The sequence below is a fragment of the Bradyrhizobium sp. LLZ17 genome, assembly GCF_041200145.1.
Taxonomy (GTDB): Bacteria; Pseudomonadota; Alphaproteobacteria; order Rhizobiales; family Xanthobacteraceae; genus Bradyrhizobium.
On sequence record NZ_CP165734.1, the window covers coordinates 1,807,606 to 2,730,351 of the forward strand.

Sequence of the window (922,746 nt, forward strand, 5' to 3'; positions counted from 1 at the left end):
CAGGAGGCGCTCGACGCGGCCGTCAAGCTAGTTGGCCGGAACGTGACCGGCGTGCGCGGCGACGCGGCCAATCTCGACGACCTCGACCGCCTGTTCGACACGGTCAAGCGGGCAAAGGGCAGGATCGACGTCCTGTACGCGAGCGCCGGCATGGGCGAAGCCGTCCCACTGGGCGAGATCACCGAGCAGCATTTCGATGCAACGTTCGGCCTCAATGCGCGCGGCACTCTGTTTACGGTCCAGAAGGCGTTGCCGCTGTTCAGCGATGGCGGATCGATCTTCATGACCGGGTCGGTTGCTTCGATCAAAGGTTTTCCCGGTTATAGCGTGTATGCGGCGAGCAAGGCGACCTTGCACGCATTTGCACGCGGTTGGCTCAACGAACTCAAGGGCAGGAATATCCGGGTGAACGTGCTGCACCCGGGGCCGATCGCCACACCGATGCAGGACCAGGTCCTCACCGAGGAGGCGAAGCGGATGTTCGAATCCCTGATCCCGCGGGGAAAGATGGGTCGTCCCGAGGAAATTGCGGCAGCCGCGCTGTTTCTGGCTTCGGACGATTCGAGCTTCGTGAATGGGGTGGAGTTGTCCGTCGACGGCGGCTTCTCGGCGATCTGAAGCGCCAGCACATCAACATCAGCAACACGGATCGGAGAAATTAGAATGAGCTATGCGATTGTCGGATTCGGCAAGATAGGCCAGGCCCTCGCCCACGCCTTCGCCCGTAAAAACATCGACGTCACCGTCGCGAGCCGCCGGCCGCCCGAGACGTTGGCGCCGCAGGCTCGGGCGATTGGAGCCAGTGTCGTCGCCAAGTCGCTGCGGGACGCACTCGAGGCCGAGACCATCATCCTGGCGGTCCCGTTCGGGGAGCATCGCGAGGTTGCGAAGGCGCTGCCGAGCTGGAAAGGCAAGACCATCATCGACGCGATGAACGCGTTTCCCGTCCCTGACGAGCTGGACGGCCTGCCGTCCTCCGCCTTCGTCGCGAAGTCGTTCACCGGCGCCAGGCTCGTGAAAGGCTTCAATCACCTGGGTGCGGCCAAACTGGCTGCCGATCCGGCCGTCGAGGGCGGCCACCGGGTCGTGTTTCTGTCTGGTGACGACGAGGACGCGATCGCTCCGGTGGCGGCGTTGGCCAAACAACTCGGCTTTGCACCCGTGAAGCTCGGAAAGCTCAACGAGGGTGGCGCGCTGGTGCACGCACGCGGCCGCGTTTGGGGCCCGCTGATCTTCCAGGATCTGTTCAAGAAGGAGCAGTAGTCGATCCACGACCGTGTGATCGACGCCGAGAACAAGTCGCGCGCTGACTTCTGCAGCGCGCGGCCGCCCCTGTTCTCATGCGGGCCGACGGCCGTGCATATTGAGTGCGCTGTCACCGTTATGGATCGAGCGCGATCCGATCGGAGCGAGATGGAGAAATGACGATGAGCACCGAGACGAACGTCCAGACAGTGAAGGATTTCTTTGCCGCGATCGGACGCGGCGACAAGGAGGCTCTATTGGCACTGGTCGCCGAAGACATCGAGTGGATCATTCCGGGCGAGGGCTGGCCGCTGGCCGGAACGCACCGCGGGCGCGCCGAGTTGGCGGCTGTGCTTCAGAAGGCGTCCGAAGAGGTGGAAACGACATTCCCGGAACCGCCCGAATTCGTGGCGCAGGGAGACCGGGTTCTGGTCATCGGCGTCGCTACGGGGAAAATCAAGGCCACGAACAAGCCGTTCAACGACGACTGGGTCTTCGCCATTACCGTCCGGGACGGCAAGCTGAAGAAGATCCGGGAGTACATCGACACGCAGGCGCTGGCGTGGGCCGCGCAGCCGTCGAATGCCCAGCCGTAACGGAGATCCCAATGTACGACCAATCCAAACTGTCCGAATTGATCCCGTTCGCACGAATAGAAGCCGGCACCACCATCATCGATGTTTACCCAGGCGACGGCGACTGGACGCGCCTCTTCTCGGATGTCGTCGGACCCGAAGGACGGGTCTACAGCTTCGTGCCGGCCGAGGTCGCCCACTTCAAGAACGATCCGTTCGGCCGCATGCGGACGCTAGCGAAGGAGCCGGGCCGCGAGAACGTCGAAGCCGTCTCGGCGGACGCCCGGCGGGTCCTACGTCATCGTTGACCACGCCGCTGCCGTCGGAGCGGGCGCGCGCGACGCCCAGTCGCTGCATCGGATCGAGCATGCATCCGTTCGCGATGAGGTGGAGGCGGCCGGCTTCGTGCTGGACGCGCAAAGCACCCTGCTCGCGAACAAGGACGATCCGCACACGATCAAGGTGTTCGATCCCGCGATCAAGGGACAGACCGATCGCTTCGCCTATCGGTTCGTGAAGCCCTGACAAGTCGGGGCGGCGAATTCATGTCGACCTCCCGGCGAGACCGCCGATATGACCTGCGCGAACGCCGCAACAGTCGAAAAGGCAATCTGCTTCATTATTTCCAAATACGTTGTTATCTTTCGTCAAAAGAAGCTCGACGGACCGATCAACCGAGGGCCCTGCGAATGAAAAGCTTGAACAATCTGGAATGCGTGACCCTCTTCGTCGACGACCTCGCGTGCGCGAGGGCATTCTACGAGGCCGTGTTCGACGCCAAGCCGATCTATTCCGACGCCGTGTGCAGCGTGATCGGGCTCGGTGGCGTCATGGTCAATTTGCTGCAGGAGACGGAGGCACCGCAGCTCGTGCAGCCGGTGGTGCCGGCTGCTTCGAGCGCCGGACCTCGCATGCTCATGACCATTCGAGTCGCCGATGTCGATGAGGCCTGCGCGAGGCTCCGGCAAAGCGGCGTAGAGTTGGTGAACGGCCCTATCGATCGTCCCTGGGGTCGCCGCACCGCCGCCTTTTCCGACCCATCCGGTCACATGTGGGAGATCGCACAGGAGATACCCTCCTAGCATCCGTCATCCGCGCCGGGACGTCTGCACCGAAGCGGTTGTCATTGGCGAGCGGCAGAGCATTCCGCCCTGGTTCTTGAACCTTCGCTGCAGCCGGATCACTTTTTAGTCGTGCCGTCAGATGGCTGCCCTGCCGACCCGCCGATTTTCGTCGAGACCACGTAGATTTCGACGCCGCTCATCGAGCATTCCTCGCTTGATGCCTGGCTGTTCGTGACGACCTCGATCGTCTTGCCGTCCTTGGTGTGAAACGTGATGTCGTAAACCTGCTGGTAGAGGTCTTTGCCGATCCTTTCGGATGCGAGACGAACGGCCTTGGTCTGCGCCTCGAGCACTGATGGGATGTCGATCAGGCCGGCGTTCTTGAGGTGCACGAGGGCCATGTTGGTGGGCCAACTCGCGCAGTCCGGAGACTTCGCCAGCGCCGCCGCAGCCGGCATGGCAAATGTTGCGGCCATCACCACTTTCAACGCGGCGCGCATCAACGCACCACCTTGATGGTGCGGTCGCCACTTTCACAGATCTGCCTGCGGCTATTGATAGGCAGGGCGGCAACGTACATGCCGTCGCGGTCGCGGCGCTTGTAAAGCGTCTCGCCAAGCTTGAGCTTCTGAAGTCCCGTATCGGTCAACAAGGTATTCTCCGTCCGGTTCGCCGCCAGATACCATCATGGACCATGATGGTACAGAACCGACCGAAACGGAGCCACCGTATTTCCGTTTGTGCGATGGGCTCCGCGAGCATGAACAGGTTAGTAGAGAAATCAGCGGCCGTCGGAAGCCTTATATCTGCCGATAGAACAGTGCCCGCCCGCCGGGCATGAGCTGGAGCAGGATATCAAAGTCACCGATATTCGTCGTCAGCACGACAAGGCCGAGCTTCCGCGCCTGGAGGAACAGCACACTATCCGCGAGCGCACGCAGCTTCAGATCGTTCCCGTAGCCCTGGAGCCGGCAGAGGATTCCCGAGAGCAGCGCAGCTCTGCCGAGCACCTCGATGTCTGGCGTAAAGATTCGATGGGGCGCCATCGCCTTGATCCGCTTGCCAATCTCGGCGGTGACCCGTGGGGTCGGCTTGTCAGCCTGGTTCAGCACGCCGACAGTGTGCATCAATTCCTGAATGGCCACCGACGAATGATTGACCTGGCGATGCGCGATGAGCTCTTCCAGCAGAGCTGGCGCGCGCCCCTGCATCTGGTCGATGTAGACGCAGGTGTCGAGCAAGAGCCCCTGCCCACCGATCTGGCCGGCAGCAACGAACGGAAGGACGTTGTCATGACGCCGGGCGAGCGTTCGCTTAGGCTTGAACCGAGCCCACCTGCACGCGGCGTCAAAATCGAACTCCGCCACGTCAGAAGCCGAGCTTCAGATCACGATCGACCTTGCCTCGTGACTTCCGAAAGTCCTCGGCGAAATTGTCCTCCAGAGCGATGGTGGCCAGAGCAAACTCGATCAGGTCCGTATCGGCCACGATCCGGTCTGCCGCTTGGCTTGCCTGATCAGCGCCGGACTGACGCGCCCGGCGATCCGGCCGCTCTTCTTGCTGAGGAGACCGGATTGCTCGGCGGCCCGCATCACCGCCGCGACGCGTACGCTGCCGAGCTTGATTTCGCCTTTTGCGCGACCTTCGACGCGCTTTGGCCGCCGCGTCCCGCCCGTAAGGCCACTGCCCGGCGACCGCCGCCGACCCCGCGCCGCCGGCCGTTTTGTCGAATCTCCTGCCATGGCCTCCCTCATGTTGAACAAATTGGCATATTGTTGAACATACAGTTTTGGTTCATCGGCTTCAAGACGCGACTGTCGCGGCACGCAGGATGGGGTGGAGCGCAGCGATAACCTCATAGCCGTGATTGGACATCGGCAGATCGATGCTGATGGATGGCATTGATTCAAGGGGGAGAATGTCGAGAGAAACATCCCCACGAAGTAGGCTTGCTAAGTTCCTGACGGTCGAAGAAAACTCGTTCTGGACTCCCGCCTGTCTTCGCTCTTGATCGCTCAGACGATGCCCATACGTGTTGATTCGATCAAAAACGTCGTTGATCTCGCCGTCCGACGCATTTCTCATTACGGACATGGCCAAAGAATAATCGAGCAAGGTAGAAACTTCCTTAGCGCCAATTAACGCTGCATCCTTAGCTTTAGAAAAACGTCCATCGTCCGCGGCAGCCTTCGCTGTCGGAAAAAGATCAACGTGAAAATATTTGTCGTCGACGAGGGGAAAGGCGTTCTCAATAAACGATACAATCGAGTGGAGCCTTTGTAGTCCATCGATGATTTCGTACGTCGCCGGCCCGCCATCACGCTCAGCGAGCAAGATCGCTGGTACGGGATATTTCTTCAAAAATGACTCAATTAGCTTTTGCTTTTCCTCCAGCGTCCAGACGAGTTTTCGCTGGTACCGCCGATTTACCAGAAGCTTGCCCTCACGATACCAGCTGTAGATAGTCTGGACAGATGTGGGCTGAGACGCCAAGTCGGCCATGAGATCTCCCGATTTGAATACCTACGGCTTACCGAAGCCCTACTCCCACTCAATCGTCCCCGGCGGCTTGCTGGTCACGTCGTACACCACCCGGTTCACGCCCTTCACCTCGTTGATGATGCGCGTGGCGGTCTCGCCCAGGAATTTCATGTCGAACTGGTAGAAGTCCGCGGTCATGCCGTCGGTGGAGGTGACGGCGCGCAGGCCCACGACGAAATCATAGGTGCGGCCGTCGCCCATGACGCCGACGGTCTTGACCGGGAGCAGCACGGCAAAGGCCTGCCAGATCTCGTCGTAGAGGCCGTGCTTCCTGATCTGGTCGATGTAGACGGCGTCGGCCTTGCGCAGGATGTCGAGCTTGTCCTTGGTGATCTCGCCGGGGCAGCGGATGGCGAGGCCGGGGCCCGGGAACGGGTGGCGGCCGACGAAGATTTCGGGCAGGCCGAGCTCGCGACCTAACTTGCGGACCTCGTCCTTGAACAGCTCGCGCAAGGGCTCGACCAGCTTCATGTTCATGCGCTCGGGCAGACCGCCGACATTGTGGTGCGACTTGATCGTCACCGAGGGGCCGCCAGTGAAGGAGACGCTCTCGATCACGTCGGGGTAGAGCGTGCCCTGCGCCAGGAAGTCGGCGCCGCCGATTGTCTTGGCCTCCGCCTCGAACACCTCGATGAAGAGGCGGCCGATGGTCTTGCGCTTGGTTTCGGGATCGGTGACGCCTTCGAGCTCGCCCAAAAACTGCTTTGAGGCATCCACGTGCACGAGCGGAATGTTGTAGTGGTGGCGGAACAAATCGACCACGGTCTTGGCTTCGTCGAGACGCAGCATGCCGTGATCGACGAACACGCAGGTGAGCTGGTCGCCGATGGCTTCGTGGATCAAGACGGCCGCGACCGCGGAATCGACGCCGCCGGAAAGACCGCAGAGCACCTTCCCTTTGCCGACCTGGGCGCGGATCTTGGCGATCTCCTCCTCGCGGAAGGCGCGCATGGTCCAGTCGCCCGAGAGGCCTGCGATCTTGCGCACGAAATTGCGAATGAGTTTGGCGCCGTCGGGCGTGTGCACCACTTCGGGGTGGAACATCAGGCCGTAATATTTGCGCGTCTCGTCCTGGATGATCGCGAACGGCGCGTTCGGCGAGGTGCCGGCGACGGAGAAGCCCGGCGGCATTTTGGTGATGCGGTCGCCATGGCTCATCCAGACCTGGTTCTTGCCGCCGGGCGACCAGACGTCCTCGAACAGCTTGCTCGGCGCCTTCACCTCGACATCGGCGCGGCCGAACTCGCGATGATGGCCGCCCTCGACCTCGCCGCCGAGCTGCGCCGCCATCACCATCTGGCCGTAGCAGATGCCCATCACGGGCACGCCCGAGGCGAAGATCGATTGCGGCGCGCGGGGCGAGCCTTCCTCATGCACCGATTCCGGGCCGCCGGAGAGGATCACCGCTTTCGGCTTCATCGCGTTGAAGGCCTCTTCGGCCTTGTTGAACGGGACGATCTCGCAATAGACGCCGTCCTCGCGCACGCGGCGCGCGATCAGCTGCGTCACCTGGCTGCCGAAATCGACGATGAGAATCTTGTCATGCGCCGAGGCCATTGGGGGCGTCGACGCGGAGCGGTCGGTCTGTGCTGCTGTCATGGCAAGCCAATACGCGACGGCGTCCCTGCCCGCAACCGCGCGGATTGCGCGCCCACATCCTTCTTTGGGCATGGACAAATGGATATAGGTAAGTATTATTGACCTAATTGCCCCACATGCCAAACAGGGGCCAGTCAGGGAGAACGCCGTGCCACAACATCAGCCATCACAGCTCGCAGCGCTCGGCCAGATCTGGGTCGAGGCCTGGAATGCGCGCGACCTCGAGCGCGTGCTCTCGCTCTATGACGACGCAGCCGTGATGACCTCGGACCGCATCCCCGCGCTGGGGTTTGGTGCCGACGGCACCGTGCGCGGCAAGGATGCGCTGCGCGCCTATTGGAGCAAGGCGCTCGGGCTGATTCCGAACCTGCATTTTTCGCTGATCGACGTGTATGTGAGCCCGGACAGCCTCGTCGTGTTTTACGAGAACGAGCGGGGAAAGCGGATCTGCGAGTATTTGCGGGTGAATGATGCCGGACTGATCGTGCAGGGATCGGCGAATCATTTGGTGGAGTGAGGGCCTCACGCACCGCTGTCATTCCCCGCGAAAGCGGGGAATCCAGTACGCCGTAGCTTCTCAATGAACCACGAACCTCTCGGATTACTGGATCGCCCGATCAAGTCGGGCGACGACAGCGAGAGTGAGGGACGCATGTGTCCCAAGCTCGCAACAACGGAGACTGCGGCGAGCGCCTGCGCTAACAACATCACCGCCGGCTCTGACACACAGGACCCTCCACATGAAACTCCCCACCTCCCCCTTCACCGTCACCGACTGGAGCAAGGTCGAGGCGACCGTGCATCCGGGCGAAACCGGCGAGGCCCGGTGGCGGACGCTGAACATCGGCGATCTCCGGGTGCGGATGGTGGACTATTCGCCGGGCTATCTGGCCGATCACTGGTGCGACCGCGGCCACGTGCTCTACGTGCTGAAGGGCGAGCTCGACAGCGAGCTGCACGACGGACGCAAGTTCAAGCTGACGGCGGGGATGAGCTACCAGGTTTCGGATTTCGGCGATGCCGCGCATCGCTCCTCGACGGCCACCGGGGCGACGCTGTTTATCGTCGATTGACCGACTTCCAAGCGCCGCATTTTGCAGCGCAAAATAGCAAAGCCATGGGGGCTCGCCGCGAGCGCGTGGCGCCTTGAACTTGCCCCATTAATTCGCTACATTGTGATCATCGATCCTTGGCCGAACGACTGGGCCGCTCCGTCTCATTTCCAATGGACGAGCACGTTTCAGGTATTTCTCCAAAATCGACCAACCGGGACGATGGGCGCAAATTTATGCGCATTTGTCCCCCTGAGTGCATCGTCTATGAAAGGAAATGACTATGGCAATGGGCACCGTGAAGTGGTTCAACAACCAAAAGGGTTTTGGTTTCATTCAGCCGGACAACGGCGACAAGGACGTCTTCGTTCACATCAGCGCCGTTGAGCGCGCTGGTCTGAGCACCCTCAACGAGGGTCAGAAGGTTTCGTTCGACATCGTCGCGGACCGCCGCAGCGGCAAGTCCTCGGCTGACAACCTCCGCGCCGGCTAGTCGGCCGCGCAATTCGCGATCTGACCACGGACGTACCGGCAGGTCGTAGGATTACAAGCCCCGCCACCGAGATTTCGGTGGCGGGGTTTTTGTTTTGGAATGGTTGATTCTTGTAGGGTGGGCAAAGCGAAAGCGTGCCCACCACTTCTATTGCAACCGCGGAGAGATGGTGGGCACGGCGCGTCGCGCCTTTGCCCACCCTACGAAGCTACGAAGCCTTCTTCAGCACCGAGACGAAGAAGCCATCGGTGCCGGTGCGGCGGGGGGTCATCAGCCAGCCTTCGTCGGACTGACGCGCGGCTTGCGAAAATTCCTCGGTCTTGTCCCAGAGCACGCTCGCGGTCTGCTCCGGCGGCACTACGGAAAAATCAGGGTGACGCTCGACGAACGCCCTCACCTGCTCGCCGTTCTCCTCCGACAGCACCGAGCAGGTAATGTAGGCGATGCGGCCGCCGGCCTGCACCAGCGGCACGGCGCGCTCCAGCACCTCGACCTGGTCCTTGAGGCGGATCTCCAGCGCACCGGGACGCATCCGCCATTTGGCGTCGGGATTGCGGCGCCAGGTGCCGGTTCCCGTGCAGGGCGCGTCGATGACGACGAGGTCGGCCGAGGCGCGGATGTCGGCCAGCGGGTCGGTGTCGCCCTTGGGCGTGCGGACATCGGCATTGTGGACGCCGGCGCGCGACAGCCGTTCATGGATCGGCACGAGCTGCCGCTTGTCGCTGTCGGTCGCGATCAGCCGGCCCTTGCCCTGCATCATCGCGGCCAAGGCCAGCGTCTTGCCGCCGGCGCCGGCGCAGAGGTCGATCACCTGCTCGCCGGGTTTGGCCGCGGTGAAAAGCGCCGCAAGCTGCGATCCTTCGTCCTGAACCTCGACGGCGCCCTTGATGAAATCCTCCTCCGCTTGGAGCCCGGGATTGCGCGCATCGGCGGAAAGCTCGACGCGCAGGCCGGTTGCGGACCAATGCGTCGGTTTCGCATGAAGATGAGCAAGCGCCTTCAGCATCTTGTCGCGGTTGGACTTTAGCGTGTTGACGCGAAGGTCAAGCGGCGCCCGGCTCGCCATCGCGACCGCCTCCGCGACCCGGTCCTCGCCGAACGCTTTTGCCAGATACGGATCGAGCCATTCCGGATAGTCCCCGGCGATCGCGGCGGGCGCGTTGTTCAGGGAGCGCGTGGCGAGCGCGGCCTGCTCGGCCTCCGTGAGCGGCGCGGGTGCGAACCGGCTGCCGTCGAACAGCGCGGCCATGGTGGCGCTGTCCATGTTGCGCTCGAGGCGGAGCATGCCGATCAGCCGCGCCCGCGCGGTGTCGGAATCCATCAGATAGGCGCTGGAGGCGTAGCGGCGCAGCACGTCCCAGACCAGGCCGGCAATCGCCGCACGGTCACCGGAGCCGGCGAAGCGGTGCGCGGTGCCCCACTCCTTCAGCGCCTTGGCCGCGGGCACGCGGTCTCTCTCGATGGTGTCGATCAGTTCGATGGCTGCGGACAGCCGGGCGGCGGGAGTCATTTGAATCTTTCAGATCAGCAACAAAATCTTCAGTGCGAAGTAGATCCACATCGCCAGCAGCACGAGCACGCCGGTAAGCCAGACCGAGGAGCGCCGGCCGAGATCGTTCGAGGAAACGAAGACGCCGGCATGGGCAAACCGCGTCACCACGAACACCCAGGACATCAGCACGATGAAGAGGTCGGCATGGCGCAACGGCAGCGCCAGCGCGATCAGGGCGTAGAACAGCACCGGCAGCTCGAACTGGTTGCGGTAGCAGTTCGCGATTTGTGTGGCGCCCTTCGGCCAGTTCGGCTCGCCGAGCGCAATGTCGCAGAATCCTGGTCTCGCCCGAGACCAGCGCGTTCCGGCGCCTGAACACCATGCCGATCAGGAGCGCGAAGGTGAGCCCGATCTGCACGAAGACCGGCAGCAAAACCATTTGAACGGACATCGGAACTTTCCCACTCGGCGGGGGCCGCCGGATCCATGCTCTAGCCGCCGCTCCTCCTCCTGACAATCAGCGACTTGAACCGGCGTTCCGGCTTCGGCGACCAAGGGTCGATAGTTAAAGCGATTTCGGCCTTTCGGGCCTGACGAGATACCGCCATGAACACCCTCTTCGGCCAGATAGCGGGCATGATCGGCCCTTTGACCGAATCCGCTGACGGTCGGCTCGGCCTGCTGATGTCGGCGCTGTCAGGCGTTGCGGCCGCGCTCGCGGTCGCCCTGACGCTGACGGTCTATTTCCGCATGGCCTACCGGACCTGGCGCGACGTGCTCAGGCACGGCCTGGCGGCGCTGGCCGCGGCCGCGCTGTTCGCCTTTGCCGCCTACGACATGCGCCACGCCGCGCTCGCCTATCTTGGCCTCAACCCGTCCAAGCCCGCGGTCGAGTTCGAGATCCGCATGCCGCGCGAGACCCTGACGACGGCGTCCGACAGCCAGATCGAGTTGCACACCGACCGCAACCAGACGCTCGCACTGGTCGACGGCGTCAGCGACCTCGCAGACGGCCGCGCGCTGCTGCGCGGCGCGGTCGCGCTCGACCACCGCACCGCCGACCGGGTGCTGGTGGTGAACCTGCCCGGCAAGGGCATCTTCGAATTCCGCCTCCGCCTGCCCGCCGAGCCGCATCGCTCCGAGCAGTTCGGTCCGTGGCATCTCGCCGACCGCATTGCCACGCCGCAGGCCGGCCCCGTCGCGCCGCAGGACGCCTACACGATCCGCTATCGCGTGCTTTAAACTTTGTTTCATGGGGAAGCGTGCGCGCGCGTCATCGTTCCGACGCTTGGCCGGGCAATACTTCGTCCATGTCCGAATTTCGCCTGACCCAGATTTCCGACACCCATCTCGGCCGCCGCTTCCCCGGCCTGATCGCCAATTTCCATCGCGTCTGCGAGCACATCGACGCTGATAGACCCGATCTCGTCATCAACACCGGCGACGTCTCGTTCGACGGGCCGACCAGCCGCGACGATGTCGTGTTCGCCAAGAGCCTGCACGACGCCCTGCCGGTCGCCTGCCGCTACCTGCCGGGCAATCACGACATCGGCGACAATCCGACCGCGATCGGGCCGGCGCCCAAGCCGCCGGTCAGCGAGGCGCACCGCCAGCAATTCCGCGACATCATCGGCGCCGACCATTGGTCGTTCGAGGCGGCCGGCTGGCGCTTCATCGGCCTCAACTCGCTGGTGATGAATTCAGGGCTCGCCTTCGAGGCCGCGCAGTTCGAGTGGCTCGCCTCGGAGATCTCGCGCAGCAATGGCGGACCGGTCGCGCTGTTCCTGCACAAGCCGCTGTTTCTCGACCAGCCCGACGATCCCGAAACTCCCGAGACCTCGATCCGCTACGTGCCGCAACCGGCACGGGCGCGGCTGATCGAAATGTTTTCAAGCCTCGATCTGCGCCTCATCGCCAGCGGTCACGTGCACCAGCGCCGCGACTTCACCTATCGCCACACGCGCCACGTCTGGGCGCCTTCGGCGGGCTTCGTCATCAACGACAAGCGCCAGGACCGGATCGCGATCAAGGAAACCGGCCTGGTCGAGTACCGCTTCCAGCCGGACAGTCTTGAAGTTCGCCACCTCAGGGCGCCCGGCCAGCTCGATGTGGATGTCGGAGAGCTGCTGGCGCAGATGGGCGCGCAGTAGCGCGCGTCTCAGGCGACGCTCTTTAGATCCTGCTGGATCACGGCGAGCAAGGATTGCAGCGCGTCGCTGTTGACCGGCCTGGCCGGCTCTGAAGCCGGCTGACCATTGGACGGCGGCGCTTTGACCGGCCGCTTCGGAAACGGTGGACGCGGTGGCGGCATCGACGGCGGGCTGGCCTCGTCGTCGGCATGAACGAACTTGCCATGGATGACGTCATCGCGACGGCCCATGACGAACATGGTCGTCCAATAGCCCGCGGCGACAAGGATTACGCAGAAAAGACTGATCTCTAACATCGCAACACCTAAAATATGCGCGATGATTCAATGCCTTCCCCGGCACGTCAATGAACCGACGGCCACGCCTGCGGCTTTTGCCGCCAGGTGTGGCCGATCGGTCACTGTTTGTTAACCATACCCGGGCTCCCAGAGGGCCGGGAGCGGCGGATCAAGCCTTGTCCGGCCCGACCCGGACCAACTGCTTGCCGAAATTGGCGCCCTTGAGCAGCCCGATGAAGGCCGCCGGCGCGCTGTCCAGGCCCTCGGTGACGAACTCCTTGTACTTCACCCGGCCGTCGCGGACCCAACCCGACATGTCGCGCAGGAAGTCGCCATGGCGGGCGGCGAAGTCCGAGACGATGAAGCCGCGCAAAGTCAGCCGCTTGGTGAGGATGTTGCGCATCATCGCGCCGGCCCATTTCGGCGGCTTGGCCTCGGTGTCGTTGTAATGGGCGATCAGGCCGCAGACCGGCACGCGCGCAAACGCGTTGAGCAGCGGGAACACCGCCTCGAATACCGCGCCGCCGACATTCTCGAAATAGACGTCGATGCCCTTCGGGCAGGCATCCTTCAGCTTGGCGGCCAGATCAGGATCGCGGTGATCGAGACAGGCATCGAAGCCGAGCTCCTTCACGACGAAGTCGCACTTGTCCTTGCCGCCGGCGATGCCGACCGCGCGTGCGCCCTTGATCTTGGCGATCTGGCCCACGGCCGAGCCGACCGCACCGGAAGCGCCGGCGACGACGACGGTCTCGCCTTGTTGCGGCTTGCCGATATCGAGCAGGCCCGTATACGCGGTCATGCCGGGCATGCCGAGCACGCCGACAGCGGTCGAGATCGGCCCAAGCTTTGGATCGATCTTCGCGAGCCCCTTGCCGTCCGAGATCGCATGCGTCTGCCAGCCCGCACGCGAAAGCACGATGTCGCCCTTGGCGAAATTCGGATTGTTGGAGGCCGCGACCTCGCACACCGTACCGGCTTCCATCACCCCGCCGATCGGCACCGGTGCGGCATAGGACGGACCCTCGCTCATGCGCCCGCGCATATAGGGATCGAGCGACAGCCAGATGGTGCGCAACAGGACCTCGCCTGCGCCTGGCGTCGGCACTGCGAATTCCTCGATGCGGAAATCGGACGGCTTGGGCTCGCCGACGGGACGCGCGGCAAGAACGATGCGTTTGGCTTGGGACATGGGCTTCCTCCACTTTCTGTCAGTGCGAGCGAAGCGAAGCAATCCAGCCGCGTCAATACAAAAGGACTGGATTTGCGTCGTCGCGAAAGCTCTTCGCAATGACGAGCTTGTGGCAGGCGCACGCCACACACTCGCTGTCATCGTCCGCCTTGTGCGCAATTACGCACTGGGGCGGACGATCCAGTACTCCGAGACAATTGTGATTGAGCCGAGAAGCCGCGGCGTACTGGATGCCGCCTTCGCGGGACATGACACCGTCTTCTTGGCACGTGCTGAGCGAACCTAACCGCCGCCCGGATAGTTCGGCGCCTCGCGCGTGATGGTGACGTCGTGGACGTGGCTTTCGCGCAGTCCCGCGCCGGTGATGCGGACGAACTGCGCCTTGTTGTGCAGCTCGTTCAGATCGCGGGCGCCGACATAGCCCATCGCTGCGCGCAAGCCGCCGGCGAGCTGGTGCATGACGTTGCCGACCGGGCCCTTGTACGGCACCTGGCCCTCGATGCCTTCAGGCACGAGCTTGAGCGTGTCCTTGATGTCCTGCTGGAAGTAGCGATCGGCCGAGCCGCGCGCCATCGCGCCGACCGAGCCCATGCCGCGATAGGCCTTGTAGGAACGGCCCTGCCACAGGAAGACTTCGCCGGGCGTCTCGTCGGTGCCGGCGAGCAGCGAGCCGACCATGGCGATGTCGGCGCCGGCGGCGAGCGCCTTGGCCAGATCGCCGGAGAATTTGATGCCGCCGTCGGCGATGACGGGAATGTCGGACTTCTTCGCCGCTTCCACCGCATCCATGATCGCGGTGAGCTGCGGCACGCCGACACCGGCGACGATGCGCGTGGTGCAGATCGAGCCCGGCCCGATGCCGACCTTGATGCAGTCAGCGCCCGCATCGATCAGCGCCTGCGTACCCTCGGCGGTGGCGACGTTGCCGGCGACGACCTGCACCGAGTTGGACAGGCGCTTGATGCGATTCACCGCATGCAGCACGTGGCGCGAATGGCCGTGCGCGGTGTCGACCACGACGAGATCGACGCCGGCATCGATCAGCCGCTCAGTGCGCTCGAAACCGGTATCGCCGACCGTGGTGGCGGCGGCCACGCGCAAGCGGCCTTGCCCGTCCTTGCAGGCGAGCGGATGAGCGACCGCCTTCTCCATGTCCTTCACGGTGATCAGCCCGACGCAGCGATACTGCTCGTCGACGACCAGCAATTTCTCGATGCGGTGGTGATGCAGCAACCGCCTGGCTTCGTCCTGACTGACATTCTCGCGCACCGTGACGAGGTTTTCGTGCGTCATCAGTTCGGAGATTTTTTGCTGGCGATTGGTCGCAAACCGCACGTCGCGGTTGGTGAGGATGCCGACCAGCTTGCCTGGTATCGACTTGGCGGCGCCGGTGACCACGGGAATGCCGGAGATGCCGTGATCGCTCATCAGCTTGAGCGCATCGTCGAGCGTTGCCTCGGGGCTGATGGTGAGCGGATTCACCACCATGCCCGACTCGAACCGCTTGACCTGCCGCACCTGCGCGGCCTGCCCTTCGGGATCGAAATTGCGGTGGATGACGCCGATGCCGCCGGCCTGCGCCATGGCGATCGCCATGCGGGCTTCGGTCACAGTATCCATGGCGGACGCCATGATCGGGATGTTGAGCGGGATGGCGCGGGTCACGCGCGAGCGGATATCGACCTCGCCCGGCATGACGTCCGACAGGCCCGGCTTCAACAGCACGTCGTCGAACGTAAAGGCTTCGCGGATGCCTTGTTGCACCGTGGCCATGTGCCAACTCCTTCCTGCGGCGATGCCGCAAATGGCTATGGATGAGCGCCGCCCTCGGCGTGCCTTGCGGCATCGCCGGAGAATCGGAGCCCATCGGTGGGGTTGACGCGGGTCGATAGCACGGCCCGGTGACGAATCAAAGCAATTCGGACCGCTGGCCAGCCATGCACAGGCTTTTTAGGCCGAGTCGGTGGGGATGGCCCGGCGGCGGGCTGCCTCAGTCGATCAGGAGGTCGACTGGAACGCCCAAGGCGCGCGCAAACTTCTTCTGTAGCTCGGCAGGTCCCTTACGCCGGCCGTTCTCGATGTCAGAGAGGTAGTTCTGACTGATACCAGCTGCTGCGGCCAATTCGTCCTGAATCATACCGCGCCATTCGCGGATCACGCGGATCGCGTTCTCTCCTGCGGTCAGCCGGTCAACGACCACCTTTGGCAGCACCACGTCGCGGCCTTCTTTCAGAGCGCGCATGGAGTTCCGAACAATCCGGCTTGCGGCGGCATCTTCCTGCGCTTCTGCCGCAAGCGCCACCAGCCGGTCATACTCGTTGCGTGGCAGGACTGCCAGATCATCGCCCGCGGGTGTTCGGATGAACTGGACAATGCTCTTCGCAGCGCCGGATTTAGCCATGGTGTACCTCTCAATCATAGATTTCACGGCGGTGCCCAACGGCGTGAACTGTAAGCGTGTTGCCTCTCACCGTGAAAAGCACCCGCCAGTCGCCAGCGCGGAGCCGCATGCCGTGCGTCCCCTTGGAGCGCCTTGACATCGCCCGCTCCGGTCCGCGCAAAGGTCTGCAGCTTGAGATCGATCTGAGCGCGCGTGGCAGCCGTAAGCTTGCGCCACTGGCGGACCGCAGCCGAAGTGAACTCGATCTCCTTCACATGCCGAACATCGCACATCGCGATGCCGCAAGCAAGCATGTCTATCGCAAAGTGCGATGGTCGCCCGTGCAGGATTTAGGTGCTATGCGTTGATCCTCAATGGTCCCGGCCGAGTAGCGGTGATAAGCCGCAATTCCCGCTCCTCCTTCCGATTGCCATTACCAATCCGTCATGGTCGACAAGCAACGCATCATTCCACTGATCGTGGCCACCGCTCTGTTCATGGAAAACATGGACTCGACGGTGATCGCGACCTCGCTGCCGGCGATCGCGGCCGATATCGGCACCAGCCCGCTGACGCTGAAGCTTGCGATCACCTCCTACCTGCTGTCGCTTGCGGTGTTCATTCCGGCCAGCGGTTGGACCGCGGACCGCTTCGGCGCGCGGATGGTGTTTGCGATCGCGGTCGGCGTCTTCATGGCCGGATCGGTCGGCTGCGCGCTCTCGACCTCGGTGAACGATTTCGTGTTCGCGCGCATCCTCCAGGGCATGGGCGGCGCGATGATGACCCCGGTCGGCCGCCTGGTGCTGCTGCGCTCGGTCGACAAGAGCGCGCTCGTCAATGCGATGGCCTGGGTGACGGTGCCGGCGATGATCGGTCCCGTGATCGGTCCGCCGCTCGGCGGCTTCATCACCACCTATGCGTCCTGGCATTGGATCTTCCTGATCAACATCCCGATCGGGCTGCTCGGCATCTTCATGGCGCTGCGCTTCATCGACCCGATCAAGAGCGAGGAACGCGAGCCGTTCGACCTCTACGGCATGGTGCTGGCGGGCATCGGGCTTGCCGGCATCGCCTTCGGTCTGTCTGTTGCCGGGCTTAATCTGCTGCCGTGGAGCACGGTTGCCGGCCTGGTCATCGGCGGGTCGATCTCGATGACGCTGTATGTGCTGCACGCCCGGCGGACGGGATCGCCGGTGCTGGACTTCTCGCTGCTGAAGCTGCCGACGCTGCGCGCGGCCATTCTTGGCGGTTTCATGTTCCGGCTCGGCATCGGCGCGCTGCCGTTCCTGCTGCCGCTGCTGATGCAGATCGGCTTCGGCCTGTCGCCGTTCAAGTCCGGCCTCGTCACCTTCGGCTCCTCGCTCGGCGCCATGGGCATGAAGACGCTCGCCGCGCGCATCATCCGCGCCTTCGGTTTCCGCAACCTGATGGCGGTGAACGCGATCATCAGCGCGGTTTTCCTCGCCGCCTGCGCGCTGTTCACGGTGACGACGCCGCTGCTCATCATCATGATCATCCTGGTGGTCGGCGGCTTCTTCCGCTCGCTCGAGTTCACCGCGATCAACACGGTCGCCTATGCCGAGGTCGAGACCGCGCAGATGAGCCGCGCCACCACGCTCGTCAGCGTCAACCAGCAGCTCGCGGTCTCGGCCGGCATCGCCGTCGGGGCGGCCTCGGTCGAGACCACGATGTGGCTCAATCATGTCAGCGAGCTCGACGCCACGATGTTCGCGCCGGCCTTCGTCGTGGTCGCGCTGACCTCGGCGGCGTCGAGCTGGTTCTTCTGGCAGATGCCCGGCGACGCCGGCCACGAGATCTCCGGCCGCAAGGCCGTGGAGATCGCGAGCCGCAAAGGCGCGGCCAAGAGCGCGGCGAATGCCGCCGTCAAAACCGCGACCGAGGATACCCAGAACGCGCGGGACCAAAGGTTGGGATAGGTTCACGCAATGGCGCAACACACTCCGTGTCGTCCCGGCGCAGGCCGGGACCCATAACCACAGGGAGGAGTTGTGGCGCGAGACCCGCAACTCCGAGTCCCCGTAACCACACCTGCTTGTGGTTATGGGTCCCGGCCTTCGCCGGGACGACTGCGGATATTGGGGTTCAAGCCCCCCGAAATCCCGTCGCCAGCACGTAACGCTCCGACGAATCCTGCCGGCTGGCGGCGGGCTTCACATGACGTACCGTGGCAAAGTCGCGTTTGAGCTGGGCCAGCAGGTCGGCGTCGGCACCGCTCTGGAACGTCTTGGCGAGGAACGCCCCGCCGGGCTTGAGCACGTCGCAGGCGAACGCGGCCGCGGTCTCGATCAGGCCGACGATGCGGAGCTGGTCCGTCTTGCGGTGACCGGTGGTGTTGGCGGCCATGTCGGACATCACGACGTCGGCGCCGCCCCCGAGCATGGCGTTGAGCTTCTCCGGCGCGTCGTTCTCCATGAAGTCGAGCTGCGCGAAGTCGACGCCGGCGATCTCCGGCATGTCCAGCAGATCGATCGCGACGACCTTGCCCTTGCCGTCGACCGAGCCGACGCGCTTGGCGGCGATCTGGCTCCAGCCGCCCGGCGCAGCACCGAGATCGACCACGGACATGCCGTGTTTCAGCAGCCGGTATTTGTCGTCGATCTCGAGCAGCTTGAAAGCGGCGCGCGAGCGATAGCCCAAAGCCTTGGCCTTGACGACATAGGGATCGTTGAGCTGCCGCTCCAGCCAGAGCTTCGACGACAATTTGCGCTTGCCGCCGGTCTTGACCTGGACGTGCAAGCGGCCGGTGGTGTCCTTGGCCATCTCACCAGCTCCTGAGCGCGCCGTCCTCGCGCATCATCTCGACCAGCATGCCCTCGCGCAGGCCGCGGTCGGCGACGCGCAGGCGCGGCAGCGGAAAAGCGTGGCGGATCGCATCAAGGATGGCGCAGCCGGCCAGCACGAGGTCGGCACGCTCGATGCTGATGCAGTTGTTGTTGGCGCGATCCTCGTAGCTCATGCCGAGCAGCCTGCTGATGGTCGCGGTAATGTCGGAATCGTTCATCCACACGCTGTCGATCCGGCGGCGGTCATAGCGCGCGAGGTTGAGGTGGATGCCGGCGAGCGTCGTGACCGTGCCGGAGGTGCCGAGCAGATGCATGTCGGCAAGATCGCCGCCATGCGCTTCCGCGAACGGCGCGACGTGGTTCGCCACCTCCTGCTCCATCGCGGCATAGATCTCCGGCGTGACGTCGCGGCCGCCGAACTGCTCGGCGAGCGTCACCACGCCAAGCGGGATCGACATCCAGGCCTTGATCCGAGGCTCCGGATCTTGCGGGTCGCGCTCGATCCGCACCAGCTCGGTCGAGCCGCCGCCGATATCGAACAGGATCGCGCCGCGTCCCCTCGGGTCGACCAGCGGCGAGCAGCCGAGCACGGCGAGCGCCGCCTCGGTTCCGCGGTCGATCACCTCGAGCTCGATCCCGGTCTCGGCCGCCACCCGGCTGCGGAACCCGTCCGCGTTCGAGGCCGCGCGGCAGGCCTCGGTGGCGATCAGCCGCAGGCGCCGCGCTTTGCGGAAGTTGATCTTGTCGCGGCAGATGCTGAGCGCCACGATGGCACGCTCGATCGCGGCCTCGCTGATGCACCCCGTCGCCGAGACACCCTCGCCGAGCCGGATGATGCGTGAGAAGGAATCGACCACACGAAAGCCGTCGTGGGTCGGACAGGCGATCAGGAGCCGGCAATTGTTGGTGCCGAGGTCGAGCGCCGCATAGACGCCGGTTCCCGGCGCTTGCGCGACGACGGACGGTTCGGGGGCCAATGCCACCGCCGCCATCGACCCCTCGAGCTCACCGTGCGGCGCAAGGCCGTCGCGGAGCCGCGTGTGGTCATTCATACAAACTGTCTTTCCGCGGCCCTAAGGGGCCGATCTGGAATTGCTTTTTCGCCTGAAACATTAGCAGCGCGTCAGTCCTGTGCAACAACGCATCACATGGGACCATGCCCATTCGTGCGTTGTCGTGAACGGGTCGGTGGGTTATTTGAGGGGATCCGGTCCCCCAGGCGCCCACAAAACGCGCAATTGCCGGCTTTTCAGGTCAATTCCATGCAAGAACACACCAAATCGTCCACGCTCGAAAACGCTATCGCACTGCAAAAATACGGCGTCGGGCAGCCGGTCCGCCGCAAGGAGGACGACACGCTGGTGCGCGGCAAGGGCCGCTACACCGACGATTTCAACCTGCCCGGCCAGGCCCATGCGGTGGTCGTCCGCTCGACCCATGCCCATGGCATCATCCGCGGCATCAACACCGAGGCCGCAAAGGCGATGCCGGGCGTGCTCGGCGTTTGGACCGGCACCGACCTCAACGCCGCCGGCTACGGCCCTTTCACCTGCGGGCTGCCGCTGAAGAGCCGTGACGGCTCGCCCCTGCTCCAGACCAACCGCCACCCGCTCGCGACCGATAAGGTCCGCTTCGTCGGCGATCCCGTCGCCTTCGTGGTGGCGGAGACGCTGGCCCAGGCGCGCGACGCAGCCGAAGCGGTCGAAATTGACATCGAGCCGCTGCCGGCGGTTACCGATCCCGAAGAAGCTGCTCGGCCCGGCGCGCCGCAGCTGTACGACCACATCCCGAACAACGTCGCGCTCGACTACCATTATGGCGACACGGAGAAGGTCAACGCGGCCTTCGCCAGCGCCGCCCACGTCACGAAGCTCGACATCGAGAACACCCGCGTCGCTGTCGTCTCGATGGAGCCGCGCGTCGGCCTCGCCTCCTACGACAAGGTCACCGAGCGCTACACCATCCAGATGCCGACGCAGGGCGTTGCCGGCAACCGCGCCAATCTCGCCAAGAACCTGAAGGTGCCGAACGAGAAGGTGCGGATCCTGACCGCCAATGTCGGCGGCTCCTTCGGCATGAAGAACGTCAATTATCCCGAATACATGTGCATCCTTTACGCGGCCAAGGCGCTCGGCCGGCCGGTGAAATGGCTCGACGAGCGCTCGACCAGCTTCCTCTCCGACAGCCACGGCCGCGGGCAAAAGATGCATGCCGAGCTCGCGCTCGATGCCGAGGGGCACTTCCTCGCCGCCAGACTCTCAGGTTACGGCAATCTCGGGGCCTACATCACCGGCGTTGCGCCCAGTCCGCTCTCGCTCAACACCGGCAAGAACTTTTCCAGCGTCTATCGCACGCCGCTGATGGCGATCGACATCAAGACGGTCCTGACCAACACCACGCTGATGGGCGCCTATCGCGGCGCCGGCCGGCCCGAGGCGAACTACTACATGGAGCGGCTGATCGACCGCGCCGCCGACGAGATGGGCATCAACCGGCTGACCTTGCGCAAGCGCAATTTCATCAAGCCGAGCCAGATGCCGTTCCCGGCCTCCTCCGGCGTCACCTATGACAGCGGCGACTTCCAGTCGGTCTTCAACAAGGCGCTGGAGATCTCCGACTACGAGAATTTTGCCAAGCGCAAGAAAGAGAGCAAGAAGGCCGGCAAGCTGCGCGGGATCGCGGTCGGCTCGTATCTGGAGGTCACCGCACCTCCCGGCGTCGAGCTCGGCAAGATCGTGTTCGATCCTGATGGCAGCGTGCAGCTCATCACCGGCACGCTCGATTACGGCCAGGGCCACGCCACGCCATTTGCGCAGGTGCTGTGCGCGCAGCTCGGCGTTCCCTTCGAAAGCGTCAAGCTGGTGCAGGGCGACAGCGACATCGTCCACACCGGCAACGGCACCGGCGGCTCGCGCTCGATCACTGCGACCGGCATGGCAATCGTGGAAGCCGCGAAGCTCGTGATCGAGAAGGGCAAGCGCGCCGCGGCGCACATGCTGGAAGCCTCCGAGGCCGACATCGAGTTCGAAGGCGGCAGCTTCACCATCGCCGGCACCGATCGCAGCATTGACATCATGGAGCTCGCCAAGCGCCTGCATGAGGGCAAGGTGCCGGACGGCGTGCCGGATAGCCTCGACGTCGACCACACCAGCGAGCCGGTGCCGTCGGCGTTCCCGAACGGCTGCCATGTCGCCGAGGTCGAGATCGATCCCGACACCGGCGTGGTGCAGATCGTGCGCTACAGCGCGGTCAACGATTTCGGCACGGTGATCAATCCGCTGCTGGTCGAGGGCCAGCTCCACGGCGGCGTCGTGCAGGGCATTGGACAAGCGCTGATGGAGCAGGTCCGCTACGACGAGAGCGGGCAGCCGATCACGGGCTCGCTGATGGACTACGCACTGCCGCGCGCGGAGGACGTTCCTAACATGGCCGTCGGCGACCACCCGGTGCCGGCCAAGAGCAATCCCCTGGGCAGCAAGGGCTGCGGCGAAGCCGGCTGCGCCGGCAGCATGTCGACGGTGGTGAACGCGGTCGTCGATGCGCTCTCCGAGTACGGCATCAAGCACATCGACATGCCGCTGACCCCGGAGCGGGTGTGGCGGGCGATCCAGGACGCGAAGACGGCAGCGGCGTAGGGCTGCCCTTCTGCCTCCACACGCACACTGTCATCGCCCGGCTTGACCGGGCGATGACAGTACTCCGAGACAGGAGTGATTGACCGAGAAGCCGCGGCGTACTGGATTCCCCGCCTTCGCGGGGAATGACAGCGGATTTGAGGACGCGCTGTGCCCGTTCCCTACACTTAAGCCGCCGCCTGCTCGCGTGGCTGGTAGATTGCGGTGTGCTGACAATGCGCCAGCGGCGTCGTGCCATTGGCGACGACCAGCGCGTCGAGCTCGACGAAGCGGTGGCCTTTCTTCGCGTAGTTTGCTGTGACTTTTGCTCGCGCGGTGATTTCGTCGCCGGTGCGCGCGGGTGCGAGAAGCTGCATGCGGCTACCGACGTGAATCCACGGACCCAGGATGGTGTTGTCGACCAGCACCCGGTTCATGACGCGCTGGATCAGGCCGGGGTGGCCGAGCCCCTCGCGCGCAAAGATCGGATCGGCCTCACGGATGTCGGCGAGATAGTCCGCGGCGTCCTGCCCGGCCCAGCGGCGTGGCGTGGTGCCGAGCGATGTGCCGGTCTCGAACGTCGCCGCGCTCACCGGCTTGCGCTCGGTGACTGCCGCCACTTCCACATAGTCGCTCAACGACACCGCCGGCGCGGCCGCAGGCAGCGACGCCGTGCCGGTGGCACAGAGTTCGGTGCGGCTGAACACTTCGATCGTGAGCAAGCCATTGTGCTCGGTCGCGTCAACGTCCGCGGTCTCGCCGTCATAGACCGGCTTGATGAAGCGCGCCTCGATCAGGCCGCGGATGAGGAAATCGCGGCCCCAGCGCGCCACCGGCACGTGCATCATGTAGGCAAAGACATCGACGCCCGGGACCAGCCCGCCGGAAAAGCCGAAGCGGCGCGCCACATTGTCGTCGTGCATCTTGTTTTCGGATTGCTTGGCGGTGTTGTAGGCCTCGACGCGGTAGGTTTCGAGCCGGTTCGGCATGGCTTGGCTTCCCCAAATTCTCGTTGTTTCGGGCCGATGGTAGGCCTTGAGGAACCGGGGTCAATCCCCTCGCCTTTGCGACCGGGATGGGGTACCACGCGGCTGCTGCGAAACCGCTTCGCAAGCCCTATCTACGGACAATGACGAACCCTCAAAACGCCACCCGCATCTATGTCGACGCCGACGCATGTCCGGTGAAGGACGAGATCTATCGCGTCGCCGGAAGGCACGGCCTGCCCGTGAGCGTGGTCGCGGGCAATTTCATTCGCGTGCCGCAGGATCCGCTGATCGAGCGGGTCGCGGCGGGCGCCGGCATGGATGCCGCCGACGACTGGATCGCCGAACGCGCCGGCCCCGGCGATATCGTCATCACCTCGGATATTCCACTCGCGAGCCGCTGCGTGAAGGCCGGTGCCGATGTGATTGCGTCCAACGGCAAGGCGTTCACCGAGAAATCGATCGGGATGACGCTCGCGGTCCGCAACCTGATGACCGATTTGCGCTCGGCTGGCGAAGTCACGGGCGGTCCGAAATCGTATTCGCCTCGCGACCGCTCGACCTTCCTGTCGACGCTCGACCAGACCATCCGCCGCATCCAGCGCCGCCGCGCCGAGCAGGCCACAACGAGACAGGACTGAGACACCGCATGGCGCCACCGCTGATACAACTGCGCGATATCAAGCTGACCTTTGGCGGCACGCCGCTGCTCGCGGGCGTCGAATTGTCGGTTTCGACCGGCGAGCGCGTCTGCCTGATCGGCCGCAACGGGTCCGGCAAATCGACGCTGCTCAAGATCGCCGCCGGCCTGGTCGAACCGGATGGCGGCAGCCGTTTCGTGCAGCCCGGCGCCACCATCCGCTATTTGCCGCAGGAGCCCGATTTTTCCGGTTTCTCGACCACGCTGGCCTATGTCGAGGCCGGGCTCAATGCCGGCGACGATCACTATCAGGCGCGCTATCTGGTCGAACAGCTCGGTCTCAGCGGCGAAGAAGATCCGGCGCATGTCTCCGGCGGCGAAGCGCGCCGCGCCGCGCTGGCCCGCGTGCTCGCGCCCTCGCCCGACATCCTGCTGCTGGACGAGCCGACCAATCATCTGGATCTTCCGACCATCGAATGGCTGGAGGCCGAACTGGAGAGCCGCCGCTGCGCGCTGGTGATCATCAGCCACGACCGGCGCTTCCTGTCCAACCTGTCGCGCAGCACCGCCTGGCTCGACCGCGGCCAGATCCGGCAGATCGACCGCGGCTTCAGCGCCTTCGAGGCCTGGCGCGACGAGGTGCTCGCGGAAGAAGAGCGCGACCAGCACAAGCTCGACCGCAAGATCGTCAACGAGGAGCACTGGTTGCGCTACGGCGTCTCGGGCCGGCGCAAGCGCAACGTCAAGCGGCTCGGCAATCTCCACGCGCTGCGCGACCAGCGGCGCGATTATCGCGGCGCGACCGGTAACGCCAACCTCGCAGCCGCCGAAGCCGACAAGTCCGGCAAGCTCGTCATCGAGGCCAAGAATATCAGCCGGTCCTATGGTGAGCGAAAGATCGTCGACGGCTTCTCGATCCGCGTCCAGCGCGGCGACCGCATCGGCATCGTCGGCCCGAATGGCGCCGGCAAGACCACGCTGATCGAAATGCTGACCGGCGGCAGCGCACCGGACAGCGGCGGCGTCCGCCTCGGCGCCAATATCGAGATGGCGACGCTCGACCAGCATCGCGAAAGTCTCGATCCCAAGTCGACGCTGGCCGAGGCGTTGACCGGCGGCCGCGGCGATCATGTCATGGTCGGCGGCAAGCCGAAGCATGTCGTCAGCTACATGAAGGACTTCTTGTTCGCCCAGGAACAGATGCGCACGCCGCTGGAGGTGTTGTCCGGGGGCGAGCGTGGCCGGCTGATGCTGGCACGCGCGCTGGCCAAGCCCTCCAACCTCCTGGTGCTGGACGAGCCGACCAACGATCTCGACCTCGAGACCCTCGATGTCCTCGAGGAAATGCTCGGCGATTATGAGGGCACCGTGATCCTGATCAGCCATGATCGCGATTTTCTCGACCGCGTGGTGACGTCGGTGATCGTGCCCGAGGGCAACGGACGCTGGCTCGAATATGCCGGCGGTTACACCGACATGCTGGCCCAGCGCGGCGCCGACGTGAAGCGCGCGACGGCCAAGGCGGTCCAAGACAAGGCTGGCGAAGGCAAGACAGAGATGCGGTCAGTCGCGCCTTCCGGAGTTAGCAAACGACGGTTGAGCTTCAACGAGCAGCATGCGCTGGACACGCTGCCCAAGACCATCGCCAAGCTGCAGGCCGAGATCGCCAAGCAGCAGCGCTTCCTTGACGACCCCGATCTGTTCCGCAAGGATCGCAAGCGCTTCGACCAGGCCTCTGACGCCCTGACGAAGGCGCAAAAGGAACTGGCCGAGGCCGAGGACAAATGGCTGGAGCTCGAAGTGCGGCGCGAAGAAATTGAACAGGCCTAGCGCGCATTCCGCAAAAGTGGGCACCGGTTTTGCGATCAGAATGCGCGCCAACTAAGAGATTCCCATGACAACTCCTCTCGCCGCCAAGATCGCCCGTGAATATGGCACGCCCTGCGCCGTCATCGACATGGACAGGGTCGAGCGCAACATCGCGCGCATCCAGAAGGCCTGCGACGACGCCGGGATCGCCAACCGGCCGCACATCAAGACCCACAAGAACCCGACCATCGCGAAGATGCAGGTCGCGTCGGGCGCGAAGGGCATCACCTGCCAGAAACTCGGCGAGGCCGAGATCATGGCCAATGCCGGCATCGACGACATCCTGATCAGCTACAATCTCCTCGGCGAAGAGAAGATGGCGCGGCTCGGTGGGCTGCAGGCCAAGGCCAACATGACGGTGGCCGCCGACAATTCGACTGTTGTCGCCGGCCTGCCCAAGGCTGCCGCGGCTTCGGGCCGTCCTCTGTCGGTCGTGGTCGAATGCGACACGGGGCGCAAGCGCGCCGGTGTCGAGACGCCGGCCGAGGCGATCGCGCTCGCGCGTGAGATCGCAGCATCCAAGGGGCTGCACTTCGCCGGCTTCATGCTCTATCCGACCGAGACCGGCTGGGCCGACGCGCAAATGTTTTTCGACGAGGCGCTGGCCGGCGTGTGCGCGCACGGGTTGGACGCCACCATGGTCTCGACCGGCGGCACGCCGAACCTCAAGAACATTGGCAAGCTCAAGGGCGGCACCGAGCACCGTTTCGGCACCTACATTTACAACGACCGCATGCAGGTCGCCGCCGGCTCCGCCACCTGGGACGACTGCGCGCTTCACATCTATTCGACGGTGGTGAGCCGTGCCGCGCCCGAGCGCGGCATCCTCGATGCCGGCTCCAAGACGCTGACGACGGACACCGGCGGCCTCGACGGCCACGGCCTCATCCTGGAACACCCCGAAGCGAAGATCGCACGCTTTGCCGAGGAGCACGGCTTCCTCGACCTCTCCCGCAGCAACACCCGCCCCAATGTCGGCGATGTCGTCCGCATCGTGCCCAATCATGTTTGCGTCGTCGTCAACATGATGGACGAGGTCGTGATGGTGCGCGGCGAGGAGATCATCGGCACGTTGCCGGTTGCCGCGCGGGGCAAGCTGCGCTAGCCGCCGATCAGGGCCTGGAGCTCCCGGTCGAGTCCATCACGAAATAGCTTGATCGGCCGCTCCAGCCGGCCGGCCGGCGCGCGATGGACGATCCATGCGCGCACGGCGGGTTTGAAGTCGCGCGCAGCGATCGGCTTGAGCTTGTGGCGAAACGCGCTGCGCCTCAGGGCGATCGGTGTGACCAGCCCGACGCCCAGGCCGCGCGACACCAGCGACAATCGGAGCTCGCTGTCCAGCGCCTCGACGGCAATACTGAACGGCAGATGCTGCGCATCGAATTTGCGCTTCAGCGTATCGCGAAATCCGCAGCCGTCCTGGTTGATCACCCAGGACAGCTGCGACAGCCGTTCCAGATCGACGATGCGCGGGATCTTCATGTCGCGCGCGACGACGAAAACGACGGGCTGGGCACCGAGATCGTCGGCGGCGAGATCGGAAGGCGGCACCGCACCGTCAGGCAGACAGATCGCGGCCGCATCGAGCTCGTTGCGGCTGACCCGCTCGAGCTGGTTCGGCGACCAGCCGGAGACGACACGCACCGCCAGCGCGGGAAATTCGGCGCGCACCGCATCGAGCGGTCCGGTCAGCCCGGCCTCGGAGAGGAACGGCGTCAGACCGAGCCTGAACTCGCCCCGCACCACGCCGTCATTGGCGACGCCCGACTTGAGATCATCGAGCATCCGGAGCAGGCGTCGGCCCTGCTCATAGGCCTCATGGCCCGCTGCCGTCGGCTTCAGCGGCTTTGACAACCGGTCCAGCAGCTGTGCTCCCAGCATCTCCTCGAGATTCTGGATGCGCCGGGTCACGCCGGGCTGAGTGAGATTGAGACGCGCCGAAGCAGCCACGATCGATCCGGTCTCGACCACGGCAACGAAGGCGACAAGGTCATGGGTATTCATACAAACTCGCATATTCTTTATAGGCTTATTTGAATTGTAGCATATTAGGCCTGCGGCCTAAAGGGGTACTCGCACCAAGTCCCTGCGAGGTCCGATGACGATTTCCGACACCACCAAGCTTGCGTCCCCAAACCAGCTCGCCGAGCGGTCCCTGATCTGGCTCGGCGCCCTCACCACCGGCGTGGTCGTCACCAATCTGTTCGCGCCGCAGATCCTGCTCGGCTTGATCGGGCGCTCATTGTCGATGCCGGCGTGGCAGGCGGGCCTGATCAGCACGCTGACAATGCTTGGCTATGCGCTCGGGCTGCTGCTCCTGGTGCCGCTGGTCGATCTCGTCGAGAACCGGCGCATCATCCTGCGCACGCTGGGCTGTGCCATCCTCGCCGCGCTTGCGACAGCATTTGCGCCGACACCATCAATGCTGCTGCTTGCCACCTTCGTCCTCGGCGCCTCCTGCGCAGCGATCCAGATGATGGTCCCGCTCGTCGCAGCCATGGTGGCGCCGGATCGCCGCGGCCAGGCCATCGGCGAGGTGATGAGTGGATTGATGATCGGCATCCTGCTGTCGCGGCCTGCGGCGAGCCTGATCGCCGATCTCTGGAGCTGGCGCGCCTATTACGTCGTCTCCGCCGTCCTGATGGCGCTGCTTGCCGGGGCGCTCGGCCGCTACCTTCCACCGCTTCAGCCGACGGGGCGCGCGAGCTACGGCCAATTGCTGCTCTCCTTTCCAAGACTGCTGCGCGAGGAGCCCGTGCTCCGCATGCGCGCCTGGACTGCGGCCCTGGTCATGGCGTCCTTCACCGCGTTCTGGTCGGCGGTCGCGCTGCGGCTGCCGGATGCGCCGTTCGGCCTCGATGCGAGGGGAATTGCCGTGTTCGCGCTGATCGGCGTCGCTGGCGCCGCCGCGACTCCAATGGCCGGCCGCTGGGGCGACAAGGGCTGGGCACGCCCGCTGTTCGTTGCGGCGCATCTGCTCATCATCGGCTCGCTCGCACTCTGTGCCTGGGCCGGTGCGCTCGAATCGCGCATCGCCGCGCTGTTGGTGCTGAGCCTCGGCACGATCCTGCTCGACGTCGGCATCACCACCGACCAGACCTTGGGCCGCCGCGCCATCAACCTTTTGCGCCCGGAGGCACGCGGCCGCATGAACGGCCTGTTCGTCGCGCTGTTCTTCATCGGCGGCGGGGTCGGCGCCGCTGCAGCATCGGTGGCCTGGAGCTTTGGCGGGTGGACGACGGTCTGCGCGGTGGCGGGGAGTTTTGGTGCGCTCGGGCTGCTGACGGATCTCATCACCCGGACCGGCACATCATGATGGCGATTGCGAAAGCCATCGCAAGACGCCCTGCCCCGCGGCGCGCCCGGTCGCGAATGATGCCTGCAACAGATAACCACCAGTCGGCGCTTCCCAGTCTAGCATCTCGCCGGCTGCGAACACGCCGGGCACACGGCGCAGCATGAAATGCTCGTCGAGCTCCTCAAAAGTTATTCCGCCTGCGGTCGAGATCGCCCGATCGATCGCGGCGACGCCGGTGAGCTGAACCGGAATTGCGTTGATCAGGTTCGCGAGATCCGCCGGCGAGAACGAGGCGAGCGGCCGGCCTGACGCGATGGCGGCCTCCTGCATCAGGCCGATCCCAACCGGTGAGACTTGCGCCGCCTTGCGCAGGAAATTCGCGAGCGACTGTTTGCCGCGCGTACCAGAAAGCCTCGTGGTCAACGCGGCGGCGTCGAGGTCGGGTCGCAATGCGATCATCAGCCGCGCCTGGCCGAGACCCAGCACCGCCTCGCGCAACTCCGCGGAGAGCGCATAGATCGCGCCACCTTCGATACCGCTGCGGGTGATCATGGCTTCGCCGCGCACCGTGTGTGCACCGATCGTCAGCGCCACGCCCTTGAGCGGCTGGCCCTCGAAACGGTCACGGAAAACCTCCGACCACGCAACCGTGAACCCGGAATTGGCCGGCCGCAGTGTTGAGATAGCAATGCCTTTTGCTCCGAGGAGATCGACCCAGCCGCCATCCGACCCAAGCCGCGGCCAGCTTGCGCCGCCAAGCGCAAGCACCGTTGCCTTGGCCTCAATCGCCTGTTGACCGTCGGTGGCGTGAAACAGCAGCTGCCCCGCTTCATCCCAGCCGCTCCAGCGATGGCGAAAGGCAAACCGCACGCCGCCGGCATCGAGCCGGCGCAGCCAGGCACGCAGCAAGGGTGACGCCTTGAACGCTTTCGGAAACACACGTCCGCTGGTGCCGACGAAGGTCGGCTCGCCGAGCGCCTCGCTCCAGGCGCGCAGCGCGTGGGGTGGAAACGCGTCGATTGCCGCCTTCAGCATCGGCGCCGCGTCGCGATAACGCGCCATGAACTCCGGCAGCGGCTCGCTGTGGGTAAGATTGAGACCGCCACGGCCGGCCATCAGGAATTTGCGGCCCGCTGACGCCATGGCGTCGTAGACGGTGACGCAGGCGCCACCCTGCGCCAGCACCTCCGCCGCCATCAGGCCGGCGGGACCGGCACCGATGATTGCGACGTGGGTTTGGGTTGTGGTCATGGCGGGAGTTTAGGCCAGATTCGCCAAGATCGTCATTCCGGGGCGCGCCACTTGGCGCGAGCCCGGAATCCATTGGGCGGCAAAGTCGGTGACAGGATGGATTCCGGGTTCGATGCTCCGGGCCGCGCTAGCGCGGTCCCGTCGCATCGCCCCGGAATGACGGCGTGACTACAGCTTGATGCCCGTCCGTGCCGCAGCCTGCGCTACATATTTCTGCGTCTGCTCGAACGCTCCCGCCAGCGCTTTCGCCTTCGACATGTCGCTGATCTCCGCGAAGTGCGCGGCGATCGCATCCGGCGTCCATTCGGCCTCCGGCAGGTTGATGCCCTCGCTCTCGACAATCTTGATCACGGCGAAGGAGCCTGCGCCCGCGCCCATGATGGTGCGGGTCGGCGCATCCTCGCTCAGCATATATTCGACAGCAGGCGTGATCGCGTTCGGCTTCATCAATTGCAGCGCCTGCGGCGGCAGCAGCTCCTCGGTCATGCGGGTTGCCGCCGTCGGCGAGATGATGTTGACGCGGATGTTGGTCTTGCGGCCCTCTTCGGCGAGCACGTTCATCAGGCCCACCATGCCGGACTTCGCCGCGCCGTAATTGGCCTGGCCGAAATTACCGTACAGTCCGGAGGAGGACGTGGTCAGCACGATGCGGCCATAGTTGCGGTCGCGCATGCCGGCCCAGACCGCCTTGCAGCAGTAGAAGGTGCCGACGAGGTGCACGTCGAGCACCTTCAGGAAATCGGCCGCTTCCATCTTGCCGAACGACTTGTCGCGCAAGATGCCGGCATTGGCGCACAAGAGATCGACGCTGCCCCACTCCTTGGTGGCGCGCTCGACCATGGCGGTGACCTGCTCGAAATTCGAGACGTCGGCGCCGTCGGCCATTGCGGTGCCGCCCGCTTTGCGGATCTCCTCGACCACGGCTTCGGCCGGCGAGAGCGACCCGCCACTGCCGTCGCGCGCGCCGCCGAAATCATTGACCACGACTTTTGCGCCGCGGCTCGCCAATCCCAGCGCATGCGCCCGTCCGAGGCCATTGCCTGCGCCGGTGACGATGGCGACGCGTCCATCAAACCTGATTGCCATTGTGCAGTTCCTGCTTCTTGTTCCTTCTCCCCTTGTGGGAGAAGGTGGCGCGAAGCGCCGGATGAGGGGTTATCTCCGCAGGCGAGTCCGCGGAGAGATACCCCTCACCCGGCTTCGCTTTCGCGAAGCCACCCTCTCCCACAAGGGGAGAGGGTAAGATCGCGCTTTCGGTCGCTTTTTGAGCAGCGATGAAGAGCCGGGTCAAGCCCGGTACAGCTTACGCAAAATAGATCAACCCGAGCCAGTCTGCGACCAGCGCCGGCTTGTCCTCACCTTCGATCTCCACCGTGACGTTGGTGCGCGACTGCAATTCATTGGGTTTGCGCAATTTGGCTTCCGCCAGCACGAAACGGCCGCAGACGCGCTTGCCCGAACGCACCGGCGAGATGAAGCGGAGCTTGCCGAAACCGTAATTGACGCCCATCGTGGTGCCGGCAATCACCGGCATCACCTCGTAGGACATGATCGACAGCAGCGACATCGTCAGGAAGCCGTGCGCGATGGTGGTGCCGAAGGCGGTCTCCTTCTTTGCGCGCACGGGATCGACATGGATGAACTGATGATCCTCGATCACGTCGGCATAGCTGTCGATACGCGGCTGGTCGACCAGGTGCCATGAGGACACCCCGATCTCGTTGCCGACCATGGCCCGATAGGCGTCCAACGTGATCGGCGGTTTTTTCCAGACTTCGTTCATTGATAGCTCCTGGTGCCGTCATTCCGGGGCGATGCGACGGGACCGCGCAAGTGCGGCCCGGAGCATCGAGCCCGGAATCCATCGTGCCGCAGAGTTCGTTGCGAAATGGATTCCGGGCTCGCGCTTCGCGCGCCCCGGAATGACGATCTTTGTATGTTCACTTAGCTCTCACCCCTGGCTTTCGGCAACTCCGGAAAATCCTCTTCGCGGAATTCGCGGCCGCGCAGGGGATCGTTGCGGTCGTCGTCGCGCTCGAGACGGCGTAGCTGCACGCGGCGGATCTTTCCCGAGATGGTCTTTGGCAGCTCGGTGACGATTTCGAGCCGACGGATCCGTTTGAACGGCGCAAGGCGCGTGTGCAGATGCCTGAAGATGGACAGCGCGGTTTCCGGGCTCCGCTCGGCACCCGAAATCAGCAGCACGAAGGCCTTGGGGATCGCGAGGCGGATCGGATCAGGGCTCGGCACCACAGCGGCCTCGGCGATGAGTTCGTGCTCGAGCAGCACGCTCTCCAGCTCGAACGGGCTGATGCGATAGTCGGATGATTTGAACACGTCGTCGGAGCGGCCGACGAAGGTGAGATAGCCGTCGTCGTCCTCGAACACGACATCGCCGCTACGATAGATCTCGCCTTCGGCGCCGGAGAGCATGCCGTCGTCGTCCTGGTAGCCTTGCATCAGGCCGGCGGGACGATCACTGCCCAAGAGCAACGCCACCTCGCCTTCCTTGGCGGGGTTGCCGTCGGCATCGCTGACCTGCACGCGGTAGCCCGGCAGCGGGCGCCCCATCGAGCCGATCTTGATCTTCTGGCCCGGCGAGTTGCCGGCCAGCGCGGTGGTTTCAGTTTGGCCGTAGCCGTCCCGGATGGCGAGCCCCCAGGCCGCCTGCACCTGATCGATCACTTCCGGATTGAGCGGCTCGCCGGCACCGCAGACCTCGCGCAAGGCGACCTTGAACGCCGCGAGGTTCTCCTGGATGAACAGCCGCCACACCGTCGGCGGCGCGCACAACGTGGTGACGCCGCAGCGGCCGATGGTTGTAAGCAGTGCCTTGGCATCGAAACGCGGTTGGTTGACCACGAACACGGTGGCGCCGGCGTTCCACGGTGCGAAGAAGCAGCTCCAGGCGTGCTTGGCCCAGCCGGGCGACGAAATGTTGAGGTGAACATCTCCGGGCTTCAGCCCGATCCAGTACATGGTGGAGAGATGGCCGACAGGATAGCTGCGCTGACTGTGCAGGACGAGCTTTGGTTTGGCCGTCGTGCCCGAGGTGAAATAGAGCAGCATGGGGTCGTCGGCGTTCGTCGGGCCGTCCGGCGCAAAGCTCTCCGGCGCTTTCGCCGCATCGTTGTACGAAAGCCAGCCGTCGGACGCTGCGCCGACCACGATGCGCACGATGTTTTCGGCCCCGAGGCTCGCGAATTTCGCGACTTGATCCTGCGCGGCCACCACTGCCTTCGCCTTGCCGCGATCGAGCCGGTCGCGGAGTTCATCGGCGGTGAGCAGCGTTGTGGCGGGAATGACGACGACGCCGAGCTTGATCGCGGCCAGCATGGTCTCCCACAGCGGCACGACATTGCCGAGCAGCAGCAGGAGATGGTCGCCGCGCTTCAAGCCCTGCGCGTGAAGGAAGTTTGCGACCTGGTTGGAACGGCGCGATAGCGCCCCGAAGGACAGTTTTGTCTGGCGGTCTTGCGCGGCATCGACGATCCAGAGCGCAGGGCGATCCTTGCTCTCCGCATTCCCCGCCAGCTCGGCGTCGAACCAGTCGAGCGCCCAATTGAAGGAACCGGATCGGGCCAGCGAAACCCTTCGACCGCGGCGTCGTAATCCGTGCGGTTCTCAAGCAGAAACGCGCGCGCTTCCTGAAATGTCGTCATGGTCCAAGCCCGTCAAAATGATCTTGAGCGTAGCCCGGATGGAGCGAAGCGCAATCCCGGAACGGCTACGCAATTGGAAGCAGCTGTCCCGGATTTCGCTTCGCTCCATCCGGGCTACGGGCAAAGCCTCGCTACTTTCCAGCGAGGCTGCGAACGTGCTTGATAATTCCGGAAAAATCCACCCCGCCGTGGCCGGCCTTATCGAAGGCCTGATAGATCTCCTGCGCATGCTGACCGAGCGGGGTCGAAGCACCCGCGGCATTGGCCGCGTCCTGCGCCAGCGTCAGGTCCTTGACCATCAGGGCGGACGCAAAGCCCGGCTTGTAGTCGTTGTTGGCGGGCGAGGTCGGCACCGGCCCCGGCACCGGACAATAGGTCGTCAGCGACCAACACTGGCCCGACGACGTCGAGGCGACATCGAACAGCGCCTGATGCGAGAGGCCGAGCTTCTCGGCCAGCGCAAAGGCTTCGCTGACCGCGATCATGGAAATGCCGAGGATCATGTTGTTGCAGATTTTCGCCGCCTGCCCCGCACCGGCGCCGCCGCAATGAACGATCTTCTTGCCCATCTTCTCCAGCACCGGCTTGGCCGCCGCGAACGCGTTCTCCTCGCCGCCGCACATGAAGGTGAGCGTCGCGCCCTTAGCGCCACCGGTGCCGCCGGACACCGGCGCGTCCACCGACAGCACGCCGTGCCTGCCGGCGAGCGCATGCGCCTGCCGCGCGCTCTCGACGTCGATGGTGGACGAATCGATAATCAGCGCGCCCTTTGTCATGGCGGGAATGACCTCGTTCCAGACGCCGAGCACGTGCTTGCCGGCCGGCAGCATGGTGACGACGACATCGGCGCCCGTCACCGCCCCAGCTGCACTGTCCGCGATGCCGGCGCCGTCGGCCCTGGCTTGCACCCGCGAGGCTTCGACGAGGTCGAACGCCACCACCCTGTGGCCGGCCTTGACCAGATTGGCCGCCATCGGGCCGCCCATGTTGCCGAGACCGATAAATGCGATCGTGGCCATCTTCGTGTCCTCCCGTGATGCAGTTCGTTGTTTAGTTGAACTTCAGTTCGTCGGCGCCAATCCCGGCGAGATACGGCGCCAGCATCTCCGGCGTGACGTCCTCGATCCGCGGCGGCGACCAGGCCGGCTTGCGGTCCTTGTCGATCACGGCGGCGCGCACGCCTTCGCGAAAATCATCGCTGCGGAAGACCTCCAGCGCGGCGCGATACTCACGCACCAAACACTCCTCCAGGCTCGAGGAGGCGCGCGCCAGCCGCAGCAGTTTCAGCGTCACCACCATCCCACGCGGCGATTTTTCGTTGAGCGTTTTCAGCGTTGCGAGCGCAAACTCCGAGCCGTCGCGCTCGAGCGCCGCAAGAATATCCTCCATGCGGTCGAAGCCGAACAGCGCGTCGATGATCGGCTGTTTTGCGGCGACCGGTCCGGCGGTCTCACCGGTCGCAAAGCCCTCGATGAGCTTGCTGACCTCTGCGGCCGTCGCGCCTTGACGAACCCTGGTCAGCGCCTCGCGCAACTCCGGCCATTTGGCCGCCGGCACCACCGCATCGGCGAACTTCGCGTGGATCGCATCGGGGCCATTCATGGTCTGGCCGCTGAGGCCGAAGTAAGTGCCTATCTCGCCGGGGGAGCGCGACAACAACCAAGTGCCGCCAACATCCGGGAAGAAGCCGAGCCCGACCTCAGGCATTGCGAGCTTGGTGCGATCGGTGACCACGCGATGGCTCGCATGCGCGGACAGGCCGACGCCACCGCCCATCACGATGCCGTCCATGAAAGCAACATAGGGCTTCGGAAACGTCTTGATCCGGGCGTTGAGGATGTATTCCTCGCGCCACAGGGTCTTGCCGAGGCCGCCGTTGACCTTCGAGCTTTCCCAGAGCGCACGGATATCGCCGCCGGCGCAGAGCCCGCGCTCGCCGGCACCTTCCAGCAGGATCACGGCGACGCCCGGATCGGCCTCGAAGCGATCGAGCGCCTTCGCGACTTCGCGAAACATCTCCAGCGTCACGGCATTGATGGCCTTCGGACGATTGAGCCTGATGATCCCGGCCGCGCCCTCGACACGGGCGACCAGATCGCCCTCTTCCACCGAACTCATCGCGCGCCCTCGATCAATTTGCGCGCCACGATGAGCCGCATGATTTCATTGGTGCCTTCGAGGATCTGGTGCACGCGCAGATCGCGCACGATCTTCTCGATGCCGTATTCGCTGAGATAGCCATAGCCGCCGTGAAGCTGGAGCGCCTGATTGGCGACTTCGAAACCGGCATCGGTGCCGAACCGCTTGGCCATGGCACAAAGCGTGGTGGCATCAGGGTCCTTGCGGTCCAGCGCCGCCGCGGCGCGCCACAGGAAAGTGCGCGCGGCCTCGAGCTCGATCGCCATATCGGCGAGACGAAATTGCAGCGCCTGGAATTCATCGAGACGTTTCCCGAACGCCTTGCGCTCCTTCATGTAGGCGCGCGCCTTGTCGAGCGCGGTCTGGGCGCCGCCCAGCGAGCAGGCCGTGATGTTGAGGCGACCGCCGTCGAGGCCGGCCATCGCGATCTTGAAGCCGATGCCCTCCTCACCCAGCCTGTTTTCGACAGGCACGCGCGCATTCTCGAACATCACCGCGCGAGTCGGCTGCGCATTCCAGCCCATCTTGCGCTCGTTGGCGCCAAACGACACGCCTGGTGTGTTGCCGTCGATCACCAGCGTCGAAATGCCGCCGGGACCGTCGCCGCCGGTGCGCACCATCGTGACCAGCAGATCGGTACCGCCCGCGCCGGAAATAAACTGCTTCTGGCCGTTGAGGACGTAATGATCGCCATCGCGCACCGCGCGGGTGCGCAGCGCCGCCGCATCCGAGCCTGCGCCCGGCTCGGTCAGGCAGTAGCTCGCGATCAACTCCATGGTGCAGAGTTTTGGCAGCCATGTGTGGCGCTGGGTGTCGCTGCCATAGGCATCGATCATCCAGGACGCCATGTTGTGGATCGAGATGAAGGCCGAGGTGGTCGGGCAGCCCGTCGCCAGCGCTTCAAAAATCAGCGCCGCGTCGAAGCGGGTCATGGCGGAGCCGCCGACATCGTCGCGGATATAGATGCCGCCCATGCCGAGCGTCGCGGCTTCGCGCATGACGTCGACGGGAAAGTGCTTCTCCTCGTCCCAGCGCAGCGCGTGCGGCGCGATCCTCGAAGCCGCGAACGCCAACGCCATGTCGCGAACCGCGACCTGATCCTCGTTCAGAGCGAACTGCATGCTGGGCTGCTCATCTTTCTCTCGTCATTGCGAGCGAAGCGAAGCAATCCAGACTGTGTCCGCGGAAAGATCCTGGATTGCTTCGTCGCAAGGGCTCCTCGCAATGACGAGGAAATTACTTCATCAGCGGGATCGAGAACTCCGCGCCTTCCTTGACGCCGGACGGCCAGCGCGAGGTCACCGTCTTGGTCTTGGTGTAGAAGCGGATCGAGTCCGGGCCGTGCTGGTTGAGATCGCCAAAACCCGACTTCTTCCAGCCGCCGAACGTGTAGTACGCGATCGGCACCGGGATCGGCACGTTGATGCCGACCATGCCGACATTGACCTTGGCCGCGAAATCGCGCGCGGCGTCGCCGTCGCGGGTGAAGATCGCGACGCCGTTGCCGTAGTCATGCTCGGACGGCAGCGCCAGCGCTTCCTTGTAGTCGTGCGCACGCACCACCGAGAGCACGGGGCCGAAGATCTCTTCCTTGTAGATCCGCATGTCCTTGGTGACGTTGTCGAACAGCGAGCCGCCGAGATAGAAGCCGTTCTCGTAGCCCTGCATCTTGAAGCCGCGGCCGTCGACGGCGAGCGTCGCGCCTTCCTTGATGCCGATGTCGATGTAGCCCTTGACCTTCTCGACCGCCTCGCGCGTCACCAGCGGGCCGTAATCGGCGGAGGGGTCGATCGAGGTGCCGATCTTGAGCGATTCGACGCGCGGGATCAGCTTGTCCATCAACCGGTCGGCTGTGGTCTTGCCGACGGGCACGGCGACCGAGACGGCCATGCAGCGCTCGCCGGCGGAGCCGTAGCCGGCACCGATCAGCGCGTCGACCGCCTGGTCCATGTCGGCGTCGGGCATGATGATGGCGTGGTTCTTGGCCCCGCCAAAACATTGGCAGCGCTTGCCGGTCTGGGCTGCGCGCTCGTAGATGTACTGCGCGATCGGCGTGGAGCCGACGAAGCCGACGGCCTTGATATCGGGATCGTCGAGGATGGCGTCGACCGCTTCCTTGTCGCCGTTGACGACGTTGAGGATGCCGGCCGGCAGCCCGGCCTCGATCATCAGTGCGGCCAGCATCATCGGCACGCCGGGATCGCGCTCCGACGGCTTGAGGATGAACGCGTTGCCGCAAGCGATCGCGGGCGCGAACTTCCACATCGGGATCATCGCCGGGAAGTTGAACGGCGTGATGCCTGCGACGACGCCGAGCGCCTGGCGCATGGAATAGATGTCGATGCCGGGGCCGGCGCCTTCGGTGTACTCGCCCTTCATCAGATGCGGGATGCCGCAGGCGAATTCTGCAACCTCGAGGCCGCGCTGGATGTCACCCTTGGCGTCGGGCACGGTCTTGCCGTGCTCACGCGCGAGCAGCTCGGCGAGCTTGCCGTAGTCGCGCTGCACCAGCTCGACGAATTTCGTCATGACGCGGGCACGGCGCTGCGGGTTGGTCGCGGCCCATTCCGGCTGCGCGGCGCGGGCGTTCTCCACAGCGGCGCGGAGTTCGGCCTTGGACGCCAGCGCGACCTTGGCCTGCACGTCACCGGTCATCGGCTCGAAAACGTCGGCGGTGCGGCCCGAGGTGCCCTTGACCTCCTTGCCACCGATGAAATGTCCGATTGAACGCATGGAATGATCTCCTTAAGGCCAGCCTGATCGCTTTGACAAATCCTATCGACCTGCATTTTATAGGATTCAAGTCTGAGATAATGCACCTTAGATGTGCGAAAATGCTGGATCAAGGTCACATCGACTGGGACGACTTCCGCTTCGTGCTGGCCATCGTGCGGGGCGGCTCGGTGTCGGCTGCGGCAAAGCAGCTCGGCGTCGACCATGCGACCGTGATCCGCCGCGTCGACCGGCTGGAAAAGCAGCTTTCGGCCAAGCTGTTTGACCGCCGCAAAACCGGCTACCTCCTCACCGAAGCCGGCCAGCGCGTCGCCGACAGCGCGGAGGCGATGGAATCGACCATCGTTGCCAACCAGGAGCAGGTCGGGGGATCGGTGGCACGGCTGACCGGCACGGTGCGGATCGGCGCGCCCGACGGCTTCGGCACCGCGTTCCTGGCGCCGCGGCTGGCGCCGTTCGCCGACCGGTATCCCGATCTCGATTTGCAACTGGTGGCGACCGCGCGGCTGTTCAGCCTCTCCAAGCGCGAGGCCGATATCGCGATCAGCCTGACGATGCCGAAGGAAGGCCGCATCGTCGGCCGCAAGCTGCTCGACTATCGGCTTGGGCTCTATGCCGCCCCCGGCTATCTCGACCGCTTCCCCAAAATCGTCTCGCGCGAGGTGCTGCCGCAACATCGTTTCGTCGGCTACATCGAGGAACTCCTGTTCACGCCCGAGCTCGACTATTTGCCGCAGGTCTCACCGCGGATCTCCGCACGTCTGCGCAGCGCCAATCTGATCGCACAGCTCAATGCCACGCTCGCAGGCTTCGGCATCGCCGTGTTGCCGCACTTCATGGCGACCGACTATCCGCAGCTCGTGCCGGTGCTGCCCGAGGAGGTTTCGATCACCCGCACCTTCTGGATGCTGATGCACGCCGACAGCAAGGATCTTGCGCGGATCAGGGCGGTGGCGGATTACATCGGCGAGATCGTCGAGCGCGAGCGGGCGTTGTTTGCGGGGCGGTGAAGTACCGCTCTCGTGGGCAAAGCAAAAGCGTGCCCACCATGTCAGCCGTCGTCGTGGAGAGATGGTGGGCACGGCGCAAAGAGCGCGCCTTTGCCCACCCTACGGTATCTCGGCTTAGCCCTGCTTCAGCTTCTTCGCTGCCGTCAGCTTCGGCTCACGCTTCGCGGCGTCGAGCGCATTCTCCTTGCCGGCCTTGAGCACCTCGTCGGACAGCTCGCCGGTCCCCGCGATCCGCGCCAGCAGCATGGTGCCGGCCATCGTCGCCAGCGTCGCGATCGCCTGCTTGCGCGCGGCTTTGCGTGGCAGATTGGGGATATAGTCGGTTATCATCTCGATCATCTCGTCGAGCTTGCCGGCAAAAGCTTTCCGCGTCTTCGGGCTCTCGCGGGAGATCTCGGCGCCGAGCGAAGGGATCGAGCAGCCATGGCCGGGATCGTCGCGATGCAGCGTGGAGAGATAGGTCTCGACGATCTGGCTGAGCTGCTTCTCCGGCGCGACCTGGCCGGATTGCTTGCGCCAATGCTCCATCGAGCGGTCCATGGCGTAGCCAAACGCCTCGATCACCAGCGCCTCACGGGAATCGAAATGCGCGTAGAAGCCACCATGGGTCAGGCCCGCCTCTTTCATGAGGTCGGCGACGCCGATGCCGTGGGCGCCCTTTTCGCGCAGCCGTACGGACGCCTTCTTCACGATGCGGTCGTGGGTTTCCTGCTTGTGTTCCGGGGAATAGCGCATGCGTCTCTCATTGGATGTCGGCGGTCATCTAATAACACGGATATCGCGCCAAGGGCGCATTAATTCCCGGTAAAATCGTTGCCGATCATGGAAAAGGTTGCCTTGCGTGCACTGCACGCGCCGTGCAGGAGCCCGATGGTATTTTCGAGGTCTTGGCGCGGCTCCAGTTCCATGACGATCCGGCCGGGCTCGACCACCGTCATTGTGAGGCCGATCAGCTTGATGAACGGCGGCGGCGGCAGCCGTCCGTCGCGGAGTGCGAGCATCGCGTCCATTCCCGAAAGGCCCATGGCCGCTTTCGCAACCGGCCCGGGCACCTGTCAATCCACAACGCGCTCGCGCCGGCGCTCGGGCGAAAACAGCTCGAATTGTTCGTTTTCGGTCATGGGACGCCATTTGTATGATATGCGTCATGCTATAGGACGGAGTTCGCGCCGACAACTGCATTCCCTGCCCGCTTGACAAAGAGCGCGTTTCGGCCCGGAAGTGATCCCGACTGGTGCGCCTGCACACGTCCACGAAACTTCGGGATCTCACGATGGAAATGCTCAATCAGCACTGCGGCGTGACGCGCGACGCACGTGGCGTCGTTCACGTCACGATCTGCAACGCCGGCCCGCTCAACATTCTGGGCTCGCCCGTCACCGATGCTGTCTGCCGAGGCTTGCAGCAGCTCGCTTCCGACCGCAGCATCCGCGTCGTGGTGCTGCGTGGCGAGAGCGAGAAGAGCATGATCGGCGGCGCCGACATCAAGGAGATGGCCAGGCTCGACCAGACATCAGCGGAAGCCTTCATTACTCGCCTGCGCGATCTCTGCGAAGCCGTGCGCGCGTTCCCTGCTCCCGTGATCGCGCGCATGCCCGGCTGGTGCCTCGGCGGCGGGCTCGAAGTGGCGGCCGCCTGTGACTTCCGCATCGCGGCCCATGATGCGCATTTCGGCATGCCGGAGGTGCGCGTCGGCATCCCCTCCGTCATTCATGCGGCGCTATTGCCGCGCCTGATCGGCTGGGCCCGCGCGCGCTGGCTGGTCATGACGGCCGAAAATATCGACGCGCCCACGGCGCTGGCCTGGGGACTGGTCGACAAGGTCGCGCCGGAGGGCGGGGTGGATGCCGCCGTCGAGCACACCGTGACGGCGCTGCTCGCATGCGGCCCCGAGGCGTTGCGGTCGCAGAAGGCGCTGCTGCGGCAATGGGAGGAGCTGCCGCTGACGGAGTCGGTGAATTTGAGCATCAAGATATTCGGCGAGTCGTTCCTGACGGATGAGCCGACGCGGCTGATGCAGGCGTTTGTGGATCGGAAGCGGTAGGGTTCTCCGCCTCCTCCGATCGAACGACCAAATCTCATCCGAACCACGACAATTTCTCATGCCCGGCGCAGTTGCATTTTTTGCGCCGCATCATATGATGATTATAATCTTACATCATCGTCAGGGAGCCTCGCCATGGCCGAAGCCGCCGATCCCGTCGTCATCGTTTCCGCCGCCCGCACCCCGCTTGGCCGCTTCATGGGCGAGCTGTCGCCGCTGGCTGCACACAAGCTCGGTTCGCATGTGATCGGTGCTGCGCTGGAACGGGCAAAGCTCGCGCCTGAGAAGATCGACGAGGTGTTCATGGGCTGCGTGCTCCCTGCCGGGCAGGGTCAGGCACCGGCGCGGCAGGCTGCGCGCGCGGCTGGACTTCCCGACGCCACCGGCGCCACCACCGTGAACAAGGTCTGCGGTTCCGGCATGAAAGCGACCATGCTGGCGCACGACATCATTCGTGCGGGCTCGGCCGAGATCGTCGTCTCCGGCGGCATGGAGAGCATGAGCAACGCGCCGTATCTGCTGGCAAAGGCACGCGGCGGCTATCGCGCCGGCCATGACCGCATCATCGACCACATGATGATGGACGGGCTGGAGGACGCTTACGAGACCGGCCGTTCCATGGGCGATTTCGGCGAGGCCACGGCGGAGGCGTACCAGTTCACCCGCAAGGACCAGGACGCCTATGCGATGGAAACGCTCAGCCGCGCACGCAGCGCGGTCGAGGGTGGCGCGTTCAGGGCGGAGATCGCGCCGATCACGCTGACCGAGAAGGCTGGACCACGCATCGTCGCCAACGACGAGCATCCGCTGAAGGTCGATCCGGCAAAAATCCCCGGACTGAAGGCTGCGTTCCGGGCCAACGGCACCATCACGCCGGCCGCCTCGTCTGCGAATGCGGACGGCGCCGCCGCGCTGGTGCTGACGAAGCGGTCGCTCGCGGATCGCAATGGCCTGCCGGCGCTCGCGGTGATCAAGGGCCATGCGACCCACAGCCAGGAGCCGCAATGGTTCACCACGGCGCCGATCCCGGCGATCCGCAAGCTGCTCGACAAGGTGGGCTGGAGCGCCGCCGATGTCGACCTGTTCGAGATCAACGAGGCGTTTGCCGTTGTGGCCATGGCGGCGCAGCGCGATCTCGGCATTCCCCGCGACAAGCTGAACGTCAACGGCGGTGCCTGCGCGCTCGGCCATCCGATCGGGGCCACCGGCGCACGTCTGATCGTGACGCTGCTCCATGCGCTCGAGGCGAAGAACCTCAAGCGCGGCGTCGCCGCGCTTTGTATTGGTGGCGGAGAAGCTACCGCGATCGCCGTAGAGCGCGTCTGACGTCCTGACGTAAACGTCAGAAAATGAGGGAAGTCTGTCATTTTCGACAGACGATTCCCGTGCCATTCTGCGAGCTCGTGCAGGTCCTCTTCACGCCTGTCCATCAATATTGAGGCCCAATGATCTCGAACTGGCTCGCGGCAGCACTCGGCCGCCGTAATATCCACTATGGCTGGGTGATGGTCGGCGTGACCTTCTTCGCCGCCCTGATCAGCGCCGGCACGGTCGGCGCGCCCGGCGTGTTCATCGTTCCCCTGCAAAGGAATTCGGCTGGAGCACGGCGCAGATCTCGTCCGCGCTCTCGATCCGCTTCATCCTGTTCGGGCTGATGGCGCCGTTCGCGGCGGCGCTGCTCAACCGTTACGGCCTGCGCAACGTCACGCTGACCGCACAGCTCATCGTCGTCTCGGCGCTGGTGGCCTCGCTCGGCATGACGGAGGTCTGGCAGCTCGTGGCTTTGTGGGGTGTCGTGATCGGCCTCGGCACTGGCATGACCGCGCTGGTGCTGGGTGCAACTATCGCCACGCGCTGGTTCGCAGCGCGGCGCGGGCTCGTGATCGGCATCATGACCGCGAGCGTCGCCACCGGCCAACTGGTATTCCTGCCGCTGCTGGCGAGCCTCACGGAGCGCTATGGCTGGCGGCTTGCGCTCGGCTTCGTCTGCATCATGCTCGGCGTTTCCGCACTGGCGGTGCTGCTTTTGATGCGCGACCGTCCGAGCGATGTGGGCCTGCGCCCGCACGGCGACGAAGGTACCGAGCCCCTGCCCGCGCCTCCAGTCAGCCATGGCTCGATCACGGCCGTGGCGTTGGGCACGCTGCGCGACGCCTCGAAGTCGAGTGCGTTCTGGATCCTGTTTGCGACCTTCTTCGTCTGCGGCGCCTCGACCAACGGCCTGGTCCAGGTGCATCTGATCCCGATGTGCCTCGATTTCGGCATCCCGCAGGTGCAGGCCGCGAGCCTGCTCGCCGCGATGGGCATCTTCGACTTCTTCGGCACCATCATGTCGGGCTGGCTGTCGGACCGCTACGACAATCGCTACCTCCTGTTCTGGTACTACGGCCTGCGCGGGCTCTCGCTGATCTTCCTCCCCTTCAGCGATTTCTCGTTCTACGGGCTGTCGGTCTTCGCGATGTTCTACGGGCTCGACTGGATTGCGACCGTGCCGCCGACGGTGCGGCTGACCGCGCAGAAGTTCGGACCCGAGCGCGCCAATCTGGTGTTCGGCTGGATTTTTGCCGGCCATCAGCTTGGCGCCGGCACTGCGGCCTTCGGCGCGGGCCTGTCGCGGACGCTGCTCCAGAGCTATCTCCCGGCCTTCTTCATTGCGGGTGCCCTCTGCGTGTTCGCGTCGCTGATCGTACTCGGGCTGTCGCGTCAGCCAAAGCCGCAAGCAAAGCCTGCGATGGCATGAGCGGGGCGTGTGACCGGGCCGGCGCAAGCCGGCTCAGGGCTCCTACACTCCGTGCCCGGCCGCGTCGCGGGGTTCACAGGCCGTAAGTCTATTCTCCCTCTCTGCGTTCTTCCCGGGAATAGGTAGAACCAGGATGCCGCCTGGCGGAGGCAAATCGCTTCAATTCTCCTGGCGCCTTAAGCTTTGGTTAATGATGCCGCTCGATCCGGCAACGGCGGATTTTCGGCGACCCATGTTCGTGCGATCCGCGTAAGCCTTACTTAACAGGCGATCTTCAAAGTTCCGCTGTGCTGAGAGGTCGGCGGAGGTCGCCCGGTCGCGTTCGCCGGTCCTCGATCCTTGATAGGCCAGAGAAATTGCCTCTGCCAAGTCCGACGGCGATTAGGATGAAGATCATGCTTCGCGCTGGGTTGTATCGTTTTGCCAGAGATCGCAAGGCCAACGTCGCCGTGATCTTTGCACTTGTGATGGTTCCGACAGTCTTTCTGCTCGGCATGGCGCTGGACTACACGCATACGCAGCACATGAAGGTCAACCTCGACTCGGCCGCCGACGCTGCCGCCGTCGCCACCATCACCTCGGCGATGATGCAGCAGAGCCCGCAGGCGGCCCAGACCGCGGCGAAGAACGTCTTCAACATCACCGCGAATGGTCTGGTGAGCAACAACAACTTACCGGCGCAGCCAACTCTCACGGTCGCGGTCAATTGCAGCAGACCCGACGCGACAACGGGCTACTGTACCTATCCGGCCTGCCCCGGCACGAACTCAGTCTATAGTGACCCGAAAAACAGCAACAATCAGATCGTTCGCAACGTCCAGGTTTGCTACAACGCGGCCGCGAACAATTCCTTCCCGAGCCTGCTCAGACAGGCAAGCTGGCCGTTCGCAGGTCAGTCCTCGGCACGCAACCAGAGTGCACCCAACATCAACTTCTATCTCTTGCTGGATGATTCGCCGTCGATGGGCATCGGAGCGACTCCGAACGACATCAGCAACCTGATTGCCGCCACGAAGAACCAGAGCGTTGCGAACTCGGCGAATTGCGGCTTCGCTTGCCATGAAGCCTACCCTTGCGCCGACAGGGGCGCCAATCCAGCGCCCACCAGCAGCCAAAACCAGGGCGCAACCAGTTCGAATTGCAGGACCCTCGACAATCTCGCCGTCGCCAGAAACAACAACATAACGCTCCGTATCGATCTGGTGACGCAGGCAGTCCAATCATTGATGAATACTGCCTACTCGATATCGAACGCCAATAGAAACACCTACGGAGTCGCGATCTATACGTTCGATACCGCTCTAAACAACAGTCCGACAACCGGGGGCAGTGCACCGATCTTCGCGCCTTCGGGAAAACCTGGGGTGGTGCAAACCCCTCTGACACCGTCCACGACAACGAGCTACACGGTCGCGCAAATGCAAAATGCGGCCTCCAGCATCCAACTCATGGCGGTCGGACACGCCGGCTGCCAATCGACATCGTCATCGGCAAAGACCGAAGCCAGCAGTTCTCCTTGCATCTCTGGCGATCGTGACGACACCGACACCAACATCGAAGGCGCGCTGACCAGCCTTAACAGCCTTATGCCGGTGCCGGGGAACGGCACCAACTCACCCAGCGATACGCCACAGGAAGTAGTATTCCTAGTCACCGACGGCGTCGATGACTCGACAGGTATCTCGTCCTGTAGCCAGCCTACCGTCACCACCGGCGGCGGTTATACTCGGTGCCAGCAACCGATCGACACCACGATTTGCACCACCATCAAGAACAAGAATATCCGCATCGCGGTGCTCTACACCGAATACGTGCCGCTCTCGACGAACTCCTGGTACAATACACATATTGCGCCGTTCAACGCCCAAGCACCATCGACTAGCCAGATCGCAGCAAATCTAAAATCCTGCGCCTCGCCGGGATTGTTCACTGACGTACAGAATGGCGGCAACATCTCGGACGCACTCCAAAAGCTGTTCCTCCAAGTCGCGTCCGATCCCCGCCTGACTCAATAGAGAAAGCAGTCATGACCGCCACGCACGCCGTGCCCATCACCAGACGCCGCCGCTGGCGCGCGTTCGTTGCCGACCGGAAGGGCGCAACTGCGGTCGAGTTCGCGCTGATCGGCCCGGCATTCATCGCCTTGCTGGTCGCGCTCATCCAGACCTTCCTTGTTTTCTTTGCCCAGCAGCTGCTGGAACAGGTTGTGAACCAATCGAGCCGGACGATCCTGACGGGACAGGCGCAGGGCCAGAGTATGACTCAGGCTCAATTTGCCCAGGCGGTCTGCAGCAACGTCGTGATCCTGTTCAACTGCAACGGCCTGATGATCGACGTCCAGGTTGCCAACTCATGGGGTTCGACGAACACCGCCATGCCAACCCTGACCTACGACGCCAATGGAAACGTGACGAACGTCTGGCAATTCAACCCCGGTAATCAGGGCGACATCGTTGTCGTGCGGGTGATGTATCTGTGGCCGGTTTTCCTGGGTCCACTCGGTTTCAATCTGGCGAACCAACCGGGTAACAGCGTCCGCCTGATGATGTCGTCCACGGCTTTCATGAACGAGGCCTTTGTCAACTCATGAGCCGAAGCCTTCATCGCATGCGGAACTTGTGGGTCGATACGCGCGCCGTGGCCGCCGTGGAATTCGCCATCGTGGTGCCGTTCATGCTGGTGCTCTATGTGGGCGGCGTCGAGCTCGGGAACGGGATGGCGATCAGCGTCAAGGTCAGTGAAACCGCCCACACGGTCGTGGACCTGGTGTCACGAAACGCATGCGTCACCGACACTTCCCTGAGCACCATGCTAGGGGCGTCGGCGGCGACGATCGCTCCCTATGCCGCGGCGAATACGACAGTCGTCGTGTCGGAAGTATCCACGGACGCCAACGGCAGGGCGACCGTGACCTGGAGCAAAGCACTCAACGGCACCCCACGCCCGGTAGCTCAGCCGATGACTTTGCCAACGGCCCTCGGCACGCCCTCGCCCTCCAACATTTCGTTGTTGCTCGGCGAGGTCACGTACCAATACACGCCCAACCTCGGCTACACGATCACCGGGACCGTCCCGATCAGCGAGAGCTATTATTTGTATCCGCGCGTTTCCTCGGCAGTGCAGTATCCGTGCAGCTGAAGCGCGCCGGCGAGCGCGAGAGGTGCGCGCCGCAGCTCACCGTCCTGGGCCCGGTCTGCATGTGGCCTCAGGACGCACCGGACCGCGCGGGCTCGGTGCCGCGCTGAAAATCTTGCTTGGCGGCGCCAAGCGCGGCGGCGAGTTCTTCGATCTGGTAGGGTTTGGGCAGGATCTGGACACCAGCGCTTTCGGCGTCCCGAACCGCCGCTTCGGCGTATCCGCTCGTCAGCAACACCGGGATGTCGCTTCGCCTTCTCTGGATTTCCCGTGCGAGCTCGACCCCATTCATGCCACCCGGCATCATGATATCGGAAAACACGATGTCGACAGGGCGACCATCCGCGAGGGCACCAAGAGCGGCGGCCGCGCTGGCGGCGCGCGTGACCTCATAGCCGAGCTGCGCGAGCATCTCGCTGACGAGTGCGGCGACCTCGTCATCATCTTCGACCAGAAGGACCTGGCCATGGCTGGCCTTCTTCGGACGAACCCTGTTCAGGTCGATGAGATGCCGTTCTTGCGACGGGAGATTCATCGATCGCGGCAGATAGAGCTCGATACTGCTGCCCTCGCCAACTGTCGACTTTATGCGAACCGCTCCCCGTGACTGGGTCGCAAATCCGTGCACCTGAGCGAGCCCGAGTCCCGAGCCCTTGCCGACGTCCTTCGTGGTGAAGAACGGTTCGAAAACCCGCGACAGGATGTCGGGGCCCATGCCAACGCCCGTGTCCACCACCGAGAGACGGACATAGTCGCCCTCGATCTGCTCGTCGTGCAGGTCGGGCAGGTTCTCGCCGCGGACGACGATCGTGCCGCCGCTCGGCATCGCGTCCCGGGCATTGACCGCCAGGTTGAGAACGACCAGTTCGAGCTCGCCGGGGTCGACCTCCACCGGCCAGAGATCTTCCGGAAAATCAAACGCGACGTGAACGTCGCCTCTCGACTGCGATCGAGCAATTCGCGCATGCCGCCGATCTGCATCGCGATGTCGACAGGCTCCGGCCGGAGCTTCTGCCGGCGGGAAAAAGCCAGGAGTTGCCGGGTCAAGCCGGCGCCGCGCTGCGCCGCCTGGACCATTCCTTCCATGAGACGACGGCGGCGATTTGGGTCCGCCTGACGGTCGAGCATATCCAGGCCGCCGGAGATCACCATCAACAGGTTGTTGAAGTCGTGGGCTACTCCGCCCGTCAACTGTCCGATGGCTTCGATCTTTTGGGCTTGCCGAAGCGTCTCTTCGACGCGCGCGCGCTCTTCCATTTCAAGGCGCAAGTGCTTGTTGGCTTGCTCGAGCGCCCGCGTGCGCTCGACAACGAGCTTTTCGAGCTGCTGAGCCGTTCGCTCGCGCGCTTCGAGCAAGGTGCAGATCTCATATTGCCGGCGGCGTGCCCGCATCGCCGATTGAACCGCGCTGGTCAGGGTGATCGGCTGAACCGGCCGTTCAAGCAGAGACACGTTGCGAAGGAGCTGGACGATACTCTGGCGCCAGGCAACGACCGCCGGCTGCGCCCGGTGACTGGTGAGAATCACGAAGGGAAGATCGGACCAGGGCGGCTGCCGCTCGATCCACTGTGCCAGCGGCGTCGTATCCCTTCGAACAAGCCTTCCTCGGCGAGGCAAACGGCGCCCACGCCGGCAGACATCTCGCTGATCAATTCGGGAAAAGTTCGACAATTGATCGCTTCGAGACCGGAATGACGGAAAAGCTCGGTCGACGCCGGGCCGTCGCGGCCGATCGGAGCAAACACGAGAACGCAGTGATCCCGGTCGGCACTCATTCCGCCGGCTCTCCCGGAAATGCCGCTCCTGTATAACGCGGAGTGCCGGTAAAGATGCCGCTAAACTCCCGAAGCGGGGGACCGAGCGTGATGCCGGCACTGCTGAGGCGAAACTCGCGGATGGTATGCTCGTGATTGCCGGTCCGCTTCTTGACCACAGACAAAGCGCGCCGCACCGTTCCGTTCACCTCGAAATAACGCAGCATGAGCACTGAATCGCTCAAATAGCTCATGTCCAGCGGCGTATCCATCGGACCGACCAGCCCGTGTTGCGCAAGGATCAGGATGGTCAGCACGCCTTGCTGCGCAAGGTAAGTCAGGAGTTCGTGCATTTGCAGGATGAGAAATCGCTCATCCGGCATCGCGTTCAGATATCCATTCAGACTGTCGATCACGACAATGCGGGCGTTATCCTTTTCGACGCTCTCCTTCACATTGGCGGCGAACTCGCCGGGAGACAGCTCGGCCGGATCAATCTGCTGAAACCGGATACGTCCGGAGTCAACGTGCCTTTGCAGAGGCAGCCCAAGGGTTCGAGCCCTCGCTTCCACCGTTCCGCGCCCTTCATCGAAGGCAAAGAACACGGCGTGCTCGTTGCGTTCGGCAGCCGCGATTGCATAGCTCAGCGCCAGCGAAGATTTCCCGACGCCCGCTGCGCCGATCAGAAGTGCATTGGTGCCGCGCTCGAGACCGCCTCCCAGCAACCGGTCGAGTTCGGCATTGCCGCTGGACGTGAGTTCGTTGCTGAACGACTTGTGATGTTCCGCCGCGATCAGACGCGGGAATATCCGCAAGCCTCCTGATTCGATGGTGAAATCGTGGAAGCCGCCGCGAAATTGGATACCGCGCATCTTGATCACGCGAAGGCGCCGGCGCTCCGCGCCGTAGTCGATGGCGAGCTGTTCGAGCATCACCACGCCATGCGCGATCGAATGGAGCTGGAGGTCGTCTTGCGACGAAGAGAGATCGTCGAGGAGGACGACCGTGCAGTTGCGATTGGTGAAGAAATGCTTGAGCGCCAGGACCTGCCGCCTGTAGCGCAGCGGGTTCTGAGCAAGCAGGCGCAGTTCGGACAGGCTGTCCAACACCACGCGGCTCGCATTGATGCGTTCGACCTCCTTGAATATCAGTCCGGTCGTTTCACTCAGCTCCATTTCGGCGGGATGAAACACGGTCAGTTCACGCTCCGGATCGAGCGTGGTCTCCGGCGGGACCAGTTCAAAGATATCGACGGCATCCAGCGACCAGCCGTGCCGCCGCGCAACGAGCGTCAGTTCGCGCTTGGTTTCGGACAGCGAGATGTAGAGCACGCGCTCACCGCGACGCGCACCCTCGAGGAGGAATTGAAGGGCCATGGTGGTCTTGCCCGCGCCCGGGCGACCCTCGTACAGATACATGCGGTTGGGATCGAGCCCGCCGCAGAGAATGTCGTCAAGGCCATCGCTGCCGGTCGAAATCCGGGGCAGATCTTCGAAATCTCTGGTCTGGGCCCCGCTCGATGAATCGCTCATTGAACCCCCTGAAGTTCCATAGCTAAACAAGGCTTCGCCGCAGGGCCGCAGGGTCGCGCTCCCGACCAAAAGGCGAGATTTAGCAAAGAACGTTCGAGGCGGGTTCCGGGTTCCGCGTTGAGACGCATACCCGCAGACGCGGCGCTGTGGAACAGTTCTGAAAAGAGGGTTGAGCGTTATGGCCGGATCGAAAAATTCTCCGGTGGCCCTACCTTACGCAGCGGCTCGGCCAGTCGCGCGAACTCGCACAGCAGCGACCTTGTCTTCCTGGGGTCGATGATTTCCTCGACCCAGAATTTTTCGGCGGAACGGAACGGAGAGCGGAGCTTGTTGAGGCGATCCTCGATTTCCTTCAGCTTCGCAGCCTTGTCCTCGGCCGCGTCGATCTCGGCGCGGTAGGCGGCTTCGATGCCGCCTTCGAGCGGGAGCGAGCCCCAATAGGCCGAGGGCCAAGCGTAGCGGATCGAGAAACGGTCGGCCGGCTGATGCACCACGCCGGCGACGCCGAAGGCGTTGCGCAGGATCACGGTGCACCAGGGCACGCTGGTCTGGTTGACCGCGGCCATGGCGCGGACGCCGTGGCGGATGGTCCCTGCCTTCTCGGCGTCGAGGCCGATCATGAAGCCCGGGCAGTCCATGAGATAGACGATCGGCAGATGGAAGGTCTCGGCGAAATCGACCCAGCGCACCACTTTCTGGCAGGCATCCGCCGTCCAGGAGCCGCCATAGTGAAAACTGTCGCTGGCAAGCAGCAGCACCGCCCTGCCCTCGAGCCGCGCCAGGCCCGCGATGATGGGCTTGCCGAAATTCCTTGCGACCTCGAAGAACGAGCCCTTGTCGACCACGGACTCGATGATCGGCCGCATCTTGTAGACTTGCTTGCGGTTGCGCGGCACCGCGCTCATCAACGCGTCCTCGGTGCGCTCCGGATTGTCGCTGCAGGGTAAGGTCGGCGGCAATTCGTAGACCGACGAAGGCAGATAAGAGAAAGCGCCGCGCGCAGGCGAACGCCTCCTCCTCGGTATCAACGGCATGATCGACCGCGCCGGCACGGGTCTGGATGTCGGCACCGCCGAGTTCCTCCTTCGAGAGGTCCTCCCCCAGCGCCTTCACCACCGGCGGCCCCGCGACGAACATCGCGGATTTCCGGGTCATGATCGAATAATGGCTGGCGGCAAGCCGCGCGGCGCCGAGCCCTGCGACAGAGCCGAGACCCAGCGCGACCACGGGCACGCGCGACAAATTCTCGGTCGTGAAGCGATACCAGCGCGTGCCGCCGATGCCCCCGGGCAGATTGGCCGCGCCCTTGGTTTCGATGGTCTTGACCGAGCCGCCGCCGCCGGAGCCTTCGATGATGCGGACAATGGGCAGCCGAAAATCATGCGCCATCTCCTCGGCCATCAGCGGCTTTGCAGAGATCGAAGCGTCGGCCGAACCACCGCGCACGGTAAAGTCGTCGCCAACCACGACGACCGTGCGGCCATCGACGCGCCCCCGGCCGAACACGCAGTTCGCCGGCGTCACGTTTTTGAGCTCGCCTGTTGGATCGTATTCGCCGATGCCGGAGACGGCACCGATTTCGTGAAAGCTGCCTGTATCGATCAGCTTGTCGATGCGCTCCCGAACAGTCAGCCGGCCCTGGTCATGCTGTCGCTTGACCTTGTCAACGCCGCCCATCTCCCGCGCGAAGGCTTCGCGCCGGGCGAGCTCGTCGAGTTCCGGCTTCCAGTTCATTCACGCCCTCCGAATTGATCGGCTTGTTATTGTTGTGCACGGCCATCGCGACCGGCTTGCGCGGGATGCGATTGTTGAAGACGTCGCCTTCAGCGCCTTCGAGCAGGCTGCCGAGGGAACGGCCGAGCTCGACCATCAGCGGCGCCACTTCCGTATGCAGACGCTGCTCGTCATACATCGCGGACAGAAGGCCGATCGTGATGACCACGAAGGTTTGATACTGCGGCGACCAGATCGGCACCGCGAGCCCGTTGATGTGCGGGCTCCAGAGCCCGCAAGCCACGACATAGCCGTGCTCACGCAGCGCCTCGCGGTTGGCCTCGATGCGAGGCTTCAGGATCCTGACCGCCTCGGGCGCTTCCCGCTCCATCTCCGCAATGAAGGCGTCGCCGACTTCCGGCGCCAGCGCCGCGGTATAGGCCGCGCCCGCAGCAGTCGAGGCCATCGAGATGCGGCTGCCGGTGCCCTCGTGCAGGCCGAGCGCCGTCGCCGAGCGCGCAAATTGCAAATAGACGAGATGGAAGCGATCGGGGACGACGAAGCCGACCGTGCCCGGCAATTGCTCGGCGACTTCCTGAAGCCGTTGCCGAATCATGCTGCGCAGCTGCGCGCCCTTCATCATCGAGGCGCTCATCGCCACCGCGCTCGGACCGATGCGATATTTCTGGTCACGCGGCAGGTAAACCAGTTGGCCCATGCGCGTCAGCGTGTGCGTGAGCCGCGACACCGTCGAGCGCGGCAGGCCGCAGCGGTTTGAAATTTCGAGATTGCCGAGCCGGGCCTCGTGGCCCTCGAAGCATCGCAACACATCGAATGCGCGCGATACCACCTGGATAACGTCACCCTCGCCCGCATCTCCGGCGAGCATTCCTTGCCTGCTCAAGCGCTCCGAACGTCGTCCCATGTTCCCTACCAGTTGTTCTGCTGTGCGAAATTAAATTCCACTTGCAGATGACGCTACCTCAGGCATTTTGCGACGACAACAAAAAGGCGACGGCATGCCAAAAATTAAGATCGTCACCGAAGTCGCGGGACGCATCTGCGCAACTCCCGTGCAAGTTGGAGGAACGGTCGCTGATGGCGATGAGATTGTGTTCGTCGAGGCCATGAAGATGGAGATACCGGTGCCATCGCCCGCGGCCGGAACGCTTAAATCGCTGCTCGTCAAGCTCGATGATATCGTCGCGGAAGGACAAGCGATCGCGATCGTCGCGAGCTGAGCTCGCACCGTTGCGGATCTGGCTCGCGACAATCCAAAAAAGCATCATAGATCGCGCATTACGTCTTGCGTTCTGGCGCCACGGGGCATGGCCTCGGGATACCACCGGGTTGCGCGTGCCCTGATTGCGTTGCACAAGGGAGGCAATGATAGCGCAACCGCCGCCCGCCTCCGCCTGGACCCGTTCGAAGCCGCCCCTGCTGCGGTTTCTGGACACATGCCTCAACGAGTTCTCGGCAGAGACTTCGGGCGCCGTGGCCGATTACATCCCGGAGCTCGGCAAGGCCGACCCTGCCTATTTCGGTATCAGTCTCGCGACGCTGGACGGCCATGTCTACGAAGTCGGCGACAGCCGGGTGCCCTTCACCATCCAGTCGATGTCAAAGCCGTTCGTGTTCGCGCTGGCGCTGGATCTGTTGGGCGCGGGCAAGGTCGAGAGCGCGATCGGCGTCGAGCCCTCGGGCGATCCCTTCAATTCGATCCGCCTCAACGCCGAGAACCATCCGTTCAACCCGATGGTCAATGCCGGCGCAATCGCCTGCACCGGGCTGATCTACGACAGCAAGGGCGGAGACGCATTCGAGCAGATACGGCTGGCGCTCAGCCGGTTTGCGGGGCGCGACCTCGCGGTGGACGAGGCCGTCTACACCTCGGAAAGCCAGACCGGCGACCGCAACCGCGCCATTGGCTATCTCCTGAAGACCAATGCGGTGATCTCGGACAACGTCGCAGGCGTGCTCGACGTCTATTTCCGGCAATGCGCGGTGCTGGTCACCGCGCGCGACATCGCGGTCATGGCGGCGACGCTCTCCAACCGTGGCGTCAATCCGGTCACCGGCGAACAGGTGCTGAGCGCTTACGCAATCTCGCGCACGCTCTCGGTGATGACATCGTCAGGCATGTACGATTATGCCGGCGAATGGATCTACCGGATCGGTATCCCCGCCAAGAGCGGCGTCGGCGGCGGCATTTTGGCGGCGCTGCCGGCGCGTCTCGGGCTCGGCAGCTACTCGCCAAGGCTCGACAAGCACGGCAACAGCGTGCGCGGCATCAAGGTGTGCGAGGCGCTGTCCTCGCATTACGATCTGCACATGCTCAACCGCAGCGACGATGCGCGCAACGCCGTCATCGCCGACTACGATATCGGCAAGAGCCCGTCGCGCCGTGTCCGCCGGCCGCAGGAACGCGACATTCTCGCGGCGCACGAGCAGGAGGTGCGGGTGATCGAGTTGGTCGGCACGCTGTCGCTCTCGGCCGTCGATTATGTGTCGCGCCGGCTTGCGGGGCGGCCACGGCCGCAATTTGTGATCTTCGATCTGCATCGCGTGACCTCCACCACGCGTGCCGGTGCGCGGCTCGCGGCCGAGGCTTTCGAGGAGCTCGCCGCGCTGAACGTCACGGTAGTGTTGTCAGGCGTCAGGCGTGCCTCCAGGGAGTGGATCAGCTTACGCGAATGGACGGCCGAGCTGAAGAACGTCCGCGACTTCTACCTGCTCGACACCGCGATCGAATGGGCGGAAGACCAGATCGTCTACCGCTACGGCGGTTCGATCGACTTTCACGAGACCACCGAACTTGCGGAACAGCCCCTGCTCGAAGGCCTCAGCGCGGACGAATTGACGGAGCTCGGCGCGACTTGCACGATCCGGACCTATCAGTCCGGCGCAAAGATCCTCACCACCGGCGATCCGGCCGACGCCCTGTTCTTCCTGCGCAGTGGCGCCGTCCATGTCACGCTGCCCGACGGCGTGCGGTTGGCAACCCTCACCGCCGGCATGGCCTTTGGCGAAATGGCCCTGATCGAGACCACCCGCTCCGCCGACGTGTTCGCCGACATGGCGGCGACCGCCTACGAGGTGCCGCTGAAAGCGTTCGAACGTTTCCGCAAGCAGCACCCGCGGGCCTCCGAGCGCATCATGCGCAATCTGGCGCTGCTCCTCGCCGATCGCCTGATCGTCGCCAACGCCAAGGTCGATATCCTGACCTCGACGTAAGCGGCAGCGACAGGGCTCAGCGGGCCGCTGCTTCGCTGATCCGCCGATTGATCTTGGCGGCGCTTGCCTTGAGCAATTCGGATGGTTGCTGGCCGGTCGCGGCGCACAGGCAGGCCCAGTAGTAGATGACGTCGCCGAGCTCTTCGACCAGACCGGCCTTGTCGAGCCAGTCATCGCGCAGCAGCTTCTTGATGTGCTCGGCGACCTCACCCGCTTCGCCCGCGAGGCCCAGTCCAAGATACGACAGCCGTTCGTTGGACGGATGCTCATCGACCTTCGCAATCGTCGCGGCCCAAGCCGCGTATTCATCGATCGTCATCGGCATCCCTCGCCGCTGTTGTCGGATCAGCCCACCACTTCCGTGACCGGCTGGAGATCGATCTCGAACGTCTCCAGGAATTTCGAGGTCATGATGTAGAATCCGACCGAGAGCTGCAGCTCGACCAGTGCGGCCGGCGTTAGTTTTGACGCGATCGCCTTGAAGGTCGCGTCTGTCGGCTTGTGCAGCTTGACGATCTCGTCGGTGAAAGCGAGCGCCGCGCGCTGCACCTCGTTGAAACAGGACGCCGCCTGCCAGTCCGCGAGCGCCTCGTTCTGCGCGTCGGTGACGCCGACATTCTTGCCGATGCGCTTGTGCGCGACAATCTCGTACGGCGCCTCGCACAAGATGCCGGTGCGCGTGATCGCGAGCTCGCGCACGATCGGATCGAGCTCGCCTTTGTGGCGGATGGCGCCGCCGAGCCGGCAATACTGCTCAAAATAACTCGGCGAATGCGACATCATCCGGAAGATGTTGGCATTGCGGTTCTTGCCCAAAATTTCGCGGGTGCGGTCGGACGCCTTGGACGGGTCACTGTAGTCGATGCGGGCCATGATTTGCCTTGAGTGTTTCCTGGAGCCTTTGATGCTTATTGTCGTTGTCGGGCTAAGTTCCCCCAAACTCTATTCGTGCGCGACCGCACGAGCAACAACATCGAGTCAAAATGCCGCCGCATTGCTGATCGACCTTGGCACAGTCGATATTCGCCGCATGGGGACACATTGCAGCGAGTACTCGAAGTGGGGTGTTCCGAGTAAAATAATTGGCCATCGGGTGTGCGGCTCGCACAACGATGAGTCACGCCCAGGTCTAGGGAGAAAACGGCATGAAGGAAGCCACCAAGGGGGCGGCCTCGGGGGCGCTCGCGCATATGCTGGCGGTCATGGCGATGCTGGTCATCGCCAGTATCTTGTTCTACGGGCGCTAGCAAGAGTTGTAAGCGTTTTCGTCATTCCGGGGTGGCTCTCGCACAGGCCAGGCCCAGAATACCCGTTCCAGGCTCGGTCTCTCAGGACCGCCCCCGAATGACGAATCCCACTATTTCCTCCTCATGAAGAACGGCACGAGCTTTCCCGCGAACGGTCTGAAGCTCGCATCGACCTCGTCGCCGATCGCAAGGCCGTTCTCGCCATGCGCCATCATGCGAAAGCCCTCGGCGCAATCGACCAGCAGGATGTTGTAGGGCACATGGGCGCGGGTCTCGGGCGTGGCGGCCCGGCAGACCAGCGACCTCGCGTAGACCCTGCCCTTGCCGCTGGCGCGCTGAGCGCGCGGATCAGCTGCGCCGCAGCCCGCGCAGAAGGCGCGATGAAAATACTGCACGTGACCGCACGCGCCGCAGGTCTGATAGGTGATGGCCTCTTCGCCCTTGGTCCAGTCCGCCAGACGCTCACTCATCGCACCCGCTCCAGAAACATGCTGACATGCGACGACAGCACGCCGCCGTCGCCATGCAGCAGTGCGACCGAGGCGTCCCGCACCTGGCGATGAGCCGCCCGTCCCGTCATCTGCAAATGCGCCTCGACCAGATGCGCCATGGCGCCTCCGACGCCGCAATGGCCGTAGCTGAGCAGGCCGCCATGGGTGTTGAGCGGCATCCCACCGTCGTGGCCAAAATGACCGGCGCGCACGCGCGCGGCCGCCTCGCCGCGGCCGGCCAGCCCAAGGTCTTCCAGCAGCATCGCGAGCGTGATGGTGAAGCTGTCGTAGATGGCGGCGTAGCGTACGTCGGAGATCGCAAGGCCCGTGGCTTGCTTGGCGCGCGCGATCGAGATCTCGGCGCCGAGTTCGCCGAGGCCTGTTGCGGCCGTGACATGCTGATGCGTGTGCGCCTGGGCGCAGCCGCGAATGCGGACCCCCAGCGCTCCGGTCCGCTCGCGGCTGATGACGAAAGCGGCGCCGCCGTCGGACACCGGACAGCAGTCGAGCAGCTTGAGCGGCATCGCCACCGGCTTGGACGCCATCACATCGGCGACCGTGATCGGCTCCTGGAATTGCGCGCCGGGATGGGTGCGGGCATGCGCCCGCATCAGCACCGCGAACTCGGCGAGATCTTGCTCGGTCACGCCGTATTCGTGCATGTACCTGCTGGCAACGAGGCCGTAATAGGCGGGAATGGTCGGGCCCAGCGGCACCTCGTAATCGGGATGGCCGACCTGGGCCAGCGCCTGGATCGAGGCGTCGCGGCTCTGCCCGGTGAGACGGTTCTCGCCGGCAACAACGAGGACGTGGCGCGCCACGCCGGCCTCGACCAGATGATGCGCGAGCATGGTCATCGCAAGCCCGGTCGCGCCGCCAACCTGCACGGCGTGGGCGTAAGCCGGGCGGATGCCGAAATGCTCGGCGAACACGGTCGCGAGCATGATATGCGGCGAGACGGTGGAGTAGCCACAGAGGATTCCGTCGATCTCGGCGCGGTTCAGCCCGGCATCGTCGAGCGCGAGCTGGGCTGCGTTGCTCGTCAGGTCGAGCGAAGACGAGCCTTCATGCTTGCCGAAAGGCGTGAGGCCGACGCCGCTGATGAAGCTCATGGTCCTACCCCGTCATTCCGGGGCGCGACGAAGTCGCGAGCCCGAATCCATCGTACGGCATGCCTGGGGATGGATGGATTCCGGTCTGGCGCCCCCAAAGGGCGCGCCCCGGAATGACGGATGAGAGAGTTTGCGCCATCACTGCCTCCTCTACTCCGCAGCGAACGTGTCACGCCATCGCGGACCATGGTCGCGATCTCATCCACGGAGTAGCCGATCTCGCGCAGGATCTCCGCGCCGTGCTCGTTGAGCCGCGGCGCCAGCCGCACCGGTTCGGCTTCGGTCTCCGACCAGGTGGCCGTCACCTTCATGCTCCGGATCGGGCCCTCCGTGGGATGGTCCACGACCGGGAAGAAACCGGTCGCCTCCAGATGCTCATCATGCAGCACGCCCTGCAGGTCGTGCATCGGCATCACCGGCACGTCGGCTTTGGTGAGAAGGTCGATCCATTCGGCCGTGGTACGCGTCTCGAAAATGCGCGCAAGCTCCGCATAGACGACATCGATGTTGGCGGCGCGACCGGCGAAGGTCGCGAACATCGCGTCCGCCCGCAGATCATCGCGACCGGTTGCTTCGAAGAAACTGTTCCACTGCTTGTCATTGTAGACGATGACGCTGAGATAACCGTCCGACGTCTTGTAGGGCCGGCGGTCGCGCGAGAGGTGACGCGCGTAGCCACCCTTGTCCAGCGGCGGCTCGTAGGTGAGCCCGCCCATGTGGTCGCCCATGACGAAGCCGGCCATGGTCTCGAACATCGGGATGTCGACGCGTTGGCCGCGGCCGGTGCGGTCGCGATGCACGAGGCTGGCGCAGATCGCGCCGACGGCAGTGAGGCCGACGATGCGGTCGACCAGCGCGTTCGGCACATAGCGCGGCACACCGTCGCCGGTCTGCGCCATTAATGCCGGCAACGCGGTGGCGCCCTGGATCAGATCGTCATAGGCGGGCTTGGCGGCATAAGGCCCATCCTGACCGAAGCCGAACACGCCGGCATAGACCAGCCGCGGGTTGACTTCGGAGACGACGTCAAAGCCGAGCTGAAGCCGGGCCATCGCCTGCGGGCGCACGTTGTAAACGAGAACGTCGGCGTCCTTCAAAAGCCGGAGCACCGCTTCGCGGCCGGCGGGTTTCTTCAGATCGAGGCAGATCGACCGTTTGCTGCGGTTGGTGTTGAGAAACACCGGGCCCATGCCGGCGTGACGCATCGGCCCGATCAGGCGGGTGACGTCACCGTCCAGCGACTCTATCTTGATCACGTCGGCACCGTAGTCGCCGAGCATCTGGGTCGCGTAGGGGCCCATCAGCACGGTCGTCATGTCGATGACCTTGATGCCTTTCAGCGGCCCCATCGTTCACTCCCGATTGCGCGGGCTCCAGTCGCGGCTCGCGATCGGTTCAGCTAACGGCAGCAGCACGCGAGGAGCAAGGGCGGCCAACGTATGGCGGCATGCGCAGGCAACGCCGCTTATTTCTTCTGGCGGGCTTCGCGAACCTTGAGGAGACGGTCGAGCTCCTCGTTTTGCGCGCTGATGCGGTCGGCGATCCGCGACTCGCTCTGCTCACCCGACGCCGCCGCGGCCTGCTCGATCAGCTGACGGATGTTGTCCTCAAGGATCGCGATGCGATCGTTGAGGGCTTCGAGAGAGAGCGAGTCTTCGTAGTCATTGCTCATGATACATCCCAGCAAATCAATCAGGAGCCGTAGGGTGGGCCAAGCGAAGCGTGCCCACCATGATCTAGCGCAAGAGAGAAGGTGGGCACGGCGCTTGCGCGCCTTTGCCCGCCGTACGCGACTCTACTTCAACGGCTCCAGCAGGGAGACGTAATTCGCGACCGCCGCACCGCCCATATTGAAAATGCCGCCGAGTGTGGCGTTCTTGATCTGCATGCCCTCGGGCGCCTGTCCCGCAAGCTGCATCGCGGTCATCACGTGCATGGAGACACCGGTGGCGCCGATCGGATGGCCCTTGGCCTTCAGGCCGCCGGACGGATTGACCGGCAGCTTGCCCTCCTTGAGCGTCCAACCTTCCTTGATGGCGCGCGCGCCCTGCCCCTTCGGCGTCAGGCCCATCGCCTCGTACTCGATCAGCTCGGCAACGGTGAAGCAATCATGGGTCTCGACGAAGGAGAGATCGGTGAGCGCAACGCCCGCCTTCTCCAGCGCGCGCTGCCAGGCGACCGTGCAGCCCTCGAACTGGAGGATGTCGCGCTTGCTCATCGGCAGGAAATCCTGGGCGTGCGCGGTCGCCCGGAAGCCGATCGACTTGCTCATGCCCTTGGCGGTCTCGGCGTCGGCCAGCACCAGCGCTGCGGCGCCGTCGGAGACGAGCGAGCAGTCGGTGCGCTTCAGCGGACCCGCGACGTAAGGGTTCTTCTCGCTCTCGGCGCGGCAGAACTCGAAGCCAAAATCCTTGCGCATCTGGGCGAAGGGATTGGCGACGCCGTTCTTGTGGTTCTTGGCCGCGATCAGCGCCAGCGCATCGGACTGGTCGCCGTATTTCTGGAAGTAGGAGCTGGCGATCTTGCCGAACACCCCGGCGAATCCGCCAACCGTGTCGCCGTCCTCGGGCAGATAGGACGCCTTCAACAGGTTCTTGCCGATCTCGGCGCTCGGCGTGCGCGTCATCTGCTCGACACCGACGACCAGCACGATTTTGGCCGCGCCCGCGGCAATCGCGCGTACCCCCTGGTGCACAGCGGCTGATCCCGTGGCGCAGGCGTTCTCGACGCGAGTGGTCGGCTTGAAACGCAGTTTGGGGTCGGCCTGGAGCACCAGCGAGGCGGTAAAATCCTGCGGCGAAAAGCCAGCGTTGAAATGGCCGAGCACGATCTCATCGACATCGGAGGCGGAGATGCCGGCATCGGCCATCGCCTCGTTGGCAACGCGCGTGACCAGGCTTTCGACGGTTTCGGTGTCGAACTTGCCGAACGGCGTATGCGCCCATCCGACGATGCTGGCGGTCATGGTCATCTCCCTCGTCTTTTGCTGACCCTAGTCTTAGCTCAAGGACGGCGAGACTTCACCCGGCTTTCAGGGCCTTGAGCGTGCGCTGGCAGATGGCAGTTATGCCGGCCCAGTTCCCGGCCCTGATCTCCGCCGTCGGGCACAGCCAGGAACCGCCGACCGCCACGACGTTGGGCTCGGCGAGCCAGCTTGCCGCATTGGCCTCGCCGACGCCGCCGGTGGGGCAGAACCGCACATTCGGGAACGGACCGCCGAGCGCGCGCAGGCCCTTGATGCCGCCCGCCTGCTCGGCCGGGAAGAACTTTGCGAGGTCGAGGCCATGGGGCAGCGCCATCATCAACTCGGACGCGGTCGCAATGCCCGGCGCGAACGGCAAGCTGCTGTCGGCCGCGGCCTTCAACAGATCGGGCGTCAAGCCCGGGCTGATGCCAAATTTGACGCCAAGCTTCTCGACCCGAGCGAAGTCGGCCGGATTGAGAATGGTGCCGATGCCGACGATCGCTTCGGGGACTTCGGCCATCATCGCCCTGGCAGCCTCGATCGCAACGGGGGTCCGTAAGGTGACCTCCAGCGTGCGGACGCCGCCGGCAACCAGCGCACGCGCCAGCGGCACGGCATCCTGGATACGCTCGATGGTGAGGACGGGAATAACGGTCGCTGCCTTGAACAGCGCGGCGAGGTGGTTCTGTTGGGCAGTCGTGGTCATCGTTGTCGCTTCTTTACTTGGTTGCCTGGCGAGAGGTCGCCGGCCGGTGCCGCTTCTTCGGGGGCATGGCATAGCCCGGAATGATGGCACCGGGATAGCAGATCACGAGGCTGGCGAGCCGATGCCCGGCCTGGGCGGCCTCGACCGAACCGGAACCGCCGAGCCTGGCGGCAATATAGGCCGCGGCAAAGCTGTCGCCGGCGGCGGTGGTGTCGACCACGGGCTTGGTCATGGGTTCGGCGCGTACCTCGCTCGTCCCGCCCGGAAAGCGCAACAGGCTCACCGGCTCGGCGAGCCGGAACACGAGCTCGGGCGTGGGGATGCGCGCCATCAGCTGATCGCGGCTCTCGCCCGGATAGAGCGCGTGCAGGTCCTCGGTCGAGGTCAGCACGATATCGGCACCTGCGAAGGCCGCAGCAAAGACCTCGCGCGCAACATCGCGATCGGGCCAGCCGCGGGCACGAAAGTGGTATCGAACACGAATCGGGTGCCGAGCAGGCGTGCGCGCTTGATCGCGGCGAACAGGCGCTCGCGCCCGGCTGCGTCGTAGATCGAGAGCGTGATGGCGGAGAGATAGATGATGTCGTAGCTCATCAGCGAGTTGAGGATCTCGTCCGTCTCCGGCAGATCCATCAATCGGCGCGCGGCCGCGCTGTCGCGCCAGTGGAAGAACTGGCGCTCGCCATTGCCGTCCGTTTGGATCATGTAGAGGCCGGGTAGCTTCCCCGGCACACGCACGACCCGTCGGGTCCCGACCCCCTCCGCGGTCCAGGCCGCGACCATCTCATCGCTCAAGCCGTCGTCGCCAAGCGCGGTGAGATAGTCGACCTTGACCTCCAGCCGCGCGAGATAGACGGCGGTGTTGAGGGTGTCTCCGCCGAAGCCACGCGAATATAGGCCACCACCCTGCCCGGCATGTTGTCCCCCTTGGGCCTGCCGGAGCTCGACCATGCATTCGCCGATGCAAGCAACGCTCGCCATCACTTTACCCGCTCAGTCACAGATTACGCGACGAAATTGCCGCCGAGCTCGTCTTCGATGTGAATGCGGATGATATCGTCGAACGTCCTCTCGGCGGTGGTGAAGCCGAGCTCGAGCGACCGCTTTGGGTTGAAGTTGCGCGGCCAGCCGCCGACGATGCCGACGATGAAGGGATCCGGCTCCCGCTTGATGCGCGCGGCCACCTTGTCCCCAGCGACCCGCTTCAGGGCCGCGATCTGCTCGCCGACCGTGGCTGACAGGCCGGGCATGGTGAGGTTGCGGCGCGGGCCGACGGCGGCGAGATCCATCGTGCCGGCATGGAGCAGGAAACCGACGGCAGAGCGCGGTGTGGCGTGCCAGTGGCGGACGTCCTCGGAAACCGGCAACACCGCTTCCTTGCCGGCCAGCGGCTCGCGGAGGATGTTGGAGAAGAAGCCTGATGCCGCCTTGTTGGGCAGGCCGGGCCGGATGCAGATGGTCGGCAGGCGGATGCCGATGCCGTCGAGGAAGCCGCGGCGCGAATAGTCGGCGAGCAGCAATTCACCGATCGCCTTCTGCGCGCCGTAGCTCAACAGCGGGGTGTGGAAGAACTCGTCGCCGATCGCCTCCGGGAACGGCGCGCCGAACACCGCGATCGAGGATGTGAAGACCACGCGCGGCTTGTAGCCGCCGCCCGCAAGCCTGACGGCGTCGAGCAGCATCCGCGTGCCGTCGAGATTGATGCGGTAGCCCTTGTCGAAATCGAGCTCGGCTTCGCCGGACACGATCGCGGCGAGATGGAAGATCACGTCTGGGCGACCGACGATCAGTTTTTCAGCCGCGCCCGGCACAGCAAAGTCTCCGGACACCATCTCGACCGCGAAACCGGCCTTTTCCGGCTTCTTCGGCTCGACCACGTCATGCATGGTCAGCTTGGTGATCTCGCTCTTGCCGAGCCGGCCATCGCGCAACAGCCGTTCACACAATTTGCGGCCGACCATGCCGGCGGCGCCCAGAACCAGAATGTGCAAGAGCCTACTCCTTTTATTGGCCGGAACGCGCCGCTCCTGGTGCGTTCTCCTCACGCTCCCTTGGCGCGCTCTCAAGGCTGGCCCCGCAATCACTCCTTCACGGCGCCGGTCATTGCCGACACATAGTACTCCACGAAGAAGGAATAAAGGATAACTACGGGGACCGAACCGGTCAGGGCTGCGGCCATCAGCGCGCCCCAATGGTAGACGTCGCCATTGACGAGCTCCGTAATGGCGCCGACCGGGATGGTCTTGTTCTCGGATGAGGAGATGAAGGTCAGCGCATAGATGAACTCGTTCCACGACAATGTGAAGGCGAAAATGCCGGCCGAGATCACCCCCGGCAGGGACAGCGGCAGCGTGATCTTCGTCAGGATCTGGAGCCGCGTCGCCCCGTCGATCAGCGCACACTCCTCGAGCTCATAGGGAATGGTGCGGAAGTAGCCCATCAGGAGCCAGGTGCAGAACGGGATCAGGAAGGTCGGATAGGTCAGGATCAGCGCCAAATTGCCGTCGAACAGGCCGAGCTGGAACACGATCGCCGCGAGCGGAATGAACAGGATCGAGGGCGGCACGAGGTAGCCCAGAAAGATCGCCAGGCCGACGTAGCGCGATCCCTTGTAGCGCAGCCGCTCGATCGCGTAGGCCGCGCACACACTGGCAAACAGCGAGATGCAGGTCGAGGACACCGAGACGATCACCGTATTCCACATCCACTGCGGATAATCGGTCTCGAAGAACAGCTTGTTGATGTGCTCGAACGTCGGATGCAGGATCCAGAACGGATTGTACTTCTCGTAGTCGTACATCTCCGCGTCCGGCTTGAACGTCGCAACCGCCATCCAATAGAACGGGAACAGCAGGAAGAACATGATCAGGCCGAGCGGAAGATAGACGCGGAGAAATCTCCGCGGCAGGCTTTCCAAATAGGACATTCCGACGCTTTGGTCGTCCACCGTGGTCATGGTCAGTCCCTTCCGCCCTGCTGCCAGCGAGACCGCTGAAGTCCGAAGAAGCTGAGCAGGATCGCGGCGACCAGGAACAGGATCATCGCATTCGAGATCGCCGCCCCCTCCCCGAGATTGCCGCCGGTGATGGCGCGCTGGAACGACAGCGTCGCCATCAGATGCGTGGCATTGATCGGCCCGCCGCGCGTGATGGTGTAGATCAGCTGGAAATCGGTGAACGTCATCAGCACCGAGAACGTCATGACCACCGCGATGATCGGCGACAGCATCGGCAGGGTAATGTGGCGGAAGCGCTGCAGATTGGTCGCACCGTCGAGATTGGCGGCCTCATAGAGCGAAGGCGAGATGGTCTGGAGCCCCGCGAGCAGCGTGATGGCGACGAAGGGTACCCCGCGCCAGATGTTGGCGACGACCACCGACCAGCGCGCGTTCCAGGGATCGCCGAGGAAGTCGATGTAGTGCGAGATCAGGCCCGCCTTGATCAGCACCCAGGAGATGATCGAGAACTGGCTGTCGTAGATCCACCAGAACGCGATCGCCGAGAGCACCGTCGGCACCACGAAGGGCAGCAGCACGATCGCCCTGATGATCGACTTGAACGGCAGCCGCTCGTTGAGCAGCAGCGCCAGATAGAGTCCGATCGCGAATTTCATGATGCTGGCGGCGACCGTGTAGAAGATTGTGTTGAAGACCGACAGCCAGAACACGGAGTCCTTGGACAGCGAGACGAAGTTCTGGAAGCCGATGTAGCGCCCGACACCGCCGATCTTGGTATCGGTCATGCCGAGCCAGAAACCCAGCGCCAAGGGGTAAGCCAGAAACAGCACAAGGATGGCGATAGCCGGCACCATGAACATCGCGCCCAGAAAGTTCCGGCTTTCGAACGCCCTCGACCACAGGCTGCTGCGCTTGAGATGCGCGGCGACGGGCTCGGCCATAACTGCCATGTCGGACTCCCTGACAGAATAGTTGCGGCGTCCGGCGAACCGGACGCCGCGCGGACTGGAGCAGATCAGACCTGGTAATAGCGCTTGGCGCGCTCGGCAGCACGGGCTGCTGCTTCCTTCGGCGTGGCCTGTCCGGAGGCCGCCTCCGCGAACATGTCGACCACGACGAAGTCGCCCATGACGGCGGCCGAGGCGTAGCCGAGATCGCCGGCATAGCCGTTGTCACGGCAGCGCTTCAGGCAGTCGCGATACGGCGTGATCTTGGGATCGGAGGTCCACACCGGGTTGTCATTGTAGGCCGGGAGCGGCGGCGAGACGTATCCATTGGAGGGAGACTTCCCACGCGTCGTAGTTCTCCTTGTCCATCATGTACTTGATGTATTCCTTGACCGCATTCGGATACTTTGAGTGCTTGTAGCCGTAATAGACCAGCACGTTCTGCTGCTCTGTGGGCACGCCGACGGGGCCGATCGGCATCGGCGCGTGATTCATGTCCTTGGCGATCTCCTGCTGTTTCGGATCGGGGGAGTTCTTGCCGACCGTCCAGATCGAGATGCCGTTCAGGGTCAGACTGAGTTCGCCGTTCAGGAATGCCTTGTTGTTGTTCGAGTCGTTCCATGACAGCACGCCCGGGATGAAGGTCGCATAGAGCTGCTTGACGTATTCGAGCGCCGCAATGGTCTCCGGCGAGTCGATCACGACCTCGTTCTTCTCATTGACGACCTTGCCGCCGAACGCCCACAGCGCCCACTGGCACCAGCCGTTGGCATCGCCCGTGGCGTGGCCGAGCGCGAAGCCGGCCGGCGTGTTGTTCTTCTTCAAGGCCTGGCACAGCTTGAGGAAGCCGTCGGTGTCCTTGGGGAACTCCTCGAAGCCAGCAGCCTTCATGTGGCTGATGCGGTAATTCAAGCAGCCGCCGGTCGCACCTTGCGGGATCGCGATCCAGCCATTGCCCTTCTTGCCGTACTTCTCGGCCACCGGATACCAGCCGCCATACTGCTTGCCGAGATAGTCGGCGACGTCAGTCACGTCGATCAGCTTTTCCGGAAACTTGTGGGGATCGTCGAGCGTGCCGATGATCAGGTCGGGACCGGCACCGACATTGGCGGCGACGGCGGCCTTCGGGCGGATGTCTTCCCAGCTCTCGGCCTCAAGCTTCACCTTCACGCCGGTCTTTTCGGAGAACTTCTTGGTCTGCTCGGCGAACTTGTCGAATTCGGCCTGGATGAACTGCTTCCAGCGCAACACGCAGATCGAAGCGTTCGGTTCCGGCTTGTTGGTCCACTCCGCCGCACGAACCGGGACGATCCCCGGGCCGGCCAGCAGGCCGCGCCGCCGAGGCCCGCTTTGAGCACACTTCGCCTGTCAAAATCGCTCATAGTTCTCTCCCTGAATTTTCTATTTGTTTTGGTTCTTTTTTTCGTCGTTACACGCGCTTACCGGTCGCCTCGTCGAACAGATGAATCACGGACGGATCGGGCTTCAGCCGGACCTTGTCGCCCGGGTTGAACTGGTGACGCTCACGGAACACGGCCACGACCTGCTCACCGCCGAGCTTCGCAAACACCTGCGTCTCGGAGCCGGTCGGCTCGACCACGACGATCTCGGCTTCGGCGCCATCGTCGGCGATGGTGAAATGCTCAGGGCGGACGCCGTAGACCACAGGCCGGCCATCGGACGCGGTCGGCGCGGTCTTGAGCGGCAGCTTGACGCCGTTCGGCCCCTCGAAGCTCGCAACGCCATTGACGCGCACATGGCCCTTCAGGAAGTTCATCGCCGGCGAGCCGATGAAGCCGGCGACGAACTGGTTCTCCGGCGTGTCGTAGAGCTCGAGCGGTGTGCCCATCTGCTCGACGATGCCGTCATGCATCACGACGATCTTGTCGGCCATGGTCATGGCCTCGATCTGGTCGTGGGTGACGTAGACGGTGGTCGTCTTCAGCCGCTGGTGCAGTTCCTTGATCTCGGTGCGCATGGCGACGCGCAACTTGGCGTCGAGGTTCGACAAGGGCTCGTCGAACAGGAACACCTGGGGATCGCGCACGATGGCGCGGCCCATAGCGACGCGCTGCCGCTGACCGCCGGAGAGCTGGCGCGGATAGCGATCGAGCAGCGGCGACAACGCGAGAATTTCGGCGGCGCGCTTGACCCGCTTGTTGATCTCCTCGGTGCTCTCGCCGCGCAGCTTCATCGAGAAGCCCATGTTCTCGCCAACCGTCATGTGCGGATAGAGCGCGTAGTTCTGGAACACCATCGCAATGTCCCGCTCCTTGGGCTGGACATTGTTGACGACCCGATCGCCGATCGAGATCGTGCCGGAGGTGATGTTCTCGAGGCCCGCGAGCATGCGCAGGAGCGTCGACTTGCCGCAGCCGGAGGGGCCAACCAGGACGACGAACTGGCCATCCTCGATCGGAATCGAGACGCCGTGCAGGACTTCAAAATTGCCGAACGATTTCCGCACGTCGCGGATTTGCACAGACGACATTTAGCTCCCTCCTTCGACTCGACGACGCAATTGTCGCGCCGCCACCGTCTTGTTTTTGTGAACTTCGCCGAACGAAGCCCGCTCTTAACCAGCGACATTGTCGGCAGTTTGTGCGGTTTTGGCAATTTGGTCTTTGGTTATTCGTTGCTGGTAGCGCTGTCAACGTTCCTTTGTTTGCGGAAGTGACTGTGTTAAGAGCAGCCTATGGGTCGAAAGCGCACCAAGTCAGGCAAAATCCGGCTGGCAGAAGTCGCCGAGCACGCCGGTGTGAGCCCGATCACCGCCTCCCGCTTCTTTCGCAATCCGGAGGCGCTGTCGGTCGCCAAGCGGGCGCGGGTTGAAAGCGCGGCCAGGGAGCTCGGCTATGTGCCGAACCTGGCGGCACGCGCGCTGGCTTCGCAGCGCACGGAAGTGATCGGTGTCTTGATTCCGTCGTTGACCAACAATGTCTTCTCGGACGTGCTGCGCGGCATCTATCATGCGTCCGAGAACAGCCGTTACTCGATCCAATTGTCCAACACACGCTACAGTATTCTCCAGGAGGAGAAGCTTTTGCGCATCTTTCTTGCGCAGAAGCCGGCCGGACTGATCGTCACGGGGATCGACCAGACCGCGGAATCGCGCACGATGCTAGAAGCGGCCGACTGCCCGATCGTGCAGATCATGGAGCTCGGGCCCAACCCGGTCGACATGATGATCGGCTTTTCGCACTATGATGCGGCGCGTGCCGCGCTTGACCATTTGCTGGAGCAAGGCCACCGCAGGATTGGGTTCCTCGGTGCGCGCATGGATCCACGGGTGCAGCGGCGGCTCGACGGCTATCAGGCCGCGATGAAGGAAGCCGGACTTTTCGAGCAACGTCTCGTCGTCACGACTGCGACCCCCACCTCGGTGACGCTCGGCGGCGCCCTGTTTGCCGATCTCCTGGGGCGGGAGCCTGATATCGATGCGGTGTTCTGTGCCAATGACGACCTTGCGCTCGGCGTGCTGTTTGAATGCCGCCGCCGCGAGATCGCCATCCCCGAGCAGATGGCGATCATCGGATTCAACGACCTCGAATTCATGGCGTCTGCCGTCCCCACCCTCACCAGTGTGCGCACCAACCGCTATGAGATGGGCCGAACCGCCGCCACCATGCTGATCGATGCGATCGAAGGGCGGCGGCCGGAGCGGCCGGTGCTCGACCTCGGCTTCAAGGTGATGGAGCGCCAGAGTTCGTCGTTGCGGCGATCGGACACCAGGCCAATCCTGTCCGGTGCGGGCGTCGAGAACAAAATGGTAGCGTTACCAAGCAGCCATGATTAATATCGAGCTTGTGAGGAAACGACCCACCAACGGGAGCCAGGCCATAGCTCACGCCGTTGGGCATCGCACACGCCGACAACCCAAGACGAACACCAGTGACGGACCGCCGGTGCGCTTGCATTGCAGGAGAAACCAATGACAAAAAAACCGACCAATGGGCACGCGCCCACAGGCAACGGCACTCGCCGCCACCTTCGCTCGCAGGAATGGTTCAACAACCCGCATAATCCGGGCATGACCGCGCTCTATATGGAGCGTTACCTCAACTACGGCCTCACCCGCGCCGAGTTGCAGTCCGGCAAGCCGATCATCGGCATCGCCCAGACCGGCAATGACCTCTCGCCCTGCAACCGCCACCACATCGAGCTCGCCCATCGCGTTCGCGAGGGCATCCGCGAGGCCGGTGGCATTGCCATGGAATTCCCGACCCATCCGATTCAGGAGACCGGCAAGCGCCCGACCGCGGCGCTCGACCGCAACCTCGCCTATCTCGGCCTCGTCGAGATCCTGTACGGCTATCCGCTCGACGGCGTGGTGCTGACCACCGGCTGCGACAAGACCACGCCTGCCTGCATGATGGCGGCAGCGACCGTCAACCTGCCGGCGATCGTGCTGTCGGGCGGCCCGATGCTGAACGGCTGGCACAATGGCGAGCGCACGGGTTCGGGCACCATCGTCTGGAAGTCGCGCGAGCGCCTCGCCGCCGGCGAGATCGGCTACGAAGAATTCATGGAGATCGTGGCGTCTTCGGCACCCTCGGTCGGCCATTGCAACACGATGGGCACCGCTTCGACCATGAACGGGCTTGCCGAAGCGCTCGGCTTCTCGCTGCCGGGCTGTGCGGCGATCCCCGCGCCCTATCGGGAGCGCGGCCAGATCGCCTATGAGACCGGTAAGCGCGCCGTCGAGATGGTCTGGGAAGATCTGAAACCCTCGGACATCCTGACCCGCAAGGCGTTCGAGAACTGCATCGTGATCAATTCCGCAATTGGCGGCTCGACCAACGCCCCGATCCACATCAACGCGCTGGCGCGCCATATCGGCGTGGAGCTGTCGATCGACGACTGGCAGAAGTTCGGCCACGACGTGCCGCTGCTGGTCAACATGCAGCCGGCCGGCTTCTATCTCGGCGAGGAGTTTCACCGCGCCGGCGGCGTGCCGGCCGTGGTGCGCGAATTGATGAAGCACAAGCGCATCCACGAGGACGCGGTCACGGTGAACGGCCGCGGCATTGGCGAGAACTGCGCCAATGCGCCCGTGCCGGACAACGACGTGATCTGGGCCTACGACAAGCCCTTGGTGAAGGACGCCGGCTTCCTGGTGCTGCGCGGCAATCTGTTCGATTCCGCGATCATGAAGACCAGCGTGATCTCCAAGGAGTTTCGCGAGCGCTACCTCAGCAATCCGAAAGACCTCAACGCCTTCGAGGGCCGCGCCGTCGTGTTCGAGGGGCCGGAGGATTATCACGCGCGGATCGACGATGCGTCGCTCGACATCGACGAGCGCTGTGTGCTGTTCATCCGCGGCACCGGCCCGATCGGCTATCCCGGCGGCGCCGAGGTGGTGAACATGCAGCCGCCCGCGGCGCTGATCAAACGCGGCATCCACTCCCTGCCCTGCATCGGCGACGGCCGCCAGTCCGGCACCTCGGGCTCGCCCTCGATCCTCAACGCCTCACCGGAAGCCGCCGCCAATGGCGGGCTTGCGGTCCTGAGGACCGGCGACAAGGTGCGCGTCGACCTCAACAAGGGCAGCGCCAACATCCTGATCTCCGACGACGAGTTGAAGAAGCGCCACGCCGAACTCAACGCCAATGGCGGCTTCAAGCATCCGCCGAACCAGACGCCGTGGCAGGAGCTCTATCGCAACACCGTCGGCCAGCACGCGACCGGCGCCTGCATGGAGCTCGCCACGCGCTACCAGAACGTCGCCGGCGCGTTCGGCGTGGCCCGGGATAATCACTGAGAACCACACCGTCATTGCGAGCGTAGGGAAGCAATCCAGAGATATCTCCGCGGAGACAGTCTGGATTGCTTCGTCGCAAGAGCTCCTCGCAATGACGTGGGGTTGGCGTTGGACGAATCCAAAGGAGAACAACAAAATGACAGACCGCCTCAAAGGCAAGCGCGCAGTCGTTACCGCCGCAGCCGCCGGCATCGGGCGCGCATGCGCGATCGCATTCGCGCGTGAGGGCGCCACCGTCATCGCGACCGACATCAATGAAGGCGGCATCGCGAGCTTGGTCAAGGAGGGCATCGCCGAGACGGCCAAGCTCGACGTGCGCAACACCGCCGACGTCAACGCCTTTGCCAAGCGCATCGGCAAGGTCGACATCCTGCTCAATGCGGCCGGTTTCGTGCACCACGGCACCATCCTGGACTGTTCGGAAGAGGACTGGGATTTCTCGTTCGACCTCAACGTCAAGTCCATGCACCGGACCATCAAGGCGTTCCTGCCGGCAATGCTCGCAGCCGGCGGCGGCAGCATCGTCAACATCTCGTCTTGCGCGGCGCTGCGGCCGCCGGCGAACCGCTATGCCTACAGCGCTTCCAAAGCCGCGGTGTCGCTGCTGACGCGCGCGGTTGCGCTCGACTTCATCACGCAAGGCATTCGCTGCAACAGCATCTGCCCGGGCACCGTCGAGACCCCCTCGATGCTCGACCGCGCCGCGGCCCAAGGACCGCAGGGCAAGGAGATGTTCATCTCCCGCCAGAAGATGGGCCGGCTCGGCACCGCCGACGAAATCGCATCCATGGCGGTCTATCTCGGCAGCGACGAGAGCGCCTTCACCACCGGCGTCGACCTCGTCGTCGACGGCGGCTACATGCTCTGACGCCGAAGGCGGCCTGCATGAACAAGATCGATCTCAACGGCCGCGTTGCCGTCGTCACCGGCGGCGCGCAAGGCTTTGGCCGCGCCATCACCGAGCGCTTCGTCGCCTCCGGCGCCAAGGTCGCGATCTGGGATTTCGATGCCGCACTGGCGGACAAGACCGCCAGGGAGATCGGCGACAACGTCCGCGTCTTCAGGGTTGACGTGACCGACAGCGCAGGCGTCGAGCAGGCACGCGATGCGACGCTCGCCGCCTTCGGCCGGATCGAGATCCTGGTCAACAATGCCGGCATTGCCGGCGTCAACAAGCCGGTCTGGGAGACCGATCTCGAGGAATGGCGCAAGGTGCTGCGCATCAATCTCGACGGCCCTTTCATCGTCTGCAAGGCGATCGTGGCGACGATGCTCAAGCAGAAATACGGGCGCATCGTGAACATCGCCTCGATCGCCGGCAAGGAAGGCAATCCGAACGCCTCGCACTATTCGGCCTCCAAAGCCGGTCTGATCGCGCTGACGAAGTCGCTCGGCAAGGAGCTCGCAGCTCACGACATTCTCGTGAATGCCGTGACGCCTGCGGCGGCGAGGACCGCGATCTTCGACCAGATGACGCAGCAGCATATCGACTTCATGCTGTCGAAAATTCCGAAGGGCCGCTTCGTGCTGGTGGAAGAGCTCGCCGCGATGGTGGCCTGGCTCGCATCGGAAGATTGCGGCTTCTCCACCGGCGCAGTGTTTGATATTTCCGGCGGACGAGCGACCTATTGAGGGCGTCATGATCAGGGAAGGCGGATGCCTGTGCGGCGCGGTGCGGTTCAAAGCGGAGGGCGAGCCGCTCAACGTCCGCATCTGCCACTGCCGCTTGTGCCAGAAGGCGATGGGCTCGCCCTACTTCGCCCGCGCGCAGTTCGACCAGCGCGCCCTCAGCGTCGAAGGCGACACCGAGCGCTATGCGTCGTCCGAGCACATCGACCGCGTGTTCTGCAAGCGCTGCGGCACGCGCCTGTTCTCCTGGCGGCGCAACGGCACGCTGGCGGGTGTCGCGCTCGCGACCTTCGACGACCGCAACGCCTTTGCGCCGGCCGAGCACATCTGGGTCAGCGAAAAGATGGGCTGGGTGGCGATCGAGGACGGCATGATCCGGTATGAGGGGACGATCCCGACGTAGCTCTTCCGGCGCCAAGGCAAGGCTCGGCGCCAAGGCTGCTGGTCCCGCCGATCATTTGCAGCGTGGCATTTTGGAACCGGGCGCCCTATGTTGACCTGACGTGTTGCTGTACCGCCGGTTTGGCCGGGACCGCTGCAAGGCCGCAGGCAAACCGGGACAGACGAGCCGTGAACATTTCCCTCTATGATCTCTCCGTCTGGGTGCTGCCGCTCGTGCTCGCCATCACCTTCCACGAGGCCGCGCACGGCTTTGTCGCGCACCGCCTCGGCGACAACACGGCCTGGCAGCTCGGCCGCGTCAGCTTCAACCCGCTCCGGCACATCGACCCGTTCGGCACCCTGATCCTGCCGGCGATGCTGTTGTTTGCGCATTCGCCGTTCCTGTTCGGCTATGCCAAACCTGTGCCCGTCAATTTTCGCAACCTCAACAATCCCAGGCTCGACATGGTCTGGGTGGCGCTGGCCGGGCCTGTCACCAACATCCTGCTGGCGCTGGTCGCCGGCCTTGCCCTCCACGCGCTGCCCTGGGCCCCGGCAAACTCGGCGCAGTGGATCTTCGACAACCTGAAGAATGCGCTGTTGATCAATGCCGTGCTCGCCGTCTTCAACATGATGCCGATCCCGCCGCTGGACGGCGGGCGGGTCGCGGTCGGGCTCTTGCCCCGGCCGCTCGCGCTGCCGCTGGCGCGGCTGGAGCCGTTCGGCATGCTGATCCTCATCGGGCTGCTGATCCTGCTACCGTTGGTGGGTTCCCAGTTCGGTCTAAATCTTGATGTTATTTCAGCAATACTGCGAACGTTGACCGGATATGTGATTCAGGCTGTTCTCTTGCTGACCGGCAATGCGTAGTTGATGCAGGACTTTGAAGACAAACCCGAAGGGCCCGAGGCCAACTTGGTCAAAGCTGCTGATATGCTGATCGCGCGACGCGCCGACACCCGTGCCCGCGCCGATTTCGCCACCTGGAAGATGATGGCCAAGCTCAACGGCCTGTCAGCCCTGCCTGCGGACGCGCAGGGCTTTCTCGCCGGCTACAAGAACCTGCTGGAGCGGACGAGCGAGGCCGAAGCGACCGAGGCCTGCATCGCTGAGGTCTACAAGGCCTACTATCTGGAGATGGGCGGCGGCGGAAACCCGCCCGACGTCCGCCCGCGGCCTGCGGAGCCGGTGGCGGACAATGTTACCGCGTTCCGGCGCCCCGCGCCCAAGCCGAAGAAGACCCGGACATTCGGCGCCGCGACGTTTGGCGGAGCCCAGAAGCGCCCGCTGCCGGTGGCGCTGATCTTCGCCTGCCTCGTGGTGGTCTACGTCTCGATCCAGTATTACTGGCGCTGACGGCGACCTGACTATTTCGGTTTCTTGAAGTTCACGGGCAGGCTGAAGGAAAACTCATCGTCCGTCAGCTCGGCCGGCGGAGCGGGCACAGGATCCGAGCGACGCACCATTGATATGGCCGCGTCGTCGAAGGCTGGATCCCCTGAAGACTCCGCGACATTCACGGACACCACATTACCACGCCGGTTCAGGACCAGGCTGAGCTTGACCGTCGTCGTCTTGCTCTTGTCCTTGGGATAGCGCTTGTGGATCTCGAAATAGGCGCTGATCCGCTTGCCCCAGTCGGCCGTCAGCTTGCGAGCGTCCTTGCCGATGCCCTGGTGCGGCGCGGCCGCTTTCTCATCCTCGCGCGCGTTCTCGTCTAGCGCCTGTCTCGCCGACTCCACGGCATTCGGCATTTCCTCGACAGCCTGGGTTTCGACCTTGGCCACCTTCGTGCTGTCCTCAACCGGCTTCTTGGAATCGTTCTCGGTAACGAGCCGGTCCGGGTCTTCGGCTTCCTGGGGTTGATCCTTCGGCAGATCGGTCTCTTTGACCTCGGCCTGCTGCTGCATTTGCTGCGGCTGGAATTGCGAGGCCTCACTGTCCGGCCCGGGCGGCAGATCCGTTTCCGGAAGCTTTGGCGAGGTCATTTCGACGGCATATTCCGCCCCGTTGGCCCCAAGGCCATCGTCTCCGTCGTCACTGCGCAGGTTCGCAAGCGCCAGCGCGGCCCCGCCAAGATGCAGCACAAGCGCGGCGAGGGCGGCCAGTATCCACAGCCGCCGGGATGGTTTTGCCTCGATCAGAGGATCAGACATCGCGCTGCCATCAGGGCTGGGCTGCCCCTTGCGACGGCGCAGCCGCCGCAGGAGCCGCTTCGAGCGCCACCAGCTTGACCCTAGAATAACCGCCGGCGCGCAGGATTTCCATGACTCCCATCAACTCGCCGTAAGGCACGACCTTGTCGGCGCGCAGGAACACATATTTGTCCTTGCTCATGTCGGCGATCCCGTCGAGCGAGCTGACCAGATCGGTTCGCTTGACCGGATTTTCTCCGATGGCGAGCGTCAGATCGGGCTTGATGCTGACATAGGTCGGCTTGTCCGGCTTCTTCTGCGGCGTTGCGCTCGACGTCGGCAGGTCGATCGGCAGATCGACCGTCGACAACGGTGCTGCGACCATGAAGATGATCAGCAGCACCAGAATGACGTCGATGAACGGCGTGACGTTGATGTCATGCGTCTCGGCGAAGTCGTCGTCGTCGAGATCGTTATCAGCGATCGAAGTGCCCATCGTTTACTCCGCTGCGCGCGAATGCGCGCTGCCGTGGCTGCGGTCGAGATCGCGCGACAACAGCCGCGCCGACGCACCGGAGGCGCGGCTGACGAGTTCGAGATAGCTCTTCGTCATGCGCGCGAAGTGGTTATAGATGATCACCGCGGGAATCGCCGCGACGAGGCCGATCGCGGTGGCGAGCAGCGCTTCGGCAATGCCCGGCGCGACCACGGCGAGGTTCGTGGTCTGCGATTTCGAGATGCCGATGAAGCTGTTCATGATGCCCCAGACCGTGCCGAACAGACCGACGAAGGGCGACGTGGCGCCGATCGTCGCGAGCACGCCCATGCCGAAGCGGATGCGCCGCTGTTCCGCGCGCACGATCTCGGCAAAGCTCGACGTCGCTCGCTCCTTGATGCCGGTATCGCTGGAGATGCCGGCCGACATCCGCGCCTCACGCAGCGCCGCCGCGAGGAAGGACGGCAGGACGCCCTGCTTGGCGCCAATTGCCATCTGCGCTTCCGCGAGCGACCGCGCCTCGGCGATCTTCCTCAGCGCTGACCGCAGCTTGGCCGAGGCGACCGACAGCTCGATCGATTTCGCAATGAAAATTGTCCAGGTCGCGAGCGAGGCGAAGGCAAGCCCGATCATCACCGCCTTCACGATGATGTCCGCCGACATGAACATCACCCAGGGGGACAATTCCTTCATCCCCGGCGCGGTCGATTTTGGCGCCCGGCCGGCTGCGTCGTCGGACGGTGGGGCCACCGCCAGCGCATCGGTCGAGGCCGCGCCCGGCGCGGGCGTCGAGACCACGGGTGCAGCCGCCACCGGTGCTACCGGCACTACCGCGCTCGGCTGCGAAGCCGCAGCCGGCCGAGGGCGGCTGCCGCCGGCTGGGTTTGTTGCTGGGCGGAAACAGGGGCTGCGAGCGAGGCCATGAGCATCACGGCTGCGACAAGACTTGCCTGGAATGATGTGATCTTCATACTTCGGCCCAGTAGCGAATGAGGTTGTGATAGATACCCGTCAATTTGACCGTTTCGGGATCGTCACGCCCGAGCCGTGCCATCAGTGCCTGAATGGCGGTATCGAGGTCAAAGATCATGCTGCGGGCTTGATCGTCCCGTATCATGCTCTGGAGCCAGAAGAAAGATGCAACCCGCGCCCCCCGGGTCACCGGGGTGACGAGATGCAGGCTGGTCGAGGGATAGAGCACGCAGTCCCCGGCTGGCAACTTGACCTGGTGCGAGCCGTAGCTGTCCTCGATCACAAGTTCGCCACCATCATACTCCTCGGGCTCGCTGAGGAACAGCGTGACCGACAGGTCTGTGCGGATGCGAAGGCCGGTCAGCCGGTCGCCGCGGATGGCGTTGTCGACATGCAAGCCGAAATGATGGCCGCTGCTCGCCGCGTAACGGTTGAACAGCGGCGGGAAGATCTGGAGCGGGATCGCCGCCGCCAGAAACCGCGGGTTGGATGTCAACGCCGAGACGATACGGTTGCCGAGTTTTCGCGCGATTTCGCTATCGGGCGGGAGCTGCTCGTTGCGCTTGACCATGGCCGACTGCGCGCCCGCGGTGGAACGGCCATCTTCCCATTCGCTGGCGTCCATGATGCGGCGGAACTCCGCTACATCATTTTTGCTCAGGACGCCTTCTATGCATGTCAGCATGGCACCTCGCTATTGCCCCATCAGTAGCGCGCCGAAAGAACCAGATAGGCGGCGCGTCCGGGGGCCTCCAGCACGAACGGCGTCGCGCTCTGGTACAGCGCGTCGTAGTAACGTTTGTCGAAGATGTTGTTGACGAACAGCTTCACGGTCCAGTGCTTGTCGATCTTCGCCTCGGCGAAGGCGTCGAAGCGCCAGTAGCCGGGGATCGACGTGCCCTGATTCGCCGCGAGCAACGTGCCGCCATAGATTTGCGAGCGATACACCGCCTGCCCGCCAAACTCCCAGACGTCGGTGAGCTGGTACTTCGTCAACATGCTGAACGACTGATGCGCGACGTTGGCGAGCGGACGCCCGACATTGGTCGCATAGAGCGACGGCTGCGGCGAAGGCGCGAGCGACTTCGTCACCTCCGACTGCATCAGGACGAGACCGCCGAACACGCTCCATTTGTCGGTGATCTTGCCGCCGATGCCGAGGTCGATGCCGCGGATGCGGTAGGCGCCGCCGGCCGTGAGACAGGAGATGCTGCCTGTCGTTCCGGTCGGATAGGAACATCCCAGCGCGCTTGCAGCTGCCTGGCTGCTGACGTTCTGCGCTTCACGCGCGTTCTCTTTCTCGGTCTGGAACAGCGCCGCGGTCAGCAGCAGATGACGATCGAACAGCTCCCATTTGGTGCCTAGCTCGATCGCCTTGTTCTTCTCCGGTCCGAAGATCTGGGTGTTGGCGCCGTTGAGAACGGGCGAAAGTCCGCCATAGGCCGTGCTCGTGCCGTCAAACTCCGCACCCACCGGATTCGACGACGTTGCGTAGGCCGCATAGACGCTGCCATTCGGCAGCGGCTTCAGGGTCACACCGAGGTTGAAGTTAGGTAGTCCAAACTCGGCGCTCTGGGTGCCGAACGCCTGCGTTGTGCCGATGTTGCCGTAGCCGCTGGTCTTGACGGTGTAGTCGTCGTAGCGGATGCCGCCATTGAGAATGAGGAGATCGCGGTAGTTCGCGCTATCCATCGCATAGACGCTCTTGGTGTCGACCGAAAGATTGGTCGGCGCTCCCAGCATCCTCGGGCTGTCGAACGTGTTGAGGAAAGTGTATTGCGGTGCGAACACGCTGACTCCAGACGTGGAGCCGCCCGGGGTGAACGACGGACCGGTCGTGACTTCCGAATTCAGTCCGGCGTACTTGTCGATGAAGGACGTCTCGCGCGAAATCTCGATGCCGCCGAGTGCCGTATGCCTGAAGCCGCCAGTGTCGAACTTGTAGGTCGCCTCGCTCTGGTTGGCGACGACGCTGGTCACCTGATAACGGCTCTGCGGGTTGGCGGTGACGGTCGCGGCCGAAAGCGGAATGGTGGCGATTGGTGATTCCGCCAACGTTCCGATGTAGTCGTTCACGGAACGCGACACGCGGATCTTGTCGCTGAGCATGAGATCGGGCGTCATGTAGACCTCGGAGTTGATCGTCCCGATGTCCTGCTTGACCTTGAAGAAGTCGCGATTGACGAAGCCGTAGAAATTATTGCGGTTGGAGCCGAAATCCGGGAATGGACCGCCGGCGGTCGAGCTGTAGAGATTACCCGCAGCCGGAGATCCCGGCCGATAGTACGGCACGCCGAAATCCGGGATGCCGTGCAGGTAGGTGTGGACGTAGTCTGCCGTCACCTTGACCGCATCGACCGGCTTCCAGGTCGTGGCAACGAACGCGCCACTGCGATCATCGGTCACGAAGTCGCGGCCCGCCACACCCGCGTCCTGGAACAGGCCGCCGGCACGTATCGCCAAAGTCGGGCTGATCACCTGGTTGACGTCGAGCGTCACCCGCTTGGTCTTGTCGGTGCCAAACGAGGTGTCCATGTTGTAGAAGCTCTTCTCCGTCGTCGCCCGCTTGGTGACGATGTTGATCGCACCGCCGGTAGTGCCGCGCCCGGCGAAGGACGAGCCGGGGCCGCGCAAGATCTCGACCTGCTCGGTGAAGAAGTTTTCGCGGACGCTGACGCCGGGATCGCGCACGCCATCGATGAAGATGTCATTGCGGGCATCGAAGCCGCGGATGAAGAAGCGGTCGCCGAAGGCGTTTCCGCCTTCTCCCGTGCCCAAGGTCACACCGGCAGTGCTCAGGATCGCCTGCTTCAGCGTCGTGGCGTTCTTGTCCTCGAGCACTTCCTTGCTCAGCACGGTGATCGACTTCGGCGTGTCGACCAGCTTTTCCGGGAATTTGCCGCCGGCCTGAACGTGATCGACCTTGTACGGTGCGGCGGGATCGGCATACGGATTGCGGTCGGCAGCCGGTGCGCTCGCGTTGACCGCCGGCGTCTGCGCCGCCTGCTGCTGCGCCGCGCGTCGCAGCGCGTTGCGCGCGCGGACCTGGTCGGATGACGGCTTCGAGGCTGCGGGACGTGGACGCTCGACGGGCGCATCGACTGTCACCGGCGGCAAGCTCGACTGCTGCGCCTGCGCCCCGCTCGAGACTGACGCCGCCGCGATCAAGCCCGCGACCGCCGAGACCCTCCTGCCCGAACCGACCGCGGAGTTTTCATCGAACGCTGCGAGCGAACGCAGTGACTTCGGTGCAACCACCTGCCCCATTACAACTTCCCATTTCTTGTTCGCTCATTTGACTTCATTGCGATGAGCGATGGGGGTGTTGGTATCGGCCGCAAAATAGCGGGTCAATGCGAGCAGCCCGCGAGAGCCCTTGAATAGGTCCAGATCAAAGCGATTCTAATCTGAAGTTTGAAATCGTTCTAAGTTGGATTTGGAGTCGTTCTAAAGCAACGCGACGTTTTCATCGGGATGGTCCGTCCTTCGGCCGTTAGTCGCTGCTCGGCGGCTTCATCAGCGAGAACAATTCGTCGATGCTCTGCTGTGCAATTGCGCGTACGCGATCGGTGTTGTCCATGCCGGCGATGTTGACGCCCTTGACGACGGCTTTGATCTCGTCGCGGAAGTCGGTGAGGAAGCGCACGGGGTCGCGCTGCTCGTTGGCGACGCGGGCGATGAGTCCCGTGATCAGAATCTGACACGCGATCAGCTTGGCGTTCAGCTCGTCCATCTCGCACTCCCGTTGTGGCGGCGTTGATATGAAGGAGAGTGGTTTTGCTGACAACCGAAACGCAGCGCCGCCGGTTTAGAACCGTTCTCGTCAAGGCAAATCTGTCTCTTCTCGGGAAGCGCGTCCGCTCGCTTCGCGCGTTTCTCCGCTCACGCGGTCTGCGAGCACTGCCTAGGTTTTGCACGCTGCTCGCTCAGAAAGGAAAAATGCAACGCTGCACACAGTCGCGCCAAACCACTGCCTCCGGGGTGCAAAGCTTTCCAATTGTTTAGTATTCTCAACGGATAGTGCTGTTTACACCGGAACTTGGCGTGTATTATACAAGCCGTCTTGGAACCCTTTGATAGCCCCACAATTCGTTGTTTTGGGCCTACAAGCCGATACGATCAAAAATGAAAAAGTCACGGCCGATCCTGTGGATTGTCATCATCGCAGCCGTGGCCGGAAGCGGCTATTACGGCTGGCAGCGATTCTCGGCGCTTGAGGCCGGCAAAGCCCAGACCGCGCAGAAGGGTCCGCCGCGGGCGCCCGCGGTGCCGGTCAGCGTATCCCCGGTACAGCAGGTTGACTTCCCGGTCTATCTGACCGGGCTCGGTACCGTGCAGGGCTTCAACACCGTACAAGTCCGGACTCGGGTGGATGGCCAGATCGACAAGATCGCCTTCACCGAGGGCCAGATCGTCAAGCAGGGCGATCTCCTGGTCGAGATCGATCCGCGCCCGTTCCAGGCCGTCCTCGATCAAGCCAAGGCGAAAAAGGCGCAGGACGAGGCCAATCTCGCCAACGCCAATCTCGATCTTCAGCGCTACACCAAGCTCGGCGAATTCGCGACGAGGCAGCAGACCGACACCCAGCGGTCCACGGTTGCCCAGCTCACCGCCCAGATCGCCGCCGACGAGGCGTCCATCTCCAACGCGCAGACCCAGCTCGACTACACACAGGTCAAGGCGCCGATCACCGGCGTGGCCGGACTGCGTCAGGTCGATATCGGCAACATCGTCAATTCCTCGACCCAGACCGGCATCGTCACCATCGCCCAGGTCGAGCCGATCACTGTGATCTTCACCGCGCCGGAAGATCAGCTTCCCTACATCAGCGAGGGCCAGAAGGCTGGCGAGCTCAAGGTGATCGCGTTCACCACCGACGGCAAGAAGACACTTGCCGAGGGCAAGCTTGCGGTCATCAACAATCAGGTGGACACGAGCAGCGGGACTATTCGGCTCAAGGCGGTGTTCGACAACAAGGAACATACGTTGTGGCCGGGGCAATCGGTGTCGACGCGCCTTCTGGTACGCACCCTGAAGGATGCGATCGTCATTCCCGATGACGGGGTCCAGCATTCGACCAACGGCCTCTACGCCTATACCGTCGGCGCAGACAACAAGGCCGAGGTCCACAAGATCAAGGTCAACTACTCCATCGACGGAAAGTCGGTTGTTGAGGAAGGACTTAGTGCTGGGCAGCAAGTGATCACCGGGGGCCAATTCAAGGTGCAGCCCGGAAGTCTCGTCAGCACGGCCGTGGCCAGTTCGGATCCGGCCCAGAACAAGGTTCGACAGGAATGAGCGAAGGCGGGATTTCGGCACCTTTCATCCGTTATCCCATCGGCACTTCGCTGCTGATGGCCGGCATTCTCTTTGTCGGTCTCGTCGCCTATCCCCTGCTGCCGGTCGCGCCGCTGCCGCAGGTGGACTTCCCGACTATCCAGATCACGGCCAATCTGCCGGGCGGCAGCCCCGAGACGATGGCCTCGTCGGTCGCGCAGCCGCTGGAGCGCCAGTTCGCCCAGATTCCCGGCATCGCGCAGATGACCTCGACGAGCTATCTGGGCACCGCGTCGATCACCATCCAATTCGACCTCAACCGCAGCATCGATGGTGCCGCCAACGACGTGCAGGGCGCCATCAACGCCGCCAGCGGCCAGTTGCCCAAGAACCTGCCCTCGCCGCCGACCTACCGCAAGGTGAACCCGGCGGACTCACCGATCCTGCTGCTGTCGGCGACATCGGACACGCTGCCGCTGACCACGGTCAGCGACTCGATCGACGCGCAGCTCGCCCAGCAGATCAGCCAGATCTCCGGCGTGGCGCAGGTGTTCATTGGCGGCCAGCAGAAGCCCTCGGTTCGCGTGCAGATCGACCCGGCAAAACTCGTCGCCAAGGGCCTGTCGCTGGAGGATGTGCGCAGCGCAATCGCGATCACCACGGTCGACAGCCCCAAGGGCAATATCGACGGCGACAAGCGCGCCTACACGATCTACGCGAACGACCAGCTGTTGCAGTCCAAGGACTGGAACGACGTCATCATCGCTTACCGCAACGGCGGACCGTTGCGGATCCGCGATATCGGCCAGGCCGTCACCGGCGCCGAGGATGCGAAGCAGGCGGCCTGGGCCAATGGCAAGCGCGGCGTGTTCCTCGTCGTCTTCAAGCAGCCCGGCGCCAACGTCATCGAGACCGTCGACCGGATCAAGGCGACCCTGCCCCGGCTGGTCGCGGCTATCCCGCCCGCGATCAAGATCGAGGTCATCAGCGACCGCACCACGACCATACGCGCGGCCGTCGAAGACGTGCAGTTCACGCTGCTGCTGACCATCGCTCTCGTCGTCATGGTCATCTTCGTCTTCCTGCGCAGCTTCTGGGCGACCGTCATTCCCGCCATCACGGTTCCGCTGGCGCTGTTGGGCGCCTGCGCGCTGATGTGGGTGTTCGGCTATTCGCTCGACAATCTGTCGCTGATGGCGCTCACCATCGCGGTCGGCTTCGTCGTCGACGACGCCATCGTGATGCTCGAGAACATCACGCGTTACATCGAGGAAGGCGAAAAGCCGCTTGCCGCGGCCTTGAAAGGCTCGAAGGAAATCGGCTTCACCATCGTGTCGATCAGTATCTCGCTGGTCGCGGTGCTGATCCCGCTGCTCCTGATGGGCGGCATCATCGGACGCCTGTTCCGCGAATTCGCCGTCGTGTTGGCGATGACGATCTTCGTCTCGATGTTCGTCTCGCTGACGCTGACGCCGATGATGGCCTCGCGCTTCCTGCGCGCCCATGGCGAGGTGACTCACGGGCGCTTCTACCAATGGAGCGAGCGCGCCTTCGATGCGATGCTGCGCGGCTATGAATCCATTCTGGACCATGCGCTGGCATGGCGGCGCACCACGCTCACGATCTTTTTCGCAACGCTGGCGCTGTCGGTCTACCTCTTCATACTGATCCCGAAGGGGTTCTTCCCGCAGCAGGACGTCGGCCTGATCACCGCCACGTCTGAGGCGTCGCAGGACATTTCTTTCAAGGAGATGGTCAGGCGCCAGGAGAAACTCGGCACCATCATTATGGCTGATCCCGACGTCGCCAGCATCGCCATGGCGATTGGCGGCAGCGGCCGTGCCGGCAACAACGGCAATCTGTTCATTACCCTGAAACCTCGCAATCAGCGCGGAGCTTCGGCCCAGGAGATCATTGCGCGGCTGCGTCCCAAGTTCGACAAGGTAGAAGGCGCGCGCCTCTACATGCAGGCGGCTCAGGACGTTCGGCTCGGGGGCCGGCCGACGCGCACGCAGTTTGAATTCACCTTGCAGGACGCCGACCTCGGGGAACTCAACGAGTGGGCGCCAAAAATCCTCGCCAAAATGCAGACGTTGTCGGAGCTGCGCGACGTCGCGACGGACCAGCAGACACAAGGAACCACGGTTCAGCTCAAAATCAACCGCGATACCGCGTCTCGTTACGGTATCCAGCCCCAACTGATCGACGATACGCTCTATGACGCGTTCGGCCAGCGCCAGGTCGCCCAGTACTTCACGCAGCTCAACAGCTATCACGTGATCCTGGAGATCCTGCCGGAGATGCAGGGCAGTCTGGACAGTCTGAACAAGCTTTATCTCAAGTCGCCGCTGACCGGCGATCAGGTGCCGCTGTCCACATTTGCGACCTGGACCACTGATCCGGTCCGTCCGCTCTCGATCAGTCACCAGGGCCAGTTCCCGGCGATCACGATCAGCTTCAACCTCGCCCAGGGTGTCGCGCTGGGCCAGGCCACGCAAGCCGTGCAGAAGGCGATGGCTGATCTCGGGGCGCCGGCGACGCTCAACTCGAGCTTCCAGGGTACCGCGCAAGCGTTCCAGCAGTCGCTCGGCACCGTACCGCTCCTGATCCTCGCGGCACTGGTCGTGGTCTATCTGATCCTCGGCATCCTCTACGAGAGCTACATCCATCCGATCACGATTCTGTCGACCCTGCCGTCAGCCGGCGTGGGCGCGCTCTTGATCCTGATGGCGGCGGGCTTCGACTTCAGTCTGATTGCGCTGATCGGCATCATTCTGCTGATCGGAATCGTGAAGAAGAACGGCATCATGATGGTCGACTTCGCCATCGCCGCCGAGCGCGACGAGCACAAGACACCGGCGGAATCGATCCGTCAGGCCGCGATCCTACGCTTCCGCCCGATCATGATGACAACGATGGCGGCGCTGCTCGGCGGCGTGCCGCTGATGCTCGGCCACGGCACCGGAGCCGAGATCCGTCAGCCGCTCGGCTATGCCATGGTCGGCGGCCTTATCGTCAGCCAGGCGCTGACCCTGTTCACAACTCCGGTGGTTTATCTCTATCTTGACGAGCTCAGCAATTGGTTCTCCGGCTGGGGCCGTTCCGGTGAGGATGAGGGCCACGACGCCGCCGAGCAAGGGACCGTCAAGGAAGCCGCCGAGTAAGCTTGCGCCGCACCTCCCGCGACGCTACAGCGGGCCCTCGGTTCATGCTACTGTGGTTTGGTCATCCCCATGCAATCCAGACTTGTTGCCCTCGCCGCCGTTGCCCTGTTGTCAATCGGCGCGGCGCACGCCCAGCAAAGCTCGAAGAAGAACGCGGCTCCGCCGCCGCTCGCGCAGCCCGCACCTGCTCCGACCCAGCCACAGGCCGATGGCGCAGCGGCGCAACAGCCCGGCTGGATCGCACGCTGCACCAGTGCCAGCCGCGACGCGCCGCTCGAATGCGCGATCGAGCAGAACGCGGTGCTGACCAAGACCGGCCAGACTATCGTGCTGATCAATATCCGCATCGCCCCCGACACCCGCACGCCGGTGGCGCTGTTGCAATTGCCGCTCGGTCTCAATCTTCCCGTCGGCGCCAAGCTCCAGGTCGATGAGGGCAAGACGGTCGATCTCCAGATCCAGACCTGCGAGAATCGCGGCTGCTACGCCTCGACCCCGATCGCGCCGGACCTGCTCGCGAGCCTGAAGTCAGGCAAGCAGCTGAAGGTCTCCTTCCAGAACATGGCCAAGGAAACCATCGCGATCCCGATGCCGCTCGGCGATTTTTCTGCGGCCTACGACAAGATCAAGTAGCGAGCTTTGCTTCAGGCGGAGCTCGCTCACCCCACCCCGAGATAAGCCTTCTGCACCTGCGGATCGACCGCGAGCGCGGCGGCAGTGCCGGACAGCACGCTCTTGCCGACCTGGAGGACGGTGGCGAAATCGGAGACCTCCAACGCGAGCTCGATCGACTGCTCGGCGAGCAGGATGGTCAATCCTCACGATGCAGGCGGCCGAAGGTCTCGTACATGGACTCGACCACCGCCGGGGCCAGGCCGAGCGAGGGCTCGTCCAGCATCAACAGCTTCGGATCGCTCATCAGCGCGCGGCCGACCGCGAGCATCTGCCGCTCGCCCCCGGACATGGTGCCGGCGCGCTGGTTGCGGCGTTCCTTCAGCCGCGGAAAGAACTCGTAGACGCGTTCGAGCAGCGTGGCCTTGCGCGATTTGTCGTGCAGCGGCGTTGCGCCGAGCAACAGGTTGTTCTCGACACTTTGCTGCACGAACAGCCGCCAGCCTTCCGGCGACAGCGCCAGTCCCTTGCGCACGATCGCGAAGGCCTTCTGGCGGGCGATGTCCTCGCCGCGAAAGCTGATCGTGCCGGAATGCACGGGAATGAGGCCGGCGATCGCGTTCAGCGTCGTGGTCTTGCCACCGCCGTTGGAGCCGAGCAGCGCGACAACGCTGCCCGCCGGCACCTCCAGCGACACATCGGAGACGCCGATGAGGTCGCCGTAGCGTACCTCGAGATGTTCGATCCGGAGGAGCGCGCCGCTCATAGGTCCGGTCCGCCCATCAGCTCAACCGGCGTATGGCCCGCGGCAGCTTTCGCTGCGCGGGTGCCGAGATAGGCCGCGATCACGGCGGGGTTGGACGTGACCTCGCGCGGCGATCCGCGTGCGATCTCCTTGCCCTGATGGAATACCATCACGCGGCTTGCAAGCGACATGATCACTTCCATGATGTGCTCGACGATCACGAGCGTGATGCCGGAACGATGGATGTCGCGCACGAGGTCGATCGCAAGCTTCACTTCATGCGCGTTGAGGCCCGCCATGGCCTCGTCCAGCAGCAACAGCTTTGGCTCGGTTGCAAGCGCCCGCGCGATTTCCAGCCGCTTGCGGCCGGGCGTTCCGAGCGAGCGCGCCGGCGCATCCGCAAGCCTGTTCATGCCGACGCGATCCAGCACCGCCCGCGCCCTCGCCTCGGCTTCCCTGCGATGCGAGGTGCGCAGGAACGCACCGATCATGACGTTCTCGATCACCGTCATGCCTTCAAAGGTCTGCGGGACCTGAAAGGTGCGCGCGAGCCCGAGCCCGGCGCGCAGCTCCGGCGCAAAGTCGGTGATATCGCGTCCCTCGAACAGTACCTTGCCCGCGCTGGCTTTCAGATCGCCGGTAAGGCAATTGAAAAAAGTGGATTTGCCGGCGCCGTTCGGCCCGATCAGGCCGAGAATGTCGCCCTGCTCGAGCGTCACGGAGGCGTCGTCCACCGCCTTGAAGCTGCCAAACGCCTTGGTGATCCCGCGCGCCTCAAGGAGCATGGCTTGCTCCCGCGTCAGTCTTGGACTTGGTGCGGCCCGTGACCAGGCTGAGCAGGCCGCCCGGCTGAAAGCGCGCGATCACAACGATGATCGCGCCGTAAAGCACGAAGGTCAGTCCCGCGCCCTTGCCGCCGAGCCAGCTGTTTGAGATTTCCTCCAGCGGCACCAGGATCGCGGCACCCACCAGCGGCCCGAACAACAGCCCTGCTCCGCCCAGCGCGGCCATGATCAGGATCTTGACGGAAATCAAAATGCCGAACCCGGACTCCGGATCGACGAAGCCGAACATCATCGCGTAGAGCGCGCCGGCAACGCTCGTCAGCGCCGCGCTCAGCATGTAGGCATAGAGCTTCGTGCGACTGGCGGGAGCGCCAAGCGAGCGCGCGGCGCGTTCGGAATCCTTGATCGCGCGGAGGTAAAATCCCATCCGGCTGTTGGTCATCCACCACGTGATCAGAAGCGTGATCGCGAGGATGGCAAGGAACAGATAGTAATAAGGCAGCGACGACAGGAACGAGAGATCGAAGATGTTGCGCGGCACGGTCGGACCGGAGAGCCCGACTGCCGCGCCGAGCCAATCGGTGTTGGTCACGATCAGCCGCATCGTCTCGGCGACTGCGATTGTCGCCATGCTGAAATAGTGGCCGGACAAGCGCAGCGTCGGCACGCCGATGATCGCGGCCAAGCCCACGGCGAGCACGATGCCGCCGGGGATTCTGAACAGCGGCGACAGCCCGAACTTGGCATAGGACCCCATCGCGGCGTAGGCGCCGCAGCCAAAGAACACGACATGACCGACCGAGACCTGGCCGGCATAGCCGCCGACAATATTCCAGGCCGAGGCGGCGATTGCATAAAGCAGCACCAGCGCACCGAGGCGCTGCTGGAATGGCGAGGACAGCAGCAGCGGATAGGCGATCACAATGGCTGCCACGGCCGAAAGCCAGATCCAGCGCCGCATCACATCTTCCCCATCAGGCCCTGTGGCCGAAACCAGAGGAAGAACAGGAACAGGACATAGACGACGATGTCCTTGTAGATCGCGCCGATCAGATAGCCGGACAGCGACTCAATCACACCAATCAGGAGGCCGGCGATCAGCGCGCCGGGCACGCTGCCGAATCCGCCGAGCGAAACCGTGACGAAGGCGACGATGCCGAGCGTCTCGCCTACGGTCGGCACGATGTAGAAGAAGTTCGCGATCAGCGCGCCGGCCAGCCCCGTCGCACCGGCCGCGATCGCCCAGGCGATGGCCTGCATGGTGTCGGGGCGGATACCCATCAGCTGCGCGGCCGTCGAATCCTCCGCCACGGCCAGCATCTTGGAGCCAAGCGAAGTGCGGGTCAGCAACAGGTGCAGGCCAAGCGTGACAAGCAGCGCGACCACGCCCGCGAGCAGCCGCGAGGCCTCGATCCGCAGGCCAGCGACCGCAAAGGTGCCGCCGACGATGTTTTGCGGCATGGACTGGAAGTTGGCGCCGAACCACCAGAACACGGAATAGCGCAGCAGCAGCGCCAGGCCGAAGGTGCCGAGGATCTGCGCCAGCATCGGCCCTTTCATGATGTCCCGGATCAGGACGAAGTAGACGACCACGCCGAGGCTCGCGAGCACCAGCGTCGCCAGCGGCGCGCCGAGGATCGGCCCTGCTCCCATCAGCGTGTAGACGACGTAGGCGACGTACATCCCGAGCATGACGAAATCGCCATGCGCGAAATTGACGATGTTCATCATGCCCCACACCAGCGTGAGGCCGGAGGAAAACAGGGCGTAGACGGCGCCAAGCAGAAGCCCGCCGACGATCACCTGCACGAGGACAAAGGACATGAGCCGCTTTGCTCTGATCAACTATTTTGGGAAAGGCGGGGCGTTCGGCCCCGCCCTCGAAAAATCTCACCAGCCCTTGTAGGGCATCACCGGCGACTTCTCGGCATTGGCCTTCGGCCACACCGAGACGTAATTCTCGCCGTCCTGGAGCTGGATAATGAGGCCGGACGCAAGGGTGTTCTGGCCCTTGTCGTCGAATTTCACGCCCTTGTAGCCCATCATCAATTGCTCGGGCTTCAGGTCCGTCGCCTTCAGCGCGGCCTGGATCTTGGCGGGTTCGGTCGAACCCGCGCGGTCGATCGCATCCGCCAGCACGAAGAAGCCCTGCATCTGGCGTCCGACGGTGTCGTCCATCTCCTCACCGCTCTTCTTCTTGTACATGTCGGCGATGATGGCCGACGGCGAGCCGGCCGGACCCACCGCCCATGACGAGCGGTTGAAGACGCCCTGCGAGATCTTGCCGACCGCCTTAATAAAGGACGGATCGGAATAGCCGGCATCGTCGGCGAGCAGGATCGCCGGCTTGTAGTCGAGCGACTGCATGGTCTTGGCGAACAGGATCGCATCCGACGTGTACGAGATCATGATGATCACGTCGGGCTTCTTGTCCTTGAGCTGGAGCACCTGGCCCTGCAAATCGGTTGCGTTGACGGGATAGGCGACGTCGAGCGCGATCGGCTGGCCCTTCTCCTTGAACGCGGTGCTGATGGTGTTGGCAACCGAGGTGCCGTATTCGGTGTTGTCGTGGACCAATGCGATCGCATCGGTCTTGGCGCCGGTCGCCTTCATGTCGGCGAGGAAATCAGTGTAGATCTTGGCAAAATCCGTCGCGATCGGCGTGGTGCGGAAGAACCATTTGAAACCGCGCTCGGTGAGATTGGCGGCGACCGACCCGAATTCAAATAGGGAATGCCGTACTTCTCGGCGATCGCGCTCGAGGTCAGCGTGATGCCGGATTGGTAGGCGCCGAACACGGCCGCGACCTTGTCTTCCGTGATCAGGCGCAGCGCCTGGTTCTGGCCCGTCGCGGGGTTGCCCTGGTTGTCGGCGAATACGGCCTCGATCTTGGCGCCGCCGAGGCCGGCAAGGCCTGCGTTCTTGGCCAGCGGCAGATTGCCTAACTCGGGATGAGCGTTGTTGATGATATCCATCGCGACTTCGATCGCCGCCTTGGCGTGCGCGCCGATAGAGGCGGTGCCGCCCGACATCGGCATGATCACGCCGATCTTGACCACCTTGTCCTCGGCGTGCGCCGTAGCGGTGAGCCCAAGCGACATCGCGGCCACGCAAAGCAGCCCGGTGACGTGCTTCAATGTCATGAAATCAGACCTCCCAAAGGGTTTCCCCGACCAAGATTTTTTTGAAAGCTTTGGCTAAGCGCCCGCTTCCGTTTGATTTTCCCTGGTCGCACGAGGATGGCATGCCAGCCGATGACCGGCAAGTGACGTGAGCCGCGGGTCGGCCGTCACCTTCTTGTTGAGAGGTCGCGGGTCTCGCGGTCTCGGTAGAGCCAGGAACACACGACGAGCTCGTCTTCCGTCGCCATCAGCGCGCGCGGAAACGCAGTGAGCTCGCCATAAGGAACATCGTCACCGATGCACTCGACGTAATCGAGCGCGCCGTATTCGCTCCAGCCGCACAGCCATTTGCGCCAAGGCGTTGTTGGCCTCGATCCTGTCCTTACGCACCGCCAGCACGATGCGGGGCAAATTGCGAATTCGGCGAAGGGCCCGGAATTGGCTGGGGAACCTGGATCTGAACCAAGACAAACAGAGTCAGAGTCTGTTGTGCTACCGTTACACCATTCCCCAACGGAATAGCCGAGCAGATTCAATAGTTTATTGACCTGTCCGGCTGTGGCCGGAAGCGCGTTTGGCGCAAATCACGGCTCAGGCGTGGCAGCGTTCTACCCGCTCGGCCTTGGGCTGGCAAGCGCTGCGGTGCAAGGGCCTGGGTAAGTCACCGCGGGTCGGCCACGCCTACTTCATACTGATATGGCGGCCTCGATCACCTTCGTCCCCCATTCCGTCTCGGCGACGACGTAGGTCATGAACGGCTCTGACTCGAGCGCGGTGGCGACTGAGCCGAGGTCCGCCATGTTCGGCGTCGTGTCCGACAGCTGCATGAAGGCGCAGATCCCGGCCGAGGAGCTTTTCGAAGCTGGACGATCTACGCCCGGGACATCATTGCGCGAGGGCTCTTGAGAATTATATCGCTAAGGTCCCTCTGAATCCTGACCTTCCCTTGAGAAAAGCCGTGCTCACGTTTCTGCTTCTCGTATTCGTACCGATCGGCGTGTCGGCAGCACGGTATTACTGGGTCGGAGATGGTCGCAGCAACTGGCAGACCGCCGACCGATCGAGTGCGGGCCTGTTGCCACCAGCCGGCTCCAATCCCGACGCCCTGATCCGAATTTTCGCTGCGCGCACGGTGCGATGGCGCAGCATCTTTGCTGTCCACACCTGGATCGTCGTCAAGGAAAAGCATGCGGCCAGCTACACCCGCTACGACTACACCGCATGGGGCGAGCCGATCCGAAGCAACGGGTTCGCTCCTGACGGCCGCTGGTTTGGAGCGATGCCGGAGGCGATCGTGGCTGTCGACGGACCACGGGCCGAATTGCTGATTCCCAGGATTCGCGACGTCATCGAAAATTACAAGTTTCGAACCTATGGCGATTACAGCGCCTGGCCGGGTCCGAATTCGAATACATTTGTCCAAGCCGCTTTGGATGCGGTGCCCGAACTTCGCGCGGTGCTGCCACCGACCGCGATCGGAAAGGACTATCCCTATTCGGGGCGATGGATCGGCCTGACCGCCTCTCGCACCGGGTTCTATGCCTCGCTTTCCGGTTATCTCGGATTGACGGTGGGATGGGTGGAAGGTTTCGAAATCAACTTCCTCGGTGCCGTGCTTGGCCTCGACCTCCGGCGCCCCGCCTTGAAACTTCCAGGCCTTGGCCGCCTTGGTTTGGCGGCCGGCGTGTGAGCCCGGTGATGGAAACAGAAGCCCGCAGTGGAGGACGTTGATGCCGACGCCGAAATCGTCGCACGACCTACCCAAATCCGCTGTCAGGAAAGACAAGGCACGCAGTATGCGCGAAGCTCTCATCGCGGACGCCGATAAGACCGATGTTGCCGGCCGGGACCTTGAGCACGGCGACGGCGGCACCCTGGGCATGCCGACGAAGCCGAGCGATCTCAGCCACGATGACTAGATGTCGATGCGATCGAAGCGCCATGTGATCGCGGCGAGAGGCCGCCATAGCTACAGCTTCACAACGACCTTGCCGAAATGCGAGCCGGACCGGAGATAGGCATACGCTTCGGGCGCCTCGTCGAAGCCGTAGACCCGGTCGACGATCGGGTGGATCGCGTTGTCGGACAGGAAACGATTCATAGCCGCAAAATGTTCGCCAGATCCGACGGTGACACCGATGATGTCGGCATTTGCCCACTGCAGGCGCGCGAGGTCGGGTTTCGGGCCGAACCCCGTCAACACACCGATCTGGATGATCTTGCCGCCCGACGCGACCGATCGTAGCGATCGGTCATAGGTGCCGGGACCGCCGAGCTCGAGGATATGGGTCGCGCCTTCGCCATTCGTGGCCTTCATCAAGGCGGCATCCCAGTTCGGCGTGTCGCGGTAGTTGATGAGGATCGAGCCGCCCAGTGCCCTGGCACGGGCGAGCTTCTCGTCCGAAGAGGATATCACGATCGCACGCGCGCCAACCGCGGCCGCAAACTGCAGCCCGAACAGCGCAACACCACCTGTCCCCTGGACCAGCAGCGTGTCGCCGTTGCCCATCCCGCCGCGTGCGATGAGGCCGTGCCAGGCCGTCACGCCGGCACAGGGCAAGGTCGCGGCTTCAATCGAGGACAGCTGCGCCGGAACGGAGACGAGCGAACTTGCCGGCAGGACGACATACTCGGCCAGCATTCCATCCATCGTGTTGCCACCGAGAGCTGACGGAAGATAGCTCGCCTTGAACGGGCCCGTGACCCAGTCGCGAAAAAACGATGCAGCAACCCGATCGCCGAGTTGCCATTGCAGGACGTCGGAGCCAATGGCGTCAACGATGCCCGCGCCGTCGGAGAGCGGCACGCGGCCGTTGAGCGCGCCCTCACCCGCGCGATCAAGGATCATGAGGTCGCGGTAATTGAGACTTGCCGCTTCGACCCGGATGCGGACCTCACCCTTGTCGGGTTCGGGCTTGCTGACATCGGCTCGCACGACGCCACCGGCACCGGCACGGTCGCTCAAATGGTAGGCTTTCATCGTTGCTCCTCCGTCTATTCACATGGACGAGCACGGTCTGTAAGGTCTGACAGCACTGTCAGGGTCAAGAGGTTTTTGCGATGAAGATTGGCGAGCTTTCCCGCAGGACGGGAGTCAGCGTGCGAATGCTGCGTTACTACGAGGCCGAAGGACTGCTTGCGCCGCAGCGTACGGATTCCGGTTATCGAGACTACGGTCCGCCGGAAGAGGAAACCGTTCGGCGGATCAAGATGCTCGGTGCGGCCGGGATGACGCTTGAAACGATTCAGCGGTTGCTTCCGTGCGTGAAGAACAACGATCCGCAGTTCACGCCGTGCAACGATCTGCGACGAATACTCGCTCAGCAGGTCAGTCTCATCGACGAACGGATCGAGACGCTCAGCCAAAGCCGGACGATTCTCGCCGGCTTCTTGTCGAGCGTGAACTGATCGAAAGATAACGGCGGCTAGACAACGATATGATCAAAATCGGCAGCGATCCGGCTGTTCGCAAAGATCTTTGTCGCCTCGGTCAATATCTCTTCGTCCGGATAACGTCCCGACAAATGGGTGAGCACGAGTTGCTTGACGCCATTCGCGGCCGCAAGGGAAGCGACCTCTGCCGCCGTGAGATGGCCGTAGTCCCGCGCGATCGGCGCGTCGCGATCGAGGAAGGTCGCTTCGATCACCAGCATGTCGGCGTCAGCGACATATTCTGATAGCCCCTCGGTGGTTTCAGTGTCGCCGATCACCACGAGTTTCCTGCCGCCGCTTGGCGGCCCGAGAACATCCTCCGGATCGATCGTTTGGCCGCCTTGAATGATGACCGGCCGCCCTTCGGCCAATTCTCCGCGCATCGGACCGTCCGGGACACCAAGCGCCGCGAGAAGATCGGACCGAAGGTGACGGCGAGCCGGAGTTCGGAACGAGAAGCCAAAGCTGTCGGTATCGCGATGGCGTACCGGAAAGCAGTCGATGGTGAATTCGCCGCCGTCGACCACCCGGCCTTCCGCCAGCCCTGCGAACTCCAGCGGGATCGGCGCCCTGCCGGCGCCCCACAGGCCCGCGAGCATTTGGACGACGATATCGAGTGTGCCTGCCCCGCCATGGATGGTCATCACGTCGGCGCTTTGCCGCAACCGCAACGTCGAAAAGAGACCGGGGATGCCGAGCACGTGATCGAGATGACCGTGGGTGAGCAAGATGCGATCGAGACGCCGAAAGCCGGCACCGCTCCGCAGCAACTGACGTTGGGTCCCCTCGCCGCAATCGATCAGGATACGCTTGCCCGCAGCCTCCACCAGAAGGGCTGGATGATTGCGTTCTGCGGAAGGAACGCTGGCCGAAGTCCCAAGAAATGTCAGGGCGAACATGGTCGTCACTTGTTCATCGGGCCGGGCGGTGCTTAGCCCTTTGCAGACTGAGCCTCGATCGCCTGCACCGCAATGCTGGCGACCTGCCGCAGCGCTTCACGGTCCGCGCCTGAGGATGCCATCACGCTGCCCCTCAGGAGCCGACGTCGACCCTCGATCGGACGCCAGATACGATCTACTTTTCTGAACTCAGTTTTGTTCCGCCTTCCCCAATCTTGCGGCAAGTGCGCAGCACCTTACTTCCGGTTCTCCTCGCAGAACTTCAGCGCCGCGAGCGCCTCGCCGGCGCGCGGGACCTGCATCTCGATGCTGTCGTCGTCATCGTCCTCGAAGTCCAGCGTGAGGCGCTTGGCTTTCGACAGCCGTTCCATGATCGATTGATCGTACTCGAAGATGCCGCGCACCGTGGTCTTGTCCATGACCTCCCACTTCGCTTTCTTCATGATGTCGGCATCATCGGTGGCGACGTCCGCCTTGAGGATCTCGCCGACCTTGTCCCACTCCCAGCCGTCATAGATCATCACGATCACGATGGCCTTGTCGGAATAGGTGATCACGATGACGTAGTCGCGGTTCTCGTCGTCCTTGTCCTTATAGCCGCGGCTCGCATTGCAGTGCGTGTCCTGGGTACGCTTCTCGATGGTCCAGTCCCCGACCTTGGATTGTTGTGCGGCCGCAGGCCCGACGCTCAAGGCGCCCGCGAGCAGCGCAGCAGCAAGAAAGATTTGCTTCATGTCAGCCTCCAGCGTTTTCCCGGGGCGAAGCTGACCACCTCTCCATGCGAGCCGCAAGGGCTCCCACCGGCTCAACCCGGCCAATGCTGAACGGCGCGAACGCCCTACCCGCGTCGCGGCACGATTGCGATCGGGGTGAAGGTATAAACCTCCTCGTCGTTCTGGTTGAACATCGTCCATTTCACCAGCGCGATGCCTTGCGGCTTCGATTTTGACGGCGTCAGGCTCAGGACTTCGCCAACCAGATGCAGTCGGTCATTGGGGCGCACCGGAAGGGTCCAGCGCAGCCCGTCGACACCCGCCCCGATCAGCGGGTGCGGCCCAAAGGGACGAGCCTGGATCGCGAGATTCATGGCGATGGCGGCGGTGTGCCATCCCGATGCAGCCAGCCCCTTGAACAGGGTCTGCTGGGCGGCCTCGTGGTCGAGGTGCATCGGCTGAGGATCGAACTCGGCCGCGAAGCGCTTGATATCCGCCTCGGTGACTTCAACCTCGGGGGATTTGAAGCGCATTCCGACGGTCAGATCATCGAACCACTCGATCCGTGCCATTCTCTTGCCTCGAAATATGCTGCGCCGCCCACGCGATGGGGCCGACGGAACAGACTGGACAGCGGATGTAGCGGTTCGACCGCTCACAGACCAGCCCCGGTTCCCCGCGAAACCCCTTTCCCAAATCCACGAAACACGCCTGAAACAAACGGCCGGCTATTGTCTTGTCAAAAGTAGACAGGGACGGCCAATATGCAATTTCTCCTCAACCTGATCAGCGAGTACGCCTGCTGCCAGCATCTCATCGCCCAGCCGCTTGGGGAGGATGCGTCATGATCGAATTGATCTCAGCCGTGCTCGCGCTTTGCGCCATCGGCGTCTTCGCGGCGCACGCGGTGGATGCCTATCGCACCACGCACTTCTGACCGGCGGGCGCGCCGCCTCAATCCGCCGAAGCGCGGTAAGCATCGTCACCGCGCTCCAGGCCATGGCTTGAGCGTCATCTTTCCGGAAAACCGCAGCGGACGATTCCGGATCGCGCTCTAGAACGGCCGCCGGTAAAAGTGCTCCGAATGCGTTGCCGGCGGAAATCGGTTGGCGAGCGCCAGCGCCCCCTTCTCGTCCGTCTCCAGCGCGATCTTCTGCGCGAGCATCACGTCCCCCGGCACGAGGAAGCCTGACGGGACGAAGCACCATCCCATTGTCGCAATCCCCGCATCGTCGATCTCGTGGACATTGGCCGCGGTGCCGTAGTGAATGCGGTATCGCTTGCCAGTCTCGCAGCCGATGACGTCAAAATGCCGGTGCTGCTCGAATTGTGCGCGCTGCTCGGGCGTCAGCCATTCGGACAAAAGCCGGCGGCCCCGGGCGTCGGGCGTGTTCTCGCCGAAGAAGCGCCGGTAGAGTTCGCGGAGCGCGTGCAGGCGCGCTCGCGCCGGCGCGCGGAGCCTGAATGCCGCGACCATGAGCGGTTCAGATCAACCGCCGACCAGGCGGGGATAGAACAGTGTTTCGTGCGCGGTCGGGTCGAACGATCTGATCCGGGTGACTTCGCCGGGCCCGGTTCGGAGCGCGGCGGTGAAGCCTATTCCGGTCAGCTCCCGAAAGCGCTGTTCGGCCCGCGCCAACGCTTCGGCATTGCCAGGATCAAACTCGTGGCGTGTATCGCCAGTCTGGTCCATCACGATCTGGGTAGCCATGTTGAGTCTCCTCATGCCCAGCCCTGAACTTGATCAAAGCAAACGTCGTGCCGTCGGTTCCCAAAAGCAACAACTTTCTGTAGTGCGGCCCGGTCACGCCTTGCGGAGCCAGTCAGCGCGCCGCAGCTGCCCCGCCACCCTGGTCGATCTGCCGGCCCATCAATGCGATCGCCTTCTGGTAGACGCCCGCCGCGTTCCAGGCCTCAATGGCGGCGAAGTTCGGCTCGCCCGGCTGGTAACCGGCTCCTGCACGCCAGCCATGGGCTTTCAGGAAATTCGCGGTCGAGCTCAACGCGTTGGCGGCAACGTCCAGATTGCCGGTCCCGTACGCCAGGATGTTCTTGGGCATAAACTGGGTCTGGCCGACCTCGCCATGCATGGACCCGCGGGTCGCCCCTGACAGGGTGCCGCGGTCGATCAGTTTCAGCGCGGCATAAAGCTGGTCGGTGAAGAATTCGGGACGGCGGCAATCATAGGCAAGCGTCGCGATCGACGAGAGCATGTTCTGATTGCCGCGCTGGCTGCCGAATCCGGTCTCCATGCCCCAGATCGCGATCAGCGGCCCCGGCGGCACGCCGTAACGCTGCTCGATCGAGGCGAACATTGCGGCCTGCGACTGCTTCAGGGACCGGCCGCGCGCGACAATGGTGGTGGCCCCGCGCTTGGCCAGGAACTGGTCGAGCGACAGCGAAAAACTGTGCTGGCTGCGATCGGCGCCAATGGTGGCGTTGGCGTAATGGGTCTGCATCAGCGCCGAGATCGCCGCCTGGCCGATGCCCTTGCCCTGTGCCTCGGCGCTGAACTCGCGCTTCCAGCCTTCGAAACCGGCCGGCGAGCTACCGCATTGCGCGGCCTTGGCCGAGGACATCGGGGACAGCATGAGCGCAGTCGCGCCGATTATAGCCGCCGCAACGATCTTGCCCTTGGTCATTCCTGCGTTCCCTTCTCTCGAGTGCGCGACCCGGCTCGCGCGCCGGCATGATCCTACGGCAGCGGCACACGCTCAAGCCCCGACCGGTGCAATCAATGCAAGCAACGCGCTTAAGATGAACCAGAGGCTTATCCCCCGCCCTCCGTCCCGAGCAGGAAATCCACCATGATGCTCTGGTGCTGCCGGTACATGTCGGTGCCGGTCGCCGTGATACAGCCGCGCTTGCGGGCTTCCGCGATGAACGGCGAGGTTTCGGGCTTCGTGATGACGCAGCCGCAATAGGCCGACGGCGCCAGCCGCGTGACATCGACCGGCAGCGGGTCGCTGTCCTTCATTCCGGCGGGCGTGGCGTTGGCGACGAAGTCGAAGCCTGCGGGATCGGTGGTCCCTGCCCGCACGGGCGCCTTGCCGAGCCCGTTGAGCCGGCCGATCAGCGCGTCGCGGCGTTCGACCGCGCTGTCGTGAACGGCGAGCTCGCTCACACCGGCCTCGACCAGGGCCAGCGCGATGGCCGAGCCCGCCCCACCCGCACCGACGAGAAGCGCCCGCATTCCGCGCGGATCGATTCCCTTCGCCCGCGCGGCGCCAAGGAATCCGAGGCCGTCCACCATGTCGCCGTGCCACGCCCCATCGGCGCGCCGGCGCATCAGATTCACGGTGCGCAGAAAATGTGCCCGTTCCGTCGCGCTGGCACAGGCCTGATAGCAGGCAAATTTGTGCGGGATCGTCACTACGATGCCGTCGAGGTTCTTCAACCGGCTCACCACCGCGAGAAAATCAGGCAGATCGGCGCTCGCAATTTGAACCGGAACCAGAATGCCGTCATGGCCGCGCGCAGCGAAGTCCGCGGAAACGCCAGCCGGCGAACGCACCTGCGCGATGGGATCGCCGACGATGACGTAGAGCCGCGTCGCACCCGTAGGAGCCGGAATCTTGCCGTTCATGCCGGCACTGGAGAGCCGTCGGACTTCGCGTCCGACCCATAGGTCAATTCCAATCCGTCCAAGGTGCCCTCCTTGCGCCATTTGGCGAGCAGCCGGAGGAACGCCATCGGCCCGCGCCAGTATTGGCTATTGCGCGCCGCGATTGGATCGAACACGCCCTCATTGTTGTAATAGCCCGGCGTGCATTCGGCGAGGTAGGTCTGGCGGCCGATTGCGGCCTTCACGACCTCGTCGACCCAGGCATTCTCGGCGGCAAGCGTCGGCTCCAACGTTCTTGCGCCGCGCTTGCGCGCCTCTGCGATGACATAGGCGATGTGCTGCGATTGCTCGTCAATGATGTGCGGAAAATTCGCGCTCTGTCCGGCCTGCACCATCACAATCAGGAAACAGTTCGGAAAGCCGCGGCTGTAGAAGCCGTGCATATGCCGTCGCGGCCGTAAACCTCGAAACCCATGCGGCGCGCATAATCGGTGCCGACCTCGAAGCCGCTGGCATAGATCAGGCAGTCGAGCTCGTAGGCCTCGCCGTCGACGACGACCGCATTCTCGGTGATGCGTTCAACGCCCCTGCCGTTGGTGTCGACGAGATGCACGTTGCGCCGATTAAAGGTGTCGAGATATTCATCGTGAAAGCACGGCCGCTTGCAGAAGGTCTTGTACCAGGGCTTGAGCGCGGCTGCGGCTGCCTCGTCCTTCACCACCGCGTCGACACGGGCCCGGATCTCCTCCATCTTGCGATAATCGGCCTGTTCGATCACCTTCAGCGCCTCTTCCATCGAGGTCACCGGTTGTGGCTGGCGCCGCGGCGCGAGCAGTATCTCGCCGAGCAGGCCGGTCCAGCCGTCCTGCACCAAATCCCGTTCGAACGGCTCGCCCGAGATCACCGCGGTGAAATTGTCCATCCGCTCGCGCTGCCAGCCGGGCTTCAGGCTCTCCGCCCACGCGCTGTCGGTCGGCCGGTCGTCGCGCACGCCGATCGCCGACGGCGTGCGCTGGAATACGTAGAGCTCCTTCGCCGCGCGGCCGAGATGCGGCACGCATTGCACGGCGGTGGCGCCGGTGCCGATGATGCCGACGCGCTTGTCGGCAAGACGGTCGAGACCGCCCTCGGCGTTTCCGCCGGTGTAGGCATAATCCCATCGGCTGGTGTGGAAGCTATGGCCTTTGAAGGTCTCGATGCCGGGAATGCCGGGCAGCTTTGGCCGGCTCAACGGGCCTCCGGCGAGGATGACGTAACGCGCGCGGATGCGGTCGCCGCGATCGGTCTCGACCAGCCAGCGTCCCTCCTGCTCCTGCCAGGCCATGCGCGCGATGACGGTCTGAAACAGAGCGCGTTCGTAGAGATCGAAATGGCGGCCGATACGGCGCGAGTGTTGGTAGATCTCGGGAGCCCGCGCATATTTGCGCACCGGCATGTAACCAGTCTCTTCGAGCAAGGGCAGATAGATGTAGCTCTCGGTATCGCAGGCGGCGCCGGGATAGCGATTCCAGTACCAGGTCCCGCCGAAATCGGCGGCCTTTTCCACGATGCGGAAATCATCGATACCAGCTTCGCGCAGGCGCGCGCCGCACAGCAGCCCGCCGAAGCCACCTCCGACGATGAGCACCTCGGTCTGTTCGCTGACCGGCTCGCGCGCAAATCCGGCGTCGGCCCAGGGATCGTCGAGGTAGCGAGCAAAGCCGCCGGTCGCCTCGACATACTGCGCCTTGCCTTCGGAGCGCAGACGCAGGTCGCGCTCGTCGCGATAGCGCGCCCGCAAGGCCTGTATGTCAATGCTGGGCGCGCCGGCTGCGCCGGTCTTGTGTCCTTCCGCTGACATCGATCTCCTCCACGGCGGGCGCTGCTTGGCCCTTACGCTTGCGCCAGTTAGCCCTGAAAAAGTGACGCATGCAATCGCGTCCGCCGCATTTTGCGTGTACCGCGCGCAGCGTTCCGCTAGCTTGCACGCAAGTGCAAACGCGAACCCGGCAAAGTGCTCAAATCGGCCGTACGCGAGAAATTCAGGGACTATCGCGCCGGCTGGGCCTCCGCACAATTGCACACGGCCCCTTCACTTGCGCGATCGTCTTCATCTTTTGGTAGATTGGGCAGCGCTATATCCGAGGTATCGCTAACTTCTTGTCGAGGACACCATGGCGTTTTCCGGATTGGGACTGCATCTCGGCAATCTGTCCCGCCTGTCGAATGCGCAGACGCGCTCGATCAGCCCAGAGAACTTGACCGGCGACAAGGGCAAGGGCGGCATGTCCACCGACGGGCCCGCGGCAGCCCAGGCCCGCGATCTCGGGCAAGGCTGGAAGGTCTCGCCCTACGTCGTCATCGAGCCCGGTGCGACGTTCACGCTCGCCGACATCGCGGGCCGGGGCGCGATCCAGCAGATCTGGATGACGCTCGCGCGAGGACGGCTTCGCCATTCGATCCTGCGCGTCTACTGGGACGACCAGGAGCAGCCGAGCGTGGAATGCCCGGCCGGTGACTTCTTCGCCTGTGGGTGGGAGGAGTTTGCGCAGGTGTCGTCGCTGGCGGTCTGTGTCAATCCCGGACGCGCGTTCAACTGCTACTGGGAGATGCCGTTCCGCAAGCGCGCGCGCTTCACGCTGGAGAACCGGAGCGAGGAGGCGCTGACCGTTTATTACCAGATCAACTACACGCTGACCGACGTGCCCGAGGATTGCGCCTATTTCCATGCACAATTCCGCCGTACCAACCCGCTGCCGTACAAGGACGTCTACACTATCCTCGATGGCGTCACCGGGCGCGGCCAATATGTCGGCACCTACATGGCCTGGGGCGTCAACAACAACGGCTGGTGGGGCGAAGGGGAGATCAAGTTCTTCATTGACGGCGACGGCGAATTCCCGACCATCTGCGGCACCGGCACCGAGGACTATTTCTGCGGATCGTACAACTTCGATCCCTACGTCGCGCATTCCGGCCGCGGCGCAGTGCAGCAATCCCGCTACCAGGAATTCACCACGCCCTATGCCGGCCTGCCGCAGGTGATCCGCCCGGATGGCGTCTACAAATCGCAGCAACGGTTCGGCATGTACCGATGGCACATCCCGGATCCCATTCGTTTCCAGAGCGATCTGCGCGTGACCATCCAGGCGCTCGGCTGGCGATCGGGCGCCAAGGAGGCAAAATATCTTTCGCTGCAGGACGACATCGCGTCGGTTGCGTTCTGGTACCAGACGCTGCCGGCGGCGCCGTTTCCCACATTGCCCGACGCGGACCATCTCGAAATCGACTAACCCGGACCACGCTCGGCGTGCCCGACCGCGCCTCCGAGGTGGTCTTCACCGATGAGCGCAATCATGCGCGGCGCGACTCCATCAGCTCCCATCACCGCTTCAGCTAGTTCAACACCTCCACCGTCGCGGATCGGCCGGCGACGAGTGCCGTGCCCTCGGGGACGGGATCGAGCGCGATACGCACAGGTACTCGCTGCGCCAACCGCACCCAGCTGAAGGTCGGGTTGACGTTCGCAAGCAGGTTCGCGCCGTCGGCGCGATCACGGTCCTCGATGCCGGCGGCGATGCTCTCGACATGGCCGGTCAGCGTGACCTTCTCGCCCATCAGGCGGATACGCACCTTGTCGCCGATACGAATGCGCGCGAGCTTTGTCTCTTCGAAATAGCCTTCCACGTGCAGCGTATCGCTGTCGACCAGCGCCATCACGCCCTTGCCCGCCGTGACGTAAGCGCCGGGACGCAAATCCATGTTGGTGATCACGCCGTTGACGGAGGCGCGGACCTCGCTGCGGTCGAGGTTGAGCTGGGCGACCGCACGGTCGGCGACGGCCTGATCGAAAGCGGCCTTGGCTTGGAGCTGGGTCGCGAGCACCTGTTCCTGCCTCTGCTGCGACACCGCGTCAGTGGTCAGCGCACTGTAACGCTTCAAATCGGCATTTGCCTGATCGAGCGTCGCCTGATGACCGGCCACCGCAGCATCGGCCTGCCGCAGCGCCAGCGCAAACCGTTCGCGGTCGATCCGGAACAGCACGTCACCGCGATGGACCTTCTGGTTGTCCTTGACCGGTACTTCCGTCACGAAGCCGGACACGTCAGGCGCAACCTGGACCACATCGGCGCGGACGCGCCCATCGCGTGTCCAGGGGGATTCCATATAGTAGACCCACAGCTCGCGGCCGACCGCGAGCGCGGCGACGACGACAATGACAGTCAGCGCGAGGCGGCCGAACCAGGCGAAATTCCCCTTCATGCGAGATACTCCGAGAGATAGACGACCACGCCGAGAAGGCAGACAAAAATCGAAAAATCGAACAGCGGGCGATGCCAGACCAGCCGGTACAAATCGAAGCGCTGCATGATCCGGCGCAAAATGCCGCTAAGAATGTAAGCGACGATGATCCACAGGAGCAGCGCAGGCACGAGCACACCGTAGATGTCGATCACATATCTCATGCCGCGACACTCTCGCCTGCGCGCGGCCGGTAGGCCGGCGCATCCGGAAACAGGCCGCGCCGGATACCGACGAGACCGATCAAGGCATCCTCGCGCGCGCTGTCATTGGGATCCCTGACCGCCTGCGCCAGGGCAAGATCGACGTGCCGCAGCAGCTCAGCCGGCATTCCGCCGCCGGCATAGCTCCGGCACGCGATGGCGAGTTGATCCAACATGTCATCGATGGCGGAAATGGTCGATACTGCGAGGCCATAGCGGGCGCGGCGGAGGTCGATGATATTGATCCCGATGCGGAGCTGGACGAGGCTATCGGCGTCGCGGCGATCGCTCTCCGAGAGGAACGCGATGCGCTGCACCAACAGCCCAAGCCGGTGTAGCATCAGGCCCGCGAACTCCGCGCGGTCGCGCCTGCCGCGCCGTTCAGCGGCCACCGCGATGGTTCTCCAGCTCGACAGCACCAGGCGATTGGCGATCCATTCCGCGCCCACCCCCCGCGCGATCCGCGTCACGAGCTCGGCGATCACGACGCCGACGAAGAAAGCGACCGCTGAATTGGCATAGGACGCAAAGTCCGCGTTGTAAGTCGATTGCAGCGCGAGCAGCGTCGCCGTATTGGCCGCGAGCGCCATGCCCGTCCCGGCCGTTGCCGGCCGCGCGATCAACAAACCATAGAGCAGGAAAGTCGGCGCGAGCGCGACGATCAAGACTTCGATATGGGAGATCGCAGGCACCAGCGCGAACAGATAGACAGCGACGACCACGATGGCGACCAGCGACCACAGGCCAAAGCTGCGGATGAAGCGGGCCGGCTCGTCCTGCGCGGCGAAGAACGAGCAGGCAACGGCGGCCATCATGGGAGCCGACGCGCCGTCCGGCCAGCCGGTCCCGATCCAGAACGCGCAGCAGATCAGGATAGCGATCGCGGCACCGACAGCCGACCACAGGGCGAGGCCGCGGTCGCGATGACGCACGGGCGCGGCGCCGGCTTCGGAGTGAAAGGCGAGATCGAGGGTCGAGACGACGCGGTTCTCTCCGATCGCCCGGGTCAACGCACGACAGTCGCGCGAGAGGTCGACGAGCTCGCGCAACCGCGACAACAGGCTCGTGGTGATGATCCGCTCCCAGGAGGAGCTATCATCGAGCACCGCCTGCCGCTCCGCAATCATGGCGCGGATCCGCTCGGCCGGCTGCCGCGCGCCGATGTCGCTCACGATCCACTGCGCCAGATCGTCCAGAAGCCGCTTCGGCTCGCTCTGCCGCCGCAACCCCTCCTCGCCCAGCGCGGCCAGCCTGTCCTCAAGAGAAGCGATCACCGGCAGCAGCATCAGCATGCGCAACCGGATTTCGCCGAGGCCGATCACGGCATTGCGGTCCGTCAACCGGTCATAGGCGAGATGGGCTGAGAGCGTGTCGATCTCGACAATGTCGGTCGCAAGCTTGAGGCGCTTGCTGCGGCGCATCTCGTTGGCGCCCTCGCGCAGCAACACGAGCTGACTGAGACGGCGCGCATCCAACAGCCAGCTGTCGATGCGGTTAGCGACCGCCGGCGCGACGCTTCGGGGAAAGACAATGGTCGAGACCAGACTGGCGCAGATGATTCCGAGCGAGATCTCCTCGACACGCGCGACTGCGGTGTCGAAAATCGCGCCAGGTTCTGACACCGCGGGAAAGCCGATCAGCGCAACAGTGTATCCGGCCAGCATGAAGAGGTAGCTGCGTGGTGTGCCGTCGAGCAGCGAAACGTAAAGGCAGAGCCCGACCCAGAGCGAGATCGCGAGGCACAAGAGTTCGGGGGCATCGATCAGGTTCGGCACCAGCGCCACCGTCACGGTCGCGCCGACCAGCGTGCCCATGACGCGGAAGAAGGCCTTCGAGCTGGTCGCGCCGGCGAGCGGCTGAGAGGTGATGTACACGGTCGCCATCGCCCAATAGGGCCGCGGCAGGTCCATGGCGAGCGCGATGACGAGCGCCAGCATCGACGCGGCAAACGTCTTCAAGGCGAAAATGAGGTCCGCGTGGCGGACCAAAAACGGCTCTTGCGCGCGCATGATTATTGCGCCTCTGATGTCTTGGCTTCGTGCAGGCGGCTCGCCCGCTGCTCAATGCGCCGGAGCGTCTCAAACGTTATTGCAAGTTCCTCGGTTCCAATATCCTTCAGCAGGATCGCGCTGCGCGGCGCTCGCCGGCCAACTACTCCACGGACTGCGGACCGCGCCAGGCCCTCGGCTCAGTGCACCACGTACACATCCGGATCAAAGCTCGAGCTCGGCTTCTTGAAGGCGTTGCGCAGAGCCGGCGACATCGGGACGTTGTAGTTCAGCCCGTTCGGCGGCGTCGGCGATTCCAGCCACTTCCTGTACAACACCTCTATTTCCGGGCTGGCGTAGAGTTCAGCCGTGGCGCGATCGGCCAGCGCCTTGAACGGAGCATCCTCGCGCCGCAGCATGATCCCGTAGGGCTCGGGCTTGGAAAATGTTTCCTCGCTGATCATGAAGAGCGCCGGCTCCTTCGAGCGCGCGATCGCGACCGCAAGCTGCACGTCGTCAAGCGCGTAGGCCTGGGCGCGATCGGTTTCGAGCAACAGGAAGGCCTCGGCCTGATCCTTGGCCGGCATCAGGTTGATGCCGAGATTGCGCTCGGTGTTGATCTTGGCGAGCTGTGTCAAGTTGACCGACCCCGCCACCGCCGTGACGGACTTGCCCTTGAGATCGTCGATCGTGGTGATCTTCGCGACCTTCTTGGCGGCAAATCGCGTCGCACTGAGGAAATGCGTGTTGGTGAAGGCGACCTGCTTCTGGCGGTCGGCATTGTTAGTGGTCGCCGAGCAATGCAGGTCGAGCGTACCGTTGACCATCAGAGGGATGCGATTCGACGACGTCACTGGCAGGAATTCGACCGCGATATCGGGCGTGCCGAGCTGCTTCTTCACCGCGTCCACGATCTTGAGGCAGATATCGATGGCAAAGCCGACCGGCTTCTGGTCGCCATCCAGATAGCTGAAGGGTACGGACGCCTCCTGATAGCCAAGCGTGATCTTCTTCGTGTCCTTGACCTTCTGAAGCGTACCCGACAGGTCGTCGGCCGAGGCGGCGCCCGCAAGACAAGTGACGGCTAGGAGAACGGTGGGTAGAAGACGCATCGGGAGCTCCTCGAGGGCTGCGCCTCCGTGCCGGGCGCAATCGAACGGTTGTTAGCGCAGACACCCGCCTGCCGCCAGACCAGCTTGCGTGTATCAGCTACAGCGGTTTCGATGCGATCAACGGCCCTTCGTCCCCGCACGCGGCCCGGCTCAATCGACGAGACGCCCGTTACGCGTCGATGCCTCGCTGCACCAGAATGCGCTCGGCACTGTCGTTCCAGACATCCATCTTCACGATCTGGCCGCTCCTGACCACGAAGCGATCGACATAGCGATTGCCCTCGAAGGGCGTGCCGTCCATCCACTCGCCATAGAGCGTGCCGATGCTGTAGACGACGGTCTCGACCGCGCCCGGACAGACGTCGAAGCGGTCCATCTTCTTCTTGACCCAGCGATAGCGCTTGGCGTTGAAGCCGGTCGGCCCGCGCGGGTGATCGAACTCGCTCCCGCCGGTAAAGGTGATCACCGTGCCCGACTTCATGTAGGCTGCCGCGGCGTCGGGATCGGGAATCATCGATGCCGTGAGATAGGCTTCCACGATCTCGGCGTCCGACGAGGGCGCTTTTTCGCTTTTCGCGGTGATGGACATGGCGGTATCTCCCCGAAGAAATTCGCGAAATACTACCGTCCAAGTCAGGGAAAGCACGCATATATTTTGATCAAATCCCCCGTTACATTGCCGCCGACCCGAAGTCGTCGCTGATTGCCACAAGTCGCACCCGAAGATTCATTGCATGACCACCGACACCGCCTTCGACCTTGTCTTCCGCAACGCCCTGTTGCGATCATCCGCCACACCCGTCGATATCGGCGTGAAAGGCGGCCGGATCGCTGCGATTGAGCCCCGGCTTGCCTGCGACGCGGTGGAGATCGATGTCAGCGGCCGATTGGCCCTGCCCGGCTTCGTCGACACTCACATCCATCTCGACAAGGCCTGCCTGCTCGAGCGCTGCGGGCACAATCACGGCAGTCTCGGCGATGCCATCCGCGCCGTGTCTGCCATGAAACGGGATTTCAGCGTCGAGGATGTCTATGCACGGGGCGCCAGGGTGATCGAGCGCGCGATCGTGCACGGCACGACCCGCATGCGCACTCATGTCGAGATTGATCCGCGCATCGGCTTGCGCAGCCTCGAGGCCGTGAAAGCGCTGAAGCGGGACTATGCCTGGGCGCTCGACCTCTCGATCTGCGTCTTTCCGCAGGAGGGCTTGACCAACGATCCCGGCAGCCAAGAGCTGCTGGTGCAGGCGTTGCGCGACGGCGGTGAGGTGATCGGCGGCTGCCCCTATACCGACACCGACCCCAACGCGCATCTCGCGCGCGTTTTCGATCTCGCGCGGGAATTCGACGTCGACGTCGATCTTCATCTCGACTTCGACCTCGACCCCTCCTGGTGCCATCTGGACGAAGTCTGCCGGCAGACCGAACGGCACAATTATCAGGGGCGCGTCGCGATCGGCCATGCCACAAAGCTCTCGGCGTTGCCGCCGGAGCGGCTGAAGGCGGCCAGCGCTCAACTGGCGCAAGCCGGCGTCGCCGTTACCGTACTGCCGGCGACCGATCTCTACCTGATGGGACGTGAGGCCACCCACAACGCGCCGCGCGGGCTGACGCTCGCGCACAAGCTCGCCGGCGACGGCGTCGTCTGCTCGGTCGCGACCAACAACGTGCTCAATCCTTTCACGCCGTTTGGGGACGCCTCGCTGCTGCGGATGGCGAACCTCTACGCCAACATCGCCCACGCCTCGATCGGCGACTTCGATACCTGCCTTGATCTCGTCACCGACCTGCCGGCACGGCTGATGAACCTCGGGGATTACGGCATCGAGATCGGCAAGCCTGCCGATCTCGTCGTGCTCGACATAAAAGACAGCCGTTTCGCCATCGCCGAACTGCCGGATGTCGTGATGGGCTTCAAGAGCGGTCGGCAGACCTTTGAGCGGCAGCGGCCCCACCTGTTCCGCCCCGGCCCCTGATCCGCTCCTCATGCATATCTGCATTGAAGCGTGGCGGATTGCCACGTCATTTCCGTTCGATGTTACCGCTGATCGTTCTTTTATTCCGAATCCTGTAGAACACCGGATAGTCGATCCGCACGGATTGCCGATAGCTGCACGCATTGTCAGTCCAGCGGCGCCGGTCAAAGCAGAACCTGCGCTGGCGCTTGCGTTTCGGGAAAGCATCGACGTGTTCAGCGCGTTCAGCAGCATCGACCATGACGCCATTCGAACGAGAACGCCGACCGAGGCTGCGGTGAAACGGCTCGACGGCATCGGGCATGTCCTGTCCGAGCTCGATCTGGCCGGCGTCCGGACGCAGGATGACCTGACGCGCATGCTCCTGACGCTCGACACCGCCGACAAGTGCATTCGTGCGATCTGCGCAGAGTTCCGCGTCGAAGCCGTGAGCGATCGGCTGGCCCGCAAGGCTGAAAACCTGATGGTGCTGATCGAACGCGCGCGCGACGATCTCACCGGCTGTCGCATGTCAAAATCCTGAGCAGGATGCCGCCTACCCCTCGCGCTTGATCTTCGCCAGGATACGATCCGCCTCGGTGCGCCAATCGGCACTGCGGGCAAACTCCTTGGTCCCCTTCGCGCCGAACAGGCCTTCGTCGGCGAGATCGGCCACCCAGGCTTGCCGTTCGGCCGTGCCCTGCGCGGACCACGGCGTCAGCCCCACCTCGCGCACGGTCTCTGCGACCTCGCGCACCTCCTCGGCACGGCGGCGGCCGTGCTCGATCACCCGCTGAAAGAAATAGGCGCCCTGCTTTTCCCAGTTGATCGCGGGGAACGTCTCCGTCAGCGACGCCAGCACTGCGTCCTCGACGCCGTAGGCACGCGCCGTTGTAAAACTTTCGATGACCATGGCCTCGAGCCCCTTGATCATGATGCTGCGGCACATTTTGACCGCCGAGGACACCCCAAGCCGGTCGCTCGCGACCTTCGCCGCGAAGCCGATCGCATTTAGCAGCGGCTCGAGCTCCCTCGCGCCGGGACCGCCGAGCAGGAGCGGCACCTTGATGCGATAGGGCGGCACCGAGGTCATCACGGCGCCCTCGACGTAACGACCGCAGGCGGCGTCGATCAGCGCCGCGGCGCGCTGCTTGGCACCGGGCGAGGCCGAGTTGAAATCAAGGAACCAAGTGCCCTGGTTGATAGCACCAGAGCAGGCTGCTGCGACCGGCACGGCCTGGCTGGCAGTGACGGCAGAGACGATGAAGTCGGACTTTGCCGTCAGCTCGGCGTGAGACGCTGTCAGCTCGACGCCGAACTTCGTCGCGTGCTCTCTCAGCGATGCGCCTTGACCGCTTCCCAGCTTGATGTCGAATGCGGCGACCTTGATCTCCTGCTGGCGCAAATCCTCGGCCAGAATTTTGCCGACTTCGCCATAGCCGACCAACCCGATCTGCCATCGTTTCGGATCCACCATCAGTTCAATCCTCGTGTGGTCTCGTCGAAGAGCTCCTCGACCGCATAGCGGCGCGGGATCAGCGCCTGCTGGAATGCATAGTCGACGATCAGCTCCAACGGCTTTCTGTTCGCCTCAACGCCGAACGGAACAAGGTCCGGCGTTGCGACAGGCCCCACCTGCAATTTGTTCTGCTTGAGCAGATCATATACACCCGCGGCCACCTTGGGATGCGCCTTCGCAAGTTTCCCAGTCACGACCACGAGATGATTGACCGGGACGACGCCGCGCCGCGCATACCATTTGGCGGCTTCTGCGGTCGGGTCGGGGAATAACGGTTTCAGCCGCGCATCGTTCGAGGCCTCGCCGAGGACCGCGTCGAGCTCGCCATCCAGCAGCATCTGCAAGATGTTCTTGTCCGCGGGCGCGCGCTCGGTGGTGTCGACATATTCGGCGACGTGCGGATCCTCAAACGTGACCCAGCGGATCTTATCGAGATCGACGCCGTAGTCGTTGGCGAGGATTCCCCTGATCCAGGCGCCCGTCGTCGTCGTGAAGGAGCGAATGCCGACGCGCTTGCCTTCGAGATCGGACGGCCGGAGCGTTCCCCGCGCGGGATTGTACAGCGCGTAAGCGTGCTGGAAGCGGCCGAGCATGGTCGCCGGCAGCAGCACCAGCGGCTTGCCGTGCGCCTTCGCCATCAGATAGGTGACGATCGCCATCTCGCAGACGTCAAACGCCTGCTCGCGCACCATGGGCTTGAACGCCTTATTGGTCGGCGTGTACGTGACGAAGTCGAGATCGAAGCGGTCGGAACGGAGTTCGCCACTCTTCACCGCCTCGACATGGGGATGATTGCCAAGCACGGCCTTCAGCCTGAGACGATCCATCCGCCCACTCCGCTTCTCTTCGCCCTAGACGTCCTCGGGATTGTCGACGTAAACGAGCCCGGCTTTCGCCAGGGCGTCGCGCATGCCGTACATATCGAGGCCAAGCTCGCCCGAGGCGAGTCGCTCGCGCTTGCCGCCCTCGTCCGCGTTGCGCTTCTTCGCCTTCTCCGCGACTTCGACGGCATCGCGCTTCCGCACCACCACGACGCCGTCGTCATCGGCCACGACGATGTCGCCGGGATCGACGTTGACGCCGGCGCAGACCACGGCAATGTTGACCGAGCCAAGGGTCGCCTTGACCGTGCCCTTGGCCGACACTGCGCGCGACCACACTGGAAATTTCATCTCGTGCAGCGCTTTGACATCGCGGCAGCCGGCATCGATGATCAGCCCCTGTACGCCGCGCGCCCTCAGCGAGGTCGCGAGCAGCTCACCGAACATGCCGTCGGTATTGTCGGTGGTGCAGCCGACGACGAGAATGTCGCCCTTCCTGCACTGCTCGACGGCGACGTGGATCATCCAGTTGTCGCCAGGCTGCGCCAGCACGGTCACCGCAGGACCCGCAATCGCCGCGCCCGGCCACACCGGCCGCATATACGGCTTCATCAGGCCGATGCGACCGTAGGCCTCGTGCACGGTCGAAACTCCGTACTCCGCCATTCCAGCGGGATCGGCACGCTTGATGTTGCGAACGACGACGGGCTTCATGCCAGCTCCTCCGCGACCGTCGGGAACAGGCGCTGATAGGCCTCGCCATACGTCATGGGCATGCCGGTGTTGCGGCTGCCCTGGATGCCGCGGTTGAGCGCAACGCGCTCGTAATAGCCCCAGAGATGCTTTTGTGCGGCGAGGATCTGGAACGCCTCGTACTTCTCCTTCCAGACCTCGTCGATCTTGAGGAGCAGGTCCGGCTTGTAATTGCACTGCTCGGGCTGGTGCGGCTCGAACAGGAACACCGGCGGTGCCGAATATTTGTACTCCGCGCCGGGCTTGTGACCCATCGCCTGCGCGACCACGCGGGTCTCCTGCGCGAAATGCGCGGCATTCGGATGGTCGAAATTATAGGGGTCTTGCAGCGCGTGCGTCAGCACGAAACTCGGATTGAGCTCGCGGTAGATGTCGACCATGCGGTCGAAATGCGTTTCCGTCAGCTTTAGCGGATAGTCGCCGCAATCGAAGAACTCGATCTCGGCGCCGAGCAGCTTTGCGGCGCGCTCCGCCTCGTCCTTGCGGCCGGCCTTGACCGATTCCAGCGTCGCGCCCTTCTCCTTCCAGGCGAACTGGCTCTCGCCGCGCTCACCAAAGGACATGCAGACGATCTTCATGCGATAGCCCTTCTTCGCATGCAGCGCGATGGCCCCTCCAGCGCGCCAGACGAAGTCGCCGGGATGGGCCGTGATCACGAGACCTGTTTTCATGGGACAAACTCCCCTCTTCTGTTCGTAAGCGTCATAGGCTCATCAACCCGCGGCGACGGCGGGCTCCTCGCCGTCGAGCACGCGCTTCAGGCGCTCGGCGTCGAGCGCGCCTTCCCATTTGGCAATCGCGATGGTCGCGACCGCGTTCCCGATCAAATTGGTCGGCGTCAGGCCCTGCGACATCAGGCGGTGGACGCCGAGCACGAGCGCAACGCTCGTCACCGGAATGCTGCCGGTCGCGGACAGCGTTGCCGCCAGCACGACAAAGGCGGCGCCCGCGATGCCCGCCGCGCCCTTGGACGTCACAAGCAGGATCAGCAGCAGCTCGATCTGCTCGGCGAGCCCCAGCGGCGTATTGGTCGCCTGGGCCAGGAACACCGAGGCGGCGGCGAGGTATAGACAGGTGCCGTCGAGATTGAAGGAATAGCCGGTCGGGATCACCAGCCCGACCACGCTCTTCTCGCAGCCGGCCTGTTCCAGCTTGGTCAGCATCCGCGGCAGCACCGTCTCGGACGAGGTCGTGGCGATGCAGATCAGCAGCTCTTCCCAGATGTAGCGGATCAGCTTGAGCAGCGAGAAGCCGCAGAGCCGGGCGACGGGGCCGAGCGCCGCGATGATGAAGATCACGCAGGTCAGATAGAAGCCGCCTAGCAGCTTGCCGAGCGAGGCCAGCGAGCCGACCCCGAACTTGCCGACCGTAAAGGCGATGGCGCCGAACGCGCCGATCGGCGCCGCCCACATCACGAAGCCGACCACGGCGAATATCATCTTGGCGGCGACGTCGACGAGGTTGATCAGCGGTGCCGCGCGTTCACCGAGTTGCACCAGCGCAAAACCACACAGCACGGAGATGAAGAGGACCTGGAGGATGTTGCCCTCGGCAAAGGCACCAATGAAGGTCGCGGGCACGATGTTCGTCAGGAACGGCACGAAGCCGATCACAGCGGTCTGCTTTACATAAGGCTCGACCGCACTGGCGTTGATGCTGGCGGGATCGATGTTCATGCCGACCCCGGGCTTCAGCACATTGACCGCAATCAGGCCGATCACCAGCGCGATCGTGGTCATGATCTCGAAATAGATGATGGCCTTGACCGCGACCCGTCCGACACGGGCCATGTCGGCCATATGCGCGATGCCGTGCACGGCGGTGCAAAAGATGATCGGTGCGATCAACATCCGGATTGCCTTGATGAAGGCATCGCCGAGCGGCTGCATCTTGGCTGCCGCCTCGGGACTGACGATCCCAAGCGCGATGCCGGCCGCCATGGCGATCAGCACCTGGATCCAGAGCTCCTTCCACCAGGCGCGCCCGCGTGGCTTGTCGATCGCCAGCGCCGTCATTCGCCAAACCCGAACAGGCGCGCCGGATTGCTGACCAGAATCTTCTGCTGAAACTCCACCTCGGGCGCAAACAGCGGGATCAGGTCGACGAGATCGCCGTCATTCGGCATCGCCTTGACGTTGGGATGGGGCCAATCGGTGCCCCAGATGACGCGGTCGGGCGCGGTCTCGACGATTTTTCGCGCGAATGGCACCGCATCGGTGAACGGCGGGCCAGCCGAGGACACGCGCTCGGAGCCGCAAATCTTCACCCAGCACTTCTCGTCGCGCTGCATCAGCTCGATCAGTATCCTGAACGGAAGCTGGTCGAGCCCCTTAGACGCCTTCACCCGACCCATATGGTCGATCGTATAGCTCAGCGGCAGCCTTGCCAGCATATCGGCATACTCGGGGAGATCGATCGCATCGAAATGCAGATCGATATGCCAGCCGAACGGCGCGACCATTGCGATGACCCGGTTGAAGACGCTCTTGTCGGGAACGCCGCCGAGATGGCGGACGAAATTGAAGCGGCAGCCGCGGAAGCCGCCTTCGTGCAGCGCACGAAGCTCGCGCTCGGTGATGGTGTCGTCGATGTTGGCAACCGCGCGGTAGGCGCCGTTGCTTTGCGCGATGGCATCGAGCGCCACCGTATTGTCGGTGCCATGCACGCTGGCATTGACGATGACGGCGCGCTCCACGCCGAGTTTGGCGTGCAACGCCTTGAAATCCTCGAGCGGCGCATCCGGTGGCGTGTAGGAGCGATCCGGCGCGTAAGGATATTTCGCGCCGGGCCCGAAGATGTGGCAATGCGCGTCGCACGATAGTTTTGGCAGCTTGAATTTCGGCGTGCGCGTATTCGGATCAGGCGGCGGAATGGTGGGGATATAAGTCATTGTCATCAGCCGAACTTGAACAGGCGTGCCGGATTGTCGACCAGCAGCTTCTGCCGGACCGCGCTATCCTGCGCATAGAGCGGAATCAGGTCGACGAGTTCGCCGTCATTGGGCATGATCTTGACGTTCGGGTGTGGCCAGTCGGTACCCCAGATGACGCGATCGGGCGCGTTCTCGATCAAGGCCTTCGCAAACGGCACCGCATCGTGAAACGGCTTGCCGGTGGCGGACGCGCGCTCGAGACCCGTGATCTTGACCCAGCACTTCTCGTCCTTCTGAAGGTCGAGCAATGCGGTGAAGGCGGGATCGGCGAGCCCCTTCCCCGCCTGCACCGTCGCCATGTGATCGATCACGTAAGGCGTTGGCAGCGCAGTGAGGATCGGCGCGAATTCGGCGATCGTGCCCGGCTCGAAATAGACGTCGACATGCCAGCCGAGCTCGGCAACGCGATGCACGATGTGCTGAAATGTGGCCATGTCGCCGACACCGCCGAGGCGCTTCAGGAAGGCGAAGCGGCAGCCGCAGATGCCGGCCTTGTCGAGCGCGGCAAGGTCTTTGTCAGACATCTCGTCGCTGACGTTCGCGATGCCCTTGTAGGCGCCTTCGCTCTGCGCAATCGCGTCGGTTACGACACGATTGTCGGTGCCGTGCACAGTGGCATTGACGACCACGCAGCGCTCAACGCCGATTTTTTCGTGCACGCTGCGAAACGTTTCCAGCGGCGCATCGGCCGTGTTGTAGGGCCGGTTCGGCGAAAAAGGGATAGCGCGCGGCCGGCCCGAAGATATGGGTGTGAGTGTCGCAGGACTTCGGCGGCAGCTTGAACGAAGGCACCTTTGGATTTGGATCCGGCGGGTCGATGGTCGGCATCGCCTTCGGCCCAGCGGTTTGCGCGCGCGTTTCGCTCGTCAACGCCGCGCCGGCCAATCCGGTCAAGAGATGCAAGCATTCGCGCCTGTTCATTTCCTCAACACCCAGTCACATGGTCCGCTTGCGAGAGGAAACGCTGAGCGCGTCCGCCTCGACGGTTTCTTTCAAGTCTTGCTTGTAACGGGCCGCCGTCGTGCCGGCGCGGCCTGATCCAGCGCCGGCGCCTGGAAGGCGGCAACCGTGGCCTGCACCAGCTGCTCGATAGCGCTGGCGGCATCGCTGCCATCGGCCTCGCCGCGCGACAGGCGCGAGACGCGATCCGGCGTCACCAGCGAATAATACAGCGCGCCGAGCAGGAAGTGGCTGCGCCACACGATCTCGGTGCGCGGAACATGCGGCACGCTCTCGTGGACCGCATCGATGAAAGCGTGGCTGGTATCGTCGAAAGTCTGCGCAATGATTTTTCGCGCGACCTCGTTGCCTTCCGCTGACATCACTGCGCGCAGCCGCGTAAAGCGCGCCCCGCCGCCGGCGAGATCGCTGCCCGAGGTGAACGCCGGCACCACATAGGCGCGCACGATCGCCTCCAGCCGGTCCTGGAGATCGCGTACCCGCTTGGCGGCGGCCAGCAACTCCGAACGGCGGAGATTCATCGGTCCGCAATGGCGCCGGTAGATCTCCAGCAGCAAGCCGTCCTTGGTCGTGAAATGATAGGTCACGCTGCCGGGATTGGCGCCGGCGGCGTGTGCGATGTCGCGCACCGAGACGGCGTTGAAGCCGTTGGTGGCGAACAGCTCTTCGGCCGCAGCGAGGATCGCCTCGCGCATGTTCGGCTTGCGGGCCGTTTTCTTGCTGGTGGGCTTGCGTACCATGTGATTTGTACTATCGTACAAAAGATCAGGTCTCGTCAACAAAAACCATGGGCAATGTCCGGGCGGCTCAGAAACGGGCGCAAGGACGCGAATGCCTCGAGGAGTGCTCCAGAATGCCGGGTTTGAACAAGACGATCGGCGGGTTCGCGGTCGTTGCGGGTTTGCTGCTCGCAGCGAGCGCCGCGCATGCCGCCAATTATCCCAGCAAGCCAGTTCACATCCTCGTGCCCTATGCGGCCGGCGGCGCCGTCGATGTGCTCGCGCGCACGCTCGGCCAGGCGCTGGCCAAGACCTGGGACCAGCAGCCCGTGATCGACAACCGCCCGGGTGCCGGCGGCATCGTCGCCTCGCAGGCGCTGACGCAGGCCGCACCCGACGGCACCACGCTGATCCTGGTCGCGAGCGGTCATCCGCTCAACCAGTTCATCTATCCGAGCGTGCCGTATGACACGTTCAAGGATTTTACCGCGATCAGCGAAGTCGCCTCGTCGCCGCTTGCCATCGTGGTGGCGAAGGACAGCCCTTACAAGACACTCGGCGATCTCCTGGCTGCCGCAAAGAAGGATCCCGACAAGCTCTCCTACGGCATGTCCGGCAATGGCACCTCGGCGCATCTCGCCGGCGAGCTCCTGAAGCACATGTCCGGCACGAAAATGGTTGCGATCCCCTACAAGGGCGGCGCGCCGGCGCTGACCGCGGTGATCGCGGGTGAAATCCCGCTCAGCATCAATCCGCTGGCTGAAGCGATCGGCCAGCTCGACGGCGGCCCGGTCCGCGCGCTCGCGGTGACCTCGGCCGAGCGCTCCAAGGTCCTGCCCGATGTTCCGACCGTCGCCGAGGCCGGCGTGCCCGGCTACGATGTCTCGGTCTGGTGGGGCGTACTGGGCCCGGCGAAGATGCCGCCGGAGATCGTGGCAAAGCTCGAAACCGATTTGAAAGCGGCGCTACAAGATCCGAACGTCATGTCGACTCTCGGCAAGATCGGCGCCGCCCCCGTCGGCTCGTCTGCCAAGGACTTTGACGCCTACATGCACAGCGAGGCAACCAAATGGGAACCGGTACTGAAGGCCGCCGACATCCACGCGCAGTGAGGCGGCCCTGACGCTCCCCTGCCCGCGCCGGCTCATCGCGCCCTCGTTCAATTCCGCGCGTTCGCCCGCATCTTCTCCGGCGCGGCCGGCCGCCGCATGTAATCGGCGTCGTCGCCTCCTGCTGATGGAATCAGGATTGCGCGTTCGCGCGGCAGAGCCTCCGGCATCTCGTCGCGAATGAAGGCGATAAGCTTTTCCCTCATTTCGCAGCGCAGGTCCCAGGATTGCGGCGCATTCCGCGCGCTGACCAATACACGAAGTTCGATGGTGCGCAGATCCGCGTCGATCACCTGGAGATTGACCACCGCGCCGTCCCAAAGCTTGGATTCCTTGACCGCCTCCTCCAGCCAGCGCCGGATGCGCGGCACATCAGCGCGATAGTCGACATGAAACGCGATCACACCGATCAGGGATGCGGTATCGCGTGTCCAGTTCTGGAACGGTTTTTCGATGAAGTAGGACAACGGCACCACCATGCGGCGCCAGTCCCACAGCCGGATCACAACATAGGTCGAGGCGATGTCCTCGACCCACCCCCACTCGTTCTCGATGATCACGGCATCCTCGATGCGGATCGGCTGGGTGATCGCGATCTGCAGACCTGCAATCAGATTGCTGAGCAGCGGCCGCGCGGCAAGACCGACGATGATACCGGCTGCGCCGGCCGAGGCGAACAGGCTGACGCCATATTGCCTCACCGAGTCGAACGTCATCAGCGCGGTGGAGACCGTGATGATGACGATGATGGTGTCGGTCACGCGCTTGAATACCCGGATCTGCGTCACGTGCTTGCGCGCGATGAGGTTCTCGGTGACGTCGCGAAAGTTGCGCAGATAGCGCGCCGCGCTCATGTCCACGATCCGGATCGATATCCAACCCATCAGCGCGATGAAGGCGACCACGAACAGACGCATCAGCGGCGTCCGGATCGTATCGTCGAGCGGCGCCAGCGGCAGCACGAGCGCAACGGCTGCCAGACACAAAGCGAGTTGGGCCGGACCGGCGGTACGCTCAATGAACACGCCGACGAGAGGAAGTGTGCCAAAGGCGCGATTGAGCAGCCATACCGCCAACCGATAGAAGACCAGGGCCAGCAAAATCGCACCGGCGATCAGGCTGAAGCCGATCAGCCACGACGGTACCCAGCCGAGCATCTCGTCGATGTCGGCCATAACGGCATGCAAATTCATCCATATCCCCGCAACGCATTCGCCTAGGGCGCTCAACGCATTCCCAGCGGCTTCGCTCCCCCCGCTCAGTGCAACGCAGCATCCCTCTGGTGCAACCGTCCCCGAACTGCGCTATCTCTCGATTCATGACTCGACGAACCGGCAGCGCCGACCTTCCCCTGCACAACGGCCGGGTTCCCCCCTGGCTCGCGACCCGCATGGCTTCACTTGGCGCGATCGTCACGCAGGCGATCGTGCATCACTACGGGCGCGATGCGTTCCTCCAGCGGCTGTCACACCCGTTCTGGTTCCAGTCGTTCGGCGCTGTGATGGGTATGGACTGGCATTCCTCCGGCATCACGACATCGGTGATTGGCGCGCTGAAGCGCGGGCTAGGTCCGCTCCAGAACGAGCTCGGCATCTATGTCTGCGGCGGCCGCGGCCAGCATTCGCGCAAGACACCGGACGAATTGATGCAGCTCGGTGACCGCGTCGGGTTCGACGGCGCAAAGCTCACGCGGGCCAGTCGTTTGGTAGCCAAAGTCGATAGCGCGGCGGTGCAGGACGGATTCGACCTCTATCTCCACGGCTTCTTTGTCACCGCCGATGCCAAATGGACCGTGGTGCAGCAGGGCATGAACGGCGACAAGCGGCAGGCCCGGCGCTACCATTGGCATTCCGAGGCACTGAAGAGTTTTGTCGATGCGCCGCACAGCGCGATCGACGGCCCGCAGCAAGGCGAGATCGTCAATCTGACCGACCACCGCGCCGACGTCTCGCGCAATGCGCAGCTCGAGCTTTTGAGCGATCTCGGCCCCGATCGCATCGTCACCGAATTCGAACGGCTCAACGGCACGGCGGCCACGCCGGCGCAGGCGATGCTGCCGCATCTGATCATGCCGGCGCATCACGACGTGCGGCCCAAGGACGTGTTCGCGCGCCGCCTGCACGGCACGCTGGCGGCAGCCGCAGAGCGCGGCCCTGTCGACTTCCCGGATCTGCTGCTGACGCCCGGTGTCGGCGCGCGCACCGTGCGCTCGCTGGCGATGGTCGCCGAGGTCGTGCATGGCGCGCCCTATCGCTTCAACGATCCCGCGCGCTTCTCGCTCGCCCACGGCGGCAAGGACCGGCATCCCTATCCCGTCCCGATCAAGGTCTATGACGAGACCATCCGCGTGCTGAAGGACGCGATCCAGAACGCAAAACTCGGACGCGACGAAGAAATGCAGGCGATCAAGCGGCTCGACGACCAGGCGCGGCGGCTGGAGCGGACGGTGCGCGGGCCTTCCGTGCAGTCGTTCATCGCAGGTGAACGCGCGGCCTCGCCGGAGCTCGACGGCCGGTCCGTGTTCGGCTGGGAACGCGATCTCGCGCCAACAAAAAAGCGGACCGGCTGAACACCGGTCCGCGAGTTGCTCGGGAGGAACGTCTCTCAGGTCTCGTCGCCCGCTCCGTCTTCGTCTGCGAGTCGGTTGGCCGAGTGATCCTGATACTGATCGGTCTGGATGGCCTTTCCATCCATGCCGCGGATGTCCGAGTGCTGAGCCTTGTCGCGGTTCGACAGCACCATGTTGTCGCCGATCTTCTCCTTCGGGACGTCCGTGAGCCCGCCGGTGCCGTCGCCCTTGCCGTGCATGCCCGATCTGAAATGCGTCTTGCTGCCATGACCACCTGGCATCGGTCTCTCCTGTTGCGTTGATCGTCCCTGCAAGTTCAGTGCTTCTCCTGTGCCGGCGTTGGCTTCAGCGGCTTGTGGCCGCTCTGGCCGCCGTCGTTGTGCTTGTTGTGGTCGCTCTCCTGATTGAGGCCACCCCGGCTCACCGGAAACTCGCTCTGACGTGCCTGGCGGTTGATCTGGTGAACGGCGTTGTCCTCTGGATTGTGCCCGATCGCCTGCTCGACCTGGCGCTGATCCGGAACATCGGCTTTCCGTTCGAGGATGCGCAGTTGCTGCTCGTGTGTCTTGCTGCCTTGCATGGGTGCCTCCAGTCTTCAGCGCCGGTGGGCGCCGCTGCGCGCGACATCCTTGTCGATGCCTCCCGCCGCGTTGACGTCGTTCTCGAGATCACCTTCGATCGTGTTCTCGCCCAAGACGTCTTCCAAATCGTCAGGCGATGCGCCGGCCATAGTGACACCCTTCGATCCGCCGATCAGCGGATTGTCGCGCATGTCTTTTTCGCTCGGGGTATATAGCTTTGGTTGCTTGTTGCTCATGATCTGTTCGCTCCGCTTCGCCCTCGGCGCCTCTGGCCCACAATGACGCTTCGTGCTCTCGCTGCCGGTGGTGGGAACCCTTCGGCGCCCGGGCTCCACTGACAACAGGAAGCGCCGGACGTCGTTCCTAGCGGTGGAGATTTCCAAAAAATCCGGATGTCAGTTTGCCGCCGCGAAGGGCCGATCGGTCATCGCTTGCGTCTGACGCGCCGCAAGTGTTCCGCCTTCGTCTGCGACGACGGGAAGCTGCGCGATGGCGCAGAATCCCCGGCCGCTTGCGCCATTGGATCCGCGCGGGATCGACAGCGAGGCTGAGCTTTGGCCAGCGCGCGAACAGCGCCTCGAGCGCGCAAACCGCCTCGATCCGCGCCAGCTGGTGGCCGAGACAGAAGTGAATTCCCGTCCCGAACGAGATGTGGCGGTTCGGCTTGCGTTCGAGATCGAGCCGTTCAGGCGCATCGTGGACCGCCGGATCCATGTTCGCGGCGGCGAGCATGACCATGACGCGATCGCCCTTCTTCAAGCGCACGCCTTCGAGCTCGACATCGTGCCGCACATAGCGCGGCTTCGAGAACTGCACCGGCGAGACGAAGCGCAGGAACTCCTCGACCGCGAGCCCGACCCGGCTCCAGTCCTCCTCCAGCCAATCGCGCAGACCAGGATTTCGGAGCAGCTCGTAAACCGAACCGCTGATGAGATGCGTGGTGGTTTCCGAGCCCGCTGCGAGCAGCAGAAACAGCATCGACACCATTTCGTCCGGGGTGATCTGACCGCCTTCGCGTTCGACCTGGACCAGTTCGGCGATCAGGCCCTCACCGCCCCGTACGCGAGCAAGCTGCAACCGCTCTGCAAGATAGTCGCGCATCTTGCGGAATGCGAACAGCAGTCGGAAGAAGCTGACGACGTTCGTCAGCGACGACATGGCGTTGGCCCAGGCGATGAACCTCGGACGATCGGCCGCCGGCAGCCCCAGCAGTTCGGAGATCACCGACAGCGGCAGGATGCGTGCATAGCGCTGGACGAGATCGGCGGGGCGGCCTTCTGCAAACAGGTCGGCCGCGAGATCATCGGCAATGGCGCGAATACGTGGCTGCATGTCCATAATCGCACGCCGGCGAAAGGCTTCGTCCACGATGCTGCGCAGCCTTGTGTGATCCGGCTCGTCCATGGTCAGCATATTCTTGGCGATGGTTGCGACGAGCCTTGGCATCCACCAGCGCAAGCCGGCGACTTCGCCATCCTCCTTGCGCAGCGTGAATGTCGCGCCGTCCTTCAGCACCTGCGCGGTGGCATCGTGCGTGGTGGTGACCCAGACATCGCCGACCAGAGGGAAATGTGTCGCAACCACGGGGCCGGCTGCGCGCAGCTTCGCGATCGCCTTGGGCGTATCGCGGAAGAAGGTCTCGCTGGTGAAATCGAGGCGCGGTGCCATGGGATCACCGGAGTGGCTGGGGGCGCCTCATCGAGATGGTGTGCGGGGAGTAACGCGCAAGGGTCGGAACCGACGCTATCCGCGCCCGGGCGAGCGCGGCCCCGGCTTGCGCTGCCGCTGGCCGGTGTAGGAATCCCAATGACTCCAGCTGCCGTTGCTCAGGCTTTGCAGGTCAGTGGTGAGCGGACGGCGCGTGCGCTTGTCGTACTCGGCGATCGAGCGCTCCGATTGCGCGATCTTGCGCTTGAGTTCCGCAATCGCCTTCTGGGTCTCGCCGTTACGTTTCGACGAGGCGATTTCGCCCATCGTGAAGCGGGCGGTCTCGAGCGCCTTCAACTCGGCGCGGTTCCTCTTTAACTGGACCCGCTGCCAGGCGATGTTGCTGTCGCTGTCCGCAACCATGTGGGAACTCCGCTGATTCGCTCCCACAGTGTATCGCGCGCCGAGATCGACGCCGCAACGCCCGTACGAGGGCGAAAATGCGGTGTTATTGCGCGACCAGCGCCCCGGATCGGGGCTCTAGATCTTGTCTTGACGCGTTTTCTTTACGCGAACCGGTACCCGCTTCGCTCGAAAACGCTCTAACGTTCCGCGAAGGCCTTTTCGACCACGAACTGGGCCGGCTCGCCGTGATTGCCCTCGATGAAACCGCGCTCACCCAGCAGCGAGCGGGTGTCGGCCACCAGCGCCGGGCTGCCGCAGATCATGACGCGGTCATGGGCCGCTTCCAGGTCCGGCAGGCCGATATCGGCGAACAGCTTGCCGGAGGTGATGAGGTCGGTGATACGGCCGCGGTTGCGGAACGGGTCGCGCGTCACGGTCGGATAGTAGATTAGCTGAGCGCGGATGTAGTCGCCCAGCAGTTCGTCGTTCGGCAGCTTCTCGGTGATCATCTCGCCATAGGCGAGCTCCTTGACGTGGCGGCAGCCGTGCAGCAGCACCACCTTCTCGAAACGCTCGTAGGTTTCGGGGTCCTTGATCACGCTCAGGAACGGCGCGAGCCCGGTGCCGGTGCCGATCAGATAGAGGTTGCGCCCCTCCTCCAGATTGTCGATCACCAGCGTCCCGGTCGCCTTGCGGCTGACGATGATCTCGTCGCCTTGCTTGAGGTGCTGGAGCCGCGAGGTCAGCGGGCCGTCCGGCACCTTGATGGAGAAGAACTCCAGCGTGTCCTCGTAATTGGCGCTGGCGACGCTGTAGGCCCGCAGCAGCGGCTTCTCGCCGACCTTGAGCCCGATCATGGTGAATTCGCCGTTGCGGAAACGGAACGTCGGGCTGCGGGTGGTCTTGAAGGAGAACAGCGTGTCGGTCCAGTGGTGGACGCTCAAAACGCTTTCCTGATTGAAATTGCTCATCTCACCCTTCCGTGTCGCTTCATTGCGGTTTTCGAGGCGGTCAGCTATGCGTCATTTGTATACGATCATTCGTATACAAATGAATAATCCAGCTTGATCCCGCGGTCAAGGCTGCCCAAGATCGAAAGCGTTGCAGTTAAGGACAAGGACCCCTTCCATGGCGCATGACGCACCGCAGGCCGCCGGACCCTCGAAGCTCGTGATCCGCAATATCGGCCTGATCCTGTCGGGCGCGCTGGAAAAGCCGATCCTGGACGGCGACACCATCGTCGCCGAGAACGGCAAGATCAGCGCCATCGGCCGCTTCAAGGACCTCGACACGGAAGGCGCGACCACGATCGTCGACGCCAACGGCACCACCGTCGCGCCCGGTCTGATCGACAGCCACGTCCATCCGGTCGCCGGCGACTGGACGCCGCGGCAGAACCAGATCGGCTGGATCGACAGCAACCTGCATGGCGGCGTCACCACCATGATCTCGGCCGGCGAGGTTCACATGCCAGGCCGCCCGCGCGACGTCGTCGGTCTCAAGGCGATGGCCATCTTCGCCCAGCGCGCTTTCTGGAATTTGCGGCCCGGCGGCGTGAAGGTTCATGCCGGCGCGCCGGTGATCGAATGCGAAATGGTGGAAGAGGACTTCAAGGAGTTGGCCGCAGCCGGCGTCAAGCTGCTCGGCGAAGTCGGCCTCGGCGGCGTCAAGGACGGACCGACCGCGCGCAGAATGGTCGGCTGGGCCCGCAAATACGGCATCCAGAGCACGATCCACACCGGCGGCCCCTCGATCCCCGGCTCCGGCCTGATCGACAAGGACGTAGTGCTGGAAGCCGATACCGACGTGGTCGGTCACATCAATGGCGGCCACACCGCGCTGCCCGACGACCAGATCCGCTGCATCTGCGAGGGCTGCAAGCGTGGGCTCGAGCTCGTTCACAACGGCAATGAGCGCTCCGCTTTGTTCACACTGCGCACCGCGCGCGAGATGGGCGATTTGCATCGCGTCATCCTCGGCACCGACGCGCCGGCCGGATCGGGCGTGCAGCCGCTCGGCATTCTGCGCATGGTCTCGATGTTGTCCTCGCTCGGCGACCTGCCGGCCGAACTCGCCTTCTGCCTGGCCACCGGCAACACCGCGCGGATGCGCGAGCTCGATTGCGGCCTGATCGAAATCGGCCGCTCCGCCGATTTCGTCATCATGGACAAGGCGCAGCATTCACCGGGCAAGAACATCCTGGAGAGCGTCCAGCTCGGCGATCTCCCCGGCATCGGCATGACCATCATCGACGGCATCGTACGAACGCAGCGGAGTCGCAACACGCCGCCGGCGGGGAGAGTGCCGGAGATGGTGGCGAAGTAGGCCGGACAGACGGTGCCGTAGGGTGGGCAAAGCGTAGCGTGCCCACCAATACTCTCGCACGCGATGAAAGATGGTGGGCGCGGCGCTTTGCGCCTTTGCCCACCTACAAGACCTGCATCACCTCAGCTTATTAAGAAGCGCCATCAAGGTCTCGCGCTCCTTCGCGTCGAGCGGGGCCAGCGTCTCGCGGCTGATCGCCAGCGCATTCGGCGCCAGCTTTTCGGCAAGCTGCTGCCCTGCGCGCGTCAGGCTGACCAGCAGCCGCCTGCCATCGCCGGGATCCTGGCTCGTCTCCGTCAGGCCGCGCACCGAGAGCCGGTCGATCACGCCCTTGATGGTCGCGACATCCATCGACGTCAGCCGCCCGAGCTGGTTCTGCGAGCACGGCCCGGTCTCGGCGAGTTTTGACAGCGCCGCCCATTGCGTGGGCGTCAGATTGGTGCCGATGTCGCGGGAGAAGATCGAACTGTGGCGCTGCCAGACCTGGCGCAGGATGAAGCCGACCTGCTCGTCGAGCACATAAGACGGCTTTGTCTGCTTGACGCTCTTCTTCGCCGCCACACTTCTCGCCATCCGCTCCCCGCCCCTCACAACGACAGATGCGCGTCACGGATGTCCGGACGCGCATCGAGCTCGGCCATGGTGCCGCCGAAACAGATGCGGCCACGCTCGATGATGTAGGCGCGATCGGAAATCAATCGCGCAAAATGCAAATTCTGCTCGGAGACGACGATGCTGACGCCCTCCTTCTTCATGGTCAGGATGGCATCGACCATCTGCTCCACGATCTTCGGCGACAGGCCCTCCGAGGGCTCATCGAGCAGCACCAGCGACGGATTGCCCATCAGCGTGCGCGCGATCGTCAGCATCTGCTGCTCGCCGCCGCTCATGCGGCCGCCCGGACGGTGTTTCATCTCGCCCAGATTTGGAAACAACGCGAACAGTTTTTCCCGGGTCCAGTATGGCGCATTCGGACGCTTCGGCTGGCGGCCGACCTCGAGGTTCTCCTCCACCGTCAGGTCGGTGAAGATGCGCCGTTCCTCCGGTACATAGCCGAGCCCGTCCCGCACGATCTCGTGAGTGGGACGTGCCGAGACATCCCTGCCTTCGAACATGATACGTCCCGTGCGCTGCGCAACCAGGCCGACGATCGAGCGGAACGTCGTCGACTTGCCGGCCCCGTTGCGACCCAGGAGCGCCACGACCTCGCCGTCTCCGACCTCGAAGCCGATGTCGAACAGGATATGCGCCGGGCCATAGTGACTGTTGAGGTCCTGCACCGTGAGCTTCATGCCGAGGCTCCCTCGCGGTGCTCTGCATCGTAAAGCAGGCCCTCGCCGAGATAGACCGCCTGGACCTGTGGGTTGCCGCGCACCTCGGCCGGCGAACCCTCGGCGATCAGCGTGCCGCGGTTGAGGACGATGATGCGGTCGGCATGCTCGAACACCACGTCCATGTCGTGCTCGGTAAAGAGCACGCCGATCGACTTGTCCCGCGCAATGCTTGCGGTGAGCCGCATCAGGTCGACGCGTTCGCGCGGTGCCATGCCGGCGGTCGGCTCGTCCATCAACAGCAATCTTGGCTGGTTGGCGAGCGCGACCGCGAGCTCGAGCCGCTTGAGGTCGCCATAGGCGAGCTCGCCGCAGGGGCGATCCGCGTAGCCGCTCATGCCGACCAGCTCGAGCAGGCGACCGGCCTCGCCGCGGTCGACATTGGGCGCCGAGCCCCAGAGGTCGAACAATTGCTGGCCATGCGAAATCAGCGCGACCTGCACATTCTCGCGCACCGTCATGGTCGCGAACGTTGCCGTAATCTGGAAAGTGCGCCCGACGCCGAGCCGCCAGACCTCGCGCGGCTTCTTGCCCGTGGTTTCCTCGCCAAGCAGGCGGACATGGCCCGAATCCGGCCGGTTCTGGCCATTAAGCATGTCGAAGCAGGTGCTCTTGCCCGCGCCGTTCGGGCCGATCAGCGCCAGAATTTCGCCGGCCCGCAGCGAGAACGAGACGCCGCGCACCGCATGGATGCCGCCATAGGACTTGGTCAGACCTTCGACCGCGAGAAGTGGGGGTGCAACGCTCATTCGGCGGACTCGATCGGCTTGGCCAGCAAGGGTGATCCCGGCGGGGACGTCTTCCTGCGCCGCTGCGCCAGCATTTCCAGCATGCCGACGATGCCTTTGGGGAAGACAACGACGATCAGCACGATGAAGCCGCCGAGCACGAGCTTCGAGAGATCGGTCTGGCTGATCAGCCAGATGCTGAGCGCCTTGTAGACGATGGCCCCGATCACCGCGCCCGATACCGTCTCGACGCCGCCGAGCAGCACCATCACCAGCGCGTCGACCGAGAGCGAGATGCCGAGATTGTCGGGGAAGACGCTGCCTTTGAGGTAAGCGAACAGCGCGCCGCCGATGCCGGCGGTCGTTCCGGCAATCACGAAGGCGGTCCACTGCATCCGCTTGGCATTGATGCCGATCGCCTCGCTGCGCAGCACCGAATCGCGCGTGGCCCGGAGCGCGTAGCCGAACGGCGAGAACACCGCGATCCGCAAGGCGATCGTGACCAGCGCCGCGACGCCGAGCGCCAGCCAATAAAAATGGGACGGGCTCGCCGCCCAGCTCGAAGGCCAGACGCCGAGAATGCCGTTATCGCCGCCGGTCACGCTCACCCACTGGAACGCGATCGACCACACGATCTGCGCGAAGGCCAGCGTCAGCATCGCGAAATAGACGCCGGAGAGTTGCACGGCGAAGAAGCCGAACACGGCGGCACCCATACAGCCCAGCAACGGCCCGAGCAGGAGACACACGATCATCGGCAGCCCCGCCATCTTGGCGAGGAAGGCGACGCCGTAGGCGCCGAGCCCGAAATAAGCAGCGTGGCCGAACGACGCGAGCCCGCCGACCGACATCAGAAAATGCAGACTGACGGCGAAGATCACGAAGATCGCGATCTCCGAGCCGACCGTGAGCGCGTAATTGCCGGCGAACAATGGCAGCGTCGCCGCGATGACCAGCGCTGCCAGCGCAGCCAGCCGCTCGTTCGACGTCAGCGGGCGCCAGGGATTGACGGTCAGGCCGGGCGTTTTGCGTGCGGGCGCCTCGGGCTTGCCGAACAGGCCCCAGGGCCGCACGATCAGCACCGCCGCCATCACCAGAAAGACCAGGATGATCGAGATCTTCGGAAAGATCAGGATGCCGAAGGCGTTCAATTCGGAGACCAGTACCGCGGCGACGAACGCGCCGATGATGCTGCCGAGGCCGCCGATCACGACGACGACGAAGACCTCGACGATGATGCGCAGATCCATCGCGTGATGCACGGCGTCGCGCGGGATCTGGAGCGCGCCGCCGAGCGCGGCCAGGAACACGCCGACCGCAAACACAGAGGTGAACAGCCATTTCTGATTGACGCCGAGCGCTGCGACCATGTCGCGATCCTGCGTCGCGGCGCGCACCAGCACGCCCCAACGGGTGCGCTGGAACAGCAGCCAGAGAACGCCGAGCACCACGGGGCCGAGCACGATCAGGAACAAATCGTAACTCGGAATGTTCTGGCCGAAGAAATCGATCGCGCCCTTGAAGCCCGGCGCCCGGCGCCCGACGAGATCGTCAGGCCCCCAGATCAGGACAACGAGATCCTCGACCATCAGCGTCAGGCCAAAGGTCGCGAGCAGCTGGAACAGTTCGGGCGCGTGATAGATGCGCCGAAGCAGGACCATCTCGACCAGCACGCCGATCAGCGCCACGGCGAGCGCCGCAATCACGATTGCGCCCCAGAAGCCGAACGCGCCGGACAGCCGTTCGGTCAGCGTGAAGGCGATGTAGGCGCCGATCATGTAGAACGCGCCATGCGCGAAATTCACGATCCGCGTCACGCCGAAGATGATCGACAGGCCCGACGCCACCAGGAACAGCGACGCTGCGCTGGCGAGACCGGTCAGAAACTGTACGACGTAAAAGGCCATCGGCGGTCCGGGTTGGGTTTCAACGCGCTCCCCACGCGGAGAGCGGGAACTTCGTAGGGTGGGTTAGCCTTGCGACTGCGCGAAGCGCAGTTCGCTGGGCGTAACCCACCATTTTCTTTCATCGCGGAGCGACCGCGGTGGGTTACGCCTTCGGCTAACCCACCCTACGGCAGCGGTGGAAAGTCGCGATCAATCCTTCGGCCGCAGCTTCTCGACTTCGGCGTCACCAGGCAGATAGTCCGAGCCCTTCTTGTAGGTGGAGTCGACCATCACGCCCTTGCCGTCCTTCAGCGCGGTCTTGCCGACATAAGCACCGAGCGTCGACTGGTGGTCGATCTTGCGGAAGGTGATTTCACCGAACGGCGACGGCACCGACAGCCCTTCCGCAGCAGTGATCAGCTTCTCCGGATCGGTCGAGCCGGCCTTGGCAAGGATCGCCGCCGCCGACTTGATGGTCTGGTAGCCGACGATGGAGCCAAGACGCGGATAGTCGTTGTACTTGGCCTGATAGGCCTTCAGGAACGCGTCATGCTCGGGCGTCTTGATCGAGTACCAGGGATAGCCGGTGACGATCCAACCCTCGGGCGTCTCCTCCTTGAGCGGATCGAGATATTCCGGCTCGCCGGTCAGGAACGAGACGACCTCGCGACCCTTGAACAGGCCGCGGGTGTTGCCTTCACGCACGAGCTTGACGAGATCAGCACCGAAGGTGACGTTGAGGATCGCTTCGGGATTGGCGGCGGCAACGGCCTGCACCACCGGGCCGGCGTCGATCTTGCCCTGCGGCGGCCATTGTTCGTCGACCCACTGGATGTCCGGACGCTTCTCCGACATCAGCTTCTTGAACACCGCGACCGCCGACTGGCCGTATTCATAATTCGGCGCGATCGTCGCCCAGCGTTTTGCCGGCAGCTTGCTGGCTGCTTCCACCAGCATTGCCGCCTGCATGTAGTTGGAGGGACGCAGGCGGAAGGTGTACTTGTTGCCCTTCGACCAGGTGATGGCGTCCGTCAACGGCTCGGCCGCGAGGAAAAACACCTTTTTCTGGTTGGCGAAGTCGCTGACCGCAAGGCCGATGTTCGACAGGAACGTGCCCGTGAGCATCGCGACGCCCTCGCTCGAGACGAGCTCGTTGGCCGCGGTCTGCGCATCGGCCGGCTTGCCGCCGTCGTCCTTGGAGATGACGACGAGCTTCTTGCCGTTGATGCCGCCGGCCGCGTTGATCTCTTCGACCGCGAGCTGCCATCCCTTGCGATAGGGGTCGGTGAAGGCCGGCAGCAGCGAGTAGCTGTTGATCTCGCCGATCTTGATCTCCTGCGCCAGGGCCGAATGAGCCATGCCGCCGGCCAGAAGCGCGAAGGCCGCGCCGACAAAATAGGTTCTTGCTCGCATCCCAACCTCCAGTTTTGAACTCACTACCTCAGACCGTCTTTATCTCAGACCGTCTTCGCCCTTGATCTCCGCAACGGTCAGCCCGCCAACACGCGGCAGCGGACGGCCGCTGTCGGTGACGGCGACCGCGACCATGATTTCGTTGGCGCGCGGGGCGTCGTTGATCTGGACTTCCATCCCGTCGAAATGGCTGCGCACGAACGCCGCATCCTTGTGGCCGAGGGGAATGTCGAGCGTCGTGCCCGGGCCGCTGCGCTTCTTCGAGGACGGGATCAGCGCCGCGCCCTTGCTCAAAACCTTGCGCACTGGCGCGCCCATTTTGGGGTGAAGAATCGCGGCCGCATGTTCCAGCTCGCCGTTTTCGCCGACGGCCGCCGCCTTGCCATAGCTCTGCGCCTTGGAACCATCGATGCCGAGTGCCGCCACGGCGCGCTTCGACAGGAGTTCGCCCAGCTCCTCGCCGATCGCGATCAGCGGCGAGAGATCCTCGACATATTGTCCGGCAAAGGGATTTTCGATCACGGCAATGGCCGCGGCGCGCCGCGTCGGCGGCGACACCGGGCGGCCCATCTCCATCTGCGTCTCTTCGACGACGGTGACGATCTTGCGAATGATCGCGCTCATGTTCCACGTCCCTGCTCAGGCATGATTCGCATTTTCCAGCACAGCCGGGCGCGATCGTTGCCGCTCAATGTCCTTTGTTCCGATGACAAGCATATCACCACAAAGCTGCAACACGGCACCTTCGATCAATCCACGGTCGAACAATTCCCGTGCACATTCCGCGCCAGATTCGAGCGCCGTGGCGATCTCGGCCCGCGACAATTCACCGACCTCGCGGGTCACGAGACGTGCGCCGAGATCGCTGTCGGGCTGAAGCGCGTTCGCAGGCTGCCGGATGATCGCAGGATGCCCGGGCAGATCGACAGCATTGGCGATGATCGTCGCCGCCGCATCAGCCTGCGACGCGGTCAGGGCCAGCACCGTCACGGCATCCGCAATTCCGAGCGAAAAGCTGCGGCCGTGACGTCCGCTGGTCGCGATGCCGCGCACGGGATCGTTTGCATTGACCTTCATCGTTCGCATCACGCCATCGCGATCGAGGCGGTCCATCAGGCCGACCGAAAAGTGCTCGCCTTCGCCGAGATAGATCGCGATGTCGCCGCCGTTATTGACATAGGCCTGATCGAGCGATGCCGCCGCCAGCATGGCACCGAGGATCTCCTCCGCCACGCTTCCGGCAACCGCCGCCATCGGCGTGATGAAGCAATCGCCGGCATGCGCGGAGACGGCTGCGTGCATGCGTCGTGCAACAACGCCGTTCAGTGCGCACGTCCCCGGCACCACCGCCTTGCGCAATTCGGTCAGCTCGGCGCAGAGTTCATCGAGCAGACCGGTGAAACGGCGCGCCGCCGCCTCGTAAGCCGCACGCACGTGGTGCCCGCGCCCCCTCGCCTCCACGATCAAATCAATCGGTCCATCCTGCAAATGCAGCCGCCGGCCATCAGACAGCAATGCGATTTGCGGGAGCCTTGTCATGCTCGCCGTCCTGGAATCGGGTTCTGCCAGGGCAACTGGCGGACATCATCACCGCCCCTCACCTCGGACAGCGGCTTCACGTAATCCATGTGCCCGCCGAGCGCGGCATAATCGGTCAGTTTCATCGTGAACTCGATCGGCGCGACCAGCGCCGGGGTCGGCACGTAGCCGAACGCGCCTGAAGGCATCTGCGTCACGTCGACCATGTAGGTGATGCCGCCGCCCGGCCAGACGTAGACCGGCGCGCCGCCGCTGGTGACGCGCGTCAACGCGTCTTTCACCGAGCGCGTCAGCCGCACCGGATTGTCGGTGACGCCCGCGCGCAACGAGCCGCCGGCACCCGCCATAAACAGCACCGTGCACAGCGCCGGCTCGCAATTCTCCTGGATACGCTCGACCGAGAACTTCAGATCCGGCGGCATCTCGGTCTCGACCGGCTTCAAGGCCGCGTCGAGCACATAATAAGACGAATGCTCGCCGGTCGTGGAGACCATCAGGATCGTCAGCCCAGGCCTGGCTTCCTTGGCGTCGAACGGTCCGAGGATCGCCAGCGGATCGGAGATGTTGGTGCCGCCCCAGCCCGTTCCGGGATCGGCGACCTGGAAATAGCGGCCGGGCGTCGAGCGCCGGCCCTTCATCTTGATGCCGGTATCGGCGATATCGAGCAGCTTGCCGGCCTGGTGCTCGCTGAGCACGCCGGTGATGTGGTCGTCGACCACGACGACTTCGTCGACCTTGCCGTGCCATTGCTTGGCGAACATGCCGATGGTCGCCGAGCCGCAACCGACGCGCATGCGCTCTTCCTTGGCGCCGTTGACGACCGGCGGCTGGCCGGCCTGCACCACCACGGTCGCACCGCCGTCCACAGTGAGTTCGACGGGCTTGCAATTGGCGAGGTCCATCAGCGTGTCGCAGGTGACCCGGCCCTCTTTCTTGGAACCGCCGGTCAGATGATGCACTCCGCCGAGCGAGAGCATCTGCGAGCCGTATTCGCTGGTGGTGACGTGGCCGACCGCTTCGCCCTGCGCGCGCACGGTCGCGGTTTCCGGCCCGAGATAGCGGTCGGTGTCGATCTTCACCTTGATGCCGCAATAGGAGAAGATGCCTTCGGTGACGACGGTCACCATGTCGACGCCGTCGACCTCGGACGACACGATGAACGGCGCGGGCTTGTAATCGGGATAGGTGGTGCCGGCGCCGATCGCGGTCACGAAGGTCGAGGGCTCGTGGACGATCTTGCCGTCCCAATCTTCGGTGCGGCTGAACGGCACCAGCTTGCCGCCCTGCGACACCGTGCGTTCAAGGATGATGTGCGGATCGACGCGAACGAGCTTGCCGTCGTCATTGGCATAGCGGTCGCAGGCGCCCGCCGCGCCTGGCTTAATGTAGCACATCACCGGACAGGCATCGCAGCGGATCTTGTCGGTGGCGGCGCTCGTCGTTTCAGTCACCATGTCAAAGCCAGCGGATCACGACGGTTATCATTCGTATACGAACGATGTTGCGCGCGCTCCGGATAGCTGTCAAGCGGCGCCGCAGGCGAAAAGACGCCGCTGCCGAATAAAACCCCATTTGCCTCCCGGCGCTGTCCACAAAGCGGGCAGTTGCGCTGCACTGCGGGATGGCGGCTTGCACGTTTGTGTACAAACGGTATCGTCGCGACATACGACTTGCGACCGCGGTCGCCAGAGCTTGAGAACCAGAGCTTGGAAACGAGGATGACGCAGACACCGAGCCGCCTCACCGTGAACGGCAGGATCCACGACGTCGCGGCGGCGCCGCAGACGCCGCTGCTCTATGTGCTGCGCAACGATCTTCAACTCAATAGCCCGAAATATGGCTGCGGCCTCGGCGAATGCGGCACCTGCACTGTCCTGATCGACGGCGCCCCGGCGCGCTCCTGCGTGATTCCCGTCGGCGGCTGCACGGGACGCGACATCGTCACGCTCGAAGGACTCGGCACAAGCGACAAGCCGGATGTGGTGCAGCAGGCCTTCATCGACGAGCAGGCCGCGCAGTGCGGCTACTGCCTCAACGGCATGATCATGACCACGAAGGCGCTGCTCGCGATCAATCCGCGGCCGACCCAGCAGGAGGCACTGGCGGCGCTACGCTACAATCTCTGCCGCTGCGGCACGCATGTCGAAATCCTCCGCGCGGTGATGCGCGCATCGGGCCAGCTCGCCGGGGCCTGTGACTGATGGCCTCCGCTGTTTCGAACGGAGCTGAGCGGGCATCCGGCTCGCTTGTCGTGGTCCGCACCGTGGACGAGGTCACGTCCGAGACCTTCGTGCGGATCACCGCCGACGGCTCCGTCGCCGCCTATAATGGCCATGTCGATCTCGGCACCGGCATCCGCACTGCGCTCGGCCAGATCGTCGCCGAGGAACTGGACGTCTCCTTTGCCCGCGTCGTGGTGGTGCTCGGCGACACCGCCATTGTGCCGAACCAGGGCGCGACGATTGCGAGCGAAACCATCCAGATTACCGCTGTCCCTCTGCGCAAGGCCGCAGCGCAAGCGCGGCACTTCCTGATCGCGCGCGCGGCGGAGCGCCTAGAGCTGCCGGCGATCGACCTCGAGATCGAGGACGGCCTCGTCCGCGGACACAATCGCAGCGTCAGCTATGGCGAGTTGATCGGCGATGCGACCATTCGCCTCGAGCTTGATGACGACGTGCACGTCAAGGCCGTCAGCGACTACGCCATCGTCGGCCAGTCGATGCCCCGCGTTGATCTCCCAGCAAAGGCCACGGGCGAGCTGACCTTCGTGCACGACATCCGCGTGCCCGGCATGCTGCACGGCCGCGTCGTGCGTCCACCCTATGCCGGCGTCGATGCCGGTCCGTTCGTCGGCACCAGCCTGATCGCCGTCGACGAATCATCGGTGCGCGACATTCCCGGCCTCACTGCCGTCGTGCGGGTCGGCGATTTCGTCGGCGTGGTCGCCGAGCGCGAAGAGAATGCGATTCGCGCTGCCGAGCAGCTCAAGTTGAGCTGGAAGCCGACACCGGCGCTGACCGACCTCGCCGACGTCGAGACGGCGCTGCGCGCCAATCCGTCGACGCCGCGCACGCTGATCGACAAGGGCGACGTGACCATGGCGATTGCCGGGGCGGCCAAGCCGATCCAGCGCACTTACGTCTGGCCGTATCAGATGCACGCTTCGATCGGCCCCTCCTGCGCGGTCGCCGACTTCCAGAACGGCAACATCCGAGTCTGGTCGGGTACCCAAAATCCGCACCTGCTGCGCGGCGACCTTGCCCTGCTGATCGAGCGCCCGGAGAGCGAGATCGAGGTGATCCGGCTCGAGGCCGCCGGCTGCTATGGCCGCAACTGCGCCGACGATGTCACTGCGGATGCGCTGCTGCTGTCGCGCGCGGTCGGTCGTCCCGTGCGCGTGCAATTGACACGCGAGCAGGAGCACGCCTGGGAGCCCAAGGGCACCGCGCAGCTCATCGATGTCAATGGCGGCCTGAATGCCGAAGGCGGCGTCGCGGCTTACGATCTCGCCACGCGCTATCCGTCGAACGCGGCGCCGACGCTGGCGCTGTTGCTGACGGGACGGATCTCGCCCGAGCCCGCCGTCCTCCAGATGGGCGATCGCACCGCGATCCCGCCCTACGATTACGACCATATGCGCGTCGTCGCCCACGACATGGCGCCGATCGTGCGCGCGTCCTGGCTTCGCGGCGTCTCGGCGCTGCCGAACACCTTTGCGCACGAATCCTACATCGACGAGCTCGCCAACGAGGCCGGCGTCGATCCAATCGAATACCGCCTGCGCTACCTCAGGGATCAGCGCGCGGTCGATCTCGTCAATGCGGTCGCCGAGCGCGCGGGTTGGACGCCACGGCCGGTGCGCGAGGAGAAAGACGGCGAGGTCGTGCACGGGCGCGGCTTCGCCTATGCGCTCTATGTCCACAGCAAGTTTCCCGGCTATGGCGCGGCGTGGTCGGCCTGGGTGGCCGACGTTGCCGTCAACAAGACCACCGGCGATGTCAGCGTGACGCGTGTGATCGCGGGACAAGACTCCGGATTGATGATCAATCCGGATGGCGTGCGCCACCAGATCCACGGCAATGTCATCCAATCGACCAGCCGCGCGCTGATGGAGGAAGTCTCGTTCGAGCGCGGCGCGGTGGCGGCGCGCGAATGGGGCGCCTATCCGATCATTCCCTTCCCCGACATACCCAAGATCGACGTGTTGTTGCTGCCGCGGCCGGACCAGCCGCCACTCGGCGTCGGCGAGTCCGCCTCCGTGCCGAGCGCTGCGGCGATTGCCAATGCAATCTTCGACGCCACCGGCGTGCGCTTTCGCGAACCTCCGTTTACGCCGGAGCGTATCCTGAGGGGACTGCGTGGCGACGCAGCAGCCAGGCCGCAAGCCCTGCCCGCTCCGCCCAGGCCACAGCCGTCACGCATCTGGCAAAATCCGTTCGCCAAGCGCACCGGCATGTTCGCGACGATTGCAGCTGTCTGCACCGCTGCGATCGGTATCGGAACAGCGCTGCTGCCCGGTCGCGCCATCGCGCCGATCGCGCAGCCGGATGCGTCAGTCTATTCCGCGGCGACGATCGCGCGCGGCCAGCAGCTCGCGGCGCTCGGCAATTGCGCGGAGTGCCACACCAATGTCCGTGGTGCGCCCAATGCCGGCGGCCGCGCGCTGGAGACGCCGTTCGGCACGATCTACGCAACCAACATCACGCCCGACGTCGAAACCGGAATCGGTGCCTGGTCCTATCCGGCCTTCGAGCGCGCGATGCGCGACGGGCTGCATCGCGACGGTCGGCAGCTCTATCCGGCTTTTCCCTACACGCATTTTTCTAAGACGAGCGATGCCGACCTTCAGGCGCTCTACGCCTATTTGATGGCGCAGCCTGCGGTGCGGGCCACGGCGCCTGCGAACACGCTGGCCTTCCCGTTCAACCTTCGTCCGCTGCTTGCGGGATGGAATGCGCTGTTCCACCGGCCCAACGAGTTCAAGCCCGATCCCGCAAAATCCGAGCAGTGGAATCGCGGCGCCTATCTGGTCGAGGGCCTCGGCCATTGCAGCGCCTGCCACTCGCCGCGCAACGCGCTCGGCGCCGAGCGGCGCAACGCCTATCTCGCCGGCGGCTTTGCCGAGGGCTGGGAGGCGCCGGCGCTCACCTCGCTCTCGCTCGCGCCGATCCCGTGGAGCGAGGACGAGCTGTTCGCCTATTTGCGCACCGGCCAGTCGCGCTATCACGGCGTCGCCGCCGGCCCGATGGCTCCGATCATCAGGGATCTCACGGCGCTGCCCGACCACGAGATCCGTGCGATGGCGGTCTATCTCAACTCATTCAGCGACGCTGCGACCGACCGGCAGACGCAGGATGCGCTCGCTGCGGAGCTCGAAGCGGCGACGCAAGTCACCGTCGCGGCGTCCGCCGGCGCGCGGCTCTATCAGGGCGCCTGCGCGGTCTGCCACGAGGTCGGTGGCCTGCCGCTGTTCGGCAGCCGGCCCTCGCTCGCGCTCAACAGCAATCTGCACAGCGCGACGCCGGACAACCTTGTGCAAGTCATCCTGCACGGCATCACCGAGCCGGCCTCCAGCGATCTCGGCTACATGCCCGCTTTCAGGAACAGCATGAGCGACGCGCAGCTCGAAGCGCTCGTCACGTTCCTGCGCCGGCAGTTTGCGCCCGACAGGCCGGCGTGGAGCGGCGTCCGCGAGACGATTGCGCGCGTGCGCACGTCAACTCACTAAGCGTGCTTCTTCGCCTCCACGGGCGGCGTGCCGTGGGTGTGGAACGACTCGATCGTCTTCAATCCCCAAGCCTGGCCCTTCTTGCGCTCCTCCTCCGTCCATACGATCGGCTTCCAGTCGGGCGCCAGGATCAGCCGCGCGCCGGCATTGGCGACTTCGATGCGGTTGCCGCCGGGCTCGTAGACATAGAGGAAGAAGGTCTGCTGGATCGCGTGCTTGTGCGGCCCGGTCTCGATGTGAACGCCGTTCTCCAGAAAGATGTCTGCAGCGCGAAGAATCTCCTCGCGGCTGTCGAGCGCGTAGGTGACGTGGTGAAAGCGGCCGGGGGTGCCCGAGTGGTCGAGGGAATAGGCAAAGTCGTAGCTCTTGTTCGACATCGTCAGCCACATCGCGGCTTCCCGACCGTCATTGAGCACGATCTGCTCGGTCAGCCGGCAGCCGAGGTAAGTCTCGAAGAACTCGCGGTTGGCCTTGATGTCCACGGCGAGGCAGTTGAGATGATCGAGACGGCGGACGTTGACGCCGCGCGCGGGAAAGCGCTGCGCTTGGTTCTTCAGCGCCGGCTTCAGCTCCGGCGGCGCCCGATACCATTCGGTCTCGTAATAGAGCTCGACGATGTGGCCGTCGGGATCGCGGCAGCGGAAGGTCGGGCCCTGCCCCATGTCGCCATCGATCCAGCCGAGGTCGAAGCCGGATCCCTTCAGCGCGGCGACGCGGCGCTCCAGCGCCTGCTGGCTGCGCGCACGCAGGGCCATGTGCTCCATGCCGGAGGTTTTCGAGGCAGTGAGCTTGAGCGAATAGCGCTCATAATCGTCCCAGCCGCGCAGATAGACCGACTCGCCCTTCTGCCCGCTGACGGTCATGCCCATGACGTCGACGAAGAATTTCAGGCTCTCGTCAGGCTTCGGCGTCAGCAGTTCCATGTGGCCGAGATGGGCGAGATCGAGGATGGGTTCGGGCTGCATGCTTCCTCCAACGCGTCGCTGCGATCCGCTTCTGCGGAACGCGCAAATCGGGCAGCGACGCCATCATTGTTGGCGCGCCTGGGCTGGCGCTGACGCCGGGTACATTTGTACTAATGTACAAATGATTAGCTCCCGTCAACAAACCAGGCCTCCGCTGCCCTGCCGTGGTGCTACCGGCCGCGAGCTGCGAACCCGCGCGACGTTCGGCCGACTGCCCGAATGGTAAAATCTTCCTTAAGTGCTTCCGAGCCGACCGGGTCTGAAAAAGCAGCCATTTTGGGGCGATTGCCCGTCAAATAGGCATTAGGAACAAACCTGTTAGCCGAATTATCGCGGATTTAACAAAGCGCCCGCGCCTGCCGTTTAACCGTTTGTCCAGCCGCAGCTTGCATAGTCAGGGCCAGATTCCTCGCTCTTGCCAGGTTCATCCATCGTGACATCCTTTGGACGCGTGATTTCGGTACGCGGGTCGCTCGCCCGGGTCGGACTTCTGGCGGAAAGCCGGATGCCGGTCTCGGAGGTTCGGGCCACCGTTGGCCGCTTCGTCAGCATCCGCGGCGCCAGCTCGGTCATCGTCGCGATGATCACCGAGGTGTCCTGCGAAAACCTCTCGAGCACCGACAATCTGATCGCGATCGCGTCGGTCGACCTGCTCGGCGAGATCCACAACGCCGCCGACAAGGCCAAATTCCAGCGCGGCGTCACCAACTATCCGACGATCGGCGATTCAGTCGACCTGATCACGAGCCAGGAGCTGCGCACGATTTACGCGCCGACCGGATCGGACCAGATCAATGTCGGTTTCCTCCAGCAGGACCGTTCCGTCATCGCCTATGTCGATATCGAGGAAATGCTGTCCAAGCATTTCGCGGTGCTGGGATCGACCGGCGTCGGCAAATCCACCGGCGTGTCGCTGCTGCTCAACGAGATCCTCAAGGCACGGCCGAACCTTCGCATCTTCCTGCTCGACGTCCACAACGAATATGGCCGCTGCTTCGGCGACCGCGCGCTGGTAATCAACCCGCGAAACCTGAAACTGCCGTTCTGGCTGTTCAATTTCGAGGAAATCGTCGACGTGCTGTTCGGGGGCCGCGCCGGAGTCCCTGGAGGAGCTCGACGTTCTCGCCGAGGTGATCCCGATCGCCAAGGCCATCTACACGCAGTACCAGAACACCGACCGCCTCGGCCTGAAGCGCATTGATCCCAAGCAGGTCGGCTTCACCGTCGACACGCCCGTGCCATACCGCTTGGTCGATTTGATCTCGCTGATCGACGAGCGCATGGGCAAGCTGGAAAACCGCTCCTCGCGCATCGTCTATCACAAGCTGATCTCGCGCATCGAAGCGGTCCGCAATGATCCGCGCTACGCCTTCATGTTCGACAACGCCAATGTCGGCGGCGACACCATGGCCGAGGTGATCAGTCATCTGTTCCGCCTGCCCGCCAACGGCAAGCCGATGACGGTCATGCAGCTCGCCGGCTTCCCGGCCGAGGTGATCGATTCCGTCGTCTCGGTGTTGTGCCGCATGGCCTTCGACTTCGGCCTCTGGAGCGATGGCGTTTCGCCGATGCTGTTCGTCTGCGAGGAAGCCCATCGCTATGCCTCCGCCGACCGCAATGTCGGCTTCGGGCCGACCCGCAAGGCGGTGTCGCGCATCGCCAAGGAGGGCCGCAAATACGGCGTCTATCTCGGCCTCATTACGCAGCGCCCGGCCGAGCTCGACGCCACCATCATCTCCCAATGCAACACGCTGTTCACGATGCGTCTCGCCAACGAGCGCGACCAGGCCCTGCTCCGCGCCGCGGTGTCGGATGCGGCCGCTAATCTACTGTCCTTCGTGCCCTCACTCGGCACCCGCGAGGTGCTGGCGTTCGGCGAAGGCGTCGCGCTGCCGACGCGCCTGCGCTTCAAGGAGGTGCCACCGCACCAATTGCCGCGCGGCGAAGCCACCATCAGCAGCGTTCCTTCCGTGACATCGGGTCATGACATGCATTTCGTCGGCGCCGTGCTCGAGCGCTGGCGCGGCGCGACGTCGCAGCGCGACGTGCCGAACGACCCGGTGTTTTCGGCGCCGCCCGCCAGGACGCTCGCCCCCGCCGAAGTCCCGATGCTGCAACCGTCGATGGGGCTCGATCCGGACCGCTTCTCGCTGCTGAAGAAGCCGCTACGGTAGGCGGCGGACACCGCTTCCGCAAACTCCGCCGTCATGCCCGCGAAAGCGGGCATCCAGTACGCCGCAGCCTCTCCCTATCCCATCGCTGTCTCTGGAATACTGGATCGCCCGATTAAATCGGGCGATGACACTGGTGCCCCGTGGCACGTTGAGCCCCGCGCCCGCATCGACTATGTTTGCCGGCTGCAATCCGGAAAACATGCCAATGACACAGCCCGCCGAGCAACGCTTCCCCGCACCCGCCCTCGACACGTTGCCGGAGGACATCCGCACGAGGCTGTTCGCCGTACAGGAGAAGAGCGGCTTCGTGCCGAACGTATTTCTGACGCTGGCCTATCGCCCCGACGAATTCCGTGCCTTCTTTGCCTATCACGACGCGCTGATGGAAAAGGACGGCGGCCTGACCAAGGCCGAGCGCGAGATGATCGTGGTGGCGACCTCAGCAGCCAATCAGTGCCAGTATTGCGTGATCGCGCACGGTGCGATCCTGCGCATCCGCGCCAAGAACCCTCTGATCGCCGACCAGATCGCGGTCAATTACCGCAAGGCCGACATCACGCCGCGCGAGAGGGCGATGCTCGATTTCGCGATGAAGATCTCGGCGGACGCGCAGCGGATTTGCGATGACGATTTTGCCGCGCTCGCCCCGCACGGCTTCAGCAACGACGACATCTGGGACATCGCCGCAATCTCCGCCTTCTTTGCGCTGTCGAACCGACTGGCGAATTTCACCGGCATGCGGCCAAACGACGAGTTCTATCTGATGGGACGCCTGCCGAAGAAATGACCGGCCGCCGTCACCGGCGACGAGTTCCCGTTTGACGGGAACTCGGGTTTTTTGCAATCGCACACGTTTTGTTAAGAGACTCACCCTCAACTAGCACAAACGCTTTGGCACAACTTGCACAGTTTCCATCATCGGAGACGCGGATGAGTCGTGCCTTGAGAGGGCCGTCTCATGAACGTGCGGGCATTTCTTGTCGCAACCAGCATCGGCGCGGCATTCTTCGCGGCCGGATATGTCTGGAATTATCAGCCCGAGGTCATGGAGGCCAGCAACATATGGAGCATGCTTGGATCGGAGCACGGCAAGGCGCGGGCCGCCGTCTCACGTGTGCTGATTGCGCCGAATTCAGCTCATTTCAACGGCCTGCGAACGGTCGATGCAGACAAGGCCAGATATGTGTGCGGCGCCGTGAAGGCGATGGATCAAAAGGGGCAGTATGTCGAGACCGCCTTCGTCTACACCGTCGCAATCGATTTTGCCCGTATCGACGACGACGGCCGGATCACGTCGCAGCGTTCGACATACAGGCCGTGCCCAGCCGCGACTGACGACAAGATAGCCGACCGGAACAAGTTGATATCGCCAGGCGCGCTATCGGTGATCACGACCGTTGAAAACATCATCCCGAAGTCCAGCGGCGGGACCATGGAACAACAGCTTGGCCAACTCGCTGGACAGACAGCGGCCGTCGCGCCGAAATCGGCGGGCTCGTCAGGTTCGACAGCCTCGGCCGGGTCAGGATGGGCGCCGGCAACCCAGCACTCAGGTTCGAGCGTCGTGGCCCCCTTGGGAGACGAACAGACCTGGCCTATCGACCAGCCGCCGGCCGCTTGGCCAACGTTCCCCTCCGGCCATGCGCTGGCGAAACCAACGCAGAAGCGGACGAGCGCCGAAGCCATGGCTTTCGCGAAAAATGTCGAGGCTCGTTGGGAGGAAGCGAAATCATCCGGGATTCCGACCCGGCGTCCTTCGCCCGAGGAGATCAAGGAAGCATGCCGCGCGCTGCTCGCGATTGATCCCAAGGATAACGAATATCCACGGGCCTGGGCCGCCTTCGTGCGCTTGCGGAAGATCGACCGCGATACGGCTGCTTGAAGCGGAACGGCGAGTCCGCGCCGCGACAGTTTAGCGCCGATGCACCGGACCGCTAGCGCTTCGCCATCAGCTCGACCGCCGGGGCAAAGCGTTCGGAGAAAGTCGCAGCTTTGGTCGCGTGAGCAGCAGCAAGCGACGCGGAGACAAAACTGTAACCCCCGACTGAGGCGACTGCGAGCAAAACGGCGGCGAAGACCAGACGACGCATTTCATCCTCCTTCGTGGGTGACAGCCACGAAGCATCGAACCGCTTTGTTTCAGGACGTTTTCGTGCGGCAGAAGAATGACTTCGCTCAAGCGACTGTGATGTGCCGCAGTTCGCAACGCCGCCCGAGCGTTGCGCCTAATCGTCCGACGCCGGCCCGCACCAGCCCGGCAGATAGATCGCATCCTTGCTCTTGGCCGCGGCCAGCCCCTTCTCCAGCGCCTTGTCGAAATTGGCGTCCACCGCCTTGCGCGATAGCTTTCGACGCAGAAAATCGGCCCACAAGAATTCGGAGAACGGTGTGGTGTCCTTGGCGAAGCCGCCCATGCGGCGGAGCTCGCCGGCGAGACTGCGGAACGGATCGTCCTTGAGATCGACGACAGATTTCGGCAGGTCGCGAAATGGACGGCGTTCGCCCTTGGCGTCGTAAGGATAAACCCAGCGCTTGTTGTCCATCACGCCCCAGAACGCTTCGCGCTCGACCATCCTGAGATCGCCGACGACGGTCACCAGCACCTCCTTGATGCCCTCGTCGTGCAGCGCGCGGCCGAGATGGTGATGATCGATCACGTAGTAGCGCTCGTCCGGCCCATGCACGACCGGAATCATGTGGGTGCCAAGCAGGTCGGACTGCTTCTTCTTGCCGTGCTCGCGCCAACGCTTGCGCTTCTCCTTGACCTCGCGCATGCCCACCGTCATCTGCGTCGGCCGGAGCGACAGGATCGGCACCGGATGCACTCTCGGCTCGCGCGCGTTTGTGGTCATGATGGAAGGGCCTCTCGTCTGGTTGCAAGTTGGTGGTCCAGGGTTCCCTATTATGCCATGGGCGTTGCGACGGCAAAATGCGCTCGCGCAAGCGCTATCGCGCGTTGTGCAGCGCAACGGGTGCATTCCAGACAGCGGGACCACAACCAGTTCGGCTGGTCTTCGCGACGCCCCGTGCCCGATCATGCGGACGCGCAAGGCACGTGCTGGTCGCGAATATTTTCTGCAACCCCGGTGTCCCCTATGCTATTTAAAAGCTGCTTCGGAGAAATCCCCGCGCCATGACATCCCAGCGGCCCATAACCTCGGACGAGGAGCACCGGGTGCTCCAGTTCAGGCCGCGCACCACGCCGTCCCCGGTGGTCCACCGGGGCAGCGGCATCGTGCAACCGCTGCACGCAGTTCCCGAGCCGCTCGATCTGTCACGCTATGAGCAGCCCCGCGAGGAGCCCGACGATTTCCGCCATCGGATGCTCGCCAATATCGCGGCGCTGGCCTTCACCATCGCGCTGACCGCGATCGGAATCTGGCTCGCCGTCAGCATTGCCGACCTGCGCCGGACCCAGGATTGCGTGCTGATGGGCCGGCGGGACTGCGTCAGGATCACGACACCGCATATCTAGGCGCGGCCCCGGGCCGGAGGCGCTGCAACCGGCATCCCCAGCCCTGTCCGCGCCCTGTCCCGCTCCATTGAACTCAAGGCGGCGCTCCGATATACGGGCTTCCGACCCAACCAGAGGGGGTTTGAGGGCGTCATTCGGGGCGCGATGCCCACCCACCCTGCCACTCTGGAATATCTGACAAATACCCGCAATATATCAAAGGCTTAGTGATGTCCTCCACATTCGATCAGGTCGCTACGATCATCGCTGAAACCTGCGACATCCCGCGCGACACGATCACGCCGGATAGCCATGCCATCGATGATCTCGGCATCGACAGCCTCGATTTCCTGGACATCGCGTTCGCGATCGACAAGCAGTTCGGTATCAAGCTGCCGCTCGAAAAGTGGACCCAGGAGGTCAATGACGGCAAGGCGACCACCGAGCAGTATTTCGTGCTGAAGAACCTGTGCGCCCGCATCGACGAACTGGTTGCGGCCAAGGGCGCGAGCGCCTAATCGGGCGGTCATGCAACTCGAATACTTCCACATGATCGATCGCATCGTCGACCTCAAGGTCGACGAGAGGAAGATCGTCGTCGAAGCGCAGGTCCCGACCGAAAGCACCGTCTTCGAGGGCCACTTCCCGGGCTATCCGCTGATGCCCGGCGTGCTCCTGATCGAAACGATGGCGCAGGCCTCGGGCTGGCTGCTGCTCGGCGCCCTGAAGTTCGAGCGCATGCCGATTCTCGCCGCCGTCAAGGAAGGCAAGGTCCGTGGTTCCGTGTTTCCGGGCGATCTCATGAGCATCGAGGCAACACTGGCCCATGAGGGCTCGGGCTACGCCATGACCGAGGCCAAGATCAGGGTCGCCGGCAAGCTGCGTGCGAACTCGGCGCTCACCTTCACACTGATCCCCTTTCCCAATCCGGATATGCGCGGATACATGGAGGCGGTCGCCAAGCGCGTCGGCTTTCCGCAACAGGCCGTATCGCCATGACTGACACTGCTGCTTCGAAGCCCGGCCAGACAGAAGTCTGGATCACAGGCATTGGGCTCGCCACCTCGCTCGGGGAAGGGCTCGACGCCAACTGGACCGCGCTCCAGGAGAGGCGCATCAACGTCGACGAAAAGGGCTTTGCGCCGTTCATCGTGCATCCCTTGCTGCCGGTGTCCTTTGACAGCCAGATCCCGAAAAAGGGCGACCAGCGCCAGATGGAAGCCTGGCAGCGCATCGGCGTCTATGCCGCAGGCCTTGCGCTGGATTCCGCAGGCATAAAGGGCAACAAGGACATCCTCTCGAAGATCGACATGGTGGTCGCCGCAGGTGGTGGCGAGCGCGATCTCAACGTCGACACCGGCGTGCTCACGGCCGAGGCCAAGGGCGCCAACGCGCCTGGCTTCCTCAACGAGCGGCTGATGAGCGATCTGCGGCCGACGCTGTTTTTGGCCCAGCTCTCCAATCTGCTCGCCGGCAACATCGCCATCGTGCACGGCTTGGGCGGCACCTCGCGCACCTTCATGGGCGAAGAGGTCGCGGGCGCGGATGCCGCGCGTATTGCCCTGTCGCGCATCGCCTCCGGCGAGAGCGACATCGCGCTGATCGGCGGCTCGCACAATGGCGAACGCAAGGACCTGATGGTCCTCTACGAATTCGGCGACTTCAACCTGAAGGACAAGTTCGCACCGGTCTGGGCGCGCAATGATCACGCCGGCTTCGCGCTCGGCTCGGCCGGCGCCTTCCTGGTGCTGGAATCGAAGGCGCATGCGGAAGCGCGCGGCGCAAAGCCATTTGCAAAACTGTCGAGCGTGGTGGCCGATCTCGCCCGGCGCAAGCAGGATGGCGACATGGCCGCGACCCTGGAGAAGCTGTGGGCGAAGCTGCCCAAGCGCGAGGGCAAGGGTGCGATCATCACGGGCGCGACCGGCGCGGAGCCGGCGACCACGGAAGAGCGCGGCTTCCTGAACAACCATTCCGAATTCCCGGTGCGCTCGACCGGCACGATGTTCGGCCACACCATGGAGACGCAATTTCCGCTCGGGATTGCGCTTGCAGCGCTCGCGATCTCGCGTGGCGCGCTATTCCCGCCGAACGATTCGACGGGGACCGAGATTGAAATGCAGGGCGCGCCCACCCAGATTGTGGTCGTGGGAGCCGGACACTGGCGCGGCGAAGGCATGGCGCTGGTCGAGGCGGTTCGCTAAAGCGCGTCGCGCTTTGGCAGGTTGTTGATTGAGCGGGGACTCCATGACTGCACCACGCGACAAACTCGGACGTCCCGTCGTCGTCGTCACCGGCATGGGCATCATGACCTCGCTCGGCGCCGGCAAGACCGACAATTGGGCGAAGCTCGTGGCCGGCGAATCCGGCATCCGCACCATCACGCGCTTTCCGGTCGACGGCCTGAAGACCACGATGGCCGGCACGGTCGATTTCGTCAGCGTCGATCCGTTCTCCTCCACGGGCCTGTCCGAGCGGATGGCCGAGCTGGTGACGGAGGAAGCGCTGGAGCAGGCCGGCATCGGGGCCAAGTGCGATTTTCCGGGCCCGCTGTTTCTCGCGGTCGCGCCGGTCGAGGTCGAATGGCCGCAGCGGCGCGAGCTTGGCCGCGCCGTGGGCAGGCCGGACTTCACCTATGACGATCTGCTGCGCATCTCGGGCGGCGGCAAGTACAGCGCCTATCATCACCGCTTCATGTTCGGCTCGGTGGCCGCCTACCTCGCAGAGACCTTCGGCACCAAGGGCTCGCCGATCTCGCTGTCGACGGCCTGCGCCTCGGGCGCGACCTCGATCCAGCTCGGCGTCGAGGCGATCCGCCGCGGCGAAACCGACGCTGCGCTTTGCGTGGCGACCGACGGCACGGTCAACCCGGAAGCGCTGGTGCGCTTCTCCCTGCTCTCCGCGCTGTCGACCCAGAACGAGCCGCCTCAGGCGGCCTCCCGTCCCTTCTCCAAGAATCGCGACGGTTTTGTCATGGCCGAAGGCGCAGGCGCCCTCGTGCTGGAGAGCTATGAAGCGGCAACCGCGCGCGGCGCAAAGATCCTCGGCGTCATCGCGGGCTGTGGCGAGCTCACCGATTCCTTCCATCGCACCCGCTCTTCGCCTGACGGCAAGCCGATCATCGGCTGCATGAACAAGACGCTGGCCGATGCCGGCATGACGCCGGACCAGATCGACCACATCAACGCACACGGCACGGCGACGCCTGAAAACGACAAGATGGAATACAATACGACATCGGCCGTGTTCGGTGATCTCGTCTCCAAGATTCCGGTCACGTCGAACAAGTCGATGGTCGGCCACACCATCTCGGCCGCGGGCGCGGTGGAGGCGATCTTTTCGCTGCTCACACTCGAGCATCAGCGAATTCCGCCGACGATCAACTACGACACTCCGGATCCCACGATCCTGTTCGACGTCGTCGGCAACAAGGCGCGCGACGCCCGCGTCACCGCTGTCATGTCGAACTCGTTCGGCTTCGGCGGCCAGAACGCCTCGCTGATCCTGACCCGCGAACCGGCCTGACCGGACGCATGGCGCTGCTTCCTGCGAGCATGAAGGCCCGCGCGCGGGAGGCGGCCAAGTCGATCGGCGGCAGCCTGATCGGGGCCGCCACCGTCGGCATGCTGCGCACCACGCGCTATTTCGATCCGGTGAAGACCTCGGACTTCTTCGCGCGCGTCACCAAGCTGATCGGTCCGCGCCTGCGCGAGCATCGTATCGGCCGCGCCAACCTGATCGCTGCCGTTCCCGAGAAGTCGCCGGAGGAGATCGAAAGCATCTTGATGGGCGTGTGGGACAATCTCGGCCGCGTCGGCGCCGAGTTCGCCCATATGGACCAGGTCTGGGATTATGATCGGGAGCACCCCGAGCGAAGTCGCATCACATTGTCGCCGCGCAGCATCGAGCTGTTCGACCACATCAGGGACGACGGCAAGCCAGCGCTGATTTTTGCAGCGCATCTCGCCAATTGGGAATTGCCGGCGCTCGCCGCCGTCGCGCATGGGCTGGATACCGCGATCCTCTACCGCCGCCCGAACATCGCGTCCGCCGACCGCATCATCCAGGAGATGCGCCAGGTCAACATGGGCACGCTGATCCCGGCGGGGCGCGATGCGCCACTGCGGCTCGCGCAGGCGCTCAAGGACGGCAAGCACGTCGCCATGCTGATCGACCAGTATCTCACCGGTGGGGTCGAGGTCACCTTCTTCGGCCGCAAGACCCGCGCCAATCCGATGCTGGCGCGGCTGCTGCGCCAGGTCGAATGCCCCATCCACGGCGTCCGCATCATCCGCCAGCCCGGCGGCCGCTTCACTGCGGAATTGACGGAAGAGGTCAAGCCGGTGCGCGATGCCGGCGGCAAGATCGACATCCAGGGCACGACGCAGGCGGTCACGGACGTGGTGGAAGGCTGGGTGCGCGAGCATCCGGAGCAATGGCTGTGGCTGCACCGCAGGTGGCGGTAGCGGACGCAACTCTTTCCGTCATGGCCGGGCTTGTCCCGGCCATCCACGCATCGCCACGCAGCAGGAAAGACGTGGATGCCCGGGACGAGCCCGGGCATGACGAATGAGCAAGGTGAGCGTCCGCTTCCTCTCAGCCGCTCACCGTCCCGTCTTCACTTTGGTCCACAGCCGATTGATGACGCGCTGGGTCGCCGGATCTCGCGCCGTGATGACGAACAGCTTTGAAAGCGTCGCCTCGTCCGGATAGATGTTCTTGTCGTTCAGGATTTTCGGATCGACCAGCTTCTGGCTGGCGAGGTTGCCGTTGGCGTAGGACAGGAAGTCCGAGTTCTTGGCGGCGACGTCGGGGCGGTAGAGATAGTTGATCAGTTCGTAGGCTTCCTTGACGTTCTTGGCGTCTGCCGGGATCGCGAGATTGTCGAAGAACATCTGCGCGCCCTCCTTCGGGATGGTGTAGCCGATCTCGATGCCTCGCTTGGCTTCGGCAGCGCGAGCACGGGCCTGCATGATGTCGCCGGACCAGCCGACCACGAAGCAGATCTCGCCGGTGGCGAGCGCGCTGAGATATTCGGAGGAGTGAAATTTTCGCACGTAAGGGCGGACCTTGGCCACCACGTCGGCCGCCTTTTCGAGGTCCGCCTGCCTGGTCGAGTTCGGATCGAGCCCGAGATAGTTCAGCGCCGCCGGAAAGATATCGTCGGCGGAGTCGAGCATGTGCACGCCACAATCCCTGAACTTGGCGAGGTTCTCCGGCTTGAAGACGATGTCCCAGCTGTCGATCTTCGCGTCGGGCCCGAGGATCTGCTTCAGCTTGGCAACGTTGTAGCCGATCCCGGTCGTGCCCCACATGTAGTTCGCGGCGTAGAGATTGCCGGGATCGTAGATGGCGAGCCGCTCGGTCACCACCGGCCAGGCGTTAGCGAGGTTCGGCAGCTTCGACTTGTCGAGCTTCTGAAAGATGTTGGCCTTGATCTGACGTTGGAGGAAATACGCCGTGGGCACCACGACGTCATAGCCGGACTTGCCGGCCATCAGGCGCGTCTCCAGCGTCTCGTTGGCGTCAAAGGTGTCGTAGACCACCTTGATGCCGGTCTCCTTGGTGAAGGCCTCCAAGACATCCGGCGCCATGTAATTGGACCAGTTGTAGAAGTTGACGACGCGTTCCTCGGCGGCCGCCTTTTGCGAGGGGAATGTCAGCGCTGCGGCGATCGCGAGACCAAGGCCAAAACCGTAGCGGCGGACATTCGTCATCTTGGTCCTACCTCTTGCGTCCGCGCACCGCGTCCGACAACCGCTCCAGCGCAGTGTCGAGCGTCTGGTCCTTCTTGGCAAAGCAGAACCGCACCACCGAGCTCACCGGGTCCTGCTCGTAGAACGCCGAGACCGGGATCGCCGCGACCTTGTAGTCCTTCACGATGCGCCAGCAGAACTCGGCATCGCTCTCATTGAGCCCGAGCGGCGACAGATCCACAGTCAGGAAGTAGGTGCCCTGCGACTTCAGCACGGGAAAGCCGAGGCTCTCCAATCCCTTGGTGAGACGGTCCCTGCTCAGCGTCAGATCCTTGCGCATTGACAGGAAATACTCGTCGGGCTTGCCGAGCCCGTAGGCCACCGCGGCCTGGAGGTTCGGCGCGGTGGTGAAGGTCAGGAACTGGTGCACCTTGGCCGCCACCCGAAGCAACGGCGGCGCGGCGCAGACGAAGCCGATCTTCCAGCCCGTCAGCGAGAAGATCTTGCCGGCCGAGCCGACCTTGATGGTGCGCTCCCGCATGCCGGGGATGGTGATCAGCGGGATGTGCTTGTGCTCGTCGAAGGTGACGTGCTCCCAGACCTCGTCGGTGATCGCGACGACGTCGAATTCCTGGCAGTAGCGCGCCAGCAGTTCGAGGTCCTCGCGCGGATACACCACTGCCGACGGATTCAGGGGGTTGTTGAAGAGCACCGCCTTGGTCTTCGAGTTGAAGACGCTTTTCAGCATGTCCTCATTCAGCCGCCAGCCCGGCGGCTCGAGCCGCACCAGGCGCGGAATGCCGCCGGCCTGGCGGATGATCGGCAAATAGGGTCATAAACCGGCTGGAAGCAGACCACCTCGTCGCCGGGCTGCACCACCGCGAGGATGGCCGAGGTCAGCGCCTCGGTGCCGCCGGAGGTGACCATCACCTCGCTCATCGGATCGAGCTTCAGGCCATGCCAGTGGCCGTAATGGGTCGCGATCGCCTGGCGCAGCTCCGGGATGCCCATCATCGATGGATACTGGTTGTAGCCGTTGAGCGAGGCATCCGCCGCGGCGCGGCGGATGTCCTCAGGACCCGGATCGTCGGGAAAGCCCTGGCCGAGATTGATGGCGTTGTTGTCGCGCGCGGCCTGCGACATCGCCTCGAAGATGGTGACGGGAAGGTCGGCGAAGACCTTGTTCAGGGAAGCGCTCTTGGTCGTCATCGCCGGGCTAGCCACCGACCTTGCTGGGAAGACCCGCCGCCTTCCAGCCCAGCATGCCGCCGGCCAGATGCTTGTCATAAGGCAGGCCCGCCGCCTGCGCCGCGAGCGAGGCGGTCACCGAACGCTTGCCCGAGCGGCAGGCGAACACGACCTCCTTGCCGGCGGGATCGGGGATCGCGTTCGGATCGAAGGTCGAAAGCGGCACGACCACGCCGTACGGATAGGCCTCGGCCTCGACCTCGTTCGGCTCGCGCACATCGACGAGCAGATACCGCCCTTCAGCGATGCCCTTGGAGACCTCGTCCGGGGTCAGATCCTGTACCTGGTTCGCCACATCATCCTCCAACGTCGCAGCCGCTCGCCGGCGATCCCGGCCGGCCGCAACCTCGCCTCTCGGCTCACGAAAATCAAGCGCTACAAAGGCTTGGGCTGCGCGGCGTAAGTTAAAGCTAAATCGCAGGGACTTGAAGCACCGCTTTCGGAGCAACCCGAATCGTCAGCCTAGATCGTGAGCCTAGATCGTAACTTGCGTGCCGACCTCGACGACGCGGCCGCTCGGGATCTGGAAGTAGTCAGTGGCGTCGTTGGCCGAGCGGCTCAGCGAGATGAACAGCCGGTCCTGCCAGCGCGGCATGCCGGAATGGGCCGCGGGCTTCAGCGCCCTCCGTGACAGGAAGAACGAGGTCGACATGATGTCGAACTGCCAGCCGAGCTTGCGGGCGATCGCCAGCGCCTTCGGCACGTTGGGCGATTCCATGAAGCCGAACTTCAGCGTCACCTTGGAGAAGGTCGGTGAGATCTGCTCCAGCTTGACGCGCTCGGCCGGATTGATGCGCGGCGTTTGCGCGGTCTCGATCGTGAGAATGACATTCTTCTCGTGAAGCACTTTGTAGTGTTTCAGACTGTGCATCAGCGCGGTCGGCGCGCTCAGAGGATCGCTGGTCAGGAACACGGCGGTTCCGGGCACGCGCTGCGGAGGCCGCTTCTCCAGCATCGTCACGAGGTCGGCGAGCGGGAATTCGAGCTTGCGCGACTTCTCGAACAGCAGCCGGCTGCCGCGCCGCCACGTGTACATCAAGAGGATCATGAGGGAGCCGAGCGCGAGCGGCACCCAACCACCCTCGAACACCTTGAGCAGGTTGGCGGCCAGGAACGTCAGGTCGAGGAACAGGAACGGCGCGATCAGGGCGGCGGCAGTCAACGGCGACCACCGCCACACCTTCCAGATCACGACAAAGCCCATCATCGCCGTGACCACCATCGTCCCCGTGACCGAGATGCCATAGGCCGAGGCCAACGCGCTGGAGGAGCGGAACAGCAGCACCAGCAGCATCACCGCGACCAGCAGCAGCTGGTTGATGCGCGGGATGAAGATCTGGCCGGAATGGGCTTCCGACGTATGGCGAATTTCAAAGCGCGGCATCAGCCCGAGCTGGATCGCCTGGCGCGTCAGCGAATAGGCGCCGGTGATAACGGCCTGGCTCGCGATGACAGTGGCGGCGGTGGCGAGGACGACCATGCCGCCGCGAGCCCAGCCTTGCGGAAACAATTGGAAGAACGGGCTTTCGATCGCCTGGGGATCGCCGAGGACGAGAGCGCCCTGCCCCAGATAGTTCAGTGCCAGCGACGGCAGAACGATGAACAGCCATGCGGTCTGGATCGGTCGCTTGCCGAAATGGCCGAGATCGGCATAGAGCGCCTCGGCGCCGGTGACCGCCAGGAACACAGCGCCGAGCGTCACGAAGCCGATGATGCCGTGATGAAGCATGAACGACACTGCGTACAGCGGGTTCAAAGCCAGCAGGATTTGCGGCTGCTGGACGATGGGATGGATCGCCGCCGCCGCGATCACGGCGAACCAGACGCACATCACCGGGCCGAAAAAGGCAGCGACGCGGGCGGTGCCACGCGATTGCACGGCGAACAGGCCAACCAGGATGATGACCGTCAGCGGCACGACGTAAGGCTCGAACGTGGCGGTGACGTCCTTCATGCCTTCAACGGCCGACAGCACCGACAGTGCCGGCGTGATCACCGCGTCCCCGTAGAACAGGGCGCCGGAGATGATGCCGAGCAGGACGATGGTCGCCCCGCGGGTGCCGACCGCGCGTTGGGCCAGCGCCATCAGGGCGAGCGTGCCGCCCTCGCCATTGTTGTCGGCGCGCAGCAGGATGACGACGTATTTGAGCGTCACCACGACGATCAGCGCCCACAGGATCAGGGACACCACTCCGAGCACAGCCGCGGCGGTGGGCGCGCCCTCTGCACCCGACGCTGCCGTCACCGCCTCGCGGAACGCGTACAGCGGGCTGGTGCCGATGTCGCCATAGACCACGCCGATGCTGCCGAGCGTCAGCGCGCCGAAGCCAGCTGTAGTGTGGGCGTCGCCATGCCCGTTGCCCGCCGCCGTTTCCGGGGCGGGAATTGCTACGTCACTTGTCATGGGAGAGCCTGGTGGCCTCTAAAAATGCTTCACTGCACAACGGCGGAGGAGCGCGCGCGGCTTATAGTCTTGCGCTGGCGGCATAGCCTAGGCCGATTCTGGGCCCGCGGCATGCAAATTTGCATAGGTGCGCCGATTGCGTTCAAATGGTGACTTGGGTCCCCACTTCAACCACCCGGCCGGTCGGAATCTGGAAATAGTCCGTGGCATCGTTGGCGGACCGGCTAAGCGCGATGAACAGATGGTCCTGCCAGAGCGGCATGCCGGACTGCGCCGACGCCTTCAGCGACCGCCGCGAGACGAAGAACGACGTCGACATGATGTCGAACTGCCAGCCCCTGCTTGCGCGCGATCGCCAGCGCCTTGGGGACATTCGGCTGCTCCATGAAGCCGAAGCGCAGGCGGACCTTCGAGAACTTGTCGCTGATCTTCTCCATGCGGAAGCGCTCGGACAGATCGACCCGCGGCGTTTGCGCGGTCTCGATGGTCAGGACCACATTGTGCTCGTGCAGCACCTTGTTGTGCTTGAGATTGTGCAACAGCGCGGTCGGCACGAAGGCGGGATCGCTGGTCAGGAAGACCGCCGTGCCCTTGACGATGTGCGGCGGCCGCTTCTCGAGACTGCGGATGAGATCGTCCAGCGGCACCTCGATGCGGCGCGTCTTCTGGATCAGGATTCCCGAGCCACGCCGCCAGGTCCAGATCGTGGCCGCCATCACCACGCCGAACAGCAGCGGCACCCAGGCGCCTTCGAGCAGCTTCAGGAGATTGGCGCTGAAGAAGGTGATGTCGACCATGACGAAGGGCAGGATCACGACCGCGGCCGTGGCAACGCGCCAATTCCACAATTTCCAGATCACGATGAAGCCCATGATGCCGTCGGCGACCATGGTGGTGGACACCGCGATGCCGTAGGCCGAAGCGAGGCCGCTCGGCGTCCGGAACAACAGGACCAGCAGCATCACGCCGATCAGGAGCAGCCGGTTCACCCGGGGCAGATAGATCTGGCCGGCATGGGTTTCAGAGGTGTAACGCACCTCGAAGCGAGGCAGCAGCCCGAGCTGCACCGCCTGATAGACCAGCGAATAGGCGCCGGTGATCACGGCCTGACTCGCGATCACAGTCGCCGCAGTCGCAAGCCCGACCAGCGGCAGCACCCAATGCTCGGGGACCATGCGATAGAAGGAGTGTTCGATTGCGCCCGGATCGGACAATACCAGCGCGCCCTGCCCGAAATAGTTGATCAGCAGCGACGGCAGCACGAAAAACATCCAGGCCGACTGGATCGGCTTGCGGCCGAAATGACCGAGATCGGCATAGAGCGCCTCGCCCCCGGTCACCGCCAGGAAGACGGCTCCTAACGTCACGAGACCGATCGTGCCGTGCGACAGCAGGAATTGCAGCGCATAATACGGATTGATCGCGGCCAGCACCGAGGGGTCGTCGGCGATGTGGACGACGCCCAGCACGGCGAGGCAGGTGAACCAGACCACCATGACCGGCCCGAAGGCGGAAGCCACCAGCGCCGTCCCCTTGCTCTGGACCGCGAACAGCAGCGCCAGGATGAAGACGGTGAGTGGCACGACATAGTGCTCGAACGCAGGCGTCGCGAGCTTGAGGCCGTCGACCGCCGACAGAACCGAGATCGCCGGCGTGATCATGGAATCGCCGATGAACATGGAAGCGCCAACCACGCCAAGGGCGAGCAGGAACCAGCTTCGGCGCCCGAGCGCGCGCTGGCCGAGCGCCATCAGCGAGAGCGTGCCGCCCTCCCCGTTGTTGTCGGCGCGCAGCAGCAACAGCACGTATTTGGCGGTGACGACGATCAGCAGCGCCCACAGGATCAGCGAGAGCACGCCGAGCACCATGATCCGCGTAACCGGCTCGCCGTGAGCCGCGCCCCTGACCGCTTCGTGGAATGCATAGAGCGGAGAGGTCCCGATGTCGCCGAAGACAACGCCGATGCTCCCCAGCGTCAGGGACCAAAAACCGGAGGTGACCGGCCCCTCGTGGGTCTCGGTCGATGTGATGCTCGCCGTCATGAGGGTGGAGAACGCTTCGTCCCTAGAATTGATCCGGCGCGTTTCGACGCTTCCGGCGCGCCTGTCAATCGGCCTGCCACCATAGCAGCCGGCACGGCAGATGCTGTGACGGCGCGGCCACGTTCGTCGTCGTCGTGACGATCGAGCCTAGGTAAAATGGTAGCGCAAGGGATTTATGGCTTCAAGTTCGGCGGCAGGGGCGGATCTTCGCGCATCAGAGTGATCGTGACGCGGCGGTTGGCGGCCAGCGAAGGGTCGTCCGGAAACAACGGCTGGGTATCCGCCTTGCCGGAGACGGCGAAGACGTGCGCCGGCGGCAGGCCCTCGCGCTCGAGGATCTGACGCACAGCGTTGGCACGGTCGGCCGAGAGATCGAACGCGCCGTAGTCGCTGCGGGTCGGCACGAAGCCGGCCGCCGTGTGGCCGGCGATGGAGACACGCAAGGGCGTCGCCTTCAGCGGGATCGCGAGCTTCTCGATCAGGCGGCGGGTGCGGTCGTAGGGCACCTTGGAGCCGTCGGCAAACATCGAGCGGCCATCCTGGTCGACGATCTCGAGGTTGAGACCCTGCTTGGTCTCCTCGAACATGATGTGCTTGGACATCTCGGTCAGTTCCGGCATGTCCTGCAGCGCCTGCCGCAGCGAGGCTGCCGCCAGTGCGAAGTTGCGGTCGACCTTGATCTTCGCCCCCGAGGTGCGGTCGCGATCCTCCTGGTCCGGGGTCGGCGTATTGGAGGCATCCTCAGGCTCGATGTGATCGACGTTCTTGAGCCGCGGGCGGGTCGGCAGACCGTCCGACTCGACGATACCGGCGTAGCGCGCTTCGCTCTGGACGCCGAAAGCGTCGCGCATGGAGCCTGCGACCACCTTCAGCTTGTTGGCATCCTGGGTCGAGAACGCGACGAGCATCACGAAGAAGCTCATCATCAGGCCCATCAAGTCGGCGAAGGTCACGAACCAGCCGTGACCGCCTCCATGTGCATCGCCGCGCTTCTTCTTGGCCATCTTTCAGATCCCGGCGGCGGCGTTAGGCCGGCACCGGCTCGCCTTCGGCGTGGCGGTGCTTCTCGGGCAGATAGGCCAGCAGCATTTCGCGCACCAGCGTCGGGCTCTTGGAGTCACGGATCATCAAAATGCCGTCGATGATCAGCGTGCGGTTGGTCTCCTCGTCCAGGAGCTTGCCGTGCAATTTATCGGCGATCGGGATGCAGAACAGGTTCGCGACCAGCGCGCCGTAGAGCGTTGCGAGCAGCGCGGTCGCCATGAACGGGCCGAGCTTGGACGGATCGGTCATGTTGGCGAACATCTGCACCATGCCGATCAGCGTGCCGACCATGCCGAAAGCCGGAGCGCAATCGCCGACGGCGCGGTAGATCTTGCTGCCTTCGTCCAGATGCATCAGGAAATTGTCGCGGTCGCGCTCGAGATTGTCGCGGATGAAATCGAGGTCGTAGCCGTCGGCGACGTAGCGGATGCCCTTGGCGAGGAACGGCTCGTCGGTCTCGACTTTTTCCAACCCCACCGGGCCCTGCTTGCGGGCGATCTCGGCGATGCGGGCGAGTTCGTCGACCAGATCGTGCGCAGACAGACGGCTCATCGTGAAGGCGAATTTGGCGCCGAGCGGCAGGCCGTGCATCAGCGCCGAGAGCGGAAAGCGGATCATGGTCGCGGCCGTCGAGCCACCGAAGATGATGATCATCGCATGCTCGGAGATGAACATGTGAAGATCGCCGCCCAGCAGCATCATCACCGCGATGACGATAATGCCCGCCACGAGGCCGACGCTCGTCATGATATCCATGGGAGACTCCAACGCGAACGCAACAACGGCCGTCCTGGCCGATGGCGCAGTCCAACCCCGAACCGCATCGAAAACCCTAGTGGCGCGCGATTAAAGACGCGTAAAGGTTAAGTCCGGACAGTGCGGCACGCCGCCGCTGAACGAGCCGCGATTTGCCGTCAAGCGACAGGAATTTCAACGCTTCGCTAACCATAACCGGATGGGCTAGGACGACAGGCCGGTCAGCTCCAGGCTGAGCGCGCGCAGGCGCTTGCGCGCGTCCGCGTCGTAGGCCTGCGGATTGGCGCGCATCTCGTTCATGCCGTTGAAGAACAGGCCGCTCTTGCCCGCGACGTCGTCGCCCTCGACCAGATGCAGGATCGCAGCACCACCCTGTTCGACGGTCGACATGGGCGTGATGCCGCCGGCCCGCACCATGGTCGTATTCATGTAGGTCGCCGGATGCAGCGCGTTCACCGTGATGCCGGCATCCCTAAGCTCTTCCGCGAGATCGATGGTGAACATGATCTGCGCGAGCTTGCTCTGGGCATAGGCGCGCGAGCCGCTGTAGCCCTTGGTGATCATGACGTCGTCGAAATCGATCGGATGCTGGCCGAGGGACGCAACATTGACGATCCGCGACGGCGCCGCACTCTTGAGCAGCGGCAGCAGCAGACGGGCGAGCAGGAAGCCCGAGAGATAGTTGACGGCAAAGCGCAGCTCGTGACCGTCGCGGCTCTCCTGCCGCTGCGGCCCGTCGTTCTGCGAGCCGATGCCGGCATTGCTGACGAAGACGTCGATACGCCGATGATCGCGGATCACGGCTGCGGCGAGCTCGCGCGTGGCTGAAATCGACGACAGATCGGCCTGATAAAACGTCGGCGCGGCGTGGCCGGCCTTCACGATCGCGTCGATCAGCGTTTGCGCGCGCGGCGTCGCGGCCGTGGATCAGCACGCGCGCGCCCTCGGCGGCAAGACGACTTGCGACATAGCGCCCGACACCATCGGTCGAGCCCGTGATCAGCACCGTCTTGCCGCGCATGTCCATGGGATCACTCCGTGCTCAGTGAATCTCCGCCGAGCGCTTCAGCGCGGCCTTCAGCTTCTCCAGCGAGAAGTCGGGGCTGCGGGCGATCTCGAGGATCGGCGTCTCGCGGCGGCCGCAAAGCTCGGCCGCCTCCGGCAGTATCGCCGCAATGTCGAGCGGGATCACGATGGCGCCATGCTGGTCGGCATGGATCAGGTCGTCCGATTTCACGGTCATGCCGGCAACGCGCACTTCGCCGCCGAAGCTTTCCGCATGCACCCATGCATGCGACGGGCCGATCGAGCCGGCCAGCGCCTGGAAGCCGGACGCCCATTGCGGGATGTCGCGGATCGAGCCGTCGGTGATGACGCCGAGGCAACCGAGCGCCTTGTGCACGTTGCTCTGCACCTCGCCCCAGAACGCGCCGTAGCCGACGTCAGGACCGTCGATGTCCTGGATCACCGAGATGCGCGGGCCGTGGCCGGTGCCGACATATTCGTAATAGTCGATGCGGCGCCTGGACTGCTCGTCCGGTGCAAGCGAGGACTTCAGCACCGAGCGGATCGCAACGGTGCGCGCATAGCCGACGATCGGCGGCAGACCGGGGAACGGGCAGACCAGCGGCTTGGTGGTGTAGCCGATCAGCCGGCGCTCGGGCGCCACGATCTCCATCGCGTTGCAGATCGTCGGCGTATCGTAGCGACCCAGCGCTTCGAGCACGGAAGCAGGCAGCGGCCCGGTTGCGGTATCAGTCACGGCATTCTCCCCCAGGTTGGCGGCTGATTGACGCGGTGCCGCCGGCACAGGGCGATATAGCCGAGATCGGGCCTCAACCCAACTCAGGAAGCTCTCATGGCAGATATCCGCGATCTGCCGTTCAGTGCAGCCGATCGGGCCGGTCGTCGCGCGGCGGCTCCGACAGGTTGGCCAGCGTCGGCGCCGAAGGCGGCGACGAGACCTCGCCCGCCACGGGCGCGGCGGCTTCCATCGCGCGCGCCTGGTCGCGATAGGATTTATAGCCGAGCGGCAGGGCGAGCAGATACAGCACCGTTCCGATCGTCAGCACCTGCCAGGGATAAGCGATCACAAGCGCGATGAAGACGACCACCGCGACGAACGCCGGCAGCACCAGTTCGGGCGGCACGCGCATGCGCTTGGTCTTGCCGGAGAACACCGGCAGGCGCGACACCATCAGGAAGGCGATCAGCAGCGTGTAGGCGGCCGTCAGCGCCGCGGGCCAGCGGCCCAGATCGAGGAACGCGACATAGATCGGCAGCAGCACCGTGATCGCGCCGGCCGGCGCCGGCACGCCGGTGAAGAAATTGGCGGCGAAGGCCGGCTTGTTCGGATCGTCCATGGTGGCGTTGAAGCGCGCGAGCCGCAGGCCCCCGGAGATCGCAAACACCATCGCCGCGATCCAGCCGGCATTGCCGAGCTCGTGCAGCTGCCAGAAATACAGCATCAAGCCGGGCGCCACGCCGAAATTGACGAAGTCGGCGAGGCTGTCGAGCTCGGCGCCGAATTTGGACTGGCCCTTGATCATGCGGGCGACGCGGCCGTCGATGCCGTCGAGCGCGGCTGCAAACACGATGGCGTAGACGGCGAGCGTCATCCGCCCTTCGATCGACAGCCGGATCGCCGTCAGCCCGGCGCAGATCGCCAGCAGCGTGATGACGTTGGGCACCAGCATCCGCACCGGGATCGGGCGGAACCGCCGGCGGCGCACGTCTGGATCTTTGAAGTCGTAGGGCGTCATGGCTCGTCCTCACGTTAGGACGAGATATAGCAAGCCACGCTCCCCTCCGCCATTGCGGCGGAAGACCCCCGGCCTGGGCCCCAATGGTTAATTGGCGCGATAGGCGCGGGCCGTATCATCCGAAACGAGGTCGGCCAGGATAGTTTCGCCGGCAATCGCGGTCTGCCCTTCGGAGACCAGCGCCTTGGTGCCGAGCGGCAGATAAACATCAAGCCGTGAGCCGAAGCGGATCAGGCCGAACCGCTCGCCGGCGCCGAGCGCCTGCCCTTCCCGGACGAAGCAGACGATGCGTTTGGCCACGAGGCCCGCGATCTGGATCACGCCGATGCGGCCTTGCGGCGTCGAGATGACCAGCGAATTGCGCTCATTGTCCTCGCTCGCCTTGTCGAGCTCGGCATTGATGAAGAGGCCCGGCCGGTAGGCTATGCGGTCCACCCTGCCCGCCACCGGGCTGCGGTTCACATGGCAGTTGAACACGCTCATGAAGACCGAGATGCGCGGCAGCGGCCGGTCGCCGAGCCCGAGCTCGGCAGGCGGCAGCGCCATTGTGATCATGGAAACGCGGCCGTCGGCCGGCGACACCACGAGCCCATCCCGTACCGGCGTGACGCGCACGGGATCACGGAAGAATAGCGCGCACCAGACCGTGAGAATGGTGCCGATCCACCCGAGCGGCGACCACAGCCAGAACAGGACGAGGCTTGCCAGCGCAAAGCCGCCGATGAAGGGATAGCCCTCCTTGTGGATCGGCGGGATCTGCCGCTGGACGGAATCGAGAATGGACATCGCTATCTGCCGCAAAAAGGGGTGATGGCGCGGGTGGTCTCGCGCACGGGGTTGTTTAGGCCAGAGTTGGGACCGGAGACAAGCTCACTCCGCGGCGACCGGCGTCGTGAGGACGTCCTCGACCGGCGGCGGCTCCCGGTTCGGCGCCTCGCTGGTGTCGGCCATCTTGGCCAGTTTCTCGCGTGCGGCCTCGGCCTCGCGCTGCCTGTTCCACATGCTGGCATAGAGGCCACCCTGCGCCAGCAGCTGGGCATGCGTGCCGCGCTCGGCGATGCGGCCCTGGTCCAGCACGATGATCTCGTCGGCGCCGACGATGGTGGAGAGCCGGTGTGCGATCACCAGCGAGGTGCGGTTCTTGGCGACGCGGTCGAGCGCACCCTGGATCTCGTGCTCGGTGTGGGTGTCGAGCGCCGAGGTCGCCTCGTCCAGCACCAGGATCGGCGGCGCCTTCAGCACGGTCCGCGCGATCGCGACGCGCTGCTTCTCGCCGCCGGACAATTTCAGGCCGCGCTCGCCGACCTGGGTCTCATAACCCTTCGGCGCCATGCGGATGAAACGGTCGATCTGCGCCAGCTGCGCCGCCTCTTCGACCGCGGGATCGTCAGCGTCCCAGCGGCCGTAGCGGATGTTGTAGCGGATGGTGTCGTTGAACAGCACGGTGTCCTGCGGCACCATGCCGATCGAGGCGCGCAGCGAAGCCTGCGTAACGTCGCGGATGTCCTGGCCGTCGATCAGGATCTTGCCGCCCGAGATATCGTAGAGCCGGAACAGCAGCCGCGAGATAGTCGACTTGCCGGCTCCGGACGGGCCGACGATCGCGACCGTCTTGCCGGCCGGCACCTCGAAGCTGATGCCTTTGAGGATCGGTCGCGCCGGCTCATAGGCAAAGCGCACGTCCTCGAAACGCAAATTTCCCGCGGAGACCACCAGCGGCTTTGCGCCGGGCGCGTCCTTGATCTCGGCCTCACGGCCGAGCACGTTGAACATCTTCTCGATGTCGATGATCGCCTGCTTGATCTCGCGATAAACCATGCCCATGAAGTTCAGCGGCTGGTAGAGCTGGATCATCATGGCATTGACCAGCACGAAATCGCCGACCGTGTTGGTGCCGTTGCGCACGCCGATCGCGCACATCAGCATGGTCGCGGTCAGGCCCAGCGTGAAGATGACGGCTTGCCCGGTGTTAAGCACGGCGAGCGAGGTATAGGCCTGCACGCTCGCCTCCTCGTAGCGCGCGACCGAGCGGTCGTAACGCTGCGCCTCGCGTGCCTCGGCGCTGAAATATTTCACGGTCTCGTAGTTGAGCAGGGAGTCGATCGCCTTGGTGTTCGCCTCGGTGTCCGAATCGTTCATCTTGCGGCGAATGCCGATCCGCCACTCGGTCGCGACATAGGTGTAGTACATATAGACGGCGACGGTGATCAGCGTCGCCACCACGTAGCGCCAGTCGAACTGCCATAGCAGCACCGCCAGCAGCAACGAGACCTCGACGATAGTCGGGATCAGCTGGAGAATCACCATACGCACGATGACTTCGATGCCGGAGCGGCCGCGCTCGAGCACGCGCGTCAGGCCGCCGGTCTTGCGCTCCAGGTGAAAGCGCAGCGAGAGCTCGTGCATGTGGATGAAAGTGATGGTGGCGAGCTTGCGGACCGCGTGCATGGCGACGCGCGCAAAGATGCCGTCGCGCCACTGCGTCAGCACCGCCATCAGGATGCGCGTCACGCCGTAGCTCGCCGTCAGCAGCAGCGGCGATGCGATCACCCAGAGGTGCCAGTTGTCAGGCTGCACCGGCGCGGTGTTGGCGCCGGTCAGCGCGTCCGTCGCCCATTTGAAGCTGAAGGGAACCGTCAGCGTGATCAGCTTGGCCGCGAGCAGCAGCACCATCGACCAGACCACGCGCATCTTCAGGTCGAAGCGGTCGCCGGGCCAGATATAGGGCCACAAATGCGCCAGCGTGCCCATCAACGTGGCCCGCTCCAGCGCTCCGCCGGCAGGATCAGGAACGTCGGCGCCGCCGAGCGATTGAAGTTGGTCCATCAAGAAGCCTGAAGGCCCGCCGGATGCGGGCAGCGTTGCGATTTGCGATTTTCGTCCGACATATAGAGACTTCCAGATGCCAGTGCACCCCGCCAGATGGCGAATCTTCGATTGTTTGTCGCCATTTACCGGTAGATTTCCGGTGGGCCCGAATCACCGATTGGGCTTGACGCATCTTCGCTGCAATGCATCATGGCACCAATGAGCACGATCAAAACCGTCTGTGTCTATTGCGGCTCCGGCCCCGGAACCAATCCCCACTTCACCGAAGGCGCCAAGGCGTTCGGCAAGGCGCTCGCCGAGAACAACATCCGCCTGGTCTATGGCGGCGGCTCGCTCGGCCTGATGGGCTCGGTTGCGACCTCCGTGCTCGACCACGGCGGCACCGTCACCGGCATCATTCCCGAATTCCTGCGGAAGCGCGAGAACGCGCTGACCAGGGTGCAGGAGATGATCGTCACGCCCGACATGCACGAGCGCAAGCGGCTGATGTTCGAGCGCTCCGACGCCTTCGTGGCGCTGCCGGGCGGCGTCGGCACGCTGGAGGAGCTGGTCGAGCAGTTGACCTGGAAGCAGCTCGGGCGCCACGCCAAGCCGGTGCTGCTCGCCAATATCGACAATTTCTGGGAGCCGCTGTTCTCCCTGCTGTCGCATATGCGCCAGACCGAGTTTATCCGCGCCGGTCTGTCCGTCGACATCATCAAAGCCGATCGGATCGAGGAGATATTGCCGAAGCTGAAAGCCGCGGCGACACAGATCGCCGAGTCGGAAAAGCAGATGGCCCCCGAAGTGGCGCGCAGGCTCTAAGGATTGGCTGATTCGATATAGCCGCGGGCTCGGTCACCTCTCCCGCTTGCGGGAGAGGTCGCCGCGCAGCGGCGGGTGAGGGTTCTCTCCTCGTTGGAATCTCTTTGCAGAGACACCCTCTCCCCAGCCCTCTCCCGCAAGCGGGAGAGGGAGCGCACCTCCTTCGCGTTCGATAGTTAGCAATTGATCGTCACGCTCTACTCTGCCGGAAACGTCACCGCCTCGATGCGGTTGCCGTCGGGATCGACGACGAAGGCCGCGTAGTAGCGCACGCGGTCGTGCGGACGGATGCCCGGGGCACCATCCGATGCACCGCCGGCCGCAAGCGCCGCGGCGTGAAACGCATCGACTTCGCCCGTCGTCCTCGCCCGCAGGCAAATGTGCACGCCGCTCTCCGGCAGCACCCGCGGCATGCCCTCGCGCAGATTGACCCAGAATTCCGGATAAGCCTTGCCGAACCCGACCGTGCGCGGCCGCGTGACCAGACGCGTGAGGCCGAGCGCGGCGAGGATTACTTCGTAGAATTTCGCGGAGCGATCGAGCTCGCTGACGCCGACGGAGATGTGATCGATCATTGGCTGTCCCTCACGCAGTCATTCCGGGGCACGCAAAGCGTGAACCCGGAATCTCGAGATTCCGGGTTCGGTCCTGCGGACCGCCCCGGAATGACAAGGCAAAGCCCTACGCCGGCGCGCCCGACTTCACCAACTTGTAGATCACCGAATCCATCAGCGCCTGGAACGAGGCGTCGATGATGTTGGGCGAGACGCCGACCGTGGTCCAGCTATCGCCGTTCTCGTCCTCGCTCTCGATCAGCACGCGCGTGACCGCGCCGGTGCCGCCGTTGAGGATACGCACGCGATAGTCGATCAGCCTCAGGCCTTCGATGTATTTCTGGTACTTGCCGAGATCCTTGCGGAGCGCAACATCGAGCGCGTTGACGGGGCCGTTGCCTTCGGCGGCCGAGATCAAATGCTCGCCGGCGACGTCGACCTTGACCACGGCGAGCGCCACGGTGACGCGTTCGCCGAGCGCATTGTAGCGCTGCTCGACATTGACGTCGAACTGCTCGACCTCGAAATATTGCGGCACCTTACCGAGCGTGCGGCGCGCCAGCAGATCGAACGAGGCATTGGCGGACTCATAGGCGTAGCCCGCCGCTTCGCGCTCCTTCAATTCCTCCACCAGCCGCGTCAGCTTCGGATCGCTCTTCTCGTAGGCGATGCCGGCGCGGTCGAGCTCGGCGATGACATTGGAGCGGCCGGCCTGGTCGGACACCAGAACCTTGCGGTGATTGCCGACCAGTTCCGGCAACACATGCTCATAGGTGTGCGGATCCTTCATCACGGCGGACGCGTGAATGCCGGTCTTGGTGACGAAGGCGCTCTCGCCGACATAGGCCGCATGCCGGTTCGGCACGCGGTTGAGCATGTCGTCGAGCGTGCGCGAGACCTTGACCAGGGTCGCGAGCTTCTCCGGCGTGACGCTGATCTCGAAGGCGTCGGCAAATTCCTTCTTCAGCTTCAAGGTCGGGATCAGCGAACACAGATTGGCGTTGCCGCAGCGTTCGCCAAGGCCGTTCAGCGTCCCCTGGATCTGCCGCGCGCCGGCACGCACCGCCGCGAGCGAATTCGCCACCGCCTGCTCGGTGTCGTTATGGGCGTGGATGCCGAGATGATCGCCGGGAATATGTTTCGTCACTTCGGTAACGATGGCCTCGATCTCATTCGGCATGGTGCCGCCATTGGTGTCGCACAGCACCACCCAGCGCGCGCCGGCCTCGTAGGCGGCTTTCGCGCAGGCGAGCGCAAAACTCGAATCCTCCTTGTAGCCGTCGAAGAAGTGCTCGCAATCGAGCATGACTTCGCGGCCGGCCGCTTTCGCAGCCGTCACGCTGTCGCGGATCGAAGCGAGGTTGTCCTCTTTCGTCGTCTCCAGTGCGACGCGCACCTGATAGGCGGAAGACTTCGCCACGAAGCAGATCGCATCGGCCTTGGCGTCCAGCAGCCCGGCAACCCCGGGATCGTTGGAGACCGAGCGCCCCGCTCGCCGTGTCATGCCGAAGGCGGTAAAGCGCGCATGGTTCAGCTTCGGCCTGGTGCCGAAAAATTCCGTGTCGGTCGGGTTGGCGCCGGGATAGCCGCCCTCGACATAGTCGATGCCGAGCTCGTCGAGCATCGCGGCGATGATCTGCTTGTCGGCCAGCGTGAAATCGACGCCGTTGGTCTGCGCGCCGTCGCGCAGCGTGGTGTCGAAGAGATAAAGACGCTCTCTGCTCATTGCAGTGCTCCCGACGCGGGATTGGCCCCGAGCGTCTTTTGCATGGTGGTGTTGGCCAGCCACTCGTCGTTGACGGTGATGCTGTTACGCTGCATGGCGACATAGCCGCGCTTGGCGAAAAAGCCCTGCGCGTTATCGCTGGCGTCGACCGTCAGCTTTTCCGCGCCGCGACCGCCGGCAAGCTTTTCCAGCGCATCGACGAGCATGGTCGCCAACCCCTGTCCGGCGACGGCCGGATGCACATAGAGCATGCGGATGTGATCCTTACCCTGCAGCGAGGCGAAGCCCACGGGCGAGCCCTCCAATGTTGCGATCAAGGTCAAATCGGCCGCGAGCCGTTTGCCGAACTCATCGTCCTCCGCCGCCGCCATCCAGGCTTGCTGCTGCGCCTCGTTATAATCGTCGCCGGTCAGCTCCTCGATGCTGGCCGTGAAGATCGCGGCGAGCACCGGTAGGTCATCCGGCAGGAACGGCCGCAAGCCCGGCTTTGGAACCGCTTGTGCCATCACGCCAGCTCCCACGTCGTCACCGGCTTGCCGTCGGCATCCTTACCGTCCTTCAGCACGACGCCCTTCGCGACGAGCTCGTCCCGGATGCGATCGGACTCCTTGAAATCCTTTCGCGCCCGCGCGGCTGCGCGTTCGGCAATCAGGCGATCGATCTCGCTTGCGTCCACGCCGCTTGCCTGCTGCTTGCGGCCTTCCCATTGCGCGGCGCTCTCGGAAAGAAAGCCGAGCAGACGTAGCGACGCGGCGAGGCCACGCGCGTCGGAATTGTTGCGCAGGCCGTGCAGCGCGGCGATCGCCAGCGACGTGTTGAGATCGTCGAGCAACGGCTCGACCACGGTCTCCGCCGGCTTGCCGGGCGCGACGTCCGCCGCAAAGCGATACCAGTCGTTGAGCGTCCTGGCGCTTTCCTCCAGCGACTTCATGGTCCAATCGATCGGCGAAGTGTAATGCGTCTTCAGCATGTTCAGGCGCAGCACCTCGCCCGGCCAATCCGCGAGCAGTTCGTGGATGGTGACGAAGTTGCCGAGCGACTTCGACATCTTTTCGCTCTCGACCTGCAGGAAGCCGTTGTGCATCCAGTAGTTCGCCATCCGCTCTCGGTGGAAGGCGCAGCAGGTCTGCGCGATCTCGTTCTCGTGATGCGGAAACACGAGATCGATGCCGCCACCGTGGATATCAAAATGCTCCCCGAGATGCTTCCAGGCCATGGCCGAGCACTCGATGTGCCAGCCCGGACGGCCCTCTGCCTTGATGCCCGCCGGCGACGGCCATGACGGCTCGCCCGGCTTGGACGGCTTCCACAACACGAAGTCGGTGGCGTCGCGCTTGTAGGGCGCGACGTCGACGCGGGCGCCGGCGATCATCTCGTCCAGCGAACGTTTGGACAGCGCACCGTAGCGCGGCAGCCCGGAGTTGGCCGCGTTCATGGCCTGCGGCGAGAACAGTACATGGTCCTCGGCGACATAGGCGAAACCGCCGGCGATCAGCTTTTCGATGATCTCGCGCATCTCGCCGATATGCTCGGTCGCGCGTGGCTCGACGCTCGGCCGGAGCGCGCCGAGCGCATCCACGTCGGCGTGAAACTGCCGGCCGGTCTGCTCGGTGACCTTGCGAATGGCCTCGTTCAGCGGCAGGCCGGGGAAATCACGCGCCGCGCGGTCGTTGATCTTGTCGTCCACGTCGGTGATGTTGCGGACATACGTGACGTGCGCCTCGCCATAGAGATGGCGCAGCAGCCGAAACAGCACGTCGAACACGATCACCGGCCGGGCGTTGCCGATATGGGCGAAGTCATAGACGGTCGGTCCGCAGACATACATGCGGACATTGTTCGGATCGAGCGGCACAAAGGCGCGCTTTTCCCGGCTCAGCGTATCGTAAAGACGCAATTCCATATGACACCCGTCGGCTGTTGGCCGGGCGTCCAGTGCTCTCAATGTTTTTGAGAAAAGACGGCTCCAGCCAGCGAATCGCTAGCTCGTAATCTCGCGGCAAATGGCGCAAATGACGAGGAGACCGTTCATGGCGGAACATATGGGCTATGAGCCGGCCCCGCGTCAAGAGAGCCGCGGAAAAGCCGTGTTATCTCCGCAATGCGCAGGCCACCCGCCTTGATGGTTCATCATCCTTAACTATTTGGGCCCATTCTGGAACTGGCAGTTCCCCTTTTTGCCCCCGGTGCTTTCATGCGATCATTGCTCGCGCTCATGTCCTGCGCCTCCATCCTTGCGGCATCCAGCGCTGTCGCCGAGACCCGCGTCTTCATCATTCCGAACCAGGCGGAGGGCTACGGCGTCGACCAGTGCCTGGCCAAGGGCGACAAATGCGGCGCGCAGGTCGCCCGCAACTACTGCCAGTCACGCGATTTTGCCCAGGCTTCCGCCTATCGCCGGGTCGATCCCGACGAAATTACCGGCTCTGTCCCCAAATCCGGCGCAAACTGCTCCCATGGCCATTGCGACGAATATGTCGCAATCACCTGCCAGCGCTGAATTCGCTCGGAACTGGCGGACCTTAGGACCAGTCTTCGGCCCCTGAAACGACGTGACGCTGCCGCAGGAAGCGGCTATTGGAGGGCGCGCTTCGGCCCCTCGAGTCACATTGGAAAGACACTTGGGGCCGTGACCTCGCTAGAATGGCGGATATGCCTGAATTTTTGTCTCTCTCCCGTCCCCGCTCCTTCCTTGCCTGTGCGGTGCTCCTGAGCACGATCGTGCTCGCCGGCGATGCTCTCGCGCAGGCTGGCCCTCCCGGACCACCGCCTCCGGGTGCGCAAGGCGGGCCCGGACCGAACCCGATGTGTGTACGCCTGGAAGGACAGCTCGCCGGGCTCGACCGTGGGACGAACGGCGACCCCGCGCGCGACGAACAGATCCGCCGCTACCAGGACTCTCAGGCCAAGCAGCAGGCCGAGCTCGACCGCGTCACCATGCAGGCCAAGCGCATGGGTTGCGATTCCTCCGGCTTCTTCTCGCTCTTCAGCGGCCAGTCGGCGCAATGCGGTCCGGTCAACACCCAGATCCAGCAGATGCGCGCCAATCTGGACCAGATCACCGGCAACCTCGAACGCCTGCGCGGCGGCGGTGCCGGCGGCGCCAGCCCCGAGCGCGACAGCCAGCGCCGTTCGGTGCTGATCGCGCTCGCGCAGAACAATTGCGGACCGCAATATGCCAACGCCGTGCAGTCGCAGGGTGGCAACTTCCTGAGCAATCTGTTCGGCGGCGGCAACAACCCCAACAATCCGCAAGGGGTGCCGCCCGCCGACCTCGGCCCGCAATCCGGCACCTATCGCACCGTGTGCGTGCGTACCTGCGACGGCGCCTATTTCCCGATCTCGTTCGCCACCGTGCCGGCGCGCTTCCCCGATGACGAGAGGACCTGCAAGGCGTTGTGTCCGGCGGCCGAAGCCGTGCTCTACGCCCACCGCAATCCGGGCGAGGACATGAACTCCGCGGTCTCGATCAGCGGACAGCCCTACGGCGCTGCCGACCGCCTTCAAATTCCGCACCGAGTTCAACCCGTCCTGCTCCTGCAAGGCCGCCGGCCAGAGCTGGGCGGACGCGCTGAAGTCCGCCGACGACAAGGCCAGCGTCGAGCAGCAGGGCGACATCATCGTCACCGAGGAAAGCGCCAAGAAGATGCAGCAGCGGCAGCTCACCAAGGGCGCGACCGGCAAGAAGGGCGCCGCACCCGCGCCAACGGCGGCCAACGCGCCAGCCGCAGCCCCGCCTGCCGATACCGGCACGGCGGCTAGCTCGGAGAACAAGCCGATCCGCTCGGTCGGCCCGACTTTCCTGCCGCAGCAACAGAAGTAGAGGCGTTCTCCGCTGTCATGCTCCGCGAAGGCGGGGCATCCAGTACTCCGCGGCGCGGATTGGAACAGGTCTCGCAGGGTGGGCAAAAGCGCGCAGCGCTGTGCCCACCATTTTTACGGCGATTGGAAAAGAAGTGGTGGGCACGCTTCGCTTTGCCCACCCTACTCGATCAACTCACCCTTCGAACGCGTCGATTGACGCCTGATTGCCGCGCGACACGAGTGTCTCGTCCGCCGCGGCCAGCGGCTCGCCGCTGTCGCGAAAGCGGTTGGTGATGGGATAGCGGCGGTCGCGGCCGAAATTCCTGGGCGTCACCTTGACGCCGGGCGCGGCCTGGCGTCGCTTGTATTCGGCGACGTTGAGGAGATGATCGACACGCACCACCGTCTCGCGATCGAAACCGGCGGCGATGATCTGGTCGAGCGGCTGTTCGCGTTCGACCAGACGCTCGAGGATCGCATCGAGTACCTCATAGGGCGGCAGCGAGTCCTGATCGGTCTGGTTCTCGCGCAACTCTGCGGTCGGCGGGCGCGTGATGATGTCGGGCGGAATCACCTCGCCCGCGGGCCCAAGTGCGCCGTCGGGCTTCCAGCTATTGCGTAGCGCTGCCAGCCGAAACACCTGCGTCTTGGAGATGTCCTTGATCGGATTGAAGCCGCCGTTCATGTCGCCATAGAGCGTGGCGTAACCGACCGACATTTCCGACTTGTTGCCGGTCGTCACCACCATCAGCCCGGTCTTGTTGGAGATCGCCATCAGCAGCGTGCCGCGGGTGCGGGCCTGAAGATTTTCCTCGGTCATATCAGGCGGCAGATTCTTGAAGATGCCTTCGAGGATGGCCTCAAAACCGTTCACGGCTTCCGCGATCGGCAGCACCTCGTAGCGGATCCCCAAATGCCCGGCGAGTTCGCCGGCATCAGCGATCGAGCTCGCCGCCGTGTAGCGGTAAGGCAGCATCACGCCGTGGACCTGATCGGCGCCGAGCGCATCCACGGCGATCGCCGCGCACAGCGCGGAATCGATGCCGCCGGAAATGCCGAGCAGCACACCGGGAAAGCCGTTCTTGCCGACGTAATCGCGCAGGCCGACCACACAGGCGGCATAGTCGGCATGGTCGCCCTCGGGCTGCTCGGCGATCGGCCCGGCGCAGCGCCAGTCGTCACCGGTCCTGGTGAACCGCAGCGTGGTGATGCTCTCTTCAAATGCGGGCAGTTGAGCAGCAAGCGAGAGATCGCCGTTGAGCGCGAACGACGCCCCATCGAACACCAGATCGTCCTGGCCGCAGACCTGGTTGAGCCAGACCAGCGGCAGGCCGCTTTCGGTGACCCGCGCCACCGCCACAGACAGTCGCACGTCGTTCTTGTCGCGGGCATAGGGCGAGCCGTTCGGCACCAGAATGATTTCGGCGCCGGTCTCGGCCAGCGTCTCGACCACGTTCTCGTAGTCCTCGGATTCTTCCAGCCAGATGTCCTCGCAGATCGGTACGCCAATCCGCACGCCGCGCACGGTGACGGGCCCTGAGGCAGGTCCGCGCGAGAACAGCCGCTTCTCGTCGAACACGCCGTAGTTCGGCAGGTTGCACTTGAAGCGCAAGCTCGCGATGCGGCCGCCATCGAGCAGCGCGCAGGCATTGTAGAGATTGCCGTCCTCGACCCAGGGCGTGCCGACCAGCATGGCCGGCCCGCCATCGGCGGTCTCGCGCGCCAGCGTTTCAATCGCGGCGCGACAGGCGGCCTGGAACGCCGGCTTCTGCACGAGGTCCTCCGGCGGATAGCCGGCGATGAACAATTCCGGAAACAGCACGAGATCGGCGCCATCCGCGGCCGCCTGTGCGCGCGCAGCCCGCGCCTTCGCGGCGTTGCCCTCGATGTCGCCCACGACCGGATTGAGCTGGGCGAGCGTGACCGCGAATGCGTCGAGACGTTCGGTCATGTGCGCCTTGTCCGATGTTGTCGCTAAACGAAACCCAACCGCTCGACGATGGCAAGGATCCAGAATGCCCCGGCCATCAGCAGCGCGACGCCGACCGCGGCTGAGCCCATGTCCTTGACCCGCCCGATCTGCTTGTCGTGATCCAAGGTCAGGCGGTCAGCGAGCTTCTCGATCGCGGTGTTGAGCAATTCAACCACCAGAACGAACGCCACCGCACACACCAATTCGACCGCGCGCATCGCGGTCGCGGCGACGAACCAGGCCAGCGGCAGCGACAACAGGAGCGCAACAATCTCCTCGCGGACGGCCTGCTCCGAGCGGAACGCAAAGGCCAGACCGTTGCGGGAGTTGATCGTGGCCTTCCAGATCCGCAGCAAGGTCCTAGAGCCCCGCTGCGGCCGGCATCGGCCTGACCTTGCCGGCGCGTTCCTGCTTGAGCAGCTCCGCGACCAGGAAGGCCATATCTATGGATTGCTCGGCATTGAGGCGGGGATCACAGACCGTGTGGTAGCGGTCGTTGAGATCCTCGTCGGTGATGGCGCGGGCGCCGCCGATACACTCGGTGACGTCCTGACCGGTCATCTCCAGATGCACGCCGCCGGCGTGGGTGCCTTCGGCGGCGTGAATCGTGAAGAACGACTTCACCTCCGACAGCACGCGGTCGAACGGCCGCGTCTTGTAGCCCGAGGTCGAGGTGATGGTATTGCCGTGCATGGGATCGCACGACCAGACCACCACCCTGCCCTCGCGCTTCACGGCGCGGATCAGGTTCGGCAGGTGGTCGGCGACCTTGTCCGAGCCAAAGCGGTTGATCAGCGTCAGCCGGCCGGGCTCGTTGTCGGGATTGAGCACGTCGATCAGCCTCAACAATTCGTCCGGCTTGAGCGAGGGGCCGCATTTCAGGCCGATCGGGTTCTTGATGCCGCGGAAATATTCGACATGGGCGTGATCGAGCTGGCGGGTGCGGTCGCCGATCCAGATCATGTGGCCTGAGGTCGCGTACCAGTCGCCGGTGGTGGAATCGACCCGGGTCATGGCCTGCTCGTAGCCGAGCAGCAGCGCCTCGTGGCTGGTGTAGAAATCGGTGGCGCGCAGCTCAGGATGAGCTTCAAGATCAAGGCCGCAGGCGCGCATGAAGTTCAGCGCGTCCGAGATTCGGTCGGCCAATTCCTTGTAGCGGCGGGATTGAGGTGAATCCTTCAGGAACCCGAGCATCCATTGATGCACGCTGCCGAGATTGGCGTAGCCGCCGGTGGCGAACGCGCGCAGCAGGTTCAGCGTCGCGGCCGACTGGCGATAGGCCATCAGCTGACGCTGCGGGTCCGGCACGCGCGCTTCCTTGGTGAAGGCGATGTCGTTGACGATGTCGCCGCGATAGCTCGGCAGCTCGACGCCGTTGATCTTCTCGGTCGGCGAGGAGCGTGGCTTGGCGAATTGGCCGGCGACGCGGCCGACCTTCACCACCGGCACCGCGCCGGCATAGGTCAGCACGACGGCCATCTGGAGCAGCACGCGGAAGAAATCGCGGATGTTGTTGGCGCCGTGCTCGGCAAAACTCTCGGCACAGTCGCCGCCCTGGAGCAGGAAAGCCTCGCCGGCCGCCACGCGCGCCAGCGCCTTTTTCAGGTTGCGCGCCTCGCCCGCAAACACCAGCGGCGGAAAGGTCGCAAGCTGCGCCTCGACGTCGGCCAGGGCCTTCGCATCGGGATAGTCCGGCACCTGTAGCACCGGCTTGCTGCGCCAGGACTCGGGCGTCCACCGCTCGGACATCGCAATCTCTCCGTGAAGCAAAAAGTGCAACCTGATCTGTGGGTTGCGAGGGCCGCCTTATACACAGGCTGACCACGGGCCGCCAGTTGTAAATCCGTTTCGCACTGCAAACCCTTGCGGGGAAAGCTGAATTCGCATTTGCTGGGAGCCAGGGGAAACTCAGGCCAGACAGCTGGTGCCCATGGACGCGGCGCGCGACGACGTTTTCATCGACGAGATCAGCTTCCCGGCGACCGACGGGTATGCGCTGAGCGGCACCCTGTTCCTGCCGCGCGGCACCAAGCGCCATGCCGTGCTGATCAACTCCGCCACCGCTGTCCCGCGAAAAATCTACCGCGGCTTTGCCTCCTATCTCGCCCACCGCGGCTGCGCGGTGATGACCTATGACTATCGCGGCATCGGCGATTCCCGGCGGCCCGCGATGGTCGGCTACAACCAGCCGAAATCGCTGGTCGGTTTCAAGGCCTCGATGTCGGACTGGGCCGCACTCGACGTCACGGCCGCAGTGCGCTGGATGCGCGAGCGGTACACCACGCTGCCGTTTGCCTATGTCGGCCATTCCTTCGGCGGCCAGGCTCTTGGGCTGCTCGAAAACAATTCGGAAGTTTCGCGCGCCATGTTATTGGCCTCGCAGGCCGCGACCTGGCGGCTGATGACGTCGCCGGAAAAGTACCGCATCTATGCCTTCATGAACTTTGTCGGCGTGCCGCTGGTCCACGCGCTCGGCTACGCGCCAGGCTGGGCCGGCATCGGCGAGGATTTGCCCAAGGGCGTGTTCCTGCAATGGGCCGAATGGGTCTCGAGCCCGCACTATCTGTTCGATTCCAAGCTGCCGGCGCTGGAGAATTTCGCCAAGTTCAAGGGCGAGCTGCGCGCGCTGTGCTTCTCCGACGATCCATGGGCAACGCGGCCTGCGGTGGAATTGCTCTCGAGTGGCTTTACCGCGATCAAGCCGGAGGTGCTGACCGTCAAACCATCCGACGTCGGGGCCAAGGCGATCGGCCATTTCGGCTTCTTCCGCCCCGAGTACCGCGACACGCTCTGGCGCAGCGTGGCGGAATGGGTCCAGGGGGAGTGATCGTCAAACGGCTGCGGGCAATCTGGCGATGATCCTCAATCCGGTTCGCCCCGCTTCAGTGATGTTTACAGCTTCAATCGATCCGCCAAGCCGATCGACCATCCGCTTGACGATCGAAAGGCCAAGACCGACGCCGTCGCCCTCCGGATGCTGGCCGCGGAAGAACGGCTCAAATATCCGATCGATCTCGTCCGGAGCCACGCCGGACCCGGTGTCCTCGATCTGAAGGATCGCCGCCGCGCCGTCCCGGTCACACACGCATCGATCCGTCCGCCTCGCCGGGTGAAGCGCAGCGCATTGTCGAGGAGATTGCGGACCAGCGCGGCAAGCATCACCACTTCACCGCGAACCGCGACGGGTTCGACGCGCGCGAAGCCGAGATCGATGCCGCGATTGGCTGCTTCTGGCAACGTATCGGCGACGACCTCTTTCGCCACGCCATCAAGCGCCACGAGTGACATCGTCACACGGTCGTATGATCCCGCCTCCTGCCTTGCGAGCGCGAGCAATTGCTCCAGGAGACGTTTCGTCCTGCGAATTCCCTGCTGGAGCACCGCGACGCGATCGCGCGCGGCCGCGGGCAGATCGACCGGGTCAAGATTCTCCGCTTGCAAGCTCAGCGCGGTGATCGGCGTACGCAATTCATGCGCCGCATCCGCAACGAAGCGCCGCTGCTGGTCCATCAAAAGGCGCACCCGTTGCAACAGCCCGTTGATCGACGCAATAAACGGATGCAGCTCGCTGGGCATCTGCGCCGTCGGCAGTGGCGTCATGTCGTCGGCACGTCTTCTGTCGAGACTGCCGGCAAGGCGAACCATCGGCCGCAGCGAGCGCGCGATAACGATGGCGGTGACCAGCAGCAGGCAGGGAATGAGCGCCGCGATCGGCAGCACGGTGCGGAATCCCATGTCGCTTGCGATCTCGTCGCGCACCGAGGTGCGTTGCGCCACCGCAAAGCGCGTGCCGTCCGGCCGCGTTCGCAGCAGCACGCGGATGGGCTGTTCCCTTCGCGTTGCGAGCGCAAGACCGTCCTTGAGGCCCCAGAGCTTGAGCTCGCCATTGTCACTCGGCGGCGTGGCGGACTGTTCGATCAGCCACACTTCGGCGTCCTCATCAACGCCGTGCAGCTCGCGACCGCCGGTGAGGTTCGCCGACTGGACGAGAGCCGCGATCTGGATCAGGACGGAGTCCTGCATCTCGATGGCCTCGTCGAAAGCCCAGTGATGAGCGAACAGGCCGCCGGCAATGCCGGTCAGCAGGATGATCGCGGTCAGGCCCGCGAAAAGACGCCCTCGCAACGACCTGATCATAGGCGCCGATCCACCATCCAGCCGACGCCACGCACGTTGCGGATCGCATCGGTGCCGAGCTTCTTGCGCACCGCATGGATTAGGAATTCGATCGCGTTGCTCGCAACCTCCTCGTTCCAGCCATAGATCTGCCGTTCGAGCTCGCCCCGCGACAGGATCGCACCTGGGCGCGACAACAGCGCCTGGAGCAGTGCAAATTCGCGAGCGGTGAGCACCGCGGATTTCGTGAGATACGTGGCCTTCCGGCTCGCAGGGTCCAGGTTGAGCGTTCCATTGCCGAGCTGCGCCGGCGAGCCGCTGGCCTCGCGGCGGGTGACCGCACGCATCCGCGCCAGCAGTTCGCGGATCTCAAACGGCTTGACGAGATAATCGTCGGCACCGAGGTCGAGTCCCTCGATCCGGTCGTCGATCCCATCGCGCGCGGTCACAATGATGACGGGAAGCTTGCGGCCGCCCGCGCGCAACCGCCGCAAAATGTCCCGGCCGTCCATATTCGGCAGGCCAAGATCGAGCAGCAGCACCTCATAGGCCTCGCTCGCGGCTGCAAGCAGCGCGGCCTCGCCGTCCCTGACCCAATCGACGGCATAAGCGGCGTCCTTCAGCGCCTGCTCGACGGCGGCCCCGACCATCCTGTCGTCCTCGATCAGCAGAACACGCAAAACCCGATCCTCAAAGTTCCCGGCCATTCGGCCCTCAAATCATGACCCTTCCGACTTAGCCCGGAGTTAGGGAGCCTCAGCGGGCCCGAATTGCGGCGAAGGCCGCCCTGCGCCGAAAAATCCCTAAGCCGGGCCTAAGTTGCCTGCACCACAGTCCGGCATCGCTTCGGCTTTGGGAGATTTTGGGCGTGTCGCAATATTCGGTCTATGGCGCAAGACAGATGCTGAACAAGGTTCCGGAGGTCACCGCGATCTTCTGGGCCATTAAGATTCTCTCGACGACGGTCGGCGAGACCGGCGCCGACTATCTTGCGGTGCATGTCGGCCTCGGCGCCAGCCTGACGGCCATCTGCATGAGCGCCCTGCTGGTTGCCGCGCTGCTCATGCAACTGAGCCGCCGCGCCTATGTGCCCTGGATCTACTGGCTCACCGTCATCCTCGTCAGCATCGTCGGCACGCAGCTCACTGATCTCCTCACCGACAAACTCGAGATCAGCCTCTATGTCAGTACCGCCGCGTTCGCCTGCGCGCTCGCAGCGACCTTTGCGATCTGGCACGGCGCAGAGCGCACGCTGTCGATCCACACCATCGTGACGAGGCGGCGCGAATTGTTTTACTGGACCGCGATCCTGTTCACCTTCGCGCTCGGCACGGCCGCGGGCGATCTCGCGACCGAAGCGCTCGGCCTCGGCTTCCAGCTCGGCGTCGTCGCGTTTGCCTCGCTGATCGCCGCGGTAACGTTCGCCTTCTACTTCGGCGCCAACCCCGTCTTGACCTTCTGGCTCGCCTACATCCTCACCCGTCCGCTTGGCGCCTCGCTCGGCGATCTGCTGTCGCAGTCGCACGAGTATGGTGGCATGGGTCTCGGCACGGTCCACACCAGCATCGTCTTCCTGACCGTGATCGTCGGCCTCGTCGCCTGGGTGACGTTCGAAGGCGGTGGCGCGCGCCGTGCCGATCAGGCGCAATGACTCCAATCGGAACTTCAACGCTCCCTGCAGGAAAGCAGGAGCCGCAACAGGAGAAATCACATGATGAAACTCATTGCCGCCGTCGCCGTTTGCCTGGTGACAACCTTTTCCGGCGGGCCGTGGATGAATGCGAGTCAGCACATTACCTTCGTGCCGCTCGCGGAAGCCGCGACGACTAGGCTCGGCGACCTCACGCCGTTCCGAACCATCGCGGTCGAAGTTGCCGCGATCATCGACAAGGGCGACCTTCCTGGCGCCAAGACCCGGCTCAAGGATCTCGAGACCAAATGGGATGAAGCCGAGGCGGGACTAAAGCCGCGCGCGGCCGCCGACTGGCACTCCGTTGACAAAGCAATCGACCGCGCGCTGGAGGCGCTGCGCGCGGGAACACCGGATGCCGCAAAGTGCAAGCAGGCTGTCACCGATCTGCTTTTGGTCATGGATCGCGTCGCCAAGGCGTGACCCTGTCCGCGCGCCGTCATCCATCAGCCGCAGACCACGATTGGCGGCTGACGTAGCGAAGAGGATTCCATGAAAGATCACACGAATATCCGCATCGTCAGCGAGAGCAAGGTCCCGGAAGTCACGCTCGGCTTCTGGATCATCAAGATCGCCGCCACGACGTTGGGCGAAACCGGTGGCGACACCGTCACGATGACGTTGAACTGGGGCTATCTCGCGGGGACCGGCCTGTTCCTCGCCGCGATGGTCGTCCTGGTCGCAGCGCAAATCCGCGCGCGAAAATTCCATCCGGCGCTGTACTGGGCGACGATCGTGGCATCGACGACCTTCGGCACGACGATGGCCGACTTCGCCGACCGATCGCTCGGCATCGGCTACACCGGCGGCTCGACGCTGCTGCTGACCTGTCTCGTGCTGGTGCTCGGCCTTTGGTATCGCACCGAGGGAACCATTTCGGTCGACAGCGTCAGTACACCGCGCGTCGAAGCTTTCTACTGGGCCGCCATCACCTTTTCGCAGACGCTAGGCACTGCGCTCGGCGACTGGCTCGCCGATACCGGCGATATGGGTTACCGCGGTGGTGCGCTGATCTTCGCGGCGGCGCTCGCCGTTGTTGCCGCGCTGTATTTCTGGACGCGCGTCTCGCGCGTTACGCTGTTCTGGGCGGCCTTCATCCTGACGCGTCCACTGGGCGCGACCGTCGGCGACTTTCTCGACAAGCCGCTCGACCACGGCGGCCTCGCCTTGAGCCGGCCGCTGGCCTCGGCCTTGATCGCGGCTTTCATGGTGACCTGCGTGTTGCTGTTGCCGCAACGCGCGGGACGGCATCCGGGTGAGAACCCGGCCGCGGAGCGAGCCTGAAAAGCCGACTAGCGGATGATCGTCGTCAGCGACGAGTAGCGCCTGTTCGACCTGGATTCAGCCGGCGAAAACTGCGCAAAGGCGGCGCTGACGCGCACCGCCGGCGGTGTGTCGCCTGCGAAGCGGAATTCCTTCGGGCGCGGCGCGTAGAAGCCGGCGCTGTAATAGGCGTCGTCGAAACGCGCCTCGCCGACGCCGAACACCGCGTCGCACGCGAACAGCAGCGCGTAGACACCCGCCACCGCAACGACGATCTCCCTGAGAACTGACATGCTGATGCCCCACTCTTTGCCGGGAAGCATGCACGTCGGTTCCAAAACCGAGGTTTAAGGCTGGTTGAATCTTGTCCGCAGGGTTTGCTTGGGCTGAGCGGAATGCAGACAATTTTACCGATCTCGATAGTGAGAGGCGGCCTGAGCAGGCCTTCCTGATCTCAGATCGCCAGCTCGTCCTTGAGCGCGGAGATCACCTGCTCGCCTTGAGTGGTGAGCCGGTAGGTCACCAGCGGACGGCTCGAGGGCGGCTTGCGGTCGAGTTCGACGATGTAGCCGCGCACCATCAGGGCTTCAAAGCTTCCGTAATAGCCGAACATGCTGATCTGGTTCTGCTTGAGCACCTTGAACTCGCGCAGCAGGCTGATCTCGTTGCCTGAGAGCAGCGACCTGCGGACGCGCTGAACGAATCGCGCCCGTTGCTCGAACCAGGCCTGGTCGGGCAGCTCGCGCGACGCTGGCGCGGGGTCCCGTTCGCACGGACGCGCTTCGGCGACGGCAACAACCGGCGGCAGGCTTGGGATGCTGCTGCCGACCGTTGCTTTCGCGACGTCGAGCAAGGCAACGGGCCAGCGCCGCTTGTTGTCCACCATCACCGGCGGGGGCACGACGCTGTCACGCACCAATTGCTCGAAGCGGCCGGCGGTCACGCCGACATAAGCCGCCGCGCGGCGACGGTCGACCAGAGCGGCGTCACGCCCGTGCTCCGGCTCGCAAGCGATAGTCTCGTCCACCCCGAAATCCCCTGCCGCATCGTTGCGGGCGCGCCATCGCGCGGGCCCGACAGGCCCGTCCCCGCATGACACTAGGGTGAAAACAGCGCTCTCAAAAGGCAGAGAATTTCGCACATATTGCTGCCGTTTCGGCAACAGCTATAGTCGGATCGGGGGTCCCATGCGATTTCACTCACCGGCCATCCAGTACTTCCACGCCGTCCGCCGCACCGGCTCGATCCGGGCTGCGGCGCGGCTCCTGAACGTCGCCTCGTCCGCCGTCAGCCGTCAAATTCTCAAGCTGGAACAGGAGGTTGGATCACCATTGTTCGAGCGCAATGCGCGCGGCCTGACACTGACGACGGTCGGCGAGATGCTGGCCCGGCACGTGATGAACGTGCTGCAGGACCTCGATCGCTTCCGCTCGGATGTCGCGTCCCTGTCGGGCGCCTGGCACGGCACGGTCAGCATCGCCTGCATCGAGTCGCTCACAGAATCAGTGCTGCCAGACCTGATCGCCGCGCACCGCGGCCGCGCCCGGCGCGTCAGCTTCACCACGGAGGTGATGGGATCCTCGGGGGTGCTGGAAGCCCTCAGCCGTGGCGAGACCGATATCGGCATCGCGATCGCTCTCAGGCATCCGCCCGACCTGCGGCAGGTTGCGCTGAAACGGTTTCGCCTCGGCGCACTGGTCGCACGCGAGCATCCGCTGGCGCGCCGCAAGACGGTCACGCTGGAGCAATGCCTCGCCTTTCCCGTCATCAACGCGTTGCCGGAGCTGTCGATCTATCATTTGCTCCAGCCGCTGATCGCGCAGCTGTCGGAGACGCCTGAGCCTGCGATCCAGGCCAACTCGATCGACCTGATGCGTGAGCTCGCCGCGCGCGGCGTCGGCGTCGCATTCCAGACCCAGCTTGGGATCGGCCGGCTGTCGCGCGAGGGCCAGCTCGTGTTCCTGACGCTGGACAATGCCGGCAGCCCGGTATGGTCGGATCTCGGCATTTATGTCCGCGCCGAGCGTACCCTGCCCGCCTACACCGAGTCCTTCCTTCAGGAGCTCGTGCGCGAGCTCGGCGAGCGCGAGCGTCAGGAGAACGCGGCCTATCCGCATGTTGCGTGATGAAGCGTCGCCGAGCCCCAGTACTTATCCGGAATATGGCCGATGACAGGCTATCTGATACCTTTCCTGGATTGAGCCGCCATCTCAGACTACCCCTCGAGGATTCCAAGATGCCGCTCCATCGGCTGAAGCCATCGCGCGTCCTCGCCATCGAGCGCTTCTCGGACTTCGGCCAATTTCGCGCCAACGAGGTGCTCGGTCTCGGCACCAGCACGCCGCTCCGCCCGCGCGATTTCTCGCTGTCGCGCGCCATCCTGCCGCTTGAGGACGGGCTGTTCGTGCTTCAGCGCGCCTTCGCCCGCCAGCTCGACGTCGATGTCGGCACCGACCATGGCGTCGGCCTCGTGGTCCCATTCTGCTTTCACTCGATCAGCAACGGCCGCGAGATCGACAATTCGACGGTGGGCGTCGTTCGCGGCAGGGTCCCCGTCAGATCCGTCGAGCAGAGATCCCAACACCTATCTGATGATGCGCTTCAACTCCGACATGCGCCATCGCGGCTGGGCGGATTACGACAGCGGGCTCGGATTCTTCCGGCCACATGACGCGACCATGGCAGGCCTGCGCGCCACGATCCTGAACATGTTCAGCCTGGCCGCCGAAGCCAACGATCCCCGGCAGTTCGAAGCGCTGAACCGGCCGATCCAGGAGACGCTGCTCGCCTGTCTCGACGCAACGCTGGTGACGGCCGACGCACTGGCCCCGCGACGCGGGTCGTTCGACAGGCACCGCAGGCTGATCGCGCGCCTCGACGAAGTGGCCGCGCTATGCGGCGGCAAACCGCTCTACAGCGACGATCTCGCGAGCGCGCTCGGCGTATCCGTGCGCACACTGCAGACCGCGGCCCATGCAGTGCATGGCGTCAGCCTGCATCACTATCTGCGGCTCAAACGTCTATGGTCGGTTCGCATGCAGCTGATGTCCGCGGGCAACGGAGCGACCATCAAGGCTGCGGCGCTCGCGAACGGGTTCTGGCACATGGGCGAATTTTCGAAGGTCTACAAGACGATGTTCGGCGAGATGCCGTCCGAGACGCTGGTAAACGCCCGCTCTTTTGCGGACGCCGCGCTTCGCTTCTGATCTGGGCGCGACAACAATTCCCACCGATCGCGCCGTGTTCAGCCTCAGCCGTGGCCGGCCTTGCGTTGCCCGCTCTCGCTGATGCGGTCGACCCAGGCGATACCGACTGCGGAGATGATGAAGGTCAGGTGAATCAGCACCTGCCACATCACGCCGGTCTCGGTGAAATTGCTCCGTGTCGTGCCGAGATTGCCGGCCTCGATGAAGGTCCGCAGCAGCGAGATCGAGGAGATGCCGATGATCGCCATGGCAAGCTTGATCTTGAGCACGCTGGCATTGACGTGGCTCAGCCATTCCGGCTCGTCGGGATGACCGTTCAAGTTCAGTCGCGACACGAACGTCTCGTACCCGCCGACGATCACCATCACCAGCAGGTTCGAGATCATCACGACGTCGATCAGCCCGAGCACGATCAGCATGATTTGCTGCTCGCTGGCGTCGAACGAGTGCGCGACCAGGTGCCAGAGCTCCTTCAGGAACAGCAGCACATAGACTGCCTGCGCGATGATGAGGCCGACATAGAGCGGCACTTGCAGCCAGCGCGAGCCGAAGATGAGCTGGGCAAACGGCCCGATCTGCGGCGGTGGCGCGGACAGCGCCAAACGTGCTTTGGGTTCGGACATCATTGATCACTCCGGATTGCGGACAGGGACGCGCCTCTGCTCAGAGGCTCGCGATGACCGGCGCGAGCTCGAGCGAGCCGCGATAGATCATCTGGAAGGCGACGTAGACGATGATGGCGAGGCCGACATAGGCGATCCAGCGCTGCTTCTGGAGCACGCGACCGAGCAGGTCCGCGGCGATGCCCATCAGCGCGACCGACAGCAGCAGGCCGAAGACGAGGATGTAGGGATGCTCGCGCGCGGCGCCTGCGACCGCCAGCACGTTGTCGAGCGACATCGAGACGTCCGCGGCGACGATCTGCGCCGCGGCTTGCCCGAACGTCTTGCGCGGCTCCGATGCCGTGCTTGCGCCGTTACCATGGCCGAACGCGAGCGCGCTCGAATGCGTAGCCTGCTCACGCAGCTCGCGCCACATCTTCCAGCAAACCCACAGAAGCAGGACGCCGCCGGCCAGCGGCAGACCGATGACCTGCAACAATTGGGTCGCAATGCCGGCGAAGACGATGCGCAAGCCAGTGGCGGCAACGATGCCGACGACGATGGCGCGCCGGCGCTGCTCGGCGGGCAGGCCCGCCGCTGCAAGGCCGATGACGACGGCGTTGTCGCCGGCCAGCACGAGGTCGATCAGGACGACCTGGAGCAGCGCGGTCAGCGCGTCGGCGGCGATGAATTCAGTCATGTTCGATCATTTTTGAGATGCGGACGGATCGAGCCAATGCGGCTTGCGGCGCTCGATCCAGTCGAAGACCTTTGAACGGGACGAGCGCAGCGCCGGCACGTCCTCGGCGAGCAATGCAAGCCCAAGCGGCAGCATCCAGATGCCGAGCACCGGCAGGAACGACAGCACGCCACCGACGACGAGCAGCGCGCCGGAGGGAATTCTGACCCAGCGACTGGATGGTTTCAGTAGATAGGTGACGGCGCCGGCAACGCGCGGCGGAAGCCGATGGACGAGCGCGTCGAGCCGCGGGTCACCGCCGGCTGTTTCGCCAGCGGCTTCCTCGGGTCTCGTCCTTTGCTCGTCGGAAGCGGCGCTCATGCTTCCTCCGCGGAGACGACGCGCTGTTTCGAATGCGCAGTCGAGACGACTGGCTTTGCGCGCGGCAACACCAGCGTCAGCAGGCGCAGCAGCTTGATCGCCTGTACCTCATGCGGATGCACGTCCTCGTCCGCGGCCGCGACGCGCTCCGACAGCTCGACGAGATGGGACGAGAGCGGCAGGTCCGCGATCGGCCGCAGCTTCTCGATCACCACGTTGGCGAAGTCCGGCTCTTCGAGCCGCTCTGCGAGCTCGTCGAACATCGCGAACAGGCGCTCCTCAGCGAGGTGCGGCGCCAGTCCGCGCTCCCTGATGAAGCGGATCACCTCGTCGCGCTCGACCGGCGAAACGCGCCGGTCGGCAACCGCGACCAGTGCGCCGGCAATCACCAGCGCCACCGCAGCCTGCTCATTGAGACCGGACGGTTCGGTGATATCGAGTTCGATTGGATTTGAGTATTTGGCGTCAGTCATCGTTGCTCCTCAACTTTGCGAAATGGCCGCACGGAGCTGCGATGGGGACGATTGGGTCGGAGGCAACACAGAAGGCCCGACGATCGGCCGATCCATCGCATTCGCGCGGGACAGGTCATCCGACATCGCGAGGTTTGACCGACATTGTCGGCGTCCTCGCCAGAGGGGCCCGGATTCGTGTTGTCCTAGCAGATAAAGCCGAGACCATCGGAATCAAGACGGAACCGGTGCGACCAGCCGCCGCATCGGTTTCCTTGTGGCGGTGTATCCGCCGTGTGGAGTTGGGAATGAAACGTTAGATCGGTGCGCCAAAATGCAGTAAGCACGCCACTTCGCACCACGGATCATCGAGATGCGGCCAGAGCAACGCCTTCGCCCATGAGCCCTCAGGTCGCGAGAACCTGCGGAAGCTGCACGGCCTGCTGCGATGGCTGGCTCCGGATCGAAGTGCGTGGACACAAGGTGAGCAAGGGGCAACCCTGCCCGTTCAGCGTGGCGCAGCGATGCGCGATCTATCCTGAGCGCCCACAACATCCCTGCCGCGAATTCGTCTGCGGCTGGCTGGTAGGGTCCAGCCCGCTGCCGGATTGGATGCGGCCGGACCGATCCGACATGATCATGCTGGCTGCCAATTTCTTTTGGCGCGGCCTGCCTGTCGATGTCGTGGTGCCGGTCGGCAGGCAGCCGAAGCAGAAGGCGCTGGATTGGCTGACCGGGTTTTGCACCGAAAACAGGCGCCTCCTCGTCTACCAGATCGGTGAGGAATGGTTCGCGTTCGGCCCGACCGCCTTCCAGACCGACATCGCTGGCCGTCTCGGACGTGGCGAAACGCCGTGGGGCGATTGACGCAAGTCGCGGAAGCTATTCGCCTTTTCAGGCGGAGATCATTGGATGTGCTGCAATGCGACGCATCGCCGCGCGACACATTTTGTCAGGAATAGTTGCGATTTGGCCACACGCGCCAGGAAAGCGCGCGTGGCGCTGTCGCGAGCGTTGTATGTGGCATCTGGCATACAATAGGCTCCACTTTATCCCGGGCGGATCAGACGGCCCGCGGCATAAAGGGGAAACGACATGAGGAAGGCCTTCCTGCTTGGAACAGGCTTCGCGGCGCTGTGCGCAACGGCTCTCAATCAACCGCTGCGAGCTGCAACACTTGACGACGTCGTCGCGCGCCTCGATGCCCTCGAGCGCAACAACGCAAAGCTCGCGAAAGAGAACGCGCGACTTCGCGAACGCGTCAATCACGTGGGCGAGACGAAGTCAGCGGTAACCGCAGTCGCGCCGGCATCGCCCAAGGGCAATCCGGTGCTGCATGCGGCGGTCGCGCCATCGCCGGCACCTGAGCACACCGTCGTCAGCGTCGGCGGTGCTCCGCTCTACAGCAAGGCGCCCGGCACGAATCCGTTCATCGACAACACGACGGTCACGCTCTACGGGCACGTCGATCTCTCCGGCGACATCTTCAACGCCGGGGTTTACGACCAGGGCACCAAGTTCGGCGTTTCCTCTAACCTCACTTATTTCGGGGTCCGCGCGCGTCACAATCTGGATTCCTATGGCTATCCGGGATGGGCGGCAATCGCACAATTCGAGTCGCTGGTGGAGGTCGCAGCCGTTCCGACCGAACGCGCGGCATTCGGCACGCGCGACAGCTTCCTCGGCATGGAAAGTCCCTGGGGCACGATCAAGGCCGGCAAGGCGGACACGCCCTACAAGAGGGCGACTGCGAAGTTCGATCCGTTCTCGGCGACGCTCGGCGATTACAATTCGATCATGGGCAACACCGGAGGCGATCTCCGCGCCGAGTTCGATTGGCGCGCGGCCCACGCGATCTGGTATGAATCGCCCGTGTGGAACGGCTTCCAGGCCACCTTCATGGTCTCGCCCGGGCAGAACACGGCAAAGGACAACAGTGACTTTGCGCTCGGCGATTTCAACTGCCCTGCTACCTCGTCGCGCGGCAGCGGCTCGGGCTTCCCGCTCACATCGGCGCCGGAGGGCTGCACCGACGGATCATATGGCAATCTCTACAGCGCATCGCTGACCTACAACCAGGGTCCATTCACCGCAATCGCCGCCTACGAGCTTCACGAAGGCACCAACCGAACCGGCGACGAGGCGGTGACCCCCTTGAGCAATGGCGGCGTTCTCACCGTGCCGCCGGGCGCCGTCGGCATCGCCAACGAATGGGCCGCGAAATTCGGCGCGGGCTACCGGTTCAACGACATGATCGGCAGCCTCCAACTGTATGGCATTTACGAGATCATGCGCCGCCAAAATACGGTAGCCGATTTCAACGAACGTTCGCGCGACGGCTACTTCCTGAGCGCGACCCAGACGGTCGAGAAATGGGACATCAGCGCCTCCTGGGCCCACGCCAACGCCTCGCCAGGCTCGCCCGGCACTGGCGTCCTCAACGCCTATCCCACCCCTGGGGTCCCGGTCTCGGCTCCGGCCGGTTCCGCCGACTTCGCGCTCAACAGCGTGGACTCCAGCGCCGACCAATACGCACTCGGCGTGAAGTATCACCTCAGCCCGTTCGTGAGCTGGTACCTCGTCGGCAGCTATCTGCGCAACGGGCCGGGCGCGCATTACTGCCTCGGCGTCAGCGGACATGGCTACGGTGTCTGTGGACGCGACGCCAACAACAACGTTGTTGCGGGCAACAAGGCGGAAGCCGTGACCACCGGCATGACCTTCGACTTCTAAAAGGAAAAACTGCGGAGAGCCAGTCATGGCTCTCCGCAGTCCCATGGGGTACTCACCTCACCCGCTCGACAAGATGCGCGCGCGAAGGTGCCGGATCGAACCGGTCGCCGAAATACTGCGTCTCGTGAGCGACGAATTCTTCGCGAAACTCCATGATGCTCACGACGTAGGACGGCACGCCGTCATAGGTCAGAACGAATTCGCTCACCCAGAGATCGCCTCCGCCGACAATTCGCCGAACCGTGAACCGCTTCCTGTTGGGTTGCAGGAAGCGGCTCCCCTGAATGTTTCTGCGGCCGTGAATCCGTTCGCCCGATTGCGGATAATCGAGCACGGCATCGTCGCAGTAGATGTCATGCTCGGCCTCGAAATCGTTCGCGTCCGAGGCATCCCAATGGCGCTGAAGCGCCGCCAGCCTGGCTTGATCGTCCATGCCGATCTCCGATGTTGGCTTCCCGCACCTTAGCATCGAAGTTCGTCCCGTGCCGTTCTCGGCGGCGCGCCGCCGTCGGACCCGTGCCTCAGTCCTTTGAGTGAGCTGTTCTCCGCATCACGCTCTCGCCGCCAGCGTCGGACGGGAAACCGAACCATGCGTCAGGGGACGAGCAGCCACCGGTTTTCGTGTCGGCCGGCGCCGCGGAATGAAGAAGCTTTTCACGAGGATCGGCTCGTCGTCGCCGAGCGCAACACGCTCCTTCGCGAGCACACTCATGACCGAGCGCATCTTGAGGATTTCCTGCGCCACGAAGCTACAGTCCTCGTCCCGTCTGATCTGCTCATGCATGATGGCTTCAGCCTCGAGCATGCTGACGCGAAGGGCTCTGATGGTTCTGCGGATTTCGTTGACGCGGTTGTCCATGGCTGCCTCCATCTCGGTTACAGCATAAGAACAAAACATGAACAAAATGTCAATCGGCGTAGTGCTCGATCTCGCCCCGGCTTGCTCATGAGTCCGGGGTCGGCCTGACGTCGTGGCCGGTCCGCAGGCGTGGGTGTTGGTCTCCCGTCGGCGCAGTTGCACGCGCTTGCCATGACTTGCCGACAAACATGACTTGCCGACAAATTAGACAGCGTACGTCTCATTCCCGAATTCGCGAGCTTGTGCAGGCGGTCCGGCGTCGCGGACGAGCGGGCGATCTAACCTCTGGGGCAACCACCGGTTTTTTTGCCAACCGGGCTCAGCACTTCCGGACGAAGATCCGCTTGCTGCTCCGCAACCGAACTGGCCCAATATTCGCAAGTGACGTCCCGAGAGAGCAAAGCTCAGACCGGAGAACGTCATGAACGTGCATGCTGCGGGCGATCTCAAAATCACCGGCCTCACCCATCCGAATGGCGCGCCGCTCCGCCTCAACACGCAGGATTTCGTCGCGATCGATCGCGACCGGAATGCGAAGTACGAGGCGACCTACCGTCCGCAGGCCCTCTACAACCGCGCCAACGAAGGCTTCCACGCCAACAACGAAACCTTCCTGCTGCACGAAGTCGCGACGAATCTGCCGATCTACCTTCCCGACACCGGCCCGACCGATTTCCATCTTCATCTTCCGCCGGGCGGCTTTCAGCTCGTGCTGGTCACCTCGGGCGCGTTCACCTTCGACTACGACGGCCGCTTTTACAATGTCGGCCCCGGCGCGGTGATGCTGCAAAGTGCGATCGTGCACCGCCAGCTGTTCTACACCTGGTCCGGCCTGTCGACCGAAGAGAACCTCAAGACGCCGCAGACGGTGGCGCCGGACCCGATCTCGATGGGCTATTCCGGAAAATTCCTCGAAGCTTTCATCACCGATCCGACGACCTTTCCGAACCCGACCATTGTCGGTCCGGATCAGATCAACGAAGACGAGACGCCACGGGTGGCCTGGAGCCACCCCTTGCATGACCGCCCTGCCAATGCAGGCTTCTGGCTTCAGGATCCCTTGGCGCTCGATGCGCTGTTCAAGCCGCTCGCCGAGTGTCCGATCAAATCGGCCATGCCGGTTTACGTGCGCGATATCGGCATCGAGATTCCGAGCGGCCATCTCGTCGCCGGCCACATCATCGCCACCGATCCGCGCGGCCACTCGTTGCTGCCGAAGAGCACGTCGGCAGCAGCGGACCCGACCTGTTTTGCCAAGGGCGAGGTCGTTATCTATCGCGTCATTCGCGGCACGGCCGAATTCAAGAACAAGGCTGGCGAGACCTTCGAACTGGCGGCCGGCGATGTCGTGACGGCAGGCAAGAGCTCGATCAGCCTCGTCGGACTGGGCGAGAATACCCAGGTGCTCCGGCTCGGCCTTCTGGAAAGGCATGAACGACCTTCGCAGCTGGACACCGACACAGCGCGACGAGATCGACGGCCTGGCTGGTCAGATCATCACGGGGAAAGACATCCGTCCGCTGCGCACCGAAGGCAGGCCGGTCGGGTATCTGTACGGCTAAGCGGTGTTCCTACTCCGCCGCCTGCCGGACGTGGCGCGCGGTCGGGGTGCGCATGGTGACGAGCTCTTCGGCGGCGGTCGGATGCAGCGCGAAGGTGGCGTCGAAGTCGGCCTTTGTCGCCTTCATCTTCACGGCAATCGCGACCGCCTGGGTGATCTCGGCGGCGCCGTCACCGACGATGTGGCAGCCGAGCACGCGGTCGGATAAGCCGTCGACGACCAGCTTCATCAGCATGCGGGTGTCGCGGCCCGACATCGTCGCCTTGATCGGGCGGAACGTCGTCTTGTAGATGTCGACATGGCCATATTGTGCGCGCGCTTCGGTCTCGGTGAGACCGACGGTGCCGACTTCCGGCTGCGAGAACACGGCGGTCGGGATCGTGGAATGATCGACCTTCACCTCGCGCTTGCCGAACACGGTGTCGGCAAAGGCGTGTCCTTCGCGGATCGCGACCGGCGTCAGATTGTGGCGATGGGTGACGTCGCCGATAGCATAGATGCTGTCGACCGAGCTCTTCGAGAAATGATCGACCGCGATGCCGCCGTTGTTCGGATTGATGGCGACGCCGGCCTTTTCGAGACCGAGATTGGCCACCGCAGGATACCGGCCGATCGCGAACATCACCTGGTCGGAGGCGACGCTCGAGCCGTTCGAAAGATGCGTGGTGAATTCATCGCCGTGGCGGTCGACCTTCGCCACGGTGCACCCGGTGAGGATGGTGATCCCCTGCTTCTCCATCTCGCTGCGAACATGGGCGCGAACATCCTCGTCGAAGCCGCGCAAGATGTTGTCGCCGCGATAGATCACGGTCACGTCGGAGCCGAACCCTGCAAAGATGCCGGCGAATTCGAGCGCGATGTAGCCGCCGCCCTGGATCACGATGCGCTTCGGCTGCGTCTTCAGGTGAAAGGCCTCGTTGGAGGAGATCACGTGCTCGATGCCGGGGATCATGGCGCCGTGATTGGGCGCGCCGCCGGTGGCGATCAGGATGTACCTGGCGGTGATCCTCCTGTCGTTCTCGAGCAGGCGAACGGTGTGCCTGTCCTCGATCACCGCGCGGGTCTTGACGATCTCGGCGCCGGACTTCTCGACGTTCGTCGTGTAGGCCGCCTCCAGCCGCGCGATCTCCTTGTCCTTGTTGGCGATCAGCGTCGGCCAATCGAAGCTCGCGGGCGGAACGGTCCAGCCGAAACCGGCGGCGTCCTCGAGCTCGTGGCGAAAATGCGAGCCGATCACCAACAGCTTCTTTGGCACGCAGCCGCGGATCACGCAGGTGCCGCCCATGCGGTACTCTTCCGCGATCATGACGCGGGCGCCGTGGCCGGCCGCGATGCGGGCGGCACGCACGCCGCCCGAGCCGCCACCGATGACAAAGAGGTCGACGTCGAATTCAGTCATTGTCCTCTCCGACCTCTTTCAGGGATTTCCGATCAACTATTCCCTGTCAGATAGGTGCTGTCAGATTTCCTTGCCACGCTTGCGCATCTCTGCCCGGAAGGCGCTCATGACGGTCTCGGAGAAGTTCTGGGCCCAGGTGTTCATGAAGGTCATGCTCTCACCGATGGCTTTCGGTTCGGCGCTGAGCAGCTTCTGTCCGAGCGGCGACTTGTAGAAAGTGACGAGATCCTTGAGCTCCTGCTCCGTGAACTCGCTGGCATAGATCTGCGCCATGCCCTCGCCGATTTCGTTCTGACGGCCGGCGAGCTGCTGGGCGACGATCGGCGCAACCTCGTTGAGGTCCTTCTGGTAGTTGAGGTTCTGCTGCGTCAGCGCGATCTTGGTCTTCTCGACCATGCCGGGCACGGCACCGGCATACATCCCGGAAGCGTTCTTGATCGTCAGGATCTCCTTGGCCGCCGCGATGGCCGCGGGCGAAGCTTTCGGCGCGGCAGGCTTTTGCGCCATAGCCGGGGCGGCCGAAAGGGCCAGTCCCACAGCGAGGGTCGCGGCCGGCAACAATTTCAACAGGCTCTTCATTCCTAGTCTCCTTTCGGCTTTCGCCGTTCAATCACGCGAATTCCCTCGCCACCCGCCAAAACGGCCGAGCTGGCCAAGCCGATGAACAACCCATGCTCGACCACGCCCGGGATCGCGCTCAGCGCCGTGGCGAGATGAGCCGGATCCGCAATCCGTCCGAGCTGGGCATCGACGATCCAGTGGCCGCCATCGGTGACGAAAACGTGGCCGTCCTCGTCCGCACCCTTCGCTCCATCCTTGACCCTATCCTTGGCCTTGCGGACCGCCATTTGCCCGGAAACGCCGCATTGCGCAAATGCCTTCTCGATCGCCCGGCGTGTCGCCTCTAACCCGAACGGAATGACCTCGATCGGCAGCGGAAACCGGCCGAGCGTCGGCACCCATTTGCTCTCGTCGGCAATCACGATCATGCGATCCGAGGCCGCGGCCACGATCTTCTCGCGCAGCAGCGCGCCGCCGCCGCCCTTGATCAAATTGAGCTCGGGATCGATCTCGTCGGCGCCGTCGATTGTGATGTCGAGATGGTCGATCTCGTCGAGCGTGGTCAGCGGCACGCCGCAACGCATCGCATCAAGGCGCGTCGCCTCCGACGTCGGAACGCCGATCACCTTGAGACCGGTCCGCACCCGCTCTCCGAGCAGCTCGACGAAGTGCTTTGCGGTCGAGCCGGTGCCAAGCCCGAGCTGCATGCCGTCACGGACGTCCTCAAGGGCGCGCGCCGCAGCCTGCCGCTTCAACTGGTCCATATCCAAATTGCGCCCGCCTCAGTTTAAGGATGTGCCGCCAATACCGGCACTTGCGGCGGCCTGTGTAGCCTCGTTTTCTCTTCGAGAACAGGGTCTGGGAGCAGGCCTATAAGGTGATCTTATACGCTCGCCCCTTGCGCGGCCCGGGCCGGACCGATAGCGCTTGAGGAATGACCTCCCCCTACACCCTCGTCTTCGATCTCGACGGCACGCTCGTGGATACGGCGCCCGACCTCATCACCGCGCTGAATTATGTGCTCGACCGCGAAGGCCTGCCGCCGGTGCCGATGGCCTCGGCCCGCAACATGATCGGTGCCGGCGCCCGCAAGCTGATCGAGCGGGGGCTGGAGGCCGAGGGACGCATGGTCAGCATTGCGGAGATGAACCGGATGACGGCGGATTTCATCGGCTATTATGCCGACAATATCGCCGTGGAATCCCGGCCGTTCGAGGGGCTCGAGGCAGCGCTCGAGGTTTTTGCGGCGCAGGGCCATCGGCTGGCGGTCTGCACCAACAAGCTGGAATGGCTGTCGAAGCGGCTCTTGGACCAGCTCGACCTGAGCCGCCGGTTCGCGGCGATCTGCGGTGCGGATACCTTTGGGGTCCAGAAGCCCGATCCGACCATTTTCCGCGAGACCGTGGCCCGGGCCGGCGGCGAGGTTAAGGCCAGCATCATGGTCGGGGATGCCGGACCCGATATCGGGGTCGCCCGGCGCGCCGGGGTACCCGTGATCGGGGTCAGCTTTGGCTATACGGACGTGCCGATCGCCGAACTCAAACCGGACCGGCTGATCCATCACATGCGCGACCTGCCGGCCGCCGCAAGCAGCCTGATGACGGTTTAAGGCTCGTCAAGCTACTGAATCTCCTGCATAATTCGTGCGGACCCCGCGTTAACCATCTATTAACTATGCGCGGCCCGCCGGTTGCCTGCGGAAAACGACGCTCCTAAGGTCTCCTTGGGGAATGTGGCGGTTCGTCGCAGTAGAAGTGGATGGTCATGCGTCGTGTCATAGCTATCGCGTTAGCCGGAGCGAGCGCCCTGGCGGCAACAAGTCTGGGTGGCTGCTCCTCACTCTCCTGGAACATGTTCCAATCAGCCCCACCGACCGTGCAGGTCCGGCTTGAATCCAATCCTCCGGGCGCCGACGCGAACACCTCGCTCGGCCCGGGCTGCAAGACCCCTGCTCGGTCTCGGTTCCCGCCCCCGACAGTCCCTTCACGGTCAACTACGCCCTCAATAAATACCAGCCGGTCAGCGTGCCGGTGAACCTGATCAAGAATCCCGGCGATTTCACCACGCCCGCCTCCGTCACCACCGACCCGAACCCCGTGTTTGCGGAGCTCCAGCCGGCAGTGCCCCTCAAGCCCGTGAAGAAGCCGCACCGGCCGAAGCCGAAGAAGCCGAAGCCGGCCGCGGCAGCACCTGCCGCAGCACCGGCCGACGCCGCAGCACCCGCCGCGGGTTCGCCGTTCCCTGAACCGACCGCGGGCAAGCGCTGACATCCGTCAACGGCCGTCAACGGCGCGATTGTCCTTACCGTTTCTGATGCTTAGATTGCTCTGACGGCACCCCTGAAGCAAAGGTGCGCCGTCGCCGTCAGTGACAAGGCATTTCGAATGAACGGATCCTCTGCCAGTTCCCGAGCCGCGCTGTCGAGCGCCATGACCGATCCGTTCGGGCGGACCATCAGCTATCTGCGCGTCTCCGTCACCGACCGCTGCGACCTGCGCTGCTTCTACTGCATGTCGGAAGACATGACGTTCCTGCCCAAGGCCGACCTCTTGACGCTCGAGGAGCTCGACCGTCTGTGCTCGGCCTTCATCGCCAAAGGCGTCAAGAAGCTGCGGCTCACCGGCGGCGAGCCTCTTGTCCGCCGCAACGTGATGTCGCTGGTGCGCTCGCTGTCGCGGCATTTGACGAGCGGCGCCCTCGGTGAGTTGACGCTCACCACCAACGGCACGCAGCTCGCAAAGCATGCGCAGGAACTCGCCGATTGCGGCGTCCGCCGCATCAACGTCTCACTCGATACGCTCGATCCCCGAAAATTCCGCGAGATCACCCGCTGGGGCGAGATCGACAAGGTGCTGGAAGGCATCGAGGCCGCGCGTGCCGCGGGGCTCGCCGTGAAGATCAACGCGGTGGCGCTGAAGAACCTCAACGAGGACGAGCTCCCCGACCTGATGCGCTGGGCCCATGGCAAGAGCATGGGGCTGACGCTGATCGAGGTGATGCCGATGGGCGAGATCGGCTCCGGGCGGATCGACCAATATCTGCCGCTGTCGCTGGTGCGCGCGCGGCTCGCCCAGCAATTCACGCTGACGGATCTTGCCGAGACCACCGGCGGGCCGGCGCGCTATGTCAGCGTCGCCGAGACCGGCGGCAAGCTCGGCCTCATCACGCCGATGACCCATAATTTCTGTGAATCCTGCAACCGGGTGCGGGTCACCTGCACGGGCACGCTGCACACCTGTCTCGGCCACGAGGATGCCTCCGATTTGCGCAAACCTCTGCGCGCGTCGACCGACGACACGCTGCTGGCCGCTGCGATCGACCGCGCCATCGGGCTCAAGCCCAAGGGCCACGATTTCATCATCGACCGCCGCCACGACCGCCCCAGCGTCTCCAGGCACATGAGCGTCACCGGCGGCTAGCGTTACCTGCCCTGCCCGGGGCGATTTCCCATAAGTATCAACAAACTTCCGATTGACGGACGGCACGCCCGCTGATTTTGTGCGGCGGCCTCATGCCTGCGCGGCGAGATAAGCCGAACGCGCCCGAGTCGGTGCAGTCAAGATGGCTGGGGCACAAGCGGGGAGGACCTATCATTGACAGCGCTCCTGAAATTGAGCGGCGGGATTGACGCGTTTACACGCTGGACCGGCAAACGGCTGGCCTGGCTGATTCTGGTCGCCGTGATCATCTCGGCGGCGAATGCGATCGTGCGCAAGGCCTTCGACACCTCGTCCAATTCCTGGCTCGAGCTACAATGGGTGCTGTTCAGCATCGTGTTCCTGCTGTGCTCGTCCTGGACGCTGCTCGATAACGAGCACATCCGGATCGACATCGTTAACGCCATGCTGCCGAAGCCGGCTCGCAACATCATCGACGTGATCGGCCACCTTTTCTTCCTGATCCCGCTGACGGTCGTCATGCTCGTCACCGGCGTGCCCTTCTTCCTGCGTTCGTTCCAGATCAACGAGCAATCCGGCAATGCCGGCGGCTTGCCGCAATGGCCCGCCAAGTCACTCATCATGATCGGCTTCGCGATGCTGCTCGTGCAGGGAATCTCCGAGTTGATCAAACGGATCGCCATCATGCGCGGCATGATTCCGGATCCTCACGAGTCGCAGATTTCGGCGCTGGAGGCCGAAGTCGAGCACCTCGTCGAAGCGATCGAACAGAAGTAGTCGGCGAGCGGCCTCAGGGGGATTCAATGACCGCGTTTATTATCGCCAATATGGCGCCGATCATGTTCGCGTCGCTGGTGGTCGTGCTGCTGCTCGGCTACCCGGCGGCGTTTTCGCTCGGCGCCGTAGGCCTGTTCTTCGCCGTGATCGGCATCCAGCTCGGTCAATTCCACCCGGACTTCCTGCAGGCTCTGCCTGAGCGCGTCTACGGCGTGATGAACAACGACACCTTGCTCGCTATTCCGTTCTTCACGTTCATGGGATTGGTGCTCGAGCGCTCCGGCATGGCCGAAGATCTGCTCGATACGATCGGCCAATTGTTCGGCACGATCCGCGGCGGCCTCGCCTATGCCGTCGTCTTCGTCGGCGCCCTGCTCGCGGCGACCACGGGCGTCGTCGCCGCATCGGTGATCTCGATGGGCCTGATCTCGCTGCCGATCATGCTGCGCTACGGATACGATCGCCGTGTCGCGACAGGTATCATTGCAGCGTCCGGCACGCTGGCGCAGATCATTCCGCCTTCTCTCGTCCTGATCGTGATGGCCGACCAGCTCGGCAAGTCGGTCGGCGACATGTACGAGGGCGCCTTCATTCCGGGCCTCGTGCTCGCGGGCCTTTACGCCGGCTACGCCTTTCTGGTCAGCCTGATCTTCCCGAAGGCCGTGCCGGGCCTCCCGAAGGAAGCAATCGGCTTCCGCGAGGAAAGCGGCAGCCGTGGTCTGCCTTCGCTCGGCGTGCTGTTCCTGGCAAGCTGCGTGTTCGGCTGGTTCATGATGCGGAATTCCGAGACGCATGGCGCCGATTTCGTCGTGCTGAGCATGTTCTTCGGCATCGTGTTTGCGTTCGCCGTCGCCGTCGTGAACTGGATCGTCGAGAAGCTCACGGGCTTCCGCTTCCTCTCGAAGATGGCACAGCAGACCACCTTCGTAATGGTGCCGCCGCTGTTCCTGATCTTCCTGGTGCTCGGCACCATCTTCATCGGCATCGCCACTCCGACCGAAGGCGGCGCGATGGGTGCCGCCGGCGCCCTGATTCTCGGCGCCGCGAAGGGCCGGCTGAGCTGGGACCTCGTTCGCCAGGCCACAGAATCGACGGCCAAGCTTTCCGCTTTCGTCGTTTTCATTCTGGTCGGCGCGCGCGTGTTCTCGCTGACCTTCTACGGCGTCAGCGGGCATGTCTGGGTCGAGCATCTGCTGACCTCGCTGCCCGGCGGCCAGGTCGGCTTCCTGCTCTTCGTCAACGCGTTCGTATTCGTGCTGGCCTTCTTCCTCGACTTCTTCGAGCTCGCCTTCATCGTCATCCCGCTGCTCGGACCTGCCGCCGAACATCTCGGCATCGACCTGATCTGGTTCGGCGTGATCCTCGGCGTGAACATGCAGACCTCGTTCATGCACCCGCCATTCGGCTTCGCATTGTTTTATCTGCGATCGGTCGCACCCAAGGAGCGCTACACCGACCGCGTCACCGGCAAGCGCATGGAGCCGGTGACGACCGGCCAGATCTATTGGGGCGCGGTGCCGTTCGTCGTGATCCAGGTCATCATGGTGGTGCTCGTGATCACGTTCCCGTCGATGGTCATGCACTACAAGGGCGTGCAGTCCACCATCGATCCCAACACCATCAAGATCGAGATCCCGCAGATCGATCTGCCGCCGCTGGATTTCGGCCAGCCGAAGCAATAAGGCGCGCTTTCCTTCTCCCCCCATGTCTGCCGAAGCCAGGGCGAAGGCGGATCCAGGGAGAAGGCGCAGCGCCAATGCCGTGGCGCCGCGCACGATCGCGAAGCCGTCCCACGTGACAAGCGCCGGAAAGGCGGGCATACCGGGCCATCCTTCAACCTATGGTTCGCCGCACATGTCTCGATCGCATTCCGCTCCATCGCTTGTTGCTCCGTTGATCGCGTGCCTCTCGCTGGCATGTGCCGCAAACGCTGTGCGCGCCGAGCCCATTGCGAATGTCGTGGCCGATGTTCACGCGCTGGCCCAAAAGGAGCAGCAGCCGCTGCTCGACACCCTGCACGATCTCGTCAGCATCGAATCCGGCAGCAAGGACGTCGAAGGCCTGAACCAGATCGCCGAGCGCGTGGCCGGTCAGCTCAGGCAGCTCGGCGGTACGGTTGAGATCCTGCAGCCCAGCGACATCTATCGCCTCGACGACACGCCGGAGAAGATCGGCCCGGCCGTGCACGCCGTCTTCAACGGTACCGGCAGCAAGAAGATCATGCTGATCGCCCACATGGACACGGTCTACCTCAAGGGCATGCTGAAGGACCAGCCGTTCCGGATCGACGGCGACAAGGCCTACGGGCTCGGCATTGCCGACGACAAGCAGGGCGTCGCGCTCATTCTCCATTCGGTAGCGTTGCTTCAGAAGCTGAATTTCAAGGACTACGGCACCCTCACTGTGCTCACCAATGGCGATGAGGAGATTTCCTCGCCGGGCTGGCGCAGCACCATCACCAAATTTGCGTCGGATCAGGATGCGGTGTTCTCGTTTGAAGGCGGCGGCACCGACGGCACGCTGCGGCTCGCCACCAGCGGCATCGGCTCGGCCTATCTCACCGTGACCGGCAAATCCTCGCACGCGGGCGCGCGGCCCGAGGGCGGCGTCAATGCGCTCTACGAGCTCTCGCACCAGGTGCTCCAGATGAAGGACCTGTCAAAGCCCGAGCTGGGCCTGAAGCTGAACTGGACCGTCTCCAAGGCCGGCACCAACCGCAACGTGATCCCGGCCGAGGCCACGGCCCAGGCCGATGCGCGCGCGCTCAAGGTGTCGGATTTCGACGAGCTGGAGAAGGCACTGCAGGACAAGATCAAGAATCGCCTGCTGCCCGAGTCCAGGGTTGCGCTGAAATTCGAGGTGCGCCGTCCTCCGCTCGAGGCCAACGACGCCTCGCGCCGCATCGCGGCCTACGGCAAGACGATCTACGGAGAGATCGGACTCCCGCTCAAGGTCGACGAGAAAGCGACCGGCGGCGGCACCGACGCGGCCTTTGCCGCGCTCAAGACCAGGGGCGCGGTGGTGGAAGGCATGGGCCTGTCGGGCTTCGGCGCACACTCCAACGATGCCGAATATGTAAAGCTCGACAGCATCGTGCCGCGGCTTTATCTGACCACACGCATGATCATGGACCTGTCCACCGGCAAGCTGAACTAGCAGCGCACCTTCCCTCCCCCGCACACGTCCGCCGAAGCCTTCGACGGCGGATGTGGGGAGAAGCTGAATCAACGCGCGCTGCGCTCGGATCGTCTCCTCTCCGAACAGGGAGCCAGTGATCAGGGCCCGTACTGCGGAGCCGGCTTCTGGTTGAAGTCATGCTCGTCGGAAATGCAAGTGAAGCTCGCCGCGTCGTTCGTGCTGCCGCTTCCATTGTATCTCGCGATTTTCGGAAACACGCAAAGCGGCCGCGTCATCTGCACATTGGGCGGAGTGTCGTTGACATATTTGGTCGCGGTGACCGCATCCGGCGCCGTGCCGTTCTCGACCCAGTTCACGAGCGAGGGCAGCAGAGCAAAGGAGTTGGGACCGGGTCCGCCGGTGCAGTGATGCATGCCGGGAACCATGTAAAGCCGGGCATAGCTCTGGGTCCTCTCCAGCGCCGATCGCCTGCCGCCCCTGCGATCGAACAGCGCCTCCTCGACATGAGGCCGAGAGGGCTCGAAATCGCGCCTGTCGTGCTCCACGAGCGCATTGAAATAGTTGATGCTGACTTGCGACGGAACACCCTGATCGGCCCAACCATGATACATGATCAGCTTGCCACCATGCGCGCGGAACGCGCTGAGATCGGTGCTGTTGGCATTCAGCGGCTCGGCGAGTTGGTCGTCCACGGCCTTGAGATCGCGGTGAATGTCGAAATTCGTGTAGTTGATGACACTGCCCGGCTGGCCGAAGCCTGGACCGAACACCCAATATAAGGGGCCGTCAGAGAGCGGCTCCGGAAGCTGCTGCTTTGCCATGATGCCGAGAGCGCTGACGTCTTCAATCTCGGTGCCGCGCGAATAGGCGGGAAAGACCACATCGCCGTTCACGGGATCGATAGCGCCGGCGTAGTAACTCTGCATCCGCGTGACCTGCTCGGCGGTAAGGCACGCCGGCGGAAGGTTACCGCCCGTACATTGCAGAACCTTTGGATCGAAATGGCAGTCGCGCGGATCCGACAAGAATTGGTCGGTGTTGACCCCGCCATCCCGGCCGGCGCAGTGCGCCAGCACCGCCTTGTTGATCAATGACATCTGGCCGCTCTGCATGAGCCTTCCAGGAGTTGCGTGCGCGATCTGCCACCCATAAGGCGTTGATCCATACGACCGTGAGCGGTTGAAGGGCGCTGCGCCGGCCACGATGCCGTCGTAGTCATCAGGATAGCGCTGCGCCTCCATCAACGCGTTCTGGCCGCCGGTCGAGCAACCGAAGAAATAGCTCTTGTCCGCGTTCCGCTGATAGAACGCCGCGGTGATCGCCTTGCCCTGCACTGTCATCAGGTGAATCGCCCGATGGCCGAAATCCGTGATCCGTTCCGGGTGCCCATAGAGACCGGCGGTCGGATGGGCCGGCTCCCCTAACGCAATTGCGAGCGTGTTGCCCTGATTGCCGTTGGAACCGCAGAAATAATTGGTGCACCCCGAGACGCCGGTGCCGAGACCGGTGTTGGCGACCGCATATCCGGCTTTGAGGCGAAAGGCGAGAGAGCCGTAGTCGATGAAGCCGCCGAACCCGCCACTTCCGAGACCGAGAAATCGTCCGCCCCATGTGCTTTCCGGCAGCCAGACCTCGATCTTGATCGAGGAGTCGGCCGTGGGCGCGATCGTCGCCGTGACGCGACAAAACGTTGGTAACCCCGTGATGTACTGCGCCGGGTTGGTGCCTGGAATGGCGAACACGCCGGAGATGACATCACTCGCCGACGTGATGGTCGTCTGCTCCAGAGCGAGCGTTTGCAAGCTTGTGCACTGCGTTGCCATGGCGGGCGTGGCAGCAGCCGCGACAGCAACCCTTGCGGCCGCGCTGATGAAACATAGACGATGCATGATTTGTGTTCCCGGTCGTTTTCATTCCAGTTGCGCAAAACCAACGAACAATTTAAAATAGCACGCCATCGCGATGGCCGGAAGAGGCGAGCGCGGGCGCTCATCGCACTTCTCTCAAAATGTTTGGCAGGATCGAACGGAGCGGCGACTTCCGATTACGGAACTGGTGCGTGCGCACGCGTGCGTGTCGAATGAGACGATCCGCTCTAGGCGGGTGCTGAGAAGACCTTGTCGGCCAGCCTGAACCGCAGCGTGAACTCCGCGCCGCCGGTGGGGAGGTTTTCCACCGCAACCGTCGCAGCGTGGTCGTCGGCGACGGCGCGCACGATCGAGAGCCCCAGGCCTGCGCCGTCGCTGCGCTGGCGGTCGCGGCGCCAGAAGCGCTGGAAGATCAGCTCGCGCTCGCCCTCCGCGACGCCGGGACCGCAATCGCGCACCCGCACCACACCGTCGTCACTCACGACGACATCGACCGACGTGTTCTGCGCAGTAAACTTGACGGCGTTTTCGGCGAGGTTGTAGATCGCGCGCTGCAACATCTCGCAATTGCCGAGGATCATCACCGGCGTGTCGCTCCCCCTCAGCGCGATGTCCTTGCGCTGGGCGATCGCGAACGGCGCGATTGCGCCGACGACTTCGGCGCAGACGTCGCGCAGATCCGCGGTCTCGCCGGGATCGAGCACGAGCGTGTCGAGCTCGGCGATCTCGAGGAGCTGGGCGACGATGCGGCTCATGCCATCGACGTCGGCATGCAGCGCCTGCCGCGCGGCGCCGTCGCCAAGCGTCTCGATCCGCGTGCGCAGGATCGCGAGCGGCGTGCGCAATTGATGGGCGGCGTCGGCGGTAAACTGGCGTTGCACGCGAAAACCGTCCTCGAGACGATCCAACGCCTGGTTGACGGCGGTGACCAGCGGCATGATCTCGCGCGGGATCTGCTCGGTCGGCAGGCGGATGTCGGTACGCGCCGGGCCGATATTGCTGGCCTCCTCCGAAGCCTTCCACAACGGCGCGATCGCGCGGCGGAAGATGACGATGTCGGCGGCGAGCAGGATCAAGAGGATCGGAATGGTGATCCATCCCACCCGCCGGAAAAAATTCGAGATGATGTCGTCGATGATGACGTCGCGATGCGCCAGATCCTCGGCGACCGCGACACGCACGGTCTGGCCATCGACGGTCCGGGTGACGGCGCCTCCGGAAATGGTGTCCGATAGTCGCGGCGCCGACGCTGCGGCGTCACGCCTGTGCGAGGAAAACAGCAACCTACCCTCGCCATCGCGAATGTCGTACTGGTAGCGGCCGTAGGCATCCGAATAGAGCCCGCGCAGGCTGTCCGGCAGATGGAACGCCAGCGTGCCGTCCGGTTGCCGGACGATGCGCTCCGCGAGCGCTTCGGCCTGGGCCCGCATGGCCTCGCGATGCAGCTGGTCGACCTCCGAATTCAGCAACCAGAACAGCACCAGCGGCAGAAAGATCGCGACCACCGCGACCGCGACGATGTGCATAAACACGATGCGCGAGATCAGCGATTTGAACGTCGGCGACCTGGCAAAGAAGCCGGCGGCGCTCACGCTATTTCTCCTCGGACATCATGTAGCCCACGCCGCGGATGGTGTAGATCACGACCTTGGCCCCGTGCTCGGTGAGCTGCTTGCGGAGCCGCGAGACGTAGACCTCGACTGCGTTGGAGGCGACCTCGCCGTCGAGCCCGAAGATGTGGTCCTCAACGTTCTTTTTCGGCACCACCCGCCCCTGCCGCCGCAGCAGGATCTCCAGCACCGAGGTCTCGCGCGACGAGATGATCCGTGGCTGGTCGTCGACGAAGATCTGGCGGCTCTCGGTGTCGTAGACGAGATTGGCCAGGCGCAGCGAACGGCCGAGCAACTGGCCCGGACGGCGCAGGATCGCCTCCAGCCGCGCCACCAGTTCCTCCATCGCGAACGGCTTTGCGAGATAGTCGTCGGCCCCGCTGCGCAGTCCGCTGACGCGGTCCTGCAGGCCGCCGCGCGCGGTCAGCACCATCACCGGCAGCGGTTCCATCTGGCGGCGCAGCTCGCGCAGCACCGACAGGCCGTCGCCGTCGGGCAGGCCAAGGTCGAGGATCATGGCGGCATAGCTGACATTGTGCACCGCCTCGCGCGCGTCCCCCACGCTGCCGACGATATCGCTCTCATAGCCCGCCGCCGCCAGTCCGGCCGCGACCAGCCGCGACAGCTCGGCATTGTCCTCGACGATCAAAAGACGCATCGCATTCCCGCCGGACGTTCTGGTGTCACTGCGCCGCTGCCGCCGCAGCTTCGCTCTCTTCCACCATTCGAGGCGCCTCGGCCAGCGAAAAAACACGCGGCGGCCTGGCGCGCGCGTTTGTCAGGTTGGCGTAAGCCGCGCCGGTGCTCGCAACCCGCCAGTTCAAACATTCCGCTGCCGACCCGGGGCGGTCACTCAGCCTGGGATGGTGAGATTCTAGCAAGACAGCTTGTGAGCTACAATCACAGCTCGCGACCACCAAGGCGTTTTCAAACTCTGCTACGGTGCTCCCAAGCCGAAGGAGGTTTAGCGTGCCTCTGACAATCCGTCCCGCGACGATCGATGAGCTAGCCGGACTTTCCGATCTGTGTTTCAGGTCAAAAGCCCTCTGGGGCTACGACGAGGCGTTCATGAAAGCCTGTCGCGGCGAGCTGTCTTTTGAGACGCGCGATCTGGAGGCGACGCGCATCGCGGTTGCCGAACATAACGGCAAGACAATGGGCGTCGCACAGCTAAGAGTCAGCCATGATGAAGCTCATCTGCTGAAACTATTCGTCGAGCCCAACGCGCTCCGCAGCGGCACCGGTCAGGCTCTGCTCGCCTGGGCCATCGACGGCGCAAGACAAGTTGGTGCAAAGCGGCTGACCATCGAGGCGGATCCCGATGCGGCTCCCTTTACCGTCGCATGGGAGCCTATGATATCGGCCTGGCACCGTCTGGCTCCGTGCCCGGAAGGCTGCTGCCGAAACTGGCGATGAACCTTTGCCCGACGGGGTGATTTCAGGTGCCGCAATGACCCTGGGCTGACCTATCCCGTGATGGCGAGATCGAGGTCGCCGGCACGCGCGCGCGGATTTGAAGCACGAATTTTTGCTGTTGCCATAGAGTGCACTCTAGATCGTAGACAGAGGTCACGGACGGCCGGTGCGAGGCCTGGCTTCTGCGCGGCGAACTCGCCAAGTTGACTGAAAGAACGGAATCGAACAGCTCTGCTCAAAACCGCGGTGCAATCCCTGAGCACCGCCCGATCTCCGAGGCGCCACATGTCAAATGATTTGCATATCGGCGATATCGCAGGCCGCACCGGCCGCAGCGTCCACACCATCCGGTGGTACGAAGCGCAAGGCTTGATGCCGGGTGTCACCCGCGATCATGCCAGGCGCCGCGTCTACACCGCGCAGCACATCGGGTGGCTCGACCTGATGGAGCGGTTGCGCTGCACCGGCATGTCGATCGCGCAAATGCGCGCTTACACGGACCTCGTCAAGCAGGGCTCAGCCACATTGAACCAGCGACGCGAGCTTCTTCGCGGTCATCGCACCCGCGTTCAAGAAACGATCGCGCGCTGGCGCGACGCACTGGCGCTGATCGAGGCCAAGATCGAGTTCTATGACGAATGGGTGGCCAGAGGCGAGCGTCCCGCAGTCTCGCCTCATCGCCGCATGCGCCGCAAAAAGCGAACGCGCACCTAGCCGCACGGATGACAGCTGTGAACCGTCCTCCGGAGCATCGACTGCGTTCAGCCGTCAAGGCAACATAGGATCAGAGACATGACAAAAGTTGCACTAATTACCGGCGCCACCCGGAATTTGGGATTCTTTCTTGCGAAAGGTCTCGGTGCGCGCCTGGGCGCTGGCGACGTCGTTTATCTGACGGGCCGCGACCCCGCCCGTGTCCAGGAGTCCGCCGAGCTTGCACGCGGCGGCCGCGCGGAAATCAGAGGCGAAGTTCTCGACGTAGCGGATCGGCCGAGCGTGGAGCGCCTCGCACGCGCGATTCATCAAGCCCATGGCGGTATCGATCTCGTCCTGTCGAACCACTATCGGCGCGTGACGCCGGCCGACGACCCTGCCAACGTCATCGACGCCTATGTCGCAGCCAACAATCTCGGCACGACGAATATCCTGCGGAATTTCGCGCCATTGCTGCTCGATCGTGGCCGGCTCCTCGTTATCGCCAGTCGTGCCGGCTCACTTCGGGCGCTTGCGCCGGCGCTTCATCCACGATTCGAGAACCGCGCCACATTGGATGATGTCGATGCCGCCGTCCTCGCCTGGCGCGACGCCGTTCGCGAAGGCCGAGCCGGAGGCGAAGCCTGGCCCGGCTGGATCAACATTCCGTCGAAGATCGGTCAGGTCGCGGCAGTCCGCGCCCTGGCGCAGCAACGGCGCACGGCCGATCTCGCCCGAGGAATCATGCTTTGCGCGATCTCGCCCGGTCTGATCGACACAGGCGCCTCTCGGCCGTACTTCTCCGACATGAGCCGCGCCAAGTCGCCGGAAGCAGCCGCCGAATTGCTGCTGGACTTCGCTCTGGCCGACCAACTGGACACCAGGTATTACGGCGAGCTCGTCCACCTGGGAAAAGATCGCGGCCTCTTCGGTTCAAACGCAGGGTTCGGCGAGATATTGCCGTGGAAATAAATAATGACAACTGAACCGGCATCCCGACCACGGGCAGACTGGTCGAGAACATCGCCACCGCGTACTTCGGCTCGGGGCCCAATGGGCATCCATGAGAGCAGCAGGACAATGTCGGACCCATCACCGACGTTTGAATCCCAGAACTCCACGTCTTGCGTATATAGGACGATCCGAGCAGTGAGTTAATCGATGAGCCGCCGCCCGACAACATGGATCATCTTCTTGGGCTTTCTCGCTCTGATCGGGGTGAGCGCCGCTTCGGACCTTTGGAACCGTCCGGTCCAATATGGAGTTTGGGGCTTCTGGCTTTTGCTTTCGGCGATCTTTGTGTGGCGATACGCGCACACCGGATCATCTGCCGATCGGTTTCGCCTGATCGATACGCGTGGTATCTATCTGCTGCCGCAGCCTTTGCGTCGATGGCTGTTTGGTGAATGACGGCTGAGGGCTCGTCCCCAAGTTTGATCGGCATCCGACAAGTCGCCTGCAAGCGGCTCCGCGGCAACCTCTTGGCAGAGCCCCGAGGCCGTAGCCCCGGGGCGCTGTTCGTCAACTCGGAACGCGCAAGCGTCAGCTTTGCGAGTTGCGCGCCATGAAATTGTCGTAGCCGACTTCGGCCACCTGGAACCACTGATAGCCGTTGTTCGAGAAGGCGGTCAGCGAATCGTACACCTTCTTGAAGTCCGCATTCGTGGCCGAAACTTCGGCGTGCAGTTCCTTTGCCGCCTTGAAGCAGGCCTGCATGACCTCGGGCGAGAACGGATGCAGCTTGGCGCCCGCCGCGAGCAAGCGCCGCAACGCCGGCGGATTGGACTGGTCGTACTTCGCCATCATCCAGTTGTTGGAAGCGTGCCCTGCCTGCTCGAGAATGCTCTGGTAGTATTTCGGCAGCGCATTCCACTTGTCCTGGTTGACGAAGGCGAGCAGGATCGGTCCGCCTTCCCACCAACCCGGGAAGTAATAGTGCGGCGCGACCTTGACGAAGCCGAGCTTCTCGTCGTCATACGGGCCAACCCATTCGGCGGCGTCGATGGTGCCCTTCTCCAGCGCGGGATAGATGTCGCCTCCGGCGATCTGCTGCGGCACTGCGCCGAGCTTCTGCAACACCCGACCGGCAAATCCGCCGATGCGGAATTTGAGCCCGTTGAAGTCCTGGGGCGTCTTCACTTCCTTGCGGAACCAGCCGCCCATCTGGCAGCCGGTGTTGCCGGCGAGCAGCGAGACGACGTTGTACTTCTTGTAGAACTCGTTGAGGATCTCCCGGCCGCCGCCCAGCATGTACCAGGCCTGGTTGATGCGCATGTTCGGCCCGAACGGCACGGACGAACCGAAGGTGAAGGTCGGGTCCTTGCCGAAATAGTAGTAAGACGCCGTGTGACCGATTTCACAGGTGCCGTTCTGCACGGCGTCGAGCACCTGGAGCCCAGGCACGATTTCGCCGCCCGCGAACGTCTGGATTTGAAATTTGTTGTCGGTCGCTTCCGCCACCATCTTGGCCATCATCTCGGCACCGCCATAAAGCGTGTCGAGCGATTTCGGCCAACTCGTCGGCATGCGCCATTTGATCTCCGGCATCGACTGCGCAATCGCCGGAGCGGCAAGCGTCGCGGCGCCGGCCGCACCAAGTCCGGTGACCTTGATGAAGTCTCTTCTCTTCATGATTTCCTACCCTGATGGATTGTGATTGTGGGCCTTCTTGCCGAGGCTTGGGGAACAGCATGGCGCAAGGCCCGGCCGAATGCCACCGTGATCGCACTGCGGCAAACAAAAAGCCCGGCCTCGGTGGGCGGCCGGGCTCTGTGGGCTTGCGGTTTTTTCGAAGGATCAGGGGCGTCGGCGCAAACGGACTCGGGCCTGCTCTCTGCGAGTTCGAGGCTCAATGAAGTGCTACCGCTACAGGTTAGATCTCACACTCTGGACAAAAAGTTCTTTTTCGCCGGGCGCGTAACCCAGGCAAGCCCCGTAATAGCATTCGATGCCATGATTGCATGATCCAGCCCGGCCGTGGATAGGCAGCTCAGCTCGCGCGTGGTATCCGGCAGCAGCAGGCACGGGAAAGCTTGATCCGACTTGGCGATGATATCGCGGATTAATCCGTTTCGCCGCGCCCTTGGTACCGGCATAATATGGGTTGAGGTCGCAGGTCTGACCGTTAGCCGTTGCCCTGCATTGATCGATCGTATGGTAGGCGCATCGATAATAAGAACCGCCTCCCCGACGGACGACGTGCAGGCAAACGGGAAAAGCCGGATCATAGGTCTGAGCCTGAGCGTGCCCCGCTGCGAAAACGATTCCCAACGTCAAGATCGTTAGAACCAAGGTGCGCATTGGACAGTTCCTCGAAGGCACAAGGCTCGTGTCTTTGACCGGAGGCAGTCTTGATCCAAGTCAATGTTCTCGAAACAGGTGCCCACGCGCACTGTGGGCGAAGTCGCCGCGCAAGCCAACAAGCGGACTCATGCCCCGGCGCGCAAACTCGTTATTCAATCACCTCGTCGGCACGGGCGAGCAAAGCCTGTGGCACCGCGAGGCCGAGCGCCTTGGCGGCTTTGGTATTGATGATCAGTTCGAAATTCGTCGGCTGAAGCACCGGCAGATCGGCGGGCTTGGTGCCGCCGAGGACCTTTCCGGCGTAAATGCCAGCCTGACGATACGCCGCAGCAAAGCTCGGCCCATAGCTGATCAGGCCCCCCGCCGCGACGAATTCACGCCGGTAGTAGATCGCCGGAACGGAGTGCCGTGCGGCCAAGGCTCCGATCTGCGCGCGCTGGCCAAAAAGGAAAAGGTCGGTGTCGATGATGAGTGCGCGTGCCTGCAATTCGGCCAGGCTGGCAAAGGCGGCGTCGATCTCGCTCTCGGAAGTGGCATTCACGATACGAAGCTGTACTGCTTTAGAGCGCGCCGCTTGCTGCATGTCGGCGGATTTGGCGGAAACCGCACGTGATGGGTTGTTGGGGTTGATGAGCAGCGCAATGACTTTCGCGTCCGGAACCAGCTCACACGCCAGCTCCAACCGTTTGGGATTGAGCTCGTCTCCGAACACGGTGACGCCGGTGAGATTTGCGCCCGGGCGCGCCAGGCTCGCGACGAGGCCATTTGCAACGGGATCGCCGCCGATGAAGAAAACGATTGGGGTCGTCGAAGAAGCGGTTTGCGTGCTTCGCGCAACGGGATCGGTGATGGCAACTATCAGATCGACCTTGCGGCCGACGAGGTCACCAGCCGTTGCTGCAAGCCGCTCATTGGCTTCGACCCAATGATATTCGATGGCGACGGTTTGTCCTTCGGTATAACCGGCTTCGCTCAGTCCCAGACGGAACCCGCCCAGGAGCGGTCCACCTGCTTCCGGCGGGCCGGGACTTAGGAACCCGATCACCGGCATCGACTTTTGCTGCGCTGCCGCCGCGAGCGGCGATGCGGCCGCTCCGCCGATGAGCCCGATGAACTCGCGTCTTTGCATGACTGCTCCCGAGGGTCGGAACATCGTCGCAGTCTAGCCGTCTAAATCGAAGGTCTGGAAGGCCTTGGAGAACATTCCGCCGAATATGTTTGCGATCGCTCCTGTCCGAGAACATTCGTGAGCGATCGTTCCGGCCGCCGTCCGTTCGCTTCCGGCGCACCCCCGATGAGCCGAAGAGAAGGGGCTCGGCGTGACTTCGCGTTCGGGCCAATAGCGCCCATTGCCGCTTTTTGGCGGTGCAGTCATATTGGTGAGACGAGCGTAGTCGTTGTCCCCTATAATCCCGATTGGGAAATAGCTTTTGGGCGAGAAGCAAAGGTCATTCGCGTTAGCCTACCTGATACGAAGCAAGGGGGCCGAGGCCAGCTCCATCCCCTCGTCATTGCGAGCGGAGCGAAGCAATCCAGAGTGCCTCCGCGGAAAGATTCTGGATTGCTTCGCTCCGCTCGCAATGACGATGTGGGCGCAGCACACGTAGGACGGGTAGAGCGAAGCGAAACCCATCGGCAAATCAACTCGAGACGACAACGACGGCAGTCACCCGGGACTGGATGATGGGTTTCGCTTCGCTCTACCCATCCTACGGTCTTCCCGAGGAGAATTCGCTTTTGAGCCGCAAGCCTACTATGGAGCCACAAGCCACGGTAGCGAATCCGACCACAACAGGACAGAATGGCGGTCTTCTCGCATGACGGAAGAGACCGTGACGGAGCCGCCGCAAACCCGACCCTTTGCACCGTTTGAATGGATGCTCTCTGCACGTTATCTGAAGGCGCGCCGTAAGGAAGGCTTCATCTCGGTCATCGCCGGGTTTTCGTTTCTGGGTATCTTGCTTGGGGTCGCCACGCTGATCATCGTCATGGCAGTGATGAACGGCTTCCGCAAAGAGCTCCTCGGCAAGATTCTCCGGAATCAACGGACATATTCTGATCCAGCCGCTGGAAGCCCCATTGACCGATTGGAAAGACGTGACCGACCGCATCAATCAGGTGCAGGGCGTTCGCTTTGCAGTGCCCGTCGTTGACGGCCCGGCATTGGCATCGTCGTCCAACGCCTCCGGCATCCTGGTGCGCGGCATTCGCGCCCTCGATCTGCAGCAGCTTCCTTCGTTCGCCAGCAACATCAAACGCGGGACAATCGCGGGCTTTGACGAGGGCCAGGGTCTCGCGATTGGCCAGGGACTGGCCGACCAACTCTCGGTTCATCTCGGCGACAGCATCACACTCGTTGCGCAGCACGGCGCGGTCACGCCAATGGGCGTCATGCCGCGTATCAAGAAATACCAGGTCACGGCCGTGTTCGAGATCGGCATGTCCGAATATGACGCAGGCATCATTTTCATGCCGATCACGGAGGCACAGGCCTTTTTCAACCGCGATCATGACGTGACGGCAATCGAGGTTTTCACGGCCAATCCCGATCGCATCGATCTGTTTCGCAAGACGGTGGCCGACGCTGCCGGCCGGCCGATCCTCCTGGTCGACTGGCGGCAGCGCAATTCCACGTTCTTCAGCGCGCTTGAAGTTGAGCGCAACGTGATGTTCCTGATCCTGAGCCTGATCGTTCTCGTGGCCGCGCTGAATATCGTGTCGGGCCTGATCATGCTGGTGAAGGACAAGACCATCGATATCGCAATCCTCAGGACCATGGGAGCATCGCGAGGAGCGATCATGCGGACTTTCATGATCGCCGGTGCTTCGATTGGCGTGACGGGGACGCTCGTCGGCTTCGTCGTCGGGCTTCTCGTTTGCGTCAACATCGAATCGATCCGCAAATTCATGTCCTGGCTGACGAGCACCGACTTGTTCCCGCCGAAGCTCTATTTTCTGTCCAAGCTGCCCGCGGAGATCGATCTCACAGAGAGCGCCGCGGTGGTGATCATGGCGTTGATCCTGTCGTTCCTTGCGACCCTCTATCCATCATGGCGCGCCGCGCGGCTTGATCCCGTAGAGGCTCTACGGCAGGGACGCTAGTCATGGCGACCGGGGAACGTCGGCTGATCAACCTGACCTGGTACGGTGCCGCTGAAAAGCAGCCGTCAGTTCATGGAATTGGTCGTCTGTTGCTCATCGCGCCGCATCGCGCCGATTTGCCGGCAAGTCCGTCTCAACGATAAGCTAATCGAACTGGCTAGCCTTGAAGTCGTACCTCATCGCCAGCTCCAAGCATCCGCTGCGCCAATTTCGGAATATGCGATGATAGCTTCATGCCACTGTTTTGCCCGACGAGTCAAACGGGTTCGCGACTCGCTCGCAAACGAAGCAACGGGCCCGAGCCCAGTTCCATCCCCCGTCATTGCGAGCGCAGCGAAGCAATTCAGACTCGCTTCGCGGAAAGATTCTGGATTGCTTCGCTCCGCTCGAATGACGATGTGGCAGCAGACGCGCGCCAAACACCGATGTCATTGCGGACAGCTCGCGATCAGGCAAATCGTCGCGCCGGCCAATGCTGCACGGCCATTGCCGCTTCTCGTTGATTTTGCTCGACGGCTCAAGCTGTGGCATGCCCCACAGCGCAACGCGCCCTCGCCCCATTTCTACTGTGCATGGGGTTGTTTTCGATGTTTTTTGTTCGGCACCATGCGGATGCACCGCCGCAAAGAAAAAGCCCGGCCTCGCGAAGGAGGCCGGGCTCTGTTCTGTTGCGACCTGCTCGAACGATCAGCCGCGGGTGCGCGAGCGGATCATGAAGCTGTCGTAGGTGTATTCGGCGACCTGCCACCACAGATATTCGTCGGAGCGGTAGGCCTGCATGGCGTCGATCGACTTCTTGAAGTCGGGGTTCTTGGCCGAGATCTCGCCCCAAAGCTCGTTGGTGGCCTTGAGGCAGGCCTCCAACACCTCGTTGGTGAAGGGACGAAGCTGGGTGCCGCCGGCCACCAGACGCTTGAGCGCCGTGGGGTTCAGCATGTCGTAGCGCGCCGCCATCCAGGTGTTGGTGTTGACGGTCGCGTTGGTGAGGATCGCCTGGTAGTTCTTCGGCAGCTCGTTCCACTTGTCGATATTGGCGAAGGCGTGGACGGTCGGGCCGCCCTCCCAGAAACCCGGATAGTAGTAATACTTGGCGACCTTGGCGAAGCCGAGCTTCTCGTCATCATAGGGGCCGACCCATTCGGCGGCGTCGATGGTGCCCTTTTCCAGCGACGGATAGATGTCGCCGCCCGCGAGTTGCTGCGGCACCACGCCGACTTTCTGGAGCACCTGGCCGGCGATACCGCCGATACGGAATTTCAGGCCGGAGAGATCGGCGACCGTCTTGATCTCCTTGCGGAACCACCCGCCCATCTGCGTGCCGGTGTTGCCGCAGGGGAAGCCAACCACGTTGGTCTTCTTGAAGAACTCGTTGGCGAGCTCGTTGCCGCCGCCCTGGTAGAGCCAGGAATTCTGCTGGCGCGCATTGAGGCCGAACGGCACCGACGCGAAGATTGCAAAGGTCGGGTCCTTGCCGACGTAGTAATACGACACAGTGTGGCACATCTCGACGGTGCCCTTCTGCGTCGCGTCCAGCGCCTGCAGGCCGGGAACGATTTCGCCGGCCTGGAAGACCTGAATCTGGAATTTGTTGTCAGTCATTTCGGCGACGTACTTCGCCAACTGCTCGGCGCCGCCATAGATGGTATCGAGCGACTTCGGAAAGCTCGACGTCAGGCGCCACTTCACCTCGGGCGAGGATTGCGCGATTGCCGGCGAGGCCACCGCGGCGGTCGCCGCCGCGCCTGCTGCCGACACTTTCAAGAATTCACGACGCTTCATCTTCTGCTCTCTCCTTGCTGGGGCGTTTCCCCTCAACATCTCTTTTGCCGCCACTCATTTCGGCGACGCGTTCAAAGCCGCGTCGCACCGAAGAGGCTTGACTGCCGTGGCCTTTAACACGGAAGCCGCCATTGCGGAACGCGACAATGGCATGACGGGACCGTACGAAAGTCGCATGTCCCGGGAAGACCGGCTCAGGCCGCGGCGATGACGCCCTTGAGCTGGTCCCGGACCTGCCCCGCAATGGCGCGGTAGATCGCCGCATGGGGGCCGTCCGGCTCGCTGTCGACGACCGGACTACCGGCATCCGAGCTGGCGCAAATCGCCATGTGCAGCGGGACTTCGCCCAGGAACGGTACTCCCAGCTTCTCGGCCTCGTGGCGCGCGCCGCCATGGCCAAAGATGTCCGATTTCGTGCCGCAATGCGGGCACTGGAAATAGCTCATGTTCTCGACGATGCCGAGCACGGGCACGTTGACCTTCCTGAACATGGCAAGCCCGCGCCGCGCATCGATCAAAGAGAGATCCTGCGGGGTCGAGATGATGACGGCGCCCTTCAGCGGCACGTTCTGCGCCAGCGTGAGCTGGGCGTCGCCGGTGCCCGGCGGCATGTCGACGACGAGCACGTCGAGCTCGCCCCATTGGACATCGCGCAGCATCTGCGTCACCGCCGACATCACCATCGGCCCGCGCCAGATCATCGCGGTCTCTTCCTCGACCAGGAAGCCGATCGACATGATCGCGAGGCCGAAACGCCTGAGCGGAATCATCTTGCGATCACTGTCCAGCTCCGGCTTCTCGTGCAGCCCCGTCAGCCGCGGCACCGAGGGGCCGTAGATGTCGGCATCGAGCAGCCCGACCTTGAGGCCGAGGTCGCGCAGCCCCAGCGCCAGGTTGAGCGCCGTGGTCGACTTGCCGACGCCGCCCTTGCCCGAAGCGACCGCGATCACGGCGGCGACGCCCGGAATCTCCGACTGCCGCGCCATCGGCGACCCGCCGCCCTGCGGCGGCTTATGGGCGTGGACCGGCTGCACGCCCGGCGTGCCGCGGCTCGGCGTTGGTGGCGGCGGCGGTGTAGCGCCCGCCTTGCGCTCGGCGGTGAGCGCCACCATCACGGTGGTGACGCCGGGAATGGCGCGCACGGCGGCCTCGGCTTCGGCCCGGACGGATTCCCAGGCCCGCGCCTCGGCGGCATCGACATTGATCGAGAAGAACACCTTGCCGTCAGCGGCGCTGATCGCGCTCAGCACATTGGCGTTGGTGAGCGCGACCCCGCGCGGCGACTTGATCCGGCCGAGGCTGTCGAGAACCTGTTGCTGCGTCACGCTCAAAGCGCATCTCCTGCATTCAAGATGTGCCCCATTAGAGCGGAAACGCTCAAAAGGCTACTGCCTGCCGATATCGTCAGCCATCTCGGCGGGCGCCGCCCCCTGCTCCTTCGCCGCCTCATAATTGAGCTCGATCATCACCCCGTTGGGGTCGTGGACGAAGATCTGCCAGAGGTCGCCGCCGGGCACCTGGCGGGACTCGAATTTCATCCCCTTGGACGCCAGCCGCTGCTTCATGCCGTCAAAGCCACGGCTGACAAAGGCGACGTGGTGGACAACGCCGGAATCCGGCTTTTGTGGCTCCGAGGTCGGCGAAATATCGACGAGGTGCACCACCGGCTTGTCCTCGCTGTACATCCAGGCGCCGGGGAAGGCGAAATTCGGCCGGGCGCCGTTTTCCAGGCCCAGCACGTCCTCGTAGAAGCGGACCGTCTCGGCCAGATTCCGGGTCCGGATGTTGAAATGATCGAGGACGCCAACACTCACGCCGCCGAAACCCACACCCATGCTTCGCTCCCTAGTTTTGAAGTCCTTGAGGTTCGCCATCCTAGCACAACAGGCCGCCAAACGAAGCCGTTGCCCTCTCGCCTCAAGGGTTTATGGTGCGCCCCTAATCCGCCCTCATAGCGGAACCGGGCCCCCCTCGCCCCGGCAAGAACCGTAAAACCCAAACTACGGACAAGGTATTACACATGGCTAAAGTCGCTTTCCTCGGTCTCGGCGTGATGGGCTTCCCCATGGCCGGATACCTCGTGAAAAAAGGGGGCCATGAGGTCACCGTCTATAACCGTACCGCCGCCAAGGCGAAGGAGTGGGCGGACAAGTTCGGCGGCAAGACCGCGGCGACCCCGAAGGCGGCTGCCGAGGGCCAGGATTTCGTGATGTGCTGCGTCGGCAACGACAACGATCTGCGCGCGGTCACGATCGGCCCCGATGGCGCCTTTGCCGGGATGAAGAAGGGCGCGACCTTCGTCGACCACACCACCGCCTCCGCCGAAGTCGCGCGCGAGCTCGATGCCGCCGCGGCCAAAGCCGGCTTCAAGTTCATCGACGCGCCTGTGTCCGGCGGCCAGGCCGGGGCCGAAAACGGCGTGCTGACGGTGATGTGCGGCGGTACCGCGGACGCTTATGCCGGCGCCGAACCGGTGATCGCGGCCTATGCGCGGATGTGCAAGCTGCTGGGACCCGCCGGCTCCGGCCAACTGACGAAAATGGTCAATCAGATCTGCATCGCAGGCCTGGTGCAGGGCCTCTCCGAGGGCATTCATTTCGCCAAGAAATCGGGTCTTGATGTCGCGGCCGTCATCGACACCATCTCCAAGGGCGCGGCGCAGTCCTGGCAAATGGAGAACCGCTACAAGACCATGAACGACGACAAGTACGATTTCGGCTTTGCGGTGGAATGGATGCGCAAGGACCTCTCGATCTGCATCGCGGAAGCCCGCCGCAACGGCGCCAATCTGCCGGTCACCGCGCTGGTCGACCAGTTCTATGCCGAGGTCGAGAAGATGGGCGGCAAGCGGTGGGACACGTCCAGCCTGCTCGCGCGCCTTAATCGCTGACACTGACAGACTGACCCCGCCTTGCTGATCGCGCTCGCCGTCATCTTCGTCCTCGCTTATGCGGCGATCGCGCTCGAGCATCCGATCGGGATCAACAAGAGCGCGTCTGCGCTGCTCGGCGCGGGCCTGCTCTGGACAATCTACGCGACTGCGACCGGCGATCACGTACTGGTCGGCCGTCAGCTCGACGAGTCCGTCGCCTCCACCGCACAGATCGTGTTCTTCCTGATCGGGGCGATGACCATCGTCGAGGTGATCGACGCCCATGACGGCTTCGAGGTCATCACCTCCCGCATCGGCACCACCAGCCAGGCCAAGCTGATGTGGCTGGTCGGCTTCGTGGCGTTCTTCCTGAGTTCGATCCTTGACAATCTGACGACGACCATCGTCATGATCTCGCTGATCCAGCGGCTGATCGCGCGGCGCGAGGACCGGCTGTTGTTCGCCTCCCTCGTCGTCATCGCCGCCAATGCCGGCGGTGCGTGGACCGTGATCGGCGACGTCACCACGACCATGCTGTGGATCGGCGGGCAGATCTCGCCGCTCAAGATCATGGGCGCGGTGCTGCTGCCCTCGCTGATCAATCTGCTCGTGCCGCTCGCCTTCATCAGCCTTTCGCTGAAGGGCAAGACCATCTCGGCGCCGCCCAAAGACAACGGATTGCTCGCGGTAAACCGGTTCGAGCGAAACCTGATGTTCTGTCTCGGACTCGGCGTACTGATCGCGGTGCCCGCCTTCAAGACCGTCACGCATCTGCCGCCATTCATGGGCGTCCTGCTCGGGCTTGGCATCGTCTGGCTGGTCGGCGAGATCGTGCATCGCGACAAGGACGAGCATGTGCGCCGTCCGCTCTCGCTCGCGCATGCGCTGACGCGGATCGACATGGGCTCGATCGTGTTCTTCGTCGGGATTCTGCTCGCGGTCGCCAGTCTCGAACATACCGGCTTGCTGTCGATGCTGGCCAAATGGCTGGACGCCACGCTCGGCCGCCAGGACGTCATCGTGGTCGTGCTTGGCTTGCTCAGCGCCGTCATCGACAACGTGCCGCTGGTGGCCGCGACCATGGGCATGTACGACCTCGCACATTATCCGCCCGACAGCTTCCTCTGGGAGTTCATCGCCTATTGCGCCGGCACCGGCGGCTCGATCCTGATCATCGGCTCGGCCGCAGGCGTCGCTGCGATGGGCCTCGAGAAGATCGAGTTCTTCTGGTACGCACGCCGCATCGCGGTGCCGGCGCTGGCGGGATATCTGGCAGGCGCGGTGGTCTACGTCGCGCAGCATGCTTGGCTGCACTGAAGGCACTCGCCAGTTCAAAATTAACACCCCGTTAACGTAATTCTTTAGCTCCTTAAGTCAGCTCTTAACGATTTCTTGCCAGAGATAGACAATGCAGAAGGCCCGCGTCCAACGCGGGCAGGAATCGTGTTGCTTGATGAGTAACCCCGCTGAAAAGCCTGAGGTTGTGCAGCTTCCGGCCGAGCCAGTCAGCGCTCCGTCAGCGAGCAGCCGAAGGGCTGCGGCGCAGCGGGTGCGCGAGGCGCGCGATAAGTTAACGTCGACCAGCGGAACCCGGCCGGCCTTCGACGCCGAGCTGCTGCGCCAATATGCGCAGACGCGGCTCTCGGCCTCTTATGTCGTGATGCTGCTGGTGGTGGCCACCGGCGTGCTGTTCGGGCTGTGGATGCAGCCCATTCCGGCCGCGGCCTGGACTGCCGGCATGTTCTGTATCCACGTCGCGATGATCCGCAGCTGCCGGCGCTTTCTGACCGAGCCTGCCTCGCCCGCGGCCACGCGCGCCTGGCGCACACGCTTCGTCGTGCTCGACCTGCTCTACGGCCTGTGCTGGATGGCGATCCTGATCCATCCCGTGCTCGACACGGTCACGGAAACGCTGATGATGTTCCTGATGCTGCTGGTGATCGCAGTATCGAGCATGCTCGCCGCCAATTTGCCGATCGCGGCCCTCGCCGCCACCGCGCCTGTTGCGGTCGCGATGGCGCTGAGCTTTGCGATGAGCGGTTCGCTGGACAATTACATCCTGGCCGCGCTGGCGCTCGCGGCTGAAGGCTATTTCATACTGCTGGCACACCAGCTGCACTCCTCGACGTTCGCAACGCTCGAAGCGCGCGCCGAGAAGGACGCGCTGATCGGCGAGCTCGAGCAGGCCAAGGCGATCTCGGACGAGGCGCGGCACCGCGCCGAATCCGCCAACGTCGCCAAATCGCGCTTCCTGGCACAGATGAGCCACGAGCTGCGCACGCCGCTGAACGCCATCCTCGGCTTCTCCGAAGTGATGAAGAGCGAGATTTTTGGCGCGCATGCAGTGCCGGTCTACAAGGAATATTCCGGCGACATCCATAGTTCCGGCGTGCACCTGCTCAACCTCATCAACGAGATCCTCGACCTGTCGCGGATCGAAGCCGGCCGCTACGAGTTGAACGAGGAAGCGGTGTCGCTGGTCGGCATCGTTGCCGACTGTCACCACCTGATGAAGCTGCGCGCTTCGAGCCGCGGCATCACCATTCACGAGGTGTTCGAGCAGGCTATGCCGCGGCTCTGGGCCGACGAGCGCGCGATCCGTCAGGTCGTGCTCAATCTGCTCTCAAACGCGATCAAGTTCACCCCGCAGGGCGGCGAGATCTGGCTCAAGGCGGGCTGGACTGCCTCGGGCGGGCAATATCTCTCCGTCAAGGATACCGGCTCCGGAATTCCCGAGGACGAGATTCCGGTCGTGCTCGCCTCGTTCGGCCAGGGCTCCAACTCGATCAAATCGGCCGAACAGGGCGCAGGGCTCGGCCTGCCCATCGCGAAGAACCTGATCGACCTGCATGGCGGCACGTTCACGCTGAAGTCCAAGCTGCGCATCGGCACCGAGGTGATCGTCACCTTCCCGCCGGAGCGCGTGATGAGCGCGCTGGCGCCGCTGTCGGAGGATTCTCCGCCGCTCCAGCCGGACAGTTCCGTCGTTCCCGACGAGAAACGAAGGCCACGCCACAAGCCGATCATGAGCGCCGGCACGGGCTCCTAAACACATGCTTGCAGACATGCCCAACAATCCCTCAAAATGCCAGGATGAGCAGAGAAACCCCGTGCATCGCCGTCTGTATGATCGATCCCCAGACCAAGCTGTGCTTCGGCTGCGGCCGCACCTTGCCGGAGATAGCGCGCTGGCATGCGATGGAGAGTGCGGAACGGCTCGCAGTGATGGCGCTGCTGCCGACGCGCATGACGGAAGCCGGATTGCAACCGATCGCCGGATCGACACGGCGCACCTGACTAGGCTGCGCGGCTTCGGGAGCATGCGATGATCCGCTTCCTGCTCGTTCTCATCATGCTGGCCGCCACCGCCGGTGCCGTCGTCGCCTATGGCGATCCTGACCAGATCGCGCGCGCCAGCCACACAGTCTCGCATATGTTTCGCGGACAGACCGCGTCCCCAGTCCCTGCCGTGCAAATTCAGCGCGGCCAGGGCGGCGAGTTCGCGCTCCGCGCCAAGATCAACGGCGTCGCCGCACCGATGGTGATCGACACCGGCGCCACCTCGGTGGTGCTCACCTGGGAGACCGCGAAGGCGATCGGGCTGCCGCTCGAGATGCTCGAATATGACGTCGATCTCGAGACCGCGGGCGGCCACACCAAGGCGGCCCGGCTCACGATCGACCGTCTTGCCGTCGGACACCTCGTCGAAAAGTCAGTGCCGGCCCTCGTCGTGCAGCGCGGGCAGATGAAGACCAATCTGCTCGGCATGAGCTTCCTTGATCGTCTGGAGAGCTGGGGCGTGCATTCCGATACACTGATGCTCACTGGCTATCCCGAGCTGCAGGGCAGCCACCGACGCGCGCGCACGGCAGTCGATTGAGGATCGGCCGACGAAGGGCCGGACTCGCGTTCCAGCTCTTCCGGGCGGCTACGGCTAGGCAGCCTCTGCCGGTGCACGGGCGCCAACGCGCGCGATCGCCTCGCGCAGCACCTCAACACCAGCCCCCTGCTTGGTACCGTGCTCGGCGAGATGGCGTCGAAAGGCGCGCGCGCCGGGCACGGCGTGGAATGCGCCGACGAAGTGGCGCGTGATGGCGTGCAGCCGCGTGCCCCGCGCGAGCTGCGCCTCGATATAGGGCATCATCGCCTCGAGCGCGTCCTGCATCGTCGCATGCGGCGCCGCCTCGTCAAAAATATCCGGATCGACAGAGAGGAGTCGCCACGGCTCCTGATAGGCGGCCCGGCCAAGCATCGCGCCGTCGACATGCGCGAGATGCGCCTTCGCCTCGTCGATGCTCAGGATGCCGCCGTTGATGATGATGGGCACATCGGGCACCGCGCGTTTGAGGCGATAGACACGATCATAATCGAGCGGCGGGATGTCCCGGTTCTCCTTCGGCGACAAACCGTTGAGCCAGGCTTTCCGGGCATGCACGATGAGTGCGTCGCAGCCCGCGGCGATAACTGCGCGCGCAAGCGCATCGAGAGCCTCTTCCGGATCCTGGTCATCGATGCCAATGCGACACTTCACGGTGACGGGCACGGCAACGGCGGCCTTCATCGCATCGACGCACCTGGCCACAAGCTGCGGCTCCGCCATCAGGCACGCGCCAAAGCGGCCGTCTTTCACGCGATCCGACGGGCAGCCGACATTGAGATTGATCTCGTCATAACCAAAGTCTTCGCCGATCCGTGCCGCCAGCGCGAGCTCGTGCGGATCCGAGCCACCCAGCTGAAGCGCCACCGGATGCTCGACCGCATCGAACCCGAGCAGCCGCCTCCGATCGCCATGAATCACGGCGCCGGTGGTCAGCATCTCCGTATAGAGCAGCGCCCGCCGCGTCAGCTGACGGTGGAACACCCGGCAATGCCGGTCGGTCCAATCCATCATGGGGGCCACGGAAAAGCGATAGTATTGCGATTTCAATGATTTACCTTATGCTCTCAACAGCTTGAAGCATGACGTGCGCACGCCAAACTAGCACACGTTTGTACCCCTATTTACCATGGCCAGCCCCACTCACTTGTCCTCCGGGAACTGGAGCGTCCAGGTCCGCCGTAAGAACCGCTATGTGTCAGAGACCTTCCGCCGTCGCAAGGACGGGAGCGCAGTATTGACCGCAGAGGGTCACCAAAACCCTCTCGACTGAAGAGGTCCGGGTAGCGCGCTTTGCAACGAAGCATTCGGGTCTTGTCGGCAATTCGGTCGAGCGAGACCGCCCAACCGAAGATGAGCTCGACGAATTGATCGAATACCTCGAACCCAATCGTCGGCGATTCAAGTCGATCGTCGCATCCTTGTACGCGGTGGCGACCACGATGCGACGAGAGGAGATATGCGGTCCTGACCTGACGTGGGTATGAAAACCCAGATCTTCATCGGCCAGTGCTCATTGACGTAGCTGATCCACCAGCTCCGCCACACGCTCATCCGCGCGACGGAGGCGGCGACAGAGCTCGCGGTTAACATTTTGAAGCACTATGACATAGGCGCGCGTGTCAGCCTTATAGTAAGTATACAGATTTTGAGCTGTAAGTTCGTAAAGCACGGCTGCAGTCGCTGCCACCACCGTTGCCGATCGATTTTGCATTTCGATCAGGGTCATCTCGCCAAAGAAATCCCCTGGCCCGAGATCAGCCGTGTGAATGAGCCCGCCCGAATTGCCTTGCCTGCGTACCTCAAGCTCTCCTGAATGGACGACGAACATCGACCGACCGGGATCGCCTTGAGCTATAACGATGTGACCTGCTTGGACTCTGCGCTCAACCAACATGGGGAGCAAAACGTCGAGACTGGCATCTGAAAGGCCACCGAAGAACGGTGTCGCGAGCAAGAACGCTTTCAGATCGGGAGAGCTGACAGCCATCGGAATATTATACGCCGCGGCTTCAACGGCAGGCAAGGCGCCCTTCCGGCACGGCTGCACGTAGTCGCAAACGAACGAGGCCGCCGACCGAGGCGACCTCCAATTCGCGAGCAGCTCCGGGAAAACGAGCTCAGAAGGGTGGCTGCCCCGGGCCCGATCCCGGGCCAAACGGACCGCGCTGGTTGCCGGGGCCCTGCAAGCCGCCAAAGATAAGGCCGCCGACCCATTCGGCAGCGTCTCTGATGGCGCCGCCGATGGCACGGAAGGCGTCGCCGAGCCAGTTGCCGCCGACGACCATTTCAAGTTCCGCATCGTTCAGTTCGATGATTTCCGATTTTCCATGTTCCAGGTTCAGCATTTCAGTCACTCCTGTTGAGCTGATGTGTGATGAAAAACGTTTGGACGTGTGGTTCTCAGCGGTGGAAGATGCCACCAGGCAACCAGGGGTTCGGGCCCAGGGGCGGTTGCGTCGTGATCTTGCCATTCACGATCCACGGGCCGATGCAGCCTCCGTCATTGATGAAGCCACCGCACACGGAGCCCAATTCGCGCTCGTCCAGCTCTCTACGGTCTCGATTGCTGCGCTCAGTCATATGTGTCTCCCGCTGTCGAGGAGGGGGACATCCCCTCTCATCTGGTGGTCGCAGGAGTAGCGCGGGCTGCTTCGCTAGGCTGTGATGCTTGTCACAGAGGCAAGCGACTGGCTTTTTTCCGGGAAATGCTCGTCAGCTTCGCACCTGCACTGCAGTTTCGGGAGGCTTGCAAAGATGAAGATTGTTTTCTGGAGGGAATGGACCGTGGGTTACGGCGGATCAAAGCATCTGCCGCTGCGCGAACGCGGCAAAAGCGCCAGCAGCGGCGGTCAACTCCTCAAAGGTTCCGGCTTCGACGATCTTGCCGTCGACCAGCACGATGATCCGATCCGCAGTCCTGACGGTGCTCAGCCGGTGAGCGATGACGATCCGGGTGACGTTCAAATTCTCCAACGCATCACTGACGATGGCCTGGGATCGATTGTCGAGCGAGCTCGTTGCCTCGTCGAACAGCAAGACGCGCGGACGTCGCGCGATGGCGCGCGCGATCATGACGCGCTGCCGTTGTCCTCCGGAAAGCGTACTGACGCCTTCGGACACCTGGGTCAGCATGCCCATCGGCATCGCCTTGATGTCTTCTTCAATTCCGGCGAGCCGGGCGGCTTCCCATACCTGGTCGAGCGAAAGCCGAACTCCACCGCAGATATTCTCGTAGATGTTCCCGTTCGCGAGCCGAGCACTTTGCAAGACAACGCCGAGCTGGCGCCGCAAAGCACTTACGTCGAGCGTCTCAATTGATTTTCCGTCGTAGAACACCGCGCCCGACTCCGGTCGCTCGAACCCCAGCAAGAGCCGGAACAAGGACGACTTTCCGCCGCCGGATGGACCGACGATCGCGACGTATTCTCCCGGCGCGATCTTCAAGGTGACGTTGTCGAGCACCAGAGGGCCACTCGACAGATACCGGAAGGACACGCGCGCAAGCTCGATCGAACCGGACAGCTCTCCCGGCGCCTTGCGGTCGTCTGAAATCTCAGTCGGGCTCGCGATCAGAGGCCGCAACCGGAGCAGCGGGGGTATCGCAATGAGCGCCTCACTGACACCGCCGGCCCAGGAGCCGACCGCACCCATCGATTGCCCGAAGGCGGAAAAGAACGCGAAGAACGTGCCGAGATCCGTGAGCAGCTTGCTGTTCGAATAGGATGCATAGGCAAAGATGATCAGCGTCGCGATCGTCGGAAATGCCGTCTCGAACGCGCCGAGGCCGTTGCTGGCAAGTTGCGAGGACACGAAATACTGCTTTTGCGTCGCGAACTGCTTCGACCAGATTCCGAGCGCGCGCCCGGTCGCCCCCGACACCCGCAACTTGCCGACACCCGTCAGCAACTGGAGAACGAACCCGCTGACCTTGCCCTGCTGGTTGAAGTGCTTGTTCTCGAAATACAGCCGCAGCAGGTTGGTGGAGATGATGGCTGCCGCCCTGACGAATGTCAGCCCAATCGCGAGCAACGCCAGCTTCGGGCTGTAGTAGACCATCAAGCCGAGGCTGAAGATGCAGAACAGGCCTGCGATCATGCCGCGCAATGCGTGGCCCGTCAGCGCACGCCGCGCGGCGTCGATGCCCATCGCGCGGTCGACCAGTTCGCCCGCCGTGAATTCCCGAAAGATGGCCGTCGGCAGCCTTAGCAGGCGATCGATCATCGCCGACTGCAATCGCCAGTCGATCGTCGCTTCCATGCGAAGCATGACGAGGCCCTGCATAACCTGAACGCCGGCTACCGCCAGAGCCGTCAGGCCCAGCGCGAGCGCGCAGAAGACGAGCTGGTCAAGCTCCGATCTCGGGATGATCGAGCTGATCAGCAGATTGGTGACAAGGGGCGTCACCAGCGACAGAAGCCCGATGATTACGACCGCCAATGCGATGCGCAGACCGCTACCTCGCGCATAGCGAAGGGCAAATTGAAGAAGGTCCCTGAACTTCAGGGAGCGTGAGGGCAGCGGCGGATAGAACATCGCCGCTTCCGGAGCGATCTGTGCCGCCACGGCGCGATTGACGGCCGAACGCGCTTTCGTCAGCGGATCGACCATGATATAGCCGCGGCGCGGCTCGTGGACCAGAGCGACCGGCTCGCGCTTCTCGCCGAACCAGCCGACCAGCGGGCCGGCATCGGTTCGCCACCAGTCCGACCGGAGCAGGACCTGCCTTAGCCGCAGACGGGCATCCAGCGCGATTTGCGTCAGGCCAGTGAATTCCTGCCGGCTGCCCTCGACCCGGCCTGAGATCGCAATTGGTGTGCGCATCGCGCTTCCGACGAGTTGGCAGGCGCCGGCCAGACGGTCGGAATATGATGCATCGACCGCGTCATGATCGAAGCGCCGCACGATGATGCCGGACAGGCGGTCGAAGGCTTCGATGGACTGCGACGCCGCGAGAGTGGTCCGGCTGACCAGGCGCTCGCTCTCGCCCACCCTCTCATTGGCCAGAATGCGTTGGACGCAGGCCACGAAGCTCTGGTGGAACTGATCGATTGCCGGCCAGATCGAGGCCGGCATTACGCCGGCTGCGACTACGCCACACCCTTCCTCGCCCGCCTCGACCCACAAGCCAGAGGTGAGCGGCAGCGGCTGGCTTCCAGCGGCGCAAGAAACGGCAACGCCCATCAGCCTGAGGACGCCGCGCTCCACCGTCAGCCAGAGCAGTCCACGCATGGGTCCCCGGCCGCATTCGTTCGGGAGCAGTTGGGCTTCGCCCACCGGCAACTCCGTCATTTGCCACAACGGCGCAGGTCCAGCGACGAAGCGCGCCAGCCGCTCGATCCAGCGGGTGGCCTGAGCTGCCGATGTGCGATCAGACCGGGCGTGCGCAGACGCGCGCGTGCTGTCGGTGCCGACCGCGATGAAGCTCACGCCGCGTCCTGCCGAGACCGCGAGCGCCGGGAGATCGGGGACGACATCGCCGCTTTCGATCCGAAACAGATGGTGTCTGCTCCCGTATTCCCCATCCTCGACATCCACGGCGAAGATGTCCAGATGACCGGCGACGACCTCCAACACATGGCCGTGGTGATCGAGCCGGATAGGCCTGCGACCATCGAGCGTCATGTCGATCGGAAGCTCCGCCGAGACGAGGCTCGCGCAGGACACGATGTTTTCAGCCGAATGGATCATTCCTGCGACACCAGCCTTGCATATTCGCCGTCGAGGGCCAGCAGGCTCTCGTGCGTCCCGCGCTCGACGACCTTGCCCTGTTGCAACACGACGATCTCGTCGCAATCCCTGATCGTGCTCAGACGATGTGCGATGATGATGCAGGTGCAGCCGGTTCGGCGCAGATTGTCGTCGATCGCCTTCTCCGTGACCGGATCGAGCGCGGCCGTGGCTTCATCGAGAACGATGACGGAGGGGCGGCCGACGAGAGCACGCGCGATCTCGATGCGCTGACGCTGCCCTCCGCTGAAATTCGTTCCACCCTCGCTGACGTAAGTATCGTAACTGCCGGTCCTGATGGCGATCTCGTCCTGGATCTGCCCGTCTTTCAGTGCCCTGGTCAGATCGAGGTCCGGCGTCGTCCGGTCCCAAAGCGTGAGATTGTCCCGCACCGTGCCCTCGAACAGGAAAATATCCTGGTCCACGTAGGCGATCGAGTTGGCGAGGATCTCGGGCGGGACGTCCCCAAGCGGGACCCCGTCGATCAGGATCTCGCCGACCCACGGCTTGTTGAGGCCGCAAATCAGGCGGCCCAGCGTCGATTTACCGCTTCCGGATGCGCCGACAAGCGCGACGCGCGATCCCGGACTGACGGCAATCGAAAGGTCTGCGATCAGCGGAGGTTCGAGCAGCGAATAGCCGAACTGCACGTTTCTCAGTTCGACGCGTCCGGCGAGCTTTGCGGGGAAACGCCTTTCGGATCCGCCCTCCTTCGGCTTGTCGCCGAGCGGATAGTTGTAGACGTCTTCAAGGCGATCGAGCGCACCCCGGATCAATTGAAAGCCGCTGGCCTGGTTGACCAGCATTGCGACGGGGTCCGAGAAGCTTGCCATCAGGGACTGGAATGCGACGAGGCTGCCGAGCGTCAGCGACCCTTCAGTCACCCGCAAACCTCCAAGGATGAGGATCGCCGTCACGGTCAGTCCGGAAATCAGGGTCGGGATCATGTCGAGCATGATCGACGACGAGGCGAGCTCGCGCTCGGCGTTGAGAAGCTTGGCCTGAACGCCGGACCATTGTCCGAACGCCTCGTCCTCGAGCCCGCTTGCCTTGATCGTCTCGATGGTCCTGACGATGCTGACCACCGCCCCGAGCGACTTTCCTCGCTCTTGTGAGAGCCCGCGACTGAGGTCCTCGCGACGCCGGTGCGAAAGCCGCAGGAACAAAACGTTGAGCAGCGACAAGGCAATGCAAATCGCGGCAAGCCAGAGATCATAGACCGCCATCGCGAACGCAAAGAACACGACCGAGGTAAGATTGAGCACGTTCGCCGCAATTCCGCCCGCAAGCAGCCGCGCGATCTGCTCGTTGGCCAGGACGCGCGTCGCGATGTCTCCGGCGTGGCGTTGAGTGAAGAACTCCATCGGCAATGCCATCACCCGCCAGAGAAACCGGCTGATCATCACAACCGATAGCTTCGTCTGCAGTCTCAGCAGCAGGGATTGCTGGAGCAGCGTCAGGACCGTACGGATCAGTGCGGTGATGGCCATCCCGACAAGAAGGGGACGCAACCACCCGTCCAAATGCTGGATCAGGACGTCGTCGATGAAGATCTTCGAGAAGCTCGCAGCGACAAGGCCCGGAACAACCGTGACGAAGCTGAGCAGGACGAGAAGTCCGACGGCAGATTTCGAGCCGCGCAGCTCGCGGACGAGGAGGCGCAGTCCGCCGGGCTTGCTTCCTTGCGCGACGAACCCGGCCGCGGGCTCCATGGTGAGCACGACACCGGTGAAACTCCTGTCGAGTTCATCGATGCCGATTCGCCTTCGCCCAAAGGCGGGGTCGTTGATATAGGCGAACTTGCCGTCAATTCCGTCGAGAACGACGAAGTGATTAAAGTTCCAGTGAATGATGCAAGGCGTCGGCGTTGTGCGAAGTGTTGCGACCTCCTGCCGAAATCCCTTGGCAGACAGGCCGAAGCGCCGTGCGGCCCTGACGACGTTGCTCGCCTTGCTGCCATCGCGTGACACGCCGCATTCGACACGCAACTGCTCGAGCGGCACCCAGCGGCCATAGTGCGCCAGCACCATGGCAAGACAGGCCGCGCCGCATTCCGCCGCCTCCATCTGCAGGACGGTCGGCGTTTTCTTCACTCCTGGAGTTGGAGACCTATCCATCGATCCCGGTCAGCTTCCTGAGGAGAGGAATAACGAGATCCAGCGGGCGCCGGTTTCGGGTGGTGATTTCGGCTTGGGCGAGCGTTCCGCTGGTCAGGTGAACCTGCGGTCCCTTGCCAACGGCCCATCGATAGCCGCTCGTCGTCGAGTCGTCCCGCTCCAGGGACACGGCGACGGCATAGGGCGCGCCGTCGTGGGAGAACACCTTAACCAGCTGGTCATTGTGGAGCACCGCAGTCATGCCTTGCGGAGTCACGGGAAACTCCGACACGCTCGAGACGGTCCCGATCATCGTGCCGAACTCCTCGCGCTTCACGGTGCTGGGTGCGATGCGGACCTGGGAGCCCGGCTTGACGCTCTTGCCCTGCTCGGCGGGGACATAGATCACCGCCTCGAGCTTCGAGCCCTCGTCTTCAATCAGGACGACCGGCGTACCGACGGCGAGCACCGAACCAGTCGATATCTTGGTTTCGAGCACGCGCCCCGTAATCGGACTGAGAACCTGAGAATTGCGCCCCAGGGTTCCAGCCAGCGCCTGCATCTCTCGGCGCGCATTATTGGCCGCGAACTCGGCCTGCTGCAATTCATGCTCGCGCTGCGTTTCGAGATCGGATTGCTGGGCGTGCAGCTTGAGAATCTCGTTTTGCGAATCCGTCCGGCGCTGCTGCGCCTCGGTCAACTCAAGACGGCGATCTTCCAGCGTCTTCCGCGTGGTCAGCCCTTTGGCCATAAGCTGCTCGAGATTCTTCACGTCGAGGTCCAGCGACTGAACGCGCTGCCCGGTCGCCTCGATGACCTTGTTGAAGGCGGCTTCCAGCTTTTGGAGATTGGAGACCTTGACCGAGAGTTCCGACCTGACCTTTGCGGCCATTTCGTCGTGCTCGCGCTGGCGTTCCTTGTAGGTCTCCACCGCATCTGCGTACTTCTGCTCGATGTCGGTTTGCGAAATCTGGGCAATCAACTGGCCCCGTTCGACATGGTCGCCAACGGAAATGCTGAGCGAAGCGAGCCGTCCTTCCGCGGCAGAGACTGCATCGACGACGCGGCCGCTGCCGACCAGAATTCCCTGTCCCGATACACGCGAGGGAATCCGGCCGTAGATTCCCCAGACGAGCGCCGCCACCAGTGCGGCCGTCACGACAAGCGCCAGGATCCAGTCGGCCGGCTTGGTGATAGAGACGAGATGGTCGAGTTCGTCGGGCGACGCCGCGCGTTGCAACGCGCTGGCACGGAAAATACGTTCGGGGCCATCATTCACGGCTCAATCCCCCGCAAATCATCTGGGCGCAACCGCTTGTCGTTGGTCAAATCGGCGTTAAACGCCCGGAGTATGCTCCGATGATACATAGGAGCCGTTAGTGGCACAACGGGTCGCGACGAGCCTTGCCGGCCAAGACGCGCGCGGCTTTGCGGAAAATACGATTGAGCGATCGGTTGTGCGGCGCTAAGCTCACGCGGAGAATTTCACGGATTTGTCGGGGCAAAGGACGTCGAGCGCCTCAAATGAGATGGCAAGCGGATAGCGTCCCACTTACCGCAACGGCGCGTGTGGTCGTCACTCGACTAGTGTGGCAATGCCTTGGATTGCTGGTCGCAACGAAAGTATGCCTGGCCGGAGTCCTGAGCCCGGCTGAATTGAAGAGAGTCGAAGATCTGAGGCCGATGTTTGCCGGCTTGATGGCAGACCTCGTCCAGACCTCGAAGCGGACCGACATACCCGCCGTCGAAGCAGATTGCGTCAAGTCCACCGTTCAAAATCTTGTCGAGATTTCCCAAGAGCTGTCCAGTTTCGAATATCTGATTACGATCGAGAAGGAACTAACGAGCGTCAGCGAGAATGACCCGACCCGCGGCGTGGTGAAATTTGCCATCGACCAGTCGACCAATATTCTTACCAGCCAGCGCAGAAAGATTGCGCAACTTCCCGATCAATGCGCCAGGTCGGCTTTTGCGTTGGCCAAATCCCAGCAGGCCCTGCAGGTTGTCGACGCGGCGACCGGAGTTTTGAATTCCATTCGCTCCCGGCTTTGAGGCATGTGCGCGCTGGTCGCGATTCCTGAGCGCAACCGCTCGGCGCTTCGGGTCAAAACCTGCAGTTAGGAAGCTCCGGTAACTCGGCGAAAGCTACCACTCCTCCGACGCACCCGCCGCGAGGCCAATTCGTTCCCCCTCCTGCTTGAGAGCGCTCCTGTGACCCGCCTCACAGTCTAAAGAAACCGCCCGCGGTACTCCTGCGATCACCAGATGAGAGGGGATGTCCCCCTCCTCGACAGCGGGAGACACATATGACTGAGCGCAGCAATCGAGACCGTAGAGAGCTGGACGAGCGCGAATTGGGCTCCGTGTGCGGTGGCTTCATCAATGACGGAGGCTGCATCGGCCCGTGGATCGTGAATGGCAAGATCACGACGCAACCGCCCCTGGGCCCGAACCCCTGGTTGCCTGGTGGCATCTTCCACCGCTGAGAACCACACGTCCAAACGTTTTTCATCACACATCACCTCAACAGGAGTGACTGAAATGCTGAACCTGGAACATGCAAAATCGGAAATCATCGAACTGAACGATGCGGAACTTGAAATGGTCGTCGGCGGCAACTGGCTCGGCGACGCCTTCCGTGCCATCGGCGGCGCCATCAGAGACGCTGCCGAATGGGTCGGCGGCCTTATCTTTGGCGGCTTGCAGGGCCCCGGCAACCAGCGCGGTCCGTTTGGCCCGGGATCGGGCCCGGGGCAGCCGCCCTTCTGAGCTCGTTTTCCCGGAGCTGCTCGCGAATTGGAGGTCGCCTCAGTCGGCGGCCTCTTTCGTTTTGGGCTCTAACAGCACGGTTGACCATTGCGAGCTTGCGATCGGGATGAAGTTCATTGGCCGCAGTACCCAAACGATCTAAGGTGCGTCGCGTAGTTGCCCGTAGATCGGAATGGCCAGGGTGTGATGAGCAAGCCTAGAACGAGTGGCGGAAAAGGCTTATTGGCGGCAACCGCCGTGAGCGCAAGCCTGCTCCTGAACACCTATGCAGCGACAGCTCAGAACAGTCAGCCAGCGCTTTCTTCGGAGCAAATCGGCCAGATCGTGAAGAGCGCTGATCGCACTGCAGCAGATCGAACCAACGATCAACGGCGCAAGCCTGAGCAGATGCTTGCGTTCATCGGCATTCGTCCGGTATCGTCGCACTCGATCTCAGCGCGGGCGGAGGCTACACCACCGAGCTGCTTGCTCGGGCAATCGGGCCCTCGGGTAAAGTTTACGGTCAGAGCCGGCCGCGTGACCCCAATCAGGCCCCGACGCCCCGCGTCGCACCAGAGGGCAACAGTAACCCGACCACCACGCCGAGCGCGGCGCCTGCAGCGCCAGCAAGCACACCACGCCCGTCCCCTGTCGCCCTCGCCGAACGTGATAACAATCTCCGAAGCAACGGCGTCCCGGCCGCACCCATCGTTGCGCTCTCCCGACCGTTTGAAGACCCCGTTCCATCCGAGCTTGCGCCAGAACGCCTCGATCTCGTGACCCTGATGTTCAACTACCACGACCTGGGACACCTCGGCGTCGATCGCGCGGCCATGAACAAAGCAGTCTTTCGCGCGCTCAGGCCGGGAGGCCTTTACGTCATTGCTGACCATTCGGGTCGATCTGGTACCGGCATCTCCGAATCCGGCACTTTGCATCGGATCGAACAAGCGTTTCTTCAGCAGGAAGTCGAAGCGGCCGGATTCAAGCTGATCGAACAAGGCGATTTCCTGCGCAATCCGAACGATCCCAGAGATAAAAATACACCCGATCCGCCCCAACCCAAGGACGAATTCGTGCTCAAATTCATGAAGCCTTGAGTCCGACCGGAGCGACATTCGGAGTGGTGGAAACGCGTCGCGACGGTTGTCGCTTCAACTGCGGCGGGCGGCAAACCAGCTTGTCGAACCGGCATCGCGACGATATCGTTCTCAAGGACTCCGGCGAAAATTCAAATGTTCGGAGCCGTGCAAGACCAAACGCTCGGGGAGGAGCATTACCATGAAATCCGCCATCGCAATCCTGGCTTGCTGCGCGGTCGGCAGCACGATCCTCGCTGGATCGGCTTTTGCCGGCACGAGTGACAAGAAAATCGCATTTTCCAACAACTACGCCGGCAATTCGTGGCGGCAGGCGATGCTCAAGAGCTACGATATCGTCACTAAGAAGGCGGTCGCGGACAAGTTGGTCGGAGCGGCGGATGTTTTCACCACTGCGGACAAGGACGTGCCTACCCAGGCCGCGCAGATCCAGAACCTGATCCTGCAGGGCTACAACGCCATTGTCATCAACGCGTCCTCTCCCGATGCCCTGAATGGTTCGATCAAACAGGCCTGCGATGCCGGCGTGGTCGTGGTGTCCTTCGACGGCATCGTCACCGAACCCTGCGCTTATCGCGTGGTCGTCGACTTCAAGGCCATGGGCAAAGAGGAAGTCGAGCAGATGGTCAAATTCCAGCCCGCCGGCGGCAATTTGCTCGAAATTCGCGGCCTCGCCGGGACCTCGATCGACGACGCCATCCATGCGGGCATCCTCGAAGGGGTCAAGGCCCATCCCGAGTTCAAGATTGTCGGGTCGGTAACCGGCGATTGGGACCAGACCACGGCGCAGAAGGCGGTCGCGACAGTCCTGCCGTCGCTGCCCGCCGTTGTCGGCGTGGTCGATCAGGGCGGCGACGGCTATGGCGCGGCCCAGGCGTTCGCCGCTGCGGGCAAGCCGCGGCCCACTATCATCATGGGCAACCGGCAGGACGAACTGGAATGGTGGAAGGAGCAAAAGGCCAAGGACGGCTATCGCACCTGGTCGGCCTCGATCGCGCCCGGTGTATCGACGCTCGCTTTCTGGGTCGCTCAACAGGTGCTGGACGGCAAGAAGGACATGCCGCACGACCTGCTGGTGCCTTACCTTGCCTTCACGCAGGACAATTTCGAGGCCGAATTGCCCAACATCCCGAAGGGCAGCGTCGCCACGCATGAGTATACGCAACAGGACGCCATCGCTGCGATCAAAGCCAACATGAAGTAATGGCTCGAAACGGACGAGGTCTCGCAGTCACCAGGTGCACGACGTAATGGTCGTTGCGAGCCCGGTTGTCGTCAAGCTGGACGGCGTCGAAAAGCGTTTCGGCGCCGTCCGCGCGCTGGGCGGTGTCGATTTGCGCGTCGAACAAGGTGAATGCCTCGGGTTGGTTGGGCATAACGGAGCCGGCAAATCAACGCTGATGCATATCCTGGCGGGGACCTCAGTCCCCGATCGCGGGCGCATCGTGCTTTGCGGCGATGAGCAGGCGCGCTATTCGCCGGCTCACGCCAAGAGGCTTGGTGTCCGGTGCGTCTTCCAGGAGCTCTCCCTGTGTCCCAATCTGACGGTTGCTGAGAACGCCCGCGTATTTCATCCCGCACTCCGCGGCTTCAACTGGCGACGAAGGGCCGGCGCGCTGATCGTCGACAAACTTGACGAAATCTTCCCCGGTCATGGAGTCGGCGCCTCCGACCTGGTTCAGGACCTCGCGATCGGGCGACGCCAGATGGTTGAGGTGGCGCGTGCCTTCACCGCCACGGATGAGCCGGTCCGCCTCGTCATTCTGGACGAGCCGACCTCCTCGCTCGATGCTCACACCGCCGGGCAGCTGCTCTCCTATATGCGACGCGCCGTCGCCGAAGGCATCAGCTGCATCTTCATCTCGCATCTTTTAGGTGAAGTGCTGCAAAACTGCGATCGCATCGTTGTGATGCGCGACGGCAAGACGGTTGCCGCCGATCGCGCCGAAGCCTTCGATCGCGACAAGCTGGTGACGGTCATGGGCGGCGAGGCGCAGGAACGCGAAGCGCGCGTCGGCGACCGCCTTTCACGGACGCATTCGCCACTTCGTGTTCGCGCTCGGCCCGACCGCCAGACTGGCATTGCAGAACTGGTCGCGCATGAGGGAGAGATCATTGGGCTGGCCGGCCTCGCAGGTCACGGCCAGACCGAGCTGTTGCGTGCGATCTTTTCGGCGGCGACTCGTGCTCGCGCGGGCATCGAGGTTACCGCAACAGTTGCGCTCGTCGCGGGCGACCGCCAGGCCGAGGGTGTTTTCCCGGACTGGTCGATTTCGGAAAACATCGGCATCTGCTCGATCGGAAAGCTCAGCCGTGGCCTGCTGATTTCGCGTCAACGTGAGGAGGCACTGGCTAATTTCTGGCGTGACAAGATCGGGATACGAACTCCCGATGTCCGCAACAACATCCTTACGCTCTCGGGCGGCAACCAACAAAAAGCATTGTTCGCCCGCGCGCTTGGTTCGGATGCCCGCATCGTGCTGATGGATGATCCCATGCGCGGCGTCGATGTCGCCACCAAGCTCGAGGTCTATGACCTGATCGGCGAGGAGGCGCAGACCGGCCGGACTTTCCTTTGGTACACGACTGAAACCGACGAGTTGAGGAAATGCGATCACGTTTATGTTTTTCGCAACGGCGCCATCGTCGCCGATCTGACCCGCGACGAACTCACCGAGGAGAGGGTCATCCAGTCATCATTCACGGAGCCGAACTGAGATGACGGCCGTAACGACCGCGGCAGCGCCGTCGAAGTCGCGCGCGACGGGCAGGCTCAAGGTGCCGCGCTTGTTGCGCGCGCTGCTGCCGGCTCTGTCGCTTGCGCTGGTGCTCGCGGCAATCGCCACTCTCAATCCGCGCGCGATCAGCTATTTCGGCTTCACGCTGATGCTCAACCTTGCGATTCCGATCGCGCTGGCCACCATCGCGCAGATGTTCGTCATCGCCGGGAACGACCTCGATCTGTCGATCGGTGCCTTCGTCGGGTTTGTCGGCTGTGTCACCGCGACCTATTTGCGCGATGCGCCGCTGTTCGGAATCGTGGTGCTGCTGGGCTGCGTCGGTAGCTACGCGGCCGTTGGCGCCTTGATCCATCTGCGCAATCTGCCCTCGATCGTGGTGACGCTCGGCATGAGCTTCGTCTGGCAAGGGCTTGCCATCCTGCTGTTGCCGAAACCCGGGGGCCGAGCGCCGGACTGGCTGCTGGCGGTGATGGGCCTGAAGCCACCGCTGGTCCCCTTTCCCATCTTGGCCGCGCTCGTGATCGCGGTGGTCGCCCATCTCGGCCTGATGCGGACATCCTATGGCGCCATTCTGCGCGGCTCGGGGGGCAACGGGATCGCCATCAGCCGTGCCGGCTGGTCCTTGCTCAAGGCGAAAATGGCATTGTTCGCATTCACCGGCCTGTTCGGCGTGCTGTCGGGTCTGGCTCTGATCGGCATCACCACCTCCGCCGACGCCAATATCGGCAATGGCTACACCTTGCTCTCGATCGCCGGCGTCATCCTGGGCGGCGGCGAATTTGTCGGTGGCCGCGTCTCGCCAATAGGCGCGGTGATCGGGGCACTGACGCTGGCGCTCGCCGCTTCACCGCTCCTCACCTTCATGCATATTCCTCCCGATTGGCAAGTCGCAGCGAATGGTGCGATTCTCATCGTGGTGCTCGCTGCGCGGGTGCTGCTCAGTCCATCGGGAGCCGAGCGATGACGGACGTGGTCCGCAAGCTTCTGGCCAAGCCGTGGATTTGGTCTTACGCAGGCGCTTTGCTGGTCTGGTTGGCGGCGATTTTCTTCACACGCGGCTATGGCGCTGGCGGCATGATTACAGCCGCACTTTCGCTTGCGGTGTTTACCGTGGTGGTCGGCATCGCGCAGATGTTCGTCATCTCGCTCGGGCCGGGCAACGTCGATTTGTCGCTGCCGGCCAACATCGGGCTCGCCAGCGCGGTGGCCATGACAGTCATGTCCGGCGACGACGGTCTCGTCGCGATCGGCATGCTCGCCGCGCTCGCTTGCGGCCTCGCCATCGGAACGGTCAACTACCTGTTGATCTGGACGCTTCGCATTCCGCCGATCATCGCGACACTTTCCGCCAGCTTTGTCATCCAGTCGATCGACATCAGTTATGGTCGCGGCCTTCAGATCAAGCCGCCGCCGGGCTTTGCGGATTTCACCAACATTCAGATTCTCGGCATTCCCCTTCTCGCTATTCTCACCGTGGTTTTCACGGTCGCTGCCAACATTGCGTTGCAGCGCACCCTGTATGGCCGCTCGGTGCTCGCCATCGGCCAGAACATGAGGGCGGCGCGACTAGCCGGAATCAGGGTGGGGGTGGTCCGCTTTGCCACCTACGCGCTGTCGGGCACGCTCGGCGGTCTGGATGGCGCACTGCTGGCCGGCTATTTCCGCGGTGCCAATGTCGACATCGGCAACGAATATCTGCTGGCGTCTATCGCCGTCGTGGTGATTGGCGGCACATCGGTCGCCGGCGGCAAGGCGAATATTCCCGGCATCTGGGGCGCGTCGTTGTTTCTAGTGCTGCTGCTGACGATGCTCAATACCTTCGGCGTCAGCGCCGGGGTTCGGCTGTTGCTGACCGGTCTCATTATTGTCGGCGTAATTACTGCGGCCGGTGGCAAAAAAGCATTGGATTAGGCGCAGCGTACCTCCGTCCTGGAGCTTCGCGCGCACTCCAGCACCAACAACATCACGAACTCCCACGCTTTGCCGCAGTGCGAACGTGGTTGGCGAACCTGTCAGTTGCTTGACACGTTCTGGAGCGCTGGTCTCTAATCCGGCAAGGTCCTGCGGTTGGACAGGCACACTTTGCCCCCAAGCAAGAACAGGCTCGACTGCCCCGCGCGGCGACTGCCGGGTCAGGTGCAAAATGTAAAGTAGCTTCCTGGGAGGGAACAATGGACAGACGCCAGACGCTCAAGCTGATCGGTGGTACGGCCGCATTGGCCGGTGCGGGTTTTCCAGGCCTTGCCTTTGCGGAAGCCCAAAAGGAAATGGTCACGGTCGTGAAGATTGCGGGAATTCCGTGGTTCAACGCCCTTGAAAAGGGAATTCAGAAAGGAGCCAAGGACTTCAGCATCAACGCCACGATGGTTGGCCCGGCGAACGTCGATCCGGCACAGCAAGTCAAGCTGCTTGAGGATCTGATTGCCAAGAAAGTCAACGTGATCGGCTTGGTCCCGCTCGATGTGAAAGTCTGCGAGCCGGTGCTGAAGCGTGCCCAGGCCGCCGGAATCAAGGTCATCACGCATGAGGGTCCGGAACAGGAAGGCCGTGACTGGAATGTGGAATTGATCGACTCCGTTCGGTTTGGTGAGGTGCAAATGGAGCGCCTTGCCAAGGATATGGGCGGCGAAGGCGATTACGTGGTCTATGTCGGGACCCTCACGACGCCGCTTCACAACAAATGGGCAGATGCCGCGATTGCCTACCAGCAGAAGAACTTTCCGAAAATGAAGCTCGTCGCCGACCGCTTCCCCGGCGCCGACGAGATCGACACCAGCCAACGCACGACGCTGGACGTGATCAAGGCCTATCCGAACCTGCGTGGGATTCTGGGCTTCGGCTCGAACGGACCGATCGGCGCGGGCAATGCGGTGCGCCAGCAGCGCCTTGGCAAGAAGATTGCCGTGGTCGGCACCGTTCTGCCGAGCCAGGCGAAGTCGCTGATTGCGGATGATACGATCCGCGAAGGTTTCCTGTGGAATCCCACCGATGCCGGTTACGCCATGGTCGCGGTCGCCAAGCTCGTGCTCGATGGCAAGCCGATCACGGATGGCGTCGATATACCCGGGCTTGGCAAGGCAGCGGTCGATGTCGCCGGTAAGCAGATCAAGGTCGACAAGATCATGCGCATCAACAAGGAGACCATCGATGGGCTGATCGCCGGAGGACTCTAGGCCTATACCGGCTCAGCCGCCTCATTGCGCTGCATTCCCGGCCTGCCGGTCGGGAATGCGGTCCCACTCGACTGATCGCACGATCGAACGATCCATTGCAGGCGAACTTTGGCGACTTTCCTGGAAATGTCAGGCATATCGAAGCGCTTCGGCGGCGTGCACGCGCTCCGCGACGTCGATCTGACTCTGGAAGTCGGCGAGGTGCATTGCCTTGTCGGTGAGAACGGCTCCGGCAAGTCCACCCTGATCAAGATCATTTCGGGCGTCGAAGCCCCGGAGCCTGGCGGCCGGATCGTGATATCCGGCAAGGAATATCCCAAATTAAACCCGGTCTACTCCACGCATTGCGGCATTCAGGTCATCTATCAAGATCTGTCACTATTCCCCAACCTCACCGTCGCGGAGAATATCGCGATGGCGCACCATCTTGGCGGCATTCACTCGGTGAACTGGGAGTCGATGCGCGCGACCGCGAAAGCCACAATGGCAAAGATCGGGGTCGGGTTCGACCCGGACGCGAAAGTGTCCGAGCTCAGCATTGCCGGACGCCAGCTGGTCGCGATCTGCAGGGCCCTGGCTGCGGATGCCAAACTCCTGATCATGGATGAGCCGACGGCATCGTTGACACGCCACGAGGTGAACGCTCTCATCAAGCTCGTCAGCGAGCTGAAGCGCGCTGGGATCTGCGTCGTCTTCGTCAGCCACCGTCTCGACGAGGTGCTTGAAATCGCCGAGCGCGTGACAGTGCTGCGGGATGGCGTCAAGGTCGGTACTTTTGCCGCCGACACAATCGACGGGCGCAAACTCAGCCACCTGATGACCGGCAAGTCCTTCGACTACCAGGTACAGGCGCCAGAGATTGCTGCCGGCCCGGTCGTACTGGAGGTCGAGGGCTTGGGCCGTGACGGTGAGTATGAGGATGTAAGCTTGCAGTTGCGCGCAGGGGAAGTGGTGGGCCTCACCGGTCTGCTCGGCTCAGGTCGAACCGAACTTGCGTTATCGCTATTCGGCATGAAGCCGCCCGATCGCGGTAGCATCGCGCTTGACGGGCACCGGATCGCGCTCCGCACAAATGCAGAGGCGATCCGTCGAGGGATCGCCTATGTGTCCGAGGATAGGCTTACGCTTGGTCTCATCCTGAATCAGTCCGTCACGGCGAACCTCACACTGACTGTGCTGGAACGTCTGGCAGGCGCATTTGGCCTGATCGCCGCCCGAGCGCGTCAGAGCCACGTTGCGCGCTGGGTTACTGAACTCGGGATCAAAATCTCCAACCCGGCCAACGCGGTGAAAACGCTCTCCGGGGGCAATCAGCAGCGTGTCGTGCTCGGCAAATGGATGGCGACCAACCCGCGGGTGCTTATCCTCGATAGTCCGACCGTGGGTGTCGACATCAGCGCCAAGGACGGAATTTATGAAATCGTCCGACGGTTGGCCCGCGACGGCGTCGCAGTGCTGATGATATCCGACGAAATCCCCGAGGTCCTTTATCATAGTCATCGCGTGCTGGTGATGCGCGACGGGCGTTTGACAACCAATGTGGCTGCTGCAGCCATTTCCGAAGATGCGCTTCGGCAGGCGGTCAATGCCTGAATCCCACATTGCATCATTCAGCAGGTTTCGTCGCAGTCACGAGTTTTGGCTGCTGATCGTCATTCTCGGGCTTTGCTCCGGCCTGGGCTTCGCGAATGCCCAGTTCCTGACCATGCAGAATCTGTTTGACCTGCTGACCTCCTACGCCTTCGTCGGAATCTTGGCGCTCGGATTGCTGGTCGTGCTGATCGCCGGCGGGATCGACATCTCCTTCACCGCGACGGCGTCGGTAGCGCAATATGTCACACTCTCCATTGCCAATGCTTACGGCGCGAACTGGATCAGCGTCTTCGCCATCGCGATCGGGATTGGAGGTGCGCTCGGTGCCCTCAATGCGATCTTCATCCAGAAACTTCGAATACCATCGATCATCGTTTCGGTCGCAACACTGAACATTTTCTATGGGCTTCTGATCTTCTTCACCGGTGGCAAATACATCTATTCGCTGCCGGACTGGTTTGCGACGGGGATATTCTGGTTCGAATTCGAATGGGGCAAGGATAGCTCGTACGGGGTCAACTTGCAGATCCTCGCGCTTGCGCTGGCCTTTCTCGTCACCTGGCTCCTGCTCAACCGAACCAATATCGGCCGGCAAATATATGCCATGGGAGGCAATACCGATGCCGCGCAGCGGCTCGGCTTCCACATTTTCGGCCTCAACATACTGGTCTATTCTTACATGGGTGTCATGGCTGGAATCGCCTCCCTGGTCCAGGCACAACTGGCGCAATCGGTTGCTCCGACCGTTTTGGTAGGCAAGGAACTCGACGTGGTCGCCGCGGTCGTACTCGGCGGCGCCAGCTTGATGGGCGGCGTCGGTACCGTCCTCGGCACGTTTTTGGGCCTGACACTGCTCGCCGTACTCCAGAATGGAATCATTCTGCTGGGAGTTTCGTCCTACTGGTCGCCGCTCTTCGTTGGCCTGGTTATTCTCATTTCGGTCTCGGCGACCGCCTGGTCGCAGCGAGAGCGACGAACCCGCAGCGTGCGCGCATGAGTAATGCGCCCGCCCTCTCACTTCCCCGGCGTATGGTCGCCCTCGCCAGCAGCGGCACGGTTGCCACGCTCATCCTGCTGTTGCTCGCGCTCTGGGTGGTGTTCGCGATCATGATTGGCGACCGGTTCTTCTCGGTCGACACGCTGCAGTCCATGGCTTTCCAGATGCCGGAACTAGGCATCCTCTCGCTTGCGATGATGCTGGCCTTGCTATCCGGGGGACTCAACCTTTCCATTATCGCGACTGCCAATCTGTCCGGACTGACCATCGCCTTCCTGCTGACGCACTACATCCCCGGGACTCAGGGGCTTGCCTCAGCCGGCATTCAGGTGCTGGCGATCGCTGCAGGATTTGCGGTGGCCGCATTGGTCGGCCTCCTCAATGGTTTTGTCATCGCCTATCTCGGCGTTTCGCCGATCCTGGCCACGCTCGGGACGATGACGCTCTGCAAGGGCCTTGCGATCGGGCTGTCGCGCGGCAACGTCATCTCCGGATTTCCGGAGCCCATTGTATTTATCGGCAATGGAACAGTTTTCGGGGTACCCTTTGCTTTGATCGTACTTGCGTTCTGCGCCTTGCCCGTCGCGCTCATGCTGAACGCGACCCCGTTCGGGGCAAAGGTTTACATGATCGGCTCGAACGAGAAGGCGACGCGCTACTCCGGGGTCAATACCCGCGCCGTCCTCCTCAAACTGTATGTGCTTTCCAGCCTGCTCGCGGGTGTGGCAGCAGTGGTGATGCTTGCACGTTTCAATTCGGCCAACGCGGCATACGGCGAGAGCTATCTTCTGGTCACCATTCTCGCGGCCGTCCTCGGCGGCATCGATCCGTTCGGCGGCTTCGGCAAAGTCGGGGGATTGTTGCTTGCGCTGATCATCCTTCAGGTGATCTCGTCTGCGTTCAATCTTTTGAATCTCAGCCAATTCCTCACGCTGGCGATCTGGGGTGGAATCCTGATTGCCGTCGCGGCGGTTCCTCGTTTGAGCGGTAAAGCGCCGCGGTAGACAGCCATGACGTATTCGATCTCCTCGCCCCGGATCGCCGTTCTCGACATTGGCAAGACCAATCTGAAACTGCTGGTGGCGAGCGACGACGGCTGGTCGCTCGAAACACATACGATTGTTAATGTACCGGTCACTCAAGGCCCCTACCTCGCCTATGATCTTGTCGGGTTGGAACAGTGGTTTCTCGATAACCTTGCCGTCGCCTCTCAACGGCATGCGATTGGCGCCGTGATCGTGGCTGCGCACGGGTGCGGCGCGGTTCTCGTCGACGGTGATACGCCCGTGCTGCCGATGATGGACTATGATGCGGTCTCTCCGCCGGCGATCGACGAAGCTTATGCCCGGATCGCGCCCGCTTACGATGAGGTGTTTTGCGGCACCGGAGGCGCGATGCGGCTCGGAAAGCAGCTGCTGTGGCAGGAAAGCGCGTGTCCAGTCGAATTCGCCCGCGCAAAAACCTACCTGACAACCGCGCAGTTTTTCGCTTTGCGGCTCGGCGGACGTGCGGCCAGCGAAATCTCGCAGCTCGCGGCGCAGAGCCATATCTGGGACCTCATGCACCATCGGCCTTCTTCTCTCATGCGCAAGCGCGGCTGGAGCCATCTGCTGCCCGAACGCATACCCGCCGGTGCGGTGCTAGGGACGGTTTCGGAGTCCGTAGCCAGGCGCACCGGCCTGGCGCAATCGACCGAAATCCTCTGTGGCGTGCATGATTCCAACGCCAACCTGTTTCGCTACAAGGCTGCTGGCATGGCGGATGCCTCGATCCTATCGACCGGGACCTGGATGATCGGCTTTCAGCGCGGTCTTTCTCTGGACAAGCTCGATCGCGCGCGCGATGGTTCTCAATATCGATGTCGATGGGGAGCATGTACCCTCGACACTGATCGCGAGCGGCCGCGAATATGAGCTGATCCGCGGAGACAATCGCGCTTCTGATGCAGCGGTCCTTGCCGCATTGCCTACCCTGCTGTCGAAGGGAACCCTGGCTCTCCCTTCGTTCATCGGCGATGATGGATTGTTTCCGGGCGCGGCCCACCGCGGCCGGATCGTCGGACCGCGCCCCGAAACGCCCGCTGAATGGCAGGCATTGGCGGTGCTTTACGCTGCCTTCAGCGCAAACCGCTCGCTTGACGCGCTTGGGAGCTCGAAACGCATCATTATCGACGGTGGCTTTGCCGCAAACCTGCCCTTCGCCCGCTGCCTCGCCACTTTGCGATCCCAGCAGAGCGTCGGGATCAGTCAATCCCGGGACGGTACGGCGCTCGGCGCCGCCCTGCTGTGGCGGCGATTCTCGCGTACGCTGCCGGTTTCAAGCGTGATGCTTGAATCCGTCACATCACTCAGCAAGGATGGGTTCAATCCGGGCGACCTTTCCGCTGCCTACCAGTCCTGGATCGCCTTCTCGGAGCCCGCCTCATGACCGACCACATTCATGCCGATCTGCGCCAAGGCATTGTCGATACCTGCAGGGAGATGAATCGAAACGGACTCAATCAGGGCACATCCGGCAACCTGTCGCACCGCACTCCAAATGGAATGCTGATCACGCCGACCGGCCTCCCCTACGATCGGATGCAGCGAGAGGACATCGTCGCGATGGATTTTGCCGCGAACTACCAAGGCAACCATCGGCCGTCATCTGAATGGCGCTTTCACCGCGATATCCTTCAAGCACGCGACGACGTGAACGTGGTACTCCATACCCATTCGACCTTCAGCACGATCCTCGCGGTGCACGAACGGGGCATTCCCTGCTTCCACTATATGGTCGCAGTTGCGGGGGGCAACGATGTCCGCTGTGCGCCCTATGCTTGTTTCGGCACGCAGGCGCTATCAGACTACGCCCTCAAGGCCCTCGAAGATCGCAACGCCTGCCTTCTCGGCCACCATGGCTTGATCGTAACGGCCCACTCGTTCGAAAAGGCCCTTTGGCTTGCCGTCGAGGTGGAGACGCTGGCGAAGATGTACGTCCACGCACTTGCTATCGGCGAGCCGCCGCGCCTCAGCGAGACCGAAATGGGTCAGGTCCATGAACAGATGAAACGTATGAGCTACGGCCAAGCGCCTGACCTCGACGATATCCGCGATGTTCCGCGCGCCATAGCTGAGTCGAAACGGCCACCGCACTGACGGTGATGACAGCTGGCACCGGGTCAAGGGCGATGAGTGCACGGCAGTCCAGTGCGCGAAGGGCACTTGTGGATCGGCCTCCCTACGGCAATCCTCTCCACGCCGCAGGCTTATCGCTCGAGAAGTTCGATTAGGTGAGCCCCGCCTCATGGAGCGAAGCCCTGAGATGTGCGACGCCCTTCTTGGCGTAAACGAGCGGGTTGGCCTTCCTGGGATCCTGCTCAGCCTCGACCACGACCCACCCGGAATACCCCTTGAGCTCCGTAAAGATGGCGACGTAGTCAACCGAACCGTCACCCGGAACGGTATAGATTCCGAGTTTGTCGCCCTCCCCCAGCACGGCATCGAGAAAGCTCCAGTCCTTTGCATGGGCTTGCTCAAGAACGCTCGGGCGAACATCCTTGGCATGGACATGGCTGATCCGCGCGCGATATTTCCGCGCGAGCACGCCAGGATCGGCACCCGCCCACGTGGCGTGGCCCGTATCCAGCAGCAGGTGGACGGAAGGACCGGTCGCGGCCATCAGTGCGTCAATGTCATCGCCTGTCTCGACGATTGTGCCCATGTGATGATGATAGACGAGCCGCACGCCTTCGGTGATCGTGCGATCCGCCACCTGGGTAAGCCGCCGACCCCATTCGGCCCAGTCGCTCCCAAGGAGACGCGGCCGCTCGGAGAGACGTTTTGAACGATCGCCGTGGATCGCATTCGAGGTCTCGCAGAAGACAAGAACGTTCGAACCCATCGCTTTCAGCAGATCCAGGTGTGGACGTAGCCGCCGCATCTCCTCGTCGGCATCGCGCTTGAGCAGTTCCGCCGAATACCAGCCCGAAATGCACGCCAACCCGTACGGCGCGAGCGCCGCCTTCAACGCCTCGGGCTCGCGGGGAAACTTGTGCCCCAGCTCCATCCCGACGAAGCCGGCTTCCTTGGCTTCGGCAAGGCAGACCTCCAACGGCGTTTCTCCGCCGATACTCTGTAGATCGTCGTTGGACCAGCCGATGGGATTGGCGCCGATACGAATCGACATGCTGTTGAGCCTTCCTTCGTTGCCGCTTGCCGGCATCACATTAATTCCAGTCGCTCTGCGCCTTCCGGGCGTCCGCATAGCGCTCACGCGCGGCCCGCACCTCCGCCCGCACCGATACTTCAGGCACCGCCACGTCCCACCAATGTCCGCCTGCATCGGTCGACCTTGAGGGATCGGTATCGATGACGATCACGGTGGTGCGATCGTTCTGCCGCGCCCTTCGCAGGGCCGCCTCGAGTTCGCCGAGATTGCCGACTTTCTCGGAAACCGCGCCGAGCGAACCAGCGTGCGTTGCGAAATCAATCTCCGGCAGAGTTTGATGCCGCGCCGTCGCGAGCAGGTTGTTGAACGACGAACTTCCGGTGCTGCGTTGCAGGCGGTCGATGCAGCCAAAGCCCCGATTGTCCAGCAGGACGATCGTGAGCTTGAGGCCCAACATCAGCGAAGTGGCGATCTCGGAGTTCAACATCAAATACGACCCGTCTCCGAGCATCACAATGACCTCGCGAGCAGGGTTCGCCATTTTGACGCCAAGTCCGGCCGCAATCTCATAGCCCATGGTGGAGAAGCCGTACTCCGCGTGATAGCCGCCGGCGGCGCCGGCGAGCCAGAGTTTGTGGAGCTCGCCAGGCAACCCGCCTGCTGCACACACGACTACGTCCGACGGCTGGGCTGTGCGCTGCACGGCACCAACCACCTGAGCATCCGACGGAAGACTCTCGTTGCCGAGCGCAGTGTACTTGCCCGCAACCGCCAGCCAGCTTTCACGCTCCGTCTTTGCCTGCGTAACCCATTCGAGCGGTGGCAGCCACTCACCGAGCGCCTTGTCGAGCGCATCGAGAGCCTCGCGCGCATCGGCGACAAGCGGCTGGCTGCCCCGCTTGGTCGCGTCGAATGCTTGCACATTGAGCGCGATGATCCTGCAGTCGGCGTTCGGGAATAGTGACCAGGAGCCAGTGGTGAAATCCTGAAGGCGCGTGCCTACGGCGAGAATGACGTCTGCCTCCCGAGCAGCACGGTTGGCCGCGGCCGTTCCGGTGACCCCTATCGCTCCCATGTTGAGCGGATGGCTCGCTGGAAACGCGCTCTTGCCAGCCTGCGTTTCGGCAACGGGAACGTTGTGTTTCTCGCAGAACAGCAGCAGCTGCTCCTCGGCCTCGGAATAGAGGACCCCGCCGCCCGCAATGATGAGCGGCTTTTTCGCCGCGCGCAGCAGCGCAGCCGCCGCCGAGAGCTCCCGGTGATCGGGCCTCGCCCGGCGTGGCCTCCACACGTGTGGCTCAAAAAAACTCTCGGGATAGTCATAGGCTTCGGACTGCACGTCCTGGCAGAGCGCCAGCGTAACGGGGCCGCAGCGAGCCGGATCCGTCAGCACGAGGAGCGCGTTGGCCAGCGCCGGCACGATCTGCTCCGGCCGCGTGATGCGATCGAAATAACGCGAGACCGGCCGGAAGCAATCGTTGGCCGATATGATGCCATCCCCGAAATCCTCGACCTGCTGAAGCACCGGATCTGGCCGTCGCGACGCGAAGACGTCCCCGGGCAGAAACAGAACGGGCAGACGGTTGACGTGCGCGAGCGCCGCCGCGGTCACCATGTTGGTGGCGCCGGGTCCGATCGAACTCGTACAGGCCATCATACGTCGGCGACGCGAGGCCTTTGCGAAGGCGATCGCCGCGTGCGCCATCGACTGCTCATTGTGGGCTCGAAATGTCGGCAGCGTATCTTCAGCTGCGTGCAGCGCTTCACCTAGACCGGCGACGTTGCCGTGGCCGAAAATCGCCCAGACGCCCGCAAACAGCGGAACCTCACGGCCGCCGAACTCAGCTTTCTGAACCGCGAGCGCCCTGACAAGCGCCTGCGACATTGTGAGCCGCGTCGTTTTCATCGGCATTGACCTCCTCCCACCCTCGTTTGCCTCACGCTGCTGACAGCCGGGTCCCGCGCCCGTTCGAGATGCGCGAAAGAATTGACCAGGTCGGCGGCTTCGCGCACGAGATGCACACGGATGAAGCGCTCCATGGCAGTCATGTCTCACCCCTGCCCGTGGTTGGTTCGCGGGAGAGCACGGCCACCGTCCATCCATCCTGATGTGCGGCCGAGCGGCCGCGAACTCCCCGGAGCGAGCGCTCGCCTGCCTCGGGCAATGAATGCGATCTTCCCCAATTCCAAAGCTATTTGTGTCTCCCTATTGGTTCTTGATGAATACCGATTTGATATTCCGGTCAATCGGAATATCTATCTCATTCTCTCGGCCGGTTCGGCCGAGCTCGCCGCGGCAGGGAGTGCGCGGCGATGAGACCGCGAAAGAGAGGTTCGATGACCGTCAAGTTCGGTTTGATTGGCGCCGGCCGGATCGGGAAAGTTCACGCGAGGGCAATCGGCTCGAGTTCGGACGCCAGGCTTGTCGCGGTGGCCGACGCCTCGCCCACCGCTGCGCGTGATCTCGCAATCGCTTTTGGGGCAGATGTCCGCTCTATCGAAGACATCGAGCGATCGGCCGATGTCGATGCCGTCGTGATCTGTACGCCGACGGATACCCACGCCGATCTCATCGAATGCTTTGCGCGGCGGGGCAAGGCAATTTTTTTGCGAAAAGCCAATCGATCTCGACGTTGCGCGGGTCGCGCAGTGTTTGTCCGTGGTCGACAAGGCGAGGGTCACGCTGATGGTCGGGTTCAACCGTCGCTTCGATCCGCACTTCTCGGCTGTGCGCAAGACCATCGATGACGGCACGATCGGCGACGTTGAAATGATCTCGATCACCTCCCGTGATCCTGGTCCGCCGCCCCACGACTACATCGGCCGGTCGGGCGGTATCTTCCGAGATATGACTATTCATGATTTCGACATGGCGCGTTTTCTTCTGAAAGAAGAACCTGTCTTCGTAAGTGCTCACGCCTCGGTGCTGGTCGATAAGGCGATCGGCGAGCTGGGAGACTTCGACAGTGCCAGCGTCATCCTGGAGACCACATCGGGCAAACAGTGCCTGATCTCCAACTCGCGTCGCGCGACCTACGGCTACGACCAGCGGATCGAGGTCCACGGATCGCAGGGAATGGTCGCGGCTGAAAACCAGCGCCCCGTCTCAATCGAGATCGCCGACAAGAGCGGCTATACCAGGCCGCCGCTGCACGACTTTTTCATGACGCGCTACCTGGAAGCCTACGCCAACGAGATCGCCGCATTCATCGCAGCAGTCACCGGCGGGAAGCCGGTGTCGCCAGGCGGTGAAGACGGACTCCTCGCGCTGATGATTGCGAACGCAGCACTCGAATCCGTCAAGAGCAGAAAGACAATCCGTCTGGTCCCGAGAACGACGACAACGCAGACGTAGGGTTTTCCGGGGGATGCTGCGATCCGAACCAAAATCGCGCACTCACCGGAGGCTTGACGAACCGCAGCCGATCTCACTAGCATGTAACGAAAATAGCGGGCGCGCCATGCTGAAGTCGCTTGATCCCATTCTGAATGCGGATGTCCTCCACGCGCTGCGATCGATGGGGCATGGCGACGATCTCGTGCTGTGCGACACAAACTTCCCGGCCGACTCCGTTGCCCGCCACACGGTGCTGGGCAAGCTGCTACGTATCGACAACGTCACCTCGGCGCGAGCGGCCCGCGCGATCTTCTCGGTGCTTCCCCTCGATTCATTTGTCGACCAACCCGCCCTGCGGATGGAAGTCGTGGACCAGCCGAACGAAATCCCGGCCGTCCAAGCGGAAGTGCAGAGGGAGATCGATGCTGCGGAAGGACGTTCGCTTCGGCTAGGCTCGATCGAGCGATTTGCCTTCTACGAGCGTGCCAAGAAATCGTACTGCGTGATCCAGATCGGCGAGCGCCGCTTCTATGGCTGCTTCATCTTCAAGAAGGGCGTCATCCCGCCCGATGCGGCCTAGGCCGCTCGTTGTCGTCGGCATCTTCCTCGAGCGGTACATCGTCAGCGGTCGGAGAAATAGCCGGCGACCGGCGGGCCTATCTCGGGACGGGCGCCTCGGTGTCGAGCAGTCGTGCCGCTTTCAGGTCGCTCCAGAGCGCGGCCGGAACCTCAGTTGTCAGTGCGGCTAGGTTGCGCTCAACCTCCTGCGGGCTCTGCCCGCCCAGGACCACGCTCGCGACAGCAGGATGACCGAGCGCAAAATGCAAAGCTGCCGTCGGCAGCGCTACGCCATGAGCGGCGCAGACGCGCTGGATCTCGGCCACCCTGGAAAGGATCTCCGGCGGCGCGTCCTGATAATTGTACTTCGCGCCGGCGACCGGCCCGGTCGCGAGAATTCCCGAATTGAACACGCCGCCGAGCAGCACCGCGATGCCCTGCTTCAGCGCCAGCGGCATGAACTCCTTCAGCGCCGGCTGCTCCAGCAGTGAGTAGCGTCCGGCGAGGAGCATCACGTCGAACGAACCGGCCTGCGCAAAGCGCACGCACATCTCGGCTTCGTTGACACCGATCCCGATGCCGGCAACCACGCCTTCCGAACGCAGTCTGTCGAGCGCCACATAGGCGCCGGCCATCGCCTCGCGAAACCGATCCTCGATCGCAGCCTGGCCATGGGTCCAGACGTCGACGTCATGGATCAGCAGCAGATCGATCCTGTCGGTGCCCAGCCGCAGCAGCGACTGCTCGACCGACCGCATCGTCCCGTCATAGGAGTAATCGACCACGGCCCGGTGCGGATGCCCTCCGACAAAGCCCGACCGGGTCTCGGGCCGGTGGAACGGATCCATCCAGCGGCCGGTCTTGGTGCAGAGGACGACATCCTGCCGCTTCACCCGCCGGAGCGCAGTCCCGCAGCGATGCTCGGACAGACCGTTGCCGTAGTGCGGCGACGTATCGAGCAGATTGATGCCGAGCTCGAGGGCGCGACTTGCAGCGGCAATCGCGGTGCGGTCGTCGAGCTCGAGGAAAAGATCGCCCAGCGGCGCGGTTCCAAATCCAAGGATGGAGGCCTGAAGCCCGGTCCGGCCAAGCGGGCGGCGCGGCAATGCTGATTGAGAAACCATGGTGGATCGTTGCCCTTCTCGGCGCCGTTTTCGACGCGCTGGTCTCATTGTCGGGAGCTGCAGCGTATGTGTTTGCCGCCGCGTGTCAACGCTGCGTGCGACGCCCAAAGCTGTTCCGCTGATACCGCGGACTTGCTAAGAATGAGAGAAAGCGCGCGGACACCTCACGATCCGCGGCAACAAGGAGGAAAGATGCTCCCCTATGTCACGCATGATCCCCGGTTTACGCGCCTGGTCTTCGGCCATGCCAATCTTGAAAAGCTCACCAGCGGCTGCCGCTGGGCCGAGGGACCTGCCTATTTCCCGGCCGGTCGCTATTTGATCTGGTCCGACATTCCCAACAATCGCATGATGCGGTTCGACGAGACCGATGCGTCGGTCTCCGTATTCCGTTCGCCGAGCTTCAATTCCAACGGCAACACGGTCGACCGCGAGGGACGGCTTGTCACCTGCGAGCATTTGATGCGGCGCGTCACGCGGACCGAGCACGACGGCTCGATCACGGTGCTGGCTGATCAATTCGACGGCCGCAAGCTGAATTCGCCCAACGACGCCGTCGTCAAATCGGACGGCTCGATCTGGTTCTCCGATCCGACCTACGGCATCGACAGCGACTATGAGGGGCTGCAGACCAGGTCCGAGATCGGAGCCTCCAACGTCTATCGGATCGACCCCGGCACCGGCGCGGTGACGCGCGTGGTGTCGGACCGCGTCCAGCCCAACGGGCTCGCTTTCTCGCCCGACGAGACGCTGCTCTACGTCGCCGACACCGGTGCCACGCATGTCGACGGGCTCCCCGCGACGATCTGGTCTTATCAAGTGGATGGGCAAAAGCTCGCGGATGCGAAGCTATTTTCAACCTATCCGGACGGGCTCTATGACGGCTTTCGCGTGGACATACACGGCAACATCTGGACGTCGGCCGGCCGCAACGTGTTCTGCTATGCGCCTGACAGCACCCACATCGGCACGATCCCGATCGGCGAGATCGTCGCCAATGTCTGCTTCGGCGGTCCGCGCCGCAACCGGCTCTATATCTGCGGGCAGACTTCGCTGTACGCGATGTTTCTCAACACCCGCGCGGCCGTGTAATGTTTAGCTCGTCACGCGCTCGCCGCGCCCGTAGACCAGCAGCATGAAGATGATGACCAGGCCGTAGATCACCTGGCGGCCGGCTTCCGGCATATCCATGATCGACAGCACGCTGTTGAGGAGCACGATCAGCACGACTCCGATCAGCGTGCCGAGATAGCGGCCGCGGCCGCCAAGGATGTTGGTGCCTCCAATCACGACAGCGGCGATCGAGGGCAACAGATAAGCATCTCCCATGCCCTGATACGCCTTGGTGGAATAGCCGGCGAGCAGCACGCCCGCGAGCGCGGCGGCAAGCCCGCAGAGGACGAAGCAAATCACCGTGACCCGGCGCGTGTCGACGCCGGCGAGATAGGCCGCTGCTTCCTTGTTCCCGATTGCATAGACGTATCGGCCAAGCGCCATGCGCTGCAAAATCACCACGACCAGCACGGAGACCGCAGCCCATACGAAGAGAGCGTTCGGGATGCCAAGCGTACGCTCGCCCGCCAGCACCCGCATCAGGTCGGTCGCCCCTGTCTGCGGCGCATAGCCCCCGGTATGCGCAACCATGAGGCCGCGCATCACGGCATTGACGCCGAGCGTGAAGATCATCGATGGGACGCGCAGATAGGCGACACCGATGCCGTTGACGAGACCGACCAGGACGCCGATTCCGAGCCCGACCGGAATGGCGAACGGACCGCCCACGGAGGTCGCCATCATGGCGGCGGCGGCCAGCGTCCATGGAACCGACAGATCGATTTGCGCGATCAGGATCACGATCATCATGCCCGCCGACACGATGCCGAGGAATGCACCGATCTGCAATTGCTGGAGCAGATAGGCCGGCGACAGTAGCGGGGTGCTGCCGAAACGGGCGAACGTATACACCGTGCCCGCGACGAGGATGACCAGGATGAACAGCGCCGCAATCAGGATCGGGCGGTCGTCTCGCGAGAGACCGAAGGAGGCTGTCGTCATCGGAACAGCTCCAGCGTATTCTTGACGCGCAGCACGCCCAAAGCGCCGATGCTGACGGCGGCGAGCAGGATCACGCCCTCGAACAGTGGTTGCAAAAGGGGCGCGATGTCGAAGATGCGGAAGAAGAAGGAAATCACGCGCAAGACCATGGCGCCGAAGATCGAGCCGATCGCACTGCCGGTGCCGCCGAGCAGCGACGTGCCGCCGATCACCACGGAAGCAATTGAGTTGAGCGTATAGGCGCCCGCTTGCGGAATATCGGCATTGCCCGACGAAGTCTGGATGGCGAGGAAGAGACCGCCGCAGCCGGCAAAGAAGCCTGCGAGCGCGAAGGCCGCGATCTTGGCGCGCTCGATGGGAAGGCCGGACATATAAGCAGCGCCCTCGGCCGAGCCGACGGCATAGACGGCGCGGCCGAGAACGGAGCGGCGGAACGGCACCCACACCACGAGCGGAATAAGGACGAGAAGCACGAACGGCACCGGGATCCAGGCGAACGGCGCAAACCAGCCCGCCGCGCCGTCGTCGAAGATGTGCGCGGTCGAGGCGAAATCGCCGAGCGAATTGGTCAGCGCCCAGTTCAGATCCTCGTCGATCTTGCCGCCTGGGGTCGGACGCAGGAATAGCGCGATGCCGATATAGACAGCGCCGGTCGCAAGCGTCGCGATGATCGGCTGGATACGCCCATAGACGACGACGCAGCCGTTGATGAAGCCAGCAGCCGTGCCGATCGCAAGGCACACGACAATCCCAAGCAGGATGCCGGTCACGCCGCCTGGAAATGTACCGAGGCCGACATGCAGGCCGAACAGATCGAGATGCAGCGGCGCGCCACCTGCCGTGCCGGTCAGGAGGTAGCTTGCAAAGCAGCCGACCATGGTCATGACCGCGCCGACGGAGAGATCGAGGCCCGACATCAGGACCGGGACGGTCTGTGCCATCGCCAGCATGGCGAGCGCAAAAATTTCGTCGCCATTCTGCACCAGCACGGCCGGGGAGAAACCGCGGGGATGGGCGATATTGTAGAGAATGTAGAGGGCGCAGAACAACAGGATGGCGGTGACAAGACCGATGTTCTGGCGGATCCTGATGGCGAGATCGTCAAGCATGCTGGGCCTGCGCTGCGGCATCGGTGTCGATGTTGAGGGAGCTCGCGACGATGTTGGTCTCGGTGAGGTCGTCGCCTTCGAGCTCGCGCACGATGCGCCCGTCATACATGATGGCGACGCGGTCGCAGCAGCCGATGAGTTCGTCATAGTCGGTCGAGTAGAACAGGATGGCTGCGCCCTGGTCGGCAAGTTCGCGCATCAACCGGTACAGCTCCTGCTTGGTGCCAACGTCGATGCCGCGTGTGGGATCGTTGAGCAGGATGATGCGCGGATCGGTCATCAGCCATTTGGCGAGCACCACCTTCTGCTGGTTGCCGCCCGACAGCGTCGAGACCGCATCACTCGCCTCGCGCAGCTTGATCTGCAGCCGTGCGATGGCCCGCTGGATCGCGGCGCGTTCCTTAGCCCCGTCGACGATTGGACCGGTGGAGAGGGCGTCGAGCGAGGCGATCGCAAGATTGTCCGCGATCGACATCGGCAGCATCAGCCCTTCGGTTTTGCGGTCCTCCGGGACGAGCGCGATGCCGACCGATTTTGCCGCCGCCGGAGAGCCGGGACGCACCTCGCGATCGGCGACCGCAACGCGACCCGTGACGCCGCGCAGAACGCCGAACAAGGCGAGCAGCAGCGATTTCTGGCCCTGACCATCGAGACCGCCGAGCCCGACGATCTCGCCGGCGCCGACGCTCAGTGAAATGCGATCGAGGTGCCTTTCCCAGGACAGGTTCTCCAGCGTCAGCACCGGTTTTGCGGGTTGGCGCGGCGGCTTCGGCGGATACTGGGCCGTGATGTCGCGCCCGATCATGAGCTGGACGATCTCGGCGGTGGAGCGCGCGCCCGTGTCGAAGGTTTCGATGTGACGGCCATTGCGAAACACCGAGGCGCGGTCGGCGAGCGCCTCGACCTCGTGCATGCGGTGCGAGATGTAGAGGATTGCGACGCCCTTGGCCTTGAGTCGTGCCAGCATCGCATAAACCTTCTCGACATCCGCGCTGGTCAGAGCCGATGTGGCCTCATCGAGGATCAGCAACTGCGGGCGCTTGCCAAGCGCCTTGGCAATCTCGACGACCTGGCGCCGCGACAGGGGCAGATCGCGGACGTGCCTCAGGGGATTGATATCCTCGCAGCCGATCTCTGCCAGAAGCTGTTCGGCGCGGCGCCGCTGCGCCCTTGCATCGATCAGGCCGAACCGCCGCGGCGGCAACGCGATGGAGATGTTGTCCGCGACCGAGAGGTCGGGCATCAGCGACAGCTCCTGGAAGATGCAGACGACACCGGCCGCATTCGCCGCCGCCGGCGTGGTGAAGCCGACGTCGCTGCCCGCGAGGCGCATGCGGCCGCTGTCCGGCTGCACCACGCCGGCGATGATCTTGATCAGTGTCGACTTGCCTGCGCCGTTCTCGCCCAGCACAGCGTGGATCTTGCCGCGTTCGCAGGCGAAATCGACGGATTCCAGCGCGCGAACGCCGGCATAACGCTTGGAGATTCCGGCGAGCTCCAGGAAGGCGGGTTGCGTCGGGTCGGCAGCCGGCATGTCCGGGCCTTCACGCGACGACGGCCCGGCGGATGCCGGGCCGTGGCGGAGCGATCGCTGCAGAGGTCACTGGGTGTTCTTCTCGCTCTGCGACATGATCTCCGGCGCGGTGAAGTTCACGCCGCAAGGTGTGAACTGGTTCGGCGCGAAGAAGTTGGCATTGAGCTCAGGCCAGTAATTCGTGCCCGGCTTGAGGTCCTTGTAGGTCGCCACCGGAATCGGGATCGAGATCAGCTGCGGCATGACGTTGCCCTGCAGCGCCGAGATCGCCGCCTTGGTCGCGATCGCAACCAGCGCCGGCGACTGGCCGTAGGACATGCCCTTGAGCCCGTCCTTGGCGTGATCGGCGATCTGCTTGCGGTACTCGTTTTCGCCCTCGCCCGACATCGGCACAAAGGGATGCTTGGCAGCCATCAGCGCCTGCACGGTGCCGTCGGAGCCGCCTTGGGTGAATATTCCGTCAAAATGGCCATGCACGGCCAGCGCATCCGCGGTCACCTTCTGCGAGGTGCCGGTATCCCAATTGCCGACGACTTCGGTGATTTTGAAGCTGTTGCCGGGCCCTTCCATGACCTCGCGGAAACCGAGATGACGGTCGCGGTCGACCGAGTTGCCGGGCAAGCCGCGAACTTCGAGAATGTCGCCGGATTTCTTGCCACTCTCATCGATCAGCCATTTGGCCGACATGCGGCCCATTTCCTTCTGGTCCTCGTTGACCATCATCACCTTGTCGGTGTCGAGAACGTTGTCGAAAGGCACCACTACGACGTTGTTCTTGTCGGCAAGCCGGATGATGCGATCAAACCCGTCGGGCGCGACCGCAATCGTGACGATGGCATCGAAGCCCTGGTTGATGAAATCCTCCATCGCGCCGAGTTGCGCGGCAACATCGGTCCCGGTGGAGACGACCTTGAACTCCTTGATGTTCTCCTTGATCCCCGGCTGGTCGGCGAATGCCTTGGCGGTCTTTACCATCTGGATGCGCCAGGTGTTGCCGACGAAACCGTTGACCAGCGCGATCCGGTAGGGGCCGGGCTTCTTTGGCCACTGGAAGAATTTCGTTTCAGACGACCACGGCTTGAAGCAGGCGGGATCGGCACCCGGACCGGAGACGACCTTGGGACCCGCCAAAGCACTCACCGAGGACAGCAGCAAGCCAGCGCAAGCCAGCCCCGCCAGACGAAGCGTCCACACCATGTCATTTCTCCCTGAGCGTTTGTGTTCCACCCTAATGCGGCGTTGTCGCCATGCCGGGAATTGACCTCCCCGTGCGCTTTGCCGAGATAAGATGGCACGCAATTTGCGATCCTGACAAGCGGAGGGCGGATGCTCGGCCGCGACACACGACGTGAACGCACCGCACAACGATCGCGATTGCGGGAAGCAGAAAACGTAACAATGACAGCCGGATGTTCGTGGGCGGCATGGGATGGCGCAGCGGCGCAGGTGGGTCAGGGCCGACCTTCCCTGGTCCCGTCCACGCGCGCGACGAAAAAAATGACACTCAGGGAAAAGTGTGAATCGCTATGCGAAGCCGCGGGGCAGCCGCGACAATGTCGGCGACCGGGACGTGCGTCGTCGGCCGCGCCAACACAGGCAGCGGCGCGTACGACGTTACGGCAGATTGTCGCGCAGAAAAATGTCGATGCGAATGCGCTCCTGGTCGGGGCTGATCGGCTCACCCGAGCAATGCGCCAGTAGGACTCGCGCCGCAGAGCGCGCCTCGTGACCGGGTCCTGGTTGATGATTGCATCAAGTGTGCCTCGGACCAGGAAACGCCGCGTGTGCTGGGTCAGCTCGTGAGTGATCCAGACCACTTTGCGCGCACGCCCCGAGATCTCGAGCGCGTCGGCGATGCCACGGTTCCCGGCGCCGCAGCAATATATGCCACGGAGATCGGCATGGCGCGCGAGCAGCGCGGCTGTGAGCTCCCTCGTCCGTTCGCTGTCGTCGCGGCCCTCGATGGCTGGTAACGCGAGCAGGTTCCGATACTCGCTGGACAGGATCTGGTGAAAGCCGAACTGCCGCTCGCTGTGGTCGCGCAGCGACAACGATCCGGCGATCACGGCAACCGTCCCCTTGCGGCCGCCAAGGAAGCGTCCCATCAATGTTGCCGCAGTTCGCCCCGCGGCCGGATTGTCGATGCCGACATAATGCAGGCGCCGCGAGCTCGGCGCGTCCGACACAAGGGTCACCACGGCGACCTTCCGGGCAACAAGCTCGTCGATCGCCGCACGCACCCTGGGATGGTCGAGCGCAACGACGGCGACCCCCTGATAGACGGGGGACAGGTTCTCCAGCGCGCCGGCGAGCACGTCCGGATCGAATACGTCGACATGGACAACATCGATAAAGCCGCGCTGGCTGGCGAGCCAGTGTGCGGTACGCTGGACCTGCTCGGTCAGGCTCGTCATGAAGCTGTTGCTGCCGCTCGGCAGCACGAAGGCGAAGCGGAACGACTGCCCACGGGCGAGCCGCGCGGCCGCGACGTCGGCGCGATAGCCGAGCTTTGCCACCGCCGCCTGGACGCGCGCAACGGTCTTGGCGCGCACGCCATCGCGCCGGTTGACGACGCGATCGACGGTCGCGAGCGAAACGCCCGCCGCGCGCGCAACGTCCTCGAGCGTTGCGCGGACCGCCGACTGCGTCGCACCAGCTGTCATTCGCGGGCCGCCCACAGCAAGCCGCGGATCATCAAGGTTCAGATCTCCGGGACGTCCAGCTCGTAGGCACGGTGGCCGAGTGAGGAATAGAACACCCTGCCCGCGCCGTATCGCTTCTTCCACACCACCGGCATCACCACGCCCTCGATCCAGGGCGCGTGCTCGCCGCTGAAGGTCGTTGTCGCCAGCACCTCATTGGCGGGGTCGACATGCATGTAGTACTGCTCGGAGCGATGCTCAAAGCTGTTCAGGCCCTTCGTGATGGGATCGTCCGGCTTCGTCAAATCGACCTTGTAGTCAATGATGTTGCCGGGATGCGCGACCCACTGCCCTCCACACATGAACTGGTACTCGACGGAATCGCGGAAGGCATCGCCCATCCCGCCGTGGTGGCCGGCGAGCCCCACTCCGCTCCGCACCGCCGCGCAGAGATTGAGCGCTTCTGCCTTCTCGATCTTCGACATGGTGTAGATCGGGATGATCAGCGACAGATCGTGGATCGCAGGATCGGCGAACGCCGCCGTTGTGGTCTCGATCCGCACCTCGAAGCCTTCCGCCTTCAGCCAGCCGCGGATCATCGAGGCACAGAGATCGGGATCGTGTCCCGGCCAGCCGCCCCAAACAATCATTGCATTGCGCATGTTTCCCGTCCTCAGTCGATCTGTCCGGTTTCACGTCCGGCCGGCAGCATCGCCGGCCGCTCAACGCGGCTCTCGATCTTGACGCGCCGTCCTTCGTCGGCGGAGGTCTGGAACGCCTCCATCACCTCCAGTACATGGAACGCAAGCGCGCCGCTGGCACGATGCGGCCGGTTGTTCAGAATTGCGGTGGCCATGTCGGCGACGCCGATGGAACGGAACTCACCGTCGACATGCCCGTGGGTCAACGGCACCGCCTCCCATTCGCCACCGGTCTTCGCGACCTGCACCTCGCCGCCGAAGCGGTTCGGGTCCGGCACCAGCATGCTGCCTTTGTCGCCATAGATTTCGATCGGCGCGTGACGGTGCTTGGGGATGTCAAAGCTCATCGTGATCGAGACGACGGCACCGCTCTCGAATTCGAGCGTGCCCGCGACATGGGTCGCCACCTCGACCGGGATCGGCGTGCCGTTCATCGGCTGGCTGGTCACAAGGCGCTCGGATTTCGGACGTGCGGTCGAGCCCATCACGCTCGCGACCGGGCCGAGCAGCTGCACGAGATCGGTGATGTAGTATGGGCCCATGTCGAGCATCGGGCCGCCGCCGCGCAGATAGTAGAAGCCCGGCGCCGGATGCCAGCGCTCGTGGCCAGGGCAGCCAAAGAAGGCGCTGCCCGCCGCCGGCGTGCCGATCGCTCCGTCGTCGATCAGCTTGCGCGCGGTCTGGTGTCCGCCTCCGAGAAACGTGTCGGGCGCGCAGCCGACGCGAAGGTCTTTCTGCGCGGCGAGATCCATCACCTTGCGGGCTTCCGCGATGTTGATGCCGAGCGGCTTCTCGGAATGGACATGCTTGCCGGCATTCAGAACGGCCAGACTGACGTCGGTGTGGGCGAGCGGCACCGTGAGATTGATGACGATCTCGATGTCGTCGCGCTTGAGCAGTTGATCGACCCGCATCCCCGGCAGCCCGAAGGCGGCGCCCTGGCGCTCTGCGGCATCGCTGCGCATATCGGCGAGCGCCCTGACCTCCATGACCGGGAAGCGCTGGGCCGCCTTCAGATAGGCGGTGCTGATATTGCCGCAGCCGATGATCCCGATGCCCACTTTTCTCATTGTGATCTCCGTAAGGTCCCGCTCATCCCTTGACCGCGCCTGCGGTGAGGCCGGCGACGATATGCTTCTGCGCCAGAAGGAACAGAATGATCGTCGGCAGGATGGTCAGCGTGATGAAGGCCAGGATCAGGTGCCATTCGGACGAATATTCGCCCTGATAAACCATGATACCCAGCGGCCAGGGATAGAGCAGATCGGTGTTGAGCATCACCAGCGGCAACAGATAGGCATTCCAGCTGTTGACGAACGCGATCGTACCGACGGTCGCCAGGATCGGCCGCGATAGCGGCAGGGTCACATAGCGGAAGAAGTTGATGTAGCTGCATCCGTCGACCAGCGCAGCCTCCAACAGCTCGTACGGGATGTCCTTGAAGAAGCGCCGCAGCAGCAGCACACTCATGGCGAGACCGAAGGCCGCCTGCGGCAGCGCAACGCCAAAATAGCTATCGAGCAGCCCGAGATCGCGCACCTTGATGAACAGCGGCAGCACGGCGGTCGCGGCCGGAAACAGCAGGCCGAGGGTCAGGTAGCTCAGCAGCATCGAGCTGCCGTAGAACTTGATGTGCGCGAAGGTGAACGCCGCCATGGAGGCGACGACCAGGGTCAACGTCACCGTGAGCGTCGAAATGACCAGCGAGTTGCGCAACAGCTGCCAGTAGCGCACGGAGAACAGGATGTCGGCATAATTCTGCCACTCCCAGTGGCGCGGCAGGCCGAACGGATTAACGCGCAGTTCGCCAAGCGATTTGAAGCCCCCGAGCAAGGTCGCGAGCAGCGGCACCAGCACGAAGATCGCAACGACGGCGAGGAACAACGACTTGAACAGCACCGCGGAATCGAACGGCGCGCGAGTGGTCTCGACATTACTCATCGCGCATGAACCATCGCTTGTAGGTCACGGCAAAGGTCACGCAGATCGCGAACAGGATGACACCGATGGCGCTGCCGTAGCCGACCCGCATGCGGGAGATGCCGTTATTGTAGAGAAAGCTCACCATCGTGTTCGAGGAGTCCGCAGGTCCGCCGCGCGTCAGCGGCATGACCAGGTCGAACAGCTGCAGCGAGCCGACGATGGCGAAGAATATTGAGAGCCGGATCGTCGGATAGAGCAACGGGATGACAACGTGGCGCAGGGTTTGCGACCGGGTCGCGCCGTCGATCCGCGCGGCCTCGATCAGGCTCTTGTCGAGACTCTGGAGTGCGGCGATGAACAACATCATGTGAAAGCCAAAGTACTTCCAGACCACCACGATCAGCACCGCCAGCATCGACGTCTCGGTCGAAGCCAGCAGATGCGGCGCCTCGGCACCGAAGGCGCGCCAGATCGAGGCGACGAGGCCGTAGTCGCCGTCATAGACAAAGCTGAAGATCAACCCGGTCGCGATCTCGGCCAGGATATAGGGCATGAAGAACAGCATGCGCAGCGCCACCGCTCCGCGAAACCGCTCCGCCAGCATCAAAGCCAGGGTGAGCGCAAGCGGCAGCTGAATCGCAAGCGAGACGGCGATGATCAGTCCGTTGTTACGCAGCGCAAGCCAGAAGGCGCGCGTCTCAAACACGAAGCGGTAATTGTCAGATCCAATCCAGTTCGTCGGCCTGCCGAAGCCGTTCCAGTTGAAGGCCGAGTACCAGGCGGCCTCGCCGACCGGCAGCACCACGAACAGCGTGAACAGCACCAACGCCGGCGGCAGGAACAGGATCAGGACGGTGAGGCGGCTGTCCCAGCGAGGACCGCGAACTGCGAGCGGCGAGAACGATGTCTCCGCAGCGTCCATCGCCGGCGAGGCCACGATCCGCCGCACCACTGTCAGTTACCCTGCTTCCGCGCCGCCTCGATCGCCTTGGCAGCGTCCTGCGGACTCATGCTGCCGCCGGCGATTTCCGCGCTGACGTCATTGACGACGCGACCGACCGAAGGGCCGAGGCTCTGGTCATAGAAGTTCTGGTGGTAGTTCGACTTCGCCAGATTGGCCGCGATCAGCTTCATGAAAGGATTGTTGAGACCGGCCTCCGCACCCTGCACCACGGGAACGATGAAGCTGCCCGCGGCAAGCCGGGTCTGAACGTCCTTGGAGATGAAGTATTTCAGGAAGTCGACCGCCTCCTTCGGCGAGTCTTTTGTGATCAGCCAGCCTGTGATGCCCCCCAGCGTGTCCGTCGGCGCGCCCTTCCCGCCGGCCACGACCGGAAAATCGAACCAGCAGATCTTGTCTTCGCTCAATCCGACCTTGTCGGCGGCGAGCGCGCGCTGCAAATTGTAGACGCTACTGATCGCGAGCGTCATCGCCGCTTTGCCATCACCGAAATAGCCGACGGCCTGCGGGTTCTTGAAACCGAGAAAGCCGTTCTGGAATGGCTGGAGATCGACGAGTTGCTTGAACAGCTCGCCGGATTTCTGGAAGGTCTCGCCGGCAAAGCCGCCATTCTCGCCGCGCAGCGCCGCTTCGAACGCCGGCTTGCCGCCGACACGGACTGCAAGATGCGTCCAATAGAAATGCAGCGGCCATTTGTCAGCGCCGCCGACCACGATGGGCGTGATGCCGGCGGCCTTCAGCGTCTTCACCGCGGCGAGCAGATCGTCCCAGCTCTTGATGGCGGCCGGATCGACCTTCGCCTTCGCCATCAGTTCCCTGTTGCAGAGGAACCCGACCTGCGACAGCGCCACGGGCAGGCCGTAGACGCGACCGTTGCTGGTGAACGCGGCAAGCGCCGCCGGCGTCAGGCTGTCGCTGTAGCCCTTCACGGGATCGGTAATGTCCTCGAGCACGCCGGCTTCGATCTGCGTCTTCAACACGCCGCCGGCCCAACTATAGATGATGTTGGGACGGTCCTTGGATTGCAGGATGGTCGGCAGCTTGGCCTTGTAGGCTTCGTTCTCGAGGAACTGCATCTCGACCTTGACGCCCGGATGCGACGCCTCATAGGCGCGCGCGACCTCCTCCCAGATCTTCACCTGGGCCGGGTTAACCTCGATGTGGAGCCATTTCACGGTTGTGTCGGCTGCGGCGACGCTGGCCCAAAGCAGGCATGCGGCACCGGCGAGTCCCAGCTTCCCGAGCAGCCTCATCACATTCCTCCCAATCGGCTTCTATTCTTTGGGCGCGATCCTGCCTTCGATTTTTGAGGTACGCAACTGAATTTCTGATCTATGCACCTCACCAGGGGAATAGCTAAGCTCGGCGCGAGCGCTGGACGTCGCACCGCACGGCCCGCGACGCAACTCAAGAGGTTCCATCCATGGCTGCCGTTTATTCCGACCTCGCCGGCAAGGTCGTTCTCGTCACCGGAGGCGCATCGGGCATTGGCGCCGCCATCGTGCGGCACTTTGCGCAGCAGAAATCCAAGGTCGTGTTCTTCGACGTCAAGGTCGACGAAGGCCAGCGCCTGGCGCGTGAGCTCTCGGATCAGGGACTCAGCGCCCATTTCCAGCGTGTCGACTTGACCGATATCGCCGCGTTACGCGCCGGCGTCGCGGAGGCGCGCAACGCATACGGCGCGACCAATATCCTCGTCAACAATGCCGCGCACGACGAACGGCATAACACCGAGGAGGTGACGCCAGAATATTGGGACAACCGCATCGCCGTGAATTTGAAGCACCAGTTCTTTGCGGCGCAAGCCGTGTTGCCGGACATGAAGACGGGGAACGCCGGCGTCATTATCAACTTCGGCTCGGTGTCGTGGATCGCCGGACAAGGCGGCATGGCCGCCTACACGGCCAGCAAGTCAGGCGTCATTGGTCTCACACGCTCCTTGGCGCGCGACTACGGTCCCTACAACATCCGCGTCAATGCGATAGCGCCGGGCTGGATCATGACTGAACGCCAGCTCGAGAAATGGATGACGCCGGAAGGCGAGGTCGAGCTGATGCAGCGGCAATGCCTCAAGCGCAGACTCGTACCCGATGAAGTGGCAAAGTTCACCGTCTTTCTCGCTTCCGACGAGGCCTCCGCCTGTACCGCTCAACATTATGTCGTAGATGGCGGCGGCTGGGTGTGAGATGGCTTCAGTCTTGAGCGCGTAACGCGCGAAGCTGGAATCCGCGGACTGAGAGACATACCCTTTGCATTGATTTCTTGCTGGAATTTCTGAACTGGGTCAAAACTCGGGAGACCGTTCACATACTGCGCCGCTCGCGCGCGATCGATCTCCGGCGCGACGGCGCACATCTCCGCCACGCGCTGTCTTCGATACGCGCACGAATTCGTCGCAGAGCTGCGGTTGCACCGCAAAACCACTTGCGCCGCAACAATCAAAATGAGACTGCCCGTCAAACCACGCGAGGCTTACGACATCGGTGTCGCGCCCCGCATCGGCTAGCCTTGCGTGCAACAAAACAACCGGGTGTCCGCGCTCACCACGTCAAACATGCGGATGCCGACGGGATCACCAGGGAGGAGACCGATGTTGAAAGGCAGTGCGGGATTGATTCTATTGAGTGCCATGTTGTTGTCTGGCACGGCGATGGCCCAGGAGAAGATCAAAGTTGGCGTCACCGCGACGCTCGAAGGCACCTACACCGTGCTCGGTGAGGATGGCATTCGCGGCTTTCAGACGGCGCTCAACGTACTCGGCAAGAAGGTCGGCGACAAGGAGCTCGAATTCGTCATCGCCTCGACCGATGCGACACCGGACTCTGCCGTGCGCGCCGTGCGCAAGCTGATCGAGCAGGACAAGGTGCAGATCCTGCTGTCGCCGCTGTCTGGCGACGAAGGCATCGCGGTCAAGAATTTCGCAAAGACCCATCCGGAGCTGACTTTCATCAACGCCGCCTCCGGTGCCCAGGAAACGACCTATGTCGATCCGGCGCCGAATTTCTTCCGCTACAACATGGACGGCGCGCAGTGGCAGGTGGGCCTCGGCAAATACGCCTATGACGAGAAGAAGTATAGGAAGATCGCGACCGTCGGCGAGGACTATTCCTTCATCTACACCCAGGTGTTCGGCCTCGTGCTCGAATTCTGCGGCGCCGGCGGACAAGTCACCAACAGGCAATGGGTGCCGCTCGGCACCAAGGACTTCGCCTCGGTCATCGCCGCGCTGCCGGATGACGTCGACGCCATCTATCTCGGTCTCGGCGGTGCCGACGCCGTCAACTTCCTCAACCAGTACCAGCAGGCCGGCGGCAAGGCACATCTGATGGGCGGCTCGATCATGATCGACCAGACCATCCTGTCGTCCAAGGGCAACGCCAAGAACGCGCTGGTCGGCACGCTCGCCGCGAGCGGCCAGGCCGACACCTGGGAGGATCCGGGTTGGCAGAAGTTCGTCAAGGACTACCAGGACGCCTTCCCGGCCAACAAGCGCTTCCCCAGTCCGTCGCTGCTTGCCACCAACTATTACGGCTCGACCATGGCGCTGATCCTGGCGCTGCGCCAGGTCAACGGGGATCTCTCCAATAACCAGGCCAAGTACAAGGAAGCCCTCGCCAAGATCGAGCTCGACGCACCCAACGGCAAGATCAAGCTCGACTCCAACCGCCAGGCGATCGGCACCAACTTCGTCACCGAAGTCGTCGACGACGGCAAGGGCGCGCTGTTCTCCAAGGTCGTGAAGGTGATCCCGAACGTCAATCAGACCCTGGGCTACGATCCCGCAGTGTTCGCCAAGATCGGTTTGCCTAGTCGTACAGTACCGGAATGTAAGAAGTACTGACATAGTCTCGTTCGCGAGCGACGACGGAGCGGGGAGAGATTTGCAAGGCGCCGACATCATGCGCCCTTGCATTCTCTCCCCGGTTGTTGAACGCTACCAGGAAAAGACAAAAGCTTCTGGGAGAGAAGGCATGAGCCGGGCGCTCGCCGTCTTCCACGGCCGCTTTGGCCGGGCGACGGTCTATCAGTTGAACCGTCCTTTCAACATCCACGCACATCGCGAAGGTCATTTGATCTTCCATGTCGGGGGGCGTCCCGCATGCATCGATGTCAGCGATGGACGTTACGAGCTCACCGAAGGGTCCGTCGTCGCGGTCAATCCATGGGAGCCGCATAATTTCCTGCCGTCCGACCTCGACCTCGGCGCCGTTTTCTTCGTGCTTTATGTCAACGCGGAGTGGTTCGCGCCCGATGCGCCCGGCGCCGACCGCCTTCGCTTCGGCCGCACGCAATTCACGCGGTCGGTGGCACTGGACAAGCATATCAAGCACGCAGCCGCCCTCGTGTGCGGCGCCCCTTCGCTCAATAGCCTGGATGGCGAGCTGAGAAGGCTGATCGACATCTGCTATGACGAGAGCTGGCAGCAGGCCGAAACCGCGCGCGATCCGCGCGCAAACGGTTCCGTCACCGATTTTCGCGTGCGCAAGTGTATCAAGATGATGTCGGAGAGCCCCGGTGCCGAGATCGAGCTCGACACCATCGCGCGTGAATCCGGCCTCTCGCGGCCGCATTTCTACCGGCTGTTCCGCACCCAGACCGGCGTCACCCCTCACCTCTATCTCAATACGCTGATGATGGAGCAGGCGCTGGAAGCGCTGGTGGCGAGCGAGGCGCCGATCGCCGATATCGGCTTCGATCTCGGCTTCTCATCGCAGAGCGGGTTCACCCGCTTTTTCGCAGCCAATGTCGGGATGGCACCAACCGATTATCGTCGCGCGGCCAAGGTTTTGCGCGCCTGACATACGCGCGAAAAGATACTCACGATCAAACGCTTCCCTTCCGGCCCATCTAGGATGTGCGGAACGCGTTCCCGCAAAGAGGATCGCGATTGATAGGGAGCGCACGTTCATGGCAGGGCTTGCGGCCGGCAACGGTCTGCGTGCCACCTCGCCCCGATCGGGGCAAGAGGGTTGGGCTGGCGCGAAGACGGATCGGCGATCATGACCCGCTTTGTCGAGCGCCATCCAGCCTGGGCGCTGATCATCATCATCGCGGTCGCCGTCGCTCTTTGGCTGATCTTCGCGGTATGGCCGCAGGGCCTTGAAGAGGCAATCGGCCGCAAGCGGGTCTTCCTCAACGCGCTCTTCAACGGCATCACGCTTGGCGGTCTCTATTTCCTCGTCGCCAGCGGCTTTACGCTGATTTTCGGCCTGATGCGCAACGTCAACCTCGCGCACGGCTCGCTCTATCTGTTCGGCGGTTATGTCGGCTACGCCATCAGCGCCTCGACCGGCTCCTGGATTCTTTCGTTCATCATCGCCTTCATCCTGACTGCGCTCGTCGGCGTCCTGCTCCAGGTTCTCGTCTTCCGCCGCATGGAGGGCCAGGATCTGCGACAGACCATGGTCACCATCGGGCTCTCGATCGTGTTCGCCGATCTGATGCTATGGGCCTGCGGTGGCGACTTCTACCAGATCCAGACCCCGAACTGGCTGATCGGTCCGATCGAGCTGCCGCTGATCACCGCCGTGAAATCCTCGGGCGAGCCGGTGTATCTGCGCTATCCGCTGGTGCGGCTCGTGATCTTCCTGGCCTCCGTGATCATCGGCATCGCGATGTGGCTCGCGCTCAACCGCACCCGGATCGGCATGATCATCCGCGCCGGCGTCGACGATCGCGATATTCTCGCCGCGACGGGGGTGCGTATCCAGATCGTGTTCGTGCTCGTCTTCGCGCTCGGCGCCGGGCTCGCCGGCATCGCCGGCGTGGTCGGCGGGACGTTCCAGTCGCTCTCGCCCGGCGAAGACATCCGTTTCCTGCTCGCCTCGCTCGTGGTCGTGATCGTGGGCGGCATGGGCTCCATTCCCGGCGCCGCGCTCGGCGCGCTGATCATCGGCCTCGCCGAGCAGCTTGGCTCGGTTTACATCCCGACTTACGCCATCGTCGTGACCTTCCTGATCATGGTGCTGGTGCTAGCGCTTCGGCCGCGGGGCCTGCTCGCGAGGCGCTGACATGTCCGTTGCCCACGACGCCCGCGTCCACGCCCACGTCCACAAGCCGGCCTCGACGGCTCAAGCTCCGGCCGCTCGCGGCTGGCCGGACATCAACGATCCCGCAGCCTGGATCGTGGCGATCATCCTGTTGGTCATGCCGCTGATCGCCAACGGCTTCTTCCTGATCGAGATTTTTGCGACGACGCTGATCCTCGGCACCATCGCGCTCAGCCTGATGTTTCTCGCCGGCTATGGCGGCATGGTCAGCCTGATGCAGCTCACCATCGCGGGCCTTGCAGCCTACATGGTCGCGGTGTTCGGGGTCAGCGGCAACCCCAATATCAGCCTGGGTTGGCCGTGGTGGCTTGCCGTCCCGATGGCGCTCGCGCTCGCGACCCTGTTCGGAACGCTCGGCGGCGCGCTCGCGGTGCGCACCGAGGGCATCTACACCATCATGATCACGCTCGCGATCGGCGCGGCCTTCTATTACTTCACCAACCAGAACTGGGCCATCTTCAACGGTCACACCGGGATCAATACCGTCGCGACGCCACACTTCTGGGGCGTCAATTGGCGCGATGATATTCCCTTCTATTACATCGTGCTCGCCGTCGCCGCGCTCTGCTATTTCGCGGTCGACTATATTTCCCGTGCCCCGTTCGGGCTGGCGCTCCAAGGTGTGCGCGATAATCCGCGCCGCATGGCCGCGCTCGGCTTCAACGTCAATGCGCACCGCGTCGCGGCCTATGCGGTCGCCTCCTTCATCGCGGGGCTCGCCGGCGTGCTCCAGGTCTGGAACTACCGCCAGATCTCCCCCGGCTCGGTCAGTGTCGGCGCCTGCATCGACGTCCTGATCATAGCCGTCGTCGGCGGCATCACGCGCCCGATCGGCCCCTATATCGGCGCTCTCGTCTTCGTCCTCCTGCGCACTTTCGCGCTCGATTTCCTGGTCAAGATCGGTCTCGACGGTAATCGCTTTCGCTTGCTGATCGGGCTTGGCTTTCTCGCCATCGTGTTCTGGTCGTCGGACGGGTCATCGGGCTGTGGCAACGCTGGCGCCAAAGTCGGCGTCGACAAGCCGACCGCCCGGGCGGAGGGCCCGGCCATGGATAGCGTCGCGCAACGCCTCTCCGTGGTCGGTGCCGGCGCCGCGCTGGAACTCCGCGGCGTCACACGGCTGTTCGGCGCGCTCGCGGCGCTGACCGACATTACCATCACCGTGCGCCCGGGCGAGCGCCGCGCCGTGCTCGGTTCTAACGGCGCCGGCAAGACCACACTGTTCAACTGCATCACCGGCGACTTCCCGCCCTCCTCCGGCACGATCCGCTTCTTCGGCGAGGACGTCACGCATTTTCCGCCCTATGAGCGCATCCGGCGCGGGCTGCGACGGACCTATCAAATCTCTGCGCTGTTTCCCGGCCTCACTGTGCAGGACAATGTCTATCTCGCCTGCTGTGGCGTCTCGCGCGGACGATTCTCTTTCCTCCGTCCCGGGCAGAACGATGCCCTGATGCACGCCGCCGACAATCTGGTGCAGGCTGTGCATCTGGCAGCGGTGAAGGACCAGCGCGTCGCGGAGCTCGCCCACGGCCAGCAGCGCCAGCTCGAGATCGCGCTGGCCCTTGCCGGCGCGCCGCGCTTCGTGCTGTTCGACGAGCCGGCCGCCGGACTCTCGCCGACCGAACGGGCGGAGCTGGTCGAGATCCTGACCTCGCTCCCCGCGCATATCGGCTACATCATCATCGAGCACGACATGGACGTGGCGTTGCGTGTCGTCGAGAGCGTGACGATGATGCACAACGGCCGCATCTTCAAGGAGGGTGTGCCGGAGGAGATCCAATCCGATCCCGAGGTGCAGGAGCTTTATCTCGGAGGCGGCCATGAATGAGGCCCGCCGCAGCGGCGCAGCCCTCGAGGTCCGCGGCCTTGATGTCTATTACGGCCATTCGCACGCGCTACAGGGCGTCGATCTCTCCCTCGATACCGGCGTGTTCTCCGTCGTCGGCCGCAACGGCATGGGCAAGACCACGCTGTGCAAAGCCATCATGGGCTTGGTTCCGGTGAGCGGCGGCTCGATCCGCGTCCGTGGCGAGGACATCACACGACGGCCGCCAGCCCACATCGCGCGTCTTGGCGTCGGCTATGTGCCGCAGGGCCGCCGACTCTGGCGCTCGCTCAGCGTCGACGAACATCTGCGGCTCGCCGGTGGGATGCGGTCCGGATCCTGGACCGTCGAGCGGATCTACGACACCTTTCCGCGACTTGCCGAACGCAAGGACCATGGTGGCGGCCAGCTCTCCGGCGGCGAGCAGCAGATGCTCGCGATTTCCCGCGCGCTGCTGACAAATCCGCAGCTCCTGATCATGGACGAGCCGACCGAGGGGCTTGCGCCCGTCATCGTCGCCCAGGTCGAGGAGATGCTGCTGCGGCTCGGCGAGGACGACGACATCTCCGTGCTCGTGATCGAGCAGAACATCGGCGTGGCGACCGCGATCTCGCGCAACGTCGCGATCATGGTCAACGGCCGCATCAATCGCATCATCGACTCCGGCCGGCTCGCCGCCGACCGCGAGCTCCAGCAGCGCCTGCTCGGCGTTGGCTTGCATGCCGAACTTACGCCTGATCTCGACCTGCCGGCGGCAGGCGCCGAGACGAAGACGGTCCCGCAGCCCGCCCGACCGACCGGCCCGATCCGGGTCTACATCTCCAACCCAACGCCACCGACACGCTGGTCCCAACCCGCCCCGATCGCGCGGATCGAAGCAGCGGCACGCACGCTCTCGACGCAGGTTGCGCGCCTCGACGAGACGGCGCGACGCAAGCGCGAGCCGGCGACGTCGCAGTCCTCGGGGCCGCCAATCGTCCTGGTGGTCGGCACGCTCGACACCAAAGGCACCGAGCTGCGCTTCATCCGCGACATCATCGCCGCGAACGGGCTGCGCACCCGGCTGGTCGATGTCTCCACCAGCGGCAAGCAGGCAAGCTGCGACGTCTCCGCGCAGGAAATCGCGCTCAACCACGGCCGCGGTGGTTCGGCCGTGTTCGGGCCCGATCGAGGAGCCGCAGTCACCGCCATGGCGGATGCGTTCGCCAACTGGCTGCGGCGCCAGGGCAACATCGCCGGCGTGATTTCGGCCGGCGGCTCGGGCGCGACATCGCTGGTTGCGCCGGGCATGCGCACCCTGCCCGTCGGCGTGCCCAAACTGATCATCTCATCCGTCGCCTCCGGCGATGTCGGACCCTACGTCGGTCCGGCCGACATCACCATGATGCACTCGGTCACGGACGTTCAGGGGCTCAACTCGATCTCGCGCGCAGTGCTGTCGAACGGCGCCAACGCCATCGCCGGCATGGTCAGGGCGCAGCTCGATCAGCGCGAGGCCGGGGAGCGCGCTGCCAGCGCCAGCTCGCCGTCGGTCGGCATTACCATGTTCGGCGTCACGACGCCGGCCGTCCAGAAGATCGCAGCCGATTTGGGCGATGACTTTGAATGCCTCGTCTTCCACGCCACCGGCGTCGGTGGCCGCTCGATGGAAAAGCTCGTCGAGTCCGGCCAGCTCGCAGCCGTCATCGATCTGACCACAACCGAGATCTGCGACCTCCTGATGGACGGTGTGTTTCCGGCCACGGACGATCGCTTCGGCGCGATCATCCGCACCCGCGCGCCCTATGTCGGCTCGGTTGGCGCGCTCGACATGGTCAATTTTGGCGCGCCCGAAACCATCCCCGAACGCTACCGCACGCGAAAATTTCACGTCCACAATCCGCAGGTGACGCTGATGCGCACCACGGCAGAGGAGAACGAGCGGATGGGCCGCTGGATCGGCGAGCGGCTCAACCAGATGGACGGGCCGGTGCGCTTCTTCCTGCCCGAAGGCGGCGTCTCCGCACTCGACGCCCGCGGCCAGCCGTTCTGGGACCCGGAGGCCGACACCGCCCTGTTCCGCGCGCTGGAGCGTACGGTGCGGCAGACCGGCAACCGTCAGCTCATCCGCGTCAAGCAAAACATCAACGATCCCGAGTTCGCCTCGACCATCGTGAGCGCGTTCCGAACGCTGTTCGGTCGTGCCGGGGCGCGCCGGAGGCTAGTGAGGTGACCGATGGCCCGGTTTGAACGCGCGGTACTCCTGAGGCGATTTCGCGAGATGGCGAAGCGCGGCGAACCGATCGTCGGCGGCGGCGCCGGCACCGGGCTGTCGGCCAAATGCGAAGAGGCCGGCGGCGTCGATCTCATCGTCGTCTACAATTCCGGCCGCTATCGCATGGCGGGCCGCGGCTCGCTCGCCGGACTGATGGCCTATGGCGACGCCAACGCCATCGTACTGGAGATGGCTGGCGAGGTGCTGCCAGTGGTCAGCAAGACGCCGGTGCTCGCGGGCGTCAACGGCACCGACCCGTTCCGGGACATGGACGTGTTCCTCGACCAACTGAAGGCGCTCGGTTTTGCCGGCGTGCAGAATTTTCCGACCGTCGGCCTGATCGACGGCATTTTCCGCGCCAATCTCGAAGAGACCGGCATGTCTTATGCGCTGGAGATCGACATGATCGCCAAGGCGCGCGAGAAAGACTTGCTGACGACACCGTACGTGTTCAGCGAGAAGGAAGCCGCCGCGATGGCGATCGCCGGCGCCGACATCATCGTCTGCCATCTCGGGCTCACCACCGGCGGCTCGATCGGCGCGCAGACCGCACTGAAGTTGCAGGACTGCCCGGCGCGGGTCGACACCTGGGCGTCAGCCGCGCTGAGCGTCAATCCGGACATTCTGGTGCTTGCTCACGGCGGCCCGATTGCTGAACCCGCGGATGCCGATTTCATCATGAAGAACACCCGTCACTGCCACGGTTTCTACGGCGCCTCCTCGATGGAGCGGCTGCCGGTGGAACGTGCGCTGACGGATCAGGTCCGAAAATTCAAGGCGATCGGCGCGCGATAACGCCGGAACGATTGAAGGAGGGAAACATGTCAGGGATCCTGGTCGGCGAGCTCATCCTCTGGCTGATCGTCGCGATCGTCTTGATCGTGGTCGGCGTCTACATCGTGAACTGGCTCTATCACCGCTCCTCCAAGGAGACTTCGTTCGTCCGGACAGGCTTCCTCGGCGAACGCGTGGTGATCAACGGCGGCGCCTTCGTCCTGCCGTTCGTCCACGATTACACGCCGGTCAACATGAACGTGCTGCCGATGGGCGTCGTGCGCTCCAGGCAGGACGCGGTGATCACCCGCGATCGGATGCGCGTCGACATCGAGGCCGATTTCTATGTCCGCGTCCAGGCCACCCGCGAAGCGGTTTCCATCGCGGCCGCCACGCTCGGCCGCCGCACCATGGAGCCGGAGCAGCTTCATGCGCTTCTCGCCGGCAAATTCATCTCCGCGATCCGTTCGGTCGCCTCCGAAATGACCCTGGAGCAGATGCATGAGCAGCGCGGCGAGTATGTCGCCCGCCTCAAGGCGAACGCGGCGGAGGCTCTCGCCCAGAACGGACTTGAGTTGGAATCGGTCGCGATCACCGATCTCGATCAGACCGACCTCGAATTCTTCAATCCCTCGAACCGCTTCGACGCCGAAGGTCTGACCCGCCTGATGGAGGACATCGAGGCCAAGCGCAAGCTGCGCAACGACATCGAACAGGACTCGATGATCCGGATCCGCACCCGCAATCTGGAAGCCGAGCGGCAGGCGCTCGACATCGAGCGCGAGAGCGAGACCGCGAGATTGGAGCAGGAACGCGACATCGAGATGCGTCGCGCGCTGCAACGGACGGAAGTCGCCCGCGAACGCGCGCTGCGCGAGACCGAGGCCGAGCAGGCCCAGATCTCGGCGCGCGAAGCCATCGAGCGCTCGCGGATAGCCAATGAGCAGGCGATTGCGGAGGCCCGCATCGCCTCCGAGCGCGAGACCCGCCAGAAGGAGATCGAGCGCACCCGCACCATCGAAGAGAAGGAGCTGCTGGCGCGCGAGGAGATCGAGAAGACCCGGATTGCCAACCAGCGCTCGATCGACACGACGCGAATTGCATCGGAACGCGAAGTCCGCCAGCACGAGATCGAGCGGATGCGCACCGTGGAGGAAGCCGAGATCGCCGCCCGCGAGGCGGTCGAGAAGGCCCGGATCCAGCAGGACCGCGTCGTCACCGACGCCCGCATTGCCAATGAGGAAGAGACGCGGCGCCGTGAGATCGAACGCACCCGCGCCGTTGATGAGGCCGAGATCGCGGCCCGCGAGGCTACCGAAAAGGCCCGCATCGCCCAGACCATGATCGTCAATTTGGAGCGCATCTCCTCCGACGAGCGTACCCGCGCCCTGGAGATCCAGCAGGTCCGCACCATCCAGGAGGCCGAGATCGAGGCGCAACGCTCCGTCGAGGCGGCCCGCATCGCCCGTGAGCGGACACTCGCGGCCGAGCGCATCGCCGCCGAGCAGAACACCCGGCAGCTGGAGATCGAGCGCAACCAGACGCTGGACGTCGCCGGCATCGCCGCGCGCGAGACCACCGAGGCTTCACGCATTGCCCAGGAAGAGCGCGTCCGCTCACTGGAGATCGCCCGCAACCGCGCCGTCGAGGAAGCCGACATCGCCTCCCGCGAGGCGATCGAGGCTGCCCGCATCGCGCAGGAGAAGACCGTTGCGGCTGAACGGATCCAGGCCGAGCGCGACACGCGTTCGCTCGAAATCGAGCGCACCGGCGTGCTGGAGGCAGCCGAGCTGAAGCGGCGCGACGCCATCGAGCGCCAGCGTATCACCGTCGATCTCGCCCTCGAAGCGGAACGGATCACGTCGTCCAAGAAGCGCGAGGTTCTCAACATCGACCACAAGAAGGCGATCGAGATCGCGGACGAGGAGCGCGTCATCGCGCTCGCGGCCAAGCGTTCCGAGCGCATCGATGCCGACCGCCAGGTCAAGCAGGCCGAGATCGTCGCCCGCAAGGAGGTGGAGACCACGGATGTCTCCCGTGAGCAGGCGCTTGAAACCGCCCGAATCGAGCGCCGCCGCGCCATCGAGCAACTCGAAGTCGCCCGCGTGCAATCGCTCCAGGAGGCCGAGATCGCCTCCCGCGAGGAGGTCGAGCGCGCCCGCATCTCCTCGGACCGCGGCCTCGACGAGGCCCGCATCGGCCGCGAGCGCGAGCTGCGCAAGCTCGAGGTCAACCGCGAGAAGGAGGTCGAGACCGTCCTGATGGAGAAGGCGATCGCGATCCACACCAAATCGCTGGAGGAATCGGCGGCCAAGGCCACCGCGGAGGAAGCGCGGATGCGGGCTACGGAGGCGACCGAGCGCGTCATTACCGCGCGCGAGAGCGAGATCGCCAAGCGGCGCAGGACCGTCGAGGTGATGCTCGCCGAGAAGCAGGCCGAGGAAACGCGCATCGCCGCTGAAGCCGAGCGCGTCCGCGCCGCCGTCGAGGCCGAAGCGCAACGCATGCTGAACGAAGCCGAGAACGTGCTCACCGATCAGGCGCGTTACTCGCTGTTCCGCCGAAAGCTGCTCGACCGCATCGAGGGCATCGTACGCGAGAGCGTCAAGCCGATGGAGAAGATCGAAGGCATCCGCATCCTCCAGGTCGATGGCCTCAACGGCAACGGCCATGGCGGCAATGGCGGCCGCAGCGCCACCGACGAGGTGATCGACTCGGCGCTGCGCTACCGCGTGCAGGCACCGTTGATCGATTCGCTCCTGGCGGACATCGGCGTCGAAGGCGGCAGTCTTGCAAAAATGCCAGGCCTGATCCGCGAAGCCCGCGACATGCAGGGCATCAAGGAGTCCGCGCGCAAGAGCGGCGGCGGCGACAAGGCGGCCGTCGCTCCGCCTGCGAGTGAGGGCGGCGGCGAATTGCCTGCCGAGCGCGGTCCGCGGAAAAAGAGCTGAGGTCGCACCATGCCACGCGTCTACGTCTCCACCGTCGTCAATGCGCGCAACGACCGCGTCTGGGCCCGGGTGCGCGACTTCAACGGCCTACCAAACTGGCACCCCGCGATTGCGGAGAGCCGCATCGAGGGCGGCGAGCCCTCCGACAAGATCGGCTGCGTCAGGGATTTTCGCCTGCGCAATGGCGACCGCATCCGCGAGAAGCTCCTGGGCCTGTCCGATTACGACATGTTCTGCACCTACTCGATTCTCGACTCTCCGATGGGCGTCGACAATTACGTTGCGACCTTGCGGCTCACGCCGGTCACCGACGGCGACCAGACCTTTATGGAATGGACCGCCGAATTCGACTGCGCGCCGGAGCGGGAAACCGAGCTGGTCGGCAACATTGGCGGCGGCGTGTTCCAGGGAGGCTTCGACGCCCTCAAGCGTGTGTTCGGAGGCTGAGTGGTGCCGCACATCGTCAAGAGCACCATCCTGGATGCGCCGAGTGACGCGACGTGGTCGGTGTTGCGCGATTTCAACGGGCACGACCGCTGGCACCCGGCGGTCGCGACGTCCTCCATCGAACGCGCGCAGCCTTCCGACAAGATCGGCTGTGTCAGGCGCTTCAAGCTCAAGGACGGCTCGGAGCTGCGCGAGCAGCTGCTGGCCTTGTCCGATCTCGAACAGACCTTCAGCTACTGCCTGCTCGACACCCCGATCCCGATGTTCAACTACGTCGCCCATGTTCGCCTGCTGCCGGTGACCGACGGCGACCGCACCTTCTGGCACTGGGAATCGCGCTTCACGACCAAGCCGGAAGACACGGACCGCATCACCCACATGGTTGCGGAAGACATCTACCAGGCGGGATTCGAGGCGATCCGCCGCCATCTGAAGGAGGCCGCCTAGCATGGCCGTGATCGTGAAAACATTCGCCAACGCCAGCGAGGCGGCCGCCGCGCTGTCCTCGGAGCGCAGCGCGCGCTATCTCGGCGGCGGCACGCTGGTGATGCGGGCGCTGAACGAGGGCGACGTCTCGGTCTCGACCGTCGTCCGCGCCAGTGACCAGGCGCTCACCCGGATCGATGCATCGGGCCCTCGTGTCACGTTGGGCGCCGGTGTCACCTTCGGACGGATCCTCGCTGAGCGCGATCTCGCCTTCCTGCACGCCCCTGCCCGCTCGATCGGCGGTCCCGCCGTCCGCAACATGGGCACGGTCGGCGGCAACCTGTTCGCGCCCATCCCTTACGGCGATTTCACTGTGGCGCTGCTGGCGCTCGACGCGACCGTCGCCGTGCAAGGCGGCTTCGGGTCGCGCGACATTCCTATCGAGGAATTTCTTCAGGCGCGCGACCGCCAGTCCGGCACTCTGGTCCTGTCGGTGTCGTGTACGCGACCGGCGAGCACCGAGGCGTTCCGCTATCGCAAGATCGCCCGGATCAAGCCGAAGGGCGGCTCCGTGATCACGATCGCCGCGCACCTGCCGATCTCGGGCGGTCGCATCGCCGGGGCGCGCATCGCGCTGGGCTCGATGGCGCCGACGCAGATCCGCGCTCGCGCCGCCGAGCGCGCGCTGGAAGGCCGTTCGCTGGATGGCGCGACGATCGCGGCCGCGGCTTCGGCCGTCGGCGAAGGAACATCCCCGGCGGACAACGCGCTCGGAAGCGCCTGGTATCGCCGCGAGATCGTCGGCGTGCACCTGCGTCGCCTGTTGTCCGGCCAGGAGTGACCGCGATGTCCAAAATCCCCCTGCAATTTCGTCACAACGGCCGCGACGTCGCGATCTTTGTCGAAGGCGGCACCAATCTCCTCGTTGCACTCCGCGAACTGATCGGCGACATGACGCCCAAGTTCGGCTGCGGCCAGGGCGGCTGCGGCGCCTGCAGCGTGTTGATCGACGGCGAGCTCCACTTGTCCTGTCTGACGCTGGCGGAGACGGTCGCGGGCCGTTCCATAGAAACCCTCGACGGTATGAAGCAGGGTCCCAACCTGCATCCGCTTCAGCGCGCTTTCGCCGACCACTTCGCGGCCCAATGCGGCTATTGCACCCCGGGCATGCTGATGGCCGCGAAGGCCTTGCTCGACCGCACCCCCGCTCCGAGCCGCGCCGAGATCGTCGAGGCGATCTCCGGCAACATCTGCCGCTGCACGGGCTATGAGCCGATCATCAATGCGATCCTCGCCGCCGCGGGCGGCCGGGCCAGCGCCTGAAGGACCCGACCATGCTGGAACTGCGCAAGGACATTTTTGCCGACGAGCGCGACGATAACCTCAAGGAGATCGGCAAGGGCACGCAGCGTCAGGACATGCTCGGCCACGTGACGGGCACGTCGAGCTATTTCAATGACCATCAGCTTCAGGGCATGCTGCACCTGAAGGTGGTGCGCTCGACCCAGGCGCACGCCAGAATTCGCCGCATCGACACCACCGAGGCCGAGCGATCGGCTGGCGTGCGCCGGATCATCCGCGGCGCCGACGTGCCGCGCAACCTCAACACGCTTTTGAGCCTGATCAATTTCGGCAAGGACGACGAGCCGTCGCTTGCGGTCGACAAGGTCCGCTACAAGGGCGAGCCGATCGTCGCCATCGTTGCCGACAGCGAGCGCGAAGCATTCGAGGCGATTGCAAAGGTCAAGGTCGACTATGAATTGCTGCCGGCCGTGTTCGACGTCGAGGAGGCGCTGAAGCCAGGCGCGCCCGTGGTCAACGAGACCTATCCCAAGAACACCTTCATTTATCACGAGACCTATGACCACCAGAAGCTCCGCTTCGGCGACGCCGATGCAGCGCTGGCGACCGCCGATCATGTGCTGGAGCAGCGCTACCAGATGTCGCCGATCGAGCACGCGCCGACCGAAACCAACGGGGCGATTGCCGCGCCCGACACCAACGGCCGCTATCTGGTCTACACCTCGACACAAGCGCTGTTCTTTTCGGTCGACACCTGCGCCAAGATCCTGGACGTCCCGTCCAACACCTTCCACTTCATCGGCGGGACCGTCGGTGGCGGATTTGGCGGCAAGGTCGATACGCTGACCGAGCCGCTCGCGATCCTCGGCGCGATGCTGACCGGGCGACCCGTGCGCTACGTGTTCGGCCGCGAGGAGGAGATGCAATACGGTCCGCCGCGCGGCGCCGAGCGCATCTACATCAAGGACGGGGTGATGCGCGACGGCCGCATCGTCGCGCGCAAGATCACTGCCTATTTCGACAGCGGCGCCTACACGCGGCTGTCCAGCTACGCCGCCGTGAAATGCGCCGCGCACCTGCCGGGCCCCTACACCATCCCGAACGTCTATGGCGACGTCTATTGCGTCTTCACCAACCGCACGCCGGCCACCGCCATGCGCGGCTTCGGCGTCACCGCGATGGACTTTGCGATCGAGTGCCAGATGGACAAGCTGGCCAACCTCGTCGGCATGGACCCGATGGAATTTCGCATCCTCAATGCCTATCGCGATGGCGACATGAAGGCGCACCGGCGCGAGGCCAAGAACACGGCCTTGATCGAATGCGTCCAGGTCGCGGCCGAAAAGGCCAAATGGCCGATCCGCGACGAATTCAGGCGGGCATCATCGCGCAAGGACGGCGGCGGCAGCCGCGCAACGATTCCACCGACCGCGACCGCTTCGCGCGCGGCGCCGACGGCGCCTGTGCAGCAGCGCACGAGCTACGACCGGCTCCCGCCCACCGTCACCCGCGAACCGCCGCGCGAGCCGCCACCCCCGGCATCCCCGCCACCCTCACCGCGGCCGGCCGCGCCCTCGCATGGCGCGACTCGTTTTTCCTCCGTCTTTGGCACCAGGAGGCGCTAGATGACCCGGCATCGTGGACGCGGCATGGCGTCGATCAACTATCCCATCGGCATGAACCTCGGCGGCGATCCGAGCCAGGCGCTGGTGCATTCAAATCCGAGCGGCAAGTTCACCGTGGCGCTGTCGTCGATCGACCTCGGCCAGGGCATGAAGTCGGTGACGCGGCAGATCTGCGCGGAGACGCTGGGCGTCCCCGTCGAGGACGTCTATGTCGACACGGCGGACTCCGACACCGGGCCGCATTGCATGGGCTCGTTCGCCTCGCGCGGCACCCATCGCGTCGGCAATGCCGTAATGGCGGCAGCACGCGAGGCGCGTGGCGTGATGATGGAGGCGGCGGCCGAAGAGTTGGAAGTGAACGCCGCCGATCTCGAGACTGACGGGCGTGGCAACATCCACGTCAAGGGCGCTCCGCACCGTTCGATCTCGACCAAGGACGTCGCTATCGCGGCGCAATTCAAGCAGGGCAAGACCATCTCGGGACGCGGCATTTTCCTGGTGCCTCTGTCCGACGTCGATCCCGAGACCGGCGAGATGTCGCCGGCGACCTGCTACGCCCATGCCTGCCTCGTCGCCGAGGTCGAGGTGGACGACGAGACCGGTGAAGTCGCGATGGTGCGAATGGACTCCGCCTATGAGCTTGGTCGCGCGCTGAATCCGCGGCTGGTCGAGCAGCAGCTCGTCGGCGGCGCCTGGATGGGCATCAGCCACACGCTGTATGAGACAACCGAGCCCTATTATCCCGAGCCCGTTCACGGCCCGCGCGACTTCGTCGAATATCTGATGCCCGGCCCCGGCGACATTTGCCCGCACGACATCGCCGTGCTCGAACGCCCTGCTCCCGACGGACCGTTCGGCGCCAAGGGGCCCGGCGAGATGTGCGCCAATCCCGTACTGCCGGCCGTTGCCAACGCAATCTTCAACGCCGTCGGCGTGCGCATCGACGATCTCCCGATCACCCCGGAAAAAGTCCTGCGCGCGATCAAATCCCAAGGCGGCGCGCGGCCGCAGGCGCGGCGCTGAGGTTTGATCCATGGCGGTCCGCAGCAACATCGTCGGCATCGACAGCCCGGAGGCGCTGGAGAAGGCGCTGCGCGCGGCCTATTATCTCGCCGACGAAGGTCTCGCGACCGCCGCCTATCTCGGCCTCGCGCTCGGTAAGCCACTGCTGCTCGAAGGCGCCCCGGGCGTTGGCAAGACCGAAGCCGCGAAGGCGATCGCCGCCGTGCTCGGCCGCCGATTGATCCGGCTGCAATGCTACGAGGGCATCGATGCCTCCGCCGCGCTCTACGAATGGAACTATCCGCGTCAGATGCTCGCGATCCGCCAGGCCGGCGACGAGAGTATCGACATCTACGGCGAGAGCTTCCTGATCGAGCGGCCGATGCTTGCAGCGCTGCGCGCGCCCGACTCCACGGTGCTGCTGATCGATGAAATCGACCGCGCCGACCAGGAGTTCGAGGCATTTTTGCTCGAGTTCCTGTCAGACTTCCAGATCTCGATTCCCGAGCGCGGCACCGTGCGCGCCGCGGAACGCCCGGTCGTGGTGTTGACGTCCAACCGCACCCGCGACCTGCATGAAGCCCTGCGGCGGCGCTGCGTCTATCACTGGATCGACTATCCGACCGCCGAGCGCGAGGCGCGCATCGTAATGATGCGAGCCTCCAGCGTCGCCGAGGCCACCGCGCGCGCGGTGGTGGCCGCGGTGGAAAAGCTGCGGCGCGAGCCGCTGAGCAAGGCGCCCGGCATCGCGGAAGCCGTCGACTGGGCCGAGGCGGCGACGCTGCTGCACAAGGGCGGCGCGCGCTGGCCCGACGCCTTCAAGCGCTCCATCGGCGTCGCACTGAAGGACGAGGAAGACCTGCACTTCATCTCGCCCCGGCTCGACGCGATGCTGGCGGAGGCGACTGCATGAGAAACGAGAACCAGCTGCCGCGGGCGGCCCGCATCTTCGTCTCGTTCGTTTCGCTGCTCCGCACGAACGGCTTCGCCGTAGCACCGGAACAGACCACCATTTTTCTCGCGGCCATCGAACTGCTCGGCCCACGCGGCCTCGGCGATGTCAGGCAGGCGGCGCTCGCCACCCTCGCCCCGCCTCCCGAGCGACGCGCCACCTTCGACCGCCTGTTCGATCTGCACTTCCGCGGCAGCGAAGCCATCGAGCATGCCGACGACGGCGAGGACGACGAGACCGTCCGCCTCCAGGAGGAAGGCCGCGGCGAGGAAGAACCGCTGTTCTCAGGTGAGGCCAACGAATCCGGCCTCAGCGCGACCCGCACCGAGGCACTGGTCGAGCGCCGCTTCGCCCAGCTTTCAACGGCCGATGCGCTGCGGCGCTTGGCGCGCGAGGCCCCGAGGCGTCTGCCGCGGCGGCGCGGGCACCGGCGCATGCGCGCCCGCCGCGGGCCGTTTGCGGACCTGCGCCGCACCTTGCGCGATTCCGTCCGCAGCGACGGCGAGATCTTGCGGCTCGGTCACCTGAAACGCAGACAGCGCCCGCGGAAGATATTGCTCCTGATCGACGTCTCCGGCTCAATGAAGAGCCGCACCGAAGACAACATGAAGCTTGCGCATACGTTGGTGCAGGTCGCGCCGAATGTCGAGGTCTTTACCTTCGGCACGCGGCTCACGCGCGTGACCCGCGCGCTGCGGCTGAAGCGGCGCGAGCAGGCGCTGAACGCGGCCGCGCATCTGGTCAGCGACTGGGACGGCGGCACCCGCATCGGCGATGCGCTGCAGGCCTTTCTCGCTGTGCCTCGATTTGGTGGCTACGCGCGCGGCGCCGCCGTGATCATCGTGTCCGACGGCCTCGAGCGCGGCGAGCCTGACGCACTGCGCGACGCGGCGGCAAAACTGTCGCGGCGGGCCTGGCGGGTGAGCTGGTTGACGCCACTTGCGGCCGGTCCCGGCTTTCGCCCGCAAACCGAGGCGCTGGTCGCGATCGAGCGCTACGTCGACGACCTCGTCGATGGTGGATCGAGCGCGGCGATCGTGGCCCATGTGCTGGCATTGGGTCGAAGGAGAGTTGCGTGACCGAGATCGTCGACGGGCATCATCACATCTGGCGACAGGCCGACCTGCCCTGGCTGACCGGCCCGATGCAGCCGCGCATCTTCGGACCGTACGAACCGATCCGGCGCGACTATCCGATTCAGGAATATCTGGCCGATCTCAAGGATACCGGCGTCTCCCGCTCGGTCTACGTGCAGACCAACTGGGCCAACGACCGCTTTGAGGATGAGGCTGCCTGGGTGCAGGAGACCGCCGAGGTTCATGGCTGGCCCCACGCTATCGTCGCCTATGCCAATTTCGCCGTTGACGACGTGCGCCCGCAGCTCGACCGGCTCAAGCGCTATCCGCTGGTGCGCGGCGTGCGAATGCAGCTGCACTGGCACGAGAACCCGCTCTACCGCTTCGCTGCAAAACCCGATCTCTGCGCAGACCCCATGATCCGACGCAATGTCGCGCGTCTCGCCGATTACGGCTGGAGCTTCGACTTGCAGGTGTTCACGCCGCAGATGCCGGACGCGGCAGAGCTTGCCGATGCCTGTCCCAAGGTGACCTTCATCCTCCAGCATGCCGGCATGCTGGAGGACGTGTCGCCGGCGGGACGCGCCGCATGGCGCGCCGGGATGACCCGGCTCGCGGCATGTCCGAACGTGGTCTCGAAGCTTTCCGGGCTCGGCACCTTCATTCATCGCAACGATCCCGACCACGTCGCGGCGGTGCTCACCGACGCCGTGGCGATCTTCGGCGCCGAGCGCTGCCTGTTCGGCTCCAATTTCCCCATCGAGAAATTGTGGACCAGCTATCGCGAGCTCGTCGATGCTTTTCGTGCGGCGGCTGCCCCGCTGACTACCAAGCAACAGGACGCGATCTTCAGGACTACGGCAGCGCGCGTCTATCGGCTTTGAGAGACAAGAAACAAGATACGGAGGGCAACGAATGGCGCTGGAGATCAAGATCCTGGACTATGGCGATATCGAGCTGGAATCGAGCTTTCTGGTTCTCGGCCGCGACTGCGGCCGAACCCGCCGCGTCCTCACCCTCGGCTTCCTGATCCTCGGCGGCAAATACCCGGTCGTGGTCGATACCGGCTACCGCTCCAACCAGATCATGGAGACGCTGGGCATGCGCGGCCTGCAATACCACGAGCACATGATCGAGAACCAGCTGGCGCGCCATGGCGTGCGCATGGGCGACGTGCGCTTCGTCTGCCACACCCATCTGCATATCGACCACGCCGGCAAGGACGATCTGTTCCCGATGAATACGACCGTCGTGCTCAATCGCAAGGAGCTCGAATATTCCGTCTCCGGGCTGATGCATCCGCAATACCCGGCGCCCGATATCAAGCACCTCATCGACCGCCTGCACACCAAGAGCGCGCTGCGCTTCCTCGATCTTGAGATTACCGGCCCGATCGAGCTGATGCCCGGCGTCTATTGCGACGCTGCGAACGCACATACCGAGGGCTCGATGAACATCATCGTCGAGACCGCCGACGGCATCGCGACCATCTGCGGCGACGTGATCTACGATTTCAACGACCAGATCGTCACGCCTTTCAACGAGATCCACGATTGGGAGCCGCGCACGACCGGCAATCACGGCACCAGCAAGCGGGCCGAGAAGGCGTCGATTAAGAAGCTCCTGAGCAACTCGCGTTACCTGCTTCCGGTCCACGACAGGCCGGCCAAGATCGAGGGCGGGGTCGTGGTCGGACGCCTGCACGACCAGGTCCCCGGCCCGATCGTGCAATCGTTGCCCGCACGCAACTGGTTCCCGGCCTGAGGGCTTTTTGTCTGCGTGATCTTGATGGAAACCGCTCCAGAGCTTTCCGGATCATGCTTCTGAGGATCGACCGATGACCCACGTCACCCTGCGCTCCGAATTCGAAGCTTTGATTGATCCCTATGCGCCGGTGGCGCAGGTCGGCACCGGCTTCGACTTCACGGAAGGACCGATCTGGCACCCGATCGATCAATATCTGCTGTTCTCGGACATGCCTGGCGACGTGCGACGGCGCTGGGACGCCCGGCGCGGCGTGGTCGAGGTCAAGCGGCCGTCGAACAAATGCAACGGCATGACCTATGACGCCGAACTCAATCTGATCGTCTGCGAGCACGCGACCTCGTCGCTGATCCGCGAGCGGCCGGACGGCCGGCGCGAGGTGCTGGCCTCGCACTTCCAGGGTCAGGAGCTCAACAGCCCGAACGACGTCTGCGTGCACTCCTCCGGCGCGATCTATTTCTCGGACCCGTGGTACGGCCGCATGCCGGTCTATGGCGTCGAGCGGCCGCGGCAGCTCGGCTTCCAGGGTGTCTATCGGGTCGTAGCTGGCGGCGAGCCAACGCTCGTGGTCGATCGCAACCTGTTCGACCAGCCGAACGGGCTCTGCTTCTCGCCCGACGAGCGACTGCTTTATGTCAACGACACCGTGCAGGCGCTGATCCGCGTGTTCGACGTCAACAACGATGGCTCGCTGTCGAACGCGCGCGTGTTCGCCAGCGGCATCCGTTCCGAGCTGGAGCCCGGCCTGCCCGACGGCATGAAGTGCGACCAGCACGGCAATGTCTGGGTCACCGCGCCCGGCGGCGTCTGGGTCTATTCGCCGCGCGGCGAGCTGCTAGGCAAGGTTCGCGTGCCCGAGCTGGTCGCCAACCTCGCCTGGGGCGGACCTGATTTTCGCACGCTGTACCTGACCTCGACGCATTCGGTCTATGCCATCCCGACCAAGGCTGGACCGCGCCACGAGCCCTATATGAGGGCCAGGCGTGGCGGTGGCGGCGCAGGCGCCGGGCCAGCAGCCGCGGCGCCCATCCTCGCCGATGGCGAGATGCAGCTCGATCCGCGGCGTTGCGCTATGATCATTCAGGATTTGCAGAACGACGTGATCATGGACGGCGGTGCGTTCGCCGACTCGGGCGCGCCGGGACACGCGAAACAACAGCATGTCGTCGAGAATGTGCGCCGGCTCGCGGAAGCTGCGCGCGCCCGCGGCGTCACCATCATCCACGTCTGGTTCGTGGTCGAGCCCGGCGCCCCCGGCGTGACGTTGAACGCGCCGCTGTTCGAGGGCCTCGTCGACAGCAAGGCGATGGTCCGCGGCAGCTGGGGCGCGGCACCCGCCTCGGGTCTCGAACCGCGGCCCGGCGATTTCGTCGTCGAGAAGATGCGGATGAGCGCTTGGGAGGGCACTCGGCTCGAGACGATCCTCAAGGCGACCGGGCGCGACATGATCATCAACACCGGCGCCTGGACCAACATGTCGGTCGAGCACACCGCGCGTACCGGTGCCGACAAGGGCTATTTCATGATCGTGCCGGAGGACTGCTGCTCGACCATGAATGCCGATTGGCAGTCCGCCTCGATCAACTTTGCCATGCAGAACGTCGCCGTCGTGACGCGCGCGGACGCGGTCATCAGAGCGCTTGGATGAATGGTGGCAAAGCTGCTGCACCTGTCCTGCTCGCCCCGCGCCGACTCCGAGTCGAGCGCCGGCGCGCGGGTGTTTCTCGAGGGGTTTCGCCAGGCGCGGCCGGACTGGGATATCGACGCAGTGGACCTTTGGCGAGAGCGGATGCCGGAGTTCGCAGGCCCGATCGTCGAGGCCAAATATGCGCGCATGACTGCAACGCCCTTCAACGACGCGCAGCGCGACAGCTTTGCCGAGGCCGAACGGATGGCGCTACGCTTTTCGCTCGCCGATCGGGTGCTCATTTCCGCGCCGATGTGGAATTTCGGCATCCCCTACAAGCTGAAGCAGTGGTTCGACATCGTCATCCAGCCCGGCCTGACGTTCCGGTTCGACCCGGCGCAGGGGTACCTTCCGCTGCTGAAGGACCGGCCGACCGTCGTCATCCTCGCGTCCGGCAGCGATTTCGGCACCGGCATGAATCGCGGCCGCATCGACATGGCCACGCCCTATTTGCGCGAGGCGCTCCGCTTCATCGGCGTCAGCGACGTGCGCTTCGTGCCGGTCGGGCCGACCACCGGCCCGACGGATCCGATCGTCGCCGCTCGCGAAACGGCATACCGACGGCTTCGGGACATCGCTGCACGGTTTTGACCATGCTCCCCGTCAAGCAACGGCGCGTGTGGTCGGACTTGCGACAGTGCCGTCGAGGAACCCGGTCAGCCGCTGCCGGATGATTTGCTCGGCTTCGCTCATGATGCGGTCGACCAGCTCCTTCACCGTCGGGATATCGTGGATCAACCCGACCACCATGCCGCAGCTCCAGGCGCCGGCGTCCATATCGCCCTCCAGCATCACTCTGGGGTAGACACCGGCCACCTGCTCATGGATGTCCTCGATTGTGAGGCTCGCCCCCTTCTCGCGCTCGATTTCGAGCAACTGATCGACGCCCTTGTTCTTCAGCACGCGCTCGGTGTTGCGCAGCGCGCGCATGACCAGCACGGTGTCAAGCTCGGTGGCTTTGACCAGAGCCCGCTTCACGTTCGCATGAACGGGGGCCTCCTTTGTCGCGATGAAGCGGGTGCCCATGTTCATGCCGGCGGCGCCCATCGACAGAGCGGCAACGAGGCTCCGCGCATCCGCCATGCCACCGGAGGCGACGAACGGAATCTTCAGTTCGTCCGCCGCGCGCGGCAGCAGGATCATGTTCGGAACGTCGTCCTCGCCGGGATGGCCGCCGCATTCGAAGCCGTCCACACTGACGGCATCGCAACCGATCTTTTCGGCTTTCAGCGAATGCCGCACCGAGGTGCATTTGTGGATCACCTTGATGCCGGCGGCCTTCAGCGCCGGCATGTACTGCTCGGGGCTGCGGCCGGCGGTCTCCACCGCCTTGACGCCGCCTTCCTTGATGGCGGCGATATACTCCGGATAGGGCGGCGCAGTGAAGCTCGGCAGGAACGTCAGGTTCACGCCGAACGGCTTGTCGGTCATGTCGCGGCATCGCGCGATTTCCTTGGCCAGCAACTCCGGCGTCCGCTGGGTGAGGCCGGTGATGATGCCGAGGCCGCCGGCGTTCGACACCGCAGCGGCCAGCTCGGCGAAGCCGACATAGTGCATGCCGCCCTGGATGATCGGATGCTGGATGCCGAACAGTTCAGTGATTGCCGTCTTCACGTGCGCTTCTCCGCTTTCCGATCAGTTGACGATTTCGAACAGGCCCGCCGCGCCCATGCCGCCGCCGATGCACATGGTTACCACGCCGTATTTCGCCTTGCGCCGCCGCCCCTCGATCAGGATATGCCCCGCAAGCCGGCTGCCCGTCATACCATAGGGATGGCCGATAGCGATCGAGCCACCATTCACGTTCAGCTTGTCCGGATCGATGCCGAGCTTGTCGCGGCAGTAGATCACCTGGACGGCATAGGCTTCGTTCAGCTCCCAGAGATCGATGTCATCGATCTTGAGGCCGTGCCGCTTGAGCAGGCGCGGGATCGCAGCGACCGGACCGATGCCCATTTCGTCCGGCTCGACGCCGGCGGCGACGAAGCCGCGGAAGATGCCGAGCGGCTTCAGGCCTTTCTTGACGGCGATCTTGTCGCTCATGATCACGCAGGCCGATGCGCCGTCGGAGAGCTGGCTGGCATTGCCCGCCGTGATGGTCTTGCCCTCGAACACCGGCTTGATCTTCGCAAGCCCTTCCGCCGTGGTCTCGGGGCGCGGGCCTTCATCCTTCGACAGCGTCACCTGCTGATAGGTGACCTCCTTGGTCTCCTTGTTGACGACTGCCGTCCTGGTCGTGATTGGGACGATCTCGTCATTGAAGCGTCCAGCCTGCATGGCGGCACCAATGCGGCGCTGGCATTCGAGGCTGTATTCGTCCTGCCGGTCGCGGCCGATCTTGTAACGCTCGGCCACGATCTCGGCGGTGTCGAGCATCGACATGTACATCTCCGGCTTCATCGCCATCAGTTCGTCGTCGACCGCATGGAATCTGTTCATGTGCTCGTTCTGCACCAGGCTGATCGATTCGACGCCGCCGCCAATCGCGATCTCGACGCCGTCCAGCATGATCGAGCGGGCCGCGACGGCAATGGCCTGCAGGCCGGAGGCGCATTGCCGGTCGATCGTGGTGCCGGCGACGGTGACCGGCAGGCCGGCACGAATGGCACCCTTGCGTGCGACGTTCATCACCATGGTGCCCTGTTGCATCGCGCAACCCATCACCACGTCCTCGACCTCGCCGGGGTCGATGCCCGCGCGCCTCACCGCTTCGGCCATCACATGGCCGGCCATGGTCGGGCCCTCGGTGTTGTTCAGCGCACCGCGATAGGCCTTACCGACGCCGGTGCGGGCGGTGGAAACGATAACTGCCTCTGTCGTCATGCTTGCCTCTTTTGTTACGCAGCCGCGTCGAGCTGCACATAACGCAGCAAGTGGTGGGCGGGATCGCCGAACTGGATGTTGATGGAGGAGATTCGCTTGAAGTAGTGACCCACGTTCAACTCGTCCGTCATGCCCATGCCGCCGTGGAGCTGCACCGCCTGCTCGGCGATGAACTTGCCGGCATAGCCAACCTTGGACTTGGCGCCGGATGCGAGACGCGAGACACCGCTGTCGCGGGCGCTGAGGCTGAGATTGAGATGCTGCATCAAGGAGAGCGCCTCCTGATGGGCGATGAACATGTCGACCATCCGGTGCTGCAGCACCTGGAAGCTGCCGATGGTGACGCCGAACTGTTTTCGGGCCTTCGAGTATTCCAGCGTCGCGGAATTCAACTCGGCCATCGCGCCGACTGCCTCGGCGCAGAGCGCGCCGATCGCCCTGTCACGACAGGCTTCCAGCAGGGCGACGCCCTCGCCTTCGCCGCCAAGCAACTCGCCGCGAACATCGCGGAAGGTGATCTCCGCGGCGCGGCGACCGTCGATGGTCTTGAAGCTCCGCAGATCGAGATTGGCTGCGCGGGTATCGACGATGAACAGGCTGACGCCAGCATGATCGTCGCGCTTGCCTGCCGTGCGGGCGGAGACGATGAGATGGTCCGCCCAGGGCGCGGCGATGACGGCGGTCTTCTCGCCGCTGAGAATGTAGTCCTTGTCGTCACGCCGGGCCGTGGTCGCGACACTGGCGAGGTCAAACCGGGAGCCTTTCTCGGTCCAGGCCAGTGCCCAGATCTTCTGTCCGGCGATGATCTCGGGAATGAAAGCGTGCTTCTGCGCTTCGGTCCCGGCATGCTCGATCAAGCCGCCAGCCAGCACCACCGTCTCCATGTAAGGCTCCACGACAAGGTGGCGGCCGAACTCCTGGGCAACGATCATGGTGGAGAGCGGACCGCCACCGAGGCCGCCGCTCTCCTCGGAGAACGGCGCGGCAAGCAGGCCGAGCTCCGCGAAGGCTCCCCACTGCCTGCGGCTCCAGCCGTCTTCGCTCGCGATGATCTTGCGGCGCGCCTCGAAACTGTACTGGTCACGCAACATGCGCCCCACGCTGGAGCGCAACAGTTCCTGCTCTTCCGTGAACTGGATATCCATCCGATCCTCTTGTTGCGCTGTTGCTAGAGACCGAGCACCGCTTTGGCGATGATGTTGCGCTGGATCTCGTTCGATCCGCCGTAGATGCTGATCTTGCGGGAGTTCAGGTACTTTTCAGACGCGGTGTGACCGTAATCGGGACCCGGCATGAACTGGTTTGCGCTGAGCGGCTGCTCGCGAAGCGCCAGTCCGTAATTGCCGATGGCACGATGCGTCAGCTCGGTAATCCACTGAAAGATCTCGGTGCCGCGGATCTTGAACAGCGACGCCGCAGGACCGGGATCGATGCCGCGCGCCATCTGCGCAACAACGCGCAGCTCGGTCGCCTCGAGCGCAAGCACGTCGAGCTCGATCCGGCCGATCTCCTTGCTGAATTCGAGATGCGCCGGATCGTCCGCTGCGATCTCCGCGTTCACGATCTTCTTCAGCCGGTTGAGATAGCGCGTCGAGCGGCCGATCCCGGCCATGCTGGTGCGCTCATTGCCAAGCAGGAATTTGGCGTAGCTCCAGCCCTTGTTCTCCTCGCCGATCAGGTTTTCGACGGGGACGCGTACGTCCTCCAGGAAGACGTCGTTGACCTCGTGCGATCCGTCGATCGTGATGATCGGACGCACGGTGACGCCGGGCGATTTCATGTCGATGAGGAGGAACGAGATACCGGCCTGGGGCTTTGCGCTCGGATCGGTGCGCACCAGGCAGAAGATCCAGTCGGCGTGCTGCGCCAAGGTTGTCCAGGTCTTGTGGCCGTTGACAATGTAGTGCTCGCCATCGCGCACGGCCTTGGTGCGGACGGTGGCGAGGTCCGAGCCCGAGCCCGGCTCGGAATAGCCCTGGCACCACCAATCTTCACCCGACAGGATCCGCGGCAAGAACTTCTGCTTTTGCGCGTTGTTGCCGAAGCTGTAGATGACGGGACCCACCATGGTGACACTGAACGCCAACGGCGGCAGCGTCCCGGCCCGACTGGTCTCCTGCTCGAAGATGAAACGCCGGGTGATCGACCAGCCGGGGCCGCCATATTCCTTCGGCCAGAGCGGAGCGACCCAGCCCTTCTTGTAGAGGATGCGGTGCCAGAGCAGCGATTGCTCTTTGCTCAGGTCGGTCTCCGGATTGGGGACCCGCATTTCCTTCGGATAGTTTTCGGCGATGAAAGCGCGCACCTCATCACGGAAGGCCGCGTCTTCGGGCGACAGTGCGAGCTCCATCTTGCGTTTCCTACCACTTCTCACCGAAGGGGCGGATTTCCATCTCAAATGTCCAGGCGCTTTTCGGCTGCTGATAGAGCTGCCAATAGGACGCCGCGACCGAGGCCGGCGGCATCAGCAAATCAGGATCGTCGAGTGCATTGGGGCCGAGCGCTTCCAGGCGCCGCTGCCGAACCCACTCGGTGTCGACACCGGAGTCGATGACGAGGTGAGCGACATGGATGTTTTTCGGTCCCAGCTCGCGCGCCATCGCCTGCGCCACAGCGCGCAGTCCGAATTTGGCGCTGGCAAAGGCGGCATAGCCGCTGCCGCCGCGTAAGGAAGCGGTCGCGCCGGTGAAGAAAATGTTGCCTTGGCCGCGCGGCAGCATCAGCCGCGCTGCCTCGCGCCCGGCGAGGAAGCCGGAGTAGCAGGCCATCTCCCACACTTTTCGGAACACGCGCTCGGTCGTGTCGAGGATCGGGAAGTTGACGTTGGCGCCAATGTTGAAGATGCAGACCTCCAAAGGCGCGTGCTTGTCGGCGTCATTCAGGAAGGAGATGATCTCCTCCTCCTTGCGCGCGTCGAGCGAACGGGCCACGATCTCGCCGCCGGCGGCCTCGATCTCCTTGACCAGCGGCACCAGCTTGTCGCCGTTGCGGCGGCCAGCGAAGACGGTAAAGCCCTCGGAAGCAAACTTCTTCGCGATCTCGCCGCCGATGAAATCGCCCGCGCCGATCACGGCGACGGTTGCATTTCTTTTTTCAAGGGTCTTCTCCCGGAAGAACATCGGCGCTTTTCCAACGTTGCGCCCTCAGCTCAAAACATGCGTTCTTTTTTAGAACTCGTCAATCGCTATTTTCTGTCCATGGCTGGATCGGGAAATGACAGCCACGCTGCCGCATTCCATGATTCTTCAGAACTCCGTTTACAACGCGGCTTTCAGCCGATAGCTATACGTATCAAATAAGAACTTATGGGAGAGGCGAGCATGGGAGAAAGTCGCGGAGTCGCGATGCTGGTGGGCGCGGGCGATGACATCGGCGCTGCCGTTGCACGGCGGTTTGCCAGCGAGGGCTACACTGTTTGCGTCTGCAGGCGCGATGCGGCCAAGTCCCAGGGGCTTGTCGATGAGCTCAGGACGAAAGGCCAGGGTATCCACGCCTTCAGCCTCGATGCCCGCCAGGAAGCAGAGGTCCAGAAGCTGTTCGCGGACGTCGAACGCGACATCGGGCCGATTGAGATCTGCCTGTTCAATGCGGGATCGAACGTCAACAAGCCTCTGCTGGAGACCACTGAGAAGCTCTTCTTCAAGGCCTGGGAGCTGGCGTGCTACGCGGGCTTCCTGGTCGGACGCGAAGCTGCGCGCGTCATGCTGTCGCGCGGACGCGGCACCATCTTTTTTACCGGAGCGACCGCAAGCATCCGCGGCAGCAAGGGGTTTGCCGCGTTCTCGTCGGCAAAATTCGGGTTGCGCGCGCTGGCCCAGGCCATGGCACGCGAGCTCGGGCCGAAGAACATTCACGTCGTCCACCTCATCATCGATGCCGGCGTCGATAGCGAAGCGATTCATCAACGCATGAAGGCGGCCAAGGGGATCGAGGCCGGCGAGATCCCGCCCGACAGCCTGACCAAAACCTCCTCGATTGCCGAAGCGTATTGGTTTGCCCATCAGCAAAGCCGCGATGGCTGGACCCACGAACTCGATCTTCGTCCTGCTGCGGAGAAGTGGTGACATGAGCGACAATCCAGACCTCACCCTATGGGGCGTTGGGACAAGCCGCACCATTCGACCTCACTGGGCGATGCACGAGCTTGGCCTGGCCTACACAACCAAACCGATCGGCCCGCGGACCGGCGAGACCAAGACGCCCGAATATACCAGGCTCAATCCGCGCCAGAAGGTTCCGCTGCTGCAGGACGGCGACTTCTGCATCGGCGAAAGTGCCGCGATCGTCGCATATTTGTCGCGCATGTACTCCACGCCGGAGCGTGCACTGATTCCGGAAGCCACCCGCGACTATGCCGCCTGGCTGGAATGGTGCTTCTTTGTCGTCACCGAACTCGACTCCACCAGCCTGTACGTGATGCGCCGCCACAGCGCCGATGCGCTCGGCCCGATTTACGGCGTTGCGCCGGAGGTCGTGGCTCAAGCCGCCGAATATTTTCGGGCGCAGTTGCGCCATGTCGAGGTCGCGCTGGCCGACGGCCGACAGTTCCTCATGGGCGACCGCTTCAGCAGCGCCGATATCCTGCTGACGACGTGCCTGGACTGGGCCGTCGCCTACGGTGTCGGCATTTGCGACAATGCGCAGCCTTACCTGGAGCGCATGCGAACCCGGGAGGCTTATCAGCGCGCGGCTGCGGCGAATGTGCCGCGAGCACCGATCACACCGATGCCTGCCCAGGCTTGAGAGCGGGCCGCGGCGCGCGCCGGCTTACAACGCCACACGCAACGTGCGCGCCGCGACCATGCTGTCGATCGCGTCATCATCGTAGCCCAGTTCACGCAGCACCTCGCGCGAGTGCTCGCCGACGCGAGGCGCCGGTCCGCCGATCGCAGCCTGGTTGACCTCGAAGCGGGCTGCGGGCTTCGGCTGCCGCACCCGGCCGACCTTCGGCTGATCGAATTCCGCGATGATCCCGCGCGCCACCACCTGTTCATTGTGGATGATTTCGCCGCGCCGCAAGATCGGCGCGCAAGGGACATCCGCAGCGTCCAGCCGCTCCAGCCATTCGGCGGTGGTGTGCTGGCTGATATACTCGGCCATCTTGTTGATGCGCGCCGTGGCGTTGACCGAACGCGCCGATGGGGTCGCAAACCGGGCATCCTTGGCGAGCTCGGGATCGCCGGATGCGCGACAAAATCCCTGCCATTCGGAATCGGAGATGGTGCCGGCCGTGATGTAGCCGTCACTGGTCTTGAACACGAGATCCGGGCGATCATTGGGATCGGGGGCGCTAGCATCGGCTCCGACTACAGTGTACTGCATCATGCCTTCCGGCCACAGATAGGAAATCATCGCATCCAGCATCGCGACCTGGATATGATCCCCCTGCCCGGTCTTCTCGCGCGCATAAAGCGCCGCCGCCACCGCCTGTGCCGTGAACACGGCTGTCGTCTTGTCGCAGACGATGGTGCGGATCATCTGCGGCCGGTTGGTGACCGGCTGCGACTGGATATCGGCAAAGCCCGAGAGGCCTTGAATGATCGGATCGTAGACGCGCTTCTTCACATACGGTCCGGTCTCGCCGACGCCGCTGATCGAGACGTAGATCAGGCGCGGGTGGCGCCGGCGCAGCTCTTCGACGCCGAGCCCGAGGCGCTCCATGGTGCCGGGCCGGAAGTTCTGCACCAGGACATCGGCTTGCGCGACCAGCTTGGCCAGCACCTCGCGCCCGGCCGCGCTCTTGACGTCGATCGAGAGCGAACGCTTGCCGCGGTTTGAAGAGATGAACAGCGCGGAAAACTCGCCATCCCTATCGATGGTGGCACGGCTGCGACGGGTGATATCGCCGCCGATCGGCTCGATCTTGAGCACGTCGGCGCCCTGATCTGCGAGAAACATTGTCGCAAACGGCCCCGACACAACGCCGGTCAGATCAAGGACACGAACGCCGCTAAGCGGACCAGCCATTGCACTCTCCCTGGATTTTTTTCTGCCGACGGACCGAGGCTAACCCTAGCGTGCCGCGCGGCCCTCGTCGCGGCACGCCCGGAACTAACCGGTTTTGGACACGGGCTGCCGGGTCTGTTCGACAATGGATTCCTCGACGTCCCGGAGTTGATCCTTGCCGAAAAACATCTCTTTGCCGACGAAGAACGTCGGCGACCCGAACGCACCGCGGGCGACCGCGTCATTGGTCAGGTCGATCAACTTCTTCTTGACGTCGTCCTGCTGCGCGCGTGCGACCAGCCTGTCAATGTCGATCCCGGAGGAAGCAAATGCGCTCCGAAATACTTCGGGATCGTCCATCTTCTTGGGCTCTTCCCACATATGATGATAGGCAGCGCGGAAATAGGGTTCGAACACGCCCTCAAACTGGGCCGCGACGGCGCCGCGCATCAGCATCAATGTGTTGACCGGAAAGAAGGAGTTCTGGCGGAATGTCGTGATGTTGTGGCGCCGGATAAACCGCTGGGTCTCGAGCGCCTGGTATTCCGGCTTGTTCTTGATTCCGCGTAGCGAGTCGAACGGCGACATGTTTCCCGTCGCCTTGTAGATCCCGCCCAGCAGGACCGGAACGTACTCGAACTTCACGCCGGTCCGCCGCTCGATCCCGGGAATGGCGACCTCCGCCAGATAGGCGTTCGGACTGCCGAAATCGAACTGGAATTCAACCTTGGGCATCATGACCGCTCTCTCCCGCAGGGCGCATTGGATGGTCCAGGGACCGTCGATCCAATCGCAGGCTTTGATCGACCTTATCTTTACAGTTCTAAAAATGAACTGTCAAACTTCACCGGCTTTGTGCTGCTCGGACGCCTGTCGGGGGGTATTGTTTGGACTTCAGTACCTATCTAGAATGCAAAGAGAGGGCGACGGCCTTAGCGACGATTCGAGCCGGCCATGCCGGGACGACTGGAGACTACGGATGAAGTGGAAGGAACTCGAGGAAGAGCCGTGTTCGATGGCCCGGACCATCGGCGTGATCGGCGACCGCTGGACCCTTCTGATCCTGCGCGAATGCTTTCTGCGTACGCGGCGCTTCGAAGGATTCCAGTCGGCGCTCGGAATTACCCGCCATCTGCTTGCTGAACGGCTGAAGAAGCTGGTGCGGCTGGGCATCCTGCGCCGCATTCCCTACCAGGAAGCGCCCAAACGTCACGAATATATCCTGACGCAGAAGGGCCTCGATCTCTATCCGATCATGATGGCGCTGGTGCATTGGGGCGACACGCACATGGTCGACGAGCGCGGCCGGCCGCTGCTGCACCAGCACCGCAACTGCGGAAAGGACTTCGACCCGGTCATGGTCTGCTCCGAATGCGGCGAACCGCTCTCGGCCAGGGAGGTTCATACCCACCCCGGCCCCGGTGCGAGAGGCCCCCTGCCGATCAAGACGCCTGACAAGCCCAAAGCCAAGTCACGCCGCAGTGCCGCTTGACGCCCTTTGTCATCGCCAACTGAACGCGTCCTCACACCCGAACCACATCCGCGCCGCCTTCGTTGCAGTAGAGGCGTTCCGCCTGCTCAGCCCGATGTTTCAGCACAGCACGCTGATTGACATAGGCCTTGTCGGTGATTTCTCCTGCGGCCAATGAGGGCGGATCCTTCAGCAGGTAGAGCGAGCAAATCTTTTCGCTGCTGCCAACGATGTCGTTGTATTCCCGCAAACGATTTCTCAGGAATTCGATGACATGGGGATCGCAGGTCAAATCCGCGGCAGGACTCTTTGAAATCCGCGCCGCCTCGGTCGGATTGAGCCAACCGAGCAGCGCGCAAGCTTCACGATTTTCTCCCGCAATCACAATGTCCAGCAGTACGCCGCGGGTTGCGGCCAGGATGGCGACCCGCATATTGCCGATCGCAACCCAGGTGCCGTTCGCGAGCTTGAAGTTCTCGGAAATTCTGCCGGTGAAACGAAGCCCTAGCTCCGGCTTCCCGGGATCGAGAAACGACACGGTATCGCCGATGCGGTAGAACCCCTCCTCGTCGAACGCCTGCTCCGTCAGATCGGGTCTTCCGAGATAACCGGGAGTGACATTGGGGCCCTTGACCCTGGCCTCATACGCATCGGAAACGGGGATCAGCTTCAGCTGCACGCCCGGCGCCGGAAGACCAATCTCGCCGGGCCGGTCCGTTGCCCAATGTGTCGTGCTGATTGTCGGCGCCGTCTCGGTCGTCCCATAGCCCGACATGACTGGAATCTGACGGCCTGTGATCGATGACGTCAGCCGATAGAGTCTTTCTAGCGTGCCCTGCGAAATTGCGGCCCCCGCGTAGCTCAATCGATCCAGCCGCTTGAAGATGCTCGCGCCGAGCGCGAGGTCGTTCTCGATGGCATCACACAAGAGGTTATAACCGGCAGGCACGTTGAACATCGCCGTCGGCGAGATCTCGCTGAGGTTCGCCACCGACTTCTGGAAAAGCTGAGGCAGCGGCCGGCCATCGTCGATGTAGAGCGTCCCGCCGTTCTTGAGAATGCCATGGAGAATGACGTTGCTGCCCATCGTATGGTGCCACGGCAGCCATTCGACCTGGACCGGCGCCTCCGGGGGCGACACCAGCAGGCTTCCCATTTGCAGCGAGCTTGCCATCATGCGGTGCGTGTTCAGCACGCCCTTTGGCAGGCCGGTCGAGCCGGACGTGAAGAGAATTTTCGCAACGGCATCGCTAGAGACGGCACCCGATGCTCGCGCGAACCCATCACACTCCGTTCGATCCGTCAGGATGCGGAAGGGCGTCGTGTCCGGCGCACCGTCGACGCTGATCCAGACCGAGTCCGCCAATTCGGGAATGGAGCGGGCCGCGGAAAAGTCGCGTCCACTCTGAACGAAAACGAAGTTCGGCCGCAGCACCTGCGCGATGTCCTTGAGACGCGCAAGGCCGCCGGGCATCAGCGTGTAGTTCGGCGATATCGGCGCCAGGATCACTCCCATCGACATCGCCGCAAAGGAGATCACCGCGTTCTCGATGGAATTCCCCGAAAGCACCGCCAGCCTGTCGGCCGGCTTCGCGCCCATATCGATCAGGCTCTGGCCGACCGCCTGCACCTGCAACCATGCCTCGCGATAGGTGATCTCGTCCCATCCGCCTTTGGCATTGCGTTGCGCGAGGAATATTCGTTCTGGAGCTGCACTTGCCCAGTGTGGAAGAAAGTCCGTGATGCGCCAGTCGCACGGCCCCAATTCAAGCGGCGACCTCAATATGAGCGTGCCGTCGGTCCGACGCTCGACGGCGAGCTCCCTTGGCGCAAACGTCAGTGGCTTCGTCGACATCGAAAACGATCTCCTGAATTACCGCGGGTGGACAGAGCGAGCGCGCAACGCGAGGTCACTCGGACCTGGCATCCAGGACTTCTCCGAAGGCTTGCCACGTCGTGCCGGTCCAGCGCTGCAGCCGCATCTGCGTCCAGATCATGTTCTCGGTCTCGCTGGTATTGACCTTGATCCCGGGCAGCGCAGTCGGAATAACGATATCTTTCAGGTTCTTCGCCTGCCCAAGAATATTCTTCCGCGACAGATCATCGCCGCATTGCCTGAGAATCTGCTCGAGCAGGATGCCTTGCTGATAGCCGGTCAGATAGCTGCCGTTGGTGATGTCGGCGCCCGCGAGATACTTCTCGAAGAACGCCCGGTAGGCCTGCATGCCCGGGTCGTCTTTCCAGGTGTCATCCAGCACATCCTTGTTGATCGTCCCGACCATCACGCCGACCGATTTGTCGAGGCCGGCCGGTGCGAGCGTGCCTCCGACCGAGGCGGAGGGGAAATTGATGATCACGGTCGCCTTCCAGCCGATCACCGACGCTTGCCGGATGGCTTGGGCGGCGAACTTCGGCGTCCCGGCGATGACCAATGCCTCGGCACCCGAGCTCTTCAGATTGGTAATCTGCGAGTCAATCGTCGGGTCGGTGATCTCATAGGACGCGATGACGACCTTCCGGTCGAAATCCTTGCCGAGAAACGCCTTGAACGCACCGACGTAGTCTCTGCCGAGATCGTCGTTCTGATAGAGGATGGCGTATTTAGCGTTCGGCAGCGTCTTGGTCAGGTATTTGGCGTAGATTTTTCCTTCGGTGTCGTAGCTGACAAGACCCGTGGTGATCAGCGGATAATTGGCGACGTCCGTGAACTTGGACGAGCCACTGACGATCGCGACACTTGGTACCCCCTTGGCTTTCAGGTATTTTGCAGTGGCCGAAATGCCGGGAGTGCCGAGCTGGCCGAACATGAACGACACTTCGTCGCCTTCAACCAGCTTGCGGACCTGCTCGACCGCTTTGGGAGGACTATATCCGTCGTCATAGGCGATGTAGTTGATCTTGCGTCCGTTGACGCCGCCCCGCTCGTTCAAGGCCTGAATGTAGGCCATGAGCCCCTTGCCGACGAGACCGATGGATGACGCCGGTCCGCTGAAAGGAAACACTCCGCCGATCTTGATCTCGGTGGCAGAGATTCCCGGCTCTTCGGCGGCGAATACCCGTCCGCTCAAACATAGAGCGAGAGCCGCAACGATCGTCCATCTGCCCAACATTGCTCGTCCTCCCAAACGTGCGCTGGCCGTTCGTTGCCGTCGGCCATCTTATCGGTGCAGACTACAGTTCTTTTTTGAACTCGTCAAGCGGTTAGATGACCCTGTGTCCGGCTTGGTGCGGCTGACCTGCGCGATGCGCGGCAGCTCAGCAACATACGTTATTAGGTTAATTGACGGCTTTCGTGGCGCGGGACCACAGGCGCATTTGCGTGCAGTTGAGCACGCTTTATCAATTCTTATTTCGAACTAGCCATCGCGGCCTTGGAGTCCGCGCATAACGCAACGGAACCCGATATGACTGGTCGATGTGTCAATCGCCTCGGCATGGCGCGCGGCCGGACGATAACGGCGGCAATAGTTCGGTGCGCAGAGATGCGAGCCGCCCTTCAAGACCTTGCGTGGAATGAGGATGGCAGGCAGGCAGGAATCGTAACTCGTATCCTCGCGCCCGCCACGAGGATTTTTCGGGATGCAGCACGGCTTCGCGGCATCGGCCTGATGCCGCGCCGACCACCAGTCAGAGGTCCACTCCCAGACATTGCCGATCATGTCGTAGAGGCCGTAGCCGTTCGGCGGGAAGGCCATGACCGGCGAGGTACGCTCGAACCCATCCTCGCCGAGGTTCTGGACAGGGAAGTTGCCCTGCCAGATGTTGGCCATGTGCTTGCCGCCCGGCATCAGCGCGTCGCCCCAGGCGAACTCCTCGCCATCGAGGCCGCCGCGCGAAGCGAATTCCCATTCCGCTTCCGTCGGCAGATCTTTGCCGGCCCACCGCGCGTAGGCTGCGGCATCGCTGAAGGAAACGTGCACGACGGGATGATCGGCGAGGCCCTTGATGTTGCTGCCGGGACCATAGGGATGACGCCAATCGGCGCCGCGCAAGAAGCTCCACCACTGGCTCCAGTCCGCAAGATCCGTAATCCGCGGCAACGGCGAGAACACCAGCGAGCCGGCGTAAACTATCTCCTTCATCGCACCGGGATAGTTCTCGGGATCGGGCACGATCTGCGCCTCGGTGACATGGCCGGTCGCCTCGACGAATTCCTCGAACTGGCGGTTGGTCACAGGGGTCCGATCGACCCAGAAGCCGTCGACGGAGACGCGATGGCTCGGCGCCTCCTCGGGGTAATGGTGATCGGATCCCATCAGGAAGGTCCCACCGGAAACAAAGACCATCTCGCCGGTGTTCGCGTCATCCGGCAACCACTCGCAGTGATCCGGGCTCAGCATGGTGGAACTCCGATACGCGCATTCCATCCGTTGCTACGGCATAGAGTTCAGCAGCGGTCGGCTGCGGCAGATCAATCTGGGCGCTCGACACATTGTCTTGTCCCCTCTTTTGGCGCTTGAGACGGACGATGAAGACCGCCACGGCCTCAACATCTCCCTCCCTTTCGCGCGCAATTTATCGAGTGCGCGGCGAATGCCACATCCACTCCGGCATCCGCGGATGCACGAGCAACTCTATCGCGCAGGTTGCAAACGGTATCCGAGATCCGGACGCCTGTGATGTGCAATTTGTGCCAGCACGCCGGAACGCCGGGCGAGACCTGATGCGCCATGTCGCCTATCTCAGTGCGGAGCACCATCTACGCAGGTGACTTGCGTTACGTTCGGCGATGTTTTGCTTCGTAACGCGAGCTCAGGTTGATGCACCCGCCTCGCGTTGTGGTGGTATTTCGCCGCGGGCTGCCGCAGAATTGTCGCGCTTTGGTAGCAAGCTGAAACGATGGGGCAATTTCTTCTGGTTGATTCGCGGAAGCTTGACGGTTTCGAGGGACTTCACGAGGCCGTCCATGGCTCCCATGTCGACGTCATGCAGATTGGGCGTGGGCGGTTGCGCGGGAGTTTGTCCCATGTCGGCATCGGTGATTTCTCCCTTAGCATCGGCGCCTTCAACGTTGGCATGCGCACGCAACGCACCTCCCGCGACGACAAGCTGATCATCGGAATGCTGCTGGCCGCCGAGCAGCGCGTGGCCCATTGGTCGTTCGACATGCAACTCAACGACGTTCTCGTGATTCCTCCGCGGCTCGAGCATGACGGCGTCTTTCACGGTGCATCCGCTTACGCGGCCATGCGCTTCGATCTCGATGAGGTCACGTCGCTGTTCGGCGGCGAAGCGCGGCTGAGTGATCCCGACACCTGGCGCGGCCGGGGCCATTTCCGGGCAGATCCCACCACCGGGTCAGCGGCCTCGCGCCGCCTGGTGCGGATCATGTCGCATCTGCGCACCCACAAGGACGGCCTGACGCCGTCCACCGCCGATTTCTGGAAGCGATCCATCGTCGAATGCGTGGCTGCCAACGTCATGTCGTCCCAGCCGCCCGACGGCACCGGCTGGCTTCCCTCCGCGAGGCGGCTCATCCGCCGGGTCGAGGACTATCTGGACGATGCCGGCACACGCCCGGTGCATGTTTCCGAAATCTGCGCCGCGCTGGGCGTCTCGCGGCGCACCTTGCATCGCGCCTTCCAGGAGGTGTTCGGACTCGGCCCGGTCACTTTCCTGCGGCACAAGCGCCTTTGCACGGTCCACTCCATCCTGCGGGACAGCCCTCCAGGCTCGACGACCGTGGCCGCGCAGGCGATGCAGCAGGGCTTCTACGAGCTCGGACGTTTCGCGCAGTATTATGCCGCGATGTTCGGGGAGCGTCCGTCCCAAACATTGGGATTTGCCATTGGCAATGAAGATTCGACGGTCTAGCCCGCCGGCAGCGCGTCGAGATGGCAGGCCACCCATTGATTGCCTTCGGTCGAACGAAGTTGCGGCTCCTCGGTCCGGCAACGATCGAACACGAAGGGACAGCGGGTGTGGAAGCGGCATCCGCTCGGTGGATTGATCGGGCTTGGCACGTCGCCACTGAGGATGATGGGATTGCGCTGGGCGCCGGGTTCGGGCAGCGGGACCGCTGACATCAGCGCCTTGGTGTAGGGATGCTTTGGCGCGGCAAAGATCTCCCGGCGTGGCGCCACTTCGACGATCTTGCCGAGATACATCACCGCGACACGATGGGTCATGTGCTCGACGATCGCGAGATCATGACTGATGAACAGCAGCGCCAGGCCGAACTTTTGCTGAAGATCCTGCAGCAGGTTGATGACCTGCGCCTTGACCGAGACGTCGAGCGCGGAGACCGCCTCGTCGCAGACGATCAGCTCGGGCTCGGCCGCGAGGCGCGCGCAATGCCGATGCGTTGGCGCTGGCCGCCGGAGAATTCGTGCGGCCTGCGGTTCAGCGCCTCGCGCGGCAGGCGCACGGTGTCCATCAACGTGGTGACGCGCAGCTCGAGATCTTCCGCGGATTTGGCAAGGCGGAAATTCCGGATCGGCTCGGCGAGAATGTCGCGCACGCGCATGCGCGGATTGAGGCTCGAGAACGGGTCCTGGAACACGACCTGCACGCGGCGTCGCATCTGGCGCATCGTGCTTGGCGCGGCGTCGTCGATGCGCTGACCGTCGAGGATGACCTGCCCCGCGGTGATATCGAACAGGCGCAAAATGGCGCGACCGACCGTCGACTTGCCGCAACCGGACTCGCCGACCAGCGACAGCGTCTCGCCGCGCGCGATCTCGAACGACACGCCGTCGACCGCATAGACCCATTCAGATTTGCGCCCGAACAGACCTTTATTGACCGGAAAATGCTTCTTGAGGTCGTTGACCTGGAGCAGCGGAGCACTCATGCCGCAACGGCTCCCTTCGCGGCGTAATGACAGGCAGCGACGTGGCGCGGCCCCTTCTCCTCAAGCCCGGGCGCGTACTGACGGCAGAGGTCGGTTGCGAGCGCACAGCGCCCGGCAAAGACGCAGCCGATGACGGGCTTCCTGAGGTCAGGCACCTGCCCGGGAATCTCGGCAAGCCGCCTTGCCGTTCCGGTCAGGGAGGAGCCGAGCCTCGGCACGGCGCCGAGCAGGCCTTGCGTATAGGGATGACGCGGCGAACGGAACAGTTCGGCGACGGGCGCTTCCTCGACCTTGCGGCCGGCATACATCACCATCACGCGCTCGGCGATCTCGGCGACGACGCCGAGATCGTGCGTGATCAGGATGATCGCCGCCCCGACCCGGCTCTTCAGGCCCAACATCAGCTTCAGGATCTGCGCCTGGATGGTCACGTCGAGCGCCGTGGTCGGCTCGTCCGCGATCAGAAGCTTGGGGTTGCAGGCCAGCGCAATCGCGATCATCACGCGCTGGCGCATGCCGCCGGATAACTGGTGCGGATATTCGCGCACGCGCCGCTTCGGCTCGGGAATGCCGACCAGTGCGAGCATCTCGACCGCGTGCGCCTCGGCGGCCTGCTTCTCCAGGCCCTGATGGATCATCAGCGTCTCGCGGATCTGGCGTCCGACGGTCAGCACCGGATTGAGGCTCGTCATCGGTTCCTGGAAGATCATGGAGATATCGTTGCCGCGAATGGCGCGCATCTCGCGATCCGACAGCTGAAGCAAATCCCTCCCGGCGAAGCGGATAGCGCCTGCGATTCGACCGGGCGGCTCCGGGATCAACCGCATCAGCGACATCGAGGTCACCGATTTTCCGCAGCCGGACTCGCCGACGATCGCCAGCGTCTCACCTTCGTTGACGTGAAAGGACACGCCGTCCACGGCGCGGTTGATGCCGCTCGGGGTACGGAAGTGGGTCTGGAGGTTCTCGACTTCGAGCAGTGCCATCGCGATCAGCCCCCGGACATCAAAGGCTCTTGGCCATGCGCGGATCGAGCGCATCGCGAAGGCCGTCGCCGAGCAAATTCACGGCAAGCACGGTGACGGAGAGGAAGGCCGCCGGAAAGAACACGATGTAGGGCTTGACCTGCCACAGCGCCCGGCCCTCGGCCATGATATTGCCCCAGGACGGAATCGTGGGCGGCGTGCCGGCGCCGATGAAGGACAGGATAGCTTCGGTGATCATGGCACTGGCACAGATATAGGTCGCCTGGATCAGCATGGGCGCGAGCGTGTTCGGCAGGATGTGGCGCAGGATGATCATCGGCGTGCGCGTGCCGCAGGCCACCGCAGCATCCACATAGGGCTGCTCGCGCAGCGACAGCACCACACTCCGGACCAGACGGGAAACCCGCGGAATCTCGGCAACCGTGATCGCCAGAATGACATTGCCGACACTGCCGCGCGTGAGCGCCATCGCGCAATCGCCAGCAGGATCGGCGGGATCGACATCAACCCGTCCATGAAGCGCATCAGGATGCCGTCGGCCCAGCGGATGAAGCCGGAGACGATGCCGATGGCGAGGCCCGCCGCGGACGCAAATATCGCAACGGAGAGGCCGACCGTGAGTGAGACCCGCGCACCAAACAGCACGCGGGAATAGATGTCGCGGCCGAGCACGTCGGAGCCGAACCAGAAAGCGCCCGACGGCGCCCGCGTGCGTTTGGCGGGGGCGAGCGCGGTCGGATCAACAGTGCCCAGATAGGGCGCGAAGACCGCGATCAGGACCAGAGCGAGCAACAGCGCGCCACCGATCGCGACCGTCGGATGACCGCGCATCAGGCCAACGATGCCGCGCCGGATCACGACGGGCCGAAGGATATCCGGCAGTTGCGGTGCGACGACGCAGCCGGCCGGAAGCATTTGCGGATCGACGGTCGTGTCGGTCAATAGCGGATCCTCGGGTCGACAAGTGTATAGGTGACGTCGATCATCAGATTGACGAGGACATAGACGAAGCTGAACAACAGCACGATGCCCTGGATGACGGGATAGTCGCGGCGCAGGATCGCATCGATCGTGAGCCGGCCGAGGCCGGGAATCGCAAACACGCTTTCTGTCACGACCGCACCGCCGATCAGGAGCGCGATGCCGATCCCGATCACCGTCACGATCGGCACCGCCGCGTTCTTCAGCGCGTGAATGAACAGGATGCCGCCTTGCCCCAGGCCCTTGGCGCGCGCGGTCCGGATATAGTCCTGCTGAAGCACTTCAAGCATGGTGGCGCGGGTGATGCGCGCGATCAGCGCGATGTAGACGCAGCCAAGCGCGACCGCCGGCAGGATCAGGTTCTGCAGCCACGGCCAGAAGCCCTCCGTGAGCGGCGTGTAGCCCTGCACGGGAAGCCATTCGAGCTCCAGCGCGAAGATGTAGGCAAGCATGTAGCCGACCACGAAAACCGGCAGCGAGAAGCCGAACACGGCAAAACCCATAATGGTGCGGTCGATCAGGCTGCCGGCCTTCCACGCCGCCACGACCCCGAGCGGCACCGCGACCACGATCGTGAGCAGGAGCGTGACCATCATCAGCGACAGCGTCGGTCCGAGACGCTGGCCGATCATCGTCGAGACCGGCAGATTGGTGAAGATCGAGGTGCCGAGATCGCCGTGGAGGATGCGCCAGACCCAGCTTCCGAACTGGATCAGGAACGGTCGATCAAGGCCGAGGCTCTGGCGGATACGCTCCACATCCTCCGGGCTTGCCTGGTCGCCCGCAATCACCACCGCGGGATCACCCGGCGCGATGTAAAGCAGGCTGAACACGAACAGCGCGACGATTGCCATCACCGGCAAAGTCGCGACGATGCGACGGAGGATGTAAGAGAGCATCTGGCCTCAACGCACGATCATGCGGATTTCGACACGCCCCAGAAGAACGGCAGCGGCCCCTTCGTGATGCCGGAGACGTTCTTGCGCCACGCCGTGTAGCTCAGGAAGAAGCCGGTCGGCGCATAGACGACGTCATCGAGCGCAGCCTTGTTGAGGCGACCGATGGCAGCCTTCTCCTCGTCGAGGTTCTTGGCCTCGAACCAGGACGTGACCTCCTTTTCCGTGCCAGCGCTCGTTGGCCAGCCGAACCAGGCCTTGTCGCCGTTGGCGCGAATGGCTGTGTAGGGCGCGGGATTGATGCAGTCGGCGCCGGCGTGCCAGGTGTGGAACATGTTCCAGCCACCCTGTCCCGGTGGTGTCTTCGCCGCACGGCGGGAGCCGACGGTGCCCCAATCGGTGGCGACGAAGTCGACATTCATGCCGAGCTGCTTCAGGAGGTCTGCGGTGACGTCGCCTTGCGCCTTTGTGATCGGCTGGTCCTGTGCGACCAGACACGTCACCGGCTGGCCGGAATAGCCGCTCTCGGCGAGCAGCTTCTTGGCCGCATCGAGATCGCGCTTGCCCTTGAGGATTTCGCCGCCGGCCTCGCTGTAGAGCGGCGTATCCGGCGTGAAATAGCCCGGCAGCGGCTTCCACAGCGCGGTGTCGTCGCCGACGATCGCGCGCATGTAGTCTTCCTGGCTCATCGCCATCAGCACCGCACGCCGGGCCCGCACGTCGTTGAACGGCGGGTACAGGAAATTCATGCGGAACGAGCCGATATTGCCGAGGGGATCGCCGATATCGACGCTGATGTTCTTGTTCTTCTTCAGCACCGGAACGAGGTCGGCGATCGGGCTCTCCCACCAGTCGACCTCGCCGTTTTGCAAAGCCGCCGCCGCAGTCGCCGGATCCGGCATCACGATCCATTCGATGCGGTCGATCAGGATCTGCTTGCCGCCGGCCAGCCAGGACGCCTTCTCCTGCCGCGGCACATAGTCGGCGAATTTCTCGAACACGGCTTTCGCGCCGGGCACCCATTCGCCCTTGGCGAACTTCATCGGCCCCGAGCCGACATAGTCGGTGATCTGCTTGAACGGATCGGTCTGCGCGATGCGCTCCGGCATGATGAACCCGCACGGCGAGTTGTTCTTGGCCAGCGCATAGAGCATCTTGGGGAAGGGCTGCTTGAGGACCCATTTGAAGGTGCGGTCGTCGACGGCGGTGAGCTCCTGCTGCAGCGCCTTGATCATCAGGCCCATGGGATCGCGCGCTGCCCAGCGCGTCAGGCTCGCGACGACATCCTTGCTGAGTACTGGTTCGCCATCATGGAATTTGAGCCCCGGCCGCAGCTTGAACGTCCAGGTCGTGCCGTCATCCGTCACTTCCTCGGATTCGACCATCTGGCGCTGCGGCTGGAGCGAGGAATCGATGCCGTAAAGCGTATCCCAGACCAGCGCGGCCGCATTGCGCACGACATATTGCGTGCCCCAGATCGGGTCGAAATTTGCAAGGTTTGCCTGCGGCACGAAGCGCAGCGTGCGGGCGGAGGCGCCTTGCGCGATCGCAGGCGCCGAGAGGCCGCCGGACAGTGCCAGACCGCCCGCGCCAGCCAGTCCCTTCAATACGGTCCTGCGATCCATGAAATTCTCCCGGTAATGCCGTGATGCCGGCCGCTGATTGGCCAAGGGCAGGTGAAACAGAACCCATTAGCGTGCAAATGGTATGCCAGTAACCGCGCCTCGCCGGCGCATCCACCATCACAGCAGCTTCGCTCCGAAATTCCGTTCAGGGTCCATGTCGGCGACCAGCCGCCCGGTCGGTTTGGCCGCCTCGCCGCCGCTGCGGGCCAGGAATTGGCCGCTGCCGGCGCTCGCGAGGCACGTGTTGCCGTCGATGATGACGCGGCCGCGCGACAGCACGGTCACCGGCCAGCCCTTCAGCGTCCGTCCCGCGAACGGCGTGTAGCCGGCGAGGTCGTGCATCATTTCGTCGGCGATCGTGGTTTCGCGATTGGGATCCCAGATCGCGATATCGGCATCGGCGCCGACCGCGATCGAGCCCTTGCGCGGATGCAGATTGTAGATTTTCGCCGGTGCCGTCGCGGTCAGCTCGACGAATTTCTCCACGCCAAGCCGCCCCTTCGACACCATCGCGTCGAACAGCAGCGGCAGCCGCAACTCCAGCCCCGGCAGGCCGTTCGCAACCTGCTTAAAGTTCGGATTGGGGCCGGCGCGCAGCTTGCCGGTTTCGTCGAAGCGATATGGCGCGTGATCCGACGAGATGGTCTGGAGATCACCGAGCGACAGTGCCTGCCACAGCGCCTCCTGGTCGGAATGCGTGCGCGGCGGCGGGCTGCACATCCACTTGGCGCCCTCGGCACCGGGCTTGTCGAGATCGGCCGCGGTGAGGAACAGATATTGCGGACAGGTCTCGGCAAAGACCTTCAACCCTTGCCCGCGCGCGTCGCGGATCACCTTGGCGCCTTCCGCGGTCGAGACATGGAAGATCATGATCGGCTGGTCGATCAGCGCCGCCATGCCGATCAGCCGGATAAAGGCTTCGGCCTCCGACACGCGCGCGTGGCTGACGGCGTGATATTTCGGCAGCGTGTAGCCGCGCGCAAGCAGGCGCTTCACCATCCAGGCGATGATGCCGTGGTTTTCCGCATGGGCGCACAGCATCGCGCCGGACTGGCGCGCGGCGAGAAGGATGTCCAGCAACGGCTCGTCATCGACCTTGAGCCGATCGTAGGTCATGAAAACCTTGATCGAGGCATGCCCCTGCTTCACCAGCGCTGGAATGTGCTCCTCGACGGTCTCCCTGGTCGCGTCCGCGACGATCATGTGAAAGGCGTAGTCGATCACGGCGCCTTTCCTGGCGAGCGCGTGATAGTCCTCCACCACCTGCGGCAGCTTCATGCCGACATGCTGGGCGGCGAACGGAATCACCGTGGTGGTGCCGCCGAACGCGGCTGAGACGGTCGCGCTCTCGAACGTATCGGCGTTCATGATGCCGGCGGCTGACAATTGCTCGATATGGGCATGGCTGTCGACGCCGCCGGGCAGCACCAGCTTGCCGCGTGCATCGATCTCGCGTTTGGCCGCCGGAAGCCCGCAACCAACGGCGACGATCGTCTCGCCGGAGATCGCGACATCGGCCTCGAACACGTCCGTCGCGGTGGCGACGCGTCCGCCCCGGACGATTAGGTCGTAGCTGGGTTCAGTCATGAGGCACTCCATGATCGGCTTAAGCCAGGTGATCGCCATTTCGCAGGGAGACCACCACGTCCCGGCCGCGCATTCTCGTCATCAATCCGAAGATGATCGCGCAAGGCGATACCCACTCCGCCATCCGCATCACTTCTCCGGCGGCGGCACCGCGCCGGTTTGGCTCGTGATCAGGCCATAATGCTCGATGCGGCGATGCTGCGCGAAATTGAAGATCGTAGTTTTGCCAAAGATGGTGGCATCGAGATCGCAAAGGTGAACCAGAAGCTCGTCTTCTTCCGTCTTGGTCTCCGCGACGATCTCGCCGTTGGGATCGACGATCAGGCTGCCGCCAAACAGCGGATGCCCGTCCTCGACGCCGGCCTTGGCCACCGCGACCACCCATGTCGCATTCTGATAGGCGCCGGCCTGCACCGAGAGGCGGTTATGAAACAGCCGCTTCTCGACGCCCTCTTCGCTCTTCTCCGCGTTGACCGACGGCGTGTTGTAGCCGACCAGCACCATCTCGACGCCCTGCAAGCCCATCACGCGGTAGGTCTCGGGCCAGCGCCGGTCATTGCAAATGGCCATGCCGATGATGCCGCCGAGTTCGCGCCAGACCTTGAAGCCGAGATCGCCGGGCTCGAAATAGCGCTTCTCCAGATGCTGGTGCGAGCGCTTGGTGTCGTATTCCACGTGGCCCGGCAAATGGACCTTGCGATATTTGCCGACGATCTTGCCGGATTTGTCGGTCAGGATCGCGGTGTTGAAGTGATGGCCGTCGGGTGTCAGCTCCGCATAGCCGAAATTCATCGCCATCTGGTGCCGGGCCGCACGCTCGAACAGCGGCTTGGTCGCCGCGTTCGGCATCTCGCGCTCGAACCAGACGTCGAATTCAGGCCGGTCCTCCGCGTACCAGCGCGGGAAGAAAGTCGTCAGCGCAAGCTCCGGATAGACGATCAGATCGGCGCCTTTTGCTTTCGCCTCGTCCATCAACGCGATCATGCGCTTCACCACGGCCTCGCGGCTGTCGGTTTTCTGGATCGGGCCCATCTGGGCGGCCGCAACATTGACGATACGCATCAGCAATTCCTGGTGATCTCTTTTGGTCAGGCCGCGAAGTGCGGCTTCGCTCATAGGCAGGGATCAGCTGGAGACCACGTCCCTGTCATGCCACCGACGGAGAGCATGCGACAGATCGATGGGCCCGGAATAGATCCAGAGGTGTCGCAATCCAGTTGACCAGCACGCGAGAGGCGTGGCGTGCCCCGTCACCGACTGCACGTTCTGGTGCAGCGGTGCCCGCAAGGAGTGCAGGCGAACCTGGATTGTTCCGCGCGAGAAAAGTGCAATGCACCACGGAATCTCCCGCTCAAAACGCAACACGCGCTGCACTGCGATCTAATCTCCGCAAATCTCGTGTCTAAATTGGAGGCGATCGAACGACGCCGCGGCGTCTCGGACGCCCACGAGCTATGCACCGCGGTCGGCTCAGCCTCTCTTTATTGTACGAACCGTAACAGTGCTATCATCGGATCGGCGGAAGCCGATCGGAGGATCACACCAGGCTCGACTTGCCGCGGCTCAGGACCTCGCCCGCGCCTTTCGTGCCGACGACCTTGCCTTGGTCGTACACCACGCGACCTCGCGCGATCGTGGTGACGGGCCAGCCGGTGACGTCGAATCCTTCCCAGGGCGTATAGTCGGAGCCGTGGTTCAGATCGGCCTGCCGGATCGGCTTCGTCAGCTTGGTGTCCCATAGAACGATATCGGCGTCGAAGCCGACGCCGATGGAGCCCTTGCGCGGATAGAGACCGTAGATGCGCGCATGGTTGGTCGAGCTCAGCTCGACGAACTTTTGCCGCGTGATTCGTCCCTTTGAGACGCCCTCGGAGAACAGGATCGGCAGCCGCGTCTCGACGCCGGGGATGCCGTTCGGCACCCAGCGGAACGAAGTGCGTGCATTCGGCGTCAACTTGCCCTTGGGATCGTCATAACGGAATGGGCAGTGGTCAGACGAAAACGTCTGGAACACGCCGCTGCTGATGCCGTCCCAGATCGCCTGCTGGCTTTCGACATCGCGCGGCGGCGGCGAGCAGACATATTTCGCGCCGCTGATGTCCATGTTCAGGCCCTTCATGTCGTCGGCGGTCAGCGTGATGTATTGCGGGCAGGTCTCTGCATGCACCGGCAACCCGCGCTGCTGCGCCCAGCGCACCTGCTCCATCGCCTCGCGCCCGGACACGTGGACGATCATGATGGGAACGCCGACGATCTCGGCATGACTGATGGCGCGATGCGTCGCCTCGCGCTCGACGGCCTGGGGCCGCGACACGCCGTGATAATAGGGCGCGATGTGGCCTTCGCGTTCGAGCTTGGTGGTGAGGAAGCGGATGGCGTCGTAGCCCTCGCAATGCACCATGACCAGCGCCTCCTCGCGGCGCGCGACCTCGAACACTTCAAGCAATTGCCTGTCGCTGAGGACGAGATCGTCATAGGTCATGAACACCTTGAACGAGGTGTAGCCGTCCTTCACCAGCGCCGGCAGCTCTTGCCCGAGCACCACCGCGGTCGGATCCGAGATGATGAGATGAAAGGCGGTATCGATGTAGCACTCGCCTTCGGCAAGCTTGCGGTAGTTCTCGACGCAAGCGCGCAGCGAGGTACCCTTCTCCTGCAGCGCGAACGGGAGCACCATGGTGTTGCCGCCGGCGGCAGCCGAGCGGGTCGCCGAGGCGAAATCGTCGGCCATCACCACGTCGGGTCCGGACGACTGCGAGATGTGGACGTGACTGTCGATGCCGCCCGGCAGCGCGAGCAGGCCGGTCGCGTCGATCTCGCGGGCTGCTCCCTCGATGCGATCGGCGATGCTGACGATGCGGCCGTCGCGAACGCCGATGTCGGCGCGAAATTCGTCGCCGGCCGTCACGATGGTGCCGCCGCGAATGGCGAGATCGAACTGCGTCACATTAGTCTCCGTCACTTGACGACCGCCGAGGTCCGGAAGATCCGACCCCAATCAGCAAGAGCCCCGATGTCGCCGCCGGCAAGGTCGAGGGTCCGCCATAGCGTGACCGCAACCGAGTCGAGCACCGCGATATCCAATTCCCGCTCCAGCGGTGACGCCAACGCAGCACCGTCGAGATTGGTGCAGAGGATGACGACGGCATCCGCGCCCTCAGAGGCCACTGCACGGATCATGCCGGCGATCGTCGCCGGTGCAACCTCGCCGAAGGAGAAATTGTCACGCAGACCGAGATGCCGCTCGGCATAGGGGCCATCCCCTCCCGGGCCCAGACATCTGCGATCCTTTGCTGCACGTCGTCGGTGTAGGGTGACACCAGAGCAACCCGTTTGGCGCTGAGTGCACGGACGGCATCAATGCAAGCGAGCGTCGATGTCGTCGCCGGTACGCTTGTACGGGCCGCGATCGCGTCGCATAGGCTCCTGTCGCGGGCAATCCCAAGCCAGCTCGCCGAAGTCCCGTTCCAGGCAATGGCGTCCACCTTCGCATCCGCCAGCAAATCCGCGGCGGGCAGCATCAGCGAGGCATCGAACTGGCTCAGCGCCGCGGCATCGAGCGCAATCTCGGTGACCCGGAAGCGCGAGAAATGCGCGCTGACTTCCGCCACGCCGTGCAGCATGGCGCTGGTGACGGGCTCGAGCACTGAGTTCGACGACGGCGTGATCATGCCGAGACGCTTGCGCATGGGGATACTCTACGACGCCTGCGCGAGGCGCGTCGACTCCTCCCGGATCAGACCCAGGATGTGGCGCTTCGCCTGCCTAAGGCGGATCGGGGCACGAGACTTGCTTTGTTTCCCGGGAGAACGGGGGCAACACCATGGCTGATACGCCAAGCGGCCGATCGCTCGTCGTCGACGCGGTCACCCACCGCTATCCGAGCGGCGCGCTGGCGGTCGAGAACATCAATCTCGACATCAAGGGCGGCGAGATCATCGCCCTGCTCGGCCCCTCCGGTTGCGGCAAGACGACGCTGCTGCGGATCATCGCCGGCTTCATCGCGCAGAGCCAGGGGCAGAATCATCATCGGCGACGACATCGTCGATGCGCTGCCGCCGAACCGTCGTGCGGTCGGCATCGTATTCCAGAACTACGCGTTGTTTCCGCATCTTTCGATTAGCGAGAACGTCGGCTACGGCCTTGCCGCCCGCGGCGTCGACAAGGCGACGCGACAGCGCGAGGCGCAGCGCCTGCTGGAGCTGGTGCAACTGCCGGCGATGGCGGAGCGGCTGCCGCGGCAGCTCTCCGGCGGCCAGCAGCAGCGCGTTGCGCTCGCCCGCGCGCTCGCGATCAAGCCGTCGATCCTGCTGCTGGACGAGCCCTTTGCCGCGCTCCACAAGATCTGCGGCTCGACATGCAGATCGAGGTCAAGCGGCTGCAGAGAGTCTCGGGCATCACCACGCTGATCGTGACGCATGATCAGGAAGAGGCGCTGTCAATGGCCGATCGCGTCGCGGTGCTCAGCCACGGCAGGCTCGAGCAGTTCGGCTCGCCATCCGACGTCTACGACCGTCCGCAGACCCTGTTCGTGAACACCTTCGTCGGCGCCAGTAACCGCATGCCCGGCATCGTGGTCTCGGCGGACCGCACGAGCGCCAAGGTGCGCCTCGATGCCGGCGCTGAGATCATCGCGCGGCCCGCGGGCGGCGCCCTCACCGAAGGCGGCCGCGTCACCGTCTGCATCCGCCCCGAGCATCTGCAGTTCGTCGGCGATGAGACCGGCTTTGCCGGCGTGGTCGGCATGTCGCTCCCGCTAGGTGCGACCGTCGTTCACGAGATCAAGACCGCCGACGGCTCCGGCGTCAAAGTTTCGCAGGCGCGCATTGGCGAGCACACGCGCTGGAGAACGGCGCTGCGGTGCGGCTCGCGCCACTCGCCCCGTCGCTCGCCAACGCCTTTCCCGCAACGCTTTAGATCCAGTCCAGAACGCTTTAGATCCAGTCCACAGGGAGTTCGACATGATCCTGAACCGCCGAAGCCTGATGACGACCGCACTTACACTCGGCGCCATGAAGGCGTTTCCGGGCTTAAGCTTCGCCCAGGCCCGTCCGCTGGTGTTTGCAACCTTCACCGGAAGCTGGGAGGAAGCGCACAAGGCGGTATTGGTGCCGGCCTTCCGGAAGGCCAACGCGGATGCGGCCATCGTGCTCGACCCCATGCTTTCCGTGGACCAGATCGCGAAGGTGAACGCCGCAAAGGCCAATCCGCCGATTGACGTCATGCTGCACGATCCCGGCCCTGCGCTGGTCGCGATCGGGCAGGACCTCGTCGAGCCCTATCCGGTCGAGAAGAGCGCCTACTACAAGGACCTGATCTCCGAAGCCCAGGAGCCGATGGGCCCCGCCCCGTTCTTCCAGGTCGTCGGCCTCACCTACAATCCGGAAGCCGTCAAGACGCCGCCGACCTCCTGGGCCGATCTCTGGAAGCCGGAGTTCAAGGGCCGTGTCGGCATCACCAACCTCAACTCGACGCTCGGCACCGGCTGGCTGGTCGAGATCGCCAAGATGCGCGGCGGTTCTGAAGCCAATGTCGATCCTGGCTTCAAGGCGATCGAGGAGCTGAAGCCCAATCTCGCGGCGGTCGCCGCCAATCCCGGCGCGCTCGCGACTCTGTTCCAGCAGGGCCAGATCGACATCTCGCCCGGCAATTTCAACGCCATCCAGATCCTCAAAGCCCGCGGCGTGCCGGTCGAGTTCGTGGCGCCGAAGGAAGGCGCCATCGCCTTCAAGACCACGATCCACATCGTCAAGAACTCAGCGAGATCGCGAGCTTGCGTTCAAGCTGATCGAGGCGGCGCTGTCGGCTGAAGTGCAGACCACGCTGATGAATCCGCCCTATTTGATCGTGCCGACCAATTCCAAGGTCGCCATGAGCGGCGAGATCGCGCGCGTGCTCGCGAAAGACACTACCGAGCTGAAGCAGAAATTCGTGTTCCAGGACTGGAAGAAGATCAACGAGCAGCGCTCGGCCTGGATCGAGCGCTTCAACCGCGAGATCAAGATCTAGCGCATGATGAGATTAGATTCGACCGCACCAACGAGGGAGGTGTGCTCCCTCCCCGCTTGCGGGGGAGGGCTGGGGAGAGGGTATCTCCGCGATCGAGAACTCCCAAGAGGAGAGAACCCTCACCCGGCGCGTTGCGCCGACCTCTCCCGCAAGCGGGAGAGGTGCACCGGGTCCGCGGCGGATTGATTCAACTTAAGACCATTTCATCCTAGAACATTCGAGGAATGGCGATGGGCGCAGGACCGGTCTCACGCGACGTCACCTCCTACGGCATGGGATTGGCAGCGCCGCTGGCGCTGTTCTTCCTTGTCTTCTTCGTGGCGCCGCTGCTGCAATTGGTCTGGCTCTCGCTGCACAACGATACCGCCGCGCTCCATTGGGGGTTTGGCCAGTACCTGCATTTCCTCTCCGATCCCTTCAGCCTTGGCGTGCTCGGCTCGACGCTGCTGCTCGGCGCCGAGGTGACGGCCGTCTGCCTCGTGCTCGGCTTTCCCATTGCGTGGCTCTACCAGCGGGTCGGGCCGCGGCTTCAGACCGTGATCATTCTGATCGTGCTGCTGCCGCTCTTGACCAGCGTGGTGGTGCGCACCTTCGCGTGGATCGTGATCCTCGGCCGCCAGGGCATTATCAATGCGACACTACAATCGCTCGGCGTGATCGATTAGCCGCTGCGGCTGCTCTATACCGAGTTCGGCGTGGTGATTGCGCTTGCGCAGGTGCAGATGCCGTTGATGACGCTGCCGCTGATCACCGCGCTCGGCCGCATCGATCCCAATCTCGACGACGCCTCCTGCTCGCTCGGCGCCGGCAGCTGGCGCACCTTCTTCAGGATCACCCTGCCGCTGTCGCTGCCCGGCGTGATCGCCGGATGCACGCTGACTTACGCCGCCGCGATTACGGCCTTCATCACCCAGTCGCTGATCGGCGGCGGCCAGATGCTGTTCATGCCGATGTATCTCTATCAGCAGGCTTCCACGCTGCAGAACTGGCCGTTTGCATCGGCGATCTCGATCATCTTCCTGCTCGCCGTGCTCGCGGTCGTCTCAGTCTTCACCACGCTCGGCCGCCTGTCGCGCGGCTATGGAGGGGCGTGATGAGCGGGCGTAAGCGCACCCTGGAGGCGATCAGCTTCGAATTCGTCATGACCGTGATCGCCCTGATCGCGCTGATCCTGATCATCGCGCCCTCGCTCGTCGTATTGATCGTCTCATTCACCAGCGGTTTCTCGTTGAAATTCCCGCCGCCCGGTTATTCGCTGCGCTGGTACGCCGAGCTCTGGGACGCCTGGCAGCTGCACTTCGCGGCCAAGAACAGCCTCATCGTGGCGCTGTGGGCGACGGGCCTGTCCGTCGTGCTCGGCGTTGCCGCCGCGCTGGCAATCTCGCGCTCGCCGACGCTGTCGGCGCGGCTGCTCGATTCCCTCTTCATGTCGCCGCTGGTGCTGCCCGCGCTCGCCTTTGGCCTCGCCGCCCTGATGCTGTTCTCACTCGTCGGCCTGCCGGTGTCGCCGCTGACGCTGGTGATCGGCCACACCGTGGTCTGCGTGCCCTATGTTGTGCGCAACACGGTCGCGGCGCTGGCCCAGCTCGAGCCGACCCTGCTCGAAAGTTCGACGGTGCTCGGCGCCAGCCGCCTCTACACGTTCCGCCGCATCGTGCTGCCGCTGATCCGGCCGGGCATCATTGCGGGGGCCTTCATCGCCTTCATGTCGTCGTTCGACAACGTGCCGGTGTCGTTGTTCCTGCGGGATGCGGCAACCGACATGCTGCCGATCCGGATGTGGCAGGACCTCGAAGGCAAGCTCGACGTGACCATTGCCGCGTTGTCGGGCGTGTTGATCATCGCCACCGTGGCGCTGGTCGCAGTCATGGAGCGCATGACCGGGTTGTCGCGGCGATTGACGAACTGATCAGGCGCCGCGGAATAGCGAATAGCCCCAGCGGGTGAACTTCAGCGGCAGGTGAAAATGCTCGTCGACGTTCGTGATGCGGAAGCGGAACGGCGTCACGGTGAGAAAGCCGTCAGTTTCTGCAAAGAACTCGCCGAGATGAAACAGCACCTCATACTCGCCCGCTGTCACACCGGCGCCTTGCGCGATGGAATGATCGAGCACGCCGTTGGCGCCGAGCCGCCTGTCGGCAATGCGCTCCAAATCCGGGTCGATCCGCCAGATTTCGACGCGCAGGCCCTGCGCGGGTCGACCGCTCGCCACGTCGACCGCGTGAATGGAAATGCCGCCTGCCACCTTGCCGTTCCTCCTGTGAGTGCGCGGCCGCGCTATAATTTCGGAATAGTCGCAATGTAGCGGTGTTTTGCCCGACGAGTCAAATCATCGCGCCGGGGCCTGTGTAAGCCGTTGATTCCCCTGTCACCGGCTACTGTGCATGGGGTTGTTCTCGCGGTTTTTGTTTTGATCGGGCCTCCTGGCCGGCGAAAGACAAACGCAACCGCCGCCAGCCGATCACAATTCCGGTGATCGAGAACACCAGCCCGAGCCCACAGAGGCCCACGATGAGGACATCGCGGATGTGGGGGTGGGCCATGAGGGCTGGAAGGTCGAATGTGTGCAGCGCGCTGTAGGCCCAGCGGTAAGCCCGCCGCGACAGATCGAGCCTCTGCAACACGCTGCCGTCTGCGCCATCGATGTCGAACCAGAGGGCACCGCATCGGGAACGGTAGACCGGCGCGCCCGGAACGATGGAGTGCGCGGGATAGTCGTCGTCAGCCGCAAGCACGGACGGTGCGTCGCAGCCGGTTGCGATCTGCGTCATCAGGTTTCCGATCGCCTGCGCGCTGATGACCGGCGCCTCCCCACCGTCTGGCCGGATTACAACCTGCTCCCCGAGATCAATCCGCTCCCGTCGATAGAGACTGCCGCCGAAGGCAAACCACTCGACCTCGCGAGCCGACGGCGATAGGGGCCGGCGATCGAACGATACGGCTGCGGTCCAGTCCGGCGAAGCATTGATCACGCCAGCCTCAGCCGGACTCAACTGGCCGTGCGAGAATAGCCGGCCATGGTCCATCGAGAGCCAACCGCTGAAGATCCAGGTCAGCACGAACGTGGTCGCGAAGAGACCGACGACGTGATGAAAGGCGTGCCAGCCAAGGTATGGCGATGAGATCTGCCGCCCGCAGATCCTGATCCGCACAAAACCAAGCACCGCGCCCAGCACCGCCGCGATCAAGGCCAGGAGCGACAACGTCCAGACCACGCCGTCCCACAGCGCCCAATTGCTTCTGAGAGACGTCGGATAGATCCAGTGCAAAACGCTGCCGGCCAAATTCCATCCACGCTCGCTCCGTGTGGTATCCAGCACGACCTCGCCGGTCGCAGATGAAACGTAGACCTCCGTTCCGGCGAGGTCGCCGAGGGCCACACGAAACAGAGGCCGGTGGCGATCGAAGCCGTTCGGAACGCTCCATTGATCGTAGTCCGCTTGTGCAACGACAGCCGCACGCGCCGCATCGAGCCCGCGTTGACGCGCATAGGTCCGCGCGATGGTGAGCGCGACCTCGGGCGACCGCACCGATGCATCATTCCCGTCAGTAGCGTGGATCGCGCGCAGTCGCGAGGGCCCCGACACGATATAGACCCGCTCCTTGCTCCGCTGAACCAGGCGCACGCGCGTGGCATCGCTGATGCCGCTTGCGGCCAGCGCATCGGCAACTGTCATCGCACTCGCTGCTTGATCCAGCGGCCTCAGGCCGGCAAAGCGCTCCGCTTCCGTCAACGACGGAAACGGCACGAAGTGCATCACGATGCCGGTCGAAAACCACATCGCGAACAGCAGGCCGAACGCGATCCCGAGCCAGCGATGCGAGAGGACGGTCGCGCCCATCATGCGTTCAATGCCTTACCATTTGAACGCCGCCGAAATTTCGTAGGTGCGCGGCACGCCGAGCAATATCTGGTCAGGATAGAACGGATCGCCCCAGATCGCATAGCGCTTGTCGGTGAAGTTGCGCACCCGGAAGATCAGGCGAGCCTGGTCGACCGCAGAGAGCACCGTCTTGGGGAGATCGACCAAAGCATAGATGTCCCCCACCGTGTAGGCGTTCAGCGTCACCGTGTTGGCATCGGTGTTGTAGCGATCACCGACATGGCGGCCGACGATACCGAACTCAACGGGCCAGGACGTCAGGAAGCGGTACGACGCACCAGCATTGGCGACGATGCGCGGCACGTTCGGCGGCGTATTGCCTGAGAACGATCCACCGACGAAATTGTAGTCGGCGTAACGCGCATCGACATAGGCAATGTTGCCCCACAGCCGCAAAGGCTCGATCGGTCGCACCGATGCGGCGAGCTCGACGCCCTTCGACTGCTGCCGCCCGGCAATGTTAAGCTGCATGCCGCCGGCCGCCGCATAGACGTTTTTGCGCAGGATATCGTAGGCCGAGAACGACCACTCCGCCCGCTGGTCCCAGAGCAGATGCTTGACGCCGGTCTCATACGTGCGCGAGGTCGTCAGGTTGAGCGGATCGGTCGGATTAAGCAGAAAGATGTTATTGGCGGAGATGTCGGCTCCGGTGGCGTATTGGCTGAAGAAGGTCAGGCCGGGTACGGCCTCCCAGGTGTATCCAATACGTCCCGTCGTCGGGACCCAGGATTTCGAGAACGGGAAGTTCGCCTTCTCCAGGCCATTCACGTCGGTCGAGTTGCGATCAAGGCCGATATGCTCGACGCGCAACCCGCCGACCAGCGCAAAGCTGCGGGTCAGCTTGAGGCGATCTTCGAACGACAGCGCCTCGTTGTCGATCCGCGCGGTCTGCTGCTGTGTCGTGAGCAGGCCATAATAGCCGCGAGGTGGATCAACCAGCGAGACCGAATCGTCGGGGAAGTTGACTGCGCCCGGCCTGACAAAATCGAGATAGCTTGATGAAAGCGTCGTGACCAGACGATTGTCGAGGCCCGCAATATTCGCATCCCAGGTCAGGTCCGTGATATTGCCGACGAGGCGCTGGCTGTGCGCGACATAGAAGCGCTCACGATCGACCAGGTTCGAAGTGGAGTTGAAGGCCTCGACCTCGTTGTTGAACCATGTGCGCTCCGCCCCATAAGCATAGGCCTGGCTCTTCAGCGTCAGGTCGGGCGCCAGCTTCAGCTCGAAGCCGCCACGCAGCCACACTTCTTGCGCGACGTTGCGGTTGTCCAGGACGTTGTAATTGGTATTGGAGGTGCGATCGTCGATCGTGACCGGTCCGAGATTCGTTCCGTTGAAATTCGAGACAGAGCTGCCGGAGACGATTCCAGCCGTCGCATGCGAGCCGCTGAATGCGACCGGCACCAGCGGCGCACCCCAATACGCCCTTCCGCGATCCTCCCGATACTCGATCGCGCCCCAGACCTTGAGGCTGTCGGAGACGTGGTAGTTGAGCTGGCCGGAGACATCGAGCGTCCTGGTGTTGGTGTCGTCGGCGAAGCCGTTGAGCGACGAGCGGCTGACGTCGAAGCGGTAGTCGAGGCCCTGCACGTCGGTGCTGCCGCCGGAGCCGTAATGTGTACGGAACGAGTTCAACAGATCATACGAGACATCCGCCTCGTTGCGGATTGGGCCGGTGTGCGGCTGCCTGGTGACGAAATTGATTGCGCCGCCGCTGGCGCCCTCGCCCGACATCAGCGAGGCCGGGCCTTTCAAGATCTCGATGGCCTCCAGATTGGCCGTATCCATGACCCGCGATGTCATGTTCTGCGGGCCGATCTTGATGCCGTTGTAGAGCGTGTTGATCTGGCTGTTGGTGAAGCCGCGCATCGAGAAAGCTGACGGCTCGGCCGGATTGTCACCCGCGGTGACGCCGACCGCGCCCTGGGCGACATCCGAGACGGTGCGGTAGCCCTGCTCGCGCATTGTTTCCGCCGAGATCACCTCGACGGTCGCAGGCGTTTCACGCACGGTCAAGCCGAGACGCGAGGCGCTTTGCGCCACCGCATTGGTGTTGAGCGGCGTCTGCGCGGTTGCCGATGGCACGGCCAGCGCGGTCGCAGGCCTGCGCGCTGCCTCGCGGCGTGCGGCCTGCCTTGCGCGTCCGGCCGGCTTGCGGGACTGTGGCGAGGTCACCTCCACCGGCGGCAGCTGCTCGCGTGCCTGCTGCGCCAGGGCTGCGGGCATATCGATGGCGGCAAACGAAGTGAGCGTGGCGGACGCAAGCAAAAAGCCGCGCGGTCGCGCAAGACGGACGGAAGACATGGTCTTGGACCTCGGTGTGACGTCGGTGGCACGTCACAGCGAACCAAGGTCCCATCTTCGGCCGTTCAGCCCTCCGATGAAGCCAAATGTCTGTACTCCCCGACCGACATCTTCGCGTGTGACCACGGCTGACGGCAGGTCTCCTGGCTCGCGGGTCATTACCGCTTCGTCGCCTTCCCGGGACCGAGGGCCCAGTGGCTGATGACGAAGGATTCGCCGCTTACAGTTGCGGGGGCAGCTACGGCATTGGGGACAATTTCCCCGCACCGCATTCCCTTTTCACCCCCTCTCGGGGAAACCGTCACGGTCATCTAGGATTACGATCAAGACAGAGTCAATGTGCCTGTTGCGGCGACGTTGCCACAGCGACCAACTTTCCCAGGAGATTTTCGTATGGAGGGCGAAACCTTCCTCTGGCTGATCCGTCATGCCGTCGTCAATGGCGTCAGGGGCACCATCCACGCGCCCGACGCGCCGGCTGATCTCAGTGACCGGGCGCAGTTGGACGCGCTAGAACGGTATCTGCCGCGAGAGGCCGCGAGCTATGCGAGTCCGTCGCGACGCACGGTCGAGACGGCCCGCGCGCTGAAGCTCGATCCGGCGCTCGTGGGCGAATTCAGCGAGCAGGATTTTGGCGATTGGACCGGCCGGCGGCATGACGAACTCGCGGCCAGTGGCGGTGACAGCTATGCGCAGTTCTGGAATGATCCCGCGCATCAGCGACCGCCGAACGGTGAGCTTCGAGGATCAGGTCGCGCGGGTCCGGCTCGGTCTCGCACGGATTGGCGCCGGGCCAGCGACGCTCGTCGTGCATTCAGGCACCATTCGCGCTGCACTCTGCATCGCGCTCGATCTGGCGCCGGACGCGGCCCTGCGCTTCGTGATCGATCCGTTGTCGCTGACCCGGATCGATCGGCTCGCAACAGGCTGGCGCGTGATGTGCGTCAATCAGTGCGTGGCATGAGCCGGATCAGGCCGGACGATCCGGCACATTGGCCTGCGCGAACGTCGCCATGCCGTTGTGAAGGCTGCACGCGAGCCGCACCAGTGGCAGCGCGATGGCCGCGCCCGATCCTTCCCCGAGCCTGAGATCAAGGCTGATGAGCGGCTGAACGTTCAGCGCGCGCAGCACCAACCGATGCCCCTGCTCCGCAGACTGGTGCGACGGCAGCAGGAACGGTTGGCACGCCGGATTCAGGCGCACCGCGGCCAGCGCCGCGACGGATACGATAAAGCCGTCGATCAGCACCGGAATGCGGCGCTGCGCGGCGCGATGATCGCACCGCAGATCGCTGCGATTTCAAGACCGCCAACGGCGCAAAGAATTTTTTCGGGCGATTTGTCCGCAACGCTATGACGCGCAATCGCGGCATCGATCACCCGGGCCTTGTGCACCCGGCCGGCGGCATCGACACCGGTGCCGGTGCCGGCGATTTCTTCAGCGCTCACCCGGAGCAGGCCCGCCGCAATTGCCGCCGACGCCGTCGTGTTGCCGATGCCCATCTCGCCGAAGATCAAGAGATCTGGCTGGGTCGCGCCCGCACGGACGACCGCGCGCTGGCCGGCTTCGAAGGCAAATGCCAGCTCTGCAGGTTCGAGCGCAGCTTCCATGCTGAAGTCGCGGGTGCCGTTGCGCGGCTTGTCGGTGACAATGCCCGCCATCTCCTCCAGCGCCAGCGTGCCGGCGTCGACCACCTCGAGGCTCGATCCCAGCTCACGCGCCAGCACCGAGATCGCTGCACCGCCTGAGGCAAAATTCGCCATCATCGCGATGGTGACGGGTTGCGGATAGGCCGAGACGCCCTGCGCGACGATACCGTGATCGCCGGCGAAGATGATGATCGGCACACGCGCGGCACGGGGTTGTTCGGTTGCTTGCAGGCCCGCGAGTTCGATCGCGAGTTGCTCGAGCCGGCCGAGCGAGCCGGTCGGCTTCGTCAGTTGCGCCTGTCGCGCAATCGCCGCGTCGCGATGAACCTCGGAGATGTTTGGACAGTTTTGGTAGACCCATTCGGGGAGCATGCTGCCTCGCTTGGCCTACGGCCTGCGTTTGAGAATGTAGCTGTCCATGATCCAGCCATGCCGCTGGCGCGCGTCATGCCGCGCGGCGACGATGCGCGGGCCCGCTTCAGCAAGCGCGCCGGACATGAGGATCTGATCGGGCATGCCGAGATAGGCGCCCCACCAGATATGCAGGCCAGCCGGATCGAGCGACTCGAATGCCGTGCCGCCGTCCAACATCACCACAACGGTGTCCGTGCCCTGCGGCCAGCCGCCTTCGCGCAACCGCCGGCCGGTCGTCACCAGAAAGGGCTCGCCAATATCGTTGAGCGGCAGCGCATGCGCGGCGCACAGCGCCTGGATCGACGTGATGCCGGGCACGACCTCGATCTTCGGTGAGGGATTGAGCCGCCGCGCAATGCGCAGCGAGGAATCGTAGAGCGAGGGATCGCCCCAGATCAGCAGCGCAACCTTGCCGTCCCCGCCGAGGTGGCCGGCGATCGTCTGAGACCAGGTCGCTGCGACCGCATCATGCCAACCGTCCACGCCCTTGCGGTAATCCGCCTCGTCCGCATCGCGTAGCGGCAGGTCAAACTCCGCGATGCGCGTCTTGTCGTTCGTGAGCACATCCGCGCAGATCGTCCGCCGCAGGTCGGCGAGATCGGATTTCGCGGCCCCTTTGCGTGGAATCAGGACGAGATCGGCCGCGTTGATCGCAGCGATCGCCGCGCGCGTGAGCTGCTCGGGATCGCCGCAGCCGATGCCTATCAGCGAAAGCGTCAGCATCACGGACCGCCCTCCGCCAGCGCCCCGAACAGGATGACGGCCGCCGTCGAGGCTGCCCCGCCCCGCGCAAGCTGTTCGGCAAGCGCTGCAATGGTGGTGCGGACCAGCCCCTCGTCGGCGCGGCCGAGGGATTCGGCAAACAGTGCCGGGGTGTTTGGCGCCAGCCCATGTTCGATCAGTTTTGCGGCAAGCGCCGGAAAGGTCCGGCGGCCCATATAGACCACGGTCGTCGCCTCGGGATCGGCCAACGCAGCCCAGTTGAGGTTTTGCGGTAGCTCGCCGCTGACATCGGCGCCGGTGACGAACTGCACCCTGCGCGAGGTGTGGCGGCGGGTCAGCGGAATGCCGGCGTGCGCAGCCGCGACGCAGGCCGAGGTGACACCCGGAATGATCTCGTAGCCGATGCCGGCTTCGCGCAGCGTGTCGAGCTCCTCCTCGAGCCGGCCAAAAATGCCGGCATCGCCCGACTTCAAGCGGACCACACGGATACCGGTCGCCGCATAGTCGACCAGGAGACGATTAACATGGTGCTGCTTGGTCGAAGGAAGGCCAGCTCTTTTGCCCACCGCGACGAGGTTGGCGCCGGGCCGGGCGAGATCGAGGATCGCACCGGAGGCGAGATCGTCGTAGAGCACGACGTCGGCCTCCCGCAGCCGTGCCGCGCCCTTCAGCGTGAGCAGCTCGGGATCGCCGGGGCCGGCGGAGATGAAGGAGACAAAGCCGCTCACCGGTCCTCCGCGATCAGATGAAAGAACGTCCCAGTGGCTCGTCCCCGGCGCGAGCCGGTCTCGGCAATGACCGCACCGGTTGCGTCGTGCACGACGGCCAGCGGCGTATCGGGTTGGGCCAGGATGGTCGAATAGTGGAATTCGTGGCCGCGAAGGCGCGCGCCGGCTTGATGTCCAGGCATCGGCGCGGCGAGCGCCGCCAATCGATAGCCCAGATGCATGCGGCGTTTGGCAAAGCTCGTCTCCAGGCCGAGCAGGCCCGTCATCTCATGACGCGCGCCGTCTGCGTCGGTGAGGCCTGCGCCGAGCACCATATAACCTCCGCACTCCCCGTGCACCGGACTCGTCGCGGCGAAAGCGCGCAAGCCGCCGGCGAAGCGTGCGTTGGCGGCGAGTTGACCGGCGTGGAGCTCCGGGTAGCCGCCGGGCAGCCAGCACACATCGGCGCTCGTGTCGGGCGCTTCATCGGCAAGTGGCGAGAACGTCAAAATCTCGGCGCCGGCGGCACGCCAGCCTTCCAGCATGTGCGGATAGACGAAGGAGAACGCGGCATCGCGGGCGAGCGCGATGCGCTGGCCGGGCGGCGTCACGTGCAGGCCGTTCCCCGCAGGCCGCGGCGACCACGTGGCGGCCGATCGCAGCACGGCATCGAGGTCGACATGTTCGGCGACAAAACGCGCGGCTTCGTCGATCAGACTGCCGATCTCGGCCTGCTCCTCGGCCTGCACCAGGCCGAGGTGCCGCTTCGGCAGGCTGATCTCGGCATGGCGCGGCAGCGCGCCGAACACGGCAATGCCGACATCGGCAAGCGCACGACGCACAAGGTCCTCATGACGAGGGCTCGCGACGCGGTTGAGCACGACGCCGGCAAGACGCAGGCCGGCGCGGTAGTCGCGAAGGCCCGCGGCAATTGCCGCCGCGGTCTGCGCCTGCCCGGACGGATCGATCACCAGCAGCACCGGCCAGCCCAGCATCTCCGCAATATCGGCCGTAGCACCGTTGCCGCTGACGCCGCGTGCAGCGACTCCGTCGAACAGGCCCATGGAGCCTTCCGCAAGCACGACATCGGCATCGACAGCGCGGCTGACGAGATGTTCGATCGTCACGCGATCCATTGCCCAGCTGTCGACGTTGACGGAGGCACGCCCGGTAGCTGCGGCATGGAAGGCTGGATCGATATAGTCAGGGCCGCTCTTGAGACATTGTACCTTCAGTCCGCGATTGTGCCAGGCACGCGCGAGCGCCAAGGTCAGCGTGGTCTTGCCGACCCCTGAAGCCGGTGCGGAAATGACGAGGCCTGCCGGCATCACGACGCCTCCGGAAAACGGGGCTCGGCGCCGATGGGCCGGTAGCGGCGATCATAATCGGCCGCATAAAGCCGGCTCTCGGAAAAGTCCGCCGAGCCGAGCGTCTTGCCGACCAGGATGAGCGCCGTACGTTCGAGCTCCGCACCGACGGCGGCATCGAGCGCTGCCAGCGTCGCACGGACGACGCGCTGATCCGGCCAGCTCGCGCGCCAGACGATCGCGACCGGGCAGTCCGCGCCATAATGCGGCGTGAGTTCGGCAATGACCTTGTCGAGCAGATGGATCGACAGATGGATGGCGAGCACCGCGCCGGTGGCGGCGAAGGCGGCAAGCTTTTCGCCTTCGGGCATTGCGCTGGCGCGGCCCGGGGTCCGCGTGAGGACTACGGTCTGTGCAAGGCCCGGCAGCGTCAGCTCGGCTTCGAGTGCAGCCGCAGCGGCGGAGAAGGACGGCACGCCGGGTGTTACTGTAAAGGGAATTCCAAGCGCGCGCAGCCGACGGAGTTGCTCGCCCATCGCCGACCAGATCGAGAGATCGCCGGAATGCAGCCGCGCGACGTCCCTGCCCTCAGCATCCGCGCCGGCGATCTCCGCGATGATCTCATCGAGCGACAGCGGCGCGGTGTTGACGATCCTCGCGCCCGGCGGGCAATGCGCGAGCACGCCCTCCGGCACAAGCGAACCGGCATAGAGGCAGACCGGAGAGGTCGCGATCAGGTCGCGGCCGCGCAACGTCAGCAAGTCGGGAGCACCCGGTCCCGCGCCGATGAAATGCACCGTCATGCGCCGTCTCCTTCCGCGATGGCCGCGGTGGCGGTCCGATCCTGCGAGATCGCCCGCGTCGAAAGCAGCCGCGCGTGCGGACCAGCTGCCGCGAGCGCCGCAGCCTCGGCAACCGAGCCCGTGCCGAACGCTTCGGTGATGCGTTCTGATCGGGTCGGCGTGTCGATGCCGGCCAGGACATCGGCTAAAACCGCCTTGATGGGCACGCCGCATTCCCGCGCGAGTAATTTCAGCGCCTCGGCATCGGCCTTCTCGCTGACGGTCGCGAGAGCCGCAACGCCCGCGGGACCGCCGGCCGCCACAAGCGCTTCACGCAGCGACGCGAGCGTGGCGTCGCGCCTGAACCCGAGACCGGCGACCTTCATCGGACCGTACTCCATTGCACCACCGGCCGCGCTGCCTCCCAGGACCGATAGCGACCGAGCGGAGCGGCATGCGAAATCTCGACCCGCATCAGTTCGCCGCCATGGCGCTGATGCAATTCGCCGAGCAGCGCTTCCGTCTCCAGCGTCACGGCATGCGCAACAAGCCGCGTGCCGGACACAAGACGCGACCACACGGCGTCGAACATCGTGAGGTCGAGGCCGCCACCGATGAAGACGGCATCTGGCGCTTCCAAGTCAACGAGAGCCTCGGGTGCCTTTCCCGCGACCACATTGATCCGATGCGTCAACCCGAAGGTTGCAGCGTTGCTGCGGATGTTCGCGGCGCGATCTTCGCGCGATTCGACGGCAATCGCGGCGCCGCCGCACAGCGCCCACTCGACCGAGATCGAGCCCGCGCCGGCGCCGATGTCCCACAGCCGCTCGCCGGGGCGCGGCGCCAGCGCCGAGAGCGCAAGCGCGCGCACAGGCCGCTTGGTGATCTGACCATCATGGGCGAAGAGATCGTCCGGCAGTCCCGAGTTGCGGGGGATGCCCTGAGTTCCCCTCGCCAGCAGCGCTACCGCAACCAGTTTTTCGTCAGAATCATCAGCAAAGAGCTCGGCGCGATGCTGGTCGATGTATTCACGTGGGCCGCCAAGGGCAGCGAGCGTCCATAAGATTGAAGCGCCCCATCTTCGTTGCGTCAGCCATTTCGCAAGATCGCCGACCGCCGCTGCGTCACGCATCAGACAGATGACCCGTGCATTTTTCGCCAGATGCGGAACCAGGCGCTCGAACGGCGCGGCGTGAAGTCCAAGGCACGCGACCGATTCGAGACGCCAGCCAAGCCGCGCAGCGACGAGCGAGAAGGTCGAAGGGCCCGGATACGCGATCCATTCGTCGCCACCAAGCTTCTCGGCAAGGCTTGCGCCCACGCCATGCCAGAACGGATCGCCGGAGGCGAGCACTACCGTTGGCCTGTCGCGGCAGCTCAGCACGATTTCTGCATCGAACGGAATCGGCCACGGTCGGCCACGGCTGGTCACGCCTGCAAGCGCAAGATGACGCTCACCGCCAAAGACAGTTTCGGCGTCAACCAGCGCCTTTCGGCTTGCGTCAGACAGCCCGGCAAGGCCATCTTCGCCGATGCCGATGATCGTCAGCCAGGGATCAACCATGACGCGCGCCCTCATCCTGGGCGGAACCACTGACGCGAGCTTGCTTGCAGCAGCGGTTGCGCGCGCGGGCATCGAGGCCGTCTATTCGTATGGCGGCCGCACGCGTGTGCCCGCCGACCAGCCGCTGCCGACCCGCATCGGCGGTTTTGGCGGGGTGAACGGGCTTGCCGACTACATCCGTCACGAAGGCATCACGCACGTCATCGACGCGACGCATCCTTTCGCCGCCGAGATGAGCCGCAACGCGGTCGCGGCGTGTGCGGAAACCGGTACGCCGCTGATCGCGCTTGAGCGCGCGCCCTGGACCAGGACGCCCGGTGACAACTGGATCGAGGTCCACGACGTCAATTGCGCGGCGGCCGCACTGCCGGACCCGCCCGCCCAGGTCTTCCTCGCCATCGGCCGCCAGCACATCGCACCGTTCGCGGGCAAACCGCAGCATGCCTACACGCTGAGATTCGTCGATCCGCCAGACGCGCCTCTGCCCTTCGCGGCGGATGTGGTCGTGTCGCGCGGACCATTCACGCTTGATGGCGAACTGAAGATGATGCGTGCACGCCACATAGATTGGGTCGTGGCTCGCAATTCTGGTGGCGACGGCGCCCGCGCCAAGATCGATGCGGCCCGCACGCTCGGCCTGCCCGTGATCATCATCTCGCGACCGTCGCTGCCCGATCGGTTGCGGGTTGAGAGCGTGGCCGAGATCATGCAGTGGCTCGGTCATCGGACCTGCCTCGGCGCATAAATCCAACGTCCGACGCGGCGCGTCTGCGAGTTGCCGACGATCACCAAAGTGCGCATGTCGGCCATCTCGGGCGTCGCTTGGTTCAGCGTCACGGTTTCGATCTTCTCGTCAGGCGCGCTGACCGCACGCGCGAAAATCACGAGGCGCTCGCCGCAGCCTGCCTGTTTCAGCACCGCGAGCGCGCGCCCGAATCCTTCTGGCCGGTTCGCCGAGCGCGGATTGTACAGCGCAATGGCAAAATCGGCTTCGGCCGCGAGTCGCAGGCGCTTCTCGATCACCGCCCACGGCTTCAAATTGTCCGAGAGATTGATCGCGCAAAAATCATGACCGAGCGGCGCGCCGGCGCGCGCGGCCGCGGCCAGCATCGCAGTGACGCCCGGCAGCACCCGGATCAGCAGCTTCTGCCATTGCGGCGCCTGTTCGAGCGCCTCGAACACCGCTGAGGCCATCGCGAACACGCCGGGATCGCCGGAGGAGACGACGACAACCTGGGCGCCCTCCGCGGCAAGCCGCAAGGCTTCCCGCGCGCGCTGCAACTCCTCGCGGTTGTCGGATGGATGCAAGGTCAGCCCGGCCCGCGGCGACACGCGCGAGACATAAGGCGCATAGCCCAGAATGTCGGTCGCGGCTGCAAGCGCAGCAGAGACCTCCGGCGTCACCAGCGCGTCGCTGCCCGGCCCGAGGCCGGCGATGGTCAGCGTGCCCGTCATTCGGCGGCGTCCGGATGCCGGCCCTTGCCGTGGACCAGCACGATCGCGAAATAAGGACACTCGGCGGCATCGACCTGGGCAAGCCGCACCACGCGCTCACCGGGCATGGTGCCGCGCTCGACCAGCCAGGCATCGTCCAGGCGGCCGGCCGACCCGAGTGCACGGCGCACCTTCTGCAGGTTGCGGCCGGTCTTCATGATGACCAGCGCATCGGAGTCGCGCATGCGGCGTTCGAGCTCATCCTCGGTCAGCGTGCCCATCAGCACGGTCGTCACGTCGTCGCCGAGCGCGATCGGCTGTCCCACCCCATTCCAGCAGCCGACCATGCCGGGAATGCCCGCGATCACCTCGATCTCGACGCGGCTTTGCAGGCGCGTGTGCAGATGCATGAAGGAGCCGTAAAAGTAAGGATCGCCCTCGCAGAGCACGATGACGTCGACCGCGCGCGCCAGCCGCGCCAGCCGCTCGGCCCATTCGTCATAGAAGCCGCCGAGCAACTGGACATATTCCGGGCTGTCGAATGCGATCTCGGTCGTGACCGGATATTCCATCGGGTATTCGGTGACATCTGCTGCAAGCATGCCGTCGACAATCCGGCGTGCCTGACCGGGCCGGCCCTTCTTGCGGAAAAAAGCGACATGCCCTGCGCCGCGCACGATGCGATCGGCGCGCACGCTCATCATATCAGGATCGCCGGGGCCGAGACCGCAACAGATGATGCGTCCCATCGCTATTCGCTCCGGCTCGCCAACGCATTCACGGCGGCAACGGTGATCGCGGAACCGCCGAGGCGGCCCGCGACGGTCAGTGCCGGCACCGGCGGATCGGCCATCAGCGCAGCCTTGGATTCGGCAGCACCGACAAAACCCACGGGGCAGCCGATGATCGCGGCCGGGCGCGGGCAGTCACGGTCCTCCAGCATGTTCAGAAGATGAAACAGCGCGGTCGGCGCATTGCCGATCGCGACGATCGCACCATCAAGATGCGGCCGCCATAACTCAAGCGCGGCAGCCGAGCGCGTGGTGCGCATGGATTCGGCGAGCGCGGGAACGGTTTCGTCGCCGAGCGTGCAGATCACGGCGTTGGCCGCGGGAGTCGCGCGCGCGTAATTCCCTCCGAGACCATGCGCGCGTCACACAGGATCGGCACACCCTTCTGCAAGGCGGCGCGCGCTGCGGTCGCCATCCCCGGCGTGAAGCGGATATGCGCCTCCAGTCCGACCATGCCGGCGGCGTGGATCATTCGGACCACGACCTGCTCCTCGTCCGGCCCAAAGCGCGCAAGATCGGCCTCGGCACGGATAGTGGCAAAGGACTGGCGATAAATCGCCTCGCCGTCGGTCTCATAGAGATGAGGCATCAGTGCCCCTCCCATCAGGATGGAGGGATCGCGGACGATATCGTCGCGATTCAACCCGCGCAGGATGGGCGCATCGCGCGTGGACCCACCGCGCACCAGATCGAATCCAGCGCGGGTCGCAACCAAGGTAATCGCGGCCGCACCGGAATGGGCGCAGCCCTTGGCGCAGCCGGAGACATGAAGCCGTGACGCCGCACCTATGTTCGGAGCGAGGGCCGCGGCAAGGCCGCGCGTATCGGCATGTGCCTCGCGACAGCGTGGCGCACCGCTACAGGCGATGACACGCAGCGCAGGATCGCAGGCCTCGGTGATCAGGCCGGTCGCATTCGGCATCACGCGCGTGCTTTCGCTCAAAACCATCCGCCATGGCGTCATACGCAGCGCATGTCCGCAGGCGGCGAGCTGCTCGAGCGTTTCATGTGACAATTGTCCGAAGGCCACACCAAGCATCGCACCCTGCGGATAGAGCCCGGGACGCGCAGCCGCCATGATCGGCGCCGGCGCGCTCTCACCGCGCAAGCTTTCGGGCAACACGGCGCCGGCGGCGAGATGCGCCGCCATGCGCCTTCGTCCGTCGCTCGCTCCGCCGGAGCGGACGAACCAATCTGCGAGCGCGAGCGCAGTGCTCACGGCCTGTCCACGCGGAACGGGGCGGCCGTGTTTCGCACCATCGGCCCTTATCAAAAGTCCGCCGGTCTGGTCACGCTCGATCCGCACGTCTGCGGAATCGCCGGCAAGAACGCGCGAGCTCCCGTCATCGATGGCGAAGCCGAATTTGGTCGGCAGGTCGAGCGCGCTATCGGAAAGCGCCTCCTCGAGCTCGGCGGCGAGCGATTGGGTTTCGTCACCGGTGCGCCAGAATGGCGTCACCAGAATGTTGCGACGGGATTCTGTGTCAGGATCCGGATCAAGCAACGCCAGTTCGGCAAGGCCGTCCAGCAGCAGCCCATGGCTGATCTCGCTGACGCCCCTGATCTGGAGATTGGCGCGGCTGGTCACGTCGATCAGGCCGTTGCCGTGGCGCTCAGCGAGATGCGCAAGTCCGGTGATCTGCGCCGCATCCAGCCGTCCGCCGAACGGGCGCACGCGGACGACAAGCCCGTCGCCCGATTGCATCGGTCGCAGCGCGCCGGGACACCAGCCCTTGACCGCGACGCCACTCATGAGGCCTCCCGCAGCGCCGCCGCGATCGAATTGCGGCGCGTTCGCCAGAGCGAGGCTTCGTGCAGGCGCGTGAAGCACGTCTCGATAGCAGCGAGCGCCGCTGGATTCTCGCGCGCCATGAAGGCGCGGACGTCGTCATGGCCGAGCGTCGCATCGAAGTAGAGATCGAACAGATGCGGCGGCACGGCGCCGGCTAGATGCGCGAAGGCTGCCATATGCTCAAGCGTCGCAGTAATCTCGGCGGCGCCGCGAAAACCGTGGCGCATCATGCCGGTGATCCACGCGGGGTTGGCAGCGCGCGCGCGGACCACGCGGGAGATTTCCTCGGTCAGCGTGCGGGCATGCGGCTGCTCCGGCCTGGTCGTATCGAGATGATAAAGCGATGGCACGCCCTCGCCGAGCCTTGCGGCAGCGGCAGCAATACCCGCTTCATGCGCCGCGTAATCGGCCGCGAGCAGCAGATCTGTTTCCGGCAAGTCCTGGACGTGGACGAAGGCGTCGGCAGATGCGAGCCGCGCCTCGATGCCGGCACGATCCGGCTTGATCTCGCCATCGGCCGAGAACGCCCAGGACGACGCCGACAGCCAGGCCTCACCGGCCGCGTCGCGTGTCTCGGCCGTGAAAGCATCCGAGATCGCCGAAAGGCCAACGCCATATTGCCCCGGACGCGGCGCGAACACGCGCGATACGCGATGGCGGTACGGATTTTCATCGCCCTCCTCATCGCGCGCCGCAAGCGCCTCAGCCGCCGCCTCGAACAATTGCGCGAGACCGGAGAAGACGTCGCGGAACAGACCCGAGACGCGCAGCGTGACGTCAATGCGGGGACGGCCGAGTTCGGCCGGCACGATGATGTCGTAGCCTGTGACTCGACCGAAGGCATGATCCCAGCGCGGCGCGAGGCCGGCCAGATGCAGCGCCATCGCAAACTCTTCGCCGGCCGTACGCATTGTCGCCGAGCCCCAGAGATCGACGACGAGGCCTTTCGGCCAGTCGCCGTGATCCTGCAGATGACGACGCAGCAACTCTTCCGCGAGCTTGATTCCCTGCGCCTGCGCCGACGGCGTCGGCACCGCGCGCGGGTCGACGGCAAAGAGATTGCGCCCGGTGGGCAGCACGTCCAGGCGCCCCCGGTAAGGAGAGCCTGACGGCCCGGGCACGATCCGTTTGCCCGCGAGCGCAGCAAGCAGAGCATCCCGCTCGGGCTCTCCGCAGATACCTCGGCCGAACACATGCAGGCCATCGCCGAACTGGCTTTCCTTGAGGTCGCAGACGAAGCGATCGATCCGCGGGATCGCTTCGGCCGGCGCAGCCGAGGCATTGAGGCCGAGATCGTCTTCGAGGCCTGCCGCGCGCGCCTCGTCGCGGATCGCGGCGATCAGGCGCTGGCGTCGGGCGGGATCAAGACCATCAGCGGTCGAATATTCGTCGAGGAGCTGTTCGAGCCGGCGCAAGCCTTCAGGGACCGCGGATGCTGCGAGCGGCGGCGGCAGGTGACCGATCGTGACGGCAGCGATCCGCCGCTTGGCCTGCGCGGCCTCGCCGGGATCGTTGACGATGAAAGGATAGATGATCGGCAGATCGCCGGCCAGGGCTTCCGGCCAGCAGCTCGGTGACAGCGCAACGGATTTACCCGGCAGCCATTCCAGCGTGCCGTGCGCGCCCATGTGCACGACAGCGTCAATCGCCTGCGCGCGGAGCCACAGATGGAACGCGACATAGGCATGGCGCGGCGTGCGGGCGAGATCGTGATAATCGGCGGCGCGCGTAGTCCCCTCGCCGCGCTCGGGCTGAACCGCGATGATCGATCGGCCGCATTGGATCGCGGCGAATTGGAATGCGCCGTTGCGGCAACTCGGATCGCTCTCTGGCGCCCCCAGGCTTGCGCGAGGCCCTCCTGCAAAGCTGGCGGAAGGCGCGAGAGCGCCACGCGATAATCGGCGATGCTCCAGGCCAGGTGCTGCCTCGGCAAGCTCTCGCCGAGCGCGCGGACCGGCTCGACGTCGAAGCCGGCCTCGCCGAGATCGGACACAAAGGCCTCGACCGACGCGAGCGCATCGAGCCCAACCGCATGCGCGATCTGGTGCGGGCGACCCGGATAGTTCGAGAGCACGATCGCCAGCCGCTTCTCGCTGGCCGGCTTCTCCGCGAGCAGCCGCCACGCCGCAACGCGCGCGGCGACAGCAGTCACGCGCTCCGCATCGGGCCTGTGCGCGAGATGTGAAAACTGCAAATCGGGATCACGATCCGCCGCTGACTTGAAACTCACAACACCCGCGAACAGGCGGCCGTCAATCTCGGGCAGCACCACATGCATGGCGAGGTCGCCGGGCGACAGGCCGCGCAGCGACGCCGCCCAGTCCTCGCGCCGCGCCGTGGAGAGCGCGACCTGGAACACGGGGCACGGTGCGGCATCGAATGGCGTCGTGCCATCGTCGCCCATGGCCGAGAACGCCGTCGCATTGACGATCGCGGCCGGCGGATTTTGCGCGAGGTAAGCCCGCAGCCAATCCGCGACGCCCACAGCCTTCAGCGAGGTGACGAACACACCATAGGCGTGAAACCCCTTCTCGCGCAGCGCCGCGATCAGGGCGTCGACAGGGCCGGTGTCCGCGGCGGCGAGATAGGACCGATAGAAGGTCACCAGCGCGCGTGGCCTGCCGTCGCCGTCTGACGGCGCGACAATCACACCACGCGCGGGATCGTAAAAGCCCATCTCGGGCACGGTCATCTCGCCGACGACCGGACCGGCGTAGAGGCCCGAGGCGAGCGCGAGCTGCGCGATCGCGGCTTGCGCTGCGACCGGGCCGCCGGTGTCGCAGAGCACCATCAGCCGCCGCAGCGTCGAGACCGGCAAGGTCGAGTACGCATCCAGCCGCGTATCGTCACGGCCATCGGCCGGCAGCACCGCCAGCGCGATGTTGCGATCCTTCGCCAGCTGATGCAGAGCGGCAAGGCCATAGGCCCAATAGGACTCCCCGCCGATCAGGCGCACCAGGATGCCCCGCGCCTGCGACAGCGTGCGCTCAACATAGGTGTCGACCGAGAGCGGGTGACGAAGCTCCGCGAGATTGGCCAGCCGAAGCGACGGCAGGCTGTCGCGGCCGCGTCGCCAGCCAGCCGCAAACGCCGCAAGATCGGAATCCGAGAACGAGAGCACCACGAGACCGGCCGGGTCCTGGCCGATGTCTCTTGGCGTTGCGGTCTCCTCGAGACCGCGGCTCTCGCGGAAGACGACGTGCATCAGATATTAAGTCCCGCTCTAATCGCGACTTCGTCAATATCGCCGTGCTCGCCGATCACGACGAGTTTTGACTGCCTGATACCCGCGCCCCACGGCTTGTCGAATTGGTGGCGCACGCGTTCGCCGACTGCTTGCAGCAGCAGGCGCATCGGCTTGCCCGCGACCGCGATATAGCCCTTGGCGCGCAGCACGTTCTGCTCACGCGCGAGACGCTGGACCGAAGCGACCAGCGCATCGATATCCCTCACCTCCGGAAGATCGATCACGACGGAAGCAAAATCGTCGTGCTCGTGCTCTTCCTCTCCGTCATGATGCGAGGGGCGTGCGGCGAGATCATTCTCGGCCGCAGCGCCGAGACCGAGGATGACGCGCGCGTCGATCGCGCCATCGGTGACTGGCAGCATCGGCACGCGGCGCGACATCTCGGCGGTGATCGCGGCCTTGGCGACTTCGAGCCCTGCGGCGCCGGCAAGATCCGCCTTGGTCAGCAGCACGATGTCCGCGCAGGCGATCTGGTCCTCGAACACTTCCGACAGCGGCGTCTCGTGGTCAAGACTTCCGTCGGCCGCGCGCTGCGCTTCGACCGCAATCGGATCCGGCGCGAAACGGCCGGCGGCAACGGCTTCGGCATCGGCGAGCGCGATCACGCCGTCGACCGTGATGCGCGAGCGGATCTCCGGCCAGTCGAACGCCTTGAGCAGCGGCTTCGGCAACGCAAGCCCGGACGTCTCGATCAGAATGTGATCGGGCCTGACCGGCCGCGCCAGCAACTTCTCCATGGTCGGTATGAAATCGTCAGCCACGGTGCAGCAGATGCAGCCATTGGCGAGCTCGATGATGTTTTCTTCCGGACAATTGGCATCGGCGCAAGATTTAAGGATGTCGCCGTCGACGCCTTGGCTGCCGAACTCGTTGACGAGCACGGCGAGCTTCTTGCCGATGGGGTTTGCGAGGAGATGCTGGATCAGCGTCGTCTTGCCGGAGCCGAGAAAGCCCGTGACCACCGTGACCGGAACTTTTGCGAGCGTCATCATTCTGCGGCCTCGGGCACGATCACGATGGGGGGAATGCGGGCAAGCGATTGCTTGCGGAAGATCTCGGGACGACTGCGCCAGGGCACGATACCGTCGGGCGCCCCGGCATAGGCTGCGGCACCTGCGATCACATCGCCTGCATGCACCTCCGACAGGCGCCCATAGACGTAGGACCAGCGGCCCGGCGCGCTGAGCGCGACGGAACAACCTTGGCTGCAGGCCGACAGGCATTCGACGGGAACCACATTGACGCCGTCCGGGACACCGGCATCAAGGATCGCACCGTGCAGCCGCTTGCCCGGGGTAGCTTCGCCCTCTGCGGGCGTCTCGCCGGCGCGGCAGGTGATGCAGACGTGAAGTGTGACAGTCATCGCCTCTTCCAGAATAAACAGCGGGAGGCGAAGAGGCGCGCGAAGCATTCTTGCGAAGGCTCGCTTCCCCGTCGCGGAACACCCCGTCCGCCGGTCCAAAACTTCCACGCTGGCAGGTCTCCCGGCTTGCGGAGCAGGGCTTTGCCCTTCGATCCCCCGCCTTCCCGATCCCCAGGGGATCAGTGGCTTCGGGCATCTCTCCGGTCACGGTCGCGGGGGCGGCTGCATTTTGGACCCAAATCTCGCCGATTCGGACCCTATCGCATTCCCTCTTCGCCTGTCGTAGGACAGGAACCAACGCTGGCCCACCATTTGCCCCCGGCCGCCTCTTGTCAAGCCGAAGGACCCCGTCAGATGACGACTGAACCGGATAGCCAAACGGCCGCAGAAGCCGATGCCCGCCACGCGACGAAAATGGCGAAGATCAAGGTCGCCCGCGACAAGATCATGGCGTCCAAGAGCGGCGAAAAGGGCCTGATCATCGTCCACACAGGCGCCGGCAAGGGCAAGTCCTCCTCAGCCTTCGGCATGATCGTACGCTGTGTTGCCCACGGCTTCCCTTGCGCGGTCGTGCAGTTCATCAAGGGCGCCTGGGACACCGGCGAGCGGCGCCTGCTCACCGGCCATTTCGGCGACCTGTGCCAGTTCCACGCCATGGGCGAAGGTTTTACCTGGGAGACGCAGGACCGCGCCCGCGACATCGCCGCCGCACGCGCCGGCTGGGAGAAGGCCAAGGAGCTGATCTGCGATCCCAGCTTGCGCATGGTCGTGCTCGACGAGATCAACATCGCGCTGCGCTATGACTATCTCGACATCGCAGAGGTCGTCAATTTCCTTAAGACGCAAAAGCCGCCGATGACGCATGTCGTGCTGACCGGTCGCAACGCCAAGGACGAACTGATCGAGATCGCCGATCTCGTCACCGAGATGACGCTGGTCAAACATCCGTTCCGGTCCGGCATCAAGGCGCAACCCGGCGTCGAGTTCTGAAGCACACACGATGGCGCGCGCATTGATGATCCAGGAGCCGGCTCGGACGTGGGCAAATCGCTTATCGTCGCCGGCCTCGCGCGCGCCTTCACGCGGCGCGGCCTGCGCGTGCTGCCGTTCAAGCCGCAGAACATGTCGAACAACGCAGCCGTCACCGTCGACGGCGGCGAGATCGGACGCGCACAAGCACTGCAAGCACTCGCAGCCGGCGCCGAGCCGCACACCGACATGAACCCGGTGCTGCTGAAACCCGAGACCGATATCGGCGCTCAGGTGATCGTGCATGGAAAACGCGTCGCGACTGCGCGCGCGCGCGAATATGCGGCGATGAAGCCGCAGCTGATGGGCGCGGTGCTGGAGAGTTTTGAACGCCTCAAGGCGCGTGCCGATCTCGTGCTGGTGGAAGGCGCCGGCAGCCCGGCCGAAGTGAATCTGCGCAAGGCCGACATCGCCAATATGGGTTTCGCGCGCAAGGCCGACGTGCCGGTCGTGCTGATCGGCGACATCGACCGCGGCGGCGTCATTGCCCAGCTTGTCGGTATCAAGACGGTGATCGATCCGGACGATGCAGCCATGATCCAGGGTTTTGTCATCAACAAGTTCCGCGGCGATCCCACGCTGTTCGACGACGGCTACCGGCTCATCGAAGCGAAAACATCCTGGCGCGGCTTTGGCGTGCTGCCGTGGTTCGGCCGTGCCGGCGAGCTGCCAGCCGAAGACGCGCAGGGCCTGGAGTGACGCGCGAAAGCCGGGACAATGCAAGGTCGCCTGCCTCGCGCTGTCGCGGATCGCCAATTTCGATGATCTTGATCCGCTCAAGCTCGAGCCTGGTGTCGATCTCGTCATGGTGCGTCCGGGCGAAGCGATCCCCGGCGACGTCAGGCTCGTCATCATCCCGGGCTCGAAATCCACCCGCGGCGATCTCGCCTTCCTGCGCGCGCAGGGCTGGGACATCGATCTCCTCGCGCATCACCGCAGAGGCGGCCATGTGCTCGGTCTCTGTGGTGGCTACCAGATGCTCGGGCGCAGCGTCGCCGACCCCGGCGGCATCGAAGGTCCTGCAGGCGACACGCCGGGCCTCGGGCTTCTGGACGTCGCGACGGTGATGAGCGCGCAGAAGACACTGACGCGTGTTGCGGCCTTGCACGCCGCCACGGCTCAACCGATTCAGGCCTACGAAATCCACATCGGCCGCACTGACGGGCCGGATCGCGCCCGCCCGTTCGCGAAAGTCGACGGCGAGCCGGAAGGCGCGATCTCATGCGATGGGCGCGTGCAGGGCAGCTATCTGCACGGCCTGTTCACATCCGACGATTTCCGCAAGGCGTATCTCGCAAGGCTCGACATTCCCGCGGGCGACGAGCCCTACCACGCCAGGATCGAGAGCGCGCTCGATGCGCTTGCCGATCACATCGAAACGCACCTGGATGTCGAAGGCCTGCTCGCGCTCGCGCGTTGAGTGCTTAACGTGAAAGCGCCTCGCCGAGACGCGTCCATTCCGTCTCGCTGCCGGGAAGTCCAAGGCGCAACCATCTCGGCCGCTGCGTGAAGACGCGGGGCCAAATCCGGGCGGTCGCCAATTTTTCCTGCATGGCGAGCGCGTCGGGCATCTCATAGAGACGAAACAATGGCGTGCCGCCGACGAGCCTCCAGGTTTGCGATTGCACCATGGCATCGAGCCTGTCGCTATCCGCTGCAAGCCGCGCTGACGTTGCCTCGGCCCAAGCATCGTCAGCCAAGGCGCGGCAGCCGATCGCGATCGCCGCTCCAGAGACCGGCCAAGGGCCGATCGCCGTGGCGAGATTGGCGATGTCGGACGCGTCGCCAAGCGCGAAGCCGAGACGCAGGCCCGCAAGCCCGTAAAACTTTCCGAATGAGCGCAGGATCAGCAGCCCGGGCCGCCCCGCTTCCGAAGCGAGCGACCCATGCGGAACCGCGTCGGCAAAGCTTTCGTCGATCACGAGTCTTCGCACGCGCGGCAGCAGCGCGAGCAGATCGGCTGGTTTATAACACCGACCATCGGGATTGTTGGGATTGACGACGATGGCGAGGTCCGCACCTGCCAGCGCATCGAGCTCGCCGACCTCTGCGACATTCCAGCCGGCAGCCGATAGCACCGCGGCATATTCATTGTAAGTCGGCGCGAGGATGCGCGCCCGGCCGGGCGGCGCAAGTTGCGGCAACCGTTGAATGGCGGTCTGCGCGCCGCCCATCGCGACAACCGGCGCGCTCGTGTTATAGGCGTGCTGCGCGGCCCGATGCAGGGCCTCGATATCGGACCTCGAAGGCAGCAGGCTCCACGCGCGCATGCTCACTTCGCCGACTGGATATGGCAGCCGGTTGATCCCGGTCGACAGATCAATCCAGTCCTCCGCGCGGCCGCCAAAACGCCGCTGGGCCTGATCCAGATTTCCACCGTGCTCGCGCATGCGATGTTCTTTCACGCGAAAGCCAGGATCGCAAGCACGCCGGCCAGCAACACCATGGCGCGGCGGTAGATCGTCAGCCCGTGAACGATGTCCGCGGCGAGCGGATCGCGTGCGGCTTCGTTCAGCCACGGCTCGCTCGTGATACTGCCATGATAGATCCGAGGACCGCTGAGCCGCACGCCGAGCGCGCCGGCCATGGCCGCTTCCGGCCAGCCGGCATTGGGGGATCGATGACGACGCGCATCGCGCGTCATGCACGACAACGCTTTGGATCGCCGCGGCGCCAGCAGCACGAACAGAAATCCGGTCAGCCGCGCCGGAATGAAGTTGGCGACATCGTCGATCCGTGCAGCAGCCCAACCGAACGCCTCGTGGCGTTCAGTGCGATGGCCAATCATGGAGTCCAGCGTGTTGATCGCCTTGTAGCCGAGGATGCCGGGCAGGCCGAACAGCGCACCCCAGAGCACCGGCGCCACGATGCCGTCCGAGGCGTTTTCCGCCAGGCTCTCGATCGCCGCGCGCGCGATACCGGCTTGGTCGAGCGCGGCCGGATCGCGGCCGACGATGCGCGAGACAGCCTCTCGCGCAGCGGCGATATCACCGGCCAGCAAGGGTATTGCGACCGCTGCGACATGATCGTGCAACGAGCGCAAAGCGACCAGCGGCCAGGCGAGCATGCCCACCAGCACGAGCCGCATCCAGCCCGAGATCAGCAACGATTGAAGCGCCCAGCCGAGCGCGGCGGCGAGTGCAATCACGGCAAGTGCTCCGGCGGTACCGGCGGCACGGCGAAGCGCAGGCGGATCGGAGGACCTATTCCAGGCGGAATCGACGGCCGCAATCAGCCGCCCGAGCCAGGTCACGGGATGGCCGATCCGCGCGAACAGCCATGACGGCCAGCCCAGAAGGGCATCCACCGCCATCGCCACCGCCATCGCACCCGCAAAACCCACATGCGCCTCCCGTCCCGCCCCTGTTGCGCAAACCACGGTCCGGGCGCAAGCCCCGGCCTACGGATTTCGGCTTTGTCTTTGGCCGCGTTTGGTGATTAGTGCTGGCCGCAGGAGACCCTATGGCCGTCATTTTGATCACGGGCGGAGCACGATCGGGCAAGAGCAAGCGCGCGGAAAGCCGCGCACGCGCTTTTCCCGGCCAGCCGGTTTATGTCGCGACGGCCGAGACGCTCGATGCCGAAATGGAAGCGCGCATCGCAACCCATCGGCGGCGACGTGGAACCGACTGGATCGAGCGCGAGGTGCCGCTCGATCTCGTCGCCACGCTGGTCGCAACCGACGGCAGCGGCGCAAGGCTGGTCGATTGCCTGACGCTGTGGCTCTCCAATCTGATGCACGCGGAACGCGACTGGTCCCACGAAGTGACGGAGCTCGCCGCTACCCTGCCCCGCCTCAAGAGCCCCGTCGTTCTCGTCACCAACGAGGTTGGCCTCGGCATCGTCCCCGACAATGCGCTGGCGCGCAGCTTTCGCGATGCTGCCGGGATCATGAACCAGACCGTTGCAGCTGTTGCCGACGAGGTCGAGTTCGTTGTCGCCGGCCTGCCGATGAAGCTGAAATGATGCCGCGCGCCGAAGTTCTCAAAGACATCATCACCGATCTCAGGATCGCGACAACATTCGTTGCGATTTTTCCGGTCAGATCGTCGAAGTCCGCTGCTGATGGTGCGATTGCACGCGCGACCTGGGCGCTGCCCGTCGCCGGATTGTTGGTGGGGTTGGCTGGCGCTGCGGCCTACGCAATCGCGAGCAAGCTGGGATTGACGTCCGGCCCCGCCGCCCTGCTCGCGTTGGCCACGACGACGCTCATCACCGGCGCGTTGCATGAGGACGGACTTGCCGATGCCGCCGATGGGCTTGGCGGCGGACGGACGCGCGAGCGCAAGCTCGATATCATGCGCGACAGCCGGATCGGCAGCTATGGCGCCTGCGCGCTGGTTCTGTCGTTTGGCCTGCGCTGGAGCGCGCTCGCGGCGATCGCCAATCCGTGGTTGGTGACGCTGGCGCTCGCATCCGCGCATGCCGGGGCGCGTGCGGGCGTTCCGGCCTTCATGTCGCTGGTGCCGCCGGCGCGGCTTGACGGGCTCTCCGCAAGCGCCGGAGCGCCACCGGGCCGCAGCGTCGCCATCGCGTTCGGCATCGGAACGCTCTGTCTTGCAATTGCGCTTGGGCCAGGCAAGGCGCTGGCCAGCCTCGTCCTGCTCTCGCTCGCTGGACTGATCCTCGCGCGGCTTGCCATCCGCCAGATCGGCGGGCAAACCGGCGACATCCTCGGCGCTTTCGAGCAGACCGGCGAGATCCTGATCCTGCTGGTCGCCGCAGCCAGCCTTCACGCGGGAGGATGAGTTGATGGTCGCGTTCGACGACACTTTCCGCCGGCACTTGCGCGAGCTGTTCGTGTGGCGCCGTGACGTGCGCCGCTTTCGCGCCGATCCGCTGCCGGATGGCGCGATCGCGCGGCTGATCGAGACGGCGTGCCTTTCGCCATCGGTCGGCCTGAGCCAGCCTTGGCGCTTCGTCACCGTCGATGATGCCGCAAGGCGCCGCGCCGTGATCGACGATTTCAAGGCCTGCAACGCCGATGCGTTGAGTTGCTATGCCGGCGAACGCGCGGCGCGCTACGCCGGTCTGAAACTGTCGGGCCTCGAACAAGCGCCTGGCCACCTCGCCGTGTTCGCCGACAAGGCGAGCGATGTCGGCCATGGCCTCGGCCGCGCGACCATGCCCGAGACAACCGAATATTCCGTGGTGGCCGCGATCACCGCGATGTGGCTCGCCGCGCGCGCCGAAGGCATCGGGCTCGGCTGGGTCTCGATCCTGAGCCCGGACCGCATCCACACCATCCTCGACGTGCCCGGCACCTGGAAATTCATCGCCTATCTCTGCATCGGCTACCCCGAGGCCGAATGCGACCAGCCCGAGCTGGAGAAGGCGAAGTGGGAACACCGGCGCGGCCCGGACGAGTTCACGCTGCGGCGCTAGCGCTCAGTTCGCCCGGGAGCGACGGCGCGCAACAGCTTCATCCTCGCGGCCAAACAGCTCGACGAGAAAATCGATGAAGAGCCGCACCTTGACCGACAGATGCCGCGTCGGCGGATAGACCGCGTAGAGCGCGAGCGGCGGGGCAGAATAATCCTCCAGCACGGTGCGCAGCTTGCCGTTCCTTAACGCGTCGGCGGCGATGAACTCCGGCAGCAACGCCAGCCCCCTGCCCTTGATCGCGACATCACGCAGCACTTCGGCATTGTTGACGCAGAGCGACCAGGCCGGCTGGATCCAGTGATCGCCGTCGGCGCCGGTGAGCTTCCACTGATTGCCGGTCAGCAGAAAGCCGTAGGTCAGCGATGCGTGCTCGCGCAAATCCTGCGGATGCTTTGGCGTGCCGTGACGCGCGAGATAATCCGGCGACGCGCAGATCATCCGCGCGACAGCCACGATCTTGCGAGCGATCAGGCTCGAGGACTCCAATTCCGCGATCCGCAAGGTCACGTCAAAGCCGTCCTGCACGGGATCGAGCAGGTCGTCGCTGAGCACGAGCTGAAGCTGAAGCTCGGGATATTTTTCCATGAACTCGGCGAGCACCGGCCCGAGCCGCATCGTGCCGAACGACATCGGCGCGTTGACGCGCAACAATCCGCGCGGCGCCGATTGGGCTTGCGTCACCGCCTGATCGGCGGCCTCGATCTCCGAAAGGATCACGACGGCGCGCTCGAAATATTGCTGGCCGCTCTCGGTGGGGCTCGCCTGCCGCGTGGTTCGGTTCAGGAGCTGCACGCCCAGGCTCTGCTCGAGGTCGGCGATGTATTTGCTGATCGCCGAGCGCGACAGCCGGAGCTGGCGGCCGGCATCGGCAAAACTGCCGCTTTCGACCACCTTCACGAAGGCCCGCAGGCTGGCCACCTTATCCAAGCGCGGGTTCTCGCGATTGGTTCCAAATCGTAGACATAGACGTCATGTTTGCATGGATTGTCTCCAATCCAAAGCGGAACGATATTTCCGCCCAGAGCAAGACCCGCTCCCCGAACTTTGGAGGACGACGATGTCCGGACTGCACCATGTCACCGCGATTGCCGGCGATCCCATCAGGAATTTCGGTTTCTACACAAGCGACCTCGGCCTGCGCTTCGTCAAGAAGACCGTCAATTTCGACGACCCCGGCACCTATCATTTCTACTACGGCGATGAGACCGGCCGGCCCGGCACCATCCTGACCTTCTTCCCCTGGGCTGGAGCGCCGGCCGGACGCCGCGGCGTCGGCGAGACCCATCAGACCGCCTTCCGCGTGCCGCAGCGCTCGCTCGGCTATTGGACGCAGCGCTTCATCGAGAAGGGCATCGCTTACGAGGCGCTGGAAAAGCGCTTTGGCGAATCCGTGCTGCCGTTCACCGATCCGGACGGGATGGCGCTCGCACTGGTCGGCATCCCCGGTGCCGAGAACGAGCCGGGCTGGAGCAACGGCGACGTCCCCGCCGAGCATGCGATCCGCGGCTTCCATGGCGTGACGCTGCTGCTCGACAGCGCGGCCAAAACGGCTGCCGTCCTCACCGACGTGTTCGGTTTCAAGGAGACGGGTTGCGAGGGATCGGTGATCCGCTTCAAGGCGCCCGGCGATTTGCACGGCAGTGTCGTCGACATCTACGAGGCCAAGGGCTTTCTGCGCGGGCATCAGGGCGGCGGCTCGGTGCACCACATCGCGTTCCGCGCGGCCGACGACGCCGAGCAGGGCCAGATGGCCGAGAGGCTCGTCTCTCATCACGGCCTGCATCCGACCGAGCAGCGTGACCGCAACTACTTCCGTTCGGTCTATTTCCGCGAGCCCGGCGGCGTGCTGTTCGAGATCGCGACCGATATCCCCGGCTTCGCCGTCGACGAACCGGTCGCGACGCTGGGACGCGACCTGAAGCTGCCGGGTTTCCTCGAAGCCCATCGCAAGCAGATCGAGGACGTGCTGCCGAGCCTGGAAGAGAGCGTGTCATGACCGAGAGTTCATTCATCCATCGTTTCGAGCCCGCGCGCGACGCGGGCTCGCCCCCTGTTGCTGCTGCACGGCACCGGCGGCGACGAGAACGACCTGCTCGGGCTCGGCAAGATGATCTCGCCCGGGGCCGCCCTGCTCTCGCCGCGCGGACGCGTGCTGGAGCACGGCATGCCGCGCTTCTTCCGCCGTCTCGCAGAGGGCGTGTTCGACGAGGTGGACGTGCGCCGCCGCGCGCTCGAGCTCGGCGAGTTCGTCAACGAGGCGCGGCAACGCTACGGCATCGCCGCGCCGGTCGCGGTCGGCTTCTCCAACGGCGCGAACATCGCAGCAGCGCTGTTGCTGCTGAAGCCGGACGTTCTCGCCGGCGCGATCCTGCTGCGCGCGATGGTGCCGCTGTCGGATCCGCCCAAGGCCGAACTTGGCGGCAAGCCGGTGCTGCTGCTGTCAGGGCAAGCCGATCCGATCGTGCCCGCAAGCAACTCGGCAAAGCTCGCCGCACTGCTGTCGGAAGCGGGAGCCGGCGTGACCCACAAGGTCCTGCCGGCAGGCCACCAATTGTAACAAGCCGACGTGACGCTCGCCCGCGACTGGATCGGCAAGGTGACGGCGGAAGCGGCCTGATTCCGAGAAGCGACGCGGACCGCCGCGGCGCCGAACATCATATTTCTGGAAAACAACCCCATGCACAGTAGGCGGCGGCAGCAAAATCAACGGCTTACGTGTGCAGGCGATGAGCCGGTTTGACTCGTCGGGCAAAACAGGGGCATAATGCGATTATTCCGAAATCGCCGGCTGTACGAGATGAAGCTATCGTGATTGCCACTTGCGTCAGTTCGCGGGATGTCTCAATTCTACCGCTGCCGATCCCGGTTGGAAAACGGAGGCAATCAATGGCAACGACAGTAAAGCAGATGCTTGAAGCGGCCCACGCCGCGGTTCCGAAGATCAGCTCTGATCAAGCCGCCGATATGATCAACGCGGGCAACACTCTGGTTTTGGACGTTCGAGATGCACCTGAAGTGGCCGCCAGCGGCAAGATCGCGGGCGCACTGAATGTGTCACGCGGAATGCTGGAATTTCGAGCGGACCCAGAGTCTCCTTACCATGACAAGAATTTTGATAAGAACAAAACGGTGATCCTTTATTGCGCTTCTGGCGGACGCGCGGCACTCGCGGGTAAGTTGCTTAAGGATATGGGTTACGAAAATGTCTACAACGTAGGAGGGTTCAAAGACTGGACCGGAGCCGTCGAGAAATAGGAGTTCGGGGATCGGCCACGCAGCGTGCAAGCGTGATCGACGCGCGGTCAGGTTACCTTAGTGCAGCGTCTGGTCAGGAGCGCACGCTCCCCTCATAAGCGCCAGCTCGTACTCTAACTGCTCATTGAGGAGCATGAGCGCTCGAAGCGCATCGCGCAGATCACCGTCACAAGCGGCGACGATCTCATCGACTGCCAGCTCGTATTGATCCAGAGCAAAATTGGTGCGTTGACGTCGCATGGCAACGACATACAAACAGAAACGTAAGTTGATCGTGCCGACCCGCCGGTGATTTCCCCGCAATTCACAGCCTGCTGGGGCTGCCAGTTTGCTCTCGATTATCAAATCTAAATCCGCCCAGCCATCCAACAAGCTAAGCTGTCGAGAGGACCGAACATTCATGATCGTGGGGGCGACATGTACGAAGTCTATCACAGTGACAGGCGCGATTTGCTGGTTCTAAGCACCGGCGCGGCACTACCCGTCTTTTGCTATAAGAAGAAATGGCGCAAGACCAGAAGAAGGGTCCGGAAAGTCAGCGACGAGATCAAGTCAGCCGTTCAGAGACAGGGCTATCACGTCCGGAGCTTGCGTGCTGCCAAGGAGCCTTTGAGGCGTCTCGCTCCGCGAATTCAACTGCGTGATTCATATGCGGAGACAGACCCCTCACCCGTGTGAGTTTGTATCAACCAGCGTTGCTGCCCTGTCCCACAAGGGCAGGGCCATCGCAGATGGCATTTTGGGCGGTGTGAGCGCGCGCCTCGTCCTTCGAGACGCGCGCAAGAGCGCGCTCCTCAGGATGAGGCTAAGTAGCATCGGCACCCGTCGAATTTGCTGCCCCGTGCTCCGACCTCATCCTGAGGGCCCGCCAAAGGCGGGCGTCTCGAAGGATGGCCACAGAGAAATCTGCCTCATATGCGATTGGGCCCTACCCACAAGGGGGAGAGGGCACAACAACGGGCACGGGCTGACTCGCTCCCCTACTCCCAGGACCACGCCGAGAAATCGTTCTCGAACTGCGGGACTTCCTTCCAGACGCCTTTCAGCTTCTTGCTGATGACGGTGGGCCATTGCGGCTGGAATAGATAGGCGGAGACTGCGTCGGTTGCCAGCATGCGCTGGGCGTCGCCGAGGAGCTTGGCACGCGCCGTATCATCCGGGGTCGCCACGATCTGCTTGTACAGTGCGTTGAAGGCGGCGTTGTTGTAGCCGAGGTAATAGTCGGGCTCGGTGATCTTGACGAGGTCGAATGGCTCGACATGGCTGACGATGGTGAGGTCGAAATTATGCGGGCCGTTGGGCGCGAATACCTGCGACAGCCATTGCGCCCATTCGACGTTCTCGATTTTGGCGATGATGCCGACCTTGGCAAGCTCGGCCGCGACGATCTCGCCGCCTTGCCGCGCATAGGGCGGCGGCGGCAGCTTCAGCGACAGCTCGATCGGCGCGGTGATTCCGGCCTCGGCCAGCAGCTTCTTGGCCTTCTCGGGATCGTAGGGTTGATGCCGGTGGTATCGACATAGCCGAGCGATCCCGGCGTGTAGAAGCTGCCGATCGGCGTACCAGAATCCTTCGACGGCACCCTCGATGATCGCCTTGCGGTCGATCGCAGCGAGAATGGCGCGGCGAACGCGGACGTCGTCGAGCGGCTTCTTCCGATGGTTGATGGCGACGATGGTCTTGGCCTTGGAGCCGCCGATCAGCACCGTGAAGCGCGGGTCGGCCTTGAACTGGGCAACGACGCGGGTCGCGATGCGCGGAAACGCGTCCACGTCGCCCGACAGCAGCGCAGCCGCCTGCGCGGCCGGATCGGAGATGAAGCGGATCGTCACCTTGGAGAGCTTGATCGCCGAGGCATTGCGATAGTCAGCCCATTTGTTGAGCGTGATCGAGGAGCCCTTGGCCCAGGCGCCAAGCTGGTAAGGCCCGGTCCCGACCGGCTGCGTCACATTGGTCGGCGCGCTTTTCGGCTCGACGATCGAGGCACTTGCCTGCCCCAACAAGAACGGGAAGTTCGGCTCGGCGTTTTTCAGGGTGATCACGACCGTGTCGGCATCGGGCGTGGCAATGGACTCGAAGCTCTGGAACAGGCTCTTGTCCTTGTTGGTGCTGGTGGCGACGGCATTGCGCTCGAACGAGAACTTCACCGCGGCGGAATCGAACGGCTCGCCATTGTGGAATTTGATGCCCTTGCGCAGCTTGAAGGTGTAGGTCTTCAAATCCGGCGAAGCCGTCCAGCTCTCCGCCAGCAGCGGCGAGGTGGAGCCGTCCTCGTTGATCTTGGTCAGCGTCTCATAGATGTTGTAGAGGGTGACTTCGGCAATCGCCGCGGCGGCGGCGTTGGTGGGATCGAGCCCGGGGGCTCCAGCGTCATGCCCATGACGACGCTGTCCTTCTTGCCTTGCGCCAGCACCGGCAGCGGTGCGGCAGCGAACGCAGCGGCAAACGCGACGACGAATAGTTTCCTGAACATGCGTAACTCCCCGGCCTTGTCTGGTCCCAGCCTACGCCAATCCCGCCCCGGACACTAACCTTCCATGCCCGCTTGCGGCAACGCCATCACGCCTTCCGCCTTGTGGCAGGCGGCGAGATGGGCCTCGCCGACCCTGCGTAACTCAGGCGCGGCCTCGCGGCAATGCTGGTCGGCGAGCGCACAACGGGCGACATAGGGACATCCGGTTCCGGCCGCCGATTGCGACGCGATCGCCTGGGCTCCGCGCCGGCGCCGGCCGCCGCCGGCACGCGCTCGCGGCACGGCCTCCAGCAACGCACGGGTATAGGGATGGGCGGAGCGTTCGAACAAATCCTCCGGCCGGCCCTGCTCGACGATCCGGCCGAGATACATCACGGCGACCTCGTCGCAGAGATAATCGACGACGGCGAGGTCGTGGCTGATCAGGACGTAGCTCAGGCCGAACTGCTCCTGGAGGTCCTGCATCAGGTTCAAGACCTGCGCCTGCACCGAGACGTCCAGCGCCGAGACTGGCTCGTCGGCGACGATGAGCTTCGGCTGGGTGATCAGCGCGCGCGCGATCGCGATGCGCTGGCGCTGGCCGCCGGAGAATTCGTGCGGATATTTGTCCATGTCGGCATCGCGCAAGCCGACCTGCCGCAGCACCGCGGCGACGCGGTCGCGGAACGTGCTGCGGTCAGCCTCCTCCAGCACGGTGAGCGGTTCGGCGACGATGCGTGCGATGGTCTGGCGCGGATCGAGCGAGCCATAGGGATCCTGGAACACCATCTGGAAATCGCGCCGCGCACGGCGCAGCTCGTCTGCGGAGATCTGGTTGAGGTCGCGCCCGAGCATGGCGACCTGCCCTGATGTGGGCCGCTCCAGCGCCATCACCACCCGCGCGAAGGTCGACTTGCCCGAGCCGGACTCGCCGACAATCCCAAGGCTCTTGCCGGCAGCGACCTGCACGCTGACGCCGTTGAGCGCGCGCACCTGCCCCGGCGGACGGAACAGGCTTTCGCGCGGCAGCGTATAGCGCTGCTCGAGATTCTTCACGTCGAGAAGCGGCCCGGTGCTCATGCGGACAGCGCTCCGACGCGATCGGCCATCGAAACATCCGTCCTGATGCAGCGGACGCCATGGCCGGGTCCGACTTCGACCACCGGCGGAAGTGCGGCGCGACATCGATCGATCACGAGAGGACAACGATCGGAAAAAGTGCAGCCGGAGGGCAGATCGGCGAGCTCCGGCACCGTGCCCGAGATCGTCGTCAGCCGCGTTCCCTTGCGCGCGCCGAGCTTCGGCCGGGCGCGGAACAGGCCCTGCGTGTAGGGATGCCCCATGCGGCGGAACACTTCGTCGGTCGGCCCGCTCTCGACCACGGTGCCGCCATACATCACCATCATGCGTTGCACGTTCTCGGCGATGACGCCGAGATCGTGCGAGATCAGGATCATCGACATGCCGCGTTCCTCGACGAGATCGGCGATGAGATCGAGGATCTGGCCCTGGATGGTGACGTCCAGCGCGGTGGTCGGCTCATCCGCGATCAAGAGATCGGGCTCGCAGGCAAGCGCCATGGCGATGGTGACGCGCTGACGCTGGCCACCGGAAAACTGGTGCGGATAGGCATCGATGCGCTTGGCAGGATCCGGCAGCCCGACGCGGTCGAGCAAGGCGATCGCCTCCCGCCGTGCCTGTGCGGCCGAATAGTTCTTGTGACGCCGCAACGGCTCGGCGACCTGATGGCCAATCGTGTGCATCGGGTTGAGCGCGGTCATCGGCTCCTGGAAGATCATGCTGATGCGGTTGCCGCGCAGACCGCAATAATCAGCATCCGACAGTCCGATGAGCTCGCTGCCGTCGAGCTTGATGCTGCCCGAGACCACGGCGCTGTCCGGCAACAACCCCATCAGCGACAGCGCGGTGACCGACTTGCCGCAACCGGATTCGCCGACCAGCCCGAGCGTCTCGCCGCGCTTGAGGGCGAAGCTGACGCCGCGCACGGCCTGCGCCGGCCCGCGGCTGGTGTTGAGGCGGACGCCGAGATTGACGACTTCGATCAGCGGCATGGTTGCGGGATCAGCCATCGTCATCGCTCCCGCGCCAGTCGGGGATCGAGCAGATCACGCAAGCCGTCGCCGAGAAGGTTGAGGCCGAGCACGGCAATCGCGATCGCGGCGCCCGGATAGACCGCCAGCATCGGCGACTGGAACAGCAGCGTCTGCGCATCATTGAGCATCCGTCCCCAGGACGGCTGCGGCGGTTGGGTGCCGAGGCCGAGATAGGACAGCGCGGCTTCGGCCAAAATTGCGAGCGCGAACTGGATGGTGGCCTGCACGATCAGGATCGACAGGATGTTGGGCAGCACATGCTCGATGGTGATGCGGAATTTGCCCTTCCCCGCGGCGCGCGCGGCCAGCACGAATTCGCGCGCCCAGATCGCGTTGGCCGAGCCGCGCGTCAGCCGGGTCAGCGTCGGAATCTGGAAAATGCCGATCGCAATGATCGAGGTCACCATGCCCGGCCCCACCACCGCAGCCAGCATGATCGCGGAGAGCACGGCCGGAAAGGCGAAGGTGAAGTCGGAGAAGCGCATGATGATCTCTTCGGTCCAGCCGCGGCGGGCCGACGCGATCAGGCCGAGGCAGACCCCGAAGCTGAGGCCGATGCTGACGGCGATGATGCCGACCATGATGGTGGAGCGGGCGCCCGCCAGCAGCAGCGAGACGATGTCGCGGCCAAAGGAATCGGTGCCGAGCCAGTGCGCCGCGGATGGCGGCCGGAGCTTCGAGGCGATGTCGATCTCATAGGGCGACCACGGCGTCCACAGCAGCGAGAGCAGCGCCGAACCGATCACCACAAGCACCAATGCACCACCCAGCGTGAAGCTGCGATGCCGCAGCGCCCTGCGCCAAAAGCCCGTGGCGGGAGGCGTCGGCGCGGTTGCCGTCGGCAGTCCGACCGCGGTGGCGAGCGGATCACTCACAGATCGTGCACCTTGATGCGCGGGTCGACGAAGGCATAGAGCACATCGACCACGAAATTGACGATGACGACCATGGCAGCCAGCAGCATCACGCAATTGCGCACCACGATCAGGTCGCGGTTGGCGATCGACTGGAAGATCAGCCGGCCGAGGCCCGGCAGGTAGAACACGTTCTCGATCACGATGGTGCCGGCGAGCAGATTGGCGAATTGCAGCCCCATCACCGTCATCACCGGGATCATGGCGTTGCGCAGCACATGGCTCCACAGCACTTCGCGCTTGCCGAGGCCCTTTGCGCGCGCGGTGCGGACGAAATCTTCACGCAGCACCTCGAGCACGGCGGAGCGCGTGACCCGCGCGAGAATCGCGGCCTGCACCACCGCCAGCGAGACCGCCGGCAGCAGCAGCGACTTGATGCCGGGCCAGACGCCCTCGTCCCAGCCGGCAAAGCCGCCGGCCGACAACCATTGCAGCCGCACCGAGAACAGCAGCACGAGGAGGATCGCAAACCAGAAATTCGGCAGCGCGATGCCGATTTGCGTCAGCGACATCACGCCGACATCGCCGAGCTTGTTGTGGTTGGCGGCGGTGTAGATGCCGGCCGAGAGCGCCAGCGTCACCGTGATCAGCATCGACATGATCGCAAGCGGGATGGTCAACGCAAGCCGCTCCGCGATCAGGCTCGCGACCGGCGTTCCGTAGACATAGGAGTTGCCGAGATCGCCGATCAGCAGCCCCTTGATCCATTGCAGGTAGCGAATAGCCAGTGGCTGGTCGAGCCCGAGCTTGACGGTGAGCGCCCGCACCGCGTCCGGCGACGCGTCGGCTCCCATCAGCATCTGCGCGGCATTGCCGGGAAGCGCGTCCAGCACCAGGAAGATGATCACGGACGCACCGACCAGCGTCGCCAGCAAGGTCAGCAGACGTCGGAGGACAAATACGCTCATGTGCGCTCGGTTTCAGGGCTCATCCGCGGCACGATCAACATGTCCGGACGCCCGACGCAAGTGCTTTAGAGTGCCAGGAGGGTGCTCGGCCTGCATGGTTCGAGACGCCCGCTTTGGCGGGCTCCTCACCATGAGGGGTTACCGTTTCGCCGCAAACCGAGACCTCATCCTGAGGAGCCCGCCCAAAGCGGGCGTCTCGAAGGATGGCCACAAGCAAAGTGTCTTTCCCGAACCCCATCTCAGCCGGGCCAGCGGGAGAGAAGGTCGGTTGACGCCTCGAACAGGGCGCTGACGCGCAGCAACTCGGCATCGGCGCGGAAGCGGCCGACGAGCTGAAGCCCGATCGGCAGGCCATCGCTCCCGAAGCCGCAAGGCAGACTGATCGCGGGATGGCCGGTCATGTTGAACGGCATGGTCCAGGGGAACCAATGCGGTCGGACGCTGTCGAAATGCCGGCCGTCGATCTCGATGGTGCCGAACAGGTCCTGGTCGATCGGCAGCGCGGTGCGGGTGAGGGTCGGCATCGCCAGCAGGTTGCCGCGCGCCAGCAGGGATTGCACCCGGCGGAACAGCGCGGTGCGCGCGAACATCGCCTCCTGGTACTCGACGCCGCTGACATTGGTCGCCAGCGCGACCTGCTTGACGAAGGCTTCACTCAGGGCATCGCCATGCTCGGTCACGAGCTTGGCGAACCGCGTGCGCCAGACCGTGTGGTTGATGGCGCGCCAGATCGGCTCGATGTCGAAACCGTCGCCGGAGAATTCCTCGAGCTCGGCGCCCAGGCTCGCGAGCCGATCGAGGCTCGCCTTGAAGGCCGTCGCAACGTCCGAAGACACCGGACGTCCCGGCGGTGCGGCGCAGAACAGGATCTTCTGCCCGCGCAGATCGCCGCGCGGGGCGGCGGTGCCGATGAAATCGGGCACGGGCACGCTGATCGACCAGGGATCGCAGGCATCCTCGCCGGCCATCGCCTGCATCATCAGCGCGGTATCGGGGACATCGCGCGTCATCGGCGTGACATAGGTCTGGTTGCCGAAGGCATCGAGCGCCTGGCTGTGCGCGATCACCCCGTTGCTCTGCTTCAGCCCGACCACTCCGTTGCAGGCGGCCGGAATCCGCGTCGAGCCGCCGCCATCGGTCGCGATCGCAAGCGGGGCGATGCCGCTGGCAACGGCCACCGCCGCACCGCCGCTGGAGCCGCCGGACGACCGCCTCGCATCCCACGCATTGCGCGTGCGGCCGAACAGCGGCGAATCGGTCAGGCACTTGCTGCCGAATTCCGGCGTCGTGGTCTTGCCGATCAGGATCGCGCCTGCCGCGCGCAGCTTTGCGACGGCGACCGCATCCTCGGTCGGCACATTGTCCTTGTAGGGAACGGCGCCGAACGTGGTCGTCACGCCCCTGGTGTTGACGATGTCCTTGACGGTGACGGGAATGCCGTGCAGCAGGCCGAGCGGCTCGCCCGCCATCAGCTTGCGCTCGGCCGCGCGCGCCTCGGCCATCGCCTCGTCTCCGCAGATCGTGATGAAGCAGTTCAGCTCGGGCTGGAGGGCTTCGGCGCGCGCGAGCACGGCGCGGACAAGTTCAACGGGCGACACCTCTTTGCGGCCGATACGCGCACGCAGTTCAGTGGCAGACAGGAAACAGAGATCGTTGCTCATCAGGACAGGCTCGCGTCAGGAGACGCGGACCTTGCCAGCCTGAACCCATCCTGTCCATTTGGCTGGCGCATGGCCGCAGTGCATCGCGGAGACATCCCGTAAATGGCGAATGCCTGCTCGCCTCGCTACCAGCTCCATGTGATCTCGCGACTCCACGGCGGATCCGCGCCCGGGCGGGTGCAGGTCAGGCCGGCGCAATTGGCGGCAAAGGACAGCGCGCGGCGGAGCTCATCCGCGCTGATATCCTTCGGTTGCTGCCGAGCGAGACGTCTCTGCTTGTGCAGCGCGAACAGCAGCGCGGCCTGAAAACTGTCGCCGGCACCGATGGTGTCGGCGACCTCGATCTTCGGCGCAGGGACTTCGACAGGGCCGGCTTTCGCATGCCAGGCGATGGCGCCGTTGTTGCCGCGCGTGATGACGACGAGGCTCGCGCCCTGCCCCAGCATTGCGTTTGCCCGTTGCTGATAAGGCTCGTCGCCATAGAGGTAGGCGAAGTCGACGTCGGACATCTTGATGAGATCGGCAGTCCCGGCGAACTCGGCCATCCGTGCAAGATAGGCCGGCTTGTCCTTGACCAGATTGGGCCGGCAGTTCGGATCGAGCGAGATCGTCGATAACGCCCGCGCATCTGCGATCAGCGCTTTGGTCTCTGCCGCGCCCTGGTCGTTCACGAGCGTGGTCGAGCCGACATGGAGAGCTTCGACCGTGTCAAAGGGAATGGACCCGCGCCGATAAGTCCAGTTCCGCGTCGCCGTCTCGGCATCATAAAAGGCATAGTGCGACTCGCCCGCAACAATTTGCACGAAAGCGAGTGTGGTCTGACGATCGCTGCGGGTGGCGAAACCGAGATCGACATGAGAGGCGGCGGCATGGTCGGCGATCATGCGTCCGAACATGTCGGTTGAGATACCGCCGAGGAAGCCGGTGGGTGCGCCCAGGCGCGCCATGCCGATTGCGACGTTGAGGCAGGAGCCGCCGACCGCCGGCATCACCGCCTCGCGTCCATCCGCGTTTCGGGTCGGCACGAAATCGATCAACGCATCGCCGCAGGAAATCAGCATCCGTCTCAACCTCTGGCGATGTCGCGCATCGCGGCACGGCTGCCGCGATCGACCTCGCGCAGCAGCTTGTAGACGTCGCGCTTGCGAGCGTGAAACGCAGCCATGTCGGGCGCGGTCGGCTCGCTCTTGCCTCCCAGCGCCGACATTTTCGCCATGGTCTCGCCGATCGAAACACAGGCGCCGCCGGCCACCGCCCCGAGCATCGCGGCGCCCAGCAGCACCGGCTCTTTCGTTTGCGGCAGCGCGACCGTGAGACCGGTGGTATCGGCCATGATCTGCCGCACCAGCGGACTGCGGCTGGCGCCGCCGCCCATGATCATGATGCTGGAGTGAACGCCATGCGCGGCAAAAGCTTCGATCACCTCGGCGAGCCCGTAAGCGAGTCCGCACAGGCCGGCGACGAACAGCCGCTCCATCGCGCCGGTGTCGGTGTCAAGATCGAGCCCCGCGATCACCGCGCGCGTATCGGGATCGGCGTAAGGCGAGCGGTTGCCGATGAATTCGGGGAGGACATGGACGTCGCGGGCCAGCAACGCGGCACGGCTGGCATCGCCGGCGCGCGCGATGATGCGACGCTCAAGGTGCTCGATCAAGTCAACGCCCTCGCTGCGCGCCGCCGCGTTCGCCTCGGCATGGCCCGGATGCGATTTGAGGAGGTGGTCGATCGCCGCGCCCGCGGCCGATTGACCACCCTCGTTGAGCCAGAAGTCCGGCACCATGCCGGAATAATATGGTCCCCACACGCCGGGCACGAAGCACGGCTGTTTCGTCGTCGCCATGATGCAGGCCGACGTTCCCATGATGTAGGCAAGGCGATCGCTGACATCGGTCGCCCCGCCCGATCCGTCACGGCCGCCGATCGCGCCGATGCCGCCGGCATGCGCATCGATCAGCGACGCGCCGACGGGCGTGCCCGGCGTCAGGCCGAGATCGGCTGCGGCTGCACGTGTGAGACCGTCGCCGAGCCGCGTGCCAGGCGCCACGATGCCGGTACCGATGCGGGCATATTTCTCGGCCACGAACTCCGAGAGACCGATGCGCTTGAAGAATGGCGCGCTCCAGCCGCCGCCGTCATGGGCGAGATAGTTCCATTTGCAGGTGACGGTGCAGGTCGAGCGCTGCAACGAGCCGGTGGCGCGCCAGGTCAGGTAATCCGCCAGATCGAAGAAATGGCCCGCGGCGTCAAAGCTCGCCCGCAGGTGCCGCTTCAGCCATAACAGCTTCGGCATCTCCATCTCGGGCGAGATCGAGCCGCCGACATAGCGCAGCACTGAATCTTCGGTCTCATTGATCAGCCGCGCCTCGGCCGTGGCGCGATGGTCCATCCAGACGATGACGTTGCGCTGCTTGTCGCCGGACGTGCTGACGGTGACCGGCTCGCCCTGCCGGTTGAGGACGACCAGCGAACAGGTCGCATCAAAACCGATGCCGCCGATGCTGTCGGGCGCGACGCCGGCCTCAGCCACCGCGGCCCGCACCGATTTCACGCAGGCGTGCCAGATGTCGGAGGACGACTGCTCGACGATATCGCCGGCCTCTTGCCAGATTCGAATAGGATGCCTGGCGGTCGCCAGAAGCGTGCCTGCTTCGTCAAACACCCCTGCCCGCGTGCTCGTGGTCCCTACGTCGACGCCGATATACGCTCGCGGCATTGTCACTCCCCGATCGCTTTCGTCAATTTTGACGCAAGCCTACCAGCAAGTGTAGCCGCCATCCACCAGCACGATGCTGCCGGTCATCAGGCTCGCGGCCTCGGAGGCCAGGAACAGGACGACGGAGGCGATCTCGTCGACCTGCCCCATCCGCCCCATTGGGGTTCCACCGATCCAGGCGTCGTACATTTTGGCGTTGCTCTTGACGAAGGCGTTGAGCGGCGTCTCGATATAGGTCGGCGCCACCGCGTTGACGCGGATGCCGCGCGCGCCCCATTCGGCGGCCAGCGACTTGGTCAAATGGTGCACGCCGGCCTTGGAAGCATTGTAGAACGCCTGCTCCTGCGGCTTGTTGACGATGAAGCCCGACATCGAGCCGATATTGACGATGGCGCCGCTTTTGGCCTTGAGCATGTGCTTGCCGAACTCGCGGCAGCACCAGAACGTGCCGTTGAGATTGACGTCGATGACGTTGAGCCAGTGCTCGTCCGTCACGGTCTCCGCCGGCGTCTCGCTGCGGGCGATGCCGGCATTGTTGACGAGGATATCGACCTTGCCATGGCGGGCGACGAGGTCGTTGGCGACTTCCGCCACGCGCTTGGTGTCGGTGACGTCCATGATCGCAGTTTCAACGTCATAGCCTTTCGCCTTCAGGCTGGCCTTGGCGCTGTCGGCCATCTTGCTGTCGCGGTCGCCGATCACGACCCTGGCGCCCGCTTCGGCCAGCGCCTCCGCGCAGGCCAGCCCAATGCCCTGCCCACCGCCGGTGATGAACGCGGTCTTGCCGGTCAGCTTGAATTTTTCCAGGTACATGTTGATTGTCCGTTTCTTGCCGTTTTCTTGCGGTTTTCTTGCCGTTTCTCGTCAGCCCCGAATGGCGTTGCCGCTCGCGTCGAAGCGATGGATGCGCGCGGGGTCCGGCACCAGCGACACTCGGTCGCCGGCATGCAGGCTCAGTTCGCCGATGTAGCGCGCCGTCAGCATGCCGAGCGGCCCGGCATCGACATAGAGGAAGGTGTCGCTGCCGAGATGCTCGGCGACCGCAATCGTGCCGAGCCAACCGCCGGCGCCGTCGCGCTCGATCTTGAGATGTTCCGGCCGCACGCCGATGGTGATCGCGCCCTGCTGCGTGGCTGGGTCGCCCGTCACCAGATTCATCTTCGGCGAGCCGATGAAGCCGGCGACGAACAGATTCGCGGGCTTTTCGTACAGATCCAGCGGCGAGCCGTACTGCTCGATCTTGCCGCCGTTGAGCACGACGATCTTGTCGGCCATGGTCATGGCTTCGACCTGATCATGGGTGACGTAGATCGCGGTGGTGCCGAGCTGCTTCTGCAGCCGCGTCACCTCGATGCGCATCTGCACGCGCAAGGCCGCATCGAGGTTCGACAGCGGCTCGTCGAACAGGAACGCCTTGGGCTCGCGGACGATGGCGCGCCCGATCGCGACGCGCTGGCGCTGGCCGCCGGAGAGCTCGCGCGGCTTGCGGTCGAGATAGGGCGTGAGGTTCAGCGTCGCGGCCGCCGCCTCGACCTTGCGGTTGATCTCGTCCTTGGCGAGCCCCGCCATCTTCAGACCGAAGCCGATATTGCCGCGCACGCTCATATGCGGATAAAGCGCGTAGGACTGGAACACCATCGACAGGCCGCGCTTGGCGGGCGGTGTGTCGACGACGTTCTTGCCGTCGATCAAGATCTTGCCGCCGGAGACGTCCTCAAGCCCGGCGATCAGCCGCAACAACGTGGTCTTGCCGCAGCCGGACGGCCCGACGAACACCACAAAGGAGCCGTCCTCGATCTCGAGATCGGCGCCCTTGATGATGTGCACGGGGCCGAAGGACTTTTGCACGTCCTGAAGTGTAATCTGACCCATGATCCGGCAGCCCTTCTTACTTTACCGCGCCAAAGGTGAGCCCGCGCACGAGCTGCTTCTGGCTGAACCAACCGAGGACGAGAATGGGCGCGATCGCCAGCGTGGACGCCGCCGACAATTTTGCCCAGAACAGCCCTTCCGGGCTCGAATAGGACGCGATGAACACGGTGAGCGGCGCGGCGCTGGAGGTCGACAGATTGAGCGTCCAGAAAGCCTCGTTCCAGGCCAGGATCAGATTGAGCAGCAGCGTCGAGGCGAGGCCCGGGATCGCCATCGGCGTCAGCACATAGACGAGTTCGCGGCCGATGGTGGCGCCGTCCATGCGCGCGGCTTCGAGGATGTCGCGCGGGATCTCCTTGAAATAGGTGAACAGCATCCAGATCACGATCGGCAAATTGCCGAGGCAGAGGATGAAGATCAGTCCGGCACGGGAATCGAGCAGGCCGAAGGTCCTGTAGATCAGGTAGATCGGCACCAGCACGCCGACCGGCGGCATCATCTTGGTCGAGAGCATCCAGAGCAGGATGTCCTTGGTGCGCTTGGTCGGCGAGAACGCCATCGACCAGGCCGCGGGAATGGCGATCAACAGCGCAATCAGCGTCGAGCCGCCGGCGATCATGATCGAGTTGAGCGCGTGATGCAGATAGTCGCTGCGCTCCTGCACGGTCGCATAGTTTTCCAGGGTCCAGTGGAAGAACAGGAAGGACGGCGGAATGGCGAAGGCCTCGAGCTCGGTCTTGAAGCTCGCCAGCACCATCCACAGGATCGGGAAGAAGATCAGGAAGCCGAAGAACCAGGCTCCGATCGTCGATATCGCCACCCGCCGCGTCGTCGCCATCCGCGCCATGGTCTCACGTCTCCAGATTGCGGCCGACGATGCGGACCAGGAAGAAGGCGACGACATTGGCGATCACCACCGCCACGAGGCCGCCGGCCGACGCGGTGCCGACGTCGTACTGGATCAGCGCCTGCGAATAGATCAGGAACGCGATGTTGGTGGTTTGAAGGCCCGGACCGCCGCCCGTGGTGACGTAGATTTCCGCGAACACGGTCAGTAGGAAGATGGTCTCGATCAGGATCACCACCGTGATCGGCCGCGCCAGGTGCGGCAGCGTGATGTAGATGAAAGCCGAGAGCGCGCTGGCGCCATCCATCTCGGCCGCCTCCTTCTGCTCCTCGTCGAGCGATTGCAGCGCGGTGAGCAAGATCAGCGTCGCGAACGGCAGCCATTGCCAGGCAACGATCAGGATCACGGCGAGCAGCGGCGCATCGGTGAACCAGTCGATCGGGGTCAGCCCGAACACCGAGGCGATCCAGGCAAACAGCCCGGACACCGGATGCATCAAGAGGTTCTTCCAGACCAGCGCGCTCACCGTCGGCATCACGAAGAACGGCGCGATCACCATCAACCGCACGATGTTGAGGCCGATCACGGGCTGGTCGAGCAGCACCGCCAGCGGAATGCCAAGCAGGATGGTCAGCGCCAGCACCGAGCCGACCAGCACCAGCGTGTTCTGAAGCGAGGCGAGGAAGGCGGGATCGGTGAGGAAGTAGCGAAAATTCTCCAGACCGACGAACGCCTCGGAGCCGGGGTCGAGCAGGCTGTAATGCAGCGTCGCGAAATAGATCGTCAGCGCGAGCGGAACGATCATCCAGATGAACAGCAGCCCGACGGCAGGGGCGAGAAGCGACCGCGCAAGGAACTGCGTCTGCCGGGTTGCCATCCACGCGTCTCCTCGGGGCGGGGGAAAAGGCGGCCATCCATCAAGCGATAGTGGATGGCCGCAGGTGTGAGCTCAGGGAGAGCCCCGGGTCTAGTTTCTGGTCTACTTGATGTAGCCGGCGCGCTTCATCTCACGCTCGGTCGAGGATTGAGCCGCGGCAAGCGCTGCGTCGACCGTCATCGAGCCGGCGAGTGCGGCCGAGAACTGCTGGCCCACCTGAGTGCCGATGCCCTGGAATTCAGGGATGGCGGCGTATTGCACGCCGACATAGGGCACGGGCTTCACAGTCGGCTTGTTCGGATTGGCGGCGTCGATTGAGGCCAGCGTCAGCTTGGCGAACGGGGCGACTTTCAGATAGTCGGGGTTCTGGTAGAGCGACGTCCGCGTGCCCGGCGGCACGTTGGCCCAGCCGTCCTTCGCAGCCACGAGCTTGGTGTAGTCCTTGCTGGTTGCCCAGGCGATGAACTTCTCAGCCGCCTCGCTCTTCTTCGAGCCGGCGGGAATCGCGAGGCTCCAGGCCCACAGCCAGTTGGCGTTCTTGCCGAGCCCGGCATTGGGCGCAAGCGCGAAGCCGACCTTGTCGGCGACCTTGGAGTCCTTCGGGTTGGTGACGAAGGATGCCGCCACGGTGGCGTCAATCCACATCGCGCATTTGCCGGCGTTGAACAACGCGAGGTTCTCGTTGAAGCCGTTGGAGCTGGCGCCGGGAGGGCCGGCCTCCTTCATGAGATTGACGTACGTCGTGAGCGTCGTCTTCCATTCCGGCGTGTTGAACTGCGGCTCCCACTTCTCGTCGAACCAGCGCGCGCCGTAGGAATTGGCCATGGCGGACAGGAACGCCATGTTCTCGCCCCAGCCGGCCTTGCCGCGCAGGCAGATGCCGTAGACACCCGCGCTCTTGTCGGTGAGCTTCTTGGCCGCGTCGACCACGAAGTCCCAGGTCGGGCTCTCCGGCATCTTCAACCCGGCCTTCTCGAACAGGTCAGTGCGGTACATCACCATCGAGCTCTCGCCGTAGAACGGCGCGGCATAGAGCTTGCCGTCGACGGAGACCGCATCCCTGATCTTCGGCAGGAGGTCAGCGACATCGTAGTCGGCACCGAGATTGGCGAGCGGCACCAGCCAACCCTTCTTGGCCCAGATCGGCACTTCGTAGGTGCCGATGGTCAGCACGTCGAACTGGCCGCCCTTGGTGGCGATGTCGGTGGTGACGCGCTGACGCAGCACGTTTTCCTCCAGCGTCACCCATTTGACGGTGATATCGGGATTTTTCTTGGTGAAGTCACCCGTCATCCCCTGCATGCGGATCATGTCGCCGTTGTTGACGGTGGCGATCGTCAGGGTCGTTTCGGCCATCACGGGGACGGCCAGCAACAGGCAAGACGCGCCGCAGACGGCGCCGAGGACGTGTTTCACGATGACCTCCCCTAAACTCGCGTTTCTGAGCATATGCCCACGCGTTGAGCGTATGTTCAACCGAGGGGGCGGCGATTGTCAAGCAGGCGCGCGGCTGTCTCGGCAACTTATGAGTGCTGCGGTGCGGGAGGGACGAGAGATGACGCCTCACCCACGCTGTCATGCCCCGCGAAGGCGGGGCATCCAGTACTCCGTGCCGTCTATTGGTTTGCCCCAAGAGGAGCCGCGGCGTACTGGATCGTCCGCCTTCGCGGACGATGACAGTGTTACGTGGGGAAAGACCACCCGCCTCGCAGGCACGCGAAGAGCGAGCCGCCCTATCTCTCCAGAATCGCGCGCGCGGTGGCCTCGTCCGTGATCAAGCCGTTGATCAGCCGTCCGTTCAGCGCCGCGGCGATCGCCGGCACCTTGGCCCCGCCGACCGCGGCGCCGATCGTGGTGGCCTTGGCCGGCACTTCCGGCGGAATGCTGGTCAGGCGCTTGTTGGTGCCGGCCTTGAGCAGGCGGCCTTTGGCGTCATAGGCCCAGCCGGTGATCTCGCCGATGGCGCCCTGCCGCATCATCTCGAACAATTCGTCGCGGGTGACGAAGCCGTCGACATGGATCTGCGCCTTCTGGTCCATCTGCCCGATGCCGACGAGCCGCAGATCGGCCTTGGCCGCGACCGCCTTCACCTTGGCGATCGGCTCGATCCGGACCATCTTGTTGCGCTCGTCCTCGGACGACATCAGGAACGGCAGCGGCATCGGATAGTGCCGCGCGCCGGTGCGGTCGGCGAGGCGGCCGACGGTGTCGTAGAAGCTCGCTGAGCCGTCGGCAGAGATGTTGCCGACCAGCGAAACGATCTGGTGGTTGGGCCGGTCGATCGGCGTGACGCGCTCGACTGCAGCGCGCACCGCGCGCCCGGTGCCGAGCGCGACGATCACCGGCGTCTCCGCGCGCAACGTCGAATCCAGCAAATTGGCGCAGCGTTCGGCGATGCCGGCGGTAGCCTGCAGCGCCGCTGGATCGGCCGGCACCACCTCGCAATGGACGAGATCGAAACGCTGCCTCAACCGCGCCGCCAGCTCCATGCAGGCGGCGATGGGATGTTCGAGGCGGAACGTGATCAGCCGCTCGGCGAGGCATAGCGAGACCAGCCGCTGGGCAGAGGCCCGCGACACCTGGAGCATCTTTGCGATCTCGTCCTGGGTGTGGCCGGCAATGAAATAGAGCCAGCCGGCGCGCGCGGCGTCGTCGAGCCGTGATTTTTCGTTCTCGACGGCCATGATGGCCTCACGCCTCCCAGAAATCGCTCATGCGCGCGAAGACCCGATCGGCTCCGGCCGCGGACAATAACGCCTGGCCGTCACGGGCGCCATAATGGCTGCCGCCGACAAATCCCCAGACCGTCATGCCGGCCGCCTTCGCGGCCTGGACGCCGCTGACGCTGTCCTCGATCACCAGCGCGCGCGAGGGATCGGCCTGCATCCTCGCGGCGGCATAGAGGAAGAGATCCGGCGCCGGCTTGCCGTGCTTGACCATCTGCGCGGTGAAAAGCCGGTTGCCGAAATGGCTGCGGAGGCCGGTGACGTCGAGCGACAGCGAGACACGATCGATGTCGCTGGAGGACGCGACGCAGAACGGCGCGCGCAACGCGGATATCACATCGGCGACGCCTGAGATGGGTTGAAGCGACCCAGCGAAGCTGTTCAGCACATGCGACTTCAATCGCGGCAGAAAGCCGTCCGGCACGGCCTGTCCAAGGTCACGATAATGCTGCTCGATCGCCTTCGTGCTGCGTCCGAGGAAGAGTTCGAGTGCCTGTCCTTCGCTAAGCGCGATCCCAAACTCGGCCAGCACCTCCGACAGGCACCGACAGCTCAACAGCTCGCTATCGACGAGCACGCCATCGCAATCGAAGATGATGAGATCGGGCTCCGGCCGGTTTTGGTCCATCCCGCCATTCGATCATATGCCCACTTCGTGAGCAATAGCTCACTTCCGACGCCGCGTTCCCGGTGCTGCCCGCGAACGGACCAGCCCGCGCTATGCACAGACTTAACGTGATCTTAAAGTTGTGGCGCTGATCTGCTGCTCGCTCTCTCAGCAGCGAGGCGTGAGACGTTCATGCTCAAGGACGGTACGTACCGGGCGTGGTTCAAGACACCGACCGGCCAAGGCACAGGCATCGCCCATGTCGCGGACGGGGTGATCTGGGGCTGCGACGGAGTCATGACGTACAGCGGCACCGTCGAGGTCAGCGGTGAGCGATTTACCGCAACCCTCCTAACCAAGAGGCACACCGATCAGCTGCCAACAGTGTTCGGAACCGACGACGAACTCAAGCTGACGCTGGAGGGAACCTGCTCCGGCAAGATCGCTCAATACACAGCAACGGCTGAACAGTTCCCCGGCGTGCTGCTCGAAGGCACGCTCATTTACAATGAAGAGCAGCCGCCCGCGCCGGCAGCGCAACAGCCGGCGCCAAAATTCGACCCGTCCAAGCTCCCAAAATTACCAAAGCGCTCCCGCTGACCGCACGAGAGGCGCCGACGCGCACGAGCGAACCCGCCGGGCGCAGTTGATCGCGCCCTACCTCCGCTGATTATAGACGTCGATGCACACGGCTCCGAGCAGCACCAGGCCCTTGATCACCTGCTGGTAGTCGATGCCGATGCCGAGGATGGACATGCCGTTGTTCATCACGCCCATGATCATCGCGCCGACCACGGCGCCGCCGACCCGACCCACACCGCCATAGGCCGAAGCGCCGCCGATGAAGCAGGCGGCGATGACGTCGAGCTCGAAGCCAAGACCGGCCTTGGGCGTCGCGGTGTTAAGGCGCGCGGCGAATACGAGGCCGGCAAGCGCGGCCAGCACGCCCATGTTGACGAAGGTGAAGAAGGTCAACCGCTCGGTCTTGATGCCCGACAGGCCGGCCGCCTTGGCATTGCCGCCGACGGCATAGATGTGCCGGCCGATCACGGTGCGCCGGGTGACGAAGCCGTACAGCGCGATCAGTACGCTCATGATCACCAGCACGTTGGGCAGGCCGCGATAGGTCGCGATCAGATAGGTGAAGTAGAGCACCGCGCAGGCCAGCACGATGCTCTTACCCAGGAAGAACGCATAGGGCTCGGCCTCGATCCCGTGCGACAGCTCGCGCGCCCGGCCCCTGGCGCTGGCATAGACCATCCCCAGCGCCAGCACGGCGCCGATCAGCATCGAGGTCGGATGCAGCGTGCCGGCTTCGGGCAGCAGTTCGGGGATGAAGCCCGACGACAGCTTCTGGAACGTCGACGGGAACGGCCCAAGCGACTGCCCTTGCAACACCGCGAGCGCAAGCCCCTTGAACACGAGCATGCCGGCCAGCGTCACGATGAAGGACGGGATCTTGAAATAGGCAACCCAGTAGCCTTGCGCGGCGCCGATGGCCGCGCCAACCACGAGGCAGGCGATGAAGGCGAGCGTGTAATCGACCTTGTACGTCACCATCAGCAAGGCAGCCACGGCACCGACGAAGCCCGCGACCGAACCGACCGAAAGATCGATGTGTCCGGTCACGATCACCAGCAGCATGCCCAGCGCCATGATGACGATGTAGCTGTTCTGGAGCACCAGATTGGTCAGGTTGAGCGGCTGGAGCAGCGTGCCGCCGGTCATCACCTGGAAGAACAGCATGATCGCGATCAGCGACATCAGCATGCCGTAATTGCGCAAATTGTTCTTGATGAAGCTGCCGTGCTGGCGCTCCTCGGGCAGCGAAACCGTCTTGTCGGTCATGGCTGCATTCCTCCCATCTCCGCGGCCTCAGGCACGCCGTTTCCATTGCTTCGTTCATTGCGCATGATGGCGCGCATGATCTTTTCCTGCGTCGCCTCGGTGCCCGGGAACTCGCCGACGAAGGCGCCGTCATTCATGACACAGATGCGGTCGCAGATGCCAAGCAGTTCGGGCATCTCCGAGGAGATAACCACGACGCCGCGGCCGGCTTCCGCAAGCTCGTTGATGATACAGTAAATCTCGTATTTGGCACCGACATCGATGCCCCGGGTCGGCTCGTCCAGGATCAAGACCTTGGGATCGGTCATCAGCCATTTCGACAAGACCACCTTCTGCTGGTTACCGCCGGACAGTTGGCCGGTCTCCTGGTAGACGTCGGAGCAGCGAATCCGCATCCGGTTCCGGTAGTCGGTGGCGACTTTGAGCTCGGCGATGTCGTCGATTACCCGGCCAGGCGCGACCTGGTCGAGGCTCGCCAGGGTGATGTTCTTGCGGACGTCGTCGGCCAGGATCAGCCCGAGCTGCTTGCGGTCCTCGGTGACATAGGCAAGGCCGGCGTCGATCGCGGCCGCGACGTTCGGCAGCGCGATCTGATGGCCCTCGAGCGCGATGCGGCCGCTGATATTGGTGCCCCAGGCGCGGCCGAACAGGCTCATCGCGAACTCGGTGCGGCCGGCGCCCATCAGCCCGGCGATGCCCACGACCTCGCCGCGCCTGACGCCGAAATTGACGTTCTTGATCACCTGCCGCTCGGGATGGATCGGGTGATAGACCGACCAGTTCTCCACGGCGAGGACCGGTTCGCCGATCTTGGCGCTGCGCTCGGGGAAGCGATGGGCGAGATCGCGGTTGACCATGCTGCGGATGATGCGGTCTTCCTGGATCGCCTCGGTGCGGCAATCGATGCCGTCGACGGTGCGGCCGTCGCGCAGCACGGTGATGTGATCGGCGACGCGGGCGACCTCGTTGAGCTTGTGCGAGATCAGGATCGACGCGATGCCCTGCTCGCGGAAGGTCATCAGGCGTTCGAGCAGAGCCGCGCTGTCGGCCTCGTTGAGGCTGGCGGTCGGCTCGTCCAGGATCAGCATCCGCACCCGCTTGGAGAGCGCCTTTGCGATCTCCACGAGCTGCTGCTTGCCGACGCCGATATCGGTGATCAGCGTATCCGGGGATTCCTTCAGGCCGACCTGCGCCAAGAGATCGCGCGTGCGCCGGTACACCTCGTCGCGGTCGATCACCCCTAATCTTGACGGCGGATGCGACAGGAAGATGTTCTCCGCGATCGACATCAGCGGGATCAGCGCCAGCTCCTGGTGAATGATGATGATTCCGAGCGCTTCGGAATCGTTGATGTCGCGAAAAAGCCGCTCCTCGCCGTCGAAGATGATGGTGCCCTCGTAGCTGCCATGCGGATAGACCCCGCTCAGCACCTTCATCAGCGTGGATTTGCCTGCGCCGTTCTCGCCGACGAGGGCGTGGATCTGGCCGGCCTCGACCGAGAAGTTGACGTCGCGCAGCGCCTGCACGCCGGCAAAGCTCTTGCTGACGTTGCGCATCTCCAGCATTGCAGTCATCGCTTCATGTCCCTCCTTCGCCTCTCCCCGCTTGCGGGGAGAGGCCGAAATGCGCGCGTAGCGCGGATTTCGGGTGAGGGGAGTCTCCACAAGGACAACTGGCCGTGTGGAGAAACCCCTCACCCCAACCCTCTCCCCGTAAGAACGGGGCGAGGGAGACGAAAGAATCTTACTGGAACTGCGCCTTCTTGTAGTAGCCGCTGTCGACCAGAACCTTCTCCCAGTTGCTCTTGTCGACGACCACCGGCTTGAGCAGATAGGACGGCACGGTCTTGACGCCGTTCTCGTAGGTCTTGGTGTCGTTGACGGTGACCTGCTTGCCGGCGAGCGCCGCATCGACCATGTCGGCGGTCACCTTGGCGAGATCGCGGGTGTCCTTGAAGATGGTCGAGTACTGGTCACCGCGCAGCATCGCCTTGATCGAGGGCACCTCGGCATCCTGACCGCTGATGATCGGCATCGGCTGATCGGCGCTGCCATAGCCCACGCCCTTCAGCGAGGAGATGATACCGATCGAGAGGCCGTCATAAGGCGACAGCACGGCGTTGACCTTCTTCTTGCCGTAGTAGGCGCTGAGCAGGTTGTCCATGCGGGCCTGCGCAGTGGCGCCGTCCCAACGCAAAGTCGCGACCTTGTCCATGCCCATCTGGCCGGAGGCGACGACGAGCTTGCCACTGTCGATGTACGGCTTCAGCACGCTCATCGCGCCGTTGTAGAAGAAGTAGGCGTTGTTGTCGTCGGGCGAGCCGCCGAACAGCTCGATATTGAACGGACCCTTGCCCTCCTTGAGGCCGAGCCCCTTCTCGATCGATTGCGCCTGGAGCACGCCGACCTGGAAATTGTCGAAGGTGGCGTAATAGTCGACGTTCGGCGTGCCGCGGATCAGGCGGTCATAGGCGATCACGATGATGCCCTTGGCCTTGGCCTGCTTCAGCACGTCGGAGAGGGTGGTGCCGTCGATAGCGGCAATCACCAGCGCTTTCGCGCCCTTGGTCACCATGTTCTCGACCTGCGAGAGCTGGTTCGGAATGTCGTCCTCGGCATATTGCAGGTCGGTGTTGTAGCCGCGCTCCTTCAGCGTCTTCACCATGTTGTTGCCGTCGTCGATCCAGCGCGCGGAAGACTTCGTCGGCATGGCGATGCCGACGCTCGCCTTGTCCTGCGCCGAGGCGGTGATGGCCGAAGCCATCGTCGCAGCGCCGGCCAGGGCCAGCGCGAGGAACGTCGTTTTCAGTTTCAGCATATTTCACTCCCTTGGGTGTCAGACTGTGTTTTTAGCTTCGTCGAGAACGTTGGTGGTGGGCTGCTTGCGGCCTCCTATGTGAGCTTGACGTCCGGCTCCGCACGTCCGCGCGCGGATGCCTCGAGCAGAAAAGTGCAGCCGGCTTGCGGATCGGCGGCGCGCGCCGCGCCGTCCATGTCCTGCCAGGCAGATGTGACCAGCAAGCGCGACAGATCTGGTCCGACAAAGGCCGGACAGCTCGCCTGCCGCGCGGGCACGCGCAGCGAGCGCAGGCGCTCACCCCGGGGAGAGTAGACATCGATCCGGCTTCCGCCCCAGCAGGCGTTCCAGATCTGCCCATCGGCATCGCACACCGAGCCATCGAGGCCGCCGGTGCCGGTGTGCCGCAACAGCAGCTCCGCTTCGCCGCGCGGCAGACCGGTCGCGGGATCAAGCCGAACGGAATAGAGCACCGCGCGCGCGGTATCGGCGAAGTAGCCGGTGGCGCCGTCGGGCGAGAAGCAGATCGAGTTGGGGATGGTGATGCCTGGAAACAGCGTCGAGATCTTGCCACCATGAAGCGCGTAGATCGCCCCCGCCCCCGGCTCGGCCTTGCGCCCCATGGTCCCGATCCAGAACGTGCCGGACTGATGCACGCGGCAATCGTTCGAGCGCGTGTCGGGATTGTCCGCTTCGAGCGGGAGGAACAGCGTCATCGCGCCATCGGCGAGTGTGCGAATATAGAGGCCGTCTTCCGCCGCGATCAATTGCCGTTCGGCATCGACGCGCCCGAGCGCGCTCGCCATCCGTCCGAGCGCGTGGACGCGAATGCTGCGGCTGCCAAGATGCGCCTCGAACAGCTTGCCCTCGCGGATGTCGAACCACCAGGCGGTATCGCTGGTCAGATCATAGCTCGGCCCTTCGCCGAGATGACACTGTTCGGCGGACAGAACCGCGGTCGGCACCTCTTCGATCATGGCGCCCTCACCACGAATCGATAGACCGTGCGATGCCGATAGACTTGGGCGGGATCGAGGCGCGCGCTCGGGAAATCCGGCCGGTTCGGCGCATTCGGCCAGATGTGCGGCTCCAGGCAGATGGCGTCCGACTGCCGGATCAGCTTGCCACCTTTGCCCGAAATGGTGCCGTCGAGGTAATTGCCGGAATAGACCTGGAGACCGGGCTGATCGGTGAACAGCTCCATGACCCGCCCGGAGCGCGGCGCTTCCAGCCGCGCCGCGAAAGCAAGCTTGCCGTCGCGCCCGAGGCAGTAGGTGTGGTCGTAGCCCCTGCCGTTGCGCAATTGCTGATCGTCTTCGCGGATGCGTTCGCCGACCCGCCGCGCATCGCGGAAATCAAACGGCGAGCCGGCCACCGCGCGCGGCGGCTCCGGGAGCGGAATAGCGGTCGGATCGATCGCGAGAAAATGCTCGGCCGCGACCGTCAGCTTGTGGTCCAGGGTGGACGTGGCTGAGGTCGCGCCTTCCAGGTTGAAGAAGCTGTGATTGGTCAGGTTGACAATGGTCGGACGGTCCGTCCGCGCCTCCATGCTGAGCGACAGCTCAGTCGGACCGGTGATGCTATAGGTCAGGCGCACGTCAAGCCGGCCGGGATAGTTTTCCTCGCCATGCGGGCTCGTATAAGTGAGCGTCACCGCCGGCTCTGCGCCCTCCTCGATCCCCGCGATCTGCCAGAGCTTGCGGTCGAAGCCATCCAAACCGCCATGCAGCGCATTGGGGCCGTTGTTGACGGCAAGCTGCACCTTCTCGCCATCGAGCGAAAATTGTCCGTCAGCAATACGGTTGGCGTAGCGCCCAACGGTGGCGCCGAAGAATTTTCGTTCGGCGAGATAGCCGGCAAACGCATCGTGCCCGAGCACGACGTCGTCGTAACGTCCCTTTGCATCCGGCGCGATCAGCGCCTGGATCACCGCACCATGGGTGATGAAGCGTGCTTCGAACCCGCCCTCCCCGCGCAGCACGATGCGCTCCACGGATCGACCGTCCGGCAGCGTTCCAAAGACGTCTTTTGTTATTTTGGCGCCAGCCATGCCTAGTCCATGAACGGTTCGACGATCGTGCGTTTGCCGAGCAGGAAAGCATCGGCGACGAGACGAAGCGGTGCCAGATCGACATCGCTCGCGCCGGTCGGGGTCAGCTCGACAAAGCGCCGGTACAGCTCGCGATATTCCTGATCGGGCGCCTCGGCAAGCAGTTTCCCCTCGACAGCCATGCGCCGCCCCCCGCCTGACAATAGCATCTGGCCCTGATCGGTTTCCACGACGATATCCCAGCTCTGCGGGCCGGTCTGGCGGAAGTCGAATTCGGCGGTGACCGGCAGGCCGCTGATGTCGGTCAAGGTCAGGTTCGCCGCAATCGGCGCCTGGCGATTGGCGGGAAAGGCAAGCTCGGCCGCGACGACGAACACCGGCCTCGGCAGGATGCGGGTCAGGATCGAGAGCGCGTTGATGCCGGGATCGAACACGCCAAGCCCGCCGGGCTCCCAGATCCAGGCCTGTCCGGGATGCCAGACGCGGACGTCTTCCTTCCAGCTGATGTGCACTGAGGTGATCCGCCGCGCCGCGAGCCATTCGCGCGCCGGCTCGACCGCCGGCGCATAGCGCGAATGCCAGGTCGCAAACAATGTGCGTTTCGCATCAGCCGCCATCGCGATCAGCGGATCGAGCTCGGCAACACCGGTGCCGGGCGGCTTCTCCAGCATCACATGCTTGCCGGCTTTGAGCGCAGCGGCGGCCTGCGCGCGACGCACCTGCGGAGGGGTGCAGAGCGAGACCGCGTCGATCGCAGGCCCCTTCTCCAGCAGTTCCTCGATGGTCGCAAAATGCGGCAGGCCCGGCAATTCGGCATTGCGGCTCGCGACCGCAGCGAGCGTCGCGCCCGGCGTCGCGGCGATCGCACCGACATGCTGGTCGCGCGCGATCTTGCCGAAGCCGACGATGGCGATGCGAAGTTCAGTCACGCTTGTTCTCCAGTCCCGGCGGATGGCAGCGCGTCGGCCGGCGCGGTCTCGACCACACTGCCGTCGTGGCGACGCATACCATTGTGAATGACATATACCATCGCCTCCGATGCAGTCGCGGCATCGCCGGCCACAATCGCATCAACGATCTTCTGATGCCAGAGCAACACGGTGTCGCGGTCTTCCGGCTCGACCGGCGCGCTGAGCAGAAACGACGCGCGCAAGGCGGCCTCGATGACGTGGCCAATCGAGCGCATGAACAAATTTCCGGACGCGCGCGCCACCGCGACATGAAGCGCGAGATCGGCATCGGCAAAGCTGGCGGAATCGGAGGCGTCAAGCCGCATGCGATCCATGCAGCGACGGAGTTCAGAGATGTCCTGCTGCGATCGCCGCGCGGCCGCCAGCACCGCGGCCCGCGGCTCGACCGCGAGGCGGATCTCGGCAAGGTCGTTGAGGAAGCGCTTGTCGATGCCGGCGTCCAGATGCCAGGCCAGCACGTCGGCGTCGAACATGTTCCAGGCGGTCCGCTCGCGCACGACGGTCCCGACCCGGGCCTTGGTGGTGAGAAGGCCCTTGGCGACCAGCGTCTTCACGCTCTCCCGCAGCACCGGACGCGACACGCCAAACATCGCAGTCAGCTCGGCGTCGCCCGGCAGCCGTGTCTCTTCGGCATAGCGGCCGGCGATGATGTCGACGCCGATCGAGCGGGCGACTTCCGCGTGGTTGGAATGGGCCCGCCGGGTCGGGATGACGAGGATGCGCGAGGTCATGAGGCCGCTCCCGCGCTCTTCGCCACCGGGCGGCGCGCGAGCGCGACCAGCGCCTGCTGCAATGCGATGAAGGCGAACAACAGCACGCCGGTCGCGATCTTGGTCCACCAGCTCGACAGCGTGCCGTCGAAATTGATGTAAGTCTGGATCATTCCCTGGATCAGTACGCCGAGGAAGGTGCCGATCACCGAGCCCTGGCCGCCCGTGAGCAGCGTACCGCCGATCACGACGGCAGCGATGCTGTCGAGCTCGACGCCGACCGCGGAGAGCGAGTAGCCGGCGCTGGTGTAGAAGGAGAACACGATCCCGGCGATCCCCGCGAGCAGGCTCGACAGCATGTAGATCTTCACCGTCATCTTGCCCACGGCGACGCCCATCAGGCCGGCGGTCGCCCGGCCGCCGCCCAGTGCGTAGACATTGGCACCGAACCGGGTGAAACGCAGCAGCAGAACGCCGCCGACCACGATCACGAGCATGATGATCGCGATCGCCGTCAGCCGCCCACCGCCCGGCATTCGCAAGGCAAAGTCGGACACGGTCGAATAGACCGGCGCGGTGATCGGCACCGATTCCGTCGAGAGCAGGAAGCTCGCGCCGCGGGCCAGGAACATGCCGGCGAGCGTCACGATGAAAGGCGGCAGGTCGAAGACATGGATGATGGCGCCCATCCCCGCTCCGAAGCCCGCCGAGAGCACGAGGATGGCCACGAAAGCGACCGGCGGCGGCACGCCCCAGCGCTCGATCGCCAGCGCCACAAACACAGTGGTGAAGCCGATCACCGAGCCGACCGAGAGGTCGATGCCGCCGGAGATGATGACGAAGGTCATGCCGGTCGCGACGATGCCGAGGAAGGCGTTGTCGGTGAGGAGATTGCCGACCACGCGCGTCGAGGCGATGTTGGGGAACTGCGCCGCGCACAGCGCGAAGCCGAGGACCAGCACGATGGCCGTGATCAGGACGGGCGGCAGGCCTTTCATTTCTTTGGCCTCCGCAGCCGCGCCATCAACCCCGAGAAGCCCGCGAGCTTCGGTGATTGCAGCAGCAGCACCGCAAGCACAACCACGGCCTTGACCAGCAAATTGAATTCCGGCGGATAGCCCGACAGCAGAATGCCGGTGTTCATGGTCTGGATGATCAGCGCGCCGAGCACGGCGAGCACGAGGCTGAAGCGGCCGCCGAACAGCGAGGTGCCGCCGATCACCACGGCGAGAATGGCGTCGAGCTCGAGCCAGAGGCCGGCATTGTTGGCATCCGCTCCCATGATGTCGGCCGCCGCGATCACGCCGGCAAGCGCCGCACACACGCCGCACCAGACATAGACCGCCAGGATCATCGCGCGCGTGCCGACGCCGGCAAGCTCGCTTGCCCGCGCATTGCCTCCGGTTGCCTCGATCAGGAGCCCGAGCGCCGAGCCGCGCACCACCGCGCCCGTGAGGATCAGCATGCCGAGCGCAATCGCGATTGGCACAGGCAGGCCGAGGATGGAGCCGTTGCCGAGCCAGACCAGGTCGGGCGAGGAGAAGGTGACGATACGCCCTTCGGTGATGAGCTGGGCGATGCCGCGCCCCGCCACCATCAGGATCAGCGTCGCCACGATCGGCTGCATGCCGAGAATGCCGACGAGAAAGCCATTCCAGAGCCCGCAGACGAGCCCGGCGCCGAGCGCCGCCGCCAGCACCACCGGCAGGCCATGGCTGTCGGCGAGGCTCGCCGCGATCGCGCCCGAGATCGCCATCACCGCGCCGACGGACAGATCGATACCGCGCGTCGCGATCACCAGCACCATGCCGAGCGAGAGCAGCGCCACCGGCGTGCCGCGGTTGAGCACGTCGATCAGGCTGCCGAACAGGCGGCCATCCTGAAGGCGCAGGTCGAAGAACTGCGGCGACACCACGCGGTCGACCGCCAGGATGACGATCAGCGCAAGAATCTGGGCGAGGCCGCGGCGCGGCAACAGCGCTGTCATGCCCGCCCCTCATGTGCCATCGCGGCGCCGTCGGCGGCGATGGCCGCGAGAATGTTGGTGACGTCGATAGCCTCGCCCGTGAGTTCCTCGACATGGGCGCGATCGCGCAGCACCACGACGCGATCGGAGTAGGTCACGATCTCGTCGAGCTCGGAGGAGATCACGAGCAGCGCCAGCCCGTCATCGCAAAGCTCGCGGATCAGCCGGATGATCTCGGCATGCGCGCCGACATCGATGCCGCGGGTCGGCTCATCCAGCACCAGCAGCCGCGGCGAGGTCGCGAGCCAGCGCGCGAGCAGGACTTTCTGCTGATTGCCACCGGATAGCAGCCCCACAGGACGGTCCGGATCGGGCGGACGGATGTCGAGCATCTTGACGTAACGGCGCGCGATCTCGTCCTGCTCACGACGCGACAGCGGCAGATAGAGGCCGCGCTTGGCCTGCAGCGCGAGCACGATGTTCTCGCGCACGGTGAGCTCGGCGACGATGCCGTCGGTCTTGCGCTCCTCCGGGCAATAGCCAAAGCCGTGGCGCACCCCGTCGCGCGGCGACTGCAGCCGCACGGCAGTGCCCTCCACTTTCGCCTGCCCGTGGTCGGCGCGCTCGGCCCCGAACACCAGCCGTGCCGTCTCGGTCCGGCCAGACCCGAGCAGGCCGGCGAGCGCGACGACTTCGCCGTGGCGAAGCTCGAGATTGAACGGTGCGACATAGCCGGTCTTGCCGTAGCCTTCGAAGCTCGCGCAGACCTCACCGGTCTGATGCTCGCGTGTGGCCGCGCGCGCGCTGGTGGTCTCCGCAAGCTCGCGGCCAAGCATCATCCGGATCAGCTCGATCCGCGGCAGCGAGGCGGTCTCGCGCTCGCCGACCAGCCGGCCGTTGCGCAGCACGGTGATGCGGTCGGAGACCTCGTAGACCTGGTCGAGGAAATGGCTGACGAAGACGATGCCGATGCCACGCGCGGCAAGCTGACGCATGATGCCGAAGAGTATCTCGACCTCGTGCCGGTCGAGGCTCGCGGTCGGCTCGTCGAGGATCAGCACGCGCGCGGAGAGATCGACGGCGCGCGCGATCGCGGTGACATGCTGGATCGCCACCGAATAATTGCCGAGCGGCGCGGCGACGTCGATGTCGAGGCCGAATTCGGCAAGCAGCAGTTTCGCGCGACGGCGCATCTCGGCTTCGCGCACGATGCCGAGGCGCATCGGCTGCCGGTCGAGAAACAGGTTTTGCGCCACCGACAGGTTCGGCAGCAGATTGACTTCCTGGTAGACGGTGGCAATGCCGGCCTCAAGCGCAGCCTTGGCCGAACGCGGCGCCACCTCCTCGCCGCCCAGCCGGATGATTCCGGCATCGCGCGGGAATACGCCGGTCACGACCTTGATCAGCGTGGACTTGCCGGCGCCGTTCTCGCCCAGCAACGCATGGATCTCGCCGGCACGCAGCGTGAAGTCGACCTCCTGCAACGCACGGACCGCACCAAAGCTCTTGCTGATCCCGCGCACTTCCAGGAGCTGCGGAGCAGGATCGAGGCTGTTCCCCATCGCGAAATCACTCCCAACGGCGCCCGCGAACCGCGCGGACGCCCAACCCATTCGTTTGCGCAGCGGTTACGGAAGGCAGCGCCGCCGGACCACCGCCGACGGCGCAATTCCCCGCCTCAGTAACCGAGGCCCTTTTTGCTGTCATACACCTTCTGCGGGTCGTCGGCAGCCGTGTAGAGCTTGGACTCGGTCTGGATCCACTTCGGCGGAACGGTGCCCTTGTCCTTGAAGGCCGCAATGGCATCGAGCGCCGGGCCTGCCATGTTCGGCGTCAGCTCGACCGTCGCATTGGCTTCGCCCGCGGCGATCGCCTTGAAGATGTCCGGGACCGCGTCGATCGAGACGGTGAGGATGTCCTTGCCGGGCTTGAGGCCCGCTTCCTTCATCGCCTGGATGGCGCCGACCATCATGTCGTCATTATGCGCGTAGACCGCACAGATCGACTTGCCGCCGCCTTCCGCCTTGATGAAGCTCTCCATCACTTCCTTGCCCTTGGCGCGGGTGAAGTCGCCGGTCTGGCTGCGCACCACTTTCAGGTTCGGATGCTTGGCAACCGCGGTATCGAAGCCCTTCTTGCGGTTGGCAGCGACGCTGGCGCCGACCGTGCCCTGCAATTCGACGATGTTGCAGGCTTTCGCGCCGACGGTCTTCGCCAGCCAGTCGCCGGCGACCTCGCCTTCGTGCACGCTGTCGGAGGTGACCGCGGTGAGATAGAGGTCCTTGCCGGAGGGATCGATGTCGCGGTCGAGCAGCACGACCGGGATCTTGGCCTCCTTGGCTTCCTTCAGCACCGAGTCCCAGCCGGTCGAGACCACGGGCGCGAGAAAGATCGCATCGACGTTCTGCGCGATGAAGGAGCGGATCGCCTTGATCTGGTTCTCCTGCTTCTGCTGCGCGTCGGCGATCTTGAGATTGACCTTTCGCTTGGTGGCTTCCTGCTTCGAGACCGAGGTCTCGGCCGCGCGCCAGCCGGATTCCGATCCGATCTGCGAAAAGCCGATGGTGAGCTCGGCGGCATGCGCCGGCAGCGCGATCAGCAACGCGGCCGTGGCGCTGGCCGCAAAAAGGGCTTTGAGGGTCATCAGGCGTATCTCCCAAGAATGTTATCCGGGGCGCCGCTCGGTAGCATGACACCCTCAGGCCGGCCTTAAGCCAGCGGGCGGGACTATTTCACGGAAGATTGGTTCCGTATAGTCATATTATTTGACTATTTGCCCGGAGTTGACGGAGGGACGTTCGATCCTGACCCGGATCTGGGGCGCCAGTTCCGGTCTGTCCCCGCAAGCGGGGAGAGCGAAATGCTAGATCAACTTCCGCTGCGCCAGGTTCTTCATCAACGCGCCGATGCCGAAGGTCCAGGGCTCGCACTCGTCGCTGCCGCGCATGCGGTTGACGAGCTTGCCGAGCTGGGGCGCTGCGATCGTGACGATGTCGTCGCGCTTGTGGGTGAAGCCCTGCCCCGGCGCGTCGCGATCCTTCACGGGTGCGAACATGGTGCCGAGGAAGAGCACGAAGCCGTCGGGATATTGATGCACGGGCCCGATCGTCTGCGCGACGAGATCGGTGGGATCGCGGCTGATCTTGCTGATCGAGGAATGGCCGTCGAGGACAAAACCGTCCGTGCCCTTCACGTTCAGGCTGATGTCGAGCTTGCGCGCGTCGTCGAGCGTGAAGGTGTCGTCGAACAGGCGCAGCAGCGGACCGATCGCGCAGGAGGCGTTGTTGTCCTTGGCCTTGGACAGCAGCAGCGCCGAACGCCCCTCGAAGTCGCGCAAATTGACATCGTTGCCGAGCGCGCCGCCGACGATCTTGCCGCGGCTGGAGACGAACAGCACGAGTTCGGGTTCCGGATTATTCCAGGTCGATTTCGGATGCAGGCCGGCATTCATGCCGGTGCCGACCGAGGACAGCGTCGGCGCCTTGGTGAAGACCTCCGCATCGGGGCCGATGCCGACTTCGAGGTACTGGCTCCAGGCGTTCTGATCGATCAGCACCTGCTTGAGGTGCATGGCCTGCTCCGAGCCCGGCTTGAGCTTTGACAGATCGTCGCCGATCAGCCGCGTCACTTCTTTCCGGATCGCCTCGGCCGATGTCGGATTGCCCTTGGCCCGCTCCTCGATCACGCGTTCCAGCATGGAGATGGCGAAGGTGACGCCGGCGGCCTTCAGGGTCTGGAGATCGACCGGCGCAAGCAACCATGGCTTTTTCGGATCGCGCTGATCGGGTGCCGTGTTGGCGACGATGCCGTCGAGATCGCCGATGCGCTCGCCCCTGGTCGCGGCAAGCGCCTTGGCGGGGTTCTCCTCCTCGCACAATGCACTGATCGTCGGGAATTTTGCGGTGACGTCAAAGACGCCGTCGGCGCGAACGGCAACGACGGCCGGGCCGCTCGCCTGCGGCAGCCAGACCCGGCCTGCCAGTGTTCCCCGCGTTCCGTCCTCGGGAAGAAGATCCTTGGCACTCAGCGTGATCATGGCCGCGTCCTCGCTTTTTTGTTGGCGAAGACCAATAAACGTCTGGCTCCGGAAGTCCAGAGCGGCAACCCTGCCCCGCAGCTATGCCCCTGCCCGGGCCTTTCGGGCCGCGATCTGCTGAAGCGCCCAACGCGCGTTCTTGCGCACGTCGGGATCTGGATCATCGGCGATCACAGCCAGGAACGCCTCGCCGTCGGGATGGGCGATCTCGCCGAGCGCGGCAGCCGCCTCTTTGCGCAGATTGGCCTGGTCGTGATTGATGCAATTTCCGATCGGGCGCACCGCGCGCTCGATCTTCATGCGGCCGAGGCTGCGGATCACCTTCAGCCGCACCTGCCAGAACTCGTCGGCAAGACAGGCCACGAGCTGGTCGGCGGCGAGCGTACCGTTGCTGTTGAGGCCCAGCGTCTCCGCCGCCATCTCGCGGACCATCCAGTCGCTGTCCTTTAGCGCGCGCGTGATCGTCTCCGCGGCAGGCTTCAGCTGCGAGAAGGCCAGCGCGCTCACGGCGGCGCGGCGCACATGCGCGTCGGGGTCGTTGATCAGCGCGGTCAGCGCGGGAATGGATTCTTCCAGCTTCAGGAAGCCGATCACGCCGATCGCCTGCACGCGCACGGCAGCATCGGAATCCTGGAGTGCTTCCAGCGCCGGCTTCAGCGTGTCCTTGCAGCGCAGCTCCTTCAGCGCGCGCAGCGCGCCCATGCGAACAAATGCATGGGCGTGCTTGACCAGCGGCAGGATGATCTCGGCGCAGGCGGGATCCTTGAACTCGGCCATGCTGTCGGCCGCCGCCGATGCCACGATCCTTTCGGGGTCGACCAGCAGCTTCACCAGCGCACTCGCGGCCTCCGGCCCGTCGAACTCGCCGAGCGCCATCGCGACCTGCTGGCGCACGCCGGCATCGGGATCCGCCACCATTTTGGCAAGGTGCGCGACTGCGGCCGGATCGCCGGAATGGCCGAGCGCGATGATCGCGACGCGGCGTTCGGCGGGATCGGCGGCCTGGAGCCGCTCGTCAGCGTCTTCGAGGTCGTCATAGGATTCGAACGGGCTCGACATGACTACCTCAGGAGATAGGGAATGTTGACGGTGACGGCGCCGGTCGGGCAATCGGCCTCGCACGGCATGCAGTACCAGCACTCGTCATAGGCCATATAGGCCTTGCCGGTCATGTCGCTGATGCGCAGCACGTCGAGCGGACAGACCTCGACGCATACGGTGCAGCCCTTGTCAGCGATGCATTTGGCGTCGTCGACGACCACCGGGACCGATGTCTGATAGGACGCGAGAGGCATTGGATGTCTCCTGTTGCTATGGTGCGGTGGATCAGGCGGTGGCGCGAATGCGCTGCTTGTCGTAGAGGTCCTTCTCGTCGTCCGCGATCGGGACGACATAGGGCTCCACGGCGCGCTTCTCGCTGGTCATCTTGCCGTCTCGCTTGCTTAGCAGGGTGTGGCAGAACCAGTTCTCGTTGTCCTTCTCCGGAAAATCCGTGCGCCAGTGATAGAGGCCCCAGCGGCTTTCCTCGCGATAGAGCGAGGCATGCACGGCCATGTCGGCGCAATCCATGATCGACTGCACTTCGAGGGCGCGGAGCAGTTCGTGCGCGTTGCGCGCGATCATGTGCTCCTGCATATCCTCGCGCGCCTCGGCAAGGCGGCGCATGCCGAGCTCGTATTTGCGCGTCACCTTCGGCGGCTGGAGATAGTCGTTCACCAGGCGCCGCGTCTTGTATTCGAGCTGGTTCGGCGGAATGCCGTCCTCGCGCGTGGTCGGCGCCATTACGCGGTCGCGTTCCACGGCGACATCGGCGGCATCGAACTCCGCAAAATCGTGGTTGTCAGCGAACTCCATCGCGTCGACGCCGGCAACCGAGCCGTTGGTAAAGGCACCCAGCATGTAATTGTGCGGCACGCTCGCCATGTCGCCGGCGGCGTAGAGGCCCGGCACCGTGGTGCGGGCATTGTCGTCGACGAACACGCCCGAGGCGCTGTGGCCGGAGCAGAAGCCGATCTCGGAGATATGCATCTCGATCGACTCGTTGCGGTAGTCGACCCCGCGCCCCTGCTGGAACAAGCCGCGTGTCGGCCGCTCCACCTTGTGCAGCGTGGTTTCGATTTCCGAGATGGTGTCGGGATGAAGATGCTTGAGCTGGAGGAACACCGGACCCTTGCCGGACAACAGCTCGTTGTAGAACTCCAGCATCATCTGGCCGGACCAATAGTCGCATTCGATGAAGCGCGATCCCTCGTTGTTGGCGGTAAAGGCGCCGAACGGACCGGCCACGTAAGCGCAAGCCGGACCGTTATAGTCCTTGATCAACGGATTGATCTGGTAGCATTCGAGGTTCGCGAGCGCGGCCCCCGCGTGATACGCCATCGCATAGCCGTCGCCGGAATTGGCGGCGTTCTCGTAGGTTCCGAACATGTAGCCGGAGGTTGGCAAACCAAGACGGCCGGCCGCGCCCGTGCAGAGGATCACGGCCTTGGCCTTGATGACGAGAATCTCGGCCGTGCGGGTGTTCACAGAGATCGCGCCGGCGATGCGGCCATCGGCGGATTTGAGCAGCCGCGTTGCCATGTAGCGATTCGAGATCAGGATGCGGGCACGGCGGAGCTGGCGGTACAGCGCCTTCTTCACGGTCTCGCCGTTCGGCATCGGCAGAACGTAGGTGCCGATATGGTGCACCTTCTTGACGGCGTAATCGCCGTTCTCGTTCTTCAGGAAGCGGATGCCGAAACTGTCGAGCTCCTCGATGATTTTGTAGCAATTCTGGGCGTATTTATAGACCGCCTTCTGATCGACGATGCCGTCATTGGCGATGGTGATTTCCTTGGTGTACTGCTCCGGCGTGGCGTAGCCGGGGATGACGGCGTTGTTGAGCCCGTCCATGCCCATCGAGATCGCGCCGGAACGCTTGACGTTGGCCTTTTCGAGCAGGACGACATTGGCCTTCGGGTTCTTCAGCTTCGCCTTCAGCGCCGCCATTGGGCCCGCGGTGCCGCCACCGATCACCAGCACATCGCAGGAAACCTCCGAAAGTCCGTCGACGATCTGATCTAGTGCCATCGCTTGCTCCTGGTTCGCCGGCAGGTCCGGCGCCTTTGCATCAGATTTGTTCAGGTGAGTTGCCGGCGATAGCAATTAGTTGTCGCCGGGATGCGATTTGCGCCTCAGCGCTCGACGAAGGCTTTTTCGATCACGAAATGGCCGGGTTTGCTGTGGTTACCCTCGACAAAGCCCCGCGCGGACAACATCGCGGGAAGCTCCTCGAGCATCGCCGGGCTGCCGCACAGCATGATGCGGTCGCTGTCGATATCGAGGCCGGATTGGCCGATATCGTCGAACATCTGGTTGGATGCGATCAGGTCGGTGATGCGGCCGCGGTTCTTGAACGGCTCGCGGGTCACGGTCGGGTAGTAGACGAGCTTGTCGCGGATCAAGGGTCCGAAGAATTCGTGATTGCGCAGCCCGTCGACCAGGTGCTCGCCATAGGCAAGCTCCGAGATCTGACGGCAGCCATGGGCCAGGACGATGGTCTCGTAGTTCTCGTAGACGTCGGGGTCCTTGACCAGGCTGGCGAACGGCGCAAGCCCGGTGCCAGTCGACAGCAGCAGCAGACGCTTGCCCGGAATGAGGTTGCCGGTGATCAGCGTACCCGTGGCCTTGCGGCCGACCAGGATGATGTCGCCTTCCTGATCTTCTGCAGCCGCGACGTGAGCGGGCCGTCCGCAACCTTGATCGAGAAGAACTCCAGCGCGTCTTCGTGATTGGCGCTGGCCATGCTGTAGGCCCGCATCAACGGCTTGCCTTCGACTTCGAGCCCGATCATCGCGAACTGACCGTTCTGAAACCGGAAGCCGGGATCGCGCGTCGCGGTGAAGCTGAACAGCGAGTCGGTCCAGTGCCGGACCGACAAAACCGTTTCCTTTTGAAATGCGCTCATCATCTCTCCTTGGCCCACGACTGCGGCACAAAATTTCGGAGAGACGGGAATCCGGCAACGCCGAACTGGAAATCCCGGTCGATTAGTTTCACATTTCGCGGACGATGATTGAAGAGAAGGCAGCGAACGTCAGGCGAGATAGCTCGCCGCGCTTCCGCCGGCAATTAGTTGCTATTCGCGCACGTCAGCTACAATGTAGAAGAGCGCTCGGAGACACGTCATGACCATGGCCTTGGTGGCACCGACCGTTGCGGACTATGAGGCAAGCGCGGATCTCGCGACGCTCCTCGTTCGCACAACCGAGGGCGAGGCATTCAGTCTGCCCGCCGAGCAGCTTCGCCTCTCCTGCAAATGCGCCCACTGCACCCGCGCCCGCTTCGACGAGCGCTTTCCCGAGCGCTTCCCGGGGATCGCGATCACCGAGATCGGCGATCTCGGCTACGGGCTGAACATCTCGTTTTCGGATGGGCATAACCGCGGGATTTACCCCAAGCCGTATCTGCTGACCCTGACGGGGCGCTAGGGCGCGCTCGGCCTCCGCGCTCCGCTGTCATTCCCCGCGAAGGCGGCGAATCCAGTACGCCGCGGCCTGACCGTATCCCATTGCTTTCGCTGGAATACTGGATCGCCCGGTCGAGCCGGGCGATGACAGCTGTGTGACTGGCACGGACATTGCTCCGCTTTCGAACGATTTCAACGTTCCGGAGGCAGATGATGTTGCAGGCGGCCAATGTGGTTCGCGGGACGATTCCCGCAACGGTCCGGCCTGCCGGCAGCTCATCGCTGCTGCTCACCGAAAACCAGCAATGGATCGGCGGCCCGCCGCCGCTGATGGACAAGCTGACGCCGCGCGAGCGGGAACTGGTGCTGAAACAGGGCCGCCGCAAGGTCCTCAACCGCGGCCAGACACTGTTCAGCCAGGGCGGCAAGCATGACGGTATCTGGCTGATCGAGAGCGGCCGGATTCGTGTGTTCTATACCTCGCCGCTCGGGCGCGAGATCACGCTGGCCTACTGGCATGTCGGCAATTTCGTCGGCGGGCCCGAAGTGTTCGAAGGCACCGTGCACCAATGGTCCGGTGTTGCATCCAGCAATTGCAGCGTGGTGCACCTGCCCGGAAAAAGAGCTGCGATCGCTTGCCGTCGAAATACCGAATCTCGCGATCGGCCTCATCGAAGGCCTGACCTTCAAGGGCAAATGCTATTCCGCGCTGGCGCAGATGCTGGGAACGCGCTCGATCACACAGCGTCTCGCGCATCTTCTGCTGCATCTCGTCGATCTCTATGGCGTCGAGGATGCCGACGGCCGGGTGATCGCGGCGGCCTTTACCCATGCCGACATCGCCCACATGGTCGGTGCCACAAGGCAATGGGTGACGATCAGCCTGAAGCGCATGCAGGAAAAGGGATCGTCTTGACCAAGCGCTCGCAGATCGTGGTCTGCCGGCCCGACGCGCTGGAAGAGATGCGCGGTCAAGGCAGCGACTAGGGCCGCTGCACAGACAAGCGGCTTTATAGTGCAGGACTGCCCAAGGAGTATGCAATCGGCTTTTCCCGGCAACTAATCGACTGCGGCGGTAATTCCGGATTTGCCCTGTCTGCGCCCTCACCCAATCATGGCAACCACAGCCCAGCCAACCGAATGAGGATGAGAATGGTCCGCCATCTTCCCACGCTCTCGATCGCGACGTCGGTGACGTCGCTGGCGCTGCTGCTCGCGCAGCCGGCCTCAGCGGAAACGGTGACGCTCGGCATCGGGACGCAGGACACCACGACCAATACGGTGACCGCCGGCGTCGTGATCCGCCAGTTGCATCTCCTTGAAAAGTACCTGCCGAAGGACGGCAAATACGCCAACATCAAGTTTGAGCTGGAGTGGCAGAATTTCACGTCCGGTCCGCCCGTCACCAATGCGATGATGGCGAACAAGCTCCAGATCGGCATGATGGGCGATTATCCGCTGATCGTGAACGGCTTCACCTTCGAGAGCAATCCCGAAAGCAAGAGCCGCCTGATCGGCGTCGCTGCCTACAGCCTGTCCGGCTCCGGCAACGGCATCGTCGTCCACAAGGATTCGCCCTACTACGAACTCGCCGATCTCAAGGGCAAACTCGTGAGCGTCCCGTTCGGCTCCGCGGCGCACGGCATGGTGCTGAAGGCGATGCAGGACCGCGGCTATGGACCCGACTTCTTCCAGCTCGTCAGCCAGAGTCCGGAGGTCGGCTCGACCAACCTCCAGGAAAAGAAGATCGACGCCCACGCCGACTTCGTACCGTTCGCGGAGTTGCTGCCGTTCCGCGGCTTCGCGCGAAAGATCTTTGACGGCGTCGAAACCAACCTGCCGACCTGGCACGGTGTTGTTGTGCGCACCGACTTCGCCGAAAAATATCCGGAAGTCGTCGTCGCATATGAGAAGGCGCTCATCGCCGCCAACCAGTGGCTGCGTGCGGATCCGAAGCTTGCCGCCGAGAAAATCCAGGAATGGACGGGCATCAACAAGGAGGTCGTCTATATCTTCCTGGGGCCGAGCGGCAACATGACGACCGATCCCACGATCAAGCCCGCGCTGATCGATGCGGCTGCGACCGATGTCAAGGTGCTGCAGAATCTCGGCCGCATGAAGGAGTTCGATCCCAAGAAGTGGGTTGACGATTCCTACATTCGCAAGGCGTTCACCGAGATGAAGCTCGATTACGACGCTCAGCTCGCCAGCACCAAGAACTACGAAATCTCCGGCGAAGACAGTTTCTGCAAGAAGCCGATCGCCGATCCGCGCAAGGCCGGTGAGGTCTGGGTGGACGAGATCGGCATCCTGCCCTTCGCCAGCACGTCTTGCACGCTCGGCGCTTATGCGGATTTCAAGGCCAAGGGCAAGAAGATCAACGTCGCCTATGTCTTCGACACCACGCGCGGCATCAAGTTGTTCGCCGACCAAGCCTTCTTTGCGGTCGGCAACGGCGACGTCGCGCCGTTCCTGCTCAAGAAGGACGCCGAAGCCTACGCCGCCAAGATCAGCGGCAAGGTGCTCGGCTTCGATGACGCAGTGAAGGCGGCGGTCAGCGGAGGCAAGACTTGAGCAGCCCCGCCCCTCTCCGACATCGCCAGGACAGCACGCCAATGACAATCGCGGAGGCGGAGCCGGTGACCGTCATCGCCGCGCCCACGACACCGGCCTCGTTCGCTACGCTTGCGTCGCGCTGGTACCGGCTCAACCGGGCGGGACTGCGCGCCATCGCGATCGGCATCGTCTCGCTCGCCGCGTTCCTGCTGGCCTGGCACCTGCTGACGACCTATCGTGTCGTGTTCTTCGTGCGCTTCACCAACGTGCCGTCGCCGCTTGCGGTCTATGCGAGCTTCACCAAGGCGATCCACGATCCCAAATTCCTGATGCATGTCGTGCTGAGCTGCCGGCGCATCTTCATCGGCTTCTCGCTCGCAGCCCTCGTCGGCGTACCGCTCGGCCTGGTCATGGGCCGCTTCAAGCTGGTGCACGAAATCGTCTTCCCGGTGGCGGAGGTGCTGCGGCCAATTCCGGCGATCGCCTGGGTGCCGATGGCGATCATGCTGTGGCCGACCAACGAGCAGAGCATCATCTTCATTACCTTCCTCGGCTCGTTCTTCCCGATCCTGGTCAACACGCTGCACGGCATGACCCTAGTCGATCCGGTGCTGGTGCGCGCCGCGCAATGTCTCGGCGCGCGCGAACGATCGATCTTCCGCGAGGTCTATTTTCCGGCGTCCCTGCCGCACATTTTCACCGGCCTCACGGTCGGCATGGGCGTCGCATGGGTGTCGCTGATCGCGGCCGAGATGATCTCGGGCCAGTACGGCATCGGTTACTTCACCTGGGAAGCCTACTCGCTGGTCCAGTATGCCGACATCGCGCTCGGCATGATCGCGATCGGCGTGCTCGGCCTCGGATCGAGCCTGCTGATCAGGGGCGCCGGACAATTGGTGATGCCGTGGAGGCTGAAATGAACGAGATCCTGACCAAAGCACCGCAGGGCCATATCGAGGTCAAGAATTTCTCGCTCAGTTATGAGAGCATCGAGGGGCCGGTCGAGGCGGTCACGGACACGCAGATTCATGTCAACCCGGGCGAGTTCGTCTCGATCGTCGGCCCCTCCGGCTGCGGAAAATCGACGCTGCTCAACGCGGTCGCCGGTTTCCTCAAGCCGACCACCGGGGTCGTCACCGTCGACGGCGAGAAGGTCAACGGCCCGAGCGCCGAGCGCGGCATGGTGTTCCAGCAATATTCGCTGTTTCCCTGGAAGACGGTGCGGGAGAATGTCGAGTTCGGCCTGAAGATGCGCGGCATGGCGCGTTCGCAGCGCGAGCGCGCGGCGCGCACTCTGCTCGGGCTTGCCGGGTTGGACGCATTCGAAAAGCACTATCCGGAAAAGCTCTCCGGCGGCATGAAGCAGCGCGTCGGCATCGTCCGCGCACTCGCGACGGGACCGAAGGTGCTGCTGCTGGACGAGCCGTTCGGCGCACTCGACGCCCAGACCCGCGTCATCATGCAGCAGATCCTCACCAACATGTGGCAGCGGCTGAAGATCTCGGTGCTGTTCGTCACCCACGACATCGACGAGGCGATCTTCCTCTCCGACCGCGTCTACTGCATGACGGCGCGCCCCGGCTCGATCAAGGCCGAAATCCCGATTCCGCTGGAGCGTCCGCGCCAGCAGTCGATGATGATGTCGTCGGAATTCCTGGCGCTGCGCCGCGGATTGATGTCGCTGATCCGGGAGGAAAGCATCAAGGCGATGGGCGGCGAGATCACCGATCTCGGCATGCAGGGGCTCAACATCGAGCTGCGCGGCCACTCGCTGGCGGATGTGATCTAGTTTATTTCGCCCGCTTACGCGGATGACGGTCCCGTAGGGTGGGCAAAGCGAAGCGTGCCCACCATTTTCATCACGAATGCTGATACATGGTGGGCACGGTGCTTTGGCGCCTTTGCCCACCCTACGGCAGTTTCGCTCTGTTCACTTGAACCAGTGCACCAGCGCGATGCTGATCCCTAACAGCAGCATCAGCGACAGCGTGACCGCCGCTGTCACGCGGCCGCCGACATTGGCGAGCACCCGCACATCGACGCCGAGGCCCAGCGCCGCCATCGAGACCACCGTGAGAAAGCTGGTGATCTTCGTCACCGGCCCCACCACCGTGGCCGGCACGATTTCGAGCGAGCGCAAGGTCGCGAGCACGAGGAAGCCGAGGATGAACCAGGGCACCAGTCGGAAGAAGCCGACATTGGTCTTCTTGGCGTCGGTCTGCCAGCGCGCGGCGACGAGCGAGAGGCCGACGACCACGGGCCCCAGCATCAGTACGCGCATCAATTTCACGAGCGTCCCGATCTGCGTCGAGACGAGGCCGGCCGGCACCGTCGCTGCCAGCACCTGCGGCACGGCATAGACGGTCAGGCCGGCGAGGATGCCGTATTGCGTGGCCGTCAACTGCAACAACGGGATCAGTAGCGGCAGGCCCAGCACCATCATGACGCCGAGGATCGCCGTGAACGAAATGGAGGATGCGATCTCGTCGCTGTTGGCGCCGATGATCGGCGCCACGGCCGCAATCGCGGAGTTGCCGCAGATGGAATTGCCGCAGGCGATCAGGATCGACAGCCGGGTCGACAGCCCAAGCAGGCGGCTCAATCCGAAAGAGACGGAGAGCGCGATCACGACAACGGCTGCGATCGAGAGGAGCAGCGCGACCCCGGAGGCGGCGATGGCGGCAAAGCTGATGGAGGCGCCTAACAGCATCACCGCAACCTCGAGGAGTTGCTTGGCACTGAAGGCGATGCCGGCCTGCCAGCGCGGCGCCGGCTTCCAGAAGCTGCGGAGCGCCATGCCGAGCAGGATCGCCATCACCAGCGCCTCGACATAGGGATGCTCGAACACGCCCAATTCCCCGCGTTCGAGCAGGGCCGAGACGCCGGCCACGGCGATGCAAAGGAGAATGCCGGGAATCAGCGCGACGATGCGGCTGGCGGCCGTGGTCGGCTTGGAATCGGCCGGGCTGGATGCTTGATTCTGCGACACAAATCTCTCCCGAGGAGAAAGATTTATACGCAGGGTCGCTCGTCTGGGGAATAAGTTTTCGACATATCAGGCCCGAGGGGAGTTCTATCCCCGGCCTGGAATAAAGCCGTTAGAAGATCAGGCTTTTGGCCAGCATCGCGACGTGGCTAAAGCCGTCATAGACGCCGGGCTCGAAGAAGGCGGCGCGGGCCAGCACGATCGCCGCAACCAGCGACCAGAACAGACCGGTGCCAGCCCGCAGCAGCAGCTTTGAGGCGCGCGACTTCGGCTGGGCGTCCGTCGCGGACACCATTTGCTCGCCAAAAGGCTCAAATCCTGTGCGGTCCATAAGCGTCGCCGATCCATCAATTTCTGACGGGAATGTCGTTGTTTCCCGCCAAAACAGCAATGGAAGCGATTGGCGTTTTTGCCGCCCCGAAGGGAAACTCCTTCTGTCGGGCGCGCCCGGCTCAATAGTTTTCTTCTTTTGGCCGGTTTGGCTGGCCGGGCACCCGGCCGCCAGCCAGATAAGCCTCTACGCCGCGAGGCCGCTCCCGACCGGCGCGAATTCCAACCCGAGGCTTTCCGCCACCGCCTTGTTGGTGATGCGGCCGCGATGCACGTTGAGCCCGTTGCGCAAATGCGGATTTTCCAGCACCGCGGCAAAGCCCTTGCTGGCGAGCATCAGCCCGAACGGCAGGGTCGCATTGTTGAGCGCCTGGCTCGACGTCACCGGCACCGCGCCCGGCATATTGGCCACGCAATAATGCACGACGCCGTCGACCTCGTAGGTCGGATCGCTGTGCGTGGTCGCATGCGAGGTCTCGAAGCAACCGCCTTGGTCGATCGCGACGTCGACCAGCACGGCGCCGGGCCGCATCGATTTCAGCATCGCGCGCGTGACGAGCTTCGGTGCACTGGCGCCCGGCACCAGCACCGCGCCGATCACGACGTCGGCGGCAAATACCTCGTCCTCGACCGACTCGATGGTCGAGAAGCGGGTGCGCACCCGGCCGCTGAAGAGATCATCGAGTTCGCGCAGCCGCGGCAACGAACGGTCGATCACCGTGACCTCGGCGCCGAGGCCCGCCGCCATCCGTGCAGCCTGCGTTCCCACCACGCCACCGCCGAGCACGACGACGCGCGCCGGCTGCACGCCGGGCACGCCGCCCAGCAGCAAACCGCGACCGCCCGCCGAACGCCTGAGCGCGGCGCCGGCGGCCTCGATGGCGAGGCGGCCGGCGACTTCGCTCATCGGCGCGAGCAGAGGGAGGTGACCGGCCGCGTCGGTGACGGTTTCATAGGCGATCGCGGTACAGCCGGACGCAAGCAAGCCCTTGGCCTGCTCCGGGTCCGGCGCGAGGTGGAGATAGGTAAACAGGATCTGGCTTTCGCGAAGCTGCGCCCATTCGCTTTTCTGCGGCTCCTTCACCTTCACGATCATGTCGGAATTGGCGAAGATGTCGCGGACGGTCCCGGCGATCGCCGCGCCGGCCCGTCGATAGACCTCATCCGACGCACCGATGCCGCTGCCGGCGCCAGTCTCGACCAGCACCTGGTGCCCGGCCGCGACATATTCGCGGACTGCGCCGGGGGTGAGCCCGACGCGATATTCCTGGACCTTGATCTCCTTGGGCACACCGACGCGCATGCTGGGCTCCTTCCGACGTCCTGATTCACGGATGTTATCGTAGCGACAGAGCCAGTTTGGTTTCGGGCGAATATCCGCTAGTTTCGGAACCCGCGCGCTGGTTTCGAGCGCAGAAGCAGCCTTTGACGCCGGAAACAAAACCTTGGCCCTCGACCGGAAAGATCTCGCCATCCTTGTGGAACTCACCACCAATGCGCGGGCCAGCCACACCGAGCTTGCCAACAAGGTCGGCCTGTCCAGCACGGCGCTGGCGCGGCGGCAAAAGGCGCTGGAGGATGACGGCTACATCCAGGCCTACCAGGTCGCGCTCGACCTCGCGCAGTTCGGCCTCACCACGACGGTGCTGGTGCGGATTGCGCTTGAGAGCCAAAGCGACGAGGCGCTGAAGGCGTTCGAGGCGGAGGTGGTGAAATGCCCCTCCGTCGTGCGCTGTTTCCTGATGTCCGGCACCGACGACTACATCCTGATCGTGCTCGCCCGCGACATCCAGGATTTCGAGCGCATCCATCGCACCGAGCTGTCACGCCTGCCGCGTGTCGCCCGGGTGCAGTCGAGCTTCGCGCTGCGCGAGGTGGTCAATCGCGCGGTGCCGACCGTCGTGTTCGGCGAAGCGAAGCGCTAGCACTTATGCTCACGAATAAACCAAAGCGCGATGATCATTTACCATCGCGCTTTGGATCCTCACGGGGCCTCAAGACGGAAAATCGGCCGCTCTGATGTGGATGCGATCGGCGTGCAGGGACCAGTGATGCAACGCCTGTTCCTTGCAGAACTTCGCCTTCGCCCGCTCCTTGGCCTCATCCTCGTCGGCGGCGTCGATCTCGATCGCGCCCTGGCAGATCTCACTCTGCCGGCCATACTCGCCGAGCACGTCCTTCATGAACCTGACGACATAAGTTGACATGGGACCTCCCTGCTGCCCCGGCGGCACTCTAATCCCATTTTGCCCAAATCGGGGAAGGAGAATTTGACGCGGATCAAGGTCAGACTGCGCGAGTCCTTGGCGCCAGGGAATGACAATGTGGCTGTCGCTACCCCGGCATCACCCCGAACGCCTGCTTGAAGCGCGCGGCATAAACCGGCCAGACCTCAGGATTGATGATGCGCGGCGGGCGCTTGCCGTCGAGCGTGTCCAGGACCTGCTCGGCGGCGATCCGACCCATGTTCTGGCGCGCCTCGATGGTGACGCCGGCGGTGTGCGGGCTCGCCAGCACGTTGTCGAACTGCAGCAGTGGATGCTCCGGCGGAGGCGGCTCCTTGGACCAGACGTCGAGGCCGGCGCCCGCGATGCGCTTGTCACGCAACGCCCCAAGCAGCGCGTCCTCGTCGTGAATGAAGCCGCGCGCGGTGGTGATGAAATAGGCATGCGGCTGCATCAGCGCAAACTCGCGCACGCTGATCATGTTGCGACTGCCCTTGTTGAGCGGACAGGAGATCGAGACGAAATCGGCGCGGCGCAACAGCTCGTCAAGCTCGACCTTCTCCCCGCCCCGCTCGGCCATGACCTCGGCGGAAAGATAGGGATCATAGGCCAGCACCTTCATGCCAAGCAGACCCTTGCACAGCGCGGCGATGCGGCGGCCGACATTGCCGAGCCCGATAATGCCGACGGTCTTGCCCTCGACCTCGTTGCCGACGAGCTCGTTGCGGTTGACATCGCGCTCCCGGCGCAACCGGCGGTCTGACTGGATGATGCGCTTGGATAGGGTCAACATCATCGCCAGCGCATGTTCCGCAACGGAATGCGCGTTGCCGCCAGATTGATTGACCACCAGCACGCCCGCATCCGTGCAGGCCTCGGCATCGACGGGATCGAAGCCTGCGCCATTGCTGGATACGAGCAGGAGATTCGGCGTGCGCTTCAGGAAGGCGGCGTCGACATGGAAATGGGACGCCAGCTCATCGCGCGCGGCCCCTATCTGGTAGACGTGTGCCGCACTCAGGATCGGGGCGTAGAAATCTTCGGGGCTGTCGTTCTCGATCCGATCGAGCCGGACGTCGGGCCGCGCCTTCAGGATATCGATGTAGATCGGATTGGCCAGATATTTGACGTAGAAGACGCGCTTGCTGTTGACGGACATCAGGACCCTTCCGGCGCTCTCGCGGAGATCCGCAAGGCGTCAGCGCGGCGCGCGTCCATTCCATGCGTCCCTCCCGCTTTCTCATTGTTGCCGCTTATGACATGGCGGTACCGACCACGGCAGGCCGTCGGGCGCAGACCACGGTGCCGGCCGGGACATGTTGACAATCCCGCTCGCTCCGTCAAGTTTCGAGCGGCCGCCGCGACGCCGGACAATGGCAAGACGAAGACGCATGCGCGGCTCAAGGGAGAACGCAATGGCGATTGCGGAACAGCAGGCCTCGCCCCAGGGAGCGCAGGCGTCCAGCGACAACAGCTGGCACGGCATTGTCCTGCAAACCCTGAAGCGGAACGAGATCAGCCTCGTGCCTTACGTGCCCGACCGCGTGCTGACCCCGCTGATCAAGAACCTGCACGCCGATCCGTTCTTTACGACCTTCGCGACAGCCCGCGAGGAGGAAGCGGTCGGCATCGTCTCGGGCGCCTGGATGGGCGGACGGCGCGGTGCGGTGCTGATGCAGACCTCAGGTTTTGCTACCCTCGCCAACGTGCTCGCGTCGCTCGCGGTGCCCTACCAGATACCGCTGATCATGCTCGTTTCAGAGCGCGGCACGCTCGGCGAGTTCAACTACGGCCAGTCGCTGGTCTGCCGCACCATGCGCCCAGTGCTGGATCTGCTGGCGCTGGAGCATCACACCATCACCCGGCTCGACGAACTCGAATTCATCACCGATCGCTCGATCAAGCAGGCGGTCACGACGCAGGCGCCGGTGGCGCTGATCCTCAGCCCGCTGCTCACGGGCGGCAAGGTATTCGACAAGTGAATCCGGCCAGATGAGTTCAAAAATGCACACCCGCAACACCAAGGTGATGAACCGCTTCGATGTGACCTCGCGCCTGGTCGCGAAGCTCAAGCACGAAGAGGCCGTGATCGGCGGCATCGGCAATACCAATTTCGACCTCTGGGCCGCCGGCCACCGCCCGCAGAACTTTTACATGCTGGGAAGCATGGGCCTCGCCTTCCCGATCGCGCTTGGCGTAGCGCTGGCGCAACCCGAGCGCCGCGTGTTCGCGCTCGAGGGGGACGGCTCGCTGCTGATGCAGCTCGGCGCGCTCTCGACCATTGCGACGCTGAAGCCGAAGAACCTCGTCATGATCGTGATGGACAACGGCATCTATCAGATCACCGGCGCGCAGGCGACACCGGCCGCCGGTATCGCCGACATCGTCGCCATCGCCGCCGGCTCCGGACTTGCCAACAGCGCCTGGGCCGCGGACGAGGAGGATTTTGAGCGTCTGGTCGATGACGCGATGTCCGCCTCCGGGCCGAGCCTGATCGCTGTGCGTATCGACGACAAGCCCGGCGTCGGCGCCACCCGCAGGGACCCCGTGCAGATTCGGGAGCGCTTCATGCACGGCCTTGGCGTGCGCGAGCCGCTTTAAAGGTTCCGTCATTAACTACACGCCGATCTGATCAGGGCGCCGCGACAGCCGGCGGCAAATCCGTGCTATCCGCGTCGGATGTCCATTTTCGTTCGCGCTTTTGCCTGGCTGCTCGCAGCCGCCGTCACGTTTGCGACCCTCGGGCCGCCGGGCCTACGGCCGCATTCCGACTTGGGCCAGGACGGCGAGCATGCGCTCGCCTTCGTCCTGCTCGGACTGGCTTTCGGCCTCGCCTATCCGCATCGCCGCCTGGCGACCTCAGCGGTCGCGGTCGTCCTGATCGGCCTGCTCGAACTGATGCAGCTTTGGGCGCCAGGACGCCATGCGCGGCTGGAGGATTTCGTGGTTGACGCACTCACCGCTTGCATCGGCTTTGCCTTGGCCGCTGTCGCCGGTTGGGGCATGACGCGCCTTGCCGGAAGCTCGGCCGCCACAAGCGAAGGCCCCGCGGAGTAACACTCCACAGGGCCCGCCTCTTGAAAGCCTGAGCTCGAACCGATCAGTCGATGATCTTGACGACGCGGCGCGTGCGCGGCTCGACGATTACGCGGCGATCGTTCACAACCGCATAGCGATACTCGGTGTAGTTCGGTACGGGACGCAGCACCACGGTCGGAGGCAGCGGCTCGCCGACCACGACGCGCTTGTGAACCACGACTGAATCATCGCGCGGGATGCCGCCGAGAATCGCATCCGGGATTTCCAGGCCTGCCCCGACGGCTGCACCCACGGTGCCGCCGACCATCGCGCCGACCGGACCACCGATGTCGCCGCCCGCACGCGCGCCGTTTGCGGCGCCTTCGGCGGTCGTCGACTGGGCAAAGGCTGCGCTTGACGCCAGCAGCGAGACGGCAGCCAACGAAATCGCAAGACGGGTTTTCATGTCCACACTCTCCAGGATTGTTGTGCGCTTTCAACCGCGCAGCCGGATCATTGTTCCGGTTCCGCCGTGGCGAACGACGGGTCAACATACTGAAACTGTTACCCCGTAACACTTCCAACGGCGCCGATTTCGTGGTCGGCCATCAGTTCCAACGCCCGCACCATCGCCGAGTGATCCCAGCCCTTGCCGCCATGCGCGGTGCAGGACGAGAACAATTGCTGCGCCACCGCCGTGCTCGGCAGGGACAAGCCGAGCGCGCGCGCGCCTTCGAGCGCGAGATTGAGATCCTTCTGGTGCAACTCGATGCGAAACCCTGGATCGAAATTGCGCTTCACCATGCGCTCGCCATGAACCTCGAGAATTCGCGACGAGGCAAATCCGCCCATCAACGCCTGCCGCACCAGCGCAGGGTTGGCGCCGGCCCTGGATGCAAACAGCAGCGCCTCGCCGACCGCTTCGATCGTCAGGGCGACGATGATCTGGTTGGCGACCTTGGTTGTCTGCCCGTCGCCATTGGCGCCCACACGGGTGACGTTCTTGCCCATTTTGTCGAAGATCGGCTTCATGGTGTTGAACGCGCGCTCGGGACCGCCGACCATGATGGTGAGGCTGGCGGCCTTGGCACCGACTTCGCCGCCCGACACCGGCGCATCGAGATAGTCCGCGCCCAGCGCTTCGATGTTGTTCGCGAACTCTTTGGTCGCCAGCGGCGAGATCGAGCTCATGTCGACGACGATCTTGCCTTTGGAGATGCCGGCAGCCACGCCATCCTTGCCGAACAGCACGGCCTCCACATGCGGCGTATCCGGCACCATGATGATAACCGCATCCGCCTCCTCCGCGACCTTCTTGCCCGACTTGCAGGCGATGCCACCGGCCGCGATCAGCTCGGGCGAGACCGGCGCGACGTCATGCAGCAAGACGCGATGACCCGCGGCCAGCAGATGGCCGGCCATCGGCCGTCCCATGGTGCCAAGTCCGATGAAGCCGATGTCGATCATGGTCTTTCTCTCTCAGTTGCATAAGCGAAATCTCATCCACCCGCGCGGTGCACCTCTCCCGCCTGCGGGAGAGGTCGGCGCGGAGCGCCTGGTGAGGGCTCTCTCCGCCCGGGGATTTTCACCGGATCTCTCGAATCCCAATGTGGAAGCACCCTCTCCCCCGCCCTCTCCCGCAGGCGGGAGAGGGAGCGCACTGCCGTTGTGTCTCACGTCTCAAATGTCTGCGCGGCGTGCCAGGACAGGCTTTCCAGCGTCGTGGTCCGCGGCTTGTATTCGCATCCGACCCAGCCGCGGTAACCGATCGCGTCGAGATGACGGAACAGGAAGGGATAGTTGATTTCGCCAGTGCCCGGCTCGTGGCGGCCGGGATTATCGGCGAGCTGGACGTGGGCGATCTGTGGAAGATATTCCTGCATGGTACGGGCGAGATCGCCCTCCATGATCTGCATGTGATAGATGTCGTACTGGATGAACAGATTGTTCGACCGCACCTCGGAGATCAGCTGCACCGCCTGCTCGGTGCCGTGGAGGAAGAAGCCGGGAATGTCGAGCGTGTTGATTGGCTCGACCAGCAGCTTGATGTTCTCCCGCGCCAGCGTCGAGGCGGCGAAGCGCAGATTACCGACTAGCGTTTCGTTGAGCTCGCGCGGGTCGGCATCATCGGGCCCGATGCCGACCAGGCAATTGAGCTGCTCGCAATCGAGCGCCTTGGCATAGTCGATGGCGCGGAACACGCCATCGCGGAATTCGGCGACACGATCCGGCAGGATCGCGATGCCGCGCTGACCGGCCGCCCAATTTCCGGCGGGAAGATTGTGCAGCACTTGAATGAGGCCGTGGGCTTCGAGCTGCTCGCGCAGCAGCGCCCTGTCGAAATCATAGGGAAAGAGATATTCGACCCCAGTGAAGCCCGCGGCTTTCGCCGCGGCAAAGCGGTCGAGGAACGGCATCTCGTTGAAGAGCATGGTGAGGTTGGCGGCGAATTTCGGCATGATGCTGTCCTCTACTCCGCCGGTTGAAGCACGCCGGGCCGCGCAGTCGCGACCTCGTCGAGCGGCAGATCCACCACCTCCTCGAACTCGACGATATTGTCGATCTCGGTGCCCATTGCGATGTTGGTGACGCGTTCGAGAATGAACTCGACGACGACCGGCACGCGATGCTTCGCCATCAATTCGCGCGCGGTCGCGAACGCGGCCTGCGAATCCTTGGGATCGGTGACGCGGATCGCCTTGCAGCCGAGACCTTCGGCAACGGCAACGTGGTCGACGCCGTAGCCGCCGAGCTCGGGCGCGTTGATGTTCTCGAACGAGAGCTGGACGTGATAATCCATATCGAAGCCGCGCTGGGCCTGGCGGATCAAGCCGAGATAAGAATTGTTCACGACCACGTGGATGTAGGGCAGGTTGAACTGCGCCCCGACCGCGAGCTCCTCGATCAGGAACTGGAAGTCGTAGTCACCGGACAGCGCGACAATGTCGCGATCGGGACACGCGGCGCGGACGCCGAGCGCGGCCGGAAGCGTCCATCCGAGCGGCCCCGCCTGCCCGGCATTGATCCAGTTGCGCGGCTTGTAGACACCGAGGAACTGCGCGCCGGCGATCTGCGACAGGCCGATCACGGTGACATAGGTGGTGTCGCGACCGAACGCCTTGTTCATCTCTTCATAGACGCGCTGCGGCTTGATCGGGACATTGTCGAAATGGCTCTTGCGCAGCATCGAGCGCTTGCGATCGCGGCAGGAAGCGGGCCACGCCTGGCGCTCGCGCAATCTGCCGGAACGTCGCCACTCCCTGGCGACGGTCACGAAAAAGTTCGAGCGCGGCCTTTGCATCCGAGACGATGCCGAGATCGGGATTGAACACGCGCCCGATCTGGGTCGGCTCGATGTCGACATGCACGAAAGTGCGCCCCTTGGTGTAGGTCTCGACCGAGCCGGTGTGCCGGTTGGCCCAGCGGTTGCCGATGCCGAGCACAAAGTCGGATTCCAGCATCGTAGCGTTGCCGTAGCGATGGCTGGTCTGAAGGCCGACCATGCCGGCCATCAGCACGTGATCGTCGGGGATCGCGCCCCACCCCATCAGCGTCGGCACCACCGGCACGTTGGCGATCTCGGCGAACTCGATCAGCAAATCCGAGGCATCGGCGTTGATGACGCCTCCGCCCGCCACGATCAGCGGCCGCTCGGCCGCGTTGAGCATCTCCAGCGCCTTCTCGACCTGTTTTCGCGTGGCGCTGGGCTTGTAGACCGGCAGCGGCTCATAGGTCTCGTCGTCGAACTCGATCTCGGCGAGCTGCACGTCGAGCGGCATGTCGATCAGTACCGGCCCCGGCCGGCCGGAGCGCATGACGTGAAAGGCCTGGCTGAACACGCGCGGCACCAGCGCCGGCTCGCGCACGGTGACCGCCCACTTCGTCACCGGCTTTGCGATCGACTCGATGTCGACGGCCTGGAAGTCTTCCTTGTAGAGCCGCGCCCGCGGCGCCTGCCCGGTGATGCAGAGGATCGGAATGGAATCGGCGATCGCCGAATAGAGCCCGGTGATCATGTCGGTGCCGGCCGGCCCCGAGGTGCCGATGCAGACGCCGATATTGCCCGCCCTCGCCCGGGTGTAGCCTTCGGCCATATGCGAGGCGCCCTCGACATGGCGCGCGAGGATGTGGCGGATCGAGCCGCGCTTCTTCAGCGCCGAGTAAAGCGGATTGATCGCAGCCCCGGGAACACCGAAGGCGGTCGAGATGCCCTCCTTCTCCAGAATACGCACGGCTGCATCGATAGCTCGCATCTTCGCCATATCGGACCTCGCTCAAGTTGCGTCAGCGAGCGAGATCATCAGGCGGGCGAGATACAATCTCAACGAGATCGATTTTATTTTCCACGATGCGGCAGCTGCGGAAAAACAGCGGTGCCCTCAAGCGGTTAGATCGAGATATCCGTGAAAGCGGTCACTCGAACAGCGGCGCCAGCCGCATCTGCGGCACCAGCACCAGCCCCTTGTCGGTGATGCGAATTTCCGGAATGACCGATAGCGGAATCAGATTGAAGCCCATGTAGGGGATGGTGCAGCCAGCCTCCGCCCACTCCTTCTTCAGCGCCTTGACCTCTTCGGCGACCTCGGTGACGCGCTTGTCGGAGAGCAGTCCCGCGATCGGCAAGGCGACCAGCGCCCTCACCTTGCCGTCGGCGACGACGCAGACGGCGCCCTGATGCTCCCTGATGGCGGCAATGGCAACTTGCATGTCGCCTTCATTGGTGCCGGCAATGATGATGTTGTGGCTGTCATGGCCGACACTGGAGGCGACCGCGCCGCGCTTCAGGCCAAAATCCTTGAGCAGGCCATAGGCGACATTGCCGGCCGACTTGCCGTGGCGCTCGACCACGGTGACGAAGCACAGGCCGTAACGGGCGAACAGCGCCGGCCAGTCTTTTGCCGACTCGATCGCGACCTTCTCGTGGATCAGCGTGATGCCGGGCAGCGCCGTCTTGATCGCATTGACCGTGCAGGCCTTCGCGGGAAGCTCCGGCGTCAGCTTCAACTTCTCGGGCAGCTTCACGGTCGCATAGGCCGCCTTCGGATATTGATAGCGCTGCGACAGCGCCTGATCGAGCCGCGACGTGATCTTGCGGTTCTCGACCACGAGTTCACCGCCATACCAGGTCGATTGCGGCTTCAGATCGTCGTCCATCAACACGAGATCGGCGCGACGCCCGCCGCCGAGCCCGCCGATATCGCCGTCCATGCCGAAGCGCGTCGCGCCATGCAGCGACCCCATCGACCAGGCCTGCTCCGGTGACATTCCCGCCTTCACCGCCTCGCGCACCACCCAGTCGAGGCCGAACAAGAGAAGGTCGTCGGCATCGCGGTCGTCGGTACACACCGCCGTGCGCTTGTGCGAGGCGCCGAGCTCTGTGATGGTGCGGATCGCCTGCGGCAACGAGTGCCATGGCGTGGTCGGCGGTCCGCCGCGGAGGAAAACCCAGACGCCGGCATCGAGCAAATCGTCGGCGATGTCGCGGTCGATCGCCTCGTGGGTGTCGGTGACACCGCTCGCCGCATAAGCCGCGACGAATTCGCGGCCGTACACATGGCCCGACACCGGCCGCCCGCGCTTCAGGGCTGCGGCGAGGATCGCGTGGCTGCGCTCGTCGCCCATGGTGACCGGCACGAAATCCATCTTCTCGCCGAGCCCGACGGCCTCGGGCCAGCGATCGAACAGGCCGGCGATCTTGTCCGGCGTCAGATCGCCGCCGGCAGTCTCAAGCGCGGCCGAGGTTGCCGGCACGGTCGACGGCACCGTCAGAAAAATCGAGAGCGGCGCCTCGCGCGCGTCCTCCAGCATCGCCTCGATGCCGGCGACATCCATGACGTTGCCGATCTCGTGGCTGTCGCAGAAGATCGTGGTGGTGCCGTTGAGGAGCGCGGCCTCGGCATAGGCGCAGGCCGTCACCATGGAAGATTCGATGTGAATGTGCGGGTCAACCAACCCTGGCGCGATGATGCCGCCGGCCGCGTCGTAGAGCGGCACGTTGCCCCAGACCTTCTTGGCGGATCCAGCCGGCTTCACCGCGGCGATGCGGCCGCCGGTGATCCAGACCTCCCGACCGGGATGAATGCGTTCCGAATAGGTCGAGAGCACCGCCGCGCCCGTAATGACGAGGTCCGGCACGACGCGTCCCGAGGCGACATCGGCCAGGCGCCGCGTCATCGCATGCAGCGGCGCGACGGCAAAGCGGGTGAGTTTGGTCATCGGCATCCTCGCATGGCGTTATGACCCGGCGATGGTTACGCCCCGCGCCCCACCGGGCAAGCTCAAATATAACGGCACGTCCTGCTTACGCCTTAGGCGGCGAACCGGCCGCCGTCGCCGGCCTTGCGGGTCTGCGCGAGTTCCGACGTCTCGGCGCTGGCGCGGCGGTGGGCTTGACCCGGATCCGCATCGACCTGCCGTTCGCCTCATCAATCTCAAATGAATTCGTCTTGCGCACGAGGCTGCTCAGATTGCGGAAACCAAAGGTCCTCGGATCGAAATCGGAAGCCAAATTGGCGAGCTGCCGCCCGACCTCTCCAAGAGTGACCCAGCCGTCTTCGCTCTCCATCTGGGTGATGACCTTCTTGATGATGGCCGCAGCCGCATCAGGAGGCTGAAGCGGCGTGGGTCTCGAGGCGGCGCCCTGGGAGTTCGCCGTGCCGGCAAGCAGGTTCTCCGTGTAGACGAACCTTCGGCAGGCCTGCCTGAAACTCTCCGGTGTCTTGTGCTCGCCAAACCCAAAGACATCCACGCCCTGCTCCCGAATGCGGGCGGCGAGACGGGTGAAGTCGCTGTCGGAGGAGACCAGGCAAAAGCCGTCGAAGCGACCGCTGTGAAGCAGGTCCATGGCGTCGATCACGAGGGTTATGTCGGAGGCATTCTTTCCCGTCGTATAGGCGAATTGCTGCTGCGGAATGATGGCGTGCTTCGACAGGATGTCGGCCCAGCCCCTGGAGCGCGCATGGGAGAAATCGCCGTAGATGCGGCGAACGCTGGCCTCACCGATCTTGGCGATCTCCTCGAACAGACCATCCGCGATCTTTGCGGAGGCGTTGTCGGCATCGATCAGGACGGCAAGACGGGGCGAACGAAGCTCAGAAGGCATGACATTCCCCAAAAGGACGCGACAATGGGGATGGATATACCGATGTCCGGGCTCTCGCCGCCAGAGCTGATTTCTTTCAACAGGCCCTAAATCCGGCTCAGACCGGTTTCGTCGTCGGCGTCACGCCTCCGAGCGCCGCCGTCAGCTCCGCCGCAACCTCGCGCACCACGCGGCCGATCTCCGGCAGCCGGGCGTCGGTGACGCGGCTGGTCAGGCCGGACACCGAGATCGCGGCCAACGGCTCTGCGAGTGCATTGTAGACCACGGCGGCGACGCAGCGCAGTCCCATCTCGGCCTCTTCGTCGTCGACCGCAAAGCCCTGTTTCCGGATGACGTTGAGCTCCCGGAACAGGTCGCTCGGTCGCACGATCGATTTCGCGGTCAGCCGCGGCATGCCGTGATGGCGGATGACGGCGCCGACGTCCTCGTCGGAATAGGTCGCCAGCACCGCTTTGCCGACGCCCGAGGTCACCATGGGAACGCGACCGCCGACCTTGGTCAGCGAGCGCATGATCTCGCGGCTTTCCATCCGGGTCAGCACGATGATGAACTCGTCGTCGACCACGGCGAGATTGGCTGTCTCGCGGGTGAGATCGCGCAGCTTGCGCAGATAGGGAATCGCCTGCGCGGTGAAATTGCGCCGTCGCGCGAAGCTTGCGCCCACGGTAAAGCTGCGCACGCCGACATGCCATTTGGATTCGGCGCGGTCGAATTGCACGAAGCGGCGGCTTTCCAGCGTCGCCAGCAGGCGGTGCACGGTCGACGCCGACAATCCGGTGCGCACGGCGAGGTCGCTCAGGCGATAGCCTTCGTCGTCCTCGGCGAGCGTCTCGAGGATCGACAGCGCACGGTCGACGGATTGCACGCCGCCGTCACGTGCGTCGGGCTCGGCCTCTGATGGCGACCGAGGCTCGAGCGATTTGCGCCGGATCACGTTCTTGCTCATCGCGACCTGCATTGCCAATCAGACAAGACGCGAGCCGCCTCTCTTCCCTCGCCCCGTTCTTACGGGGCCGCGACGAGCTTCGCTCGCACTGAGAGGGTCGGGGTGAGGGGCTATCTCCGCGAACACGGTGGGAGACGGACTCGTCGAGAGTCCCCCTCACCCGGAATTTGCGGCTCCGGCCTCTCCCCGCAGGCGGGGAGAGGCGAAGATACGCTCAGAGCAGCCCTGCTCCGCGCGCCCATTTGTACTTGGCGCCCAACACCTCGACCGGCAGTTCAGTCGAATAGGCATAGGCCGGGATGCCGTTCTGGTAGAGATATTCGGCAGCCTCCTCGACCTCGACGTCGCCGGCGAGCGAGGCGACGATCGGCTTGACGAAGCCCTTGGCCTCCATCTCCTTCTTCACCTCGACCATGTTGCGGGCAAACACCATCGGTGGCGTCACGATGGTGTGCCAATAGCCGAGGATCAGCGAATGGATGCGTTCGTCCGACAGGCCGAGCTTCACGGTGTTGACGTAGGTGATCGGCGGCTCGCCGCCGGTGATATCCACGGGATTTCCGGCCGCGCCGAACGGCGGGATGAACTTGCGGAAGGCTGCGTCGAGATCCGGCGGCATCGACATCAGCGACAGACCGTTGTCGACGCAGGAGTCCGACAGCAGCACGCCCGAGCCGCCGGCACCAGTGATGATCAGCACGTTCTCGCCCTTCGGCGTCGGCAGCACCGGCACGCCGCGGGCGAATTCGAGCAGCTGCCGCAGCGAGCGCGCGCGGATCACGCCGGACTGCGCCAGCACGTCCTCATAGATCTTGTCGTTGCCGGCGAGCGCGCCGGTATGAGACGAGGCCGCCTTGGCGCCGGCCGAGGTGCGGCCGGCCTTGAGCACGACCACGGGCTTCTTCTTGGAGACGCGCTTGGCGGCTTCCGCAAAGGCACGACCGTCCTTGAGATCCTCGCAGTGCTGCGCGATCAAATTGGTGTTCGGGTCCTGCTCGAAGAAGGCGAGCAGGTCGTCCTCGTCGATATCGGACTTGTTGCCGAGGCCGACGATCGCCGACACACCCATCTTCGCCGAGCGCGAGAAGCCGATGATAGCCATGCCGATGCCGCCCGACTGCGACGACAGCGCCGCGTGGCCCTTGACATCATAGGCGGTGCAGAAGGTCGCGCAGAGATTGGCCGGCGTATAATAGAAGCCGTAGATGTTCGGCCCCATCAGGCGGACATTGTACTTCTGGCCGATCTCGACGATCTCGGCCTGCAATTCCGGCGCGCCGGCTTCGGCAAAGCCGGACGGGATCAGCACCGCACCCGGGATTTTCTTCTCGCCGCATTCGACGAGCGCCGCGGCGACGAACTTCGCGGGGATCGCGAACACCGCAGTGTCGATCACGCCCGGGACGTCCTTGACGCTCTTGTAGGCCTTGTAGCCGAGGATCTCGGAGGCCTTGGGGTGGATCGGGTAGATATCGCCCTTGTAGCCGCCGTTGATGAGGTTCTTCATCACGGAGTTGCCGATCTTGCCGTCTTCCGCCGACGCGCCGACCACGGCGACCGCCCTTGGCTGCATGATCCGGCTCATCGCCGCGACGATTTCCTCGGTCGGGCGCGGCTTCGGCTTCGGCTTGTAGGCGAAGTCGACGACGATGCGCACGTCGGCGGCAATCGCGTCCTTTGCCGTCGCAAACACCGGGTTGAGGTCGAGCTCGATAATCTCCGGGAAATCGGTGACGAGCTGCGAGACCTTGACGATGATGTCGGCGAGCGCCGTGCGGTTGACCGGCTCGCCGCCGCGTACGCCCTTCAGGATCTCATGCGCCTGAATGCCGTCGAGCATCGAGAGCGCGTCTTCTTTGGTCGCGGGCGCGAGGCGGAAGGTGATGTCCTTCAACACTTCGACCAGCACGCCGCCGAGGCCGAAGGCGACGAGTTTGCCGAAGGAGCCATCGGTGATCGAGCCGATGATCACTTCAGTGCCGCCGGCCAGCATCTGCTGCACCTGGATGCCCTCGATCTTGGCATCGGCCTTGTACTTCCTAGCGTTGCCGAGAATGGTCTCGTAGGCCTTTTCGGCATCCTGCGCCGTCTTGACGCCGACGATGACGCCGCCGGCTTCGGTCTTGTGGAGAATGTCCGGCGAAACGATCTTCATCACCACCGGAAAGCCCATGGAAGAGGCGACCTTGCCGGCCTCCCCGGCCGACTTCACCACGCCCTCCTTCGGCACCGCAATGCCGTAGGCGTCGCAGACCAGCTTACCTTCGGGCGCCGTCAGGCTGGTGCGGTTGTCGGCCTTGACCTGGTCAAGGACCTTCCGGACGACATCTTTGGAATTGGACATGTGGCTTCTCCCTTGACCTTCAGGTCTTGCTTTGCAAAGCGCGTCTTGCGGCTCGCCCGTGATCCTTGCCATCGCCGCGCTCTGTTCCGCGCTGCGGAACCGAGCGGCAGAATGCCGAGACTGCTCCACTGGTTTGGATCAAAAATGGCCAGTGATGGCATTTGGTATGCCAGAAGCCAACTTGTCAAGGCAAGTGGTCGATGAGAACGCTGCAAAAAATAGCCAGCTTGACATTCTGGTATTTGGTATGCCAAAAACTTTCCAGTTAATATTCCTGTAAAAGACGACTCCCACTGGAGGAGAATCGTCGTGTCACTGCGGAAATCAAACAAGGCGTTGCCGAACATGGCCGAGGCAGACATCGCAATCGTTCGCATTGCCCCGGAGAGCAGCTTCAAGAACAAGGCGTATGACGCCTTGAAGGAAGCCATCCTCAAGATGGACATCTACTCGACGCCCGAGCCGGTGATGCTGGACGAGCGCGCGCTGTCCGAGCGCCTGGGTGTCAGCCGCACGCCGATCCGCGAAGCGATCGCCATGCTCGAGCAGGACGGGTTCGTGAAGACCGTGCCCCGCCGCGGCATCATGGTGGTGCGCCGGACCAAGACCGAAATCGTCGACATGATCCGCGCCTGGGCGGCGCTGGAAAGCATGGCCGCACGCCTCATCACCACGACGGCGCGCAAGAAGGACATTTCGGCGCTGCGCGACTACTTCAAGGATTTTGGCAAGGACCGCCTGCCCCAGGATCACGTCGAGGAATATTCGCGCGCCAACATCGCGTTCCACCAGGCGCTGATCTCGCTGTCGGAATCCGCGGTGCTGGTCGATCTCACCAACGATCTGCTGCTGCACGTGCGCGGTTACCGGCAACTGACGATCGGGCGCAAGGATCGCACCGCGACCTCGCTGCCCGAGCATCTCGGCATGATCGAAGCACTCGAAGCGCGCGACACCGAACTTGCCGAGAAGCGCGCCCGCGATCACACCCTTGGCCTTGCCGCTTACGTCGAAGCGCACGGCCAGGAACTGTTCAACTAGCGACGTCGCAAAAACCAGAACCGTACGCGAGACCAGGGAGACAAGGCCCATGCTGAATACCGCGACCAAGTCCGAAGCACCGGGCACCGAGCAGGAATTGACGGATGGCTTTCATCTCGTCATCGACGCGCTCAAGCTGAACGGCATCACCACCATCTATAATGTGCCGGGCATCCCGATCACGGATTTGGGCCGCATGGCCCAGGCCGCCGGCATTCGCGTGATCTCGTTCCGCCACGAGCAGAACGCAGGCTACGCCGCGGGCATCGCCGGCTATCTCACCAAGAAGCCCGGCGTCTGCCTCACGGTTTCCGCGCCCGGCTTCCTCAACGGTCTCACCGCGCTCGCGCACGCCACCACCAATTGCTACCCGATGATCCTGGTGTCGGGCTCCTCCGAGCGCGAGATCGTCGACCTCCAGCAGGGCGACTACGAAGAAATGGACCAGCTCGCGATCGCGAAGCCGCTGTGCAAGGCGGCCTATCGCGTGCTGCACGCCCAGGACATCGGCATCGGTTTTGCCCGCGCGATTCGCGCGGCCGTCTCCGGCCGTCCCGGCGGCGTCTATCTCGATTTGCCGGCGAAGCTGTTCGGGCAGGTGATGAATGCCGAGGCCGGCCAGAAGTCGCTGGTCAAGGTGATCGATGCGGCCCCTGCGCAGATCCCCTCGCCCGCTTCGGTCAAGCGCGCGCTCGACGTGCTCAAGAGTGCAAAACGTCCACTCATCATCCTCGGCAAGGGCGCGGCCTACGCGCAGGCCGACGAAGAGATCAAGAGCTTTGTCGAGAAGAGCGGCATGCCGTTCCTGCCGATGAGCATGGCCAAGGGCCTGCTCTCCGATACCCATCCGCAATGCGCTGGTGCTGCCCGCTCGACGGTGCTGAAGGAATCCGATGTCGTGATGCTGATCGGCGCGCGGCTGAACTGGCTGCTCTCGCACGGCAAGGGCAAGAGCTGGGGCGAAGCGCCGAAGAAGTTCATCCAGGTCGATATCGAGCCCCGGGAAATGGACTCCAATGTCGAGATCGTCGCGCCCGTCGTCGGCGACATCGGCTCGGTCGTTTCGGCCTTCAACCAGGCGATGGCTGCGGGCTGGACTGCGCCGCCGGCCGAATGGACCAAGGCCATCGTTTCGAAGCGCGAAGAGAACGTCGCCAAGATGGCGCCGAAGCTCATGAACAACAAATCGCCGATGGACTATCACGGCGCACTCGGCGTGCTGAAGAACGTCATCAAGGAGCATCCCGACGCGATCCTCGTCAACGAGGGCGCCAATACGCTCGACCTCGCCCGCGGCGTCATCGACATGTACAAGCCGCGCAAGCGTCTCGATGTCGGCACCTGGGGCGTGATGGGCATCGGCATGGGCCAGGCGATCGCGGCGGCGCTCGAGACCGGCCACCCCGTGCTCGCGGTGGAAGGCGACTCGGCCTTCGGCTTCTCGGGCATGGAGGTCGAGACCATCTGCCGCTACGACCTGCCGATCTGCGTCGTCATCTTCAACAATGACGGCATCTATCGCGGCACCGACGTCAACAGCGTCAACGCCGATCCCGCGACCACCGTGTTCGTCAAGGGCGCGCGATACGACAAGATGATGGAAGCCTTCGGCGGCGTCGGCGTGAATGCCACCTCGCCCGACGAGCTCAAGCGCGCAGTCAACGAAGCGATGGCTTCACGCAAGCCGACGCTCATCAACGCGGTGATCGATCCGGCGGCCGGCTCTGAGAGCGGCCGCATCGGCAACCTCAATCCGCAGAGCGTCTTGCAGAAGAAGAAGTAAGCCCTCCCCTTCAACCCTTATTCCCTGCGGTTTGCGGGGGCAGACAGAGTACGGAGCAACACGATGACCAAGGCGCTCACGGGCGTTCGCATTCTCGACTTCACCCACGTCCAGTCCGGACCGACCTGCACGCAGCTGCTCGCCTGGTTCGGCGCCGACGTGATCAAGGTGGAACGGCCGGGTGTCGGCGACATCACCCGCGGCCAGTTGCAGGACATCCCGAATGTGGACAGCCTGTATTTCACCATGCTCAACCACAACAAGCGCTCGATCACGCTCGACACCAAGAACCCCAAGGGCAAGGAAGTCCTCACCGAGCTGATCAAGAAGTGCGACGTGCTGGTCGAGAATTTCGGCCCCGGCGTGCTCGACCGCATGGGCTTTCCCTGGGAGAAGATCCAGGCGATCAACCCGAAGATGATCGTCGCCTCGATCAAGGGCTTTGGTCCCGGACCGTACGAGGACTGCAAGGTCTACGAGAACGTCGCGCAGTGCACCGGCGGCGCCGCGTCCACCACGGGCTTCCGCGACGGCCTGCCGCTCGTCACCGGCGCACAGATCGGCGACAGCGGCACCGGCCTGCATCTGGCGCTCGGCATCGTCACCGCGCTCTACCAGCGCACGCATTCGGGCAAGGGCCAGCGCGTCACCGCCGCGATGCAGGACGGCGTGCTCAACCTCGCCCGCGTCAAGCTGCGTGACCAGCAGCGCCTGGCCCACGGTCCGCTCAAGGAATACAGCCAGTTCGGCGAAGGCATTCCGTTCGGCGACGCCGTGCCGCGCGCCGGCAACGATTCCGGCGGCGGCCAGCCCGGCCGCATCCTCAAGTGCAAGGGCTGGGAGACCGATCCCAACGCCTACATCTACTTCATCACCCAGGCCCCGGTCTGGGAGAAGATCTGCGACGTGATCGGCGAGCCGACCTGGAAGACCGATCCGAACTACGCCAAGCCGGCGGCGCGCCTGCCGCGCCTGAACGAGATCTTCGGCCGCATCGAGCAGTGGACGATGACCAAGACCAAGTTCGAGGCGATGGAGATCCTCAACAAGGACGACATCCCCTGCGGCCCGATCCTGTCGATGAAGGAGATCGCCGAGGACCAGTCGCTGCGCGCGACCGGCACCGTGGTCGAGGTCGATCATCCCACCCGCGGCAAGTACATCTCCGTCGGCAACCCGATCAAGCTGTCGGACTCCCGAGCGATGTGGAGCGCTCGCCCCTGCTCGGCGAGCACACCGACGAGATCCTGCGCAGCGTGCTCGGCTTCAGCGATCACCAGGTCGCCGATATCCACAAGTCCGGCGCGCTCGATCCGCCGCAGAAGCAGGCCGCGGAGTAAGCGATCTAGACTAAACCAAGACGAAAGGGCCGCCTGATCAGGCGGCCCTTTTTGCTTCAGAAAAGCCGTGCGGTTGTGGGCCCAAACTCAAAAATTGAAAAACAACCCCATGCATAGTAGCTAACTCATTGGCTCCAAAAGCATTTCGTATTTTACGAATCTCATTTGACGCGTCGGGCAAAACAGGGGTAGCATGCTCTCATCCAAAAAGGGTCTTGCCCCCGCGCGCTACGCGCGACCGGCCCCAGCGCTGAATTAGGGACCGGACCCCAGGAACTGATGCGAGGGCCGGACGTTGGTCGGGCGTACTCCCGGAAATGTGAGCGTGCCGCCGCCACAGCGAGGCACCGAACACCTCGCGGAAGACCTGCCCAAAGCTGAAGAATCGCCCGCCTTGTCGTCCCCGAGGATGACAAGTCGATCGAAATCAGCTTGTGTGCGGGAGGCGTCGCGTCCGGCAGTTCGGGACCACGCTCGTTGATCAAACCGAGGTCGAAATGTCGAAAGATCAATCCTCTGATCGAGCCAAGCGTGAGGCCAACAAGGCATTCAAGCCTGTTCAAACGCAAAAGCCGATCAATGACTACGCGAAGGACCAGAACTCCTTCAACGAGAACCGCGAGCGGCTGAAAGCGGAGCGATTGGCCCGCGAGACCAAGGCGGGAGAGCGTTCCGAATAGGACGCTCTGTGGCAGCTAGAATCGCATCCGGGCGATCGAAGGTCGCACCAGGCCCGGCATCGAATCGGTGCCTTGCCTACAACATCGAGAGCACGACGATCCCGTCTTCGAGCTCCCCCGAAGCCAGCCGCGTCCGCGCGATGCGCTCGAACTCGGTCCGGTATTTCTGAAGGTAGCTGAAGGCCTGCTTCTGCGTCGCAAACGTGGTCGCAAGCCGGCACATCTGTCGGCCCGCGCCGAGCGCGAGAAAGAAGGTGATTGTGCCACCGCGGTCCGGTTTGACTCTAGGCAAGACCCGCACCCTTCGGCATGTGACCGGCCCTCTCCAGATCTTCGTCAGCGCGATTGAAGTCGGCTATTGCGGCTGCTTCTTCTTGCGCTTCGTCGAAGTGGGTGCCGGCAACGACGCTTGAAGGGTTGCGTCGGCGACTTCCTTGGCTTGACGCAGCTCTCGAAGCCGCGCCATGTTCTTGCGAACATCGACGGCCTGCCTTTCGGCATCCGCCATCGCTTTTGCACCTTCTTCAGCAGCCAGGCGTTGTCGATTGGAACGCGCGATGCCTTCGGGTGACGGTTCTGCCGATCTCTTGGCGCTCATCTTTCACCCTGTTCAACAGAGAAAACCCGCTCAATCCAGGGATCGAGCGGGCAGCGTGCCGTTTCAGTACATCCGTGAAACGGCGCAGATAGCTCAAGCCAGCGAGAGGTTCTCAGCGCTGACCTTGCCCCGCATCTTGTCGGTCTTGGCCTCGAAGGTGACCTTCTGGCCCTCGGCGAGACCCGCAAGACCGGCCCGCTCGACCGCGCTGATGTGAACGAACACATCGTTGCCGCCGTCGTCGGGCTGAATGAATCCGAAACCCTTTTGGCCGTTAAACCACTTCACAGTACCTGTCGTCATTTTTCTTCTCCAAAGAGCACATATGTGCATTCCGCGTGACGTTCACGCGGAACCGTTTCAATTCGTCGATGTCGATGGAAAAGGAGCCCGCGGGCGCATTCAACAAGGCACAGCGGCTGAACGAACAACTTTAGGGTATACCTCATCACCCTCCCGCGCAAGGCTTGCCAAGGGGTTAATTGGGCCCAGGGACGCCCGGCGGGGCCGTCTTGCGGGGTTTGAGGCACTCAAGAGGCGCGTGTGGCAGCCGGTTTCGGACGCGCGCCCAGCGTTCCCCGCTCGCGATCCGCCGCAGCCGCTTTCAACAAAAAGCCAGCAAGAAAATCCAACAAATCATGTCGGACCCGCGCCGTGTCGTTCGTCCTCGGAGCATGAACGGGCAACAGACGTGAGCGTCCGGCCCTTCAATTGATGAGGAATGAACATGCCCAGCACTGTACGCCTGCACCGCGTTCTGACCACCAGCCCGGACAAAATCTACCGCGCGTTCCTCGAGGCGGACGCGCTTGCGAAATGGCTTCCGCCGAATGGCTTCACCTGCACCGTGCATCATCTGGAGCCCAAGGTCGGCGGCACCTTCAAAATGTCGTTCCGGAATTTTACGACGGGCAACGGCCACGCCTTCGGCGGCGAATATCTCGAGCTCGTGCCGGGCGAACGGCTACGCTACACGGACAAATTCGACGACCCCAATCTGCCCGGCGAAATCCAGGTGACCGTGATGCTGAAGAAAGTATCGGTCGGCACCGAGCTCGAGGTCACGCAGGCCGGCATCCCGGACGCCATTCCGCCGGAAGCCTGTTACCTCGGCTGGCAGGAATCGCTGCGAAACCTCGCCAGGCTCGTCGAGCCCGAGATCAACCAGTAGCTAAACGCGATCCGGGTGAAAGCGGCTATCCGCGCGTCGATCCGTTCGATCGGATGCGCGGATCCATCCCCGTCATTGCGAGCGCAGCGAAGCAATCCAGACTGTGTCCGAAGAGGGATTCTGGATTGCTTCCGCCTTCGCCGAGGCTTCGGCGGACAAGTCGCTACGCTCGCAATGACGGAGAATGAGGGACTCTTGGAGTGAACGACTCACATCTTCGCCTTGAGCCCGCCATCCGCGGTCCAGCGGTCCGGCTCGGCACTATGTCCGATCAAGGCGAGGCCGTAGGCGATCGACTCGAACTGGTCGCCCGACATCAGCCGCTCGTTGCCGAACCGGTCGGCGAACAGTTTTCGCACGGCAGGTACGAATGAGGTGCCGCCGGTCAAGAAAACCTTCTCGATGTCGCGCGCAGTGACGCCCGCCTCGCCCAGCACCTTGTCGACGGTGGCCCCTAGCCGCGCGATATCGTCGGCGATCCAGGCTTCGAATTTTTTCCGTGTGATGATCGAGCCGATATCGACGCCGCCGCCCTTGAAGCGGAAGTCCACCTCGTCCCGGGCCGACAGCGCGACCTTGGCGTCGGACACCGCGCGGTACAGCGAAAAGCCGAGGTCGAGGTCGACGATGGTGATGAAATCCTGAAGCAGGGCCGGCTTCAGCGCGGTGCGCGACAGCTCCCGCAGCTCGCGCAAATCGCCGTTGCTCTTCATCAGCGCCAGTTGATGCCAGCGCGCGAGGTTGGTGTAGTGGCTATTCGGGATCGGCAGCACCTTGTCGAACGAACGAAAGCTCGAGCCTTTGCCCAGCCGCGGTGAGACGACGTGGTCGACGATGCGATAATCGAAAGTGTCACCCGCAATGCCGATGCCGGCATGGCCGAGCGGCTCGGCGCGCAAGTTTCCGCCCGCGCGCGAAAAACGCATCACCGAGAAATCGCTGGTGCCGCCGCCGAAATCCGCAACCAAAACTGTCGCATCGCGCTCGAGCCGGCGCGCGAAGGAGAACGCAGCGCCCACCGGCTCGTAGACATAGCGGGCGTGCGGCGCGCCGAGGCGCTCGAACGCGGCCCGGTAGCGCTGCATCGCCAGCGCCTCGTCGGGATTGCCACCGGCGAAGCGCACCGGACGGCCGACCGTGATGTTGGCCGCCTCGAAGCCGAATTTCTCGCCGCCATGGCGGGCCAGCGTCCGCAGGAACGCCGCCAGAATATCCTCGAATTTGTAGCGCTGCCGGAACACCTGGGTGGTGTTGAAGCTGCTGCTCGCTGCGAAGGTCTTGAACGACTGGAGGAAGCGGTAGATGTGGCGTCCTTCGAGAAACTGCTCGATCGCCCAGGGGCCGCCTTCAGCCTGGGCGCCGGCTCCCGGCCGATCTTCCCAGAAGCACAGGGCCGACACATAGACGCTGTGCCGCTGCCCGCCATGGTCGAAGCGAATGGCCTCGACCCGGCGGTCATCCACCGCGATCGCGACGACCGTATTGCTGGTTCCAAAATCAATGCCGATCGAGACGGCGGGCGAGGCGCTCGACATGAACCACTCTGCGAGATGACTGGAAAAGGGGGCAGACCACTAGCGGCTTTGCACTGCGGTGCCAAGACCTGGGCCGTTATGGCCAAGATCCGGATTTCGGGCCCAATCTAGCCCGAAGTGGCCGCTTTAACGGGCCGTCATGCTGCAACGCGAAAGATTAAATGCTGCTATGCAATGTCATGCATCGACTTTGGCATCTGGTATACATAGATTGCCTTTCGAAATGAGACAGTAATGCTGACCGTCTCGAAGAAAGGAATTCCGATGTCCAAGACTGCTTCCGTCGCGCTCGCGCCCTCCCCCTCGCTGTTCGCCCGTTTCATGACCGCCGTCGACCGCCTCCTGATGGCGAGCGCCGAGATCTCGAACCGCAATGGCGACCTCCCCCGCTTCGGCCTGTAAGGGCATCGCGCGTCGAATTGTCGCGGCGGTTGTAAAACCGGCGAATTCCTACTTTCGAAGAATGGCCCCGCCCAGCGGGGCCATTTCTATTTGGGATTGGCTCATTCGCGTCGTCTCGCGGCGGTTGCGTCATAAGCGCGCAACGGGCCGCGCGCGCTTGTAGCTTGGCATAATGAATACAAGAATGCTGCCAACGCTCGCTGAAAAATAGAAGCGCTCATTGGAGGATTCATGACGGACATGGTTCAGGCAACATCGGCCCCTGCAGCCGCACGCGTCAGCGACACGTATCGCTGGGCGCAATTGGCGATCGGCGTCGCGGCCATGGTGATGATCGCCAATTACCAATATGGCTGGACCTTCTTCGTCCCCGACATCCAGAAGACTTTTGGTTGGGATCGCGCCTCGATCCAGTGGGCTTTACGCTGTTCGTCTTGTTCGAGACCTGGCTCGTGCCGGTCGAAGGATGGTTTGTCGATAAATACGGTCCGCGCCTCGTCGTGCTCGTCGGTGGCGTGCTCTGCGCGGCCGGCTGGGCGATCAACGCGCAAGCCACCACGCTCAACGGCTACTACCTCGGCATGATCATCGCGGGCATCGGCGCCGGCGGCGTCTATGGCACCTGCGTCGGCAACGCGCTGAAATGGTTTCCCGACAAACGCGGCCTTGCCGCGGGCATCACGGCCGCGGGCTTCGGTGCGGGCTCTGCCCTCACCGTCGCGCCGATCCAGGCCATGATCAAGGACTCCGGATTCCAGAGCACCTTCCTCTATTTCGGCCTGGGACAAGGCATCATCATCTGCATTCTCGCCTTTTTCCTGCTCGCCCCAAAGCCAGGGCAGGTACCCAACGTGGTGGCGAATGCCGCTCTCGCGCAGAGCCGCCGCAACTACCAGCCGACCGAGGTGCTGCGTCAGCCGATCTTCTGGCTGATGTATTTCATGTTCGTGATCGTCGGCGCTGGCGGCTTGATGGTGACGGCGAACCTGAAGCCGATCGCGGTGGACTGGAAGGTCGACGCCGTGCCGGTGACGCTGATCGGCATGACCATGACCGCGGTGACGTTCGCAGCGACGATCGACCGCGTGCTCAACGGGCTGACGCGTCCGTTCTTCGGCTGGATCTCCGACATGATAGGCCGCGAGAACACGATGTTCATCGCCTTCGGCATGGAAGGCTTTGGCATCTGGATGCTTTATCTCTGGGGCCAGGATCCGATCTGGTTCGTGATCCTGTCGGGCTTCGTGTTCTTTGCCTGGGGCGAGATCTACTCGCTGTTTCCCTCGACCTGCACCGATACGTTCGGCGCAAAATTCGCGACGACCAATGCCGGCCTGCTTTACACCGCCAAGGGCACGGCCGCGCTTCTGGTGCCGCTCGCCAATTATGTGCAGCAGAGTTCGGGCCATTGGGACAACGTCTTCATCCTCGCGGCTGGCGCCAACATCCTCGCCGCGCTGCTCGCGCTGTTGGTGCTCAAACCCTGGCGCAGGGTCGTGGTCGCGCAATCGGCGATCTGACACGCCGCACACGTGATCACGTGCATGACGCCCGGCCCTCGCGGCCGGGCGTTTTCGCGTTGCGGAAAACGCCAATTATTCTACAAATCCGAAGGAAAAGCCGCACTTTCTTGAGTCGGCCCCGCAGATAGGGCTTGCATTCTGGAATATGGTATACCAAGCTTCCCGCTGCGCTTGCGACCATAAGACACAATGTTTGCGACATCTGGTCATCTTGGCAGTTGATGTCGATCAGACAGGCGCTTGGGAGGTTATCGATGATTTCCAGCACGGATGGCGCCGTCACAGCTGCGCCTCTTCGCACCGGTTTCCGTTGGCTCCAGCTCGGCATGGGCATCGTCTGCATGGCGATGATCGCGAACCTGCAATATGGCTGGACGCTGTTTGTCGACCCGATCGATGCGGCCCACCATTGGGGACGCGCCGCGATCCAGCTCGCTTTCACCATCTTCGTCGTGACCGAGACCTGGCTGGTGCCGATCGAGGCCTGGTTCGTCGACAAATACGGCCCGCGCATCGTCATCATGTTCGGTGGCGTGATGATCGCGCTGTCCTGGATCCTCAATTCCTATGCGGACTCGCTCACCCTGCTGTACGCAGCGGCGGTCGTCGGCGGCATGGGCGCGGGCGCGGTGTACGGCACGTGCGTCGGCAACGCGCTGAAATGGTTTCCTGATCGCCGCGGTCTGGCGGCCGGCGCGACTGCCGCAGGCTTCGGCGCGGGCGCCGCGCTCACGGTCGTTCCGATCGCGATGATGATCGCATCCAGCGGCTACCAGAGCGCGTTCTTCAAGTTCGGCATCGGCCAAGGCGTGATCGTGTTCGTGCTCGCCTTCTTCATCCAGCCGCCGCGGATCTCAATTCCGCCGAAGAAGAAGCAGCTCAACCTGCCGCAGACCAAGATCGACTTCACCCCGCCGCAGGTGCTGCGCGCCCCTATTTTCTGGGTGATGTATCTCGTTTTCGTCATGGTCGCCTCAGGCGGCCTGATGACCGCGGCGCAGATCGCGCCGATCGCGCACGACTTCAAGATCGCCAGCACGCCGGTCACGCTGCTCGGCTTCCAGATGGCGGCGCTGACTTTCGCGATTTCGCTCGACCGCATCTTCGACGGCTTCGGCCGGCCGTTCTTCGGCTGGGTTTCCGACACCATCGGCCGTGAGAACACCATGTTCATCGCCTTCGGCACCGCGGCCTTGATGCTGCTGGCGCTGTCGGCCTATGGCCACGTGCCGATGGTGTTCGTGCTTGCGACTGCGGTTTACTTCGGCGTCTTCGGCGAGATCTACTCGCTGTTTCCCGCGACCAGCGGCGATACCTTCGGCTCGAAATATGCGACCACCAACAACGGCATGCTCTACACCGCGAAAGGCACGGCCTCGCTGCTCGTCCCGCTCGCGAGCGTGATCTCGGCAGCCTATGGCTGGAAGGCCGTGTTCGTGGTGGCGGTCGCGCTGAACGCCACGGCCGCGCTGACGGCGCTGTTCGTGATCAAGCCGATGCGCCGCTCCTTCATCCTCGGCAACGAAGCGACGTCCGCCGAAACCGCTGCCGGAAGCACCAAGGCGGCGTAGCCCCGCATCAACCGCATCCATCAGGAAGGGGGCGCATCGCTGCGCCCCTTTCTTTTTGGCCTGGCGCTTGTTGGGTCCTGCGGCAATGTCAGCATCGCTGCCGCAAGATTTTTCGGATCAGCCAAATCCAATGCTTGACGATTGGCATAATGTATACCACACTTGCTCCATCATTCACCCAGGGAGGTTGCAATGCTGGTCGGAGACATTCTGCGCAAGAAGACGCCGCGCGTTGTTACGGTGCGAATGAACGAAACGGTGGGTATCGCCGCCAAGCTGATGCGCGCCAACAATATCAGCGCGCTGGTGGTCAAGGACGTGGTCCGCTCGGAAGGTAATACCGCCGTCGGCATGTTCACCGAGCGCGACGTGGTGCGTGCGGTCGCCGAGCACGGCGCCAACGGCGTCAACGTCAAGGTCTCGCAGCTTGTCTCGGTGCAGCAGCTGATCTCCTGCACCTCGAGCGATACGATCGAGCACGTCCGGCACCTGATGAACCGCAATCACATCCGCCACCTGCCGGTGATCGACGATTACAGCCTCGTCTCCGTCATCAGCATGCGCGACATCGCGGCTGCCGTCGACGACGCGAGCAACAGCACGCCGAAAGCGGCTTAGGGCAGCTTCATGCAGCCGGCCTGACGCAGCCACGGAAAAGTCGCGCCCCCTCTCCCGCCTGCGGGAGAGGGTTGGGGAGAGGGTGTCTCCGCTAGGGAGACTCCCCAAGAGGATAGAGCCCTCACCCGCCGCGCTCTTCGAGCGCGCCGACCTCTCCCGCAAGCGGGAGAGGTGCCGAGAGCTCGTGCCACGAGCAATCGAAACACTTCCAAAATTCTGGTCACCCGCGAGGATTTCATGAAGATCTGCATCTACGGCGCCGGCGCGATCGGCGGATATCTCGGAGTGCAGCTCGCGCGCGCTGGCGCCGACGTCAGCCTGATCGCGCGCGGCGCACACCTTGCCGCGATGCGCGAGCAGGGCCTGACGCTGCTCGCCGGCGAAGAGAAGCACATCGTCCATCCGCGCTGCACCGACGATCCGGCCGAGCTCGGCGTGCAGGACTACGTCATCGTCACGCTGAAGGCGCATTCGATCACCGGCGTGATCGAGAAAATGAAGCCGCTGCTGGGCCCGCACACCCGCATCGTCACCGCGGTCAACGGCATCCCCTATTGGTACTTCTACAAGCATGGCGGCGCGTACGAGAACGCGACGCTGGACAGCATCGATCCCGGCGGGCGGCAGTGGCACGAGCTCGGCGCCGAGCGCGCCATCGGCTGCATCGTCTATCCCGCGACCGAGATCGAGGCGCCCGGCGTGATCCGCCACGTCTACGGCAACAATTTTCCGCTCGGCGAACCCTCCGGCGAAATCAGCGGGGACGTGCAGCGGCTCGCCGATCTGTTCGTCGCCGCCGGCCTGAAGGCGCCCGTGCTCGACCGCATCCGCGACGAGATCTGGCTCAAGCTGTGGGGCAATGTCTGCTTCAACCCGATCAGCGCGCTGACCCACGCAACGCTCGACGTGATCTGCACCGATCCCGCCACCCGCGCATTGTCGCGCGCGATCATGCTGGAGACGCAAGGCATCGCCGAGACGTTCGGGGTTAAATTCCGTCTCGATGTCGAGCGCCGCATCGAGGGCGCCCGCAAGGTCGGCGCGCACAAGACATCGATGCTTCAGGACCTCGAGCGCGGCCGTCCGATGGAAATCGATCCGCTCGTCACCGTGGTGCAGGAGATGGGTCGCTTGACCAAAATCCCGACGCCCGCGCTCGACTCGGTGCTGGCGATGGTGACCCAGCGCGCCCGCATCGCCGGCCTCTATGACGGCGTCGCCGCGCCGGCCGATTCCCGCGCGCTGGCGGTGGCGTGATGGCTGGCGAGATGAAAAAATGGCTCCGCTTCCGCCATGCCGGCACGACCGGCTTCGGCACGTTGACATCGTCGGGCATCAGCGTTCATGACGGCGAGATGTTCGGCCGCAACGCGCCGAACGGCAAGACGCTCGCGCTGTCGGAGGTCGAGCTGCTGGCACCTTGCGCGCCCAGCAAGATCGTCGCGCTCTGGAATAATTTTCACGCGCTCGCGGCCAAGCTAAACCAGCCCGAGCCGCCGGAGCCACTTTATCTCTTGAAAGCCACCACCAGCATCACGACGCCCGGCGCGGTGATCCGCCGGCCCACTTTCTACGACGGCAAGACCACCTATGAAGGCGAACTCGGCATCGTCATCGGCAAGACCTGCGCGCGCGTCTCGCCTGCCGAGGCAGACGCCTTCATCTTCGGCTATACCTGCGTCAACGACATCACCGCCAACGACATCCTGACCCGCGACCCCACCTTCCCGCAATGGGCCCGCGCCAAGGGGATCGACGATTACGGCCCGTTCGGCCCGGTCATCGCGACCGGCCTCAATCCCGCAAAGCTTACCGTCCGCACCATCCTCAACGGCGCCGAGCGGCAGAACTATCCGATCGCGGACATGATCTTCAGCGCGCAAGAGCTGGTCAGCAAGATCTCTCACAACATGACCCTGCTTGCCGGCGACCTCATCGCGGTGGGGACCTCGGTCGGCGTGGGCGTGATGAAGGAGCAGGTCAACATTGTGACGGTGGCGATCGACGGGATCGGCGAGCTGACCAACGAGTTTCGGCTGTAGCGTCCCGCATTCCGGGCCGCGACCAAGTCGCGAGCTTTGATGCGCAGTTGCGCATCTGAGAATCCATTTCTCCAACGTCTCTGCCGCCCGATGGATTCCGGGCTCGGCGCTTCGCGCCGCCCCGGAATGACGGCGAACGGGTGTTGGCATCGCCTAATTTCGGAAAAACCACTTCCGCGCCCGCCTCCACCAACCCGGCTGACGCAAACCAGCCGTGGATTGCGCGGCCATAAAGCTCCGGCAACCCGTCCGCCCCTTGATCTCGGTTTCGCTCTCCAATAGCAATTATGGCGAGATTGTGCAGGCGTGAGGACGTCACGATGTGGCTGTTTTTCCTGGTTGCCTGGTTTGTCCTGCTCGCCGCCATCGCGCTTCTCGCCCCCCAGGCGTTTGGTTACGACATCACGCACCTGCCCGCCGCGTTTGGGGCCTTGCCGATGCCGCAGCGCATCGCAGCCGGCGCGATCGTGGTGGGCGGGCTGGGCTTGATCGGCGCCACCGCCTGGCGGTTGTCGCGCCAGGACCGACGCCTCGACAAGCTGCGCGACCGCCTCAGGAAGACCCGGGAGGACGTTGTCGTTGCCCACGCGCTGCAAAACCACCTGGACGCCACCGTCCAGCACCTGATCGAGAGCGATCCCAGGGAGGCCGTCTCCGCGCTCCACGACAAGCTCGGCGAGACCGAGCAGCGCGCGCTGCTGCAGCAGGGCCGCAACCAGTCCACCGACATGCACGACCAGCTCGCCGAAATCCGCCGCCGCCAGCAGGAGCTGCGCGAGATCGTCGGCAAGGCCGCCGAGCAGCGCCGGGCGGTCGAGCCGGTCTTCACCGAAATCCGCGACCGCCAGAACCAGCTCGAGCGCTCGCTGCTCGACCTCGAGACCGACGACCGCAAGAACAATCTCGCCGACCGGCTGAAGGACATCGCCGGCGGCATCTCCACGCTGTTGTCGCGGGTGAACGCGGTCCAAGACACCTTCTCGACGCTCAACCAGTACAAGGAAGATCTGGCGAAATCCCACGCCGAGCTGGTGCCGCTGCGCTCGTCCGATGGCGGGCTCAATGCCTTGATCGGCGAACTGAGCCTCAGCCATGAGCGCCTCACCAAGACCGTCGACGAGCTCGAGACCGGCGGCGAAGCTCCGCTCAGCGCACGCGTCGAGGCGCTGTCGAAGAACAAGATCGAGATCGAGCAGCGCCTCGCCCGCATCGACGACAGCGCCAACATCCTCAACACGATCCGGCTTGATTTCGAGGAGCTCGCCCAACGCCAGGCCCAGCTCGAACGCTCGCTCGCCGATGTCGAGACCGACGCCGACGGCACGACGCTCGTCGATCGCCAGAACGCGCTGAACGATTTCATCATCCAGTCGCGCCAGCGTCTCGGGGCCTTGCAGGAGACCGTGGCGACGCTGAATGCCTTCAAGACCGAGATGTCGAAGTCGCAGGCCGACCTCCTCCCGCTGAAGGCCCCGGTATTCGGCATCGAAGCCCTGATCGCCGACGTCAGCACCACCCGCGACCTGCTCGCCAAGACCGTCGGCGAGATCGAGGCAAACGGCGGCGTCCCCCTTGCCTCGCGCGTCGACGCGCTCGCCAAGAGCAAGCGCGACGTCGAAGACCGGCTCGCTCGCATCTTCGACCATTTCAACTCGCTCGACACCCTGCGCAAGGATATCGGCGGCATCTTCTCGACGATCCGGAACAGCCTGAACCGGATCGGGTAAGGCGCGCATCGGAATCGAACCGCGATCCCTCACCATGCGACCAATGGCTCATGCGCATCATCCTCGGCTTCGTTTCCGCCGTGCTCGGCCTGCTCGCCGGCTGGTCCGCCCTTGCGGCGCTGGTGGTGATGCTGGCCGGGCCCGACCGCGATGGCGGCATCGCCATGGGTGCCGTCTTCAGCATCGGCCCGATCGGCGGCGTGCTCGGCCTGATCGCCGGCATCTGGCTGTTCACGCGCATCGGCATCGTCCGAGACGACGCGGCTCCGCCCGTTACCGAAACGTCAGAGACCGCGGCTCGCCCCAAGTCCCGCCTGTCCTTCCCCTTCGCCGTCACGCTGCTGCTCATCACCTCCGGCCTGGCGTGGTGGGGATGGTACGAGTTCATCCGCTCGCCCACTCTCAGCCATGGCTACATGACGCTCGCAATCGAGTTTCGTCTTCCCGCCGGCATGAGCTTGCCGGACAAGGAGGAGGACGTGCACATCGAGGTCGAGGAAGCGAAAGGCTATGCCGACCCCATGTTGCCGCCCAACTGGCGCGCGCATGATGGCGACCGCAAAGCGATCATTGCCTCGGCGTCGCTGATGTACAAGACGCGCCATCGCGCCGTCAGCCTGACGCTGCCGGGCACGCCGACGCAAAGCTGGGCGATCGATCTTCCGTCCGATCCGGATCCGACGCCGGGCTTTTCGCCCTGGCGCGTTGCGAGCGAACCATCGCCGGAAAAGATCGAGATGCATTTCCGCCTCAGCGCTGATCGCTGAGGAGCGCACTACGGCCACTGAAATATTCCGACACATCACATCTCTGCCGACACCGACATATGCCCCCAACATGCCGCGCGGATGCCGCACTGTAGACGCATTCCGACGCCCTTCTGTGAGGCGTGTCTGGGGGCACGGCTCTGCCGTGTTTGGACCAAACCTTCAGGGGTATGAACGTGAAGAAGATTGTATTTGTCGTGGGTGCTACGCTTGCTCTGGTGACCGTTGCGAACGCTGCGGATCTGCCGCGCCGCCAGCCCGTGCCGGTCTATCCGGCGGAGCAGGCCCCGATCGGCAAGATGCCGATTGGCAAGAGCCCGATCGGAAAGGCCCCGATCGGCAAGGCGCCGGCGCACTACTGACGCGCACAATATCGCGCGCTCAACCAGCGAACGGCCAGCAGTCGAGGGGCATTACCGTGACGAGCACATCTGATCGATGGGGATCCCGCCTGCTTGCGGGATTTGCCCTCGCGGCCATGATTGCGTGCACGATGCCATCGGCCTCGGCCCACGAAGCGAACAAGCGCGTTGCCGATGCAAATGCGCTTGTCTCGGCCGACTCCGCGTCACGACCGGCCCGGCAATCGCCGCAACGGCCGGTCGCGCGCGCAGAGAAAGGTCCGTACTATGTCGACTTCCGCGCCCGAACGGCCGCGAGCTGGGGTCACGCCTTCGTCTGGTACGGCAAGACCAGCGAGCGCGCCGTCGAAGTCGCGGGCCTGACGCCGGCGGGCGACACCTGGACCTACGTGCTCGGTTACCTGACCTGGGTGCCGTCGGAGACCGGCGCGAGCTACGGTGATCTCGACCCAGACTATCTGACCGCGAGCTATCGCGTCTACCTGAACGAGGCCGACGCCAAGCGCGTGTTCGCCTACATCAAGAAATTGCAGGCGAGCTCGCCGGTCTGGAACGCCGAGACCACCAATTGCACCGGCTTCATCGGCGACATCGCCGAATTCATGGGATTGAAGGTCCCCTCCCGCTGGCAGCGCCCGGAAAACTTCGTCAACACCCTCAAGGAAATCAACGGCGGCCGCCAAATGGTGCGGCTCTCGGCGGAGTAGCGGGCCAGGCCGTCATTGCGAGCGAAGCGAAGCAATCCAGAATCTCTCCGCTGAGGGATTGTGGATTGCTTCGTCGCGAAGGGCTCCTCGCAATGACGATGTGGAAGCACGGCGCCCGTCACCACCATCCCGGCGTCAACCGTCCAATTATCCGCCCTGCGGAATCACCCGTCCGCTCGCATGAGCGGTCCGCCCCCACCGCACGCCCCTGCAATAGACTTTTCCCGACCCGGGCGGCATCCTGCCGTGATCAGCGATAACACAGCCTGCGGGCCACGCGGGCGGGGGAAACAGAGCATGTTGCAGACACGGTTCACGAAACTCGTCGGCGTCGAGCACCCGATCGTCCAGGGCGGCATGCAATGGGTCGGGCGCGCCGAGCTGGTCGCCGCCGTTGCCAATGCCGGCGCGCTCGGCTTCATCACGGCGCTGACTCAACCGACGCCGGAGGACCTCACCAGGGAAATCGCGCGCTGCCGCGACCTCACCGACAAGCCGTTTGGCGTCAATCTCACCATCCTGCCCGCGATCAAGCCGCCGCCTTACGCCGAATATCGCGCCGCCATCATCGAGAGCGGTATCACAGTGGTCGAAACCGCCGGCAACAAGCCGCAGGAGCATGTCGACGAATTCAAAAAGAACGGCGTCAAGGTCGTGCACAAATGCACCAGCGTCCGCCACGCGCTCTCCGCCGAGCGCATGGGGGTCGACGCCATCTCGATCGACGGTTTCGAATGCGCCGGCCACCCAGGCGAGGACGACACCCCCGGCCTGATCCTGATCCCGGCCGCCGCCCACAAGGTCAAGATCCCGATGATCGCCTCGGGCGGCTTTGCCGACGCCCGCGGCCTCGTCGCCGCGCTGGCGCTCGGCGCCGAGGGCATCAACATGGGGACACGCTTCATGGCCACCAAGGAGAGCCCGATCCACCAGCTCATCAAGGAGAAGATCGTCGCCAACGACGAGCGCGAGACCGAGCTGATCTTCCGCACCATGCGCAACACCTCGCGGGTCGCCCGGAACGAGATCTCGACCATCCGCGAACTCGTCGCCGGCGCCCGCGGCAAGATGGTCTACGCCACCGGCAATTCGGACGAAGGCATCTGGTCAGCCGGCCAGGTGCAGGGCCTGATCCACGACATCCCGAGCTGCGGCGAGCTGATCTCCCGCATCGTGCGCGAGGCGGAAGCCATCATCCGCAGCCGGCTCGAGGCAATGATCGTTCATCCACAACGCGAAGCGGCGGAATAATCACTGCAACAAGCGAGAGCAATTCATGAAGGCTTATGTCTACGGCTTTGACGGCGCTCAGATTTCCGACGTCGCTCAACCAACGCCTAAAGGCACGCAGGTGCTGGTCCGGGTCCGCGCCTGCGGGCTGAACCGCGCCGATACCGGCATGCGCAAGGGCCACGCCCATGGCGCGGCCGGCGGCGCCGGCACCGTGCTCGGCATGGAATGGGCTGGCGAAGTCGCCGAGCTCGGGTCCGACGCGAAGGGCGTCAAGATCGGCGACCGCATCATGGGCTCGGGCGGCGCGGCGTTCGCCGAATACACGCTGGCCGACCACGGCCGGCTGTTCCGCGCGCCCTCGAACATGAATTTCGAGGAGGCCGCCACCCTCCCCGTCGCGCTTGCGACCATGCACAACGCGGTCGTCACTGTGGGCGGCGTGCAGCCGGGGCAAGCCGTGCTGGTCCAGGGCGCGAGCTCCGGGGTCGGCCTGATGGCGATGCAGATCGCCAAGCTCAAGGGCGCCAGACTTGTGATCGGCTCCTCGACCGATGCCTATCGCCGCGGCCGACTCACGGAATATGGCGCCGACCTCGCCGTCGACTCCACCGACCCCAAATGGGTCGACGAGGTGCTGAAAGTGACCAACGGCGAAGGCGTCGACCTCATCGTCGACCAGGTCTCCGGCAAAGTCGCCAACCAGAACCTTGCCGCGAGCAGGATCAAGGGCCGCATCGTCAATGTCGGCCGGCTCGGCGGCACCCATGCCGACTTCAACTTCGACCTGCATGCGGCGCGCCGCATCAGCTATATCGGCGTGACCTTCCGCACCCGCACCATCGAAGAGGTCCGCGAGATCTTCGAGGAGGTCCGCAAGGACATCTGGGGCGCGGTCGAGTCGCGCAAGCTGCAACTGCCGATCGACAAGGTGTTCGCATTCGCCGACATCGACAAGGCGTTCGAGCACATGGAGGCGAACAAGCATCTGGGGAAGATTGTGGTGACCATGCCGTAGCGGTCGTTCCGGGGCGGTGTTGTAGGGTGGGCAAAGGCGCGTAGCGCCGTGCCCACCAACAGTGTCTCCTGATCAACGGTTTGCGGTGGGCACGCTAGCTTTGCCCACCCTACGAGACCTGTCCTTGACCACCAGAAATGACACCAACGACAGTCCCGCTCCTGCAAATCACTCGCGACTACGCCTGTGGATCATCGCTTGATGTTCACCCGGGGACTGCTAAATCCCCGCCATGAGCGCACAGCACAGCAAGACATCGGTCGCGGCAGTCTCAATCCTTGCCAGCGGCGGCATGGCGGCGGCCAAATTCGTGGTCGGCGTCGCGATCGGCTCACTGGCGCTGATCTCCGAGGCCCTGCACTCCTCGGTCGACCTGGTCGCGACCATCATCACCTGGGCGGTGGTGCGGGTCTCGGACAAGCCGGCGGACGACGAGCATCATTACGGCCACGGCAAGCTGGAAAGCATCTCGGCCCTCGGGGTCACCGCCCTGCTCTACGTGCTGGCCGGCGGCATCCTGGTTGAGGCCTATAGCCGGTTGCGCGAGGGAACCCCGCCACCGACGATCTCGGCCGTGCCGTTCGTCGTGCTGGTGATCGACATTCTGGTCAATCTCTGGCGCGCCCGCGCGCTGCACCGTGCAGCACGAGAGACACGGAGCCAGGCGCTGGCCGCAGACGCCCTGCATTTCGCCTCCGACGTCATGGGCTCGTTCGCCGTGATCATCGGTCTGATCCTCGCCGCCCTCGGCTTCTGGTGGGGCGACGCCGCGGCAGCCGCGGCCGTCGCCGTGATGATCGCGGCTCTCGGCCTGCGCATGGCGGGCTCGACGGTGCAGACGCTGGTCGATCGCGCACCGGAGGGCGCACAGGAGAAGGCCACGGCCGCGATCGGCGGCGTGCCCGGCGTGATCGACGTCGAGCGGCTGCGGGTGCGCATGGTCGGCGCGACCACCTTCATCGACGCCATCGTAAAGGTGCCGCGGACCTATCCGATCGACCGCGTCGAGGAGATCAAGCGCAAGGCGCAAGCAGCCGTGGACAAGGCGTTCGGCGATGCCGACCTCACCTTCACTGCCGTGCCGGTCGCGCGCGACAACGAGACCGTGCGCGATCGCATCATGGTGATCGCGCATAATTCGGGCCTCGCCGTTCACCACGTCACGGTACACGAGTTGGGTACGATTCAAGACTCGGGCGGCAAGCTGATCGTCAGCATCGACCTCGAGGTCGGCGCAGAGATGCAGCTCGATGCCGCCCATGAGGTTGCCAACACGCTGGAGCGCAACATCCAGGAAGAGTTCGGCGCGGACGTCGAGGTCGACGTCCATATCGAGCCCTTGGAACCGGAACTGCCGTTCGGCGTCGATGCCGGGCCGGAACGGGTGCAAACCATCGCAACAGCACTCACCGAATACGCCGCCGGCAGCGAGATCCACGACATTCATAATGTGCGCGTGCGCAACACCGATGCCGGCGAGATCGTAAATTTCCACTGCCGCGCCGCGCCGTCGATGAGCGTGATCAAGGTGCACGAGCATGTCGACGCGATCGAGCGCGCGCTGCGCCGCGCTTTTCCAAGCGTGAAGCGCGTCATCAGCCACGCCGAGCCGCCGCGCGCATGATGCAGAAGGTGCGACGAGTCACACGTTCTCGTTTCGGACTCATCGCAAACGTAGTCGTACGGATAATGCGCGTGCGAAGTCTTCATTGGATAAGAATTATTTCGCGTTAACGTTTCGTTGACTCTCGACAGCCTGCGCAAACTGGATTCAAATCGCTGTGATCTCGAAAGCGATGTGGGGCTGCTTTCGGACAAGTATTGCAAGCAGGTTTTCAGGGGGCCGAAGGCATGGCGCGCGCAGACGCCGCGAACGCGTGCGTCCAATCCGATTCGATCAAAGGATTGGCGCAATCGATCGCGAAACCTGCCTATCATAGGCTCCTGATCGCGGAGCCGGCGCTGCGCCGCGCCGTGCCCACGCTCATCATCGCCTTCCTCATCACGATCTGTCTCGGCGCCTTCGTCCAGGTCGTCGACCAGACGCGGCAGAAGCGGCTGGTGATCCAGAACGACATCTCGATGCTTGCCGAACTGCTCGCCGAGCGCATCGACCGCCTCACCTCGTCCCGCGCGGAGCGGCTGAAGAGCATCGAGAACCTGCCGATCTTGCTGTCCGACATGATCCCGTCCCGGGCCAGAGTCTCGGGCCGCCACGTTGTCGTCACCTCGGCCGGCATCGAACGCCGCGTCCTCGCCCGCATTCCGATCGACAGCGATCCCTCGGGCAATGACCATCTGCTCGATGCGATCACCACGGCACAGCTGCTTGCCGCGCCGCCGCGCGACAATGACGTCTCCAACATGACACTGCCGGACGGCAACGCCGCGCTCGCGACCTCGCGGCCGATCAAGTCGCTACCGGGACTCGTCACCGTGATCCAGGAGCGCAACGAGCCGATCTGGGGTTCGGACGCCGCGCTCTCGGTGACGCTGTCGGCGACCACCGGCTTCGTCGTCCTCATCCTCGGCTTCGCCTTCCACTGGCAATCGACCCGGGCCCGCGAAGGCGATCTGATCAACGACGCCGTGCGCGGCCGCATCGACACCGCGCTCAACCGCGGCCGCTGCGGCCTCTGGGACTGGGATTTGTCGCGCGGTCGGATCTTCTGGTCGCAATCGATGTTTTCGATGCTCGGCCTCGACGGCCGCAACGAGCTCCTCACCTTCGGCGAGGTCAACGCGCTGGTGAAGTCCGACGACATCGACCTGTTCGCGATCGCCGACCAGCTCATCTCCGAGAAGATCGACCATATCGACCAGACGTTCCGCATGCAGCATGTCGACGGCCATTGGATCTGGCTCCGCGTCCGCTGCGAGCGGACGCACGGGTCGGGCGATGCCGGCGTGCACCTGATCGGCATCGCGGTCGACATCACCGAGCAGAAGAGCCTCGCCGAGAGGACCGTGGAAGCCGATTTGCGCCTGCGCGACGCGATCGAGACCATTCCGGAAGCCTTCGTGCTGTGGGACGCGAGCGACCGCCTGGTGCTCTGCAACTCGCACTTCCAGCGCCTGCACAAGCTGCCGGACTCGGCCGTCATTCCGGGCACGTCCTATGAAACCGTGCTCGAAGTCGGCCGCATGCCGGAGGTCCGCACCCGCCACAACGAGACCGCTACCCAAGGCCCGGGCGCGCGTACCTTCGAGGCCCAGCTCGACGACAGCAGCTGGCTGCACATCAGCGAGCGCCGCACCAAGGACGGCGGCTACGTCTCGGTCGGCACCGACATCACCCGCATCAAGGAGCACGAGCAGAAGCTCGTCGACAACGATCTGCGCCTGCGCGCCACCGTGATCGACCTGAAGCGCTCCCAGGCGGCGCTGGAACGCCAGACCAACGAGCTCGCCGACCTGGCCGAGAAGTATCAGCGCGAAAAGACCCGGGCCGAGGAAGCCAACCAGACCAAGTCGAAATTCCTCGCCAATATGAGCCACGAGCTGCGCACGCCGCTGAATGCGATCATCGGCTTCTCCGAGATCATGGGCTCAGGCATGTTCGGCGAGCTGGGCTCGGAGAAGTACCAGGAATACTGCCACGACATCCTGACCAGCGGCCACTATCTGCTCGAGGTCATCAACGACGTCCTCGACATGTCCAAGATCGAAGCCGGTCGCATGAAGCTCGACATGGAAGAGCTCGATCTGGCGCAGACACTCGCGGAATCCCTGCGTGTCGTCTCCGGCCGCGCCCACGACAAGCACCTGACGCTCGATGCCGACATCGAGACCTCCATCTCGGTCGTCGCCGACCGCCGCGCGACCAAGCAGATCATCGTCAACCTGCTCTCGAACGCGGTGAAGTTCACCCCCGATGGCGGACGCATCGTGGTGCGCGGCCGCCAACTCGAGGACAGGATCGTGCTGATGATCGCCGACACCGGCATCGGCATCGCACAACACTCGCTGGCGCGGTTGGGGCGTCCGTTCGAGCAGGTCGAGAGCCAGCTCACCAAGACCTATCACGGCTCCGGCCTCGGCCTGGCGATCGCGCGCTCGTTGGCCCAACTCCACGGCGGCTCGATGCGGCTGCGCTCCAAGCTCGACGTCGGCACCGTCGTCCGCGTGACCCTGCCGCGCGACGCGATCAAGGCGGTAGCCGGAATTTCCGCTGCGGCCTGAGGCCTAGTACCCGGAATCATAGCTGAGTGATACGCGATCCTCTGCGAAAGAAGGACTTCCCTTGCTCTCAGATCATCCTGATATCGGCTCGCGACTCACGTTTCAAGAAACGGGGGTACCAGAGCGCGATGAGATGAAGCTCGATCGCTGCAAAGACGCAGGTGTGCTCCCTCGCCCGCTTGCGGGAGAGGGTCGGAGAGAGGGTGGTTCCGCAATGGGACAATCTTCAAGAGGAGAAAGCCCTCACCCGGCGCTTCGCGCCGACCTCTCCCGCAAGCGGGAGAGGTGAAAGAGCCGCGGCAATCGATTCAACCAAACACGTTCCGCTTTAGGATTGCAGCGTTGGTGCCACTTCGCGGGCGACATTGACCAGGGCCGCGATCAGCGGCGTCATCGGATCGCGCTGCGGGATCACGAGGCCGATGCTGTAATTGACTTCGGGATCGACGATCGGGATCGAGCGGACCTTGTCGGATAGGCCGAGCGTCTCGGCGAGCTTGGCCGGCATCACGCTCGCCCAGCGCCCGGTCTTGACATGCGTGTACAGCACGAGCAGCGAGTTCGAGGTCAGGGTCGGGGTCGCCTCCGCGCCGACGGAGCGCAGCGCGCGGTCGATGATGCGGCGGTTCTGCATGTCGGGCGTCAACAGGCACAGCGGCACCTGCCCGACCTCGGTCCATGTCACGGACTCGCGATCGCCGAACATCGCATCCGGCGCGGTCAGCAGGCGATAGCTCTCGTTGTAGAGCGGAATGGTGCGCACCTTGCCGATCGGCTCGTTCTCGATATAGGTCAGCCCCGCATCGACCTCGAGATTTTCCAGCAGTCCCAGCACCTCCGATGAGGTCGTCGACTGGATGCGGAAACGCACATCGGGATGCTTGGCGCGGAACGGCGTCGTCAACGCGGCGACCATGCCGAGCACGGTCGGGATCGCCGCGATGCGGATCTCGCCGGACAGCTTTTCCTTCAGCGAATTGATTTCCTGGCGCATCGCCCGGGCGTCGCCCACGATCCGCCGCGCCCAGTCCAGCGCCCGCTCGCCTTCGGGCGTGAAGCCCTGAAAGCGGGAGCCGCGCTCGACCAGCATCACGCCGAGAATTTCCTCAAGTTGCTTCAACCCGGTCGACATGGTCGGCTGGGTCACGCCGCAGGCTTCCGCCGCGCGCCCGAAATGCCGCTCCTTCGCCAGCGCCAGCAGTAGTTCAAGCTTGTCGAGCAACCGTGCATCCCCTCGAATTCTGACGTGGCACACAACCTAGCACGCCTCACCCATGCCAACACCTGAAAACCGGGCGGCGGATCGGCCACGATTGCGATTTCATATCGATCGATTGCACCGGTCAATCGATCTGAATCCGCAATCGCAGCATGAGACAGCTTTATTGATCTTCGAACGATTCCAAATAGTTTGCGGCGAAGAAACGCCCTGGTTGAGAACGAACAATGACAGCGATTGACGAGCCTTGTTACGGATCCTGTTACGAGCTTTGGGACGAGACGCGCGGCGCCGAGATCATCGCCGACCAAGCCGGCCAGGAGGGCGCGACGCTGGTCATTCTGCATGCGCTTCAGCAGGCATTCGGCTACGTGCCGCAGGCCGCCATTCCCATGGTCGCGCAAGCACTCAATCTGTCGCGCGCCGAGGTGCATGGCGTGTTCACGTTCTATCATGATTTCCGGCACAAGCCGGCCGGCCGCCATGTGCTGAAGCTTTGCCGCGCGGAGGCCTGTCAGGCCGCGGGCGGGGATATGCTGGCTGCCCGCGCCGAAGCGAAGCTCGGCATCTCGCTCGGCAATACCACCGCGGACGATCGCGTCACGCTGGAGCCGATCTATTGCCTCGGACTGTGCGCGACCGCGCCGTCCGCGATGCTCGACGGTCGCCTCGTCGGCCGGCTCGACGACAAGCGGCTCGATGCGCTGCTGGCGGAGGCGCAACGATGAAGATGCGGATATTCGTTCCTCGCGACGCGGCTGCGATCGCGGTCGGCGCCAATGAAATCGTCACGGCATTCGAGCAGATCGCGGAGCAGCGCGGCCTCCCGATCGAGATCGTCAGGACCGGCTCGCGCGGACTTTGCTGGCTGGAGCCGATGGTCGAGGTGGCGACCCCTGCGGGCCGCGTCGCCTACGGCCCGGTGACCCCGGAGGATGTCGCCTCCGTGCTCGAGTCGATGGCGAGCAACCGACCGCATCCGCTGCGGCTTGGCGTCGCCGACGAAATCCCCTGGCTCAAGCGCCAGACCCGCCTCACCTTTGCCCGTTGCGGCGTGATCAATCCGCGCTCGCTCGACGATTATCGCGCCCATGGCGGCTACAAGGGCCTGCAACGCGCGCTGTCGCTCGGCTCGGACACGATCCTGAACGAAGTGACTGCGTCCGGCCTGCGCGGCCGTGGCGGCGCCGGCTTTCCGACCGGCGTCAAATGGAAGACGGTCGCCCAGACCAAGGCGGATCGAAAATTCGTCGTCTGCAACGCCGACGAAGGCGACAGTGGCACTTTCGCGGACCGCATGATCATGGAAGGCGATCCCTTCCTGGTCATCGAGGGCATGACGATCGCCGCGATCACCGTCGGTGCGACCAAGGGCTACGTCTACATCCGCAGCGAATATCCGCACGCGGTCGAAGCGATGAAGGCCGCGATCCAGGCTGCAAAGCACGGCGGCTATCTCGGCGACAGGATCGGCGGCTCCGCGTACAGCTTCGATCTCGACGTGCGCGTCGGCGCCGGCGCCTACGTTTGCGGTGAGGAGACCTCGCTGCTGGAAAGCCTGGAAGGCCGACGTGGCCTCGTGCGCGCCAAACCGCCGCTGCCGGCGCATCACGGCCTGTTCGGCAAGCCGACCGTCATCAACAACGTGCTGTCGTTCGCGGCCATCCCCTTCATCCTGTCCGAGGGCGCCAAGGCCTATGCCGATTTCGGCATGGGCCGTTCGCGCGGCACGATGCCGATCCAGCTCGCCGGCAACATCCGCCAGGGCGGGCTGTTCGAAACCGCGTTCGGCGTGACGCTCGGCGAGCTCGTCGACGACATCGGCGGCGGCACGTTGACCGGCCGTCCCGTTCGCGCGGTGCAGGTCGGCGGCCCGCTCGGCGCTTATTTTCCGCGCGCGCTGTTCGACACGCCGTTCGACTACGAGGCGTTTGCGGCGCGCGACGGCCTGATCGGCCACGGTGGCATCGTCGTGTTCGACGACAGCGTCGACATGCGCAAGCAGGCGCGTTTCGCGATGGAGTTCTGCGCCGTCGAATCCTGCGGCAAGTGCACGCCGTGCCGGATCGGCTCGACTCGCGGCGTCGAAACCATCGAGAAGATCATCCGCGGCGAGCGGGTGAGCGAGAACATCGCGCTCGTCGAGGACCTCTGCAACACCATGAAATTCGGCTCGCTCTGCGCGCTCGGCGGCTTCACGCCCTACCCCGTGCTGAGCGCATTGAAGCATTTCCGGGAAGATTTCGCACCCGTGCCGACCACGCTTCAGGCCGCCGAATAGGAGAACGACAATGTCTCTGATCCAAGAACTCGACTTCGGCACGCCGCGCTCGACATCGGAAACGATGGTCACGCTGACCATCGACGGTAAAGAGGTCAGCGTGCCCGAGGGCACTTCGATCATGCGTGCCGCGATGGATGCGGGCCACCAGATCCCGAAGCTCTGCGCCACCGACATGGTCGACGCGTTCGGCTCCTGCCGCCTCTGCGTCGTCGAGATCGAGGGCCGCGCCGGTACGCCGGCCTCCTGCACCACGCCGGCCATGAACGGCCTGGTCGTGCACACCCAGAGCGAACGGCTGAAGAATCTGCGCAAGGGCGTGATGGAGCTCTATATCTCCGACCATCCGCTCGACTGTCTGACCTGTGGCGCCAATGGCGATTGCGAATTGCAGGACATGGCCGGCGCCGTCGGCCTGCGCGACGTCCGCTACGGCTATGACGGCGAGAATCATGTGTTCGCCAAATCCCATGGCAAGTCTCATGGCGAGGTCAACGCCGCCTGGATGCCGAAGGACCACTCCAACCCCTACTTCACTTACGATCCTTCGAAGTGCATCGTCTGCTCGCGCTGCGTCCGCGCCTGCGAGGAGGTGCAAGGCACCTTCGCGCTGACGATCTCGGGCCGCGGCTTCGACAGCCGCGTCTCGCCCGGGATGAGCGAAAGCTTCCTCGGCTCGGAATGCGTGTCCTGCGGCGCCTGCGTGCAGGCCTGCCCGACCGCGACGCTGACGGAAAAGTCGGTGATCGAGATCGGCCAGCCCGAACATTCGGTGGTCACCACCTGCGCCTATTGCGGCGTCGGCTGCACCTTCAAGGCGGAAATGCGCGGCGAGGAGGTCGTGCGCATGGTGCCTTACAAGGACGGCAAGGCCAATCGCGGCCATTCCTGCGTCAAGGGCCGCTTTGCCTGGGGCTACACCAACCACAAGGAACGCATCCTCAAGCCGATGATCCGCGAGCGGATCGAGGATCCCTGGCGCGAAGTGTCATGGGATGACGCGTTCGCGTTCGCCGCCGACAGGATGCGCGGCATCCAGCAAAAATACGGCCGCGACGCCATCGGCGGCATCACCTCGTCGCGCTGCACCAATGAAGAGACCTATCTGGTGCAGAAGCTGATCCGCGCCGGCTTCGGCAACAACAATGTCGACACCTGCGCCCGGGTCTGCCATTCGCCGACCGGCTATGGCCTGTCGGTCACCTTCGGCACCTCGGCCGGTACGCAGGATTTCGACTCCGTCGAGCAGACCGACGTGGTCGTGGTCATCGGCGCCAATCCGGCGTCTGCTCATCCCGTCTTCGCTTCGCGCCTGAAGAAACGGCTGCGCCAGGGCGCCAAGCTGATCGTGATCGATCCGCGCCGCACCGAGATGGTGGAATCGCCGCATGTGAAGGCGCTGCACCTACCCTTGATGCCCGGCACCAACGTCGCGGTGATGACCGCGATCGCCCATGTCATCGTCACCGAAGGCCTCGTCAACGAAGCCTTCGTGCGCGAGCGCTGCGACTGGAGCGAGTTCGAGGAATGGGCCGCCTTCGTCGCCCAGCCCAACAACAGCCCGGAAGCGACCGCGATCCTGACCGGGGTCGATCCGAACGATCTGCGCGAAGCCGCCCGCGTCTACGCCACCGGCGGCAACGGCGCGATCTATTACGGCCTCGGCGTCACCGAGCACAGCCAGGGCTCGACCACGGTGATCGCGATCGCCAATTTGGCGATGGCAACAGGCAATATCGGCCGTCCCGGTGTCGGCGTGAACCCGCTGCGCGGCCAGAACAACGTGCAGGGCTCCTGCGACATGGGCTCGTTTCCGCACGAGCTGCCCGGCTATCGCCACATCTCGGGCGATGCCGTACGCGACCAGTTCGAATCGCTGTGGAACGTCAAGCTCAACCCGGAGCCGGGGCTGCGCATTCCCAACATGTTCGATGCCGCGATCGAAGGCACGTTCATGGGGCTCTACGTCCAGGGCGAGGACATCCTGCAATCCGATCCCAACACCAAGCATGTGGTCGCGGCGCTATCGGCGATGGACTGCGTCATCGTGCACGACCTGTTCCTGAACGAGACCGCGAACTACGCCCATGTGTTCCTGCCCGGCTCGAGCTTCCTTGAAAAGGACGGCACCTTCACCAACGCGGAACGCCGCATCCAGCGCGTGCGCAAGGTGATGACGCCGAAGAACGGCATGGCGGACTGGGAGGTCACGATCGGCCTTGCCAAGGCGATGGGCTACGAGTTGAACTATGGCCACCCGTCCGAGATCATGGACGAGATCGCGGCGCTGACGCCGACCTTCGCTGGGGTTTCCTACGCCAAGCTCGATGAACTCGGCTCGGTGCAGTGGCCCTGCAACGAAAAGGCGCCGGAGGGCACGCCGGTGATGCACATCGACGGCTTCGTCCGCGGCAAGGGCAAATTCATCGTCACGGAGTATATCGCCTCCGACGAGCGCACCGGCCCGCGCTTCCCGTTGCTGCTCACGACGGGACGCATCCTCAGCCAGTACAATGTCGGGGCGCAGACAAGGCGCACCGAGAACGTGGTCTGGCATGCCGAGGACCGGCTGGAGATCCATCCGCACGACGCCGAGCAGCGCGGCGTGCGCGACCGCGACTGGGTGCGGCTGCAGAGCCGCGCGGGCGAAACCACGCTGCGCGCGGAGATCACCGACCGGGTCGCGCCGGGCGTGGTCTACACCACCTTCCATCATCCGGACACGCAGGCCAATGTGATCACGACCGACTATTCGGACTGGGCGACCAACTGCCCCGAATACAAGGTCACGGCGGTGCAGATCTCGCCCTCGAACGGCCCGTCCGATTGGCAAAAGACCTACGATGCGCAGGCGCGGCACTCCCGCCGTATCGCGTCGGCCGAAGCCGCGGAGTAACCGCATGCACGTGCCGGTCCAGCCCATCGACCGCGAAATTTTTCGCGACGGCGTCGCGTCCGAAGGGACGCGGCTGATCCCTGAGGAGACCCCGCTCGCGCTGACCTACAATGGCGGCACCTACGCCGTCATGATGGCGACGCCGCAGAATCTGGAAGACTTTGCCGTCGGCTTCAGCCTGGACGAAGGCGTCGTCAAATCGGTCGATGAGATCCGGTCGCTCGAAGTCGTCCGTCTCGATCATGGCGTCGAGTTGCGGATGTGGCTGGCCTCAGAGGATGCAGGACGCATCAGCGAGCGCCGGCGCCACATTGCCGGCCCGACCGGCTGCGGCATCTGCGGCATCGACTCGATTGCAGAAGCCGTGCGGCCAGCGGCCGCCGTGCCGCAGGGGCAGACCTTCACGCCCGAGCAGATCATGACGGCCATGCAGGCGATCGCTCCCCTGCAATCTATCAACGTGCAAACCCGCGCCGTTCACGCCGCCGCGTTCTGGTCCCCTGCCCACGGCATCGTCGCGCTGCGCGAGGATGTCGGCCGCCACAACGCGCTCGACAAGCTTGCGGGCTCGCTTGCGCGCAGCTGCACGGTTGCAAGCGGCGGCATCGTGCTGCTGACGAGCCGGGTCTCGGTCGAGATGGTGCAGAAGGCCGCCGCGATCGGCGCGCCGGTGATGGTCGCGGTCTCCGCCCCCACCGCGCTCGCCGTCCGCACCGCGGATGCCGCCGGGATCACGCTGGTCGCGATTGCGCGACAAGACGGGTTCGAAGTGTTTACCCACGGCAGCCGCATCGTCGCGCGCCATGCCAGGGAGGTTGCCGATGTCGCCTGACCGTTTGATCTACATGGCCAACCAGATCGGTACGTTCTTCCGCAGCCAGGGCCACGACAAGGCCGTGCCGGGGATCGCCGAGCACATCAAGAAATTCTGGGATCCCCGGATGAAGCGCGCGATCTTCGCGCATCTCGATGCCGGCGGTGCGGGGCTCGAGCCGAACGTGCTCGAAGCCCTGACATCGTTGAAACAGGCTATTTCCCTTCCAGAAGCGCGCTGAACACCCGCCGCACGTCGCTCTGCGTTTCCTTGACGCGTGCCTCCAGCGAGGAGAAATCCGGCGCGTCGCCAGCACGCGCCATGACGCGCTGAAGGTCGATGCCGGCGGTATCGGGCTTGAAGCGGTCGCTGACACAGAGCCGCAGGATCTGCGTCAGATCGTGATAGAGCCGCGCAGCCGCGCGCAGGATCTCAGCTTCCGAGTGCGGCAGCAGGCCGAGCCTGGCAGCATTCTCCAGCACCTGCACCGTGCTGACGTCGAGAATCCCCGGCTTCTCGTGCGCGTGCACGAGCTGCAGATATTGCGCGATGAAGTCGATATCGACCATGCCGCCGGCGGCATATTTGAGATCCCAATGGTCGGTCTCGCCCTTCTCCTGCGCGATCGCGCGCCGCATGTCGGCGACGTCGGTGGCGATGACCAACGGGTCGCGGCGGCGGGTCAGGACCTCGCGGATGATCTGTTCGATGCGCTCGCGGAATTCGGGGACGCCGACACCACGCGCGCACGCGTCAGCGCCATGTGCTCCCAGGTCCAGGCCTCGTTGGCCTGGTAGTCCGCGAACGAGACGAGGCTTGACGCCACCGGACCGGCTCGCCCCGACGGGCGCAGCCGCATGTCGATCTCGTAGAGCACGCCGTAATTGGTGCGCGTGGTGAAGGCACTGATCAGGCGCTGGGTAAGGCGGGCAAAATAATGCGCGCCCTGGAGCGACTTCGGCCCGTCGGAGTCCGGATCGTCGCTATCGAAATCATAAAGCAGGATCAGGTCGAGATCGGAGGACGCGGTCATCTCGCGGCCGCCGAGCCGGCCCATGGCGATGATCGCGGTCTCCTGCCTCTTGATCCGCCCGTGCTGGGCGGCGAAGCGATCGGCGACCAGCCCATGCACGGTATGGACGATGCCTTCGGCAACATCGGCAAAGGCCGTGCTTGCCTGTTGCGCCGAGACGGTGCCAGAGAGGATGCGGGTGCCGATCAGGAACAGGCTCTCTTGGCCGAACAGACGCAAACGATCGAGAAATTCCTCGTAGGAGCCTGCGTCCTGGACCGTGGCCGCCAGCCGCACCGACAATTCCTGCCGGTCCGGCATCGCGCCGAAGAAGCGCGGATCGATCAAACCGTCCATGAGCTGCGGCTGCCGCGCCAGCATCTCGCCAAGCCGGGGGGCGGCGCCCAACACCAGGGCCACCAGCGCGACGAGATCGCGGTTCTGGCCGAGCAGCGTGATCAATCGACCACCACGTTGAAGCGCGCTGAGGAAATGATCGAAAGCCACGACCGCGCGGTCGGGCTCTTCGGCATGCGCCAGGCCGTCAATCAGCGCCGGCACGAACTCGACGAAGGCGCTGCGCGTCTGCTCGTTGCGGAACACGCGATAGTCGCCGCTGATCCACTCGCGCACGGTCTGCGCGACGGCAGCGGGCTTCTTGAATCCGAGCGCCGCGAGGTGCTGGAGCAGGCGCGGATCATCGCCCCCGGCCCGGTAGTCGAGGGCCGGCAGACTTGCCGTTCCGGCCGGGTCGTCGCCCTCGAACAGCTTTTCGTAATGCCCCTGCACGATTTCAAGCTGGCGCAACAGGTCACGGGCGAAAGTCTCGCGGTTCTCGTAGCCGAAGAACCGGGCGAAGCGCTCGACCGCCTGCTTGTCGTCGGGCAAGGCATGGGTCTGCTCGTCGGCGATCATCTGGAGCCGGTGCTCGACCCGGCGGAGGAATTCATAGGCCCTGGTCAATTCCTCGCGCGCTTCAAAGGTGATCCAGTTGCTGGCGGCGAGCACGTCGAGTGCGATGAGCGTCGGCCGCACCCGCAGCTCCGGATGGCGCCCGCCGGCGATCAGCTGCTGCGTCTGCGCGAAAAACTCAATCTCGCGGATGCCGCCGCGGCCGACCTTGACGTTGTGGCCTTCGACTGCGATCTCGCTCTGACCGCGATAGGTCTGCATCTGCCGCTTCATGTCGTGGACGTCGGCGAGCGCGGCGAAGTCGAGATGCTTACGCCAGACGAAGGGGGAGATTTCGGCGAGCAGCGCTTCGCCCGCCCTGGGATCGCCGGCACAGGCATGCGCCTTGATCATCGCGGCGCGCTCCCAGGTGCGCCCTTCCCGCTCGTAATAGTGCAGCGCCGCGTCGCGGGAGATCGCGACCTGGGTCGAGGACGGATCGGGGCGCAGGCGCAGATCGATTCGGAAGACATAGCCGTCATAGGTGCGCTGCTGGAGAATGCGCGCCATCGCTTGCGTCACCCGGACGAAGAACGGCTGCGGCTCGATGTCGGGCGCCAGTGTCGTGTTATCAGGATCGAAGAACACGATCAGGTCGATGTCGCTGGAATAGTTCAGCTCGCCCGCACCCATCTTGCCCATCGCGAGCACGATCAGGCCGCAACCCTCTCCGGCGCCTCGGGGTCAGGAGGTATGAGCTTGCCGCGTGCGGCTTCCTGCCGCAGCAAATATCGGAGCGCGGCCTGCACCGAGGATACGGCAATGTCAGTCAGTGCCGCCGTCACCCGCATCACCGGCCAGACTCCGCCGATGTCGCACAGCGCGATCAGAAGCGCTGCCTCCGCCTTCATGCGGCGGAGCAGCCGCATCACTTCGGCCTCGTCGCTCGCTGCGAGCACCGCGCCCCTCGCCTCTGCGATCAGCGCGGCCAGATGCGCATCCGGATCGGATTCAAGCAGCCGGATCAGACGCTGCGGATCGGCGCGAACCAGCTCGAAAAGATAGGGCGAGAATTCCGCAATGCCGGCCAGGATATCCCGCGCGAAGCGATGAACCAGCAGCGCTTGAAGACGGGCCGATTGTGCCGGCTCGAGCTCGGCCAGCCAATTTTCAAAGCGTGTTTCGTCGGTTACGGAAGCGGCAATATGGGGAGCCTCCGCGAAGCGCGCCGCCAGGCTCTCACCATGCTTGTCCGCGTTTCCCGGCGCGGAGTGGTTCATGCCACCTTCTGTGGCACATCCGGTATTGGCGGAGCAACCCTGTCGCCGGCGCCCGCGCGGGCCGGCAGCACCAATGTGGCAACGAGGCCGGGCTGGGCATCGCCCAGCCGCAATTCACCGCCGTGCAATGTGGCAACCGCCGATGCGAGGCTGAGGCCGAGGCCGGAACCGGGCAGCGTACGGCTCGCCTCGAGCCGCACGAATCGCTCGACGACGTGCTTGCGGTCGCCCTCGGGAATTCCCGGGCCGCGATCGGTGACGCTGAGCAGCACCTGATCGCCCTCGCGCCTTGCCTCGATCGTGATCTGCCGGCTATCCAGGCTGACCACCGTTCCGGCCGTCTGCGCCGCCGGCTTGCCGTATTTGATGGCGTTCTCGACCAGATTGGCGAGCGCCTGACTGATGAGTTCGCGATTGCCGTGAATCGGCGCGGGCTGGCTCTTGACCTTCAAGGTCATGCCGTCGTCTTCGGCCAACGGCTCGTAGAGTTCGTGGATGCCGCCCGCGACATCGGCGGCGTCGAAATCATCCATGTTGCCGCGCGCCTGCCCGGATTCCGCGCGCGCGATCATCAGCAGCGCATTGAAGGTGCGGATCAGGCCGTCGGATTCCTCGATGGTGCGTTCCAGCGCGGCGCGGTAGTCGCCCTCGCTGCCCGATTTCGCCAGCGCCTCCTCGGCGCGGTTGCGCAGGCGCGTCAGCGGGGTCTTGAGATCGTGGGCAATGTTGTCGGAGACTTCCTTCAGCCCCGCCATCAGCGCCTCGATCTGCTCCAGCATGGCGTTGAGGTTTTCGGCGAGGCGATCGAGCTCGTCGCCGCTGCGCCCGACCGGCAGGCGCTCGCTGAGGTCGCCGATCATGATGCGATGCGCGGTGCCGGACATCGCGTCGATCCGCGTCAACACCCTGCGGGCGACGAAGATGCCGCCACCGAGGCCGAGCACCACGACGATCAGGATCGACCATTGCGCGGCCTTGGCGACGATGCTGAACAAGCGCCGCCGCTCGGCAAGGTCGCGGCCGATCAAGAGCCGGAAACCGTTCTCGAGCTCGGTGACGCGTACCAGCGCGCGGTGATCGCGATCATCCGCCTCCTCGATCCGCCGATAGGCGGTCTCGGTCCAGCCGCGCGTCGCCATCACGCCCGGCGCCAGCGAGCCAACGTTCCCAGCGATCGCCTGGCCCGTCGGGGTCGTCACGAGATAGAGATTGGCGCCCGGCCGCAGCGCGCGGTACTCGATCGTGCGCACGAGGCCGAACATGCCCCGGCGGCCGTAGATCTCCGAGATTTCCGAGGTCTCGGCGTTGACCGTCTGCGTGATCTCCTCGGTGATGAGGCGCCGTGTATTCCAGGCGAAATAGGCGAGCAGCGACGCCGCGAAAATCGCAAACAAAAACAGGTAGACCAGCGTCAGCCGGAATGCCGTGGTGCGGACGAGTTTACCGAATGCCGTCACGGATCATGTACCCGGCGCCGCGGATGGTGTGCAGCAGCGGCCGCTCAAAGCCCTTGTCGATCTTGGAGCGCAGCCGCGAAATGTGCACGTCGATCACGTTGGTCTGTGGATCGAAATGGTAGTCCCAGACGTTCTCCAGCAGCATGGTGCGCGTCACCACCTGTCCGGCATGCTTCATCAAATATTCGAGCAGGCGGAACTCGCGCGGTTGAAGCGTCAGCTCGTCCTTGCCGCGAGCGACGCGATGCGAAAGCCGGTCAAGCTCGAGATCGCCGACACGGTAAAGCGTATCCTCGGCCGGACCGCCGCGGCGGCGTGACAGCACCTCGACGCGCGCCAGCAGCTCGGCGAAGGAATAGGGCTTTGGCAGATAGTCGTCGCCACCGGCGCGCAGCCCCTTGATGCGGTCGTCGACCTGACCGAGGGCGGAGAGAATCAGCACCGGCGTCGAGTCGCCCTTGTCGCGAAGCGCGCCGATCAGCGACAGGCCGTCGCGCTTGGGCAGCATGCGGTCGACCACCAGCACGTCGTAATCACCGTTCTCGGCCATGGCGAGGCCTTCCTCGCCGTCGGCGGCGTGGTCGGCAATGTGTCCGACCTCGCGAAACGCCTTCACGAGATAGTCGGCGGATTCGCGGTCGTCTTCGATGATGAGGAGGCGCATCGTGCGTTCGGGGGCGGTCAAGGAGGTCAACCTTCTCTAAACATGGCCCGAGCGGCGATCGCATGCAAGCCGAGCGACTCCGGCATCGAGAAAAAGGCGGGCGGTGAAGCTGGGGGGACTTCACCGCCCTAGGCCTTCCGACGGAGGGGGGCGTAATTCCACCGGAAGGTAGACATGGGGGAGCGTTGCTCCGCTCCCGGGAAGGCGCCGTCGGCGGGGCGACTGATGCCGGCGACACCCTTGTCTCGCAAGCCTCCTGGGCCCTACCCCCTTGGCGAGGGGCACGGCGACGAAGCGCGACTGGCCGCCGCTCTTCACGCGCATCAGCACGCTGTTCTTGTTGTCGGTCTTCGCCGCGTTGATGGCCTCGCGGACATCGCCGGCGGTGCTCACGCTCTTGCCGCCGACTTCGAGAATCACGTCACCTTCCTTGAAGCCGCGTTCGGCCGCAGCGCTCTTCGGATCGACCTCGGTGACCACGACGCCGTCCTTGCCGGCGCCGGCGACGGAATTGGCGGGCGCCACCGTCATGCCGAGCTTCGGCACGTCGGTGCCCTTGCTCGCGCTCTTGCCGCTGTCGTTATCGGTGTCGGCCTTGGCCTCGACCGTGTTGGGCAGCTGACCGAGCGTGAGGTTCACGACCTTGTCCTGCCCCTTGTGCAGCACGTTGAGCTTCACGGTCGCGCCGGGCGCCATGCCGCCGATGGTGCGAGCGAGTTCGCGGGCGTCCTTGACGGATTCGCCGTTGACCGAGGTGATCACGTCGCCGGACTCGATGCCGGCCTTGGCGGCCGGACCGTTCGCCTGCGGCTCCGCCACCAGCGCGCCTTCGGCCTTCTTCATGCCGAGGCTGTCGGCGATGTCGGACGTCACCGGCTGGATCTGCACGCCGATCCAACCGCGGCTGACCGAACCCTTGTCCTTGAGCTGGGCAACCACGCTCTTCACGGTGTTCGCGGGAATCGAGAACGCGATGCCGACGCTACCGCCGGAGGGCGAGTAGATCGCGGTGTTGACGCCCATCACCTCGCCGTCGGTGTTGAAGGCCGGACCGCCGGAATTGCCCTTGTTCACGGGCGCGTCGATCTGGATGAAATCGTCATACGGACCGTTGCCGATGTCGCGGCCGCTCGCCGAGACGATGCCGGCCGTCACGGTGCCACCGAGTCCGAAGGGGTTGCCGACCGCGAGCACCCAGTCGCCGATCCGCGGCTTGCCGTCGGCAAGCTTGGCGAACGGGAAGTTGGAGCCGCCCTCGACCTTGATCAGAGCGAGGTCGGTACGCTGGTCGGTGCCGATCACTTTGGCGGTGTAGGTCTTGCCGTCGTCGGTCGTGACTTCGACCTTGTCGGCGCTGTCGACCACGTGGTTGTTGGTCACGGCATAGCCGTCGGCCGAGATGAAGAAGCCGGAGCCCTGGCCCTGCACGACGCGGCCACGACCACCCTTCAGGCCCGGGAAGCCATCCGGCCCACCGAAGCGGCGGAAGAAGCGTTCCATCGGCGAGCCCGGCTGGAACGGCGAGGACTCGTCGTCGCCGCTGTCATTGCTGGCGGTCTTTTCCTTGATGTTGACCTTCACCGAGATCACCGACGGCTTCACGCGCTCGACGATATCGGCGAAACCGATCGGACGTTCGACCTTCTTGACCTCGTTGTTGACCTGCGCGTGCGCCGGGCTTGAGAACAGGTCGGCAGGCGAGGTCGATGGGCTGAAGCCGTGGACGGCGATCCCGAGACCGGCGAGGACCGAAGCCATCAGCGCGATTCTGCGGGCCGAGAAAACCGAGCGGCGGGGCTGCCGGAAGGACGGAAGGTTCGTGAGATCGGGACGGTCAGTCATGCGGAGGTCTCCAGGGCCTTGAAATCCACTTGGTGCCGGTCGGCAGCACCTTACGATCCCCAAGATGGGGGCCGCCGCCTTACCGCGCGCTGGCTGCGGGGTTAAACTTTGGTAATGAAGGCCGCGCTTGCATGCGGCAGTTTATCGCAGGCAAAAAAACGTGCTGCTGCAGGAACTTAATGAGGTTCCCGCAGTGCCGTCTTCGACGCCTGCTAACGTGATGCCTCGTCCGACATCAAGGCCGCTAGTCGCGCCTCTTCATCGGGCGTGAGCGGCGGAGCTGGTACGTCTGCACCACTTCGCGCGCGGCGCCGAATTTGCAGCCACAGCGCCAGACCTCCGCCGGCCAGCAGCAGCGGCGCGAGCAGCCACAGCAGCATCGTCTGACGCTCGAAGCGCGGTTTCAGCAGCACGAATTCGCCGTAGCGCGCCACCAGGAAGTCGAGCACCTGGGAATTGCTGTCGCCGGCTGCGATCCGTTCGCGCACCAGCAGCCGCAGGTCGCGCGCGAGCGGCGCATCGGAATCGTCGATCGACTGGTTCTGGCAGACCATGCAACGCAGCTCGCGCGACAAGTCGCGTGCGCGCGCTTCCTTGGCGGGGTCCGACATGATCTCGTCGGGCTGCACGGCATAGGCCGCAGGCAAAGCCAGCAGCACAAGCGCGACGATCGCGGCCATCATCCGGCGCATCAGAATCACTCCGCCGGCTGGAGGCGTTGCTTGGCCCGCGCCGGCTTCGGCGCACCAACCCGCAGGCGCCGGTCCGAGAGCGACAGCATGCCGCCGAATGCCATCAGCACGGGTCCCCACCAGATCAAGAGCACCAGCGGCTTGTGATAGATGCGCACCGCGATCGCACCATCGGCGGCGACATCGCCGAGCGAGATGTAGAGCTGGCTTGCGCCACGCGTCAGCAGCGCAGCCTCGGTGGTCGAGGATCCGCGCGTGGTGAAACTGCGCTTCGAAGGCGTCATAACGCTGAGCGTTCGGCCGTCCAGGCTGACGTTGAACTGCGCGATCATCTCGCGGTAGTTCGGTCCCTGGCGCTCAAACAAGCCGTCGAGCTTCAGATCGTAGCCCGCGACCTGGGCGACGTCGTTCGGCTTCATCGTCGCGATGTATTCGCTGTTCCAGGTGGTCTCGCAGACGATCCCGATCAGCGCGACGCCGAGACCGGCGTGAGCGAACACAGACCCCCATGCCGAGCGCGGCAGGCCGCGGGCGCGATGCAACGACGTTGCGAACGGCAGGCGAAACAAGCCGGTTCGTTCGGCGAGATCCGTCACGGCGCCGGCGACGACGAAGACTCCAAGCCCGATCGCCAACGGCGCCAGCGCGCTGCCGCCCCGGGTCCAGGCCCAGACAAGGGCGACGACGACGAGCCCGGCGACACCGGCCGCGAGCAGGCGCTGGGTGACCCCGAGCAGATCGCCGCGCTTCCACGCCAGCATCGGCCCGAACGGCACCGCGAGCAGCAGCAGAATGAACAGCGGGACGAAGCTGAGATTATAGAACGGCGCGCCGACCGACATCTTGAAATCGGCCAGCACCTCCATCGCCAGCGGATAGAGCGTGCCGAACAACACGACCGCACAGGCGACGGTGAGCAGAAGGTTGTTCAACACCAGCGCGCCCTCGCGCGAGATCGGCGCGAACAGGCCGCCCTGTTTCAACGTGGTGGCACGCGCCGCGAACAGCGACAGGCTGCCGCCAATGAACAGGCAGAGGATCAGGAGAATGAACACGCCGCGCGTCGGATCATTGGCGAAGGCGTGCACGGAGGTGATGACGCCCGAGCGCACCAGGAAAGTACCTAGCAGCGACAGCGAGAAGGTCAGGATCGACAGCAGGATGGTCCAGACCTTCAGCGCGTTACGCTTCTCCATCACCAGCGCCGAATGCAGCAGCGCGGTGCCGGCGAGCCACGGCATCAGCGAGGCGTTCTCGACCGGGTCCCAGAACCACCAGCCGCCCCAGCCGAGCTCGTAATAGGCCCAATAGGAGCCCATGGCGATGCCGAGCGTCAGGAAAATCCAGGCAACCAGCGTCCACGGCCGGACCCAGCGCGCCCAGGCAGCATCGATCCGCCCCTCGATCAGCGCCGCGATCGCGAAGGAGAACGAAATCGAGAAGCCGACATAGCCGAGATAGAGCATCGGCGGATGCACGGCGAGGCCGATATCCTGGAGCACCGGGTTGAGATCGCGCCCCTCGATCGGCGGATTGACGATGCGCAGGAACGGATTCGAGGTCACCAGGATGAAGAGATAGAAGGCGCTGGCGATCCAGGCCTGCACCGCAAGCACATGCGCGCGCAGCGACAGCGGCAGATTGTTGCCGAAGGCCGCGACCAGCCCGCCGAACAGCGCCAGGATCGACACCCAGAGCAGCATCGAGCCTTCATGGTTTCCCCACACGCCGGTGATCTTGTAGATCAAGGGCTTCATGGAGTGCGAGTTCTCGTAGACGTTGGCGACGGAGAAATCCGAGGTCACGTGCAACGTGACGAGCGCGACAAAGGATGCGCCGACGAACAGCAGCTGCGCCAGCGCGGTTGAGCGCGCCACGTTCATCAGCGCGGTATCACGCAAGCGCGCCCCGATCAGCGGCACGATCGACTGGATCAGCGCCAGCGCGAGCGCCAGCACCAGCGCATAATGTCCGGCTTCCGCGATCACCGCACCGCTCCCTGCGAATTGCCCTGCGCAGTCGTCGCCGCAGGCTTGACGCTATCAGATGCCTTGGCGCCATAATCGTCCTTCCAGTGCCCCTGTTTCTTCAGGGCATCGGCGACGTCCTTGGGCATGTAGGTCTCGTCGTGCTTGGCCAGCACCGTGTCGGCCTTGAACACGCCGTTGGCATCGAGCGCGCCTTCGGCGACGACGCCCTGCCCTTCGCGGAACAGATCGGGCAGGATGCCCTTGTACGCGACGGGCAGCTTGGCACCGCCGTCGGCCACTTCAAATGTCACCGCGAGATTGTCGCCGCGCTGCAGCGAGCCGGGCTGCACCAGGCCGCCGAGACGAAACCGCTTGCCGGGCTGGACGTGCTTCTCGGCGACCATGGTCGGGGTCGAGAAGAACACGATGGAGTCACGCAGCGCGTTGAGCACGAGCGCGGCGGCCAGCGCGAGCACGGCGAGCGAGCCGCCGATGATGGTCATACGTCGCTGCTTGCGCGTCATGGCGTATCCGTTCTCCGCGCGTCTCGTTGCAAAATCGTCATCCGTCGAGCCCCAGAGTCTTGAGGCCTTCGTTGAGCTGGCGCAGCCGTTCGGCGTCGTTGGCGACCGCCTGACGGGCATCGGTCGAAGCACCCACCGCCTTATCGCGGTCGCCGATCACGAGATAGGCGCGCACCAGACGCAGCCAGCCGTCGACATCGTCGCCGTTCTGCTTCAACCGCGTGGCCAGACGTTCGACCATGCCGCGGATCATCGTGCCGCGATCGCCCTCGCTCATATCCTTTGAAGCTGCGATCGTGTCGTCCGACAATGTCGGCATCGTACCGCCGCCGCCGACGCGCGCCAGTGAGGATTGCACCAGAGGGCGCCACGGCGCATCCGCCGGCGCCTTCGCAAGCAGCGCCCGCCAGATATTGGCCGCATCATCCTTGCGGCCGTCCTGCTCGGCGGCGAGCCCCAGGAAATAGTTCGCCTTGGGATCGTCGGCGTTGAGCGCATGCGCACGCTCGAACTCGGTCTTGGCGTCCGCCGTCACCACACCGCTGGCAGCGGCCGCGATCGCCTCGCCGAGATCCGACCGACGCTCCGGGCTCTCGCCGTTGTAGGTCAGCGCATTGCGATAGGCGCGCACCGCGTCGTCGAAGCGGCCCAGCCGTTCCAGTACCGGGGCGAGCACGCTCCAGCCGCGACCGTCGGTCGGATTCTTCTCCAGATGTTGCTCGACCTGCACGACGAGAGTCTCGAGCGACTGCGCCATGCCGGGTCCCGGCCCACGCTCCCGTTGCGCCAGCGGGAAGTCCTGAAGCTTCGGCGAACCGAGCGGAATGTACACGCCCATCGCGATGAGCGGCAGGCCGATGAGCGCCAGCACGGCGGCCGCACGGCGCCATTTGAGATCGGACTTCGGCTCGGACACAGACTCGCTGCCGGCCGCGGCGAGCAGCCTGCGGCTGATCTCGACGCGCGCGGCTTCGGCTTCCGGCGCGGCTATCAGCCCCGAGGCGAGATCACGCTCGATCTCGGCCAGCTGGTCCTTGTAGACGGCGACCTCGCTGCCCTGATTCTCGGTGTCCTGGCGCTGTGCGCCTGCGCCACGGCCGAGCGGCCAGAGCACGGCGAAGATCGCCGCGACCGTCATCAGCGCGAACACGAACCATAGCGTCATCGGGCAAGCTTCCGGGAGGGCGCGAACCGCGCCCATCAATGGCTTTATCACGTGGCCTTACACCACGTGGCTTTACACCACGGCCGGACAGGGCGGCAATTGACAATTGTCAATTCGGCGCGAGCGGCGCCGTCTCGAAGCGGTGGAAATCCAACGGCTTAGCCGATCTGGAAGTCCACGCTCTGGGCGGCATCCTCGCCGCGCCCGTTGAGCGCCTTCAGGAAATAGGTTCCTGGCGTGATCGCTTCCGGCAGTCTGATGCGCACGGCGCCCAGCGGAACCGGGGACGCAATTGTGGTGACTGTCTCAGGCAGTTGCCGACCGCTTGCCTTATCGACCAGCACCACCTTCGCGCTGACCATCAGTCTTTGATATTTGGCAACAATGACGCGGTTCTCAATCTCGACGAAGCTGATAATTGGTTTCATGCGCCCACAAATAAAATGTCCCCAAACATGCGCGGCGACCGTACGGCCGGCCACCAGCATCGTCAACCATAAATTGTGATCACGAAAAGATGCGCCTGGTTCAGCTGGCGCGCGTCGATTTTCGCTCGCCCGTTACCGCGTTTTCTGCGGCGCGGCTCATCAGCGAGGCGTAGTCGTCGCCGAACAGCACCTCGCAGAATCGGATCGCGGCCTGAACCTGCTGCTGGCGATAGGTGCGAACCTTGTGATCGGCCGCGCGCAGCGACTGCACCAGCGATTCTGTCGACCGCTCCACATATTGCTGGAGGTCGGAATAGGTGCGCAACGTCACCTCGTTGATCGCGAGCTCGCTGGCATAATTGCGGCAAGTCGCGACGAAATCGATCAGCGCCACGGTCTCCTCGACCTCGGTGCTGTCGATGCGCGCCCCCGGCGGGATGTCCTTTTCCGCGCGCTGGCGCAGAATGCGCCGAACGCGGCCCGGAACGCTGTCGATCTCCGATTGCAGGGCATTGGAGATGTCGGCTCGGATCGAGGTCAGCTGCTTGCCCCAGGTGGAATCGTTGCGCAGATCAAGCTCCGTGCGCAGGCCGCGCACACCGTCATGCAGCGCCTTCAAATTGTCGGCAATGGTGTCGAAGCGGCTGCGCTTGATATCCGTGCGCAAATTCGCGGCAACGCAGGACAAATCGTGCAGCGCCATCGTGACGGCAACGCCGTAGGGCGTCGCCGCGACGCGGATCTCGTCGTCCGACGCCGCGATCTTGATGGCGAGGCGGATGATCTGCCACGGCGCGGCCATGCGCTGGATCACCAGCGACAGCGCGAAGGGAAGCATCTGGGGCGTCTGGACCGCGGGAATGTTGAGCGCAGCAGTCACTGCGGCGACCTGGGGATCGCCGAACGTGCGCAGGAAGCGCGGAAGCTTTTCGTTGAGCGTGCCGATCGCCTCGCGGATCTGCAGCACCGCGCCGATCGAATAGAGATCCTCGATCACATTGGGCGGCCCGACGCGCGCGAGCGCGCGCGACTTGTCGCCGCCGCCCGGCCCGGTGAGCGCGAAGATCGCATCCGCCGCGACGGCCTGGAGATCATGGGCGAGCGTTTCGACCTGGCCGGCACTGTCGGCAGCCGGCATGCGCGCCAGCGTCGCCTCGAATTCGTTCAGCTTGGCCGGGGCACCGTCACGGCCGAGCCATTGCCAGATTGGCTGCAGCGAGGAGCGCCGGATCTGTCCGACCCGGGTTGGTGCGCCGGCGTCGACCAGGAACGGTTCCACTATCTGGAACAGCAGCCGCGACAGATCCTCGGTGCGCGGCGGCGGGGCTTCCTCTGATTCGGTCTTGCGCACGATCTTGCGTAGCTGGTCGAGCACCAGGGTCGCCACAGCCGTGTCCTGGCCGCGCTCAAGCGCGCGCTCGAACTCCCGCATCAGCAGCGCCTGCGCCTGCGGCGGGAGCTGCGCGAGATATTCTCTCAGCCGCTCGATCGATGTCTGGCTCATGCGCCCGGGTAATGCACGCTGAAGTGGCGGACATGGGATGCGTCCGGGCGCGATCATAGGGGCGCGCGCCTTAAGAAGCCGTTGAGGAAGTTGCGGCGAATGCCCCCGATTTCGTCCGCATCGACGTCGGCTAGGGCAAAAAATCGCGCCGGAACAAGGGATTATATTCCGGGCAGCACCAGCTCGGCCCGCAGGCCCCCGATCGGCGCGGGGCCGAGCGAGAGACTGCCGCCGTAGAGCGCGGCGAGATCGACCACGATGGAGAGGCCAAGCCCAGATCCGGGTTTGGATTCGTCGAGACGCTGGCCGCGCCGCGAGACCTGGGCGCGCTCGGCCTCCGACAGGCCCCGCCCGTCGTCATCGACGAGCAGCCGCAGCCGCGGGCCGGCGCCGGCCTGCTGCGGGGGGTCCACCAAAACCTCGATAAAGACCCGCGAGGCCGCCCATTTGCAGGCATTGTCCACGAGATTGCCGACCATCTCCTCAAGGTCCTGCCGCTCGCCGCGGAACTTGGCCGACGGATCGGCCTTGGTCTCGACGACGATGCCGCGGCCGCGGTGGATCTTCTCCATGGTCCGGCGCAAGGCCTCGATGGCCGGCGCGACCTCCGTGACGGTCCCGACGACGGAGACCCTTGCCGCGATCCGGGCGCGCTCAAGATGATGGGCGACCTGATCGCGCATCACGTCCGCCTGCTCCATCACCTTGGCGGCGAACGGATCGGCGGCATGCGCGTTGGCCTCGTTGACGATGACCGAGAGCGGCGTCTTGATCGCATGCGCGAGATTGCCGACATGGGTGCGGGCGCGCTCGACGATCTCGCGGTTGGCATCGATCAGCGCGTTGGTTTCGCGCGCCAGCGGCGCGATCTCGACCGGGAATTCGCCCTCGAGCCGCTCCGCCCGGCCGGAACGGATGTCGGCGATGGACTCCGAGATGCGCTTGAGCGGCGCCAAACCGAATCGCACCTGAAACACCGTGGTCAGCAGCAGCACGATGCCGAGCGCGGTAAAGGTGCCGCCGAGATAATAGTCGAAGCTGCGCGTCTCGTCGAAAATCTCGGTGTCGTCGCCGGCGACGCTGATGAGATATTTTCCGTCGCTGCCGAGATCGACCGGCCGCTCCACCATCCGCAGGTTCTGCCCCTCCGGCCCGTCGACATAAGCGAGGCGGATGCCGGCGGCCGTGAGCTCGGCGCCCTGCTCTTCCAGCTTCGGCAGCTTCTTGTCCCACAGCGAGCGCGACGAGCGCACCTCCGGCTTTTCCGTGTCGGTGCGCGTGATCTGCCAATACCAGCCGGACAGCGGCAGCTCGAACAAGGGCTCGCCGAGCGACTGGAACTGACGATCCGGCGGCTCGTCGGGAGTCGCGACCTCGGCGATCAGCGTGCGCAGATAGAGATTGAGCCGGCGGTCGAAGGCGCGCTCGGTGGCATTCTTGTAGACGGACGACAGCGCAACGCCGGTGATGGCCAGGATCACCACGAGCCAGGCGGTCGCCGACAGGAACAGTCGGTTGGCAAGCGAGCTAGCGGCCATCGGCGGGGTTCCGGCGGGCACGGGATGGCGGATCGTCGGACGTCATGACCCGACCAAGGGCCCTGTGTCCGGCCGGCCGTCAAGCCCAAGTGACGTCAAGAGGCGTCAAGCGGCCGGCGGGGTCAGGAGATAGCCGAGCCCGCGGACGGTCTGGATGATGTCGACGTCGAGCTTCTTGCGGATGCGGCCGACAAAAACCTCGATCGTATTGGAGTCGCGGTCAAAGTCCTGGTCGTAGAGATGCTCGACGAGTTCGGTGCGGGAGACGACGCGGCCCGAGTGGTGCATCAGGTAGGCCAGAAGCCGATATTCGTGCGAGGTCATCTTCACGGGGTTGCCGGAGACGCTGACCCGGCCGGTCCTGGTATCAAGCGTGACCGGGCCGCAGCTCAGTTCGCTCTGGGCATGGCCGGTGGAACGGCGCAGCAGCGCGCGGATGCGCGCCAGCACCTCCTCGAGATGGAACGGCTTTGCGACATAGTCGTCGGCGCCGGCATCGAACCCCTGCACCTTGTCGCTCCAGCGATCGCGCGCGGTGAGGATCAGGACCGGCATGGTGCGGCCGTTGCGGCGCCAGGCCTCCAGCACCGAGATGCCGTCCTTCTTCGGCAAGCCGATATCGAGCACGACGGCGTCGTACGGCTCGTTGTCGCCGAGATAATGCCCCTCCTCACCGTCGAAGGCGCGATCGACGACGTAGCCGGCGTCCGTCAGCGCCTTGGTGAGCTGGCGATTGAGATCAGGGTCGTCCTCGACAACGAGCAGGCGCACGCTTGTCTCCAAAGATAGGCCGCATGAATGACCACCGGAGATGAGCAATTCCGGCGTGAACTGAATATGAACACCGGGAACCGGCTTACGTTACTTTTTGGTCATTTGCGACCCGCTCGCGCACCGACACGACTGCGCCCGCCAGGCCAGCGGACGAGCCGGTGGCGTGGCGGGCGCAGTGTGCCGCGTGACGCGGCGAGTCGGAAGGTGCAGCGCGGATCCGGCCTTCAGGTCCGGAAGAACACGAACCAGACGACGGCGAGGATCAGGATCGCAAGGCCGGTCGAGATGGCAAGCAACGCCGCCACGGACGGCCCTGGCTCGCCCTGGCGTGCCTCGGTCGAGGTTTCGACGATCGGACGCTGCTCTCGCCTGGTTGCCATGATGGTGACCTCAATCTCCGGCCGTCTTTCGATGTCGCAACATCGTCACAGCCTCGTCTCGCGGGGCAACGCCTGATCCGAAATGATGTTCCGGACTTTGCATTTGGATCAGGCAGCAACCGCCCGCCCCGCGGCCGGTTAACGCAGTTGCAGGATTCCGCATCCCGCCTCGCTATGATTCGCTGTTCCCCGATGGTATTCTCGTCAGCTGTCCCTGTTGCGTTTGGAGTAGCCCATGGCCCCCCGTGCCAATTGGAAGGGTTTTCTGCGCCTCTCGCTCGTGACCTGCCCGGTCGCGCTCTATCCGGCCACGTCGGATACCGAGAAGGTCTCGTTCAACCAGATCAACCGCAAGACCGGCCACCGGATCAAGTACCTCAAGGTCGACGCCGAGACCGGCGACGAGGTGACCTCCGAGGACATCGTCAAGGGCTACAAGGTCGACACCGACACCTATATCGAGGTCAGCAAGGACGAGCTCGACGAGATCGCGCTGGACTCGACCCATACGATCGAGATCGACGAATTCGTGCCGAAGGCGGACATCGACAACCGCTACCTGATCCGCCCCTACTATCTCGTGCCGGACGGCAAGGTCGGCCATGACGCCTATGCGGTGATCCGCGAGACCATCCGCAGCATGGACAAGGTCGCGATCGGCCGCGTGGTGCTGACCAACCGCGAGCACATCATCGCGCTTGAGCCGCTCGAGACCGGCCTGATGGGCACTCTGCTGCGCTACCCCTACGAGGTGCGCAGCGAGAAGGAGTATTTCGACGACATTCAGGACGTGAAGCTGACCAAGGACATGCTCGACCTCGCCAGGCATATCGTCGAGAAGAAGTCCGGCGCGTTCGAACCCGAGCTGTTCGAGGATCACTACGAGACCGCGCTGATCGAACTCATCAACAAGAAGCGTTCCGGCGCGCCGATCGCGACCAAGGCGGCGCCGAAGACGGGCGGCAACGTCATCAACCTGATGGATGCGTTGAAGAAGAGCATTGCCAACGAGAAGGACGTAGCGCCCGCAGCCAAGACCGCGGTCAACGCCGCCAAGGGCAAGAAGCCGAAGAAGCGCGTGGAGGGCCAGCGCGAGATGCTGCTGCCGATCGCGGGCAAGGGCGGCAAGGAAGCTGCAGCCAAGGCGGCTGCACCCAAGAAGGCCGAGAAGCCGGTGCGCGCGCCGGCGCGGACCAAGAAGGCGGGCTGACGACATCATATCGCTGATCGCATCGTGATGCCTCTCCTCATCGGTCCGGCGGCCTGACATGCCCTGGTCGACGCCGTTCGAGGATCCGATCGCGTTACGCGGCGGCCGCAGGTTGCGCACGCTGCAACAGGCCGCCGACTACATCATGCAGCTGCCCGAGGCCGAGCAGCAGGAGCCGCGCTGGCAAATAGCGGTCGAGACACTCATCAACGCTGCGGAGAACGGCGGCGGCTGGGTGATGTTTGCCCGCATCGGCATGCTGCGTGCACTGAACGCCGACGAGACGCATGGATGAGCGCAGAGCTCGGCATGCTTGCCGATCGGTTGACGAACAGCCTCAACAATCTCTTAAAGCGCCACGGTGCCTTTCGGCACGGCCGTGCAATCATGCCGCACCGGGTATTCCTACGGGAGGCAAAATTAACCGTCGGTTCGCTTTGCGCACATCACGGTCCGCCATCGATCGAGCCAGGGTTCGCACCACCGTGCAGCAGCAGGACGCCAGAAAGAACTACATCGGCATCGTGAGCGACACGACCGAGGACGAGCGGATTTCAAACGCTACCGTGCGCGCGCAGCCGCATATGGTGAGCGATCTGGTCCGTCGCATCGCGGCAGCACTGGGACGCTCTCGTAAACGCGCACCGGAACCCGCCGGCACGCGTTGAGGCGCCGCCATGGCCGGCGCCGATGCCGTTCGACCCCGGTAGTGTCCCGGGGCGCGTTTCGGTTCATTTCAATTGGATAATGAAACCTTCGTTTAACGGCTATTAGCTTAAGAGATTGCGGGCAAGGTCGGCCGAACCTGTATTTCCTGGTGCGCGCAAAAGCCAGGTCGTCAATTTACCAATTTGATAACGCCGCCAGCATACATTGAACCGGATAAAGAGGAGTTGGCGATGACTTTGCTCAAGTCTTTTCTTGCCGATGAAAATGCCGCCACCGCGATCGAGTACGGCCTGATCGCCGCGGGTATTGCGCTCGCCATCGTGACGGTTGTGACCAACACGGGGAGCGTCCTCCTCAGCAATAAGTTCAACTCGATCAGCGCGGCCACGAAGTAAATCCCAATCTCGTCATCGCGTGCCGATGGTTCGCGCGGCGCCGCCCGATGACAGGCGCTTCTGACCCAACAGAGGTCCTGCTCATTGACAAAAGGTCGATAAAACCCGGAATACCGTTCCGTTAAACGCGATCAATGCGTCGGGCGATATAGAGATGGGTTTCGTAGTCCATTTCAAACTGCCCTTGGAAATCATCTATCGCTTTCGCGAGTTCGCTGAGGAGCTCGTCGCGCTTCGCTGCCTCCAAGAGCCGGTGGTCCGACCGCGAGCGCAAGTAATCGGTGTAACTTGACGTCGTGTGCTGGCGTGTCCAGGGATAGCACTTGTGCTTCACTGGCTCGAATAGCCCTGACTGGTGAAACCAGTCTTTGAAGGGGCCGTCTGGCAGGTACTAGGCCTCCGGTGGCGAGCCCCATTTTCCGATTTGACGCAGATAAATTTCTTTGAACCGCTCAAGCAGCGGGGCGGGTATTCCGACCGGGACGTGCCCAAACACCGCGAGTGAACCGCCGCGCTGAAGCACCTCGGCCGCTTTCGAGAACCGCATCTCCGGAGAGACCCAGTGCCAGGATTGCGCGGCAATGATCAGCCGGAATCCTGCCTGGTCGGCCGGCCACCCTTCGAAAGTGGTCTCGAGCAGTTCAACGTTCTCAAAGTCTGCCAAGCCCTCACGTGCGGCACGAAGCATTTCCGGTCCAGGGTCAATCGCGAGTATTGGAAAGCCTCGCTTCGCGAAGCCCACCGTCGCTTGACCCGTACCGCAGCCGACCTCGAGGATTCGATCTTTCGTCTTGAGATCGGCATATGTCACGACATCCTCGACAAGCGCATCGGGATATTCAGGACGCGCAGCCCTGTAGACGCTCGCGACTTGATTGAATGTAAAACGCTGCTCCATGAGATTTGCCTGATCGGCCCCGCAGGGTGTCTCATTAGAGCTGTTCTTCGTTCGTTGCACAACCCCTGCGGACAATTAGTCGCCCCACGCGAAAGGCACCGCCAGCGTGGGGCGATTTGGTGTGAGGTCGGAATCCGCGCATGCTGCAACGCCTCGCGGCGAAATCCGCAGCGGGCGCTGGCGGAATGATCGGGCCGCAAGTCACCTGTAATCTGCTTCACACGCAAACGCGCGGGATCGCGCTAGATGAAGTGGGGCCACGCCTCCCGCGCGGCCTGCTCCGGAGCTGACGATGATGGCAGCATTTGCAAAGGCGATATCGCGCGCGACGCGAACCAACGTCGATGTGGAAACTCTCAAGATCCTCGTGATTTTCTCTGGCGCCGGCCTGCTGGTCTCGCTTCTCGCCGCAATGTTGTATGGACAGGCTCTGAGCGCCGCTTTGTTTTGAAGGCAAGTGGCCGCGCTTCAGGGACATCGCGGCAAGCCGCCTGTTATTGCTTTGCGCGCCTGTTCTTTGGAGCCTGTGGCGCCGGCGCGGTGCTCGCCGCGTTTGCCGATGCGAGGGAGTCGACGCGTGAGCTGAGGGCGCCGACTTGCTCGGACAGAAGCTTGCGTTCGCCGGATTCTGCTGCAAGCTTTCTCTGAATGTCGGCCAACTCCTCGGCAAGTTTTTGCTGGCCCGCCTGAACCTCTTTCACCGTCTGCCCAAGAGCGGCCGTCGCCTGTCTGACGTCTTCCTCCCCGGAAGCTTGCTGCGGGGCGGCCGCCTGCTGCAGCGCCTCGATCTTGTAGTTCATCCAGACGAAACCACCGACGGCCAGTATCACCGCCAGTGCAACGACGACCCAAGGGAGCACGGCTCGCCTGGATTGGACAGGGTCTGAGTATTGGGTCATCATGGCTCCCGAGGACTGACCCCCGATCCAACACCTTGAATGTGACTTGGTTGCGTCCGCCTTCTCTTCTGCAGCCATTAAGGGCAGGATGGGTGAAGCTAGACTTTCCCGCTATCCATGCCAGCGCTGAACCCGCTCCCCATTTCCGTCAACATTGGCCGCCATGTGTGCTGATATTGTTGACGCAGCGTGGCTCGGAGAGCCTTGCTGTCAATCGTTAGACCAAAGCTGTTTAGAGGACGCGGATGAAAAGCGCGACGCTCCTGGTTCTTGGCTTCGGGGCGCGCGTCCGGGCGGCTTACGTTTGTCGGCCTCTCGCCGCAGGACAGCGCGAGAGCACAGACTTCGGCGACGCCGCCGGTTTCGCTGGCCCCGCCCAAAGCATCGCTGCCACGAGCGGGCGCTAAAAACCCTCCGGCAGCATCTGACAGGGCGTCGTCGACACCGCCCAGCAGCGGACCTTCAGTCTTGCCTGGGCCTGCCACCGACTACGATGGGTTTAGCGTTGGCACTGTCGAAGATAACACCCCCGATCAGGCAATGCGACCGAAGCGGTCTCGCGCAGTGAAGGGCTCCAAGCCCAATCTGGACGCAAACGGCATCGCGGAGCAGCCGTCGCTTGATCAGGAAGATGAGGCGTTGAAACGCAAGCTGACGATCTGTCAAAGCTGCAAGTAGGCGGTTCCCGCGGACGTGCCGACTTGCGGCTGGCAACTCCGATCAGCCGAACGCCCGCGCTGCATAGCTGACCTACGGCAGCCTTGATCCGCCCGCGCTTTACCCTCCCGCCATTTCCTGATCCTCTTTCCTCCAATCAGCCGGACCAACCGGCCTGCCCCAGGGAGAGAGACGCCATGAAGCTCGGCACTGCGATTGCGGAAATCATGCGGCGCGAGGGGATCGAGATCCTCTGCGGTTATCCCGTCAACCATTTGATCGAGCACGCGGCCAAGGCCGAGATTCGGCCCGTGATGGTGCGGCAGGAGCGCGTCGGGATCCACATGGCGGACGCGATTTCGCGCGTGACGTCGGGGCGCACCATCGGCGCGTTCTGCATGCAGCACGGGCCCGGCGCGGAGAACGCGATGGGCGGCGTGGCGCAGTGCTTTGGCGAGATCCGTGCCCGTGCTGGTGCTGCCGATGGGCTATCAGCGACGGCTGTCGCATATCGAACCGAACTTCAATTCCAGCGAGGTGATGAAGGCGTTCTCGAAATCATCCGAGCCGATCATCCTGGCCGCGGAAGTCGTCAACATCTTCCGCCGCGCCTTCACGAGGCTGAAGAACGGCCGCGGCGGTCCCGTGATCGTCGAGATTCCGGCCGACATGTGGAACGAGGACGTGCCGGAGCCCCTCGACTATACGCCGGTGCTGCGCACCCGCTACGGCGCAGACCCCGTGCATGTGAGGGAAGCAGCCGCCCTCCTCGTCAACGCCAAGCGTCCGGTGATCTACGCAGGTCAGGGCGTGCATTACGCGCAGGCGTGGCCGCAGCTGAAACGGCTCGCCGAGCGGCTTGCCATTCCCGTCACCACCAGCCTGGGCGGCAAATCGTCGTTTCCGGAAACCCATCCGCTCTCGCTCGGCTCCGGCGGCCTCGCAGTGCCGCGCGCGGTGCCGAAATTCCTTAGTGAAGCCGACGTCATCTTCGGCATTGGTTGCTCCTTCACGGAGACAAGCTTCGGCATCGCGATGCCCAGGGGCAAGACCATCATCCATTCCACGCTCGATCCGAACCATCTCAACAAGGATGTGGAGGCCAGGATCGGCCTGGTCGGCGATGCCGGCCTCGTGCTCGATGCGCTGTTGGAAGAGATCAACAAGACCGTCACCAGGGATCGCGATGCATCAGCGGTCAGCGCCGAGATTGCCGCCTCTCACAGGGAGTGGCTGGCGAAATGGATGCCGAAACTCGCCAGCACCGACGCGCCGCTCAATCCCTATCGCGTGCTCTGGGACCTGCAGCACACCGTCGATATCCGCAACACCATCATCACCCATGATGCCGGCAGCCCGCGCGATCAGCTCTCTCCGTTCTGGAAGGCTGTCGAGCCGCTGTCCTATCTCGGCTGGGGCAAGACCACGCAGCTCGGCTACGGCCTCGGGCTGGCGATGGGCGCCAAGCTCGCAAAGCCTGACAAGCTCTGCATCAATGTCTGGGGGGATGCGGCGATCGGCTTCACGGGGATGGATTTCGAGACCGCGGTCCGCGAGCGCATCCCGATCATGTCGGTCCTGCTCAACAATTTCTCCATGGCGATCGAATTGAAGGTGATGCCGATCTCGACCGAAAAATATCGCTCGACCGACATCTCCGGCGACTATGCCGCGATGGCGCGCGCCTTCGGCGGCCATGGCGAGCGGGTGACAAGGCCGGAGGAGATCGTGCCGGCGATCAGGCGCGGCATCCAGAAGACGCAGGAAGGCGTGCCGGTGCTGCTGGAGTTCATCACCAGCAAGGAGACGGAGGTGTCGCGGCCGGGCACCTGAGCTCGGCGGCGTCGCCGGGCGGTCGCCGATATGCGCAAGGATATTGCTGGCCTGAACGGTTCCAGGATGGAATAATCCCTTCCAGATTAAGCAATTAGGCCCGGCGCCGGCAGGCCGTCGGCAAATTGGATTTTTGGAATGGTGCCGTATCCGGCGGACATGGCGGCCGAGCTCAGGGGCAGCATTGCCGAGCTTGAGCAGCAATTGCAGTCAAGCACCGCGGAGAACGCGCGGCTGCAGCATGAATTGACGCTGGCGCGGGAGCGCCAAAGCGCCAGCGCCGAGATTCTGCGCGCCATCGCCAACGCGGGCGGCAATGCCGATGCCTCGTTGCAGCAGGTCGCCGAGACGACCGCGAGCCTGTTCGGCGCGTCCAGCGTCTCGCTGCTGATCGCCGATGGCGAGCGCTGGGGCCGGACGCTCCGGGTCGGCGCCGGCTCGGAGCGGATCGCCGCCGCAATCCCGCTGGCGCATGTCGCGATCACGCCGCGGTTCATGCCCGGCGCGGTCTATCTCGAAAACCGCCAGGTCCACGTTCCCGACTGCGACGATCCGGCGGCAATGGCGCGGTGGCCGGGGTTAGCTCCGGCTCGGACGGCCGGCACCCGCACCATATCCGGCACGCCGCTTCGCCGCGAGGGACGGGCCATTGGCGCACTCATCATACATCGTGGTCGTCTCGAACCTTTCACGGTCGAGGAGCTCACGCTGCAGCAGAGCTTCGCCGACCAAGCCGTGATCGCAATCGAGAACGCGCGTCTGTTTAACGATTCGAAGACGAAGTCACGAGAGCTCGGCGAAGCTCTGCAACAGCAGACTGCTACGGCCGACGTGCTTCAAATCATCTCCAACTCCCCTGGTGAGCTCGAACCTGTGTTTCGCGCCGTCCTGGAGAACGCGACCCGCATCTGCGACGCCCAATTCGGCACCCTGCTCCGATTCGACGGCAAGGCATTCTACTTCGCAGCCGATGTCGGCACGCCGGAACCGCTTCGCGAGCATGTGAGGCGGCCCGGGCCGTTCCAGGGTTTGCCGGGCGGCATGATCGATCGGATCTTGAGAACGTGCGAACTGCAGCACTCGCCGGACTATGCCGCCGAGCCAGCTCCAGGCCTCGCGGCCAGGCTCGGCGGGGCACGATCGACGCTGGGCGTACCGATCCTCCGGGATGACGCGCTGGTGGGCGCGATCGTCATCTACCGTCAGGAGGTGCGGCCGTTCTCCAGCCGGGAGATCGACCTCGTACGAGGCTTTGCGACGCAGGCTGCGATCGCGATCGAGAACGCAAGCCTATTCAATGAGACCCGGGATGCCCTGGCACGGCAAACTGCGACCTCTGACATTCTGCGCGTCATCAGCCAGTCGCCCACCGACGCGCAGCCCGTGTTCGAGGCCATCGCGCAGACCGCCGTACGGCTTCTCGGGTGCGACCGGGCCTTTATCCAGCGCTGCGACGACAAGAGCTTCTGGACGGTTGCCTGGTGCGGGCCGGACGGCCAACTTCCAATTCTCAATACGTCGCCGGTTCCGATCGACCCGAACGCCAACTTCCCGTCTCGCGCGATCGTGGAAAGAACGACGTTGCACCTGCCGGATTGGTCGGCCGTCGAGTTGCCGCCATTCGAGCGTGCCATTCAGGAGAGATTGGGAATCGCTTCTGCACTCTATATGCCGCTGCTCCGCAACGGGGAGTGCATCGGCCTGTTGGCGATGGCCGGAAAGCTCACCCACATTTTTGACAAGCGGGAGATCACGCTGGCGGAAGCCTTCCGCGATCAGGCGCTCATCGCGATCGAGAACACGCGGCTGTTCAACGAGGTGCAGGCCAAGACAAAAGATCTAACCGAGGTGCTGCAGCAGCAGACCGCCACCGCCGACGTGCTGAAAGTCATCAGCCGCTCGGCTTTCGACCTGGATTCGGTGATGAACACGCTGACACATTCGGCCGCCGAATTGTGCAAGGCAGAGCTCAACGCGCTCTACATTCGTGAAGGTGATGTCCTTGTCGCGCGCGGCGTGGCTGACGCCGATCCCGCGCAAGCTGACTTCCTCCGACGGACTCCGCTCCAGGCCGACAACTCAACCTATATCGGCCGGACCCTCCTTGCAGGCGCGATCCGAAACATTGCTGACGTTGATGAGGAGAGGGAGATTGGCTCGCTCAAGAGGTTCAGCGAGGCTCTTGATTTCAGGTCAATCCTGTTTGTCCCGTTGATGCGGGAGGGACGCGGCATTGGCGTGTTTGCCCTCGCGCGCAAGCGAAAGGGACAATTCTCGCAACGCGAAGTCGAGCTGGTCCAGACCTTCGCCGACCAGGCGGTGATCGCTATCGAAAATGCGCGGCTGTTCGACGAGGTGCAGGCCAAGACGCTCGATCTGACGGAGGCACTGGAGCGGCAGACCGCCACCACCGAGGTGCTTTCGGTCATCAGCCGCTCGCCGTCCGATCTGCGGCCCGTTCTCGAAGCCATCTCGGAAACAGCCGCCCGCCTGTGCGGCTCCGAGCAGACGATGTTCTTCCGCTTCGACGGCGAGGTCTTCCGCATCCTGGCGAGCTGGAATTTCCCACCGGACGTTCACGAGATGCTGGAGCGCCGGCCATTGCGGCCTGGACACCCGTCCGCCGTCGGCCGCGCCGGCGCATCGCTGAAACCCGTCTGCATTCCGGACGTGCTGGCCGATCCGCACTACGGTCTGACCAGCGAGCAGAATCGCGCCCACTATCGCACCACGCTCGCCGTGCCGCTCATGCGCGAGGATCGGCTGATCGGCGCTTTTTCGCTCAACCGGAGCGAGCCCAATTCGTTTACCGAGAAGCACATCGAGCTCGTCGCGATGTTCGCGGACCAGGCCGTGATCGCGATCGAGAACACACGGCTGTTCGACGAGGTTCAGGCCAAGACGCGCGAACTCAGCGAAGCGCTGACGTACCAGACCGGCAGCGCCAACATCCTGAGAGTGATCGCCTCTTCACCGACCGACGTCGAACCGACATTGAAGGCCATCGTGGAAAGCGCCTGCGAGCTTTGCGGGGCTTATGATGCCGGCGTGTTGTTGAAGGACGGGGAGTTCCTTCGCTTCAGCGCACATCACGGCTCGATCCCGATCGGACTGGAGAGATGGCCGATCAACCGGCGCTGGGCAGCCGGGCGGGCGTTCATCGATCAAGCACCGGTCCACATCGAAGATATCAGCGATGAGAGCCATTCCGACCTCTCCGACGGCCGCGAGCTGGCGATCCGGATGGGTCATCGCAGCATCTTGAGCGTGCCGCTGTTGCACGAGAGCGAAAGCATTGGCGCGATCGTGCTTCGCCGCAAGGAAATGCACCCGTTCACCGAAAAGCAGATCACGCTGCTCCAGACTTTCGCCGACCAGGCGGTCATCGCAATCGGCAACGTCCGCCTGTTCGAGGAGGTGCAAGCCCGCACCAGGGAGCTCGCTACGTCGCTCGACGAGTTGCGCACCGCCCAGGATCGACTGGTGCAGACCGAGAAGCTCGCCTCGCTCGGCCAGCTCACCGCCGGTATCGCACACGAGATCAAGAACCCGCTCAACTTCGTCAACAATTTTGCGGCACTTTCGGCCGAGCTGACGGACGAGCTGAACCAACTGCTCGGCTCGACGGCACTCGCCGGGAGCGTCCGCGACGAGGTCGACGAGCTGACAGGCCTTCTGAAGGACAATCTGCAGAAGGTCGTGCAGCACGGCAAGCGCGCCGATTCCATCGTCAAGAACATGCTGCTGCACTCCCGCGACGGCAGCGGCGAGCATCGGCCGACCGACGTGAATGCGCTGGTCGAGGAAAGCCTCAACCTCGCCTATCACGGGGTGCGCGCCGAACAGCCGCAGTTCAACATCACCCTCAAGCGCGAGCTCGATCCAGCCGCCGGCATGGTCGAGGCGTTCCCGCAGGAAATCACGCGCGTGCTGTTGAACGTGATCTCCAACGGGTTCTATGCGGTGGGCAAACGCGCCAGCGAGAACGACGCAGGCTTCGAGCCCGTGCTGAGTGCTTCGACGCGTGACCATGGCGGGCACGTCGAAATCTGTATCCGCGATAATGGCACAGGCATTCCGCCCGAGGTGAAGGAGAAGATATTCAATCCCTTTTTCACGACCAAGCCGGCCGGCGAAGGAACCGGTCTCGGCCTTTCCATGAGCCACGACATCATCGTGAAACAGCACGGGGGTACGATTGATGTGAAAACGAATTCGGGTGAGTTTACTGAATTTACAATTCGATTGCCGCGCAAAAGCAATTTTTCAGACGAAACGAGAGGTTAGCCGTGGGTGTGATGGTTCTCGTGGTGGATGACGAGCCTGATGTGGAGGCTTTGTTCCGCCAGCAATTTCGCCGCGATCTTCGCGCAGAGCGCTTTGTGATGGATTTTGCCAATTCGGCGCCGGCCGCCTTGTCGCACATTGCCGCCGCGTCCGCACAATCGCTGATCCTCATTCTGTCGGACATCAACATGCCCGGCATGACCGGCATCGAAATGCTCCCCAAGGCGAGGGAAATCTGCCCGGATGTGCCGATCATCATGATCACCGCCTATGGCGACGCCGATACACGACGCAAGGCGATGGAAAGCGGGGCCAACGGGCTCTTGACCAAACCGATCGATTTTGCCCTGCTAAGGAACGAGATCGACAGCAGGCTCGGACAGAGTGCGTGAGCAGCAGGTCCCTCTGGCCGCCTTTCATGTCGAGCGCTTGCTCAACGGTGTTCGCACCGCACGAATGCAGCTAGAGTAGGCGCCTGCTCCGCCAACTCGGCGGCTTGCGAGACGGACCGCGCGTATTTCATGACTGTCCTCATAACATCGGCATGGCTCATTCGGCGGCAATTGCTGTCGCTGTCCGGCGTCGGCCTGATGCTGGGCGCGCTGTTCTTTGCGGCCGCGCTGACGCCGACGCTGATCCCGCGCAGCTATCTCACGCAAGGCGTGCTCGCCGGCGGCTGCTTTGCGCTCGGCTATCTCAGCGGCGTGCTGTGGCGCCGGCTGTGGCATTATCTCGAATTGCCCGAGCCGTCGGCGCGCGCGCGGTCGATTGCGAATGCGCTCGTCGCAGCCTTCTGTCTGATCGTCGTCATCGTCGCTCTCTGGCGCACGGCCGAATGGCAGAACTCGATCCGCACCGTGATGAAGATGGCGCCGGTCGAGACCGCACATCCGCTCAAGGTCTGCGCCATCGCCCTGATCACGTTCATGGTGCTGCTGGTGCTGGGGCGGCTGTTCGCGCTGACCGCCGGCTTTCTTGCCGCGCGCAAAAGCCGCGTCATCCGGCGGAAGATTGCAAACGTGATCGGCGTGGTCGTTGCAGCCCTGCTGTTCTGGTCGATCGTCAGCAATGTCCTGATCCGCGCGGGGTTCAACGCGCTCGACTCGTCCTTCCGCGAAGTCGATGCCCTGCTGGAGCCCGAGCGGCCGCAGCCAACCGCCGCTGAGCGAACAGGAAGCCCGGCATCGCTGGTGAAGTGGACGCAGCTCGGACGCATGGGGCGCAGGTTCATTGCCTCGAGTCCGACCGCAGCGGACATCAGCGCCGTCACGGGACGGCCCGCGCGCGACCCGGTGCGCGTCTATGTCGGCTTGGGTAGCCGCGACACCGCGCAGGCGCGCGCCCGGCTCGCGCTCGAGGAGCTCAAGCGCCAGCACGGTTTCGAACGCAAGGTCCTGATCGTCATCACGCCGACCGGCACCGGCTGGATCGACCCGTCGGCGATGGATACGGTCGAATATCTGCACCACGGCGATGTCGCCAGCGTCGCGATGCAATATTCCTATCTCAACAGCCCGCTGTCGCTGCTGTTTCAGCCAGAGTACGGAGCAGAGGCGTCGCGCGCCCTGTTCGCGCAGATCTACGGCTACTGGACGACGCTGCCAAAGGACGCCCGGCCCAAACTGTATTTGCACGGACTGAGCCTCGGTGCCCTGAACTCGGAAAAATCCGCGGAGCTGTTCGAGACCATCGGCGATCCCATTGCCGGCGCGCTGTGGAGCGGGCCGCCGTTCGAGAGCCGCATCTGGCGCTCGATCACCGCCAACCGCAATCAGGGCTCGCCGGCGTGGCTGCCGGAATTCCGCGACGGCCGTTTCGTCCGCTTCATGAACCAGAACGGGCCGACGGTGCCGCCAGATACGCCGTGGGGTCCGATGCGCGTGGTCTATCTGCAATATGCCAGCGACGCGATCACCTTCTTCGCCTATCGCGACGCCTACCGGGTCCCGGCCTGGATGAAGGCACCGCGTGGGCCCGACGTCTCACCGGAGCTGCGATGGTATCCCATCGTCACGATGCTGCAGCTCGCCCTCGACATGGCGGTCGCGACGGAGACGCCGATGGGCTTTGGCCATGTCTACGCGCCCGAGCACTACGTCGATGCCTGGGTCGCGGTCACCGATGTCCATGATTGGCCTGCCGACGCGCTGGCGCGGCTTAAAGAGCAGCTTGCGGCAAAAGCGCGAAAGACGAGTGCAGGCGGTCGCGACGACGATCCCGATCGCGGCGGCTAGAGGTCCCTACTCCGCCATCTCCACCGGCTGCGCGACGGCCGGACCGGCGAGCGGCCGCTCTTCCATCGCGATCAGGCAGAGCGCGGCGGTGGCCATCAGCGCCGTGGCGGCGCCGAAGACGTAGCGGAACGCGTGCCGCATGTCGTCGGAGGGGATCGCGTTGACGGCGGCGTGATGCTCGCCGGCGAGCGGAACGTCGGCGCCGAGCGCAATGAGCAGGATCGCGGCGAACGCAGCGACCGTGAACGACGACATCAGCGAGCGGAAAAAGTTCATCGCGCCGGTGATGGTGCCGACCTGGGGGCGGGCAACCGAATTTTGCAGCGAGACCACGCAGACCGGAAAGGTCGTGCCGAGCCCGAGCGCGAATGCAGCCATCAGCGTCAGCAGGCCCCACAGCGGCAACGTCGTCAGCGTGAGGCCGAGCGCACAGATCGCAGCCCAGGAGGTGCCGATGATGGCGACGCGCTTGTAGTGCTTGGCGCGCGCCATGGTGCGGCCGGCGATTGCCGCGCCGCAGGTCGACACCGCCGCGAGCGGAATCAGTGCAAGCCCCGCCTCGCTGGCGCTGAGGTGGTAGACGGACTCGTAATAGAGCGGCAGCTGCACGGTGAGGCCGGTGATGGCGCCGAGGCCGCATCCGCCGGCGGTCAACGCGAACGGTGCGACCTTCCCGCCGAGCAGCGGCAGCGGTAGGAACGGCTCGTCGGCCCGGCGCGCATGCCAGACGAAGACGACTGCGAGTGCGACAGCGCCGCCCACCATCGACAGAACTGTCGGCGAGAGCCACGGGAAGCGCGTGCCGCCCCAGGTCAGCACCAGCATGAAGACGACGGCGGAGGCCATCAGCAGCACGCCGCCGAGCCAGTCGACCTTGCGCTTGCGGTGGAACACCGGGATCTTCTTCATCTTGGGCAGCAGCAGCGCGGAGCCGCGGCTGCTAGCGGCAGGTTGATCCAGAAGATCATCGACCAGTGCAGATGCTCGGCAAACACGCCGCCGATGACGGGGCCGAGGATGCCGCCGACCATCCAGACGCTGGAGAAATAGGCTTGGTATTGCCCACGTTCGCGCGGCGAGACGACGTCGGAGATCACGGTCTGGACCACCGGCATGATGCCGCCGCCGCCGAGTCCCTGCAGGCCGCGCGCCAGAATCAGCATCGGCATGCTCGGCGCGATCGCGCACAGCACCGAGCCCGCAATGAACAGGCTCAGCGACACGATGAGCATCGCCTTGCGGCCGTAGATGTCGCTCAGCGTCCCGAACACCGGCGCAACGGCCGTCGAGGCGAGCAGGTAGGCGGTAATGACCCAGGAGAGATTGGAGACGTCGTGGAATTGGCGCCCGATGGTCGGCAGCGCGGTCGCGACGATGGTCTGGTCGAGGGCGGCCAAAAACATCGTCAGCATCAGGCTGATAACGATGGTCCGAACCTCGTCCTGCGACAGCGGCACCGGTGGCGCCAGGGAGGGAGCATCGCTGACGCTGATGACCTCGCCCGGAAGACGGGTCAGCTCGTCGGCGATGTCGTCGGGCAAGGTCTGGATATCGGCAGCCTGGCTGCTCTGCCGTGCGAACTTGTTCATTTCGGGCGTGTCAGACGTGATGTTGCGGCGCAAAGCCGGCGAAGGATCTCGTTCTATGAAATGTATTTAGACAGCAAAGTCCTTCTCAGGCAGGCCCCCGGGCGCATGGGAGCATCCCGCCGCCGGTCCATCCCGAACACGTGATGGTCGTCGGAGTGCGATGGCGCATCAGTCCTTCGGACGTCGCTTCAGGCGAGCTCGTTTCGGCAGCTGTGCCGGCCATTGCACGATGTGGTTCTCAAGCTCGTCATCCGGGATCTCTACCTCGCTGCCCTCGACCCGACCGCGCACGGAGACGCCGGCCTCATGCACGGTGTTGGGATCGCCGGAGACCAGCGGATGCCACCAATAGAGATCGCGCCCCCTCGGCAACGAGCTTGTAGCCGCAGCTCGGCGGCAGCCAGTTCAGGGTGCGGACATTGGCAGGCGTCAGGCGAACGCAGTCAGGAACCTTGGCGGAACGATTCGCGTAGTCCTTGCAGCCGCAGGTTCCGGCATCGAGCAGCTTGCAGCCGACATGGGTGTAATAAATCTCGCCGGTGTCTTCTTCCTCGAGCTTGTTCAGGCAGCAGCGGCCGCAGCCGTCGCACAGGCTTTCCCACTCGTCCCCAGACATCTGTTCCAACGTCTTGGTTTTCCAGAAGAAACCCTCCTGGCCTGAAGGTCGTTTGGGAGCTGCGGTCATGCGCCTCATTAAGATTCGAAAGAGCTACGGCTAACGTCATCTAGGGCGCGCGCCCATTGCACTGCAAGCAGCGCTCGGGTGAGGCCCGTAATGAACCGGGGTCAATTAGGCCTGTTGTTCAAAATCGCGAGCGTGGCCATTGGTTTATGGGTCCCGCTCGGCTAGAAGGAACAGCAAGTCCCCTCGGACGCGAACCGGGCGCCTTGGGTTTGCCGCAACATTCCCGCAAGACGTCTCGATGCCGCCCCGGCCGGGTGCTTGAACGCTTTCGAACCGAGCCTCGAGGGTTCTAGGTGCGCCAGATCATACCACCGCATTGGAAGACCAGGGTCCGGAATTTCTTCCTGGATCTCGATGCGCGCATCGACTCCTCGCTGTTCTCCTCGGGCAAGGGCATCCGCGAACTCTATGAGCGCTACTCGACCTTCATGGACCGCTTCTATGTCGGGCGGTGGAAGCGCTGGGTGTTCATCGAACCGCTGTCGGAGGCCGCAACGATCGGCCTCGGCGGCCTGATCCTGCTGCTCACGCTCGCCATCCCCGCCTTCCGCGAGACCGCCGACGAAGATTGGCTGAAGAAGTCCGATCTCGCGGTCACCTTTCTTGACCGCTACGGCAACCCGATCGGCAGCCGCGGCATCAAGCACAATGATCCGATCCCGCTGGAAGACTTTCCGGACGTGCTGATCAAGGCGACGCTCGCGACCGAGGACCGTCGCTTCTACGACCATTTCGGCATCGACATCGCCGGCACCGCGCGCGCGCTGGTCACCAACGCCCAGGCCGGCGGCGTCCGCCAGGGCGGCTCGTCGATCACCCAACAGCTCGCCAAGAACCTGTTCCTGAGCAACGAGCGCACCATCGAGCGCAAGATCAACGAGGCCTTCCTCGCGGTCTGGCTGGAATGGCGCCTGACCAAGAACGAGATCCTGAAGCTGTATCTCGACCGCGCCTATATGGGCGGCGGCACCTTCGGCGTCGACGGCGCTGCGCATTTCTACTTCAACAAGTCGGCGCGCGACGTGACGCTGGCGGAAGCCGCGATGCTCGCCGGCCTGTTCAAGGCGCCGACCAAATACGCGCCGCACATCAACCTGCCCGCCGCGCGCGCCCGCGCCAACGTCGTGCTCGACAACCTCGTCGACGCCGGCTTCATGACCGAGGGCCAGGTGTTCGGCGCCCGCCGTAATCCTGCCTTCGCCGTCGACCGCCGCGACGAGGCCTCGCCGAACTATTATCTCGACTACGCTTTCGACGAGATGCGCAAGCTGGTCGATACCTTCCCGAAATCCTACACCGAGCGCGTTTTCGTGGTGCGCCTCGCGATCGACACCAACGTGCAGAAGGCGGCGGAAGACGCGATCGAGAACCAGCTGCGCCAGTTCGGCCGCGACTATCACGCGACCCAGGCCGCGACCGTTGTCTCCGATCTCGACGGCGGCATCCGTGCCATGGTCGGCGGCCGCGACTATGGCGCAAGCCAGTTCAACCGCGCCGTCGACGCCTACCGCCAGCCGGGCTCGTCATTCAAACCCTATGTCTACACCACCGCGCTGCTGAACGGCTTTACGCCGAACTCGATCGTGATCGACGGCCCGGTCTGCATCGGCAATTGGTGTCCGCAGAACTATGGCCATTCCTATTCCGGCGCCGTGACGCTGACGCAGGCGATTACGCGCTCGATCAACGTGGTCCCGGTGAAGCTGTCGATCGCGATCGGCCAGAAGGAGCAGCCGAAGGCACCGAACCCGGCCAAGATCGGCCGCGCCAAGATCGTCGAGGTCGCCCGCCGCTTCGGCCTGAAGGCCCCCCTGCCCGACACGCCGTCGCTGCCGATCGGCTCGGATGAAGTCACCGTGCTCGAGCACGCCGTCGCCTACGCAACCTTCCCGAACCGCGGCAAGGCCGTGACCCCGCATGCGGTGCTGGAGGTGCGCACCGGCGCCGGCGACCTGGTCTGGCGCTGGGACCGCGACGGTCCGAAGCCGCGCCAGGCCATTCCGCCGAACATCGCCGCCGACATGGCCGGCATGATGAGCCATGTCGTCAGCGAAGGCACCGCGCGCCGCGCCGCGCTTGACGGCATTCCGACCGCGGGCAAGACCGGCACCACCAATGCGTATCGCGATGCCTGGTTCGTCGGCTACACCGGCAACTTCACCTGCGCGGTCTGGTACGGCAATGACGATTACTCGCCGACCAACCGCATGACCGGCGGTTCGCTGCCGGCGCAGACCTGGCACGACATCATGCTCGCGGCCCATCAGGGCGTCGAGGTCAGGGAGATCCCCGGCGTCGGCATGGGCCAGAAGCTGCCGCCGGAGCGGGTCGCCAACGCGCAGGCCAATGCGGCACCGAAGATATTGGAGACCAAGCCCGGTCCGCCGCCGGTGCTGACCAAGCGCGGCGCCGATATTCTGGTGCGGGTCGAGAAGCTGCTGGACGACGCGGCCAAGACCGCGACCAAGGCGGCGGCCGACGACGACGCGACCAAGCCGGCCAAGCCGGCGTCATCGACCAGCGCGCTCGCCTTTCCGCAGAACTATGCGGCGGAGGACAACGCGAACTCATCCACCCCGCGCAAGAACTGATCGTATCCCGTGCGGCTGATCCTGATCACATTGACGGCCCTCCTGCTCGCGACCGTGGTCGGCGTCGGCGCGACCTGGATGACGACCACGCGCGGCACCGAGATCGGCGCCCTCACCATCGGTCCCTGGACGGCCCGGCCGCGCACCGGCACCGCCGACGTCGATCCCTATTCGCGCGCCACCATCGTGCGCAACGGCGAGCTGCCGATCGGCACCGGCGACGGCGTCGCCTTCACCGCGACCGCCGACGACAAGAAGAAGGCGCTCGACGGCCGCTGCGACGTCGTCGTCTCCGGCGTGACGCCGCCGGCGCGGTTCTGGACCTTGACGCTCTACGACCGCAAGGGCCATCTGGTCGCCAACTCGCTGCAGCGCTACGGCTTCACCAGCCAGGAGATCGTGCGCCAGTCCGACGGCTCGTTCGAGATCCGCATCGCCTCGCGCTCGCGCTCCGGCAATTGGCTGCCGACCGGCGGCATCGAACGCTACGCGCTGATGCTACGGCTTTACGATACCCCGGTCGGCGTTGCGACGCGGACCAAGCGCGACGCGCCGATGCCGACGATCGCGACGGTGGGCTGCTCATGATCAGGCTCGCGTTCACCATCATTGCCGGCATCGTGCTGGGTCTTGTCGTTCACCTCGTCAGCGTGCTGGCGCTGCCGCGGATCGCGACGCAGGACGCCTATTCGCGGCTGACGCCGATGACCAAGCTCAACGCCGTGACCGCGCTTCCGCTCGCCGATCCCCAGACCTCGCCGATGCCGTTCATGGATCCGGCGTTTGCGCTGGCGATCTGCCGCTACGATTTGTCGGGCGGCCCGATCAAGCTCACGGTGCCGGTGAGCCAGGCCTACACCTCGGTGTCGTTCTACACCCGCAACGAGATCGCCTATTACGCCATCAACGACCGCTCGGCGGGCAAGAAGGTGATCGAGCTCGACCTCATGACCGAGCCGCAGCACAACGAGTTGCCCGAGGACGAAGAGATCACCGCGGCCGACCGCCTGATCATCGATTCGCCCAGCACCACGGGCCTGATCGTGATGAAGGCGCTCGCCGCCGAACCGGGCCTGATGCCGCAGGCGCAGGCCTCGCTCGCGGCCGCCACCTGCGCGCCGCAAACCGAGCCGCCGGCCAAGGCCGAAGCACCGCGCGGCCGGCGGTGAACTCGCACCGCTTTGCGGCCGGAACAAAAAAGCTGCAAAACAACCCCATGCACAGTAGCCGGGACATTGAAATCATTGGACAAGTGCTGTCCGGTCCGCGACAGGAATCTGCTGCGCACATCGGCGTTTGACTCGTCGGGCAAAACACTGGCAGAATGACATCATCGGAATTTCGTAACACCCGCGCGGAGCAATCCGCCGCGGGTTTTTTCGTGCCGGAGCAGATTGCCAGGCTCGGGGGATTTCTCGGTTGCTTCCGTTGTAGCCTGAGATACTTGTTCGGTCAGGCCACAGTTTTCTAAAGCGACTTATTGGCGTCATGGCCAACCAGAGCCGGCTACAGACACCGGAAGCGTGAAGATTCTGCCCGGTGCCCGCAACGTCGGCTATTCGGTCCATTCCAAACCATTTCGCTGCGGTAATCATCAAGGTCTGTCGCGAAGGTCCTCCCAGCGCGCAGGAAAATGCTCCGCGGTCGAGACGTACCTCATCCAGCACTTCGCCCCCTCCTTGACCCGTCGGCAGTAAGAATTGGGGACGTCGGCGTACCAAATGGCGCCTTCCTGATCGATACAAATGCCGTCTGGCGGTCCCTCGAGCTGCGCCCAAACGCGGCGGCCTGAGAGATGGCCATCTGACGACACGTCGAAGGCGGTAAGCCTTTTCGCGTGCGACTCTGCCACGATGAGCGTGCGGTTGTCGGGGAACATCGCCATTCCATTGGGAAAAGCGAATCCGTCTGCTTCCTGCGAGACCTGTCCGCCAGGCCGGATCAGCAGCAAGGAAGGGCCATTGATGTAGGCGTTACCTCGGCCATCCACCACGATCTCGTTCCACATGCCCGGCCCGAGTCTTGCAAAATTGGCGACTTCCCCGCTCGCGTGCTGCTTGAGGAGCAATCCCTGCGCAGCCGAAACGATCAGCATTTCCCCATCTGCCGCGAAATCGAAGCACAATGGCGGTGCCGGCGCGCGAGCTCGCACTTGGCACGCTCCCTGGTCGTCGATCGAAAGAATTTCGCCAACACTCCAGTCAGCCAACCAGAACTGTCCTTGGTGCCAGCGTGGCGACTCCACCAGACCCCGGGCATCGGCCACGATCGAAACTTCACGCGATTGGGTCATGAAACCGCCTCCTTGAAGCCTAAGGACGGTCGAGACCAGACAATTCCGACAGCCACGCGAATGTTTATGTGCCGGCGCGGGTGACACCCGACGTTAAGGGGCTTTCGCGCCAGCTTTGCTGAGGACCTCTCTTGGCCTCGGCGACGAAGTACCGGACCCTCAGAGGTCTGCTCAGAGAGCAACGGCGGACTAGATTTGCTCAGCTTGAGCTCTTCGCCTTGTGACCCGGACCGGAATTGGGCGAACCGCAACGGCCGCCGGGGCGGGAGGTGGCTCCGGCGGTATTCGATCTCAATGTGAATCATGCTGCGTCCGTTATCGGATCGAGGCCGAGAGCAATGCGGCCGGTGAATCGGTGCTGGCGCTTTGCGGATAATGGATGGAACTGCGCAGCGTGTGCATCGCGCAAGAACCGCTCAAGAGCGATCTTGCGGTAGAAGCCGGCGCCGCCCGCCGCCTCCAACGCCTTCTCGACGGTCTCCAAGACGTGCTCGGCGACGATCGTTTTTCTCACCAGCATGGCGTTCGCCATTTCCAGGTTCGTCGCTGATTCCAGATCGTCCGCCAAGCGGACCATATCGTCCACGGCAAGCTGTGCAATCGTCAACTGATTGGTGAGTTCACCGAGCACATAGGGCACGGTTGGATCGCCTTTGCGCTTTTTTGCCTGCTCCATGCCGATGGCGGCCGCGGCCTCGGCCACGCCAGCGTAGACCGACATGATCAGCGGCATTGCCACAGTCAGAATGACGTTCCACGCTTGGTGGAAGCGACCGCGTGGCCGACGCAAGGCGATGGCGCCGTCGGGCACAAAGACATCATCAAGTATGATGGACTGCGAGCCAGTGGCGCGCATGCCGAGGGTTTTCCAATCGTCAGCGAGCGAGACGCCGTTGGCTGTGAACGGAATTGCAAAGTGTAGAACCTGCCAGCCCTCCTTAGGGTCTTCAAAGGGAGCTGACGTCACCAATATGCCGCCGCTCGGCGAGCCGCTACCGAATGGCTTTCGCGCCTTAACGCGGAAGCCGCCGTCGGCGCGCTCAGCCGTACCATTCGATTCCATCCAGTCATTCGCGCCAGTTGAGATTAGAACCGTCTCGTCGGCCGCGACCCGCTCCAGCAGCTTCTTCCCCGGCCCGCCGTTGCGGTGATTATAGACGGCCGCGGCAACGAGATGCTGATGCATCGACAACGCCAGCGCGGTCGACGGGCAATAATGGGCGAGCTGGCGCAGGAAGGCGCACATCGCGCTGTGGCGAAGGCCGCCGCCGCCAAGCTCGGTGGGAACAAGGGCCGAGAATACTTTGTGTTGAGCCCGTGGTAGTGCTCGGCGACAAAGACGTCGCCTTGGTCGCGTTCGGCGGCGCCTTCCGCAAAGCGCGGGCCGAGGACTTGAACAAGCTCTTGCAGGTGGGGAACTCGCGTCATAGCCAAACCTCCGTTTGGTACATTTTGCCAGCTTGTTATCGACAGCCGGCGCGGGCAACTTTAAAAATTGAAGTGGCGCGGTTCATGATCTCAGCCGGAATTTGGCATGGCGGAAAAGCGAGGATACGGTCAGTTCTGCCCCATCGCCCTTGCCGCCGAGATACTGGCGGAAAGATGGATGCCGCTCGTCATTCGTGAGCTGTTGTGTGGCAGCATTCGGTTCAACGACTTGCAGCGCGGGGTGCCGCGCATGTCCTCGGCACTGTTGGCACAGCGCCTCAGACAGCTGCAGTTCGCCGGCATCGTCGAGCGGCGGCGCGGTGAGGCGCGTAGTTTTGAGTACCATCTGACCCCAGCCGGGCGCGAACTATTTCCGGTAGTGGAGAGCATGGGCATTTGGGCGCAGCGCTGGCTGCGTCACGATCTTGTCGATACAGCGAACCTGGATCCCGACCTTCTGATGTGGGATATCCGTCGCAACGTTGCGGCCCGAGCTTCGCCGCGCGATGGGCGGTACGTCGTTGAGTTTCAGCTGTCAGGCGTCCCAATCAGCCGCCGCCGCTACTGGTTGATATTCGAGCACGGCATTGTTGATCTTTGCTATCGCATTCCAGGCTTTGATGTTGACCTATTCGTCGGCGCCAGTCTACACGTCCTGACGCAGGTCTGGCTGGGCCACATTTCGCTCAACCAGGCAATTCGGGAGGGGCAGCTGCGTCTTGACGGATCACATGATGACGTGACCGCGTTTCACTCGTGGTTCGCGCTGAGTATGTTCGCGCCGGCGGGACGCAAGCCGACCGGACAGAGTGAAGCTTCAGCCGAGTAGAGAGAGCATCTCTGTCGCCGGCATCAATCGGCTTTGTAGAATGGCAGCTGTTGGCCCATCTCTGATCTCCCGACCGGGGCCGGTGATGTCTGCTGTTGAGACCATCTGAGGTGTGACTTTCCCAGTGTGGCACGCTCGAGGTCGTAGAAGGTCGTTTCTGCACTTCGTCACGGCGCTCAGGTCCCTCTTTGCAGTCCGCTTGTCTGGAAATGCTCGACTGCCTCGTCAACGTGGACCCAATGATGCTTCGACCGCTCGAATGTCGAAAAGGCGGGAGCCGGAAAGCTGGGGTCGCCGAGCGCGCCAACCGCGACGCCGATGAGAGATGGCAAGGCGTCGGGCTTCCAATAGACCGTCGAGCCGCATGTTGGACAAAAATAGCATCGCACCTTACGGCCGCTATCGCCGACGCGAATGAACTCCGTAGCCGTTCCTGAGATCTCGACGGTGTCGATTGCATGGAAAACGCCGAGGCCGAATGGCGAACCGGTTCGTCGCTGGCAGGCGAGGCAATGACACGCGACAATCAGCTTTGAGGTTTCTCGCAATTTCAGTGAAAGAGCGCCGCAAAGGCATTGGGCATTAGCCATGGGATCGTCTCCCGTCTTTCTCGGTGAGGTTACGTCGGAATGTGGGGATGAGACGCAGGATGGGCGGAGGAGCAAAGCCCGCGGGACCAAAGCAACGGTCGCATGCGTCAGCTGACAAAATATCCTCTTTCGCAAGACCGCGGAAGACAAAACGCCTGAATGGTCGTCTGCGCGTCGCGCAATTTCCATGCTGCCGAACAAGCGAGCGCCGTTAACCACTGCCGACGGTTCCCATCTGGGCGACATCGCTTCGAACTTTCTTAAATCTTGCCGGGTACCTCTTTTGGGCATGGCGACCTGGGGAAAGACATGAGGAAGCGGGCCAAACGTGGAAAGGCAGACACGCTCGCACTGCCGATGGCCGGTAGAGTTGCAATTAGCGCTGTGGCCCTCGCCGCATTGGGCTACGGTTTGCTGTCTCGCCCCTTGAGCGTGCAACCGATACGAAAGCCGTCCGCGCCCCAAGCCCAGGGATCGTCAACTCCGGTCTACGTGGCAGCTCCGGTTCATGCATCAGCACCGGCGCCGGCTCCGATTGTGGTCCCGGCCCCTCTGGCCGAACCACCAAAAGCCGCTGATGGTCCCGGAGCGTTTGTTCGGCAGGTGGTCGACTACGCCAGCCACCAGGCGCCGGGCACCGTGATCATCGATACCAAAAACACATTCCTCTATTTCGTTCTGAACGACGCGCAAGCGATGCGCTACGGCATCGGTGTCGGCCGCGAAGGCTTCACATGGTCCGGTGAACAGAGTGTGGCGCGTAAAATAGAATGGCCGGATTGGCGTCCGCCTGCAGAGATGCTCGTGCGACAGCCTTATCTGCCGCGGTTCATGGCAGGCGGTCCCGGCAACCCGCTCGGCGCCCGGGCGATGTATCTTGGCGAGACCGAATATCGAATTCACGGCACCAACAAGCCCGATACGATCGGGAGGCGGGTTTCGTCCGGCTGTATCCGGCTGACCAATGAGGACGTCGTTGACCTCTACGAGCGGGTGAAAGTCGGAGCGAAAGTGATCGTGCTTCCCACAACCGCAGCCCATCGACCATCCCAGGGAGCGCCGCCCGAGGCCGCCTTCCGATCGCCGGATCCGGCGTCACGGTCGAACCGGCCCTCAGCGATGACCGCGCAGAACATCTGAAGCGCCGCTCCGCCGGGTCGACCGCTCTCTGCCGGATTCGCTACGCCGCGCTCCCAGGAAAATTGCAGTGAAAAGACGGCGCAGACGCAGAAAGGAAACCAACAGGTCCGCAGGCCGCCAGCCCCTTTGCGGATGCAAAGTAACCGGCCATTTCCTGCCTCCGCGACGAATGGACTAGAACGTTATGTGGAACTTTCCGGACCTGCCGTTCATTCAACGGTCAGTGTAATCCCGCCTCGTACTTGGCAGATGGAAAGAGGCCTACGTTCGGGAACTAAGCTTAAGTCTAACTAGCCACCCCGAAACCTAGAAATACGCGGGCGTCCCTGCCTCGAATAAGTGGGCAAAAGTCGGCACATCGATGCCGCCAACAGGGACGGAAACATGACGACAGCAACCATTGATTCCCGATCACCCGCAGTTCCGGCGACGCGGCGAAGTCAGCTCATCTGCTGCGTCCTATGCATGGTACTGATCGCCAACCTGCAGTACGGCTGGACGCTCTTCGTCAATCCGATCAGCCAGGCACATGGCTGGTCGATCGCATCGATCCAAGTTGCATTTAGCATCTTCATTGCCCTCGAGACCTGGCTGACGCCGATCCATGGCTGGATCGTTGACAGTCTCGGCGGACGACGTGGCGCCAAGCTGGTCGTGGCGGTTGGAGGCATCCTGGTCGCTCTCGGTTGGATTATCAACGCGTACGCAGAATCCCTCGCAATGCTCTATCTCGGTGCGGTGGTCGGCGGCACTGGAGGCGGAGCGGTGTACGCGACCTGTGTCGGCCAAGCAGTCAAATGGTTTCCCGACCGTCGCGGTTTGGCCGTCGGTCTTACGGCTGCCGGATACGGGGCCGGCGCAGCGCTGACCGTCGTTCCTATTCGCGCAGTGATCGATGCTGCCGGATACCAAGCAGCTTTTTTCTGGTTCGGGCTGGTCCAGGGTGGACTTGTCTTCGTCCTGGCGTGGTTCTTGCGGGCACCGGATCCCGACGAGATGGTCGGCGTCGCCGCACCAAGAGTGATGCAGACGACGCGTAGCTACACGCCTCGGCAAGCATTGGGCACCGGGGTATTCTGGCTACTTTACATCATGTTCATCATGGTGTCGGCGAGCGGGTTGATGGCAACCGCGCAGATCGCACCGATTGCCAAGGACTTCAATATTGGGAACGTGGCGATCCTGTTCGGCGCGTCGGCGCTGAGCGTGGCGCTGGTCGTCGACAGCATCTGCAATGGTGGAGCGCGTCCTCTGTTTGGCTGGATCTCAGACCAGATTGGCCGCGAATACACCATGGCGATCGCGTTCGGTCTGGGCGGAGTAGCATACTGGTTGCTGGGGACTTTGGGTCATGCCCCCTGGGCATTCGTTCTCTTCGCTGCGCTGATCTTCCTGACGTGGGGTGAAATCTTCAGCCTATTCCCGTCCACGTGCACGGACACTTTCGGAACCAAATTTGCAACCGTCAATCTCAGCCTGCTCTACACGGCCAAAGGCGCGTCGGCCTTCCTCGTGCCGATTGCCAATCTCATCAAATCAGCGAGCGGCGGTTGGCATTTGGTATTCGTGTTGACTGCCATCATGAACTTCGCGGTGGTGGCATTGGCTCTATTTGTGCTCAAGCCGTTGCGGCAGCGATTCCTGAGCAACGGCTGAAGCCGAGGCCGTTAATGCGACGCGCATGCTGGCGAAGCACTCACGCGAGGGACTTCGCGGAAAGGAGGCGTCCCCTTGCCCACTGAGCTGCCAGTCAGAACCCGATTCCCGCTGGCGTCCGAGTTTCAGCTGATCGCGCTGGCCTCGTTCCTGCCGTGGTGCTTGAGCCTGCTCCTCGCCCACCACGATCCCGCTATTGCGCACGCGTTTCTGCTCACGGGACAGCTCGGCTGATGGACAGCCGCGCCGATACACCTCAACCGCCGCTCCATCGGGTCGATCCCTTGCCCCGATCGGCTGTGGCCCGTCGAACCGCTATCACCATCCAATCCCGCAACAATCCCCTATCCTCCTTCGAAAACGAAGCACCCCGCTTAAGATCGTCCAGCGTATCGCCGCGATGGCATCGCGCGAAATCCTCCCGGATGAGGGATTCGAGATAGGCGCGATCCTCCTCGCGAATTGGGCCAGGGCCGTAGTCTGCCATAGGCATCGTGTCAGCTGAATCTTCGGATCCGCAGTGGCTGCTGAACGGCCGCGGCCGATCGGCAGCCGGTGCAATCGATCAAGACGACGGGAACGATCTACAAGCACTGACGTTCTCTGATCGATCGACGGGCTGGTGACGGAATGGACGATTATCGAGATCTCATGGGCATAAGCCTTGTGCTGCTAAGCGCCGGCATCATGTTGGTCGCGGGCGGGCTCTATCTCGACCACAGAATGGCGCATCCGCCAAACGACGCGCCGGGCGCGCCAGAAATCTCTTCGCCCATGGTTTCCCACGCGCCCTCCCCGCACCAAAACGCCGCCGAGCCTCGGCAGCCGACTGCGAACAGCCATCAGACCTAGCCCGCTGCAAAGCTGGCAATGCCGCGGAGCCTACTCAACGGCCGGCTGCTCAAACGGCCCGCAGACCTTCCTTCGCGCCTTCTTTGGGCATCTCCCGGATCAGCGCATCGATCTCGCTTTGCTCCAGCGTCTCCTTTTCCAGCAGCTTTTTGGCGGCACGATCCAGGATCGAACGGCGCGTCGTCAGCAGGTCTTCGGTCCGCTCAAGGACCCGGTCGACGATATCCTTGACCTCGCGGTCGACGGCGGCCGCGGTTTCCTCGGCATAGTCGCGCTCGCGCACCGGATAGGGCCGGTCGGCGCTCGCCAGGAAATTACCGGGATCGCGCTCGTAGGCGACGCTGCCGAGCTTTTCCGACATGCCGTAGCGCGTCACCATGCTGCGGGCGATGTCGGTGACGCGGCGCAGATCGTCGGCCGCGCCGGTGGAGAGATGACCGAACACGATCAACTCTGCCGCGCGGCCGCCGAGCAGAACGGCCATCTTGTTCTCCAGCTCCTCCTTGGTCATCAGGAAGCGGTCCTCGATCGGCCTTTGAATGGTGTAGCCGAGCGCGCCGACGCCCCGCGGGATGATGGAGATCTTGTGCACGGGATCGACCCCGGGCAGCGAGAGCGCGACCAGCGCGTGCCCCATCTCGTGATAGGCGACGATCTCGCGCTCCTTCGGATTGAGCAGGCGGTTGCGCTTCTCCAATCCCGCGACCATACGCTCGACGGCGTTGTTGAAATCACGCATGCCGACCGCCTCGGCGCCACGGCGGGTTGCCAGAAGCGCGGCTTCGTTGACGAGATTGGCAAGATCGGCACCGGTAAATCCGGGCGTCAAGCCGGCTACGGCATCGACGTCGACATCGGGGGCGAGCCGCACAATCTTCATATGCACCGCGAGAATGTCGCGGCGGCCCTTCTTGTCGGGCCGGTCGACCAGCACCTGGCGGTCAAAGCGGCCGGCGCGCAGCAGAGCGGGATCGAGGATTTCCGGGCGATTGGTCGCAGCCAGGATGACGAGGCCGGAGCGCGAGTCGAATCCATCGAGCTCGACCAGGAGCTGGTTCAAGGTCTGTTCCTTCTCGTCGTGCCCGCCGGCGAACGGGCCGATGCCACGTGCACGGCCGAGCGCGTCGAGCTCGTCGATGAAGATGATCGCGGGCGCCTTGTCGTGCGCCTGCTGGAACAGGTCGCGCACGCGGGCTGCGCCGACGCCGACAAACATCTCGACGAACTCGGAGCCCGAGATCGAGAAGAACGGCACCTTCGCCTCGCCCGCCACGGCCTTGGCCAGCAAGGTCTTGCCGGTGCCGGGCGGCCCGACCAGCAGCACGCCTTTCGGCATGCGGCCGCCAAGCCGTCCGTAATCGGTGGGATTCTTCAAGAAATCCACGACCTCGCGAAGCTCGTCCTTGGCTTCATCGACGCCGGCGACATCGGCGAAGGTGATCCCGGTATTGGCCTCGACATAGATCTTGGCCTTGCTCTTGCCGATCTGCATCAGCCCGCCGCCGAGACCGCCGCTTTGTGCGAGGCGCTGGCCGATGTACCACCAGATGCCGAAGAACAGCAGCACCGGCATGATCCACGAGAGCAAGTCGCGAAAGAAGGTGCTCTCGATCTGCCCGGTGAAGCGGACGTGATATTTTTCAAGCTCCTGAGCGGTGTCCTGGTCGACCCGCGTGGTCACGAATTGCTTCTGTCCGCCGGGCAACGGCTCCTTCAGGGTGCCCTGCACGGTGCGATCGGAAACGCCGACACTGTCGACTTTGCCGTCACGAAGCAACTGCTGGTACTGGCTGTAGGGGATCACGGCGATCCTGTTCGCCGTAACGATGACGTACTGGATGAAGAACAGCGCGAAGATCGCGAAGACGGCATACGCCACGTTGAAGCGGGTGTTCTTGGTCATGCCAAAGCTCGACTTGTGCCGGCGCCGCAGCGCAAGCCCCGGGAACAACCAGAGACGGCGAGCTTGGTTTCACGGGGCGTGATGAGCCGCGCCGGAACACGCTGGAACGCGCGTCGCCCGCTTGCGCCGGTGCGAAGCGTTCTGTGATGCAAAAAGGCCCGGTTGAAAACCGGGCCATTCTTCTCACCACCAGCCGTACCAGCCGGGATAGACCGGCGGATAGTAGCGAACCACCCGATATCGCGGACCGACGTAATAGGGTGGCGGGCCATAGACCGGTTCAACATAGACTGGGGGTGCGGCATAGACCGGCGGCGCGGCCGCGGCGGCCAATGTTCCCGCAAACAGCCCCAGAGCAAGTCCGGGGCCAATTCCGGGGCCGCCCCAGTCATGATGTCGCCATTGGGCCGAAGCCGGCGCAACCGATCCGATGAGGAGCGTTGCTGCGGCGGCAATTGCAAGAGCAAGCTTTCTCATGTCATTTCCTCAACCAGTTTTCCGCGCCATGCGCGCGATGCTTTCCCTCTTATGGTTCCGTGTCGCCGAACACTGTCCGGCTTGAGTGTTCAAATTAGAACCGGCCGAGGCGAGTTCAAGTCCAAGCAAGAGCTGGGCAGTCGCCATACCCGAGGGCCTCGAATATTGCATCCCCGTTCGGCGTCACCCCTTCGTGCTGGCCGTCTTGTCGAGCGCGGCACGCAAGCCGTTGGCGAGCTTGATCGCGTCGTCGTTGGCCCAGAAGTGCATGAAGAACAGGCGCGGCTGTTCGTCCAGCATGTGGCTATGGAGTGCCGTCACGTTGATGCCGTGCGATCGCAGCGCCTTGATCACGGGGTTCACCTCGTCGCTGGTCATGACGAAATCGCCGGTGATGGCCGCCTTGCCGCCGCCGGTCGGTTGAAAGTTGATGCCAATTGCGACGCCGAGCGGAGCCGCAGGGCTCAACTGTATCCCTTCCTCGCTCACCGGATCGCGGCGCGGAACGTTGAACTGATAGACCCCGCCGTTGGCCTGCCCCTTGACGCCGATGATCTGGTCGAGTTGCGCCGTGTCGAGATCGACAGCCGGCGGAGGGGCCGCCGCCGCCGACAGCGGCGTCTTGCTTTCGGCAAGCCCATCCCGGATGGCGGTCGCGATCTTGATCGGGTCGCCGTGCCCGGCCACGTGCATGTAGAAGGTCGCCGGATTGGCGCCGAGCAGATGATTGTGAACGGCGGTGATCTCGAGCCCGCCCGCGATCATCTTCGCCATGACCGGGTTGATTTCGGATTCGAGCAGCACCAGGTCGCCCATCGCCATGGCGCCGCCATGCGCGGGCTTGAATGCGACCCAGCCGCCAAGCGCGAGTGCCGGTTTGATGGTCACGCCATCAAGCGTCACCGTGAGGTCGGTGCGGGGAAAGCCGTAACGATGCACGTCGCCGCTGACCGCCGCCTTTCGGCCCAGCGTCTCGTCGACCTTCTGCCAGTCGGCATCTTGCGCGTGAGCGGTCGCGACGAAGAGTTCGGCGAAGGCTCGCCAATCCACCACCTGAACGCCTGCGCTGGTCGTGCAGAAGCACGCGCCGATGCCAATCAACGCCGAGATTGTCTTTCGCATGGATCTAACTCCCTTGATTTCAATTGGGGGCCTCAAGCAGCCGGCGGTTTACTTTTGCTCCTTGACCTGGCCGCTGCTGTCGACGACGAGCCGCACTTCCTTGCCATCCTTCACGGCCTTGGCCGTCGTGCCCTCGGCGGTCGACTTGATATCACTGACCTGCGAGTAGCCGGCCCCCTTAATCCTCGCGACGAGTTCCTCTTGTGTCAGGGCGTGTGCGGTCGATGCGCCGGCCGCAATCGCAAGCAATAGAACGGTACGGAAGGTTGTTCGTGTTCGCATGATCTTCTCCTGGTCATGTCCCTGCCCCAGGTGAGCTCTGTTTCGCGATTTTGCCCGGACCTGACGAGGCGCAGCACGGCGCGCACAGCGATGCGACCGGCGGGCGCCGTGCCGAAAAAGTCGAGACAATCTGTCGCTGAAATCGGAGATGTAAGATGACATGCTGCGCCCTTGGTGATCAGGACGCGATGCTTCGGCATGTCGCCTCGCGGGGAGATCGCACATCCCCGAACCCGAAATAAAAACCCGAGAGCGGGAGCTGTCAACCGGCCTGTGGCTCGCGCGGCCACCGAAGCCGCCGGCCGGCCTCACGACAAGTTCACCGTTCCGGCGGAACCGCGCCGGCCCGTCTTGAAACTCGGCGCCGGTCTCGTTACTATCTTCGCGTGGGGACAAAGCAGACTCCCCGTGAGGCTTCGGTCCAAGCTCTGCGCAGCACGCCACTCGTGGAGCTTGCGCATGGACACCGAACGACACTCTTCACTCCAACACTCTTCCATCCAACATTGCGTCGCCATCCTCTCGCGCGGAGATGCTGCCGCGCGCCGGGACGCGACACCGCAGAACAGCCGCTTCGTGCGCATTTTCGAAGCACTCGCCGCGATCGGCATCGAAGCCCGGCCGGTGATCTATGACGAAAGCTTCGCTGGGGCGGTCCGGCAGCAGCTGCTCGCCGCCGACGGCGTGCTTGTCTGGGTCGATCCGATCCACCAGGGCAAGACGCGTGTCGAACTGGATGCCCTGCTTCGCGAGGTTGCGGCGCAAGGACCATGGGTGAGCGCGCATCCGGACGTCATCCTGAAGATGGGCGTGAAGGAGGTGCTCTACCGCACGCGTCATCTCGGCTGGGGCGCGGACACGCATCGCTATGACAGCGCGGCATCGTTCCGCGCCGAATTCCCGTCGCGCCTTCGCGCGCACGGCCCGCGCGTGCTGAAGCAAAATCGCGGCAATGGTGGCCAGGGCGTCTGGAAGGTCGAGTCTCTCTCCAGCGCGGACGGCATGATTCGGGTGCTGCATGCGCAGCGCGGGAGCCTGCCCGAGGACATGCTGCTCGACACTTTCCTCGCGCGATGCGAGCCCTATTTCGGCTGGGGCGGCTGCATCATCGATCAGGCGTTTCAACCGCGCCTGCCCGACGGGATGATCCGCTGCTATATGAGTGGATCGAAGGTCGCCGGCTTCGGGCATCAGCTGATCAAGGCGCTGATTCCCCCACCGCCCCAAGGCGTGGACTCGCCCGAGGCGCAGCCGGGCCCACGCATCATGCACGGACCGGATGCTCCGCAATTCCAGACGCTGCGAAGGCAGATGGAGGACGACTGGACTCCGGGAATGATGACAACACTGGAGATCGACGAACGCTCGCTTCCGGTGATCTGGGACGCGGACTTCCTGTACGGGCCAAGAGATGCAGCGGGGGCCGACACTTATGTCCTGTGCGAAATCAACGCGAGTTCCTGCTTCGCGATCCCCGAAGAGGCCCCGGCGGCGATCGCGCGGAGGGTGAAGCACCGGCTCTCGCAGACGCAAACGGCCGGTTCGGCGGACAGGAGCACCGGGACCGCGTAGCATCACGTCGCGCGGCTCGGTGACTGCTCCAGCCGTGCCCACATCAGCGCAAACGGACCCAATGCGATCCCGGCGGCGAGGACGATGAAGACAAACAGCCAGCCGCCGGCGCTTTGCGGACCGCCGGCCATGTCGAGCGCGACACCCGTTCCCCAGGCACCAAGCGCCGACAGGCCGAAGCCGACGGTCGAATGCAAAGCCAGGGTCGCGCCGCGATGTTTGGACATAGCCGCGGCCGACATGCCCGCGGTCAACGCGCCGGAATCGGCCGGCACGGTCAGGCCATAGGTGATCAGCAGCAGCGCCAGCATCCATGCCGGCGCTGTTGCGTTCAGCCCGATGATCAGGGCAACGCAAGCGGACGCGACCATCACGACGGTGATCGCCCGATGCCGTCCGAATTTGAGCGCGGCCTCGTTGCCGAGGATGCTGGCCGGCATCGAGATCACCGCGAAAGTGAAACTCATCACGACAGGACTGAGCCATGACGGCGCGCCTTGATGCGCGACGACGAAGCTCCAGAATGCGACCAGCCAGGTGCGGATGCCGTAGAGTTCGAAACAGTGAGCGCCGTAGCCGAAGATGTAGCCGAGCGCCTCGCGGTTGGCGAAGACAGGCGCGAAGTTCAGCAGGCGCCCCGGCTTCGGCGCGGGCCGCCGCTCGTCGATCAAAAGACACGCCAAGACCATTGCGATCGGACCGCAGCCGGTCACGAGAAAGGCGAACCGCCAGCCCCAGCGGTCGGCGACGAGCTGTGCAACCAGGAACGAGATGCCGACGCCGACCGAGAAGCTCGAGGCATAGAGGGTCACAGCGCGCGACGTGTCGCCGGCGGGAAGCCGGTCCGTCAGCGCCTTCAGGCCCGGCATGTAAGCGCCGGCAAATCCAAGTCCGGCAAGCGACCAGATCGCCGTCGCCGACCAGAAGCCTTGCGCGAAGATGCCGAACGCCGCGGTCGCAAGCCCGCTCAGGATCGAGCCGCAGAGCAGGACGAGCCGGGCATCGATCCGATCGGTCAACGTCGTCAACAAGGGCACGGCGAGCATGTAGCCGAACGCATAACCGCTCGCCATCAAGCCGCCTTCCGCGGCGGAGAGTCCCCAGGCTGGCATCAGGTGCTGTGCGAGGTTTGCCGACAGCGTCACATGCGGCAACAAATTGCCGATCTGCCCGATGCACATCACGGCATCAGCTGCCGATCGCCAAGGTTACGAATATTCCCCTCCACTGATGGGCGGACCTGCAATGCGGCGCACAACACCCGGCTTCATGAGCAGCCGCAACCCGAACGTCCCGCCTTCTTCGCCGTTTCGTCGTCCGCACAGCAGGCCGATGCTTGTTCCTTTGCCGGGCCGCCGCAACATCCTGACGCGGCATCGGCCGACTCGAGGCCACCGCGCGTACACACGCCGGTCTCCGGCAGCACAAGTTCGACTCGTGCCGCGGCCCGTTTGTCGCCGGCGATGTCGGCCGCGATCGAGCGTACCTGCTCGTAGCCGGTCATCATCAGGAACGTCGGGGCGCGACCGTACGACTTCATGCCGGCCAGATAGAAACCCGGCTCGTCATGCGCGAGCTCGCGCGCGCCGTGGGGGCGGACGGTGCCGCAGCTATGCTCGTTGGGGTCGATGAGCGGCGCGAGGGCCGCGGGCGCCTCGATGGCGGGATCAAGCCGCAGACGCAGTTCAGACAGGAATGAAAGATCCGGACGGAATCCCGTTGAGACGATCATCTCATCCGCGATCACGCGGCGCGCGGTGCCGGCCGAGATCTCGAGCCGACCTTCGGTTGCCGAAAGGTGCGTGACGCCGAATTCGGTCTCGACCCTGATCTTGCCAGCGGCAACCAGGGCCGCAAAGGCCGAGCCCAGCTCGCCGCGCGCGGCAAGCTTGTCATTGCGGCCGCCGCCGAAGGCCTTGGCGGGATCGGCGCCGCGCAACAGCCAGACCGGTTGCGTATCCGGCACCTCGCCGGCGAGATGCACGAGATCGATCAGCGTACCCAGCGCGGAGTGGCCGGCCCCGAGAACCGCAACGGTCTTTCCCGCATATCGCGCGCGGTCGGCACCCCGCACGTCGGGCATGCCGTAGGCGATGTGGTCGGCGTGCTCGGGCTCGCCGACCGCCGGCAGGCCGTTGCTGCCGGCGGGATTGGGCGAGAACCATGTGCCGGACGCATCGATCACCGCATCGGCGCGCAGCACTTCGGGACCCTTGCCGTTCTGGTAGCGGATTTCGAAAGGCGCCTGCTCCCGCCCCTTGGTTTTCGCCTTGTCGAAGCCGGAACGGCTGATCGCGGTGACGCGGCTGGAGATGCGGATCGCCTCGCGCAACGGCGTTCTCGTCGCCAGTGGCATCAGGTACCGATCGAGCAGCTCGCCACCGGTCGGGTAGGACTGCGGGTCCGGCGAATTCCATCCTGTCGGCGCGAGCAGACGCGCCGCGGCCTTGTCGGCATTGTACTCCCACGGCGAGAACAGCTGGACGTGCTGCCAGTGGCGGATGGCGTGGCCGGCCTCCGGCCCAGCCTCCAGCACGATCGGCGACATTCCGCGTTCGAGCACTTGCGCCGCAGCAGCAAGGCCGACCGGCCCTGCTCCGACGATGGCAACTGTCTTTTTACTCATGACATTCTCCGGTTATGCTAGAATTATGGAAATATAAGTCGTGACATTACGCTGCCGTCCTGTTCGCCGCACATCCCTCTTCCTCGGCGCAGCACTCAGCCACCAGGAAGGCAACCAGGCCCCGCATGGTGTCGTATTCGGCGTGGCAAACCAGCGTCGTGCCTTCGCGCACCTGCGAAATCAGCCGCACCGCGACGAGGCCTTTGATGTGATGCGAAAGGGTGGACGCCGGAATTTTCAGGCGCTCTTGCAGTCGGCCCACCGGCATGCCCGCATGGCCTGCGCGCACCAGCGTCCGATAGATCCTGAGTCTTGTCGGGCTGCCCAAAGCCTCAAGCCGGGCGGCCACTTCATCGATTTTCATGAAGCCAGGATATCGGGCTTCGCAGCCGAGTCAATCTATTTCCACAACCATCGAAATTAAGCCGGACATTCCTAGTTGACGAACCGCTGAAATTTCCATAAATCTGGATATATGGAAAACGAACAAGCTGTCATGGCGCTTGCCGCGCTGGCTCAATCCACGCGCATGGACGCATTCCGAGCCTTGACCAAGCACGAGCCCGACGGCCTCGCAGCCGGCGACCTGGCGCGGCTGCTGGAGATCCCCCAGAACACGCTTTCGGCCCACCTTTCCGTTCTGACGCACGCGCACCTCGTCAGCTCTCAGCGACAGGGCCGCTCGATCATCTATCGCGCCAACCTCGAGGAGATGAGGAAAGTGGTCGTCTACCTCTTGAGGGATTGCTGCGGCGGCCGACCGGAGGTTTGCGAGCCGGTCGTCGAAAGCCTGCAAGCCTGTTGCGCTCCAAAACGAAAGGGACGAATTCGTGCCTGATCATATCTGCAACGTCCTGTTCCTGTGCTGATGGACACGTTCGACCTTTCACGGCGCTTGGCTGCCGAAGCGCTCGGCACAGCCATTCTCGTCGCCACCGTCGTCGGCTCCGGCATCATGGCCGAAACGCTGACCAAGGACATTGCTCTCGCTCTTCTGTGCAACACCTTGCCGACCGGGGCCATTCTGGTCGTCCTGATCACCGTGCTCGGTCCGATCTCCGGAGCGCATTTCAACCCGGCGGTCACCCTCGTCTTCACCGGCCAGCGCGAGCTACCAGTGAACGAGGCGGTGCTTTACGTGATCGCGCAGATCGCCGGAGGCATCGCGGGGACAATGGCCGCGCATCTGATGTTCGGACTGCCGTTGATCGAGTTCTCGACCAAGGTTCGGACCGGAGGCGCACAATGGTTCGCCGAAGCGGTCGCGGCGTTTGGGCTGGTCGCGACCATCCTGGCCGGCATCCGCTTTCAGAGGACGGCCGTTCCCTGGCTGGTCGGCCTCTACATCACAGCCGCTTATTGGTTCACAGCCTCGACCTCGTTTGCCAATCCGGCCGTCGCAATCGCAAGATCCCTGACAAACACTTTCGCCGGAATTCGCCCGACTGACTTGCCCGGATTCATCCTTGCGGAGCTCTGCGGAGCGTTCGCCGGCATGCTGTTGATGAATTGGCTGCTCGGACGCCCCATGGCCCGCGGCCCCGGCCCAATCGCGGAGACAATACGATGACCGTCACGATCTATCACAACCCCGATTGCGGGACCTCGCGCAACACCCTCGCCATGATCCGGCAGAGCGGCGCCGAGCCCGTCGTCATCGAATACCTCAAGACGCCGCCCACGCGCGAAACGCTCCAGCAACTGATCGCAGCGATGGGCATCCCGGTCCGCGCATTGCTGCGCGAGAAGGGCACACCCTACAAGGCGCTCGGCCTCGACGACCCCAAATGGAGTGACGATGAACTCCTCGACTTGATGATGGCGCATCCCATTCTCATCAACCGTCCGATCGTGGTGACACCAAAGGGCACGCGTCTGTGCCGGCCGTCCGAGGCCGTCGTCGATCTCCTGGATGGTCCCGTCGGCCGGTTCGTCAAGGAGGATGGCGAGGTCGTCGAAGCCAGGTAGGATTGCGTCGGAAGCACCGCCTTCGGCGGACGCAAGGACTAGCTTCCAACAGCAAGGCTCGCGGCTCAGGCAATCCACCGCAACAGCACCAGAACGGCGGTCACGGTGATCGCGCCGCCGATGCGCGTGGCGATCTGGGCGAACGGCATCAGCTCCATGCGTTCCGCCGCGGTCAGAATGGCGACGTCACCGGTGCCACCCTGGCCGGAATGACAGGCGTTCACGATCGCGATCTCGATCGGATACATGTTCATGAGCCGGCCGATGACGGCGCCTGTGGCCATGAGCGTGAAGACGGTCGCTATGATAGTCACGAGATTGGCGACCGTGAAGGCTGCCATCAGCTTCTCCCAGGGGGTCAGCGAGACGCCGATCGCAAACAGCAAGGGATAGGTCATGCCGATCCGGACAAACCGGTAGACGACCAGCCCGCCCGACTGCAATCGCGGCGACACCGCGCTGCCAAGCTTGGCGGCGACCGCAAGGAACAACATCGCAACCGGTGCCGGCAGGCCGATCAGATGAAACAGCATCACACCCATGAGATAGAGCACGATCGCGGTCAGTCCGGCAGCGGCAATCGCATTGATGTCGGATGAGGATGAACTGTCCTCCTGCTGCTCCGTGGCGCCCAGATCGAGTGCGCCATCGCCCGGCGGCTGGAGCCGCCCGTTACCGGTGAGATGCGGATATTTCTTGCCGACGTAGTTGAGCGTGCCGGAGAACAGGATCGCGGTCAGGCTACCCAGCATCACCGGCGGAAGCACCTGGGCGAAGAAGTCACCCTGCGGTTGGCCGAGTATGGCCGCATAGCCGATCGAGAGCGGGATCGCGCCCTCGCCGACACCGCCCGCCATGATCGGCACCACGATGAAGAAGAAGGTCTTGTAGGCGCCAAGTCCGAGCATCATGCCGACAGCGGTTCCGACAGCCGCCGCCGCGATTGATCCGACGCCGAGTGGCACGAATATTTTCAGAAAGCCCTTGACCAGGACGTTGCGGTCCATCCCCAGGATGCTGCCGACGATGATGGCCGCGATGTAGACATAGAGGAAGTTCGTGAACTTGGTGAAGTCAATGATCGACTTCTCGATCGGCGCCGGGATCAGCTTGTAATAGACCAGCGCGGACGGAATGAAGGTCGCGAAGATCGCCGCCGCGCCGATGTTGCGAAGGATCGGCAAGCGCCTACCGATCTCGGCACAGGTAAAGCCGCCGAGAACCAGCACCGCGATCATGGTCGGTGCGTCCGGCTTGATCTGGCCCTGCTGCGTCAGAATGCCGAGCAGCACGACGAGGATGGCGTAGATCGGCAGCGAGATAATGCCGATCTTGTAATCCATCAGACGCCACCAGCCGGTCGGCCAGAACGATGTTGAACCAGACGTCATCGCGGGTGCGCGATAGGTGGCGGCGTTGGCCTGAATGGTGTCTGACATGGCGTTCTCCCGTTCCATCAACTTTATTTTCTCTTCATTGCCGCGTCCCGTGCCGTGAGCCGAAAGGGCTGGACACTTCGGCTCAAGATGACCAAGCGAGGGGCATCTCTCTGGCATCTTCTGCGGCACCGTGCGCATATGATCTCGCCGGCAGGATCATCGGCCGCGGACGGTCGGAGACTTCGACCGTCCGCTGTTTGCTGGCGCTAAAGCGCGATGAGATTGGGAAAAATCGCCATCGCGCTTTAGGCTATTGCTGGAGCATGATCTTTTCGGAAAACCGCTGCGCATTTTTCCGGGTCACGCTCCCTTCGCCTACCACTTGTAGCGAACGCCGGTCACGACCTCGTCCGCTGAATCGTGCAGATGGGCCTGGCTCGCGCTGTATCCGCCCGTCGTCTTCAAGTGATCGCCGGCAATGTAGACGTCGATGTTCGGGATCGGGTGGTACATGAACGAGGCGTAGGTCGTCATGCGCGTACCGGTCCCGGTCGCGACCGCGCCGGTCGCATCCTTGAACGGCACCAGCGTGTAGCCGGCTGCACTGATCGCGGCATTGTGGGCGAAGAAGTCCTGCCAACCGACCTCGACGTCGTACAATTTCGAGGGCGTTACCTTGGCCGAGACGGTGACAACGTCGTCGTTACGCGTGCCGAGTATCGCGCCCTGGTCCGCGGTGTAGCGGATGTAGCCCGCATTCAGGCGAAGCAAGCCGCCGTCCCAGTTGCCACCGAGGCCCCATGACTGGTGGGTATGACCGACATTGGTTGTGCCGATCGTCGGAATCTCGAGCACGTTGGACTCGGTGTAAAAGCCCGACACGTGGAATTGTCCGGCGTTGTAGCCGGCCGCCACAGCAGCGCTGCTGCCCTTGTCCAGACCAGCTCCGGGGATTGGGCCGCTGCCATTCGGACCGCCGGGACCGTTGCCGTCGCTGAAATTATAGGCCGCGCCGAGGTAGAGGCCGTTGTCGAACACCTTCTTCCAGACCAGGCCCTGATCGTATCGGGTATCGCCCTGTCCACCGGCGCCGTTGCCGCCGCTGGTGTAGAAGATGAGCTGCTTGAAGTTATTGACGTTGGTGAAGCCGCCTTCGTTGGTGCTGAGGGCAGAGGCGCCGTAGGGATCACCCCAGATGTTTGCAACGTCACGCGGCAGCGTATTCTGGCGTCCGACGCTGAACTTGCCCAGGGTCGGGCTTTCGAAGCCCACCCAGGCGTCGCGATTGAACAAGACGCCGGGCGTGTCCATGTTGCCGCTCGGCAGTTCGAACTCGCTTTCCATCCGCGCCAGCAGATTGAAGCCGTATTCAGGGAAGACCTTCTGGGTGATGAAGATGCCCCACCGGTTGCCGCTGAACCACGACGTATTGAGGCCGACCGTCGAACGTCCGGCCTTGTCGACATTGGTTACGTAGCCCACCGTCGGCTCGATGACGCCGTAAAGCAGCACGTCTGTGTTCTGGGTTTCGATGATGTGCACGGGCTGGCCGGTCTTGAGTCTTTCCCAGGGACCGGCCTTGGTCGGGATCGGTCCGGCGGCCGGCCGCGGCGCGTCCGCCCTCGCCTCCTCCTTCTTCTCGACCTGCTTGAGCCGGTCATTCAGCGCCTTGACCTTGGTCTTCTGCTCTTCCATGTCCGACAGGCGCTTGTTCAACGCCCTGATCTCGGCCTTCAATTCGCTGAGGTCGTCCGCTTTCGCGGGCACCGTCGCAAGCCCGATCGCGGAGATGGCCGCCCCGATCAGTGCATAGCGGGCAATCGGACCAAGCCCCGTTTTGTGATGATCCAGCCTGGCTCCGCCGGACAGCCAGTGTTGGCGCAGTTGCGTCGTCAATTTCATGTCGCCCCCCAAAGAGATTTTGTAAGCGGGGGAAAATTGGCGGTGACTGCTGTCAAAACCCTGTCATCTGGCGCGGGACGACGAACTCCTCTGCAAGAGGTCCTCACCGTTGCAACTTCATCACAGCAAGACGTGCATATCGGTTCGTTCGCACATGCACAATCCGTGGGATTGAGCGGAAAGCCCGTAGCGTTACGGGTCCCCCAAAGCCAAACCCTTGACCGCGCGCTTCATCCTGAAATACTCGTCGCAGCAAATAACGTGCGCCAACAGCAATGGCGCCCCGGGCAATGACAAGTTCGGCGCTCAAGCCGATCGACGTTCCCGACCATGCGGATGATCGGCATCAGGCGACATCCGGTGCCGATTTCGGAGACGCGTTTTCTCAAGGGGGATACAGCCTATGCACAGGATTTCATGCGTGCTCTTCTGATCGAAGACACGGTCGATCTGGGCGCGGCTATCGCTGCGCGCCTTCGCGATCAGGGGCATGCGGTCGAATGGCTGACCGACGGCGGCCTTGCCTCGCAGCGTGTTCAGGAAGATCCGTTCGATCTCATCATTCTGGACCTCTCGCTGCCTGGCATGGATGGCTCCGACGTGCTCAAGCTACTGCGCGGCCGGCGGATAAATACGCCGGTGCTCGTCATCACCGCGCGCAGCGAGATCGGCGACAAGATCGACCTGCTCGACATCGGCGCCGACGATTACCTCGTCAAGCCCTTCGACCTTCGCGAGCTCGAGGCGCGGATGCGGGCGGTCGTACGCCGACACAGCGGCACACCGACCAGCCGGATCGAACTCGGCGACATCACGATCGACATCGCCGCGCAGTCAATCGTCGCGGCCGGCCGCAATGTCGAATTCACGCGGCGCGAATTTCGCCTGCTCGAGCTGCTTGCGCTGAACGTCGGACAGGTTGTCCCGCGCGAGCGCCTGATGGACCAATTGTTCGGATACGAGAATGCCGTCAACCCGAACGCGCTCGAGCTCTACATCTCCCGAATCCGGCGGCGACTGAAATCCTCCTCGTTGCGGATCGAGACGATATGGGGCACCGGCTATGTCGCGAGGATCGACGATGCGCAGCCGTCAAAGATCAATTAAGCGCGATATCGTTTTCGGTGCTATCTCGCTACTGGCGGTCCTCGGTGTCGGGCTGTTCTTCTACATCCGCAACTTCTCGCTCGATGCTGCCGACACCGCGTTCGACCGCGTGCTTGCGGCCGCCGCGCTTTCAATTGCGGACAACATCCGGGTCGAGGACGGGCATCTCACGCTGGAGCTGCCGCTCGCTTCGCTGGAGATCTTGGGTGCATCGCGCGAGACGCGGGCGTTCTATGCAGTGCGGGCGCCCGACCACTCACTGATCACCGGCTACCCCAACCTGCCCGAACCGACGCCGACACTTGATCACAAACCGCATTTCGAGGACGCTATCTATACCGACGATCCCGTGAGGATTGGCAGCGTCCAGCGTTACATCGACTTTGGCGAGAAGTCCGGCTGGGTCAGCATCACGGTCGCGGAGACACGGGAGGCCCGTACGGAGCTCGCCGCCCTCATCGTGAAGAATTCACTCGCGCCGATGGCGCTGGCGGGTCTCGTGATCTGCCTGTTGATCTCGACTGGCCTGAAGCGAGCCTGGGCGCCGCTGGTCGCGCTCGAGAGCGAGCTGATCAGGCGATCGCCGACCGATCTCAACCCGATTCAGACATCGGTGCCGCGTGAGGTGAGCTCGCTGGTGTCGAGCCTGAACATCTTCATGCAGCGGCTCGACGGTGTCCTCAGCACCTTGCGCCGGGTCGCCGTGGATACCACGCACGAGATACGGACGCCGCTCGCTTCGATCCGAGCGCTCGCCGAAGTCGCTGCATCCGAGCGGGATGCGACTGTCGTGCACAGCTATGTGCATCGCATTCGTGCCAACGCTGTCGATGCCACGCGCATCGTCAATCAGCTGCTGGCGGAAGCGGCCATCGCCCATCATATCGAGACCTCGGCCAATCCTGCTTGCGATTTTCTCGAGCTTTACCTGCAAGCGGTCGAGCGGCTTCCGAGCGGCGACATGCGGCGCTGCCGGCTGACCGACCTATCCACGACCCATGAGGACTTTCCGGTTCGCGGAGCGCCGCTGGCGTTCCGCGAGTTGATCGACAATCTTCTGGACAACGCGTTGAAATACGCGCCGGAAAGCATGATCGACGTTGATCTACGCACGTCGCCGGATGGATCGACCGTTGAATTCGAGGTGGCCGACCGTGGACCCGGCATTCCCAACGATGAGAAGCCGATCGTGCTCGAACGCTTTCGCCGCGGGTCGAGCGGCGCGAGCGCCGCCGGGACCGGCCTCGGGCTCAACATCGCGAAGAGCGCTGCTGCTGCGGCCGGTGGTGATCTGTGCCTGCTCGATCGCCCGGGGGCGGGCTCCTCGTCAGGGTAACCTTGCCGAGGAGGTCATGATGGCTTTTCGTAAGGGAGCAGCAATACGGCGCGCGGCATTGTCGCTAGGCGTGGTCATGGCGCTTCTTCTCTTCGTCAATGCGCTCTGCTTGGCCGACCAGTCAAAATCCACGCACGAGCTGAAAATCTTTTCGGCGCCCTCGCCGGCCTCAGGAACGCTGCTCATTCACGGGACGGCGGACGTCGTGGCGATGGGCCCGGTCATTGAAGGCTTTCAAAAGACGCATCCCGACATCGAGATTCGCTATCGCCTGTACGAGACCGTCCCGCTCTATCAGGAAGCTCTGACGGCAGCCGACGACAAGCCCGCGGCGGACCTTCTGATCAGCTCGGCGATGGACCTTCAGGTCAAGCTCGCCAATGACGGACACGTCCAGAAGGCCTCGATCGCAGCCCGCGGGCTGCCGGACTGGGCCATTTGGCGCGATGAGATCTTCGGGTTCACGCTTGAACCGGCCGTCATTGTCTACAACAAGGACGCCATTGAGCGCGCCGAGGTGCCGAAGTCGCATCAGGATCTGATCCGGCTGCTGGAGGTTGCACCAGAGCGCTTTCATCGCAAGATCGCGACTTACGACATCGACGTCAGCGGCGTCGGCTACCTGTTTGCAACGACTGAATCGATGCTTTCGGCGAACTTCTGGCGCCTGGCGCACGCGCTCGGCGTCACGGAGGCGCGGCTCTATTGCTGTACGCAGGATATGCTGGATTCGGTCAGCCGCGGCGAGGCCGTCATCGCCTATGATGTGCTGGGCTCCTATGCGCTGCGCCAGGCGGAGGTACAACGAAACCTCGGCATCGTGCTGCCGGAGGACTATGTCGTGGCCGTGTCCCGCACCATCGTGATCCCGCGCAAGGCACAGCATGCGGCTCTTGCCCGGACATTCGTTGAATATGCACTCTCCGAGGCCGGCCAGGCAGTCGTGTCGGATGCCTTCGGTCTCTCGATTGCCGGCCTCGGAGCCGACCGCGAGCAGATGAAAGCGCGGTATCTCGCGGAGAAGCCGGGCGTGCTCAATTTCCCGACGCTAGGGCTTCCGGCGCTGACCTATCTCGATGCAGTCAAGCGCGAGCAATTCGTCAAGACCTGGCAGCGGATCGTATCGCCGCAGAGCGGCGTGCCTTGACGCCGCTGGGCCTCTCGCACCCGGTGCGATGGCCTGAGCGCGCAACATCGGCAAGGCGCGTTCGCACGATCCGGAGCGTGGTCACCGCGCGATCAGCGCCCGCCTCACCGGCAGTTCCCATAATCGACGGGATCGCGCGAGGGCAACGTTCTGGCGCTGCGATGGCCGGGCGGGAACGGTTCGCGAAAAAGCGTCCCCGGCCTGTCGTGTCATCGTCCTTCGAATCGCTTCCTGGCAGCTTCGGTGACGGGGGTGTAGAGGCCGACGAGCGTCCCTTCGGGATCGCGGAACTGGGCCGCGCAATTTCCCCAGGGCATCATCTTCGGCTCGTGCACGACCTCCACTTGATCCTTCAATCTTGCAAACTCGGTTTCGACGTCGTCGACCTGGAACTCGAGGATCGCGGTGCGATTGGCCGCCGGCTCAGCGCTGCCCTCCTTGAACAGCGCCACCGTCTCCGCGCTGCTGAAAGCGAGCGTTCCCGACGGGGTGACGATCTCGGCAAAGACAGGCGCTAGCCATTCGGCCGTTCGACCCGTGACGTTCTCGTAAAACCCGACGAGGGACTTGAGGTCAGCAGCGATCAGCCGAATCGAAGCAAATTTCATAGTTCATCTCCTGAAAGGTCCGTCGCTCTCTGCAACGACATCGGCTGGTAACGCCGCCCTCCTGACAGCGTTCTGTCAGCAGGAGTCACATCGGCGTGCAGACATGATCGTCGTCCTGACGATCTCGGGCGTGCTTCGGCAGGAGAGTCCACGGTGCCGAGGCAGGCGGCGACGGCCGCTCGCGCGGCCGCGCAAATCAGCCGCGGACGCTGACCGGGCGCTGGTACATCGGCTGCGCGGCGACCGGCGGGTTGGCGGTCTGGGCTGCGAGTTCGCCGATCAGGCGATCGGCATCGGCGGCCATGCCGTCCGGCGCCTGGATCACCAGCCGTTCCAGTGCCCAGCGATAGGACGAGACGCGCTGCTCGAGCGATTGCTGCACCCACTGGATGATCAGCGAGTTCTCCTGCATGCGCTCGACCGCATCCGCCTTCTCTCTCGGCGACAGCTCGGAGACGCGCGCCATGCTGGCGTCGCGCTTCCTGTCGAGATCGATGACGCGGATCGCGGATCCGAAGAACGGCTCGAACCGGGTGATGTCGTTGCGCACGTCCTCGATCAGCTGCGCATAACGCGAGGAGTGCGAGCGATGCGGCTCGTCGATCAGCGTGCGCCCGTACATGGTGCGATCGAACACGACCTTCTGCCGCCACGGCGACGGCAGCGCCTTGTAGTCGCCGAACACGCTTTTCCAGGCCGGCCGCGACAGCGGCGGCTCGATGATGGGATAGGCGAGATCGCGAAGCTGACGCTCTTCGTCGGTGAGCTGGAATTGGGACGGCCTCAGACCGACGCTGGAGGTGACCTCGGTGCCGAGCCAGCGATGCATGTCGTCGCTGCGCATGTCGGCGCGGGTGCGGCCGAAATCCCCGCCGCTGCAAGCGCCGAGCGACGCGCCTACGGCTGCGAGCAGGACGGCGGATACGACAGTGCGGATCTGGCGGATGGATTCCGGCATTATAATAGCCGGAACTTAACGTCGACGACGACGGCGCCCCGGCGCGGTACCTGCTTCCGGTCCATGATCGCCGCTGGTTTCATCCGCCTCGCGCTCGATGCGGATGACGGGAAGGATCAAAATCGTTCCCATGTCCGTGCGCGGTGCGACGTCCCCCGACGAGCCCACCCGGCGACCGGCCGGAAATTCAATGATGGTCCCCATGTCAGCTCTCTCAATTGCCGCGCGATCAAACGCGCCGCTGCAACATGGGAAGCATTAAGATCAGTTCATGGTTAACGGGGTGTAAACGAGCGTAGCGAACCGTAACTGCACGGAACGCCGATGGAAGTCCCGTTGCGGCACGAGAACGGTCGAAATTGAACGGCCCGCTTCACACCTCGTTTTCCTTAACGAGCCTTTAAAGGAAGCCCTGATAGGCTGAGGCAACAGTCTTTTCCGAGTTGCGTACGCCTCCATGACCAAGTCGCTGTTTCCCGGATTTGACGGGCTGATGTCCCTCTCCCGCCGCGAGGGTGTCGACGTTCGTCCCACGCTGCTGCGCGTGCTGACCGACCTTTATGTCCAGGCGAGCACCCATAGCGAGGACGAGCAGCGGCAATTCGTCGAGCTCGCCACACGGCTGATCGATCAGGTCGACGATGCGACGCGCGCAGCCGTCAAGGCGCGGCTCGCGATCTATACCGCCACGCCCGCGCCGGTCATGGAGAAGCTCGGGCTGATGGCCGCACCGGAAGGCCGCAGGATTCCGCTGGCGCGCGAAATTCCGGCTCCGCGACCGGACCCCTCCCCCGCCCGCCCTCCAACCGACGCCGAGCAGCGCATGACCTCGAACATGGCGATGCAGCCAAAGGACGCGGCCGAGGTCCACGACATGTTCTTCCAGGCGACCGCGCCCGAGCGCGCGTTGATCCTGCACAATCTGGCGCAGACGCCGCTCAAGGCCGCGCCGCGCATTCCGACGGTCCGCGCCAGGCGCGCGATCCAGATCCTGGAAATGGCGGCGTTCGCGGGCGACATTGAGAATTTCACCCTCGAGCTTGGCGACAGCCTGATCCTGTCCTCGCGCGTGGCGGCGCAGATCGTCGACGATGCCGGCGGCGAGGCGCTCGCGGTGGCCGCGCGCGCTCGACATGCCGAGCCCCAACCTCCAGCGCATCTTGCTGTTCTTCAAGCCGGAGATCGGCACGTCCGTGGACGCGGTCTACCGGCTGTCGCGGCTCTATGACCGCCTCAGCGACCGCTCCGCGCTGGTAATGCTGGCGGCCTGGCGCGGCTCCACACTCGCCGTCACCCGCGCCAAGTACCAATCGTCGTTGCACGACAATGAACGCCAGCGCGCGCGCGGCGCATCCAGCCAATCGCGGCCGGGCGTGCAGCCGGGCTCCGCTCCTGCAGTGCGGACCGGCACCGACGGATCGTCGGAGCGCTGACACCCGCCTGCACTGCCAGTGACATTCAGGCGTCGCGCCGCAACCTCGTCATTGCGAGGAGCCCTTGCGACGAAGCAATCCAGAGTCCCCTCAGCGGAACGATTCTGGATTGCTTCGCTCCGCTCGCAATGACGGAGTGTATGGCGACGCCGCGGGCGATTTCGCTGCCGTGCTCTGCGGGGATAACGCGCCACCCGCTTGGGACGCCGCCCTCGCCGCCGTCATTGCGAGGAGCCCTCGCGACGAAGCAATCCAGAATCCCTCCGCCGAAAGATTCTGGATTGCTTCGCTGCGCTCGCAATGACGGAGTGTGTGGCGGCGCCTCGGGCGATTTCGCTGCCGTGCTCTGCGGGGATAACGCGCCACCCGTTTGGGACGCCGCCCTCGCCGCCGTCATTGCGAGGAGCCCTCGCGACGAAGCAATCCAGAATCCCTCCGCCGAAAGATTCTGGATTGCTTCGCTGCGCTCGCAATGACGGTGGGGGTCAGGTCTTCGCGAGCTCCAGGAAATGCCGCCCCGCGCGGTCTTCGGTCTCGACGATCCAGGCGTCCGGATCGAAGCGGATTTCCTTGGTCAGTCGCTCCTCGACCACAGGCTCCGGCATCGGCTGCGGCGCAAGCGGCACGAAGAACCGATCCACCGGCCGGTCGTCGTCATAGACCGTCTGCGGCGCCGGTACGTACAGCATCGCGTTGCCGTCGAGCAGCGCGACCTTGACGAATACCGCGCCCGCCTCCTCGGCGCCGCGCCGGCGCACGGCGCCGAACACGCCCTCGGTCTGACACCGGCGCAGGTAAGCCGCGACCCATATATTGGATTTCAATCGCATGAATCGCACGATAGGCCAGCGATGCATTCAGCACCAGCCTGCAAGCTCGAGCCTTGGCGCAGGCGTGAGGGTTATTCGACGGGATGGCCGATCGCGGCGCCGAGTTCGCGCAGCAGGCGATCTGAGACCTGGCCCGTGACCTGCATCTTGTGCTGGCGCTCGAAGGTCTGGATCGCCGACTGGGTCTCGCCGCTCATCGTGCCGGTGATCTTCAAATTCCCGTAGCCGTATTCGGACAGCGCGCGCTGCACGCCGGCAAGGCGACGTGCCGCCGGGCTTTGCTGTACCGGGATCGGCGCCGGCGGACGTGCGATGGCGACGGCGGGCGGCGCCGTGGCCTTGATGACCAGATTGGTCATGGGATCGCCTGCGCGCGGCGTCGATGCCGTTGTCTCCGCAGGCTTGTCCGGCGCCTTTTCGGCCGGTTTCGGTTCGACGCGAAACTCGGTCGCCCTCGGCTCGAGCGGCGACGTGTCGGCACCAACAGGCCGCGGGCGCGGCATCGGGCTCGACAGCGGCACGGACGACGGCGCGGGAAGATTGATGACGGTGCCGAACATCGGCGCCGGGTGCCGGCCGGTCTGGAGGAACAGCGCATTGGCGACGATCGCGCCAATCGCCGCGACGGCGACAAGCCCGGCCAGTGTGTCCTTGGGACTGTGCAGGAGAACGCGCAACACCAGATTGCGCTCGGTCTCGACATCCGCGACCGCGGCCTTGGCGCCACGGCGGCGCGGAGCGGCTTGATCCTTTGCAGGCTTCCTAGGCACTTTTCTTCACCAGAGCAGGTTGGTCCTGAACTTCATGACGCAGCACCGGCGTCAGCATCGCGATGTTGCTCTCCGCCGGCGCGACTTGCGGAGGCGTGTAGACGAGCGGCAGCTTGACGGTGACGATGGTGCCCTCGCCGAGTTTGCTTTGTACCGTCATTTCGCCGAGATGCAACGCCACGAGACTCTTCACGATCGAAAGTCCGAGGCCGGTGCCTTCGTGACGGCGCTGGTAGGTCTTGCCGGCCTGGAAGAACGGCGAGCCGATGCGCTTGAGATCGTCCGGCGCGATGCCGACGCCGGTGTCGCTGATGCGCAGCACGAGCTGCGATCCGGACGCGGCCGCTGATACGTTGACCTGGCCGCCGCGCTCGGTGAACTTGACGGCATTGGCGACGAGGTTGAGCACGATCTGCTTGAATGCACGCGGATCGCCGGTCATGACGGGCAGATCCTGCGGCGCATCGGTGATGAGATCGACACCGTTCTCCCGCGCCTTCAGCGCAAGCAGATTGCAGCAGTGCATCAGCGCCGCGCGCGGCGCGAACGGTTCCGATGCAATCTCGAAATTGCCCGATTCCATCTTGGACATGTCGAGGATGCCGTTGACGACCGACAACAGATGCTGGCCGGAGGTATTGATGAGCTCGGCATATTCCTTGCGCTGGGCCGCGCCCAGCATCAAGGCCTGCTCCTGCGCGATCATCTCGGAGAAGCCGATGATGGCGTTGAGCGGCGTGCGCAACTCGTGGCTCATGGTGGCGAGGAAACGCGTCTTGGTGGCGTCGGCGGCTTCCGCCGCGCTTCGGGCCTGATCGAGCGCCTGCTCGGCAAGCTTGCGATCGGTGATGTCGCGCATCACGGCCACCACCTCGGCATCGGCGGTGGCATCGCGCAGCTGATCGTGGTCGAGCGGACGGCAACGCATCTCGACCCAGATGAAATCAATCTGCCCCCGCTCGGAGCCGGCCCTCTCCTGCCGCAGCCGGCACTCGACGCTGCGCACATCTCCGCGCGCAGCGTCCGAGAGCGCAGTGAGATAGGCCGGGCGATCGGCGACATGGACACGATCGAACAGGCCATGGCCGAGCAATCGCGCGACGGGCATGCCGAGCATGGCTTCCACCGCCGGCGAGATGAACTGCACCGCGCCGTTGCGCTGATGCCGGGAAATGACGTCGCTCATGTTGCGTGCCAGCAGGCGGTAGCGCTCTTCCTCGCGCGACAGCAGCGTCATGCCGGTGCGTGCGAGCGATTCCGCGCCGAAGGCGAGCCCCGCAGCGTAGAGCGTCGCCGAGGCGACGCCGAACGCCGTCAGCACGCCGCGAGGCGCGGCGCCGATGTCTTCGGGCGGCAGCCAGCCGAGCTGGCCGACGAGGATCAATGTGCCGGCGCAGGACAACGCGAGCAGCGAGGCGAACGCCGCGACGCGGCGCGAGGCCGACAGCGCGGCCTCCAGCGGAACCACGACAAGCCAGATCGCCGCGAATGATTCGATGCCGCCGGTCGTCGCCGCTACAGCCATGATCAGGCCGGCCAGCGCCAGCGACGACAGCACATGCGCGCCTTCGAAACGTCCGGTGCGGGACAAGAACCAGGACAGCAGGATCGGCTCGATCAGCCACGCGAAGGCGGCGACCTCGATCGCGCTCGGCGCGCCGCGCATGGCGAGATAGACCGGAAATGCGGCGAACGCAGCCAGGCTTCCCAGAAGCCGCGGCGCCATGAAGGCACGATGGCGTGCTCGCGTCAGCGCATCGTAACGCGCGGAGGGATGCAGCAGCGCATCGAGACAATCGCGGATGATACTCAAAACTGTCACGGGTCTCGCGCTTCGGCTCATTCGTCATTGAAGACGTGCCGGAACGCCTCCTTATCGTTGAGCCAACGTGTCAGAGCGACCTTAAACGAGTGCTAAGGCGATCCGGCCTGCTGCCGGACACCGCGTTATCGCGGACATTTTTAGGCGATTTGGCAATGTCATCATCGGGGATGGTGAACACAGCGTTTCGACTTCCCTTTCATGGTTTCGAATTGGTGGATGCGCGGGGACGGAACATCACGGGCGCTGGCGTCAATCGAAAATTTACGAGAACTCCGTTCCGCAAGTTTTTTGCGTCAATTTTCCGCGAATTAAGCGGAAGGCAATCACTTGCGATTTATCGAGAGTTGCTAGGTCCGACACCTCGCGCAAATCGCCGCGGCGGGATCTAACATACAGGTCGCAAGATGCGCTTTCTGCTTCGCATCACATTCTGGCTCGGGCTGGTGCTGGTGCTCCTGCCGCGGGACAAGACGCCCGAATCGGACAAGATGCCGCAGATCGGCGCTGCCGATGCGGTGCAGGCCGCGACCGCGGCCGTGTCCGACATGACTCAATTCTGCAAGCGCCAGCCGACGGCCTGCGAGGTCGGCGGACAGGCCGCGACCATCATCGGACAGCGCGCCCAGGACGGCGCAAAGAAGATCTATCAGATCATCAACGACAAGAAAGAGCAGATCACCAACGAGAAGAACGGGAAGAAGGCGCCCGATCACACCGGCTCGATCGACGCCGGTGAAGGTGACACCGCCACAAGCGAGGCGCCGCGCGACACCCTGACCCAGGACGACCTCGCGCTGGAGTGGCACGGCCCGCAAATCGCGAATTAGGGCTGAAATCCTATCGATTTTAGGGCTTCGCGTCCCTATATTGGCCTGAACGGGAACACGGGCCATCAATGACAACGATTGACCAGATTAGGGACAATTTTGAGCTTCTCGAAGACTGGGACGACCGCTACCGGTACGTCATCGAGCTCGGCCGAACCCTTGAACCGATGCCCGAGGCGGAACACTCCGCCGCGAACAAGGTGAATGGCTGCGTCAGCCAGGTCTGGCTCTCCAAGCAAATCGATCGCAGCGGCGACGCACCGCGCGTGAAGTACCTTGGTGACAGCGACGCCCACATCGTGCGCGGGCTGGTCGCGATCGTGCTCTCGCTCTATTCCGGCCGTACGCCGCAGGAGATCCTGGCCACCGACGCGATCGCCGTGTTCGACGAGTTCGGCTTTCGCGACCATCTGACGCCGCAGCGCTCCAATGGCCTGCGCTCGATGGTCGAACGCATCAAGACGGACGCAAAAGAGGCGCTCGCGGAAGCTTCGTGAGAGAAAGACCCTCATGGTGAGGAGCGCGAAACGCGCGTCTCGAACCATGAAAGCCCCGCTCTCGCGCGCAGCCATCCTTCGAGACGCCCACGTTGCGGGCTCCTCAGGACGAGGGCGGAGCAAGCGGCTCTACTTTCCCTTCTTCCGCTGCTGCTGTCCCAATCCCATTTTCTTCGCCAGTTGCGAGCGCGCCACCGCATAATTCGGGGCGACCATGGGATAGTCGGCCGGCAGGCTCCATTTCTCGCGATATTGCTCGGGCGTCATGTTGTACTGGGTGCGCAGATGGCGCTTCAGCGACTTGAAGCGCTTGCCGTCCTCCAGGCACACCAGATAATCCGGCGCGATCGACTTCTTCAGCGAGACCGCGGGTTTTGCCGGCTCGAGGGGCGCCTCGACCCGGCCCGCCGACACCCGCGTCAAGGCGCCATGGACCTGGCTGATCAGGTTCGGAATCTCGGCGGCCGGCGTCGGGTTGTTGCTGAGATAGGCCGAGACGATGCTCGCCGTCAGCTCGACGAAATTCTTGCCCGCGGCGTCCGACATGGGCGCGACCTCTTTCCAATTTGGCTCCGTCGCATGCCATTGGCGACGGTGAAGTATTTTGTGTCAACAATACGTTGGCTGAAATGCGACGACTGGCCAAGATGAGCCGATTACTAGCGTCGCGACAACAACGGTGACGTATGACTTGATTGCGCCAGTCTTCAAGACCGCTGGTCGAGATGGGCGCGCAGTTCGTCAATCGAGGCAAAGCGCATCAGGCCCTCCGGCATCTGCGCCTCGATCGAACCATCGGAATAGAGTGAATAGGCCATGCCGTCGACCACGCCGGATTTGAGCACCGTGACCGGCGGCTGCTCGGCAGGCGGGGCTTCGGGTGCAGGCTGAGGTGCGGCGGGCTCGAAGCTCGACGGTGGGCGCGGCGGCGGGCGGCGCGCCACGGCTGGGTCGGGCGGTCGCATCCGGTCCGGCTTGGGCCAGGCATCATCGAAGCTCGCCGGCGGTGGCTCAGGCGCGGCAGGCACCGGGGATTCAGCGTGAAGTGGCGGCGGCCCCTCGGCAGTTTTCGCCTCGGCACGCTCGCGCTCCTTGCGCGAGCTCGAGGCGAACAGCAGGTTGCGCCGGCGCGGTGCTTCCGGAGCCGCCGGCGGAGGCGTTTCCGGTGGTTCCGGTGCTTGCGGCGTTTCGAGGCGCGGGCGGTCGCGCGCGGGCGCTTCGCCCTGCCAGGGCGGCGCGGCGGGCGTTGGCGGCGGCTCGGCCCTCATCGCCGGAGCGGGCTCAGTCGCAGCTGCAGGCGCAGCGGGCGCCGCAATGCCTGGCGGCAGCACGGGCCTCACCCGAACCTCGGACGCCGCCATCGATCCGGCCAGTCGCCGGGCAATTCCCTTCAGTTCCGCGGCCACGACATAGAGGCCGGCCAGTAACAATCCGGAGCAGACGCCGATCGTGCCGGAGATTATGAGCGTACTGCCGAGGCTGAAATCCCTGATGGTGTAGCCAAAAAGGACCGCAACGAGACCCGCCACCACGGCGAAGATCCCTGCGATCAGCAATGCCAACATCATCGAACTCACCCCCGGCCGCGCATCCACGCGCAACACCCGTTACGCCACGATACCGTCATACTGGGTTCCTCGCCAACGGCCAATTGCGGGCGCTGTTCCTAAGAGAGGGATATCAGAGACTTATTCACATTCCCTTCAGCTACCGCCCGCTAACTGTCATGGACCCCAAGTTCTGGAATTGCTGCGTCGCATCAGGAATTTAGCCATAATGCCCAATTACTTGGTAGTGGAACTGCGCTATAGGGATTCCGGGGTTGAGGCCCGCGCGCACCAGCGGGGCCGAGAGGGCATTCCGGGTCACCAATAGCCATGACATCCATCACGACTTCGTCGATCGACACGCCTCTCGGGCGCTCGGTTGAACGGACTTGCGACGACCTCGCCATGCTGGTGCTGGCTGCGGTCGCCGTCATCGCAGGCCTGACCTTCCGCGACTACGGGCTCGGCTGGGACGATTACACCCACGCCGAATACGCCGACCTGCTGCTGCGCATGTTCGGTTCCGGCTTCAGGGACACCGCCGCGCTCTCCTTCGCCAACCTTTACATGTATGGCGGCGGCTTCGATATGATCGCGGCCCTGCTGCATAAGGTGCTCCCGATCGAGCTGTTCGAGACGCGCCGTCTGCTCGGCGCGATCGTCGGCGTGATCGGGCTTGCGGTGACATGGCGGCTCGGCCGCCGCATCGGCGGACCGCTTGCCGGGCTCGCCTCACTCTTGCTGCTTGCGCTTTGCCCGATCTTCTACGGCCACATGTTCATGAACCCGAAGGATGCGCCTTTCGCGGTGGCGATGATCATCCTGATGCTGGGCTTGGTCCGGCTTATGGAAGAATATCCAAAACCCTCGCCCCGCACGATCCTGATCGTCGGCCTGGGCGCCGGGCTGTCGATCGGTTCGCGCATTCTCGGTGGGCTCGCGCTGGTCTACGCCATGGTCGGCTTCGTGCCGCTGTTCCTGGAGGAACTGCGCAACGAGGGCGTCCGCGAGGCGGTGCGTCGTTTCGCCCATGTCGTCTATGTGCTGCTGCCCGGGCTTCTGCTCGGCTATCTCGTGATGGGCCTGATCTGGCCCTGGTCGATCATGCAGCCCGGTAATCCGTTCGAGGCTTTGACCTACTTCTCGCACTTTTTCGAAAAGCCGTGGAAGGAGATGTTCGACGGCGCCATCGTGTCCGTGCCGGATATGCCCTGGTCGTACCTGCCGACGCTGTTCGCGCTTCAGCTGCCCGAAGTGATGCTGGTGCTCACGGCTGGCGCCGTGATCGGCACCTTCGCCCTGCTGCCGCGCCGCGAGGTTCCCGCCCGCCGCAAGACCATCCTCCTCATGCTGACGCTGGCGGCGACCCTGCCGCTCGCGATCGCGATGGTGAAGCGGCCCGCGCTCTACAACGGCATCCGCCATTTCGTCTTCGTCATTCCGCCGATGGCGGTGCTCGGCGGCGTTGCGTTTGCCTGGGCCATGGAACGCCTGCGCGCCAATCATCGCGCCTGGCAACCGGTCGTGCTTGCCACCTTCTGCTTCGGCTTGGCGCTGCCGCTGGCTGAAATGATCCGGCTGCATCCGTATCAATACACCCACTTCAACCATATCGCCGGCACGGTGCGTGCCGCCGACGACCGCTTCATGCTGGACTATTGGGGCCTCGCGCTGAAGCAGGCCTCCGACGAACTGCGCGAGCAGCTGATCGAGCGCCAGGAAGTGCCGCCGCGCAATCGCAAATGGAAGGTCGCGGTCTGCGGTCCGCAGCGTCCGGCCCAGGTCGCGCTCGGCCCCGACTTCACCATCGGCTGGGATTCCAATGCAGCGGATTTCGCGATGACGCTCGGCGAATTCTACTGCAAGGGCCTCACCGCGCCGGTGCTCGTCGAGATCAAGCGCGACGACGTGGTGTTCGCCCGCGTCTACGACATCCGCGGCCGCAGCATTTCCAGCCTGCTGTCGATCCCGGCGCCGTAGGATTGTTCTCCTTGTAGCCCGCATGGAGCGTCCGAGCTATCGCTCTTCCGGGAAAGTCCGCCGTAGTCCGCGCTGTACGGAAGCTACTGAAAAATCGGGGTTTTTTGGCTTCCAACCTTTCCCAGTGGGGCTATTATGTACGCCGAAGTCCGCCCAGTACCAACGTGGGACCGGGGGATAAATCGGGGTATCAAAATGCGGACATGGGACAGGCTTAGCGCGACCTTCGTGCGCGGCTTGAAGAAGCCGGGAAAATTCTACGATGGCGGCGGGCTCATGCTGAGCGCAGCGCCGACCAAGACCGAGGGCGTTGTCAGCAAGGCTTGGCTCTATCGATATCAGCTGGATCGGCGCGAGCGGGTCATGGGGCTCGGCTCGGCGCGCGTCGTCAGCCTCGCCGAGGCCCGCGCCAAGGCCAATGAGGCCCGCAAGCTGCTGGCGGCTGGCGTCGATCCGATCAGTCACCGCCATGCCGAGCGCATGGCCGCTCGTGCCGCGGAGCTGCACACCGCTACGTTCAAGCAAGTGCTCGACCAGCTGATCGATAGCCATGGCGACCGCTGGCGCGCCAAGCATGCGACCCAATGGCGCAACAGCATGACCACCTACGCGAAGCCGCTGTTCGAGGTGGCAGTCGGCGATATCGATACAGCGATGGTCGTCACGGTGATCGAGCCGGAATGGAAGCGCGCGCCGCAGACTATGGATCGTGTCCGCCGCCGCATCGGCGAGGTGCTTGGCTTTGCTGAGGTGCGCGGCTTCCGCAAGCCGGGGCCGAACCCGACACGCTGGAAGAACCATTTCGACAAATTGCTGCCGCATCCCCGCGAGCTGAAGCCGGTCGTGCATCATGCGGCGCTGGCCTACGATGCCGTGCCGAGCCTGTGCGCCAAGCTGGTCGCCACCGACGCCATCCCTGAATTATGTCTTGCCTTCACGATCCTCACCGCATCGCGGAGCCAAGAGGCGCGCGGCGCGCGCTGGGACGAGATCGACCTCAATGCCAAGCTGTGGATCGTCCCGCCGAGCCGCATGAAGCGCAACCGCGAGCATCGCGTGCCGTTGAGCAAGGAAGCACTGGCGCTGATCGAGCGGCTGCCGCGCAACGGCGATCACCTGTTCAGCCTCAAAGGCAATGCCAAGCCAATCGTCGCGATGAGCCTGCGCAAGGCTTTGCATCGTCATAGCGACGACGGCGTGACCGTACATGGTTTCCGCAGCGCCTTTCGCGACTGGGGCGGCGAACGCACCAACGCGCCGCGTGAGCTGCTGGAGGTCGCGCTGGCGCATGCCGTAGGCAACGCGACGGAAGTGGCCTATGCGCGCGGCGATCTGCTGGAGAAGCGGCGCAGGATCATGCAGCAATGGGCGGCCTTCCTCGCCGCGCCGCCTGCGCGCGCTACCGGCAACGTGGTGGCATTGGCTGGGAGGCGCAGTCGTGCCTAATGCGCTCACCCTTGATGATCTGATCGCGTGGGCTCGCGACTGGGAACGGCACCTTGCGGAAGGCCCGAGCGATCAGCGTTTGGACCTATCGAGAGAGGTACTGCAGCAGTTTCTCCCCTGCCGCCATTGCTGCGCTGGCGCAGCAGCAGCGCGAGCAGGACCGCAAAAAGCCGCGAGCCCGTGGCGGCAGGCCCAAAGGCGGAATGGGCGAGCAGAAGTTGCGCTTCGTCGAAAGCGGCGTGCGCGAGGAGGACGCGGATCGCATCGTGGCGAAAGCGTTTGGCAAACCGCCCGAGGCCGTCCGGCGCGCATCTAAAAGCGCCCGCAAGAAATCCCCGCGCTGAGCGGGCCCGCGCCACCAAAAACCCCTCCCGCGCGCGCTATAACGAGGCGGGCTTACAAAAAACCCCCATCCACGCGCCGCGTGCTCGCAAAAAACACCCCCTACTTTCCCGCGCTCGCAGCCCGAGGAAACTGCGTGCATCTTGTCCGCATCAGTATGCGGAGAGCGCGCATGACGAACCCCAAAGACGACGATCCGCCGCCAGCGCCGCTGGTCTTCATTGATCTAAAGCAGGTTAAGAAACTGACCAGCCGCTCGAAGTCAGCGATCTATGAGGACCCAACATTCCCGCAGCCAGTGTCATTCAGCGAGCCGAGCCGCGCGCGGCGGCAAGCCCGCTGGTTGCATCATGAGGTCGTGGGTTGGCTTGAGGAGCGCATCGCGGAGCGTGACGCTAAGGCTTCGCAGCGCCGCCAGGAATTGCTCGTTCGACGCGAGCGGCGTCTCGACAAGCGGCGAGCAACACAAACAACCTCTTAAATGAAAAGCCCCAAGGGCCGAACTGGCCCGAGGGGCTTCAAATTTTTCCCGACCGGGCAAACGGTCGTCGCGAACAAGCACCCGACGATATAGCCCGAACCGCGCTGCCCCACCAGAGGGGACGAGGACGGGCTCATGGCCGACGAATTTGAAGGCTGGGACGAGCGCGAAGCCGAAGAGCGGCGCGAACAAATGCGCCAGCAGGGCTACCCGACCTATGAGGCTGCGGCCATCGTTCGCGTTCTCTCGGCCAATGCCGATCTGCCGGAAGGTTGCCATCCAATGCCGTTCACGGCGCTTGGTGGCCTCGACAGTGTCAGGACGAGCGAAGCCGCCCAAGGCAGCACTACCGGCTTCAGGGAAGCCGGGGAAGCCGAGCCGCTCGGCGAATGGGATGCAGGCGACGACGACCAACCTATTCCGCCGCGCGGCTGGCTGCTCGGCAACAGCTTCTGTCGTGGCTTCGTTAGTTCGCTGCTTGGTGAAGGCGGTGTCGGCAAGACTGCGATGCGATACGCACAAGCCCTGTCGCTCGCGACCGGACGCCGATTGACCGGGGAGCATGTCTTCCAGCGCAGCCGCGTGCTGATCGTGAGTCTCGAAGACAGTCGCGACGAACAGCGCCGCCGCATCCAGGCAGCTTGTCTGCATCACGGTATCAAGTCAGAAGAGCTGAGAGGCTGGTTATACCTCGCTGCTCTCGACAAGGCCGGAGGCAAGCTGATGACCAGCGATCGACACGGTCATCCCGTACTGGGTGCCTTGGGAGCGAAGCTGGCAAGGACGATCGTCGCACGCAAAATCGACCTCGTGATCCTCGATCCGTTCGTGAAGGCGCACACGATCAACGAAAATGACAACAGCGCTATTGACGAAGTGGCGCAAATTCTCACCGACATGAGCATCAGGTTCGACATCGCCGTCGATGTACCGCATCACATCTCGAAAGGGCCAGCCGATCCCGGCAATGCAAACCGAGGCCGTGGCGCTTCATCATCCAAGGATGCGTTCAGGCTGGTCGATACCGTGACCCGCATGTCGGAGGAGGATGCCAAACGCTACGGGCTGAGCGAGGTCGAGCGGCGATGGCTGATCCGAATCGACAATGCCAAGGTCAACATCGCGCCGATGGCGGACGCACGATGGTTCCAGCTGGTCAGCGTCAACATCGGCAACGCGACCGATCTTTATCCGAACGGCGACAATGTTCAAACCGTCGAGCCGTGGTCGGCCCCGGGCTTGTTCGCCGAGCTGAGCGTCCCGGTCCTCAACGCCATCCTCGACGACATCGAGGAGGGCCTGCCTGACGGCAACCGCTTCAGCGATGCCCCCAACGTCACTGATCGTGCTGCCTGGCGCGTTATCGAGAGGCACTGCGGCAAAGGCGAAGGACCGGCCCGACAGATCATCAAGACGTGGCTCGGTTCCGGCCTGCTGACCCATGTTTCTTATGAGAACCCGATCACCCGCAAGCCTGTCAAAGGCCTTCGCGTGGACCCTGTAAAGAGGCCGTCATGATCTGCGCCGTTGATCAGGTTCTAATGGCGCACCAACGGCAAATGGGCTCTGCGCCGTTGTTACTGGTGCGCCTAAGTAAAAACCAATGGCGCATTGGGGTGCGCCATTTGGTTTTTTTAACGGCGCACCAATGGCGCGATGGCGCACAGCAGGCAGCGAAAACCCGAACACGCTAAGTGTTCACAGTGTACACTTATCTAAGGAGGAGTTTGCCCATGTCACGCGGCCTCGGCAGATTGCAGAGAGCATTGTGGGAGACGATCCTCCAGCACGGCAAGCCGATGTCGTTCGACGAGATGCGGGCAATCATTCTGCAGGAGCTAAAGCTGGAATATGGCTCCAAGCTGCGCCCGTCATTTGAGCGCTCGATGCGGCGGGCGCTGCATCGAATGGCCGAGCCCGGTGGTCGGTTAATTGCCATCGGAGACGGCGGGCGGGCCGAGCGTATCGCTATTTCATCCATCCGCTCATCATCGGGATGATGGCCACGACGCCGAAAGCGGACGCGCTCCAGCAAGCGCTGAAAGCTGATCCCGGTGCGGAAAAGGCCGCAGCCAAATGCATGGCGGAGATGTTCAATCAAAATTCAAGCTGAGCGATGGACAAGCCCACGCCACCCACCAACCGCCAACGCCGACGCGAGCAACAGCGCCGTCACCGTCTGCGCCAGCGCGAAGGTCGGCGGGTTTATCCTGTCGAATTGGACGGCTCGATCCTCAGCATGCTGGTTGACCTGCGCTGGCTCGATGACGACAAGGCTGGCGACCACCGAGAGGTGGGCGCTGCCGTTCGTCGGTTATTGATCGAGGCCGCGAGCGGGCTGCCGCCAAAAAAACCGTAAGCCTACGACACCGGACGCCGCAGCGCCGTGGCATCGTGCCGATGATGGAGGACCGCCATGAACGCACCGGCTCGCCAAGGCATCCCGCTCCGACCTGATCCCGGCGCGCTGCTCAGCTCGCAGCGCCGCAGCTTCATCCGCGCCGCAACTGCGGTGGCGCTTGCATCCCGTGACCGGCAGCGCCCCGACGCGATACTGGCCAAGGCATGGCCCGACGACGCCACAGCGCCGCGCATGCTGAAGGGCGCGACATCGCCGACCACCAGCGGCGGCGGCTACCCGCAGGTGCAGACCATCGCCGTGCTGCCGATGCTGGCTCCGTCGAGCGCCTCGGCGCGGCTGCTCGAGCTGGCCAGCTCCGTCGATCTGGCCGGTGTCTCATCCGTTGCGGTGCCGTACATCGGCGCAAGCGGCAGGCCGGTGGTGCCGTTCGTCGAGGAAGGCAAGCCGATGCCGGTGGTCGATATGACCATCTCGGGCATCAGGGTCGGGCCGGTGAAGAAGCTGCTGATCGGATCGGCGCTCACCAACGAGCTGCAGAATGCCAGCAACGACACGGCGTCAACGATCATCGGCGGTGCGCTTGCGACATCCGCCGAGCAAAGCATGGACGCGCTGCTGCTCAGCGCCGCTGCAGCGACCGCTGCTGCCCCTGCAGGCATCCTCGAGGGCGTTGCCGCGATTCCATCGGCGGGCACCAGCGGCGCGGAAGGCATCGCCAACGATCTGGCGCTGCTCGCGGAAAGCATCGCCAGCAACGGCATCGGCGCCGACGAGATGATCGTGATCACCACGCCCGCGCTCGCGACCAAGCTGCGCTGTCTGGTCTCGCTGAAATTTTCCAACGAGGTGTTGTCGTCCTCATCGATACCAGCCGGTGAGGTGATCGCGGTCGCGGCTGGCGGTCTGGTGACGGGCTATGACGGCGGCGTCACAATCGAGGTCAGCGAAGAGCCGACTTTGCATTTCGAGGACGCCGCACCGACCGACATCAGCATCCCCGGCGCGCCTGCTGCTGTGGCCGCGCCGACGATCTCGATCTGGCAGACCGACAGCCTCGCGGTGAAAGTTCGTGGCTGGTGCGCCTGGGCAGTTCATCCCGGCGCGGTCGCCTACGTCACAGGAGCAGCGTGGTAACATGGGCAGCGAAGAGAACTATGAGCGCATGTGGCAGATGCGGCGGGAGAACGAGCAGCGCCTCCAAGAGCTGCAGCAACAGCGGCGCGAGCGCGAATACCTCGAGGCAATGAGCCAGCCGGTCGAAGATCGTGTCGAGCGCTGGAAGCGTGAGGCCGAGGAGCAGACCGCGCGGGAGCAGCGGACCGTGCGAGAGCGCCGACGAAGCGAACGGCGTGCCGAGCCTGCGCCGGTTAATTGGGACCTGCGCATTGCCGATGCCATCGCGGAGGAACGGCGGTTCCTGATCGAGGTGGTCGGCCAAGCCGTGGGAGAGCTGCGTGAGCAGATCGAAACGAGCATGCGCAAGGAATTTGAAGAGCAGCTGCGTCAAACGCAGGTCGATGCAGCCGAGGCGAAGATCATGCTGGGCGAGCTGCGGATCAGCTTCGCCGAGCTGCGCGAGCAACTGAGCGGTGCGGATCAGGGCAAGACCATCGACCTGCCATCATTGCGCAACCGCGCGAATTGAGCGCAGTCTCTTTCAGTAGCTACGCTACGGGTAAGGCAGGCATCCGTTGCAAACCAGAGCGAGAGTGAGGCCGTCACAGTAGACGGCCTTTCTGCAATAATCGCTTGCCTTTCTGGAACGAGCTGTCTGAACATCCCTTAACCAAGATGAACGGTCCAGTTAAGGCTATGGGCGATGGGCAGCGAGTGGTTGCATTCCTCCAAATACTGGCGACTGCGCGCGGAAGAGTTCCGGAGCAAGGCCGACGCTTGCCAGTTCCCGCAGACAAGAGAAACGCTGCGCGACATTGCCAATAACTACAACGAGTTGGCTCAGCGCGCCGAGCAGGTCGTTACACTCGCTGAGTTGGACAAGGACGCCCGCTTCAAAATAGGCCCGCGCGCACGGGGGCGCGGCGACGAGTAGCGCGCTATCCCCGCAGCTTAACCTACTTTAATTAGGATCTGGTTCGCCCGTTGTAGGTTACCTCGCATCATCGGCCACGTATTCAGGGCGTCGGTGACTGAGAGACGCTATTGCGCTCCCGCCTGCTCGGGAGTGCTTTCTATGCCGGAACCATTAAGCCGCGAAACGCGGGAACTATTGGAGCGCGCCGACGCGGCGATGAGCGAGGCGCGTCAGGCGGTCAACCGAGCCCACCAACTGCGATGGAAGGCTTCCGCAACCGCTCGACCCGAGCAACCCGATCAGCGCGCCCCTGCACCACCCAGCAAAGCTGACCAGGGGCCGGGGGGCGGATCGTCCAAATAGGGTCTGCAGCTTGTCAGAGCGGCGGAGCGCTCCAAAGTTAGCGCCCGCAGGTTGGAAAAAACCGCCCGAGAAAATAATTCTCTTCTTCGCGCGGAGAGAACCTCCTTCTACATGCTCGACGAGGCCGAAAACCTCGCCTTTCGGTGCCAAAACGCGCAGGGTGGCCGCCAAGTCGCAGAAACAGGAGGTTTTGATGCGTCCAGGCCCATCGCCCGAGCCGCTGCGCCTGCGAATTTTGAAGGGCAACCCCGGCAAGCGCCGCCTGCCGCTCAATGAGCCACAGCCGCCGATACCGCCAGCCATGCCCGAGCCGCCGCCGCACATCACCGGCTACGCCAGCGATGAATGGTGGGGCATCGGGCCCGCGCTGCTTCGGCTCGGCATCTTGACCGAATGCGATATCGCCGCATTCAGCGCCTACTGCCACAGTTACGGCCAATGGCGGATGGCCGCCGAGGCGCTGGCGCGGATGCAGGCTGGCGATCCGCTGATGAACGCGCAGATCATCAAAAGCAAATACGGGGACGCGGTAGCGAATCCGCTCGTCTCGATCGTCCGCAAGCACGCGGGCGACGTGGTGCGCTATGCCGCCGAATTTGGTTTGACCTCCGCAGCTCGCGCTCGGCTATCTGCAGGCGGCTTCGCACCGCCATCGCCGCCGTCGAAGTTCGACGGGCTGCTCGGCGGCAGCGTCGTGCCGATGAAGCCGCGCGGGGATGAAGACGCGTGAGGCGAAGCCTGATCTTGCAATATCCTGCCAGACCCTCATAGGCTCCTCCTCAGCGGGGGGAGCGTGGCCTATGTTTGAGAGCATCCGGAGGCAATGGGCAGTAGCGAGGGCAGACGTTCTATCGAAGCAAGTAGACGACATCTTGCAACGGTACGAGCGGATGAACTCCAACGATAAGTATTGGGTTTTTTCGGCCTTCAATTCTGTGCTGTCGGAATTGGAGGACCAGCTTGGTTCGTTTGCGCATTGGAGCAACGAACAAAAGAAGCAGCTTGCAAAGCAGATCATGCTTTCGGCTCAAAAGGCTTTGACCGAGCGCGGAAACAACATAGCCGCTGAGACAACTCGAATTAGCGCACACGGCGGAGCATTGCTCTCACTTTATTTGGAACTGCAAACGCTCCCCGGCGATCAAGCCGCCAGTATCGTAGAGGCCATTGAGAACTGGCGAGCACTGGCTCAATCCTGAACAGGTCAGCGCAGTAGTAATCAATACTTGTCACTCTGCAATTCTCGCAGAGTGATGCCCGCAGCATCGCTTATTTGCGAACCGACCGCTCCCTGCTTAATTGCCCAATTCACCACATCGCGCTTGCTCACACCGGCAGCGAGCATCCTCGCACCTTCCTTTATCAACGCGGCGGTTTGTGTTCTTTCCCTATCAAGCATCCGCATCATCGCATCACAGGCAACGGTGTTGCCTTGCTTGGAGGCCAAGCAGCTGTCGTATATGGCTGCATCGTTGGCGGAGCGTTCGGGGCTGGCTTTCCACCAAATTGAGCCGCCGCAGATGATAGCGACTAAGGCTCCGCCGCAGACGAAGCCGGCTATAAAACTGCGCCTTTCAGGCTTCATCGCCGCCTCGCTTGGTTCGCGGCCATTGGATTGCGACCTCAGTCTTTCGGCTTTTCGTAGAGATCAATATCGCCGATGGCTCCGTCGATAAGTTCGCGCAAGGCAACCAACGTGTCTCGAGCGCGGAGCGCCGAGCGTCCAGCCATGTAAGGACCGGCAGGCGGTAGATCATCTGCTGGTGACGCTGTGACGGTGCCTCCGGTTTGGCCGGTGCTGATCTCGGCGATGCGGCCACCATTGATACCGAAATAGGCGGCAATGTCGTGCTGCTTATCTCCGCGAACCAGCATGCCTTTTACGGTCGCGATCTCACCTTCGCTCAATGCCATAGAAGTCTCCTTCTTGCGAATCGGGAGACGTCACGATGGCACAATGCAGGGTAGCAGCGTGGGGACGGAGACCGTTATCCCGCTTTTTCACAGGGACTTAATCGCTGACGTTGCCTGTCTCGTCGATCCTGTGAGCGGTTATCGTCGGAAGGACGACATTCTGCAGTTGCGGATTGGCCGGATCACCATGCATTCCAATAATGAGGTGGGCCTTCATCACCATTGCCCGTGAAACGAACGTCTCGGGCGCGGCAAAAACTAATCGATCAAGCTGACTCTGCTTGATGCCGAAGGCGTTGAATATCGCCATGAACGCCGTTTGACCCGCGAAATCCACAGCCTTGGCAAATTCAAAGTCCGATTCCCGCTCCTGAATCGTTTCCTCGATCTGTTCTCGTGCTCGCCCGTGCATCAAGCCATTCCTGATGTCGAATAGATCACTTTGAATCTGCGAGCCAACCTTCAGACGCGTCAGGAGGGCTTCTATCCGTTGCTTTTGAAACGGTCGGTGAGTTGATACTTCATCGCAAGTTGGACAAATGAGATCCGAACGGCATTTCTGGCACTTGTCGGCAACGACATGCTTGTCGGTTGTGGTCCCAGCGATCAATTCCAGCACAAACCAAAAGTACTGGAACTGATCCTCCATTAGGGCGGAGCCGACGCCTGCCGAGTACCAGCGCAGGGCGCGATCTACAACGACAGCGTTTGGCGTTGTTTGCAGTTCTTTGACGCTTTCGAGTAATTCGGCAGTTATCGCTTCTGGTCGGTCTCGGTGGTTGTCTCGTCCATATGCAAACTGCTCTCTGTGTTCAACGCCGGGAGTCCAATCCATCAGAAATCGATTGCGGACGAGTTTAAAGCCAGCTCCAGTCACAAAGCTAAGAAGGCGCAGAAACTGCCGTGCCGAATTTAGCGCGAGGTCCTCGGCAGCGGAAATTCCTTCGGCTTGGAGGATGATCCGTAGTTCAAGGTCCTCCTCCAGTTCAGGCTCGCTCTCGGTCAAACCCGATAGGGTAAGTTTGTAGTCGCCGCGCGGGTGTTCATAATGCAGTTCAGGGGTTGCTTTAGCCAGATGCAGATCGGCGCTAAGTCGATAGACAGCAAGCCAAGTTTTCATTGCTGCCATCCTCATCAAGTGACCGATAGATGAACTTGATAGGCGTCTGCGCTGGGATTGTAGGAGAGGATCGCGAGTGAAATTCCTTGTACAATGCGAACAAAACTCTCGGGATCGCCTTCGTGATCGAGGAAGGGATAGCGCTTTGACGCACGGCTCGGCGTGGGGTCATACCGCTCGCCGCCATCCGTCTCGATGACCGAATGAGGATTGAAGTTGACCAGCGGGACGAGGCCCCGACTCGTCTTCTCGTGATCAAATACCATCCAGCCATGAACGACTCTGCAGCCGGGATTGTCTCTTGCCCATGTGCCAGCGTTCTGGTGGCACTCGAATTCTCGATGGGTTTCATCGACCATCTTGTAAGGGACGACAATGCCGTCTTGTCGGCGTGCATAGAGTCGCTTTGCAAGCGTCAGCAGCTCATCCACGAATCAATCTCCGGCACATTCGTCGTCCAAAGATTGTAGCAGAACGGGCGGAGCCCCACGGCAGGACCAGAGGTCACCGCGTCCGTCCATGGGGGATAGATCGGGGGAATGATCGCCCACAGGCGGAATAATTGAGCAAATTCAAGGAGGTTGCTCGGATGGAGCGAAGCGAAATCCGAGACCTTTGGTGAAGCCTCCCGCATTCCGCTTCGCTCCATGCGGGCTACGCTTGGCTGCTGCGATTTGACCGCCTTGCCGCCGACCTCACCCAAGACTAGGCTCCCTCCCCGCGACAACGAGGTTCGGAGAAATTTGCCATGTCACCAGCGGAAGCCCGCCTGAAGGAAGTGCCGTCGAACATGACGGAGGCCGAGTGGCAGCAACGGGTCAATCTCGCCGCCTGCTATCGCCTGGTCGCGCTCTATGGCTGGGATGATCTGGTCGACACCCACATCTCCGCGCGCGTGCCCGGCCCCGACCATCACTTCCTCATCAACCCCTACGGGCTGATGTTCGACGAGATCACGGCGTCGAGCCTGGTGAAGGTCGATCTTCACGGCAACCAGCTCAGCGAGAGCGAGTACAGCATCAACCCGGCCGGCTTTACCATTCACTCGGCGATCCACGAGGTGCGCGAGGACGCGATCTGCGTGCTGCATCTCCACACGCTCGACGGCACCGCGGTCTCGAGCAGCGCCGAAGGCCTGTTGCCGCTGAACCAGACCGCGCAGCTCGTCACCCACGACCTCGCCTATCACGACTATGAAGGCATCGCGCTGGATCACGAAGAGCGGCCGCGGCTTCAGAACGACCTCGGCGACCATAATCACATGCTGCTGCGCAACCATGGCACGCTGACGGTCGGCCGTTCGGTCGCCTCCGCGTTCGAGCGCATGTATCACCTCGAGCGCGCCTGCTCGATGCAGGTGCGCACGCGCGCGCTGGGCACGCCGGTCTATCCGGTCGACGACATCGCGATCGACAAGAACACCGAGCTGCTCGCCAACCGCGACCGCGCCGAGCTGCGCGCCACCAACCTGGTGTGGCCGCCGTTGCTGCGCAAGCTCGATCGCGAGCTGCCGGGTTACCGATCTTGAGTTTTCCGGGATTTCGTGTAGGGTAGGTCTCAACACCCTCTGCACGTTTTGGAATGAAACGCCGCCCAATTCCGGGCGGCGTTTTTGTTTGTTGCTGCCGTCATTGCGAGGAGCTCTTCGCGACGAAGCAATCCAGGCCGTTTCCGCGGAAAGATTCTGGATTGCTTCGCTTCGCTCGCAATGACGATGAAGAAGCCTCGGAGGGATGGTGGGCACGGCGCGCGAAGAGCGCGCCTTTGCCCATCCTACAGCAGAGTGCCTCTACTTCACCTCCGCCAGTGCCGCGAGGATGCGGGCCCAGGAGCGAATGCCCTTCTGGAAGCTCTTGAGATCGTACTTCTCGTTCGGCGAATGGATGTTGTCGTCGTCGAGCCCGAAGCCGACCAGCAGCGAATCGAGACCAAGCGCGCGCTTGAAGTCGGCGACGATCGGGATCGAGGCGCCCGAGCCTATCAGCACGGTCTCCTTGCCCCACTCCTCGGTCAGCGCGGTCTTGGCGGCGGCGAGCGGCTTCATGTTCCAGTCGAGCGCGATGGCGGGGCCGGCGGAATGATCGCCGAATTCGACCTTGCAGTCCCCGGGAATCCGCGCCGACACGTAATCGCGAAACGCCTTGCGGATCTTGGCGGGATCCTGTCCCTGGACCAGGCGGAATGAGACCTTGGCCGAGGCGTGCGACGGGATCACCGTCTTTGAGCCTTCGCCGATATAGCCGCCCCAGATGCCGTTGACGTCGCAGGTCGGACGCGTGGAGGCCTGCTCGACCAGGAGCCGGCCCTTCTCGCCGGCCGGAATCGACAGCCCGACCGGGTTGAGGAACGTCTCCGGCGTGAAGTCGAGCTTCTTCCACTGCGCCAGGATCTCCGGCGGTGCGTCCTTCACGCCGTCATAGAACCCTGGAATGGTGATGTGGTTGTCATCGTCGAACAGCCCGCCGAGAATTTTGGTCAACACCCGGATCGGGTTCATCGCGGTGCCGCCGAACACGCCGGAATGCAGGTCGCGATTGGCGGCGGTAATCTTCACCTCTTCGTAGAGGAGGCCGCGCAGCGACGTCGTGATCGCCGGCGTGTCGCGGTCCCACATGCCGGTGTCGCAGACCAGCACGTAGTCGGCCTTGAACTCGTCCTTGTTGGCTTCGACGAACGGCACGAAATTCTTGGAGCCGACTTCCTCCTCGCCTTCGATCAGGAAGGTGACGTCGATCGGCAGCGAGCCCGTCACCGCCTTCCAGGCACGGCAGGCCTCGACGAAGGTCATCACCTGGCCCTTGTCGTCCTCGGCGCCACGCGCGACGATGATCTTGCGGCCATCGGCGTGATCGGTGACGACAGGCTCGAACGGCGGACGGTGCCAGAGATCGAGCGGATCGACCGGCTGCACGTCGTAGTGGCCGTAGAACAGCACGTGCGGTCGTCCGCCCGTCTTGCTCTTTCCGACGACGGCAGGATGGCCGGCGGTCGGCCTCACCTCGGTCGCGACGCCGAGGCTCGCGATGTCCTTGGCGAGGTGCTCGGCGGCCGCCTTGCAGTCGGCAGCGAAAGCGGGATCGGCGGAAATCGACTTGATCCGCAACAACGAGAACAGACGCTCCAGGCTGTTATCGAACTCCTTGTCGATATGGTCGAGCACGGATTGAAGCTGAGCATTGGCCATGGTCGTATTCCCTGACTGCTGGTCTCAAGAGGGCTTTAAGTTCCAAGATGGCTTGAGTTTCAAGACGCCTTGAGTTTTAGCTTCGCCGCGGCGTCGGAGCCAGCCGCAACCGGCGGATGCCGGATGTGCCAGGCGAGGCTACCTGCGAGGACCGCCGTGGCCATGAGATTATTGCCCCAGGCCTGGATGACGTTGGGAAACGGCGGCAGCGACAGCAGCATGAGAATGCCGGCGGCGCCGAGGGCAAGCCAGGTTCCCAACCGGACCTTGGCCCGTTCGTCGAAGGCGGCGCGATGCGTCAGCACCGTCAGCGGGAAGAACAGCCACATGAAGTAGTATTGCCGCGCCAACGGCGAGGCCACCGTCATCAGGCAGAACAGAATGCCGAGCTCCTCGGCGTCAGATCGCGCCGTTCGCCGCGCTTGCTGCGGCATCACCGCGACGAAGCCAAGCCCGAGCAAGGCCGACACCGCGAGCACGATCCAGTTCGCCGTCTTGTAGTCGACGTCGATGACATTCATCGTGCGCGGCGGCTTGTTGGGATCGTCCTGATTGTAGTTCAACGGCCGGACCAGCCGGTGCGTCACGGCGATGACGGACTGGTTGACCCATGACCAGTTCTGCTCGTCGCGCTGTCCGAAGCCCCTCTCCGAGCTCGATCCGATCATGCCCTGGTACCAGGTCTTCAGCTCGGCCGCGTTGCGCTCGAAGCCGCGAATGGGCGCGGGTACGACGTAGAGAAGGATGCCGATGAAGGCGGCCATGCTGAGGACGGCTGCCCACTGCCGCCGCCACACCAGATAGGGCAGCACCGCGATGGGAAACACCTTGATTGCGGTGGCGAGCGCAAACATGAAGCCTGCGAGCCAGGACCACCGACGCTGCAAACTCCAGAAGCCGGAGAGCATCATCGCAAGCAGCACGAGGTTCGGCTGGCCGAGGTCGAACATGTCGAACACGAAGGTCACGGTCACGAGGGCCGGCAGCGCTTCCAGCCAGGGGCCCGGTCTGCGGTCCGATCCGGTCATCGCATTGGATAGGATCCCCGTGTACCACCACGCCACCATATTCAGGATCGACAGCACGACGTAGAGCGGGATCTTGCCGAACCAGCTCGGGATCGCGAGCAGAATCGCCGGCAGCGGCGGATAGATGAACTCGAAATATTCGCCGACATCGCTGGGATAGAGCGGCCTGCCCTGCAAGACCTGCTGCCCGGCCCAGTACCACAGACCGTAATCCTTGGACTTGCCGTGGCCGAAGATCTCGGGACCGAGGACATCGGCCATCAGGATGACGCAGCAGAGCAGGAAGAGGAGATCGAGCGGCGCGCGCAGCGAGAGGGGTCTGAGCGCGCCGGGGTTGGGTGAGGAGTTGGGCAAGGTCACATGCGGTCCAGTCTGGGGAACCTAGCACCTAGCAGACCGGCGGAGGCTTGGAGAGCCCCCTTCACCCGATTTTGTAGCTGCCGCGAACTCCAGCTCCTGCGCATCTGCCTTCGCTGAAGCTTCGCAGACAGAAGCGGAGCGAGGTCGGGGATGGATGGCCCCAAACGCGTCATTCTGCCTACCTTCGCAGCAGTCCACCGAGCGCGCCGCGGACCAGCGCGCGGCCGACCGAGCCGCCAAGCTGGCCACCGACCGATTTACCGAGATCGGCCACGACGCCGCCGACCACCTTGCCGGTGACCGTGCGCGTGACGTCGCGCGCGATGCGCTGGCCGGTCGTCAGCCGATTGCGTCCGGTGTTGGTGCCGAAGATGGTGCCGACGATCGAGCCGATCTGGCCGAGGATGCCGCCACCGCTTCCGCCCGCGGCGCCGTCGGCCGACGCCGCCGTGCCGGCGATGCGCTTCTGGATGATCTCGTAGGCGGAGTCGGAATCGATCGCGGTGTCGTATTTGCCCTTGACCGGGCTCGCATCCATGATTGCCTTGCGCTCCTCCGGTGTGATCGGCCCGATGCGGGCCGATGGCGGGCGGATCATCACCCGCTCGACCATCGCCGGCGTGCCGTTGCCTTCGAGGAAGGACACCAGCGCCTCGCCCTTGCCGAGCTCCATGATCACCTTGGCGGTATCCAGCTTCGGGTTGGGCCGGAAGGTCTGGGCCGCGGCGGCGACAGCCTTCTGATCGCGCGGGGTGAAGGCGCGTAGCGCATGCTGCACCCGGTTGCCCATCTGGCCGAGCACGCGGTCGGGCACGTCGATCGGGTTTTGGGTGACGAAATAGACGCCGACGCCCTTGGAGCGGATCAGGCGGACCACCTGCTCGATCTTGTCCATCAGCGCTTTCGGCGCATCGTTGAACAGCAGATGCGCCTCGTCGAAGAAGAACACCAGTTTTGGCTTCGACGGATCGCCGACCTCGGGCAGCTCCTCGAACAATTCTGACAGCATCCAGAGCAGGAAGGTCGCGTAAAGCCGCGGGCTCTGCATCAGCTTGTCGGCGACGAGGATGTTGACCATGCCGCGGCCGTCGCGGTCGGTCTTCATGAAGTCCTTCAGCGTCAACGCGGGCTCGCCGAAGAACTTTGTGCCGCCCTGGTTCTCCAGCACCAGGAGCTGGCGCTGAATGGTGCCCACGGTGGCCTTGGTGACGTTGCCAAAACCCTGGGCAGCTTTCCGGATCGATGCCAGCGGATCTTCTGCCGCGTCCGGCCCCTTCTTGCCACTGTCGGGCACGATGGCATCGAGCAACGCCCGCAGATCCTTCATGTCGATCAGGGCAAGACCGTTGTCGTCGGCGACGCGGAAGGCGACGTTGAGCACGCCTTCCTGCACGTCGTTCAAATCGAGCATACGCGCCAGCAGCAGCGGCCCCATCTCGGTGACGGTGGCCCGCACCGGATGACCCTGCTCGCCGAACACGTCCCAAAACACCGTCGAGAACTGGTCGGGCTGGAATTTCAGCGCCATCTCGCTTGCACGCTTGATAATGAAATCCTTGGCCTCCCCAACCTGCGAGATGCCGGAGAGGTCGCCCTTGATGTCGGCGGCGAACACCGGGACACCGGCGCGGGCGAATCCTTCCGCCATCACTTGCAACGACACCGTCTTGCCGGTTCCGGTTGCACCGGTGACGAGGCCGTGGCGATTGGCGAGCGCCAGCGTCAGCCAGGCCTGCTCGTCTCCCTTGCCGACGAAGATCTTGTCGTCGGTATCGCCGAGCGTGTTGTCCTGTGGCGTCATCACTGTCTCTATCTATTTTTCTGCTTGTTTCGCGTATTGAAATTCAAGCGAACCAGTTCCGTAGTTTAACGCATGTCGTGCGCCGATTGAAACCGTTCAAGACGCCCCGGACATGTCACATTCTCGGAGCACGGACGCGAGACTATCCGCCAAAAGTCGCAGCGATACATTCGCACCGCGGCAAATTTTCATTCGTTTCCTTCTCCGCTCTTGCATCGCTGCAACACTTTTCGCGCGATTGAAGATGAATCGGACACCGCGTGCGTTCATCGCTTGTATTTCACATCGCACCGGCTCAAGATCGTTTGTCGAAAACAATACTCCGGCATGTGAACCGGCTGAGGGGCGGCCATATGGACGAGCTGATCGGGCGGCTGGCGACAAACGCCAGCATAGATAGTGCTGTCGCTGAAAAGACCGTCGGCATTATCCTGGGTTTCCTCCGCAGCGAAGGTCCTTCCGACAGCGTCCAGGCTCTGATCGACCATATCCCCGGTGCAGATGCTGCCATCGAGGCCTCCAGGAGCGGCGGCGGACTGTCGCGGCTGATGGGCGGCGGACTGATGGCGGTGGGCACGCGCCTGATGGGCCTGGGACTTGGCATGTCCGACATTCAAACGATTGCCCGTGAACTTTTCCGGTTCGGCCGAGACAAAATCGGAGCGGATCAGATGGGCAAGATCATCGCGGAGACGCCGGGCCTCAGCCAGTTCGCCTGAGGCTTTCGCACTTCATACTGAGTATCATGACATATCCCATCTCCGAGATTGAGGGCCTGCCGGCCTTTGCCGCAAACAAGCTGAAGGCCCAGGGTATTCGCACCACCAGCGCGCTGCTGGAAGCCGCGAGCACCGCCAAGGGCCGCAAGACGCTGTCGGCCAAGACCGGCATCAGCGAGCAGCAACTGCTGGAATGGGCCAACGTCTCCGACTACATGCGCATTCCCGGCATGGGCAGGGCCAAGGTCGGCCTGGTCCGTGCCGCCGGCGTCACGACCGTGCGCGAACTTTCCTATCGCAATCCCGCGCGGCTCGCCCAGAGCATGCGGGAGGCGAACGAGAAGAGGAAACTCGTCCGCATCCTGCCCTCGGAAAAATCGGTCGGCGACATCATCGCCAAGGCGAAGAAGCTGGCGCCGAAGATTACGTATTAAGCCCTCACTTTCTCCATCATCCTGACAGGGTGACCGCGATAAAGTCCGTAGCCCGGATGGAGCGCAGCGCAATCCGGGGTTGTTCGAGAGCCGGGCGATGCCGGTCCTGGATTTCGCTGCGCTCCATCCAGGCTACGAAGACAAGATCCGCAGCCGCATCCCGTCTTGACTCCCCCTCCCCGACCGCGCAAAGCCTGCCGCATGAACGCCTCGCCCTTCCCATCCGTCGCGGCGGCCGGCTCGGCCGGGCCTGACGTGCTGCGGACGCTCCTGGGCCGGCCGATTCCGGCGGTGATGGGGGTGCTCAACGTCACCCCGGATTCGTTCTCGGACGGCGGCGAGTTCATCGCGCCCGATCAGGCGCTGGTGCGGGCGCGGGCAATGATCGCTGCCGGCGTCGACATCATCGATATCGGCGCCGAGTCCACCCGGCCCTACAAGGGCGCCCGGCCGGTCACGGCGGCGGACGAGCTCGCCCGACTGAAACCGGTGCTGGCCGAGATCGTCGCGCTCGGCGTGCCGGTGTCGATCGACAGCATGAAGGCCGAGGTGGTGGCGTTCGCACTCGACCAGGGCGCGGCGATCGCCAACGACGTCTGGGGACTGCAACGCGACGCCGCAATGGCGCCGCTGGTGGCTGATAAAGGCGTCCCAGTCATCGTCATGCACAACCGTGACAGCGCCGATCCTGCCGTCGACATCATCGCGGACATGAAAGCATTCTTTCAGCGCTCGCTCGATATCGCGGCACAGGCCGGCATCGCGCGGGAGAAAATCGTGCTCGATCCCGGCATCGGCTTCGGCAAGACCGCCGAGCAGAGCATGATTGCGCTGGCGCGGCTGCGCGAATTCGAGATCTTCGGCCTGCCGATGCTGGTCGGCGCCTCGCGCAAGCGCTTCATCGCGTCGGTGTCGCCATCAGAGCCGAGAGAACGGCTGGCCGGCTCGATCGCCGCGCACCTCATCGCCGCGCAGCGCGGTGCAAAAGTCATCCGGACCCATGACGTCGCCGAGACCTTGCAGGCCCTGCGGGTCGCCAACGCAATCGAGAGCCAGCAATGACCGATACGATTTTCGTGACCGGCCTGTCGATCCATGCCCGCCATGGCGTGATGGAGCACGAGACCGAAGTCGGCCAGCGTTTTGTCATCGATCTCGAACTCTACACGGAACTGTCGGAGCCTTCGCGCAGCGACCGGCTTGCCGACACGGTCTCCTACGCCGACGTCGTGGCGACCACCACGGCGGCGTTCAAGAACACCAATTACAAGCTGCTGGAGCGCGCGGCCGGCGCGGTCGCGGACGCCATCCTGTCGCACTTCCCGCGCATCCGCGCGGTGAAGGTCACCGTGCACAAGCCGCATGCGCCGATCGCGGCGATCTTCGACGATGTCGGCATCGTGCTGACGCGCTCGCGGCATCCCTGACATGGCGAGCGTCCTCATTGCGCTGGGCGGCAATGTCGGCGATGTCCGCGCGACGTTTGGCAAGGCAATCTCCCATATCTGCGGCATGGCGCAGGCTTCGCTGATCGCGCGCTCATCGGACTACAGGACGCCGCCCTGGGGCGACGAGGACCAGGATCCCTTCATCGACGCATGCGTCGAGATCGAGACCAGCCTCGATCCGCACGCGCTGTTGTTCGTGATGCAGAAGGTCGAGCAGAAATTCGGCCGCACGCGCGACAAAGAGCGGCGCTGGGGACCGCGCACGCTCGATCTCGACATGATCGCCTATGACGATGTCAGCTTGCGGAAGCCTGACCTGACCTTGCCGCATCCGCGCCTATTCGAGCGTCCCTTCGTGCTGGTGCCGCTCGCCGAGATCGCACCGGACCGCGTGATTGGCGGCATTCGGGTTGGCGACGGGCTCGCCAGCGTCTCGACGCAAGGGATTGAGCGGCTTCCCAATACCGGCTAACCAAAAACAACCGTTTGCAGGGACGGCCGGCCGTGGCAATTTCGCCGCCGAACAACAAGCCGTTCGGGAGCCTTTCGCCGCATGACCTCCGTGACTGACGACCTGCCGTTGGCGGCCGATTTTCCCAAGGCAACGCTCGAAGACTGGCGCAAGCTGGTCGACGGCGTGCTGAAGGGCGCGCCGTTCGAGAAGCTGGTCGGCAAGACCTATGACGGCCTCAAGATTGAGCCGCTCTATTCGCGCGCCAAAGGCGTCGCGCCGGTGGCAGGACGGCCCGCGGCCGCGCCATGGCAGATCATGCAGCGGATCGACCATCCTGATGCGGTCGCTGCAAACGCCCAGGCTCTGCAGGATCTGGAGAACGGCGCCACGGGGCTCGCGCTGGTGTTCGCTGGCGGCAATGGCAGCCACGGCTTTGGGCTGGAACCGACGGCCGATGCGGTCGCAAAGGCTTTGAAGGACATTCATCTCGATGCCGGCATCGGCATCGAGCTCCAGGTCGGCCCGCAATCGCGGATGGCCGCGATCCATGTCGCGGAATATGTGAAGAGCAACGGCATCGATCCCTCTGCCTGCGACATCCGCTTCGGGCTCGATCCGCTCGGGGCCTGCGCGGTGTGGGGCCATAGCCCCTACAGCTGGGAGGAGATCGCTCCCGCGGTCACCGGCGCCATCAAGGGGCTTGCCGCGCTCGGCTTCAAGGGACCGTTCGCGGCAAGCGACGGGCGCGTGATTCATGATGCCGGCGGATCCGAGGTGCAGGAGCTGGCTTTCGTGCTCGCCTGCGGCGTGGCCTATCTGCGCGCCATCGAAGGTGCCGGGATTCCGCTCGAGCAGGCGCAAGGCATGGTTTATGCGCGGCTTGCCGCGGATGCCGATCAGTTTTTGACCATGGCGAAATTCCGCGCACTGCGGCTGCTCTGGGCGCGCATCGAGACGGCGTGCGGACTCGCGCCAAAACCGCTGTTCATCGCCGCCGATACCGCTTGGCGCATGCTGACGCAGCGCGATCCCTATGTGAACATGCTGCGCGCGACCATGGCGACCTTTGCGGCGGGGCTCGCGGGCGCCAATGCGATCACCGTGCTGCCGCATACGCTGGCGCTCGGGCTTCCCGATCCGTTCGCGCGGCGCGTGGCGCGCAACACGCAAGCCGTGCTTCTGGAAGAGAGCAACCTCGCCAAGGTCAGCGATCCCGCGGCAGGCGCGGGCGGCATCGAGACGCTGACCGCGCAGCTGTGCGACGCGGCCTGGGCGCTGTTCCAGGAGAGCGAGACAGCCGGCGGCGCTTTCGCTGCACTTCAGCAGGGCCTGTTCCAGAGCAAGGTCGCGGCCACGCGGAGAGCGCGTGACGCCAACATCGCAAAGCGCCGCGAAGTGCTGACCGGCGCCAGCGAGTTTCCAAACCTGAACGAGCGCGAGACGGCGGTGCTGATGGCGACGCCGATCGCGCTGGCGGCTTACGGCGAGCCAAAATACAAATTCGATGCGCTTCCGCCGATCCGGCTGGCCCAACCGTTCGAGGCCTTGCGCGACAAATCCGACGCGGCTTTGAAGGCGCGCGGCGCCAGGCCAAAAGTGTTTCTGGCCAACTTGGGCACGCCGGCCGATTTCACGGCGCGCGCGACCTTTGCAAAGAGCTTGTTCGAGACCGGCGGCATCCAGGCCGTGGACGGCGAGGGTTTTGTCGATCCCGCCAAGCTCGCGGCCGCCTTCAAGGCCTCCGGTGCCGAGTTCGCCTGCCTTTGTTCCAGCGACACGGTCTATACGGAACACGCCGAAGCCGCGGCGAAGGCCCTGCAAACCGCCGGCGCGCGGCATATCTATCTGGCGGGCCGCCCGGGCGAGGCCGAAGCGGCGCTGCGGGCCGCCGGCGTCACGGGCTTTGTCTTTGCCGGCGTTGATGCGCTTGCAACCTTGCAGGACGCCTATCGACGGATGGAGCAGCCATGACGGAAACCGCAAAACCCGTTCTCACCGGCGGCTGCCAATGCGGCGCTGTGCGCTTCGCGCTGACGGCAACACCGAACAAAGTTTCGATCTGTCACTGCCGGATGTGCCAGAAGGCGACCGGCTCGCCGTTCGCCTCCTTCGCCGACATCAACCGGACGGATTTCGCCTGGACCAAAGGGCAGCCGTCGTTGTTTCGATCCTCTTCGATCGCGGAGCGCGGCTATTGCGCAGCCTGCGGCACGCCGCTCAGCTTCGGCCGCATCGACGGCGAGCGGATCGAGATCATGACCGGCGCGTTCGACAGGCCTGACCGGCTGGTGCCGACGCGGCAATACGGAACCGAATCCCGCCTCGGCTGGGTGGTCGGAATCTCGAACCTGCCGAGCCAGACCACGCAACAGAATTACGGACCGGAGAAGATGGCGACGATCGTCAGCCATCAGCATCCGGATCATGATTGAGGCCCAACGCGTCGAGGCTGCGACTATGATAGGCTATAACATGCTGCGGGCGCTCGGAAGGTTGTTGCATGCGTTGATCGAGTGGGATGTCAGACTCGCGCGGCTGCTCTGGCTCGGAACTGGTGCGATGACGAAGAGCCGCATGGATGATCCCGTCTACAAAGAAAATGTGCAGAGACTGGTCGAGCGCAATCGCAGGTTTGAGGATTCCAAGGAATGAGCCGCATTCCCAATTTCGCAGATGTCGCCTTCGAGCGCATCGCCAGCGCCGAGCCAGCCGGCAGCGCCGAGCCGTGGCTCACGCCCGAGGGCATTCTGGTGCAGCCCGCGTATGGCGAGGCCGATCTTGCCGGGCTCGATTTCCTCGAGACCTATCCGGGCATCGCGCCCTACCTGCGTGGCCCCTACCCGACCATGTATGTCAACCAGCCCTGGACCGTCCGGCAATATGCCGGCTTCTCCACGGCGGAGGATTCCAACGCGTTCTACCGCCGCAACCTCGCGGCCGGACAGAAGGGCCTCTCGGTCGCCTTCGATCTCGCCACCCATCGCGGCTATGACAGCGACCATCCGCGCGTCGGCGGCGACGTCGGCATGGCCGGCGTTGCCATCGATTCCATCTACGACATGCGCACGCTGTTTGCGGGGATTCCGCTCGACCAGATGAGCGTGTCCATGACCATGAACGGTGCGGTGCTGCCGATCCTCGCGCTGTTCGTCGCGGCCGCGGGCGAACAGGGCGTGCCGCCGGAAAAACTCTCAGGCACCATTCAGAACGACATTCTGAAAGAGTTCATGGTGCGCAACACCTATATTTATCCGCCCGCGCCCTCGATGCGGATCATCTCGAATATCTTCGCCTACACCTCCACGAAGATGCCGAAATACAATTCGATCTCGATCTCCGGCTATCACATGCAGGAGGCCGGCGCGACGCAGGATCTCGAGCTCGCCTATACGCTCGCAGACGGGGTCGAATATCTGCGCGCCGGCCTTGCCGCCGGGCTCGACGTCGACCGCTTCGCACCGCGGCTGTCGTTCTTTTGGGCGATCGGCATGAACTTCTTCATGGAAGTCGCCAAGATGCGGGCCGCGCGGCTGCTGTGGGCGAAGCTCTTGAAGCCGTTCAACCCAAAGGACCCGCGCTCGCTGTCGCTGCGCACGCATTGCCAGACCTCGGGCTGGTCGCTGACCGCGCAGGATGTGTTCAACAACGTGATGCGCACGACGGTGGAGGCGATGGCAGCGACGCAGGGCCATACGCAATCGCTGCACACCAACGCACTCGACGAAGCGCTGGCGTTGCCGACCGACTTCTCGGCGCGCATTGCCCGCAACACGCAGCTGTTCCTGCAGCAAGAGAGCGGCACCACTCGCATCATCGACCCCTGGGGCGGCTCGTATTACGTCGAGCGGCTGACCCGCGATCTCGCTGCAAAGGCGTGGGGCCACATCCAGGAGGTCGAGGAACTCGGCGGAATGGCGAAAGCCATCGAGGCCGGCGTGCCGAAGCTGCGCATCGAGGAGGCCTCCGCCAAGACGCAGGCCCGCATCGATGCCGGCAAGCAGGCTGTGATCGGCGTCAACAAGTACAAGCCGACCGACGAAGCCCCGATCGACATCCTCAAGGTCGACAACACCAATGTGCGCCGCCTGCAGATCGACAAGCTGATGCGGCTGAAGTCCGAGCGCAACCAGAAGGACGTCGATGCCGCGCTCGCGGCGCTGACGCGCTCGGCCGGGGAAGGCAACGGCAATCTGCTCGCGCTCGCGATCGACGCGGCGCGGGCGAAGGCGACCGTCGGCGAAATCTCGGACGCGCTGGAAAAGGTGTTCGGCCGGCACCGCGCCGAGATCAAATCCATCACCGGCGTCTACAAGCGGGAGGCGTCCACCATGGGCAACCGGGTCGAGAAGGTTCAGGCGCTGATCGATGCCTTCGAGGAGGCGGAAGGCCGCCGCCCGCGCATCCTGGTCGCAAAAATCGGCCAGGACGGCCACGACCGCGGCCAGAAGGTGATTGCCTCGGCGTTCGCCGATATCGGCTTCGACGTCGACATCGGGCCGCTGTTTGCCACCGCCGACGAGGCCGCGCGACAAGCGGTCGAGAACGACGTGCACATCCTCGGCGTGTCCTCGCTCGCAGCCGCGCACCTCACTGCCGTGCCGGAATTGAAAGCCGCGCTGAAGAAGCAGGGCCGCGACGACATCATGATCATCGTCGGTGGCGTGGTGCCGCCGCAGGATTACAACGCACTCTATGCGGCCGGCGCCGAAGCGATTTTCCCGCCGGGCACGGTGATCGCGGACGCGGCCGAAGAGCTGATCCGCAAGCTGAATGCCCGGCTCGGGCATAGCGAGGCGGCAGAGTAATTCCGCCGCCTTCCGACATTCATTGGAGATTGATGTGAGATACCATCGTGCAACGGCGCGCGCGGGACTTCTGCGTACGATTGCGATCCTCTCGGCGGTCACCGCGATCGGAATAGCGTTTCCTTCCCTCGCCGCCGATCCCAAGCCCGACGCCGTCATCAAGAACAGAAACATCGAGGCCCGCGTGTTCCTCGACGGCAAGATCAAGGCGGATACGGCGCTGGCGGCGGATTGCCTCGCCGACGGCAAAAAATGGCTGGACAAGAACGCGGCCGACGCAGCCGCCACGCGCAGGCAGGATCCGCAGTTCTTCGAGAATGGCGGCTGGGATTTCGAGCGCAAATATTCGACCCGCTCCGTCGTTGCCGACCGCTATGTCAGCATCCTGCGCGACGACTACATGGACACCCACGGCGCCCATCCCAATTCCGACGTGAACACGATCCTGTGGGACAAGGCCGAGAACAAGCGTATCTCGATCCGCCCGTTCTTCACCGAGACCGCAGATAATGGTTCGACCATGAAGGCGATGGTGAAGGCCGTGATCGCCTCGCTCAGGGTCGAGAAGAAGAAGCGCCAGACCAGCGAGACCGCGACCGACGAATGGTTCAAGGGCGTCGAGCCGAGCCTGCTCAAGATTGGCGCGGTGACGCTCGCGCCTTCAACCGAAGCGGGCAAGAGTTCCGGCCTCACCTTCCACTATCCACCCTATGCGGTCGGGCCCTACGCCGAGGGCGAATATGTCGCTTTCGTGCCGTGGGAAGCGTTGAAGCCCTTTCTCACGGCGGAAGGCGCACGCATCTTCGCCGGTGCGCGGCCAAAGGACGACGCGAAGGAAGCGCAGTGATTGCCGTAGGCTCGAAGCAGACCGTTTGCGCACAGCGCCGTGGTGCTGCTGCTTGCGACACCGGCGCAAAGCCGCATAGAATGTCACATCAGCAAGAGCCCGATTCCCGAGGGCGCCGCCGGGAACATCCATGTCGGAATCACGCGCCGCAGCTTTGCGGCCTCTACTGTGGCCATGGCCGCTTCAGCTCTTCTCAACCCAGCGAGCGCGCAAGTCTATCCGGCGCGGCCGGTGAGCTTGATCGTGCCTTGGGGCGCCGGCGGCGGAACAGATGCGACCGCGCACATCGTCGCAACGCTCCTGGAACAGGAACTCGGCCAGCCCTTCAATGTGGTCAACCGCACCGGCGGCTCCGGCGTCGTTGGTCATGCCGAGATCGCGACCGCGCCGCCCGACGGCTACACGATCGGCATGCTGACCGTCGAAATCTCGATGCTGCATTGGCAGGCCCTGACCCATCTGACGCCGCGGAACTTCACGGCGCTGGCGCTGATGAACGAAGACCCGCCTGGCATCCAGGTTTCCACCTCCTCGCCATACAAGACGCTGCGGGAGCTGATGGATGCCATCAGGGCGGCGCCCCCAGGAAAGTTCAAGGCATCAGGCACGGGGCAAGGCGGCATCTGGCATCTCGCGCTCGTGGGCTGGATGCGCGCGATGGGATTGCCGGCGAACCAGGTCTCGTGGTCGGCGTCGAATGGCGCAGCACCGGCCATGCAGGATCTCGCCGCCGGCAGCCTCGATCTCACCACCTGCTCGGTGCCGGAGGCGCGAGCCACGATCGAGGCCGGTCAGGCGCGGAGCCTCGCGATCATGGCGCCCCAACGTAATCCAATCTTCCCGGACGTCCCGACGCTGAAAGAGGCGCTCGGCGTCGACTATTCCACCAGCTCGTGGCGCGGCATCGGCGCGCCGAGAGGCCTGGCGCCGGCGGTCGCCACCCGGCTGAGCGCGGCCTTGAAGAAGGTGTACGACTCCCACGTCTTCAAAGAGTTCATGACCAGCCGCGGCTTCGGCACCGTTTGGCGCGATGCCAGCCAGTTCGCAACCTTCATGGACCAGGCCGATGCTCAGATGGGGCAGGCCATGAAGGCTGCCGGTTTTGCCAAGGCTTGAATAAAAAAGCTTGAATAAAGAGGCTTGCATCAGACGGCTTGAATCGGAAGGCCTGATTTGAGGCTCATCCCTGGGCGCGCGACCTGCGGCAACAGCCTTTGAGCTGAGGACCCTCGCCTGCTTCCCCCGGCCGTTGTAAAGCAGGGCATGGTTGAGAAGAAGGCTTCCCTGGACGTCAAATCCCTCGCCCGCGACCTCCGTGGCGGCAGCCGCGCGGCGCTGGCGCGGGCCATTACGCTGGTCGAAAGCCGGCGCGGCGATCACCAGGCGCTTGCGCGCGAACTGGTCCAGATGCTGTTGCCCGAGACCGGCAAGGCGGTTCGCGTCGGCATTACCGGCTCGCCCGGCGTCGGCAAATCCACCACCATCGACGCGCTCGGCATGTATCTCATTGAACGCGGTCACAAGGTCGCGGTGCTCGCGGTCGATCCGTCCTCGGCGCGCAGCGGCGGCTCGATCCTCGGCGACAAGACGCGGATGGCGCGGCTCTCGGCATCCGACGACGCCTTCATCCGCCCCTCGCCGGCCTCCGGCACGCTTGGCGGCGTCGCCGCGAAGACGCGCGAGGCGATGCTGCTGTGCGAGGCCGCCGGTTTCGACCTCGTGCTGGTCGAGACTGTCGGCATCGGGCAGTCCGAGACAGCGGTCAGCGACATGACCGATTTCTTCCTGGCGCTGATGCTGCCGGGTGGCGGCGACGAGCTGCAAGGCATCAAGAAGGGCCTGGTCGAGCTCGCCGACATGATCGCGATCAACAAGGCCGACGGCGACAATCTCAAGCGCGCCAACATCACCGCCGCCGACTATCGCGGGGCGCTGCATATCCTGACGCCGCGCTCCGAGCACTGGCATCCGCCGGTCGAGACCTATTCGGCGCTGACGGGCGACGGCATCGCAAAGCTCTGGCAAAAGATCCTCGATCACCGCACCGCGATGAACGCGTCCGGAGAGTTCGCGGCGCGCCGGCGCGAGCAGCAGGTGAAATGGATGTGGTCGATGCTGGAGAGCCGCATGCTTTCACGGCTGCGCAGCGAGGCCCCGGTCCGGACCAAGGTCAGGGAGATCGAGGCCGAAGTCGCCGACGGCCATCTCACACCGGCGCTTGCCGCCGAGCAGATCATGGAGTTGCTGCAATGAGCGACAAACTCCGCGTTCTCCTCACCGGCTTCGGACCGTTTCCCGGCGCGCCCCATAATCCGACGCAGCCACTGGTCGCGCGGCTGGCACGGCTGCGCCGCCCGGCATTGCACGATGTCGAGATCGCGAGCCACATCTTTCCGGTGACCTATGCCGCGGTCGATCGGCAATTGCCGGAGGTGCTGGCTGCGCAGAAGCCGGACGCGCTGCTGATGTTCGGCCTCGCGGCGCGGACCTCCTACCTGCGCATCGAGACCCGCGCGCGCAATGCCGTCACCATGCTCTGGCCCGACGCCGCCAACACCCGCGCGAGCAAGCGCGGCATCGCCACCGATGCGGATGCGATGGCGTTCGGCCCGCACACCGCGCGGCTGCTGCGCGCCGCACGCCTCACCGGCATCGATGCGCGCCCCTCTCGCGATGCGGGAGCCTATCTCTGCAATTATCTGAGCTGGCGCGCGATCGAGAACGTGAGGAGCGGCAGACCGCAGCTGGCTGCGTTCATCCACATTCCGCTGCTTGCGCGAAGCGGCGCGGTGCGGCGCAAGGGCGCAGCCCGGATCACGCTGGAGGAGCTGGTGGATTCCGGCGAAGCCATGCTGATGGAGATGGTGCAATTGGCGCGGAAGGCGAGGAACACGCAAGCTTCGTAGGATAGGCAAACAAAGGCGCCCTTGCGCCGTGCCCACCATCTCGTTCGGTCTGCGGTGAAAGTGGTGGGCACGCTTTCGCTTTGCACACCCTACGGCACCTCGGCCTGGGTAAACATTTAACCCTACCGCGAACAATCCTCACCGCCCCGGCCGCGCTGCGCTACCTAATCCATCGCGGACACGGCCCGCGTCCGCGCAAGGACGCGTCATGAACCTCAACCGTCGTCATCTCATCGGAGCTTCGACCGCAGGCATTGCCGGTGCGCTGGCCATGCCGGCCGACGCCGCACGCGCGGCGCCGCTGACATCGCTGCTTGGTCGCGATGCGACCCAATATGGCGTACGGCCCGGCAGCAGCGAGGATCAGACCCGCGTGCTCCAGCGCGCCATCGACGAGGCCGCGCGGGCGGGGATGCCGCTGGCCCTGCCGCCGAGGTCTACCGCAGCGGATTGCTGCATCTTGCCAACGGCGCGCAACTGATCGGCGTGCGCGGTGCCACCAAGTTGATTTTCACCGGCGGCGCCTCGGCGATCCAGAGCGAGGGCTCCGATGCGGTCGGCCTCACAGGCATCAGCTTCGACGGGAGCGGCATTCCGCTGCCGACGCGGCGCGGGCTGATCCATGTGCTCGGAGGCCGCGACGTCCGCATCACCGATTGCGAGATCACGGGATCCGGCGGCAGCGGCATCTGGCTCGAGCAGGTGTCCGGCGACATCTCCGGCAATATTTTCGCCAACATCGCGGTGACGGCGATGGTCTCGTTCGATGCCAGGGGCCTCAGCGTCGCGCGCAATACCATTGCAGGCACCAACGACAACGGCATCGAGATCCTGCGCACCGCCATCGGCGATGACGGCACGCTGGTCGCCGACAACCGCATCGAGGACGTCAAGGCCGGTCCCGGCGGCTCCGGCCAGTATGGCAATGCCATCAACGCATTCCGCGCCGGCAATGTGATCGTGCGCGGCAATCGCATCAGGAACTGCGACTATTCCGCGGTGCGCGGCAATTCGGCCTCCAACATCCACATCACCGGCAACAGTGTGAGCGACGTGCGCGAGGTTGCGCTGTATTCCGAGTTTGCGTTCGAGGCCGCGGTGATCGCCAACAACATCGTGGATGGCGCGGCCGTCGGCGTCTCCGTCTGCAATTTCAACGAAGGCGGCCGCATCGCGGTGGTTCAGGGCAACATCATCCGCAATCTGATCCCGAAGCGGCCGATCGGCACCGCGCCGGACGATGACGCCGGTATCGGCATCTACATCGAGGCGGATAGCTCGGTGACCGGCAACGTCATCGAGAACGCGCCGTCCTACGGCATCGTCGCCGGCTGGGGCAAATATCTGCGCGACGTCGTGATTTCGGGCAATGTGATCCGCAAGGCACTCGCCGGCGTCGGTGTCTCGGTCGTGCCTGGCGCGGGGACTGCGCTCGTCAACAACAACATGATCTCGGAAACGCCACGTGGCGCCGTGGTCGGGCTGAACCATGCGCGTGCCGTGACCGCCGATCTGTCGGCCGACGGCGCGCAGAAGTTCGCGCAGGTCGTGGTCGGCGGGAATGCGGTGCGGCAATAGGCGGGACGCCCCGCCCGCGCGTCAGAATGTATTCCGCAGCAGTGGGTACTTCGCCTCGATGCCGTCGAGGCTGAAGGTGAATTCGACCGTGCGTTCGGGGGCCGCGACGGTTTCATCGGCTGGCCGCGTGAAGGTTTGCAAGAACGACGCGATCGACGCCACCGGCGCAATCAGAGCCGCTGGCATCGGACCGGCCGGGGCGACCGGCGCAATCGGCGCCTCGACGATTTCGGCCAGCACGTCCGGCTCCGGCTCGAGCCTGACCGGAACGGAGGTCTCGGGCGCGATGTGCACGGCCTTCGGCTGCACGGTCTGGACCTGCTCGCGCGGAAACACGCGCGGCATGGTCGCTGGCGACCACCCGAATGTGGAGGTCACGCTCGCGGCGGCCGCGGCGACGTCCCCACCATTCGCAAGTGCGCGCCAGGTCTGAACCGCGCGCTTGGCCTCCTGGATGTTTTCAAGGAATGCGAGCTCCGAGTGATAGCGGCGCCAACGGCCGCTCTCGAACATCTCGGAGAGATGTTCCAGCCGCTGTTCGGCGAGCGCGCACCAGCGCGCCGCAATGTCAGGGTCGCAAGCCGCGGCGCGACCAAATTCTTGGCAATGTGTCATGAACCAGCCCGTGAGGAGAAAAATACGGACGCGGGGACGCAACGCGCACGAATCAATTTAGACGCGACATGAATATTTTGTGGAAAAGTTTTGACTTGTCCAGCAACGACACCGATTTCATCGTCGATCACCGTAGTCGTGCGGAGTTTCAAGGGGTTTTGGAGTCAAGCTTCGCACAAGCATAGCGCGCCTGCGGCAGCACGGCCGAGCGGCCATGCGCCAGCGGCGATGTCTCGACCGCAAGCTGATTTCGCACGTACTTCAGGAAATGAGACACCCCAAAAGAAAAGACCCGTCCGGGGGGACAACCGGACGGGTCGAGCCATATGGGCGCTTGGGGTGGATGGGCGCTCGCGCCTAATATGACTGATGGGGAGGGATGACCGCTCCCACATATTTAGGTCGTTGGCAGAGGGTTGAACGTTCAACGCGGCGTCGGATTTTTTGAGCTTCGCGTCGCGTGCAAGTTTGCCGCAGGCGCTATCGCGTCGCCGGCCTATCCGCCTGAGAAATCGCAGATTTATCGCCTGCACTCGATAGCGAGGGTTGGTCGATTGCGCGGACGCCGGGCTCGTCGCGACGCTTGTCGACATCTTCACGTTTTGTTGTACCGGACGCAGCCGCAACCGGCGTCGCGCTGTCGGCCGGAACGGCCATGACGGCGGCAAACGCGTCGGCCTCGCCGTCGCCGAAGAGATCGTCACGCCCGGGTGAACCGAGATCGCGCGCGGTCTTCGCCAGCGTCACGCGCAGCGCTTCCGGCTTCAGCGCGTAGTCGCGCTCAAGCAGCAGCGCCGCGACCCCGGAGACATAGGCGGCCGAGAACGAGGTCCCCGAGGTCATCTGGTATTTGCCGTCCGGCGCCGGCAGGAAGATGTCGACGCCGGGCGCGGCCAGCGCAACGTAATTGCCGCGGTTGGAGGCGGTGAACAGCTTGTCCTGCTGGTCGGTCGCGCTGACCGCGATCACGTTGGGATTGGCTGCGGGATAGAGCGGCGGCGATTTCGCGCCGGCATTGCCGGCGGCCGCGACCAGCACCAGGCCCCGCGCGGCGGTCGCAGCGATGGCGCGCTCGATCACGGCGTCCTTGGGGCCGGCAAAGCTCATATTGACGATCTGCGCGCCGTGCTCGGCGGCGTAGTTCAGCGAGCGCAGGATGACGTAGGACGAGCTCTCGGCGGCGCCCGTGGTTCCGCCGAAGGCGCGGATGGCGATGATGCGCGCCTCGGGCGCGCTACCCATCAGCCGGGCATGCGCGACGATCGCGCCCGCAATGCCGGTACCGTGGATGTGCGGACCCTCGGTGCTGCCGAGCGCGTCGAAATTGTCGGCGATAGAATCGGCGAGCTCGGGATGTTTGCCGTCGATCCCGGAATCGATCACCGCGACGGTGACATTGGCGCCGTGCGCCAGGGTGTGCGCCTGCGGCAGGCGCAGCTTTGCCAGCGCGTATTGCGCGGGATCGCCCTCGGTCGGCACCGTCGACTTCTGGTCCTGGAGCACGTAACGGAAGTTTTGCTGGACCGAGCGTACGCTGCCGTCGGCGGCAAATTCGCGCCGAACCGTCTCGGAGGGCCGGCCGTCGGTGATGCGAAACAGGCCGATCGTGGCTCCGATCAGCGGGACATTCTCGGATGTAATGCGCGCAAGGCCGTGCCGGCGCGCAAGCTCGTCGGCTTCCGTCGGCGACAATGCGCTGTCGATCTCGGCCACCAATTCATTGGCGAAGCTGCGCAGATTTACGGCGACCGTGGTGGTATTGCGACGTCCACTGCCGGCGTTCTTCCCGGCCGATTTGCCGGAGCCGTCGCCATCCGCGTTCGCCTGCCCAAGACATTCGCCGTCGGCACCGCGATAGGCCGCAGCGCAGGCCGGATAAAGGTTCGGCGAGTAATGGGCATAGGGCAGCACGGAGATGGGCGCCATTCGCGCCGAGATCCGTGGGGCGGTGGTGATCAAGTGAGGACCGTGGTCGCCGCCCCCGACCCTCGCGGCCACGCCGGGGCCGACCCTGGCCGCCACGCCGGGACTGACCCTGGCGGCTACGCCGGGGCTGACGCGCGCACCGACACTCGGAGAGACGGTCGGAATGCGTGAGGGAACACTGATCGTGGGCGTGCGCATGATCGCCTGGGCATGCGCGACCTCGATACCGAGACAGGCGGCGAGCAGGAGGGCCGCTCCGGCCGAGGAAGCATAGGCCGCGGCTCTTACCCCATTCTCGGACTTGCGCGTCATCGGTTTAGCGGCGCGTTCAAGGCGCCGCCACGGCGAGGTTGACGAACTTCTCGCGCTGCATCTTGCCGAGCAGCGCGGCGAGCTCGTCCCGGCTCATCGCCCTGTCGAACTGGAGGCGGAACATGCCGCCCTTGGCATCGCCAATGATCGAGGCCTGGTAGCTGTCGAGCAGCGAGGTGACGTCGGCAACGCGCGCCTCCGGCGTGAAGCGCACCAGCGCCCGCGCAGGCGCGGCGGTCGCCCCAAGCTCGCGCGTGATCGGCGCGCTGGTCGAGAGCGAGGCGGTCTGGAACGTCGTGGTCTGCGTCTTCATCAGCACTGCGCCGATGATGCCCGCCTGGAGCAGGAGCGCGATGGCGCCAAGGCTCGCCGACCAGGCCAGCGTGCGCGGCGACAGGCTCGCGAAAAAACTGGAGATGCGGGCCGACAGCGGCAGCGAGCCGGACGCCCGCGCAGGCTCGGCATCGATCGCCGCGAACAGTTTTTGCATCGCGCGCGCCGAGGAGCGCCCAAACTCTCGTTCAGATGGATGGTCTCTTCGTACTCGCCGCGGATCGCGGCATACTGCCTGGCAAGCTCCGGATCGCTGGCGAGCGCTTCCTCGACGCGGCGGGCATCGCGCGCGTTCAGCGTACCGGCGGCGTGCCACGGCAGCAGCATCTCGATCTCACTGGGCTCTCGCTCCAGCATCTTCTTGCTCAATGCCATCATGGCCAGCCTCGCTCAATGCCGGCTGCCTTCAGCAGTTCGGCCAATTTCTTGCGCGCATAGAATAAGCGCGTCTTCACAGTGTTCTCGGGTATGCCAACGATTTCGGCCACCTCTTCCACGGACTTCTCGTGGTAGTAGACCAGATCGATGATTTCCCGATGGTCCGGCGAGAGGCCCGTCAGACACTCCCGCAACGCTTCACTGGTATCCTTCTTCTGCACCGCCGTTTCTGGATTGTCGGACGAATCCTCGATCGCATTGGCGGCCTCGTCGTCCAACTCAAAATCCTTCCTGCGCCGAAGCGCAGACAGGGCCTTGAATCGGGTGATTGCCAGCAGCCAGGTGGAAACGGCGGATCGGCCCTCGAACTTGCCGGCTTGGCGCCAAACGTCGAGAAACACCTCGCTGATGAGGTCTTCCGCCGCCTGCTCGTTGCGAACGAGCCTGAGGCCGAAGCGATACACCCTGACATGGTGCCGCCCGTACAGCACCTGCATGGCGAGCCGGTCGCCTTGGGCGATCCTGGCGATCAGGACCTCGTCCGTAGCCGCCTGTGTCACGCTCAAAGGCCGTCTCGCAAAGTAGGTCGGGGCGACGCGGCGGACGGTTCGACGGCAGGCGCTAAATTCTTCAAGCTACCGCACTCATACGGGGACCTGTGTGATCTACCCCACATACGCGCATTTTCCTTGTCCCACCCGGCGACCAGCCGCCTCGTTCCAGAACGGTAACATAATACGGAACACTTTCCTGCGGATGCCATTTTCCTGCGGGTCTCGTTGGCGGACGCAAATGGCCCGATCGATGCCGATCCATAACACAGCCCTGTGCAGCTTATGTCGCACGAAGCCGGGTTTGGTCCGCCATATCGGCCGCGATACCTAATTGGCCGCAAATTCCGCGCCGCGCAAAGCACTCACCCGCGCCGCCCACCGGGGGATTCGGTGCGAAAGGATACCAAACCTAAAGGCTTGCCACGTAGATTTTTTTCGGCTGACATCCACCATTGGCGGGACCATGAGCACGGCCGCGACGTCATTTCCGGAGAGGAATGCCGCTGAAGTCGCGGATCTCGTTCTGATGCACGAGGCGGCGGCGCCGCAGGTGGTGGCGCGCCGGGTCCGGCAGCGCCGCCAGATGTATCTCGGCCAGGTCGTGAGCTATTCGCTCGGCGCTTCTGTGCTGCTGCTCTACGCCTATGACGGTGCCGTTCACATGAACGTTCCGTCGCTGTTCTGGGTCGGCGGCCTCCTGATCATCGGCATCTTCGTCGTGATGTCGGAGGCTGGCGTCGGCGACAGGCACAAAGACCACTATCTCACCGTGTTCCAGATCTCGGCGCATATGGCGCTGCAATTCATATTCCTGGTCTCGGTGCCGACGATCGGGATTGCCTTCATCAGCGTGCTGTTCCTGATCTTCGCGTTCGGCACGCTGCGCATGACCTCGACCCAGGCAATGCTCACTTGCGCGATCGCGACCAGCGCGCTCGCGGCCGTATTCCTCGCCTCCGACCTGCCGATCGGCATGCCCGTCGCGACCAGGCTCCAGCGCACCGCCTCGATGCTGTGCTTCGCGCTGGTGATCGGCCAGTGCGCCTTCCTCGGCCTGTTCGGCGCCACGTTGCGCAAGATCCTGTACCAGCGCAGCATCGAGCTGAAGGAGGCCTATCGGCGCATCGAGGAGCTCGCCGAGCTCGACGAGCTGACCGGCTCCTACAACCGGGGCTGTATCATGCGGCTTCTCGACGCCGAGATCGAACAGTCTCGGCAGGCGGCGGCGCCGTGCGCCATTGCGCTGATCGACCTCGACTGGTTCAAGCGCATCAACGACGCTCACGGCCATCCCGTCGGCGACGAGGTGCTGCGCACCTTCGCCATCACCATCTTCGCCAATATCCGTCCCGACGACCGTTTCGGCCGCTACGGCGGCGAAGAGTTCTTGCTGCTGCTGCCCGGCACTCAAGGCGACGCCGCATCGCGCATGCTCGAACGGCTGCGCGGCATCGTCGCCGAGCTCGACTGGAGCGCCTTCTCCCTCGGCTTGCGCGTGACCATTTCCGCCGGGGTCGTGACGCTGCGCGACAACGATACTGCCGACACGTTTCTCGCGCGCGCCGACAGCGCGCTCTATTCCGCCAAGGCGCTTGGGCGCAACCGCATTGCCACGAATTGATCAATCCATTTGCTGTCGGCGCGCCAGAAGCTGCGGCCGGACCGAACGCTCCAGGACAGGGCTATGACATCCAGATCCGCCGTGACAACCGAGAATCTGCTCGACGAATTGCAGGCCGCGCTCTCGCACGGCACCGTTGCGCGCCGGGTCGAAACGCTGCGCCGCGTCACCGATCTCTTCATCAACAACGCGGTGGATTATTCCGACGAGCACACCAAAGTGTTCGACGACGTCTTTCAGTGCCTGATCGTGCAGATCGAGACCTCGGCAAGGGCTCTGCTCGCCGAGCGGCTTGCATCGATCGGAGCCGCGCCGCCCCAGATTATCCGCACGCTCGCGCTTGACGATTTCATCGAGGTCGCAGGCCCCGTGCTGTCGAAGTCGGAGCGGCTGGACGAGACCACCCTGATCGAGATCGCGCGCAGCAAGAGCCAGGCGCATCTCAAAGCGATCTCACAGCGGCGGGTGCTTTCGGAAGCGCTGACGGACGTATTGGTCACGCGCGGCAACGGCGAGGTGGTGCAATCGACGGCTGCAAATCCGGGCGCACAGCTCTCGGAAGGAACCCTCATCGATCTCGTCACCCGCGCCGAGCGCGACGACGACCTTGCCACCTGCATCGGCCTGCGCCCCGACCTGCCGCGTCATCACTATCTGAAGCTGGTCGCGAAGGCCTCGTCGAGCGTGCGCAAGAAGCTCGAAGCCGCCCATCCGGAGCTCGCTGAGGAGGTATCGAGCGCGGTCCAGGAGGCGGCCCAGCGGATCCGCGCCGCCAACATGACCAGGCAGACCGAGATGGCACGCGCCCTGGTGAAATCGCTTTATAACGACGGACGCCTCAACGAATTCCAGGTCGCGACGTTCGCCGAACAGGGCAAGTTCGACGAGACCAATGCGGGGCTCGCGGCGCTCGCAGGCGTCTCGGTCGAGGTGGCGGAGAACATGATGATCGAGAGCCGCACCGAGGGCGTCATGATCCTCGCCAAGGTCGCCGGCATGTCGTGGTCGAGCGTGCGCGCGATCATCGCGATGCGTGAAAAGCTCTCCGGCGGCTCGCATACGGACATGCTGACGGTGCGCGACGCCTATGAAGCCCTGCGCAGCTCGACCGCACAACAGGTGCTGCGCTTCCACCGCATGCAGCACGGTGCGACGCCGGCGGCCTAGTACCGCAACACCCTGGAGCCGACCGCAGCGCCGATCGCCGTGACGATCGCGGTCGCGATCGTGTACCAGGTGGCGACGAACAACGGCGAATCGTCCGTGCAATGCGAGGCGTAGAGGGTCGCGGCGAGCCCGGCCGACAACAGGCCGGCGAGCGCACCGGCGAGAGCGGGCCGCGACGCGCGCGCCGTGGCGGAGGCCGAACAGCGCGCCCGCGAGCAGCGGCAGCGACATCGCCGGGATCGCCGACAGGCACCACCGCGAGTTCTTGCCCACGAGCCGCATCGTCATTGGCATGGCCGGCGCCATCATCGCCTCGCTGCCGATCGCGACCGCAAGCAGTCCGACGGGGAGCAGCAGGAGCCAGCCCCAGCCGCGCATCAAGGCCTCCGGCCGCGACAGATGCAGGCTGATGATGATGGCGGGGATCGCAAGCGACAGCGTCACGGCAAACTTCATGTCGAAGAACGGGTTGTGCATGGCGCTCATGACGTCGGGCCGCACGCCGAGGAAGGTCGCGAAGATCAGGATCGACAAGGGTGCCGCCACCAGGAGCGCCAAGGTCAACATCGCGCCGACGCGGGGGGCGCGGTGAGGGTTGTCGGCCGCAAGCGTGCGGATGAGTTGGTCGGTATCCATGACTAGTGGTCCCGTAGTTTGGCCGTCAGGGCCGCAAGCCCCCGATGCAGCGCGACCCGAACCGCACCTTCGCTCATCGAAAACTTCGTCGCCGTATCCTTGATCGAGCTGCTGTCGACCGCGATCGACTGCAACACGTCGCGCTGGCGCTGCGGCAGGGCGTTAAGCTGCGCTGCAACCTCGCCCGCAGAGGCCGTCTCCTGCGGAGTCTCGCCCGGCAGCGTTTCGGCGAAATCGTCGATATTGACGAAGACGCGCCTGCCGCGCCGCCTGAGCGCATCGATCAGCTTGTTGCGGCCGATCGCGAACAACCACGGCGCGAAGGGCGCTTCGCTGTCCCAGGTGTGCCGCTTCAGATGCACCGCCAACAAAATCTCCTGCACGATATCCTCGGCTTGATCGGGAGGCTGCCCGGCCCGCGCCAGACCCCGCCTCGCGGCGGCGCGCAGCACCGGCGTGACCGCCTTCAACAGGCGATGATACGCCGCATCATCGCCTGCCATGGCCGACCGCATCAGGCCGGTCCATTCGTCCTCACGTCCGCGCACGCGCGCCCTCATCATGCAATTCGGCCGCTCTTTCAGTTTGTTACGCCGGCACCTGCCGTGATCACGAGATCGTGATCACGGCAGGCCCGGCATCCCGTGCGGCCACAAAAACCCGAGTGGGGCTCATAACACCGATCGGTGCGCGCTGCACCCGGCTGCCGGTCGGCGATCGGGTTTGCCGCGTTTTTGCCCGGTCTAGCCCGAAGATTCCCATTTTTTGCCCCGTTGTCGTCATGCGCCGGGGTCTCTGTTCGCTTCGGGATGGGTGAATTGGGGAGATCGTCAACATGATGAAAGCCAGCGGGCGCGCGGCATCGATTGTTCTGGCCGGACTATTCCTGCTGTTCGGAGGCGCCGCACAGGCCGCGCCGAGCTCGGGCGCAAGCTCGAAGCCGGACAGCGCAAGCAAGCAGGCCGACGCGGACAAGTCGAGCCAACCGCGGCGCCACACGTCTCACCGCCACACCGGCACCAAGTCGGCGCAGAAATCCTCCGACGACAAAGCGGACAAGAAGGACGCCGCGCCGCAGACCGACGAGGCCAAGGCCGGCAATGACGTCCCGGTCTCGAGCCAGATGCCGCCGGACGTGGCCAACGCCAATGCGCAGCTCGCCACCGCCGACACGCCGACTTCGGCCGCAGCCTCCGCGATGACGGGCCGCGCCAACGACAATGTGCAGGCAGCCGCCGATAATACCGCCGCCGCCCCGGGCGCCGAGAACCAAGTCGTCCCGCCCGACCAGCTCAACGATATCGATCGCGCCCTGCAACAGGACAACCCGGCCGCGCAGAAGGCGGTGATCGCCGCAACCGACGCGCAGCCGCGTCCGGCGCCGGTGATGGCGAGCAGCCAGCCGAACTCGGCCTGGGACCAGAGCTCCCTGATCGGCAAGATCTTCATCGGCGTCGGCACGCTGCTGACGTTGGCCTCTGCCGCGCGCATGTTCATGGCCTGACAGGCCCCGGGGCGCGCATATCTCCCGGCGCCCCGGCCCCCTTGAAGCCCACCGCGCCAGCGGGCAAATTGCCCGCTCAATCAAAAGCGTGGGTGGAGCATGAGCACGTTCGAACACATCATCGTCGAGAGCAAAGGCGCGGTCGGCATCATCAAGCTGAACCGGCCGAAGCTGCTCAACGCGCTCTCCTTCGGAGTTTTCCGCGAGATCGCGGCCGCCGTCGACGATCTCGAGGCCGATGACGCCATCGGCTGCATCGTCGTGACCGGCAGCGAGAAGGCCTTCGCGGCCGGTGCCGATATCAAGGAGATGCAGCCGAAAGGCTTCATCGACATGTTTTCCGAGGATTTTGCCGCGATCGGCGGCGACCGTGTCGCGCGCTGCCGCAAGCCGACCATTGCCGCGGTCGCGGGCTATGCGCTCGGCGGCGGCTGCGAGCTCGCGATGATGTGCGATTTCATCATCGCTGCCGACACCGCCAAATTCGGTCAGCCCGAGATCACGCTCGGCACCATCCCCGGCATCGGCGGCACCCAGCGCCTGACCCGCGCGATCGGCAAGTCCAAGGCGATGGATCTCTGCCTCACCGGCCGCATGATGGATGCAGCCGAAGCCGAGCGAAGCGGCCTGGTCAGCCGCATCGTGCCGGCCGACAAGCTGATGGACGAGGTGATGGCGGCGGCCGAGAAAATCGCCGCGATGTCGCAGCCCGCGGCCGCAATGGCCAAGGAGGCGGTCAACCGCGCCTTCGAAACCACCCTCGCCGAGGGCATGAGCGTCGAGCGCAACCTGTTTCACGCGACCTTCGCGCTCGAAGACCGCTCCGAGGGCATGGCCGCCTTCATCGAGAAGCGCAAGCCGGTGAACAAGAACCGGTAGGGTTCTCTTCGGTCGTCCCGGCCTAGTGCGCAATTGGGCACGGGGGCCGGGACCCATACCGCGGAGTCTACCGATGGTGAACGGTAGAAGTACCGAACGACTAGCCTTCGCCAAACTACTCCCTGGGGTTATGGGTCCCGGCCCCCGTGCGCAATTGCGCACTCGGCCGGGACGACACTTAGCTGCGGCTCTGCGCGAGGGCCGCGCTGACCAACGCGCGATAGAAGCGCTCGCTCCAGGTCTTGGGCTGATCGAGGCCGAGTCGTGCGAGGCAGGCCGCGTCGGCAGTGTCGGGCGTTCGTATCAGCCCCTGCCACAGCAAGCCTGCGAGCGCCCGCGGCGATCGTTGTGCGCCTTGCAGAATCTCCAGCGCCGGGATGAGGCGTTGCTCGACCTCGGTGAAATCGCAGCCGAACGGAAACCGCGGCAGCAGCCCGGCGGCGCGCGCAGGCTTGAGCGCAGCCGCGATTCGCTCGGGATGGTTGTCGCGGTGAGCGGACGGGATCTCATAGCCGCGCGGCAATTTGCCAGCGTCCTTCGCGACCCGCGCCAACTCATCCTGGAAGCGTGAATCCGCAATCGTCAGCATGCTCGCGATCACGTCGGCATCCGACTGTCCCCTGAGATCGGCAACGCCATACTCGGTGACCAGGACATCACGCAGATGCCGCGGGATGGTCTCGTGCCCGTAGCGCCAGAGGATGTTGGATTTCAGCTCTCGGCCGGCTTGCCGCGTCGCCTCGAGCGTCAGGACCGATCGCGCCCCCTTAAGCGCGAAAGCCTGCGCCACAAAATTGTACTGCCCGCCGACGCCGCTCACCACCTGCCCGTCGTCGAGGCCATCGGAGACAGCCGCGCCCAGCAGCGTCGCCATCATCGTGTTGTTGATGAAGCGAGCATCGACCCGGGCAAGGCGCTTTTGCTCCTCCTCGCCATAGAGCTCGTTGGTGAACGACACCGGCATCATCTGGATCCGCGCGATCTGGTCCGGCGGCATCTCGCGCAACGCGCGATAGAAGGATCTTGGACCGAGAAAGAAGGCGCCGTGCAGCACCACACCGTCGACGGCGCGTCTGAGAATACCGGCGTCGATCAGGCCGATGAACGCCTCTGTCAGCATCTCGCTGACGCCATAGAGGCCGGTCTCGAAGCTGCCGGCTTCCTGCGCCACAGCCGGTCGCGCCGGTGACAGCCGGGTTATGACGTCATGAAAAGCTCCGCTGTCGCGATGGCGCAGGATCAGGCCCTGCGCCAGTGCGTCGCCGATCTGCCCGATGCCGATCTGGAGCGTGCCGCCATCGCGGACCAGCGATGCCGCGTTCAGGCCGATGGCGTATTTGGCGTCGGAGATCGGCTCCGACGGTGGCGCGAACAGGGGGAAGTCCGTCGCCGCACTCTCCAGCACCGCGCTGAACTCGTCGGCCGGAAGATCGCCCGCGCCCGGCATGAACGGTAGCTCGGAATTCACCTGTGCTATGAGCTTGAACGACGCACGTCCGGCGCGCCGCTCGCGCAATACGTCCGGCGTCGTGTCCGTGTTGCAGGACAGGCTGTAGCGCGGCGCACCGTCAACGACGCGTTTCGCCACCAGTTGCGTCACCACGTTGAGGCCGCGCGCCAGCAGGTAACCGGCCGCGTGGGTATAATTGGCCGAGATATAGTTCTGCTGCGCGACCGGCACGTGCAGCCAGCGTCCCGCTAGAAAGAAAAATTCGACGACGTTGATGTTGGATGGCAGCCGGCCCTCGCGCAGCGCACTGGCGTAGGCTAGATCGGGATACAAGCCGAACAGCCGCTCGATCACGGGCGTGATGAAGCGATGCTCAATCAGGCCAGTGGGTCTCGGCTTTTCCAATGTCAGCGCCGAGAGCAGTGTCAGCTTGATGTCAGGATCGGCGCAGGCCCGCGCAAAGAGGGCGTTGACGACATGATTGGCCTTGCCAAGGCCAAGTGGGAGACCGACCACCAGATCGCGGCCGACGTCGCGAATGATCTCCTCCGCAAGCGCATCGGGGTCGGAGAAGAGTTTCGGCATCATCCGTGGGGTCCGGACCGCATGACAGGCACCTGACAGAATGGGACTGCGCGATTCTATAGCGCATTTGGGAAGGGGTTGGTGTGTGACGCACCTGCAACAAGCACGGATTTCATGGGGGTTTCGCCCGCGGCAGTTTGCCTGCGGGACCGGCGCTGGTTAAACAGGTAAGAGGCGCCGTCGGCGGGGGCGGACAGCCGGGATTTTGCGGGATTACATGATTGGGCGTACCGCCAGAGCTGGTCGCGTGACGACGCGACGTCGATCGGGCGTGGGTCCTGTCCTCGCGACATGGACGACGCTGGCGTTTTGCTGCGCCCTGCCCGCCGCGGCTTGGGCGGAGGCCCTGCCCGACGCTCTGGCCAAGGCCTACCAAACCAATCCACAGCTCAATGCCGAGCGTGCGCGGCAGCGCGCTACCGACGAGAACGTACCGCAGGCACTGGCCGGCTACCGGCCGCAGATCGTGGCGAGCCTCAGCGCCGGACTGCAAGCGGTTCGCAATTTGCTGCCGGACAACACCATCCAGACTGCAAATCTGAAGCCGTGGGTCATCGGCGTCACCGTGACGCAGACACTGTTCAACGGTTTCAGGACCGCCAACGGCGTGCGGGCTGCGGAACTCCAGGTGCAGTCAGGCCGCGAGGCGCTGCGCAACGTCGGGCAGGGTGTGCTGCTCGATGCGGTCACCGCTTACACCAACGTGCTCGCCAACCAGTCCCTGGTCGAGGCCCAGCGCTCCAACGTCGCCTTCCTGCGCGAGACGCTGTCCGTCACCCAGCGCCGCCTCAATGCCGGCGACGTCACGCCGACCGATACCGCCCAGGCCGAAGCACGCCTCAATCGCGGCCTTGCCGATCTCAATGCAGCCGAAGTCGCGCTTGCGGTGAGCCAGGCGACCTACGCCCAAGTGATCGGCAATGCACCCTCGGCGCTTCGGGCCGCCGAGGTGGTGGACCGCTACCTGCCGAAGAGCCGCGAAGATGCGATGACGATGGCGATCCGCGAGCACCCGGCCGTGATGGCCGCGGGCTTCGACGTCGACGTCGCCTCCACCAACATCCGCGTTGCCGAAGGCGCGCTGCTGCCGAGCGCCAGCGTCCAGGGCAGCGCCAGCAAAAGCCGCAACAACGACCCGACGCTCGGCACCTTCGCCGAAGACCAGGCCTCGATCGTCGCCAACGTCACCGTTCCGATTTATGACGGCGGCCAGGCCGCCTCGCAAACCCGCCTGGCCAAGGAAGTCACGGCGCAGAGCCGGCTCGTGCTCGACCAGGTGCGCAGCCAGGCGCGCACGGCGGCTATCAGCGCATGGGTGGCCAATGAAGGCGCCAAGATCGCGGTGTCGGCCTCGGAGTCCGAGGTGAAGGCGGCGACGGTCGCGCTTCAGGGCGTGCAGCGCGAGGCCGCCGGCGGACAGCGCACGACGGTCGACGTGCTGAACTCGCAGGCCGATCTGATCCAGGCCAAGGCCCGCCTGATCGGCGCCAGCCGCGACCGCGTCATCGCCTCCTACACGCTGCTCAGCGCAGTCGGCCATCTCGACGTCAAGACGCTCAGCCTGAACACGCCGGACTATCTGCCAGAGGTGCACTACCATCAGGTCCGCGACGCCTGGCACGGCCTGCGCACGCCGTCCGGGCAGTAGTCGTCCGCGAAGCACCGCCTCCAAGCTCGCTGCACCGCCCGCCGGCCGCTTGCGCCGGTTTGGAGTTCTTTGACATTCTGTAGCCCATGGACTACAGTTGTCGCTTCATGATCGAGGTGAGGCAAACCGAGCAGTTTTCGGAGTGGCTGAACCGCCTCAAGGACGCGAGTGCTGCTGCCCGGATCACTGTCCGCATTCGCCGCATGGAGATGGGCAATCCTGGCGACAGCAAAAGCGTTGGCCGGAACGTCCGGGAAATGCGCATCGACTACGGCCCGGGCTACCGGATCTACTATGTGCAGCGTGGAGCGCAGGTTGTGATCCTGCTAAGTGGCGGCGACAAGCGCACGCAGCGACAAGACATCAAGCTAGCCCAGCAACTAGCGGAGACATTGTGATGCCAAGGGCAACAAAAACGACAGTCAAAGCGGCATCCAAGACGACGCGCTTCGACGCCGCCGACTATCTCAACACCGAAGAGCGTCAGGCCGCCTATATCGCGGCCGCGCTAGAAACCGGCGACGCAGATTTCGTGCGTGACGCGCTTGGGCTCGTCGCACGTGCGCGCGGCATGAGCGCGATCGCAAAGAAAGCCGGCTTGAACCGCGAAAGCTTGTACAAAGCACTCGGGGAAACCGGCAATCCCGAGTTCGGCACGGTGATGCGCATTCTCGGAGCGTTGGGCCTGACATTGTCAGCCCAACCCGCGACCAGCGGACGGATCTCAAAGCGCCGCCGCGCCGCGTGAGGGAGCTCGGCGCGTGCAACGTCGTGATCGCTGTCAGCGCCAAACCGGATCAGGCGGTCTCTGGATACGACATGAAAAGTCGCCGCATTCATCTGATGGGCGCGTCAGGCTCCGGCGTGACGACGCTCGGTCGTGCGCTTGCCGGCGGGCTTGCGCTGCCGCATCACGACAGCGACGATTATTTCTGGCTGCCGACCGCGCCGCCCTATCAGACCACACGCCCAGCCGCAGATCGGCTGCGTCTCATGCGCGAGATCTTCCTGCCGCGCCCCGACTGGGTGCTGAGCGGGACCGTGACCGGCTGGGGTGACGAGCTCATCCCGTTGTTCGATCTCGTCATCTACGTGACCACGCCGCGTGAAATCCGGTTGAGGCGTCTGCGCGCCCGCGAGGCCACGCATTTCGGCGCCGATGCCGTCGCGCCGGGCGGCTGGCGACATCATGAGACTGAGTCGTTCATCGAATGGGCCTCGCACTACGAAGCCGGCGATCGCGAAGGCCGCAGTTTCGCAAAACATGAAGCGTGGCTCGCGGGCCTGCCCTGCCCGGTCGTGCGCGTCGACGGCTCACGCCCGCTTGCGGAGCTTGTCGAGCAGCTATGCAGTGACGCACAGCAGCTGTCCGGCTGATGTGATACTCTCGCGCTGCCCGCTTCCAAAACAAAAGCAGGGAGAGAAACCATGCTCAATCGGCGCGGCGTTCTGCTTGCCTCCCTTGCCGCCGGAGTAGCCATGACCAACAGAGCCAACGCCCGCGCGTCGCAGCCCGCGACGCCGGTCAATTTCGACGTTCCGGCCTATGCCTGCGACTGCCACACCCATATCCACGGCGATCCCGAGAGATTCCCGTTCTTCGCAGGGCGCGTTTACACGCCCGGGCCCGCCTCTCCCGAGGAGATGGCCGCGCTGCACAAGGCGCTGCATATCGAGCGCGTGGTCATCGTGACGCCGAGCGTCTATGGCACCGACAATTCCTCCACCCTGTTCGGCATGAAGGCCCGCGGCACGAGCGCGCGCGGGGTGGCCGTGATCGACGACAAGACCACCGAAGCCCAGCTCAATACGATGCAGCAGGAAGGTTTTCGCGGCATCCGCATCAATCTCGCGACCGGCGGCATCAGCGATCCCGATGTCGGACGTGCCCGCTTCACCGCAGCGGTCGCCCGCATGAAGGCGCGCGGCTGGCACGTGCAGCTCTACACCACGCTGCCGATGATCACCGCGATCAAGGACCTCGTGCTGGCCGCCCCGGTGCCGGCGGTGTTCGATCATTTTGGCGGTCTCGAAGCCTCGCTCGGGGTGGAGCAGCCGGGCTTTGCGGACCTGATCGAACTGGTCAAATCCGGCAAGGCCTATGTCAAGATTTCCGGCGCCTATCGCTCGTCCAAGCTCGCCCCGGACTATCAGGACATGGTGCCCTACGCGCGCGCGTTGATCGCGGCGAACCCGGACCGCATCGTCTGGGGCACCGACTGGCCGCATCCGGATTCAAGCCATGTCGAGGGACGGAAAGCCACCGACATCGCGCCGTTCTATCCGATCGACGACGGCCGCCTGCTCAACCAGCTTCCGGTATGGGCGCCGGATGCGGACATGCGCAAGAAAATCCTGGTCGACAATCCGGCGCGGCTCTACGGGTTCTGACGGTCTTATCGCGCGCGGCGCGAGAAGAACGAGATCAGCACCGGCAGCGTCACCAGGATCACGACCGGCGCCAGCATCATGCCGGTGACGACCACGACCGCGAGCGGCTTCTGCACCTGCGAGCCGATCCCTCCCGACAGCGCGGCCGGCAGCAGGCCGACGCCTGCGACGACGCAGGTCATCAGCACCGGGCGGAGCTGCAATTCGCCGGTGCGTATCACCGCGCTCTCGCGATCCATGCCCTCGTCGATCAACTGATTGAACTGCGACAGGATGATGATGCCGTCCATCACGGCGATGCCGAACAGCGCGATGAAGCCGATCGCCGCCGAAACGCTGAACGCGGTGCCGGTGATCAACAGCCCGAGCACGCCGCCGAAGATCGCCATTGGAATGACGCTCATGGCGAGCAGTGTGTCGGTCATCGAGCCGAAATTGAACCAGAGCAGAATGCCGATCAGCGCCAGCGAGATCGGCACCACGATCGAGAGGCGGCGGATCGCGTCCTGGAGATTGCCGAACTCACCGACCCATTCCATGTGCGAGCCGGGCGGCAACTGCACCTGCTCGGCGATCTTCTGCTGCGCCTCGCGGATGGCGCTGCCGAGGTCGCGCTCGCGCACCGAGAACTTGATCGGCAAATAGCGCTCCTGCTGCTCGCGATAGATGTAGGCGGCACCCGAGACGAGGCTGATGGTGGCGACCTCGCTCAGCGGAATCTGCGTGACGGTTCCGTTCGGTCCGGGCGCGCCAATCCGCAAGTTCTGGATCGCCTCGGCGCTCCTGCGGTATTCCGGCGCGAGCCGGACGATGATCGGAAAATGGCGGTCGGAGCCGGGCTCGTAGAGATCGCCGGCGGTGTCGCCGCCGATCGCGACCTTGATCGTCGCGTTGATGTCGCCGGGCGCGAGCCCGTAGCGCGCGGCCTTGGCGCGGTCGATGTCGATCTGGACCGTCGGCTGCCCAAGCGAGGTGAACACCGCAAGATCGGTGATGCCTTGCACGGTCGCCAGCACCGACTTGATCTTGTTGGCGGTGTCGGTAAGCGCCTGGAGATCGCTGCCGAACAGCTTGATCGAGTTCTCGCCCTTCACGCCGGAGACGGCTTCGGAAACGTTGTCCTGGAGATATTGCGAGAAGTTGAATTCGACGCCGGGGAAGCGGTCGTCGAGCTGCTTGAGCAACTGCGCGGTCAGCTCTTCCTTGTCACGCGTGCCCGGCCACTCACTCGCGGGCTTCAGCGGCGCGAAGAACTCGGCGTTGAAGAAGCCGGCCGCGTCGGTGCCGTCGTCGGGACGGCCATGCTGCGACACCACGGATTCGACCTCGGGCCGGGCGCGGATCACCTTGCGCATCTCGTTGACGTAGGTGTTGCCTTCCTGGAGCGAGATGGTCGGCGGCAGCGTCGCGCGGATCCAGAGATTGCCCTCTTCCAGCTTGGGCAGGAATTCGAGACCGAGCAGCCGGCTGAGCGCAACCGTCATCAGGACGAGGCCGACCGCGCCGCCGAGCATGATGTTGCGGTTGGCGACCGCCCAATTCAGCACCGGCATATAGATCCGGTGCAGGATCAGCATCACCCTGGTCTCGGTCTCCTCGACATGCGCGGGCAGGATGATCGCGGACAGCGCCGGGGTGACGGTGAAGGTCGCAAGCAGGCCGCCGGCGAGCGCGTACGCATAGGTGCGCGCCATCGGTCCGAAAATATTGCCCTCGACTCCGGACAGCGTGAACAGCGGCAGGAACGCCGCGATGATGATCGCGGCGGCAAAGAAGATCGAGCGCGACACGTCGGCCGCGGCGCTAAGGATGGCATGGCTCTTCATGCCGAACAGCGTGTCGGGCGACATCTGCTCGGATTCCGCCGGCGGCGTGGTCTGGGTCAGGCGGCGGAAGATGGCTTCCACCATGATGACGGTGGCGTCCACGATCAAGCCGAAATCGATGGCGCCGACCGACAGCAGGTTGGCCGATTCCCCGCGCAGCACCAGGATGATCACGGCGAAGAAAAGCGCGAACGGAATCGTGGCGCCGACGATCAGCGCACTGCGGAGGTCACCGAGGAAAATCCACTGCAACAGCACGATCAGCAGAATGCCGACGACCATGTTATGCAGCACGGTGTGGGTGGTGAGGTCGATCAGGTCCTTGCGGTCATAGATGCGTTCGATGCGCACGCCTGGCGGCAGGATGGACGAGTTGTTGATGTCGGCGACGAGCTGCTCGACGCGATTGATGGTCGGCGTGCTCTGCTCGCCGCGGCGCATCAGCACGATGCCCTGCACGATATCGTCGGCATCGTCGAGGCCGGCGATGCCGAGCCGCGGCTTCTGGCCGACGGTGACGGTCGCGACATCCTTCACCAGCACCGGATTGCCACCGGACTGCGCCACCATGGTGTTGGCGAGGTCGTCGATCGAGCGGATCAGGCCGACGCCGCGCACCACGGCGGATTGCTGGCCGATATTGACGGTGTTGCCGCCGACATTGACGTTGGAATTGCTGACCGCTTGCAACAATTGCGGCAGCGTCAGGCCGTTGGCGACCAGCTTGTTGAAGTCGACCTGGAGCTCGTAGGTCTTGCTCTTGCCGCCCCATCCGGTGACGTCGATCACGCCGGGCACGGAGCGGAAGCGGCGCTGGAGGATCCAGTCCTGGATGGTCTTGAGGTCGAGCACGCTGTAGTTCGGCGGGCCGACCAGGCGATAGCGGAAGATTTCGCCAATCGGGCTCAGCGGCGAGATCTGCGGCTGCACGTTGCCCGGCAGCGGCGCGAGCTGCGCCAGGCGGTTCAAGACCTGCTGCAATGCCTCGTCATAGGTATAGGCGAAGGAGAACTGGAGCTTGACGTCGGAGAGGCCGTAGAGCGAGATCGTGCGGATGGTCGTGAGGTTCTTCAGGCCTGCGACCTGGGTCTCGATCGGAATCGTGATATAGCGCTCGATCTCTTCCGCCGAGAGGCCGGGGCTCTGCGTCACGATGTCGACCATCGGCGGGGTCGGATCCGGATAGGCCTCGATGTTGAGCTGGTTGAACGCAATCAGGCCACCGATGAGCACGGCGACGAATAGGCCGAGCATCAGGTAGCGCCGGCTGACGGCAAGGGCGACGAGACGATCCATTCGGGTCTTCGCAATTTCTTGGGTCGTCGATCAGCTACCGGACGCCGCGCGGTCGATGAACAGGCTGCCTTTGGTGACGACCTGCTCGCCGGGTTTCAGATTGCTGGTCACCTCGACGAGGTTGCCATTGACGAGGCCGATCTTGATCTGGCGCAGCTCGACCGATTTGTCCTCGCGCGCGACCCAGATGCGGACCTGGTCTCCTTCGTAGATCAGCGCCTGCTTCGGCACGGCAGGTGCCGCGCGATCACCGGCCGAATAGATCGTGACATTTGCGAACATTTCCGGCTTGAGCAGGCCGTCCTTGTTGTCGATGGTGGCGCGAACCAGGAGGCGGCGGGTGTTGGGATCGATCGCGGTGGCGACGTAGTTGATCTTGGCGGTCAGCGGACGGCCCGGCAGTGCCATCACATTAAAGTTGATCTCCTGCCCGACGCTGACGGAAGCGGCGTCGCTCTCGCGCACGAAGGCGGTGAGCCAGACCGTGGAGAGATCGCCGATCACGAACACCGGATCGCTAGCGCCGGAATTGACGTACTGGCCGGGACCGATCTTGCGCTGCACGACGGTGCCGGCGATCGGCGAATAGATCGTGATCTCCGGATTGATGACGCCCTTGTCCTGGAACGTCTTGATGGTCTCGTCGGTGAAGCCGAGGATGCGCAGCTTGTTGCGCGCGGCTTCCAGCGCCGTCACCGAGGAGCGCATGTCGTTCTGCGCCTGGACCTGGGTCGCTTCCGCCTGCTGATAGTCCTTCAGCGGGACGGCATGGCCCTCATAGAGGTCCTTGGCGCGCTTGAACTGGATGTCGGCAAGATCGACGGCCGACTTCGCCTTGTTCTGCGACGTCATCGCCGCGATGAAATCGTTCTGGGCCTGCACGGTGTCGGCGGCCTCGATCGTGAACAGCGGCTGACCTTGCGTCAGGCTCTCGCCCGGCTTGGCGAGCAGCTTGGTCACCCGGCCCGCATAGGGCGAGAACACCGGCGTCGAGCGGTCCTCGTCGACCGCGACCTTGCCTTCGGTGACATATTCGGCCCTGAAGGCTTTGCTCTTGACCGGCTCGATGGTCAGCGTCGCCCATTCCGACGGTGTGGGCGTGAAATTCTGCGCATTCCGGCGCGACTGGCTGGAGACTTCGGAGTGGCTCTTGTCCTTCGCGCCCGCAGAGAGGAAGCCGTAGGCGCCGGCCCCGGCAAGCGCCAGTAAAACTACGGATGTGATCATCCGTTGTTTTGTAAACAACTGAAATCGCTTGGTATTTTTAACTACCATGGGGCCCGGTCAAGTCTGCGACGATCTCGGCAAACGACTGCCTCATCGGTCGCGCTAATAGTGCCGAATTGAGATTTCAAACAACCTAAAAAACGGGGAGCGTCTTTCGGTTTGCGTTAAAATTCTGCAACGCGTCAGCTTCACGTCAGCTTCGTGACGGCCATTGCGGCGGATGGCTGCCGAGCGGCATCGCCGGACGGCTCCATCGTGCCGGCGTTGCCGACAGCACGGCAGAATGGCGTATCGCTGTCAGCGTGCCAAAGCCAGATGACACCGTTTCCATGAACGCTGCATGTACGGTCTCGCCCGCAAGATCCGGGGTGTTCAGGCCGTGCGCGAGCCGGCCGAGATTCCACAGCCAGCGCCCGGTCTGTGCCAGCGACACGCGTACGTGCCAGCTGCCGCCTTCGCGAGCCTGCCGCGCCTTGGCCATCATCGCGCCAAATCCCATCAGATATCCGGTGGCGTGGTCGAGCATCTGCGCCGGCAATTCCTTCGGCGCGTCGATGCCGGCGGCCTGTCCCTCGGCGTGGTTGAAGCCGGTCGTGGTCTGCACCAGCGAGATCGAAGCCGCGCCGCTCGGCCCAGGGGCCGGCGTGGCCGTAAGCCGACAGCGTCACATAGACGATGCCGGGATTGATGCTGGCTGCGTCCTCCGGCGAAAAGCCGAGGGCTGCGAGCGCGCGCGGACGATAGCCTTGCGAGAATATATCGGCGCTCTTCAAGAGCTCGCGCAATTGCGCCCGTCCCGGCTCGCTCTTGAGCTCGATGAAGGTGGTGAGCTTGCCGCGGCCGGTGTCGATGGTGAGCCAGGGAATGGCCGGCAGCTCGGGTCCGGAGATCAGCAGCACATCGGCGCCATGCGCCGCGAGGGTGCGGCCGGCGACGGGGCCCGCGATGACGCGGGAGAGATCGAGCACGCGCAGACCGGCCAGCGGACGATCGCCTTTCGGCCACGGCTTTGGCGGGGCATCGCCGATCTTCTCGATCGCTATCAGCGGCAGCTCCGCCAACGCACGCGCCTGCGGCAGCGCCGACCATTCGTCATAGCTGCGCATCAGGGCAACGACCCCGCCGGCGGCATAGGCCGCGGTCTCGAAGTCCTCGCCCTTCCATTGCATCAATGCGGCCTGCACCTTCTCGCGCTCGGGCTCGCAAGCCAGCACCTTGCAGACGGCGTCGCGATGATGCCTGAAATTGGTGTGGCAGCGGACGAAACGGTTGTCGCCGGTCCTGTAGACGCCGGCAATGGCGTCCCAGGCCGGGGGCGGCGGCTTGTCGTCGAGGCGAAGATATCGTTCGGAGCGGCATTCGACGAGGGCGTGGCGCATATCCACATGAACGTCCTGTGCCTCGCCGCCTCGCAGCTTCCATATCTCGGCGGCGGCAAGGCCGGCGGCCGCGATCGTCGTTTGTCCGGCGACAGCGACGCGAAACGAGGATGGAATCTGCGGCTCTTCGCCGGTCAGCCGCACGCGCTCGAGTGCGGCCGCATCGCCGCCAACCGAGCTCCAGAGATCGTTGAGAACGCCGGTTGGGCTTTGCATGTCCGCTTCTCTCCGTTTCGGGTTATTGTTTGAGCATGATCTCCGCGCAAACGCGTTCCGCATTTGTCGCGAGGAAAAACGCTGCGCAAGCGTCCGGATCATGCTGTAGCTTCTCGCGCCTATCCACTAGCACAAAAGGGAATGTCATGGCCGCCATCGATCCCCTCACCGCAGGCGCCGTGCTCATCGCAACGGCGGCCACCGACGCGGTCTATGTGATGTTCACCTCGGCCGTGGTCGCGCGCAAGCGCGTGCCGGCGGCGAGCTGGAGCGCGATCTGGTATCTGCTCTCCTCCTACGCTGTGATCAGCTACACCGAAAACGCCTTCTATGTCGCTTTCGCGGCGATCGGCTCCTGGGTCGGCGCCTATGCGTCGCTGACTTTCCTGCACCGCCCACCCGGCGGCCCGCCGGTCGGCGCTGCGCCGGAGTAAGGCTTCTGCGTATCTCCTGAAGCGGCTACACTTCCTCCGACCAACAAAAAGGAGCCAACCATGGATCTCGGTCTCAAAGGAAAGAACGCTGTCGTGCTCGGCGGCACGCGCGGCATCGGTCGGGCGATTGCGGCAACGCTCGCCGGTGAAGGCACCAACGTCGCGCTGTGCGCACGCAATGCGGATCAGGTTGCCGCGACCGTCGCGGAGTTGAAGGCCGGCGGCATTCGCGCGGCCGGCAGCCCGGTCGACGTCACTGACGGCGCGGCGCTGAAGTCCTGGATCGAGGCTGCAGCGAAAGAGCTTGGCGGCATCGATATGCTGTTTTCCAACGCCGGCGCCATGGCGCAAGGCCACGATGCTGCATCGTGGGAGCAGAATTTCCGGCTTGACCTGCTCGGCGCCGTAGATGCGTTCGACGCCGCACGGCCGTTCCTCGAAGCCAGCGGTGAGACGAGCGGTGACGCGGCCTTCGTCATCATCTCCTCGATTTCGGCGGCGCAGGCCGATCTGGCGAGCTCCTATGGCCCGATCAAGGCGGCGCTGATCCACATGGCCAAGGGACTGGCGCGGCAATATGCGAAGAAGAAGATCCGCGTCAACGTGGTCTCGCCCGGCACGGTCTATTTCAAGGGCGGCGTCTGGAACACGATCGAACAGAACATGCCCAAGCGCTACGAGGATGCGATCAGCCGAAATCCGACGGGTCGCATGGCCACGCCACAGGAAATCGCAAGTGCCGCGGTGTTTCTGGCAAGTCCGGTGTCGTCGTTCACCACGGGCTCCAATCTCGTCGTTGATGGCGCGATCTCAAACCGGGTGAATTTTTAGAGGGCTACGTTCTCGAAGCCCGCTCCGGCGAGAGTGTGGCGCCCAGTCATTGCAACAAGCTCGTCATTGCGAGCGCAGCGAGGCAATCCAGACTGTTTCTGCGAAGGCAGCTGGATTGCTTCGTCGCAAGAGCTCCTCGCAATGACGGCGCGGACACAACAACGGCCTTCAATGAAAATCCCGCGACGGCGGCAGGACGCGGACGTTGCGGGGGTGGCGGATTTTTGCGCGGGGGCGTCGGGATGGACGCGAGGGTCGTCGTTGAGCGGCTCGATCAGGGCGACGCCTGATGGCTCCGGGTGCTTGCGGCTGAGGGCGTCGTTGGCAAGGCCGATCAGATCGTGCGAACGGTCGACCATGCGCTGCGCGATCAGATGCGTCACCTTTTCGGGGCTGCTCTGGATATAGCCTTCGACCAGGACGAGGCGCGCGCCCATCACCTCCTTGCGGTACTGCTCCATGATCTTCGGCCACACCACGATATTGGCGATGCCGGTTTCGTCCTCCAGCGTCATGAACACCACGCCGCTGGCACTGCCCGGCCGCTGCCGCACCAGCACCACGCCGGCGCAGCGGACGCGGCGCCGATCGTTCTCATGATTGATGTCCTTGCAGGCGACGATTCGTTCGCGCGAAAACATCTCGCGCAGAAATTCCATCGGATGGCCCTTCAGCGAGAGCCGGATGGTCTGATAATCCGCGACCACCTGCTCGGCGCGCGGCATCACCGGCAATGGCTTTGCGTGCTCGTCCGGCTGCTCGCGCGCAGTGGCCGCCTCGAACAACGGCAGCGGCACGTCGTCGGGCAGGCGCCGCACCTGCCACAGCGCCTCGCGGCGGTCGAGCCCGAGCGAGCGGAAGGCGTCGGCGTCCGCCAGCAGGATTAACGCGCGCTTGGGCAGGCCGGTGTCGCGGGCGAAGTCTTCGAGTGAGGTGAAGCTCCGGCGATTGCGGGCGGCGACGATGCGGTCGGCCCAGTCCAACTCTCCGCCGTCATTCCGGGGCGCGCCAAGTGACGCGCCCCGGAATGACGACTGGATGATCTTTAGTCTCTCCTCATCCTCGTCCCGCCAGTGAAAGCCGTCGATCTGGCGAAAACCCAGTCGCACGGCGCAGTATTTGCCGCTCCCCTCCTCCAGCGTGTTCTGCGCAAAGCTGTAGGACACGTCGATGTCGCGCACCTCGACGCCGTTCTTGCGCGCGTCGCTGACGATCTGTGCCGGCGCATAAAAGCCCATCGGCTGCGAGTTCAGCAGGCCGCAGCAGAATGCGTCGGGATGGTAGTGCTTCAGCCAGGACGAGATGTAGACGAGTTGCGCGAAGCTGGCGGCATGGCTTTCCGGGAAACCGTAGCTGCCAAAACCCTTGATCTGCTCGAAACAACCTTTGGCGAATTCGGGATCGTAGCCCCGCGCGACCATGTTGCCGATCAGCTTGTCCTCGTATGTGCCGATGGTGCCGACATTGCGGAACGTCGCCATCGAACGGCGCAGGCCGTTGGCTTCCTCGGAAGTGAATTTCGCGGCCTCGATCGCGATACGCATCGCCTGTTCCTGGAACAGGGGCACGCCGAGGGTTTTGTGCAGCACCTTGAAAAGCTCGTCCTTGTCGCCATGCTGCGGCGACGGCGATGGATAGCTTACTTTTTCCAGGCCGTTCCGCCGGCGCAGATAAGGATGGACCATGTCGCCCTGGATCGGACCGGGGCGCACGATCGCGACTTCGATCACGAGATCATAGAACTCCCGCGGCTTCAGACGCGGCAGCATGTTCATCTGCGCGCGGCTCTCGACCTGAAACACACCGAGTGATTCCCCGAGGCACAGCATGTCGTAGACCTTGGGATCATCCTGCGGGACGCTCGCCAAAGCCCAGCGCTCACCCTTGTGCTGATCGATCAGATCAAAGCACTTGCGGATGCAGGTCAGCATGCCGAGCGCCAGCACGTCGACCTTCATCATATTGAGCGCGTCGACATCGTCCTTGTCCCATTCGATGAAAGTGCGGTCGTCCATCGCGGCATTGCCGATCGGCACATAGGTGTCGAGCCGGTCTTGCGTGAGCACATAGCCGCCGACATGCTGGGAGAGATGGCGCGGGAATTCGATCAGTTCGGTCGCAAGCTCGACCGCAAGGTTGATCATGGGATTCTGCGGATCGAGCCCGGCCTGCTTGACCTGCATGTCGTTGAGGCCCTTGCCCCAGCTGCCCCAGACGGTGTCGGCGAGCGCGGCGGTGACGTCCTCGGTCAGTCCGAGTGCCTTGCCGACATCGCGAATGGCGCTGCGCGGGCGATAATGGATGACGGTGGCGATGATCGCGGCGCGGTGGCGGCCATAGCGGCGATAGACATATTGCATCACCTCCTCGCGCCGGGAATGCTCGAAATCGACGTCGATATCCGGCGGCTCGAGCCGCTCCTTGGAGATGAAGCGCTCGAACAGCAGATCGACCTTGGTCGGATCGACCGAGGTAATGCCGAGCACGTAGCAGACGGCCGAATTCGCCGCCGATCCGCGCCCCTGGCACAAGATATTCTGGCTGCGCGCGTAATGCACGATGTCGTGCACGGTGAGGAAGTAGTGCGCGTATTTCAGCTCGGCGATCAGGGCGAGCTCTTTCTTGAGGGTCGCGCGAAGCTTGTCGTCGATGTTGCCGTTGAAATAGGTCTGCACGCCGGCCCAAGTCAGATCCTCCAGATGGCCTTGCGCGGTCTTGCCCGGAGGCACCGGCTCATCCGGATACTGGTATTTGAGCTGGTCGAGCGAGAACTCGATGCGATCGGCAAACCGCATGGTCTCCGCGATCGCCTCCGGAAAATCACGGAACAAACGCGACATTTCTCTGGGAGGTTTCAAGAACCGTTCGGCATTGGCTTCGAGCCTTCTCCCGACCGCCTCGATCGTGGTCTTTTCCCGGATGCAGGTCAGCACGTCCTGCAGGGGACGGCGGGCCGGATCGTGATACAGCACCTCGTTGGTCGCGAGCAGCGGCACCTTTGCTGTCGTCGCGAGATCATCGAGCTGCGCCAGGCGGCGCCGGTCGTCGCCGCGATAGATCAGGCTCGCCGCCAGCCACACGCCCTCGGCGCGGCTTGCCCTGAGTTTTGCGAGAATATCCAGCGCTTGCGCTTGGTCAAAGCGATGCGGCAGCGTCAGGACCAGGAGCTGGCCTTCGGCAAACGCAAGGAGATCGGCGAGAGTGAGATGGCATTCACCCTTCTCAATCCGCGTGATCTCGTCGCCGCGCTTGCCTTTGGTGAGGAGCTGGCACAACCGGCCGTATGCGGCGCGATCGCGCGGATAGACGAAAATGTCGGGTGTGCCGTCGATGAAGACGATGCGCGCGCCGATCAGGAGTTTTGGCTTGTGCAACACCTCGGTGTTGTCGAGCTCGTTGTAGGCGCGCACGACACCGGCCAGCGTGTTGTGATCGGCAATCCCGATCGCGGGGATGCCCAAAATGCTAGCCTGATGCACATAGGCGCGCGGGTCCGATCCGCCGCGCAGGAACGAGAAGTTGGTGGTGATGCCGATCTCGGCATAGGCTGATGTCGTCATGCGAAGAGACCGTGCACATACCATTTGGCGGGAATGGACTTGCCCTCGTCGTCAATCAGCTCGTCGTAGAGACCATCGCGAAACATCCAGAAGCGCAGGCCTTCGGCATTCTCGATGCGGAAATAATCCCGCGTCAGTTGCCTGCCGTCCTGCCGCCACCATTCCATGGCGATACGCTCGGGCCCTTCCACCCGCACCACGGCATGCTGCGCGCGCCGCCAGGTGAATTGATGCGGCGGGCCGTCGGGCACGGTCGCGAACGGCACCGTAACCTGCTCCGGTTTTTCAAACAGCCGCAAGGGCCGCAACGGCGGCTCGCTCGCGGTGCGCGACGGCCATTCGACCTGCATGGCGGCGGCAAGATGATGCTGCGCAGGCGCAGCCAGCACGGCGTACTCTGGAATATGGGTATCCTGCGGCAGGTGCACGACGACGCGCTTTCCGCCGATGCGCGCGGCAATGCGGTCGACCAGTGCCGCCAGCTCGTCATTGTCGTGGACGTGAGCATCGAGATCGCGCTGCTCCTGCACCACGATTTCGGTGCGGCTCGCCGACAGCCGCACCATGTCGAAGCCGAAGCCGGGATCGAGGGGGTCGGCGAGCGCGTCGAGACGCTCGCGGAACAGACGGTCGATGACCTTGCTTTGCGTGACCGGCCGCCCGGTCTCGACCATGATCGCGCGCACCACGCCGTCGGTGCGGAAGAACGCGGCCTCTAGGCGGCGCGCGCCCTTGCCCTGCTTCTCCATGGACGTAACAAGCGTGTCCGCCAGGCGCGACAGCGTCATCGCAATCATGGTGTCGGTCGCAATCGGCTCGGCAAAACGTTTTTCCACGATGTAATCAGGCAGCGGTTTGCGCGGGCTGATCGGCGCATCGCCCTGTCCCAGCGCATGCGCGAGCAGCGTGGAGAACCGCGCGCCGAACCGCGCCGTGATCTCGTGCGGCGCGCGGGAGGCAACATCGCCGATGGTTTTCAGGCCGGCACGGCGCAGGCCGGTGGTGATGGCCTCGCCCGCGCCGAGCGCGGACACCGGAAGCCGGTTGATCGCTTCCGCCTCCCCGCCATCCGCGACGATGGTGCCTGAAGCCTGGCGCGTCAGCGTGCGCGCACAGACCGAGGTTCCGGCGATCGCCGCGCTGACGGCAAAACCCTGACGAGCCAGCGCTCGAACCAGCGTCTGCAACAGCGCAGCTTCGCCACCGAACAGATGCGCGCAACCGGTGATGTCCAGGAACAGCCCGTGCGGCGGATCGAGCGCCACCAGCGGGGTGAAGCGATCGCACCAGTCGGCGATGTCACTGAGAGTCTTCGCATCGGCCACGACATCGGCGTCGAATACTTTCAAACCCGGGCACATCGCCCGGGCATTGGCCAGGGGCTGGCCGACATGCAGCCCCAAACGCGATGCCGCGTCGTCGAGCGCATGGATCACCAGCGCATTGTTGTCCTTGATGACAACGATGTTTGGTTCACCCTGCGCGCCGCTGCTCGGCAAGAACCGCTTGATCCTGTCGATAGGCAGGCGCGGCAGCCACAGACTGAGGATACGACGATGGTTCAGAGAACTGGCACTCATCACACTTCCATTCCATGATCCAGCGGCCGCACGGGCCATGACGATTGCGCAAGAGCTCGGCATCGAAGCGCGGCGCGCCCCAGGCACTCCATGTCGTCCCCGGCGGCGAATGCGCCGCGCGCAGCATCCATCGCGTCTCCGCAGTCGAAGGCAGCGGCTGCGCGGCCATCCGCAGCAGCAGGCCGGTGACGCCGGAAGCTTGCGCGGCCAGCGTCAGCTTGCGGCTCGCCACGAGATCGAACTGTCTGGTCTCACCCCAGAGCTCGAGCACGACCGCCCCCAGCGCATCGCAGGCAAGCGCGTCGGCCGAGGTCCGTAACGCACTCTCCACGTCAGCCGCACGCACCAGCACCACGCGGCGCGGATCGAGACCGAGCTCGGCAAGCCCGCTCATCGACAGCGCGCCGGTTTCAGTTTCCGAAAAATCCTGCCGCACCCACAAAAGCGGTTTGCGCGCCGTCACGCGACCCGCAAGCCCGCTCACAAAACCCGTCGCGGCGGCGCCCTGGCGGCCCTCGCAAAACACCTCGTGGATTGTCGCGCGCGCGAGCCCGCCCATCAGTGCGGTGTCGGCCCCGTCGTGGCCGAGCGCGACGCGATCGCGATGATGCACGACCTCCGCCGTCTCGATGCGCTCGATCTGGCCGCGCAAGGTCGCAAGCGCGCTACTACGTGCGCCGCTCATGCTCGCCGCTCCTTCAGAGGTGATTGCCGGTGGCTCTCAAAAAGAGAACCAGCAGCTGGCTCATTTGTTCATGATATGTTCTAATATAAAGCTAACGGGCGCATGAGAGTCAATCGAATTGGCGCGCCTGTAGATTCATGAGCGGAATCAAGAGGATTCAAGTGTCATGTACCTGATTGCCCTCGACAGCGAGACTGACTTTGACGGCTGGCGCAAGGCGGCACGCGCGCTTGCGCTACATCACGTCACGCCGATGGAAGTGACGTGGAGCGTGCAGGGCCAGGCGAAAGACCTAGTGCCCCCTGGCCTGTCCGAAGCGCCAAGCCTTCCGCCCGTCGAGACCGAAGGCACGTTCAACGTTCCGGCCAATTTTGTCGAGCTTGCCCGCGTCGCGATCCTGCATCGGGACAGCGCACGTTTTGCGCTGCTCTATCGCCTGCTCTGGCGGCTGAAAGCCGATCACGACCTGCTGGCAACAATGACCGATCCCGACGTGGCAGAAGCAACCGTGATGGCAGGCGCCGTGCAGCGCGATGTACAGCGGATGCGCGATCTCGTCCGTTTCCGCGAGATCGGACGCGAGCAGAAGGCGCATTATGCCGCCTGGTTCGAGCCGGAACATCACATCGTGGCATTCGCCGCGCCGTTTTTCGCGCGCCGTTATGCCGACATGCCCTGGTCCATCCTCACGCCCGACATTTGCGCCCATTGGGACGGCCACGCGATCTCGTTCACGCCTGGGATCAGCCAGAAGGAGATGCCGGCACCAAACCGGTTGGAGGAAACCTGGCGCCGCCACTTTCGGCATGACCACCCGATCACGCCCGAAGCGCCGCAGAAGTACCGGAGGAACCTGTCGGAAGCTTCGATACTTGAACCTCTGCTTGCCGATGCCGAACGCTGGACCGGCGGAAGGATGAACCCGCGGCCGGAGACTCCGATGAAACGCAAGACCGCCGCCGACGATCTCGAAGCGCTCCGCGAGGAAGCCGCCCACTGCCGCGCCTGCCATCTCTACAAGGACGCGACCCAGACCGTGTTCGGCGAAGGCCCGAAGTCCGCCAACATCATGCTGGTCGGGGAACAGCCCGGCGACAAGGAAGACCTCGCCGGCCATCCCTTCGTCGGCCCCGCCGGCCAGATGCTCGACCGCGCGCTGGAGGAAGCCGGCGTGAACCGCAAGAAGGTCTATGTCACCAACGCGGTGAAACACTTCAAATTCGTGCCGCGCGGAAAAATCCGCCTGCATCAAAAGCCGAACACGCCGGAGATCCGGGCGTGCCGGCAATGGTATGAGCGGGAGGTCTCCGTCATGCAGCCCGATCTCATCGTCGCGATGGGTGCGACCGCCGCGCAAAGCGTGTTCGGCAAGATCACCCCGATCGGCAAAAACCGCGGCCGGCTGATCGACCTTCCCGACGGCCGCAAGGCGCTGGTGACGGTGCATCCGTCCTACCTGTTGCGGCTGCCCGATCCCGAGGCCAAGGCGCTGGAATATCGGCGTTTTGTCGACGATCTGAAGATCGCTGCCGCCCTGCAGCGGAAATCCGCCCACGCCGCCTGAGACGGGCTGTCATCTCCGGCAACAAGCGGTGGAGTAATCCCGCCATTTCAACTGCATGCCGGCCCATTTCAACTGCCTGTCACATGGCGCGCGCAAAGTCGGCGCATTGGGACAGGAGAATTCCGATGAGTGACGTTGCTTTACCCGGCTCGATCGAGCCGGCCTTGCGTGAGGGCCCGGACCTTGAAGGCGGATTCCACCCGCTGACCGGCATCATCTATATGGGGGTCATCGCCACCGCACTGCTCTTCGTTGCCTACAGCATCTGGACCGACGTCGATGCGACCGGCACGCAAATCAAGAGCATCGCTCCCTTCCTCATGCTCTTCATCGCGCTGCTGATCGCGCTCGGCTTCGAGTTCGTGAACGGCTTCCACGACACCGCCAATGCCGTCGCCACCGTGATCTACACGCGCTCCCTGCCCGCCAACATCGCCGTGATCTGGTCCGGCATGTTCAACCTTTTCGGCGTGCTGCTCTCGTCGGGTGCCGTCGCGTTCGGGATCGTCTCGCTGCTGCCGGTGGAATTGATCCTCCAGGTCGGCTCCAGCGCCGGTTTCGCCATGGTGTTCGCGCTGCTGATCGCCGCGATCATCTGGAATGTCGGTACCTGGTATTTCGGCCTGCCGGCCTCGAGCTCGCACACGCTGATCGGCTCGATTATGGGCGTTGGCATCATGAATGCGGTCCTGCACGGCCGCAGCGGCACCTCGGGTGTCGACTGGTCCCAGGCCACCAATATCGGCAAGGCGCTGCTGCTGTCGCCGTTGTTCGGCTTCGCGCTCGCCGCGGTCCTGCTCTACATCCTGCGTAGCGTGCTGCTGCGCGCCGCGCCCGCTCTGTTCGGCGAGCCGAAGGGCGACCAGCCGCCGCCGTGGTGGATCCGCGGCATCCTGATCCTCACCTGCACGCTGGTGAGCTTCTTCCACGGCTCCAACGACGGCCAGAAGGGCATGGGCCTGATCATGCTGATCCTGATCGGCACCGTGCCGACCGCCTATGCGCTCAACCGTGCGCTGCCCGCGAGCGAGATCGAGCACTTCGTCAAGAACTCGGACTCGGCCAGCAAGATCATCGAGGGCAAGGCTGCCGGTTACAACGTGCTCGGCAATCCGCGCCCCGCAGTGACCAGCTACGTCGCGACCCGCGAAGTCAACGGCGGTACCTTCCCCTCGCTTGCCGTGCTGGTGCGCGACATCGCCAAGCAGGTGACCACCTACGGCTCGCTCGCCAAGGTGCCGGCCGAACTCGTCGGCAACACGCGCAACGACATGTACCTCGCCTCGGAAGCGCTCCGATTCCTGATGAAGGACAAGGAAGCCGAGCTTAACGCCGACGACGTCGCCGTGCTCAACGCCTACAAGGGCTCGCTCGACAGCGCCACGAAGTTCATCCCCGGCTGGGTGAAGATCGTGGTCGCCATCGCGCTTGGGCTGGGCACCATGGTCGGCTGGAAGCGCATCGTGGTCACGGTCGGCGAGAAGATCGGCAAGACGCACCTGACCTACGCCCAAGGTGCCTGCGCCGAGATCACAGCGGCTGCCACCATCGCCGCCGCCGACATTTACGGCCTGCCGGTCTCGACCACCCACGTGCTGTCTTCAGGCATCGCCGGCACGATGGCCGCCAATGGCTCGGGCCTGCAATGGTCCACGATCCGCAACATCGCAATGGCCTGGGTGCTGACGCTGCCGGCCGCGATGATCATCTCGGGCTCGCTCTATTATTTCTTCTCTCACGTCTTCTGAGAGATCGCTGGCTCACTGACGTCAAAGGGCCCGCGCCACGCGCGAGCCCTTTTCTTCCGTGTTACGACATCGTGGCCTCACGAGGCGGCCAGCTGCTCCTCGACCAGCTTGACCCAGTAGGATGTGCCGAAGACGATCGCCTCGTCGTCGAAATTGTAGGCGGGGTGATGCAGGCTGGCGCTGTCGCCGTTACCGCAGAAGATGAGGGCGCCGGGCCGCGCTTCCAGCATATAGGCGAAGTCCTCGCCGGCCATTTGCGGCGGCATCTCGTACACATTGCCGTCGCCGGCGATCTGCTTGGCGATCCGCCGCGCCACCTCGGTCTGCGCCGCGTGGTTGTTGGTCACGGGATAACTGTTCTTGTAGGACAGGTCGATCTTGGCGCCGGTGATCTGGGCCACGCCGGCCACGACTTCGCGCACGCGCTTCTCCACGAGCTTGCGCGCTTCCGCCGTCAGCGCGCAGATCGTGCCTTTCAACTCCGCCGTTTGTGGAATGACGTTGCGGGTATTGCCGGCGTGGAATTCGCAGATCGAGATCACGGCAGAGTCCAGCGGATCCACGCTCCGCGCGACGATCGACTGCAGCGCGGTGATCAACTGCGCACCGACCAGAACGGAATCAACGCATTTGTGCGGACGCGCCGCGTGGCCGCCGAGGCCCTCGATCTTGATGTCGACCGCATCGGTTGCCGCCATGATCGGGCCCTGCCGGATCGCGAACGAGCCGATCGGAATGCCGGGGCCGTTGTGCATGCCGTAGACCTGATCGATAGAGAAACGCTCCATCAGCCCATCCTTGACCATGGCCGCGCCGCCGGCACCGCCCTCCTCGGCCGGCTGAAAGATCACGACCGCATCGCCGGCGAAGTTGCGGGTCTCGGCGAGGTAACGGGCTGCACCCAGCAGCATCGCGGTGTGGCCGTCATGGCCGCAGGCGTGCATCATACCCGGATTGACCGAGGCGTAAGGCAGCTTGGTCTGCTCCTCGATCGGCAGCGCGTCCATGTCGGCACGCAGACCGATCACCTTGAGATCGCCGCTCGTGGGCTGCACGCCCTTGATCAGGCCGACGACGCCGGTCCGGCCGATGCCGGTCACGACCGCGTCGCAGCCGAATTCGCGCAGGCGATCCGCCACGAATGCTGCCGTACGGTGAACTTCGTACAGCAGCTCGGGATGTTGGTGGATGTCCCGCCGCCAGGTCTGGATGTCGGGTTGAAGGTCGACGACACGGTTCACGATGGGCATGGTAGTTCTTGGGATCCTAGCTGGCAGGCCCTGTGGAGCAGGCAAGAGCGGGCCAAACCGAACAAATCTTTACATCGTAAAGATACGTAGGGGCCGAACGCGGGGCTCGTCAAGCTAAATCTTGACAGTGTCAACTTTGAACAAGTGTCACTGAATTTGCACCGTCGTTTCGGCACGGCGCGAGCGCCACATCCGGAATCCTGAGATTCCAGATGCTGCACATTGGTGTTCGATGCTTTACGTCGTCCCTGGAAATGACGGATCAAGAAATACCCGGTCAAGCCCCGGCATGACCAAGGGATAGAAAGTGGGATTAGCTCACGCAGCGAGCTGCTCCTCGACCAGCTTGACCCAGTAGGACGTGCCGAAGACGATGGCCTCGTCGTCGAAGTTGTAGGCGGGGTGATGCAGGCCGGCGCTGTCGCCGTTACCGCAGAAGATGAAAGCGCCGGGGCGTGCTTCCAGCATGTACGCAAAATCCTCGCCGCCCATCAGCGGCGGCATCTCAAGGACGTTGGCGTCGCCCGCGACCTGCTTCGCAATGCGCGTCGCGACATCGGTCTCCGCAGCGTGGTTGACCACCACCGGATAATTGTTCTTGTACTGCAGATCGATCTTCGCGCCGGTGATCTGCGCCACGCCCGCCACCACCTCGCGCACGCGCTTCTCGACGAGCTTGCGCACCTCCGGAGACAGCGTGCGGATGGTCCCCCTCAGCGTAGCAGTTTGCGGAATGACGTTGCGGGCGTTGCCAGCATGGAACTCGCAGATCGAGATCACGGCCGATTCGAGCGGATCGATGCTGCGCGCGACGATTGACTGCAATGCCGTGATCAGCTGCGCGCCGACCAGCACGGAATCCACGCATTTGTGCGGGCGCGCGGCGTGGCCACCGAGGCCCTCGATCACGATGTCGACCTCGTCTGTCGCCGCCATGATCGGACCCGGCCGGATCGCGAACGAGCCGACCGGAATGCCGGGCCCGTTGTGCATGCCGTAGACCTGCTCGATGCCGAAGCGCTCCATCATGCCGTCCCTGACCATGGCCGCACCGCCGGCGCCGCCCTCCTCGGCCGGCTGGAAGATCACGATCGCATCGCCGGCGAAGTTGCGGGTCTCGGCGAGATAGCGCGCGGCGCCCAGCAGCATCGCGGTGTGTCCGTCATGGCCGCAGGCATGCATCTTGCCCGGAATCTTGGAGGCGTAAGGCAGGTTGGTCTGTTCCTCGACAGGCAGCGCGTCCATGTCGGCGCGCAGACCGATCACCTTGAGCCCCTCGCCGGCCGGCTTGTTGCCCTTGATCACGCCGACCACGCCGGTCTGGCCGACCCCGGTCACGACCTCGTCGCAGCCGAATTCGCGGAGGCGATCCGCGACGAATGCTGCGGTGCGGTGGACGTCGTACAGCAGCTCGGGGTGCTGGTGGATGTCGCGCCGCCAAGCCTGGATGTCGGGTTGAAGGTCGGCGACGCGGTTCACGATGGGCATGGAGGGATCTCAAGCTTTTGTTGGGAACAGAGGACCGTCTAGCATGCAAGCGGCAGTCCACCCAACTCCCACAGGCCGGACCTGGCCCTGCCCTCCAGACATGGCCGGGCTTGTCCCGGTCCGCCGCCTCTGCCTATTAGGACAGCACGTGAGGTGACCATCCGGGTGACGCAAAATGCCAAGACGGCTCGAAGGTGAGTATGATTACATTGTCGTCGGAGCCGGCACGGCGGGCTGCATCGTCGCCAACCGGCTCTCGGCCGATCCCGGAATCGGGTGCTGATCCTGGAGGCCGGCGGTGACGACAACTGGATCTGGTTCCATATCCCCGTTGGCTATCTGTTTGCGATCGGCAACCCGCGCTCGGATTGGATGTTCAAGACCGAGCCCGAGCCGGGCCTGAACGGTCGCGCGCTCGCTTATCCCCGCGGCAAGGTGATCGGCGGCTGTTCGGCGATCAACGCCATGATCTCGATGCGTGGACAGGCCGCCGATTACGATCATTGGCGCCAGCTTGGGATGACCGGCTGGGGCTATGACGACGTGCTGCCGTCGTTCAAGCGGCTCGAAGACCACTTCCTCGGCGCGAGCGAGCATCATGGTGCCGGCGGCGGCTGGCGCATCGAGGCGCCGCGACTGTCGTGGGACGTTCTCGATGCCGTCGGCGATGCCGCCGAGGAGATGGGCATCAAGCGCATCCCGGATTTCAACACCGGCGACAACGAAGGCACGAGCTATTTCCACGTCAACCAGAAGCGCGGCCGGCGCTGGTCGTCGGCGCGCGGCTTCCTCAAGCCCGCACTGAACCGCCCCAATCTGCGGCTCAAGAAGCACGTGCTGGTCGACCGTCTCGTCATCGAGCAGGGCCGCGCCGTGGGCGTGCGGTTCATCCAGAACGGTGAGATCGTGGAAGTCCGCGCGAGGCGCGAGGTGGTTCTCTCGGCGGGCTCGATCGGCTCGGTCCAGGTGCTGCATCGCTCCGGCATCGGTCCCGCCGACTGGCTGTCACCGCTCGGCATCGACATCGTGATGGACAAGCCCGGCGTCGGCCGCAATCTGCAGGACCATCTCCAGCAGCGTGCGATCTACAAGGTCGAGGGCGTGCGCACGCTGAACGAGACCTATTACAATCTGGTCCGCCGTGGCCTGATGGGCCTCGATTACGCCTTCCGCCGCCGCGGACCCTTGACGATGGCGCCCTCGCAGCTCGGCATCTTCACGCGCTCCAATGCGACGCGCGCGCGCGCCAACATCCAGTTCCACGTGCAGCCGCTGTCGCTCGACAAATTCGGCGATCCCCTGCACCGCTTCCCCGCCATCACCGTCAGCGCCTGCAACCTTCAGCCGACCTCGCGCGGCACCGTGCGGCTGCGCTCGGCGGCACCTGACGAAAAGCCGATCATCGCGCCGAACTATCTGTCGACCGCCGACGACCGCCAGGTCGGCGCCGACGCCATCCGCACCACGCGGCGCTTGATGCAGCAGAAGGCGCTGGCCAAGTACAGCCCGAGCGAATATCTGCCCGGCCCCTCCGTCGGCGGCGACGATGCCTCGCTCGCCAAAGCCGCCGGTGATATCGGCACCACCATCTTCCATCCTGTCGGCACTGCGAAGATGGGCGCGCCGAATGATCCGATGGCGGTGGTTGACGAGCGCCTGCGCTTCTACGGCTTGAGCAGTCTGCGCATCGTCGACGCCTCGATCATGCCGACCATCACCTCAGGTAACACCAACACGCCGACCGCGATGATCGCCGAGAAGGGCGCGGCGATGATCTTGGAGGATGCTAAATGAATGCGTAGCCCGGGCGGGCGTGGCGAAATCCGGGAGAGGACGCACGATAGATCCCGTATTCCGCTACGCTCCATACGGGCTGCGCATCCAGCCGGCTCACGAAATCGTCATCGCATCCGGGAATAAACCCGCCGCTCCCCCGGTCACTTCCCCGACGCCCAATTCCGGGCCGGAGGAGATGCGCGATGAGCGGACACGATCACGGCGAAGACGGCGTCAGCCGCCGCAAGGTGCTCGAATGCATGACCTGGGCCGGCACCGGGGTGCTCTGGACCGTCACGGGCGGCGTGCCGCGCTCGCTCGGCCTCATCGATTCTGCGCAAGCCGCCACCGCGGCCGCGCCCGGCATGACCTTCCTCCAGATCAGCGACAGCCATGTCGGCTTCGACAAGCCGGCTAACCCCAACGCGCTGGGCACGCTTGAGGAGGCCGTCAACAAGATCAATGCAATGCCGGCCAAGCCGTCGTTCATGATCCATACCGGCGACATCACCCATCTGTCCAAGGCCGCTGAGTTCGACAATGCCGACCGGATCATCTCGCAGTCCAAGCTGGACGTGCACTACGTCCCCGGCGAGCATGATTTCCTCGACGAAGAGGTGAAGTTCTATCGCGAGCGCTACGGCCGCGGCACCAAGGGTGCGGGCTGGTACTCCTTCGACGCCGGCGGTGTGCACTTCATCGGACTGGTCAACGTCGTCGACCTCAAGGCCGGCGGTCTCGGCAATCTCGGCGCCGAGCAGCTTGCCTGGCTCGAGGACGATCTCCGCGGCAAGTCGAAATCCACGCCTGTCGTATTGTTTGCGCACATCCCGCTCTGGACCGTCTATCCGGAATGGGGCTGGGGCACCGAGGACGGCGGCCGCGCGCTCGAATACGTCAAGGGCTTTGGCTCGGTCACCGTGCTGAACGGCCACATTCACCAGGTGATGCAGAAGGTCGAGGGCAACGTCACCTTCCACACCGCGCGCTCCACCGCCTTCCCGCAACCGGCGCCGGGCGCCGCGCCCTCGCCCGGACCAATGAAGGTCGAGGACGCCAAGCTCCGATCGATGCTCGGGGTCGCCAGCGTCAACTTCAAGCAGAACGAGCAGCGGCTCGCCATCATCGACACGCCGCTCCAGGGTTGATCCAAGTTCGAACGGAAGCTGACAATGAAGAGACTCAATCGCCGCGACTTCGCCGTCGACTTCGGCCTCGCTTTGGCCGCGGCTATCCTGCTGCCCGTCACAAATGCCCGTGCCGACGACAATATGGAAATCCATATCGACAATTTCGTCTTCCAGCCGGCCGAGCTCAAGATCAAGGTCGGCACGACGGTGACCTGGACCAACCGGGACGACATTCCCCATACCGTGGTATCGGCCGGCAAGTTCAGGTCCAAGACCCTGGATACCGACGACAAGTTCTCGTTCACCTTCACCAATGCGGGCGACTACAAGTATTTTTGTTCGCTGCACCCGCACATGACGGGGATGATCAAGGTTGAGTAACGTCTCGAACCAAGGCATCTCTATTCTGCCCGGCCGGTGGTCCCACCCCGGCCGGGCTCGCGCGGCTTCGCTCCAATCCAAAGACGCTGCGAAGGAAGAGACCCAGTACGAAACGCAGCAAGAGGCAAAGCGAGAGGCGATGCCCGTCAGCGACGATTTTCAGAAGGCACAGCGCTTCCGCGAGGCGGCGTTGCCCTATCTCGACGACGTCTACACGCTCGCACGCTATCTGCTGCGCGACGCCTCCGATGCCGAGGATGCGGTGCAGGAGTGCTATTTGCGCGCACTGAAGCACTTTGACAGCTATCGCGGCCCCGCGATGAAGCCGTGGCTGTTCGCGATCCTGCGCAATGTCTGTAACGCCGAATATGCAAGACGCGCGCATTCGCACGCCGGAATCGAGGACACGCCCGGCACGGCCGACCAGACCCCGATCTGGCAGGAGACCGAGGCGAGCCCGGAAACCGAAGTGCTGCGCAGCCGCGACGCCGGGGCCATTCGCAAGCTGATCGACGCGCTCGCCGAACCGTTCAGGGAAACCTTCGTGCTGCGGGAGATCAACAACCTGTCCTACCGTGAAATAGCCGAGGCCGTCGGCGCCCCCGTCGGCACCGTGATGTCCCGCCTCGCACGCGCGCGCGCGATGCTGCGCGCAGCCTGGATGGCGGAAGAGGAGCACTCGAAATGACCTGCGACGAAGCAAAGATCCTGCTTCACGCCCTGCTCGACAACGAGCTCGATGCCGGACACGCGCGCGAGGTCGAGGCACACATTGCAAACTGCGCGTCCTGCACGGCCGAGTTCGCTGCACAACGCGAAATGCAGCGTATGCTTGCCGATTCCAAGCTGCGCTATACGGCACCGGTGGGCCTGCGCGCCCGCATCGAGGCGTCGCTGCCGCAACCACAGCGCCAGCCCAGCCGCCGCTCCGTGCTGCGCGGCTTCGCGATGGGGTCTGCGGTCTCCGCGCTCGCCGCCTCCGGCGTCGTTGCTGTCGTGCTGCGCCAGGACGACCAGCAACGCATCCTCTCGGAAGTCGTCTCCGCCCATCTGCGCTCGCTTCAGGCGGGCCACCTCATCGACGTGGTCTCGACCGATCAGCACACCGTGAAACCGTGGTTCAACGGCAAGCTCGACGTCGCCCCGCCCGTGATCGATCTCACCGCGCAAGGCTTCACGCTGGTCGGCGGCCGGCTCGACTATGTCGATGCACGCGCGATCGGTGCGGTGGTCTACCGGCGCCGGCAGCACATCATCAATCTGTTCGTGTCGCAGACCGCGAGCACCGAGCATCGGCCGCCGAAGACGCAGACCATGCAGGGCTTCAACTGCCGCCGCTGGGGCGAGCGCGGCCTGAATTTCTGGGCCGTCAGCGACATCGGCGGCGACGAGCTCGCCGAGTTCGTCGACAAGTTCGAGGCGGCGATGAAGGCGAATACGGAGGGGTAGACGCTAACCCCACACCGTCATTGCGAGGAGCGAAGCGACGATTGCCGAAGCGTCTCAGCAAGTGATTACGCCGACCGCCGCACCGCGTTGTCCACCAGCGTCTTGCCGAGCGACCAGATCGCGCCCGGGACCTTGTGGCTGCCGGCGATGACGTCGTCGAAGGCGCGCTCGATCCAGTTGCAGTCTTCTTCGGTGATGGTGAGCGGCGGCAACAGCTTGATGGTGTGGCTGCCATGGCCTGCCACCTGGGTCAGGACCTTGTGGTCCTTGAATAGCGGCACGGTGATCAGCTGGCAGAACAGGCCCTTGTTGGCGGCCTCCAGCACGTTCCAGGAGGCCCGCAGACGCAGCGATTTCGGCGGGCCGAACTCGATGCCGATCATTAGGCCCTTGCCGCGCACTTCCTTCAACAGTTCGTAGCCGGGCACCATGCGCGTCAGCGCGAGTCGAAGCTCGGCGCCGCGCTTCGCGGCGGACTCGATCAGCTTCTCGGATTCCATGACATCAAGCGTGGCAATGCCCGCGGCCATCGCGAGATCGTTCTTGGAGAACGTCGAACCGTGCACCACCGCGCGGTCCATCTGGTTGAAAATTTTGTCGAAGATGCTCTTGCGCGTCAGCACGGCGCCGACCGGCACGTGGCCGCCCGACAGCGACTTCGACAGCAGCACCATGTCGGGCTCGACGTTCCAGTGCTCGACCGCGAGGAAGCGGCCGGTGCGGCCCATGCCGGTCTGGATCTCGTCAGCAACGAACAGCGTGCCGTACTTCTTGCAGAGCGCAGCCGCCCCCGGCAGGAACTCGTCGGAGGGCATGTTGACGCCCTTGCCCTGAATCGGTTCGACGACGAAGGCTGCGACCTCGCGCGAGGCCAGCGCTTTTTCGAGCGCGGCGAGATCGTTGAACGGGACCGAGGTGCACCCCGGCAGCAGCGGCTCGAAGCCGGTGCGGAAGTTCGAATCGCCCGTCAGCGACAGCGCGCCATAGGTCAGGCCATGATAGCCGTGGGCGCAATAGACGATACCCGGGCGGCCGGTCGCGCCGCGCGCGAACTTGATTGCCGCCTCGACGCATTCGGCGCCGGAATTGGCGAAGAACACCTTGTCGAGATAGGGAACATATTTCAAAAGCCGCTCGGCGAGCACGCCGGCGAGCACCGAGACGTCGAACTGGACCAGGTTGGGCAGATCGGCATCGAGCACGCTTTTCAGGGCGTCGCGCATCACCGGATGATTGCGCCCGATCGCGAACACGCCAAAACCGGACAAAAGGTCGAGATAGCGCGCGCCGTCGCGATCGAAAAGGTACTGCCCCTGCCCCTTCTGGAAGCCGACATCGTAGCCGATGGTCTTGAGAACCCGGACGAACTGCTCGTTCAAATAACGATTATGCAGGGAGCTACGCTGGGCCTGGCGGTCCGCGAATAGCTGAGACATGTCTGGATTTGGACTGTTCATCCGCTACATACTTCGGTTGAGGGCCGCTTCGTCAACTGAAAACGGTCAGTAAACAGAAAAGGATCTGTGCGGCCTTTTGCCCTTTTTCGGACCATCTTCGCAAGCACAGCTTTAGACCATGTTGCACTGCCAAGGAACACTCATGCGTTTGGCCATTTACACCGGAATTATACTGGCTGGTGGTTACACCTGCCTCACTCCCGCGCTCGCAGCCGATCCGACCGGCGACTGGCGGGTCGCCGATGGCGTCGCGAACATTCGCGTCGCGCAGTGCGGCGGCAGCATGTGGGGCGCCGTTTCCTGGGAAAAGCAGCCCGGCGGCCGAGACGAGAACAACCCGGATGTGTCAAAAAAGAACAGGCCGACGCTGGGCATGGCCACCCTGATCGACATGAAGAAGAAGCCCGGCGTCGATCAATGGGAAGGACAAGTCTACAACGCGAAGGACGGGCAGCTCTACAGCGCGACCATCACCCCGGCTGGAACCGACCAGCTCGAGATCAAGGGCTGCGTGATGGGCTTCCTGTGCGGCGGGGAGACCTGGACCCGAGTCGGGCCGCCGATCCCCTCGAGCCCTGCCAATGCCATGGCCAAGGGTATGCCAAAAACCACCGGCACGGCGTCCAAGGCCGCCCCGACCGGGTCCGCAGCTCCGGCGACCGGAGCTCAGAAAACCGCTGCCGCGGCCAAGCCCGGTCAGAAGACTGCCGCCGACCCCGTCGGCGACATCTGCCTACTCCCTGAGATTGCGGGGTTTGCCCATTAGAGCCGGCTGGAACAGCAGCACAGCGGCGAGCGTCGTCACCAGCGACAGCGCCAGCAGCTTGCCCATGCTGGACGTGCCGGGATGGCTCGACAGCCACAGGCTGCCGAACGCGGTCGCCGTCGTCATTGCGCTGAAAAAGATCGCGCGGGTCAGGCTGGTCTGAAGCAGGTTTGTCCTGCCGGAGCGCCAGGCCACGACATAATAGATCTTGAAGGCGACGCCGACGCCCAGCAGCAGCGGGAAGGCGACGATGTTGGCGAAGTTGAGCGGCAGGCCGATCAGCACGCAGATCTCGAGCGTCACCGCGCCCGCAACCAGAAGCGGTACCAGCGTCATCAGCACGTCGGTGATCCGCCGCAACGTGGCCCACAGCAACAGGCCGATCACCAGCAGCGCGTAGATGCCGGCATGAATGAAGGCGTTCACCACCGTGTCGCCGGACTTCAGGATCGAAACCGGTCCGCCGATCGCAGTCGGCTCGGCGGCAAGCACCGCTGCGGCGAACTTGCGCAGCGTATCGTTATCATTGGGATCACCCTTGGGCTGCGCCTCGACGCGGATGATGCCGTCTTTGCTCTTCCAGGCGTTCACGAGGTCGGGCGGCAATGACTTCAAAGTGACCGGCTCGGCCTGCATCGCCTTCCGGAGCTGATCGAACACGATCTTCATCGGCGTGACGAAGACATCTTGCGCCTTGTTACGCGTGGCCTCGTCGGCATTGGCGAGCTTCTCGAGTGCGTCGGCGAGCCGGCGCGAGGCGACTGCGCCCGGGCCCTTGCCATCACCGGCGGTCCTGCGCAGATTGTCGACCGAGGATTTCAGCGCCTCGACGTTTTCCTGGTCGGATGGCGCCACGTCGATCTGATCCGGGTTGAGTGCGGGGTTCAGTATCTTGGCACCCTGCGCAATCAGCTTCAGCTTTGGTTGCTGGTCCTCCGGCACGAAGCTGTCGAGCGACATCACCCGCAGCACTTCCGGCACCTTCTCCAGCCTGGCCTCGACCTGCTTCGCCTGCTCCTCGGACGTGGTCATCACGTTGATGGCATTGGCGCCGGTGTTGGGATCCTTGCGCAGATCGAGGAAGGTCGCGATCGATTCCGCCTTGGGGTTGCGCAGGTTCATCGGGTTGAAGTCGAACTTCAAGAAATAGAGCAGCGGCAGGCCGGCGAGCGCCAGCAGCAGCGTGCCACCCACGACCAGCACGCGGTGCTTCTCCAGGAAGCGATCGAGCGGCGCCAGGAAGGCATAGCCGACCGGCTCCACCTCGCCGGGCGGGTTCAGCAGCTTCAGCATCGCCGGGAGTACGGTGATGCTGGAGAAGAATGCCACCAGCATGCCGACGCCGGCGATCTGGCCGAGCTCGGAGATGCCCTTGTAGTCGGTCGGCAGGAAGCAGAGGAAGCCGGCGGCGGTCGCCATCGCAGCAAGCGACAGCGGCACCGCGGAGCGCTTCGCGGCAAGCACAAGCGCGCCCGAGAGATCGTCGTGCTTGTAGCGCTCCGACCGGTAGCGGACGCTGTACTGGATGCCGAAATCGACGCCCAGTCCCACGAACAACACGGCGAACGCGATCGACAGCAGGTTGAACGAGCCCACCATCATCAGGCCGGCCGCGGTCGTGAGCGCAAGGCCGACGAAGAGATTGACGAACACCGCGAAGATGATCTTCGCCGAATGCAGCGCCAGCCACAGAATGACCAGCACGACCAGCACAGTGCCGATGCCGTTGACGATGGCGCCTTCCTGGACGGTGGCGTATTCCTCGTTGGCGATCGGGACAGGGCCGGTCAGCCGCACCCGCGCCTGGTATTTGGTCGGGAAATCCAGATCGGCGGCGGCCTTGCGGATCGCGTCGGTAGCGGCCTTGCCGGGCTCCAGCGCGTTGTAGTCGAGGATCGGCTTGAACTCGATGAAGGCGCGCTTGTCCGAATCCGACAGCGGCTGGTCGCTGACGAGCTCGCGCCAGGAGAAGCTCGCGTTGCCCTTGTTGAGCACGGTCTCGACGGTCTGGGCGATCTGGTTGAACGGCCGCTCGGTGTTGTCGAGCTTGACCTGGCCGCGCTTGACGCCGGCAAGCCCGGTCTCCAGCGCGCCGGTCAGGCCGCGGATCGAGGGATCGCCGGCCATGATCTCGATCAGGGGGGCCGCGGATTCGAACTGGTTGGTGATCTTGGCGACTTCCTCGGTCGGCAGGAACAACAGGCCGTTCTTCTCGAAGAACTCGCCGGTACCAAGCTGCTGAATCGACTGGAAGTTGGTCTTGTCGCCCTTCAGCTTGGCATAGAGCGCGTCCGCCGCCGCAGTCGTCATCTCGGGCGTCTTTGCCTCGACCACCGCGAGAATCGTCGCGTCGCGGTCGAAGGCCCGATCAAACTGCTGGTCGCGCTGGCGCCAGTCCAGATTTTGGGCAATCAGCGAATTGATGTCGGTGTTGATGGCGAAGTGCCGGGATGTGTAATAGCCCGCCCCGACTGCCAGCAGGAGCCCGAGAACGACGACGAGGGAGGCAAACCGGGTACAGGCCCTGACGATGACTACGACTACGCTTTGCAGCACGTCTTTTCTTTCTGGTGTTAACAGCTTGCCGAAAACGCCCGCTGTGTATCGGAGTTCCGGGGCGAAACCTATTGCTGTTTTGAGTGGTTCCGGCGGGAACAAGGTTCGACGTCAACGCCGGGAGACGATGGCAAAATCATCCGGGGCGGCCGGTATAGCCGGGGAGTTGAGGCGGTAAAGTGGCGAAGCGGTGAGCACAAAGGGTGCGATCTTGCCGACGCCAACCGCTGCATTATAGTACCGCGGCGGTCCCATTGGGATGAGCGTTGCCGGGAACCCAGGGTTCCCCACCTTCCCTTATTGCCGATTTTTTGACACAAAGGCCCAGCATGCGCGGGGGCCTCGGTGGGGCGTTACCGCGGTCGCGAGAGCAATGGTGCGGATATTGCAGTGCGGGCAGTATCTAGGTGCCGCCGGGCACAATTGAGCGGGATTGGTGCAACTTGCCTGATGGACGTCCGATGGAGGTTTATCTAGCGCAGCCGCGCGGCTTTTGCGCGGGCGTGGTGCGTGCGATCGAGATCGTGGAACGGGCCCTGGAGAAGTACGGCCCGCCGGTCTACGTGCGCCACGAGATCGTGCACAACAAGTACGTGGTCGAGAGCCTCAAGAACAAGGGCGCGATCTTCGTCGAGGAGCTGTCCGAGGTTCCGCCGAAGGCCGTGACCGTCTTCAGCGCCCATGGCGTGGCCCGTCGCGTCGAGGAAGAGGCCGCCGCCCGCGACCTTCCGGTGCTCAATGCCACCTGCCCGCTGGTCACGAAGGTTCACAATCAGGGGAAGCGCTACATCACCAAGGGCCGTACCCTGGTCCTGATCGGCCATGCCGGCCACCCCGAGGTCGAGGGCACCATGGGCCAGGTTCCCGGCCCCGTGCTGCTGGTCCAGAGCGTCGAGGAGGTTAACGCCCTGACATTGCCGGTAGATACGCCAGTGGCCTACATCACCCAGACCACGCTGTCGGTCGACGACACCCGGGACGTCATCGGGGCCCTTCAGGCCAGATTTACAGATATTCAAGGCCCCGACATCCGGGATATCTGCTATGCGACACAGAACCGCCAATCTGCGGTAAGGGACCTGAGCAAGCTGGTCGACGTGATCTTGGTGGTGGGCGCTGCCAATAGCTCGAACTCGAACAGGCTCCGCGAAATCGGCACCGAGGCCGGCGTCGCGAGTTATCTGATCGCCGATGGCCGCGAGCTCAATCCGGAGTGGTTGAAAGGTGCCAGGACCGTCGGCCTTACGGCCGGCGCCTCGGCGCCCGAGGTGCTGGTGGATGACGTGATCGAAGCGCTGCGGCGGATCGGACCGGTGACGGTTTCGGTGCTCCCCGGCCGCGAGGAAAACATCGAATTCCGGCTTCCGGCCGAACTGGCTGCGAGCTGACCTATCCGAATTTCAAAGCCCAGAAAGAAACGTGTAATGGCTATCCCCTTCTTCAAGGAACTGCGTATCGGCGGTTATTTGCTCAAGCAGAAACTGCTTGGCCGCAAACGCTATCCTCTCGTGCTGATGCTGGAGCCCCTGTTCCGCTGCAACCTCGCCTGCGTCGGCTGCGGCAAGATCGATTATCCCGATGCGATCCTCAACCGCCGCATGACCGCGCAGGAGTGCTGGGACGCGGCTGACGAGTGCGGCGCCCCGATGGTGGCGATCCCCGGCGGCGAGCCGCTGATCCACAAGGAGATCGGCGAGATCGTGCGCGGCCTGGTCGCCCGCAAGAAGTTCGTCTCGCTCTGCACCAACGCGCTGCTGCTCGAGAAGAAGCTCGATCTGTTCGAGCCCTCGCCCTACCTGTTCTTCTCCGTCCATCTCGACGGCCTGAAGGAGCATCACGACAAGGCGGTGTCGCAGAAGGGCGTGTTCGACCGCGCCGTCTCCGCGATCAAGGCGGCCAAGGCGCGCGGCTTCACCGTCAACGTCAACGCCACCATCTTCGACGGCCATCCGGCCGAGGAGATCGCAAAGTTCCTCGACCTCACCGTCGAGCTCGGCGTCGGCGTCTCGATGTCGCCGGGCTACGCCTATGAGCGCGCGCCGGACCAGGAGCACTTCCTTAACCGCACCAAGACCAAGAAGCTGTTCCGCGACGTCTTCGCGATGGGCAAGGGCAAGAAGTGGAATTTCATGCATTCCGGCCTGTTCCTCGACTTCCTCGCCGGCAACCAGCAATACGAGTGCACGCCGTGGGGCATGCCCGCGCGCAACATCTTCGGCTGGCAGAAGCCCTGCTACCTGCTCGGTGAAGGCTACGCAAAAACCTTCAAGGAGCTGATGGACACCACCGACTGGGAGACCTACGGCACCGGCAAGTACGAGAAGTGCGCCGACTGCATGGCGCATTGCGGCTACGAGCCGACGGCGGCGACCGCTGCGCTGAACAACCCGCTGAAGGCGATGTGGGTGTCGCTGCGCGGCATCCGCACCACGGGCCCGATGGCACCCGAGATCGACATGAGCAAGCAGCGTCCAGCGCAGTACATCTTCTCGGCGGAAGTGCAGAAGCACCTGTCGGAGATCCGCAAGGACGAGGCGCTGGCTGCGCAGGCGAAGGCCGCGCCGAAGGCTTCGACTGCCGCGTAAGCGCGCACGCAGCTACCAACGAAACAGGCCCGGTCGCCATCGCGACCGGGCCTGTTCTTTTGTTCAGCTCAAGCCCCTGGCGGAGAATAGAGGGAGTGCGCGGGCCGCGCTCGCTCCCTCGATCTGCTCCTGCCGCAAAAGGTGAAAAACAACCCCATGCACAGTAGCCGGGACACTGAAATCATTGGACTAACGCGCCTCGGCGGGCGACGCGAAGCGGATGCGCGCGTCCGCCTTTGACACGTCGGGCAAAACACTGGCAGAATGGCAACATCGAAAGTTCGTAACACCCGCGCGGAGCAATCCGCCGCGGGTTTTTTCGTATCGGAGCACAGATTCCCATGACCAAAATATCGCCGTCGTCCACCGCAGTCGGGAATGCCGCCTTACCGGTGAGGCCAGGATCAGATTTAGCCCGTAGGATGGGTTGAGCCCTTGCGAAACCCATCGCACTTGTTTCGTGATAAACGTTGCGCCGCGACCGCGTACCGTCGGAACTTCGTTCCGGGTGTATGTTACTTCTTTCACCGTTTAATCCGACGGACCGAAAGCTATCGTTGCTCACGGATCATGTCGAGCTATTGCGCACGGCGTTTCGTGAGACGCGCCAGCTCCATCCATTCACGATCGATGCCATCGTGGTGTTGCCGGATCATCTTCACACCGTATGGACGTTGCCCGAAGGTGACGCCGATTTTGCAATGCGCTGCCAGTTGATCAAGTCCAACTTTTTCGCGCCGTCTGGCGCGGAACGAAAGGATATCGCAAAGCCGTTCAGCCAAAGGTGAACGGGGCATCACTATGTTCATATCAATCCGGTCAAGCACGGGCTCGTCGCCCGAGTACGCGACTGGGCTCCGTCCTCGTTTCATCGTCACGTGGAGCTTGGCAATTATCCAGCCGATTGGGCGAGCGATCAGTCGGATGATGGCCGCGATTACGGAGAGCGGTGATCGGGAAGAGATGGGTTTCGCAAGGGCTCAACCCATCCTACGAGACTACCGACATCAAAAGAAAAAGGCCCGACCGCAATCGCGACCGGGCCTTTTGTTGGTCAGCTCTCCGTCCCCGACTCAAACCGTCTCCGCCACCAGCGCTTCGCTGTCCCCAAGCTCCGTCCCGATCAAAAAGTCGCGGCAGCCGCGCAAAGAACGCAGCGCGCGGTTGAAGTCGAGGCCGGTCGAGACCAGTCCATGCAGCGCAGTCGGATTGCGCACGATGCCGCGCAGGACGGCGGCGAGGTCGATCTGGCCGTTCGGCTTGATCGCGGAACGGGCGAGCGCGGGCAGCGCACGATGGGCGGGGTCGCTGATGACGCGGACCGCGGCGAACGGCAAGCCGGCTTCACTGGCGTAGGCGGCCGCGATGTGGCTCTCCATGTCGACGGCCGAGGCTCCGGTTTCCGAATGCAGCGCGGCCTTGCCGGTGCTGCCGGTGACCACCTCTTCGGCGCCGGCGAGGCTGCCGCGCACCACGCGGCGGCGCCCGGAGGTCAGCTTGTCGATGAGGTCGTCGCCGAGCGACAGGCCGGCGGCCCAGCGGGCATCGCCGGCGAGCACCTCGGTCGCGACCACGACGTCGCCGGAGCGCAGCGTCGGGTCGAGCCCGCCGGCCACGCCGAACGAGATGACGCCGCGAATCGTCTCGGGATCCACCACGGTCAGAAGCGCCCGCAACTGGGTCGGGCTGCTGGACGAGCAGATCACCGCCATTCCGGGCCCGGCCGCGATGCGGGCCTCCTGAACCAGTCCGGTCACGATCAATACCGGCCGCGGGTCAATGGCATTGCCCACGGTCAAATAGTCCCCCGTCCCCAAAGTCACATTCCGACCCCTACCACCCTGCTGTTGGTGTCCCGCAAGTTCCGATACCGCGCCAACGCCCACAGCGGAAAGAACTTCGGGTAACCGTGATACCGCAGATAGAACACCCGGGGGAAGCCTGTCGCGGTGTAGCGCTGCTCGTCCCACAGGCCTTTTTCGTTCTGTGTTGCAATCAGGTACTCCACGCCGCGGGCGACGGCCGGGTGATCAACCTCGCCTGCGGCCATCAAGGCAAGCAAAGCCCATGCCGTTTGCGAGGCGGTCGAAGGCGCCGGCTCCCAGCCCTTGTAGTCCAGCCGGTAGCTGACGGCGTCCTCGCCCCAGCCGCCGTCCTTGTTCTGGATCGAGGCGAGCCAGGCCGCCGCCCTGCGCATCATCGGATCGGTGTGGGGAACCCCGGCCATATTCAGGGCGCAGAGCACCGACCAGGTTCCATAGATGAAGTTCATGCCCCAGCGGCCGTACCAGGAGCCCTCCGGGTGCTGGGTCTTGCGCAAATAGGCGATCCCGTCGGCAACGTGCTTGCTGGTCTGCGCGGTCTCGCCAAGCTGCGCGAGCATCGAGACGCAGCGGGCGGTGACGTCCTCGGTCGGCGGATCGAGCAGCGCGCCATGGTCGGAGAACGGAATGTTGTTCAGGTAATATTCGAGATTGTTGACGTCGAAGGCAGCCCAGCCGCCGTCGTCGCTCTGCATGCCCTCGATCCATTCCCGGGCCCGCTCGATCGCCAGATCATAGTTGGTCGCGCCGTGCTCCCGGCGCATGCGGTCCATCGACATCACCACCACCGCGGTATCGTCGAGATCGGGATAATAGGCGTTGTTGTACTGGAAGGCCCAGCCACCCGGGCGCACGTCGGGCCGTTTCACGGCCCAGTCGCCCTTGACCTCGAGCTCCTGCTTCGGGATCAGCCAGTCGAGGCCGCGCTTGGCGGCCGGCACGGCCTGCGCGTTGCCGGCCTCGATCAGCGCATGCGCCGTCAGCGTCGTATCCCACACCGGCGAGACGCAGGGCTGGCAATAGGCCTCCTCCTCGCCGATCACCAGAAGCTTGTCGATGCCTCGCCGCGTCACCGCGCGCGGCGGATAATTCTCGTCCTTGCCGAGCGCGTCGTACATCATGACGATGTTGGCCATCGGCGGATAAATCGCGCCCATGCCGTCATCGCCGTTGAGCCGCGGCTCGATGAAGGCGAGCGCAGCATCGATGGCGCGCTTGCGCAGGCTGTTCGGAAACATCGGCTCGATCACCCGCAGGATGCCGTCCAGCGCGCGGAACAGCACGAACCACGCCATGCTCTGGTGCGGCGCCTTCGCGGTCATGCCGATCGAGCGCGGATCCTGCAGGAACAGCTCGTCGATGCCGACGCCCTTCGGATTCTTGGCCAGCGGCTTCAGCGCGGCGATCACCATCAGCGGCACCATGGTGGTGCGCGCCCAGTAAGAGATCTTGTTGAGATGGAACGGCGACCAGAACGGCAGCAGCACGATCTCGATCGGCAGCACCGGCACCGCGCGCCAGGTGGTGACGCCGAAGCTTGCGAGCAGGAAACGCGTGAAGACGTTGCTGTTGATGGCGCCGCCGTGGGCGTGGATCGCCTCCGCGCGCGCACCATGTGCGGCGCATCGACGGAGTCGCCGATCATCTTGAGCGCGAAATAGGCCTTCACGCTGGCGCTCATGTCGAACGCGCCGTCATGCACCAGCGGCCAGCCGCCGTGCGCACCCTGAACGCGGCGGAGATAATTGGCGATCTTGGCTTCGAGCACGGCATCGACCGGCTCGGCCAGATAGTGGCGCAGCAGGACGTATTCGGCCGGAATGGTGCAGTCGGCCTCGAGCTCGAACACCCAATGGCCGTCGGATTGCTGAAAGCCGAGGACGCCTTGCGTGGCTGACGCAATGCTCGATTCCAAAGCTTCGCGGGCAGTCGCGTTCACGGAATCCATCTCGCTCGATTACTCCGATAGTTGATTGCAATTGACCGGCACAAATGCCCGTCGGGGCCGCTTGTCAGGATCCTTTCGCGGCCAAAACCAGATCGGCGGCGCGATCACCGGACCGGACCGATCCCTCGATCGTTGCAGGCAATCCCGTAGCAGTCCAATCGCCGGCGAGAAACAGGTTTTTCAGCGTGGTGACCGGCCCCGGACGCAAGGCATTCTGCGCGGGCGTAGCGGCAAACGTGGCGCGGCGCTCGCGCACGATCTGCCACGGGGGCAGCTCGCCCGAGACGCCGCCTGCCGTGCAGACGTCGTTCCAGATCGCCTGCGCGAGCTCCTCGCGCGGCATGTCGACCAGGCGATCGCCATTGCTGATGGTCACCGACAGCCGGTTCGGAAACGCGAACAGCCATTCAACCGTCCCGCCGATCACGCCCAGGATCGGCGCGGAGCCCGGCGGCGGCTCAATGCGGAAATGCGCGTTGACGATGGCACGGAATTCAGTCGGCGTCTTCAGGCCCGGCAACAGGCTCGCGGCGGAGCGCGGCGGCACCGCCATCACGACCATATCGCCTGCACCGAGCTGGATCACGTCGTCGCCGCCAAAATTCAGCGCGCCGACCTTGCCATCATTGCTGACAAAGGAGCGCAGCTCATGGCCGAGCAGCACGGAGTGGCCGCGCTCGGCGAGGAATTTCACCGCGGGCTCGATCAGCACGGCGCTAAGGCCGTCGCGCGCGATTAGCGGACGACAGGCCTGGCCGCCCGCCAGCAGCGTCTCGCGCACGATCGCACCGGCAAGGCCGGCCGATCCCTCGGGCGGATCGACGTTGAGCGCTGCGAGCAGCAGCGGCTGCACCAAGCGGTGATACAGCGTGCCCTCGCAGGGAATCGACTTGCCGACCAGCGTCTGCTCCGACGCCCAGATCAGCGGCGCCAGCTTGAGGTAGTCCGTCAAGCCGGTGTCGGGGACGCGACGGCTCTCGTCGAGCACCCAGGTCGGCAGCCGGCCATCGCCGAGATCGATCTGCCAGCGCTGCCCGGTCTTGATGTCGACGAACGGAAACTGCGCACGCTCAGGCCCGACCAGCCCCGCCTCGGTGCCGATCGAGCGCGCATAGGCGCGTGCGTGGCTGTTGCCCGACAGCAGCAAATGATTGCCGTTGTCGATGGTCAGATTGGTGGCGCCGTCGAAATAGGAACGGCAGCGGCCGCCGGCCTGCTGCGTCGCCTCGTGCACGGCGACTTTGAAGCCGGCATTGGCGAGCCGCACGGCGGCGGAGAGGCCGGAAATTCCGGCGCCGATGATATGAGCTGTGTTTTGCATCAGAAGAAAGCGTAGCGGAACAGGATCGCGAAGCGTGTGACCTTGGACACACGCACCGGCTCGCGCGGCGCGCTGAAGCCGCGCGCGATCAGGAGGTCCAGAATGGCATGATAGTATTTCGACATGATCCGCGGCGCACGTACGGCGCGGCGCCTGTTGCGATTCATGATCTCGTCCGACTGCTCGAAATGCGCTTTCGCGCGCTGCGCCAGCGGCAGGCACACCTTCGGCAGCGCCCGCTCGGCGATCACGCGGTTCGGATCGTTCGAGGTGATGCCGGCATGCAGCAGCGCCTCGCGCGGCAGGTAGAGCCGGCCGAGGCCGGCGTCCTCGTCGATGTCGCGCAGGATGTTGGTGAGCTGCAGCGCGCGGCCGAGATGATAGGCAAGCAGGATGCCGTCCTCCTCGGGCAGGCCGAACACCCGCACCGACAGCCGCCCCACCGCGCTCGCGACACGATCGCAATAAAGATCCAGTGTCGCCATGTCGGGCGCGCGGATGTCCTGCGGCACATCCATCTCCATGCCGTCGACGATCGCGAGGAAATCCTCGCGCTTCAACCCGAACGTCTTGACGGAGCTGACATAGTCCTTCAGGCGCTCCGGCGGATGGCCCTGATAGAGCGCATCGATGTCGTTGCGCCACACCTGGAGCGCGGCGAGCCGCTCGTCGCGCGGGCCGTCGGAATCGGCGATGTCGTCGACCTGGCGGCAGAAGCTGTAGATCTGGAACATCGCCTCGCGCTGGGCGCGCGGCAGGATGCGCATCGCGGCATAGAAGGAGCTGCCGGATGCGGTCGAGCCATAATTGGCGCCGGGCGTGGTCGCCTCAAGCGTCATGCGCAGTCCCCGGTCTGGAGATGGCCTTGCGGCCGATGGCGCGGCGGCCAAGCTCGCCGATCATCCCGGCGACGCTGAAGGTGAGCAGCTCGAACTTGTTGAGATGCACCCGCTCGCGCAGGGGATCGCGCACCTTCAACAGGCGCACGATTTGATCGGCATAGGCCTGGATCACCGCGACATCGATGCCGAGACGGACATCCCGGATCTCCGCGCTCAACGACTTGCCCTGCTCGAGCAGGGCTTCGTTGCGCGCGGCGAGCGCCTGAAGGCAGGCCAGCATCGCCGGCGGCGAGGAGGCCAGCCCGAGCTGCTCGACCGAGGCGCCGCTCGCGGCCAGCGCGTCACGCGGCAGATAGACGCGATTGAGCTCGCGAAAATCCTTGCCGCAATCCTGGAGGTGGTTGTTGATCTGGAGGCCCGCGCAAAGCGCATCCGAGGCGGCCCAGGTCGAGGTGCTCTCGCCATGGACGTCGAGCATGAAGCGGCCGACCGGCATCGCCGAATAGCGGCAATAGTGGATCACCTCTTCCCAGGTCTCGTAGCGCAGCTTGGTCACGTCCATGCGGAACGCGACCAGCACGTCGAGCGCATGGCGCGGCGCCATGCCGCGCTCGGCGAGCGCACGCCGCAAGGTGACCGCTTCGGCCTGGGTGTCGCCCTTGCCGAGCAGTTCCGCCTCGAACAGGTCGAGGTAAGCGAGCTTCTCATCGGGCGGCAAGGTCGCGTGGTCGGCGATATCGTCGGCGGTGCGGACGAAATTGTAATAGGCCAGGATCAGCGCGCGATGACGCGGATGAATGATCCAGGACGCGACGGGAAAATTCTCGTCGCGCTCACCCTTGCCGGATCGCAATTCGCTCGCAGAGGTCATCGAGGGCTGGTCAACAATCGTTTGGACAGGAAGGCTTTTTGGCCCGCACGGGCTCGCGTTGGCAGTGCCCGCCGCGGCCCCCATATAGGGGAATACGGCCGCAAAACCAATCCTGTCGCACGATAGCTGCCCCTGGCGGATCCGGGCCTGAAAAGGTGACCCCGGACCCGCTTTTGTCGGCCAGCGGCCGAGCTTACTGGTTGTGGTTCTTCAGGACCTGGTCGCAGGCCTGCGAGATCTTGGCCCGGTTCTCCTTGAGGCAGGCCAGGACAGTGAAATCGCCCTGGTCGATGACCGGACGGCAGAACTTCTGCACATCGCGCGTGCAGGCCTTCTGCTCAGAATCCGTGCCACGCCCCTGCTGGGCGAATGCAGCCGTAGAAAGGGATGCCGACAGCAGGGTGAGAGCGACGAGAAGCTTACGCATTGTATTCCTTCATTCTGACGGCAGAATCGCACCGATCCGGGACAGCACAAGGCGGACGACGGGATCGGATTGTTCTGATGGCAAGTTGCCGCGGAAACAGCGGCACCGGAGGTGGCACAAGCGCTGGTAAATGCGGCCAAATTGGCACCACCTCTACCAAATCAGGGCTTCCCCCGAGCTTCATTTGGCAGATGTAAGCGGTTGATACGACGACATAATCCCGGCACCTCGCGTTTTACTCGGCAGCTGTTGCAGAGCTGCATCTGTCCGACCCGCCGTTTCCGCCAGAAACACGCGGAAACACGAGGAAATCCGGGGGCTGACGGTCGCGAGAGCGCTTTGCGTGCCCGACATCGTGGACGGCGAGGCTTTGAACCTGACTCAGGCTCGGAACACTAAACTTTCGATGTGGCGAGACGTCCTGACATTAGGCGGACGTCGTTCCAAAACGGGATATTCATGATGATATTTTTTGGGCGATCCGGACAGGCGATCAAGGCGGCCGGCATTGGGGCTACGCTGCTGTTCTCGGTGGCGGCAAGCCAGGCTCAGTCGTCCGGACCGTTTGCCGGTTTCGACGGTGCGTGGACCGGCACCGGCACGGTGGCGCTGTCCGACGGCTCCACCGAGCACATCCGCTGCAAGGCCGACTACAAGGTCGGCGGCACCGGCCTTAACCTGAAGCAGGCCCTGCACTGCGCGTCCGACAGCTACAAGTTCGACCTCACCAGCGACGTGACCAGCCAGGGCGACCGCATCTCCGGCAATTGGAGCGAGGCCAGTCGCAACATCTTCGGCAATCTCCAGGGCACCGCCGGCGGCGGCCAGATCGACGTGTTCGTCGAGGCCAACGGCTTTGCCGCCAACCTGACGCTGCGCACCAACGGCACCAAGCAGACGGTGCAGATCTCCTCCAAGGGCGAGATCCGCGGCGTCAACATCACCATGACGAAGAGCTGAGGCCGTTCCCGACCGGAAGGGATCATGGCCCCCGGTTCTCGCGAGCCGGGGGCTTTTTGCTGACATGGACCAGATCTCGAAGACATCTGCTTTGGGGATTCGGGCTGTTCGCGGCCAATCGCGCCTGGGCCAACGATCAACATTCGCAACGAGAAGCCGACATGCAGCCTTCGTCGGTGAAGCCGCGCCACGTACTCTGCTTCCTCGGCAAGGATGAAGGCCTGCTGCAACCGTCAAAGGCGGTCGCAAGGACGATCGCCGATTTCGGCTTCGAGATCGACCGCACTTATTCGCAAGCCCAACCCGATCCGCACATGGAGCGATCGTTCGCGGTCTGCTGGGATCGCGTGATTCCCAATGCGTGGTCCGCCGCCGACGAAGCAGCCGTCGCCAACCACAAGGCTGTGCTCTACGTGCTGAGCCCGCCGATGGAGCAGCACAAGGCGGTCGCCTATTCGGCGGCGGCCCTGCGCATCGTCGAAGAGATGATCGAGGCCGGCGCCACCGCCGTGAAAGGCGAAAGCGCCGGCGTTGCCCACGGATTGAAGCGATGGATCCAACTCGCCGGCGAATGCAAGGCAGCGGCGACGACGAACCACGGCCTCGCCGTGACGGCCGCCATGAGTCGGACCTGCCGCCTCGCCTTTGCCAAGCGTCCGGTCGACGGCGCGGCCTACCACGAAAGCGTCGGCTTTCATCTCGTCGGACTTCCGGAGATCTATGTCGCAAAATCCCGCGGCAGCGACCGCGATGCGGCGCGTCTGATCGACGAGATCGCCGGCGCAATGAGCGAGCGCGGCATCGATGCGACGCTCGCTGATCGCAGGCTCAGCCTCTCACGCCAATCGGACTACGCCGAGGACGACTTCAAATTCAATCCCTACGGGATCGTCCACGTCGAGGCGTGAGGAACGAGGCGGCTTAAGCCGCCCCGCTCAGATCGCGGGCTTGTCCGGGCCCTGAAGCCTGGCGTGCAGGTTGATCAGCCACATCGCCGTCGGGCGCAGGATGAAGAGGTCGGCGACGAGCGCCGCCACCATCGAGAAGGCACTGAGCCAACCGAACAGCCGAAGCGAAGGCAGGTCTGGAGAACACGGTGACCACGAGGCCGCAGGCCAGCACCAGCGTGGTCAGGATCAACGCCGGGCCGACCAGCACGGTCGCACGCTCCACCGCGAGCGCCGAGCCGACGCCGGGCTTGCTCTCCAGCCTGAGGCGGTTGAGGAAGTGGATGGTCGCGCTCAGGCCGAGGCCGAACGAAACGGTCAGCGCCACGACGCTGGCGAATTGCAGCCCCTCGCCCATCGCCCACAGCACCGTCCCCGACATCACCACCGGGAAGATGCCCGGCAGGATACACGCGAACATCACGACCCAGGACCGGAAGGCCAGCCCGATGAAGATCGCGACCAGCGCGAATTCGACGGTGAGGCCGCGGTTGAGCTTTTCGATCATGCCGGCCGAATTGCGCGCGGCAATGGCCGCCAGACCGGTGACCGCGACTTCATAGCCGGGATGTTTCTTGCGAACGGCATCGAGCTCGGCATCGAGCTTGTCCACCACCGGCAACAGCTGGCTGGAGTCGATATCCGGCACGCGGCCTGCGACCACGACGGCATCCTGGTCGGCATCGATGAAGCGCCGCACCAGATGCTCCGGAATGAGGTTGACATATTCCTTCAGCGTCGCGACGTCGCCGCTGCCGGCCTTTTCCGCAAGCCAGCGGCGCAGGGTTTCGACCGACCAGACGTTGCCGACGCCGGCGGTCTTCTCCACGGTCGCGTGAACGTCCGCGATGGTTTGCAGGGTCTCCGGAGAGTAGAGCGATTCACCCTTCGGGAACTGGATCAGGACGTTGACCGGATTGGCGCCGGTCAATTTGGCGTCGAGCCGGTTGCTCGCGGCCACGGCCTGGCGCTTGTCCGGCACCTGGTCGGCAAGCCGATAGCGCGGCTGAAGATGGGCGTAGACGACGCCGAGGCTGGCGACGAACACCACCGCGATCAGGCTGAACAGGCCGGGGCGGCCCACCATGCGCACCGCGATCCAGTAGCAGAAATTGCGCAGCGCCTGGACGCCGGCATCCGCGCTCTGGAACTTGGTCGCAAAGACATTCTCGTTGCGCACCAACAGCACGCCGAACACGGGCACCAGCGACAACACCGCGACCAGCGCGATGATGGTGGCGGCCAGGCCCGCCTCGCCAAACTTGCGGATCAGGTCGGAATCGGAGAACTGCAGCGCGATGAAGGAAATGCCGGCGGTGCCGTGCGTCAGCACGCAGGCCGGGCCGACCACGAGCACCGCGTTCTTGAACGCGGTGAACTTGTCCTGCCCCGCAATCAGCCGGTCGCGTGCGGCGAAGGTAAGCTGCATCGAGTCCGAGAAGCTGATGACCATGATGAGCGGCGTCATCACGTTCAGGAACATGTTGAGATTGAAATTGGCCCAGCCGAGCGCGCCGAGCGCCAGCAGGATCGCGATCATCGGCGGGAACGCCGCCACCACCATGAAGGAGATTTTCCGGAAGAAGATGATGGCGATGATGCAACCGGCGAGGATGCCGAGGATGTTGTAGGTGAGGCCGTCGCGCTCGACGGCGTTGCGGATCTCGAGCTGCATCACCGGCACGCCGGAGAGCTGCACGCTGAGCCCGGTGTCGCCGAGATCCTCCTTCATCAACGCGCGAATGTCGCCCACGGTCTTGGTGAGCTTGCTGGAGGCGACCACCTCCGGATCGAGCGAGAGCACGATCAGCGCGAGCGTGCCGTCCTCCGACAGCAGCTTGCCGCGGATGATCTCGTTGGATTTGACGGTCTCGATGAACTTGTCATAGGCCGCGCCCTCGGGCAGCTCGCTCGGGAACAACGCCGCCGGCAGCTTGCCGGGCGCCGGCGCCTGGCGCGCGGAGAACAGCGAGACCAGGCCGCGGGTGCCCTCGACCAGTTGCAGATCGGTGACGAAGTCGCGCAGCTTCTCGAGGTTGTTGCGCGCCAGCAGGTTCTTGCCCTCGACCACGACGAGAACGTCGAATTCTTCCGCCGGGAACTTCTTCGTCACCTCTTCGTACTGGTGGAATTCACGGGAATTGGAGCGGAAGAGCTGTGATAGCGAATCGTCGATCTTGATCCGCTCGATCCCGAAGATGGCGCCGACGATCAGCGCGAGCAGGATGACGCAGGAGACGATCGGCGCCCGGACCGCGACCAGCCCGATGCGCTCCAGCCCGAAGGCGATGGAGGACGTGGGCCCCTGCTCGACCTTGTCGACATGAACCTCACTCTCGCGGTGCTTTTCGAGCATGCCTTGTCCAGTTCCTAATCGGTTCGGTCAGTGAGCTTATTGCGCCCCGCGAACGGCTTGAAAACGCCATACAAATGGGGAGGCTTGCCCTTTGAAAATACGCGGAAAATCGCCGTCAGGGGTTTAGCAGGTCAATAGCCCCCCTCGCAAGCAGGCGAAGCGTCATCAAACACATCAAGATGCGGCGATTTCCGACCCCGATGCTGCTCATCCCGCCGCCGCTTTGCCGATTCGACGCGGCGCCCGGTCCGCGCTCTCGTCCTTGAGCGCGACGCCGGTGATTTCCCGCGCCAGTCCCTCGCGGACCAGCCAGGCGATCTTGAAGGCCGCCTCGTCATAGCTCAATCCGGCGTGATGGACGTTCGAGACGCAGTTGCGCGCGGCATCGGTCAAGCCCGGCTTCGGCGCAAAAGTGAGGTAGGCGCCGAGACTGTCGGGCGCGGACAGGCCTGGCCGCTCGCCGATCAGCATCACCACCATGCGCGCGCCGAGAATGGCGCCAATCTCGTCGCCGAGCGCGACGCGCGCGCCTGAGGCGACCACGACATGTCCGATCGCGACACCATTGTCGGCTGCAAGCAGAGCCGAGAGGCTCTTGACCAGCGCAATCGCGTGCACATGGACCGCCGCCGCCGACAATCCGTCGCCGATGACGATCACGAGCTGGCACGGCCCGCTGGCGCGTTGCGCCAGGGTCTCGGCGGATCCCCGATCGAGCTGCCGTCCTAGATCCGGCCGCCGCAGATAATCCCCGCGGTCGGCCGCCCGGCTCCTCACCTCCGTGACGGCAAGGCCGAGTTCGCCGAGCCCGCTGGCGAGCCGCGGCGAATCAAAGGCGGCGTGCACGGCATCCCGGGCGCGGGCATGGTCCAGCGTGAAATCGAGCAGCGCTTTTGTCGGCAGGCTGGCGCCGCTGCGCCGAGCGCGACCCGCGCAGGCGTGAACGAGCGCAGGTCGAGGGTCGGGCGAGCCGGAACGGGCTTGTCGGTCATTCGGCCGGAACGGCAGCCTCGCGCAATCGCAGCGAATAGTTCGATGCATTGGTCTCACCGCTGGAGGCCGCGCGCGCAAAGGTGATGAGATGATGCGCAATCAGGGTGCACCCGATCAGGCCTTCGAGGTCGCCGCGCCGGATCCGCCCCAGCGCGAACTTCCAGAACACGCGCCTGTAATTGCCGAGCACGCCGACCTTCCAGAAGATGTTGCGCAGCATCACCAGCCCGCGCCGGATGTTGGGCCAGGTCTTCATCTCGACCGGCACCGGCATCTTGAGGCGGTGCACATAGACATGGTCGCATTGATACTGGAAGCGCGCGTAGACCTTAGCCGGTTCGTAAGCGACGCCCATGGCGTGCTTCCAGGATGCCACGACCTCGTCATAGGGCAACAGGAAGTCGACGTTGGAATCGCGCGCGTCGTCTTCGACCAGGCGACCCTCGCGCTCCAGCCGGTCCCATAACGGGGTCTTCGGCAGCGCCTGAAGCAGATTGATGGTGAGCAGCGGAATCCGCGACTCCTCGACAAAGGCGAGCAGCGCTTCCGACGTGTTCGCCTTGTCGGTGTCGAGGCCCATAATGATGCCGGACACCACCTCCATGCCGTAGGAGTTGATGGTGCGCACGCCATCGAGGATCGGGACCATCATATTGTGGTCCTTGTGCATCGCCTTCAGCGCGTCGGGATCCGGCGTCTCGATGCCGCAGAAGATGGTGATGAAATAGGCCTCGCGCATCTTTTCGAGGATCTCGGGGCGCTTGGCGATATTGAGCGTCGCCTCGCAGGCGAGCCGCACGACATAGCCGGTCCGCTTCTGCCATTCGATCAAATGCGGCAACAGGTCCATCGCGGCCTTGCGGTTGCCGATGAAATTGTCGTCGACGAAATAGACCGTGTCGGTCATCCCGCATTCGCGCAGGCGGTCGAGCTCGGCGATGATCTGCTCCGGCGACTTGAGGCGCGGGTTGCGGCCGTAGAGGCCGGGGATGTCGCAGAACTCGCATTGGTAGGGACAGCCACTGGAATACTGGATGCTGCCGAGGAAGTATTTCTTCACGTCGGCAAGCTCGTAGGCCGGAATCGGAAACTCCGTCATCGGAATCCGGTCTTTGGTGGTCAGCACCACCTGCTCGTCAGGACGCGAGGTGTCGCGCGCCAAAATCTCGATCAGCTCGTTGGTGGCGTCGCCGAGTTCCCCGACATGGAGATAGTCGAAGGATGGATAATAGTCCGGACACGCGCTGACCGACGGGCCGCCGAGGGCGACCGGCAGATCGAATTCATGGGCGCGGCGGCAGATGTCATTCATCTGCTGGCGCTGGATGTGCATGCCGCTGACGAAGACAACTTCCGCCCATTCGAACTCGTCTTGCGTCGTGGGCCGGAGGTTCTCGTCGACGAACTTCACCTGCCATTCCTTCGGCAGATAGGCGGCGAGCAGCAACAGCCCCTGCGGCGGCATGAAGGCGCGGACACCGTCGGTCAACGGATAGGAATGCTCGAACGTACCGAACGAGGATGTGTAGCGCGGGAAGACGCAGAGGACATGCCGGCTCGTTCCGTTGCTTTCAGCGCGCATCGAACTTTCCCCAACCACGTTGTACGAACGGTACTGACGAGATCACCAGACATATAACGTAACGCTGGGACTGAATTTCCTCAATATTGTGGCGACGAACTAATTCGTGAGACGTGCCAATGGTTTCCCCGGTTCACAGCGGCGGGTGGAAGTTTTCGCGGCGCTCTCCGGCCTCTGCCCTTCATGCGATCAGCCGTGAGGCAAAATCGGGCAACAGGCCTGCATCGCCGGCAAGCCGGAAATCGACCCCCGCAATGCCCGTTTGCACCAGCCACTCGTCGAACTCCGGCGCGCGGGCCGCACCGAAGACCTCGCGGACATAGAGCGCGTCATGGAAGGAGGTCGACTGGTAGTTCAGCATGACGTCGTCGGCGCCCGGCACCCCCATGATGAAGGTGACGCCGGCGGCCGCGAGCAGCGTCAGGAGATTATCCATGTCGTCCTGGTCCGCCTCGGCATGGTTGGTGTAGCAGATATCGACCCCGAGCGGCAGGCCGAGCAGCTTGCCGCAGAAATGATCCTCGAGCCCGGCCCGAATGATCTCCTTGCCGTCATAGAGATATTCCGGGCCGATGAAGCCGACCACGCTGTTGACCAGCAAAGGAGCAAAGGTCCGGGCGACCGCATAGGCGCGGGCCTCGCAGGTCTGCTGGTCCACGCCATGATGAGCGTTGGCCGACAGCGCCGAGCCCTGCCCCGTCTCGAAATACATCACGTTCTGCCCGACCGTGCCGCGCTTTTGCGACAGCCCGGCCTGCTGCGCTTCCTTCAGCAAGGCGAGGTCGATGCCGAAACTGCGGTTGGCGGCCTCCAGAGCCGGCGACCGACTGGAACACCAGGTCGACCGGCACGCCCTGGCCGATCAGCGACAGCGTCGTCGTCACATGGGTCAGGACACAGCCCTGGCTCGGAATTTTCAGTCGCGCGATGACCTCGTCGAGCAGCCGCAGCAATTGCGCGATCACGGCCGGATCGTCGCTCGCGGGATTGATGCCGATGCAGGCATCGCCGGCACCAAGCAGGAGGCCGTCGAGGATCGAGGCAGTGATGCCCCTGGCGTCGTCGAAGGGATGGTTTGGCTGGAGCCGCGTGCTCATCCGTCCCTTCAGCCCGATGGTGTTGCGGAAGGCGGTTACGACCTCGCATTTCCGTGCGGCCAGAATCAGGTCCTGGTTGCGCATCAGCTTTGACACGGCGGCCGCCATTTCCGGGGTGACGCCTGGCGCCAGCTTGCGCAGGATTTCGGGCGTCGCGGCGTCCGACAGCAGCCAGTCGCGAAAGCCGCCGACCGTCAGCGAGGCGACCGGCGCGAAGGCGCTTGCGTCATGGCTGTCGATGATGAGACGGGTGACCTCGTCGGCCTCATAGGGGATGACGGCTTCCTGGAGGAATTGCCGAAGCGGAACCTCGGCGAGCGCCATCCGCGCTGCGATCATCTGCGCGGCGCTACCGGCGGCGATTGCGGCCAGCCGGTCGCCGGAGCGCGGCGGCGTCGCCTTGGCAAGGAGGTCGCGCAGGTCGGAAAAGGTATAGCTCGTGGCGTCGATGGTGTGGCGGTAGACCAAAGGCACCTCCGCAGGCTGGTCGGTCAATGGCCGACTTCAGATTAGCTTGAAGGCGGCGTGACGTCAGGGAATACGCACTTGGCCGCCTCGGTGCACCCAGATGTTTGGGGCAGGCCGTGAGATCCTCGGGGCCGCCTGCCGGAAAGCGATAGGATCGCTCCAAATCACTGAGACCACTCATGTTTGGCTGGAGCGGGAGCGTGCACCCCGAACTTGCGCGTTAACACTGCGTCCATCTTCATTCTGCATAGTTTTGCATGAATTTGATACGACCGCGCGCACCGGCCGCTCCCGGCCATTCGGGCCTGAACATCATGACAATCGACCAAACTGGGAATGCCGCCGGCCTGGCAGGCCGGCTCACGCTTGCCAACAAGCTCTACGCGATCTTCGCGTTGTTCGCACTGCTGACTGCGGCGATCGCGATGCTGTCGGACTACAACAGCCGCCGCGGCGCTGAGCTGACCGCCGCGATCGAGACGGCGAATGCGGCGGCGCTGAACGTCGAGCGCGTCAACTCGCTGGTCTATGCGGTCGTGATGGAGTCGCGCGGCGTCTACATGTCGACGGAGCCGGCCGTCGTGAAGAAGTACGGCGAAGGCCTGCTCAAGTTCAACGGGCAGATCCTCGACGTCGTGAAGCGCTGGGAAACCATCGTCAAAACCGACGATGCCGAGCAGTTCGCCACCTTCAAGAAGCGCATCGAGCAGTTCGTCGAGTTCCGCAAGGAGTTGGTCCGCCGCGGCATCGAGATCAACGCGGCCGCGGGCCGCGAATGGGGCGACAACGACGCCAATCGCGCCGTTCGCTCGGCGCTGAACAAGGATCTCGAGGCGCTCTCCAAGGTCTATGCCGAGCGCGCCAGGCAGATCGCGCAGCAGACCGAGACCAACCGCTTGCTGTCGCTGGTGCTGACCTGCCTCGGCGGCCTGGCACTGGCACTCGTCGTCATCGGCATCATCATCATTGCCCGCTCGATCGCGCGGCCGCTCGCCGCGATCACCGCAACCATCAAGCAGGTCGCCGATGGCGCCGAGAACGTCGTGGTGCCGCACAGTGGCCGTGCCGACGAGATTGGCGCGCTGGCCCGCGCGATCCAGGTCTTCCAGGAAGCGATGGAACGCAATCGCAATCTCGCCTCGCAGGTTTCGCAGGATTCCGCCGCGCGCGAGGAACGCGCCCGCCACATCGAACAATCCGTGGAGGCGTTTCGCGAGGCCATCAGTGCGGTGATGCGCGGCCTCACGGATAACGCCACCGTCATGCGCGAGACCGCGCAGACCATCACGCGCGTCACCGCGGACGCCAGCAGCCGCGCCGGCACGGCGGCGAACGCCACCGAACAGGCCTCCCATAATGTCACGGCGGTGGCGGGCGCCGCCGAGGAATTGTCGGCATCGGTGGTGGAAATCGGCCGCCAGGTGCGGCAGAGCGCAACCGCAGTCGAGCACACCGGCCAGCGCACCGAGAAGTCGATCTCCGAGATCGAGAGCCTTGCGGCCGCCACGCAGCGCATTGACGGGGTGCTCAATCTGATCCAGGCGATCGCCGAGCAGACCAATCTGCTCGCGCTCAACGCCACCATCGAAGCCGCGCGCGCCGGTGACGCCGGCCGCGGCTTTGCCGTCGTCGCCCATGAAGTGAAGGCGCTGGCGGGTCAGACTGCGAAAGCGACCGCCGAGATCGGCGAGAACGTCTCGATGATCCAGACCTCCACTCGCAACGCGGTCGATGCCGTGCGCGAGATCGGCGGCGCGGTGCGCGAGATCAACGACGTCACCGCGGCGATCGCCGGCGCGATCGGCCAGCAGGACGCCGCCACGCGCGAGATCTCGTCGAATGCGCAATCCGCGGCCCAGGGCAACGAGACGCTGGTCGCCAACATCACGTCGCTGCGCGATGCCATCGGCGAGACCGACACGGCGGCCTCCTCCGTGCTGACGGCGGCGAGCAGCCTGACCGCTACGGCGGAGACGCTGTCGCGCGAGGTGGAAACGTTCTTCCAGATCTGCGGTCGGGGTCGGCGGACAGCCGCCTCGCCAAGGCCGGATAAGGGCGCGCGCCCACCCGCAAGGCCGGCGGCGGTCACGCGTCGACGAAAAAGCTCGAAAGCGCTTTCGACGAAAGTCGATTAGCGCTCCGATCTCGATTGATCGACAAATATTCGAACGCGGCCAACATCCTCGACTTCACGGTAACGATGCAACTCCGTTTGGAGTTCGGGATCCGAATTGGCCCAAGCCAACCAATCGAACGGGACCGAACTCTGCAAATAGGTATCCACCAGAATCACGTCTGGGCGCGCGTTTCGCAGGTCTGCCAACAACTGCCGCCGCTCGAAATCCATGATGCCGTCCAGTTTTGCTCGCTCTGCTTGGGTTGGCTGTGAGCTGTTCTCGGCCAAAATTGCACCGGCCGTCAGCGCCTGGGCACACGAACTGCCCACCCAAGTCCCACCGATTTGACGGACGAGCGGATGCCCTAAAGCGAGGTGATCGGTAATCGTGAGCAGCCGCGGATGCTTTGCATGTGACTGGATACGCTGCTCCAGCGGCGGAAACTCTCGGAGCGACAAGGACAAACAGAGCCCGATGAGCACCACGCCAGCAAAGCCGCCGATCTTGACCGACACTGGCAGATTCCTTGTGCGAACATGTAGCAAGGGCGCAGCAATCGCAAACAAGCAAAGCGCGTACAGCGTGTAAGTCCAGCCCTTGCCTTGAAGAAGGAAACTCGCGGCGCCGCCGACGGCTGCGGCCAGCCACGGGGTTGCGTCGCTGCCTATTTTGAGGCCTTGCGGAGTGACTTGGCGCAGAAACACAATGGAAGCAGTGATCACAACGATCGGGAAAGGAAGCAGACCAGCCAAATTCTTCCTCATTGGAAGATAGGTGGCAGCGACCATCGGCGCAAAGGTAAACAGATAGCCGGGAAACACGAGAGCGACCACCGCCCCATAGCCGATGACCATAGCGGCGGCTGCACACGCTTCAGGGGTGAACAACAGCCTGAGAGAACGTTGGTGGATGATGCCAAGGATGATCGGAAGGCCTGCCACCAGAGCAAGCTGGGGCTTGATGCACATGGCCAGCCCGCCACCCAGTCCTGCCAGGATCGCAACCGCTCCGGGCGAAAGGCCGCGCCAGCGAATTGCAGTGATGGCTACAAAGGGAGTGAGTGCAATGACGGCTATATGTTCACGTTGCCCGAATACGGCGTTCGGAAGCACCGCGAACAGAAAAGCGAGCACGCACGTCGAAATAGTTCGCTCTCCGGCTCCCAACTTCGCCGCCGCGGCGGCGCGATCGATCAAAAATAGCGAGCCGATGATCTCGATCATCACCAGGACGATCACGATGATCTCGGGCGCAATGCCGGTCAATCGCGCAAGCAGGGCTGCCGGCATGTAGAAAGCAGGCAGCTCAAATCCGGGTTGAGAACGGAGGGTATTTGAACAAGCAAGGCCGTCAGGAGGATCGCGGCCACGATGATCCAACGCTGATTCATGCCCCAACCGCTTCCAGGCACACCCTGGGGGATGACGGCCTTTTCTGACGTCGGCAAAAGTTCTCTCCTCGAGCCGAAGCGACCTGTTGGCCTTCATCGTGCGCGAACTTCCAAAAGCGCAGGCAGCTCCACTCTCAATCAGCGGTCGTTACTATTGTACTACAATGATCGGAAACAATGGTGTTTCAGGGCCAAAGCGGTGGACTTGCCGCCGCTCTATCAGCGCCAGCTCCGTCTGCGCCGGACCGGCTACTGCCGGATTCGTGATTGGAACGACGTTTTCCCCCGACCGTTAACGCGCCGTCTTGCCGGACGCTGCTGGTCCGACGAAGCAATGTTGCCAGCGAGGAGACTGAACATGGCAAGTGCGGCAGATCGCGATCCCCGACACCATACGCAGAAGATGCAGAAGGCGCTCCAGGATATCCGGAACCATCTGCGCGAGGACATTCAAAAAGTCGACGAACCACAGTTGAAGGCGATGTTCGAAACATCCGCAGAGGTTTTGGGCGGCCTCGAGAAGGCGTTCAAGGATTACGAACAGAAGAACGAAAAGGCCTGGCGCTGATCCTCGCGACGCCGCGGCGCAAGTTGCGAGGCCCTCGGTTCACAGGAATATTCACCATGACAATAGTGATGCCCAGCAAGCGCCAGCTGCTCCTGCTTGGTGGATCATTGGCGGTCCTCGCCGCTCCGGCGGTCATCGCGACGCCGGCTCTCGCCCAACAGAGCGGAGTCGGCGAGAAGCTGAAGGAGATGGTCACGGGGAAAAAGGACGAGGAGGTCACGCCTCCCGAGGACTTGATGCGCGAACACGGCGTGCTCGACCGCGTGCTGCTGGTCTACGAAGCCGGACTCCGAAAGTTCTCGTCCAACGAGGATTTCGATCCCGCCCTGATCACGCAGTCAGCCGAGATCGTTCGCGATTTCATCAATAACTACCATGAGAAATCGGAGGAAGAGCACGTCTTCCCGCGCTTCAAGAAGGCCGGGAAGATGACTGATCTGGTGGACACGTTGCTGCGCCAGCACGAAGCGGGCCGAATGGTCACGAACACGATCCTGAAACTCGCGCCGTCGAGCCGGAGCGATGCCGACGCCCGCAAACAGCTCGTCGGGTCGATCCAATCCTTCGTCACGATGTATCGGCCGCACGCGGCCCGCGAGGACACCGATCTCTTCCCGAAGCTGAAGGACGTCGTGTCCTCCAATGAATACGACGCGATGGGGGAGGATTTCGAGAAAAAGGAACACGAACTGTTCGGGGAAGACGGTTTCGAGAAAATGGTGGCCCGCGTTGCCCAGCTGGAGCAGCAGATCGGCATTCACGACCTGGACCAATTCACGCCGCGCCAATAGCCGGGATCTCCAGCCACCTTCCTCCTGCGACCGGATTTATTCGATTATTTCGTCGGCGGCTGTCGCGAAGGCGTGCTACACGTCTGGCGCGGAGCTTGAGTCACAGCACAAGGGCGCCCAGTATGGGGAACCAAGCGCCCTTGCACCCCCATCGCCGGCAGATCCGAGGCGTGAGTTCTGATGGATCGCTGGACGCGCCGACGAACGCTGGATGACCGGAGCGAATCATAGCTGGATCTCTTGCCGCAATTGAGGCACCCATGCGCCAAACAAGCAGCGCCCCGGTTTCGTCAGGTTGGCTTTACCGGGAGGATGCAGTGCATCGCGCACGGTCATGCCAGAGCAACCGACAATTCGAAGGTAGACACATGTCATATGCCTACAAGCTGAATGAAGACGTCCAGCACCTCCGCCAAGGTCCACAAGGCCGTGCCGAGACTGATCAGCCGGTGATCTATACCATCGTTCAATGCATGCCGATCGAGGCCGACGGTCGTCTTCGCTACCGCATCAGGAGCAAAACGGGCAATGTCGAGCGCGTGGTGACGGAAGATCAGCTCTCGTACTCCCAGTGATCCTGCAGCCCTATCCCGCCATCACCCCGCCGCGCTTGATCAGCTCCTTGCCGACCGCAGCCAGATGCACTTGGTCGGGGCCGTCGCCGATGCGGATGAAGCGGGCGTAGACATAGGCCCGCGCCAGGAACGTGTCCTGCGAGACGCCGGCGGCGCCGTGGATCTGGATGGCGCGGTCGATGACGCGGGCGGCCATGCTGGGCACCACGATCTTGGCGGCTGCGATCAGGTCGCGCGCGGCCTTGTTGCCCTCGCGGTCCATCCTGTCGGCGGCTTGCAGTGTCAACAGCCGCGCCTGGGCGATCTCGCAGAACGAATGTGCGATGTCCTCGCGCACCGAGCCCTGCTCGGCCAGCGGCTTACCGAACGCCGTGCGTGAGACCGCGCGCCGGCACATCAATTCCAGCGCACGCTGGGCGCAGCCGATCAGCCGCATGCAATGGTGGATGCGGCCGGGGCCGAGCCGTCCCTGCGCAATCTCGAAGCCGCGGCCTTCGCCAAGCAAAATGTTCTCCGAGGGCACGCGGACGTTGTCATAGACGATCTCGGGGTGACCGACCGGCGCGTCGTCATAGCCGTAAGTCAGCATGTCGCGGACGATGCGCACGCCCGGCGTATTCTTGGGCACCAGGATCATGGATTGCTGGCGATGGCGGTCGGGATGGTCGGGCGCGGTCTTGCCCATCACGATCAGGATCTCGCAATCCTCGTTCATCGCACCGGAGGTGAACCATTTGCGGCCATTGACGACGTAGTCGCCGCCGTCGCGCTTGATCTCGCACTGGATGTTGGTGGCATCGCTGGAGGCGACCTGCGGCTCCGTCATCGAGAAGCCGGAGCGGATGCGCCCCTCCAGGAGCGGCTTCAGCCAGCGCTCCTGCTGCGCCGGCGTGCCGTAGTTCGCGAGCACCTCCATGTTGCCGACATCGGGTGCCGAGCAGTTGAACACCTCGGGCGCCCAGAGGATGCGGCCCATGATCTCCTTCACCGGGGCGTATTCGAGATTGGTGAGGCCCGGACCGTGCTCGCCGGAGAGAAAGAGGTTCCACAGCCCCTGCTCCCGGGCCAGCCGCTTCAGGTCCTGCAAAACGGCCGGCGTCTTGTAGCGCGAGGCCTCAGGCTTCACCTGTTCGTAATAGAGCTCCTCGACCGGCTCGACATGCGTCCGCATGAACTGGCGGACGCGCTCCTGCAGCTCCAGCGACCGTGCGGAGTGTTGAAAGTTCATTTTAATCCTCCCGCTCGCCGACCTTCGCGTCGGTCTCGTAGGGTGGGCAAAGCGGAGCGTGCCCACCGCTTCTATTTCGGTGTTGGAGCGGTGGTGGGCACGGCGCAAGTGCGCCTTTGCCCACCCTACGATTCCGAGCTGGCGGAGAGAGCCCCACCCCGCTCGCCGATCTTGCGCCTCACGTCCCGCGCAACAGCTTGCTCGCCACGACCGAACGCGCGGCGTGCTGCCTTTTTGTCAGCGTGTCAGATCAGCGGAGTTCGCTACGACGGTCTTGCGTCGAGTTGCTGGTGAGCTACTGGCGCCGCCGCAGGCTGAGGCCCAAGCTGACCCAGCCGGTCCCCGCCATGATCAGGTCGATGCCGAGAAACAGGCCGAGGATATAGACGCTGTTGACCGGCCAGCGCGCCAGGATCAGCAGCCCGAGCAAGAGCGTGACGACGGCCGACAGCGCCACCCAGACCCACGGGCTTTCCCTCTTCATGCTGAAGGCGAGAAACAGCCTGACCGCGCCGGAGGCAAGCAGCGAGGCGCCGAGGAACAGCGTGAGCAATGCCGCCGCGAACAACGGATTGTCGAAGGTCAGGAAGCCTGCCACGATATAGAGCACGCCGAGCAGGGCCCAGATCGCGAACTTGCCCCAGCTCTTCATCTGGAACGCGCCGATCACCTCTGTCACGCCGGCGACGATCATCATCGCACCGACCACGATGACGCTCGCAACCGTCGCCATCACCATGCTGCCGAGCGCGACGAATCCGGCGATCAGATACACGAGACCGAGAGCGACCACCCAGCCCCATTTGGCATGCAGCGCGGCAATGCCGGAGCCCAGGCTTAGGTTTTGAGACGTATCCGAAGCACTTGTCATGACGGCTACTCCTGCATGTGAAGCCCCCCAGAGCACATCTTCAGGATAGCACCGATAGCGCCGGGACAACAGCCAGTCGAGCAGCCTTGCGCCACGCCAGCCATGACGCAAATCAAGGTCGACCGGGCGCATCACGCGCGCGACCGTTCCATTTCGAGCTCGGCCTTGAGATTGTCGAGATCCCGATAAATCGAGGCAACCGCCAGCACGCGGCCGCCCTTGCGGTACTTCAGCAGGCAGTCCTTCCCCGAAATGCTGCCGTCGATCGCGATGTCGTCGAAGCTCTCGGCATGGCCGACATAGTTGATCGGCACATCGTAATGCTGGCTCCAGAAAAACGGCACGGCCTCGAAGCGTTCGCGACCGCCCATCATGTTGCGTGCCGCGGTCTGGCCCTGGCGCTCCGCCACCACCCAATGCTCGACGCGGATGATTTGCCGCGAATGCGGATCGGGCCAGCGCGCGATGTCACCAGCAGCGAAGATTCCGGCGACGCTGGTTTCGAGGTATTCGCTCACGCTGACGCCGCGATCGGCGGCAAGCCCCGCATGCTCGGCGAGTGCGAGGCGCGGCTTCACGCCGATGCCGACCACGACGAGGTCGGCCTCGATCACGCTACCGCTCTTCAGCGTCGCGCGCGTGCCGTCGAGTTTCTCCACGGTGTCCTTCAGATGAAAATTGACGCCGTTCTCTTCGTGCAACGCGCGCACGAAGTCGCCCATCTCGGCACCGAGCACCTTCTGCATCGGCCGTTCTTCCGGCGCAACCACGTGCACCTCGAGCTTGCGTGCCCGCAAGGAAGCCGCGACCTCGAGGCCGATGAAGCTCGCGCCGATCACGAGCACGCGTTTCGCGCTGCCCGCCGCGTTGATGATGGCGCGGCTGTCGGCGACCGAACGCAAGGTGTGGACATGCGGCTGCTCGGCGCCGGGGATCTGCAATTTGACTGGCTCGGCGCCGGTCGCGAGCAGCAGACGGTCGAATGGCAGCCTGTCGCCATTGCCCAGCGTCACGCTGCACGCCTTCGGATCGATCGCGGACACATTGGTGTTGAGCCTGAGGTCGATGCCGACGTCCGCATAGTAATCCTCGCCCCGCAACGGCAGCCAGTCCTCCGGCGCGTTGCCGGCGAGATAATCCTTGGACAGGTTCGGCCGGTCGACCGGCATCGCGCCGTCATTGCTGAGCATGGTGATGCCGCCGGCAAATCCCTCGCGCCGCAGCATCTCGGCCGCCGCGAAACCGGCCGCGCCGCCGCCGACGATGACGAATTTTTCCGGCGCCGGCTCCGCGCGGTGCGATGCTGATGGCTTCAGCGCCTCCTGCTTGCGCTGAACCGAAATCCAGTCCTGATCGCGCGTCACCTCCCAGAGCGCGAGCGCGTTTAGCGCCGGCGGACGCGTGGCCTCACCGGTCCGCAAGGAGAAGCAGGCGTGATGCCAGGGGCAGCGGATGGTGTGGCCGACAACCAGCCCTTCGGCGAGCGGGCCATGATAATGGCTGCACGTGGGCTCTATGGCAAAGACCTCGCCGCCCGCCTGCACCAGCAGCACATCTTCCTCGCCGACATGGCCGAGCAGCTTGCTGTCTTTGAAATCGGCGAGCGACACGCCTTTGGTCAGGTCGGGCCCGCTCGGCTTGTTATCCTCGCTCATGGTCATCTCCCTCGCGAGCCCCGCCCGACTGAGGATTTGGACGGCGCTACCCGCGAAAAGTTCCCAACGGTCGGCAAAATTTACGTTTGCGCCGCCTTCCACACGTCCCGCACCGCCCGCGCCCATTCGGACGGCCGCTCCTGCGGCAAATTGTGACCGGCGCCCGCGAACACGCGCCGCTCGAAGAAACCCTCGAACTTGCGCGCGTGATGCGCAGTGCCGGGATTGACGCCGTCGCTGTCGCCGTCGATTGCGATCGTCGGGACGCAGAATCGCCGGCTGCGCCGCGAGCTTCGCCTCGATCCCGGCATAGGCGGGATCGCCCGCGACCAGCGCGTAGCGGTGGCGATAGGAGTGGATCACGACATCGACGAAATCGGGATTGTCGAACGACACGGCGCTTCGCTCGAACGTCGCGTCGTCAAATGTCCATTTCAGCGACCACATCGCCCAGAGCTGGCGCGCGAAGCCGCCGCGATTGCGCTCCAGCGCGCGGCGGCCGCGCTCGTTGTGGAAGAGATATTGATACCAGAGCGCCGCCTCCTCGGGCGGCGAAGCCGGCTCCATGCTGCGGGCGATGTTCTGGATGTTGTAGGAATTGCCGGAGACGAGCCCGACCACGCGCTCCGGATGCAGCGCCGAGACCACGCAGGCGGCCCGCCCGCCCCAATCATAGCCGCCGACGACCGCGCGTTGAATGCCAAGCGCATCCATGAAGGCAAGGAGATCGGCGCCAAGCGCCGCCTGCTCGCCGGAGCGCAGCGTCTGCGCAGAACGAAACCGCGTCGGACCGTAGCCGCGCAGCCAGGGCACCAGCACCCGCGCGCCGGCTTGCGCCAGGATCGGCGCGGTCTCGGCGTAGGCGTTCACGTCATAGGGAAAGCCATGACCCATGATGCAGGGCCAGCCGTCCGGCGCGCCGTAGTCGAGATAGGCGATGTCGAGGACGTCCGTGGTGATCGTTTTGTGCTGCATGCCTTGCTCACGGCTTTGCGACGTCGTAGCCCGGATCGAGCGCAGCGCAATCCGGGCGGCGCAGCTTTTCCCGGATTGCGCGTCGCTCCATCCGGGCTACGAGAAACCCGACTTACGTCTGCGGACCGGACAACGTGATGTCGCGCTCGGCGCGGAACACGTTGCTGTAGAGATTGGCGATCCATTGCCGGCCGATCTCGGTCTTGTTGAGATATCCGATCTCGGTCTGGATGTGCGGTGCGACACTGTTCCAGTAGAATTGCGGATAGCGGTTCACGATGTCTGCGGGCGAGTCGTAGCCGAGCTGGCGGTTGATCCCGACCTCCTCGAATTCGTAGTAGAGCGCGTTGGCCTTGCGCAGATAGTTGGGATCGCCGAGCTGCCCGATGAAGTCGGCGGCGCGCAGGATCGAGGCCTCGTCGTCATATTCCTGGCCTTTCTGGGCCGGAAACCGCGTGCCTTCGATGGCGCGGGCGACGCGCTCGCTGTCGATGCCGCGGATCGGCGGCAGCCGCCGCCTTACGAAGAGCTTCGAGCGGTCAACGTGATACATCATCAGACTGGCATCCGAGGCGCCGCGCGGCAGCGACACCTTGGTCCCGGCCTCGTCGATCACGAAACCGTCTTCGTCATCCTCCGGAAACAGACCGCGGACATAGCCGATGTCATGCGCGAGGCAGGCGATCAGGACATGGATATAATCTTCCGCCGCAAGGTGCGTGTGAAGATTGCGCCCCATGAGGATCGCCTGGGCCGCGAGCGTCACCAGCATCGTATGCTCGATATTGTGGTAAAGCGCATCGCTGTTGCCGATGCATTCCATCGCGGTGCGGGTCGAGCCCTCCACCACCCTTGCATAGGACTCGTCGTACCTGCGGCGCATGAACGAACCCAGCATCTTCTCCAGGGTTTCGGCCGCCAGTTTCGGCAACGTGATCATGGATGCAGCCCCGCCCGCCGGTGGTGTCCCACGCCAACTCCCGATCTCTCTTCGCGTCCTCGACGCACGCCAGCATAGCCCATCTTGGGCCGGCTGGCCAAACCCCCGGACGAGAACACGGAAATATGTTGCCGTAGCAGGTGCCGGCGCGGCACCCCCTGGGCCTGGCCAGGACGGCGAGCCTGCTTACTCCACCACCAGCACGTCCACGGCGACATCGAGCTTCTGCTTCGGCGAGCCGACGATGATGCCGTCCACCGGGGAGACGTCGGAGAAGTCGCGCCCGACCGCGAGCACGATGTGATCGTTGGCGATCAAGAGATCGTTGGTCGGATCGAAATCGAGCCAGCCGAGCTCCGCCCCGCACCACAGCGAGACCCAGGCGTGCGTCGCGTCGGCACCTTGCAGGCGCGGCTTGCCGGCCGGCGGAATGGTGCGGAGATAGCCGCTGACATAGGCCGCGGGCAGGCCGAGCCCGCGCAGGCCCGCGATCATCACGTGAGCAAAATCCTGGCAGACGCCGTGGCGCTTGGCGAAGACCTCGTCGAGCGGCGTCGAGATCACCGTCGCCTTGGGGTCGTAGCGAAACTCGGTGCGGATGCGATGCATCAGATCGACCGCGCCGGCGAGGATGGCCGCGCCGGGCGTGAAGCTCTCGGCCGCATAGGCGCTGACGGAGCGCAGCACCGGCACCAATGGGCTGGCAAAGACATAGCCCACCGGCGACGACGGGCCGAGACTGGTTGCTTCGAAGGCGATGTCGCGGACGCTCTCCCAGGACGGGCTGACGGCATCGCGCGCCGGCGGCTGGCGCGACACCGAGACCCGCGAGCGCGAGTCGATCCGCAGGGTCCGATGTGCCGCCTCGATCACGACGCTCTCGGTCAGCGTGCCGAAGAAGTCGCGGCGAACGTTGCGCTCGGCCGGACGCGGACGGATCTCGACGCGGTGCGAGATCAGCTCCTGGCCCCCTCCGCTCCTCGGCTCCAGCCGCAGCGTGCAGCGGGCGAAGCTGACCGCGCTCTCGTATTCATAGGTGGTGACGTGGCGGATATCGTAGATCACGCCAGCCCCGTCAGCTTTTCCGGCCGGCTGGCATTGGGACCGTGCGGGAAATAGTGCAACCCGATCGCCTCGGCCAGCTTGAGCAAATCCTGCTCCAGCGAAAACAGCGTCTTGACCTCGAGCTTCTCGGCTTCTGCGGTCGCAAGCATCGCCTGGATCGCCACCGCGAGCCGTTGCGGCTGCTCGATCAGGCCGTGCTCCTTCAGGGTCGGCAGCGCCGCGATGTGCTCGTTCAGCGTCGTCACCTGGAACGCCACCGAACGCGGATTGTAGCCGTCGAGAACGGCGAGGTCGCGCACCGGCGCCAGGATCGGCGCCAGCAGATAGCGCGAGCGATAGGTGATCTGGGAGTCCACCAGCGTCAGCAGGATGTCGAGATCCTCGTCGCCGGCCTCGTCATAGGCGAACTGGCGCGCGAAACGCGTGGTGTTGACGGCACGCTCGGTGCGGCGGCCGATATCGAGGAAGCGCCAGCCGGCGGCGCGGTTCATGTTCTCCTGCGCAAGGCCCGCAAAGCTCGCGAGTTCCTGCAAGGTCAGCTCGGCCGCGCTCAGCACGCTGTCGTCGTCCTCGACCTCCCAGGCCAGCCGCTCGGTCATCTCGGTAATGACCTGCCAGGCATCGGGCGACAGCCGCTCGCGCAACGAGGTCGCCGTGCGCTGTGCCGCACGCACCAGCGACAATGCCGAGCCGAAACGCTCGGCGCTCTGCAATGCTTCGGCGGTGATGCGCCCGGGGGCGACGCGCGAGGCTTGCGAGATCGCGCCCCAGGACACCAGCAGGCGCTGGATGCGCTCCGCCGATTGCAGCGAGGCCGATGTGCCCTTGTTGGGCCCGCTCGGCGAGCCCAGCGCCCGCACGAGCCGCAATGTTGCTTCGGCGCGCTCGAGATAGCGGCCGAGCCAGAACAGATTGTCGGCGGCGCGGCTCGGCAGCACGCCGGCGATGCGGCGGATGCGCACCTTGTCGGTGGCGGGCAGCAACGACGCGGTCGAGACCTTCTTCTCCGAAACGACCCAGACGTCGGCAGCGCGCGCGCCATCGCCCATCGACACCGCGCGCGCATCCGCCTGCTCGGCGATCCGGCAGAAGCCGCCGGGCATGATAGCCCAGCCATCGGGCGTGGCGGCCGCGAACACCCGCAGCACGAAGGGACGCGGGGTGAGCTGTCCCTGTTCCCACACCGGCATGGTCGAGAGCCGCACCACCTCCTGGCCGACATAGTCCATGCCGCGCGCGGCAATGGCGTCGGTGAGGCGCTGCCGCCTGCTGGCGTCGAGCTCGCTCGCAAGCACCGGACCATTGCTGTCGAAGCCGGGAACGCCGCGCTGGTAGGCACCTTCGATCGCAACCCGGTCGAGCCGCGACAACACCTCGTCGCGCGCCGAGCGTTGGCCGCACCACCAGGTCGCGATGTGCGGCATCTTCAGCTCTTCGCCGAGCAACCTCCGGCTCAGGGCCGGCAGGAAGCCGAGCATCGCGCGCGCCTCCAGCACGCCGGAGCCCGGCATGTTGGCGACCACGACGCCATCCTTGCGCAGCACGTCGATCAGGCCGGGCACCCCCAGTCGCGACGAGGCGTCGAGCTCGAGCGGATCGAGCGAATTGGAATCGACACGACGCAGCAGCACGTCGAGCCGCTTCAATCCTGCGACGGTGCGGATGTGGATACGGTCGTCGCTGACGGCGAGATCGTCGCCCTCGACCAGCAGGAAGCCGAGATAGCGCGCCAATGTCGCGTGCTCGAAATAGGTCTCGCTGAAACTGCCGGGCGAGAGCACGCCGATCCGTGGCTCGTCGCGGTCGGCCCGCGCGCGCAGGCTCTCGCGAAATGCCTCGAAGAACGGCGCGACGCGTGGAACGTTCATCGAGTTGTAAAGATCGGAGAAGGCGCGCGAGAGCACCAGGCGGTTTTCAAGCGCATAGCCCGCACCCGACGGCGCCTGCGTGCGGTCGCCAAGCACCCACCAGCGGCCATCCGGCCCGCGGCCGACATCGGCCGCATAGAGCGAGAGATAGCGCCCACCCGGCGGCGGCACGCCGCAGACGGGACGGAGATATTCGGGACTGCCGGCAATGGCGGCTGCAGGCAAGGCACCTTCGGCGACGAGCCGGCCCTCGCCATAGATATCGCGCAGCACGAGCTCGAGCAGTTCGGCGCGCTGCGTGATGCCGGCGGAAAGCTGCTTCCAATCGGCCTCGTCGATCAGCAGGGGCAGATGGCTGAGCGACCACGGCCGGTCGGCGCTGTCGCCGGGGGCGCGGTAGGTAACGCCGGCCTCGCGCAGGTGGCGGTCGGCCATCCCAAAGCGCCGCTCGATCTCGTCGGGCGCGAGCGCGCCGAAGGCGTCGAAGAACCGGCTCCAAACCGCGCGCGGGGCGCCGTCGGACCCCAGGAACTCGTCGGGAATGCCGGGCAGGCGCCGATAGTCGCGGATCCATTGCGCGAGGCGGCGCTGGCTTTCGCGCTGACTTTGCGCCTTACCCGCCTTGTCGTCCTCTTCGGCCGCGCCCTCGCCCATGCGCTTCTCCTTGCCCCACACGCATACTCATTGCAGGAGCGGAGTACGCAAGTCGAGGGTCAGCGGAAACTCATTTGTGCGTTCCTCCGGCGGGGGCTGCATCGGACCCGGCGTGTGGCCGTGGTCCTGGAAGCGCGCCAACCGTCGCGCCTCGGCCTCATACGTATTGACCGGCTTGGTGTCGTAGCTGCGCCCACCGGGATGGGCGACATGGTAGACGAAGCCGCCGAGCGAGCGGCCGTTCCAGGTGTCGATCAGGTCGAAAGTCAGCGGCGCGTGGACCGGAATGGTCGGGTGCAGGCCGGAGGCCGGCTGCCAGGCCTTGAAGCGGACGCCGGCCACGGCTTCGCGGGAGCGTCCGGTCGAGGTCATCGGCAGGCGCCGGCCGTTGCAGGTCACGATGTGGCGGCCTTCGACGAAGCCTTCCGCCTTGACCTGGAGCCGCTCGACCGACGAGTCGACATAGCGCACGGTGCCGCCGGCCGAGCCCTCCTCGCCGAGCACGTGCCAGGGCTCCAGCGCCTGCCGCAGCTCCAGAGTCACGCCGCCATGGTGGACGCGGCCGAACGCGGGGAAGCGGAATTCGAGCTGGGCCAGATACCATTCCGGCTCGAACGGATAGCCGGACTGCTTGAGTTCGGAGAGCACGTCCAGAAAATCTTCCCAGATGAAGTGCGGCAGCATGCAGCGGTCATGCAGCGCCGTGCCCCAGCGCACGAACTTGCCGGCCTGCGGCTCGCGCCAGAATTTTGCGATCAGCGCGCGGATCAGCAGCTGCTGCGCCAGCGACATGCGCGGATCAGGCGGCATTTCGAGCGCGCGGAATTCGACGAGGCCGAGCCGACCCGTGGTGCCGTCGGGCGAATAGAGCTTGTCGATGCAAATCTCGGCGCGATGGGTGTTGCCGGTGATGTCGACGAGCAGATGGCGGAACAGCCGATCCACCAGCCACAGCGGCGCCTGGATGCCCGGCGGCGGCACGTGCGAAAGTGCGACTTCCAGCTCATAGATGCTGTCGTGCCGCGCTTCGTCGATCCGCGGCGCCTGGCTGGTCGGCCCGATGAACAGGCCCGAGAAGAAATAGGACAGCGACGGATGCCGCTGCCAGTACAACACCAGGCTTTTCAAGAGATCAGGCCGGCGCAGGAAAGGCGAGTCCTGCGGGCTGGAGCCCCCAACCACGACGTGATTGCCGCCGCCGGTGCCGGTGTGGCGGCCGTCGACCAGGAATCGGTTGGCGCCGAGGCGTATCTTGCCGGCATCCTCATAGAGCCCGACGGTGATGTCGACCGCCTCGCGCCAGTTCTTGGCCGGCTGGACGTTGACCTCGATCACGCCGGGATCGGGCGTCACCTTGATGACCTCGACGCGCGGATCGAACGGTGGCGGATAGCCTTCGACATGGACCTGGAGCTGCATCTCCTCGGCGGTCGCTTCGAGCGCTGCGATGAGCTCGAGATAATCTTCGATTTCCTCGACTGGCGGCATGAAGGCACAGAGCACGCCGTCGCGGACTTCGACCGACATCGCGGTGCGGACCGGGATGGACGTGTTGAGTTGCTCCGGTGCAACCCGCGGCGGCGATTCCGGACGCGCCGGGAGGCTGAACACCGGCAGCTTGCCGCGGGCCTCCATCGGATCCCGTTCGACGATGTAGGGATATTGGTCGGGTGGAACGTGGCCGAGCGAGATCGAGCGGCAAGCGCAGACCGAGCGGCGAATCGCCCGGCATCAGGAACAGATGACTGCGCCGGAGTTGCCAGCGCTCGCTGCGCCAGCGTGGTGGCGCATTCCAGCGCTGCACCGGCAGCACGAAGCCGCGAGGATTGTTGAGCCCCTGATCGAACACCCGCGCCATGCGGGCGCGGGCCTCCGGATCGGACAATTTGGAATCGGACGGATCGACGTTGACGGGAAGTTCGGCTTCCTTCTTGAGCCAAAGCGCGGTGTCCTCATAGGCCGGCATGATGTAGCCGGGGTCGAGCCCGAGCCGCAATGCCGCGCCCTCGACGAACGCCCTGACGTCCTTGGCCTGCGCTGGACGCGGATTTTCGATGCTGGCGATGAGGTCGGCATTCTTCCAGATCGGCACGCCGTCCTTGCGCCAGTACAGCCCGAAGGCCCAGCGCGGCAGGCTCTCGCCGGGATACCATTTGCCCTGGCCGAAATGCAGCAGGCCGCCGGGCCCGAAGCGGCTGCGCAGGCGCCGGATCAGATCGTCGGCGAGCCCGCGCTTGGTGGGGCCGACGGCCTCCGTATTCCATTCCGCCGCCTCGAGATCATCGACCGAGACGAAAGTCGGCTCGCCGCCCATGGTGAGACGCACGTCCTGGGCCGCAAGATCGCCGTCGACCTGCTCGCCGAGATCGTTGAGCCGCGTCCAGGATTCGTCCGAGAACGGCTTGGTGATGCGCGGCGCCTCGCGGATGCGCCGGACGCTCATGTCGAAGGCGAACTCGACCTCGGCAAAGCCGGCACCACCGGAGATCGGCGCCGCAGATCGATAATGCGGCGTGGCGGCGACCGGGATGTGCCCCTCGCCGGCGAGCATGCCGGAGGTCGCATCGAAACCGATCCAGCCGGCGCCCGGCAGATAGACCTCGGCCCAGGCGTGCAGATCGGTGAAGTCGTTCTCGACTTCAGGCGGTCCCTCGATCGGATCGATGTCGGGACGGATCTGGATCAGGTAGCCGGAAACGAAGCGAGCCGCGAGGCCGAGATGACGGAAGGTCTGGATCAGGAGCCAGGCGGAGTCGCGGCACGAGCCGGACGCCGAGGACAGCGTCTCCTCCGGAGTCTGCACACCCGCCTCCATGCGGATGACGTAACCGATCTTTTGCTGCAGCTCCCTGTTGAGATCGACCAGGAAGTTGACGGTGTTCGGGGCTTCGTGCGGGATCGTGTCGAGATATTTCGCGAACAGGCGATCCGGCTTGACGGTCTCGAGATAAGGCGCGAGCTCGGTCTTGAGATCTTGCGGATATTCGAACGGAAAGCTGTCGGCATAGGGCTCGACGAAGAAGTCGAACGGATTGACCGTGGTCATCTGCGCGGTGAAATCGACCTCGATCTTCAGCTCGGTGGCCTTTTTCAGGAAAGACGTAGCGCGCCAGCCAGTTGCCTTGCGGGTCCTGCTGCCAGTTCACGAAATGATTGGATGGCGTGACCTTGAGCGAATAGCTCAGAATCGGCGTGCGCGTATGCGGCGCCGGGCGCAGACGGATGGTCTGCGGGCCAAGATCGATCGGACGGTCGTATTTATAGTGCGTGACGTGATGCAATGCGACGTAGATCGACACGGGGTGCGGTACTCCAGCAGCTTTTTTGAGCAGAACACCGCTGGTGACCGCGATCAAGCACTAACAACGGGCAAAGGGTGCCTACGAACTATCCCCGTCGCAGCATCGTGGCCCGGATGGGGCGCTACACGAGCAGTATCGTAGGGTGGGCAAAGCGAAGCGTGCCCACGGCTTCAGTTACGTGGGCACGGCGCAAGTGCGCCTTTGCCCACCCTACGATTCCGAGCCCAGCGGATAGAGCCCCTTACGCGGCCGAGGTCAGCCGCTGAAGGAACTGCGTCACCTCGCGCCTGAGCGTTTCGACCTCGCCATGGACGCGCTCGGAGGCGCTGTTGACGCGGCTCGCGACGCGCCCGGTATCGGCGGCGGCTTCGCTGATGCCGGTGACATTGGAGGACACCTGCGAGGTGCCGGCCGAAGCCTCCTGGACGTTGCGGGCGATCTCGCGGGTGGCGAGCCCCTGCTGCTCGATCGATGTCGCGATCGAGGCGGTGATGCCGTTGATCTCGGTGATGGTCTGCGCGATCGCCTCGACCGCCGCGACCGAGTTGGTGGTCGATTGCTGCATCTCGCCGACCTTGGCGCTGATCTCCTCGGTCGCCTTCGCAGTCTGGTTGGCGAGGCTCTTGACCTCGGAGGCCACGACCGCAAAGCCGCGACCGGCCTCGCCCGCGCGCGCCGCCTCGATGGTGGCGTTCAGTGCAAGCAGGTTGGTCTGTTCAGCGATTTCGCTGATCAGCTTGACGACGTCGCCGATCCGCAGCGCGGCGTCCGCAAGCGTGCGGATCTCGGTGCCGGCGCGACTGGCCTCGTTGACCGCGCGGCCGGTGCGTTCGGTCGAGCTCGCGACCTGGCGATTGATCTCCGCGATCGAGGATGCGAGTTCGTCCGCGGCACTCGCGACCGTCGCAACGTTGCTCGAGGCCTGGTCGGATGCACTGCGCACGCCCGACGTCTGACGGCTGGTCTTCTCGGCTGCCGCGGCCATCTGCCCGGCATCGGACTCGAGATCGGTCGCCGCACTCATGAGGCCTCCCGCAACCTCGTCCAGATGCGTGCCGAAGGCCTTGGCCAGCTCGCCGATCTCGACCACGCGACGACCGAGACTTTCAGTGCCGGAATTGATGATGGTGGCGGAACGGCGGAACGAGCCGGGCAGACCGCGCGCCAGGATCTTGCGGAAATACTTGCCGCGGCTGGCATAGTCCATCGACGCCGAAGCCTCGCGGACGAAAGCGTCGGTGATGTCGAGCATGTCGTTGACCGACTTCTGGGTCGTCCCGATCCTCCCGGCCTGCCGCTCGCTCAGGATGCGCGCTTCGAGATCGCCTTGGGCCGCCTTGCGGCACACCTCAGCCACCTCATCGATGGTCATTGCCGTCCGCCGCTGGCACCAGAGGGCATAACCGAGCAGCAGGATCGCCGCGCCAAGCAACGCCGTGGCAGGCATTCCGGTCGAGCCGATCAGCAAGAAAAACAACGCGAGGCCAGCGAGGACACAGCCGAGCGCCGTCGCTCCCTGCGCCTTAGAGAGAGAGCACAAATTCATCGTAACCGACACCCTGTTGCTTGAGCAGCCCGACCATTGCGTCGAAGCTCGCGTGCATGCCATCCTTGGCATTGGCGTGCCGCGCCTCTTCCACGCACAGCGTCTGGTAGACCGGTTTGATGCGTTCGATCTGCGCAGGATCGGGCTTGCGGCGATTGGAGTGATAGCCGATCACGCTGCCGCGCTCGTCGAAAGTCGGCGTGACGTGGGCGAACACCCAGTAATGACTGCCGTCCTTCGCCAGGTTGACGACATAGGCGAACACTTCCTGCTTGGACTGAAGCGTGTCCCACAGCAGCTTGAAGACGCAGCGCGGCATGTCGGGATGGCGGATGATGCTGTGGGGCGCGCCCATCAACTCGGCGTAGGAGTACTTCGCCATGCGGATGAAGACGTCGTTGGCGTAGGTGATGCGCCCCTTCAGATCGGTCTTCGACACGATCAGCTCCTCCTCGCCGAGGAGAGTTTCCACGCCGGTCGGTTGAATGGCACGCGTCATCGTTGACGTATCCTCTCGAAGGGCGAACGCCCCGAGTGAGTGGAGCCCGCATCGCCCTCAGGATTACGGCAACAAATCTTAATCAGCTGTGACCGCCGGAACCGGAGCCGTCAATCGACGCCTCCGTATCATTACTTAGGAGCGTGGCTTGCTGTGCTCAAATACCGCAGCAATACACGCGCGCGATCACATCGTCGCCCCTAGCACCCATGGCGCGAACTCGGCGCCGCCGAAATCGAAGCTCTCGCTCTTGGTCGGCTGGCCGGAGGCGGTCTTCAGGATAATTTCGAAAATCCGCTGACCGCATTGCTGGACCGTCTCCCGGCCTTCGAGGATGGTGCCGCAATTGATGTCCATGTCCTCTTCCATGCGCTTGTACATGGGCGTGTTGGTGGCAAGCTTGATTGAGGGCGCCGGCTTGCAGCCGAACACGCTGCCGCGGCCGGTGGTGAAGCAGACCAGATTGGCGCCGCCCGCGACCTGCCCGGTCGCCGCGACCGGATCGTAGCCGGGGGTGTCCATGAACACGAAACCCTTCTTCGTCACCGGCTCGGCGTAGCGCAGCACGTCGACGAGATTGGTGGTGCCGGCCTTGGCCATCGCACCGAGCGACTTCTCGAGAATGGTGGTGAGACCGCCGGCCTTGTTGCCGGGGCTCGGATTGGCGTTCATCTCGGCGCCTTCGCGCGTCGTGTATTCGTCCCACCAGCGCATGAGGCCGACCAGCTTCTCGCCGATCTCGCGGCTGACGGCGCGGCGCGTGAGCAGATGCTCCGCACCATAGGTCTCCGGCGTCTCCGACAGGATGACGGTGCCGCCGTGGCGCACGATGAGATCGCTGGCCGCGCCCAGCGCCGGATTGGCCGACACGCCGGAATAGCCGTCGGAGCCGCCACATTGCAGCGCCACGGTCAATTCGCTGACCGGCACAGACTCTCGCTTGACCTTGTTGGACTCCGCGAGCGCCTCGCGCACGAAGGCGATGCCGGCTTCGACCGTTTTGCGGGTGCCGCCGACCTCCTGGATGTCCATCGCACGCAGACGTCCCGCGAGCTTCTGCTCTTCCATCAGGCCGCCGATCTGGTTCACCTCGCAGCCGAGGCCGAGCACGATGACATGCGAGAAGTTGACGTGCCGCGCATAGCCGCCGAGCGTGCGGCGGAGCAGCGCCAGCGGCTCGTGCTGCGTCATGCCGCAGCCGGTCTTGTGGGTCAGCGCGACCACGCCGTCGACGTTGGGAAAGTCGGCCAGCGGATTGTCGCCGCTGAACGGATTCTTCTTGAAGACGTCGGCGACGAGGCCCGCGACATGCGCGCTGCAATTCACCGATGTGAGGATGCCGATATAATTGCGGGTGGCGACGCGGCCGTCCGGGCGGCGAATGCCTTCGAAGGTCGCCGGCAAATCGAAATTCGGCGTCGGCTTGACGTCGGCGCAATAGGCATAGTCCTTGGCGAAGTCGCCCATGCCGCAGTTCTGCACGTGAACGTGCTGGCCCGGTGCAATCGGAATGGTGGCAAAGCCGATGATCTGGCCGTAGCGGATGACCGGCTCGCCCACCGCGATGGGCTTGATCGCCACCTTGTGGCCGGAGGGAATGCGCTCGACCGTCGTCACGCCGTCGGCCACCATCGTTCCCGGCGGCAGGCTGGCGCGCGCAATCAGCACGCCATCATCGGGATGCAGGCGGATGACGGGGCTGATGGTCATGGCAGGTCTCCTTGGGTCTTGCTTCACCTCTCCCCGTTCTTGGGGGAGAGGTCGGATCGCGGCACGCGATCCGGGTGAGGGGCAAGCCGCGCGCGCGATCGCTAGATGAGTTCGTGTTGAGCGAGGCCCCTCACCCTCTCCCCGTAAGAACGGGGAGACGGAAAGAGACGCGAGATCACGCCTTGCCGGCAGACTCCTTGCGGGTCGCGTTGACCTGCATCTTGGCGTAGGTCGTCATCAGGCCGACCTCGTTCGACAGCGTCACCAGCTTGAAGCCCATGTTGATGGCGCGCGCCGCGCCTTCGGCGCCGCTGCAATGAATGCCCGGGTTGAGGCCGCGCTTGCCGCACTCCTTGATGATCTTGTCGTAGATCGCGAGGATCTCCGGCTCGGTGCGATCGAGCTTCGGCTCGAGGCCGTAGGAGAAGCCGAGATCGGAGGGGCCGATATAGACGCCGTCGATGCCCTCGACGTCGAAGATCGCCTCCATGTTCTCGACGGCGGTCTTGGTTTCCATCATCGGCAGCAGCACGATGTCGTCGTTCGCCGTCTTCTGATAGGAGCCCGCGGTGCCGTACATGCCGGCCCGGATCGGACCGTTGGAGCGGACGCCCTTCGGCGGATATTTGGCGTAGGAGACGAGGTTCCTGGCTTCCTGCGGCGTGTTGACCATCGGGCAGATCACGCCATAGGCGCCGCCGTCGAGCACCTTGCCGATGATGCCGGGCTCGTTCCAGGGCACGCGCACCATCGGCGTGATCGGGTGCTTGTCCATGGCCTGGAAGCACTGCACCATCGAGAGATAGTCCTGCACGCCATGCTGCATGTCGACGGTGACGCTGTCGAAGCCGCATTGCGCGATCATCTCGGCCGAGAAGCCGGAGAGGAATCGCGAGCCACGCGTTGACCACGGCCTTGCCCGACTTCCAGATTTCCTTGACCTTGTTCGCCACGTCGCCTTCCTTCTTGTTGTTTGGACCCTTCGACCTCGCGGGCGGGGTTCACTATCGCCGCCGAAATATCATCCCGCAAGGGTGGCGTCATCCGCCCCGGCGCTGGTTTGCACCGGCTCGGCTTGCGGGCACTTTGAGCGAAAAAAAGCGCGAATGTCCACGGCTGACGCTTCGCGCACGCGCATATCTGCTGTCACTCCTCGGCTATTGCCTGTTCGGAGACGCCAAGTTCCGCGAGACTTTGTTCGAGGTGGCCCAGCATCTCCTGCAACTCGGCCAGCCTGCGTGCGCCATAGCGTCGCGTGATCTCGGCATAGATCGCTTCCGACGTCGGCGCAACGGCTGCCATCAGCTTCACGCCCTCTCTGGAGATCGAGACCACGCTGCGGCGTTGGTCGGCTTTCGCGGTCTTGCGCTCGATCAAATTGCGCGCTTCGAGATCGCGCAGGATGCGCGACAGGCTCGGCCCGAGCAGAAACGCGGTGCGCGCCAGTTCCGTGACCTCGGCGGCCTCGATCGACGCAAGCGCGCGGAGAATGCGCCATTGCTGCTCGGTGAGACCGTGCTGGCGCAGCGAGGGGCGAAACTGCCGCATCACCGCTTCCCGCGCCCTGAGCAGCGACATCGGCAGCGAGCGCGAGAAATCACGCATCGGCACCTGCCGGGCGGCAGGCGCGCTTTGGTTCGGATCGGCCGGTCTCTTCGACATGACGCTCTTTCAAGCCGCAAAACGTTTGCAGTGCAACACGCTCAAATTCTGTTTGACGCATTAACTTAACATGTTAAGTATCTTCCGGCACCACGATTTGTAAGATCACAGATGGCGCTTTCCAACGACGATATCCAAGCTTGCGCGAGGCGTCTGCACCAGGCGGAGAAGACCCGCACGCAGATCCGGCAGCTCTCGCAGGATTTTCCCGGCATCACCATCGCAGACGCCTACGCCATTCAGAAGGCGTGGGTCGAGGTCAAGATTGCCGAAGGACGCACCGTCAAGGGCCACAAGATCGGCCTGACCTCGAAGGCGATGCAGAGCGCGCTTGACATCAACGAGCCGGATTCCGGCGTGCTGCTCGACGACATGTTCTTTGCCGACGGCGGGCTGATCCCGACCGAGCGTTTCATCGCCACACGCGTCGAAGCAGAGCTCGCCTTCGTCATGAGCAAGCGGCTCGCAGGTCCCGACTGCACCATGTTCGACGTGCTCAACACCACCGATTTCGTGGTGCCGGCGCTGGAGATCCTGGACACGCGGATCGAGCGCGTCGATCCCAGGACCAAGGCGACGCGAAAAGTCTTCGACACCATTGCCGACAACGCCGCGAATGCCGGCATCGTGCTCGGCGGGCGGCCGATCCGCCCGCTCGAAGCCGATCTTCGCTGGATCGGCGCGCTGTGTTTCAGGAATGGCCAGCTCGAAGAGACGGGACTAGCCGCCGGCGTGCTCAATCATCCCGCGACGGCCGTGGCCTGGCTTGCCAATAAGATCGCGCCGCTCGGCCTTGCGCTGGAGCCCGGCCAGATCGTGCTCGCCGGCTCCTTCATCCGCCCGATCGAGACCCGCAAGGGCGACACAATTCAGGCCGATTATGGCGCCTATGGCTCGGTGAGCTGCTACTTCGCCTAAGCGAACAAGAACACGCTGCAAGACGACACAGGGAGTGAAACCGCGATGCCGCATTTCACGATTGAATATTCGGCCAATCTCGACGACCGCCTCGATATGACTTTGGTGTGCGAGGTCGTGCGCAAGGCTGCGGTCGAGACCGGCGTCTTCCCGCTCGGCGGCATCCGCGTTCGCGCGATCAGATGCGAGCACTATGCGATCGCCGATGCCCGGCAGGACTACGGCTTTCTCGATATGGTGCTGCGCCTCGGCGAGGGCCGCGATCTGCCGACCCGCAAGAAGGCCGGCGAGCACGTGTTCCAGGCGCTGTCCCGGTATCTCGATCCTGTCTTCGCCGCCAGCAAGTTCGCCTTGTCGTTCGACATGCAGATCAACGACAAGGACACCAGCTGGAAGCGCAACAACATCCACGATGCCCTGAAAGTGGAAGCCGCCCATGGATAAGCCATCGCCGAAAGCCGACGTGTTTCAGGCCAACCGCGAACGTGTCGCGCCGCTACTTGAGAAGCTGCGCGCGGACGGCATCGGCCACATGATCGACGGCAAGATCGTCGCATCGATTTCCGGCGAGACGTTTGAAACCAAGTCGCCGGTCGACGGTGCGACGCTCGCAAGCGTCGCCCGCGGCAATGCCGAGGACGTCGATCGTGCCGCCACCGCCGCTGCGCTCGCGTTCAAGTCCTGGCGCGACATGGGACCCGCAATGCGCAAGAAGCTGCTGCACCGGGTCGCCGATGCCATTGAGGACAATGCCGAGGAGATCGCGGTGCTCGAATGCATCGACACCGGGCAAGCCTACCGCTTCATGGCCAAGGCCGCGATCCGCGCCGCCGAGAACTTCCGCTTCTTCGCCGATAGATGCGCGGAAGCCCGCGACGGCCAGAACACGCCGAGCGACGAGCATTGGAACGTCTCCACCCGCGTTCCGATCGGCCCCGTCGGCGTCATCACGCCGTGGAACACGCCGTTCATGCTCTCGACCTGGAAGATTGCCCCTGCGCTCGCCGCCGGCTGCACCGTCGTGCACAAGCCGGCCGAGTGGTCGCCGGTGACGGCTTCTGTTCTGGCAAAGCTCGTCAAGGAAGCCGGTGTGCCCGACGGCGTGCTCAACACCGTGCACGGCTTTGGCGAAGAGGCCGGCAAGGCGCTGACCGAACACCCTGCGATCAAGGCGATCGGCTTCGTCGGCGAGAGCGCGACGGGATCGGCGATCATGGTTCAGGGCGCGCCGACGCTGAAGCGCGTGCATTTCGAGCTCGGCGGCAAGAACCCCGTGATCGTGTTCGACGACGCCGATCTCGACCGCGCGCTCGATGCGGTCGTGTTCATGATCTATTCGCTCAACGGCGAGCGCTGCACGTCGTCCAGTCGCCTGCTGATCCAGCAGAACATCGCAGAACAATTCATCGAAAAGCTGACCGCGCGGGTGAAGGCGCTGAAGGTCGGCCATCCCCTCGATCCCGCAACCGAAATCGGTCCGTTGATTCATGAGCGGCATCTGGCAAAGGTCTGCTCCTATTTCGACGTCGCGCGCCAGGACGGTTCGACCATCGCGGTCGGCGGCAAGGCTTATGACGGCCCGGGCGGCGGACATTATGTCGAGCCGACTTTGGTGACCGGCGCACACGGCAAGATGCGCGTGGCGCAGGAAGAGGTGTTCGGCCCCTTCCTGACGGTGCTGCCCTTCCGCGACGAGGCGGACGCGATCGAGATCGCCAACGACACCCGCTATGGCCTGACCGGTTATGTCTGGACCAACGACGTCGGCCGCGCCCTGCGCGTCGCCGACGCGCTGGAGGCCGGCATGATCTGGCTGAACTCGGAAAACGTCCGCCATTTGCCGACGCCATTCGGCGGCATGAAGGCGAGCGGCATTGGCCGCGACGGCGGCGACTATTCGTTCGACTTCTACATGGAAACCAAGCACGTCTCGCTGGCGCGGGGCACGCACAAGATTCAAAAGCTGGGGATTTAACGCTTCGTCATTCCGGGGCGTGCGCAGCACGAACCCGGAACCTCGAGATTCCGGGTTCGGTCCTGACGGCCCGCCCCGGAATGACGGCGTCTAGAGAGGGGAAACACCATGCCCGTACCGCAACACGTCTTCGAGCCGCCGTTCAACATCATCCGCTCCAGCCACGTCGTGCTCGACGTGACCGATCTGAAGCTGAGCCGCGCGTTCTACGAGACCACCGTCGGGCTGCATGTCGAGGACGCTGACGACAACGTGGTTTACCTGCGCGCATCCGAGGAGCATCAGCATCATTCGCTGGTGCTGCGCAAGGCGGCAGTCCCCGCCTGCGCCCGGCTTGGATTCAAGGTGGGCAATGACGGCGATCTCGACAAGGCCGCAAAGTTCGTGTCCGAGAACGGTCTTGGTTACGCCTTTGTCGACCAAGCCTTCCAGGGCCGCACCCTTCAGTTTACCGATCCCTTCGGCTTCCAGATCGAGCTCTATGCCGCGATGGACCGGCGGCCGCATCTCTTGCGCCGCTACGATCTCTACCGGGGATGCCATCCGCAACGGCTCGACCATTTCAACGTCTTCGCCGCCGAGGTGCAGGACACCGTCGAGTTCTATGCCCGGCTCGGCTTCCGCCTCACCGAATACGCCGAGGAAGACGGGCCGCAGGGTCGCATCGCAGCCGCCTGGATGCACCGCAAGGGCAACGTCCACGATTTCGCCATCACCAACGGCAAAGGCCCGCGGCTGCATCACTTCGCCTATTGGACGCCGACGGCGATGAACATCATCCATCTCTGCGACGTGATGGCGTCGCAGGGTTTCGTCAAGAACATCGAACGCGGCCCGGGGCGTCACGGCATTTCGAATGCGTTCTTCCTTTATGTGCGCGACCCGGACGGCCACCGCCTGGAGCTCTACACCAGCGATTATTTCACCGGCGATCACGACCATGAGCCGCTGCGCTGGTCGCTGCGCGATCCGCGTCGCCAGACGCTGTGGGGCGCGCCAGCGCCGCGCTCCTGGTTCGAGCAGGGCTCGGCGTTCAGCGGGCAAGCCGTGCGGGAGCCAAAGTTCGTGGCCGATGTGCTGGTGGCGGATTAACGCTGGTGACCGGCACAGACTCTCTCCCGCCGTCGTCCCGGCGAAGGCCGGGACCCATAGCCACAGAAAGACGCTTGACGAAGATTGGTCGTTCGGGATTGTCATCGCGCCCCTACGATGGAGCGCGCGGTATGGGTCCCGGCCTTCGCCGGGACGACAAGAAATGAAGAGTTGCCAATGAAGCTCCCTCGCCTCGCGACCTATTCCGTCAACGGTTCAACCCGGTACGGCGCTGTCCTGGAGGGCGGTATCGTCGATCTCTCCCCGCGGCACGCCAAGGACTATCCGACCCTGCGCGAGGTCATCGCCGCTGGAAAGCTTGCGAGGTTTGCTGAGGAAGCCGCTGGCCTGACGCCGGATCACGCGTTCGCAGACATCACCTGGCTGCCGCCGGTGCCCGCACCGGAAAAGATCATCTGCATCGGCGTCAACTATCCCGACCGCAATGCCGAGTACAAGGACGGCCAGGACGCGCCGAAATATCCGAGCATGTTCATGCGGAGCCCACGCTCCTTCGTCGGCCATGAGACGCCGCTGGTGCGCCCGCGTGCCTCGGCGCAGCTCGACTATGAGGGCGAGATCGTGCTGGTGATCGGCAAGGCCGGCCGGCACATTACCGAGAGCGCCGCGCTCGACCACGTCGCAGCCCTGACGCTGTGCAACGAAGGCTCGGTGCGCGACTGGCTGCGCCACGCCAAGTTCAACGTCACGCAGGGCAAGAACTTTGACTCCAGCGGCAGCCTCGGCCCATGGCTCGTGCCCTACATCAGGGAAACGCAGATCGCCGACATTCGCCTGACCACACATGTCAATGGCGAGCTGCGGCAGGACGATCGTACCAGCCGGCTGATGTTTCCGTTCCGCTACCTCATCAGCTATATCTCGAGCTTCGCAACGCTCGTTCCCGGCGACATCATCGTCACGGGCACGCCGACCGGCGCCGGTGCGCGGTTCGATCCGCCACGTTACTTGAAGCCCGGCGACGTCATCGAGGTCGCGGCGGAGGGCATCGGCACCTTGCGCAACGGCGTCGTCGACGAAGCCTGAACGATCACTGAAATGGAATAATGCAATGACCACCCTCACCGGCGGCGAAGCGATTGTAAGCGGCCTCGTTGCCCATGGCGTCGACACCGTGTTCGGCCTGCCCGGCGCGCAGGTCTACGGCCTGTTCGACGCCTTCCACCAGGCCCAGCTCAAGGTGATCGGCGCGCGGCACGAGCAGGCTTGCGGCTACATGGCGTTCGGTTATGCGCGCTCCAGCGGCAGGCCCGGCGTGTTCAGCGTGGTGCCCGGTCCGGGCGTGCTCAACGCCAGCGCGGCGCTGCTCACCGCCTATGGATGCAACGAACCGGTGCTGTGCGTGACGGGCCAGGTGCCGACGCAGTTTCTGGGCAAGGGCCGCGGTCATCTGCACGAGATGCCGGACCAGCTCGCGACCCTGCGCACCTATGTGAAATGGGCAGACCGGATCGAAACGCCCGGCAACGCACCGACCACGGTCGCGCGCGCATTCCAGGAAATGATGTCCGGACGGCGCGGCCCCGCGTCGGTGGAAATGCCGTGGGACATCTTCACCCAGCGCGTCGACACCGCCGCCGCAAACGTGCTGGAACCGTTGCCCGCGCCGCGGCCCGATCCTGATTTGATCAGGCAGGCGGCCGCGCTCATCAGGACCAGCAAGGCGCCGATGATCTTCGTCGGCAGCGGCGCGATCGAGGCGCGCGAGGAGATCCTCGAGCTCGCCGAGACGATCGATGCGCCCGTGGTCGCCTTCCGCAGCGGCCGCGGCATCGTGTCCAACGCGCACGAGCTTGGGCTGACCATGGCGGCAGCCTACAAGCTTTGGCCGAAGACCGATTTGATGATCGCAATCGGCACCCGCGCGGAGCTGCCGGCATCGGGCTTCCGCTGGCCATATCAGCCGCAGGGGCTGAAATCCATTCGTGTCGACATCGATCCCGTCGAGATGCGCCGGCTCGCCTCCGATGTCCCCATCGTCGCCGATGCGAAGGCCGGCACGGCCGATCTCGTCGCCGCCGTGACCAAGGCCGGCTATGCAAGGACGGCTAGCCGGCGAGGTGAAATCCGCGAGGCGGCGGCGACGGCGCAAGCCGAGATCCAGCGCATCCAGCCGCAGATGGCCTATCTCAACATCCTGCGCGAGGTGTTGCCCGCGAACGCGATCGTCACCGACGAATTGTCGCAGTTCGGCTTCGCCTCCTGGTACGGGTTTCCGATCTACCAGCCGCGCACCTTCATCACCTCGGGCTATCAGGGCACGCTCGGCTCGGGCTTCCCGACCGCGCTTGGCGCCAAGGTCGCCAATCCCGACAAGCCGGTGGTGGCGATCACCGGCGACGGCGGCTTCATGTTCGGCGTGCAAGAGCTCGCCACCGCCGTGCAGTTCAACATCGGCGTGGTCACGCTGGTGTTCAACAACAACGCCTACGGCAATGTCCGCCGCGACCAGCGCGAGCGTTTCGACGGCCGCGTGGTGGCGTCCGATCTGGTCAATCCGGATTTCGTCAAGCTCGCGGAATCGTTTGGTGTGGCCGCGGCACGCGTGACCGCGCCGGAGCAGTTCAAGGCGGCGATGGAGAAGGCGCTCGCGCATGGCGGGCCGTACCTGATCTCGGTCGAGGTGCCGCGGGACTCCGAGGTGAGCCCCTGGGCGTTTATTCACCCGGCAAGGCCCTGATGTCGTTCCGGGGCGATGCGCAGCATCGAACCCGGAACCTCGAGATCCGGGTACGCGCTAAAGCGCGTCCCGGAATGACGAACGCGAACGTCACCGCGTCCTGCGGAAGGTCAAATTGATCCGCTTCCGGCCGAGCAGCGCGTGCTCGCCGTCGGCGAGTGGGGCTACGCCATGATAGGCGAGCCGGTTCGGGCCGCCCCACACCACGACGTCGCCATGGACGAGGCGGAAGCGGCGCGGCTTGTCGGTGCGCGCCATGCCGCCGAACAGAAACGTCGCAGGCAACCCGAGCGAGACCGAGACGATCGGCGCGGAGAGATCCAGCTCGTCCTTGTCCTGGTGCAGCGACAGCCGCGTGCCGGGCTCGTAGCGATTGACCAGGCACGCATCGGGCGCGAAGCCGGCAAAGCCGCCCTGCTCGGCCGCGCGGCGGGCCAGATCGCGGAGCACCGGCGGCATCTGCGGCCATGCCGCGCCGGTGCGCGGGTCGATCGGGTCGTAGCGATAGCCGGTGTGATCGGTGATCCAGCCGCGCTCGCCGCAGTTCGTCATCGCGACCGACATTTGGTAGCCGCCCGGCGTGGTCATGCGGCGGAACGGCGACTGCGCCACGATGGCGCGCACCGCTTCGATCAGCTCGTTCTCGACCGGCTTGACGAAGCCGCGCAGCAGCACCGCGCCCTCGGCGATCTCCTCGCGCGACGGCTGCGCCTCGGCAACGCTGTCGAACAGATCCGCCATCAACCGCAGCGTTTACTTGGCATCATGAAAGATCACACCCAGCGTGTGGCGCTGGCCGGACCTGACCCGGCTGACACCATGGCGCAGATTAACCCGGTAGCTGCCGCGTGTCCCCTGGACCGGGCGGTGATGCACGGCAAAGGCCACCGCATCGCCTTGCGCGAGCGGCACCACCTCGGCGCGGGACTGCATGCGCGGGCGCTGCTCGGTCAGCACGAATTCGCCGCCGGTGAAATCGCGTCCCGGCTCGGACAACAGGATCGCAACCTGGAGCGGGAACACGTGCTCGCCATAGAGGTCCTGATGCAGGCAGTTGAAATCGCCGGCGTCGTACTGCAGCAGCAATGGCGTCGGCCGGGTCTGCCCCGCCTCGTGGCAGCGCTTCAGGAATGCCATATGGGCCGCGGGATAGCGAATATCGATGCCCATCGCCTCGTTCCAGCGATTGGCAACGCCTTGCAGGTGGACGTACAGCGCGGGCCGCAACTGCGCGATCAGGTCGGGGAGCGGATAGGAGAAGTATTTGTATTCGCCGCGGCCAAAGCCATGGCGGCCCATGACGATGCGGCTGCGGAACTGCGCGTCATTCGGGTAGAGCGCGGCGACGGCGCGGCATTGGTCCGGCGTCAGCAGGCCTGTCAGGACCGCGCAGCCCTGGGAGTCGAGCTCGGCGGTGATCTTTGGCCAGTCGAGGGCATCGACGTGGGCGTCAATATCCGCTGACGCGGATTGAGCCGATTTGCGTGCTGTTGCTGTCATGGCTCTGACCTTCGCAGGACCGCCCCGTCCTCTACCACCCGATTTCCGTCTCTCTCCCCGTCATTGCGAGCGGAGCGAAGCAATCCAGAATCTCTCCGCGGAACCAGTCTGGATTGCTTCGTCGCAAGGGCTCCTCGCAATGACGCGGAGAAACTTCAGCCCAACACAGGCAGCGTGACTACCTCATACCCATGCTTGATCGTGCGCTTCAGCACCGGATCCTCCAGCTCGAAGTCGAACCGGTCCGCCGGGCGGATACCGCCCTTGGCTGCAAACGTGCCGCCGAACATGGCGCAGCCGTCGGGCAGCTTCCCGGCCTCGAACCCGCGCGCGATGAGATCGTGGACGGGTAGCATCGCGTCCAGCGTGCCCTCCTGGTAGAGCACGCGCTCGCCGTTGATGGTGGCGTAAGAGCGCAAAACCATCTTGTCCCAGTGGCCGATCACGTCCTCGAGCTCCCATAGCGTCGATGCGATCGGTTTGTCGCACATCTGCTTGGAGACGGTGACGTTGTAGGCCTCGACCTTGCGGTCGGTATGGTCGGAGCCGCAGCCGACGAAGATACGGCCCTGCCAGCCGATCAGCACGAATTCGACCTCGCCGGAGGACTCGCCGCCGCAGCATTCGATGCTGTCTTCCATGATGAGCCGCCGCGCCGAGGCGCGATAATAGATCGGCGTCGAGGCCGGCCGGGCGATGCCCATGGCCTCGAGCTCGGCGATGTGCTTGTCCCGCGCGACCGCGTCGCGGCCGGTCCAGCCGGCGATGACCATCTGGTCGATCGGCAAGGTCAGCGGCGTCGTGGTGTCTTGGGCGTCGACGGTGAAAGTCAGGTCAAACACGAATCACGGCCTCCATGCCGGCAGCTAGTTCGAAAATACGGCGGTCGGACCCGCCGCTCCCCGCCAGCATCAAGCCGACGGGAATTTCCCCCTCGCGATGGGCGGGCAGCGAGATGGCGCAGCCGTCGATCATGTTGATCAGGGTGCAATTGCGCAGCGCGCGCAGGTTCTCTTTCGTGAACGCCTTGTCGTCGGCGAGATCGGAAATCCTCGGCGGCGTGTTGGCGGTGGTCGGCAGCACCAAGGCGTCATAGGGCGCGATGCGGGCATTGACGCGCGCGATCAGCGAACGGCGCTCGTTGAGGAGATCGATATAGTCCGCCGCGCTCTGCGCCTCGCCGCGCATGATGCGCACCGAGACGCGGGGATCGTAGACGTCGCCCTTGGACGTGATGAGATAGCGGTGCCAGGCGAAGCTCTCGGCTGCCGCAAAGCCACCCTTGGCGTTCATCGGACCGATGTCGTGGAATTCCGCCATCTCGATGCGCTCGACGATGGCGCCGTGATCGGAAAGCGTCCTCAGCGCCCGCTCGAACGTCACGGCGACTTCGGCATCGACGTCGTCGAGCGCAATCGTGGTCGGCACTGCCAGGCGCATACCCTTCACCGGGCGCGGCTTCAGCGCTGTGATTGGCTCGTTCGCCAGCACTGCGTCGAGTATGGCACAGCACCTGACCGATCTCGCCAACGGTCCGATACTGTCGAGCGAGAACGACAGCGGCACCGCCCCATCCAGCGGCACGCGGCGCTGCGTCGGCTTGTAGCCGACGATGCCGTTATAAGCCGCCGGAATGCGACAGGAGCCGCCGGTGTCGGTGCCGAGCGCGCCGTGCGCCATGCCGTCGAGCACGGAGACCGCAGCGCCCGAGGACGAGCCGCCGGGTACATGTCCCTCGGTCCGGTTCCAGGCGCCCTTCGGCGTGCCATAATGCGGATTGATGCCGATGCCGGAATAGGCGAACTCGGTCATGTTGGTCCGCCCGATCACGACAAAGCCGGCCTTGCGCAGCCGCGCCACGGCCGCAGCGTCATGCTCGGCCGGCGGGGAATCGTCGAGCGCGCGGGAGCCGGCGCGAGTCACCTGCCCCCTGATGTCGAAGAGGTCCTTGATCGAGATCGGGATACCGGCATAGCGCGACGGCGCCGCCTTCACCCTGCGGAGACTGTCCATCGCATCCGCGGCGGCGAGCGCCGCGTCCTTGTCGACATGGATGAAGGCGCGCTGTCCCTCGCCAGCCGGGTCGGCGATTTTGGCAAGGCAGGCCTCGACCAGCTTGCGGGAGGTGGTGCGGCCGCTCTCGAGGTCTTCGGCGAGCTTCGCCAGTGTCGGAAAATCGGGCATGTCTGTCTCACGGAATATTTCGCGCAATCTATAGCGCCGCCTCAGTTCGACACAAGCATTGTGCGCATGATGGCATGCATGCTGACTGCTGGACCGTTGACGCGCCATAGTCAATTGTCGCATCAAGATCGAAACCGGCGGGCGTAAGGCCTAAGCTTGGAGGATTTGCCGACATGGCCGAACCGCAGCGCGCGCGACCGAAACCGACGCCGGAGACCCAGCACTTCTGGGACGGCACCAAGGCCGGCGAATTACGCCTGCAGCGCTGCGACGCCTGCGCGCATGTCTACTTTCCGCCACGGCCGTTCTGCCCGTCCTGCGCCTCGCGCAAGGTCAGCAGCTTCAAAGCGAGTGGCAAGGGTTTCCTCTACAGCTACGTGATCAACCACCGCCCTGCCGCGCCCGGTTTCACGCCGCCTTACGCCATCGCGGTCGTCGAGCTTGCCGAGGGACCGCGGATGATGAGCAACATCATCGATTGCCCGCAGACGCCGGAAGCGCTCGAGCTCGACATGAAGCTCGAGGTCGCCTTCGAGACGCTCGACGACAAGATCACTCTTCCCGTGTTCCGTCCGGCGAAGGGGTAAGCCATGCGCAGCAACCAGGTTGCCGTCGTCGGCGCGGCCGAGACCACCGAGCTCGGAATCATCCCCAACGCTTCGCAGCTCCAGCTTCATGCGGATGCGGCGCTCAATGCCATCGCCGACGCCGGACTGAAGCTGTCCGACATCGACGGCTTCGCCACAGCGGTCGAAACGCCGCAGCAGGTCTGCCACTATCTCGGCATCAAGCCGACCTGGGTGGATGGCACCTCGGTCGGCGGCTGCTCGTTCATGCTGCATGTCCGCCATGCCGCCGCGGCGATCGAGGCCGGGCTGTGCAAGACCGTGCTCATCACCCATGCCGAGAGCGGCAAGTCGATGATCGGCAAGGCGCCGCGCTCGATCCCGGTCGACAGCCTGCAGGGCCAGTTCGAGGCGCCGTTCGGCGTCTACGGCCCGCCGAGCATGTTTCCGATTCCCGTGCTGCGCTTCATGAAGACCTACGGCATCACCCATGAGCAGTTGGCCTCGGTGGCCGTTGTGCAGCGGGAATGGGCGGCGAAGAATCCGCGCGCCATGATGAAGGACCCGATCACGGTCGCCGACGTGCTCAATTCGCGCATGATCGCCTATCCGTTCCGGCTGCTGCAATGCTGCCTCGTTACCGACGGCGGCGGCGCGCTGATCCTGACCTCGGCCGACCGCGCCAAGGATTTTCCGCGCAAGCCCGTCTACATCATGGGCACCGGCGAGAGCGTGGAAACGCCGATGGTCAGCCAGATGGAGACATTCAATTCCTCGCGCGCCTTCAAGACCGCCGGCCCGCTCGCCTTCAAGGAAGCCGGCATCGCGCACAAGGACGTCGACCATCTCATGATCTACGACGCCTTTGCGCATCTGCCGCTGTTCGGGCTCGGCGACCTCGGCTTCATGCCGCACGAGGAAACCGGCAAGTTCATTGCGGACGGCAACACGCGGCTTGGCGGCAAGCTGCCGCTCAATACCAATGGTGGCGGTCTGAGCTACATGCATTCGGGCATGTACGGCATGTACGCGCTGCAAGAGAGCGTGCGGCAGATGCGAGGGATCGCGCCTGCGCAGGTGCCGAACGCGAAGATTTCGGTGTGCCACGGCGTCGGCGGCATGTTCGCGGCAAGTGGCACGATCGTGTTTACGAACGAGAGATAACGCACCGTCATTCCGGGGCGCGCGCAGCGCGAACCCGGAATCTCGAGATTCCGGGTCTGGTGCTTCGCACCATCCCGGAATGACGGGCAAAACAGGAGAACCCACATGACAAAATCACTGCAAGACAAGGTCATCATCGTCACCGGCGCAGGCCGCGGCATTGGGCGGGAGATCGCGCTGCTCTGCGCTGGTGAAGGCGCCAAGGTCGTCGTCAACGATCCCGGCGTCGCCGCCGACGGCGCCGGCACGAGCGCCACGCCCGCCGAGGAGGTGGTCGAGGAAATCAAGAAGCGCGGCGGCACTGCGGTCGCCAACTTCGAGTCGGTCGCGGAAGCAATCCCGGCGAGCAAGATCGTCAAGACCGCGACCGATCATTTCGGCCGGCTCGACGGCGTCGTCAACAATGCCGGTATCCTGCGCGACATGATCTTCCACAAGATGAGCGTGGAAGCGTTCGAGGCCGTGATCAAGGTGCATTTGATGGGCTCGTTCTACGTTTCACATGCGGCGGCGCGGATCTTCCGCGAGCAGGAGTCGGGCTCGTTCGTGCACTTCACCTCGACCTCCGGCCTGATCGGCAATTTCGGCCAGGCCAATTACGCCGCCGCCAAGCTCGGCATCGTCGGCCTGTCGAAATCGATCGCGCTCGACATGGGCCGCTTCAACGTCCGCTCCAACTGCGTGTCGCCGTTCGCCTGGACCCGCATGATCGGCACCATCCCGACCGAAACCGAAGCCGAGAAGGCGCGAGTCGAGAAGATCAAGCAGATGGGACCGGAGAAGATCGCGCCGGTCTGCGCCTATCTGCTCTCCGATGCGGCCAAGGACGTGTCCGGACAGATTTTTGGCGCGCGCATGAACGAGCTGTTCCTGTTCAGCCAGAACCGCCCGCTGCGCTCGGTGCATCGGAGCGAAGGCTGGACGCCGCAATCCATCGCAGAGCACGGCATGCCGGCGCTGAAGGGCTCGTTCTACAAGCTCGATCGCTCGGCCGACATCTTCCCCTGGGATCCGGTCTAGCCTCTTCACCTCGCCCCGCTTGCGGTGAGAGGTCGGATTGCATCGAAGATGCAATCCGGGTGAGGGGGACTCTCCGCGGGTCTCAATGTCACCGTCCTTGCGGAGACTCCCCCTCACCCCAACCCTCTCCCCGCAGGCGGCAGGGCCATCGCATATGAGGCAAATTTCTCCATGGCCATCCTTCGAAACGCCCGCCTTTGGCGGGCCCTCAGGATGAGGACCGACTGTGCGGCAGCAGTTTCAACGGGCTCCGATTGCCGCTTAGCCTCATCCTGAGGAGACCGCGAAGCGGTCGTCTCGAAGGACGAGGCGCGCGCTCACACCGCCTAAAATGCCATATGCGATTGCCCTGCCGCAGGCGGGGCGAGGGAGCACACCGCGCTTGCGAGGGACATCCCTACCCCGTATTCCGCAGGCCCGCCGAGATGCCGTTGATCGTGAGCTGGATCCCGCGCAGCACCTGTTCGTCCGGGTTCTGCGCGCGATGCTCCTCAACAGCTCGACCTGCACGTGATTGAGCGGATCGAGATAAGGGAAGCGGTGGCGCACTGAGCGCTCCAGCAGCGGATTGCCTTGCAGCAACCGGTCCTGCCCCATGATGTCGAGCAATGTCTCGATGCAGGAATGCCATTCGCGACGGATGCGGCCGAAGATTTTTTCGCGCAGGGCCTCGTCCGGCACCAGCTCGGCATAGCGCGACGCGATCGCGATCGAGCTTTTCGCCAGCACCATATCCATGTTCGACAAGAGCATCCGGAAGAACGGCCACTCCTTGTAGAGCTCCTTCAGGAACGGCATGCCCTTGTCGGGATGCTGCGCGATCCACTGCTCGACCGCGCTGCCGAAGCCGTACCAGCCCGGCAGCATCAGACGGCATTGCGCCCAGGAGAACACCCAGGGAATCGCCCGGAGATCCTCGATCGCGCGGGTCTTCTTGCGCGAGGCCGGGCGGCTGCCGATGTTCAGCGTGGCGATTTCGTTGATGACGGTCGAGGCCCAGAAATAATCGACAAAACCGTCGGTCTCGTAGACGAGGCCGCGATAGGCCTTGAAGGCGAGGTTCGACAGCTCGTCCATCGCGGTCAGATATTCGCGCCGTGGCGCGCTCTGGCGCGGATGCAACAGGCTCGCCTCCAGCGTCGCCGCCGCAAGGATCTCCAGATTGTTGCGGCCGACTTCGGCGTTGGAATACTTCGACGAGATGATCTCGCCCTGCTCGGTGATGCGGATCTGGCCGTTCACGGCGCCGCCGGGCTGCGCGATGATGGCGTCATAGCTGGGCCCGCCGCCGCGGCCGACCGAGCCGCCGCGGCCATGGAATAGCCGCAGGCGCACGTGGTGGCACTCGAACACCTCGACGAGTCCGATCTCGGCCTTGTAGAGCTCCCAGCCCGAGGTGACGAAGCCGCCATCCTTGTTGCTGTCGGAGTAGCCGAGCATGACCTCCTGCACGCTGCCGCGGCTGTCGACCAGGCGGCGGTAGTCGTGCAGCGACAGCATGCGGTCCATGATGGCCGACGATGCCTGCAAGTCTTCGATGGTCTCGAACAGCGGCACGATGTTGATGGCGCTGCGCCCCGAAGGATGGACGAGACCGACCTCCTTCAGCAGCACCGCGACCTCGAGCATGTCGGACATGCCCTTGCACATCGAGATGATGCACTGCTGGATGGCATCCGAGCCAAACTTGGCATGGGCCTCCGCGGCGGCATGGAACACGTTGAGCTCGCCCATGGTCTCGTCGCTGTACTTGACGAACTGCGAGACCAGCGAGCGCGCGCTGCGCAATTCGCTGGTCAGCAGTGAAATGCGGGCCTCCTCGCCGAGCGCGAGATAGGAAGTGCCGGGATTGGCCGCGTCCATCAGCTCGGCGATGGTGCGCTCGTGCACCGCGGAGTTCTGGCGAATGTCGAGCCGCGCCAGATGGAAACCGAAGCAATCCACCGCGCGTCGCAGCAGCCGCAGCCGGCCGCGGGCGATGACACCGGCATTGTTGGAGATCAGCGAGCGGTGCAGCACGTCGAGATCGGCTTGCAGCTCCTTGACGCTGTCATAGGGAGCGCCCTTGCCGACCGGCCGGCGCGTGATCTCGACCTCGAGCTTTTCAGCCGTGGCGGTCAGGCGCGCATAGATGCCTGACACTGCGAGACGATAAGGTTCGCCGCTGCGGTGCGGCGAGGTGTCGGGCGAGCGCTCGGCGAGCGTGCGCAGCTCCTCGGAGACGTCGGCGAGATGGGCCGCGATCGACAATTCCGAGCCGAGCACGTGCAGCTCGTTCAGATAAAACTGCATCACCCGGCTGGACTGGAGCCGCAGCGTGCCGCGCATGACGTCGGCGGTGACAAAGGGGTTGCCGTCGCGGTCGCCGCCGATCCAGCTTCCCATGCGCAGGAACGAAGCGAGTTCGCTGGCCGCCTGCGCGCCGCCCTCCTCCAGCCGATCCTCCAGCGCATTGACCAGCCGCGGCACCTCGCGGAGGAAAGTGTAATCGTAGAACGACAGGCCGTTGGCAACCTCGTCGAGCACGGTGAGCTTGGTCCGGCGCAACAGGTTGGTCTGCCACAGCGTCAGCACCTCGCGACGGAGCTGCTCGTCGCTGGCGATGGCTTCGTCCTCCGTCAGCGCGACCCGCTCGCGGCGGTCGAGCAACGCCGCGATCTCCATCTCGCGATCCATGGTGCTCTTGCGGCGGACCTCGGTCGGATGCGCGGTCAAGACCGGGCTGACCTGGGCGTCCCTGAAGAAGCGGCGCAGCTGGTCGGCCGTGAAGCCCGCCGCCTTGGCATGGGCCAGCGTTTCCGCCAGCACGCCGGAGCTGCCGGTTTTGGCGGCGCTGCGGGCGCGCATCTGGCGAATGTTGTTCTGGTCCTCGGCGATGTTGGCGAGGTGGGAGAAATAGCTGAAGGCGCGGACGATCCGCACCGTCTCGGACGTCGACATGCCGTCGAGGATCTGCTCGAGCTCGCGGCGGGCGAGCCGGTCCTCGTCGCGGTGGAAGCGGATCGAGGTTTGCCGGATGCGCTCGACCAGGTCGAACAATTCGGCGCCCTCCTGGTCGCGCACGGTGTCGCCGAGGATGCGCCCGAGCAGGCGGATGTCGTCCCGCAGCCGCGCATCGGCCTCCAGTGCCTGGACGTCCTCAGGGCGGTTGGAGCGATGGTCGGCGGTGTCGGATGGTAGTGTCTGGAGGGACATGGCTCGCTCCCCTGTTCGAGCTCGCTTGGCTGCCCGGCTCAACCGAGTGTGCGATATTTTTCTACCGCAGCGCAAGATGAACTTGGTGGCGGCGCACACATGGGCCGGCTTGGACCAATTCCTCAGCCGTCGCACTGGCAAGAGCCTCGACTATCGCTTCTTTCCGGCGCTACGCCGGCACGATCACCTTGCCGATCGGCCAGAGCGCGATGCCTGCGAGCTTCAGGTGGGCCCAGGCGAAGGGAATGCCGATGATGGTGATCGCAAGGACCACGGCGGTGACGAGATGGCCGAGCGCGAGCCACCAGCCGGCGAGCACGAGCCAGATGATATTGCCAAAGACACCGAGCGGGCCGGTGCCGATATCGCTCATGCCGGTGACCTCATAGCGGCTGACCGCCCGCGAACCGAACGGCAGCAGCGTGTAGACTGCGATGTTGAAAGCCGCACGCGCCCAGGGCAGGCCAACGATGGTGATGGCCATGATGACGGATGCGATCAGCCAGCCGAACGCCATCCAGGCGCCGCCGATGAGAATCCAGAGCAGGTTGAGCAGGATGGAAACGGGAGCCATGGCATATCCGAGGTTCGATGATCCCGTTTGTATCACAGGTGCTGCGAGATCATAGTCCATGCCGCCGGCTCCGCTCGGCGCGGAGCGTAGCGCCGACGAATCCAACATCGTCGATCCCGCGGTGGATCTCGGCTGAGAAAATCCAGAGCGTGAGTGCGACGGCGCCAATCGAGCTCAATCCGGTCACGAGGACCGGGCTCGAACAGAACGCGTCAAGAAGGTTGTCCAGTAGCGGGAGCCCGCTCGGCCAACGCGTTTCGCATTGCGCGGACGCGACAGCCCACCCGCCGAGCAATACAGCGACTGCGTTCGCGCCAGCCAGCGCAGTCACGACCGTCGCGAGCCCCTTCTTCATCGAGAGCACGACATCGACCAGCTTGACGATTGCGCCGCATGTAACGGCAACAATCATGGCCGTGCGCCATCCCGAGCTCTCCAGGAGCTGCGCCTGACCTGCCCAAATCCAGAGGCCGGCGGCGCAGAAAAGCAGAGCAAGGTTGACTTTCACCGCTTCCGGAAACTTGCAGCGAAGCGCATAGGCATTCGCCTTCTCGATGAGATCGAGCAGTGCGCAGGCGATCAGGCCGGCGGCAAAGCCGCCGAGATGCACGCCCCAGTCGATCCGTGAATTGCTGATCGCAAACGCCACGCTCAATCCGATATTGATGGCGAAGAAGTCGAATCTGAGGTTGAGCTTGCCCAAGATCCAGAGGCAGAGCAGCGCGCCGAGAATGCCCGAGGTGGCACCGGACGCGCCCACCGTCAGGTACGGGCTTGCATGGATGGCATTACCGACGATGGCGCCGAAAACCATTGCCCAGATATAGATCATCAGAAAATACGCCGGTCCGACCCGCCTCTCGACATGCCCGCCCCACAGAACGAGACACAACATGTTGGTGGTGAGGTGAATGAAGTTGACGTGAAGGAAGCCATAGGCGAACAGCCGCCAATACTCATGCTGCGGCAGTGCGCCCGAATACATTCCGCCGTAGCGAAACAGCAGCTCGGCCGGCGCCGACGAGCCGCCGCCCGATTGCAAGAGGCAGAGGCCGGAGACCAGAACCGTCGCCGTCATGACGACGTAGAGTGCGGCATGAGGGGCTTCGAAAAAGCCGGGGCTGGTGCGGTAGAGGGCCATGGGTCATCGCAAAGGAGCGTGGTGAGCACCACAACCTAGCGGAGCCGTACGAAAATTGCTACTCTTGCGTGTAGTAAACGTGTTTTGCGCGCGGCAACGCTGGCCTTGCGTCGTGTCAGATTTTCCGTCCCGCCTGCTCCCAATAGGGATCCCGCAGGCGGCGCTTGAAAATTTTTCCGGAATCTTCGCGCGGCAGCCCCGTTCGGATCTCGATGTGCTTCGGCACCTTGTAGTCGGCAAGCGAGGCCTTCAACCGCGCACGGATGCCGGCGGCCTCCAACGTGACGCCTGGCTGCGGCTCGACCACGGCCATCAGCGCCTCGCCGAACTCGGCATCGGGGATGCCGAACACCGCGCAATCCTGCACCCCGGGGACGGCGTGCAGCACGGCCTCGATCTCGGCCGGATAGATGTTGACCCCGCCCGAGATCACCATGTCGCGCTTGCGATCGCAGATGAAGACGTAGCCGTCTTCGTCGATGTAGCCGACATCGCCGGAGGTGATGAAGCCGTCCCGATCGATCTCGGCGCGCTTCTCCGGCTTGTTGTGGTAGGTGAAATCGGCCATGGCGGGCATGCGGGAATAGATCTCGCCGATTTCGCCGGCCGGCAGCACACGGCCATCCTCGCCAATGAAACGCAACTCGGCACCCGGCGAAATCCTGCCGACCGTACCGGGCTTCCGCAGAGCATCTTCCGAAGTCGCGAAGGTGACGGCGCTGGATTCGGTCGAGCCGTAAAACTCGTAGATCACCGGCCCCCACCATTCGATCATCGCGCGCTTGATGTCAGCCGGGCACGGCGCCGCGGCGTGGATGATATGGCGGAGCGAGGAGACGTCGTATTTCTTGCGAATGTTCTCCGGCAGCTTCATCAGACGGATGAACATGGTCGGCACCATGAAGATGGTGTCGATCCTGTAGCGCTCGATGAGCTCCAGAAACTCCTCGGGCTCGAAACGCGGCATCAGCACCAGCGCGCCACCAAGCTTGCCCGCGCGGATGCCGAACGAATTCGGCGCGGAATGATAGAGCGGCCCCGGCAGGATCGTGCGGGCGCCGGGCTTCAGCCCGTAGATCATCGCGCGCATGCGCTCGCCGGCTGCCGCCTGTTCCGGCGTCGGCGCGTTGCGCCGCACGCCTTTGGGGTGGCCGGTCGTGCCGGAGGTGTAGATCATGTTCATGGGCTGCGGCACCATCGGGCCCTCATAGGGCTGGTATCGCGCGAGCCAGGACTCGAAATCGATCGCGAAATCCGGCGTCGCCAGTTGAGCCGGATCGATCTTGTAGTTGGAGAGGATCTCCGGAGGCGTCGGTACGCTGAGGACCGTGACGCCCTTGAGGATCGCATCGCGCAAGCCATGCAGCATGTCGGCGTGACCGATCAGAACGGACGTGCCGGTGTCCTTGAGGATGTAGCTGATCTCCTCCGGCTTGAAGTGCCAGTTGATCGGCACGCCATAGGCCCCGAGCCGCATCGCGGCGTAGGCGGCCTCCAGGAAGGCGATGTCGTTGCGCATCAGCATGCAGACGCAGTCGCCTTGCTTGACGCCGATCCGGGCGAGGCCGCTCGCGATGCGGTCGGCGCGGTTGGCGACCTCGGTATGGTTGCGACGGCGATCTCCGGAGACGATGCCGAGGAATCGCGACGTTTCGCTCATCGTTATGATCCGATCTTCTGTCGGTTGATGTCGCCGTCATTCCGGGATGGTCCGCAGGACCAGACCCGGAATCTCGAGATTCGGGTTCGCCCTTCGGGCGCCCCGGAATGACGGAGGGACTAATCCGCAAACCTCGGCGCGCGCTTTTCGAGATTGGCACGCACCGCTTCGGTCTGGTTCGCGCTGCCGATCAGCTTCTGCTGCTCGACAGATTCGGCGAGCAGCGCCGGGCCCGGATCGACCGAGAGATTGTTCAGCATCCGCTTGGCGGCGCGGATCGCGTCAGGGCTTTTTCCGGCGATGTCGCGCGCGGCTTCGAGCGCAGCGGCGCGCGGATCGTCGCAGATGCGCGTGGCGAGGCCGAAAGCCATCGCCTCCTGCGCCGAGAAGATGCGGCCGGTGTAAGTGAGATCGCGCAGGATGTCGTCGCGCACCAGGGATGCCAGGATCGGCGTGCCCGCCATATCGGGCACGAGGCCCCATTTGATCTCCATCACCGACATCCGCGCATCCGGTGCGAGAAAGCGCATGTCGGCGCCGAGCGCGAGCTGAAAGCCGCCGCCGAAGGCGACGCCCTGGATCGCGGCGATGACAGGCATCGGAAGCTGCCGCCAGCCCCACACCGCGGCTTGCGCAAAATTCGCCTGGCCGTGGGTGCGCTTGGTGAGGTCGCGATTTTCGCCACCCGGAATTCCGTTGCCGCCCTTCTCCTTCATCGCGGCAAAGCGTCCCATGTCGAGACCGGCGCAGAACGCGCGGCCCTCGCCGGACAACACGACGGCGCGCACGCCTTTTTCCTTTGAAAGCCGCTCGGTTGCGGCGACAAGGGCCTCAAACATCGCTTGATCGAGCGCATTCATCTTGTCTGCCCGCACCAGGCGAACATCGGCGACGCCTTCAGAGATCGAGATCGCGACGCGCTCTTCCATGGATGAATTCTCCCCTGTTCTTGTTCAGTGCCGCTTTACAGGAAGACGGCGGCCGGATTTAGTCAATCGACCAATTAACTGACAATGCCTGCGGAGGAAACAGCCATGTTCAAGGAAAATCTTCTGGCCGGCCGCAACATCCTGGTCACCGGCGGCGGCACCGGGCTCGGCAAGGCAATGGCGGCGCGCTTTCTTCAGCTCGGCGCCGAGGTGCACATCTGCGGCCGGCGCAAGATCGTCTGCGACGAGACCGCGACCGAGCTGATGGATGAGTATGGCGGCCGGGTCACCAGCCACGGCGTCGACATCCGCAACGCACTCGCGGTGGACGAGATGGTCGACAACATTTTTCGCGAGGCGCCGCTGACCGACCTCATCAACAATGCCGCCGGCAATTTCATCTCGCGCAGCGAGGAGCTTTCGCCGCGCGGTTTCGATGCCGTCGCCAACATCGTCATGCACGGTACGTTTTACGTCACGCATGCGGTGGGCAAGCGCTGGATCGCAGCGAAGCAGCCCGGCAACGTCGTCTCGATCACCACGACCTGGGTGCGCAACGGCTCGCCCTATGTGGTGCCGTCGGCGATGAGCAAGTCGGCGATCCACGCGATGACGATGTCGCTCGCAGCCGAATGGGGCCGATACGGCATCCGGCTGAACACGATCGCGCCGGGCGAAATCCCGACCGAGGGCATGAGCAAGCGCATCAAGCCGGGCGACGAGGCCGGCGCGCGCACCAAGGCGATGAACCCGATGGGCCGCGTCGGGACGATGGAGGAGTTGCAGAACGTTGCCGTGTTCCTGGTTTCCGGCGGCTGCGACTGGATCTCCGGCGAGACCATCGCCATGGACGGCGCCCAGGCGCTGGCCATGGGCGGCAATTTCTACCAGCTCCGCGACTGGAGCGACGACGACTGGAAAACCGCCCGCGAGAGCATCATGGCGCAGAACGAGAAGGACCGGGCGAAGCGGGGATAGTCTCTTTGCAACGTAAGGCGTGAAGACGTCGCTCCACACTCCGTCGTCGTCCCGGCCTAGTGCGCAATTGCGCACGGGGGCCGGGACCCATACCCACCGAATGTAGTTTGGCGAAGATTGGCCATGACCGGTCTTCGCCAAATTGCGTCTTGTGGCTATGGGTCCCGGCCTTCGCCGGGACGACGCGTGAGAGAGACGCCCCCCTCCACCATCTTGTCTTCACCCGCGGATGACGCCACACTCTGCGGCATAACAACAGACGTCACGGGAGAGACATGTCCAGCTCACAGCCATTGGCTGACCTCGCCGAGATGGTGCGCGAGCGCGCGAACAGCCGCGGCAACGCCATTGCCTTTGAGTTCGAGGGCCGCATCACCAGCTTTGCCGAATTCCACGTCAACACCAACAAGGTCGCCAGCGCACTGATCGCGATGGGTGTAACGAAGGGCGAACGCATCGCCTATCTCGGCAAGAACAGCGACATCTATTTCGAGCTGCTGATGGGCGCGATGAAGGCCGGCGCGGTGATGGCGCCGGTGAACTGGCGGCTCGCCGGGCCCGAGGTCGCCTTCATCGTCAGCGACTGCAAGGCACCGGTGCTGTTCGTGGGACCGGAGTTCATCGCACTCGTCCGTCAGATCAAGGACAAGCTGCCGAGCGTGCGCGCCGTCATCACCACTGAAGGCGGCGCTCCGGAATGGCAAGATTTTGCCGCCTGGCGTGACGCGCAGAGCGGCGACGACCCGAAAGTGCCGATCGACACCCGGGACATCGCGATCCAGCTCTATACATCAGGCACCACCGGCAAGCCGAAAGGCGCCATGCTGTCGCATGCGAACTTCCTCAACCTGGTGCAGACCGGCAACGCGGAGGACAAGCCGGAGTGGAATCGGTGGTCGACCGACGATGTGTCGCTCGTGGCGATGCCGATCTTCCACATCGGCGGCTCCGGCTGGGGCGTCATGGGCCTCTATCACGGCGCCCGCGGCGTGATCGCGCGCGAGTTCGATCCGACCAAGGTGCTCGATTTCTTCGAGCAGTCCGGCATCACAAAGCTGTTCATGGTGCCGGCGGCGATGCAGTTCGTGGTGCGGCAGCCGCGCGCGAAGACGGTCGATTTCTCGCGGCTGAAATACATGCTGTACGGCGCCTCGCCCATTCCCGCTGCGCTGCTGAAGGAATGCATCGAAATTTTTAAATGCGGCTTCGTGCAGATGTACGGCATGACCGAGACCACCGGCACCATCGTCGCACTGCCGCCGGAGGATCACGTCGAGGGGCTGGAGCGGATGCGCTCGGCCGGCAAGGCGCTGCCGGGCGTCGAGATCGCGATCCTCGATGTCGACGGCACACCGCTGCCGCCGCGTCAGGTCGGGGAGATCGCGACGCGCTCGGGCTCGAACATGGCCGGATACTGGAACCTGCCGGAGGCGACCGCCGCGACGCTGCGCGCCGACGGCTGGCTGCGCACCGGCGATGCCGGTTACCTGGACGAGGACGGCTACCTCTACATCCACGACCGCATCAAGGACATGATCATCTCCGGCGGCGAGAACATCTACCCGGCCGAGGTCGAGAGCGCGCTGTGCGATCATCCTGACGTGGCGGAGGCCGCCGTGATCGGCGTCCCCGACGACAAGTGGGGCGAGGCGGTGAAGGCCGTCGTGGTGATGAAGCCCGGCAGGCAGGCAACCGCAACCGACATCATCAACTTCACCCGCGAGCGCATCGCCGGCTTCAAGACGCCGAAGAGCGTGGAGTTTCTGCCGGCGCTGCCGCGCAATCCGTCAGGCAAGATTTTGCGGCGGCAGTTGCGCGAGCCGTATTGGGCGGGGAAGGACCGAAGGGTGAATTAGCGCCACTCCAGCCACATCGTCGTCCCGGCGAAGGCCGGGACCCATAACCACCGAACGCAGTTTGGCGAAGGCTGGCAACTACCAGCTCAGCCCAAACCCCTCCCTGGGGTTATGGGTCCCGGCCTTCGCCGGGACGACCCCGGGGGAGAGACCGCGCGTAACACCCTAATGCTTCCCCGGCCCCATATACCCAAACAAGAATCCCGCCACCTTGCGCATCTGGATTTCCTCGCTGCCCTCCGTGATGCGATAGCGGCGGTGATGGCGGTAGATGTGCTCGAACGGCTTGTGGCGTGAGTAACCCATGCCGCCATGGACCTGCATGGCGCGGTCGGCGGATTCGCAAGCGAGGCGGTTTGCCCAGTAGTTGCACATCGAGACGCGGTCGGAGAGCGTGCGCTCGATCTGCTCCTCGTTGAGCTTGTCCATTTCCCAGGCGGTCTTGCGGATCAGGAGCCGCAGCATCTCGGCCTGCGTCGCAAGCTCCACCAGCGGGAACTGGATCGCCTGGTTCTCGGCGAGCGCCTTGCCGAACGGCTTTCGCGCGCGGGCGTATTTGACGCTTTCGTCGATGCAGTAGACGGCGGCGCCGAGCGAGCTCGCCGCCTGGCGGATGCGGTTCTGGTGGACGAAACATTGCGCCAGCGACAGGCCACGGCCGACCTCGCCGAACAGCGCATCCTCCGCCACGAACACGTCGGTAAAACTGACGCGGGGATGATCGGTCGGCATGTTGAAGGTCCACATATACTCTTCGATCTTCACGCCGTGACTCTTGGCCGGCACCAGGAAACAGGTAATGCCGCGGGCATCGCCGTCATTGCCGCTGGTGCGCGCGAACAGCGCGCAATGCGTGGCGACGTGCATGCCGGTGGTCCACATCTTCTCACCGTTGATGACCCAGCCCTTGACGTTGTCGCGGGTCGCCGGCACCGCGCGCGTCTCCATGTGGGTGGCGTCCGAGCCGTGATGCGGCTCGGTCAATCCAAACGTAATGCGGTACTTGCCCTTGATCGAGCCGTCGATCATCGCCTTCTGGTCGTCACGCCCGTAGCGGTCGAGCATGGTGGCGACCGGGAAATTGCCGACGATGGAGTGCTCGTTCTGGAGATCGTTGTGCAGGCCGAGGCCTTTTGCGGCAAAATGCTCGCGGATCACGGCCATCCAGAGGTTGGAGCCGTCCTTGCCGCCATATTGCTTCGGCACAGGAAAGCGCAGGTGCCCGGCAGCGTCCGCGAGATCCTTGGCCCTGCGCAGCAGCGCTTCCCATTCGTGGCGCGGCAAGCCGCCGTTCTCGAAATCGGTGCGCGCCCATTCGCGGCGATGGTCGAAGAAACGGATGTTGTCGTCGGCCTGTTCCAGCGGCTTGATCTCGCGGTCGATGAAACGGTCGAGCTCCCCGAGATAGGCGACGAGATCGGCAGGCAATGAGAAATCCACGAGTCTCTCCCGGAACGATTTTATCGTTTTGCGTTAAGGCGCTATGCGGCGCGTCTGCTTCGCGCGATTAAGGTGAGAAGAGCGTGCGCAAGTCAAGCAATCCGAGGCGCGCGAAGCACGCAAGGCGCATTGCGCAATTCGATGGTGTTGCAGCGCTGACGCGCGCTAGTATGGCGTCAATATGCCTTCACGAGAAAATGCGGGAGCGACCATGGAGCTGAAATTTTCGAAGGTGGACCGCAAGGGGCCGATCACGATCGTCACGCTGTCGCGGCCCGAGGTGTACAACGCGCTGCACACCGATGCGCATTTCGAGCTCCAAAGAGTGTTTGACGATTTCTCCGCGGACCCTGCGCAATGGGTCGCGGTCGTCACCGGCGCCGGCGACAAGGCGTTCTGCGCCGGCAACGATTTGAAGTGGCAGGCGGCCGGGGGAAAACGCGGCTGGGACAAGGGCGGCTTTGCCGGCCTCACCGCGCGCTTCGACTGCGACAAGCCGATCATCGCCGCCGTCAACGGCGTCGCGATGGGCGGCGGCTTCGAGATTGCGCTCGCCTGCGACCTGATCATTGCGTCCGAGAATGCGACCTTCGCGCTGCCCGAGCCGCGCGTCGGTCTTGCCGCGCTCGCCGGCGGTCTGCACCGCCTGCCGCGGCAGATTGGTTTGAAGCGCGCCATGGGCATGATCCTCACCGCGCGTCATGTCAGCGCCAAGGAAGGTTTTGAGCTCGGCTTCGTCAACGAAGTGGTGCCGCAGGGCGAAGCGCTCACGGGCGCATTGCGCTGGGCCGAGATGATCACCAAGAACTCGCCGATGTCGATCCGCGCGTCGAAGCAGACCATTCAGAAAGGGCTCGGCGTGTCGCTCGAGCAGGCGATCGCGGAGCAGAGGGACTATCCGGCGGTGAAGGCGATGGTGGCCTCGCAGGATTACATCGAGGGCCCGAAGGCGTTTTCGGAGAAGCGGCCGCCGAACTGGGCGGGGAAGTAGGAAGGTGTCTCCCCTCGTCATTGCGAGCGCAGCGAAGCAATCCAGACTGTCTCCGCGGCAATACCCTGGATTGCTTCGTCGCAAGGGCTCCTCGCAATGACAGTTGCGAGGGACTGACGTGTAGCCCGGATGGAGCGAAGCGCAATCCGGGGCAACTGCATCTTTCGCGCGATCGTCCCGGATTACGCTTCGCTCCATCCGGGGCTACAAAGCCGCCTACCGCCCGAGCTCGCGCTTGTACGAGGCGTAGTTCGGCTGGTCGACCGCGAGCTTGTCCATCGTGGTCGCCCACAGATGCTCGGCAAGGCCTGGCATTGCGAGATCGACCTCGCCCTTGGCGATGCGCTCGGCAAGTGCGCGGTTCAGCTCGGCCACCGTACCGCCCGTCCCCAGCAGCGCACGCAGCCGCTCCACCTCCCTCGCATCGCTGCCCTCCTCCAGGGTCAATTGCCGCGTCACGAGGTCCAGGATGTTGATGGCGACGCGCAGCTTGAAGGCCTGGTGGCCGGAGATCAGCGGCGTGATGTCGTTGCGGAGAAAATCCGCAACCGTTTTGGTCAGCTCGCCAGGTGTCGGTTCGTCCTGCATGTTTCACCCTCCGCGCGGCGCGAGCAGTCGCAACAGATCGATCTCGGTTTCGGACGCGCGGCGGCCGATCATCGCGCGCTCCATGGAATGGTCGGGGCCCTCGCGAAACCGCTGCATCATGCCGCCACACATGATGCCCCAGCGCAACGTCCCCATCACTTCCCAGAATCTTACGCGCGACGGATCGACCTTGCGGCCGGCGGCCTCGTAGCCGGCGAACATATCCTCGCGTGAGCCAAAGCCGCCGACGGGCTTGTCGATCTCGCCGAACCGCCAGGAGTTGACACAAACCCAGCCGAGATCCTCCATGGGGTCGCCGAGATGGGCGAGCTCCCAGTCCAGCACCGCACGAACGCCGTCCGCGCCAATGATGAGGTTGCCGTTGCGGAAATCGCCGTGGACCAGCGTCCCCTCGGCAGCCGGACCGGGATCGTGATCGCGCAGCCAGCGCAGCGCCAGCTCGAACACCGGCTTGGGCCAATTCAAGCTGCGATAGTCGCGCTCGAACTCAGCGATCTCCTTCGCCGCGGTCATGCGCCGCAGCTCGGGCAGTTTCGTCAGCGGCAGCGTGTGCACGCCCGCGAGCACGCCGCCGATCTGCCGGGCCAAAAGCGGCCGCGCCGCGGCGAACTCGTCATCGCGCAGGATCTTGCGCGCGATGGTCTCGCCCTCGACCCGCTGCATGATGAAGCCGGTGCCGAGATCATCTTCGGCCGTCAACACCTGCATGACGCGCGGCGACGGAACGCCGGCATCATAGGCGAGCTGCATCAGAGCAGCTTCGGCAGCCAGGCCCGCTGCTCGCGTCGGCGCCGCGCCATAGCCTTTCGGCGAGCGGCGCAGGATCGCACCGATCGGCCCATCGGGATGCATGATGTCGAAACGCCAGGTTTCCTGGCTGGCACCGCCCGACAGTCTTGCGGTAGCCGCGACGCCCGTCGCGCCCGGGCACCAGCGAGCAACACTGCGGGAAAGCGCCGCCTCGATCATTTGCCTTTGAACTGCGCCGGGCGCTTCTCCAGAAACGCACCGACGCCTTCACGAAAGTCCTGTGTGTCGCCGGCACGCAGCTGAGACTGGAATTCCAGATTGAGCTGATCTTCGAAGGAGTTTTCCGGACTGTCCCAGTAAAGCTTCCGGATCAGGGACAGCGCGACCGTCGGGCCGTTGGCAAGATCATGCGCGAGCTTCATGGCCTCCTCCATCAGCGCAGCGTCATCATAGACGCGGTTGACGAGCCCCCATTCCAGCGCCTTTTCGGCCGGCAGGCGCTCGCCCATCAGCGACAATTCGATCGAGCGCGCCTTGCCGATCATCCGCGGCAACAGCCAGGTCGAACCGCAATCCGGCACCAGGCCGATGCGGCGGAAGGCTTGCAGGAAATAGGACGAGCGCGCGCACAGGATCATGTCACCAAGCAGCGCGAAGCTCATGCCGGCGCCTGCGGCCGGGCCGTTGACTGCGGTGACGATCGGACAATGCAGGTTGCGGATGCGCCGCAGAAACGGGTGAAAGCCGGTCTCCAGCGCCAACCCGGCCTTGGTCTTCTTCGACTGGTTGTTGCGGCCCTGGAGATTCGCGCCGGTGCAGAACGCGCGCCCGGCCCCGGTCAGCAGGACGCAGCGCACCTCCTCTTTCTTCTCTTCGATCGCGTCGAGCGCATCGGACAGTCCGCCCAGCATGTCCATCGAGACCGCATTCATGACCTCCTGATGATCGAGCTTGAGCACGGCCACCGGTCCGTCGAATTCGAGCGTGACGTGTTTGAACTGCATCGTTTCCTCGTCAGTTGCAGCCTGCGTCAGTTTCGCAGACCGGAATTTGTTTGCTGGGGCGCATATTTGATTTTTGGCGCGGTCTTGTCCATGGTGATCAGAGCATAGCAAGCAATCTTGCGCGCAGCGGCTGATGCGACGCAAACCAAGAACAGGAAACGCGCCATGTCCATTTTCGACCTCACCGGCCGCGTTGCCGTGATCACTGGCGGCAATGGCGGTATCGGGCTCGGCATTGCGCAGGCGCTCGCGCGCCAGGGCTGCAATGTCTCGATCTGGGGCCGCAATGCGGAGAAGAACAAGGCCGCAGTGGCGAGCATGACGGGCCTGCCCGGCAAGGTCGACAGCCGCCTTTGCGACGTGGCCGATCCCGCTTCCGTCGACGCGGCCATGAAGGCGACGCTCGATACGTTCGGCCGGGTCGATGGATGCTTCGCCAATGCCGGCATCGGCGGCGGCGGACGGCGTTCCTTCATCGAGCGCACCGAGGAAGAATGGCGCACGATGTTTGCCACCAATCTCGACGGCGTGTTCCACGCGTTCCAGGCCGCTGCAAGGCACATGACCGAACGCGCCAATGCCGGCGATCCGTTCGGCCGGCTAGTCGCGACCTCGAGCCTGGCCTCGATCTTCGGCACCGCCCGCAACGAGCACTACGCAGCGACCAAGGCCGCCATCAACGCGCTGGTGCGCGCGCTCGCCGTCGAGCTCGCCCGTCACGGTGTCACTGCGAACGCCATCCTGCCCGGCTGGATCAAGAGCGACATGACCGCCGGCCTCATGGCCAACGACAAATTCGTCGCCAACGTGATGCCACGGATTCCGGCGCGGCGCTTCGGCGAGGCCAGCGATTTCGGCGGCATCGCCGTGTATCTGATGAGCAAGGCGTCGTCGTATCACACGGCTGATACGTTTGTGATCGACGGCGGCTATGCCGCGTTTTGATTCTCGTAGCCCGGATGGAGCGCAGCGCAATCCGGGACCGCCAACAGCAAACAACACCCGGATTACGCTGCGCTCCATCCGGGCTACAAGATGAGGGGACAGGGCAGATGTTTTCACACGTGATGATCGGCACCAACGATCTCGACAAGGCCAAGGCATTCTACGACAATTTGCTGAGCACGCTCGAGGTGCGGCCGGCCAGGGTCGACGGCCATCGCATCTTCTACATCACCAAGACCGGCATATTCTCGGTGACGAAGCCGATCAATGGCGAGCCGGCGACGTGCGCGAATGGCGGCACCATCGGCTTTGCCGCCAACTCGCCGGAACAGGTCGATGCATGGCATGCGGCGGGGCTCGCCGCCGGCGGAGTGCCGATCGAGAATCCGCCCGGCATCCGCGAGGGCGCAGGGAACAAGCTCTACCTTGCTTATCTGCGCGACCTCGACGGCAACAAGATCTGCGCAATGCATCGGATGGCGAACTAGGCTAGCCACAACCACCGCTGTCATGCCCCGGCTTGACCGGGGCATCCAGTACTCCGCGGCTTCTCACTAGATTACAAGCGCCTCGGAGTACTGGATCGCCCGATCAAGTCGGGCGATGACAGTGAGAATGCAGCCCTGTTCAAACAACATTTCAAACGCCCGCGATATTCCATGAGATGGCATGGCTCGCGTTGGAAAAAGCACGCTCGCGCTTTGGCCGCGCTGCGACTATTCTCTCGGCCAACACCGTCTCAGCGACCCCGGGAGGAACAACAATGAAACACACCTACATACCCCGCACCACCAACTACACCCTCAATCCGGGCGACGAGCTCAATGACCTCCGCATGTCGGACCAGGTCCGGCCGCTGTACGATCATGTGAAGAAGTTCATCCGCGATACGGTCGAGCCGATGTCGATCGAGTTCGCCAAGGCGGGGGAGACCAAAGAGGACCGCTGGAGCTTTACGCCGAAGCAGCTCGAGGTGCTGGAAAAGGCCAAGAACAAGGCCAAGCAGGAAGGTCTTTGGAACTTCTTCCTGCCCGACGACGAGACCGGACAGGGCCTGAAAAATCTCGATTACGCCTATATCGCCTCCGAGCTCGGCAAGAGCCCGCTCGCGTCCGAGAGCATGAACTGCTCGGCGCCCGACACCGGCAACATGGAGGTGCTCGAGCGTGTCGGCACCAAGGAGCAAAAGGAGAAGTGGCTGAAGCCGCTGCTCAACGGCGAGATTCGTTCGGCCTATGTCATGACCGAGCCGAACGTCGCCTCCTCCGATGCCAAGAACATCTCGACGAGCGCGAAGCTCGTCGGCGACGAATGGGTCATCAACGGCGAGAAATATTACATCTCGGGCGTTGGCGACCCCCGCTGCAAGATCCTCATCGTCATGGTGAAGACCAATCCGGACGCAGCGCCCAGCAAGCAGCAATCGCAGATCCTGGTGCCGCGCGACACCCCCGGCGTGGAAGTGCTCGGCCCGATGTACGTGTTCGGGCAGGATCACGCGCCGCGCGGCCATATGCACATGCGCTTCAACAATGTGCGGGTGCCGAAGGAGAATATGCTGCTCGGCGAAGGCCGCGGCTTCGAGATCTCACAGCTTCGGCTAGGGCCCGGCCGCATCCATCACTGCATGCGCACCATCGGCAAGGCCGAGAAGGCGCTCGACTTGATGGTGCAGCGTGGCCTCACCCGCGAAGCCTTCGGCAAGAAGATCGCCCATCTCGGCGGCAACATGCAGATCATCGCGCAGGCGCGCTGCGAGATCGAGGCGATGCGGCTGATGGTGTTGAAGGCGGCCAAGGCAATGGACGTGCTCGGCAACAAGGAGGCCCGCGTCTGGGTTTCAATGGTCAAGGCGATGGTGCCGGAGCGCGCCTGCAAGATCATCGACCAGGCGATCCAGATGCACGGCGCCACCGGCATCTCGCACTGGACCCCGCTCGCCGAGATGTACCAGGACGTTCGCCATCTGCGCTTTGCGGATGGTCCGGATGAAGTGCACTGGATGGTGGTGGGACGCCACGAACTGAGCATGGCGTAGGGTCTCGCCTCTTCCCGCTCGGGAAGAGCCGTAGGGTGGGCAAAGGCGCGCTCTTCGCGCGCCGTGCCCACCATCGCAGTATCGCAAGAAGTGGTGGGCACGCTTCGCTTTGCCCACCCTACGACATCAGCGAATAGGCTCACGCCGTCTTCGCTGCTTCGATCTTGTCCTGCGTCTTGGTCTCGAAATCGCTTGCATCATGCCGCTCGTGGAGCTGGCTTGCGGGATCGCCGGAGACGCGGTTGACCATGCGACCGCGCTTCACGGCCGGGCGCTTGGCGATCTCATCGGTCCAGCGCTGCACGTTCTTGTAGTCCTGCACCGACAAAAATTCGCCGGCGCCGTAGACCAGCCCCTTGGCGAGGGCGCCGTACCACGGCCACACTGCCATATCGGCGATCGTGTACTCGCTGCCCGCCAGATATTCGTTTTTCGCGAGGCGCCGGTCGAGCACATCGAGCTGGCGCTTGGTCTCCATCGCGAAGCGGTCGATGGCGTATTCGATCTTGGTCGGGGCATAGGCGTAGAAATGGCCGAAGCCGCCGCCGAGATAGGGCGCGCTGCCCATCTGCCAGAACAGCCAGGACATCGCCTCGGCGCGGGCCTTGACGTCCTTCGGCAGGAAGGCGCCGAACTTTTCCGCGAGGTAGAACAGGATCGAGCCGGATTCGAACACCCGGATCGGCTCCGGGCCCGAGCGGTCCACCAGCGCCGGGATTTTCGAGTTGGGGTTGATATCGACAAAGCCGCTGCCGAACTGATCGCCATTGCCGATCCTGATCAGCCAGGCATCGTATTCGGCACCCTTGTGGCCGAGCGCCAAAAGCTCCTCCAGCATCACCGTGACCTTCACCCCGTTCGGCGTCGCCAGCGAATAGAGCTGGAAGGGATGCTTGCCGACCGGCAACTCCTTGTCGTGCGTGGGGCCGGCGATCGGCCGGTTGATGCTGGCGAACTGTCCGCCATTCTCCTTGTTCCAGGTCCAGACCTTGGGCGGCACGTAGGCGGGGGCGTCGGTCATGCGAAGGGCTCCGGCGGAAAGATGCGTCTGCATTAATTAGCCCGCGAACCGCCAATGGCAAGCCCTGGCGGCTCTGCGTCCGGCGCGGGCCTCAGGCCGGCGTCATGCGATCCGCCTAGAGCCCGCGCGGCACGACGGAATGGCTTCCCGTTGACGACGCCTGCACGCAAGAACAGCGGGGGAATCCGGCATGGCATCGCCGGGGATGATCAGTTAGCGTCGCCGCCGCTTCGCCCGCGAAAGCAAAGAGAGCGAAGGCCGCCGGGAGAGAGCCATGAAATCGCCGATCTGCGACATGCTGGGTATCGAGTTCCCGCTGCTCGCCTTCAGCCATTGTCGCGATGTCGTTGCCGCGGTCAGCCGCGCCGGCGGCTTTGGCGTGTTAGGTGCCACCGTGCACACGCCGGAGACTCTCGAGCATGAGCTGAAATGGATCGACGAGCACGTCGACGGCAAGCCCTACGGCATCGACGTGCTGATCCCCGAAAACATCTCGACCGCCGGCGAGAAGGACGTCACCTGGAAGAGCCTCGAGGCGCGCGTGCCGCAGGCGCATCGCGACTACACGCGCAGCATCCTGAACAAGTACGACATCGAGCTGACGACGACGAGCGTTCCCGATAACGAGCCGCAGCCGTTCGATGGGAAAACCGCGCTGGAGCTTCTGGAAGTCTCGTTCCGTCATCCGATCCGGCTGATCGCGAATGCGCTCGGCGTGCCGCCGAAGGCGATGATCGACATGGGCAAGAAACACGGCGTGCCGGTGGCGGCGCTCGTCGGCGCCAAGGAGCATGCGCTGCGCCAGGTCGCGGCCGGCGTCGACATCCTCGTCGTGCAGGGCACCGAAGCCGGCGGCCATTGCGGCGAAGTCTCGACCATGGTGCTGGTGCCGGAGGTGATCAAGGCAATCAAGCCGATCCGTGACGTGCCGGTACTGGCGGCCGGCGGCATCATGACGGGACGGCAGATGGCGGCCTGCATGGCGATGGGTGCGGCCGGCGCCTGGACCGGCTCGGTGTGGCTCGCCACCGTCGAGGCCGAGACCACCGAGGTTTTTCGCGAGAAGATGATCGCGGCATCCTCACGCGACGCGATCCGCTCGAAGGGCCGCACCGGAAAGCCGGCCCGTCAGCTCCGCTCGGTCTGGACCGACGCCTGGGACCGCGCGCCGGAAAGCCCGGGCGCGCTGCCGATGCCGCTACAGAGCATCATCAGCCGCGATGCCTTCATCTCGATCGACCGCGCGGCGGCGAGCGGCAATGCGAGGGCGCGCGATCTCGTCAGCTATTTCGTCGGCCAGGGCGTTGGCCTGATCGACAGCGTGAAATCGGCCGGCGCCGTGGTGCAGGAGTTCAAGGAAGATTTTGCCGAAGCCGTCGAGCACATGAATGCGCTGGTGGCGGATTAGGCGCTTACGCCATCATTGCGAGCAAAGCGAAGCAATCCAGACTCTTTCCGCGGAGACAGTCTGGATTGCTTCGCTACGCTCGCAATGACGAAACAACGTGAATTGAGGCCATGAGCGACAAGACCACTATCCCCGAACACCGCATTCCCGTCATCGTCGGCATCGGCGAGATCGTCGACCGCCCCAAGGAAATCACCGCAGGCCTCGAGCCGCTCGATCTGCTCGAACGAGCATTGCGGCGCGCCGAAGCCGATGCCGGGGTAAAGCTGCTCGACGAGGTTCAGTCGCTCGACGTCGTCAACTTCCTGAGCTGGCGCTATCGCGACCCCGAGAAGCTGTTGGCGCAGCGTCTCGGCGTCGCGCCTTCATATTGTTATTACGGCCCGGTCGGCGGCGAGAGCCCGATCCGCTACATCCACGAGGCGGCGCAGCGCATCGCGCGCGGCGAATGCAGCGTGGCCGCGGTGTGCGGCGCGGAGGCCCAATCGACCGCGACCAAGGCGGAGCGCGCCGGGGCAAAGCTGCCATGGACGCCGTTCGCTCATGACGTCGAGGAGCCGAAGCGCGGCGCGGCATTCCAGAAACCGCTGGCTGTGAAGCTTGGGGTGTTCCGGCCCGTCACCGTCTATCCGTTCTACGAAGCCGCATCCTCGGCGCATTGGGGGCAGACCCCGCGCGAGGCCATGGCGGAATCGGGGACGCTGTGGTCGCGCTACTCCGAGGCCGCGGCGCAAAATCCCAATGCCTGGCTGCAACGGCGCTTTGCGCCCGACGAGATCACGACGGCGACCGCCGACAATCGCTTGATCGCGTGGCCCTACACCAAGCTGATGGTGGCCAACCCCATGGTCAACATGGGCGGCGCGCTGTTGCTCACTAGCCTTGCCAGGGCGCGCGCGGCCGGCATTGCGGAAGACAAGCTGGTCTATCCGCTCGGAGGCGCCGCGGCAGAGGAGCCACGCGACTATTTGCTGCGCGACCAGTTTTACGAAAGCCATCCGCAGAACGCGGTGCTGAAAGCCGTGATGGACCTGGCCGGCGGCGACGGCAACAAATTCGACGCGATCGAGCTCTATAGCTGCTTCCCCTGCGTGCCCAAGATGGCGCGGCGGACGCTGGGTCTCGGCGCCGAGGTGCAGCCGACGGTGACCGGTGGGCTCACCTTCTTCGGCGCGCCGCTCAACACCTATATGACGCATGCGGCTTGCGCGATGGTGCGCAGTCTTCGCGAGGGGGCAAAGCTCGGCCTGCTCTACGGCCAGGGCGGCTTCGTCACCAAGCATCACGCGCTGGTGCTATCGAAGCTGCCGCCGCGCGAGGCGCTGGCGCAGGAGACGAGCGTGCAGGCGCAGGCCGATAGCAACAAGCGCGCGGTGCCGGAGTTCGTCACGGACGCAAGTGGCAAGGGCAAGGTGGAGAGCTTCACGGTGCTCTATGGCCGCAGCGGCGATGTCGAGCACGGCGTGGTCATGCTGCGCATCGCAGATGATCGCCGCACGCTGGCGCGGATCCCGGCGAGCGACGGCACGACGCTAGCGCATCTCTTGAACATGGATCGCACGCCGGTCGGCTCGCTCGGCGAGATCATGATGGCTGCGGATGGCGTACCCGAGTGGCGGGTGGCTTGATCTCGTAGGGTGGGCAAAGCGAAGCGTGCCCACCATCTCTATGTGATCCGGAAAGATTGGTGGGCACGGCGCAAGGGCGCCTTTGCCCACCCTACAAGACTCAATACCGTAAGAGTTGGACTCGCGGAGAGCCCCCTCACCCGATCGCTTCGCGATCGACCTCTCCCCGCAAGCGCAGGACTGTCCGGGGAAAAATCACTCATAGCAGAAGCCCAGTTGATCGGAAGAAAATCTGGGCTTCGGCTTGCTCGGGTTGACCGGCGGAGAGTCTGTCGATTTTTGCGATGGGACTTCGCATGAACAGGCGTTGGCAGACCAACTCGGCGAAGCGCAAATCCAGCATCCTCAAGGAGTTCAGACGCCGCGCAAGGCGCAGGAGCAAATAGGCGATCATCGCGGCGAGGATTTGCAGGCGAATAGCGTTGTCGTTTTTTGCCATGAACTTACGAAGATTAAGATGCTGCTTGATCCAGCGGAACAGAAGCTCGATCTGCCAGCGGCTCTTATAAAGCGCCGCAATCTCGATTGCCGTGCGTTGGAGATCGTTGGTGATGAGCGTGATCATTCCACCTTTGTCACGCCTGACCTTGATGCGCCGCAATGGGATCGGAAGTATGGAGTCGCCTCTGCTGGCAAGCACGACGTTGGCATCGTCGATGATTTTGAAACCGTCGCCGAGGGTCTTGCGGACATACCGGGACTTCGTCTTGCGCAAGCGCGTGCTCACCTTGGTGCGCGTGACAAAGAAAGCCCCGGTATCATTGATCTTCTTCCACCAGCCGAAATGGTAGTAACCCTTGTCGAACACGTAAGTCACGCCGGCTTCGAGGCCGGTTTGGCGGCCGATCTCGACGTCATTGACAGTCGCCGGCGTAATCCCGACGCAGCGGGGACACTTGCCGTCCGGTTCGTAGACCGTGTGCATCTTCATGCCGCGGATACGACCATTCCATTCGGCCCATTTGCACATCTTGCCCAACGGAACCGGGCTCGAGTCGATCAGCCGAACCATCTCGGCTCCCTCCACCCGCGTATGTCGATCAGCCTTCTCCGCCAGCATGGCGAAGGTCTCGGCAAAAACGCCAACCGGGCGTCGCGCATTCGCATCCGAAAGCGTCGAGCGAGCAATCCTGCCTACGTCCAGATGATAATGCTGATGGGAGTTGGCATTGAAGGCGCCTTCGACCGCGCGCAGACTCATCGTCTGGCCCAGCTGGGCTCCGACGAGCGTCACCAAATGATCCCAGCTTTTGAAGGACTTGTCGTAGGCGTCGCCGTCGTGCTTCTCCACAATCCCGCGAAATTGCCGCCGATCGATCGGTTTGAGGAGCTCCCCAAAGATGCTATTTACGCAGCGCATGCCCGGCCCCTTTCTGAGTCTCGACAACCAGAAAGTATCCGCTTCACGCTGGATTCGCCGGGCATGCGCTGCGGCATAGTGAATCATTCCCCGGACAGCCCTGCCGCAAGCGGGGCGAGGTGAAGAAAACCTAGCCCTTCGGCGCCTGCTTCTCCGACGCCGTTGCCGGCTTGGCACCGGCGCCGACCACACGGACCTGGTCCCCAGCGGAGAGGCCGTCAGGCGGGGCGGTAACGACGCGGTCGTCAGCCGTAATCCCCGAGGCAAGCTCGATCTCCTTACCGAGATCGCGCGCGATGGTCACGGTTTTGAACTGCACCTTGTCGTCCGCGCCGACGGTCGCGACGCGCAGGCCGCTGCCGTTGAAGATCAGGGCGCTCGCGGGAATGCTCAGCGGCGCGGTGTCGCGCTGCAAATTGAGCTTCACGCTGGCATAGCCGCCGGGCATCAACTCGCCGCTGGAATTGTCCAGCCCGAGCTGCATGCGCGTGGTGCCGGAGGCGACGTCGACCGCCTGGGACGAGGCTTCCACCGTCGCCTGGAAGGTGCGGTACGGATATTCCGGCATCACCATCGTGGCCTTGGCGCCGATCTTGATCGCCGGCACGTAGTTCTGGGGAACGTTGACGTAGACGCGCAGCTTGGTGATGTCGGAGACCACGAACATCGCCGGGCCCGAGCCGCCGCCGGCGTTGATCAACGCGCCGACATCGGTGTCGCGCGCGGTGACGACGCCGTCGAACGGCACGGTGATCTTCTTGTAACCGGCCAGCGCCTCCAGCCGCTCGACGTTGGCCTGCCCCGAATGCACGGCGGCGTTCTTGTTGGAGAGATCGGCGGTGCGCTCGTCGATCTCCTGCGCCGAGACGAAGTTGGAGGCGACCAGCGTCTTGCGGCGGTTCAGCGTTGCCTCCGACAGCCTTGCGCTGGCCTGCTGGCTGGCGAGATCGGCGCGGGCCTGCAAGAGTTGCTGGTCGAGATCGGGCGCCTCGATCTCGGCAATCACCTGGCCGGCCTTGACGCGGGCGCCGATGTCGACGCTCCACCTTTTGAGGTAGCCGGAGACGCGCGCGAAGATGGGGGCGCGGTAATAAGCCTCGAGCCGACCCGGCAGGTCGATGGTGGAATTGAGAGCCTTGGCCTGGGGCAGGGTCACCGCGACGCTCGGAACGGCCTGGTCGTCGGTCCATTCCTTCAGCTTGGAGCCCTGCTCCTCGCGAGCACGGATGCCGGTGCCGACCACGAGGCCTGCCGCAATGAGCGCCACCACGCCGAAAATGCTCAGTTTCCGTCGCGACATCGGCGGGCGGGATTCACTGGGCGACATGCGCGGTCTCCGTTGGGGCGGCGGCTTTGGCGCCTACCTTCTTGTGTACCATGCTGAACACGACGGGAACAAACATCAGCGTGGCGAAAGTCGCAAAGATCAGGCCGCCGATCACGGCCCGGCCAAGCGGCGCGTTCTGCTCGCCGCCCTCGCCGAGGCCCAGGGCCATCGGCGCCATGCCGATGATCATGGCGAGCGCTGTCATCAGCACGGGACGGAACCGGACGAAGCCAGCTTCAAGCGCCGCGGCGACGGGATCGCCGAGCTCCTCGTAGCGCTCGCGGGCGAACGAGATTACGAGCACGCTGTTGGCGGTGGCGACCCCCATGCACATGATGGCGCCGGTGAGCGCCGGCACCGACAGCGTGGTCTGGGTCGTGAACAGCATCCAGACGATGCCGGCGAGCGCGGCCGGCAGCGCCGTGATGATCACGAACGGATCGGACCAGGACTGGAAGTTCACGACGATCAGAAAGTAGATCAGCACGATGGCGCCCAGCAGGCCGAACAGCAGGCCAGTGAAGGCGCTGTTCATGGTCTGCACCTGGCCGAGCAGCACCACCGAAGATCCCTTCGGCACCTCCTTGGCGCTGTCTGCGATTACCTGGCGGATCTCGGTTGCGACCGCACCGAGATCGCGGCCCTGTGTCGTCGCGAAAATCTGCACCAGCGTCTGGATGTCGTATTGCGACACCACGGCGCTCGATCTCGAACGCTTGATGTCGGCGATACCGCCAAGGATCGGTGACTGCGAATTACCCGCTGCCGTGATCGGCAGAGTCTGGAGCGCGCTGAGCGAGTCGATCTGGTATTGCGGCGTCTGCATCACGATCGAGTAGGACACGCCGTTGTCCGGATTGAGGAAGTAGGTCGGCGCCACCTGTGACGAGCCAGCAAGGTTCACCACGAGGCTGTTGGTGACGTCGCGCTCGGTCAGGCCGACATATTGCGCGCGGGTGCGGTCGACGTCGATGTTGAAGGTCGGATTGTTGGGCGACTGCTGGATGCGCGCGTCGGCGACGCCGGGAATGCGCCGGACCTTGGCCAGCAGCCTGTTGGCGTAAGCAAAGTTGGCTTCCGCGTTGGCGCCGCGGATTTGCAGGTCGATCGGCGCCGGCGCACCAAAATTCAGGATCTGGCTGACGATGTCGGCCGGGAGGAAGGCGAAGCTGACGCCCGGGAACAACCGCGGCAACTGCTCACGCAACACGCGCACGTGTTCCTCGGTCGGCTTATGGCCTTCCCTGAGCTTGATCTGGATGTCGCCGTCCTGGGGGCCGATCACGCCGGTGTTGTTGTAAGTCATATTGATGCCGGAGATCGGCATGCCGATGTTGTCGGTCAGCGTGTCGATCTCGCCGGGGATCAGCTTGCGGATCGCCTTCTGCACGTCCGCGAGTTGGTTCGCGGTCTCCTCGACGCGGGTGCCGACCTGGGTGCGGACATGCATCAGGATGTTGCCGGCGTCGACCGCGGGAAAGAAGTTGCGGCCGAGATACGGCACCAGCGCGAAGGACGCGCCGACCACGCAGAGGAAGCCGATCACGAATACCGCGCGATGCGCCAGCGCAAGCCCGAGAAAGTTGTGATAACCGCCACGAATGCGTTCGAAGCGTGCTTCGAAGCCGCGCTGGAACCAGACCAAAGGATTGCGCGACGTCGGCGGCGCGCCCTCGTGGTGCACATGCGGCTGCAACAGATAATTGGCCATGGTCGGCACCAGCGTGCGCGACAGCAGGAATGACCAGATCATCGCGAACATCACGGCTTCAGCCATCGGCACGAACAGGAAGCGCGCGACGCCGGTGAGGAAGAACATCGGCACGAACACGATGCAGATACACAGCAGGGAGACGAACGCCGGGGTCACGATTTGGTTGGCGCCGTCGAGGATCGATTGCTCGACCGGTTTGCCCTGCTCCAGATGGTAATTGATGTTCTCGATTGTCACGGTGGCGTCATCGACGAGAATGCCGACGGCTAGCGCAAGGCCGCCGAGCGTCATGATGTTCAGCGTCTCGCCGATCGCCGACAGCATGATGATGGCGCCGAGCACGGAAAGCGGGATCGAGACCGCGATGATGACGGTCGAGCGCCAGCTGCCGAGGAACAGCAGGATCATGACGCTGGTGAGCAGCGCGGCGATCACGCCCTCGAACGCGACACCCTCGATCGCGCCGCGCACGAACACCGACTGGTCGCCGATGAAGCCGATCTTCAACGCATCCGGGAGCTGGTCCTTGACGTCGATCACCTTCTGCTTGATGCCAGCGATGATATCGAGGGTCGAGGTCGCGCCCGCCTTCAGCACCATCATCAGCACCGAGCGGTTGCCGTCGACATGGACGATGTTGGTCTGCGGCGGATTGCCGTCGCGCACGGTCGCGACGTCGCGCACATAGACCATCGCGCCGTTGACGGTCTTGATCGGCAGATCACCGAGCTCGTCGATCTTGAGCGGCGAATTGTTGAGCTGGATGCTGTACTCGAAGGTGCCGATCTTCTGGGTGCCGACCGGCGTGATCAGGTTCTGCGCGGCAAGCGCATTGGCGACGTCCTGGCCGGACAGCCCGCGGGCCTGGAGCGCGGTCGGATCGAGGTCGATCTGGATCTGACGCTGCTTGCCGCCGAATGGATACGGGATAGCAGCACCCGGCACGGTGACGAGCGGGGTGCGGAGCTGGTTGATGCCGATGTCGGCGAGGTTTTGCTCCGTCAGGCCATCGCCCGACAGCGCCACCTGGACGATCGGCACGGTGGAGGCAGAGTAGTTCAGGATCAGAGGCGGCGTCGCGCCGGGCGGCATTTGCTTGATCAGCGTCTGCGAGATCGCGGTGACCTGCGCGTTGGCGGTGCGGATGTCGACATTGGGCTGGAAGAAGATCTTGATGATGCCAAAGCCGTTATAGGAATTGGCGGTGATGTGCTCGATGTCGTTGACCGTGGTCGTCAACGCCCGCTGGAACGGCGTGGTGATGCGGCCGGACATCTGGTCCGGTGGCAGACCAGTATACTGCCAAACCACGCCGATCACGGGGATGCGGATGTCCGGGAAAATGTCGGTCGGCGTCCGCAGCGCCGCCAGCGGCCCGATGATCAGGAGCAGGAGCGCGAGCACGACAAACGTATAGGGTCGGCTCAGGGCAATACGGACCAGAGCAATCATTCGTCAGGTAACCGGGTCAAGCGAGGATAGGGAATCCGCCCCCGCGGGGATCCCCTTCCGTTTACCGGAGCAGCGACCGAAACACCAATCTCCAGCTGCTTAACTGACTTCAATTCCCTGCTACCGCACTGCGAAAGTGGCATCGCAGCCATGCAGCCGGCCCCCGCAACATTACGGGGCTGCCGCCAACGCAAACGAGCGGTGCTCAAAGAGGACCGCTCGTTGCAATTTTCGCGTTCCGTCTACGCCGCGCGGACGTTGGTCAGGAACTTGCTGACCTCGGTCTTCAGTCGCGTGCTGTCGTTGGACAGCATCTGCGCCGCCGAGAGCACCTGCGAGGATGCCGTGCCGGTCTCGGTCGCGCCGCGCTGCACGTCGGTGATGTTGGAGGACACCTGCTGGGTACCCTGCGCCGCCTGCTGCACGTTGCGGGCGATTTCCTGGGTCGCTGCACCCTGCTCTTCCACCGCGGCCGCGATCGCCGAGGAGATTTCCGACAGGCGCTCGATGGTCGAAGAGATCTCCTTGATCGCGCCGACCGAATCGTTGGTCGCCGCCTGGATCCCTGAGATCTGCTGGCCGATCTCGCCGGTGGCCTTCGCGGTCTGTTCGGCAAGCGCCTTCACTTCGGAGGCAACCACCGCGAAGCCACGGCCGGCTTCACCGGCGCGCGCTGCCTCGATGGTCGCGTTCAGTGCCAGCAGGTTGGTCTGGCCGGCGATGGTGTTGATCAGCTCGACGACATCGCCGATGCGCGAGGCCGCCTTCGACAACTCGCTGACCCGTTCGGTGGTGGCGCGGGCCTGGCCGACCGCCTCGCCCGCCATCCGCGCCGATTCCTGCACCTGACGGCTGATCTCGCCGACCGAGGAGGCCATCTCTTCGGTGGCTGAGGCTACCGACTGCACGTTGGTCGAGGCCTCTTCCGAGGCCGCGGCAACGGTGGTCGCCAGCCGCTGCGAGCGATCGGCCGTCGAGGTCAGGGTCGAGGCGGAGGATTCGAGCTGGGTCGAGGCCGACGACACGGTCTGGACGATCTCGCCGATCATCGTCTCGAATTCGCGGGTGACGTTGTCGACGCGGCGGCCGCGTTCGATCTTGGCTTCGGCGTCGTGCGCGGCGGCTTCGTCCGCCGCCTTCTTGGCGATCAGCTCCTCCTTGAAGACCTGGAGCACATCGGCCATCGCGCCAATCTCGGTCTTCTCGCCGCGGTGCAGGACTTCGGCGCTCAGGTCGCCCCGTCCGAGCGCCTGCATCGGCTGAATGATCGAATTGATGCCGCTGGAGACGGCCTGAACCACATAGAAGCTGACGGCCATGCCGATGACGACGGCGGCACCAAGGATGACCAAAACCAGCATGAAGGCGTAGAAGTAACTGTCGGCGGCGTCCTGAGCGGCCTGATCGCCGCCTCTGGTGTTGAGATCGATGTCCTTGGTCAGGACCTCATCCGACGCAAGGCCGATCTTGTTGACCGTCTTGGTGTTCAGCTCCTGCGCGTCATGCGGGACCTTGCCGGCCTCCTTCCGCGACAGCGCAAAGACCTCGTCCGTGCCCTGCTTGTACTGGTCCCAGAGCTTGGCTCATTCGTTGTACAGCGCCCGCTCCTCGGCGGAGGTGACCATCGGCTCGTAGCTCTTGCGAGCCTTGGCGAGCGCCTCGATCACGGTGCCGGCAGTCTTTTCGTTGGCGAGCTTGTCTTCAAGGGTTTCGGACAGCATGTGCTGGCGGACCACATTGCGGTAGGTAATGACACCCGCCCGGATCTCGCCCAGAACCCGGACACTCGGCATCCAATTTTTGGTGATCTCAGTCGTATTGGCGTTCATCGACCGCATCTTCATGACGGCGAGCAGGCCCATGCCGGTCATCGCGACCAGCAGGAACGCCACGACACTGATGATCTTGGCGCGGATGGAGAGGGAGGCGAACATAATCGGGTCTCTTTGCTGGGCGCAGTTGCGCGTCCGGAATTTACGAATCAACCAAGGGGAGCAGCGCCGACATCACACAACAGAGCATCTGAGCAGATGTGAACTCCGACTCCTCAGGGGTAAGGAACCCGAAAGAGATGAACAGGGGGATAAGAATGCTCTGCGCTCAGCGCATGAGCCCAAGCGCATCCGAAAAAAACTGCGCTCCACCGAAATTGCCGGATTTCAGGGCAAGCAACATGCCGCCTTTTTCAGCACCGACAGCGCGCAGCACCGGCACGCCGGCGGCGATCTCCGCGCCAACGAGAAATCCGGGAATCTTCAAGCGATCGACAACGGCACCGGATGTCTCGCCACCCGCGACGATCAATCGCCGTACGCCCGCCTGCACCAGGCCCTCGGCGATATCAGCCAGGGCGTGCTCGATGGCATGACCGGCTGCGTCGCGGCCGTGACGCAGCTGCAATGCTGCAACCTGATCCGGCGTCGCGCTCGACGCGATCAGAACGGGACCTTCGGCCAGCAATGGCCTCGCCCAGTCCAGCGCGCGCTGGGCCTCGTTCGCACCCGTAATTATACGCTCCGCATCGAGATGGAGCACCGGCATGACACGTTCCGCGTTCGCGATCTGCTGAAGCGTGGCCTGCGAGCAGCTTCCGGCCAGGCACGCCGCCGCCCCGCCGACCGCAGCGCCCGTCTCGCTGCTCGCCGCAGTGGACCGGACCTTGCCGGTCGACGCCAGCGCGCGCGCCAGTCCAAGGCCGATGCCGGAAGCACCGACCGACAGCCGATGGTCTACGGCGACCCGACCGATGGTCTCGAGGTCGCGGTCGAAGACCGCGTCGATGATCGCGGCACCGACACCCTTGCCCGCGAGCTCGGCCAAACGCGCTCGAACGGCCTCCTCACCGCGCGTCACCGTCGCGAGATCGACGAGAGCGATCTGCGTCTTGCTCTGGCGCCCCAGCACGCGCATCAGATTGGAGTCGTGCATCGGGTTGAGCGGATGATCCTTCAAGGGGCTTTCGTTCAGCGGCACGGCGCCGACGAACAGATTGCCCTGGTAGACGGTGCGGCCGGTCTCCGGGAACGCCGGCGTGACCAGCACGATGGCCTCGCCGCAATCGGCGCGCAACGCGTCCATCACCGGGCCGATATTGCCGGCATCGGTGGAATCGAAGGTCGAGCAGATCTTGAAAAGCACGTGGCTCGCGCCGCGCCCGCGCAGCCATTTCTCCGCCGCCCGCGAGCGCGCCACGGCAAGCCCCGCCTCGATCGAGCGGCTCTTGAGCGACACCACGACGGCGTCGACCTCGGGCAGCGCGAGATCATCCGCGGGAACGCCGATAGTCTGCACGGTACGCAGGCCCGCGCGCGTCAGCGTGTTGGCGAGATCGGAGGCGCCGGTATAGTCGTCGGCAATGCAGCCCAATGCGAGTGTCACGGTTTCACTCCTGCATAGGGCTTGAACCAGGCGAGCCCATCATTGGTCTTGCCGCGCGGATTGTATTCGCATCCGACGAAGCCGGCATAGCCGAGCCGGTCGAGCTCGGCGAACAGGAATGGATAGTTCAGCTCCTCGCCGTCGGGCTCGTTGCGCGACGGGATGCTGGCGATCTGGACGTGGCCGATGATCGGCATCATCTCGCGCAACCGCATGGTCACGTCGCCATGAATGATCTGGCAATGATAGATGTCGAACTGCAGCTTCAGATTCGGAAGCCTCAGCTCCTGGATCAGGTCGCGCGCAAAGCCGAAATCGTTGAGGAAGTAGCCGGGGACGTTGCGGGCGTTGATCGGCTCGAGCACGATGTCGATGCCGTGCGGCGCGAAGAATTCGGCGGCCCACGCCACCGATTTGTAGAAGGCCTCAATCGCGACGCGCTCGCCGCGGTTGGCAATGCCCGCCATCAGGTGCAGGCGCTTGGCGCCGGTGGCCTTGGCATAAGGCAGCGCTGTCTCCAGGCTCGCCTTGAGGTCGGCAAAGCGCGCCGGCAACGCCGCCAATCCCTTCTCTCCCGCGTTCCAGTCGCCGGGCGGCAGGTTGAGCAGCGCTTGCGTCAGGCCGTTGCGCTTCAGCCGCTCGCCGACCGCCTCAACCGGGTGCTCGTAAGGAAACAGGAATTCGACGGCGGTGAAGCCGGCGTTCGCTGCGGCATCGAAGCGGTCGAGGAACGGCACCTCGGTGAACATCATCGAGAGGTTGGCGGCGAAACGGGGCATTGAAAATCCTCTCTTCTATTTGTCGCCTGGCAGCTTGACGCCGGTGACTTGCGCATACATCCGCGCCACCGACGCGTCGTCGTCGCGGCCCATGCCGGCGGCAGACGTCATCAGGAACATCTGGAGGGCCGCAGCCGAGACCGGCACCGGAAATCTGGCGGTGCGCGCCATGTCCTGGATGATGCCGAGATCCTTGACGAAGATTTCGACTGCGCTACGCGGCGTGTAGTCGCCGTCGAGCACGTGCGGCATACGGTTCTCGAACATCCAGGAATTGCCGGCGGACGCCGTGATCACCTCATAGACCTTGCGGATGTCGAGACCCTGCTTGGCCGCGAACGCGATGGCTTCCGAGGCCGCTGCGATGTGCACGCCGGCGAGCAGCTGATTGATCATCTTGAAGGCGGCGCCCTGCCCCGCGGCATCACCCAGCTCGTAGAGCTTCGCCGCCATGGCGTCGAGCGCGGGTCGCGCCTTTGCGAACGCGGCGGGACTGCCGGAGGCGAGGATCGTCAGCTCGCCTTGCGCCGCGCGCTGCGCGCCGCCGGAAATCGGCGCATCGAGATAATGCCGGCCGGTCTCCTCGAGCTGCTTTGCGAGGCGGCGCGCCACATCCGGGTCCATCGTGGCGGAGGATATGAAGACGCTGTCCTTCGGCATGGTCTCGGCTGCGCCGTCCTTGCCGAACAGGATGGTCTCGGTCTGCGCGGCATTGACCACGACGCTGACCACGACATCGGCGCCCTTGGCGGCCTCAGACGGCGTCTTGGCGCCCATGCCACCATCGTTCACGAAGCGCGCCACGGCATCGCCCGACACGTCGCAGCCGGTGACGGCATGGCCCGCACGCTTCAGCGAAGTCGCCATGCCAAAGCCCATCGAGCCGAGCCCGATGACAGCGATGCGCTGATTTTGTAACGTGGAGGCGGACATGCGATTGACCCTTGCGAACGTTTCCTGGACGGCCGCCCTTTGCGGCGGCTCGGCACTCGAATAACACGGCTTGGCCGCGCTGCCAAAGCGTGAGACAAGCGGGCATGACGGCCATGAGCGAGACACGGCTTCGCGAGGATATCTGCCGCTTCGGACGGTCCCTGTTCGAGCGCGGGCTGACGCCGGGCTCCTCAGGCAATATCAGCGTCAGGCTGGACGGCGGCGGCTGGCTGGTGACGCCGACCAACGCCTCGCTCGGCTTCCTCGATCCGGCAAAGCTGTCACGGCTGGACGATCAGGGCCGGCTGATCTCGGGCGATGCCCCGACCAAGGAAGTTCCGCTGCATAGCGCACTTTACGACACGCGCGGAAGCGCGCGGGCGATCGTGCATCTGCATTCCACCCATTCCGTCGCGCTCTCGATGCTGCCCGAGATCGATCCGCGCGCCGCGTTGCCGCCGATGACAGCCTATTATCTGATGAAATGCGGCGCCACCGCGCTCGTGCCCTACTACCGCCCGGGCGATCCCGCTGTCGCGGATGCCATCAAGGGACTCGCGGGGAAATACTCATCCGTGCTGCTCGCCAATCACGGCCCGGTGGTCGCCGGCGATACGCTGGAAGCAGCCGTGTTCGCGACCGAGGAGCTGGAGGAGACCGCGAAGCTGTATCTGCTGCTGCGGGGGGTGAACCCACGGTATCTGTCGCCGGAGCAGGTGGCCGATCTGGTGAAGGTGTTCGGGGTGATGTTGCCTGAGCACGGGCACGAGCATTAGCACCTCGTGAGGAGCGCGACAGTGCTGACCCACTCACCGCTGGATCCCCGCGAAAGCGGGGAATCCAGTACGCCGCGGCTTCTCTGTATCTCGCTGACGTCTCGGAGTACTGGATCGCCCGATCAAGTCGGGCGATGACACCGAGTGTGTTGCGCGAACGCGACCAACACTTTGCCTTACAGCCCCAGATAAGCCTTACGCACGTCCGGATTGCCTCTGATCTCCGCCGCCGGGCCTTGCATCAGCACGCGGCCGGTTTGCAGGATGTAGGCGCGGTCGGCGATTTCGAGGCACTCGGCCATACGCTGCTCGACGATCAACACGGTCATGCCGGCATCGCGGATGCGCTTCACCGCCTGGAAGATCTCGTCGACCAGCTTCGGCATGATGCCTTGCGACGGCTCATCCAGCATCAACAGCCGCGGGCGCGTCATCAGGGCGCGGCCGATCGCGAGCATCTGCTGCTCGCCGCCGGAGAGTGTTTCGGCGCGCTGCTCCAGGCGTTCGGACAAGCGCGGGAACAGCGTGAAGACGAGATCGAGCGGCTCGTCGCGGTTCGCTTCGCTGCGGTAGAGATAGCTGCCGAGGCGGAGATTGTCGCGCACGGACAAGCGCGGAAACAGGCGGCGGTTCTCCGGCACATAGGCGATGCCGGTCGCCGTGACGTGATGCTGCGCCATGCCGTCGAGGCGCTTGCCGTCGAACGTCACCGTGCCCGAACGCGGGCGCTCGGCGCCGGCGATAGATTTGAGCAACGTCGACTTGCCCGCGCCGTTGGCGCCGGCCACGCAGACGATCTCGCCCTTGGCAACTTCAATCGAGACCGCGGAGATCGCGACCAGGCCTTGATAGGCCGTCGTGACTTCATGCACCGACAGCATGACGATCTCCCAGATATGCGCTGATCACCTTGGGATCGCGGACGACGTCGTTGGGTTTGCCCTCGACCAGCACCTTGCCGAGGTCGAGCACGATGGCGCGGTCGACCAGCGGCATCACGATTTCCATGACGTGCTCGACCATCAGCACGGTGATCCCGGCATCGCGCACCTTGCGCACCAGCGCCACGCCGGTCTGCGCCTCGGTCGGCGTGAGACCGGTGAGGACCTCGTCGAGCAGCAGCAGTTTCGGTTCGGTCGCAAGCGCACGCGCCACTTCGAGGCGGCGCTTTTCGGCCGGCACGAGATCGCTCGCGAGCACATCGGCGCGGGCGGCAAGGCCGGTGAATTCGAGCACCTCATAGGCCTTGCGGCGGGCCTCGCGCATCACCGTGTTGCGAACAAGTGCACCGACGATGACGTTGTCGATGACCGTCATGGTCTCGAAGCTCTTGACGACCTGGAAGGTGCGCCCGACGCCGCGCTGGCAGCGCTCGGCCGCCGGCATGGCCGTGACATCCACACCGTCGAACCAGATCGAGCCTTGCGTGGGCGGCAAGACGCCGGCGATGAGATTGAACAGCGTCGACTTGCCAGCGCCGTTGGGGCCGATCAGGCCGACGATCTCGCCGCGTCCGACCGAGATCGAGACGTCGGAGTTGGCCACGAGGCCGCCGAAACGCTGCCAGACGCCGCGGGTTTCAAGGAGCGCGGTCACCGTGCGGCTGCCTTCTTCTTGAAGTGAGAGAACAGGCCGACGAGGCCTTGCGGCAAGGCGAGCGAGATCAACACAATCAGTCCGCCGTAGACGATGAGGTCGACGCCGCGGCCGGAGCCGCCGATATAGGAGCGCGTCAGTTCGGTCATCGGGATCAGGATGGCTGCCCCCAATACCGGACCCCAGAGGGTGCCGATGCCGCCGAGCACGGCCGGCAGCGCCATCAGCAGCGAGAACTGGAAGCCCATCACGCTTTCAGGATCGATATAGGCGAGAAACTGTGCATAGAAGCCGCCGCCGACTGCGACAAGGAAGGCGGAGACCGCCGCCGCGCCCATCTTCGAATTGAACACGACGACACCGAGGCTCTCGGCAGCCTCCGGATTGTCCTTCACGGCGCGCCACCAAAAACCCCATTTGGAGTCTTCGAGCCACCAGGTGACGAACCAGGCAAGGCTGCACAGCGCCAACGCGAAGTAGAAATACGGCAGCTTGCTGCGCAGGAACTGGAATTTCAGCCAGCTGTCGCCGCGCACGGGAATGGTGATTCCCATCGCAGCCCCCGCCCATTCCCAATTCTGGAACAGCAGCAGCCCGATCTCGGCGATGACGATCGTTGCGATCACGAAATAATGGCCGCGCAGACGGAAGAAGGGATAGCCGAGCACTATGGCGATGACCGCGGCGAACAGTCCGCCCGCAAGCATCCCGAACCAGGGCAGCACTCCGAATTTGGTGAACAGGAGCTCGGTGGCGTAGGCGCCGATGCCGAAATAGAGCGCGTGTCCCAGCGAGATCTGCCCGCAATAGCCGGACAGGATGTTCCAGCTCTGCGACAGCGCCGCATACATCAAGGTCAGGACCAGGATGTTCTGGACGTTGACGTCCTTCACATACAACGGTGCCAGTGCGGCGAGCGCGGCCAGCACCGCGGCAATGATGAGGTCGCGGCGGCGCCGCGTGGCAAAATTCTTGTCCATCACATCTGCCCGAACAGGCCGCGCGGCCGGATGAAAACGACGAGGAGATAGACGGCGTAGATGCCAACCGACTTCAACGACGGCGGCAGCACCATGGCGGTAACGGCTTCGACCAGGCCGACCATGATGCCGCCGGCAAAGGCGCCGAACACGCTGCCGAAACCACCGAGCGCCACCGTGACATAGGCGATCAGCGCAAAGGACGCGCCGACATCGGGATAGATGTAGAAGAAGCTCGCCATGATCGCGCCCGCGAGACCGACCAGCGCGGCTCCCAGGCCCCAGCCGAGCGCGAACACGCGGTTCTTGTCGATGCCGACCAGCGCCACCGCGCCGGGATCTTCACGAGTTGCCTCCAGCGCCCGGCCGAAATCGGTGCGGTGGATGAACAGATACAGCCCGGCGAAGGCCAGGATCGAGACCAGCGCGCCGACAAGCTGCGGCTCCGGCAGGAAGATGCCGGCGACCGAGATGGTTTTGCCGCCGAGCCATGACTGCGGAATGCTGCGGTAGTCCGGCGTGAAGAAGAACTGCGCGAGCCCCCGCATCACGATGGCCAGACCAAAGGTCGAGAAGATCTGCACCATGCCGGCGTTGGCCTTGGCACGCATCGCGAAGCGGACAATCAAGAGATAGACCACCGCTCCAAGCACGAACAGCGCGGCTGCGACCAGCGGCGCCGACAGCAGGGGATCGATGGCGAAGAACGCGAACAGGAAGAAGCTCACATACATCGCGAGCATCAGGAACTCGCCATGGGCGAAGTTCACGACGTCCATCAGGCCGAAGATCAGCGCGAGCCCGACGGCGATCAATCCGTAGAGCAGCCCCATAAGGAGACCGCTCGCGAGGCTCTGGATAATGGCTTGAGCTGTCAAAAGTGCATCCCCCAAAATACGTCCTCATCCTGAGGAGCGCGCCCCAGCGCGCGTCTCGAAGGATGGCCCCACCTTCGTCCTTCGAGACGCGGGCTACGCCCGCTCCTCAGGATGAGGGCGGGAGCTGCCGTCCGTGCTCCCGCTCTTCGCACCTTTATTTCATCGGCCAGATCGCTTCGGCAATCGCGGCCTGCGGCGGGAAGATGGTGACGAACTTGCCGCCGACATATTGCAGCAACACCGGGTCGGCATCGTTGTTCTGGCCGGCCTCGTCGAACTTGATGCGCTTCCAGGGCATGATGGTCTGCTCGCCCGGGATGTCGGTGGCGGCGAGCGCGTCGCGGATCTTCTCGCCATCGGCCGACTTGGCGCGGCTGATGGCGTCAGCCAGCACGATCAGACCCATGAATTGGCGCGAGGTGAGGTCGTTGAGATCCTTGCCCGACTTCGCCTTGAACATGTCGTTGATCTTGCCGACCATCGGGCGCTTCTGCGCGAGGTCGAGCGAGAAGGTGCCGCGCGAGATCACGCCTTCGAGCTTGTCGCCGACGGCGTCATAGAGCGCCTTTTCGGAGAAGCCGGCGTCCTGCGCCACGATCGCGTTCGGCTTGTAGCCGAGCTCGGCCATGGTCTTGACCAGCAGGATGCCGTCGGTGGTGTAGCTCGAGGGCATCAGCACGTCGGCATTGGCGCTCTTGAGTTGCTGCACTTCGGCCGACAGCGATGGCGAGTTGGCGCGGTACTTGATGTCGGCGAGGATCTTGTAGCCGCGCTCGCCGGCGATCTTGGCCTGGGCGTTGCCGGAATCGGTGCCGAAGATGGTGTCTTCGTGGAACAGCGACAGCGTTTCGATCTTGGTGCCCTTCTTCTTCAAGGCATCGAAGAAGTCGAACATCGCGGCCGAATACATTTCATCGTGCGGGGAGGCGCGGAAGTAATATTTGAGGCCGCGGCGATGCAGGCTCGGCGAAGAGTTGTCGGCGGACACGAACGGGATCTGGTATCGTTCACAGATCTGGCTGACCGTGACGGCGACCGCACTCTGATAGGTGCCGATCACGGCGGAGACCTTTTCCTGCGTGATCAGGCGCTCGGCTTCGGCGCGGCCCTTCTGCGGATCTGACTGGTGATCGGCAAAGACGAGGCGGACCTTGGCGCCGCCGAGGCCCGGCAGACCCTCGCCCTTGGCGAGCGGCAGGTCGAAATCCATGTCCTTGTTGATGACTTCGAGCGCGGTCTCGTAAGCTTTCTGCGCGTCGACGCCCTGCTGGGCGCTGGCGCCGGAGAACGGATAGATGACGCCGATCACGACCTCCGAGGTCTGTGCGCGCGCGGCAAGCGGCATCAGCGCGGCGGTGGCGGTGGCTCCGAGCAGAACGTCGCGGCGGGTGATCGTCATCGGTAAAATCCCCTGTTCCTGAATATTGCGCGTATCGAATGAAGCGATTGGTGGATAGCGTAAAGCCTGAAGAAGCAGCAAACCTTGCCCACTAAATCACGGCCATGGTCCTGTTCTTCAGATCCGTCACCAGCATCAGGCCGGGCGAATGCGTGATCGCGAACGGCAGCCTGGCAGCGTTGATCACCGACTGCGGCGTCACCCCGCAGGCCCAGAACACCGGAATCTCATCATCAGCGACAGGCACGGGGTCGCCATAGTCGGGCTTGGCGATGTCCTTGATGCCGATCAGATGCGGATGGCCGAGATGCACGGGCGCGCCGTGGACGGCGGGATAGCGCGAGGTGATCTGCACCGCGCGGATCGCATCCGCCGGCTTGAACGGACGCATCGACACCACCATCGGTCCGGCGAACGGGCCGGCCTCGCCGCAGGCGATGTTGGTGCGGTACATCGGCACGCGCACGTTCTGCTCGATGTGGCGGATCGGCATGCCCTCGTCGAGCAAGGCCTCTTCGAACGAGAACGAGCAGCCGAGCACGAAGGTCACGAGATCGTCGCGCCAGTATTTGGTCACGTCGGTCGGCTCATCCACGACTTCACCGTCGCGCCAGACGCGGTAGCGCGGCACGTCGGTGCGGATGTCGAGATCGGCGCCAAGCGCCGGGATGTGCGGGCTGCCGATGTCGGACATGCCGATGATCGGGCACGGTTTCGGATTGAGCTGACAAAAGCGGTGAAAGGCGCTGGCGTAGTCCGCGGGCAGGATCGCCAGATTGCCCTGGACGAAGCCGGGGGCGATACCCGCGGTCGAGCCGACCTGGCCGCCACGATAGGCGAGCCGCGCCTGAAGGCTGGGGAGAGTGTCGGATGTTTCAGTTTGCTGCGCTGCCACCAAAACAGTCATGTGATCGACCTGCCTATAAACTCGACAAAGACAAGCCAACACCAAGCGTGATATAAAGTCTAATCTTCCTTTCTAATCAAGATCGATAAATATTATTTATCGCTGAGGAAAATCCTTCCGATGTTGGACTTTAGATCGATCGAGACGTTCCTGTGGGTCGTGAAGCTCGGCAGCTTCCGCGGCGCGGCAGCGCGGCTCAATACGACCCAGCCGGCGATCTCGCAGCGCATCGCCCAGCTCGAACGCGAGATGGGTGTGAGGCTCCTGAACCGCGATCATCGTGTCGCCTCGCCGACGCCGAGCGGGCGGCAGATGATGGTCTATGCGGAGAAGCTGATCGGCCTCCGCGCTCAGATGATCGCCGAGATCGGCGATCGCTCCGCGATGCGCGGCGTGATGCGGCTCGGTGTCGCCGAAACGATCGTGCACACCTGGCTGCCGCGTCTTGTCAAGAGCATGAACGAGGTCTATCCGAACCTGTCGCTGGAGATCGAGGTCGACATCACGCCGAACCTCACCGCGCGCCTGCTCGCGCAGGAGATCGAGCTCGCCTTTGTCGTCGGACCGCTGTCCGCCTCTGGCGTGCATAACCGCGTGCTTGCCGACTACCCGATCGGCTTCCTCGCAAGCCCCTCGCTCGGGCTCGGCCATGGTCCGGTGACGCGGGCCGAGCTTGCGCGGTTTCCGATCATCACCTTCCCGCGCAAGACGCGGCCCTACGAGGTCGTGCGCGAAGTGTTCGACCGGCCCGAGCTGCCGCCGATCCGCCTACACGCGTCCGCCTCGCTTGCGACCGTCATCCACATGGCGGTCGAAGGGCTCGGCATTGCCGTGATCCCGGACGCCATCGTCGAGAAAGAGCTCGCCGACGGACGGCTGCAACTGCTCGACACCGATCTTGAGATCGCGCCGCTGACGTTCACGGCGAGCTGGCTCGCCTCGCCGGACGTCGTCGCGGTGCAGCGCGTCGCAGAGCTTGCATGTCAGATTGCGCAGGGCAGCCTCGCGGTTGACGCGCCCGCGCTGGCGCGTCATTGAAAAAGGCGCCGGACTTTCTTTCGTCATTCCGGGGCTCGCGGAGCGAGAACCCGGAATCTCGAGATCCGGGTTCGCTGTTCGAGCGCCCCGGAATGACAGCTAAGATGGACTGACCGCATGAGCCGAGCCGCGACCAACCTGCAAATCGATTCCGCCCGCCTCTGGGGCTCCATCCACGAGACTGCGCAGTTTGGCGCGACGGCCAAAGGCGGCGTGCGGCGGCTGACGCTGAGCAGCGAAGACAAGCAGGTGCGCGACTGGTTCCGCAACGCCTGCGAGGACGCCGGGCTCGAGTTTCACGTCGATGCTCTCGGCTCCATGTTCGGCCTGCGCAAGGGACGCGACATGTCGAAGCCGCCCGTCGGCATCGGCTCGCATCTCGATACGCAGCCGACCGGCGGCAAGTATGACGGCATCCTGGGCACGCTCGGCGCGCTGGAAGTGATCCGCACGCTGAACGATGCCGGCATCGAGACCGAGGCGCCGATCTGCGTCGTGAACTGGACCAACGAGGAAGGCTCGCGCTTTGCGCCGGCGATGATGGCATCCGCGGCCTATGTCGGCGATTTCACCACCGACGACATCTTGTCGCGCAAGGACATCGATGGCACCACCGTCGGCCAGGCGCTCGACGGCATCGGCTATCGCGGCGACAAGCCGGTCGGGTTCCAGAAGCTCGGCTGTTTTGTCGAGCTGCACATCGAGCAGGGTCCGATTTTGGAGGCCGAAGGCAAGACCATCGGCGTGGTCGATTCCGGCCAGGGCGTGCTCTGGTACGACGGCAAGATTTCCGGCTTCGAGAGCCATGCGGGCTCGACGCCGATGCCGCTGCGGCGCGACGCGCTGGCGACGCTCTCCGAGATCGTACTGGCGATGGAGGCGATTGCAAAGAAGCACGGGCCGAACGCGGTCGGCACCATCGGAGAAGCCGTGATCGCCAACCCCTCGCGCAACGTCATTCCCGGCGAGATCGCCTTCACCATGGATTGCCGCAGCGCGGACGGCGCCATCATGGATGCACTCGATCGCGATCTTCGCGCCGCAATCGCCGAGACCGCCGCGCGGCGCAAGGTCGAGGTCCAGATCGATCTGGTCTGGCGCAAGCCGCCGACGCATTTCGATCCCAAGCTGATCGCAGCGGTCGAGAATGCGGCCAAGACGCTCGGCTATTCCTCCCGCCGCATCACCTCGGGCGCCGGCCACGACGCCTGCAACCTCAACACCGTCATGCCGGCGGCGATGGTGTTCGTCCCCTGCAAGGACGGAATCAGCCACAACGAGCTTGAAGACGCAACGCAACCCGACTGCGCCGCGGGCACCAACGTGCTGATGCACACGGTGCTGGCGATCGCCGGCGTCGCGTCCTGATCGGAGAAAGACATGCGCGGAGTTTTCGTCGACGCCAATGAAGCGCTCGCCGTGATCATGGAGCGGCTGGAGCAGCCCGGCGATCCCAAGGTGCGGATCCACAGGAATCCCGACATCAAGCCCGAGCAATACCCCGAAATCCTCGATGGCGCCGAGATCGCGATCGTCGATCACACCGCGCTGCCGACCGAGGTCGCGAAGAAATGCACGGGGCTCAAGCACGTCGTGTTCCTCGGCACCGGCGCACGCAGCTATATGAACCCGGAGGAGTTGGCCGAGCTCGGCATCTCCGTGCACCTGATCAAGGGCTATGGCGACACGGCGGTCGCGGAATGCGCGATCGCGCTGATGTGGGCTTCGGCCCGCGTCATCGCGATGATGGACCGCGAGATGCGCGCCGGCAATTGGCTGCGCGAGGACGGCATGCAGCTCACCGGCAAGACGCTCGGCCTGATCGGCTTCGGCGGTATTGCCGCGGAAGTCGCGCGCATTGCCTCGGGCAGCGGCATGAAGGTGATCGCCTGGAACCGCTCGGCGAAGAGCTGCCCGGGGGTCACGTTCACGGATCTCGACACGGTGCTAGGGACAAGCGACGTCGTATCGCTGCATCTGCTGCTCAACGACGAGACGCGCGGCATGATCACGCGCGAGAAGATCGCGAAGATGAAGCCCGGAATCATCCTCATCAACACCGCCCGCGCCGCGGTTGTCGACGAGACCGCGATGATCGATGCGTTGAAGTCCGGCCATATCCGCCATGCCGGCCTCGACGTCTTCAACATCGAGCCGCTACCCGGCGATCATCCGCTGACCAAGCTCCCGAACGTGACATTGTCGGCGCATTCGGCGTTCCGCACGCCGGAGGCGAGCGAGAACCTGATCGAGGCGGCGTGGGTCCACTGCCGCCGGATCGTGAAAGGATAGAAACCAACAATGGGTGATTATCGCACCATCAAGGCCGAAGCGCTCACCGATGCCGTCCGCACCATCGTCAAGGCCGGCGGCTCCAGCGATCGCGAGGCCGAACTGGTATCCACCAATCTCGTCGAGGCCAATCTGAAGGGACACGACTCGCACGGCGTCGGCATGATCCCGCGCTACGTCGAGAGCGTCACTACGGGCGGTCTCGCCGTGAACCAGCACGTCAAGATCGTGCTCGACACCGGTCCGCTTCTCACCCTCGACGGCCTCACCGGCTATGGCCAGGTGATCGGCCATGAAGCGATGGAGCTGGGTGCCGAGCGCGCCAAGCGCAGCGGCGTCTGCGTCGTTGGCCTCTCGAACTCGCATCACATCGGCCGCATCGGCCATTGGGCCGAGCAGTGCATCGCGCACGGGCTGGTCTCGATCCACTTCGTCAACGTACTCTCGCGCCCGATCGTGGCGCCCTGGGGCGGCAGCGACGCGCGCCATGGCACCAATCCGTTCTGCGTCGGCATCCCCCGCGCCGGCAAGGACCCGATCGTGCTTGATTTCGCCACCAGCAAGATCGCGCAAGGCAAGACCCGCGTCGCTCACAACAAGGGCGTCGAACTCGAGCCCGGCATTATCATCGACAATGAAGGCAAGCCCACCACCAATCCGCGCTACACCGTGATCCCGCCGCACGGCGCCATCCTGCCGTTCGGCGAGCACAAGGGCTCGGGGCTGGCGCTGGTGTGCGAAATCCTCGGCGGCGCGCTCTCCGGCGGGCAGGTGGTCAAGGGCCCGTCCGACGGCAAGCACAACGTCCTCAACGGCATGCTCTCGATCATCATCGACCCGCACAAGCTCGGCACCGGCGAAAACCTCGCGCGCGAAGTCGAGAGCTTCGTCGCCTGGCACACCGGCTCGCCGCCCGCCCCCGGCCTCGACAAGGTGAAGATCGCCGGCGAGCCCGAGCGCGAAACCAAGAAGAAGCGTCTTGCCGAGGGCATCCCGGTCGACCCGACGACATGGCGGGATATTTTGGAAGCGGGGAAGAGATTCGGGCTGGATCAGGCCGCGATCGAAAAGATCGCGGGGTAGGCAGAGCGAGACATGCTCGTCTTTCCTTCTCCCCTTGTGGGAGAAGGTGGCGCGAAGCGCCGGATGAGGGGTCTCTATCCACGCTCGCCATAGCAGATTAGATCGCGGAGAGAGACCCCTCACCCGTCTCGCCGCTTTCGCGGCGAGCCACCCTCTCCCACAAGGGGAGAGGGGAAGAACTAATCCACCATCTCCGCGATCGCCTTGCCGCAGGCCGTCGTGTCCGCGTTGCCGCCGAGATCCTTGGTGCGCAACGTGCGTTCGGCCAGCGTGCGCTCGATGGCATCGACGATTGATCGACCGGCTTCCTTCTCGCCCAAATGCTCCAACATCATCGCGCCCGACCAGATTGCACCGATCGGATTGGCAATGCCCTGCCCCGCGATGTCGGGCGCCGAGCCGTGCACCGGCTCGAACACCGACGGGAAATTCCCCTCGGGGTTGATGTTGCCGGACGGCGCGATGCCGATGGTGCCGGTACAGGCGGGGCCGAGGTCCGAGAGAATGTCGCCGAACAGATTGGAGCCGACCACGACGTCGAACCAGTCCGGATGCAGCACGAAATTCGCCGTGAGAATATCGATGTGGTACTTGTCCCACTTCACGCCCGGAAACTTCTTGGCCATCGCCTCCACGCGCTCGTCCCAATAGGGCATGGTGATGGAGATGCCGTTGGACTTGGTCGCCGAGGTCAGGTGCTTCTTCGGCCGCGACTGCGCGAGCTCGAAGGCGAATTTCAGGATGCGATCGACGCCGACGCGGGTCATCACCGTCTGCTGCGTGACGAACTCGCGATCGGTGTCGGGGAACATGCGGCCGCCGACCGAGGAATACTCGCCTTCGGTGTTCTCACGCACCACCCAGAAATCGATGTCGCCGGGCTTGCGGTTCGCCAGCGGCGACGGCACGCCGGGCATCAGCCGCACGGGGCGCAAATTCACATATTGGTCGAACTCGCGGCGGAATTTGATCAGCGAACCCCAGAGCGAGACGTGGTCCGGAATTTTCGCCGGCCAGCCGACTGCGCCAAAATAGATCGCGTCGTGCTTGCCGATCTTCTCTTTCCAATCGTCCGGCATCATCTGGCCGTGCTTCTCGTAATAGTCCCAGGACGAGAAGTCGAAATGGTCGAAATGCACGGCAATTCCGTGCTTCTTCGCCGCCGCCTCCAGCACGCGCAGGCCCTCCGGCATCACTTCCTTGCCGATGCCGTCGCCGGGAATGACTGCGATCCGGTATTGTTTCTTGCTCATCGAGAACGTCCTTGCTTCGTCCGGCAGCCGCCGCCTTTTTTGACCGCACTGCAATGGACCAAACTCGGTGACAGTGCAACGCTGCACTGCAATGTTGACCGTGGCGCGGCGTACCGCCTAGTGATTTCATCCTGTTCCCACCCTGCGAGTACACCCGATGGATCTGCATCTACGAGGCAAGCGCGTCCTGATCACAGGCGCGTCCAAGGGCATTGGTGCTGCCGCCGCCGAAGCGTTTGCCGAGGAAGGCGCTCATCTCCTGCTCGCCGCTCGCAACGGCGAACAGCTCAAGGCGCTGGCGGACGGCTTGCGTTCGGCGCACCAGATCGATGCCACGACGAGCATCGTCGACCTGCGCAGGCCCGAGGACCTGGCGCGGCTCGCCAGGGAAGCCGCGGACATCGACATCCTCGTCAACAATGCCGGCGACATTCCCGGCGGCTCCATCGACAAGATCGACGAGGCGACCTGGCGGCATGCCTGGGAGTTGAAAGTGTTCGGTTACATCAATCTCACGCGCATGATCTACGCGCAGATGAAGGCGAAGGGCGGCGGCGTCGTCATCAACGACATCGGGGCTGCCGGCGAGAAATTCGACGCCAACTACATCTGCGGCAGCGCCGGCAATGCGGCCCTGATGGCGTTTACGCGCGCGCTCGGCGGAAAGAGCCTCGCCGACAACATCCGCGTGGTCGGCATCAATCCCGGCCCGGTCGGCACCGAACGCCACGTGACACTGCTGAAGACCCGGGCCCAGCACCAATTCGGCGACGAGAGCCGCTACAGGGAATTCCAGAAAGGACTGCCGCTCGGCCGCCCCGCGCATGCACGCGAGATCGGTGACCTCATGGCGTTCCTTGCCTCGGATCGCGCCGGCTATACGTCCGGGGTCATCTATACCGTGGATGGCGGCATCAGCGCGGGATGGGGTTGATTGCTCCGAGATTATTTAGACGCCGTCGTTCCGGGGCGATGCGAAGCATCGAACCCGGAACCTCGAGATTCCGGGTTCGCCCTTCGGTCGCCCCGGAATGACAGTCCAGAGCTAGGAGTAAACACTTGTCTCAAGAGTTGATCCGCGCATCCGCGTGCACCGTTGTCGACAAGCTGCGATCCGGAGATGTCTCGCCGCTCGAGCTTCTGGATGTGCTGGAGCAGCGCATCGTCGAGGTCGACGGCAAGGTGAACGCGCTGCCCACGCTATGCTTCGATCGCGCCCGGACCCATGCGAGAGCGCTGATGCAGAAGCCGGCCGGCGCGCGCGGACTGCTCGCGGGTCTGCCGGTGCCGATCAAGGATCTGACCGATGTCGCCGGTGTGCTGAACACGCAGGGCTCGCCGATCTTCAGGGATAACATCCCCGCAAAGTCCGACCTCATGGTCGAGAACCTCGAGGCCAACGGCGCGGTCATCTACGCAAAATCCAACACGCCGGAATTCGGTGCCGGCGCCAACACCTTCAACGAGGTGTTCGGTGCAACCCTCAATCCCTGGGATACGTCCAGATCGGCGGCCGGCTCTTCAGGCGGCGCCGCGGTGGCGTTGGCAACCGGCATGGCCTGGCTCGCGCACGGCTCGGACATGGGGGGCAGCTTGCGCAGTCCCGCGAGCTTCTGCGGCGTCGTCGGCATGCGGCCGAGCATCGGCCGCGTCGCGCACACGCCGAAATCGGCGGTCGATCGCAACCTCGGCGTCCAGGGCCCGATGGCACGCAATGTCGAGGACCTCGCGCTGCTGCTCGACGCCATGAGCGGTGACTATGCCGCCGATCCGCTGTCGTTGCCGGCGCCTTTGACCTCGTTCCTGTCGGCGGCGCAATCGGGCAAGAAGCCCAAGCGCATCGCCTATTCGCCGGATCTCGGCATCACCCCGGTCGATCCCGAAGTAAAGGCGATCACGCGCAAAGCGGCGCAGCGCTTCGCGGACGCCGGCGCGATCGTCGAGGAAGCGCATCCGGATTGGCGCGAGGCACATGAATGCTTCCACGTGCTGCGCGCCTTCGATTTCGCGATCAGCAAGGCGAATCTCCTGCGCACCAAGCGCGACCTGCTCAAGCCGGAGGTGATCTGGAACATCGAGGAGGGCCTTAAGCTGACGATCGAGCAGATCGAGCGCGCCGAAGCGCAGCGCGTCGGGATGACCGCGCGCGCGATCGAGTTCTTCAAGACCTACGATCTGCTGCTGGTGCCGACCACGATCGTGCCGCCGTTCCCGATCGAGCACCGCTATGTCGCCGAATGCGCCGGCAAGAGGTTCGAGAACTACGTCGAGTGGCTCGGCATCGTCTACGCCATCACGCTGGCCTGCTGCCCGGCTCTGTCGTTGCCCTGCGGCTTCACGGTGTCAGGCCTGCCGGTCGGCGTGCAGGTGGTCGGCGCGCCGCGCGCAGATGCGCAGGTCATCGCGGGCGCAAAGGTGTTGGAAGATATTCTGGGTCTGAGTGGCACTACGCCGATCGATCCGAAGGTGAAGAAGTAAGGCGATCTACGCCGCGCGCTCGGTAGTTGCCCTCTCCCCTTGTGGGAGAGGGTGGCTCGCCGCATAGCGGCGAGACGGGTGAGGGGTATCCCTCCGCGCGCGAACTCGCAGAAGAATCCGCTGAAACAATCCCTCATCCGGCGCTTCGCGCCACCTTCTCCCACAAGGGGAGAAGGGAAGAGACGTCACCTTTCGCTCGTCGCCTCGAGGCTCCGGCTATAGCGCGACATCGCGAAGCAGAAGGCGAAATAGATCGCGGCGACGAAGATGTAGACTTCCACCGAAAACTGCTGCCAGCCGGGATCGATGATCGCAGTCTTGGCCGTCGTGAGCAGGTCGAAGATGCCGATGATCAGGACGAGGCTGGTATCCTTGAAGAACGCGATGAAGGTGTTGACCAGCGGTGGAATGACGTGACAGATCGCCTGCGGCAGGATGATCAGCCGGTGCTTGCGCCAGTAGGATAGTCCGAGTGCGTCCGCCGCCTCATATTGCCCGCGCGGCACGGCCTGCAGCCCACCGCGGATGACTTCGGCGAGATAGGCTCCCGCGAACAGGATGATCGCGACCTGCGCGCGCAGGAGCTTGTCGATGTTGAATCCGCTGGGCATGAACAGCGGAAACATCACGCTGGCCATGAACAACAGGCTGACCAGCGGCACGCCCCGGATCAGTTCCACATAGATCACCGAGAGCGAACGGATCGCCGGCAGTTTCGAACGCCGGCCCAGCGCGACGAGCACGCCGAGCGGAAAGCCAAACGCCAATCCGAACGTCGCGAGAACCAGCGTCACCGGCAATCCGCCCCATCGATCCTGCGAGACGAAGGGCAAGCCGAGCACGCCGCCCCACATCAGCAAGCTGATCAGCGCCAGCGCGCCGATCCAGAGAAAAGCGAGTTCGCGGCGCCACCAGGCTCGGCGGGTGGACAGATAGAACAGCGCGATGAACAGCAGCACGGACAGCGCCGGCCGCCACTGCGCGTCGAACGGATAGGTGCCGAACAGGATGAAGCGGTATTTTTCGGGGATGATCGCCCAGCAGGCGCCAAGACCACGCGCGGCACGACACTCGCTCGAATCATTTGCCGGTGTCAGCCAGACCGCGTTCGCGATACCCCACTGCGCAAAGCTGACGGCGCCTTTCACAAGGACCGCCAGCAACACGAGGGTGATGATGCCGTTCGGGATCGACGAGAACAGGTTGGTGCGCAGCCAGCGCAACACCGGGTTGCCCATTTGCGGACGGCGGGCAGCCCGCGGCGCCTCCGGAATGTCCGTGATCGCCGTCATGCTCAGCGCTCCACCAGGGCGATGCGCGAATTGTACCAATTCATGAAGAAACTGATGCCGAGACTGATGGTGAGGAAGACGGCCATGATCAGCGCGATCGCCTCGATCGCCTGGCCAGTCTGGTTCAGCGTGGTGTTGGCAATCGAGACCACGTCCTGATAGCCGATCGCCACCGCGAGCGAGGAGTTCTTGGTCAGGTTGAGGTATTGGCTCGTCATCGGCGGCACGATCACGCGCAGCGCCTGGGGCAAGATGATCTGCCGCAGCATGAAGCTGCGGCGCAACCCGAGCGCCTTGGCAGCATCCCACTGGCCGCGGGACACCGATTGGATGCCGCTGCGCACGATCTCCGCGACAAAGGCCGAGGTGTAGGTCACGAGCGCGATCAGCAACGCAAAATACTCAGGCGAGAGCGTCAGCCCGCCGATGAAGTTGAAGCCGCGCAACTCGGGCCATTCAATCGTCCAGGACACGCCGAGCAACAACGACACTGCCCCGGGCAACAGGACGATGAGGCCCAGCGCAAAGGGCCAGGCCGGCCGAGGCTTGCCATCACGCATCTGCTGCGCGATCAGCCATCGCTGCACGACATAGAATACGGCCAGCCCCAGCGCGGCCGCGCCAAGCACCCAAAGCTGCGGCGCCCCGACCGGGACAGCCGGCAGAATCAGGCCGCGATTGGAGAGGAACACGCCCTCGACCGGCCGCCACGCCCCGCGCGCGGCCGGCAAGCCCTGCATCAGGACGTACCAGAACAGGAGTTGCAGCAGCAACGGAATGTCGCGCAGCACCTCGACGTAGACGGCGGCGAACCGGGAGAGCAGCCAATTGGCCGACAGCCGCGAGATACCGATCAGCGTGCCCAGAATCGTCGCAAGCACGATACCGACCACCGCGACACGCAAAGTGTTCGCGACGCCGACGACGAAAGCCCAGAGATAAGAATCCCTCGGATTGTAGGCGAGCAGGCTGTCCGCGATGGGCATGCCGGCCTCGCGGCCGAGAAAGGCGAAGCCGGTCGTGATGCGGCGAGCGGAGAGATTGGTGACGGTATTCGACCAGAGGAACGCGATGACCGCGAACGCGATCCCGACGACCACGATTTGCCAGAACACGCCCTTCAACCCGTTCGGTCCGAGCGCGGCAAAGAGCCGGCGGCGCGGCGGCGGCCTGGGATCATCGGTGGTCACAGCACAAAAATCCTTCTCGAACACGGTGATTTCCGGCAGCGCACGTCAAGTGTTGCACCGATCTTCAGTTCGTGCAACAAATGTTTCATGGCCGAGCCCGCGAAATCCTCGCCGTTGAGCGAACTGCGCATTGCATTGCCGTCGCTTCCGATGCGGCTGCAGGAGGTCGGACGCTTCGTCGCCGCCAATGATTACGATGCCACCACCCGTTCGATGCGCGATCTCGCCGCGGAAGCCGGCGCCGATCCTGCCGCGTTCACGCGCCTTGCAAAGGCGATCGGCTATTCCGGCTGGGATGAATTGCGTGCCGCGCTGACCGAGGCACGCCGGCCGTCGCCGATCTCGCCTTTCTCCGGCCGGGCCAAGGGCCGCCGCCATGGCCCGAATGCCGATGTTGCGCTCGTTACCGAGAAGCTCAACGCAGAGGCCGCCGGTCTGCCGCGCATCGCGGCCGAGCCGATTGCGGACGCGGCTCGCGCGCTGCACGACGCCACGCGGATCTGGATCGCCGGCTATCGAAGCTGCCGCAGCGTCGCGGAGCTGCTGAACTATGAGCTGCGGCTGTTCCGCCCCGAACACGTGCAGATCGTCGGCGTGTCCGGACCGGACGATCTCGATCTCGGCGCGTTCCGTCCCCGCGAGGCCGTGATTGTCATCGGCTTCATGCCATACACCAATGCCAGCGTCCGGGTCGCACAGGCCGCCTATCGCGCCGGCGCGACGCTGATCGCGATCGCAGACAGCGTGGCCGCTCCGATGGCGGAAGGCGCCGATCATGTATTGCTGTTCGAAGCGGCTTCCTCTCCGGGCTTCTTCCCGAGCCTCACCGGTGCGCTCGCGATTGCGCAGTCGCTGGCCGCGGTGACGTTCTCGCTCGGCGGCGCGGCCGCGAAGAAGCGCCTCCAGGCTACCGAGGCGCGGCTCGCCGCGGCTTCCACCTACGTCTCTGAGAAAGGTTGACCCATGGCCGCCCGCACCAGCCGCGTGCTGCACCGTTCGTTGCGGGAGACCCCGCCCAAGGCGATCGGCGGCGAAGGGGTTTATCTCTTTGCCGAGGACGGACGCCGCGTGATTGACGCTTCGGGGGCGCGGCAGTCTCATGCCTGGGCCATCAGCATCCGCGCGTGATCGCGGCGATCGCGAAGCAGGCCTCGACGCTGGCCTATGCGCACACCGCCTTCTTCTCCTCCGAGCCGGCCGAAGCGCTGGCCGAGACGCTGGTCGGCCACGAGCCCGGCGGTCTCGCCTACGCCTATTTCGTCAGCGGCGGATCAGAGGCGATCGAGGCCAGCATCAAGCTCGCGCGGCAATATTTCATCGAGCGTGGAGAGCCGCAACGGCAGCACTTCATCGCACGGCGGCAGAGCTATCACGGCAACACGCTTGGCGCGCTCGCCGCCGGCGGCAACGCCTGGCGTCGCGCGCCTTATGCGCCACTGCTCTCGACAGCCTTCAGCCACGTCACGCCGGCCTTCGCATATCACGAGAAGCGCGACGGCGAATCGGACGCGCAGTTCGTGGCACGACTTGCAGCGGAGCTCGAAGCTGAGTTTCAGCGGCTTGGTCCCGAGACCGTCGCTGCGTTCCTCGCAGAACCCGTCGTCGGCGCGACCGCCGGCGCCGTGACTGCACCGGACGGCTATTTCAAGGTAGCGCGCGAAATCTGCGACCGGCATGGCGCGCTCCTGATCCTCGATGAGGTCATGTGCGGCATGGGACGCACCGGCACCCACACGCTTGGCAGCAGGAAGGCGTCGCGCCGGACATCCAGGCGATCGCAAAGGGGCTCGGCGGCGGTTACCAGCCGATCGGCGCGATGCTTGCGAGCGGCAAGATCATCGACACGATCCGCGTCGGTTCAGGCGCATTCCAGCACGGCCACACATATATGGCGCATCCGCTCGCCTGCGCGGCCGCGCTCGCGGTGCAGGATGTGATCCGCGAGGATGGCCTGCTTGATCAGGTCAAGCAGCGCGGCAGGCAGCTCGAGCAGCGACTTACGGATCGTTTCGGCAATCACCGGCATATCGGCGACATCAGGGGCCGCGGCCTGTTCTGGGCGATCGAGCTTGTCGCCGACCGCGCCAGCCGCACCTCGTTCGATCCCGCGCTCAAGCTCAATCAGAAGATCAAGACGGAGGCCCTTGCCAACGGGCTCGGCTGCTATCCGGGCGGCGGCACCGTGGACGGTGTCCGCGGCGACCATGTGCTGCTGGCGCCACCCTATATCGCTTCGGCTGACGAGATCGACCTGATCGTCGAGAAACTCGGCGCGGCCGTCGACAACGTGTTGCGTAGTGTCAATCACTGAGGGGAGAGTATCATGATGAGGAAAGTGGTTATCGCGGCAGGTGCGCTCGCGGCATCGACGGTTGTTGCGTCGGCGACGACGCTCGAGACGGTGAAGAACCGCGGCACGCTGGTGTGCGGCGTCAGCGCCGGTTTTGCCGGCTTCTCCGCACCGGACTCGCAGGGCAATTACAAGGGTCTCGACGTCGACTATTGCCGCGCGCTCGCGGCCGGCGTGCTCGGCGACGCCAACAAGGTGCGCTACGTCTCGCTGACGGCGCAGAATCGATTCACCGCGCTGCAATCGGGCGAGATCGACGTGCTCTACCGCAACTCGACCCAGACCTATTTGCGCGGCGTGACGCTGGGCCTGCGCCAGGGCCCGATCAACTTCTACGACGGCCAGGGCTTCGTGGTGAAGAAGGACCTCGGCGTGAAGGAGCTGAAGGATCTCAAGGGTGCCACCGTCTGCGTCGCGCAGGGCACCACGCATGAGGTCACCCTCGGCGATTACGGCCGCGCCAACGGCATCGACTGGAAGCCGCTGGTATTCGACCGCGTCGACACCATGTACCAGACTTTCTTCGGCGGCCGCTGCGACGCCATGACCCAGGATGCCTCCGCGCTTGCAGGCGCCGTGACAACCGCGGCGCCGAATCCGGCCGACTACGTCGTGCTGCCGCAGACCATCAGCAAGGAGCCGCTCGGGCCGTTCACCCGCAACGGCGACGAGGTCTGGAGCGACATCATCACCTGGCTGCATTACGGATTGATCGAGGCCGAGGAGCTCGGCGTGACGCAAGCCAATGTCGACGAGATGGCGAAGTCGCAGACGCCCGCGGTGCAGCGCCTGCTCGGCGTCTCCGGCGATCTCGGCTCGCGGCTTGGGCTCGACAACAAATGGCTGGTCACGGCGATCAAGGCGACCGGCAATTACGGCGAGATCTTTGAGCGCAACGTCGGCAAGGCGAGCCCCCTCAAGCTCGAGCGCGGCCTCAACGGTCTCTGGAGCAAGGGCGGCTTGATGTACGCGGTGCCGTTCAAGTAAGGAGTTCACCTCGCCCCGCGTGCGGGGCGAGGTGAAGAGACATCAATGCGCATCGCCCTGATCCACGCCCTCAAGCACTCCATCGCGCCGATCGAGGCTGCGTTCGCAACAGCCTGGCCGCAGGCGCGGCTGATGAACCTGCTTGATGACAGCCTGTCGGCGGATCTGGCGCGGGACGGCGCGCTTGCCGGCGCCATGACCGAGCGCTTTCTCGCACTCGGCGATTATGCGGTCGCGACGGGCGCGGACGCGATCCTGTTCACCTGCTCGGCGTTCGGTCCCTGCATTGAGGCGGTCGCGGCCGCGCATGCGCCGATGCCGGTGCTGAAGCCGAACGAGGCCATGATCGAGCAGGCCGTGACGATGGGCAAGCGGATCGGCCTGCTCTCGACCTTCCCGCCGACGCTGGTGTCGATGCCGCCGGAATTTCCCGCCTCCGTCGAGGTCGTGCCGAAACTTGCCGACGGCGCGCTGGCGGCGCTCGATCGTGGCGACCGCGCCACACATGACCGGTTGATTGCGGAAGCGTCGAAGGAGTTGCGCGATTGCGACGTCGTCGCGCTCGCGCAATTCAGCATCGCGGCAACCGCGCCGCTGGTTGCGGAGGCGACCGGCCGCCCCGTCGTGACCACGCCGGACAGCGCAGTGCAAAAGCTGATGAAGCTTCTCGCAACGAAGCCCTAAGCGCGAGCCTTTGCCTTACGGCGCGCGTTCTTGATCGCAACCGCCAGCGCCGTCTTCGTCTCATTGACGAAATCCTCGACCAGCTCCTCGCGCGTGGCATGCGCGGCCTCGCCGGTGAACAGGCCCTGCTCGGCCAACGTCACCACGCCATGCAAGGCCGCCCAGATCTTGAGCGCGTGCCGCTCACGCAGATAACCGACCGCCGGCGCCTCCAGCGCCTCGATCACCAGCGCGAAGGTCTCGCGTGTGGCCTCGTGCAGCTCGCTGTCCTTGGCCGCGCACGAGACCGTGCGCGAGGCGAACATCAACCGGTAGATGCCGTTGCGCCGCAGCCCGAACTCGAGCGTCGCTTGCGCCAGTCGCGACAATTTTGACTGCTTCGACGGCTTCGCCATCGCCTCCCGCAAAATCGTGCTGAGTTGCCGGAAGGCGTGCGCGGTCACCGCCGCAAGCAAAGCCTCGCGGTCGGCGAAATGCCGGTATGGCGCCGGCTGCGAGACACCGAGCTGCTTTGCCAGTGCCTTGATGCTGATCGCCTCCGCCCCGCCCTGCTCGGCCTCGCGCAGCGCGGCCTTGATCAGGGCGTCGCGGAGATCGCCATGGTGGTAACTGTGCTGCGGCTTGCGGGCAAGTTGTGAGCGCATGTTGCGCTGAGCCTATAAGTTTGCGCTTGACAGGGAAAGCCTGCCGCGAATGTAATAGCCTATAACTTAAAGCGGCGGCAAATGCCGCCGATAAAATTTGACAAGAGGAAGCGCGACGTCCTCCGGACCGCGCGCACGACCAGGGAAGCCGCAATGACACAGCGACTGAGGGTTCGCGTCGATCCCGACAAATGCCAGGGCCATGCACGCTGCAAGGCGCTCGCGCCCGAGCTGTTCGAGCTGGACGAATACGGCAACGCCCACGAGGCCGGAGACGGCACGGTTCCACCGGGCCTCGAAGACAAGGCCTGGCTCGCCAAGTCCAACTGTCCGGAAATCGCAATCGATGTGATCGAGGAGTAGCGCGGCTTCTGCCCGTCTACGTGCCTTCAGCGAACACGAGCTTCAAGGGATTCCGAGATGTCCGACGTCAGCCAACCTGCCGCCCATCCCCCCGTGACGGACTGGGTCAACGATTTCGACCACACCGATCCGCAATGGACCGAAGACCCCTTCCCCATTTGGGAGGAACTGCGCGCCGCGAGCCCGGTCGTGCGCACCGAACGCTTTCTCGGCTGCTACATGCCGACGACCTATGAGGCGGTGCGGGAGATCGCCAATGACACCGAGCATTTCTCGTCGCGCCGCATCATCGTCCGGGACGTGCGGCCCGAGGTGACGCAGAACGCGGCCCCGCCGATCACTTCCGATCCGCCCGTGCACAAGCCGGCCAAGCAATTGCTGCTGCCGCCGTTCACGCCGGATGCGATGAAGAAGCTCGAGCCGCGCGTGCGCGCCATCTGCAACGAATTAATCGACGGCTTCATCGCCGATGGGAGGATCGATGCAGCCGCGTGCTACACCAAGCACATCCCGGTGCGCGCGATCGCCCACATGCTCGGCATCCCCGAGAGCGACAGCGATCTTTTCATCAAGTGGATCCACATGATCCTGGAACTCGGCATCAAGGACGAGAGCAGGCTGCTCGAGGCGGTGCACGAGATGAGCGACTATTTCAGGGCTCATATCGAGGAGCGCAGGAAGAAGCCGACCGACGATCTCATTTCCTATCTGATGAATGCCAAGGGCAAAGACGGCCAGCCGCTGGAGGAAGCCCACGTGCTGGGCTCGCTGCGCCTGCTGCTGATTGCCGGCATCGACACCACCTGGAGCGCGATCGGCTCCTCGCTCTGGCACCTCGCCCGGACGCCGGCCGACCGCGAGCGCCTGATCGCCGAACCCGGGCTGATCCCCACGGCCGTGGAGGAACTCCTGCGCGCCTATTCGCCGGTGACGATGGCGCGCGAGGTGGTCAAGGAGACCACGGTCTCGGGTTGCCCCGTCAAGCCGGGCAATATGGTGCTGCTGTCCTTCCCGGCCGCCAATCGCGATCCAAAGATGTTTCCGGATGCCGACAAGGTCGTCATCGACCGGCGGGAAAACCGCCACGCGGCCTTCGGCCTTGGCATCCACCGCTGTGTCGGTTCCAACCTGGCGCGGATGGAAATGCAGGTCGCGCTGGAGGAATGGCTGAAGCGGATTCCGGACTTTCGGCTCGACCCGGCAGGCACCGTAACCTGGTCACAGGGCACGGTCAGGGGCCCCCGCCAGTTGCCATTTTTGCTCGGAAAGGCGATGTAGGCTCCCAGAGATAATTCCATAGGGGGCGGACGTGACAAAGCAGGCAATCAAACCGGCCTCCGAGCATTTTGACGTCGCCGATGCCCAGCGGCGGATCAAGGCGATCCTGATCGGCTCGATCGGCAATCTCGTCGAATGGTATGACTTTTACGCCTATACGGCGTTCGCGCTCTATTTCGCCCCGGCCTTCTTCCCCGGCAGCGATCCCGTCGTGCAGCAATTGAACATCGCCGTGGTGTTCGCGGCGACCTTCCTGATGCGCCCGCTCGGCGGCTGGCTGTTCGGCTATATCGCCGATCATTACGGGCGGCGGATTTCGCTGACGCTGTCGGTCGTCTTCATGTGCTTCGGCTCGCTGATCATCGCGCTGACGCCGACCTATGCCACGATCGGCTTTGCCGCGCCGGTGATCCTGGCGCTGGCACGCGTCATCGAGGGCCTGAGCCTCGGCGGCGAGTATGGCGCCAGCGCCACCTATTTGAGCGAGGTCGCCGATCCCAAGCATCGCGGCTTCTATTCGAGCTTTCAGTACGTCACGCTGATCGGCGGCCAGCTCACCGCGATTGTCGTGTTGCTGCTCCTGCAGAAGGTCTTCCTCACGCCGGAGGAGCTGAAGGCCTGGGGCTGGCGCATTCCGTTTGCGATCGGCGCAGCGCTCGCGATCTTCGCCGCGGTGATGCGGCGCGGCCTGCACGAAACCGAGGCCTTCGAGGAAGCCAAGAAGGTCGTCAAGCCCACCGGCTCGATCACCAACCTGCTGAAATATCCGCGGGAGCTGCTGCTGGTGGTCGGCCTGACCGCGGGCGGCACCGCGGCGTTCTACACCTTCACCACCTACATGCAGACCTTCGTCAAACTCTCGGTCGGCCTGACCGAGGACCAGACCACCTTCGTGATCTTCGGCACGCTGGTCTTCGCGACGATCCTGCAACCGATCTATGGCGCGATCTCCGACAAGATCGGACGCAAGCCGCTTTTGATCTTTTTCGGCGTCGCCGGCACGCTCGCGACCGTGCCGCTGCTGATGACCTTGAAGGAGACCAAATCGCCGTTCATCGCGTTCGTCCTGATCTGCTGCGCTTGGCTGTTCGTCGCCGGCTACACCTCGATCAACGCGGTCGTGAAGGCCGAGCTGTTCCCGACCAATGTCCGTGCGCTCGGCGTCGGCCTGCCCTACGCGATCACGGTTTCGGTCTTCGGCGGCACCGCACCTGCGATCGCGCTCTATTTCAAGAGCATCGGGCACGAGGAGTGGTTCTACTTTTACCTCAGCAGCATCATCTGCCTGTCGCTGATCATCTACTCGACGATGCGCGACACCAAGCATGCTTCCGCGATGCACCGCCACGAGTAGGCCATGGCCGACGACAACGAGCCGCCATCCGACAGCAAGCTGACGCGCACCAAGGAAAAATGGGCGCGCGAGGGGCGCTTCCTCACGGGCCGGATCACGCGCTCTGAGGACCAGCGGCTGCCGCCCGGCCAGCATCTCACCAAGGACTGGCCCGTGCTCGATCTCGGCGTCGTGCCGCCGGTCTCGCGCGAGCGCTGGCGGCTCGACGTCTATGGCGCGATCGAGAACCCCCTATTCTGGACCTACGCCGAGTTCGCCGCGCAGAAGCAGACGCAGTTCACCTCGGACATCCACTGCGTCACGACCTGGTCGCGCTACGACAACCAGTGGGAAGGGCTCGCCACGCGTGACCTGCTCGCGGCCTGCCAGCCGCGCGACGACGCGCGCTTCGTGGTGCTGCATTCCTTTGACGGCTACACCACCAATCTTGCGCTGGAAGATTTCGCTGCCGAGGACGCGCTACTCGCACATAGCTGGTCTGGCAAGCCGCTGACCGAAGAACATGGCGGCCCGGTGCGGCTGGTCGTGCCACATCTGTATTTCTGGAAGAGTGCCAAATGGCTCCAGGCCATCGAGTTCCTGGCCGACGATGCGCCGGGCTTCTGGGAAGTCCGCGGTTATCATAACCGCGGCGATCCCTGGGCTGAACAGCGCTACTCCGGCGACTAGGATTCAAACAAGAACGGGGGAAGCCCATGCCCACCGAACGCTTTCAGTTCACCGGCGAAGGCGGCCATCAGCTTTCGGCCGCGCTCGAGCTGCCGGACGGTGAACCCGCGGCCTTCGCGTTGTTCGCGCACTGCTTCACCTGCGGCAAGGACACGCTGGCGGCCAAGCGCATCTCGGTCGCGCTCACCGCCAAGGGCATCGCGGTGCTGAGGTTCGACTTCACCGGGCTCGGCTCCAGCGAAGGCGATTTCGCTAACTCGACGTTCTCCTCCAACGTCGCCGATCTCGTACACGCGGCCGATCATCTGCGCGCGACCCGCACGGCGCCGTCGATCCTGATCGGCCATAGCCTCGGAGGCGCCGCGATCCTTGCGGCTGCCGGTCAAATTCCTGAAGCCAAGGCGGTTGCGACCATCGCGGCCCCATCCGATCCCGCCCATGTCACCGGCCTGTTCAAACAACATATCGACGACATCCGTACGCTGGGTGAGATCGAAGTCTCGCTTGCAGGGCGTCCGTTCCGGATCAAGCGCGAGTTCCTCGACGACATCGGCGAGCACGAGCTGATCAAGGACGTCACCGGTCTGCATAAGGCGCTGCTGGTGATGCATTCACCGGTCGACGATACCGTCGGCATCGACAATGCGACCAAGCTGTTCGTGTCGGCCAGGCATCCCAAGAGCTTCGTCTCGCTCGACCACGCCGATCATCTGCTGACGAAGCCGGCCGACGCACTCTACGCCGCCGACGTCATCACCGCCTGGGCGAGCCGTTACATCGAGGCGGCCAAACCCGCGAAGGCGATCGATCTCCCTGAGGCACCGCGCCTGGTCGTGGTCCAGGAGACCCGCAAGAGCAAATTCAACCAGATCATCTCGGTCGGTCCGCATCGCCTGACAGCGGACGAGCCGGTCGCCGCCGGCGGCGAGGATGCCGGCCCGGGTCCCTACGATTTCCTGCTTGCGGGTCTCGGTGCCTGCACCTCCATGACCATGCGCCTCTATGCCGATCGAAAATCGCTTCCGCTCGACCGTGTCACGGTCACACTGAAGCACTCAAAGATCCACGCAAAGGACTGCGACGAGTGCGAAACGCGCGAGGGCATGCTCGACCAGATCGAACGCAATATCGCGATGGACGGCGGGCTCGATGCCGAGCAGCGCAAGAAACTGCTGGAGATCGCCGACAAGTGCCCCGTGCACCGCACGCTGACCTCGGAGATCCGCATCGTGACGAAGGCGGTGGAGTAGCGCGCTAGAAGCACGACGCCATCGTCCGCACCGCGGCACTGATTTCATTGTCGCGCCACGCCGCAAAGCCAAGCAGTAGGCCATGATCGCGCGGTGGGCCGAGCGCCAGACTGGACAAGGCTCGCGTTTCAACGCCCGCGGCGACCAACCGTTTCACAGCCGCTTGATCCGCCGCGCTCCGTTTAAGACGCGCAACAAGCTGAATGCCGCCGGAGGGGATCTCGACCGAGAGGACACCGCCCAAATGGCGCTGCAGTTGCTCGACGAGATGATCGCGGCGGGCATGATAGAGCCGGCGCACTCGGCGCAGGTGCGCCAGGAAATGCCCGTCGGCAATGAACTCGGCCAGCGCCTCCTGGATGTGGCTGGAAGCGATCAACCCGATGTGCCGCTGCGCGATTTCCAGGGTGCTGACCAACGCAGCCGGCACGACGAGATAGCCAAGCCGGATATCCGACGTCATCGCCTTCGAGAAGGTGCCGACGTAGAATGTGCGGCCATGGGCATCGAGCCCCTGCAGGGACGGCACCGGGCGATTATCATAGTGGAATTCTCCGTCGTAGTCGTCCTCCACGATCCAGGTCTTTCCGGGCCTGCTAAGCGCCAGAAATTCAGTGCGGCGCGCGAGAGACATCAGCCGTCCGGTGGGATGCTGATGCGACGGCGTCATGAAGATGAGCTTTGGCGCGGCTAATCCCGGCATCCGCCGCATTCCCTGTTCATCCAGCATCACGCCTGTCACGCGGGCGCCGGACGTGCGGAAAGCAGCCGCGGCACCGGGATAGCCGGGATCCTCGACCCAGACCTCGTCACCGGGCAAGATGAGCACAGCTGCGATCAAGCTCAGCGCAGCCTGTGCACTCGGCAGGATCATGATCTGGCCCGCCGTCGCACGAACACCCCTACTGGTCGCGAGATAAAGCGCGAGCGCCTCGCGCAGGCGTGTGCGGTTGACCGGACCAAGCTCGCGCTGCGCCGCGCGCAGGGCGCTGCGGCGCAGGCAGCGCGCCCAGACCTCGTTCGGAAACTCCCTGAAATCGCCATGCCCCGGCCGCAGCGGCTTTAGCGGAGCCTGATAGGACATCGGCCAGTCAGTCTTCTTGAGCTTCGAAGCCCAAGGTGAGAACTGCGGCTTGGAGGAACGGACGCTCGTAGCCGCGCCCGCCTGCTCGATGCGCTCATTGCCGTCGATCGTCACCCGAGGACGACGGCCATGCGACGCCTCGAGATATCCCTCCGCGGCGAGCTGCTCGAACGCATAGGTAACGGTGTTGCGGGAAACGCCGAGATCGCTGGCAAGCCGTCGGCTCGATGGCAATGCACAGCCTCTGCCAATACGACCGGCCGCGATCAGACCCGAAGCTGGCTCGTCAGTTGATCCACCAGTCCCTCATCGCCAGCGCGCTTAAGGTCGATCAGGGCAGAAATCATCGCCTCGGAAACTGGCACCTTAATGTTCTCCAATCTGGCACTCCTTCAGGTGCCAATCCGGATGCTATCCACTGCATCGGACTGCTTCAAGGATGTTGCGATGAACCCTTCCATGTCTCCCCGCGCGGCAATCGGGCTGTTTCTCATCGTCGTGCTGGCCTGGGGCGTGAACTGGTCCGTGACGAAGCAGCTCGTTCAGTTCCTCCCGCCACTGTGGACTTCGGCGATCCGGAGCTGGATCGCCCTAGCTGCATTGTTCGTGATCCTCCGACTGAGCAACAATCTGGTGATTCCGGAGCGGCGCGACATTCCTGTGGTCCTGAGCGTGGCGCTGCTGCACATGACGGTGTTCTCGGTCCTGGTTGCGGCGGGTGTGCGCTTCCTGCCTGCGAGCAAGGCTATCGTGCTCGGCTACACCACGCCGCTCTGGGTCGCGATCGCCGCGCCTCTGCTCGGGAAAGATACGCTGACCGCGCCAAAGCTCGCCGGCGCCCTGCTCGGGCTGATCGGCCTTGCCGTGATCCTGAACCCGGCATCGATTGACTGGACCAATACCAACGTCGTGCTCGGCGCCGGCATGGTCATCCTGGCCGCGATCTCCTGGGCTGCGAACATCATCTATATCCGCGCGCACCGTTGGATCGCGTCGCCCCTTCAGCTTCTGATCTGGCAGGTGCTCGTCGCAACGATCGTGCTGACTGGATCGGCGGCGGTCACACATGGCTTACCGCACGCAGAATGGTCGTGGAGACTCGTGTTGCTGTTTCTGTATTCCGGCCTGATCGGGACGGCGCTGGCCTATTGGGCGATGTCGATGGTCAACAAGAGCATCTCGGCGCTGACGACTTCGCTCGGCACCACCGGCACGCCCTCGTCGGTATCGCCAGCGCCGCGATCCTGCTCGGTGAGCCCATCGATATGAGCCTCGTGATCGCGGCCGGGCTGATTGTCGCCGGCATCGGTCTTGCGACATTGGGGGACCGCCTGCTGCGCACTCAGGCCGTCGCTAAGGGTTGAACGCGTAGCGCACCGCGCAGGCCCGCGACGGTGCCGATCAGAATGCCGGCCACCGCGATGAACGAGCCCATCGCAAGCGTCGAGAGCCCCGTCAAGCCCTGCCCGATCGAGCATCCGAACGCCATCACGCCGCCGATCCCCATCAGCGCGGCGCCACCGGCCGAGCGCAGCATATGGCGTGGCGATGAATAACCCTCGAGATGAAAGCGGCCTGTTGCGAGCGCGGTGGCCAGACTGCCGGCGCAGACGCCGGCAACCGTCGCAATGCCGAAATTCAGGCTCAGGCCGGTCGAGAGCATGGCATATTGCACGGCATCCGCGATCGGCGCGATGAAGGTGAGCGACGTCACCGGGACCGGATTGAAATCGTCGGCACCGAGATAGCCAGTGACGAACCAGCCGCCCGCAACGAGGAGACCGACGATGATGCCCGCCATGACCTGGCCCGGCGAGCGCCGGAACGCCGGGTGCGCAAAAGCAAACAGGGTCAGCGCGAGGACGATCGCGGCAGCGGCCAGCGCGCGCGAGATTGCTTCACCGGGACCGAGCGCCGCCAGCAGGGACGGCAGCGAATTCGTGTTGACCGTCGTCTGCGACGCTTGAACCAGCGCGATGCGAGCAGGCGCGATCAGGCCCTTGAGCGTCATCTGCGCAGAGATCGCAAGCACGATCACGACGACGAAGGAACGGAGATTGCCGCGCCCAAGCAGCACCAGCGCGCGCGAGCCGCAGCCGTTTGACAGCACCATGCCGTAGCCAAACAGAAGTCCGCCGAGAAACAGCACCGGCGCCGAAAACGTTTGTTGCAGATAAATCGACTTGCCCATATCGACCGCGCCACTGCCGGCGAGGTACTGGCTGGCCGCGATCGCAACGGCGATCGCCAGCGCATAGGTCCGCACCAGTCGACCGTCTCCCTCCACAAGATAGCCGCGCATGCTGCTCATCAGGCAGAAGCCGCTGAGCAGGCCGACGGCGCCGTAGACCAGGCCGATGCCGAGGCCGGCAAGGATGACGAGTTGGTTGGCTTCCATCAGTTGCTCTCAGGTCTCTTCGTCATTGCGAGCGCAGCGAAGCAATCCAGTCTGTCTCGTCGGATGCATTTTTGGATTGCTTCGCTGCGCTCGCAATGACGGTGTGTTACGGCTTCAGGATGACCCGGTCACGCGAGGAGCCAGCGACGGCAGCGTAGGCCTCCTTGGCGCGCACGAGCGGATAGACGGCGCTTGCCTTGATCGGGAATGGCTTCAGATGCCCGCCGGCAAAGCCCGGAGCGAGGTGGCGTAGCACCGCGCCTGTCGCGATCGACGGCAGGCCGAGCGTGTCGATGCCGACGTAAGTGTGCTGTCCCCGGTAGAACTCGAGGATGTTGAACTGCACGATCGGGTTGATCGCGGCGATCAGAATCTGCCGGCCGCGCAAGCCGAGCGATTTGTGCGCGGCCTGGAAATAGGGATCGCCCACGGTGTTGAAGACGATCTCGGCGCCCTTGCCTCCGGTCAGTTCGCGCACGCGCGAGGCGACGTCGTCGACAGAGGCGTCGATCACGTCGATGGGCGCGTTGCTGTGGCCTTCATAGCCTTCGGCCTTGCGAACCACGCCGATGACGCGCGCGCCCTGCCAGGTCGCGATCTGCACCGCGGCCTGGCCGACCTTGCCGTTGACGCCGAACACCAAAACCGTCTCGCCGCTGCAGGGCACGCCGGCGCGCTGAAAACCTTCCATGGCGGTGACAAAGGGAACACCGATGCCGGCGGCCTCCTCCCAGGACACCGCCTCCGGCTTCTCCACCACGGCATCGGCCTCGACGACGAGATGGGTGGCGTGCGTGCCGTCACGACGGATGCCGAGATCGCCGGAGGAGCCGAACACGTCGCGTCCGACCGAGCCCGCCGGCCCCTCGACGACCACGCCGGCATAGTCGCGGCCAGGCGTACGCGGGAAGATGGCATAGGGCATCAGTCCGGTTGCGGCCTTGACGTCGGACGGATTGACGGCGGCGGCCTTGAGTTCGATCAGGAGATCGTTCGGACCGCGCGTGAGCGTGTGACGCTCAACCACCGGCGCAATCGCGGCGACGTTCTCGGCCTTGGCATTGAGGCGAACGCAGCGCGCTTCGGTGGTTTTGGAATCGGCTGATGACATCGAAAACCCACGATTTCTCGCGGGCCTTGTCGCCCTTGGAGAGACCCAAGTCAACCTGCCTCCCCTCATCCTGAGGAGCCGCGCCAGCGGCGTCTCGAAGGATGAAGGCCCGCGTGCAGTATCCTGGCCTGCATGGTTCGAGACGGCGCTACGCGCCTCCTCACCATGAGGGGTAAGACCTAATCCTTCGGCCGCTTGTCGAAGAGGCGCTTGGCCTTGCCGAGCGAGCGCTCCAGCGTGGCGGGCGCAACCACCCGCACCCTGGAGCTGATGCCGATCGTGTTCTTGATGTGGGTCGATATCCGATCGGCGTGGTCAACGAGGCCCCTGCCGTCCCAGCTCTCCGCGCGAGCTTCCGCGATGATGGTCAGCTCGTCCATTCGGCCCTCGCGGGTGAGCTCCAGCACGAAGTGTCCGCCGCACCAGTCGGTCGCGAGCAGCACTTCCTCGATTTGGGTCGGGAACAGGTTGACGCCGCGCAGGATGATCATGTCGTCGGAGCGCCCCGTCACCTTCTCCATCCGCCGCATACCGGGCCGCGCTGTGCCCGGCAGAAGCCGCGTCAGGTCGCGGGTGCGATAGCGGATCACCGGAAACGCTTCTTTGGTGAGCGACGTGAAGACCAGCTCGCCCTTCTCGCCATCCGGCAACACCGCGCCGGTCTCGGGGTCGATCACTTCAGGATAAAAATGATCCTCCCAGATATGCAGGCCGTCCTTGGTTTCGATGCACTCCTGCGCGACGCCGGGGCCGATCACCTCGGAAAGGCCATAGATATCGGTCGCGTCCATGTCGAATGCATCCTCGATCTCGCCGCGCATCGCATTGGTCCAGGGCTCGGCACCAAAGATACCGACCTTGAGCGAGCACTGGCGCGGATCGAGCTTCTGGCGCTTGAACTCGTCGAGGATCGCCAGCATGTAGCTCGGCGTCACCGTGATGATGTCGGGCCGGAAATCGTTGATGAGCTGCACCTGCCGCTCGGTCATGCCCCCCGAGATCGGCACCACTGTGCAGCCGAGCCTTTCAGCGCCGTAGTGCACGCCGAGGCCACCCGTAAACAGGCCGTAACCATAGGCGTTGTGGATGATCATGCCGGTGCGGCCGCCGGCGGCGCGGATCGAGCGCGCCATCACGTCCGACCAGGTGTCGATGTCGCGCTGGGTGTAGCCGACGACGATCGGCTTGCCCGTCGTGCCGGACGAAGCATGCACCCGCACCAGCTTTTCGCGCGGCACGGCAAACATGTTGAAGGGATAGTTGTCGCGCAGATCCGTCTTTACAGTGAAAGGGAATTTCGCAAGGTCGGACAGCTCGCGAAAATCCGACGGATGCACGCCGGCTGCGTCGAAGGCTTTGCGATAATGCGCGACGTTGTCGTAGGCGTGCTTCAGCGACCAGGCGAGGCGCTGCGTCTGCAAGGCCATGATCTCGTCGCGCGACGCACGCTCATGCGCGTCCAGCTCGGGCCTATAGGTAGGGCCGCCTTCCATCAGCTTCGTCGAAGCCATCCTTGTTTCCCCACATTGATTTGTTCTTGTGTTTATTGATCTTGCGCCGATAGCCAGGTGCCGGGAATCACACGCGAATGCCCGCGGAATTCGGCGACGACAGTGTCGCCGGCTGTGACGCGCACATCATAGATGCCGGAGCGGCCGCTGCGGCTGATCTCGCGCGCCTTCGCAACCAGCCGATCGCCAAGCTTGCCCGGTCTGATGAAAGTGATCTGGCCCTGCGCCGCAACGACGCGATCATTGTGCGAATTGCAGGCGAAGGCGAAGGCGGAATCGGCGAGCGTGAAGATGAAGCCGCCATGGGCGATGCGCTGGCCGTTGACCATGTCCGGCCGCACCGACATTGCCAGTGTCGCAAAGCCGGGACCGACCTCGACGATCTCCATGCCGAGGCCCTTGGACGCATCGTCCTCCGCCCACATTGCATCGGCACAGGCGCGGGCCACATCCTCGGGTGACAAGGCGGCTTTGACGTTCACGCGCTTCTCCCGGCCAATTGTTTGCTCCTGATGTTCTGCTGGTTGGTTCAAGCTGTCAAACGTGGTCGTAATCGACCACGACCCGCTCCGACGAGGGCTTGGCCTGGCAGGTCAGGATAAAACCGGCCTTCAGCTCCCACGGCTCCAGTGAATAGTTGATGTCCATCGGGGCCTCACCTTCGACCAGCTTCGCACGGCAAGTCGAGCACATGCCACCCTTGCAGGCGAAAGGCAGATCGACGCCGGCACGCAGCGCGGCATCGAGGATCGCTTCATCCTCGGCGACCGGCACGTCGCGGCGCTTGCCGTCGATGATCAGGGAGGCAATGGCCTTCGGCGGCGCATCGGGCGCAACGATCTTCTTCGGTCGCGGCTTGCCGCCAAATTCCGAGACAAAGCGCTCGACATGGATGCGCTCGTCGGCGATGCCGAGATCGCGGCAGGTCGCCTCGATGTCCTCGCTCATGCCGAGCGGACCGCAGACAAAGACATGATCGACGCTCGCGGCCGGCACCAGTGAGCGCAGCAGCACCCTCACCTTGTCGCCGTCGAGCCGGCCGTGCAGGATCGGGATATCCTGCTCCTCGCCTGAGATGACGTGGAAGATCGAGAGGCGATCGATGAAGCGATCCTTCAGCTCTTCGAGCGCCTCGAGGAACATGATGTTGTCGGTCGCGCGGTTGCCGTAGAACAGGAAGAAGCGGCTATTGCGTTCGCGCGCCAGAATGCCTTTCACGATCGACAGGATCGGCGTGATGCCGGAGCCGGCTGCGAAGCCGACATGGATTCGGCCGGCACCCGCTGGCGCGATCGCACCGAAACGTCCGGTCGGCGTCATCACATCGAGCTCGTCACCGCATTTGAGTTCGTCCGCCGCCCAGCTCGAAAACGCGCCGCCGTCGACCTTCTTCACCGCAATGCGGATCTCGCCGTCGTCGGGGCCGGAGCAGATGGAATAGGAGCGGCGCACCTCCTCGCCATCGAGGGTGGTGCGGAGCGTGAGATACTGGCCGGGCGTGAAGGCGTAGTCACCGGCGAGATCGCCGGGAATGGTGAAGGTCATCGAAACGGCATCCGATGCCTCGCGACGGAGATCGCTGACGGCCAGGCGGTGGAAGCGCGGGGCGGCTGCGGACATCATGGACACCCTACATTGATCCCACCGCCGTCATTGCGAGGAGCTCTTGCGACGAAGCAATCCAGACTATGTCCGCGGAGGCAGTCTGGATTGCTTCGCTTCGCTCGCGATGACGGCGGGGTTGGCATGGTGCTTCTCTCAATGACACTTGAAATAGTCGAAAGGTTCGCGGCAGGCCTGGCAGCGCCACAGCGCCTTGCAGGAGGTCGAGCCGAATTCGGACAGGAGTTCGGTCTTCTCCGAGCCGCATTGCGGGCACGCAACCGCTTGCTCGCCGAACAGCGCTCGGCGTGAGCTCGCAGCCTGCGGCGGTGCGATGCCATAGGCGCGCAGCTTGAGGCGCCCCTTCTCGCTCATCCAGTCCGTGGACCAGGCCGGCGACAGAACCGTGCGAACCTTCGGATGACGAAAGCCGGCGCGTTCCAACGCGAGCTCGATTTCGAGCGCGATCACGTTCATGGCCGGGCAGCCCGAATAGGTCGGCGTGATCGCGACTTCGACGTGATCGCCGCTCAAGGTCACATCGCGCAACACGCCGAGATCGGCGATGGTCAGCACCGGAATTTCGGGATCGACCACGCTCGCCGCGGCGTCCCAGGCGCGCCGACGCAATTCGCTGTCGTGTTCCAGCACGGTCACCATGTCAGCCCCGGAAACGTCCGCTGCATCGATTGCAGCTCGGACAGGAGATGGCCGAGATGCTCGCTGTGACGTCCGGCACGGCCGCCCTGCTGCATCCAGTCGGTCTGCGGCAGCTCGAGCGTTGCTTCGCCGATGACACCGGCGAGCGTCGCCAGCCAGCGACCGCGCAAGCTGCCGGGATCGATGGCGACACCGGCATCGATCAGAGCGCGCTCCCCTTCATCCACCGCGAACATCTCTCCGGTAAAGGCCCAGAGGTGATCGATCGCAGTCTGCGCGCGGGCGTGGCTTTCGTCCGTGCCGTCGCCGAGCCGGATGATCCATTCCGAGGCATGGCGCAGGTGATAGGCGCTCTCCTTCTCCGACTTGGCGGCAATGGCCGCGAGCGTCGCATCGCGCGAGCTCATCATTGCGCGCCAGTAGAGATCGGCGAAGGCGGAATAAAAGAACTGCCGCACCAGGGTCTGCGCGAAGTCGCCGTTCGGTTGCTCGAGCAGCAGCAGATTGCGGTACTGCCGGACATCGCGCAAATAGGCGAGCTTGTCCTCGTCGTGGTCCTTGCCTTCGACCTTGGCGGCGTAGGTATAGAGTTCGCGGGCCTGGCCGATGAGGTCGAGTGCGATGTTGGAGAGCGCCATGTCCTCTTCCAGCATCGGCGCGTGTCCGCACCACTCCGACAGCCGATGGCCGAGGATCAGCGCATCGTCGGCGCGGCGCAGCGCGTAGAGCACCAGCGGCGTTTCGGCGATCTGGATGTTGGCGCTCGCCATCACATGTGCCCCACTTCTTCCGGGACCTCGTAGAAGGTCGGGTGCCGGTAGATCTTCGATTCCGCCGGCTCGAACATCATGCCCTTCTCGGCGGGATCGCTCGCGGTGATCGCGGTCGACGGCACCACCCAGATCGAGAGGCCCTCGCCCCGGCGCGTGTAGATATCGCGGGCGGCCTGCAGCGCCATGGTGGCGTCGCTCGCATGCAGCGAGCCGACATGCTTGTGCGCGAGCCCGTTGCGGCTGCGAATGAAGACTTCCCATAGCGGCGTGTTCGGCGTGGCCATTACGATCTCCCTACTCGGCGGCTTGCGCGGTCTGGCGATGCGCGCGCTTCGCGGCATAGCTAGCTGCCGCCTCGCGTACCCAGGCCCCTTCGTCGTGCGCCTTGCGGCGGGCGGCGATACGATCGCGGTTACAGGGGCCGTTGCCGGCCAGCACCTGCTTGAATTCGGTCCAGTCGATCTCGCTGTAGCGCCAGTGGCCGTCGGCATCCTGAATCATGCCGGAATCGGGAATGGCAAGTCCGAGATATTGCGCCTGCGGCACCGTGGCATCGACGAACTTCTGGCGCAGCTCGTCATTGGAGAAGCGCTTGATCTTCCACCTGGTCGAGGTGTCGCTGTGCTGACTTGCGGCATCCGGCGGGCCGAACATCATCAGCACCGGCCACCACCATCTGTCCAACGCGTCCTGCGCCATCGCCTTCTGTTCGTCCGAGCCGCGGCACAGCGTCAGCATGATCTCGTAGCCCTGCCGCTGGTGAAAGGACTCCTCCTTGCAGACGCGGATCATCGCGCGCGCATAGGGGCCATAGGAGCAGCGGCACAACGGAATCTGGTTCATGATCGCGGCGCCGTCCACCAGCCAGCCGATGGTGCCGATGTCCGCCCAGGTCAACGTCGGGTAGTTGAAGATGGATGAGTATTTGGCCTTTCCGGCCAGCATCGCGTCGACCAGTTCTTCGCGCGAGGCGCCGAGCGTTTCGGCGGCGGCGTAGAGATACAGCCCGTGGCCGCACTCGTCCTGCACCTTCGCCAGAAGCGCGGCCTTGCGGCGCAGGGACGGCGCGCGGGTGATCCAGTTGCCTTCGGGCAGCATGCCAACGATTTCGGAATGGGCGTGCTGGGAGATCTGGCGGGTGAGCGTCTTACGATAGGCCGCCGGCATCCAGTCGTTCGGCTCGATCCGCTCCTCGGCGTCGATGCGCGCCTGGAATTGCGCAGCCTTGGCCGCGTCCTCGAGACCGCGATCGTCGGTCTCGGCCGTGTTCAGCGCCTGGGTATACATGCGCATCCTCCCGATTTATTGGGAGACAATATATAACAAGAATTTATTCATGCAAGATATTTCTGTAACATATAGCTCAAGCCTCGAACCTCCTTTCCAGGAGTTTCCGCGCCGGCGGCAACGCGCCCTTTTCATTGGTTCCATGGGCGTCCAGCCATTGCTCGGACCGGGCGAGCAGCGCGCGATAGATCTCGCCGCAGAGTTCACGGGCGGCCCTGCCCGGCCAATCCACAGGGAGCAGGCTCTCGGGCAATAGCGGGTCGCGCAGCACGACGCGGCGGTAGTAGTGGATGAGCAGGATGCGCGCGGTAAAAGCGTCGGCCTCGGAGAGGGACGTACCGCGCGCGATCGCAGCGTGAAGCGGCTCGAACATTGTCATGAACTTGAGGTAGGCCTCCGCGGTGCGGTCGAGCGGCCAGCTTGCGCTGAGCAGACGCCGCCCGCTGTCGTCCTCGGCCGAGACTTCAAGACGGATCGCGCCCGCGGCCTCGTCCGGGACCGGCACGCCTGACGGCGCCACCCACACGCCCGGCAACGGACTGCCGAAGCCCGCATTGCGCAGCGCCTCGCGCGAGGCGTCCCGATCCTCGCCATTGCCAATCAGCAGGAGCTCGAAGCGACCGGTCCAGTCGGACGGTGGCGGATCATAGATGTGGCGGGTCGCAGCCTCGAAGGTCTGGCCGCCCTTTTCGGCGAGCCGATAAAAGCTGTTGCGGCCAACCTTTTCGCGCGTCAGCCAGCCGTCGGCGGCGAGGCGCGACATCGCCGTGCGCACCACGCCGCTGTCGATGGCCAGGCCTTCAAAAAACTCGAGCAGCGTGCCGAGCCACACCGAGCCGCCGCGCGGCACGATGGCGTCGCCGAACACGGTGACAACGATGGAGCCCGTGCGCGACGGCTCGCGCTTGAGCTGATCGACGATGCGGGAGAGCGGATACGCCATGCGCGAGGCTTAGCGCAATTTGATCAGGCGGGACAATGGACCGGCGCGATGCTCTTCCTTCTCCCTCTCCCGCTTGCAAGCGGGGCACTACCGATGCGGATCGGGATAGACCAGGCTGCGCCAGCCGCTGCGATCAAAAGGCTGCCACGCGTCTTCCTTCTGCGCGAGGCGATCGGCCACCGCGTAAACAGCGGCCGGATGGTGTCCCATGCCGCAATGGCTGCTCTCGACCTCGATGCTCTCGGTCTGGGTACCCGATTTCTCCATGCAGCCCTGCCAGGCGCAGACGCCGTCAGTGCGGCTGAAAATCGCGGTGGTCGGCACCGGTGGTGGAGCGGCGAGGTCGCCGCCAAAGCGCGGATCGGCCTGGTCGGCGCGCTGTCCGCTGGCCCATTCATAAACGCGCCAGGCGTTGGTCGATTTGGGATCGCCCGCGAAGGGGCTGCCGAGCGTGATCACCTGGCGCACGCGCGCCGGCACCATCTTGGCGAGCTGGCGCGCATAGAGACCGCCGAGGCTCCAGCCGACCAGGCTAACCTTGCGGCCATGCGTGTCGTTAAGCTCCTCGATCAGATCGAGCATCGCATCCTGCACGCCCGGGCGCAGGCCGTAGTTGCGTCCCTGGCGCCAGCCGGCGACCGCATAACCCTTGCTCGCGAGAAACGAACGCAGCGGGCGCGTCGACGTATCGGACGCCACGAGGCCGGGCAGCACCAGGACCGGATGGCCGTCGCCCCGCGGCGCGAGGCTCAACAGCGGCAGCGCGCCGAGGAATGCACCGAGTTCGTGGATCGCGCGGCCTTCCAGAAACATCAAAGTGCGGGACGGCGGACGCAGCGTCTGGGCAGAAGCGGTCATCAATATTCCCCTGGGAAGCTGCCGGTCGCGATGCCGGCAAATGGGTATCAATTCCAATACGCCGGCTTCTCAAACGTTCCGCATCGCAACATGAATCATGTTAGGCGGCCGGTTCCCGACATTCAAGCGGGAGAGATGCGGGGCCACAATAGGCGCGGGCGTGAATGCCAACGTCCGTGACGCAAAAGTCACAGCAATCGAAGCAGGAATTCTACGGAGTAGAGCGTGAGGCCGGCGAGGCCGCCGATCAGCGAACCGTTGAAGCGGATGTATTGCAGGTCGCGGCCGATGTTGATTTCAATCAGCGAAATCAGCTGCGTCATATTCCACGATTTGACCTGGTCGGAGATGAAGGTCGAGACGCCCCTCTTCTGGTCGGCGACGAAAGTTCGCAGCACCGTCACCAGGCCCTTGTTGATCTCGCCGCGCAGCTCGGCATCGCCGGCGAGCGCTTCACCGGCGGCAACGAACATGCCGGCGAGATGATGCTGCAGCACCTGCGTCTCGCCGCTCGCGCTGCGCTCGATGAACGAGCGCGTGTTGGCCCAGACGGTGCGGGCGAGATCGGCAAGCTCGGGTCGCGCCAGCAGATCGCGCTTCAAGCCGTCGATGCGATCGACATAGGCCCGGTCGGTGCCTAAGCGATCGACGAAGCTCAGGACCATGCGATCGAACTCGCCGCGGAACGGATGTTTGGGATCGCTGCGGACTTCATTGAAGAAGGCGGTGGCGGAGGCCACGATCTTGTTCACCAGAAACTTGTCGGCGCGATAGAGCCTGAGCAGGGTCGGCAATTCCGCGCGCACCTTCTCGCGGATCATCGCCATCGTCTCCGTCTGGTTCAGGGTCTCGTGCATCACGCGCAGGAGATCGTCGAACAGGATCTGGTGCCGCCCCTCCGCAACGAAGCCACGCAGCGTACCGGCGGCGAGCGGCGCGAGGTCAATGGCCTGAAGCTGCGAGGACATCCGGCGAATGATGAATGTCATCAGCCCGGAGGTCTCGGTTGCGGAAAAAGCCTCGGGCAACAGCCGCAACGCAAAGCGCGCCAGATCGTCGCTGCGCTTGCGGTCGCGCAACCATTCCGCGACGAACGAGCCGAAGTCGATCTCGTTGAGCTTGGCCTCGACCGGACCGGCGTCGAGAAAATGCACCTGGATGAATTCGCCCAGCTTGTCGCCGATGCGCTGCTGATTGCTCTGGATAATAGCAGTATGCGGGATCGGCAGGCCAAGCGGCCGCTTGAACAGCGCGACCACGGCATACCAGTCGGCGAGCCCACCGATCGTCGCGGCTTCCGCGAAGGCGGCGATGAAGCCGAACACAGGATGCACGTTCAGCAGCAACTTCGCGATGACGAACAGCGCGAGCGTCGAGGCCAGCACCAGCGTCGCCAGCGCCTTGACGCGGCGCAGCTCGGCCGCACGCTCGGTGTCGCCTGGAGTGTCAAAGGAGAAGGTGGTGGGAGCAGTCATGATTCACCAAGGTTACGTCATTCCGGGACGGTCCGCAGGACCGGACCCGGAATCTCGAGATTCCGGGTTCGCCCTTTGGACGCCCCGGAATGACGACCGATGATGACGCGGCGCAAAAACAAAGGCCCGCCGAAGCGGGCCTCAAATTCAGTTTGGTCTCAGGGCGCCAGACTCAGGCGGTCTTGTTGTAGACCTTGGCAAAGTTGTCCTGAGCGGACTTCGCGCCGTTGGCGGCGAGCTTGCCGAGATAGTCGGTGGTCGCCTTGGCGCGCGAGACGAAGGCTTCGCCGCGGGCACGGAGCAGGCCCGACTGGATCTCGACGGCTTCGCTGAACGACTTGGCGGACGCGAGCTTGTCGATGCCGGAGAAGAACGCCTCGGCGTCCTCGTAGATCGCCTGCTGAATGTTGCGGCTGATCTTGCCGGCCTCGGTCACGGACTCGGTCACTGCGTTCTCGACGGCGGCAGTCACGCGCTCGGAGCCAGCGAACACCTCGGCAGCACGGTCCTTGGCGGTGTTGGCGGACTTCTTGACGAACTCGCGGGCGGCCTCGGGAACTTCCAGGTTCTGGATGTTCTTGAATGCGTCCTTGAAGCCTTCGAAAGCGGTATTGGTTTCGGTGGTCATTGGGTCTCTCCATCCTCATTGCTTTGAGCTATGGGCTCACCCCGTCCGTTTGGCCCGGGGCACGGCTTATATGGCAAAGTTAATTGTGCGCCGCAATATCTATGTTGCATCGCGATATCACGAAATCGTGATCAGCCTCGAGGGAAGGCAGTGTGCCGCTTTGCTAGCCGGGCGGTTCCAGTCGGGTCGCGAAGGCGCTCAGTGCTGGACGGCGCCCGGCAGCCCGTACGCCTCCATCTGGGCCTGGACCTGCGCGATGTTGTGGCCAAGCACGACGATGTCGTGGGTCTTGCCGCCGACGTCCCGCACGTGGTCCCGCAGCAGCGCCTCCGCCTTGAAGCCAAGGCTCTCGAACAGCGCGATCGCTGCCTGCTGGTCGACGGTCATCTGGACCGAGAGCTTTTCGAGGCCGGCCCCGAGCGCAAGCGCAAAGGTCTCTTGCGACAGCGCCCTGCCCACTCCCTTGCCGCGGACCTCGGGCGAGACCACCATGCGGATCTCGCCGACATGGGGCGACCAGGAATGCGGATCGCGCACCAGCGTGCCGCAGCCGACGACCTTCCCGTCTTTGACCGCGAGCAGGCTCTGAATCGCGCCGCGCTCGATTTCCTTGACCCAGGCCGAGAGCACTTTTGGCTCGCTGATGTTGCGCGGCAGAAACAACAGATCATGGCTCGGCAGGCCCTGGCCGAAGGCCAGCACGGCGGCTTCGTCCGCGGGCGACATCAGGCGGATCTCGATCTCGCCGGCCTCGGTCTTGACGCGACGTGGGTAGGCTCGCTGTTCACTCATGTCGATCTTGTCCCCAGCCAGGAATCCAGTTTCGGCCACAGCCGCTTCACCGCGTTGGCGCCGGCGACGAGGGAGACGTGACCGCCCTTGAGCATCACCTCTTCCTTGTCCTCGGATCCGATCTTCGCGATCAGATGTTTTGCCGCGTCATAAGGCACGATGTGATCATGTTCGGCGACGGCGTGCAGGAACGGCACCTTGATGTTCTCGAGCTTCGCCGCGCGGCCGCCGACCGACATGGTGTCGTTGAACAGCTTGTTGTCCCACATCAGGTCTTTGGTGATGGTACGGAAATATTCGCCCGCGAGCGGCAGCGTGTCGGTCGCCCAGCGATCGAACATACGATACGACTTCACGAATTCGTCGTTCCAGATGTTCTCCCAGAGCTGGATCTGGCTCACGGTGCGCGAGGCGGGGCGCAGCATCTCGAACGACGACAGGATCATCTCCGGCGGCACGTTACCGACGCTGTCGACGAGGCGGTCGACATCGAAATAGCGGCGGTCGGAGAAATTTGAGAACAGCTTCATCTCGCGGAAATCGATCGGCGTGGTGAAGCAGATCAAGTTCTTCATAGGCCCGTCCGGGACGATCGAGCCGTAGAGCAGCGACAGCACGCCGCCGAAGCAATAGCCGATGACGGAGACGTCCTGCTCGCCGGAATCCTGCTGTACGCGGCGGATGCAATCCGGGATGAAGTCGAGAACGTAGTCCTCCATCCGCAGGCTCTTTTCCTCCGGCCGAGGCGCGCTCCAGTCGAGCATGTAGACGTCGTAGCCGCGCTTCAGCAGGAACTCGATGAAGCTCTGGCCGGGCACAAGATCGAGGATGTAGCCGCGATTGGTGGTCGCCATCACGACCAGGACGGGCACGCGATAGATCTCGTCGGACATCGGCCGATAGTGATAAAGGCTCATCGTGCCGCGCGAATGCAGGACGTCTTTCGGCGTCGAGCCGAGCGCGGGACCGGAGGTCGAGAAATATTCGACGCCCTTGATGCTGCGCTGGATCGCGCGCTGCACCTCGGACTGGATGCGCTCCGGAATGCTCGCGAGATCGAGTCCCGTCGGCGCGTTCATTTTTGCTCTCCGCCTTCGGAGGGCGGACGCTTGGTGCGCGGCGGCCGCGGCGCCCCACCGATCTGCGCGTCGCCCGAGTTGGACGACATCTGGCTCAGCATCGACTTGATCTCGCCAATCTGGCCTTCGATCGCTTGCAGCCGCTCGGCGATCCCGGTCATCTGCTCGCGGCTCGGCAGATTCATCGAGAGCAGGTACTTCTCCATGAGATCGCCGAACTGCTTCTGAGCACCTGCAGCAACGCCGCCCGCGCGATTCACGGCCTGCGAGAACTCGGGTGTCTCCATCGCCTTGGTGGCGAAGGAGTTGAAGCCCTTTTCCATCTCGCCAACCATCTTTTGCCACAAGGCGACCGGATCGGTGATCTCGTCGGCCATCAGAATCCTCCGGATGTGGAGGGCATGTGCCCTGCTTTTTCGGTCATACCACACCGTTGCGAGGTGCCGGTCAACCGGCAAGCGACAGCTGTGGCGAACACGGCTTCTTCGCGCGAGGAAACCATGCGATACAGCGGAGATCGAGAACTCGAGGGAACGCGCCCGTGACCGCCTCCGCCCATCAACCGCCACAGACCGTCCGCGCCAACGGCATCGATATCTGCTACGAGATCTTCGGCAACGACCACGCCGAGCCGCTGCTGCTGATCATGGGGCTCGGGGCGCAGATGATCCACTGGGACGATGGTTTCTGCGAGCAGCTCGCCGCGAGCGGCTTTCGCGTGATCCGTTTCGACAATCGCGACATCGGCAAGTCCAGCCATTTGAGCGGCGGCAAGCGCCTGACGCCGCTGGAGCTCTTGAAGCTGCGCTTCCTCAGGATTCCCGTGGCCGCGACCTACAAGCTGATCGACATGGCGAGGGACACCGTCGGCCTGATGGATGCGCTGGGCATCCAGTCGGCGCATCTGGTCGGTGCCTCCATGGGCGGCATGATCGCGCAGGAGGTGACGCTCTCGTTTCCCGAGCGCGTGCGCTCGCTGACCTCGATCATGTCGACGACCGGAAATCCGCGCGTGCCGCCGCCGACCCGCGAGGCCGCCGCGATGCTGATGGCGCCGCCGCCGCGCAGCAAGGAAGAGTTCATCGTCCGCTACGGTGAGACATGGAAGGTGTTGCGCGTGGGTTCGTTTCCGGAGGAGGAAGCGCTCGATCCCGGCCGCGCCGAACGCGTGTTTGCCCGCGGGCTCAATCCGGCCGGCGTCGGTCGCCAACTCCGCGCCGTGCTCGCCTCCGGCAGCCGCAAGGAACGGCTGCACAGCGTCAAGACGCCGACGCTGGTGATCCACGGCACGGTCGATCCGCTGGTGCGGCCGGAGGGCGGCCAGGACACGGCGGCTTCGGTCCCAGGCGCAAAGCTGTTGATGATCGAAGGCATGGGCCATGCGCTACCGGCGCGGTTCTGGCCTGAGATCATCGACGCCATCGACAAGCACGCGCATGGTGCGGCGGCGCAGGCGGCGTAGCCGATCCGAAAAATCCTGCAAACGACAACACCAGTTCGTAGGGTGGGCAAAGGCGCGCTCTTTGCGCGCCGTGCCCACCATCGATCCGCGACAACGATAAAAATGGTGGGCACGCTTCCGCCTTCGCTCTGCGAGCTACGGCGGACAAGTCGCTTTGGTTTGTCCACCCTACAAGAGCGACGCAGGCGGCTAGCTCTTCTTCGCGATCCAGATCACATGGCGCGCGCCACCACCTCTGCCGGTGGCGCGGATGTTGACTTCATTGACGTCCAAACCTGCGCTGCCAAGGCGCTTGGTGAATGCCGGGTTGGGTCCCGAAGACCAGACGGCGAGCACGCCTCCCGGCCGTAGCGCCGCCTTCGCCGCCTTCAACCCACTCGCATCGTAGAGCGCATCGTTACCCTTCCGGGTCAGCCCTTCCGGTCCGTTGTCGACGTCGAGGAGAATGGCGTCGAAAGCCGATCGATGCGCACGGATGATTTCGCCAACGTCGGTTTCCTGGATGCTCACCCTGGCATCATCGAGGCTGTCGCCAAAGACTTGCGCCATCGGCCCGCGCGCCCAGGTGACCACCGCCGGCACAAGTTCGGAGACCACAATCTTCGCCTTGTTTCCAAGCACGGTAAGCGCCGCACGTAGCGTGAAGCCCATGCCCAACCCGCCGATGAGGACGGCCGGCTTTGCGACCTGTTCGATCTGCTTCGCCGCAAGCGTCGCAAGGGCGGCCTCCGAGCCCGACAGACGGCTGTTCATCAGCTCGTTGCTGCCGAGCTTGATGGAAAACTCCTTGCCTCGCCGCATCAGGCGAAGCTCTTCATCGGAGCCGGGGATTTTGGCGGTATCGAGTTTTTCCCAGGGAATCATCCGAGAGCTTTAGCACGATTTGCTTCGTAGCCCGGATGGAGCGACGCGCAATCCGGGAAGCGCTCGCGTGACGAAAGATCGCCCCGGATTGCGCTGCGCTCCATCCGGGCTACAAGCCGGGCTACCCACCCGCCCAAACGTCAAGCACATAGCGGTTCTTCGCACCGAGGTCCTCGATCCAGCGCGTGCCCGTGGCCGTATCGCCGCCGCTCCTCTCGCGATGGATGGCGACGAGCGCGGCCTTCACGTCCGGCTCCATCTTGCCGCCGTCGCCGCAGACATAGACGATGGCGCCCTGCTCGATCAGCGGCCAGACCTTGTCCTTTTGCGCGGCAAGGAGATGTTGCACATAGGTCTTCGGTTCATCGGCGCGCGAGAACGCGGTGAAGAGTTCAGTCACACCATCTGCCGCCAGTGCTTTCAGCTCGTCGGCATAGAGATAGTCCTGCTCAGGATGGCGGCAGCCGAAGAACAACATCGCGGGACCAAGGGTGGCTCCCTTCCCTTTGCGCGCGGCGCGCTCCTGGAGGAAGCCGCGGAACGGCGCAAGTCCCGTGCCCGGGCCGATCATGATGATCGGCACCGATGAATCATCCGGCAGACAGAAGCCGGCCTTGGTCTCGCGCACTATGGCGTAGATCGTTTCGCCCGTACGGCGCTCGCTGAGATAATTCGAACAGATGCCCTTGTAGAGGCCGCGGCCGGACGCAGCCGGGCCGCCGACCACGCCGACGGTGATGCTGCAGCGGCTGGCATCGAGCAATGGCGAGGACGAAATCGAGTAGTAGCGCGGAGCGAGCAGGGAAAGCATTTCGAGATAGGCGTGGAACGGCAGCTCGCAGGCCGGATGTTCCGTGAGCAGATCGAACACCGATTTGCGCCTGGTCAAGATCTCGGCGCGATAGCGCTCGCCGGCGTCGGCTTCATCGCCGAGAAAGGCGAGCAGCTTCGGCTTGGTCACCGGACAGCGCGTATGCTCCGACATGATCTGGATATGCTTGCGCGTCGCGACCTGCTGCAGCTCGACGAAATCAGTCAGAAGCTGTCCCACCGACACACTGTCCCCGACCGGCAATTGCGCGCGGCGTCCCTCGGCGACCTGCAATCTGATCTGGTCGGCCGGCAGGAAACCGAAGCGTCGCGCCACCGCATCGACGAGCGCCGGGTCGTTGCGCGGCACCACGCTGAGATGATCGCCGACGCGGTAGCTCACGCCTTGCGGCAACTGCACCTCGATGTGGCGCGTGGAACGCTCCGACGGATTTGGCCCGCTCTTGTTCTGAAGCTCCTCATTGACGAGCAGCTTCATCGCGACGACCCCACCGAGCGCTGCGATCGCATTGACCGCACCCGGCGCCACCGGCTCGACCTTGTAAAGCGGTTGGTCATCGGCGCCGCGGCTGAAGTCCGAGGTAAGGCCCCATTCCTTCATGGCCGCAGGGGCGGCAGCCGCGAACCATTTTTCGAACTGGCCGTCGAGATCGCTCCGCGCATCGCCCTCGCCCCGCGCGTAGAGACTGCGCGCACCACGGGCTGCGAGTTGGTCGTCGATGAAGCGCGGCACCGACTGATAGGTCGCGGCCCAATCGCTGTTGCCGCAGCCGAACACGGCGTAGCGCACCTTCGTCAGCGCTTGCTCTGATGCGTCGCCATGCAGCCATTTGACGAACTCGGTGGCGTTGTCCGGCGGTGCGCCGTTATAGGAGGCACAGAAGATCAGAACGCCGCCCTGTTCCGGCAGTTTGCCGGCATAATCGTCGAGCGCCGCGAACTTGGTCGCAAAGCCGTTGACTTCGGCAAGATCGGCGACCCGGGTCGCGAGCTCTTCCGCCGTGCCGAGATTGGAACCGTACAGCACGAGCAGCGGCGTGTTGTGCCCGGGGCGCGCGGCGACACGCGGCGCGGCGGTGCCGGCGCCCGCCGGCGCCACGGCAGGTCCACCATAGGCGCCGCGCTCGCGCTCGGCGCGCGGCCGCACCTTGAGCTTGAAGCCTTCCGGCTTCATCGTCAGGGTTTCCTTCAAGTGCATCTGATAGCGCTGATGGTCGACCAGCCTGAAGCGCTGCAGGATCATGCCGAGCGCAAGCGCCGCCTCGTGCATCGCGAAGCCACGGCCGATACACGCGCGCTGGCCGTTGCCGAACGGCTTCCAGGCATTGACCGGCCGCTTGGCCTCCGCTTCCTTGCTGAAGTTCTCGGGATCGAAAGCATCGGGATTGGGCCCCCAGACGCTGGGGTCGCGATGCAGCGCCGTCACCAAAATCGTGACGAACGTGCCTTTCCTGAGTTTGTACTTGCCGCCGCCGATGGTCTCGTCCTTCAGCGGCGAGATGCCGTAGGCCGGCGCCGGCGGCCACAGCCGCAGCGCCTCTTTCAGGATCTGCGTGATGTAGGTGAGCTGCGTCACCTGCTGGTAGGTCGGCCTGACGTCGACGTCGGGTCCGAACACGCGGTCGACCTCGTCATAGGCCTTCTTGAGGATGTCCGGGTGCTTCAGCAGCGCATACAGCGTACAGGACAACAAGCCGCTGGTGGTCTCGTGGCCCGCGATCAGGAAGGTGTTGATCTGGTAACGGATGTTGACGTCGTCGAGCTGATCGCCGGTCGAGCGGTCGACGCCGGTCATCATCGCGGCCAGCATGTCTTTCTTGTCGTCGACGGCCTCTGCGCCTTTGCGGCGTTCGGCGATGATCTCGTCGACCATCCGGTTCATGAAATCGACGTCCTCGCTCATCGTCCTGCGCCGCTTCTGCATCCAGAGCTGCTCGAACGGCAGGCCGCGGGTCATCATGATGGTTTCGAGCGAGCGCACCAGCGACTCGACAAAAGGGTGATAGTCGCGCCGGTAGAACGAGTTGAAGCGGTAGTCGAACCCGCAGAGGCCGATCGTGTCCAACGTCAGCGCCGTCATGTCGTGAACGACGTCGATCTCGTCGTCGGCATTGAGCCTGCTCCATTTCTGGACCAGCTGCTCGGCGATATCGACCATGCTCGGGTGGTAGGACTGCATGGCGCGGTTGCCGAAGGGCTGCAGCAGGATGTTGTGTGCCTTGCTCCAGTTCGGCTCCTTGGTGTCGGCCGTGAACAGGCCGTCGCCACCGACCGCCCGCACCCGCCGCAATGCCCCGCGCACCGCCTTGTCGAAACGCTTCTCGTCGGAAAGCTCGTCGACGAGATCGTGGCCGGAGACGACAACGATCGGCGAGCCCATCATGTCGAGCCAGAAGATCGGGCCGAGCTCCTTGGCAAGCCGGGTCAGATGCTGAACGGGAGCCGCCGAATCCAGCGACAGCATGTTGCCGACCACCGGCTTGGTCGGCGGCTGCGGGATCGGATCCAGTCGGTTCTTGGATGACATCGAAATGTAGTCCCCCTGCCTCAATGTCGTCATTGCGAGCGAAGCGAAGCAATCCAGAAATATATCCGCGGAGGCAGACTGGATTGCTTCGTCGCTTCGCTCCTCGCAATGACGAGTTCGCAATGACGAGCCCTAGCCAAACCGCCTTCTACGCCATTCGATCAGCTTGGCGCTGACCTCTTCCGGCTTCTCCTGCTGCGTCCAATGGCCGCTGTCCCTGACCAGGTACTTCTCCAGATCGGGCACGAGCTTCTCCATGCCGTCGGCTGCCGACGGCGGCAGCACCGCGTCGTTCTCGGCCATGATCATCAATGACGGCACGTGGACGTGATGGTCCTGTCCCTTCGTGCGCTCCCAGTTGCGGGTGAAGTTGCGGTACCAATTGATGCCGCCCGTGAAGCCGGTCCTCGTGAAGGTATCGACGAATACATTCTTCTCTTCGGCTGACAGGATCGGCGTGCGCGGATCGACTTTGGCGTCGTAGGCCGCCACCATCTGCGGAAAAGCCAGGTTGGTCTTCGACGAGGCGCCGACGCCCGCAACCGGCGCCTCGGAGGGCTTCGCCTCCGGCCGCGACAACGGTTTGCGCATGAACGCATCAAAGGTCTGCTCGACGCGGCTGCCGAAAATCCGATCGGGCTCCCGCGCAGGATCCTGGAATTGGACGATATACATCTGGTCGCCGAAGCGCTGGCGGAACAGCGCGATCGGATCCATCGGGGCGCGATCCCAATGCGGGGTGTTGACGCCGACCACGCCCGCAACGCGCGTGGGGTGCCGCAGCGGCATTTGCCAGACGACGAAGCCGCCCCAGTCGTGGCCGACGAAGATTGCCTTGTCGATCCCGAGATGATCGAGCAGACCGACGAGATCGGAGGTCAGGTGCTCCATGTCATAGGCCTCGACCGGCTCGGGCCGGTCGGTCGCGCCATAGCCGCGCTGATCCGGCGCGACCACGCGGATGCCGGCCTCGCTCAGCGCCTTGAGCTGGTGACGCCAGGAGAAGGCGAGCTCCGGCCAGCCGTGACACAGCACCATCGGCGGCTTGTCCGTGACCGGGCCCGCCTCGTAATAGCCCATGCGGATTCCGTTCGTCTGCGCGAACTTGAGCGGCGGCATTTCAATCATCATGAATTTCCTACTCGGCGGCGCCCTTGATCTCGGCCGCCGGCGGCGCATAGGCCGCCTCCAGCGCGGCGAACTCCTCCGGCAGCATGTCGCACATCACCTGCACATGCGGAATGATGTTGGCGCCGACGATGAAGCCAAAATCGAGCTGGTCGCGGTAGCTCTGCACGGTGATGTTGAGCGCCTGCCCGTGCGTCGAGATCGACACCGGGAATATGTGCAGCAGCTCGGCGCCGGCCGCATAAAGCGTCTGCCGCGGTCCCGGCACATTGGACACCGTGATGTTCGCAGCCGGCGGCAGCACGTCCGACAGGTCGGAGCGGCTGTAGAGCAGCGCCAGGATCTGGACGATGATCGGCGCGCCCAGCATCGAGATGTTGGACACCTGCGGCATCAGTGCGCGCAGCGGATGCGACATCTCCTTGGACTTGGTCGATTGCGCGATGATGGCTTCGAGCCGCGCTTTGGGGTCGTCGATGTTGGTCGCGATCGAGCAGATCATGCCGAACACCTGGTTGTTGGCCTCGGTGTTGCCCTCCTCGCGCAGCGAGATCGGCACGGCCGCGGTCAGCGATTTCGCGGGAAGCGTGCCGTACTGCTGAAGGTAGCGGCGGACCACGCCGGAGGCGAGCGCCAGCACCACGTCGTTGAGCTTGCCGCCGGCCTGCTTGGCCAGCGCCTTCGCCCGCGACAGCGAGATCGAGACGCCGGCAAAGCTGCGCTCCGAGGAAATGGACTTGTTGAGCATGGTCGGCGGCGACACCATGCTGGCGAGGCTCTCGCGCGACCTCGGATCGGAGATCTTGCCGAGCACGTCGGAGACGCTCTTGACCATGGTCGGGATGTTGCCGGCAAAGCGCACCGCACTCTCGATCTGGTACATCGCATTGTCGAACAGGATCGAACCGATGTCGCTCTTGCCGGTGCGCGGCAGTTGCAGATTCCTGGCGGCGGTCGAGGCGTCAAGCGGCTGGGTGAAGAGCTGCTGATAGGAATCGAGCAGGTTGGCGGCGATGTCGCGCGGCTCCTGTCCCGGCTTCGCGCCGGCCGCCGGCGGATCGACCTTCCGCGGGATCGGCGAGATGTCGTAGATCATGTTGGTCAGCGCTGCACCGGCGCCGCCGTCGATGGCGGCATGGTGCATCTTGGAGTAGAGCCCGACCTCGTTGTCCTTCATGCCCTCGAACACATAGAACTCCCAGAGCGGGCGCGCCCGGTTCAGGAGCTTGGCGTGCATCCAGCCGACGATGCGCTCGAGCGTGGCGCGGTCGCGCGGCGCCGGCAGGCTGGCGCGGAAGATGTGACGGTCGATATCGAACTGGTCGTCCTCGACCCAGGAGGGATGGTCGATGTCGAGCGGCGCCTTCTCCAGCCGCGCCTTCAGGATCGGCGCGATATGCAGGCGCGAGACGATCATCGCCTTGAAGTCTTCGAAGAAATCGCCCTTGTAATCGTCGGGCAGGCGAAAGATCGCCATGCTGCCGACATGCATCGGCATTTCCGGCGTTTCCAGATAGAGAAATGACGCGTCCAGCGACGACAGCTTCTTACCGTCAGCCATAGTTCCCTCCCGAGAATTTTGACGGGCGCCTTATTTGGCGCTTCTCGTCAGGTCGATACTGCCCGTTCCGGCGGGGCATATGCAATGGCAAACGGCCCTCCCCGGTCAAACGGCCAGAACTCTCCCCTCCGGTTGCGCCAGGCGGTCGGCCACGGCCCAAAGCGCGGCGGGGTTGACCCCGAGCCCGATATGGCTCGCCAGGTGCACCTCGATGTTCTCGGCGCGGTCGGATGGACGCAACAGACAGGTCCGCCAGTTCACGATGCCGTCGGCGCGCGAATAGATCGACGTCGCCGGCACCGGAAGATCGCCGGCGATGGCCTCGCGCAGCTCGGCGAAATCCTCGACACGCTCGCCGGACATCATCTCGTAGAGCACCGTCGCATTGGTCGCCCGCACATCATTGGCAAAAGGGCTGCCAAGCGTGATGACATTGCGGACCATCTCTGGCGCTTCAAGCGCGAGATGGCGGGCATAGAGGCCGCCGAGGCTCCATCCGACCAGGCTGACCTTGCGTCCGCTCGCGGCATGGATTTCGGCGAGGCGGGCGCGCAACCCTTGCCGCATCCGCGCCATGCCGCCGAGATTGCGGCCCATCCGCAAGGCATGCGCATCATAGCCGAGTTCGCTGAGATAGCGCCGCATCGGCGCCATCGACAGATCGCTGGCAAGAAACCCCGGCAGCGCCAGCACCGGATGGCCGTCGCCCCTCGGCGCACGCATCAGCACTGGCGACAGCAACAGGCTGAGGTTGAGTTCGAACAGGCTGCGCGCTTCGGCAAGCAGCAGACCAAGCCCCGGCGGACGAAGCCGGTCTGAATCCTGCGGCTGGGGCCGCATTATTTCTTCTTGTCGCCGCTGCGCGGGGTGCCGAGACCGGCCATGGTGACGAACATGTCCTGAAACCGCTCGGCGATCTTGGGATCGAAGGTGAACCAGCTCTGGATCAGCGATTCCGGCGAGACCTTGTCGATGTTGCTCAACACCTGCTGCTGCAGCTTTTCCATCACAGCAACCTGCATCGGCGACACATCCGGCAATCCGATGAACTGGCGGGCTTCGAGAGGGGTGCAGTCGATTTCGATGTTAACTTTCATGTCCCCTCCAGATGAGATTCGAGCGGCGTAGCACAGTATCGCCGCGAGTTGTGGTGCGACGCAAGCGACCTGAGGCGGGTGGCGGGCGCGGGCTTGCGCAATCGGCGGATATGGTCAATCAAAAGTCGAATGCCGCCTCGGTCCACCCGGATTGCCGCCCTGGATTGCTGCAAAGCGGCGCAACTTGGCGCGTTCCTTGCTGGAATGGCGCTTGCACGGGTCGAGAACTCTGGGCAACATGGATCGATCAGCCCCGCCGAACAATCAAAAATCACGGTGCGGGCAGTGGAGAGGGTCAAGAATGTCAGTCGGACGAAGTTTGTTTGCGGCGACGCTCGCCGGTGCGCTTGCGTTGGCGGTTTCGCCGGCGTCGAGCCAGACGCTGCGTTATGCCAACCAGGGTGAGCTGAAATCGCTCGACCCCTACACGCTGAACGAGTCGACCACCAGTGCGCATCTCGGTCACGTCTATGAGGGCCTGGTTGCCCGCGGCAAGGACCTGAAGATCATCCCGGCGCTCGCCGAAAGCTGGGAGACGCCGGAGCCGACGCGCTGGCGCTTTCACCTCCGCAAGGGCGTGACATTCCACAACGGCGACCCCTTCACCGCTGACGACGTGGTGTTCTCGGCCGATCGCGTGCGAGCGAAAGGCTCGAATTTCCAGAGCCGCGTTCCCGCCGATGCCAAGGCCGTCAAGGTCGACGATTACACCGTCGATTTCATCCTGACCTCGCCCAATCCCATCCTGACGGCGCTGTGGGCGACCTGGTACATCATGGACAAGAAGTGGGCAGAGGCGAACGATGCGGTGGCGCCGACGCCGGCAGCCGCCACGACCCCCAGCTACGCCTCGCTCCATGAAAACGGCACCGGTCCCTTCATGATCGAGAGCCATCAGCCGGGCGTGAAGACCGTCTTCAAGGTCAACCCGAACTGGTGGCGCAAGCCGGAACATAACCTGAAGGAGATCGTGTTCACGCCGATCGCCAACCCCGCCACGCGTGTTGCGGCGCTGTTGTCCGGCGAGGTCGACGTGATCGAGCCGGTTCCGGTCCAGGACATCGATCGCGTCAAAGCGAGCCCGAACGCCACCGTGCTGACGGGACCTGAGCTCCGCACCATCTTCGTCGGCATGGATCAGTCGCGCGACGAGCTGTTGTATTCCAACGTCAAGGGCAAGAACCCGTTCAAGGACGTTCGCGTCCGCGAAGCCGTCTACCGGGCGATCGACATCGACCTGATCAAGAATCGCGTCATGCGCGGGCTCTCCACGCCGTCCGCGCTGATGGTTGCGCCGGAGATCTTTCCGCTGTCGAAGGACTTCACCCGGCCTAAGCTCGATCCCGAAGCCGCCAAGAAGCTCCTGGCGGACGCCGGCTATCCTGATGGTTTCGAGGTGACGATGGACTGCCCGAACGATCGCTACGTCAATGACGCAGCGATCTGTCAGGCGATCGTCGGCATGCTCGCCCGCATCAACATCAAGGTTGATCTGCTGGCGCAGCCGAAGGCCCAGTATTTCGCCAAGGTGCTCAAGCCCGGCGGCTACAAGACCTCGCTGTTCATGCTGGGCTGGACCCCGGATACGCTCGACTCGCACAACGTGCTGCACGACATCATGGGCTGCCGCGACGATCCCAAGGATCCCAACCGCGGCGAAGCCAATCTCGCCGGTTATTGCAACAAGCAGTTCGACGAAATCGCCGACAAGGTCCTCGTCGAATCCGACCAGACCAAGCGCGATCTCCTGATCAAGCAGGCGTTCGAGATCTCGATGAAGGACTGGGCCTATGTCCCGCTGCACCAGCAGGCGCTCGCCTGGGGCGTTTCCAAGAAGGTCAAGCTGACCCAGCGTGCCGACAACATGGTGATGTTGTACTGGGCGACCAAGCAGGACGAATAGGCGCCGACCAGTTGTGAAGTCCCGGAAGCCAATACTACCAAGACATGGCTTCCGGGACTTGCTGTTTCGGGCTAACGCAATGATGCGTGCCCCTGAAGATATGTGAAAGGAACAGATGCTCGCTTTCACACTGCGCCGAGCCATCCAGGCCATTGGCGTCATGATTGCGGTCGGGATCATCTCCTTCTCGATGTTCCGCTTCGCCGGCGATCCCGTGAATCAGATGGTCGGGATGGATACGTCGGGCGCCGAACGCGCCGCGATCCGCAAATCGCTGGGCCTCGACGATCCCGTGATCGTGCAGTTCGGCCGCTATATCGGCAACGCCGCGCAGTTCAAGTTCGGCGTGTCCTACCAGTTCCGCCTGCCCGTCGCCAATCTGCTGATGGAGCGGATGCCCGCGACACTGGAGCTCGCGATCTGCGCTACCATCTTCGCGATGCTCTGCGGCATCCTGATGGGAGTTTATTCGGCGCTCCGCCGCGACTCCTGGCTCACGCACATATTCCAGGCGGTCTCGCTGGTCGGCATCTCGCTGCCGACCTTCCTGATCGGCATTCTCATGATCTACCTGTTCTCGGTGACCCTCGGCTGGCTGCCCTCGTTCGGGCGCGGCGACGTCGTTCATATCGGCTGGTGGACGACGGGTCTGCTGACGCTGTCGGGACTGAAGGCGCTGATCATGCCCTCGATCACGCTGGGCCTGTTCCAGATGACGCTGATCATGCGACTGGTCCGCACCGAGATGCTCGAAGTCATGCGCACCGACTACATCCGCTTTGCCCGTGCCCGGGGCCTCACCACCCGCGCCATCCATTACGGTCATGCGCTGCGCAACACGCTGATCCCCGTCATCACGGTGGCCGGCCTGCAATTTGGCTCGGTAATTGCATTCGCAATCATCACCGAGACCGTGTTCCAGTGGCCCGGCATGGGGCTGCTGTTCGTGCAGGCCGTGCAGAATGTCGATATCCCGATCATGGCCGCCTATCTGATGATGGTGTCGCTGATCTTCGTCACCATCAATCTCGTGGTTGATATCCTCTACACCATCGTCGATCCGCGGCTGCGCTCGACGATCAGCCGGGCACATTGAATGAGCGAAGCCGTCGTCCCGCACAAGGTCGAAGAACGCGGCTCGCGCGCCGCCGCGCCGGGCTGGTTCAAACGCGCGCTCGACAGCGACCTGTTCTATTCATTCCGCCGCTCCAAGATCACCATGGTCGCGGCGGCGGTGACGCTGCTGTTCTTCCTGATCGCGATCTTTGCCCCCGTGTTCTCGGTGCAAAATCCGTTCGACCCGGCGCAGCTCCAGCTGATGAATTCGCGAATCTCGCCGCTCTGGACCGCGGATGGTCAAAGCCCGTTCCTGCTCGGCACCGACGAACAGGGTCGCGACGTGCTGTCCGCGATTCTCTACGGCTTACGCATCTCGCTGCTCGTCGGCGTGCTCGGCGTCGTCTTTTCCGGCGCGATCGGCATCCTGCTCGGGCTGACGGCCGGCTATTTCGGCGGGGCCGTCGACGGGCTGATCATGCGCATCGCCGACGTGCAGCTTTCATTTCCGGCGATCCTGATCGCGCTCCTGATCAACGGCATCGCCAAATCGGTTTTCGGCAACAAGCTCGACGAGATGAGCATGCTGGCCGTCCTGGTCTTCGCGATCGGGTTGAGCTTTTGGGTGCAATACGCCCGCACGGTGCGCGGCTCCGTCATGGTCGAGAAGAACAAGGACTATGTCGCCGCCGCCCAACTCATTGGCCTGCCCGCCCCCGTGATCATGCTGCGGCACGTGCTGCCGAACACGATGGGGCCGATTCTCGTGATCGCCACCATCAATCTCGCGCTCGCCATCATCACCGAGGCGACATTGTCGTTCCTCGGTTCGGGCATGCCGGAGACCATGCCGTCGCTGGGCACGCTGATCCGCATCGGCAACAATTATCTGTTCGCGGGCGAATGGTGGATCGTCGCCTTCCCCGGATCTGCACTCGCAGCGCTGATCCTGTCGATCAATCTGCTCGGCGACTGGCTGCGCGACGCGCTCAATCCAAAGCTCCGATGAGTATCCCTCTCTCATGACCGAACCCGTTCTCTCCGTCCGCAATCTTCAAGTCGAGTTCGCCTCACGCCGCGGCACGTTGCGCGCGATCGACGGCGTCTCCTTCGACATCGCCAAGGGCGAGGTGCTCGGTGTTGTCGGCGAATCCGGTGCCGGCAAGTCGGTCACGGGGCTCGCGGTGATTGGCCTGATCGATCCGCCGGGCCGCATCTCGGGCGGCGAGATCCGCCTGTCCGGCCTGCGCATCGACAATCTGCCGCCGGAGGAAATGCGCCGCGTCCGCGGAAAACGCATCGGCATGATCTTCCAGGATCCCCTCACCTCGCTCAATCCGCTGTACAAGATCGGCGACCAGATCGTGGAGACGATCAGGACACATCTGAACCTGTCCGAGACCGCCGCGCGCCGCCGGGCGATCGACCTGCTCGCCGAGGTCGGCATCCCGGCGCCCGACAAGCGCATCGACGGCTATCCGCACGAATTCTCCGGCGGCATGCGCCAGCGCGTGGTGATTGCGCTCGCGATCTGCGCCGAGCCGGAGTTGATCATCGCGGACGAGCCGACCACCGCGCTCGACGTTTCCGTGCAGGCGCAGATCATCTCGTTGATCAAGCGGCTCGGACGCGACCACGGCACCGCGGTGATGCTGGTGACCCACGACATGGGCGTGATCGCCGAGACCTCCGACCGCGTCGCGGTGATGTATGCCGGCCGCGTCGCGGAAATCGGTCCGGTGCAGGACGTGGTCAGGAATCCGCTGCACCCTTACGCCAAGGGCTTGATGGGCGCGATCCCGACGCTTGCCGGCGACGACAAGCGTCTGATGCAGATTCCCGGCTCGATGCCGCGGCTGTCGGCGATCCCGCGGGGCTGTTCGTTCAATCCGCGCTGCGCATTCGCTTTCGATCGCTGCCGCGTGGAGCGGCCGGAGCCGCTGCCGCGCGGCGCCCAATCGGTCGCCTGCCACCTCTATGACAGCGTGCCGGCGGAGAGCGCGGCATGAGCACTCCGTTCGTCCAGGCCACCAATCTGCGCCGCGTCTTCGACGTCTCGAAGCCCTGGCTCAACCGCGTGCTCGAAGGCGGGCAGCTCGAATATCTCAAGGCTGTCGACGGCGTCACTTTCGACATCAGGAAGGGCGAGACCTTTGCGCTGGTCGGCGAGTCCGGCTCGGGCAAGACCACGGTGGCGCGGATGGTCGTCGGCCTGCTGCCGCCGAGCTCCGGGAACGTCTTGATCGACGGCATCTCGATGACCGATCCGCGGCAGGCGCAGGCGCGGCGGAAACTGCGCCGCCGCATCCAGATGATCTTCCAGGATCCCTATGCGAGCCTGAATCCGCGCTTCCGGGTCGATGCCATCATCTCGGAGCCGATCCGCGCCTTCGACCTGATCCAGGGCGAGCGCGACATCCAGGGCCGCGTCGGCGAACTCCTCAGCCTGGTCGGTCTGCATCCCGACGACCGGCTGAAATTTCCGCACGAATTCTCCGGCGGCCAGCGCCAGCGCATCGCGATCGCGCGGGCGCTCGCCTCCGACGCCGAATTCATCGTCTGCGACGAGCCGACCTCGGCGCTGGATGTCTCCGTGCAGGCGCAGATCCTCAATCTGATGCGTGACCTCCAGGACAAGTTCGGCCTGACCTACATGTTCATCAGCCATAACCTCGCGGTCGTCCGCCACATGGCGAGCCGCGTCGGCGTGATGTATCTCGGCCGTATCGTCGAGATCGCGGAAGGCAAGGAGTTGTTCGCCCGCCCGCGCATGCCCTACACCAAGATGCTGCTCGGCGCCGTGCCTGATCTTGCGATGAGCGGCCGCCAGCGCATTCCGGTCAAGGGCGAGATCCCGAATCCGATCAATCCGCCACCGGGCTGCGCCTTCAATCCGCGCTGCCCGCTGGCGTTCGACCTCTGCCGCAAGGAGGTTCCGGAACTGATCGACGGTGTCGCCTGTCATGCGGTTAACAGCGTGCCGGTCCCGGCGTGACGCGCGCGTGCCATGCGGCCCGCGCATTGGCGGCAGGGCATCGCCTGTGATCAATTGCGCGCGCCGCAACTGAGGTAACCCATGGCCAGCATTGTCAATCCCGATCCCTTCACGACGAGGCCTGAAATCGAAGGCACGTTCGGGGTGGTCGCCACCACGCATTGGATCGCGACTGCCGTCGGCATGGCCATGCTGGAAAAGGGCGGCAATGCCTTCGATGCCGGCGTCGCCACCGCCTTTACGCTCCAGGTGGTCGAGCCGCATCTGAACGGCCCCGGCGGCGATGTGCCGATCATCGTCCATGACGTCAAGCGCGGCCGCACCGAGGTGATCTGCGGCCAGGGTCCGGCCCCGGCCCGCGCCACCATCGCGCATTACAAGAGCGAGGGCCTCGACATGGTGCCCGGCACCGGCCTGCTCGCGGCCTGCGTGCCCGGCACGTTCGAGTCCTGGATGATGCTGCTGCGCGACTACGGCACGCTGCGGCTGCGCGACATCCTGGAGCCCGCGATTTCCTATGCGCGCGACGGCTATCCCCTGGTCGAGCGGGCCTGCGCCACGATCCAGACCGTCGAGCAATTGTTCCGTAAGCACTGGCCGACCTCGGCCGCCGTTTATCTTCCGAACGGCGAGGTGCCGAGGCCCGGCACGCTCTTCACCAACAAGACGCTGGCAGCGACCTACGCCCGCATCCTGAGCGAGGCCGAGAGCGGCGACGCGGGCCGCGATGCCGAGATCGAGCGCGCGCGCAAGGTCTGGTCGCAAGGCTTCGTTGCGGAGGCCATCGACAAATTCTGCCGAACGCAAGACGTGATGGACGTCAGCGGCTCCCCGCACCGCGGCGTGCTCTCGGCCGACGACATGGCGCGCTGGCAGCCGACCATCGAGGCTCCCCTCACCTATGATTATGGCCGCTACACGGTCTGCAAGGCCGGCGTCTGGAGCCAGGGCCCGGTGACGCTGCAACAACTCGCGCTGTTGAAGGGCTTTGCGCTCGACGGGCTCGATCCGACCGGGCCTGAATTCATCCATCTCCAGATCGAATGCGCAAAGCTCGCATTCGCCGACCGCGAAAAATTCTACGGCGATCCCAAATTCAGCGAGATCCCGATCGCGACGCTGCTGTCAGACGCTTACAACGACGAACGTCGCAAGTTGGTTACCGAGAAAGCTTCGCTCGATCTCCGGCCTGGCGCGGTCGAGGGCTTTGGCGGCGTTGTCAAGTTGCGCCGCGCCGAAGGCCAGCGCGAGGCCGTCGGCGCGCTCGGCGCCGGCGAACCGACCGTGGGGCGCTTCGGCGAGGTGCGCGGCGACACCGTGCATTTCGACATCATCGACAAGGCCGGCAACATGGTGTCGTCGACGCCGTCGGGGGCTGGCTGCAATCCTCACCTGTCATTCCCGAGCTGGGTTTCTGCCTCGGCAGCCGCGCACAAATGTTCGATTTGGAGGAGAACCAACCGAGCTCGCTCGCGCCGGGCAAGCGGCCGCGCACCACGCTGTCCCCGACCATGGCGCTGCACGACGGCGAGCCGTACCTTGCCTGGGGCTCGCCCGGCGGCGACCAGCAGGATCAATGGATCACGCAGTTCTTTCTGCGCCACGTTCATTGCAACCTCAATCTCCAGGAAGCCATCGACGCGCCAGCCTGGCACTCCGAGCATTTCCCGATCTCATTCTGGCCGCGCACCGCGCGCCCCGGCGTGCTCGTGGTCGAGAACCGCGTCCCCAAGGCGACGATCGAGAACCTGCGCGAGCGCGGACATATCGTCGAGATCGGACCGGACTGGTCCGAGGGCCGGTTGACCGCGGCCTCGCGGGTCGGGGTACGCCGCCGCGCCGCCGCCAATCCACGCGGCATGCAGGGCTACGCCGCCGGGCGCTGATGGACAACATATGACCTGGTCGATCATCGCGCGCGATCCTGCTACCGGCCAGTTCGGCATCGCGGTTGCGACCCGCTTCTTCGCGGTCGGGGCATGCGTGCCCTATATCGCCGCAGGCCTGGGCGCCGTCGCGACGCAGGCCTTCGTCAACCCCTATTACGGCATCGATGGCCTCAAGCTCTTGCGTCAAGGCCTGAACGCGCATGACGTGCTCGCCGCCCTGCTCGCAACCGACGATGGCCGCGAAAGCCGTCAGCTCCACATCATGGACGCGAGCGGCGCGATCGCCGCGCATACCGGCCGAGATTGCGTCGATTGGTGCGGGCATATCGCAGGCAGCGGCTACTCCGTGGCCGGCAACATGCTCGCCGGCGCCGACGTGCTCAGCGAGACCGCCAAAACCTTTCTCGCCAATGACAGCCTGCCTTTCCCGCGCCGCCTGCTCGCGGCGATGCGCGCGGGCGAGGCCGCCGGCGGCGACAAGCGGGGCAAGCAGTCGGCGGCTCTCCTGATTCACGGCGAGGAGGAATGGCCGGCGCTGGACATTCGCGCCGATGATCATCCCGACCCCCTTGGCGAGCTCGAACGGCTCGAACAGGTCAGTCACGAACTCTGGGTCCACTTCCGCGGCTCGCTGCCGACCCGGCAGAACCCGGCTGGCAACACCGATCGCAGCGTGATCGACGCCAGCATCGCCGCGGCGCGCGCTAGGCAATCATGAGCGCGAGCCCGCTCATCGAGATCAAGGATCTCCGTATCCGCTTCCACGGCGACGACGGCCGGGTCACCCACGCGGTCGACAGCGTCGACCTCAGTGTCACCAATGGCGCGACGCTCGGCCTGGTCGGCGAATCCGGCTGCGGCAAGAGCGTGACGTCGCTGGCGATCATGGGACTGTTGCCGAAACAAAGCGCGGAAATATCAGGCGCGATCCACTTCGACGGGTTCGACCTCCTGAAGACCTCGGACCAGACGCTACGCGACCTCCGCGGCAACCGGCTCGCGATGATCTTCCAGGAGCCGATGACCTCGCTCAACCCGAGTTTTACCATCGGCGACCAGATCATGGAAACGATCCTGCGTCACCGTGGCGGCTCGCGAAAGAGCGCGCGCGAGCGGGCGATCGACCTGCTGCGCCGCGTCCACATCCCGTCGCCCGAGCGGCGCATCGACGAATATCCGCACAAGCTCTCCGGCGGCATGCGCCAGCGCGTGATGATCGCGATGGCGCTCGCCTGCGACCCGCGCCTGCTGATCGCCGACGAGCCGACCACCGCGCTCGACGTCACCCTGCAGGCGCAGATCCTGGAGCTTATGCGCGAGTTGAAGGCCGCGAGCGGCGCTGCCATCATCCTGATCACCCACGACCTCGGCGTGGTCGCCGAGGTCTGCGACGAGGTCGCGGTGATGTATGCCGGCGAGATCGTCGAGCGCGCGCCGGTCGACGCCCTGTTCGCGGCGCCGCAACATCCCTATACGGTCGGCCTGCTCGGCTCGATTCCGCGGCTCGACCACCGCGCCGAGCAGCTAGCGACGATCGAGGGCATGGTCCCGAACATGGCGCAGCCGCCCGAAGGCTGCCGCTTCGCCGCGCGCTGCCCGTTTGTGCTGGAGGCCTGCACCAAGGCGCCGCCGCCGCTGATCGAAGTCAGCGCGGATCATCTCTCGCGCTGCATCCGCGCGCCGCTTGAACGTCTGGTGTCGTGATGGCCTTGCTCGAGGTCCAAGGCCTGGTCAAGCATTTCGTCGCCGAGCGCTCGCTGTTCGGCCGGGCGTTGGCGCATGTCAAGGCGGTCGATGGCGTTTCATTTTCGCTTGACGCCGGCAAGACGCTGGCCCTGGTCGGCGAATCCGGTTGCGGCAAATCCACTGTCAGTCGCCTGGTCCTGCGGCTGATCGAACCGGATGCAGGCAGCGTGCGCTTCGACGGCCGCGATCTCCTCGCGCTCGACGCCGGCCGCTTGCGCGCCTTCCGCCGCGAGGCGCAGATCATCTTCCAGGATCCCTACGCCTCGCTCAACCCGCGCATGACCGTCGGCCAGATCCTGACCGAGCCGCTGGCGCTGCACAATCTCGTGCCGCCGGCGCAGCGACGCGAACGCGTCGAAGAGATATTGCGGCTGGTCGGACTGGAACCGCGGCTGGCGCGGCGCTATCCGCACGAGTTCTCCGGCGGCCAGCGCCAGCGCATCGCGATCGCCCGCGCGCTCGCGGTCGAACCGAAGCTGATCATCTGCGACGAACCGGTCTCGGCGCTCGACGTCTCGATCCGCTCGCAGATCTTGAACCTGCTGCGCCAGCTCCAGGATCGGCTCGGCCTCGCCTACATCTTCGTTTCGCATGATCTCGCCGTGGTCAAGCACATCGCCGACCATGTGGCGGTGATGAATCTCGGCCAGATCGTCGAGACGGCCGAGGCGGATGCGCTGTTCGCCGCGCCGCGCCACCCCTACAGCCGCGCGCTGTTATCAGCGATCCCGCTGCCCCAGCCTCGCGCCAGGCGGGCGAAGGTCGTGTTGCAAGGCGAGATCCCGAGCGCGCTCAATCCGCCGGCCGGCTGTCGCTTCCACACCCGCTGTCCCTTCGTGATCGACCGTTGCCGCACCGAGGCGCCCGCGTTGGAGGCAGACGAGGCTGGCCACGCCACCGCCTGCCATCGCGTCAGCGAGCTGCCTCCGGCGGACAGCATCCTGCCCACAGCGGGCGGATTCACGCCGGAACTGGCAAAATTAGTCGCAGCCTTCAGCCGAAAGACGGAAGGCGCGAGCCCGGCCGGGGTTGGTATACAGAGTGCAAGGCCTGCAACGACGTAGCCGGAGCAATGGGGACTGTTCGATGAAGATGTTTCGCCTGGCCGCAACCGCGGCTGCGTTCCTGCTGTCGCTTGGGGCCGCCCAGGCGCAGACCACGCTGCGTATCGGCCTCGCTGAGGATCCCGATATCCTCGATCCGACCCTGGCACGCACCTATGTCGGGCGCATCGTTTTCTCCGCCTTCTGCGACAAGCTGTTCGACATCGACGAGAAGCTCAACATCGTGCCGCAGCTCGCACTGTCAAGCGAGACGGTCGATGACGGCAAGGGCCTCGTCATCAAGCTCAGGCCCGGCGTGAAATTCCACGACGGCGAACCATTCGATGCGGAAGCCGCCAAATTCTCGCTGGAGCGCCACCTGACATTCCCCGGCTCGTTCCGCAAGCCGGAGCTCGCCTCGGTCGACCACATCGATGTCGTCGATCCCCTCACCATCAAGCTGGTGCTTAAATCACCATTTTCGCCCCTGCTTGCCCAGCTCACAGATCGCGCCGGCATGATGGTGTCGCCGAAAGCGGCGAAGGCAGCCGGCGACAAGTTCGGCCTGCACCCGGTCTGCGCCGGCCCCTACAAATTCGTCGAGCGCGTGCAGCAGGACCGCATCGTGTTCGAGAAGTTCGCGGACTATTGGAACAAGGACAACGTCTTCATCGATCGCATCGTATTCCAGCCCATCGTCGACGCCACCGTCCGGCTGGCGAACCTGAAATCCGGCGCACTTGACCTGATCGAACGCGTGCTCGCGACCGATCTCAAGGATGTACGGGCCGACCCGCGGTTGAAGGTCGCAACCGCCATCGAGCTCGGCTATCAGGGCGTCACGCTTAACATCGGCAAGGACAAAGCCAAGGGACCGCTGAGCCAATCAGCCAAGGTGCGGCAGGCCCTCGACCTTGCCATCGATCGCGAGGCCATCAACCAGGTGGTGTTCAACGGTGAGTTCCAGCCCGGCAACCAGTGGATCAATCCGGACCACCCCTACTACCAGAAGGCCTTTCCGGTCCGCCCCCGCAATGTCGAGAAAGCCAAGGCGCTGCTGAAGGAGGCCGGTGTGACACCGCCGGTGAGCGTCGACTTCCTCGTGCCAAAGGGCGCGGAAACGGAAACACCTGCGCAAGTAATCCAGTCGATGGCGGCTGAGGCCGGTTTCGACATGAAGATCCGCGTCACCGAATTTGCGACCGGGCTCAAGCAGGCCGAGGCCGGCGACTACCAGGCCTACATGCTGGCCTGGAGCGGCCGCGTTGATCCCGACGGCAATAGCTACATCTTCCTGCACAGCGATGCGCCGCAGAATTACAGCGCCTGGAGCAACGCCGACGCCGACAAGGCGCTCGACGAGGCGAGATTGGTCACCGATCCCGGCAAGCGCAAGGCCAGCTACGAAGCGTTGACAAAGCTGGTCCAGAACGAAGAACCGATCCTGTATCTCTACCATCGTCGCATCATCATCGCGCACACGACCAAGCTCGAAGGCTACAGGCAGATGCCTGACGGCCTGGTGCGCGTGGTTGGGCTCAAGCTGAAGTGACGAGAGGATGCTGAATTTCCTCGCCCGCCGCATCGTGCAGATCGTGCCGACACTGTTCTTCGTTTCGGTGCTGATCTTCTCACTGCAGCAATTGTTGCCGGGCGATCCGGCGCTGGTGATGGCGGGCGAGGAGCGCGATCCGGCGGTCATCGAACAGATTCGACATCAGTACCGCCTCGACCAGCCGATCCCGGTGCAATACGCCTATTGGATCGGCGGCGTGCTCCGGGGCGATTTCGGCGAGTCCCTGCGCAACAAGATGCCGGTCCGCGAGCTGATTGCGCAAAAGCTGCCGGTGACACTGCAGCTCGGTTCGATGGCGATCATCATCGCCTTCCTGATCGGCATCCCCGCCGGCATCGTTGCCGCCGTGAAGAAGGGAACGGCCTGGGACTACGGCGCCAATCTGTTCGCGCTGTGGGGTATCTCGACGCCGAATTTCTGGCTCGGGATCATGCTGATCTTCCTGTTCTCGATCGAGCTCGGCTGGCTGCCCGCCTCGGGCTACGTGTCGCTCACCGAGAATTGGCGCATGAGCCTTGCGGCCACCATCATGCCGGCCTTCGTGCTCGGCAACGCCATTTCCGCGGTTCTCATGCGGCATACCCGCAGCGCCATGCTCCAGGTGCTGGAAAGCGATTATGTCCGCACCGCGCGCGCGAAGGGCCTTTCCGAGCGCTCGGTGATCCTCAAACATGCCATGCGCAATGCGCTGACGCCCATCATCACGCTCGGCGCGCTCGAGCTCGGTACGCTGTTGTCCGGCGCGGTGCTGACCGAGCAGATCTTCTCCATTCCCGGCTTCGGCAAGCTGATCGTGGACGCCGTGTTCAACCGCGACTACGCCGTCGTGCAGGGCGTGGTGCTGGTGACCGCCACCGTCTACATCACGCTGAATCTCATTGCCGACGTCGCCTATATCCTCGTTAATCCGCGGCTACGAGGCTAGCACCATGACCGACGCCGCACTTCCGGCCAGCCCCCTCGTGCAAGCCTACGAGCTCGACAGCCCGGCGCGCCGCGCCCAGCGGCGGTTATTCAAGCGCAAGGCTGCGGTGTTCGGTTTGGTCGCGATCATGATGTTCATCGGCCTTGCGCTGCTTGCTCCGCTCATCGTGCCCTATGATCCCATCGCGACGAGCTGGAGCCTGGTGCGCAAGCCGCCATCCGCCGCGCACTGGTTCGGCACCGACGAGCTCGGCCGCGACATCCTCAGCCGCGTCATCTACGGCGCGCGGGCCTCGCTGCTCGCCGGCCTGACCTCGGTTGTGATCGCGCTCGGCATCGGCGTGCCGCTAGGCCTTGTCGCCGGCTATCGCGGTGGATTTGTCGACGCGCTGATCAGCCGAATCACCGATGCGATGCTGGCCTGCCCGTTCCTGATCCTGGCGATTGCGCTCGCGGCGTTCCTCGGTCCGAGTCTCGGGAATGCGATGATCGCGATCGGCATCTCGGCCACCCCGATCTTCATTCGCCTGACCCGCGGCCAGGTACTGAGCGTCAAGGCCGAGGACTATGTCGAAGCCGCGCGTGCGCTCGGCAACCCCGGCTGGCGCATCGCATTCTCGCATATCCTGCCGAACATCCTGCCGGCGCTGCTGGTGCAGGCGACGCTCTCGATCGCCGCCGCGATCATCGCGGAGGCCGCCCTTTCGTTCCTCGGCCTCGGTCAGCAGCCGCCGGCGCCGTCCTGGGGCAGCATGCTCAACGCGGCGCAGCGCTTCCTCACCCAGGCGCCATGGATGGCAATCTGGCCGGGCCTGGCGATCTTCCTCGTGGTGTTGTCGCTGAACCTGCTCGGCGACGGCCTGCGCGACGCGCTCGACCCGCGCCAGCGCTAGACTTGGGCGAAAAGGCTGGCGAAATGGCTTGGGGTAGGATTCGATTGACCGTGGGCTAGCTCAACCGCTTGCAGGAGAGGGAGCGCACCTCCATCCCACGCCGCGATGATGGCATCATGCCCCTGTTTTGCCCGACGCGTCAAATGATTTCGAAAAATCAGCAGTACACCGCGGCACGCCGACAAGTCCTTGATTTCGCTGTCACCGGCTACTGTGCATGGGGTTGTTTTTCGATTTTTTTGTTGTGCGGCCTGCCAGAGCCTCGCCGGGCCTGACCCCGGCGTCCCAACTAGATCACGACCTCACGCATCACGCGCCGGCAGTCCATCTCGTATTCGAGATCGATCACCGGCGGCCGGGCAAAGTGCCAGGTCAGACCGGAGCGCAGCGCGCCGCGGCGGACCAGTTCGTCGACAAGGGCGTGGTGAAAGTCGTGGACCGAATAAGCCTGCACGCCCGTGGTGTCCTTCCAGCCGAAGCCGAAGGCGGCCATCCGGCTCTCCATCTGCGACGTCGTGGTGAACCGCACCTTCTCGCGCAAGCCCTCCGGGCTGAGATCACGGTAACGCACCGTGCGCTCGACGTAAGTGCCGCCGCCCTCGCGCGCTTCGGCACCGCCCGCGATGACGAAGGACGGTGCCTTCGACCTCGTGGGGCGCGTGAACGAGAACGCGTAGAACGACGGCTCCGACGGCGGATCGATCTCCGGACAGACATTGCTGCGCGCCACCGGATTGGTGGTGCCGTCGAAGATGCCCCATTCGGACAGCGTCTTGACATAGTGGAGGTTGAACGCGCGAAAGCCTTCCTCGCTGAAAGCCGCCGGTGAGCGGAGCTCGCAGGCACAGAACGTCGTCAGCGGGCGTCCCGCCTGCTGGATATACTTCGCTGCGAACGCAAACCCTTCGGCCAACGGCACCAGGCGATCGAACCGGACGCGCTCGATCTCGTAGCCGTCGTCCGCCGCAGCACCGGCCGAATACTGGAACACGGACGGAATGAAACGATAATTGCCGGCGGCAAATTCATGCGTCATGTCGAACTCCTACTCCAGTTGCATGCGGACGCCCTTGGCGCCGTTGAGCAGGCGCTTCAGGTGAAAGCCGGCCAGAGCATCGTCGGCATGCATTCCGACCAACGCGGCGAACGCCGGCATGGCGGCGATGTCGCCGGCCTCCAGCTTGGCAAACGCCTCGGAATATCGCGCCGTCGCGGGCCCCTGGAATTTGGCCTGCCGCAGCGGCTCGAACGCCCGCAGCGGCTCGCTGCGTCCGCGCAGCACCAGTTCCCCGACAGGACGGCCCTGAAAATTCTCAGCGCCCTCCGCGATGCTGGCGCTGACACAGATGCGTGTGCCGAGATGTTTGTTGGCGGCCTCGAGCCGCGCCGCGATGTTGATGCTGTCGCCATAGGCGGTGTAGTCGAAGAAGCGGTTGCCACCGAAATTGCCAACCAGCGCCGGCCCGGCATGGGCGCCGATGCGGGTTGCGCCGAAATTCACACCTTTTGCCTTCCAGCGCGCGCAAAACTTTTCCGCCCAGGCGTCGAGATCGTGGACACAGGCAACCGCACGGGTTGCATAGTCCGGCTGGTCGCCGGGCGCGTTGAACAGCACCTGGATCGCGTCGCCGATGATCTTGGCAACCGTGCCTTGATGCTCGAACACGACCTCGGTCATGCCGCCGACATATTCGTTGAGGAGCTCGCCGAGCGTCTCGGGTGCGGCGCTCTCGACCAGCGAGGTGAAGCCGGTGATATCGGTAAAGATCGTGGCGACGTTCCGCCACTGCACCTCCATGCCGTCCCCCCGTCTGCCGCCAGACGCCTGGCGACCTCCGGCGAGAAATAGCGCGACAGCGAGGCATGCGCGCGCTCGGCTTCCATCTGGCGGCGCCGCACCTCGCGCAGCATCTCGATGTGGCGGATGGTCTTCTGGATCGTGGTTTCCAGGTCGACAAAGTCGATCGGCTTGGTCAGGAAGTCGAACGCGCCGCGGTTCATGGCGGTGCGGATGTTGCTCATGTCGCCATAGGCCGAGACGATGATGGTCGACTTCTTGTCCTCGGCCTCCTGGAGCTTCTGCAGCAGCGACAGCCCGTCCATCCGCGGCATGTTGATGTCAGAGACCACCAGGTCGACATGCGGATGCCGCTCGAGCGACTCCAGCGCCTCGAAGCCGTCATGCGCAAAGATGAAATTGACCAGCCCCTCGCGAATCTGCCTGCGGAACTTTTGCAGGACCAGGGCCTCGAGATCGGGTTCGTCGTCGACGAAAAGAATGGTCGGGGTCATGCCGCCTGCTCGAGCCTGGTGTCGATCTCCTGCCGCAGCAGCGCAAAATCGATCGGCTTGGTGAGGAGCCCGACCGCACCGCGCTCGATCGCCTTGCGCCGTGTTTCGGGGTCGCCGTAGGCCGTAATCATGATCACCGGAACGTCCGGCCGCTCGGCCCGCACCTTCGGCAACATGTCGAGCCCGCTCATGCCGGGCATGTTGACGTCCGACAAGATCAGAATCAGCGAGGGGTCGCGAACATTGGCGGCGCGATCGAGCGCGGCCGGCGCCGACAGCGCAAACTCCATCTGGAAGCGCCCCGATCGCAGGTCGCGCCGGAACTGCTGCCGAAAAAGCGCCTCGACGTCGGGCTCGTCGTCGACGACAAGAATATAGACGTTCAACTCCCGCCTCCAGTCGTGCCCCGCGCCGGCATCGTGCGCGGCAGCGTGATGATGAATTCGGTGAAGGCACCGGGCTCGGTGTTCACGTTGATCGTGCCGCCGTGCTGTTTCACGACGATGTCGTGGCTCATGGACAGGCCAAGCCCGGTGCCCTCGCCGGCCGGTTTGGTGGTGAAGAAGGGATTGAACATCTTCTCCTTCACGTCAGGCGGAATGCCGGTGCCGTTGTCGCGAATTCTGATCTCGACCTTGTTGCCGAGGTTCTTGGTCGACGCGCTCAGGGTCGGCTCGAAATCGTCCGCCGCGCTTTCCTTGCGCTTGGCGGCGGCGTAGAATCCGTTCGATATCAGGTTGAGAAAGACGCGCGTGATCTCCTGCGGATAGACGTCGGCCGTGCCGGTGGCCGCATCGAGATCGCGCTTGAGCGTGACGTTGAAGCCGGGTCTTTCGGCGCGCGCGCCGTGATAGGCCAGATTGAGGCTTTCCTCGACGACGGCATTGATATCCGCCGGCCGATGCTCGCCGGAGCCTTCGCGCGAATGCAACAGCATGTTCTTGACGATGGAGTCGGCGCGCTTGCCGTGCTGCACCACCTTCTCGAGGTTGCCCTTGAGCATGTGGGTGAGCTCGGCCACCTCTTCCTTGGTCTTGTCGTCGAGAGCAGTCGATTCGAGGACCTGATTGAGCTCATCGATCAACTCGGTGGAGACCGAGGAGAAATTGTTGATGAAATTGAGCGGGTTCTTGATTTCATGGGCGATCCCGGCCGTGAGCTGGCCAAGCGAAGCAAGCTTCTCGGTCTGGACCAGGCGATCCTGCGCCGCGCGCAATTCGTCAAGCGACTGCGATAGCTCCAACGTGCGCTTGCGCAATTCATTCAGCAGCCGCGTGTTCTCGATGGCGATGACGGCTTGCTTGGTGAAATTCTCGACCACAGCGATCTGCTTGTCCGTGAACGGCCGGACTTCCTTGCGATAGACTGCGATCGTGCCGATCAGCTCGCCTTCCCTCAGCATTGGCACGATGACGATGGTGCGGGCGCCAGCCAGGTCGGAAATTCCGCGAATGCTTGCCCCTCCTGCACGATAGACAGGCGTGTCTTGCACATCGTGGACATGAACGACCCGGCGTGTCTTGACGACAGTGGCGAGCCCGCTCTCCGGATGGGGATGGATGGCCACATCTCGTCGCGAAGCGGCGAACGCAGGCGGCACGTTGTAGTCAGCCGCCATCCTGAAAGTTTCGCCGTCCCACAGATTCATGATCCCGAAACTCGCGCCACAGACGCGCGTGGCATTCTCGAGCATCTTGTGGAACACCGGCGTGAGCTCGCCCGGAGACGAACTGATCACCTGTAGCACCTCCGACGTCGCCGTCTGTTGCTCCAGCGACTCGCTCAATTCAGCCGTTCGCACCTCGACCTTTTTTTCCAGATCCGCATAGGATTCCTGCAGCCGCGCGCCCATGTCGTTGAACTGGTCGGCGAGCCCCTCGAGTTCGTCGCCGGTCCTGATCGCGATCCGCTGGGAGAAATCGCCGCTGCCGATGCGCTCGGCGCCGCTACGCAGCGCCTGGATCGGTCCGACCATGCGCCGGGCCAGGAAGATTCCCGCCAGCACCGCGAAGATCGACGCGCCGAGCAGCACGATCGCCAGCCGCTGCAGCGAAGCATAGAGCGAGGCGTAGGCCTCTTCGACCGGCAATTCCACGAACATGGTCCAGCCGAGCGGCGCGATCGGGGCGGAGGCCGTCAGAACCTTCTGCCCCTGGATGTTGGTCGCCTCCTGCAATGCGTCCGGCATCGCGCCGCCGCCGGCCTGGGCGCCGCGCACTTGCTCCAGCCCCGACATGTCGGTGTTGCGCAACACCAGGCTGATGTCGGGATGCGCGATCAGGCGTCCTTCCGGGCCGACCACATACGCATGTCCGTGCTCGCCGACCTTGATCTGGGAAACGACGTCCCAGATCAGCTTGAGGTTCACCTCCGCGATGCTGACGCCGGCATCCTTGCGCGTGCCGGCCAGCGCCAGCGTCATGTAGGGCTCGGACTCCCGGCGGAAATAGACCGGCCCGTAATAGACCTTGTGCGCGACCGCCTCGGTGAATTTCGGATCGCGTGACAGGTCTATCCCGCTGTCGATCGCGTCCATCGCCAGCCGCGAGACACGCAGGCGCTCCTTGCCGGTGGAATCCACCTGGGCGAGTTCGGTGATCGCAGGCACCTGGCGCAGCAGCCGCAGCGCGTCGAACCGGCGCTGCTCGATCGAGCCGGCCGACCAGGGCAGTTGCGTGGTCCAGCCGAGTTGGCTCTCGATCTCCTTGATGAACTGGCCGATCTTGGCAGCCGCGGCCTCGGCCTGCTCATGCTGGACTCGGATCAGCGCGGCCTTGTGCTCGCGATAATAGAAGAAGACCTCGAACAGGCCATTCGCAAGCAGAGCCACGGCGACGACAACGACGAACAGCGCGACATATTTGGTGAACAGCCGGGTCCTGATCCCACGCCCGGCCTTGCCGGACACGACGCCCTCGGCGGCCGGGGTCGGCAGCGTCCTGGGTTGCGGGGTGTCGGGATGGAGGGACATGCTCATTCCGACAAACCTAGCAAGAAGGGCGGACCTTGTCTCTTGCCGCAGCGCACAAGGCTACTCGATGACCTCGTCGGCGAGCGCCAGCAAGGTGGGCGGAATCTCGAGTCCAGTCGCCTTCGCCGTCTTGAGATTGAGCACCAGGGGATACCGGGTCGGCAGCTCGAACGGCAGGTCGCCCGGGTTTGCCCCGTTGAAAATCCGGGCGACCAGTGCGGCCGCCCGCTCGAAGCATTCCGAGGAGTCCGCTCCATAGGACATCAAACCGCCGTCGCGCGCGAACTGGTCGAATTCGTAGATCGCCGGCAACTTTCGGGCAGCGGCGAACTCGAAGACGCGCTCGCGATTGAGAATGGTGAGCGCGTCCGCCACCATCAGGATGCCATCGGGCAAATCGTCGTTCATCGCCGAAAAAGCTTCGTCGAAATCGTCGGGCTCGCGGACGCCCAGCGCCTGCACGGTCAATCCAAGCGCCTGGGCAGCCTTTGCGGACGCCTGATACCGCGTCGTCATGCCGAGGTCGTCCTTGTTCCAGAGCATGGCGACCTTGGCCAGTTTCGGCGACATCTCCTTGAGCAGCGACAGCCGCTTGGCGCTGAGTGTCGCTGCGACGTCCGAAATGCCGGTGATCTTGCCGCCTGGATGCGCCAGGCTCTCGATCAGCTTGGTTTCGACGGGATCACCGATGCCGCTGGCCGCGACGGTGGCAATGCCGGCCGCCTTGGCGGCCATTGCCGTCGGGTAGCCCACGATCACGATCGCATCGACGTTCTTGGCCTTCAGCTCAGCGATCAGCGCGGGAAGCATCGTGACATCGCCGAGCGCGCCGCGCGCTTCAAGGGTCAAGTTCTGGCCAAGCTTGAAACCACGCTCGTCAAGCATCCTGGTCAGGATCTTGCCGCCCCGCGTCTCCGCCGTAACCGGCACGATCGGCGTCAACGTGCCCAGATGGTAAGTCCTCCCGCTCTGACCCGCGGCTGAGTACGGCCGCAACAGCGAAGCGCAGCCGAGCCCGCCCAGGAATTCGCGCCGCCTCATCATGCTTTCCCTGCCCCGATATTGTCCCTGCGTGGCGCAACAGCGCGCCGCGCAAGTCTAGCACGGGACAAGAAAAAAGCGGCAATGGCGAAGGCCATTGCCGCTTTGCAATGTTGGATCGAACGGCCTCAGGTCGGCCGCAGCGCCTTGGAGCCGAGGTCGAGCTCGTTGACCTGCTTGTTCCGCTCGGAATCGGCTGCTGCGCGATGGTCGGTCGCCAGCACGACATAGACGGCCGGCAGCACGAACAGCGTAAACAGCGTGCCGATCGACATGCCGGCGACGACCACGAGGCCGATCGAAAAGCGGCTGGCCGCGCCCGCACCGGACGCGGTCAGGAGCGGGATCAGGCCGGTGACCATCGCAGCCGTCGTCATCAGGATCGGCCGGAGGCGGATACGGGCCGACATTTCGATCGCCGAGCGGCGGTCGAGCCGTTCGTTGACCTGGAGCTCGTTGGCAAACTCCACCATCAAGATGCCGTGCTTGGTGATCAGCCCCACCAGCGTCAGCAGACCGACCTGGGTGTAGATGTTCATCGTGGCCAGGCCGAAGAACAGCGGGATCAGCGCGCCGACGATCGCCATCGGCACCGAGATCATGATCACAAACGGGTCACGCAAGCTCTCGAACTGCGCTGCCAGCACCAGGAAGATGATGATCAGCGCAAAGCCGAACGTGATCGCGAGCTGGTTGCCTTCCTGCACATACTGCCTGCTATCCGCGAGATAGTCGTGGCTGAAGCCCTGCGGCAGCTTCTTGGCCTCGCCTTCGAGGAAGTCGACCGCCGCGCCGACGGTCACGCCCGGCATCGGCACCGCCGAGAACGTCGCCGAGTTGAGCTGGTTGTAGTGCGTCAGCGAATTCGGATCGGTCCGGGTCTGGATCGACACCACCGTGGACAGCGGAAGCTGCTGGCCGGTATTGGTCGTGACATAGTAGCCGCCAAGCGATTCCGGCGAGAGCCGCTGGCCCCGCGGCACCTGCGGAATGACCTGGTAGGATCGGCCCTCGAGATTGAACCGGTTGACGTAGTTGCCGCCCAGCAGCACCGCGAGCGCGCTGCCGAGGGTCTGCATGTTGATGCCAAGGTCCTGCGCCTTGTTGCGGTCGATCTTCACGCTCACCGTCGGCTGATTGTAGGCGAGATCGCTGTCGGACACGATGAACATGCCGCTCTTGCGCGCGGCGGCCTTCAGCTTCTCCATCTCCTCATAGACGGCCTGGAAGCCCGCGGTCGAGTTGATCACCATCTGCACCGGCAGGCCGCCGGGGCCGCCCGGCAGCGGCGGCAGGTTGAACGCAAAAGCCTGCACGCCTTCGATCTTGGAAAGCTCGGCCTGCACCAGCGGCTTCAATTGAATCGACGAGCGCTTGCGCTCGTCCCACGGCTTCAGCAGCATGCCGGCGATGCCGCCTTGCGGGCCGTTGATGCCGTTGAGCACGAAGCGCAGATCGGTCTCGGGGAACTTCTGGAATTCCTTGTCGAGCTTCTCGCCGTAGAAATCGATGTAGTCGATGTTGGCGTATTTCGGAGCCTTGGTCACCGCAAACACGATGCCCTGGTCCTCCTCCGGTGCCAGCTCCTTCGAGGTATGCATGTAGAGGAAGCCGACGAGTCCGAGGATGGTCACCGCGAACAGCCCGGTGATCGCCTTGTAGTCGAGCGAACGATCGAGCCTGCGGCCGTACCAGCGCGTCAGCGCACCGAACACCCTGCCCACCAGCTTCGCAAAACGGCCCTCTTCCGTGTTCTTCAGCAGCACCGAGCACATCATCGGCGACAGCGTCAGCGCGATCACGCCGGACACGATCACCGAGCCCGCGAGAGTAAAGGCGAATTCGCGGAACAGGGAGCCGGTCAGGCCGCCGAGGAATCCGATGGGCGCATACACGGCGGCGAGCGTGATCGTCATCGAGACGACCGGCCCGACGATTTCCCGCGCGCCCTGCAGCGCCGCCTGCACCGGCGTCTTGCCCTCTTCCAGATGGCGGTGGATGTTCTCCACCACGACAATGGCGTCGTCGACGACGAGGCCGATCGCCAGCACCATCGCAAGCAGTGTCAGCAGATTGAAGCTGAAGCCGAACGCCAGCATCAGGGTGCAGACGCCGATCATCGACAGTGGGATGGTGACGACCGGAATGATGACCGAGCGGAACGACGCCAGGAACAGGAAGATCACCACGATGACGATGATCACGGCTTCGCCCAGCGTCTTCTCGACCTCGTCGATCGACGACTGAATGAACTTGGTCGAATCGTAGGCGACCTTCATCTTCATCGACGGCGGCAAATTGCGCTCGAGCTCGGGGAACAGCGCGCGCACGCCCTTCACCAAGGTTAGCGGATTGCCCTGCGGCGTTGCCTGAACGCCGATGAAGATCGCGTGCTCGCCGTTGAAGGCGACGCTTGCGTCGGTGCTTTGGGCTGCAAGCTCGACGGTCGCGATGTCCTCCATCCGCACGAAGCCGCCGTCCTTGGCCTTGACGATCATCTTCTTGAACTGATTGACGTCGGTCAGCCCGGTATTCGTCGAGATGTTCGAGACGATCAGATAGCCCTTGGTCTGGCCCGCCGCCGACTGGAAATTGTTGGCGGCGATCGCGGCTGAGACATCGGCCGGCGATATGTTGCGACCCGCCATCTTCACCGGGTCAAGCCATAGCCGCATCGCAAAGGTCTGGCCCCCGAGGATGTCGGCGGAGGCGACGCCATCGACGGTCGACAGCACCGGCTGCACCACGCGGGTCAAATAGTCGGAGATGGCCGAGCCCGACAGTTCGTCCGAGGAGAAGCCGAGATACATCACGGCCGTGGTCTGGCCCGTGGTCTTGGTGACGATCGGATCGTTGGACTCCTTCGGGATCAGGTATTTGACCGAGTTCGTCTTGGCCAGCACCTCGGTGAGCGCCTGGTTGGGATCGAAGTTCAGCTTGATGTAGACCTGGATCGTCGAGGTGCCGAGCACGGAGGACGACGTGATGTAGTCGACGCCCTCGGCGGAGGCGACCGCCTGCTCGATCGGTGTGGTGATAAAACCCTGGATCAGGTCGGCCGACGCACCGGGATAGACGGTCGTGATGTTGATGACCGTGTTCGACAGCTTGGGATATTGCCGGATCGGCAGCACCATCGCCGCGCGCAGACCTATCAGGAGGATCAAAAGGCTGACGACGACCGACAAGACCGGGCGTTTGATGAAAATATCGGTAAAGGCCATCGCGGCTATCTCGATTTCGTTGGGCTAACGAAGCGCATGACCCGGCCGGGCCGGATCATGCTGCGACGTGCACGGTGTCAGTAACGCGGCGGTTGCGCCGGGATAGGCGGCGCCGGGTCGGTCGAAATCGACACCGCCGCGCCCGATTGCAGCTTGAGCTGGCCGACGGCAACGACCTTATCGCCCGGCTTCAGACCCTTGACGATTTCAGCACGGCCGTCGACCCGGTTGCCGGTCTGCACGAAGGTCCGCACCGCGCTCAGGCTGGTCTTGCCGTCCTCGGTCTTTTTCTCGGTGATCAAGAACACCGAGTCGCCGTACAGCGTGTAGTCGACCGCGGTCTCCGGCACGGTGATCACAGGCGGCTTGTCCGGCAGCACCACCGTGGTGGTCACGAACATGCCTGGCTTCAGGATCTTCTCCGGATTGGCGATGGTCGCCTGCACGCGGATGTTGCGGGTGTCGGTCGCAATCTGCGGCTCGATCGTCGTGATCTTGCCCTCGAAGATGCGGCCCGGATAGGCATCGACCTTCAGCCGGACGAGCTGACCGACCTTGAGACTGCCCGAGTCCTTTTCCGTCACGGTGAAGTTCGCCCACAGCTCCGACAGATCGGTCAGCGAGACGATCGCCGTGCCCGCCGTGAGGTACTGTCCCACCTCGACCTTGCGGACGCCGAGATCGCCGGAGAACGGTGCGCGCACCAGCTTCTGCGAGATCAGCGCTTCGGTCTTGGCAATGCCGGCCTGTGCCTGGTCATAGGCGGCCTGGGCTTGGTCGACAGTCGCCTGCGGACCGAACTGGCGCGATGCCAGCTGCTTGGCGCGATCAAGCGACAGCTGCGCGACGGTCGCCTGGGCCTTGTAGTTTGCAAGATCGCCCTGCTCCGGCGCATCGAACAGCTGCACCAGCGGCGTGCCGGCCTCGACGTGTGTGCCCGGCTCGAACTTGATCTCGGTGACGCGACCGTTGACGTCGGCGGTGACGTCGACCTGGTGCACGGCGGCGAGCCCGCCGACGGCCGTGAGCAGGTTCGGGACCACCTCGGACTTCGCCTCAGCCGCACTGACCAGGGTCGGCGGCGGCTTGTTGTTCGCGAAGAACTGCTTGATCATCTGGCCGCGGAAATAATTGAACCAGACGAGGCCACCGACGAGCACGCCGAGCAGCGTGCCGACGATGATGAACCAGAGCACCGGCCGAACCGGACGCTTGGGAGCCTTGCTGTCGATCGGTTCGCCCGAAATCTTGTGTTCGGTGACGATGTTCATGTCATGCACTTTCTGCAATCGCCGCCCTGCCCGCACAAGCGGCCTGATCGCGGCCCAGATGCGAAGCAATTGCGGCGTCGTTAAGTCCGATGCCTCTCAGGAGAAACTCACAGAGCTGTCGCTCCAGATCGTTCGCCTTGCCGTAGGCGAGACAGGGCACGGCCGGGAGCCTGGTCAGCGCGGCGGTCATCACCGTATGATGCGCAAACCAGAACAGGTTGAGCGGTTCGATTCCGCACGGCCGCGCATCGCCGGCGGCGATAGCGCGTTCGAGCGAGGCGAGGAAGATCGCTCCGATCAGCTTCTCGATCTTGGCGTATAGCAGACGGGCGAATTCGCCATCATCCAAATGGCTCGTGGTCATCAGCCGCAGGCGCTGCGCCTCTTCCTGGTCGGGACCGTCGGCGATCAGGAGAAAGTGCTGGACCATGCCACGCATCAATTCGACCAGCGTCGCCGTTGACGGCTCCCGCACGAGCAGCTCGGTGAGCGCCGGGTCCGCCTCGCATTCGTCGCTGAGGATTTCGGCATATAGCGCCGCCTTGGACGGGAAATGCTTGAACAGCAGCGCCTCGGAAATGGCAGCGGCGGCCGCCACGCTCTTGGTCGTGGTGCCAGTATACCCGTGTCGGGCAAAGCAGCGCTTCGCGGCACCGAGGATCAATTGACGCCTCAGGTCGCTCGTCATTCGCAGTGAACTCATGCGAGTGAGTAAGCACTCACCCACGCAAAAGTCAAGCTAAATGGTGCGATGCAACCTGCAAGGAGACCCCAAAAAGGTATCTGGTGGCTCTAAATCGGCTGGAAGCCGAGGTCGCCGCGGATCCGGTTGACGATGTAAGTCCCGTCCCGGCTTGGCAAAATCCGCTCCAGGCTGGCGTTGGCGATCTTCACATTGGCAAATCGGGGGCCTGCCGAGACCTCGTGGACGGCTTTGGCGAACGCCTCCACCTCGGCCATGGTCGAGATCGCGCAGGCGTCCGCGATGCCGCAGGCTTTGGCGACCCCGACGAGGTCGGCGGTGGCCGAGGTGTGGCTGGTCTGGCCGCCGGTCTCGCCGTAGCACTCGTTGTCGAGCACCACGATCGAGAGGTTGGGCGGCTTCTGCAGGCCGATGGTTGCGAGGCTGCCCATGCCCATCAGCATCTCGCCGTCGCCGGTGACGACCAGCACCGGCAGCTTCGGCTGGGCCAGTGCCAAGCCCAGCCCGATCATCGCTGCGCCCCCCATGCCGCCCCAGAGATAGAAATTGCGCGCGTGGTCGCCGGCCGCGGTGATGTCGTTGGTGGAGGCGCCGAGGCCGCCGATGGCGACCGTGTCCCTGCGGTCCGCAAGCAGCGTCGAGACCACCTGACGGCGATCGAGGAGATTGGCCTTGCTCATTTGGTGAAAACCTTGGCGCCGATCAGGCGCTGTGACAACAGGACGGCGGTCGGCGTCAGCGCGTTGTAGGCTTGGGCTGCGGCCGCCTCCAACACGGCCGGCACCTCGGCTGCGTTCGACGCCCGCAATACCTTGATGCCGGAGAGCTCGAACACGCCCTGCGTGGTCGATCCCATTGGTACCTGCCACGGATTGAACTCGCCCCACTCGCCGCGCATGGTCACGAGCGTCAGGAACGGAAAGCGCAGGATCGGGATCAGCGACAGCATGTTGATGCAATTGCCGACCCCGCTCGATTGCATCAGCAAGACGCCGCGCTGCCCACCGGTCCAGGCGCCAGCCAGGAGCGCCACGCCCTCCTCCTCGGTCGTCAAGGGAATGCCGCGCATCGTCGATGATCCCAGCACGCGCTGGATCAGCCGGGAATGGCCGGCATCAGGCACGTAAGGCACCTGCCGGACATCGAAGCGTTGCAACGTCGCGAAGATATCGTCCGGCCAAGAGGCCGTGTCGGCAGCATCAGTGCGCGCGTGCATTTTCCTGTCCGGTCGGCTAGCAAATCAGAGTCTAACTGTAGACGGACGCACGCCCCGATCGAACAACAAAAGCGGCATATCGGCTTTAACCGGTGAGTATAACGGGATGAACGCAGATGCGAAGGAGCTGGCGGCAAGCTTCGACCTGGAGAAGCTGACGCCGGAATTCTACGACAATCCCTACCCGACCTATCGTGCACTGCGGGAGAACGAGCCGGTCAAGCGCCTGCCGAACGGCACCGTGTTCCTGACCCGCTACGACGATCTCGTCACCGCCTACAAGAACACCAAGTCGTTCAGCTCCGACAAGAAGCGCGAGTTCGCGCCGAAATACGGCGACACTCCGCTCTACGAGCACCACACCACCAGCCTCGTGTTCAACGATCCCCCCGCGCACACCCGCGTGCGGCGGTTGATCATGGGCGCACTGTCGCCGCGCGCGATCGCCGGCATGGAAGGTGATCTCATCAAGCTGGTCGACGGTCTGCTCGACGCCATCGCCGCCAAGGGCGATTGCGAGCTGATCGAAGATTTTGCTGCCTCGATTCCCATCGAGGTGATCGGCAACCTCCTCGACGTTCCCCACGATGAACGCGCACCGTTGCGCGACTGGTCGCTGGCGATCCTGGGAGCACTCGAGCCCGTTGTAACGAGCGGGGCGGCGGCGCGCGGCAACCAGGCGGTGAAGGACTTCCTCGCCTATCTCGAGACGCTGGTCGCGCGCCGGCGCCGAAAGCCCGGCAATCCCGAACGCGACGTGCTGACGCGCCTGATCCAGGGCGAGGATAACGGCGAACGGCTGACCGAGAAGGAGCTGCTGCACAATTGCATCTTCCTGCTCAACGCCGGCCACGAGACCACGACCAATCTGATCGGCAATGGCCTCGTGGCGCTGCACCGAAATCCGGACCAGAAGCAGCGGCTGATCGACAATCCCGATTTGATCAAGACCGCGGTCGAGGAGATGCTGCGTTACGAGAGCTCGAACCAGCTCGGCAACCGCATGACCACGGAAAAGGTCGAGCTCGGCGGCGTCATGCTCGATGCCGGCACGTCGATCACGCTATGCATCGGCGCTGCCAACCGCGATCCCGCGCAGTTTCCAGACCCCGAAGCTTTCGACGTCGCGCGCACGCCAAACCGGCACCTCGCCTTCGCCACCGGCGCGCATCAATGCGCCGGCATGGCGCTGGCGCGGCTCGAGGGCGCCATCGCGATCTCGCGGTTCCTGGCGCGCTTCCCGGCCTATGCCGTCAGCGGCCAGCCGGTGCGCGGCGGCCGGGTGCGGTTTCGCGGCTTCCTGAGCGTGCCCTGCTCGATTCGTTGATGAGGACGCCATGAACATCGACCAGATCCGCGAGCGCTGGGCCGATCCGCTTCTGACCGGGCTGACCGCGCTGCTCATGATCATGATGTTCGTGGTCTCCCCGCTGCAGGCGCTGGGGATTTTTGCGTTTCAGGCGTCCGAACTCGTGCTGGCGCTGCTGCTCGTGGTCGGCATCTTCGTGATCTCCGGCAGTCCGGTCGCGGTCGGCGCCATGCTGATCGCGCTCGTCATGATCACGGTCGGCGCGATCCTGCGGCTCAAATCGCCCTCCATCCTCGATCTCAATCTGTTCGCTGGCTCCTGGTTCATCGTCGGGATCACCATGGCCTGGGCGGTGGCGCGCGCGACTTTTGCACCGGGCCGCGTCACCTATCACCGCGTGATCGGTGCGGTGCTGCTGTATATGACGATCGCAGTGATCTTCTCGGCGCTCTACACCTTCATGGGCTCACTGGTGCCGAACGCGTTCGCCGGCATGACGGTGGAGGACAGTCCGGCGCTGGCGAGCCAGGTGATCTATTTCAGCTTCGCGACGCTGACGACAACCGGCTATGGCGACGTCGCGCCGGTGCATCCGATCGTGCGCAGCCTGTGCAATATCGAGGCGGTGTTCGGCCAGCTCTACCCGGCGACGCTGCTGGCGCGATTGGTCACGCTGGAGATCGCGCATCGCGATCAGGACTCCTGAGTCCCTCGGCCCAATGGGAGTGACGAAAATGAGCGCGTCGGTCATTGATTTCCTCGCAACGGAAGCACGCTTTGGCGCCCATAACTACGACCCGATCGGCGTCGTGCTGTCGCGGGGCGAAGGTGTCTGGGTCTGGGACACCGAAGGCAACCGCTATCTCGATTGCCTCTCCGCCTATTCCGCAGTCAATCAGGGCCACTGCCACCCCAAGATCCTTGCGGCAATGGTGGAACAGGCACACCGGCTGACGCTCACCTCGCGCGCCTTCCACAATGACCAGCTCGCCTTGTTCTACCAAGAGATCGCGGCGCTGACCGGCTCGCACAAGGTGCTGCCGATGAACAGCGGCGCCGAGGCGGTCGAAAGCGCGATCAAGTCGGTGCGCAAATGGGGCTATGAGGTGAAGGGCGTGCCGGACGGCCATGCCGAGATCATCGTTTGCGCCGACAATTTCCACGGACGCACGCTGGGCATCGTCGGCTTTTCAACCGACCCTGAGAGCCGCACCCATTTTGGACCGTTCGCGCCGGGGTTCAAAATCATCCCGTTCGGCGATGCCGCTGCGCTGGAACAAGCGATCACGCCGAACACCGTCGCCTTCCTGGTCGAGCCGATCCAGGGCGAAGCCGGTGTCATCATTCCGCCAGCCGGCTATTTCACCGAGGTGCGGGAGCTCTGCACCGCCAACAACGTCATGCTGGTGCTCGACGAGATCCAGACCGGGCTCGGCCGGACCGGCAAGCTGCTCGCCGAGCAGCACGAGGGCATCGAGGCGGACGTGACGCTGCTCGGCAAGGCCCTGTCCGGCGGCTTCTATCCGGTGTCCGCCGTACTCTCGAACAACGACGTGCTCGGAACGTTGAGACCCGGGCAGCATGGCTCGACCTTCGGCGGCAACCCGCTTGCCTGCGCGGTGGCGCGCGCGGCGATGCGCGTGCTGGTCGAGGAAGGCATGATCGAGAACGCGGCCACGCAGGGCGCGCGCTTTCTCGAAGGCTTGAAAGACATCCGCGCCAATACGATCCGCGAAGTGCGCGGGCGCGGCCTGATGCTGGCGGTCGAGCTGCATCCGGAAGCCGGCCGCGCCCGCCGCTACTGCGAGGCGCTCCAGGGCAAGGGCATCCTCGCCAAGGACACCCATGAGCACACCATCCGCATCGCCCCGCCGCTGGTGATCACCAGCGAGCAGGTCGACTGGGCGCTCGAGCAGTTTGCCGCGATACTGACGCAGGATTTTTCGTGAGGATGCTTGCGTCGGACAAGCGCAAGGACGGAAGCGAACAAAGGCACGGGAGCAGCGCACAGTGTCGCCCGAGACAGTTCTATTTCCTTGGTCCGGCCGGTCGACCTGATCGGCCTAGCCGTTTTGCAGCTCGTAGGATGGGTTGAGCTCTTGCGAAACCCATCCTACGGGCTGCTGGCTAGAGCCTCATGTTGACAATGCTCTCTCCGGCAATTTCACACGAACGGCAGGAAGATATCGGGCCGCTTGGGTAGAAGTCGCCGGAAATAGCGCCGTCCTTCTTCCGAAACTGCATTGCTGCCGACAAGGAAATCGTCGGGCATATGGCGTGTTTTTCCAGCCACGCGATCGAGCGGCACGAGCAGAGGTTCGATACGCTCGCCGTCATAATGCAGCACCACCGAGCCCGTGCCGGTTAAGGCGCTCTGCGCGGCAAATGCGCCAGCGTCGAAAGCCTCATTGCGGTCGGTTTCGTCGATCACGCCGATATAGGCGCGTGGCAGATAGCCCAGCGTGTCGACACGCGCCCTTGCCTTGGGAAAACGCGATTTCAGGGCCTTTTGGATCTCGATGCCGAGATCACCGCCCGTCAAGTGCAGATTTCCATGGGCGTCGCGCTCGACCGCCTCGCCCGCCAGCGCCTCGGCGAGAGGCCGGCCGGTTTCGTCCTGCACTCCCTCGGACATCGAGACGATACAGCGGCCCAGCCGCGTGTAAACCGCATCGACGTCGTCGAGGAACTGGACAACCGAGAATGGCTTTTCCGGCTTATAGATCAGATGCGGAGCATCGTCGGGCGATTGCTGCCAGCCTGCGGCCGCGGCGGAGAGGAAACCGGCATGGCGGCCCATGACGATGGCCACATAGATGCCGGGCATCGCGCGAAAATCGAGATCTATGCTGACAAAGGCATTGGCGACGAAGGCGGCTGCCGAGATGAAGCCCGGGACGTGATCGTTCTCCATCAGGTCGTTGTCGATGGTCTTGGGGGCATGCACGAAATGGCAGGGGCCGCTTGACTGCTGCCGCAGCAGTTCGAGCGTTCCGGCGGTGTCGTTGCCGCCAATATAGACAAAGGCGCGGGCATCTAGCCGGTCCAGAGCCGCGAGGATATCAGAGCATGCACCAGAATCTGGCTTGTCGCGGGTCGATCCGAGAGCCGAATTGGGCGTGTTGCCGAGGCGGCGGAGTTCGGCCTCGGGCATGCTGGTGAGGTCGACGACGTTCCCCTCCGTAAGGCCTCGCACACCATAGCGCGCGCCCAGAATGCGCACGGACGGATCATGCCTGCGCGCGGCAAGGACGGCGCCACACAAGGTCTGGTTGATCACGGCGGTGGGGCCGCCGCCCTGAGCAATGACGATCGATGGCATGGATCCTCTATGACTTTGTTTCTGGCTATGCCGCCCGTGGACCGTGAGAGACGATTGAAGCGAAGATTGGCCAATGCTGCAACCGGCGACCTGCCTGCAGAGCTCGCAGGATGGGTAGAGCGAAAGCGAAACCCATCAAACTTTCATGTTACAGTTGGATCGAACAAGAGGGACTAGACACTGCGTTGGTTGTCAAGGCGATGGGTTTCGCAAGAGCTGAACCCATCCTACGGGCTGGGGCGGCCTAGCCGTTTTTGCAGTGCCTCGACAATCACTCTGACGCGTGCCGCGCGCAGCAGATGCGACGGCCGAAGCGCGAACATGTAGGCGGGAGAGGCGCATAACCGCACCGGAACCGCTCCGAGATCGACACTCATCCAGCCCGAGGGCGCGTCATCAGACAGGCGAATGGCGAGGTCGACGCCGCTCGACTGCAGACCGAGGTATCGGTCCGACAGATCGAGGTCGATCTGCAACGCCGGATGGGCCTCCATCAGTTCCGCCAGGACCGGCACGAGGCAGGCGCGCCCGAACGCTGTGGGCGCGGTAATACGGACCAATCCCGCTGCCGTCCTCTCTCCGGCGTCCAGTTCGGCTTCGGCTCCTCTCAAGAGAGATCGCCCGGCGCGCCTGCTCGGCGAATGCCTCGCCGGATGGCGTGAGCGAAACATGGCGCGTGGTTCGCGCGAGCAGGCGCACGCCGAGCCGTCCCTCAAGCTGGGCGATGCGGCGGCTGATCGTGGACTGCGTCAGCCCGAGCATGCGCGCCGCGCCTCCGAAGCTTCCTGCGATCCGGGACCGGCGATCCGTTCGCGCATTCCTGGACAAGCCAGTCCCGGCTGCCACGATTCAGGAAATCCTGGAGATTGCGGCGTTCTCCCCTTCCAGCAGCAACATGCAGCCATGGCGCATCTACGCGCTCAGCGGGCCGGTGCTTGCGGACCTGAAGGCGCAGGTTCGGCAAAGCGCCGCGTGCAATCCGCGCCCGAATTTCCGATCTACGCGCCTGACCTGACGGACCCGTACAACGCGCGCAGACTCTCGTGCGCCGAGGCGCTCTACGGTGTCCTGGGGGTTGAGCGGGACAACAAGCTTGGGCGAATGATGCAGTTTGCCCGCAACTTCGATTTTTATGGCGCGCCGGTTGGACTCATCGTCGCGCTGGACAGGAGACTGGAGCGCGGGCAGTGGGCCGATGTCGGCATCTATCTCGCCCACCTCCTGCTGTTGGCCCAGGAGCGGGGCCTCGCAACCTGTGCCCAAGCGGCTTGGGCGGCCATGAACCAGACGGTTCGCGCCTTCCTCGACATGCCGGAGCCGTATCTTCTCTATTGTGGCGTGCCGCTCGGCTACGCTCGATCCCGAAGCGCACATCAATACGTTGCGGATGGGGCGGGAGCCCTGGATCGCGAACGCCGAAATGCGCGGGTTTGTCGATCATGAGGCCGCGGTCCAGTGCATTCAGTAACCGCGAGATTAGAGCCAGCGTGGTTTTGCGCGGTCCCAACGACATTGAACGATAAGCCTAGTGCCGCGGATATCTCCTTGCGAGGCGATCAGATCCCGCCGGGTAGCTCAACGCCCGCTTCCGTCAGGTCACGGAGGAATTTCCGCACCAGGAGCATGTTGGTTCGCTGCAGCTCGTGATTATTGCCGAACTTGAACTGGTTAGCTTCGGTCACGATCAGTCCGTGATCGGTCTCGCGGAAAATGCCTTCCTTCTTCAAGCGATCGGCGCGCCGCCGTACCGTTTCGATCGGCAAACCGAAAAAGCGGGACAGGGCGGCACGGGAAACGCCCTGCTTGATCTGATCCGGCTCAACGGCCTCGACACTGCCAAATTGCCGGTCCAGTTCGGGGTTCTTCATGACCTTGAGCACGTTCGCGTTCAAGACGGCATGAATGATCATCAAGTCCAGCGGATCGAAATCGTAATGGCGGAACATTTCGCTGGCTGCGCACAGCATGTAGGCCAACGAGTGGCGAGAGACGGTTCGGATCAAATCCGAGGCGATTTCGTCGCCTTTGGTCGTATCAACCATCGCCAGTACCCGTTTCTTCGGAATTTTTCCGATCCAACGCCCACGCCCAGCGCACCCCGAGAGCCGGTTATATCTGTCCCGGACGCACACCGCGCGCGTGAGGCAGGACCGGCCTGCTGTCTACCCAATATGGGTATGGTCGCGCTTCCATCGGGTCAATCCCCGGCTTGCCGGCAATATTATTTTCACCGATACGGGGTTCAGTTGCCAGGGCGCAGAATTGGCGCGTTCGAACGATCGTCGTGGGCCAAATGACATTCATCATCGAAGCTATAAAAGACGACTCCCGCACCGTGGATTTCCGTTCCAGCGCAATCGTTGCGGTGATACTCGCCCGCAAGCTCGCGGTGAATGGTTTTGTGGTTTCGATCACGGCCCCGGACGGGCAGCTTTTTTCCGCCGATCAGTTCAACCGATTGCTGACGAGCAGGGGTCTTGGTTCGCATGTGGTGGCGCACGACGCTGAGCGGCGATAGATCGTCGCCTTCGGGGGCACCGCGCGGAACTACACCACCATCCTGTGCCGCTCGATGCAAGTGCGCAGCACCTCGTCCATCGGCTTGTCCCACCAATCGTTGGAGAAGATCTCGATCTCGCAATAGCCGGCGTAGCCCTGCGCTTCGACCGTCGCGCGCGCGGATTTGATGTCGATGACGCCGTCGCCCATCATGCCGCGATCGTTGAGAATGTCCCTGGTCGGCACCAGCCAGTCGCAGACATGGAAGGCGAGCAGGCGATCCTTGCCGGCGCGCGCGATCTGGGCCATCAGCTCCGGGTCCCACCAGATGTGATAGACGTCGAGCGCGACGCCGAGCACGCCGGTCCGGCCCGGATCGAGCCGGTCGCAGATGTCGAGCGCCTGCTTTGTCGTGTTCACGCAGGCGCGGTCCGCCGCGTAGGCCGGATGCAACGGCTCGATCGCCAGCGGCAGCTTTGCCTGCTTGGCATAATCGAGCATTTCCGCCAGCGCTTCCTCGACCTGCCCGCGCGCGGCCACGATATCCTTCGACGCCTCGCTGCCCGGCCGGGAATATTGCGGCAGGCCGCCGACGACCAGAACGATGCAGGGCGCGCCCAGGGCCTTGGCTTCGTCGACGCAGCGCCGGTTGTCATCGCGGACTTCGATGCGACGCGACGCGTCCGAAGGGAACATGCCGCCGCGGCAATAACCGGAGAGCTCGAGGCGGGCGTCGCGCACCGCGCGCGCGGCGCGATCGAGGCCGACGGAAGCGACCTGGTCGCGCCAGGGGTCGATGGCACGGATGCCGTGCTTTGCGCAGGCGTCGATGATTCCGACGAGGTCACCCTGCTTGCGGACTGTCGCCGTGTTCAGCGACAGCCAGCGATGGTCGGACGAGAAATCGCGCATCAGGATTCGATCCCATGCGTTGAGAGCACCGCCTTCATCCGCCGCGTCGCCAATTCCGGATTGGCGAGCAGGCCGGCCTTGTCGGCCAGGCGAAACAGTTCGGCCAGATGCAGCATCGACCGTGTGCTCTCCTGGCCGCCGACCATCGTGAAGTGGTCATGGTGGCCGTTGAGGTACGCCATGAAGACGACGCCGGTCTTGTAGAAGCGCGTCGGCGCCTTGAAGATATGCCGCGACAGCGGCACGGTGGGCCCCAGCACATCGTGAAAGCCGGCCTCGTCGCCGGCCGCCAACCGCGACAGCGCATAGGACGCCGCCGGCGCGATCGCATCGAAGATACCCAGCAGCGCGTGCGAAAAGCCCCGCTCGTCGCCGGCGATCAGCTCCGCGTAGTTGAAGTCGTCGCCGGTGTACATCTTGATCCGCTTGTCGAGACGCCTGCGCATGTCGATCTCGCGCTGCTTGTCGAGCAGCGAGACCTTGACGCCATCGACCTTGGCGGCGTTGCTATTGATGACGGCCACCGCAATGTCCATCGCCTCGTCGAGATCGTTGGTGCCCCAATATCCCGTCAGCGCCGGATCGAACATGTCGCCGAGCCAGTGGATGATCACGGGCTCGCGGACCTGCGACAGCACGCGGTCGTAGACTTTTGCGTAGTCGTCGGCATTGCGGCCGAGCTTGGCCAGCGCGCGCGACGCCATAAGAATGATGCGGCCGCCGACCTTCTCGACCGCCGAGATCTGCTCCTCGTAGGCGCGGATGACGTCGTCAAGGCTCTTGGCATCCTCGACCGCGAGATGGTCGGTGCCTGCGCCCGAGAACACCAGCGCGTTGCGACGCTTCGCGGCGCCGACCGAGCGCGTGATCAGCTCAAGCGAGGTCGGCCAGTCCAGCCCCATGCCGCGTTGCGCGGTGTCCATGGCTTCGGCGACGCCGAGCCCGAGGTCCCAGACGTGCTCGCGGAACGCGATGGTCTTGTCCCAGTCGACGGCGGCGGAGAGCCAGGGATCGTTGTCGGCGAAGGGATCGACGACCGTATGCACGGCCGAGAACGCGATGCGGTTCAGCGCGCCATCGAGCTTCGCCGGAAATGTTCGCGACGCCGCGAGCCGATAGGTCTCGATCGAGCGATCGGCCTTCGGCAGCCTGAGCGAGAATGACGACATGGGTTGGACGGACTTGTTCATGATCTCAGACCTTTCGCCGTCATTGCTTCGCTTCCGCCTTCGCTCTTCGAGCTCCGGCGGACAAGTCGCTCGCAATGACGACTTGGTAAGCATCTCGAGTTATCCAACAGGCCTCAGGCCTTGATCGGGGCGACGTCGATCCAGCGCCGTTCCTTCCAGCTCTTCAACGCGCATTCAGCGAGCTGCACGCCCTTGACGCCTTCGAGCAGCGTGAACTTGTAAGGTGCATCCTCGTAGACGTGACGAATGAACATCTCCCATTGCTCCCTAAAGCCGTTGTCGTAGGTGACGTTGTCGGGCAGTTTCTGCCAGTCGGCATAGAAATCGTGCAGCCGCTTCTCGTCGGGATTCCACACCGGCCGGGGCGTCGCCTGCCGCGCCTGGATCATGCAGTCGGAGAGGCCCGCAACCGCCGAGCCGAGCGTGCCGTCGACCTGGAAGGTGACGAGGTCGTCGCGATAGACGCGCGTGACCCAGGACATGTTGATATGCGCGATGGCGCCGCCCTTGAGCTGGAACGTGGCATAGGCGGAGTCGTCGGCCGTCGCCTTGTACTTCTTGCCCTGCTCGTCGAAACGCTCGGGGATGTCGGTGTTGCCGATGCAGCTCACGCTCTCGACTTCGCCGAAGAGATTGTCGAGCACGTAGCGCCAATGGCAAACCATGTCGAGGATGATGCCGCCGCCGTCCTCGTCGCGATAATTCCATGACGGCCGCTGCGCCTCCTGCCAGCCACCTTCGAACACCCAATAGCCGAACTCGCCGCGCACAGAGAGGATGCGGCCGAAGAAGCCGGAATCGCGCAGGAAGGCGATCTTCTTCAGGCCCGGCAGGAACAGCTTGTCCTGCACCGTTCCGTGCCTGACGCCCCTGGCGTTGGCGAGCTTGACGACCTCGAGCGCCTCTTCGAAATTCGTCGCAATCGGCTTCTCGCAATAGACGTGTTTGCCGGCGTTGATGGCCTGGGTCAGCAGGCCTGGCCGCGCCTGCGTGGTGGCGGCGTCGAAGAACATGGTGTCGCTCTTGTCGGCGAGTGCCGCATCGAGGTCGGTGGTCCAGCGCGTGATGTTGTAGCGCTTGGCCAGCGCCTCGACCTTCTCGGCGCTGCGGCCGACCAGGATCGGATCGGGCATGACGCGGTCGCCGTTCTTCAAGCGAACGCCACCCTGCTCCCGGATCGCGACGATCGAGCGGATCAGATGCTGGTTGAGCCCCATGCGGCCGGTGATGCCGTTCATGATGAGGCCGAGGCGTTGGGTGGTCATGCCGATTTCTCCCAGAGTGATTGTGGCTGTTCGAGCGGACGAAGCGCCGACCAATCCGGATGGACCGACGTCGCAAAGCCCGCAGCACGAAGCGATCCCATCAGGAGATCGCCGTTGTGAATGGAGAGGCGGATGCCCTGTCCTGCATCTGCATAGAGATCAGGATGCGCGGCCGCGAAGACATGGGCTTCAGCGGCGGGCGTATCGCCAAAGCCATCGACATAGTGATGGCCGTTACGTTCGGCATGGGTGATGCCGATGAAGGCACCGAGCGCAAGGTCCTGCTGCACGGCGAGGCCTGCCTGACAGGTCAGGTCCTCGCCGGTCACGAAGAACTTCTCACCACTCACGCTCCATTTCGCCGCGCGCGTCGCGTTGACGACGGATTTGTAGAGCCCCTTGCAGGACTTTGAGGAGATGCCGCGATAGCCGAGCGCCCGCGCCGCCGGGAAAGCATCGTAGGAATCATCGGCCTCGTCGATGATGAAGCCGCGGGCTGCGAGCGAGCCAAGGGGCGACTGCCGGGTGATGTCGCGCGGCATCGGCTGCTCGACATAGAGCAGGCGCGACGAGATTGGCCGCAGATCCGCGTCGCGATCCAGCCGGTCTATCAATGCGCGTAGGGCGGCGAGATCGGCGTACTGTTCGTTCGCGTCGAGCGTCACCTTGTAGTCCTGTCCGAGCGTACCGAGATGCTTGCCGATGCGCGCCAGCCGCGCCGCGTCGGCCGTGGGATCGCCCGACAGCTTCAGCTTGAAATAACGCGCGCCGGCATTCTCTTGTACATCGGCGACGCCGCCCTCCCCTTCAACCGTGTCATCAAGGCCGACGGTGTGCCTGATGGCAACGCGCGCCAGCGGCTTTCGACTTGCAAGAAACTGCGCGATCTCAGCCGCCTTCAGATCGGGCGAAAGCCGCGCATCGATGCCGGCGATATTTCCGGCCATCCCGTCGAAGAAGTTGGTCTCTGCAGCGCGCAGCAGCGCATCGAGCACCGCCTTGTCGATCTCCGCCGGGCCATAGGCCGCGGCCAGCGACGGAATGTTGTTTTTGGCGCAGGTCGCGACCTGAGCACCGATGCAGGACGCATGCAGATCGAACGCCGTCAGGAATTCGGTCCGCGCCAGATAAAGCCCGCGCGCGATCGCGAGCGAGCGGCGCAGCCCATTGACGGTCTGCGCCGGCGAAAGCTCCGGCCTCTTGTCGAACCATTTTGGCACCAGCAGCTCCGCGCTGGCGCCGATTGCCGTCCCTTTGCCCTCGACCTCGATCTCGACCCGCACGAACAGCTGCGGCGTCGCGTTGATGGTAACCGCGCCAAAGCGGAACGGCCGCGCGAAATGCACGGGACGTTCGAAGAAGGCGATATCTCGCAGCTTCAGGCGCGGCGGCATGGTGTTACCGAGAATGAAGTTGTCGGAAGCCGGTCACGCCGCGCTGACGGTGCACCTCTCCCGCTTGCGGGAGAGGTCGGCGCGTTCCGGGCGATGCAAAGCATCGTCTCGCGCCGGGTGAGGGTTTTCTCCTCTGGGGGAGTGTCCCATTGCGGAGACACCCTCTCCCCGACCCTCCCCCGCAGGCGAGGGAGGGAGCGCAGCATCTTTGTGAATAGAGATAGGTTTGGCCGCGGGCGCGGTGCACCTCTCCCGCTTGCGGGAGAGGTCGGCACGAAGTGCCGGGTGAGGGTTTTCTCCTCTGGGGGAGTATCCCATTGTGGAGGCACCCGCTCCCCGACCCTCCTCCGCAGGCGGGGGAGGGAGCGCACCGTCGTCGTGGTTGCGGCCAAAACCAATCGCATAGCCCCTAATCCAGCGCCCCTTGCGAGAAAAAATGCTTGCGGATGCGTTGCACGAGCTCGGTGAAGACAGGATCGGCCATCACGTCGAGCGAACGCGGGCGCGGCAGCGGCACGTCGTAGATCGCGGCGACCGCACCGGGGCGCTCGGTCATGACCAGCACGCGGTCGGCGAGGAATACGGCCTCGGGAATGGAATGCGTGATCAGCAGCACGGTCTTCTTCGTCTCGCGCTGAATCCGCATCAATTCGACGTTCATGCGCTCGCGCGTCAGCGCATCGAGCGCGCCGAACGGCTCGTCCATCAGCATGATCCTGGGATCATGCACCAGCGCGCGGCAGATCGAGGCGCGCTGCTGCATGCCGCCGGAGAGCTGCCAGGGCAGCTTCTTCTCAAATCCTTCGAGGCCAACCAGCTTCAGCAGCGCCTTGGCGCGAGCGAGATATTCATCCCGGGCGAGACGCTTCATGTCGATCGGCAGCATCACATTCGACAGGATGTTTCGCCAGGGCAGCAGCAGCGCGTTCTGGAACACGATGCCGACATTGCCGTGCGGTGACGTCACCTTCTCGCCCTCGACCAGAATCTCGCCCGATGTCGGCGGCAACAGCCCGGAGATCAGCTTGAGCAGCGTGGACTTGCCGCAGCCGGACGGGCCGACCACGACGAAGAACTCGCCGTCGTTGATGTGAAAATCCAGCGGCCGCAGCGACGGCACGTCGCCGTCGCGCGTCCGGTAGGTCTTCGACACGCCGGACAGGGTGATGCCCGACGCCTCGCCCGCGGCGCGGTCGCTCACCAATCTCAAATGCGCGGCCGGCTGCACCTCAGCCGTCCTTGTTGCTGGGTTCATTCGATCAAGTCCGCTCAACGATATGATGCGTCATTCCGGGGTGCCTGTAGGGCGAACCCGGAATCTCGAGATTCCGGGTCTGGTCCTTCGGACCATCCCGGAACGACAGTGCTTGGCTCACGTGCCACTCTTCGGCAGATAATCATTGGTGTAGAAGGCCTTCGGGTTCTGCTTGGCCTTGGCATCAAGTCCGCCATATTCGACCATCAGGTTGACGCTGTCGGTCATGTTCTGATCGGTGACCTGGAACGGCCGCTTGCCCTTGGTCTCGGGCGTCCGATAGAGCGGAATGGTCAGCTCAAAGCCCTGCGTCAGCGTGTCGATCTTGCCACCCTTCGGGTTGGCATCGAGGATCGACTGCGCCGCCGCTTTCGGCTCCTTCTCCGCAGCCTCGACGGCCTTGGTCGTCGCCGACATGAAGCGGCGAACGAGATCGGCATTGGCCTTCACATAGTCGGAGTTGGCGATGATGCCGGAAGAGACCATGTTGATGCCGTAGTCGGCAAACTTGATCGGATAGACGTCCTTGCCGGTGGCGTCCTTGATCTTCATCGACTGGTCCATGACGTAGCCAAGCAAGAGATCAGCCTGGCCGTTGATGACGGCGTTGAGCTTGGTCTGGCCGTCGCCGGCGACGGTATTGAAGTCGCTCTCCTTCAGCCCGGTCTTCTTCAGGAACAGCGGCCAGATCTGGGTCATGGAATCCGCCGGTGTGATCGCCACCGTCTTGCCTTTGATGTCCTCGGGCTTCCTGATGTTCTTGTCGACCAAACCCATGACCGACATCGGGCTGGTCTGGAGCAGCACGCCGGTCGCGATCACGGGCGCGCCCTTGATCGCGGCACGCATCATGGTGGGAACGTCGACATAGCCGAAATCGGCGGTCTTGGCGGCAACGGCCTGCGTGGTCGCAGCCGAGCCGCGGCCTTCCTGGATCTCGAGGTCGATGCCCTCGGCCGCGTAGATGCCCTTGGCCTTGCCGTAGTAGAACGGCGCGTGCTCGCCATAGACGTACCAGTTCAGCATCAGCACGACCTTGTCGGCCGCCTGTGCCGGCGCAGCCGCCAACATCATCAGCGCCGCCGACACAACTCCTATCCATCGCTTCATTGCCACTCTCCCTTGTCGATTTTGCCCGGCCGTTGGCGGCCGTTGGTTGCTTTATTCAAGAGGCGAAAATCACGTCCTCGCGCTGGCTGACATGCCAGGGAATGACCAGCTTCTCGACCCGGTCGACGATCCAGAACAGGATGACGCCGAGCAGCGCCAGAATCACGAGCGCAGCGAACATGGTCGGCAGGTCGAAGGTTCCGATCGAGCGCTGCATCACATAGCCAATGCCGGAATTGGAGCCGACGAACTCGCCGACGACGGCGCCGACCACGGCAAGCGTTACGGAGACCTTGAGGCCGGAGAAGATCGCAGGCAGTGCATGCGGCAGGTTCACCGCGCAGAACACCTGGAACCGGCTGCCCTGCATGGCGCGGGCGAGATCGACCATGTCGGGATCGACAGACTTGAAGCCCTGCACCGCCGAGACCACCACAGGAAAGAAGCCGAGCAGGAAGGCCGAGATCACTTTTGGAATGATGCCGAAGCCGAACCAGACCACGAACAAGGGCGCGATCGCGATCTTCGGCACGGATTGGGAGAACACCAGCAGCGGATAGACGTAGCTCTCCACCGTCTTCGAGCCCGCGATCAGCATCGCGATCGGGATGCCGAACAGCGCCGAGAGCGCGAAACCGCAGACGGTTGCATAGGTCGTCGGCCAGGATTGTCGCAACAGTTCCGGCCAGTCGGTGCGCAGCACCGCGACGACGTCGGCCGGCGCCGGGATTTGGTAGGCGGGGATCTTGAAGATGCGGATCGCGAGATCCCAGGCCACGACGATGAACACCAGGAACAGAAACGGCCGGATCCAGGCCGCATTCAGCATCTTGGACAGCGCACTTTGCGGCTTCAATTCAGCCACGTCTCACTCCCGGTCTTCTTGTTCGTTCTGAGGAGAAATTAACCGATTGGGTAAATACTGTCCAGAGCTTTCCCTGTGACGTTTTTGCGCGGTTCCGGGTGAGTTTGGCGGCCTCTGGGATCAAGGCCACGCCAAATCCTCGGTGTCGTCCCGGCGAAAGCCAGGATCCATTACCCCAGGGCAACCTTTGGCGAACACTGGTCGCTCGGAATTAAGACCTCACGCCAACGAGACATCACGCGGTATGGGTCCTGGCCTTCGCCAGGACGACGCGGAGGTATATCGCGTGAATCGAAACAGCGAAGCTGCTGCGCTACAGCGTCTGCGCCACCGCGGCGCGCTTTTTCGGCGCTTTCACGACGTCCAGCATTTCCGCCGAGCGCCCTGTCAGCGCCGCCAGCACCAGGCCGACCATGTGCGCGAGCCGCTCGTCCTTGGCTTTCTTGTCCAGCAAATCGCGGCCGAAGATTACGCTCAACGTGGCCGAATTCGAGAGGTAGAAGAAGCAAAGCCCTGCGATCGAAATGTAGAGCTGCACCGGATCGATCGCGACCTGGAAGTCGCCGCTCTCGACGCCGCGCCGCACCACGGTGCGAATCATCTCGACGAAGGGCGAATGCATCGACTTGACCTTGGTCGAGCGCTTCAGATGCTTTGCCCGCGCGAGGTTCTCGGTCTGCAGCAGCGACAGGAATTCCGGGTTGCGCAGAAAATAATTCCAGGTGAACTCGATCAGGCGCCGGATCGCCTCGGGCGGATCGAGATGCTCGAGATCAAGTCCCCGCTCCTCGCTGCGGATCTTATCATAGGCGCCTTCGAGCACCGCGAGGTAGAGCTCGTCCTTGTTGCCGACGTGATAATAAAGCATGCGCTTGTTGGCGCCGGCGCTCGCCGCGATGCGGTCGACACGCGCGCCGGCGAGCCCGTGCGCCGCAAACTCCTGCTTGGCGGCCTCGAGAATGCGCAGCCGCATCCCTTCGGGATCGCGCTGCCATGTCAGAGTTCGCTTTGCCTTGGCCAAACCGGTCGCTCGCTGTCACTCGTCGGGATCGGCTTTATCATGGATGCGGCTCGCCTCATAGTTTCGTCATTGCGAGGAGCCCTTGCGACGAAGCAATCCAGAATCGCACTACGGAAACAGTCTGGATCGCTTCGCTCGCAATGACGGCTGGTGAGAGTGGAGCCTACACCACCGGCTTCGGCGAACGCTCCAGCAGCACGGTCTGGATCCCGCAGGTGCCGTTCCTGACTGTCATGATCCGCGTGCCCGGCTTGCGGCCGTTGCGCACTTCGCTGACGTCGAGTCCGCTCGCGATCAGGCGAGCACGGGTCGCGTCGATGTCGGCGACCCGCCAGCTCAGGCCCCAGAGACGGTCGTGATTGGAATCGCCACCGGCCACGGGACGGCGCACCAGTTCGACGACGAGGTCGCCGCAGCGGAAGAACATCAGCTGGCCCCAGTCCTGGTGCGAGCGATCGAGGGCCAGATCGAGCCCGAGCCGCGCGCCATAGAGCGCCGCTGCACGATCGGAATCTTCCGTGGTGATCACGACGTGATCGAGGCCATCGATCGGCGCGACGTCGGTCGCCGCGGAGAGCGGGCGCTCGCCGGCAAGCTCGAGGAAAAACATGCGCACGCCGCGCGCGAACTCCGTCGCGGCGCGCGTGCGCTTCCAGTGCAGCACCGCGCCGGTCGCAGCATCGCTGCTTTCGACCTCGGCGATCGGATCCGGCTTGAGCGCCACCCGATCGAGCCGCCGGTGCATCTTGCCGATGTCAGCGACACGAAAGCACAGGCTGGCGAGCACGCCCTCGCCGTCGTCGAGCACCGCGCGCATCCGGTCGGCGGCCACGCCGACACCACTCGGCGCCATCAGCTCGATCGTCATATTCGCAAGCGTGAACAGCACGCGATCGGCGCCCTCGCCGGAGTTCTGCCAGGCCGGCGCGCGCCCCAGCAGCGTCTGGTAGGCCGCCTTGGCCGCACCGATGTCCTGGACCAGAGCGACGACGTGATCGAGGCCGGTGATCATATTTTCCCCTTTTCTGGACCTGGAACAACCGGCCGAAACACGGCATTTGTCCGGGCTTGGCATTGCCCTGTGATGGTCGTATTCCGGCACCCTATCGACCTCAAGCGCCTCGTGACAATTTTGCGAATAATTTCAGCGTCTCCAGCGCGGAACCGGTGCTAGAGTAACCCGCCGGCCAAGACCACAAAGCGCATCACGGACAAGCAATGCAGGCTCTCTTTATCGGACAGACCTATATCGACGTCGTCTTCATCACCGACCACATGCCGACCGGCGACGAGAAGCACGTGGCCTCGGACTATGCGGTTTCCTTCGGCGGCAATGCGGTGACGGCGGCGTTCTGCTGCGCCAAGCTCGGCATCGTGCCCGATCTGATCGCAACCGCAGCCAATGACTGGCTCGGCCGCATGTTCATGGACATGTGCGCGAAATACGGCATCTCGCTGCATGGCCGGAAGGTGAACCAGTCGTCGCTGTCCTTCATCATGCCCAAGGACGGCAAGCGCGCCATCGTGCGCTGCCGCGACGATGACCACATCCATCCGTTCCCGATGCTCAATCTCGGCGGCTGCCGGGCGCTGCACATCGATGGCCACCAGCCCGATGCCGCGATCCACTACGCCAAGGTGTGCCGCGAGGCCGGCATCTTGACCTCGCTGGACGGCGGCGGCCTGCGCACCAACACGCATGAGCTGCTGGAATTCATCGACGTCGCGATCGTGGCCGAGCGGCTGTGCGAGCAGATGGATCTGACGCCGGATAAGATGCTGGAATACCTCAAGAGCCGCGGCTGCAAGATCGGCGGCATCACCATGGGCGAGAAGGGCCTGCTCTGGTACAACGAGACCGGCACGGTCGAGATCATGCCGGCCATGCCGATCCCGCGCGAGCGGGTGATCGACACCAATGGCGCCGGCGACGTGTTTCATGGCGCCTATGTCTATTCCTATCTGGCCCATCCCGGCAAAAGCTGGCGCGAGCATTTCGACTTTGCGCGGGCCGCCTCGACCTTCAAGATTCAGCGCCTCGGCAACGAGGCGGGATTGCCGACCCTTGTCGACATCGCCAAGGTCAGGCACGAGTTCGAGGTCAGGGTCTAGCCTTCACCGGGGTCTCTCATCTGAGGTTTGTTATGGGGCGCGTCTTCGTCGCCGGCAGCATCAACATGGATGTGGTGGCGACCGCCGATCGCCATCCCAAGGTCGGCGAGACCGTCGCCGGCAAGCAGGTGCTGTATTTTCCGGGCGGCAAGGGAGCGAACCAGGCCGTTGCGGCGTCGCGGCTCGGCGCCAGCACCACGCTGATAGGCCGGCTGGGCAAGGATTCCTTCGGCGCGGAGCTGAAGACTTTCCTCGCGGCTCAGGGTGTCGACCTCGGCTCCATTAAGGACACCGCCGAGGCGCACACCGGCACGGCCATCATCACGGTGGCGGAAGCCGACAACACCATCGTCGTCATCCCCGGAAGCAATGCGCTGGTCAGCGCTGATGACGTCGCGGACGTTCCACTGGCGAAGGGCGATGTCGCCGTCAGCCAGTTCGAGATCCCGCTGCCGACCATTGCCGCATTCTTTCAACGCGCTCGCGCCGCTGGGGCCACAACGTTGCTCAATCCGGCGCCGGCGCAGAAAAATGTCCAGCGAGCTGCTCGCACTGGTCGACATCCTCGTGCTGAACGAGACCGAGCTTGGCTTGCTCGCCGGCACCGAGCTGTCAGACAGCGACGAGGCCGCCGGGATCATCGGCGTCGCGCGAGAACTCCAGGCGCGGGGGAACCAGACCATCTGCGTCACGCTCGGCAAACGCGGCGTGCTCGCGCTCGCCGGACGCGAGGAATTATCGGTTCCCGGCCGCGTGGTGAAGGCCGTCGACACCACCGGCGCCGGCGATTGTTTTGTGGGCGCGCTCGCGGCACAACTGGCCGAGGGTGTGGCTTTGCGCGCCGCCCTCGCCTTCGCAAACGTCGCCGCCTCGATCAGCGTGCAGCGCATGGGCGCCGGACCGTCGATGCCGACGGCCGAGGAAGTTGCGGCTGTTCTATAGCGTCGACCGCTTTCTTCACCTCGCCACGCCTGCGGGGAGAGGTCGGATCGCATCGCGAGATGCGATCCGGGTGAGGGGGAGTGCCCGCGAGTGCAACTGTCATCTAATTTGCCGAGACAGCCCCTCACCCCCCGCCCTCTCCCCGTAAGAACGAAGAGAGGGAGAGGAGGAAGACGGGGGAGAAGCACTCAAGCCAGCGCGCCCTTCAGATCAAAGCTCTCATCCGCCGCCTGCTCCGGGGTGATCGAGCGGTCCATGCCGAACAGGCGGCGGCCGAACATGTGATCGCCGGCGCGGTTGATGGACTCGATGCCGAGCAGCCTGTCACCCTTGTAGCAGAACGCCGAGAACGCCATCCTGGCGGGATCGCCGCGCAGCACGACGCGGTCGTAGCCGGTGGTGAGCCCGGCGATCTGGAGCTTGTCGTCGCCCTGATCGCTCCAGAACCAGGGATGGCTGTCATAGATTTTCCTGTCGCCGGTCAGCCGCGCCGCCAGACAACGGGCGTGGTCGGTGGCGTTCTGCACCGACTCCACCCGCAGCGATCCACCGAAGCGCGGACTCGCGAACAGCGCGCAATCTCCGATCGCCGAAATGTCGGGATCCGAGGTCGAGAGATATTCGTCGACGATGATGCCGGCGGCGACCGGCAGCCCCGCCTCGGCCGCGAGCTCGATGTTCGGCAGCACACCGACGCCGACCACCACGAGGTCGGCCGGCAGATGCCGGCCGTCGCTCAAGGAAACACCGGTGACCGTGCCACCCTCAGCCTCGATCGAGGTTGCCTGCACGCCAAGGTGAATGCGGATGCCGGCCTCACGATGCCGCGCCTGAAAATACTCGGAGACCTCGGCCGTCACCGCGCGCGCCATCACGCGCGGAGCAAGCTCGAGCACGTCGACTTCGAGGCCCTTGATCCGCGCGGTCGCCGCGAATTCAAGACCGATAAAGCCAGCGCCGATGATCACGGCGCGCGTTTTCGACGGAAGGATGTTTCTCAGTGCCTCGCTCTCGTCGAGAATGCGCAAGTATTTCACGTCGGGCAGATTCGCATTCGGCAGATCAAGCAGCCGGTTGCGCGCGCCAGTCGCCAGCACGAGATGCCAGTAGGGAAGCGTCTCGCCCGACGCGAGCAGGACTTTTCGCCCCGGGCGGTCGATCGAGACGGCACGGCCCGCGATCAGATCGATCGTCTGCTCGTGATAGAATTTCTCCGGCCGGAACATCAGGCTGTCCGGCCCGGCCGATCCCTTGATGTAGGCTTTCGACAAAGGCGGCCGCTGATACGGCAGATGCGCCTCGTCGTTGATCAGGCAGATGCGACCGGAAAAGCCGGCCTGGCGCAGGGATGCCGCGACCTGATAGCCGCCATGGCCGGCTCCGACAATGACCACCGGACCATCCGTCATTGGAACAGCCAAAGTTTGTGGACACAGGCCTTCTGGACACAGGTGTAACCCACGTCGTCCCCTCTCTTGCTGATTTGGCTTGCTAGCCGCGTCGATGAGGAGCCGGCGCTCGTGTCCGTCCCTAAACGATGGCGGGGCCATTTGAGCCTATCGTTCCGGCTTTCGCAAGAGCGGCATGCGGGGCACTGACGGCCGGGGATTGTCACCCCGCGCCTTCTGCGATCTAGTTGCAGCAAACCACCTCATGCCGGGGATTTTCCGATGCCAGCTCCCGTCTCCCAACCCGATGATCCCGCTCTGCTGCGAATCGACGGCGCGATTGCGACCATCACGCTCAACCGCCCCACCGCGTTCAATTCGATCAATCTCGCGATCGCACAGAAGCTCGAACAGCTCGCTTCCTATGTCGAAAGCGACGACGCAATCAGGGTTTTGGTGATCGAGGGCGAAGGCCGCGCCTTCTCGGCTGGCGGCGATCTGCAGACGATCGGCGCCGCCGCCGAGGCCAACACGGTGACGCAGGTGGTGGGCCAGTTGCTCAAGCACTATCACGCCTTCATCGAGACGGTCCGGCGCATGCCGAAGATTTCGCTGTCCAGCGTCCACGGCTCGGCCGCCGGCGCCGGCATGGGGCTCGCCTTCGTCACCGACCTCTGCATCGCCGCGGAAGACGCCAAATTCACGCCGGCCTATGCCAAGATCGGCGTCTCGCCGGATGGCGGCTCAACGGTCGGTATCGTCGGCACGGTCGGCTCCCGCCGTGCGCTGCAAATCTTCCTGTCCGAAGACAATTTTACCGCGCAACAGGCCCATGAATGGGGCCTCGTCGCCAAGATCGTTCCCGCCACCGAGCTGAAGGCCGCGACGCGGCAGTTCGCCGAACGCCTGGCGCAAAACCCGCCGGCGGCGATTGCCGGCACCAAATCGCTGGTTAACCAGGCCGCCACCACACCGGTGAAGCAGCAGCTCGAGGCCGAGGAGCATAAAATCATCATGGCGATGAACACGGACGACTTCCGCGTCGCGGTGAAGAAGTTCACGAGCAAGAGCAAGTAGCCCCGGCGCTCAATGCGGACAGATATACCCCGTGCCGGCCGGCGACTTGAAGCAGCCGACTGATTCCGGGAGCACGTACCGCGGCAGCCACAGCACAACGCTCGGGAAGTAGATCGCAAACGCGATCGTGGCGAAGAACACCAGGTAGATCGGCAGCGCCGCGCGTAGCGCTTTCGCAAAGCTGACGCCGACGAATTTTGACGCCATCAGCAGCACCAATCCGTAAGGCGGCGTGATCAGGCCGAAGGCGAGTGTCGCGATCAGCACTACGCCCATGTGCACGCCGTTGATGTCGCCGGCCTCGGTCAGCGCATTGACCAGCGGCATGAAGATGATGATGGTCGGCACCGGCTCGATGAAGTCTCCGACCACGGTGAACAGCAGCACCATCAGCAGCATGATCAGATGCGGATCGTTGCCGGCGATCGAGGTGATCACATCGGCGATATAACTCGCGCCGCGCAAATAAGCCAGCATCCAGCCGAAGGCGTTGGCGGCGCCGATCGTGATCAGCGGCAGCGAAAAGATCAGCCCCGCGAGGCAGAAATCATAGGGGATCTTCTTGATATGCCCGCGGTTGAGCGCGGGGATCACAACGAGGATGATCCAGGCCACGGCGACGACGCCGGCTTCCGTTGGCGTGAACCAGCCGGTCAGAATGCCGCCCAACAAAATGACCGGGATCATCAGGGGTAACGCCGCGTCACCGGCGGCGAACACCACCTGCCGCAACGGCGCGCGGGGCTTGCGCAAGCCGGAAGGACCGAAGAAGTAGCAATAGATCATCAGCCCGAAGCCGATCATCAGACCCGGCACCACGCCCGCCATAAACAGGCCGGCGATCGAGACATTGCCGACGGCGCCATAGACAACGGCGGTGATACTCGGCGGCACCAGTGCCGCGATGGTCGAGGCGGAGGCGATGATGGCGGCAATGAAGGCAGGTTCATAACCCTCGCGCTTCATCGGGCCGCCGAGCGCGCGGCTCATCACCGCAACGTCGGCGGTGGTCGAGCCCGACATCTCCGAGAAGAACATGCTGAAGACGACCACGACCTGCGACAGCCCACCCCTGATATGCCCGACCAGCGACACCGAGAGATTCGCGATCCGCACCACGACATTCGCGGAGCTCATGAGCTCGCCGACCAGGAGGAAGAACGGGATGGCCAGCAGCGCCTCGGAATCGACGCCGTCGAAGATCTTCTGGATGATCGCGGCAAGCGAGACATCCGACAGGATCGCGCCGATGAAGACGCCGGCCATCAGCGAGAACGGCACGGGCACGCCGAGATAGCCGAACGACAGGAAGCAGACTGACATCAACACAAGGACGACGGGTGCGCTCACGGCCGCACCGTCATCTGGGCGTCGGCGACGGCGGGCGCGGCGTCCTCGTCCGGCGGCTCCGGATGGTCAAAGCCGTTGCGCAGGCCGTTGACGAGCTGCTCGATCGTGAACAATCCGATCAGCACGCCTGACAGCGGGATGATGGCATAGAGCGAGGCGATCGGCGTGCCCGACGGCAGGCGGAAGCTGCCGAAGCCGCGGAGATAGTTCTGGTAGCCATACCAGATCAGGCAGAAGGCGACGCCGAGCACGACCAGGCGAATGATGATCTCGACGACGATCCGCGGCGTGCCGTGCATCGCCTCGGAGATGGCGGTGAGATAGAGATGATCGTTGCGCCGGGTCGCGGCCGCGGTCCCGATGAAGATCGCGTAGATGAACAACGTCGAGGTGACTTCCTGCAGCCACAGCCAGGGATGGCCGATGGTGCGGGTGACGATGTCGGCAGTGACCGACAGCGAGAAGCCGAAGCACAGCACGCCACAGAGGATCATCAGCGCCAGCTCGAGCCAGTCGAGCGACCGCCATTTCAGGTGGCGCTGGCGTTGCAACACGAGCTTGTCGGCGATGGGCATTAACGTCCCCGTGGTCACGATCTGGTACGGAACAATATCAGGTTGACCCACCGGCTTGCGGGTTTGCGAACCTCTCCCGCTTGCGGGAGAGGTCGGCGCGTAGCGCCGGGTGAGGGCTCGCTCCTCGTTGGGAGTCTCTCCGCGGAGGCACCCTCTCCCCTACCCTCTCCCGCAAGCGGGAGAGGGAGCGCACCGTCTTCCCGCATCACGCTAATTAATCGACCGGATCAGGTCCTTGACCTTGACGGCATGCGGGCCGAGCTCCTTGGCGAGCTTGTCGAGATAGGGATCGGCGATCGCAACAAAGCCCGACTTGTCGACGTCGGTGACGACCTTGACGCCGATCAATCTCAGCTTGTCTTGCGATTGATGCTCCAACTCGATCGCCTTGGCCGGCTGGGTCTTGTTGACCTCGTCGGCGGCGGCCTGCACCCAACCCTGCTGCTCCGGAGTGAGGCTGTTCCAGAGCTTGTCGCTGACCCAGACCAGACTGTTGTTGGCCTCATGCTCGGTCATCGAGAGCACCGGCGCCACTTCGTAGTGCTTGTTGGCGAGGTAGACATTCACGCCATTCTCGGCGACATCGACCACGCCGGTTTGCAGGGAGGTATAGACGCTTCCGAACGGCATATGCACGATCTGTGCGCCATACGCCGGGAACATTGTGTCCTCGGTCGGCGTTGCCTGCACCCGCACTTTCAGGCCCTTCATGTCTTCGACTTTCTTGATCTCCCGCTTGGAATACATGTTGCGCAAGCCAAGCGTCGCCAGCGCAATGACGTGAGTGCCCTGCACCGTCTCGGCAATCATCGCTTTGACCGCCTTTGCCACCTCGGGATTCGCCATCGCCTTGATGAGATGGTCTTCCGAGCGGAACAAATAGTGCATCGACATCACGCCGGCCTGCGGCGACAGCGTCGCGGCGTTCGCAGACGAGGAAATGCAGAACTCGAGGTCACCCGCCTTGACCAGCTGCAACACCTGCGGCTCTTGCCCGAGCTGCGCGCCGGGATACTGGTCGATCAGCATCGTTCCTTTGCTCAGCGCCTTCAGCTTCTCGCTGAAGATGTCGCCGAGGATTCCATAGCCGGTAGACTTCGGCTGGTCATAGGCGAAGCGATAATGCTTCACCTCCTGCGCCGACGCGCTCGTGACGAAAACAACAGCGGCCGTTGCCGCCAGCCCAAGCAAGGATCGTGCAATCATCGTTTCCCCCTGTTTTGTCGCCCGCCGCTTGTGCGGTCTGGGCGTTCGTTCGGGTGGCTATCACCCCTTCTCGGCTTTGTTCCCGGCTCTCTGCATGAAATCGAAGTCGCAGCCCTCGTCGGCCTGCATGATGGTCTCGTTGAACAGCCAGGCATAGCCGCGTCGCGCCTCCTCCGGCGCCGTCGCAGGCTTCAAGGCGGCGCGCCGGCGCTGCAGCTCGGCCGCATCGACCAGAAGCTCGATGCTGCGTTTTGCAACATCCAGCTGGATCATATCGCCGTTCTTCACCAGCGCCAGTGGTCCGCCGACGGCGGATTCCGGCGCGATGTGCAGCACGATGGTGCCGAACGCGGTGCCGCTCATGCGCGCATCGGAAATGCGCACCATGTCCTTGGTGCCGCCGCGCGCGAGCTTCTTCGGGATCGGCAGATAGCCCGCCTCGGGCATGCCCGGTGCGCCCTTGGGGCCGGCATTGCGCAGCACCAGCACGTCATCGGCGGTGACGTCGAGATCGGGATCGTCGACCCGCAGGGTCATGTCCTCGACGGATTCGAACACGACTGCGCGGCCGGTGTGCTGCAACAGTTTCGGGCTCGCGGCGGATTGCTTGATCACCGCGCCGCGCGGCGCGAGATTGCCGTGCAGGACGGCGAGACCGCCTTCCTTCTTGATCGGATCAGTGCGCGGGCGGATCGCGTCCTGACCGGGGACGTCTTCCGCATTCGCGACGACATCGCGCAGCGTCTGGCCCGTGATCGTCTTCGCCTCGAGATCGACGAGATCGCCGAGCTGCGCCAGCAATTTCGGCACGCCGCCGGCGTGATGAAAATGCTCCATGTAATGCTCGCCCGACGGTTTGAGATCGACCAGCACCGGCACCTCGCGGCCGAGCTGATCGAAGGCGCCGAGATCGAGACGGTGCGGCGAGCGATGCGCCATCGCCGTCAGATGGATCAGGCCGTTGGTCGAGCCGCCGATCGATTGCAGCACGACCTGCGCATTCTTGAACGACGCCGGGGTCAACAATTCGCTCGGCTTCGGCCCCTTGGTCTTGGCCATCTCGGCGGCCACCCGCCCGCTGGCTTCCGCAAGACGAAAGCGCTCCGCATGCGGCGCCGGGATCGTCGCGCTCATCGGCAGCGACAGGCCCATGGCCTCGATTATGCAGGCCATGGTCGAGGCCGTGCCCATCACCATGCAGGTGCCGACCGACGGCGCGAGCCTGCCGTTCACTGCCTCGATCTCGGCATCGTCGATCTCGCCGGCGCGATACTTGCCCCACAGACGACGGCAATCGGTACAGGCGCCCAGCACCTCGCCCTTGTGATGGCCGACCACCATCGGCCCCACGGGGATCACCACGGTCGGCAGATCGGCGCTGATTGCGGCCATCACCTGCGCCGGCAGCGTCTTGTCGCAGCCGCCGATCACGATCACCGAATCCATCGGCTGGGCGCGGATCATCTCCTCGGTGTCCATCGCCATCAGATTGCGCAGATACATCGAGGTCGGATGCGCGAAGCTCTCGGCGATCGAGATGGTGGGGAATACGAACGGCATCGCGCCCGACAGCATCACGCCGCGCTTGGCGGCTTCGATGATCTGCGGCACGTTGCCGTGGCAGGGATTGTAATCGCTGTAGGTGTTGGTGATGCCGACGATCGGGCGCTCCAGCGCGTCGACGGAATAGCCCATGGCCTTGATGAACGCCTTGCGCAGGAACAGCGAGAAGCCGGCATCGCCATAGCTCGTCAGACCCTTGCGCAAGCCACTCGTCATCATGCCACTCCAGTCACCTTGCTATTGTGGTACAGGCTGCCCCCTGATTGTCAATAACGCAGGTGCTAACAGCGTTCTTTCTGGGTCTGGGCACGTCTCACGATACAAATTATTGACAATCCCGCCCTTCCCTGCTCCACAAGACGGGCCGGCCCGGTGCCGAAGGCTGAGGGGATGTCCGACATTCACACCGCAGAGGCGAGCATAGTCCGGCGCGACGATCCGGACGACGTCGTCGCGCGGCTCGAGGAGGACATCATCTTCGGCCGCCTCGCGCCGGGCGCGCGCCTGACCGAAGACGCGCTGATGTCGGCTTACGGTACCTCGCGGCACTTCGTGCGCCAGGCGCTGGTGGATGCCGAGCGCCGCGGCATCGTCCGTCGCGAGAGGAATGTCGGCGCCACGGTGCGATTCTATTCGGCGGAAGAAGTCCGGCAGATCTACGAGGTGCGGGAGATGCTGACGCGGCAGGCCGCGCTGATGATCCCCCTGCCCGCACCACAAAACCTGATCGACGAGCTGACCAAGTTGCAAAGCCGCTATTGCGCCAAAGCCGACGTGCGGGACCTCCGCGGCATCCACGAGACCAACGACGCCTTCCACGTCGCGCTGTTCGCAGCCTGCGGCAATCCCTATCTGGTGCGCTCGCTCCAGGACTATATGAGCCTGACCTTGCCGATGCGCGCCAAGAACCTCGCCGACCGCGAGGGCCTCGCACTATCACGGCGCCAGCACGAGCTGATGATCGAGCTGCTGAAGGGCCGCGACAGCTGGGCGCTGGCCCAGCTGTGTGTCGATCACATGCAGTTCAGCAAGAAGGATTATCTGGCGCGGATCGCGGGCGAGAAGAGCTAGCGTGTGCGTGCCAGGACACACGCACGTTCAGTACCGTCTCAAGATGCCGCCATCCACGCCGGCATCGCCGTAATTGGCACAGGCGCCTTTCGGGTTTCTGATCAAGTCCGCCCGGACGCGCTTGAAAGTCTTGCCAGCCGCGTCGGACACCTCGGGGCGGAATTTGCCGGGATCGTAGCTCTCGCCATCGCGGGCCTTGATGGCCGCAGCATAGGCGTCGATCATCGCCATCGCGGCATCAGGGCTGCCGAGCAGCCGGGCGCCGAGTTGAACGCTGCCCGCGCCATCGACCTCGTAACCGTCGCATCGTTGCTCGAGCACCACGGATGCGGTGACGAGCTGGTCGAGGAACGTCGCTTCGGCATCGGTGAGCGTTGCGGCTCGCGCCGGCATGATCATCGCGGACAGAGCGATGGCTGACAATTTGATTTTCATTATGTGGCTTTCGCCGCCGCCGTTGAGTTGTGATCGGCCAGCGGTTACTGAATTACGATCGCACAGATCGAGAGCCACACGATGTCGGGAGCGACGTTGATCTAGATCAACCGGCCGTCGTGCCCGGGCTTGTCCCGGGCATCCACGTTTTTGTGCCGCGTGGTAAGGCGTGGATGGCCGGGACAAGCCCGGCCATGACGTCAAACATTACCGCTTATTCCAATCAATAATCCGGCTCGCATCGCCGTCGAACTCGTTGCTACAGAACGCGCCGCCCTGGTAGTGGTCGCCGATCGGATCCGGCTTCAGCTTGGCCTGCTCGGCCATCGCGTACGCCACGTGATCCTCGGAGCGGCCGGTCGGGCGGTAGCCGAATTCGTAGGCGCGGTGGTTGTCCCACCAGGCGCGCTCGTTGAGGGACACGCCGTAGAAAATCTCGAAATGAATATCGGGATGTTCGAGCCCGATCTGGCAGAGCTGCACCAGATCCTCCGGCTTCAGCCACATCGCGATCCGGCGATGATCGAGCGGCTTCTCGTCGCAATTGCCGATCCGGATGCAGGTGACCTTCAGCCCGTGCTTGTTGGCGTAGAGCGAGCCGACGGCTTCGCCGAACACCTTGCTGACGCCGTAGCGGCCGTCGGGGCGCACGGTGACGTCGGTGTCGATCCTGCGGTGGCGCGGATAGAAGCCCACCGTGTGGTTCGAGGAGGCAAACACCACGCGCTTGACGCCCTTCCTGTGTGCGGCTTCGAATAGATTGTAGCCGCCGATGATGTTGGCCTGGAGGATGTCGTCCCAAGGGCCTTCGACCGAATAGCCGCCGAAATGGATGATACCGTCGACGCCCTCGCAGATCGCCTCGACCTGCGCCATGTCGGACAGGTCCGCCGCCTTGAACTGCTCGTTCGCCCCGAGATCGGCGGGCGCGCGGATGTCGGAGAGCAGGAGATCGGGATAGATCGGCGGCAGCAGTTTGCGCAGGCGCGTTCCGATTCCGCCCGAAGCTCCCGTCATCAAGATACGCGGCATTTCTTCCCTCGTGATTGGCGACCGATTTGCGGTCAAAGGTCTCTAATGATAGCAGATTTGGGCAGAGGGAACGCAACAACGAGAATTGCACATGAACGATGCATCGTCCCACCGCCAAGAACGGCCTTATGGCTGGCAGCCGGCGACCTATTACCCCGATCCGGCGATAAAAGCACTGGACCCTCGCTTCGAAAAATACTGGCTGAAACTTTCGGCGGTGGAGCGGCTGACGACCGGCCTGCGCTGGGCCGAGGGGCCGGTCTGGTTCGGCGACGGGCGCTATCTCTTGTGCAGCGACATCCCGAACCAGCGCATCCTCAAATGGGAGGAGGAGACCGGCGCGGTTTCGGTTTTCCGAAAACCTTCCAATTTCGCCAATGGCAACACCCGCGACCGCCAGGGCCGGCTGGTGACCTGCGAGCACGGCGGGCGGCGCGTGACCCGCACCGAATACGACGGCACCATCACGGTGCTGATGGATTCTTTCAACGGCAAGAAGCTCAACTCGCCGAACGACGTCGTGGTGAAATCCGACGGCGCGATCTGGTTCACCGATCCCACCTTCGGGTTGCTCGGCAATTACGAGGGCTACAAGGCGGACCCCGAGATCGATCCGAATGTCTACCGTCTTGATCCCGCGACCGGCAAGGCGACCATCGTTGCCGAGGGCGTGCTCGGGCCGAACGGGCTGTGCTTCTCGCCGGACGAGAAGATCCTTTACGTCGTGGAATCGCGCGGCGTGCCCAACCGCAAGATCCTCGCCTATGACGTCTCAGCCGACGGCACCACGATCTCCAACAAGCAGATCTTCATCGACGCTGGCCCGGGCACGCCGGACGGCATGCGCTGTGACATCGACGGCAATCTCTGGTGCGGCTGGGGCATGGGTGATCCCGAGCTCGACGGCGTCGTTGTGTTCGCGCCCGACGGCGTCATGATCGGCCGCATCGCGCTGCCCGAGCGCTGCGCCAATCTCTGCTTCGGCGGCGTCAAGCGCAACCGCCTGTTCATGGCCGCGAGCCAGTCGATCTACGCGCTGTATGTGAACACGCAGGGCGCGATGGGGGGATAGAGTCTCGGCAGTGACGGTCTCGTAGGGTGGGCAAAGCGAAGCGTACCCACCACTTCTCGTCGTCGCGGAATGGTGGGCACGTCGCGCGAAGAGCGCGCCTTTGCCCACCCTACAAATAGCAAACGCCGGAGCGATCACTCGCTCCGGCGTCTTCGTCTCTTTCCCGACCAGCCTACGCCGCGTTGAAGCCGGCAACGGCCTTCACTTCGAGGAAGTCCTCAAGGCCGTACTTGCCCCACTCGCGGCCGTTGCCGGACTGCTTGTAGCCGCCAAACGGCGCGCTGCGGTCGTTGGGCACGCCCTGGAGGTTGACGTTGCCGGCACGGATCTGCCGGCCGACGCGCTTGGCGTCCTCGACGGAAGCGCCCGTGACATAACCGGCAAGGCCATAGGGCGTGTCGTTGGCGATGTGAACGGCCTCGGCTTCGTCCTTGGCGCCGATGATGGTCAGCACCGGTCCGAAGATCTCCTCGCGGGCGATCGTCATCTCGGGGGTGACGTCGGCAAAGATGGTCGGACGGACATAGAAGCCCTTATTGACTCCCTCGGGCAGGCCCGGACCGCCGGCGACGAGTGTTGCGCCCTCGTCGATGCCCTTCTTGATCAGGCCCTGGATCTTATCCCACTGGCCGCGATTGACCACGGGGCCGATGGTGGTGCCTTCGGCGCGGGGATCACCGGCCTTGGTCTTGTCGGCGGCGGCCTTCGCGATCGCGGCGACTTCCTTCATCTTCGACAGCGGCACGATCATGCGCGAGGGCGCGTTGCAGGACTGGCCGGAGTTGTTGAACATGTGCATCACGCCGCCGGTCACGGCTTTTGCGAGGTCGGCGCCTTCGAGGATCACGTTCGGCGACTTGCCGCCGAGCTCCTGGCTGACGCGCTTCACGGTGGGCGCGGCGCGCTTGGCCACGTCGATGCCGGCGCGGGTCGAGCCGGTGAACGAGATCATGTCGATGTCGGGATGCTCGCTCATGGCGGCGCCGACCTCGGGGCCGAGGCCGTTGACGAGGTTGAACACGCCCTTCGGCACGCCGGCTTCATGGAGGATTTCCGCGAAGATCAGCGCCGAGGTCGGGGTGAACTCCGACGGCTTCAGGATCATGGTGCAGCCGGCGGCGAGCGCGGGCGCGACCTTGCAGGCGATCTGGTTGAGCGGCCAGTTCCAGGGCGTGATCATGCCAACCACGCCGACCGGCTCGCGCAGCACCATCGCGGTGCCGACCGGTTCCTCGAAATGGTAGTTCTTGAGCACGTCGAGCGTGGTCATGAGATGACCGAGGCCGGCGCCGGCCTGAAGCTTCTCCGCCATCGGCAGCGGCGCGCCCATCTCGTCGGAGACGGCGGCGCCGATCTCCTTGAGGCGGCCCTTGTAGACCTCGATGACTTTCGAGAGCAGCGCGACGCGCTCCTCGCGGCTGGTCTGGGAGAACGTTGCAAAGGCGCGCTTGGCGGCCGCGACGGCCTTGTCGACGTCAGCCTTGGAGCCCAGCGCAACCTCGTACATCGCCTCTTCCGTCGCCGGATTGACGACCGGGGTGGACTTCTTGACGGCGGGATCGACCCAGGCGCCGTCGATGTAGAATTGCATGCGATTGACCATCGGTAACCTCTTCTTGGGGGCTTTGAGGGGGCGTTTCGGCAGGCATCCTTGCACGAAAGCGCCGGCAATTGAACCCGCCATATGCGGGGCCAGCGTTGCGGCGGACGGGGGTTATATGAGCCGATGGCAATGGGGTGGCAAGGTCTCGCCTCACTCACGATGTCGTCCCGGCGAACGCCGGGACCCATAACCACAGGGAGCAGTTGGTTTGCTTAGGCGTCTACCACCTGCGCCCACAACGACAGCCGCGGCGTATGGGCCCCGGCCTTCGCCGGGGCGACGAGAGACCGTCACACCGCCATCTTCCGATGCAGCACCGGGGCGCCGGTGGTGAGGCTTTCGGCCGCATCGATGATGGCGTTGGCATCCAGGCCGTAGTGGCGGTAGAGGTCCGCGATGCTGCCGGTCTGGCCGAACTGCTCGACACCGAGCGCCTCGACGCGATGGCCGCGGACACTGCCGAGCCAGCCGAGCGCAGCCGGATGGCCGTCGATCACCGTCACGATGCCGCAGTCGCGCGGCAATGGCGCCAGCAGCTTCTCGATGTGGCTCAGATGCTGCACGCCGCGGCGATCGCGCCGCAATTTTCGCGCGGCGGTCCAGCCTGCGTGCAGGCGGTCGGCCGAGGTGATCGCGAGCAGGCCGATGTCGCGGCGGCTCTCGCCGATCAGGCCGGTGGCCTCGATCGCTTCCGGCGCAATCGCGCCGGTATAGGCGATCACGAGTTCGGCGTTGGGCCCCGGCTTACGCAGCCAATAGGCGCCATCGGTGATGCCCTTCTCCAATTCCGGCGTCATGATCCGCTGCGCCTGATCGATGCTACGGGTCGACAGCCGCAGATAGACAGAACCGCCCTCCGCCGCATCGCGCTGCATGTGCCTGAACCCCCAGCCCATGACCACGGCGAGCTCGTCGACGAAGGCCGGCTCGAACGAGGCGAGCCCATCCTGCGCCATGCCGATCAGCGGCGTCGCGATCGACTGGTGCGCGCCGCCTTCGGGCGCAAGGGTAATGCCGGACGGCGTCGCCGCCACCATGAAGCGCGCGTCCTGGTAGCAGGCATAGTTCAGCGCATCGAGCCCGCGCTCGATGAAGGGATCGTAGAGCGTGCCGACCGGGAGCAGCCGCTCGCCGTTGATCTGGTGCGACAGGCCGAGCGCCGAGAGCATGATGAACAGGTTCATCTCGGCAATGCCGAGCTCGAGATGCTGGCCTTTGGGTGATGCGTCCCAATTGAAGGTCGAGGGAATTTTCTCACTGCGGAATAAGTCGGCCTTCTCGGCGCTTGCGAACAGGCCGCGCCGGTTCACCCAAGGACCGAGATTGGTCGAGACGGTCACATCCGGCGACGTCGTCACGATCCGCCTGGCGAGTTCGCTGTCGCTGCGCGCGATCTCGTTCAGCACGAGGCCAAAGCCCTGCTGGGTCGACATCTGCGGCGACGGCTTGAACGCGAGTTGCGAGGGCACCTCGACCACGGGGGCGGTGAGCCGGCGGCCGTCCTGGTTGAACGGCACGCGCGCGAGGAACGCGTCCAGCTCGGCTGTATCCTGCGTAAGCCCTTCGAATCTGTCCCATTCGTGCCCGGGCCGGATGTTCTGGCTCTCGCGATATTTCTCCATCTGCGCGACCGTCATCAGGCCGGCATGGTTGTCCTTGTGGCCCTGGAACGGCAGGCCGACACCCTTGATGGTGTAGGCGATGAAGCAGACCGGGCGATCGTGATCGATGGACTCGAACGCCTCCAGCATGCTCGCCATGTCGTGACCGCCAAGGTTCGACATCAGCGCCAGCAGTTCGTCGTCGCTGCGGCGGTCGATCAGTTTGGTAATTGGTCCCTGGTCGCCGATCTCGTCATGCAAATGCTTGCGGAAGGCCGCACCGCCCTGGAAGCACAGCGCGGCGTAGAGCGCGTTCGGGCAGTTGTCGATCCAGCGCTTCAGCGCCTCGCCGCCGGGCTCGGCAAACGCCTCGCGCATCAGCCGGCCGTATTTGACGATGACCACGTCCCAGCCGAAATTGCGGAACATGGTTTCGAACTTTTCCCAGAGACCTTCGCGCACCACGGCGTCGAGCGACTGGCGGTTATAGTCGACCACCCACCAGGTGTTGCGCAGGCCGTGCTTCCACCCCTCCGCCAGCGCTTCGAAGATGTTGCCCTCGTCCATCTCGGCATCGCCGACGAGGGCAATCATCCGCCCCTCGCGGCGATCCTTCATCCAGCCATGCGCCTTGACGTAGTCCTGCACCAGCGAGGCGAACAGCGTCTGCGCCACGCCGAGGCCGACCGAGCCGGTCGAGAAGTCGACGTCGTCGACATCCTTGGTGCGCGACGGATAGGACTGCGCACCCTTGAAGCCGCGGAAATTTTCCAGCTTCTCGCGGCTCTGCCGGCCGAACAGATACTGGATCGCGTGGAACACTGGGCTCGCATGCGGCTTCACCGCGACGCGGTCTTCGGGCCGCAGCACGCTGAAATACAGCGCCGACATGATGGTCGCGAGCGAGGCCGAGGACGCCTGGTGGCCTCCCACCTTCAACCCGTCCTCGTTCGGGCGGATATGGTTGGCGTGATGGATGGTCCAGGACGACAGCCAGAGCGCCTTGCGGCTCAGGGCGGTCAGGGTTTCAAGACGAGCGGACTCGACGGGCATGGCAATGCTCCGGAAAACAATGGCCCGATCATACCCCTGCGGAACGCACCAGATTTCCCAATTTTTCGCGTCATACCCCCGGATATTGGGATAGCATACCATTAACTCCGCTAAAACGACAGGCTCATCCCAATGTCCGAGCTCGACACCATCGATCGAAAAATTCTTGCGCTGCTCCAGAACGACAGCCGACTGACCATGCAGGAGCTCGCCGACAAGGTCGGGCTCTCGGTGTCGCCGTGCCATCGCCGCGTCAAGCTCTTGGAGGAGCGCGGCGTCATCTCGCGCTACATCGCCACCGTCGACCAGAAAGCGCTGGGGCTGCATGTCAGTGTCTTCATCTCGATCAAGCTGGCGCGGCAGAAGGAGGAGGACCTCAACCGTTTCGCGCGCGCGATCTCGAAATGGGACGAGGTGCTGGAATGCTATCTAATGACCGGCAACCGCGACTATCTGCTGCGCGTGGTGGCGGCCGACCTCGCCTCCTACGAGGCCTTCCTGAAGACCAAGCTGACCCGGCTCGACGGCATCGCCTCGATCGAGTCGAGCTTTGCGCTCAGCCAGGTGAAATATTCGATCGCGCTGCCGGTGTAACGCCTCTGCCCCGTCATTGCGAGCGCAGCGAAGCAATCCAGAGTCCCTCAGCGGCGGCAGACTGGATTGCTTCGCTGCGCTCGCAATGACAGCCGTCTATCGCCACGGCTGGACGATGATCTTGGTATGCGCCTCGGGATTGGCGAGATCGGCGAAAGCTTTCGCGACACCATCGATGCCGATCTCGGCCGTCACCATCGCGCCGGCATCCACCTCACCTTCCGCGATCAGGCGCAGCGACGCCGCGAACTCGTCCGGTGTGTAGCCGAGCACATATTGGAGATTGAGCTCCTTCATGATGCCGAGCATGGGCTCGCTCTTGTCGCTCTCCATGCAGACGCCAACCACGACGATCCTTGCATCGCGCGGCGCGCCCTCGAACACCTGCTGCAATAGGCCGGGCACACCGACACATTCGAAGATGATCGCGGGCTTCAGCGCCGGCAGCATCGCCTGCAATGGCGGCCGTGCCGCCTTCTCCGCCTCGGACATCTGTGCGTGCTCGGCCCAGGCTGCATAGGGCTGCGATTGTTTTGGATCGACCACGATATCGGCGCCGAGCCGAGCAGCCAGCGCACGCCGCGCCGGTGAATAGTCGGCGGCGACGATCGGATGCAGGCCCTTGATTTTCAGCGCCGCGATCACCGCGAGTCCCACCGGCCCGCAGCCGATCACGAGCGGCACCTCGCCGCCACGGATGTTGGCTTTTGCCACGGCATGAACGCCAACCGCGAGCGGCTCGGTCAGCGCCGCATGTTCCGGGGCGAGACCATTGGGCACCTCCAGCAGCAGCGGCTCGCTGAGCAGCATCGCCTCGGCATAGCCGCCGATATTGTCGTTGGAATAGCCGATACCCTCGATGCCCTGCGCCGTCAGCAGCGCCGGCAGCGAGCAGACGCGCGTGCCGGGCTTGAGCTTGCGCGCGGTGCCGGGGCCGTAATCGACGATCTCGCAGCAGAATTCGTGGCCAAACACGACGTCGCGGGTGAGATCCATCGGCTTGCGCCCGGTCTTTCGCGCCATCTCGGCCATACGGAAGGCGTGCTGGCGCGCGTGCAGATCGGAGCCGCAGATGCCGCAGGCGAGCGTCTTGACCAGCACCTGGCCGGGACCCGGTGTCGGCTCCAGCATCCGGTCCACGACAATCTCACCGTTCCTGAAAATCGCAGCGCGCATCCGTCTCCTCCCTTGTTGTTGGAGCCGTTGATAGCACGATACCGGTTCGAAATATTGCGTCAGGGGTTCGGGGAGCGCTCGGCCTGCACCAAAAGCTGGGCGCGACGGATGCGCTCGCGATGGGCGATATAGAGACCACTGGCGACGATGAACGCCGCGCCGACGATGGTCCACATGTCCGGCAATTCCCCGAAGATGAAGAAGCCCAAAATGCTGACCCACAACAATTGCGTGTAGGAGAACGGCGCCAGCACCGAGGCATCGCCATAGCGGTAGGCCAGCACGATGATCCACTGGCCGACGGTGGACGCGACGCCAATCACGATGCCGAGTCCGATCGCAGTCCAGCTCGGCGTCACCCAGACGAACGGCACCATCACTGTGAGGATCGCAACACCGGTGAGCGCGGAATAGGCCATCGTGGTGATGACGGCTTCGCGGCCGCTTATCATGCGGGTCAGGATCAATGCGGCAGCCCAGCAGAACGCTGAGATGATCGGGAAGAAGGCGGCGACGTGAAACGCGTTCGAGCCCGGCCGCAGGATGATGATCACCCCCATCAGGCCGAGCGCGGTCGCGATCCAGCGGCGCATGCCGACCTTCTCGCTGAGAAAGATGATCGACAGCGCAGTGACGAACAGCGGAGAGACGAAGCCGGTTGCAGACGCCTCCGCGATCGGGAGGAAGCGCAGGCCAGTGATGAAGAAGAGCGAGGAGCCGAGCAGCGCCGCGCCGCGCATCAACTGCAAACCGAGGCGCTCGGTGCGCATCGCATAAAGCGGCGACGCCGGCAGCATCACAGGCGTGAACATCAGCGCGAACGTCACGAAGCGGATCCAGGTGATCTCGATCGACGGCAGGCTCGTCGACAAATATTTCGCGGTGACGTCGGAGCAGCCGAGAAACACCGTCGACAGCAACACCAGTGCAATGCCCTTGAAGGGATGATCGACGCGCGCAGGCGCGCGGCGCGTCTGCTGCTTCTTCTCCGGCATCGGCATGGCAATACTGTCGAGCCTTGCGGCTACGGCGGGCGGCGGGGTCACGGCTGGAACCTGGGAAATACGAGATCGGGGACGGCTGTAAAAAACGACAAACGCGCCGCTTTCACAACTTGCGAAAACAGGATGCCGATATGCGCTGGCGTCCGCGCGCGTCAATGGTCCATTAATATTGCGCGTTGCTGCACTACAGCATGGGGAGGCCGCGCGGCTTGGGACCGCGCGGAAACGCCGCATCCAGCGCCGCAATGTCGTCTGTCGTCAGCACGAGATCGCCGGCCACCGCGTTTTCTATGGCATGTTCCGCGGATGACGCCTTGGGGATCGCGAACACCGTAGTCGCACGGGTGAGGAAGCTCAGTGCGACCTGACGCGGCGTCGCGCGACGCGCTTGCGCAATGCGCGCAAGCACGGCGCCGCCCTTGCTGTCGCCGGCGGGAAAATCGTCATGGCCGAACGGCGAATAGGCGACCACCGCAACACCGTGCTGCTCGCACCACGGGATCACCGCATGCTCGATCGCGCGCTCCTTGAGATGATAGAGCACCTGATTGCACGCGACCCTGCCCTCGCCCGCAATTTCGAAAATCTCGTCGAGATCGTCCGCGTCGAAATTGGACACGCCCCAGGATTTTATCTTGCCGGCCTTCACCAGCTCTTCGAATGCAGCGACGGTGTCTTGCAGCGGATACGAACCGCGCCAGTGCAGGAGATAGCAATCGAGACGATCGGTCTTCAGCCGCTTCAGCGAGCGTTCGCAGGCGGCGATGGTGCCACGGCGCGAGGCGTTGCTCGGCAGCACTTTCGAGACCAGGAAGACTTCATCGCGCCGGTTCGCGATCGCATCGGCAATGACGAGCTCGGCATCGCCATACATCTCCGCGGTGTCGACGTGAGTCATCCCGAGATCGAGCCCGCGCTGAAGCGCCGCGATCGCGCGCTTGCGATCGCCATGGTCGAGATACCAGGTGCCCTGCCCGATGACGGAGACGTTGGCGCCGGTCTGGCCGAAGGGGTTTGATTTCATGTGAAAGCTCACAGTTCGCTGATATCCGCGACCAGCACAGTGCCGGTTGCTGACTCAGTGATATAGAGCCGATCTTTCTTCGCGCCACCGATCGCAACATTGGTGCAATTCGGCCCTGCGCACGACTTGATCCGCGCGATCAATTCTCCGTTCGGTGCGAACACGAAGACGTGCCCGAGTGAGGCGTGGCCGACGAACAGGCGCCCCCTCGCGTCCATGGTCACGCCATCAGGGCCGGATGTACCGAACAGCGCGCAGAAGCGGCCGACCTTGGACACGCTGCCGTCCCGCATGAACGGCAATCGCCACACGGAATTGTCGCGCGTCATCGCGACGAACAGCACGGTCTCGGTCGGATCGAGCACCAGGCCATTCGGGCTGATGCCGGTATTGATCAGGCAATCAAGCCGGCCACTCGCGCTCAGCCGATAGACCCGGCCGCTGGGATCATGGAGGCCGGTCTGGCCCTGGTCGGTGAAATAGATGTCGCCGTTGGAAGCAAGATGCAGATCGTTGCAGCCGCGAAACGATTCCGAATTGCGCGCGGTCAGCACCGGCTTGATGTGCCCGGCTTTGGCGTCGAGCTCCATGATGCCGTGCATGTAGTCGGCGACCAGGATGCGTCCGTCGGCTGCGATCTTCAGCCCGTTCGGCCAGCCGTCATATTCGACCACGAGCGACCATTCCCCATCAGGCGCGATGCGGAAGATGCGGCCGAAGGGAATGTCGACGATGTAGAGGTTGCCGTCCTTGTCGAACGACGGCCCTTCGATGAAGCTGTCAGTCGCAACGCCCGGCCGGTTGGCATCGGCCCAATCGCTCCGCACGCCCATGCGGCGGAATTTGTCGGGCATGGCCGAGAAGATTTTGGTTTCAATCAGGCGCGGCGGCGTTTCCAGGTACATCATGGTTGTTGTTGGCTGTTGATGAGAGCGCCGCAACATAAGGCACAATGGACAGCGCGTCGATTGGGGCGGAGGCATGGAACACCACCCTCATTGTCATTCCCCGCGAAAGCGGGGAATCCAGTACGCCGCGGCCTTACTGCTCAATCACAAGTGTCTCGGCGTACTGGATCGCCCGGCGAGGCCGGGCGATGACACCGGAGTTTAAGGCGACGACCGAGAACGTCGTCTTATCCCGCCGCGCCCGCTACTTTCGCCTGTTTCGCCGGCGCGAGCTCGGTCGCGGCGATCAGCTGCTTCAGCTCGGGGATACAGGAACCGCAATTGGTGCCGGCCTTGAGTTTCGCGCCGATCTCGGCGGCGGTGCGGGCGCCGGCTGCGATGGTGTCGCAGATGGTGCCGCGGCCGACGCCGAAACAGGCGCAGACGATCGGGCCGGTCGAGGCGGCGCCTTCGCTGGATTTGCCGGACAGCAGCATGCGGCGCTGCTCGTCGGTGACGTGATCGGCGGCGAACATGCTCTTCACCACCTCCCAGTCGCCGGCGTCATGCGCGGGGCCGACGAACAAGCAGGCCTCGATACGATCGCCTGTGAACGAGGCCGCGCGATAAACGCCGCCGCCGAAATCGCGGTACTCGGCGACATCCTCGCCGGCGACGCCATCGAGCCAGGCCGGCCAGCGCGCGAGATCGGCATTGTCGGCGAAGAGATAGCCGAAGCCGCCGGCGACGCTGGCGCGGGTCCACAACAGGTTCGGCGGCAGATCGAGCTGCTTTCGCGACAGCGCAAAACCGCGGAAGACGTATTCATACGGCGCGATGGCAGCCGGCGTAGCCTTCGATTCCGGCTGGCCCGAGAACGGATCTGTGAATGGAGCGACCAGCGCGCCGACGCGGCCGTGCGAGGTGTTCATCTGGCTCCAGTGGATCGGCGCGAACAGCGTGCCGCGCTGCTGCCGTTCGCTGACGACGACCTTCAGGATGCACTGGCCGTAATCCGTGGTGATGCGGGCAAACCCGTCATGAGCGATGCCGTATTTATTGGCGTCATCGGGATGAATCTCGACGAACGGTTCCGGCAGATGCGCGCCCAGCCGCTGGCTCAGGCCGGTGCGCGTCATGGTGTGCCACTGGTCGCGGATGCGCCCGGTATTGAGCCGCAGGGGTCGCGACGGGCCCGTCTCGCTACGCAGCGCCGGCACCTCGGGCGCGACGAAGCGGCCCTTGCCGTCATTGGTGAAGAAGCCGCCTTGCGCGAAGAAGCGCTCGCCGGGCGCCTGGTCTTCGCGTGCCGGCCATTGCACGGGTTTCAAGCCATCGAAGCCTTCATCGGACAACGAGGTGAGCGCGCCGATATCGAAATCGCGGCTGCCATTGTTCTCGAACGCCGAGAGCGCGGCGTGCTCGCGGAAAATGTCGGCTGCGGATTTGTAATTGAAACTGTCGCCGAAGCCGAGACGTTTTGCGGTCTCGCTCAGGATCCACCAGTCAGGCCGCGCCTCGCCCGGCGCCGGCAGGAAGGAGCGCTGGCGCGAGATGCGGCGCTCGGAATTGGTCACCGTGCCCGATTTCTCGCCCCAGGCCAGCGCCGGCAGCAGCACATGCGGGCCGGCCTCGACCGTGTCGTTGGAGAGCACGTTCTCGGACACCACGAACAGCTCGAGCTTCTTCAGGGCCTCGCGCACGACATCGGCGTCGGGCAGCGAGACCGCGGGGTTGGTGCCCATCACCCAAAGCGCCTTGACCTCGCCGCGGTTGATGGCCTCGAACAGCTGCACCGCCTTCAACCCTTCATGGGTGGCGATGCGCGGCGCCTTCCAGAACCGCCGCACGCGGTCGATGTCGGGCGGCGTGAAGTTCATGTGCGCGGCGAGCTGGTTGGCGAGGCCGCCGACCTCGCGGCCGCCCATCGCGTTGGGCTGGCCGGTGAGTGAGAACGGCGAAGCGCCCGGCTTGCCGATACGTCCCGTCGCGAGATGGCAGTTCAGGATGGCGTTGACCTTGTCGGTGCCCTGCGCCGACTGGTTGACGCCCTGCGAATAGAGCGTGACGACCCGCTCGGTGTCGCGGAACATCTTGAAAAAAGCCGCAACGTCCTGCTCGGTCAGGCCGGTGGCGAGCGCGGTCGCCGTGACGCTGCCGGCGATGTTGCGCGCACGTGCCAACGCATCCTCGAAGCCCGAGGTGTTATTTGCAATGTAGTCCTGGTCGAGCGCATTGCTGTCGACGAGATGAACGAACAGGCCCGAGAACAACGCGGTGTCGGTGCCGGGCTTGAGGCCGAGGAACAAGTCGACGTCGCTCGCAGTGTCGGTGCGGCGCGGATCGATCACGATCATGCGCGCGCCGCGCTCCTGCCGGTTCTTCAGCATGCGCTGGAACAGCACCGGGTGGCACCAGGCCGCATTGGAGCCGACGAAGACCAGCAGGTCGGCCCGGTCGAGATCCTCGTAACAGCCGGGCACGGTGTCGGCGCCGAAGGCGCGGCGATGACCGGCGACCGAGGACGACATGCAGAGCCGCGAATTGGTGTCGACATTGGCGGTGCCGACAAAGCCCTTCATCAGCTTGTTGGCGACGTAATAGTCCTCGGTCAACAATTGGCCGGAGAGATAGAACGCGACGGCATCGGCGCCATCGCGCGCAACGATGTGCTGCATGCGGTGGGCGACATGGTCGAGCGCATCGCTCCAGGCCACGCGCTCGAGCACGCCCTTGCAGCGGATCATGGGATAGAGCAGCCGGCTTTCGAGCCCGACGGTCTCGCCGAGCGCCGACCCTTTCGAGCAGAGCCGGCCGAAATTGGCGGGATGATCGGGATCGCCCGCGATCGCCGCGCCGCCCTTTCCGTCAGGGGTTGCCAGCACGCCGCAGCCGACGCCGCAGTAGGGACAAGTCGTCTTGGTGGCACGCAAGGTGGGATCGATCGCGGTCATATCAAGCTACCTCCATCAAGCCGCTTTGGAGGAACGCGCGAGCGCGCGGCCGAACATCATGTCGGTACGGATCGCGGTAATCTTCTCGCGGGTGCGGATCAGTTCGAGATACCAGAGCGCATCGGCGGTATCGCCGATCAGCACTGCGCCGGTGACGCATCCGTCGGCGATCACGAGCTTCTTGTAGGTGCCGCGCCTGCGGTCGCTGAGCACGAGGCTTTCGCTGCCCTCCCCGCCCATGAAGTCGCCGGCCGAAAACACGCTGACGCCGGACACTTTGAGGTTAGTCGAGACCACGCTGCCTTGGTAGGAGGCAGGCTTGCCGCCGAGATGCCGCGCGAGAACGCGGGCCTGCTCATAGGCCGGCTCGACCAGTCCATAACAGGTGCCGCGATGCTCGGCGCATTCGCCGAGCGCGTAGATGTCTGACGACGCGGTCTGCATCACATCGTCGACGACGACGCCGCGGTTAACGGCGATGCCGGCCTCCTTGGCCAGTGCGACGTTGGGCCGGATGCCGGCCGCGAAGATCACCGCGTCGGCCTCGATGCGGCTGCCGTCGGCGAGCTCGACGGCTTCGACGCGGCCGTCGCCATGAATACAGGCGGTCGAGGCATTGAGCAGGATGCGGATGCCCTTGCGCTCGACCAGCGTCTTGAGCAAATCGGCCGCGGGCCCATCGAGCTGACGCTCCATCAGCCGGTCCATCAGATGCAGCAGAGTCACCGGCGCGCCGGCCTTGGCCAGCCCGTAGGCTGCTTCGAGTCCGAGCAGACCACCACCGACGACGACGACGCGCTTCCTGGCGGCCGCAAGCGTCAGCAGCAGGTCGACGTCGCGGGTGTCGCGAAAGGTGTGCACGCCGGCGAGATCGGCGCCGGGCACGTTCAACCGCAGCGGCGTCGAGCCGGTGGCAAGCACGAGCTTGGAATATTCCATGCTCTCTTCCCCCGCGATCTTGAGCTCGCGGCGGCCGGTGTCGATCTCGGTGACGCGGTAGCCGTAACGCACGGTGACGCCGCGATGACGCCACCAATCGGCAGGCCGGAGCTCGATCTCGTGCGAGCCGGTCTCGCCGGCGAGCACGGAGGAGAGCAGCACGCGATTGTAAGCGAGCCGCGGCTCCTCGCCGATGACGGCGACCGCGTAGCGGCCGAGCGCCGTCTTGGCGAGTTCGTCGACCAGCCGCGCGGCCGCCATACCGTTACCGACGATGACGAGCGGTTCACTCACAAGGCATCTCCTATTCAGCCGCCTGCGACTGCGTGCCGTAGGCCTCGGAAATCATGAAGCCGGACAGCACGCCGTAGGCGTCGGTCCAGGCTTTTGCCAGTTCGGGCGTCCAGGCCTCGCCGAGGCCCTTCTCCAGCGTCCACAGCAAGCTCGCGCCGACCACGGGGTAGTGCTCAGCCTTGGCGCCGTAGGCAACGTGGCGCTTGGCGAGGGCCGAGGCCGCGGGCAGAATCGATTCCAGATTCGACAGGCCGCCGACCACGGCGGCGAGCATGCCCATCAGCTTCTTGCGCTGCTCGGTCATGTCCTCGGGAAACATCGCGCGCACCGATGGCGCCACCTCGAACAGGCGATCGTAGAACAGCACCGCGGCCGTTTCTGAAATCGGCGCGACCTTGGAAAAGCTCTGCTGGACGAGGGTGATCTGCTCGGGTGTCATGATGTTCTCCTGCCTGTTGGGTTTGCCTTGGTGCGCGCCATTGCGAACCAGGTTCATGAGTCAAACTGTCGGGGCAATGCTTCTCCCCGCGTGCGGGGAGAAGCGGAATTGCAGCAGGCTCTATTGTTTGAGCATGACCTTGTCGGAAAGCCGCTGCACAGTTTTCCGGATCATGCTCTAGATGCGTGCTTCGGCGAGGCTTGGCGCGCCTTCACCTTGCGGGCTGCGACGGAGGTAGAACCACCAGGTGAGTCCGAGGCAGGCGCCGTAGAACACCAGGAAGATGGCGAGCGCGAACTGCGGCCCGCCCGTCATGGCGATCGACTTGCCGAAACTACTCGGGATCAAATAGCCACCGACGGCACCGACGGCGCCGATGAAGCCGACGGCCGCACCGCTCTCGATGCTCGCGGCCTTCAGTGCCATCGCGCGCGCCGCATCGCCCTTGCCGCGCACCTTGAACAGGTTCTCCTCGCGGAAGATCGAAGGGATCATCCGGTAGGTCGAGCCGTTGCCGATGCCTGTCGTGACGAACAGGATCAGGAACATGGTGAGGAAGCCGCCGAAATCCTTCTGCCCCACGAAGTAGAGCACGCCGATCGTGGCCGCCGCCATTGCGATGAAATTCCAGAACGTGATGACGGAGCCGCCGACTTTGTCGGCGAGCCAGCCGCCGAATGGGCGCGCCAGCGAGCCAACCAAAGGACCCAGGAATGCGATCGCGATCGTCACAGCTGGAAACTGCGTCTTGATCAGCAGCGGAAACGCTGCGGAGTAGCCGATGAAGGAGCCGAAGGTCCCGATGTAGATAAAGGCCATGATCCAGGTGTGCTTGCGCTTCACGATCGCGAGCTGGTTCTTGATCGACGACTTGGCCGAGGTCAGGTTGTTCATGAAGAACACTGCGCCGAGCACCGCGACCACGATCGGCAGAACCCACATCAACCCGGCGTTCTGGAGGTAAACGCCGGCGACCGGGCTCGCCTGGAACAGGTTGATGACCGCAAGTGTCATCAGAATCGGCGTCAGCAGCTGCACGCTGGAGACACCGATGTTGCCGCCCGCCGCGTTGAGCCCGAGCGCCCATCCCTTCATCTTATCCGGGAAGAAGAAGGAGATGTTGGTCATGCTCGAGGCGAAGTTGCCGCCGCCGAGACCGGCGGTCGAGGCGATCAGCAGCATCAACCAGAACGGCGTGTCGGGCTGGCTCACGAAATAGGCAAGCGACAGCGTCGGAATGAACAGGATCGCTGCGCTGAAGATGGTCCAGTTGCGGCCGCCGAAGGTCGTAACCGCGAAAGTATAGGGGAAGCGCATCAACGCGCCGATCAGGCCGGGCACGGCCACCAGCTGGAACAACTCGTCAGTCGTATAGTGGAAGCCCGCCTGCGGCAGCTTGGTAGCGACGATGCTCCAGATCAGCCACACCGAGAAGCCGATATGCTCCGCGACGATCGACCAGATCAGGTTACGCCGGGCGACTGCTTTGCCGCCCGCATTCCAGAACGCCTCGTCTTCGGGGCGCCAGTCAGAAATCCACGTCGGATTCTTGGTCATTGAATGTCCCTTCCAGACTCACCGCTGCGTCATTGCAGGCTTCAGCCCCCACACGGAGGCGCGCGCCGAGGCCAAGCCCCGGTGGCGAGTTCATGATGCTGATGGATGATGATGAAGGACGGCGTCGTTGGCGTCGCCAAATGGCTTTTCAATTTCCATGCCAACTGCCGTAAGCCGCGAATGAAAGATATTTCAGTAACTTACTCGACCTGCCTTAAAAATCGGCAGGCCTATTCAGCGTGCAAATCGGGCGCCTCGCTCAATCTTTGTGCGGCGCACAAATATTGAGCTGAGTGTCGAATATTTGAGCGAAGGCGACGGATTCTGGCTCAAAGCACCGCCCGATCTGCGGGGTCCGATACGAAGAGTCGCTTGGCTGGAGCCGATTTCAGACCCGTCGCGACATCACCGGTACCGATGGCACGTGGATTGCTTGCAAAACCATCACTCAGTCAATGACGACTGCGGCCCGCCGATATGTTGAGGCCCTCCAAAGGCTGAAACTCGGGGAGAGCAACACTGCTTCGCTGAGCCTGCCGGGCACAGTCGTCGTCACGCGATCCCATGCGAGATTCCCAATTCCTTTGGTCCGCAGGTTTCCGGCTCGCCGGCATGTGCGGAGACAGCGTCCTGACAACGGCACCGTCCCGAACCAAACGCGCTGTCTTTTCACACAAGCAAAGGAAACCTGATGTCGTATCTCGCCCCTTCGGAATTCGTCACCAAGATGGTGGACGCGGGTGAATCCAAAATCTTCATGTCGACCAGGGATACCATCATCCGCGCATACATGGCCGGCGCCATCCTCGCGCTTGCCGCCTGGTTCGCCATCACGATCAACGTGAACACGGGTCAGCCGCTCATCGGCGCGCTGCTGTTTCCGGTCGGGTTCTCCATGCTCTATCTGTTGGGCTTCGACCTCTTGACCGGCGTGTTCGTGCTCTCCCCGCTCGCCCTGATCGACAAGCGCCCCGGCGTCACCTTCGGCGGCGTACTGCGGAACTGGGGGCTTGTCTTCATCGGCAATTTCGCCGGCGCCCTGACGGTGGCCTTCATGATGGCCTTCGTCACGACGTTCGGCTTCACGCAGGATCCCGACAAGGTGGGCACGGCTATCGGCAATATCGGCGAAGGCCGCACGCTCGGCTACGCCGCGCACGGCGCGGCCGGCATGGCGACGCTGTTCATCCGCGGCATGCTCTGCAACTGGATGGTCTCGACCGGCGTCGTGGGGGCCATGATCTCCACCTCGGTGCCCGGCAAGGTCATCGCGATGTGGATGCCGATCCTGGTGTTCTTCTACATGGTGTTCGAACATTCCGTCGTGAACATGTTCCTGTTCCCGTCGGGCCTGATGCTCCACGCCAAATTCTCGATCATGGATTACTTCATCTGGAACGAGATTCCGACCGTGCTGGGCAACCTCGTGGGCGGCCTCGCCTTCACCGGCATGACCCTGTACGCGACGCACGTGCTGACCCAGCCCAAGCGCCAGGTCGCCGCGAAGGGCTCCACCCGCGCTGCGGCCTGATCGATTGCGACTCAAACAAGGGAGCCTCGCCTGCTAGGGTGAGGCTCCTTTCTGTTGGTGACAAGAATGAGCCGCGGACTGCAAATTTCGGTCGGGCAGCATTCCGACAAGGGCCGCAAGCCGGTCAACCAGGACTTTCACGGCGTTCTCGTTCCAGCCGAGCCGCTGCTGAGCATGAAGGGAATCGCTGCGGTGCTGGCCGACGGCATCAGCAGCAGCACGGTCAGCCAGATCGCCAGCGAGTCGGCGGTCAAGAGCTTCCTGACGGATTATTACTGCACGTCGGAAGCCTGGACCGTGAAAACCTCGGCGAGGCGCGTGCTCGACGCCACCAATTCGTGGCTGCACACACAGACCCGACGCAGCCAGTATGCCTATGACCGGGACAAAGGCTATGTCTGCACCTTGACCGCCATGGTCGTGAAATCGACCACGGCCCACATCTTCCACGTCGGCGATTGCAGATCTATCGCGTCGCCGGCAAGGCACTCGAGCAGCTCACGGACGATCATCGCATCATCGTCTCGCCGGAGCAGACCTATCTCGGTCGGGCGCTGGGGATAAACCCGCAGCTCGAGATCGACTACCAGGCGCTTCCGATCGGAAAGGGCGACATCTTCCTGCTGGCGACAGACGGCGCCTACGAATTCGTCGACCATCGGTTTGTCACTGGCGCGCTCGACCAGCATGCGAATGATCTCGATCAGGCCGCCAGGACGATCGTCGAAGAAGCCTATCGCCGCGGCAGCGATGACAATATCACCGTCCAGATCCTCCGCATCGATCAGGTACCCGACGGCGCCTCTCCTGACATAATCGATCAGACATTTGAACTGCCTGTCCCTCCGCTTCCCGAACCGCGCGACATATTCGACGGCTACAGGATAGTTCGGGAAGTTCACGCGAGCAGCCGTAGCCACATTTACCTGGCTATCGACACCGAAACCGAGGAACCGGTCGCACTCAAGCTGCCTTCGATCGATCTGCGCGACAACCGCGCCTATCTGAAGCGCTTCATGATGGAAGAGTGGATTGCGCGGCGCATCGACAGTCCGCACGTGCTGAAGCCTCGGTCACAACCGAGAAGGCGCGGATATCTCTACGTCGCCACCGAGTTCGTCGAAGGACAGACCCTCAGACAGTGGATGATCGACCATCCGCGCCCTGATCTGGAGACGGTCCGCGGCATCGTCGAACAGATCGCGGTGGGCCTGCGCGCCTTCCATCGGCTCGAGATGCTGCATCAGGATCTGAGACCCGACAACATCCTGATCGACAAGACCGGCACGGCAAAGATCATCGACTTCGGATCGGTCAAGGTGGCGGGCGTCGCCGAGGCTGCACCGCAGCAGGAGGCTGACGAGATCCTCGGAACGGTGCAATACACGGCGCCCGAATATTTTATCGGAGACGGCGGATCGCCCCGCTCGGACATGTTCTCGCTGGCCGTCATCTGCTACCAGATGCTGACCGGCGTGCTTCCCTATGGCGCTCAGATCGCCAGGATTCGCGGCAGATCGGACGTTCGCAAATTGAGGTACCGCCCGGCCGAGGATGATGACCGCAACATCCCGGTCTGGCTCGACGGCGCGCTCAAGAAGGCCCTGCACCCGGACCCCTACAAGCGACACGAGGACGTGGCCGAGTTCGTCTACGAGCTTCGCAATCCCAATCCAGCCTATCTCAGGACACGGACCACGCCGCTGATCGAGCGCAATCCGTTGCTGTTCTGGAAATTGATGACGGTCGTGCTGGCCTGCACGGTCGTCGCGCTCCTTGCGCTCCTGCACGCAAGATAGCCACGAACCATCAAGCCGGCTCCGCGGCCTTCGTCCCCAGCGGCTTCGGCGCCACGCCGCCGCCGGGCTTGAGATGGAATTCGTAGGTCATCAGGTGCCACTGCCCGCTGGCCTTGCCGCCGTCGGGCATGGTCGGGTCGTTGCGCGGCTCGACCTTGGCGATGAGGTCGTCCTTGACGCCGAACACCACGTCGGAGTCGAGATATTTATCGCCGTCCATGAAGACGTGGGTGATCAGCGGCTCATAATCCTTGGCGTTGACCAGGAAGTGCACATGCGCCGGGCGCATCGGGTGACGCTTCGTCTGCACGATCATCTCGCCGACCGGACCGTCGGTCGGGATCGGGTAGCTGCACGGCAAAATGGTACGGAAGAAAAAGCGACCGTCGCTGTCGGTGATAAAGCGCGCCCGCGCCGAGGCGCCGACCTCGTCATAGTTCGGCTTCTGTGAATCGTAGAAGCCATCGTCGTCGGCGTGCCAGACGTCGACGGGAACGCCCGCAAGCGGCTTACCCTGGAGATCGGTGACGCGGCTCTGCACGAACATGCGCTCGCCGCTGAGATTGTTCGGCGAGATGTCGGTGCCGTGGGCCGTGACCTTGTGCTCGCCGACATAGAACGGACCGAGCACCGTGGTCTGGGTCGCGCCGTCGCGGTCGCGATGGTTGACCGCATCGACCAGCATGGAGACGCCGAGCACATCGGAGAGCAGGATGAACTCCTGGCGAGTGTCGGTACATTTCTGGCCGGTGCGGGTCAGGAAATCAATGGCGTATTCCCATTCCTCGAAGCTGAGACCGGTCTTGCTGACGTAATCATGCAGCGACTTCACCAGTTCCTGGAGCAGGAATTTTGCGCGCGGGTTGGGCGTGTTGTCGAAGCTGTTGACGACGGCTTCGGTGAGTTCGGTCTCGTTGAACTGGGTCATGATGCGCTGCCTTGCGGTTTTCTTGTTAGGACCATTACGGGTCCTTGGGGGCTCCCTGGAGGCGTTCCAAGCCGGAGCCTACACCAACCGGCATGCCTGCGTTAAGCGCGACCCGCTTGGAATGAGGTCGCCATTTCGGCTATCACCTGTAAAACTGCCCCCGGAGGAACTGATGCTCGCCCCTGCCCCCGCCTCGCCCGAATCCGTCGGCCTGTCCAAGTCCGCGCTCGACCGCGTCGATGCCCATCTGAAGAACCGCTACATCGATGCCGGCCGCTTCCCGGGCGCGCACCTGCTGGTCTATCGCCGCGGCAAGGTCGCCCACAGCTCGGTCCAGGGCTTTGCCGACATCGAGCGCAAGGCGCCGGTCAAGGACGACACCATCTACCGCATCTATTCCATGACCAAGGCGCTCACCAGCGTCGCCTTCATGATGCTGGTCGAGGAAGGCCTGGTCGCGATCGACGAGCCCGTCGCCAAATACATTCCGGAATGGAAGGATCTCGGCGTGTTCGTCGCCGGTACTGCACCGGCCTTCCTGACCCGGCCGCCGTCCCGGCCGATGCTGATCGTCGACCTGCTGCGTCACACCTCCGGGCTGACTTACGGCTTCCAGCAGCGCTCCAACGTCGATGCCGCCTATCGCGCCGAGAAGATCGGCGAGGTCGAGAAATCCGGCACGCTCCAGAGCATGATAGAGAGCCTCGCAAAAATCCCGCTGGAGTTTTCGCCGGGCGAGGCCTGGAACTATTCGGTGTCGACCGACGTGCTGGGCTACCTCATCGGCAAGATCTCGGGCATGCCGTTCGAGCAGTTCCTCAAGGCGCGGATTCTTGATCCGCTTGGCATGACCGACACCGATTTCCACGTGCCGGCTTCCAAGGCGCATCGGTTCGCTGCCTGCTACTCCGCGGACCCGGGCGGCGGCATGACTTTCCACGCCGGCCAGCGCCGCGAGGGCCTGACGCTCCAGGACGATCCGACCACGAGCTCGTTCCTATCCCCGCCCTCCCTCGTTTCCGGCGGTGGAGGACTGTGCTCGACCGTGGCCGATTATCTCACTTTCTGCCGCGCTCTGCTCAATGGCGGCGAGCTTGGCGGCGTCCGCCTGATCGGGCCAAAGACGCTGGCGCTGATGACGACCAACCACATTCCGGGCGGTCGCTCGCTGCCCGAGGTATCGCGCTCGCTGTTCTCGGAAGCCAGCTATAACGGGATCGGTTTCGGGCTCGGCTTCGCTGTGACCATGCGCCCGGCGGAGACGCTGATCGCCGGCAGTCCTGGCGAATATAATTGGGGCGGCGCGGCCACGACCTCGTTCTGGATCGACCCCGCCGAGGAGCTGATCACGATCTTCATGACTCAGGTGCTGCCGTCGAGCGCGTACCCGATCCGGCGCGAGCTGCGCAGCATGGTCTACGCCGCGGTCACCGAGAGTAATCTCTAGATCGCGGAGTTGATGCAACGAGGCTTTCGCGAGCAGCGCGGAAGCCCCGTTGCTGTTTGTTCAATGGAAATGACCGATCAGATAAATGCCGCCGCCGATTACCAGCACGGCAGGTACGGCCCAAAGAATAAGAACTGGCATTGGTCACTCCTCCTCAGTTTGATGTGCAGACCTTGACGGTCTTCATGCTGCTTTCAGCCTCGGTGCGCGATTTGTAGATCGTGCCCGACGGGCTGACGACGGTCATGGACGTGTCCGTCGGCTTCTTGTCGACGACGGTGCACTTCTTCGTCTTGACGTCCTGCACAACATAGAATTCGTCGGCAGCGAACGCCGGCAGGGACATTGCAGCCAGCACCAGCGCAGCTGTCGCAATCTTCAGTTTCATATTGTCCTCCTCCAGTTCACCGGGCGATTTGGCCAGGTTGATGAAGCAACGGGAAAAACCGGCAGTTTGTTCCAGTTCACCAGGGAACGTCGTCTGCGGTCAGATGTTGTCGCGGCGCATTGTCCAACGAGGAGGCCAACACGATGAAGAAGCTATTGCTGCTTTCTGCCGCCGCTGTTCTGATTTCGACCGGCGCATTCGCGCAATCCACCGTCGTCACCACCACGGGAACGGGTCATGCTGCGGTGCAGATCGAGCCGGAATATCGAACCAAGATCAAATCCTACGTCACCGAGCACCATCTTCGCCCCGTGACGACGAAGGAAAAGATCGTCGTCGGCAGCACAGTTCCGCGCGACGTCGAGCTCGAGTCCGTACCTGCGGACTGGGGCCCGTCGCTTACCAAGTATCGCTACGTCTACTCGGGCGATCATGTGATGCTGGTCGATCCCGGCACGCGCGCGGTCGTGCAGGAAATCGATTGATCAGATCTGACGAAGGAAGCGGCCGCCTCGACGGCGGCCGCTGTCCCGGAGCGACCACATGGAATCGCATCGAGAAGCCCGGATCGCCTGGATCGCTCTGGCAACCGCTTTACGCGGTTTGCCTGGTGCTGACCGCCATCAGCATGACCTGAGCGCTGCACGTTGCATTGCAAAATCCGGTTTGCGGCTCTGGTCCCGAAGCCACAATCGTGAGTGAAAATTCGTGGCGCAACGCAAATCCTGCTCCTATGGTTTGAGAAAATCATAATCCGGCGCCACCGCGCTGGAACCGGGACGTCCGCGTTTGTCAAAGCTCACCCTGCCCGTCCGGCTCGCTCTCCTGGTGGCGGGAACAACGCTGCCGATGATCGTGTTCGCGGTCGGCATCGCCCTCTACAATTACAAGCAGGACCGCAACGACGCGACCCGCCGCGTGCTGGAAAGCGTGCGCAGCATGCGCTTGGTGCTGGATTCCGAGGTGCAACGGATGACCGGCAGTTTGCAGGTCCTCGCGCTGACGGATTCGCTCCAAAGCAACGACTTCATGAATTTCCGCCGCATTGCGCTCGGCTTCGTCGATCAATACGGCAAGGGCGGTTTGGTGCTGATCTCCGACCGCCGCGGCCGGATCCTGTTTTCGTCTGAGGCGGAAGATACCGCGAGCCTGCCGCGGCGCGCCAATCTCGAGATCATCGAGAAGATGTTTGCGACCAAGGCACCGCAATATTCCGACCTGTTCACCGGCGCGCTCACCCGGCGGCAGGTGCTCACGGTCGAAGTTCCGGTGTTCCGCGATGGCGAAGTGATCTACGACCTCTGCTTCGGCCCGCCAATCAGCATCTTTCAGGATCTGCTGGAGAAGCAGCGGCCCAACCAGCAGTGGACTGTGTCCCTGCTCGACGCCAAGGGCACAGTGTTCGCGCGCGTGCCGAACTCCAGTGAAACATTCGGCAAGCGCGCGTCATCCTCGCTCTATGACGAGATGTTCCGCAAACCGGAGGCGAGCCTCTCGTCGATCTCGCTCGACGGCATCCCGCTCGCCGCCGCCTACACCCGATCGGGGCTGACCGGATGGACGGTCGCCGCCGGCGTCCCGGAAAGCTCGTTGATCGCGCCGCTCTGGCGCAACATCGCGATCACCAGCCTGATCGGCGGTGTGCTGCTGCTGATCGGCCTGACCTTTGCCGTCAGGATGGCGACCACGATCGCGCGCGGCGAGATGCTGCATGATCTCCTGATCGAGGAGCTCAACCACCGCGTCAAGAACACGCTGGCGCTGATGCAGGCGATCGCGGTGCAGACCTTCCGCAGCGCAAGCCGCGACGAGCGGGCGAAGTTCGAGGGGCGCCTCGGCGCGCTCGCCGAAGCGCATAATCTCCTCAGCCAGGAGAAGTGGCAGGGCTCGGAGCTGAAGGACGTGGTGACGCGTGTGCTGCAGCCCTTCCTGCTCTCCGGTCCGGAACGCATCCGCATGGCCGGCCCTGCGGTGCCGCTATCGCCGCGGCTTGCGGTGGTGCTGTCGATGATCGTGCATGAGATAGCCACCAATGCCGCGAAATACGGCGCGCTGTCCAACGAGAGCGGCCGGGTCACGCTGGAATGGGAAGTCATCGCGGACACGCCGAAGCCGCGACTGCGGCTGATCTGGAGCGAGATCGGCGGGCCTGCGGTGAAAGCGCCGGTGCAACGCGGTTTCGGCTCGCGCCTGATCGAGCGCAGCGCGCGCGATCAGCTCGGCGGCGAGGCGACCGTGGACTTTCTGCCGCGCGGCGTGGTCTGCACGGTGACGTGCGTGCTGGACGAGACGCGATGAGCTAACTGAAGGAAGCAGCAATGAAGATCACCAATGTCCGTGCGCACGTCCTCGAAGCGAAGCTTTCGCAGCCCTTTGCCTATTCGCGGGCCTGGTACGACACCCGCACCGCGATGCTGGTCGAGATCGAGACCGCTGACGGCCTGACCGGCTGGGGCGAATGCTACGGGCCGGCGCGGATGACGGCCGCAGTCGTCCGGAGCATCGCGTCATGGCTGATTGGCGAGGATCCGCTGCGAACCGACGTGCTGTGGCAGACCATTTATGCAAGGCTGCGCGATCACGGCCAGAAGGGCGTCGTGATCCAGGGGCTGAGCGGGATCGACATCGCGCTGTGGGACATCAAGGGCAAACACTTTGGTGTCCCCGTGCATCAACTTCTTGGTGGCGCGGCGCGCATCGAGGTGCAGGCCTACGCAACCGGACTTTACCGGCGCAAGTCAGGCGACCCGCTGAAATATCTACCGGAGGAAGCCGCAGCCTATGCCGCGGAGGGATTCCGCGCCGTGAAGCTGAAGATCGGCTTCGGCATCGAGGAGGATGCCTCGGTCACGGGCGCCGTACGCGAGGCGATCGGGGACGTCGCGCTGATGGTCGATGCGAACCATGCCTATGACGCGGTTGCGGCGATCCGGCTCGGCCGGATGATCGAGCGCTACGATATTGGATGGTTCGAGGAGCCGGTGCCGCCGGAGGACGTGGCGGGATATCACGCGGTGCGATCCGCGCTGTCCATACCAATCGCAGGCGGCGAGTGCGAGTTCACACGCTTCGGCTTCCGCGACCTGTTCGCGTCGCATGCGCTCGACGTCGCTCAGCCCGATACCTGCGCGGCCGGCGGTTTGAGCGAGTGCAAGAAAATCGCCGACATGAGCGAGGCGTTCGGCATCCGCTATAATCCGCATGTCTGGGGCACCGGTATCGCGATCGCGGCCTCGCTTCAGCTCCTCGCCGTGCTGCCCTCGCACACCCCGACTTCGCTGGCGCCGATCGCGCCCATGCTTGAATTCGACCGCACCGAACATCCGATCCGGCAGGCCATCCTGACGCGGCCGATCGAGCACGCAAAAGGCGTGGTGCGCGTTCCCGACGGCCCCGGGCTTGGGATCGAGATCGACCGCGAGGCGCTGACGCGCTTTGCGGTGAGTGACTAACCGATCTTCTGTAACGCCGGAAAGGTCTCGAGCAGCCAGATGCTCACAGTCGAGACCGAGCCGGTGAGAAAGCCGATGCCGGTAATCACCATCAACACGCCCATGGCACGCTCGACATTGGCGAGCTGGCCCTTCATGCGCGCGAAGAGGGTTGAGAACTGCTCGATCATCAACGCCGCGACCAGGAAGGGAATGCCGAGGCCCGCGGAATAGACCGCGAGCAGGCCCGCACCCCTGGTCACCGTCGCCTCCGCCGCCGCGATCGAGAGGATGGCGGCGAGGATCGGGCCGATGCAGGGGGTCCAGCCGAAAGCAAAGGCGAGCCCCATGATATAGGCGCCCCAGAGCCCGACCGGCTTCGGGATCGGCAGCCGGCCCTCACGCATCAACAGACCGATCCGCGTCAGCCCGAGGAAGTGCAGGCCCATGATGATGATGACGATGCCGGCGAGGATCGACAGCTCCGCCGACCAGGCCCGGATCAGCTCGCCCACCAGCGACGCGCTGGCGCCGAGCGCCACGAACACCGTGGAGAAACCGAGCACGAACAGAAACGCCGACGTCATGATCGCGCGCTTCGAAGCCGCAGCCGGCTCGTCGCTCTCGACATGCTCGATTGTGGCGCCGGTGAGATAGATCAAATAGGGCGGAACCAGGGGGAGGACGCAGGGCGAGAGGAAGCTGACGAGGCCGGCAATCAGCGCCGCAGGAATCGAAACATGTTGCATGGTGCAGTCGGAGCCATCCCGGGCTCCGTGGCTAGGCGCGGGGAATGCCTGCCGGGCCGGAGCCGAACCGGCTCTGGTGTAACCGATGCAGGAGAATGCGCAACAGAGGCGCATCAAACCAAGGCTCCTCCCAATGCCGTCTGCGATCACAGATGCGGCATCGGGACGCGCACGAATCTCGCCAAAAAACGAGATTCGGCGGTGCGGCTACTTCACCACGCGGAGCAGCGGACGCCGGGGCTGGTCCTGCGTCTGCTTGGAGGGAGGCTGCGGTTCGCTGGAAGCGCTCCGCAACATTTCGTCGCACAGTGCCCGAAGGTCGGCACTGTCAATTCCTTTGAGCTTCATCCGCACGTCGAGGATGACGATCGAAAGCAGCTCAGCCGACTCACGGCTGTTGCCCTCGTTGAGAACCCTGCGGCACTCTTCGAGCGTTTCGAGCACCGACTGCAATTGTTCGTCTGAATGCGACACCGGCTTCTTTCCGTTAATTCGGCCTGCGAGAGGTGCTGGCAACGATCCCCTCGAGCCCCATGCGAAGCAAAGGATAGCACGAGGACTCCGTGCCCTCGAACACCATTTCAATTTGTTTCTGCATCGCAGCCGCGATTCCTATCGCCCCGGCGCGTGAGCGACGAACGTTGAAACCGCAAGAGCCGAAACCGCAAGACGCGAAACCGCAAGACTCGCAGCCGTAAGACTCCAAGCCGTAAGAGGTCAAACCCTCAAAGGCGATACGTCTGCGCCGACGCGATTTATCTATTCCGCAAAACCCGGCGAAATCTTGCGCGCTGCCCTCCGGTCCAGATAGACCCGGCAATCCGGCAGCCATTTCAAGGCCAGCAGCGGAACGCACGCGTACCCCTCTCTTCCGGGCGATACCTCACCCGATTCCCACCCCAAGCACACTCAAATACCACTATAGCACGGTAAGGATGCCGTTCAAAACTCGGCGTTCCTCAACCCGCCGTGGTTGTGGTTTGCGCTGGATTCTGCCAGTTTAACGGTTCGAAGGGACTTGTATGCACTCCTTGGCGGAAAGGGGCGTTCGCCTAGAGGAACGCCCAAGCACAAATCTCAGCGGCCTCTCGGATTGGGACGCAGCTCGGATATTTCTGGAAGTGGTCCGTTGCGGCAGTTTCCGCTCGGCCGCCGAACGCCTGTCGCTGTCGATCAATGCAGTCCGCCGCCGCATCGACGATTTCGAACGCCAGACCGGCACCACCCTGTTCACGCGCGACGTCCACGGCACCCATCTCACCGATGAAGGCGCGTTGGTGGTCTCCGCCGTCGAACGGATGGAAGCGGCCGCCTACGATGTGCTGCGCACCAGCGATTCGACGGCCAACGTCCTGTCGGGCGAGGTCCGCGTCGCCGTCACCGAGGGCCTCGGGACATTCTGGCTCGCCCCGCGCCTGGTCGAATTCCAGCAGGCCTATCCCAAAATCCTGGTCGACCTGCATTGCGCGATGCGCTCCGCCGACGTCTCTCGCCACGAGGCCGACGTCGCGATCCATCTGTCGCGGCCTTCGGCGCTCGACGTCAAGCTGGTGCGGCTCGGCCGCATGCACCTGATGTTCTGGGCGTCGGAAAAGTACCTTGAGAAACACGGCGCGCCGCGCTCGGCCGTCGAATTGATCAAGCACCGCCTGGTGCTGCAATTCGCCGACCAGCTCGCCGCCAAGGAAACCTTCGAGAGCTTCTTCCCGGGCGTTCCGGAACGTGACCTTCTGGTCATGAAGACCAACGTCTCAAGCGCCAATTACTGGGCGGTCGCGAATGGCGCCGGAATCGGCGTATTCCCGAGCTACGCCATTGCGCTTGGCGGGAAGTTGATTCCACTGGAGGTCGAGCTGAACAGACCGCTGGATATCTGGCTGTCCTACCATCCCGGTAGCGGCCGGATTCCGAGAGTGCGGCACATGATTGACTGGCTGATCGAAGCTTTCAATCCGGCGCGATTCCCGTGGTTTAAGGAAGAGTTCGTGCACCCGCATGAATTCAAGGACTCGTATATGGGCGAACCCCTGACCCAGCTCTTCGGGGGATTTTCAACCGAAGAACAACGGTGAGAACAAGCATGAAAACAGCGGCGAAAAGAATGAAGCAGCGCAGTGCCGGCAAGCCGGACATTGAGCTCGGCAAACGGATCCGTCTGCGGCGGGTCGAGATGAAGATCTCGCAGGCTGAGCTTGGCGACAAGCTCGGCGTCAGTTTCCAGCAGGTCCAGAAATACGAGAAGGGCGTCAATCGCGTCGGCGCGGCTCGGCTTCAGCAGATCGCCACCGCCCTCGATGTGCCCGTGACCTTCTTCTATGACGGCGACAACAAGGCGCGCGAAGTCGAAAGCCTGCTCTTCCTCGACAGCGCCTTCAGCCTCCGGCTGCTGCGTGCCTACAGCAAGATCAAGGACCAGACAGTGCAGCGTCAGCTCGTCTCGCTGATGGAGTCGATCGCGGCGAACGAGGCCTGATCGACCCAACGTCTGGCCTTTCAGGCGATGTTCAATCCGCCGCGTCGCGGGGGCGCGGCCGGATTGAACGAGACCTTGGCGCGCGCTCTCCGCGCGTGGCCTGCTTCTAGGGCGGCTTGACCGCCCGTTTTTCTGGGCGTTTGCCCGTCATTCGTCGCGGTTTTCGCGAACCCATCTCAGCTTTGCCGCGACCTAATCGAGAGCGCTTGCCTCGAGCGCAGGCGCTCGGTGACGCGCCGTGCTTAATCGGAACGCAACCCTGATGCCCTAGCTTCCCGCGACTTGTCGCGAATCGGAGCGCGCGTCAGCCGATTGCTGTATGGCGGCCGGGACAATCGAACGAGCGCCCGCCCGGGCCTCGTCTTCATGGGGAAGACCAGACGCATGTCGAAGCGCCATGCCGTGATCATTGCCATGGGCCTGTTTGCCAGCGCCTCGGCGTTTGCGCAAACCGAGACCCTTGGCCAGGCTGGCCCCAAGCCGGCGGCCGGCACCGTGCCAGCGGCCGCCAATCCGGCTCACGCTGCCGCGCCGAAAGCCGCCGTCACGGCGCCAGCTTCGACGGCGGAGAGCCGCACGGCCGCGGCCCTCGCCTTGACGCGCGAGCCGACCTATGACGAAGGCACCGCCCAGCGGATCAAGGACGCTGCGCTAAGCTATTCCGATCTCGCAGTCCGCGGCGGCTGGCCCGCGATCCCGGCGGACGCCAAATTCACGCTCGGCATCCAGGGCGCCAACGACGATTTGCTGCGCAAGCGGCTGATTCTCTCCGGCGATCTCGCCGCCGACAGGGCGAGCGGTGCTTTCGACCAGGACCTCGCTGAGGCGGTGAAACGCTTCCAGGCCCGCCACGGCCTTGCGCCCACCGGCATGATGACGCCCCGCACGCTGGCCGCGATGAACGTGCCGGTGCAGAAACGCATCCGCCAGTTGGAGGCTTCGCTCGAGCGGCTCGAGAACACGAATTTTGGGTTCGGCCAGCGCTATGTCGTCGTCAACATCCCCGCGGCCTTTGCCGAAGCCATCGAGAACGACGTGGTGGTGCGGCGCTATCGCGTCATCGTCGGCAAGACCGAAAAGCCGTCGCCGACGCTGACGGCGCAGATCACCAGCGTTATCCTCAATCCGACCTGGACCGTGCCGTCCTCGATAGCCAAGACCGAAATCTCCGCGCATATGCGCAAGGACCCGACCTACCTGTCGCGCATGCACATGGAGGTGCTCGACGGCCACGACAATCCGATCGATCCGCATTCGGTCGACTGGTCCGGCACGCACACGCCGAACTTCACCGTGCGCCAGCAGAACGGCACCTTCAATGCGCTTGGCGCGGTCAAGATCGACATGCCGAATTCCTACTCGGTCTACATGCACGACACCAACCAGCACAATCTGTTCAGCGACGACTACCGCTTCGATTCCACGGCTGCTCGCGCGTCGACAATGTGCGCGATCTCGCCGCCTGGCTGCTGAAGGACCAGCCGAAATGGACCCGCGCCGCGATCGACGGCGAAATTGCCACCGGGCAGCATCTGGAAGTTCCCATGGCGAAGAAAGTGCCGGTGGCCTGGATCTATCTCACCGCGTGGATGACCAGGGACCAGACCATCCAGTTCCGCAACGACGTCTATAACCAGGACGAACAATTGCTGGAGGCCACGGCCGAAGAGGCGGCATTCTTCAGCAATGCCGGCAACCATCCGCTGACCGCGCACATGGCGCAGTAGGCGCGACCGTCATGCAATCGCGGCACAGGCGGATGCAAGCCCCTCACCGCGGTTGACCGCGGCCTCGTCTCGGCCGCACATTGCCCCTTGCCAACGACCAGCGAGCGCGCGATGCCGGACAACGTCAACACCACCGAGACCTCCTATGCCGACGGCAAGATCCTCAAGCACGCAGCCGACGGCGTCGGCGTGGTCACCTTCAACAATCCCGACAAGCGCAACGCGATGTCGCTGGAGATGTGGGAGGGATTTGGCGAGGCCCTGACCAGCCTGCGCGACGACGATGCCGTGCGCGTCGTCATCCTGCGCGGCGCCGGCGGCAAGGCGTTCGTGTCAGGCGCCGACATCAGCCAGTTCGAGCAGACCCGCCACAACGCCGCTGCGTCCGAACAATACGCCAAGCGCAGCGCCGCGCAGCGCGCGCTGCTCGCCGACTACCCCAAGCCGACGATCGCCTGCATCCAGGGCTTTTGCCTCGGCGGCGGCATGCAGGTCGCCATGCTCACCGACATCCGCATCGCCGCGCATGACAGCCAGTTCGGCATTCCCGCAGCGAGGCTCGGCATCGCCTATGGCTATGACGGGTTGAAGCACCTGGTGTCGCTGGTCGGACCCTCCTGGGCGCGGCTGCTGATGTACACCGGCATGCGCATCGATTCCACTGAGGCGCTGCGCATTGGCCTCGTCGAGCGCGTCATCCCCGACGATCAGCTCTGGGGCGAGGCCATGGCGATCGCCGAGACGATCTCGCAGAACGCGCCGCTCGCGATCAGGGCCGCCAAAATCACCATCGCGCAGGTGCTGAAGGACGAAAGCGGACGCGACATGGATGCGATCAAGGCGATCGGCACCGCCTGCATGGACAGCGCGGATTTCCGCGAGGGCCGGCAGGCCTTCATGGAGAAGCGCAAGCCGCAATTCCGGGGGCGCTGAAGCTGAACCGGCGTTCAGGAAGATTAAATTCCTCGCGCCTCCACGCCGCCGTAGCAACCAACTGATTTCTGGTCGGTTCTCCCGCCATCAATGATGAGGGAGATAGCAATGAAAGCAAAGTTTGCTGTGCTTGGTCTTGCTGCGCTGGGTGGTGTGGCGCTCGCTTCCGGACAGGCGCTCGCAGCGATGCCGAACGGCATCCCGCAGGCGGGTCAGATCGCAAGCGGGCCGGCCGCGAATGTCGATCAGGTCCGCTGGGTCTGCAATCCCTGGGGCCGCTGCTGGTGGCGCCCGAATTTCTACGGCGCTTACGGCTTTTATGCGGGCCCGCGACCGTTCTTCGGTCCGCGTCCGTGGGGCTGGCGTCATCGCCACTGGCGCCGCTGGTGAATCGGAAGGGGCCGCAAGGCCCCTTTTTCTGACGCTTTGATTAAAGCGCCTCCAGCACCGCTCTCGTAATATCAGCCGTACCGTCGCTGCCGCCGAACTCCATCGGCCTGATGCCGCCGGCATAGATCTGATCCACGGCGCGCTCGATCCTCTCGCATGCCTGGGCCGCGCCCTCGATGGCGTGCTTGTCGGCGAGCCAGTCGAGCATCATCGCCGCCGACAGGATCATGCCGGTGGGGTTGGCCTTGCCCTGCCCCATGATGTCGGGCGCGGTGCCGTGGCACGGCTGGAACACGGCGTGCCTGTCGCCGATGTCGGCCGAAGGCGCCATGCCGAGCCCGCCGATCAGGCTCGCGGTGATGTCGGAGACGATGTCGCCGAACATGTTCTCCATCACCATCACGTCGAAATCCCAGGGGCGCTTGACCAGCATCGCCGAGCAGGCGTCGACATAGAGGCGATCGGTCTTCACTTCGGGATGATTTTTCGCGATCTCGTCGAAGATACCGCGAAAAAACGCAAAAGCCTTGAACACGTTCGCCTTGTCGACGCAGGCGAGCGAGCCTGGCTTGCCGCGTGCCTTGCGCCGCTCGGCCAGGCGAAACGAGAACTCGAACAGGCGCTCGGAGGTCTTCCGCGTGATCACCATCGTCTCGCGCGCGTCCTCATGGGTGACGACGCCCTTGCCCATCGATGCGAACAGGCCTTCGGTGGATTCGCGGATCACGACGAGATCGATGCCGCGCTTCTCAGCGCCGACGATCGGGCTCGGCACGCCCGGAATGAGACGCGCCGGCCGCACGCCGGCATAGAGATCGAAGATGAAGCGCAGCTCGATCTGCGGCGCGATCTCCGTGTTGTCGGGATAGCGCACCGAGGGCAGGCCGCAGGCGCCCAGCAGGATCGCATCTGCCTCCTCGCACAGCCTGAGCGTCGAGTCCGCAATCGACTTGCCGGTGGCGAGGTAATTGTTGGCGCCGGCCGGCGCCTCGGTGAAGCGGAAACGCAAGTCCGACTTCGCCTCGATCTTGCGCAACACCTCGATCGCCGGCGCCATGACCTCGGGACCGATGCCGTCACCGGCGAGCACGGCAATGTGGAAGGCGTTGTTTGCGGACATGGGGATTCCTGAAGGAAGGATGCGTCATTCCGGGGCGGTTCGAAGGACCGAACCGGGAATCTCGAGATTCCGGGTTCGGTCCTCTGGACCGCCCCGGAATGACCAACTCAGTTACGGCGTCAGCACGGTGCGGCCGACCACGGCACCCTGCTGTAATTGCACCAGCGCGTCGTTGGCCTTGTTGAGCGGCTGCCGCGTCACCGGGATCGGCGGCACCTTCTTGGTGCGGACGAGATCGAGCAGTTCCTGCGTCTCACGCAAGTTGCCGACATAGCTGCCCTGGATCGTCACCGCCTTGATCGGAATCAGCGGCAGTGCCCAGGTCGCACCGCCGCCGAACAGGCCGACGATGACGAGCTTGCCGCCCTTGGCCAGGCAATCGAACCCGAGTTGCGTGGTCGCGGCATTGCCGACGAGGTCGACGACGGCGCGGATCGGCCCGCCAGCCTTGCTGGCAAGCTGCTCCAGCGCATCCGGTGCCTTGGGGTCGATGGTCGCGAGCGCGCCGGCCTTTTCCGCCGCCTCGCGCTTCTTCGCGTCGATGTCGAGCATGATCGCGCCCTTGCCACCCATCGCCTTCAACAGCGACAGCGCCATCAGGCCGAGGCCGCCGGCACCGAACATCACGATCGGACTGTCGAAATACTGCTCGACCTTCTTCAGCGCGCTGTAGGTGGTGACGCCCGAGCAGGCGTAGGGCGCAGTCGTTGCGGGATCGAGCCCCCTGAGATTGAGCAGATAGCGCGGATGCGGCACCAGCATGTGGTCGGCATAGCCGCCGTCGCAATAGACGCCGAGCGAGCGGGGCGTCGCGCACATGTTCTCGTCGCCGGCAAGACAAACAGCGCATTTGCCGCAGCCGATCCAGGGATAGACCAGGCCGACATCACCGAGCTCGAGATCGGCCTGATCCGACGGCTTCACATCGGATCCGAACGCCAGGACTTCACCGACGGTCTCGTGCCCCATCGTCAGCGGCAGATTGATGCCGCGGTCCTTCAGCGACAGCGGCTTGCGGCCGTGGCCGAGATCGTAGCCGCCTTCCCAGATGTGGAGGTCGCTGTGGCAGACACCGGCCGCCTTGACCTTGATCAGCACCTGCGTGCCCGACGGCTGCGGCGTGGCCTCGTCGAACTCCTTGAGCGGCGCCTTGAAATCGGCGACCTTGAAACTCTTCATCGGCGTGCTCCCGGCATGTTTCTTGTTGTCGCGCTACCTTGCCACGGGGGCTAGGGCGAGACAAACCCGGACCTGTCTAGTTGACGCGGATGGATGATGGCAAGCCGACCGCGCGCAAGGCCGCATTGCTTGCCGGAACTAGGCCGCCCTTCAACCCTGCGCGACCGTTTTGCCTGACGGAATTGGCGCGTTGTCAGCAAGGCCGACCTCGTCGCACAATTCGCGCGTGTGCTCGCCGAGCACGGCCATTCTCTCGCGTGGCGTGGTGTCGGCGCCGGACATCCGGAACGGCAGATTGAGCACCTGGAACGAGCCGCCCTCGTCCTTCACCTCGGAGAGCGCCCGGCGATGCGCGAGCTGCGGATCGGCCAGCGCCTCGGACACGGTGCGGTAGGCCGAGGCCGGCACGCCGGCGGCGCCAAGCGCAACAAGACACGCATCGGTCGTGAGCTGCCGCGACCAGGCCTCGACACCGTCCATCACATCGCCCCAGTTGTCGCGGCGCACAGCATAGATCGAGAAGCGCGGGTCGGAGATCCATTCGGGGCGGCCGATCACGCTCATCAATCCCTGGAACGTCTTCTCGCTCGCGACAGTGATCATGACGTAGCCGTTGGCCGTCTCGGTCGGCCCGAACATCGGACGCGGCGGTGCTTTCACCGCGAATTGCGAGCTCTGCAACTCCGTCAGCGTCAAGGTCAGCATCGATTCCAGCATGGAGACGTCGATATGCTGACCGAAGCCGGTCGCCGTACGCTGATAGAGCGCCGAGGCGATCGCGCCGAAACCGTAGGTGCCGGTGACGACGTCGGCATGATAGATGCCGCAATAGTCGGGACGGTCGCGGCCGGGCTGGTAGGCGAGATGCGCCATGTCGTAGCCGGAAGCGGCGTGGATCACGGGCGCATAGGCCGGCAGTTCGGCCGACGGGCCGGTCTGTCCATAGCCGGAAATCGAGCAATAGATCAGCCTTGGGTTGATCGGGCGCAGGCTGTCATAGTCGAGCCGCAGCCGGCGCATCACGCCGGGACGGAAGTTCTCGACGAGAATGTCCGCGGTCGCGACCAGCCGGCGGACCGCCTCCTTGCCGTCCTCGGATTTGAGGTCGAGCACGACGCTCTTCTTGCCGACGTTGAGCTGGCCGAACACGGTGCTGCAGCCCTTGCGCAACGGCGGCCGGGTCCGCATGGTCTCGCCGCCGTCGGTCTCGATCTTGATGACCTCGGCGCCCATGTCGGCAAGCATCCGCGCGCAGTGGGGACCGGCGATGGTGGTCGAGAAATCCAGGACCCTTAGGCCTGCGAAGGCCTTTGTCGTCGTCCCCTCATGCTTATCTGATAGCTGCATACTCGCTGACGTCCTCGCTCGCTTACGTCTTTGGGCCGCTTAGGAACAATCGATGTTCTTTGTTGTTGGAGCATCGACCCTAGAGCGCGGCAGCTGAGTAGGAAAGTCTTTACCGAGCGGACGCGCCGCGTGGGCGGGCTTGAAAATTTCAGGGCAACTGGACCCGTTCTTGCATAGCAGCAATCGGGCTCCGGCAGAGGGCGGGCATCCTTGAGGGTCTTGTTTGTTACGACAGAGATGGACGATTTCGTCCGCGTCGGCGGACTTGGCGCCGTTTCTGCCGCCCTCCCCAGAGCCCTTCGCCCCTTCGCCGATATCCGGATCATGCTTCCCGGTTATCGCGACATCATCGAGCAACTCACGCATATTCAGGTCGTTGGCCGCTGCCCGGCATTTGCCGAGATGCCGGCGTGCTCTCTCGGCCGGGCCGCCACCAAGGACGGCTTGCCGGTCTATGTGCTGTTGTGCTCGCAGCTCTACGACCGGCCCGGCAATCCCTATGGCGACGAGTCCGGGCGCGACTGGCCGGACAACGACATCCGTTTTGCGCGCTTCGCCTCGGCCGCCGCTGAGCTGGCCACGGGCAATCTGGACAAGAATTGGGCAGCAGACCTGATCCATGCCAACGACTGGCAGGCCTCGCTCGTGCCGGCCTACCTCGCCTGGCGCGGCAGCAAGCTGCCGTCGATCCTGACCATCCATAACCTCGCCTATCAGGGCCTGTTCTCGAAGGACTCGCTGCGGCGGATCGGCGCACCGGAAAGCTCCTTCCACATCGACGGTGTCGAGTTCTACGACAAGGTATCGTTCCTGAAGGCGGGATTGGTCTATGCGTCCCACCTGACGACCGTCAGCGGCACCTATGCGCACGAGATCACCACGCCCGAGTTCGGCTGCGGCATGGAGGGCCTATTGCGGCTGCGCTCCGACGCGGCCGAGCTCACCGGCATCCTCAACGGCATCGACGAGAGCTGGGACCCGCGCTCCTGCGCCCAGCTTGCTCAGCAATTCGGCGCCGGCGACTGGGTCGGCAAGAAGGCCAATGCGGACTATGTGCGCAAGCAGTTCGGGCTCGCGGTGTCGCGCGGACCGATGTTCGGCATCGTCGCGCGGCTCGTGCACCAGAAGGGCATCGACCTCGTGCTGTCGGCAGCCGACGAGATCGTCGATGCCGGCGGGCAGATCGTGGTCACCGGCTCAGGCGAGCCGGCGCTTGAGCAGGCCCTGATCGACGCCCATCGCCGCCGCCCCGATTCGATCGGCGTGACCATCGGCTTCAACGACGCTCAGGCCCGACGCATCTTCGCCGGCAGCGATTTCACCCTGATGCCGTCGCGATTCGAGCCATGCGGATTGAGCCAGATGTACGCCCAGCGCTTCGGCTCGTTGCCGATCGGTCACCAGACCGGCGGCCTCGCCGAGACCATCAGCGATGGCGAGACCGGCTTCCTGTTCTCGAGACCCTCGCACGGATCTTTCCTCGGCGGCGTCCGCCGTGCCTTCGAGGCTTTCATGGCACAGGACCAGCTCGACTCCATGCGCCGCAGCGCCATGGGACGTTCGTTCTCCTGGAGCATCTCGGCCGGCACCTACAACGCGCTGTATCGGAAGCTGGCCGCGGTGTGAGCCGCAACGCCGCTTCATACTCCGTCATTGCGAGCGGAGCGAAGCAATCCAGGCTGTCTCCGCGGAGGCAGTCTGGATTGCTTCGTCGCATCAGCGCAAAACTGCTTCGCAGTTTTGTCGCGAGCTCCTCGCAATGACGGTGTACTTCAATCTCTGCCGCGCTGATCCATCTGCGGCCGTCCTATCCACGCCCTGTTGAGACAACGCGTCATCCAGTCAGGTTGCGGCTCGCCTCGCAGCCGCGCCTGTGCTTCCTGGTAGGGACCGACATAGCGCAGCCGATCGGGCAATTTCGGATACACCCGCCGGATCCATCTCAGCGCGTTGTCGGCGGACATCGTCTCGCGCTCGTCCAGTTCAAGTCCGAAGCCCGCACGCAGCCGCTCCGGCAGCAGGCTCGCCGTGAGCGCGCGATACCATCGCGGTGGCCGCAGCCACGGACGCGCGCCGCCAAGAATTTGCGTGGCGATTTCGCGTGCGGCCGCGCTGACGGTCAACGTCTCCGACTGCACCATCGCCGCGGTGTAGGCGGCGAAGCCGGCCCAGTCCGCCGGCAGGTCATCGGCCGTCAATCCGAACAAGGCGCCGAACTGCTTGCTCTCGGCCCAGTAGCGCTCGCGCTCGTCCACCGAGAGCGGCGGCAGGACCAGGTCATGGGCCATGAGCGCGGTCTCGACCAGCGTCGCATGAACCCAGCGCAGCGACGGGATATCGTTGGCGCAGTAGCGCGAGCCGGCCGCGAACGGACCGACCGTCACGGGCATCGTTCCGACGATCATCGTATGACGCCGATGCAATTGCCGGGATGACAGCAGCGCGCGGTCGAGCGAGCCGAACACCATCGCAAAGACGATGTCGAAGGTGCGGTGGAAGCGGCCGATCGGATCGGCCAAGGTCCGCGAATGCTCAGCAATGGCCGCGGCCACCCAGGGATGGGCCAGTTGCAGCAGCAGCGCGCGGCCGGCGCCAAGAAAGACGACCGCCTCCCGATCGATCTGCCAGGTCACCGAGGACGGGCCGAATACGCCCGGGACTGGTCCCGCCGCGTCAGCCCGGACCCGATCGAGGGCAGATTCCAGATCTTTCTCGGACACCACTTTGCGAGACCTTTCGACTGCGGACGGAGACTGACCATCCGCAGGGCCTGTGGCGATTCAATGAAGGCGATCTTCGCTAGCGCTTGGCCGGCACTTGCTCCGGGGGATCGTCGTCGGCGATCGCCCGCCAGGCGGCGCCGTCGAGATCGTCATACTGGCCGCTGCGGAGCGACCAGAGGAAGCCGACCAGGCCGGCAAGTCCGAGCATGAGCGCCAGCGGGACCAGGATGACCAGGATTTCCATCACAAAATCTCCCGCGTGCGGCTGCGTGCCCGCAGCGAATTCAGCATCACCAGGATCGACGATCCGCTCATCGCCGCCGCCGCGATCAGGGGCGTCACGATTCCGCTGATCGCAACCGGCACCGCTAGCAGATTATAGCCGATCGCGAGCCAGAGGTTCTGCCGCATCAAATGCAGCGCCCTGCGCGCGGAATCGATCGCCGCAACCACCGGCACCAGCGGCTGGCCAAGGAAGACGAGGTCGGCGGTCACCTGGCTCAGATGCGCGGCCGAGATCGGCGACATCGAAACATGGGCGGCAGCGAGCGAGGGCGCGTCGTTCATGCCGTCGCCGACCATCAGCACTTTTGCGCCCCGCTGCTTCAATTCCTCGATCCGCGCAATCTTGTCGGCCGGCGTGACGCCGGCGCGCCATTCGGCGATGCCGAGGGCGTCGGCCGCCGCCCTCACCGCCGGTTCGCGGTCGCCGGACAGGATCTCGATGCCGATATTGCGCGCCTTCAGCGCCGCGATCACCGCTTGCGCATCCGGACGCAGGCCCTGACGCACCGAGAGGATGAACTTTTCGTTGCCCCTGCTGAAAGCCACGACCGACGCTTCGGGATCGCGATGGGTCGCATCGCCGGTCAACGCCTCGGCGCCGCAGAACGATGGCCGGCCAAGGCGGACTTCGACGCCGTCCACCGTGGCGCGCACGCCCTGCCCGGCTTCCTCGACCGCACCGATCACCGGCGATATGGCCCCTGCGGCCTGTGCGACCGCGGCCGCGACGGGATGATGGCTCGACAACGCCAGCCGGCCGGCGAGTTGGAAGATATCGGCGGGAATCCCGGCTGTGTTGGTGACTTCGAGATCAGGCAGGGTCAGCGTGCCGGTCTTGTCGAAGATGACATGATCGGCCTCGGCCAGCCGCTCGATGGCATCGCCCGAATTGAGCAGCACACCGGACTTGAACATCGCGCCGGAAGCGACCGTCTGCACCGTCGGGATCGCAAGTCCAAGTGCGCAGGGACAGGTGATGATCAGCACGGCGACGCCGGTCACGATCGCATCATGCCAGCTCGCGCCGGCGACGACCCAGCCAAGGATGGTCAGCAGTGCGGTCGCATGCACCACCGGCGCATAGAGCCGAGAGGCGCGATCAGCCAGCCGCATGTAGCGTGAGCGAGCCTGGAGCGCGTTGTCGAGCAGCCGGGTGATCTCGGCCAGCAGCGTCGCCTCGGAGGCCGCCGAGACTCGCACCCGCAGGGTGCCTGAGATATTCATCGAGCCGGCATACACCGCGGTGCCCTGCCCGGCCGTGACATAGAGCGTCTCGCCGGTGATCAGGCTCTGGTCGATCTCGGAGCGCCCTTCGATCACGGTCCCGTCGACCGCGCAGCGCTCGCCCGGGCGTAGCAGAACGATGTCGCCGGCTCGAATCGCGGCGACCGGCACCTGCGAGATCTCGTCGGGGCCGATGAATTTGGCCGCCGTCTCGGCCTTCAGCGCGGCGAGATTGCCGGCGACCGCGCGGGTCCGCCGCCGCATGTTCTGGTCGAGGACACGACCGACCAACAGGAAGGTGAGCAGCATGATCGCCGCATCAAAATAGGCGTGCTCGGCGTGGTTGATGGTCTCGACCACGGACATGCCGAGCGCAAGGCACACCCCGATCGAGATCGGAACGTCCATGTTCGTGGTGTTTTTCGACAGCGCGCGCCAGGCCGAGCGGAAGAACGGCTGGCCGACATAGGCTGCCGCCGGCAGGGCGATCAGCGCCGACAGCCAGTGAAAGAAGTCGCGCTGCTCGGGCAGCATGTCCGAGACGTTGCCGGACCACACCGGGATCGACAGCATCATCACGTTCATGGTCGCAAACGCCGCGACCCCGAGGCAGCGCAGCAGGAAGCGCGATTCCGCCACCTCGGTCGCCTCCGCGCTCTCGGTCTCGTAAGGGTAGGCTTTGTAGCCGAGCTGTTCGAGGCGATCGATGAAGCTGGCAGGATCGAGCGTGCCTTGCTTCCATTCCAGCGCGACGCGCCGGTCGGTGAGATTCACGCGCGCCAGCGTGACGTCGGGAATGGCGGATAGGCCACGCTCGATCTTGGCCATGCATCCGGCGCAGTGCACACCTTCGACGGCGAGATCAATGTGCTGCAGGCCTTCGCCGGCGGCCCGGACATAGTGAGAGAAATCGCGCGTCACCTGCATGGGGTTCTCTCAATTCAGGATCACGCGGTTGCGCGACATGAACACGCGCTCGCCCCGCGCGTCGCCCTCGATCACGAGGTCCCACTGTCCCGGCGCAACGGAAGCAGTGCTGCCGCGATAGATTCCGACGCCGGCCTCCGCGAGTTCGACCGCGAGATCGGCGCGCTTGTCGGTCGGCCGTTCCAGGCGGCCGCCGAACTTCAATCCGGTCATCGGCTGGCCGCTGGCATCGCGGGCCTCGACCTGGAGCGTGGCGCCACCATCGGTGCTGCGCTCGATATGGGCGTCAACCCGCCATTTGCGCGCGGCCTGATCCTGCGCCGCCGAGATCTCCCGGTCATAGCTCAGCCCCGCCGCATAGGGGCTATCGACCTCGGTGCCCGGCAGCGTCGCGATCGCGAGCTTCATCATGGTCACGTTGACGCCGATCACGACGCCGAAGAAGGCGACCAATATCGCGAGCACTTTTGTTCCGGTCAGCGGCTTCGGTGCGGATGCCATGACGAACTCCAGGAGTTTTCTAGGGCGAAACGAAATTGTCGGTGGCGGACGCGGCCTCGCCGAGGCCGATATCGGTCACGTGGAAACGCACGGGGATCGACTTCTCCGGATTGACCTCCGCCGGCGCGGTCACGAGCAGCCGCAGCTCGCTGGTGGCATCACGGGGGATCACGATCATCGGCCGGTCCGGCGTCACCGAGTCCACTCCGACGACATGGATCGTGGCATTGACCGGCCCGTCGGCGTCGATCGCGATGACGCGGTCGTAACCGCTCTTGTTCAGCAGCCGAACCGTATAGGCGTTGCGGATCGAACCGTCGCTGAGCCTGACCGCGACCGGATTGCGGTCGTGCAGCACGTTGACGTCGAGCAGGCTGCGGGTCGCCAGGGTGTAGAGCATGATGCCGCCGACGGCAGTGATGATCGCGCTGTAGACGACAGTGCGGGCACGGACGATGCGATAGATCGGCGCCTTGCCGTCCTGGCGGCGCTGGATGTTGATGTCGTTGTCGTAGGCGATCAGGCGGGTCGGCCGGCCGATCTTGGCCATCACGTTGTCGCAGGCGTCGATGCAGAGCCCGCACTGGATGCATTCGAGCTGCGGCCCGTTGCGGATGTCGATGCCGGTCGGGCAGACCGCGACACATTGATAGCAGTCGACGCAGTCGCCGGCGTGCTCGCCGAGCGCGCGCAGCTCGGCGGCCTTTTTCACCGAGGTGCGCTTCTCGCCGCGATCGTAGCGATAGGTGACGTTGAGCGCCCATTCGTCGGTGAGCGCGGCCTGGATGCGCGGCCACGGGCACATATAGGTGCAGACCTGCTCGCGCATGTAGCCGGCGAGCGCGTAGGTGGTGACGGTGAGAATGCCGATCCAGATATAGGCGATCATCGGCGCCTGGAAGGTGACGAGCTGCTTCACCAGCGTCGGCGCGTCGTTGAAGTAGAGAACCCAGGCGCCGCCGGTCCACCAGGCGATCAGCAGCCAGATCGAATGCTTCAGCACGATCTCCGAGATGCGCTCGAGCCTCATCGGGTCAGATGATTTGTCCTTTTTCATCCGCTCGCGGCGATCGCCTTCGATCAGGCGTTCGACGGCGTAGAACAGGTCGGTCCAGACCGTCTGCGGACAGAGATAGCCGCACCAGATGCGGCCGCCGACGGAATTCATCAGAAACAGCGCCACCGCGGCGACGATCAACAGACCGGTGAAGTAATAGACCTCCTGCGGCCACAGCTCGATGAAGAAAAAATAGAAGCGGCTGTTGGGGAGATCGATCAGCACCGCCTGGCTGGGGGCACCGAGGCCGCGGTTCCAGCGCACGAACGGCAGGAAATAGTAGACGCCCAGGCAAAAGGCCATCAGGCCCCATTTGATCCGGCGGAAGGTACCGGACACGCTCTGGGGATAGACTTTCTTGCGGGCTGCGTAGAGCGGTCCGTAGTCGTCTTCCGATGTGGGCTCGCTAGGATTCACGGGTTTGTTCATCGCTCTGCAGTCTGGAGAAGGTGCGATTAAACCTAGAGCCGGCGCCGCCGCGTCGATTGATCCAGCGCAAACGAGGGCGCTTTTGTTCGCCCCTGTCCGCATCCAAATCGACTATTTTCCGCCGCCCAGCGAGTGGACGTAGACCGCCATCGCCTTGATGGTGGCGGGATCGAGCCGCCCTTCCCAGGCCGGCATGACACCGGCGCGGCCATTGCTGATGGTCTCGATCAGGGTTGCCTCGTCGGAGCCATAGAGCCAGATCTTGTCGGTCAGGTTCGGGGCGCCCAGCTCCGGGTTGCCCTTGCCGGCCTCGCCGTGGCAGGCGACGCAATTCTCGGCGAAGATCTTCTCGCCCTTGGCGGCGTCATAGCCCTTGCGAGTCGGAAGACCCGACAGCGCGCGAACATAGTTAGCTGCTGTGACGATCTCGTCGGGCTTCAGCACGCCGTCCTTGCCGAAGGCGAGCATCTGGCCTTCATGCGTCTTGGCGTGACCGGAGCGCGCGCCGAACTGGATGGTCTGCATGATCTGGTCGAGCGTTCCGCCCCACAGCCAGTCGTCGTCGTTCAGGTTGGGAAAACCCTTGGCGCCGGCGGCGCCGCTGCCGTGACACGGGGCGCAATTGTCGCCGAACACGGTCTTGCCCTTGGCACGGGCGAGCGCCAGCAGCGCGGGATCCTTCTCGATGTCGGCGAGCGAGGCCGCACCCAGCGCGACCATCTTGTCACCGCGGATCTTCTCGAGGTTGGCGAGCTCGACCGCGACGTCGGCGCGCGAGGAATACCCGATCACGCCGCGCGTATGGCCCGAGATCAACGGCCAGGCCGGATAGACGACCCAGTAGCCGATCGCCCAGACGATGGTGAGGTAGAACGTAATCACCCACCAGCGCGGCAGCGGCGTGTTGAGCTCCTTGATGCCGTCCCACTCGTGCCCGGTCGTTGACCTGCCGGAAACGGAATCGAAGTCGCCGTGATGATCTGTCATGATCTCTTACTCCTCGCGCAACGGCAGGCGTGCCGCTTCGTCGAACGTGCCCTTGTTGCGGGGCCACAATGCGTAGGTGATGATCGCGAGAAAGATTGCGACGAAGACCGGGGTCCAGATCGTGGTGACGAGACCGGATGCGAGATTGTCGAGTGTCAGGATGGCTTTCATCGTTGATGCCTTCTCAGCGAAGATTGGCTTTCTCGTTGTAGATCTTGAAGTCGACCAGCGTGCCGAGCATCTGCAGGTACGAGATCAGCGCGTCCATCTCGGTCGGCGTCCCGGCCTTGCCATCGAAATTGCGCACTACCGCCTTGGCGTAGCGCTTGGTGAAGGCGTCGGAGCCGGCATTGTCCGGATCGGCCTGCGCCTTCATATCGGCGCCGGCGTTGGCGATCTGGTCGTCGGTATAGGGCACGCCGACGGTCCTCAAGGTGCGCATGTGATCGGCGATCGTGTCGGGATCGACCTCGGTATGCGCCAGGAACGGATAACCGGGCATCACCGATTGCGGTACGATCGCGCGCGGGTTGGTCAGATGGGTGACGTGCCAGTCGTCGGAATATTTGGCGCCGACGCGAGCCAGATCAGGCCCGGTACGCTTGGAGCCCCACTGGAACGGGTGGTCGTACATGCTCTCGGCGGCAAGCGAGAAATGGCCGTAGCGCTCGACCTCGTCGCGCAGCGGCCGGATCATCTGCGAATGGCAGAGATAGCAGCCCTCGCGGACATAGATGTTGCGCCCGGCGAGTTCCAGCGGCGTGTAGGGCCGTACCCCGTCGACCGCCTCGATCGTGCTCTTGAGATAGAACAGCGGGGTGATCTCGACGAGACCGCCGATCGCGATCACCAGCAAGATGCCGGCGATCAGGATGATCGAGTTTCTTTCGAAGACTTGGTGGCGTGTCCAGAACGACATGGAGAACTCCTCATTCCGCCGGCTGGAGAGCGACGGGCATCTGAACTTCCGCTTCGCCGACGCGAACGGTCATCCAGAGATTGTAGGCCATGATCAGCGCGCCGATCAGGAACAGCGCGCCGCCGCCGGCACGGATGATGTAGAAGGGATGCATCGCCTCGACGGTTTCGATGAAGGAATATTCGAGGAAGCCGAGCGAGGTGTAGGCGCGCCACATCAGGCCCTGGAGGATGCCGGACACCCACATCGCCGAGATGTAGAGAACGATGCCGAGCGTCGCGATCCAGAAGTGCCAGTTGACGAGCTTCAGGCTGTACAGCTGCTTGCGATTCCAGGCCCACGGCACCAGGCAGTACAGCGCGCCGAAGGAGACGAACCCGACCCAGCCGAGCGCGCCGGAATGCACGTGGCCGATGGTCCAGTCGGTGTAATGGCTGAGCGAGTTGACCACCTTGATCGACATCATCGGACCTTCGAAGGTCGACATGCCGTAGAAGGCGACGGAGACCACCAGCATGCGCAGCACGGGATCGGTGCGCAGCTTGTCCCAGGCACCCGACAGCGTCATCAGGCCGTTGATCATGCCGCCCCAGGAGGGCATCCACAGCATGATCGAGAAGGTCATGCCCAGCGTCTGCGTCCAGTCCGGCAGCGCGGTGTAGTGCAGATGATGCGGACCGGCCCAGATGTAGAGGAAGATCAGCGCCCAGAAATGGATGATCGAGAGCCGATAGGAATAGATCGGCCGCTCGGCGCGCTTCGGAATGAAGTAGTACATGATGGCGAGGAAGCCCGCGGTCAGGAAGAAGCCGACCGCGTTATGGCCGTACCACCACTGGAACATGGCGTCCTGGATGCCGCCCCACGCAACGTACGACTTCGAGCCGAACACCGAGACGGGGAGCGCGGGATTATTGCCGAGATGGAGCACGGCGATCGTCACGATGAAGGCGAGATAGAACCAGTTCGCAACGAAGATGTGCGGTTCCTTGCGCTTGATGAGGGTACCGAGGAACACCAGAAGATAGGTGACCCAGACGATCGTCAGCCAGAGATCCGCGTACCATTCAGGCTCGGCATATTCCTTCGACTGGGTGACGCCGAGCAAATAGCCGGTGCCGGCGATTAGGATGAAGAAGTTGTAGCCGACCACCACGAACCAGGGCGCGAGATCGCCGGCAAGACGCACGCGGCAGGTCTTCTGCACCACGTAGAACGACGTTGCGACCAACACGTTGCCGCCGAAGGCGAAGATCACCGCCGAGGTGTGCAGCGGCCTCAGGCGGCCAAAACTGGTCCAGGGCAGGTCGAGGTTCAGCGCGGGCCAGGCCAGTTGCGAGGCGATGATGAGGCCGACGAGGAAGCCCGCGATGCCCCAGAACACCGCCATGAAGGAGGAGAACTTGATCGGGCCCATATTGTAGTTGGGGCGGCCGTTGATCTCCGCAGGCGGCAGCGCCGCCGGCCGGTCGAAGTAGCGGTTCATGATGAAAAACACCGCGGCCAGGCTCGCAGCCGCGCTGAGCGCCGCGTGGAAGGCGAAGGGCGCGTCGACCGCCTTGGCCGAGGCGATCACGCAGAGAAAGGCGGTGACCGCAAACACGAGCGCCAGGCCGCTTTCACCTGTTGTCATGGATTTGGAGATGGAGGGCTGCTGCATCGCGGATTCTCTCTGAAAGAACACGAAGCCAGAAACCACATCCACGCTCGCGGGGAATTGATTGAAATCAAGGGAGATGGATTTCTGTTGATGCCGATGACGGGCCAATCGGGAGGCTGGCCAAATTCTTCAGGTCTTCGACGATTCGACGGCGCCAGTTGAAGTGCCCTCTCCCCTTGTGGGAGAGGGCAGCGAGAAATTGCGGCAATCTCGTTTGGGTGAGGGGTTGTCTCCGCATCGAAAGCCTTCCCGTCGAGCGAACCCCTCATCCGGCGCTTCGCGCCACCTTCTCCCACAAGGGGAGAAGGAAGAAAGTCAATCCCGCGCGCTCGCCTTGAGGGCTGCGATGACGTCCTCGCGGGCGATGATTCCGACCAGCTTCTGGGCGTGGTCGAGCACGATGATGCTCCGGATGCGGTGCTCGACCATGATCTGAAGCACCCGCGTCAGCCGCGTGTCGGGGCTGACATAGATGAACTCGGGCGTCATGACGTCGCCGACCTTGCGGCCCATCAGCTCGTGATAGCGCGGCAGCATCTGGCTCGGCGTGAAGGCGAAGCACTTCAGGATGTCGAACTTGGTGACGATGCCGACAACCTGCTCGTCATCCTCGACCGGATAGCTGTTGAAATCGTCGCGCTCGAACATCTCGCTGAGCTCGAGCAGGTCGAGATCGCGCCTGGCCGTCCGGACGTTGCGCGTCATGTAGCCGCCGACGGTTTGCTCGAGAAACTTGTACACGGCGCGTCCTCCTCGATTGGTCTGTGTTCGCCGGCCGTCAGTGCGACAGCAGCACGCAGCGAGCGGATTTCGTGACCAGATATTGGGTGACGCCGCCGAGGATCAGCTCGCGGAAACGCGAATGACCGTAGGCGCCTGCGATGATCAAGCCCGCGCCGACCTCGCCGGCGATATTCTCCAATTGCACGGCGGCGGTTTCATTTCCCGCGTTTTCCGGGACGCGCGCGGTCGCGGTGACGCCGTGGCGGGCGAGCCAGGCGGCAACGTCGCCCACACGGGCCATGACCGCCGACCGATCGTCGTCCTGCTCCGCGATCTCGACGATGGCGACGTCCCTCGCCTTGCGCAGCATCGGCAACGCGTCCGCCACCGCCCGCCGCGCCTCCGGCGTATCCTTCCACGCCACGAGCACGCTGCGCAGATCGAGCCAGTTAATCCGATCGGGCACCACGAGAAGCGGCCGACCGGCCTGCATCACCAGATCCTTGGGGCTTGCGAGCGCGAAAGCATCGGAGAACGCCGGGCTCTGCCCGCCGCTGACGAGGAGGTCGGCGCACCGTACCTGCGCGAGCACGAACCGTGCGGGAAAATCCATGGCGCTCCGCCATTCCGCGCGTCCGCCGCGGTTTCGCGTCGCGGCGCGGAATTGCGCCTCCAGATCGGCGAGCCGTCTGTTGATCGAGGCCTCCTCCTGGTTGATCAGCGCCTGCGCCGCGGCGCCATCCGTGAAATAGATCGGCGGGGCGAGATTCGCCGCCGCAACCCCGACGATCCCCGCCTCGAATCGCTCGGCGAGCTCGCACGCGACCTGAAGACGTGCCTCGTTGGGCTGGTCGAGGGCCAGGCTGACCATCACGGTCGCGTATATCATCGGGAGTCTCCGCTGGGGGCTGCGCTTCATGAACTGTAGGGCCGCCGCGGTTTGCGAAGATGAGATAGATCAAAATCGCCCTCCGTCGCGGGGCCGGAAATCCGCCAGTGCAATCAGGACATCGGAACTTGCCTCCAGACCGGCCTTGGGCGACATTGCCGCAACAGAACCGCATCCCGCTACCGCGGAAGAATGGGAGCAATCGCTTGTCGCCGACCCGCGTGACGCATCCGCCAACCGACAGTCGCGGCGAGCATTTCCGCGTCCGGATCGAAGGCTTTGGCGTCGGCACCTGGGACCTTGACCTCAGCACGCGCGAGCTGGAATGGTCGGAAACTGCCAGAATCCTGCTCGGGGTCGAGCCGGATCAACAAGCAAGCTATCAGCGCCTGCTCTCGCGGCTCGAGCCCGGAGACCGCGAGCGCGTGGAGAGCGCGATCAACCACGTCACCGAGCATGGCGGCCGCTTCGACGTCTCCTTTAGACTTGCCAATGCTTCAGGCCTGGGGCGCTGGATTCGCGCGCGGGCGGGCCTCATTCGGGACGAGGCTGGCGCCGCTCGCCATCTCAGCGGCATCTTTCTCGACATCGACGAGGAGAAGCAGGTCGAGGAAGCACTGCGCACGCGCGAGACTCACCTCCGCTCGATCCTGCAGACCATTCCCGATGCCATGATCGTCATCGACGGCCACGGCATCATCCAGCTCTTCAGCAGGGCGGCCGAGCGCCTGTTCGGCTGGTCCGAGCACGAGGCGATCGGGCAGAACGTCAGCATCATGATGCCGGAGCCGGACCGCTCCCGCCATGACAGCTACATCGCGCGCTACCGCACCACTGGCGATCCGCACATCATCGGCATCGGGCGTATCGTGACCGGCAAGCGGCGCGATGGAACCACCTTCCCGATGCATCTGTCGATCGGCGAGATGCAGTCGGGCGGGGAGCCCTACTTTACCGGTTTCGTCCGCGACCTCACCGAGCATCAGCAGACCCAGGCGCGGCTGCAGGAACTGCAGTCCGAGCTCGTCCATGTCTCGCGGCTGACCGCGATGGGCGAAATGGCTTCCGCGCTCGCCCACGAGCTCAACCAGCCTCTCGCCGCGATCAGCAATTACATGAAGGGCTCGCAGCGGCTGCTCGCCGGCAGCACCGATCCGAACACGCGGAAGATCGAGAGCGCACTGGATCGCGCCGCCGAGCAGGCTCTGCGCGCCGGCCAGATCATCCGGCGCTTGCGCGACTTCGTCTCGCGCGGGGAATCCGAGAAGCGGGTCGAGAGTCTGTCCAAGCTGATCGAGGAAGCCGGCGCGCTTGGGCTGGCCGGCGCGCGCGAGCAGAACGTGCAGCTTCGCTTCAATCTCGATCCGGACGCCGATCTTGTCCTTGCCGATCGCGTGCAGATCCAGCAAGTCCTGGTCAATCTGTTCCGCAACGCGCTGGAAGCGATGGCGCAGTCGCCCCGGCGCGAGCTCGTGGTCGCCAACAGCCGCGTCGCCGACGACATGATCGAGGTGGAGGTGTCCGACACCGGATCCGGCTTCCAGGGCGATGTCGCTTCAAATCTGTTTCAGACCTTCTTCACCACCAAGGAGACCGGCATGGGCGTGGGATTGTCCATCAGCCGCTCCATCATCGAGGCTCATGGCGGCCGGATGTGGGCCGAGAGCAATGCAACGGGCGGCGCAACATTCCGCTTCACCCTACCGGCAGCCGACGAGAGCTGATTCATGACGACCAAGGGACATGTCTACGTTATCGACGACGACGAGGCGATGCGGGACTCGCTGAATTTCCTGCTGGATTCCTCCGGCTTCGGCGTCACGCTGTTCGACAACGCACAGGGCTTCCTCGACGCCCTCGCCGGCCTCACCTTCGGCTGCGTCGTCTCCGACATAAGGATGCCGGGCCTCGACGGGATCGAGCTGCTCAAGCGTATGAAGGCGCAGTCGAGCCCGTTTCCGATCGTGATCATGACCGGCCACGGCGACGTGCCGCTCGCGGTCGAAGCGATGAAGCTTGGTGCGATCGATTTCCTGGAGAAACCGTTCGAGGATGACCGCCTCATCATCATGATTGAATCCGCGATCCGCCAGGCTGGGCCCAGCGCCAAAAGCGATGCTATCACTCACGACATCGCCGCCCGTGTCACTTCCTTGAGCCCGCGCGAGCGCCAGGTCATGGAGGGGCTGGTCGCGGGCCTCTCCAACAAGCTGATCGCCCGCGAATACGACATCAGCCCGCGTACGATCGAAGTCTACCGCGCGAACGTGATGACCAAGATGCAAGCCAACAGCCTGTCGGAACTGGTGCGGCTGGCGATGCGGGCCGGCATGCTGAAGGATTGAGGCAGGTCAAGGTGCTGGCGCCGGCCTGTGCTAGCAGGGCCAGCTATGATTGTGATAGCTCGATCCTGAGCGGCCCCTGATGTCGTCACCCGCAAAGCCAACTGTCTACGTCGTCGACGACGATGCCGCTGTGCTTGGGTCGCTGCGCTTCCTGCTGGAAACCGACGGCTTCGCCGTGCGAACCTTCAAGAGTGCGACCACCCTGCTCAACGCGAGCGGCGTCGAGGAGGGCGCGGACTGCTATGTCATCGACTACAAGATGCCTGACATCAACGGCATCGAGCTCGCCGGCCGCCTGCGCCGGTCCTATGGCGACACGCCGGTGATCCTGATCACCGGCTATCCGGACGGGAATATCTCGGCTCGGGCTGCGGCGGCAGGCGTCAAGGACGTGATTTTCAAGCCGCTTCTTGACGAGAGCCTGCTCAAGCGCATCCGCCGCGCCATCCAGGAGAGGCGGGGCACCTGACCTACGGGATTCTACGTAAGGCCCTCCCCTTAAGATATCGCGCGAAATTTCCGGACCGGACGATCCCGCGTACCAATGCACCATCACAACGGAGATGGCGCAGATGCTGACCCAGACACTCAACACCCAGGCGATCAATACCCAGATCGGTGGCAAGATTGCTCCTCCTCGCCCCGTCTCCGACCAATTCGGCGCGATCACGGGCCATGTCGGCCTTGTCGCCACCGAATTTTCCTACCGCAAGGAAGAAGAGATCTACGGCGAGGACGAGCCGGCCGAATATGTCTACCAGGTCGTCACCGGCGCAGTCCGCAGCTACAAGCTTCTGTCCGACGGCCGCCGCCAGATCGGCTCCTTTCATCTTCCCGGCGACGTGTTCGGCCTCGAATCCGGCCCCACCCACCGCCTCGCCGCCGAAGCAATCATCGACACCAGCGTGCGCCTCGTGAAGCGCGCCAGCCTCGAAAAAGGCTGCCGGCACCGACGTCCAGGTCGCCCGCAAGCTGTGGGCGATGACGGCGGGCGAGTTGCGTCATGCCGAAGATCATATGTTGCTGCTCGGACGCAAGACGGCGATGGAGCGCGTTGCGACCTTCCTGCTCGAAATGGATCGCCGCCTTGCGGTTGCCGGCATGATGGCGCTGCCGATGTGCCGGCGTGACATCGGCGACTATCTCGGCCTCACGCTGGAAACCGTGTCGCGCGCGTTGTCGCAGCTTCACGCCCAGGGCACTCTGGGCTTCTCGGGCGCCCGCCAGATCGTCCTGCGCAACCGGGCCCGCCTGCACAATCTCGACGCCTGATTTTATCCTCCCCACCTCACTCTGGCCGGCCGAACCCGTTTCGGCCGGCATTTCATTTGCGCACTCAAGCCGTGCGCCGGGTCTCCGGCATCACCAGCAGGATCAGCAGAAAACCTGCCGCACCGACGCTCGCCAGCCCCACGAAAGCGGTGGCATTGCCGAACTTGTCGCTGACATAGCCCCCGAGCGACGTGCTCAGCGCAGCGCCAATGCCGGTCGCGGTGCCGACGATGCCCTGGGCCAGATTGAAATGGCCGCTGCCGAAGGCGACGTCGGCCACGATCAGCGGGATCATCACCGCAAACACCGCCGCAGTGAGCCCGTCGAATGCCTGCACCAGCACGAGCAGATAGGGATCGCGTACGGTTGCGAACAGCAGGCCGCGAATCATCAGCGCACCGAACCCGATCAACAGCAGCGGGCGGCGGCCCCAGAGCTGCGCCTTGCGCCCGACGGTTGGCGATAAGAGCGCCACGATCGCCTGCGGCACGACGATGCAGAAAGCGACGAGGACTGTCGCCCATTGGCTCGAGCGCGCCGTAACCGCGCTCGCCATCAGCGGCATCATGGCGGCATTTGCAAGCTGCAGCAGCAGCACGCTGAATGCGAACACGATGAGCGGCCGTTGCCGGAGCAGGTGCCAGACATTGGTGTCGCCCTGCACGTCCGCCTCGCGGGGCATCTCGCCGTGACAGCGCGCGATGTCGACCTCCTCCTCGCGGATGCGCGACAGCGCGATCAGGGTCGGGATCGCGAGCAGGAAGGTAACGAGGAACACCGAGCGGCTCGACAGGAGATAACCGGCGGTGCCCATCACCGCGGCGGCAACGCCATTGCCGAGCGACGCGAAGCGGGCGTTGCGCCCAAGGCGCTCGCCGATCGCGAACGGGCCGACGAGACCGAGGCTGATCGCCGCGATCGCCGGCCCCAGCACGCAGCTTGCCGCCGCATGCAGCGTCGCCGCAGCGACCACCACGGGAAAGATCGGCAGCGCGGCATAAGCGAGCGCGCAGCAGCCGATGGTGACGATCGCAAGCCCGGCCACCAGACGTTCGGATCGCGCGGCGTCGATGATCGCGCCGCCCGGCATTTGGCCGATCAGGGCGACGATGCCGCCGATCGACAGCACCAGGCCGATCTCGACCTGGGTCCATTTCTGTGTCGTCAGATAGACCGCGATGAAGGGACCGAATCCGGTCTGCACGTCGGCGAGAAAGAAGATGAACCAGTCGAGGCCGCGCAGGCTGCGGCGCGACGGTGCCGGAATGGCCGCGACGGATTGCAGGCCGGCAACGTTGTCTTGCTTGACGTGGCGGTCACGATCGCCGGCTGAATGGTTCGGCTTGCTCGACAACAGCACCGGCGGCCATTCCTTCCCAAGCCTCACTGAACCGCTTGCAGGGGTTGCAAGCTGCCGGACGCGCCGAGCACGACCATCGGGGCATCTTCCTTGTATTCAGGCGCGGCCGCGACCTGCGCCTTGGTCAGTTCCAGCGTGATGCTGTCCTTCTTGTTGACGATCTTGCCGAAACGCAGTGCGTTCCAGTCGACGACGATCTTGCGGCTGCCGACGCCGAGGAAGCCGCCGAAATCGATCACGGCGGCTCGCACGTGCCCGTTCCGATCGACGATGACATCCACGATGCGACCCATATTTTCGTTCGCCGAGCTGAGCACCTCACGGCCAAGCACACCATGCGCGTCGCTTGCGCCGATGATCGTCACCGACGGCGGCGGCGCTGCATCCTTCGGCGTGACCGGCACCACCGAGGCCGGCGGCTGCGCCGCCGAGGGCGCGCTGGTCTCGCTTGGTGCCTTGCCCTGCGGCTCGGCGGCGCGCGACACCACGACCGTCAAACCCGCGACGATCGCGATACCCAAAACCAACCAACCGATCGGACGCATGCACCCTCCTTGCGGCGCCTCGCTATCGCGCCAGCACGATCGACACCTGGATCTGACCGCGTGTACGCAGCACCTCCAGCGCCACGTCGTCGCCGTGCCGGCTGATGCGCAGGTCGACGCTGGAATCGCCCAAGCGCAGGTCGCGCAGGATGACCTCGTTCAAAAACACCGGCAGATGAGGATTGCGCAGCCGGATCTCGCTGCGGGCGGCATCGAACTCGATGCCGAGCGCTGCCTCGAGCAGCGTGAACGGCGTCGCGCTGGCCCAGGCCTGCGGCGCGCAGGCGACCGGATAGAGCGTCGGTCCGCGCCGCTTCTCGCGCCGGAAGCCACAAAACAACTCCGGCAATCGACGCAAATCCATATAGGCCGCCGCATCGAACAGGCCCTTGAAGATGTGCGCCACCGAATGCTTGAGCCCGTAACGCGCAAATCCGAGCACGATCAGCGCGTTGTCGTGCGGCCAGATCGAGCCGTCGTGATAGGACATCGGATTGTAGCGCACCTCGCCTTGCGCAACCGTGCGGATGCCCCAACCGGAAAAGAAGTGCGGCCGCATCAGCTCGGCGGCGACCAGGCGTGCGCGATCCTCGCGGATCATGCCGCTGAACAGCACCTGCCCGGCATTCGACGTCCGCACTTTGCAAGGTTGCTTCCTGCCATCCAGCGCGAGCGCATAGATGCCGAGCTCCTCGCACCAGAACGCTTTCTCGAAGCGCTCGGCCAGCGCCTTGGCTTCCGCCTCGAGTTTCGCGGCGCGGTCCGGTTTCCCGAGCCGCAGCGCGCAGCGGGCGGCGAGCTGCTTGGCGGCATAGACGTAGCCCTGGACTTCAGCAAGCGCGATATTGCCTTCCGCGAGCTGGCCATCGGCATGGAAGATCGCGTCGTAGGAATCCTTCCAGCCCTGGTTGGCGAGCCCCTTTTCCGTCGCGCGCTGATATTCGACAAAGCCGTCCTGATCAGGGTCGCCCGGACCGTCGATCCAGGCAAGCCCCGCCTCGATCGCAGGCCACAGCTCGGCCAAGGTCTTCTCGTCGCCGGTGCGTTCGAAATAGCGGCCGGCGAGCAGGACGAACAATGCAGTCGAATCCACGCTGCCGTAATATTGCGAGAACGGCACCTCGCGCAGTGCCGCCATCTCGCCGCCGCGCATCTCGTGCAGGATCTTGCCGGGCGCTGCGTCCGCGAGCGGGTCGACCGCCCTGGCCTGGAAATGCGCAAGCCGGCGCAGCACGCCCTTCGCCACCCGCGGGTCGACCCACAGCATCTGCAGCGCGGTGATCAGGCCGTCGCGGCCGAACGTCGTCGAATACCAGGGAATGCCGGCATAGGGGTAGCGCCCCTGCGGCGTCTGCGTCATCAGCATGTTGAGGTCGGCCATCGCCTGGCACAGCACCTCGTTGAAGATGTTATTGGAAGTCTCGATGCTGGCGGCACCCATGGTTGACTGACGCATCTCGCGGCGATGGGCGAGCAGGCCCTGGAAAAACCGCGCCGGCTTCTGCGTCAGCGGCCGGTTGCAGGATGCGGCGACGAACACCGACTTCGACTGATGCGGATCGAGCTCGAGCTGCCACGTGGCCGCGTTGACCGACAGCCGCGACGGACGCGGATCGAAATGCAGCCCCGTGGTGCGCTCGACATCGTCGAGGCCGCGATAGTCGAACAACACGTCGGTCGGCCCCAGCAGACGGCTCGCGCCGGTGCCGCGGCGCTCGCGCCGCTCGCCGCGGACTTCAAACAGATCGGCGAAGTCATTGTCGAACAGCAATGTCAATTCGAAGCTGGCGCGGCGGTCGCCATGGTTCTGCACGCCGATGCGCTGATAGGCGGAGCCGCGCCACAGAAAGATCGTGCGCACGATGTGCAGCAGATCCTTTTGCAGCACGAGGCTTCCGTCGCGGTAAATGTCGGGGTTGGTGAGATCGACCGTCAGGGCGGAATTGTCGTCGCGCAGATTCGAGCCGAGCAGCAGCGGCTGGAGATCGTTGAGCACGAGCTCGAGCCGCGCGAGATAGCGCGTATCGTGGTGGAACAAGCCGTCGGGACCGCCGGCGGACGCGCCGATGTCGCCGTGGCTGTCGAGCACGATGAAGGTGTCGTCGTGCTTGAGCGAGCGCCGCGGCCGTGCCGAGGGCCCCGTCATCGAAATATAGAACGGCTGCTCCGCGACCTGTTCCGCGGTCCGCGTCACGGAGACGAACTTGGATACGACCTCAGCTGCCATCGGCTGCTCCCCTGCGGCCTGTGTTTCGAAACGCCACCAACGCAAACGCAGATGTCGGATTACGCGGCGAACTTCGAGAGCCGGCTCATTTCCTGCGTCACCAGCTCGCGGTAGGGACCGTGGCCCTGCATCAGGCGGTCGGGCGCGCCATCCTCGATGATTTTGCCGGCCTTCAGCACGATGACCCGGTCGAAATTGCGCAGCGTTGCCAGGCGATGGGCAATCGCGATGACGGTGCGGCCGCGCATCAGCCGCGACAGCGCCTCGCGAATCGCCTCTTCAGATTCACTATCGAGCGCAGCAGTCGCCTCGTCCAGCAGCAGGATCGGCGCATCCTTCACGAATGCGCGCGCGATCGCAATGCGCTGGCGCTGGCCGCCCGACAGCTTGACGCCGCGGTCGCCGACCATGGTATCGAGACCTTCCGGCAGGCTGTCGATGAAATCGCAGCGGGCCGCGATCGCGGCGCGCAACACCTCGTCGTCGGTCGCATTGGGCCGGCCGTAGCGGATGTTCTCGCGAATGGAACGGTGGAATAGCGAAATATCCTGCGGCACGACCGAGATGGCCTCGCGCAGGCTCTGCTGCGTCACCTTGGAAATGTCTTGCCCGTCGATGGTGATGCTGCCCTCGTCGGTATCGTAGAAGCGCTGCAGCAGCGTGAACAACGTCGACTTGCCGCCGCCGGACTGACCGACCAGGCCAACGCGCTGGCCGGGCTGGAGGCGCAGACTGAACCGCTCAAAGATCTTCTCGCCGGCGGGATAGCCGAAGGTGACATTGTTGAACACAATCGCGGCGCCGCTCTTCACCAGCGGCTCGGCCGCGGGGTGATCGCGCAACTCGTGCGGCACCAGCAGCGTTGCGATGGCTTCGGTCAGCCGGGCGACGTGCTGGGTGACGTCGACCAGGGCGACCGCGAGATCACGGGTGGCACTGAGGATAGAGAGGCCGAGCGTGCAGACCAGGACGACATCGCCGGTGGTCGCCTCGCCGTCCTGCCACAGCGAGATCGCCCACGCCATCAAGGCGATCGTCAGAACCACGGTCACGCCGGCGTGAAAGAGCCGCAGCTTCTCCAGGTAACGCAGGCTGCGCCCGCGCGCGGTCACTTCCCGATTGACGGTGGCGTCGAAGCGCTCGTGCTCGTGGCCGATGCCGCAAAACGCGCGGACCAGCGGCATGTTGCTGATGACGTCGATCATCTCGCCGTCGACAACGGCCGCCTTGTCGGCAAAATCGTCGTGGAGCGGCTTGCCGGCCGCGGCAAGGCGGAACATCGCGACTACCATCCCTCCGGCGATCACGATCAGCCCGAGCGCCATATAAGGACTGACGGTTCCAATCAGGGCGATGGCCGCAAATGTGGCGATGCACGGCGGCAGCACATTCCATACCACCATGTTCTCGACGGTGAACACGGCGTTCGATGTGGCGGTAATGCGGCTGGTCAGCATGCCAGGCATGCGGTCCGAGAAATAGCTCGGCGCGTGCCCGGTCAGATGACGAAAAATGTCACGGCGCAGATCGCCGGTGACGCGGACGAAGGTGAAGCTCGCGGTCCAGCTTGCGATCCGCCACAGGAAATTGTCGGCGGCGATGAGCGACATGAGGAAAATGAATGACAGCCATACGCTTCCGCCATGCGAGGCCCCGGCTGACAAACTGTCGACCAAGGATTTGACGCCGTACTGCGTGCCCACCGAACAGGCAACCGCTGCAACCACAGCCGTCAGGATCACGAGATGCGACGCGAGGCGGTGCCGGAGATAGCGCAACACAAAGGCCAATGGCCGGCGTGCGTATCCAGAGAGATGATCCATATGGCTGCGACCCCGTTATGACATCGAAAATGATGTCGAATTTTCTTACTGGTCGATTGAACATCGACCGCTTCGCCTCGGTTCCCGGGCAAAGCCATCACGACACGCGGATGCGGACGATCTGAGAGCGGGAGATGGCATCATCGCGACGACGCTGCACTGTGTCGAAGAAGTAACGTTCGTGGAGAGGAACTTCGCAACTGCGTAAACGTTCCCTGATTGGCATGCCGGTGCCCGACACGGCGGGGGTTTCAACGTTCATGATCGCAGAGGAGATGGTGAGATGCGCATCGCGCAGGTAGCTCCGTTGACGGAGGCTGTTCCACCCAAGCTTTATGGCGGCACCGAACGGGTGGTGCACTGGTTGACGGAAGAGCTGGTTGCCCTGGGGCACGACGTGACGCTGTTCGCAAGCGGCGATTCGCAAACCTCCGCGAAACTCGATGCACCCTGGCCGACGGCGCTCCGCCTCGACGGTTCCGTGCGCGACGCCAATGCGCTCCACATGGTGATGCTGGAGCGGGTACGGCAGAAATGTGACGACGAGGAGTTCGACTTCCTCCACTTCCATCTGGACTATTATCCTTGGTCGCTATTCTACCGGCAGCCGACGCCGTTCCTGACCACACTGCACGGCCGGCTCGACCTGCCCGAGCACCAGCCCGTGTTCCACAATTTCTCGAAGGTCCCGGTGATCTCGATTTCCAACGCGCAGCGTCGGCCGGTGCCGCAGGCCAATTGGATCAGGACCATTCACCACGGATTGCCGGAGAAGCTCTTGACGCCGAAGCCTGTGAAGCAGGAATATCTCGCCGTGCTGGGCCGCATCGCGCCGGAAAAGGGCGTCGACCGCGCCATCAAGATCGCGCTCCAATCCGGCATTCCGCTGAAGATCGCGGCCAAGGTCGATCGCGCCGATCAGGACTATTATGACGAGCTGATCCGCCCGATGATCGAGAATAATCCGCTGGTGGAATTCATCGGCGAGATCAGCGATCACGAGAAGTCGGAATTCCTGAGCGGCGCGCTCGGGCTGCTGCTGCCGATCGACTGGCCGGAACCGTTCGGCCTGGTGATGATCGAGGCCATGGCCTGCGGCACGCCGGTCGTTGCCTTCAACCGCGGCTCGGTGCCGGAGATCATCGACGAGGGGCTCACCGGCTTCGTGGTCGAGGACGTCATGAGCGCGGTGGGCGTCGTCAAGCGCCTTCCGCAACTGGACCGCGCCGCGATCCGCAGGCAGTTCGAGTCGCGCTTCACGGCGCGCCGGATGGCGCTGGATTATCTGGCGGCGTATCGCAGCCTGACCGAGGCCCAGGCGCCGCGGATCAAGCTGGTGAGCAGCGCGGAGTAACCGTCGCTGTCGTCCCGGACAAGCGAAGCGCAGATCCGTGACCCATAACCACAGGACGCCGTTTGGCGAAAACTCGGAGTGACCAGTCTCGCCCTACGACCTCTCCCTGGGGTTATGGGTCCCGGCCTTCGCCGGGACGACACTGAATTTTGCGACAGCGCCTACACCACCACGGCCCGCTTCGGCTCAACGATCTCGAACATGCGCGGGAATTCGTCCATCAGGCCCATCAGTTCGGCGAGCCGCATCGGGTTTCCGGCGAGCTTGACCTTGCCGGCGGCAACGGCTTCCGGAAAGCTCGTCAGCTTCGCGATCACCTCGTCGAGCGTCGACCGCGCCAGCGTGAAGCTGGCATCGGCATTTTCCGCCTGCACGCCTTCGCTATAGGTCAACGCCGAGTTCTCCAAATTGAGCACGAAGCTCTCGCCGGTATCGGAGAAGCTCCAGTTCAGGACGATGTGCTTGCCCTCGGCCTTGGGGCCGTTGAGACGGATGCCGAGCACGTCCCACAGCTGCCCGGTGCGCAGTGCCGCGAGCGTCTCGCGCGGCATCGGCGGGCGCGGCGCCGCCTTCGGCATGCCCTCGCGCAATTCCTGCGCGCCGAACAGATAGGCATTGCGCCAGGTCGCGCTCTCGGCGGTATAGCCGAGTTGCTCCAGCGTATCAGCCAATAGCGCGCGCGCCGCCGCATTGTCCGGCTCGGCAAAGACCAGATGGCCCAGCGCCTGCGCCACGAAGCGGAATTCGCCCTTGTCAAAATCCTTCCGCGCGCGAGCAAGGATGGCATCCGCGCCGCCCATATACTCGACATACTTTTTGCCGGACTCCACCGGTGGCAGCGGATCGAGATTGACCGGGTTGGCGTCGTACCATCCCAGGTACTTCTGGTAGATCGCTTTCACATTGTGCCGGATGTGGCCGTAATAGCCGCGGCCGTGCCAGGCCCCTCCAGGCTCTTCGGCAGCTGGATCGTCTCGGCAATCTCGGCCGCGGTGAGGCCGTGGTTCATCAGGCGAATGGTCTGGTCGTGCGCGAATTTGTAGAGATCGCGCTGCTGCCGGATCATGCTGCCGATGCGCTCGCGGCCCCACACCGGCCAGTGATGCTGGCCGCACATCGCCTCCGCCTGGCCGTCCCAGAGCAGCAGCGCCTCATTCAGGTATTTCGACCAGGCCAGCGCGTCGCGCACATCGGCGCCGCGGAACGGCAGCAGATTGTGGAAATTATGGGTGCAGTTTTCCGCGAGGTTCAACAGCTTGTAGCGCGGGATGAAGAAGTGCATCTCCGCCGGCGCCTCGCTGTTCGGCGCCATCTGGAATTGGAATTCGACGCCGTCGATCACGCGCTTGTCGCCGGTCGCCATGATCAGGTCGGTCGGCCGCAGCAGCGCGACCGAGCCCGCCGCCATCGACTTGCCGAGGCCGCAATCGACCTGCCCGCGCACGCCCTTGGCGAGGAACGGACCGAATTGATATTGCGCGCGGCGCAGCATCGCCGGCCCCGCGATGATGTTCTCGGAGACCGCGTGCTCCATGAACAGGTTGGGCGCGATGATCGGCACCCGGTCCGTCGCCAGCGCATCCTCCGCCAGCACCCCGCGCGCACCGCCCCAGTGATCGGTATGAGTGTGTGTGAAGATCACAGCCGCGACCGGCCGGGTGCCGCGATGCTTGTAGTAGAGATCAAGTGCGGCGCTCGCGCCTTCGATCGAGGTCAGGGTGTCGACCACGATGACGCCGCTGTCGCTCTCGATCAGCGTCATGTTGGCAATGTCGAGCCCGCGCACCTGATAGACGCCCGGCACGACCTCGAACAGGCCGTGATGCATGTTGAGGCGCGACTGGCGCCACAGGCTGGGATTGACCGTCGGCGGTGAATGCTCGGTCGCGAGGAAGCCGTACGGCTCGAGGCTCCACACCGTGCGCCCCTGCGGATTGGCGATCTTCGCGTTGTCGATGGTGCCGAGAAAGCCGCGCGCGGCATCGTCGAAATCCCGCGCATCGGAAAACGGCAACGCGTTCAACATCGCCGTTTGCTGCGCAATCACGGACGGCGTCGCGTCCTTCGGCTTGCTGCTGGTCTCTGTCACGATTGTTTCCTCCCGGCCTTTGCAGGCATCTAACCGCATCTTGCGGGTGATTGCCATCGCGAGGAGGGCGAAGCGAAGAGCACAGGCGCTATCTTCCCTTCTCCCCTTGTGGGAGAAGGTGGCGCGAAGCGCCGGATGAGGGGGTATGTCTCCACTCGCAAGGCTGTTCGTGAGGATAGAGACCCCTCACCCGGCTTCGCTGTCGCGAAGCCACCCTCTCCCACAAGGGGCGAGGGTGCACCGCATACGCGGCTCCTTCAATGCATCCCAAGCACCCGCGGCAGCCATAGCGTCAGATCCGGCCAATAGGTCACGATGACGAGGAAGCCGAGCATCGTCAGCAGCCACGGCATCACAGCGCCGGCCAGATCAGTGATGCGCATCCGCGCGATCATGGAGGCCACATAGAGGTTCAAGCCGACAGGCGGATGGCAGAGGCCGACCTCCATGTTGACGTCCATCACGATGCCGAAATGCACGAGGTCGATGCCGAGCTTCTTGGCCGCCGGCGCCAGGATCGGGGCCATGATCAGAATAATCGAGTTCGGCTCCATGAAGTTGCCGGCGAGCAGCAGCAACACGTTGACCACCAGCAGGAAGCCGACCCAGCCGAGATTCTGCGCCGCGATCCAGTCGGCGAGCGTCGCCGGCAGGTTCTCGTTGGAGAGCACGAAGGAGAACAGCACCGCGTTGGTGACGATGTAGAGCAGCATCGCGCTGGTGTTGGCGGCACGCAGCAGTACCCGCGGCACGTCCACCATCTTGATCGCCTTGTAGACGAACACGGCGATGATGAAGGAGTAGACCGCAGCCATGGCGGCCGCCTCGGTGGCGGTGAACAGGCCGCTGTAGATGCCGCCGATGATGATGACGACGAGCATCAATCCCCAGATGCTCTCGCGGAAGGCGTGCAGCGTCTCGCCCCAGCTCGCCTTCGGCATCCGCGGATAGTCGCGCTTGCGTGCCAGCCACCAGGTCACGATGCAGAGCATGGTTGTCAGCAGCATGCCGGGCAAGAGGCCCGCGACGAACAGCGCGCCGATCGAGGTGTTCGTCGAGACCGCGTAGACGATCTTCGGAATCGACGGCAGCATCAGGATACCGAGCGACCCCGCCACCGTGATGATGCCGGCGCCGAAGCGCATCGGATAGCCGTGACGGACCATCTCGGGCAGCACGATGGCGCCGATCGCCGCCACTGTCGCAACGCTGGAGCCACAGACCAGCGCGAACATCGCGCAGGCGACGATGCCGGCGAGCCCGAGGCCGCCGTGCCAGTGCCCGATCAACGAGGTCGCGAAATTGATCATGCGTCGCGCGACGCCGCCATGGGTGAGGAAATTGCCGGCGAGGATGAAGAACGGGATCGCCATGATCTCGAAGCCCTCGATGCCCGTGAACAGCTTCATCGAGACCGCTTCGATCGGCACCGTCGTCAGCGTGAACAGGAAGGTCATCACGGTGAGACCGAGCGCGATCGAGACCGGGATGCCGGTCAGCATCAGCGCGATCAATAACGCGAACACCGTGACCGCGCGCAGCCAGTGCGGCAGCACGACCACGCCCGATTTCTCGGCCAGGCACATCGCAAAGATCAGGATCGGCGCCAGGATCAGGATGACGCCGAGCGGCGAGACTTTTCGCGCGGCCGCCCTCGTCGCGGCACCCGCCGGCTGCGGATGCAGCGCGGGCGAAATATCGGTCTCCACGCCCTCGACACGGGTCTCGTCATGATGCGGCAGCTCGCCGGTCCAGAAATAGAACCAGGAGACCTGAAGGAAGCGGAAGCACATCAGCCCCGAGCCGAGCGGGATCGCCAGATAGACGAACCACATCGGTGCTTCCAAATCGTTGGACTGCTGTCCCGTGTGGAACATCTCGCGCACGAAGGAGACGCCGAAGGCGGCGATCATGCCGGTGAACAGCGCGCCGCAGAGCAGCGAGAACAGGATCACCTGCTTGCGCGAATGTTCGGGCAGGCGGTTGACGAGGAGATCGACTCCGACATGGATGCCGGTGCGCACGCCATAGGCCGCGCCGAACTTCGCCATCCAGATGAACATGTAGATGCAGAGCTCCTGCGCCCAGGAGAGATCCAGCTCGGACAGGAAGGTGAACACCGCCATCGACAGCGTGGCGAGCCAGGTCAGCCCGTGCGCCGCGGCCCATCGCGAGAAGACGATCGATTCGCCGGCGCCGTAGCGGTGCACCACGGCGATGAAGATCAGGCCGGTTGCAGCCGCGATGAGCGCCGCGATCAGCCATTCTTCCAGATGGTTGAGCGCACGATTGAGCACGCGAAGCAAGATCAAGTCCCCCATATCGATGCGAAACGGCCGGGAGCATTCACTCCCGACCGTTTGCGTTGTTGTCTCCCCGGAACGCGCGTCAATTCATCTTGACGTCGAGTTCCTTGGCAAGAAGATCGAGCACTTCCTGCCCGACCCGGCCCTTGGCCCATTTGTAAGTCGGCTGCATCGCTTCCTGCCACGCCTTGCGATCGGCGTCAGTCAGATAATGCAGCGTGGTCTTGCCCGTCTTCTTGATCTCGGCCAGCGCCTCGTCGTTCTCCTGGCGCGCGATCGAGTTGGTGTACTCGGTCGCCTCCGCCATGGCCTTGTCGAGCTGGGCGCGGATGTCCGGCGGCAGGCCGGACCAGAATTTCGAGTTGACGATCACCGCATATTGCAGATGCGCGTGATAGGACACGGTGATGTCCTTCTGCACCTCGTAGAACTTCTGCGTCCAGTAGTTCGAGGCCGTGTTCTCGCAGCCGTCGACCACACCGGTCTGCAGCGCCTGGTAGACTTCGGAGAACGCCATGATCTGCGGGATCGCGCCGAGGATGCGGAAATACTGGTCGGCGATCTTCGATCCGGAGATACGGAATTTCAGGCCCTTGAAATCCTCCGGCTTCGCCAGGGAGCGGTTCGACGACACCATGTGGAAGCCGTTGTCCCAGTAAGCGAGCCCGGTGATGCCCTTGGCCTCCAACTTCTGGAACAGCCATTTGCCGACCGTGCCCTTCATCGCATTCGAATAGGTCTCTTCGTCCTTGAACAGCCAGGGCAAGTCGAGCGCCTCGAACTCCTTGATGCCGAGCGGCGCGAACTTCGCGGTCGAGGGCGCGAGCATCTGCACCGAGCCGAGCTGCAGCGCCTCGATCTCCTCCTTGTCCTTGTAGAGCGAGGAGTTCGGATAGACTTCGATCTTGACCTTGCCGTCGGTATACTTCTCGGCGAGTTCCTTGAACTTGAGCGCGCCCTTGCCTTTCGGCGTGTCATTGGCGACGACGTGGCTGAACTTGATGATGATCGGGCTCTGGGCCTGGACGGCAGGCGCAGCCACGAGAATAGCCGTGGCCGCGACTGCAAGAAGCAGCTTGCGCATGAAGTAACCTCCCAACAACCTCCAAAACCGGGTTCTTTTTGTTTTCCGATTTCAGTAGTGGCAGCAATCGACCAACCGAACAACTAGACCTAAGCCCAATTTGCCGCAGCTAGGCTAGCTTGATCGCTGTTGGATACGCAACCCGGCGCCCGCTCCGGCCCGAGGAAGCGAGCGCTTATGTCGCATTGCGGCGGCGCAATTAACCTTTGCGTTGCGCGACGATGAACAGCCGCCGGAACGGGAACAGCGTCTGTCCCGCCGCATTCTTCGGATAGGCTTTTGCGACCCGCTCGCCGTAAGCGGCTTCGAAAGCAATCCTCTCATTGCCCTCGAGCACGTCGAGATAGCGCGTCAGCCAGGTGCCCTTGGTCCATTCTTTCACCGGGTTCTCACCTTCGAGCACCTGGAGATATTCGGTCTCCCAGATGTCGATGTTCTGCGACAAGGGCAAAAGCAGGTCGTGATAGAACGCCGGCGCTTCGACCGGCGGCGGGGTGACGAGATGTTCGACCTTGGACCGCCAGGGGCCGTTCAGCGCAGTCTCGCCGATCAGCACATGCGAAGGGGCCAGGAAGTTGCGCGGCATCTGCACCGCGAGCACGCCGCCGGGCGCGACCTTTGCCATCACCGATGGAAACAGTGCCGCGTGATTGGGCAGCCAGTGCAGTGCGGCATTGGAGTAAATCAAATCGTATTGCCCGGCGGGATGCCAGTGGCCCAGGTCCTCATGTGACCATTGCACGTCCGGCGCCGCCTTCCGGCCCGCGGCTACCATCTCGGCCGAGCCCTCGACGCCGGTCACCGTGGCATCCGGCCAGCGCTCCTTGATCAGTTTCGTGACGTTGCCGGCACCGGCGCCAAGATCGGCTATCTCACGCGGGGCAAAATCCGGAATCCGCATCAACAGGTCGACTGCGGGCCGGAGTCGGTGGCCGGAGAATTTGAGATATTGCTGCGGATCCCAGACCATCGGCTGGCGCCTTTTCTTTTTGGTGTTTCCTTCACTGTCTCTCTTGGTTACCACTGCTCGTCCCGGTCGGGCAAATCAACCCGGCACGGACAGGGCAGGAAACGAACGGCAATAAGAACCAACCAAGAGAGCGTGTGACCATGGACCTCGGGCTCAAATCGAAAACCGCTGTCGTTACCGGAGCCAGCATCGGCATCGGCCGCGCCATCGCCAAGGGCTTGGCTGCCGAAGGCGTCCGCGTGGTGGGCGTGGCACGGCGAACCGACCTGCTCGTAGAGCTGGCGCAGGACATCGGCGGCGGGTTGATCACACCGTTCGCGCAAGACGTGATGGCCAAGGACGCGGCGGAAAGGATCGCGGCCTTCGCACTCGGGGAGCTCGGCCATGTCGACATTCTCATCAATAATGCCGGCGGCAGCCGGCCGCTGCCGGTTGATGCGCCCGACAGCCAATGGGAGGACGCGATCGCGCTGAACTTCACGAGCTACCGCCGCATCGCGCATGCGCTGTTGCCTCAAATGATCGCACGCAAATGGGGCCGTATCGTCAACATCACCGGCAAGTCCGAGCCGGAAGGCCTCAACGCCGCATTCGCGGCCAAGGCTGCCGTGCACGCCTGGGCCAAGGGCCTGTCGCGCGAGATCGGGGAGCACGGCATCACCGTCAACTGCATCCCGCCCGGCCGCATTATGAGCGAGCAGATTCGCCGCAACTATCCGCCGGACTATCGCGAGCGCTTTGCCGAAGAGGAGATCCCGGTCGGCTATTGGGGCGAGCCGGAGGATCTGGCAGCACTCGCGGTGTTTCTGGCCTCACCGGTGGCGCGCTACATCACGGGCACGGTGATCCCGGTGGATGGCGGCTTGCGGCGGTATCAGTTCTAGCGCGGCTGCCGCAGCCGATCGGTTCGCATGGACTGGCCATGTCGGCTCTGGTCCCGGCTGCGGACGGCGTCAGTTCGCGCTGGCGTGTCGGCGATGGGGCACAACGTGCCGGATACGCCGGCCAGCGCCCAAGCAGACGCCGTCATTTTTGCGGGCTCACCACCTAAAGAACGGTAGTGTGTTAACACAATGTTTCACCTTAGATTGTAGGCAACCACGGCGGGAGACGGGGTCGGCTGACATATGACGAGCGAACTGAGGAGCCGCTGGACCGATGCTGGAGCCTTGGCACTCGTCACCGTCGCCGTCTTTGCGATCGTCTACTGCGTGAACGGAGGCGCGGCCTTTCCGACCGACGATGCCTTCATCAACCTGCACAACGCTCATGTTCTGCGTCTCGGCCGAGACGAGAATTATGAGGGTGTGCCGGCTCTTGTTGGGGCGACGAGCGGCGTGCATCTCGCACTGCTTCTGGCTTTTGAGCAACTGGTCTATCCCGACACTGCCGCGTTATATGTTCTCAGCTCTCTCAGTGGCGTCGCCTATGTGCTCGGCGTCTTCTACGTCTGCCTCAACATGGGATGTCCTCGGCTGGAAGCGGCGCTGATTGCGTTAGGCAGCCTTATCTTCGCTGGCACGTTGTTTCAGGTCTTGAACGGGATGGACACCGGACTGGCAATGGCCGCGGTGGCGTGGGACATCAAGCTCCTGACAGACAAACGGCGCACCTTCTGGCTTCCGGCGCTATGCGGCGTCACGCCGTTTGTTCGGCCGGAACTCAGCTTCCTTTCGGCCGCCTCCATGTTCATCGTGTTCTGGGAAAAGGATGCTGCCATCGGCTTCAAAATTGCCGCTGCTGCGGTGGCAGCCTTGAGTGCCGTGCCCTTCCTGCTCTGGTATTGGATCGACACCGGCTCATTGGTACCCAACACCGTCAGCGCGAAGATGTACTTCTTCGCCGAACGCTACGCAGGTTGGTCAGATAAATCGTTGTTGATGCTTTTAGCGGTTTCTCGAGCCGCCCTGATCAGTTTTCCTCTGTTCCTGTGTCTCCGTTTCGTGCGGCCGGCCGCGGTTGGACGCATGCTTGCGTTGTTTGTCGTCGTCTTCCTTGGCGCCTACTTCTGGAGATTTCCGAGCGGGCTGCTGCACAATGGCGGACGCTATTTCTATATTCTTGCACCGATCGTCCTGTTTGGCGTTGCGTGTGGGCTCTCTTCGGCGTTTCGCAAGCCAACACTTTGCATAGTCGCGATTTCGATTCTGTTCATGCCGCTGGGATTTGTGGCGCAACTCGAGGACTACAGAACCCATATCGGCGGCTTCCAGGAAAGCCTTGCCGATGTGGTGAGATGGATGAACGCGAATTTGACGGACCGGCCAATGGTCATGGTTCACGACGCCGGCTACATCGCCTACGCCGGACATGCTGCGCTGGTCGATTTGGTAGGTCTCAAGACGCCCGCCGCAATGGATTTTCACAAGCGAGCGACTTATCCGAGCGTCGGCCTGCAACGATCCAGAGCGGTCGCAGAGATCGCGGAAACATTCCAGCCGCAATACCTGCTGGTGCTCCAGGATTGGGACGAGAGATTCCGTCTCGTTGAGGGGCTTCGCAGTGAAGGGTGGACGGCGCGTGAGGTCTATGCGGGACATGCGTCGCCGAATACGCCTGCAGCGCTCATCTATCACCTCTACGAGCTGAACCGGCCGCATCGAGGGCTTGCAAGCCCAAGCTCATAGTGCCCGAGCGGTTTTGCGATCTGGCCTTCCCGCACTTGAGCGAGGCCCGACATTCGCCAAGCTCTTTTCTTGAGGCTAATGCCGTTAAGCTGATGCGCTGCCGCCAACCGTCGTGTCTAATTCGACGGGTCGCGGTGACCTCCGCGAAAACCCGATCATCGAAATCCGCGAAAGAACCGCCGCCTCAAATCGTTCGAGTTGGTCTCTGAGCCGAATTGCATGTTTCTCGACGAGGTGCCAGGAGGCAACAGCGACCCCAAAGGCAACCGGGAGGCTGATCAGGACGTTCACATACCAGTCCTGAGTCGATGGGCCGAACGCTGCCACGCACTGCTGGACGACGAACCCATAGAGATACATTCCATAGGAGTAGTCGCCGGACGACACGATCCAGCGTCGCCGCGGATTCATCAGGCCCAGATAGCACGCGACATAGGCGGCAGGTACGGCAAACAGCGCGTCGCCGCGTCCGCCGGCCATGCCGGCAGCACAAAGCACAACTGCGAACAGGCACGTCGCCCGGTTGAACGGCACCTTGTCGCGCCAGAGATAGAAGCCGACGCCCAAAAGGAAGCAGAACACCAGAAGGTGCGGCCGAAGGTGAATCAACAGCTCGTCGCTATGATAGATGTCGTAGCAGACGAGCCCGATCTGGGCGAGCACCAGAAAGCCCAAATAGAGCACCCTGTTGAAGCAAATCGTGGCCGCGGCAAGAAACGCCAGGATGGCGTAGCACCACAGCTCATACGGCACCGTCCAAAGCTGGGCATTCACCACGCCGGGCGCCGGGTTGTTCAGAAATACGCCCGGAAGTTCAAAGTGGACGTCGCCGACGATGTTGAGAAAATAGGCACGGAATTTCGAGTCCGCGAAATACCGGGTCAAGGGTGTCGCGGTGAAGATCGGGCCAATGATGATGGCCGACAGTGTGGTCTCGACCATCAGCGCCGGCACAATGCGAAGCACGCGCAGGCCGATAAATGAAATCAGGCTCTTGCACCTCAACAAGCTGGCTGTCACCAGAAATCCGCTCAGGGCGAAGAACAGCGCAAGAAGCATGGCATTCACCATGCGAAACTGGCCCACGATCTCCATGGCCCGCTCGAGCCCGAGCGTTACGTTCGCGCCGTGCAGGCAGATAATCGCAGCCGCCAGCGCAATTCGCATATAGTCGAAACCTGCGGGACGATTTCGCGAAAGAACAAGCTGATCTGCTAGGCTGAACACGGTCGTGCTTCTCAAAGCAGTACCGCGAAACCGCGCGCCAAAGCGGCGGTCAACCAGCAGCACGTCTCGGTCCGCTGACGGGGCGCGTGAGGTGTTGCGAGTACACTTGAACCCACGATCTGCACATTTTCCGACGTTCCAATGCGGGGAGCGCCCCCATGGCCCGCGCGCAGATCGACGCACCGAACATTTCAAATTCCAATTTCAACCGCAGACACGCTATTTCGCGCCGCGTCTTGGGCTTTTATCATGATTACCAATGGTTGCATCATGCGATCTCGCACTATCGGTTCTCTTGGTGAAGAATTTGTTCCTAATGTCGTTGGCCGCCGTTCCAATGTGGAACCGCAGCAGCGAGCTAGCCGGAAAACGACTTGTAGCCGTCGCCTAAGAGGCTTTAGCGTCTGCCTTGAGTCAAAAAAGCTGGCTTTGCGCGGAAAGCCTTCATAGCTCAGCAGCGCTCCCGTAGAGGACCTAGAGACACGGCTGCATCTGCGCCAATCAGGGCGCCAGCAGCCTCTATGCAGAATTGAGAGTTTCGGCATAAGGCCCGCGCACCATGTGCAGCTTCAGAAGCGGCGCGATCACGGAAAGCTCGGGACACGTGTGACAACAACCGCGTCCGATCAACGCGATCTGCAACGGGCGCAAGAAACGCAAGAATTCGTTCACTTGCAAAATCCTGATCGCGCAACGGTACCCCGTCACATGGCAAAACTGTTTCAGCAAGTCTCACGTAAGGGTTGCTGACGCTCTGAATTCGATCTGGGCGTGAACCTCACCGAACTCTTTCAGACCAAAATAGATGCGGGCTTGCTCCGCATCATCCGCTCGTCCCATGCATTTCATCACGCAGAGGAGCAATCAATGAAAATCCAGCCGCGCGCGCTTTCATATTCCCTCAGTGCCGTCCTCACGCTTGTTGCCGGTCCCGCTCTCGCAGACTGCGGCTCGCTGCCCAATCTGTCGCAGCTTCGTTCGGCGCTGGTCGGTGCCATCACGCCCACAGGCGGCGCGAATGGCGGACTTGGTTTCAACATGTGGGGCACGATCGTCGACCGGGACGGCACGGTTTGCGCCGTCGCATTCTCGGGCAGCCAGTTCACGTCGCAATGGCTGGGCAGCCGCGTGATTTCGGCGCAGAAAGCCAACACGGCCAATGATTTCAGCCTCGGTCACAACGCGACTCCCGCCGGAAGTGCGTTTCCGACCGGCCTTGCTTTGTCGACGGCCAATCTGTTCTCGGCCGTTCAACCCGGCGGCAGCCTCTACGGCCTCCAGCACAGCAATCCGGTCGACACCGAGGTTGCGTATGGCAATCACCCCGGCTTTAGCGGCGTCACGCAGGCCAATTTCAATCCGGCACCGGTCAACAGCCAGGCCTTCGGCACGACCGCGGACCCGATGGTCGGCAAGCGCGTCGGTGGCGTGAACGTGTTCGGCGGCGGGCTCGCGCTCTACAAGGCCGGGCAGCGCGTGGGCGCTGTCGGCGTCAGCGGCGATACGTCCTGCACCGACCACATGGTGGCGTGGCGAACCCGCCATGCCCTTGGATTCTGACGAACTCCAGGGGGTCGGGGGCGTGGCCGATGCAAGCCATCCCGACAACATCATTTTCGACATTGCCGCGAACGGAGACGGTACCGGCGGCACGGGTCAGGCGCCGAACGGACAGGGCGGCGTCGGTCAAAGCGTCAGCGGATTCGGCCACCCCAAGTGCCTGAACAATCCGTTGCCCGCTGCGGTATCCGGCCTTCCACCCGTCAAGTGACAGTCATCGCCCGGAGAAACGCGACGCGTCGTTCTCCGGGCGCCTTTTCCGAATCTGACATCGCGTCATAGAAGCGATCGGCTATTCGCGCCAACACCGCACCGCGCCCCCGCCTTCATTCGATGACCTGCTCGGCACGAGCGATCAGCGTCGGCGGAACATGGATGCCGAGCTGAAGAGCGACCTTGAGATTGATGACGAGATCGAACTTGGTGGGCTGTACGACCGGCAAGTCAGCGGGTTTTTGACCCTTGAGGATGCGCGTAACGTAGACACCCGCCTGTCGCCACGTGTCCGACAGGTTGGGACCGTAGCTGAACAGGCATCCGTCAGCGACATCGACGTTTCCTACGCAAATGGGCGGTATCCCGGCTCCAAGTCCCTTTTCGATGTGCAGATTGCGGCCACTGAATCCGAACAGAGGATCGGTGCTGGACAGGAATGCTCCTACCTTCAACTTGCGCATCGTCGCGAAAGCTTCATCGAACTCGCTCTCGCTGGAGACATTCACGACATGCAGCGTCAATCCCAGGGATTGAGCTGCGGCTGTCGCCTCCTTGATCTGCACATCGGCCAGCGTGCCTTTGGGATTCACCAGCAACGCGACATCTGAAACCTCGGGCATGATTTCACGCAAAATGCCCATCCGCTTCGACACGAGCTCGGTGCCGATGAAGGTTGCGCCGGTGACATTGCCTCCAGGACGGCTGAAGCTCGCAACAAGACCGTCGCCGACCGGGTCGCCGCCATAGGCAAAGACGATCGGAATCGACGTCGTGGCCGCTTTCGCCGCTCGCGCAGGCACCGGCGAGCCGGTCGCAAAGATAACAGACACCCGGCTCTCTACGAGCTGGGCCGCCAAAGCCGGCAAATGGTCGAACTGCTGCTCCGCCGAACGATAGACGATCGTCAGGTTCCTGCCTTCAATGTAGCCACCCTGCTCGAGACCGGCCCGAAAAGGCTTGATGGCCCAATCCGCCAATTCGCTGAAGCTGAGCAATCCCAAAGTCGGCTGCGGCATCTGCGCTGCGGCTGGCGATGCCATCGACAAACCCAGCAACACGATGACGTCGCGGCGCTTCAATTCCTCACTCCTGAGCGGATGGTGCCGATTGAATGTAGTCTGCTGCCGCACACCCGGTCTTCATCCTGAGGGCCCGCCAAAGGCGGGCGTCTCGAAGGATCGCCACAGAGAAATTGGCCCCATATGCGATGGCCGCTCCCATCTCCGGCGGCGGACATTGCGCGTTCAAGCGCACACACCAGCCTTTTTGCCAGGATCACATCGTGCCGGTGTTTTGCCCGACGAGTCAACATCGTCGCGGTGAAGAATGTTGTCACGGCACAATTCGAAAATCCCTTACCGATCAAGGCTGCTTCTACTGTGCATGGGGTTGTTTTCGATCTTTTTGTTTTGAGGGCTCAGGCTCGCATGCCCGACCGCATACCGCAGCCGGCGCGATCGTCTGATCTTCGCGCATACACAGCATGCAACCATATGCCTGTGGAAGCAGCGTTGGGCATAGTACATGCCGGACAGACCATCGAAGCCCAGCCGCCGGAGCACACGCAGGCAATGACAATGACGTTACCTGCCGCCGCGCGCGAGCCCGAACGCACAGTGTCCGATGGCTTGCCGACGGAGCGGCGGCGCTGGGCCATTGCCGCGATCTTCACCGCGCTGGCAATGGCCTCGCTCGATACCGCGATCGCCAACATTGCGCTGCCCGCCATCGCGGCCGATCTGCATGTCAGCCCGGAGCAATCGGTCTGGGTCGTCAACGTCTATCAGATCGCACTGGTCGCGACGCTGCTGCCGCTCGGCGCGCTTGGCGAGATCGTCGGACACCAGCGCATCTATCTCGGCGGCCTGATCCTGTTCACCGTGGCATCGCTGCTCTGCGCGGTCGCCTGGTCGCTGGAGAGCCTGCTGGTGGCGCGCACGCTGCAAGGCCTCGGCGCGAGCGGCATCATGAGCGTCAACACCGCGCTAGTGCGCTTCGTCTATCCCGGCCGGATGCAGGGCCGCGGCTTCGGCCACAACGCGATGGTGGTCGCGACCGCCTTCACCTTTGGACCCTCGATCGCCTCCGCCATCCTCGCGGTCGGTCCCTGGCCGTGGCTGTTCGCGGTCAACATCCCCTTCGGCCTCGTCGCCATCGGCATCGGGTTTGCGATGCTGCCGAAGACGCCGCGCGCGGATCACGGATTCGATTTTGTCGGCGCCGCCCTCGCCTCGGCCTGCCTCGGCCTGTTCATCACGGGGATCGGCAGCGCCGCGCATAATCTGTCGCCTGCCATGGTGGCGATCGAGCTGGTCGCGGCGCTGGTACTCGGCTTCGTCCTGATGCGCCGTCACGCCGACCATCCCGCACCGATGCTGCCGATCGACCTGTTCAGCCGGCCGATGTTCGCACTGTCGGCCGCGACTGCGGTCTGCTCCTTCGCGGTCCAGGGCCTCGCCTTCGTCTCGCTGCCGTTCTATTTCGAGGATGTGCTCGGGCGCTCGCAGGTCGAGACCGGTTTCTTCATGACGCCATGGCCGCTGGTGGTCGGGATCATGGCGCCGATCGCCGGCCGCCTGTCCGATCGCTACGCGGCCGGCCTTTTGGGCGGCATTGGGCTGGTGCTGCTCGGACTGGGCATGGCCCTGCTCGCGATGCTGCCGGCCAATCCGGGCATTCCCGACATCATCTGGCGAATGGCGATCTGCGGCATGGGCTTCGGCTTCTTCCAGGCGCCGAACATGAAGGCGGTGATGTCAAGCGCGCCGCCACATCGCAGCGGCAGCGCCTCGGGCATCGTCGCCACCGCGCGCCTGATCGGACAGACCACGGGCGCGGCGCTCGCCGCGGCCTGCTTCGCCGTGGCCGGCCATAACGGCGCGACAGTCGCGCTGGCGCTGGGCGCAGGCTTCGGCGCGCTCGGCAGCGTGATGAGCTTTTTGCGGCTCGCGGTGAAATAGAACCGTCAGGTCAAGCGAGGTGCCGCGCTGCCGGTGCGTCGGCAGTCGCCGGCGGGACCACCGTCTGATCGTCCAGCTCGGCCAAACGCACATCGATGGCATCGATGACCTTGCGCGAGAACGGTCCGAGATGCGCATAGGCGGCGATCATCTGCACCGCGATGCGCGCCGATGACGTGTCGCGCTTGGCGCAGTTCATGAAGGTCTGCCAGAGCGGGCCGCGCGCCTCGGGAATGGCGGTGACCACGCGATGCACGGTTTCCATCGCGCCGACCTTGGCACGGATGTCGCCCTCGGTGAGTTCGTGGCGCTGCCTGGAGCGGTCGAGCAACATCATCAGTTTGTCGACACGGCCGGCATAGGCGGCCGGACTATAGACGCGCTCCAGCACGGTCTTGTAGTCCGTCAGGATATCGCGCAATGGCCGCACCGGATCGAAATTGATGCCGCCGGTGCACTGGTCGCCGCCCGTGGTCGATGCCAGATCGTGGTCCGCATGCAGCCGGCCTTCCGTGGCGAGGCGGCGCGTGAGCTGCGTGTTCGGCAAGGCATAGAGCAGGCCGACCATGGCGACGGGGATAGCGGCTTCCTCGATGAAGTCGACCATGGCATTCGCCATCGAGACCTTCTCGTTGTCGAAGCCGACGATGAAGCCGGCGGTGACCAGCATGCCCGCGGCGTAGATTTTGTGGATGCTCTCGGCGATGTTGCGACGCGTATTCTGCTTCTTCCGCATTGCGACCAGCGTCGCGGGATCCGGACTCTCGATGCCGACGAAGACGGCGAAGAAATTGGCCGCACCCATCAGCTCCAGCAGCTCGGGATCGTCGGCGAGGTTGACCGAGGCCTCGGTCGAAAGTTCGAAGGGATAGCCGTGCGCGCGCTGCCATTCGGCCAGTTGCGGCAGGAACAGTCTGAGCGACTTCTTGTTACCGATGAAATTGTCGTCGACGAAGTCGAGATGGCCGCGATAGCCCATGTTGTAGAGCGTATCGAGCTCGATCAGCATCTGCTCATTCGTCTTGGTCCGCGGCACGCGGCCATAGAGCTCGATGATGTCGCAGAACTCGCAGGTGAACGGACAGCCGCGCGAATATTGCACACCGAGATAGAGATAGTCCTCGAATTTCAGCAGATCGAAACGCGGCACCGGCGTCCTGGTGACGTCGGCCTGGAATTTCGGCGCGGTGAAAACGCCGGACCGCGCGCCGCTGTCCCAAGCCGCAATGAATTCGTCGAGGACGCTTTCGGCCTCACCGAGCACCCGGAAGTCGGCCCGTTCGTAAACATGCGGACTGGACGTCGGATCGGGACCGCCAACCACCACCGGCTTGCCCGCGGCGCGGCATAGCTCGATTAGGCGCAGCGTGTCGGCCTGCTGCGGCAGCATTCCGCCGGTGAAGACGACGTCGGCCCAGGCGAGATCGTCGTCGCCGAAGGCTTGCGTGTTGCAGTCGATCAGCCGGACCGTCCAGCTCTCGGGCAACATCGCTGCGACCGTGATCAGGCCCAAGGGCGCAGCCGGGCGTCGGACACCCATCAATTTGCAGGACTCGCCAAAGCTCCAGAACGACTCCGCCGTGAACAGCGGATAGAGCATCAGTACGTTGCAACGCCGCTGCACTTTCATGGAACCCCTTTTGGCTTCGACCCAGTGTAGCAGAGCATCTCCGTGTTGCACCCCTAGAAAAGGAACAAACCGTCGCTCGCGGCTGAAGCTTTGATGTCGCCCCAGACCGCGGCACTGGCGGGGCGAATCTTCGGCTGCCACCCTCAGACTGTTGATTTGAACAGTTCCGGTTTGCCGGACACATTGCGCGCGAGTCCGATCGATGGATTGGGCCAATCTAGGGGACTTGCGATGGCAAACCTGACAATCAACGGAAAAACCTTCTCGCTCGACGTCGAGCCGGATACCCCGCTGCTCTGGGCGATCCGCGAGAATGCTGGCCTGACCGGCACCAAATATGGCTGCGGCATTGCACAATGCGGCGCCTGCACGGTTCACATGGACGGTGTCGCCATGCGCTCCTGTGGGGTCACGGTCAGCGAGGCCGAGGGCAAGAAGATCACCACGATCGAGGGGCTCGCCTCCGGCGCCACGCTGCACAAGGTGCAGGAAGCCTGGATCGCCCAGGACGTTCCGCAATGCGGCTATTGCCAGAGCGGCATGATCATGGCGGTTGCGGCACTCCTGAACGAGAACCCGAAACCGACCGACTCCGACATCGACGAGGCCATCACCAACATCTGCCGCTGCGGCACCTTCCAACAGGTGCGCGAAGCGATCCACACGATCGCAAGCGCGTAAGGAGCTGCCATGAACAAGCATGTTTCACCCCGAATGAATCGCCGCGCCTTCGTCATAGGCAGCACCGCGCTCGGCGCTGGCCTGGCGATCGGCCTCGATCTTCCCTTCGGCGGCCCGGCCGTGGTCCGCGCGGCAGACGGATCGCCTGGAGATCAACGCCTGGGTCGTGATCAAGCCCGACGACACCGTCGTGATCCGTATTGCGCGCTCCGAGATGGGTCAGGGCTCGCTCACCGGCCTCGCCCAGCTCGTCGTCGAGGAACTCGAATGCGACTGGACGAAGGTCACGACTGAATTCCCCTCGCCCGGACAGAACGTCGCCCGCAGGCGCATCTGGGGCGACTTTTCGACCGGCGGCAGCCGCGGCATCCGCGCCTCGCACGACTATGTGCGCAAGGGCGGCGCCACCGCGCGCATGATGCTGATCCAGGCGGCGGCCAATGACTGGAAGGTGCCGGCCTCCGAATGCACGGCCGCCAACAGCGTCATCACCCATACGCCGTCGGGCAAGACCACGACCTACGGCAAGGTTGCCGAGGCCGCAGCAAAGCTAGCGCCGCCCGCCGACGTCAAGCTGAAGGACCCCAAGGACTGGAAGCTGATCGGCAAGGGCGTCAAGCGGCTCGACACGCCGGACAAGGTCACCGGCACTACCGTCTACGGCATCGACGTCAAGCTGCCGGGCATGCTCAACGCCGCGATCAAGGATTGTCCCGTCACCGGCGGCAAGCTGAAGAGCTATGACGAAGCCAAGATCACCGGCATGAAGGGTGTGAAGAAGGTCGTCAAGGTCGGCGAGAGCGCGGTGGCGGTCGTGGCCGACACCTTCTGGCACGCCAAGAGCGCGCTCGATGCACTGCCGATCGTCTGGGACGAAGGCGAGAACAAGAAGGTCTCGAGCGCCTCGATCGCAAAGTGGCTGGCGGAAGGCCTCGACAGCGGCCCGGCCTATGTCGGCAATTCCAACGGCGACGCCAAGGCAGCACTGGCCGGCGCGGCGAAGACGATCGAAGCCACCTACAACTATCCCTACCAGAACCACGCCACGCTCGAGCCGATGAACGCCACCGCGCTCTACACGGCGGACAAGTGCGAGGTCTGGTGCGGCACGCAGAACGGCGAGGCGGCCTTCGCTGCGACATTGGAAGCGTCCGAGCTTCCGGCCGAGAAATGCGACGTTAACAAGCTGCTGCTGGGCGGCGGTTTCGGCCGGCGGGGCCAGACCGACTACGTACGGCAGGCGGTGCTGATCGCCAAGCAGATGCCGGGCACGCCGATCAAGCTGCTATGGACGCGCGAAGAGGACATGACGCATGGCCGCTACCATCCGATCACGCAATGCAAGCTGACCGCGGGTTTTGATGCCGACAACAATCTGACGGCATTCCATATGCGGATCTCCGGCCAGTCGATCCTTGCAAGCCTGCGGCCGGAAGCGCTGGTCAACGGCATGGATCCCGCGACTTTCGCCGGCCTCAATGCCAAGGGTGATGCGCCGTTCGGATACTCGGTCCCCAATCTCCTGATCGAGCACTCCATGCGCAACCCGCACATCATCCCGGGCTTCTGGCGCGGTGTGAACGTCAACCAGAATGCGATCTATGTCGAATGCTTCATGGACGAGCTGGCGCAGGCGGCAGGCCAGGACCCGCTGGAGTTCCGGCGCAAGCTGATGAAGGACCACCCGAAGCATCTTGCAGTGCTGGAGGCCGTGGCCGAGAAGATCGGCTGGGGCACGCCACCGCCGCAGGGCGTCTTCCGCGGGCTCGCGCACTTCGCCTCGTACGGCAGCTACGTCGCGGCGGCTGCGGAAATCTCGGTGACCGACGGCACCAAGATCAAGGTGCATCGCATCGTCGCGGCGACCGATCCGGGCTACGCCGTCAATCCAGCCCAGATCGAGCGCCAGATTGCGGGCTCTGTTCGTGTACGGCCTCAGCGGGCTGTTCTACGGCGGCTGCACCGTCAAGGACGGCGCCATCGAGCAGACCAATTTCGACACCTATGACTCGATGCGGATGGCTGCGATGCCGAAGGTGGAGTCGATCGTGATGCCGAGCGGCGGCTTCTGGGGCGGCGTCGGCGAGCCAACCATCGGCGTTGCCGGACCCGCGGTGCTCAACGCCTATTTCGCGGCGACAGGCAAGCGCATCCGCTCCGTGCCGCTGCGCGACCAGAACATCACCTTCGCTTGAGAGATCGGCTGCGGCGGCGCAAGAATGCCGTCGCAGCCTCTTGTCTGGATGATCCTGATGACCACGCGCCCGGTGACACGGCGGAACGCCTTACTGGGCATCACCGCAGCGGCGGCCGCATTGGCGGGGCCCTCGCTTTCGCGTGCGCAATCCGCAGGCCGCGTCGTCGTGGTCGGCGGCGGCTTTGGCGGCGCGGCCTGCGCCCGTGCGCTGAAGCGTGTGCAGCAGGACCTTCAGGTCATCCTGATCGAACGCAACCCGGTCTTCACCTCCTGCCCTTTCAGCAACGAAGTGATTGCGGGCCTGCGTGATCTCGAAGCGCAGCAGTTTGGCTATGACAAAATTGCCGCCGAGGGCGTCATCGTGATCGGCGAAGCCGTGACCACCATCGAGCCGCAGCAGCGCAGCGTTACGACAGCCGATGGCGTCGCCCTGCCCTACGACCGTCTCGTGCTATCACCCGGCATCGACTTTCATGTCGAGGCGCTGCCTGGCTACGACGAAGCCGCGTCGGAAACGATGCCGCACGCCTGGAAGGCCGGTGCACAGACAGCGCTGCTGCGCCGGCAGTTGGAAGCGATGGACGACGGCGGCACGGTCGCGATTGCGATCCCCGCCAATCCTCGCGCTGCCCGCCCGCGCCTTACGAACGCGCCAGCCTGATCGCGCATTATCTCAAGACGAACAAGCGGCGCTCGAAGGTCCTGATCCTCGATGCCAAGGACAATTTTTCACAGCAGCGGCTGTTCGAGAAGGCGTGGAAGGAGCTCTATGGCGACATGATCGAGCGGGTGGCGCTGTCGCAAGGCGGCCGCGTCACTTCCGTGGATCCTCGACCAGAACCATCATCACCGAGTTCGGCAACTACACCCCCGACGTCGCCAATGTGATTCCGCCGCAGCGCGCCGGACGCATCGCCGAGCTCGCCGGCGCTGCGGATGCGACCGGCTGGTGCCCGATCGATCCCGTCACTTTCGAGTCGAAACTCATCCCGAACATCCACGTGATCGGTGACGCCTGCCTCGGCGGCGGCATTCCCAAATCAGCCTCGGCCGCCAGCGCGCAAGGCAAGGCTTGCGCCGGCGCGATCGCCAGCCTCCTCGCAGGCCGCACGCCAGAGGTGCCACGGCTCACGGGCGTCTGCTACAACACCGTCGCGCCCGGTTACGGCTTCTCGCTCGCCGGCAACTATCAGCCCAGGGGCGACATCTTTGCCGAAGTCGAGGGCGGCGCGACCAGCCCTGTCGATGCGCCGCGCGAGCTGCGCGCCCGCGAGGCGGCCGAGGCGGAGGGCTGGTTTCAAACCATCACGGCGGACACCTTTGGCTAGATCGATTTTCCGTATCGCCGTGTTGATCGCAGCGAGCTTCGCATTCGCCGTCGATGCGGCGGCGCAGGTGTCCACGCCCTACAAGATCGTAGGCGACGGCATTCCGAAATCGCTGACAGGCGCGCCCGGCGATGCCGCAGGTGGCCGCGCTCTGGTATTGGCACGCACCACGACCTGCATCCTCTGCCATTCCGGGCCGTTCCCGGAAACACGGTTCCAGGGCGATCTCGCGCCCGATCTCACGGGCGCGGGGAACCGCTGGTCGACGAGCCAGTTGCGGCTTCGGTTGGTGGATGCGTCGCGCTTCAACGCTGAGACCATCATGCCGTCCTATTACCGCACGGACGGGCTCATCCGCGTCGGGCGCAATTTTGCCGGCAAGCCGATACTATCGGCCGGCGAGATCGAGGACATCGTGGCCTACCTTGCAACGCTTCGGGACTAGGACTGTTCATGCGAACCACGCGACGACAGTTTTTGACGCTCGCAGGAAGCGTCACGGCCGCCGGGACGATTCCGGTCGTCACGCTGCGGCCGCTCGCGGCCACGTCCGCCATGCTCAACAGCGCGATCCGCAATGTCGTCGGTGAAGCGCCGATCCGCACAGGCAAGGTCAAGCTCGACATTCCGCCGCTGGTCGAGAACGGCAATACGGTCCCGATGACGATCAGTGTTGCAAGCCCGATGACGGCGGAGGACTACGTCAAGAGCATCCATGTATTTAACGAAAAGAACCCGCAGCCGAACATTGGCAATTTCCATCTCGGCCCCTGGGCCGGTCACGCCCAGGTCTCGACCAGGATCCGGCTGGCCGACACCCAGAAGGTGGTCGCGATCGCCCGCCTCTCCGACGACACCTTCTGGCAGGTCACAGTCGATGTCGTCGTGACGCTGGCTGCCTGCACCGAAGAGGTAAACTGATGGCCGCAGCCCTCATCAACGTTCCCGCACGCGCAAAACGCGGCGACATCATCGAGATCCGCACGCTGACCTCGCACATCATGGAAACCGGCTTCCGGCACACGATGGACGGCGCGCTCGTACCACGCGACATCATCACGAGCTTCATCTGCCGCTACAACGGCACCGAAATCTTTCGCGCCGATCTGTTTCCCGCGATCGCGGCCAATCCCTACTTGTCTTTCTTCACGGTTGCGAAGGAGAGCGGCAGGTTCGAGTTCGAATGGATCGGCGACAACGGCTATTCGTCCACCGCATCGGCATCGATCACGGTCGAATGACTTTCTGGCGCGCAATAGCGGTGGCGGCCCTGTTCGCCACGACCCCCGCCCTGCTCGCCGGCGAGATTCCGCTGGAGGCACGCCGCTCCGGCTATGCCTTCATGGGGCCCGAAACGCGCGCGATCCAGGACGACGACAGCTCCAATCCCGGCATGCTGTTCGTGATCGAGGGCGAAGCGCTATGGACCAAGAAAGCCGGGAACGCCGACAAAGCCTGCGCGGACTGCCATGGCGACGCTCGGACCAGCATGAACGGCGTCGCGGCGCGCTACCCCGCTTTCGACAAGGCGTTCGGACGGCCTGTCACGATCGATCAGCGCATTAATCTCTGCCGCGCCAATCATCAGGAAGCAGCACCGCTGCCTTACGAAAGCCGCGACCTGCTGGCGCTGTCCGCCTTCGTCGCGCATCAGTCGCGCGGCGTCGCGATCACGGCGGGCGATGATCCGCAAGCAAAGCCTTTCCTCCAACAGGGCCGCGACCTCTTCATGCAGCGCGAGGGCCAGCTCAACCTGGCCTGCACCAATTGCCACGACGACAACTTTGACAAGCGCCTCGCGGGGGCGCCGATCACCCAAGGACAGCCGACGGGCTACCCGCTCTATCGGCTGGAATGGCAGACATTGGGATCACTGGAGCGGCGGCTGCGCAGCTGCATGAGCGGTGTCCGCGCCCAGGCCTACGACTATGGTTCGCCCGAACTTGTCGCGCTCGAGCTCTATCTGATGTCACGGGCGCGCGGCATGCCAATGGAGACGCCGGCTGTGCGACCGTGATCCGCAGAGATTAGGGCTAGGCAGGCGCGGCACGGACGCTAGTATCCCCCCAAAGAAAATGAGTCATTGGGAGGAATACAGTGGTTGACCATAAGATCTCGCGCCGCACGCTTTTGGCGGGGACGGCGGCGGCAGGCGCGCTCAGCCTCACCGGGCTTCCCGCGCGCGCCGAGGTGAATTGGAAGAAATACGCCGGGACCAAACTAGAGGTGATCCTCGCCAAGGGACCGCGTGGCGATAACTTACAAAAATACGTCAAGGAATTTACCGAGCTCACCGGCATCCAGGTCGAATCCGAGCAGATTCCCGAGCAGCAGCAGCGCCAGAAGTGCGTCATCGAGCTCACCTCGGGCCGACCGAGCTTCGACGTGGTCCATGTCAGCTATCACGTGCAGAAGCGCCAGTTCGAGAAGGCTGGTTGGCTCGCCGACATGACCCCCTTCATGAAGGATCCGACGCTGACCGCGCCCGACCTGGTCGAGAGCGATTTCTCGGCTGCCGGCCTGCAATACGCCAAGAACGACAAGGGCCAGATGCTCTCACTGCCCTGGTCGGTCGACTATTTCATTCTCTACTACAACAAGGAGCTGTTCCAGAAAAAGGGTGTCGCCGTCCCCAAGACCCTCGATGAGATGGTTGCGGCCGCGGAGAAGCTTACCGACGCCAAGGAAGGCACCTTCGGGTTCGTCGGGCGCGGCTTGCGCAACGCCAACATGGCCTTGTGGGGCAACTTCTTCCTCGACTACGGCGGTGAATTCCTCGATGCGAAAGGCAACATCCTGACGGATGGCCCGGAAGCCGTTGCCGCGACCAAGCTGTACCAGACGCTACTGACGAAGTCGGCACCTCCCGGCGTTGCCGGCTTCAACTGGATGGAGTCGATGGCCTCCTTCACACAAGGACGTTCGGCGATGTGGATCGACGGTGTCGGCTGGGCGCCGCCGCTCGAGGATCCGACCGCCTCGCGCGTGGTCGGCAAAGTCGGCTATACCGTGGTCCCGGCCGGACCAAAGGGGCAGTATTCGGCCACCTATGGCGACGGCGTCGGTATTGCCGCCGCGAGTAAAAACAAGGAAGCGGCCTATCTGCTGTGCCAGTGGATCGTCTCGAAGCAGCAGGGCGCTCGGCTGTTGCAGGCCGGCGGTGGCGTGCCGTTCCGCAACTCGATCCTGAACGATGCCGAGGTCCAGAAGGGCGTGAAGATGCCCAAGGAGTGGCTGCAATCGGTGATCGATTCCGGCAAGATCAGCAAGCTCGGACTGCCCGTCGTGATTCCGGTCGCCGAATTCCGCGACCTCGTCGGTGCCGCACTGACCGCGACCTTGTCGGGCGCGGATCCCGCGACGGAGCTGAAGAAGGCGCACGAGCAATTCCGCCCGATCCTGGAGCGCAGCGAAAAAGCGTGAGCGTGATAACACAGACGTCTCCGGCCGCGGCGCGAGACGCCGCGGCGGATAAGCCATTGCGTCCGCCGTCCTATTGGCCCTTCGTGGTGCCGGCGCTGGTCGTCGTGCTCGCCATCATCATCTTCCCGTGGCTGTTCACGATCTGGATGAGCCTGAACGAGTGGAAGGTCGGCGCGCCGACCACCTTCGTCGGGCTCTCCAACTATCTGCGGCTACCCAGTGATCCCCGCTTTATCGAGGCGGTCGGCCACACGATGGTCTACACTTTTCTCTCGGTGCTGCTGCCGCTGGTTCTGGGCACGCTCGCGGCGGTGGTGTTTCACCAGAAATTTGCCGGCCGCGGCTTCCTGCGCGGCGTCTTCATCATGCCCATGATGGCGACGCCCGTCGCGATCGCGCTGGTCTGGACAATGATGTTCCATCCGCAGCTCGGCGTGCTGAACTACCTGCTGTCGCTGGTCGGGATCCCGCCGCAGCTCTGGGTGTTTCATCCGGCAACGGTGATCCCGTCGCTGGTCCTGGTCGAGACCTGGCAATGGACACCCCTCGTCATGCTGATCGTGCTCGGCGGCCTCGCTGCCATACCGACCGAACCTTACGAGAGCGCGCAGATCGACGGCGCCAATTTCTGGCAGGTGTTCCGCTTCATCACGCTGCCGCTGATCATGCCATTCTTGTTCATCGCCGGCATGATCCGCATGATCGACGCGGTGAAGAGCTTTGACATCATCTTCGCAATCACCCAGGGCGGGCCCGGCTCGGCGTCGGAGACCATCAACCTCTATCTCTATAGCGTCGCCTTCGCCTATTACGACATCGGCTATGGCTCGGCGATCGCGGTCATCTTCTTCCTGTTGATCGTCGTGTTGGCCGCCGTGATGCTTTACTTCCGCCAGCGCATGCTGTGGACCGAGACGGGAGACGGGGCATGAACCTGCGCAGCCTTCTCGGCCGGATCGGGCTGTGGTTCGCGGTGCTCGTCATCGTGTCGCCCGCGATCCTGTTCTTCCTCTGGATGGCTTCGCTGTCGCTCAAATTCGAGATCGACAATGCCGCCTACCCGCCGGTGTTCATCCCCGAACATTTCGCCTGGAAGAACTATGCGGACGTGCTCGCCTCCAATCGCTTCCTGACCTATTTCATCAACAGCGTGATCGTGACCGGCAGCGCGACCGTGCTTGCACTGCTCACCGGTGTCCCCGCCGGCTACGGCATCGCGCGCATGGCTGCGCATAAATCCGCGATCGTGATCCTGATCGCCCGGATCACGCCGGGACTGTCCTACCTGATCCCGCTGTTTCTGCTGTTCCAGTGGCTTGGCTTGCTCGGCACTCTGGTGCCGCAGATCATCATCCATCTGGTGGTGACCGTGCCGATCGTGATCTGGATCATGATCGGCTATTTCGAGACAACGCCGCTGGAGCTGGAAGAAGCAGCGTTCATTGACGGCGCCACGCGCTGGCAGGTGTTTCGGCATGTCGCGCTGCCGATCGCGAAACCCGGCATCGCGGTTGCCTTCATCCTCGCGGTGATCTTCTCCTGGAACAATTTCGTCTTCGGTATTGTGCTGGCGGGCCGGGAGACACGCACTTTGCCCGTTGCCGTCTACAACATGATCTCGTTCGACCAGCTGAGCTGGGGCCCGCTGGCCGCGGCCGCGCTGATCGTCACCTTCCCGGTGCTGCTGCTGACCGTGTTGGCCCAGCGACAGATCGTCGCCGGGCTAACTGCGGGTGCCGTCAAGGGCGGATGATCGCTGCTGATCCCGATCGGGCCTTTACCCGACCTGCACGACGACCTTTCCCTTGGCTCGCCCCGTCTCGAGATATGCAAGCGCCTCCTTTGCCTGTTCGAACGCAAAGACCTTGTCGATCACCGGCCGGACGTGCCCAGCCCCGAGAAGCTTGCCCAGCTCTGCGAGTTGGCTGCCGTCCGGGTGTACGAACAGGAACGAATACGCCACACGGCTAGCCTTGGCACGCCGAATTATTTTGCGGCTCAGCAAGCCGAACAGAAACACCATGAAGACATTCATCCGCCGCGGGCGCGAGCGAACGCCGCGTCGGGTGGTCCGACGAGGGAGACGATTGTGCTCCCGGGCTTCAAGATCTGAAGGGATTTCTCGATTGTGTCGCCCTTCAACGTGCCCAGCACCGCATCGTAGCCGCGCAGAACATCCTCAAATTGCTGCTTCTTGTAGTCGATCACCTCATCGGCTCCAAGGCTCCGTACAAGATCCAGGTTTCCGGTACTCGTGGTCGTCCCCACTTTCACGCCAAGATAATTCGCGAGCTGAATCGCGATAGTCCCAATGCCGCCCGCACCTGCCGGGATGAATACCTTTTGGCCGGGCTGCAGCCGTGCTCGTTCCTTGAGCGCTTGCCAGGACGTTAGTCCCACCATGGGCATTGAGGCCGCCTGCGCGAAGTCCAGATTTTCCGGTTTGAGCGCGGCCACATTCTCGGGCACCGTTGCGAACTCAGCGAGAGCACCCGTGCCGCTTAGGTCGAAGATGCTGGCGAACACGGCATCGCCCGGCTTGAAGCGGGTGACGCGACTTCCGATCTCCACTACTACACCTGCGAGGTCGCTACCCAGCGTGGCCGGAAGCTGAAACCGAAGAATGGGCTTGAAGGCTCCTTTCGGAATCATGTTATCGATCGGGTTCAAACCGACCGCGCGGACTTGAACGAGAATCTCGTTCGGCTTCGGCACCGGCCGAGGCATATCCGCGAACGCGACCTGGTCTGGCCTGCCATAACGCTTTAGGACGAGTGCTCGCATGTTTGCCTATGTGCGGTTTTTCGGGTCTCGGATGTGAGCAAGTGCCGCCTGCCGTCAGAACGCGCGGACGGCGCGCGCAGGCTGCGATGCGGCTACAGTATCGAGCCGCAGGTCTTTGCGGATCCCGGCGTCCACCAGACTAGCGGGGGCAAATCTGCGAAGCAGCCGCAGGCGGTTCGCAAGCTTGCCGGCCGCGTAGCGGAGTTTCGGATGCGTTGCGCTCGCCGCTTTCAGAACGGTGTCGGCCACGACCTCCGGGTGCTCGGCCGTTGTCATCACCTCGTTCACCCGCTTGATGACGCCCGCGCGAGCCTCGCGATACTCCTCGAGCTTGGCGTCCGGCTCCATGAAGTTCGCGTCGAAGGACGTCTTCGTGTACGCAGGCTCGATGACCGAGACCCGGATGCCTCTCGTCCGCAGCTCATGGTCGAGCGATTCCGGAATAACCTTCGACCGCGTGCTTGGTCGCGGCATAGAGCGCGCCATAAGGCATCGGCAGAAAGCCAAGCACGGAGCCGATGTTGATGATACGACCGCTCCCCTGGCGTCGCATGTGAGGCACGACGGCACGCGTCATCCGGACCAGTCCGAAAAAATTCGTCTCGAAAATCGATCGAGCCTGATCGATCGAGCTCTCTTCCGCTCCGGCAGGCGCAACGCCGAAGCCGGCATTGTTCACGAGCAGATCGATGCGGCCGTCGCGCCGCATCACTTCGCCGACAGCCGCTTCAACGGATTCATCGCTGGTCACATCGAGGGCAAGCATCTCGAACGGCCGCCGGCCGGCCTGTGCGCCTCGTCTGCTGGTGCCGTAGACCTTGTAACCGGCTTTCGCGAGCCGCTCCGCGGTGGCTTCGCCGATGCCTGATGAGGCGCCGGTAACGAGAGCGACCCTTGTGTTGATCCTATTCACGAGCTTCTCCTGTAAGGGTGCCAGCCCCGAACTGCTTTGATTACGATCGTAACTATTGATATACATGACGATCGCCATTATAATTGTCAAGGTCCGGAATCAAGGATTTGCGACATGCGCGTTTCAAAGGAACAGGCGGCCAAAAATCGCGAGCGTATCCTTGAGGCCGCCTCCCGCCTGATGCGAGAGCGCGGCATCTCCGGCATGGGGGTGGACGCGCTGGCCGACGCCGCCGGGATGACCCATGGCAGCCTGTACAGTCAGTTCGGCTCCAAGGAACGGCTTGTCGAGGAAGCGGTCGCCCACGCCATCATCGCCAAAGGGCGAGAGGTGCCCGACGGATTTACGCTCGGCGACTATTTTTCCGAATACCTCTCGGCGGGACATCGCGACAAACTGGGAAGCGGTTGTCCTTTCGCGGCTCTGTCTTGTGAGATGCCGCGCCAAAGTGCCGGTGTGAGAGAGCGTTTCACCGCCGGCGTGCGCGACATGATCGGGCTGTTGAGTGGACGCATCGCCTCGACGCTAAAACCGCGGCAGCGCGAAGAGAAGGCGCTCGCGATCGCCGCCGCTCTGGTCGGGGCACTCGTGCTGGCCCGCGCCGTGAACGATCCCAAGCTGTCGGACGATATCTTGCGCGCGACCAGAAACCGGTTGGGCGATTGATCGCGCCTCGTGCGCCGCCGATGTTTCTACGTGGAGTTGACTGACAGATCGGGTGCTCGTAAGCTACGTAGCGTAGCGTTACTTTAGGTGACACAAAAACATAAACCGTACTGGTTGTGCACGCGAACGGGATAGAGACGCCAATGTCAGCTCGCCCCCTCATTCCGCGCCGGAAGCTGTTTGGGAATCCGACCTACGTTGGAGCAAAGCTGTCGCCGGGTGGCCAATGGCTGTCCTGGCTTGCGCCCGTCGACGGCGTTCTGAACGTCTGGGTATCACCAGTCGACAGCATCTCCGCAGGACAGCCAGTGACGCGCACCCGAGGCCGACCAATCAATTGGCAGACCTGGAGCCCGGATGGTCGCTATATCATGTTTCTCAACGACGAGAACGGCAATGAGAATCTGCACCTGTTCGTCGTCGATCCCCACACGCAGGAGCTCAGGGATATGACGCCATTCGCCAATGTTCAGGCCATGCCGACGCATTGGTCACACATGATTCCCGACAAGATCGCGATCGGCCTCAACGATCGCGACGCGCGATGGCACGATATCTTTCTGCTTGACCTCGGGACCGGCGAACGCTCGCTGATCTGGGAAAATCGGCAGGAGTTCGCCTTCGTGATACTCGACTGGCAATTGAAACCGCGTCAAGCGCGCGGCAATGCACCTGATGGAGGTTCGCGTCATTGGCGCCTCGAAGACGGAAAGATTACACATTGGTTCGACGTGCCATTCGAGGCCAATATAACCACCCGGCCATGGAGGTTTGATGCCTCGGGCAGTCACCTTCACATGAGCTCAAGCCTGCAGAATGACAAAGCTTCGCTGCTCCAGATCAACTGGGTGACCGGAGAAGAACGCGTCCTGTATCAAAGCGATCGCGCCGACGTGACAGGCGCCATCTTCAATACCAAGACCTTCGAACCGGAAGCGGTTTGCATCGACCCTGGCCGGCAGGAATGGACGGCCTTAACATCGGCAGTCGTAGGCGAGCTTGATCTGATCAAGGCCCGACTGCCAGACCATGCGTTTCACGTCGAAAGCCAAAGTGACGATGGCGGGCGGTGGATCGTGGCTAGCCACGCGCCAGATCGACCCGTCACATATCATCTCCTCGACCGCGACGGGCAGACACTCACCGAGCTGTTCACGGCCCGGCCGGAGCTCAAGCCATGCCGGCTGGCGCCGATGCAGGAAGTGCAGGGCCAGTCGCGCGACGGGCTCACGCTCGTCTCCTACCTCACGCTACCGGCGGATGTTGAGGGCGACCGCCCGCCCCGGCCGTTGCCGATGGTCCTCATCGTCCACGGCGGCCCGTGGGGCCGCGACATCTACGGCTATCGCCGGGATCACCAGTGGCTGGCCGACCGCGGCTACGCCGTGCTTTCGGTCAACTATCGGGGATCGACAGGCTTCGGCAAGGCGTTCGTCGCAGCCAGCGAGAAAGAGCATGCGCGAAAGATGCACGATGATCTCATCGACATGGTCGATTGGGCGATCGCGCAAGGGATCGCCGAGAAGGACAAGGTCGCGATCTTCGGCATATCCTATGGCGGCCTGGCCTCCTTCATCGGCGCGACCTTCACGCCGGATGTGTTCTGTTGCTCGGTGCCGGTGGTCGGCATCTCCAATTTGCAAACATTACTGGAATCGATGCCGCCTTATTGGGCCGGCTTTGCGGAATTCATGTATCGCAGCTACGGCGATCCCCGCACCGAAGAGGGCCGCAAGCTGCTCGCCGAGCGCTCACCAATCAACAAGATCGACAACATCAAAAAGCCCATGCTGATTTTTCATGGTGCCAACGACGTTCGTTGCAAGATCGCGGAGAGCGACACCATCGTCGCCGCCATGCAAGCCCGGAACATTCCGGTGGCCTACATCGTCTATCCAGACGAGGGACACGGATTCCAGAGGCCGCCCAATCAACTCTCCCATCTCGCAATTGCCGAGGCGTTCTTTGCGCGGCATTTGGGCGGAGCGTGTGAGCCAGTCGGCGAGGATTTTGAAGGATCCAGCCATGAGGTTCGCGCCGGGTCCGAAATCCTGTCTGACCTGGGAGTCGTCTGAAGAAAAAGCGGCCGGCGATATGACGTCACCGGCCGCGTTTCATGTGTTGGCCGCTCTACTCCGCCGGCGCCGCGTGCATTTCCGCACGCGAGACATAGTGCTCGCTGCTACGCCGGCCGAGAACGTACAAGCCTGCGGCCATCACGGCGTAAGCGAAAGCCACAGATGGTGTGACGCCGAAGCCTCCACCGATACCGACCGCCTCACCGTGCATGAAGCCAAAATAGGTCAGGACCGCACCGACCAGCGCGAAAGCCGAAGCCTTCTCGAAATCGCTTTCGATGATGAAGACGCCGATCGCACCCAGGATCAGGCCGCCGAGGATGGAGCCGCCGCCCATGATCTCGAGCCCGTGGTAGAACACGCCCTGCTGCGGCAGGGCGGCGATCGCGGCGGCCTTGACCGCGTCGGCCTTGTCGGCCGCCATGCCGCCGACGGTCGCAGCCGCATTCATGGTCGAGCCCAGCATGGTGTCGATCTGGAGCTTGGCCCAGGCGGCGAGATGTGGCGTCAGCGCCAGCACGATCGCGGGCGCATGCTTGACCGGCGTGGTCTGAAACGCCTGCGCACCGATGAGCATGCCGATATAAAGCAGGATCGGCGAGATCGCGACCACCGGCACCAGCGCTAGCAGCACCGAGATGATGCCGAACCACGCCAGCACCACCACCATGATGCCGGTCGCAGCCGAGTAGCCGATCCGGCCGCCCATCGCCTTCCAGCCGGGATGGCCGATATAGACCGCGTTGATGAAGGGATTGCCCATCAGGCAGCCGATCAGGCTGACGACGCCGTCGGCGGTGAGCACGCGCGTGGTCGGATATTCGTCGCCGGCGGCTTCCGCGCTCTCGACATTGTCCATGGCCTCGACGAGGTCATAGATGCCGAACGGAATCGCCGTGACCAGGATGACGCCGAGGAATTCGAAGCCGGAGAATACCTGTCCCACCGCCGGGATCGGCACCGAGAAGCCGAAACTGGCGAAGGCATCGCCGACGCCCTTGACGCTCAATCCACCCAGATTGAGCCCGAACAGGTTCGAGCCCCAGGCGATGATCATGCCGACCGCGATCGCGATCAGGCCCGCCGGAATGCTCTTTGGATATTTCACGCCGCCGAACCAGCTCACCAGAATGATGGCGAAGCAGACCAGCCCGATCTGCGGCGTCATGTACATTTCCAACGCCGGTCGCATCGAGATGAAGGTGACGGAGACGCCGGCGAGCGTGCCGAGCAGCGCCGCGCGCGGCGTGATTTTTCGGATGAAGGGGGCGATGAAGCCGCCGATCATGAGGATAAAGCTCTGGAAGAACACCCAGACCAGGCCGGCCGACCAGCCCTTCAAGGGATCACCGGTCTTGATCGTGATCGGCAGCATGATCACGAAGGTGACGATGAACATGTGCGGCACGCTGACGCCCGAGGGCAGCGCGCAGACGTCGCTGCGGCCGGTCTTCTGCGCGAGACGATAGGCGAGATAGGCGTAATAAAAAGTGGAGAGGCACATCATCAGCCCGAGCGCTGGCAGGATGCGGCCGAACACGAGACTGTCCGGCATCTTCAACACGAAGCGCAACAGGCCCGTGAGCACCAGCATGTTGACGAGGATATTGGTGCCGAAGCCGAAAAAGGCGTTCCAGTCGCCCGGCGTCCATAGTGCCGGCTTGAACCCGGATGTGTTCAGATCAGATTTGCCGGCCGTCCCCGTCATACTCGTGCTCATGGTGATGCCCCTAAACTGATGTGGAAATCTTCATTGCCTCCAGAACTGCGGCTGAGCTTGCGACCCAGCCGAAGATGCCGCCCTGGGCCTTGATCATCTTCAGGCCCATCTCGTGAAACTCGGGAAAGTAGGATGCACAGCCGTCGGAGATGACGACGCAGCGATAGCCGCGGTCGTTGGCCTCGCGCACGGTGGTGTTGACGCACACTTCCGTGGTGACCCCGCACACCAGAAGGTTCTCGATGCCGTATTTCTCCAGCACGTCGGTCAGCTCGGTGGCGTAGAACGCGCCCTTGCCCGGCTTGTCGATCACCACTTCGCTGTCGAGCGGATAGAGTTCGGGGATGATGTCGTGGCCGGCTTCGCCGCGAACGAGAATGCGCCCCATCGGGCCGGGATCGCCGATGCGAAGGCTCGGCGCGCCGCGCTCGACTTTCGCGGGCGGCGCATCGGAGAGATCGGGCAGATGGCCTTCGCGCGTGTGGATTACCAGCATGCCGGTGTCGCGCGCGACTTTCAGCAGCGCACCGATCGGTTTCACTGCGCGGGCGAGCTGGCTGACGTCGTTACCCAGCGTCTCGCCGAAGCCGCCGGGCTCCATGAAATCGCGCTGCATGTCGATGATGAGGAGCGCGGTGCTCGCCCAGTCGAGCTTGATTGGCTCGGGCTCAGCGCTGATGACGCCCTGTGTCGGCTTGCTCGAGTTCAACATAACACAGGCCTCCGCGAGAACTCTCTTTGCGAGGAGTTCTGCAAACGCCGTGCCATTGTGTACAATTGCAAGCCGACGCCCGGCGGGGAGAATCCCATGCGTGCTCAGAAACTTACGCCGGGACCTGACGGCTGCTTATTCCCTGTGCGACGGCTTTGCGACAGGCATTTGCCTAGAGGATGAGCGACCGCGAACTCTCTTCCGCGGTGATGCGCATTGCGCACCTGAACATTCATCGGACCGCAATATTGAGGTGACATGGATTCCGGGCTCGACGTTGCGCGTCGCCCCGGAATGACGTGGGGAGCTTCCGCGCTAGCGCGCCGCCTTGCGCTCGACGGGCTCGATGTCGATCGCCCGCAGCCGGCCGAGCCGCAGCACATCCATAGCGAGCCGCCGGCCGATGCGGTCGCGGTCGAGCACGCGGACCAGATCGTCGACGCCGTTGATCTCGACGCCGTCGAGCCTGATCACGACGTCGCCCGGCAGCAGGCCCGCTTTCGCCGCCGGCCCGTCCGGCTCGATCTGGGCAAGCAGCGCGCCCATCTTGTTGTCGACCCCGGCCAGCACCGCGTGCCGTCGCGGGATCGGTGCGGTCTGCCCGGCGACGCCGACATAGGCGCGGCGGACATAGCCGTGCCGGATGATCTCCGACAGCACGAATTGCGCGGTGTTGCTGGCCACCGCGAAGCAGATGCCTTGCGCACCGCTGATGATGGCGGTGTTGATGCCGACCACCTCGGCGTTCGACGACAGCAGCGGCCCGCCGGAATTGCCGGGATTGAGCGCCGCATCGGTCTGGATCACGTCCTCGATGGTGCGGCCGCTCACCGAGCGGATCGAGCGCCCGAGCGCCGAGACCACGCCGGCGGTGACGGTCGATTCAAAGCCGAGCGGATTGCCGATCGCGATCACGAGCTGGCCACGGCGCAAGGTCTTGGAGTTGCCGAGCGACGCGTAGGGCAAGTCGCGCACCCCGTTGGCACGCAGCAGTGCCAGATCGGTATCGGGATCGACACCGAGCACCCTGGCGTCGCCGACATTGCCCTCGACGTCCCGCAGCCGGATCTCCTTGGAGGAGCCGACCACGTGGCTGTTGGTGAGGACGAGGCCATCCGGCGAGATCACGATGCCGGAGCCGAGCCCGCCGCGCTCGCGGCCGTTCGGCACCTTTGGCCCGGTCTCGACGCGCACGACGGCAGGGCCGACGCGATCGGTCACGTCGATGACGGCATTGGAATAGGCGTCCAGCAGGGCCCGGTGATCGACCGGAGCAGCCGCCGCCGCTCGCGATGACGATGCGTCATCGGCGATGTCTGAGGTCAAATCCAACATGGCAAGTTTCCTTGAGGCTCACACAGATGGTGGCCTGTTTCCTCTCGCGCAAGTGGCCGGTTTGGGGGCACAAGGCTACACCGTTGGCTAGGGTGCTCGTCGCAGGGTGCCGCCTCTGGCCTTCACCGGGTCGAGCAGCGACCAGTCGCCATCCTCCAGCACATAACCCTTGGGGAACGGCGCGCGCAGCTCCAGCCCAAGCGAGCGCAGCACGCGGTCGTCGCGGTAATAGCATTGCAGCACCACGCGAACGAGAGTTGCGGCCGCCGCACCACCGGAACTGCGAAACGCCTGCGCCACTGCATCGCGCCTGGCGGCATCGAGTTCGGCGAGCGGCTGGCCGGCGAGCCGCGCGAGATGGTCCAGCGCCTGTCGCACCAGCACGCTGTCGCGGCCGAGCGTGACCAGCATATCGGTCTGGATTGCGGGGTCGTCCGCGCCGGGCACCTTGTGCTCGTCGCTGGCCGGAACGATCATCGCAGCGATGGTGCGGAGATCGTCATGCTGCCGCGGCGTGAGTGGATTGTCTGCGGACATGACGGCCTCAATCGAACAAATTGGCGAGGCGCTGCTTCATCTGGTCGGCGACGTAGAGCGCGAGGGCCTGGATGGTGGAGGTCGGATTGACCCCGCCCGAGGTGACGAAGACGCTGCCGTCGACGATGAAGAGATTCTTCACGTCGTGCGAGCGGCCCCATTCATTGACCACGGAACGTTCAGGGTCGGTACCCATCCGCGCGGTGCCGAGCAGGTGCCAGCCGCCCCACGGGATCGGCGCATTGACGCAGATGTCGGTCGCGCCCGCAGTTTCCAGGACCTCGCGGCCGCGCGCAAGCGCGTGGTCCATCATCTTCCGGCTATTCTCGCTGATCGTGTAGTCGATCCTGGGCGCGGGAATGCCGTTGCTGTCCTTGAGGACCGGATCGAGCGTGACGCGATTGTGCTCTTCCGGCAGGTCCTCGCAGATCGCGGAAAAGCCGAGCCGATGGCCGTTCAGCTTGCGGAAGACGCGGTGATGATCCGCGCCCCACGGCAAAATGCCCTTCTGCTCACTCACGACCGCCTCGAACACCGGCCCTGCGCCACGCACGAACTGGACGCCGTAGCCGCGCACGAAGCCACGCGACAAATCCGTGTCGTACCACTCCTTGCTCCACAGGCACGTCGGCGGCGCGCGGTTGCTGTCGGTCGGCTCCTTCACATAGCCGTAGATCTGCGCATAGGGATGAAACATCAGGTTCTTGCCGACAAGGCCCGACGAATTCGCCAGGCCGTTCGGGAAGCGGCCGGACGCCGAGTTCAGCAGCAGCCGTGGCGTGCCGACGCCGTTGCAGGCAATGATGACGACGTGCGCCGGCTGAAACTGCTCGACGCCGTCCTTGTCGTAATAGACCACGCCCGAAGCCATGCCGTTCTCGTCGGTCGTGATCTCCCGCACGCGACAATGAGTGCGTAGTTCGACGCCGGCGCGGATCGCATGCGGCCAATAGGTGATGTCGGTGGAGGATTTTGCGCCTTGCGCACAGGCGGGCGTACAATGGCCGAGATTGATGCAACGCGCCCGGCCTTCATAGTCCATGGTCGCGACCGTGGTATCGGACGGCCACCAATGCCAGCCGAGCTTGTTCATGGCCTTGCCGACGATCGCACCTGACAACCCGAGCGGCTGTTGCGGCATCGGCGGATGCGTCAGCGGCGACAGCGGATCGCCCGATAGCCCCGAGGTGCCCATCATCCGGTCGTTCTCTTCGAAGAACGGCGTCAGCATGTCGTACCCGATCGGCCAGTCCTCGGCGACGCCGTCCAGGGTCTTCACCTTGAAATCGGAGGGGTGCAGCCGCGGCCAGTGCGCGGTGTACATCACCGTCGAGCCGCCGACCGCATTATAGTTCACGACCTTGATGGGCGAATTGTCGTCGTTGATCGGATAGTCCTCAGGCCGGCCACGGATGTTCGGGCTCGACGACCACTCGCCGAAGAACTTGGCTTCCCAGTCCCGGCCCGTGCTCGGATATTCCGCCGGATTCATCCAGCCGCCCTGCTCCAGGCAGAGAATGTGCATCTTGGTCTCGGCCAGCGACCACGCGACCGCGGCGCCCGAAGCGCCGGCGCCGATGATCAGGACGTCCACGGGGTCTTTCATCGAAACATCGTCCTCCCGCCCTCGCCGCTTTCCGGGCGATTCGGCCATCACGGCTCGCAAGGCTTATCGCAAACGATAGGATCAGAGCGACGGCTGAGTAAAGCCGCGAGACTGGTATGTCGCACTTCGCTGGGCGCAGACCATTGGTGTTGCCGGTTCCGGATGCTAGGAACGAGGCGCAAGAGCCATCGATAGCGAGACCGCATGTCCTTCCGAAATTCCTTTGCCGTCGTCGTCCGCGCGTTCGCGCTCGTTTCATGTCTCGCGCTGTCAGGATTTCTGGCCGTGTCCGGACCAGCCTCCGCGCTGACCGCAGCCGCGACCGTCCGGGACGCCAACTCGATCCAGCTTGGCGACGTCACCTACCGGCTCGACGGCGTCGACGCACCCGAGCTGGACCAGGTCTGCATCGATGACCACGCCGATCCCTGGACCTGCGGCATCGAGGCCCGCGACCAGCTATCGAAGCTGATCGGCGGACGCTCCGTGCGCTGCGACGATGTCGGCCCCGAGAAGAACTTTGGCAAACGGCACCGGGCGATCTGTACGGCGGAGGGCGACAAGGTCAGCTTGAACGAGCAGCTCATCAAGCTCGGCTTCGCGATCGCGCGCGAGCCGATCAAGGCCAACCTCAAGCAGGCGGCCGCCGACGCCAGGACCGCCTCGGCCGGCATCTGGAAGGGCTGCTTTGTTGCACCGCAAGAATTCCGAACCGGCAAGAAGGACGGCCCTTTGCTGGGCGCCGCCTGCCGCTCGGACCGCGACAAGGAGATACGCGCGGCGCTGTTTCCGGACGACCTGACGATGCCGCCAAGCTGCAGCATCAAGGGCAAGCTCGCGGTGCGCGCGCGGGTCACCGGCAACATCGGCATCTACCATTTGAGGGGCTGCCCGAGCTACGCCGCGACCACGAAGCCGGACCGTTGGTTCTGCTCCGAGGACGACGCGCAGGCCGCAGGCTTCCGCAAAGCCTACAATTGCCGCCGCCCCAAATAAGGGTCAGCGAGGGTTCAAGCGACGAATCTCCTCACGCGCTCGTGAGGGGGGTAGCTGGAGACAGTATTGATCCGGAATTGAACTCTATCGAGAGTTGCTGCATTTCTAGGCGCATGCGGTAGCGCTTGCGCTAGCGCATCCTTGGCAGACGATCCGGCTCCGGCCCGATTGTCTTTGCACGGGCGTTTCCTCCCTAGACTTGGGCCGCTTGTCCACGACAGGCGGCCTTCTTTATGGGCGCCCCTACATCCGCATCCGCATGATCTGGTCCATCGGCGGCATGTTCGCGTTCAGATGCGACATGATCCAGACGGAGCCACCAACCACCAGGAAGACGATCAGCAGCCCAAAGGCCAGCGCCAGCACGTTGTTGGTATTGTCGGGGCCCGTTGTGATGTGCAGGAAGAACACCAGATGCACGCCCATCTGCGCGATCGCGAGCACGATCAACGCGACGGGGATGGAAGGCTGCCAGACCAGATTGGTGCCGGCGATGAAGAACGATGTTGCCGTGAGCAGCAGCCCGAGCCCAAGGCCGACGACGTAGCCGAGGACCCTTGCGCCGACGCTGTGTTCTTCGGCTTCGCCGGGCGCGAGGTCATGTTCGATGTGCGTCTGATCGCTCATGCGCCACTCCCAAGCAGATAGACCACCGAAAACACCGCAACCCAGATGATGTCGAGCGCGTGCCAGAACAGTGCGAAGCACATCATCCGGCGCAGGATGTCGGCGCGAAAGCCTTTTGCGAAGACCTGCGCCATCATGGTGAGGAGCCACAGCACACCCGCCGAGACGTGCAACCCGTGGCAGCCGACCAGCGAGAAGAACGCGGTCAGGAACGCGCTACGCGACGGACCATAGCCGCGCGCGACGAGGTCGGCGAACTCGCGGAACTCGATCGACAGGAATATGAGCCCGAGCGCGCAAGTCACGGCCATGCTGAGATAAAACCAGAGCCGGTTGCGCACATCGGCCGCAATGCTGGCCATGCCACATGTGAAGCTCGACAGCAGCAGGCAGACCGTCTCGATGGCGACGTTCTTCTGATCGAATATCTCGGAGCCTTTCGGGCCGCCGGCGGTCTGCCCGGACAGCACCGCGTAGGCCGCGAAGAAGCAAGAGAACATCACGATGTCGGAGAGCAGGAATATCCAGAAGCCGTAAGCCGTGACGATGCGCTTCGGCGCCGGCCCTTCGTGCTCGGCAGCGCGACCGATATGATGGGGATCGGCGTGGGCACGGCCAACCGTTGCCGTCATCGACATCAGACCGCCCCCGCCATGCTGACGAGGTTGCGTCGTTCCTCGCGATTGATGCGGTCGACGCGGGCGACTTCCGCGGCTGGAATGACGTATTCGTCATGATCGCGCCAGGCGAACACGACGAAGGTCGCGAACGCGCCGATGCCGCCCACAATCACCAACCACCAGATATGCCAGATCAGCGAAAAGCCCATGATGGTAGCAAAGAACGCGCAGACAAATCCGGTGGGCGAGTTCCGGGGCATCTCGATGTCCCGATACTCCGGCTCAGGGCTCTCGAGCAATTGCTGTTTGGCATGGGCCTTCAAATCCCAATAGGCATCCTCGCCGCGCACATCCGGACTGAAGGCGAAATTGAACACCGGCGGCGGCGACGAGGTCGCCCATTCCAGCGAGCGTCCGTCCCAGGGATCGCCGGTGCGGTCGCGTAGGCTTTCACGGTTGCGGATGCTGACCACGACCTGCATGACCTGGCTCAGGACACCGATCGAGAGCAGCGCCATGCCAAACGCCGCGATGATCATCCAGGGCCGCCAGGCCGCGACGTCATAGTGCTGCATCCGCCTGGTCATGCCGAGCATGCCGGCGATGTAGAGCGGCATGAAGGTGACGTAGAACCCGAGAAAGGTGAACCAGAACCCGATCTTGCCCCAGCGCTCGTCGAGGCGAAAGCCAAACGCCTTCGGAAACCAGTATTCGAACCCGGCGAATGCACCGAACAGCACGCCGCCGATGATGACGTTGTGGAAGTGCGCCACCAGGAACATGCTGTTGTGGAGCATGAAGTCGGCCGGCGGCACCGCGACCAGCACGCCGGTCAAGCCGCCGATGATGAAGGTCACCATGAAGCCGACGGACCACAGCATCGGTGTGGTGAAGCGGATCCGGCCGCCGTACATCGTGAACAGCCAATTGTAGATCTTCACTCCCGTCGGCACCGCGATGACCATGCTGGCGATGCCGAAGATCGCGTTGACGTCGGGCCCCGCGCCCATCGTGAAAAAGTGATGCAGCCAGACCATGAAAGAGATCACGCAAATCGCCATGGTGGCGAGCACCATCGAGCGATAGCCGAACAGCGCCTTACCGGAGAAGGTCGACACCACCTCGGAGTAGATGCCGAACGCGGGCAGCACGAGGATGTAGACTTCGGGATGTCCCCAGGCCCAGATCAGATTCATGAACATCATGACGTTGCCGCCGGCTTCGTTGGTAAAGAAGTGGAAGCCGAGATAACGGTCCAGCAGCAGCATCGCGAGCGTGGCGGTGAGGATCGGAAACGCCGCGACGATCAGGAGGTTCGAGGCCAGCGTGGTCCAGCAGAACATCGGCATGCGCAGGTAGTTCATGCCCTTGGTGCGCAGCTTCAGCACGGTCGTCACGAGATTGATGCCGGCGACCAGCGTGCCAACGCCCGAGATCTGCAGCGACCATGCATAATAGTCAACGCCAACGCCGGGCGAGTAGGACAATTCCGACAGCGGCGGAAAGGCGAGCCAGCCGGTGCGCGCGAACTCGCCGATCACGAGCGAGAGGTTGACGAGCAACGCGCCGGTCGCAGTGAGCCAGAAGCCGACTGAATTGAGCGTCGGAAACGCGACGTCGCGGACGCCGAGCTGGAGCGGCACGACGAGGTTCATCAGCCCGATCACGAATGGCATGGCCACGAAGAAGATCATGATGGTGCCGTGGGCCGAGAAGATCTGGTTGTAGTGCTCCGGCGGCAGATAGCCCTGCGACTGATAGGCGATCGCCTGCTGGACCCGCATCATGATGGCGTCGCTGCCGCCGCGCAGCAGCATCACCGAGGCGAGCAGGATGTACATGACGCCAATGCGCTTGTGATCGACGCTGGTGATCCATTCGTGCCAGAGATAGGGCAGATGTCCTTTCACCACGACCCAGCCCAGCACGGCGAGGATCGCAACCAGCACCACGGCGCCTGCGATCAGCGGGATCGGCTGGTCGAACGGGATCGCCGACCAATCGAGCTTACCGAGCATGGTCTCCTCCACTCTGCGACCGGCCGGCCTCGGACATCAACTCCGGGCCCGGCCCTGGCGGAATGTGCTGGGTCGAAATCAGGTCGAACAGCCGGGGATCATCCAGCCGATAGGCCGGCCTGCCCTTCTCGATGCCCTGCTGCATCAGCTTCTTGTAGCTGTCCTCGTTGAGGACGGCGTCCGATTTCGCGGTGTTCGCCACCCAATCCGGGAACGCGAGCGGCGAGATCACATTGACGTCGAACATCATGTCGGGAAAGCCGTCGCCGGAGAAATGCGCTGACAGGCCTTGCAGCTTGCCTTCGTTGTCGGCGCGCAGGTTCAGCTTCGTCACCATCCCGTTCATGGTGTAGATCATGCTGCCGAGCTGCGGGATGAAGAACACGTTCATCACGCTTGAGGACGTCAGCTGGAAATTCAGCTCGGCGCCGGCCGGAACCGTCAATGTATTGACGGTGGCGATGCGCTGGTCCGGATAGATGAACAGCCATTTCCAGTCGAGCGAGACCGCCTGGATCCGCACCGGGCTGCCAGTGCCTGGTACGGGCGCTGCGGGATCGAGTTGATGCGAACCGATCCAGGCGACGCCGCCGAGCAGAATCACGGTCAGCGCGGGGATCGCCCACACCACCATTTCGACGCGACCGGAGTAGACGAAGTCGGGCTGAAATTGCGCTCTCGGATTGGAGGCGCGAAACCAGAACGCGAAGGCCAGGATCGCGATGATGGTCGGCACCACAATCGCGAGCATGATGAAGACGGAATCGACCAGGATCGTGCTGTTGGCCGCAGCGACGGGCCCTTGCGGATCGAGCAGATTCATCGGCAACCACTGGCGGTTGGGAAGCCCCTGGGGAGAGCCTAGCGCGAGAAAGGCCCCGGCAGCAAACGCGAGTGCGCGAGGTCGGTTCCTAATGACGCTGCTCAATCGTCCATCATCTCGCGCGGCGGCATGCAATTCCATGCGATGTCAATGACATGGGCGCGGGACAGTCGGCCTTCTCACCCCCGCGCCCGGTTGCTATCGTCGAAGAAAAACAATGAGACGGCAAAGGGAAGAAACGCCATGCAAGGCCCTGAGGACGATGCCGGCCTCACCGGCAAGGTGGCATTGATCAGCGGCGGCGGCGCCGCAGGCGACGGGATCGGCAACGGTCGCGCCGCAGCCATCCTGCTCGCCCGCGCCGGCGCAAAGGTGCTGGTCGCCGATCGCGACCTCAAGCTCGCCGAGCGCACGGTGGAGATGATCGCAGCCGAAGGCGGCACGGCCGCGGCGCATGGCGGCGATGTCACCAGCGAGAACGACTGCAGGGCGCTGGTCGAAGCCGCGCTGGATCGCTGGGGCCGGCTCGATTTCCTCGACAACAATGTCGGCATCGGCAGCCGCGGCAGCGTGGTGGATGAGACGCCGGAGCAATATCGGCGCGTCATGCAGGTCAATGTCGAAAGCATGTTCCTGCTGTCGAAGCATGCAATTCCTGCCATGATCAAGACCGCCAAAGGCGGCGCGATCGTCAACATCTCCTCGATCTCGGCACTGCGGCCGCGGGGGCTCACGAGCTACACCACCTCGAAAGCGGCGATCATCGGCCTGACCCGGGCGATGGCGGTCGATCACGGCCGCGACAACATCCGCGTCAACTGCATCTGCCCGGGGCCGATCTACACGCCGATGGTCTATGCGCGGGGCATGAGCGAGCAGGCCCGGGCCCAGCGCGCCAAAGCTTCCGTGCTGAGAGTCGAAGGCACCGGCTGGGACATCGGCCACGCCGTCAAGTTCCTGCTCGGCAACTTTGCGCGCTACATCACCGGCCAGGTGCTGGTGGTCGACGGCGGCGTGACGCTGCAAGCTCCCGAACGTGAATCACAAGAACATTAAGCAAGGAAGGAAACAGGGATGGCCCGCTTGCCCTATCTCGAGGCCGACCAGGTCGCGCCCGAATACCGCGATATGCTCAAGCGCAACACCAACCTGCACAAGCTCCTGGTCAATTCACCGGAGATGGCGCGCGCCTTCAACGGCGTCGGCGGCTATATCCGCTTCGAAAGCAAGCTCGACCCGCGCCTGCGGGAGCTTGCGATCCTCCAGGTCGGCTGGATGGAGAAGTCGGAATACGAATTCACCCATCACGTGAAGATCGGCAAGGAATTCGGCGTCACCGACGAGGATATCGCGGGCCTGATCGCGGAGACCGAAGGCAAGCCGTCGAAGCTCGAGCCGCTGGCGAGCGCGATCCTGAAAGGCGCCCGCGAGATGGTGCGCCAGCTTGCGATGTCGGATTCGACCTTCGCCGAGATCAAGACACATCTCTCCGACGAGCACATGGTCGATCTCGTGCTGACTATCGCTTTCTATTGCGGCGTGGTGCGCGTGCTCGCCACCATGAAGATCGACAACGAGTCAACCTACAAAGAGGTACTCCAGCAGTACCCGATCCCGGGAGTGAACTGACATGCGCTTGAAAGACAAGATCGCGATCGTCGTCGGCGCCGGCCAGAGCCCCGGCGAAGGCATGGGCAACGGCCGTGCCACGGCGCTGACCTTCGCGCGCGAGGGCGCGAAAGTGCTGTGCGTGGATCATCATCTGGAATCGGCGCAGGAAACCGCGGCGATGATCGCCGCCGAACGCGGCACTGCAGCCGCCTTCAGGGCCGATGTCACCAAATCCTCGGACATCAAGGCGATGGTGGCGGACGCGCAATCGCGCTGGGGCCGGATCGACGTGCTGCACAACAATGTCGGCGTCAGCCTGTCCGGCGGCGACGCCGAATTGCTTCAGCTGACCGAAGAAGCCTTCGACCGCGTCGTCGCCATCAATCTGAAGAGCTGCATTCTGACGGCGAAAGAGGTGATCCCGATGATGCGCGCGCTGAACAGCGGTGTCATCATCAACATCTCCTCGATGGCTGCGATCACCACCTATCCCTATGTCGCCTACAAGGCAACGAAGTCGGCGATGATCGCCTTCACCGAACAGCTCGCCTATCAGAACGCCGAGTATGGCATCCGCGCCAACGTCATTTTGCCGGGCCTGATGAACACGCCGATGGCGGTCGATACTCGCGCCCGCGAATGGTCCAAGACCCGCGCCGAAGTCGAAGCCGAGCGCGACAGCAAGGTGCCGCTGCGAAAGAAGATGGGGACAGCATGGGACGTCGCAAACGCCGCGTTGTTCCTGGCGTCGGATGAAGCGAATTTTATTACGGGTGTCACGCTGCCGGTGGATGGTGGCGCGAGTGTGAGACGGGGGTAGTCTTCTCCCTCTCCCCGTTCTTACGGGGAGAGGGTTGGGGTGAGGGGCTGCTTCCGCAATCACAATGGCAGTTGGACTCGCGGAGAGTCCCCCTCACCCGGAATTTGCTCTCGCAAATTCCGGCCTCTCCCCGCACGCGGGGAGAGACGAAGGGACCTCGCTCACTGCGGCGCGCGCGTCACCCGCCAGATCGTGCCGCCGGTGTCCTCCGAGATCAGCAGCGATCCATCCTTGGCCACCGCGATCCCGACCGGCCGTCCCCACACCTGCGTGTCGTTGACGACGAAGCCCGTGACAAAGTCCTCGTACTCCCCGGTCGGCTTGCCGTCCTTGATCCGGATGCGGATCACCTTGTAGCCGGTGCGCTTGGAGCGATTCCAGGAGCCGTGCTCGGCGGCGAAGGCGTCGCCTTGATACTCGGACGGAAACTGCGTGCCCTGATAGAAGGTCATGCCGAGGGAGGCCGAGTGCGCCTGCACCAGCACGTCCGGAATCGTCACCTTGTCCTTGAGGTCCGGGCGTGCGCCGGCGTGGCGTGGGTCTTCGTTATTGCCGATATAGAACCACGGCCAGCCATAGAACGCGCCCTCCTTCACGCTGGTCACGTAGTCGGGCACCAGATCGTCGCCGAGGCCATCGCGCTCGTTGGTCGAGCACCAGAGCAACCCGGTCTGCGGCTGGATGGCAAGGCCGACGCAGTTGCGGATGCCGGTCGCATAGACTTTCCGGTCCTTCCCCTCGGGATTGAAAGCGAGCACCGCGGCGCGCTCGGCCTCGTAGCCCCAGGACGCACCGAGCGGCTGGGTGCGTGACCACGCCTCGAGCCCGCCGGGCGGGTTACCCATGCCTTCGCCGTCGTTGCTGGCGGAACCGACCGACACCAGCATGCGCTTGCCATCAGGCGTGAACACGATGTCGCGGGTGGAATGGCCCGATCCCTGCGCCAGGTTTGCCACCACGACATCGGGCTTGGCTGACGCCTTCAGATCGCCGGCATGATAGGGAAAGCGGACCGCATTGCCGGCGTTGGCGACATAGACCCATTGCGGGTTGTCGCCGCTCGGGAAGAAGGCGATGCCGAAGGGACGGGTGAGTCCGCTGGCATAGACCTCGTTGGTTGCGACCTTGGTGCCGCCCTCCCCGAGACGCAGCACGCGAATACGCCCTGACCCGGTCTCGGCAACGAAGATATCGCCATTGGGCGCGACACGCAGCACGCGCGGGTCGGACAGGCCATCAGCCAAAAGCTCGATCCTGAATCCTTCCGGCACGAGCGGCGTGGCACTGCCGCGCGCCGTCACGCGCGTGGGGTTGGCGACCGATGGCGTGGCGCCGGGTTTGGCCAGATCCTGCGGGCGGATCAGCCTGACCACGCCGGGCTCGTCGGCGTGCCAACTGCCGTATGCGTCCTTGCCTTGCAGCACGGGCTCTGCTTGCGCGCCGGCGCAGGCTGCGAAAAGCCAGGTTGGCACGATCATGAGCGAAACATGAATCCTCACGTCATCTTCCTCCCGGACTTCACTGCCAAATCCCACGTCAGCTCATGCCCGCACGATGTGCAACAGCACGGGTCCATCGTACTGGAAAACAACGCGGATCGGTGCGACACATTGTAAGGGGACGACCGCCGGTTGCGGTCATCAAAGCTGCGGCATCGATGTCGCGATTGATGGGGTGATCATGTGGGGATCGATCTTATCGGAGTGGGTGAGCCTGCTGCTACGCTGGCTGCATGTGGTGGCGGCGATCGGCTGGATCGGCAGTTCGTTCTACTTCATCCATCTCGACCTCAGCTTGAAGCCGAAATCTGACCTGCCGGACGGCGTGCAGGGCGAAGCCTGGCAGGTCCATGGCGGCGGCTTCTACCGGATCATGAAATATCTGGTGGCCCCGAGTCAGATGCCGGAAGAGCTGACCTGGTTCAAATGGGAGGCCTACACCACCTGGCTGTCCGGCTTTGCGCTGATGGTGGTGGTCTACTATCTCGATGCCGATCTGTTCCTGGTCGACAGATCGACCCTCGACCTCACGCCGCTCCAGGCCGGGCTGTTCAGCTTCTCAAGTTTGGCGCTGGCCTGGCTGCTTTACGAGATCGCCTGCCGCACCGGGCTGGCGCAGCGCGAGCTGCCCTTCGCCATTGGCGGTTATCTGTTCCTGGTCGCGCTGACCTATGTGTTCACGCATGTGCTGAGCGGCCGCGGCGCCTTCAACCAGATCGCGGCGATCATCGGCACCATCATGGTCGCCAACGTGTTCGCGCTGGTCATCCCGAACCAGAAGAAGATCGTGGCAGCACTGATCGCGGGACAGGCGCCGGATCCGAAACTCGGCAAGACCAGCAAGGAGCGCTCGGTCCACAACAACTATCTGACGCTCCCGGTGATCGTGCTGATGATCAGCAACCACTATCCCCTGCTCTACGCTACCCGCTTCAACTGGATCATCGTCGCGATCGTGCTGGCGCTCGGGCCGGTGATCCGCCACTTCTTCAACGAGCGGCACGCCGGCCGCAAATCGCCGTGGTGGGTGTGGGGCATCGCGGCGGCGGGAGCGATCGCGATTTTCTTTCTCTCCGCCGCCGGCCCCCGCGAGGTGAAGACGGGCGCGCTGTCGGCGCAGCCCACGGTCGCCGATGTCGAGGAGATCGTGATGTCCCGATGCAGCATGTGCCACGCGGCCGAGCCGGTCTGGGCCGGCATCGTGACCGCGCCGAAGGGCATCATGCTCGACGCGCCCGAGCATATCCATCGCAACATCCGCCTGATCGGCCGCGTCGCCGCCTGGTCCAACGCAATGCCGCCGGGCAACATCACCGAGATGACCAGCGAGGAGCGCGCCATCCTCGCCGCCTATCTCAGCGAGCAGGATCACTGACGCCATCGATCGCGGCGCGTCGATGCGGCGTTTCGCGGAACGAAATTCCGCATCTGCCGGCGATTTCAAAATGACTTGAGCGCCTATCGGGCGTAGATAAGGCGGGCGGCCGCGTGGGCCGTCGAAAGTCAGTTTGCATTTGCGCCTAAGGACATCACAGTGGCCCTAAAGAACGTCATCGGTATCGACCACGCCGTGGTCATGGTGAAAGACCTCGACAAGGCTGCCGAGAACTACAGAAATCTCGGCTTTACGATCTCGCCGCGCGGCACCCATAGCGCGCATATGGGCACCGGCAATTACACGATCATGTTCGACCCGGACTATATGGAGCTGCTCGGCGTGCTCGCCGCGACCGAACACAACGCGCCGGCGCGCGCGTTTCTCGACCAGCGCGGCGAGGGCATCGAGCGCATCGCCTTCACCGCGGTCGATTCCACCGCCGGCGCCGAGGAGATCCGCGCGCGCGGGCTCGAGCCGATCGGCCCGACCGACTTCGAACGGCCGGTGATGCTGCCGAACGGCACGGTCTCCGCCGCAAAATTCCGCACCTTCATGTGGCCGACCGCTGAAGCGCCCGGCGGCGTGCGCATCTTCGCCTGCCAGCACAAGACGCGCGAAACGGTTTGGATACCCGAACTGATGGCACACGCCAATGCGGCGAAGCGGATCAAGCAGACGTTGATCGCAACGCCGCAGCCCGCAAAGGAAGCTGCGCATCTGGGTCGACTGGTCGATCGCGAACCCGCGGCGGAAGCCAATGGCGCGGTGACCGTGCCCTCCGGCGGTGATCGTGCCGACTTCGTTTATCTGACACTGGACCAACTCGGGAAACGCTATCCCGGCGTGCCGCTCGCGGGCCTCTCCGAGCGCGGCGGCGCGGCGCTGGTTCTTGTCAGCGGCGATCTCGCGGCGACCGAGAAGGCGCTGGGTTCAGCGGGTATGCGCAGCGGGGCGGCCATCTGCGTGCCGCCGGCCAAAGCCAACGGCACCCTGCTCGCCTTCATTGCCGGCTGATTTGAGCTAATTCTTTAACAAGCGTTTACCGCGTTGGCCCTAGGATTTCAGCTATCCACGCCGCCGGGACCAAGCGCATGTTTAAAGAGGGCTCGCCGATCGCCTATGACGCGCCGGCCGAACTGAAGAAGTGGCCGTCGCTGAAAGGCGAGAGGCAGAAGGACAGAGGTCCGCCCTATCTCGTCTACAACGGCACGCTCGCCGATTGCGTCCGCGAACTCATGGAAAAGCCGATCAAGGGCATCTCGCTCTACGACATCATGACGCCGCCGCAAGCGGCCTTCGAGCAGACCGTGCTGTCGCCCGGCGATGCTGCCGAGATCGCGATGCGCAAGGACTTTCCGAAGGCGTAAGCAACACCCGTCTTCAGTCATCACGCTTGAAACCTTATATTGCCCGGGTTCCGGATCAGCGGGCGGGATCGCATTTTCTGCTGCGGGAACACCGTACTAACACCGGGCTGTCTTCCGGAATCGCAGCTTCGCCGCAATTGCGGTTAATAAGTCCTTGTCACCGGCGCACGCCGGTTGTTCCCCCACAGTTCGAGGACTTTGACCGAGATGCGATTTCTCGTCGCGGCTTGCGCTGCGTTTCTGGCTCTGATGTGCGACGTCGGCTCGCCGCCGCCGTCGCAGGCCTCACACGTCGACAACGCCACGCCCAAAGCCGATCGTGGACCTTCACTCGTCCCCCCTCGCCGAACTCTTCCTCGCAAGCGTACAGGCCATCGAGCTCGCGAATGCGCGGGCGTCGTACGCGGAGGCGGTCGAGCCGGCGAGCGCGGATGAAACCGCCGCGCAAGCGCCGGCTTCGCCGACTGAACAATTCTGCCACGCGCTCAGGGAAGCGGCCGAACAGAGCGGCATTCCCGTGCCGTTCTTCGCCCGCCTGCTCTGGCAGGAGAGCCGCTTTCGCTCCGACGAAGTCAGCCAGGCCGGCGCGCAAGGCGTCGCGCAGTTCATGCCGCAGACGGCCGCGGAAGTCGGTCTCGATGATCCCTTCGATGCGATGAAGGCGCTACCCGCGTCGGCAAAGTTCCTGCGCAAGCTCCGTGACGATTTTGGCAATCTCGGCCTCGCGGCGGCCGCCTACAACGCAGGCCCCGGCCGCATCCAGAAATGGCTCGCCAAGGAAAGCGAGCTGCCGCGCGAGACACGCGACTATGTCCGGATCATCACCGGCACCAAGGCGGAGGATTGGACCGAGCGTTCTGCGGCCCTGGCGATCCGGATCGACCTGCCGCGCGAAGCACCCTGCGAAGGTGTCGGAAACCTCTCGAAGACGAAGGACGTCGCCTGGGTTCCGGTGAACCTGGCGCCGGCGGTCACCACCATCATTCGCAATGCGGAGGCAGCGATCACCAACCGCGCACGCAAGCGGTTCGCGTCCTTGCTCAGGAAGAATGCGTCGGCTCGCGGCAAGGCACGCAGCATCGTGGCGACGCGGGCCGCCGGCAAGAACGCACGGGCTCGCGCAATCCACGTCGCGTCGCGCGAACGTTCCGCCAGCTAAGCCGCCGGCGGAACGACACGATGAGCCCGTCGTCAGTTCGGCGGGCTTTTCGTCGTTGCCTGTTGCGACACCTTGGATGAGGCTTCGGTCGGCGCGTCCAGGAAAGCCACCGGCGTGCCGCGCTTGACGCTCGCGCCAAGCGTATGCGCGTCCCAATTGGTCAATCGTACGCAGCCGTGCGATTCGGACTTGCTGATCTTGCCGGGATAAGCGGTGCCGTGAATGCCATAGCCCTGCGCCGACAAATTGATCCAGTATGAGCCGACCGGATTGTTCGGCCCGGGCTTGATCGTGAATGGCTTCCTGGATTTGACGCCTGCAAACTTGTAATCCGGATTGTAGCGGTAGGTCGGGTTTTCATGCGCGTCGGTCACTTTCAGCGTTCCGCTCGGCGTCGGCTTCTCGGAGCTCCCGACCGTCGCCGGATAGAAGGCGAGCAGCTGTCCCGACGCATCGAATGCCTTCAGCGTCTGTCGCGTCTTGTCGACCTCGATGCGCGCGACCGGCATCGGATCGGGCTTCAAGTCGACATTCGCAACCGCGATGGTCTCGCCGGGTCTGTCAAATTTCTTGCCGGGATTGATCTTTGCGAGCAGCTCCTCGCTCATGTGGAATTTCTCGGCGAGCGCCTCGCGCGGGCTGGTATAGCTGAGCGCGGGCAGGCTTTTCATCTGCTCCATCCTCGTCGGTAGTTTCTTGAGGAACGGTCCCTTCACGTCGGCATCCGCGATCCTGTAATCGACGATGACAGGGCCGTCGGCGGTCGCGGCAAGCTTGTCCCAGAGTTCCGGCGTGATCGCCTTGTCGAAAGTCAGGCCGTTGGCATCGGCAAAGGCGGTAAGCGCCTTCTGCGCGTTCTCGCCGAGCTTGCCGTCGATCTCGCCGGGAGAGAAGCGGGCACGGTCGAGCAGGATCTCCAGCTTCGCAATCGATGCGTTGGGCTTGTCACGACCGGGCAGCTTCGTCGGCAGAGCCGCCTCGTTGATCGCGGCGGCGTCAAGGCGAGCCGCGAGCGCGGGCGTTGCGGCAACAAGCCAGAGTACCAGCGCGGCAAGAACTCGGGACATCCTGCGTCTCTCGCGATCGCCCGACCTGCTCGCGAAGAGCCAGCCGGTGTATCCTCGAGCTACCAACTTGCGTTGACATGCGCAGTTCCAGTTTTTCCCGGCGAAACCGCCATGATCCGAAGGAACCTGCGATGCCGTCGAGAAGCGCCGGGATCATCGCCTACCGAAGCCGGCCTGCCGGCCTCGAGGTCCTGCTTGTTCATCCCGGCGGGCCGTTCTGGCGCAACAAGGACCTCGGCGCCTGGTCGATCCCGAAGGGCGAGTTCGCCGACGAAGGGGATGCCGAGGCAACCGCGCGACGCGAGTTTTTCGAAGAGCTCGGAGTAGAGCTGACGGTGCCGCTGGTCGCGCTCGGTCGGGTCAAGCAGCGCGGCGGCAAGATCGTCACCGCTTTCGCCGCAGAATTTGATGTCGACGTGGGCAGCATTCGCAGCAACATGTTCGACATCGAATGGCCGCCACGCAGCGGCAAGCGGCAAAGTTTCCCGGAGGTCGATCGGGCGGAATGGTTTTCGCTCGATGAAGCACGCGAGAAGATCAACGAAGGGCAGCGTCCGCTGCTCGGCCGGCTTTCGCAAAATATGACGGCCGCATTGACTGCCGCAAAATAAAAAAGCGCGAAAACAACCCCATGCACAGTAGCCCGCGTGAGTGAGATCAAGGACTTGCGCCCCCGCAAGGCCGTTTGACTCGTCGGGCAAAACACTGGCAGGATGGCATCATCGCAGCAATCGTGAACGTCAGACCGCACCCAGCCATGGGCGCGGCGACGCGACTATGCGTAAGCCACTCATCGACATCGCAAAATCGTAACCCGCGCGCCGCGGTCGCCCTTGCAGGCACCGCGCCCACACGCCTGCACCCGCAAAGGACCCATCGCCATGACGACATCCCCAACGCATAACAGCACAGCAGCGCTCGCGACAATCGATCACGGGCGCGTCGCCCCAACCCCGCGGGTCAAAATCTCCCGGAGGCGGATCAGGATCGACCACCCGGACCCGCATGCCGGCGAGCGGCTGCTGGCCGATGCCCTCGGCGCGGTCGACCGCGACGCGATGGATGGCCTGCTCAAGCAATTGGTCAAGGCCAGCGTGATCGGGCAAAAGCCCGATGAAGCCAATCTCGCCTTCATGATCTCAATGGTGAAGAGCATCGCGCCGCGGGATTCCCTCGAGGCCATGCTGGCGGCGCAGATGGTGTCGGTCCACGTGGCGAGCATGCGCAGTGCCTGTCGCCTCGCCTGCACCGACGACGTGCCGCAGCAGGAGAGCCTCACACGCGCACTGACCCGGCTGGCCCGCACGTTCGCGGCCCAGATCGAGGCCCTGACCCGCCATCGCAGCAACGGCGCCTATGCGATCACCGTGCAGAACTTGTCAGTGCAGGATGGCGGGAAAGCCATCGTGGGGAACGTCACGCATACGAACATGATCGCCTCGGGGCCAAAAGCTGCGGACGCAATGATGGACGCAGGACTGGCCTCGGCCCGCGATGTCAAACAGCGTGCCACCGCATGAGCGACGACCACATCCGCAACACGAACGCGATGCTGTCGAGCCCGCGCTGCGGTGCCACCACGCGCGACGGCGGCACCTGCCGCGCGCCGGCCGTGCACGGAAAGGCGCGCTGCCGCATGCACGGCGGCGCGGCGCGATCGGGAGCACCGCGGGGAAACGGAAACGCGCGGAAGCATGGGCTGTTTGCCGCAGTGGTGGTTGCCGAACGGCGGCGGGTCCAAGCATTGTTGAGGGAGACGCGGCAACTGCTGCAAGAGATGAAGTTGGACTTGCCGAAGGGAGTAGGCCGTGAACCCATAAATCCGCCGGGCTGACGCCACGCCACGCTCCGCTATGCCTCGATAACCGACGCATTGCTGCACAGCGGCACAACGACACTATGGGCCAGAGGACTAAACCGCTCGCGCGGTAGAGCGCCGCGGCTGGCGACACGGCGAGCAATAGGCGACAGCTCATCGTGACGAGCGGGGCAATTAGGCCGTAGCTGGCGATGATCCGATGATCGAGGACGTGCTGATCTGGAAGTTCGTGGCGGAGCACCAACCATTGCACAAGAGCCAACTCGAACCCTCGATCGCGATTGTGTGCAACGTCGCGCTAGTTGGACCCAGTCCGGAATCTCGACGTAAGCAGAGTTACAAATGCGGTGATGCTCTTGACGAGCAGCTCGAAACAGTTTCGGCTCTGATAGCTCCGGGGGCTTTCCAGTCGCCAGAGATCAGTTTGCCTCATGGCCTTCGAATATCGAGGAGCTCACGTTTAAATTGTGTGGTGTGGTATTTTTGCTATAGCCAAGCCCATTGAAAGTACAGGTGCCGCCAAACATTAAATCCCCATAGGCGATCGTCCTGATCGTCTGAAGGTTGTTTGACGCGACTAGCTCGATCACGCGGCATCGTCCTCCGTCCCCCCAGCGCGGTTTCCTCCTTTGGAGGCTTTCGGGCGCCGGCCCCGTGTGCGCGGCAACACCGTCATGGGGCCGGCATCCGAAACCCTTCACAGGAACGGACTCATGTGCCGCAACAAGCGAGCGACTATTCGATCACCTCGTCGGCACTTGCGAGCAAGGTTGGGGAGAAAATAATCCCAATCTCTCGCGCCGCTTTGGTGCTGATCGAGAACTTGAAGGAGGTCGGTTGACGGAATGGCATTTCTGCGGGATGTCCACCATCGAGTATCTGGGCCACCTGATCAGCGACTTGGCGGAACGCATCAAACAAGTCACGGTAATAGGCCATGAGGCCCCCTGCGACGACGAGATCACGGAACGGATACATGGCCGGGATTTGCGCCTTCGCTGCGATGCCGACCAACACCTTGCTGTTCGGCAGGTGTTGAGGTTCGTCCGAGACCAGCAAAAGTTCAGCACCCACCTTCGCGACAGAGTCATAGGCGGCCCTATAGGCCCCCTCGTTCAAACTGTTACCAAGTTCTATGTGCAGGAGGGACAGCTTTAGGGTTTCCGCAGCTTGCTTCACCATCGCTGCTTGAGGTTGCTTCAACGCTTCGGATGATGAGAGATAGGCGAGCCGGGTCGCGTCCGGTCGAGTTTCCCTCAAGAGCGACAGACGCTTCCCACTAAGCTCAGCACCTGCATCGACCGTTATGCCTGTGACGTTCCCACCGGGTCGCGCCAGACTGGACACCAGCCCTAATGCCACTGGATCGCCGATGACGGTAACGATTGGAATCGTCTGAGTTGCAGCTTTCAGGGCTAAGGTCATCGGAGGCGCCCCTGTCAGGATAACCTCCGGGTGATTGCTGGCGACCTTTACTGCCAAATCAGGGAAACGATCCATGCTGCCCATGGCCGCATAACGATCCACGATCAGATTGCGCCCTTCCACGTAACCGTGACGAACCAACTCAGCTAGAAATTCGGCCTCAATGGGGTTGATGTTGGTGCCGTCCCAGCCCGGAAGAACGATTCCAATCCGCCTTTGTCGTGCGGGCTGTTGGGCGTGCGCCGAGCAAGCAAGTGCGCTGGCCGCAGCTAGTGCAATAAAATCCCGTCTCCTCATTCGTAAACCGTTAGAGTGTTGGAATGGCCAGGCGCTCGTCACCATATGTATTGAAGCCGACGAATCGCGCGGAGACAAGACTCCTAGGTCCGCAACGGGTCCACAAGCGGTCCTCGACCGGCTGCATGCCGCAGGTCAGCTATGGGGGCCACAACCGGACTCATGCAGTGCAGCAACAACCAGGATTCGATCCATCCTCGTCGGCGGGTGGACATCGTGACTGCGACCATGGAGTCATTGACCCGATCCACGCCGTTCAGCAGTACCCGAAGTAGTAGTGGCCCCCGCTCGATCCTCGACCGAGAGGGGCCATTTAGAGGTTGGACTTTCAAACCTTGAAGAAGGTTGCAAGACAAACCACGGCAGCCAGAACAACGGTGATACCGATGACTGTCAAGGCGGCCTGATTAGTTGAAACGTCGCGCATATCAAAGCCTCCTTCAGCTGGACACCCCTAGCACCGTCAAGGAACGCTTGTTGTGGCCCGGGGTCTGAAACTCGATGGCTTGACCAACCGACAGACCGATCAACGCAGCTCCTACCGGCGTAAGAACCGAGACGCGTTTTAATGTTATGTCCGCTTCATGCGGGTACACCAACACCACGTCCCGGACTTCACCAGTCTTCTCATCGCAGTACCGGACCTGCGAGCCCATCCGGACCACGCCGCGCACATCGGAATTGTTCGCCACCACGCTTGCACGCTCTATCTCCTGCGCAAGGAAATGGGCCACGCGCGGGAAGAGTACCGCGCTCGAACTGGCCAGCGCGCTTAGACGTCTGGCCTCATCCTCCAACACCGTGACGGGCGGCAACACGATTTCAGGCTTGTCCTTGTAAGTAGTCTTACTCATCACCTTCTCTCCCTTCTTTAAGCGGCTGATGGTCCCGGATCATCGTCATCAAGAAGCGTTTTGGCCGAAAACGTGTGATTGCTAAACAGAACGCCGACAACATCATTCGGATCACCTCGACTGACACGTTCGATCCTGACGACGTTGGTGCGCCCAGCGGTAAAGACGGGAATTTCACTTCCGACCTTCAGCCCGACTAAGGCTGCGCCTAACGGCGACATCACGGGGATTTGGGTTCGCTCGGACGTGTAGTCTTCGGGATACACTAGTCGCCTCGTCTCGCGCGGGAAACCCCAGTTGATCCAGAACGTCACCCACGAACCCATGGTGACGATGCTGTCCAATCTGGCTGCGCGATCAGGGACGACTTCCGCACGGTTGATCTCACCCAACAGAAAACGTGCGTCCGCGTCGCCTTGATCTGCTCCCACGTGCGCGAGCCTTTCCAAGCGGCGATGGTCAGACGCCGGAAGGGTGACGTTCGGGAAAAGCGGGTTGTTCATGACATGCCTCCTTGTTGGCTTCCTCGCGGGAGAGCCACACACCAAATCTGATTGATGAAGGAAGGGGTAAATCCGGACGGCACCAACGACCGCCCGGCTAAGCTCCTGCTTGGAGCCGTCCGGCGTGCAAGCAACGCCGCGCAACGCGCGTATCGATGTCGAGGACGTGGATCATGGTATGCCCAACATAGGACCTTCCGCTGTCACTGTAACGCGACCAAAGAGCGCACACGCATGGAACGCGTTGCACCGGCCTGTTCTGGGATCCAGCAGGCCGCGAACATCCTCAGAAATCGCTCGTGAAGGATTGATCAATGTCCGTTGGCGGTCATCATTAGTCGCTTCCACCGGAGCGCTCTGAAGTCCGCGACGGGTCAAAATGCGAAGAACTCAACGTGAGCAAATCTGGTCCGCCCTGCCTCACTGAGCGGACATCCACGAGGGGGTGCCACCACTTCGCCGATGGGCCATCAGCCGACATGCACCAGCGGGTTAAGCAATCCGCTGTAGCAGCGTCGATTGAACGTCGTTGCCCCACGAAGCAGCTGATTGTTTCACCCCGGCATCATACCTTTGCTCTTGATCACCGATATGGCGTCCGGCGTTTTCAGGTAGTCGACGAGCGCCTTCGCGGCTGCGGCTTCCTTCGTGCCCGCACCGAGCGCGGCCGTGAATACGACATCCTGCTGCAAGTCAGCAGGGAACGGGCCAACCACATCGAGCCCCGGCACCGTCAAGACGTTCATCAGGAACAGCGCGAGTTCAGCCTCGCCCTTGGCGACAACGGCGACGACCTGTGCCGGCGTCGGCTGCGCTTTCATCTTGGCTTTCATCTGCTCGGTGATGCCAAGGCGCTCGAATACCTTCGCTATTGAATAGCCGGTTGCGCTTTCCGGAATCGAGGTGACCGATTCCGCCTTGAGCAAGGCAGCTTTTAAAGCGTCGGGCGTGGAGATGTTGGGCTTCGGCGCACCGGCGCGAACCGCGACACCGAGGCCGACACGAGCTATGTCCAGCGTCGGCCCGGCTGCGAAATGTGATCGCGCGCCAGCGTCCCTCATCACCTCGACCGGCACGACGCCGACATCAAACGGCTTGCCGGAGGTCGCTTCCTTGATCAGGTTCGGAGTGGTGCCGAAGAAGATATCAAGCTTGTGGCCTGAGGTTTGTTCGAACTTCGGCTTGAGACCCGCCCACACTGCTGTCATTGCGCCGCCGGCCAGAACTCTCAACTCAGCTGCGGCCGCAGCCGATGACAGTATCATCACGGCCAAGATGCCCCCTGCCGCGAAAGAAAACGTCCTCATGTGCCCCCCACAAGTCAATATGAACTGAGCGTATGGTCGCACGTCGACGCTACGCCATTCTAGGTTAAAGGCCTAATGTCTCAGATGGGTCATTCGCTACAGGGGCGACCGGACGACAAAGTCGGCCTGTCCGCTATGCCGCCAAAAGCGGAAGCAAATCCAGAGATTTAGCGGCTTCGCAATCAGCTATCGCGGCTTGATGGTCCTGCCCAAGACGGGATTCAAGCTCCGAATCCGCAGCTTCGAACCATGCGCTCCGAACTCAGCGACTACGAATGGACTACCATCAAACCGATGCTGCCGAACAAGCCGCGCGGGTAAATGACCGCGGCGTGCTCAATGGCATCTTTTGGGTTCTGCGCGCTGGCGCGCATGGCGCGACCTGCCAGAAACCTACGGTCCCCGCACTACTTGTTACAATGGCTTCGTTCGGTAGCGGCGTGTCGCGACCCTATTCGACAAACTCGCAGCTACCGGCGTTGTCAAACTCGCATCAATCCGAATTTGGCTGCGTGCTAGTGAGTCCGCGCCCTAGTCGGTGAATTTCTACGATGGTCTATTAATGGTCCGTAGGGCCGCTCATGGGTTGTTTATGGATCAGTTTGTTGGCGCGCCCCGGCGGTTTCGCTTTGCTCCGCCCATCCCACGATTCCCGGAAGTTCACAATCCTGAATAAGAGGATTGCCCCTCCCCCATTGGCACCGCCCTCCCGATCCTGTACCCCAGCCAAAACCTTCCCGGGACGGAACGCTCATGACCGCCAGCACCGATGACGCGGGACACGCGACCCGCGCGCTGATCTTTGCGCTGGTGGCGCTCGCGTGCGGGCACATGCTCTCGACATTGCTGCGCACCATACCGGCGATCAGCCTCGACCTGATGGCGGCGGATTTCCGCATCGAGCCACAGGCACTCGCAAGCCTCACCTCGGTGTATCATTTCGCCTTTGCGGCATCGCAGATTCCGGTCGGAGCCGCGATGGATCGCTTTGGCGTGCGGCCGGTGTCGCTCGGCCTGCTTGCGGGAACGGTGGTCGGTGCAATCGCGTCGGGCTTTGCGACGGGACCTGAGAGCTTTGCCTTCGGGCAATTGCTGCTGGGTGTCGCGACCTCCGGCATGCTGATGTGCCCAATGACGCTCGCGGCCAAGCAATTGTCGGCCGCGCGATTCGGGCTGTGGTCGGGCGCGATCCTGTCGATCGGCAACATCGGCATGCTGCTGTCGTCGAGCCCGCTCGCCTTCGTGGTCGATCATTTTGGCTGGCGCGCCGGGTTCTGGATCGCAGGCCTCGGCGGCATCGTGGTCGCGCTCGCCGTGTTCCTGCTGGTGCCGAACCAGCCGGCCGAGCACAAGGACACCGCCTCGCCGTTCTCGCAGATGATCGACGTGCTCCGGCTCGGCCTGTCGCGGCCTTTGCGTGGCCTGATCGCGCTGGCCCTGGTGTCGCTGGCGACCTCGCTGGTGTTGCGCGGCCTGTGGGGCGGGCCGTGGCTGATGCAGGTCAAGGGATTGTCGCGAGTCGAGGCCGGCAACCAGCTCGGCGCCTACACGCTGGCGATGATCGCAGGACCGCTGTGCATCGGCATGATCGACCGCAAGGTTGGCCGCCGGCGCGAGCTGGTGGCCGGCGCGCACATGATGGCGGCGCTGCTGGTCGCGTTGATGGCGCTCGGCGCGCCGGATGGTGCGGTGTCGCTGCTGTTCGGCGTGGCGGTGATGCCGCCGCAATACGATTTGGTGCTGTTCGTGCTGATTGGACTGGCGAGCTCGGCGCAACCGCTGCTGTTCGGCATGTCCCGGCAATTGGTCGACGCGCAGATTGCGGGCAAGGCCCTTGCCGCGGTCAACCTCGCCTTCTTCCTCGGCACGGCCTTGATGCAGTCGATCACCGGCGCGGTGGCGGCGTTCGCGGGGCTGCCGCCCGTGCTGCTGTTCATGGCAGCGGCGCTGCTGGGCGGGGTGTTTGTGTTTTTGGTCTATACCTCGCCACAGCCGAAGATAGAATAGACCCGGGGTTCGGGCGATGCAAAGAGAGGAGCTCTCCATGCCCCCAATCGTAAGGGTCTCTATTCTTCGATGCCCGCCTGCGAGGTTTGGCGAAATGCAGCAAATGATGAACGAGACCGAAAAGGCACTTCGCCCCGGCATCGAGTCGATGCCGGGTCTGATTGCGTTTTATGTCGGCGCGGCCGAGGCGACCTCGTCACTTTCGAATGTAAGCCTGTGGACCGATCTGGACGCGGCGAAGCAGCTCGATCGATTCCAGCCGATGCTGGATTCGGGCAAACCGTTTGTCGCCATGGGCGGAACGTTCGAGCGGCCGATCATGAACTACACGACACTTTGGCAGCTGCAACCTGTGTCAAAGAGCTAAGGCTCGTTGCGCTTTCTCTCAATCCTGTCGCGTCAATCGTACATCAAGGGACCGTTTCATGCCTGTCGACACCAAAGCCGCCACCGACCGCCTCATGCGCTTTCTCGCCGTCGAGGGCGTCACCGGACAGGAGGCGGCGATCGGGCGTGAGCTCACGACCGCGCTGAAGGAGAGCGGCGTGCCGGCCAAGGCGATCCGGCTCGACGATGCCAATACGCGCATTCCGGTGCCGACCGAGACCGGCAACCTGATCGTCGACCTGCCCGGCCGCGGCGCGCTGCACAACCAGCCGCGGATCATGTTCATGACCCACATGGACACCGTGCCGCTCTGCGCCGGCGCCAAGCCGAAGAAGGCGGGACGCAGAATCGTCAACGAAGCCAAAACCGCGCTCGGCGGCGACAATCGCTGCGGCTGCGGCGTGCTGGTGACGCTCGCCGCAGAGCTTGCCAAGCAGAAGCTCGATCATCCGCCGATCACATTGTTGTTCTGCGTGCGCGAGGAGAGCGGGCTTTATGGCGCGCGCCACGTCAAGCTCGACGAGCTCGGCGCACCGGTGATGGCCTTCAACTATGACGGCGGCTCCGCCTCCAACGTCGTGATCGGCGCCGTCGGTGCGGATCGCTGGACCGTCGAGATTTTCGGCCGTGCCTCGCATGCGGGCGTCGCGCCGGAGCGCGGCATCTCCTCGACCATGATCATGGCGCTGGCCCTTGCCGAGGTGAAGGCCGGCGGCTGGTTCGGCAAGGTGGTGAAAGGCAAGCAGCAGGGCACCAGCAATGTCGGCCCCGTCACCGGCGGCGAGGGCCGCCCGGCGGGCGACGCCACCAACGTCGTCACCGACTACGTCCATGTGCGCGGCGAGTGCCGCAGCCATGACGGCAAATTCTTCAAGGAGATCACCAAGGCCTACAAGGCGGCGTTCGAGAAGGCCGCGAAGAAAGTCACCAACGCGCAGGGCAAGTCCGGCAAGATCAAGTTCAAGGCCGAGACCGACTATTATCCGTTCCGCATGAAGGAAAACCTGCCCGTCGTGAAACGCGCCATCGAAGCTGTGTCTGCGGTCGGCGGAATACCGAACGTGCGCGCCGCCAATGGCGGGCTCGATGCCAACTGGATGGTGCGGCACGGCGTTCCGACCGTGACCTTCGGCGCAGGCCAGAACGAGGCGCACACGATCGACGAATGGATCAATCTGGACGAATATGATCGCGCCTGTGCGCTGGCGTTGCAGCTTGCGACGATGCGGTGAGCTAATTGCATAGGGTGGGTTAGCCGCAGGCGTAACCCACCGCTTTCGTCGCCGCGGAAAGAAAGTGGTGGGTTACGCCGAGCAGATGCGCTTCGCGTATCTGCAGGGCTAACCCACCCTACAAACTACGAACCAAAAGAAAAAACACAGGGAGAAAACATGCCCCGCATCGCAACAATCGAGTCCGCACTCTACCGGATCCCCCTCCCCGTCACGCTTTCCGACAGCACGCATGGCGACATGTCGGCGTTCGAGCTGATCACCTGCCTCATCCGCGATGCCGACGGCGCTGAAGGTGTCGGTTACACCTACACGGTGGGGCGCAATGGCGGCGCTGTCGCCGACATTCTCAGGCGCGAGATCCCGCCGCTGGTCGAAGGGCGCGAGGCCGATGACACCGAAGCCATCTGGCATCACGTCTGGTGGGGCCTGCATTATGGCGGGCGCGGCGGGCCGGCGGTACTGGCATTATCGGCGCTCGACATCGCGCTGTGGGATCTGAAGGCGCGGCGCGCGAAGCTGCCGCTGTATCAATTGCTCGGCGGGTTCGACGCGCGCGTGCCCTGCTACGCCGGCGGCATCGATCTCGACCTCTCGGTCGAAGCGCTGCTGACACAGACCGACGGCAATCTCGCCAAGGGCTTTCGTGCCATCAAGATGAAGGTCGGCCGTCCCGACCTCAAGTCCGACGTCGCGAAGGTCTCCGCGATGCGAGCGCATCTCGGCGACGGCTTTCCGCTGATGGCGGACGCCAACATGAAGTGGACGGTCGAGGACGCGATCCGCGCCGCCCGCGCCCTGCAACCCTACGATCTCACCTGGCTGGAGGAGCCGATCATTCCCGACGACGTCGCGGGACACGCACGCATCATGCGGGAGGGCTGCGTGCCGATCGCGGCGGGCGAGAATCTGCGTTCGCTGTGGGAATTCAAGAACTACATCGTCGCGGGTGCGGTGTCCTATCCCGAGCCCGACGTCACCAATTGCGGCGGCGTGAGCGCGTTCATGAAGATCGCGCGGCTGGCGGAGGCCTTCAACCTGCCCGTGACCAGCCACGGCGCGCATGACATCACCGTGCATTTGCTCGCGGCCTGCCCGAACCGGTCGTATCTGGAGGCCCACGGCTTCGGGCTGGACAAGTACATCGAGCATCCGTTGGTGCTGGAGGACGGCAAGGCCCTGGCGCCGGCGCGGCCGGGCCATGGCATCAGCTTCGACTGGAACGGGCTGGCGAAGCTGGCGGTGTAGAACTCGGCTTCCTGCTTACCTCTCCCGCTTGCGGGAGAGGTCGGCGCGAAGCGCCGGGTGAGGGTTTTTCCTCACCGGGTCTCTCTGCGGAGAGACCCTCTCCCCAACCCTCTCCCGCAAGCGGGAGAGGGAGCTCTCTGCTCGCGGGGCTGGCACGCGCCTGACACCATGGCGAGCAGCGTTGCTGCACGCGAGGCATTCGTCTGCGCCGGGTGTACGGAGCAGATAATCCGCTATGGTGCCAAAAGCAGACACAAGAGATCAGCACCTTGACACCCGAGCTGCACCAGACACTGACCGCGTGGCGCCAGCACCTGCACGCGCATCCCGAGCTGTCCCTCCAGGAGAAGGCCACGGCAGCCTTCGTGCAGGACAAGCTCACCGAGCTCGGCATCGGCTTCGAGGCCGGCATCGGCGGGCATGGCGTCGTCGCGACCCTGACGCGCGGATCGGCGCAAGGACGCGTCGGCCTGCGCGCCGACATGGATGCGCTGCCGATCACCGAAGACACCGGCCTGCCCTATGCCTCGCAAAATCCCGGCGTGATGCATGCCTGCGGCCATGACGGGCACACCGCCTCGCTGCTCGGCGCGGCGGCGCTGCTGGCGGCGGATAAGAGCTGGAGCGGGACGGTCGATTTCATCTTCCAGCCGGCGGAAGAAGGTTACGGCGGCTCGCGCGCGATGGTCACGGCCGGGCTGTTCGACCGCTTCCCGATGGATCGCGTGTTCGGCTTCCACAACTGGCCGGGCCTCGAGGCCGGCACCATCGCGGTCCATGACGGCGTGGTCATGGCCTCCGGCGGCCGCGTCACCATCACCATCGAGGGCCATGCCGGTCATGCCGGCATGCCGCATCTGACGCGCGATCCGGTGATGGCGGCGGGGCACCTGATCGTCGCCATGCAGGGATCGTGTCGCGCAGCGTCGATCCGCTCGACACCGCGGTGCTGTCGCTCTGCACGATCGAGGGCGGCACCGCACCGAACCAGGTCGCCGGGCGCGTGACGATCCGCGGCACGCTTCGGTATCACCGCAATGCCGTGAAGGACATCATCCTCACGCGGATCAGCAATATCTGCGCCGGCATCGCGACGAGCTTCGGCGTCAAGGTGACGCCCGACATCGTCATGGGCGTCGGCGTCGTGATCAACACGCCGGAGGAAGCCGGCCTCGCGCGCATGGCCGCGGCCAAGGTGCAGGCGCCGGTGCGGCGCGACCTCGCGCCCAGCATGGCCGGCGAGGATTTTGCGTCCTATCTCCAGCAGCGGCCCGGCGCCTTTGTCTGGATCGGCAATGGACCCTTGCGCGACGGCGCCGAGCTGCACGGCCCGCGTTACGATTTCAACGACGCGATCTTGCCGGTCGCCTCCCGCTGGATGGCCGAAATCGCCAGGACCGCGCTGTCGGCGAACTAGAACGCGGCGCCGGATCATCAGGCGTCGTCGAGGATATCGAACAATTCCTCGACCCTGTCGAACGGCGAATCCCGCATCGGGCCGTGATAGACGACGCGATCGCCATGGCGTTGCAGCGATCGGCCGCTGGATTTCCCGGTAGATCTCCCCTTGGATTTCCGCAGGCGCCCCGGCAGGAAGGTCGCGGCGACGGCTTCAGGCCCGACGTCCAGGCGGATGATGCCTCTGCGCTTGCAATCCAGCCTGAGCCTCGCCACGGCGAAGAAGTCGCGGGCTCCCGGCGGCAATTGCCCGAAGCGGCGGGAGGTTTCCTCCTCCAGATCGTCAAGCTCGTCCTCGCTCCGGCACCGTGCGGCGCGGGCATAGAGCTCGAGCCGCACCGGCTCGGATTGCACGTAACTCTCCGGAAGCATATCCGCGATCGGCAGATTGAGGTCGGGCACCCAGACCTCGGCCCTTCCGTCGACCTTCTCCGACGCCATTTTCAGCAGATGGCTGTACAGCACCGGCCCGAACACCTGGACGTGGCCGGATTGCTGCTCCGAAAACAGGTCGCCGGCGCCCCTGAGATCCAGATCGCGCTCGCTGATGGCAAAACCCGCGCCCGGCCGGTTGAATTCCTCGAGCACGGCGAGCCGCTTCTCGGATTGGTCGGAAGCCGACTCGGTGAGCAGATACGCGAACGCGCGTATGCCGCCACGACCCACGCGCCCGCGCAGCTGATGAAGCTGGGCGAGACCGAATTTTTCGGGCCAGCAGACCACGATGGTATTGGCACGCGGGATATCGAGGCCGCTCTCGACGATATTGGTCGCGAGCAGAACGTCGGCGCGGCCCTCGACGAAGTTCATCATGCGGTCGTCAATCTCGCCGGCCGGCAATCTGCCGTGCAGAGCGACGATGCGGAGATCGGGCGCCACCGCCTGCACGCGCGCCAGCATGCCATCGAGATCCTGGATGCGTGGGCAGATCAGGAAGCTCTGCCCGTGGCGCCGCTGCTCGCGCAGCAACGCCGAGGCGATGGCGGCATCGGACAAGGGCGCGATTTTGGTTGCGACCGGAAGCCGATAGGCCGGCGGCGATGCGATGATGCTCAGATCCCTGAAGCCGGCGAGACCTGTGGCGAGGGTTCGCGGAATGGGCGTGGCGCTCATCAAAAGCGTATGGACATTCTTGGCGAGGCTGGAGAGCTTTGCCTTTTCGGCCGCGCCAAAATGCTGCTCCTCGTCGATGATGACGAGGCCGAGATCGGCGAACTTCACATCCTTTGAGGTGAGAGCCTGGGTTCCGACCACGACCTTCATCCGGCCGCTTCGCAAGCCCTCCCTTGTCTCCCGCATCTCTGCGCCTGACGCGGCTTGCGACAGGATCCCCACTTCGATGTCGAACGGGGCGAAGCGCCTGCGGAAGGTCGCGAGGTGCTGCCGCGCCAGCACGGTCGTCGGCACCGCGATCGCCACCTGCTTTCCCGACAACGCCACGGCCGCCGCTGCCCGCAGCGCCACCTCTGTCTTGCCGAATCCGACGTCGCCGCAGACCACGCGGTCCATCGGGTGACCGGACGCGAGGTCGTCGAGGACGTCCCGGATCGCCTTGGCCTGATCGGCGGTCGTGAAATAGGGAAAGCGCGCAACGAATTTCTCGTACACCGATCCCGGCGGCTCCAGCTTCGCGGTCCGCCGGCGGCGGCGCTGGCTGATGTGCTTGGCTAGCACCTTGCCGGAGATCTGGATTTCCCGCTCGGCCTCGGTGCGGCGCGCCCACCAAGAGCTTCCATCCGCCTTGTCGAGCGCGAGCCTGCCGCGCTCTGTCGCGTAAGGCCACATCAGGGCCAGATCAGGCGGCGGCACCAGAGCCGCATTGTCGCCCGCGAACACCAGCCTGACCATCTCGCGCAACGCACCGCCGCCGGTGTTGACGGTTTGCAGTCCATCGAGCACGGCGAGGCCACGCTGGAGATGAACGATCACCGTGCCCTGCTGCGGCACATCGGCATGATCGAACGCCGTGCTCCAGGCGCGGACCATCGGCTGCGGATGATGAGCCCTGCTGCCGAGCACGTCGGACGCCGTCACGACCACGAGAGCGGTCTTCCCCGGCACGACGAAGCCCGCGTCGAGATCCGCCAGCATGGCGACTTCGCGGTTGCGGCCGCTCGTCACCGCGTCCCAGTCCGGAAGACGCTCCGCCCTGACGCCGCTCATCCGCTCCATCGCACGCAGATCCTCCTCCTGCGCCGCGACGAAGACCAGGCGCGAACCATCGCGCCGGGTCTGCTCGACGAAGGCGCGAAAGGCTTTCCGCGACGATGTCAGCTTGGAAAATTCCGGGATTGCCTGGAAGCGAGCGTTGCGCGGCAACACCTTCATGCCCTTGCTGGCCTGCTTCCAGTCGCGTGCTCCGAGATATTCGCGCTCTCGCTCGACACGGCCCGCGGCATCCTCGATCGTGCTCAGCCAACCATCGGCGTGCGACGGGACCCCTGCGTCGGCGAGCCACTTCGCGCGTCCGCAATAGTCGAACAGCGTCGCACGCTTGCCGCCCTTGGCCGCGAAGCCGAGCCGCTCCGACATGGGATCGACGATGAGCTCTTTGGTCTCGAAGATGATGTCGTGCTCTTTCGGGTCGAACGCCACGATCCGGGTGATGGCGCGGCGCGAATGCTCCACCCGGAACGGGCCAAGTGCACCCGCGGGAAATATCTCGAATGTCTGGCCGTGAAACAGGACGCCGCCCGGATAATCCGGTTCGTCATCCGGATCGTAGCCCAACGCCTCGAGACGCACGCGAAGATCGGCTTCCGAGAACGCAGCGCCGACCTTGAGGCTGACATTCAGGCGCGCCAGGCTCGCCGGCGACGGCAGCCGCTCCATCACGGCTTCCGCCGTCGAGACCAGAAAGATCGGCTTTTTGGATTTCCCCAGACGTCTCAGGACCGCGGCGCGACGCCCCGCGATTTCACGCGACGGTTCCAGCTGATCGAACGGCAGGGTGTTCAGGCGCGGAAACACCAGGACCTCGCAGGACGGGTCGAGCGCGTGAATGACGCTGCCGAGCCGCTCCGCTCTGTTTTCATTTTCGGCGAGGAACACGAGCCCGCCGCGGCCGGACTGCTTCCATTGCGCAAGCAGATGAAGCGCCATCATGCCGAGCGGCGAGGACGACGAGATCGTGGCGCGATGCGAGCCCTTGCCCTTCTTTGGCGAAGGCGTCCTTGGCAAACCCTTTCTTGCAGAGTTGTTTTTTGCCAAGGTCTTTTTTGCCGAAGTCTGTTTCGCCAAGGTCTTTTTGACCAAGGTTTTGGCTGGCCGCGTTTTTTTGGAATGCCGCACGTGAATCCGTTTCTGGTAGTCAACAACCGTCGACCGCACGCGAGCGAGCTCACTTGCGATTCGCATCGTCGGGTCGTCATGCTCTGGGATGGCGTGCGAACGCACGTTCCCCGCTAGTCTGGCACAAAATGAAGGTTGCCGGCAATCGCGCGCGGACACGCAGCCGGCCGTCAACCGACGTGACGTTTATCCCTCCTCCTGCCAGAATTCCACAAGTTCTTCCGCGGTGACAAGATCGACCTGACCGTGGAAGCGGGTGCGGTACATCGTCATGAGCGCGTCGTGCCCGACGTCGGAGGAGCTGCAAACCGCGTCCTCGACGAGGACGACCCTGAAGCCGAGATCAATGGCGCTCATCACCGTCGAGAGCACGCAGACATCCGTCTCCGCCCCTGTCATCACCACCGTGCCGATGTTGTTGTTGATCAACAGGCTCGCCAGGCCGGAATTGCTGAAGGCGGAATAGACCGGCTTGTCGACGATGCGGGCCGGAGGAACGTAGCGCGCGAGCGCCGGCACGAGGTCGAGCGCGGATGTCGGCAGGTGCTGCCGGGTCGCCTGCTGCCAGCGCCTGAAATAGCTCTGCCACTGCCCGGGGCGATCTTCCGGATCCCGCGGCGTGATGAAGCGCGTGAAGATCGTCCTGGCCTGAGAGCGCGCAGCGATCGAGGCAATCGTCGGCAACACCCTTTCCATCCAGGGCGTCGCCCACAGACCGCCCGGCGCAAAGATGTTTTGCATGTCGACGCAGAGGTGGACGGCATCCGTGATCCGGGCGACGTCTGAGTTGCTGTCCCTCATCGCCCTTCACCATCGAATGCTTGCGCAGCTTGCGGGACATCGCACGGTTGACACGTCACGGCCGGCCGCTCCCTCAGGCTGGCTTGGCCGGATGCGCGGTGCGCGGATGACGGTCGTGCAGCAGCCGCGCCAAGGCCTCGCGATCCGCCGCATGCCCCTTCATGGCCGTCTCGAACAGCGCCTCCTGAACGTCGCGCGGCATATCGCCCCACACGTCGATGGCGGCGTGGCCCAGCAGTCTGGCAAAGCGTTCGTCGCTCATGTCGATCCTCCCTCTCCGGCCTGAGAATAGCAACGGCGGGCCCTCATTGGTGTTCCACGCCCGTCCTTGCGAAACGGACTGTTCACCGGGGACATGACATCGATCATCTTCAGCAGTGCTTCGAGGATGTGCTGCTCCGCAGGCGCGGGGCGGCGCTAGATGATCCCGCCTTGCCGAAGCGCCGCAATCGCAGCCCCGTCATAGCCGAGCTCGGCCAGCACGACATCGGTATGCTCGCCCAGCATCGGCGGGCGTGACGCGATTTCACCCGGCGTCTCCGACAACCGGACGGCGGCGCGCGCGACCGGGGCCTGTTTCGGCAGGCCCGGATAATCGACGTCCTGCAGGAAGCCGGCGGCGCGGATGTGCGGATGATCGAGCGCCTGTTGCGGGCTCAGAACCGGCCCGGTCGGGATCATCGCCTGACCGAGCGCGTCGACGGCCTCCTGCGTGGTGCGCTCGGCGCACCAGCGCGCCATCCGCTCGCTGATGATCGGGCCGTTGTTGCCGCGGCTGATGTCGTCGGCAAAGCGCGGATCGTTCAGCCACTGCTCCTCCTCGCCCATCAGCCTGGCCCAGCGCTTGAACAGCGGATGTCCCGTCACCTGGCACAGCACCCAGCCGTCCCTGGTGCGGTAGATGTCGGCTGGCGCTGCGGTCTGGCCGAGATTGCCGGTCGGAACGCGATTGACGTTGATGACCGCCTGCTCGATCAGCGTTGCATTGGTGAAGGATAAAGCAGTTGCGAGCAGCGCGCCCTCGACGATCTGCCCGCGGCCGGACTTGCCGCGCTCGATCAGCGCGGCGAGAGTCCCGAACGCGCAGTGCAGCGCCGTTCCGAAGTCGACCCAGTTGACCGCGGCCCGGTACGGCGGATCCCCGGTGCCGGTCATGTACGCCGAACCCGACATGACCTGGCCGACGCCGTCGAAGCCGACACGGTCGGACCACGGACCCGGCCCGCCGAAGGCGGTTGCCGTGGTCAGGATGATGTCGGGCTTGATCGCCTTCAGCGAATCGTAGTCGAGATTCATCGCGCGCAGGGTCTGCGGCGGCAGATTGGCGACGACGACGTCGGCGGTCGCGATCAGCGCGCGCATCACCTGCTGCCCCTCCGGCTTCATCGGGTCGAGCGTGATGCACTTCTTGTTGCGGTTGATCTGGAGGAACAGCGCGCCTTCGCCGCCCTCGCCGACCGGCGCCACGAAGCGATCCTCGCTGCCGTCGCGCTTTTCCACGCGAATGACCTCGGCGCCGAATTCGGCCAGCAACGTCGCGCAATACGGCCCGGCGATGTAGCGCCCGAAATCGAGGACGCGCACGCCCTCCAGAACTCCCCCATCGGTCTCTTTCCCTTGGTGTTTCTGTCAGATTACAGAGAATGGTTGCCGCGACAAGGTGGCAAGGGGCATCATGCCCTGGCTTCAAGATGTGATCGGCCAACAGTTCGGCTGACGGAATTCTGCGCTACTATGACATGGTCCATCATCCTACCCGAGAGCCGCATCCATGCCTCAACAATTCGATCGGTCCGCTGAAGACCTCGGCAACGCGATTCATCTTGAGCACGTCAACATCCAGGTGCCGGACCAGCGCCTCGCCACGCTGTTTTACGTCGCGGGGCTCGGGCTCACACGCGACCCTTATCTGATGGTGTCCGACACCAACATGTGGATCAACGCCGGGCGCAGTCAGTTTCATCTGCCGAGCGGCAGGCCGCAGGTGCTGCGCGGCCATGTCGGGCTGGTGATCGAAGGCCGTGAGGCGCTGCTGCAGCGATTGGCATCGGTCGCCAAAAAGCTCGAGGGCACGGCGTTCGGATTCGCCGAGCACAACGGCTATGTCGAGGCGACCTGTCCCTGGGGCAACCGCCTGCGCTGCTACGAGCCGGACGCGGCGCGCTTCGGGCGCATCACGCTCGGCATCCCCTATGTCGAATTCGAGGTGCCGGTCGGGACCGCCGCGGCGATCTGCGCCTTCTATCCGGAGATCATGGGCATGCCCGCCGAGTTGTGGAACGGCGACGGCAAGGTTGCAGCGGTGAAGACGGGGCGCAACCAGCACCTGTTGTTCCGCGAGAGCGATCGGCCGCAGGGCGAGTATGACGGCCACCATGTGCAGATGTACATCACCGATTTCTCCGGCCCATATCGCAAGCTGCTGGCGCGCAGTTTGATCTCCCGCGAGGACAATCAGTATCAGTACCGCTTCTGCGACATCGTCGACCTCGGCAGCGGCGAGCCGCTGTTCACGGTCGAGCACGAGCTGCGCAGCGCAACCCATCCGATGTTCATGCGGCCGATGGTCAATCGCAATCCGGCGGTGAGCAACCGCAACTACGCATTCGGCCACGATCAGGCGTCATGGGCGATGGGGCCGGATCAGTACGAAGGATAAGGAAGTGGCGAGGCTCGCGCCGAGCAGCGGCAATTTCGGAAGACCGAAGTCTCGGTTGCAGGGCGGCTCAGAGGTCGTCATGAAATGCCGAGAAGATCCGCCTCCGGCTACGGCACGTCGCGCCAACGTATCGGAAGAGCGCCGTTCTGCCTGAAGCTGCCGAGGAAGCCGAAGCGATCGGCTTGCGGATTGGGGCGGGGTTCGATCGCCGTGCCGAGGATCTGCACGATATCGTTCTCGTCATAAGCCGGCCAGAACGGCAGACCGGATCCGTTCGGATCGCCGCGCATCGCGAAATTCACCCAATAGCTCATGATCGTCTGCGCCAGGGCGCGGTCCGCCTCGGCCGGCGGCGCGGTGCTGCCGATCACCTGTTGCGGCGTCAAGGTGCCGAACACAAAGGGGATCTCGGTGACGTGCGAGGCAATCGGCGTGTAGGGCGATGTGTAGTTGAAGTGATAGCCATAGACGGGTGCGCGAGTGCTTGCCCGATGCAGCCGCAGCCACTGCCAGCACTGCTCGCCGACCACCATGTCGCCGGTGAGCGCGGCGACGGACGCCTTGGCCTGCGCGTCGCTGCCGGCGGCGTAGATTTCGAGAAACTCCGCCAGGCGCTCCGTGCCGAACATCGCCGCCGCAGCATTGCGAAAGGCTTGCGCCGATTGCGCGGGAAGAGATCGCGCCATGAAAGGGAATTCCTCAGCGCTGTTCCAACCTGCCAGCAAGGGGATGTGCATCTGCTTGGCCAGCAGGAAGCGCCGGGCGGGCACGTCCGGCACCACGCGACGATCGATGCTTGGCGAGAACGCCGCGACAACGTGGTCGCGCTCGAAGCTCCAGGGCGCGGCTGCGTTCAACAGCTCGGCCGGCATGGCCCGCAAGGCTGCGATCGAAGCATCGCCTTGTTGACGCGCGAAAGCGACGCCGCGCGCGCGAGCTTCTTGGAAATTTTGGAGAGGCCCGTGTCGGCCATCCCAGAACGCACCGCTCTCGCCAATGGCTTTGTGGAACATTCCATGTGCAAGGGGCGACGCCATCAAGATGCCGACCGCCATGGCGCCGGCGGATTCACCGAACAAGGTGACGTTGTCGGGATCACCGCCGAACGCGGCGATATTGGCTTGGACCCAGCGAAGCGCCGCGAGTTGATCCTGCAGGCCGTAGTTGCCTGATGGCGCCTCCGCATCGAGTTCGGGATGAGCGAGAAAGCCGAAGATGCCGAGGCGATAGTTGAAGCTGACGACGACGACGCCTTTTTCAGCCAGCGGATTCCCATTGGTGGCGGGAGTGGCCGAGGAGCCGAATTGAAAGCCGCCGCCGTGAACCCACACCATCACGGGCCGCTTCTCGTCAGCCTGTTTCGCAGCCGTCCAGACATTCAGCGTGAGGCAATCCTCAGCTCGCGGTCCCGGCCGAGGATCGTTTGCGAGGGACGAAAGACACCCCGCACCAAAGCTCAGCGCGTCGCGCACACCGGTCCAGGGCACCGGCGGCTGCGGTGCGCGCCAACGGTACGGCCCCACGGGTGGTGCAGCGTACGGAATTCCCTTGAACGCCAGCACGCCGCTTGCGTCTCGTTGCTGGCCGCGCACGTGGCCTGCTTGCGTGCGAACCTGCCGCCCCAGTTCGGCGGCTTTGGAAGTCATGAGGGCATGCACGGTCGCATCTCCTAGCTCTTGGGGGCAACTTGAGATCTATCGACTTTGGCGGTCGCTTAATTTATTTATTATCGCAATCAATCGCTAAAAGCCGTCAAGCATGAGACAGCCTCTTCAGTACCCCTGGCTCGACCTGGATGTGGATGACAGGTCCGCGCCGGTCATTGCCGTGCGCGTTGACGCGGACGGGACGAAAGGAGAAGTGCCCGACCATAGCCATCGCAAGGGACAACTCGTGGTCTCCCTGGGCGGCGGCGTCACCTGTCGCGTCGCGAGCGGCTTGTGGATGGTGCCGCCTCATTGCGCGGTCTGGATTCCGAGTGGCATGGCGCACAGCAATCGCGCCACCGCGAATGCACGGCTTTATTTCGTGTACATCGAGGCGGAGCTGGTCGAACTGCCGGATCGGTGCTGCACGATTTCGATCTCGCCATTGCTGCGCGAATTGATCGTCGAGCTGTCTGCCGGCATGCAGCATGACGAAGTGAGGCGGGAGCGCCTGATCAGCGTCTTGCTCGGCGAGTTGCCGCGCATGTCCCTTCAGCAACTCCATCTGCCGCTCTCGACCGAGCCGCGTGTGCAGCGCATCGCCGCGGCGCTCGCGGACAATCCCGCAGACCGTCGCACATTGGCGGAGTGGGCCAAATGCGTCGCGCTCAGCGAGAGCAGTCTTGCGCGTCTTGTGGTCAAGGAGACCGGGCTGACATTCGGACGCTGGCGTCAACAACTGCACTTGATTGTCGCAATCCGCGAGCTCGCCGCGGGCGCGAGCGTGCAGCGGGTGTCGGCCGATCTCGGTTATGAATCGGTGACGGCCTTTATCACCATGTTCAAAAAGGCGCTTGGAAAGCCGCCGGCCAGATATCTCAGCAGTGTCGCACAACAGAGCGGGTCATACTCAGGAGTCGATCAGACGGCCCATCCATCGAATGGTCATGGTCGAGCGCCGGTGCGGGGCTGATATTGATGGAACGCAGACCGAGGAGAGAAGTCGCTCGCAGTTCTACGTCACACCCTCGGTCCGGCTGCCAATTGCTAGTGCCGGCAGGCTGGCCAAAGCCGCCATAAGGCCATCAACCAACCCGGATTCGGTACAAGAAAGCGGGTGTCATGCTGCTTGATCTCGCAGCGGCAAGGGCCAGGGATGTCTGGACCACCCCAGAAAGTGCTAGGTCGAACTCGATAATGAAGACCCTCGACCGTTCGTCTCGGTACACCACATGTTGGGGAGAGCTAATCAACGTATAACCGAAGCTGTATTTCGAAATCTAGCAAGTCAGCGTTGCGGTTACCAGAAAAATTTGAAAGGGTTGAGGCTAGCCAAAAAGCTACCGATTGAAAACGCCCAGCATGTCCGACGAAGAAAGCACTGCCGAGATCGAGTGGCCGTCCATTGACGATCATCATCCGCTTGAGGAAGGCGGGCCGACTGCGCGTGCAGGCCTTTCGTATCAAGACGAGATCGTCGTCGATATTTTCCTGGATATGATCGAAGATGCGACCATTCAAAAGGTGCATTGCGAGACGCACGACGACATCTTAATCAAGCGAGTGCGGGACGGCGAGGAGTTCGTCGAATACGTCCAAGTCAAATCGAATGAACCAGATACCCTTTGGTCGGTCGCAAGTCTTTGCGCGAAAGGGGCGGATTCCGTTTGCGCAAAGTCGCTGACTCGCGATCAGCATAAAGAGACAGCACGCTTTCGGATTGTCACGCTGCGAGACGTAAATTCAGAACTCAGGCTGTTGACATATCCCTGCTACGGCCCGGGACGTGAAACCACCTGCGCTGAGTTCGGCTCGCTTTCGGAATCCATCAAAGGGAAGCTTCCCGATCTCACGTCGGAGAAGGGAAGCGACATCGAATACTGGCTTGCACTCGCCGGAAAACTGTCCTTTGCGTCGCTTGTTGAACGAATGCGTGCCGTCAAAAAGGAATTTGGCTCCAAGAGTGGCAGCACGCTCAAGAAGCTGATTTACAACTTGTTTGACGAAGAAGTCGGCAACGGCAGCTCAGTCGGTTAAAGGGCGCTGTAGAACTTGGCTTGAAGCTGGGATCTGACATCACCGAGATTGAAAAGCGCATCAGACCACTGGACGAAACTGTGAGTGCGATGATCCGCGCAACCGACTTCGACGACGCCAGTAAGGTACTGGCAGATGGAATGAATGAGTACCTGCATGCGATCAATAGGTTAAAGCCGGGCATCTGGCCGCATAACGACATCTCATTGGACGTTTCGGCCAATTCGTTCAGATTCAAAGTTGGATCGAAGAAGTGGCAAGCCGCGCTAGGGGGAACCGACTCCCTGTACTTCCTAGTGGCTTACCACTACGGACTGTTGACGCTGAGCGCCCAAGCCCAGTGCCATTATCCGGGTCTGGCAATTCTGGATATGCCGGCCGAATTTGCTGGTGAGCTGATCGAAGATAAAGAGAACTTCATCGTCCAACCCTTCATCGAACTGTTGGAACGAGAGAAGTTCTCCCGAACACAGATGATCATAACCGGCGCCTCGTTCGTGCGGCTTGAGGGCGCGGCACGCAGACACCTTACTGAGGTTCACATTTCGAACTAAGAATGCCGGTTCTAACGGCAGCGGCTGCGCATTGCGGATTGGGACGGGGTTCGATGGCTGTCGCCCGGACTAGATGTCATCCGGCATTCCTTTCCCGGGGTCGCCTCGCTCGGACGCGCCTTGCAACTCTCGCTCCGCTCGATGCCAGAACTCGAGATCGCGGCCTTCCGGACGACCGGCCTCCTCCCAAAGCTCGCGCGCTCTCAGACTGATCTGCTCCTCGTTCGGAAACACCATCGTTCATCCTCCAGAGTACCTGCAAAGAGCGCTGCTCATCCCTGGTCAGGACGCCACCGAATTTCAGTCAGGCCTTCGGGCGCCTTTTGCGGAATGGATCGGCGGCCTCATCGTAGCCGCGACGACTGCTGAAGAACATCAGCGCCATCAACCCGCAACCCAAGACAACCGAAACGAAGGCGCCGAGGCCAAGAGCAATCCAGCCATCCTCGTCCATTGCGGCATCGTCGACGCCGTTGGTCGCATCCCAAACCGATGCTATGCCGATCCCGGCGAGAACCAGCATGGCGATCAATGCTGCAATAACCAAGATCTGACCGAGATTCAGGCTGCGCATCGGCTGCTCCTTCGGCGGGCAACAATGGCCAGAGGCGCTCGTTCCTAAAGAGCAAGTTCAAGAAACGCACTTGCCGGCAACGCACTTGCCGGCGCCGTCGAGAAACGTCGTTAGGAACCATCGGGATAACCTGAAATTAGAACCGCGGCAAAGGAGGCAGGAGGGTGACCATTCGTTTCCTGCGCGTCATAACGGTCTGGCTGCTGTGTTTGGCAACGATCTGGCTGATAGAGCCCTACCTGTCGGCGCTGTGGCTTTCTGCCTCTGATCCCCGCCCCGTCGCTCCCCGCGCCGATCTTGGTTCGGGCGAACAAGCAACTGTTCGTCTGTTCAAGAACGCCTCGCCGTCGGTCGTGCATGTATTCGCTCGCAGCGCGCGCAGCACATCCGTCTTCTCCGACGAACAGGAAAGCGTGACGCAATCGGGCTCGGGAATTATATGGGATCTGGCCGGTCACGTGGTCACGAACAACCACGTGATCAATGGCACGGCCCAGATTGGAGTTAGACTGACCTCCGGTGAATTTGTTGCTGCACGGGTGGTGGGCGCCGCTCCAAATTACGACCTCGCCGTTCTCCAATTGGAGCGACCAAGGTCGGCGCTGCATCCCATTGCTGTTGGCCGCTCGGCTGATCTACAGGTCGGCCAGAGCACATTCGCAATCGGCAATCCCTATGGTCTCGATCAGACGTTGACCTCCGGAATCGTGAGCGCACTCGGCCGCAGACTACCGTCAGTGACGGCGCGTGAGGTCAAAGGGATGATTCAGACCGACGCCCCCATCAATCCCGGGAATTCGGGCGGACCGCTGCTCGACAGCGCCGGACGGCTCATCGGGGTGAACAGCGCCATCCTCTCGGGCTCGGGTGCCTCCGCGGGAATCGGATTCGCGATTCCCGTCGACATCGTCAACCGCGTTGCGGCCCAGCTGATCCGCGATGGTCACGTGCCCTTGCCGGGCATCGGTATCGTCGCTGCCAAGCAGGATGAGGCAACAAGCCTCGGAATCGACGGGGTCATTATCCTGCGAACGTTGCCCGGCTCTCCCGCCGCGCAAGCGGGACTCGAGGGCGCAAGCGAGGACGGAGTCGTCAGGGACATCATTACAGAAGCAAACGGCAAGCCGATTCACAGCATGGAGGAACTGACTTCTGTGCTCGAGGATGAAGGGATCGGCAAGCAGGTCGAATTGACCATCGACCGAGCTGGGCAAAGCCGCACTCTCAAGTTGACCATCTCGGACATCTCCCAGCTGGACCAGCGATGACCGGCCTGCCTGAAGACGCAACCTCTTCCGAAGATGGGCCCGCGAGGTGCCGAGCTTGACCGGTTGCTGGCGGCGAACGAGAGCAAGACGCCGCGGAACGGCTGACGCTCAAGCTGAGCAGCCAGCCGACGAGCCACTGCCCGGCTCGTCGGCTTGAGGCTCTGAAAAAATGCGGACGTTCCAGGAAACTGGCAAGCGAGCGCAGCTCCCCAGCCAGGCCGGTTTCGTGAGGGATTTCAGGGCAGCGGGAGATCTGGCTGGGGCGGGAGGGTACTCAGCCAGACCCACGCTACAGCTACGCACCTGAAAAGCCTCGGGAAATCCGGGCGACACTGGGTGATGTGTAGCAGCCCAGTGTAGCATAGGCAACGATTACGGCGAGGCGGGCTCGTCTGGTCCCGCACGATCGCATCTTGCGTGCTCAGGCATCGGCTCATGACATCGGGCACCGGCCCTTCGTGCACATCGCAACTATGCCGGCTTATCCGCCTCCTGCGGAGCGGGACGGCGCGGCGGAAAGCCCCGGAAAGCTTTGGTCAGGACCGGGCCGGCCGCGTCGGTCGTCTCGTCGCCATTGGCGGTCCCTGCCACTTCGGCATCGACTTCGCTCGCGCCGCCATCGTGCTCCTCGTCGGCGCAAAGGGGTGAAGCATCGCTTTCCTGTGCACACAGGGAAGCTCCACCGGGCGCGATCAGGGGCGGCTTCTCCACCTTGTCCCCGAAGACGTCGCGCAATTGCGCCAACGTGGCGCTTCCGACAACGCCTGTCCAACCGGCGTCCCGACCGTGCCAGTGCAGTCCACAGCGTTCGAGAAGGGCCCTCTTGCGAGAGCCGGCGTTCCGGGTGAACCTGATGAAGGTCTCGACCTTTTCGACCTCTTCGACCCTGGCGGTGTCAACTCCCTCACTCGATTCGGCCACACCGTCCAAAGCCGACAGACGCGCGATGATCGTGAGGACTGGCACGTGCGAAAGATCGAGACCATGTAGGATGTCACTCGCGAGCTTGAGGAGATCCGCCTTCCGGGTGGATTCCAACGCTTCGATCCTCGCGTCGATCCGGGCTCGCTGATCGCGCAGCGCAGCCAGCTCGGCGTCGGCACGTTCGACATCCTTGATACGGGTACGGCGTGTAGTGGCCATTTTGGTCCCTCCTGGGAGAGACGAAACCATGAAGGATGGAAACTTGAAACCTGCCTCTTCAGCTGCACGGTCCTGGTTCTCAGGCTGGTTGGCAGCGCTCAATATACAGAATGGAAAATAGCAGTCGGAGATGGCCATCACGTTTTCGCGATTGACGCCCATGAGACTGACGCTGCTGTCTGGAGCGGTCAGGCCGCTCGCTTACACCGGGCGCACCACGCTCTACGATCCACACGTAGATGCGGAGTTTGACTATTCGCACCTTAAGGGCGACTACGCATGCGGCGGCATCATCGTGCCCGAGGGGCATCCACCCACGTTCAAAGATCTTAGCGTTTACGCCGCCAGCCTCGACGCCGCCGAACGGGCAAAAATCCGAACCCCGCTGAACGAGAGAGAACGGCTGCCTCAGGTCGGACTGGCGTTGGTTGTGGCGCTTCCGCCGACTGACGAGCTGTGGCTGCCCGAAGCCGCCGAGCTGATGCGGAGGATCGTCACCGCCCCCCCGAGAGCGAACGAAGTGGCGATCCACTGGGCGATCCACGAGGCCCTCATCAATCGTCACGGGCACGGGTGGTATGCGCTTCGGTCGTTCGACGCAGCAGGCAATCCGGGCCCCAAGCTCCGTGATTTCATAGTCCATCACCGATCCACCGCGCTCGGCGCCGACATCGTCGAGGGCGTGGACTGGCCGCAGCTGTCCTGGGAAGTTCAGCAGACCTTTTTCGAGGAGCTCGGCCTCGATCTCGTGGTCGACCCGATCGCGCCGGTGCCCGGCACGCATTATGCGCCAGTGGTGTACGTGAACGGAACGATCCACAACGAGCGAGCGAGGCAGCGGGTGGTCCGCGCGCGCGAAAGGGCCCATGCGGCGAATGTGCAAGCCATCACCCAGAAAAGTCCGGCGGAGCTCGTCGAAACGCTGCTGCGAGGCCGATCCACCATTCGCACTTTGGAGGTCGAACGGCTTTGCACCCGATTCTTCGACCATCCCGCGGACAGGGCCGCCAATGTCGAGCGCATCCTGACGAACGACGACGTCGTAAGCCTGGCGAACACCGCCGCGGAGGCCCCCCGCTTTCTGACAACGCGGCGAGTCCATGCCCTGATGAAGCGGGCCACCGATCTGGTCGACAATTCGAGCGAAGATCAGATCGCGACTGTTTCGGCCGCGGATCGCACCTCTCTCGTCCGAGAGATCGCCGAGCACTATTACGCCCACAATCATTCCGACCGGCCGCTGATCCTCGGCCATGCCCTCTCGGACTGCCAAGATGTGGCGCTCGCGCTCGACGAGCCGGATACGCCCGTCGTCGGCACCATCGACATGGCGGTGACCGGACCCGAGGATTTGCTCGCGATCGGCCGTGAGCGGGACCTTGCCCTTCGTCCGGGGCGGCTGGTCATCGTTCCTCGCGCTGATCGCATCGATGATCAGTGCCTGGCCCGTCTCTTACTGGAAGCGAACGAACGCAAGGCTCAACTTATCCTCGGTCATGACCAGCGCAGCTCCCATGGCGTGGTCCATCGGCACCTCGCTGCCTATGTCGCGGATCGGACAGGGGCGGCCTCTGCGCGGTACAGTCGAAATGACATCGAACTTCTGCTGCGGGCTGGCCTAGTTCGCCGGGCAATCGAGGCAATGGCCGAATGCGGTCTCGTGTCGTTCGACGTATTCCCCAATCATGGCCCCGACGATCCGTCGCTGTTTGTGGCCTGCCAAGACCGGTGCCGCATCAAGGAGCTGGCCGACACGATCCGAGAAGAACGCGTCCGCACGAAAGCTATCGAGCCTCCCGAGGAACTCACGACGCTGCGTGGAACGCTCAGCTTGTCAGTCGGCGAATGGATCGTGACCACGGAAGCCTGCGAACATCCCCGCCTTCAGGCCGGCGAGTTCGCAAGAATCGTCGCCATCGATCGGTCGAACAGCACGATCGAGATCATGCACGACACCGAAATCGAGCGGATCAATCTCGAGGCGTTTGCGGCCATCAGATCGGCCACCACAATCACAATCAGAGAGGCACGTCGCCTTCCCGCCGATATGAGGCTCGCCGTCGAGCTCACCGATTCCCGCCGCACCTGGGCTGCCTTGCTCCTCCCTGCCGGGCGACCTGCGCATACGCGGTTGTATGTCGATCCGGCACTGGCGCGGTCAGCCGAGGAACTGACCGATATCGCGCGTCGATCCCTGCCAGGAGCTCTGCCGCACCAGCACGAAATGAGGCCTGCTCCCGACGCTGAGATCAGCAAGAACCCGCTGCCGATCGAAGCCGAAAACCCGTTCGAGCCGGAGCCCCTCCCTGAGCCCGTCGCTGCCATGCCCGCGCCGCCTCCACCCGTTCACCTTGAAGAAAGGCGCAGCACGAACGCTTCCCCCGCGATCAGCAAGGACTTGCCGCTGATCGAAGCCGAAGACGCGTTGGAGCCGGAGCCGTTCCCGGAGCCAGTCGCTGCGACGCCCACGCCGCCGCCACCCATCCACCTCGAAGAGAGGGTCCGCGGCACGATCGCCTCCAACATCCACGCACGCGAGGGCTACCGTCTGCTTTACCAACAGGTCGGGCCTCATAACCGAAATCGCCGCCCGAACGCTGCGCGCATCCTGGACCTGTGCACGAGCGATTTGACCGTCGCTCTCGTGCACTTCCTCGCAGAGCTCGAACCTACGCGAGATCGTGGAGAATTCGACAACTACGACATGCCTCCTGAGCTAACTGAACACGATCCTACCCGATGGACCTTGATCCAGATCCAGAACGCGAAATACGATCTGCAAACCATGGCACTCCCCGGATCGAATTGGGGATTTCGGCCGCCGTTCAAATTCCCCGTTCGGGAGAACTTCTTGCGGCTCTTCGAGAACGGCGAGATGTCAACGGACGAAATACAGGCGCTTGCGATATGAAGTCCAAGATTGCCTCTTAGGGCGGCGCCCCTCTCGCTCCTGCTCGCCGGCGAATACATCAACGCGTCCCGGGTGCAGCGGGCCCTCCTCTACAGCGCCGGCATCCTCAGGCCCCGCCTCGCGACCGCCGATCACGGCGCACTCGAGACCTTCGCGCCAGAGGACCTGGACGCCTTCCTGGCGCGCCTGTTCGACGGCGCCGGCCCCGTGGCGGTCGCCAGCATGTCAATCGGCACCGAACTCGGCCCGTTGAAGTAGCGGCGGCAATTCCTTGTCGCAGCTGACCGAATTTGCGTCGAAGTGGGGTCCCGATCGGCGCCGATCGGGACCCCACCCCAACGTGGCTTTTCTAATTTCGTTCAGACGGATACTGCCGGTACTTGAAGCGACGTGACCCCGGCGCCGATTCACACTTCGTGACCCTATCAGAGAGCTGTCTCCCATTTGCGTCCCGCTGGTTCCAGATTTCGGTTCCAGGGGGCGGCTTGCTTTTTTTTCGTTATAAAGAAAAACAATCGAAATATTTCGTTTTAGCGAAAGTGGAGTTGACACTCTTCTGGCATTTCGTTATAAAGAAAAAAATATTGAGATTTTCGATATGTCGAAAGACTCCACCAGAAAGCGTCTGGGCTCGCAACTAAGCGCTGCGCGTCGCGAACGCAAATGGCGCCTGCAGGACTTCGCTCAGCGCACCGGCCGAAATCCGGCAAGGCTCAGCGAAATGGAAACGGGTTCTGCCAACAGCTCGATCGACATGCTGACCGACGCCGGTGAGACACTGGGCATGTCGCTGATCTACGTGCCGACCGAGCGTCTCGAGGAGGTCATGAAAATGATCGGGCAGCCGACGGCGTCGCCGACGGCAGGCAGTCCTATGCCGTCGGTCTACGATGAGGTGTTCGTCGACGACAGCGTGGACGCCGACGAGGAGAAGCCGTCTCATGCGGGTCCTAAATAAGCCAGCGACGCTCGGCATCTACCTGAGGCCGACGCCGGATCGCCGGACGCGGGTGGGCGCGCTCCACCGCGATCCGGAGGGCGCCATGTCCTTCGTCGTAGACCAGTCCTACATCGCGCTCGGCCCTGGCCGCCCCGTCTGCAGTCTCGCTTGGAAAAGCGCGGACTTGGCGGAGGACGGCCCGAAGGGGACGAAGGCGCGGTTGTTGAACCGCGGCGACAAGATCAGCAATGCCGGGCAGGCGCCGATCTTCTTCGAGAATCTGCTGCCGGAAGGTGCGCTGCTGGAGCTCATTCAGAGGGAGTTCGGCGTCGGCGCATTCGACAGCTTCGACGTTCTACGTCGGCTAGGGCACGATCTGCCGGGCGCAGTGCTGGCCGTGCCGGAGACCGGCGGGGAGCCACCTCCGCCCGTCCGGATGCAACAGGATACGACCGCCGGCAAAATCACGTTTTCGCTGGCAGGCGTCCAGTTGAAGTTCTCAATGAAGCTCAACAACAGGGGCGCGATCACGTTGCCGATGGAGGACGCTGCGGGCGACGTTATTCTCAAGACGCCGAGCGAGAAGTATCCCCTGCTGACTGAATGCGAGTTCGCAGCGATGACACTTGCGCGCGCCGCCGGGGTGGAAACCGCGGAAATCCGTCTGGTGCCCAACCGCGAAGTCCACGACGTCGATCCGAAATATCTGATGGGCGGCGAACATTGCCTTGTGGTCACGCGGTTCGACCGCGGTCCGGGCGGGACGCGGATCCATATGGAGGACTTTGCCCAGGTCGTCGGTGTCGTCCACGACCTGAAGTACGACGCCAACCAGACGATGCTCGCGAGGTTGGTGACCAGGTTCGTCCCGGGACGCGGCCAGGCCTTGCAGGCAGTACGGCGGATCGTAAACGATGTGATGATCGGCAACTCCGACAGTCACCTCAAGAACTGGTCGTTCAGCTTCCCGGACGAGGTCAACGTAGTCTTGTCGCCTGCTTACGACATCGTTCCGATGTTCTATCTCGGCGATGACGAGATGGCCCTGGAATTCGCCGGCAGCAAGGATCCGCAGCTCGTCGACCTCAAAAGCTTCGAGCGCTTGGCGAAATATTCGGGCATCGAGTTTTCCGCCGTGAAGCGAGAAGTGCGGCACACCGTCGAGACGATCCTCGACGTATGGCCCGGCATGCTGCCGAATCTGCCGATGCCGGCCGATTTCGCCCGCCGGCTGACGACGCGCTGGGAAAATCTCGGCCTGACGCAGGAAATCCGCCCTACCATGACTGCCGGTCACAACTCTGGAGGAGGGGTGATCCCGCACCCGTCGGCATGAAGCGCTGATCCTTTTTTGTCCAGCAGCAGCACCACCGGCAGCAAGCTGACCGGCATCATGCCCGGCCCCGCACGATGATCGGCATGCCGATGTTGGTGCAGATGCTGACAGTTCGGCAACGAGAGCCTGCCGGGCGCGCGGCTCGGCCTCGATAGCCGGCAAGGGTTCTTCCTGCGCTCGAGAGAGATCCGGCGCGTCAAGCCGAGAGCGGGTGGAAGAGAAAGTGGGACTCTCCTCCCCGATGCCGCGAATGCGCGAAAACCGCCGAAAAACAAGGATTCCTGAAAAGCCCGGTCGGATTTGTGACCACCGCTGTGTACCACTTATCCGGCCGATACGGCCGTCAATCTCGGTCATTTTCGAGCAATCCTACGGCAGCCCACTGCATGGAGGACAATGGGAGTGGAGATGGGTAGTACGATCTAGGAAGCTCTCGATCGCCAACAAGACAGGGTCAGCTGACCTCTCGAGAGCAGACCATCAGAGCGTGCTCGGCAGAGGTCAGCTATGGGCCAAAGCACAAAGTCGCTGCGCTCCAGCCCGCTGCGCGGGAGCAGGAGCCTAGAGGCCGGCAGCCGGTTGAGAGGACAGCGATAGCGAGGTGGCAAGGTCAACACGATCAACCAGCGTAGTGTTGGCGTGCATCACATGATCGCGTGCGGGTCAGCATCTTCATGCGGCCAGCCACATCATCGGCCGTACTGATAAAAAAATGCCTTGACGAAAGCGCCAACCAGTTTGCTGGAATGTGCCGTCTATATTTCGGCTTCGCAAGAAATTGATTCACGCCATGTCGCTGGACATCGATCGACCGACTAATCGCGCAGTGGTTGTCGGATGTGCTATTTCTGCCACGCGCAACTCTTTGAAATTCCACATGTCGCAAACATTAAAAATACTCTTGTGCAACACTCATGCCGAAACGCGGAAGTTGTGGAAGCGGTCTGCCGGTGTGCAGCCTCTCGTCAGATATTGCACGTCGCCTCGTGCGCGCGTCGCGCTTTCCATCGAAAGCGGCGCCGGCATTAAATCCTCATAGCGCCCGCTGTTTAGCCGGTGCCCAACTTCCCGCGACTTCGTGCCTTGGCGCTTTTTGGACGCCGGCCAGTAGAGCGCGGGTCTTTCATTGTTGCCGGCGTCCAAAAACCAGCACAGTAGCCGACCAAGGTTGGGATGCCCGATCTCAGCCTAATACCCTGCTGCGGTGGCGAATGCTGGAGGGCGAGCGTCCATAGAGTTCCTGCAACACGGCGTTGAATCGGCGCACGCTGCCAAAGCCAGCTCGGTAGGCGATCTGGGCCAATGGCTCAGTCGTCTCGTCAAGTAGTCGCTTCGCCCGCTGTACACGCCTGGTCTTCGCGACCTGTTGGGGGCTGGCCCCGACGTACCGCTCGAACAGACGCGCAAGGTGGCGCGAGCTTACCCCGAGCCGATCGGCCAATGCGGCAACCGAACCGCCATCCAACGCGCCGCCATCGATCAATTTCAGGGCCCGCGCGACTGTCGAACGCGTGCCATTCCAGGCAGCACAGAAGGGCGCGGTCTCCGGACGGCAACGCAGGCAAGGCCGGTATCCCGCAGCCTCGGCGGCCGCCGCAGTTCGATAGTAGGCCACGTTACGGGTCAACGGCTGCTTCACAGGGCAAACTGGGCGGCAGTAAATCCCCGTGGTCTTCACTGCCGTGTAGAAACGGCCGTCATAGCGCGGATCGCGCTGCAAGCGCGCGGTGTTGCAAACCTCAAAACTGAGCATGACTCATCTTACCGCAGGGCGTGGCCAGAATAACAGCCCTGAGATGATCAGGTCCGATTCCGGCCAGCGATGTCGCTGCGCCCTTCTTATAGAGAAGGTCCAGATTCGCTGAGCACTTGGAGAAGCAAAAAAATGAACAGCACGAATCCTAAAGAGGTCGTGAGCAATGCTTGGAAGACTTTCAAAAGCCGTGATGCGAGGCTAATCGCGGAGCTGTTTACTCCCGATGCCGAATGGATCGCGCCGGCCGGAAATGCCACGGCAGTCGCTCTCAAGCACACCGACCACATGATTGGAGCGGACCAAATCGCAAACTTTATTGCCTCGGAAATGCATCATCTGTTCTCGAACGTCGACATCTCGTTTCTCGGCATTCATGGCGATGGTGATACTGTGGTCGTCGAGGAGCGAATGCGAGCCACTCTCCCTGGAGGCAAGCCCTACGAGAATGACTATTGCTTCGCTTTTGTCCTTTCGGGCGAGCGGATCAAGCTGGTTCGCGAATACATGGACACCCGAAAGGGCTGGCAGATGATTTTCGAGCCACATTAAAAGGCTGCTTTGGGTCAAAATGCGAAGAACTGAACCTGAGCAAATCTGGTCCGCCATGCCTCGGTGAGCGGACGTCGCGGAGGGGCGCGGGAAGCTGCCGAGCCTCCTGCGCTTAGTCGCCGATGCGCTGCTTGGGTCGACTTCCGATTGGCATTGGCCGGCAGCGCTCTGCTCCTCAAAAATTCCGCTTCGCACATGCCGCATGCTTTAACATGCCTGAATCCCAAGCCAGCAAAACCGGGCTAGGATCGAGTTTTCCCTTTGGGGGCAACCGCATGTTCGACACGGAAACTACCGCGCTTTTGCGCGCGGTCCTGGACAAAGTCTGCGAAAGCGTTTCGCACCGCGACATCGAGGCGCGGAAGATCCTGGAGGCCGCCACGATAGGCGAGGTTTCGGTCGATGGCCTCAAGCAAGTCGGCCGCGACGCCCTGTCCCGCGCACCCACGATGTGGCGCTGATTGATCCGGAGGGGGCGTGAACTTCCAGGTGACGGTCCTCAAGATCCTGGTGAGCTATCCGGACGGCTTCGCCGTCATGGAGGACCTCAAGCGCGACATGGCTATCCTTGCAACCAGTGGCCGCGATTGGGCGGACCGGACCAAGCGCCTCGCCGCACGCGTGCCCGATCTCGACATCTTTTCCCATGGGCTGGTCGAACGCATTAGCGGCGGATGGCAGATCACTGCCAAGGGACGGGCGGTGCTCGAGTTCATGGAAGCCCCGTCCGCTGCGACCGAACCGATCCAGGCGCCTTTGCTCGAGGAGGCTCCGGCTGCGATAGTCGCTGCGACCCAGGTTCCTCCGCTGCGGCAGCCCCCTGACCGAGCCAAGCGGCGGCGCGAGCGTCGCGAACGGCTGCGCGAGGCGCGCGAACGAGCGAGGGCGAACGCCTCCTGAAGTGTCCTACAGAGACGGCAAGGCGCGAAATGGCGAGGACGGGAGCCGAACCCGCGCGGTATCGCCAGCCGCGATGGCTCCGGCGGCCCTGACCACGCCCAGCACCCCGCATTTGAATTGAGGGCCCCTTTCCGCCGACGACAGCACCTGCCGTTTCAAGCCGGCCTGGAAACGGTCGATGAGGACACAGGGCGTCCGGAGGCCCGTTAATTCCACGATCGCCGTGGGTCCAAGCTCGATGAGCGTCCCGAGCGGCATCCGCTCGAGGTCCAGACCGGCAGTGGTGATGTTCTCACCGAGCTCTCCAGGTCGCAGCTCGAAGCCCGCGTCCGAGAGGGAGGCGAAGAGCTCAGACGGAATCAGGTGAACCTGCCGGAGATTGGCCAGGCGCGGCTGCCGGCGCGCGAGATACCGGTGCTTGACGAACGCGCCTGTGTGGGCGTCGCCTTCGACGCCCCGGCCTTCCACCAGCACGATCCGAGCCTGCGCGGGCTTGCTGAAGTGGTGACCGCGATCGGCCGCGACCGCGACCACGGTGCCCTCCAGCGACAAGCCGTGCCCCTGCTGCATCAGGCCGCCCGGGCGAAGGAGCGCCGCTTCTGGCGCAGGTAGCGCGTGATCTCCGGAAGCGTCATCGCGTTCAGCACCCTGTCCGGCGGCACGCCGCCCTTGCGCGCCATCTCGACACCCCAGTGCATGTGATCGAGCTCGGGGACGGAGTGGGCGTCCGGGTTGATGCTCATCATGCAGCCGAGTTCGAGCGCCGCCTGATGCCAGCGCCAGTCCAGGTCGAGCCGCCATGGGTGGGCGTTGATCTCGAGGACGACATCGTGCTTCGCGCAGGCCCGCATTACCATTTCGACGTCGATTTCGTAGCCTGGCCGCCGCTGCAGCTGTCGCCCGGTCATGTGGCCAATGATGGTGGTGTGAGGATCGGAGATGGCGCGCAGCAGCCGCTGCGTCTGCGCCTTGCGGTCAAGTTTGAAGCGACTGTGGATGCTCGCGACTACGAAGTCGAAGAGTTCCAGCACGTCGTCTGGATAGTCCAGCGAGCCGTCGGCCAGAATGTCGGACTCGATGCCTTTCAGGATCCGGAAATCCTTACCGAAGCGCTTGTTCAGCCGGTCGGTGTCCCGGTGCTGCTGCGCGATCTCTTCCTCCGAGAGGCCGCCCGCATAGTGCGCGGACTTGGAGTGGTCCGCGACGCCGAAATACTCGAAACCGCGCCGGCGCGTCGCGTTGGCCATCGTCTCCAATGTCTCCGTGCCGTCGGAGGCATCGGTGTGGCAATGAAGGATTCCGCGCAAGTCCTTGTCGGTGACGAGCTTCGGCAGCTTGCCCTTCAAGGCCAGTTCGACCTCGCCGCGGCCCTCTCGCAGTTCAGGATCGATGAACGGCAGGCCGAGAGCGCTATAGATCTGGGCCTCGTCGCCCGCGATCAGGGTGCGACCCTTGTGCAAGCCGTCGGCCTCCAACCGCATCTCTTTCTCGACGGCTAACGTCCGGAGCTGCTCGATGTGAGCGGCCGAGCCGGTCGCAAAGAGAAGAGTGGCGCCGAAGTGCTTGCGGTCGGACAGGCGGACCTGGAGCCCGTCCGTCGGAGACGGCTTCGCCACCTTCTCGATCTTGGCAGCCTCCGCGACGATCGTGAGGTCGCGCACCAATTCGCAGCCACGGCGGAAGTCGCCTGCGATCGTCACGCGCTTGAGCTCTGGACGGGCCCTGCGAAGCGAATCCTTGGCGTGCGCGAGCAGGGCGGCGGCACGGTGCAGGTGGAGGCGACCTTCTCCGCTTTTCGCGATGGCTAGGTTCTGCAGAATCTTGGTCTGCAGCGCGGCGCCGAGGCCTTTGGCGTTCTTGATGCGGTCGTCCTTGGCGGCGGCCTCCAACTCGGCGAGCGAAGTGATGCCGAGATCCTTGTAGAGCCGCAGCACCTTCTCGGGGCGAAGGCCGGGAACCGCGAGCATCTCGAGCACGCCCTCGGGTATCTCCTTCCGGAGCTTCTCCAGGCTCGGATGAGAGCCCGTCTTGTGAAGCTTGGCGATAATATCGGCGATCGCCTCGCCGACGCCGGGGATTTCCGTGAGCCGGTCTTCGGCGATGAGCACGTCCAGAGGGACGGCAAGGGCCGCCAAGCTGT

The 922,746-nt window shown here is 63.9% G+C and carries 786 protein-coding genes, 1 tRNA gene, 84 pseudogenes and 2 riboswitches (2 of these 873 cut by a window edge); of the genes and pseudogenes, 381 read left to right on the forward strand and 490 right to left on the reverse strand.

The features are described 5' to 3' along the window. The 5 genes and pseudogenes from AB8Z38_RS09085 to AB8Z38_RS09105 form a co-directional block, all read left to right on the forward strand. Positions 1–618: the 3' portion of an SDR family NAD(P)-dependent oxidoreductase gene (locus AB8Z38_RS09085; protein WP_369724386.1), read on the forward strand. The gene continues 117 nt to the left of window position 1, outside the view; the window shows 618 of its 735 coding nt (coding positions 118–735); the start codon falls outside the window, past its left edge; the stop codon is at positions 616–618. Between the two features lie 45 nt (positions 619–663). Further along, positions 664–1,263, forward strand: a complete 600-nt coding sequence (locus AB8Z38_RS09090; protein ID WP_369724388.1) for an NADPH-dependent F420 reductase — start codon at positions 664–666, stop codon at positions 1,261–1,263. Positions 1,264–1,427: 164 nt separating this feature from the next. Next, on the forward strand, positions 1,428–1,841 hold the full coding sequence (locus AB8Z38_RS09095) for a nuclear transport factor 2 family protein (protein WP_369724390.1): 414 nt from the start codon (positions 1,428–1,430) through the stop codon (positions 1,839–1,841). A gap of 11 nt (positions 1,842–1,852) precedes the next feature. Next, positions 1,853–2,345 (forward strand): annotated as a pseudogene (locus tag AB8Z38_RS09100) (methyltransferase). 164 nt (positions 2,346–2,509) lie between these two features. Further along, positions 2,510–2,902: a VOC family protein gene (locus AB8Z38_RS09105; RefSeq protein WP_369726788.1), complete on the forward strand. Its 393-nt coding sequence runs from the start codon at positions 2,510–2,512 to the stop codon at positions 2,900–2,902. Between the two features lie 98 nt (positions 2,903–3,000). Here the strand turns inward: AB8Z38_RS09105 and AB8Z38_RS09110 are convergent, their stop codons facing one another. The 5 genes from AB8Z38_RS09110 to guaA all read right to left on the reverse strand — a co-directional run bounded on the left by AB8Z38_RS09110 (position 3,001) and on the right by guaA (position 7,024). Continuing rightward, complete coding sequence (locus tag AB8Z38_RS09110) at positions 3,001–3,384, reverse strand: hypothetical protein (RefSeq protein WP_369726789.1); 384 nt, start codon at positions 3,382–3,384, stop codon at positions 3,001–3,003. After that, a complete protein-coding gene (locus AB8Z38_RS09115; RefSeq protein WP_369724391.1) occupies positions 3,384–3,536 on the reverse strand; it encodes an integrase in 153 nt (50 codons plus the stop codon). The genes AB8Z38_RS09110 and AB8Z38_RS09115 overlap by 1 nt, the downstream gene beginning before the upstream one ends. 148 nt (positions 3,537–3,684) lie before the next feature. Next, on the reverse strand, positions 3,685–4,251 hold the full coding sequence (locus AB8Z38_RS09120; RefSeq protein ID WP_369724392.1) for a type II toxin-antitoxin system VapC family toxin: 567 nt from the start codon (positions 4,249–4,251) through the stop codon (positions 3,685–3,687). Positions 4,252–4,687: 436 nt separating this feature from the next. Then, positions 4,688–5,386, reverse strand: coding sequence for a DUF262 domain-containing protein (locus AB8Z38_RS09125; protein WP_369724395.1), 699 nt, complete (start codon positions 5,384–5,386; stop codon positions 4,688–4,690). Positions 5,387–5,425: 39 nt separating this feature from the next. Beyond that, a complete protein-coding gene (gene guaA, locus AB8Z38_RS09130) occupies positions 5,426–7,024 on the reverse strand; it encodes a glutamine-hydrolyzing GMP synthase (protein WP_369724397.1) in 1,599 nt (532 codons plus the stop codon). A gap of 148 nt (positions 7,025–7,172) precedes the next feature. Here guaA and AB8Z38_RS09135 point away from each other — a divergent pair, with 148 nt between their 5' ends. The 3 genes from AB8Z38_RS09135 to AB8Z38_RS09145 all read left to right on the forward strand — a co-directional run bounded on the left by AB8Z38_RS09135 (position 7,173) and on the right by AB8Z38_RS09145 (position 8,569). After that, positions 7,173–7,541, forward strand: a complete 369-nt coding sequence (locus AB8Z38_RS09135; RefSeq protein ID WP_369724398.1) for a nuclear transport factor 2 family protein — start codon at positions 7,173–7,175, stop codon at positions 7,539–7,541. Between the two features lie 223 nt (positions 7,542–7,764). Then, positions 7,765–8,097, forward strand: a complete 333-nt coding sequence (locus AB8Z38_RS09140) for a DHCW motif cupin fold protein (RefSeq protein ID WP_369724400.1) — start codon at positions 7,765–7,767, stop codon at positions 8,095–8,097. Positions 8,098–8,359: 262 nt separating this feature from the next. Then, positions 8,360–8,569, forward strand: a complete 210-nt coding sequence (locus AB8Z38_RS09145) for a cold-shock protein (RefSeq protein ID WP_045000506.1) — start codon at positions 8,360–8,362, stop codon at positions 8,567–8,569. A 208-nt stretch (positions 8,570–8,777) separates the two neighbouring features. Here the strand turns inward: AB8Z38_RS09145 and AB8Z38_RS09150 are convergent, their stop codons facing one another. Together AB8Z38_RS09150 and AB8Z38_RS09155 are read right to left on the reverse strand one after the other, a co-directional pair. Next, complete coding sequence (locus tag AB8Z38_RS09150) at positions 8,778–10,079, reverse strand: RsmB/NOP family class I SAM-dependent RNA methyltransferase (RefSeq protein ID WP_369724403.1); 1,302 nt, start codon at positions 10,077–10,079, stop codon at positions 8,778–8,780. 9 nt (positions 10,080–10,088) lie between these two features. Next, positions 10,089–10,512 (reverse strand): annotated as a pseudogene (locus AB8Z38_RS09155) (MAPEG family protein). Between the two features lie 155 nt (positions 10,513–10,667). On the opposite strand from AB8Z38_RS09155, the gene AB8Z38_RS09160 reads away from it, so the two are divergent. Both AB8Z38_RS09160 and AB8Z38_RS09165 read left to right on the forward strand, forming a co-directional pair. Continuing rightward, the gene (locus AB8Z38_RS09160; protein ID WP_369724405.1) at positions 10,668–11,303 is read left to right on the forward strand and encodes an acriflavin resistance protein; all 636 of its coding nucleotides are present in this window, start codon (positions 10,668–10,670) and stop codon (positions 11,301–11,303) included. 68 nt (positions 11,304–11,371) lie between these two features. Then, complete coding sequence (locus tag AB8Z38_RS09165) at positions 11,372–12,211, forward strand: metallophosphoesterase (protein WP_369724407.1); 840 nt, start codon at positions 11,372–11,374, stop codon at positions 12,209–12,211. Positions 12,212–12,219: 8 nt separating this feature from the next. Here AB8Z38_RS09165 and AB8Z38_RS09170 read toward each other — a convergent pair whose 3' ends face one another. From AB8Z38_RS09170 to AB8Z38_RS09190, 5 genes are all read right to left on the reverse strand, one after another. Then, a complete protein-coding gene (locus AB8Z38_RS09170; RefSeq protein ID WP_369724408.1) occupies positions 12,220–12,507 on the reverse strand; it encodes a hypothetical protein in 288 nt (95 codons plus the stop codon). Between the two features lie 151 nt (positions 12,508–12,658). Beyond that, positions 12,659–13,681, reverse strand: coding sequence for an NADP-dependent oxidoreductase (locus AB8Z38_RS09175; protein ID WP_369724410.1), 1,023 nt, complete (start codon positions 13,679–13,681; stop codon positions 12,659–12,661). Positions 13,682–13,963: 282 nt separating this feature from the next. Beyond that, positions 13,964–15,454 (reverse strand): IMP dehydrogenase, encoded by a 1,491-nt coding sequence (guaB, locus tag AB8Z38_RS09180; RefSeq protein ID WP_369724412.1) that lies wholly within the window; start codon positions 15,452–15,454, stop codon positions 13,964–13,966. A gap of 217 nt (positions 15,455–15,671) precedes the next feature. Beyond that, positions 15,672–16,082 (reverse strand): helix-turn-helix transcriptional regulator, encoded by a 411-nt coding sequence (locus AB8Z38_RS09185; RefSeq protein ID WP_369724413.1) that lies wholly within the window; start codon positions 16,080–16,082, stop codon positions 15,672–15,674. A 10-nt stretch (positions 16,083–16,092) separates the two neighbouring features. After that, complete coding sequence (locus tag AB8Z38_RS09190) at positions 16,093–16,221, reverse strand: type II toxin-antitoxin system RelE/ParE family toxin (RefSeq protein ID WP_369724415.1); 129 nt, start codon at positions 16,219–16,221, stop codon at positions 16,093–16,095. Positions 16,222–16,507: 286 nt separating this feature from the next. On the opposite strand from AB8Z38_RS09190, the gene AB8Z38_RS09195 reads away from it, so the two are divergent. After that, positions 16,508–17,998, forward strand: coding sequence for an MFS transporter (locus AB8Z38_RS09195; RefSeq protein ID WP_369724417.1), 1,491 nt, complete (start codon positions 16,508–16,510; stop codon positions 17,996–17,998). A gap of 166 nt (positions 17,999–18,164) precedes the next feature. Here AB8Z38_RS09195 and AB8Z38_RS09200 read toward each other — a convergent pair whose 3' ends face one another. Further along, entirely contained in the window at positions 18,165–18,842 is a 678-nt protein-coding gene (locus tag AB8Z38_RS09200) for an RlmE family RNA methyltransferase (protein WP_369724419.1), read from the reverse strand. A gap of 1 nt (position 18,843) precedes the next feature. Then, on the reverse strand, positions 18,844–19,917 hold the full coding sequence (locus AB8Z38_RS09205) for a Ppx/GppA phosphatase family protein (RefSeq protein ID WP_369724421.1): 1,074 nt from the start codon (positions 19,915–19,917) through the stop codon (positions 18,844–18,846). A gap of 210 nt (positions 19,918–20,127) precedes the next feature. Between AB8Z38_RS09205 and AB8Z38_RS09210 the strand changes: the two genes are divergently transcribed. Further along, positions 20,128–22,500: a xanthine dehydrogenase family protein molybdopterin-binding subunit gene (locus AB8Z38_RS09210; protein WP_369724423.1), complete on the forward strand. Its 2,373-nt coding sequence runs from the start codon at positions 20,128–20,130 to the stop codon at positions 22,498–22,500. Between the two features lie 167 nt (positions 22,501–22,667). On the opposite strand, the gene AB8Z38_RS09215 is transcribed toward AB8Z38_RS09210, so the two are convergent. Beyond that, positions 22,668–23,468 carry a hypothetical protein gene (locus AB8Z38_RS09215; protein WP_369724425.1) on the reverse strand — a complete coding sequence of 267 codons (801 nt, stop codon included), beginning with the start codon at positions 23,466–23,468 and terminating at the stop codon, positions 22,668–22,670. A 140-nt stretch (positions 23,469–23,608) separates the two neighbouring features. Here AB8Z38_RS09215 and AB8Z38_RS09220 point away from each other — a divergent pair, with 140 nt between their 5' ends. The 3 genes from AB8Z38_RS09220 (at position 23,609) to AB8Z38_RS09230 (ending at position 27,079) form a co-directional block, all read left to right on the forward strand. Further along, positions 23,609–24,106, forward strand: a complete 498-nt coding sequence (locus tag AB8Z38_RS09220) for a YaiI/YqxD family protein (RefSeq protein ID WP_369724427.1) — start codon at positions 23,609–23,611, stop codon at positions 24,104–24,106. Between the two features lie 8 nt (positions 24,107–24,114). Continuing rightward, positions 24,115–25,935, forward strand: a complete 1,821-nt coding sequence (locus tag AB8Z38_RS09225) for an ABC-F family ATP-binding cassette domain-containing protein (RefSeq protein ID WP_369724429.1) — start codon at positions 24,115–24,117, stop codon at positions 25,933–25,935. 64 nt (positions 25,936–25,999) lie between these two features. Then, positions 26,000–27,079 carry a D-TA family PLP-dependent enzyme gene (locus AB8Z38_RS09230; protein WP_369724431.1) on the forward strand — a complete coding sequence of 360 codons (1,080 nt, stop codon included), beginning with the start codon at positions 26,000–26,002 and terminating at the stop codon, positions 27,077–27,079. Here AB8Z38_RS09230 and AB8Z38_RS09235 read toward each other — a convergent pair. Next, complete coding sequence (locus AB8Z38_RS09235; protein ID WP_369724433.1) at positions 27,076–27,978, reverse strand: LysR family transcriptional regulator; 903 nt, start codon at positions 27,976–27,978, stop codon at positions 27,076–27,078. The genes AB8Z38_RS09230 and AB8Z38_RS09235 overlap by 4 nt on opposite strands. 94 nt (positions 27,979–28,072) lie before the next feature. Here AB8Z38_RS09235 and AB8Z38_RS09240 point away from each other — a divergent pair, with 94 nt between their 5' ends. Further along, on the forward strand, positions 28,073–29,290 hold the full coding sequence (locus tag AB8Z38_RS09240; protein ID WP_369724435.1) for an MFS transporter: 1,218 nt from the start codon (positions 28,073–28,075) through the stop codon (positions 29,288–29,290). Here the strand turns inward: AB8Z38_RS09240 and AB8Z38_RS09245 are convergent. The 8 genes and pseudogenes from AB8Z38_RS09245 to AB8Z38_RS09280 form a co-directional block, all read right to left on the reverse strand. Continuing rightward, positions 29,285–30,523, reverse strand: coding sequence for an NAD(P)/FAD-dependent oxidoreductase (locus AB8Z38_RS09245; RefSeq protein ID WP_369724437.1), 1,239 nt, complete (start codon positions 30,521–30,523; stop codon positions 29,285–29,287). The two genes, AB8Z38_RS09240 and AB8Z38_RS09245, sit on opposite strands and share 6 nt — an antisense overlap. A gap of 168 nt (positions 30,524–30,691) precedes the next feature. Continuing rightward, positions 30,692–31,609: an SDR family NAD(P)-dependent oxidoreductase gene (locus tag AB8Z38_RS09250; RefSeq protein ID WP_369724439.1), complete on the reverse strand. Its 918-nt coding sequence runs from the start codon at positions 31,607–31,609 to the stop codon at positions 30,692–30,694. Positions 31,610–31,826: 217 nt separating this feature from the next. Then, positions 31,827–32,306 carry a MaoC family dehydratase gene (locus AB8Z38_RS09255; RefSeq protein WP_369724442.1) on the reverse strand — a complete coding sequence of 160 codons (480 nt, stop codon included), beginning with the start codon at positions 32,304–32,306 and terminating at the stop codon, positions 31,827–31,829. Positions 32,307–32,467: 161 nt separating this feature from the next. Then, positions 32,468–34,185: pseudogene (locus AB8Z38_RS09260) on the reverse strand (AMP-binding protein). A gap of 131 nt (positions 34,186–34,316) precedes the next feature. Continuing rightward, positions 34,317–35,204 (reverse strand): 3-hydroxyisobutyrate dehydrogenase, encoded by an 888-nt coding sequence (gene mmsB, locus AB8Z38_RS09265; protein ID WP_369724444.1) that lies wholly within the window; start codon positions 35,202–35,204, stop codon positions 34,317–34,319. A gap of 31 nt (positions 35,205–35,235) precedes the next feature. Beyond that, complete coding sequence (locus tag AB8Z38_RS09270) at positions 35,236–36,303, reverse strand: enoyl-CoA hydratase/isomerase family protein (RefSeq protein ID WP_369724446.1); 1,068 nt, start codon at positions 36,301–36,303, stop codon at positions 35,236–35,238. Further along, the gene (locus AB8Z38_RS09275) at positions 36,300–37,445 is read right to left on the reverse strand and encodes an isobutyryl-CoA dehydrogenase (protein ID WP_369724448.1); all 1,146 of its coding nucleotides are present in this window, start codon (positions 37,443–37,445) and stop codon (positions 36,300–36,302) included. Before AB8Z38_RS09275 ends, AB8Z38_RS09270 begins: the two co-directional genes overlap by 4 nt. Before the next feature lie 115 nt (positions 37,446–37,560). Continuing rightward, positions 37,561–39,057 carry a CoA-acylating methylmalonate-semialdehyde dehydrogenase gene (locus AB8Z38_RS09280; protein ID WP_369724450.1) on the reverse strand — a complete coding sequence of 499 codons (1,497 nt, stop codon included), beginning with the start codon at positions 39,055–39,057 and terminating at the stop codon, positions 37,561–37,563. A gap of 101 nt (positions 39,058–39,158) precedes the next feature. Between AB8Z38_RS09280 and AB8Z38_RS09285 the strand changes: the two genes are divergently transcribed. Further along, positions 39,159–40,067, forward strand: a complete 909-nt coding sequence (locus AB8Z38_RS09285) for a LysR family transcriptional regulator (protein WP_369724453.1) — start codon at positions 39,159–39,161, stop codon at positions 40,065–40,067. Positions 40,068–40,181: 114 nt separating this feature from the next. On the opposite strand, the gene AB8Z38_RS09290 is transcribed toward AB8Z38_RS09285, so the two are convergent. Both AB8Z38_RS09290 and AB8Z38_RS09295 read right to left on the reverse strand, forming a co-directional pair. Then, positions 40,182–40,802, reverse strand: coding sequence for a TetR/AcrR family transcriptional regulator (locus tag AB8Z38_RS09290; protein ID WP_369724454.1), 621 nt, complete (start codon positions 40,800–40,802; stop codon positions 40,182–40,184). A 107-nt stretch (positions 40,803–40,909) separates the two neighbouring features. Then, positions 40,910–41,188: pseudogene (locus tag AB8Z38_RS09295) on the reverse strand (PaaI family thioesterase); the annotation flags it as partial. Between the two features lie 152 nt (positions 41,189–41,340). Here AB8Z38_RS09295 and AB8Z38_RS09300 point away from each other — a divergent pair. The 6 genes and pseudogenes from AB8Z38_RS09300 (at position 41,341) to AB8Z38_RS09325 (ending at position 47,989) form a co-directional block, all read left to right on the forward strand. Then, the gene (locus AB8Z38_RS09300) at positions 41,341–42,111 is read left to right on the forward strand and encodes an enoyl-CoA hydratase (RefSeq protein WP_369724456.1); all 771 of its coding nucleotides are present in this window, start codon (positions 41,341–41,343) and stop codon (positions 42,109–42,111) included. Positions 42,112–42,246: 135 nt separating this feature from the next. Continuing rightward, entirely contained in the window at positions 42,247–43,437 is a 1,191-nt protein-coding gene (locus tag AB8Z38_RS09305; RefSeq protein ID WP_369724458.1) for an acetyl-CoA C-acyltransferase, read from the forward strand. 119 nt (positions 43,438–43,556) lie between these two features. Further along, positions 43,557–44,851: pseudogene (locus AB8Z38_RS09310) on the forward strand (MFS transporter). A 386-nt stretch (positions 44,852–45,237) separates the two neighbouring features. Then, positions 45,238–46,866: a TadE/TadG family type IV pilus assembly protein gene (locus AB8Z38_RS09315; protein ID WP_369724460.1), complete on the forward strand. Its 1,629-nt coding sequence runs from the start codon at positions 45,238–45,240 to the stop codon at positions 46,864–46,866. An 11-nt stretch (positions 46,867–46,877) separates the two neighbouring features. Then, positions 46,878–47,441, forward strand: a complete 564-nt coding sequence (locus AB8Z38_RS09320; protein ID WP_369724463.1) for a TadE/TadG family type IV pilus assembly protein — start codon at positions 46,878–46,880, stop codon at positions 47,439–47,441. 17 nt (positions 47,442–47,458) lie between these two features. After that, entirely contained in the window at positions 47,459–47,989 is a 531-nt protein-coding gene (locus AB8Z38_RS09325; protein WP_369724464.1) for a TadE/TadG family type IV pilus assembly protein, read from the forward strand. Positions 47,990–48,056: 67 nt separating this feature from the next. Here AB8Z38_RS09325 and AB8Z38_RS09330 read toward each other — a convergent pair. The 4 genes and pseudogenes from AB8Z38_RS09330 to AB8Z38_RS09345 form a co-directional block, all read right to left on the reverse strand. Further along, positions 48,057–49,761, reverse strand: a pseudogene (locus tag AB8Z38_RS09330) (response regulator). Beyond that, positions 49,758–51,272 (reverse strand): ATPase domain-containing protein, encoded by a 1,515-nt coding sequence (locus AB8Z38_RS09335; RefSeq protein ID WP_369726790.1) that lies wholly within the window; start codon positions 51,270–51,272, stop codon positions 49,758–49,760. Before AB8Z38_RS09335 ends, AB8Z38_RS09330 begins: the two are co-directional and overlap by 4 nt. Positions 51,273–51,448: 176 nt before the next feature. Then, positions 51,449–53,006, reverse strand: a pseudogene (locus AB8Z38_RS09340) (acyl-CoA carboxylase subunit beta). Beyond that, positions 52,936–53,910: an IclR family transcriptional regulator gene (locus tag AB8Z38_RS09345; RefSeq protein WP_369724466.1), complete on the reverse strand. Its 975-nt coding sequence runs from the start codon at positions 53,908–53,910 to the stop codon at positions 52,936–52,938. Before AB8Z38_RS09345 ends, AB8Z38_RS09340 begins: the two are co-directional and overlap by 71 nt. Before the next feature lie 94 nt (positions 53,911–54,004). Here AB8Z38_RS09345 and AB8Z38_RS09350 point away from each other — a divergent pair, with 94 nt between their 5' ends. Continuing rightward, entirely contained in the window at positions 54,005–54,226 is a 222-nt protein-coding gene (locus tag AB8Z38_RS09350) for an acetyl-CoA carboxylase biotin carboxyl carrier protein subunit (RefSeq protein WP_369724468.1), read from the forward strand. A 145-nt stretch (positions 54,227–54,371) separates the two neighbouring features. Next, the gene (gene glsA, locus AB8Z38_RS09355; RefSeq protein ID WP_369724470.1) at positions 54,372–56,219 is read left to right on the forward strand and encodes a glutaminase A; all 1,848 of its coding nucleotides are present in this window, start codon (positions 54,372–54,374) and stop codon (positions 56,217–56,219) included. Positions 56,220–56,235: 16 nt separating this feature from the next. Here glsA and AB8Z38_RS09360 read toward each other — a convergent pair whose 3' ends face one another. The 14 genes and pseudogenes from AB8Z38_RS09360 to AB8Z38_RS09425 form a co-directional block, all read right to left on the reverse strand. Then, on the reverse strand, positions 56,236–56,538 hold the full coding sequence (locus AB8Z38_RS09360) for a nucleoside triphosphate pyrophosphohydrolase family protein (protein WP_369724472.1): 303 nt from the start codon (positions 56,536–56,538) through the stop codon (positions 56,236–56,238). Positions 56,539–56,564: 26 nt separating this feature from the next. After that, entirely contained in the window at positions 56,565–57,092 is a 528-nt protein-coding gene (locus tag AB8Z38_RS09365; protein ID WP_369724473.1) for a carboxymuconolactone decarboxylase family protein, read from the reverse strand. Positions 57,093–57,576: 484 nt separating this feature from the next. After that, a complete protein-coding gene (locus AB8Z38_RS09370; RefSeq protein ID WP_369724475.1) occupies positions 57,577–57,936 on the reverse strand; it encodes a Zn-ribbon domain-containing OB-fold protein in 360 nt (119 codons plus the stop codon). After that, on the reverse strand, positions 57,933–59,069 hold the full coding sequence (locus AB8Z38_RS09375; protein ID WP_369724477.1) for a thiolase family protein: 1,137 nt from the start codon (positions 59,067–59,069) through the stop codon (positions 57,933–57,935). Before AB8Z38_RS09375 ends, AB8Z38_RS09370 begins: the two co-directional genes overlap by 4 nt. Continuing rightward, the gene (locus AB8Z38_RS09380; RefSeq protein WP_369724479.1) at positions 59,066–60,418 is read right to left on the reverse strand and encodes a CaiB/BaiF CoA transferase family protein; all 1,353 of its coding nucleotides are present in this window, start codon (positions 60,416–60,418) and stop codon (positions 59,066–59,068) included. Before AB8Z38_RS09380 ends, AB8Z38_RS09375 begins: the two co-directional genes overlap by 4 nt. 116 nt (positions 60,419–60,534) lie before the next feature. Next, entirely contained in the window at positions 60,535–60,741 is a 207-nt protein-coding gene (locus tag AB8Z38_RS09385; RefSeq protein ID WP_369724481.1) for a hypothetical protein, read from the reverse strand. A 123-nt stretch (positions 60,742–60,864) separates the two neighbouring features. Continuing rightward, on the reverse strand, positions 60,865–62,034 hold the full coding sequence (locus AB8Z38_RS09390) for an acetyl-CoA acetyltransferase (protein ID WP_369724483.1): 1,170 nt from the start codon (positions 62,032–62,034) through the stop codon (positions 60,865–60,867). A 55-nt stretch (positions 62,035–62,089) separates the two neighbouring features. Beyond that, a complete protein-coding gene (gene eda / locus AB8Z38_RS09395) occupies positions 62,090–62,740 on the reverse strand; it encodes a bifunctional 4-hydroxy-2-oxoglutarate aldolase/2-dehydro-3-deoxy-phosphogluconate aldolase (RefSeq protein WP_369724485.1) in 651 nt (216 codons plus the stop codon). Positions 62,741–62,753: 13 nt separating this feature from the next. Then, a pseudogene (locus AB8Z38_RS09400) lies at positions 62,754–63,721 on the reverse strand (sugar kinase). A gap of 23 nt (positions 63,722–63,744) precedes the next feature. Next, positions 63,745–64,731 (reverse strand): D-erythronate dehydrogenase, encoded by a 987-nt coding sequence (denD, locus tag AB8Z38_RS09405; RefSeq protein ID WP_369724487.1) that lies wholly within the window; start codon positions 64,729–64,731, stop codon positions 63,745–63,747. An 89-nt stretch (positions 64,732–64,820) separates the two neighbouring features. Continuing rightward, positions 64,821–65,696, reverse strand: a complete 876-nt coding sequence (locus AB8Z38_RS09410) for a carbohydrate ABC transporter permease (RefSeq protein WP_369724489.1) — start codon at positions 65,694–65,696, stop codon at positions 64,821–64,823. Positions 65,697–65,698: 2 nt separating this feature from the next. Then, positions 65,699–66,646 carry a carbohydrate ABC transporter permease gene (locus tag AB8Z38_RS09415; RefSeq protein WP_369724491.1) on the reverse strand — a complete coding sequence of 316 codons (948 nt, stop codon included), beginning with the start codon at positions 66,644–66,646 and terminating at the stop codon, positions 65,699–65,701. Positions 66,647–66,711: 65 nt separating this feature from the next. Beyond that, a pseudogene (locus AB8Z38_RS09420) lies at positions 66,712–68,025 on the reverse strand (ABC transporter substrate-binding protein). 47 nt (positions 68,026–68,072) lie between these two features. Continuing rightward, positions 68,073–69,134, reverse strand: a complete 1,062-nt coding sequence (locus AB8Z38_RS09425; RefSeq protein WP_369724493.1) for an ABC transporter ATP-binding protein — start codon at positions 69,132–69,134, stop codon at positions 68,073–68,075. A gap of 204 nt (positions 69,135–69,338) precedes the next feature. On the opposite strand from AB8Z38_RS09425, the gene AB8Z38_RS09430 reads away from it, so the two are divergent. From AB8Z38_RS09430 to AB8Z38_RS09460, 7 genes are all read left to right on the forward strand, one after another. Then, positions 69,339–70,439 carry a LacI family DNA-binding transcriptional regulator gene (locus AB8Z38_RS09430; RefSeq protein WP_369724495.1) on the forward strand — a complete coding sequence of 367 codons (1,101 nt, stop codon included), beginning with the start codon at positions 69,339–69,341 and terminating at the stop codon, positions 70,437–70,439. A gap of 135 nt (positions 70,440–70,574) precedes the next feature. Next, positions 70,575–72,404 (forward strand): IlvD/Edd family dehydratase, encoded by a 1,830-nt coding sequence (locus AB8Z38_RS09435; RefSeq protein ID WP_369724497.1) that lies wholly within the window; start codon positions 70,575–70,577, stop codon positions 72,402–72,404. A 136-nt stretch (positions 72,405–72,540) separates the two neighbouring features. Further along, a complete protein-coding gene (locus AB8Z38_RS09440; RefSeq protein ID WP_369724499.1) occupies positions 72,541–73,272 on the forward strand; it encodes an SDR family oxidoreductase in 732 nt (243 codons plus the stop codon). A 17-nt stretch (positions 73,273–73,289) separates the two neighbouring features. Next, positions 73,290–74,036 carry an SDR family NAD(P)-dependent oxidoreductase gene (locus AB8Z38_RS09445; RefSeq protein ID WP_369724501.1) on the forward strand — a complete coding sequence of 249 codons (747 nt, stop codon included), beginning with the start codon at positions 73,290–73,292 and terminating at the stop codon, positions 74,034–74,036. Between the two features lie 7 nt (positions 74,037–74,043). After that, positions 74,044–74,436: a GFA family protein gene (locus AB8Z38_RS09450; protein WP_369724503.1), complete on the forward strand. Its 393-nt coding sequence runs from the start codon at positions 74,044–74,046 to the stop codon at positions 74,434–74,436. 167 nt (positions 74,437–74,603) lie between these two features. Continuing rightward, complete coding sequence (locus tag AB8Z38_RS09455) at positions 74,604–75,284, forward strand: site-2 protease family protein (RefSeq protein WP_369724505.1); 681 nt, start codon at positions 74,604–74,606, stop codon at positions 75,282–75,284. Positions 75,285–75,347: 63 nt separating this feature from the next. Then, entirely contained in the window at positions 75,348–75,770 is a 423-nt protein-coding gene (locus tag AB8Z38_RS09460; protein ID WP_369726791.1) for a hypothetical protein, read from the forward strand. Between the two features lie 11 nt (positions 75,771–75,781). Here AB8Z38_RS09460 and AB8Z38_RS09465 read toward each other — a convergent pair whose 3' ends face one another. The 6 genes from AB8Z38_RS09465 to AB8Z38_RS09490 form a co-directional block, all read right to left on the reverse strand. Further along, positions 75,782–76,570: an energy transducer TonB gene (locus AB8Z38_RS09465; RefSeq protein ID WP_369724507.1), complete on the reverse strand. Its 789-nt coding sequence runs from the start codon at positions 76,568–76,570 to the stop codon at positions 75,782–75,784. 10 nt (positions 76,571–76,580) lie between these two features. Continuing rightward, a complete protein-coding gene (gene exbD, locus AB8Z38_RS09470) occupies positions 76,581–77,045 on the reverse strand; it encodes a TonB system transport protein ExbD (RefSeq protein WP_369724509.1) in 465 nt (154 codons plus the stop codon). A 3-nt stretch (positions 77,046–77,048) separates the two neighbouring features. After that, positions 77,049–77,873 carry a tonB-system energizer ExbB gene (exbB, locus tag AB8Z38_RS09475; protein ID WP_369724511.1) on the reverse strand — a complete coding sequence of 275 codons (825 nt, stop codon included), beginning with the start codon at positions 77,871–77,873 and terminating at the stop codon, positions 77,049–77,051. Positions 77,874–78,012: 139 nt separating this feature from the next. Beyond that, complete coding sequence (locus tag AB8Z38_RS09480; protein WP_369724513.1) at positions 78,013–78,702, reverse strand: Fe2+-dependent dioxygenase; 690 nt, start codon at positions 78,700–78,702, stop codon at positions 78,013–78,015. Between the two features lie 20 nt (positions 78,703–78,722). After that, complete coding sequence (locus AB8Z38_RS09485) at positions 78,723–81,284, reverse strand: TonB-dependent receptor (RefSeq protein WP_369724515.1); 2,562 nt, start codon at positions 81,282–81,284, stop codon at positions 78,723–78,725. A gap of 226 nt (positions 81,285–81,510) precedes the next feature. Further along, the gene (locus AB8Z38_RS09490) at positions 81,511–81,750 is read right to left on the reverse strand and encodes a hypothetical protein (protein ID WP_369724517.1); all 240 of its coding nucleotides are present in this window, start codon (positions 81,748–81,750) and stop codon (positions 81,511–81,513) included. 392 nt (positions 81,751–82,142) lie between these two features. Here AB8Z38_RS09490 and AB8Z38_RS09495 point away from each other — a divergent pair, with 392 nt between their 5' ends. The 3 genes from AB8Z38_RS09495 (at position 82,143) to AB8Z38_RS09505 (ending at position 87,091) form a co-directional block, all read left to right on the forward strand. Next, complete coding sequence (locus AB8Z38_RS09495) at positions 82,143–83,315, forward strand: efflux RND transporter periplasmic adaptor subunit (protein WP_369724519.1); 1,173 nt, start codon at positions 82,143–82,145, stop codon at positions 83,313–83,315. Beyond that, positions 83,312–86,458 carry a multidrug efflux RND transporter permease subunit gene (locus AB8Z38_RS09500; protein WP_369724520.1) on the forward strand — a complete coding sequence of 1,049 codons (3,147 nt, stop codon included), beginning with the start codon at positions 83,312–83,314 and terminating at the stop codon, positions 86,456–86,458. The genes AB8Z38_RS09495 and AB8Z38_RS09500 overlap by 4 nt, the downstream gene beginning before the upstream one ends. 69 nt (positions 86,459–86,527) lie before the next feature. Continuing rightward, positions 86,528–87,091 carry an invasion associated locus B family protein gene (locus AB8Z38_RS09505; protein WP_369724522.1) on the forward strand — a complete coding sequence of 188 codons (564 nt, stop codon included), beginning with the start codon at positions 86,528–86,530 and terminating at the stop codon, positions 87,089–87,091. Positions 87,092–87,117: 26 nt separating this feature from the next. Here AB8Z38_RS09505 and AB8Z38_RS09510 read toward each other — a convergent pair whose 3' ends face one another. From AB8Z38_RS09510 to AB8Z38_RS09550, 9 genes and pseudogenes are all read right to left on the reverse strand, one after another. Further along, positions 87,118–87,273 (reverse strand): hypothetical protein, encoded by a 156-nt coding sequence (locus AB8Z38_RS09510; RefSeq protein ID WP_369724524.1) that lies wholly within the window; start codon positions 87,271–87,273, stop codon positions 87,118–87,120. Continuing rightward, complete coding sequence (locus AB8Z38_RS09515) at positions 87,270–87,836, reverse strand: ABC transporter ATP-binding protein (protein WP_369724526.1); 567 nt, start codon at positions 87,834–87,836, stop codon at positions 87,270–87,272. The genes AB8Z38_RS09510 and AB8Z38_RS09515 overlap by 4 nt, the downstream gene beginning before the upstream one ends. Next, the gene (locus tag AB8Z38_RS09520; protein ID WP_369724528.1) at positions 87,833–88,600 is read right to left on the reverse strand and encodes an ABC transporter ATP-binding protein; all 768 of its coding nucleotides are present in this window, start codon (positions 88,598–88,600) and stop codon (positions 87,833–87,835) included. The genes AB8Z38_RS09515 and AB8Z38_RS09520 overlap by 4 nt, the downstream gene beginning before the upstream one ends. Next, positions 88,590–89,561, reverse strand: coding sequence for a branched-chain amino acid ABC transporter permease (locus tag AB8Z38_RS09525; protein ID WP_369724529.1), 972 nt, complete (start codon positions 89,559–89,561; stop codon positions 88,590–88,592). Before AB8Z38_RS09525 ends, AB8Z38_RS09520 begins: the two co-directional genes overlap by 11 nt. Then, positions 89,561–90,424, reverse strand: a complete 864-nt coding sequence (locus AB8Z38_RS09530) for a branched-chain amino acid ABC transporter permease (RefSeq protein ID WP_369724531.1) — start codon at positions 90,422–90,424, stop codon at positions 89,561–89,563. Before AB8Z38_RS09530 ends, AB8Z38_RS09525 begins: the two co-directional genes overlap by 1 nt. 66 nt (positions 90,425–90,490) lie before the next feature. Beyond that, a pseudogene (locus tag AB8Z38_RS09535) lies at positions 90,491–91,743 on the reverse strand (ABC transporter substrate-binding protein). 129 nt (positions 91,744–91,872) lie between these two features. Further along, positions 91,873–92,112 (reverse strand): annotated as a pseudogene (locus AB8Z38_RS09540) (DUF1428 domain-containing protein); the annotation flags it as partial. Positions 92,113–92,161: 49 nt separating this feature from the next. Further along, a tRNA-Gln gene (locus AB8Z38_RS09545) sits at positions 92,162–92,235 on the reverse strand. A gap of 173 nt (positions 92,236–92,408) precedes the next feature. Beyond that, on the reverse strand, positions 92,409–92,549 hold the full coding sequence (locus AB8Z38_RS09550; protein WP_369724532.1) for a hypothetical protein: 141 nt from the start codon (positions 92,547–92,549) through the stop codon (positions 92,409–92,411). Between the two features lie 131 nt (positions 92,550–92,680). Here AB8Z38_RS09550 and AB8Z38_RS09555 point away from each other — a divergent pair, with 131 nt between their 5' ends. Then, positions 92,681–93,412 carry a DUF3750 domain-containing protein gene (locus AB8Z38_RS09555; RefSeq protein ID WP_369724533.1) on the forward strand — a complete coding sequence of 244 codons (732 nt, stop codon included), beginning with the start codon at positions 92,681–92,683 and terminating at the stop codon, positions 93,410–93,412. Positions 93,413–93,452: 40 nt separating this feature from the next. Beyond that, positions 93,453–93,641 (forward strand): hypothetical protein, encoded by a 189-nt coding sequence (locus tag AB8Z38_RS09560; RefSeq protein WP_369724535.1) that lies wholly within the window; start codon positions 93,453–93,455, stop codon positions 93,639–93,641. Positions 93,642–93,691: 50 nt separating this feature from the next. Here the strand turns inward: AB8Z38_RS09560 and AB8Z38_RS09565 are convergent, their stop codons facing one another. Then, a complete protein-coding gene (locus AB8Z38_RS09565) occupies positions 93,692–94,702 on the reverse strand; it encodes an NAD(P)-dependent alcohol dehydrogenase (RefSeq protein WP_369724537.1) in 1,011 nt (336 codons plus the stop codon). Between the two features lie 80 nt (positions 94,703–94,782). Between AB8Z38_RS09565 and AB8Z38_RS09570 the strand changes: the two genes are divergently transcribed. Next, positions 94,783–95,130, forward strand: a complete 348-nt coding sequence (locus tag AB8Z38_RS09570; RefSeq protein ID WP_369724539.1) for a MerR family transcriptional regulator — start codon at positions 94,783–94,785, stop codon at positions 95,128–95,130. A gap of 17 nt (positions 95,131–95,147) precedes the next feature. Here the strand turns inward: AB8Z38_RS09570 and rnz are convergent, their stop codons facing one another. The 8 genes and pseudogenes from rnz to AB8Z38_RS09610 all read right to left on the reverse strand — a co-directional run bounded on the left by rnz (position 95,148) and on the right by AB8Z38_RS09610 (position 102,171). Next, positions 95,148–96,053, reverse strand: coding sequence for a ribonuclease Z (gene rnz, locus AB8Z38_RS09575; protein ID WP_369724541.1), 906 nt, complete (start codon positions 96,051–96,053; stop codon positions 95,148–95,150). A gap of 236 nt (positions 96,054–96,289) precedes the next feature. Beyond that, positions 96,290–96,787, reverse strand: coding sequence for a hypothetical protein (locus tag AB8Z38_RS09580; protein WP_369724543.1), 498 nt, complete (start codon positions 96,785–96,787; stop codon positions 96,290–96,292). Between the two features lie 104 nt (positions 96,788–96,891). Beyond that, complete coding sequence (locus tag AB8Z38_RS09585) at positions 96,892–97,338, reverse strand: MaoC family dehydratase (RefSeq protein WP_369724545.1); 447 nt, start codon at positions 97,336–97,338, stop codon at positions 96,892–96,894. Positions 97,339–97,820: 482 nt separating this feature from the next. Further along, a complete protein-coding gene (locus tag AB8Z38_RS09590; protein ID WP_369724547.1) occupies positions 97,821–98,243 on the reverse strand; it encodes a hypothetical protein in 423 nt (140 codons plus the stop codon). Between the two features lie 12 nt (positions 98,244–98,255). Then, positions 98,256–98,477, reverse strand: coding sequence for a hypothetical protein (locus tag AB8Z38_RS09595; RefSeq protein WP_369724549.1), 222 nt, complete (start codon positions 98,475–98,477; stop codon positions 98,256–98,258). Positions 98,478–98,589: 112 nt separating this feature from the next. Beyond that, positions 98,590–99,408 (reverse strand): lytic transglycosylase domain-containing protein, encoded by an 819-nt coding sequence (locus AB8Z38_RS09600; protein WP_369724551.1) that lies wholly within the window; start codon positions 99,406–99,408, stop codon positions 98,590–98,592. 128 nt (positions 99,409–99,536) lie between these two features. Beyond that, a complete protein-coding gene (locus AB8Z38_RS09605; protein WP_369724553.1) occupies positions 99,537–100,352 on the reverse strand; it encodes a shikimate dehydrogenase in 816 nt (271 codons plus the stop codon). After that, positions 100,349–102,171: pseudogene (locus AB8Z38_RS09610) on the reverse strand (flavin-containing monooxygenase). Before AB8Z38_RS09610 ends, AB8Z38_RS09605 begins: the two are co-directional and overlap by 4 nt. Before the next feature lie 313 nt (positions 102,172–102,484). Here AB8Z38_RS09610 and AB8Z38_RS09615 point away from each other — a divergent pair. Next, positions 102,485–103,603 (forward strand): glycoside hydrolase family 172 protein, encoded by a 1,119-nt coding sequence (locus AB8Z38_RS09615; protein ID WP_369724555.1) that lies wholly within the window; start codon positions 102,485–102,487, stop codon positions 103,601–103,603. Positions 103,604–103,706: 103 nt separating this feature from the next. Here the strand turns inward: AB8Z38_RS09615 and AB8Z38_RS09620 are convergent, their stop codons facing one another. The 5 genes from AB8Z38_RS09620 to AB8Z38_RS09640 form a co-directional block, all read right to left on the reverse strand. Further along, positions 103,707–104,573 carry an efflux RND transporter periplasmic adaptor subunit gene (locus tag AB8Z38_RS09620; protein WP_369724556.1) on the reverse strand — a complete coding sequence of 289 codons (867 nt, stop codon included), beginning with the start codon at positions 104,571–104,573 and terminating at the stop codon, positions 103,707–103,709. After that, on the reverse strand, positions 104,570–104,776 hold the full coding sequence (locus AB8Z38_RS09625; RefSeq protein ID WP_369724558.1) for a DUF1656 domain-containing protein: 207 nt from the start codon (positions 104,774–104,776) through the stop codon (positions 104,570–104,572). Before AB8Z38_RS09625 ends, AB8Z38_RS09620 begins: the two co-directional genes overlap by 4 nt. Further along, positions 104,773–106,824, reverse strand: coding sequence for an FUSC family protein (locus AB8Z38_RS09630; RefSeq protein WP_369724559.1), 2,052 nt, complete (start codon positions 106,822–106,824; stop codon positions 104,773–104,775). Before AB8Z38_RS09630 ends, AB8Z38_RS09625 begins: the two co-directional genes overlap by 4 nt. Positions 106,825–107,003: 179 nt before the next feature. After that, complete coding sequence (locus AB8Z38_RS09635) at positions 107,004–107,915, reverse strand: amino acid ABC transporter substrate-binding protein (protein WP_369724561.1); 912 nt, start codon at positions 107,913–107,915, stop codon at positions 107,004–107,006. A gap of 169 nt (positions 107,916–108,084) precedes the next feature. After that, complete coding sequence (locus AB8Z38_RS09640) at positions 108,085–108,504, reverse strand: nuclear transport factor 2 family protein (protein WP_369724563.1); 420 nt, start codon at positions 108,502–108,504, stop codon at positions 108,085–108,087. A 145-nt stretch (positions 108,505–108,649) separates the two neighbouring features. Here AB8Z38_RS09640 and AB8Z38_RS09645 point away from each other — a divergent pair, with 145 nt between their 5' ends. Then, positions 108,650–109,891: an amidohydrolase family protein gene (locus AB8Z38_RS09645; protein WP_369724565.1), complete on the forward strand. Its 1,242-nt coding sequence runs from the start codon at positions 108,650–108,652 to the stop codon at positions 109,889–109,891. Between the two features lie 211 nt (positions 109,892–110,102). Further along, positions 110,103–110,414 (forward strand): hypothetical protein, encoded by a 312-nt coding sequence (locus tag AB8Z38_RS09650; protein WP_369726792.1) that lies wholly within the window; start codon positions 110,103–110,105, stop codon positions 110,412–110,414. A gap of 12 nt (positions 110,415–110,426) precedes the next feature. Here the strand turns inward: AB8Z38_RS09650 and AB8Z38_RS09655 are convergent, their stop codons facing one another. From AB8Z38_RS09655 to AB8Z38_RS09690, 8 genes and pseudogenes are all read right to left on the reverse strand, one after another. Continuing rightward, positions 110,427–111,347 carry a DUF1932 domain-containing protein gene (locus AB8Z38_RS09655; RefSeq protein ID WP_369724567.1) on the reverse strand — a complete coding sequence of 307 codons (921 nt, stop codon included), beginning with the start codon at positions 111,345–111,347 and terminating at the stop codon, positions 110,427–110,429. Then, positions 111,347–112,216 carry an ABC transporter substrate-binding protein gene (locus AB8Z38_RS09660; RefSeq protein ID WP_369724569.1) on the reverse strand — a complete coding sequence of 290 codons (870 nt, stop codon included), beginning with the start codon at positions 112,214–112,216 and terminating at the stop codon, positions 111,347–111,349. Before AB8Z38_RS09660 ends, AB8Z38_RS09655 begins: the two co-directional genes overlap by 1 nt. 24 nt (positions 112,217–112,240) lie before the next feature. Continuing rightward, complete coding sequence (locus AB8Z38_RS09665; protein ID WP_369724571.1) at positions 112,241–112,924, reverse strand: 4-carboxy-4-hydroxy-2-oxoadipate aldolase/oxaloacetate decarboxylase; 684 nt, start codon at positions 112,922–112,924, stop codon at positions 112,241–112,243. Then, positions 112,921–113,634, reverse strand: a complete 714-nt coding sequence (locus AB8Z38_RS09670) for a PIG-L deacetylase family protein (protein WP_369724573.1) — start codon at positions 113,632–113,634, stop codon at positions 112,921–112,923. Before AB8Z38_RS09670 ends, AB8Z38_RS09665 begins: the two co-directional genes overlap by 4 nt. A gap of 42 nt (positions 113,635–113,676) precedes the next feature. Continuing rightward, positions 113,677–114,978, reverse strand: a complete 1,302-nt coding sequence (dctA, locus tag AB8Z38_RS09675; RefSeq protein WP_369724575.1) for a C4-dicarboxylate transporter DctA — start codon at positions 114,976–114,978, stop codon at positions 113,677–113,679. Continuing rightward, on the reverse strand, positions 114,975–115,859 hold the full coding sequence (locus AB8Z38_RS09680; RefSeq protein WP_369724577.1) for an amidohydrolase: 885 nt from the start codon (positions 115,857–115,859) through the stop codon (positions 114,975–114,977). Before AB8Z38_RS09680 ends, dctA begins: the two co-directional genes overlap by 4 nt. Continuing rightward, a pseudogene (locus AB8Z38_RS09685) lies at positions 115,859–116,816 on the reverse strand (amidohydrolase). The gene AB8Z38_RS09680 and the pseudogene AB8Z38_RS09685 overlap by 1 nt, the downstream one beginning before the upstream one ends. A gap of 71 nt (positions 116,817–116,887) precedes the next feature. Then, the gene (locus AB8Z38_RS09690) at positions 116,888–117,595 is read right to left on the reverse strand and encodes a TetR/AcrR family transcriptional regulator (RefSeq protein ID WP_369724579.1); all 708 of its coding nucleotides are present in this window, start codon (positions 117,593–117,595) and stop codon (positions 116,888–116,890) included. 113 nt (positions 117,596–117,708) lie between these two features. On the opposite strand from AB8Z38_RS09690, the gene AB8Z38_RS09695 reads away from it, so the two are divergent. Beyond that, positions 117,709–118,686 carry a tripartite tricarboxylate transporter substrate binding protein gene (locus AB8Z38_RS09695; RefSeq protein ID WP_369724581.1) on the forward strand — a complete coding sequence of 326 codons (978 nt, stop codon included), beginning with the start codon at positions 117,709–117,711 and terminating at the stop codon, positions 118,684–118,686. A gap of 47 nt (positions 118,687–118,733) precedes the next feature. On the opposite strand, the gene AB8Z38_RS09700 is transcribed toward AB8Z38_RS09695, so the two are convergent. Then, entirely contained in the window at positions 118,734–119,876 is a 1,143-nt protein-coding gene (locus AB8Z38_RS09700) for a mechanosensitive ion channel family protein (RefSeq protein ID WP_369724583.1), read from the reverse strand. A gap of 125 nt (positions 119,877–120,001) precedes the next feature. Here AB8Z38_RS09700 and AB8Z38_RS09705 point away from each other — a divergent pair, with 125 nt between their 5' ends. After that, positions 120,002–121,252, forward strand: coding sequence for a DUF763 domain-containing protein (locus tag AB8Z38_RS09705; RefSeq protein ID WP_369724585.1), 1,251 nt, complete (start codon positions 120,002–120,004; stop codon positions 121,250–121,252). Positions 121,253–121,287: 35 nt separating this feature from the next. Here the strand turns inward: AB8Z38_RS09705 and AB8Z38_RS09710 are convergent, their stop codons facing one another. From AB8Z38_RS09710 to AB8Z38_RS09735, 6 genes and pseudogenes are all read right to left on the reverse strand, one after another. Then, on the reverse strand, positions 121,288–121,533 hold the full coding sequence (locus AB8Z38_RS09710) for a hypothetical protein (protein ID WP_369724586.1): 246 nt from the start codon (positions 121,531–121,533) through the stop codon (positions 121,288–121,290). 35 nt (positions 121,534–121,568) lie between these two features. Further along, entirely contained in the window at positions 121,569–121,832 is a 264-nt protein-coding gene (locus AB8Z38_RS09715) for a hypothetical protein (protein WP_369724588.1), read from the reverse strand. Positions 121,833–121,847: 15 nt separating this feature from the next. Beyond that, positions 121,848–122,069 carry a hypothetical protein gene (locus AB8Z38_RS09720; RefSeq protein WP_369724590.1) on the reverse strand — a complete coding sequence of 74 codons (222 nt, stop codon included), beginning with the start codon at positions 122,067–122,069 and terminating at the stop codon, positions 121,848–121,850. Between the two features lie 159 nt (positions 122,070–122,228). After that, a pseudogene (locus AB8Z38_RS09725) lies at positions 122,229–123,501 on the reverse strand (cytochrome P450). Positions 123,502–123,576: 75 nt separating this feature from the next. Next, entirely contained in the window at positions 123,577–123,903 is a 327-nt protein-coding gene (locus tag AB8Z38_RS09730) for a hypothetical protein (protein WP_369724592.1), read from the reverse strand. Positions 123,904–124,082: 179 nt separating this feature from the next. Then, positions 124,083–124,856, reverse strand: coding sequence for a ferredoxin--NADP reductase (locus AB8Z38_RS09735; protein ID WP_369724594.1), 774 nt, complete (start codon positions 124,854–124,856; stop codon positions 124,083–124,085). Positions 124,857–125,013: 157 nt separating this feature from the next. Between AB8Z38_RS09735 and AB8Z38_RS09740 the strand changes: the two genes are divergently transcribed. Further along, positions 125,014–126,210 carry an amidohydrolase family protein gene (locus tag AB8Z38_RS09740; RefSeq protein WP_369724596.1) on the forward strand — a complete coding sequence of 399 codons (1,197 nt, stop codon included), beginning with the start codon at positions 125,014–125,016 and terminating at the stop codon, positions 126,208–126,210. A gap of 117 nt (positions 126,211–126,327) precedes the next feature. On the opposite strand, the gene AB8Z38_RS09745 is transcribed toward AB8Z38_RS09740, so the two are convergent. The 8 genes from AB8Z38_RS09745 to AB8Z38_RS09780 form a co-directional block, all read right to left on the reverse strand. Further along, a complete protein-coding gene (locus tag AB8Z38_RS09745) occupies positions 126,328–126,783 on the reverse strand; it encodes a MarR family winged helix-turn-helix transcriptional regulator (RefSeq protein ID WP_369724598.1) in 456 nt (151 codons plus the stop codon). Positions 126,784–126,797: 14 nt separating this feature from the next. Further along, positions 126,798–127,502 carry an ABC transporter ATP-binding protein gene (locus AB8Z38_RS09750; protein WP_369724600.1) on the reverse strand — a complete coding sequence of 235 codons (705 nt, stop codon included), beginning with the start codon at positions 127,500–127,502 and terminating at the stop codon, positions 126,798–126,800. Then, a complete protein-coding gene (locus tag AB8Z38_RS09755; RefSeq protein ID WP_369724602.1) occupies positions 127,499–128,290 on the reverse strand; it encodes an ABC transporter ATP-binding protein in 792 nt (263 codons plus the stop codon). The genes AB8Z38_RS09750 and AB8Z38_RS09755 overlap by 4 nt, the downstream gene beginning before the upstream one ends. Continuing rightward, entirely contained in the window at positions 128,287–130,176 is a 1,890-nt protein-coding gene (locus tag AB8Z38_RS09760) for an ABC transporter permease (RefSeq protein WP_369724603.1), read from the reverse strand. The genes AB8Z38_RS09755 and AB8Z38_RS09760 overlap by 4 nt, the downstream gene beginning before the upstream one ends. Before the next feature lie 189 nt (positions 130,177–130,365). After that, positions 130,366–131,568 (reverse strand): ABC transporter substrate-binding protein, encoded by a 1,203-nt coding sequence (locus tag AB8Z38_RS09765; protein WP_369724605.1) that lies wholly within the window; start codon positions 131,566–131,568, stop codon positions 130,366–130,368. A 39-nt stretch (positions 131,569–131,607) separates the two neighbouring features. Then, on the reverse strand, positions 131,608–132,192 hold the full coding sequence (locus AB8Z38_RS09770) for an amino acid synthesis family protein (RefSeq protein ID WP_369724607.1): 585 nt from the start codon (positions 132,190–132,192) through the stop codon (positions 131,608–131,610). Between the two features lie 15 nt (positions 132,193–132,207). Further along, positions 132,208–133,107, reverse strand: a complete 900-nt coding sequence (locus AB8Z38_RS09775) for a UPF0280 family protein (protein WP_369724609.1) — start codon at positions 133,105–133,107, stop codon at positions 132,208–132,210. After that, entirely contained in the window at positions 133,104–134,561 is a 1,458-nt protein-coding gene (locus AB8Z38_RS09780) for a 6-hydroxynicotinate reductase (protein WP_369724611.1), read from the reverse strand. The genes AB8Z38_RS09775 and AB8Z38_RS09780 overlap by 4 nt, the downstream gene beginning before the upstream one ends. 264 nt (positions 134,562–134,825) lie before the next feature. Between AB8Z38_RS09780 and AB8Z38_RS09785 the strand changes: the two genes are divergently transcribed. Together AB8Z38_RS09785 and AB8Z38_RS09790 are read left to right on the forward strand one after the other, a co-directional pair. After that, positions 134,826–135,308, forward strand: a complete 483-nt coding sequence (locus AB8Z38_RS09785; RefSeq protein ID WP_369724613.1) for a (2Fe-2S)-binding protein — start codon at positions 134,826–134,828, stop codon at positions 135,306–135,308. Beyond that, positions 135,308–138,835, forward strand: coding sequence for a molybdopterin cofactor-binding domain-containing protein (locus tag AB8Z38_RS09790; RefSeq protein ID WP_369724615.1), 3,528 nt, complete (start codon positions 135,308–135,310; stop codon positions 138,833–138,835). The genes AB8Z38_RS09785 and AB8Z38_RS09790 overlap by 1 nt, the downstream gene beginning before the upstream one ends. Here the strand turns inward: AB8Z38_RS09790 and AB8Z38_RS09795 are convergent. Then, complete coding sequence (locus tag AB8Z38_RS09795; protein WP_369724616.1) at positions 138,832–139,800, reverse strand: catechol 2,3-dioxygenase; 969 nt, start codon at positions 139,798–139,800, stop codon at positions 138,832–138,834. The two genes, AB8Z38_RS09790 and AB8Z38_RS09795, sit on opposite strands and share 4 nt — an antisense overlap. A 433-nt stretch (positions 139,801–140,233) precedes the next feature. On the opposite strand from AB8Z38_RS09795, the pseudogene AB8Z38_RS09800 reads away from it, so the two are divergent. From AB8Z38_RS09800 to AB8Z38_RS09810, 3 genes and pseudogenes are all read left to right on the forward strand, one after another. Beyond that, positions 140,234–141,974, forward strand: a pseudogene (locus tag AB8Z38_RS09800) (ATP-binding protein). A gap of 205 nt (positions 141,975–142,179) precedes the next feature. Further along, positions 142,180–142,761: a peroxidase-related enzyme gene (locus tag AB8Z38_RS09805; protein ID WP_369724618.1), complete on the forward strand. Its 582-nt coding sequence runs from the start codon at positions 142,180–142,182 to the stop codon at positions 142,759–142,761. A 408-nt stretch (positions 142,762–143,169) separates the two neighbouring features. Next, a complete protein-coding gene (locus AB8Z38_RS09810) occupies positions 143,170–143,856 on the forward strand; it encodes a hypothetical protein (protein ID WP_369724620.1) in 687 nt (228 codons plus the stop codon). A gap of 52 nt (positions 143,857–143,908) precedes the next feature. On the opposite strand, the gene AB8Z38_RS09815 is transcribed toward AB8Z38_RS09810, so the two are convergent. Further along, entirely contained in the window at positions 143,909–144,064 is a 156-nt protein-coding gene (locus AB8Z38_RS09815) for a hypothetical protein (RefSeq protein ID WP_369724622.1), read from the reverse strand. Positions 144,065–144,199: 135 nt separating this feature from the next. Then, positions 144,200–144,826: a ParB-like protein gene (locus AB8Z38_RS09820; RefSeq protein WP_369724623.1), complete on the reverse strand. Its 627-nt coding sequence runs from the start codon at positions 144,824–144,826 to the stop codon at positions 144,200–144,202. 281 nt (positions 144,827–145,107) lie between these two features. Between AB8Z38_RS09820 and AB8Z38_RS09825 the strand changes: the two genes are divergently transcribed. From AB8Z38_RS09825 to AB8Z38_RS09850, 6 genes are all read left to right on the forward strand, one after another. Then, positions 145,108–145,449 carry a hypothetical protein gene (locus AB8Z38_RS09825; RefSeq protein ID WP_369724625.1) on the forward strand — a complete coding sequence of 114 codons (342 nt, stop codon included), beginning with the start codon at positions 145,108–145,110 and terminating at the stop codon, positions 145,447–145,449. Positions 145,450–145,658: 209 nt separating this feature from the next. Further along, the gene (locus tag AB8Z38_RS09830) at positions 145,659–145,946 is read left to right on the forward strand and encodes an acyl carrier protein (RefSeq protein WP_007592476.1); all 288 of its coding nucleotides are present in this window, start codon (positions 145,659–145,661) and stop codon (positions 145,944–145,946) included. Positions 145,947–145,956: 10 nt separating this feature from the next. Next, on the forward strand, positions 145,957–146,427 hold the full coding sequence (locus AB8Z38_RS09835) for a 3-hydroxyacyl-ACP dehydratase FabZ family protein (protein ID WP_369724628.1): 471 nt from the start codon (positions 145,957–145,959) through the stop codon (positions 146,425–146,427). Next, positions 146,424–147,632, forward strand: coding sequence for a beta-ketoacyl-ACP synthase (locus tag AB8Z38_RS09840; RefSeq protein ID WP_369724630.1), 1,209 nt, complete (start codon positions 146,424–146,426; stop codon positions 147,630–147,632). The genes AB8Z38_RS09835 and AB8Z38_RS09840 overlap by 4 nt, the downstream gene beginning before the upstream one ends. A 43-nt stretch (positions 147,633–147,675) precedes the next feature. Next, positions 147,676–148,953, forward strand: coding sequence for a beta-ketoacyl-ACP synthase (locus tag AB8Z38_RS09845; protein ID WP_369724631.1), 1,278 nt, complete (start codon positions 147,676–147,678; stop codon positions 148,951–148,953). Positions 148,954–148,961: 8 nt separating this feature from the next. After that, on the forward strand, positions 148,962–149,894 hold the full coding sequence (locus AB8Z38_RS09850; RefSeq protein WP_369724633.1) for a lipid A biosynthesis lauroyl acyltransferase: 933 nt from the start codon (positions 148,962–148,964) through the stop codon (positions 149,892–149,894). 138 nt (positions 149,895–150,032) lie between these two features. On the opposite strand, the gene AB8Z38_RS09855 is transcribed toward AB8Z38_RS09850, so the two are convergent. The 12 genes and pseudogenes from AB8Z38_RS09855 to AB8Z38_RS09910 form a co-directional block, all read right to left on the reverse strand. Beyond that, positions 150,033–151,145 (reverse strand): polyamine ABC transporter substrate-binding protein, encoded by a 1,113-nt coding sequence (locus AB8Z38_RS09855; protein WP_369724634.1) that lies wholly within the window; start codon positions 151,143–151,145, stop codon positions 150,033–150,035. A 7-nt stretch (positions 151,146–151,152) separates the two neighbouring features. Next, positions 151,153–152,333 (reverse strand): annotated as a pseudogene (locus tag AB8Z38_RS09860) (aminotransferase). A gap of 7 nt (positions 152,334–152,340) precedes the next feature. Further along, positions 152,341–152,667, reverse strand: a complete 327-nt coding sequence (locus AB8Z38_RS09865) for a rhodanese-like domain-containing protein (RefSeq protein ID WP_369724635.1) — start codon at positions 152,665–152,667, stop codon at positions 152,341–152,343. 180 nt (positions 152,668–152,847) lie between these two features. Further along, complete coding sequence (locus AB8Z38_RS09870) at positions 152,848–154,776, reverse strand: potassium transporter Kup (protein WP_369724636.1); 1,929 nt, start codon at positions 154,774–154,776, stop codon at positions 152,848–152,850. A gap of 142 nt (positions 154,777–154,918) precedes the next feature. Further along, a pseudogene (locus AB8Z38_RS09875) lies at positions 154,919–156,818 on the reverse strand (potassium transporter Kup). Between the two features lie 173 nt (positions 156,819–156,991). Then, positions 156,992–157,822 (reverse strand): flagellar motor protein MotB, encoded by an 831-nt coding sequence (locus AB8Z38_RS09880; protein WP_369724637.1) that lies wholly within the window; start codon positions 157,820–157,822, stop codon positions 156,992–156,994. Positions 157,823–157,844: 22 nt separating this feature from the next. Beyond that, positions 157,845–158,618 (reverse strand): motility protein A, encoded by a 774-nt coding sequence (locus AB8Z38_RS09885; protein ID WP_369724638.1) that lies wholly within the window; start codon positions 158,616–158,618, stop codon positions 157,845–157,847. Between the two features lie 204 nt (positions 158,619–158,822). Next, positions 158,823–159,645, reverse strand: a pseudogene (locus AB8Z38_RS09890) (SDR family NAD(P)-dependent oxidoreductase). A 15-nt stretch (positions 159,646–159,660) separates the two neighbouring features. Further along, positions 159,661–160,380, reverse strand: a complete 720-nt coding sequence (locus AB8Z38_RS09895; protein WP_369724640.1) for an RraA family protein — start codon at positions 160,378–160,380, stop codon at positions 159,661–159,663. Positions 160,381–160,501: 121 nt separating this feature from the next. After that, positions 160,502–161,380, reverse strand: coding sequence for a phosphatidylcholine/phosphatidylserine synthase (locus tag AB8Z38_RS09900; RefSeq protein ID WP_369724642.1), 879 nt, complete (start codon positions 161,378–161,380; stop codon positions 160,502–160,504). Positions 161,381–161,467: 87 nt separating this feature from the next. After that, positions 161,468–162,172 carry a phosphatidylserine decarboxylase gene (locus AB8Z38_RS09905; RefSeq protein WP_369726793.1) on the reverse strand — a complete coding sequence of 235 codons (705 nt, stop codon included), beginning with the start codon at positions 162,170–162,172 and terminating at the stop codon, positions 161,468–161,470. Between the two features lie 78 nt (positions 162,173–162,250). Continuing rightward, positions 162,251–164,206: an ABC transporter ATP-binding protein/permease gene (locus AB8Z38_RS09910; protein ID WP_369724643.1), complete on the reverse strand. Its 1,956-nt coding sequence runs from the start codon at positions 164,204–164,206 to the stop codon at positions 162,251–162,253. Between the two features lie 201 nt (positions 164,207–164,407). On the opposite strand from AB8Z38_RS09910, the gene AB8Z38_RS09915 reads away from it, so the two are divergent. Next, a complete protein-coding gene (locus AB8Z38_RS09915) occupies positions 164,408–165,013 on the forward strand; it encodes a TIGR00730 family Rossman fold protein (RefSeq protein ID WP_369724645.1) in 606 nt (201 codons plus the stop codon). Between the two features lie 197 nt (positions 165,014–165,210). Here the strand turns inward: AB8Z38_RS09915 and AB8Z38_RS09920 are convergent, their stop codons facing one another. The 4 genes from AB8Z38_RS09920 to cysS form a co-directional block, all read right to left on the reverse strand. Beyond that, a complete protein-coding gene (locus tag AB8Z38_RS09920; RefSeq protein WP_369724647.1) occupies positions 165,211–165,588 on the reverse strand; it encodes a VOC family protein in 378 nt (125 codons plus the stop codon). Between the two features lie 106 nt (positions 165,589–165,694). Continuing rightward, positions 165,695–167,293, reverse strand: coding sequence for a citramalate synthase (gene cimA / locus AB8Z38_RS09925; RefSeq protein WP_369724649.1), 1,599 nt, complete (start codon positions 167,291–167,293; stop codon positions 165,695–165,697). Further along, positions 167,290–167,799 carry a GNAT family N-acetyltransferase gene (locus AB8Z38_RS09930; protein ID WP_369724650.1) on the reverse strand — a complete coding sequence of 170 codons (510 nt, stop codon included), beginning with the start codon at positions 167,797–167,799 and terminating at the stop codon, positions 167,290–167,292. Before AB8Z38_RS09930 ends, cimA begins: the two co-directional genes overlap by 4 nt. Next, positions 167,799–169,196, reverse strand: a complete 1,398-nt coding sequence (cysS, locus tag AB8Z38_RS09935; protein ID WP_369724652.1) for a cysteine--tRNA ligase — start codon at positions 169,194–169,196, stop codon at positions 167,799–167,801. The genes AB8Z38_RS09930 and cysS overlap by 1 nt, the downstream gene beginning before the upstream one ends. A gap of 291 nt (positions 169,197–169,487) precedes the next feature. Between cysS and AB8Z38_RS09940 the strand changes: the two genes are divergently transcribed. Then, positions 169,488–169,793, forward strand: coding sequence for a hypothetical protein (locus AB8Z38_RS09940; protein ID WP_369724654.1), 306 nt, complete (start codon positions 169,488–169,490; stop codon positions 169,791–169,793). A 536-nt stretch (positions 169,794–170,329) separates the two neighbouring features. Beyond that, positions 170,330–171,116 (forward strand): annotated as a pseudogene (locus tag AB8Z38_RS09945) (DUF2865 domain-containing protein). Positions 171,117–171,290: 174 nt separating this feature from the next. Here the strand turns inward: AB8Z38_RS09945 and AB8Z38_RS09950 are convergent. From AB8Z38_RS09950 to AB8Z38_RS09960, 3 genes are read right to left on the reverse strand one after another with little or no spacing between them, the layout of a single operon-like run. Further along, positions 171,291–173,048, reverse strand: coding sequence for an NAD+ synthase (locus tag AB8Z38_RS09950; protein WP_369724656.1), 1,758 nt, complete (start codon positions 173,046–173,048; stop codon positions 171,291–171,293). A gap of 23 nt (positions 173,049–173,071) precedes the next feature. Continuing rightward, positions 173,072–173,425 carry a diacylglycerol kinase gene (locus AB8Z38_RS09955; RefSeq protein ID WP_369724658.1) on the reverse strand — a complete coding sequence of 118 codons (354 nt, stop codon included), beginning with the start codon at positions 173,423–173,425 and terminating at the stop codon, positions 173,072–173,074. Positions 173,426–173,429: 4 nt separating this feature from the next. Next, on the reverse strand, positions 173,430–174,818 hold the full coding sequence (locus tag AB8Z38_RS09960; RefSeq protein ID WP_369724659.1) for a class II 3-deoxy-7-phosphoheptulonate synthase: 1,389 nt from the start codon (positions 174,816–174,818) through the stop codon (positions 173,430–173,432). Between the two features lie 181 nt (positions 174,819–174,999). Between AB8Z38_RS09960 and AB8Z38_RS09965 the strand changes: the two genes are divergently transcribed. Further along, entirely contained in the window at positions 175,000–175,896 is an 897-nt protein-coding gene (locus AB8Z38_RS09965) for an alpha/beta fold hydrolase (protein ID WP_369724661.1), read from the forward strand. 3 nt (positions 175,897–175,899) lie between these two features. Here AB8Z38_RS09965 and AB8Z38_RS09970 read toward each other — a convergent pair whose 3' ends face one another. The 3 genes and pseudogenes from AB8Z38_RS09970 to AB8Z38_RS09980 form a co-directional block, all read right to left on the reverse strand. Then, positions 175,900–176,154 (reverse strand): sensor histidine kinase, encoded by a 255-nt coding sequence (locus AB8Z38_RS09970; RefSeq protein WP_369724663.1) that lies wholly within the window; start codon positions 176,152–176,154, stop codon positions 175,900–175,902. A 281-nt stretch (positions 176,155–176,435) separates the two neighbouring features. Next, a pseudogene (locus AB8Z38_RS09975) lies at positions 176,436–177,206 on the reverse strand (histidine kinase dimerization/phospho-acceptor domain-containing protein); the annotation flags it as partial. Next, positions 177,203–177,865, reverse strand: coding sequence for a response regulator (locus AB8Z38_RS09980; RefSeq protein ID WP_369724665.1), 663 nt, complete (start codon positions 177,863–177,865; stop codon positions 177,203–177,205). The pseudogene AB8Z38_RS09975 and the gene AB8Z38_RS09980, both read right to left, overlap by 4 nt. A 221-nt stretch (positions 177,866–178,086) precedes the next feature. Here AB8Z38_RS09980 and AB8Z38_RS09985 point away from each other — a divergent pair, with 221 nt between their 5' ends. The 3 genes from AB8Z38_RS09985 to AB8Z38_RS09995 all read left to right on the forward strand — a co-directional run bounded on the left by AB8Z38_RS09985 (position 178,087) and on the right by AB8Z38_RS09995 (position 180,159). Continuing rightward, positions 178,087–178,836 (forward strand): hypothetical protein, encoded by a 750-nt coding sequence (locus AB8Z38_RS09985; protein WP_369726794.1) that lies wholly within the window; start codon positions 178,087–178,089, stop codon positions 178,834–178,836. A 60-nt stretch (positions 178,837–178,896) separates the two neighbouring features. Then, positions 178,897–179,298 carry a hypothetical protein gene (locus AB8Z38_RS09990; RefSeq protein WP_369724667.1) on the forward strand — a complete coding sequence of 134 codons (402 nt, stop codon included), beginning with the start codon at positions 178,897–178,899 and terminating at the stop codon, positions 179,296–179,298. Between the two features lie 69 nt (positions 179,299–179,367). Further along, the gene (locus AB8Z38_RS09995; protein ID WP_369724669.1) at positions 179,368–180,159 is read left to right on the forward strand and encodes a hypothetical protein; all 792 of its coding nucleotides are present in this window, start codon (positions 179,368–179,370) and stop codon (positions 180,157–180,159) included. Positions 180,160–180,167: 8 nt separating this feature from the next. Here the strand turns inward: AB8Z38_RS09995 and AB8Z38_RS10000 are convergent, their stop codons facing one another. Together AB8Z38_RS10000 and AB8Z38_RS10005 are read right to left on the reverse strand one after the other, a co-directional pair. Beyond that, positions 180,168–180,431, reverse strand: coding sequence for a hypothetical protein (locus tag AB8Z38_RS10000; RefSeq protein ID WP_369724671.1), 264 nt, complete (start codon positions 180,429–180,431; stop codon positions 180,168–180,170). A 161-nt stretch (positions 180,432–180,592) separates the two neighbouring features. Then, a complete protein-coding gene (locus tag AB8Z38_RS10005) occupies positions 180,593–181,165 on the reverse strand; it encodes a hypothetical protein (protein WP_369724673.1) in 573 nt (190 codons plus the stop codon). 160 nt (positions 181,166–181,325) lie between these two features. On the opposite strand from AB8Z38_RS10005, the gene AB8Z38_RS10010 reads away from it, so the two are divergent. From AB8Z38_RS10010 to AB8Z38_RS10020, 3 genes are all read left to right on the forward strand, one after another. Further along, entirely contained in the window at positions 181,326–182,264 is a 939-nt protein-coding gene (locus AB8Z38_RS10010) for a LysR family transcriptional regulator (protein WP_369724675.1), read from the forward strand. A 110-nt stretch (positions 182,265–182,374) separates the two neighbouring features. Next, positions 182,375–182,809: a hypothetical protein gene (locus AB8Z38_RS10015; RefSeq protein ID WP_369724676.1), complete on the forward strand. Its 435-nt coding sequence runs from the start codon at positions 182,375–182,377 to the stop codon at positions 182,807–182,809. Further along, positions 182,730–183,344: a helix-turn-helix domain-containing protein gene (locus AB8Z38_RS10020; protein ID WP_369724678.1), complete on the forward strand. Its 615-nt coding sequence runs from the start codon at positions 182,730–182,732 to the stop codon at positions 183,342–183,344. The genes AB8Z38_RS10015 and AB8Z38_RS10020 overlap by 80 nt, the downstream gene beginning before the upstream one ends. Positions 183,345–183,388: 44 nt before the next feature. On the opposite strand, the gene AB8Z38_RS10025 is transcribed toward AB8Z38_RS10020, so the two are convergent. From AB8Z38_RS10025 to AB8Z38_RS10040, 4 genes are read right to left on the reverse strand one after another with little or no spacing between them, the layout of a single operon-like run. Then, on the reverse strand, positions 183,389–183,970 hold the full coding sequence (locus tag AB8Z38_RS10025; protein WP_369724680.1) for a TIGR00645 family protein: 582 nt from the start codon (positions 183,968–183,970) through the stop codon (positions 183,389–183,391). 37 nt (positions 183,971–184,007) lie between these two features. Beyond that, positions 184,008–184,646 (reverse strand): TerC family protein, encoded by a 639-nt coding sequence (locus tag AB8Z38_RS10030; protein WP_369724682.1) that lies wholly within the window; start codon positions 184,644–184,646, stop codon positions 184,008–184,010. Positions 184,647–184,652: 6 nt separating this feature from the next. Beyond that, entirely contained in the window at positions 184,653–185,006 is a 354-nt protein-coding gene (locus tag AB8Z38_RS10035) for a hypothetical protein (RefSeq protein ID WP_369724684.1), read from the reverse strand. Next, positions 185,003–185,479 (reverse strand): tellurite resistance TerB family protein, encoded by a 477-nt coding sequence (locus AB8Z38_RS10040; RefSeq protein ID WP_369724686.1) that lies wholly within the window; start codon positions 185,477–185,479, stop codon positions 185,003–185,005. The genes AB8Z38_RS10035 and AB8Z38_RS10040 overlap by 4 nt, the downstream gene beginning before the upstream one ends. Positions 185,480–186,091: 612 nt before the next feature. Between AB8Z38_RS10040 and AB8Z38_RS10045 the strand changes: the two genes are divergently transcribed. Beyond that, on the forward strand, positions 186,092–186,325 hold the full coding sequence (locus AB8Z38_RS10045) for a hypothetical protein (protein WP_369724688.1): 234 nt from the start codon (positions 186,092–186,094) through the stop codon (positions 186,323–186,325). Between the two features lie 228 nt (positions 186,326–186,553). Further along, positions 186,554–188,191 carry a porin gene (locus AB8Z38_RS10050; protein WP_369724689.1) on the forward strand — a complete coding sequence of 546 codons (1,638 nt, stop codon included), beginning with the start codon at positions 186,554–186,556 and terminating at the stop codon, positions 188,189–188,191. A gap of 52 nt (positions 188,192–188,243) precedes the next feature. Here the strand turns inward: AB8Z38_RS10050 and AB8Z38_RS10055 are convergent, their stop codons facing one another. Continuing rightward, positions 188,244–188,624 (reverse strand): nuclear transport factor 2 family protein, encoded by a 381-nt coding sequence (locus AB8Z38_RS10055; RefSeq protein ID WP_369724691.1) that lies wholly within the window; start codon positions 188,622–188,624, stop codon positions 188,244–188,246. Between the two features lie 117 nt (positions 188,625–188,741). After that, positions 188,742–189,050, reverse strand: coding sequence for a hypothetical protein (locus tag AB8Z38_RS10060; protein WP_369724693.1), 309 nt, complete (start codon positions 189,048–189,050; stop codon positions 188,742–188,744). A 421-nt stretch (positions 189,051–189,471) separates the two neighbouring features. On the opposite strand from AB8Z38_RS10060, the pseudogene AB8Z38_RS10065 reads away from it, so the two are divergent. Then, a pseudogene (locus tag AB8Z38_RS10065) lies at positions 189,472–190,612 on the forward strand (hypothetical protein). Positions 190,613–190,621: 9 nt separating this feature from the next. Here the strand turns inward: AB8Z38_RS10065 and gor are convergent. The 3 genes from gor to rpiA are packed head-to-tail and all read right to left on the reverse strand — an operon-like array spanning position 190,622 to position 193,341. Then, on the reverse strand, positions 190,622–192,010 hold the full coding sequence (gene gor / locus AB8Z38_RS10070) for a glutathione-disulfide reductase (protein ID WP_369724695.1): 1,389 nt from the start codon (positions 192,008–192,010) through the stop codon (positions 190,622–190,624). Positions 192,011–192,070: 60 nt separating this feature from the next. After that, on the reverse strand, positions 192,071–192,589 hold the full coding sequence (locus AB8Z38_RS10075; protein WP_369724697.1) for a DUF2059 domain-containing protein: 519 nt from the start codon (positions 192,587–192,589) through the stop codon (positions 192,071–192,073). Positions 192,590–192,591: 2 nt separating this feature from the next. Beyond that, positions 192,592–193,341, reverse strand: coding sequence for a ribose-5-phosphate isomerase RpiA (gene rpiA, locus AB8Z38_RS10080; RefSeq protein WP_369724699.1), 750 nt, complete (start codon positions 193,339–193,341; stop codon positions 192,592–192,594). 164 nt (positions 193,342–193,505) lie between these two features. On the opposite strand from rpiA, the gene AB8Z38_RS10085 reads away from it, so the two are divergent. From AB8Z38_RS10085 to AB8Z38_RS10110, 6 genes and pseudogenes are all read left to right on the forward strand, one after another. Next, entirely contained in the window at positions 193,506–194,180 is a 675-nt protein-coding gene (locus AB8Z38_RS10085; RefSeq protein WP_369724701.1) for an HAD-IA family hydrolase, read from the forward strand. 155 nt (positions 194,181–194,335) lie between these two features. Then, positions 194,336–194,838 (forward strand): annotated as a pseudogene (locus tag AB8Z38_RS10090) (hypothetical protein). A gap of 117 nt (positions 194,839–194,955) precedes the next feature. Further along, entirely contained in the window at positions 194,956–195,990 is a 1,035-nt protein-coding gene (gene moaA / locus AB8Z38_RS10095) for a GTP 3',8-cyclase MoaA (protein WP_369724703.1), read from the forward strand. Between the two features lie 174 nt (positions 195,991–196,164). Continuing rightward, positions 196,165–196,746, forward strand: coding sequence for a TRAP transporter small permease subunit (locus tag AB8Z38_RS10100; protein WP_369724705.1), 582 nt, complete (start codon positions 196,165–196,167; stop codon positions 196,744–196,746). Positions 196,747–196,772: 26 nt separating this feature from the next. After that, a complete protein-coding gene (locus AB8Z38_RS10105) occupies positions 196,773–198,428 on the forward strand; it encodes a TRAP transporter large permease subunit (RefSeq protein WP_369724706.1) in 1,656 nt (551 codons plus the stop codon). 172 nt (positions 198,429–198,600) lie between these two features. Further along, entirely contained in the window at positions 198,601–199,902 is a 1,302-nt protein-coding gene (locus AB8Z38_RS10110; RefSeq protein ID WP_369724708.1) for a M20/M25/M40 family metallo-hydrolase, read from the forward strand. 119 nt (positions 199,903–200,021) lie between these two features. Here AB8Z38_RS10110 and AB8Z38_RS10115 read toward each other — a convergent pair whose 3' ends face one another. The 3 genes from AB8Z38_RS10115 to AB8Z38_RS10125 form a co-directional block, all read right to left on the reverse strand. After that, positions 200,022–201,686, reverse strand: coding sequence for a tannase/feruloyl esterase family alpha/beta hydrolase (locus AB8Z38_RS10115; protein WP_369724710.1), 1,665 nt, complete (start codon positions 201,684–201,686; stop codon positions 200,022–200,024). A 293-nt stretch (positions 201,687–201,979) separates the two neighbouring features. Then, positions 201,980–203,344 (reverse strand): ATP-binding protein, encoded by a 1,365-nt coding sequence (locus AB8Z38_RS10120; protein WP_369724712.1) that lies wholly within the window; start codon positions 203,342–203,344, stop codon positions 201,980–201,982. A 1-nt stretch (position 203,345) separates the two neighbouring features. Further along, a complete protein-coding gene (locus AB8Z38_RS10125; RefSeq protein WP_369724713.1) occupies positions 203,346–204,020 on the reverse strand; it encodes a response regulator in 675 nt (224 codons plus the stop codon). Positions 204,021–204,331: 311 nt separating this feature from the next. On the opposite strand from AB8Z38_RS10125, the gene AB8Z38_RS10130 reads away from it, so the two are divergent. From AB8Z38_RS10130 to AB8Z38_RS10145, 4 genes are all read left to right on the forward strand, one after another. Beyond that, positions 204,332–204,778, forward strand: a complete 447-nt coding sequence (locus tag AB8Z38_RS10130) for a GNAT family N-acetyltransferase (protein WP_369724715.1) — start codon at positions 204,332–204,334, stop codon at positions 204,776–204,778. Between the two features lie 285 nt (positions 204,779–205,063). Then, positions 205,064–205,492 (forward strand): MerR family transcriptional regulator, encoded by a 429-nt coding sequence (locus tag AB8Z38_RS10135; protein ID WP_369724717.1) that lies wholly within the window; start codon positions 205,064–205,066, stop codon positions 205,490–205,492. A 78-nt stretch (positions 205,493–205,570) separates the two neighbouring features. Continuing rightward, positions 205,571–206,443, forward strand: a complete 873-nt coding sequence (locus AB8Z38_RS10140; protein ID WP_369724719.1) for an SDR family NAD(P)-dependent oxidoreductase — start codon at positions 205,571–205,573, stop codon at positions 206,441–206,443. A 189-nt stretch (positions 206,444–206,632) separates the two neighbouring features. Next, complete coding sequence (locus tag AB8Z38_RS10145) at positions 206,633–206,881, forward strand: hypothetical protein (RefSeq protein ID WP_369724721.1); 249 nt, start codon at positions 206,633–206,635, stop codon at positions 206,879–206,881. A 132-nt stretch (positions 206,882–207,013) separates the two neighbouring features. Here AB8Z38_RS10145 and AB8Z38_RS10150 read toward each other — a convergent pair whose 3' ends face one another. The 3 genes from AB8Z38_RS10150 to AB8Z38_RS10160 form a co-directional block, all read right to left on the reverse strand. Continuing rightward, positions 207,014–208,102, reverse strand: a complete 1,089-nt coding sequence (locus AB8Z38_RS10150; protein WP_369724723.1) for a TRAP transporter substrate-binding protein — start codon at positions 208,100–208,102, stop codon at positions 207,014–207,016. Positions 208,103–208,336: 234 nt separating this feature from the next. Continuing rightward, positions 208,337–208,771, reverse strand: coding sequence for a DUF3551 domain-containing protein (locus tag AB8Z38_RS10155; protein WP_369724725.1), 435 nt, complete (start codon positions 208,769–208,771; stop codon positions 208,337–208,339). 151 nt (positions 208,772–208,922) lie between these two features. Beyond that, positions 208,923–209,903: an ABC transporter substrate-binding protein gene (locus AB8Z38_RS10160; protein WP_369724726.1), complete on the reverse strand. Its 981-nt coding sequence runs from the start codon at positions 209,901–209,903 to the stop codon at positions 208,923–208,925. Between the two features lie 688 nt (positions 209,904–210,591). Between AB8Z38_RS10160 and AB8Z38_RS10165 the strand changes: the two are divergent. Beyond that, positions 210,592–211,876 (forward strand): annotated as a pseudogene (locus AB8Z38_RS10165) (lipoprotein-releasing ABC transporter permease subunit). Positions 211,877–212,563: 687 nt separating this feature from the next. On the opposite strand, the gene AB8Z38_RS10170 reads toward AB8Z38_RS10165, so the two are convergent. From AB8Z38_RS10170 to AB8Z38_RS10180, 3 genes are all read right to left on the reverse strand, one after another. Further along, a complete protein-coding gene (locus AB8Z38_RS10170; RefSeq protein ID WP_369724728.1) occupies positions 212,564–213,655 on the reverse strand; it encodes a TRAP transporter substrate-binding protein in 1,092 nt (363 codons plus the stop codon). 194 nt (positions 213,656–213,849) lie between these two features. Beyond that, positions 213,850–214,986: a P-loop NTPase gene (locus tag AB8Z38_RS10175; RefSeq protein WP_369724729.1), complete on the reverse strand. Its 1,137-nt coding sequence runs from the start codon at positions 214,984–214,986 to the stop codon at positions 213,850–213,852. 54 nt (positions 214,987–215,040) lie between these two features. Next, a complete protein-coding gene (locus tag AB8Z38_RS10180) occupies positions 215,041–215,490 on the reverse strand; it encodes a VOC family protein (RefSeq protein WP_369724731.1) in 450 nt (149 codons plus the stop codon). Positions 215,491–215,675: 185 nt separating this feature from the next. On the opposite strand from AB8Z38_RS10180, the gene AB8Z38_RS10185 reads away from it, so the two are divergent. The 5 genes from AB8Z38_RS10185 to AB8Z38_RS10205 all read left to right on the forward strand — a co-directional run bounded on the left by AB8Z38_RS10185 (position 215,676) and on the right by AB8Z38_RS10205 (position 220,407). Continuing rightward, positions 215,676–216,545, forward strand: a complete 870-nt coding sequence (locus AB8Z38_RS10185) for an NAD(P)-dependent oxidoreductase (protein WP_369724733.1) — start codon at positions 215,676–215,678, stop codon at positions 216,543–216,545. 21 nt (positions 216,546–216,566) lie between these two features. Continuing rightward, the gene (gene nhaD / locus AB8Z38_RS10190) at positions 216,567–217,844 is read left to right on the forward strand and encodes a sodium:proton antiporter NhaD (RefSeq protein WP_369724735.1); all 1,278 of its coding nucleotides are present in this window, start codon (positions 216,567–216,569) and stop codon (positions 217,842–217,844) included. A 136-nt stretch (positions 217,845–217,980) separates the two neighbouring features. Beyond that, positions 217,981–219,576: a sensor histidine kinase gene (locus AB8Z38_RS10195; protein ID WP_369724737.1), complete on the forward strand. Its 1,596-nt coding sequence runs from the start codon at positions 217,981–217,983 to the stop codon at positions 219,574–219,576. Positions 219,577–219,620: 44 nt separating this feature from the next. Then, complete coding sequence (locus AB8Z38_RS10200; protein WP_369724739.1) at positions 219,621–219,824, forward strand: DUF1289 domain-containing protein; 204 nt, start codon at positions 219,621–219,623, stop codon at positions 219,822–219,824. A 28-nt stretch (positions 219,825–219,852) separates the two neighbouring features. Continuing rightward, positions 219,853–220,407 carry a TIGR02281 family clan AA aspartic protease gene (locus AB8Z38_RS10205; protein WP_369724740.1) on the forward strand — a complete coding sequence of 185 codons (555 nt, stop codon included), beginning with the start codon at positions 219,853–219,855 and terminating at the stop codon, positions 220,405–220,407. Between the two features lie 54 nt (positions 220,408–220,461). Here AB8Z38_RS10205 and dusA read toward each other — a convergent pair whose 3' ends face one another. The 7 genes from dusA to AB8Z38_RS10240 all read right to left on the reverse strand — a co-directional run bounded on the left by dusA (position 220,462) and on the right by AB8Z38_RS10240 (position 229,509). After that, positions 220,462–221,454, reverse strand: a complete 993-nt coding sequence (dusA, locus tag AB8Z38_RS10210; RefSeq protein WP_369724742.1) for a tRNA dihydrouridine(20/20a) synthase DusA — start codon at positions 221,452–221,454, stop codon at positions 220,462–220,464. 463 nt (positions 221,455–221,917) lie between these two features. Then, the gene (locus tag AB8Z38_RS10215) at positions 221,918–222,394 is read right to left on the reverse strand and encodes a cyclic nucleotide-binding domain-containing protein (protein ID WP_369726795.1); all 477 of its coding nucleotides are present in this window, start codon (positions 222,392–222,394) and stop codon (positions 221,918–221,920) included. Positions 222,395–222,524: 130 nt separating this feature from the next. Then, positions 222,525–222,752 (reverse strand): hypothetical protein, encoded by a 228-nt coding sequence (locus AB8Z38_RS10220; RefSeq protein ID WP_369724744.1) that lies wholly within the window; start codon positions 222,750–222,752, stop codon positions 222,525–222,527. 55 nt (positions 222,753–222,807) lie between these two features. Then, positions 222,808–222,987 carry a hypothetical protein gene (locus AB8Z38_RS10225; RefSeq protein ID WP_369724745.1) on the reverse strand — a complete coding sequence of 60 codons (180 nt, stop codon included), beginning with the start codon at positions 222,985–222,987 and terminating at the stop codon, positions 222,808–222,810. A 219-nt stretch (positions 222,988–223,206) separates the two neighbouring features. Then, a complete protein-coding gene (locus AB8Z38_RS10230; protein WP_369724747.1) occupies positions 223,207–226,095 on the reverse strand; it encodes an NHLP bacteriocin export ABC transporter permease/ATPase subunit in 2,889 nt (962 codons plus the stop codon). Then, a complete protein-coding gene (locus tag AB8Z38_RS10235; protein ID WP_369724749.1) occupies positions 226,092–228,227 on the reverse strand; it encodes an NHLP family bacteriocin export ABC transporter peptidase/permease/ATPase subunit in 2,136 nt (711 codons plus the stop codon). Before AB8Z38_RS10235 ends, AB8Z38_RS10230 begins: the two co-directional genes overlap by 4 nt. A gap of 16 nt (positions 228,228–228,243) precedes the next feature. Then, positions 228,244–229,509, reverse strand: coding sequence for an NHLP bacteriocin system secretion protein (locus AB8Z38_RS10240; RefSeq protein WP_369724750.1), 1,266 nt, complete (start codon positions 229,507–229,509; stop codon positions 228,244–228,246). 326 nt (positions 229,510–229,835) lie between these two features. On the opposite strand from AB8Z38_RS10240, the gene AB8Z38_RS10245 reads away from it, so the two are divergent. The 15 genes from AB8Z38_RS10245 to AB8Z38_RS10315 all read left to right on the forward strand — a co-directional run bounded on the left by AB8Z38_RS10245 (position 229,836) and on the right by AB8Z38_RS10315 (position 243,719). Beyond that, positions 229,836–230,282, forward strand: a complete 447-nt coding sequence (locus tag AB8Z38_RS10245; RefSeq protein ID WP_369724752.1) for a hypothetical protein — start codon at positions 229,836–229,838, stop codon at positions 230,280–230,282. 254 nt (positions 230,283–230,536) lie between these two features. Beyond that, on the forward strand, positions 230,537–230,716 hold the full coding sequence (locus AB8Z38_RS10250) for a hypothetical protein (RefSeq protein WP_369724745.1): 180 nt from the start codon (positions 230,537–230,539) through the stop codon (positions 230,714–230,716). A 55-nt stretch (positions 230,717–230,771) separates the two neighbouring features. Further along, positions 230,772–230,999, forward strand: coding sequence for a hypothetical protein (locus tag AB8Z38_RS10255; protein WP_369724754.1), 228 nt, complete (start codon positions 230,772–230,774; stop codon positions 230,997–230,999). Positions 231,000–231,754: 755 nt separating this feature from the next. Continuing rightward, a complete protein-coding gene (locus tag AB8Z38_RS10260; protein WP_369724755.1) occupies positions 231,755–232,078 on the forward strand; it encodes a hypothetical protein in 324 nt (107 codons plus the stop codon). A 181-nt stretch (positions 232,079–232,259) separates the two neighbouring features. Continuing rightward, entirely contained in the window at positions 232,260–233,282 is a 1,023-nt protein-coding gene (locus AB8Z38_RS10265) for a substrate-binding domain-containing protein (protein WP_369724757.1), read from the forward strand. A gap of 46 nt (positions 233,283–233,328) precedes the next feature. Then, on the forward strand, positions 233,329–234,795 hold the full coding sequence (locus AB8Z38_RS10270) for a sugar ABC transporter ATP-binding protein (RefSeq protein ID WP_369724759.1): 1,467 nt from the start codon (positions 233,329–233,331) through the stop codon (positions 234,793–234,795). A gap of 1 nt (position 234,796) precedes the next feature. Beyond that, positions 234,797–235,783: an ABC transporter permease gene (locus AB8Z38_RS10275; protein WP_369724761.1), complete on the forward strand. Its 987-nt coding sequence runs from the start codon at positions 234,797–234,799 to the stop codon at positions 235,781–235,783. Beyond that, the gene (locus AB8Z38_RS10280) at positions 235,780–236,730 is read left to right on the forward strand and encodes an ABC transporter permease (RefSeq protein WP_369724762.1); all 951 of its coding nucleotides are present in this window, start codon (positions 235,780–235,782) and stop codon (positions 236,728–236,730) included. The genes AB8Z38_RS10275 and AB8Z38_RS10280 overlap by 4 nt, the downstream gene beginning before the upstream one ends. 260 nt (positions 236,731–236,990) lie before the next feature. Beyond that, positions 236,991–237,992, forward strand: coding sequence for an autoinducer 2 ABC transporter substrate-binding protein (locus AB8Z38_RS10285; protein WP_369724764.1), 1,002 nt, complete (start codon positions 236,991–236,993; stop codon positions 237,990–237,992). A gap of 108 nt (positions 237,993–238,100) precedes the next feature. Then, positions 238,101–239,585: a sugar ABC transporter ATP-binding protein gene (locus tag AB8Z38_RS10290; protein WP_369724766.1), complete on the forward strand. Its 1,485-nt coding sequence runs from the start codon at positions 238,101–238,103 to the stop codon at positions 239,583–239,585. Further along, entirely contained in the window at positions 239,578–240,582 is a 1,005-nt protein-coding gene (locus tag AB8Z38_RS10295) for an ABC transporter permease (RefSeq protein WP_369724767.1), read from the forward strand. The genes AB8Z38_RS10290 and AB8Z38_RS10295 overlap by 8 nt, the downstream gene beginning before the upstream one ends. Further along, positions 240,579–241,586, forward strand: coding sequence for an ABC transporter permease (locus AB8Z38_RS10300; protein WP_369724769.1), 1,008 nt, complete (start codon positions 240,579–240,581; stop codon positions 241,584–241,586). The genes AB8Z38_RS10295 and AB8Z38_RS10300 overlap by 4 nt, the downstream gene beginning before the upstream one ends. 6 nt (positions 241,587–241,592) lie before the next feature. Beyond that, positions 241,593–242,495, forward strand: coding sequence for a carbohydrate kinase (locus tag AB8Z38_RS10305; RefSeq protein WP_369724771.1), 903 nt, complete (start codon positions 241,593–241,595; stop codon positions 242,493–242,495). Then, a complete protein-coding gene (locus tag AB8Z38_RS10310; protein WP_369724772.1) occupies positions 242,425–243,009 on the forward strand; it encodes a hypothetical protein in 585 nt (194 codons plus the stop codon). Before AB8Z38_RS10305 ends, AB8Z38_RS10310 begins: the two co-directional genes overlap by 71 nt. Next, positions 243,006–243,719, forward strand: a complete 714-nt coding sequence (locus AB8Z38_RS10315; protein ID WP_369724774.1) for a class II aldolase/adducin family protein — start codon at positions 243,006–243,008, stop codon at positions 243,717–243,719. Before AB8Z38_RS10310 ends, AB8Z38_RS10315 begins: the two co-directional genes overlap by 4 nt. A 130-nt stretch (positions 243,720–243,849) precedes the next feature. Here AB8Z38_RS10315 and iolE read toward each other — a convergent pair whose 3' ends face one another. Beyond that, positions 243,850–244,749, reverse strand: a complete 900-nt coding sequence (gene iolE, locus AB8Z38_RS10320) for a myo-inosose-2 dehydratase (RefSeq protein ID WP_369724776.1) — start codon at positions 244,747–244,749, stop codon at positions 243,850–243,852. A gap of 40 nt (positions 244,750–244,789) precedes the next feature. Then, the gene (gene iolD, locus AB8Z38_RS10325; RefSeq protein ID WP_369726796.1) at positions 244,790–246,637 is read right to left on the reverse strand and encodes a 3D-(3,5/4)-trihydroxycyclohexane-1,2-dione acylhydrolase (decyclizing); all 1,848 of its coding nucleotides are present in this window, start codon (positions 246,635–246,637) and stop codon (positions 244,790–244,792) included. Between the two features lie 431 nt (positions 246,638–247,068). On the opposite strand from iolD, the pseudogene iolG reads away from it, so the two are divergent. Together iolG and AB8Z38_RS10335 are read left to right on the forward strand one after the other, a co-directional pair. After that, positions 247,069–248,086, forward strand: a pseudogene (iolG, locus tag AB8Z38_RS10330) (inositol 2-dehydrogenase). Positions 248,087–248,192: 106 nt separating this feature from the next. Next, a complete protein-coding gene (locus tag AB8Z38_RS10335) occupies positions 248,193–248,648 on the forward strand; it encodes an RbsD/FucU family protein (protein ID WP_369726797.1) in 456 nt (151 codons plus the stop codon). A gap of 76 nt (positions 248,649–248,724) precedes the next feature. Here the strand turns inward: AB8Z38_RS10335 and AB8Z38_RS10340 are convergent, their stop codons facing one another. Continuing rightward, positions 248,725–249,750, reverse strand: a complete 1,026-nt coding sequence (locus AB8Z38_RS10340; RefSeq protein ID WP_369724778.1) for an aldo/keto reductase — start codon at positions 249,748–249,750, stop codon at positions 248,725–248,727. A gap of 192 nt (positions 249,751–249,942) precedes the next feature. On the opposite strand from AB8Z38_RS10340, the gene AB8Z38_RS10345 reads away from it, so the two are divergent. Beyond that, positions 249,943–250,842 (forward strand): SMP-30/gluconolactonase/LRE family protein, encoded by a 900-nt coding sequence (locus tag AB8Z38_RS10345; protein WP_369724780.1) that lies wholly within the window; start codon positions 249,943–249,945, stop codon positions 250,840–250,842. A 3-nt stretch (positions 250,843–250,845) separates the two neighbouring features. Here the strand turns inward: AB8Z38_RS10345 and AB8Z38_RS10350 are convergent, their stop codons facing one another. From AB8Z38_RS10350 to AB8Z38_RS10395, 10 genes and pseudogenes are all read right to left on the reverse strand, one after another. Continuing rightward, positions 250,846–251,805 carry an ABC transporter permease gene (locus AB8Z38_RS10350; protein WP_369724782.1) on the reverse strand — a complete coding sequence of 320 codons (960 nt, stop codon included), beginning with the start codon at positions 251,803–251,805 and terminating at the stop codon, positions 250,846–250,848. After that, positions 251,802–252,914, reverse strand: a complete 1,113-nt coding sequence (locus AB8Z38_RS10355) for an ABC transporter permease (RefSeq protein ID WP_369724784.1) — start codon at positions 252,912–252,914, stop codon at positions 251,802–251,804. The genes AB8Z38_RS10350 and AB8Z38_RS10355 overlap by 4 nt, the downstream gene beginning before the upstream one ends. Then, positions 252,907–254,448: a sugar ABC transporter ATP-binding protein gene (locus tag AB8Z38_RS10360; protein ID WP_369724785.1), complete on the reverse strand. Its 1,542-nt coding sequence runs from the start codon at positions 254,446–254,448 to the stop codon at positions 252,907–252,909. Before AB8Z38_RS10360 ends, AB8Z38_RS10355 begins: the two co-directional genes overlap by 8 nt. 66 nt (positions 254,449–254,514) lie before the next feature. Next, positions 254,515–255,645: a sugar ABC transporter substrate-binding protein gene (locus AB8Z38_RS10365; protein ID WP_369724786.1), complete on the reverse strand. Its 1,131-nt coding sequence runs from the start codon at positions 255,643–255,645 to the stop codon at positions 254,515–254,517. Positions 255,646–256,062: 417 nt separating this feature from the next. Next, a pseudogene (locus tag AB8Z38_RS10370) lies at positions 256,063–257,111 on the reverse strand (LacI family DNA-binding transcriptional regulator). A gap of 38 nt (positions 257,112–257,149) precedes the next feature. Then, entirely contained in the window at positions 257,150–257,752 is a 603-nt protein-coding gene (locus tag AB8Z38_RS10375) for a ThuA domain-containing protein (protein ID WP_369724788.1), read from the reverse strand. An 11-nt stretch (positions 257,753–257,763) separates the two neighbouring features. After that, positions 257,764–258,861, reverse strand: a complete 1,098-nt coding sequence (locus AB8Z38_RS10380; RefSeq protein ID WP_369724790.1) for a Gfo/Idh/MocA family protein — start codon at positions 258,859–258,861, stop codon at positions 257,764–257,766. 22 nt (positions 258,862–258,883) lie between these two features. Further along, positions 258,884–259,732 (reverse strand): carbohydrate ABC transporter permease, encoded by an 849-nt coding sequence (locus AB8Z38_RS10385; protein WP_369724792.1) that lies wholly within the window; start codon positions 259,730–259,732, stop codon positions 258,884–258,886. Beyond that, complete coding sequence (locus AB8Z38_RS10390; RefSeq protein ID WP_369726798.1) at positions 259,725–260,636, reverse strand: carbohydrate ABC transporter permease; 912 nt, start codon at positions 260,634–260,636, stop codon at positions 259,725–259,727. The genes AB8Z38_RS10385 and AB8Z38_RS10390 overlap by 8 nt, the downstream gene beginning before the upstream one ends. 32 nt (positions 260,637–260,668) lie before the next feature. Continuing rightward, positions 260,669–261,928 (reverse strand): extracellular solute-binding protein, encoded by a 1,260-nt coding sequence (locus AB8Z38_RS10395; protein ID WP_369724795.1) that lies wholly within the window; start codon positions 261,926–261,928, stop codon positions 260,669–260,671. A 170-nt stretch (positions 261,929–262,098) separates the two neighbouring features. Here AB8Z38_RS10395 and AB8Z38_RS10400 point away from each other — a divergent pair, with 170 nt between their 5' ends. The 21 genes and pseudogenes from AB8Z38_RS10400 (at position 262,099) to AB8Z38_RS10500 (ending at position 285,404) form a co-directional block, all read left to right on the forward strand. Continuing rightward, positions 262,099–262,860 (forward strand): SDR family NAD(P)-dependent oxidoreductase, encoded by a 762-nt coding sequence (locus AB8Z38_RS10400; protein ID WP_369724797.1) that lies wholly within the window; start codon positions 262,099–262,101, stop codon positions 262,858–262,860. A gap of 405 nt (positions 262,861–263,265) precedes the next feature. Beyond that, entirely contained in the window at positions 263,266–264,516 is a 1,251-nt protein-coding gene (locus AB8Z38_RS10405) for an ABC transporter substrate-binding protein (RefSeq protein WP_369724799.1), read from the forward strand. A 130-nt stretch (positions 264,517–264,646) separates the two neighbouring features. Beyond that, the gene (locus AB8Z38_RS10410) at positions 264,647–265,474 is read left to right on the forward strand and encodes an AraC family transcriptional regulator (RefSeq protein ID WP_369724801.1); all 828 of its coding nucleotides are present in this window, start codon (positions 264,647–264,649) and stop codon (positions 265,472–265,474) included. Between the two features lie 201 nt (positions 265,475–265,675). Further along, entirely contained in the window at positions 265,676–266,686 is a 1,011-nt protein-coding gene (locus AB8Z38_RS10415; protein ID WP_369724802.1) for a branched-chain amino acid ABC transporter permease, read from the forward strand. Between the two features lies 1 nt (position 266,687). Continuing rightward, positions 266,688–267,781 (forward strand): annotated as a pseudogene (locus AB8Z38_RS10420) (branched-chain amino acid ABC transporter permease). Continuing rightward, positions 267,774–268,556, forward strand: a complete 783-nt coding sequence (locus tag AB8Z38_RS10425; RefSeq protein ID WP_369724804.1) for an ABC transporter ATP-binding protein — start codon at positions 267,774–267,776, stop codon at positions 268,554–268,556. The pseudogene AB8Z38_RS10420 and the gene AB8Z38_RS10425 overlap by 8 nt, the downstream one beginning before the upstream one ends. Then, positions 268,549–270,765 carry an ABC transporter permease gene (locus AB8Z38_RS10430; protein WP_369724805.1) on the forward strand — a complete coding sequence of 739 codons (2,217 nt, stop codon included), beginning with the start codon at positions 268,549–268,551 and terminating at the stop codon, positions 270,763–270,765. The genes AB8Z38_RS10425 and AB8Z38_RS10430 overlap by 8 nt, the downstream gene beginning before the upstream one ends. A 3-nt stretch (positions 270,766–270,768) precedes the next feature. After that, on the forward strand, positions 270,769–271,602 hold the full coding sequence (locus tag AB8Z38_RS10435) for a phosphoenolpyruvate hydrolase family protein (RefSeq protein WP_369724807.1): 834 nt from the start codon (positions 270,769–270,771) through the stop codon (positions 271,600–271,602). 26 nt (positions 271,603–271,628) lie between these two features. Continuing rightward, positions 271,629–274,532 carry a flotillin domain-containing protein gene (locus AB8Z38_RS10440; protein ID WP_369724809.1) on the forward strand — a complete coding sequence of 968 codons (2,904 nt, stop codon included), beginning with the start codon at positions 271,629–271,631 and terminating at the stop codon, positions 274,530–274,532. 9 nt (positions 274,533–274,541) lie between these two features. Beyond that, the gene (locus AB8Z38_RS10445; RefSeq protein ID WP_369724811.1) at positions 274,542–274,979 is read left to right on the forward strand and encodes an SRPBCC family protein; all 438 of its coding nucleotides are present in this window, start codon (positions 274,542–274,544) and stop codon (positions 274,977–274,979) included. A 3-nt stretch (positions 274,980–274,982) separates the two neighbouring features. Then, positions 274,983–275,426 (forward strand): SRPBCC family protein, encoded by a 444-nt coding sequence (locus tag AB8Z38_RS10450; RefSeq protein ID WP_369724813.1) that lies wholly within the window; start codon positions 274,983–274,985, stop codon positions 275,424–275,426. Between the two features lies 1 nt (position 275,427). Next, entirely contained in the window at positions 275,428–276,246 is an 819-nt protein-coding gene (locus AB8Z38_RS10455) for a xanthine dehydrogenase family protein subunit M (RefSeq protein ID WP_369724815.1), read from the forward strand. A gap of 5 nt (positions 276,247–276,251) precedes the next feature. Continuing rightward, complete coding sequence (locus AB8Z38_RS10460) at positions 276,252–276,728, forward strand: (2Fe-2S)-binding protein (RefSeq protein WP_369724817.1); 477 nt, start codon at positions 276,252–276,254, stop codon at positions 276,726–276,728. A gap of 11 nt (positions 276,729–276,739) precedes the next feature. Continuing rightward, the gene (locus AB8Z38_RS10465; RefSeq protein ID WP_369724818.1) at positions 276,740–278,332 is read left to right on the forward strand and encodes a xanthine dehydrogenase family protein molybdopterin-binding subunit; all 1,593 of its coding nucleotides are present in this window, start codon (positions 276,740–276,742) and stop codon (positions 278,330–278,332) included. After that, the gene (locus AB8Z38_RS10470; protein ID WP_369724819.1) at positions 278,333–279,355 is read left to right on the forward strand and encodes a xanthine dehydrogenase family protein molybdopterin-binding subunit; all 1,023 of its coding nucleotides are present in this window, start codon (positions 278,333–278,335) and stop codon (positions 279,353–279,355) included. Positions 279,356–279,365: 10 nt separating this feature from the next. Further along, complete coding sequence (locus AB8Z38_RS10475) at positions 279,366–280,247, forward strand: AAA family ATPase (protein ID WP_369724820.1); 882 nt, start codon at positions 279,366–279,368, stop codon at positions 280,245–280,247. After that, a complete protein-coding gene (locus tag AB8Z38_RS10480) occupies positions 280,244–281,365 on the forward strand; it encodes a VWA domain-containing protein (RefSeq protein ID WP_369724822.1) in 1,122 nt (373 codons plus the stop codon). Before AB8Z38_RS10475 ends, AB8Z38_RS10480 begins: the two co-directional genes overlap by 4 nt. Beyond that, positions 281,362–282,246, forward strand: a complete 885-nt coding sequence (locus tag AB8Z38_RS10485; protein ID WP_369724824.1) for an amidohydrolase — start codon at positions 281,362–281,364, stop codon at positions 282,244–282,246. The genes AB8Z38_RS10480 and AB8Z38_RS10485 overlap by 4 nt, the downstream gene beginning before the upstream one ends. 31 nt (positions 282,247–282,277) lie before the next feature. Beyond that, positions 282,278–283,126: an MBL fold metallo-hydrolase gene (locus AB8Z38_RS10490; RefSeq protein WP_369724826.1), complete on the forward strand. Its 849-nt coding sequence runs from the start codon at positions 282,278–282,280 to the stop codon at positions 283,124–283,126. Between the two features lie 73 nt (positions 283,127–283,199). After that, positions 283,200–284,774, forward strand: coding sequence for an isochorismatase family protein (locus tag AB8Z38_RS10495; protein WP_369724828.1), 1,575 nt, complete (start codon positions 283,200–283,202; stop codon positions 284,772–284,774). Between the two features lie 3 nt (positions 284,775–284,777). Beyond that, positions 284,778–285,404, forward strand: coding sequence for an FMN-dependent NADH-azoreductase (locus AB8Z38_RS10500; RefSeq protein ID WP_369724830.1), 627 nt, complete (start codon positions 284,778–284,780; stop codon positions 285,402–285,404). Between the two features lie 12 nt (positions 285,405–285,416). On the opposite strand, the gene AB8Z38_RS10505 is transcribed toward AB8Z38_RS10500, so the two are convergent. Genes AB8Z38_RS10505 through AB8Z38_RS10525 form a run of 5 tightly spaced genes read right to left on the reverse strand, consistent with a single transcriptional unit; the run spans position 285,417 to position 290,755 of the window. After that, on the reverse strand, positions 285,417–286,427 hold the full coding sequence (locus tag AB8Z38_RS10505; protein ID WP_369724832.1) for an NAD(P)H-dependent flavin oxidoreductase: 1,011 nt from the start codon (positions 286,425–286,427) through the stop codon (positions 285,417–285,419). Positions 286,428–286,448: 21 nt separating this feature from the next. Further along, positions 286,449–287,636 (reverse strand): acetyl-CoA C-acyltransferase, encoded by a 1,188-nt coding sequence (locus AB8Z38_RS10510; RefSeq protein WP_369724833.1) that lies wholly within the window; start codon positions 287,634–287,636, stop codon positions 286,449–286,451. Between the two features lie 14 nt (positions 287,637–287,650). Continuing rightward, positions 287,651–288,781: an acyl-CoA dehydrogenase family protein gene (locus tag AB8Z38_RS10515; RefSeq protein ID WP_369724835.1), complete on the reverse strand. Its 1,131-nt coding sequence runs from the start codon at positions 288,779–288,781 to the stop codon at positions 287,651–287,653. Between the two features lie 23 nt (positions 288,782–288,804). After that, positions 288,805–289,986 carry an acyl-CoA dehydrogenase family protein gene (locus tag AB8Z38_RS10520; protein WP_369724837.1) on the reverse strand — a complete coding sequence of 394 codons (1,182 nt, stop codon included), beginning with the start codon at positions 289,984–289,986 and terminating at the stop codon, positions 288,805–288,807. A gap of 10 nt (positions 289,987–289,996) precedes the next feature. After that, positions 289,997–290,755, reverse strand: a complete 759-nt coding sequence (locus tag AB8Z38_RS10525) for an SDR family oxidoreductase (protein ID WP_369724839.1) — start codon at positions 290,753–290,755, stop codon at positions 289,997–289,999. Positions 290,756–290,956: 201 nt separating this feature from the next. Here AB8Z38_RS10525 and AB8Z38_RS10530 point away from each other — a divergent pair, with 201 nt between their 5' ends. Together AB8Z38_RS10530 and AB8Z38_RS10535 are read left to right on the forward strand one after the other, a co-directional pair. Continuing rightward, positions 290,957–291,700, forward strand: a complete 744-nt coding sequence (locus AB8Z38_RS10530; RefSeq protein ID WP_369724841.1) for an SDR family NAD(P)-dependent oxidoreductase — start codon at positions 290,957–290,959, stop codon at positions 291,698–291,700. Between the two features lies 1 nt (position 291,701). Further along, complete coding sequence (locus AB8Z38_RS10535; RefSeq protein ID WP_369724843.1) at positions 291,702–292,379, forward strand: glutathione S-transferase family protein; 678 nt, start codon at positions 291,702–291,704, stop codon at positions 292,377–292,379. Between the two features lie 24 nt (positions 292,380–292,403). Here the strand turns inward: AB8Z38_RS10535 and AB8Z38_RS10540 are convergent, their stop codons facing one another. Together AB8Z38_RS10540 and AB8Z38_RS10545 are read right to left on the reverse strand one after the other, a co-directional pair. Next, positions 292,404–293,603: a CaiB/BaiF CoA transferase family protein gene (locus tag AB8Z38_RS10540; protein ID WP_369724845.1), complete on the reverse strand. Its 1,200-nt coding sequence runs from the start codon at positions 293,601–293,603 to the stop codon at positions 292,404–292,406. 84 nt (positions 293,604–293,687) lie between these two features. After that, positions 293,688–294,320 (reverse strand): 2-hydroxychromene-2-carboxylate isomerase, encoded by a 633-nt coding sequence (locus AB8Z38_RS10545; protein WP_369724847.1) that lies wholly within the window; start codon positions 294,318–294,320, stop codon positions 293,688–293,690. Between the two features lie 241 nt (positions 294,321–294,561). Between AB8Z38_RS10545 and AB8Z38_RS10550 the strand changes: the two genes are divergently transcribed. Further along, complete coding sequence (locus tag AB8Z38_RS10550; protein ID WP_369724848.1) at positions 294,562–295,074, forward strand: winged helix-turn-helix transcriptional regulator; 513 nt, start codon at positions 294,562–294,564, stop codon at positions 295,072–295,074. 31 nt (positions 295,075–295,105) lie between these two features. On the opposite strand, the gene AB8Z38_RS10555 is transcribed toward AB8Z38_RS10550, so the two are convergent. The 3 genes from AB8Z38_RS10555 to AB8Z38_RS10565 form a co-directional block, all read right to left on the reverse strand. After that, positions 295,106–296,908, reverse strand: coding sequence for an AMP-binding protein (locus AB8Z38_RS10555; RefSeq protein ID WP_369724850.1), 1,803 nt, complete (start codon positions 296,906–296,908; stop codon positions 295,106–295,108). 55 nt (positions 296,909–296,963) lie between these two features. Continuing rightward, complete coding sequence (locus AB8Z38_RS10560; RefSeq protein ID WP_369724852.1) at positions 296,964–298,163, reverse strand: ABC transporter substrate-binding protein; 1,200 nt, start codon at positions 298,161–298,163, stop codon at positions 296,964–296,966. Positions 298,164–298,409: 246 nt separating this feature from the next. Then, entirely contained in the window at positions 298,410–299,393 is a 984-nt protein-coding gene (locus tag AB8Z38_RS10565) for a formylglycine-generating enzyme family protein (RefSeq protein WP_369724854.1), read from the reverse strand. Positions 299,394–299,892: 499 nt separating this feature from the next. On the opposite strand from AB8Z38_RS10565, the gene AB8Z38_RS10570 reads away from it, so the two are divergent. Next, positions 299,893–300,867: a helix-turn-helix domain-containing protein gene (locus tag AB8Z38_RS10570; RefSeq protein WP_369724855.1), complete on the forward strand. Its 975-nt coding sequence runs from the start codon at positions 299,893–299,895 to the stop codon at positions 300,865–300,867. Here AB8Z38_RS10570 and AB8Z38_RS10575 read toward each other — a convergent pair. From AB8Z38_RS10575 to AB8Z38_RS10615, 9 genes and pseudogenes are all read right to left on the reverse strand, one after another. Next, positions 300,864–301,846, reverse strand: a pseudogene (locus AB8Z38_RS10575) (ABC transporter ATP-binding protein). The gene AB8Z38_RS10570 and the pseudogene AB8Z38_RS10575 overlap by 4 nt on opposite strands. Next, the gene (locus tag AB8Z38_RS10580) at positions 301,843–302,832 is read right to left on the reverse strand and encodes an ABC transporter ATP-binding protein (protein WP_369724857.1); all 990 of its coding nucleotides are present in this window, start codon (positions 302,830–302,832) and stop codon (positions 301,843–301,845) included. Before AB8Z38_RS10580 ends, AB8Z38_RS10575 begins: the two are co-directional and overlap by 4 nt. A 19-nt stretch (positions 302,833–302,851) precedes the next feature. Beyond that, positions 302,852–303,774, reverse strand: a pseudogene (locus AB8Z38_RS10585) (ABC transporter permease). Beyond that, positions 303,771–304,712: an ABC transporter permease gene (locus AB8Z38_RS10590; RefSeq protein WP_369724859.1), complete on the reverse strand. Its 942-nt coding sequence runs from the start codon at positions 304,710–304,712 to the stop codon at positions 303,771–303,773. Before AB8Z38_RS10590 ends, AB8Z38_RS10585 begins: the two are co-directional and overlap by 4 nt. 17 nt (positions 304,713–304,729) lie before the next feature. Continuing rightward, positions 304,730–306,334, reverse strand: coding sequence for an ABC transporter substrate-binding protein (locus tag AB8Z38_RS10595; protein WP_369724861.1), 1,605 nt, complete (start codon positions 306,332–306,334; stop codon positions 304,730–304,732). A 117-nt stretch (positions 306,335–306,451) separates the two neighbouring features. Continuing rightward, entirely contained in the window at positions 306,452–307,921 is a 1,470-nt protein-coding gene (gene hydA / locus AB8Z38_RS10600; RefSeq protein WP_369724863.1) for a dihydropyrimidinase, read from the reverse strand. A gap of 129 nt (positions 307,922–308,050) precedes the next feature. After that, positions 308,051–308,983 (reverse strand): N-carbamoyl-D-amino-acid hydrolase, encoded by a 933-nt coding sequence (locus AB8Z38_RS10605; protein WP_369724865.1) that lies wholly within the window; start codon positions 308,981–308,983, stop codon positions 308,051–308,053. 475 nt (positions 308,984–309,458) lie between these two features. After that, positions 309,459–310,868: a dihydropyrimidinase gene (hydA, locus tag AB8Z38_RS10610; protein WP_369724866.1), complete on the reverse strand. Its 1,410-nt coding sequence runs from the start codon at positions 310,866–310,868 to the stop codon at positions 309,459–309,461. Between the two features lie 11 nt (positions 310,869–310,879). Continuing rightward, positions 310,880–311,610, reverse strand: a pseudogene (locus AB8Z38_RS10615) (aspartate/glutamate racemase family protein). Positions 311,611–311,744: 134 nt separating this feature from the next. Between AB8Z38_RS10615 and AB8Z38_RS10620 the strand changes: the two are divergent. From AB8Z38_RS10620 to AB8Z38_RS10635, 4 genes and pseudogenes are all read left to right on the forward strand, one after another. Beyond that, positions 311,745–312,838: pseudogene (locus AB8Z38_RS10620) on the forward strand (ABC transporter ATP-binding protein). A 44-nt stretch (positions 312,839–312,882) separates the two neighbouring features. Further along, positions 312,883–313,930, forward strand: a pseudogene (locus tag AB8Z38_RS10625) (ABC transporter substrate-binding protein). A 230-nt stretch (positions 313,931–314,160) separates the two neighbouring features. Then, positions 314,161–315,024 (forward strand): annotated as a pseudogene (locus AB8Z38_RS10630) (ABC transporter permease). Beyond that, positions 315,024–315,839, forward strand: coding sequence for an ABC transporter permease (locus tag AB8Z38_RS10635; RefSeq protein WP_369724868.1), 816 nt, complete (start codon positions 315,024–315,026; stop codon positions 315,837–315,839). The pseudogene AB8Z38_RS10630 and the gene AB8Z38_RS10635 overlap by 1 nt, the downstream one beginning before the upstream one ends. On the opposite strand, the gene AB8Z38_RS10640 is transcribed toward AB8Z38_RS10635, so the two are convergent. From AB8Z38_RS10640 to AB8Z38_RS10650, 3 genes are all read right to left on the reverse strand, one after another. Continuing rightward, the gene (locus AB8Z38_RS10640; RefSeq protein ID WP_369724870.1) at positions 315,840–316,175 is read right to left on the reverse strand and encodes a hydroxyisourate hydrolase; all 336 of its coding nucleotides are present in this window, start codon (positions 316,173–316,175) and stop codon (positions 315,840–315,842) included. A 130-nt stretch (positions 316,176–316,305) separates the two neighbouring features. After that, complete coding sequence (locus AB8Z38_RS10645; RefSeq protein WP_369724872.1) at positions 316,306–317,775, reverse strand: PepSY domain-containing protein; 1,470 nt, start codon at positions 317,773–317,775, stop codon at positions 316,306–316,308. A 12-nt stretch (positions 317,776–317,787) separates the two neighbouring features. Further along, positions 317,788–320,121, reverse strand: coding sequence for a TonB-dependent receptor (locus tag AB8Z38_RS10650; RefSeq protein ID WP_369724874.1), 2,334 nt, complete (start codon positions 320,119–320,121; stop codon positions 317,788–317,790). Between the two features lie 115 nt (positions 320,122–320,236). Then, a riboswitch (cobalamin riboswitch) is annotated at positions 320,237–320,439 on the reverse strand. 75 nt (positions 320,440–320,514) lie between these two features. On the opposite strand from AB8Z38_RS10650, the pseudogene AB8Z38_RS10655 reads away from it, so the two are divergent. Continuing rightward, positions 320,515–321,085 (forward strand): annotated as a pseudogene (locus AB8Z38_RS10655) (histidine phosphatase family protein). Between the two features lie 6 nt (positions 321,086–321,091). Here the strand turns inward: AB8Z38_RS10655 and cobT are convergent. From cobT to cbiE, 7 genes and pseudogenes are all read right to left on the reverse strand, one after another. Continuing rightward, a pseudogene (gene cobT / locus AB8Z38_RS10660) lies at positions 321,092–322,143 on the reverse strand (nicotinate-nucleotide--dimethylbenzimidazole phosphoribosyltransferase). A 15-nt stretch (positions 322,144–322,158) separates the two neighbouring features. After that, positions 322,159–322,908 carry a precorrin-6A synthase (deacetylating) gene (cobF, locus tag AB8Z38_RS10665; RefSeq protein WP_369726465.1) on the reverse strand — a complete coding sequence of 250 codons (750 nt, stop codon included), beginning with the start codon at positions 322,906–322,908 and terminating at the stop codon, positions 322,159–322,161. Then, positions 322,908–323,636, reverse strand: coding sequence for a uroporphyrinogen-III C-methyltransferase (gene cobA, locus AB8Z38_RS10670; RefSeq protein WP_369724875.1), 729 nt, complete (start codon positions 323,634–323,636; stop codon positions 322,908–322,910). The genes cobF and cobA overlap by 1 nt, the downstream gene beginning before the upstream one ends. Further along, complete coding sequence (locus AB8Z38_RS10675; RefSeq protein WP_369724877.1) at positions 323,633–324,943, reverse strand: cobyrinate a,c-diamide synthase; 1,311 nt, start codon at positions 324,941–324,943, stop codon at positions 323,633–323,635. Before AB8Z38_RS10675 ends, cobA begins: the two co-directional genes overlap by 4 nt. Next, positions 324,943–325,725, reverse strand: coding sequence for a precorrin-4 C(11)-methyltransferase (gene cobM / locus AB8Z38_RS10680; protein ID WP_369724879.1), 783 nt, complete (start codon positions 325,723–325,725; stop codon positions 324,943–324,945). The genes AB8Z38_RS10675 and cobM overlap by 1 nt, the downstream gene beginning before the upstream one ends. After that, entirely contained in the window at positions 325,722–326,090 is a 369-nt protein-coding gene (locus tag AB8Z38_RS10685; RefSeq protein WP_369724881.1) for a cobalamin biosynthesis protein, read from the reverse strand. The genes cobM and AB8Z38_RS10685 overlap by 4 nt, the downstream gene beginning before the upstream one ends. After that, entirely contained in the window at positions 326,087–327,268 is a 1,182-nt protein-coding gene (gene cbiE / locus AB8Z38_RS10690; RefSeq protein WP_369724883.1) for a precorrin-6y C5,15-methyltransferase (decarboxylating) subunit CbiE, read from the reverse strand. The genes AB8Z38_RS10685 and cbiE overlap by 4 nt, the downstream gene beginning before the upstream one ends. On the opposite strand from cbiE, the gene AB8Z38_RS10695 reads away from it, so the two are divergent. Further along, a complete protein-coding gene (locus AB8Z38_RS10695) occupies positions 327,267–328,013 on the forward strand; it encodes a cobalt-precorrin-6A reductase (RefSeq protein ID WP_369726466.1) in 747 nt (248 codons plus the stop codon). The two genes, cbiE and AB8Z38_RS10695, sit on opposite strands and share 2 nt — an antisense overlap. Here the strand turns inward: AB8Z38_RS10695 and cobJ are convergent. The 7 genes and pseudogenes from cobJ to AB8Z38_RS10730 all read right to left on the reverse strand — a co-directional run bounded on the left by cobJ (position 327,989) and on the right by AB8Z38_RS10730 (position 335,895). Further along, positions 327,989–328,723 (reverse strand): precorrin-3B C(17)-methyltransferase, encoded by a 735-nt coding sequence (gene cobJ, locus AB8Z38_RS10700; protein ID WP_369724885.1) that lies wholly within the window; start codon positions 328,721–328,723, stop codon positions 327,989–327,991. The two genes, AB8Z38_RS10695 and cobJ, sit on opposite strands and share 25 nt — an antisense overlap. Then, positions 328,720–329,451 carry a precorrin-2 C(20)-methyltransferase gene (locus tag AB8Z38_RS10705; protein ID WP_369724887.1) on the reverse strand — a complete coding sequence of 244 codons (732 nt, stop codon included), beginning with the start codon at positions 329,449–329,451 and terminating at the stop codon, positions 328,720–328,722. Before AB8Z38_RS10705 ends, cobJ begins: the two co-directional genes overlap by 4 nt. A gap of 2 nt (positions 329,452–329,453) precedes the next feature. Beyond that, positions 329,454–330,082, reverse strand: a pseudogene (locus AB8Z38_RS10710) (precorrin-8X methylmutase). Positions 330,083–330,196: 114 nt separating this feature from the next. Further along, positions 330,197–331,246, reverse strand: a pseudogene (gene cobG, locus AB8Z38_RS10715) (precorrin-3B synthase); the annotation flags it as partial. Then, positions 331,243–334,490, reverse strand: a pseudogene (cobN, locus tag AB8Z38_RS10720) (cobaltochelatase subunit CobN). The pseudogenes cobG and cobN, both read right to left, overlap by 4 nt. Then, positions 334,490–335,524, reverse strand: a complete 1,035-nt coding sequence (cobW, locus tag AB8Z38_RS10725; RefSeq protein ID WP_369724888.1) for a cobalamin biosynthesis protein CobW — start codon at positions 335,522–335,524, stop codon at positions 334,490–334,492. The pseudogene cobN and the gene cobW overlap by 1 nt, the downstream one beginning before the upstream one ends. Continuing rightward, on the reverse strand, positions 335,521–335,895 hold the full coding sequence (locus AB8Z38_RS10730; RefSeq protein ID WP_369724890.1) for a DUF1636 family protein: 375 nt from the start codon (positions 335,893–335,895) through the stop codon (positions 335,521–335,523). The genes cobW and AB8Z38_RS10730 overlap by 4 nt, the downstream gene beginning before the upstream one ends. A 93-nt stretch (positions 335,896–335,988) precedes the next feature. Beyond that, a riboswitch (cobalamin riboswitch) is annotated at positions 335,989–336,209 on the reverse strand. A 40-nt stretch (positions 336,210–336,249) separates the two neighbouring features. On the opposite strand from AB8Z38_RS10730, the gene cobO reads away from it, so the two are divergent. Together cobO and AB8Z38_RS10740 are read left to right on the forward strand one after the other, a co-directional pair. Continuing rightward, entirely contained in the window at positions 336,250–336,885 is a 636-nt protein-coding gene (cobO, locus tag AB8Z38_RS10735; RefSeq protein WP_369724892.1) for a cob(I)yrinic acid a,c-diamide adenosyltransferase, read from the forward strand. Between the two features lie 10 nt (positions 336,886–336,895). Continuing rightward, positions 336,896–338,344, forward strand: a pseudogene (locus AB8Z38_RS10740) (cobyric acid synthase). Positions 338,345–338,348: 4 nt separating this feature from the next. On the opposite strand, the gene cobD reads toward AB8Z38_RS10740, so the two are convergent. Together cobD and cbiB are read right to left on the reverse strand one after the other, a co-directional pair. Beyond that, positions 338,349–339,314: a threonine-phosphate decarboxylase CobD gene (gene cobD / locus AB8Z38_RS10745; protein ID WP_369724894.1), complete on the reverse strand. Its 966-nt coding sequence runs from the start codon at positions 339,312–339,314 to the stop codon at positions 338,349–338,351. A gap of 11 nt (positions 339,315–339,325) precedes the next feature. Further along, positions 339,326–340,267, reverse strand: a complete 942-nt coding sequence (gene cbiB, locus AB8Z38_RS10750) for an adenosylcobinamide-phosphate synthase CbiB (RefSeq protein ID WP_369724896.1) — start codon at positions 340,265–340,267, stop codon at positions 339,326–339,328. 119 nt (positions 340,268–340,386) lie between these two features. On the opposite strand from cbiB, the gene cobU reads away from it, so the two are divergent. The 3 genes from cobU to bluB are packed head-to-tail and all read left to right on the forward strand — an operon-like array spanning position 340,387 to position 342,309. Then, complete coding sequence (cobU, locus tag AB8Z38_RS10755; protein WP_369724898.1) at positions 340,387–340,890, forward strand: bifunctional adenosylcobinamide kinase/adenosylcobinamide-phosphate guanylyltransferase; 504 nt, start codon at positions 340,387–340,389, stop codon at positions 340,888–340,890. After that, positions 340,887–341,672, forward strand: coding sequence for an adenosylcobinamide-GDP ribazoletransferase (cobS, locus tag AB8Z38_RS10760; RefSeq protein ID WP_369724900.1), 786 nt, complete (start codon positions 340,887–340,889; stop codon positions 341,670–341,672). The genes cobU and cobS overlap by 4 nt, the downstream gene beginning before the upstream one ends. Before the next feature lie 4 nt (positions 341,673–341,676). Beyond that, a complete protein-coding gene (gene bluB / locus AB8Z38_RS10765) occupies positions 341,677–342,309 on the forward strand; it encodes a 5,6-dimethylbenzimidazole synthase (protein WP_369724902.1) in 633 nt (210 codons plus the stop codon). A 3-nt stretch (positions 342,310–342,312) separates the two neighbouring features. On the opposite strand, the gene AB8Z38_RS10770 is transcribed toward bluB, so the two are convergent. After that, on the reverse strand, positions 342,313–343,236 hold the full coding sequence (locus tag AB8Z38_RS10770) for a LysR substrate-binding domain-containing protein (RefSeq protein ID WP_369724904.1): 924 nt from the start codon (positions 343,234–343,236) through the stop codon (positions 342,313–342,315). Between the two features lie 130 nt (positions 343,237–343,366). Here AB8Z38_RS10770 and AB8Z38_RS10775 point away from each other — a divergent pair, with 130 nt between their 5' ends. The 3 genes and pseudogenes from AB8Z38_RS10775 (at position 343,367) to AB8Z38_RS10785 (ending at position 345,564) form a co-directional block, all read left to right on the forward strand. Further along, entirely contained in the window at positions 343,367–344,305 is a 939-nt protein-coding gene (locus AB8Z38_RS10775) for a ring-cleaving dioxygenase (RefSeq protein WP_369724906.1), read from the forward strand. Beyond that, positions 344,302–344,866: pseudogene (locus tag AB8Z38_RS10780) on the forward strand (alpha/beta hydrolase). Before AB8Z38_RS10775 ends, AB8Z38_RS10780 begins: the two are co-directional and overlap by 4 nt. 329 nt (positions 344,867–345,195) lie before the next feature. Then, on the forward strand, positions 345,196–345,564 hold the full coding sequence (locus tag AB8Z38_RS10785) for a rhodanese-like domain-containing protein (RefSeq protein ID WP_369724908.1): 369 nt from the start codon (positions 345,196–345,198) through the stop codon (positions 345,562–345,564). A gap of 57 nt (positions 345,565–345,621) precedes the next feature. Here AB8Z38_RS10785 and AB8Z38_RS10790 read toward each other — a convergent pair whose 3' ends face one another. The 17 genes from AB8Z38_RS10790 to AB8Z38_RS10870 form a co-directional block, all read right to left on the reverse strand. After that, entirely contained in the window at positions 345,622–345,804 is a 183-nt protein-coding gene (locus AB8Z38_RS10790) for a hypothetical protein (protein ID WP_369726467.1), read from the reverse strand. 740 nt (positions 345,805–346,544) lie between these two features. Continuing rightward, positions 346,545–347,783 (reverse strand): ABC transporter substrate-binding protein, encoded by a 1,239-nt coding sequence (locus tag AB8Z38_RS10795; RefSeq protein ID WP_369724910.1) that lies wholly within the window; start codon positions 347,781–347,783, stop codon positions 346,545–346,547. A gap of 65 nt (positions 347,784–347,848) precedes the next feature. Next, complete coding sequence (locus tag AB8Z38_RS10800; protein ID WP_369724912.1) at positions 347,849–348,037, reverse strand: hypothetical protein; 189 nt, start codon at positions 348,035–348,037, stop codon at positions 347,849–347,851. A 54-nt stretch (positions 348,038–348,091) separates the two neighbouring features. Then, positions 348,092–349,096, reverse strand: a complete 1,005-nt coding sequence (locus AB8Z38_RS10805; RefSeq protein WP_369724914.1) for an ABC transporter ATP-binding protein — start codon at positions 349,094–349,096, stop codon at positions 348,092–348,094. Beyond that, positions 349,093–350,106, reverse strand: a complete 1,014-nt coding sequence (locus AB8Z38_RS10810; protein WP_369724916.1) for an ABC transporter ATP-binding protein — start codon at positions 350,104–350,106, stop codon at positions 349,093–349,095. The genes AB8Z38_RS10805 and AB8Z38_RS10810 overlap by 4 nt, the downstream gene beginning before the upstream one ends. A gap of 2 nt (positions 350,107–350,108) precedes the next feature. Further along, on the reverse strand, positions 350,109–351,005 hold the full coding sequence (locus tag AB8Z38_RS10815; RefSeq protein WP_369724918.1) for an ABC transporter permease: 897 nt from the start codon (positions 351,003–351,005) through the stop codon (positions 350,109–350,111). Continuing rightward, positions 351,002–351,952 carry an ABC transporter permease gene (locus AB8Z38_RS10820; RefSeq protein ID WP_369724920.1) on the reverse strand — a complete coding sequence of 317 codons (951 nt, stop codon included), beginning with the start codon at positions 351,950–351,952 and terminating at the stop codon, positions 351,002–351,004. The genes AB8Z38_RS10815 and AB8Z38_RS10820 overlap by 4 nt, the downstream gene beginning before the upstream one ends. A 239-nt stretch (positions 351,953–352,191) precedes the next feature. Next, entirely contained in the window at positions 352,192–353,613 is a 1,422-nt protein-coding gene (locus AB8Z38_RS10825) for an amidase (RefSeq protein ID WP_369724922.1), read from the reverse strand. A 125-nt stretch (positions 353,614–353,738) separates the two neighbouring features. After that, positions 353,739–354,674: a carbohydrate kinase gene (locus tag AB8Z38_RS10830; protein ID WP_369724923.1), complete on the reverse strand. Its 936-nt coding sequence runs from the start codon at positions 354,672–354,674 to the stop codon at positions 353,739–353,741. Positions 354,675–354,679: 5 nt separating this feature from the next. Further along, positions 354,680–356,326, reverse strand: coding sequence for an FGGY-family carbohydrate kinase (locus tag AB8Z38_RS10835; protein ID WP_369724925.1), 1,647 nt, complete (start codon positions 356,324–356,326; stop codon positions 354,680–354,682). Between the two features lie 39 nt (positions 356,327–356,365). Continuing rightward, positions 356,366–357,139, reverse strand: coding sequence for an SDR family NAD(P)-dependent oxidoreductase (locus tag AB8Z38_RS10840; RefSeq protein WP_369724927.1), 774 nt, complete (start codon positions 357,137–357,139; stop codon positions 356,366–356,368). A 51-nt stretch (positions 357,140–357,190) separates the two neighbouring features. After that, complete coding sequence (locus AB8Z38_RS10845) at positions 357,191–358,198, reverse strand: ABC transporter ATP-binding protein (protein ID WP_369724929.1); 1,008 nt, start codon at positions 358,196–358,198, stop codon at positions 357,191–357,193. Positions 358,199–358,214: 16 nt separating this feature from the next. Next, entirely contained in the window at positions 358,215–359,045 is an 831-nt protein-coding gene (locus AB8Z38_RS10850) for a carbohydrate ABC transporter permease (protein ID WP_369724931.1), read from the reverse strand. Between the two features lie 4 nt (positions 359,046–359,049). Continuing rightward, entirely contained in the window at positions 359,050–359,922 is an 873-nt protein-coding gene (locus tag AB8Z38_RS10855) for a carbohydrate ABC transporter permease (RefSeq protein ID WP_369724933.1), read from the reverse strand. Between the two features lie 102 nt (positions 359,923–360,024). Beyond that, positions 360,025–361,338 carry a sugar ABC transporter substrate-binding protein gene (locus AB8Z38_RS10860; RefSeq protein WP_369724935.1) on the reverse strand — a complete coding sequence of 438 codons (1,314 nt, stop codon included), beginning with the start codon at positions 361,336–361,338 and terminating at the stop codon, positions 360,025–360,027. Positions 361,339–361,655: 317 nt separating this feature from the next. Next, positions 361,656–362,606 carry a sugar-binding transcriptional regulator gene (locus AB8Z38_RS10865; RefSeq protein WP_369724937.1) on the reverse strand — a complete coding sequence of 317 codons (951 nt, stop codon included), beginning with the start codon at positions 362,604–362,606 and terminating at the stop codon, positions 361,656–361,658. 7 nt (positions 362,607–362,613) lie between these two features. Next, a complete protein-coding gene (locus AB8Z38_RS10870) occupies positions 362,614–363,276 on the reverse strand; it encodes an HAD family hydrolase (RefSeq protein WP_369724939.1) in 663 nt (220 codons plus the stop codon). A gap of 171 nt (positions 363,277–363,447) precedes the next feature. Here AB8Z38_RS10870 and AB8Z38_RS10875 point away from each other — a divergent pair, with 171 nt between their 5' ends. Then, positions 363,448–363,855 (forward strand): hypothetical protein, encoded by a 408-nt coding sequence (locus AB8Z38_RS10875; protein ID WP_369724941.1) that lies wholly within the window; start codon positions 363,448–363,450, stop codon positions 363,853–363,855. Positions 363,856–363,912: 57 nt separating this feature from the next. On the opposite strand, the gene mmsB (AB8Z38_RS10880) is transcribed toward AB8Z38_RS10875, so the two are convergent. The 16 genes and pseudogenes from mmsB (AB8Z38_RS10880) to AB8Z38_RS10955 form a co-directional block, all read right to left on the reverse strand. Then, positions 363,913–365,103 carry a multiple monosaccharide ABC transporter permease gene (gene mmsB, locus AB8Z38_RS10880; protein WP_369724943.1) on the reverse strand — a complete coding sequence of 397 codons (1,191 nt, stop codon included), beginning with the start codon at positions 365,101–365,103 and terminating at the stop codon, positions 363,913–363,915. Further along, entirely contained in the window at positions 365,100–366,677 is a 1,578-nt protein-coding gene (mmsA, locus tag AB8Z38_RS10885) for a multiple monosaccharide ABC transporter ATP-binding protein (protein WP_369724945.1), read from the reverse strand. Before mmsA ends, mmsB (AB8Z38_RS10880) begins: the two co-directional genes overlap by 4 nt. A gap of 169 nt (positions 366,678–366,846) precedes the next feature. After that, positions 366,847–367,920, reverse strand: coding sequence for a multiple monosaccharide ABC transporter substrate-binding protein (chvE, locus tag AB8Z38_RS10890; protein WP_369724946.1), 1,074 nt, complete (start codon positions 367,918–367,920; stop codon positions 366,847–366,849). Positions 367,921–367,994: 74 nt separating this feature from the next. Beyond that, entirely contained in the window at positions 367,995–368,876 is an 882-nt protein-coding gene (locus AB8Z38_RS10895) for an SMP-30/gluconolactonase/LRE family protein (protein ID WP_369724948.1), read from the reverse strand. After that, entirely contained in the window at positions 368,873–369,949 is a 1,077-nt protein-coding gene (locus tag AB8Z38_RS10900) for an aldose epimerase family protein (RefSeq protein ID WP_369724950.1), read from the reverse strand. Before AB8Z38_RS10900 ends, AB8Z38_RS10895 begins: the two co-directional genes overlap by 4 nt. Before the next feature lie 2 nt (positions 369,950–369,951). Next, the gene (locus AB8Z38_RS10905; protein ID WP_369724952.1) at positions 369,952–370,878 is read right to left on the reverse strand and encodes a Gfo/Idh/MocA family protein; all 927 of its coding nucleotides are present in this window, start codon (positions 370,876–370,878) and stop codon (positions 369,952–369,954) included. Beyond that, entirely contained in the window at positions 370,875–371,651 is a 777-nt protein-coding gene (locus tag AB8Z38_RS10910; protein WP_369724954.1) for a FadR/GntR family transcriptional regulator, read from the reverse strand. Before AB8Z38_RS10910 ends, AB8Z38_RS10905 begins: the two co-directional genes overlap by 4 nt. Beyond that, the gene (yjfF, locus tag AB8Z38_RS10915) at positions 371,648–372,628 is read right to left on the reverse strand and encodes a galactofuranose ABC transporter, permease protein YjfF (RefSeq protein WP_369724956.1); all 981 of its coding nucleotides are present in this window, start codon (positions 372,626–372,628) and stop codon (positions 371,648–371,650) included. The genes AB8Z38_RS10910 and yjfF overlap by 4 nt, the downstream gene beginning before the upstream one ends. Next, positions 372,625–373,617: an ABC transporter permease gene (locus AB8Z38_RS10920; RefSeq protein ID WP_369724958.1), complete on the reverse strand. Its 993-nt coding sequence runs from the start codon at positions 373,615–373,617 to the stop codon at positions 372,625–372,627. Before AB8Z38_RS10920 ends, yjfF begins: the two co-directional genes overlap by 4 nt. Further along, on the reverse strand, positions 373,614–375,158 hold the full coding sequence (locus AB8Z38_RS10925; protein WP_369724960.1) for a sugar ABC transporter ATP-binding protein: 1,545 nt from the start codon (positions 375,156–375,158) through the stop codon (positions 373,614–373,616). Before AB8Z38_RS10925 ends, AB8Z38_RS10920 begins: the two co-directional genes overlap by 4 nt. Before the next feature lie 116 nt (positions 375,159–375,274). Beyond that, positions 375,275–376,240: a galactofuranose ABC transporter, galactofuranose-binding protein YtfQ gene (ytfQ, locus tag AB8Z38_RS10930; protein WP_369724962.1), complete on the reverse strand. Its 966-nt coding sequence runs from the start codon at positions 376,238–376,240 to the stop codon at positions 375,275–375,277. Positions 376,241–376,459: 219 nt separating this feature from the next. Then, a complete protein-coding gene (locus tag AB8Z38_RS10935) occupies positions 376,460–377,632 on the reverse strand; it encodes a fumarylacetoacetate hydrolase family protein (RefSeq protein ID WP_369724964.1) in 1,173 nt (390 codons plus the stop codon). 81 nt (positions 377,633–377,713) lie between these two features. Next, the gene (locus AB8Z38_RS10940) at positions 377,714–378,691 is read right to left on the reverse strand and encodes a HEAT repeat domain-containing protein (RefSeq protein ID WP_369724966.1); all 978 of its coding nucleotides are present in this window, start codon (positions 378,689–378,691) and stop codon (positions 377,714–377,716) included. 2 nt (positions 378,692–378,693) lie between these two features. Then, positions 378,694–378,927 (reverse strand): ferredoxin family protein, encoded by a 234-nt coding sequence (locus AB8Z38_RS10945; protein ID WP_369724968.1) that lies wholly within the window; start codon positions 378,925–378,927, stop codon positions 378,694–378,696. Between the two features lie 31 nt (positions 378,928–378,958). After that, positions 378,959–380,701 (reverse strand): fumarate reductase/succinate dehydrogenase flavoprotein subunit, encoded by a 1,743-nt coding sequence (locus tag AB8Z38_RS10950; RefSeq protein ID WP_369724970.1) that lies wholly within the window; start codon positions 380,699–380,701, stop codon positions 378,959–378,961. A 104-nt stretch (positions 380,702–380,805) separates the two neighbouring features. Further along, positions 380,806–381,578: pseudogene (locus AB8Z38_RS10955) on the reverse strand (ferredoxin--NADP reductase). A gap of 226 nt (positions 381,579–381,804) precedes the next feature. Here AB8Z38_RS10955 and AB8Z38_RS10960 point away from each other — a divergent pair. The 5 genes and pseudogenes from AB8Z38_RS10960 (at position 381,805) to AB8Z38_RS10980 (ending at position 386,424) form a co-directional block, all read left to right on the forward strand. Then, positions 381,805–382,101, forward strand: coding sequence for a DUF971 domain-containing protein (locus AB8Z38_RS10960; RefSeq protein ID WP_369726468.1), 297 nt, complete (start codon positions 381,805–381,807; stop codon positions 382,099–382,101). Positions 382,102–382,289: 188 nt separating this feature from the next. Continuing rightward, positions 382,290–383,066 (forward strand): annotated as a pseudogene (locus AB8Z38_RS10965) (Crp/Fnr family transcriptional regulator). A 165-nt stretch (positions 383,067–383,231) separates the two neighbouring features. Further along, positions 383,232–384,653 (forward strand): ABC transporter substrate-binding protein, encoded by a 1,422-nt coding sequence (locus AB8Z38_RS10970; RefSeq protein ID WP_369724972.1) that lies wholly within the window; start codon positions 383,232–383,234, stop codon positions 384,651–384,653. Positions 384,654–384,694: 41 nt separating this feature from the next. Further along, positions 384,695–385,555: an ABC transporter permease gene (locus AB8Z38_RS10975; RefSeq protein WP_369724974.1), complete on the forward strand. Its 861-nt coding sequence runs from the start codon at positions 384,695–384,697 to the stop codon at positions 385,553–385,555. Then, positions 385,552–386,424, forward strand: coding sequence for an ABC transporter ATP-binding protein (locus AB8Z38_RS10980; RefSeq protein WP_369724976.1), 873 nt, complete (start codon positions 385,552–385,554; stop codon positions 386,422–386,424). Before AB8Z38_RS10975 ends, AB8Z38_RS10980 begins: the two co-directional genes overlap by 4 nt. Positions 386,425–386,565: 141 nt before the next feature. Here AB8Z38_RS10980 and AB8Z38_RS10985 read toward each other — a convergent pair whose 3' ends face one another. The 3 genes from AB8Z38_RS10985 to ald all read right to left on the reverse strand — a co-directional run bounded on the left by AB8Z38_RS10985 (position 386,566) and on the right by ald (position 389,254). Then, positions 386,566–387,624 carry a YeiH family protein gene (locus AB8Z38_RS10985; RefSeq protein WP_369724978.1) on the reverse strand — a complete coding sequence of 353 codons (1,059 nt, stop codon included), beginning with the start codon at positions 387,622–387,624 and terminating at the stop codon, positions 386,566–386,568. A gap of 109 nt (positions 387,625–387,733) precedes the next feature. Continuing rightward, positions 387,734–387,916, reverse strand: a complete 183-nt coding sequence (locus tag AB8Z38_RS10990) for a hypothetical protein (protein ID WP_369724979.1) — start codon at positions 387,914–387,916, stop codon at positions 387,734–387,736. Positions 387,917–388,138: 222 nt separating this feature from the next. Beyond that, positions 388,139–389,254, reverse strand: a complete 1,116-nt coding sequence (gene ald, locus AB8Z38_RS10995) for an alanine dehydrogenase (protein ID WP_369724981.1) — start codon at positions 389,252–389,254, stop codon at positions 388,139–388,141. A 142-nt stretch (positions 389,255–389,396) separates the two neighbouring features. Here ald and AB8Z38_RS11000 point away from each other — a divergent pair, with 142 nt between their 5' ends. After that, positions 389,397–389,876, forward strand: a complete 480-nt coding sequence (locus tag AB8Z38_RS11000; RefSeq protein ID WP_369724983.1) for an Lrp/AsnC family transcriptional regulator — start codon at positions 389,397–389,399, stop codon at positions 389,874–389,876. Between the two features lie 69 nt (positions 389,877–389,945). Here AB8Z38_RS11000 and AB8Z38_RS11005 read toward each other — a convergent pair whose 3' ends face one another. Further along, a complete protein-coding gene (locus tag AB8Z38_RS11005) occupies positions 389,946–390,158 on the reverse strand; it encodes a hypothetical protein (RefSeq protein WP_369724985.1) in 213 nt (70 codons plus the stop codon). A gap of 127 nt (positions 390,159–390,285) precedes the next feature. After that, entirely contained in the window at positions 390,286–391,335 is a 1,050-nt protein-coding gene (locus AB8Z38_RS11010; RefSeq protein ID WP_369724987.1) for a hydroxyacid dehydrogenase, read from the reverse strand. A gap of 256 nt (positions 391,336–391,591) precedes the next feature. On the opposite strand from AB8Z38_RS11010, the gene AB8Z38_RS11015 reads away from it, so the two are divergent. From AB8Z38_RS11015 to AB8Z38_RS11025, 3 genes are all read left to right on the forward strand, one after another. Then, the gene (locus AB8Z38_RS11015; RefSeq protein ID WP_369724989.1) at positions 391,592–392,158 is read left to right on the forward strand and encodes a thiamine pyrophosphate-binding protein; all 567 of its coding nucleotides are present in this window, start codon (positions 391,592–391,594) and stop codon (positions 392,156–392,158) included. Positions 392,159–392,168: 10 nt separating this feature from the next. After that, positions 392,169–392,777: a thiamine pyrophosphate-dependent enzyme gene (locus tag AB8Z38_RS11020; protein ID WP_369724990.1), complete on the forward strand. Its 609-nt coding sequence runs from the start codon at positions 392,169–392,171 to the stop codon at positions 392,775–392,777. A 78-nt stretch (positions 392,778–392,855) separates the two neighbouring features. Next, positions 392,856–393,233, forward strand: a complete 378-nt coding sequence (locus AB8Z38_RS11025) for a VanZ family protein (protein ID WP_369724992.1) — start codon at positions 392,856–392,858, stop codon at positions 393,231–393,233. A 43-nt stretch (positions 393,234–393,276) separates the two neighbouring features. On the opposite strand, the gene AB8Z38_RS11030 is transcribed toward AB8Z38_RS11025, so the two are convergent. The 8 genes and pseudogenes from AB8Z38_RS11030 to AB8Z38_RS11065 all read right to left on the reverse strand — a co-directional run bounded on the left by AB8Z38_RS11030 (position 393,277) and on the right by AB8Z38_RS11065 (position 403,586). Further along, the gene (locus tag AB8Z38_RS11030) at positions 393,277–393,660 is read right to left on the reverse strand and encodes a DUF1236 domain-containing protein (protein WP_369724994.1); all 384 of its coding nucleotides are present in this window, start codon (positions 393,658–393,660) and stop codon (positions 393,277–393,279) included. Between the two features lie 98 nt (positions 393,661–393,758). After that, positions 393,759–394,661 (reverse strand): 2-hydroxy-3-oxopropionate reductase, encoded by a 903-nt coding sequence (locus AB8Z38_RS11035; protein WP_369724996.1) that lies wholly within the window; start codon positions 394,659–394,661, stop codon positions 393,759–393,761. A gap of 206 nt (positions 394,662–394,867) precedes the next feature. Then, complete coding sequence (hyi, locus tag AB8Z38_RS11040; protein ID WP_369724997.1) at positions 394,868–395,653, reverse strand: hydroxypyruvate isomerase; 786 nt, start codon at positions 395,651–395,653, stop codon at positions 394,868–394,870. An 11-nt stretch (positions 395,654–395,664) separates the two neighbouring features. Further along, positions 395,665–397,456, reverse strand: a pseudogene (gene gcl, locus AB8Z38_RS11045) (glyoxylate carboligase). 151 nt (positions 397,457–397,607) lie between these two features. Continuing rightward, positions 397,608–399,410: an adenine deaminase C-terminal domain-containing protein gene (locus tag AB8Z38_RS11050; protein ID WP_369724999.1), complete on the reverse strand. Its 1,803-nt coding sequence runs from the start codon at positions 399,408–399,410 to the stop codon at positions 397,608–397,610. Between the two features lie 85 nt (positions 399,411–399,495). Further along, complete coding sequence (locus AB8Z38_RS11055; protein WP_369725001.1) at positions 399,496–400,296, reverse strand: NYN domain-containing protein; 801 nt, start codon at positions 400,294–400,296, stop codon at positions 399,496–399,498. A 97-nt stretch (positions 400,297–400,393) separates the two neighbouring features. Continuing rightward, positions 400,394–401,242, reverse strand: a complete 849-nt coding sequence (locus AB8Z38_RS11060; RefSeq protein ID WP_369725003.1) for an IclR family transcriptional regulator — start codon at positions 401,240–401,242, stop codon at positions 400,394–400,396. Positions 401,243–401,456: 214 nt separating this feature from the next. Continuing rightward, positions 401,457–403,586 carry an acetate--CoA ligase family protein gene (locus AB8Z38_RS11065; RefSeq protein ID WP_369725004.1) on the reverse strand — a complete coding sequence of 710 codons (2,130 nt, stop codon included), beginning with the start codon at positions 403,584–403,586 and terminating at the stop codon, positions 401,457–401,459. Between the two features lie 309 nt (positions 403,587–403,895). On the opposite strand from AB8Z38_RS11065, the gene AB8Z38_RS11070 reads away from it, so the two are divergent. From AB8Z38_RS11070 to AB8Z38_RS11085, 4 genes and pseudogenes are all read left to right on the forward strand, one after another. Continuing rightward, positions 403,896–404,627, forward strand: coding sequence for a GntR family transcriptional regulator (locus AB8Z38_RS11070; RefSeq protein ID WP_369725006.1), 732 nt, complete (start codon positions 403,896–403,898; stop codon positions 404,625–404,627). 49 nt (positions 404,628–404,676) lie between these two features. Next, positions 404,677–406,410: an oxalyl-CoA decarboxylase gene (oxc, locus tag AB8Z38_RS11075; RefSeq protein WP_369725008.1), complete on the forward strand. Its 1,734-nt coding sequence runs from the start codon at positions 404,677–404,679 to the stop codon at positions 406,408–406,410. Positions 406,411–406,473: 63 nt separating this feature from the next. Continuing rightward, positions 406,474–407,750: pseudogene (gene frc / locus AB8Z38_RS11080) on the forward strand (formyl-CoA transferase). Between the two features lie 497 nt (positions 407,751–408,247). Continuing rightward, the gene (locus AB8Z38_RS11085) at positions 408,248–408,430 is read left to right on the forward strand and encodes a hypothetical protein (RefSeq protein WP_369725009.1); all 183 of its coding nucleotides are present in this window, start codon (positions 408,248–408,250) and stop codon (positions 408,428–408,430) included. A 76-nt stretch (positions 408,431–408,506) separates the two neighbouring features. Here AB8Z38_RS11085 and AB8Z38_RS11090 read toward each other — a convergent pair whose 3' ends face one another. From AB8Z38_RS11090 to AB8Z38_RS11100, 3 genes are all read right to left on the reverse strand, one after another. Beyond that, positions 408,507–408,731: a hypothetical protein gene (locus tag AB8Z38_RS11090; RefSeq protein WP_369725011.1), complete on the reverse strand. Its 225-nt coding sequence runs from the start codon at positions 408,729–408,731 to the stop codon at positions 408,507–408,509. Positions 408,732–408,785: 54 nt separating this feature from the next. Next, positions 408,786–409,028: a transcriptional regulator gene (locus AB8Z38_RS11095; RefSeq protein WP_369725012.1), complete on the reverse strand. Its 243-nt coding sequence runs from the start codon at positions 409,026–409,028 to the stop codon at positions 408,786–408,788. 93 nt (positions 409,029–409,121) lie between these two features. Beyond that, on the reverse strand, positions 409,122–409,331 hold the full coding sequence (locus tag AB8Z38_RS11100) for a cold-shock protein (RefSeq protein WP_045006404.1): 210 nt from the start codon (positions 409,329–409,331) through the stop codon (positions 409,122–409,124). A gap of 424 nt (positions 409,332–409,755) precedes the next feature. On the opposite strand from AB8Z38_RS11100, the gene AB8Z38_RS11105 reads away from it, so the two are divergent. Then, positions 409,756–410,199, forward strand: a complete 444-nt coding sequence (locus AB8Z38_RS11105) for an SRPBCC family protein (RefSeq protein ID WP_369725014.1) — start codon at positions 409,756–409,758, stop codon at positions 410,197–410,199. A 209-nt stretch (positions 410,200–410,408) separates the two neighbouring features. Here the strand turns inward: AB8Z38_RS11105 and AB8Z38_RS11110 are convergent, their stop codons facing one another. Beyond that, positions 410,409–411,734: an Hsp70 family protein gene (locus tag AB8Z38_RS11110; RefSeq protein ID WP_369725016.1), complete on the reverse strand. Its 1,326-nt coding sequence runs from the start codon at positions 411,732–411,734 to the stop codon at positions 410,409–410,411. A gap of 264 nt (positions 411,735–411,998) precedes the next feature. On the opposite strand from AB8Z38_RS11110, the gene AB8Z38_RS11115 reads away from it, so the two are divergent. From AB8Z38_RS11115 to AB8Z38_RS11180, 14 genes and pseudogenes are all read left to right on the forward strand, one after another. Beyond that, positions 411,999–412,136, forward strand: a complete 138-nt coding sequence (locus AB8Z38_RS11115; protein ID WP_369725018.1) for a hypothetical protein — start codon at positions 411,999–412,001, stop codon at positions 412,134–412,136. Positions 412,137–412,367: 231 nt separating this feature from the next. Continuing rightward, positions 412,368–413,656, forward strand: a pseudogene (oxlT, locus tag AB8Z38_RS11120) (oxalate/formate MFS antiporter). Between the two features lie 257 nt (positions 413,657–413,913). Beyond that, positions 413,914–415,230 (forward strand): oxalate/formate MFS antiporter, encoded by a 1,317-nt coding sequence (gene oxlT, locus AB8Z38_RS11125; protein WP_369725020.1) that lies wholly within the window; start codon positions 413,914–413,916, stop codon positions 415,228–415,230. A 192-nt stretch (positions 415,231–415,422) separates the two neighbouring features. Then, a complete protein-coding gene (locus AB8Z38_RS11130; protein ID WP_369725022.1) occupies positions 415,423–415,848 on the forward strand; it encodes a CBS domain-containing protein in 426 nt (141 codons plus the stop codon). 237 nt (positions 415,849–416,085) lie between these two features. Continuing rightward, positions 416,086–417,105 (forward strand): 2-dehydropantoate 2-reductase, encoded by a 1,020-nt coding sequence (locus tag AB8Z38_RS11135; RefSeq protein ID WP_369725024.1) that lies wholly within the window; start codon positions 416,086–416,088, stop codon positions 417,103–417,105. Between the two features lie 11 nt (positions 417,106–417,116). After that, positions 417,117–417,890: a fumarylacetoacetate hydrolase family protein gene (locus AB8Z38_RS11140; protein ID WP_369725026.1), complete on the forward strand. Its 774-nt coding sequence runs from the start codon at positions 417,117–417,119 to the stop codon at positions 417,888–417,890. A gap of 320 nt (positions 417,891–418,210) precedes the next feature. Continuing rightward, entirely contained in the window at positions 418,211–419,617 is a 1,407-nt protein-coding gene (locus tag AB8Z38_RS11145) for a hypothetical protein (RefSeq protein WP_369725027.1), read from the forward strand. Between the two features lie 50 nt (positions 419,618–419,667). After that, complete coding sequence (locus AB8Z38_RS11150) at positions 419,668–420,384, forward strand: hypothetical protein (protein WP_369725029.1); 717 nt, start codon at positions 419,668–419,670, stop codon at positions 420,382–420,384. A gap of 170 nt (positions 420,385–420,554) precedes the next feature. Continuing rightward, positions 420,555–420,746: a hypothetical protein gene (locus AB8Z38_RS11155; protein WP_369725031.1), complete on the forward strand. Its 192-nt coding sequence runs from the start codon at positions 420,555–420,557 to the stop codon at positions 420,744–420,746. 56 nt (positions 420,747–420,802) lie between these two features. After that, positions 420,803–421,453 (forward strand): hypothetical protein, encoded by a 651-nt coding sequence (locus tag AB8Z38_RS11160; RefSeq protein WP_369725033.1) that lies wholly within the window; start codon positions 420,803–420,805, stop codon positions 421,451–421,453. 297 nt (positions 421,454–421,750) lie between these two features. Further along, positions 421,751–422,704: an NAD(P)H-dependent flavin oxidoreductase gene (locus AB8Z38_RS11165; protein ID WP_369725035.1), complete on the forward strand. Its 954-nt coding sequence runs from the start codon at positions 421,751–421,753 to the stop codon at positions 422,702–422,704. 25 nt (positions 422,705–422,729) lie between these two features. Beyond that, positions 422,730–423,701 (forward strand): zinc-binding alcohol dehydrogenase family protein, encoded by a 972-nt coding sequence (locus tag AB8Z38_RS11170; RefSeq protein WP_369725037.1) that lies wholly within the window; start codon positions 422,730–422,732, stop codon positions 423,699–423,701. Between the two features lie 232 nt (positions 423,702–423,933). Next, positions 423,934–425,325, forward strand: a complete 1,392-nt coding sequence (locus AB8Z38_RS11175; protein ID WP_369725039.1) for a cation diffusion facilitator family transporter — start codon at positions 423,934–423,936, stop codon at positions 425,323–425,325. Positions 425,326–425,552: 227 nt separating this feature from the next. Then, positions 425,553–427,883, forward strand: a complete 2,331-nt coding sequence (locus AB8Z38_RS11180; RefSeq protein ID WP_369725041.1) for a PAS domain-containing sensor histidine kinase — start codon at positions 425,553–425,555, stop codon at positions 427,881–427,883. Positions 427,884–428,211: 328 nt separating this feature from the next. Here the strand turns inward: AB8Z38_RS11180 and AB8Z38_RS11185 are convergent, their stop codons facing one another. Continuing rightward, complete coding sequence (locus AB8Z38_RS11185) at positions 428,212–429,105, reverse strand: LysR family transcriptional regulator (protein ID WP_369725042.1); 894 nt, start codon at positions 429,103–429,105, stop codon at positions 428,212–428,214. 224 nt (positions 429,106–429,329) lie between these two features. On the opposite strand from AB8Z38_RS11185, the gene AB8Z38_RS11190 reads away from it, so the two are divergent. Genes AB8Z38_RS11190 through AB8Z38_RS11210 form a run of 5 tightly spaced genes read left to right on the forward strand, consistent with a single transcriptional unit; the run spans position 429,330 to position 435,334 of the window. Beyond that, the gene (locus AB8Z38_RS11190; RefSeq protein WP_369725044.1) at positions 429,330–429,830 is read left to right on the forward strand and encodes a formate dehydrogenase subunit gamma; all 501 of its coding nucleotides are present in this window, start codon (positions 429,330–429,332) and stop codon (positions 429,828–429,830) included. Beyond that, on the forward strand, positions 429,827–431,383 hold the full coding sequence (locus AB8Z38_RS11195) for a formate dehydrogenase beta subunit (RefSeq protein ID WP_369725046.1): 1,557 nt from the start codon (positions 429,827–429,829) through the stop codon (positions 431,381–431,383). The genes AB8Z38_RS11190 and AB8Z38_RS11195 overlap by 4 nt, the downstream gene beginning before the upstream one ends. A gap of 10 nt (positions 431,384–431,393) precedes the next feature. Next, positions 431,394–434,279, forward strand: coding sequence for a formate dehydrogenase subunit alpha (fdhF, locus tag AB8Z38_RS11200; protein WP_369725047.1), 2,886 nt, complete (start codon positions 431,394–431,396; stop codon positions 434,277–434,279). 4 nt (positions 434,280–434,283) lie between these two features. Next, on the forward strand, positions 434,284–435,111 hold the full coding sequence (fdhD, locus tag AB8Z38_RS11205) for a formate dehydrogenase accessory sulfurtransferase FdhD (protein ID WP_369725048.1): 828 nt from the start codon (positions 434,284–434,286) through the stop codon (positions 435,109–435,111). Continuing rightward, entirely contained in the window at positions 435,101–435,334 is a 234-nt protein-coding gene (locus AB8Z38_RS11210) for a formate dehydrogenase subunit delta (protein ID WP_354222341.1), read from the forward strand. The genes fdhD and AB8Z38_RS11210 overlap by 11 nt, the downstream gene beginning before the upstream one ends. Here the strand turns inward: AB8Z38_RS11210 and AB8Z38_RS11215 are convergent. The 13 genes and pseudogenes from AB8Z38_RS11215 to AB8Z38_RS11275 all read right to left on the reverse strand — a co-directional run bounded on the left by AB8Z38_RS11215 (position 435,309) and on the right by AB8Z38_RS11275 (position 451,214). Next, positions 435,309–438,276: pseudogene (locus AB8Z38_RS11215) on the reverse strand (bifunctional [glutamine synthetase] adenylyltransferase/[glutamine synthetase]-adenylyl-L-tyrosine phosphorylase). The gene AB8Z38_RS11210 and the pseudogene AB8Z38_RS11215 sit on opposite strands and share 26 nt — an antisense overlap. Continuing rightward, positions 438,273–439,733, reverse strand: a complete 1,461-nt coding sequence (locus tag AB8Z38_RS11220) for a sensor histidine kinase (protein ID WP_369725050.1) — start codon at positions 439,731–439,733, stop codon at positions 438,273–438,275. The pseudogene AB8Z38_RS11215 and the gene AB8Z38_RS11220 overlap by 4 nt, the downstream one beginning before the upstream one ends. Beyond that, entirely contained in the window at positions 439,717–440,397 is a 681-nt protein-coding gene (locus tag AB8Z38_RS11225; RefSeq protein WP_282518800.1) for a response regulator transcription factor, read from the reverse strand. Before AB8Z38_RS11225 ends, AB8Z38_RS11220 begins: the two co-directional genes overlap by 17 nt. A 267-nt stretch (positions 440,398–440,664) precedes the next feature. Next, positions 440,665–442,239, reverse strand: a pseudogene (locus AB8Z38_RS11230) (Do family serine endopeptidase); the annotation flags it as partial. Between the two features lie 212 nt (positions 442,240–442,451). Further along, positions 442,452–442,931, reverse strand: coding sequence for a cytochrome c-type biogenesis protein (locus AB8Z38_RS11235; RefSeq protein WP_369725052.1), 480 nt, complete (start codon positions 442,929–442,931; stop codon positions 442,452–442,454). A 5-nt stretch (positions 442,932–442,936) separates the two neighbouring features. Beyond that, the gene (locus AB8Z38_RS11240) at positions 442,937–444,919 is read right to left on the reverse strand and encodes a heme lyase CcmF/NrfE family subunit (RefSeq protein WP_369725054.1); all 1,983 of its coding nucleotides are present in this window, start codon (positions 444,917–444,919) and stop codon (positions 442,937–442,939) included. Continuing rightward, positions 444,916–445,425, reverse strand: a complete 510-nt coding sequence (gene ccmE, locus AB8Z38_RS11245; protein ID WP_369725056.1) for a cytochrome c maturation protein CcmE — start codon at positions 445,423–445,425, stop codon at positions 444,916–444,918. Before ccmE ends, AB8Z38_RS11240 begins: the two co-directional genes overlap by 4 nt. Before the next feature lie 37 nt (positions 445,426–445,462). Beyond that, the gene (gene ccmI / locus AB8Z38_RS11250) at positions 445,463–446,590 is read right to left on the reverse strand and encodes a c-type cytochrome biogenesis protein CcmI (protein WP_369725057.1); all 1,128 of its coding nucleotides are present in this window, start codon (positions 446,588–446,590) and stop codon (positions 445,463–445,465) included. Positions 446,591–446,748: 158 nt separating this feature from the next. Further along, complete coding sequence (locus tag AB8Z38_RS11255) at positions 446,749–447,018, reverse strand: hypothetical protein (RefSeq protein ID WP_369726470.1); 270 nt, start codon at positions 447,016–447,018, stop codon at positions 446,749–446,751. A 100-nt stretch (positions 447,019–447,118) separates the two neighbouring features. Beyond that, positions 447,119–448,522, reverse strand: coding sequence for a hypothetical protein (locus AB8Z38_RS11260; protein ID WP_369725059.1), 1,404 nt, complete (start codon positions 448,520–448,522; stop codon positions 447,119–447,121). Positions 448,523–448,683: 161 nt separating this feature from the next. Continuing rightward, the gene (locus AB8Z38_RS11265; protein ID WP_369725061.1) at positions 448,684–450,060 is read right to left on the reverse strand and encodes an ATP-binding protein; all 1,377 of its coding nucleotides are present in this window, start codon (positions 450,058–450,060) and stop codon (positions 448,684–448,686) included. Between the two features lie 105 nt (positions 450,061–450,165). Continuing rightward, on the reverse strand, positions 450,166–450,831 hold the full coding sequence (locus tag AB8Z38_RS11270) for a response regulator transcription factor (RefSeq protein ID WP_018315821.1): 666 nt from the start codon (positions 450,829–450,831) through the stop codon (positions 450,166–450,168). A gap of 227 nt (positions 450,832–451,058) precedes the next feature. Then, positions 451,059–451,214 (reverse strand): hypothetical protein, encoded by a 156-nt coding sequence (locus AB8Z38_RS11275; RefSeq protein ID WP_369725064.1) that lies wholly within the window; start codon positions 451,212–451,214, stop codon positions 451,059–451,061. Between the two features lie 235 nt (positions 451,215–451,449). Here AB8Z38_RS11275 and AB8Z38_RS11280 point away from each other — a divergent pair, with 235 nt between their 5' ends. The 4 genes from AB8Z38_RS11280 to AB8Z38_RS11295 all read left to right on the forward strand — a co-directional run bounded on the left by AB8Z38_RS11280 (position 451,450) and on the right by AB8Z38_RS11295 (position 453,488). After that, the gene (locus tag AB8Z38_RS11280) at positions 451,450–452,424 is read left to right on the forward strand and encodes a Ku protein (protein WP_369725066.1); all 975 of its coding nucleotides are present in this window, start codon (positions 451,450–451,452) and stop codon (positions 452,422–452,424) included. 58 nt (positions 452,425–452,482) lie between these two features. After that, positions 452,483–452,719 carry a hypothetical protein gene (locus tag AB8Z38_RS11285; RefSeq protein ID WP_369725068.1) on the forward strand — a complete coding sequence of 79 codons (237 nt, stop codon included), beginning with the start codon at positions 452,483–452,485 and terminating at the stop codon, positions 452,717–452,719. A 190-nt stretch (positions 452,720–452,909) separates the two neighbouring features. Further along, the gene (locus tag AB8Z38_RS11290; protein WP_369725070.1) at positions 452,910–453,092 is read left to right on the forward strand and encodes a hypothetical protein; all 183 of its coding nucleotides are present in this window, start codon (positions 452,910–452,912) and stop codon (positions 453,090–453,092) included. A gap of 231 nt (positions 453,093–453,323) precedes the next feature. Then, on the forward strand, positions 453,324–453,488 hold the full coding sequence (locus tag AB8Z38_RS11295) for a Flp family type IVb pilin (protein ID WP_369725072.1): 165 nt from the start codon (positions 453,324–453,326) through the stop codon (positions 453,486–453,488). Positions 453,489–453,879: 391 nt separating this feature from the next. On the opposite strand, the gene AB8Z38_RS11300 is transcribed toward AB8Z38_RS11295, so the two are convergent. Next, the gene (locus AB8Z38_RS11300) at positions 453,880–454,386 is read right to left on the reverse strand and encodes a class I SAM-dependent methyltransferase (RefSeq protein ID WP_369725073.1); all 507 of its coding nucleotides are present in this window, start codon (positions 454,384–454,386) and stop codon (positions 453,880–453,882) included. Positions 454,387–454,678: 292 nt separating this feature from the next. Here AB8Z38_RS11300 and AB8Z38_RS11305 point away from each other — a divergent pair, with 292 nt between their 5' ends. After that, positions 454,679–454,837 carry a hypothetical protein gene (locus AB8Z38_RS11305; protein ID WP_369725075.1) on the forward strand — a complete coding sequence of 53 codons (159 nt, stop codon included), beginning with the start codon at positions 454,679–454,681 and terminating at the stop codon, positions 454,835–454,837. A gap of 43 nt (positions 454,838–454,880) precedes the next feature. Here AB8Z38_RS11305 and AB8Z38_RS11310 read toward each other — a convergent pair whose 3' ends face one another. Beyond that, positions 454,881–455,285, reverse strand: a complete 405-nt coding sequence (locus AB8Z38_RS11310; RefSeq protein WP_369725076.1) for a hypothetical protein — start codon at positions 455,283–455,285, stop codon at positions 454,881–454,883. A gap of 884 nt (positions 455,286–456,169) precedes the next feature. Here AB8Z38_RS11310 and AB8Z38_RS11315 point away from each other — a divergent pair. From AB8Z38_RS11315 to AB8Z38_RS11335, 5 genes and pseudogenes are all read left to right on the forward strand, one after another. Further along, positions 456,170–456,337: pseudogene (locus AB8Z38_RS11315) on the forward strand (thiamine pyrophosphate-binding protein); the annotation flags it as partial. A 55-nt stretch (positions 456,338–456,392) separates the two neighbouring features. Continuing rightward, on the forward strand, positions 456,393–457,775 hold the full coding sequence (locus AB8Z38_RS11320) for a thiamine pyrophosphate-requiring protein (RefSeq protein WP_369725078.1): 1,383 nt from the start codon (positions 456,393–456,395) through the stop codon (positions 457,773–457,775). Positions 457,776–457,913: 138 nt separating this feature from the next. Beyond that, positions 457,914–462,062 (forward strand): GAF domain-containing protein, encoded by a 4,149-nt coding sequence (locus AB8Z38_RS11325; RefSeq protein ID WP_369725080.1) that lies wholly within the window; start codon positions 457,914–457,916, stop codon positions 462,060–462,062. Between the two features lie 2 nt (positions 462,063–462,064). Continuing rightward, positions 462,065–462,454, forward strand: coding sequence for a response regulator (locus AB8Z38_RS11330; protein WP_369725081.1), 390 nt, complete (start codon positions 462,065–462,067; stop codon positions 462,452–462,454). A gap of 129 nt (positions 462,455–462,583) precedes the next feature. Further along, positions 462,584–464,296, forward strand: coding sequence for an alpha/beta hydrolase (locus AB8Z38_RS11335; RefSeq protein ID WP_369725083.1), 1,713 nt, complete (start codon positions 462,584–462,586; stop codon positions 464,294–464,296). A 6-nt stretch (positions 464,297–464,302) separates the two neighbouring features. Here the strand turns inward: AB8Z38_RS11335 and AB8Z38_RS11340 are convergent. After that, positions 464,303–465,885 (reverse strand): annotated as a pseudogene (locus AB8Z38_RS11340) (MDR family MFS transporter). A 168-nt stretch (positions 465,886–466,053) separates the two neighbouring features. Next, positions 466,054–466,570 (reverse strand): annotated as a pseudogene (locus AB8Z38_RS11345) (YcgN family cysteine cluster protein). Positions 466,571–466,863: 293 nt separating this feature from the next. Here AB8Z38_RS11345 and AB8Z38_RS11350 point away from each other — a divergent pair. Genes AB8Z38_RS11350 through AB8Z38_RS11360 form a run of 3 tightly spaced genes read left to right on the forward strand, consistent with a single transcriptional unit; the run spans position 466,864 to position 470,330 of the window. Then, a complete protein-coding gene (locus AB8Z38_RS11350; RefSeq protein WP_369725085.1) occupies positions 466,864–469,161 on the forward strand; it encodes a transglycosylase domain-containing protein in 2,298 nt (765 codons plus the stop codon). A gap of 9 nt (positions 469,162–469,170) precedes the next feature. Then, the gene (locus AB8Z38_RS11355) at positions 469,171–469,749 is read left to right on the forward strand and encodes a DUF1214 domain-containing protein (RefSeq protein WP_369725086.1); all 579 of its coding nucleotides are present in this window, start codon (positions 469,171–469,173) and stop codon (positions 469,747–469,749) included. After that, positions 469,746–470,330, forward strand: coding sequence for a DUF1254 domain-containing protein (locus tag AB8Z38_RS11360; protein WP_369725088.1), 585 nt, complete (start codon positions 469,746–469,748; stop codon positions 470,328–470,330). Before AB8Z38_RS11355 ends, AB8Z38_RS11360 begins: the two co-directional genes overlap by 4 nt. Positions 470,331–470,755: 425 nt before the next feature. Here AB8Z38_RS11360 and AB8Z38_RS11365 read toward each other — a convergent pair whose 3' ends face one another. Next, positions 470,756–471,454 carry an SMP-30/gluconolactonase/LRE family protein gene (locus tag AB8Z38_RS11365; protein ID WP_369725090.1) on the reverse strand — a complete coding sequence of 233 codons (699 nt, stop codon included), beginning with the start codon at positions 471,452–471,454 and terminating at the stop codon, positions 470,756–470,758. Positions 471,455–471,755: 301 nt separating this feature from the next. Further along, the gene (locus AB8Z38_RS11370) at positions 471,756–472,940 is read right to left on the reverse strand and encodes an acyl-CoA dehydrogenase family protein (protein WP_369725092.1); all 1,185 of its coding nucleotides are present in this window, start codon (positions 472,938–472,940) and stop codon (positions 471,756–471,758) included. 48 nt (positions 472,941–472,988) lie between these two features. Here AB8Z38_RS11370 and AB8Z38_RS11375 point away from each other — a divergent pair, with 48 nt between their 5' ends. Continuing rightward, a complete protein-coding gene (locus AB8Z38_RS11375) occupies positions 472,989–473,711 on the forward strand; it encodes a winged helix-turn-helix transcriptional regulator (RefSeq protein ID WP_369725094.1) in 723 nt (240 codons plus the stop codon). Between the two features lie 176 nt (positions 473,712–473,887). Here the strand turns inward: AB8Z38_RS11375 and AB8Z38_RS11380 are convergent, their stop codons facing one another. Then, positions 473,888–474,301 carry a GFA family protein gene (locus tag AB8Z38_RS11380; RefSeq protein ID WP_369726471.1) on the reverse strand — a complete coding sequence of 138 codons (414 nt, stop codon included), beginning with the start codon at positions 474,299–474,301 and terminating at the stop codon, positions 473,888–473,890. A 309-nt stretch (positions 474,302–474,610) separates the two neighbouring features. On the opposite strand from AB8Z38_RS11380, the gene AB8Z38_RS11385 reads away from it, so the two are divergent. From AB8Z38_RS11385 to AB8Z38_RS11395, 3 genes are all read left to right on the forward strand, one after another. Further along, positions 474,611–475,441 (forward strand): L,D-transpeptidase, encoded by an 831-nt coding sequence (locus AB8Z38_RS11385; RefSeq protein WP_369725095.1) that lies wholly within the window; start codon positions 474,611–474,613, stop codon positions 475,439–475,441. A 384-nt stretch (positions 475,442–475,825) separates the two neighbouring features. After that, positions 475,826–477,097, forward strand: a complete 1,272-nt coding sequence (oxlT, locus tag AB8Z38_RS11390) for an oxalate/formate MFS antiporter (protein WP_369725096.1) — start codon at positions 475,826–475,828, stop codon at positions 477,095–477,097. A gap of 75 nt (positions 477,098–477,172) precedes the next feature. Further along, a complete protein-coding gene (locus tag AB8Z38_RS11395; protein WP_369725097.1) occupies positions 477,173–477,331 on the forward strand; it encodes a hypothetical protein in 159 nt (52 codons plus the stop codon). Between the two features lie 667 nt (positions 477,332–477,998). Here the strand turns inward: AB8Z38_RS11395 and ftsH are convergent. The 4 genes from ftsH to AB8Z38_RS11415 form a co-directional block, all read right to left on the reverse strand. After that, positions 477,999–479,852: an ATP-dependent zinc metalloprotease FtsH gene (ftsH, locus tag AB8Z38_RS11400; protein ID WP_369725098.1), complete on the reverse strand. Its 1,854-nt coding sequence runs from the start codon at positions 479,850–479,852 to the stop codon at positions 477,999–478,001. 183 nt (positions 479,853–480,035) lie between these two features. Further along, complete coding sequence (locus AB8Z38_RS11405; RefSeq protein WP_369725099.1) at positions 480,036–480,329, reverse strand: hypothetical protein; 294 nt, start codon at positions 480,327–480,329, stop codon at positions 480,036–480,038. Positions 480,330–480,512: 183 nt separating this feature from the next. After that, positions 480,513–481,451 carry a DUF1259 domain-containing protein gene (locus tag AB8Z38_RS11410; protein ID WP_369725100.1) on the reverse strand — a complete coding sequence of 313 codons (939 nt, stop codon included), beginning with the start codon at positions 481,449–481,451 and terminating at the stop codon, positions 480,513–480,515. 48 nt (positions 481,452–481,499) lie between these two features. Next, positions 481,500–481,733 (reverse strand): PepSY domain-containing protein, encoded by a 234-nt coding sequence (locus tag AB8Z38_RS11415; protein WP_369725101.1) that lies wholly within the window; start codon positions 481,731–481,733, stop codon positions 481,500–481,502. Between the two features lie 459 nt (positions 481,734–482,192). On the opposite strand from AB8Z38_RS11415, the gene AB8Z38_RS11420 reads away from it, so the two are divergent. Continuing rightward, on the forward strand, positions 482,193–483,305 hold the full coding sequence (locus AB8Z38_RS11420) for a Cj0069 family protein (protein WP_369725102.1): 1,113 nt from the start codon (positions 482,193–482,195) through the stop codon (positions 483,303–483,305). 2 nt (positions 483,306–483,307) lie between these two features. Here the strand turns inward: AB8Z38_RS11420 and AB8Z38_RS11425 are convergent, their stop codons facing one another. The 3 genes from AB8Z38_RS11425 to AB8Z38_RS11435 all read right to left on the reverse strand — a co-directional run bounded on the left by AB8Z38_RS11425 (position 483,308) and on the right by AB8Z38_RS11435 (position 486,295). After that, positions 483,308–484,486, reverse strand: coding sequence for an MFS transporter (locus tag AB8Z38_RS11425; RefSeq protein WP_369725104.1), 1,179 nt, complete (start codon positions 484,484–484,486; stop codon positions 483,308–483,310). An 86-nt stretch (positions 484,487–484,572) separates the two neighbouring features. Further along, complete coding sequence (locus AB8Z38_RS11430; protein ID WP_369725105.1) at positions 484,573–485,931, reverse strand: NAD(P)-binding domain-containing protein; 1,359 nt, start codon at positions 485,929–485,931, stop codon at positions 484,573–484,575. Positions 485,932–485,977: 46 nt separating this feature from the next. After that, positions 485,978–486,295, reverse strand: coding sequence for an ArsR/SmtB family transcription factor (locus AB8Z38_RS11435; protein ID WP_369725107.1), 318 nt, complete (start codon positions 486,293–486,295; stop codon positions 485,978–485,980). A gap of 111 nt (positions 486,296–486,406) precedes the next feature. On the opposite strand from AB8Z38_RS11435, the gene AB8Z38_RS11440 reads away from it, so the two are divergent. The 3 genes from AB8Z38_RS11440 to arsC are packed head-to-tail and all read left to right on the forward strand — an operon-like array spanning position 486,407 to position 487,899. Continuing rightward, a complete protein-coding gene (locus tag AB8Z38_RS11440; RefSeq protein WP_369725109.1) occupies positions 486,407–486,769 on the forward strand; it encodes an ArsR/SmtB family transcription factor in 363 nt (120 codons plus the stop codon). Positions 486,770–486,799: 30 nt separating this feature from the next. Continuing rightward, the gene (locus tag AB8Z38_RS11445) at positions 486,800–487,501 is read left to right on the forward strand and encodes an aquaporin (protein WP_369725110.1); all 702 of its coding nucleotides are present in this window, start codon (positions 486,800–486,802) and stop codon (positions 487,499–487,501) included. Beyond that, positions 487,498–487,899, forward strand: coding sequence for an arsenate reductase (glutaredoxin) (arsC, locus tag AB8Z38_RS11450; RefSeq protein WP_369725112.1), 402 nt, complete (start codon positions 487,498–487,500; stop codon positions 487,897–487,899). The genes AB8Z38_RS11445 and arsC overlap by 4 nt, the downstream gene beginning before the upstream one ends. A gap of 65 nt (positions 487,900–487,964) precedes the next feature. Here arsC and AB8Z38_RS11455 read toward each other — a convergent pair whose 3' ends face one another. Both AB8Z38_RS11455 and AB8Z38_RS11460 read right to left on the reverse strand, forming a co-directional pair. Continuing rightward, the gene (locus AB8Z38_RS11455) at positions 487,965–489,290 is read right to left on the reverse strand and encodes a 2-hydroxycarboxylate transporter family protein (RefSeq protein ID WP_369726472.1); all 1,326 of its coding nucleotides are present in this window, start codon (positions 489,288–489,290) and stop codon (positions 487,965–487,967) included. Between the two features lie 363 nt (positions 489,291–489,653). Then, positions 489,654–491,180, reverse strand: coding sequence for a porin (locus AB8Z38_RS11460; protein WP_369725114.1), 1,527 nt, complete (start codon positions 491,178–491,180; stop codon positions 489,654–489,656). Between the two features lie 417 nt (positions 491,181–491,597). Here AB8Z38_RS11460 and AB8Z38_RS11465 point away from each other — a divergent pair, with 417 nt between their 5' ends. From AB8Z38_RS11465 to AB8Z38_RS11475, 3 genes are all read left to right on the forward strand, one after another. After that, positions 491,598–492,287 (forward strand): response regulator transcription factor, encoded by a 690-nt coding sequence (locus tag AB8Z38_RS11465; protein WP_369725115.1) that lies wholly within the window; start codon positions 491,598–491,600, stop codon positions 492,285–492,287. Beyond that, positions 492,262–493,623: a sensor histidine kinase N-terminal domain-containing protein gene (locus tag AB8Z38_RS11470; protein WP_369725117.1), complete on the forward strand. Its 1,362-nt coding sequence runs from the start codon at positions 492,262–492,264 to the stop codon at positions 493,621–493,623. The genes AB8Z38_RS11465 and AB8Z38_RS11470 overlap by 26 nt, the downstream gene beginning before the upstream one ends. Before the next feature lie 76 nt (positions 493,624–493,699). Continuing rightward, a complete protein-coding gene (locus tag AB8Z38_RS11475) occupies positions 493,700–494,770 on the forward strand; it encodes an ABC transporter substrate-binding protein (protein WP_369725119.1) in 1,071 nt (356 codons plus the stop codon). Positions 494,771–494,979: 209 nt separating this feature from the next. Here AB8Z38_RS11475 and AB8Z38_RS11480 read toward each other — a convergent pair whose 3' ends face one another. The 3 genes from AB8Z38_RS11480 to AB8Z38_RS11490 all read right to left on the reverse strand — a co-directional run bounded on the left by AB8Z38_RS11480 (position 494,980) and on the right by AB8Z38_RS11490 (position 496,540). Beyond that, on the reverse strand, positions 494,980–495,378 hold the full coding sequence (locus AB8Z38_RS11480) for a VOC family protein (protein ID WP_369725121.1): 399 nt from the start codon (positions 495,376–495,378) through the stop codon (positions 494,980–494,982). Positions 495,379–495,574: 196 nt separating this feature from the next. Then, positions 495,575–496,336, reverse strand: a complete 762-nt coding sequence (locus AB8Z38_RS11485) for a hypothetical protein (RefSeq protein ID WP_369725123.1) — start codon at positions 496,334–496,336, stop codon at positions 495,575–495,577. Positions 496,337–496,351: 15 nt separating this feature from the next. After that, a complete protein-coding gene (locus AB8Z38_RS11490; protein WP_369725125.1) occupies positions 496,352–496,540 on the reverse strand; it encodes a hypothetical protein in 189 nt (62 codons plus the stop codon). Positions 496,541–496,793: 253 nt separating this feature from the next. On the opposite strand from AB8Z38_RS11490, the pseudogene AB8Z38_RS11495 reads away from it, so the two are divergent. Further along, positions 496,794–497,769: pseudogene (locus AB8Z38_RS11495) on the forward strand (DUF2336 domain-containing protein). 485 nt (positions 497,770–498,254) lie between these two features. Here the strand turns inward: AB8Z38_RS11495 and AB8Z38_RS11500 are convergent. The 3 genes from AB8Z38_RS11500 to AB8Z38_RS11510 all read right to left on the reverse strand — a co-directional run bounded on the left by AB8Z38_RS11500 (position 498,255) and on the right by AB8Z38_RS11510 (position 501,212). Beyond that, a complete protein-coding gene (locus tag AB8Z38_RS11500) occupies positions 498,255–498,599 on the reverse strand; it encodes a DUF1491 family protein (protein ID WP_369725127.1) in 345 nt (114 codons plus the stop codon). A 71-nt stretch (positions 498,600–498,670) separates the two neighbouring features. Beyond that, entirely contained in the window at positions 498,671–499,369 is a 699-nt protein-coding gene (locus AB8Z38_RS11505; RefSeq protein ID WP_369725129.1) for a peptidoglycan-binding protein, read from the reverse strand. Beyond that, positions 499,362–501,212: a PAS domain-containing sensor histidine kinase gene (locus AB8Z38_RS11510; protein WP_369725131.1), complete on the reverse strand. Its 1,851-nt coding sequence runs from the start codon at positions 501,210–501,212 to the stop codon at positions 499,362–499,364. Before AB8Z38_RS11510 ends, AB8Z38_RS11505 begins: the two co-directional genes overlap by 8 nt. 386 nt (positions 501,213–501,598) lie before the next feature. Here AB8Z38_RS11510 and AB8Z38_RS11515 point away from each other — a divergent pair, with 386 nt between their 5' ends. Next, the gene (locus AB8Z38_RS11515) at positions 501,599–502,021 is read left to right on the forward strand and encodes a DUF5330 domain-containing protein (protein WP_369725133.1); all 423 of its coding nucleotides are present in this window, start codon (positions 501,599–501,601) and stop codon (positions 502,019–502,021) included. 68 nt (positions 502,022–502,089) lie between these two features. Then, a complete protein-coding gene (locus AB8Z38_RS11520) occupies positions 502,090–502,518 on the forward strand; it encodes a SufE family protein (protein WP_369725135.1) in 429 nt (142 codons plus the stop codon). A gap of 129 nt (positions 502,519–502,647) precedes the next feature. Here AB8Z38_RS11520 and AB8Z38_RS11525 read toward each other — a convergent pair whose 3' ends face one another. Together AB8Z38_RS11525 and AB8Z38_RS11530 are read right to left on the reverse strand one after the other, a co-directional pair. Continuing rightward, complete coding sequence (locus tag AB8Z38_RS11525) at positions 502,648–503,064, reverse strand: MucR family transcriptional regulator (protein WP_369725137.1); 417 nt, start codon at positions 503,062–503,064, stop codon at positions 502,648–502,650. Positions 503,065–503,225: 161 nt separating this feature from the next. Then, positions 503,226–504,086, reverse strand: coding sequence for a DUF308 domain-containing protein (locus tag AB8Z38_RS11530; protein ID WP_369725139.1), 861 nt, complete (start codon positions 504,084–504,086; stop codon positions 503,226–503,228). Positions 504,087–504,395: 309 nt separating this feature from the next. On the opposite strand from AB8Z38_RS11530, the gene AB8Z38_RS11535 reads away from it, so the two are divergent. The 12 genes from AB8Z38_RS11535 to AB8Z38_RS11590 all read left to right on the forward strand — a co-directional run bounded on the left by AB8Z38_RS11535 (position 504,396) and on the right by AB8Z38_RS11590 (position 514,270). Beyond that, positions 504,396–506,045: an ArnT family glycosyltransferase gene (locus AB8Z38_RS11535; protein WP_369725141.1), complete on the forward strand. Its 1,650-nt coding sequence runs from the start codon at positions 504,396–504,398 to the stop codon at positions 506,043–506,045. Positions 506,046–506,240: 195 nt separating this feature from the next. Further along, positions 506,241–507,491: a tyrosine-type recombinase/integrase gene (locus AB8Z38_RS11540; protein ID WP_369725143.1), complete on the forward strand. Its 1,251-nt coding sequence runs from the start codon at positions 506,241–506,243 to the stop codon at positions 507,489–507,491. A gap of 53 nt (positions 507,492–507,544) precedes the next feature. After that, positions 507,545–507,835 carry a hypothetical protein gene (locus AB8Z38_RS11545; protein WP_369725145.1) on the forward strand — a complete coding sequence of 97 codons (291 nt, stop codon included), beginning with the start codon at positions 507,545–507,547 and terminating at the stop codon, positions 507,833–507,835. Positions 507,836–508,005: 170 nt separating this feature from the next. Next, positions 508,006–508,314 carry a helix-turn-helix transcriptional regulator gene (locus AB8Z38_RS11550; RefSeq protein ID WP_369725146.1) on the forward strand — a complete coding sequence of 103 codons (309 nt, stop codon included), beginning with the start codon at positions 508,006–508,008 and terminating at the stop codon, positions 508,312–508,314. A 135-nt stretch (positions 508,315–508,449) separates the two neighbouring features. Continuing rightward, positions 508,450–509,832 (forward strand): AAA family ATPase, encoded by a 1,383-nt coding sequence (locus tag AB8Z38_RS11555; protein ID WP_369725148.1) that lies wholly within the window; start codon positions 508,450–508,452, stop codon positions 509,830–509,832. Positions 509,833–510,047: 215 nt separating this feature from the next. Next, positions 510,048–510,314, forward strand: coding sequence for a hypothetical protein (locus tag AB8Z38_RS11560; RefSeq protein WP_369725149.1), 267 nt, complete (start codon positions 510,048–510,050; stop codon positions 510,312–510,314). A gap of 116 nt (positions 510,315–510,430) precedes the next feature. Continuing rightward, positions 510,431–510,673 (forward strand): hypothetical protein, encoded by a 243-nt coding sequence (locus AB8Z38_RS11565; protein WP_369725151.1) that lies wholly within the window; start codon positions 510,431–510,433, stop codon positions 510,671–510,673. Between the two features lie 57 nt (positions 510,674–510,730). Continuing rightward, positions 510,731–511,810, forward strand: coding sequence for a hypothetical protein (locus AB8Z38_RS11570; RefSeq protein WP_369725153.1), 1,080 nt, complete (start codon positions 510,731–510,733; stop codon positions 511,808–511,810). 1 nt (position 511,811) lies between these two features. Further along, positions 511,812–512,321, forward strand: a complete 510-nt coding sequence (locus AB8Z38_RS11575) for a hypothetical protein (RefSeq protein WP_369725154.1) — start codon at positions 511,812–511,814, stop codon at positions 512,319–512,321. Between the two features lie 174 nt (positions 512,322–512,495). After that, the gene (locus AB8Z38_RS11580) at positions 512,496–512,726 is read left to right on the forward strand and encodes a hypothetical protein (RefSeq protein ID WP_369725156.1); all 231 of its coding nucleotides are present in this window, start codon (positions 512,496–512,498) and stop codon (positions 512,724–512,726) included. A 505-nt stretch (positions 512,727–513,231) separates the two neighbouring features. Next, a complete protein-coding gene (locus AB8Z38_RS11585; protein ID WP_369725158.1) occupies positions 513,232–513,801 on the forward strand; it encodes a phage terminase small subunit P27 family in 570 nt (189 codons plus the stop codon). A gap of 70 nt (positions 513,802–513,871) precedes the next feature. Then, positions 513,872–514,270: a hypothetical protein gene (locus AB8Z38_RS11590; protein ID WP_369725160.1), complete on the forward strand. Its 399-nt coding sequence runs from the start codon at positions 513,872–513,874 to the stop codon at positions 514,268–514,270. A 20-nt stretch (positions 514,271–514,290) separates the two neighbouring features. Here AB8Z38_RS11590 and AB8Z38_RS11595 read toward each other — a convergent pair whose 3' ends face one another. The 5 genes from AB8Z38_RS11595 to AB8Z38_RS11615 form a co-directional block, all read right to left on the reverse strand. After that, positions 514,291–514,656 (reverse strand): hypothetical protein, encoded by a 366-nt coding sequence (locus tag AB8Z38_RS11595; protein WP_369725162.1) that lies wholly within the window; start codon positions 514,654–514,656, stop codon positions 514,291–514,293. 38 nt (positions 514,657–514,694) lie between these two features. Beyond that, complete coding sequence (locus AB8Z38_RS11600) at positions 514,695–514,985, reverse strand: hypothetical protein (protein WP_369725163.1); 291 nt, start codon at positions 514,983–514,985, stop codon at positions 514,695–514,697. A gap of 97 nt (positions 514,986–515,082) precedes the next feature. Continuing rightward, positions 515,083–516,105: a methylamine utilization protein MauJ gene (gene mauJ, locus AB8Z38_RS11605; protein WP_369725165.1), complete on the reverse strand. Its 1,023-nt coding sequence runs from the start codon at positions 516,103–516,105 to the stop codon at positions 515,083–515,085. A 14-nt stretch (positions 516,106–516,119) separates the two neighbouring features. Continuing rightward, positions 516,120–516,536 carry a hypothetical protein gene (locus AB8Z38_RS11610; protein ID WP_369725167.1) on the reverse strand — a complete coding sequence of 139 codons (417 nt, stop codon included), beginning with the start codon at positions 516,534–516,536 and terminating at the stop codon, positions 516,120–516,122. Beyond that, positions 516,521–516,808 carry a hypothetical protein gene (locus AB8Z38_RS11615; RefSeq protein ID WP_369725168.1) on the reverse strand — a complete coding sequence of 96 codons (288 nt, stop codon included), beginning with the start codon at positions 516,806–516,808 and terminating at the stop codon, positions 516,521–516,523. Before AB8Z38_RS11615 ends, AB8Z38_RS11610 begins: the two co-directional genes overlap by 16 nt. 45 nt (positions 516,809–516,853) lie before the next feature. On the opposite strand from AB8Z38_RS11615, the gene AB8Z38_RS11620 reads away from it, so the two are divergent. Beyond that, positions 516,854–517,633 carry a class II aldolase/adducin family protein gene (locus AB8Z38_RS11620; protein WP_369725170.1) on the forward strand — a complete coding sequence of 260 codons (780 nt, stop codon included), beginning with the start codon at positions 516,854–516,856 and terminating at the stop codon, positions 517,631–517,633. Between the two features lie 261 nt (positions 517,634–517,894). Here the strand turns inward: AB8Z38_RS11620 and AB8Z38_RS11625 are convergent, their stop codons facing one another. From AB8Z38_RS11625 to AB8Z38_RS11635, 3 genes are all read right to left on the reverse strand, one after another. After that, complete coding sequence (locus AB8Z38_RS11625; protein WP_369725172.1) at positions 517,895–519,289, reverse strand: M20/M25/M40 family metallo-hydrolase; 1,395 nt, start codon at positions 519,287–519,289, stop codon at positions 517,895–517,897. Between the two features lie 59 nt (positions 519,290–519,348). Continuing rightward, a complete protein-coding gene (locus AB8Z38_RS11630) occupies positions 519,349–520,578 on the reverse strand; it encodes a glycosyltransferase family 87 protein (protein WP_369726473.1) in 1,230 nt (409 codons plus the stop codon). 277 nt (positions 520,579–520,855) lie between these two features. Beyond that, positions 520,856–522,478, reverse strand: a complete 1,623-nt coding sequence (locus AB8Z38_RS11635; protein ID WP_369725173.1) for a helicase HerA-like domain-containing protein — start codon at positions 522,476–522,478, stop codon at positions 520,856–520,858. 353 nt (positions 522,479–522,831) lie between these two features. Between AB8Z38_RS11635 and AB8Z38_RS11640 the strand changes: the two genes are divergently transcribed. The 14 genes and pseudogenes from AB8Z38_RS11640 to AB8Z38_RS11705 all read left to right on the forward strand — a co-directional run bounded on the left by AB8Z38_RS11640 (position 522,832) and on the right by AB8Z38_RS11705 (position 535,669). Then, positions 522,832–523,197, forward strand: a complete 366-nt coding sequence (locus AB8Z38_RS11640; RefSeq protein WP_369725175.1) for a DUF2267 domain-containing protein — start codon at positions 522,832–522,834, stop codon at positions 523,195–523,197. A 26-nt stretch (positions 523,198–523,223) separates the two neighbouring features. Beyond that, entirely contained in the window at positions 523,224–523,631 is a 408-nt protein-coding gene (locus AB8Z38_RS11645; RefSeq protein ID WP_369725177.1) for a DUF4332 domain-containing protein, read from the forward strand. A 201-nt stretch (positions 523,632–523,832) separates the two neighbouring features. Further along, positions 523,833–524,693, forward strand: a complete 861-nt coding sequence (gene folP, locus AB8Z38_RS11650) for a dihydropteroate synthase (protein ID WP_369725178.1) — start codon at positions 523,833–523,835, stop codon at positions 524,691–524,693. Continuing rightward, positions 524,690–525,058 carry a dihydroneopterin aldolase gene (gene folB, locus AB8Z38_RS11655; RefSeq protein WP_369725180.1) on the forward strand — a complete coding sequence of 123 codons (369 nt, stop codon included), beginning with the start codon at positions 524,690–524,692 and terminating at the stop codon, positions 525,056–525,058. The genes folP and folB overlap by 4 nt, the downstream gene beginning before the upstream one ends. Before the next feature lies 1 nt (position 525,059). After that, complete coding sequence (gene folK / locus AB8Z38_RS11660; protein WP_369725182.1) at positions 525,060–525,551, forward strand: 2-amino-4-hydroxy-6-hydroxymethyldihydropteridine diphosphokinase; 492 nt, start codon at positions 525,060–525,062, stop codon at positions 525,549–525,551. An 81-nt stretch (positions 525,552–525,632) separates the two neighbouring features. Continuing rightward, positions 525,633–527,504: a methylmalonyl-CoA mutase family protein gene (locus tag AB8Z38_RS11665; protein ID WP_369725184.1), complete on the forward strand. Its 1,872-nt coding sequence runs from the start codon at positions 525,633–525,635 to the stop codon at positions 527,502–527,504. Then, entirely contained in the window at positions 527,501–527,965 is a 465-nt protein-coding gene (locus tag AB8Z38_RS11670; protein WP_369725186.1) for a GFA family protein, read from the forward strand. Before AB8Z38_RS11665 ends, AB8Z38_RS11670 begins: the two co-directional genes overlap by 4 nt. Next, the gene (locus AB8Z38_RS11675; protein ID WP_369725188.1) at positions 527,958–528,185 is read left to right on the forward strand and encodes a hypothetical protein; all 228 of its coding nucleotides are present in this window, start codon (positions 527,958–527,960) and stop codon (positions 528,183–528,185) included. Before AB8Z38_RS11670 ends, AB8Z38_RS11675 begins: the two co-directional genes overlap by 8 nt. After that, the gene (scpA, locus tag AB8Z38_RS11680) at positions 528,182–530,338 is read left to right on the forward strand and encodes a methylmalonyl-CoA mutase (protein ID WP_369725189.1); all 2,157 of its coding nucleotides are present in this window, start codon (positions 528,182–528,184) and stop codon (positions 530,336–530,338) included. Before AB8Z38_RS11675 ends, scpA begins: the two co-directional genes overlap by 4 nt. Before the next feature lie 70 nt (positions 530,339–530,408). Further along, positions 530,409–531,185 carry an RsiV family protein gene (locus AB8Z38_RS11685; protein ID WP_369726474.1) on the forward strand — a complete coding sequence of 259 codons (777 nt, stop codon included), beginning with the start codon at positions 530,409–530,411 and terminating at the stop codon, positions 531,183–531,185. 174 nt (positions 531,186–531,359) lie between these two features. Further along, complete coding sequence (locus AB8Z38_RS11690) at positions 531,360–532,301, forward strand: tripartite tricarboxylate transporter substrate binding protein (protein ID WP_369726475.1); 942 nt, start codon at positions 531,360–531,362, stop codon at positions 532,299–532,301. A 147-nt stretch (positions 532,302–532,448) separates the two neighbouring features. Beyond that, complete coding sequence (meaB, locus tag AB8Z38_RS11695; RefSeq protein WP_369725190.1) at positions 532,449–533,438, forward strand: methylmalonyl Co-A mutase-associated GTPase MeaB; 990 nt, start codon at positions 532,449–532,451, stop codon at positions 533,436–533,438. Further along, a complete protein-coding gene (locus AB8Z38_RS11700) occupies positions 533,435–534,091 on the forward strand; it encodes a pyroglutamyl-peptidase I (protein WP_369725192.1) in 657 nt (218 codons plus the stop codon). Before meaB ends, AB8Z38_RS11700 begins: the two co-directional genes overlap by 4 nt. A gap of 208 nt (positions 534,092–534,299) precedes the next feature. Beyond that, positions 534,300–535,669, forward strand: a pseudogene (locus AB8Z38_RS11705) (TIGR03808 family TAT-translocated repetitive protein). 21 nt (positions 535,670–535,690) lie between these two features. On the opposite strand, the gene AB8Z38_RS11710 reads toward AB8Z38_RS11705, so the two are convergent. The 4 genes and pseudogenes from AB8Z38_RS11710 to AB8Z38_RS11725 form a co-directional block, all read right to left on the reverse strand. Beyond that, entirely contained in the window at positions 535,691–536,284 is a 594-nt protein-coding gene (locus AB8Z38_RS11710) for a TIGR03809 family protein (protein WP_369725194.1), read from the reverse strand. Between the two features lie 480 nt (positions 536,285–536,764). Next, on the reverse strand, positions 536,765–538,522 hold the full coding sequence (locus AB8Z38_RS11715; RefSeq protein ID WP_369725196.1) for a S8 family serine peptidase: 1,758 nt from the start codon (positions 538,520–538,522) through the stop codon (positions 536,765–536,767). Between the two features lie 16 nt (positions 538,523–538,538). Next, positions 538,539–539,233: pseudogene (locus AB8Z38_RS11720) on the reverse strand (hypothetical protein). Next, entirely contained in the window at positions 539,230–539,799 is a 570-nt protein-coding gene (locus tag AB8Z38_RS11725; protein WP_369725197.1) for a sigma-70 family RNA polymerase sigma factor, read from the reverse strand. Before AB8Z38_RS11725 ends, AB8Z38_RS11720 begins: the two are co-directional and overlap by 4 nt. A gap of 451 nt (positions 539,800–540,250) precedes the next feature. Here AB8Z38_RS11725 and AB8Z38_RS11730 point away from each other — a divergent pair, with 451 nt between their 5' ends. Next, on the forward strand, positions 540,251–541,408 hold the full coding sequence (locus AB8Z38_RS11730; RefSeq protein WP_369725199.1) for a GGDEF domain-containing protein: 1,158 nt from the start codon (positions 540,251–540,253) through the stop codon (positions 541,406–541,408). A gap of 63 nt (positions 541,409–541,471) precedes the next feature. Continuing rightward, positions 541,472–542,575: a DUF2336 domain-containing protein gene (locus tag AB8Z38_RS11735; RefSeq protein WP_369725201.1), complete on the forward strand. Its 1,104-nt coding sequence runs from the start codon at positions 541,472–541,474 to the stop codon at positions 542,573–542,575. Here the strand turns inward: AB8Z38_RS11735 and AB8Z38_RS11740 are convergent. Both AB8Z38_RS11740 and AB8Z38_RS11745 read right to left on the reverse strand, forming a co-directional pair. Beyond that, positions 542,572–543,211, reverse strand: a pseudogene (locus AB8Z38_RS11740) (NrsF family protein). The gene AB8Z38_RS11735 and the pseudogene AB8Z38_RS11740 overlap by 4 nt on opposite strands. A gap of 2 nt (positions 543,212–543,213) precedes the next feature. Beyond that, a complete protein-coding gene (locus AB8Z38_RS11745; RefSeq protein WP_369725204.1) occupies positions 543,214–543,759 on the reverse strand; it encodes a sigma-70 family RNA polymerase sigma factor in 546 nt (181 codons plus the stop codon). Between the two features lie 287 nt (positions 543,760–544,046). On the opposite strand from AB8Z38_RS11745, the gene AB8Z38_RS11750 reads away from it, so the two are divergent. Next, entirely contained in the window at positions 544,047–544,715 is a 669-nt protein-coding gene (locus tag AB8Z38_RS11750; RefSeq protein ID WP_369725206.1) for a hypothetical protein, read from the forward strand. A 99-nt stretch (positions 544,716–544,814) separates the two neighbouring features. Then, the gene (locus AB8Z38_RS11755; RefSeq protein WP_369725207.1) at positions 544,815–545,594 is read left to right on the forward strand and encodes an enoyl-CoA hydratase; all 780 of its coding nucleotides are present in this window, start codon (positions 544,815–544,817) and stop codon (positions 545,592–545,594) included. A 178-nt stretch (positions 545,595–545,772) separates the two neighbouring features. On the opposite strand, the gene AB8Z38_RS11760 is transcribed toward AB8Z38_RS11755, so the two are convergent. After that, entirely contained in the window at positions 545,773–547,629 is a 1,857-nt protein-coding gene (locus tag AB8Z38_RS11760) for an acetyl-CoA hydrolase/transferase C-terminal domain-containing protein (RefSeq protein WP_369726476.1), read from the reverse strand. A 217-nt stretch (positions 547,630–547,846) separates the two neighbouring features. Between AB8Z38_RS11760 and AB8Z38_RS11765 the strand changes: the two genes are divergently transcribed. From AB8Z38_RS11765 to AB8Z38_RS11785, 5 genes are all read left to right on the forward strand, one after another. Further along, positions 547,847–549,277 (forward strand): TolC family outer membrane protein, encoded by a 1,431-nt coding sequence (locus AB8Z38_RS11765; protein WP_369725209.1) that lies wholly within the window; start codon positions 547,847–547,849, stop codon positions 549,275–549,277. A gap of 107 nt (positions 549,278–549,384) precedes the next feature. Then, positions 549,385–549,675, forward strand: coding sequence for a type II toxin-antitoxin system RelE/ParE family toxin (locus AB8Z38_RS11770; protein WP_369725211.1), 291 nt, complete (start codon positions 549,385–549,387; stop codon positions 549,673–549,675). Continuing rightward, positions 549,675–550,025, forward strand: coding sequence for an addiction module antidote protein (locus AB8Z38_RS11775; RefSeq protein WP_369725212.1), 351 nt, complete (start codon positions 549,675–549,677; stop codon positions 550,023–550,025). The genes AB8Z38_RS11770 and AB8Z38_RS11775 overlap by 1 nt, the downstream gene beginning before the upstream one ends. Before the next feature lie 71 nt (positions 550,026–550,096). Continuing rightward, positions 550,097–550,654 carry a hypothetical protein gene (locus tag AB8Z38_RS11780; RefSeq protein ID WP_369725214.1) on the forward strand — a complete coding sequence of 186 codons (558 nt, stop codon included), beginning with the start codon at positions 550,097–550,099 and terminating at the stop codon, positions 550,652–550,654. A gap of 51 nt (positions 550,655–550,705) precedes the next feature. Continuing rightward, a complete protein-coding gene (locus tag AB8Z38_RS11785) occupies positions 550,706–551,668 on the forward strand; it encodes an amidohydrolase family protein (RefSeq protein WP_369725215.1) in 963 nt (320 codons plus the stop codon). Positions 551,669–551,673: 5 nt separating this feature from the next. Here the strand turns inward: AB8Z38_RS11785 and AB8Z38_RS11790 are convergent, their stop codons facing one another. The 3 genes and pseudogenes from AB8Z38_RS11790 to AB8Z38_RS11800 all read right to left on the reverse strand — a co-directional run bounded on the left by AB8Z38_RS11790 (position 551,674) and on the right by AB8Z38_RS11800 (position 557,612). Continuing rightward, complete coding sequence (locus tag AB8Z38_RS11790) at positions 551,674–554,790, reverse strand: efflux RND transporter permease subunit (protein WP_369725217.1); 3,117 nt, start codon at positions 554,788–554,790, stop codon at positions 551,674–551,676. Between the two features lie 30 nt (positions 554,791–554,820). Then, the gene (locus AB8Z38_RS11795; protein WP_369725219.1) at positions 554,821–556,065 is read right to left on the reverse strand and encodes an efflux RND transporter periplasmic adaptor subunit; all 1,245 of its coding nucleotides are present in this window, start codon (positions 556,063–556,065) and stop codon (positions 554,821–554,823) included. 145 nt (positions 556,066–556,210) lie between these two features. Then, positions 556,211–557,612, reverse strand: a pseudogene (locus AB8Z38_RS11800) (CoA transferase). A gap of 146 nt (positions 557,613–557,758) precedes the next feature. Here AB8Z38_RS11800 and AB8Z38_RS11805 point away from each other — a divergent pair. Together AB8Z38_RS11805 and AB8Z38_RS11810 are read left to right on the forward strand one after the other, a co-directional pair. Beyond that, positions 557,759–558,046, forward strand: a complete 288-nt coding sequence (locus AB8Z38_RS11805; protein WP_369725220.1) for a hypothetical protein — start codon at positions 557,759–557,761, stop codon at positions 558,044–558,046. A 60-nt stretch (positions 558,047–558,106) separates the two neighbouring features. Next, the gene (locus AB8Z38_RS11810; RefSeq protein WP_369725222.1) at positions 558,107–558,877 is read left to right on the forward strand and encodes an SDR family NAD(P)-dependent oxidoreductase; all 771 of its coding nucleotides are present in this window, start codon (positions 558,107–558,109) and stop codon (positions 558,875–558,877) included. Positions 558,878–559,045: 168 nt separating this feature from the next. On the opposite strand, the pseudogene AB8Z38_RS11815 reads toward AB8Z38_RS11810, so the two are convergent. From AB8Z38_RS11815 to AB8Z38_RS11825, 3 genes and pseudogenes are all read right to left on the reverse strand, one after another. Further along, a pseudogene (locus AB8Z38_RS11815) lies at positions 559,046–562,437 on the reverse strand (error-prone DNA polymerase). Then, positions 562,434–564,017 (reverse strand): DNA polymerase Y family protein, encoded by a 1,584-nt coding sequence (locus AB8Z38_RS11820; RefSeq protein WP_369725224.1) that lies wholly within the window; start codon positions 564,015–564,017, stop codon positions 562,434–562,436. The pseudogene AB8Z38_RS11815 and the gene AB8Z38_RS11820 overlap by 4 nt, the downstream one beginning before the upstream one ends. Then, on the reverse strand, positions 563,911–564,702 hold the full coding sequence (locus AB8Z38_RS11825) for an ImuA family protein (RefSeq protein ID WP_369725226.1): 792 nt from the start codon (positions 564,700–564,702) through the stop codon (positions 563,911–563,913). The genes AB8Z38_RS11820 and AB8Z38_RS11825 overlap by 107 nt, the downstream gene beginning before the upstream one ends. Before the next feature lie 166 nt (positions 564,703–564,868). Here AB8Z38_RS11825 and AB8Z38_RS11830 point away from each other — a divergent pair, with 166 nt between their 5' ends. Together AB8Z38_RS11830 and AB8Z38_RS11835 are read left to right on the forward strand one after the other, a co-directional pair. Then, positions 564,869–566,266 carry a UdgX family uracil-DNA binding protein gene (locus AB8Z38_RS11830; protein ID WP_369725228.1) on the forward strand — a complete coding sequence of 466 codons (1,398 nt, stop codon included), beginning with the start codon at positions 564,869–564,871 and terminating at the stop codon, positions 566,264–566,266. Between the two features lie 125 nt (positions 566,267–566,391). Next, positions 566,392–568,014: an inorganic phosphate transporter gene (locus tag AB8Z38_RS11835; protein WP_369725230.1), complete on the forward strand. Its 1,623-nt coding sequence runs from the start codon at positions 566,392–566,394 to the stop codon at positions 568,012–568,014. Between the two features lie 77 nt (positions 568,015–568,091). Here the strand turns inward: AB8Z38_RS11835 and AB8Z38_RS11840 are convergent, their stop codons facing one another. Both AB8Z38_RS11840 and AB8Z38_RS11845 read right to left on the reverse strand, forming a co-directional pair. Continuing rightward, positions 568,092–569,264 (reverse strand): M20 aminoacylase family protein, encoded by a 1,173-nt coding sequence (locus AB8Z38_RS11840; RefSeq protein ID WP_369725232.1) that lies wholly within the window; start codon positions 569,262–569,264, stop codon positions 568,092–568,094. Positions 569,265–569,582: 318 nt separating this feature from the next. Further along, positions 569,583–570,752, reverse strand: a complete 1,170-nt coding sequence (locus AB8Z38_RS11845) for a M20 aminoacylase family protein (protein ID WP_369725234.1) — start codon at positions 570,750–570,752, stop codon at positions 569,583–569,585. Positions 570,753–570,927: 175 nt separating this feature from the next. On the opposite strand from AB8Z38_RS11845, the pseudogene AB8Z38_RS11850 reads away from it, so the two are divergent. The 5 genes and pseudogenes from AB8Z38_RS11850 (at position 570,928) to AB8Z38_RS11870 (ending at position 575,488) form a co-directional block, all read left to right on the forward strand. Further along, a pseudogene (locus tag AB8Z38_RS11850) lies at positions 570,928–572,546 on the forward strand (GMC family oxidoreductase). Positions 572,547–572,731: 185 nt separating this feature from the next. Continuing rightward, positions 572,732–573,676: a metallophosphoesterase gene (locus tag AB8Z38_RS11855; RefSeq protein WP_369725236.1), complete on the forward strand. Its 945-nt coding sequence runs from the start codon at positions 572,732–572,734 to the stop codon at positions 573,674–573,676. A gap of 24 nt (positions 573,677–573,700) precedes the next feature. Beyond that, a complete protein-coding gene (locus AB8Z38_RS11860) occupies positions 573,701–574,039 on the forward strand; it encodes a cupredoxin family copper-binding protein (RefSeq protein ID WP_369725237.1) in 339 nt (112 codons plus the stop codon). 139 nt (positions 574,040–574,178) lie between these two features. Next, positions 574,179–574,727, forward strand: a complete 549-nt coding sequence (locus AB8Z38_RS11865; protein ID WP_369725238.1) for a sigma-70 family RNA polymerase sigma factor — start codon at positions 574,179–574,181, stop codon at positions 574,725–574,727. Next, positions 574,724–575,488, forward strand: a complete 765-nt coding sequence (locus AB8Z38_RS11870; RefSeq protein ID WP_369725240.1) for an anti-sigma factor — start codon at positions 574,724–574,726, stop codon at positions 575,486–575,488. Before AB8Z38_RS11865 ends, AB8Z38_RS11870 begins: the two co-directional genes overlap by 4 nt. 65 nt (positions 575,489–575,553) lie before the next feature. Here AB8Z38_RS11870 and hpnO read toward each other — a convergent pair whose 3' ends face one another. Next, entirely contained in the window at positions 575,554–576,945 is a 1,392-nt protein-coding gene (hpnO, locus tag AB8Z38_RS11875) for an aminobacteriohopanetriol synthase HpnO (protein WP_369725241.1), read from the reverse strand. Between the two features lie 142 nt (positions 576,946–577,087). Here hpnO and AB8Z38_RS11880 point away from each other — a divergent pair, with 142 nt between their 5' ends. Further along, entirely contained in the window at positions 577,088–577,711 is a 624-nt protein-coding gene (locus tag AB8Z38_RS11880) for a DUF2147 domain-containing protein (RefSeq protein WP_369725242.1), read from the forward strand. Here the strand turns inward: AB8Z38_RS11880 and AB8Z38_RS11885 are convergent. Next, positions 577,679–580,267 (reverse strand): MMPL family transporter, encoded by a 2,589-nt coding sequence (locus tag AB8Z38_RS11885; RefSeq protein ID WP_369725244.1) that lies wholly within the window; start codon positions 580,265–580,267, stop codon positions 577,679–577,681. The two genes, AB8Z38_RS11880 and AB8Z38_RS11885, sit on opposite strands and share 33 nt — an antisense overlap. Before the next feature lie 461 nt (positions 580,268–580,728). Here AB8Z38_RS11885 and ispH point away from each other — a divergent pair, with 461 nt between their 5' ends. Both ispH and hpnH read left to right on the forward strand, forming a co-directional pair. Beyond that, positions 580,729–581,655: a 4-hydroxy-3-methylbut-2-enyl diphosphate reductase gene (gene ispH, locus AB8Z38_RS11890; protein ID WP_369725245.1), complete on the forward strand. Its 927-nt coding sequence runs from the start codon at positions 580,729–580,731 to the stop codon at positions 581,653–581,655. A gap of 36 nt (positions 581,656–581,691) precedes the next feature. Further along, a complete protein-coding gene (gene hpnH / locus AB8Z38_RS11895) occupies positions 581,692–582,852 on the forward strand; it encodes an adenosyl-hopene transferase HpnH (protein ID WP_369725247.1) in 1,161 nt (386 codons plus the stop codon). A gap of 578 nt (positions 582,853–583,430) precedes the next feature. On the opposite strand, the gene AB8Z38_RS11900 is transcribed toward hpnH, so the two are convergent. From AB8Z38_RS11900 to AB8Z38_RS11930, 7 genes and pseudogenes are all read right to left on the reverse strand, one after another. Next, the gene (locus tag AB8Z38_RS11900) at positions 583,431–583,679 is read right to left on the reverse strand and encodes a hypothetical protein (protein ID WP_369725249.1); all 249 of its coding nucleotides are present in this window, start codon (positions 583,677–583,679) and stop codon (positions 583,431–583,433) included. A 246-nt stretch (positions 583,680–583,925) separates the two neighbouring features. Then, positions 583,926–584,675, reverse strand: a complete 750-nt coding sequence (locus AB8Z38_RS11905) for a phosphorylase (protein WP_369725251.1) — start codon at positions 584,673–584,675, stop codon at positions 583,926–583,928. Continuing rightward, positions 584,672–586,623 (reverse strand): annotated as a pseudogene (gene shc, locus AB8Z38_RS11910) (squalene--hopene cyclase). Before shc ends, AB8Z38_RS11905 begins: the two are co-directional and overlap by 4 nt. A gap of 64 nt (positions 586,624–586,687) precedes the next feature. Next, a complete protein-coding gene (gene hpnE / locus AB8Z38_RS11915) occupies positions 586,688–587,944 on the reverse strand; it encodes a hydroxysqualene dehydroxylase HpnE (RefSeq protein ID WP_369725252.1) in 1,257 nt (418 codons plus the stop codon). Further along, the gene (gene hpnD, locus AB8Z38_RS11920) at positions 587,944–588,783 is read right to left on the reverse strand and encodes a presqualene diphosphate synthase HpnD (RefSeq protein WP_369725253.1); all 840 of its coding nucleotides are present in this window, start codon (positions 588,781–588,783) and stop codon (positions 587,944–587,946) included. The genes hpnE and hpnD overlap by 1 nt, the downstream gene beginning before the upstream one ends. Further along, the gene (hpnC, locus tag AB8Z38_RS11925; protein ID WP_369725255.1) at positions 588,773–589,657 is read right to left on the reverse strand and encodes a squalene synthase HpnC; all 885 of its coding nucleotides are present in this window, start codon (positions 589,655–589,657) and stop codon (positions 588,773–588,775) included. The genes hpnD and hpnC overlap by 11 nt, the downstream gene beginning before the upstream one ends. 193 nt (positions 589,658–589,850) lie before the next feature. Continuing rightward, complete coding sequence (locus tag AB8Z38_RS11930; RefSeq protein WP_148743383.1) at positions 589,851–590,084, reverse strand: hypothetical protein; 234 nt, start codon at positions 590,082–590,084, stop codon at positions 589,851–589,853. Positions 590,085–590,546: 462 nt separating this feature from the next. Between AB8Z38_RS11930 and AB8Z38_RS11935 the strand changes: the two genes are divergently transcribed. Then, positions 590,547–591,044, forward strand: a complete 498-nt coding sequence (locus tag AB8Z38_RS11935; protein WP_369726477.1) for a hypothetical protein — start codon at positions 590,547–590,549, stop codon at positions 591,042–591,044. Positions 591,045–591,205: 161 nt separating this feature from the next. Then, complete coding sequence (locus tag AB8Z38_RS11940; RefSeq protein WP_369725257.1) at positions 591,206–591,952, forward strand: hypothetical protein; 747 nt, start codon at positions 591,206–591,208, stop codon at positions 591,950–591,952. A 27-nt stretch (positions 591,953–591,979) separates the two neighbouring features. Here the strand turns inward: AB8Z38_RS11940 and AB8Z38_RS11945 are convergent. The 4 genes and pseudogenes from AB8Z38_RS11945 to AB8Z38_RS11960 all read right to left on the reverse strand — a co-directional run bounded on the left by AB8Z38_RS11945 (position 591,980) and on the right by AB8Z38_RS11960 (position 598,487). Beyond that, positions 591,980–594,347, reverse strand: a pseudogene (locus AB8Z38_RS11945) (RND family transporter). A gap of 207 nt (positions 594,348–594,554) precedes the next feature. Further along, positions 594,555–595,339: pseudogene (gene eutC / locus AB8Z38_RS11950) on the reverse strand (ethanolamine ammonia-lyase subunit EutC). Beyond that, positions 595,336–596,922: a B12-binding domain-containing radical SAM protein gene (locus tag AB8Z38_RS11955; RefSeq protein WP_369725259.1), complete on the reverse strand. Its 1,587-nt coding sequence runs from the start codon at positions 596,920–596,922 to the stop codon at positions 595,336–595,338. The pseudogene eutC and the gene AB8Z38_RS11955 overlap by 4 nt, the downstream one beginning before the upstream one ends. 181 nt (positions 596,923–597,103) lie before the next feature. Next, a pseudogene (locus AB8Z38_RS11960) lies at positions 597,104–598,487 on the reverse strand (ethanolamine ammonia-lyase subunit EutB). Positions 598,488–598,801: 314 nt separating this feature from the next. Between AB8Z38_RS11960 and AB8Z38_RS11965 the strand changes: the two are divergent. Continuing rightward, a pseudogene (locus tag AB8Z38_RS11965) lies at positions 598,802–600,540 on the forward strand (methyl-accepting chemotaxis protein). A 78-nt stretch (positions 600,541–600,618) separates the two neighbouring features. On the opposite strand, the gene AB8Z38_RS11970 reads toward AB8Z38_RS11965, so the two are convergent. Then, on the reverse strand, positions 600,619–602,091 hold the full coding sequence (locus tag AB8Z38_RS11970; protein WP_369725261.1) for a hypothetical protein: 1,473 nt from the start codon (positions 602,089–602,091) through the stop codon (positions 600,619–600,621). Between the two features lie 108 nt (positions 602,092–602,199). Between AB8Z38_RS11970 and AB8Z38_RS11975 the strand changes: the two genes are divergently transcribed. The 3 genes from AB8Z38_RS11975 (at position 602,200) to AB8Z38_RS11985 (ending at position 603,928) form a co-directional block, all read left to right on the forward strand. Next, positions 602,200–602,562, forward strand: a complete 363-nt coding sequence (locus AB8Z38_RS11975; RefSeq protein WP_369725263.1) for a hypothetical protein — start codon at positions 602,200–602,202, stop codon at positions 602,560–602,562. A 68-nt stretch (positions 602,563–602,630) separates the two neighbouring features. Beyond that, positions 602,631–603,353 (forward strand): hemerythrin domain-containing protein, encoded by a 723-nt coding sequence (locus tag AB8Z38_RS11980; protein ID WP_369725264.1) that lies wholly within the window; start codon positions 602,631–602,633, stop codon positions 603,351–603,353. Positions 603,354–603,721: 368 nt separating this feature from the next. After that, positions 603,722–603,928, forward strand: a complete 207-nt coding sequence (locus AB8Z38_RS11985; protein WP_369725266.1) for a hypothetical protein — start codon at positions 603,722–603,724, stop codon at positions 603,926–603,928. Positions 603,929–603,938: 10 nt separating this feature from the next. Here AB8Z38_RS11985 and AB8Z38_RS11990 read toward each other — a convergent pair whose 3' ends face one another. The 13 genes and pseudogenes from AB8Z38_RS11990 to hpaR all read right to left on the reverse strand — a co-directional run bounded on the left by AB8Z38_RS11990 (position 603,939) and on the right by hpaR (position 621,903). Continuing rightward, on the reverse strand, positions 603,939–605,156 hold the full coding sequence (locus tag AB8Z38_RS11990; RefSeq protein ID WP_369725268.1) for an acyl-CoA dehydrogenase family protein: 1,218 nt from the start codon (positions 605,154–605,156) through the stop codon (positions 603,939–603,941). Between the two features lie 295 nt (positions 605,157–605,451). Further along, positions 605,452–606,027: an HdeD family acid-resistance protein gene (locus AB8Z38_RS11995; protein WP_369725269.1), complete on the reverse strand. Its 576-nt coding sequence runs from the start codon at positions 606,025–606,027 to the stop codon at positions 605,452–605,454. A 131-nt stretch (positions 606,028–606,158) separates the two neighbouring features. Then, positions 606,159–607,682, reverse strand: a complete 1,524-nt coding sequence (locus AB8Z38_RS12000; protein WP_369725271.1) for an FAD-dependent oxidoreductase — start codon at positions 607,680–607,682, stop codon at positions 606,159–606,161. Positions 607,683–607,762: 80 nt separating this feature from the next. Next, a pseudogene (locus AB8Z38_RS12005) lies at positions 607,763–608,657 on the reverse strand (alpha/beta fold hydrolase). Between the two features lie 112 nt (positions 608,658–608,769). Beyond that, a complete protein-coding gene (locus AB8Z38_RS12010) occupies positions 608,770–609,597 on the reverse strand; it encodes an HD domain-containing protein (RefSeq protein WP_369725272.1) in 828 nt (275 codons plus the stop codon). Between the two features lie 186 nt (positions 609,598–609,783). Continuing rightward, complete coding sequence (locus AB8Z38_RS12015; protein ID WP_369725274.1) at positions 609,784–610,662, reverse strand: transglutaminase N-terminal domain-containing protein; 879 nt, start codon at positions 610,660–610,662, stop codon at positions 609,784–609,786. Further along, positions 610,659–613,184, reverse strand: coding sequence for a circularly permuted type 2 ATP-grasp protein (locus tag AB8Z38_RS12020; RefSeq protein WP_369725276.1), 2,526 nt, complete (start codon positions 613,182–613,184; stop codon positions 610,659–610,661). The genes AB8Z38_RS12015 and AB8Z38_RS12020 overlap by 4 nt, the downstream gene beginning before the upstream one ends. Before the next feature lie 27 nt (positions 613,185–613,211). Then, positions 613,212–616,483: pseudogene (locus AB8Z38_RS12025) on the reverse strand (DUF2126 domain-containing protein). Positions 616,484–616,727: 244 nt separating this feature from the next. Then, positions 616,728–618,032: a methyl-accepting chemotaxis protein gene (locus AB8Z38_RS12030; RefSeq protein ID WP_369725278.1), complete on the reverse strand. Its 1,305-nt coding sequence runs from the start codon at positions 618,030–618,032 to the stop codon at positions 616,728–616,730. Then, positions 618,010–618,531 (reverse strand): PAS domain-containing protein, encoded by a 522-nt coding sequence (locus tag AB8Z38_RS12035; protein WP_369725279.1) that lies wholly within the window; start codon positions 618,529–618,531, stop codon positions 618,010–618,012. Before AB8Z38_RS12035 ends, AB8Z38_RS12030 begins: the two co-directional genes overlap by 23 nt. A 186-nt stretch (positions 618,532–618,717) precedes the next feature. After that, on the reverse strand, positions 618,718–620,241 hold the full coding sequence (locus tag AB8Z38_RS12040) for a UxaA family hydrolase (protein ID WP_369725280.1): 1,524 nt from the start codon (positions 620,239–620,241) through the stop codon (positions 618,718–618,720). 175 nt (positions 620,242–620,416) lie between these two features. Continuing rightward, positions 620,417–621,194, reverse strand: a pseudogene (locus AB8Z38_RS12045) (HpcH/HpaI aldolase/citrate lyase family protein). 193 nt (positions 621,195–621,387) lie between these two features. Continuing rightward, entirely contained in the window at positions 621,388–621,903 is a 516-nt protein-coding gene (gene hpaR, locus AB8Z38_RS12050; RefSeq protein WP_369725282.1) for a homoprotocatechuate degradation operon regulator HpaR, read from the reverse strand. 111 nt (positions 621,904–622,014) lie between these two features. Between hpaR and hpaH the strand changes: the two genes are divergently transcribed. The 6 genes from hpaH (at position 622,015) to AB8Z38_RS12080 (ending at position 628,589) form a co-directional block, all read left to right on the forward strand. After that, positions 622,015–622,821, forward strand: a complete 807-nt coding sequence (gene hpaH / locus AB8Z38_RS12055) for a 2-oxo-hept-4-ene-1,7-dioate hydratase (protein WP_369725284.1) — start codon at positions 622,015–622,017, stop codon at positions 622,819–622,821. Between the two features lie 45 nt (positions 622,822–622,866). Next, entirely contained in the window at positions 622,867–623,265 is a 399-nt protein-coding gene (locus tag AB8Z38_RS12060) for a 5-carboxymethyl-2-hydroxymuconate Delta-isomerase (RefSeq protein ID WP_369725286.1), read from the forward strand. Beyond that, complete coding sequence (hpaE, locus tag AB8Z38_RS12065) at positions 623,258–624,796, forward strand: 5-carboxymethyl-2-hydroxymuconate semialdehyde dehydrogenase (RefSeq protein ID WP_369725288.1); 1,539 nt, start codon at positions 623,258–623,260, stop codon at positions 624,794–624,796. The genes AB8Z38_RS12060 and hpaE overlap by 8 nt, the downstream gene beginning before the upstream one ends. A gap of 108 nt (positions 624,797–624,904) precedes the next feature. Next, positions 624,905–625,888: a 3,4-dihydroxyphenylacetate 2,3-dioxygenase gene (gene hpaD, locus AB8Z38_RS12070; RefSeq protein WP_369725290.1), complete on the forward strand. Its 984-nt coding sequence runs from the start codon at positions 624,905–624,907 to the stop codon at positions 625,886–625,888. 177 nt (positions 625,889–626,065) lie between these two features. Next, positions 626,066–626,935 carry a fumarylacetoacetate hydrolase family protein gene (locus tag AB8Z38_RS12075; protein ID WP_369725292.1) on the forward strand — a complete coding sequence of 290 codons (870 nt, stop codon included), beginning with the start codon at positions 626,066–626,068 and terminating at the stop codon, positions 626,933–626,935. A 25-nt stretch (positions 626,936–626,960) separates the two neighbouring features. Next, positions 626,961–628,589, forward strand: a complete 1,629-nt coding sequence (locus tag AB8Z38_RS12080; protein WP_369725293.1) for a thiamine pyrophosphate-dependent enzyme — start codon at positions 626,961–626,963, stop codon at positions 628,587–628,589. A 90-nt stretch (positions 628,590–628,679) separates the two neighbouring features. Here AB8Z38_RS12080 and alkB read toward each other — a convergent pair whose 3' ends face one another. From alkB to AB8Z38_RS12100, 4 genes are all read right to left on the reverse strand, one after another. Beyond that, a complete protein-coding gene (gene alkB, locus AB8Z38_RS12085) occupies positions 628,680–629,333 on the reverse strand; it encodes a DNA oxidative demethylase AlkB (protein ID WP_369725295.1) in 654 nt (217 codons plus the stop codon). Positions 629,334–629,342: 9 nt separating this feature from the next. Continuing rightward, a complete protein-coding gene (locus AB8Z38_RS12090; RefSeq protein ID WP_369725297.1) occupies positions 629,343–630,089 on the reverse strand; it encodes a 2OG-Fe(II) oxygenase in 747 nt (248 codons plus the stop codon). Between the two features lie 155 nt (positions 630,090–630,244). Further along, positions 630,245–630,931 carry a DUF2848 domain-containing protein gene (locus AB8Z38_RS12095; protein WP_369725298.1) on the reverse strand — a complete coding sequence of 229 codons (687 nt, stop codon included), beginning with the start codon at positions 630,929–630,931 and terminating at the stop codon, positions 630,245–630,247. Further along, a complete protein-coding gene (locus tag AB8Z38_RS12100; protein WP_369725300.1) occupies positions 630,924–632,273 on the reverse strand; it encodes an amidase in 1,350 nt (449 codons plus the stop codon). The genes AB8Z38_RS12095 and AB8Z38_RS12100 overlap by 8 nt, the downstream gene beginning before the upstream one ends. Positions 632,274–632,446: 173 nt before the next feature. Here AB8Z38_RS12100 and AB8Z38_RS12105 point away from each other — a divergent pair, with 173 nt between their 5' ends. From AB8Z38_RS12105 to AB8Z38_RS12115, 3 genes are all read left to right on the forward strand, one after another. After that, positions 632,447–632,860 carry a Zn-ribbon domain-containing OB-fold protein gene (locus tag AB8Z38_RS12105; RefSeq protein ID WP_369725302.1) on the forward strand — a complete coding sequence of 138 codons (414 nt, stop codon included), beginning with the start codon at positions 632,447–632,449 and terminating at the stop codon, positions 632,858–632,860. Positions 632,861–632,863: 3 nt separating this feature from the next. Next, a complete protein-coding gene (locus AB8Z38_RS12110; protein ID WP_369725304.1) occupies positions 632,864–634,003 on the forward strand; it encodes a thiolase in 1,140 nt (379 codons plus the stop codon). A gap of 105 nt (positions 634,004–634,108) precedes the next feature. Then, entirely contained in the window at positions 634,109–635,023 is a 915-nt protein-coding gene (locus AB8Z38_RS12115; protein ID WP_027516818.1) for an SDR family oxidoreductase, read from the forward strand. A gap of 397 nt (positions 635,024–635,420) precedes the next feature. Here AB8Z38_RS12115 and ppc read toward each other — a convergent pair. The 5 genes and pseudogenes from ppc to AB8Z38_RS12140 all read right to left on the reverse strand — a co-directional run bounded on the left by ppc (position 635,421) and on the right by AB8Z38_RS12140 (position 642,522). After that, positions 635,421–638,086: pseudogene (ppc, locus tag AB8Z38_RS12120) on the reverse strand (phosphoenolpyruvate carboxylase). Positions 638,087–638,387: 301 nt separating this feature from the next. After that, positions 638,388–638,792: a YccF domain-containing protein gene (locus AB8Z38_RS12125; RefSeq protein ID WP_369725306.1), complete on the reverse strand. Its 405-nt coding sequence runs from the start codon at positions 638,790–638,792 to the stop codon at positions 638,388–638,390. Positions 638,793–638,841: 49 nt separating this feature from the next. Next, positions 638,842–639,933, reverse strand: a complete 1,092-nt coding sequence (locus AB8Z38_RS12130) for a rhomboid family intramembrane serine protease (RefSeq protein WP_369725308.1) — start codon at positions 639,931–639,933, stop codon at positions 638,842–638,844. Between the two features lie 115 nt (positions 639,934–640,048). Beyond that, the gene (locus AB8Z38_RS12135; RefSeq protein WP_369725310.1) at positions 640,049–641,593 is read right to left on the reverse strand and encodes an acyl-CoA synthetase; all 1,545 of its coding nucleotides are present in this window, start codon (positions 641,591–641,593) and stop codon (positions 640,049–640,051) included. A 119-nt stretch (positions 641,594–641,712) separates the two neighbouring features. Beyond that, complete coding sequence (locus AB8Z38_RS12140; RefSeq protein ID WP_369725311.1) at positions 641,713–642,522, reverse strand: crotonase/enoyl-CoA hydratase family protein; 810 nt, start codon at positions 642,520–642,522, stop codon at positions 641,713–641,715. Between the two features lie 105 nt (positions 642,523–642,627). Here AB8Z38_RS12140 and AB8Z38_RS12145 point away from each other — a divergent pair, with 105 nt between their 5' ends. Next, positions 642,628–643,500, forward strand: a complete 873-nt coding sequence (locus AB8Z38_RS12145) for an SDR family oxidoreductase (RefSeq protein ID WP_369725312.1) — start codon at positions 642,628–642,630, stop codon at positions 643,498–643,500. A gap of 275 nt (positions 643,501–643,775) precedes the next feature. Then, the gene (locus tag AB8Z38_RS12150; protein ID WP_369725314.1) at positions 643,776–645,356 is read left to right on the forward strand and encodes a fatty acid--CoA ligase; all 1,581 of its coding nucleotides are present in this window, start codon (positions 643,776–643,778) and stop codon (positions 645,354–645,356) included. Between the two features lie 165 nt (positions 645,357–645,521). Here the strand turns inward: AB8Z38_RS12150 and AB8Z38_RS12155 are convergent, their stop codons facing one another. Then, positions 645,522–646,796: an acyl-CoA dehydrogenase family protein gene (locus tag AB8Z38_RS12155; protein WP_369725315.1), complete on the reverse strand. Its 1,275-nt coding sequence runs from the start codon at positions 646,794–646,796 to the stop codon at positions 645,522–645,524. A gap of 211 nt (positions 646,797–647,007) precedes the next feature. Here AB8Z38_RS12155 and AB8Z38_RS12160 point away from each other — a divergent pair, with 211 nt between their 5' ends. After that, the gene (locus AB8Z38_RS12160; RefSeq protein ID WP_369725317.1) at positions 647,008–647,787 is read left to right on the forward strand and encodes an enoyl-CoA hydratase-related protein; all 780 of its coding nucleotides are present in this window, start codon (positions 647,008–647,010) and stop codon (positions 647,785–647,787) included. A gap of 216 nt (positions 647,788–648,003) precedes the next feature. Here AB8Z38_RS12160 and AB8Z38_RS12165 read toward each other — a convergent pair whose 3' ends face one another. The 4 genes from AB8Z38_RS12165 to AB8Z38_RS12180 are packed head-to-tail and all read right to left on the reverse strand — an operon-like array spanning position 648,004 to position 650,317. Continuing rightward, a complete protein-coding gene (locus tag AB8Z38_RS12165) occupies positions 648,004–648,375 on the reverse strand; it encodes a DUF6285 domain-containing protein (RefSeq protein WP_369725318.1) in 372 nt (123 codons plus the stop codon). Between the two features lie 3 nt (positions 648,376–648,378). Further along, positions 648,379–649,365 carry a phosphotransferase family protein gene (locus tag AB8Z38_RS12170; protein WP_369725320.1) on the reverse strand — a complete coding sequence of 329 codons (987 nt, stop codon included), beginning with the start codon at positions 649,363–649,365 and terminating at the stop codon, positions 648,379–648,381. Beyond that, complete coding sequence (locus tag AB8Z38_RS12175) at positions 649,362–650,150, reverse strand: enoyl-CoA hydratase/isomerase (RefSeq protein WP_369725322.1); 789 nt, start codon at positions 650,148–650,150, stop codon at positions 649,362–649,364. Before AB8Z38_RS12175 ends, AB8Z38_RS12170 begins: the two co-directional genes overlap by 4 nt. Positions 650,151–650,176: 26 nt before the next feature. Next, complete coding sequence (locus tag AB8Z38_RS12180; RefSeq protein WP_369725324.1) at positions 650,177–650,317, reverse strand: hypothetical protein; 141 nt, start codon at positions 650,315–650,317, stop codon at positions 650,177–650,179. Between AB8Z38_RS12180 and AB8Z38_RS12185 the strand changes: the two genes are divergently transcribed. From AB8Z38_RS12185 to AB8Z38_RS12195, 3 genes are all read left to right on the forward strand, one after another. Next, positions 650,316–651,095, forward strand: a complete 780-nt coding sequence (locus AB8Z38_RS12185; protein WP_369725326.1) for an SDR family NAD(P)-dependent oxidoreductase — start codon at positions 650,316–650,318, stop codon at positions 651,093–651,095. The two genes, AB8Z38_RS12180 and AB8Z38_RS12185, sit on opposite strands and share 2 nt — an antisense overlap. A 107-nt stretch (positions 651,096–651,202) precedes the next feature. After that, a complete protein-coding gene (locus AB8Z38_RS12190) occupies positions 651,203–651,583 on the forward strand; it encodes a VOC family protein (protein WP_369725327.1) in 381 nt (126 codons plus the stop codon). 275 nt (positions 651,584–651,858) lie between these two features. Beyond that, entirely contained in the window at positions 651,859–653,133 is a 1,275-nt protein-coding gene (locus tag AB8Z38_RS12195) for an acyl-CoA dehydrogenase family protein (protein WP_369725329.1), read from the forward strand. Positions 653,134–653,272: 139 nt separating this feature from the next. Here AB8Z38_RS12195 and yghU read toward each other — a convergent pair whose 3' ends face one another. Continuing rightward, on the reverse strand, positions 653,273–654,154 hold the full coding sequence (gene yghU / locus AB8Z38_RS12200) for a glutathione-dependent disulfide-bond oxidoreductase (RefSeq protein ID WP_369725331.1): 882 nt from the start codon (positions 654,152–654,154) through the stop codon (positions 653,273–653,275). A 274-nt stretch (positions 654,155–654,428) separates the two neighbouring features. On the opposite strand from yghU, the gene AB8Z38_RS12205 reads away from it, so the two are divergent. Continuing rightward, entirely contained in the window at positions 654,429–655,562 is a 1,134-nt protein-coding gene (locus AB8Z38_RS12205; RefSeq protein ID WP_369725333.1) for a nitronate monooxygenase, read from the forward strand. A 110-nt stretch (positions 655,563–655,672) separates the two neighbouring features. Next, positions 655,673–657,190 carry an acetyl-CoA acetyltransferase gene (locus AB8Z38_RS12210; protein ID WP_369725335.1) on the forward strand — a complete coding sequence of 506 codons (1,518 nt, stop codon included), beginning with the start codon at positions 655,673–655,675 and terminating at the stop codon, positions 657,188–657,190. Between the two features lie 195 nt (positions 657,191–657,385). Here AB8Z38_RS12210 and AB8Z38_RS12215 read toward each other — a convergent pair. The 7 genes and pseudogenes from AB8Z38_RS12215 to ltnD all read right to left on the reverse strand — a co-directional run bounded on the left by AB8Z38_RS12215 (position 657,386) and on the right by ltnD (position 668,259). Next, positions 657,386–658,550, reverse strand: a pseudogene (locus AB8Z38_RS12215) (IS4 family transposase). Between the two features lie 130 nt (positions 658,551–658,680). Further along, complete coding sequence (locus tag AB8Z38_RS12220; RefSeq protein ID WP_369725337.1) at positions 658,681–659,877, reverse strand: efflux RND transporter periplasmic adaptor subunit; 1,197 nt, start codon at positions 659,875–659,877, stop codon at positions 658,681–658,683. After that, positions 659,864–663,043 (reverse strand): efflux RND transporter permease subunit, encoded by a 3,180-nt coding sequence (locus tag AB8Z38_RS12225; protein WP_369725339.1) that lies wholly within the window; start codon positions 663,041–663,043, stop codon positions 659,864–659,866. The genes AB8Z38_RS12220 and AB8Z38_RS12225 overlap by 14 nt, the downstream gene beginning before the upstream one ends. Before the next feature lie 242 nt (positions 663,044–663,285). Beyond that, positions 663,286–664,977 (reverse strand): annotated as a pseudogene (locus AB8Z38_RS12230) (methyl-accepting chemotaxis protein). Between the two features lie 166 nt (positions 664,978–665,143). Continuing rightward, a complete protein-coding gene (gene otnK, locus AB8Z38_RS12235) occupies positions 665,144–666,421 on the reverse strand; it encodes a 3-oxo-tetronate kinase (RefSeq protein ID WP_369725340.1) in 1,278 nt (425 codons plus the stop codon). Continuing rightward, the gene (otnI, locus tag AB8Z38_RS12240) at positions 666,418–667,200 is read right to left on the reverse strand and encodes a 2-oxo-tetronate isomerase (RefSeq protein ID WP_369725342.1); all 783 of its coding nucleotides are present in this window, start codon (positions 667,198–667,200) and stop codon (positions 666,418–666,420) included. The genes otnK and otnI overlap by 4 nt, the downstream gene beginning before the upstream one ends. Before the next feature lie 15 nt (positions 667,201–667,215). Beyond that, positions 667,216–668,259 (reverse strand): L-threonate dehydrogenase, encoded by a 1,044-nt coding sequence (gene ltnD, locus AB8Z38_RS12245; protein ID WP_369725343.1) that lies wholly within the window; start codon positions 668,257–668,259, stop codon positions 667,216–667,218. On the opposite strand from ltnD, the gene AB8Z38_RS12250 reads away from it, so the two are divergent. Continuing rightward, a complete protein-coding gene (locus AB8Z38_RS12250) occupies positions 668,238–668,909 on the forward strand; it encodes an aldolase (RefSeq protein ID WP_369725345.1) in 672 nt (223 codons plus the stop codon). The genes ltnD and AB8Z38_RS12250 overlap by 22 nt on opposite strands. A 176-nt stretch (positions 668,910–669,085) precedes the next feature. Here AB8Z38_RS12250 and AB8Z38_RS12255 read toward each other — a convergent pair whose 3' ends face one another. The 6 genes from AB8Z38_RS12255 to AB8Z38_RS12280 form a co-directional block, all read right to left on the reverse strand. Further along, positions 669,086–669,790, reverse strand: a complete 705-nt coding sequence (locus AB8Z38_RS12255; RefSeq protein WP_369725347.1) for an ABC transporter ATP-binding protein — start codon at positions 669,788–669,790, stop codon at positions 669,086–669,088. Then, positions 669,774–670,505: an ABC transporter ATP-binding protein gene (locus AB8Z38_RS12260; protein ID WP_369725349.1), complete on the reverse strand. Its 732-nt coding sequence runs from the start codon at positions 670,503–670,505 to the stop codon at positions 669,774–669,776. Before AB8Z38_RS12260 ends, AB8Z38_RS12255 begins: the two co-directional genes overlap by 17 nt. Then, on the reverse strand, positions 670,502–671,485 hold the full coding sequence (locus AB8Z38_RS12265; protein ID WP_369725350.1) for a branched-chain amino acid ABC transporter permease: 984 nt from the start codon (positions 671,483–671,485) through the stop codon (positions 670,502–670,504). Before AB8Z38_RS12265 ends, AB8Z38_RS12260 begins: the two co-directional genes overlap by 4 nt. Further along, positions 671,485–672,318: a branched-chain amino acid ABC transporter permease gene (locus AB8Z38_RS12270; RefSeq protein WP_369726478.1), complete on the reverse strand. Its 834-nt coding sequence runs from the start codon at positions 672,316–672,318 to the stop codon at positions 671,485–671,487. Before AB8Z38_RS12270 ends, AB8Z38_RS12265 begins: the two co-directional genes overlap by 1 nt. 199 nt (positions 672,319–672,517) lie before the next feature. Continuing rightward, on the reverse strand, positions 672,518–673,762 hold the full coding sequence (locus tag AB8Z38_RS12275; protein WP_369725352.1) for an ABC transporter substrate-binding protein: 1,245 nt from the start codon (positions 673,760–673,762) through the stop codon (positions 672,518–672,520). 91 nt (positions 673,763–673,853) lie between these two features. Beyond that, on the reverse strand, positions 673,854–674,669 hold the full coding sequence (locus tag AB8Z38_RS12280) for a putative hydro-lyase (protein ID WP_369725354.1): 816 nt from the start codon (positions 674,667–674,669) through the stop codon (positions 673,854–673,856). A gap of 120 nt (positions 674,670–674,789) precedes the next feature. On the opposite strand from AB8Z38_RS12280, the gene AB8Z38_RS12285 reads away from it, so the two are divergent. From AB8Z38_RS12285 to AB8Z38_RS12300, 4 genes are all read left to right on the forward strand, one after another. Then, positions 674,790–675,707 (forward strand): LysR family transcriptional regulator, encoded by a 918-nt coding sequence (locus AB8Z38_RS12285; protein WP_369725356.1) that lies wholly within the window; start codon positions 674,790–674,792, stop codon positions 675,705–675,707. A gap of 117 nt (positions 675,708–675,824) precedes the next feature. Then, positions 675,825–677,075, forward strand: coding sequence for a Zn-dependent hydrolase (locus tag AB8Z38_RS12290; RefSeq protein WP_369725358.1), 1,251 nt, complete (start codon positions 675,825–675,827; stop codon positions 677,073–677,075). A gap of 12 nt (positions 677,076–677,087) precedes the next feature. Beyond that, on the forward strand, positions 677,088–677,999 hold the full coding sequence (locus AB8Z38_RS12295; RefSeq protein WP_369725360.1) for an NAD(P)-dependent oxidoreductase: 912 nt from the start codon (positions 677,088–677,090) through the stop codon (positions 677,997–677,999). A 9-nt stretch (positions 678,000–678,008) separates the two neighbouring features. Further along, a complete protein-coding gene (locus AB8Z38_RS12300; RefSeq protein ID WP_369725362.1) occupies positions 678,009–679,082 on the forward strand; it encodes a malate/lactate/ureidoglycolate dehydrogenase in 1,074 nt (357 codons plus the stop codon). A gap of 179 nt (positions 679,083–679,261) precedes the next feature. Here AB8Z38_RS12300 and AB8Z38_RS12305 read toward each other — a convergent pair whose 3' ends face one another. After that, on the reverse strand, positions 679,262–680,335 hold the full coding sequence (locus tag AB8Z38_RS12305; RefSeq protein WP_369725364.1) for a tartrate dehydrogenase: 1,074 nt from the start codon (positions 680,333–680,335) through the stop codon (positions 679,262–679,264). A gap of 157 nt (positions 680,336–680,492) precedes the next feature. Between AB8Z38_RS12305 and AB8Z38_RS12310 the strand changes: the two genes are divergently transcribed. Together AB8Z38_RS12310 and AB8Z38_RS12315 are read left to right on the forward strand one after the other, a co-directional pair. Beyond that, complete coding sequence (locus tag AB8Z38_RS12310) at positions 680,493–681,269, forward strand: SDR family oxidoreductase (protein WP_369725366.1); 777 nt, start codon at positions 680,493–680,495, stop codon at positions 681,267–681,269. Between the two features lie 125 nt (positions 681,270–681,394). Further along, positions 681,395–682,813, forward strand: coding sequence for an amidase (locus AB8Z38_RS12315; RefSeq protein WP_369725368.1), 1,419 nt, complete (start codon positions 681,395–681,397; stop codon positions 682,811–682,813). A gap of 185 nt (positions 682,814–682,998) precedes the next feature. Here the strand turns inward: AB8Z38_RS12315 and AB8Z38_RS12320 are convergent, their stop codons facing one another. Together AB8Z38_RS12320 and AB8Z38_RS12325 are read right to left on the reverse strand one after the other, a co-directional pair. Beyond that, positions 682,999–684,105, reverse strand: coding sequence for an amino acid ABC transporter permease (locus tag AB8Z38_RS12320; RefSeq protein ID WP_369725369.1), 1,107 nt, complete (start codon positions 684,103–684,105; stop codon positions 682,999–683,001). 2 nt (positions 684,106–684,107) lie between these two features. After that, the gene (locus tag AB8Z38_RS12325; RefSeq protein ID WP_369726479.1) at positions 684,108–685,295 is read right to left on the reverse strand and encodes an amino acid ABC transporter permease; all 1,188 of its coding nucleotides are present in this window, start codon (positions 685,293–685,295) and stop codon (positions 684,108–684,110) included. A gap of 87 nt (positions 685,296–685,382) precedes the next feature. Here AB8Z38_RS12325 and AB8Z38_RS12330 point away from each other — a divergent pair, with 87 nt between their 5' ends. From AB8Z38_RS12330 to AB8Z38_RS12345, 4 genes and pseudogenes are all read left to right on the forward strand, one after another. Continuing rightward, positions 685,383–686,255 carry a MurR/RpiR family transcriptional regulator gene (locus tag AB8Z38_RS12330; protein ID WP_369725371.1) on the forward strand — a complete coding sequence of 291 codons (873 nt, stop codon included), beginning with the start codon at positions 685,383–685,385 and terminating at the stop codon, positions 686,253–686,255. Positions 686,256–686,258: 3 nt separating this feature from the next. Further along, positions 686,259–687,606 (forward strand): annotated as a pseudogene (locus tag AB8Z38_RS12335) (aspartate aminotransferase family protein). Between the two features lie 12 nt (positions 687,607–687,618). Next, complete coding sequence (locus AB8Z38_RS12340; RefSeq protein ID WP_369725372.1) at positions 687,619–688,632, forward strand: amino acid ABC transporter substrate-binding protein; 1,014 nt, start codon at positions 687,619–687,621, stop codon at positions 688,630–688,632. Positions 688,633–688,677: 45 nt separating this feature from the next. Next, positions 688,678–689,316 (forward strand): aspartate/glutamate racemase family protein, encoded by a 639-nt coding sequence (locus tag AB8Z38_RS12345; RefSeq protein ID WP_369725374.1) that lies wholly within the window; start codon positions 688,678–688,680, stop codon positions 689,314–689,316. Here the strand turns inward: AB8Z38_RS12345 and AB8Z38_RS12350 are convergent. Then, positions 689,313–689,960, reverse strand: coding sequence for a TetR/AcrR family transcriptional regulator (locus AB8Z38_RS12350; protein ID WP_369725375.1), 648 nt, complete (start codon positions 689,958–689,960; stop codon positions 689,313–689,315). The genes AB8Z38_RS12345 and AB8Z38_RS12350 overlap by 4 nt on opposite strands. A 153-nt stretch (positions 689,961–690,113) precedes the next feature. Here AB8Z38_RS12350 and AB8Z38_RS12355 point away from each other — a divergent pair, with 153 nt between their 5' ends. Genes AB8Z38_RS12355 through AB8Z38_RS12375 form a run of 5 tightly spaced genes read left to right on the forward strand, consistent with a single transcriptional unit; the run spans position 690,114 to position 694,874 of the window. Then, positions 690,114–690,323, forward strand: a complete 210-nt coding sequence (locus AB8Z38_RS12355; protein WP_369725377.1) for a ferredoxin — start codon at positions 690,114–690,116, stop codon at positions 690,321–690,323. Positions 690,324–690,380: 57 nt separating this feature from the next. After that, positions 690,381–691,601 carry a cytochrome P450 gene (locus AB8Z38_RS12360; RefSeq protein ID WP_369725379.1) on the forward strand — a complete coding sequence of 407 codons (1,221 nt, stop codon included), beginning with the start codon at positions 690,381–690,383 and terminating at the stop codon, positions 691,599–691,601. Positions 691,602–691,632: 31 nt separating this feature from the next. Then, positions 691,633–692,955 carry an MFS transporter gene (locus tag AB8Z38_RS12365; protein ID WP_369725381.1) on the forward strand — a complete coding sequence of 441 codons (1,323 nt, stop codon included), beginning with the start codon at positions 691,633–691,635 and terminating at the stop codon, positions 692,953–692,955. Positions 692,956–692,958: 3 nt separating this feature from the next. Then, positions 692,959–693,624: a sulfite oxidase-like oxidoreductase gene (locus AB8Z38_RS12370; RefSeq protein ID WP_369725383.1), complete on the forward strand. Its 666-nt coding sequence runs from the start codon at positions 692,959–692,961 to the stop codon at positions 693,622–693,624. 26 nt (positions 693,625–693,650) lie between these two features. Then, positions 693,651–694,874, forward strand: a complete 1,224-nt coding sequence (locus AB8Z38_RS12375; protein ID WP_369725385.1) for an alpha/beta fold hydrolase — start codon at positions 693,651–693,653, stop codon at positions 694,872–694,874. 4 nt (positions 694,875–694,878) lie between these two features. Here AB8Z38_RS12375 and AB8Z38_RS12380 read toward each other — a convergent pair. Continuing rightward, positions 694,879–696,305, reverse strand: a pseudogene (locus AB8Z38_RS12380) (PLP-dependent aminotransferase family protein). A 61-nt stretch (positions 696,306–696,366) separates the two neighbouring features. On the opposite strand from AB8Z38_RS12380, the pseudogene AB8Z38_RS12385 reads away from it, so the two are divergent. Then, positions 696,367–697,322, forward strand: a pseudogene (locus AB8Z38_RS12385) (DMT family transporter). Here AB8Z38_RS12385 and AB8Z38_RS12390 read toward each other — a convergent pair. The 16 genes from AB8Z38_RS12390 to AB8Z38_RS12465 all read right to left on the reverse strand — a co-directional run bounded on the left by AB8Z38_RS12390 (position 697,301) and on the right by AB8Z38_RS12465 (position 711,452). Continuing rightward, entirely contained in the window at positions 697,301–698,356 is a 1,056-nt protein-coding gene (locus AB8Z38_RS12390) for a YeeE/YedE family protein (RefSeq protein WP_369725387.1), read from the reverse strand. The pseudogene AB8Z38_RS12385 and the gene AB8Z38_RS12390 sit on opposite strands and share 22 nt — an antisense overlap. 106 nt (positions 698,357–698,462) lie before the next feature. Beyond that, the gene (locus tag AB8Z38_RS12395; RefSeq protein WP_369725388.1) at positions 698,463–699,467 is read right to left on the reverse strand and encodes a zinc-binding alcohol dehydrogenase family protein; all 1,005 of its coding nucleotides are present in this window, start codon (positions 699,465–699,467) and stop codon (positions 698,463–698,465) included. Between the two features lie 179 nt (positions 699,468–699,646). Next, positions 699,647–700,978: a phenylacetate--CoA ligase PaaK gene (gene paaK / locus AB8Z38_RS12400; protein WP_369725390.1), complete on the reverse strand. Its 1,332-nt coding sequence runs from the start codon at positions 700,976–700,978 to the stop codon at positions 699,647–699,649. Positions 700,979–701,010: 32 nt separating this feature from the next. Continuing rightward, entirely contained in the window at positions 701,011–701,460 is a 450-nt protein-coding gene (gene paaI / locus AB8Z38_RS12405; RefSeq protein WP_369725392.1) for a hydroxyphenylacetyl-CoA thioesterase PaaI, read from the reverse strand. A gap of 55 nt (positions 701,461–701,515) precedes the next feature. Continuing rightward, positions 701,516–702,598 (reverse strand): 1,2-phenylacetyl-CoA epoxidase subunit PaaE, encoded by a 1,083-nt coding sequence (gene paaE / locus AB8Z38_RS12410; protein ID WP_369725394.1) that lies wholly within the window; start codon positions 702,596–702,598, stop codon positions 701,516–701,518. A 138-nt stretch (positions 702,599–702,736) separates the two neighbouring features. Then, complete coding sequence (gene paaD / locus AB8Z38_RS12415; protein ID WP_369725396.1) at positions 702,737–703,240, reverse strand: 1,2-phenylacetyl-CoA epoxidase subunit PaaD; 504 nt, start codon at positions 703,238–703,240, stop codon at positions 702,737–702,739. Then, the gene (paaC, locus tag AB8Z38_RS12420) at positions 703,234–704,010 is read right to left on the reverse strand and encodes a 1,2-phenylacetyl-CoA epoxidase subunit PaaC (protein WP_369725398.1); all 777 of its coding nucleotides are present in this window, start codon (positions 704,008–704,010) and stop codon (positions 703,234–703,236) included. The genes paaD and paaC overlap by 7 nt, the downstream gene beginning before the upstream one ends. Then, positions 704,010–704,297: a 1,2-phenylacetyl-CoA epoxidase subunit PaaB gene (gene paaB / locus AB8Z38_RS12425; protein WP_008136594.1), complete on the reverse strand. Its 288-nt coding sequence runs from the start codon at positions 704,295–704,297 to the stop codon at positions 704,010–704,012. Before paaB ends, paaC begins: the two co-directional genes overlap by 1 nt. A gap of 10 nt (positions 704,298–704,307) precedes the next feature. Further along, complete coding sequence (gene paaA / locus AB8Z38_RS12430; RefSeq protein ID WP_369725401.1) at positions 704,308–705,300, reverse strand: 1,2-phenylacetyl-CoA epoxidase subunit PaaA; 993 nt, start codon at positions 705,298–705,300, stop codon at positions 704,308–704,310. Positions 705,301–705,376: 76 nt separating this feature from the next. After that, complete coding sequence (gene paaX / locus AB8Z38_RS12435) at positions 705,377–706,243, reverse strand: phenylacetic acid degradation operon negative regulatory protein PaaX (protein ID WP_369725402.1); 867 nt, start codon at positions 706,241–706,243, stop codon at positions 705,377–705,379. A gap of 87 nt (positions 706,244–706,330) precedes the next feature. Next, positions 706,331–707,101, reverse strand: a complete 771-nt coding sequence (locus tag AB8Z38_RS12440; protein WP_369725404.1) for an esterase/lipase family protein — start codon at positions 707,099–707,101, stop codon at positions 706,331–706,333. Positions 707,102–707,289: 188 nt separating this feature from the next. After that, the gene (locus tag AB8Z38_RS12445; protein WP_369725406.1) at positions 707,290–708,576 is read right to left on the reverse strand and encodes a DUF445 domain-containing protein; all 1,287 of its coding nucleotides are present in this window, start codon (positions 708,574–708,576) and stop codon (positions 707,290–707,292) included. A gap of 172 nt (positions 708,577–708,748) precedes the next feature. Further along, complete coding sequence (locus AB8Z38_RS12450; protein ID WP_100179008.1) at positions 708,749–709,204, reverse strand: phasin; 456 nt, start codon at positions 709,202–709,204, stop codon at positions 708,749–708,751. 198 nt (positions 709,205–709,402) lie between these two features. Next, positions 709,403–709,996, reverse strand: a complete 594-nt coding sequence (locus AB8Z38_RS12455) for an N-acetyltransferase family protein (RefSeq protein WP_369725408.1) — start codon at positions 709,994–709,996, stop codon at positions 709,403–709,405. Continuing rightward, positions 709,993–711,075, reverse strand: a complete 1,083-nt coding sequence (locus tag AB8Z38_RS12460) for an alpha/beta fold hydrolase (protein WP_369725410.1) — start codon at positions 711,073–711,075, stop codon at positions 709,993–709,995. The genes AB8Z38_RS12455 and AB8Z38_RS12460 overlap by 4 nt, the downstream gene beginning before the upstream one ends. Continuing rightward, positions 711,072–711,452, reverse strand: coding sequence for a hypothetical protein (locus tag AB8Z38_RS12465; protein WP_369725412.1), 381 nt, complete (start codon positions 711,450–711,452; stop codon positions 711,072–711,074). The genes AB8Z38_RS12460 and AB8Z38_RS12465 overlap by 4 nt, the downstream gene beginning before the upstream one ends. 164 nt (positions 711,453–711,616) lie before the next feature. On the opposite strand from AB8Z38_RS12465, the gene AB8Z38_RS12470 reads away from it, so the two are divergent. Continuing rightward, positions 711,617–712,537, forward strand: a complete 921-nt coding sequence (locus AB8Z38_RS12470; protein WP_369725413.1) for an alpha/beta fold hydrolase — start codon at positions 711,617–711,619, stop codon at positions 712,535–712,537. Between the two features lie 189 nt (positions 712,538–712,726). On the opposite strand, the gene AB8Z38_RS12475 is transcribed toward AB8Z38_RS12470, so the two are convergent. From AB8Z38_RS12475 to AB8Z38_RS12500, 6 genes and pseudogenes are all read right to left on the reverse strand, one after another. Then, positions 712,727–713,401 (reverse strand): spermidine synthase, encoded by a 675-nt coding sequence (locus AB8Z38_RS12475; protein ID WP_369725415.1) that lies wholly within the window; start codon positions 713,399–713,401, stop codon positions 712,727–712,729. A gap of 121 nt (positions 713,402–713,522) precedes the next feature. Beyond that, positions 713,523–716,759 (reverse strand): bifunctional cytochrome P450/NADPH--P450 reductase, encoded by a 3,237-nt coding sequence (locus AB8Z38_RS12480; RefSeq protein ID WP_369725417.1) that lies wholly within the window; start codon positions 716,757–716,759, stop codon positions 713,523–713,525. Between the two features lie 132 nt (positions 716,760–716,891). Further along, positions 716,892–717,887 (reverse strand): alpha/beta fold hydrolase, encoded by a 996-nt coding sequence (locus AB8Z38_RS12485; protein WP_369725419.1) that lies wholly within the window; start codon positions 717,885–717,887, stop codon positions 716,892–716,894. Between the two features lie 10 nt (positions 717,888–717,897). After that, on the reverse strand, positions 717,898–719,448 hold the full coding sequence (locus AB8Z38_RS12490) for a wax ester/triacylglycerol synthase family O-acyltransferase (RefSeq protein ID WP_369725421.1): 1,551 nt from the start codon (positions 719,446–719,448) through the stop codon (positions 717,898–717,900). A 47-nt stretch (positions 719,449–719,495) separates the two neighbouring features. Next, positions 719,496–720,288: pseudogene (locus AB8Z38_RS12495) on the reverse strand (esterase/lipase family protein). Next, complete coding sequence (locus tag AB8Z38_RS12500) at positions 720,288–720,545, reverse strand: DUF6489 family protein (protein WP_369725422.1); 258 nt, start codon at positions 720,543–720,545, stop codon at positions 720,288–720,290. The pseudogene AB8Z38_RS12495 and the gene AB8Z38_RS12500 overlap by 1 nt, the downstream one beginning before the upstream one ends. A 301-nt stretch (positions 720,546–720,846) precedes the next feature. Here AB8Z38_RS12500 and AB8Z38_RS12505 point away from each other — a divergent pair, with 301 nt between their 5' ends. The 12 genes and pseudogenes from AB8Z38_RS12505 (at position 720,847) to AB8Z38_RS12560 (ending at position 734,570) form a co-directional block, all read left to right on the forward strand. Then, positions 720,847–722,448: an ABC transporter substrate-binding protein gene (locus AB8Z38_RS12505; RefSeq protein WP_369725423.1), complete on the forward strand. Its 1,602-nt coding sequence runs from the start codon at positions 720,847–720,849 to the stop codon at positions 722,446–722,448. A 115-nt stretch (positions 722,449–722,563) separates the two neighbouring features. Beyond that, the gene (locus AB8Z38_RS12510) at positions 722,564–723,544 is read left to right on the forward strand and encodes an ABC transporter permease (RefSeq protein WP_369725424.1); all 981 of its coding nucleotides are present in this window, start codon (positions 722,564–722,566) and stop codon (positions 723,542–723,544) included. Then, positions 723,545–724,513, forward strand: a complete 969-nt coding sequence (locus AB8Z38_RS12515; RefSeq protein ID WP_369725426.1) for an ABC transporter permease — start codon at positions 723,545–723,547, stop codon at positions 724,511–724,513. It begins immediately after the preceding gene. A gap of 13 nt (positions 724,514–724,526) precedes the next feature. Next, positions 724,527–725,513 (forward strand): ABC transporter ATP-binding protein, encoded by a 987-nt coding sequence (locus AB8Z38_RS12520; RefSeq protein WP_369725428.1) that lies wholly within the window; start codon positions 724,527–724,529, stop codon positions 725,511–725,513. Continuing rightward, positions 725,510–726,499, forward strand: a complete 990-nt coding sequence (locus tag AB8Z38_RS12525; RefSeq protein ID WP_369725429.1) for an ABC transporter ATP-binding protein — start codon at positions 725,510–725,512, stop codon at positions 726,497–726,499. The genes AB8Z38_RS12520 and AB8Z38_RS12525 overlap by 4 nt, the downstream gene beginning before the upstream one ends. A 189-nt stretch (positions 726,500–726,688) precedes the next feature. Then, a pseudogene (locus tag AB8Z38_RS12530) lies at positions 726,689–728,385 on the forward strand (gamma-glutamyltransferase family protein). Positions 728,386–728,395: 10 nt separating this feature from the next. Continuing rightward, positions 728,396–729,106, forward strand: a complete 711-nt coding sequence (locus AB8Z38_RS12535; RefSeq protein WP_369725431.1) for a DUF1028 domain-containing protein — start codon at positions 728,396–728,398, stop codon at positions 729,104–729,106. Beyond that, positions 729,103–730,092 carry an ABC transporter ATP-binding protein gene (locus AB8Z38_RS12540; protein ID WP_369725433.1) on the forward strand — a complete coding sequence of 330 codons (990 nt, stop codon included), beginning with the start codon at positions 729,103–729,105 and terminating at the stop codon, positions 730,090–730,092. The genes AB8Z38_RS12535 and AB8Z38_RS12540 overlap by 4 nt, the downstream gene beginning before the upstream one ends. Next, complete coding sequence (locus AB8Z38_RS12545) at positions 730,092–731,198, forward strand: ABC transporter ATP-binding protein (protein ID WP_369725435.1); 1,107 nt, start codon at positions 730,092–730,094, stop codon at positions 731,196–731,198. Before AB8Z38_RS12540 ends, AB8Z38_RS12545 begins: the two co-directional genes overlap by 1 nt. A 22-nt stretch (positions 731,199–731,220) precedes the next feature. Further along, positions 731,221–732,729 carry an ABC transporter substrate-binding protein gene (locus AB8Z38_RS12550; RefSeq protein ID WP_369725437.1) on the forward strand — a complete coding sequence of 503 codons (1,509 nt, stop codon included), beginning with the start codon at positions 731,221–731,223 and terminating at the stop codon, positions 732,727–732,729. A gap of 7 nt (positions 732,730–732,736) precedes the next feature. Further along, a complete protein-coding gene (locus AB8Z38_RS12555; protein ID WP_369725439.1) occupies positions 732,737–733,678 on the forward strand; it encodes an ABC transporter permease in 942 nt (313 codons plus the stop codon). 4 nt (positions 733,679–733,682) lie between these two features. Next, positions 733,683–734,570 (forward strand): ABC transporter permease, encoded by an 888-nt coding sequence (locus AB8Z38_RS12560; RefSeq protein ID WP_369725441.1) that lies wholly within the window; start codon positions 733,683–733,685, stop codon positions 734,568–734,570. Positions 734,571–734,859: 289 nt separating this feature from the next. Here the strand turns inward: AB8Z38_RS12560 and AB8Z38_RS12565 are convergent, their stop codons facing one another. The 10 genes and pseudogenes from AB8Z38_RS12565 to AB8Z38_RS12610 all read right to left on the reverse strand — a co-directional run bounded on the left by AB8Z38_RS12565 (position 734,860) and on the right by AB8Z38_RS12610 (position 747,288). Further along, on the reverse strand, positions 734,860–735,606 hold the full coding sequence (locus tag AB8Z38_RS12565) for a hypothetical protein (protein WP_369725442.1): 747 nt from the start codon (positions 735,604–735,606) through the stop codon (positions 734,860–734,862). A 9-nt stretch (positions 735,607–735,615) separates the two neighbouring features. Next, a pseudogene (locus tag AB8Z38_RS12570) lies at positions 735,616–736,862 on the reverse strand (adenylate/guanylate cyclase domain-containing protein). Further along, the gene (locus tag AB8Z38_RS12575; RefSeq protein ID WP_369725443.1) at positions 736,859–737,248 is read right to left on the reverse strand and encodes a response regulator; all 390 of its coding nucleotides are present in this window, start codon (positions 737,246–737,248) and stop codon (positions 736,859–736,861) included. The pseudogene AB8Z38_RS12570 and the gene AB8Z38_RS12575 overlap by 4 nt, the downstream one beginning before the upstream one ends. Next, positions 737,245–739,839 carry an ATP-binding protein gene (locus tag AB8Z38_RS12580; RefSeq protein WP_369725444.1) on the reverse strand — a complete coding sequence of 865 codons (2,595 nt, stop codon included), beginning with the start codon at positions 739,837–739,839 and terminating at the stop codon, positions 737,245–737,247. Before AB8Z38_RS12580 ends, AB8Z38_RS12575 begins: the two co-directional genes overlap by 4 nt. Positions 739,840–739,893: 54 nt before the next feature. Further along, on the reverse strand, positions 739,894–740,874 hold the full coding sequence (locus AB8Z38_RS12585) for an ABC transporter substrate-binding protein (RefSeq protein WP_369725446.1): 981 nt from the start codon (positions 740,872–740,874) through the stop codon (positions 739,894–739,896). 128 nt (positions 740,875–741,002) lie between these two features. Continuing rightward, on the reverse strand, positions 741,003–744,098 hold the full coding sequence (locus tag AB8Z38_RS12590; protein WP_369725447.1) for a MexW/MexI family multidrug efflux RND transporter permease subunit: 3,096 nt from the start codon (positions 744,096–744,098) through the stop codon (positions 741,003–741,005). A gap of 77 nt (positions 744,099–744,175) precedes the next feature. Then, complete coding sequence (locus tag AB8Z38_RS12595; RefSeq protein ID WP_369725449.1) at positions 744,176–745,369, reverse strand: efflux RND transporter periplasmic adaptor subunit; 1,194 nt, start codon at positions 745,367–745,369, stop codon at positions 744,176–744,178. 1 nt (position 745,370) lies between these two features. Next, positions 745,371–746,072 carry a TetR/AcrR family transcriptional regulator gene (locus AB8Z38_RS12600; protein ID WP_369725451.1) on the reverse strand — a complete coding sequence of 234 codons (702 nt, stop codon included), beginning with the start codon at positions 746,070–746,072 and terminating at the stop codon, positions 745,371–745,373. Between the two features lie 89 nt (positions 746,073–746,161). Beyond that, complete coding sequence (locus tag AB8Z38_RS12605; RefSeq protein WP_369725453.1) at positions 746,162–746,752, reverse strand: thiamine pyrophosphate-dependent enzyme; 591 nt, start codon at positions 746,750–746,752, stop codon at positions 746,162–746,164. Continuing rightward, entirely contained in the window at positions 746,749–747,288 is a 540-nt protein-coding gene (locus AB8Z38_RS12610) for a phosphonopyruvate decarboxylase (RefSeq protein ID WP_369725455.1), read from the reverse strand. The genes AB8Z38_RS12605 and AB8Z38_RS12610 overlap by 4 nt, the downstream gene beginning before the upstream one ends. Positions 747,289–747,394: 106 nt before the next feature. Here AB8Z38_RS12610 and AB8Z38_RS12615 point away from each other — a divergent pair, with 106 nt between their 5' ends. Genes AB8Z38_RS12615 through rocD form a run of 3 tightly spaced genes read left to right on the forward strand, consistent with a single transcriptional unit; the run spans position 747,395 to position 750,546 of the window. After that, entirely contained in the window at positions 747,395–748,615 is a 1,221-nt protein-coding gene (locus AB8Z38_RS12615) for a cytochrome P450 (RefSeq protein WP_369725457.1), read from the forward strand. 10 nt (positions 748,616–748,625) lie between these two features. Next, positions 748,626–749,303, forward strand: coding sequence for an ion channel (locus AB8Z38_RS12620; protein ID WP_369725458.1), 678 nt, complete (start codon positions 748,626–748,628; stop codon positions 749,301–749,303). 28 nt (positions 749,304–749,331) lie between these two features. Beyond that, complete coding sequence (rocD, locus tag AB8Z38_RS12625; RefSeq protein WP_369725460.1) at positions 749,332–750,546, forward strand: ornithine--oxo-acid transaminase; 1,215 nt, start codon at positions 749,332–749,334, stop codon at positions 750,544–750,546. A gap of 215 nt (positions 750,547–750,761) precedes the next feature. Here rocD and AB8Z38_RS12630 read toward each other — a convergent pair whose 3' ends face one another. Both AB8Z38_RS12630 and AB8Z38_RS12635 read right to left on the reverse strand, forming a co-directional pair. Continuing rightward, on the reverse strand, positions 750,762–751,919 hold the full coding sequence (locus AB8Z38_RS12630) for a diphosphate--fructose-6-phosphate 1-phosphotransferase (RefSeq protein WP_369725462.1): 1,158 nt from the start codon (positions 751,917–751,919) through the stop codon (positions 750,762–750,764). Positions 751,920–752,146: 227 nt separating this feature from the next. Further along, positions 752,147–752,479: a LysR substrate-binding domain-containing protein gene (locus tag AB8Z38_RS12635; RefSeq protein ID WP_369725463.1), complete on the reverse strand. Its 333-nt coding sequence runs from the start codon at positions 752,477–752,479 to the stop codon at positions 752,147–752,149. Between the two features lie 164 nt (positions 752,480–752,643). Here AB8Z38_RS12635 and AB8Z38_RS12640 point away from each other — a divergent pair, with 164 nt between their 5' ends. Together AB8Z38_RS12640 and AB8Z38_RS12645 are read left to right on the forward strand one after the other, a co-directional pair. Next, entirely contained in the window at positions 752,644–752,934 is a 291-nt protein-coding gene (locus AB8Z38_RS12640) for a nitroreductase family protein (protein ID WP_369725465.1), read from the forward strand. Beyond that, a complete protein-coding gene (locus tag AB8Z38_RS12645; protein WP_369725466.1) occupies positions 752,892–753,362 on the forward strand; it encodes a nitroreductase family protein in 471 nt (156 codons plus the stop codon). Before AB8Z38_RS12640 ends, AB8Z38_RS12645 begins: the two co-directional genes overlap by 43 nt. 113 nt (positions 753,363–753,475) lie before the next feature. Here the strand turns inward: AB8Z38_RS12645 and AB8Z38_RS12650 are convergent, their stop codons facing one another. Beyond that, the gene (locus AB8Z38_RS12650) at positions 753,476–753,961 is read right to left on the reverse strand and encodes a hypothetical protein (RefSeq protein WP_369725468.1); all 486 of its coding nucleotides are present in this window, start codon (positions 753,959–753,961) and stop codon (positions 753,476–753,478) included. 251 nt (positions 753,962–754,212) lie between these two features. Between AB8Z38_RS12650 and AB8Z38_RS12655 the strand changes: the two genes are divergently transcribed. Then, the gene (locus tag AB8Z38_RS12655) at positions 754,213–754,437 is read left to right on the forward strand and encodes a hypothetical protein (protein WP_369725470.1); all 225 of its coding nucleotides are present in this window, start codon (positions 754,213–754,215) and stop codon (positions 754,435–754,437) included. 29 nt (positions 754,438–754,466) lie between these two features. Here AB8Z38_RS12655 and AB8Z38_RS12660 read toward each other — a convergent pair whose 3' ends face one another. The 9 genes from AB8Z38_RS12660 to AB8Z38_RS12700 form a co-directional block, all read right to left on the reverse strand. Continuing rightward, positions 754,467–755,330 (reverse strand): sugar phosphate isomerase/epimerase family protein, encoded by an 864-nt coding sequence (locus tag AB8Z38_RS12660; RefSeq protein ID WP_369725472.1) that lies wholly within the window; start codon positions 755,328–755,330, stop codon positions 754,467–754,469. Next, positions 755,330–756,520: a dihydrodipicolinate synthase family protein gene (locus AB8Z38_RS12665; RefSeq protein ID WP_369725474.1), complete on the reverse strand. Its 1,191-nt coding sequence runs from the start codon at positions 756,518–756,520 to the stop codon at positions 755,330–755,332. Before AB8Z38_RS12665 ends, AB8Z38_RS12660 begins: the two co-directional genes overlap by 1 nt. Before the next feature lie 113 nt (positions 756,521–756,633). Next, the gene (locus AB8Z38_RS12670; RefSeq protein ID WP_369725476.1) at positions 756,634–757,785 is read right to left on the reverse strand and encodes a Gfo/Idh/MocA family protein; all 1,152 of its coding nucleotides are present in this window, start codon (positions 757,783–757,785) and stop codon (positions 756,634–756,636) included. After that, on the reverse strand, positions 757,782–759,179 hold the full coding sequence (locus AB8Z38_RS12675; RefSeq protein ID WP_369725478.1) for a hypothetical protein: 1,398 nt from the start codon (positions 759,177–759,179) through the stop codon (positions 757,782–757,784). The genes AB8Z38_RS12670 and AB8Z38_RS12675 overlap by 4 nt, the downstream gene beginning before the upstream one ends. Before the next feature lie 409 nt (positions 759,180–759,588). Further along, positions 759,589–760,434: an ABC transporter ATP-binding protein gene (locus AB8Z38_RS12680; RefSeq protein WP_369725480.1), complete on the reverse strand. Its 846-nt coding sequence runs from the start codon at positions 760,432–760,434 to the stop codon at positions 759,589–759,591. 117 nt (positions 760,435–760,551) lie between these two features. Beyond that, complete coding sequence (locus tag AB8Z38_RS12685) at positions 760,552–761,544, reverse strand: ABC transporter substrate-binding protein (RefSeq protein ID WP_369725481.1); 993 nt, start codon at positions 761,542–761,544, stop codon at positions 760,552–760,554. A gap of 55 nt (positions 761,545–761,599) precedes the next feature. Then, positions 761,600–762,409 (reverse strand): ABC transporter permease, encoded by an 810-nt coding sequence (locus AB8Z38_RS12690; protein ID WP_369725483.1) that lies wholly within the window; start codon positions 762,407–762,409, stop codon positions 761,600–761,602. Positions 762,410–762,722: 313 nt separating this feature from the next. Beyond that, entirely contained in the window at positions 762,723–763,430 is a 708-nt protein-coding gene (locus tag AB8Z38_RS12695; protein WP_369725484.1) for a TetR family transcriptional regulator, read from the reverse strand. A 163-nt stretch (positions 763,431–763,593) separates the two neighbouring features. Continuing rightward, entirely contained in the window at positions 763,594–764,442 is an 849-nt protein-coding gene (locus AB8Z38_RS12700) for a VOC family protein (RefSeq protein ID WP_369725485.1), read from the reverse strand. 206 nt (positions 764,443–764,648) lie between these two features. Here AB8Z38_RS12700 and AB8Z38_RS12705 point away from each other — a divergent pair, with 206 nt between their 5' ends. Next, positions 764,649–765,542 (forward strand): sugar kinase, encoded by an 894-nt coding sequence (locus tag AB8Z38_RS12705; RefSeq protein ID WP_369725487.1) that lies wholly within the window; start codon positions 764,649–764,651, stop codon positions 765,540–765,542. Positions 765,543–765,574: 32 nt separating this feature from the next. Then, positions 765,575–766,484: pseudogene (gene rbsK, locus AB8Z38_RS12710) on the forward strand (ribokinase). 188 nt (positions 766,485–766,672) lie between these two features. Here rbsK and AB8Z38_RS12715 read toward each other — a convergent pair. Then, entirely contained in the window at positions 766,673–767,893 is a 1,221-nt protein-coding gene (locus AB8Z38_RS12715; RefSeq protein ID WP_369725488.1) for an NAD(P)/FAD-dependent oxidoreductase, read from the reverse strand. Between the two features lie 261 nt (positions 767,894–768,154). On the opposite strand from AB8Z38_RS12715, the gene AB8Z38_RS12720 reads away from it, so the two are divergent. Continuing rightward, positions 768,155–768,949, forward strand: a complete 795-nt coding sequence (locus AB8Z38_RS12720) for an enoyl-CoA hydratase/isomerase family protein (RefSeq protein WP_369725489.1) — start codon at positions 768,155–768,157, stop codon at positions 768,947–768,949. Positions 768,950–768,958: 9 nt separating this feature from the next. Here the strand turns inward: AB8Z38_RS12720 and AB8Z38_RS12725 are convergent, their stop codons facing one another. The 4 genes from AB8Z38_RS12725 to AB8Z38_RS12740 all read right to left on the reverse strand — a co-directional run bounded on the left by AB8Z38_RS12725 (position 768,959) and on the right by AB8Z38_RS12740 (position 773,859). Further along, entirely contained in the window at positions 768,959–770,299 is a 1,341-nt protein-coding gene (locus tag AB8Z38_RS12725) for a TRAP transporter large permease (protein ID WP_369725491.1), read from the reverse strand. Next, on the reverse strand, positions 770,296–770,874 hold the full coding sequence (locus AB8Z38_RS12730) for a TRAP transporter small permease (RefSeq protein ID WP_369725493.1): 579 nt from the start codon (positions 770,872–770,874) through the stop codon (positions 770,296–770,298). Before AB8Z38_RS12730 ends, AB8Z38_RS12725 begins: the two co-directional genes overlap by 4 nt. 210 nt (positions 770,875–771,084) lie before the next feature. Then, positions 771,085–772,080: a TRAP transporter substrate-binding protein gene (locus tag AB8Z38_RS12735; protein ID WP_369725494.1), complete on the reverse strand. Its 996-nt coding sequence runs from the start codon at positions 772,078–772,080 to the stop codon at positions 771,085–771,087. A gap of 60 nt (positions 772,081–772,140) precedes the next feature. Then, positions 772,141–773,859 (reverse strand): IlvD/Edd family dehydratase, encoded by a 1,719-nt coding sequence (locus AB8Z38_RS12740; RefSeq protein WP_369725496.1) that lies wholly within the window; start codon positions 773,857–773,859, stop codon positions 772,141–772,143. Between the two features lie 174 nt (positions 773,860–774,033). On the opposite strand from AB8Z38_RS12740, the gene AB8Z38_RS12745 reads away from it, so the two are divergent. Next, entirely contained in the window at positions 774,034–774,714 is a 681-nt protein-coding gene (locus AB8Z38_RS12745; RefSeq protein ID WP_369725497.1) for a GntR family transcriptional regulator, read from the forward strand. A 27-nt stretch (positions 774,715–774,741) separates the two neighbouring features. On the opposite strand, the gene AB8Z38_RS12750 is transcribed toward AB8Z38_RS12745, so the two are convergent. Both AB8Z38_RS12750 and AB8Z38_RS12755 read right to left on the reverse strand, forming a co-directional pair. Then, on the reverse strand, positions 774,742–775,149 hold the full coding sequence (locus AB8Z38_RS12750; RefSeq protein WP_369725498.1) for a hypothetical protein: 408 nt from the start codon (positions 775,147–775,149) through the stop codon (positions 774,742–774,744). Positions 775,150–775,356: 207 nt separating this feature from the next. Beyond that, the gene (locus tag AB8Z38_RS12755; RefSeq protein ID WP_369725500.1) at positions 775,357–776,181 is read right to left on the reverse strand and encodes an NAD-dependent epimerase/dehydratase family protein; all 825 of its coding nucleotides are present in this window, start codon (positions 776,179–776,181) and stop codon (positions 775,357–775,359) included. A gap of 91 nt (positions 776,182–776,272) precedes the next feature. Between AB8Z38_RS12755 and AB8Z38_RS12760 the strand changes: the two genes are divergently transcribed. Further along, positions 776,273–777,253 carry an SMP-30/gluconolactonase/LRE family protein gene (locus tag AB8Z38_RS12760; protein ID WP_369725502.1) on the forward strand — a complete coding sequence of 327 codons (981 nt, stop codon included), beginning with the start codon at positions 776,273–776,275 and terminating at the stop codon, positions 777,251–777,253. Between the two features lie 172 nt (positions 777,254–777,425). Here AB8Z38_RS12760 and AB8Z38_RS12765 read toward each other — a convergent pair whose 3' ends face one another. Together AB8Z38_RS12765 and AB8Z38_RS12770 are read right to left on the reverse strand one after the other, a co-directional pair. Continuing rightward, the gene (locus AB8Z38_RS12765; RefSeq protein ID WP_369725503.1) at positions 777,426–778,856 is read right to left on the reverse strand and encodes an aldehyde dehydrogenase family protein; all 1,431 of its coding nucleotides are present in this window, start codon (positions 778,854–778,856) and stop codon (positions 777,426–777,428) included. Positions 778,857–779,146: 290 nt separating this feature from the next. Further along, positions 779,147–781,510: a transketolase gene (locus AB8Z38_RS12770; RefSeq protein WP_369725505.1), complete on the reverse strand. Its 2,364-nt coding sequence runs from the start codon at positions 781,508–781,510 to the stop codon at positions 779,147–779,149. Positions 781,511–781,642: 132 nt separating this feature from the next. On the opposite strand from AB8Z38_RS12770, the gene AB8Z38_RS12775 reads away from it, so the two are divergent. Then, positions 781,643–782,104 carry an Lrp/AsnC family transcriptional regulator gene (locus AB8Z38_RS12775; RefSeq protein ID WP_369725507.1) on the forward strand — a complete coding sequence of 154 codons (462 nt, stop codon included), beginning with the start codon at positions 781,643–781,645 and terminating at the stop codon, positions 782,102–782,104. A 96-nt stretch (positions 782,105–782,200) separates the two neighbouring features. Here AB8Z38_RS12775 and AB8Z38_RS12780 read toward each other — a convergent pair whose 3' ends face one another. The 8 genes from AB8Z38_RS12780 to AB8Z38_RS12815 form a co-directional block, all read right to left on the reverse strand. Beyond that, positions 782,201–783,280: a zinc-binding dehydrogenase gene (locus AB8Z38_RS12780; RefSeq protein ID WP_369725508.1), complete on the reverse strand. Its 1,080-nt coding sequence runs from the start codon at positions 783,278–783,280 to the stop codon at positions 782,201–782,203. 59 nt (positions 783,281–783,339) lie between these two features. Continuing rightward, the gene (locus tag AB8Z38_RS12785) at positions 783,340–784,281 is read right to left on the reverse strand and encodes a DMT family transporter (protein ID WP_369726480.1); all 942 of its coding nucleotides are present in this window, start codon (positions 784,279–784,281) and stop codon (positions 783,340–783,342) included. A 187-nt stretch (positions 784,282–784,468) separates the two neighbouring features. After that, on the reverse strand, positions 784,469–785,308 hold the full coding sequence (locus AB8Z38_RS12790) for an aldo/keto reductase (protein WP_369725510.1): 840 nt from the start codon (positions 785,306–785,308) through the stop codon (positions 784,469–784,471). A gap of 8 nt (positions 785,309–785,316) precedes the next feature. Next, positions 785,317–786,213 (reverse strand): SMP-30/gluconolactonase/LRE family protein, encoded by an 897-nt coding sequence (locus AB8Z38_RS12795; protein ID WP_369726481.1) that lies wholly within the window; start codon positions 786,211–786,213, stop codon positions 785,317–785,319. Between the two features lie 230 nt (positions 786,214–786,443). Beyond that, on the reverse strand, positions 786,444–789,149 hold the full coding sequence (locus AB8Z38_RS12800) for a molybdopterin-dependent oxidoreductase (RefSeq protein WP_369725511.1): 2,706 nt from the start codon (positions 789,147–789,149) through the stop codon (positions 786,444–786,446). A 15-nt stretch (positions 789,150–789,164) separates the two neighbouring features. Next, entirely contained in the window at positions 789,165–790,382 is a 1,218-nt protein-coding gene (locus tag AB8Z38_RS12805; RefSeq protein ID WP_369725513.1) for an NAD(P)/FAD-dependent oxidoreductase, read from the reverse strand. 10 nt (positions 790,383–790,392) lie between these two features. Beyond that, a complete protein-coding gene (locus AB8Z38_RS12810) occupies positions 790,393–790,821 on the reverse strand; it encodes a globin family protein (RefSeq protein WP_369725515.1) in 429 nt (142 codons plus the stop codon). Positions 790,822–790,998: 177 nt separating this feature from the next. Further along, a complete protein-coding gene (locus AB8Z38_RS12815; protein ID WP_369725516.1) occupies positions 790,999–792,378 on the reverse strand; it encodes an MFS transporter in 1,380 nt (459 codons plus the stop codon). Between the two features lie 105 nt (positions 792,379–792,483). Here AB8Z38_RS12815 and AB8Z38_RS12820 point away from each other — a divergent pair, with 105 nt between their 5' ends. The 3 genes and pseudogenes from AB8Z38_RS12820 (at position 792,484) to AB8Z38_RS12830 (ending at position 795,708) form a co-directional block, all read left to right on the forward strand. Beyond that, positions 792,484–792,666 carry a hypothetical protein gene (locus AB8Z38_RS12820; protein WP_369725518.1) on the forward strand — a complete coding sequence of 61 codons (183 nt, stop codon included), beginning with the start codon at positions 792,484–792,486 and terminating at the stop codon, positions 792,664–792,666. 403 nt (positions 792,667–793,069) lie between these two features. Next, on the forward strand, positions 793,070–793,909 hold the full coding sequence (locus AB8Z38_RS12825) for a formate/nitrite transporter family protein (protein WP_369725520.1): 840 nt from the start codon (positions 793,070–793,072) through the stop codon (positions 793,907–793,909). Positions 793,910–793,975: 66 nt separating this feature from the next. Beyond that, positions 793,976–795,708 (forward strand): annotated as a pseudogene (locus AB8Z38_RS12830) (protein kinase). 10 nt (positions 795,709–795,718) lie between these two features. On the opposite strand, the gene AB8Z38_RS12835 reads toward AB8Z38_RS12830, so the two are convergent. Beyond that, positions 795,719–796,636 (reverse strand): intradiol ring-cleavage dioxygenase, encoded by a 918-nt coding sequence (locus AB8Z38_RS12835; RefSeq protein WP_369725522.1) that lies wholly within the window; start codon positions 796,634–796,636, stop codon positions 795,719–795,721. Positions 796,637–796,808: 172 nt separating this feature from the next. Between AB8Z38_RS12835 and AB8Z38_RS12840 the strand changes: the two genes are divergently transcribed. Further along, positions 796,809–798,083, forward strand: a complete 1,275-nt coding sequence (locus AB8Z38_RS12840; protein WP_369725524.1) for a serine hydrolase domain-containing protein — start codon at positions 796,809–796,811, stop codon at positions 798,081–798,083. A gap of 154 nt (positions 798,084–798,237) precedes the next feature. Here AB8Z38_RS12840 and AB8Z38_RS12845 read toward each other — a convergent pair whose 3' ends face one another. Beyond that, entirely contained in the window at positions 798,238–798,471 is a 234-nt protein-coding gene (locus tag AB8Z38_RS12845; protein ID WP_369725525.1) for a hypothetical protein, read from the reverse strand. 143 nt (positions 798,472–798,614) lie between these two features. Here AB8Z38_RS12845 and AB8Z38_RS12850 point away from each other — a divergent pair, with 143 nt between their 5' ends. The 3 genes from AB8Z38_RS12850 to AB8Z38_RS12860 all read left to right on the forward strand — a co-directional run bounded on the left by AB8Z38_RS12850 (position 798,615) and on the right by AB8Z38_RS12860 (position 801,923). Further along, positions 798,615–798,956 carry a DUF1236 domain-containing protein gene (locus AB8Z38_RS12850; RefSeq protein WP_369725526.1) on the forward strand — a complete coding sequence of 114 codons (342 nt, stop codon included), beginning with the start codon at positions 798,615–798,617 and terminating at the stop codon, positions 798,954–798,956. Between the two features lie 304 nt (positions 798,957–799,260). Further along, entirely contained in the window at positions 799,261–800,769 is a 1,509-nt protein-coding gene (locus AB8Z38_RS12855; RefSeq protein WP_369725527.1) for a sensor histidine kinase, read from the forward strand. Between the two features lie 20 nt (positions 800,770–800,789). After that, positions 800,790–801,923 (forward strand): mandelate racemase/muconate lactonizing enzyme family protein, encoded by a 1,134-nt coding sequence (locus tag AB8Z38_RS12860; protein WP_369725528.1) that lies wholly within the window; start codon positions 800,790–800,792, stop codon positions 801,921–801,923. Here AB8Z38_RS12860 and AB8Z38_RS12865 read toward each other — a convergent pair. Continuing rightward, positions 801,920–802,651 carry a cytochrome c biogenesis CcdA family protein gene (locus AB8Z38_RS12865; protein WP_369725529.1) on the reverse strand — a complete coding sequence of 244 codons (732 nt, stop codon included), beginning with the start codon at positions 802,649–802,651 and terminating at the stop codon, positions 801,920–801,922. The two genes, AB8Z38_RS12860 and AB8Z38_RS12865, sit on opposite strands and share 4 nt — an antisense overlap. 207 nt (positions 802,652–802,858) lie before the next feature. After that, positions 802,859–803,125, reverse strand: a complete 267-nt coding sequence (locus tag AB8Z38_RS12870) for a hypothetical protein (protein WP_369725530.1) — start codon at positions 803,123–803,125, stop codon at positions 802,859–802,861. Between the two features lie 548 nt (positions 803,126–803,673). Here AB8Z38_RS12870 and AB8Z38_RS12875 point away from each other — a divergent pair. From AB8Z38_RS12875 to AB8Z38_RS12900, 6 genes are all read left to right on the forward strand, one after another. Beyond that, entirely contained in the window at positions 803,674–804,723 is a 1,050-nt protein-coding gene (locus AB8Z38_RS12875; protein WP_369725531.1) for a LysR family transcriptional regulator, read from the forward strand. Positions 804,724–804,752: 29 nt separating this feature from the next. Then, on the forward strand, positions 804,753–805,124 hold the full coding sequence (locus AB8Z38_RS12880) for a helix-turn-helix domain-containing protein (protein WP_045008888.1): 372 nt from the start codon (positions 804,753–804,755) through the stop codon (positions 805,122–805,124). A 384-nt stretch (positions 805,125–805,508) separates the two neighbouring features. After that, positions 805,509–806,597 carry a L,D-transpeptidase family protein gene (locus tag AB8Z38_RS12885; protein WP_369725532.1) on the forward strand — a complete coding sequence of 363 codons (1,089 nt, stop codon included), beginning with the start codon at positions 805,509–805,511 and terminating at the stop codon, positions 806,595–806,597. Continuing rightward, a complete protein-coding gene (locus AB8Z38_RS12890) occupies positions 806,570–806,851 on the forward strand; it encodes a hypothetical protein (RefSeq protein ID WP_369725533.1) in 282 nt (93 codons plus the stop codon). Before AB8Z38_RS12885 ends, AB8Z38_RS12890 begins: the two co-directional genes overlap by 28 nt. Before the next feature lie 111 nt (positions 806,852–806,962). Then, positions 806,963–807,784, forward strand: a complete 822-nt coding sequence (locus tag AB8Z38_RS12895) for an enoyl-CoA hydratase (protein WP_369725534.1) — start codon at positions 806,963–806,965, stop codon at positions 807,782–807,784. Between the two features lie 108 nt (positions 807,785–807,892). After that, on the forward strand, positions 807,893–808,174 hold the full coding sequence (locus tag AB8Z38_RS12900; protein WP_369725535.1) for a hypothetical protein: 282 nt from the start codon (positions 807,893–807,895) through the stop codon (positions 808,172–808,174). Positions 808,175–808,214: 40 nt separating this feature from the next. Here AB8Z38_RS12900 and AB8Z38_RS12905 read toward each other — a convergent pair whose 3' ends face one another. From AB8Z38_RS12905 to AB8Z38_RS12915, 3 genes are all read right to left on the reverse strand, one after another. After that, positions 808,215–809,294, reverse strand: a complete 1,080-nt coding sequence (locus AB8Z38_RS12905; RefSeq protein WP_369725536.1) for an isocitrate/isopropylmalate dehydrogenase family protein — start codon at positions 809,292–809,294, stop codon at positions 808,215–808,217. 111 nt (positions 809,295–809,405) lie between these two features. Continuing rightward, on the reverse strand, positions 809,406–810,473 hold the full coding sequence (locus AB8Z38_RS12910; RefSeq protein WP_369725537.1) for an alcohol dehydrogenase: 1,068 nt from the start codon (positions 810,471–810,473) through the stop codon (positions 809,406–809,408). Positions 810,474–810,623: 150 nt separating this feature from the next. Then, positions 810,624–811,820, reverse strand: a complete 1,197-nt coding sequence (locus AB8Z38_RS12915) for a CaiB/BaiF CoA transferase family protein (protein ID WP_369725538.1) — start codon at positions 811,818–811,820, stop codon at positions 810,624–810,626. Positions 811,821–812,030: 210 nt separating this feature from the next. On the opposite strand from AB8Z38_RS12915, the gene glgA reads away from it, so the two are divergent. After that, the gene (glgA, locus tag AB8Z38_RS12920; RefSeq protein WP_369725539.1) at positions 812,031–813,446 is read left to right on the forward strand and encodes a glycogen synthase GlgA; all 1,416 of its coding nucleotides are present in this window, start codon (positions 812,031–812,033) and stop codon (positions 813,444–813,446) included. 146 nt (positions 813,447–813,592) lie between these two features. Here glgA and AB8Z38_RS12925 read toward each other — a convergent pair whose 3' ends face one another. The 11 genes from AB8Z38_RS12925 to AB8Z38_RS12975 all read right to left on the reverse strand — a co-directional run bounded on the left by AB8Z38_RS12925 (position 813,593) and on the right by AB8Z38_RS12975 (position 824,144). After that, on the reverse strand, positions 813,593–814,543 hold the full coding sequence (locus tag AB8Z38_RS12925; RefSeq protein WP_369725540.1) for an oxygenase MpaB family protein: 951 nt from the start codon (positions 814,541–814,543) through the stop codon (positions 813,593–813,595). A 76-nt stretch (positions 814,544–814,619) separates the two neighbouring features. Beyond that, positions 814,620–814,787 carry a cbb3-type cytochrome oxidase assembly protein CcoS gene (gene ccoS, locus AB8Z38_RS12930; RefSeq protein WP_369725541.1) on the reverse strand — a complete coding sequence of 56 codons (168 nt, stop codon included), beginning with the start codon at positions 814,785–814,787 and terminating at the stop codon, positions 814,620–814,622. Then, positions 814,787–816,979: a cation-translocating P-type ATPase gene (locus tag AB8Z38_RS12935; protein WP_369725542.1), complete on the reverse strand. Its 2,193-nt coding sequence runs from the start codon at positions 816,977–816,979 to the stop codon at positions 814,787–814,789. The genes ccoS and AB8Z38_RS12935 overlap by 1 nt, the downstream gene beginning before the upstream one ends. A 9-nt stretch (positions 816,980–816,988) precedes the next feature. Next, positions 816,989–817,480, reverse strand: coding sequence for a FixH family protein (locus AB8Z38_RS12940; protein ID WP_369725543.1), 492 nt, complete (start codon positions 817,478–817,480; stop codon positions 816,989–816,991). Between the two features lie 19 nt (positions 817,481–817,499). Further along, the gene (ccoG, locus tag AB8Z38_RS12945; protein WP_369726482.1) at positions 817,500–818,966 is read right to left on the reverse strand and encodes a cytochrome c oxidase accessory protein CcoG; all 1,467 of its coding nucleotides are present in this window, start codon (positions 818,964–818,966) and stop codon (positions 817,500–817,502) included. A gap of 111 nt (positions 818,967–819,077) precedes the next feature. After that, positions 819,078–819,953: a cytochrome-c oxidase, cbb3-type subunit III gene (ccoP, locus tag AB8Z38_RS12950; protein WP_369725544.1), complete on the reverse strand. Its 876-nt coding sequence runs from the start codon at positions 819,951–819,953 to the stop codon at positions 819,078–819,080. A 6-nt stretch (positions 819,954–819,959) separates the two neighbouring features. After that, positions 819,960–820,124, reverse strand: a complete 165-nt coding sequence (locus AB8Z38_RS12955) for a cbb3-type cytochrome oxidase subunit 3 (protein ID WP_369725545.1) — start codon at positions 820,122–820,124, stop codon at positions 819,960–819,962. Between the two features lie 13 nt (positions 820,125–820,137). After that, positions 820,138–820,872, reverse strand: a complete 735-nt coding sequence (gene ccoO / locus AB8Z38_RS12960) for a cytochrome-c oxidase, cbb3-type subunit II (RefSeq protein WP_369725546.1) — start codon at positions 820,870–820,872, stop codon at positions 820,138–820,140. Positions 820,873–820,882: 10 nt separating this feature from the next. Further along, positions 820,883–822,532, reverse strand: a complete 1,650-nt coding sequence (gene ccoN, locus AB8Z38_RS12965; protein WP_369725547.1) for a cytochrome-c oxidase, cbb3-type subunit I — start codon at positions 822,530–822,532, stop codon at positions 820,883–820,885. A 315-nt stretch (positions 822,533–822,847) separates the two neighbouring features. Beyond that, entirely contained in the window at positions 822,848–823,273 is a 426-nt protein-coding gene (locus AB8Z38_RS12970; RefSeq protein WP_369725548.1) for an HPP family protein, read from the reverse strand. Positions 823,274–823,310: 37 nt separating this feature from the next. Then, complete coding sequence (locus AB8Z38_RS12975) at positions 823,311–824,144, reverse strand: universal stress protein (RefSeq protein WP_369725549.1); 834 nt, start codon at positions 824,142–824,144, stop codon at positions 823,311–823,313. Between the two features lie 206 nt (positions 824,145–824,350). Here AB8Z38_RS12975 and fixL point away from each other — a divergent pair, with 206 nt between their 5' ends. From fixL to AB8Z38_RS12995, 4 genes and pseudogenes are all read left to right on the forward strand, one after another. After that, entirely contained in the window at positions 824,351–825,868 is a 1,518-nt protein-coding gene (gene fixL, locus AB8Z38_RS12980) for a sensor protein FixL (protein WP_369725550.1), read from the forward strand. A gap of 3 nt (positions 825,869–825,871) precedes the next feature. Beyond that, positions 825,872–826,489 carry a response regulator FixJ gene (fixJ, locus tag AB8Z38_RS12985; RefSeq protein ID WP_369725551.1) on the forward strand — a complete coding sequence of 206 codons (618 nt, stop codon included), beginning with the start codon at positions 825,872–825,874 and terminating at the stop codon, positions 826,487–826,489. A gap of 79 nt (positions 826,490–826,568) precedes the next feature. Further along, positions 826,569–826,958, forward strand: a complete 390-nt coding sequence (locus tag AB8Z38_RS12990) for a response regulator (protein WP_369725552.1) — start codon at positions 826,569–826,571, stop codon at positions 826,956–826,958. 103 nt (positions 826,959–827,061) lie between these two features. Continuing rightward, a pseudogene (locus AB8Z38_RS12995) lies at positions 827,062–827,761 on the forward strand (helix-turn-helix domain-containing protein). A gap of 64 nt (positions 827,762–827,825) precedes the next feature. On the opposite strand, the gene AB8Z38_RS13000 reads toward AB8Z38_RS12995, so the two are convergent. From AB8Z38_RS13000 to AB8Z38_RS13015, 4 genes are read right to left on the reverse strand one after another with little or no spacing between them, the layout of a single operon-like run. After that, on the reverse strand, positions 827,826–829,121 hold the full coding sequence (locus AB8Z38_RS13000) for an MFS transporter (protein WP_369725553.1): 1,296 nt from the start codon (positions 829,119–829,121) through the stop codon (positions 827,826–827,828). 23 nt (positions 829,122–829,144) lie between these two features. After that, complete coding sequence (locus AB8Z38_RS13005; RefSeq protein WP_369725554.1) at positions 829,145–829,666, reverse strand: PRC-barrel domain-containing protein; 522 nt, start codon at positions 829,664–829,666, stop codon at positions 829,145–829,147. 22 nt (positions 829,667–829,688) lie between these two features. Next, entirely contained in the window at positions 829,689–831,893 is a 2,205-nt protein-coding gene (locus tag AB8Z38_RS13010) for a glycogen debranching N-terminal domain-containing protein (protein WP_369725555.1), read from the reverse strand. A 59-nt stretch (positions 831,894–831,952) separates the two neighbouring features. Continuing rightward, entirely contained in the window at positions 831,953–833,716 is a 1,764-nt protein-coding gene (locus AB8Z38_RS13015) for an ABC transporter ATP-binding protein (protein WP_369725556.1), read from the reverse strand. Positions 833,717–833,999: 283 nt separating this feature from the next. On the opposite strand from AB8Z38_RS13015, the gene AB8Z38_RS13020 reads away from it, so the two are divergent. Next, positions 834,000–835,070, forward strand: coding sequence for a glycosyltransferase family 4 protein (locus AB8Z38_RS13020; RefSeq protein WP_369725557.1), 1,071 nt, complete (start codon positions 834,000–834,002; stop codon positions 835,068–835,070). A gap of 161 nt (positions 835,071–835,231) precedes the next feature. On the opposite strand, the pseudogene AB8Z38_RS13025 reads toward AB8Z38_RS13020, so the two are convergent. From AB8Z38_RS13025 to AB8Z38_RS13045, 5 genes and pseudogenes are all read right to left on the reverse strand, one after another. After that, a pseudogene (locus AB8Z38_RS13025) lies at positions 835,232–837,198 on the reverse strand (alkyl/aryl-sulfatase). Positions 837,199–837,416: 218 nt separating this feature from the next. Next, positions 837,417–838,700, reverse strand: a complete 1,284-nt coding sequence (locus AB8Z38_RS13030; RefSeq protein WP_369726483.1) for a TRAP transporter large permease — start codon at positions 838,698–838,700, stop codon at positions 837,417–837,419. Positions 838,701–838,943: 243 nt separating this feature from the next. Next, positions 838,944–839,480 (reverse strand): annotated as a pseudogene (locus tag AB8Z38_RS13035) (TRAP transporter small permease); the annotation flags it as partial. Positions 839,481–839,547: 67 nt separating this feature from the next. Continuing rightward, a complete protein-coding gene (locus tag AB8Z38_RS13040; protein ID WP_369725558.1) occupies positions 839,548–840,549 on the reverse strand; it encodes a DctP family TRAP transporter solute-binding subunit in 1,002 nt (333 codons plus the stop codon). A 199-nt stretch (positions 840,550–840,748) separates the two neighbouring features. Beyond that, on the reverse strand, positions 840,749–841,519 hold the full coding sequence (locus AB8Z38_RS13045; protein ID WP_369725559.1) for a methyltransferase domain-containing protein: 771 nt from the start codon (positions 841,517–841,519) through the stop codon (positions 840,749–840,751). 140 nt (positions 841,520–841,659) lie between these two features. On the opposite strand from AB8Z38_RS13045, the gene AB8Z38_RS13050 reads away from it, so the two are divergent. Both AB8Z38_RS13050 and AB8Z38_RS13055 read left to right on the forward strand, forming a co-directional pair. After that, positions 841,660–842,403: an SDR family NAD(P)-dependent oxidoreductase gene (locus AB8Z38_RS13050; RefSeq protein WP_369726484.1), complete on the forward strand. Its 744-nt coding sequence runs from the start codon at positions 841,660–841,662 to the stop codon at positions 842,401–842,403. Between the two features lie 243 nt (positions 842,404–842,646). Further along, positions 842,647–844,146, forward strand: a complete 1,500-nt coding sequence (locus AB8Z38_RS13055) for a hypothetical protein (protein ID WP_369725560.1) — start codon at positions 842,647–842,649, stop codon at positions 844,144–844,146. A gap of 84 nt (positions 844,147–844,230) precedes the next feature. Here the strand turns inward: AB8Z38_RS13055 and AB8Z38_RS13060 are convergent, their stop codons facing one another. Beyond that, on the reverse strand, positions 844,231–845,436 hold the full coding sequence (locus tag AB8Z38_RS13060) for an acyltransferase family protein (protein ID WP_369725561.1): 1,206 nt from the start codon (positions 845,434–845,436) through the stop codon (positions 844,231–844,233). An 804-nt stretch (positions 845,437–846,240) separates the two neighbouring features. Between AB8Z38_RS13060 and AB8Z38_RS13065 the strand changes: the two genes are divergently transcribed. Then, a complete protein-coding gene (locus AB8Z38_RS13065) occupies positions 846,241–846,933 on the forward strand; it encodes a heme-binding protein (protein ID WP_369725562.1) in 693 nt (230 codons plus the stop codon). Between the two features lie 22 nt (positions 846,934–846,955). Further along, positions 846,956–847,144 carry a hypothetical protein gene (locus AB8Z38_RS13070; protein ID WP_369725563.1) on the forward strand — a complete coding sequence of 63 codons (189 nt, stop codon included), beginning with the start codon at positions 846,956–846,958 and terminating at the stop codon, positions 847,142–847,144. 115 nt (positions 847,145–847,259) lie between these two features. Here the strand turns inward: AB8Z38_RS13070 and AB8Z38_RS13075 are convergent, their stop codons facing one another. Next, a complete protein-coding gene (locus AB8Z38_RS13075) occupies positions 847,260–848,228 on the reverse strand; it encodes an ABC transporter substrate-binding protein (protein WP_369725564.1) in 969 nt (322 codons plus the stop codon). Between the two features lie 492 nt (positions 848,229–848,720). Between AB8Z38_RS13075 and AB8Z38_RS13080 the strand changes: the two genes are divergently transcribed. Next, a complete protein-coding gene (locus tag AB8Z38_RS13080) occupies positions 848,721–850,109 on the forward strand; it encodes an MFS transporter (protein WP_369725565.1) in 1,389 nt (462 codons plus the stop codon). A gap of 10 nt (positions 850,110–850,119) precedes the next feature. Here the strand turns inward: AB8Z38_RS13080 and AB8Z38_RS13085 are convergent, their stop codons facing one another. Next, positions 850,120–851,739 (reverse strand): B12-binding domain-containing radical SAM protein, encoded by a 1,620-nt coding sequence (locus tag AB8Z38_RS13085; RefSeq protein ID WP_369725566.1) that lies wholly within the window; start codon positions 851,737–851,739, stop codon positions 850,120–850,122. 231 nt (positions 851,740–851,970) lie between these two features. Here AB8Z38_RS13085 and AB8Z38_RS13090 point away from each other — a divergent pair, with 231 nt between their 5' ends. The 10 genes and pseudogenes from AB8Z38_RS13090 (at position 851,971) to AB8Z38_RS13135 (ending at position 861,121) form a co-directional block, all read left to right on the forward strand. Beyond that, positions 851,971–852,420 carry a (2Fe-2S)-binding protein gene (locus tag AB8Z38_RS13090; protein ID WP_369725567.1) on the forward strand — a complete coding sequence of 150 codons (450 nt, stop codon included), beginning with the start codon at positions 851,971–851,973 and terminating at the stop codon, positions 852,418–852,420. 9 nt (positions 852,421–852,429) lie between these two features. Then, a pseudogene (locus AB8Z38_RS13095) lies at positions 852,430–854,615 on the forward strand (molybdopterin cofactor-binding domain-containing protein). Between the two features lie 48 nt (positions 854,616–854,663). Beyond that, positions 854,664–855,945: pseudogene (locus tag AB8Z38_RS13100) on the forward strand (FCSD flavin-binding domain-containing protein). After that, a complete protein-coding gene (gene soxX / locus AB8Z38_RS13105; RefSeq protein ID WP_369725568.1) occupies positions 855,938–856,390 on the forward strand; it encodes a sulfur oxidation c-type cytochrome SoxX in 453 nt (150 codons plus the stop codon). Before AB8Z38_RS13100 ends, soxX begins: the two are co-directional and overlap by 8 nt. 8 nt (positions 856,391–856,398) lie before the next feature. Further along, positions 856,399–856,866 (forward strand): SoxY-related AACIE arm protein, encoded by a 468-nt coding sequence (locus tag AB8Z38_RS13110; RefSeq protein WP_369725569.1) that lies wholly within the window; start codon positions 856,399–856,401, stop codon positions 856,864–856,866. After that, a complete protein-coding gene (soxZ, locus tag AB8Z38_RS13115) occupies positions 856,866–857,186 on the forward strand; it encodes a thiosulfate oxidation carrier complex protein SoxZ (RefSeq protein WP_369725570.1) in 321 nt (106 codons plus the stop codon). The genes AB8Z38_RS13110 and soxZ overlap by 1 nt, the downstream gene beginning before the upstream one ends. Next, on the forward strand, positions 857,183–857,962 hold the full coding sequence (soxA, locus tag AB8Z38_RS13120; protein WP_369725571.1) for a sulfur oxidation c-type cytochrome SoxA: 780 nt from the start codon (positions 857,183–857,185) through the stop codon (positions 857,960–857,962). Before soxZ ends, soxA begins: the two co-directional genes overlap by 4 nt. A gap of 80 nt (positions 857,963–858,042) precedes the next feature. Next, positions 858,043–859,368: a sugar ABC transporter substrate-binding protein gene (locus AB8Z38_RS13125; protein WP_369725572.1), complete on the forward strand. Its 1,326-nt coding sequence runs from the start codon at positions 858,043–858,045 to the stop codon at positions 859,366–859,368. Continuing rightward, on the forward strand, positions 859,365–860,300 hold the full coding sequence (locus AB8Z38_RS13130; protein ID WP_369725573.1) for a carbohydrate ABC transporter permease: 936 nt from the start codon (positions 859,365–859,367) through the stop codon (positions 860,298–860,300). The genes AB8Z38_RS13125 and AB8Z38_RS13130 overlap by 4 nt, the downstream gene beginning before the upstream one ends. After that, complete coding sequence (locus AB8Z38_RS13135; RefSeq protein WP_369725574.1) at positions 860,297–861,121, forward strand: carbohydrate ABC transporter permease; 825 nt, start codon at positions 860,297–860,299, stop codon at positions 861,119–861,121. The genes AB8Z38_RS13130 and AB8Z38_RS13135 overlap by 4 nt, the downstream gene beginning before the upstream one ends. Before the next feature lie 24 nt (positions 861,122–861,145). On the opposite strand, the pseudogene AB8Z38_RS13140 reads toward AB8Z38_RS13135, so the two are convergent. Next, positions 861,146–862,152: pseudogene (locus tag AB8Z38_RS13140) on the reverse strand (NADP-dependent oxidoreductase). Positions 862,153–862,206: 54 nt separating this feature from the next. Then, positions 862,207–863,065: pseudogene (locus tag AB8Z38_RS13145) on the reverse strand (oxidoreductase). A gap of 36 nt (positions 863,066–863,101) precedes the next feature. Here AB8Z38_RS13145 and AB8Z38_RS13150 point away from each other — a divergent pair. Together AB8Z38_RS13150 and AB8Z38_RS13155 are read left to right on the forward strand one after the other, a co-directional pair. Further along, complete coding sequence (locus AB8Z38_RS13150) at positions 863,102–863,731, forward strand: TetR/AcrR family transcriptional regulator (protein ID WP_369725575.1); 630 nt, start codon at positions 863,102–863,104, stop codon at positions 863,729–863,731. A 371-nt stretch (positions 863,732–864,102) separates the two neighbouring features. Beyond that, a complete protein-coding gene (locus tag AB8Z38_RS13155; RefSeq protein WP_369725576.1) occupies positions 864,103–865,806 on the forward strand; it encodes an alpha/beta hydrolase family protein in 1,704 nt (567 codons plus the stop codon). Positions 865,807–865,861: 55 nt separating this feature from the next. Here AB8Z38_RS13155 and AB8Z38_RS13160 read toward each other — a convergent pair whose 3' ends face one another. The 5 genes from AB8Z38_RS13160 to AB8Z38_RS13180 all read right to left on the reverse strand — a co-directional run bounded on the left by AB8Z38_RS13160 (position 865,862) and on the right by AB8Z38_RS13180 (position 871,719). Continuing rightward, entirely contained in the window at positions 865,862–867,529 is a 1,668-nt protein-coding gene (locus AB8Z38_RS13160; protein WP_369725577.1) for a regulator, read from the reverse strand. A gap of 10 nt (positions 867,530–867,539) precedes the next feature. After that, positions 867,540–868,241: a cysteine hydrolase family protein gene (locus tag AB8Z38_RS13165; protein WP_369725578.1), complete on the reverse strand. Its 702-nt coding sequence runs from the start codon at positions 868,239–868,241 to the stop codon at positions 867,540–867,542. A 315-nt stretch (positions 868,242–868,556) separates the two neighbouring features. Further along, entirely contained in the window at positions 868,557–869,576 is a 1,020-nt protein-coding gene (locus tag AB8Z38_RS13170; protein ID WP_369725579.1) for a S1C family serine protease, read from the reverse strand. Positions 869,577–869,663: 87 nt separating this feature from the next. After that, positions 869,664–870,113: a hypothetical protein gene (locus tag AB8Z38_RS13175; RefSeq protein WP_369725580.1), complete on the reverse strand. Its 450-nt coding sequence runs from the start codon at positions 870,111–870,113 to the stop codon at positions 869,664–869,666. Positions 870,114–870,120: 7 nt separating this feature from the next. Continuing rightward, positions 870,121–871,719: a GMC family oxidoreductase gene (locus AB8Z38_RS13180; protein WP_369725581.1), complete on the reverse strand. Its 1,599-nt coding sequence runs from the start codon at positions 871,717–871,719 to the stop codon at positions 870,121–870,123. A gap of 204 nt (positions 871,720–871,923) precedes the next feature. On the opposite strand from AB8Z38_RS13180, the gene AB8Z38_RS13185 reads away from it, so the two are divergent. Further along, entirely contained in the window at positions 871,924–872,715 is a 792-nt protein-coding gene (locus AB8Z38_RS13185) for a thermonuclease family protein (protein ID WP_369725582.1), read from the forward strand. A 243-nt stretch (positions 872,716–872,958) separates the two neighbouring features. Here AB8Z38_RS13185 and cyoD read toward each other — a convergent pair whose 3' ends face one another. Genes cyoD through AB8Z38_RS13205 form a run of 4 tightly spaced genes read right to left on the reverse strand, consistent with a single transcriptional unit; the run spans position 872,959 to position 876,803 of the window. Beyond that, positions 872,959–873,342: a cytochrome o ubiquinol oxidase subunit IV gene (cyoD, locus tag AB8Z38_RS13190; RefSeq protein ID WP_369725583.1), complete on the reverse strand. Its 384-nt coding sequence runs from the start codon at positions 873,340–873,342 to the stop codon at positions 872,959–872,961. Continuing rightward, positions 873,339–873,980 (reverse strand): cytochrome (ubi)quinol oxidase subunit III, encoded by a 642-nt coding sequence (locus AB8Z38_RS13195; protein ID WP_369725584.1) that lies wholly within the window; start codon positions 873,978–873,980, stop codon positions 873,339–873,341. Before AB8Z38_RS13195 ends, cyoD begins: the two co-directional genes overlap by 4 nt. Then, positions 873,980–875,980: a cytochrome o ubiquinol oxidase subunit I gene (cyoB, locus tag AB8Z38_RS13200; RefSeq protein ID WP_369725585.1), complete on the reverse strand. Its 2,001-nt coding sequence runs from the start codon at positions 875,978–875,980 to the stop codon at positions 873,980–873,982. The genes AB8Z38_RS13195 and cyoB overlap by 1 nt, the downstream gene beginning before the upstream one ends. After that, positions 875,970–876,803, reverse strand: coding sequence for a cytochrome ubiquinol oxidase subunit II (locus AB8Z38_RS13205; RefSeq protein WP_369725586.1), 834 nt, complete (start codon positions 876,801–876,803; stop codon positions 875,970–875,972). The genes cyoB and AB8Z38_RS13205 overlap by 11 nt, the downstream gene beginning before the upstream one ends. Positions 876,804–877,046: 243 nt before the next feature. On the opposite strand from AB8Z38_RS13205, the gene AB8Z38_RS13210 reads away from it, so the two are divergent. Genes AB8Z38_RS13210 through AB8Z38_RS13220 form a run of 3 tightly spaced genes read left to right on the forward strand, consistent with a single transcriptional unit; the run spans position 877,047 to position 879,234 of the window. Next, positions 877,047–877,859, forward strand: a complete 813-nt coding sequence (locus tag AB8Z38_RS13210) for an SDR family NAD(P)-dependent oxidoreductase (protein ID WP_369725587.1) — start codon at positions 877,047–877,049, stop codon at positions 877,857–877,859. Between the two features lie 18 nt (positions 877,860–877,877). Then, a complete protein-coding gene (locus tag AB8Z38_RS13215; protein ID WP_369725588.1) occupies positions 877,878–878,432 on the forward strand; it encodes a carboxymuconolactone decarboxylase family protein in 555 nt (184 codons plus the stop codon). A 1-nt stretch (position 878,433) separates the two neighbouring features. Continuing rightward, entirely contained in the window at positions 878,434–879,234 is an 801-nt protein-coding gene (locus tag AB8Z38_RS13220) for an SDR family NAD(P)-dependent oxidoreductase (protein ID WP_369725589.1), read from the forward strand. A gap of 161 nt (positions 879,235–879,395) precedes the next feature. Here AB8Z38_RS13220 and AB8Z38_RS13225 read toward each other — a convergent pair whose 3' ends face one another. Continuing rightward, entirely contained in the window at positions 879,396–880,712 is a 1,317-nt protein-coding gene (locus AB8Z38_RS13225; RefSeq protein WP_369726485.1) for a sorbosone dehydrogenase family protein, read from the reverse strand. 202 nt (positions 880,713–880,914) lie between these two features. Here AB8Z38_RS13225 and AB8Z38_RS13230 point away from each other — a divergent pair, with 202 nt between their 5' ends. The 4 genes from AB8Z38_RS13230 to AB8Z38_RS13245 all read left to right on the forward strand — a co-directional run bounded on the left by AB8Z38_RS13230 (position 880,915) and on the right by AB8Z38_RS13245 (position 884,637). Continuing rightward, positions 880,915–882,108 (forward strand): urate hydroxylase PuuD, encoded by a 1,194-nt coding sequence (locus AB8Z38_RS13230; RefSeq protein WP_369725590.1) that lies wholly within the window; start codon positions 880,915–880,917, stop codon positions 882,106–882,108. A gap of 159 nt (positions 882,109–882,267) precedes the next feature. Next, positions 882,268–883,125: a VOC family protein gene (locus AB8Z38_RS13235; RefSeq protein WP_369725591.1), complete on the forward strand. Its 858-nt coding sequence runs from the start codon at positions 882,268–882,270 to the stop codon at positions 883,123–883,125. Between the two features lie 77 nt (positions 883,126–883,202). Continuing rightward, positions 883,203–883,478, forward strand: a complete 276-nt coding sequence (locus AB8Z38_RS13240) for a hypothetical protein (protein WP_369725592.1) — start codon at positions 883,203–883,205, stop codon at positions 883,476–883,478. Positions 883,479–883,797: 319 nt separating this feature from the next. Beyond that, positions 883,798–884,637, forward strand: a complete 840-nt coding sequence (locus tag AB8Z38_RS13245; RefSeq protein WP_369725593.1) for a lytic transglycosylase domain-containing protein — start codon at positions 883,798–883,800, stop codon at positions 884,635–884,637. Between the two features lie 32 nt (positions 884,638–884,669). Here the strand turns inward: AB8Z38_RS13245 and AB8Z38_RS13250 are convergent, their stop codons facing one another. Beyond that, entirely contained in the window at positions 884,670–885,704 is a 1,035-nt protein-coding gene (locus tag AB8Z38_RS13250; protein WP_369725594.1) for a L,D-transpeptidase family protein, read from the reverse strand. Between the two features lie 131 nt (positions 885,705–885,835). Between AB8Z38_RS13250 and AB8Z38_RS13255 the strand changes: the two genes are divergently transcribed. The 3 genes from AB8Z38_RS13255 (at position 885,836) to AB8Z38_RS13265 (ending at position 887,538) form a co-directional block, all read left to right on the forward strand. Continuing rightward, entirely contained in the window at positions 885,836–886,315 is a 480-nt protein-coding gene (locus AB8Z38_RS13255; RefSeq protein ID WP_369725595.1) for an NUDIX domain-containing protein, read from the forward strand. A gap of 270 nt (positions 886,316–886,585) precedes the next feature. Further along, on the forward strand, positions 886,586–887,224 hold the full coding sequence (locus AB8Z38_RS13260; protein ID WP_369726486.1) for a hypothetical protein: 639 nt from the start codon (positions 886,586–886,588) through the stop codon (positions 887,222–887,224). After that, positions 887,221–887,538, forward strand: coding sequence for an HGGxSTG domain-containing protein (locus tag AB8Z38_RS13265; protein ID WP_369725596.1), 318 nt, complete (start codon positions 887,221–887,223; stop codon positions 887,536–887,538). Before AB8Z38_RS13260 ends, AB8Z38_RS13265 begins: the two co-directional genes overlap by 4 nt. Positions 887,539–888,258: 720 nt before the next feature. Here the strand turns inward: AB8Z38_RS13265 and AB8Z38_RS13270 are convergent. From AB8Z38_RS13270 to AB8Z38_RS13285, 4 genes are all read right to left on the reverse strand, one after another. Then, complete coding sequence (locus AB8Z38_RS13270; RefSeq protein WP_369725597.1) at positions 888,259–889,245, reverse strand: ABC transporter substrate-binding protein; 987 nt, start codon at positions 889,243–889,245, stop codon at positions 888,259–888,261. 440 nt (positions 889,246–889,685) lie between these two features. After that, positions 889,686–890,099, reverse strand: a complete 414-nt coding sequence (rnk, locus tag AB8Z38_RS13275) for a nucleoside diphosphate kinase regulator (RefSeq protein WP_369725598.1) — start codon at positions 890,097–890,099, stop codon at positions 889,686–889,688. A gap of 17 nt (positions 890,100–890,116) precedes the next feature. Continuing rightward, the gene (locus AB8Z38_RS13280) at positions 890,117–890,602 is read right to left on the reverse strand and encodes a GreA/GreB family elongation factor (RefSeq protein ID WP_369725599.1); all 486 of its coding nucleotides are present in this window, start codon (positions 890,600–890,602) and stop codon (positions 890,117–890,119) included. Positions 890,603–891,156: 554 nt separating this feature from the next. Beyond that, positions 891,157–891,909, reverse strand: coding sequence for a molybdate ABC transporter substrate-binding protein (locus tag AB8Z38_RS13285; protein ID WP_369725600.1), 753 nt, complete (start codon positions 891,907–891,909; stop codon positions 891,157–891,159). A 249-nt stretch (positions 891,910–892,158) separates the two neighbouring features. Between AB8Z38_RS13285 and AB8Z38_RS13290 the strand changes: the two are divergent. From AB8Z38_RS13290 to AB8Z38_RS13315, 6 genes and pseudogenes are all read left to right on the forward strand, one after another. Then, positions 892,159–892,342 (forward strand): annotated as a pseudogene (locus tag AB8Z38_RS13290) (transposase); the annotation flags it as partial. A gap of 320 nt (positions 892,343–892,662) precedes the next feature. Then, positions 892,663–893,916 carry an MFS transporter gene (locus AB8Z38_RS13295; protein ID WP_369725601.1) on the forward strand — a complete coding sequence of 418 codons (1,254 nt, stop codon included), beginning with the start codon at positions 892,663–892,665 and terminating at the stop codon, positions 893,914–893,916. Between the two features lie 103 nt (positions 893,917–894,019). Continuing rightward, positions 894,020–894,283: a hypothetical protein gene (locus tag AB8Z38_RS13300; RefSeq protein WP_369725602.1), complete on the forward strand. Its 264-nt coding sequence runs from the start codon at positions 894,020–894,022 to the stop codon at positions 894,281–894,283. A gap of 58 nt (positions 894,284–894,341) precedes the next feature. Beyond that, the gene (locus tag AB8Z38_RS13305; RefSeq protein ID WP_369725603.1) at positions 894,342–895,535 is read left to right on the forward strand and encodes a M20/M25/M40 family metallo-hydrolase; all 1,194 of its coding nucleotides are present in this window, start codon (positions 894,342–894,344) and stop codon (positions 895,533–895,535) included. A gap of 159 nt (positions 895,536–895,694) precedes the next feature. Continuing rightward, positions 895,695–896,783 (forward strand): mandelate racemase/muconate lactonizing enzyme family protein, encoded by a 1,089-nt coding sequence (locus AB8Z38_RS13310; protein WP_369725604.1) that lies wholly within the window; start codon positions 895,695–895,697, stop codon positions 896,781–896,783. A gap of 269 nt (positions 896,784–897,052) precedes the next feature. Further along, positions 897,053–898,200, forward strand: a pseudogene (locus AB8Z38_RS13315) (amidohydrolase). Positions 898,201–898,217: 17 nt separating this feature from the next. Here the strand turns inward: AB8Z38_RS13315 and AB8Z38_RS13320 are convergent. Beyond that, a complete protein-coding gene (locus tag AB8Z38_RS13320; RefSeq protein WP_369725605.1) occupies positions 898,218–901,346 on the reverse strand; it encodes a DEAD/DEAH box helicase in 3,129 nt (1,042 codons plus the stop codon). Between AB8Z38_RS13320 and AB8Z38_RS13325 the strand changes: the two genes are divergently transcribed. Next, complete coding sequence (locus AB8Z38_RS13325) at positions 901,345–901,536, forward strand: hypothetical protein (protein ID WP_369725606.1); 192 nt, start codon at positions 901,345–901,347, stop codon at positions 901,534–901,536. The two genes, AB8Z38_RS13320 and AB8Z38_RS13325, sit on opposite strands and share 2 nt — an antisense overlap. Positions 901,537–901,718: 182 nt before the next feature. On the opposite strand, the gene AB8Z38_RS13330 is transcribed toward AB8Z38_RS13325, so the two are convergent. From AB8Z38_RS13330 to AB8Z38_RS13340, 3 genes are all read right to left on the reverse strand, one after another. Continuing rightward, positions 901,719–902,333, reverse strand: coding sequence for a cysteine hydrolase family protein (locus AB8Z38_RS13330; protein WP_369725607.1), 615 nt, complete (start codon positions 902,331–902,333; stop codon positions 901,719–901,721). Between the two features lie 73 nt (positions 902,334–902,406). After that, positions 902,407–902,595 (reverse strand): hypothetical protein, encoded by a 189-nt coding sequence (locus AB8Z38_RS13335; RefSeq protein WP_369725608.1) that lies wholly within the window; start codon positions 902,593–902,595, stop codon positions 902,407–902,409. Between the two features lie 155 nt (positions 902,596–902,750). Next, positions 902,751–903,926 carry a CaiB/BaiF CoA transferase family protein gene (locus AB8Z38_RS13340; RefSeq protein ID WP_369726487.1) on the reverse strand — a complete coding sequence of 392 codons (1,176 nt, stop codon included), beginning with the start codon at positions 903,924–903,926 and terminating at the stop codon, positions 902,751–902,753. A 178-nt stretch (positions 903,927–904,104) separates the two neighbouring features. On the opposite strand from AB8Z38_RS13340, the gene AB8Z38_RS13345 reads away from it, so the two are divergent. Further along, positions 904,105–904,992: a VOC family protein gene (locus AB8Z38_RS13345; RefSeq protein ID WP_369725609.1), complete on the forward strand. Its 888-nt coding sequence runs from the start codon at positions 904,105–904,107 to the stop codon at positions 904,990–904,992. A 107-nt stretch (positions 904,993–905,099) separates the two neighbouring features. On the opposite strand, the gene AB8Z38_RS13350 is transcribed toward AB8Z38_RS13345, so the two are convergent. Further along, complete coding sequence (locus AB8Z38_RS13350) at positions 905,100–906,638, reverse strand: carboxylesterase/lipase family protein (RefSeq protein ID WP_369725610.1); 1,539 nt, start codon at positions 906,636–906,638, stop codon at positions 905,100–905,102. A 112-nt stretch (positions 906,639–906,750) separates the two neighbouring features. Between AB8Z38_RS13350 and AB8Z38_RS13355 the strand changes: the two genes are divergently transcribed. The 3 genes from AB8Z38_RS13355 to AB8Z38_RS13365 all read left to right on the forward strand — a co-directional run bounded on the left by AB8Z38_RS13355 (position 906,751) and on the right by AB8Z38_RS13365 (position 909,229). After that, positions 906,751–907,611: a helix-turn-helix domain-containing protein gene (locus AB8Z38_RS13355; protein ID WP_369725611.1), complete on the forward strand. Its 861-nt coding sequence runs from the start codon at positions 906,751–906,753 to the stop codon at positions 907,609–907,611. 389 nt (positions 907,612–908,000) lie between these two features. Continuing rightward, positions 908,001–908,675, forward strand: a complete 675-nt coding sequence (locus tag AB8Z38_RS13360; RefSeq protein WP_369725612.1) for a dsDNA nuclease domain-containing protein — start codon at positions 908,001–908,003, stop codon at positions 908,673–908,675. A gap of 20 nt (positions 908,676–908,695) precedes the next feature. Continuing rightward, the gene (locus AB8Z38_RS13365) at positions 908,696–909,229 is read left to right on the forward strand and encodes a hypothetical protein (protein ID WP_369725613.1); all 534 of its coding nucleotides are present in this window, start codon (positions 908,696–908,698) and stop codon (positions 909,227–909,229) included. 69 nt (positions 909,230–909,298) lie between these two features. On the opposite strand, the gene AB8Z38_RS13370 is transcribed toward AB8Z38_RS13365, so the two are convergent. Continuing rightward, positions 909,299–909,466 (reverse strand): DUF2934 domain-containing protein, encoded by a 168-nt coding sequence (locus AB8Z38_RS13370; protein ID WP_369725614.1) that lies wholly within the window; start codon positions 909,464–909,466, stop codon positions 909,299–909,301. Between the two features lie 67 nt (positions 909,467–909,533). Continuing rightward, entirely contained in the window at positions 909,534–909,803 is a 270-nt protein-coding gene (locus tag AB8Z38_RS13375; protein WP_369725615.1) for a hypothetical protein, read from the reverse strand. A 164-nt stretch (positions 909,804–909,967) separates the two neighbouring features. Between AB8Z38_RS13375 and AB8Z38_RS13380 the strand changes: the two genes are divergently transcribed. Then, on the forward strand, positions 909,968–911,071 hold the full coding sequence (locus AB8Z38_RS13380) for a S1C family serine protease (RefSeq protein ID WP_369725616.1): 1,104 nt from the start codon (positions 909,968–909,970) through the stop codon (positions 911,069–911,071). 471 nt (positions 911,072–911,542) lie between these two features. Here AB8Z38_RS13380 and AB8Z38_RS13385 read toward each other — a convergent pair whose 3' ends face one another. Then, a complete protein-coding gene (locus tag AB8Z38_RS13385; RefSeq protein ID WP_369725617.1) occupies positions 911,543–912,352 on the reverse strand; it encodes a hypothetical protein in 810 nt (269 codons plus the stop codon). Here AB8Z38_RS13385 and AB8Z38_RS13390 point away from each other — a divergent pair. The 4 genes from AB8Z38_RS13390 (at position 912,345) to AB8Z38_RS13405 (ending at position 917,401) form a co-directional block, all read left to right on the forward strand. Continuing rightward, a complete protein-coding gene (locus AB8Z38_RS13390; RefSeq protein ID WP_369725618.1) occupies positions 912,345–915,125 on the forward strand; it encodes a hypothetical protein in 2,781 nt (926 codons plus the stop codon). The two genes, AB8Z38_RS13385 and AB8Z38_RS13390, sit on opposite strands and share 8 nt — an antisense overlap. Positions 915,126–915,134: 9 nt before the next feature. Further along, on the forward strand, positions 915,135–915,383 hold the full coding sequence (locus AB8Z38_RS13395) for a hypothetical protein (protein WP_369725619.1): 249 nt from the start codon (positions 915,135–915,137) through the stop codon (positions 915,381–915,383). A gap of 340 nt (positions 915,384–915,723) precedes the next feature. Next, entirely contained in the window at positions 915,724–916,083 is a 360-nt protein-coding gene (locus AB8Z38_RS13400) for a helix-turn-helix domain-containing protein (RefSeq protein WP_369725620.1), read from the forward strand. Next, positions 916,067–917,401 (forward strand): type II toxin-antitoxin system HipA family toxin, encoded by a 1,335-nt coding sequence (locus tag AB8Z38_RS13405; protein WP_369725621.1) that lies wholly within the window; start codon positions 916,067–916,069, stop codon positions 917,399–917,401. Before AB8Z38_RS13400 ends, AB8Z38_RS13405 begins: the two co-directional genes overlap by 17 nt. Before the next feature lie 1,183 nt (positions 917,402–918,584). Here AB8Z38_RS13405 and AB8Z38_RS13410 read toward each other — a convergent pair. Next, positions 918,585–919,154, reverse strand: coding sequence for a bifunctional transcriptional activator/DNA repair enzyme AdaA (locus AB8Z38_RS13410; RefSeq protein WP_369725622.1), 570 nt, complete (start codon positions 919,152–919,154; stop codon positions 918,585–918,587). A 132-nt stretch (positions 919,155–919,286) separates the two neighbouring features. Between AB8Z38_RS13410 and AB8Z38_RS13415 the strand changes: the two genes are divergently transcribed. From AB8Z38_RS13415 to AB8Z38_RS13425, 3 genes are all read left to right on the forward strand, one after another. Next, complete coding sequence (locus AB8Z38_RS13415; RefSeq protein ID WP_369725623.1) at positions 919,287–919,706, forward strand: nuclear transport factor 2 family protein; 420 nt, start codon at positions 919,287–919,289, stop codon at positions 919,704–919,706. Positions 919,707–919,981: 275 nt separating this feature from the next. Further along, positions 919,982–920,167 (forward strand): hypothetical protein, encoded by a 186-nt coding sequence (locus AB8Z38_RS13420; RefSeq protein ID WP_369725624.1) that lies wholly within the window; start codon positions 919,982–919,984, stop codon positions 920,165–920,167. A gap of 16 nt (positions 920,168–920,183) precedes the next feature. Next, on the forward strand, positions 920,184–920,606 hold the full coding sequence (locus tag AB8Z38_RS13425; protein ID WP_369725625.1) for a hypothetical protein: 423 nt from the start codon (positions 920,184–920,186) through the stop codon (positions 920,604–920,606). Between the two features lie 6 nt (positions 920,607–920,612). Here the strand turns inward: AB8Z38_RS13425 and AB8Z38_RS13430 are convergent, their stop codons facing one another. Further along, the gene (locus tag AB8Z38_RS13430) at positions 920,613–921,176 is read right to left on the reverse strand and encodes an MOSC domain-containing protein (RefSeq protein ID WP_369725626.1); all 564 of its coding nucleotides are present in this window, start codon (positions 921,174–921,176) and stop codon (positions 920,613–920,615) included. Then, on the reverse strand, positions 921,176–922,746 hold the 3' portion of the coding sequence (locus tag AB8Z38_RS13435; protein ID WP_369725627.1) for a helix-hairpin-helix domain-containing protein. Its footprint extends 112 nt past the window's final position; only the last 1,571 of its 1,683 coding nucleotides appear in the window; the start codon falls outside the window, past its right edge; it ends in the stop codon at positions 921,176–921,178. The genes AB8Z38_RS13430 and AB8Z38_RS13435 overlap by 1 nt, the downstream gene beginning before the upstream one ends.

Coding starts and splice junctions, on each gene's coding strand:
- AB8Z38_RS12580 (WP_369725444.1), bottom strand. CDS start 739,839: ATGAGCATGTCCCTCCATCCCGACACCCCGCAACCCAGGACGCTGCCG.
- AB8Z38_RS12755 (WP_369725500.1), bottom strand. CDS start 776,181: ATGCCGCGTATCTTGATGACGGGAGCTTCGGGCGGAATCGGAACGCGC.
- AB8Z38_RS11300 (WP_369725073.1), bottom strand. CDS start 454,386: ATGGAGCAGCGTTTTACATTCAATCAAGTCGCGAGCGTCTACAGGGCT.
- AB8Z38_RS13250 (WP_369725594.1), bottom strand. CDS start 885,704: ATGTCCCGAGTTCTTGCCGCGCTGGTACTCTGGCTTGTTGCCGCAACG.
- AB8Z38_RS09995 (WP_369724669.1), top strand. CDS start 179,368: ATGAAAGATCACACGAATATCCGCATCGTCAGCGAGAGCAAGGTCCCG.
- AB8Z38_RS11590 (WP_369725160.1), top strand. CDS start 513,872: ATGTTTGAGAGCATCCGGAGGCAATGGGCAGTAGCGAGGGCAGACGTT.
- AB8Z38_RS11175 (WP_369725039.1), top strand. CDS start 423,934: ATGAGCGCACAGCACAGCAAGACATCGGTCGCGGCAGTCTCAATCCTT.
- AB8Z38_RS11995 (WP_369725269.1), bottom strand. CDS start 606,027: ATGACAAGTGCTTCGGATACGTCTCAAAACCTAAGCCTGGGCTCCGGC.
- AB8Z38_RS09415 (WP_369724491.1), bottom strand. CDS start 66,646: ATGGCAGTTATGGCCGAGCCCGTCGCCGCGCATCTCAAGCGCAGCAGC.
- AB8Z38_RS13225 (WP_369726485.1), bottom strand. CDS start 880,712: ATGATCGTGCCAACCTGGCTTTTCGCAGCCTGCGCCGGCGCGCAAGCA.
- AB8Z38_RS11170 (WP_369725037.1), top strand. CDS start 422,730: ATGAAGGCTTATGTCTACGGCTTTGACGGCGCTCAGATTTCCGACGTC.
- AB8Z38_RS10960 (WP_369726468.1), top strand. CDS start 381,805: ATGGCCTTGGTGGCACCGACCGTTGCGGACTATGAGGCAAGCGCGGAT.
- AB8Z38_RS11155 (WP_369725031.1), top strand. CDS start 420,555: ATGAACGTGAAGAAGATTGTATTTGTCGTGGGTGCTACGCTTGCTCTG.
- AB8Z38_RS11990 (WP_369725268.1), bottom strand. CDS start 605,156: ATGAACTTTCAACACTCCGCACGGTCGCTGGAGCTGCAGGAGCGCGTC.
- AB8Z38_RS12875 (WP_369725531.1), top strand. CDS start 803,674: ATGCACTCCTTGGCGGAAAGGGGCGTTCGCCTAGAGGAACGCCCAAGC.
- AB8Z38_RS09315 (WP_369724460.1), top strand. CDS start 45,238: ATGAAGATCATGCTTCGCGCTGGGTTGTATCGTTTTGCCAGAGATCGC.
- AB8Z38_RS09670 (WP_369724573.1), bottom strand. CDS start 113,634: ATGAAAACAGGTCTCGTGATCACGGCCCATCCCGGCGACTTCGTCTGG.
- AB8Z38_RS12595 (WP_369725449.1), bottom strand. CDS start 745,369: ATGAACATCGTCACCGAACACAAGATTTCGGGCGAACCGATCGACAGC.
- cimA (WP_369724649.1), bottom strand. CDS start 167,293: ATGAGCAGAGAGCGTCTTTATCTCTTCGACACCACGCTGCGCGACGGC.
- AB8Z38_RS12300 (WP_369725362.1), top strand. CDS start 678,009: ATGGGTGATTATCGCACCATCAAGGCCGAAGCGCTCACCGATGCCGTC.
- hpnE (WP_369725252.1), bottom strand. CDS start 587,944: ATGCAAAACACAGCTCATATCATCGGCGCCGGAATTTCCGGCCTCTCC.
- AB8Z38_RS09200 (WP_369724419.1), bottom strand. CDS start 18,842: ATGGCCAAGGACACCACCGGCCGCTTGCACGTCCAGGTCAAGACCGGC.
- AB8Z38_RS10785 (WP_369724908.1), top strand. CDS start 345,196: ATGGCAACGACAGTAAAGCAGATGCTTGAAGCGGCCCACGCCGCGGTT.
- AB8Z38_RS12900 (WP_369725535.1), top strand. CDS start 807,893: ATGAAAGCAAAGTTTGCTGTGCTTGGTCTTGCTGCGCTGGGTGGTGTG.
- AB8Z38_RS13300 (WP_369725602.1), top strand. CDS start 894,020: ATGATGAACGAGACCGAAAAGGCACTTCGCCCCGGCATCGAGTCGATG.
- AB8Z38_RS09745 (WP_369724598.1), bottom strand. CDS start 126,783: ATGGCGAGAAGTGTGGCGGCGAAGAAGAGCGTCAAGCAGACAAAGCCG.
- folB (WP_369725180.1), top strand. CDS start 524,690: ATGACCGATACGATTTTCGTGACCGGCCTGTCGATCCATGCCCGCCAT.
- AB8Z38_RS10350 (WP_369724782.1), bottom strand. CDS start 251,805: ATGACGACAGCCTCCTTCGGTCTCTCGCGAGACGACCGCCCGATCCTG.
- AB8Z38_RS12525 (WP_369725429.1), top strand. CDS start 725,510: ATGAGCACTCCGTTCGTCCAGGCCACCAATCTGCGCCGCGTCTTCGAC.
- AB8Z38_RS09565 (WP_369724537.1), bottom strand. CDS start 94,702: ATGAAAGCCTACCATTTGAGCGACCGTGCCGGTGCCGGTGGCGTCGTG.
- AB8Z38_RS09580 (WP_369724543.1), bottom strand. CDS start 96,787: ATGAAGCAAATCTTTCTTGCTGCTGCGCTGCTCGCGGGCGCCTTGAGC.
- AB8Z38_RS09630 (WP_369724559.1), bottom strand. CDS start 106,824: ATGCGCGCGCAAGAGCCGTTTTTGGTCCGCCACGCGGACCTCATTTTC.
- AB8Z38_RS11335 (WP_369725083.1), top strand. CDS start 462,584: ATGACTGTCCTCATAACATCGGCATGGCTCATTCGGCGGCAATTGCTG.
- guaB (WP_369724412.1), bottom strand. CDS start 15,454: ATGGCCACGGTGCAACAAGGCATCCGCGAAGCCTTTACGTTCGACGAC.
- AB8Z38_RS10940 (WP_369724966.1), bottom strand. CDS start 378,691: ATGTCGAGCCCGTTCGAATCCTATGACGACCTCGAAGACGCTGACGAG.
- AB8Z38_RS10605 (WP_369724865.1), bottom strand. CDS start 308,983: ATGCGTATCGTCAATGTTGCGGCCGCCCAGATGGGCCCGATCCAGAAA.
- AB8Z38_RS11260 (WP_369725059.1), bottom strand. CDS start 448,522: ATGAGCCAGACATCGATCGAGCGGCTGAGAGAATATCTCGCGCAGCTC.
- AB8Z38_RS13430 (WP_369725626.1), bottom strand. CDS start 921,176: ATGCAGCAGGGGCACGGCTTGTCGCTGGAGGGCACCGTGGTCGCGGTC.
- AB8Z38_RS10195 (WP_369724737.1), top strand. CDS start 217,981: ATGAGTAACCCCGCTGAAAAGCCTGAGGTTGTGCAGCTTCCGGCCGAG.
- AB8Z38_RS11940 (WP_369725257.1), top strand. CDS start 591,206: ATGCAGCCTTCGTCGGTGAAGCCGCGCCACGTACTCTGCTTCCTCGGC.
- AB8Z38_RS13185 (WP_369725582.1), top strand. CDS start 871,924: ATGTCCTTCCGAAATTCCTTTGCCGTCGTCGTCCGCGCGTTCGCGCTC.
- AB8Z38_RS09635 (WP_369724561.1), bottom strand. CDS start 107,915: ATGCGTCTTCTACCCACCGTTCTCCTAGCCGTCACTTGTCTTGCGGGC.
- AB8Z38_RS09140 (WP_369724400.1), top strand. CDS start 7,765: ATGAAACTCCCCACCTCCCCCTTCACCGTCACCGACTGGAGCAAGGTC.
- AB8Z38_RS09370 (WP_369724475.1), bottom strand. CDS start 57,936: ATGAGTGAGCGTCTGGCGGACTGGACCAAGGGCGAAGAGGCCATCACC.
- AB8Z38_RS09845 (WP_369724631.1), top strand. CDS start 147,676: ATGACTGCACCACGCGACAAACTCGGACGTCCCGTCGTCGTCGTCACC.
- AB8Z38_RS12665 (WP_369725474.1), bottom strand. CDS start 756,520: ATGAACAAGTCCGTCCAACCCATGTCGTCATTCTCGCTCAGGCTGCCG.
- AB8Z38_RS10840 (WP_369724927.1), bottom strand. CDS start 357,139: ATGTACCTGGAAAAATTCAAGCTGACCGGCAAGACCGCGTTCATCACC.
- AB8Z38_RS09360 (WP_369724472.1), bottom strand. CDS start 56,538: ATGACGATCGATGAATACGCGGCTTGGGCCGCGACGATTGCGAAGGTC.
- AB8Z38_RS09285 (WP_369724453.1), top strand. CDS start 39,159: ATGCTGGATCAAGGTCACATCGACTGGGACGACTTCCGCTTCGTGCTG.
- AB8Z38_RS12390 (WP_369725387.1), bottom strand. CDS start 698,356: ATGGAAGCCAACCAACTCGTCATCCTTGCCGGCCTCGGCATCGGCCTG.
- AB8Z38_RS10255 (WP_369724754.1), top strand. CDS start 230,772: ATGCTGAACCTGGAACATGCAAAATCGGAAATCATCGAACTGAACGAT.
- AB8Z38_RS10950 (WP_369724970.1), bottom strand. CDS start 380,701: ATGGCACTAGATCAGATCGTCGACGGACTTTCGGAGGTTTCCTGCGAT.
- AB8Z38_RS11735 (WP_369725201.1), top strand. CDS start 541,472: ATGACATCCAGATCCGCCGTGACAACCGAGAATCTGCTCGACGAATTG.
- AB8Z38_RS10395 (WP_369724795.1), bottom strand. CDS start 261,928: ATGAGGCTGCTCGGGAAGCTGGGACTCGCCGGTGCCGCATGCCTGCTT.
- AB8Z38_RS12675 (WP_369725478.1), bottom strand. CDS start 759,179: ATGCCGCCGCGCCTGAAGCTGCGAGATATCGCCTTCTTCGAACGTCCC.
- AB8Z38_RS12610 (WP_369725455.1), bottom strand. CDS start 747,288: ATGCACGCGCGCACTGATGCTGCCGACACGGCCTCTTGGCCGGACGAT.
- AB8Z38_RS11845 (WP_369725234.1), bottom strand. CDS start 570,752: ATGCCCATCGTGAACCGCGTCGCCGACCTTCAACCCGACATCCAGGCT.
- AB8Z38_RS11485 (WP_369725123.1), bottom strand. CDS start 496,336: ATGCCGGAATCCATCCGCCAGATCCGCACTGTCGTATCCGCCGTCCTG.
- AB8Z38_RS12885 (WP_369725532.1), top strand. CDS start 805,509: ATGTCGAAGCGCCATGCCGTGATCATTGCCATGGGCCTGTTTGCCAGC.
- AB8Z38_RS11985 (WP_369725266.1), top strand. CDS start 603,722: ATGTCATATGCCTACAAGCTGAATGAAGACGTCCAGCACCTCCGCCAA.
- AB8Z38_RS09210 (WP_369724423.1), top strand. CDS start 20,128: ATGCAAGAACACACCAAATCGTCCACGCTCGAAAACGCTATCGCACTG.
- AB8Z38_RS11635 (WP_369725173.1), bottom strand. CDS start 522,478: ATGACGCCACAGGACAACACGCTCGGCGATACCGACGACAAGATCTTC.
- AB8Z38_RS09380 (WP_369724479.1), bottom strand. CDS start 60,418: ATGGGGCCGCTGAAAGGCATCAAGGTCATCGACATGACGACCGTGCTG.
- AB8Z38_RS11085 (WP_369725009.1), top strand. CDS start 408,248: ATGTCGAAAGATCAATCCTCTGATCGAGCCAAGCGTGAGGCCAACAAG.
- AB8Z38_RS10310 (WP_369724772.1), top strand. CDS start 242,425: ATGGTTCTCAATATCGATGTCGATGGGGAGCATGTACCCTCGACACTG.
- AB8Z38_RS09655 (WP_369724567.1), bottom strand. CDS start 111,347: ATGGTGGATCCGAAACGATGGCAGATCGGGTTGGTCGGCTATGGCGAA.
- AB8Z38_RS12100 (WP_369725300.1), bottom strand. CDS start 632,273: ATGCCCGATTTTCCGACACTGGCGAAGCTCGCCGAAGACCTCGAGAGC.
- AB8Z38_RS10990 (WP_369724979.1), bottom strand. CDS start 387,916: ATGGTGTCCGCGACGGACGCCCAGCCGAAGTCGCGCGCCTCAAAGCTG.
- AB8Z38_RS12395 (WP_369725388.1), bottom strand. CDS start 699,467: ATGTCATCAGCCGATTCCAAAACCACCGAAGCGCGCTGCGTTCGCCTC.
- AB8Z38_RS13310 (WP_369725604.1), top strand. CDS start 895,695: ATGCCCCGCATCGCAACAATCGAGTCCGCACTCTACCGGATCCCCCTC.
- AB8Z38_RS13410 (WP_369725622.1), bottom strand. CDS start 919,154: ATGCTCAGTTTTGAGGTTTGCAACACCGCGCGCTTGCAGCGCGATCCG.
- AB8Z38_RS10380 (WP_369724790.1), bottom strand. CDS start 258,861: ATGAGAAAAGTGGGCATCGGGATCATCGGCTGCGGCAATATCAGCACC.
- AB8Z38_RS09480 (WP_369724513.1), bottom strand. CDS start 78,702: ATGCTGACATGCATAGAAGGCGTCCTGAGCAAAAATGATGTAGCGGAG.
- AB8Z38_RS11820 (WP_369725224.1), bottom strand. CDS start 564,017: ATGAGTGCCAGTTCTCTGAACCATCGTCGTATCCTCAGTCTGTGGCTG.
- cobM (WP_369724879.1), bottom strand. CDS start 325,725: ATGACGGTGCATTTCATCGGCGCGGGACCGGGTGCTCCCGACTTGCTG.
- AB8Z38_RS09430 (WP_369724495.1), top strand. CDS start 69,339: ATGGGTCGAAAGCGCACCAAGTCAGGCAAAATCCGGCTGGCAGAAGTC.
- AB8Z38_RS12250 (WP_369725345.1), top strand. CDS start 668,238: ATGACGGCCATGAGCGAGACACGGCTTCGCGAGGATATCTGCCGCTTC.
- paaK (WP_369725390.1), bottom strand. CDS start 700,978: ATGGCTTCGACGAAGCTGATGGAAGGCGGCCCTACCTATAGGCCCGAG.
- AB8Z38_RS12735 (WP_369725494.1), bottom strand. CDS start 772,080: ATGATTGCACGATCCTTGCTTGGGCTGGCGGCAACGGCCGCTGTTGTT.
- AB8Z38_RS10270 (WP_369724759.1), top strand. CDS start 233,329: ATGGTCGTTGCGAGCCCGGTTGTCGTCAAGCTGGACGGCGTCGAAAAG.
- AB8Z38_RS11830 (WP_369725228.1), top strand. CDS start 564,869: ATGTACCTGATTGCCCTCGACAGCGAGACTGACTTTGACGGCTGGCGC.
- AB8Z38_RS12515 (WP_369725426.1), top strand. CDS start 723,545: ATGAGCGAAGCCGTCGTCCCGCACAAGGTCGAAGAACGCGGCTCGCGC.
- AB8Z38_RS11525 (WP_369725137.1), bottom strand. CDS start 503,064: ATGTCGGACGCCGCGGGCAAGAATTTCGTCGAGCTGACGGCGAGCATC.
- AB8Z38_RS09450 (WP_369724503.1), top strand. CDS start 74,044: ATGATCAGGGAAGGCGGATGCCTGTGCGGCGCGGTGCGGTTCAAAGCG.
- AB8Z38_RS12180 (WP_369725324.1), bottom strand. CDS start 650,317: ATGGCGCGTTTCCTGTTCTTGGTTTGCGTCGCATCAGCCGCTGCGCGC.
- AB8Z38_RS12615 (WP_369725457.1), top strand. CDS start 747,395: ATGAACGCAGATGCGAAGGAGCTGGCGGCAAGCTTCGACCTGGAGAAG.
- AB8Z38_RS09750 (WP_369724600.1), bottom strand. CDS start 127,502: ATGAAGCTCACGGTGCAGGACCTCAACAGTCACTATGGCCCGGCGCAT.
- AB8Z38_RS13405 (WP_369725621.1), top strand. CDS start 916,067: ATGCGGGTCCTAAATAAGCCAGCGACGCTCGGCATCTACCTGAGGCCG.
- AB8Z38_RS09680 (WP_369724577.1), bottom strand. CDS start 115,859: ATGACAATGACTTATATCCCCACCATTCCGCCGCCTGATCCGAATACG.
- AB8Z38_RS11970 (WP_369725261.1), bottom strand. CDS start 602,091: ATGAAGGCCAACAGGTCGCTTCGGCTCGAGGAGAGAACTTTTGCCGAC.
- glsA (WP_369724470.1), top strand. CDS start 54,372: ATGATAGCGCAACCGCCGCCCGCCTCCGCCTGGACCCGTTCGAAGCCG.
- AB8Z38_RS13170 (WP_369725579.1), bottom strand. CDS start 869,576: ATGTTGGATTTGACCTCAGACATCGCCGATGACGCATCGTCATCGCGA.
- AB8Z38_RS11025 (WP_369724992.1), top strand. CDS start 392,856: ATGTCCATTTTCGTTCGCGCTTTTGCCTGGCTGCTCGCAGCCGCCGTC.
- AB8Z38_RS09840 (WP_369724630.1), top strand. CDS start 146,424: ATGACTGACACTGCTGCTTCGAAGCCCGGCCAGACAGAAGTCTGGATC.
- AB8Z38_RS09850 (WP_369724633.1), top strand. CDS start 148,962: ATGGCGCTGCTTCCTGCGAGCATGAAGGCCCGCGCGCGGGAGGCGGCC.
- ispH (WP_369725245.1), top strand. CDS start 580,729: ATGGAGGTTTATCTAGCGCAGCCGCGCGGCTTTTGCGCGGGCGTGGTG.
- AB8Z38_RS12080 (WP_369725293.1), top strand. CDS start 626,961: ATGACCACCCTCACCGGCGGCGAAGCGATTGTAAGCGGCCTCGTTGCC.
- AB8Z38_RS13420 (WP_369725624.1), top strand. CDS start 919,982: ATGTTCGACACGGAAACTACCGCGCTTTTGCGCGCGGTCCTGGACAAA.
- AB8Z38_RS11005 (WP_369724985.1), bottom strand. CDS start 390,158: ATGTCAACTTATGTCGTCAGGTTCATGAAGGACGTGCTCGGCGAGTAT.
- AB8Z38_RS10435 (WP_369724807.1), top strand. CDS start 270,769: ATGGCCCGGTTTGAACGCGCGGTACTCCTGAGGCGATTTCGCGAGATG.
- AB8Z38_RS11980 (WP_369725264.1), top strand. CDS start 602,631: ATGCCCAGCAAGCGCCAGCTGCTCCTGCTTGGTGGATCATTGGCGGTC.
- AB8Z38_RS11055 (WP_369725001.1), bottom strand. CDS start 400,296: ATGCCTTCTGAGCTTCGTTCGCCCCGTCTTGCCGTCCTGATCGATGCC.
- AB8Z38_RS12850 (WP_369725526.1), top strand. CDS start 798,615: ATGAAGAAGCTATTGCTGCTTTCTGCCGCCGCTGTTCTGATTTCGACC.
- AB8Z38_RS10495 (WP_369724828.1), top strand. CDS start 283,200: ATGACCCACGTCACCCTGCGCTCCGAATTCGAAGCTTTGATTGATCCC.
- AB8Z38_RS12440 (WP_369725404.1), bottom strand. CDS start 707,101: ATGACCGCTTCTGCCCAGACGCTGCGTCCGCCGTCCCGCACTTTGATG.
- paaA (WP_369725401.1), bottom strand. CDS start 705,300: ATGTATACCCAGGCGCTGAACACGGCCGAGACCGACGATCGCGGTCTC.
- cbiE (WP_369724883.1), bottom strand. CDS start 327,268: ATGGTTGATCCCTGGCTGACGATCATCGGCATCGGCGAAGATGGCCTT.
- AB8Z38_RS11675 (WP_369725188.1), top strand. CDS start 527,958: ATGATTGAGGCCCAACGCGTCGAGGCTGCGACTATGATAGGCTATAAC.
- AB8Z38_RS10345 (WP_369724780.1), top strand. CDS start 249,943: ATGCTCCCCTATGTCACGCATGATCCCCGGTTTACGCGCCTGGTCTTC.
- hpaE (WP_369725288.1), top strand. CDS start 623,258: ATGGATAAGCCATCGCCGAAAGCCGACGTGTTTCAGGCCAACCGCGAA.
- AB8Z38_RS10480 (WP_369724822.1), top strand. CDS start 280,244: ATGAGAAACGAGAACCAGCTGCCGCGGGCGGCCCGCATCTTCGTCTCG.
- AB8Z38_RS10010 (WP_369724675.1), top strand. CDS start 181,326: ATGCGATTTCACTCACCGGCCATCCAGTACTTCCACGCCGTCCGCCGC.
- AB8Z38_RS10060 (WP_369724693.1), bottom strand. CDS start 189,050: ATGGACAACCGCGTCAACGAAATCCGCAGAACCATCAGAGCCCTTCGC.
- AB8Z38_RS10430 (WP_369724805.1), top strand. CDS start 268,549: ATGAATGAGGCCCGCCGCAGCGGCGCAGCCCTCGAGGTCCGCGGCCTT.
- AB8Z38_RS13110 (WP_369725569.1), top strand. CDS start 856,399: ATGCGAACCACGCGACGACAGTTTTTGACGCTCGCAGGAAGCGTCACG.
- AB8Z38_RS10535 (WP_369724843.1), top strand. CDS start 291,702: ATGAGCGACAATCCAGACCTCACCCTATGGGGCGTTGGGACAAGCCGC.
- AB8Z38_RS13220 (WP_369725589.1), top strand. CDS start 878,434: ATGCGCTTGAAAGACAAGATCGCGATCGTCGTCGGCGCCGGCCAGAGC.
- AB8Z38_RS10145 (WP_369724721.1), top strand. CDS start 206,633: ATGAGCCGCCGCCCGACAACATGGATCATCTTCTTGGGCTTTCTCGCT.
- AB8Z38_RS12305 (WP_369725364.1), bottom strand. CDS start 680,335: ATGAGCAAGAAACAATACCGGATCGCAGTCATTCCCGGCGACGGCATC.
- AB8Z38_RS10545 (WP_369724847.1), bottom strand. CDS start 294,320: ATGATGCCCAAGGTTGAATTCCAGTTCGATTTCGGCAGTCCGAACGCC.
- AB8Z38_RS11440 (WP_369725109.1), top strand. CDS start 486,407: ATGGAAAACGAACAAGCTGTCATGGCGCTTGCCGCGCTGGCTCAATCC.
- AB8Z38_RS10440 (WP_369724809.1), top strand. CDS start 271,629: ATGTCAGGGATCCTGGTCGGCGAGCTCATCCTCTGGCTGATCGTCGCG.
- AB8Z38_RS13205 (WP_369725586.1), bottom strand. CDS start 876,803: ATGAATCTGCTCGATCCGCAAGGGCCCGTCGCTGCGGCCAACAGCACG.
- AB8Z38_RS12640 (WP_369725465.1), top strand. CDS start 752,644: ATGCGGCGGCTGATCGTGGACTGCGTCAGCCCGAGCATGCGCGCCGCG.
- AB8Z38_RS12450 (WP_100179008.1), bottom strand. CDS start 709,204: ATGACCACCGAAACCAATACCGCTTTCGAAGGCTTCAAGGACGCATTC.
- AB8Z38_RS10925 (WP_369724960.1), bottom strand. CDS start 375,158: ATGGGGAACAGCCTCGATCCTGCTCCGCAGCTCCTGGAAGTGCGCGGG.
- AB8Z38_RS12105 (WP_369725302.1), top strand. CDS start 632,447: ATGGCCGAACCGCAGCGCGCGCGACCGAAACCGACGCCGGAGACCCAG.
- AB8Z38_RS11785 (WP_369725215.1), top strand. CDS start 550,706: ATGCTCAATCGGCGCGGCGTTCTGCTTGCCTCCCTTGCCGCCGGAGTA.
- AB8Z38_RS13260 (WP_369726486.1), top strand. CDS start 886,586: ATGACGACATCCCCAACGCATAACAGCACAGCAGCGCTCGCGACAATC.
- AB8Z38_RS13350 (WP_369725610.1), bottom strand. CDS start 906,638: ATGACTTCCAAAGCCGCCGAACTGGGGCGGCAGGTTCGCACGCAAGCA.
- AB8Z38_RS11020 (WP_369724990.1), top strand. CDS start 392,169: ATGAGTTCAAAAATGCACACCCGCAACACCAAGGTGATGAACCGCTTC.
- folP (WP_369725178.1), top strand. CDS start 523,833: ATGAACGCCTCGCCCTTCCCATCCGTCGCGGCGGCCGGCTCGGCCGGG.
- AB8Z38_RS09830 (WP_007592476.1), top strand. CDS start 145,659: ATGTCCTCCACATTCGATCAGGTCGCTACGATCATCGCTGAAACCTGC.
- AB8Z38_RS10920 (WP_369724958.1), bottom strand. CDS start 373,617: ATGACAGCGCTGTTGCCGCGCCGCGGCCTCGCCCAGATTCTTGCGCTG.
- oxc (WP_369725008.1), top strand. CDS start 404,677: ATGCTGAATACCGCGACCAAGTCCGAAGCACCGGGCACCGAGCAGGAA.
- AB8Z38_RS11325 (WP_369725080.1), top strand. CDS start 457,914: ATGGTGCCGTATCCGGCGGACATGGCGGCCGAGCTCAGGGGCAGCATT.
- AB8Z38_RS11570 (WP_369725153.1), top strand. CDS start 510,731: ATGAACGCACCGGCTCGCCAAGGCATCCCGCTCCGACCTGATCCCGGC.
- AB8Z38_RS12845 (WP_369725525.1), bottom strand. CDS start 798,471: ATGAAACTGAAGATTGCGACAGCTGCGCTGGTGCTGGCTGCAATGTCC.
- AB8Z38_RS10030 (WP_369724682.1), bottom strand. CDS start 184,646: ATGACTGAATTCATCGCCGCCGACGCGCTGACCGCGCTGCTCCAGGTC.
- AB8Z38_RS12505 (WP_369725423.1), top strand. CDS start 720,847: ATGTCAGTCGGACGAAGTTTGTTTGCGGCGACGCTCGCCGGTGCGCTT.
- AB8Z38_RS12165 (WP_369725318.1), bottom strand. CDS start 648,375: ATGCAGGACGAACCGACACCTGGCGAGCTGACCAAAACGGTTGCGGAT.
- AB8Z38_RS11640 (WP_369725175.1), top strand. CDS start 522,832: ATGGACGAGCTGATCGGGCGGCTGGCGACAAACGCCAGCATAGATAGT.
- AB8Z38_RS09900 (WP_369724642.1), bottom strand. CDS start 161,380: ATGACGCCCTACGACTTCAAAGATCCAGACGTGCGCCGCCGGCGGTTC.
- AB8Z38_RS10015 (WP_369724676.1), top strand. CDS start 182,375: ATGCCGCTCCATCGGCTGAAGCCATCGCGCGTCCTCGCCATCGAGCGC.
- scpA (WP_369725189.1), top strand. CDS start 528,182: ATGAGCCGCATTCCCAATTTCGCAGATGTCGCCTTCGAGCGCATCGCC.
- ccoG (WP_369726482.1), bottom strand. CDS start 818,966: ATGAACAAACCCGTGAATCCTAGCGAGCCCACATCGGAAGACGACTAC.
- AB8Z38_RS10730 (WP_369724890.1), bottom strand. CDS start 335,895: ATGACTGTCACACTTCACGTCTGCATCACCTGCCGCGCCGGCGAGACG.
- AB8Z38_RS09715 (WP_369724588.1), bottom strand. CDS start 121,832: ATGCAAGGCAGCAAGACACACGAGCAGCAACTGCGCATCCTCGAACGG.
- AB8Z38_RS11030 (WP_369724994.1), bottom strand. CDS start 393,660: ATGAAAACCCGTCTTGCGATTTCGTTGGCTGCCGTCTCGCTGCTGGCG.
- AB8Z38_RS09325 (WP_369724464.1), top strand. CDS start 47,459: ATGCGGAACTTGTGGGTCGATACGCGCGCCGTGGCCGCCGTGGAATTC.
- AB8Z38_RS12360 (WP_369725379.1), top strand. CDS start 690,381: ATGTCCGACGTCAGCCAACCTGCCGCCCATCCCCCCGTGACGGACTGG.
- AB8Z38_RS12630 (WP_369725462.1), bottom strand. CDS start 751,919: ATGCCATCGATCGTCATTGCTCAGGGCGGCGGCCCCACCGCCGTGATC.
- AB8Z38_RS13195 (WP_369725584.1), bottom strand. CDS start 873,980: ATGTCGATGACGGCAACGGTTGGCCGTGCCCACGCCGATCCCCATCAT.
- hpnH (WP_369725247.1), top strand. CDS start 581,692: ATGGCTATCCCCTTCTTCAAGGAACTGCGTATCGGCGGTTATTTGCTC.
- AB8Z38_RS12485 (WP_369725419.1), bottom strand. CDS start 717,887: ATGATTGAAATGCCGCCGCTCAAGTTCGCGCAGACGAACGGAATCCGC.
- AB8Z38_RS10105 (WP_369724706.1), top strand. CDS start 196,773: ATGACCGCGTTTATTATCGCCAATATGGCGCCGATCATGTTCGCGTCG.
- AB8Z38_RS12990 (WP_369725552.1), top strand. CDS start 826,569: ATGTCGTCACCCGCAAAGCCAACTGTCTACGTCGTCGACGACGATGCC.
- AB8Z38_RS12605 (WP_369725453.1), bottom strand. CDS start 746,752: ATGAGCAAGGCCAATCTCCTCGATCGCCGTCAGGTGGTCTCGACGCTG.
- AB8Z38_RS13160 (WP_369725577.1), bottom strand. CDS start 867,529: ATGAGCACGAGTATGACGGGGACGGCCGGCAAATCTGATCTGAACACA.
- AB8Z38_RS09170 (WP_369724408.1), bottom strand. CDS start 12,507: ATGTTAGAGATCAGTCTTTTCTGCGTAATCCTTGTCGCCGCGGGCTAT.
- AB8Z38_RS11265 (WP_369725061.1), bottom strand. CDS start 450,060: ATGGCCGCTAGCTCGCTTGCCAACCGACTGTTCCTGTCGGCGACCGCC.
- AB8Z38_RS10810 (WP_369724916.1), bottom strand. CDS start 350,106: ATGGCTGATCCCGCAACCATGCCGCTGATCGAAGTCGTCAATCTCGGC.
- AB8Z38_RS09150 (WP_369724403.1), bottom strand. CDS start 10,079: ATGACTCCCGCCGCCCGGCTGTCCGCAGCCATCGAACTGATCGACACC.
- AB8Z38_RS12255 (WP_369725347.1), bottom strand. CDS start 669,790: ATGCTGTCGGTGCATGAAGTCACGACGGCCTATCAAGGCCTGGTCGCG.
- AB8Z38_RS12660 (WP_369725472.1), bottom strand. CDS start 755,330: ATGCGCGATTTCTCGTCCGACCATCGCTGGCTGTCGCTGAACACGGCG.
- AB8Z38_RS11195 (WP_369725046.1), top strand. CDS start 429,827: ATGAAGATGCGGATATTCGTTCCTCGCGACGCGGCTGCGATCGCGGTC.
- AB8Z38_RS11285 (WP_369725068.1), top strand. CDS start 452,483: ATGCCCTGGTCGACGCCGTTCGAGGATCCGATCGCGTTACGCGGCGGC.
- AB8Z38_RS09645 (WP_369724565.1), top strand. CDS start 108,650: ATGACCACCGACACCGCCTTCGACCTTGTCTTCCGCAACGCCCTGTTG.
- AB8Z38_RS10390 (WP_369726798.1), bottom strand. CDS start 260,636: ATGGACGCTGCGGAGACATCGTTCTCGCCGCTCGCAGTTCGCGGTCCT.
- AB8Z38_RS12205 (WP_369725333.1), top strand. CDS start 654,429: ATGAAATCGCCGATCTGCGACATGCTGGGTATCGAGTTCCCGCTGCTC.
- AB8Z38_RS10865 (WP_369724937.1), bottom strand. CDS start 362,606: ATGGCCGTCGAGAACGAAAAATCACGGCTCGACGACGCCGCGCGCGCC.
- folK (WP_369725182.1), top strand. CDS start 525,060: ATGGCGAGCGTCCTCATTGCGCTGGGCGGCAATGTCGGCGATGTCCGC.
- AB8Z38_RS09760 (WP_369724603.1), bottom strand. CDS start 130,176: ATGGCCTTTTACGTCGTACAGTTTCTGACCGGTCTCGCCAGCGCAGCG.
- AB8Z38_RS10555 (WP_369724850.1), bottom strand. CDS start 296,908: ATGTCGACGAAGCCACTGACGTTTGCGCCAAGGGAGCTCGCCGTCGAG.
- AB8Z38_RS13355 (WP_369725611.1), top strand. CDS start 906,751: ATGAGACAGCCTCTTCAGTACCCCTGGCTCGACCTGGATGTGGATGAC.
- hpaD (WP_369725290.1), top strand. CDS start 624,905: ATGCCCGTACCGCAACACGTCTTCGAGCCGCCGTTCAACATCATCCGC.
- AB8Z38_RS11405 (WP_369725099.1), bottom strand. CDS start 480,329: ATGAGAAAGCTTGCTCTTGCAATTGCCGCCGCAGCAACGCTCCTCATC.
- AB8Z38_RS12190 (WP_369725327.1), top strand. CDS start 651,203: ATGTTTTCACACGTGATGATCGGCACCAACGATCTCGACAAGGCCAAG.
- cysS (WP_369724652.1), bottom strand. CDS start 169,196: ATGGAATTGCGTCTTTACGATACGCTGAGCCGGGAAAAGCGCGCCTTT.
- AB8Z38_RS13240 (WP_369725592.1), top strand. CDS start 883,203: ATGTTTAAAGAGGGCTCGCCGATCGCCTATGACGCGCCGGCCGAACTG.
- AB8Z38_RS09275 (WP_369724448.1), bottom strand. CDS start 37,445: ATGCAGTTCGCTCTGAACGAGGATCAGGTCGCGGTTCGCGACATGGCG.
- AB8Z38_RS12475 (WP_369725415.1), bottom strand. CDS start 713,401: ATGATTCCCTGGGAAAAACTCGATACCGCCAAAATCCCCGGCTCCGAT.
- AB8Z38_RS12800 (WP_369725511.1), bottom strand. CDS start 789,149: ATGACCGCGATCGATCCCACCTTGCGTGCCACCAAGACGACTTGTCCC.
- AB8Z38_RS10275 (WP_369724761.1), top strand. CDS start 234,797: ATGACGGCCGTAACGACCGCGGCAGCGCCGTCGAAGTCGCGCGCGACG.
- AB8Z38_RS11780 (WP_369725214.1), top strand. CDS start 550,097: ATGAAAAGTCGCCGCATTCATCTGATGGGCGCGTCAGGCTCCGGCGTG.
- AB8Z38_RS09985 (WP_369726794.1), top strand. CDS start 178,087: ATGCTGAACAAGGTTCCGGAGGTCACCGCGATCTTCTGGGCCATTAAG.
- AB8Z38_RS11380 (WP_369726471.1), bottom strand. CDS start 474,301: ATGGCTAATGCCCAATGCCTTTGCGGCGCTCTTTCACTGAAATTGCGA.
- AB8Z38_RS10970 (WP_369724972.1), top strand. CDS start 383,232: ATGGTCCGCCATCTTCCCACGCTCTCGATCGCGACGTCGGTGACGTCG.
- AB8Z38_RS09990 (WP_369724667.1), top strand. CDS start 178,897: ATGATGAAACTCATTGCCGCCGTCGCCGTTTGCCTGGTGACAACCTTT.
- AB8Z38_RS10335 (WP_369726797.1), top strand. CDS start 248,193: ATGCTGAAGTCGCTTGATCCCATTCTGAATGCGGATGTCCTCCACGCG.
- AB8Z38_RS10445 (WP_369724811.1), top strand. CDS start 274,542: ATGCCACGCGTCTACGTCTCCACCGTCGTCAATGCGCGCAACGACCGC.
- ald (WP_369724981.1), bottom strand. CDS start 389,254: ATGCGCGTCGGTGTGCCCAAGGAGATCAAGGTCCAGGAATATCGCGTC.
- AB8Z38_RS12030 (WP_369725278.1), bottom strand. CDS start 618,032: ATGAATTTGTGCTCTCTCTCTAAGGCGCAGGGAGCGACGGCGCTCGGC.
- AB8Z38_RS10550 (WP_369724848.1), top strand. CDS start 294,562: ATGAAGTGGAAGGAACTCGAGGAAGAGCCGTGTTCGATGGCCCGGACC.
- cobW (WP_369724888.1), bottom strand. CDS start 335,524: ATGATGACGCTCGCAAAAGTTCCGGTCACGGTGGTCACGGGCTTTCTC.
- AB8Z38_RS12540 (WP_369725433.1), top strand. CDS start 729,103: ATGAGCGCGAGCCCGCTCATCGAGATCAAGGATCTCCGTATCCGCTTC.
- AB8Z38_RS12600 (WP_369725451.1), bottom strand. CDS start 746,072: ATGAGTTCACTGCGAATGACGAGCGACCTGAGGCGTCAATTGATCCTC.
- cobS (WP_369724900.1), top strand. CDS start 340,887: ATGATGCCGCGCGCCGAAGTTCTCAAAGACATCATCACCGATCTCAGG.
- AB8Z38_RS12550 (WP_369725437.1), top strand. CDS start 731,221: ATGAAGATGTTTCGCCTGGCCGCAACCGCGGCTGCGTTCCTGCTGTCG.
- AB8Z38_RS11480 (WP_369725121.1), bottom strand. CDS start 495,378: ATGAAATTTGCTTCGATTCGGCTGATCGCTGCTGACCTCAAGTCCCTC.
- AB8Z38_RS09930 (WP_369724650.1), bottom strand. CDS start 167,799: ATGGCACAAGCGGTTCCAAAGCCGGGCTTGCGGCCGTTCCTGCCGGAT.
- AB8Z38_RS11110 (WP_369725016.1), bottom strand. CDS start 411,734: ATGTCGAGCGCCTCGCCCGCCGTCTCGATCGGCATTGATTTTGGAACC.
- AB8Z38_RS12835 (WP_369725522.1), bottom strand. CDS start 796,636: ATGACCCAGTTCAACGAGACCGAACTCACCGAAGCCGTCGTCAACAGC.
- AB8Z38_RS09490 (WP_369724517.1), bottom strand. CDS start 81,750: ATGGACGAGCTGAACGCCAAGCTGATCGCGTGTCAGATTCTGATCACG.
- AB8Z38_RS10510 (WP_369724833.1), bottom strand. CDS start 287,636: ATGACGACAGAGGCAGTTATCGTTTCCACCGCCCGCACCGGCGTCGGT.
- AB8Z38_RS11810 (WP_369725222.1), top strand. CDS start 558,107: ATGGATCTCGGTCTCAAAGGAAAGAACGCTGTCGTGCTCGGCGGCACG.
- AB8Z38_RS11360 (WP_369725088.1), top strand. CDS start 469,746: ATGATCAGGCTCGCGTTCACCATCATTGCCGGCATCGTGCTGGGTCTT.
- AB8Z38_RS10040 (WP_369724686.1), bottom strand. CDS start 185,479: ATGACTGACGCCAAATACTCAAATCCAATCGAACTCGATATCACCGAA.
- AB8Z38_RS12810 (WP_369725515.1), bottom strand. CDS start 790,821: ATGACACCCGAGCAGATCACCCTCGTCCAGCAGAGCTTTTCCAAGGTC.
- AB8Z38_RS10560 (WP_369724852.1), bottom strand. CDS start 298,163: ATGTTGGGCAGATGGACGATCGTTGCGGCTCTCGCTCTATGTTTGAGC.
- AB8Z38_RS13370 (WP_369725614.1), bottom strand. CDS start 909,466: ATGGTGTTTCCGAACGAGGAGCAGATCAGTCTGAGAGCGCGCGAGCTT.
- ccoN (WP_369725547.1), bottom strand. CDS start 822,532: ATGCAGCAGCCCTCCATCTCCAAATCCATGACAACAGGTGAAAGCGGC.
- AB8Z38_RS10265 (WP_369724757.1), top strand. CDS start 232,260: ATGAAATCCGCCATCGCAATCCTGGCTTGCTGCGCGGTCGGCAGCACG.
- AB8Z38_RS12880 (WP_045008888.1), top strand. CDS start 804,753: ATGAAGCAGCGCAGTGCCGGCAAGCCGGACATTGAGCTCGGCAAACGG.
- AB8Z38_RS09390 (WP_369724483.1), bottom strand. CDS start 62,034: ATGACCGCCAGCATCGTCGGATGGGCGCATACGCCGTTCGGCAAGTTC.
- AB8Z38_RS09615 (WP_369724555.1), top strand. CDS start 102,485: ATGGCGTTTTCCGGATTGGGACTGCATCTCGGCAATCTGTCCCGCCTG.
- AB8Z38_RS10650 (WP_369724874.1), bottom strand. CDS start 320,121: ATGTCTTCCGTCCGTCTTGCGCGACCGCGCGGCTTTTTGCTTGCGTCC.
- AB8Z38_RS09835 (WP_369724628.1), top strand. CDS start 145,957: ATGCAACTCGAATACTTCCACATGATCGATCGCATCGTCGACCTCAAG.
- AB8Z38_RS09225 (WP_369724429.1), top strand. CDS start 24,115: ATGGCGCCACCGCTGATACAACTGCGCGATATCAAGCTGACCTTTGGC.
- AB8Z38_RS12680 (WP_369725480.1), bottom strand. CDS start 760,434: ATGAACCCAGCAACAAGGACGGCTGAGGTGCAGCCGGCCGCGCATTTG.
- AB8Z38_RS10475 (WP_369724820.1), top strand. CDS start 279,366: ATGGCGGTCCGCAGCAACATCGTCGGCATCGACAGCCCGGAGGCGCTG.
- AB8Z38_RS12655 (WP_369725470.1), top strand. CDS start 754,213: ATGACATTCATCATCGAAGCTATAAAAGACGACTCCCGCACCGTGGAT.
- AB8Z38_RS13390 (WP_369725618.1), top strand. CDS start 912,345: ATGGCCATCACGTTTTCGCGATTGACGCCCATGAGACTGACGCTGCTG.
- AB8Z38_RS13230 (WP_369725590.1), top strand. CDS start 880,915: ATGTGGGGATCGATCTTATCGGAGTGGGTGAGCCTGCTGCTACGCTGG.
- AB8Z38_RS13015 (WP_369725556.1), bottom strand. CDS start 833,716: ATGGATCATCTCTCTGGATACGCACGCCGGCCATTGGCCTTTGTGTTG.
- AB8Z38_RS12270 (WP_369726478.1), bottom strand. CDS start 672,318: ATGGGGCTGCTCTACGGATTGATCGCCGTCGGGCTCGCGCTGATCTTC.
- AB8Z38_RS09700 (WP_369724583.1), bottom strand. CDS start 119,876: ATGAATTTGCATGCCGTTATGGCCGACATCGACGAGATGCTCGGCTGG.
- AB8Z38_RS11755 (WP_369725207.1), top strand. CDS start 544,815: ATGAGCACGTTCGAACACATCATCGTCGAGAGCAAAGGCGCGGTCGGC.
- AB8Z38_RS10525 (WP_369724839.1), bottom strand. CDS start 290,755: ATGTTCTTCCGGGAGAAGACCCTTGAAAAAAGAAATGCAACCGTCGCC.
- AB8Z38_RS11135 (WP_369725024.1), top strand. CDS start 416,086: ATGAAGATCTGCATCTACGGCGCCGGCGCGATCGGCGGATATCTCGGA.
- AB8Z38_RS10180 (WP_369724731.1), bottom strand. CDS start 215,490: ATGGGTGTGGGTTTCGGCGGCGTGAGTGTTGGCGTCCTCGATCATTTC.
- AB8Z38_RS10150 (WP_369724723.1), bottom strand. CDS start 208,102: ATGAAGAGAAGAGACTTCATCAAGGTCACCGGACTTGGTGCGGCCGGC.
- paaD (WP_369725396.1), bottom strand. CDS start 703,240: ATGGTGACCGTGCTGGAACACGACAGCGAATTGCGTCGGCGCGCCTGG.
- AB8Z38_RS09660 (WP_369724569.1), bottom strand. CDS start 112,216: ATGGATCGTCTCAGGCTGAAGGCCGTGCTTGGCAATCATCCCCATGTC.
- ccoP (WP_369725544.1), bottom strand. CDS start 819,953: ATGACAGATCATCACGGCGACTTCGATTCCGTTTCCGGCAGGTCAACG.
- AB8Z38_RS11760 (WP_369726476.1), bottom strand. CDS start 547,629: ATGCCGAAACTCTTCTCCGACCCCGATGCGCTTGCGGAGGAGATCATT.
- AB8Z38_RS11840 (WP_369725232.1), bottom strand. CDS start 569,264: ATGCCCATCGTGAACCGTGTCGTCGACCTTCAACCCGACATCCAGACC.
- AB8Z38_RS09435 (WP_369724497.1), top strand. CDS start 70,575: ATGACAAAAAAACCGACCAATGGGCACGCGCCCACAGGCAACGGCACT.
- AB8Z38_RS12760 (WP_369725502.1), top strand. CDS start 776,273: ATGAACGATGCATCGTCCCACCGCCAAGAACGGCCTTATGGCTGGCAG.
- AB8Z38_RS12135 (WP_369725310.1), bottom strand. CDS start 641,593: ATGAGCGAAACGTCGCGATTCCTCGGCATCGTCTCCGGAGATCGCCGT.
- AB8Z38_RS09320 (WP_369724463.1), top strand. CDS start 46,878: ATGACCGCCACGCACGCCGTGCCCATCACCAGACGCCGCCGCTGGCGC.
- AB8Z38_RS09350 (WP_369724468.1), top strand. CDS start 54,005: ATGCCAAAAATTAAGATCGTCACCGAAGTCGCGGGACGCATCTGCGCA.
- AB8Z38_RS10250 (WP_369724745.1), top strand. CDS start 230,537: ATGACTGAGCGCAGCAATCGAGACCGTAGAGAGCTGGACGAGCGCGAA.
- yjfF (WP_369724956.1), bottom strand. CDS start 372,628: ATGAAAGGCCTGCCGCCCGTCCTGATCACGGCCATCGTGCTGGTCCTC.
- AB8Z38_RS13335 (WP_369725608.1), bottom strand. CDS start 902,595: ATGAGCGACGAACGCTTTGCCAGACTGCTGGGCCACGCCGCCATCGAC.
- AB8Z38_RS12815 (WP_369725516.1), bottom strand. CDS start 792,378: ATGACCAAGAATCCGACGTGGATTTCTGACTGGCGCCCCGAAGACGAG.
- AB8Z38_RS12730 (WP_369725493.1), bottom strand. CDS start 770,874: ATGCCCATCGCCGACAAGCTCGTGTTGCAACGCCAGCGCCACCTGAAA.
- AB8Z38_RS10675 (WP_369724877.1), bottom strand. CDS start 324,943: ATGCCGGCAGGCCTCGTCATTTCCGCACCGGCTTCAGGGGTCGGCAAG.
- fixJ (WP_369725551.1), top strand. CDS start 825,872: ATGACGACCAAGGGACATGTCTACGTTATCGACGACGACGAGGCGATG.
- AB8Z38_RS13360 (WP_369725612.1), top strand. CDS start 908,001: ATGTCCGACGAAGAAAGCACTGCCGAGATCGAGTGGCCGTCCATTGAC.
- hpnO (WP_369725241.1), bottom strand. CDS start 576,945: ATGAACAGTCCAAATCCAGACATGTCTCAGCTATTCGCGGACCGCCAG.
- AB8Z38_RS11445 (WP_369725110.1), top strand. CDS start 486,800: ATGGACACGTTCGACCTTTCACGGCGCTTGGCTGCCGAAGCGCTCGGC.
- AB8Z38_RS11430 (WP_369725105.1), bottom strand. CDS start 485,931: ATGAGTAAAAAGACAGTTGCCATCGTCGGAGCAGGGCCGGTCGGCCTT.
- AB8Z38_RS13280 (WP_369725599.1), bottom strand. CDS start 890,602: ATGAACAACCCGCTTTTCCCGAACGTCACCCTTCCGGCGTCTGACCAT.
- AB8Z38_RS13385 (WP_369725617.1), bottom strand. CDS start 912,352: ATGGCCATCTCCGACTGCTATTTTCCATTCTGTATATTGAGCGCTGCC.
- AB8Z38_RS12825 (WP_369725520.1), top strand. CDS start 793,070: ATGTCGTATCTCGCCCCTTCGGAATTCGTCACCAAGATGGTGGACGCG.
- AB8Z38_RS10895 (WP_369724948.1), bottom strand. CDS start 368,876: ATGATCGAAGAGGTGCCGACCGCGGTTCTGTCCGCCGAACAGTGTCAT.
- AB8Z38_RS12125 (WP_369725306.1), bottom strand. CDS start 638,792: ATGGCTCCCGTTTCCATCCTGCTCAACCTGCTCTGGATTCTCATCGGC.
- AB8Z38_RS12940 (WP_369725543.1), bottom strand. CDS start 817,480: ATGGCATCCGCACCGAAGCCGCTGACCGGAACAAAAGTGCTCGCGATA.
- AB8Z38_RS09665 (WP_369724571.1), bottom strand. CDS start 112,924: ATGAAGCCCGTCGTCGTTCGCAACATCAAGCGTGCCGATCCCGCTGGA.
- AB8Z38_RS11065 (WP_369725004.1), bottom strand. CDS start 403,586: ATGTCCAATTCCAAAGATGTCGTCCGGAAGGTCCTTGACCAGGTCAAG.
- AB8Z38_RS12775 (WP_369725507.1), top strand. CDS start 781,643: ATGTCCGAGCTCGACACCATCGATCGAAAAATTCTTGCGCTGCTCCAG.
- AB8Z38_RS11150 (WP_369725029.1), top strand. CDS start 419,668: ATGCGCATCATCCTCGGCTTCGTTTCCGCCGTGCTCGGCCTGCTCGCC.
- AB8Z38_RS11500 (WP_369725127.1), bottom strand. CDS start 498,599: ATGCGATTGAAATCCAATATATGGGTCGCGGCTTACCTGCGCCGGTGT.
- AB8Z38_RS09515 (WP_369724526.1), bottom strand. CDS start 87,836: ATGAGCGGCGCGCTCCTCCGGATCGAACATCTCGAGGTACGCTACGGC.
- AB8Z38_RS10530 (WP_369724841.1), top strand. CDS start 290,957: ATGGGAGAAAGTCGCGGAGTCGCGATGCTGGTGGGCGCGGGCGATGAC.
- AB8Z38_RS12020 (WP_369725276.1), bottom strand. CDS start 613,184: ATGGGCGAGGGCGCGGCCGAAGAGGACGACAAGGCGGGTAAGGCGCAA.
- arsC (WP_369725112.1), top strand. CDS start 487,498: ATGACCGTCACGATCTATCACAACCCCGATTGCGGGACCTCGCGCAAC.
- AB8Z38_RS13165 (WP_369725578.1), bottom strand. CDS start 868,241: ATGTTGAACTCGAGCAAGCCGACACAGGGCGTCATCAGCGCTGAGCCC.
- dctA (WP_369724575.1), bottom strand. CDS start 114,978: ATGACGGCGCTGGCGATCGACAAGCCACGCGGGCGCGCCTGGTGGAAG.
- AB8Z38_RS12185 (WP_369725326.1), top strand. CDS start 650,316: ATGTCCATTTTCGACCTCACCGGCCGCGTTGCCGTGATCACTGGCGGC.
- AB8Z38_RS11935 (WP_369726477.1), top strand. CDS start 590,547: ATGATATTTTTTGGGCGATCCGGACAGGCGATCAAGGCGGCCGGCATT.
- AB8Z38_RS09815 (WP_369724622.1), bottom strand. CDS start 144,064: ATGCGTCGTCTGGTCTTCGCCGCCGTTTTGCTCGCAGTCGCCTCAGTC.
- ccoO (WP_369725546.1), bottom strand. CDS start 820,872: ATGTCGTTCTGGACACGCCACCAAGTCTTCGAAAGAAACTCGATCATC.
- AB8Z38_RS09205 (WP_369724421.1), bottom strand. CDS start 19,917: ATGAATGACCACACGCGGCTCCGCGACGGCCTTGCGCCGCACGGTGAG.
- AB8Z38_RS10155 (WP_369724725.1), bottom strand. CDS start 208,771: ATGCGCACCTTGGTTCTAACGATCTTGACGTTGGGAATCGTTTTCGCA.
- AB8Z38_RS11630 (WP_369726473.1), bottom strand. CDS start 520,578: ATGGCCGATGTCCTCGGTCCCGAGATCTTCGGCCACGGCAAGTCCAAG.
- AB8Z38_RS13005 (WP_369725554.1), bottom strand. CDS start 829,666: ATGCGTCCGATCGGTTGGTTGGTTTTGGGTATCGCGATCGTCGCGGGT.
- AB8Z38_RS12350 (WP_369725375.1), bottom strand. CDS start 689,960: ATGCGCTCACAACTTGCCCGCAAGCCGCAGCACAGTTACCACCATGGC.
- AB8Z38_RS09175 (WP_369724410.1), bottom strand. CDS start 13,681: ATGTCCCAAGCCAAACGCATCGTTCTTGCCGCGCGTCCCGTCGGCGAG.
- AB8Z38_RS09255 (WP_369724442.1), bottom strand. CDS start 32,306: ATGAACGAAGTCTGGAAAAAACCGCCGATCACGTTGGACGCCTATCGG.
- AB8Z38_RS12295 (WP_369725360.1), top strand. CDS start 677,088: ATGCGCGGAGTTTTCGTCGACGCCAATGAAGCGCTCGCCGTGATCATG.
- AB8Z38_RS09465 (WP_369724507.1), bottom strand. CDS start 76,570: ATGTCTGATCCTCTGATCGAGGCAAAACCATCCCGGCGGCTGTGGATA.
- AB8Z38_RS12795 (WP_369726481.1), bottom strand. CDS start 786,213: ATGTACCTGGAAACGCCGCCGCGCCTGATTGAAACCAAAATCTTCTCG.
- AB8Z38_RS11595 (WP_369725162.1), bottom strand. CDS start 514,656: ATGAAGCCTGAAAGGCGCAGTTTTATAGCCGGCTTCGTCTGCGGCGGA.
- AB8Z38_RS13175 (WP_369725580.1), bottom strand. CDS start 870,113: ATGTCCGCAGACAATCCACTCACGCCGCGGCAGCATGACGATCTCCGC.
- AB8Z38_RS12075 (WP_369725292.1), top strand. CDS start 626,066: ATGAAGCTCCCTCGCCTCGCGACCTATTCCGTCAACGGTTCAACCCGG.
- AB8Z38_RS09245 (WP_369724437.1), bottom strand. CDS start 30,523: ATGACCACAACCCAAACCCACGTCGCAATCATCGGTGCCGGTCCCGCC.
- AB8Z38_RS11210 (WP_354222341.1), top strand. CDS start 435,101: ATGTCGCCTGACCGTTTGATCTACATGGCCAACCAGATCGGTACGTTC.
- AB8Z38_RS12790 (WP_369725510.1), bottom strand. CDS start 785,308: ATGAAATCAAACCCCTTCGGCCAGACCGGCGCCAACGTCTCCGTCATC.
- AB8Z38_RS09625 (WP_369724558.1), bottom strand. CDS start 104,776: ATGAGATATGTGATCGACATCTACGGTGTGCTCGTGCCTGCGCTGCTC.
- AB8Z38_RS12745 (WP_369725497.1), top strand. CDS start 774,034: ATGTCCGACATTCACACCGCAGAGGCGAGCATAGTCCGGCGCGACGAT.
- AB8Z38_RS11865 (WP_369725238.1), top strand. CDS start 574,179: ATGCCCGTCAGCGACGATTTTCAGAAGGCACAGCGCTTCCGCGAGGCG.
- AB8Z38_RS12860 (WP_369725528.1), top strand. CDS start 800,790: ATGAAGATCACCAATGTCCGTGCGCACGTCCTCGAAGCGAAGCTTTCG.
- AB8Z38_RS12740 (WP_369725496.1), bottom strand. CDS start 773,859: ATGACGAGTGGCTTGCGCAAGGGTCTGACGAGCTATGGCGATGCCGGC.
- AB8Z38_RS12340 (WP_369725372.1), top strand. CDS start 687,619: ATGATGAGGAAAGTGGTTATCGCGGCAGGTGCGCTCGCGGCATCGACG.
- AB8Z38_RS11600 (WP_369725163.1), bottom strand. CDS start 514,985: ATGGCATTGAGCGAAGGTGAGATCGCGACCGTAAAAGGCATGCTGGTT.
- AB8Z38_RS11225 (WP_282518800.1), bottom strand. CDS start 440,397: ATGCGCCTCCTCATCATCGAAGACGACCGCGAATCCGCCGACTATCTC.
- AB8Z38_RS09775 (WP_369724609.1), bottom strand. CDS start 133,107: ATGACAAGGCTCCCGCAAATCGCATTGCTGTCTGATGGCCGGCGGCTG.
- AB8Z38_RS09690 (WP_369724579.1), bottom strand. CDS start 117,595: ATGGTACGCAAGCCCACCAGCAAGAAAACGGCCCGCAAGCCGAACATG.
- AB8Z38_RS09300 (WP_369724456.1), top strand. CDS start 41,341: ATGGAAATGCTCAATCAGCACTGCGGCGTGACGCGCGACGCACGTGGC.
- AB8Z38_RS10285 (WP_369724764.1), top strand. CDS start 236,991: ATGGACAGACGCCAGACGCTCAAGCTGATCGGTGGTACGGCCGCATTG.
- AB8Z38_RS11790 (WP_369725217.1), bottom strand. CDS start 554,790: ATGGATCGTCTCGTCGCCCTTGCCGTCAGCCGGCGCTACCTGATGCTC.
- AB8Z38_RS13045 (WP_369725559.1), bottom strand. CDS start 841,519: ATGGTCTGGGATCCGCAGCAATATCTCAAATTCTCCGGCCACCGACTC.
- AB8Z38_RS12000 (WP_369725271.1), bottom strand. CDS start 607,682: ATGAGCGAGGATAACAAGCCGAGCGGGCCCGACCTGACCAAAGGCGTG.
- AB8Z38_RS09720 (WP_369724590.1), bottom strand. CDS start 122,069: ATGAGCAACAAGCAACCAAAGCTATATACCCCGAGCGAAAAAGACATG.
- AB8Z38_RS09305 (WP_369724458.1), top strand. CDS start 42,247: ATGGCCGAAGCCGCCGATCCCGTCGTCATCGTTTCCGCCGCCCGCACC.
- rnz (WP_369724541.1), bottom strand. CDS start 96,053: ATGTTCGCCCTGACATTTCTTGGGACTTCGGCCAGCGTTCCTTCCGCA.
- AB8Z38_RS09090 (WP_369724388.1), top strand. CDS start 664: ATGAGCTATGCGATTGTCGGATTCGGCAAGATAGGCCAGGCCCTCGCC.
- AB8Z38_RS13270 (WP_369725597.1), bottom strand. CDS start 889,245: ATGAGGAGACGGGATTTTATTGCACTAGCTGCGGCCAGCGCACTTGCT.
- AB8Z38_RS09940 (WP_369724654.1), top strand. CDS start 169,488: ATGCGATCATTGCTCGCGCTCATGTCCTGCGCCTCCATCCTTGCGGCA.
- AB8Z38_RS10460 (WP_369724817.1), top strand. CDS start 276,252: ATGTCCAAAATCCCCCTGCAATTTCGTCACAACGGCCGCGACGTCGCG.
- AB8Z38_RS12345 (WP_369725374.1), top strand. CDS start 688,678: ATGCGCATCGCCCTGATCCACGCCCTCAAGCACTCCATCGCGCCGATC.
- AB8Z38_RS09785 (WP_369724613.1), top strand. CDS start 134,826: ATGACGCAGACACCGAGCCGCCTCACCGTGAACGGCAGGATCCACGAC.
- AB8Z38_RS09335 (WP_369726790.1), bottom strand. CDS start 51,272: ATGAGCGATTCATCGAGCGGGGCCCAGACCAGAGATTTCGAAGATCTG.
- AB8Z38_RS11435 (WP_369725107.1), bottom strand. CDS start 486,295: ATGAAAATCGATGAAGTGGCCGCCCGGCTTGAGGCTTTGGGCAGCCCG.
- AB8Z38_RS09790 (WP_369724615.1), top strand. CDS start 135,308: ATGGCCTCCGCTGTTTCGAACGGAGCTGAGCGGGCATCCGGCTCGCTT.
- AB8Z38_RS10685 (WP_369724881.1), bottom strand. CDS start 326,090: ATGAAGGTCGCCGGTCTCGGGTTCAGGCGCGACGCCACGCTCGCGTCG.
- AB8Z38_RS13285 (WP_369725600.1), bottom strand. CDS start 891,909: ATGAGGACGTTTTCTTTCGCGGCAGGGGGCATCTTGGCCGTGATGATA.
- AB8Z38_RS09270 (WP_369724446.1), bottom strand. CDS start 36,303: ATGAGTTCGGTGGAAGAGGGCGATCTGGTCGCCCGTGTCGAGGGCGCG.
- AB8Z38_RS11010 (WP_369724987.1), bottom strand. CDS start 391,335: ATGTCCGTCAACAGCAAGCGCGTCTTCTACGTCAAATATCTGGCCAAT.
- AB8Z38_RS11375 (WP_369725094.1), top strand. CDS start 472,989: ATGGCGGAAAAGCGAGGATACGGTCAGTTCTGCCCCATCGCCCTTGCC.
- AB8Z38_RS13330 (WP_369725607.1), bottom strand. CDS start 902,333: ATGAGGGACAGCAACTCAGACGTCGCCCGGATCACGGATGCCGTCCAC.
- paaX (WP_369725402.1), bottom strand. CDS start 706,243: ATGGCGTATCCGCTCTCCCGCATCGTCGATCAGCTCAAGCGCGAGCCG.
- AB8Z38_RS12195 (WP_369725329.1), top strand. CDS start 651,859: ATGAAACACACCTACATACCCCGCACCACCAACTACACCCTCAATCCG.
- AB8Z38_RS09825 (WP_369724625.1), top strand. CDS start 145,108: ATGACATCCCAGCGGCCCATAACCTCGGACGAGGAGCACCGGGTGCTC.
- AB8Z38_RS09230 (WP_369724431.1), top strand. CDS start 26,000: ATGACAACTCCTCTCGCCGCCAAGATCGCCCGTGAATATGGCACGCCC.
- AB8Z38_RS13090 (WP_369725567.1), top strand. CDS start 851,971: ATGGCAAACCTGACAATCAACGGAAAAACCTTCTCGCTCGACGTCGAG.
- AB8Z38_RS12785 (WP_369726480.1), bottom strand. CDS start 784,281: ATGCCGATGCCGGAGAAGAAGCAGCAGACGCGCCGCGCGCCTGCGCGC.
- AB8Z38_RS10410 (WP_369724801.1), top strand. CDS start 264,647: ATGAGCCGGGCGCTCGCCGTCTTCCACGGCCGCTTTGGCCGGGCGACG.
- AB8Z38_RS09780 (WP_369724611.1), bottom strand. CDS start 134,561: ATGGTGACTGAAACGACGAGCGCCGCCACCGACAAGATCCGCTGCGAT.
- AB8Z38_RS10075 (WP_369724697.1), bottom strand. CDS start 192,589: ATGAAGAGCCTGTTGAAATTGTTGCCGGCCGCGACCCTCGCTGTGGGA.
- AB8Z38_RS13215 (WP_369725588.1), top strand. CDS start 877,878: ATGGCCCGCTTGCCCTATCTCGAGGCCGACCAGGTCGCGCCCGAATAC.
- AB8Z38_RS10855 (WP_369724933.1), bottom strand. CDS start 359,922: ATGGCAACCCGGCAGACGCAGTTCCTTGCGCGGTCGCTTCTCGCCCCT.
- AB8Z38_RS11455 (WP_369726472.1), bottom strand. CDS start 489,290: ATGACGTCTGGTTCAACATCGTTCTGGCCGACCGGCTGGTGGCGTCTG.
- AB8Z38_RS09185 (WP_369724413.1), bottom strand. CDS start 16,082: ATGGCTAAATCCGGCGCTGCGAAGAGCATTGTCCAGTTCATCCGAACA.
- AB8Z38_RS12265 (WP_369725350.1), bottom strand. CDS start 671,485: ATGGACAAGAATTTTGCCACGCGGCGCCGCCGCGACCTCATCATTGCC.
- AB8Z38_RS09795 (WP_369724616.1), bottom strand. CDS start 139,800: ATGCAGCCCGAACCCATCCTCGATCTCGCCCATCTCGGCCACATGGAA.
- AB8Z38_RS11520 (WP_369725135.1), top strand. CDS start 502,090: ATGACAACGATTGACCAGATTAGGGACAATTTTGAGCTTCTCGAAGAC.
- AB8Z38_RS12210 (WP_369725335.1), top strand. CDS start 655,673: ATGAGCGACAAGACCACTATCCCCGAACACCGCATTCCCGTCATCGTC.
- chvE (WP_369724946.1), bottom strand. CDS start 367,920: ATGCTGAAACTGAAAACGACGTTCCTCGCGCTGGCCCTGGCCGGCGCT.
- mmsB (WP_369724444.1), bottom strand. CDS start 35,204: ATGGCCACGATCGCATTTATCGGTCTCGGCAACATGGGCGGCCCGATG.
- AB8Z38_RS10340 (WP_369724778.1), bottom strand. CDS start 249,750: ATGGTTTCTCAATCAGCATTGCCGCGCCGCCCGCTTGGCCGGACCGGG.
- AB8Z38_RS09730 (WP_369724592.1), bottom strand. CDS start 123,903: ATGGTTGCGGACAGCGACAGCAACATCGCCTGGCAGCGGGTCCAGTTA.
- AB8Z38_RS13080 (WP_369725565.1), top strand. CDS start 848,721: ATGACAATGACGTTACCTGCCGCCGCGCGCGAGCCCGAACGCACAGTG.
- AB8Z38_RS12585 (WP_369725446.1), bottom strand. CDS start 740,874: ATGAGGCGGCGCGAATTCCTGGGCGGGCTCGGCTGCGCTTCGCTGTTG.
- AB8Z38_RS11555 (WP_369725148.1), top strand. CDS start 508,450: ATGGCCGACGAATTTGAAGGCTGGGACGAGCGCGAAGCCGAAGAGCGG.
- AB8Z38_RS09345 (WP_369724466.1), bottom strand. CDS start 53,910: ATGGGACGACGTTCGGAGCGCTTGAGCAGGCAAGGAATGCTCGCCGGA.
- AB8Z38_RS11665 (WP_369725184.1), top strand. CDS start 525,633: ATGACCTCCGTGACTGACGACCTGCCGTTGGCGGCCGATTTTCCCAAG.
- AB8Z38_RS13155 (WP_369725576.1), top strand. CDS start 864,103: ATGTTTCTCAACGACGAGAACGGCAATGAGAATCTGCACCTGTTCGTC.
- AB8Z38_RS09960 (WP_369724659.1), bottom strand. CDS start 174,818: ATGTCCGAGCGGTGGACGCCCGAGTCCTGGCGCAGCAAGCCGGTGCTA.
- AB8Z38_RS10470 (WP_369724819.1), top strand. CDS start 278,333: ATGACCCGGCATCGTGGACGCGGCATGGCGTCGATCAACTATCCCATC.
- AB8Z38_RS10160 (WP_369724726.1), bottom strand. CDS start 209,903: ATGCAAAGACGCGAGTTCATCGGGCTCATCGGCGGAGCGGCCGCATCG.
- AB8Z38_RS13135 (WP_369725574.1), top strand. CDS start 860,297: ATGAACCTGCGCAGCCTTCTCGGCCGGATCGGGCTGTGGTTCGCGGTG.
- AB8Z38_RS09950 (WP_369724656.1), bottom strand. CDS start 173,048: ATGACCGAACGTCTCGACGCATTCGCGGTCACGCTCGCCCAGCTCAAT.
- AB8Z38_RS10775 (WP_369724906.1), top strand. CDS start 343,367: ATGTCCGGACTGCACCATGTCACCGCGATTGCCGGCGATCCCATCAGG.
- AB8Z38_RS09385 (WP_369724481.1), bottom strand. CDS start 60,741: ATGAGCAATGACTACGAAGACTCGCTCTCTCTCGAAGCCCTCAACGAT.
- cobD (WP_369724894.1), bottom strand. CDS start 339,314: ATGCGCGAGCACGGTGGAAATCTGGATCAGGCCCAGCGGCGTTTTGGC.
- AB8Z38_RS12290 (WP_369725358.1), top strand. CDS start 675,825: ATGAGCCGAGCCGCGACCAACCTGCAAATCGATTCCGCCCGCCTCTGG.
- AB8Z38_RS11715 (WP_369725196.1), bottom strand. CDS start 538,522: ATGACGCGCAAGTCCGAGAATGGGGTAAGAGCCGCGGCCTATGCTTCC.
- AB8Z38_RS09530 (WP_369724531.1), bottom strand. CDS start 90,424: ATGTCCTTTGTCCTCGTGCAGGTGATCGTCGGCGGGCTTCTGCTTGGC.
- AB8Z38_RS11060 (WP_369725003.1), bottom strand. CDS start 401,242: ATGAGCAAGAACGTGATCCGGCGCAAATCGCTCGAGCCTCGGTCGCCA.
- AB8Z38_RS09220 (WP_369724427.1), top strand. CDS start 23,609: ATGACGAACCCTCAAAACGCCACCCGCATCTATGTCGACGCCGACGCA.
- AB8Z38_RS10085 (WP_369724701.1), top strand. CDS start 193,506: ATGACCTCCCCCTACACCCTCGTCTTCGATCTCGACGGCACGCTCGTG.
- cobJ (WP_369724885.1), bottom strand. CDS start 328,723: ATGACGGGCACGCTGACCATCGCCGGCCTCGGGCCGGGCAGCGACGCG.
- cobO (WP_369724892.1), top strand. CDS start 336,250: ATGACGACTGAACCGGATAGCCAAACGGCCGCAGAAGCCGATGCCCGC.
- AB8Z38_RS12910 (WP_369725537.1), bottom strand. CDS start 810,473: ATGAAGAGTTTCAAGGTCGCCGATTTCAAGGCGCCGCTCAAGGAGTTC.
- guaA (WP_369724397.1), bottom strand. CDS start 7,024: ATGACAGCAGCACAGACCGACCGCTCCGCGTCGACGCCCCCAATGGCC.
- AB8Z38_RS12465 (WP_369725412.1), bottom strand. CDS start 711,452: ATGGCCGACGAGATCACCGATCCGGTCGCCTTGTGGCAAAAGATGGTT.
- AB8Z38_RS11805 (WP_369725220.1), top strand. CDS start 557,759: ATGGCCGCCATCGATCCCCTCACCGCAGGCGCCGTGCTCATCGCAACG.
- AB8Z38_RS10360 (WP_369724785.1), bottom strand. CDS start 254,448: ATGCCGGCTGCCGACCCGACGCAACCCGCCTTCCTGGAGCTCGCCGGA.
- AB8Z38_RS09880 (WP_369724637.1), bottom strand. CDS start 157,822: ATGGCCAAGAAGAAGCGCGGCGATGCACATGGAGGCGGTCACGGCTGG.
- AB8Z38_RS12220 (WP_369725337.1), bottom strand. CDS start 659,877: ATGTCGCCCAGTGAATCCCGCCCGCCGATGTCGCGACGGAAACTGAGC.
- AB8Z38_RS10355 (WP_369724784.1), bottom strand. CDS start 252,914: ATGCTTGACGATCTCGCCATCAGGATCCGCCAGAACATCGGTCTTGTC.
- AB8Z38_RS12780 (WP_369725508.1), bottom strand. CDS start 783,280: ATGCGCGCTGCGATTTTCAGGAACGGTGAGATTGTCGTGGACCGGATG.
- AB8Z38_RS09105 (WP_369726788.1), top strand. CDS start 2,510: ATGAAAAGCTTGAACAATCTGGAATGCGTGACCCTCTTCGTCGACGAC.
- AB8Z38_RS10595 (WP_369724861.1), bottom strand. CDS start 306,334: ATGGATCGCAGGACCGTATTGAAGGGACTGGCTGGCGCGGGCGGTCTG.
- AB8Z38_RS12285 (WP_369725356.1), top strand. CDS start 674,790: ATGTTGGACTTTAGATCGATCGAGACGTTCCTGTGGGTCGTGAAGCTC.
- AB8Z38_RS10465 (WP_369724818.1), top strand. CDS start 276,740: ATGCTGGAACTGCGCAAGGACATTTTTGCCGACGAGCGCGACGATAAC.
- AB8Z38_RS13345 (WP_369725609.1), top strand. CDS start 904,105: ATGCCTCAACAATTCGATCGGTCCGCTGAAGACCTCGGCAACGCGATT.
- AB8Z38_RS09110 (WP_369726789.1), bottom strand. CDS start 3,384: ATGCGCGCCGCGTTGAAAGTGGTGATGGCCGCAACATTTGCCATGCCG.
- AB8Z38_RS11700 (WP_369725192.1), top strand. CDS start 533,435: ATGAGCGACAAACTCCGCGTTCTCCTCACCGGCTTCGGACCGTTTCCC.
- AB8Z38_RS11050 (WP_369724999.1), bottom strand. CDS start 399,410: ATGACCAAACTCACCCGCTTTGCCGTCGCGCCGCTGCATGCGATGACG.
- AB8Z38_RS09485 (WP_369724515.1), bottom strand. CDS start 81,284: ATGGGGCAGGTGGTTGCACCGAAGTCACTGCGTTCGCTCGCAGCGTTC.
- AB8Z38_RS09525 (WP_369724529.1), bottom strand. CDS start 89,561: ATGCGGCGCTGGATCTGGCTTTCGGCCGTGGCAGCCATTGTGATCGCC.
- AB8Z38_RS12145 (WP_369725312.1), top strand. CDS start 642,628: ATGTTCAAGGAAAATCTTCTGGCCGGCCGCAACATCCTGGTCACCGGC.
- AB8Z38_RS12115 (WP_027516818.1), top strand. CDS start 634,109: ATGACAAAATCACTGCAAGACAAGGTCATCATCGTCACCGGCGCAGGC.
- AB8Z38_RS12535 (WP_369725431.1), top strand. CDS start 728,396: ATGACCTGGTCGATCATCGCGCGCGATCCTGCTACCGGCCAGTTCGGC.
- mmsB (WP_369724943.1), bottom strand. CDS start 365,103: ATGACCGACAAGACGGTTTCGCTGCCCGAGGAGCGCCAGCACGGCAGC.
- AB8Z38_RS09215 (WP_369724425.1), bottom strand. CDS start 23,468: ATGCCGAACCGGCTCGAAACCTACCGCGTCGAGGCCTACAACACCGCC.
- AB8Z38_RS10805 (WP_369724914.1), bottom strand. CDS start 349,096: ATGAGCACCGGGCCGCTTCTCGACGTGAAGAATCTCGAGCAGCGCTAT.
- AB8Z38_RS11385 (WP_369725095.1), top strand. CDS start 474,611: ATGAGGAAGCGGGCCAAACGTGGAAAGGCAGACACGCTCGCACTGCCG.
- AB8Z38_RS12565 (WP_369725442.1), bottom strand. CDS start 735,606: ATGACGCATGAATTTGCCGCCGGCAATTATCGTTTCATTCCGTCCGTG.
- AB8Z38_RS12375 (WP_369725385.1), top strand. CDS start 693,651: ATGCCCACCGAACGCTTTCAGTTCACCGGCGAAGGCGGCCATCAGCTT.
- AB8Z38_RS12765 (WP_369725503.1), bottom strand. CDS start 778,856: ATGGTCAATCGCATGCAATTCTACATCGACGGCGCCTGGGTCGATCCC.
- fdhF (WP_369725047.1), top strand. CDS start 431,394: ATGTCTCTGATCCAAGAACTCGACTTCGGCACGCCGCGCTCGACATCG.
- AB8Z38_RS12555 (WP_369725439.1), top strand. CDS start 732,737: ATGCTGAATTTCCTCGCCCGCCGCATCGTGCAGATCGTGCCGACACTG.
- AB8Z38_RS11930 (WP_148743383.1), bottom strand. CDS start 590,084: ATGCGTAAGCTTCTCGTCGCTCTCACCCTGCTGTCGGCATCCCTTTCT.
- AB8Z38_RS13055 (WP_369725560.1), top strand. CDS start 842,647: ATGACGAGCGAACTGAGGAGCCGCTGGACCGATGCTGGAGCCTTGGCA.
- AB8Z38_RS12895 (WP_369725534.1), top strand. CDS start 806,963: ATGCCGGACAACGTCAACACCACCGAGACCTCCTATGCCGACGGCAAG.
- AB8Z38_RS12705 (WP_369725487.1), top strand. CDS start 764,649: ATGCAGGCTCTCTTTATCGGACAGACCTATATCGACGTCGTCTTCATC.
- AB8Z38_RS12150 (WP_369725314.1), top strand. CDS start 643,776: ATGTCCAGCTCACAGCCATTGGCTGACCTCGCCGAGATGGTGCGCGAG.
- AB8Z38_RS09600 (WP_369724551.1), bottom strand. CDS start 99,408: ATGACCAAGGGCAAGATCGTTGCGGCGGCTATAATCGGCGCGACTGCG.
- AB8Z38_RS12840 (WP_369725524.1), top strand. CDS start 796,809: ATGCTCGCCCCTGCCCCCGCCTCGCCCGAATCCGTCGGCCTGTCCAAG.
- AB8Z38_RS09250 (WP_369724439.1), bottom strand. CDS start 31,609: ATGGCAATCAGGTTTGATGGACGCGTCGCCATCGTCACCGGCGCAGGC.
- AB8Z38_RS11130 (WP_369725022.1), top strand. CDS start 415,423: ATGCTGGTCGGAGACATTCTGCGCAAGAAGACGCCGCGCGTTGTTACG.
- AB8Z38_RS10520 (WP_369724837.1), bottom strand. CDS start 289,986: ATGGAGCTCGCACTGTCGCCCGAAGACGCGGCCTTCCGTGATGAGGTG.
- AB8Z38_RS11365 (WP_369725090.1), bottom strand. CDS start 471,454: ATGACCCAATCGCGTGAAGTTTCGATCGTGGCCGATGCCCGGGGTCTG.
- meaB (WP_369725190.1), top strand. CDS start 532,449: ATGGTTGAGAAGAAGGCTTCCCTGGACGTCAAATCCCTCGCCCGCGAC.
- AB8Z38_RS12460 (WP_369725410.1), bottom strand. CDS start 711,075: ATGAACGCGCCGACGGGACTCGATCTCGCGAGCATTCCGGAGCGCATC.
- AB8Z38_RS11255 (WP_369726470.1), bottom strand. CDS start 447,018: ATGAAACCAATTATCAGCTTCGTCGAGATTGAGAACCGCGTCATTGTT.
- AB8Z38_RS12110 (WP_369725304.1), top strand. CDS start 632,864: ATGCGCAGCAACCAGGTTGCCGTCGTCGGCGCGGCCGAGACCACCGAG.
- AB8Z38_RS09620 (WP_369724556.1), bottom strand. CDS start 104,573: ATGAAGGGGAATTTCGCCTGGTTCGGCCGCCTCGCGCTGACTGTCATT.
- AB8Z38_RS11465 (WP_369725115.1), top strand. CDS start 491,598: ATGCGTGCTCTTCTGATCGAAGACACGGTCGATCTGGGCGCGGCTATC.
- rnk (WP_369725598.1), bottom strand. CDS start 890,099: ATGAGTAAGACTACTTACAAGGACAAGCCTGAAATCGTGTTGCCGCCC.
- paaC (WP_369725398.1), bottom strand. CDS start 704,010: ATGGCGAGCGCCAACATCCAGATCGCCGAAACGCCGCTGGTGCTCTAC.
- AB8Z38_RS12500 (WP_369725422.1), bottom strand. CDS start 720,545: ATGAAAGTTAACATCGAAATCGACTGCACCCCTCTCGAAGCCCGCCAG.
- AB8Z38_RS09520 (WP_369724528.1), bottom strand. CDS start 88,600: ATGCTCCTTGAGGCGCGCGGGATCACCAAGGCGTTTGGCAGCTTCAAG.
- AB8Z38_RS10590 (WP_369724859.1), bottom strand. CDS start 304,712: ATGCTCTCTTACATCCTCCGTCGCATCGTCGCGACTTTGCCGGTGATG.
- AB8Z38_RS09410 (WP_369724489.1), bottom strand. CDS start 65,696: ATGACCACGGTGGACGACCAAAGCGTCGGAATGTCCTATTTGGAAAGC.
- AB8Z38_RS12310 (WP_369725366.1), top strand. CDS start 680,493: ATGGATCTGCATCTACGAGGCAAGCGCGTCCTGATCACAGGCGCGTCC.
- AB8Z38_RS12955 (WP_369725545.1), bottom strand. CDS start 820,124: ATGAAAGCCATCCTGACACTCGACAATCTCGCATCCGGTCTCGTCACC.
- AB8Z38_RS11565 (WP_369725151.1), top strand. CDS start 510,431: ATGGACAAGCCCACGCCACCCACCAACCGCCAACGCCGACGCGAGCAA.
- AB8Z38_RS09595 (WP_369724549.1), bottom strand. CDS start 98,477: ATGGCTACCCAGATCGTGATGGACCAGACTGGCGATACACGCCACGAG.
- AB8Z38_RS09915 (WP_369724645.1), top strand. CDS start 164,408: ATGAGCACGATCAAAACCGTCTGTGTCTATTGCGGCTCCGGCCCCGGA.
- soxA (WP_369725571.1), top strand. CDS start 857,183: ATGACTTTCTGGCGCGCAATAGCGGTGGCGGCCCTGTTCGCCACGACC.
- AB8Z38_RS11540 (WP_369725143.1), top strand. CDS start 506,241: ATGCGGACATGGGACAGGCTTAGCGCGACCTTCGTGCGCGGCTTGAAG.
- AB8Z38_RS09805 (WP_369724618.1), top strand. CDS start 142,180: ATGACACAGCCCGCCGAGCAACGCTTCCCCGCACCCGCCCTCGACACG.
- AB8Z38_RS12915 (WP_369725538.1), bottom strand. CDS start 811,820: ATGCAGCTATCAGATAAGCATGAGGGGACGACGACAAAGGCCTTCGCA.
- AB8Z38_RS10125 (WP_369724713.1), bottom strand. CDS start 204,020: ATGCGTCTTTTGATCGTCGAGGACAATGCCGAGCTGTCGCGGCTGGTC.
- AB8Z38_RS10515 (WP_369724835.1), bottom strand. CDS start 288,781: ATGGATATCCAGTTCACGGAAGAGCAGGAACTGTTGCGCTCCAGCGTG.
- oxlT (WP_369725096.1), top strand. CDS start 475,826: ATGACGACAGCAACCATTGATTCCCGATCACCCGCAGTTCCGGCGACG.
- AB8Z38_RS11530 (WP_369725139.1), bottom strand. CDS start 504,086: ATGATGTTGGCATTGCTGATCGCAGGGATCTTCGCCGTGGTGGCGGGT.
- AB8Z38_RS10025 (WP_369724680.1), bottom strand. CDS start 183,970: ATGATGTCCGAACCCAAAGCACGTTTGGCGCTGTCCGCGCCACCGCCG.
- AB8Z38_RS10850 (WP_369724931.1), bottom strand. CDS start 359,045: ATGGCGCGGATGGCGACGACGCGGCGGGTGGCGATATCGACGATCGGA.
- AB8Z38_RS13010 (WP_369725555.1), bottom strand. CDS start 831,893: ATGGCAGCTGAGGTCGTATCCAAGTTCGTCTCCGTGACGCGGACCGCG.
- AB8Z38_RS11515 (WP_369725133.1), top strand. CDS start 501,599: ATGCGCTTTCTGCTTCGCATCACATTCTGGCTCGGGCTGGTGCTGGTG.
- AB8Z38_RS11105 (WP_369725014.1), top strand. CDS start 409,756: ATGCCCAGCACTGTACGCCTGCACCGCGTTCTGACCACCAGCCCGGAC.
- gor (WP_369724695.1), bottom strand. CDS start 192,010: ATGACTGAATTCGACGTCGACCTCTTTGTCATCGGTGGCGGCTCGGGC.
- AB8Z38_RS10135 (WP_369724717.1), top strand. CDS start 205,064: ATGTCAAATGATTTGCATATCGGCGATATCGCAGGCCGCACCGGCCGC.
- AB8Z38_RS12370 (WP_369725383.1), top strand. CDS start 692,959: ATGGCCGACGACAACGAGCCGCCATCCGACAGCAAGCTGACGCGCACC.
- AB8Z38_RS12090 (WP_369725297.1), bottom strand. CDS start 630,089: ATGACAGCAACAGCACGCAAATCGGCTCAATCCGCGTCAGCGGATATT.
- AB8Z38_RS10400 (WP_369724797.1), top strand. CDS start 262,099: ATGGCTGCCGTTTATTCCGACCTCGCCGGCAAGGTCGTTCTCGTCACC.
- hpaR (WP_369725282.1), bottom strand. CDS start 621,903: ATGTCGAAGAGACCGGCCGATCCGAACCAAAGCGCGCCTGCCGCCCGG.
- AB8Z38_RS11275 (WP_369725064.1), bottom strand. CDS start 451,214: ATGGCAACCAGGCGAGAGCAGCGTCCGATCGTCGAAACCTCGACCGAG.
- AB8Z38_RS09590 (WP_369724547.1), bottom strand. CDS start 98,243: ATGGTCGCGGCATTCAGGCTCCGCGCGCCGGCGCGAGCGCGCCTGCAC.
- AB8Z38_RS13255 (WP_369725595.1), top strand. CDS start 885,836: ATGCCGTCGAGAAGCGCCGGGATCATCGCCTACCGAAGCCGGCCTGCC.
- AB8Z38_RS10975 (WP_369724974.1), top strand. CDS start 384,695: ATGACAATCGCGGAGGCGGAGCCGGTGACCGTCATCGCCGCGCCCACG.
- AB8Z38_RS11190 (WP_369725044.1), top strand. CDS start 429,330: ATGACAGCGATTGACGAGCCTTGTTACGGATCCTGTTACGAGCTTTGG.
- AB8Z38_RS12060 (WP_369725286.1), top strand. CDS start 622,867: ATGCCGCATTTCACGATTGAATATTCGGCCAATCTCGACGACCGCCTC.
- cyoD (WP_369725583.1), bottom strand. CDS start 873,342: ATGAGCGATCAGACGCACATCGAACATGACCTCGCGCCCGGCGAAGCC.
- AB8Z38_RS11765 (WP_369725209.1), top strand. CDS start 547,847: ATGATTGGGCGTACCGCCAGAGCTGGTCGCGTGACGACGCGACGTCGA.
- AB8Z38_RS09425 (WP_369724493.1), bottom strand. CDS start 69,134: ATGTCGTCTGTGCAAATCCGCGACGTGCGGAAATCGTTCGGCAATTTT.
- AB8Z38_RS11470 (WP_369725117.1), top strand. CDS start 492,262: ATGCGCAGCCGTCAAAGATCAATTAAGCGCGATATCGTTTTCGGTGCT.
- AB8Z38_RS11645 (WP_369725177.1), top strand. CDS start 523,224: ATGACATATCCCATCTCCGAGATTGAGGGCCTGCCGGCCTTTGCCGCA.
- AB8Z38_RS11180 (WP_369725041.1), top strand. CDS start 425,553: ATGGCGCGCGCAGACGCCGCGAACGCGTGCGTCCAATCCGATTCGATC.
- AB8Z38_RS12770 (WP_369725505.1), bottom strand. CDS start 781,510: ATGCCCGTCGAGTCCGCTCGTCTTGAAACCCTGACCGCCCTGAGCCGC.
- AB8Z38_RS12720 (WP_369725489.1), top strand. CDS start 768,155: ATGCCAGCTCCCGTCTCCCAACCCGATGATCCCGCTCTGCTGCGAATC.
- fdhD (WP_369725048.1), top strand. CDS start 434,284: ATGCACGTGCCGGTCCAGCCCATCGACCGCGAAATTTTTCGCGACGGC.
- AB8Z38_RS11580 (WP_369725156.1), top strand. CDS start 512,496: ATGGGCAGCGAGTGGTTGCATTCCTCCAAATACTGGCGACTGCGCGCG.
- AB8Z38_RS09585 (WP_369724545.1), bottom strand. CDS start 97,338: ATGGCACGGATCGAGTGGTTCGATGATCTGACCGTCGGAATGCGCTTC.
- AB8Z38_RS11425 (WP_369725104.1), bottom strand. CDS start 484,486: ATGTGCATCGGGCAGATCGGCAATTTGTTGCCGCATGTGACGCTGTCG.
- AB8Z38_RS13305 (WP_369725603.1), top strand. CDS start 894,342: ATGCCTGTCGACACCAAAGCCGCCACCGACCGCCTCATGCGCTTTCTC.
- AB8Z38_RS10305 (WP_369724771.1), top strand. CDS start 241,593: ATGACGTATTCGATCTCCTCGCCCCGGATCGCCGTTCTCGACATTGGC.
- AB8Z38_RS09165 (WP_369724407.1), top strand. CDS start 11,372: ATGTCCGAATTTCGCCTGACCCAGATTTCCGACACCCATCTCGGCCGC.
- AB8Z38_RS12975 (WP_369725549.1), bottom strand. CDS start 824,144: ATGATATACGCGACCGTGATGGTCAGCCTGGCCCTCGACCAGCCCAAC.
- AB8Z38_RS10820 (WP_369724920.1), bottom strand. CDS start 351,952: ATGAGCGTATTTGTCCTCCGACGTCTGCTGACCTTGCTGGCGACGCTG.
- AB8Z38_RS10705 (WP_369724887.1), bottom strand. CDS start 329,451: ATGGGACGCATCATCTGTTGCGGTCTCGGCCCCGGCGATCCTGATATG.
- AB8Z38_RS10825 (WP_369724922.1), bottom strand. CDS start 353,613: ATGAGCAACGATCTCTGTTTCCTGTCTGCCACTGAACTGCGTGCGCGT.
- AB8Z38_RS11795 (WP_369725219.1), bottom strand. CDS start 556,065: ATGGTAGTTAAAAATACCAAGCGATTTCAGTTGTTTACAAAACAACGG.
- AB8Z38_RS13210 (WP_369725587.1), top strand. CDS start 877,047: ATGCAAGGCCCTGAGGACGATGCCGGCCTCACCGGCAAGGTGGCATTG.
- AB8Z38_RS10230 (WP_369724747.1), bottom strand. CDS start 226,095: ATGATCCATTCGGCTGAAAACATCGTGTCCTGCGCGAGCCTCGTCTCG.
- AB8Z38_RS09570 (WP_369724539.1), top strand. CDS start 94,783: ATGAAGATTGGCGAGCTTTCCCGCAGGACGGGAGTCAGCGTGCGAATG.
- AB8Z38_RS11235 (WP_369725052.1), bottom strand. CDS start 442,931: ATGCGCCGGATGATGGCCGCGATCGTCGCGCTTGTGCTGCTGGCTTTG.
- AB8Z38_RS11625 (WP_369725172.1), bottom strand. CDS start 519,289: ATGGCCAATGCTCAGCTTCAATCCGTGCTCGACCATATCGACAAGGAG.
- AB8Z38_RS12355 (WP_369725377.1), top strand. CDS start 690,114: ATGACACAGCGACTGAGGGTTCGCGTCGATCCCGACAAATGCCAGGGC.
- AB8Z38_RS13320 (WP_369725605.1), bottom strand. CDS start 901,346: ATGATGGCGCTTCATCTGCTTGCGCAATGGAAGCAGTCCGGCCGCGGC.
- ccmE (WP_369725056.1), bottom strand. CDS start 445,425: ATGACGCGCAAGCAGCGACGTATGACCATCATCGGCGGCTCGCTCGCC.
- AB8Z38_RS10170 (WP_369724728.1), bottom strand. CDS start 213,655: ATGAAGCGTCGTGAATTCTTGAAAGTGTCGGCAGCAGGCGCGGCGGCG.
- AB8Z38_RS12480 (WP_369725417.1), bottom strand. CDS start 716,759: ATGTCATCCAAGAACCGACTGGATCCGATCCCGCAGCCGCCGACCAAG.
- AB8Z38_RS11775 (WP_369725212.1), top strand. CDS start 549,675: ATGCCAAGGGCAACAAAAACGACAGTCAAAGCGGCATCCAAGACGACG.
- AB8Z38_RS10845 (WP_369724929.1), bottom strand. CDS start 358,198: ATGGGTCAGATTACACTTCAGGACGTGCAAAAGTCCTTCGGCCCCGTG.
- AB8Z38_RS11115 (WP_369725018.1), top strand. CDS start 411,999: ATGTCCAAGACTGCTTCCGTCGCGCTCGCGCCCTCCCCCTCGCTGTTC.
- AB8Z38_RS09235 (WP_369724433.1), bottom strand. CDS start 27,978: ATGAATACCCATGACCTTGTCGCCTTCGTTGCCGTGGTCGAGACCGGA.
- AB8Z38_RS13265 (WP_369725596.1), top strand. CDS start 887,221: ATGAGCGACGACCACATCCGCAACACGAACGCGATGCTGTCGAGCCCG.
- AB8Z38_RS10900 (WP_369724950.1), bottom strand. CDS start 369,949: ATGGCTGGCGCCAAAATAACAAAAGACGTCTTTGGAACGCTGCCGGAC.
- AB8Z38_RS12455 (WP_369725408.1), bottom strand. CDS start 709,996: ATGAGTGAACAGCGAGCCTACCCACGTCGCGTCAAGACCGAGGCCGGC.
- iolE (WP_369724776.1), bottom strand. CDS start 244,749: ATGTCGATTCGTATCGGCGCCAATCCCATCGGCTGGTCCAACGACGAT.
- moaA (WP_369724703.1), top strand. CDS start 194,956: ATGAACGGATCCTCTGCCAGTTCCCGAGCCGCGCTGTCGAGCGCCATG.
- AB8Z38_RS13085 (WP_369725566.1), bottom strand. CDS start 851,739: ATGAAAGTGCAGCGGCGTTGCAACGTACTGATGCTCTATCCGCTGTTC.
- AB8Z38_RS10000 (WP_369724671.1), bottom strand. CDS start 180,431: ATGTCAGTTCTCAGGGAGATCGTCGTTGCGGTGGCGGGTGTCTACGCG.
- AB8Z38_RS10580 (WP_369724857.1), bottom strand. CDS start 302,832: ATGGCACTGCTCGAAGTCGAGAACCTCCAGACCCACTTCCGTACCCCG.
- otnI (WP_369725342.1), bottom strand. CDS start 667,200: ATGCCCCGTTTCGCCGCCAACCTCTCGATGATGTTCACCGAGGTGCCG.
- AB8Z38_RS13295 (WP_369725601.1), top strand. CDS start 892,663: ATGACCGCCAGCACCGATGACGCGGGACACGCGACCCGCGCGCTGATC.
- AB8Z38_RS11690 (WP_369726475.1), top strand. CDS start 531,360: ATGGCCGCTTCAGCTCTTCTCAACCCAGCGAGCGCGCAAGTCTATCCG.
- AB8Z38_RS12865 (WP_369725529.1), bottom strand. CDS start 802,651: ATGCAACATGTTTCGATTCCTGCGGCGCTGATTGCCGGCCTCGTCAGC.
- AB8Z38_RS11955 (WP_369725259.1), bottom strand. CDS start 596,922: ATGCGCGCTGAAAGCAACGGAACGAGCCGGCATGTCCTCTGCGTCTTC.
- AB8Z38_RS09695 (WP_369724581.1), top strand. CDS start 117,709: ATGCCGGGTTTGAACAAGACGATCGGCGGGTTCGCGGTCGTTGCGGGT.
- AB8Z38_RS09365 (WP_369724473.1), bottom strand. CDS start 57,092: ATGGCCCGCATCGACTACAGTGACCCGTCCAAGGCGTCCGACCGCACC.
- AB8Z38_RS12280 (WP_369725354.1), bottom strand. CDS start 674,669: ATGACTGTTTTGGTGGCAGCGCAGCAAACTGAAACATCCGACACTCTC.
- AB8Z38_RS10020 (WP_369724678.1), top strand. CDS start 182,730: ATGATGCGCTTCAACTCCGACATGCGCCATCGCGGCTGGGCGGATTAC.
- hpnC (WP_369725255.1), bottom strand. CDS start 589,657: ATGACCTCTGCGAGCGAATTGCGATCCGGCAAGGGTGAGCGCGACGAG.
- AB8Z38_RS12545 (WP_369725435.1), top strand. CDS start 730,092: ATGGCCTTGCTCGAGGTCCAAGGCCTGGTCAAGCATTTCGTCGCCGAG.
- AB8Z38_RS13375 (WP_369725615.1), bottom strand. CDS start 909,803: ATGCGCAGCCTGAATCTCGGTCAGATCTTGGTTATTGCAGCATTGATC.
- AB8Z38_RS10635 (WP_369724868.1), top strand. CDS start 315,024: ATGAGCGGGCGTAAGCGCACCCTGGAGGCGATCAGCTTCGAATTCGTC.
- bluB (WP_369724902.1), top strand. CDS start 341,677: ATGGTCGCGTTCGACGACACTTTCCGCCGGCACTTGCGCGAGCTGTTC.
- cobU (WP_369724898.1), top strand. CDS start 340,387: ATGGCCGTCATTTTGATCACGGGCGGAGCACGATCGGGCAAGAGCAAG.
- AB8Z38_RS09195 (WP_369724417.1), top strand. CDS start 16,508: ATGGTCGACAAGCAACGCATCATTCCACTGATCGTGGCCACCGCTCTG.
- AB8Z38_RS11460 (WP_369725114.1), bottom strand. CDS start 491,180: ATGAAATTGACGACGCAACTGCGCCAACACTGGCTGTCCGGCGGAGCC.
- oxlT (WP_369725020.1), top strand. CDS start 413,914: ATGATTTCCAGCACGGATGGCGCCGTCACAGCTGCGCCTCTTCGCACC.
- AB8Z38_RS10295 (WP_369724767.1), top strand. CDS start 239,578: ATGCCTGAATCCCACATTGCATCATTCAGCAGGTTTCGTCGCAGTCAC.
- mmsA (WP_369724945.1), bottom strand. CDS start 366,677: ATGACTGCAATGCTGGAGATGCGCAACGTCAGCAAGAGCTTTGCCGGC.
- AB8Z38_RS10835 (WP_369724925.1), bottom strand. CDS start 356,326: ATGCCGCGAGCGTATATCGGCGTCGACGTAGGGACCACGAGCACGCGG.
- AB8Z38_RS09375 (WP_369724477.1), bottom strand. CDS start 59,069: ATGAGCTTCATCAGCGGCGTCGGCCTCACGCCTTTCGGCAAGCATGAA.
- AB8Z38_RS13325 (WP_369725606.1), top strand. CDS start 901,345: ATGCCGAGCGGCGAGGACGACGAGATCGTGGCGCGATGCGAGCCCTTG.
- AB8Z38_RS12590 (WP_369725447.1), bottom strand. CDS start 744,098: ATGGCCTTTACCGATATTTTCATCAAACGCCCGGTCTTGTCGGTCGTC.
- AB8Z38_RS10375 (WP_369724788.1), bottom strand. CDS start 257,752: ATGCGCAATGCAATGATTGTTTGGGGCGGCTGGCCGGGACACGATCCC.
- AB8Z38_RS09885 (WP_369724638.1), bottom strand. CDS start 158,618: ATGGATATCATGACGAGCGTCGGCCTCGTGGCGGGCATTATCGTCATC.
- AB8Z38_RS10045 (WP_369724688.1), top strand. CDS start 186,092: ATGATCATGCTGGCTGCCAATTTCTTTTGGCGCGGCCTGCCTGTCGAT.
- AB8Z38_RS11015 (WP_369724989.1), top strand. CDS start 391,592: ATGGCGATTGCGGAACAGCAGGCCTCGCCCCAGGGAGCGCAGGCGTCC.
- AB8Z38_RS09495 (WP_369724519.1), top strand. CDS start 82,143: ATGAAAAAGTCACGGCCGATCCTGTGGATTGTCATCATCGCAGCCGTG.
- AB8Z38_RS11035 (WP_369724996.1), bottom strand. CDS start 394,661: ATGATCGACATCGGCTTCATCGGACTTGGCACCATGGGACGGCCGATG.
- AB8Z38_RS09910 (WP_369724643.1), bottom strand. CDS start 164,206: ATGGACCAACTTCAATCGCTCGGCGGCGCCGACGTTCCTGATCCTGCC.
- AB8Z38_RS12700 (WP_369725485.1), bottom strand. CDS start 764,442: ATGATCACCGGCCTCGATCACGTCGTCGCTCTGGTCCAGGACATCGGT.
- AB8Z38_RS11280 (WP_369725066.1), top strand. CDS start 451,450: ATGGCCCCCCGTGCCAATTGGAAGGGTTTTCTGCGCCTCTCGCTCGTG.
- AB8Z38_RS11880 (WP_369725242.1), top strand. CDS start 577,088: ATGCGTTTGGCCATTTACACCGGAATTATACTGGCTGGTGGTTACACC.
- AB8Z38_RS10910 (WP_369724954.1), bottom strand. CDS start 371,651: ATGACCTCGCGCATCCTCGTCATCCCGACCCGGCGGGCCCATTCCAAC.
- AB8Z38_RS11415 (WP_369725101.1), bottom strand. CDS start 481,733: ATGCGAACACGAACAACCTTCCGTACCGTTCTATTGCTTGCGATTGCG.
- AB8Z38_RS12140 (WP_369725311.1), bottom strand. CDS start 642,522: ATGGAAGAGCGCGTCGCGATCTCGATCTCTGAAGGCGTCGCCGATGTT.
- AB8Z38_RS10870 (WP_369724939.1), bottom strand. CDS start 363,276: ATGGACCAAAACCGGCCGGAGCCCGATCTCATCATCTTCGATTGCGAT.
- AB8Z38_RS12820 (WP_369725518.1), top strand. CDS start 792,484: ATGATGATGAAGGACGGCGTCGTTGGCGTCGCCAAATGGCTTTTCAAT.
- AB8Z38_RS12560 (WP_369725441.1), top strand. CDS start 733,683: ATGACCGACGCCGCACTTCCGGCCAGCCCCCTCGTGCAAGCCTACGAG.
- AB8Z38_RS11475 (WP_369725119.1), top strand. CDS start 493,700: ATGGCGCTTCTTCTCTTCGTCAATGCGCTCTGCTTGGCCGACCAGTCA.
- AB8Z38_RS10830 (WP_369724923.1), bottom strand. CDS start 354,674: ATGCTGATTTCCTGCGGCGATGCGTTGATCGATTTCGTGCCGACCCGA.
- paaB (WP_008136594.1), bottom strand. CDS start 704,297: ATGGCCACGCCGAACACGCCGCTATGGGAAGTCTTCATTCGCAGCCGC.
- AB8Z38_RS09870 (WP_369724636.1), bottom strand. CDS start 154,776: ATGACAAGTGACGTAGCAATTCCCGCCCCGGAAACGGCGGCGGGCAAC.
- AB8Z38_RS11165 (WP_369725035.1), top strand. CDS start 421,751: ATGTTGCAGACACGGTTCACGAAACTCGTCGGCGTCGAGCACCCGATC.
- AB8Z38_RS09765 (WP_369724605.1), bottom strand. CDS start 131,568: ATGCGAGCAAGAACCTATTTTGTCGGCGCGGCCTTCGCGCTTCTGGCC.
- AB8Z38_RS11420 (WP_369725102.1), top strand. CDS start 482,193: ATGGACACCGAACGACACTCTTCACTCCAACACTCTTCCATCCAACAT.
- AB8Z38_RS11310 (WP_369725076.1), bottom strand. CDS start 455,285: ATGACCCAATACTCAGACCCTGTCCAATCCAGGCGAGCCGTGCTCCCT.
- AB8Z38_RS11870 (WP_369725240.1), top strand. CDS start 574,724: ATGACCTGCGACGAAGCAAAGATCCTGCTTCACGCCCTGCTCGACAAC.
- mauJ (WP_369725165.1), bottom strand. CDS start 516,105: ATGAAAACTTGGCTTGCTGTCTATCGACTTAGCGCCGATCTGCATCTG.
- AB8Z38_RS09445 (WP_369724501.1), top strand. CDS start 73,290: ATGAACAAGATCGATCTCAACGGCCGCGTTGCCGTCGTCACCGGCGGC.
- AB8Z38_RS11490 (WP_369725125.1), bottom strand. CDS start 496,540: ATGGGGACCATCATTGAATTTCCGGCCGGTCGCCGGGTGGGCTCGTCG.
- AB8Z38_RS09640 (WP_369724563.1), bottom strand. CDS start 108,504: ATGTCCATCACCGCGAAAAGCGAAAAAGCGCCCTCGTCGGACGCCGAG.
- AB8Z38_RS10315 (WP_369724774.1), top strand. CDS start 243,006: ATGACCGACCACATTCATGCCGATCTGCGCCAAGGCATTGTCGATACC.
- AB8Z38_RS09605 (WP_369724553.1), bottom strand. CDS start 100,352: ATGAACGGCAAGATTCCGGCTCCTACGGGTGCGACGCGGCTCTACGTC.
- AB8Z38_RS10365 (WP_369724786.1), bottom strand. CDS start 255,645: ATGGTGTGGACGCTTCGTCTGGCGGGGCTGGCTTGCGCTGGCTTGCTG.
- AB8Z38_RS12905 (WP_369725536.1), bottom strand. CDS start 809,294: ATGTCCGCAAACAACGCCTTCCACATTGCCGTGCTCGCCGGTGACGGC.
- AB8Z38_RS09735 (WP_369724594.1), bottom strand. CDS start 124,856: ATGAGCAATTTCAATCAGGAAAGCGTTTTGAGCGTCCACCACTGGACC.
- ccoS (WP_369725541.1), bottom strand. CDS start 814,787: ATGGAAATCCTGGTCATCCTGGTCCCGCTGGCGCTCATGCTCGGACTT.
- eda (WP_369724485.1), bottom strand. CDS start 62,740: ATGACCACGACTGCCCAACAGAACCACCTCGCCGCGCTGTTCAAGGCA.
- AB8Z38_RS11305 (WP_369725075.1), top strand. CDS start 454,679: ATGATGGCAGCATTTGCAAAGGCGATATCGCGCGCGACGCGAACCAAC.
- AB8Z38_RS10980 (WP_369724976.1), top strand. CDS start 385,552: ATGAACGAGATCCTGACCAAAGCACCGCAGGGCCATATCGAGGTCAAG.
- AB8Z38_RS10110 (WP_369724708.1), top strand. CDS start 198,601: ATGTCTCGATCGCATTCCGCTCCATCGCTTGTTGCTCCGTTGATCGCG.
- AB8Z38_RS09550 (WP_369724532.1), bottom strand. CDS start 92,549: ATGCAGCTGTCGGACACGACGCCGAACATGGCGGACCTCGGCTCAGTC.
- AB8Z38_RS10570 (WP_369724855.1), top strand. CDS start 299,893: ATGGGGCAATTTCTTCTGGTTGATTCGCGGAAGCTTGACGGTTTCGAG.
- AB8Z38_RS09755 (WP_369724602.1), bottom strand. CDS start 128,290: ATGAGCGTTGCACCCCCACTTCTCGCGGTCGAAGGTCTGACCAAGTCC.
- hyi (WP_369724997.1), bottom strand. CDS start 395,653: ATGCCGAAATTCGCCGCCAACCTCACCATGCTCTTCAACGAGATGCCG.
- AB8Z38_RS11095 (WP_369725012.1), bottom strand. CDS start 409,028: ATGAGCGCCAAGAGATCGGCAGAACCGTCACCCGAAGGCATCGCGCGT.
- AB8Z38_RS10200 (WP_369724739.1), top strand. CDS start 219,621: ATGAGCAGAGAAACCCCGTGCATCGCCGTCTGTATGATCGATCCCCAG.
- AB8Z38_RS10875 (WP_369724941.1), top strand. CDS start 363,448: ATGCTCAAGGACGGTACGTACCGGGCGTGGTTCAAGACACCGACCGGC.
- AB8Z38_RS09965 (WP_369724661.1), top strand. CDS start 175,000: ATGGACGCGGCGCGCGACGACGTTTTCATCGACGAGATCAGCTTCCCG.
- AB8Z38_RS12175 (WP_369725322.1), bottom strand. CDS start 650,150: ATGCAGTTCAAACACGTCACGCTCGAATTCGACGGACCGGTGGCCGTG.
- AB8Z38_RS12520 (WP_369725428.1), top strand. CDS start 724,527: ATGACCGAACCCGTTCTCTCCGTCCGCAATCTTCAAGTCGAGTTCGCC.
- AB8Z38_RS09160 (WP_369724405.1), top strand. CDS start 10,668: ATGAACACCCTCTTCGGCCAGATAGCGGGCATGATCGGCCCTTTGACC.
- AB8Z38_RS09125 (WP_369724395.1), bottom strand. CDS start 5,386: ATGGCCGACTTGGCGTCTCAGCCCACATCTGTCCAGACTATCTACAGC.
- AB8Z38_RS11620 (WP_369725170.1), top strand. CDS start 516,854: ATGTCACCAGCGGAAGCCCGCCTGAAGGAAGTGCCGTCGAACATGACG.
- AB8Z38_RS10300 (WP_369724769.1), top strand. CDS start 240,579: ATGAGTAATGCGCCCGCCCTCTCACTTCCCCGGCGTATGGTCGCCCTC.
- AB8Z38_RS12750 (WP_369725498.1), bottom strand. CDS start 775,149: ATGAAAATCAAATTGTCAGCCATCGCTCTGTCCGCGATGATCATGCCG.
- AB8Z38_RS11410 (WP_369725100.1), bottom strand. CDS start 481,451: ATGCGAAAGACAATCTCGGCGTTGATTGGCATCGGCGCGTGCTTCTGC.
- AB8Z38_RS12330 (WP_369725371.1), top strand. CDS start 685,383: ATGGCCGAGCCCGCGAAATCCTCGCCGTTGAGCGAACTGCGCATTGCA.
- AB8Z38_RS10425 (WP_369724804.1), top strand. CDS start 267,774: ATGGATAGCGTCGCGCAACGCCTCTCCGTGGTCGGTGCCGGCGCCGCG.
- AB8Z38_RS13020 (WP_369725557.1), top strand. CDS start 834,000: ATGCGCATCGCGCAGGTAGCTCCGTTGACGGAGGCTGTTCCACCCAAG.
- AB8Z38_RS11295 (WP_369725072.1), top strand. CDS start 453,324: ATGACTTTGCTCAAGTCTTTTCTTGCCGATGAAAATGCCGCCACCGCG.
- AB8Z38_RS12715 (WP_369725488.1), bottom strand. CDS start 767,893: ATGACGGATGGTCCGGTGGTCATTGTCGGAGCCGGCCATGGCGGCTAT.
- AB8Z38_RS09280 (WP_369724450.1), bottom strand. CDS start 39,057: ATGCGTTCAATCGGACATTTCATCGGTGGCAAGGAGGTCAAGGGCACC.
- AB8Z38_RS10695 (WP_369726466.1), top strand. CDS start 327,267: ATGACGCGCGCCCTCATCCTGGGCGGAACCACTGACGCGAGCTTGCTT.
- AB8Z38_RS11550 (WP_369725146.1), top strand. CDS start 508,006: ATGACGAACCCCAAAGACGACGATCCGCCGCCAGCGCCGCTGGTCTTC.
- AB8Z38_RS12275 (WP_369725352.1), bottom strand. CDS start 673,762: ATGACGATCACCCGCCGCGACGTTCTGCTCGGAGCCACCGCCACCGCC.
- AB8Z38_RS10800 (WP_369724912.1), bottom strand. CDS start 348,037: ATGTTCAGGAAACTATTCGTCGTCGCGTTTGCCGCTGCGTTCGCTGCC.
- AB8Z38_RS09190 (WP_369724415.1), bottom strand. CDS start 16,221: ATGTCAAGGCGCTCCAAGGGGACGCACGGCATGCGGCTCCGCGCTGGC.
- AB8Z38_RS10415 (WP_369724802.1), top strand. CDS start 265,676: ATGACCCGCTTTGTCGAGCGCCATCCAGCCTGGGCGCTGATCATCATC.
- iolD (WP_369726796.1), bottom strand. CDS start 246,637: ATGAAAACGACGCGGCTCACAATGTCGCAGGCGCTTGTCAGGGCGCTC.
- AB8Z38_RS09440 (WP_369724499.1), top strand. CDS start 72,541: ATGACAGACCGCCTCAAAGGCAAGCGCGCAGTCGTTACCGCCGCAGCC.
- AB8Z38_RS10215 (WP_369726795.1), bottom strand. CDS start 222,394: ATGGCTGTCAGCTCTCCCGATCTGAAAGCGTTCTTGCTCGCGACACCG.
- AB8Z38_RS11825 (WP_369725226.1), bottom strand. CDS start 564,702: ATGAGCGGCGCACGTAGTAGCGCGCTTGCGACCTTGCGCGGCCAGATC.
- AB8Z38_RS11560 (WP_369725149.1), top strand. CDS start 510,048: ATGTCACGCGGCCTCGGCAGATTGCAGAGAGCATTGTGGGAGACGATC.
- AB8Z38_RS11835 (WP_369725230.1), top strand. CDS start 566,392: ATGAGTGACGTTGCTTTACCCGGCTCGATCGAGCCGGCCTTGCGTGAG.
- AB8Z38_RS13180 (WP_369725581.1), bottom strand. CDS start 871,719: ATGAAAGACCCCGTGGACGTCCTGATCATCGGCGCCGGCGCTTCGGGC.
- AB8Z38_RS10935 (WP_369724964.1), bottom strand. CDS start 377,632: ATGATCACGCTGAGTGCCAAGGATCTTCTTCCCGAGGACGGAACGCGG.
- yghU (WP_369725331.1), bottom strand. CDS start 654,154: ATGACCGACGCCCCCGCCTACGTGCCGCCCAAGGTCTGGACCTGGAAC.
- AB8Z38_RS10385 (WP_369724792.1), bottom strand. CDS start 259,732: ATGAGTAATGTCGAGACCACTCGCGCGCCGTTCGATTCCGCGGTGCTG.
- AB8Z38_RS10055 (WP_369724691.1), bottom strand. CDS start 188,624: ATGGACGATCAAGCCAGGCTGGCGGCGCTTCAGCGCCATTGGGATGCC.
- AB8Z38_RS13050 (WP_369726484.1), top strand. CDS start 841,660: ATGGACCTCGGGCTCAAATCGAAAACCGCTGTCGTTACCGGAGCCAGC.
- hpaH (WP_369725284.1), top strand. CDS start 622,015: ATGGCGCTTTCCAACGACGATATCCAAGCTTGCGCGAGGCGTCTGCAC.
- AB8Z38_RS10140 (WP_369724719.1), top strand. CDS start 205,571: ATGACAAAAGTTGCACTAATTACCGGCGCCACCCGGAATTTGGGATTC.
- AB8Z38_RS09290 (WP_369724454.1), bottom strand. CDS start 40,802: ATGCGCTATTCCCCGGAACACAAGCAGGAAACCCACGACCGCATCGTG.
- AB8Z38_RS09770 (WP_369724607.1), bottom strand. CDS start 132,192: ATGAGCGCGATCATTCGCAAGATCGTCACCGTCGTCGAAGAGACGCAG.
- cyoB (WP_369725585.1), bottom strand. CDS start 875,980: ATGCTCGGTAAGCTCGATTGGTCGGCGATCCCGTTCGACCAGCCGATC.
- AB8Z38_RS09740 (WP_369724596.1), top strand. CDS start 125,014: ATGGCGCATGACGCACCGCAGGCCGCCGGACCCTCGAAGCTCGTGATC.
- AB8Z38_RS11855 (WP_369725236.1), top strand. CDS start 572,732: ATGAGCGGACACGATCACGGCGAAGACGGCGTCAGCCGCCGCAAGGTG.
- AB8Z38_RS11140 (WP_369725026.1), top strand. CDS start 417,117: ATGAAAAAATGGCTCCGCTTCCGCCATGCCGGCACGACCGGCTTCGGC.
- AB8Z38_RS09705 (WP_369724585.1), top strand. CDS start 120,002: ATGACTCGACGAACCGGCAGCGCCGACCTTCCCCTGCACAACGGCCGG.
- AB8Z38_RS10455 (WP_369724815.1), top strand. CDS start 275,428: ATGGCCGTGATCGTGAAAACATTCGCCAACGCCAGCGAGGCGGCCGCC.
- AB8Z38_RS12445 (WP_369725406.1), bottom strand. CDS start 708,576: ATGACTGCTCCCACCACCTTCTCCTTTGACACTCCAGGCGACACCGAG.
- AB8Z38_RS13400 (WP_369725620.1), top strand. CDS start 915,724: ATGTCGAAAGACTCCACCAGAAAGCGTCTGGGCTCGCAACTAAGCGCT.
- exbD (WP_369724509.1), bottom strand. CDS start 77,045: ATGGGCACTTCGATCGCTGATAACGATCTCGACGACGACGACTTCGCC.
- AB8Z38_RS11710 (WP_369725194.1), bottom strand. CDS start 536,284: ATGACACATTGCCAAGAATTTGGTCGCGCCGCGGCTTGCGACCCTGAC.
- AB8Z38_RS11100 (WP_045006404.1), bottom strand. CDS start 409,331: ATGACGACAGGTACTGTGAAGTGGTTTAACGGCCAAAAGGGTTTCGGA.
- AB8Z38_RS10790 (WP_369726467.1), bottom strand. CDS start 345,804: ATGCGACGTCAACGCACCAATTTTGCTCTGGATCAATACGAGCTGGCA.
- paaE (WP_369725394.1), bottom strand. CDS start 702,598: ATGTCCGCAGCCGCCCCGCGCTTCCACCGCCTGGCCGTCAGCGATCTC.
- AB8Z38_RS11670 (WP_369725186.1), top strand. CDS start 527,501: ATGACGGAAACCGCAAAACCCGTTCTCACCGGCGGCTGCCAATGCGGC.
- AB8Z38_RS09820 (WP_369724623.1), bottom strand. CDS start 144,826: ATGACCACAAACGCGCGCGAGCCGAGAGTGCATCCGGTGCCGATCCTG.
- AB8Z38_RS12040 (WP_369725280.1), bottom strand. CDS start 620,241: ATGACCATCAGCCCCGTCATCCGCCTGCATCCCGATGATGGCGTGCTG.
- rocD (WP_369725460.1), top strand. CDS start 749,332: ATGAGCGCGTCGGTCATTGATTTCCTCGCAACGGAAGCACGCTTTGGC.
- AB8Z38_RS10490 (WP_369724826.1), top strand. CDS start 282,278: ATGGCGCTGGAGATCAAGATCCTGGACTATGGCGATATCGAGCTGGAA.
- AB8Z38_RS11770 (WP_369725211.1), top strand. CDS start 549,385: ATGATCGAGGTGAGGCAAACCGAGCAGTTTTCGGAGTGGCTGAACCGC.
- AB8Z38_RS11535 (WP_369725141.1), top strand. CDS start 504,396: ATGACATCCATCACGACTTCGTCGATCGACACGCCTCTCGGGCGCTCG.
- AB8Z38_RS10280 (WP_369724762.1), top strand. CDS start 235,780: ATGACGGACGTGGTCCGCAAGCTTCTGGCCAAGCCGTGGATTTGGTCT.
- AB8Z38_RS12010 (WP_369725272.1), bottom strand. CDS start 609,597: ATGATCACGTTGCCGAAACTGGCGGCCGAAACCCTGGAGAAGATGCTG.
- AB8Z38_RS12130 (WP_369725308.1), bottom strand. CDS start 639,933: ATGGCCCTCTACCGCACCAGCCCCGGCTTTTTCGAAGCCCCTCATGCC.
- AB8Z38_RS11750 (WP_369725206.1), top strand. CDS start 544,047: ATGATGAAAGCCAGCGGGCGCGCGGCATCGATTGTTCTGGCCGGACTA.
- AB8Z38_RS11860 (WP_369725237.1), top strand. CDS start 573,701: ATGAAGAGACTCAATCGCCGCGACTTCGCCGTCGACTTCGGCCTCGCT.
- AB8Z38_RS09095 (WP_369724390.1), top strand. CDS start 1,428: ATGAGCACCGAGACGAACGTCCAGACAGTGAAGGATTTCTTTGCCGCG.
- AB8Z38_RS12320 (WP_369725369.1), bottom strand. CDS start 684,105: ATGACGGCGATCACGGACATTCCGGAGGCGCCGCGGGCTGCCCGCCGT.
- AB8Z38_RS11575 (WP_369725154.1), top strand. CDS start 511,812: ATGGGCAGCGAAGAGAACTATGAGCGCATGTGGCAGATGCGGCGGGAG.
- AB8Z38_RS10050 (WP_369724689.1), top strand. CDS start 186,554: ATGAGGAAGGCCTTCCTGCTTGGAACAGGCTTCGCGGCGCTGTGCGCA.
- AB8Z38_RS11730 (WP_369725199.1), top strand. CDS start 540,251: ATGAGCACGGCCGCGACGTCATTTCCGGAGAGGAATGCCGCTGAAGTC.
- AB8Z38_RS12935 (WP_369725542.1), bottom strand. CDS start 816,979: ATGCAGGTGACGCGCGATTTCTCTCACTATGTCCGGGCCGCCGGCGAA.
- AB8Z38_RS12225 (WP_369725339.1), bottom strand. CDS start 663,043: ATGATTGCTCTGGTCCGTATTGCCCTGAGCCGACCCTATACGTTTGTC.
- AB8Z38_RS11145 (WP_369725027.1), top strand. CDS start 418,211: ATGTGGCTGTTTTTCCTGGTTGCCTGGTTTGTCCTGCTCGCCGCCATC.
- AB8Z38_RS11510 (WP_369725131.1), bottom strand. CDS start 501,212: ATGAGCCGAAGCGCGAGACCCGTGACAGTTTTGAGTATCATCCGCGAT.
- AB8Z38_RS09500 (WP_369724520.1), top strand. CDS start 83,312: ATGAGCGAAGGCGGGATTTCGGCACCTTTCATCCGTTATCCCATCGGC.
- AB8Z38_RS09920 (WP_369724647.1), bottom strand. CDS start 165,588: ATGATCGATCACATCTCCGTCGGCGTCAGCGAGCTCGATCGCTCCGCG.
- AB8Z38_RS13040 (WP_369725558.1), bottom strand. CDS start 840,549: ATGCGCAAGCTGCTTCTTGCAGTCGCGGCCACGGCTATTCTCGTGGCT.
- AB8Z38_RS10565 (WP_369724854.1), bottom strand. CDS start 299,393: ATGCTGAGCCCGGATCACTGCGAGTGGTTGCCGGATGACGCGAACACC.
- AB8Z38_RS12510 (WP_369725424.1), top strand. CDS start 722,564: ATGCTCGCTTTCACACTGCGCCGAGCCATCCAGGCCATTGGCGTCATG.
- cobF (WP_369726465.1), bottom strand. CDS start 322,908: ATGCTGACGCTTTCGCTGATAGGCATCGGCTGCGGCGATCCCGAGCAG.
- AB8Z38_RS10225 (WP_369724745.1), bottom strand. CDS start 222,987: ATGACTGAGCGCAGCAATCGAGACCGTAGAGAGCTGGACGAGCGCGAA.
- AB8Z38_RS12685 (WP_369725481.1), bottom strand. CDS start 761,544: ATGAAGCGATGGATAGGAGTTGTGTCGGCGGCGCTGATGATGTTGGCG.
- hydA (WP_369724863.1), bottom strand. CDS start 307,921: ATGACTGAACCCAGCTACGACCTAATCGTCCGGGGCGGACGCGTCGCC.
- AB8Z38_RS12170 (WP_369725320.1), bottom strand. CDS start 649,365: ATGATCGAGGCGGCGCTTTCCCGCAGTGTTGCTCGCTGGTGCCCGGGC.
- ytfQ (WP_369724962.1), bottom strand. CDS start 376,240: ATGACCCTCAAAGCCCTTTTTGCGGCCAGCGCCACGGCCGCGTTGCTG.
- AB8Z38_RS13415 (WP_369725623.1), top strand. CDS start 919,287: ATGAACAGCACGAATCCTAAAGAGGTCGTGAGCAATGCTTGGAAGACT.
- ftsH (WP_369725098.1), bottom strand. CDS start 479,852: ATGACCAAGAACACCCGCTTCAACGTGGCGTATGCCGTCTTCGCGATC.
- AB8Z38_RS10405 (WP_369724799.1), top strand. CDS start 263,266: ATGTTGAAAGGCAGTGCGGGATTGATTCTATTGAGTGCCATGTTGTTG.
- AB8Z38_RS12650 (WP_369725468.1), bottom strand. CDS start 753,961: ATGGTTGATACGACCAAAGGCGACGAAATCGCCTCGGATTTGATCCGA.
- AB8Z38_RS09710 (WP_369724586.1), bottom strand. CDS start 121,533: ATGCCAGGTGGTCATGGCAGCAAGACGCATTTCAGATCGGGCATGCAC.
- AB8Z38_RS10945 (WP_369724968.1), bottom strand. CDS start 378,927: ATGCCTCTCGCGTCCTATCAGACATCGGTCCCGGTGGTCGTCGACGAC.
- AB8Z38_RS12620 (WP_369725458.1), top strand. CDS start 748,626: ATGAACATCGACCAGATCCGCGAGCGCTGGGCCGATCCGCTTCTGACC.
- AB8Z38_RS10645 (WP_369724872.1), bottom strand. CDS start 317,775: ATGATGGGCGCGACCGTCCTCTCGCATCGCTGGCTCGGGATCGCGTTC.
- AB8Z38_RS09240 (WP_369724435.1), top strand. CDS start 28,073: ATGACGATTTCCGACACCACCAAGCTTGCGTCCCCAAACCAGCTCGCC.
- AB8Z38_RS10205 (WP_369724740.1), top strand. CDS start 219,853: ATGATCCGCTTCCTGCTCGTTCTCATCATGCTGGCCGCCACCGCCGGT.
- soxZ (WP_369725570.1), top strand. CDS start 856,866: ATGGCCGCAGCCCTCATCAACGTTCCCGCACGCGCAAAACGCGGCGAC.
- AB8Z38_RS09505 (WP_369724522.1), top strand. CDS start 86,528: ATGCAATCCAGACTTGTTGCCCTCGCCGCCGTTGCCCTGTTGTCAATC.
- AB8Z38_RS09460 (WP_369726791.1), top strand. CDS start 75,348: ATGCTGATCGCGCGACGCGCCGACACCCGTGCCCGCGCCGATTTCGCC.
- AB8Z38_RS10220 (WP_369724744.1), bottom strand. CDS start 222,752: ATGCTGAACCTGGAACATGGAAAATCGGAAATCATCGAACTGAACGAT.
- ccmI (WP_369725057.1), bottom strand. CDS start 446,590: ATGACGCTATGGTTCGTGTTCGCGCTGATGACGGTCGCGGCGATCTTC.
- AB8Z38_RS10540 (WP_369724845.1), bottom strand. CDS start 293,603: ATGGCTGGTCCGCTTAGCGGCGTTCGTGTCCTTGATCTGACCGGCGTT.
- AB8Z38_RS09145 (WP_045000506.1), top strand. CDS start 8,360: ATGGCAATGGGCACCGTGAAGTGGTTCAACAACCAAAAGGGTTTTGGT.
- AB8Z38_RS12035 (WP_369725279.1), bottom strand. CDS start 618,531: ATGACGCGTGCCATTCAACCGACCGGCGTGGAAACTCTCCTCGGCGAG.
- AB8Z38_RS13065 (WP_369725562.1), top strand. CDS start 846,241: ATGAAAATCCAGCCGCGCGCGCTTTCATATTCCCTCAGTGCCGTCCTC.
- AB8Z38_RS10035 (WP_369724684.1), bottom strand. CDS start 185,006: ATGAGCGCCGCTTCCGACGAGCAAAGGACGAGACCCGAGGAAGCCGCT.
- AB8Z38_RS10185 (WP_369724733.1), top strand. CDS start 215,676: ATGGCTAAAGTCGCTTTCCTCGGTCTCGGCGTGATGGGCTTCCCCATG.
- AB8Z38_RS09560 (WP_369724535.1), top strand. CDS start 93,453: ATGCCGACGCCGAAATCGTCGCACGACCTACCCAAATCCGCTGTCAGG.
- AB8Z38_RS09855 (WP_369724634.1), bottom strand. CDS start 151,145: ATGACGAATGTCCGCCGCTACGGTTTTGGCCTTGGTCTCGCGATCGCC.
- AB8Z38_RS12670 (WP_369725476.1), bottom strand. CDS start 757,785: ATGACCACCCAACGCCTCGGCCTCATCATGAACGGCATCACCGGCCGC.
- hpnD (WP_369725253.1), bottom strand. CDS start 588,783: ATGACGCTTGAGGCGACCACGCCCGGCGCCAATTATGGCTCGACCGCA.
- AB8Z38_RS12490 (WP_369725421.1), bottom strand. CDS start 719,448: ATGGCTGACGGTAAGAAGCTGTCGTCGCTGGACGCGTCATTTCTCTAT.
- AB8Z38_RS12160 (WP_369725317.1), top strand. CDS start 647,008: ATGGAGCTGAAATTTTCGAAGGTGGACCGCAAGGGGCCGATCACGATC.